870 protein-coding genes, 15 tRNA genes, 2 pseudogenes and 1 riboswitch (2 of these 888 running past the window's edge) are annotated in these 922746 nt (G+C 61.4%); of the genes and pseudogenes, 572 read left to right on the plus strand and 315 right to left on the minus strand.

Going from position 1 to position 922746, the window contains the following annotated elements; translation table 11 throughout:
• The 5 genes from I6E58_RS03185 to I6E58_RS03205 form a co-directional block, all read left to right on the plus strand.
• Positions 1 to 1062, plus strand: the 3' portion of a protein-coding gene (locus I6E58_RS03185; protein WP_197130326.1) for a beta-galactosidase. 978 nt of this gene lie to the left of the window's left edge; the window shows 1062 of its 2040 coding nt (coding positions 979-2040); the start codon falls outside the window, past its left edge; the stop codon is at positions 1060 to 1062.
• Positions 1059 to 1991, plus strand: coding sequence for a carbohydrate ABC transporter permease (locus tag I6E58_RS03190; protein WP_129072305.1), 933 nt, complete (start codon positions 1059 to 1061; stop codon positions 1989 to 1991). The genes I6E58_RS03185 and I6E58_RS03190 overlap by 4 nt, the downstream gene beginning before the upstream one ends.
• Positions 1991 to 2869, plus strand: a complete 879-nt coding sequence (locus I6E58_RS03195; RefSeq protein ID WP_197130328.1) for a carbohydrate ABC transporter permease — start codon at positions 1991 to 1993, stop codon at positions 2867 to 2869. Before I6E58_RS03190 ends, I6E58_RS03195 begins: the two co-directional genes overlap by 1 nt.
• A gap of 70 nt (positions 2870 to 2939) precedes the next feature.
• On the plus strand, positions 2940 to 4274 hold the full coding sequence (locus I6E58_RS03200) for an ABC transporter substrate-binding protein (protein ID WP_197130329.1): 1335 nt from the start codon (positions 2940 to 2942) through the stop codon (positions 4272 to 4274).
• A complete protein-coding gene (locus I6E58_RS03205; protein WP_197130331.1) occupies positions 4258 to 6444 on the plus strand; it encodes an alpha-galactosidase in 2187 nt (728 codons plus the stop codon). Before I6E58_RS03200 ends, I6E58_RS03205 begins: the two co-directional genes overlap by 17 nt.
• Before the next feature lie 14 nt (positions 6445 to 6458).
• Here the strand turns inward: I6E58_RS03205 and I6E58_RS03210 are convergent, their stop codons facing one another.
• The 7 genes from I6E58_RS03210 to I6E58_RS03240 all read right to left on the minus strand — a co-directional run bounded on the left by I6E58_RS03210 (position 6459) and on the right by I6E58_RS03240 (position 15100).
• Positions 6459 to 7415, minus strand: a complete 957-nt coding sequence (locus I6E58_RS03210) for a pirin family protein (protein ID WP_197130333.1) — start codon at positions 7413 to 7415, stop codon at positions 6459 to 6461.
• 24 nt (positions 7416 to 7439) lie between these two features.
• Positions 7440 to 8606 (minus strand): peptidase C39 family protein, encoded by a 1167-nt coding sequence (locus I6E58_RS14295; protein WP_307841954.1) that lies wholly within the window; start codon positions 8604 to 8606, stop codon positions 7440 to 7442.
• A gap of 42 nt (positions 8607 to 8648) precedes the next feature.
• Complete coding sequence (locus tag I6E58_RS03220) at positions 8649 to 10271, minus strand: ABC transporter ATP-binding protein (RefSeq protein WP_197130335.1); 1623 nt, start codon at positions 10269 to 10271, stop codon at positions 8649 to 8651.
• The gene (locus I6E58_RS03225; RefSeq protein ID WP_197130337.1) at positions 10268 to 11125 is read right to left on the minus strand and encodes an ABC transporter permease; all 858 of its coding nucleotides are present in this window, start codon (positions 11123 to 11125) and stop codon (positions 10268 to 10270) included. Before I6E58_RS03225 ends, I6E58_RS03220 begins: the two co-directional genes overlap by 4 nt.
• Entirely contained in the window at positions 11122 to 12111 is a 990-nt protein-coding gene (locus I6E58_RS03230; protein WP_197130339.1) for an ABC transporter permease, read from the minus strand. Before I6E58_RS03230 ends, I6E58_RS03225 begins: the two co-directional genes overlap by 4 nt.
• Positions 12112 to 12114: 3 nt before the next feature.
• The gene (locus tag I6E58_RS03235; protein WP_197130341.1) at positions 12115 to 14787 is read right to left on the minus strand and encodes an ABC transporter substrate-binding protein; all 2673 of its coding nucleotides are present in this window, start codon (positions 14785 to 14787) and stop codon (positions 12115 to 12117) included.
• Between the two features lie 76 nt (positions 14788 to 14863).
• Complete coding sequence (locus I6E58_RS03240; RefSeq protein ID WP_197132793.1) at positions 14864 to 15100, minus strand: helix-turn-helix transcriptional regulator; 237 nt, start codon at positions 15098 to 15100, stop codon at positions 14864 to 14866.
• A gap of 46 nt (positions 15101 to 15146) precedes the next feature.
• Here I6E58_RS03240 and I6E58_RS03245 point away from each other — a divergent pair, with 46 nt between their 5' ends.
• From I6E58_RS03245 to I6E58_RS03270, 6 genes are all read left to right on the plus strand, one after another.
• Positions 15147 to 16271: a hypothetical protein gene (locus tag I6E58_RS03245; RefSeq protein WP_197130344.1), complete on the plus strand. Its 1125-nt coding sequence runs from the start codon at positions 15147 to 15149 to the stop codon at positions 16269 to 16271.
• Positions 16272 to 16438: 167 nt separating this feature from the next.
• Positions 16439 to 18916 (plus strand): ATP-dependent Clp protease ATP-binding subunit, encoded by a 2478-nt coding sequence (locus I6E58_RS03250; protein ID WP_197130347.1) that lies wholly within the window; start codon positions 16439 to 16441, stop codon positions 18914 to 18916.
• Positions 18917 to 19081: 165 nt separating this feature from the next.
• Positions 19082 to 19585 carry an amino-acid N-acetyltransferase gene (locus tag I6E58_RS03255; protein WP_197130350.1) on the plus strand — a complete coding sequence of 168 codons (504 nt, stop codon included), beginning with the start codon at positions 19082 to 19084 and terminating at the stop codon, positions 19583 to 19585.
• A gap of 26 nt (positions 19586 to 19611) precedes the next feature.
• Positions 19612 to 20229 carry a hypothetical protein gene (locus I6E58_RS03260; protein WP_231595132.1) on the plus strand — a complete coding sequence of 206 codons (618 nt, stop codon included), beginning with the start codon at positions 19612 to 19614 and terminating at the stop codon, positions 20227 to 20229.
• A 12-nt stretch (positions 20230 to 20241) separates the two neighbouring features.
• The gene (locus tag I6E58_RS03265) at positions 20242 to 20667 is read left to right on the plus strand and encodes an SseB family protein (RefSeq protein WP_197130353.1); all 426 of its coding nucleotides are present in this window, start codon (positions 20242 to 20244) and stop codon (positions 20665 to 20667) included.
• A 228-nt stretch (positions 20668 to 20895) separates the two neighbouring features.
• A complete protein-coding gene (locus tag I6E58_RS03270) occupies positions 20896 to 21984 on the plus strand; it encodes a DUF2510 domain-containing protein (RefSeq protein WP_307842071.1) in 1089 nt (362 codons plus the stop codon).
• Between the two features lie 162 nt (positions 21985 to 22146).
• Here the strand turns inward: I6E58_RS03270 and radA are convergent, their stop codons facing one another.
• The 4 genes from radA to I6E58_RS03290 are packed head-to-tail and all read right to left on the minus strand — an operon-like array spanning position 22147 to position 25892.
• Positions 22147 to 23502, minus strand: coding sequence for a DNA repair protein RadA (gene radA, locus I6E58_RS03275; RefSeq protein WP_197130358.1), 1356 nt, complete (start codon positions 23500 to 23502; stop codon positions 22147 to 22149).
• Between the two features lie 31 nt (positions 23503 to 23533).
• Positions 23534 to 23872 (minus strand): metal-sensitive transcriptional regulator, encoded by a 339-nt coding sequence (locus tag I6E58_RS03280; RefSeq protein ID WP_197130368.1) that lies wholly within the window; start codon positions 23870 to 23872, stop codon positions 23534 to 23536.
• A 2-nt stretch (positions 23873 to 23874) separates the two neighbouring features.
• Entirely contained in the window at positions 23875 to 24177 is a 303-nt protein-coding gene (locus I6E58_RS03285; RefSeq protein ID WP_197130370.1) for a rhodanese-like domain-containing protein, read from the minus strand.
• Between the two features lie 59 nt (positions 24178 to 24236).
• On the minus strand, positions 24237 to 25892 hold the full coding sequence (locus I6E58_RS03290) for an FAD-dependent oxidoreductase (RefSeq protein WP_197130372.1): 1656 nt from the start codon (positions 25890 to 25892) through the stop codon (positions 24237 to 24239).
• Between the two features lie 141 nt (positions 25893 to 26033).
• Here I6E58_RS03290 and I6E58_RS03295 point away from each other — a divergent pair, with 141 nt between their 5' ends.
• The 4 genes from I6E58_RS03295 (at position 26034) to I6E58_RS03310 (ending at position 28978) form a co-directional block, all read left to right on the plus strand.
• Positions 26034 to 26594 carry a hypothetical protein gene (locus I6E58_RS03295; RefSeq protein WP_197130374.1) on the plus strand — a complete coding sequence of 187 codons (561 nt, stop codon included), beginning with the start codon at positions 26034 to 26036 and terminating at the stop codon, positions 26592 to 26594.
• A gap of 36 nt (positions 26595 to 26630) precedes the next feature.
• Positions 26631 to 26720 (plus strand) — tRNA-Ser (locus tag I6E58_RS03300).
• A 182-nt stretch (positions 26721 to 26902) separates the two neighbouring features.
• A complete protein-coding gene (locus I6E58_RS03305; RefSeq protein ID WP_197130378.1) occupies positions 26903 to 27358 on the plus strand; it encodes a nuclear transport factor 2 family protein in 456 nt (151 codons plus the stop codon).
• Between the two features lie 210 nt (positions 27359 to 27568).
• Positions 27569 to 28978, plus strand: coding sequence for a cell wall-binding repeat-containing protein (locus I6E58_RS03310; RefSeq protein WP_197130381.1), 1410 nt, complete (start codon positions 27569 to 27571; stop codon positions 28976 to 28978).
• An 85-nt stretch (positions 28979 to 29063) separates the two neighbouring features.
• Here the strand turns inward: I6E58_RS03310 and I6E58_RS03315 are convergent, their stop codons facing one another.
• Positions 29064 to 30083, minus strand: coding sequence for a TerC family protein (locus tag I6E58_RS03315; protein ID WP_197130384.1), 1020 nt, complete (start codon positions 30081 to 30083; stop codon positions 29064 to 29066).
• 269 nt (positions 30084 to 30352) lie between these two features.
• Positions 30353 to 30955, minus strand: a complete 603-nt coding sequence (locus I6E58_RS03320) for a TetR/AcrR family transcriptional regulator (protein WP_197130387.1) — start codon at positions 30953 to 30955, stop codon at positions 30353 to 30355.
• Positions 30956 to 31010: 55 nt separating this feature from the next.
• On the opposite strand from I6E58_RS03320, the gene I6E58_RS03325 reads away from it, so the two are divergent.
• From I6E58_RS03325 to I6E58_RS03335, 3 genes are read left to right on the plus strand one after another with little or no spacing between them, the layout of a single operon-like run.
• Complete coding sequence (locus tag I6E58_RS03325) at positions 31011 to 32372, plus strand: NAD(P)/FAD-dependent oxidoreductase (RefSeq protein WP_197130390.1); 1362 nt, start codon at positions 31011 to 31013, stop codon at positions 32370 to 32372.
• 2 nt (positions 32373 to 32374) lie between these two features.
• The gene (locus I6E58_RS03330; protein WP_197130393.1) at positions 32375 to 33454 is read left to right on the plus strand and encodes an agmatine/peptidylarginine deiminase; all 1080 of its coding nucleotides are present in this window, start codon (positions 32375 to 32377) and stop codon (positions 33452 to 33454) included.
• Positions 33451 to 35232, plus strand: coding sequence for an amidase (locus I6E58_RS03335; RefSeq protein ID WP_197130397.1), 1782 nt, complete (start codon positions 33451 to 33453; stop codon positions 35230 to 35232). Before I6E58_RS03330 ends, I6E58_RS03335 begins: the two co-directional genes overlap by 4 nt.
• A 72-nt stretch (positions 35233 to 35304) precedes the next feature.
• Here I6E58_RS03335 and I6E58_RS03340 read toward each other — a convergent pair whose 3' ends face one another.
• Positions 35305 to 35814, minus strand: coding sequence for an N-acetyltransferase (locus I6E58_RS03340; RefSeq protein ID WP_129072276.1), 510 nt, complete (start codon positions 35812 to 35814; stop codon positions 35305 to 35307).
• 183 nt (positions 35815 to 35997) lie between these two features.
• Between I6E58_RS03340 and I6E58_RS03345 the strand changes: the two genes are divergently transcribed.
• From I6E58_RS03345 to I6E58_RS03360, 4 genes are all read left to right on the plus strand, one after another.
• Entirely contained in the window at positions 35998 to 37230 is a 1233-nt protein-coding gene (locus I6E58_RS03345; RefSeq protein ID WP_197130400.1) for a M10 family metallopeptidase domain-containing protein, read from the plus strand.
• A gap of 34 nt (positions 37231 to 37264) precedes the next feature.
• Positions 37265 to 37543: a hypothetical protein gene (locus I6E58_RS03350; RefSeq protein WP_197130403.1), complete on the plus strand. Its 279-nt coding sequence runs from the start codon at positions 37265 to 37267 to the stop codon at positions 37541 to 37543.
• On the plus strand, positions 37543 to 37893 hold the full coding sequence (locus tag I6E58_RS03355; protein ID WP_129072273.1) for a hypothetical protein: 351 nt from the start codon (positions 37543 to 37545) through the stop codon (positions 37891 to 37893). The genes I6E58_RS03350 and I6E58_RS03355 overlap by 1 nt, the downstream gene beginning before the upstream one ends.
• A gap of 87 nt (positions 37894 to 37980) precedes the next feature.
• Positions 37981 to 38463, plus strand: a complete 483-nt coding sequence (locus I6E58_RS03360; protein ID WP_197130406.1) for a molybdenum cofactor biosynthesis protein B — start codon at positions 37981 to 37983, stop codon at positions 38461 to 38463.
• Positions 38464 to 38572: 109 nt separating this feature from the next.
• Here the strand turns inward: I6E58_RS03360 and moaC are convergent, their stop codons facing one another.
• From moaC to I6E58_RS03380, 4 genes are read right to left on the minus strand one after another with little or no spacing between them, the layout of a single operon-like run.
• Positions 38573 to 39052 (minus strand): cyclic pyranopterin monophosphate synthase MoaC, encoded by a 480-nt coding sequence (gene moaC / locus I6E58_RS03365; RefSeq protein WP_010203948.1) that lies wholly within the window; start codon positions 39050 to 39052, stop codon positions 38573 to 38575.
• Positions 39049 to 40359, minus strand: a complete 1311-nt coding sequence (gene glp, locus I6E58_RS03370) for a gephyrin-like molybdotransferase Glp (RefSeq protein WP_307841956.1) — start codon at positions 40357 to 40359, stop codon at positions 39049 to 39051. The genes moaC and glp overlap by 4 nt, the downstream gene beginning before the upstream one ends.
• The gene (locus I6E58_RS03375; RefSeq protein ID WP_197130409.1) at positions 40356 to 40772 is read right to left on the minus strand and encodes a DUF6457 domain-containing protein; all 417 of its coding nucleotides are present in this window, start codon (positions 40770 to 40772) and stop codon (positions 40356 to 40358) included. The genes glp and I6E58_RS03375 overlap by 4 nt, the downstream gene beginning before the upstream one ends.
• The gene (locus I6E58_RS03380; RefSeq protein ID WP_197130412.1) at positions 40769 to 41398 is read right to left on the minus strand and encodes a molybdenum cofactor guanylyltransferase; all 630 of its coding nucleotides are present in this window, start codon (positions 41396 to 41398) and stop codon (positions 40769 to 40771) included. Before I6E58_RS03380 ends, I6E58_RS03375 begins: the two co-directional genes overlap by 4 nt.
• Before the next feature lie 140 nt (positions 41399 to 41538).
• On the opposite strand from I6E58_RS03380, the gene fdhD reads away from it, so the two are divergent.
• Positions 41539 to 42390, plus strand: coding sequence for a formate dehydrogenase accessory sulfurtransferase FdhD (fdhD, locus tag I6E58_RS03385; protein WP_129072267.1), 852 nt, complete (start codon positions 41539 to 41541; stop codon positions 42388 to 42390).
• A gap of 15 nt (positions 42391 to 42405) precedes the next feature.
• On the opposite strand, the gene I6E58_RS03390 is transcribed toward fdhD, so the two are convergent.
• Entirely contained in the window at positions 42406 to 44721 is a 2316-nt protein-coding gene (locus tag I6E58_RS03390) for an FdhF/YdeP family oxidoreductase (RefSeq protein ID WP_197130415.1), read from the minus strand.
• Positions 44722 to 44876: 155 nt separating this feature from the next.
• Here I6E58_RS03390 and I6E58_RS03395 point away from each other — a divergent pair, with 155 nt between their 5' ends.
• The 8 genes from I6E58_RS03395 to I6E58_RS03430 all read left to right on the plus strand — a co-directional run bounded on the left by I6E58_RS03395 (position 44877) and on the right by I6E58_RS03430 (position 52140).
• Positions 44877 to 46271 (plus strand): OFA family MFS transporter, encoded by a 1395-nt coding sequence (locus I6E58_RS03395; RefSeq protein ID WP_129072265.1) that lies wholly within the window; start codon positions 44877 to 44879, stop codon positions 46269 to 46271.
• Positions 46272 to 46495: 224 nt separating this feature from the next.
• Positions 46496 to 46909 (plus strand): molybdopterin-binding protein, encoded by a 414-nt coding sequence (locus I6E58_RS03400; RefSeq protein WP_197130418.1) that lies wholly within the window; start codon positions 46496 to 46498, stop codon positions 46907 to 46909.
• Positions 46910 to 46968: 59 nt separating this feature from the next.
• Entirely contained in the window at positions 46969 to 47745 is a 777-nt protein-coding gene (gene modA / locus I6E58_RS03405; RefSeq protein ID WP_307841958.1) for a molybdate ABC transporter substrate-binding protein, read from the plus strand.
• Positions 47742 to 48566 (plus strand): ABC transporter permease, encoded by an 825-nt coding sequence (locus tag I6E58_RS03410; RefSeq protein ID WP_197130421.1) that lies wholly within the window; start codon positions 47742 to 47744, stop codon positions 48564 to 48566. Before modA ends, I6E58_RS03410 begins: the two co-directional genes overlap by 4 nt.
• Before the next feature lie 3 nt (positions 48567 to 48569).
• Positions 48570 to 49850, plus strand: coding sequence for an ABC transporter ATP-binding protein (locus I6E58_RS03415; protein WP_197130424.1), 1281 nt, complete (start codon positions 48570 to 48572; stop codon positions 49848 to 49850).
• Between the two features lie 99 nt (positions 49851 to 49949).
• Positions 49950 to 50777 (plus strand): MOSC domain-containing protein, encoded by an 828-nt coding sequence (locus I6E58_RS03420; RefSeq protein ID WP_197130427.1) that lies wholly within the window; start codon positions 49950 to 49952, stop codon positions 50775 to 50777.
• 9 nt (positions 50778 to 50786) lie between these two features.
• Positions 50787 to 51893 (plus strand): GTP 3',8-cyclase MoaA, encoded by a 1107-nt coding sequence (gene moaA / locus I6E58_RS03425; RefSeq protein WP_197130429.1) that lies wholly within the window; start codon positions 50787 to 50789, stop codon positions 51891 to 51893.
• A gap of 1 nt (position 51894) precedes the next feature.
• Entirely contained in the window at positions 51895 to 52140 is a 246-nt protein-coding gene (locus tag I6E58_RS03430; RefSeq protein WP_197130432.1) for a MoaD/ThiS family protein, read from the plus strand.
• A 130-nt stretch (positions 52141 to 52270) separates the two neighbouring features.
• On the opposite strand, the gene I6E58_RS03435 is transcribed toward I6E58_RS03430, so the two are convergent.
• Both I6E58_RS03435 and I6E58_RS03440 read right to left on the minus strand, forming a co-directional pair.
• Entirely contained in the window at positions 52271 to 52696 is a 426-nt protein-coding gene (locus tag I6E58_RS03435; protein WP_129072258.1) for a molybdenum cofactor biosynthesis protein MoaE, read from the minus strand.
• Between the two features lie 2 nt (positions 52697 to 52698).
• Positions 52699 to 53943, minus strand: coding sequence for a ThiF family adenylyltransferase (locus I6E58_RS03440; protein WP_197130435.1), 1245 nt, complete (start codon positions 53941 to 53943; stop codon positions 52699 to 52701).
• Positions 53944 to 54094: 151 nt separating this feature from the next.
• Between I6E58_RS03440 and I6E58_RS03445 the strand changes: the two genes are divergently transcribed.
• Both I6E58_RS03445 and I6E58_RS03450 read left to right on the plus strand, forming a co-directional pair.
• On the plus strand, positions 54095 to 54466 hold the full coding sequence (locus tag I6E58_RS03445) for a PH domain-containing protein (protein ID WP_129072256.1): 372 nt from the start codon (positions 54095 to 54097) through the stop codon (positions 54464 to 54466).
• Positions 54467 to 54498: 32 nt separating this feature from the next.
• Positions 54499 to 55125 (plus strand): GyrI-like domain-containing protein, encoded by a 627-nt coding sequence (locus I6E58_RS03450; protein ID WP_197130438.1) that lies wholly within the window; start codon positions 54499 to 54501, stop codon positions 55123 to 55125.
• Between the two features lie 57 nt (positions 55126 to 55182).
• On the opposite strand, the gene I6E58_RS03455 is transcribed toward I6E58_RS03450, so the two are convergent.
• The 3 genes from I6E58_RS03455 to I6E58_RS03465 all read right to left on the minus strand — a co-directional run bounded on the left by I6E58_RS03455 (position 55183) and on the right by I6E58_RS03465 (position 58406).
• Complete coding sequence (locus tag I6E58_RS03455) at positions 55183 to 56022, minus strand: carbohydrate ABC transporter permease (RefSeq protein ID WP_197130441.1); 840 nt, start codon at positions 56020 to 56022, stop codon at positions 55183 to 55185.
• 56 nt (positions 56023 to 56078) lie between these two features.
• Positions 56079 to 56981 (minus strand): carbohydrate ABC transporter permease, encoded by a 903-nt coding sequence (locus I6E58_RS03460; RefSeq protein WP_197130444.1) that lies wholly within the window; start codon positions 56979 to 56981, stop codon positions 56079 to 56081.
• Between the two features lie 93 nt (positions 56982 to 57074).
• Positions 57075 to 58406, minus strand: coding sequence for an ABC transporter substrate-binding protein (locus tag I6E58_RS03465; protein WP_197130447.1), 1332 nt, complete (start codon positions 58404 to 58406; stop codon positions 57075 to 57077).
• A 352-nt stretch (positions 58407 to 58758) separates the two neighbouring features.
• Here I6E58_RS03465 and I6E58_RS03470 point away from each other — a divergent pair, with 352 nt between their 5' ends.
• The 4 genes from I6E58_RS03470 to I6E58_RS03485 all read left to right on the plus strand — a co-directional run bounded on the left by I6E58_RS03470 (position 58759) and on the right by I6E58_RS03485 (position 64482).
• Complete coding sequence (locus I6E58_RS03470) at positions 58759 to 61269, plus strand: glycoside hydrolase family 2 protein (protein ID WP_197130449.1); 2511 nt, start codon at positions 58759 to 58761, stop codon at positions 61267 to 61269.
• Positions 61270 to 61289: 20 nt separating this feature from the next.
• Positions 61290 to 62306 carry a LacI family DNA-binding transcriptional regulator gene (locus I6E58_RS03475; RefSeq protein ID WP_197130452.1) on the plus strand — a complete coding sequence of 339 codons (1017 nt, stop codon included), beginning with the start codon at positions 61290 to 61292 and terminating at the stop codon, positions 62304 to 62306.
• A gap of 78 nt (positions 62307 to 62384) precedes the next feature.
• Positions 62385 to 63353 (plus strand): acetylxylan esterase, encoded by a 969-nt coding sequence (locus tag I6E58_RS03480; protein WP_197130454.1) that lies wholly within the window; start codon positions 62385 to 62387, stop codon positions 63351 to 63353.
• 127 nt (positions 63354 to 63480) lie between these two features.
• A complete protein-coding gene (locus tag I6E58_RS03485) occupies positions 63481 to 64482 on the plus strand; it encodes a YihY/virulence factor BrkB family protein (protein WP_197130456.1) in 1002 nt (333 codons plus the stop codon).
• On the opposite strand, the gene I6E58_RS03490 is transcribed toward I6E58_RS03485, so the two are convergent.
• From I6E58_RS03490 to I6E58_RS03570, 17 genes are all read right to left on the minus strand, one after another.
• Entirely contained in the window at positions 64472 to 65617 is a 1146-nt protein-coding gene (locus I6E58_RS03490) for a sorbosone dehydrogenase family protein (protein ID WP_197130458.1), read from the minus strand. The two genes, I6E58_RS03485 and I6E58_RS03490, sit on opposite strands and share 11 nt — an antisense overlap.
• 39 nt (positions 65618 to 65656) lie before the next feature.
• On the minus strand, positions 65657 to 67912 hold the full coding sequence (locus tag I6E58_RS03495; protein ID WP_197132805.1) for a heavy metal translocating P-type ATPase: 2256 nt from the start codon (positions 67910 to 67912) through the stop codon (positions 65657 to 65659).
• A 125-nt stretch (positions 67913 to 68037) separates the two neighbouring features.
• A complete protein-coding gene (locus I6E58_RS03500) occupies positions 68038 to 68262 on the minus strand; it encodes a heavy-metal-associated domain-containing protein (RefSeq protein ID WP_197130460.1) in 225 nt (74 codons plus the stop codon).
• A 61-nt stretch (positions 68263 to 68323) separates the two neighbouring features.
• Entirely contained in the window at positions 68324 to 68605 is a 282-nt protein-coding gene (locus I6E58_RS03505; protein WP_129072251.1) for a metal-sensitive transcriptional regulator, read from the minus strand.
• 103 nt (positions 68606 to 68708) lie between these two features.
• On the minus strand, positions 68709 to 69101 hold the full coding sequence (locus tag I6E58_RS03510; RefSeq protein ID WP_197130462.1) for a hypothetical protein: 393 nt from the start codon (positions 69099 to 69101) through the stop codon (positions 68709 to 68711).
• Positions 69102 to 69208: 107 nt separating this feature from the next.
• Positions 69209 to 69784: a hypothetical protein gene (locus I6E58_RS03515; RefSeq protein ID WP_231595134.1), complete on the minus strand. Its 576-nt coding sequence runs from the start codon at positions 69782 to 69784 to the stop codon at positions 69209 to 69211.
• 147 nt (positions 69785 to 69931) lie between these two features.
• Positions 69932 to 70777: a hypothetical protein gene (locus I6E58_RS03520; RefSeq protein ID WP_197130464.1), complete on the minus strand. Its 846-nt coding sequence runs from the start codon at positions 70775 to 70777 to the stop codon at positions 69932 to 69934.
• 176 nt (positions 70778 to 70953) lie between these two features.
• On the minus strand, positions 70954 to 73152 hold the full coding sequence (locus I6E58_RS03525) for a RecQ family ATP-dependent DNA helicase (protein WP_197130466.1): 2199 nt from the start codon (positions 73150 to 73152) through the stop codon (positions 70954 to 70956).
• A gap of 68 nt (positions 73153 to 73220) precedes the next feature.
• On the minus strand, positions 73221 to 76133 hold the full coding sequence (locus tag I6E58_RS03530) for a DUF3427 domain-containing protein (RefSeq protein WP_197130468.1): 2913 nt from the start codon (positions 76131 to 76133) through the stop codon (positions 73221 to 73223).
• Positions 76133 to 76531 (minus strand): (deoxy)nucleoside triphosphate pyrophosphohydrolase, encoded by a 399-nt coding sequence (locus tag I6E58_RS03535; RefSeq protein ID WP_197130469.1) that lies wholly within the window; start codon positions 76529 to 76531, stop codon positions 76133 to 76135. Before I6E58_RS03535 ends, I6E58_RS03530 begins: the two co-directional genes overlap by 1 nt.
• Complete coding sequence (locus I6E58_RS03540; protein WP_197130472.1) at positions 76531 to 77274, minus strand: hypothetical protein; 744 nt, start codon at positions 77272 to 77274, stop codon at positions 76531 to 76533. Before I6E58_RS03540 ends, I6E58_RS03535 begins: the two co-directional genes overlap by 1 nt.
• A gap of 119 nt (positions 77275 to 77393) precedes the next feature.
• Positions 77394 to 78101: a hypothetical protein gene (locus I6E58_RS03545; RefSeq protein WP_197130474.1), complete on the minus strand. Its 708-nt coding sequence runs from the start codon at positions 78099 to 78101 to the stop codon at positions 77394 to 77396.
• 223 nt (positions 78102 to 78324) lie between these two features.
• Positions 78325 to 79185 carry a DNA-formamidopyrimidine glycosylase family protein gene (locus I6E58_RS03550; RefSeq protein WP_197130477.1) on the minus strand — a complete coding sequence of 287 codons (861 nt, stop codon included), beginning with the start codon at positions 79183 to 79185 and terminating at the stop codon, positions 78325 to 78327.
• Positions 79178 to 83947 (minus strand): ATP-dependent helicase, encoded by a 4770-nt coding sequence (locus tag I6E58_RS03555; protein ID WP_197130480.1) that lies wholly within the window; start codon positions 83945 to 83947, stop codon positions 79178 to 79180. Before I6E58_RS03555 ends, I6E58_RS03550 begins: the two co-directional genes overlap by 8 nt.
• 141 nt (positions 83948 to 84088) lie before the next feature.
• Complete coding sequence (locus I6E58_RS03560; protein ID WP_197130483.1) at positions 84089 to 84712, minus strand: alpha/beta hydrolase; 624 nt, start codon at positions 84710 to 84712, stop codon at positions 84089 to 84091.
• Positions 84713 to 84734: 22 nt separating this feature from the next.
• The gene (locus I6E58_RS03565; RefSeq protein WP_197130486.1) at positions 84735 to 85595 is read right to left on the minus strand and encodes a hypothetical protein; all 861 of its coding nucleotides are present in this window, start codon (positions 85593 to 85595) and stop codon (positions 84735 to 84737) included.
• 119 nt (positions 85596 to 85714) lie between these two features.
• Positions 85715 to 86497 carry a hypothetical protein gene (locus I6E58_RS03570; protein ID WP_197130489.1) on the minus strand — a complete coding sequence of 261 codons (783 nt, stop codon included), beginning with the start codon at positions 86495 to 86497 and terminating at the stop codon, positions 85715 to 85717.
• Positions 86498 to 86599: 102 nt separating this feature from the next.
• Here I6E58_RS03570 and I6E58_RS03575 point away from each other — a divergent pair, with 102 nt between their 5' ends.
• Entirely contained in the window at positions 86600 to 87139 is a 540-nt protein-coding gene (locus I6E58_RS03575; RefSeq protein ID WP_197130492.1) for an NUDIX hydrolase family protein, read from the plus strand.
• Positions 87140 to 87247: 108 nt separating this feature from the next.
• Here I6E58_RS03575 and I6E58_RS03580 read toward each other — a convergent pair whose 3' ends face one another.
• The 4 genes from I6E58_RS03580 to I6E58_RS03595 form a co-directional block, all read right to left on the minus strand.
• The gene (locus tag I6E58_RS03580; protein WP_197130495.1) at positions 87248 to 88924 is read right to left on the minus strand and encodes a DEAD/DEAH box helicase; all 1677 of its coding nucleotides are present in this window, start codon (positions 88922 to 88924) and stop codon (positions 87248 to 87250) included.
• Between the two features lie 297 nt (positions 88925 to 89221).
• Positions 89222 to 89824 (minus strand): DUF1684 domain-containing protein, encoded by a 603-nt coding sequence (locus I6E58_RS03585; RefSeq protein ID WP_197130498.1) that lies wholly within the window; start codon positions 89822 to 89824, stop codon positions 89222 to 89224.
• A gap of 47 nt (positions 89825 to 89871) precedes the next feature.
• Positions 89872 to 90867: a DNA topoisomerase IB gene (locus I6E58_RS03590; protein ID WP_197130500.1), complete on the minus strand. Its 996-nt coding sequence runs from the start codon at positions 90865 to 90867 to the stop codon at positions 89872 to 89874.
• Positions 90868 to 90931: 64 nt separating this feature from the next.
• A complete protein-coding gene (locus I6E58_RS03595) occupies positions 90932 to 91432 on the minus strand; it encodes a hypothetical protein (RefSeq protein ID WP_197130503.1) in 501 nt (166 codons plus the stop codon).
• 108 nt (positions 91433 to 91540) lie between these two features.
• Between I6E58_RS03595 and I6E58_RS03600 the strand changes: the two genes are divergently transcribed.
• The 3 genes from I6E58_RS03600 to I6E58_RS03610 all read left to right on the plus strand — a co-directional run bounded on the left by I6E58_RS03600 (position 91541) and on the right by I6E58_RS03610 (position 93682).
• Positions 91541 to 92650, plus strand: coding sequence for an NAD(P)-dependent alcohol dehydrogenase (locus I6E58_RS03600; protein WP_197130506.1), 1110 nt, complete (start codon positions 91541 to 91543; stop codon positions 92648 to 92650).
• A gap of 100 nt (positions 92651 to 92750) precedes the next feature.
• Entirely contained in the window at positions 92751 to 93293 is a 543-nt protein-coding gene (locus I6E58_RS03605) for a 2-phosphosulfolactate phosphatase (protein ID WP_129072236.1), read from the plus strand.
• 86 nt (positions 93294 to 93379) lie between these two features.
• The gene (locus I6E58_RS03610; protein ID WP_129072235.1) at positions 93380 to 93682 is read left to right on the plus strand and encodes a DUF427 domain-containing protein; all 303 of its coding nucleotides are present in this window, start codon (positions 93380 to 93382) and stop codon (positions 93680 to 93682) included.
• A 32-nt stretch (positions 93683 to 93714) separates the two neighbouring features.
• Here the strand turns inward: I6E58_RS03610 and I6E58_RS14420 are convergent, their stop codons facing one another.
• The 8 genes from I6E58_RS14420 to I6E58_RS03650 all read right to left on the minus strand — a co-directional run bounded on the left by I6E58_RS14420 (position 93715) and on the right by I6E58_RS03650 (position 99875).
• The gene (locus I6E58_RS14420) at positions 93715 to 94353 is read right to left on the minus strand and encodes a CGNR zinc finger domain-containing protein (protein WP_307841960.1); all 639 of its coding nucleotides are present in this window, start codon (positions 94351 to 94353) and stop codon (positions 93715 to 93717) included.
• A gap of 111 nt (positions 94354 to 94464) precedes the next feature.
• On the minus strand, positions 94465 to 94932 hold the full coding sequence (locus I6E58_RS03620) for a SprT-like domain-containing protein (RefSeq protein WP_129072233.1): 468 nt from the start codon (positions 94930 to 94932) through the stop codon (positions 94465 to 94467).
• A gap of 24 nt (positions 94933 to 94956) precedes the next feature.
• A complete protein-coding gene (locus I6E58_RS03625; protein WP_197130509.1) occupies positions 94957 to 95649 on the minus strand; it encodes a signal peptidase I in 693 nt (230 codons plus the stop codon).
• Positions 95642 to 96514 carry a hypothetical protein gene (locus tag I6E58_RS03630; RefSeq protein ID WP_197130511.1) on the minus strand — a complete coding sequence of 291 codons (873 nt, stop codon included), beginning with the start codon at positions 96512 to 96514 and terminating at the stop codon, positions 95642 to 95644. The genes I6E58_RS03625 and I6E58_RS03630 overlap by 8 nt, the downstream gene beginning before the upstream one ends.
• Positions 96502 to 97401: a hypothetical protein gene (locus tag I6E58_RS03635; protein WP_197130514.1), complete on the minus strand. Its 900-nt coding sequence runs from the start codon at positions 97399 to 97401 to the stop codon at positions 96502 to 96504. The genes I6E58_RS03630 and I6E58_RS03635 overlap by 13 nt, the downstream gene beginning before the upstream one ends.
• Before the next feature lie 41 nt (positions 97402 to 97442).
• Complete coding sequence (locus I6E58_RS03640; RefSeq protein WP_197130516.1) at positions 97443 to 98024, minus strand: TasA family protein; 582 nt, start codon at positions 98022 to 98024, stop codon at positions 97443 to 97445.
• Between the two features lie 94 nt (positions 98025 to 98118).
• Positions 98119 to 98661, minus strand: coding sequence for an alternate-type signal peptide domain-containing protein (locus I6E58_RS03645; RefSeq protein ID WP_197130519.1), 543 nt, complete (start codon positions 98659 to 98661; stop codon positions 98119 to 98121).
• A gap of 347 nt (positions 98662 to 99008) precedes the next feature.
• Complete coding sequence (locus I6E58_RS03650) at positions 99009 to 99875, minus strand: spermidine synthase (protein WP_129073536.1); 867 nt, start codon at positions 99873 to 99875, stop codon at positions 99009 to 99011.
• Between the two features lie 79 nt (positions 99876 to 99954).
• Between I6E58_RS03650 and speB the strand changes: the two genes are divergently transcribed.
• The 3 genes from speB (at position 99955) to I6E58_RS03665 (ending at position 108630) form a co-directional block, all read left to right on the plus strand.
• Positions 99955 to 100968 (plus strand): agmatinase, encoded by a 1014-nt coding sequence (gene speB / locus I6E58_RS03655; protein WP_197130521.1) that lies wholly within the window; start codon positions 99955 to 99957, stop codon positions 100966 to 100968.
• A 211-nt stretch (positions 100969 to 101179) separates the two neighbouring features.
• Positions 101180 to 104704 carry a DNA-directed RNA polymerase subunit beta gene (gene rpoB / locus I6E58_RS03660; RefSeq protein WP_197130523.1) on the plus strand — a complete coding sequence of 1175 codons (3525 nt, stop codon included), beginning with the start codon at positions 101180 to 101182 and terminating at the stop codon, positions 104702 to 104704.
• Between the two features lie 44 nt (positions 104705 to 104748).
• Positions 104749 to 108630, plus strand: a complete 3882-nt coding sequence (locus I6E58_RS03665) for a DNA-directed RNA polymerase subunit beta' (RefSeq protein WP_197130526.1) — start codon at positions 104749 to 104751, stop codon at positions 108628 to 108630.
• Positions 108631 to 108717: 87 nt separating this feature from the next.
• On the opposite strand, the gene I6E58_RS03670 is transcribed toward I6E58_RS03665, so the two are convergent.
• Genes I6E58_RS03670 through I6E58_RS03680 form a run of 3 tightly spaced genes read right to left on the minus strand, consistent with a single transcriptional unit; the run spans position 108718 to position 111544 of the window.
• On the minus strand, positions 108718 to 109716 hold the full coding sequence (locus I6E58_RS03670) for a hypothetical protein (RefSeq protein WP_197130529.1): 999 nt from the start codon (positions 109714 to 109716) through the stop codon (positions 108718 to 108720).
• On the minus strand, positions 109713 to 110912 hold the full coding sequence (locus I6E58_RS03675) for an ATP-binding protein (protein WP_307841961.1): 1200 nt from the start codon (positions 110910 to 110912) through the stop codon (positions 109713 to 109715). The genes I6E58_RS03670 and I6E58_RS03675 overlap by 4 nt, the downstream gene beginning before the upstream one ends.
• A gap of 14 nt (positions 110913 to 110926) precedes the next feature.
• Positions 110927 to 111544, minus strand: a complete 618-nt coding sequence (locus I6E58_RS03680) for a response regulator transcription factor (protein WP_307841963.1) — start codon at positions 111542 to 111544, stop codon at positions 110927 to 110929.
• Positions 111545 to 111771: 227 nt separating this feature from the next.
• On the opposite strand from I6E58_RS03680, the gene I6E58_RS03685 reads away from it, so the two are divergent.
• The 17 genes from I6E58_RS03685 (at position 111772) to tuf (ending at position 131128) form a co-directional block, all read left to right on the plus strand.
• A complete protein-coding gene (locus I6E58_RS03685; protein ID WP_197130534.1) occupies positions 111772 to 112218 on the plus strand; it encodes a hypothetical protein in 447 nt (148 codons plus the stop codon).
• A gap of 92 nt (positions 112219 to 112310) precedes the next feature.
• Entirely contained in the window at positions 112311 to 113984 is a 1674-nt protein-coding gene (locus I6E58_RS03690; RefSeq protein WP_129072220.1) for a GspE/PulE family protein, read from the plus strand.
• A gap of 135 nt (positions 113985 to 114119) precedes the next feature.
• Entirely contained in the window at positions 114120 to 116102 is a 1983-nt protein-coding gene (locus tag I6E58_RS14390; protein WP_304610988.1) for a PilT/PilU family type 4a pilus ATPase, read from the plus strand.
• Entirely contained in the window at positions 116102 to 117343 is a 1242-nt protein-coding gene (locus tag I6E58_RS03700; RefSeq protein ID WP_197130537.1) for a type II secretion system F family protein, read from the plus strand. The genes I6E58_RS14390 and I6E58_RS03700 overlap by 1 nt, the downstream gene beginning before the upstream one ends.
• Before the next feature lie 300 nt (positions 117344 to 117643).
• A complete protein-coding gene (locus I6E58_RS14395; RefSeq protein ID WP_197130540.1) occupies positions 117644 to 118075 on the plus strand; it encodes a prepilin-type N-terminal cleavage/methylation domain-containing protein in 432 nt (143 codons plus the stop codon).
• A 141-nt stretch (positions 118076 to 118216) separates the two neighbouring features.
• Positions 118217 to 119596, plus strand: coding sequence for a prepilin-type N-terminal cleavage/methylation domain-containing protein (locus I6E58_RS03710; protein WP_197130543.1), 1380 nt, complete (start codon positions 118217 to 118219; stop codon positions 119594 to 119596).
• Positions 119596 to 120309: a prepilin-type N-terminal cleavage/methylation domain-containing protein gene (locus tag I6E58_RS03715; RefSeq protein WP_197130546.1), complete on the plus strand. Its 714-nt coding sequence runs from the start codon at positions 119596 to 119598 to the stop codon at positions 120307 to 120309. The genes I6E58_RS03710 and I6E58_RS03715 overlap by 1 nt, the downstream gene beginning before the upstream one ends.
• Positions 120306 to 122066, plus strand: coding sequence for a hypothetical protein (locus I6E58_RS03720; protein WP_197130548.1), 1761 nt, complete (start codon positions 120306 to 120308; stop codon positions 122064 to 122066). The genes I6E58_RS03715 and I6E58_RS03720 overlap by 4 nt, the downstream gene beginning before the upstream one ends.
• On the plus strand, positions 122063 to 122866 hold the full coding sequence (locus I6E58_RS03725; protein WP_197130551.1) for an A24 family peptidase: 804 nt from the start codon (positions 122063 to 122065) through the stop codon (positions 122864 to 122866). The genes I6E58_RS03720 and I6E58_RS03725 overlap by 4 nt, the downstream gene beginning before the upstream one ends.
• Positions 122867 to 122886: 20 nt before the next feature.
• Positions 122887 to 123927, plus strand: coding sequence for a type IV pilus assembly protein PilM (gene pilM, locus I6E58_RS03730; RefSeq protein WP_197130554.1), 1041 nt, complete (start codon positions 122887 to 122889; stop codon positions 123925 to 123927).
• Positions 123924 to 124703 carry a fimbrial assembly protein gene (locus I6E58_RS03735; RefSeq protein ID WP_231595136.1) on the plus strand — a complete coding sequence of 260 codons (780 nt, stop codon included), beginning with the start codon at positions 123924 to 123926 and terminating at the stop codon, positions 124701 to 124703. The genes pilM and I6E58_RS03735 overlap by 4 nt, the downstream gene beginning before the upstream one ends.
• Positions 124700 to 125413, plus strand: a complete 714-nt coding sequence (locus tag I6E58_RS03740) for a hypothetical protein (protein WP_197130557.1) — start codon at positions 124700 to 124702, stop codon at positions 125411 to 125413. Before I6E58_RS03735 ends, I6E58_RS03740 begins: the two co-directional genes overlap by 4 nt.
• 123 nt (positions 125414 to 125536) lie before the next feature.
• Positions 125537 to 126424: a hypothetical protein gene (locus I6E58_RS03745; protein WP_197130560.1), complete on the plus strand. Its 888-nt coding sequence runs from the start codon at positions 125537 to 125539 to the stop codon at positions 126422 to 126424.
• Between the two features lie 352 nt (positions 126425 to 126776).
• Positions 126777 to 127151 carry a 30S ribosomal protein S12 gene (gene rpsL, locus I6E58_RS03750; protein ID WP_097060154.1) on the plus strand — a complete coding sequence of 125 codons (375 nt, stop codon included), beginning with the start codon at positions 126777 to 126779 and terminating at the stop codon, positions 127149 to 127151.
• Complete coding sequence (gene rpsG, locus I6E58_RS03755; protein ID WP_100388182.1) at positions 127151 to 127621, plus strand: 30S ribosomal protein S7; 471 nt, start codon at positions 127151 to 127153, stop codon at positions 127619 to 127621. Before rpsL ends, rpsG begins: the two co-directional genes overlap by 1 nt.
• An 89-nt stretch (positions 127622 to 127710) precedes the next feature.
• Positions 127711 to 129825 carry an elongation factor G gene (gene fusA, locus I6E58_RS03760; protein WP_129072210.1) on the plus strand — a complete coding sequence of 705 codons (2115 nt, stop codon included), beginning with the start codon at positions 127711 to 127713 and terminating at the stop codon, positions 129823 to 129825.
• 109 nt (positions 129826 to 129934) lie between these two features.
• Entirely contained in the window at positions 129935 to 131128 is a 1194-nt protein-coding gene (tuf, locus tag I6E58_RS03765) for an elongation factor Tu (RefSeq protein ID WP_197130562.1), read from the plus strand.
• 70 nt (positions 131129 to 131198) lie between these two features.
• On the opposite strand, the gene I6E58_RS03770 is transcribed toward tuf, so the two are convergent.
• Entirely contained in the window at positions 131199 to 131966 is a 768-nt protein-coding gene (locus I6E58_RS03770) for an IclR family transcriptional regulator (RefSeq protein WP_197130566.1), read from the minus strand.
• 79 nt (positions 131967 to 132045) lie between these two features.
• On the opposite strand from I6E58_RS03770, the gene hutH reads away from it, so the two are divergent.
• The 26 genes and pseudogenes from hutH to I6E58_RS03900 all read left to right on the plus strand — a co-directional run bounded on the left by hutH (position 132046) and on the right by I6E58_RS03900 (position 149581).
• Complete coding sequence (gene hutH, locus I6E58_RS03775) at positions 132046 to 133590, plus strand: histidine ammonia-lyase (protein ID WP_197132820.1); 1545 nt, start codon at positions 132046 to 132048, stop codon at positions 133588 to 133590.
• Between the two features lie 8 nt (positions 133591 to 133598).
• Positions 133599 to 135263, plus strand: coding sequence for a urocanate hydratase (hutU, locus tag I6E58_RS03780; protein WP_197130569.1), 1665 nt, complete (start codon positions 133599 to 133601; stop codon positions 135261 to 135263).
• Positions 135250 to 136107 carry an arginase family protein gene (locus tag I6E58_RS03785; protein WP_197130572.1) on the plus strand — a complete coding sequence of 286 codons (858 nt, stop codon included), beginning with the start codon at positions 135250 to 135252 and terminating at the stop codon, positions 136105 to 136107. The genes hutU and I6E58_RS03785 overlap by 14 nt, the downstream gene beginning before the upstream one ends.
• Positions 136104 to 137267: an imidazolonepropionase gene (gene hutI / locus I6E58_RS03790; protein WP_197130574.1), complete on the plus strand. Its 1164-nt coding sequence runs from the start codon at positions 136104 to 136106 to the stop codon at positions 137265 to 137267. The genes I6E58_RS03785 and hutI overlap by 4 nt, the downstream gene beginning before the upstream one ends.
• Positions 137268 to 137785: 518 nt before the next feature.
• Positions 137786 to 138094 (plus strand): 30S ribosomal protein S10, encoded by a 309-nt coding sequence (gene rpsJ, locus I6E58_RS03795; protein WP_009773132.1) that lies wholly within the window; start codon positions 137786 to 137788, stop codon positions 138092 to 138094.
• Positions 138095 to 138134: 40 nt separating this feature from the next.
• Positions 138135 to 138785 (plus strand): 50S ribosomal protein L3, encoded by a 651-nt coding sequence (gene rplC / locus I6E58_RS03800; protein ID WP_197130577.1) that lies wholly within the window; start codon positions 138135 to 138137, stop codon positions 138783 to 138785.
• A 5-nt stretch (positions 138786 to 138790) separates the two neighbouring features.
• Positions 138791 to 139450 carry a 50S ribosomal protein L4 gene (gene rplD, locus I6E58_RS03805; RefSeq protein WP_129072203.1) on the plus strand — a complete coding sequence of 220 codons (660 nt, stop codon included), beginning with the start codon at positions 138791 to 138793 and terminating at the stop codon, positions 139448 to 139450.
• Positions 139447 to 139746: a 50S ribosomal protein L23 gene (gene rplW / locus I6E58_RS03810; RefSeq protein WP_010203832.1), complete on the plus strand. Its 300-nt coding sequence runs from the start codon at positions 139447 to 139449 to the stop codon at positions 139744 to 139746. Before rplD ends, rplW begins: the two co-directional genes overlap by 4 nt.
• Before the next feature lie 17 nt (positions 139747 to 139763).
• Entirely contained in the window at positions 139764 to 140603 is an 840-nt protein-coding gene (gene rplB, locus I6E58_RS03815) for a 50S ribosomal protein L2 (protein WP_129072202.1), read from the plus strand.
• Positions 140604 to 140618: 15 nt separating this feature from the next.
• The gene (rpsS, locus tag I6E58_RS03820; RefSeq protein ID WP_009773127.1) at positions 140619 to 140900 is read left to right on the plus strand and encodes a 30S ribosomal protein S19; all 282 of its coding nucleotides are present in this window, start codon (positions 140619 to 140621) and stop codon (positions 140898 to 140900) included.
• A gap of 24 nt (positions 140901 to 140924) precedes the next feature.
• Positions 140925 to 141317, plus strand: coding sequence for a 50S ribosomal protein L22 (gene rplV / locus I6E58_RS03825; protein WP_129072201.1), 393 nt, complete (start codon positions 140925 to 140927; stop codon positions 141315 to 141317).
• Positions 141317 to 142147: a 30S ribosomal protein S3 gene (gene rpsC / locus I6E58_RS03830; RefSeq protein WP_129072200.1), complete on the plus strand. Its 831-nt coding sequence runs from the start codon at positions 141317 to 141319 to the stop codon at positions 142145 to 142147. The genes rplV and rpsC overlap by 1 nt, the downstream gene beginning before the upstream one ends.
• Positions 142148 to 142149: 2 nt before the next feature.
• Positions 142150 to 142569: a 50S ribosomal protein L16 gene (gene rplP, locus I6E58_RS03835; protein ID WP_009773124.1), complete on the plus strand. Its 420-nt coding sequence runs from the start codon at positions 142150 to 142152 to the stop codon at positions 142567 to 142569.
• On the plus strand, positions 142569 to 142901 hold the full coding sequence (rpmC, locus tag I6E58_RS14400) for a 50S ribosomal protein L29 (protein WP_129072199.1): 333 nt from the start codon (positions 142569 to 142571) through the stop codon (positions 142899 to 142901). The genes rplP and rpmC overlap by 1 nt, the downstream gene beginning before the upstream one ends.
• Positions 142902 to 142903: 2 nt before the next feature.
• Entirely contained in the window at positions 142904 to 143200 is a 297-nt protein-coding gene (gene rpsQ, locus I6E58_RS03845; RefSeq protein WP_129072198.1) for a 30S ribosomal protein S17, read from the plus strand.
• Positions 143200 to 143571: a 50S ribosomal protein L14 gene (rplN, locus tag I6E58_RS03850; protein ID WP_100388198.1), complete on the plus strand. Its 372-nt coding sequence runs from the start codon at positions 143200 to 143202 to the stop codon at positions 143569 to 143571. Before rpsQ ends, rplN begins: the two co-directional genes overlap by 1 nt.
• A 2-nt stretch (positions 143572 to 143573) precedes the next feature.
• A pseudogene (rplX, locus tag I6E58_RS03855) lies at positions 143574 to 143909 on the plus strand (50S ribosomal protein L24); the annotation flags it as partial.
• A 95-nt stretch (positions 143910 to 144004) separates the two neighbouring features.
• Positions 144005 to 144595 (plus strand): 50S ribosomal protein L5, encoded by a 591-nt coding sequence (gene rplE / locus I6E58_RS03860; RefSeq protein ID WP_129072196.1) that lies wholly within the window; start codon positions 144005 to 144007, stop codon positions 144593 to 144595.
• 73 nt (positions 144596 to 144668) lie between these two features.
• On the plus strand, positions 144669 to 145067 hold the full coding sequence (rpsH, locus tag I6E58_RS03865) for a 30S ribosomal protein S8 (protein ID WP_197130580.1): 399 nt from the start codon (positions 144669 to 144671) through the stop codon (positions 145065 to 145067).
• Positions 145068 to 145073: 6 nt separating this feature from the next.
• Positions 145074 to 145610, plus strand: a complete 537-nt coding sequence (gene rplF, locus I6E58_RS03870; protein ID WP_129072194.1) for a 50S ribosomal protein L6 — start codon at positions 145074 to 145076, stop codon at positions 145608 to 145610.
• A 2-nt stretch (positions 145611 to 145612) separates the two neighbouring features.
• Positions 145613 to 145984 (plus strand): 50S ribosomal protein L18, encoded by a 372-nt coding sequence (gene rplR / locus I6E58_RS03875; protein ID WP_100388203.1) that lies wholly within the window; start codon positions 145613 to 145615, stop codon positions 145982 to 145984.
• Positions 145981 to 146706: a 30S ribosomal protein S5 gene (gene rpsE / locus I6E58_RS03880; protein ID WP_129072193.1), complete on the plus strand. Its 726-nt coding sequence runs from the start codon at positions 145981 to 145983 to the stop codon at positions 146704 to 146706. Before rplR ends, rpsE begins: the two co-directional genes overlap by 4 nt.
• A complete protein-coding gene (gene rpmD, locus I6E58_RS03885; protein ID WP_129072192.1) occupies positions 146706 to 146891 on the plus strand; it encodes a 50S ribosomal protein L30 in 186 nt (61 codons plus the stop codon). Before rpsE ends, rpmD begins: the two co-directional genes overlap by 1 nt.
• A complete protein-coding gene (gene rplO, locus I6E58_RS03890) occupies positions 146891 to 147538 on the plus strand; it encodes a 50S ribosomal protein L15 (RefSeq protein ID WP_197130583.1) in 648 nt (215 codons plus the stop codon). The genes rpmD and rplO overlap by 1 nt, the downstream gene beginning before the upstream one ends.
• Positions 147539 to 147662: 124 nt before the next feature.
• The gene (secY, locus tag I6E58_RS03895) at positions 147663 to 148985 is read left to right on the plus strand and encodes a preprotein translocase subunit SecY (RefSeq protein WP_129072190.1); all 1323 of its coding nucleotides are present in this window, start codon (positions 147663 to 147665) and stop codon (positions 148983 to 148985) included.
• Positions 148982 to 149581, plus strand: coding sequence for an adenylate kinase (locus tag I6E58_RS03900; protein ID WP_197130586.1), 600 nt, complete (start codon positions 148982 to 148984; stop codon positions 149579 to 149581). The genes secY and I6E58_RS03900 overlap by 4 nt, the downstream gene beginning before the upstream one ends.
• A 91-nt stretch (positions 149582 to 149672) precedes the next feature.
• Here I6E58_RS03900 and I6E58_RS03905 read toward each other — a convergent pair whose 3' ends face one another.
• Positions 149673 to 151592 carry a transcription antiterminator gene (locus I6E58_RS03905; protein ID WP_197130589.1) on the minus strand — a complete coding sequence of 640 codons (1920 nt, stop codon included), beginning with the start codon at positions 151590 to 151592 and terminating at the stop codon, positions 149673 to 149675.
• 128 nt (positions 151593 to 151720) lie between these two features.
• On the opposite strand from I6E58_RS03905, the gene I6E58_RS03910 reads away from it, so the two are divergent.
• From I6E58_RS03910 to glmM, 15 genes are all read left to right on the plus strand, one after another.
• Positions 151721 to 152053 (plus strand): PTS sugar transporter subunit IIB, encoded by a 333-nt coding sequence (locus tag I6E58_RS03910; RefSeq protein ID WP_197130592.1) that lies wholly within the window; start codon positions 151721 to 151723, stop codon positions 152051 to 152053.
• Positions 152046 to 152312, plus strand: coding sequence for an HPr family phosphocarrier protein (locus I6E58_RS03915; protein WP_197130595.1), 267 nt, complete (start codon positions 152046 to 152048; stop codon positions 152310 to 152312). The genes I6E58_RS03910 and I6E58_RS03915 overlap by 8 nt, the downstream gene beginning before the upstream one ends.
• A 57-nt stretch (positions 152313 to 152369) precedes the next feature.
• Positions 152370 to 153908 carry a PTS mannitol transporter subunit IICB gene (locus tag I6E58_RS03920; RefSeq protein WP_197130598.1) on the plus strand — a complete coding sequence of 513 codons (1539 nt, stop codon included), beginning with the start codon at positions 152370 to 152372 and terminating at the stop codon, positions 153906 to 153908.
• 11 nt (positions 153909 to 153919) lie between these two features.
• Entirely contained in the window at positions 153920 to 154357 is a 438-nt protein-coding gene (locus I6E58_RS03925) for a PTS sugar transporter subunit IIA (RefSeq protein WP_129072184.1), read from the plus strand.
• Entirely contained in the window at positions 154354 to 155487 is a 1134-nt protein-coding gene (locus I6E58_RS03930) for a mannitol-1-phosphate 5-dehydrogenase (protein WP_197130601.1), read from the plus strand. Before I6E58_RS03925 ends, I6E58_RS03930 begins: the two co-directional genes overlap by 4 nt.
• A 144-nt stretch (positions 155488 to 155631) precedes the next feature.
• On the plus strand, positions 155632 to 155853 hold the full coding sequence (gene infA, locus I6E58_RS03935; RefSeq protein ID WP_010203795.1) for a translation initiation factor IF-1: 222 nt from the start codon (positions 155632 to 155634) through the stop codon (positions 155851 to 155853).
• A gap of 76 nt (positions 155854 to 155929) precedes the next feature.
• Positions 155930 to 156046: a 50S ribosomal protein L36 gene (gene rpmJ / locus I6E58_RS03940; protein ID WP_129072182.1), complete on the plus strand. Its 117-nt coding sequence runs from the start codon at positions 155930 to 155932 to the stop codon at positions 156044 to 156046.
• A gap of 193 nt (positions 156047 to 156239) precedes the next feature.
• A complete protein-coding gene (rpsM, locus tag I6E58_RS03945) occupies positions 156240 to 156614 on the plus strand; it encodes a 30S ribosomal protein S13 (protein WP_129072181.1) in 375 nt (124 codons plus the stop codon).
• Positions 156615 to 156665: 51 nt separating this feature from the next.
• Positions 156666 to 157064 (plus strand): 30S ribosomal protein S11, encoded by a 399-nt coding sequence (gene rpsK, locus I6E58_RS03950; protein WP_009773100.1) that lies wholly within the window; start codon positions 156666 to 156668, stop codon positions 157062 to 157064.
• A 166-nt stretch (positions 157065 to 157230) separates the two neighbouring features.
• Positions 157231 to 158226, plus strand: a complete 996-nt coding sequence (locus tag I6E58_RS03955; RefSeq protein WP_129072180.1) for a DNA-directed RNA polymerase subunit alpha — start codon at positions 157231 to 157233, stop codon at positions 158224 to 158226.
• A 38-nt stretch (positions 158227 to 158264) separates the two neighbouring features.
• Entirely contained in the window at positions 158265 to 158765 is a 501-nt protein-coding gene (rplQ, locus tag I6E58_RS03960) for a 50S ribosomal protein L17 (protein WP_129072179.1), read from the plus strand.
• A 73-nt stretch (positions 158766 to 158838) separates the two neighbouring features.
• Positions 158839 to 159762, plus strand: a complete 924-nt coding sequence (locus tag I6E58_RS03965; protein ID WP_197130604.1) for a tRNA pseudouridine(38-40) synthase TruA — start codon at positions 158839 to 158841, stop codon at positions 159760 to 159762.
• Between the two features lie 212 nt (positions 159763 to 159974).
• The gene (gene rplM, locus I6E58_RS03970) at positions 159975 to 160421 is read left to right on the plus strand and encodes a 50S ribosomal protein L13 (RefSeq protein ID WP_197130607.1); all 447 of its coding nucleotides are present in this window, start codon (positions 159975 to 159977) and stop codon (positions 160419 to 160421) included.
• A gap of 42 nt (positions 160422 to 160463) precedes the next feature.
• Positions 160464 to 160952, plus strand: coding sequence for a 30S ribosomal protein S9 (gene rpsI / locus I6E58_RS03975; protein ID WP_197130610.1), 489 nt, complete (start codon positions 160464 to 160466; stop codon positions 160950 to 160952).
• Positions 160953 to 160978: 26 nt separating this feature from the next.
• The gene (gene glmM / locus I6E58_RS03980) at positions 160979 to 162340 is read left to right on the plus strand and encodes a phosphoglucosamine mutase (RefSeq protein ID WP_197130613.1); all 1362 of its coding nucleotides are present in this window, start codon (positions 160979 to 160981) and stop codon (positions 162338 to 162340) included.
• On the opposite strand, the gene coaA is transcribed toward glmM, so the two are convergent.
• Positions 162337 to 163284 carry a type I pantothenate kinase gene (coaA, locus tag I6E58_RS03985; protein ID WP_197130616.1) on the minus strand — a complete coding sequence of 316 codons (948 nt, stop codon included), beginning with the start codon at positions 163282 to 163284 and terminating at the stop codon, positions 162337 to 162339. The genes glmM and coaA overlap by 4 nt on opposite strands.
• A 55-nt stretch (positions 163285 to 163339) precedes the next feature.
• Here coaA and glmS point away from each other — a divergent pair, with 55 nt between their 5' ends.
• The 9 genes from glmS (at position 163340) to I6E58_RS04030 (ending at position 170831) form a co-directional block, all read left to right on the plus strand.
• On the plus strand, positions 163340 to 165190 hold the full coding sequence (glmS, locus tag I6E58_RS03990; RefSeq protein ID WP_197130619.1) for a glutamine--fructose-6-phosphate transaminase (isomerizing): 1851 nt from the start codon (positions 163340 to 163342) through the stop codon (positions 165188 to 165190).
• A gap of 8 nt (positions 165191 to 165198) precedes the next feature.
• Positions 165199 to 165570 carry a holo-ACP synthase gene (locus I6E58_RS03995; protein ID WP_197130622.1) on the plus strand — a complete coding sequence of 124 codons (372 nt, stop codon included), beginning with the start codon at positions 165199 to 165201 and terminating at the stop codon, positions 165568 to 165570.
• Complete coding sequence (alr, locus tag I6E58_RS04000; protein ID WP_197130626.1) at positions 165567 to 166667, plus strand: alanine racemase; 1101 nt, start codon at positions 165567 to 165569, stop codon at positions 166665 to 166667. The genes I6E58_RS03995 and alr overlap by 4 nt, the downstream gene beginning before the upstream one ends.
• Positions 166664 to 167272, plus strand: a complete 609-nt coding sequence (tsaE, locus tag I6E58_RS04005) for a tRNA (adenosine(37)-N6)-threonylcarbamoyltransferase complex ATPase subunit type 1 TsaE (protein WP_197130629.1) — start codon at positions 166664 to 166666, stop codon at positions 167270 to 167272. The genes alr and tsaE overlap by 4 nt, the downstream gene beginning before the upstream one ends.
• Entirely contained in the window at positions 167256 to 167876 is a 621-nt protein-coding gene (tsaB, locus tag I6E58_RS04010) for a tRNA (adenosine(37)-N6)-threonylcarbamoyltransferase complex dimerization subunit type 1 TsaB (protein ID WP_197130632.1), read from the plus strand. Before tsaE ends, tsaB begins: the two co-directional genes overlap by 17 nt.
• Positions 167873 to 168364, plus strand: a complete 492-nt coding sequence (gene rimI, locus I6E58_RS04015; RefSeq protein ID WP_129072169.1) for a ribosomal protein S18-alanine N-acetyltransferase — start codon at positions 167873 to 167875, stop codon at positions 168362 to 168364. Before tsaB ends, rimI begins: the two co-directional genes overlap by 4 nt.
• Before the next feature lie 92 nt (positions 168365 to 168456).
• On the plus strand, positions 168457 to 169488 hold the full coding sequence (tsaD, locus tag I6E58_RS04020; protein WP_197132823.1) for a tRNA (adenosine(37)-N6)-threonylcarbamoyltransferase complex transferase subunit TsaD: 1032 nt from the start codon (positions 168457 to 168459) through the stop codon (positions 169486 to 169488).
• 103 nt (positions 169489 to 169591) lie between these two features.
• Positions 169592 to 169873 carry a DUF4190 domain-containing protein gene (locus I6E58_RS04025; protein WP_197130635.1) on the plus strand — a complete coding sequence of 94 codons (282 nt, stop codon included), beginning with the start codon at positions 169592 to 169594 and terminating at the stop codon, positions 169871 to 169873.
• Between the two features lie 79 nt (positions 169874 to 169952).
• The gene (locus tag I6E58_RS04030; RefSeq protein WP_197130638.1) at positions 169953 to 170831 is read left to right on the plus strand and encodes a DUF4190 domain-containing protein; all 879 of its coding nucleotides are present in this window, start codon (positions 169953 to 169955) and stop codon (positions 170829 to 170831) included.
• Here I6E58_RS04030 and I6E58_RS04035 read toward each other — a convergent pair.
• Entirely contained in the window at positions 170828 to 172033 is a 1206-nt protein-coding gene (locus I6E58_RS04035) for a class I SAM-dependent methyltransferase (RefSeq protein WP_197130641.1), read from the minus strand. The genes I6E58_RS04030 and I6E58_RS04035 overlap by 4 nt on opposite strands.
• 124 nt (positions 172034 to 172157) lie before the next feature.
• On the opposite strand from I6E58_RS04035, the gene groES reads away from it, so the two are divergent.
• The 5 genes from groES to I6E58_RS04060 all read left to right on the plus strand — a co-directional run bounded on the left by groES (position 172158) and on the right by I6E58_RS04060 (position 177733).
• Positions 172158 to 172454, plus strand: coding sequence for a co-chaperone GroES (gene groES / locus I6E58_RS04040; RefSeq protein ID WP_100388242.1), 297 nt, complete (start codon positions 172158 to 172160; stop codon positions 172452 to 172454).
• Between the two features lie 156 nt (positions 172455 to 172610).
• A complete protein-coding gene (gene rarD, locus I6E58_RS04045; protein WP_197130644.1) occupies positions 172611 to 173555 on the plus strand; it encodes an EamA family transporter RarD in 945 nt (314 codons plus the stop codon).
• Between the two features lie 56 nt (positions 173556 to 173611).
• Positions 173612 to 174904, plus strand: coding sequence for an ABC transporter substrate-binding protein (locus I6E58_RS04050; protein WP_197130647.1), 1293 nt, complete (start codon positions 173612 to 173614; stop codon positions 174902 to 174904).
• A 130-nt stretch (positions 174905 to 175034) separates the two neighbouring features.
• A complete protein-coding gene (locus tag I6E58_RS04055; protein ID WP_197130650.1) occupies positions 175035 to 176291 on the plus strand; it encodes an ABC transporter substrate-binding protein in 1257 nt (418 codons plus the stop codon).
• Between the two features lie 170 nt (positions 176292 to 176461).
• Entirely contained in the window at positions 176462 to 177733 is a 1272-nt protein-coding gene (locus I6E58_RS04060; RefSeq protein WP_197130653.1) for an ABC transporter substrate-binding protein, read from the plus strand.
• Between the two features lie 447 nt (positions 177734 to 178180).
• On the opposite strand, the gene I6E58_RS04065 is transcribed toward I6E58_RS04060, so the two are convergent.
• From I6E58_RS04065 to I6E58_RS04080, 4 genes are read right to left on the minus strand one after another with little or no spacing between them, the layout of a single operon-like run.
• Positions 178181 to 178918 carry an ABC transporter ATP-binding protein gene (locus I6E58_RS04065; RefSeq protein ID WP_129072162.1) on the minus strand — a complete coding sequence of 246 codons (738 nt, stop codon included), beginning with the start codon at positions 178916 to 178918 and terminating at the stop codon, positions 178181 to 178183.
• Positions 178915 to 179874, minus strand: coding sequence for an ABC transporter ATP-binding protein (locus tag I6E58_RS04070; protein ID WP_374189188.1), 960 nt, complete (start codon positions 179872 to 179874; stop codon positions 178915 to 178917). The genes I6E58_RS04065 and I6E58_RS04070 overlap by 4 nt, the downstream gene beginning before the upstream one ends.
• Positions 179875 to 179878: 4 nt before the next feature.
• Positions 179879 to 180859, minus strand: coding sequence for a branched-chain amino acid ABC transporter permease (locus I6E58_RS04075; protein ID WP_197130659.1), 981 nt, complete (start codon positions 180857 to 180859; stop codon positions 179879 to 179881).
• Between the two features lie 9 nt (positions 180860 to 180868).
• Complete coding sequence (locus I6E58_RS04080) at positions 180869 to 182149, minus strand: branched-chain amino acid ABC transporter permease (RefSeq protein WP_197130662.1); 1281 nt, start codon at positions 182147 to 182149, stop codon at positions 180869 to 180871.
• A 279-nt stretch (positions 182150 to 182428) separates the two neighbouring features.
• Between I6E58_RS04080 and guaB the strand changes: the two genes are divergently transcribed.
• A complete protein-coding gene (gene guaB / locus I6E58_RS04085; protein ID WP_197130664.1) occupies positions 182429 to 183931 on the plus strand; it encodes an IMP dehydrogenase in 1503 nt (500 codons plus the stop codon).
• A 135-nt stretch (positions 183932 to 184066) separates the two neighbouring features.
• Here guaB and I6E58_RS04090 read toward each other — a convergent pair whose 3' ends face one another.
• Both I6E58_RS04090 and I6E58_RS04095 read right to left on the minus strand, forming a co-directional pair.
• Positions 184067 to 184882 (minus strand): ABC transporter permease subunit, encoded by an 816-nt coding sequence (locus tag I6E58_RS04090; RefSeq protein WP_197130667.1) that lies wholly within the window; start codon positions 184880 to 184882, stop codon positions 184067 to 184069.
• Positions 184879 to 185793 carry an ABC transporter ATP-binding protein gene (locus I6E58_RS04095; RefSeq protein WP_197130669.1) on the minus strand — a complete coding sequence of 305 codons (915 nt, stop codon included), beginning with the start codon at positions 185791 to 185793 and terminating at the stop codon, positions 184879 to 184881. Before I6E58_RS04095 ends, I6E58_RS04090 begins: the two co-directional genes overlap by 4 nt.
• A 137-nt stretch (positions 185794 to 185930) precedes the next feature.
• Here I6E58_RS04095 and I6E58_RS04100 point away from each other — a divergent pair, with 137 nt between their 5' ends.
• From I6E58_RS04100 to guaA, 4 genes are read left to right on the plus strand one after another with little or no spacing between them, the layout of a single operon-like run.
• Complete coding sequence (locus I6E58_RS04100) at positions 185931 to 187052, plus strand: GuaB3 family IMP dehydrogenase-related protein (RefSeq protein WP_197130672.1); 1122 nt, start codon at positions 185931 to 185933, stop codon at positions 187050 to 187052.
• Positions 187053 to 187104: 52 nt separating this feature from the next.
• The gene (locus I6E58_RS04105; protein ID WP_231595139.1) at positions 187105 to 187935 is read left to right on the plus strand and encodes an SURF1 family cytochrome oxidase biogenesis protein; all 831 of its coding nucleotides are present in this window, start codon (positions 187105 to 187107) and stop codon (positions 187933 to 187935) included.
• 4 nt (positions 187936 to 187939) lie between these two features.
• Entirely contained in the window at positions 187940 to 188398 is a 459-nt protein-coding gene (locus tag I6E58_RS04110) for a DUF3817 domain-containing protein (protein ID WP_129072154.1), read from the plus strand.
• A complete protein-coding gene (gene guaA / locus I6E58_RS04115) occupies positions 188395 to 189990 on the plus strand; it encodes a glutamine-hydrolyzing GMP synthase (RefSeq protein ID WP_197130676.1) in 1596 nt (531 codons plus the stop codon). The genes I6E58_RS04110 and guaA overlap by 4 nt, the downstream gene beginning before the upstream one ends.
• 74 nt (positions 189991 to 190064) lie before the next feature.
• On the opposite strand, the gene I6E58_RS04120 is transcribed toward guaA, so the two are convergent.
• The 3 genes from I6E58_RS04120 to I6E58_RS04130 all read right to left on the minus strand — a co-directional run bounded on the left by I6E58_RS04120 (position 190065) and on the right by I6E58_RS04130 (position 191768).
• Complete coding sequence (locus I6E58_RS04120; RefSeq protein WP_129072152.1) at positions 190065 to 190868, minus strand: Bax inhibitor-1/YccA family protein; 804 nt, start codon at positions 190866 to 190868, stop codon at positions 190065 to 190067.
• Between the two features lie 80 nt (positions 190869 to 190948).
• Complete coding sequence (locus I6E58_RS04125) at positions 190949 to 191458, minus strand: hypothetical protein (protein ID WP_129072151.1); 510 nt, start codon at positions 191456 to 191458, stop codon at positions 190949 to 190951.
• Positions 191448 to 191768 carry a DUF4190 domain-containing protein gene (locus I6E58_RS04130; RefSeq protein WP_129072150.1) on the minus strand — a complete coding sequence of 107 codons (321 nt, stop codon included), beginning with the start codon at positions 191766 to 191768 and terminating at the stop codon, positions 191448 to 191450. The genes I6E58_RS04125 and I6E58_RS04130 overlap by 11 nt, the downstream gene beginning before the upstream one ends.
• A 45-nt stretch (positions 191769 to 191813) precedes the next feature.
• Here I6E58_RS04130 and I6E58_RS04135 point away from each other — a divergent pair, with 45 nt between their 5' ends.
• Genes I6E58_RS04135 through I6E58_RS04145 form a run of 3 tightly spaced genes read left to right on the plus strand, consistent with a single transcriptional unit; the run spans position 191814 to position 196698 of the window.
• Positions 191814 to 192815: a glycerophosphodiester phosphodiesterase family protein gene (locus I6E58_RS04135; RefSeq protein ID WP_197130679.1), complete on the plus strand. Its 1002-nt coding sequence runs from the start codon at positions 191814 to 191816 to the stop codon at positions 192813 to 192815.
• 12 nt (positions 192816 to 192827) lie between these two features.
• A complete protein-coding gene (locus I6E58_RS04140; protein WP_129072148.1) occupies positions 192828 to 195233 on the plus strand; it encodes an ATP-dependent helicase in 2406 nt (801 codons plus the stop codon).
• The gene (locus tag I6E58_RS04145; protein ID WP_197130682.1) at positions 195220 to 196698 is read left to right on the plus strand and encodes an RNB domain-containing ribonuclease; all 1479 of its coding nucleotides are present in this window, start codon (positions 195220 to 195222) and stop codon (positions 196696 to 196698) included. The genes I6E58_RS04140 and I6E58_RS04145 overlap by 14 nt, the downstream gene beginning before the upstream one ends.
• A 39-nt stretch (positions 196699 to 196737) precedes the next feature.
• On the opposite strand, the gene I6E58_RS04150 is transcribed toward I6E58_RS04145, so the two are convergent.
• Both I6E58_RS04150 and I6E58_RS04155 read right to left on the minus strand, forming a co-directional pair.
• Complete coding sequence (locus tag I6E58_RS04150) at positions 196738 to 197502, minus strand: nuclear transport factor 2 family protein (RefSeq protein ID WP_197130685.1); 765 nt, start codon at positions 197500 to 197502, stop codon at positions 196738 to 196740.
• A gap of 92 nt (positions 197503 to 197594) precedes the next feature.
• Complete coding sequence (locus tag I6E58_RS04155) at positions 197595 to 198458, minus strand: helix-turn-helix transcriptional regulator (protein WP_307841968.1); 864 nt, start codon at positions 198456 to 198458, stop codon at positions 197595 to 197597.
• 210 nt (positions 198459 to 198668) lie between these two features.
• Here I6E58_RS04155 and I6E58_RS04160 point away from each other — a divergent pair, with 210 nt between their 5' ends.
• On the plus strand, positions 198669 to 198857 hold the full coding sequence (locus I6E58_RS04160; RefSeq protein WP_197130688.1) for a hypothetical protein: 189 nt from the start codon (positions 198669 to 198671) through the stop codon (positions 198855 to 198857).
• 47 nt (positions 198858 to 198904) lie between these two features.
• Here I6E58_RS04160 and I6E58_RS04165 read toward each other — a convergent pair whose 3' ends face one another.
• Positions 198905 to 199669, minus strand: a complete 765-nt coding sequence (locus tag I6E58_RS04165; RefSeq protein ID WP_197130691.1) for an oxygenase MpaB family protein — start codon at positions 199667 to 199669, stop codon at positions 198905 to 198907.
• 189 nt (positions 199670 to 199858) lie between these two features.
• On the opposite strand from I6E58_RS04165, the gene sucC reads away from it, so the two are divergent.
• On the plus strand, positions 199859 to 201028 hold the full coding sequence (gene sucC / locus I6E58_RS04170) for an ADP-forming succinate--CoA ligase subunit beta (protein WP_129073528.1): 1170 nt from the start codon (positions 199859 to 199861) through the stop codon (positions 201026 to 201028).
• Positions 201029 to 201038: 10 nt separating this feature from the next.
• Positions 201039 to 201926 (plus strand): succinate--CoA ligase subunit alpha, encoded by an 888-nt coding sequence (gene sucD / locus I6E58_RS04175; protein WP_129072143.1) that lies wholly within the window; start codon positions 201039 to 201041, stop codon positions 201924 to 201926.
• 77 nt (positions 201927 to 202003) lie between these two features.
• Here the strand turns inward: sucD and I6E58_RS04180 are convergent, their stop codons facing one another.
• Together I6E58_RS04180 and I6E58_RS04185 are read right to left on the minus strand one after the other, a co-directional pair.
• Positions 202004 to 202678 (minus strand): DUF4166 domain-containing protein, encoded by a 675-nt coding sequence (locus tag I6E58_RS04180; protein WP_197130694.1) that lies wholly within the window; start codon positions 202676 to 202678, stop codon positions 202004 to 202006.
• Positions 202675 to 203268 carry an SRPBCC family protein gene (locus I6E58_RS04185; RefSeq protein ID WP_197130698.1) on the minus strand — a complete coding sequence of 198 codons (594 nt, stop codon included), beginning with the start codon at positions 203266 to 203268 and terminating at the stop codon, positions 202675 to 202677. Before I6E58_RS04185 ends, I6E58_RS04180 begins: the two co-directional genes overlap by 4 nt.
• Before the next feature lie 225 nt (positions 203269 to 203493).
• Here I6E58_RS04185 and I6E58_RS04190 point away from each other — a divergent pair, with 225 nt between their 5' ends.
• Complete coding sequence (locus I6E58_RS04190) at positions 203494 to 207093, plus strand: S8 family serine peptidase (protein WP_307841970.1); 3600 nt, start codon at positions 203494 to 203496, stop codon at positions 207091 to 207093.
• A gap of 99 nt (positions 207094 to 207192) precedes the next feature.
• Here the strand turns inward: I6E58_RS04190 and I6E58_RS14425 are convergent, their stop codons facing one another.
• Positions 207193 to 207966 (minus strand): IclR family transcriptional regulator, encoded by a 774-nt coding sequence (locus tag I6E58_RS14425; RefSeq protein ID WP_197130701.1) that lies wholly within the window; start codon positions 207964 to 207966, stop codon positions 207193 to 207195.
• A 182-nt stretch (positions 207967 to 208148) separates the two neighbouring features.
• Here I6E58_RS14425 and I6E58_RS04200 point away from each other — a divergent pair, with 182 nt between their 5' ends.
• The 10 genes from I6E58_RS04200 (at position 208149) to I6E58_RS04245 (ending at position 219956) form a co-directional block, all read left to right on the plus strand.
• Complete coding sequence (locus tag I6E58_RS04200; RefSeq protein WP_129072137.1) at positions 208149 to 208907, plus strand: MIP/aquaporin family protein; 759 nt, start codon at positions 208149 to 208151, stop codon at positions 208905 to 208907.
• On the plus strand, positions 208907 to 209905 hold the full coding sequence (gene dhaK, locus I6E58_RS04205; protein ID WP_129072136.1) for a dihydroxyacetone kinase subunit DhaK: 999 nt from the start codon (positions 208907 to 208909) through the stop codon (positions 209903 to 209905). The genes I6E58_RS04200 and dhaK overlap by 1 nt, the downstream gene beginning before the upstream one ends.
• A gap of 5 nt (positions 209906 to 209910) precedes the next feature.
• Entirely contained in the window at positions 209911 to 210552 is a 642-nt protein-coding gene (gene dhaL, locus I6E58_RS04210; RefSeq protein ID WP_197130704.1) for a dihydroxyacetone kinase subunit DhaL, read from the plus strand.
• 2 nt (positions 210553 to 210554) lie between these two features.
• Positions 210555 to 211361: a dihydroxyacetone kinase phosphoryl donor subunit DhaM gene (gene dhaM, locus I6E58_RS04215; RefSeq protein WP_197130707.1), complete on the plus strand. Its 807-nt coding sequence runs from the start codon at positions 210555 to 210557 to the stop codon at positions 211359 to 211361.
• A gap of 96 nt (positions 211362 to 211457) precedes the next feature.
• Complete coding sequence (locus tag I6E58_RS04220) at positions 211458 to 212672, plus strand: DUF6350 family protein (RefSeq protein WP_197130710.1); 1215 nt, start codon at positions 211458 to 211460, stop codon at positions 212670 to 212672.
• Between the two features lie 9 nt (positions 212673 to 212681).
• Entirely contained in the window at positions 212682 to 213266 is a 585-nt protein-coding gene (purN, locus tag I6E58_RS04225; protein WP_197130713.1) for a phosphoribosylglycinamide formyltransferase, read from the plus strand.
• 5 nt (positions 213267 to 213271) lie between these two features.
• The gene (purH, locus tag I6E58_RS04230; protein WP_197130716.1) at positions 213272 to 214876 is read left to right on the plus strand and encodes a bifunctional phosphoribosylaminoimidazolecarboxamide formyltransferase/IMP cyclohydrolase; all 1605 of its coding nucleotides are present in this window, start codon (positions 213272 to 213274) and stop codon (positions 214874 to 214876) included.
• 100 nt (positions 214877 to 214976) lie between these two features.
• Positions 214977 to 216176, plus strand: coding sequence for a dimethylargininase (ddaH, locus tag I6E58_RS14405; RefSeq protein ID WP_304610990.1), 1200 nt, complete (start codon positions 214977 to 214979; stop codon positions 216174 to 216176).
• A gap of 220 nt (positions 216177 to 216396) precedes the next feature.
• Positions 216397 to 218154: an ABC transporter ATP-binding protein gene (locus I6E58_RS04240; protein WP_374189189.1), complete on the plus strand. Its 1758-nt coding sequence runs from the start codon at positions 216397 to 216399 to the stop codon at positions 218152 to 218154.
• Complete coding sequence (locus tag I6E58_RS04245; RefSeq protein WP_197130720.1) at positions 218151 to 219956, plus strand: ABC transporter ATP-binding protein; 1806 nt, start codon at positions 218151 to 218153, stop codon at positions 219954 to 219956. The genes I6E58_RS04240 and I6E58_RS04245 overlap by 4 nt, the downstream gene beginning before the upstream one ends.
• Here I6E58_RS04245 and I6E58_RS04250 read toward each other — a convergent pair.
• Both I6E58_RS04250 and I6E58_RS04255 read right to left on the minus strand, forming a co-directional pair.
• Entirely contained in the window at positions 219953 to 220264 is a 312-nt protein-coding gene (locus tag I6E58_RS04250; RefSeq protein WP_197130722.1) for an MGMT family protein, read from the minus strand. The genes I6E58_RS04245 and I6E58_RS04250 overlap by 4 nt on opposite strands.
• 58 nt (positions 220265 to 220322) lie before the next feature.
• Positions 220323 to 220775 (minus strand): GNAT family N-acetyltransferase, encoded by a 453-nt coding sequence (locus I6E58_RS04255; RefSeq protein ID WP_197130724.1) that lies wholly within the window; start codon positions 220773 to 220775, stop codon positions 220323 to 220325.
• Between the two features lie 105 nt (positions 220776 to 220880).
• On the opposite strand from I6E58_RS04255, the gene I6E58_RS04260 reads away from it, so the two are divergent.
• The 4 genes from I6E58_RS04260 to I6E58_RS04275 all read left to right on the plus strand — a co-directional run bounded on the left by I6E58_RS04260 (position 220881) and on the right by I6E58_RS04275 (position 224699).
• Positions 220881 to 222095: an NADP-dependent isocitrate dehydrogenase gene (locus I6E58_RS04260; protein ID WP_197130727.1), complete on the plus strand. Its 1215-nt coding sequence runs from the start codon at positions 220881 to 220883 to the stop codon at positions 222093 to 222095.
• A gap of 212 nt (positions 222096 to 222307) precedes the next feature.
• On the plus strand, positions 222308 to 223159 hold the full coding sequence (locus I6E58_RS04265; protein WP_197130730.1) for an NAD-dependent epimerase/dehydratase family protein: 852 nt from the start codon (positions 222308 to 222310) through the stop codon (positions 223157 to 223159).
• A 127-nt stretch (positions 223160 to 223286) separates the two neighbouring features.
• The gene (locus tag I6E58_RS04270) at positions 223287 to 223781 is read left to right on the plus strand and encodes a pyridoxamine 5'-phosphate oxidase family protein (protein ID WP_197130733.1); all 495 of its coding nucleotides are present in this window, start codon (positions 223287 to 223289) and stop codon (positions 223779 to 223781) included.
• A 39-nt stretch (positions 223782 to 223820) separates the two neighbouring features.
• Positions 223821 to 224699, plus strand: a complete 879-nt coding sequence (locus I6E58_RS04275; RefSeq protein ID WP_197130736.1) for a Rieske 2Fe-2S domain-containing protein — start codon at positions 223821 to 223823, stop codon at positions 224697 to 224699.
• Here I6E58_RS04275 and I6E58_RS04280 read toward each other — a convergent pair.
• Together I6E58_RS04280 and I6E58_RS04285 are read right to left on the minus strand one after the other, a co-directional pair.
• Positions 224696 to 225208 carry a DUF805 domain-containing protein gene (locus I6E58_RS04280; protein ID WP_197130741.1) on the minus strand — a complete coding sequence of 171 codons (513 nt, stop codon included), beginning with the start codon at positions 225206 to 225208 and terminating at the stop codon, positions 224696 to 224698. The genes I6E58_RS04275 and I6E58_RS04280 overlap by 4 nt on opposite strands.
• Positions 225209 to 225217: 9 nt before the next feature.
• Positions 225218 to 226048, minus strand: a complete 831-nt coding sequence (locus I6E58_RS04285; RefSeq protein ID WP_197130744.1) for a potassium channel family protein — start codon at positions 226046 to 226048, stop codon at positions 225218 to 225220.
• 100 nt (positions 226049 to 226148) lie between these two features.
• Between I6E58_RS04285 and I6E58_RS04290 the strand changes: the two genes are divergently transcribed.
• The gene (locus I6E58_RS04290; RefSeq protein ID WP_197130747.1) at positions 226149 to 228044 is read left to right on the plus strand and encodes a heavy metal translocating P-type ATPase; all 1896 of its coding nucleotides are present in this window, start codon (positions 226149 to 226151) and stop codon (positions 228042 to 228044) included.
• Here the strand turns inward: I6E58_RS04290 and I6E58_RS04295 are convergent.
• The 9 genes from I6E58_RS04295 to I6E58_RS04335 form a co-directional block, all read right to left on the minus strand.
• Positions 228041 to 229549 (minus strand): FAD-dependent oxidoreductase, encoded by a 1509-nt coding sequence (locus I6E58_RS04295; protein WP_197130751.1) that lies wholly within the window; start codon positions 229547 to 229549, stop codon positions 228041 to 228043. The two genes, I6E58_RS04290 and I6E58_RS04295, sit on opposite strands and share 4 nt — an antisense overlap.
• On the minus strand, positions 229546 to 230406 hold the full coding sequence (locus I6E58_RS04300) for an FAD:protein FMN transferase (RefSeq protein WP_197130754.1): 861 nt from the start codon (positions 230404 to 230406) through the stop codon (positions 229546 to 229548). Before I6E58_RS04300 ends, I6E58_RS04295 begins: the two co-directional genes overlap by 4 nt.
• Entirely contained in the window at positions 230390 to 230842 is a 453-nt protein-coding gene (locus I6E58_RS04305; RefSeq protein ID WP_197130757.1) for an FMN-binding protein, read from the minus strand. The genes I6E58_RS04300 and I6E58_RS04305 overlap by 17 nt, the downstream gene beginning before the upstream one ends.
• An 80-nt stretch (positions 230843 to 230922) precedes the next feature.
• The gene (gene mnhG / locus I6E58_RS04310) at positions 230923 to 231324 is read right to left on the minus strand and encodes a monovalent cation/H(+) antiporter subunit G (RefSeq protein WP_197130760.1); all 402 of its coding nucleotides are present in this window, start codon (positions 231322 to 231324) and stop codon (positions 230923 to 230925) included.
• Positions 231321 to 231587 carry a monovalent cation/H+ antiporter complex subunit F gene (locus tag I6E58_RS04315; protein WP_129072114.1) on the minus strand — a complete coding sequence of 89 codons (267 nt, stop codon included), beginning with the start codon at positions 231585 to 231587 and terminating at the stop codon, positions 231321 to 231323. Before I6E58_RS04315 ends, mnhG begins: the two co-directional genes overlap by 4 nt.
• Complete coding sequence (locus I6E58_RS04320; RefSeq protein WP_197130763.1) at positions 231584 to 232219, minus strand: Na+/H+ antiporter subunit E; 636 nt, start codon at positions 232217 to 232219, stop codon at positions 231584 to 231586. Before I6E58_RS04320 ends, I6E58_RS04315 begins: the two co-directional genes overlap by 4 nt.
• Positions 232216 to 233772, minus strand: coding sequence for a Na+/H+ antiporter subunit D (locus I6E58_RS04325; RefSeq protein WP_129072112.1), 1557 nt, complete (start codon positions 233770 to 233772; stop codon positions 232216 to 232218). Before I6E58_RS04325 ends, I6E58_RS04320 begins: the two co-directional genes overlap by 4 nt.
• Positions 233769 to 234293, minus strand: coding sequence for a Na(+)/H(+) antiporter subunit C (locus I6E58_RS04330; RefSeq protein ID WP_197130765.1), 525 nt, complete (start codon positions 234291 to 234293; stop codon positions 233769 to 233771). The genes I6E58_RS04325 and I6E58_RS04330 overlap by 4 nt, the downstream gene beginning before the upstream one ends.
• Positions 234290 to 237202, minus strand: coding sequence for a Na+/H+ antiporter subunit A (locus I6E58_RS04335; RefSeq protein WP_197130769.1), 2913 nt, complete (start codon positions 237200 to 237202; stop codon positions 234290 to 234292). Before I6E58_RS04335 ends, I6E58_RS04330 begins: the two co-directional genes overlap by 4 nt.
• 273 nt (positions 237203 to 237475) lie before the next feature.
• Here I6E58_RS04335 and I6E58_RS04340 point away from each other — a divergent pair, with 273 nt between their 5' ends.
• Positions 237476 to 238249, plus strand: coding sequence for a glucosamine-6-phosphate deaminase (locus tag I6E58_RS04340; protein ID WP_197130772.1), 774 nt, complete (start codon positions 237476 to 237478; stop codon positions 238247 to 238249).
• A gap of 37 nt (positions 238250 to 238286) precedes the next feature.
• Here I6E58_RS04340 and purU read toward each other — a convergent pair whose 3' ends face one another.
• Entirely contained in the window at positions 238287 to 239141 is an 855-nt protein-coding gene (purU, locus tag I6E58_RS04345) for a formyltetrahydrofolate deformylase (protein WP_197130775.1), read from the minus strand.
• A gap of 40 nt (positions 239142 to 239181) precedes the next feature.
• On the opposite strand from purU, the gene I6E58_RS04350 reads away from it, so the two are divergent.
• Positions 239182 to 240438 (plus strand): MFS transporter, encoded by a 1257-nt coding sequence (locus tag I6E58_RS04350; protein ID WP_197130778.1) that lies wholly within the window; start codon positions 239182 to 239184, stop codon positions 240436 to 240438.
• On the opposite strand, the gene nagA is transcribed toward I6E58_RS04350, so the two are convergent.
• A complete protein-coding gene (gene nagA, locus I6E58_RS04355) occupies positions 240374 to 241555 on the minus strand; it encodes an N-acetylglucosamine-6-phosphate deacetylase (protein WP_197130781.1) in 1182 nt (393 codons plus the stop codon). The genes I6E58_RS04350 and nagA overlap by 65 nt on opposite strands.
• A 214-nt stretch (positions 241556 to 241769) precedes the next feature.
• Between nagA and glyA the strand changes: the two genes are divergently transcribed.
• Positions 241770 to 243053, plus strand: a complete 1284-nt coding sequence (gene glyA, locus I6E58_RS04360; protein WP_197130784.1) for a serine hydroxymethyltransferase — start codon at positions 241770 to 241772, stop codon at positions 243051 to 243053.
• A gap of 78 nt (positions 243054 to 243131) precedes the next feature.
• Here the strand turns inward: glyA and I6E58_RS04365 are convergent, their stop codons facing one another.
• Entirely contained in the window at positions 243132 to 243938 is an 807-nt protein-coding gene (locus I6E58_RS04365; protein ID WP_197130787.1) for a DeoR/GlpR family DNA-binding transcription regulator, read from the minus strand.
• A gap of 101 nt (positions 243939 to 244039) precedes the next feature.
• On the opposite strand from I6E58_RS04365, the gene melA reads away from it, so the two are divergent.
• Positions 244040 to 245356 carry an alpha-galactosidase gene (melA, locus tag I6E58_RS04370; RefSeq protein ID WP_197130791.1) on the plus strand — a complete coding sequence of 439 codons (1317 nt, stop codon included), beginning with the start codon at positions 244040 to 244042 and terminating at the stop codon, positions 245354 to 245356.
• Complete coding sequence (locus I6E58_RS04375; RefSeq protein ID WP_197130793.1) at positions 245353 to 246192, plus strand: class II fructose-bisphosphate aldolase; 840 nt, start codon at positions 245353 to 245355, stop codon at positions 246190 to 246192. Before melA ends, I6E58_RS04375 begins: the two co-directional genes overlap by 4 nt.
• 100 nt (positions 246193 to 246292) lie before the next feature.
• Here I6E58_RS04375 and I6E58_RS04380 read toward each other — a convergent pair whose 3' ends face one another.
• Positions 246293 to 247360, minus strand: a complete 1068-nt coding sequence (locus tag I6E58_RS04380) for an amidohydrolase family protein (RefSeq protein WP_197130795.1) — start codon at positions 247358 to 247360, stop codon at positions 246293 to 246295.
• A 142-nt stretch (positions 247361 to 247502) separates the two neighbouring features.
• Between I6E58_RS04380 and I6E58_RS04385 the strand changes: the two genes are divergently transcribed.
• From I6E58_RS04385 to I6E58_RS04420, 8 genes are all read left to right on the plus strand, one after another.
• Complete coding sequence (locus I6E58_RS04385; RefSeq protein ID WP_197130797.1) at positions 247503 to 248381, plus strand: SIS domain-containing protein; 879 nt, start codon at positions 247503 to 247505, stop codon at positions 248379 to 248381.
• A 106-nt stretch (positions 248382 to 248487) separates the two neighbouring features.
• The gene (locus I6E58_RS04390; protein ID WP_307841974.1) at positions 248488 to 249750 is read left to right on the plus strand and encodes an ABC transporter substrate-binding protein; all 1263 of its coding nucleotides are present in this window, start codon (positions 248488 to 248490) and stop codon (positions 249748 to 249750) included.
• Between the two features lie 22 nt (positions 249751 to 249772).
• Positions 249773 to 250714 carry a carbohydrate ABC transporter permease gene (locus tag I6E58_RS04395; protein WP_197130800.1) on the plus strand — a complete coding sequence of 314 codons (942 nt, stop codon included), beginning with the start codon at positions 249773 to 249775 and terminating at the stop codon, positions 250712 to 250714.
• Positions 250714 to 251610, plus strand: coding sequence for a carbohydrate ABC transporter permease (locus I6E58_RS04400; protein ID WP_197130802.1), 897 nt, complete (start codon positions 250714 to 250716; stop codon positions 251608 to 251610). The genes I6E58_RS04395 and I6E58_RS04400 overlap by 1 nt, the downstream gene beginning before the upstream one ends.
• Positions 251607 to 252509, plus strand: coding sequence for a carbohydrate kinase family protein (locus I6E58_RS04405; RefSeq protein WP_197130804.1), 903 nt, complete (start codon positions 251607 to 251609; stop codon positions 252507 to 252509). The genes I6E58_RS04400 and I6E58_RS04405 overlap by 4 nt, the downstream gene beginning before the upstream one ends.
• Positions 252506 to 253417 carry a PfkB family carbohydrate kinase gene (locus I6E58_RS04410; RefSeq protein WP_197130806.1) on the plus strand — a complete coding sequence of 304 codons (912 nt, stop codon included), beginning with the start codon at positions 252506 to 252508 and terminating at the stop codon, positions 253415 to 253417. Before I6E58_RS04405 ends, I6E58_RS04410 begins: the two co-directional genes overlap by 4 nt.
• A 118-nt stretch (positions 253418 to 253535) precedes the next feature.
• Positions 253536 to 254411, plus strand: coding sequence for a bifunctional methylenetetrahydrofolate dehydrogenase/methenyltetrahydrofolate cyclohydrolase (locus I6E58_RS04415; protein ID WP_197130809.1), 876 nt, complete (start codon positions 253536 to 253538; stop codon positions 254409 to 254411).
• Positions 254412 to 254413: 2 nt separating this feature from the next.
• Positions 254414 to 254569 carry a hypothetical protein gene (locus tag I6E58_RS04420; protein ID WP_168187195.1) on the plus strand — a complete coding sequence of 52 codons (156 nt, stop codon included), beginning with the start codon at positions 254414 to 254416 and terminating at the stop codon, positions 254567 to 254569.
• A 9-nt stretch (positions 254570 to 254578) separates the two neighbouring features.
• Here I6E58_RS04420 and I6E58_RS04425 read toward each other — a convergent pair whose 3' ends face one another.
• Positions 254579 to 255595: a galactokinase family protein gene (locus I6E58_RS04425; protein WP_197130813.1), complete on the minus strand. Its 1017-nt coding sequence runs from the start codon at positions 255593 to 255595 to the stop codon at positions 254579 to 254581.
• Positions 255596 to 255639: 44 nt separating this feature from the next.
• On the opposite strand from I6E58_RS04425, the gene I6E58_RS04430 reads away from it, so the two are divergent.
• The 9 genes from I6E58_RS04430 to I6E58_RS04470 all read left to right on the plus strand — a co-directional run bounded on the left by I6E58_RS04430 (position 255640) and on the right by I6E58_RS04470 (position 264872).
• The gene (locus I6E58_RS04430; protein WP_197130816.1) at positions 255640 to 256560 is read left to right on the plus strand and encodes an aldose 1-epimerase family protein; all 921 of its coding nucleotides are present in this window, start codon (positions 255640 to 255642) and stop codon (positions 256558 to 256560) included.
• A gap of 10 nt (positions 256561 to 256570) precedes the next feature.
• Positions 256571 to 257629 carry a VIT1/CCC1 family protein gene (locus tag I6E58_RS04435; RefSeq protein WP_197130818.1) on the plus strand — a complete coding sequence of 353 codons (1059 nt, stop codon included), beginning with the start codon at positions 256571 to 256573 and terminating at the stop codon, positions 257627 to 257629.
• 128 nt (positions 257630 to 257757) lie between these two features.
• A complete protein-coding gene (locus I6E58_RS04440; protein WP_197130820.1) occupies positions 257758 to 258045 on the plus strand; it encodes a hypothetical protein in 288 nt (95 codons plus the stop codon).
• A gap of 116 nt (positions 258046 to 258161) precedes the next feature.
• Positions 258162 to 260372: a hypothetical protein gene (locus I6E58_RS04445; protein ID WP_197130822.1), complete on the plus strand. Its 2211-nt coding sequence runs from the start codon at positions 258162 to 258164 to the stop codon at positions 260370 to 260372.
• Positions 260372 to 261028 carry a hypothetical protein gene (locus I6E58_RS04450; protein ID WP_197130823.1) on the plus strand — a complete coding sequence of 219 codons (657 nt, stop codon included), beginning with the start codon at positions 260372 to 260374 and terminating at the stop codon, positions 261026 to 261028. The genes I6E58_RS04445 and I6E58_RS04450 overlap by 1 nt, the downstream gene beginning before the upstream one ends.
• A gap of 54 nt (positions 261029 to 261082) precedes the next feature.
• Positions 261083 to 261739: a hypothetical protein gene (locus I6E58_RS04455; RefSeq protein WP_197130824.1), complete on the plus strand. Its 657-nt coding sequence runs from the start codon at positions 261083 to 261085 to the stop codon at positions 261737 to 261739.
• A 49-nt stretch (positions 261740 to 261788) separates the two neighbouring features.
• The gene (locus tag I6E58_RS04460; RefSeq protein ID WP_197130825.1) at positions 261789 to 262445 is read left to right on the plus strand and encodes a hypothetical protein; all 657 of its coding nucleotides are present in this window, start codon (positions 261789 to 261791) and stop codon (positions 262443 to 262445) included.
• A gap of 123 nt (positions 262446 to 262568) precedes the next feature.
• A complete protein-coding gene (locus I6E58_RS04465) occupies positions 262569 to 263147 on the plus strand; it encodes a cysteine hydrolase family protein (RefSeq protein ID WP_197130826.1) in 579 nt (192 codons plus the stop codon).
• Positions 263148 to 263309: 162 nt separating this feature from the next.
• Complete coding sequence (locus I6E58_RS04470) at positions 263310 to 264872, plus strand: stealth family protein (protein ID WP_197130828.1); 1563 nt, start codon at positions 263310 to 263312, stop codon at positions 264870 to 264872.
• A gap of 15 nt (positions 264873 to 264887) precedes the next feature.
• Here the strand turns inward: I6E58_RS04470 and I6E58_RS04475 are convergent, their stop codons facing one another.
• The gene (locus I6E58_RS04475) at positions 264888 to 265805 is read right to left on the minus strand and encodes a phosphodiesterase (RefSeq protein WP_197130830.1); all 918 of its coding nucleotides are present in this window, start codon (positions 265803 to 265805) and stop codon (positions 264888 to 264890) included.
• Positions 265806 to 265996: 191 nt separating this feature from the next.
• On the opposite strand from I6E58_RS04475, the gene I6E58_RS04480 reads away from it, so the two are divergent.
• Positions 265997 to 266851: a nuclease-related domain-containing protein gene (locus I6E58_RS04480; protein ID WP_197130833.1), complete on the plus strand. Its 855-nt coding sequence runs from the start codon at positions 265997 to 265999 to the stop codon at positions 266849 to 266851.
• Positions 266852 to 266872: 21 nt separating this feature from the next.
• On the opposite strand, the gene I6E58_RS04485 is transcribed toward I6E58_RS04480, so the two are convergent.
• The 3 genes from I6E58_RS04485 to I6E58_RS04495 form a co-directional block, all read right to left on the minus strand.
• On the minus strand, positions 266873 to 267727 hold the full coding sequence (locus I6E58_RS04485; RefSeq protein WP_197130836.1) for an NAD(P)-dependent oxidoreductase: 855 nt from the start codon (positions 267725 to 267727) through the stop codon (positions 266873 to 266875).
• A gap of 51 nt (positions 267728 to 267778) precedes the next feature.
• Entirely contained in the window at positions 267779 to 268255 is a 477-nt protein-coding gene (locus I6E58_RS04490; RefSeq protein ID WP_197130839.1) for a hypothetical protein, read from the minus strand.
• 77 nt (positions 268256 to 268332) lie between these two features.
• Positions 268333 to 268405, minus strand: a tRNA-Lys gene (locus tag I6E58_RS04495).
• 25 nt (positions 268406 to 268430) lie between these two features.
• Between I6E58_RS04495 and I6E58_RS04500 the strand changes: the two genes are divergently transcribed.
• Positions 268431 to 269060, plus strand: coding sequence for a DNA-directed RNA polymerase subunit beta (locus I6E58_RS04500; protein ID WP_197130842.1), 630 nt, complete (start codon positions 268431 to 268433; stop codon positions 269058 to 269060).
• On the opposite strand, the gene I6E58_RS04505 is transcribed toward I6E58_RS04500, so the two are convergent.
• The 4 genes from I6E58_RS04505 to I6E58_RS04520 are packed head-to-tail and all read right to left on the minus strand — an operon-like array spanning position 269057 to position 273187.
• Positions 269057 to 269878: an ABC transporter permease gene (locus I6E58_RS04505; RefSeq protein WP_197130844.1), complete on the minus strand. Its 822-nt coding sequence runs from the start codon at positions 269876 to 269878 to the stop codon at positions 269057 to 269059. The two genes, I6E58_RS04500 and I6E58_RS04505, sit on opposite strands and share 4 nt — an antisense overlap.
• Positions 269875 to 270792, minus strand: a complete 918-nt coding sequence (locus I6E58_RS04510) for an ABC transporter permease (protein ID WP_197130848.1) — start codon at positions 270790 to 270792, stop codon at positions 269875 to 269877. Before I6E58_RS04510 ends, I6E58_RS04505 begins: the two co-directional genes overlap by 4 nt.
• 2 nt (positions 270793 to 270794) lie before the next feature.
• Positions 270795 to 271976 carry an ABC transporter ATP-binding protein gene (locus I6E58_RS04515; RefSeq protein WP_197130870.1) on the minus strand — a complete coding sequence of 394 codons (1182 nt, stop codon included), beginning with the start codon at positions 271974 to 271976 and terminating at the stop codon, positions 270795 to 270797.
• Positions 271976 to 273187: a PotD/PotF family extracellular solute-binding protein gene (locus I6E58_RS04520; protein WP_197130873.1), complete on the minus strand. Its 1212-nt coding sequence runs from the start codon at positions 273185 to 273187 to the stop codon at positions 271976 to 271978. Before I6E58_RS04520 ends, I6E58_RS04515 begins: the two co-directional genes overlap by 1 nt.
• Positions 273188 to 273681: 494 nt before the next feature.
• Here I6E58_RS04520 and I6E58_RS04525 point away from each other — a divergent pair, with 494 nt between their 5' ends.
• The 9 genes from I6E58_RS04525 to I6E58_RS04565 all read left to right on the plus strand — a co-directional run bounded on the left by I6E58_RS04525 (position 273682) and on the right by I6E58_RS04565 (position 285786).
• Entirely contained in the window at positions 273682 to 274290 is a 609-nt protein-coding gene (locus tag I6E58_RS04525; RefSeq protein ID WP_197130876.1) for a sigma-70 family RNA polymerase sigma factor, read from the plus strand.
• Complete coding sequence (locus tag I6E58_RS04530; RefSeq protein WP_197130879.1) at positions 274287 to 275189, plus strand: anti-sigma factor domain-containing protein; 903 nt, start codon at positions 274287 to 274289, stop codon at positions 275187 to 275189. The genes I6E58_RS04525 and I6E58_RS04530 overlap by 4 nt, the downstream gene beginning before the upstream one ends.
• A gap of 48 nt (positions 275190 to 275237) precedes the next feature.
• The gene (locus I6E58_RS04535; RefSeq protein WP_197130882.1) at positions 275238 to 275840 is read left to right on the plus strand and encodes a hypothetical protein; all 603 of its coding nucleotides are present in this window, start codon (positions 275238 to 275240) and stop codon (positions 275838 to 275840) included.
• A gap of 109 nt (positions 275841 to 275949) precedes the next feature.
• Positions 275950 to 276522, plus strand: coding sequence for a copper resistance CopC family protein (locus tag I6E58_RS04540; RefSeq protein ID WP_197130884.1), 573 nt, complete (start codon positions 275950 to 275952; stop codon positions 276520 to 276522).
• Positions 276523 to 276529: 7 nt separating this feature from the next.
• Positions 276530 to 277114 (plus strand): copper chaperone PCu(A)C, encoded by a 585-nt coding sequence (locus I6E58_RS04545; protein WP_197130887.1) that lies wholly within the window; start codon positions 276530 to 276532, stop codon positions 277112 to 277114.
• Positions 277115 to 278389 (plus strand): Dyp-type peroxidase, encoded by a 1275-nt coding sequence (locus tag I6E58_RS04550; protein ID WP_197130891.1) that lies wholly within the window; start codon positions 277115 to 277117, stop codon positions 278387 to 278389.
• Positions 278390 to 279129: 740 nt separating this feature from the next.
• A complete protein-coding gene (locus I6E58_RS04555; RefSeq protein ID WP_197130894.1) occupies positions 279130 to 279468 on the plus strand; it encodes a hypothetical protein in 339 nt (112 codons plus the stop codon).
• Positions 279465 to 282326, plus strand: coding sequence for a hypothetical protein (locus I6E58_RS04560; RefSeq protein WP_197130897.1), 2862 nt, complete (start codon positions 279465 to 279467; stop codon positions 282324 to 282326). The genes I6E58_RS04555 and I6E58_RS04560 overlap by 4 nt, the downstream gene beginning before the upstream one ends.
• Positions 282327 to 282372: 46 nt before the next feature.
• Positions 282373 to 285786, plus strand: a complete 3414-nt coding sequence (locus tag I6E58_RS04565) for a tubulin-like doman-containing protein (protein ID WP_197130899.1) — start codon at positions 282373 to 282375, stop codon at positions 285784 to 285786.
• Between the two features lie 293 nt (positions 285787 to 286079).
• Here I6E58_RS04565 and I6E58_RS04570 read toward each other — a convergent pair whose 3' ends face one another.
• On the minus strand, positions 286080 to 286385 hold the full coding sequence (locus I6E58_RS04570; RefSeq protein ID WP_197130902.1) for a hypothetical protein: 306 nt from the start codon (positions 286383 to 286385) through the stop codon (positions 286080 to 286082).
• Here I6E58_RS04570 and I6E58_RS04575 point away from each other — a divergent pair.
• Complete coding sequence (locus I6E58_RS04575; RefSeq protein ID WP_197130905.1) at positions 286380 to 289028, plus strand: hypothetical protein; 2649 nt, start codon at positions 286380 to 286382, stop codon at positions 289026 to 289028. The genes I6E58_RS04570 and I6E58_RS04575 overlap by 6 nt on opposite strands.
• Positions 289001 to 289819 (plus strand): HNH endonuclease family protein, encoded by an 819-nt coding sequence (locus I6E58_RS04580; protein WP_197130908.1) that lies wholly within the window; start codon positions 289001 to 289003, stop codon positions 289817 to 289819. The genes I6E58_RS04575 and I6E58_RS04580 overlap by 28 nt, the downstream gene beginning before the upstream one ends.
• Before the next feature lie 33 nt (positions 289820 to 289852).
• Here the strand turns inward: I6E58_RS04580 and pstB are convergent, their stop codons facing one another.
• From pstB to I6E58_RS04620, 8 genes are all read right to left on the minus strand, one after another.
• A complete protein-coding gene (pstB, locus tag I6E58_RS04585; protein WP_197130911.1) occupies positions 289853 to 290632 on the minus strand; it encodes a phosphate ABC transporter ATP-binding protein PstB in 780 nt (259 codons plus the stop codon).
• An 18-nt stretch (positions 290633 to 290650) separates the two neighbouring features.
• Entirely contained in the window at positions 290651 to 291733 is a 1083-nt protein-coding gene (gene pstA / locus I6E58_RS04590; RefSeq protein WP_197130914.1) for a phosphate ABC transporter permease PstA, read from the minus strand.
• The gene (gene pstC / locus I6E58_RS04595) at positions 291733 to 292677 is read right to left on the minus strand and encodes a phosphate ABC transporter permease subunit PstC (RefSeq protein ID WP_197130916.1); all 945 of its coding nucleotides are present in this window, start codon (positions 292675 to 292677) and stop codon (positions 291733 to 291735) included. The genes pstA and pstC overlap by 1 nt, the downstream gene beginning before the upstream one ends.
• Before the next feature lie 157 nt (positions 292678 to 292834).
• On the minus strand, positions 292835 to 293929 hold the full coding sequence (locus I6E58_RS04600; RefSeq protein WP_197130918.1) for a phosphate ABC transporter substrate-binding protein PstS: 1095 nt from the start codon (positions 293927 to 293929) through the stop codon (positions 292835 to 292837).
• Between the two features lie 159 nt (positions 293930 to 294088).
• A complete protein-coding gene (locus I6E58_RS04605; protein ID WP_197130920.1) occupies positions 294089 to 295168 on the minus strand; it encodes a phosphate ABC transporter substrate-binding protein PstS in 1080 nt (359 codons plus the stop codon).
• A gap of 103 nt (positions 295169 to 295271) precedes the next feature.
• Complete coding sequence (locus I6E58_RS04610) at positions 295272 to 296210, minus strand: NUDIX domain-containing protein (protein WP_197130922.1); 939 nt, start codon at positions 296208 to 296210, stop codon at positions 295272 to 295274.
• Positions 296207 to 298387: an RNA degradosome polyphosphate kinase gene (locus tag I6E58_RS04615; protein WP_197130924.1), complete on the minus strand. Its 2181-nt coding sequence runs from the start codon at positions 298385 to 298387 to the stop codon at positions 296207 to 296209. Before I6E58_RS04615 ends, I6E58_RS04610 begins: the two co-directional genes overlap by 4 nt.
• Before the next feature lie 77 nt (positions 298388 to 298464).
• The gene (locus I6E58_RS04620; RefSeq protein WP_231595142.1) at positions 298465 to 299214 is read right to left on the minus strand and encodes a winged helix-turn-helix domain-containing protein; all 750 of its coding nucleotides are present in this window, start codon (positions 299212 to 299214) and stop codon (positions 298465 to 298467) included.
• A 93-nt stretch (positions 299215 to 299307) separates the two neighbouring features.
• Here I6E58_RS04620 and I6E58_RS04625 point away from each other — a divergent pair, with 93 nt between their 5' ends.
• The 4 genes from I6E58_RS04625 to I6E58_RS04640 all read left to right on the plus strand — a co-directional run bounded on the left by I6E58_RS04625 (position 299308) and on the right by I6E58_RS04640 (position 302157).
• Positions 299308 to 299562 (plus strand): hypothetical protein, encoded by a 255-nt coding sequence (locus I6E58_RS04625; protein WP_197130926.1) that lies wholly within the window; start codon positions 299308 to 299310, stop codon positions 299560 to 299562.
• Positions 299563 to 299715: 153 nt separating this feature from the next.
• Positions 299716 to 300315 (plus strand): FABP family protein, encoded by a 600-nt coding sequence (locus I6E58_RS04630; RefSeq protein WP_129072076.1) that lies wholly within the window; start codon positions 299716 to 299718, stop codon positions 300313 to 300315.
• A complete protein-coding gene (locus I6E58_RS04635) occupies positions 300305 to 301378 on the plus strand; it encodes a folate-binding protein YgfZ (protein WP_197130930.1) in 1074 nt (357 codons plus the stop codon). The genes I6E58_RS04630 and I6E58_RS04635 overlap by 11 nt, the downstream gene beginning before the upstream one ends.
• Before the next feature lie 35 nt (positions 301379 to 301413).
• On the plus strand, positions 301414 to 302157 hold the full coding sequence (locus I6E58_RS04640; RefSeq protein ID WP_197106315.1) for a phosphoglyceromutase: 744 nt from the start codon (positions 301414 to 301416) through the stop codon (positions 302155 to 302157).
• 80 nt (positions 302158 to 302237) lie between these two features.
• On the opposite strand, the gene phoU is transcribed toward I6E58_RS04640, so the two are convergent.
• On the minus strand, positions 302238 to 302891 hold the full coding sequence (gene phoU, locus I6E58_RS04645) for a phosphate signaling complex protein PhoU (RefSeq protein WP_129072074.1): 654 nt from the start codon (positions 302889 to 302891) through the stop codon (positions 302238 to 302240).
• Between the two features lie 167 nt (positions 302892 to 303058).
• On the opposite strand from phoU, the gene I6E58_RS04650 reads away from it, so the two are divergent.
• Positions 303059 to 304213: a cell wall metabolism sensor histidine kinase WalK gene (locus I6E58_RS04650; RefSeq protein ID WP_197130933.1), complete on the plus strand. Its 1155-nt coding sequence runs from the start codon at positions 303059 to 303061 to the stop codon at positions 304211 to 304213.
• Positions 304210 to 304890, plus strand: coding sequence for a response regulator transcription factor (locus I6E58_RS04655; RefSeq protein ID WP_129072072.1), 681 nt, complete (start codon positions 304210 to 304212; stop codon positions 304888 to 304890). The genes I6E58_RS04650 and I6E58_RS04655 overlap by 4 nt, the downstream gene beginning before the upstream one ends.
• A gap of 148 nt (positions 304891 to 305038) precedes the next feature.
• Here I6E58_RS04655 and I6E58_RS04660 read toward each other — a convergent pair whose 3' ends face one another.
• Positions 305039 to 305545, minus strand: a complete 507-nt coding sequence (locus I6E58_RS04660) for a hypothetical protein (RefSeq protein WP_129072071.1) — start codon at positions 305543 to 305545, stop codon at positions 305039 to 305041.
• Between the two features lie 102 nt (positions 305546 to 305647).
• Here I6E58_RS04660 and I6E58_RS04665 point away from each other — a divergent pair, with 102 nt between their 5' ends.
• From I6E58_RS04665 to rlmB, 6 genes are all read left to right on the plus strand, one after another.
• On the plus strand, positions 305648 to 306130 hold the full coding sequence (locus I6E58_RS04665; RefSeq protein WP_129072070.1) for a CarD family transcriptional regulator: 483 nt from the start codon (positions 305648 to 305650) through the stop codon (positions 306128 to 306130).
• A gap of 24 nt (positions 306131 to 306154) precedes the next feature.
• Positions 306155 to 307330, plus strand: coding sequence for a 2-C-methyl-D-erythritol 4-phosphate cytidylyltransferase (gene ispD, locus I6E58_RS04670; RefSeq protein WP_197130937.1), 1176 nt, complete (start codon positions 306155 to 306157; stop codon positions 307328 to 307330).
• A gap of 196 nt (positions 307331 to 307526) precedes the next feature.
• Positions 307527 to 307784 (plus strand): HPr family phosphocarrier protein, encoded by a 258-nt coding sequence (locus I6E58_RS04675; RefSeq protein WP_129072068.1) that lies wholly within the window; start codon positions 307527 to 307529, stop codon positions 307782 to 307784.
• 146 nt (positions 307785 to 307930) lie between these two features.
• Positions 307931 to 308791 (plus strand): 3-hydroxyacyl-CoA dehydrogenase, encoded by an 861-nt coding sequence (locus I6E58_RS04680; RefSeq protein WP_129072067.1) that lies wholly within the window; start codon positions 307931 to 307933, stop codon positions 308789 to 308791.
• Positions 308792 to 308870: 79 nt separating this feature from the next.
• Positions 308871 to 310301, plus strand: a complete 1431-nt coding sequence (gene cysS / locus I6E58_RS04685) for a cysteine--tRNA ligase (protein WP_197130940.1) — start codon at positions 308871 to 308873, stop codon at positions 310299 to 310301.
• 31 nt (positions 310302 to 310332) lie between these two features.
• On the plus strand, positions 310333 to 311370 hold the full coding sequence (rlmB, locus tag I6E58_RS04690) for a 23S rRNA (guanosine(2251)-2'-O)-methyltransferase RlmB (RefSeq protein ID WP_129072065.1): 1038 nt from the start codon (positions 310333 to 310335) through the stop codon (positions 311368 to 311370).
• An 86-nt stretch (positions 311371 to 311456) separates the two neighbouring features.
• On the opposite strand, the gene I6E58_RS04695 is transcribed toward rlmB, so the two are convergent.
• Complete coding sequence (locus I6E58_RS04695; RefSeq protein ID WP_197130943.1) at positions 311457 to 312641, minus strand: PLP-dependent aspartate aminotransferase family protein; 1185 nt, start codon at positions 312639 to 312641, stop codon at positions 311457 to 311459.
• Between the two features lie 100 nt (positions 312642 to 312741).
• Between I6E58_RS04695 and I6E58_RS04700 the strand changes: the two genes are divergently transcribed.
• A complete protein-coding gene (locus I6E58_RS04700; protein ID WP_197130945.1) occupies positions 312742 to 313224 on the plus strand; it encodes an Lrp/AsnC family transcriptional regulator in 483 nt (160 codons plus the stop codon).
• An 18-nt stretch (positions 313225 to 313242) separates the two neighbouring features.
• On the opposite strand, the gene I6E58_RS04705 is transcribed toward I6E58_RS04700, so the two are convergent.
• Positions 313243 to 314553 carry a DUF4032 domain-containing protein gene (locus tag I6E58_RS04705; protein WP_197130947.1) on the minus strand — a complete coding sequence of 437 codons (1311 nt, stop codon included), beginning with the start codon at positions 314551 to 314553 and terminating at the stop codon, positions 313243 to 313245.
• An 81-nt stretch (positions 314554 to 314634) separates the two neighbouring features.
• Positions 314635 to 315735, minus strand: a complete 1101-nt coding sequence (locus I6E58_RS04710) for an ABC transporter ATP-binding protein (protein ID WP_197130949.1) — start codon at positions 315733 to 315735, stop codon at positions 314635 to 314637.
• 188 nt (positions 315736 to 315923) lie between these two features.
• Here I6E58_RS04710 and I6E58_RS04715 point away from each other — a divergent pair, with 188 nt between their 5' ends.
• Positions 315924 to 316901: a thioredoxin domain-containing protein gene (locus I6E58_RS04715; RefSeq protein ID WP_307841978.1), complete on the plus strand. Its 978-nt coding sequence runs from the start codon at positions 315924 to 315926 to the stop codon at positions 316899 to 316901.
• A 79-nt stretch (positions 316902 to 316980) separates the two neighbouring features.
• Here the strand turns inward: I6E58_RS04715 and I6E58_RS04720 are convergent, their stop codons facing one another.
• Entirely contained in the window at positions 316981 to 318798 is a 1818-nt protein-coding gene (locus I6E58_RS04720; RefSeq protein ID WP_197130951.1) for a cytochrome c biogenesis protein DipZ, read from the minus strand.
• Between the two features lie 635 nt (positions 318799 to 319433).
• On the opposite strand from I6E58_RS04720, the gene I6E58_RS04725 reads away from it, so the two are divergent.
• From I6E58_RS04725 to I6E58_RS04770, 10 genes are all read left to right on the plus strand, one after another.
• Positions 319434 to 320081 carry a fasciclin domain-containing protein gene (locus I6E58_RS04725; protein WP_197130953.1) on the plus strand — a complete coding sequence of 216 codons (648 nt, stop codon included), beginning with the start codon at positions 319434 to 319436 and terminating at the stop codon, positions 320079 to 320081.
• A 187-nt stretch (positions 320082 to 320268) separates the two neighbouring features.
• Positions 320269 to 321438, plus strand: a complete 1170-nt coding sequence (locus tag I6E58_RS04730) for an ROK family transcriptional regulator (RefSeq protein WP_197130955.1) — start codon at positions 320269 to 320271, stop codon at positions 321436 to 321438.
• Positions 321439 to 321497: 59 nt separating this feature from the next.
• On the plus strand, positions 321498 to 322322 hold the full coding sequence (locus I6E58_RS04735; RefSeq protein ID WP_231595143.1) for an ABC transporter permease: 825 nt from the start codon (positions 321498 to 321500) through the stop codon (positions 322320 to 322322).
• A complete protein-coding gene (locus I6E58_RS04740) occupies positions 322322 to 323080 on the plus strand; it encodes an ABC transporter ATP-binding protein (protein WP_129072057.1) in 759 nt (252 codons plus the stop codon). Before I6E58_RS04735 ends, I6E58_RS04740 begins: the two co-directional genes overlap by 1 nt.
• Positions 323081 to 323132: 52 nt before the next feature.
• Positions 323133 to 324155, plus strand: a complete 1023-nt coding sequence (locus I6E58_RS04745; protein ID WP_197130957.1) for an ABC transporter substrate-binding protein — start codon at positions 323133 to 323135, stop codon at positions 324153 to 324155.
• Complete coding sequence (locus I6E58_RS04750) at positions 324152 to 325216, plus strand: Gfo/Idh/MocA family protein (protein WP_197130959.1); 1065 nt, start codon at positions 324152 to 324154, stop codon at positions 325214 to 325216. Before I6E58_RS04745 ends, I6E58_RS04750 begins: the two co-directional genes overlap by 4 nt.
• A 30-nt stretch (positions 325217 to 325246) precedes the next feature.
• Positions 325247 to 326677 carry a sulfatase gene (locus I6E58_RS04755; protein ID WP_197130962.1) on the plus strand — a complete coding sequence of 477 codons (1431 nt, stop codon included), beginning with the start codon at positions 325247 to 325249 and terminating at the stop codon, positions 326675 to 326677.
• A gap of 101 nt (positions 326678 to 326778) precedes the next feature.
• Entirely contained in the window at positions 326779 to 327198 is a 420-nt protein-coding gene (locus I6E58_RS04760) for a DUF1761 domain-containing protein (protein ID WP_197130965.1), read from the plus strand.
• Positions 327199 to 327207: 9 nt separating this feature from the next.
• Positions 327208 to 327555: a YciI family protein gene (locus tag I6E58_RS04765; RefSeq protein WP_197130968.1), complete on the plus strand. Its 348-nt coding sequence runs from the start codon at positions 327208 to 327210 to the stop codon at positions 327553 to 327555.
• A 55-nt stretch (positions 327556 to 327610) separates the two neighbouring features.
• A complete protein-coding gene (locus I6E58_RS04770) occupies positions 327611 to 328822 on the plus strand; it encodes a sigma-70 family RNA polymerase sigma factor (RefSeq protein WP_307841979.1) in 1212 nt (403 codons plus the stop codon).
• A 59-nt stretch (positions 328823 to 328881) separates the two neighbouring features.
• Here the strand turns inward: I6E58_RS04770 and I6E58_RS14430 are convergent, their stop codons facing one another.
• Positions 328882 to 329472, minus strand: a complete 591-nt coding sequence (locus I6E58_RS14430) for a YdeI family protein (RefSeq protein ID WP_197130974.1) — start codon at positions 329470 to 329472, stop codon at positions 328882 to 328884.
• 120 nt (positions 329473 to 329592) lie between these two features.
• On the opposite strand from I6E58_RS14430, the gene I6E58_RS04780 reads away from it, so the two are divergent.
• Together I6E58_RS04780 and I6E58_RS04785 are read left to right on the plus strand one after the other, a co-directional pair.
• Positions 329593 to 330633, plus strand: coding sequence for an alcohol dehydrogenase catalytic domain-containing protein (locus I6E58_RS04780; protein WP_197130977.1), 1041 nt, complete (start codon positions 329593 to 329595; stop codon positions 330631 to 330633).
• Between the two features lie 236 nt (positions 330634 to 330869).
• A complete protein-coding gene (locus tag I6E58_RS04785; protein ID WP_197130980.1) occupies positions 330870 to 331910 on the plus strand; it encodes a zinc-binding dehydrogenase in 1041 nt (346 codons plus the stop codon).
• Between the two features lie 19 nt (positions 331911 to 331929).
• Here the strand turns inward: I6E58_RS04785 and dapC are convergent, their stop codons facing one another.
• Together dapC and I6E58_RS04795 are read right to left on the minus strand one after the other, a co-directional pair.
• Positions 331930 to 333045: a succinyldiaminopimelate transaminase gene (dapC, locus tag I6E58_RS04790; protein ID WP_307841980.1), complete on the minus strand. Its 1116-nt coding sequence runs from the start codon at positions 333043 to 333045 to the stop codon at positions 331930 to 331932.
• 483 nt (positions 333046 to 333528) lie between these two features.
• A tRNA-Thr gene (locus I6E58_RS04795) sits at positions 333529 to 333602 on the minus strand.
• A 36-nt stretch (positions 333603 to 333638) separates the two neighbouring features.
• On the opposite strand from I6E58_RS04795, the gene I6E58_RS04800 reads away from it, so the two are divergent.
• The gene (locus I6E58_RS04800; protein ID WP_129072044.1) at positions 333639 to 334610 is read left to right on the plus strand and encodes a DMT family transporter; all 972 of its coding nucleotides are present in this window, start codon (positions 333639 to 333641) and stop codon (positions 334608 to 334610) included.
• Here I6E58_RS04800 and msrB read toward each other — a convergent pair.
• Positions 334607 to 335005, minus strand: a complete 399-nt coding sequence (gene msrB, locus I6E58_RS04805; protein WP_129072043.1) for a peptide-methionine (R)-S-oxide reductase MsrB — start codon at positions 335003 to 335005, stop codon at positions 334607 to 334609. The two genes, I6E58_RS04800 and msrB, sit on opposite strands and share 4 nt — an antisense overlap.
• Before the next feature lie 53 nt (positions 335006 to 335058).
• On the opposite strand from msrB, the gene I6E58_RS04810 reads away from it, so the two are divergent.
• The gene (locus tag I6E58_RS04810; protein WP_307841982.1) at positions 335059 to 335517 is read left to right on the plus strand and encodes a GNAT family N-acetyltransferase; all 459 of its coding nucleotides are present in this window, start codon (positions 335059 to 335061) and stop codon (positions 335515 to 335517) included.
• Positions 335517 to 336353, plus strand: a complete 837-nt coding sequence (locus tag I6E58_RS04815; protein ID WP_197130983.1) for an HtaA domain-containing protein — start codon at positions 335517 to 335519, stop codon at positions 336351 to 336353. Before I6E58_RS04810 ends, I6E58_RS04815 begins: the two co-directional genes overlap by 1 nt.
• Before the next feature lie 7 nt (positions 336354 to 336360).
• On the opposite strand, the gene I6E58_RS04820 is transcribed toward I6E58_RS04815, so the two are convergent.
• Positions 336361 to 337467 (minus strand): hemin ABC transporter substrate-binding protein, encoded by a 1107-nt coding sequence (locus I6E58_RS04820; RefSeq protein ID WP_197130986.1) that lies wholly within the window; start codon positions 337465 to 337467, stop codon positions 336361 to 336363.
• 132 nt (positions 337468 to 337599) lie between these two features.
• On the opposite strand from I6E58_RS04820, the gene I6E58_RS04825 reads away from it, so the two are divergent.
• From I6E58_RS04825 to groL, 3 genes are all read left to right on the plus strand, one after another.
• Entirely contained in the window at positions 337600 to 337884 is a 285-nt protein-coding gene (locus I6E58_RS04825; protein WP_197130989.1) for a DUF3263 domain-containing protein, read from the plus strand.
• Between the two features lie 12 nt (positions 337885 to 337896).
• The gene (locus I6E58_RS04830) at positions 337897 to 338493 is read left to right on the plus strand and encodes a LytR C-terminal domain-containing protein (RefSeq protein WP_197130992.1); all 597 of its coding nucleotides are present in this window, start codon (positions 337897 to 337899) and stop codon (positions 338491 to 338493) included.
• A gap of 367 nt (positions 338494 to 338860) precedes the next feature.
• Positions 338861 to 340489 carry a chaperonin GroEL gene (gene groL / locus I6E58_RS04835; protein WP_129072038.1) on the plus strand — a complete coding sequence of 543 codons (1629 nt, stop codon included), beginning with the start codon at positions 338861 to 338863 and terminating at the stop codon, positions 340487 to 340489.
• 223 nt (positions 340490 to 340712) lie between these two features.
• Here the strand turns inward: groL and I6E58_RS04840 are convergent, their stop codons facing one another.
• The 6 genes from I6E58_RS04840 to I6E58_RS04865 all read right to left on the minus strand — a co-directional run bounded on the left by I6E58_RS04840 (position 340713) and on the right by I6E58_RS04865 (position 347391).
• A complete protein-coding gene (locus I6E58_RS04840) occupies positions 340713 to 341003 on the minus strand; it encodes a WXG100 family type VII secretion target (protein ID WP_129072037.1) in 291 nt (96 codons plus the stop codon).
• 39 nt (positions 341004 to 341042) lie between these two features.
• On the minus strand, positions 341043 to 342764 hold the full coding sequence (locus I6E58_RS04845) for a HAMP domain-containing sensor histidine kinase (RefSeq protein ID WP_197130995.1): 1722 nt from the start codon (positions 342762 to 342764) through the stop codon (positions 341043 to 341045).
• A gap of 91 nt (positions 342765 to 342855) precedes the next feature.
• Positions 342856 to 343548: a response regulator transcription factor gene (locus I6E58_RS04850; RefSeq protein ID WP_100388384.1), complete on the minus strand. Its 693-nt coding sequence runs from the start codon at positions 343546 to 343548 to the stop codon at positions 342856 to 342858.
• A gap of 59 nt (positions 343549 to 343607) precedes the next feature.
• Positions 343608 to 345257: a DNA repair helicase XPB gene (locus I6E58_RS04855; protein ID WP_129072035.1), complete on the minus strand. Its 1650-nt coding sequence runs from the start codon at positions 345255 to 345257 to the stop codon at positions 343608 to 343610.
• Between the two features lie 24 nt (positions 345258 to 345281).
• Complete coding sequence (locus tag I6E58_RS04860; RefSeq protein WP_197130998.1) at positions 345282 to 347138, minus strand: helicase-associated domain-containing protein; 1857 nt, start codon at positions 347136 to 347138, stop codon at positions 345282 to 345284.
• Positions 347125 to 347391, minus strand: coding sequence for a hypothetical protein (locus I6E58_RS04865; protein ID WP_246837405.1), 267 nt, complete (start codon positions 347389 to 347391; stop codon positions 347125 to 347127). The genes I6E58_RS04860 and I6E58_RS04865 overlap by 14 nt, the downstream gene beginning before the upstream one ends.
• A gap of 64 nt (positions 347392 to 347455) precedes the next feature.
• On the opposite strand from I6E58_RS04865, the gene I6E58_RS04870 reads away from it, so the two are divergent.
• Both I6E58_RS04870 and I6E58_RS04875 read left to right on the plus strand, forming a co-directional pair.
• Complete coding sequence (locus I6E58_RS04870; protein ID WP_100388389.1) at positions 347456 to 347839, plus strand: cold-shock protein; 384 nt, start codon at positions 347456 to 347458, stop codon at positions 347837 to 347839.
• Positions 347832 to 348494, plus strand: a complete 663-nt coding sequence (locus tag I6E58_RS04875) for a DUF3027 domain-containing protein (RefSeq protein WP_197131001.1) — start codon at positions 347832 to 347834, stop codon at positions 348492 to 348494. The genes I6E58_RS04870 and I6E58_RS04875 overlap by 8 nt, the downstream gene beginning before the upstream one ends.
• On the opposite strand, the gene I6E58_RS04880 is transcribed toward I6E58_RS04875, so the two are convergent.
• Together I6E58_RS04880 and serC are read right to left on the minus strand one after the other, a co-directional pair.
• The gene (locus I6E58_RS04880; protein WP_197131004.1) at positions 348491 to 348736 is read right to left on the minus strand and encodes a DUF2530 domain-containing protein; all 246 of its coding nucleotides are present in this window, start codon (positions 348734 to 348736) and stop codon (positions 348491 to 348493) included. The two genes, I6E58_RS04875 and I6E58_RS04880, sit on opposite strands and share 4 nt — an antisense overlap.
• Positions 348737 to 348745: 9 nt before the next feature.
• Positions 348746 to 349858, minus strand: a complete 1113-nt coding sequence (gene serC, locus I6E58_RS04885; protein WP_197131006.1) for a phosphoserine transaminase — start codon at positions 349856 to 349858, stop codon at positions 348746 to 348748.
• Positions 349859 to 349898: 40 nt separating this feature from the next.
• Here serC and I6E58_RS04890 point away from each other — a divergent pair, with 40 nt between their 5' ends.
• From I6E58_RS04890 to I6E58_RS04905, 4 genes are all read left to right on the plus strand, one after another.
• A complete protein-coding gene (locus tag I6E58_RS04890; protein WP_197131008.1) occupies positions 349899 to 350600 on the plus strand; it encodes a metal-dependent transcriptional regulator in 702 nt (233 codons plus the stop codon).
• Between the two features lie 336 nt (positions 350601 to 350936).
• A complete protein-coding gene (locus I6E58_RS04895; protein WP_129072028.1) occupies positions 350937 to 351434 on the plus strand; it encodes an HNH endonuclease in 498 nt (165 codons plus the stop codon).
• A gap of 89 nt (positions 351435 to 351523) precedes the next feature.
• Complete coding sequence (locus I6E58_RS04900; RefSeq protein WP_197131010.1) at positions 351524 to 352576, plus strand: CHAP domain-containing protein; 1053 nt, start codon at positions 351524 to 351526, stop codon at positions 352574 to 352576.
• Between the two features lie 67 nt (positions 352577 to 352643).
• Positions 352644 to 353018: a hypothetical protein gene (locus I6E58_RS04905; protein WP_197131012.1), complete on the plus strand. Its 375-nt coding sequence runs from the start codon at positions 352644 to 352646 to the stop codon at positions 353016 to 353018.
• Positions 353019 to 353080: 62 nt separating this feature from the next.
• Here the strand turns inward: I6E58_RS04905 and I6E58_RS04910 are convergent, their stop codons facing one another.
• Complete coding sequence (locus I6E58_RS04910) at positions 353081 to 353785, minus strand: SDR family oxidoreductase (protein WP_197131014.1); 705 nt, start codon at positions 353783 to 353785, stop codon at positions 353081 to 353083.
• An 81-nt stretch (positions 353786 to 353866) separates the two neighbouring features.
• On the opposite strand from I6E58_RS04910, the gene I6E58_RS04915 reads away from it, so the two are divergent.
• Positions 353867 to 353938: transfer RNA gene (locus I6E58_RS04915), tRNA-Arg, on the plus strand.
• A gap of 661 nt (positions 353939 to 354599) precedes the next feature.
• Here the strand turns inward: I6E58_RS04915 and I6E58_RS04920 are convergent.
• The 3 genes from I6E58_RS04920 to I6E58_RS04930 form a co-directional block, all read right to left on the minus strand.
• Positions 354600 to 355163, minus strand: a complete 564-nt coding sequence (locus I6E58_RS04920) for a DDE-type integrase/transposase/recombinase (RefSeq protein WP_197131016.1) — start codon at positions 355161 to 355163, stop codon at positions 354600 to 354602.
• Positions 355164 to 355443: 280 nt separating this feature from the next.
• Positions 355444 to 355728: a hypothetical protein gene (locus I6E58_RS04925; RefSeq protein ID WP_197131019.1), complete on the minus strand. Its 285-nt coding sequence runs from the start codon at positions 355726 to 355728 to the stop codon at positions 355444 to 355446.
• A 641-nt stretch (positions 355729 to 356369) separates the two neighbouring features.
• Positions 356370 to 357080 (minus strand): GntR family transcriptional regulator, encoded by a 711-nt coding sequence (locus I6E58_RS04930; protein ID WP_197131022.1) that lies wholly within the window; start codon positions 357078 to 357080, stop codon positions 356370 to 356372.
• 141 nt (positions 357081 to 357221) lie between these two features.
• Between I6E58_RS04930 and I6E58_RS04935 the strand changes: the two genes are divergently transcribed.
• The 11 genes from I6E58_RS04935 to I6E58_RS04985 all read left to right on the plus strand — a co-directional run bounded on the left by I6E58_RS04935 (position 357222) and on the right by I6E58_RS04985 (position 369945).
• Positions 357222 to 358850: an ABC transporter substrate-binding protein gene (locus I6E58_RS04935; protein WP_197131025.1), complete on the plus strand. Its 1629-nt coding sequence runs from the start codon at positions 357222 to 357224 to the stop codon at positions 358848 to 358850.
• A 19-nt stretch (positions 358851 to 358869) separates the two neighbouring features.
• Positions 358870 to 359964 carry an ABC transporter ATP-binding protein gene (locus I6E58_RS04940; RefSeq protein ID WP_197131027.1) on the plus strand — a complete coding sequence of 365 codons (1095 nt, stop codon included), beginning with the start codon at positions 358870 to 358872 and terminating at the stop codon, positions 359962 to 359964.
• A gap of 47 nt (positions 359965 to 360011) precedes the next feature.
• On the plus strand, positions 360012 to 361055 hold the full coding sequence (locus I6E58_RS04945) for an ABC transporter ATP-binding protein (protein ID WP_197131029.1): 1044 nt from the start codon (positions 360012 to 360014) through the stop codon (positions 361053 to 361055).
• Positions 361052 to 361984: an ABC transporter permease gene (locus I6E58_RS04950; RefSeq protein ID WP_197131031.1), complete on the plus strand. Its 933-nt coding sequence runs from the start codon at positions 361052 to 361054 to the stop codon at positions 361982 to 361984. Before I6E58_RS04945 ends, I6E58_RS04950 begins: the two co-directional genes overlap by 4 nt.
• A gap of 3 nt (positions 361985 to 361987) precedes the next feature.
• Positions 361988 to 362923 carry an ABC transporter permease gene (locus tag I6E58_RS04955; protein ID WP_307841984.1) on the plus strand — a complete coding sequence of 312 codons (936 nt, stop codon included), beginning with the start codon at positions 361988 to 361990 and terminating at the stop codon, positions 362921 to 362923.
• Between the two features lie 71 nt (positions 362924 to 362994).
• Entirely contained in the window at positions 362995 to 364146 is a 1152-nt protein-coding gene (locus I6E58_RS04960; RefSeq protein WP_197131035.1) for a Gfo/Idh/MocA family protein, read from the plus strand.
• Positions 364143 to 365660 carry a TldD/PmbA family protein gene (locus I6E58_RS04965; RefSeq protein WP_197131037.1) on the plus strand — a complete coding sequence of 506 codons (1518 nt, stop codon included), beginning with the start codon at positions 364143 to 364145 and terminating at the stop codon, positions 365658 to 365660. The genes I6E58_RS04960 and I6E58_RS04965 overlap by 4 nt, the downstream gene beginning before the upstream one ends.
• Before the next feature lie 368 nt (positions 365661 to 366028).
• Entirely contained in the window at positions 366029 to 367081 is a 1053-nt protein-coding gene (locus I6E58_RS04970) for a metallopeptidase TldD-related protein (RefSeq protein ID WP_231595144.1), read from the plus strand.
• Between the two features lie 2 nt (positions 367082 to 367083).
• Positions 367084 to 367980 (plus strand): DUF4438 domain-containing protein, encoded by an 897-nt coding sequence (locus I6E58_RS04975; protein ID WP_197131042.1) that lies wholly within the window; start codon positions 367084 to 367086, stop codon positions 367978 to 367980.
• Entirely contained in the window at positions 367977 to 368858 is an 882-nt protein-coding gene (locus tag I6E58_RS04980) for a DUF4438 domain-containing protein (protein ID WP_197131045.1), read from the plus strand. Before I6E58_RS04975 ends, I6E58_RS04980 begins: the two co-directional genes overlap by 4 nt.
• Before the next feature lie 67 nt (positions 368859 to 368925).
• Positions 368926 to 369945, plus strand: a complete 1020-nt coding sequence (locus I6E58_RS04985) for a D-2-hydroxyacid dehydrogenase (RefSeq protein ID WP_197131047.1) — start codon at positions 368926 to 368928, stop codon at positions 369943 to 369945.
• Between the two features lie 133 nt (positions 369946 to 370078).
• Here I6E58_RS04985 and I6E58_RS04990 read toward each other — a convergent pair whose 3' ends face one another.
• The 4 genes from I6E58_RS04990 to I6E58_RS05005 all read right to left on the minus strand — a co-directional run bounded on the left by I6E58_RS04990 (position 370079) and on the right by I6E58_RS05005 (position 374977).
• A complete protein-coding gene (locus I6E58_RS04990; protein ID WP_197131050.1) occupies positions 370079 to 370498 on the minus strand; it encodes a RidA family protein in 420 nt (139 codons plus the stop codon).
• Positions 370495 to 371655 carry a pyridoxal phosphate-dependent aminotransferase gene (locus I6E58_RS04995; RefSeq protein ID WP_197131053.1) on the minus strand — a complete coding sequence of 387 codons (1161 nt, stop codon included), beginning with the start codon at positions 371653 to 371655 and terminating at the stop codon, positions 370495 to 370497. The genes I6E58_RS04990 and I6E58_RS04995 overlap by 4 nt, the downstream gene beginning before the upstream one ends.
• A gap of 1316 nt (positions 371656 to 372971) precedes the next feature.
• A complete protein-coding gene (locus I6E58_RS05000; protein WP_197131055.1) occupies positions 372972 to 374282 on the minus strand; it encodes an ABC transporter permease in 1311 nt (436 codons plus the stop codon).
• Entirely contained in the window at positions 374279 to 374977 is a 699-nt protein-coding gene (locus I6E58_RS05005) for an ABC transporter ATP-binding protein (protein WP_197131058.1), read from the minus strand. Before I6E58_RS05005 ends, I6E58_RS05000 begins: the two co-directional genes overlap by 4 nt.
• 131 nt (positions 374978 to 375108) lie before the next feature.
• On the opposite strand from I6E58_RS05005, the gene I6E58_RS05010 reads away from it, so the two are divergent.
• Together I6E58_RS05010 and I6E58_RS05015 are read left to right on the plus strand one after the other, a co-directional pair.
• Complete coding sequence (locus I6E58_RS05010; protein ID WP_197131061.1) at positions 375109 to 376398, plus strand: histidine kinase; 1290 nt, start codon at positions 375109 to 375111, stop codon at positions 376396 to 376398.
• Positions 376395 to 377072 (plus strand): response regulator transcription factor, encoded by a 678-nt coding sequence (locus I6E58_RS05015; protein WP_197131064.1) that lies wholly within the window; start codon positions 376395 to 376397, stop codon positions 377070 to 377072. Before I6E58_RS05010 ends, I6E58_RS05015 begins: the two co-directional genes overlap by 4 nt.
• Here I6E58_RS05015 and I6E58_RS05020 read toward each other — a convergent pair.
• Positions 377069 to 377368, minus strand: a complete 300-nt coding sequence (locus tag I6E58_RS05020; RefSeq protein WP_197131067.1) for a hypothetical protein — start codon at positions 377366 to 377368, stop codon at positions 377069 to 377071. The genes I6E58_RS05015 and I6E58_RS05020 overlap by 4 nt on opposite strands.
• 327 nt (positions 377369 to 377695) lie before the next feature.
• Between I6E58_RS05020 and I6E58_RS05025 the strand changes: the two genes are divergently transcribed.
• Complete coding sequence (locus I6E58_RS05025; RefSeq protein ID WP_129071993.1) at positions 377696 to 378913, plus strand: ammonium transporter; 1218 nt, start codon at positions 377696 to 377698, stop codon at positions 378911 to 378913.
• 188 nt (positions 378914 to 379101) lie between these two features.
• On the opposite strand, the gene pdxH is transcribed toward I6E58_RS05025, so the two are convergent.
• Together pdxH and nhaA are read right to left on the minus strand one after the other, a co-directional pair.
• The gene (gene pdxH, locus I6E58_RS05030; RefSeq protein WP_197131070.1) at positions 379102 to 379743 is read right to left on the minus strand and encodes a pyridoxamine 5'-phosphate oxidase; all 642 of its coding nucleotides are present in this window, start codon (positions 379741 to 379743) and stop codon (positions 379102 to 379104) included.
• A gap of 52 nt (positions 379744 to 379795) precedes the next feature.
• Positions 379796 to 381058: a Na+/H+ antiporter NhaA gene (nhaA, locus tag I6E58_RS05035; protein WP_246837401.1), complete on the minus strand. Its 1263-nt coding sequence runs from the start codon at positions 381056 to 381058 to the stop codon at positions 379796 to 379798.
• A 255-nt stretch (positions 381059 to 381313) separates the two neighbouring features.
• Between nhaA and I6E58_RS05040 the strand changes: the two genes are divergently transcribed.
• The gene (locus I6E58_RS05040; protein WP_197131073.1) at positions 381314 to 381595 is read left to right on the plus strand and encodes an iron-sulfur cluster assembly accessory protein; all 282 of its coding nucleotides are present in this window, start codon (positions 381314 to 381316) and stop codon (positions 381593 to 381595) included.
• A 51-nt stretch (positions 381596 to 381646) separates the two neighbouring features.
• Here the strand turns inward: I6E58_RS05040 and I6E58_RS05045 are convergent, their stop codons facing one another.
• Positions 381647 to 382759, minus strand: coding sequence for a hypothetical protein (locus tag I6E58_RS05045; RefSeq protein WP_197131075.1), 1113 nt, complete (start codon positions 382757 to 382759; stop codon positions 381647 to 381649).
• Between the two features lie 115 nt (positions 382760 to 382874).
• Here I6E58_RS05045 and I6E58_RS05050 point away from each other — a divergent pair, with 115 nt between their 5' ends.
• The gene (locus I6E58_RS05050; protein WP_197131077.1) at positions 382875 to 386672 is read left to right on the plus strand and encodes an ATP-binding protein; all 3798 of its coding nucleotides are present in this window, start codon (positions 382875 to 382877) and stop codon (positions 386670 to 386672) included.
• Between the two features lie 252 nt (positions 386673 to 386924).
• Here I6E58_RS05050 and mscL read toward each other — a convergent pair whose 3' ends face one another.
• Positions 386925 to 387326: a large conductance mechanosensitive channel protein MscL gene (mscL, locus tag I6E58_RS05055; RefSeq protein WP_129071987.1), complete on the minus strand. Its 402-nt coding sequence runs from the start codon at positions 387324 to 387326 to the stop codon at positions 386925 to 386927.
• Here mscL and I6E58_RS14435 point away from each other — a divergent pair.
• Complete coding sequence (locus I6E58_RS14435; RefSeq protein ID WP_307842080.1) at positions 387310 to 387573, plus strand: hypothetical protein; 264 nt, start codon at positions 387310 to 387312, stop codon at positions 387571 to 387573. The genes mscL and I6E58_RS14435 overlap by 17 nt on opposite strands.
• Before the next feature lie 14 nt (positions 387574 to 387587).
• Here I6E58_RS14435 and I6E58_RS14440 read toward each other — a convergent pair.
• Positions 387588 to 387827, minus strand: a pseudogene (locus I6E58_RS14440) (FmdB family zinc ribbon protein); the annotation flags it as partial.
• Positions 387736 to 388326: a 5-formyltetrahydrofolate cyclo-ligase gene (locus I6E58_RS05065; protein ID WP_129071985.1), complete on the minus strand. Its 591-nt coding sequence runs from the start codon at positions 388324 to 388326 to the stop codon at positions 387736 to 387738. The gene I6E58_RS05065 and the pseudogene I6E58_RS14440, both read right to left, overlap by 92 nt.
• A gap of 39 nt (positions 388327 to 388365) precedes the next feature.
• Here I6E58_RS05065 and galU point away from each other — a divergent pair, with 39 nt between their 5' ends.
• From galU to I6E58_RS05080, 3 genes are all read left to right on the plus strand, one after another.
• Complete coding sequence (gene galU / locus I6E58_RS05070; protein ID WP_197131079.1) at positions 388366 to 389256, plus strand: UTP--glucose-1-phosphate uridylyltransferase GalU; 891 nt, start codon at positions 388366 to 388368, stop codon at positions 389254 to 389256.
• A 3-nt stretch (positions 389257 to 389259) separates the two neighbouring features.
• On the plus strand, positions 389260 to 389919 hold the full coding sequence (locus tag I6E58_RS05075) for a GNAT family N-acetyltransferase (RefSeq protein ID WP_129071983.1): 660 nt from the start codon (positions 389260 to 389262) through the stop codon (positions 389917 to 389919).
• Positions 389920 to 389999: 80 nt separating this feature from the next.
• Entirely contained in the window at positions 390000 to 390935 is a 936-nt protein-coding gene (locus I6E58_RS05080) for a hypothetical protein (protein ID WP_129071982.1), read from the plus strand.
• A gap of 90 nt (positions 390936 to 391025) precedes the next feature.
• On the opposite strand, the gene I6E58_RS05085 is transcribed toward I6E58_RS05080, so the two are convergent.
• From I6E58_RS05085 to I6E58_RS05095, 3 genes are all read right to left on the minus strand, one after another.
• Positions 391026 to 392657 (minus strand): cation acetate symporter, encoded by a 1632-nt coding sequence (locus I6E58_RS05085; protein ID WP_197131081.1) that lies wholly within the window; start codon positions 392655 to 392657, stop codon positions 391026 to 391028.
• Positions 392654 to 393046, minus strand: a complete 393-nt coding sequence (locus I6E58_RS05090) for a DUF485 domain-containing protein (protein ID WP_197131083.1) — start codon at positions 393044 to 393046, stop codon at positions 392654 to 392656. The genes I6E58_RS05085 and I6E58_RS05090 overlap by 4 nt, the downstream gene beginning before the upstream one ends.
• 72 nt (positions 393047 to 393118) lie before the next feature.
• Positions 393119 to 395125, minus strand: a complete 2007-nt coding sequence (locus tag I6E58_RS05095; protein ID WP_197131085.1) for an AMP-binding protein — start codon at positions 395123 to 395125, stop codon at positions 393119 to 393121.
• Between the two features lie 119 nt (positions 395126 to 395244).
• Here I6E58_RS05095 and I6E58_RS05100 point away from each other — a divergent pair, with 119 nt between their 5' ends.
• Positions 395245 to 396102, plus strand: coding sequence for a LuxR C-terminal-related transcriptional regulator (locus tag I6E58_RS05100; protein WP_197131088.1), 858 nt, complete (start codon positions 395245 to 395247; stop codon positions 396100 to 396102).
• Between the two features lie 79 nt (positions 396103 to 396181).
• Positions 396182 to 396254, plus strand: a tRNA-Ala gene (locus tag I6E58_RS05105).
• A 116-nt stretch (positions 396255 to 396370) separates the two neighbouring features.
• Here the strand turns inward: I6E58_RS05105 and I6E58_RS05110 are convergent.
• Both I6E58_RS05110 and I6E58_RS05115 read right to left on the minus strand, forming a co-directional pair.
• A complete protein-coding gene (locus tag I6E58_RS05110) occupies positions 396371 to 398134 on the minus strand; it encodes a biotin carboxylase N-terminal domain-containing protein (protein WP_197131090.1) in 1764 nt (587 codons plus the stop codon).
• 78 nt (positions 398135 to 398212) lie between these two features.
• Positions 398213 to 398857 (minus strand): nucleoside triphosphate pyrophosphatase, encoded by a 645-nt coding sequence (locus I6E58_RS05115; protein WP_197131092.1) that lies wholly within the window; start codon positions 398855 to 398857, stop codon positions 398213 to 398215.
• Between the two features lie 21 nt (positions 398858 to 398878).
• Between I6E58_RS05115 and I6E58_RS05120 the strand changes: the two genes are divergently transcribed.
• The 4 genes from I6E58_RS05120 to I6E58_RS05135 all read left to right on the plus strand — a co-directional run bounded on the left by I6E58_RS05120 (position 398879) and on the right by I6E58_RS05135 (position 403266).
• Positions 398879 to 400111 (plus strand): class I SAM-dependent RNA methyltransferase, encoded by a 1233-nt coding sequence (locus tag I6E58_RS05120; RefSeq protein ID WP_197131094.1) that lies wholly within the window; start codon positions 398879 to 398881, stop codon positions 400109 to 400111.
• Between the two features lie 83 nt (positions 400112 to 400194).
• Positions 400195 to 400905, plus strand: coding sequence for a response regulator (locus tag I6E58_RS05125; RefSeq protein WP_197131096.1), 711 nt, complete (start codon positions 400195 to 400197; stop codon positions 400903 to 400905).
• Positions 400895 to 402220 (plus strand): sensor histidine kinase, encoded by a 1326-nt coding sequence (locus tag I6E58_RS05130; protein WP_197131097.1) that lies wholly within the window; start codon positions 400895 to 400897, stop codon positions 402218 to 402220. The genes I6E58_RS05125 and I6E58_RS05130 overlap by 11 nt, the downstream gene beginning before the upstream one ends.
• Positions 402217 to 403266, plus strand: a complete 1050-nt coding sequence (locus I6E58_RS05135; RefSeq protein WP_129071973.1) for a hypothetical protein — start codon at positions 402217 to 402219, stop codon at positions 403264 to 403266. Before I6E58_RS05130 ends, I6E58_RS05135 begins: the two co-directional genes overlap by 4 nt.
• A gap of 552 nt (positions 403267 to 403818) precedes the next feature.
• Here the strand turns inward: I6E58_RS05135 and I6E58_RS14170 are convergent.
• Together I6E58_RS14170 and I6E58_RS05145 are read right to left on the minus strand one after the other, a co-directional pair.
• Positions 403819 to 404055 (minus strand): acyl-CoA carboxylase subunit epsilon, encoded by a 237-nt coding sequence (locus I6E58_RS14170; protein WP_129071972.1) that lies wholly within the window; start codon positions 404053 to 404055, stop codon positions 403819 to 403821.
• Positions 404052 to 405623 carry an acyl-CoA carboxylase subunit beta gene (locus tag I6E58_RS05145; protein WP_129073518.1) on the minus strand — a complete coding sequence of 524 codons (1572 nt, stop codon included), beginning with the start codon at positions 405621 to 405623 and terminating at the stop codon, positions 404052 to 404054. Before I6E58_RS05145 ends, I6E58_RS14170 begins: the two co-directional genes overlap by 4 nt.
• A gap of 153 nt (positions 405624 to 405776) precedes the next feature.
• On the opposite strand from I6E58_RS05145, the gene I6E58_RS05150 reads away from it, so the two are divergent.
• The 3 genes from I6E58_RS05150 (at position 405777) to I6E58_RS05160 (ending at position 408482) form a co-directional block, all read left to right on the plus strand.
• Entirely contained in the window at positions 405777 to 406553 is a 777-nt protein-coding gene (locus tag I6E58_RS05150) for a biotin--[acetyl-CoA-carboxylase] ligase (protein ID WP_129071971.1), read from the plus strand.
• Positions 406554 to 406556: 3 nt separating this feature from the next.
• On the plus strand, positions 406557 to 407096 hold the full coding sequence (locus tag I6E58_RS05155; protein WP_197131098.1) for a PH domain-containing protein: 540 nt from the start codon (positions 406557 to 406559) through the stop codon (positions 407094 to 407096).
• A gap of 84 nt (positions 407097 to 407180) precedes the next feature.
• A complete protein-coding gene (locus I6E58_RS05160) occupies positions 407181 to 408482 on the plus strand; it encodes a UDP-glucose/GDP-mannose dehydrogenase family protein (RefSeq protein WP_197131099.1) in 1302 nt (433 codons plus the stop codon).
• Here I6E58_RS05160 and I6E58_RS05165 read toward each other — a convergent pair.
• Positions 408381 to 409061 (minus strand): GtrA family protein, encoded by a 681-nt coding sequence (locus tag I6E58_RS05165; protein ID WP_231595147.1) that lies wholly within the window; start codon positions 409059 to 409061, stop codon positions 408381 to 408383. The two genes, I6E58_RS05160 and I6E58_RS05165, sit on opposite strands and share 102 nt — an antisense overlap.
• On the opposite strand from I6E58_RS05165, the gene I6E58_RS05170 reads away from it, so the two are divergent.
• From I6E58_RS05170 to I6E58_RS05180, 3 genes are all read left to right on the plus strand, one after another.
• Positions 409060 to 410172 carry a 5-(carboxyamino)imidazole ribonucleotide synthase gene (locus I6E58_RS05170; protein WP_197131100.1) on the plus strand — a complete coding sequence of 371 codons (1113 nt, stop codon included), beginning with the start codon at positions 409060 to 409062 and terminating at the stop codon, positions 410170 to 410172. The genes I6E58_RS05165 and I6E58_RS05170 overlap by 2 nt on opposite strands.
• 69 nt (positions 410173 to 410241) lie before the next feature.
• Positions 410242 to 410736, plus strand: a complete 495-nt coding sequence (purE, locus tag I6E58_RS05175) for a 5-(carboxyamino)imidazole ribonucleotide mutase (RefSeq protein ID WP_197131101.1) — start codon at positions 410242 to 410244, stop codon at positions 410734 to 410736.
• Positions 410733 to 412079, plus strand: a complete 1347-nt coding sequence (locus tag I6E58_RS05180; RefSeq protein ID WP_307841987.1) for an LCP family protein — start codon at positions 410733 to 410735, stop codon at positions 412077 to 412079. The genes purE and I6E58_RS05180 overlap by 4 nt, the downstream gene beginning before the upstream one ends.
• Positions 412080 to 412152: 73 nt before the next feature.
• On the opposite strand, the gene I6E58_RS05185 is transcribed toward I6E58_RS05180, so the two are convergent.
• A complete protein-coding gene (locus I6E58_RS05185) occupies positions 412153 to 413304 on the minus strand; it encodes a glycosyltransferase family 1 protein (protein ID WP_129071965.1) in 1152 nt (383 codons plus the stop codon).
• 22 nt (positions 413305 to 413326) lie between these two features.
• Complete coding sequence (locus I6E58_RS05190) at positions 413327 to 415300, minus strand: DUF6541 family protein (RefSeq protein WP_197131103.1); 1974 nt, start codon at positions 415298 to 415300, stop codon at positions 413327 to 413329.
• Between the two features lie 149 nt (positions 415301 to 415449).
• Between I6E58_RS05190 and I6E58_RS05195 the strand changes: the two genes are divergently transcribed.
• Genes I6E58_RS05195 through glf form a run of 3 tightly spaced genes read left to right on the plus strand, consistent with a single transcriptional unit; the run spans position 415450 to position 418410 of the window.
• A complete protein-coding gene (locus I6E58_RS05195; RefSeq protein ID WP_197131105.1) occupies positions 415450 to 416400 on the plus strand; it encodes a glycosyltransferase in 951 nt (316 codons plus the stop codon).
• Between the two features lie 2 nt (positions 416401 to 416402).
• Positions 416403 to 417242, plus strand: coding sequence for a glycosyltransferase (locus I6E58_RS05200; RefSeq protein ID WP_197131107.1), 840 nt, complete (start codon positions 416403 to 416405; stop codon positions 417240 to 417242).
• 10 nt (positions 417243 to 417252) lie between these two features.
• A complete protein-coding gene (gene glf, locus I6E58_RS05205; RefSeq protein WP_197131110.1) occupies positions 417253 to 418410 on the plus strand; it encodes a UDP-galactopyranose mutase in 1158 nt (385 codons plus the stop codon).
• A gap of 62 nt (positions 418411 to 418472) precedes the next feature.
• On the opposite strand, the gene I6E58_RS05210 is transcribed toward glf, so the two are convergent.
• A complete protein-coding gene (locus I6E58_RS05210; RefSeq protein WP_197131112.1) occupies positions 418473 to 418700 on the minus strand; it encodes a DUF6752 domain-containing protein in 228 nt (75 codons plus the stop codon).
• On the minus strand, positions 418688 to 420283 hold the full coding sequence (locus I6E58_RS05215; protein WP_197131114.1) for a LicD family protein: 1596 nt from the start codon (positions 420281 to 420283) through the stop codon (positions 418688 to 418690). The genes I6E58_RS05210 and I6E58_RS05215 overlap by 13 nt, the downstream gene beginning before the upstream one ends.
• Positions 420284 to 420522: 239 nt before the next feature.
• On the opposite strand from I6E58_RS05215, the gene I6E58_RS05220 reads away from it, so the two are divergent.
• From I6E58_RS05220 to I6E58_RS05255, 8 genes are all read left to right on the plus strand, one after another.
• Complete coding sequence (locus I6E58_RS05220; RefSeq protein ID WP_197131116.1) at positions 420523 to 422229, plus strand: CDP-glycerol glycerophosphotransferase family protein; 1707 nt, start codon at positions 420523 to 420525, stop codon at positions 422227 to 422229.
• A 112-nt stretch (positions 422230 to 422341) separates the two neighbouring features.
• The gene (locus I6E58_RS05225; RefSeq protein WP_197131118.1) at positions 422342 to 423028 is read left to right on the plus strand and encodes a 2-C-methyl-D-erythritol 4-phosphate cytidylyltransferase; all 687 of its coding nucleotides are present in this window, start codon (positions 422342 to 422344) and stop codon (positions 423026 to 423028) included.
• The gene (locus tag I6E58_RS05230) at positions 423021 to 423728 is read left to right on the plus strand and encodes an SDR family oxidoreductase (protein ID WP_197131120.1); all 708 of its coding nucleotides are present in this window, start codon (positions 423021 to 423023) and stop codon (positions 423726 to 423728) included. Before I6E58_RS05225 ends, I6E58_RS05230 begins: the two co-directional genes overlap by 8 nt.
• Positions 423729 to 423797: 69 nt before the next feature.
• Positions 423798 to 425195, plus strand: a complete 1398-nt coding sequence (locus I6E58_RS05235) for a bifunctional cytidylyltransferase/SDR family oxidoreductase (protein ID WP_307841988.1) — start codon at positions 423798 to 423800, stop codon at positions 425193 to 425195.
• A 283-nt stretch (positions 425196 to 425478) separates the two neighbouring features.
• The gene (locus I6E58_RS05240) at positions 425479 to 425733 is read left to right on the plus strand and encodes a hypothetical protein (protein ID WP_197131122.1); all 255 of its coding nucleotides are present in this window, start codon (positions 425479 to 425481) and stop codon (positions 425731 to 425733) included.
• Between the two features lie 555 nt (positions 425734 to 426288).
• Positions 426289 to 429846: a CDP-glycerol glycerophosphotransferase family protein gene (locus I6E58_RS05245; protein ID WP_255531461.1), complete on the plus strand. Its 3558-nt coding sequence runs from the start codon at positions 426289 to 426291 to the stop codon at positions 429844 to 429846.
• 197 nt (positions 429847 to 430043) lie between these two features.
• Positions 430044 to 431759 carry a CDP-glycerol glycerophosphotransferase family protein gene (locus I6E58_RS05250; protein ID WP_197131126.1) on the plus strand — a complete coding sequence of 572 codons (1716 nt, stop codon included), beginning with the start codon at positions 430044 to 430046 and terminating at the stop codon, positions 431757 to 431759.
• A 41-nt stretch (positions 431760 to 431800) separates the two neighbouring features.
• The gene (locus tag I6E58_RS05255; RefSeq protein ID WP_197131129.1) at positions 431801 to 433573 is read left to right on the plus strand and encodes a fibronectin type III domain-containing protein; all 1773 of its coding nucleotides are present in this window, start codon (positions 431801 to 431803) and stop codon (positions 433571 to 433573) included.
• Here the strand turns inward: I6E58_RS05255 and I6E58_RS05260 are convergent.
• Complete coding sequence (locus tag I6E58_RS05260) at positions 433570 to 435804, minus strand: cell wall-binding repeat-containing protein (RefSeq protein WP_197131132.1); 2235 nt, start codon at positions 435802 to 435804, stop codon at positions 433570 to 433572. The two genes, I6E58_RS05255 and I6E58_RS05260, sit on opposite strands and share 4 nt — an antisense overlap.
• Before the next feature lie 146 nt (positions 435805 to 435950).
• On the opposite strand from I6E58_RS05260, the gene I6E58_RS05265 reads away from it, so the two are divergent.
• From I6E58_RS05265 to I6E58_RS05275, 3 genes are read left to right on the plus strand one after another with little or no spacing between them, the layout of a single operon-like run.
• Complete coding sequence (locus tag I6E58_RS05265) at positions 435951 to 437813, plus strand: glycosyltransferase (RefSeq protein ID WP_231595148.1); 1863 nt, start codon at positions 435951 to 435953, stop codon at positions 437811 to 437813.
• A gap of 39 nt (positions 437814 to 437852) precedes the next feature.
• On the plus strand, positions 437853 to 438776 hold the full coding sequence (locus I6E58_RS05270) for an ABC transporter permease (RefSeq protein ID WP_197131135.1): 924 nt from the start codon (positions 437853 to 437855) through the stop codon (positions 438774 to 438776).
• On the plus strand, positions 438776 to 439531 hold the full coding sequence (locus I6E58_RS05275) for an ABC transporter ATP-binding protein (protein WP_197131139.1): 756 nt from the start codon (positions 438776 to 438778) through the stop codon (positions 439529 to 439531). Before I6E58_RS05270 ends, I6E58_RS05275 begins: the two co-directional genes overlap by 1 nt.
• 87 nt (positions 439532 to 439618) lie before the next feature.
• Here I6E58_RS05275 and I6E58_RS05280 read toward each other — a convergent pair whose 3' ends face one another.
• On the minus strand, positions 439619 to 440908 hold the full coding sequence (locus I6E58_RS05280; RefSeq protein WP_129071951.1) for a nucleotide sugar dehydrogenase: 1290 nt from the start codon (positions 440906 to 440908) through the stop codon (positions 439619 to 439621).
• Positions 440909 to 441185: 277 nt separating this feature from the next.
• Here I6E58_RS05280 and I6E58_RS05285 point away from each other — a divergent pair, with 277 nt between their 5' ends.
• The 3 genes from I6E58_RS05285 to I6E58_RS05295 all read left to right on the plus strand — a co-directional run bounded on the left by I6E58_RS05285 (position 441186) and on the right by I6E58_RS05295 (position 445340).
• Positions 441186 to 442367, plus strand: coding sequence for a glycosyltransferase family 4 protein (locus tag I6E58_RS05285; protein ID WP_197131142.1), 1182 nt, complete (start codon positions 441186 to 441188; stop codon positions 442365 to 442367).
• An 88-nt stretch (positions 442368 to 442455) separates the two neighbouring features.
• Positions 442456 to 444249: an ABC transporter ATP-binding protein gene (locus tag I6E58_RS05290; RefSeq protein ID WP_197131145.1), complete on the plus strand. Its 1794-nt coding sequence runs from the start codon at positions 442456 to 442458 to the stop codon at positions 444247 to 444249.
• Positions 444246 to 445340, plus strand: coding sequence for a glycosyltransferase (locus I6E58_RS05295; RefSeq protein WP_197131148.1), 1095 nt, complete (start codon positions 444246 to 444248; stop codon positions 445338 to 445340). The genes I6E58_RS05290 and I6E58_RS05295 overlap by 4 nt, the downstream gene beginning before the upstream one ends.
• 30 nt (positions 445341 to 445370) lie before the next feature.
• Here I6E58_RS05295 and wecB read toward each other — a convergent pair whose 3' ends face one another.
• Positions 445371 to 446450, minus strand: coding sequence for a non-hydrolyzing UDP-N-acetylglucosamine 2-epimerase (gene wecB / locus I6E58_RS05300; protein WP_197131151.1), 1080 nt, complete (start codon positions 446448 to 446450; stop codon positions 445371 to 445373).
• A gap of 96 nt (positions 446451 to 446546) precedes the next feature.
• Here wecB and I6E58_RS05305 point away from each other — a divergent pair, with 96 nt between their 5' ends.
• Positions 446547 to 447653: a glycosyltransferase family 4 protein gene (locus tag I6E58_RS05305; RefSeq protein WP_197131154.1), complete on the plus strand. Its 1107-nt coding sequence runs from the start codon at positions 446547 to 446549 to the stop codon at positions 447651 to 447653.
• Positions 447654 to 447697: 44 nt separating this feature from the next.
• Here the strand turns inward: I6E58_RS05305 and I6E58_RS05310 are convergent, their stop codons facing one another.
• Positions 447698 to 448801 carry a glycosyltransferase gene (locus tag I6E58_RS05310; RefSeq protein WP_197131157.1) on the minus strand — a complete coding sequence of 368 codons (1104 nt, stop codon included), beginning with the start codon at positions 448799 to 448801 and terminating at the stop codon, positions 447698 to 447700.
• A gap of 150 nt (positions 448802 to 448951) precedes the next feature.
• Between I6E58_RS05310 and I6E58_RS05315 the strand changes: the two genes are divergently transcribed.
• Both I6E58_RS05315 and I6E58_RS05320 read left to right on the plus strand, forming a co-directional pair.
• Positions 448952 to 449617 carry a glycosyltransferase family 2 protein gene (locus I6E58_RS05315; RefSeq protein ID WP_197131160.1) on the plus strand — a complete coding sequence of 222 codons (666 nt, stop codon included), beginning with the start codon at positions 448952 to 448954 and terminating at the stop codon, positions 449615 to 449617.
• A gap of 6 nt (positions 449618 to 449623) precedes the next feature.
• Entirely contained in the window at positions 449624 to 449974 is a 351-nt protein-coding gene (locus I6E58_RS05320; protein ID WP_197131163.1) for a DUF2304 domain-containing protein, read from the plus strand.
• 9 nt (positions 449975 to 449983) lie between these two features.
• On the opposite strand, the gene I6E58_RS05325 is transcribed toward I6E58_RS05320, so the two are convergent.
• Genes I6E58_RS05325 through I6E58_RS05335 form a run of 3 tightly spaced genes read right to left on the minus strand, consistent with a single transcriptional unit; the run spans position 449984 to position 452654 of the window.
• Complete coding sequence (locus I6E58_RS05325; RefSeq protein ID WP_129071943.1) at positions 449984 to 450970, minus strand: Gfo/Idh/MocA family protein; 987 nt, start codon at positions 450968 to 450970, stop codon at positions 449984 to 449986.
• On the minus strand, positions 450970 to 452046 hold the full coding sequence (locus I6E58_RS05330; protein WP_197131166.1) for a DegT/DnrJ/EryC1/StrS aminotransferase family protein: 1077 nt from the start codon (positions 452044 to 452046) through the stop codon (positions 450970 to 450972). Before I6E58_RS05330 ends, I6E58_RS05325 begins: the two co-directional genes overlap by 1 nt.
• Positions 452043 to 452654: an acyltransferase gene (locus I6E58_RS05335; protein WP_129071941.1), complete on the minus strand. Its 612-nt coding sequence runs from the start codon at positions 452652 to 452654 to the stop codon at positions 452043 to 452045. Before I6E58_RS05335 ends, I6E58_RS05330 begins: the two co-directional genes overlap by 4 nt.
• 229 nt (positions 452655 to 452883) lie before the next feature.
• On the opposite strand from I6E58_RS05335, the gene I6E58_RS05340 reads away from it, so the two are divergent.
• From I6E58_RS05340 to galE, 3 genes are all read left to right on the plus strand, one after another.
• Positions 452884 to 453945, plus strand: coding sequence for a glycosyltransferase (locus I6E58_RS05340; RefSeq protein WP_197131169.1), 1062 nt, complete (start codon positions 452884 to 452886; stop codon positions 453943 to 453945).
• 114 nt (positions 453946 to 454059) lie between these two features.
• Positions 454060 to 455793: a cell wall-binding repeat-containing protein gene (locus tag I6E58_RS05345; protein WP_197131172.1), complete on the plus strand. Its 1734-nt coding sequence runs from the start codon at positions 454060 to 454062 to the stop codon at positions 455791 to 455793.
• Positions 455794 to 455802: 9 nt separating this feature from the next.
• Positions 455803 to 456771, plus strand: coding sequence for a UDP-glucose 4-epimerase GalE (galE, locus tag I6E58_RS05350; protein ID WP_197131175.1), 969 nt, complete (start codon positions 455803 to 455805; stop codon positions 456769 to 456771).
• Between the two features lie 3 nt (positions 456772 to 456774).
• On the opposite strand, the gene I6E58_RS05355 is transcribed toward galE, so the two are convergent.
• Genes I6E58_RS05355 through I6E58_RS05365 form a run of 3 tightly spaced genes read right to left on the minus strand, consistent with a single transcriptional unit; the run spans position 456775 to position 460592 of the window.
• Positions 456775 to 458073: an O-antigen ligase gene (locus tag I6E58_RS05355; RefSeq protein WP_246837395.1), complete on the minus strand. Its 1299-nt coding sequence runs from the start codon at positions 458071 to 458073 to the stop codon at positions 456775 to 456777.
• Positions 458070 to 459398, minus strand: coding sequence for an O-antigen ligase (locus I6E58_RS05360; RefSeq protein ID WP_197131178.1), 1329 nt, complete (start codon positions 459396 to 459398; stop codon positions 458070 to 458072). Before I6E58_RS05360 ends, I6E58_RS05355 begins: the two co-directional genes overlap by 4 nt.
• Positions 459399 to 459407: 9 nt before the next feature.
• Entirely contained in the window at positions 459408 to 460592 is a 1185-nt protein-coding gene (locus tag I6E58_RS05365; RefSeq protein ID WP_197131181.1) for an acyl-CoA dehydrogenase family protein, read from the minus strand.
• A gap of 108 nt (positions 460593 to 460700) precedes the next feature.
• Here I6E58_RS05365 and manA point away from each other — a divergent pair, with 108 nt between their 5' ends.
• From manA to I6E58_RS05395, 6 genes are all read left to right on the plus strand, one after another.
• Positions 460701 to 461885 (plus strand): mannose-6-phosphate isomerase, class I, encoded by a 1185-nt coding sequence (gene manA, locus I6E58_RS05370; protein WP_197131184.1) that lies wholly within the window; start codon positions 460701 to 460703, stop codon positions 461883 to 461885.
• Positions 461886 to 462009: 124 nt separating this feature from the next.
• The gene (locus I6E58_RS05375) at positions 462010 to 462999 is read left to right on the plus strand and encodes a GDP-mannose 4,6-dehydratase (protein ID WP_129071934.1); all 990 of its coding nucleotides are present in this window, start codon (positions 462010 to 462012) and stop codon (positions 462997 to 462999) included.
• A complete protein-coding gene (locus I6E58_RS05380; RefSeq protein WP_197131187.1) occupies positions 462996 to 463943 on the plus strand; it encodes a GDP-mannose 4,6-dehydratase in 948 nt (315 codons plus the stop codon). The genes I6E58_RS05375 and I6E58_RS05380 overlap by 4 nt, the downstream gene beginning before the upstream one ends.
• A gap of 140 nt (positions 463944 to 464083) precedes the next feature.
• Positions 464084 to 464410, plus strand: coding sequence for a WhiB family transcriptional regulator (locus I6E58_RS05385; RefSeq protein ID WP_197131190.1), 327 nt, complete (start codon positions 464084 to 464086; stop codon positions 464408 to 464410).
• Between the two features lie 137 nt (positions 464411 to 464547).
• Positions 464548 to 467358: a glycosyltransferase family 2 protein gene (locus I6E58_RS05390; protein ID WP_197131193.1), complete on the plus strand. Its 2811-nt coding sequence runs from the start codon at positions 464548 to 464550 to the stop codon at positions 467356 to 467358.
• Positions 467355 to 468938, plus strand: a complete 1584-nt coding sequence (locus I6E58_RS05395; protein WP_197131196.1) for a DUF5719 family protein — start codon at positions 467355 to 467357, stop codon at positions 468936 to 468938. The genes I6E58_RS05390 and I6E58_RS05395 overlap by 4 nt, the downstream gene beginning before the upstream one ends.
• A gap of 46 nt (positions 468939 to 468984) precedes the next feature.
• Here I6E58_RS05395 and I6E58_RS05400 read toward each other — a convergent pair whose 3' ends face one another.
• Positions 468985 to 469428: a metallopeptidase family protein gene (locus I6E58_RS05400; protein WP_197131199.1), complete on the minus strand. Its 444-nt coding sequence runs from the start codon at positions 469426 to 469428 to the stop codon at positions 468985 to 468987.
• 63 nt (positions 469429 to 469491) lie between these two features.
• Here I6E58_RS05400 and I6E58_RS05405 point away from each other — a divergent pair, with 63 nt between their 5' ends.
• Entirely contained in the window at positions 469492 to 469707 is a 216-nt protein-coding gene (locus I6E58_RS05405; protein WP_100388473.1) for a DUF3499 family protein, read from the plus strand.
• Positions 469694 to 471118, plus strand: coding sequence for a phosphomannomutase/phosphoglucomutase (locus I6E58_RS05410; protein ID WP_197131202.1), 1425 nt, complete (start codon positions 469694 to 469696; stop codon positions 471116 to 471118). Before I6E58_RS05405 ends, I6E58_RS05410 begins: the two co-directional genes overlap by 14 nt.
• 96 nt (positions 471119 to 471214) lie before the next feature.
• Here I6E58_RS05410 and I6E58_RS05415 read toward each other — a convergent pair whose 3' ends face one another.
• Positions 471215 to 472075, minus strand: coding sequence for an RDD family protein (locus I6E58_RS05415; protein ID WP_129071926.1), 861 nt, complete (start codon positions 472073 to 472075; stop codon positions 471215 to 471217).
• A 16-nt stretch (positions 472076 to 472091) separates the two neighbouring features.
• Here I6E58_RS05415 and I6E58_RS05420 point away from each other — a divergent pair, with 16 nt between their 5' ends.
• Positions 472092 to 473087, plus strand: coding sequence for a stage II sporulation protein M (locus tag I6E58_RS05420; RefSeq protein WP_129073512.1), 996 nt, complete (start codon positions 472092 to 472094; stop codon positions 473085 to 473087).
• A 7-nt stretch (positions 473088 to 473094) separates the two neighbouring features.
• Here I6E58_RS05420 and I6E58_RS05425 read toward each other — a convergent pair whose 3' ends face one another.
• The 5 genes from I6E58_RS05425 to I6E58_RS05445 are packed head-to-tail and all read right to left on the minus strand — an operon-like array spanning position 473095 to position 478497.
• Positions 473095 to 474387, minus strand: a complete 1293-nt coding sequence (locus I6E58_RS05425; protein ID WP_197131205.1) for a DUF58 domain-containing protein — start codon at positions 474385 to 474387, stop codon at positions 473095 to 473097.
• A gap of 2 nt (positions 474388 to 474389) precedes the next feature.
• Positions 474390 to 475346 (minus strand): MoxR family ATPase, encoded by a 957-nt coding sequence (locus tag I6E58_RS05430; protein WP_129071924.1) that lies wholly within the window; start codon positions 475344 to 475346, stop codon positions 474390 to 474392.
• A 42-nt stretch (positions 475347 to 475388) separates the two neighbouring features.
• Positions 475389 to 476579: a DUF4350 domain-containing protein gene (locus I6E58_RS05435; protein ID WP_197131207.1), complete on the minus strand. Its 1191-nt coding sequence runs from the start codon at positions 476577 to 476579 to the stop codon at positions 475389 to 475391.
• On the minus strand, positions 476576 to 477274 hold the full coding sequence (locus I6E58_RS05440; protein ID WP_129071922.1) for a DUF4129 domain-containing protein: 699 nt from the start codon (positions 477272 to 477274) through the stop codon (positions 476576 to 476578). The genes I6E58_RS05435 and I6E58_RS05440 overlap by 4 nt, the downstream gene beginning before the upstream one ends.
• A complete protein-coding gene (locus I6E58_RS05445; RefSeq protein ID WP_246837394.1) occupies positions 477271 to 478497 on the minus strand; it encodes a glycerophosphoryl diester phosphodiesterase membrane domain-containing protein in 1227 nt (408 codons plus the stop codon). The genes I6E58_RS05440 and I6E58_RS05445 overlap by 4 nt, the downstream gene beginning before the upstream one ends.
• Positions 478498 to 478618: 121 nt before the next feature.
• Between I6E58_RS05445 and mtrA the strand changes: the two genes are divergently transcribed.
• The 6 genes from mtrA (at position 478619) to secA (ending at position 487136) form a co-directional block, all read left to right on the plus strand.
• Positions 478619 to 479299, plus strand: a complete 681-nt coding sequence (gene mtrA / locus I6E58_RS05450; protein WP_129071921.1) for an MtrAB system response regulator MtrA — start codon at positions 478619 to 478621, stop codon at positions 479297 to 479299.
• A 5-nt stretch (positions 479300 to 479304) separates the two neighbouring features.
• The gene (gene mtrB, locus I6E58_RS05455; protein WP_197131209.1) at positions 479305 to 480918 is read left to right on the plus strand and encodes an MtrAB system histidine kinase MtrB; all 1614 of its coding nucleotides are present in this window, start codon (positions 479305 to 479307) and stop codon (positions 480916 to 480918) included.
• Positions 480911 to 482590 (plus strand): GerMN domain-containing protein, encoded by a 1680-nt coding sequence (locus I6E58_RS05460; protein ID WP_197131210.1) that lies wholly within the window; start codon positions 480911 to 480913, stop codon positions 482588 to 482590. Before mtrB ends, I6E58_RS05460 begins: the two co-directional genes overlap by 8 nt.
• Positions 482591 to 482652: 62 nt before the next feature.
• Positions 482653 to 483411 (plus strand): ComF family protein, encoded by a 759-nt coding sequence (locus I6E58_RS05465; protein ID WP_197131212.1) that lies wholly within the window; start codon positions 482653 to 482655, stop codon positions 483409 to 483411.
• 45 nt (positions 483412 to 483456) lie between these two features.
• The gene (gene hpf / locus I6E58_RS05470) at positions 483457 to 484155 is read left to right on the plus strand and encodes a ribosome hibernation-promoting factor, HPF/YfiA family (RefSeq protein ID WP_129071917.1); all 699 of its coding nucleotides are present in this window, start codon (positions 483457 to 483459) and stop codon (positions 484153 to 484155) included.
• Positions 484156 to 484316: 161 nt separating this feature from the next.
• A complete protein-coding gene (gene secA / locus I6E58_RS05475; protein WP_197131214.1) occupies positions 484317 to 487136 on the plus strand; it encodes a preprotein translocase subunit SecA in 2820 nt (939 codons plus the stop codon).
• 101 nt (positions 487137 to 487237) lie between these two features.
• Here the strand turns inward: secA and I6E58_RS05480 are convergent, their stop codons facing one another.
• Positions 487238 to 487726, minus strand: coding sequence for an Rv3235 family protein (locus I6E58_RS05480; RefSeq protein WP_129071915.1), 489 nt, complete (start codon positions 487724 to 487726; stop codon positions 487238 to 487240).
• 150 nt (positions 487727 to 487876) lie between these two features.
• Here I6E58_RS05480 and I6E58_RS05485 point away from each other — a divergent pair, with 150 nt between their 5' ends.
• Complete coding sequence (locus tag I6E58_RS05485; protein ID WP_197131216.1) at positions 487877 to 488476, plus strand: hypothetical protein; 600 nt, start codon at positions 487877 to 487879, stop codon at positions 488474 to 488476.
• Positions 488477 to 488540: 64 nt separating this feature from the next.
• Here the strand turns inward: I6E58_RS05485 and I6E58_RS05490 are convergent, their stop codons facing one another.
• Entirely contained in the window at positions 488541 to 488822 is a 282-nt protein-coding gene (locus I6E58_RS05490) for a helix-turn-helix domain-containing protein (RefSeq protein ID WP_129071913.1), read from the minus strand.
• Between the two features lie 119 nt (positions 488823 to 488941).
• On the opposite strand from I6E58_RS05490, the gene I6E58_RS05495 reads away from it, so the two are divergent.
• Genes I6E58_RS05495 through I6E58_RS05505 form a run of 3 tightly spaced genes read left to right on the plus strand, consistent with a single transcriptional unit; the run spans position 488942 to position 492332 of the window.
• The gene (locus I6E58_RS05495; RefSeq protein WP_231595149.1) at positions 488942 to 489589 is read left to right on the plus strand and encodes a hypothetical protein; all 648 of its coding nucleotides are present in this window, start codon (positions 488942 to 488944) and stop codon (positions 489587 to 489589) included.
• A 1-nt stretch (position 489590) separates the two neighbouring features.
• On the plus strand, positions 489591 to 490823 hold the full coding sequence (locus I6E58_RS05500) for a regulator (RefSeq protein ID WP_197131222.1): 1233 nt from the start codon (positions 489591 to 489593) through the stop codon (positions 490821 to 490823).
• A gap of 9 nt (positions 490824 to 490832) precedes the next feature.
• Positions 490833 to 492332 carry a sensor histidine kinase gene (locus I6E58_RS05505; RefSeq protein WP_197131224.1) on the plus strand — a complete coding sequence of 500 codons (1500 nt, stop codon included), beginning with the start codon at positions 490833 to 490835 and terminating at the stop codon, positions 492330 to 492332.
• Positions 492333 to 492525: 193 nt separating this feature from the next.
• On the opposite strand, the gene I6E58_RS05510 is transcribed toward I6E58_RS05505, so the two are convergent.
• Positions 492526 to 492774: a WhiB family transcriptional regulator gene (locus I6E58_RS05510; RefSeq protein WP_009772809.1), complete on the minus strand. Its 249-nt coding sequence runs from the start codon at positions 492772 to 492774 to the stop codon at positions 492526 to 492528.
• A 182-nt stretch (positions 492775 to 492956) separates the two neighbouring features.
• Here I6E58_RS05510 and I6E58_RS05515 point away from each other — a divergent pair, with 182 nt between their 5' ends.
• Positions 492957 to 493376 carry a hypothetical protein gene (locus I6E58_RS05515; protein WP_197131227.1) on the plus strand — a complete coding sequence of 140 codons (420 nt, stop codon included), beginning with the start codon at positions 492957 to 492959 and terminating at the stop codon, positions 493374 to 493376.
• On the opposite strand, the gene bcp is transcribed toward I6E58_RS05515, so the two are convergent.
• Complete coding sequence (gene bcp, locus I6E58_RS05520) at positions 493373 to 493852, minus strand: thioredoxin-dependent thiol peroxidase (protein WP_129071908.1); 480 nt, start codon at positions 493850 to 493852, stop codon at positions 493373 to 493375. The genes I6E58_RS05515 and bcp overlap by 4 nt on opposite strands.
• Positions 493853 to 493923: 71 nt before the next feature.
• Here bcp and I6E58_RS05525 point away from each other — a divergent pair.
• Positions 493924 to 493996, plus strand: a tRNA-Lys gene (locus tag I6E58_RS05525).
• Between the two features lie 82 nt (positions 493997 to 494078).
• Here I6E58_RS05525 and I6E58_RS05530 read toward each other — a convergent pair.
• Positions 494079 to 494480 carry a hypothetical protein gene (locus I6E58_RS05530; protein WP_197131229.1) on the minus strand — a complete coding sequence of 134 codons (402 nt, stop codon included), beginning with the start codon at positions 494478 to 494480 and terminating at the stop codon, positions 494079 to 494081.
• A 233-nt stretch (positions 494481 to 494713) separates the two neighbouring features.
• Here I6E58_RS05530 and I6E58_RS05535 point away from each other — a divergent pair, with 233 nt between their 5' ends.
• Positions 494714 to 496594 carry a hypothetical protein gene (locus I6E58_RS05535; protein WP_197131231.1) on the plus strand — a complete coding sequence of 627 codons (1881 nt, stop codon included), beginning with the start codon at positions 494714 to 494716 and terminating at the stop codon, positions 496592 to 496594.
• Positions 496595 to 496711: 117 nt separating this feature from the next.
• Here the strand turns inward: I6E58_RS05535 and I6E58_RS05540 are convergent, their stop codons facing one another.
• The gene (locus tag I6E58_RS05540; protein ID WP_231595150.1) at positions 496712 to 497368 is read right to left on the minus strand and encodes a M23 family metallopeptidase; all 657 of its coding nucleotides are present in this window, start codon (positions 497366 to 497368) and stop codon (positions 496712 to 496714) included.
• 279 nt (positions 497369 to 497647) lie between these two features.
• Here I6E58_RS05540 and I6E58_RS05545 point away from each other — a divergent pair, with 279 nt between their 5' ends.
• Entirely contained in the window at positions 497648 to 498409 is a 762-nt protein-coding gene (locus I6E58_RS05545) for a gamma-glutamyl-gamma-aminobutyrate hydrolase family protein (RefSeq protein ID WP_197131233.1), read from the plus strand.
• 76 nt (positions 498410 to 498485) lie between these two features.
• On the opposite strand, the gene I6E58_RS05550 is transcribed toward I6E58_RS05545, so the two are convergent.
• Positions 498486 to 498677 (minus strand): hypothetical protein, encoded by a 192-nt coding sequence (locus I6E58_RS05550; RefSeq protein ID WP_197131235.1) that lies wholly within the window; start codon positions 498675 to 498677, stop codon positions 498486 to 498488.
• A gap of 149 nt (positions 498678 to 498826) precedes the next feature.
• On the opposite strand from I6E58_RS05550, the gene I6E58_RS05555 reads away from it, so the two are divergent.
• The 3 genes from I6E58_RS05555 to I6E58_RS05565 all read left to right on the plus strand — a co-directional run bounded on the left by I6E58_RS05555 (position 498827) and on the right by I6E58_RS05565 (position 504147).
• Complete coding sequence (locus I6E58_RS05555; RefSeq protein ID WP_197131237.1) at positions 498827 to 499381, plus strand: TetR/AcrR family transcriptional regulator; 555 nt, start codon at positions 498827 to 498829, stop codon at positions 499379 to 499381.
• 126 nt (positions 499382 to 499507) lie between these two features.
• Entirely contained in the window at positions 499508 to 502411 is a 2904-nt protein-coding gene (locus I6E58_RS05560; protein ID WP_197131239.1) for an MMPL family transporter, read from the plus strand.
• Entirely contained in the window at positions 502408 to 504147 is a 1740-nt protein-coding gene (locus tag I6E58_RS05565; RefSeq protein ID WP_197131241.1) for a YhgE/Pip family protein, read from the plus strand. Before I6E58_RS05560 ends, I6E58_RS05565 begins: the two co-directional genes overlap by 4 nt.
• A gap of 29 nt (positions 504148 to 504176) precedes the next feature.
• On the opposite strand, the gene I6E58_RS05570 is transcribed toward I6E58_RS05565, so the two are convergent.
• Positions 504177 to 505010, minus strand: a complete 834-nt coding sequence (locus tag I6E58_RS05570) for a hypothetical protein (RefSeq protein ID WP_197131244.1) — start codon at positions 505008 to 505010, stop codon at positions 504177 to 504179.
• Positions 505011 to 505208: 198 nt separating this feature from the next.
• Between I6E58_RS05570 and otsA the strand changes: the two genes are divergently transcribed.
• The 6 genes from otsA to ilvC are packed head-to-tail and all read left to right on the plus strand — an operon-like array spanning position 505209 to position 512633.
• Positions 505209 to 506723, plus strand: a complete 1515-nt coding sequence (gene otsA / locus I6E58_RS05575) for an alpha,alpha-trehalose-phosphate synthase (UDP-forming) (protein ID WP_197131247.1) — start codon at positions 505209 to 505211, stop codon at positions 506721 to 506723.
• Positions 506687 to 507517 (plus strand): trehalose-phosphatase, encoded by an 831-nt coding sequence (otsB, locus tag I6E58_RS05580; RefSeq protein WP_197131250.1) that lies wholly within the window; start codon positions 506687 to 506689, stop codon positions 507515 to 507517. Before otsA ends, otsB begins: the two co-directional genes overlap by 37 nt.
• Before the next feature lie 27 nt (positions 507518 to 507544).
• The gene (gene ilvD / locus I6E58_RS05585; protein WP_197131253.1) at positions 507545 to 509248 is read left to right on the plus strand and encodes a dihydroxy-acid dehydratase; all 1704 of its coding nucleotides are present in this window, start codon (positions 507545 to 507547) and stop codon (positions 509246 to 509248) included.
• A 34-nt stretch (positions 509249 to 509282) separates the two neighbouring features.
• Positions 509283 to 511067: an acetolactate synthase large subunit gene (locus I6E58_RS05590; protein WP_197131256.1), complete on the plus strand. Its 1785-nt coding sequence runs from the start codon at positions 509283 to 509285 to the stop codon at positions 511065 to 511067.
• Positions 511068 to 511071: 4 nt separating this feature from the next.
• Complete coding sequence (gene ilvN, locus I6E58_RS05595) at positions 511072 to 511578, plus strand: acetolactate synthase small subunit (RefSeq protein ID WP_129071895.1); 507 nt, start codon at positions 511072 to 511074, stop codon at positions 511576 to 511578.
• 29 nt (positions 511579 to 511607) lie between these two features.
• The gene (gene ilvC, locus I6E58_RS05600) at positions 511608 to 512633 is read left to right on the plus strand and encodes a ketol-acid reductoisomerase (RefSeq protein WP_197131259.1); all 1026 of its coding nucleotides are present in this window, start codon (positions 511608 to 511610) and stop codon (positions 512631 to 512633) included.
• Between the two features lie 123 nt (positions 512634 to 512756).
• Here ilvC and I6E58_RS05605 read toward each other — a convergent pair whose 3' ends face one another.
• A complete protein-coding gene (locus I6E58_RS05605; protein ID WP_197131263.1) occupies positions 512757 to 513521 on the minus strand; it encodes a DUF1353 domain-containing protein in 765 nt (254 codons plus the stop codon).
• A 46-nt stretch (positions 513522 to 513567) separates the two neighbouring features.
• Here I6E58_RS05605 and I6E58_RS05610 point away from each other — a divergent pair, with 46 nt between their 5' ends.
• Positions 513568 to 514290: a Pr6Pr family membrane protein gene (locus tag I6E58_RS05610; RefSeq protein WP_197131266.1), complete on the plus strand. Its 723-nt coding sequence runs from the start codon at positions 513568 to 513570 to the stop codon at positions 514288 to 514290.
• 11 nt (positions 514291 to 514301) lie between these two features.
• Here I6E58_RS05610 and I6E58_RS05615 read toward each other — a convergent pair whose 3' ends face one another.
• The 3 genes from I6E58_RS05615 to I6E58_RS05625 all read right to left on the minus strand — a co-directional run bounded on the left by I6E58_RS05615 (position 514302) and on the right by I6E58_RS05625 (position 516186).
• Positions 514302 to 515090, minus strand: coding sequence for a HesA/MoeB/ThiF family protein (locus I6E58_RS05615; protein WP_197131268.1), 789 nt, complete (start codon positions 515088 to 515090; stop codon positions 514302 to 514304).
• A gap of 102 nt (positions 515091 to 515192) precedes the next feature.
• Positions 515193 to 515708 (minus strand): META domain-containing protein, encoded by a 516-nt coding sequence (locus I6E58_RS05620; RefSeq protein WP_197131270.1) that lies wholly within the window; start codon positions 515706 to 515708, stop codon positions 515193 to 515195.
• Positions 515709 to 515793: 85 nt separating this feature from the next.
• The gene (locus I6E58_RS05625; RefSeq protein WP_197131272.1) at positions 515794 to 516186 is read right to left on the minus strand and encodes a DoxX family membrane protein; all 393 of its coding nucleotides are present in this window, start codon (positions 516184 to 516186) and stop codon (positions 515794 to 515796) included.
• Between the two features lie 132 nt (positions 516187 to 516318).
• On the opposite strand from I6E58_RS05625, the gene serA reads away from it, so the two are divergent.
• Complete coding sequence (gene serA, locus I6E58_RS05630) at positions 516319 to 517911, plus strand: phosphoglycerate dehydrogenase (protein ID WP_197131274.1); 1593 nt, start codon at positions 516319 to 516321, stop codon at positions 517909 to 517911.
• A 92-nt stretch (positions 517912 to 518003) separates the two neighbouring features.
• On the opposite strand, the gene I6E58_RS05635 is transcribed toward serA, so the two are convergent.
• Positions 518004 to 518261 (minus strand): DUF6458 family protein, encoded by a 258-nt coding sequence (locus I6E58_RS05635; protein WP_129071887.1) that lies wholly within the window; start codon positions 518259 to 518261, stop codon positions 518004 to 518006.
• A gap of 133 nt (positions 518262 to 518394) precedes the next feature.
• Here I6E58_RS05635 and I6E58_RS05640 point away from each other — a divergent pair, with 133 nt between their 5' ends.
• The 5 genes from I6E58_RS05640 to I6E58_RS05660 are packed head-to-tail and all read left to right on the plus strand — an operon-like array spanning position 518395 to position 523864.
• The gene (locus tag I6E58_RS05640; RefSeq protein ID WP_197131276.1) at positions 518395 to 519441 is read left to right on the plus strand and encodes a 3-isopropylmalate dehydrogenase; all 1047 of its coding nucleotides are present in this window, start codon (positions 518395 to 518397) and stop codon (positions 519439 to 519441) included.
• A 39-nt stretch (positions 519442 to 519480) separates the two neighbouring features.
• The gene (locus tag I6E58_RS05645) at positions 519481 to 520587 is read left to right on the plus strand and encodes a branched-chain amino acid aminotransferase (RefSeq protein ID WP_197131278.1); all 1107 of its coding nucleotides are present in this window, start codon (positions 519481 to 519483) and stop codon (positions 520585 to 520587) included.
• Complete coding sequence (locus I6E58_RS05650) at positions 520584 to 521354, plus strand: fumarylacetoacetate hydrolase family protein (RefSeq protein WP_197131280.1); 771 nt, start codon at positions 520584 to 520586, stop codon at positions 521352 to 521354. Before I6E58_RS05645 ends, I6E58_RS05650 begins: the two co-directional genes overlap by 4 nt.
• A 54-nt stretch (positions 521355 to 521408) precedes the next feature.
• A complete protein-coding gene (gene gltX / locus I6E58_RS05655) occupies positions 521409 to 522899 on the plus strand; it encodes a glutamate--tRNA ligase (protein ID WP_197131283.1) in 1491 nt (496 codons plus the stop codon).
• Positions 522896 to 523864 (plus strand): NAD(P)/FAD-dependent oxidoreductase, encoded by a 969-nt coding sequence (locus I6E58_RS05660; protein WP_197131286.1) that lies wholly within the window; start codon positions 522896 to 522898, stop codon positions 523862 to 523864. The genes gltX and I6E58_RS05660 overlap by 4 nt, the downstream gene beginning before the upstream one ends.
• A gap of 3 nt (positions 523865 to 523867) precedes the next feature.
• Here I6E58_RS05660 and I6E58_RS05665 read toward each other — a convergent pair whose 3' ends face one another.
• Together I6E58_RS05665 and I6E58_RS05670 are read right to left on the minus strand one after the other, a co-directional pair.
• The gene (locus I6E58_RS05665) at positions 523868 to 524305 is read right to left on the minus strand and encodes a hypothetical protein (RefSeq protein WP_197131289.1); all 438 of its coding nucleotides are present in this window, start codon (positions 524303 to 524305) and stop codon (positions 523868 to 523870) included.
• Positions 524302 to 524853, minus strand: a complete 552-nt coding sequence (locus tag I6E58_RS05670) for a PadR family transcriptional regulator (protein ID WP_197131292.1) — start codon at positions 524851 to 524853, stop codon at positions 524302 to 524304. The genes I6E58_RS05665 and I6E58_RS05670 overlap by 4 nt, the downstream gene beginning before the upstream one ends.
• Before the next feature lie 102 nt (positions 524854 to 524955).
• On the opposite strand from I6E58_RS05670, the gene I6E58_RS05675 reads away from it, so the two are divergent.
• Positions 524956 to 525027: transfer RNA gene (locus I6E58_RS05675), tRNA-Gln, on the plus strand.
• A 122-nt stretch (positions 525028 to 525149) separates the two neighbouring features.
• Here the strand turns inward: I6E58_RS05675 and I6E58_RS05680 are convergent.
• The 5 genes from I6E58_RS05680 to I6E58_RS05700 form a co-directional block, all read right to left on the minus strand.
• Complete coding sequence (locus tag I6E58_RS05680; protein ID WP_197131295.1) at positions 525150 to 525602, minus strand: SRPBCC family protein; 453 nt, start codon at positions 525600 to 525602, stop codon at positions 525150 to 525152.
• Positions 525603 to 525641: 39 nt separating this feature from the next.
• Positions 525642 to 527054 (minus strand): excalibur calcium-binding domain-containing protein, encoded by a 1413-nt coding sequence (locus I6E58_RS05685; RefSeq protein ID WP_197131298.1) that lies wholly within the window; start codon positions 527052 to 527054, stop codon positions 525642 to 525644.
• A 266-nt stretch (positions 527055 to 527320) separates the two neighbouring features.
• On the minus strand, positions 527321 to 528829 hold the full coding sequence (locus I6E58_RS05690; protein WP_197131301.1) for a tripartite tricarboxylate transporter permease: 1509 nt from the start codon (positions 528827 to 528829) through the stop codon (positions 527321 to 527323).
• A gap of 3 nt (positions 528830 to 528832) precedes the next feature.
• Entirely contained in the window at positions 528833 to 529390 is a 558-nt protein-coding gene (locus tag I6E58_RS05695; protein ID WP_197131304.1) for a tripartite tricarboxylate transporter TctB family protein, read from the minus strand.
• Positions 529387 to 530460 (minus strand): tripartite tricarboxylate transporter substrate binding protein, encoded by a 1074-nt coding sequence (locus I6E58_RS05700; protein ID WP_197131307.1) that lies wholly within the window; start codon positions 530458 to 530460, stop codon positions 529387 to 529389. The genes I6E58_RS05695 and I6E58_RS05700 overlap by 4 nt, the downstream gene beginning before the upstream one ends.
• Before the next feature lie 158 nt (positions 530461 to 530618).
• Between I6E58_RS05700 and I6E58_RS05705 the strand changes: the two genes are divergently transcribed.
• Both I6E58_RS05705 and I6E58_RS05710 read left to right on the plus strand, forming a co-directional pair.
• Positions 530619 to 531431, plus strand: a complete 813-nt coding sequence (locus I6E58_RS05705) for an IclR family transcriptional regulator (RefSeq protein WP_197131310.1) — start codon at positions 530619 to 530621, stop codon at positions 531429 to 531431.
• 88 nt (positions 531432 to 531519) lie between these two features.
• The gene (locus I6E58_RS05710) at positions 531520 to 532281 is read left to right on the plus strand and encodes a ribonuclease activity regulator RraA (RefSeq protein ID WP_197131313.1); all 762 of its coding nucleotides are present in this window, start codon (positions 531520 to 531522) and stop codon (positions 532279 to 532281) included.
• Between the two features lie 11 nt (positions 532282 to 532292).
• Here I6E58_RS05710 and I6E58_RS05715 read toward each other — a convergent pair whose 3' ends face one another.
• Entirely contained in the window at positions 532293 to 532979 is a 687-nt protein-coding gene (locus I6E58_RS05715) for a GntR family transcriptional regulator (RefSeq protein ID WP_197131316.1), read from the minus strand.
• A 98-nt stretch (positions 532980 to 533077) separates the two neighbouring features.
• On the opposite strand from I6E58_RS05715, the gene I6E58_RS05720 reads away from it, so the two are divergent.
• Both I6E58_RS05720 and I6E58_RS05725 read left to right on the plus strand, forming a co-directional pair.
• Positions 533078 to 534613, plus strand: a complete 1536-nt coding sequence (locus I6E58_RS05720; RefSeq protein ID WP_197131318.1) for an aldehyde dehydrogenase (NADP(+)) — start codon at positions 533078 to 533080, stop codon at positions 534611 to 534613.
• Positions 534614 to 534694: 81 nt separating this feature from the next.
• A complete protein-coding gene (locus tag I6E58_RS05725) occupies positions 534695 to 535459 on the plus strand; it encodes an SDR family NAD(P)-dependent oxidoreductase (RefSeq protein WP_197131320.1) in 765 nt (254 codons plus the stop codon).
• Between the two features lie 52 nt (positions 535460 to 535511).
• Here I6E58_RS05725 and I6E58_RS05730 read toward each other — a convergent pair whose 3' ends face one another.
• From I6E58_RS05730 to I6E58_RS05750, 5 genes are all read right to left on the minus strand, one after another.
• Positions 535512 to 537224 (minus strand): sodium:proton antiporter, encoded by a 1713-nt coding sequence (locus I6E58_RS05730; protein ID WP_197131322.1) that lies wholly within the window; start codon positions 537222 to 537224, stop codon positions 535512 to 535514.
• Positions 537225 to 537289: 65 nt separating this feature from the next.
• Entirely contained in the window at positions 537290 to 538927 is a 1638-nt protein-coding gene (locus I6E58_RS05735) for a DUF5671 domain-containing protein (protein WP_197131324.1), read from the minus strand.
• On the minus strand, positions 538924 to 539382 hold the full coding sequence (locus tag I6E58_RS05740) for a hypothetical protein (RefSeq protein WP_197131325.1): 459 nt from the start codon (positions 539380 to 539382) through the stop codon (positions 538924 to 538926). Before I6E58_RS05740 ends, I6E58_RS05735 begins: the two co-directional genes overlap by 4 nt.
• Positions 539383 to 539546: 164 nt before the next feature.
• A complete protein-coding gene (locus I6E58_RS05745) occupies positions 539547 to 541235 on the minus strand; it encodes an MDR family MFS transporter (RefSeq protein ID WP_197131326.1) in 1689 nt (562 codons plus the stop codon).
• Positions 541232 to 541858: a TetR/AcrR family transcriptional regulator gene (locus tag I6E58_RS05750; protein WP_197131327.1), complete on the minus strand. Its 627-nt coding sequence runs from the start codon at positions 541856 to 541858 to the stop codon at positions 541232 to 541234. The genes I6E58_RS05745 and I6E58_RS05750 overlap by 4 nt, the downstream gene beginning before the upstream one ends.
• 125 nt (positions 541859 to 541983) lie before the next feature.
• Between I6E58_RS05750 and I6E58_RS05755 the strand changes: the two genes are divergently transcribed.
• The 3 genes from I6E58_RS05755 (at position 541984) to I6E58_RS05765 (ending at position 544558) form a co-directional block, all read left to right on the plus strand.
• Positions 541984 to 542916 carry a diacylglycerol kinase family protein gene (locus I6E58_RS05755; protein WP_129071870.1) on the plus strand — a complete coding sequence of 311 codons (933 nt, stop codon included), beginning with the start codon at positions 541984 to 541986 and terminating at the stop codon, positions 542914 to 542916.
• Positions 542917 to 543064: 148 nt separating this feature from the next.
• A tRNA-Glu gene (locus I6E58_RS05760) sits at positions 543065 to 543137 on the plus strand.
• A 176-nt stretch (positions 543138 to 543313) separates the two neighbouring features.
• Positions 543314 to 544558, plus strand: coding sequence for an acyl-CoA dehydrogenase family protein (locus tag I6E58_RS05765; protein ID WP_197131328.1), 1245 nt, complete (start codon positions 543314 to 543316; stop codon positions 544556 to 544558).
• A gap of 36 nt (positions 544559 to 544594) precedes the next feature.
• On the opposite strand, the gene I6E58_RS05770 is transcribed toward I6E58_RS05765, so the two are convergent.
• The 3 genes from I6E58_RS05770 to I6E58_RS05780 are packed head-to-tail and all read right to left on the minus strand — an operon-like array spanning position 544595 to position 547673.
• Positions 544595 to 545266 carry a thioredoxin domain-containing protein gene (locus tag I6E58_RS05770; RefSeq protein WP_197131330.1) on the minus strand — a complete coding sequence of 224 codons (672 nt, stop codon included), beginning with the start codon at positions 545264 to 545266 and terminating at the stop codon, positions 544595 to 544597.
• Positions 545263 to 547305 (minus strand): heavy metal translocating P-type ATPase, encoded by a 2043-nt coding sequence (locus tag I6E58_RS05775; protein ID WP_374189183.1) that lies wholly within the window; start codon positions 547303 to 547305, stop codon positions 545263 to 545265. Before I6E58_RS05775 ends, I6E58_RS05770 begins: the two co-directional genes overlap by 4 nt.
• On the minus strand, positions 547302 to 547673 hold the full coding sequence (locus I6E58_RS05780; protein WP_197131331.1) for a helix-turn-helix transcriptional regulator: 372 nt from the start codon (positions 547671 to 547673) through the stop codon (positions 547302 to 547304). Before I6E58_RS05780 ends, I6E58_RS05775 begins: the two co-directional genes overlap by 4 nt.
• A gap of 237 nt (positions 547674 to 547910) precedes the next feature.
• Between I6E58_RS05780 and I6E58_RS05785 the strand changes: the two genes are divergently transcribed.
• On the plus strand, positions 547911 to 548912 hold the full coding sequence (locus I6E58_RS05785; RefSeq protein WP_255531462.1) for a TerC family protein: 1002 nt from the start codon (positions 547911 to 547913) through the stop codon (positions 548910 to 548912).
• A 121-nt stretch (positions 548913 to 549033) separates the two neighbouring features.
• On the opposite strand, the gene I6E58_RS05790 is transcribed toward I6E58_RS05785, so the two are convergent.
• Complete coding sequence (locus I6E58_RS05790; protein WP_197131332.1) at positions 549034 to 550122, minus strand: Glu/Leu/Phe/Val dehydrogenase family protein; 1089 nt, start codon at positions 550120 to 550122, stop codon at positions 549034 to 549036.
• Positions 550123 to 550842: 720 nt separating this feature from the next.
• Here I6E58_RS05790 and I6E58_RS05795 point away from each other — a divergent pair.
• The 3 genes from I6E58_RS05795 (at position 550843) to I6E58_RS05805 (ending at position 552540) form a co-directional block, all read left to right on the plus strand.
• Positions 550843 to 551550 (plus strand): GPP34 family phosphoprotein, encoded by a 708-nt coding sequence (locus I6E58_RS05795; protein ID WP_197131334.1) that lies wholly within the window; start codon positions 550843 to 550845, stop codon positions 551548 to 551550.
• A 140-nt stretch (positions 551551 to 551690) separates the two neighbouring features.
• The gene (locus I6E58_RS05800) at positions 551691 to 551909 is read left to right on the plus strand and encodes a hypothetical protein (RefSeq protein WP_197131336.1); all 219 of its coding nucleotides are present in this window, start codon (positions 551691 to 551693) and stop codon (positions 551907 to 551909) included.
• On the plus strand, positions 551899 to 552540 hold the full coding sequence (locus tag I6E58_RS05805; protein ID WP_197131338.1) for a GPP34 family phosphoprotein: 642 nt from the start codon (positions 551899 to 551901) through the stop codon (positions 552538 to 552540). The genes I6E58_RS05800 and I6E58_RS05805 overlap by 11 nt, the downstream gene beginning before the upstream one ends.
• A 32-nt stretch (positions 552541 to 552572) precedes the next feature.
• On the opposite strand, the gene I6E58_RS05810 is transcribed toward I6E58_RS05805, so the two are convergent.
• Positions 552573 to 552917 carry a hypothetical protein gene (locus I6E58_RS05810; protein WP_197131339.1) on the minus strand — a complete coding sequence of 115 codons (345 nt, stop codon included), beginning with the start codon at positions 552915 to 552917 and terminating at the stop codon, positions 552573 to 552575.
• Between the two features lie 43 nt (positions 552918 to 552960).
• Between I6E58_RS05810 and I6E58_RS05815 the strand changes: the two genes are divergently transcribed.
• The 23 genes from I6E58_RS05815 (at position 552961) to I6E58_RS05925 (ending at position 582756) form a co-directional block, all read left to right on the plus strand.
• The gene (locus I6E58_RS05815; protein ID WP_197131341.1) at positions 552961 to 553155 is read left to right on the plus strand and encodes a hypothetical protein; all 195 of its coding nucleotides are present in this window, start codon (positions 552961 to 552963) and stop codon (positions 553153 to 553155) included.
• Between the two features lie 137 nt (positions 553156 to 553292).
• Positions 553293 to 553742: a DUF3592 domain-containing protein gene (locus I6E58_RS05820; protein WP_197131343.1), complete on the plus strand. Its 450-nt coding sequence runs from the start codon at positions 553293 to 553295 to the stop codon at positions 553740 to 553742.
• A 112-nt stretch (positions 553743 to 553854) separates the two neighbouring features.
• Positions 553855 to 554709 carry a PP2C family serine/threonine-protein phosphatase gene (locus I6E58_RS05825; protein WP_197131346.1) on the plus strand — a complete coding sequence of 285 codons (855 nt, stop codon included), beginning with the start codon at positions 553855 to 553857 and terminating at the stop codon, positions 554707 to 554709.
• Between the two features lie 5 nt (positions 554710 to 554714).
• The gene (locus tag I6E58_RS14445; RefSeq protein WP_197131348.1) at positions 554715 to 555962 is read left to right on the plus strand and encodes an FHA domain-containing protein; all 1248 of its coding nucleotides are present in this window, start codon (positions 554715 to 554717) and stop codon (positions 555960 to 555962) included.
• Positions 555962 to 557662: a serine/threonine-protein kinase gene (locus tag I6E58_RS05835; RefSeq protein ID WP_197131350.1), complete on the plus strand. Its 1701-nt coding sequence runs from the start codon at positions 555962 to 555964 to the stop codon at positions 557660 to 557662. Before I6E58_RS14445 ends, I6E58_RS05835 begins: the two co-directional genes overlap by 1 nt.
• Positions 557659 to 558366 (plus strand): hypothetical protein, encoded by a 708-nt coding sequence (locus I6E58_RS05840; RefSeq protein ID WP_197131353.1) that lies wholly within the window; start codon positions 557659 to 557661, stop codon positions 558364 to 558366. The genes I6E58_RS05835 and I6E58_RS05840 overlap by 4 nt, the downstream gene beginning before the upstream one ends.
• A gap of 143 nt (positions 558367 to 558509) precedes the next feature.
• On the plus strand, positions 558510 to 564095 hold the full coding sequence (locus I6E58_RS05845; protein ID WP_197131355.1) for an Ig-like domain-containing protein: 5586 nt from the start codon (positions 558510 to 558512) through the stop codon (positions 564093 to 564095).
• Between the two features lie 43 nt (positions 564096 to 564138).
• On the plus strand, positions 564139 to 565107 hold the full coding sequence (locus I6E58_RS05850; protein ID WP_129071858.1) for a MoxR family ATPase: 969 nt from the start codon (positions 564139 to 564141) through the stop codon (positions 565105 to 565107).
• A gap of 14 nt (positions 565108 to 565121) precedes the next feature.
• On the plus strand, positions 565122 to 566492 hold the full coding sequence (locus I6E58_RS05855) for a DUF58 domain-containing protein (protein ID WP_197131357.1): 1371 nt from the start codon (positions 565122 to 565124) through the stop codon (positions 566490 to 566492).
• Positions 566493 to 566548: 56 nt separating this feature from the next.
• A complete protein-coding gene (locus I6E58_RS14450; RefSeq protein ID WP_197131359.1) occupies positions 566549 to 568831 on the plus strand; it encodes a transglutaminase family protein in 2283 nt (760 codons plus the stop codon).
• Positions 568828 to 573312, plus strand: coding sequence for an FtsK/SpoIIIE domain-containing protein (locus I6E58_RS05865; protein ID WP_197131361.1), 4485 nt, complete (start codon positions 568828 to 568830; stop codon positions 573310 to 573312). The genes I6E58_RS14450 and I6E58_RS05865 overlap by 4 nt, the downstream gene beginning before the upstream one ends.
• 83 nt (positions 573313 to 573395) lie before the next feature.
• A complete protein-coding gene (locus I6E58_RS05870; protein WP_129071854.1) occupies positions 573396 to 573737 on the plus strand; it encodes a hypothetical protein in 342 nt (113 codons plus the stop codon).
• A complete protein-coding gene (locus I6E58_RS05875) occupies positions 573737 to 574975 on the plus strand; it encodes a DUF2104 family protein (RefSeq protein WP_197131362.1) in 1239 nt (412 codons plus the stop codon). Before I6E58_RS05870 ends, I6E58_RS05875 begins: the two co-directional genes overlap by 1 nt.
• 209 nt (positions 574976 to 575184) lie before the next feature.
• Positions 575185 to 575952, plus strand: coding sequence for a hypothetical protein (locus I6E58_RS05880; RefSeq protein ID WP_197131364.1), 768 nt, complete (start codon positions 575185 to 575187; stop codon positions 575950 to 575952).
• A gap of 93 nt (positions 575953 to 576045) precedes the next feature.
• A complete protein-coding gene (locus tag I6E58_RS05885) occupies positions 576046 to 576759 on the plus strand; it encodes a hypothetical protein (RefSeq protein ID WP_197131366.1) in 714 nt (237 codons plus the stop codon).
• Between the two features lie 149 nt (positions 576760 to 576908).
• Entirely contained in the window at positions 576909 to 577580 is a 672-nt protein-coding gene (locus tag I6E58_RS05890; protein ID WP_197131368.1) for a hypothetical protein, read from the plus strand.
• The gene (locus I6E58_RS05895) at positions 577577 to 578149 is read left to right on the plus strand and encodes a hypothetical protein (RefSeq protein ID WP_197131370.1); all 573 of its coding nucleotides are present in this window, start codon (positions 577577 to 577579) and stop codon (positions 578147 to 578149) included. The genes I6E58_RS05890 and I6E58_RS05895 overlap by 4 nt, the downstream gene beginning before the upstream one ends.
• A 114-nt stretch (positions 578150 to 578263) precedes the next feature.
• Positions 578264 to 578551, plus strand: a complete 288-nt coding sequence (locus I6E58_RS05900) for a WXG100 family type VII secretion target (RefSeq protein WP_231595151.1) — start codon at positions 578264 to 578266, stop codon at positions 578549 to 578551.
• A 158-nt stretch (positions 578552 to 578709) separates the two neighbouring features.
• Complete coding sequence (locus I6E58_RS05905) at positions 578710 to 579096, plus strand: hypothetical protein (protein WP_197131372.1); 387 nt, start codon at positions 578710 to 578712, stop codon at positions 579094 to 579096.
• Positions 579096 to 580724, plus strand: a complete 1629-nt coding sequence (locus tag I6E58_RS05910) for a hypothetical protein (protein WP_197131375.1) — start codon at positions 579096 to 579098, stop codon at positions 580722 to 580724. Before I6E58_RS05905 ends, I6E58_RS05910 begins: the two co-directional genes overlap by 1 nt.
• A gap of 38 nt (positions 580725 to 580762) precedes the next feature.
• Complete coding sequence (locus I6E58_RS05915) at positions 580763 to 581248, plus strand: hypothetical protein (RefSeq protein ID WP_197131378.1); 486 nt, start codon at positions 580763 to 580765, stop codon at positions 581246 to 581248.
• On the plus strand, positions 581241 to 581873 hold the full coding sequence (locus I6E58_RS05920) for a hypothetical protein (RefSeq protein WP_197131381.1): 633 nt from the start codon (positions 581241 to 581243) through the stop codon (positions 581871 to 581873). The genes I6E58_RS05915 and I6E58_RS05920 overlap by 8 nt, the downstream gene beginning before the upstream one ends.
• An 85-nt stretch (positions 581874 to 581958) precedes the next feature.
• A complete protein-coding gene (locus I6E58_RS05925; RefSeq protein WP_197131384.1) occupies positions 581959 to 582756 on the plus strand; it encodes an FHA domain-containing protein in 798 nt (265 codons plus the stop codon).
• Here the strand turns inward: I6E58_RS05925 and I6E58_RS05930 are convergent.
• A complete protein-coding gene (locus tag I6E58_RS05930) occupies positions 582753 to 583028 on the minus strand; it encodes a hypothetical protein (protein ID WP_197131387.1) in 276 nt (91 codons plus the stop codon). The genes I6E58_RS05925 and I6E58_RS05930 overlap by 4 nt on opposite strands.
• 33 nt (positions 583029 to 583061) lie before the next feature.
• Between I6E58_RS05930 and I6E58_RS05935 the strand changes: the two genes are divergently transcribed.
• The 14 genes from I6E58_RS05935 (at position 583062) to I6E58_RS06000 (ending at position 595274) form a co-directional block, all read left to right on the plus strand.
• Positions 583062 to 583367: a hypothetical protein gene (locus I6E58_RS05935; protein ID WP_197131390.1), complete on the plus strand. Its 306-nt coding sequence runs from the start codon at positions 583062 to 583064 to the stop codon at positions 583365 to 583367.
• Between the two features lie 38 nt (positions 583368 to 583405).
• A complete protein-coding gene (locus tag I6E58_RS05940; RefSeq protein ID WP_197131393.1) occupies positions 583406 to 584671 on the plus strand; it encodes a hypothetical protein in 1266 nt (421 codons plus the stop codon).
• Positions 584672 to 584906: 235 nt separating this feature from the next.
• On the plus strand, positions 584907 to 585335 hold the full coding sequence (locus I6E58_RS05945) for a hypothetical protein (RefSeq protein WP_197131396.1): 429 nt from the start codon (positions 584907 to 584909) through the stop codon (positions 585333 to 585335).
• Positions 585332 to 585982: a hypothetical protein gene (locus tag I6E58_RS05950; RefSeq protein WP_197131399.1), complete on the plus strand. Its 651-nt coding sequence runs from the start codon at positions 585332 to 585334 to the stop codon at positions 585980 to 585982. The genes I6E58_RS05945 and I6E58_RS05950 overlap by 4 nt, the downstream gene beginning before the upstream one ends.
• A gap of 660 nt (positions 585983 to 586642) precedes the next feature.
• Positions 586643 to 587089, plus strand: a complete 447-nt coding sequence (locus I6E58_RS05955) for a hypothetical protein (protein WP_197131402.1) — start codon at positions 586643 to 586645, stop codon at positions 587087 to 587089.
• A 115-nt stretch (positions 587090 to 587204) separates the two neighbouring features.
• Positions 587205 to 587957, plus strand: coding sequence for a hypothetical protein (locus I6E58_RS05960; RefSeq protein ID WP_197131405.1), 753 nt, complete (start codon positions 587205 to 587207; stop codon positions 587955 to 587957).
• Positions 587958 to 588055: 98 nt separating this feature from the next.
• Positions 588056 to 588514, plus strand: a complete 459-nt coding sequence (locus I6E58_RS05965) for a hypothetical protein (RefSeq protein WP_197131408.1) — start codon at positions 588056 to 588058, stop codon at positions 588512 to 588514.
• Entirely contained in the window at positions 588507 to 588800 is a 294-nt protein-coding gene (locus I6E58_RS05970; RefSeq protein ID WP_197131411.1) for an FHA domain-containing protein, read from the plus strand. The genes I6E58_RS05965 and I6E58_RS05970 overlap by 8 nt, the downstream gene beginning before the upstream one ends.
• Positions 588801 to 588909: 109 nt before the next feature.
• Positions 588910 to 590370, plus strand: coding sequence for a 3-isopropylmalate dehydratase large subunit (gene leuC / locus I6E58_RS05975; protein ID WP_197131414.1), 1461 nt, complete (start codon positions 588910 to 588912; stop codon positions 590368 to 590370).
• The gene (gene leuD, locus I6E58_RS05980) at positions 590370 to 590966 is read left to right on the plus strand and encodes a 3-isopropylmalate dehydratase small subunit (RefSeq protein ID WP_197131417.1); all 597 of its coding nucleotides are present in this window, start codon (positions 590370 to 590372) and stop codon (positions 590964 to 590966) included. The genes leuC and leuD overlap by 1 nt, the downstream gene beginning before the upstream one ends.
• Before the next feature lie 8 nt (positions 590967 to 590974).
• Positions 590975 to 592342, plus strand: coding sequence for a UDP-N-acetylglucosamine 1-carboxyvinyltransferase (murA, locus tag I6E58_RS05985; RefSeq protein WP_129071839.1), 1368 nt, complete (start codon positions 590975 to 590977; stop codon positions 592340 to 592342).
• Positions 592343 to 592348: 6 nt separating this feature from the next.
• Entirely contained in the window at positions 592349 to 593119 is a 771-nt protein-coding gene (locus I6E58_RS05990) for a 1-acyl-sn-glycerol-3-phosphate acyltransferase (RefSeq protein ID WP_129071838.1), read from the plus strand.
• A 1-nt stretch (position 593120) separates the two neighbouring features.
• Positions 593121 to 594152 (plus strand): NAD(P)H-dependent glycerol-3-phosphate dehydrogenase, encoded by a 1032-nt coding sequence (locus I6E58_RS05995; protein ID WP_307841992.1) that lies wholly within the window; start codon positions 593121 to 593123, stop codon positions 594150 to 594152.
• Between the two features lie 3 nt (positions 594153 to 594155).
• Entirely contained in the window at positions 594156 to 595274 is a 1119-nt protein-coding gene (locus I6E58_RS06000; protein ID WP_197131418.1) for a D-alanine--D-alanine ligase family protein, read from the plus strand.
• A gap of 67 nt (positions 595275 to 595341) precedes the next feature.
• Here I6E58_RS06000 and I6E58_RS06005 read toward each other — a convergent pair whose 3' ends face one another.
• A complete protein-coding gene (locus I6E58_RS06005) occupies positions 595342 to 595878 on the minus strand; it encodes a DUF3515 family protein (protein ID WP_197131421.1) in 537 nt (178 codons plus the stop codon).
• Positions 595879 to 595901: 23 nt separating this feature from the next.
• Between I6E58_RS06005 and thiL the strand changes: the two genes are divergently transcribed.
• Positions 595902 to 596894 (plus strand): thiamine-phosphate kinase, encoded by a 993-nt coding sequence (gene thiL / locus I6E58_RS06010; RefSeq protein WP_197131424.1) that lies wholly within the window; start codon positions 595902 to 595904, stop codon positions 596892 to 596894.
• A 58-nt stretch (positions 596895 to 596952) separates the two neighbouring features.
• Here the strand turns inward: thiL and rsmD are convergent, their stop codons facing one another.
• Positions 596953 to 597525 (minus strand): 16S rRNA (guanine(966)-N(2))-methyltransferase RsmD, encoded by a 573-nt coding sequence (rsmD, locus tag I6E58_RS06015; RefSeq protein ID WP_197131427.1) that lies wholly within the window; start codon positions 597523 to 597525, stop codon positions 596953 to 596955.
• Positions 597526 to 597656: 131 nt separating this feature from the next.
• On the opposite strand from rsmD, the gene I6E58_RS06020 reads away from it, so the two are divergent.
• The 3 genes from I6E58_RS06020 (at position 597657) to fgd (ending at position 601366) form a co-directional block, all read left to right on the plus strand.
• Positions 597657 to 599771, plus strand: coding sequence for an ATP-dependent DNA helicase RecG (locus I6E58_RS06020; protein WP_231595383.1), 2115 nt, complete (start codon positions 597657 to 597659; stop codon positions 599769 to 599771).
• Between the two features lie 71 nt (positions 599772 to 599842).
• Entirely contained in the window at positions 599843 to 600331 is a 489-nt protein-coding gene (gene coaD, locus I6E58_RS06025) for a pantetheine-phosphate adenylyltransferase (RefSeq protein WP_129071832.1), read from the plus strand.
• An 18-nt stretch (positions 600332 to 600349) separates the two neighbouring features.
• Positions 600350 to 601366: a glucose-6-phosphate dehydrogenase (coenzyme-F420) gene (gene fgd / locus I6E58_RS06030; RefSeq protein WP_129071831.1), complete on the plus strand. Its 1017-nt coding sequence runs from the start codon at positions 600350 to 600352 to the stop codon at positions 601364 to 601366.
• A gap of 108 nt (positions 601367 to 601474) precedes the next feature.
• Here the strand turns inward: fgd and I6E58_RS06035 are convergent, their stop codons facing one another.
• From I6E58_RS06035 to I6E58_RS06045, 3 genes are all read right to left on the minus strand, one after another.
• Positions 601475 to 601915, minus strand: coding sequence for an Hsp20/alpha crystallin family protein (locus I6E58_RS06035; RefSeq protein ID WP_129071830.1), 441 nt, complete (start codon positions 601913 to 601915; stop codon positions 601475 to 601477).
• Between the two features lie 152 nt (positions 601916 to 602067).
• Positions 602068 to 602358 carry a hypothetical protein gene (locus I6E58_RS06040; RefSeq protein ID WP_197131434.1) on the minus strand — a complete coding sequence of 97 codons (291 nt, stop codon included), beginning with the start codon at positions 602356 to 602358 and terminating at the stop codon, positions 602068 to 602070.
• A gap of 394 nt (positions 602359 to 602752) precedes the next feature.
• Positions 602753 to 603529: an alpha/beta hydrolase gene (locus I6E58_RS06045; protein ID WP_307841993.1), complete on the minus strand. Its 777-nt coding sequence runs from the start codon at positions 603527 to 603529 to the stop codon at positions 602753 to 602755.
• A gap of 227 nt (positions 603530 to 603756) precedes the next feature.
• On the opposite strand from I6E58_RS06045, the gene I6E58_RS06050 reads away from it, so the two are divergent.
• From I6E58_RS06050 to I6E58_RS06070, 5 genes are all read left to right on the plus strand, one after another.
• A complete protein-coding gene (locus I6E58_RS06050; protein ID WP_197131437.1) occupies positions 603757 to 604770 on the plus strand; it encodes a TIGR03557 family F420-dependent LLM class oxidoreductase in 1014 nt (337 codons plus the stop codon).
• A gap of 39 nt (positions 604771 to 604809) precedes the next feature.
• Complete coding sequence (gene cofE / locus I6E58_RS06055; protein WP_129071827.1) at positions 604810 to 605598, plus strand: coenzyme F420-0:L-glutamate ligase; 789 nt, start codon at positions 604810 to 604812, stop codon at positions 605596 to 605598.
• A 181-nt stretch (positions 605599 to 605779) separates the two neighbouring features.
• Positions 605780 to 606751, plus strand: a complete 972-nt coding sequence (locus tag I6E58_RS06060; protein WP_197132864.1) for a MoxR family ATPase — start codon at positions 605780 to 605782, stop codon at positions 606749 to 606751.
• 93 nt (positions 606752 to 606844) lie between these two features.
• Complete coding sequence (locus tag I6E58_RS06065) at positions 606845 to 608137, plus strand: DUF58 domain-containing protein (protein ID WP_307841995.1); 1293 nt, start codon at positions 606845 to 606847, stop codon at positions 608135 to 608137.
• Entirely contained in the window at positions 608124 to 610454 is a 2331-nt protein-coding gene (locus I6E58_RS06070; protein ID WP_197131442.1) for a DUF3488 and transglutaminase-like domain-containing protein, read from the plus strand. Before I6E58_RS06065 ends, I6E58_RS06070 begins: the two co-directional genes overlap by 14 nt.
• Here the strand turns inward: I6E58_RS06070 and I6E58_RS06075 are convergent.
• Genes I6E58_RS06075 through I6E58_RS06085 form a run of 3 tightly spaced genes read right to left on the minus strand, consistent with a single transcriptional unit; the run spans position 610441 to position 613281 of the window.
• Entirely contained in the window at positions 610441 to 611250 is an 810-nt protein-coding gene (locus I6E58_RS06075; protein ID WP_197131444.1) for an ABC transporter ATP-binding protein, read from the minus strand. The two genes, I6E58_RS06070 and I6E58_RS06075, sit on opposite strands and share 14 nt — an antisense overlap.
• A complete protein-coding gene (locus I6E58_RS06080; protein WP_197131446.1) occupies positions 611247 to 612257 on the minus strand; it encodes a putative F420-0 ABC transporter permease subunit in 1011 nt (336 codons plus the stop codon). The genes I6E58_RS06075 and I6E58_RS06080 overlap by 4 nt, the downstream gene beginning before the upstream one ends.
• Positions 612250 to 613281 (minus strand): putative F420-0 ABC transporter substrate-binding protein, encoded by a 1032-nt coding sequence (locus I6E58_RS06085; RefSeq protein ID WP_197131448.1) that lies wholly within the window; start codon positions 613279 to 613281, stop codon positions 612250 to 612252. The genes I6E58_RS06080 and I6E58_RS06085 overlap by 8 nt, the downstream gene beginning before the upstream one ends.
• A gap of 264 nt (positions 613282 to 613545) precedes the next feature.
• On the opposite strand from I6E58_RS06085, the gene I6E58_RS06090 reads away from it, so the two are divergent.
• From I6E58_RS06090 to mutM, 4 genes are read left to right on the plus strand one after another with little or no spacing between them, the layout of a single operon-like run.
• A complete protein-coding gene (locus tag I6E58_RS06090; protein WP_246837391.1) occupies positions 613546 to 614133 on the plus strand; it encodes a DUF177 domain-containing protein in 588 nt (195 codons plus the stop codon).
• A gap of 2 nt (positions 614134 to 614135) precedes the next feature.
• The gene (gene rpmF, locus I6E58_RS06095) at positions 614136 to 614339 is read left to right on the plus strand and encodes a 50S ribosomal protein L32 (RefSeq protein ID WP_129071820.1); all 204 of its coding nucleotides are present in this window, start codon (positions 614136 to 614138) and stop codon (positions 614337 to 614339) included.
• Positions 614340 to 614364: 25 nt separating this feature from the next.
• Complete coding sequence (rnc, locus tag I6E58_RS06100) at positions 614365 to 615066, plus strand: ribonuclease III (RefSeq protein ID WP_197131449.1); 702 nt, start codon at positions 614365 to 614367, stop codon at positions 615064 to 615066.
• Positions 615067 to 615071: 5 nt separating this feature from the next.
• The gene (mutM, locus tag I6E58_RS06105) at positions 615072 to 616004 is read left to right on the plus strand and encodes a bifunctional DNA-formamidopyrimidine glycosylase/DNA-(apurinic or apyrimidinic site) lyase (protein WP_197131450.1); all 933 of its coding nucleotides are present in this window, start codon (positions 615072 to 615074) and stop codon (positions 616002 to 616004) included.
• 9 nt (positions 616005 to 616013) lie between these two features.
• On the opposite strand, the gene I6E58_RS06110 is transcribed toward mutM, so the two are convergent.
• Positions 616014 to 617084, minus strand: a complete 1071-nt coding sequence (locus tag I6E58_RS06110) for a GNAT family N-acetyltransferase (protein WP_197131452.1) — start codon at positions 617082 to 617084, stop codon at positions 616014 to 616016.
• Positions 617085 to 617291: 207 nt separating this feature from the next.
• On the opposite strand from I6E58_RS06110, the gene smc reads away from it, so the two are divergent.
• A complete protein-coding gene (gene smc, locus I6E58_RS06115) occupies positions 617292 to 620918 on the plus strand; it encodes a chromosome segregation protein SMC (protein WP_197131453.1) in 3627 nt (1208 codons plus the stop codon).
• Here smc and I6E58_RS06120 read toward each other — a convergent pair.
• Positions 620915 to 621478 (minus strand): histidine phosphatase family protein, encoded by a 564-nt coding sequence (locus I6E58_RS06120; RefSeq protein ID WP_197131455.1) that lies wholly within the window; start codon positions 621476 to 621478, stop codon positions 620915 to 620917. The two genes, smc and I6E58_RS06120, sit on opposite strands and share 4 nt — an antisense overlap.
• 93 nt (positions 621479 to 621571) lie before the next feature.
• Between I6E58_RS06120 and ftsY the strand changes: the two genes are divergently transcribed.
• Complete coding sequence (gene ftsY, locus I6E58_RS06125) at positions 621572 to 622441, plus strand: signal recognition particle-docking protein FtsY (protein ID WP_129071814.1); 870 nt, start codon at positions 621572 to 621574, stop codon at positions 622439 to 622441.
• Between the two features lie 46 nt (positions 622442 to 622487).
• Here the strand turns inward: ftsY and I6E58_RS06130 are convergent, their stop codons facing one another.
• From I6E58_RS06130 to I6E58_RS06140, 3 genes are all read right to left on the minus strand, one after another.
• A complete protein-coding gene (locus tag I6E58_RS06130) occupies positions 622488 to 623009 on the minus strand; it encodes a gamma carbonic anhydrase family protein (RefSeq protein WP_197131457.1) in 522 nt (173 codons plus the stop codon).
• 56 nt (positions 623010 to 623065) lie between these two features.
• On the minus strand, positions 623066 to 623947 hold the full coding sequence (locus I6E58_RS06135; RefSeq protein ID WP_197131459.1) for an LLM class flavin-dependent oxidoreductase: 882 nt from the start codon (positions 623945 to 623947) through the stop codon (positions 623066 to 623068).
• 112 nt (positions 623948 to 624059) lie between these two features.
• Positions 624060 to 624884 carry a hypothetical protein gene (locus I6E58_RS06140; protein ID WP_197131461.1) on the minus strand — a complete coding sequence of 275 codons (825 nt, stop codon included), beginning with the start codon at positions 624882 to 624884 and terminating at the stop codon, positions 624060 to 624062.
• 285 nt (positions 624885 to 625169) lie between these two features.
• On the opposite strand from I6E58_RS06140, the gene ffh reads away from it, so the two are divergent.
• From ffh to I6E58_RS06175, 7 genes are all read left to right on the plus strand, one after another.
• The gene (gene ffh, locus I6E58_RS06145; protein WP_197131464.1) at positions 625170 to 626732 is read left to right on the plus strand and encodes a signal recognition particle protein; all 1563 of its coding nucleotides are present in this window, start codon (positions 625170 to 625172) and stop codon (positions 626730 to 626732) included.
• Between the two features lie 90 nt (positions 626733 to 626822).
• Positions 626823 to 627605: an LLM class F420-dependent oxidoreductase gene (locus tag I6E58_RS06150; RefSeq protein ID WP_197131466.1), complete on the plus strand. Its 783-nt coding sequence runs from the start codon at positions 626823 to 626825 to the stop codon at positions 627603 to 627605.
• 195 nt (positions 627606 to 627800) lie between these two features.
• A complete protein-coding gene (gene rpsP, locus I6E58_RS06155) occupies positions 627801 to 628253 on the plus strand; it encodes a 30S ribosomal protein S16 (RefSeq protein ID WP_197131468.1) in 453 nt (150 codons plus the stop codon).
• A 3-nt stretch (positions 628254 to 628256) separates the two neighbouring features.
• On the plus strand, positions 628257 to 628493 hold the full coding sequence (locus I6E58_RS06160) for an RNA-binding protein (RefSeq protein WP_100388591.1): 237 nt from the start codon (positions 628257 to 628259) through the stop codon (positions 628491 to 628493).
• A 3-nt stretch (positions 628494 to 628496) separates the two neighbouring features.
• Complete coding sequence (gene rimM, locus I6E58_RS06165; RefSeq protein WP_307841996.1) at positions 628497 to 629156, plus strand: ribosome maturation factor RimM; 660 nt, start codon at positions 628497 to 628499, stop codon at positions 629154 to 629156.
• Between the two features lie 16 nt (positions 629157 to 629172).
• Entirely contained in the window at positions 629173 to 629859 is a 687-nt protein-coding gene (gene trmD, locus I6E58_RS06170; RefSeq protein WP_197131470.1) for a tRNA (guanosine(37)-N1)-methyltransferase TrmD, read from the plus strand.
• A 43-nt stretch (positions 629860 to 629902) separates the two neighbouring features.
• Complete coding sequence (locus tag I6E58_RS06175; RefSeq protein WP_197131472.1) at positions 629903 to 630511, plus strand: hypothetical protein; 609 nt, start codon at positions 629903 to 629905, stop codon at positions 630509 to 630511.
• Between the two features lie 26 nt (positions 630512 to 630537).
• Here the strand turns inward: I6E58_RS06175 and map are convergent, their stop codons facing one another.
• Positions 630538 to 631305 carry a type I methionyl aminopeptidase gene (map, locus tag I6E58_RS06180; protein ID WP_197131474.1) on the minus strand — a complete coding sequence of 256 codons (768 nt, stop codon included), beginning with the start codon at positions 631303 to 631305 and terminating at the stop codon, positions 630538 to 630540.
• Entirely contained in the window at positions 631302 to 631928 is a 627-nt protein-coding gene (locus I6E58_RS06185) for a TetR/AcrR family transcriptional regulator (RefSeq protein WP_197131476.1), read from the minus strand. Before I6E58_RS06185 ends, map begins: the two co-directional genes overlap by 4 nt.
• A gap of 69 nt (positions 631929 to 631997) precedes the next feature.
• Between I6E58_RS06185 and I6E58_RS06190 the strand changes: the two genes are divergently transcribed.
• The 5 genes from I6E58_RS06190 (at position 631998) to I6E58_RS06210 (ending at position 634767) form a co-directional block, all read left to right on the plus strand.
• On the plus strand, positions 631998 to 632483 hold the full coding sequence (locus I6E58_RS06190) for an MFS transporter (protein ID WP_197131478.1): 486 nt from the start codon (positions 631998 to 632000) through the stop codon (positions 632481 to 632483).
• A gap of 130 nt (positions 632484 to 632613) precedes the next feature.
• A complete protein-coding gene (rplS, locus tag I6E58_RS06195) occupies positions 632614 to 632961 on the plus strand; it encodes a 50S ribosomal protein L19 (protein ID WP_197131481.1) in 348 nt (115 codons plus the stop codon).
• 65 nt (positions 632962 to 633026) lie between these two features.
• Positions 633027 to 633782, plus strand: a complete 756-nt coding sequence (lepB, locus tag I6E58_RS06200; RefSeq protein ID WP_129071802.1) for a signal peptidase I — start codon at positions 633027 to 633029, stop codon at positions 633780 to 633782.
• Between the two features lie 3 nt (positions 633783 to 633785).
• Positions 633786 to 634421, plus strand: a complete 636-nt coding sequence (locus I6E58_RS06205) for a ribonuclease HII (RefSeq protein ID WP_197131485.1) — start codon at positions 633786 to 633788, stop codon at positions 634419 to 634421.
• 22 nt (positions 634422 to 634443) lie between these two features.
• Positions 634444 to 634767, plus strand: coding sequence for a DUF2469 domain-containing protein (locus I6E58_RS06210; protein ID WP_009772690.1), 324 nt, complete (start codon positions 634444 to 634446; stop codon positions 634765 to 634767).
• A gap of 89 nt (positions 634768 to 634856) precedes the next feature.
• Here I6E58_RS06210 and I6E58_RS06215 read toward each other — a convergent pair whose 3' ends face one another.
• Complete coding sequence (locus I6E58_RS06215) at positions 634857 to 637829, minus strand: FAD-binding and (Fe-S)-binding domain-containing protein (protein WP_197131487.1); 2973 nt, start codon at positions 637827 to 637829, stop codon at positions 634857 to 634859.
• Between the two features lie 28 nt (positions 637830 to 637857).
• Between I6E58_RS06215 and I6E58_RS06220 the strand changes: the two genes are divergently transcribed.
• From I6E58_RS06220 to I6E58_RS06245, 6 genes are all read left to right on the plus strand, one after another.
• On the plus strand, positions 637858 to 638478 hold the full coding sequence (locus tag I6E58_RS06220) for a LysE/ArgO family amino acid transporter (RefSeq protein WP_197131490.1): 621 nt from the start codon (positions 637858 to 637860) through the stop codon (positions 638476 to 638478).
• An 84-nt stretch (positions 638479 to 638562) separates the two neighbouring features.
• Positions 638563 to 639069 carry a hypothetical protein gene (locus tag I6E58_RS06225; RefSeq protein ID WP_197131493.1) on the plus strand — a complete coding sequence of 169 codons (507 nt, stop codon included), beginning with the start codon at positions 638563 to 638565 and terminating at the stop codon, positions 639067 to 639069.
• A 129-nt stretch (positions 639070 to 639198) separates the two neighbouring features.
• Positions 639199 to 639555 carry a YraN family protein gene (locus I6E58_RS06230; RefSeq protein WP_129071797.1) on the plus strand — a complete coding sequence of 119 codons (357 nt, stop codon included), beginning with the start codon at positions 639199 to 639201 and terminating at the stop codon, positions 639553 to 639555.
• Entirely contained in the window at positions 639552 to 641084 is a 1533-nt protein-coding gene (locus I6E58_RS06235; RefSeq protein ID WP_197131496.1) for a YifB family Mg chelatase-like AAA ATPase, read from the plus strand. The genes I6E58_RS06230 and I6E58_RS06235 overlap by 4 nt, the downstream gene beginning before the upstream one ends.
• 2 nt (positions 641085 to 641086) lie before the next feature.
• Positions 641087 to 642355 carry a DNA-processing protein DprA gene (gene dprA, locus I6E58_RS06240; protein WP_231595393.1) on the plus strand — a complete coding sequence of 423 codons (1269 nt, stop codon included), beginning with the start codon at positions 641087 to 641089 and terminating at the stop codon, positions 642353 to 642355.
• A 224-nt stretch (positions 642356 to 642579) separates the two neighbouring features.
• Complete coding sequence (locus I6E58_RS06245; protein ID WP_197131502.1) at positions 642580 to 643632, plus strand: acyltransferase; 1053 nt, start codon at positions 642580 to 642582, stop codon at positions 643630 to 643632.
• 44 nt (positions 643633 to 643676) lie between these two features.
• On the opposite strand, the gene I6E58_RS06250 is transcribed toward I6E58_RS06245, so the two are convergent.
• Entirely contained in the window at positions 643677 to 644258 is a 582-nt protein-coding gene (locus tag I6E58_RS06250) for a uridine kinase (protein ID WP_197131505.1), read from the minus strand.
• 183 nt (positions 644259 to 644441) lie between these two features.
• A complete protein-coding gene (locus I6E58_RS06255) occupies positions 644442 to 646535 on the minus strand; it encodes an acyltransferase family protein (protein ID WP_307841997.1) in 2094 nt (697 codons plus the stop codon).
• Positions 646536 to 646852: 317 nt separating this feature from the next.
• Here I6E58_RS06255 and putP point away from each other — a divergent pair, with 317 nt between their 5' ends.
• The 3 genes from putP to I6E58_RS06270 all read left to right on the plus strand — a co-directional run bounded on the left by putP (position 646853) and on the right by I6E58_RS06270 (position 650476).
• Positions 646853 to 648373, plus strand: coding sequence for a sodium/proline symporter PutP (gene putP / locus I6E58_RS06260; protein ID WP_197131509.1), 1521 nt, complete (start codon positions 646853 to 646855; stop codon positions 648371 to 648373).
• 179 nt (positions 648374 to 648552) lie between these two features.
• Positions 648553 to 649482 (plus strand): phosphodiesterase, encoded by a 930-nt coding sequence (locus I6E58_RS06265; RefSeq protein WP_197131511.1) that lies wholly within the window; start codon positions 648553 to 648555, stop codon positions 649480 to 649482.
• Between the two features lie 121 nt (positions 649483 to 649603).
• Positions 649604 to 650476, plus strand: a complete 873-nt coding sequence (locus tag I6E58_RS06270) for an NADPH-dependent oxidoreductase (RefSeq protein WP_197131513.1) — start codon at positions 649604 to 649606, stop codon at positions 650474 to 650476.
• 51 nt (positions 650477 to 650527) lie between these two features.
• On the opposite strand, the gene I6E58_RS06275 is transcribed toward I6E58_RS06270, so the two are convergent.
• Positions 650528 to 651337 (minus strand): SDR family oxidoreductase, encoded by an 810-nt coding sequence (locus I6E58_RS06275; protein ID WP_197131515.1) that lies wholly within the window; start codon positions 651335 to 651337, stop codon positions 650528 to 650530.
• 38 nt (positions 651338 to 651375) lie between these two features.
• On the opposite strand from I6E58_RS06275, the gene I6E58_RS06280 reads away from it, so the two are divergent.
• Positions 651376 to 652302, plus strand: coding sequence for a tyrosine recombinase XerC (locus I6E58_RS06280; protein WP_197131518.1), 927 nt, complete (start codon positions 651376 to 651378; stop codon positions 652300 to 652302).
• A gap of 105 nt (positions 652303 to 652407) precedes the next feature.
• On the opposite strand, the gene I6E58_RS06285 is transcribed toward I6E58_RS06280, so the two are convergent.
• Positions 652408 to 652986 (minus strand): MarR family winged helix-turn-helix transcriptional regulator, encoded by a 579-nt coding sequence (locus tag I6E58_RS06285; RefSeq protein ID WP_197131521.1) that lies wholly within the window; start codon positions 652984 to 652986, stop codon positions 652408 to 652410.
• A gap of 77 nt (positions 652987 to 653063) precedes the next feature.
• Here I6E58_RS06285 and I6E58_RS06290 point away from each other — a divergent pair, with 77 nt between their 5' ends.
• The gene (locus I6E58_RS06290) at positions 653064 to 655232 is read left to right on the plus strand and encodes an MMPL family transporter (RefSeq protein WP_231595153.1); all 2169 of its coding nucleotides are present in this window, start codon (positions 653064 to 653066) and stop codon (positions 655230 to 655232) included.
• A gap of 80 nt (positions 655233 to 655312) precedes the next feature.
• Here I6E58_RS06290 and I6E58_RS06295 read toward each other — a convergent pair whose 3' ends face one another.
• Positions 655313 to 655804 carry a M23 family metallopeptidase gene (locus I6E58_RS06295; RefSeq protein WP_197131524.1) on the minus strand — a complete coding sequence of 164 codons (492 nt, stop codon included), beginning with the start codon at positions 655802 to 655804 and terminating at the stop codon, positions 655313 to 655315.
• Positions 655805 to 656125: 321 nt separating this feature from the next.
• Here I6E58_RS06295 and rpsB point away from each other — a divergent pair, with 321 nt between their 5' ends.
• From rpsB to I6E58_RS06335, 8 genes are all read left to right on the plus strand, one after another.
• Positions 656126 to 657043 (plus strand): 30S ribosomal protein S2, encoded by a 918-nt coding sequence (rpsB, locus tag I6E58_RS06300; protein WP_197131527.1) that lies wholly within the window; start codon positions 656126 to 656128, stop codon positions 657041 to 657043.
• 11 nt (positions 657044 to 657054) lie between these two features.
• The gene (gene tsf, locus I6E58_RS06305; RefSeq protein ID WP_129071786.1) at positions 657055 to 657882 is read left to right on the plus strand and encodes a translation elongation factor Ts; all 828 of its coding nucleotides are present in this window, start codon (positions 657055 to 657057) and stop codon (positions 657880 to 657882) included.
• A 164-nt stretch (positions 657883 to 658046) separates the two neighbouring features.
• Positions 658047 to 658760 (plus strand): UMP kinase, encoded by a 714-nt coding sequence (gene pyrH / locus I6E58_RS06310; protein ID WP_129071785.1) that lies wholly within the window; start codon positions 658047 to 658049, stop codon positions 658758 to 658760.
• A gap of 107 nt (positions 658761 to 658867) precedes the next feature.
• A complete protein-coding gene (gene frr, locus I6E58_RS06315) occupies positions 658868 to 659419 on the plus strand; it encodes a ribosome recycling factor (RefSeq protein WP_129071784.1) in 552 nt (183 codons plus the stop codon).
• A complete protein-coding gene (locus tag I6E58_RS06320) occupies positions 659419 to 660297 on the plus strand; it encodes a phosphatidate cytidylyltransferase (RefSeq protein ID WP_197131529.1) in 879 nt (292 codons plus the stop codon). The genes frr and I6E58_RS06320 overlap by 1 nt, the downstream gene beginning before the upstream one ends.
• A 14-nt stretch (positions 660298 to 660311) precedes the next feature.
• Positions 660312 to 660863 carry a DivIVA domain-containing protein gene (locus tag I6E58_RS06325; protein WP_197131531.1) on the plus strand — a complete coding sequence of 184 codons (552 nt, stop codon included), beginning with the start codon at positions 660312 to 660314 and terminating at the stop codon, positions 660861 to 660863.
• Between the two features lie 143 nt (positions 660864 to 661006).
• Positions 661007 to 661564: a lytic transglycosylase domain-containing protein gene (locus I6E58_RS06330; RefSeq protein ID WP_307842000.1), complete on the plus strand. Its 558-nt coding sequence runs from the start codon at positions 661007 to 661009 to the stop codon at positions 661562 to 661564.
• 341 nt (positions 661565 to 661905) lie between these two features.
• Positions 661906 to 662697, plus strand: coding sequence for an alpha/beta hydrolase (locus I6E58_RS06335; protein WP_307842002.1), 792 nt, complete (start codon positions 661906 to 661908; stop codon positions 662695 to 662697).
• Here I6E58_RS06335 and I6E58_RS06340 read toward each other — a convergent pair.
• Both I6E58_RS06340 and I6E58_RS06345 read right to left on the minus strand, forming a co-directional pair.
• Positions 662694 to 663755, minus strand: coding sequence for an AI-2E family transporter (locus I6E58_RS06340; protein ID WP_197131533.1), 1062 nt, complete (start codon positions 663753 to 663755; stop codon positions 662694 to 662696). The genes I6E58_RS06335 and I6E58_RS06340 overlap by 4 nt on opposite strands.
• Before the next feature lie 71 nt (positions 663756 to 663826).
• Positions 663827 to 666166: a hypothetical protein gene (locus I6E58_RS06345; protein WP_197131535.1), complete on the minus strand. Its 2340-nt coding sequence runs from the start codon at positions 666164 to 666166 to the stop codon at positions 663827 to 663829.
• 281 nt (positions 666167 to 666447) lie between these two features.
• Here I6E58_RS06345 and I6E58_RS06350 point away from each other — a divergent pair, with 281 nt between their 5' ends.
• Both I6E58_RS06350 and I6E58_RS06355 read left to right on the plus strand, forming a co-directional pair.
• Entirely contained in the window at positions 666448 to 668196 is a 1749-nt protein-coding gene (locus tag I6E58_RS06350) for a hypothetical protein (protein ID WP_307842003.1), read from the plus strand.
• On the plus strand, positions 668193 to 669149 hold the full coding sequence (locus I6E58_RS06355; protein ID WP_197131537.1) for a tetratricopeptide repeat protein: 957 nt from the start codon (positions 668193 to 668195) through the stop codon (positions 669147 to 669149). Before I6E58_RS06350 ends, I6E58_RS06355 begins: the two co-directional genes overlap by 4 nt.
• On the opposite strand, the gene ybaK is transcribed toward I6E58_RS06355, so the two are convergent.
• Positions 669146 to 669622 carry a Cys-tRNA(Pro) deacylase gene (ybaK, locus tag I6E58_RS06360; protein WP_197131539.1) on the minus strand — a complete coding sequence of 159 codons (477 nt, stop codon included), beginning with the start codon at positions 669620 to 669622 and terminating at the stop codon, positions 669146 to 669148. The genes I6E58_RS06355 and ybaK overlap by 4 nt on opposite strands.
• Before the next feature lie 116 nt (positions 669623 to 669738).
• On the opposite strand from ybaK, the gene I6E58_RS06365 reads away from it, so the two are divergent.
• The 8 genes from I6E58_RS06365 (at position 669739) to gatA (ending at position 678759) form a co-directional block, all read left to right on the plus strand.
• The gene (locus tag I6E58_RS06365) at positions 669739 to 670920 is read left to right on the plus strand and encodes a cysteine desulfurase family protein (protein WP_197131540.1); all 1182 of its coding nucleotides are present in this window, start codon (positions 669739 to 669741) and stop codon (positions 670918 to 670920) included.
• Between the two features lie 155 nt (positions 670921 to 671075).
• Positions 671076 to 671423 (plus strand): winged helix-turn-helix domain-containing protein, encoded by a 348-nt coding sequence (locus I6E58_RS06370; RefSeq protein ID WP_197131541.1) that lies wholly within the window; start codon positions 671076 to 671078, stop codon positions 671421 to 671423.
• Positions 671424 to 671478: 55 nt separating this feature from the next.
• Positions 671479 to 671733: a hypothetical protein gene (locus tag I6E58_RS06375; RefSeq protein WP_197131542.1), complete on the plus strand. Its 255-nt coding sequence runs from the start codon at positions 671479 to 671481 to the stop codon at positions 671731 to 671733.
• A gap of 96 nt (positions 671734 to 671829) precedes the next feature.
• Positions 671830 to 672993, plus strand: a complete 1164-nt coding sequence (gene mnmA, locus I6E58_RS06380) for a tRNA 2-thiouridine(34) synthase MnmA (RefSeq protein WP_197131544.1) — start codon at positions 671830 to 671832, stop codon at positions 672991 to 672993.
• A gap of 79 nt (positions 672994 to 673072) precedes the next feature.
• Positions 673073 to 675394, plus strand: coding sequence for an NAD-dependent DNA ligase LigA (ligA, locus tag I6E58_RS06385; RefSeq protein WP_197131546.1), 2322 nt, complete (start codon positions 673073 to 673075; stop codon positions 675392 to 675394).
• Between the two features lie 129 nt (positions 675395 to 675523).
• Positions 675524 to 676876, plus strand: coding sequence for an alpha/beta hydrolase (locus tag I6E58_RS06390; protein ID WP_197131548.1), 1353 nt, complete (start codon positions 675524 to 675526; stop codon positions 676874 to 676876).
• Positions 676877 to 676930: 54 nt separating this feature from the next.
• Positions 676931 to 677245: an Asp-tRNA(Asn)/Glu-tRNA(Gln) amidotransferase subunit GatC gene (gene gatC, locus I6E58_RS06395; protein ID WP_100388632.1), complete on the plus strand. Its 315-nt coding sequence runs from the start codon at positions 676931 to 676933 to the stop codon at positions 677243 to 677245.
• Entirely contained in the window at positions 677245 to 678759 is a 1515-nt protein-coding gene (gene gatA / locus I6E58_RS06400) for an Asp-tRNA(Asn)/Glu-tRNA(Gln) amidotransferase subunit GatA (protein ID WP_374189184.1), read from the plus strand. The genes gatC and gatA overlap by 1 nt, the downstream gene beginning before the upstream one ends.
• A 107-nt stretch (positions 678760 to 678866) precedes the next feature.
• Here the strand turns inward: gatA and I6E58_RS06405 are convergent, their stop codons facing one another.
• Positions 678867 to 679424 carry a CGNR zinc finger domain-containing protein gene (locus tag I6E58_RS06405; RefSeq protein ID WP_129071767.1) on the minus strand — a complete coding sequence of 186 codons (558 nt, stop codon included), beginning with the start codon at positions 679422 to 679424 and terminating at the stop codon, positions 678867 to 678869.
• A gap of 71 nt (positions 679425 to 679495) precedes the next feature.
• Here I6E58_RS06405 and I6E58_RS06410 point away from each other — a divergent pair, with 71 nt between their 5' ends.
• The 6 genes from I6E58_RS06410 (at position 679496) to I6E58_RS06435 (ending at position 685036) form a co-directional block, all read left to right on the plus strand.
• Entirely contained in the window at positions 679496 to 680539 is a 1044-nt protein-coding gene (locus tag I6E58_RS06410) for a DMT family transporter (RefSeq protein WP_129071766.1), read from the plus strand.
• Entirely contained in the window at positions 680532 to 682049 is a 1518-nt protein-coding gene (gatB, locus tag I6E58_RS06415) for an Asp-tRNA(Asn)/Glu-tRNA(Gln) amidotransferase subunit GatB (RefSeq protein ID WP_197131551.1), read from the plus strand. Before I6E58_RS06410 ends, gatB begins: the two co-directional genes overlap by 8 nt.
• Positions 682050 to 682114: 65 nt before the next feature.
• A complete protein-coding gene (locus tag I6E58_RS06420) occupies positions 682115 to 682447 on the plus strand; it encodes a glutamyl-tRNA amidotransferase (protein WP_129071764.1) in 333 nt (110 codons plus the stop codon).
• Positions 682448 to 682615: 168 nt separating this feature from the next.
• Complete coding sequence (locus I6E58_RS06425) at positions 682616 to 684004, plus strand: MFS transporter (RefSeq protein WP_197131554.1); 1389 nt, start codon at positions 682616 to 682618, stop codon at positions 684002 to 684004.
• Between the two features lie 85 nt (positions 684005 to 684089).
• Positions 684090 to 684641: an OsmC family protein gene (locus I6E58_RS06430; protein ID WP_197131557.1), complete on the plus strand. Its 552-nt coding sequence runs from the start codon at positions 684090 to 684092 to the stop codon at positions 684639 to 684641.
• A 98-nt stretch (positions 684642 to 684739) separates the two neighbouring features.
• Positions 684740 to 685036 carry a DUF1905 domain-containing protein gene (locus I6E58_RS06435; protein ID WP_197131560.1) on the plus strand — a complete coding sequence of 99 codons (297 nt, stop codon included), beginning with the start codon at positions 684740 to 684742 and terminating at the stop codon, positions 685034 to 685036.
• A gap of 72 nt (positions 685037 to 685108) precedes the next feature.
• Here the strand turns inward: I6E58_RS06435 and I6E58_RS06440 are convergent, their stop codons facing one another.
• From I6E58_RS06440 to I6E58_RS06455, 4 genes are read right to left on the minus strand one after another with little or no spacing between them, the layout of a single operon-like run.
• Positions 685109 to 685528: a DUF1761 domain-containing protein gene (locus tag I6E58_RS06440; RefSeq protein ID WP_197131563.1), complete on the minus strand. Its 420-nt coding sequence runs from the start codon at positions 685526 to 685528 to the stop codon at positions 685109 to 685111.
• 48 nt (positions 685529 to 685576) lie between these two features.
• Positions 685577 to 686326, minus strand: a complete 750-nt coding sequence (locus I6E58_RS06445; RefSeq protein ID WP_197131566.1) for a cytochrome c biogenesis CcdA family protein — start codon at positions 686324 to 686326, stop codon at positions 685577 to 685579.
• 6 nt (positions 686327 to 686332) lie between these two features.
• A complete protein-coding gene (locus tag I6E58_RS06450; protein ID WP_197131569.1) occupies positions 686333 to 686857 on the minus strand; it encodes a thioredoxin family protein in 525 nt (174 codons plus the stop codon).
• 58 nt (positions 686858 to 686915) lie between these two features.
• The gene (locus I6E58_RS06455; RefSeq protein ID WP_129071757.1) at positions 686916 to 687356 is read right to left on the minus strand and encodes a hypothetical protein; all 441 of its coding nucleotides are present in this window, start codon (positions 687354 to 687356) and stop codon (positions 686916 to 686918) included.
• A 143-nt stretch (positions 687357 to 687499) separates the two neighbouring features.
• Between I6E58_RS06455 and I6E58_RS06460 the strand changes: the two genes are divergently transcribed.
• The 5 genes from I6E58_RS06460 (at position 687500) to I6E58_RS06480 (ending at position 691446) form a co-directional block, all read left to right on the plus strand.
• A complete protein-coding gene (locus I6E58_RS06460; protein WP_197131571.1) occupies positions 687500 to 688126 on the plus strand; it encodes a hypothetical protein in 627 nt (208 codons plus the stop codon).
• Between the two features lie 35 nt (positions 688127 to 688161).
• The gene (locus tag I6E58_RS06465) at positions 688162 to 689526 is read left to right on the plus strand and encodes a glucose-6-phosphate dehydrogenase (RefSeq protein ID WP_197132882.1); all 1365 of its coding nucleotides are present in this window, start codon (positions 688162 to 688164) and stop codon (positions 689524 to 689526) included.
• Entirely contained in the window at positions 689523 to 690053 is a 531-nt protein-coding gene (locus I6E58_RS06470) for an SRPBCC family protein (protein WP_307842004.1), read from the plus strand. The genes I6E58_RS06465 and I6E58_RS06470 overlap by 4 nt, the downstream gene beginning before the upstream one ends.
• Positions 690054 to 690154: 101 nt before the next feature.
• Positions 690155 to 690598 carry a VanZ family protein gene (locus I6E58_RS06475; protein WP_197131574.1) on the plus strand — a complete coding sequence of 148 codons (444 nt, stop codon included), beginning with the start codon at positions 690155 to 690157 and terminating at the stop codon, positions 690596 to 690598.
• The gene (locus I6E58_RS06480; protein WP_197131578.1) at positions 690595 to 691446 is read left to right on the plus strand and encodes a DUF3097 domain-containing protein; all 852 of its coding nucleotides are present in this window, start codon (positions 690595 to 690597) and stop codon (positions 691444 to 691446) included. Before I6E58_RS06475 ends, I6E58_RS06480 begins: the two co-directional genes overlap by 4 nt.
• Positions 691447 to 691501: 55 nt before the next feature.
• Here I6E58_RS06480 and I6E58_RS06485 read toward each other — a convergent pair whose 3' ends face one another.
• Entirely contained in the window at positions 691502 to 692428 is a 927-nt protein-coding gene (locus tag I6E58_RS06485) for an LLM class F420-dependent oxidoreductase (RefSeq protein WP_197131580.1), read from the minus strand.
• A gap of 26 nt (positions 692429 to 692454) precedes the next feature.
• Positions 692455 to 692563: riboswitch (TPP riboswitch) on the plus strand.
• A 33-nt stretch (positions 692564 to 692596) separates the two neighbouring features.
• Here I6E58_RS06485 and I6E58_RS06490 point away from each other — a divergent pair.
• Genes I6E58_RS06490 through I6E58_RS06505 form a run of 4 tightly spaced genes read left to right on the plus strand, consistent with a single transcriptional unit; the run spans position 692597 to position 695931 of the window.
• On the plus strand, positions 692597 to 693229 hold the full coding sequence (locus I6E58_RS06490) for an ECF transporter S component (protein ID WP_129071752.1): 633 nt from the start codon (positions 692597 to 692599) through the stop codon (positions 693227 to 693229).
• 8 nt (positions 693230 to 693237) lie between these two features.
• Entirely contained in the window at positions 693238 to 694665 is a 1428-nt protein-coding gene (locus I6E58_RS06495; protein ID WP_307842005.1) for an ATP-binding cassette domain-containing protein, read from the plus strand.
• A complete protein-coding gene (locus I6E58_RS06500) occupies positions 694662 to 695417 on the plus strand; it encodes an energy-coupling factor transporter transmembrane protein EcfT (protein ID WP_197131583.1) in 756 nt (251 codons plus the stop codon). Before I6E58_RS06495 ends, I6E58_RS06500 begins: the two co-directional genes overlap by 4 nt.
• Positions 695407 to 695931, plus strand: coding sequence for an ATP-binding protein (locus tag I6E58_RS06505; protein ID WP_197131586.1), 525 nt, complete (start codon positions 695407 to 695409; stop codon positions 695929 to 695931). Before I6E58_RS06500 ends, I6E58_RS06505 begins: the two co-directional genes overlap by 11 nt.
• Here the strand turns inward: I6E58_RS06505 and I6E58_RS06510 are convergent.
• Together I6E58_RS06510 and I6E58_RS06515 are read right to left on the minus strand one after the other, a co-directional pair.
• Positions 695928 to 696542: a hypothetical protein gene (locus I6E58_RS06510; RefSeq protein ID WP_307842006.1), complete on the minus strand. Its 615-nt coding sequence runs from the start codon at positions 696540 to 696542 to the stop codon at positions 695928 to 695930. The genes I6E58_RS06505 and I6E58_RS06510 overlap by 4 nt on opposite strands.
• A 46-nt stretch (positions 696543 to 696588) precedes the next feature.
• Positions 696589 to 696939 carry a metallopeptidase family protein gene (locus tag I6E58_RS06515; protein WP_197131589.1) on the minus strand — a complete coding sequence of 117 codons (351 nt, stop codon included), beginning with the start codon at positions 696937 to 696939 and terminating at the stop codon, positions 696589 to 696591.
• Between the two features lie 128 nt (positions 696940 to 697067).
• On the opposite strand from I6E58_RS06515, the gene I6E58_RS06520 reads away from it, so the two are divergent.
• Positions 697068 to 698516, plus strand: coding sequence for a CotH kinase family protein (locus I6E58_RS06520; protein WP_197131592.1), 1449 nt, complete (start codon positions 697068 to 697070; stop codon positions 698514 to 698516).
• Positions 698517 to 698634: 118 nt separating this feature from the next.
• On the opposite strand, the gene I6E58_RS06525 is transcribed toward I6E58_RS06520, so the two are convergent.
• A tRNA-His gene (locus I6E58_RS06525) sits at positions 698635 to 698710 on the minus strand.
• A gap of 46 nt (positions 698711 to 698756) precedes the next feature.
• Entirely contained in the window at positions 698757 to 699377 is a 621-nt protein-coding gene (gene orn, locus I6E58_RS06530) for an oligoribonuclease (protein ID WP_197131595.1), read from the minus strand.
• Between the two features lie 66 nt (positions 699378 to 699443).
• Here orn and I6E58_RS06535 point away from each other — a divergent pair, with 66 nt between their 5' ends.
• The 5 genes from I6E58_RS06535 (at position 699444) to I6E58_RS06555 (ending at position 701020) form a co-directional block, all read left to right on the plus strand.
• A complete protein-coding gene (locus I6E58_RS06535) occupies positions 699444 to 699722 on the plus strand; it encodes an oligoribonuclease (protein ID WP_129071746.1) in 279 nt (92 codons plus the stop codon).
• Positions 699700 to 700002 carry a co-chaperone YbbN gene (locus I6E58_RS06540; RefSeq protein ID WP_197131598.1) on the plus strand — a complete coding sequence of 101 codons (303 nt, stop codon included), beginning with the start codon at positions 699700 to 699702 and terminating at the stop codon, positions 700000 to 700002. The genes I6E58_RS06535 and I6E58_RS06540 overlap by 23 nt, the downstream gene beginning before the upstream one ends.
• Before the next feature lie 34 nt (positions 700003 to 700036).
• Positions 700037 to 700109, plus strand: a tRNA-Arg gene (locus tag I6E58_RS06545).
• Positions 700079 to 700573, plus strand: a complete 495-nt coding sequence (locus I6E58_RS06550) for a DUF1801 domain-containing protein (RefSeq protein WP_231595155.1) — start codon at positions 700079 to 700081, stop codon at positions 700571 to 700573. The genes I6E58_RS06545 and I6E58_RS06550 overlap by 31 nt, the downstream gene beginning before the upstream one ends.
• 111 nt (positions 700574 to 700684) lie before the next feature.
• On the plus strand, positions 700685 to 701020 hold the full coding sequence (locus I6E58_RS06555; protein ID WP_231595156.1) for a hypothetical protein: 336 nt from the start codon (positions 700685 to 700687) through the stop codon (positions 701018 to 701020).
• 85 nt (positions 701021 to 701105) lie between these two features.
• On the opposite strand, the gene I6E58_RS06560 is transcribed toward I6E58_RS06555, so the two are convergent.
• The 3 genes from I6E58_RS06560 to I6E58_RS06570 form a co-directional block, all read right to left on the minus strand.
• The gene (locus I6E58_RS06560) at positions 701106 to 701777 is read right to left on the minus strand and encodes a hypothetical protein (RefSeq protein WP_197131601.1); all 672 of its coding nucleotides are present in this window, start codon (positions 701775 to 701777) and stop codon (positions 701106 to 701108) included.
• Positions 701778 to 701832: 55 nt separating this feature from the next.
• Positions 701833 to 702078 (minus strand): hypothetical protein, encoded by a 246-nt coding sequence (locus tag I6E58_RS06565; RefSeq protein ID WP_197131606.1) that lies wholly within the window; start codon positions 702076 to 702078, stop codon positions 701833 to 701835.
• Between the two features lie 157 nt (positions 702079 to 702235).
• Complete coding sequence (locus I6E58_RS06570; RefSeq protein WP_197131609.1) at positions 702236 to 703243, minus strand: aldo/keto reductase; 1008 nt, start codon at positions 703241 to 703243, stop codon at positions 702236 to 702238.
• Positions 703244 to 703333: 90 nt separating this feature from the next.
• Between I6E58_RS06570 and msrA the strand changes: the two genes are divergently transcribed.
• The 6 genes from msrA to I6E58_RS06600 all read left to right on the plus strand — a co-directional run bounded on the left by msrA (position 703334) and on the right by I6E58_RS06600 (position 707682).
• On the plus strand, positions 703334 to 703855 hold the full coding sequence (gene msrA, locus I6E58_RS06575) for a peptide-methionine (S)-S-oxide reductase MsrA (RefSeq protein ID WP_197131612.1): 522 nt from the start codon (positions 703334 to 703336) through the stop codon (positions 703853 to 703855).
• 123 nt (positions 703856 to 703978) lie between these two features.
• Positions 703979 to 704191, plus strand: coding sequence for a methyltransferase (locus I6E58_RS06580; protein WP_129071738.1), 213 nt, complete (start codon positions 703979 to 703981; stop codon positions 704189 to 704191).
• 245 nt (positions 704192 to 704436) lie between these two features.
• Positions 704437 to 704925 carry a single-stranded DNA-binding protein gene (locus tag I6E58_RS06585; RefSeq protein WP_197131614.1) on the plus strand — a complete coding sequence of 163 codons (489 nt, stop codon included), beginning with the start codon at positions 704437 to 704439 and terminating at the stop codon, positions 704923 to 704925.
• A gap of 70 nt (positions 704926 to 704995) precedes the next feature.
• Positions 704996 to 705481, plus strand: coding sequence for a hypothetical protein (locus tag I6E58_RS06590; RefSeq protein ID WP_197131616.1), 486 nt, complete (start codon positions 704996 to 704998; stop codon positions 705479 to 705481).
• A gap of 48 nt (positions 705482 to 705529) precedes the next feature.
• On the plus strand, positions 705530 to 707212 hold the full coding sequence (gene ettA / locus I6E58_RS06595) for an energy-dependent translational throttle protein EttA (protein ID WP_129071735.1): 1683 nt from the start codon (positions 705530 to 705532) through the stop codon (positions 707210 to 707212).
• A 2-nt stretch (positions 707213 to 707214) separates the two neighbouring features.
• Positions 707215 to 707682, plus strand: coding sequence for a thioesterase family protein (locus I6E58_RS06600; protein WP_197131618.1), 468 nt, complete (start codon positions 707215 to 707217; stop codon positions 707680 to 707682).
• 27 nt (positions 707683 to 707709) lie between these two features.
• Here the strand turns inward: I6E58_RS06600 and I6E58_RS06605 are convergent, their stop codons facing one another.
• From I6E58_RS06605 to I6E58_RS06625, 5 genes are all read right to left on the minus strand, one after another.
• Positions 707710 to 708939 (minus strand): glycerate kinase, encoded by a 1230-nt coding sequence (locus tag I6E58_RS06605; protein ID WP_197131619.1) that lies wholly within the window; start codon positions 708937 to 708939, stop codon positions 707710 to 707712.
• 118 nt (positions 708940 to 709057) lie between these two features.
• Positions 709058 to 709951: a glycine betaine ABC transporter substrate-binding protein gene (locus I6E58_RS06610; RefSeq protein ID WP_197131620.1), complete on the minus strand. Its 894-nt coding sequence runs from the start codon at positions 709949 to 709951 to the stop codon at positions 709058 to 709060.
• Positions 709952 to 710054: 103 nt separating this feature from the next.
• Positions 710055 to 711014: a proline/glycine betaine ABC transporter permease gene (locus I6E58_RS06615; protein WP_197131621.1), complete on the minus strand. Its 960-nt coding sequence runs from the start codon at positions 711012 to 711014 to the stop codon at positions 710055 to 710057.
• Complete coding sequence (locus tag I6E58_RS06620) at positions 711011 to 712342, minus strand: glycine betaine/L-proline ABC transporter ATP-binding protein (RefSeq protein ID WP_307842007.1); 1332 nt, start codon at positions 712340 to 712342, stop codon at positions 711011 to 711013. Before I6E58_RS06620 ends, I6E58_RS06615 begins: the two co-directional genes overlap by 4 nt.
• 424 nt (positions 712343 to 712766) lie before the next feature.
• Positions 712767 to 713621 carry an acyl-CoA thioesterase II gene (locus I6E58_RS06625; RefSeq protein ID WP_197132894.1) on the minus strand — a complete coding sequence of 285 codons (855 nt, stop codon included), beginning with the start codon at positions 713619 to 713621 and terminating at the stop codon, positions 712767 to 712769.
• Between the two features lie 31 nt (positions 713622 to 713652).
• On the opposite strand from I6E58_RS06625, the gene I6E58_RS06630 reads away from it, so the two are divergent.
• Entirely contained in the window at positions 713653 to 714333 is a 681-nt protein-coding gene (locus I6E58_RS06630; protein ID WP_197131623.1) for a hypothetical protein, read from the plus strand.
• On the opposite strand, the gene I6E58_RS06635 is transcribed toward I6E58_RS06630, so the two are convergent.
• Together I6E58_RS06635 and I6E58_RS06640 are read right to left on the minus strand one after the other, a co-directional pair.
• On the minus strand, positions 714330 to 715088 hold the full coding sequence (locus I6E58_RS06635; protein ID WP_197131624.1) for a DUF2510 domain-containing protein: 759 nt from the start codon (positions 715086 to 715088) through the stop codon (positions 714330 to 714332). The two genes, I6E58_RS06630 and I6E58_RS06635, sit on opposite strands and share 4 nt — an antisense overlap.
• 38 nt (positions 715089 to 715126) lie before the next feature.
• Entirely contained in the window at positions 715127 to 716800 is a 1674-nt protein-coding gene (locus I6E58_RS06640) for an FAD-binding dehydrogenase (RefSeq protein ID WP_197131626.1), read from the minus strand.
• 242 nt (positions 716801 to 717042) lie between these two features.
• Between I6E58_RS06640 and pdhA the strand changes: the two genes are divergently transcribed.
• From pdhA to I6E58_RS06665, 5 genes are read left to right on the plus strand one after another with little or no spacing between them, the layout of a single operon-like run.
• On the plus strand, positions 717043 to 718161 hold the full coding sequence (pdhA, locus tag I6E58_RS06645; protein WP_197131628.1) for a pyruvate dehydrogenase (acetyl-transferring) E1 component subunit alpha: 1119 nt from the start codon (positions 717043 to 717045) through the stop codon (positions 718159 to 718161).
• Positions 718158 to 719159 (plus strand): alpha-ketoacid dehydrogenase subunit beta, encoded by a 1002-nt coding sequence (locus tag I6E58_RS06650; protein WP_197131630.1) that lies wholly within the window; start codon positions 718158 to 718160, stop codon positions 719157 to 719159. Before pdhA ends, I6E58_RS06650 begins: the two co-directional genes overlap by 4 nt.
• Positions 719159 to 720592: a dihydrolipoamide acetyltransferase family protein gene (locus I6E58_RS06655; protein WP_197131632.1), complete on the plus strand. Its 1434-nt coding sequence runs from the start codon at positions 719159 to 719161 to the stop codon at positions 720590 to 720592. The genes I6E58_RS06650 and I6E58_RS06655 overlap by 1 nt, the downstream gene beginning before the upstream one ends.
• A gap of 35 nt (positions 720593 to 720627) precedes the next feature.
• A complete protein-coding gene (locus tag I6E58_RS06660) occupies positions 720628 to 721224 on the plus strand; it encodes a signal peptidase II (protein WP_231595158.1) in 597 nt (198 codons plus the stop codon).
• Entirely contained in the window at positions 721221 to 721991 is a 771-nt protein-coding gene (locus tag I6E58_RS06665) for a hypothetical protein (protein WP_197131634.1), read from the plus strand. The genes I6E58_RS06660 and I6E58_RS06665 overlap by 4 nt, the downstream gene beginning before the upstream one ends.
• Here I6E58_RS06665 and I6E58_RS06670 read toward each other — a convergent pair.
• The 4 genes from I6E58_RS06670 to I6E58_RS06685 all read right to left on the minus strand — a co-directional run bounded on the left by I6E58_RS06670 (position 721988) and on the right by I6E58_RS06685 (position 725210).
• The gene (locus I6E58_RS06670; protein WP_197131636.1) at positions 721988 to 722932 is read right to left on the minus strand and encodes a cation diffusion facilitator family transporter; all 945 of its coding nucleotides are present in this window, start codon (positions 722930 to 722932) and stop codon (positions 721988 to 721990) included. The two genes, I6E58_RS06665 and I6E58_RS06670, sit on opposite strands and share 4 nt — an antisense overlap.
• Positions 722933 to 722990: 58 nt before the next feature.
• Entirely contained in the window at positions 722991 to 723323 is a 333-nt protein-coding gene (locus I6E58_RS06675) for a YrhK family protein (RefSeq protein ID WP_197131639.1), read from the minus strand.
• Positions 723324 to 723805: 482 nt separating this feature from the next.
• A complete protein-coding gene (locus I6E58_RS06680) occupies positions 723806 to 724381 on the minus strand; it encodes a hypothetical protein (RefSeq protein WP_197131641.1) in 576 nt (191 codons plus the stop codon).
• Between the two features lie 253 nt (positions 724382 to 724634).
• Entirely contained in the window at positions 724635 to 725210 is a 576-nt protein-coding gene (locus I6E58_RS06685; RefSeq protein ID WP_010203101.1) for a TetR/AcrR family transcriptional regulator, read from the minus strand.
• A gap of 99 nt (positions 725211 to 725309) precedes the next feature.
• Between I6E58_RS06685 and I6E58_RS06690 the strand changes: the two genes are divergently transcribed.
• From I6E58_RS06690 to I6E58_RS06710, 5 genes are read left to right on the plus strand one after another with little or no spacing between them, the layout of a single operon-like run.
• Complete coding sequence (locus I6E58_RS06690; RefSeq protein WP_197131643.1) at positions 725310 to 726911, plus strand: carboxyl transferase domain-containing protein; 1602 nt, start codon at positions 725310 to 725312, stop codon at positions 726909 to 726911.
• Between the two features lie 5 nt (positions 726912 to 726916).
• Complete coding sequence (locus I6E58_RS06695; RefSeq protein WP_307842010.1) at positions 726917 to 728890, plus strand: biotin carboxylase N-terminal domain-containing protein; 1974 nt, start codon at positions 726917 to 726919, stop codon at positions 728888 to 728890.
• The gene (locus tag I6E58_RS06700; RefSeq protein WP_197131646.1) at positions 728887 to 730074 is read left to right on the plus strand and encodes an acyl-CoA dehydrogenase family protein; all 1188 of its coding nucleotides are present in this window, start codon (positions 728887 to 728889) and stop codon (positions 730072 to 730074) included. The genes I6E58_RS06695 and I6E58_RS06700 overlap by 4 nt, the downstream gene beginning before the upstream one ends.
• On the plus strand, positions 730071 to 730550 hold the full coding sequence (locus I6E58_RS06705) for a MaoC family dehydratase (RefSeq protein WP_010203097.1): 480 nt from the start codon (positions 730071 to 730073) through the stop codon (positions 730548 to 730550). Before I6E58_RS06700 ends, I6E58_RS06705 begins: the two co-directional genes overlap by 4 nt.
• Complete coding sequence (locus I6E58_RS06710) at positions 730547 to 731362, plus strand: CoA ester lyase (RefSeq protein ID WP_197131648.1); 816 nt, start codon at positions 730547 to 730549, stop codon at positions 731360 to 731362. Before I6E58_RS06705 ends, I6E58_RS06710 begins: the two co-directional genes overlap by 4 nt.
• 493 nt (positions 731363 to 731855) lie before the next feature.
• On the opposite strand, the gene I6E58_RS06715 is transcribed toward I6E58_RS06710, so the two are convergent.
• The 4 genes from I6E58_RS06715 to I6E58_RS06730 form a co-directional block, all read right to left on the minus strand.
• Positions 731856 to 732794 (minus strand): restriction endonuclease subunit S, encoded by a 939-nt coding sequence (locus tag I6E58_RS06715; protein WP_197131650.1) that lies wholly within the window; start codon positions 732792 to 732794, stop codon positions 731856 to 731858.
• A 2-nt stretch (positions 732795 to 732796) separates the two neighbouring features.
• Positions 732797 to 734659, minus strand: a complete 1863-nt coding sequence (locus tag I6E58_RS06720; RefSeq protein ID WP_197131652.1) for a class I SAM-dependent DNA methyltransferase — start codon at positions 734657 to 734659, stop codon at positions 732797 to 732799.
• Between the two features lie 301 nt (positions 734660 to 734960).
• The gene (locus I6E58_RS06725; protein WP_307842073.1) at positions 734961 to 735185 is read right to left on the minus strand and encodes a hypothetical protein; all 225 of its coding nucleotides are present in this window, start codon (positions 735183 to 735185) and stop codon (positions 734961 to 734963) included.
• A gap of 104 nt (positions 735186 to 735289) precedes the next feature.
• The gene (locus I6E58_RS06730) at positions 735290 to 735589 is read right to left on the minus strand and encodes a thioredoxin family protein (protein ID WP_197131654.1); all 300 of its coding nucleotides are present in this window, start codon (positions 735587 to 735589) and stop codon (positions 735290 to 735292) included.
• A gap of 69 nt (positions 735590 to 735658) precedes the next feature.
• On the opposite strand from I6E58_RS06730, the gene I6E58_RS14510 reads away from it, so the two are divergent.
• The gene (locus I6E58_RS14510; RefSeq protein WP_374189190.1) at positions 735659 to 735739 is read left to right on the plus strand and encodes a MerR family DNA-binding transcriptional regulator; all 81 of its coding nucleotides are present in this window, start codon (positions 735659 to 735661) and stop codon (positions 735737 to 735739) included.
• 51 nt (positions 735740 to 735790) lie between these two features.
• On the opposite strand, the gene I6E58_RS06740 is transcribed toward I6E58_RS14510, so the two are convergent.
• The 5 genes from I6E58_RS06740 to pepN all read right to left on the minus strand — a co-directional run bounded on the left by I6E58_RS06740 (position 735791) and on the right by pepN (position 740952).
• Complete coding sequence (locus I6E58_RS06740) at positions 735791 to 736027, minus strand: hypothetical protein (protein ID WP_197131656.1); 237 nt, start codon at positions 736025 to 736027, stop codon at positions 735791 to 735793.
• Positions 736028 to 736171: 144 nt separating this feature from the next.
• Complete coding sequence (locus I6E58_RS06745) at positions 736172 to 736651, minus strand: hypothetical protein (RefSeq protein ID WP_197131659.1); 480 nt, start codon at positions 736649 to 736651, stop codon at positions 736172 to 736174.
• A gap of 169 nt (positions 736652 to 736820) precedes the next feature.
• A complete protein-coding gene (locus tag I6E58_RS06750; protein ID WP_040800259.1) occupies positions 736821 to 737192 on the minus strand; it encodes a globin in 372 nt (123 codons plus the stop codon).
• Between the two features lie 152 nt (positions 737193 to 737344).
• Positions 737345 to 738334: a mechanosensitive ion channel family protein gene (locus tag I6E58_RS06755; protein ID WP_197131662.1), complete on the minus strand. Its 990-nt coding sequence runs from the start codon at positions 738332 to 738334 to the stop codon at positions 737345 to 737347.
• A gap of 77 nt (positions 738335 to 738411) precedes the next feature.
• Complete coding sequence (gene pepN, locus I6E58_RS06760; RefSeq protein ID WP_197131664.1) at positions 738412 to 740952, minus strand: aminopeptidase N; 2541 nt, start codon at positions 740950 to 740952, stop codon at positions 738412 to 738414.
• A gap of 106 nt (positions 740953 to 741058) precedes the next feature.
• Between pepN and I6E58_RS06765 the strand changes: the two genes are divergently transcribed.
• The 4 genes from I6E58_RS06765 to I6E58_RS06780 are packed head-to-tail and all read left to right on the plus strand — an operon-like array spanning position 741059 to position 744755.
• On the plus strand, positions 741059 to 741547 hold the full coding sequence (locus I6E58_RS06765) for a ribose-5-phosphate isomerase (protein ID WP_197131666.1): 489 nt from the start codon (positions 741059 to 741061) through the stop codon (positions 741545 to 741547).
• Entirely contained in the window at positions 741547 to 742683 is a 1137-nt protein-coding gene (locus I6E58_RS06770) for an Fpg/Nei family DNA glycosylase (protein WP_231595160.1), read from the plus strand. Before I6E58_RS06765 ends, I6E58_RS06770 begins: the two co-directional genes overlap by 1 nt.
• A gap of 1 nt (position 742684) precedes the next feature.
• Positions 742685 to 743308: an FMN-binding negative transcriptional regulator gene (locus tag I6E58_RS06775; RefSeq protein ID WP_197131668.1), complete on the plus strand. Its 624-nt coding sequence runs from the start codon at positions 742685 to 742687 to the stop codon at positions 743306 to 743308.
• A complete protein-coding gene (locus I6E58_RS06780) occupies positions 743295 to 744755 on the plus strand; it encodes an amidohydrolase (protein ID WP_197131670.1) in 1461 nt (486 codons plus the stop codon). Before I6E58_RS06775 ends, I6E58_RS06780 begins: the two co-directional genes overlap by 14 nt.
• Positions 744756 to 744805: 50 nt before the next feature.
• Here I6E58_RS06780 and I6E58_RS06785 read toward each other — a convergent pair whose 3' ends face one another.
• A complete protein-coding gene (locus I6E58_RS06785) occupies positions 744806 to 745294 on the minus strand; it encodes a Dps family protein (RefSeq protein ID WP_197131671.1) in 489 nt (162 codons plus the stop codon).
• Positions 745295 to 745511: 217 nt separating this feature from the next.
• On the opposite strand from I6E58_RS06785, the gene I6E58_RS06790 reads away from it, so the two are divergent.
• Together I6E58_RS06790 and I6E58_RS06795 are read left to right on the plus strand one after the other, a co-directional pair.
• Complete coding sequence (locus tag I6E58_RS06790) at positions 745512 to 746882, plus strand: sensor histidine kinase (protein ID WP_197131672.1); 1371 nt, start codon at positions 745512 to 745514, stop codon at positions 746880 to 746882.
• Positions 746883 to 746892: 10 nt separating this feature from the next.
• Positions 746893 to 747540 (plus strand): response regulator transcription factor, encoded by a 648-nt coding sequence (locus I6E58_RS06795; RefSeq protein WP_231595161.1) that lies wholly within the window; start codon positions 746893 to 746895, stop codon positions 747538 to 747540.
• On the opposite strand, the gene I6E58_RS06800 is transcribed toward I6E58_RS06795, so the two are convergent.
• Both I6E58_RS06800 and I6E58_RS06805 read right to left on the minus strand, forming a co-directional pair.
• On the minus strand, positions 747537 to 753047 hold the full coding sequence (locus tag I6E58_RS06800) for an SCO7613 C-terminal domain-containing membrane protein (protein WP_197131673.1): 5511 nt from the start codon (positions 753045 to 753047) through the stop codon (positions 747537 to 747539). The genes I6E58_RS06795 and I6E58_RS06800 overlap by 4 nt on opposite strands.
• Before the next feature lie 51 nt (positions 753048 to 753098).
• On the minus strand, positions 753099 to 753284 hold the full coding sequence (locus I6E58_RS06805) for a DUF2510 domain-containing protein (RefSeq protein WP_197131674.1): 186 nt from the start codon (positions 753282 to 753284) through the stop codon (positions 753099 to 753101).
• 188 nt (positions 753285 to 753472) lie between these two features.
• Between I6E58_RS06805 and I6E58_RS06810 the strand changes: the two genes are divergently transcribed.
• Both I6E58_RS06810 and I6E58_RS06815 read left to right on the plus strand, forming a co-directional pair.
• A complete protein-coding gene (locus tag I6E58_RS06810; protein ID WP_168187183.1) occupies positions 753473 to 753646 on the plus strand; it encodes a hypothetical protein in 174 nt (57 codons plus the stop codon).
• Between the two features lie 165 nt (positions 753647 to 753811).
• Positions 753812 to 754564, plus strand: a complete 753-nt coding sequence (locus I6E58_RS06815) for an alpha/beta hydrolase (RefSeq protein WP_307842011.1) — start codon at positions 753812 to 753814, stop codon at positions 754562 to 754564.
• A 93-nt stretch (positions 754565 to 754657) separates the two neighbouring features.
• Here I6E58_RS06815 and I6E58_RS06820 read toward each other — a convergent pair.
• A tRNA-Gly gene (locus I6E58_RS06820) sits at positions 754658 to 754731 on the minus strand.
• Positions 754732 to 754987: 256 nt separating this feature from the next.
• On the opposite strand from I6E58_RS06820, the gene I6E58_RS06825 reads away from it, so the two are divergent.
• Positions 754988 to 755061, plus strand: a tRNA-Pro gene (locus tag I6E58_RS06825).
• A gap of 35 nt (positions 755062 to 755096) precedes the next feature.
• Complete coding sequence (tig, locus tag I6E58_RS06830; protein ID WP_197131676.1) at positions 755097 to 756428, plus strand: trigger factor; 1332 nt, start codon at positions 755097 to 755099, stop codon at positions 756426 to 756428.
• A gap of 70 nt (positions 756429 to 756498) precedes the next feature.
• Here the strand turns inward: tig and I6E58_RS06835 are convergent, their stop codons facing one another.
• Positions 756499 to 757455 carry a nucleoside hydrolase gene (locus tag I6E58_RS06835; protein WP_231595162.1) on the minus strand — a complete coding sequence of 319 codons (957 nt, stop codon included), beginning with the start codon at positions 757453 to 757455 and terminating at the stop codon, positions 756499 to 756501.
• 61 nt (positions 757456 to 757516) lie between these two features.
• Positions 757517 to 758005, minus strand: a complete 489-nt coding sequence (locus tag I6E58_RS06840; protein ID WP_197131677.1) for a tetratricopeptide repeat protein — start codon at positions 758003 to 758005, stop codon at positions 757517 to 757519.
• Between the two features lie 119 nt (positions 758006 to 758124).
• Here I6E58_RS06840 and I6E58_RS06845 point away from each other — a divergent pair, with 119 nt between their 5' ends.
• Positions 758125 to 758745, plus strand: coding sequence for an ATP-dependent Clp protease proteolytic subunit (locus tag I6E58_RS06845; RefSeq protein ID WP_129071684.1), 621 nt, complete (start codon positions 758125 to 758127; stop codon positions 758743 to 758745).
• A 2-nt stretch (positions 758746 to 758747) separates the two neighbouring features.
• Positions 758748 to 759422 (plus strand): ATP-dependent Clp protease proteolytic subunit, encoded by a 675-nt coding sequence (locus I6E58_RS06850; RefSeq protein WP_129071683.1) that lies wholly within the window; start codon positions 758748 to 758750, stop codon positions 759420 to 759422.
• A 111-nt stretch (positions 759423 to 759533) separates the two neighbouring features.
• On the opposite strand, the gene I6E58_RS06855 is transcribed toward I6E58_RS06850, so the two are convergent.
• The 3 genes from I6E58_RS06855 to I6E58_RS06865 form a co-directional block, all read right to left on the minus strand.
• Entirely contained in the window at positions 759534 to 760169 is a 636-nt protein-coding gene (locus tag I6E58_RS06855; RefSeq protein WP_197131678.1) for a copper resistance protein CopC, read from the minus strand.
• A gap of 8 nt (positions 760170 to 760177) precedes the next feature.
• On the minus strand, positions 760178 to 760897 hold the full coding sequence (locus I6E58_RS06860) for a YcnI family protein (protein WP_129071681.1): 720 nt from the start codon (positions 760895 to 760897) through the stop codon (positions 760178 to 760180).
• Between the two features lie 63 nt (positions 760898 to 760960).
• Positions 760961 to 761539, minus strand: a complete 579-nt coding sequence (locus I6E58_RS06865) for a hypothetical protein (RefSeq protein ID WP_197131680.1) — start codon at positions 761537 to 761539, stop codon at positions 760961 to 760963.
• A gap of 189 nt (positions 761540 to 761728) precedes the next feature.
• Between I6E58_RS06865 and clpX the strand changes: the two genes are divergently transcribed.
• Positions 761729 to 763006 carry an ATP-dependent Clp protease ATP-binding subunit ClpX gene (clpX, locus tag I6E58_RS06870; protein ID WP_197131682.1) on the plus strand — a complete coding sequence of 426 codons (1278 nt, stop codon included), beginning with the start codon at positions 761729 to 761731 and terminating at the stop codon, positions 763004 to 763006.
• A gap of 532 nt (positions 763007 to 763538) precedes the next feature.
• Here the strand turns inward: clpX and I6E58_RS06875 are convergent.
• A complete protein-coding gene (locus I6E58_RS06875) occupies positions 763539 to 765563 on the minus strand; it encodes a M3 family metallopeptidase (RefSeq protein WP_197131684.1) in 2025 nt (674 codons plus the stop codon).
• Positions 765564 to 765585: 22 nt separating this feature from the next.
• On the opposite strand from I6E58_RS06875, the gene I6E58_RS06880 reads away from it, so the two are divergent.
• Entirely contained in the window at positions 765586 to 766377 is a 792-nt protein-coding gene (locus I6E58_RS06880) for a class I SAM-dependent methyltransferase (RefSeq protein ID WP_197131687.1), read from the plus strand.
• A gap of 45 nt (positions 766378 to 766422) precedes the next feature.
• Here I6E58_RS06880 and I6E58_RS06885 read toward each other — a convergent pair whose 3' ends face one another.
• From I6E58_RS06885 to I6E58_RS06945, 13 genes are all read right to left on the minus strand, one after another.
• Entirely contained in the window at positions 766423 to 767259 is an 837-nt protein-coding gene (locus I6E58_RS06885; protein ID WP_197131690.1) for a PKD domain-containing protein, read from the minus strand.
• Complete coding sequence (locus I6E58_RS06890; protein WP_197131693.1) at positions 767253 to 767804, minus strand: hypothetical protein; 552 nt, start codon at positions 767802 to 767804, stop codon at positions 767253 to 767255. Before I6E58_RS06890 ends, I6E58_RS06885 begins: the two co-directional genes overlap by 7 nt.
• A gap of 133 nt (positions 767805 to 767937) precedes the next feature.
• Entirely contained in the window at positions 767938 to 768168 is a 231-nt protein-coding gene (locus tag I6E58_RS06895; protein WP_197131696.1) for a hypothetical protein, read from the minus strand.
• Positions 768168 to 768647 carry a GNAT family N-acetyltransferase gene (locus I6E58_RS06900; protein WP_129071674.1) on the minus strand — a complete coding sequence of 160 codons (480 nt, stop codon included), beginning with the start codon at positions 768645 to 768647 and terminating at the stop codon, positions 768168 to 768170. The genes I6E58_RS06895 and I6E58_RS06900 overlap by 1 nt, the downstream gene beginning before the upstream one ends.
• A 63-nt stretch (positions 768648 to 768710) precedes the next feature.
• A complete protein-coding gene (valS, locus tag I6E58_RS06905; protein WP_197131698.1) occupies positions 768711 to 771308 on the minus strand; it encodes a valine--tRNA ligase in 2598 nt (865 codons plus the stop codon).
• 147 nt (positions 771309 to 771455) lie between these two features.
• The gene (locus tag I6E58_RS06910; protein WP_197131700.1) at positions 771456 to 772178 is read right to left on the minus strand and encodes a hypothetical protein; all 723 of its coding nucleotides are present in this window, start codon (positions 772176 to 772178) and stop codon (positions 771456 to 771458) included.
• Positions 772179 to 772328: 150 nt separating this feature from the next.
• Positions 772329 to 772919 carry a TetR/AcrR family transcriptional regulator gene (locus tag I6E58_RS14455; RefSeq protein WP_197131702.1) on the minus strand — a complete coding sequence of 197 codons (591 nt, stop codon included), beginning with the start codon at positions 772917 to 772919 and terminating at the stop codon, positions 772329 to 772331.
• Positions 772920 to 772923: 4 nt separating this feature from the next.
• On the minus strand, positions 772924 to 774648 hold the full coding sequence (gene nikE / locus I6E58_RS06920; protein ID WP_197131704.1) for an ABC transporter ATP-binding protein: 1725 nt from the start codon (positions 774646 to 774648) through the stop codon (positions 772924 to 772926).
• Complete coding sequence (locus I6E58_RS06925) at positions 774645 to 775526, minus strand: ABC transporter permease (RefSeq protein WP_197131706.1); 882 nt, start codon at positions 775524 to 775526, stop codon at positions 774645 to 774647. The genes nikE and I6E58_RS06925 overlap by 4 nt, the downstream gene beginning before the upstream one ends.
• Positions 775523 to 776521, minus strand: a complete 999-nt coding sequence (locus I6E58_RS06930) for an ABC transporter permease (RefSeq protein WP_197131708.1) — start codon at positions 776519 to 776521, stop codon at positions 775523 to 775525. The genes I6E58_RS06925 and I6E58_RS06930 overlap by 4 nt, the downstream gene beginning before the upstream one ends.
• A 13-nt stretch (positions 776522 to 776534) precedes the next feature.
• Positions 776535 to 778169 carry an ABC transporter substrate-binding protein gene (locus I6E58_RS06935; RefSeq protein ID WP_197131710.1) on the minus strand — a complete coding sequence of 545 codons (1635 nt, stop codon included), beginning with the start codon at positions 778167 to 778169 and terminating at the stop codon, positions 776535 to 776537.
• A gap of 190 nt (positions 778170 to 778359) precedes the next feature.
• Complete coding sequence (locus I6E58_RS06940) at positions 778360 to 778959, minus strand: biotin transporter BioY (RefSeq protein ID WP_129071666.1); 600 nt, start codon at positions 778957 to 778959, stop codon at positions 778360 to 778362.
• Between the two features lie 152 nt (positions 778960 to 779111).
• On the minus strand, positions 779112 to 780299 hold the full coding sequence (locus I6E58_RS06945; RefSeq protein WP_197131712.1) for a TDT family transporter: 1188 nt from the start codon (positions 780297 to 780299) through the stop codon (positions 779112 to 779114).
• A 158-nt stretch (positions 780300 to 780457) separates the two neighbouring features.
• On the opposite strand from I6E58_RS06945, the gene I6E58_RS06950 reads away from it, so the two are divergent.
• The 7 genes from I6E58_RS06950 to ndk all read left to right on the plus strand — a co-directional run bounded on the left by I6E58_RS06950 (position 780458) and on the right by ndk (position 789002).
• Positions 780458 to 781711, plus strand: a complete 1254-nt coding sequence (locus I6E58_RS06950; RefSeq protein ID WP_197131714.1) for a sodium:proton antiporter — start codon at positions 780458 to 780460, stop codon at positions 781709 to 781711.
• A gap of 64 nt (positions 781712 to 781775) precedes the next feature.
• Positions 781776 to 782126: a GntR family transcriptional regulator gene (locus tag I6E58_RS06955; RefSeq protein ID WP_197131716.1), complete on the plus strand. Its 351-nt coding sequence runs from the start codon at positions 781776 to 781778 to the stop codon at positions 782124 to 782126.
• Positions 782123 to 783127 carry a DUF1648 domain-containing protein gene (locus tag I6E58_RS06960; protein ID WP_129071662.1) on the plus strand — a complete coding sequence of 335 codons (1005 nt, stop codon included), beginning with the start codon at positions 782123 to 782125 and terminating at the stop codon, positions 783125 to 783127. The genes I6E58_RS06955 and I6E58_RS06960 overlap by 4 nt, the downstream gene beginning before the upstream one ends.
• A gap of 248 nt (positions 783128 to 783375) precedes the next feature.
• Positions 783376 to 786666, plus strand: coding sequence for an isoleucine--tRNA ligase (gene ileS, locus I6E58_RS06965; protein ID WP_197131719.1), 3291 nt, complete (start codon positions 783376 to 783378; stop codon positions 786664 to 786666).
• Entirely contained in the window at positions 786659 to 788191 is a 1533-nt protein-coding gene (locus I6E58_RS06970; protein WP_197131721.1) for a folylpolyglutamate synthase/dihydrofolate synthase family protein, read from the plus strand. The genes ileS and I6E58_RS06970 overlap by 8 nt, the downstream gene beginning before the upstream one ends.
• Positions 788188 to 788589: a DUF4233 domain-containing protein gene (locus I6E58_RS06975; RefSeq protein WP_197131723.1), complete on the plus strand. Its 402-nt coding sequence runs from the start codon at positions 788188 to 788190 to the stop codon at positions 788587 to 788589. Before I6E58_RS06970 ends, I6E58_RS06975 begins: the two co-directional genes overlap by 4 nt.
• Entirely contained in the window at positions 788586 to 789002 is a 417-nt protein-coding gene (gene ndk, locus I6E58_RS06980; protein WP_009772535.1) for a nucleoside-diphosphate kinase, read from the plus strand. The genes I6E58_RS06975 and ndk overlap by 4 nt, the downstream gene beginning before the upstream one ends.
• A 117-nt stretch (positions 789003 to 789119) precedes the next feature.
• On the opposite strand, the gene I6E58_RS06985 is transcribed toward ndk, so the two are convergent.
• Complete coding sequence (locus I6E58_RS06985) at positions 789120 to 789719, minus strand: vitamin K epoxide reductase family protein (protein ID WP_129071659.1); 600 nt, start codon at positions 789717 to 789719, stop codon at positions 789120 to 789122.
• Between the two features lie 329 nt (positions 789720 to 790048).
• Here I6E58_RS06985 and I6E58_RS06990 point away from each other — a divergent pair, with 329 nt between their 5' ends.
• The 4 genes from I6E58_RS06990 to I6E58_RS07005 are packed head-to-tail and all read left to right on the plus strand — an operon-like array spanning position 790049 to position 796129.
• The gene (locus I6E58_RS06990; protein WP_197131725.1) at positions 790049 to 792910 is read left to right on the plus strand and encodes an Rne/Rng family ribonuclease; all 2862 of its coding nucleotides are present in this window, start codon (positions 790049 to 790051) and stop codon (positions 792908 to 792910) included.
• A 55-nt stretch (positions 792911 to 792965) separates the two neighbouring features.
• Positions 792966 to 794006, plus strand: coding sequence for a permease (locus I6E58_RS06995; protein WP_374189191.1), 1041 nt, complete (start codon positions 792966 to 792968; stop codon positions 794004 to 794006).
• Positions 793996 to 794745, plus strand: a complete 750-nt coding sequence (locus tag I6E58_RS07000; RefSeq protein ID WP_129071656.1) for a TIGR03943 family protein — start codon at positions 793996 to 793998, stop codon at positions 794743 to 794745. The genes I6E58_RS06995 and I6E58_RS07000 overlap by 11 nt, the downstream gene beginning before the upstream one ends.
• Positions 794726 to 796129 (plus strand): hypothetical protein, encoded by a 1404-nt coding sequence (locus I6E58_RS07005; RefSeq protein ID WP_307842013.1) that lies wholly within the window; start codon positions 794726 to 794728, stop codon positions 796127 to 796129. The genes I6E58_RS07000 and I6E58_RS07005 overlap by 20 nt, the downstream gene beginning before the upstream one ends.
• Here I6E58_RS07005 and I6E58_RS07010 read toward each other — a convergent pair.
• The gene (locus tag I6E58_RS07010; RefSeq protein WP_197131727.1) at positions 796126 to 796398 is read right to left on the minus strand and encodes a DUF4031 domain-containing protein; all 273 of its coding nucleotides are present in this window, start codon (positions 796396 to 796398) and stop codon (positions 796126 to 796128) included. The two genes, I6E58_RS07005 and I6E58_RS07010, sit on opposite strands and share 4 nt — an antisense overlap.
• A gap of 314 nt (positions 796399 to 796712) precedes the next feature.
• Here I6E58_RS07010 and rplU point away from each other — a divergent pair, with 314 nt between their 5' ends.
• The 23 genes from rplU (at position 796713) to I6E58_RS07125 (ending at position 820643) form a co-directional block, all read left to right on the plus strand.
• Positions 796713 to 797021 carry a 50S ribosomal protein L21 gene (gene rplU / locus I6E58_RS07015; protein ID WP_010202995.1) on the plus strand — a complete coding sequence of 103 codons (309 nt, stop codon included), beginning with the start codon at positions 796713 to 796715 and terminating at the stop codon, positions 797019 to 797021.
• Positions 797022 to 797052: 31 nt separating this feature from the next.
• Positions 797053 to 797304 (plus strand): 50S ribosomal protein L27, encoded by a 252-nt coding sequence (gene rpmA, locus I6E58_RS07020; protein ID WP_197131729.1) that lies wholly within the window; start codon positions 797053 to 797055, stop codon positions 797302 to 797304.
• Positions 797305 to 797460: 156 nt separating this feature from the next.
• Positions 797461 to 799005 carry a GTPase ObgE gene (gene obgE, locus I6E58_RS07025; protein WP_197131731.1) on the plus strand — a complete coding sequence of 515 codons (1545 nt, stop codon included), beginning with the start codon at positions 797461 to 797463 and terminating at the stop codon, positions 799003 to 799005.
• A complete protein-coding gene (gene proB / locus I6E58_RS07030; protein ID WP_246837376.1) occupies positions 798998 to 799795 on the plus strand; it encodes a glutamate 5-kinase in 798 nt (265 codons plus the stop codon). Before obgE ends, proB begins: the two co-directional genes overlap by 8 nt.
• Positions 799796 to 799834: 39 nt before the next feature.
• Positions 799835 to 801103 (plus strand): glutamate-5-semialdehyde dehydrogenase, encoded by a 1269-nt coding sequence (locus I6E58_RS07035; RefSeq protein WP_197131733.1) that lies wholly within the window; start codon positions 799835 to 799837, stop codon positions 801101 to 801103.
• Between the two features lie 30 nt (positions 801104 to 801133).
• Positions 801134 to 801328, plus strand: a complete 195-nt coding sequence (locus tag I6E58_RS07040) for a hypothetical protein (protein ID WP_129071651.1) — start codon at positions 801134 to 801136, stop codon at positions 801326 to 801328.
• 8 nt (positions 801329 to 801336) lie between these two features.
• Complete coding sequence (gene nadD, locus I6E58_RS07045) at positions 801337 to 801939, plus strand: nicotinate-nucleotide adenylyltransferase (protein ID WP_129071650.1); 603 nt, start codon at positions 801337 to 801339, stop codon at positions 801937 to 801939.
• Positions 801939 to 803807 (plus strand): hypothetical protein, encoded by a 1869-nt coding sequence (locus tag I6E58_RS07050; protein WP_197131736.1) that lies wholly within the window; start codon positions 801939 to 801941, stop codon positions 803805 to 803807. The genes nadD and I6E58_RS07050 overlap by 1 nt, the downstream gene beginning before the upstream one ends.
• Before the next feature lie 42 nt (positions 803808 to 803849).
• Positions 803850 to 804245 carry a ribosome silencing factor gene (gene rsfS, locus I6E58_RS07055; RefSeq protein WP_129071647.1) on the plus strand — a complete coding sequence of 132 codons (396 nt, stop codon included), beginning with the start codon at positions 803850 to 803852 and terminating at the stop codon, positions 804243 to 804245.
• Between the two features lie 120 nt (positions 804246 to 804365).
• Positions 804366 to 805355 (plus strand): methionine ABC transporter ATP-binding protein, encoded by a 990-nt coding sequence (locus I6E58_RS07060; RefSeq protein ID WP_129071646.1) that lies wholly within the window; start codon positions 804366 to 804368, stop codon positions 805353 to 805355.
• Positions 805352 to 806053, plus strand: coding sequence for a methionine ABC transporter permease (locus I6E58_RS07065; protein WP_197131740.1), 702 nt, complete (start codon positions 805352 to 805354; stop codon positions 806051 to 806053). Before I6E58_RS07060 ends, I6E58_RS07065 begins: the two co-directional genes overlap by 4 nt.
• 72 nt (positions 806054 to 806125) lie before the next feature.
• Positions 806126 to 806953 (plus strand): MetQ/NlpA family ABC transporter substrate-binding protein, encoded by an 828-nt coding sequence (locus I6E58_RS07070; RefSeq protein WP_129071644.1) that lies wholly within the window; start codon positions 806126 to 806128, stop codon positions 806951 to 806953.
• Between the two features lie 208 nt (positions 806954 to 807161).
• Positions 807162 to 807238 (plus strand) — tRNA-Ala (locus tag I6E58_RS07075).
• A gap of 453 nt (positions 807239 to 807691) precedes the next feature.
• Positions 807692 to 808741: a LacI family DNA-binding transcriptional regulator gene (locus tag I6E58_RS07080; protein WP_197131742.1), complete on the plus strand. Its 1050-nt coding sequence runs from the start codon at positions 807692 to 807694 to the stop codon at positions 808739 to 808741.
• A gap of 188 nt (positions 808742 to 808929) precedes the next feature.
• Positions 808930 to 811062 (plus strand): beta-galactosidase, encoded by a 2133-nt coding sequence (locus tag I6E58_RS14460; RefSeq protein WP_246837375.1) that lies wholly within the window; start codon positions 808930 to 808932, stop codon positions 811060 to 811062.
• Between the two features lie 41 nt (positions 811063 to 811103).
• Positions 811104 to 812441, plus strand: a complete 1338-nt coding sequence (locus I6E58_RS07090; RefSeq protein ID WP_129071642.1) for an ABC transporter substrate-binding protein — start codon at positions 811104 to 811106, stop codon at positions 812439 to 812441.
• Between the two features lie 77 nt (positions 812442 to 812518).
• Positions 812519 to 813463, plus strand: coding sequence for a carbohydrate ABC transporter permease (locus I6E58_RS07095; protein ID WP_197131744.1), 945 nt, complete (start codon positions 812519 to 812521; stop codon positions 813461 to 813463).
• Positions 813464 to 813528: 65 nt separating this feature from the next.
• The gene (locus I6E58_RS07100) at positions 813529 to 814341 is read left to right on the plus strand and encodes a carbohydrate ABC transporter permease (protein ID WP_129073485.1); all 813 of its coding nucleotides are present in this window, start codon (positions 813529 to 813531) and stop codon (positions 814339 to 814341) included.
• The gene (locus I6E58_RS07105; protein ID WP_197131746.1) at positions 814341 to 815294 is read left to right on the plus strand and encodes an aldo/keto reductase; all 954 of its coding nucleotides are present in this window, start codon (positions 814341 to 814343) and stop codon (positions 815292 to 815294) included. The genes I6E58_RS07100 and I6E58_RS07105 overlap by 1 nt, the downstream gene beginning before the upstream one ends.
• A gap of 47 nt (positions 815295 to 815341) precedes the next feature.
• Positions 815342 to 817435, plus strand: coding sequence for a GMC family oxidoreductase N-terminal domain-containing protein (locus tag I6E58_RS07110; RefSeq protein ID WP_129071640.1), 2094 nt, complete (start codon positions 815342 to 815344; stop codon positions 817433 to 817435).
• A 41-nt stretch (positions 817436 to 817476) separates the two neighbouring features.
• Complete coding sequence (locus tag I6E58_RS07115) at positions 817477 to 818508, plus strand: NAD(P)-dependent alcohol dehydrogenase (protein ID WP_197131748.1); 1032 nt, start codon at positions 817477 to 817479, stop codon at positions 818506 to 818508.
• Between the two features lie 257 nt (positions 818509 to 818765).
• The gene (locus tag I6E58_RS07120; RefSeq protein ID WP_197131750.1) at positions 818766 to 820163 is read left to right on the plus strand and encodes a DUF2130 domain-containing protein; all 1398 of its coding nucleotides are present in this window, start codon (positions 818766 to 818768) and stop codon (positions 820161 to 820163) included.
• Between the two features lie 87 nt (positions 820164 to 820250).
• Complete coding sequence (locus I6E58_RS07125) at positions 820251 to 820643, plus strand: DUF2510 domain-containing protein (protein ID WP_197131757.1); 393 nt, start codon at positions 820251 to 820253, stop codon at positions 820641 to 820643.
• 63 nt (positions 820644 to 820706) lie between these two features.
• On the opposite strand, the gene I6E58_RS07130 is transcribed toward I6E58_RS07125, so the two are convergent.
• The 4 genes from I6E58_RS07130 to I6E58_RS07145 all read right to left on the minus strand — a co-directional run bounded on the left by I6E58_RS07130 (position 820707) and on the right by I6E58_RS07145 (position 824219).
• Complete coding sequence (locus tag I6E58_RS07130; RefSeq protein WP_129071637.1) at positions 820707 to 821906, minus strand: cation:proton antiporter; 1200 nt, start codon at positions 821904 to 821906, stop codon at positions 820707 to 820709.
• A gap of 9 nt (positions 821907 to 821915) precedes the next feature.
• Positions 821916 to 822410 (minus strand): cation:proton antiporter regulatory subunit, encoded by a 495-nt coding sequence (locus I6E58_RS14465; RefSeq protein ID WP_129071636.1) that lies wholly within the window; start codon positions 822408 to 822410, stop codon positions 821916 to 821918.
• 73 nt (positions 822411 to 822483) lie between these two features.
• Entirely contained in the window at positions 822484 to 822735 is a 252-nt protein-coding gene (locus I6E58_RS07140) for a hypothetical protein (protein ID WP_197131760.1), read from the minus strand.
• A 5-nt stretch (positions 822736 to 822740) separates the two neighbouring features.
• Complete coding sequence (locus I6E58_RS07145; protein ID WP_197131763.1) at positions 822741 to 824219, minus strand: SDR family oxidoreductase; 1479 nt, start codon at positions 824217 to 824219, stop codon at positions 822741 to 822743.
• A 69-nt stretch (positions 824220 to 824288) separates the two neighbouring features.
• On the opposite strand from I6E58_RS07145, the gene I6E58_RS07150 reads away from it, so the two are divergent.
• The 3 genes from I6E58_RS07150 to I6E58_RS07160 all read left to right on the plus strand — a co-directional run bounded on the left by I6E58_RS07150 (position 824289) and on the right by I6E58_RS07160 (position 829293).
• Positions 824289 to 825182 (plus strand): EamA family transporter, encoded by an 894-nt coding sequence (locus tag I6E58_RS07150; RefSeq protein ID WP_197131766.1) that lies wholly within the window; start codon positions 824289 to 824291, stop codon positions 825180 to 825182.
• Positions 825183 to 825243: 61 nt separating this feature from the next.
• The gene (locus tag I6E58_RS07155; protein WP_197131769.1) at positions 825244 to 827793 is read left to right on the plus strand and encodes an RNA helicase; all 2550 of its coding nucleotides are present in this window, start codon (positions 825244 to 825246) and stop codon (positions 827791 to 827793) included.
• Between the two features lie 114 nt (positions 827794 to 827907).
• Positions 827908 to 829293 carry a DHA2 family efflux MFS transporter permease subunit gene (locus I6E58_RS07160; RefSeq protein WP_197131771.1) on the plus strand — a complete coding sequence of 462 codons (1386 nt, stop codon included), beginning with the start codon at positions 827908 to 827910 and terminating at the stop codon, positions 829291 to 829293.
• An 82-nt stretch (positions 829294 to 829375) separates the two neighbouring features.
• Here I6E58_RS07160 and I6E58_RS07165 read toward each other — a convergent pair whose 3' ends face one another.
• Positions 829376 to 830197: a UbiA family prenyltransferase gene (locus I6E58_RS07165; protein WP_197131772.1), complete on the minus strand. Its 822-nt coding sequence runs from the start codon at positions 830195 to 830197 to the stop codon at positions 829376 to 829378.
• Between the two features lie 68 nt (positions 830198 to 830265).
• Between I6E58_RS07165 and I6E58_RS07170 the strand changes: the two genes are divergently transcribed.
• The gene (locus I6E58_RS07170; RefSeq protein ID WP_307842015.1) at positions 830266 to 830736 is read left to right on the plus strand and encodes a hypothetical protein; all 471 of its coding nucleotides are present in this window, start codon (positions 830266 to 830268) and stop codon (positions 830734 to 830736) included.
• 33 nt (positions 830737 to 830769) lie between these two features.
• Entirely contained in the window at positions 830770 to 831960 is a 1191-nt protein-coding gene (locus I6E58_RS07175) for a glycoside hydrolase family 3 N-terminal domain-containing protein (protein ID WP_197131776.1), read from the plus strand.
• Here the strand turns inward: I6E58_RS07175 and I6E58_RS07180 are convergent, their stop codons facing one another.
• From I6E58_RS07180 to I6E58_RS07195, 4 genes are all read right to left on the minus strand, one after another.
• Entirely contained in the window at positions 831961 to 833004 is a 1044-nt protein-coding gene (locus tag I6E58_RS07180) for an FUSC family protein (protein ID WP_197131778.1), read from the minus strand.
• Positions 833001 to 834797, minus strand: a complete 1797-nt coding sequence (locus I6E58_RS07185) for a glycoside hydrolase family 15 protein (protein WP_197131780.1) — start codon at positions 834795 to 834797, stop codon at positions 833001 to 833003. Before I6E58_RS07185 ends, I6E58_RS07180 begins: the two co-directional genes overlap by 4 nt.
• A gap of 145 nt (positions 834798 to 834942) precedes the next feature.
• Entirely contained in the window at positions 834943 to 835995 is a 1053-nt protein-coding gene (locus I6E58_RS07190) for an App1 family protein (RefSeq protein WP_197131781.1), read from the minus strand.
• A 59-nt stretch (positions 835996 to 836054) separates the two neighbouring features.
• Positions 836055 to 836738, minus strand: coding sequence for an SOS response-associated peptidase (locus I6E58_RS07195; protein WP_197131782.1), 684 nt, complete (start codon positions 836736 to 836738; stop codon positions 836055 to 836057).
• A gap of 103 nt (positions 836739 to 836841) precedes the next feature.
• On the opposite strand from I6E58_RS07195, the gene I6E58_RS14470 reads away from it, so the two are divergent.
• The 5 genes from I6E58_RS14470 to I6E58_RS07220 all read left to right on the plus strand — a co-directional run bounded on the left by I6E58_RS14470 (position 836842) and on the right by I6E58_RS07220 (position 840786).
• Entirely contained in the window at positions 836842 to 837492 is a 651-nt protein-coding gene (locus tag I6E58_RS14470) for a TetR/AcrR family transcriptional regulator (protein ID WP_197131784.1), read from the plus strand.
• A gap of 129 nt (positions 837493 to 837621) precedes the next feature.
• Positions 837622 to 838449: an ABC transporter ATP-binding protein gene (locus I6E58_RS07205; RefSeq protein ID WP_197131786.1), complete on the plus strand. Its 828-nt coding sequence runs from the start codon at positions 837622 to 837624 to the stop codon at positions 838447 to 838449.
• On the plus strand, positions 838446 to 839123 hold the full coding sequence (locus I6E58_RS07210; protein ID WP_129071621.1) for an ABC transporter permease: 678 nt from the start codon (positions 838446 to 838448) through the stop codon (positions 839121 to 839123). The genes I6E58_RS07205 and I6E58_RS07210 overlap by 4 nt, the downstream gene beginning before the upstream one ends.
• A complete protein-coding gene (locus I6E58_RS07215) occupies positions 839120 to 839872 on the plus strand; it encodes an ABC transporter permease (RefSeq protein ID WP_197131788.1) in 753 nt (250 codons plus the stop codon). Before I6E58_RS07210 ends, I6E58_RS07215 begins: the two co-directional genes overlap by 4 nt.
• A 2-nt stretch (positions 839873 to 839874) precedes the next feature.
• A complete protein-coding gene (locus I6E58_RS07220) occupies positions 839875 to 840786 on the plus strand; it encodes an ABC transporter substrate-binding protein (RefSeq protein WP_197131790.1) in 912 nt (303 codons plus the stop codon).
• Positions 840787 to 840869: 83 nt separating this feature from the next.
• On the opposite strand, the gene I6E58_RS07225 is transcribed toward I6E58_RS07220, so the two are convergent.
• Both I6E58_RS07225 and I6E58_RS07230 read right to left on the minus strand, forming a co-directional pair.
• Positions 840870 to 841550 (minus strand): DedA family protein, encoded by a 681-nt coding sequence (locus I6E58_RS07225; RefSeq protein ID WP_307842074.1) that lies wholly within the window; start codon positions 841548 to 841550, stop codon positions 840870 to 840872.
• A gap of 73 nt (positions 841551 to 841623) precedes the next feature.
• Positions 841624 to 842388, minus strand: a complete 765-nt coding sequence (locus tag I6E58_RS07230) for an aminotransferase class IV (RefSeq protein WP_197131794.1) — start codon at positions 842386 to 842388, stop codon at positions 841624 to 841626.
• A gap of 11 nt (positions 842389 to 842399) precedes the next feature.
• On the opposite strand from I6E58_RS07230, the gene I6E58_RS07235 reads away from it, so the two are divergent.
• The 5 genes from I6E58_RS07235 (at position 842400) to holA (ending at position 850655) form a co-directional block, all read left to right on the plus strand.
• Positions 842400 to 843788 (plus strand): anthranilate synthase component I family protein, encoded by a 1389-nt coding sequence (locus tag I6E58_RS07235; protein WP_197131796.1) that lies wholly within the window; start codon positions 842400 to 842402, stop codon positions 843786 to 843788.
• Between the two features lie 175 nt (positions 843789 to 843963).
• On the plus strand, positions 843964 to 846570 hold the full coding sequence (gene leuS / locus I6E58_RS07240; protein ID WP_129071615.1) for a leucine--tRNA ligase: 2607 nt from the start codon (positions 843964 to 843966) through the stop codon (positions 846568 to 846570).
• Positions 846571 to 846632: 62 nt separating this feature from the next.
• Positions 846633 to 847223: a ComEA family DNA-binding protein gene (locus I6E58_RS07245; protein ID WP_307842016.1), complete on the plus strand. Its 591-nt coding sequence runs from the start codon at positions 846633 to 846635 to the stop codon at positions 847221 to 847223.
• Entirely contained in the window at positions 847220 to 849595 is a 2376-nt protein-coding gene (locus I6E58_RS07250) for a ComEC/Rec2 family competence protein (RefSeq protein WP_197131799.1), read from the plus strand. Before I6E58_RS07245 ends, I6E58_RS07250 begins: the two co-directional genes overlap by 4 nt.
• A gap of 31 nt (positions 849596 to 849626) precedes the next feature.
• The gene (gene holA / locus I6E58_RS07255) at positions 849627 to 850655 is read left to right on the plus strand and encodes a DNA polymerase III subunit delta (RefSeq protein ID WP_197131802.1); all 1029 of its coding nucleotides are present in this window, start codon (positions 849627 to 849629) and stop codon (positions 850653 to 850655) included.
• Positions 850656 to 850741: 86 nt separating this feature from the next.
• Here the strand turns inward: holA and rpsT are convergent, their stop codons facing one another.
• Positions 850742 to 851002: a 30S ribosomal protein S20 gene (gene rpsT, locus I6E58_RS07260; RefSeq protein ID WP_197131805.1), complete on the minus strand. Its 261-nt coding sequence runs from the start codon at positions 851000 to 851002 to the stop codon at positions 850742 to 850744.
• A 547-nt stretch (positions 851003 to 851549) separates the two neighbouring features.
• Here rpsT and I6E58_RS07265 point away from each other — a divergent pair.
• From I6E58_RS07265 to I6E58_RS07275, 3 genes are all read left to right on the plus strand, one after another.
• Entirely contained in the window at positions 851550 to 851960 is a 411-nt protein-coding gene (locus tag I6E58_RS07265) for a DUF4190 domain-containing protein (RefSeq protein ID WP_197131808.1), read from the plus strand.
• A gap of 111 nt (positions 851961 to 852071) precedes the next feature.
• The gene (gene lepA / locus I6E58_RS07270) at positions 852072 to 853940 is read left to right on the plus strand and encodes a translation elongation factor 4 (protein ID WP_197131811.1); all 1869 of its coding nucleotides are present in this window, start codon (positions 852072 to 852074) and stop codon (positions 853938 to 853940) included.
• A 4-nt stretch (positions 853941 to 853944) separates the two neighbouring features.
• Entirely contained in the window at positions 853945 to 854541 is a 597-nt protein-coding gene (locus tag I6E58_RS07275) for a DUF1990 family protein (protein ID WP_197131814.1), read from the plus strand.
• Between the two features lie 99 nt (positions 854542 to 854640).
• Here the strand turns inward: I6E58_RS07275 and I6E58_RS07280 are convergent, their stop codons facing one another.
• The gene (locus tag I6E58_RS07280; RefSeq protein ID WP_231595425.1) at positions 854641 to 855312 is read right to left on the minus strand and encodes an HAD family hydrolase; all 672 of its coding nucleotides are present in this window, start codon (positions 855310 to 855312) and stop codon (positions 854641 to 854643) included.
• A 103-nt stretch (positions 855313 to 855415) separates the two neighbouring features.
• Between I6E58_RS07280 and hemW the strand changes: the two genes are divergently transcribed.
• Positions 855416 to 856666 carry a radical SAM family heme chaperone HemW gene (gene hemW, locus I6E58_RS07285; protein WP_197131817.1) on the plus strand — a complete coding sequence of 417 codons (1251 nt, stop codon included), beginning with the start codon at positions 855416 to 855418 and terminating at the stop codon, positions 856664 to 856666.
• A 14-nt stretch (positions 856667 to 856680) separates the two neighbouring features.
• Here the strand turns inward: hemW and I6E58_RS07290 are convergent, their stop codons facing one another.
• Both I6E58_RS07290 and I6E58_RS07295 read right to left on the minus strand, forming a co-directional pair.
• Complete coding sequence (locus tag I6E58_RS07290) at positions 856681 to 857055, minus strand: DUF4870 domain-containing protein (RefSeq protein WP_231595165.1); 375 nt, start codon at positions 857053 to 857055, stop codon at positions 856681 to 856683.
• A gap of 92 nt (positions 857056 to 857147) precedes the next feature.
• Positions 857148 to 857516, minus strand: a complete 369-nt coding sequence (locus I6E58_RS07295) for a DUF4870 domain-containing protein (RefSeq protein WP_129071605.1) — start codon at positions 857514 to 857516, stop codon at positions 857148 to 857150.
• 211 nt (positions 857517 to 857727) lie between these two features.
• Between I6E58_RS07295 and hrcA the strand changes: the two genes are divergently transcribed.
• The 9 genes from hrcA to leuA all read left to right on the plus strand — a co-directional run bounded on the left by hrcA (position 857728) and on the right by leuA (position 866693).
• Positions 857728 to 858750 (plus strand): heat-inducible transcriptional repressor HrcA, encoded by a 1023-nt coding sequence (hrcA, locus tag I6E58_RS07300; protein ID WP_197131820.1) that lies wholly within the window; start codon positions 857728 to 857730, stop codon positions 858748 to 858750.
• A gap of 23 nt (positions 858751 to 858773) precedes the next feature.
• Positions 858774 to 859874, plus strand: coding sequence for a molecular chaperone DnaJ (gene dnaJ / locus I6E58_RS07305; RefSeq protein WP_197131823.1), 1101 nt, complete (start codon positions 858774 to 858776; stop codon positions 859872 to 859874).
• A 6-nt stretch (positions 859875 to 859880) separates the two neighbouring features.
• Positions 859881 to 860612 (plus strand): 16S rRNA (uracil(1498)-N(3))-methyltransferase, encoded by a 732-nt coding sequence (locus I6E58_RS07310; protein ID WP_197131826.1) that lies wholly within the window; start codon positions 859881 to 859883, stop codon positions 860610 to 860612.
• A gap of 17 nt (positions 860613 to 860629) precedes the next feature.
• Positions 860630 to 860980, plus strand: coding sequence for a histidine triad nucleotide-binding protein (locus I6E58_RS07315; RefSeq protein ID WP_197131829.1), 351 nt, complete (start codon positions 860630 to 860632; stop codon positions 860978 to 860980).
• Positions 860970 to 862019 (plus strand): PhoH family protein, encoded by a 1050-nt coding sequence (locus I6E58_RS07320; RefSeq protein ID WP_231595166.1) that lies wholly within the window; start codon positions 860970 to 860972, stop codon positions 862017 to 862019. Before I6E58_RS07315 ends, I6E58_RS07320 begins: the two co-directional genes overlap by 11 nt.
• 1 nt (position 862020) lies before the next feature.
• Positions 862021 to 862479 (plus strand): rRNA maturation RNase YbeY, encoded by a 459-nt coding sequence (gene ybeY, locus I6E58_RS07325; protein ID WP_129071599.1) that lies wholly within the window; start codon positions 862021 to 862023, stop codon positions 862477 to 862479.
• Positions 862480 to 862488: 9 nt separating this feature from the next.
• A complete protein-coding gene (locus tag I6E58_RS07330; RefSeq protein ID WP_197131833.1) occupies positions 862489 to 863799 on the plus strand; it encodes a hemolysin family protein in 1311 nt (436 codons plus the stop codon).
• The gene (gene era, locus I6E58_RS07335; RefSeq protein WP_129071597.1) at positions 863796 to 864695 is read left to right on the plus strand and encodes a GTPase Era; all 900 of its coding nucleotides are present in this window, start codon (positions 863796 to 863798) and stop codon (positions 864693 to 864695) included. Before I6E58_RS07330 ends, era begins: the two co-directional genes overlap by 4 nt.
• A gap of 219 nt (positions 864696 to 864914) precedes the next feature.
• A complete protein-coding gene (gene leuA / locus I6E58_RS07340) occupies positions 864915 to 866693 on the plus strand; it encodes a 2-isopropylmalate synthase (protein ID WP_197131836.1) in 1779 nt (592 codons plus the stop codon).
• 87 nt (positions 866694 to 866780) lie between these two features.
• Here leuA and I6E58_RS07345 read toward each other — a convergent pair whose 3' ends face one another.
• The gene (locus I6E58_RS07345) at positions 866781 to 867437 is read right to left on the minus strand and encodes a trimeric intracellular cation channel family protein (RefSeq protein ID WP_129071595.1); all 657 of its coding nucleotides are present in this window, start codon (positions 867435 to 867437) and stop codon (positions 866781 to 866783) included.
• Positions 867438 to 868117: 680 nt separating this feature from the next.
• On the opposite strand from I6E58_RS07345, the gene recO reads away from it, so the two are divergent.
• From recO to I6E58_RS07380, 7 genes are all read left to right on the plus strand, one after another.
• Positions 868118 to 868846, plus strand: coding sequence for a DNA repair protein RecO (gene recO / locus I6E58_RS07350; RefSeq protein WP_197131839.1), 729 nt, complete (start codon positions 868118 to 868120; stop codon positions 868844 to 868846).
• A complete protein-coding gene (locus I6E58_RS07355) occupies positions 868843 to 869655 on the plus strand; it encodes an isoprenyl transferase (RefSeq protein WP_197131843.1) in 813 nt (270 codons plus the stop codon). The genes recO and I6E58_RS07355 overlap by 4 nt, the downstream gene beginning before the upstream one ends.
• A 124-nt stretch (positions 869656 to 869779) precedes the next feature.
• Positions 869780 to 870496, plus strand: a complete 717-nt coding sequence (locus tag I6E58_RS07360; RefSeq protein WP_129071592.1) for an NUDIX domain-containing protein — start codon at positions 869780 to 869782, stop codon at positions 870494 to 870496.
• A complete protein-coding gene (gene nadA / locus I6E58_RS07365; RefSeq protein WP_129071591.1) occupies positions 870483 to 871772 on the plus strand; it encodes a quinolinate synthase NadA in 1290 nt (429 codons plus the stop codon). Before I6E58_RS07360 ends, nadA begins: the two co-directional genes overlap by 14 nt.
• 2 nt (positions 871773 to 871774) lie before the next feature.
• Complete coding sequence (nadB, locus tag I6E58_RS07370; protein ID WP_197131846.1) at positions 871775 to 873358, plus strand: L-aspartate oxidase; 1584 nt, start codon at positions 871775 to 871777, stop codon at positions 873356 to 873358.
• Positions 873355 to 874215, plus strand: coding sequence for a carboxylating nicotinate-nucleotide diphosphorylase (nadC, locus tag I6E58_RS07375; RefSeq protein ID WP_197131849.1), 861 nt, complete (start codon positions 873355 to 873357; stop codon positions 874213 to 874215). The genes nadB and nadC overlap by 4 nt, the downstream gene beginning before the upstream one ends.
• The gene (locus I6E58_RS07380; protein ID WP_197131852.1) at positions 874212 to 875456 is read left to right on the plus strand and encodes a cysteine desulfurase family protein; all 1245 of its coding nucleotides are present in this window, start codon (positions 874212 to 874214) and stop codon (positions 875454 to 875456) included. The genes nadC and I6E58_RS07380 overlap by 4 nt, the downstream gene beginning before the upstream one ends.
• An 86-nt stretch (positions 875457 to 875542) precedes the next feature.
• Here I6E58_RS07380 and I6E58_RS07385 read toward each other — a convergent pair whose 3' ends face one another.
• A complete protein-coding gene (locus tag I6E58_RS07385) occupies positions 875543 to 876493 on the minus strand; it encodes a LysR family transcriptional regulator (RefSeq protein WP_197131855.1) in 951 nt (316 codons plus the stop codon).
• Between the two features lie 82 nt (positions 876494 to 876575).
• On the opposite strand from I6E58_RS07385, the gene I6E58_RS07390 reads away from it, so the two are divergent.
• The 5 genes from I6E58_RS07390 (at position 876576) to I6E58_RS07410 (ending at position 881412) form a co-directional block, all read left to right on the plus strand.
• A complete protein-coding gene (locus I6E58_RS07390) occupies positions 876576 to 877622 on the plus strand; it encodes an aminotransferase class V-fold PLP-dependent enzyme (protein WP_197131859.1) in 1047 nt (348 codons plus the stop codon).
• A 56-nt stretch (positions 877623 to 877678) separates the two neighbouring features.
• The gene (locus tag I6E58_RS07395) at positions 877679 to 879064 is read left to right on the plus strand and encodes a glycine--tRNA ligase (RefSeq protein ID WP_129071585.1); all 1386 of its coding nucleotides are present in this window, start codon (positions 877679 to 877681) and stop codon (positions 879062 to 879064) included.
• Between the two features lie 850 nt (positions 879065 to 879914).
• The gene (locus I6E58_RS07400; protein WP_197131861.1) at positions 879915 to 880457 is read left to right on the plus strand and encodes a hypothetical protein; all 543 of its coding nucleotides are present in this window, start codon (positions 879915 to 879917) and stop codon (positions 880455 to 880457) included.
• A 129-nt stretch (positions 880458 to 880586) separates the two neighbouring features.
• Positions 880587 to 881252, plus strand: coding sequence for a DsbA family oxidoreductase (locus I6E58_RS07405; RefSeq protein WP_307842017.1), 666 nt, complete (start codon positions 880587 to 880589; stop codon positions 881250 to 881252).
• Positions 881245 to 881412, plus strand: coding sequence for a hypothetical protein (locus I6E58_RS07410; protein ID WP_197131863.1), 168 nt, complete (start codon positions 881245 to 881247; stop codon positions 881410 to 881412). Before I6E58_RS07405 ends, I6E58_RS07410 begins: the two co-directional genes overlap by 8 nt.
• Here I6E58_RS07410 and I6E58_RS07415 read toward each other — a convergent pair.
• Positions 881409 to 881849 (minus strand): hypothetical protein, encoded by a 441-nt coding sequence (locus I6E58_RS07415; RefSeq protein ID WP_197131865.1) that lies wholly within the window; start codon positions 881847 to 881849, stop codon positions 881409 to 881411. The genes I6E58_RS07410 and I6E58_RS07415 overlap by 4 nt on opposite strands.
• Positions 881849 to 882328, minus strand: a complete 480-nt coding sequence (locus I6E58_RS07420; RefSeq protein ID WP_197131867.1) for an aminoacyl-tRNA deacylase — start codon at positions 882326 to 882328, stop codon at positions 881849 to 881851. Before I6E58_RS07420 ends, I6E58_RS07415 begins: the two co-directional genes overlap by 1 nt.
• 17 nt (positions 882329 to 882345) lie before the next feature.
• On the opposite strand from I6E58_RS07420, the gene dusB reads away from it, so the two are divergent.
• The 14 genes from dusB (at position 882346) to I6E58_RS07490 (ending at position 897586) form a co-directional block, all read left to right on the plus strand.
• Positions 882346 to 883551, plus strand: coding sequence for a tRNA dihydrouridine synthase DusB (gene dusB, locus I6E58_RS07425; RefSeq protein ID WP_231595167.1), 1206 nt, complete (start codon positions 882346 to 882348; stop codon positions 883549 to 883551).
• The gene (locus I6E58_RS07430; RefSeq protein WP_197131872.1) at positions 883541 to 884785 is read left to right on the plus strand and encodes a deoxyguanosinetriphosphate triphosphohydrolase; all 1245 of its coding nucleotides are present in this window, start codon (positions 883541 to 883543) and stop codon (positions 884783 to 884785) included. The genes dusB and I6E58_RS07430 overlap by 11 nt, the downstream gene beginning before the upstream one ends.
• A gap of 32 nt (positions 884786 to 884817) precedes the next feature.
• The gene (dnaG, locus tag I6E58_RS07435) at positions 884818 to 886725 is read left to right on the plus strand and encodes a DNA primase (protein ID WP_197131875.1); all 1908 of its coding nucleotides are present in this window, start codon (positions 884818 to 884820) and stop codon (positions 886723 to 886725) included.
• 160 nt (positions 886726 to 886885) lie between these two features.
• A complete protein-coding gene (locus tag I6E58_RS07440) occupies positions 886886 to 888508 on the plus strand; it encodes an ABC transporter substrate-binding protein (RefSeq protein WP_197131878.1) in 1623 nt (540 codons plus the stop codon).
• A gap of 107 nt (positions 888509 to 888615) precedes the next feature.
• Positions 888616 to 889710, plus strand: coding sequence for an ABC transporter permease (locus tag I6E58_RS07445; RefSeq protein ID WP_197131881.1), 1095 nt, complete (start codon positions 888616 to 888618; stop codon positions 889708 to 889710).
• 2 nt (positions 889711 to 889712) lie between these two features.
• Positions 889713 to 890741, plus strand: a complete 1029-nt coding sequence (locus tag I6E58_RS07450; RefSeq protein WP_129071575.1) for an ABC transporter permease — start codon at positions 889713 to 889715, stop codon at positions 890739 to 890741.
• Positions 890738 to 892414 (plus strand): ABC transporter ATP-binding protein, encoded by a 1677-nt coding sequence (locus tag I6E58_RS07455; RefSeq protein WP_129071574.1) that lies wholly within the window; start codon positions 890738 to 890740, stop codon positions 892412 to 892414. Before I6E58_RS07450 ends, I6E58_RS07455 begins: the two co-directional genes overlap by 4 nt.
• 4 nt (positions 892415 to 892418) lie before the next feature.
• Complete coding sequence (locus I6E58_RS07460) at positions 892419 to 893240, plus strand: ABC transporter ATP-binding protein (RefSeq protein ID WP_307842018.1); 822 nt, start codon at positions 892419 to 892421, stop codon at positions 893238 to 893240.
• Positions 893227 to 894249: a beta-propeller fold lactonase family protein gene (locus I6E58_RS07465; RefSeq protein ID WP_307842019.1), complete on the plus strand. Its 1023-nt coding sequence runs from the start codon at positions 893227 to 893229 to the stop codon at positions 894247 to 894249. Before I6E58_RS07460 ends, I6E58_RS07465 begins: the two co-directional genes overlap by 14 nt.
• 51 nt (positions 894250 to 894300) lie before the next feature.
• Positions 894301 to 894373, plus strand: a tRNA-Asn gene (locus tag I6E58_RS07470).
• 186 nt (positions 894374 to 894559) lie between these two features.
• Entirely contained in the window at positions 894560 to 895864 is a 1305-nt protein-coding gene (locus I6E58_RS07475; RefSeq protein WP_197131883.1) for a sensor histidine kinase, read from the plus strand.
• The gene (locus I6E58_RS07480; protein ID WP_197131885.1) at positions 895861 to 896526 is read left to right on the plus strand and encodes a response regulator transcription factor; all 666 of its coding nucleotides are present in this window, start codon (positions 895861 to 895863) and stop codon (positions 896524 to 896526) included. Before I6E58_RS07475 ends, I6E58_RS07480 begins: the two co-directional genes overlap by 4 nt.
• Positions 896523 to 897284 carry an AzlC family ABC transporter permease gene (locus tag I6E58_RS07485; protein ID WP_374189185.1) on the plus strand — a complete coding sequence of 254 codons (762 nt, stop codon included), beginning with the start codon at positions 896523 to 896525 and terminating at the stop codon, positions 897282 to 897284. Before I6E58_RS07480 ends, I6E58_RS07485 begins: the two co-directional genes overlap by 4 nt.
• On the plus strand, positions 897281 to 897586 hold the full coding sequence (locus I6E58_RS07490; RefSeq protein WP_129071571.1) for an AzlD domain-containing protein: 306 nt from the start codon (positions 897281 to 897283) through the stop codon (positions 897584 to 897586). The genes I6E58_RS07485 and I6E58_RS07490 overlap by 4 nt, the downstream gene beginning before the upstream one ends.
• On the opposite strand, the gene def is transcribed toward I6E58_RS07490, so the two are convergent.
• Positions 897583 to 898146, minus strand: coding sequence for a peptide deformylase (gene def / locus I6E58_RS07495; RefSeq protein WP_197131887.1), 564 nt, complete (start codon positions 898144 to 898146; stop codon positions 897583 to 897585). The two genes, I6E58_RS07490 and def, sit on opposite strands and share 4 nt — an antisense overlap.
• 40 nt (positions 898147 to 898186) lie before the next feature.
• On the opposite strand from def, the gene I6E58_RS07500 reads away from it, so the two are divergent.
• Positions 898187 to 899128, plus strand: a complete 942-nt coding sequence (locus tag I6E58_RS07500; protein ID WP_197131888.1) for a DMT family transporter — start codon at positions 898187 to 898189, stop codon at positions 899126 to 899128.
• Positions 899129 to 899257: 129 nt separating this feature from the next.
• On the plus strand, positions 899258 to 900502 hold the full coding sequence (locus I6E58_RS07505; RefSeq protein ID WP_197131889.1) for a glycosyltransferase: 1245 nt from the start codon (positions 899258 to 899260) through the stop codon (positions 900500 to 900502).
• Between the two features lie 56 nt (positions 900503 to 900558).
• On the opposite strand, the gene I6E58_RS07510 is transcribed toward I6E58_RS07505, so the two are convergent.
• Complete coding sequence (locus I6E58_RS07510) at positions 900559 to 901101, minus strand: Dps family protein (RefSeq protein WP_197131890.1); 543 nt, start codon at positions 901099 to 901101, stop codon at positions 900559 to 900561.
• A gap of 130 nt (positions 901102 to 901231) precedes the next feature.
• Between I6E58_RS07510 and I6E58_RS07515 the strand changes: the two genes are divergently transcribed.
• Positions 901232 to 901305: transfer RNA gene (locus tag I6E58_RS07515), tRNA-Ile, on the plus strand.
• Positions 901306 to 901519: 214 nt separating this feature from the next.
• On the opposite strand, the gene I6E58_RS07520 is transcribed toward I6E58_RS07515, so the two are convergent.
• From I6E58_RS07520 to I6E58_RS07530, 3 genes are all read right to left on the minus strand, one after another.
• Positions 901520 to 904000 (minus strand): OmpL47-type beta-barrel domain-containing protein, encoded by a 2481-nt coding sequence (locus I6E58_RS07520; protein ID WP_129071566.1) that lies wholly within the window; start codon positions 903998 to 904000, stop codon positions 901520 to 901522.
• A gap of 283 nt (positions 904001 to 904283) precedes the next feature.
• Complete coding sequence (locus tag I6E58_RS07525) at positions 904284 to 904961, minus strand: HAD family hydrolase (protein ID WP_197131891.1); 678 nt, start codon at positions 904959 to 904961, stop codon at positions 904284 to 904286.
• A 66-nt stretch (positions 904962 to 905027) separates the two neighbouring features.
• Positions 905028 to 905690 (minus strand): Pr6Pr family membrane protein, encoded by a 663-nt coding sequence (locus I6E58_RS07530; RefSeq protein ID WP_197131892.1) that lies wholly within the window; start codon positions 905688 to 905690, stop codon positions 905028 to 905030.
• A 223-nt stretch (positions 905691 to 905913) separates the two neighbouring features.
• Between I6E58_RS07530 and I6E58_RS14350 the strand changes: the two genes are divergently transcribed.
• Positions 905914 to 906039, plus strand: coding sequence for a hypothetical protein (locus I6E58_RS14350; RefSeq protein ID WP_255531466.1), 126 nt, complete (start codon positions 905914 to 905916; stop codon positions 906037 to 906039).
• Between the two features lie 155 nt (positions 906040 to 906194).
• Here I6E58_RS14350 and I6E58_RS07535 read toward each other — a convergent pair whose 3' ends face one another.
• Positions 906195 to 906383, minus strand: coding sequence for a PLDc N-terminal domain-containing protein (locus I6E58_RS07535; protein WP_129071563.1), 189 nt, complete (start codon positions 906381 to 906383; stop codon positions 906195 to 906197).
• Between the two features lie 34 nt (positions 906384 to 906417).
• Between I6E58_RS07535 and I6E58_RS07540 the strand changes: the two genes are divergently transcribed.
• Complete coding sequence (locus I6E58_RS07540) at positions 906418 to 907776, plus strand: CoA transferase (protein WP_197131893.1); 1359 nt, start codon at positions 906418 to 906420, stop codon at positions 907774 to 907776.
• Positions 907777 to 907874: 98 nt separating this feature from the next.
• Positions 907875 to 908702 carry a DUF1684 domain-containing protein gene (locus I6E58_RS07545; protein ID WP_197131894.1) on the plus strand — a complete coding sequence of 276 codons (828 nt, stop codon included), beginning with the start codon at positions 907875 to 907877 and terminating at the stop codon, positions 908700 to 908702.
• Here I6E58_RS07545 and I6E58_RS07550 read toward each other — a convergent pair.
• Positions 908699 to 910168, minus strand: a complete 1470-nt coding sequence (locus I6E58_RS07550) for an XRE family transcriptional regulator (protein WP_197131896.1) — start codon at positions 910166 to 910168, stop codon at positions 908699 to 908701. The two genes, I6E58_RS07545 and I6E58_RS07550, sit on opposite strands and share 4 nt — an antisense overlap.
• 142 nt (positions 910169 to 910310) lie before the next feature.
• Between I6E58_RS07550 and aceA the strand changes: the two genes are divergently transcribed.
• From aceA to I6E58_RS07565, 3 genes are all read left to right on the plus strand, one after another.
• A complete protein-coding gene (gene aceA, locus I6E58_RS07555; RefSeq protein WP_197131898.1) occupies positions 910311 to 911612 on the plus strand; it encodes an isocitrate lyase in 1302 nt (433 codons plus the stop codon).
• Positions 911613 to 911693: 81 nt separating this feature from the next.
• On the plus strand, positions 911694 to 913313 hold the full coding sequence (gene aceB / locus I6E58_RS07560) for a malate synthase A (protein WP_231595168.1): 1620 nt from the start codon (positions 911694 to 911696) through the stop codon (positions 913311 to 913313).
• 126 nt (positions 913314 to 913439) lie between these two features.
• Entirely contained in the window at positions 913440 to 915122 is a 1683-nt protein-coding gene (locus tag I6E58_RS07565; RefSeq protein ID WP_197131900.1) for a bifunctional 3'-5' exonuclease/DNA polymerase, read from the plus strand.
• A 47-nt stretch (positions 915123 to 915169) separates the two neighbouring features.
• On the opposite strand, the gene I6E58_RS07570 is transcribed toward I6E58_RS07565, so the two are convergent.
• Positions 915170 to 915865: a PadR family transcriptional regulator gene (locus tag I6E58_RS07570; RefSeq protein ID WP_231595169.1), complete on the minus strand. Its 696-nt coding sequence runs from the start codon at positions 915863 to 915865 to the stop codon at positions 915170 to 915172.
• Positions 915866 to 916074: 209 nt separating this feature from the next.
• Between I6E58_RS07570 and I6E58_RS07575 the strand changes: the two genes are divergently transcribed.
• Positions 916075 to 916824: a hypothetical protein gene (locus tag I6E58_RS07575; RefSeq protein WP_246837369.1), complete on the plus strand. Its 750-nt coding sequence runs from the start codon at positions 916075 to 916077 to the stop codon at positions 916822 to 916824.
• A 21-nt stretch (positions 916825 to 916845) separates the two neighbouring features.
• Here I6E58_RS07575 and I6E58_RS07580 read toward each other — a convergent pair whose 3' ends face one another.
• Entirely contained in the window at positions 916846 to 917322 is a 477-nt protein-coding gene (locus I6E58_RS07580; RefSeq protein WP_231595170.1) for an Lrp/AsnC family transcriptional regulator, read from the minus strand.
• 245 nt (positions 917323 to 917567) lie between these two features.
• Between I6E58_RS07580 and I6E58_RS07585 the strand changes: the two genes are divergently transcribed.
• The 5 genes in view from I6E58_RS07585 to I6E58_RS07605 are tightly spaced (at most 14 nt apart) and all read left to right on the plus strand, a layout consistent with a single transcriptional unit that may run on beyond the window.
• Positions 917568 to 919130, plus strand: coding sequence for an ABC transporter substrate-binding protein (locus I6E58_RS07585; RefSeq protein WP_197131902.1), 1563 nt, complete (start codon positions 917568 to 917570; stop codon positions 919128 to 919130).
• 14 nt (positions 919131 to 919144) lie between these two features.
• Positions 919145 to 920206: an ABC transporter permease gene (locus tag I6E58_RS07590; RefSeq protein ID WP_197131904.1), complete on the plus strand. Its 1062-nt coding sequence runs from the start codon at positions 919145 to 919147 to the stop codon at positions 920204 to 920206.
• Positions 920203 to 921057, plus strand: coding sequence for an ABC transporter permease (locus I6E58_RS07595; RefSeq protein ID WP_197131907.1), 855 nt, complete (start codon positions 920203 to 920205; stop codon positions 921055 to 921057). Before I6E58_RS07590 ends, I6E58_RS07595 begins: the two co-directional genes overlap by 4 nt.
• Entirely contained in the window at positions 921054 to 921923 is an 870-nt protein-coding gene (locus I6E58_RS07600) for an ABC transporter ATP-binding protein (protein WP_197131909.1), read from the plus strand. Before I6E58_RS07595 ends, I6E58_RS07600 begins: the two co-directional genes overlap by 4 nt.
• A protein-coding gene (locus tag I6E58_RS07605) for an ABC transporter ATP-binding protein (RefSeq protein WP_197131911.1) crosses the window boundary here: on the plus strand, positions 921920 to 922746 show its 5' portion. The gene runs 16 nt beyond the window's last position; 827 of the gene's 843 nt are visible here — the first part of the coding sequence; it begins with the start codon at positions 921920 to 921922; its stop codon lies beyond the right edge, outside the window. The genes I6E58_RS07600 and I6E58_RS07605 overlap by 4 nt, the downstream gene beginning before the upstream one ends.

Below are 922746 nucleotides of genomic sequence, written 5' to 3' on the forward strand. Positions count from 1 at the left end.
AACCTGGCCAAGCAGCCGGGTGAAATGCTTCGCAACTCGTTGACGCACGTTGCTCGGGGTGCAGACACGATCTGCTTCTTCCAGTGGCGCGCGTCGCGACAGGGTGCCGAGAAGTTCCATTCGGCCCTGCTTCCTCACGCCGGTACTGACACTGCTGTGTGGCGAGAGACCCTCGACCTGGGTGTGAAACTCCACTCCCTCGAGCCTCTCGCGGGCACCCGGGTCGAGGCGTCCGTCGCTCTCGTCTTCAGCTGGGAATCCTGGTGGGCAGCCGAAGGTGACTCCCAGCCGTCGTCGGCCGTGCGCTACCTCGAACAGGTTCACGCCGCCTATGCCGCCGCGAGTGCCAACGGGGTCACGGTCGACATCGTCGCTCCCGGCGCCTCGCTCGACGACTACAAGCTCGTCATTGTTCCTAGCCTCTACCTCGTGGATGACGCGAGCGCGGCCGTCATCAGCAATTTCGTTGCGGGCGGAGGCAACGCCGTTGTCACTTTCTTCTCCGGCATCGTTGACGAGACAGACGGCATCCGCCTCGATTCCACGGGAGAGACCCCTCCCGGTGCCTTCAGCGACATGCTGGGGGTGTGGACCGAAGAGTTCATGCCCGTGAAGCCCGAAACTCGTCTGCTGCTCAACGATGGTGGCCAAGCCAGCATCTGGGCCGAACACGTGCGCCCGACCACGGCGGATGTCGTGGCCGAGTTCGCGAACGGCCCGATGCCCGGTGGGCCGGCCATCACTCGCAACCGCTTCGGTTCGGGAGCCGCGTGGTACGTGGCTACCGCGCTCGACGCCGCCAGTTTCGCTGACCTGATGGGTCGTGCGCTCAACGAAGCCGGAGTCGATGCTCTCGAATTGCCGGAGGGCGTTGAGGTCGTGACGCGGTCGAACGAGACAGATCGTTTCCGCTTCGTGATCAATCACAGCGCGCATGAGATTTCTTTCCCCGCCGACGGCGCAGAATTGTTGACGGAAACTACAGTCACCGGTTCAGTGACTGTTCCTGCTGGTGGCGTTCGCGTCATCCGCCTGACTGTCGAAGAAGGAGCAACGCGATGACTTCGAACATTGCTAAGCCCGCTACACCCCCGAAGGCGGTGACGAAGAAGGTTCGCCGTGCCACCAAGGCCACGAACAACCGGGGAGCGGTGATGTTCTTCATCGCGCCGTTCTCGATTCTCTTCGCGCTGTTCTACATTGTGCCGATTCTGGTGGCGATCTATCAGTCGCTGCTGACGGTCGAACGAGAAGGCACGTTTGGCAAGCCAACGGAGGTCTTCGGCGGCTTCGTGCAGTACGCGCGCGTCTTCCAGGATGAGGCTTTCTGGTCATCCATTCTTCGGGTTCTCAGCTTTGGTGTCGTGCAAGTGCCGGTGATGCTTGGGCTCGCTTTGCTCTTGGCGTTGTTGCTTGACTCGCCGCTCGTGAAGGGCAAGCGCTTCTTCCGTCTCGCTTTCTTCGCGCCGTATGCGGTCCCGGGTGTTATCGCGGCGGTCATGTGGGGCTTCCTGTACTCACCGAACCTGTCGCCGTTCACCGCGATCACCAAGGAGATCAACTTCTTGGGTGCCGATCTCGTGCTGTGGTCGATCGCCAACGTGGTCACCTGGGTATTCGTGGGCTACAACATGATCATCATTTACTCGGCGCTGCTGGCTATCCCGAGCGAGATCTACGAGGCTGCTCGTCTCGACGGAGCATCGCAGGCGCGCATCGCGTGGTCGATCAAGATTCCGTTGATCACCCCCGCCATCACGCTCACCGCTATTTTCTCGATTATCGGAACGCTGCAATTGCTCGCTGAGCCTCAAGTCTTCAAGAGCTTCACGTCGGCAGTGACCAGCACCTTCACCCCCAACTTGCTCATTTACTCGACAGCGTCGGTGCCGAACGTGAACCTGGCCGCCGCTTTCTCGGTCGTGCTGGCGCTCTTCACCTTCGCGCTCTCGTTCACCGTGCTCAAGTTCACCCAGCGAAAGGCTGACTGATGAGTGCCACGAAGACTGCCGCAAAGAAGCACCACGGCCCTCGCGAAAGCCTGTTCTCTCGCTCCGGTGCCATGCTCGTCATGGCCATCTGCACGTTCTACTTCCTGGTTCCGATCTGGTGGTTGTTCGTGGCGGCGACGAAGGATCGCAGCGACTTTACGACGAGCGCACCGCTCTGGTTCGCCGACTTCAACCTGTTCGAAAACATCGGCAACCTGGCCACGTACCGCGACGGTCTTTTCTTCCGCTGGATGCTCAACAGCATTCTTTACGCGGGAGCTGGCGCCGCCGTCGCTACGCTTTTCGCGACGATGATGGGTTATGCCCTCGCGAAGTATGATTTCCGCGGTCGCGAAACTCTCTTCAACGTTGTGCTCGGTGGCGTGCTCGTTCCGGCTACGGCGTTGGCCCTTCCGTTGTTCCTGGTCTTCAGCCAGGTCGGCGCGACCAACACCTTCTGGTCGGTGTTCCTGCCGAGCATCGTGAGCCCGTTTGGTGTCTATCTCGCTCGGATCTACGCGACCTCGAGTGTTCCGGATGAGCTCGTCGAGGCTGCCCGCATCGACGGTTCAGGTGAGGTGCGTACCTTCTTCACGGTTGCAACCCGACTCATGACCCCGGCGATGGTCACGATCTTCCTTTTCCAGTTCGTCACCATTTGGAACAACTTCTTCTTGCCGCTCATCATGCTGCGCGACGAGAAGCTATTCCCAGTGACCCTCGGTCTGTACATCTGGAACAGCCAGGTCAACCAGATCCCCGAAATTCGGGCCTACGTGATCATCGGCGCACTGCTGTCGATCATCCCGCTCATCATTGCTTTCCTCAGCCTGCAGCGCTTCTGGCGCAGTGGGCTAGGAACCGGCGCACTCAAATAGTCGCCTCTCGACCACTCGGCTTGCCCCGAGGGAATCCCGCACCACAATCACAATCAAGGAAGGTAATCGCATGGCTAATCGCATAGCTCGCGCTGGAGGAGCATTGGTGCTCGTCTCCGCGCTCGCACTCTCAGCATGCTCAACCGGCGCCGGCACAGATGGCGGCACTGACGCCGCTGGCGCCTGCACCCCGTCAGACGGTCCCGTAACACTCGACTTCACGACGTGGCTGCCCGGCATGGAAGACGCCGCAGCAATCTGGAACGAAAAGAACCCCGACATCCAGGTCAAGGTTCAGACCGGTCCTAACGGTCTTGGTGGAACGTACAAGAACTTCTTCAACCAGATCGAGGCCGGCAACGCGCCCGACCTCGGCCAGATTGAGTACGACGCCCTGCCGAACTTCCGCGTTCAGGACGGCGTTGTTAACATCGCCGACTGTGCCGGAGTTATGGATGCTCAGGACCAGTTCATCGACTGGACCTGGAGCCAGGTCACGTTTGGTGAAGACGACGCTGTGTACGCAGTGCCGCAGGACACTGGCCCCGAGGCACTGTTCTACCGTGCTGACCTGTTCGAAAAGGCCGGCATCGCCATCCCGACGACCTGGGACGAATACGCTGAGGCAGCAAAGCAAATCCGTGAAGAGGGTGGCTACATCACCAACTTCTCGCAGAGCGACATCAACGCCTTCGCCGGTCTTGTATGGCAGGCTGACGGCCAATGGTTCAAGAACGATGGCGAAGCGTGGGACGTAACCCTCGACTCGCCCGAGTCGATCAAGGTAGCTGACTACTGGCAGGGCCTGCTTGACGACGACCTCGTCGCTACGCTTCCGGCGTGGACCGATGAGTGGAACAACGGCTACAACTCTGGTGAGGTCTGGAGCTGGGTCTCCGCAGTGTGGGGTGCAAACTCCATCACGAGTGGCGCACCTGACACCGCAGGCAACTGGGCAGTCGCACCGATGCCGCAGTGGAACGAAGGCGACTCCGCCGCCGGTAACTGGGGCGGATCGAGCACAGCAGTTCTCAAGGGAAGCGAACACCCCTACGAAGCTGCACAGTTCGCACTCTGGTTGAACACCGACCCTGAGGCACTTGCCAGCATGAACAAGACGGCAAACATCTACCCGGCGACAAAGACGGGTGGCAACCTGCCAGCATTCTCCGAAGGTCTTGACTTCTTCGGTGGACAGAACATTTACGACGTGTTCGCTGCTGCCGGCGCTGAAGTCAACCCTGACTTCACATGGGGCCCGACTATGACGCAGGTTTACACCGACGTTGCAGACGGATTCTCCGGCGCGATCTCCGGCTCAGGCACCCTCACGGATGCTCTGACCGATGGTCAGCAGAAGACAATCGACGCCATGAAGGCTGCCGCGATTGCTGTCAACGAATAACACGAACGACATCGTTCACCTCCGTGCCGCGGGCACCAGCTTCGTGCTGGATGCTCGCGGCACGGGCGTGCCGTCGATCACGCACTGGGGTGCAGACCTCGGAGAACTCTCCGCCACGCAATTGGCGGCGCTCGCGGATTCACGCGAGCGGGCTCTCGGGCCGAGTTCCATCGACGAACCTTCCCGGCTGAGCATCGTTCCCTTGCTCGCCGAGGGTTGGAGTGGTGTACCCGGCCTTGAGGGGCGCCACGATCACCGCGCAGCCTCCGCTGCGGGTGCTGCTGCCGGAATGGGGCGACTACGCCGCCCCGCACTGCGCACCGAGAGCATCGAGCATCCGGAGCCCGGCGTTGTTCACATCACTCTGGTTGATGCCGCTGACGCTGTTGTCGCGCTGCGCCTCACCGTCACTTTCGAATTGACCGCTGCAGGCGTGCTGCGCAGCCGTTCGCAGCTCACCAACCATGCCACCGAGACTTTTGAGCTCTCGTTGTTGGCCACCATTCTTCCGCTCGCGCCTGTAGCGCGCGAGCGACTCGACTTCAGCGGAATCTGGGCGGCCGAACGGCAGCCCCAGCGCTCCGCCATCGACTACGGCACCTGGCTTCGCGAGTCGCGCCACGGCCGCCGCGGCCACGATGACTCGTACCTCACCGTCGCCGGCTCGCCCGGCTTCGGCTTTCGTCACGGCGAGGTCTGGGCAACGCATCTCGGCACCAGTGGCGACACCCGCATGTGGATCGACCGTTCCGCCCTCGGCCAGAGCACTGTGGGTGCTGCTGAGCTGCTGGCACCCGGCGAAATCCGCTTAGCGCGTGGCGACTCCTACGCAACACCGTGGGCCTACAGCGCATGGTCGGATGCCGGCCTCGACGGACTAAGCGACCGTTTTCACACCTGGTTCCGTAGCTTGCCCGCGCACCCCTCGACGCCGCGCCCGCTCACGCTTAACACGTGGGAAGCCGTCTACTTTGATCACAACTTTGAGCAGTTGGCGGCGCTCTCTGACGCTGCCGCCGAAGCCGGGGTCGAACGTTTTGTGCTCGATGACGGCTGGATGAAGAACCGCACCGACGACAAGCGTGCCCTCGGCGACTGGACTGTCGACGCCACGTCGTGGCCCGACGGGCTCTCTCCCCTTGTCGATCGCGTGACCGCAAGCGGGATGCAGTTCGGGCTCTGGGTCGAGCCCGAGATGGTGTCGCTTGACTCTGATCTTGCGCGCGCGCATCCGGAGTGGATTCTGCGTGACGAAGACCGTCCTTTGCCTAAATCATGGCGCAACCAGTTTGTTCTCGACCTCGACAACCCTGCTGCTTTCGCGCACGTGCTCGACGCGATCAGCGCCCTGCTCGACGAGTATGCGATCAGCTACCTCAAGTGGGACATGAACCGCGACCTCCTCGGTGGTTCAGTTCATCGGCACGTCGCCGCGACCTATCGCCTGATGGATGAGCTGCGCGAGCGTTATCCGCACGTTGAGATTGAGTCCTGTGCCTCGGGCGGTGCGCGGGTGGATGCCGGAGTGCTCGAGCGAGTGCAGCGAGTGTGGCCATCCGACACCAACGATGCCCACGACCGGTTCTCGATCATGCGCTGGACGAACCTGCTCGTGCCCTTCGAATATCTGGGATCACACGTTGGCTCGTCGCCGGCGCACACTTCGGGGCGTTCGCTGTCACTCGGCTTTCGACTCGCGACCGCGCTCATGGGGCACTCCGGGATCGAGTGGGACCTCACCTCGACCACCACTGAAGAGCGAGCTGCACTGCCCGTCTGGGCGGCGGCGTACCGTTCGCTTCGCGGCCTCATTCATACAGGGCGCGTCGTGCGCGGCGAGCTCCTCGCGAACGAACCGATTGTCACCGGCGTCGTCGCGGATGACGCCTCCGGTTCGGTCGCCGATGCCGTCTTCTGGGTGACGCGCCTCGACACTCCCTCCGATGCGGTCCCTACCGCCCGACGGTTACCCGGGCTTGACCCGCACCGTGGCTACCGCGTCAGTCCCGTTGACGTGGGGGCGCCAGCGGCAACCTACCCGGGCACTTCGCCGGCCTGGTGGCACGCTGGCGAACTCACGCTGCCGGGTTCAGTACTGGGGTCAGCGGGTCTTCAACTGCCGATCTTGCACCCTGACGAAGCGCTTGTGTTGCGGGTGACTGCGGTCTAGCGGGCGGCGAGCTGCTACAGGCGCGGCTTGAGCCTGATCGTGGGCAATTCAGGGGCGGGCAGCGGATGCCCGTTGAAATTGTCGACGCTACCAAAGCGTCCGGAGGGATTGCCTGCCTCGATCACGTCGGCCTGCCACTGCGCGCGGAACATCACGATCTCGTCGTGACTGCGCCCGATGAAGTTCCACCATATGACAATGGCTTCGCCGAGCGGTTCTCCTCCCAGAAGCAGGACTCGGGCATCCGTCGTCGCCGTGATCGTGAGTTCGGTCAGGCCGGGAGCGAGATACGCGAGCTGATCTTCGGGCGTCTCGACATCAGCGATGGTCACGTCGCCGGCATCCACGAGTACGCCGTGTTCGAAACTGGCGTTGAGAGCGAGGGTGATGCTGGTGCCTGCCGGCACGTCGAGCTGGGCGCCGAGAAGCGGTGAGAAAACTCGGGCGGGCGACGAGACGCCGGCGAGCTCGCCGATAAAGACGCTCACCGTCGCGCCCTGATGCTCAAACGGCGTCGGCACGTAGTTCTCGAAGGCGGGCGCGGTGTCGCGGTGGGCATTCGGCAGGGCGACCCAGAGCTGCGCGCCGTGCAGCAGCGTCGGCTCGGCGGGGGACACCTCGGAGTGTGAAATGCCGCGACCGGCCGTCATGAGATTCAACTCTCCGGGCCGCACGGTGGCGAGACTGCCGACGCTGTCGCGGTGCTCGATGTCGCCAGCGAAGAGCCAACTGACGGTCTGCAAGCCGGTGTGCGGATGAGGCGGCACGTGCATCCGCGTCATCTCGGGTCCGTAGTGATCGACGAAGCACCAGCCGCCGATGAGGGAGCGCGAACGCTGCGGCAGCGTGCGCCTCACATTCATCGCGCGCGGGCCACCGAGAGGAACCTCGCGCGGCGAGAGCAATTGCGCGCCGACACCCTCCTCGTTTTCACACAGCACCTCGGCCGGGTTCTTCTCAGTGTTACTCACGGCGGCTCCTCACCTCAGTGAGAGCTAGCGTGCCACAAAAATAACTCCGCGATAAGTGGGGTCGCCGAACGCGACCATCTGATCGAGCACCGCGATCGAGACGGGCAAATCGTGGGAATCAACCCAGGTCTCGCCCTGCTCGGCCGTGATCCACGGGTCATTGAGTAGAACGGTGTCACCCTTCACGGCGTGCGCCACGACCCAGTGTGGAGTCGAGGCATCGTGCATGGGCTCTTCTTCGATCAACAAGATCGCGAGTTCGCCACCCGCCACACGCTCGGTGATCTGCTCAATAGACAACGGGGCCGTGTGCTGCTGGATGCCGCGGCTCGCCGCTTCGGCCCGAGACTGCTCTTGCAGCTGCTCCCGGAACGTGCGCTCTTCGCCTTCATAGGTCTCGAGGAGTGTCGGCTCGGTCGTATCGAGGTGCAGTTCGAGACTGATGGTGGAGGCCGACTGCGCGATCACATCGTGAACAGCGACGGCGAGACCGAGGGGTTCGCAGGCTGGAAAGTTGGTGGCCGAACGCCAGAAGGCGAGTTCGCGCTCGCGGGCATCCTCGTCTTCGGTGTCGGCGAAGGGTTCGAGGCCTAAGTGGCTGAGAGCCGTCATTGCGGCAACCGCACCACACGTGAACAGCGTGGTTTGGCCGTAGTAGCGCAGCTGCTCGTGTGGCCAACCGCCGTGCCACAGCACGAAGCCGCGCACGCCCTGCGTGCCGTCGGCCGAGGAGATCGGGGTGCGCAGTTCGGCGAACCCGACGTTGGCAGCGAAGGCCGGCAGCTCGGCGTCGAGCGGGAGTTGCCATTTGAGGGCGGCGTCGCCTCGCTCCGCGGAAGCCGCGATCAGTTCGCCGAGAAGACTCTGGGCGGCAGCATCGCCGTCGGCCCAGAGGTCAACGAGCTTCGTGTAGCGGGTATTGGGGCGACCGGAGGTGAGGGCTGCTGCACTGCCGGCGGGGGAGCCGAGCATCCACACGCGGGGGTTGTACGGCTGGCGGTCGCGTTGCCATTGGGCCGCACGCTCGGCGCCGAGCGCCTCGAGGAGATGGGCGGGAAGCTCGGCTGGAGTGAGCTGAACGAGAGCAGTGCCAATGGTTGCGCCAGCGGCGGGTTCAGTTGTGCTCGCGTCGGTCGTGTTCGCATTGGTCGAGCGTGCGGCGGCAGAGTCAGCAGCAGTGGAGGTGTCCACGGGGTCCTTTCGGGGCGAGGTCGGGCGCTTGTGGCGCCGAGCTCAGTGAGTGGGTGCTTCGTGAATCGACGCTGCGACCAGCGCCTGCGTGTAGGGATGTGTTGGGGCGGTGAGCACGTCGTGGCACTCGCCGGACTCGACGACCTCGCCGTGACGCAGCACGTAGACGCGGTCGGCAAGCTGGCGCACCACCGCGAGGTCGTGGGAGATGAACAGGATCGAGAGCCCGAGCTCGACCCGCAGTTTCGCGAGCAGATCGAGAATCTGTTTCTGCACCGAGACATCGAGCGCCGACACTGATTCGTCGCAGATCAGCAACTCGGGCTGCACGGCCAGCGCGCGAGCAATCGCCACGCGCTGACGCTGGCCGCCCGAGAGCTCGGCGGGTCGCTTGCGGGCGAACTCGGGCGGCAACTCCACGAGCTTGAGCAGGCCATTGAGGTCGGATGCCGGACGCCCGGCCACCCGCAGCGCCAACTTCAGCGAACGCCCGATATTGATCATCGGGTTCAGCGATGAGTACGGATCCTGGAACACGATCTGCATCTGCTGGGGTGCGCGAGAAGCGCGGCCCGGAGCTAGGGCGACACCGTCGAAGGCGATCACGCCGCTCGACTCGTGCTCAAGCCCGGCGATGCACCGCGCGATCGTGGTTTTGCCCGAGCCGCTCTCGCCGACAATGCCGACGGTCTCGCCGCGGCCCACCTTGACGCTCACGCCGTGCAGCACGGTCTTGTCGCCGAAGCTCTTGGTGACGTCGGTCGCGACAACAAGGTCGCCGACGCCCGAGGGGTCAGTGGAGGCGCTTGCCCCGGATGCCGTACGTCCGTTCCGAGCTGAGCGATCGGTGAGCGAGGGGTCGGCTTCGATCAGCGCCCGAGTGTACGGGTGGCTTGGCGCATTGAGCACGGAGCTCGTGACCCCGCGCTCTACGATTTCGCCGTGGCGCATCACGAGCACGTGTTCGGCTCTGCCGCGCACCATGCCGAGGTCGTGCGAGATGAGTAGGGCGGCCATGCCGCGCTTTTCTTGCAGCCCGCGCAATAGGTCGAGAATCTCACCCTGGTTGCTCGCGTCGAGAGCTGTAGTCGGCTCGTCAGCGATGAGCAGTTCGGGGTCGGTGGCGAGGGCCGCCGCGATGGCAACCCGTTGGCGCATTCCGCCGGAGAGTTCGTGCGGGTAGGCGCGGGCGACATCCGCGGGCAGGTTCACTTCGGCGAGACTCTGGGTGACCAGTGCGGCACACTCGGCCTTGCTGAGGCGAGTCGCGCTCGCAGCCTGAATCGTCATCGCGATTTGGGCGCCGCAGCGGTGCACGGGGCTCAGGCTCGTGAAGGGATCTTGCAGCAGCAACGAGATGCGGCGACCGCGGGTGGCCCGCCAGACGGCATCCGTGGCCGGCAGTTCGATCGTGGTGCTCGTGAGCGCGATGGTGCCCCGGGCGCTGAACCCGGCAGGCAACAGCCCGGCGATTGCTTTGGCCGAGAGCGTCTTGCCCGAACCTGATTCGCCGATGAGGGCGAGAGTTTCACCGGGAGCGATCGAGAAGTCGAACGGTTCCACAGCGAATCCGGCCGGCCCATCGATGGAGAGACCGGTCACGGTCACTTGGGCGGTTGAGGCTGTGCCGGCGGCAGCGCCGTTCGTCACGTTGAGCTGAGTCATGAGCGTCCCGTCCGGGTCAAGCGTTGGCCGAGCCAGTCGCCGACAAGGTTTGCCGCCGAGGCGACACCAATGATGAGCAGTGCTGGCACAAGAACGGCAGCAGGATTGTCGATCATGATCGCGCGACCGTCGGTGAGTTGACGGCCCCAGTCGGCGGTGCCGGGAGCGACGCCGACGCCCAAAAACGACAGCGACGAGAAGGCGACGAGCGCGAAGGCCACATTGAGCATCGAGTTGGTGATGATGAGTGACGAGACGTTCGGCAGCACCTGCGTGAACATGATGCGCGCCTTGGAGAGCGACAGCATTTGGGCTGCCTCCACGAACGGCCGCGCGGCCTGCTCCATTACTCCGGCGCGCACAATGCGGATGTCCGAGGGCGAGAACAGCAGAATCAGCAGCAGCACGGTCATCCAGTAGCCAGCGCCGAAGACGCCTGCGACCACGATCGCGGCCAGCAGCAGTGGAAGAGAGAACAGCAGGTCGGTCCAGCGACCGATGATGAAGTCGATCGGGCCACGGAGGTAGCCCGACACCGTGCCGAGCAGAATACCGAGCAGCATCGATCCGAGCGCAACACACACCGGACCAACGAGGGCGGATGCCGCTCCCGCGATCGTCAGAGCAAGCACGTCACGACCGAGTTCGTCGGTGCCGAGAAAGTGACCGGGGCTGCCCGGGGGCAGCAAGGAATCGAGGATCGACTGGGCTGTGGCATCCGGGGCAATCAGGTTGCCGAAGAGCACCAAGAACGCGACGACGCCGAGCAGGGCGAGCGACAACCAGACGGCCACTGGATGCCGGCGGCGCGAGCGGGGAAGTTTCGCTAAGACGATAGCTTCGGTGCTGCTCACTGAGCACTCTCCTTCGCGCGGATGCGGGGGTCGAGGAAGACGTAGGCAAGGTCGGCCAGCAGCGCGATGATCGCAATGGTCACGGCCACCAGCAGGGTGAGCGCTTGCACGACGGCGATGTCCTTGAACAGCACGGAGCCCTGCAACAGGGTGCCGAGGCCGGGTAGCGCGAACGTCGTTTCGGCGAGAACGGTGCCGCCGACCAGGAACGTCAGCACGAGGCTGGCGCCGGTGACGATCGGGATGGCGGCGTTGCGCAGAGCGATCAGGTGCACTTGGCGGTCGGGTAGGCCGCGCGCGCGACCAAAGGTTACATAGTCGGTTTCGAGTTCGCGCAGCATCGCCGTGCGGGTCAGTTTGAGGATGATCGCGCCGAGCCCGAGCGCCAGAGTAATGGCGGGCAGCACAAGGTGCCAAAGGGTGTCGAGGCCGCCATCGCCCGCGCCGTAGACCGGGAAGATGGGCACGTAGAACGCGAAGACATAGAGAAGGAGGAGGCCGACGGCGAAGGTGGGCGCACTGAGGCCGACGATGCCGAAGCCGGTAGCGAAGCGGTCGATCCAGCTTCCCGAACGAACGGCGCTCTGAACGCCGAGGGGAACGGCCACGACGAGCGCGAGCAGAAACGCGAGTCCGCTGAGCGCGGCGGTGATTCCGAGGCGCGAGCCGATCACGTTCGAGACCGAATCTTGCAGGCGGATTGACTGCCCGAAGTCACCGGTGAGGGCGTTGCCCAACCAGATCAAATACTGCATATACAGCGGTTGATCGAGGTTGTATTGCGCGCGGATGGCGGCAATCGCTTCGGGCGAGGATGCTCGGTTACCGAGCAGGTTCTTGACGATGTCGCCGGGGGCGAGATGCAGCATCGAGAAAACGATGATGGAGAGCACCAACAGAATTGCGAGGGTGCCGAGCACGCGCACCACAAGCATGCGGCCCAGGGACCGAGCTTGTGATGCGCGTGCAATCGGGGTGGTTGTCACAGATTATCCAGCGGGGGTGAGCAGGGTCGGCCACGCGGAGATGAACGCGAATGAGCTGTAGCTCGCCATGTCGATGTCCTTCGAGAACGCGGTGGCGGATTGTCCCCACCAGAGCGGAACGCTGATGACGTCTTCTGCCTGCAGAGTTTCGGCCTCGATGAGGAGGTCGATGCGGGCACTCGGGTCCGTCTCGGCGCCCACACGCTCGAACAGCGAGAGAACTTCGGGGTTCTCGTAGTTCGAGATGTTGTAGTCGCCGAGCATGTAGGTCGAGACTTCGGCAGGGTCACCCAGCGTGGAGAAGTACCACATGAGACCGACGCCGTAGCTGCTGTCTTGCTCGAGGCTCGCGAGCCATTCTTCGATGGGAACTTCACGAACGTTCAGCGTGATGCCGATCTTGGAGAGGTTCTCGGCGAGCGACTGCGCGGCGGTACCGAGCTGCGGTCCCGTGGAGGGGAACAGGATGTCGGTCTCGAAACCATCCGGGTGATCGGAGGCTGCGAGGGCTGCCGCAGCGGCGTCGAGGTCGAACGGGTACTGCGGAATCGTCGAGAGTAGGTCACGAGCATCATCGGCGCTATAGACGCTTCCGAGCGACTCGGGAGTGGCGATGGCAGTGGCTACTTCGCCGTGGCCGCGCAGCAGCTTGTCGACAATCGTGGTGCGGTCAACACTGTGGGCGAAGGCTTCGCGCACCTTCGGGTCGTTGAACGGCTCAAGGGCGGTGTTGAAGTACATGCCGACATAGGAGAGGTCGTTCACGTAGTCGACGCGCATGTTGTCGAGGTCTTCCCACTGGGTCGACTGCGCGAGCGGCACGTTGAACGCCACGTCGATGTCGCCAGACTGGGCGGCAAGAAGGCGAGTGCCCTCATCCGGAATGAACTTCACGTTGATGTTCTTGACCTCGGGAAGGTCGCCCCACCAGGTGTCGACCCGTTCGAAGTTCACGTGGGAGTCGGGAACGAACTCGGTGACCTTGTAGGGGCCTGAGCCCAGGAGCAGCGCGCTGCTGGTGCCCACTTCGCCGTTGTTCTCTTCCCAGAACTTCTGCGACGTGATGAAGGCGGCGCCACCGGTGCTCATGTTGGCGGCGAAAGCTGCGTCGGGGGCGGAGAGCGTGACGGTGACTTCAAGGTCGCCGGTCTTCTCAACGGTGTCGACGCCACCCAGGTAGTACGAGAGGCCGGGCGAGCTGGTCTCGTCGCGCGCCTGCTCCAAGCTGAACACGACGTCGTCGGCGGTGACCGGGGTGCCGTCTTGGAACTGAGCGTCGTCGCGCAGTTCGTAGACGTAGGTCACGTCATCCGGCTGGTCCCACGACTCGGCGAGGCCGGGCTGTAGGGCGCCGTCAGCATCGATCGAGACGAGACCTTCTTGAGTGATGGAGGCGATGTAGTAGTTCAGGATGCCGCTCTCGGCGCCCACATAGAGGCTCGAGAGCGATCCGGGCAGAGCAACCGTGATGGTGTCGATGTTGCCATCGCCGGTCGGAGCGCTCGACGTGGCGCAGCCAGCGAGCAGAAGGGCGGAGGCGGCAACGGCGACGGTGGACGCCCGAGCCCCCTTGGCCAGGGTGGAGTTAGTCGATCTCATGCGAAGTTCGTGCCTTTCGGTGAGCGTTACAGGAGGTGTAAAGGGAGAGGATGCAAATTTCGCGCGTTGGAGGTGCGAGTGCTGTGACAGTGCCGCGCGGTCACTGCTGGTTTTCCGGGCCACCTCGCGCATGGCCAGCAGCCGGAGGGCTACGGCGATGCTGGGGGTGTCGGCGGAGTCGTCGAGCGTTGTCGCATAGATGCGTCGACGAAGTTTGGGCTGCAGGTCGAGGGCGACGACGCCATCGGGCAGGGTAATGGTGGCAATGGCAAGTTCTGACAGGAACGTCACGCCGATTCCGGATGCCACGAGCGCGAGTGCTGCGCCGGTGGTTGTCACATCGTGCCGCAGGGTGGGTTTTTCGCCCAGCCCGGTCGCGACGGCAACGAGTTGCTCGGTGCAGGTAGCGGGGCCACCGACCCACGTGAAGGGGAGCAAAGCACTGACGCTCGCCGTGGCACCGAGCTGGTCAGCAATCGCGCGCGGAACAATCGCGAGCACGTTTTCGGAGAGCAAGAAGCGCGAGCGAAGGCCATCGGCGCTCGTGTGCGAGCCGGATGCTACCGAGTGGTCGCTCGTATAGCGGTAGTCGAGGGCGATATCGGCACGGCCGTCCGCGACCGCGGTGAGGGCGGCATCCGGTTCGGCTTCGCTGAATTCAACATGGATGCCCGGAAACTCGCGATCGAGGCGCGAGAGCAGTGGCGCGATGATGCTGGCAACGGCGGCGGGAAACGCGGCGAGGCGAACGGAACCACGGTCGAGACCGAGGTGAGCGGTGAGGTCGCTCGCTGCAGCGGTGACAGCGGCGTCGATGCGGGGAGCGTGGCGGGCGAGCAGGGTGCCGGCTTCGGTGAGTTCCATGCCGCGCGGTGTTCGGGCGACGAGGGCGATGTTCAGGCGGGCTTCGCTGCGCTTGAGGTGCTGGGTGATCGCGGGCTGGCTGAAACCGAGCCGGCGAGCGGCCGCAGAAACGCTGCCCGTTTCTTGAATGGCAACGAGGATGCGCAGCATGTGAAGGTCGAGAGCGCGCGTGAGTTCGTCAAGGGTGGCGGATTCGTGCGGTGCGTCCTGCATAACGACACCTTATGGCCAAACACCCCCGGCATAACGTTACGGAATGATTAACTTTGGCTATGAGCGATCGCTGCCGCTAGCGTTCTGCGGTCACGAGGAGTTCGCCGACCTCGCACTCAAGCGCTTCGCACACCGCAAACAGCGTTGAGAAGCGGATGGCGCGGGCCCGATCGTTCTTGAGAATGGACAGGTTCACGACGCTCACCCCCACAATTTCGCTCAACCGCGTGAGCGTCATCCCCCGTTGCTCAAGCAGTTCATCGAGCCGACAGTGGATGCCGGTGACGCCGTTGTCGTACGCCCCAGGACGGATTCTCTCGACCTGCGCTTATTACGGGCACAGAACATAAGCTTGAATCATGAAATTCCAGCGGCGGGTCATGGGCGCCCTTATGGCGGCCGCTGTGCTTGCGCCGGCGCTGGGAGGCTGCACGTCTTTCGGTGACCAAGAAAGCGATCTCGCCATCGCCGAACTCACCCCTTCGCAACACGAGCTACTCGTGGAGAGCGTCGCGAGCGTGCGGCAGATTGCGGGCATTGGTGAAGTATCTGCCACCGCGATCGCGAGCGAGCTGTGGGAGAGCGCCGTCATGGTCCAGGTGGATGTGAGCGAAGGCTTTGCGTCGGAACAGACGCGAGCCATTGCCGCAACGATGAATCGAGCATCCGACAACGACCGAGAACCTCTGCTGCCTGCGGCATTCACCATTCGAGTAGCGGGGGATGCTGCTGGCAGTTTTCGGGTTGCAACCCTCGGGCTTGATCCGGATGTGGTGGTCAACAACTTCACCTACTGGCAAGCGATCGAGGAAGCGGCCGGCACTGAGCTCAATATGATCCTCTTCCCCAGCGGTTTCGATGACGGGGTCTATTCGCGAATAGTCTCAGCGCCCGGTGGAGTGCCTTCGCACGAAACGATCACCCAGTTCATTGATAACTACGACGCGATCGCTGCGATTGTTCCGCTTCAGGCGAGCGACGGCAACTTGTTCTCCAACGGCAGCAACGGCGGTAACGGCGGCTACGAAGGGTGGTCGCTGCCTGGGCTGAGTGCCAACGGTCCACTTCCGCCGAAGGAAGTTATTGAGCTCGTCGACGAGATCAGCCAGTTTGTTCCACTGCAAGAAAACTCCTGGTATGACCTCGGTGAAGACCTCCCCGAGTATTCACCGGAGGGGGTGACGGTGCGCTGGACGGATGACGACACCGTAGTGCAGGGCCGGGATGTGTCGATCTTCTCCGGCGAATATCGTGAGGAAGATTGGCCAGCAATTGTGGCTGCTGCAGCGGGCACCACCACTCTGCCCGGGTTGGACTTTCGGTACTTCTCTTTCGAGCGCGAGTTTCGATTTCATGTCTCTCCCTGCGATGGATCAATCGAGCAGACCGCAGACGACCAACTACTCTTCGATGCCCTCTCGGCGAGCGGCATTGCGTCGGTCGAAGACATCGCTCCGGGGTTCTGCACCCCTGACTACTACTAGCCGCTAGCCCACGCCTGCGCACGGAACCTCGGGAGCTGGTCTACGCGTTTCTTAGCGCTGGCCGTACCCAGTCACGCCTAGGGCGAACAGCGGACTATTTCGCGATTTCTCTGGTTAGTCTCTTTACATCGGTACCGAATCTGTAGCGGTATCTAAGGAGTGAAGAGATGTTTGAGAGATTTACCGACCGCGCCCGTCGTGTAGTCGTTTTGGCCCAAGAAGAGGCCAAGATGCTCAACCACAACTACATCGGCACTGAGCACATTTTGCTGGGCCTCATCCACGAGGGTGAAGGTGTTGCCGCTAAGGCGCTTGAGTCTTTGGGTATTTCGCTCGACTCCGTGCGCGAGCAAGTGCAAGACATTATTGGCCAGGGTCAGCAGCAGCCGACCGGCCACATCCCCTTTACGCCGCGTGCCAAGAAGGTACTTGAACTGAGCCTGCGCGAAGCGCTGCAGCTCGGTCACAACTACATCGGCACCGAGCACATCCTGTTGGGTCTCATCCGCGAGGGTGAAGGCGTTGCCGCTCAGGTTCTGGTGAAGCTTGGCGCTGACCTCAACAAGGTTCGCCAGCAGGTCATCCAGCTGCTCGGTAGCTTCCAGGGCAAAGAAGCTGTTGCCGTTGGTGGTAACGACGCTACGCCTGACAAGGGATCGCAGGTTCTTGACCAGTTCGGCCGCAACCTCACTCAGGCGGCTCGCGATGGCAAGCTCGACCCCGTTATCGGTCGCGAGAAGGAGATGGAACGCGTTATGCAGATCCTCTCCCGCCGCACCAAGAACAACCCCGTACTCATCGGTGAACCCGGTGTCGGTAAGACGGCTGTTGTCGAAGGCCTCGCCAACGCAATTGTTGCCGGCGACGTTCCCGAGACGCTGAAAGACAAGCAGCTCTACTCGCTCGACCTCGGAAGCCTCATCGCTGGTAGCCGTTACCGCGGTGACTTCGAAGAGCGCCTCAAGAAGGTGACCAAGGAGATCCGCACCCGCGGCGACATCATCGTCTTCATCGACGAGATCCACAGCCTCGTGGGTGCCGGCGCTGCTGAAGGTGCCATCGACGCAGCCTCCATCCTCAAGCCACTTCTGGCTCGTGGCGAGCTCCAGACCATTGGTGCAACGACCCTCGACGAATACCGCAAGCACTTTGAGAAGGATGCCGCGCTCGAGCGCCGCTTCCAGTCCGTGCAGGTGCACGAACCTAACCTGCCGCACACCATCAACATCCTTAAGGGACTGCGCGACAAGTACGAGTCGTTCCACAAGGTATCCATCACCGACGGTGCCATTGTTGCCGCAGCGAACCTCGCCGACCGTTACGTCGCCGACCGTTTCCTGCCTGACAAGGCCATCGACCTGCTCGACGAGGCTGGCGCACGCCTGCGTCTGTCGATCCTGTCGGCACCTCCCGAGCTGCGCGAATTCGACGACAAGATCGCCGATGTTCGCTCACGCAAGGAAGGCGCCATCGAAGACCAAGACTTCGAGAAGGCCGCTAGCCTGCGCGACGAAGAAAAGAAGCTGCTCGGAGAGCGTCTTCGCCTCGAGAAGCAGTGGAAGTCGGGCGACGTCGGCGCGAGCGGAATCGTGGATGAAGGTCTGATTGCCGAAGTTCTGGCAGCAGCAACCGGCATCCCCGTCTTCAAGCTCACCGAAGAAGAGTCCAGCCGCCTTATCTTCATGGAGAAGGCACTGCACATGCGCGTCATTGGTCAAGAGGAAGCCGTCTCGGTTCTCTCCAAGACCATCCGCCGCACCCGTGCTGGTCTCAAGGACCCCAACCGCCCCAGTGGTTCGTTCATCTTCGCCGGCCCGACCGGTGTCGGAAAGACCGAACTCGCCAAGGCGCTCGCGGAGTTCCTGTTCGATGACGAAAACGCTCTCATCTCACTCGATATGAGTGAGTATGGCGAGAAGCACACCGTGTCACGTCTGTTCGGTGCCCCTCCCGGATTCGTAGGATTCGAAGAGGGCGGCCAGCTCACCGAGAAGGTGCGCCGCAAGCCGTTCAGTGTTGTGCTCTTCGACGAGATCGAGAAGGCTCACCCCGACATCTTCAACTCGCTCTTGCAAATCCTCGAAGAGGGTCGCTTGACCGACGGCCAGGGTCGCGTGGTGGACTTCAAGAACACCGTCATCATCATGACCACCAACTTGGGTACTAAGGACATCACCGCTGGCCCCATGGGCTTCCAAGTGGAAGGTGACTCGGCAACGAGCTACGACCGCATGCGCGGCAAGGTTGTTGAAGAACTCAAGAAGCACTTCAAGCCTGAGTTCCTCAACCGTGTTGACGAGACCATCGTCTTCCCGCAGCTCAACAAGCCTGAGTTGCTGCAGATCGTTGACCTCTTCATCAAGCGTCTCTCTGAGCGCATGATGGATCGCGACCTCACCGTCGAGATCACTGCCCCCGCCAAGGAGCGTCTCATCGAAGTCGGGTTCGACCCCGCCCTCGGTGCCCGACCGCTTCGCCGCGCAGTGCAGCACGAAGTGGAAGACGCTCTCAGCGAGAAGATCCTTCACGGCGAGCTCAACGCCGGTGACCACGTTCATGTTGACTTCGTTGACAACAAGTTCGTGTTCGTCACGAGCCGCCAGCCCGGTCTCCCCGAAAAGGAGCCGGCCGAGGTCGAGGCCTAAACCTCAGCCCTCACTCCAGACGACAACGGCTGGGCAACACCTTCGGGTGCTTGCCCAGCCGTTTCGTCATGTGCGGCAGGGGAGCAGCACTGCGAGCATCAACGTGTCGGAGAAACCCGCAGCGCGGTGCGACGCTGGGCGCTCCGCCAGCGGTACCGTTGCTGCGTGACCACCTTCAGCATCCGCCCGGCACGAACGCACGACGTGCCGGCCATTCAGAGCCTCATCGAACCACTGGTAAACGAGCGCATCCTGCTCGGCAAAGACCTCGTCGTGTTTTATGAGGCGGTGCAAGAGTTCCGTGTTGCCGTCGCTCCCGACGGCTCTGTGATCGGATGCGGGGCCCTGCATGTGATGTGGCACGACCTGGCTGAGGTGCGCACGCTTGCCGTCGACACCGATTGGCTCGGTAAGGGTGTCGGGCACGGATTGATGGATCACATCGAGGCGGATGCGCGCACGCTGGGTCTCGACCGCCTATTTTGTCTCACCTTCGAGACGGCATTCTTTGAACGCCACGGCTTCGAGCCTGTCGAGGAAGAGATTGTCGATCCGACCGTTTTCGCCCAGTTAGCGCTCTCTCCCGACGAGGGTGTGGCCGAATTCCTTGATCTTTCGCGGGTTAAACCGAATACCCTCGGCAACACGCGCATGCTGAAGCGTCTTTAGAGGCCTTTGACGCTTAGCCTTGCGGTATGTCGACGTTCAGGAATCCAGTCGGCCCGCAGTCAAGCAGCGTCTATTGGCGCCGGCGCTTGATCGTCGGGTTAGGGCTCGTTGCTGTGATCGCAATCATCCTCTTGATTGTGTTCGGCCCCAAGGCCTCGTCTGGCCCCGCCTCGACCTCGCCCAGCGCGGAACCTTCGGCAGTTGCCTCAAGCGCTCCCGCGGCAACGAATGCATCGGGTGTAGTTATTTGCGATCCCGCGAAACTCACGCTCGACGCCGCAACGGATGAAACAACGTACGACGAGAATCAGAACCCCCAGTTGTCGTTCTCTATCACGAGCACGATGACGGAGCCGTGCGCTATCGAGGCCGGCAGCGACATTCAAGAGTTCGTGATCACCAGCGGTGACGACGAGATTTGGAATTCGACGCACTGCCAGACGGAGGGCGAGCCGCGCACCATCGAACTGCAGCCAGGCGTCGAGGTGAAGTCGAGCACGATCGAGTGGGATCGCACCCGCTCGGCCCCCGACACCTGTGAGTCGGATCGACCGGCCGTCACGGCGGGGGGCGCCAGCTACCACCTTGAGGTCACGGTCGGCGACATTAGCTCTGAAAGCACTAAACAGTTCTTGTTGAACTAACCCGGATAGGCCATGTCTTCTTCAACCTCTGCGGCGCAAAGCGCCGAATTTAGTTCCCCCATGCTCGCGCAGGCGCTTGAAGCCGGCGACCCCACATCGGTGGCGCTCGCACTGCGCAACGATCGAGTGATGGTTCCCATGCTGGTAGAAATCGGCAACGGCGACAGTGCGGCGGGTGCTGCCGAGCCTCAAGTGCGGGTCTTCCGGCGCGGGGATGCTGACAAGTACATGCTGTTGCTGTTCTCGTCGGTTGACACCTATGTGGCGATGCTTCCTGAAGAGTTAGATCACCAAGTCGTGGCATACCGCGCGGAGGACCTCCAGGCTTTTCTGGAGACCAATAAGGGAGTGCTTGAGTCCGTCTGGTTTGACGTGGCCGGTCCCCACGCGATGCAGGCATCGGCCGACGACATTCTGGATGCCCTCACACTTTCGTGACGGGCGTCGCCACGCCTGATTTTTTTCTTCCCTCGGGACCGAACTAGTTTGGTTCGACCGCTGACCCAGTTCAGGGGACAAATGGGTCAAAATAGACCATTTACAGCTAATTTCGGCACTCTTTAGGGTTACATCCAGACTCGCGCCGCCATCAATGTTATAAACAGGCCTTTCTATCCCCTGTCTGAGCCAGTTACTCTGTTCCACGTGGAAGACAACAGTTTCGGTGTGCCAGCGGGATGGTACCCAGACCCTCTAGGTTTGCCCCAGTTGCGTTGGTGGGATGCCCAAGCGTGGACTGAGCACACCTCAGACGCCCGTGCCCCTATCGTTGTGCAGCCGTCAGCGACCAAGCTGGCCTTTGCGGATGACGATGACGACTTCGAGGATGACATCGGCGGATACCCGTCGCGTCGCTCGCAGCGCGATAACGATCGCGATGGTGCCGAAGGCTTCCTGACCACCGAGACTCTGAGCGAACCGGAGCCTGAGACGGCGCCCGTTCATGATGAACTCAGCGCTCAGCCTCTACTGGCGATGACACTGCGTGAACTCGAAGCTCCGGCCGACGAGACGCGCGAAGTCGACGAACCTCTGCTGCTGCCTAAGGCCGCCGCCGCTCACGCGAACACTATGCCCGGCGCATCCACGCTGAGTTCCTATGCCGAAGAAGAGGCAGCGCCTGAGCGCGAGATCCGCCAACACCGTACTTACAACGCAGCAGTGTGGCTCATCGCCATTTTGCCGCTCGTGCAACTCCTGACCAGCATGTTCCTCATCGCGGGTGCGGGGCTCGGTGCGAACCTGCCGCTGCTGCTCGTTGTCTGGATCGCTCCCTACATTGTGGTTCTCGGCCTTGCCGCGTACGACAACCTGCTTCTGCAGGTATGGGGTCACGAGAACCCCGCAAATGCTGCGTGGGCATTCTTGACCGCGCCGGTCTACCTGGTCATGCGCGGTATCCGCACTATGCGCGAGACCGGTAAGGGCATCGCCCCGATCGCTACTTGGTCAGCAACTCTCGTCTCTCTCGTAATCGGCATGCTGATTCTTCCGGGGCTCATCATTTCGCTCATCCCGCAGACGTTTAGCGGTCAGATCGAAGATTCGATTCAGGCGCAGGCGTCAGCGCTCGGCGCGAACATTGAACTCGACTGCCCGGCGACACCGCCGGTGCTGATCGGTGACACCTTTACGTGTCGCGCAGTGAAGCCCGCAAATGGGCAGAGCGACTCGATTCTGGTGAGCTTGCAGCGCGAAAACGGCTGGATCAGCTGGCGCGTAGAGGACTGGGGCATTTGGAGCTTGTTCGGCTAGCCGCTCGGCTTCCACAGTTTTAGCTGCAACGGCGGCTCGTCTTCAGGCGGGTCGCCGTTGTTGCGTTACGGGGCGACGATGTCGCGGCGACCGCTTCGCTTGACCACGGCAGCCGCAGCGGCGAACCACGGGGCTGCATGAAAGCTCAGTGAGGCCGGTGGCCTAGAACTCGGGAATCTGAACGCGCTCGTCAGTGGCGCCGGCGAAGGCGAGGCGCAGCGCTTCGCGAACATGAGCAGCCTCTGAATCGATCACGGTGCCAAACCCGAGACGAGTCGCTTCGGCGCGCCGCTGCTTCGACGAAGAGGCGGGGCGAATTTCGCCTGCGAGGCTGATCTCGCCTACGACAGCCATGGTGGCCGAGAAGGCTTTGTCTTTGTACGCGCTGGCAATGGCGAGAGCGATCGCCAAGTCGGCGCCGGGCTCAGTGACGCGGATGCCGCCCACCGTCGAGACATACACGTCGAAGGTAGACAGCGGAATTCCCGCGCGCCGCTCGAGCACCGCCAGCAGCATGGCCACGCGCGAGGCGTCAACGCCGTTCACGACGCGTCGCGGCTGGGGAGCTTGGGATTTCACGATGAGCGCCTGAACCTCTACCGGGAGGGCACGTCTGCCTTCTAGGGCGATAGTCACGCACGTGCCGCTGACGGGCTGACGTGCGTGGGAGAGGAACAGGCCACTGGGGTCGGAGACTTCGGCGATGCCTTCGCCGGTCATCTCAAAGCATCCAACTTCTTCGGTGGAGCCGAAACGGTTCTTGTGTGCGCGCACAAAGCGCAGCGCGGTCTGGCGATCGCCCTCGAACTGCAGCACGACATCCACCAGGTGTTCGAGCAGGCGGGGCCCCGCGATGTTGCCGTCTTTAGTGACGTGACCGACGAGCAGAATGGGCAGGTTTTGGTCTTTGCTGACACGGATGAGGGTGGAGGCGACTTCGCGCACTTGCGATGGCCCGCCGGCGATTCCCTCAGTCGCGGCGGAGGCGACGGTCTGCACCGAGTCGACGATGACGAGCTGGGGTTTGACGTGGTCGATCTGGCCGAGGATGGTGCCGAGATCAGTTTCGGCCGCCAAGTAGAGCGAGGGGTGCAGAGCATTGGTGCGCTCGGCCCGCAGCCGCACCTGACTGACTGACTCTTCGGCTGTGACGTACAGCACGCGCTGGCCGGATGCCGCTGCGCGCGACGCGACCTCGAGAAGTAGCGTCGATTTACCCACGCCGGGCTCGCCACTCAACAGAATGGCGGCGCCGGGAACCACACCGCCGCCGAGCACGCGGTCGAACTCGGCGATGCCGCTCGGCCAGTGTGCGACCGACTCAGCCCCGATCTCGGTGATCGAGCGTGCGCCGCGTGCCTCAGAGACCGCGACGGTGGAGACTCGTTTCGTGATGCCGGTGGCAGTGCCCGCGTCGGTCACCGTGCCCCACTGCTGACATTCGCCGCAGCGGCCTACCCATTTAATGGAGGTCCAGCCGCACTCAGTGCAGCGAAAATTACTTACAGCTCGGGCCATGGTTCAAGAGTAGGCGGCACGACTGACACCGCTACGCGAGGGTGAGGAACAGCTTCTCGATATCGTCTTTCGTCATACCGTCGTGGTTGCCCTGACCATCAGCGTCTTCGGTCGAGCATGACTGCAACGCGTTGGCGATGATCATGAAGCCAGCGCGATCGAGGGCCTTGCTCACGGCCGAAAGCTGCGTCACGACATCTTTACAGTTCGAGTCCGCGCCCATCGATTCGATGAGGGCGCGAAGCTGTCCCTCGGCGCGCTTGAGGCGATTCATCACCTTGCGCATCGCTTCGGGATCGTGGCCAGCATCGGCAGCAACTGCCGTGCTCTCCGCGGTGGCGGTGGCGGTGGCTGCAGCATCCGTCGTCATGATCAGTTGCCCTTCGCGACAGGCAGGCCAGCGTTGCGCCACGCCGACGTGCCACCTTCAACGTTGACGGCGTCGAAGCCTTGAGTGCTGAGCCATTCGACGGCCTGAGCGCTGCGTCCGCCACTTTCGCAAATGACGTAGACGGTGTCATCGCGGTCGATCTCTTCGACGCGGGCGACAAGTTCACCGAGTGGAATGCTGGCCGCCGCGGGCGCATGCCCCGAAACGTATTCGACCGGTTCGCGCACATCAACGATGACGGGGTTGGTGAGTTCAGAGAGTGTCTTGGGGGTGATGGTGATCATGAGGTTCCTTAGGGGTGAATGAGGTGCGTGAGCGATTGGTGGAGGGCGAAGCCGCTGGTCTAGGCAGTGGCCGCACTCCACGTGCGGTAGCCACCGTCGAGGTTCACGGCATCGAAACCATTCTGGGCGAGAATGCGCACGGCGGTGTGGCCGCGCTGGCCCACCTGGCAGTGCACGATGACGCGGCGGTCACCGAGTTCGTCGAGGCGGCCGCGAAGCTCGTCCAGCGGAATGTTGACGGCGTGCGGGATGGCGCCGCGTTCGAATTCGGCGGCAGTGCGAACATCCACCAGCAGCGTTCCTGCCGCGAGTTCAGCGTCGATTTCGTGCCACTGAACCGAGGCGCTGAGGTCGTCGCGAAGGTTCTTCGCAACATAACCGAGGTGGTTGATGGGGTCTTTGGCGGAGCCGTACTGGGGCGCGTAGGCGAGTTCGAGGTCCGCGAGAGCGCTCGCGGTAATGCCGAAGCTCGTGGCGGTGGCAAGAACGTCCATGCGTTTGTCGACGCCCTCTTGGCCCACGGCCTGAGCCCCCAAAATAAGGTCGGTCGTGGCATCGACAATCAGCTTGAGCGAGAGCGACTGAGCGCCGGGGTAGTAGCCAGCGTGAGACACGGGGTGGGTGTGAATGACGCGGATGTCGCGGCCGGCGGCCCGCAGCGCACGCTCAGTCGAGCCGAGGCTCGCGACGGTCAGATCGAAGACTCCCACGATCGCTGTGCCGAGGGCGGGCTTCGAGGCCACATCGTCGCCCGCGAGGGTGTCGGCAAGGTAGCGGCCGTCGCGGTTGGCGGGACCGGCGAGGGCGACGAGCTCGTGCTCGCCACTGATCGCGCCGATTTTTTCGGCGACATCGCCCACTGCATAGATGTGTGGCTCGCTGGTCTTGTAGCCGGCGCCGACACGGATGCCGCCCGAGGCTCCAGTGGCGAGGCCAGCGTGTACGGCGAGGGCATTGTCGGGCCGCACTCCAATCGCTGCGACGACGACGTCTGCCGCGACGCTCGTGCCATCGCTGAGGCGCACGGAGGAGGCATCCACCGTCACCGCTTCTGTTCCGAGGCGTAGGTCGATGCCGTTGGCGCGCAAATGGGCTTCGACGGGCGTGACCATCTCGGCATCGAGAGTGCCCAGAATGTGGGCGGGGCGCTGTACAAGGGTGACGTTGAGGCCGCGCTTGGCCAGGTTCTCGGCCATCTCGACGCCGATATAGCCAGCGCCAAGCACGACTACGTTCGCGGTCGTTGGGTCGAGGTCGCCGAGGGAAGAGTCGAGGGCGTCGACGTCTTCGATGTTGCGAAGCACGAGCATCCGCTCGCTGCCGGGGATGGCCGGGATAGCCGCACTCGCGCCGGTAGCAATGACGAGCTCGTCGAAGTGCTCAGTGTTTGTGGTGTCGTCGTCGCGGTTGTGCACCGTGATGGTGTGGCCCGCCGGGTTGATCGCGGTGACTTCGTGGTTGACGCGAACGTCGAGACCGAAGCGGCTGCCGAGGCTGGCGGGCGTTTGGAGCAGGAGCTCGTCTCGCTCGGTGATGACGCCGCCCAAGTAATAGGCGAGGCCGCAATTGGCGAACGAGACGTGACCGCTGCGTTCGAAGATCACGATTTCGGCGCGCTCATCGCGGCGACGCATGCGAGTGGCGAAGGACATTCCGGCCGCGACGCCACCAATGACGAGGATGCGACGGGGGCGTGGGGTACTGGCGGAGCTCATGGTTCGAGCATACCCCTAGGGGTATGACAGCCCACTGCGTGTTCTCGTCGGGCGAAACTGGGTGGGCGTCAGATTGCTGAGGAATGCGCGATTTTGCGCCGATCGTGTTTACGATGGAGCGACGAACAAGGGAGCTTCCACGTGGCCAGCAACAATTTCGATCCTCGGTTCGATGCTGCATTCCAGCGTGGCTACGCAACGGGGGAGCCCGGCGCGGAGGCCGACGCCGCGGAGGCCGACATCTTCGCTCCGCTGATGCCGACGCCGACGCCCAAACCTGCGTCTTCGCCAGTGCCGCCAGTGCCGCAAGCGCGACCAGTGCCGTCTTCGTCGCCTGCCCAGTCACCCTCGCTCGCACCGGAAACGGCGAACTCTCCTGGTCAGCAGGCAGGGCAATCGCAGTATGTGGATGACTCGGGAGAGCCGACGGAGGTGGCGGCGCCGGCCGAACCCACGAGTCTCGCTCGCAACCCATGGCTCTATGCGCTGTGGGCCCTCGGTATCGGCGGGCTAGCCGCCGCTTCGACCGCTTTATGGTGGGCCAACAGCATCCTTTATGGCGTGGGAAACATCGAGGTGGCGAGTTACGAAATGGTCGCAACAGTGCAGTCGCTAGCGCCGATCGGGTTCTCGTTCGGCTCACTTTCTCTGGTCGGCGCGCTGCTCCTGCACGGGCTCAGTTGGATGCGCCAGAACTCGTGAACGCACGTCGCGGATATCTGTACTAAACTCTCTCCCGGTACCGTGTCCGAGCGGCCGAAGGTGCAACTCTCGAAAAGTTGTGTGTGTGAAAGCGCACCGTGGGTTCAAATCCCACCGGTACCGCCAAAGAAAAGCCCCAGATTCTTTTAGAATCTGGGGCTTTTTTGTTCGCTCGGGAGGGTGGATCGGGCTTCGCGGTGGCGCTAGCGCTCGCGGCGACTGGGAGGCTTCAGCGCAGAAAAGGCGGCTGATATGGTGCAATCGCCAGATCGATTAGTCGCTCTTCTGAACCGAACGAAAGTGGTGCCGTGAACCCTCTTGACACTCTGCTCGACGAACTCGCCGTTCGAGACCTCTCCCACCGTTACGCCATGGCTCTCGATAAGAATGATGTCGAGATCTGGCGGTCACTGTTTTCGCGCGATGTGGTTTTCGAGAGCGGCTCCTCGGCGCCCCGCGGATATGACGATGTGGTGCGCATCCCGGAGGATCAGCTGAAGCGCTACGCCAAGACCCTGCACTCTGTCACCACTCAGCAGATCCGGGTTGATGGCGACACCGCGACGGGAGAGGTCTACTGCATTGCGCATCACCTCTATGAAGATTTTCATCAGAACGAGCGGCTGCCGTTCGATCTCGCGCACAACTTTCTTATTCGGTACGAGGATGAGTATGTGCGCGAAGAGGGGCGTTGGGTTTTTTCTCGACGACGCATCCTCACTGAAGCGCGCTTCGTACACCAGATCATTCCTTCGGCGACCTAAGGCGTTCTAGGCGTTCTAGGCGCCCTAGCGACCGCCGAGACCCCAGTGGTTTTTTAGCTCGGTCGGGAAAAACGGTTTTGCCCCCCGAATGGCCGGGTCAAATCCCCAAGAGTCCCTAGTTTACGTGCTCCGTGTGCCCCGTTTTGGGTACGCTCAGTCCCCGGAAGAGGGGACTATACGCGCGCCGAGGGCTCGCGTAGCGTTCAGTTCGTGGGAAAAACCGGGGGGTTTCGAGCGCGACGCACAGTCGTACGCGCATTGGGAATGTTTGCGATCGTGGGGGTATTAGCTTCAGGCTTGGCGTTCTCTTCGCCGACGCCAGCAGCGGCATCGGGAGAGGGCACTATCCTCTCGCTGGTCAACAACGCACGGGCAGCTGAGGGCCTTGGCCCGTTGAAGTTGGACTCGTCGCTGAGCTCGGTATCGAGCGCGTGGGCAAAGAAGATGGCGGCCAACGGGGTGATGGCTCACAATCCAAACTATTCGTCGCAGATCAAGAGCGGCTGGACTCGTGCAGCTGAGAACGTTGCCCGTGGCTGGACATCACCGACCGCCGTGCACGATGCGTGGATGGACTCCTCCGGGCATCGCGCCAACATCATGGGCGATTACACCCACATCGGTATCTCGTTCCTCACTATCAATGGCACGACGTGGGCCGTTCAGAACTTCGCTAAGTACGGCAAGAGCGTTCCCGCACCGGCCGTTACGCCGAGTGGCGTCGAGCGCCTCTCCGGTGCTGACCGCTACTCGACCGCAGTTGCAATCTCGCAGGAATACAAGCCCGGCGTTGACGTCATCTATGTCGCAACCGGCGACAACTACCCGGATGCGCTGAGCGCTGCGCCTGCCGCCGCGATGCAGGGCGGGCCTCTTCTCTTGACACCACCGACAGGGCTTCCCACGGTCGTCAAGAACGAAATCAAACGTCTCAAGCCGGCACTCATCGTCGTCGTCGGTGGTGAAGGTGTGCTGTCGAAATCCATCTACTCGCAGCTCTCTAAGCTCGCCCCGAAGATTCGCCGCGACGGGGGAGCGAGCCGCTACGAAACCTCGCGAATCGTGGTCCAGCGGGCATTCCCGCAAGGCGCGGACACCGCATTCTTCGCGACGGGTGCCAACTACCCCGATGCGCTGAGTGCGAGCGCCGCAGCCGGCAGCACGGAAAGCCCCGTCATCCTCATCGATGGCAAAGCTAACGGAGTCGACAGTGCGACAGCCAAACTGATCGACCGCCTCGATGTCTCGGACATCATGATTGCCGGCGGAACCGGAGTTGTGTCATCAAAGGTCATGAAGGCGCTGGATGCCCAGCCCGGCATCGACTCCACCACCCGCTATTCCGGTAGCGACCGCTATGCGACATCGCAGGCGATCAATGACGCCAGCTTCGATACTGCACCGCGCGCGTTCTTCGCCGTCGGTACTGGATACGCGGATGCGCTCGCCGGAGCTGCTCTTGCGGGCAACACGTCGGCTCCGCTCTACGTAGTGCCAGGTAACTGCGTGCCGAAGAGCGTCGTCGGAAACCTGAAAGACTTCGACACCTCGAACCGGGTGCTGCTCGGTGGAACGGGAGCTCTCGGCAACGGAGTGGCCAAGATGACTCCCTGCTCCTGATCGCGACTGACAAGAGCCCCGTACTCCGCAAGGAGTGCGGGGCTCTTGCGTTGCCCGCTGCCGCTCAATGTCTGCGGCCTAGCGTTTAGCGTTCGATCGGGTGTTCGCGCTGCTGTGGCGCGTCGAGCTCTGCGATTTCGAGCTCGGTCGCCATCCGGAATCCGCCGCTCGCTGGCGTCTCGATAGCGTGACGCGGTTGCCCTCGAGTTGCCCACAGGCTCGCGCCGATGGAAGTGGCGAGGATGAGGAAGATCACACCGAGCGACAGCGTGGTGGAGATGTAGTACACGTCGAGGAGAAGCATCTTGACGCCGACCCAGACGAGCAAGAGGGCGAGCCCAATCTTCAGGTAGATGAAGCGGTGCATGAGGTCAGCGAGCAGAAAGTACATTGCGCGCAGGCCCAGGATCGCGAAGGCGTTCGCGGTGAAGACAAGGAAGGCTTCATCGGTGACCGCGAAGATTGCTGGGATCGAGTCGACCGCAAACACGATGTCCGTGATTTCGACGAGTACCAAGACGGCCAGCAGCGGGGTGGCAAGCAGCACGCCCGCTTTGCGCACGACGAACTTCTGGCCGTAGAAGGCATCCGTCATCGGCACGCGGCGACGGAAGATCTTGAGCACCACCGACTTCTCGGGGTTGTAATGCTCGTTGCGCTTGCGGAGCATCTGGATGCCCGTGAACACCAAGAAGGCACCGAACACGTAAAGCACCCAGGCGAAGCTGCTGAGCAGCGCTGCGCCGGCGGCGATAAAGATGCCGCGGAACACGAGAGCGCCGATGACGCCGAGAAACAGCACCCGGTGTTGAAACTGCGGCGGCACGGCGAAGGCCGAGAAGATGATGGCCCAGACGAACACGTTGTCGACCGCGAGTGACTTCTCGATCACGAAGCCGGCGAAGTATTGCTGGCCGAACTCTGCGCCGAACAGCCACCAAATGATGCCACCGAAGGTCACGCCGGAAGCGACCCAGACGACCGACCACGCTGCGGCTTCACGCACGCTGATGACATGGGCGGTGCGATGTGCAATCAGGTCGATCGCGAGCATCACGAGAATGACACCGACGACAGCGAGCCAAGCCCACAGGGGAACGTTCATGAAACAACTCCAGAATGTTAGAAATTCTGGAGGTCTCGTCGAGCCTTTTCAGGCCCTAGCTGCACCGGGCCATGATGACACGACCGTAATGACGATGAGCTTCGCGGGGACTACTCCCCTCCGTGCTCATAACTGAACCATAATTCCGGATGCCGCTCAACGGGTCAGCGCCCGGATGAGGTGTTTTCTCAGCTTGCGCCGGTGACCGTGCGGCTCTTCGAGAGGGCTGATCGCTGATCGCGCTGCTCGCAGGGGCGCTGTTCGTGCGCCTAGCTCAACGAGACGTCGAGCATGTCTTCGAGGGTCTCGCGCACGAGAGAGTCGCGGGTGTCGCGGCTTCGAAAGTTGACGAGTTGGTAGGCAGACGTGGCATCCACGAGTGCGAAAAGAACGAGGGCGACGCGCTCGGGGCTTACGGTGGCGAACTGGCCGGCATCCTGACCCTTACCGATGATGCCGATGGCGAGCGCGTGCCAGGAGTCCATTGACTGGCGGGCGGCTGCGGCGAGCAGGTCGTTGCGTCGGCCGAGGCTCCACGCGTCTGCCCAGACTTCGCCGACGTTGTCGCGGGTCGGATCAGCGAGAGCCTCGAGAAGAGCGCGAAGCTGGTCGAGTGGGTCGGCGGGGGCGTGCGCGTGTCGTGCGACCTCGGCGATCTCTTTCTCGGCGATCGACTCGAAGGTGGAAGCCACGAGGGTTTCCATGCTCGGTTCATAGTGGGTGATGAGGGGCGCGCTGACTCCGCAGTGCGCGGCAAGGCTGCGCAGTGAGATGGCGGCGAGGCCACGAGTCAGGGCGATCTCTTGCGCTGCTTCACGAATTTCGGATGCCCGTTCGGTGGCGTTTCGTCGTCGGGTTGTGCCTGCTGCCATCCTCGCAGTGTAGCTGCTATTGACTCTTATTGAACAGGTGGTAAATAATGGAGGGATGAACACCATTAACTGTGACGTCGTCATTGTCGGAGCCGGCGCCACCGGCCTCACCGCAGCACGCGATCTTGTCGCCGCCGGCAAGACCGTGATCGTGCTTGAAGCGCGTGACCGCATCGGCGGACGCCTGTGGACGAACTCCATCGACGGCCAAATGTATGAGATCGGTGGTCAGTGGGTATCGCCCGACCAGACCGCTCTCATCGACACGCTCGCCGAGTTGGGCCTCGAAACTTACTCGCGCTATCGCGAGGGCGAGAGCGTCTACGTCTCGCAGGATGGTGTGGCTCGCCGCTTCACCGGAGACATCTTTCCGGCGGGAGCCACGACCGAAGCGGAAATCACTCGGCTCATTGCCGTACTCGACGAACTCGTCACCGAGCTCGACCTGCAGGCCCCGTGGGAGCATCCGCGGGCGGCAGAATTCGACCGCATCTCGTACCGCGCGTGGCTCGAAAGCCAGAGCACGGATGTTGAAGCGATCGACAACATTGCCCTCTACGTTGCCGAGGCAATGCTCACGAAGCCCGCTCACGCATTCTCGCTGCTGCAGGCGTTGCTCATGGCGGCCAGCGCCGGCAGCTTCAGCAACCTCGTCGACGCCGATTTCATCCTCGACAAGCGCGTCGTGGGTGGCCTGCAGCAGGTGCCGCTCGTGATGGCCGCCGCCCTGGGCGAAGATGTCGTACGACTGTCGCAGCCGGTGCGTGAGATCCAGTGGAACGCCACGGGCGCGACCGTTACGAGTGACGGACTTAAGGTCACGGCGCAGCACGTGATCGTGGCCGTGCCGCCGAACCTTTACGACCGCATTGACTACGTGCCGGCTCTGCCACGCATGCGTCAGCAGATGCAGCAACACTCGTCGCTCGGTCTCGTGATCAAGGTGCACGCGACCTACGCGACCCCGTTCTGGCGTGCGGCCGGGCTTTCGGGCACGGCCTTCAGTCCCTACCAAATGGTGCACGAGGCCTACGACAACACCAACCACGGCGAAGAGCGCGGCACCCTCGTGGGCTTCGTGTCGGGAGAGAAAGCCGACGAACTGTTCGCGCTCGATCCGGCTGACCGCAAGCAGCGCATCCTCGAATCACTCGCGACCTATTACGGCGACGAAGCACTTACCCCGGCCGTGTACTACGAAAGCGACTGGGCCGCCGAAGAGTGGACGCGCGGTGCCTATGCCGCCAGCTTCGACCTCGGTGGGCTCACCCGCTACGGCGCTCTGCAGCTTGAGCCCGTTGGCCCGATTCAGTTCGGCTCCAGCGACCTCGCTGCCGAAGGGTACCAACACGTTGACGGCGCCATTCGGGTCGGACACCGGTTGGCATCCACCATTATCGACGCGCCGAAGGGCTAGCCATGAGCTGGAGAATGCCATCCGAAACTGCCGCCCACGAGCGCACTTGGATGGCGTTCCCCCGCATCGGGGAAACCCTTGGCGCGACCGACGCTGAACGCGAACTCGGCTACGCCGCCTGGGCTGACGTCGCCAATGTCGTCGCCGAATTCGAACCCGTCTCGATGGTCGTTGACCCGACTGAGATGGTTCGTGCTCGGCGGATGCTCGCCAGCAGCATTGAGCTGCTCGAAGCACCCCTCGACGAGTTTTGGATGCGCGACATCGGCCCCACGTTCGTGCTCGACGATGAGCGCCCCGGCATTCTCGGCGCCGTCGACTGGATCTTCAACGGCTGGGGAGCCCCGGAGTGGGCCGAGTGGGAGAAGTCGGCTGCGATCGGTCGTGTTGTGGCCGAGGCTTCGGGTGCCGAACTCGTGAGCTCGCTCCTCGTCGCCGAGGGAGGCGGACTGCACGTCGATGGCGAAGGCACTGTGCTGCTCACGGACACCGTTCAGCTCGACCCGCGCCGCAATCCGCTCGCCGACCGCGCTCGCGTCGAAAGCGAAATGCTGCGCACGATCGGCGCGACTCATGCGGTTTGGCTGCCGCGCGGCCTCACCCGCGACTACGACGACTTCGGCACCAACGGGCACGTCGACATTGTCGCGACGATCGCGTCGCCGGGGCGCGTGCTGCTGCACGCTCAACCGAACCCCGAGCATCCGGACCACCAGGTCATGGCCGAGATTCGGGCTGCGCTCGAAGGCCAGCGCGATGCTGCCGGGCGCGAGTTCGAGATCGTTGACTTACCCGCGCCCGCCCTGCTGCGCGACGACCACGGCTTCGTCGACTACAGCTACGTCAACCACCTCGTCGTCAACGGGGGAGTCATTGGGTGTGGCTTCAATGACGAGGTGGCGGATGCTCGAGCCGCCGCCATTCTGGGGGACGCGTATCCCGGCCGCGAGGTGCGCATGGTTGACTCTCGCGAGATTTTTGCGCGCGGAGGCGGCATCCACTGCATCACCCAACAACAACCTCAACGGCCCGGCCTCAGCGACGATGCTGCTGCCGCACCAGAACCGGGAGCGATCGTATGAGTACCTTCAACGTCGTAGAAGCGTCCATCGCCGAGTTGCAGGCGGCGCTCGCCGCGGGCACCCTCACGAGTGAAGCGCTCGTCACCGCGTACCTCGAGCGGATCGATCGCTACGACCGCAGCGGGCCCAAGCTCAACGCTGTCGTTGTTCCTAACGCCGAGGCGCTCGCCGAAGCGCGCGAATCGGATGCGCGCCGGGCCGCTGGTCAGCTGCGGGGGCCACTCGACGGCATCCCGTACACGGCCAAAGACAGCTACCTGCATCGCGGGCTCACGGCAGCGGCGGGCAGCCCCGCCTTCGCCGACCTGATGGCGATGAGGGATGCCGCCACCATTGGGGCCCTGCGCGACGGCGGAGCGATCTGCCTCGGCCTCACCAACATGCCCCCGATGGCCAACGGCGGAATGCAGCCCGGCGTCTACGGCCGTGCCGAGAGCCCGTACAACGCCGAGTACCTCACCGCCGCCTATGGTTCGGGATCGTCGAACGGATCGGGCACCGCAACGGCCGCGAGTTTCGCGGCCTTCGGCCTCGGTGAAGAAACCTGGTCGAGCGGCCGGGCGCCGGCCTCCAACAACGCCCTCTGTGCCTATACGCCCTCGCGCGGAGTGATTTCAGTACGCGGCAACTGGCCCCTCGTGCCCACGATGGATGTCGTCGTGCCGCACACCCGCACCATGGCCGACCTGCTCGCCGTGCTCGACGTGATCGTGTTTGACGATGCGGATGCTCGGGGCGACTTTTGGCGCTCGCAGCCGTGGATCGAGATTCCGGCGGCGTCGAGTGGGCGACCGGAGACGTATTTGTCGCTGCTGGTGGAGGCGGGAACTGACGCTGGCGAAGGTGCGCCGGCTGCGGCGCCTGAAGCGGATGCCACCGCTGGCTCCGCTGCTGCCGCGCTGCCGTTGGCGGGCAAGCGCTTCGGCGTTCCCCGGATGTACATCAACCGCGACACCGAGGCGGGCTCGGGTACGCGAGGAGTCGGCGGTCCGACAGGAACCGCGATCGACACCCGCCCGAGCATCCTGACCCTGTTCGACCAAGCGCGCAGTGACCTGGAAGCCGCCGGCGCCACCGTGGTCGAGGTCGACTTTCCGGCCGTCTCAAACTACGAGGCCGACCGCGCCGGAGCCCCCGCGATCGCCACCCGCGGTCTCGTGAGCCCCGAGTTCTTGAAGCGCGAAATCGTCGACCTCTCGGCGTGGGCGTGGGAAGACTTTCTGCAGGCCAACGGCGACCCGAACTTCGACACCATCGTCGGGGTCGACGGCAGCACGATTTTCCCGGTGACGCCGGGCACTCCGCACGATCACTATGACGGCTTCGAAGACGACATCGCGGTGTACCCGACGCAGGTGCGCGACCACCCGTATGCGGCATTCACCGACATCCCCGAGCTCGAAAGTGGCGTGCGCGGCCTCGAAGAAACTCGCCGCATTGACCTTGAAGAGTGGATGCGGGCCAACGAGCTCGACGCCGTAGTCTTCCCCGCGGTCGCTGATGTGGGCGCCGCCGATATGGGCACCAACCCCGCCACGGCAGCGGCCGGTTGGCGAAACGGCGTCTGGGTCGCGAACGGAAACCTCGCGATTCGGCACCTGGGCATCCCGACCGTGACTGTTCCTATGGGGCTCATGGACGACATCCGGATGCCCGTGGGAATTACCTTCGCGGGTGCTGCGTACTCCGATCTCGACCTGCTGCGTATCGGTGTCGCGTACGAAGCGGTCTCGCAGCGTCGGGTGGCGCCGCCGCGTACTGCGCCGCTGACTGACTAGGGTGGCCGTGGCGCGCTAGCGAACGCTGACGCTTGCCTGCGCGCGCGGTCGAACCCGCTGCCACGCTCACCGCTACAGCTGCTTGATCATCTCGAGTTCGCGCCGGGACTTGTCGAGTATGTAAGGGACCGAGTGCCGCGTGAGCACGTAGCCACGACCCTCATAGGCGGCGCGAGCCCGCGCGTTGTCTTCGTGCACGCCGAGCGTGAGGGTGCTGCCGTAGGTGGCTGCCCACTCTTCGATAGTCGAGAGCAGGGCATCCGTCACGCCAGCCTTGCGGCCGCGGAAGTCGGGCGTGACATACACACCAACCAGGAGTGGGCCCGTGGTGGCGTCAGGGACGTAGCCCCCCATCGTGCCAATCCAACGCCCGTCGGTCGTGATCGCCGCAATCGCGATGCCGCGCGGATTCTGACCGCGAACCGCTCGAAAACGCCAGTCTGCTTCGGTGGCGCTGCGGGCGCTATCGAGTCGCTCGGCAAAGCCCATCGGGGTGTCCGCGAGCATCTCAAGCCGCAGCGTGCGAACTTCGCGCCAGTCGTCGGCATCCGTTCGTCGGATCGTGAACTCTGGCGTGCGCATGATCTGGAGTCTAGTTGCGGGGCGCGACCGCGGACGCTGAAGCGGCTGAGCCCGCACGACAGCGGGAGCCTTGACAGTGAACGTATTCAGGAGCAGACTAAGCGTTCCACCCCCTCTGACAGTTTGATGTCACGGATTGCAAGCTGTCTCGCGTTTCTACTCGAATCTCAAAGGGTCGCGCTGATGAACGCAGTTTGGAACGAAGAAGTTGCACGAGAAAAGTCTCGTGTCGTCTACAGCCGTGGGGATTTCAACGCCCACGTTGGCGACCTGAGGTTGCGACTGCGACGATCGGGCTACATTCTCGACGAGCAGTGCCAGTGCCCCGAAGAGTCGTATTGCGAGCACGTGCAGAAAGCCGTATTCCTTTACCAGAAGTTCTTTCGACTGCCGCTGTCTGGTCGAATCGACGTGCAGACGTTGAAGCTGATGTCACAGATTCGTTGTGCGTGCCCTGACGTTCCCGCTGAGGTGGTGCGCGCAGAAGACCTCAGTTCTGCGGGAGATCCCGAGACCGACCCGTTCACGATCCAGTTCAACTCACAACCATGGCCTCGTTATGACTTGACCTACAACGTCTACAACTCCACCCCCGATATGGCGGGCGAGGTGGATGCGATCGATGCGGCCTTCGACGTGTGGGCTGCGGTGTCGCCGCTCACCTTTGAGCGAACGGGTGGGCTTAGCGCCGACATACAGTTGGGTTGGGAGACCGGAGACCACGGTGACGGATCTGCATTCGACGGCCGCGGTGATGTGGTCGCACATGGGTTCTTTCCCGAGGATGGGCGAGTCCATTTTGACGAGGCTGAGACGTGGCGGGACTGGGCTCACCTCCCTCCTTTTACGTGGCCCGGACCCTCGATTGAGTTGCTTAGATTTCTCTCGTCGCAAGACCTTCGCAACACAGCGATCCACGAGATCGGCCACGCACTTGGGCTGGGACATTCGCGCGAAGGAAGCGCGTCGATGTATCCGTACGTCAATAATGGCGACCACACTCTGGCCGAGGAAGATATTCGCGGCATCCTCAGCCTGTATCCGTTCCGCGTGGGGTTCCGAGACCGTGCTGCTGTCGCGCACCTGCACGCTTTTGCCGGCGGAAGCCACTCAGCGGTTGTCGATCTGGGGCGCGAGCGCCGGTTCTTGGCATGGGGCGAGACAACGTTCGTTGACCCCCTCACCGACTACGACCGCGACAACGGCATTGCCATGGACATTTTCACGGTCGACGGCACTTCCCCAGCCGCGGTGGGCACCGGCGGCGAGCATCTTGGCGCACCAGGAGCACCAAGCAATCTCTTCCCCGGCGCAATCGTGGGCCGGGGGCGTCGGGTGCAGTTTCGGCTGAGCACTTTCCATTCTTCGGATCTCGAAGCGTACGGAGTCGGATGCATAGTGGTGCTCGACGACTGAATCCATCAGGGCCCATCATCATTGGAGCGAAAGCATGAACATATACATCGTCTACGACAAGAAAACTGGCGAGGTCGTGCACACCGCCAGCTACTACGAGTTGGGAAACGATGATCCGGTCGCGGCACCGGAATCTGACGTGCTCGCACTCGCACACCATGAATCGGGGCGCAAACTTTCCGAGCTAGCCGTCGCGAGGGCACCGGAGACATTCGACCCCAGCGACCGCACGAAAACCCTCTCCGTCAATCCCGCTAAAGGCGTCTGCTCAGTCGCTGATCGCAAGCCGAAGACCGGGAAGAAGGCCAAATAATGGACGCGCATCAAGTGAACCTGTGGAATTTTGGTTCAGGCTCGACGACAGCGGAAATCAACCTTGGGCGTCGGCGCAGTTTTCTCGCCTGGGGAAGCGTCACATTTACCGACCCCCTGACTGACTACGACCGCGACAACGGTGTTGCGATGGAGGTGTTCCAAATTGATGGCAGCACTCTGGGCTCGGTCGGCAGTGGGGGTGCGCATTTGGGCAGCTCGGGTTCCACGTCGAACCTTCGCCCGGGCGCGTTCCGTGGCTCCGGTCAGCGGATCACTTTTCGACTGCGCACGTTTCATGTTTCAGATTTAGAAAACTACGCTGTTGGGTGCGTGCTGGTCTTCGACTAGGGCCCCTAAGGGCCACTGCTTTACGCACACTTCGTCGGCGTCGGCGTCGGCGCCGTTGTTCGGCGCAGCTGGCGTACCGTAGCGGGTATGGATCACGCGCTCATCCCCGCCGCCGTCATCACCGTGTCTGACCGCAGCTTTCGCGGCGAGCGAGCCGACACTTCGGGGCCGCGGGCGGTCGAGCTGCTCACGGCGCAGGGTTATGCCGTGTCGCTGACGGTGATTCCGGATGGCGCGGAATCAGTCACTGCCGGCATCCGAGCCGCGCTCGCTGCCGGTGCCCGCATCGTCATCACGAGTGGCGGAACCGGAGTAGCACCCCGGGATCTCACGCCCGAGGGAACCCGGCCCGTGCTCACGCGAGAGATTCCCGGCATCGCCGAAGAGTTGCGGCGCGAAGGTGCCCGCCACACGAAGATGGCGGTGCTGAGCCGCGGCCTTGTCGGCATCGCGGGTAACGCTCTCGTGGTGAACCTGCCGGGGTCAACGAAAGCTGTTGAAGAGGGGCTTGCGGTGGTTACGCCGCTGATCGGTCACATTCAGGAGCAGCTCGATGGCGGGGATCACTAACCCACAAGTTTCACTCCGGAGCCGGATAGTGGGAGCCGGGAGCCGGGAGCCGGGAGCCGGGAGCCGGGAGCCGGGAGCCGAGTGCAAGAGCGCGGGCGCTCGCAGCGAACTACTCCGGCCGACGCCAATCGCCCGACCGGCCGCCCGATTTCGCGAGCAACCGCACGTTCTCTATCTGCACGGTCTTGTCCATACCCTTGACCATGTCGACGATCGCGAGAGCCGCGACCGACACCGCGGTCATGGCTTCCATCTCCACGCCGGTGCGGTCGGCGGTGCGCACGGTCGCGGTGACGGCGACTCCGTCATCCGTCACTTCAAGGTCGACGGTCGCGCCGTGCACGCCGATGATGTGGGCGAGCGGCAGCAGTTCGGCGGTGCGCTTAGCGGCTTGGATGCCAGCGATGCGAGCGACCGCGAGAACGTCACCCTTGGGAGCGTTGCCCGAGCGCAGCGCCTCGATGATCACGGGGGAGCAGCGAACGAAACCCTCCGCCGTCGCTTCGCGCACGGTCGGGGTCTTGGCGGTGACGTCCACCATCCGGGCTTGGCCAGCGGAATTGAGGTGCGTGAAAGGCTGATCGCTCATGACACCAGTGTGACAGCCAGCAGGTCGCCTTCGCGTACCTCGGTCACATCCTCGGGCACGAAGGCCAACGCGTTGGCGCCAGCCAAGCTCGCAACGAGATAGGAACCGGCGCCGCCCGCGCTTGCGGGACGAACGGATGCAGCCCCCGCCTCATCCTGTTCGACGACGGCCGGCATAGCTTGCGCCCGCCCCGCAGGGCTGCGCCAGCCCGTCGCGACGGTGGCGGTGAGAGTGCGGCGGTGGACCGCTGACCGGCCCGCCATCGTGAGCAGCGCGGGGCGCACGAAGGTCTCGAACGACACGAAGACGCTCACGGGATTGCCGGGGAGGGCAAAGATCAGCGGGCCGGCGACGTCGCTGCTGTTGCTGTTGTCGTGGTCGCCGCCAGCATCGCCGGCCGGGCCACCGAGGGGAGCCGGGCCTACCGGGAACCGGCCGAACCCTTGGGGCTTGCCGGGCTGCATCCGCACCGGTCCGAACCAGACGCCGAGCGGGGCGAGCACGGCTTTCACCACGTCGTAGGCGCCGACGCTCACGCCGCCTGAGGTGACAAAGGCATCGACCTCGGGCGCATGTTCCTCGAGCATCTCGCGCAGGGCATCATCGTCGTCGACAACCGAGCCGAGCTGAACGGGGATGCCGCCACACTCGGTAATCATCGCCGCCAAGAGCAGCGAGTTCGAGTCGTGAATCTGGCCACGCTCCAGCGGTTCTCCCGGCTTGCGCAGTTCGGTGCCGGTCGAGAGCACGCCGACGCGCGGTGCAGGGTGAACAGTGAGGGTGCTGATTCCGGATGCCGCGGCGGCCGCCAGATCGCGGGCGCCGAGAACGCGCCCTGCGGTCAGCACCGGATCACCGGTGCGAACGTCGGTGCCGGTGCGGCGGATGTGGGCGGCGGGATTCGGGGCGCTAAAAATAAGAACGGTGTCGGTGCCCTCATCGGTGTCTTCGATGGGCACGATGCAGTCCGCGTCAGTGGGCACTGCGGCACCGGTCATGATCCGGGCAGCTTCGCCGGGCTGCAATGACGGATTCTCGGCGGAGCCTGCAGGAAGGTCAGCGACCACCCGGAGCGCTATCGGTGTCTCTGCTGTGGCGGAGATGGAATCCGCGCGCCGGAGCGCATAACCGTCCATCGCGGAGTTGTCGAAACCGGGAACATCGACCGTGGCGTGCACGTCGGCGGCGAGGGTGAGGGCCAACACCTGCGCGATCGGAACGCTGACGACCGGCAATGGTGCGACGTTCGCTAGAACGCGAGCGAGGTGCTCCGGGATGCTGATCGACGCGGGGGAGGCTGCCATCATTCTGCCGAGCCTGACGGCGCCGGACCGGATGACGCCGATCCCGATGGCTCTGCGCTGGATGTTGCCGAGTCGGATGGTGCCGCAGACTCCGGTGCCAAGTCCGACGCAGCGGCAGCAGCAGCGGGCTGGGTGGCATCGCTCGCGGCGGCAAGCGCAGCTCTCGAGAGAGCATCCGCGCTTCGAATGGCCGAGGACGGGTCGGTTCCGGCCGCGGCGGCCAGACCAGCGGCGTAGCCGACAAGGAATGTCGTCACGGGAGCCGCGGGCCGGATCACTGAATGCGCAGCGACCCCGGCGAGATCCAGAATCCCATCGACATCCATCGCGGCACGAAACTCATCGCTGGCGATGCCCAGCTCGCTGCTGAGGTGCGCAGCCCAGTCGTCGAGGCGTTGGCGTTCTTCGGAGTTCATTGTGCGGCTTCTTTCGTTTCTGTGGTCGGATCAGTGGCGCCGAGGCGAGCTGCGTCTTCCCACGTATCAACATCATCGGTGGCTCCGGGCAGAGCCACCACGGGCTCCAGCCTCAGCGGTTCAATCAGTTTTCTCATCGAGAGCCCGGTCAGGCCGTCGGCGTCGAACCGCGCGAGGGCGCTCTGGAGGGCGCGGCGGCGATACAGGCAGGCAAGCGGCTGACGGTGACCAGTCGCATCGACGGAAATCACGCCATCCACGTCGGCGGGAGCGGCAGCGAGGGCATCTACGAGCGCTGGCACCTGGGCAGCAATGCCCGGCATGTCACAGGCAAGAACAAGGATGGCGTCGCTCTCGCTGGTGCCGTTGGTCGCGAGGTGGTGAACGCCGGCGGCAAGCGCAGCAGCGGGCCCCGAAAAGGGCGGATTCTCGCGCGTGATGAACACCGTAGTGTCCACGAGGTCGGGATCAATGGGGCCGACAACGATGCAGGTGCGCGCCACACTGGATGCCGCCGAGAGCGCGTGCTCGAGCAGGCTGCGGCCTTGCACGCGGAGCGTTGCTTTCGCCACAGATCCCAATCGGGACGAGCGACCTCCGGCGAGCACCGCCGCATCGATCAGCATGCAGCCACTCTAAGCGACGGTGCAATCGGCGTCACTATCCGGCGCGAGTTGTGGTCGCTGCTGCCGTAGCTGCCACCACCGAGATAGTCTCGATTGCGGGGCGGCGCAGAATCCGCGGCGCTCCCGAGGAGGCAGGCAGCGTGAGCAGAATCACCGCACGACGCAAGATCACCCGAGTGACTATCGGTTCGCCTCCGGCATCCCGGGAGGATGTTCTCGCGGTGGAAGAGCCGCTCGAGATGCGCGTCAACGGGCGCTCGCTTGCCGTCACAATGCGCACCCCCGGTGACGACTTTGACCTCGTCGCGGGCTTTCTGGTTTCCGAGGGAATCATTACCTCGGGCGAGCACTTTTTCGCCGCACGGTACTGCGCCGGTGCCACCGTCGACGGAGTGAACACCTACAACGTCGTTGACGTCACCCTGGCGCCGGGCGTGCCGGCCCCCGATCCCAGCCTGGAGCGATCGTTCCTCACGACCAGTTCCTGCGGACTGTGCGGCAAGGCGAGCATCGATGCCGTGCGCACCAAATCGGCGTTCTCTGTCGCCGAGGATGCCGCGCGAATCGACGCTGAGCTGCTGACGACGTTCCCCGAGAAGCTGCGCGAAGCGCAAGACGTGTTCGAGAAGACGGGTGGATTGCACGCGGCGGCGCTGTTCGATGGAGTGACGGGCGAGATGCTGGTGGCGCGCGAAGACGTCGGGCGGCACAACGCCGTCGATAAGGTCATCGGCTGGGCCGTTAAACAGAATTTGCTGCCCCTGTCGGGAACCGTGCTCATGGTGTCGAGCCGGGCGAGCTTCGAACTCGCGCAGAAGGCCATGATGGCGGGGATCCCGGTTCTGGCCGCCGTCTCTGCACCATCCTCGCTGGCCGCAGAATTTGCCGAAGAGGTTGGAATGACGCTCGTCGGCTTCCTGCGCGGACAGTCGATGGTGCTCTACGCCGGGCAAGAACGCATTGTGCAGAATGAGTCTGTCGACGCGAACTGAGCGTACGGCCCCGCGCTAGCTCATCTGCGGGGCATCGTCTTCCACCGCGGGGATGAATCGCACCGCCATCGCCTTATAGCCGGGCGTATTCGATTCGCGCGCAACGAGCTCGCGGTGCACGAGGTTGTTCGCTTCGGGGAAGTACGCTGCCGCGCAGCCCCGCGGGGTCGGGTAGAAGACGAGGCGGAACTTGTCTGCCCGGCGCTCCTGCCCTTGGAACGTGCTGATGACATCCACGAGGTCGCGGTCGGCGAACCCCATGTCGGCGGCATCGTCCTTGTTGATGAGGATGACGCGACGACCACCCGAGATGCCACGGTAGCGGTCATCCAGACCGTAGAACGTGGTGTTGTACTGGTCGTGGCTGCGCATCGTCTGCAGAATCAAGTGCCCGGGAGGCGGCGTCAGATACTCGAGCGGGCTCACCGTGAAGCGGGCCAGACCGATGTCGGTGGCGAAGCTGCGGGAGTCGCGCGGCGGGTTGGGCAGCACGAACCCGTTCTTGGTCCTCAACCGTGCATTGAAATCGGCGAAGCCCGGCAGCACGCGGGAGATGTGGTCGCGGATAACGTCGTAGTCCTCGGCCATCGCTTTCCAGTCCACCGGGTGATCCTCGCCCAGAGTGGCGATGGCCATGCGGGCGATGATGACGGGTTCCGCGAGCAGGTGATCTGACACCGGCGACAACCGACCCTGGGTGCTGCGCACGACCGACATGGAGTCTTCGACCGACAGCACCTGACGGCCGCTCGGATGCTTGTCGTCGGTGTCGGTGCGACCTAGCGTGGGCAAAATCAACGAGGTGAGTCCGTGCACCACATGAGAGCGATTCGGCTTGGTCGACACGTGAACGGTTAGGCCCACCCGCTGAAGCGCGTTACCGAGCGCTTCGGTGTCCGAGGCCGCGAGCGCGAAGTTTCCACCCATCGATACGAACACGTCGACGTTGTCGTTCTCGAACGCTTCGACGGTGTCGACCGAGTCGAAGCCGTGCTCGCGGGGCGAAGTGATTCCGAATTCCTTGTCGAGGGCATCCAGCATCCACTCGTGAGGCTTCTCCCACACGCCCATCGTGCGGTCGCCCTGCACATTCGAGTGGCCGCGCACGGGGCACGCACCAGCGCCGGGCTTGCCGAAGTTGCCCTGCAGCAGGAGCAGGTTGATGATCTCCTTGAGCGTGTTCACGGAGTGAGGCTGTTGCGTGAGACCGAGTGCCCAGCAGATGATCGTGGCCTTCGACTCGACCATCATCTGAGCAACCTTGGCGATCTGGAGGCGAGAGAGGCCTGTCGCTGCTTCGGTCTCGTCCCAGTCGATCGTCTTGCGCGCGGCCCGGTAGGCATCGATGCCGTCGGTGTTCGCTGCGATGAACTCGTGGTCAACTACGGAGCCGGGAACCCGCTCCTCTTCCTCCAGAAGCAAGTGGCCGAGAGCCTGGAACAGCGCGAGGTCGGCACCGACCTTGATCTGCAGGAATTCGTCGGCCAGGTTGGTGCCGCCCCCGACGACTCCCTTGGGGGTTTGTGGATCCTTGAAGTTGAACAGCCCGGCTTCGGGGAGCGGATTGACGGCGACGATCTTGCCACCGCGGTCTTTACATTCGGCCAGCGCCGACAGCATCCGCGGGTGGTTCGTGCCGGGGTTCTGGCCAATGACAAAGATGAGTTCAGCCTCATGGATGTCTTCGAGCGAGACGGTGCCTTTACCGATACCAATCGTGGGGTTCAGAGCGGAACCGGATGATTCGTGGCACATGTTCGAGCAGTCCGGCAGGTTGTTGGTGCCGATCGAGCGCGCGAAGAGTTGGTACAGAAACGCCGACTCATTGGCCGTGCGGCCGGAGGTATAGAAGACCGTGCGCTCGGGAGTGGTGGCGCGGATCTTCTCGCCGATGAGCTCGAAGGCGTCGTTCCAGGAGATCTGCGAGTAGTGAGTGTCGCCGGGGCGGATGACGACCGGATGCGTGATGCGGCCCTGGTTGCCCAGCCAGTATTCGGTCTTCTCCGACAGCTCGGCGATGGAATGCTGCGCCCAGAAGTCCGGAGTGACAGTGCGCAGCGTGCTTTCTTCGGCGACGGCCTTGGCGCCGTTTTCGCAGAACTCCGCAACCTTGCGATGGCCTTGCGATTCCGGCCAGGCGCAGCCGGGGCAGTCCGTGCCGTCACGTTGGTTCAGCCGCAACAGTGAGCGTGCGGTGCGGGTCACACCTGCCTGCGCGATTCCCCGATCCAAGGCCACGAGCACGGCTTCAACGCCGGCCGCCGACTTTTTCGGCTTCTTGACGAGCAGGTCGTCTTCATTGATGTCGTCAACCGGTGCTCCACGTTTCATCTCCCCATACTGCCCCCAATCGATGGAAATTCGTAGACAATCTTGACCAAACATCTAAGAATTGATCAGGTTAACGGTTAGCCTGTGATTCGCGGCCGATTTGCCGACAGCAACGTTGCTGTCCTGCACGCTTATTTGTACCGAGGAGAATGTCCATGAGCTGGCTTGATCGAGAACACACCATTGCCCCTCCCGGCTTCAATCGCTGGTTTGTTCCGCCGGCCGCATTGGCGGTGCACTTGAGCATCGGTCAGGCCTACGCCACGAGCGTCTATAAAACCGCGCTCGTTGATCACTTCGACGCGAGTCTCACTCAGATCGGTGTCATCTTTTCGATCGCCATCGTCATGCTCGGGTTATCGGCCGCGATTATGGGAACGTGGGTTGACCGCAGCGGTCCGCGCAAGGCCATGTTTGTCGCCGCGCTGTTCTGGTCGAGCGGCTTTGTGATCGGTTCGCTCGGTATCTTCTCCAACCAGTTGTGGTTGGTCTACGTCGGCTACGGCTTCATCGGCGGTATCGGACTCGGGATCGGCTATATCTCGCCGGTGTCGACCTTGATTAAGTGGTTTCCGGACCGTCCGGGCCTCGCAACCGGCATGGCCATTATGGGGTTTGGTGGTGGCGCGCTGATCGCCAGCCCCGTTTCTACGGCATTGCTTGCGCTCTACGATCCCAACGCGGGAACCGAGGGCTGGGTGGCCAGCGGTGACGCCGTTGGCAAGTTATTCCTCACGCTCGGGCTCATCTACCTCGCGTACATGATGTTTGGCGCGTTCACGATCCGGGTGCCCGCCGACGACTGGACTCCGGCCGGATTCGACCCGACGAAGGTCAAGGCAAAGTCATTGGTCACTAGCAATCACGTGTCGGCGAGCAACGCGATCAAGACACGCCAATTCTGGCTCGTCTGGATCGTGCTCTTCTGTAACGTCACGGCGGGGATCGGCATCCTCGAGCAGGCGGCTCCCATGATCCAAGACTTCTTCCGACAGGCCGACGGGCAATCGTTGGTCACAGCCGCCGTGGCCGGTGGTTTCGTCGGTTTGCTGTCGATCGCCAACATGGGTGGCCGGTTCGTCTGGTCGTCCACGTCCGATATCACCGGGCGCAAGAACATTTACATGATCTATTTGGGCGTGGGGGCGGTGCTGTACGTGCTGCTGGCTCTGGTGGGATCCAACACGACGGCGCTGTACGTGGCGCTCGCTTTTGTGATCATCTCGTTCTACGGCGGCGGTTTCGCCACGGCGCCGGCGTACTTGCGTGACCTTTTCGGCACGTTCCAGGTGGGCGCCATCCACGGTCGACTGCTCACTGCCTGGTCAGCAGCTGGCATCGCTGGCCCGCTGATCGTGAACTCGTTCTTGGATGCCCAGGGTGCGCCTGGCGAGCTGACCGCTGCGGCGTACCAGCCCGCGCTGCTGACCATGGTGGGACTGCTCGTCGTGGGCTTCATCGCCAACCTCATGGTGCGGCCCGTGAATTCCACCTTCCATGAACCGTCCACAGTGGGGTCGAAAGACCTCACGATCTCCGCGGAGGCCTGACATGAAGAAAGCACAACTCGCGATCGTCTGGGCGTTGGTCGGTATTCCGTTGCTCTACGGCGTATTTCAGACCATGACGAAGGCTTCGGCGCTGTTCGGCTGAGCAAGCGGCGGGCGAGCGAGGGTCGAGCGGCGGGTGAGCTGTCGAATAGCCGAGCACTCATATCGAAGATGCGGGGCAAACGCCCTGAAAGCTCCGCAGTTGCGGTGTTACGCTGTAAATTATGGCGCAATATCGGATTAGTGAGGCTGCAGGGCTCCTCGGAGTAAGCGACGACACCGTGCGGCGCTGGATCGCGACCGACGATCTACCCGTCGCGCTCGACGACGCCGGTCGCCAAGTGGTCGACGGTGCGCACCTTGCTCACCGCGCTCAAGAGCGTGCGCAGCAGGCCCAACTGGCGGCAGCGGCATCCGAGTCAACGAGCAGCGCTCGCAACCGGATGGTCGGGCTCGTCACGGGCATCCTCAGCGACACCGTGATGTCTCAGGTCGAGCTGCAGTGCGGCCCGCATCGCATTGTGTCGCTCATGTCGACGGAAGCGGTGCGCGACTTGAAGCTCGAAATTGGTTCGCTCGCAGTCGCCGTCGTGAAGGCGACGATGGTCGTGGTTGAGGCGCCGAAAGACAACTCCTAGTGATGTGGAGTGTGCGACAGCCGCGGCAACGGGGCAGGCGGGCGCGACGCCGAGTTGGCGTGCTGACGACGGTCGCCGCCGCCGCGATTGCAGGCTTGGTGGGGCTTTCCGGATGCTCGGCAGCCGACCCGGCACCGGCATCCACGTCTTCTGACGGCGCACTGCAGGGTGAGCTCACGATTTTTGCGGCGGCCTCGTTGACCGCGTCGTTCACCGAGCTGGCCGAGGCATTCAGCGCGGAGAATCCCGGCGTCACCATCGCGCCGATCTCCTTCGACGGCTCCTCTACTCTCGCCACCCAGATCAGCGAGGGTGCGCCGGCTGACGTCTTCGCCTCCGCGGATGACGCCACAATGCAGCAGATCGGTGACGAACTAGCGACTGTTCCGGTGTCGTTCGCGAGCAACGAATTGCAGATTGCGGTGCAGCCCGGCAACCCGCGGGACATCACGACCCTGAGCGATCTAGCGAAGCCCGGCGTGCAGGTTGCCCTGTGCGCGCCCGCGGTGCCGTGTGGTGCGGCAGCCCGCATCCTGCTCGACGCCGCCGCGGTCGACCTCACACCGGTGACCGAAGAACAGAACGTCAAAGCGGTGCTCACCAAGGTTGAGCTGGGCGAAGTGGATGCCGGGCTCGTCTATGTCACCGATGTGCAGGATGCGGCGGGAACGGTCGACGGCGTCGCGATCGCCGACGCGGCAACGGCTCGCAACAACTACCCGATCGCCGTGCTGAACGAGGCTGCGCAACCCGCCATCGCGGCCGCCTTCGTGGACTTCGTGCTCTCGGCGCCGGGGCAGAGCATCCTCGCGAGCTACGGATTCGTGAAGCCATGAGTGCCGTCTCGCGCACGACTGCAACCGCCGGCTCCGGCATCCCGCGCCTGCTCTACCTGCCCGCGGCCCTCGGTTTCGCCCTGCTGATCCTGCCTCTTGTTGGGCTGTTTCTGCGTGCCGACTGGCCGAGCGTTCCCGCCGCGATTGTCTCGGACGAAGCGCAGTCGGCGCTCTGGTTGTCGTTGCAGACGGCGCTCGCCGCAACGGTGCTGTGTCTCATCGTCGGCATTCCGCTCGCGCTCGTGATCGCTCGCTCGGGCAACCGCTTGGCGGGGCTGTTGCGCGCGCTCACCACGCTCCCGCTCGTGATGCCCCCGTTAGTCGGAGGCATCGCCCTGCTCTACCTTCTCGGACGCAACGGGCTCGTCGGCAGCGTGCTCGAACTGTGGTTCGGCATCCGCATTCCGTTCACGACCGGTGCCGTCGTGATCGCGCAATCCTTCGTGGCGCTGCCGTTCCTGGTGATCTCCGTCGAGGGCGCGCTGCGCACCGCGGGCACTCGCTTCGAGTTGGTCGCCGCCACTCTCGGCGCCGGGCGCTGGACAGTGTTTCGTCGCGTCACGCTGCCGCTGATCATGCCGGGCGTCATCGCCGGCACCGTGCTCTGCTTCGCTCGCGCCCTCGGCGAATTTGGCGCCACCGCCCTCTTCGCCGGCAACGCCGCAGGCACGACCCGCACCATGCCTCTCGCCATCTACACCGCGTTCAACGGCGCCGGCGTGAGCCAAGATTCGGCCATCGCCCTGTCGCTGTTGCTTGTCGTGGTAGGCATCGTCATCCTCCTTCTGCTGCGCAGCTGGCGCACGACCCCGGAGCTCTGAGCCATGACATTGGATGCCACCATGCAGGTGAGCCGCGGATCGTTCACCCTCGACGCGAGCGTCACAGTCGCGCCCGGCGAAACGCTCGCTCTGCTGGGCCCGAACGGCTCGGGTAAGTCGACGCTGCTCGCTGTCATTGCCGGGCTGCTCGTCCCTGAGTGCGGCACGGTGTCGGTCGACGGGCGAGTGCTGACCGAGGTTCCGAGTGCCGTCGATCGCGCCGACGGTCGGGCTGTAGATCGCGCGAGCGGCGGGCGCGTTAGTCGCGATCGCGCTGGCAGCGGGCGCGCTAGTCGCGGGCGGATGACCGTGGTGCCGGCTCATCGCCGCCGCATTGGTCTGCTCGGGCAAGACCCGCTATTGTTCCCGCACCTGAGTGCTCTCGAGAATGTGGCTTTCGGGCTGCGCGCACACGGCATGAGAACGGACGAAGCGCGGGACCGAGCATCCGAATGGCTCGACGCCGTGGGGATGAGCGACTACGCAGCCCGCACACCTGCCGAGCTCTCGGGCGGCCAGCAACAGCGTGTGGCAATCGCCCGCGTGCTGGCGATCGAGCCGGATGTGCTGCTCTTCGACGAGCCGATGGCTGCCCTCGATGTGCAGAACGCCTCGCTCGTGCGAACCCTGCTGCGCGAGTGTCTGTCGGCCCGCGTCTTCGCCGCCCACATCGGAATCGGTGGCCGCCCGCCGACGGCGCCTGCCACGATCGTCGTTACGCACGATGTGGTGGATGCTCTGGTGCTGGCCGACCGCGTCGCCATCATGGATGCTGGCCGCATCATCGACAGTGGCGACGTCGCTCGGGTTCTGGGCGAGCCCGTGAACCAGTTCGCGGCCGCGCTCGTCGGCCTCACCGTGCTGCACGGCATTGTCGAAACCAGCCAGCTCGTGCGGCTCGCGGATGGGCGTGCTCTCGCCGTCGACAGCATCGTGCCGGCGGTCGGTACGGAAGTTTCGGTCGCGTTCCCGCCGTCCGCGGTGACGCTGCGCCGGGAGTCGCGGGGTGCCGCTCGGGCCGACGGTGCTGCGACTGCAGCGCCCGGAGTCGCGGACTCCGCACGTGTCGAGCCCGCCGCATCCGCCCCGCCTCTGCCGCATGAATGGCTCGCCACCGTCGATCTGCTCGAGCCCGGACTCAAGGGGATCCGCGTCACGCTCCTAGGCGACACCGTCGTGGCTGAGGCGTCGGCCGCCGATCTGCTCGCGCGCGACATCGCGCCGGGGGACCGCGTCGTGGCGTCCGTCGATCCGTCTCAGATCACGGCCTATCTGCGCCGCTAATCGGCGCTCCCCGCGAGGGTAATCTGCACCACACAGCGGAACTTTTAATCCTCTGAACAGTCCCGTCGCTCTTGGGATGCGCGTTGCTAAGATTTGCTCATGCGCGTGACGAAACTCAGAGTGTATCCAGTGAAGTCGTTTGCCGGCGAAGACGTCGAATCTGCCGCGGTGAATCCGTGGGGTCTTGACCAGGATCGCCGCTGGGCCATCGTCGATAGCGCGGGCGACACTCTCACCGCTCGCCGCCACAACCAGCTGCTTGGCCTCTCGGCGCACGCCCTGAGCGAGACGGCAGTTCAGCTCTCTGACCGCGAGGGCTCCAGCGTGACCGTCGACATGGCGGATGGCGGCGACACGATTGAAGTGAGCCACGACGGGCAGGGCACCGCGCTTGCCGCTCGCGGAGACGTCAACCGTTGGTTGAGCGAACGTGTCGGCCTCGACGCACGACTCGTCTGGCAGTCCGACCCGACCGTGCGCGCGATCGACCCCGAAGACGGCGGCCAGCCCGGAGAAGTTGTCTCGCTCGCCGACGGTGGCCCGCTGCTGCTCGCTTCCGAAGCGTCGCTTCGACAGCTCGACGAGTGGACGGATGAGAACGACGAACCGCTCGACATGATCCGATTCCGCCCCAACGTGATCATCGACGATCTCGAACCCTTCGTCGAAGAAAGTTGGACGCACGTCACGATCGGCGACGTGCGCTTTCGCGTCACCATGATCTGCGACCGCTGCGTGATGACCACGATCGAACCCACCACGCTCGAGCGCGGCAAGGAACCGATTCGAACCCTGGCGCAGCATCGCCAGCGCGACCACAAAACGTGGTTCGGCATCCGCCTGGCTCCGCTTGATGGCGGTCGCATTCACGTGGGCGATGCGGTCGAGGCGACGACCTCGGAGGTTTCGCAGCCCGCAGCGGGATAGTGTGACGGAATGAGTTCCTCCGCGGTAGTGCCTCCTTCTGCGAACGCGCTCGCAGATGTGGCGGCGAACGCCCTCGTGGATACCCTCGGCCGGCCGCTGCACGACATCCGTTTTTCGGTCACCGACCGGTGCAATTTTCGGTGTGTGTACTGCATGCCCAAGGAAGTTTTCGGGGCTGACTACGCGTTCATGCCGCGCGACGAGCTTCTGAGTTTTGAAGAGATCACGCGGCTGGCGCGCATTGCCGCGCTGCACGGTGTGGAGAAGATTCGTCTCACTGGCGGCGAACCGCTACTACGCAAAGGGCTTCCAGAGCTGGTCGGAATGCTGTCGAAACTCACGACTCCGGCGGGCAAGCCCCTCGACCTCGCGGTCACGACCAATGGCTCCGCGCTCGGCCACCTTGCGGTCGCGCTGAAGGAAGCCGGGCTCAAGCGCGTCACGGTATCGCTCGACTCCCTCGACGACGCCACCTTCCAAGCCATGAACGACGTGAAGTTTCCCGTCGCGAAGATTTTGGCTGGTCTCGATGCCGCCCACGCCGCCGGGCTCGGCCCCATCAAGATCAACATGGTCGTGAAGAAAGGGCACAACGACAAAGACATCGTCGCGATGGCGCGCCACTTCAAAGACACCCCGTTCATCCTGCGCTTCATCGAGTACATGGATGTCGGCACCACCAACGGCTGGCAGCTCGGCGAGGTTGTGCCGTCGGCTGAGGTTGTCGCTCGCATCAACGCGGAGCTTCCTCTCGAAGAAGTCGCCCCCAACTACAGCGGCGAAACGTCGCAGCGCTGGCGATACCGCGATGGCGGCAACGAAATCGGTGTGATCTCGAGCGTCACGCAGTCCTTCTGTCACACGTGTTCCCGTGCCCGCATCTCGGTCGACGGCAAGCTCTACACCTGCCTGTTCGCGAGTTCGGGTCACGACCTCCGCGCGCTCATGCGCGACGGTTGCACAGACGACCAGCTGTCGGATGCCATGGCGAGCCTGTGGCGAGAGCGCACCGACCGCTATTCAGAGTTGCGTTCGCTCAACACGCCGCGCCCAGCCGGAGCCGACGGCACCGAGCCCGGCGCCAAGAGAATTGAAATGTCGTACATTGGTGGCTGACATGAGCATTCACATCCGTTACTTCGCCGCCGCAGCCGAGGCTGCCGGGCGCGATGAAGAGCACCTCGAAATCGAGGTCGGAGCCACCCTGAGCACGCTCAAGGCTGTGCTCATTGAACGCTATGGCGCCCTTATGCAGCGCGTCGTCGAGTCGGGCTCGTTCCTGATCGACGGCGTTGTTCGCCGCGACCCCGCGCACGCGGTGGGTGCTCGCGTCGACGTGCTGCCGCCGTTCGCCGGCGGCTAAGGCGCGACTCGACCGACCCGCGGTGCCGCCTCGGCAACGCGACCCAGCGACGCACGACCCGCAGCGCCGCTTGGGAAACGCGACTCAGCTGTGCGTGACTCAGCGACCTACGTCCGCGCGGAGCGACTCGCTACAGCCCGACCCATTCGGTCGCGCCGCCGGCGAGCTGCTGACGTTTCCAGATCGGCACCGTCTTCTTAATGCGCTCCACGAGCAGTTCGCACGCCTCGAAGGCTTCGCGGCGATGCGCGGCAGAGACCGCTGCCGAGAGGGCGATGTCCCCAATCTGGAGCAGCCCGACGCGGTGCGCCGCCGCAATCGCGAGGCCCGTTTCGGCCGCCACTTCAGCGCAGCACCGAGCGAGCAGCGCCTCGGCTTCGGGATGCGCCTGGTACTCCAGCGACCACACTTCATTGCCGCCGTCGTGATTGCGCACCACACCCGAGAACACGACGACCGCGCCCGACGCGGGGGACTCCACAGCGCGACGGATCGCGGCTTCATCGATGGCGGCATCCGAGATGAGGGCGAAGCTGGCCGGGGTCTGATCGTTCACTTTTAGTACCTCGCGAGCGCAGGATCAATGACCTGCGAGTAGTCGTCGATGCCGCCAACCAAGTGGCGGATGTTGGTGAAACCGGCGCCCTGCAATAGGCGCAGAGCGCGTTCGCTGCGGATTCCGTGATGACAATATACGACGACTGGAATATCGGCGCGGATGTCGGCAAGCCGGCCCTCAAGGCCACCAAGCGGAATCAGCTCCGCCGTCTCAATCGCGGCAATCGCAAACTCGAAGGGCTCCCGAATATCGATCAGCTGCAGCGCAGCCTCCGTGGAGAGCAGGGCCGCCAGTTCGCGCGAATCGATCTCGTCGCTCACGCCGCCGGCAGCGTCGCTTCCGCTCGTCGCGCCAAGCGCGCCGGTCGCGCCGGTGGCGCTCGTGTCGCCGGCCCCGCTCGAACCAATGGCAGCAGGCGTCAGACCGCAGAACAGTTCGTAATCAATCAACTCGGTCACGGCATCCACTTCGTCGCTGGTGGCGTATTCAAGTTCGCGAAAGCGCCCGCTGAGCGCGTCGTAGGTAGTGACTCGGCCCAGAAGTGGTTCGCCGATTCCGGTGAGGAGCTTCACGGTTTCGGAGCACATGATGCCGCCGATGATCGCGCACACGGTCGGCAGCACTCCGCCTTCGGCGCACGACGGCACGGTGCCCGGCGCGGGGGGAACAGGAAAGAGGTCGCGGTAGGTGGGGCCTAGGCCCGCCCACGCCACACCGGCTTGGCCGCCGTAGCGCAGGATCGCACCCCACACGAGCGGTATTCCCGAAAGCGCCGCGGCGTCGTTGACGAGGTAGCGCGTGACGAAATTGTCGCTGCCATCGAGCACGAGGTCGTAGGTGGCGAAAAGTTCGAGAGCATTGCTGGAATCGAGCCACACGTTATGGGCAACGAACCCAATCTCGGGATCGACTCGCGCGACCGTGTCCGCCATGGAATCGAGTTTGCTGCGCCCGATGTCGGCGACCCCGTGGGCGAGCTGGCGGTGCAGATTGGAGAGCTCAACGGCATCCGTATCGATCACACCAATGGTGCCGACGCCCATCGCGGCGAGGGCAGGGATGGTGGCGCTGCCGAGGCCACCCGCGCCGACGACAAGCACGCGAGAATTCGCGAGGCGACGCTGGGCGATCTCACCAAAGTCAGGATTGGCCAGCTGGCGTGAGTAGCGGATCAGGCGTTCGGAGCTGAGCGGCGCGCCCGGCTCCACGAGCGGCTGGCGGTCAGTCTGAGCAGGCAATGTCACGAGGCGATCCTTACCGCGCCGAAAGCGGCACAACCACGATTCTACCGTTTCGGATGCTGCGAAGTCGGGCTTAATCGCAGCGTCGCTGCCTACCGATAGGGTTTGTGCGGGCCGGAGATCTCGGCCCACCACCCGATAGAAGGAGTACCCCATGGAAGCCGCCGTAATCGCCGCCTGGACGTTTGTTTCTGAAGCGCCGATTCCCGAAGACGTCATGCCTATGCTCCTGCCGGGCGAGCAGCCCATCGCGGCCTACAAGACGTTCCGCGACAGCGCCGTGTTCACCAACAAGCGCCTCATCGTTCGTGACGCTCAGGGCATCACGGGCAAGAAGGTGGAGCTCTACTCGCTGCCCTACTCGAACGTTCTGATGTGGTCATCCGAGAACGCCGGAACGCTCGACTTCAACGCTGAGCTCGAACTGTGGACCCGCGCTGGTCACATCAAGATCAAGGTCGGCAAGGCCATCGACGTGCGCAAGCTCGATATGCTCATCGCCAACGTGGTCATCGGCGCGAGCTAACAATACGAACCAATGCACGGCGGGGTGGGGCAATGAAGACAGACTTCAAGAAGACGCTCGACGCGTATAAAGCGCGCCACAACGAATTCAGAATTCTGGATGTCCCACCCCAGCAGTACCTGATGGTCGACGGCCACGGGGCGCCCGGTGAAGGCAGCGACTACACGACCGCGATCGCCGCGCTGTATCCCGTGGCGTACACGCTGAAGTTCGCGAGCAAAGCGCTCGACCGTGACTACGTCGTGCCGCCGCTCGAAGCACTCTGGTGGGCCGACGATATGGCGGCGTTCACGACCGGCCGCGATAAATCGCAGTGGGACTGGACAGTGATGCTGCTGACCCCCGAGTGGATCACCGAGCAGATGTTTCAGGATGCTGTGGCGGTGGTCGCTGCCAAGAGCAAGACTCCCGACAGCCTGCCCGCCGACCTCGGCAAAGTTCGTCTCGAGACCCTCGCCGAGGGGCTGTGCGTGCAAACACTCCACCTCGGCCCCTACGACGATGAGGCCGAGATTCTGGCGCAGCTGCACGACGAATTCATCCCCGAGCAGGGGTTGCGGATGACCGGCAAGCACCACGAGATCTACTTCAACGACTTTCGCAAGGTCGAGGCATCCAAACTTCGCACCCTGCTGCGGCAGCCCGTCGAGCGGGCCTAGCGAGCACTCTGCGGCGGCAGCCTGTTGAGCGAGTCGACGAGATTTCTTAGCCCGCCGCTACCCCTTGAACGCGCCACTCAACGCGCCGGCAACGAAGTAACGCTGAAGCGATGCGTAAATCACAATGATGGGGATCGCCACAATAATTGTGGCTGAGGCGAGTAGCGGCCACTGGCTCGCATACTGCCCCTGAAAGGCCTTGAGTCCGAGCGAGGCCGGATACTTGTTCTCATCGGAGAAGACGACTGTCGCGAGGATGATCTCGTTCCACACCGTGAGCGCTTGCAAAATAAAGGCGGTCACGAGCACGGGGGTCGACAGCGGTGCAACGAAGGTGAAGAGGTAGCGGAAGTAGCCAACACCATCGATCGCAGCAGCCTCGTCGAGTTCCAAGGGAAACGTGCGCAGATAGCCCACGATAAGCAACGGGCCAATACCAACGGATGCCGATAGCAGCAGCATGTAGCCAATTTGAGTGTCGTAAAGCCCCAGTCGTAGAAGCATCTGGAATTGAGTAACCAGCGCGACCGGAAGGAACAACCCCAGAACGAACACTGCATTCCAAGCACCGCTACCGCGCATAAAGTTCCGGGCGACAGGGAACGCCATGAGAAGGGACGCGAACGTTCCGACGGTGGCACAGACGAGTGTGTAGACAACAGAGTTGATCAGATAGCGACCGAAGTCGACAGTGTTCCACGCGTCCACGATGTTGCTCCATTGGAGCGTCTGCGTGACTCCAGCGGGATCGACGAAGAAATCCCCCTGAGTCTTGAGGGCAGTGTTGACGACGAAAAGCAGTGGTAGTGCAAAAGCCAAAAGCACCAGGACGATGCCGAGGTAGATCAGAAACGTTGAGCCTTTGGGTAGTCGCGAGCGACTCTTTCCAGTTTTCATCGTCTTCGCTGTCCTTCGAATTGAACGTGCCGAGTTTTCTGCTTGTGGGATGACGCTCATAGTTGGTTCTCCCGGCGCCGAAGAAACCAGAACGAACCGAGCGCGATGACTGCGACGAACATGAACTGAATGATCGAAATTGCGGAGGCGTAGCCCTGCTCAGCGCCGCGGTCGGGATCGATTCCGAATCCGACGCGATAGAGCAGCAAGGAGAGCACGGACGTGGAGTCGTTGAGGGCCCCAGTGAGCACATAAATCAGCTGGAACGATTGCAGCGAACCTATGATCGAGATGAGCACGTTCGTCGTAATAGAGGGGGCAATCATCGGGACGGTGATGTTCTTCAATCGTTGCCATACGTTCGCGCCATCAATATCCGCGGCCTCGTAAAGTTCCTGCGGGATAGCTTGAAGGCCGGCGGTGTAGATCAGTGACGCGTAGCCGAGCGTCATCCAGATCTGCACGAAGATGCAGAGTAGAAGCGCCAGATTGGGGTCTCCGAAGAACGATGACCGGAGTCCGAATAGAGATAAGAACGACTGTGCGGGGCCGCCGATGGGGTTGAAAATGAGCGTCCACAGCATTCCGACGACCGTGACACCGAGCACGGTAGGTAAGAACACCACTGAGCGGGTGAACAGCGCAAACTTCGATTGACGATTGAGCAGCACTGCCACGAAGAACGCCACGACGTTTTGAATCGCCGAGACGCCGACGGCGAAAAGCAAGGTGTTAATGAGGGCGTTGGAGGTCTCCGACACCTGTGAGGGGCTGAAGAACCTCACATAGTTGTCGAGTCCGACCCAGTTGATGGGAACCCCGGTTACTCCGGTGATGTCGGTGAACGAGAGTCCCAACGTCGCGACCGCCGGAATAAGCGAGAAGAACGCTACGAAGATGAAGGCGGGATAAAACCCGATCTTGGGTGCGGCAGAACTGCCGAAAATGTTCGCAGTCATACTCTCCTACTTTGACATCAGTGCGCGATTAACACGGGGTGTGGCGGGGTGTGAACGCCGAGCCTGCGCATCCAAACCCCGCCTCAAGAATTGCTAGTTGCCGGTAGTGGCCGCGAGCCATTCTTGCTGGGCGCGATCCTGCGCTTCGCTGGCGGAGTCGATCTTGCCCATCGGTGCAATATCGGCGTAGTTGAGGGTCTTAGGGCTGCCGCTCGAGGTGTGGAAGATGTCTTCCCAGCCGAGCTGAAAAGTTTCCAGGTACGGCTTGATCGGATCGAGGGCTGCGGAGAGCTCGACACCGGGTTGGGCGGGAATCACTCCGCCGTCGACGGCGAAGGTGGCGTAGTTTGACGGCTCAGAGAAGTACGCGATCCAACGCAATGCTGCATCTTGGTTCTTCGATGATGTGGGCACTGCGAAAGTGAAGTCGATCTTTCCGCCGAGGGTCTGGTTGTCAGCCGCGTTTTCACTCCCGGGGAACGGAAAGAAACCGTAGTCGAGGTTGGGGTTGGTCTCGGTGAACAAGGTCGCAGCCCACGTGCCATCGATCGTCATTGCTGTTTGCCCGCCAGCGAACTGGCCCTGCGCGGTTGCGTAGTCGACCCCGGCGAAGGAAGGGTCAGCGTATTCATAAACGGTCTCGGTCTGATCCATTACCGTGACGAGTGCGGGGTCATTCCACGCTGCGCTGCCATCCCAGAGAGCCTTCTCGAGGTTCACGCGGTCATCAACAGTGGGGAAAGCGCTCTGCATTGCCGCTTTCGGGATGAGGCCGACTGGCCAGTTGTCTTTCCCGCCGATCGAGAACGGGATGATGTTGTTCTTGTCGAGAGCCTTCATCGCAGCGACGAACTCTGTCCATGTCGTTGGTGCTGATGTCACGCCAGCCTTGGCGAACAGTTCCTTGTTGTAATACACGCCTGTGTAGTAGTTGAGGCTTGTGGGAACTTGATACGTCTTGCCGTCGACCGAGAGTGCATCGACAACCTCAGGGAGATAGTTGGCCAGAAATTCTTGGTCTCCGAGGTCGACCCAGTTTCCGGCATCTACCCCTTTGATCCAGTCCGACTCCGGTGTTCCGGTGACGTAGTCAGGGAGCGGCTGTGCAGCGATGCCGGTGGAACCCTCGGTGATATCAACCTTTCCTGCGGCTAACCGAGCGGAGCGGGTAGACGGGAGGTCATTGGTCTGGACGAAGTCCAGGTTCACCTTGATGTCAGGGTTCGCTTCTTCGAAGGCCTCCGTCATGGCGGTGAGCGCCTTGTCCGTGGGGGGATTCGAGTGGAGCAAAATGTTGAGTTCGTCGGCGGAGCCGTTCGTCGCGCTGTCGGACGAGCATGCGCTGAGTCCCACCATCGCGAGGGTGGCAACCGTGGCGACGGCTGCGCCGCTGAGCCAGCGGTGGCGTGAAAGCTGTGTGTGCATGGCGTACTTTCCTCTCTGAAAGCCAACTCGGGGCGGTCCTCGAGTCGGGGGCTCAGCCGACCGTTGCGATGCTCGTGTGCATCGCTATTCACTCGTGAGCGACGCGGTCTTGCTAGCCTTGGGACACGAGCATAGCTTAACCGCTTCAGTTTGCAATCGCGAATAGCGAAGTAAAAATCATCCTTATTCTCAGCGAACTATGCACCTGTCAGCATCTTTCGTGCTGTTGATCCCGAATTCGGAGTGGAAATAACTGAAGCGGTTAACTTACACTCCCACTAGGTCGTTCAATTATTGCAGCGGCGCTGCGGTCGAGCTGTTGCGAGACCATTTGATCTAGGAGGATTCCGCTATGCGTTTTACCCAACCGCTCCACGACGGATGGACATTGGCAGTCGACGCTGCGGGAAAAACGCCCGATCTTCCCCCACAAGCCAGTGCGTTGGCGGGCGCGACGTTCGCTGCCGCAGTACCGGGGAGCACCCACACTGATCTGCTGGCGGCAGGAATCATCACTGACCCGCTAATCGAGACGAATGAGAAAGACGTCGCCTGGGTAGCGCGCGCCGATTGGCGATACGACTCGAAATTCCTCTGGGCCGGGCCCGCGGCCGAACGAGTTGAGCTGGTGTTTGAGGGGCTCGACACCGTCGCCGACATCGAACTGGATGGGGTTCCTGTTGGTTCGACCCGCAATATGCATCGCTCGTACCGATTCGATATCACGGACACCCTAAGCGACTCGGGCAATGCGCTTGCGGTTCGATTCACGAGTGCCTACACGGAAGCCGAACGCTGGAAGAAGACGCTTGGTGACCGCCCCAACGCCTACCCGGAACCCTTTAACTTCATTCGAAAGATGGCCTGCAGCTTCGGTTGGGATTGGGGGCCAACTCTTGCCTCGGCGGGAATGTGGCGTCCGGTGCGGCTTGAAGGGTGGAGCACTGCTCGAATCGTGACCGTGCGACCCCTCACTGGGCTCGATGGCGATACCGGCATCCTTACTGCGCACATCGACCTTGAGCGATCCACGCCAGGCGCCGACGTTCCGCTCATGATCGATCTCGACTTGGGCGACGGGGGAACCACCCGCGCTGAGATTCCCGCCGGAGTCGACTCTGCGACTATCGATTTCGCTGTTCCGCACGTGCGCCGGTGGTATCCACGAGGGTATGGCAGCCCAGAGCTCTACGACTTAACCGTTACGGTTAGCCGAGCAGATAACGGTGCAACGCTCGATACCTGGCAACGCCGGATCGGATTCCGCTCAGTGGAAATTGACCGCAGCCTCGACGAAACTGGTAGCCAGTTCGTGTTCGTCATCAACGGCGAGCGAATTTTTGCCAAGGGCGTTAATTGGATACCGGATGACGTCTTTCCGGGTCACATGACGGCGGAGCGATACCGTTCGCGGTTGCAGGACGCAGTCGACGCCAATGTCAATCTTGTGCGTGTCTGGGGCGGTGGCATCTACGAGGAGCATGCTTTTTACGACGCGTGCGACGAGCTGGGCCTTCTCACGTGGCAAGATTTCCTTTTCGCCTGTGCTGCCTATCCGGAAGAAACCCCGTTCTTCGATGAAGTTGAGGCAGAGGCCCGCGAGAATGTGGCGCGCCTTTCGAGTCATCCGAGCCTTGTCATTTGGACAGGGAACAACGAGAACTTGTGGATGCATCAGGAGAAGAACTGGGCAGAGGAGCCAGGCGGAAAACTGAGCTGGGGCGAAAAGTTCTACCTCACGCTCTTGCCGCGTATCGTCGCCGAAGTCGATCCGTCGAGGCCCTACACAGCCGGGAGCCCCTGGTCGGGGGACCGCGATATTGAGCCAAACCATGTTGACCACCAGACTTTCCACTCGTGGGATGTCTGGAACGAGCGGGACTATCTTCACTACCTCGACTCCACACCACGGTTCGTTTCCGAGTTCGGGTGGCAAGCGCCCGCTACGTGGGCGACCCTCACGGAAGCGATCTCAGATGAGCCTTTAGCGCCAGAGTCGCCGGGGATGCTTCACCACCAGAAGGCGTTCAGCGGTCCGGAAAAGATGGCTCGGGGTCTCTCTCATCATTTCGATGTTCCGAGCGGATTCGACGATTGGCACTTTCTCGCTCAACTCAACCAGGTGCGGGCGCTTGAGGTCGGTATCGATCACTGGCGTTCGCATTGGCCGCACACAGCGGGCACGATTGTCTGGCAACTCAACGACATCTGGCCGGCGGTGTCCTGGTCGATGATCGATAGTGCGGGAAGACGGAAGCCCTCCTACTTTGCGTTAAATGACGTGTACGCGCCTCGACGGTTGGCATGGCGTCGCACCGAGGGCACGCCCGCGCTGATCGCGATGAACGATGAGCAAGCTCTGTGGTCTGGCCCGGTTACGGTTCGTGTGGTGCGCAACGACGGTGAAATCCTGAAGAGCCACACGGTCGATATTGCGGTGGAACCGCATTCGTCGACGGTGGCTGTGTTGCCCGCATCCATCACGATTACCGATCCCACTCGCGAATTCCTCGTTGCGGATGCCGACGGCCAGCGTGCCGTTTTCTTCGGCGTCGAAGATAAGGATTTCCATTTCGTAATTCCCGTACTCACCGTGGCGGCCGTTGCGACCGAAAGCGGGCTCACGGTGTCGGTCACTAGCGATGGCATTGCTCGAGATCTTCTTGTTCAAGCCGATCGGATGCACCCCAGTGCGCACAGCGACCGTGGGTTCGTTACTCTGCTGGCGGGAGAGACCGCACGCTACGACATCCGCTCTGAAGTGTTACTCGATCCGGCACTGCTTGATGAGGCGTATGTGATCACTGAGCTTGCTTCAGTGATCGCCGATCGACTTCGCTCGTCTCCCCTAGAGTTGACCTAATACCAGTGGAGGGATGACACGTGGCACGAGTCACTATCAACGACATCGCCTCGAGTGCTGGGGTATCGATTAGCGCGGTTTCGTACGCGTTGAACGGGCGCAAGGGAGTATCGGAGACAACCCGCCAGCGAGTGCTTGCTGTTGCGGATGAGATGGGGTGGGCGCCCTCGAGCGCGGCTCGCTCCCTCACCGAAGCAAAGACAGACACTTTCGGGCTTGTTCTGGCGCGGGACCCTAAGGCGCTTGGCATCGAGAGCTTCTATATGCAGTTCATCGCCGGCATCGAAACGGAACTCGCCAAGCGTTCCTATGCGCTGCTGCTGCAAGTGGTGAGCGACACCGCCGCCGAGCTGGAAACTCATAGAAATTGGCTCGCGAGCAGGCGCGTAGACGGCATTATTGTTGTCGACGCGCGGGTGGATGATCCGCGTCTCATCGCGCTCTCAAAACCAGGGGCGCTCCCGACTGTTCTGTCCTGCGACCCGACGATCGCGAACGGCATGATGGATGTCTGGACCGATGATGCCGCGGCGATGAAGGAAGCCGTTCGCTACTTGGCGAGAGTGGGCCACCGTCGTATAGCGCGTATCGCGGGAATCGCTGAACTTGGCCATACGGCTGTTCGGGATGCAGCGTTCCGCGAAGCGATCGCCGAAAGTGGCATTGATGGCCAAATCATGAGCACTGATTACACAATCGAGCAGGGTGCTGCGGCGACGCGGGCGGTACTCGCCGCCAGTGACCGCGCGACAGCGATCATTTACGACAACGATTTGATGGCGGTGGGAGGTTTGAGCACGGCCACCAGCCTGGGTTACTCAGTGCCGAATGATCTGTCGATCATTGCCTGGGATGATTCCGCGCTGTGTCAGGTGACCTATCCGGCGCTCACCGCGGTCAGTCACGACGTGATCGCTCTTGGTGCTCATGTCGCTCGGCGGCTGTTCGATTTGATCGATGGCGCCCATCCTGATGCTCATCTCGATTCAGTACCCCAGCTCGTCATCCGCGGGACAACGGGCGCAGCGCCGAGCTAGCTCGACGCCTGGCCGCCCGAACTCGGTCTGCGTAGGCAGCGCGAGATTCAACCTATCCGCCCCGACCCAAGGAACATCATGCTCACAGATCTGACTGCGATCGAGCTAGACAATTACCGCAGCGCACAAACCGAGCCGAATGACTTCGACCAGTTTTGGGCTGAGACCTTAGAGCAGACGCGTAGCCATGATCTCGGGGTTACGGTTCGTCGCGTCGAGAGTCCGTTGCGCACGATCGACATTTACGATCTCAGGTTCGCCGGATACGCGGGCGAGCCGGTTGCAGCCTGGCTTCGGGTGCCTTCCGGAATAGAAGGTCCGCTGCCTGCACTCGTGCAATTCGTGGGATACGGCGGCGGTCGAGGCAAAGCGGAAGAGAACCTGCTGTGGTCATCGGCTGGCTTCGTTCACCTCCAGATGGACACGAGGGGCCAAGGCTCTGCTTGGAGTGCGGGCGACACCCCTGATCCTCACGACGCTGGAGTGCACTATCCGGGATTCATGACGGCTGGGATTCTTGACCCGCAGACCTACTATTACCGCCGCGTTTTTTCTGACGCAGTGCGCGCGATCGAGGCTGTTCGCTCGTTCGACTCTGTAGATGCACATCGGGTTGGCACGTTCGGTGGCAGTCAAGGAGGCGGAATCTCGCTGGCTGCCACTGCGCTCGTTGGCGATCTCGCCGCATCCGCTGCATTCGTGCCGTTTCTTTGTGATTTCCGCCGTGCCGTTCTGCGCACTGACGAGATGCCCTATGCCGAAATCGCCCGCTACCTGGCGGTGCACCGAGATCGCAGTGACCAGGTCCATTCCACGTTGGAATACTTCGACGGTGTGAACTTCGCCCGCAGAGCGCGCACTCCGATGTGGTTCTCTGCCGGGCTGATGGATAAGATCTGCCCGCCCTCGTCGGTCTACGGCGCGTTTCACGAGTACGCCGGGGAGAAGAGTATGACCCTCCGGGAGTACAACGGTCATGAAGGTGGACTCATCGATGATGATCTTGCGGCTCTGGAATTCTTCCGGCGCTCAATGGGGATGAGCTAACTAGCCGCGCTCGAGGCGTCCAAGTTCCGCATGCTGCTGCGACAACCGGTAGACACGGTCTAGACACGAGCGTCTGAACAACGACGTCGTGCGAACCGAGCAACGGCCGGTCGTTTAGGCTGATCCGATGGAGAATTCTGAGCCGCAAGGCGCGTTCCTCACGCCGCGGCGCGAGTGGGCTTATGCGTTTCGCCGGGCCTATCACGGCTTCATGCTGCATCGTGGAATCGACTCCGCCGCCACCCTCGCGTTCTTTGCTGCGCTCACTATTTTGCCGGCCGCGCTCAGCATTGTCTCGGCTTTCGCTATCGCGCAGGGCAAAGAGCAAGCAGCCGATACGGTGCTCGATCTTGCCGATGAGATCCTGAAACCGGCCACGCTCGAACTCTTCACCGAACCGCTCACTCAGCTGTTCTCCGTCGGAAGCCCCGCGCTCGCCTTGATCATTGGGCTGGCCTTGAGCGTGTGGTCGCTGTCGAGCTATGCGACCGCTTTCGGTCGGGCCGCCAATAGTGTCTACGAAATCCAAGAGGGTCGCCGGTTCGTTAAGTTCCGTGGGCTGATGCTGGTTCTCTCCGCCTTCTTGCTGATTGCATTCGCTGCCGTCGTCACCCTATTGCTCACCACCACTCGGGTCGCGACCGCCATCGCGGAAGCCCTCGGCTTTGGTGAACCCTGGATCACGATCTGGGCCTACGGCCGCTGGCCGGTGCTCGCTGCCATCCTCACCATGATCATCGCGGTGCTCTACTACTACACGCCCAACGTGCGCCACGATCGGATGCGGTGGGTCAGCACCGGGGCCCTGTTCGCGATCATTGCGTGGGGTCTCGCCACCACAGGCTTTGGTTTTTACGTGTCGACGATCGCCAATTACGACCGGGTCTACGGCTGGCTCGGCGGCGCGCTTGCGGTGCTCATCTGGCTGTACATCAGCAACCTTGCCCTCGTGGCCGGTATCGAAGTGGATGCCGAATTCACGCGCCTTCGCCAGTTGCTAGCCGGTGTTCCCGCCGAAAATACCGTGCAGCTGCCGCTGCGTGACACCTACCGCAATCTCGTGCTCGCCCGTCGCCAGGCGGCAGACGAAACGCGGGGGATCGCGATTCGCAATCGCTCTACGGAATAGGCGCTAGCTCCACCTGCACGATGCGGTCGTCTCCTTCGCGAGGGTCACCGCGGCCATCCGTGTTGTTGGTGAGCATCCAGAGACTGCCATCGGGGCCGGGAGTGACGTCGCGGATGCGCCCGAACGTGTCGACAAAGGATTCTTCTGGCGATGACGTGTCGATGGGATAGATCTCCCACAGCCGTTCACCGCCGAGCCCAGCCATAAAGAACGTTCCCTGAACGTAGGTGAGGCCGCTGGGGCTGGCGTCGTCGGTTGCCCACTGCGTTGCGGGCTGGGTGAAGCGGTCGTCGTCGGAACCGCCCTCGACGGTGGGCCAGCCATAATTCGCTCCCGCGGTGATGATGTTCAACTCATCCCAGGTATCTTGACCAAACTCGGACGCCCACAACTGTCCATCGGCATCCCAGGCCAGTCCTTGGGGATTGCGATGGCCGAGAGAGTAGACCAACGAATCGGGGAACGGGTTATCGGCGGGAACCGCGCCGTCAGGCGTCATCCGCAGAATCTTGCCGTTGAGGCTGTTGGGGTCTTGCGCCAGCTCGGGTTCGCTCGCATCGCCGACCGTGGCGTAGAGCATCCCGTCGGGGCCAAACGCGATGCGGCCACCATTGTGCACCCGTGATTTTTGAACGTCGGTAAGGATCTCGGTGCTGGCTCCCAGCGTGTAACTGCCGGCGGCGCCCGTGAGGTCAAAGCGGAGGATGCGGTTGTCAGTCGCGGTGGTGAGATAGGCATATAGTGTCGTGCCATCGAGGGTCGCGAGCCCGAGCAAACCACCTTCGCCATTGGGAGCGGCATCGCCGATCACCCCGACCTCTCGCAGCTCACCGTCAGCCGTGAGCTCTTTCACCAGCCGAGTGTCACGTTCGCTGATCAGGGTGGAGCCCGACTCCAAGCGCACCATTGACCAGGGAGCTTCGAGGCCGGTGACGATCGTTTCTGTTGATGCTTCGGCGTCGACGGTTACCGACGAAAGCGACCGGGGCGGAACATCCGTCGTCGCTGCGGGGAGCGGATTCGACTGCGGGGTTTGAGTGCAGCCTGCGAGCAGGGCGAGGGCTACCAGCGGCGCGAGAACCATTAGCGGCACAGGGATCGAGCGCGGGGTGAGAGCACGCTGGTGAAGAAGCATGCGTCTATCCCACCCCACAATCGGTGCGGGCGAAAGGGTTCAGGCCGAATCGCCGCGCACGGGCACGCCGACGCGGCCCTTGAAGCTGCGCAACCGCAGGCTGTTCGTCACGACGAACACCGACGAGAACGCCATCGCCGCACCCGCGATGAGCGGGTTGAGTAGGCCAAGCATCGCGATCGGAAGCGCCGCCACGTTGTAGGCGAACGCCCAGAACAGGTTGCCGCGGATGATGCCGAGGGTGCGCTTGGCGAGGCGAACCGCGTCAGCCACGACGAGCAGGTCGCCGCTCACGACGGTGATGTCGCTGGCGGCGATCGCGGCATCCGTTCCACCGCCCATGGCAATGCCGAGGTCGGCGGCGGCCAGGGCGGCAGAGTCGTTCACTCCATCGCCGACCATCGCCACAACCCGGCCTTCGGCCTGCAGCTGGCGGATGACGTCGAGCTTTCCCTGCGGAGTAATCCCGGCGTGCACATCGGTGATGCCCACCACACTGGCGACGGAGGCTGCCGCTCCGGCGTTGTCGCCCGTGAGCAACACGGGGCGCAAGCCGAGGCGGACGAACTCGGCAATGGCGTCCGCACTGCTTGCCTTCACGGTGTCGCCGACAACCAGCACGCCTCGCGCGTGGCCGTTCCACGCGATGACCATCGCGGTTGACCCGGCAGCTTCAGCTTTCTCGACTAAGGCGCGGGCGGCATCCGACACGGTCTGGTGCTGGTCAGTGGTGAGCCACGACGGCTTGCCGACGAACACCACGGTGCCGTCGATGGTGGCCTGAACTCCGGTGCCAGCGTGGGCGGCGAAGTCGGTGACGGCGGGTAGTTCGATGCTGCGCTGTTCGGCTGCTGCGACTACGGCACGGCCGACCGGATGCTCGGAGCCAGCCTCCACGGCGGCGGCGCGTGCCAGCACGAGCTCTTCGTTCTCGCCCTCAAGCACCTCGATACTGCTGAGGCGCATTTCGCCGGTAGTGACGGTGCCGGTCTTGTCGAGCACGATGGTGTCGACGGCGCGCGTCTGTTCCAGAACTTGCGGTCCGCTGATCAGTATGCCGAGCTGCGATCCCCGGCCGGTGCCCACGAGCAGGGCGGTCGGCGTTGCCAGGCCGAGGGCACAGGGGCACGCGATGACGAGCGTGGTGACGGCGGCCGTGAAGGCGAGTTCGATGGGCCCGCCGGCGATCATCCAGCCGACGAAGGCAACCACGGCAAGCACGAGCACGACCGGAACGAAGATTGCTGAAACACGATCGGCGAGACGCTGGATGTCGGCTTTGCCGGTCTGAGCGTCTTCGACCATGCGACCGAGTCGGGCCAGTTCGGTGTCGCGGCCGACGCGGGTGATTTCGATGACGAGGCGTCCGCCCACGTTGAGGGTGGCGCCGGTGACGCGGTCGTCGGGGCCGACTTCGACGGGCACCGATTCGCCCGTGAGCATGCTCGCGTCGACGGCAGAGTTGCCTTCAATGACGAGGCCGTCGCTGGCGATCTTCTCGCCGGGGCGAACGACGACGTGGTCGCCGACGACGAGCGAGGAGACAGCAACGCGCTGTTCGACGCCGCCGCGCAGAACGGCGGCATCCTTCGCGCCGAGCTCGAGCAGGGCACGGAGCGCTGCCCCGGACTCGCGGCTGGCGCGCGCCTCGATGTACTTGCCGAGCAAGATGAACACGGTGACGGCAGCGGCAACTTCGAGATAGATCTCGCTCGAGCCACCGTGGGGAGTTCCGAAGAACGTCATCGTCATGTGCATGCCGGGCTCGCCCGCGCCACCGAAGAAGAGGGCGTAGAGCGACCAGCCGAAGGCGGCGATGATGCCCAAGCTGATGAGGGTGTCCATCGTCGCTGCACCGTGGCGCGCGTTGGTGGCGGCGGCACGGTGGAACGGCCACGCACCCCACACGACAACCGGTGCCGTGAGAGTCAGGGCAAGCCATTGCCAATACGTGAACTGCAGCGCCGGGATCATCGACATGAGCACGACCGGCACGGCCAGCGCGGTGGAGATCTGCAGGCGGCGCAGTACTTGCGAAGCCCAGTCGTCGTCGCTGTTTTTCGCGCCGGTGCTGCCGGTGCTGCCGGTGCCGTCGGTGTCGTCGCGTTCATAGACCGGCGTCGGGATGACGGCGCTATACCCGGCAGCCTTCACCGTGTCGAGAAACTGCTCGGTGTCGGTGCCCTCGGGTGCTCGAACGCGAGCCTTCTCGGTGGCGTAATTGACGGTCGCCTCGACGCCAGGGAGCTTGTTGAGCTTGCGCTCGATGCGGCCCGCGCAGGAGGCGCAGGTCATTCCGGTGATGTCGAGTTCGACATCCAGCAGGTTGACGGTGCTGGCGGATGCGCTGCCGTCGTTCGTCACGGGCTGGCTGTCACCAGCGGCGTTGCGGTTCGCGGTCGGCAGGTTGTCGGCGGGCATCAGAGGCTCGTGACGAGCGTGTAGCCGGCCTCCTCGATTGCGGCGCTGACGGTGGCGTCGTCGAGGGGTGATTCCGACGTGACAGAAACGGTGGAGGGCAGACCCGAGACGAGGTCAACGGTGACGGCGGTCACGCCATCCACGTCGCTGAGTTCTTCGGTGACGCTGCTGACGCAGTGGCTGCAGGTCATTCCTTCGACCAGGTAATCGGCGGTGTGGGTCATGATTCTCCTTCGATTGCCGCGGGCGCTCGGCGCGGGCGGAAGTTGTAGTGAAAAGCGAGTATTAGGAACGAACGAGGCGCGCGATCGCGGCACTGGCTTCGCGCAGTTTCTCGTCGGCGACGGGCCCACCTTCGCGCGCGGCTTCGGCAACGCAGTGGCTGAGGTGATCGTCGAGCAGGGCGAGTGCGACAGACTCGAGAGCCTTCGTCGCGGCCGACACCTGCGTGAGAACGTCGATGCAGTAGGTGTCTTCTTCGATCATGCGGTGGATGCCGCGAACCTGACCTTCCGCGCGACGCAGACGCTTGAGCAGCTGCTCTTTGTTGTCGTCGTAGCCAGGCATGAAGACCTCCGCGTGTGCGTTCGGATTGATACCCCTTGGGGGTATCTCTATTAGACGCCTGTCGCGGAGAGAAGTCAACCGCGGCCACGAGCGGTGTGCGTGCCTAGGCCACGAGTGAAAGCCGGACCAGTGCCGACTCGAACGCTGAGACCGAGCCGCTTACGGCATCCAACTCAGTGCTGTGCAGAACGGTGCTGATGCTGCCATCGTCGTGATGGGCGATCACGACGGGGAGCCCCGTCCTAACGACGTGCTTAATTTCGGCCCGAGTGATTTCGTTGCGGTGGCGCACGTCGAGGGGCACTCCGAGCCGGCGGACCATGGCATCCCATTCGGGCTTACGGCGAATCGGCGAGTGCGTGATGTCGCACAGTGAGCACGCGGCGGTGCCGAGCAAGTGGCCGATGACGTACCGCGTTTCGCCCCACACGCCACCGTCAGCGTTGTAGATACCGGTGTAGCGGATGATCGCCATGGTGTCCCCTTTGCTCGGCACGGTGCCGATTTTCCCTCTGTGCAGAGTCATTCGGAGACGTCGGGCTGAGCGGATGGGTGCGATCGAGCAGGCGGGCATCCTGCAGTCGGATCAGTCGCGGGCCCTGACTACTGTTCGGCGACGGTGTGGGCTCGGGCTGCTCGTGCTTTTCTCCACACGATCACCACAGAGATTACTGCCACGAGGGCGATGGTGACGAGGATGAGCGTCGCATTTGCGTCGATCCAGGTCGTGAAGAAGCGTGCGAAGCCTGAGCCGAGGATGCCGCCGGTGCCGCCGTCGTAGAGGTAGGTCAGGAACAGGCTGTACGGGTAGCTGATGGCGGCGGCGATGATCATCGTGACGATGCCGATACCGGTTGCGGCAGCGAATCCTCGGCCGGCGACGGGCAATCGCCCCGATCCGCGAGCGAAGAGGTCGAACGCAATGAGGATGGCAAACGGTGAGGTAGCGGCGCCCGCGGTCGGCGAGTTGAGTCCGAAGACGGCCGCGAGGATGGCGGCGATAGGGATAGTGAGGAGGGCGATGAGGATGCCGCGGCGGTACCGGTAGGGCTTGTCAGGCTCGCGGATGATGTTGCCGCGGCCGTGCTGAGCGGCGTTGATCTGAGCTTCGGCTTCAAATATGCGGCCCTGAGCGTGGGCATAGTTGCCAGGGCCGGGGTTTTGGTACATCTCTGACATGGTCATCACCTCGCGCGGTGCGGCGGGATTTTCTCGCCAGGCACCAGCTTGCTAACTCTCAGGCTAGCTAAGTATTTCTCTAAAAGGGAGCCCGTGGCTCGTGGATGATGGCGACGCAACGGTTGCGGGGGCATATCACGGTGATGCCTATCGTCCGGTGCGGAGACCCGACCACGCGGTGACTGCCTTGCGAGCGAGTTCGCTCAACCGCGACGCGAACCCCGTCGGGATTTCTTGTTCGCCGAGTGGTTTGCCGTTGAGGATGATGCCGGGGGATGACGCATTGATGGTCATGACGTGATTGGCGAACTTGTTGGCTGCATTCGCCGAGTTGGCGGCGGAGGACGACAGGGCTTGGCGCGACGTTTCGAAGCGGTTGGTCGCGGTGGTTGCAGCAGCATTGGCTTTCGCCATCAGGCTGTCGCGGTGCGCCGCAACTGCTTTGGCGGCGTATATAACCACGACGAGGATGGCAAGTACAGCGGTGACGATGAACGGAACGGTGATTTGCTCGGCCCGTGTGGGGAAAGGAAACTCGGTGCGCCCCGTGAGGATGTCCTCAATGATGCCGGTCGTGCCGCCGTTAGATACGTAGGTGTTGAAGAGCCCGGAGAGCAGTCCGGCGACGGCTCCGAGAGCGGTGGCGATCGATCCAACAATGAGGGCGAACAGAAAATCACGGCCGCGTGTGACGGTCTGGCGCGAGCCCACGGCAAAAAGTTGAAAGGCCGTGAGCATTCCGACCGCTCCGAAGATGGCGCCGATTCCAAAGCCCAGCAGGCCAACAAGGATCGCAGCGGCGAGAGCGAGGGGAATCGCGAAGAGGGAGAGAAATGCCCCGAGGGCGAAGTTGTAGGGCGTGGTGTCGGTGGGCGTGGTGCCGGCGGGAAGGGTGCCACCGTTGATGTTGGTGGCGGAGATCATGGTGCCGGAGTGACGTTCGAGCGAGCGCGCGTGCTTGGTGGGGCTCTGATTCGTGGAGAGACCTGACATGATCGCGACCTCCGATCGCACCGCAACGGCTACGTTGTTCGAGTTACCAGAGTAGCTTTCTTGCCGGTGAAGCGGCAGGGAGAGTGCGAATTCTTCTAGCGGCGCGGATGTACTCTGCCGCGATTAGTGCGCATGGATCGCGATCGCTAGGTCCCCGAGAGGGTCGCCGCCTGCGGTTACCCACGCAGGGCAAGCGCGAACGGCAGCACGGCATCCGCCCCGGCGTCGCGGAGTGCTTTCGCGGCGATCGTGAGGGTCCAGCGGGAGTCGACGAGGTCATCGACGAGCAGGATGGGGCCGTTGGGCAGTTCGCCGCCAGCCCATTCGAACTGTTGCCACACGCTCGCAAGCCGGTAGGCGCTGTTGCCGCCAGGCTCACCCTGTGGTCCGGCACCGGTGAGCGAGAGCGACCCGAGGTAGGGCAGCTTGCCGGCGCTGGCGAGCGCTTCGGCGACGGATGCCACGAGTTGTGGTCGGCGACGTGACGGCATCGAGATGACGGCGACGGGGCGCTCATCCCACCCCCAGTCGGCGAGTACGCGCACGCACGCGGCAACGAGCGCGGGGCTTGCTGGCGCGTCGGGGGTGCCGGGGGCGAAGAGGGTGCGCAGGGTGCCGCCCCAGCCGAGGTCGGTGAGGCGGGCGAGGGCGCGGCCTTCGAGGGAGCGTTGGTCGGGGTTGATGCGTCCGCGCACGGGCACGCCGACTTTGTCGGCTCCGGTGGGCCATTGGGCGCGGGGCTCGATGGGTACGCCGACTTTGTCGAGGGTGGCGGTGGCGCGGGTGGTGGCATCCGTGGTGATGTCGGTGGGGTACCAGATGCCGGCGCAGTTGTCGCAGCGGCCGCAGGGGGTGGCGGTGTCGTCGTCGAGGGCGCGTTGCAGAAATTCCATGCGGCAGCCTTCGGTGCCGGCGGGGAGTTGTTCGTAGTCGAGCATGTTTTGTTGTTCGGCGCGGCGGGCGGCAGTGACTCCGGCGTAGCGTTCGGCGTCGTAGCTCCAGGGTTGGCCGGTGGCGGTCCAGCCGCCTTGCACGCGGGCGACGGCACCGTCGACATCCAACACTTTGAGCAGCAGTTCGAGCGGGCTGCGGCGCAGGTTCACGCGCGCTTCGAGCGCGGGGGTGGAGACGGGCCCGGCGCCAGAGTCGGCGGCGGCGGTGAGCTCGGCGATCACGAGTTCGGCGTTGGCCTGGTCGGGCATGGATGAGGTGGCGAAGTATTCCCAGATGTCGCGGTCTTCGGGCCCGGGCATCAGCAGCACGTCGGCGTTGTCGGTGGCACGCCCGGCACGGCCGACCTGTTGGTAGTAGGCCACGGGGGAGGAGGGGGCACCGAGGTGGATGACGAAGCCGAGGTCGGGCTTGTCGAACCCCATGCCGAGCGCGCTGGTCGCAACGAGCGCTTTGACGGTGTTGTTCTTGAGCGCCTGTTCGGACTCTTCGCGTTCTTGCGGGTCGGTTTTGCCGGTGTAGGCGCGCACATCCATGCCGCTGTCGCGCAGCAGTCGCGCGGTGTCCTCGGCGGCCGACACCGTGAGCGTGTAGATGATGCCGCTGCCGGGCAGTTCGGCGAGGTGGCTCAGTAGCCAGCCGAGGCGGGCGCGGGCATCCGGCAATTTCAGTACGCCCAGGCGCAGGGATGCTCGCGCGAGGGGCCCCCGGATGGTGACGACTTCGGTGCCTGCCGTGGCTGTGCTCTCGGTGGCGCTCGTGGTGCCTGCGGGGTTTTCGTTGCCTGCGGTGCCGTCAGTGACGCCGGTTGTCCCACCTTCGAGTTGGGCGGCGATGTCGGCGACGACGCGGGAGTTGGCGGTGGCGGTGGTGGCGAGCACGGGTACGCCGGCGGGCATGGTGGCGATGAGTTCGCGCAGGCGGCGGTAGTCGGGCCGAAAGTCGTGGCCCCAGTCGCTGATGCAGTGCGCTTCGTCGACGACAAGCATCCCGATGCGGTTGATCAGGGCGGGCAGTTGGTTGTCGCGAAAGCTGGGGTTGTTGAGGCGTTCGGGCGAGACGAGCAACACATCAACTTCATCGTCGGCGAGCTGCTGCTGAACCTCAGCCCATTCGTGCGGGTTGGTGGAGTTGATGGCGACGGCACGAACTCCGGCGCGGGATGCCGCGGCAATCTGGTCACGCATCAAAGCGAGCAGTGGCGACACGAGCACGGTAGGCCCCGCCCCTCGCCGGCGCATGAGCAGCGTAGAGACAAAGTAGACGGCGGACTTTCCCCACCCGGTGCGCTGCACCACCAACGCACGGCGGCGCCCATCGACGAGCGTCTCGATCGCCTCAAACTGCCCCTCATGAAAATCGGCAGTCTCATTGCCCACAAGCGTGCGAAGAACGGTCAGGGCCTCAGTGCGGGTATCTGTCACGTGGCTAGTGTGTCAGGGGGTGCTGACTTTTCGGTGCGGGCAGTGAGCAGGCGATCGCCGCGGCACCGCTAATCCGTCAAGTTCGTGTGGAAGTAATCGAAAAGGCCAGCGGGGATCGGCTTCTCGAAGCGCAAGCGCATCCGAACGACTGAGAGTTCTTTTCCTGAGCCATTCGGCATCGTGGTCTGCTCGGCTTTTTGTGCGGTTGCCTGGCCGAGGTAATAGTGGCCAGGACCATCGGCGTCGCTCTTCTTCGAGAACACGTGGATGTCGACAGCGTTGTCCAAAATCTGGCGCACCTCTTTAGTGTCCAGTGTTGTTCTGCTGCGCGTGTACCAAAGCATGGTGTGGGAGTCGAGCAGCTCATCTTCGTAGGCAGTGCTCTCTGACACGTCGTCCGACTTGTGGAGCGTGACGAAAATTGGGCAGGTGCTCGTGCCTGAATCCACTTTGTAGCCGTAGATCGTCGAGTACATGTTTTTTCGCCAGTTGAGGAGCCGGCTGGCGTCCTTGCGGGAGTACTGACTGCCGGGGGTGAAGGGTCCGACTCCGGGATAACGACTGCCCGTAACTTGCAAGCCAGTATCGATGAGGTCATCGAGATGCCCTCGAAACGCGGGGGAAGTTGCGTACGCGTCCGCGAAGGCCCGCGTCAAGGTGACAGCCCCATGACTGTATTCAACCGCAGGGCCCGGACTCTTGAACATGGCGACTTCAGAGACCGTATTGAAGTCGAGAGTAAGGCTTCGAAGCACGGACTGTAGAACGGTGCCGTTCTCTGGTAATCCTTCTGCCGCGAGAACAGCTGCGGCAGACGTGTTGGTGAGATTTCCGTCGGACAGCAGCTGACGGAGAAGGAGTAATTCGTGGGGTCGCTTGGCCGTCAAGAGTTCTTTCGACACCACGGTGAGCGCTCGTGATTCGGCGTCAGAAAGTGGATTCTCGGCGAGCTTCACCTTCGCGAGAAGCTCTGGGTAGTTGCCTACCTTCGTAGCGAGCACGATCGGGTCCACGGATTCGAATGTCAAAAAGTCAGTGAGCCGCGGGATGCGGCCTACTCGATTGCGGACGGTTTCGATCGCGCCCTTGAGGTTCTGCAGACTGTCGAGCCTCACAGAAGCGAGCGACCGAAGAACTCGCTCTTGGGAGATCTGATCGAAGCGCACGCTAGAGAGCCCTGCAAGCACGCCCTTTTCCTCGGCCGCGATGAGGTTCTTGCGAATCGACTCTTTGTTGAGGGAATCGTCGCCAAAGAGTGCGATCGGAATGAGGAAGTTGTTCTTGTAATTTCCGATGAAGTCGATGACAACGAGGTATTCCTTGCCCGCGACTTTTCGAAGGCCGCGGCCGAGCTGTTGCACAAACACGATGCTCGATTGAGTGTGACGCAGCATGATGATCTGATTCACGCTCGGGATGTCGACGCCCTCGTTGAAGATATCAACCGTGAGCACGTAGTCGAGCTCGCCAGCTTCCAGCTGCTGCACGACGGCTTCGCGCGCCGCGATCGAATCCTGACCGGTCAACGCCACAGTGCGGAGTAGCTTCCCCCGGAGCGTGCGCTTATTGAGCTCGTCCGAGAGCGCATGTGCCTCTTCTTTACGGCTGCAGAAGATGAGCCCACGCGGCGCTACGCCCGACTGACCATAGGTCTCGATTGAGTGCAGGATGTGGTCGATGCGCTCTTGAGTAACCAGCCGCGAAAGCGGACTCGCCTCGTCGGTGGTCAACCCGTCGTTGAAGGTGATGTCGGCGACGCCGTAGTAGTGAAAAGGCGCCAGCATGTCGAGTTCGAGCGCTGAGTTGAGCCTGATCTCGTAGGGCACGTTGTAATCGAAGAGCTCGAAAATATTTTCGCCGTCTGTGCGCTCGGGCGTGGCCGTCATCCCCAGAAGGAACTGAGGCCGAAAGTGGTCGAACACTTTCGTGAAGCTCTTCGCCCCAGCACGATGAACCTCATCGATCAGGATGTAGTCAAAGCTCTCTGGGTCGAGTTCGTCCAGGACGTGCTGTTGCGACAAGGTTTGAATGGTGGCGAACACGTAACGTTTGTCGTCATCTCGGCTGCTTCCCGAAATCTTCCCAAAGTCATCGGCAGGGGCGCCGAGCACCTTCTGGAATTCGACAATGGCGCGATCAAGAATTTGCTCGCGGTGGGCGACGAACAGTAGACGCTGCGGGTCGACAGCGCGCACATCCAGTGCCGAGAGAATTGTCTTCCCAGTACCTGTAGCCGAGATGATGAGCGCCCGGTCCTTGTGAGCAGCGCGCACAGTTGCGATCGCGCTCAGAGCATCAACCTGCATGATGTTGGGCGTGATGGAACCGATCGGCTGCGGTTCGTCCTCGTGCGTTGTCGGGTGGCGGCTCGGTCGTAGGCGACTGGCTGGAGGCTGGTAGCTCGCGGCGTAGTCATCGATCCACTCTTGAGTGAGCGGCGTTGAATTGAAGAGTTCTTCGTCGAGAAGATTGGTGAACTGTTCAGCGAGGTCGCTATCGCGAGCCGCAGAGACGCGGAGGTTCCATTCGTGGTTCTTGGCGAGTGCGGACTCGGTCAGGTTCGAACTCCCGAGTACAGCGGTTACGCCACTGGGCTGTTGGAAAACGTAGCCTTTGGGATGGAAAGCAGTCTCATTGTGGATCCGCACATCGATTCCGAGCGTTGTCAGGTTGAGCAGCTCAGAGAATGCGTGGGGTGAGTTGAACCCTAGGTAGTCAGAGGTGATGATGCGCCCAACGCCCTGGAAATCAATGAACTCTTGCTTGAGTAGGGCGATCGCACGCGGCGACACGAAGGCAACGGAGAACGTAAACGAGGACGCTCGTCGCAGCTCGGTGCGCAGCGCTCGGAGCATCGAATCGGTCTCGGTGTTGAGAACTAGATGAGGGTGTAGTCGCCGAGGGGCAGCGGCGGTCTTATCGACGTAGCCGAAACGGACATCCTGCCGAAACGGCTCGATTTCAGGCAGGTCGACTGCCATTAGGCGCTCGCCGCTTTCTCAATCAGTGCGACCGCGGGGATGTCGGCAGGAGCCCAGTCGAGCGCACTCAGCTCGGCAGGTGCGAGCCAGCGCACCTCCGCATGTTCGGTCAGCACCGGTGTGCCGGAGAGCAGCTCGCAGTAGAACGTCGTTAGCGCGACGGTTCCGAAGTCGTATTCGTGAGTCGTGGTGGTGATCAGCTCGCCTACGGCCACCTCGCACTCAAGCTCTTCGGTGATCTCGCGCGCGAGGGCATCGCGGGGAGCCTCGCCGGCTTCGATCTTGCCGCCGGGGAACTCCCACATCCCGGGCAAGGCTCCGCCGGATCCGCGCTGGGCGCACAGAATCAGACCATCGCGCACGATGACTGCGCCGACGACGTTGATCTGTTTCTTCACTACTGACCCTTCTTGGCGGCTGATCGATTCCAGAGACTCTTCTTCTCCGGCTGAGTCGCCAGTGGCTCGCCGTTCAGCAGAATACCGGGACTGTTGCGCGGGGTAGCGGAGGCGGGAGCGTTTGCCGGAGCGGCGGTGTGAGCATCCGGAGCGCTCGACCCATTCAAGGAGTCAGGGGGCTGAACGTCGGCAGCTTCGCGACGAGCGGCCAAGGCATTGCGGGCCGCGCTCACCACCAGGATGACTGAGAACACGATCACGAGAAGCGCCGGGATCAGCACCTCGAGAATGCTGTTGCTGAGCTGGAGTTCGACCCGGCGCGCGAAGACGCTGCCGAACAGGCCGCCCTTGTCGCCGGCCGAGATGAAGGACCGGTAGACGGCTGCGAGGTAGCCGCTGACGAACCCGAGCGTCACGGCGATAGCGCCGATCAGGGCGCTCAGGGCGAAGCCGGCGCCGCTGATCGTTTTGCGGCGAGAGCCGAACGTGAAGAGTGTGAAGACGGCCAGCATCCCGATCGCGGCGAAGGCTGAAGCGAATCCGAAGCCGAGCGATGCCAGCACCGTCGTCACCACTAGCGCCAGCGGGATCGCGAGCAACGCGAACGCGACACCGCGCCCAAAACTGTAGGGACGCGGGGCGGGGTCAAGAACCTCAGTCACAGCAGGGCCTCCATCGGTGTTCATGCGAGCCAGTGCGCGGCTGCGGCTGTTGAGCAATCGCTGCAGCGCGAGGTCGGGCAAGGGGTTTCCCCTGCGATCATCATCGAGACTACTGTTCGCGCGCGGTCGCGAGCCACTGTGGCAGCTCGGGCGCCACCACCTGTGGCGGGTGTCAGTGGGGCCGGTCCCGGATGCCGAAGCTACTTCTTGGGCTTCTTTTCGTCGAGCGATTTTCCGTTGAGCAGGATGCCGCTGGAGGATTCGTTGAGGGTGGGGGAGAGTGCGGGGCTGCTTGTTGCCGTTGTCGCGTTTTTCTCAGGGGCGGGACTTGGTGCGGGACTCGGTGCGGCCCCTGGTGCGGTGAACTCGGAAAACTGCTCCGCCGTCAGTGCTCGCACCCGGCCTGTTCCGTTCACGATCTGAGATCTGAGCTGAACTATTCCGATAGCGAGCACGATGCCTACGGCGCACACGACCAGAATTTCGGCGCGGCCCTCGCTCACTCGTTGGCTGAGGACGGTGGCGAAGGTGTCGCCGAGAAATCCGCCATCTCCGGAGACGGCCAAAAAGGAGGCGTAGGAGTGGGCTATCACCGCGGCGCCGAAGCCGAGCACGACCGCGACCCCGCCAATGGTGATCGCGGTGACGAGCGCGCGCCCTCGGAGCGGTGACCGGTGCGATCCCAAGTCGAATAGTTTCAGCGCGACCCACATTCCGGAGGCGGCGAAGAATATCCCGATCATTTGCCGCACGCCTGTTGCCAACGCGATCACCGTGGGAATGAGGATTGCCACGGGGATTGCTGTGAGGGCGAGCACGAATCCGCGTCGCGGTGCGTACTGTTTCGCGAGGCGTGCGGGAACCTTTTTCGACAGCCTGACTATTGCTTTATAAGTATTTTTTGTCATGACATCGCTGTTGTCGGTTCGCGACTTGTGGGGGCTAGCAGTGCTCAACAGGGTGTCCATTCAGTAGACCTCCGGATGCTGGAGGGGTGCTTTCAGGCGACGATTTCTGGGCCACGTCTCGGCCTCGCGGATCAGCATAACCGACAGCGAATATAACGCGAGCGACCCTTATTCACCCGTGACGGCGTCAATAGGGAACAGCGGCGATGCTGCGACGGCATCACTACTTCTGGCAGCTCGGGCACCACCACATGTAGCGGGTGTCGGTGGGGCCGGTGCCGAGCTGATCCGACTCGATGCGGGTGCCGCAGCGCAGGCACGGTTCGCCGCGTCGCCCGTGCACCCAGTAGCGGGGTTTGCCGCGCGGCAGACCGGTGAGGTTGCGGATCGGGCGGTCCTTGTTCACCATGATCGCCTTGTAGCCGAGCGCGACGAGGCGTTTCGGATCGGCGATCTCGCCGATGGGGGTGTGCGGGCGCACACCGCGCAGAAAGCTCAACTCGTTCGCGAACACATTGCCGAGGCCGGCGAGGTTCCGCTGATCGAGTAGTGCGAGTGCAACCGGGCGTGCTGGGTCTGACAGCAGGTTTGCCAACGCGAGTTCGGCATCCCAATCGGGGCCGAGCAGGTCGGGGCCTAGGTGCCCCACGATGCTGTCTTCGGATGCCGTGGGTACCACCTCAAGCAACCCCAGTTCGAAACCTATCGCCACTTTCGTTGCCGTGCTCAGCACCCCGCGAGCCAGGTAGGAGGGCTTGCGCCACCGTTCCCCGGCGCCGTAAATCTGCCACACGCCCTCCATCTTGAGATGGCTATGAATGGTGAGGCCGCCGCTGGGTTCGCCCGCTGTGGCTGCGCCCGCGGCTGTGCCTGCGCCTGAAGCTGCAGAAGCCGAGGCGTCGGCGGCCGGCGCAACCCGAATCAGCAGGTGCTTGCCGCGTGGCACGACACTCGTGACGGTCTGGCCGCTGAGGTCGAGGGTCGCGAAGGCGGGCACCCGAAAGTCGGTGCGAGTGAGAACTTGACCGTCGAGAGCCGCGCGCAGTTTGGCTGCCGCCTTATAGACGGAATCACCCTCAGGCACGGAGCCTCAACCCCTGCGGAGTGGGCACGAAACCAGCCTCCACGAGAGCTTTGCCCACGGGAGTGCCGACGGCGAAGTCGCCATTCACCTTCTCGATGCGCAGCTTCGGCAGCGTGCCGCGGAGGGTGCTCGTGAGCGAACGCGTCGCGGCATCCACGACAGCTGGTTCCAGATCGAAGGCCAGCAGCGACTTGCCGCCGCGCTCTAGGTAGAGGGCAAGATGCCCATCGACCATCACGACGATCGCACCCGCCTTGCGGCCCGGGCGATGCTTCTTGGGAGCATCCGCAGCGGATTTAGCGGCTGTCGCCCAGCCTTCGTCTGGCGACGAGGGGGCGTCCGAGTCGCTCCCTGCGGGATTAGCTGTCGACGAGCCAGCACTTGCACCAGAACTGCCAATACCGCCAGAATCTTCACCAGCATCCTCGCCGCCAACCACCGGCCACCCCAGCGCCGCCCCGTAGGGGTTGGCGGGGTCAGTCGCGGCGAGAGTGATCGCGCGAAGCTCGGGCGCAGCATCCGGATCCCGCGTGAATCCACGCAGGCGGTCCACGGTCGCGCCGGTCGCGAACTGGGCCGCGCCGAGACCGTCAATGAAGTAACCGCGGCGTGCCCGGCCGGTTTCTTCGAAGCCGCTCAGGACGCGGTACGTCAGGGCGAAGCCACCGCGGATGCCCTCGCTCACGACAGCGCCGCGAGTCACGACCGCGTGCCGCTCGAGCATCAACTCGGCGGTCGACTTGGCGCGCACGGTCGTGTCACCTTCGGCCGTCTCGAGCAGCGCCCACCGGCCGGACGCACTCGGCGGCCCAGCTTGAGCGACGGTCGACACGCGACCGCGATAGGCCCGAGCCCGCGCTGGACGAGGGGCCCGCGTCGCCCGTTGAGTCCCGCCGAGATGCGCCCGCAACGGCGCAAAACTGTCATTGGTGATGAGCGAACGCCACACCAAATCCCACAGTTCCTTCAGCAGCACCTTGTCATCCGTGCTGCCCACCTGGTTCGACAGTTGTCTAAAGAAGAACGCGCCACCACCGGCCAGCGCCTCGAGAATGTTCTGCTGCAGTTCGCTCAGCCCGTCGCGGTCAGGTGCCGGAAGCGTCAGCGCCGCGGTCGCCGCCGGGTGCAAACTAATCCAGCCATCGCTGCCCGCCAGCGCGCCCTGCCCGGCCCAGACCACCTCACCCGAGGTCGTCAGTTCGTCGAGCCACGCGGGCGAGTAGTCGCGTACGCGCGCGCTCAGAATGAAGTTCTCCCACGCGGATGCCGGGGCTGAGTACCCAGCAAGTTGGTCGATGGTCTGCGCCAGGCCATCAATACCGCGCAGGGAGTCACCGGCAGCGGAGACGTGTTGCCAGGCGGGCAGGAACCGACCAAGCGTCGCGTCGGACACCGGCTCGACCTCTTGCCGCAGTGCCGCGAGCGAACGACTGCGCAGGCGACGCAGCACATCCACCGAGCACCATTCGGTGCCACTCGCTCCGGGGCGGAACTCGCCATCGACGACACGGCGGTCAGCCGCGAGGCGACGCAGGGTGTCCTGCACGACGGCGGTTCCGAGGCCAAAGCGGGCGGCGGCATCCGCCAGTGTGAAGGGTCCGTGGGTGCGGGCGTAGCGACTCACGAGGTCACCGACGGGATCGTCAACGGGCTCGATGAAGGCGGCCGGAACGCCGATCGGCAGCGGCACCCCAAGGGCATCGCGCAGGCGAGCGGAATCTTCGATGACGGCCCAGCGGCGTTCGCCCGCGATGGTCACTTCGAGCACGCGGTTCGCTTTCGCGAGCCCGGTGAGGTCGGTCGTGAGGGCGGCGCCGGTTACGAGCGAGCGCGCTTCGATCTCGGCGACGGACTGCGGGCCGAGCACGCGCAACAGATCGACGAGCCCTTCCGCATTTCGGGCATGACGGTCAGGCACGAGCCGCTGCAGTTCGTTCTCGGTCTGCTCGATGACGCCGGGGTCGAGCAGTTCGCGCAGCTCAGCGCGCCCCAGCAGCTCGGCGAGCAGCGCCGGGTCAAGCGAGAGCGCAGCGGCGCGACGCTCGGCCAGCGGCGAATCACCCTCGTATACGAAAGCGGCCATATAGCCGAACAGCAGGCTGCGGGCGAACGGCGACGGTACATCCGTTTCTGTCTCCATGACGCGGATGCCGCGGCTGGCGATGCGCTTCGTCAGCGCCGTGAGCGCCGGCAGGTCGTACACGTCCTGCAACACTTCGCGCACGGTCTCAAGCACGATCGGAAAGCTCGGGTACTTGCGCGCCACATCCAGCAATTGCGAGGCCCGCTGGCGTTGTTGCCACAGCGGCGAACGCTTGCCGGGGTCGCGGCGCGGCAACAGCAGCGCACGCGCAGCGCACTCCCGAAAGCGCGCGGCAAAGAGGGCTGAGCCGCCCACTTCTTCTGTGACAATCTGTTCGAGCTCGTCAGCGTCGAACACGAAGAGGTCGGCACCGGGTGGGGCGGCATCGGTGTCGGGGATGCGCACGACGATGCCATCGTCACCGGCCATGGCTGCGCCATCCACTCCCAGCTGTTCGCGGATGCGCGCCGTAATCGCCAACGCCCAGGGTGCGTGCACGGGCATGCCGTACGGGGAATGCAAGATCACGCGCCAGTCGCCCAGCTCATCGCGGAACCGCTCCACCACGAGAGTCGTGTCGCTCGGAACGTGCCCCGTCGCCGCCTTCTGCTCGGTCACGAGGGCGAGCAGGTTGCTCACGGCATGCTCATCAAGCCCGATCGATTCGGCCCGAGCGCGCGCATCGTCAGCGGATGCCGTAGCAATTTCTTTAGTGAACGCCCCGATGGCTTCGCCCAGTTCCGCCGGCCGACCCAGGCCATCGCCCTTCCAGAACGGCACGCGACCTGGTTGCCCGAAGGCGGGGGAGACGAGCACTTGGTCATGGGTGATGTCTTCGATGCGCCAGCTGGTGGTGCCGAGCGCGAAGACGTCGCCGACGCGCGATTCGTAGACCATCTCTTCGTCGAGTTCGCCCACTCGACGGCCGGGAGCTCCTGCTTCGCCGCCGATCATGAAGACGCCGAAGAGGCCGCGGTCGGGGATGGTGCCGCCCGAGGTGACGGCCAAGCGCTGCGAGCCGGGGCGACCGCTGATGGTGCCGGCAACGCGATCCCACACCACGCGCGGCCGCAGCTCCGAGAATTCGTCGCTCGGGTAGAGGCCACTCAGCAGGTCGAGGGTCGCGTCGAAAGCGCTGCGGGGCAAGGTCGAGAACGGCGCACTGCGGCGCACGGTGTCGAACCAGTCCTCGATGTCGATCTCGTCGAGTGCGACAGCCGCGACGGTTTGCTGCGCGAGCACATCGAGCGGGTTCGTCGGCACCGAGAGAGCCTCGATTTGCCCGCTGCGCATCCGTTCAACAGCAACAGAGGTGTGGATGAGGTCGGTGCGGTGCTTCGGGAACAGCATGCCTTTAGAGATTTCCCCGACTTGGTGCCCGGCTCGCCCAATGCGCTGAAGCCCGCTTGCGACCGACGGCGGCGACTCGACCTGAATGACCAGGTCGACGGCACCCATGTCGATGCCGAGTTCGAGCGAGCTGGTCGCGACAACACAGCGCAGCACGCCGGTCTTGAGATCATCTTCGATGATCGCGCGCTGGTCCTTGCTCACGGAGCCGTGGTGTGCGCGGGCGAGCAGCGGAGCGGCGCCCATCGTGGAGCCGCCCTGCGCCATCATGTCGGAGGGTGGCTTCCACGGTTGTTGCGGGGCGGCGTAGGCCGTGGCATCCGCACTGGCTTGGCTGCGGGCGCGCGCTTCGTCGCCGTCGACGCTGCCGTCGTTCATCCGCTCGTCATAAATCTCGTTGAGGCGTGCGGTCAACCGCTCGGCGAGGCGCCGAGAGTTCGCGAACACGATGGTGGAGCGGTGCTCGAGAATCGCATCGACAATGCGCTCTTCGACGTGCGGCCACAGGGATGCCGCCGACTCGGGCGTTGCTTCATCGTCACTGCCGTCGCCGCCGCTGGCTTTGCCGCGCGCCGACGCCACCGTGCCGGGAATCGTCATGTCGGGCACGGGAACGACGACGCTCAACTCGAACGTTTTGGTCGACGGCGGATGTACGATCGTCACGGGGGAGCGGCCGCCCAAGAACCGCGCCACTTCTTCAATCGGTCGCACAGTCGCTGAGAGTCCGATTCGCTGCACGGGTTTCGCGAGCAGAGCATCCAACCGTTCGAGCGACAACGCCAGATGCGCGCCACGTTTGGTAGCGGCGACGGCGTGCACCTCGTCGATGATGACGGTGTCGACATTCTTGAGGGTCTCACGGGCCGCCGAGGTGAGCATCAGGTACAGCGACTCGGGGGTCGTGATCAGGATGTCGGGAGGAAGGCGGGCAAGCAGGCGCCGGTCTTGCTGGGTCGTGTCTCCCGATCGCACGCCCACGGTGATGTCGGTCTCACCGAGCCCGAGCCGGCGAGCGGTTTGGGTGACGCCGACGAGGGGAGCGCGAAGGTTGCGCTCGACGTCAACGCCGAGGGCCTTGAGCGGAGAAATGTAGAGCACGCGCGTGCGCTGCTTGGGGTTCGCGGGCGGCGGACTCGATGCCAGCTGGTCGATCGCCCACAGGAACGCGGCGAGCGTCTTGCCCGACCCCGTGGGGGCAACAACAAGTGCGTGCGCCCCGGTAGAGATTGCATCCCAGGCCCCGAGCTGGGCCGGGGTGGCAGCATCGAACGCGCCCTCGAACCACTCTCGGGTGGCGGGCGAAAATTTGCCGAGCACGTCGCTCATGTCTCTATCTTCGTCGCAACCCCTGACAGAGCCCTACGGATTTCGCCGTAGGCGTGCAGCGCGACTGTCAACGGCGGTAACGACGCACCACACGCGAACGCCGTTCACTCGCGGCCGCAGAGCGAACCGCACCATGAAACGCTACGAGTGCGTGTGCAAGAAGCTCACAAAGTCGTTGAGCTCGTCGGTCGAGATCGCGTGCGCGAGCCCCTCATAGATGCGGGTCTCAGCACGCGTGTGGTCGACGAGCCACTCTTCGGTGCGCTCGATCGCGGCGGTCGGAATGACCGGGTCATCAGTGCCACGACCCCAAAATACGGGCGGGCGGATGCTCGTGAGCGCCGCGTCACCGGGGTGCTCGGCGCTGGCCACGAACCCGGAGAGTGCGACGGCACTCGCGAAGCGTTCCGGGGCGAGCCGCAAGAGTTGGAGCGACATCGCGGCCCCCTGCGAGAAACCGAGGAGACTCACACTCGTGTACTGCTGGGTATCGAGCCATTCGAGCACGGCGTTGGCGGCGTCATCCACGCCAGAAACCTGGGGGAGTCCGCCGCCGCTCAGATCGATGGGGAACCACGAGAACCCGCCGCTTTCGGGGATCGGTGCTCGCAGCGAGGCGATTACGGGGCCGAGTGGCAGGGCGGGAGCCAGCGAGAACAGATCGCCCTCGTGGGAGCCATACCCGTGCAGCAGCACGATGAGCGGGCGGCCGGCCCGTTCGCGTTCAGGGGCCGACCAGAGCACTGCGGAGGAATCGATCTGCATGCCCAAAGCCTACGCGGCGCGGCTAGGGACCGACTGTGACGGCAAGTGCCGTAGAGAAGAAGTCGAACTTCTCGCCGAACGTCGGGATCGTAGCGGTCTCGCACGTCAGCATTGCGACAAGAGCGCCGCCAGAATTCGGCATTGACCGCGCGACGATTTCAGTGCTCATGGCGACATCGTCAGCGTTTCTTTGGCTGATAGTCGCCGACAGGAAGTCGATCGTTGACCCGCTTTCGGCAGCGACGACGGGAATGCTGGTCGCTGCGCCGGCATTGATCACCAACGCCTCAGAATTGCCGGCCGTCAGTGCATCGAGCTCCTGAGAAAGCAGATCAGCGGAGAGCACGGCATCCCCAGCATCCTCGGCGTTGGGTGCAGCGAAGCTCTGCGAAGCGATCAGCTCGCACCCGGTGGCATCGTCTCGATACGCCGCGAGGCCGACCAGATCGAGGTTGAGGGGCTGCCAGGTCGGGTCGAGGGTCAACGCCCACACGGGGTTGCCCTCGAAGATCGCACTGCCGTCGATGGGGACGTGATTGGTTGCCGATACCTCGCCACTCGGATCTTCGCCAGAACCCGAAGAAGCATCATTGTCGACCCCACAGTATCCATCGGCGTAACAAATTACGGTCTGTAGTGCGCGGTCGAGAACAACGTTGGCAATAAGCGTATTGGCGATACCTGACACGATCATCACGGGAATGCCGATGAGCAACGCCCATGCCCACCAGGGCCAGCGACGCCGAACGGTTGAGGTCACAACGGTGCTCCCGTGATCGGGATGCTCCTGCCCAGCGGTAATAGGCGGGGTGTGAGCTGGGTGCTCAGCGTCGGGCAGCGCCGGGCTTGAGGGCTCGGCAGAAGTGGAGGCGTTCTCGGTCATGGTTCCCTTTCGCACGGCAGGCGAGTGCCCGCACAGGAACGCTAGTTATGGGTGTAGCTACCGCCACCCGAAACCGCGAGAATTGTGCACAGCGGCGGCGCAGGTCAGGGTGTGGAGGTTTAGAAGCCGGCCGTCACCGTGAGCCCGCTGACGAGGTCGTTGAACGGTGACTCCCCAGCTTCGTAGACCGATGTTTCGCACAAAACCAGCGCGGCCATGATGCTGCCCGACGCGGGCATACCCCGCACCAGAAGCTCTGAGACCCGAGAAGTTCCTTCAGAAGATTCCTGGTACTGGGCTGTGGTCAAAAATTCAATGCTGACGCCGCTGGACTCGGATGCCACCGCGACGTCGACTACGCCCGAATCCAGCTCTTGCATCGAAACGCCGTTCAACATAAGGGCGTCAAGTTCTTCCTGCATCGCTGCTTGGGACGCTGCGAGATCGCCTCCGGCGGGAGTGCTCACCGCAGTCTGACGTTGGGAGGTGACGATGTTGCAGCCGGTGGCGGGATCTCCAAAACTATTGATGCCATCCTCGTCGAAAACCTTGATCTCCCAGTCGGCATCCAACGGTACGCCCCAGACGGGCGGCTCACCGAAGTTGGCGTTGCCGTCGAGGGTGATGCGGTCACCGCTAGCGGGCTCCGCTGGTTCTTCGGCGGAGATAGGCGGCAGGCCTTGCCCGCAGCTACCGGGAAGGCTGCAATCCTCTTTGTTTGCGATACCGACGATGACGACGGCAACGATTACAACGGTGACAATCATGCCGATGACGAACAGTGCGGCGGCGATGATCAGAGCCCAGGCCCAGCCGGGCAGGCCCGACTTGGCAGCCGTGTTATCGGCAGTGTTCACCGGTACCTCTTCGGGTGCCGAACCGTGCGGTGTCTCATCAGTCATGGTGCCCTCTCAGCGAAAGGGCGCATGCCCATCTGAGGAATGTTAGCGAATCGGCGCGACGTTGGCGCGCACTAAACGTTCCGTGATGGGTGACAATGGAGCATGAGCTCCGTCGGCACACCAGACCCCAACTCCTCGTGGCTATCAGACGAAGAGCTCGCTGAGACACGCAGACGCTTACCTCTTCTCTACGTTGAGGCTGTTCCCGTACGCGTGGATGGGCTGGGTCGCGTCACTGAGGTCGGCACCCTGGTGCGCGGCAATGATGGCGAGATCACTCGCACCCTCGTCTCTGGCCGTGTCATGTTTGGCGAGACGTTGCGCGATGCTCTGTTTCGTCATCTGGAAAAGGATCTGGGCCCCATGGCCTTCCCTCTCCTGCCCGCAAGCCCGACCCCGTTCATGGTCGCCGAATACTTTCCGTGGCCCGGCGAAAGCCAGTTCACGGATCCCCGCCAGCATGCCGTCTCGATGGCCTACGTCGTTCCCGTCACCGGAACCTGCGAACCGCGTCAGGATGCGCTTGAGCTCACCTGGCTGAGCCCCGCCGCAGCGGTCTCCGACGACGTCACCGCCGACATGGAAGGTGGCCGCGGAGCACTGTTGCGCGCCGCCCTCGCCTCCGTCGGCGTTCTGCCGTAACTCGCGAGCCCCACCACCCGTTAAACGCCGAAGGGCGACGAACCCCAACCCAACATTGCTGGGTGAGATTCGCCGCCCTCAGACGGTAAAGCTGTGTTGAGCTAAGGCTTAGCGCCCGCTGCTGGATGCACGACGGTTGGGTCGTACGACCTGGCCGACGCGAACCGGTCCGCCGTTGCCGGCCTGAGCGCGACCCTTGCCACCGCGCGGACGCGAGGGGGCTTCGGACTGCTGCTGGCGAGGCTGGTGAGTCGAACGCTGTTCGCTCGAACCCGATCCCGCTACAACGGCGCCACGGCCGGAACCTTGGCGATCGTTACGCTGCTGGCCACCGCGAGCGCCATCACGAGCGCCCTCACGCGAACCATCGCGAGCGCCATCGCGGGCTGCACCGTTACGGCCGCCACGAGCGCCACCGCCACCGTTGCCGCCACGTCCACCGGCGCCACCACGGCCACCCTCGCGGGCACCGTCGCGTTCGCCTTCGTAGAATCCGGCACCTTCGCCACCGCGACGTGAACGCTTGCGCTGGGCGTTGGCGCCCTGCGAGCGTCCACCCTGCGACTGGCCACGCACGGGAGCTGCGGCACGAGGCTCAGGCTTCACGTATTCGGCGACCTCACCGGTCAGGGCCACTACGGCATCCGACTTGGCGTTGACGTGCTGCGGGGTCACCGTGATGGCGGCCTTACGCAACAGCGCTGCAGTGTCTTTGCGCTGGGTCGGAAGAACGATCGTCACAACGTCGCCCTCTTCACCAGCACGAGCGGTACGGCCACTGCGGTGCAGGTAGGCCTTGTGCTCTGCGGGCGGGTCAACGTGGATGACCAGCTCAATGTTGTCGACGTGCACGCCGCGCGCTGCGACGTCCGTAGCAACAAGCACCTTCACATCGCCAGCGGAGAACGCGGCGAGGTTACGGTCACGGGCAACCTGCGAGAGGTTTCCGTGGAGGTCAACGGCGGGGATTCCGGCATCCGTCAACTGGCGTGCCAGCTTCTTGGCGTGGTGCTTGGTGCGCATGAAGAGGATGCGGCGGCCGGTGCCCGAAGCAAGCTTTTCGATGAGAACGCGCTTCGATTCAACGCTTTCGGTCTCGAACACGTGGTGGGTCATGGCGGAGACGTGCGAGGTCGCTTCGTCAACCGAGTGCAGAACCTCGTTGTGGAGGAAGCGGCGAACCAGCTTGTCTACACCGTTGTCGAGGGTGGCGCTGAACAGCATGCGCTGTCCATTGCTCGGGGTCTTGTCGAGGATGCGGGTGACGACCGGCAAGAAGCCAAGGTCGGCCATGTGGTCGGCCTCGTCAAGCACGGTGATCTCGATTGCGTCGAGGCTCACGAAGCCCTGCTTCATGAGGTCTTCGAGGCGACCGGGGCAGGCAACGATAATGTCGACGCCGGCCTTGAGGGCAGCAACCTGGCGGTTCTGGCTGACGCCACCGAAGATCGTGGTGGTGTTGAGGCCATAGGCGGCAGCGAGAGGCTCGATCACAGCAGAGATCTGCGTGGCGAGTTCACGGGTCGGCGCGAGCACGAGTCCGAGCGGGCGACCCGGGCGACGCTTGCCACCGGAGAGCTTGCCGCCGAGGCGAGCAACCATGGGGAGAGAGAAGGCGAGGGTCTTACCCGAGCCCGTCTTACCGCGGCCGAGTACGTCGCGGCCGTTGAGGGTGTCGGGAAGGGTGTCGAGCTGGATGGGGAACGGCGTGGTCTTGCCATCGGCTGCAAGAGCAGCAACGAGAGGGGCGGGTACGCCAAGCGAGCTAAAAGTTTGTTCAGTCAAAACGGTGGTGCCTTTCGGGCATAAGTAACAGATGGGCGTTACACCGGAGGCGCACACGCACAGTTCGAATTGAACGTGGCAGTGCTGATCTACACCGACCCAATCAGGCGCTTCGCACGGATGCGGCACACAGGTCAGATCTCGAACTTACGTTCGGCGCGGATTACTCCAGTTCGCCGGAGAAAGTTTTCTACGAGCCACACGTTTCTGATTGACGTGGGCGAGAAGAGGGAAGCGTTCTACGACGCAGGGAAACATATTTGTTTCGCAAGTAACCCCAGCGTAGCAGCAACGCCCCTAGTAGCGCTCGCCTACCGGCACTTGCCCAGCCAGAGTGTTGCCGGCCTGCGCCAGCGGGCAGGCCCACGCGGGGTCGTAGGCACACGACGGGTTGTACGCAAAGTTGAAGTCGAGCACGAGCGTTTCGGGCGTGCTGCCCGGCCCCAAGTCGGCACCCTTGACGGTGTCGAGAAGGTAGCGGCCACCACCGTAGGTGCCGCCCTTCACGCGAGAGAGAGCATCCTTCACCGGGATGAAAATTCCGCCGCCATACGACGCCAAGCGCCACACTTCGAGCAAACCAACCGACTCAATCTCGACCGTACCGAGCAGGTCGAACGGCACTACGCCATCCGTTCCCGTCTCGACGTCCATACGGCGACCGTCGCCCGGAACAATGGATGCTTCGAAACGCCAAGCGGGATCGTAGGCCTCGAACGGCAGCCCAGAGAAGTCGCGCAGGTCCTCCGGCAACAGCGGCGAGGCTGGATGCGAGGCGAACATCTCATCTCGTCCCGCACGCCACGCTGCATGGGCGCTCGCGGCATCCGGATTCTCGCGAATAGCGGCGTAGAGAGCAAAGTTGCGGCGGCGCCAGTCGGCTACCTGAAGAGCGGTCATGGGTTCAGGCTAACCCGCGCCGCCGACAGCGAGCTTGGTGCGGTCGGCTACTTGTCTCGTGAGAGCAGCGCCCGCACTTCACTCTCGGCGGAAGCGAGCCGCCGAGCATCGATAGTCTCGCCCGCCGAGAACAGGTCAACGATTCGAGGGTCGACGTAGCTCTTCTTGGCAATAGCCGGAGTATTGCCGAGCACTTCGGCGGCGGCCTCCATCGCTTGCCGAATCAATCCCGCGCGTGCCCGTTGGCTCAGCTTCTTCACGGCCACGTCGGTAGCAGCCGTGCTCACCGCCAGACTCGACGCCGCCGCGATCGTGCCACGCAGCGTGCGAAAGTCTTTCGCCGTAAAGTCGCCGCCCGTGCGTTCGCGCACGTAATCGTTGATGTCCGCAGCGGTGAGGGCACGGCGCTCGCGGCCTTCGCGCCACGAGAGAACCGAAGCATCGGGAGCGCTGCGAAGCCGCCGCCGGATGAACTCGGCGAGGTCGGCATCCACAATTTCGCTTTCCCACTGCTGGCCACTCTTGGCGGGGAAGCAGAGCTGCACGCGGTCACCGATCACGGTGACGTGATCGCACAGCAGCGTCGAGAGACCGTGGCTGCCATGCTCTTCGGCATAACGTTCGCTGCCGACGCGCAAGGAGCCGGTGTCGAGCATCCGAAAGGCTGCGGCCAGGGTGCGTTCGCGAGGGTCCTCGCTCGAACGCAGCGTGCGAGTGACGACGCCGCGCGCGCCGGGCAGCACGGCGGCAAGTTCGAGAGCGCGATCGAACTTCACGCGATCTTGCCGTTCGCGCCACGCCGGATGGTAGATGTACTGACGGCGGCCCGCTTCGTCGAAACCGGTGGCAAGAACGTGCCCGTTTTCGTAGGGAGAGATCCACACGTCGGTCCAGGCGGGCGGGATGCCGAGCGACGCGAACCGCGCCTTGAGATCGGCTTCGGTAACCGTTGCGCCCGCAGGGTCGCTGTAGCTAAATCCCTTACCTGATCGCTTGCGCGAATATCCGCGCCCTGTTGTATTGCTCCGCCGCAGTCGAGGCACCGCATGTTCCTTTCGCGCCCACGATTCGGCTCGCTAGCCGACGGCTGAAGCCAGAACGGTCAACCTAAAGGTTGAGATTACTTCTCCTAGTTGTGCCCCAACCCCAAGACGGCGCAAGACGTCGGAGTGCTATGCCGCGCCACTGCCAGAACGCCCAATAGAGCGGCCACATCAGGGGAGTGAGAACGCCTGCGCTGAACACGAGTTGGTCGCGGTAGAGGGTCTTGCCTCCGGGGGCGGCGCTGATCGCCATGGAGTGCTCCCACTGCGTGACGAGAGCGAGAGGCCCACTGAGCCCGCGGCCGCTGTCACGCATGATTCGAACACCGTCAGGGGCATCCGGGAATGACACGTCAATCACCTGTCGGCCAACAGGGAACTGCCCGGCAGCAGACATCCGCACCGGATGCTCGCCCGCGCCCCACAGTTCGGGAAAGCCACCGACCTCGAGCGAAGTGAAGGTCGAGAGCGGGGCCGACACCTCCTGAAATACAGAAGGACTGCGGATGGCACGCCACGCATCGTCGGGGGCACAATCGAGTTCACACTTCAGGAGCACGCGCATCTTTCCAGTGTCCTCCTGTCTGGTGCAGGAAGCCAGAGCCGAAACCGAAAGCTCCCCGACAATCGGCGCGCGCCCTACACTGGACGCACCGATTCGGCAGGAGCCCCGATGTCTATTCCTCCGCACACGAACCCCAGCCCTGACGGCACTGAGCCGGAAGCGCCTGCCGGCATTTCTGGCGCCACTCCCGTGACGATTCCCGAAACGATGACCGCCGTAACCGGGCGTCACTATGGCGACACAGATGTGCTCGCGATTGAAACGCTTCCCACTCCGCTGGCCGCGCCCGGAAAGCTTCTCGTAAAAGTGCTTGGCTCCTCGGCCAACGCGCTCGACTGGCGACTACTGAGCGGCACCCCGCTGTTCGTGCGCCTCGTGATGGGCCTGCGTAAACCCAAGCGCCTCATTCCCGGGGCGGATGTCGCGGGCCGCGTCGTTGCGGTTGGTGACGGGGTTACCGGCTTCGCGATCGGTGACGCTGTTTTTGGCGAGGCAGCCGGCGGAGCGTTCGCCGAGTATGCGACCGTGACCGCCAAGAACTTTGTCACCGTGCCCGCCGGCATCGATTTCGTGGCGGCTGGAGCGACTCCCGTCGCGGGGCTCACGGCGCTGCAAGGTCTGCGCAGCAAGGGGGCGGTGAAGCCCGGCGACCGGGTGCTCATCAACGGCGCCGCGGGAGGTGTGGGCACCTTCGCGGTTCAGCTCGCACGCATCCTCGGAGCGACTGAAATTACCGCCGTCTGCAGCGGTCGCAACGCCGAACAGTCGCTGGCTCTCGGCGCGACCCACGTCATCGACTACGAATCCGAGGACTACATCGAGGTCGGCGGCCAATACGACGTCATCTTCGACCTCATGGGCAATCGCACCGCCGACGACATGCGCACCATTCTCGCCCCCGGCGCCCGCTTCGTGGGAGTCAGCGGCCCCATGACTAACCGGTGGGTCGGCCCGGTTTTCCACCTGATGCGAATGGGGCGAGCCTTCAAGGGATCGGATGTCACGTTCCATCAGTTCACCGCTGGTCCCACCCCCGACGACCTCGCCTACCTTGCCCAGTTGCTTGCTGCCGGGGAGCTTGTACCCGCGATCGAACGCGTCGTGGGCCTCGACGGGGTCGTGGATGCCATCGACCAGATCGCCTCCAGCCACAGTCAGGGCAAGGTCGCAATCGTGCCCGGTGGCATCGTCGGCGAGGGTGCAGGTACAGTCTCCTAGCGCAGCATGCCGCGGGATCACCGTGCGCTCGCAGGTGCTGCCGCCGTCACATTTGGTAACCAAAGATGACGCGCGCACACCCGCGCCTTAGCCTCGAGAAATGAACGATCCGCGTACCCAACCCCAGTACCAAGTCCGCTTTGGCTTCGGTCGCGCGCAAGCGCACGAGTTGAGCGACGGCGCCGATGTTGTCGTGTGGGCGGATGCTCTCGCCGACGGTTCCACGCCCGCCCCCGAGCTGCCCGGACCGTTCGCGATTCTCAGCGCCGGCACCGGGGCAGCCACAGCCGTCGCCGAATGGGTTATCGCGCAACAAGAACTCAAAGGTGACCGCTTCACCGTCGCCGTCATCGCTGCCGGAACTGCGGACGGCGGATTCACCGTCGACGACCTCCTGGCGGGAGGCGCGATTGTGGATGCTCTCGCGGATGCCGGAATTGACTATATTTCTCCGGAAGCGGCATCCGCTGTCGCCGCTTTCACTGGCCTCAAGTCAGCCCACAACCACTTGTTGTCGGCGAGCACGGCGGGTCAGTTGCTGATTCAGGATGCCGGACGCGGCGCCCTCGATGCGGCCATTGTCAGCAATGCTTCAGCCAGTTTTGCCATCGTTCAGCACAGCCGGGAACTCGTTCGGGAATGACCATTGCTCCGTGAGCGTTGAACCGGAGGGTCACTGACTGCGTTACCTGTCACTGACTCACCCCGACCAACTCAATGGAGGACAGTATGAAGGCAGTAATCGGCGACACCGTCATCGCAGAAGCACCCAAGGAAGACCTGCTCAAGATTGAGGGCAACTGGTACTTCCCGCCGGCCAGCGTGAACCACGAACTGCTCGAAAAGAGCCCCACCCCGTACCACTGCCCGTGGAAGGGTGACTGCCAGTACTTCGTAGTCAGCGCCAACGGCCAGAAGTACCAGGACCGTGCGTTCAGCTACCCGAACATCCTCCCGGGCGCCGCAGAGCGCGTCGGCAAGGACTTCTCGAACTACGTGACCTTCTGGAAAGAGGTTCAGTTCGTCGACTAATCGACAACTGAGAGCACCCCTTTAGTGCGCAGTCAGCGTGCCGCATTGCGAGCACGGTGGCTGCGCACTTTTGCGCGGTTGCCGCAGCGCTGCATCGAGCACCAGCGGCGGTTGTTCGAGCGTGATTCGTCATAGAAAACGAGCGCACAGTCATCGGCGGCACATTCGCGGATGCGTTCGAGCTGGTCGTCGCCAAAAAGGAAGACCGCTTCGCGCGCCAGGGTCGCGAGCGCCTGACCGGTGCGAACGCGGGTTCGGCCGGCCTGCAGGCTTCCGCCGGTCAGCCGGGGCGGAACATCCGGGGTCGCAGCGAAAAGATTGATGATGTCGACCAGGCGAGAGTCGGGAGTACCGTTCACACTGAGCGTGGTGGCGATCGAGGCAATCGCTTCACGCAAGCCCTTCGCGTCAGTGAGGTCGCGATCGGTCACCGTGCCATCGCAGGCCTCAAAGCGGCCCTCGAGCCAGGTCGCCAGATCGGCAGGAGTGTTCAGTCGTTCCCACGCGGGATTGTTGCCCATCGCGCCGGTGTAGGCGAAGTCGAGCGCACGCGCTCCCGAGTCAAACCACCACTGCCGCGACGTGCTCGAGGTAAACCACTGGCCAGTGGCGCCACCGGCGTTATCGGCGGTGGGCGTGACAGTAGGAGCAGTGGTTTCGGGATGAGGCACCTAACCATTATCGCCGGTTACGGGATGCCCCGATGACCGGTCGCGCTCGCGGCTGGCCTCTCGCGTCAGGCATCGGTCACCACGCTGTGGGCAGCGTCTCAGCTGGATCGCCTAACCGCGCGGCCGCGCCACCACCCGGTGCACCCAGTCAATGCGATTGGCCGTGCTGAACTTGCGAGAGCAGAGCCCGCACGCGAGAACACGGGTCGGTTTGCGATAACGGTGATGCTGGTGACCGGCCGGGCAGGTGCCAACCCAGGGCGCAAACTCATCGGCGATCGCTCCACCGTGCAGTCGCTTGCCCTCGTAGCCGAGCTCTTTCGCTACGGCCTTCCATTGCGCTCCGTGCCCGGCACCGGAGCCCGCCATGGCGTGCGCGATCTCGTGCAGCAGAATCTGGTGAATCTCGTCATCCTCGTACCGCGCCGCCAAATATCGCGACACCGAAATGCGCTTGTGCGTGAAGTTGCAGAGCCCGGCGCGCGTTTTGGCGTTGTCGAAGGTGAACTGCCAACTGTCATCCAAGTGCAATCGAATGAGAGCATCCGCCCACACGCGCACTCGGGAAAGTTCAGCCACCTGTCGAGGCTAATGGATGGGCGGCTAGTCGAACCGCACGCGGTTATCGGCTGGCTCGACCGCATCCGCTTCGGTTGCTGCTGCGATGGATGCTGCACGCTCGGCTTCACGCTGAGCGCGGGCCCGGCGACGCTTGCGTTTGCGGGCGCCCGAGATGATCCCGCTGGCGATCATGAACCCGGCGTAGACGAAGAGGCCGATGGCAATCACGGGAACGAGCCAGCTCTTCGCGTTGCCGTTGACGAAATTGCTGACGTAACCAATCCACGGAACGCTGTACCAGAGCTTGCCCTGCACCTGAACGGGCAAAACTTGCAGCTCGTCGGCGACGTCGTTGTTGTCGCCCTTCAAGGTAAAGGTGCGGCTGCCGTCGCTTGAATTGGTGATTCCGGTAACGCGGTGCGTGATGACGCCCGCCTTGCCCGATTCGATTTGGTAGGTGATGACGTCTCCCACGACGATCGCATCAGTCTCGAGCGGCTTGACGACGATGAGCGTGCCGGGCGGCAGGTTCGGCTCCATCGAGCTTGTCAGCACTGTCAGAGGCAATGCGCCCGCGAAGTTGGGAACGATGATGACGAGCGCCCCCACCAGCAGTACGAGAGCGAAGAGGCCGCCACTAACGCCCATGCCCAGATAGTAGAGAATTCCGCGGGACTTTTCTTCGTCAGCGTTGGCGGTGTCGCGGGTGGCTGCACGAGTCGAGAGGTCAGACATCGTCAGCGTCCTTTCGTGTGCGTAGGCCGACTATCCACGAGATGCCGGCGCCGACCAGTGCGGCCAAGAACAGGATGAGTACAAGGTACTCCTGGTAGAGCCGCCATGAGTTGGGGTCGAGAGTAAATCCGCTCGGGAAGGTCGGAGTGAGTCCGTTTGCCGAGTCGACTTCGGGGCCGGCAAGCGCTGGGCTCGGACTCGGGCTCGGAGTCGGGACTGTCAAGGCGGTTCCGCTTACGGCGACCGCAGTGCCGTCGAGGCTGCTGGGCGTGTTCGGTGCGCTAGGCGACGCGGGTACGAGCACAGCCGTTGAACCAGAGCTCGCGCACTGCGTGGCCGGGAGGCTGCCGGGTGTGGTCTCCGACAGCGTGAAGCGAAGCGAGACGGATGCCGTGGCTCCCTGTCCCCGCAATCCAGTCAGTTCGCCGAGATCGAGCGTCGCTGTCACGGGCACGGTCTGGCCAGCGGCGATGACCGTCCCTTCGTTGGTAACGAGGCACGGTGCTGCTGCGCTGAGGGAGTGTGAGGAGCCAGCGCTGCTGGGCGCGCTCGTGGTCACGGTCAGGGCATCCGCGTAGGTCGTATCGGAGAACGATACATCGCGCATCGTGACTCGAAGATAGCCCGCGGCGGTGCCGGTGTTGCGCACGTAAATGGTCTCGGTCTGGCTATCGCCCGGGCTGAGCAAAGCGACGCTGTCGAACACGGCGCCCGGGTAGGTGCTGGCAAAGCTCACGCCGTCAGCGCTGAGTTCAATGTCGCCGACGCCCGTTGCGGCAGAGGCGGAGGAAGCACTGAGGAGCGCGACGATTACTGCGAGAGCTATGACGCCCGCTCCGGATGCACGTCGGGTTAGGGGCCACATACGCTGCCGCCGTTGCCTTTGTTTGTCGATACGATCGCGACCGCGGCCGAGTCCACCGACTCCGATCCATCAAGAGCAACTGCGCGGACCGTGACTTCGGCATTGACGCCGTGTTCAGCGAGTTCGACTGAGGTGTCAGTTGTGGTGCGGTTGAGAACGCCGTTGAAGTAGATCTTGTAACCGCCGTTGGGCGAATCGAATCCCGTGGGCGCGGTCCACGACACGATGGCAATCTTTTGGTTGTTATGAGTCTCACAGCGGATCGCGCTGGGGGCCTTCGGCGCCGAATTGACGGCGACCGATTGCGTGAACGAGCGACCCGCTTCGGCGACAACATCGGTGGCATTCCAATTGGTGCCAGCGCTCGAGTTGACAGCGAACGTCGCGGTGGTCGTCTTGCCTGCTTGGCTAACGAGGCTGCCCGTGAACGTGGTCGAGGTGCACAGGATAGCGCTGCCGGTCGAAGCCAGCTTCATGTTGAGGGTGCTCAGCGATACGGTTCCACCGGCCAGTGTCGTCGATACAACCGGAGTTGTTGCGGCGCACGAGGAGTTCGTGCCAACCCAGAACTTCACGGCAATCTGATCACCGCCGAGTGTTCCGGAGCGCGTAATAGCGATGGTGGAGACCGTTGCTTCGACCGTTCCGGTGTTGCGAACCGTAATGGCCTTGGTGAGCGACTGATTGCTCGCGGTGTAGGTGTGCGGTCCGAGTGCGGAGATCGTGGATACGCCGCTAGCGGTCGCTGTCGTCAGAGCGACGGCACCGGCTGAAGCGGTAGCGGTCTGTGTTGACGAGGCGCTCCACGCGGCGAAGCTGACACCCGAGACGAGCGAAAGAAAAACAACGAAGCCAGCGATGAAAGAGATCCGAGTGGATGACTTCATTCCTTGGTAGCTCAGAGGCGATCGGCGATCTGCTGTGTGCATTATTTCTGCACTCCAGAGATGGTCGCGGTGATTGCGGCGCTCGCGGATTGCGCACTCGCGGGCGCGTTCGCCGGCAGAGCGACGACGAGGCAGGCGCTCGTGCTGGCTCCGGCGGCGACGGTGCTGTTCAGCGTTCCGGAGGGAACACCAGACGTGGGGCACGCGCCGTTGGCGACCGTGATCGTGAATGGATTGGTGGCGGATGACGGGGTCATCTTCGCTGCAATCGCAGCGGAAAGTACGAGGGGCACGTCACCGGTGTTCGTCACGGTGAAAGTGCCAGTTACTGTCTTGCCCGGCGCAAGAGCCGACCAGTTCAACGCCTGGCTGCTTACCTTGAGGCCTGCAGTGCCAGCGGTGACGGTCGCGCCGGGTGCCGCGGTAGCCGAAGCATTGAGGTAGGCGTACGTGCCGCCGGTGCCAACGAGGCCGAGCGAGACGGCGATGGCCACAATGGCCAGTGCTTTGATGGCGCCGAAGGTGCCCTTGCCGAGACTGGCGAGCGGTGATGCGGAACGGCGCTGGTGGCGGCCGTTAACCATGTCAAGGCGGTGCGACCCTCGGACTGTTGTCGAGTTCATGGTGCACCGCCTTTCGATGAGCTTGCTATCTACATACTGTGAAGAGGATTGCGGGGTGTGCGTCCCCCCAGACCGCACACCCCGCCGGGTAAAACTAGTTCTTCTGCGAGAGCGTGACGGTGAAGTCGTTGAGGTTGACCGATCCGGTCATTGCCTTGTTCTCGTCGCCGGCGCCTTCGTTCGGGAAGGTGATCGTGACGGTGACGACCACTTTCTGCGTTCCCTGGTTGGTGACGATTGCGTCGGTCGCCTTGCCGTTGACGGTGAACGCTGCACTGGTTTCGAGCTTTGTAGCGAGGTTGACGTCCGCGTCGGACTTGAAGTCAAGCGCGGAAATCGAAGCCTTGCCGATAGCGGCGGTGGCCTTGAGGTTGTCACCGGTGGCGGTGACCTCGAAGGTACTTGTGTACGTGAGCTTGTCGCCCGGAACAATCTTGATGTCCTTGAGGTCAACCTTCTCGTTGTTGAAAACCCAGACGCCGGTGTCGGCGGCCTTGATGTTCAACGTTCCGGCGGTGATGGCTGATTCGGAAGCGACCGTTGCTGATGCGTTCCACGAGGCGAGCGTTCCTGCTCCGCCGAGGAGAAGAGCGATTCCTGCTGCACCTGCGATGGAGCCTTTGACGAGCTTGTTCATGATGTCCTTTCGCGGCGCAGCAAGGCTGGCCGGGATGAATGTGGTTCGGGTTATCGGGATTCAAGAAGCTGTGTGCCGGTTTCGGGTTCCTGCATCTCAGGTGAGTAGAAACGAGGTTCGGGCCTCGCTCTCAACTTCCTAAAAACGAATCTATATGTCCTCCCTAAGGAGGACAGTCCCCAGTAATGGGGGGCACCCCATGTCCGCACCATGGGGGACTAGACACACTCGTTTGGGGGACGAAATACCCCGTTTTTACGGGGCTGTCGCCCAAAAACCGCGAAAAGGGTACAACGCTTGTACCCCGAAAGTCTCAGAAAAATCGGGGTACAAGGGGACAGATCTGTCTATCCTCTACCCGGTTTGACCTGAAAAATATTTTTGGATGGGGGTGGAGATTTCACCGCAGTGGCGTCTGTGACGACCGGAGAGCTTCCAATAAAGTCCAAAAGTTCCACACCGGCAACCACTTTTGAGGGGTGCGGACCGCCGGCAAGAAGCCGCGGCATCCAGTGCAGGGGGAGTGCCGACGGAGAACCGACGAGCACGATGTTGCCAAAACGGCGTCCTTTGAGAATCTGAGTCTCAGCAAGAGCGGCCACATGGCCGACCGTGTGCTTGAGAGTTGCGGCCTGGCTGCGAGCAAAAGCGAGCCCCGGGCCATCCGCAACATTCACCACAACAACGCCCTCCGGCGCGAGCAAGGTCATCGCTTCCTCGTAGAACTCGACACTCGTCACGTGAGCGGGAGTACGCGCCCCGCTAAAGACATCCACGACCAGAAGATCGACAGCACCGCGCATCCCGGCCGGAAACTTCGCCAATACTTCGCGGGCATCCCCGTGACGAACGCGGATGGAGGCCCGCTTCGACCACGGAAGTTCGGCACGAACAAAGTCCACAAGATCCGATTCCAACTCGACAACCTGTTGGCGCGAGCCGGGGCGCGTGGCCTCAACGTAGCGAGGGAGGGTGAGGGCGCCACCGCCGAGGTGAACCGCGCTGATGGGGGCGCCGGGTTCCGAGAGCTGGTCAATGACGTGCCCCATGCGCTGCACGTATTCGAAGAACAGCTGGCTGGGGTCATCCATATTCACGTGCGATTGCGGAGTGCCGTCCACAGTGAGGGTGAACGCGCCGTCCTGCCAACGGTCAGGGGCGATCTCGGCAAAGTGGCCGCTCAATTTCAGGGTGGTGCTGGGATGCTCGGCCATGGCATTGACTTTGCCACACTCCGTCGTGACATGCAGCCGCGCTCGCGGGCTCCAGAACTGCTGAGCGGTACGGTGAAGCATGGCCGACACGAACCGCGAACTTCCTCCCCACCTCCAGGCGCAATTGAACGCGCAGTCCTATGTGGGGCCGGCGACGTTCGGAATGCGGCCCATGCTGAGCGAACCCGAGCAGCTTGATTCCTGGAAGCCGGATGTCGCGGTCGTCGGAGCTCCGTGGGATGACAGCACCACTAACCGCCCCGGCGCTCGCTTCGGCCCGCGAGCGTTGCGCGCTAGCGCCTACGACCCCGGCACCTATCACCTCGACCTCGGTGTCGAGATCTTCGACCACCTCGATGTTGTCGACTACGGGGATGCCATCACGAGTCACGGAATGTGGGAGCTATCGCGGGCCGCGATTCACGAGCGCGTCTCGCAGGTCGCCAGTCGCGGCATCATCCCGTTCATCATTGGTGGCGACCACTCCATTACCTGGCCGGCCGCGACGGCGGTCGCCGAGCACCACGGTTTCGGCAATGTCGTCATGATCCATTTCGATGCGCACGCTGACACCGCCAACATTCTCGAGGGCAACCTCGCCAGCCACGGAACCCCGATGCGCCGTCTCATCGAGTCGGGCGCTATCCCCGGCCCCAACTTTTTGCAGGTCGGCCTCCGTGGCTACTGGCCGGGAGAAGAAGACCAGAAGTGGATGCGCGATAACGGCCTCAAGCACTTCATGATGCAAGAGTTTTGGGAGCGCGGCGTCAAGGAGATGATTCCCGAGATCATCGCGGCGGCAAAGGCGCGAGCATCCAAGGTTTATATCTCGATCGACATCGATGTGCTTGACCCTGGCTTCGCACCGGCAACGGGAACGCCCGAGCCCGGCGGCTTCGCGCCCATTGACTTGCTGCGCATCATCCGCCAAATTGTGCTCGAAACGGATGTCGTGGGCTTCGACGTCATGGAGGTCGCGCCGGCCTATGACCACGCCGACATCACCGTAAACAACGCCCATCGGCTCATCTGGGAGGCCTTCGGGGCGATGGCGGCGAAGAAGCGAGCAGCGGGACTCACAGCAAACCCCTAGTGGAAAATCTCAGATAGGTCAAGAATCGGGTGGACACGGCGTGCCAAACCGGCTTATAGTGGATCCTTGCGCTCCCAGACAAATTAAGCGGTCATATTGCGGACAGCTGGGTGCCCCGAGTATAGCGGCGGGGCGTTTCTGGTGAGCATTTCATTACCGACCGTCAATCATCTTGACAGACGAACCCGACGGGGTTCACGGAGGTTGTTCCTTGGCTGCTGCGCGCGATGCGTCCACCAATAAGTCCCCCAAGAATGGCCGCGCAGCTTCGCGGCTTTCTTTCGCTAAAATTACTGACACACTCACGGTTCCCGATCTGCTTGCATTGCAGACCGAGAGCTTTGACTGGCTCGTCGGCAACGACAGCTGGAAAACTCGTGTAACGGATGGTGTTGCCGCTGGCCGCACCGATCTGCCCACACGCAGTGGTCTCGACGAAATCTTTGAAGAGATCTCGCCGATTGAAGACCTCGGTGAGACGATGCAACTGTCGTTCACCGATCCAGAGCTCGAAGAGCCGAAGTACTCCATTGATGAGTGCAAGGAGCGCGGCAAGACTTTCGCTGCGCCTCTGTACGTCAACGCTGAGTTCATGAACCACCTCACCGGTGAAATCAAGACTCAGACCGTCTTCATGGGTGACTTCCCGCTCATGACGGCTCGCGGTACCTTCATCATCAACGGAACCGAGCGTGTTGTTGTTTCTCAGCTCGTTCGTTCGCCCGGTGTGTACTTCGACCGCCAGCCCGAGAAGCTCTCCGACAAGGACATCTACTCGGCTCGCATCATCCCGAGCCGCGGTGCTTGGCTTGAGTTCGAGATCGACAAGCGCGACCAGGTCGGCGTTCGCATCGACCGCAAGCGCAAGCAGTCGGTCACTGTCTTCCTGAAGGCCCTCGGCCTGTCCAGCGAAGAGATCCTCGAGGAGTTCAAGGGCTTCCCGTCGATCGAAGCCACCTTGGAAAAGGACAACATCCTTACCAAGGAAGAGGCGCTCAAGGACATCTACCGCAAGCTCCGTCCGGGCGAGCAGGTAGCTGCAGAAGCCGCACGCGCGCTTCTTGACAACTTCTACTTCAACTCGAAGCGTTACGACCTCGCGAAGGTTGGTCGTTACAAGATCAACCGCAAGCTTGGTCTCGACACCGACATTAAAGAGTCGGTCCTCACCGTTGAAGACATCATCGCCACCATCAAGTACATGGTGTCACTCCACGACACCTCTGCTCCCAACGTTTCTGTCAGTGACAGCGGCGCGGCGACCATCAAGGGTGTTCGCGATGGCAAGAAGGTCGATCTTCGTATCGACATCGACGACATCGACCACTTCGGTAACCGTCGTATCCGTGCCGTGGGTGAGCTCATCCAGAACCAGGTTCGTACCGGCCTCAGCCGTATGGAACGTGTCGTTCGCGAGCGCATGACCACGCAGGACATCGAAGCGATCACCCCGCAGACTCTGATCAACGTGCGCCCCGTCGTCGCTGCGATCAAGGAGTTCTTCGGTACGTCGCAGCTCTCGCAGTTCATGGACCAGAACAACCCGCTCGCGGGACTGACCCACAAGCGTCGCCTTTCGGCGCTGGGCCCTGGTGGTTTGAGCCGTGAGCGCGCTGGTGTTGAAGTTCGAGACGTTCACCCGTCTCACTACGGCCGTATGTGCCCGATTGAGACTCCTGAAGGCCCCAACATTGGTCTGATCGGTTCGCTCGCATCGTTCGCACGCATTAACGCCTTCGGTTTCATCGAGACCCCGTACCGTCGTTTGATCGACGGCGTTGTCTCGACGACCATCGACTACCTGACGGCAAGCGATGAAGATGACTACATCGTTGCGCAGGCAAACGCGCCTCTTACCAAGGACATGCGGTTCGCTGAGCCTCGCGTTCTTGCTCGTAAGAAGGGTGGCGAGGTTGACCTCGTTCCCGTTGAAGACATCGCCTACATGGATGTCTCGCCGCGCCAGATGGTGTCGGTAGCGACCTCGATCATCCCCTTCCTCGAGCACGACGATGCAAACCGCGCACTCATGGGTGCCAACATGCAGCGTCAGGCTGTCCCGCTGCTGCGCAGCGAGAGCCCGCTTGTCGGAACCGGTATGGAAGCCTTCGCCGCTATTGACTCTGGTGACGTTGTCACCACGCTCAAGGCTGGTGTCGTCTCTGAGGTTTCTGCAGACGTTGTTGTTGTTCAGCTCGATGAGGGCGGAACGCAGGAATACTTCTTGCGCAAGTTCGACCGCTCTAACCAGGGCACGAGCTACAACCACCGCGTTATCGTCAGCGCCGGAGAGCGCGTCGAAGTTGGTCAGGTCATCGCTGATGGTCCCGCAACGGAGAACGGCGAGCTCGCCCTCGGAAAGAACCTCCTCGTGGCATTCATGCCGTGGGAGGGTCACAACTTCGAGGACGCGATCATCCTGAGCCAGAACCTGGTAAAGGATGACGTACTGTCGTCGATCCACATCGAAGAATACGAAGTGGATGCTCGCGACACCAAGCTCGGTAAAGAAGAGATCACGCGCGATCTGCCGAACGTTAGCCCAGAACTCTTGGCTGACCTCGACGAGCGTGGAATCATCCGTATCGGTGCTGAGGTTCGCCCCGGCGACATCCTCGTCGGCAAGGTCACGCCTAAGGGTGAGACTGAGCTATCGGCTGAAGAGCGCTTGCTCCGTGCCATCTTCAACGAGAAGAGCCGCGAAGTTCGCGACACCTCGCTGAAGGTTCCCCACGGTGAGCAGGGCACGATCATCGCTGTCAAGGAATTCTCCGCAGACAACGATGACGAGCTTGGCTCGGGCGTCAACCAGCGTGTTGTTGTGTACATCGCCCAGAAGCGCAAGATCACCGAAGGTGACAAGCTCGCTGGTCGTCACGGCAACAAGGGTGTTATCTCCAAGATTCTGCCTGTCGAAGACATGCCGTTCTTGGCCGATGGAACCCCGGTCGACATCATCCTGAACCCGCTCGGTATCCCCGGTCGAATGAACTTCGGTCAGGTTCTCGAAACCCACCTCGGTTGGGTTGCGAAGCAGGGTTGGGAAGTTGAAGGCAAGCCGGATTGGGCCAAGAACCTTCCGGAGGAAGCGTTCAGCGCTGCTCCCGGAACCAAGGTTGCTACCCCTGTATTCGACGGTGCGTACGAAGAAGAGATCGCGGGTCTTCTTGACTCCACGACTCCTACTCGTGACGGCGTTCGTCTCATCGACCACACGGGTAAGACCCCGTTGTTCGATGGTCGTTCGGGTGAGCCGTTCCCGGCTCCCGTTTCGGTCGGATACATGTACATCCTCAAGCTGCACCACCTCGTTGACGACAAGATCCACGCTCGTTCAACCGGTCCGTACTCCATGATTACTCAGCAGCCACTCGGTGGTAAGGCTCAGTTCGGTGGACAGCGCTTCGGTGAGATGGAAGTGTGGGCGCTCGAGGCCTATGGTGCCGCATACGCTCTGCAGGAACTTCTGACGATCAAGTCGGATGACATCCTCGGTCGCGTCAAGGTATATGAAGCCATCGTTAAGGGCGAGAACATTCAGGAGCCCGGTATCCCCGAGAGCTTCAAGGTTCTCATCAAGGAAATGCAGTCGCTGTGCCTCAACGTCGAAGTTCTTTCGGCTGACGGTTCAACGGTCAACTTGCGCGACTCGGACGATGAAGCGTTCCGTGCCGCCGAAGAGTTGGGCATCAACATTTCCGCGCGGTTCGAGTCCTCGTCTGTTGACGAGATTTAACTCGACCGACCACGACTGCAGAACTTTCGAAGAGAGAAGATAAATTGCTCGACGTTCACGCGTTTGATGAAATCAAAATCGGTCTCGCTACCGCCGACGACATTCGTCGCTGGTCGCACGGTGAGGTAAAAAAGCCAGAGACCATTAACTACCGCACACTCAAGCCGGAGAAAGATGGTCTGTTCGGCGAACAGATCTTCGGACCTTCGCGCGACTGGGAGTGCTCCTGTGGCAAGTACAAGCGTGTCCGCTTTAAGGGCATCGTTTGTGAGCGCTGTGGTGTTGAAGTAACCAAGTCGGCTGTGCGCCGTGAGCGCATGGGCCACATCGAGCTCGCCGCTCCGGTTACCCACATCTGGTACTTCAAGGGTGTTCCGAGCCGTCTCGGTTACCTGCTTGACATGGCACCGAAGGACCTCGAAAAGGTCATCTACTTCGCTGCCTACATGATCATTTCGGTTGACGAAGAAGGCCGTCACGCTGACCTGCCTGCGCTTGAGAACGAGATCCGTCTCGAAATCAAGACGCTTGAGGGCCAGCGCGATTCCCGCATCGCTGACCGCTTGACCAAGTTCGAGGAAGACCTCGCCGCTCTTGAAGAAGAGGGTGCGAAGGCTGACCAGAAGCGCCGCGTCAAGGATGCTGCTGAGAAAGAAATGTCTCAGCTGCGCAAGTCGATCGACGAGCAGATCTCGCAGCTTGAGCGCGTGTGGGAAGACTTCCGCACCCTCAAGATCGGTGACCTGAAGCCTGAAGACTCCGTCTTCCAGGAACTGCAGGACCGTTTCGGTAGCTACTTCGAAGCGTTCATGGGTGCCGAGGCAATCAAGAAGCGTCTTGAAGCCTTCGACCTGGCGCTCGAGAGCGTTGAACTGCACGACCAGATCGCTAACGGTAAGGGTCAGAAGAAGATCCGCGCCATCAAGCGCCTGCGTGTAGTCAACTCGTTCCTGCAGACCGGCAACTCGCCGGCCGCGATGGTTCTTGACGTCGTTCCGGTTATTCCTCCGGAGCTTCGCCCGATGGTTCAGCTGGATGGTGGCCGCTTCGCGACCTCCGACCTCAACGACCTCTACCGTCGTGTGATCAACCGAAACAACCGTCTGCGTCGTCTCCTTGACCTCGGTGCCCCCGAGATCATCGTCAACAACGAGAAGCGCATGCTTCAGGAAGCCGTTGACGCGCTGTTCGACAACGGTCGTCGTGGTCGCCCCGTAACGGGAACTGGCAACCGTGCCCTCAAGTCCTTGAGCGACATGCTCAAGGGTAAGCAGGGTCGTTTCCGCCAGAACCTGCTCGGAAAGCGCGTTGACTACTCCGGTCGTTCGGTGATCATCGTTGGACCGCAGCTCAAACTGCACCAGTGTGGTCTTCCCAAGCAGATGGCTCTCGAGCTGTTCAAGCCGTTTGTTATCAAGCGCCTGATCGACTTGAGCCACGCCCAGAACATCAAGAGCGCTAAGCGCATGGTTGAGCGTGCACGTCCGCAGGTCTGGGACGTACTCGAAGAGATCATTCGCGAGCGCCCCGTGCTGCTGAACCGTGCACCAACACTGCACCGTTTGGGCATCCAGGCATTCGAACCTCAGCTCGTTGAGGGTAAGGCTATTCAGCTTCACCCCCTCGTCTGTGCTGCGTTCAACGCTGACTTCGATGGTGACCAGATGGCTGTTCACCTTCCGTTGTCGGTTGAAGCACAGGCTGAAGCTCGCATCCTGATGCTCGCCAGCAACAACATCCTCAAGCCGTCTGACGGTCGCCCGGTGACCCTGCCCACACAGGACATGATCATCGGTCTGCACCACCTGACCACGCTCACGGAGGGTGCTGTCGGCGAAGGCCGTGCGTTCTCGTCGGTCGCTGAAGCGATCTTCGCGTTCGACCAGCACTCGCTCGACCTCAACGCGAAGGTACGTCTCCGTCTCGACGGCGTCTACCTCGCTGAGGAAGACGCTCCTGAGGGATTCGTTCAGGGACAGTCCAAGCTCATGGAAACGACCCTCGGTCGCGCTCTCTTCAACGAGGCGCTCCCGAAGGACTACCCGTACATCGAGGCACTCGCTGACAAGGGCCAGATTTCGGCCATCGTCAACGACCTCGCTGAGCGGTACGTGAAGGTGGATGTTGCTTCGGCTCTTGACGCGATCAAGGACGCTGGATTCCACTGGGCGACTCGCTCCGGTGTAACCGTTGCGCTGTCCGACATTGTGACCCCGCCGACCAAGCCGGAAATCATCGGCCGCTACGAGAAGATCGCAGCGAAGGTTCAGGGCCAGTACGAGAAGGGACTCACGACCGACGCCGAGCGTCGTCAGGAGCTCATCGAGATCTGGAACAAGGCGACCGCAGAAGTAGCGACTGCCATGCAGTCCAACTTCCGCACTGACAACAACATCAACCGCATGGTGTCGTCGGGTGCTCGTGGTAACTGGATGCAGGTTCGTCAGATCGCCGGTATGCGTGGACTGGTATCGAACCCGAAGGGTGAGATCATCCCTCGCCCGATCGTCCACTCCTACAAGGAAGGCCTGACCGTAGCCGAGTACTTCATCTCGACTCACGGTGCTCGTAAGGGACTGGCCGACACCGCACTGCGTACTGCAGACTCCGGATACCTCACGCGTCGACTCGTTGACGTGTCGCAGGATGTCATCATTCGTGAAAACGACTGTGGCACCCGCAAGGGACTGGACATGCCCATCGCAGCGCAGGACGCTGATGGCAAGTGGATCCTCGACGACAACGTTGAGAACTCGGTCTACGCTCGCAGCCTTGCTGCGGATGCCGCCAACGAGAAGGGCGATGTAGTCGCCTCTGCTGGTGCAGACGTCGGAGACGTTCTGCTCGACAAGCTCGTTGCAGCCGGTGTTCACAGCATCAAGGTTCGTTCGGTACTCACGTGTGAGTCCGCTGTTGGTGTGTGTGCCGTCTGCTACGGCCGCTCGCTCGCAACCGGTCTTCTCGTTGACATCGGTGAGGCTGTCGGAATTATCGCCGCACAGTCGATCGGTGAGCCCGGAACCCAGCTGACCATGCGTACCTTCCACACCGGTGGTGTTGCTTCGGCAGACGACATTACGCAGGGTCTTCCCCGCGTTACGGAACTCTTCGAAGCTCGTACCCCTAAGGGTGCAAGCCCCATCGCAGAAGCCGCTGGCCGCGTCACGATCGAAGACACCGACCGCAGCCGCAAGCTGATCCTCACGCCAGACAATGGCGACGAGCCCATCGCTTACCCGGTACTGCGTCGTGCAACCCTCCTCATTGAGGATGGCCAGCACGTTGAGCTCGGCACGCAGCTGCACGTCGGAAACGTTGACCCGAAGGAAGTTCTTCGTGTTCGCGGTGTCCGTGCCGTTCAGCAGCACCTCGTCGATGGTGTCCAGGGCGTTTACCGCTCGCAGGGTGTACCGATCCACGATAAGCACATTGAGGTCATCGTTCGTCAGATGCTCCGCAAGGTGACTGTTGTTGACCACGGTGACACCGGACTCCTTCCGGGTGAGCTGGTCGACCGTTCGAAGTACAACGAGCTCAACCGCGGTGTTCTCACCGAGGGCAAGGCAACGGCATCCGCTCGTCAGGAGATCTTGGGTATCACCAAGGCTTCGCTGGCGACTGAGTCGTGGCTGTCGGCCGCGTCGTTCCAGGAGACCACCCGCGTTCTTACGCAGGCGGCCATGGAAGGCAAGTCTGACCCGCTCATGGGACTCAAGGAGAACGTCATCATCGGTAAGCTCATCCCGGCTGGCACGGGATTGGCTCGCTACCGCGATGTGTCGGTCGAGGCAACGGAAGAGGCGAAAGCCGAACGTTACCCCAACCGCATCTTCGCTGATGATGCAAGCCTCACCGAGAGCGACCTGAGCTTCGTCGACTTCGACAGCTTCAGCTCGAACGATTCCACGCCGGGAACCTACAACTAAGTAGTCTCGGCATCACCTCCGGGTGATACCACGAAGGGTCCCCGTCATCGCGACGGGGGCCCTTTGTCGTTGGTGAATAGCGCGGTGCTACGGCGCAGGAATTTCGATGCGGGAGAAGCCAGCGTCATCCGTCACCATTGTCGCTACGAGTGCGCGGCCGGCGGGCAAGAGCCGGATAGTCACCGCCCCCGTAACCGCGTCGTCCAGAGTACGAACGGCCGCCTCTGTGACGGCGGCAAGAGCAGCGCTAGGAAGCGGCAGCGGGTAGCGGTCGTCGAGCAGCACCACCGTGGCGCCACGGCGTCGCGCGCGTTGTACCGCCGAGACGATCTCAGGCAGATCGAGCTGACGCGCACGAAGGCTGTCACGCAGACGAGCCTCGGCGATCACAAGTTCGGCGCGGTCGTCATCCGTCAGTTCAACGCCATCGGCAATCCGCTGCAACTGGGCGCCGACGGCAGCGTCGAGGCCCGCAAGCCTACGGGAGCGCTCGGCCGTGCGCGCAAGTGCTGCGGCCTCGGCGGCTGCTCGTGACGTTTCGATCGAGCGGATGTCATCCAGACGGCGCCGCGTGCGCCGCATGCCGAAGGAAAACAGGGAACCGACGAGCACGTAGGGGGCTTGGCGCGCGACGAGCAATATCGCTTCGAGCAGGCGGCCGTCTGTTGAGAGCCCCCAGAGAAGAACCGTGATGGCGATGCCGACAAATCCCAGCCACGCGACCAGATCGCGTCGACGCAGGCTGAGGTAGAACATTGCCAACGCTCCCGCGCCGACATACCACTGGGAGAACCCGCCGACGATTGAATTATTGGAGGAGATCGCGGTGGCCACCACGCAGGCGACGCTGACGTAGATGCTCACGCCCAGACCGACGCGGGGTTGAGTGTCGTGGGTCAGAACGAACCACACTGAACCGAACAGGGCTATCGAAATCCACACGGGAACAGCGGAGTGCACATCGTCGAGCGACAGAAGTGCCAACACTGAGATGGTGACGAAGTAGTTCCAGATCAGAAGGTGAGCGCCGAGCCCGGTGATCTGGGGCAGATCGAGCCGCCCTCGAGGCGTGGTTTCTCGAGTCATTCGCTCCACCCCACGGTTACTCGGGTGCCCTTATCGGGCTGCGACCACACCGACGCGCGGCCGCAGGGCAGGGAGTTGACGCGACCCAGGATGCTGACGACGATACCCAGTCTGTTTGCAGGTACCGCTGCCGGGTCGAACCCTTTGCCATCGTCGATGATCGTAATTTCCACTCCATCGGGGCGCAGCGTGAGACGCACCTCTCGAACGACGGGTGCTGCTTCTCCGCCGGCGTGCATGACGCTGTTGCGCAGCGCCTCGACAGTGGCTTCGATCAGTGCGGTTGCGATCGGCGAGGGGAGCGCGGCATACCGCTCGCCGATCACGGTGAACGTCGCGGAATCCGTAGTCTCGGCGACGGACGAGGCGAGCCCCTGCACGAAGTAGTCCATGTGGATGAGTTCGGGAACCGTCGCGCTGGTGTCGCTCAGTTCGCTGAGGCGGGCGATCGTGCGCGCCGCTTGCGCACGGGTCGACGCCGATTCGCTGCGTCCGGCCCCCGCAGCAGCGAAGATCGTGGCGATCACTTCGTCGTGCACGAGAGCGTCGAGGTGAGCCTGCTCTTCACCGCGAGCAGTGAGGGCGGCGGCGCGCATCGATGAGGCGCGGGCGGCAACGCTTGCGGCATCCACTTCTCGGCCGGCCGCAATCGCGACCGTGGCTACCGCGGTGAAGGCCGCGCAGACGGTGATCGTAAAGAAGGCGAACTGAATCGCGAGTGAGACATCCGCACCGCCGTCGGCGACGATCCGGATCGGAGCGATCACCATTGACGACGCCAATAAGAACAACCAGGCGGCGACCGGTCGCCACGCGATTGCGGCGGGGGTGGTGCCCAGTGCGGTCAACCCCACGACCCACGGTGCTGCCTCGGGTGACATGGGGCCGTTGATGAAGGCGGGGATCCAGCTGAGCACGGTGACCGTGAAAATTGCGGCATATGCCCCATGCAGAATGCGAAGTTGACGCAGTGAGCTCCACGGTGCGACCGCGGCGATAACCAAGGGCGTTCCGAATATTGCAATACCCGCGGCAAGTTGCCAATGAGGAATGAGGTAGTCGGCCTGCTCAAAGAACGAGGGTGCGGAAAGAGCCAAAAACATGACCGCGGCGGCGGCGAAAACGAGCGTCATGATCCGGATCACGGCGAGTTCGGCTCCGCCCTCGTCGCGGGGTGTCGCCGTGGTGTCGTTCACGACGCCTGTACTGCTCACGAGTGGGGAGGAGGCAGGATGCCGTCTTCGACAGCACGCTTGTAGAGGTCGACTTTGGTCGCGGCGGGCCGGCCGGCCATCGCGTACTTGTGGCGGATGCGGCGCACATATTCCGCGACGGTGCTTGCCGAGAGCCCCGCCCGGTGCGCGACAGCGACCGACTTATCTCCGGACGCATAGTGCGCGAGTACCTCTTGCTCTTTGGGGCTGAGCCCCGCGGCAGCGAGTTCTGGGTCGGAGTCGAGCGCCGCGGCCCAATCTGTAGTGACGACGGGGTTGCCGAGAGCGGCCTCCCGCACAGCGTCGACAATGACGTCGCGGGATTCCGACTTGCGCACGATACCGAGAACTCCGGCCCGGGATGCTGCACGTACTTCAGTAGCGTTGTCTGCTGCGGTGAAGACGAGAACGTTGAGACCGCGCTCGCGCAGCCACGCCACGTTCTCGTCGACGGTGGTGCCGTCGGAGAGGCGGACATCCAGAACGACGAGATCGAGTTCGGAGGCGACGGACTCCAAGTCACGCACGCTCGCGGCGGAACTGTGCAGGATGATGTCGGGGCTGTGGGAGAGCAGGGAAGCAAAGCCCAATTGCACCGTCTCGTGATCGTCCACATGCCCTATTCGATAGGTGCGTGGCGGTGGGTCGTGCTCTGACAAGGGTGTCCCCGTTCGGATCAGGGTAAGCATGAGAGTGGCACTAATTTCGGGTTGCCAACCACAAATCTACCGGAACTTTCTGTCTGTCCCCCAAACGGGTGTCATTGATACTGACGACTGCCGCAAAACCTCGCGCGATGCGACTATCGGTAAGTCAGCAATCGAGGGCGGGGGAATTACGTATGAATCGTCATGCGGTGAACGATCTCGTCGACTGTTCTCTTCAGCGCTGGTATCGCCTTGTTGCGGAGTGGCGCCAGCCCGTCTCGGGCACCGAAGCCGGCTGCGTGTCGTGCCGCGATTCAACCTTCGCCGCGTTCGATCGTTCCGGGCAGTGGCCGCACGACCTCATCCACTCTTTTGTGGAGACTCTAGACGTCGTCACTTTTCAGCTTGCCGTATCCCTTCATGAGGAACGTCATTGCCGTGGCGAAGATGCGCGCTCGACGAAGCCATGCTCCGGGTGCTTCTCGACCGCGCGCGCAACGGTTCACGCGTGCGCCCAGCGCCATGCTCAAGACATCTCCGATGTGATTTCGGAGTGCGCGATGCCCCGACTGGCGGCGTACATCGAAAAAAGCATCAATTTGGCACTCAATGCTGCGACTCGCGGCGAATGGGCTTCCTGAAACGACCTGACTACCCCTCACACGTGGGTCTAGTGATGCTCCTGTGACTCGATTAGCGTTGGACTTCGCTAAGACCTTGGGGGGAGGCACGCGTGACAACACTTGCTGAAGTACTGATTCTTCGCGGAATGATGCCGATTGAGAGCATTGATTCTGTGGGAACGTCACACACCGACGAGGAAGCACTCGTCCGAAACTTACTCGACAGCGGCACGATCTCGCCGGCCCAGCTCGCTTCGGCGCGTGCAGCACAGGCTGGAGTTCCGTTCGTCGAACTCGTCGACTTCGCCGTCGATAACCAGGCTGTCGCCCTCGCCCCCGCCGCAATTTGCCGCCGTCACGAGGTTCTACCGATCGCCTTCAGCGAGGGCTACCTCGTCTTGGCGATGGTTGATCCCGGCAACATCTTTGCCCTCGATGACATCCGCTCGGCTACGGGCCGCCAGATTCGCGTCGTGGTCGCTGAGCGCAGCGACCTGCAAACGGCACTCGACCGCTTCCACCGCGCTGACGGTGAGCTTTCCAGCCTGAGCAACGAACTCGAGCAAGAAGCGACGACGACGGATGTCGCTCTCGCCACAAACAGCAACGAACCGACCGAAGACGACGCACCGATTGTTCGCTTCGTGAACCTGCTCATCAGCCAGGGCATCCAGGACAAGGCATCCGATATTCACATCGAGCCCGGTGAGCACGACCTCGGTGTTCGCTACCGCATTGACGGTGTGCTGCACGAGATGCAGCGTGCCCCGCGCCAGATTCAGAACGGCGTTATTTCTCGCCTCAAGATCATGGCCGAAATGGACATCGCTGAGCGTCGTAAGCCTCAGGATGGCCGTATCTCCGTCATCCACGGTCAGAAAAAGATCGACCTTCGTGTTGCCACGCTGCCAACCGTGTACGGCGAAAAAGTCGTTATGCGTATTCTCGACAACTCGAACACGACTCTCGATCTGAGCCAGCTTTACCTGCTCGAGCACAACGCCAAGATTTACAAAGAGGCGTACTCCAAGCCCTACGGCATGATCCTTGTGACCGGTCCTACGGGTTCCGGTAAGTCGACCACGCTCTACACCACCCTCAATGCCGTTGCTCGCCCGGAGATCAACGTCATTACGGTGGAAGACCCGGTGGAGTACCGCATGGCGGGCATCAACCAGGTTCAGGTCAACCCGAAGGCGGGCCTCACGTTCGCGAGTGCTCTGCGCTCGATTCTGCGTTCTGACCCGGATGTTGTTCTCATCGGTGAGATCCGAGACCAAGAGACGGCGCAAATCGCCATCGAAGCCGCGCTCACCGGCCACCTTGTGCTGAGCACTCTGCACACCAACGGCGCACCGGCCGCGATCACGCGACTGATCGAGATGGATATTGAACCCTTCTTGGTTGGCTCCGCTATCGACTGTGTAGTCGCTCAGCGACTCGCGCGTCGCCTGTGTGACCGCTGCAAGCAGCCTGCGGTTCATAACCCGCAGGACCTCGTTAACTTGAAGGTCGGCTTCAACCCAGAAGGCCCGATGCCGACCTTGTACGCACCCGTCGGGTGCACCGTGTGTTCCAAGACGGGATACCGCGGTCGTATTGCACTGCACGAAGTGATGGCAGTGACTGAAGAGATTGAACGTCTTGCTGTTGCTCGTTCGTCGAGCGCGGAAATTAACCGCGTCGCGATCGATCAGGGCATGCGCACTCTGCGCATGGACGGTTGGGCGAAGGCTCAATTGGGCCTGACATCCATCGAAGAGATTTTGCGCGTCGTCGCCTAAGACGCAGTACCTGGGGGAATTATGGCTAAGCGGATTTATGACATCCCGTCTCAATCGGTAGACGAAAGTTTGTTTACACCGAAGGGACAGAGCGCGCCTTCGGGGCAGAGCGTCCCGACCGACGCACCACCGCCCATGCCGGGCACAAGCGTTCCCGGTGTTGACAGCCCGCAGGCTGCGGCGGCTCCATCGCCGTTCCCAGAATGGGCGCAGACGGGGGCCGCACCGTCGGCTTCAGCAGCGACCGTTCCGGCCTCACCACTTCCGACGATCCCGCCGCCTTCTGGTTCGATCAAGAGCACCGACACTGCTGGTGTGCCCGTGCCTCCGGCACCGCCGGTCTCAGCAACTCACGCTCCGGCCGCTCACTCCGAGCCAGCTCCCGCTGAGGCGCACGCCGCAGCGCCGGCAGCGGATGCCGCTGAAGGTGGACGCCGCGCGCGCCGCATGGCTACCGAGCCTGTCACCTCGATCGATTCCCTCGACGAACTCTTCCGCCAGGCCGCCGCTGGCGCCATGTCGCAGACCTCGGCCGCAACGTCGGCTGCGGGGGCGTCGCTTCCGGTCCCAGAAGCCGCCGCGCCTGAGGTTCCGGCACCAGTGCCTGCTGCAGCGGCCGCACCCGCGGCCGCAGTATCTGTGCCCGCGCCTGACGCACCCGTCAGCGAAGCCGCTCCGACTCCGTCGCCGACCGCTGCTGAAGTCCCGTATTTCACCGAAGACACCGCGACTCCGCAGCCCGAGGCTCCGACCCGCATCATGGACACCGTGTCGTCAGACACCCCGACCGTCAAGTTCCCCGCGCAGTCTGCGGCTGATGGCGGGCTACTTGACCTGCCCGACATCGCGCCGGCCGCTGATGGCGACTTGAACTTCCCGCCTCCCGGAGCCGACGAAGGTCTACTGAGCTTCACGAGTGGTTTCGGCGCACCCGACTCACCGTTGAACCAAGAATCGCAGCTTCTCTCGGTGCCCAAGATTGTCGAAGAGGACCGCGAAATGCGTCCCGAGATGGAGCTGACGGCGCGCGAGGGTTCTAACCCCGAGCTGCTCGACGCTCTCAAAGAGGTTGTCTACACCGGCGCCTCCGACCTCCACATTTCTTCTGGCGCCGTGCCGATGATCCGTGTCGATGGTGGCCTCCAGCCGCTCAAGGGCATGGGGGAGTGGGACAAAGACCGCACCCGCGACGCGCTGTTCAGCATCCTCGACCAGAAGCAAGAGGAACAGTTTCTCGAAGTTCTCGAGCTCGACTTCGCGTTCGAACTGTCTGAGGCCGCTCGTTTCCGTGTGAACTACTACATGGACCGCGGCAACATGGGCGCAGCTTTCCGAATCATTCCGACCGAGATCAAGCAGCTCAAGGATCTTGGTATTCAGGAATCGGTGGGAAATTTCTCCACTCTGCCGCGTGGACTCGTGCTCGTTACCGGACCAACCGGTTCGGGAAAGTCGACGACTCTTGCGGCGCTCATCGACCTTGTGAACCGCACCCGTGCGGACCACATCGTGACCGTTGAAGACCCGATTGAGTTCCTTCACGGCAACCAGAAGTCGCTGGTCAACCAGCGCGAGGTTGGCCGCGATACCCACTCGTTCACGAACGCGCTCAAGCACGTTCTGCGTCAAGACCCCGACGTCATCCTGATTGGTGAGCTTCGAGACCTCGAAACCATCTCGATCGCGCTGACGGCGGCTGAAACTGGCCACCTCGTCTTTGCCACCCTGCACACTCAGGATGCTGCGCAAACCGTTGACCGCATCATTGACGTCTTCCCGCCGCACCAGCAGGGCCAGGTTCGCACCCAGCTTGCGGCGGTGCTGCAGGGCATCGTGTGTCAGACGCTGGTTCGCCGCGCGAGCGGTAAGGGGCGAGTCGCCGCTACTGAAGTGCTCACGATGACGCCGGCTATCGGAAACCTCATTCGTGAGGGCAAGATCTACCAAATTCCGTCGGCGATGCAGGCCGGTCGCGGTATCGGTATGCACACCATGGACCAACACCTCGCTGGCCTCGCCAAGTCGGGTGCGATCACTGAAGAGGCCGCAATGGCCAAGGCGCACGACCCTGAGGGCATGCACCGACTGATGGGCGAGAGCTCGGGAGCGGGGCACTAATGGCTGCGACAACATCCGCGACAAAGTCCTACGACTACAAGGCGCGCGATCAAGCCGGCAAGGTCGTCAAAGGGCGCATCGACGCTGCCAACGAGAATCAGGTTCTGGCTCGGCTTCGCACGATGGGGGTAAGCCCCATTTCCGTGACCGAGGGCGGCTCTGGAACAGGTCTCAACAAGGAAATCAACGTCGCTTTCTTGCAGAAGGGGGTGGGTCTCGACGATCTCGCGGTGATGAGCCGTCAGATGTCGACGATGATCTCCTCGGGACTGTCGCTGATCCGGGCTCTCGTCATTCTGTCGGAGCAGACCGAAAACCCGACTCTGGCGAAAGCTTTGAGTCAAATTCGCGTCGAGGTCGAGACCGGTGGCACGCTGTCGGATGCGTTCGCTAAGCATGGCACCGTCTTTCCGCCCATCATGATTCACCTGGTTCGTGCGGGTGAGACGGGCGGATTCCTCGACAACGCGCTGGAGTCGATCGCTAACAACTTTGAGAGCGAAGTCAAGCTCCGCGGAACGATCAAGTCGGCGCTGACCTACCCGGTCGTAGTGCTGATCATGGCGATCGCTGCGGTTGTCGGCATGCTGCTGTTCATCGTTCCCGTGTTCGAGCAGATGTTTGCTGACCTCGGCGGCGAACTTCCGCTGCTCACCCAAATGCTCGTGTGGGCATCCTCGGCCATGAAATTCATCGCTCCAGTGCTCGTGGTAGGCGGAATCGCTTTCTCAATCTGGTGGGGCAAGAACAAGCACACCGAGCGCGTGCGTAAGTTCGTCGACCCCTGGAAGCTGCGAATGCCCGTGTTCGGGCCGCTGTTCCGCAAGGTGTCGATCTCGCGCTTCACGCGTAACTTCGGAACGATGCTCGGTGCCGGTGTTCCGATTCTTCAGGCGCTGTCGATCGTGGGGGAGACCTCGGGCAACTACGTCATCGAAGAGGCGCTGCGGCGCGTCGCGGATGCCGTGCGCCAAGGTCAGTCCGTTTCAGACCCGCTCATGCGGGAGCCTGTCTTCCCGTCAATGGTGACCCAGATGGTGTCGGTCGGTGAAGACTCGGGATCGATGGAGGTCATGCTCTCGAAGATCGCTGACTTCTACGACGACGAGGTGCTGAAGACTACCGAACAGCTCACCGCGCTCATTGAGCCGCTCATGATCGGCGTGATCGGTGCGATCGTCGGTGTGATGGTTATCGCCCTCTACATGCCCATCTTCGCCATCTTCGATCAGATCAAGTAGTCCCGGAGAAATAGGCACCTAGCAGCCCCAGGCGGGGGCATCACGACCCGAGTCGTGGTGCCCCCGTTTGGCATTTAACGAGTCGGCACCTACCCCTAAACTGGGCGCGTAAATCACTGCGACTCGCCTGTTCCCCCTCAGACTGGGGCCAGAAATCAGGCGGTTCACCCCCGTTTGTGGGATTCTCAGGTTGCCCACATGTTGGCATTATTTTCTGTGGGGGGCTGAGAAGCTAATTTTTTCTGGGGGCCCCTGTCCAAGATCCGAACACTAGACAGGAAAACCACAATGATCGCACGTATGAATGAAGCACTGCGCAGCAAGCGCGCCGACCTCGAGAACGACCAGAAGGGCTTCACCCTTGTTGAGCTCCTCGTTGTCGTACTGATCATCGGCATCCTTGCCGCGATCGCTATCCCCTTCTTCCTGAACCAGCGCCAGGGCGCTTGGGAATCACAGGTCAAGTCGGACATCGCCAACGCTGTCATCGCGGCTGAGACCTACGCTGTGGGCGCCAACGGGTCGTTCACGGGTCTCGACTCCACGACTGCGGATGCCGATGGGAATCTTCCCCTTGCGGCCAACGGTTACAAGGCCACGCCTTCTGTCGAGATTGAGGTTGCAGTTGTGGACGCGAACTCCTACACGCTTACCGCTAAGCACACGGAGTACACCGACGTGACATGGGTATACACCAGCGCCGATGGAACTACCGAAAAGAGCGACGACTAACAAGTCCGCTTAGGGCTTAAGAAACGGGGCGTCGCCAAGCGGCGGCGCCCCGTTTCACATCCAGAGAGTGATCGCTCTCGAGAGATACCCGTCTCTCACGTACCACCCAAACCCTTACTAACCCGAACGAAAGGGCTCATCATGCACAAGGTTTTGCAGCGACTGCGTAGCTCCGACGCAGGCATGAGCCTCCTTGAAGTCGTCGTTGCGATGATGATCTTCGCAATGGTTTCGCTCGGCGTGCTTCAATCGCTCACGACCGTGCTCACGGTCACTCGCGACAACCGCGCCCGCGTTGTCGCCACCAACTTAGCTTCACAAGAAATCGACTTGGCTCGCAGCGCTGAAGACGTATTCCAGCTGTTCGATGCCTCGTACACCAAAACTCTCAACGGCGACGACTTCACCGTCGTGCGCTCCACCGGCTGGGTATCCGCAGGTGATGACACCGTTGCGTGCAGCGCCGGTGGCGGCGCTCTGCGCTACAAACGAATCAACGTCGAGGTCACGTGGCCGAACATGCGGCCGGGTACCGAGCCAGTGCGTTTTGACACTCTTCTGGCGCCGAACAACCGGATTAACGATCCCGCGCTGGGCACAATCCTTGTCTCTGTCACGGGAGGCGCGGGCGACGGCATCGCTGGCGTGTCCGTCAGCGCTACTCCTTCGTCACCTGCCGCGGGAGCGCAGACTCCCAGTACCACCATCGATGCAACGAACGTGCAGGGCTGCACCTTCATACTCAAGGTGGTTCCGGGCAACTATGACGTAACAGTCTCTCGCTCCGGATTCATCACCGACGATGGTCAAGCATCGGCGCCTAGCAAGCTGGCAAGCGTTGCCGCCGGTAAGGCAGTTTCCTTGTCGTTCAACTACGATGCGGCAGCAAAGTACCGTCTTGACTATGTGGCTGCTACGGCTCCTTCGAAAGTTCAGATGCCGACGAACCTCGCAACGACGATGCTCAGTTCGTACGGCCCCTTCGTGAGTCCTGCGACGAACACCAATGCGGATTTCTATCGCAACGTTGACCTTTTCCCGTGGCGTTCGGGCTATGAGGTATTCGCTGGGCGATACATCGCGCAGCCGCAAGACACGGGTAGCACCGAGAAGTATTGTCTCTCGCCGAACCCAGCAGCATGGCCCGAGACGACCGTCGGGGCAGTGACGTATCGCTCGCCGGCCAACGTTCAGACCGCGGCTGTTCCCGGTGGCAATGCTAGTGCGGTAGTGCCCATGGGGCTCGTGGCAGTTTCAGGGCTTTCAAACTCTACAATTCGAGCTGTTTCTCTCGGGGCTGTCGCAGGCAGCGGCGACCCGGGCTGCACTCAGGGAGACATCCTAGATTTCAAAAAGATCAATTCGAACACGACACACATTGCTCTGCCCTATGGCACCTGGGAGATTCAGAAGAAATCGAGCGGGAGCTGGGGCGCGCTGGGTAGCATCTTGTCCCCGATCCTTGGCGGCGGCAGCTCGACTTCGAGCACCGTGGTTGTCGATCCGAGAGTGGCGTCCTGATGAACATCATTCGAACCGCCCTGCTCGCCCGGGTTCGTCGTATTCGCAATGACGACTCGGGAGTGACCCTCGCCGAACTCATAGTGACGATCGCGCTCTTAACCATGATGCTCGCGATGGTGATGACGATCTTCATTAGTTTCACGAGGTCGTTCACGAGCGATAGATCTGCTTCAACGAACACATCGTCAGCGACCGTAGCGATGAACGAACTTACCCGCGTTATTCGGTCGGGCACTCAACTCAAGACGCCTAGCGGAACGCTCTCACCGGTTTTCAGCGAGGCTACGGCCGAGAAGGTCGCGCTCACTGCCTATCTCGATACCCAGGCTGCATCGCCACGCCCCGTGAAAGTGATGTTCGAAATTACGGCCGATCGCACCCTTGTGGAGAAGCGTTGGGAAGCGACCGGAGAGAGCAACGGTGTCTTCACCTTCAAAACCGGTACTCCGAGCTCCGAAAGAACCATCGTTCGCCAGATTGCCGGTAACGGTACCCCTGTATTCAGCTATCTCAAGAGTGTGAATGTCGCTACTGCCGGGGCGCCCACCGAGACTTTATGGACTGAGAGCGATCCCTTCTCGAAGATTATCGCTGTCACCGTTTCGATGACCGTGCAGACGGACCCGTCTGGCGAAGCGGCGACAGCAACTCTCCTCAACACTGTCGGTATTCCTAACCTCGATGTTCCCCGAATTGGATTCACACCATGATTCGTTTATTGCGTACCCGAATCGCGGGCGACCGCGGCGCCGCCTTGCCTATGGTTATTGGCATCACCGTTGTCCTTGGGCTGCTCGTCACCACCGCTGTCACCTACGCGACCGGTAGCTTTCGGCAGTCCACCGCAACCGAAGAGTGGTCTGCCTCTCTGGCCGCGGCTTATGCGGGCGTAGAGGATTATCAGAGTCGCCTCTCTGAAGACACCTCCTACGTTCAATATGGAAACCCCGCTGCGGCTTTCAGCATCTCTACGGGTAGCAGCGTAAAACTTCCAGCTGTCGCTCAGAAAAACAACGCCTTCAACGTGAAGGTCGACGAGCCTTGGCAACCGGTCCCAGCGGGCCAGGGCGACTCTTTTTTCCGCTATGAGGTTGACAACTCAAAGTACGCCGGTACCGGTAATGTGCGAATTCGTTCTACCGGCAAAGTGGGGGGCGAGACTCGTTCGATCGTTGCCGATTTGCGTCAAGACGGTTTTATCGACTTCCTTTACTTCACCGATTATGAGATGCAGGACCCTACGTACACCGGCGTCTCCAATAATTGTGTCAAGCACTGGTGGGCTGGTCGCGAAGGAATTTCCGGAAACTGTGGCGAGATCGCCTTTGGTGGAGACGATGTCATCGCGGGTCCTGCGCACTCAAACGACACTATTAGAATCTGCAACGCGACCTTCTTGGGGGACGTGACGACCGCCTACAAGCCAGTCGCTCCTGACACTCTGCGCTACACGGCGGAGCAATCGAGTGGCACTCCTTGTACGGGGCAGAATTTCGGCGAGAACGCTGGCCCGTCATTCAAGGAATACATCGGCATGCCGGCGACCAACTCCGAGCACCTTCGAGAAACTCGCGCAGATTTGACCGCCGACGGTGTTCCTCGTCCGGGATGTCTCTACACCGGACCGACAGAGATCGTTCTCTTGGCAAATGGCAAGATCTCGGTCACGTCGCCGTGGACGAAGAAAACGCGAATCACCGGGTCACCGGCTTCAGGCTTCTCCGACAACAGCGCGTGCGGCACTGCGGCCCAGCTGGCGTCGGGTTCTCCGTTTACTCTGCCGGCTAACAACGTCATCTATGTCCAGAACGTGCCTACTGTCAGCAGCGACCCAAACTCGTGGGGATGGAACGAGCGTCCTTCAGGGCTCAAATGCGAAGGAGAGTCGGGAGGAACCGGTAACGGTATCGGATACCCGGTTACCGACGAGTACGTGGCATCTGGAGCCTACGGTTGCCGTTCTGGCGATCTTTTCGTGGAAGGAACACTCAGCGGCCAGGCTACGTTATCGGCCGAGCATTACATCTACGTCATCGGTGACATCACCTATAACGACCCTGAAGTCGACTTGCTGGGGTTGGTCGGTAACGACGCAGTCTGGGTGTGGAATCCCGTGAAGTACGTCTACTACTACGGCTGGAAACTGCGCCCAATTAACGACAGCAACGGAGACAAAGAGCGTCGAATCGACGCCGCAATTATCTCGGTCTCGCACACGTTCCTAGTCCAAAACCCGAGGTACGCACCGTCGAATGCAGTACTCACCGTGAACGGCGCCATCGCGCAGAAGTTCCGCGGGATTGTGTCGAGCAATGGCGGTGGGTACTCGAAGAACTATGTTTATGACGAGCGACTCAAGTTCACCGCGCCGCCTAAGTTCTTGTCGCCGGTGACAACGACATATGGGGTAAACGTGTGGATTGAAGTTGAACCCGCATTCAGCGCAGCTGGTGCGCCAACGTCATGACCGCAACAACATTGGTGATCGTCTTTGCAAGCCTTGTGGGTTTAGCGGTGGGGTCCTTCCTTAACGTGGTGGTGTGGCGTGTGCCGCACGGCGGAAAGCTGTCGACTCCGCCGAGCGCCTGTCCACGATGCGACCATGCGATTCGCTCGCGCGACAACGTTCCCGTGATCAGCTGGCTGATCTTGCGTGGCAAGTGTCGAGACTGCGGAGAGCCGATTTCGCTCCGTTACCCGCTTGTTGAGGCAGCGACGGCGATATCGTTCGGGATCATCGCTGCTGTGACTGGGGCGGAAACGACGCTGGTGTGGGCTCTGCCCGCATTCCTCTACTTTGCGGCGATCTCTATCGCGCTGACTCTCATTGATCTCGACACCCAAACGCTTCCCAACAAGATTGTGCTTCCGTCGATTCTCGTGGGGCTCGCGTTGCTAGCTATCGCTAGTGCGGGCACGGGAAACTGGTCCGCGCTTCTTGGAGCAGTGCTCGGCTCACTAGCGCTTTTTATCTTCTATTTCATCGTGGCCATAGTTTCACCGCGAGGAATGGGAATGGGCGACGTCAAGTTGGCCGCTGTTGTCGGGCTCTATCTCGGTTGGCTCGGTTGGGGAACGCTGGCGGTGGGGGCTTTTGCAGCGTTCTTGTTGGGCGGGCTGTTCGCCATTGCGCTTTTAGTATTCAAAAAGGCGGGTCGCCGGTCGGCGATCCCGTTCGGTCCGTGGATGATCGCTGGAGCCTGGATTGGCATAGCGTTCGGCGCACAAATGTGGAATGGATATCTGGTGGCTGTCGGTCTTAGCTGATCGTCGTCTGGGGGGGAAATATGGGAAAGAAACTAGTGGGGTTGGACATCGGTTCCACAGCAGTACGTGCTGTGGAAGTCGATAGTCCTCACCAACAACGACCGACGATCCTCCGTTTCGGAGAAGTGGCGCTACCGGAGGGCGCTGTCAAGGCGGGCGAAGTCGTCGACTCGGCAACCGTCACGGCAGCGATTCGTAAGCTCTGGTCGTCCAACGGCTTCAAAACGCGCGATGTCGTGATGGGAATCGGTAACTCAAAGGTGCTTGCGCGCGATATTACGGTTCCGCGCCTCCCGCTCAACCAAGTGCGTGAGTCTCTTCCGTTCCAGGTTCAGGACCTCCTGCCGGTCCCCGCATCCGATGCGTTGCTCGATTTCTATCCGGCGAGCGAGCTCGAGGGTGAGACCGGGCCCATGCTCCAAGGCATGCTTGTCGCGGCGATCAAAGCTCCGCTTCTCGTGAACGTTAACGCCGCGGTTGCTGCGTCCGTTCAGCCTGTCAACGTCGATCTCTCTGCGTTCGCGCTCACGCGATTGTTTGCGGGTGGCGAGTCGGGCAACACGACGACTCTGCTCGTTCACATCGGCGCCGCGACAACCACTCTGGTTGCGCTCGAGGGCCATGTTCCCCATTTCATTCGGTTTTTGCCCAACGGCGGCGCCGATATAACTAAGGGAATCTCGCAGCGGCTCGATATCTCAACGCGAGACGCCGAAGCGATCAAGCGTTCAGTCGGCGTCGTCGCCGCTCGTGCGACAGCCGAGCAGCGGCCCGCCCTCGAAGTGTCGTTCGAGCTCGTCAACGAGACTCTTCTGGCGATTCGCGCCACGATTCAGTATTTCCAGAACGCACGCAACAACAGGGCGATCGACCGCATCGTGATGAGCGGCGGTGGTTCTCGACTTCTCGGGCTCGCAGAAACAGTGGGGGAATTTACGAAGGTGCCCACAACGCAACCCGATCCATTCTCGTTTGCCACAGCAGCACGAGGACTACGAGGCACTGGAGACGCGCAAGACATGTCTGTGGCCCTCGGACTGGTAACAGGAGCATCCGCATGAGTGAGAAGAAGCCCGCAGCGCGGCGTGAAGTAAAGGTCACGATCGCGTACCCGCCCTCGGCAAATTTGCTGCCTCCTGAAGTCGGGCTGCGCAAGGCGGCGGCGCGCGCCAGAGGACGAGCTATTTTCATTGCCCTCGTGGCTGTTGGCATTTCGGTGTTAGCGGCCGTGGGAGCAAACATTTATCAGTTGCAACGCGCTGTTACCCTCGAAAACGCTCGGTCACAGACGCTCTCGTTGACTACCCAACAGGGCGAATACAGTGAGGTACGCACGGCGAGTCAACTGTTGAGTTCCACTGAGGCGGCTCGCGTATTCGCGTACTCGACGGAAGTTTCGGTGAAAGGCCTTATCGACGGCCTCAATTCGAAGCTCACGAGCGACATGGTGGTGTCGACCTATAGCTTCGACACGGCGAATCCGCTTCAAGCATTCTCCCCGTCTGTATCGCCGCTAGACACGGAGTCAATGGCTGCGTTCTCACTGGAAGTCACCGGCGGCTCTGTGGCTGTTATCGATGATTGGGTCCGCAAAATTTCCAGCGTTGACGGCGTGGTACAAGCCACATTGTTGTCGACCACTCGCGAGGAGGGAAGCACCTTCTCCGGTTCAGTAGTCGTGTTGGTTGGTGACGCTGCTCTTCTCCATCGTTTCGATGGGATAGTCGCAGACGCTGAGGCAGCCGATGATGAAGCAGCGGCGACGGAAACAACTCCGGCACCGACTAACTCCCCGGAACCCGATTCCGACACGAATGATGAGGAAAACGGCTCATGACGATGACACGAATGTGGAATGTAATTGGTGTGGCAGCGGCGCTGCTCATCTTGTTGCTGGGCTACGTCGTCGGAGTTTCGCCCGCTCTTGCTGCCGCTTCAGTATCTGACGACGATCTCGTCGCGGTCGAGGCGCAGAATCAAGTAAAAACGAACGAGTTGGCAGCGCTGAAAGCACTGGCCGAAGATTCTGATCAGCTATTTGCCGATCTTGAGATAGCCCAAACTTCGGTCCCCGGAACGCAGCTATCGTCAGAGTTCGCGCGTCAGGTGAGCAACCTGGCGTCTACCGCCGGAGCACAGTTCGATGGCCTTGCCTACTCTGGGGTCGCTGAAGCGCTAGCGCCAGAGGCCGAGGCCCCCGCAATCGTGACGCCTGAGGTTGACGGAGAAACGGAAGAAGATTCGGAATCTGAACCCGCGCCTGAAGCGGCACCGGAGGCCCCGTCAGGGCCGTCGGCTATCCAGTCTGTACCGGGTCTAATCTCGGTTGGCGTCTCAATCAAAGCAACGGGCTCTCGCGCGGACCTCCTCAAATTTGTGAACAGCGTCCAGCTGTACCAGCGCGCCTTCTCTGTGACGTCTGTCGAATTGCGCATTGGTGCCGACTCCGGAGGGTACGAACTCGATCTGCAGGGTGCGGTCTACGTTCTTGCGACGAGTGGGGTGCCGCTTACATCGAGTGATGACTCGGGCGGGGTAGTCAACTAGAGACACTCCACCAAACGTCTGATCAAGAACGCCACGACCTCTCGGTCGTGGCGTTCTTCTCGTTTCTGGGAATTGCTTCAGTACACTGAGAGCATCAGTCGCTGGCACGAGGAGGCAACAGTCATGACCGATCCATCTGTAGAGCGTGGTTCTTCAACCGAGAACGATGACAACATTGAGGATGCTGTAGTGGTCGACGAGACGACGTCCGAAGCGGATGCTTCGCCCGCGGCCGCCCCCCTCGTAGAGCCCGTTGCGGAGCCTGCAGCGCCCGCGGCCACCCTGGTTCACGACGACTCCACGCTCGAGGCGGAAGTTGAGCCGATGGCCACCCCCGTCGTCGTTGCCGCGCCTGAGATCAGCGCCGAGTCCGACTTCGAACCACAGGCAGAAACTCAGCCAGAGCCCCACCCTGAACCAGAGCCGGCCGTCGTCACGGCCGCCGCTGGTGTGGCATCCGGTGAACCACGCGTTGTCTACGTCACGGCACCGACCCCGCCCAAGGTTTCAGGCAATCGCGGCTTCGGCGTGTTCATTGCGCTTGCCTCCACGCTCGTGTTCGCGCTTGTTTTCGCCATCGTTGTGGCGATCATTAGCGCGGCAGCAACTGGCCGCATCGCTCTTGCATTCGTTCAAGCTCCCTCCTTTTATGTTCCGGTGGCATTCTTCGCTCTCGGGGCGATCGTTGTCGCTCTGATCGTGAACCGTGCCGGTTGGGCCGCTCACGTCTTCTCGAGCATCATCGTTGGCCTCGTGGTGTACTTCGGCACCATCGGCGCACTCTTGCTGATCAACGGCGTCATCCAGACCACCCCTGAACAAGCGCAAGTGTTGTTCGCGGGGGCGTTGGCTGATCCGTTCATCATTGCTGCCGGATTGCTCGGTCGCGAAGTGTCCCTGTGGACCGGTGCGCTGGTGGCTAAGCGGGGCCGCAAGGTCACGCTGCGCAACGCCGACTCGCGGTCGCGGTGGGAAGCCGAGCTCGCCGAGAAAACTGCTGCTCAGCGCTAACGGCACTCGCGCCGTCGCGTGCCCTGTTCTGGAGCCTGCGTGTGCGCTGTGATCATTTGACCCCGGTACACCCGGGGGGCTATTCTTTCTGAGGTGTGCGCTTTGCTGTGCGCTTGAACTATGCCTGTTGAGGGTCACCGCGTCAGCGGAGTTCGGGTGCATGTAACTCCGCACCACAGGGTTCAACCTTCTGGTTGACCCCCACGGCATATCCATAAACCATCCGCAGAGCTCATTCATTTGAGTTGTGGGGCCGGGGCGTGGGTCCAGATGAACTCGATGTTTTGAAAAGAACAGCGAATGCTAACCATCATGACGCTGTCACCGTGCAGCAAATACAAGGAGTAATTTAGTGCCCACCATTCAGCAGTTGGTGCGTAAGGGACGCTCGCCGAAGGTCGTCAAGACCAAGGCTCCCGCCCTTAAGTCCAACCCGCAGCAGCGCGGCGTTTGCACGCGTGTTTACACAACAACTCCGAAGAAGCCGAACTCGGCTCTTCGCAAGGTTGCTCGTGTCAAGCTTTCTAACGGTACCGAGGTCACGGCCTACATTCCCGGCGAAGGTCACAACCTTCAGGAGCACTCGATGGTGCTCATCCGCGGTGGTCGTGTAAAGGACCTCCCCGGTGTTCGCTACAAGATCGTTCGTGGAGCGCTCGACACCCAGGCCGTTAAGAACCGTAAGCAGGCTCGTAGCCTCTACGGCGCAAAGAAGGATAAGAAGTAATGCCTCGTAAAGGACCAGCACCAAAGCGTCCCGTAGTCGCGGATCCGGTTTACGGCGCACCCATCGTCAGCCAGCTTGTCAACAAGATTCTTCTTGATGGCAAGAAGGGCCTCGCTGAGCGCATCGTTTACGGAGCACTCGCCGGCGTGGCAGAAAAGACCGGCCAAGACGCCGTAGTCACTCTCAAGAAGGCTCTCGACAACGTACGCCCGACCCTCGAGGTCAAGTCGCGTCGTGTCGGTGGATCGACTTACCAGGTTCCTGTTGAAGTCAAGTCGCACCGAGCAAACACGCTCGCACTGCGCTGGCTCACGAGCTACGCCAAGGGTCGTCGTGAAAAGACGATGACTGAGCGTCTCACCAACGAGATCTTGGACGCATCGAACGGGCTTGGCGCCGCTGTAAAGCGTCGTGAAGACACCCACAAGATGGCCGAGTCGAACAAGGCATTCGCTCACTACCGCTGGTAGTCAGCACCTCGCAGTGAAGCGAGTCAGGCGCTGTCTGGCTCGCTTTACTCGTGAGATTTTCGCTTCACCAACATACTTCGGAGGAACCTGTGGCACAGGACGTGCTCACCGACCTGACTAAGGTCCGCAACATTGGCATCATGGCTCACATCGATGCCGGCAAGACCACTACGACTGAGCGCATCCTGTTTTACACGGGTGTAAACCACAAAATTGGTGAAACTCACGATGGTGCGTCGACTACTGACTGGATGGAGCAGGAGCAAGAACGTGGCATCACGATCACGTCCGCTGCTGTGACCTGTTACTGGAACAAAAACCAGATCAACATCATCGACACCCCCGGCCACGTTGACTTCACGGTTGAGGTGGAGCGTTCGCTCCGCGTTCTCGACGGTGCTGTCGCTGTGTTCGACGGCAAAGAGGGTGTGGAGCCGCAGTCGGAGACTGTATGGCGCCAGGCCGACAAGTACGACGTTCCCCGCATCTGCTTCGTCAACAAGATGGACAAGATGGGCGCGGACTTCTACTACACGGTAGACACCATCGTTAACCGCCTCGGCGCTCGTCCGTTGGTTCTTCAGCTCCCGATCGGACTCGAGTCCGAGTTCGAGGGTGTTGTAGACCTCGTCGAGATGCGTGCACTCACATGGCGTGGAGACTCCAAGGGTGACGTTGAGATGGGCGCTAAGTACGCCATCGAAGAGATCCCCGAAGACCTCAAGGAAAAGGCTGCGGAATACCGCACCGCTCTCCTCGAGGTTGTTGCTGAAACTGACGACGCCATCATGGAGCGTTACTTCGGCGGCGAAGAGATCACCGTTGCAGAGATCAAGGCTGCGATTCGTAAGCTCACGGTCAACAGCGAGATCTACCCGGTTCTCTGTGGTTCTGCTTTCAAGAACCGTGGCGTTCAGCCGATGCTCGATGCTGTTATCGACTACCTTCCTTCGCCGGTTGACGTGCCTCCCATGGAAGCAACCGACCCCCGCGATGAAGAGAAGATCATCATCCGCAAGCCTGACGCTAACGAGCCGTTCTCGGCTCTCGCGTTCAAGGTTGCTGTGCACCCCTTCTTCGGTCGCCTTACGTACATTCGCGTGTACTCGGGCCACCTTGACTCTGGTGGAGCGGTAGCTAACTCCACTAAGGGTAAGAAGGAGCGCATCGGAAAGATCTTCCAGATGGCTGCCAACAAGGAGATCCCTGTTGACAGCGTTACCGCTGGTCACATCTACGCCGTAATCGGCCTCAAGGACACCACTACCGGTGACACGCTCTGCGACTTGAACGACCAGGTCGTTCTCGAGTCGATGACGTTCCCGGAGCCCGTTATTGAGGTTGCAATCGAGCCGAAGACGAAGGCTGACCAAGAAAAACTTGGTATTGCTATTCAGAAGCTGGCTGAAGAAGACCCCACGTTCCGTACCGAACAGAACCAGGAAACTGGCCAGACGGTAATCAAGGGAATGGGTGAACTTCACCTCGACATCCTCGTCGACCGCATGAAGCGCGAATTCAACGTTGAAGCCAACGTTGGTAAGCCGCAGGTTGCGTACCGCGAGACCATCCGTCGCATTGTGGACAAGCACGACTACACCCACAAGAAGCAGACTGGTGGATCGGGACAGTTCGCTAAGGTCCAGATTTCGCTTGAGCCCATGGAGGTTGAAGGCGACAAGATTTACGAATTCGTAAATAAGGTCACCGGTGGCCGTATTCCTCGTGAATACATCGGCTCGATCGATCAGGGTTTCCAGGCCTCGATGAACGTCGGAATCCTCGCAGGATTCCCGATGGTCGGCGTCAAGGGAATCATCCTCGATGGTGCTGCTCACGATGTTGACTCGTCAGAAATGGCGTTCAAGATCGCGGGAACCATGGCATTCAAGGAAGCAGCACGCAAGGCTGACCCAGTTCTCCTCGAGCCGCTCATGGCGGTCGAGGTTCGTACTCCCGAGGAGTACATGGGAGACGTCATCGGTGACCTTAACAGTCGCCGCGGACAGATCCAGTCCATGGAGGACGCGACCGGCGTCAAGGTCGTTCGTGCCCACGTACCACTGTCGGAAATGTTCGGTTATGTCGGTGACTTGAGGTCCAAGACCTCGGGTCGCGCGGTGTACTCGATGACGTTCGACAGTTACTCTGAGGTTCCCCGCGCGGTAGCTGACGAGATCGTTGCAAAGAACAAGGGCGAGTAATCGCTGCACTACCAGCGCGCAACTAACATAGATACACACCAACTTGCAGATCATTCGGCAGTAGTAAGTCGTCGGATGCGAAGCAACCGAGTCCTGAGGAGGACCCACAGTGGCTAAGGCCAAGTTCGAGCGGACCAAGCCGCACGTAAACATCGGAACCATCGGTCACGTTGACCACGGAAAGACCACGCTCACGGCAGCGATCTCGAAGGTACTTGCAGACAAGTTCCCTTCGGCAACCAACGTCCAGCGTGACTTCTCGTCGATTGACTCGGCTCCGGAAGAGCGTCAGCGCGGAATTACCATTAACATCTCGCACGTTGAGTACGAGACGACCAAGCGCCACTACGCACACGTAGACGCTCCCGGTCACGCTGACTACATCAAGAACATGATCACCGGTGCTGCTCAGATGGACGGTGCAATCCTCGTGGTTGCAGCGACCGACGGCCCCATGGCCCAGACTCGTGAGCACGTTCTGCTCGCGAAGCAGGTTGGTGTTCCTTACCTGATGGTCGCACTGAACAAGTCCGACATGGTTGATGACGAAGAGATCCTTGAGCTCGTTGAGCTCGAGGTTCGCGAACTCCTCTCCAGCCAGGGCTTCGACGGCGACAACGCTCCCGTTATCCAGGTCTCAGGCCTCAAGGCACTTGAGGGCGACCCCAAGTGGGAGCAGTCCATCCTTGACCTCATGGATGCTGTTGACGCAAGCGTTCCGGACCCCATCCGCGACAAGGACAAGCCGTTCTTGATGCCGGTTGAAGACGTCTTCACGATCACTGGTCGTGGAACCGTCGTTACGGGCCGCGCTGAGCGTGGAACGCTTTCGATCAACTCTGACGTTGAGATTGTTGGAATCCGCCCGACCCAGAAGACCACGGTCACTGGTATCGAGATGTTCCACAAGCAGCTCGACGAAGCATGGGCTGGCGAGAACTGTGGTCTGCTTCTTCGTGGAACCAAGCGTGAAGATGTAGAGCGTGGACAGGTTGTTGTTAAGCCTGGTTCCGTTACTCCTCACACGAACTTCGAGGGAACCGCATACATCCTGTCAAAGGATGAGGGTGGGCGTCACAACCCGTTCTACGCGAACTACCGTCCGCAGTTCTACTTCCGTACCACCGACGTCACCGGCGTCATCACGTTGCCTGAGGGCACCGAGATGGTTATGCCTGGCGACACCACTGACATGACCGTTGAGCTTATTCAGCCCATCGCCATGGAAGAGGGCCTCGGCTTCGCCATCCGTGAGGGTGGACGTACCGTAGGTGCCGGTAAGGTAACCAAGGTTCTGGCGTAAGCTCAGTAACTAATTACGACGAGGGTCGGGCCGAAAGGCTCGGCCCTTCGTCGTTTAACTGCAGTGTCGTTTAACCCGCGCGGCCGGTCAGGCGGCTGGTGAGGGCGCGAGCGGCCGCCACCGTTGCGGTGCCGAGGTCCTCCCAGTGCTCGCCGACGGCATCCGTGCGAAAGGTGAGCCCGATGGCGGCCGTGGGGTAATCGTTGCGATCGAGAGCCGCTGCGCCGACCGACGAATAGTCGGCGGTGACGTCGCCGATCTCGCTCGCCCAGCCGCGCGTGCGGGCGGCATCCAGCATCCGGTCCAATTCAGCAAGAGTCTGGGGTCCGGCGGACTGTCGACGCGTGAGTGAAGCCCGCACCGGATACAGCGCGCGCACTTGAGGCGCGGTGAGGTGCGAAAGTATGGCGCGTCCGGTAGCAGTGAGGTGCGCGGGCAGGCGCACGCCGACGGCCGACACGGTCGTGGGCGCCCGGGGTCCTTGCACTCGGGCGGCGTAGCTGACATCCGACCCGCTCAAAACGGCGAGGTGGGCCACGACCGGTATCGGCGCTTCGCGAGCAAGGGTGTGCATGAGCGGCGTGGCGAGAGCGGAGAGCCGCTCGCTGCGCAACGCTGAGGTGCCAATCTGGGCGACAAGCGCGCTGAGGCCGTAGGTGCGATCCTCGGGGTAGTGCACGACGAAACCCTCATCGACCATGACGGCGAGTAGTTGATAGACGGATGACCGGGGCAGGCCGAGCTCGCGGGCGAGGGCCGAAGCGGGCACCGGTCCTTTGCGGGACGCGAGATGGCGCAGCACCGCCATGGTGTTGCGCGCGGCTGGGATGCTGGGCACGATTCCCCTGTCTGAGATCTCAGACACCATATCGCGAATGGCTATCGCAGCAGAAGGGCGATCAGCGTTCACTGGGATCATGAACCCCGAAACCCCGCAGCCTGTCTCTCTCGGCGTTGGCCCCGTCAGCATCGCCGAGGTCGTCGCTGTTGCGCGCCACCATGCGCGAGTCTCGATATCGACGGAAGCGATCGCTGAGATCGAGACTTCGCGGGCAGTAATTGAGGCTCTCGCGAACGACGTTCGGCCGCATTACGGGGTGTCTACAGGTTTCGGTGCCCTCGCCACAAAACACATCGCTCTCGAGCAACGCGTGCAGTTGCAACGCTCGCTCGTTCGCAGCCATGCTGCTAGCTCCGGTGCTGAGATTGACGCCGAGGTCGTGCGGGCAACCATGCTGCTGCGTCTCTCCACGATGACGACCGGCCGCACCGGAGTGCGCCCGGTCGTTGCAGAAACTTACGCCGCACTGCTCAACGCCGACATCACGCCGATCGTGGGGGAGTACGGCAGTTTGGGCTGCTCGGGCGACCTCGCTCCACTGGCGCATTGCGCGTTGGCGGTCATGGGCGAAGGAGACGTGCGTGTCGCCGGAGAGTTGATGCCGGCATCCGCCGCGCTGAAAGCGGCCGGTATTGAGCCAGTTGTGCTGCACGAAAAAGAGGGCTTGGCGCTGATCAATGGCACGGACGGGATGCTTGGCATGCTGTCCATGGCCATCACCGATCTGAGCGCGTTGCTCACCACTGCCGACCTCTCGGCGGCGCTCAGCGTCGAGGGTCTCGCGGGAACAGACAGTGTCTTCGCTGAAGATCTCCACGCCCTCCGGCCCCACCCCGGCCAGCAAGTGTCCGCCGGCAACATGCGCGCGGTGTTGCGCGACTCGGGAACGATCGCAGCGCACACCACCAACGGCTTCACCCGGGTGCAGGATGCCTATTCCTTGCGTTGCGCACCACAGGTGCACGGTGCGGCGCGCGACACGGTCGACCACACGAGACGAGTCGCCGAGCGGGAGCTGCAGAGCGCGATCGACAATCCCGTGGTCACCCTCGATGGCCGCTTGGAGTCGAACGGCAACTTCCATGGTGCTCCCGTGGGCTACGCGCTCGACTTCCTCGCGATCGTGGCGGCCGACGTCGCCAGCATGAGCGAGCGTCGCACTGACCGGTTCCTCGACAGCAACCGCAACGGCGGTTTGAACGCGTTCCTAGCCGCGGATCCCGGGGTCGACTCCGGGCACATGATCGCGCAGTACACCCAGGCCGGGATCGTCAGTGAGTTGAAGCGGTTGGCGGCTCCGGCATCCGTCGACTCAATCCCCACCAGCGCCATGCAGGAAGACCACGTGTCGATGGGCTGGAGTGCCGGACTGAAACTGCGACGCAGTATCGACGGCCTCTCGCGGGTTCTGGCGATCGAGCTGCTGACCTCTGCGCGCGGCATTGAGATGCGCGGTGAGAAGCCGTCGCCAGTCTCGGCCGCCGTCATCACGGCTATGCGGGAGCGCGTACCCGGGGCAGGTCCCGACCGCTATCTCGCCCCTGACATTGCCGCGAGCGTCGAGCTCGTGCAGTCGGGGGCCCTCGTCTCAGCAGCACGTTCCGTCACCGAACTTCACTAGGAGTAGTCATGATTCAGGCACAGCGCGGTTCCACCCTCACCACTCTCGGCTGGCAGCAAGAGGGCGCTCTGCGCATGCTGCAGAACAACCTCGACCCGGAGGTCGCCGAGCACCCCGAAGATCTCGTGGTTTACGGCGGCACAGGCAAGGCGGCCCGAGACTGGCCCAGCTACCACGCGATCGTGCGTTCGCTCACGACGCTCACGGGCGATGAGACGCTGCTGGTGCAGTCGGGCAAGCCCGTTGGCGTAATGCAGACGCATGAGTGGGCCCCGCGCGTACTGCTCGCCAACTCCAACCTCGTGGGGGATTGGGCGAACTGGGATGAGTTCCGCCGACTCGAGCAGCTGGGGCTCACGATGTACGGCCAGATGACGGCCGGATCGTGGATCTACATCGGCACGCAGGGCATTCTGCAAGGCACCTACGAAACGTTTTCTGCGGTCGCGGCGAAACGATTCGGCGGCACCCTGGCGGGCACCATCACTCTCACGGCCGGCCTCGGAGGCATGGGGGGCGCTCAGCCACTCGCCGTAACCATGAACGACGGTGTTGCGATCTGCATCGATGTTGACCAGAGCCGCATCACCCGGCGCATCGATCACGGCTACCTCGATGTCGAGGCGAAGTCGCTCGCGCACGCGGTTGAGCTCGCCGTGGCTGCACGCGACGCGAAAAAGGCGCTCTCGATCGGCGTGCTCGCGAATGCGGCCGCGGCCGTGCCTGAGCTACTCGCGATGGGTGCGCCCATCGATATCGTCACCGACCAGACCAGCGCGCATGACCCGCTGGCGTACCTCCCCCTCGGCGTGGAATTTCACGAGTGGGAGAGCGCGCGCACCCACCCCGACTTCGCCCAGCGTGCTCGCGAGTCGATGGCCATTCACGTTGAAGCGATGGTGGGCTTTCAGCGCCAAGGTGCCGAGGTCTTCGACTACGGCAACAATCTGCGCACCGAAGCGCGGGCGGCGGGGTATGCGGATGCCTTCGCATTCCCGGGATTCGTGCCGGCGTACATCCGTCCATTGTTTGCGGAGGGTAAGGGGCCGTTCCGGTGGGCTGCCCTCAGCGGCGAAGCCAGCGACATCCACAAGACAGATAAGGCGATTCTCGAGTTGTTCCCCGAGAACGAATCGCTCGCGCGCTGGATCAAGCTCGCAGGGGAGCGGGTGCACTTCCAAGGTCTGCCCGCGCGCATCTGCTGGCTCGGCTATGGCGAACGTGACAAGGCTGGTCTCAAGTTCAATGAGATGGTCGCGTCGGGTGAGCTCGAAGCGCCGCTCGCGATCGGTCGCGATCACCTCGATAGTGGCTCGGTGGCGTCGCCGTACCGCGAGACAGAAGCAATGAAAGATGGTTCGGATGCGATCGCCGACTGGCCGTTGCTGAACGCTCTCGTCAACACCTCGTCGGGTGCCACGTGGGTGTCGATTCATCACGGCGGCGGCGTTGGCATCGGCCGTTCGATCCACGCTGGTCAGGTGACGGTCGCCGACGGAACCGAGCTCGCCGCCCAGAAACTTGAGCGCGTGCTCACGAACGATCCAGGAATGGGCGTGATCCGTCACGTCGATGCTGGTTACGATGAAGCCATCGCGGTCGCTGACGATCTCGGCGTTCGCATCCCCATGAACGAGGCTCCGCTCACGAAGGGTGACCATGCTCAACGCTGATCCGCTCTGGCCGCGCGCGGGAGACTGGCCCGCGCCGGTCGCCGACGAGTGGGCGGATGTCGCCCTCATCGGTCTGCCAACCTCGCGCACCTCACTCTCGCCGACTCAAGCGCACACGACGCCCCAGGCGGTGCGGGAGGCTTTGCGTCGCTATGCCGCGCTGTCTGATCTTCGGATCGTCGACGCCGGCAACGTGCGCGAGCCTGACCTCAACGAAGAAGGTGCCGTCGAGGCGGTCGCTGGTCTGCGTGCTGAGCTCGTCATTGCCCTCGGTGGCGATAACGCGGCTACCGTGCCGACGGCTCTCGGTCGCTGGGGCTCGCAGATTTCCACCGCCGGCCTCATCACGCTCGATGCGCACTACGACCTGCGGGACGGAACGAGTAATGGCTCGCCGGTGCGACGCCTGCTCGAAGCTGGCCTCGATGGGAGCCGTGTCGTGCAGATTGGTATCGAGCCGCTGGCAAATTCACTCGCCTACGCTGACCGCGCCCGCGAGGCGGGAATCACCGTCATCACTCGCGACGAACTGCGCTCGCGGTCGATGGACGATGTCATGGCACAGGCGCTCGAGATTGCGGGTGCCGCTGGTGGGCCTATCCACGTCGACCTCGATGTGGATGTCTGCGACCGCGCGGTTACCCCCGGTTGCCCTGCCTCAGTGCCGGGTGGCATTGCGGCGATAGACCTTCGCGTTGCCGCGCGTGCTGCGGCTGCGCACCCGTCAGTCTGTTCAATTGACCTTGTCGAAGTGGATGCCGCGGCTGACGCCGACGACGAGCGCACGGTGCGCCTCGTGGCCTTGTGCGTTCTCGAAGCGATCTCGGGAGTGGCGCTGCGATGACAAGTACGGTTATCACAAACATCGGGCTGCTCCTCACTCATGACCACGAGCGGCCCGAAATTGAGGATGCCGCAATCGTCTTCGAAGGTGGCCTAGTGGCCTGGTGGGGCCCAACCGCCGAAGCGCCCGCTGCCGACCTCCATGTCGATGCCGTTGGTCGCTGCGTGCTTCCGGGCTTCGTCGACAGTCACAGTCACCTGCTGTTCGCGGGCGACCGCTCGCAGGAGTTCGAAGCTCGGATGGCGGGCCGCCGCTACGAGGCTGGTGGCATCCGTCGCACCGTCGCTCTCTCGCGGGAGGCGAGCGACGACGAGTTGCTCGCAAATGCCACGATGTTAGTCGCGGAGATGCGCCGCCAGGGCACGACCACTATCGAGATCAAAAGTGGCTATGGGCTCAGCGTGCGCGATGAGGCGCGGATGCTTCGTCTCGCCTCCACGCTCACCGACGACACCACGTTCTTGGGCGCCCATGTGGTGCCGACCGAATACGCCGATGACCGCGCCGCCTACGTTTCCCTTGTAATGGGGGAGATGCTCGAGGCCTGTGGCCCGCTCGCGCGCTGGATCGACGTGTTCTGCGACGACGGTGCTTTCTCCGAGGCAGAGACGCGCGCGATCATCAGGGCGGGGCAGGATCGAGGCTTGGGCGCTCGCCTCCACGGCGCGCAACTGGGCGAATCGGGCGCGGTGCAGCTCGCCGTCGAACTCGGTGCCGCAAGCGTCGATCACTGCACCTATCTCTCCGATGACGACGTAGACGCGCTCGCCGGCAGTACGACGAGCGTTGGCCTCTTGCCCGGCGTCGAGTTCTCGACCAAACATCCTTTCGTGGATGCACGGCGCCTGCTCGACGCGGGAGTCGCTGTGGCTCTCGCCAGCGACTGCAATCCCGGCTCCAGTTTCACGTCGTCCCTTCCCTTCTGTATCGCTCTCGCCGTGCGCGAGATGGGCATGACGTCGACTGAAGCGGTCACTGCAGCGACCCTCGGCGGAGCGCGTTCGTTGCAGCGCGATGACGTGGGCCATTTGCGACTCGGTGCGAGAGCAAATGCTCAGATTCTGGATGCCCCGCACTACCGCCATTTGGCGTACCGGCCAGGGGTCCCGCTGGTCACCAGCGTCTTTCTGGAAGGCATTCACGAGCAGGTGCGGGCGTAGGCCGAACCGTGCCCAAACTCCGGCAATTAGGCGGCAGCGGATGCTGGAATTACAGAAAATTGCGGAGTGCTTCGTGCCCCGGCGCGACGCCGCACAAATCCGACACGCCCGGGTTGCAGTAAGTGCTGCGATGTGACAAACTCTTCTAGTTCAACATTTCGCCGCCACGTGCGTGCGGATCACTTCCAGTCAGTGCCTAGTTCCACATCGTGTGACTCATGCAAAGCGTGAATCACACACCGTGTAGCAGCTAGGCCGCGGGGAGCAGAACCAAGCTAAACCAACTCCCCAATATCAACTCGAAAGAGTTTGTGCTGCGGGAGACGCGCGTGCCAGTTCGTTGGCATGTGCTCCTCGCGGCTTCGCGGGTTGGTATCACAAGCAGTGACAGCAAGAACTTGACAGATAAATAGTGGTGCGAAAGCAAAAGTGCTGAGCGTCTTCGGGTGGCAACATCCGGCGTCGAACAGCCCAGGTGCACGCAGTGCAGCCAAAGTACTAAGGGAAGAGAGCCAGTCATGGCGGGACAAAAAATCCGCATTCGACTTAAGTCGTACGACCACGAGGTCATCGACTCGTCGGCACGCAAAATTGTTGACACGGTTACCCGCGCGGGTGCCACGGTAGTTGGCCCGGTGCCGCTGCCCACAGAGAAGAACGTGATTGCAGTTATCCGTTCTCCCCACAAGTACAAGGACAGCCGCGAGCACTTCGAGAAGCGCACCCACAAGCGGCTCATCGACATCATTGACCCGACGCCCAAGGCTGTGGACTCGCTCATGCGTCTCGACCTGCCGGCCGACGTCAACATCGAGATCAAGCTTTAGCTCGCGCAGTTATTGAGCGACAGAGCCGATAAGGAAAATAATGTCTACAACTAAGACGACCAAGGGTCTGCTGGGCAAGAAGCTCGGCATGACGCAGGTTTGGGACGAGAACAACAAGCTCGTACCCGTGACCGTTGTCGAAATCACCCCGAATGTGGTTACGCAGCTGCGTAGCCCCGAGGTTGATGGATACAGCGCTGTTCAGATCGCGTACGGCCAGATTGACCCTCGTAAGGTCACCAAGCCCCTCGCCGGTCACTTCGACAAGGCAGGCGTTACGCCTCGCCGTCACCTCACTGAGATTCGCACCCCTGACGCCGCGGAGTACACCGTTGGCCAGGAACTCGCTGTCGACATCTTCACCCCCGGTGCAAAGGTCGACGTCGTCGGCACGAGCAAGGGTAAGGGTTTCGCCGGTGTTATGAAGCGTCACAACTTCAAGGGTGTATCTGCAAGCCACGGTGCGCACCGTAACCACCGTAAGCCTGGTTCCATTGGTGCCTCGTCGACCCCCAGCCGTGTCTTCAAGGGCATGCGCATGGCCGGTCGTATGGGTGGTGACCGTGTAACGGTCATGAACCTCGCTGTCCACTCGATCGACCTCGAGAAGGGACTCGTGCTCATCAAGGGCGCTGTTCCCGGTGCTCGTGGCCGTATCGTCTTCGTCCGCAACGCAGTGAAGGGGGCGTAGTACACATGGCTACCTCCATCGACGTCATCGACGCCAAGGGCAAGAAGGTTGACTCTGTCGAACTTCCCGCCGAGATCTTCGACGTGCAGACCAACGTTCCCCTCATCCACCAGGTTGTAGTTGCACAGCGTGCAGCTGCTCGTCAGGGTACGCACAACACCCTGCGCCGCGGTGAAGTTTCGGGTGCTGGTCGCAAGCCGTTCAAGCAGAAGGGAACCGGTCGCGCTCGTCAGGGCTCGATCCGTGCTCCTCAGATGAAGGGTGGTGGAATCGTTCACGGTCCACACCCGCGTGACTACTCACAGCGCACCCCCAAGAAGATGATTGCTGCCGCCCTTCGCGGTACCTTGTCTGACCGGGCCCGCGGTGAGCGCATTCACGTCATCGACGCTTTCGCTGTAGACGGCAAGCCGTCCACGAAGAGTGTTCTCGCGCTGCTGAACAACATCGCACCGAGCAAGAACGTTCTCGTTGTTCTTCAGCGTGACGATGCAACCAGCATCAAGAGCATCCGTAACCTCGACACCGTTCACGTGTTGACCTACGACCAGCTCAACGCCTACGACGTTGTCGTCAGCGACGACATCGTGTTCAGCAAGGGCGCGTTCGACGCGTTCGTTGCGTTCAACACCAAGTCTTCGAACAAGGAAGAGGTCAGCGCATGACCGTCACGTACAAGGACCCACGCGACATCATCATCGCTCCCGTGGTTTCCGAGAAGAGCTACAACCTGATCGACATGGGAAAGTACACCTTCGAGGTTGACCCCCGTGCGAACAAGACCGAGATCAAGCTCGCTATTGAGAAGATCTTCAGCGTCAAGGTCGACTCGGTCAACACGTTGAACCGCACGGGCAAGACCCGTCGCACTCGTTTCGGCATGGGAAAGCGCAAGGACACCAAGCGCGCCATCGTCACGCTCAAGTCCGGTTCTATCGACATCTTCACCGCTGTCGGCTAAGGACCAAGGAGAAACTAATGGCTATTCGCAAGTACAAGCCCACGACGCCTGGTCGCCGTGGTTCCTCGGTTGCAGACTTTGCTGAGATCACTCGTTCGACGCCAGAGAAGTCGCTTTTGCGCCCTCTGCCCAAGACTGGTGGCCGCAACAACGCAGGTCGCATCACGAGCCGTCACGTTGGTGGTGGCCACAAGCGCCAGTACCGCGTAATCGACTTCAAGCGCAGCGACAAAGATGGCGTAAACGCCCGCGTTGCCGAGATCGAGTACGACCCCAACCGCACCGCACGTATCGCTCTCCTTCACTTCGTTGATGGAACCAAGCGCTACATCGTTGCTCCTAACAAGCTCAAGCAGGGCGACATCATCGAGTCGGGTGCTGGTGCTGACATCAAGCCCGGTAACAACCTCCCGATGAAGAACATCCCCGTCGGTACGGTTATCCACATGATTGAGCTTCGCCCCGGTGGCGGCGCCAAGATGGCCCGTTCCGCTGGAGCCTCGGTTCGACTCGTTGCAAAGGAAGGCCCTTACGCCCAGCTGCGTTTGCCCTCCGGAGAAATCCGCAACGTTGACGTTCGTTGCCGCGCAACGATCGGCGAGGTCGGCAATGCCGAGCAGTCGAACATCAACTGGGGTAAGGCCGGCCGCATGCGCTGGAAGGGCGTTCGCCCGACCGTCCGTGGTGTTGCCATGAACCCTGTCGACCACCCTCACGGTGGTGGAGAAGGTAAGACGTCCGGTGGACGTCACCCCGTTTCCCCTTGGGGCCAGGCAGAGGGGCGCACTCGTAAGCGCAAACTGCCCAGCGACAAGCTCATCGTTCGCCGCCGCAATGTCGGCAAGAAGCGCAAGTAGTAGGAGAGTCAGAAGATGCCACGCAGTCTGAAGAAGGGCCCCTTCGTCGACGACCACCTCCTACAAAAGGTTGTCAAGGCGAATGAGGCCAAGAGCAAGAACGTAATCAAGACCTGGTCGCGCCGCTCAATGATCGTTCCAGCAATGCTGGGTCACACGATCGCGGTTCACGATGGTCGCAAGCACATTCCGGTGTTCATCACCGAAACCATGGTTGGTCACAAGCTCGGCGAATTCTCGCCGACTCGCACCTTCCGTGGACACGTGAAGGACGACAAGAAGGGTCGTCGCCGCTAACGCGGTGGCGTAGGAGGTAGAGAAATGGTGGAGTCGATCGCACGTGTGCGTCACATCCGCGTGACCCCTATGAAGGCTCGTCGCGTTGTCAACATGATCCGCGGCAAGCAGGCACATGAGGCACTTGCAATCCTGAAGTTCGCACCTCAGGGCGCAAGCGAGCCCGTGTACAAGCTGGTTGCATCCGCAATCGCTAATGCGCGAGTCAAGGCAGACAAGACGAACAGCTTCTTGGATGAGCAGGACCTGATCATCTCGAAGGCTTTCGTTGACGATGGAGCAACGCTCAAGCGTTTCCAGCCGCGTGCCCAGGGCCGCGCGTTCCAGATCCTGAAGCGCACTAGCCACATCACCGTCGTTCTGGCCACGCCAGACCACGTCGTTGAAGCCGAGGCCGACAAGGCAGGGAAGAAGTAATGGGACAGAAGGTAAACCCCTACGGTTTCCGTTTGGGAATCACCACCGACCACGTGTCGCGTTGGTTCTCTGACAGCACCAAGCCGGGTCAGCGTTATAGCGACTATGTGGCAGAGGACGTAAAAATCCGCAACCTGCTCAAGTCGAACCTCGACCGCGCAGGTGTTGCTCGCATTGAAATCGAGCGCACCCGTGACCGCGTTCGCGTAGACATTCACACTGCCCGTCCGGGTATCGTGATTGGCCGCCGCGGCGCCGAGGCAGAGCGCATCCGTGGAGAGCTCGAAAAGCTCTCCGGCAAGCAGATTCAGCTCAACATCCTCGAGGTTAAGAACCCCGAGGCTGAAGCTCAGCTCGTTGCTCAGGGAATCGCAGAGCAGCTTGCTGCTCGTGTCGCTTTCCGTCGTGCAATGCGCAAGGGCCTTCAGGGCGCCCAGCGTGTTGGTTCGGTCAAGGGTGTTCGCATCCAGGTATCGGGTCGTTTGGGTGGCGCAGAAATGAGCCGCTCGGAGTACTACCGCGAAGGTCGCGTTCCGCTGCACACGCTGCGTGCAAACATCGACTACGGCTTCTACGAGGCCAAGACCACGTTCGGTCGTATCGGTGTCAAGGTGTGGGTCTACAAGGGCGATATCACCAACAAGGAGCTCGCTCGCGAGCAGGCTAACCAGAAGTCGTCGCGCCCAGAGCGTCGCGATGGTGGCGACCGTGGTGGTCGTCGCACCGGTGGCCCGTCATCCGCACCTAAGGCAGAAGCCCCCAAGGCTGAAGCCCCTAAGGCAGAAGCACCCAAGGCAGATGCTAAGGCTGCAGCAGGAGTTGAGGCATAACAATGTTGATTCCGCGTAAGGTCAAGTACCGCAAGCAGCACCACCCCTCCCGTAGCGGTCACGCTACCGGTGGAACGACGGTGTCGTTTGGCGAGTACGGAATTCAGGCTCTGACGCCGGCATACGTAACGAACCGCCAGATTGAGGCAGCTCGTATCGCTATGACGCGTCACATCAAGCGTGGTGGAAAGGTGTGGATCAACATCTACCCCGACCGCCCGCTCACCAAAAAGCCCGCTGAAACCCGCATGGGTTCCGGTAAGGGCTCGCCCGAGTGGTGGGTCGCCAACGTCAAGCCAGGTCGCGTGCTCTTCGAGCTCAGCGGCGTGGACGAGACGACTGCGCGCGAAGCACTCACTCGTGCAATTCACAAGCTGCCCCTCAAGGCACGCATCATCAAGCGCGAGGAGGGCGACGCATAATGGCGATCGGATCCAAGGAGCTAGCCCCTGTCGAGCTAGACACTTTTGAAGACGAACGACTTGTTGACGAGCTGAAGAAGGCGAAGGAAGAACTTTTCAACCTTCGTTTCCAGGCCGCAACCGGTCAACTGGAAAGCCACGGACGTATCCGCGCTGTCAAGCGCGACATCTCCCGCATCTACACGGTTATCCGTGAGCGCGAGCTGGGCATCCGTGCAACTCCTGCTGCTGTTGAGGCTCCCGCCAAGGAGACCAAGAAGCGCAGCACCAAGAAGGCAGATGCCGCGGCTGAGACCGCTGCAGACGCCACTGACGAGACGAAGGAGGCGTAGTCATGGCCAAGGTTGAAGACAACAAGACCGCGGAGACCGCCGAGGTCGCTCGTGGGTACCGTAAGACCCGCCGTGGTTTGGTAACGAGCGACAAGATGGATAAGACCATCGTCGTTATCGTTGAAGACCGCGTAAAGCACCCGTTGTACGGCAAGGTTATTCGCCGTAACTCCAAGGTGAAGGTTCACGACGAGGCCAACACGGCCGGCGTCGGTGACTCCGTACTTATCAGCGAGACCCGTCCGCTCAGCGCTACGAAGCGCTGGCGTCTGGTCGAGATCCTCGAAAAGGCTAAGTAATGCTTCAGCAGGAATCCCGAGTAAAGGTTGCCGACAACACCGGCGCCAAGGAGCTCCTCACGATTCGCGTTCTCGGTGGCTCCGGCCGTCGTTACGCAGGTCTCGGCGATGTCATCGTGGCAACCGTCAAAGACGCTATTCCTGGCGGAAACGTCAAGAAGGGTGAGGTCGTCAAGGCCGTCATCGTTCGCGTCATCAAGCAGACTCGTCGTCCAGACGGCTCATACATCAAGTTCGATGAGAACGCGGCTGTAATCCTCAAGTCCGATGGCGGAGACCCCCGTGGTACCCGTATCTTCGGGCCGGTCGGCCGTGAGCTTCGTGACAAGAAGTTCATGAAGATCATCTCGCTCGCACCGGAGGTGCTGTAGTTATGGCAAAGATTCGCAAGGGTGACCTCGTACAGGTCATCAGCGGCCCGACTCAAGAGCGTGGCGGAAGCCGCGGCAAGCAGGGTCGCGTCATCAGTGTTATCGCTGGGAAAGACCGCGTTGTCGTGGAGGGTGTCAATTTCGTCACCAAGCACGTCAAGGTCGGCCAGACTCAGCGTGGAACCAAGACCGGTGGCATCGAGACGATGGAGGCACCGATTCACGTGTCCAACCTCGCTCTCGTTGACCCCGAGACCAAGCTCCCGGCTCGTGTTGGCTTCACCGTCAGCACCGATGACCGTGGCAAGACCACGCGTGAGCGCTTCTTCAAGAAGTCGCGCCGCGTAGAGACCAAGAAGTCGGCGGCCGCCAAGGCTGAGCCGAAGGCTTCCAAGAAGGATGCCGAGAAGGCAACCGAGAAGGACGCAGACTAATGACGACGACTGCACCTGCTGCTGGCAAAATCCAGCCGCGCCTCAAGCAGAAGTACCGCACTGAACTCGCGGAACAGCTCAAGAAGGACCTCGGTCTTACCAACGTCAACCAGATTCCCGGCATCGTCAAGATCGTCGTGAACACTGGTGTTGGTGAAGCTGCTCGCGACGGAAAGATCATCGATGGAGCCGTCAAGGACCTCATCGCGATCACCGGTCAGAAGCCCTACGTAACGAGCGCTCGCAAGTCGATCGCTCAGTTCAAGCTCCGTGAAGGACAGCCCATTGGCGCACACGTCACCCTCCGTGGCGACCGCGCTTGGGAGTTCCTCGACCGCTTGATCACGTTGGCACTTCCTCGTATCCGTGACTTCCGCGGCCTGTCGGACAAGCAGTTCGACGGCAACGGTAACTACACCTTCGGCCTCACGGAACAGTCCATGTTCCACGAGATCGACCAGGACAAGATTGACCGCGTTCGCGGTTTCGATATCACTATCGTCACCACCGGCAAGAACAACGAAGAAGGTCGCGCACTGCTTAAGGCACTGGGCTTCCCCTTCCGTTCCGCTGAGAACGCATCTAACTAACCAAGTAACACCGATCAATCAGGTCGGCCTTCGTGTAACGGATGCCGAAACCAGTTGAGACAGGAAACACATTATGACAATGACAGATCCGGTCGCTGACATGCTGACCAGACTGCGCAATGCCAACTCGGCGCACCACGACAGCGTTTCAATGCCCTCGAGCAAGCTGAAGACGCGCCTGGCAGAAATGCTGAAGGCAGAGGGATACATCCTCAGCTGGACGAACGAAGACGCTCGCGTGGGCCAGACCCTCACGATCGAACTCAAGTACGGACCCGCCCGCGAGCGTTCCATCAAGGGAATCAAGCGTGTTTCGAAGCCTGGTCTTCGTGTATACGCTCGCTCGACCGAAATCCCCAAGGTTCTTGGCGGACTCGGCGTGGCGATTTTGTCCACCTCCTCCGGTCTTTTGACCGACAAAGAGGCGACTACGAAGGGCGTAGGTGGGGAAGTCCTCGCCTACGTGTGGTAACCAAAAATGTCACGTATCGGAAGACTTCCTATTGATGTCCCCGCTGGTGTCACCATCACCATCAACGGCCAAGACGTCGCTGTAAAGGGCCCGAAGGGTGAGCTCGCGCTCTCCGTCAAGGCTCCCATCGCTGTAGCACTCGAAGAGGGTCAAGTTCTTGTAACTCGTCCCGACGACGAGCGCGAATCGCGTTCGCTTCACGGCTTGACCCGTACGCTCATCGCCAACCAAATCGTCGGTGTCACCGAGGGTTACACCAAGGGCCTTGAGGTCGTTGGTACTGGTTACCGTGTCACCGCAAAGGGCAGCTCAGTTGAGTTTGCTCTCGGGTACTCGCACTCGATCACCGTTGACCCGCCCGCAGGCATTAGCTTCGCGGTCGAGGGAAACAACAAACTAGTTGTCAGCGGCATCGACAAGCAGGCGGTTGGCGAAGTAGCAGCCAACATTCGTAAATTGCGTAAGCCAGAGCCCTACAAGGGCAAGGGTGTGCGCTACGCCGGCGAAGTTGTTCGTCGCAAGGCCGGAAAGAGTGGTAAGTAGACATGGCTCTCGGAACCAGAGGTAAGAGCAAGTCGGCCGCTAAGGGCCGTCGTCACGCACGTCTCCGCAAGAAGGTTGTGGGCACTGAGGTGCGCCCCCGTCTCGTGGTTACGCGCTCAGCGCGTCACGTGTTCGTCCAGGTTGTCGATGACTCGAAGGGCGTAACCGTCGCTTCTGCATCGACCATGGAGTCGGACATGCGTACGTTCGACGGAGACAAGACCGCCAAGGCACGCAAGATCGGTGAAATGGTCGCCGAGCGCGCGAAGCAGGCCGGTGTCGAAGCCGTCGTATTTGATCGTGGTGGAAGCCGTTACGCAGGACGCGTAGCAGCTATCGCCGACGGAGCGCGAGAGGGTGGATTGAACCTGTGAGCGACAACGTGGACAACAAGACAACAAACAAGGAGCAGGCCGTGGCCGCTGAGGCGACTAGCGCCATCTCCGTTCCTGAGGTCGTCGTAGACGCCCCAGCAACCGACGTAACGAGCGAGCCCCGCGAGGCTCGTCGTGGCGGCCGTGAGCGTGGACCAGACCGTGGTGGCCGTGGCGGAAACAACAGCCGCGACAACGACAAGAACCAGTTCCTGGAGCGCGTCGTCACCATCAACCGTGTATCGAAGGTAGTCAAGGGTGGTCGTCGCTTCAGCTTCACCGCTCTCGTCGTCGTCGGTGACGGTAACGGCATGGTTGGAGTCGGATACGGCAAGGCTCGCGAAGTTCCTCTCGCGATCTCCAAGGGTGTCGAAGAGGCGAAGAAGAACTTCTTCCGCGTTCCTCGCGTCGGCGCTACGATTCCTCACTCGGTTCAGGGCGAGGCAGCTGCAGGCGTAGTTCTGCTGCGTCCCGCATCCGCTGGTACCGGTGTTATCGCTGGTGGACCCGTTCGCGCCGTACTTGAGTGCGCCGGTATCCACGACGTTCTCAGCAAGTCGCTCGGTTCTTCGAACACGATCAACATCGTTCACGCTACGGTCGCAGCGCTCAAGGAGCTCGAAGAGCCTCGCGCGGTTGCTGCTCGTCGTGGCCTCGAGGCAGAACACGTTATCCCGGCACGCTTGCTGCGCGCCGAGGCTGAAGCTAAGGCAGGTGTCTGATGGCTGGTCGCCTGAAGGTAACCCAGATCAAGTCCAAAATCAGTGAGAAGCAGAATCAACGCGACACGTTGCGCAGCCTTGGGCTCAAGCGCATCGGCGGCGTGGTTATTCGCGAGGACAACTCGCAGAACCGTGGTTACGTCAACACGGTTGCTCACCTTGTCAAGGTCGAGGAGATTGACTAATGGCTGACGAGAAAGAAACTCCAAAGAAGGCGGCAGCCCCTAAGGCTGCTGCCGCTAAGGCACCTGCTGCCAAGAAGGCTGCACCTGCAAAGGCTGCTGCTGACAAGGCGCCCGCTGCGAAGGCATCCACCACGAAGGCTCCTGCGAAGTCGACCGCTGCTAAGGCGTCAACTGCAAAGAAGTCGTCTAGCGACGATGTTGTAAGCCGCCCGCAGGTTCTGAAAATGCACCACCTCCGCCCCGCTGCCGGTGCCAAGAAGGACCGCATGCGTGTTGGTCGTGGTGAGGGATCCAAGGGTAAGACCGCGGGTCGAGGTACCAAGGGAACCAAGGCGCGTTACAACATGCGTGTTGGTTTCGAAGGTGGAAACATCAACTTCGTCATGCGTGCACCTAAGTTGCGCGGATTCAAGAACCCGTTCCGTGTTGAGTACCAGGTTGTAAACCTTGAGAAGCTCGCGGAACTGTACCCCAAGGGTGGCGATGTAACTATCGCTGACCTCGTGTCGAAGGGCGCCGTTCGCAAGAACGAAAAGGTCAAGGTTCTTGGTCAAGGCGATATTACGGTTAAGCTGAACGTTGTAGTTGACAAGGTCTCCGGCTCTGCCGAGCAGAAGATCGTTGCAGCCGGCGGTTCGGTTCAGTAACTGTCACTACGACAAACGTTAGTGTTGTGTGCGTCACACCGGTGGCACGCGCAAGCAGGTTGAGTGGGGAATCCCGCAAGGGGTTCCCCACTTGCCCGTAGTACATAGATAAATCGGAGGCCTTGTGTTTAAAGCTGTCGCGCGGATTGTCCGCACGCCTGACCTTCGCAGGAAGATCGGGTTCACGCTAGGCATCATTGCGCTGTTTAGGCTTGGCTCCTTCATCCCCGCGCCGTTCGTTGACTTCGGTAACGTTCAGGCCTGTCTCGCAGCTAATGCTTCGAGTGGCGGGTTGTACGACCTCATCAACCTCTTTAGTGGTGGGGCGCTTCTCCAACTTTCCGTATTTGCACTCGGAATCATGCCGTACATCACGGCATCGATCATCGTGCAACTACTCCGCGTGGTCATTCCGCACTTCGAGACTCTTCACAAAGAGGGCCAGTCCGGCCAAGCAACGCTGACGCAGTACACGCGTTACCTCACCATCGCTCTGGCGATTCTCCAGTCCACGACACTGATCACGGTTGCCCGAAGCGGCGCACTGTTCCAGTCGGCTGGCGTGGCTGAATGTAGCCAACTCATCACCAACGATGCGTGGTACGCCATTCTGCTGATGGTTATCACGATGACCGCCGGTACCGGCCTCATCATGTGGATGGGCGAGCTCGTCACAGAGCGTGGCATCGGTAACGGCATGTCCCTGCTGATCTTCACTTCGATCGCTGCAACCTTCCCGAGTGCTCTCTGGGGTATCTACGTTGCCAGCGGAATCGAGACCTTCGTTCTTGTACTCCTCATGGGCATCCTCATCATGGGCGCCGTAGTCTTCGTCGAGCAGTCCCAGCGACGGATCCCAGTTCAGTACGCGAAGCGTATGGTCGGCCGTCGCACCTATGGCGGTAACAACACGTACATCCCCATCAAGGTCAACATGGCCGGCGTTATCCCCGTGATCTTCGCCTCATCGTTGCTCTATCTCCCTGCTCTTATCGCGCAGTTCAACCAGCCACAAGCTGGCGAAACTTCCGCAGCATGGGTCGTCTGGGTCCAGAACAACCTGGTCTCCGGCGATAGCCCGATCTACATGATCGGTTACTTCCTGCTCATCGTTGGCTTCACTTACTTCTACGTAGCAATCACGTTCAACCCGGAAGAAGTTGCCGACAACATGAAGAAGTACGGTGGCTTCATTCCCGGTATCCGCGCTGGTCGACCGACCGCCGAATACTTGGATTACGTATTGACTCGTGTAACGTTGCCCGGCTCGCTGTATCTCGGCCTTGTGGCAATGATCCCTTTGATCGCGTTTGTGGTCATCGGGGCCAACCAGAATTTCCCATTCGGCGGAGCTAGCATCCTGATTATCGTTGGTGTCGGTCTTGAGACTGTCAAGCAAATCGATTCGCAGCTGCAGCAGCGCCACTACGAAGGTTTGTTGCGTTGACACGACTTCTCTTGATTGGTCCTCCTGGTGCTGGAAAAGGCACGCAGGCTGCTCGTCTAGCCCAGATTTACGGCGTTCCGGCAATCTCAACAGGCGACATTTTTCGCAGCAATGTGAAGAACGGCACCGAGTTGGGGAACGAGGCGAAGGCATTTATGGATGCCGGCGACAATGTTCCCGACTCGCTGACGAACGCGCTCATTCGCGATCGCCTCGAAGAAGATGACGCCAAGGACGGCTTCCTTCTCGATGGCTACCCCCGCACTACTGATCAGGTGCGCGAACTTGACGCCTTTCTCGCGAGCCATGGCTCAGCGCTAGACGTTGTGGTCGAGCTTGAAGCTGATACTGAAGTCGTCGTGGGACGCCTGCGTAAGCGCGCTCTCGAACAAGGCCGAAGTGACGATACCGAGGAAGTGGTACGCCACCGCCTTGAGGTCTACAGCGAGCAGACCGCGCCGCTGATCACAACTTACGCGAGTCGCGATGTGCTGGTCACGATCGATGCCCTCGGTGAAGTCGACGCTGTCACGGCGCGCATCACTGAAGCTCTTTTTGATCGCGGGATCAAGGCCACAGACGCCGGTTCGCGCTAGTTTCGAAACTGCAGAAATCCCCGTTGCCTACTGGCGGCGGGGATTTCTTCGTTAACAATGAGCTCGCGTTGGCGTTGAGGTCGGCGTTCGTTTAGTCCTCGATGCCGCGAACTAATTCCTCGATGAAGGTCGGGAAGTCCACGGCCTTTTTCACCAATTGTTGGACATAGTCGCGGTCGGAAAATACCGTGACGAACTGGTCGAACACGGTTTGAAAAGAGCTTCGTCCCGCTGCGCTGAACGCGATGAGCGCAATAACATTGACACGATTCTCGCCCCAGGGCATCGGCGTCTCATTGATTACGATGCTGATTGCGGTGCGATGGGCGTTCATGGTCATGGCGTGGGGGACCGCGAGTGTATCGGTGAACGCTGTTGACGACATGCGCTCACGCTCGATCGCGCCCGTGATGTAGCCGGCATCGATCACGCCGGCGGTGACCATGCGCGTCCCCAGCGCGGCGATCATCGCCTCTTCGCTCGGAGCAGTGAAGTTGCGGAGGAAGAGCGCGGGATCGAAGAAGCGGAGGAGTTCATCCGTGAGCTGACGTCGGCGGCGCAGGCGACGCACGCGGCCGATGGCGCGCCGGATCGCATCCACATCCGTCTCGGTGAGGAACGGTTGAATTAGCACGACGTTGTCAGCGAATGACCGCAAGTCGATCGTCGTGAGCACGAGGTCGGTGGAGAGTTCGGCCAGATCTACATCGTTTCTGGTGATCACAATGCGCAGCTGTAGTTCGTCGCCAAGCACAGCTTCGATTCGCTCTCGCAGAATCACGTGGAGGTCGTGGTAATTGGGGCAGACCAGAGCGGCCGTAAGCCGGACCTCCCGCTTTGCCTGCCGTTCGAGATGCGAGCCCACGTGGAGAGCAATGTAGGAAATCTCATCGTCGTGGATGAGGATGCCTTCGTCACGTTGAACCTCGGCCGCGATGAAAACGGCGAGCTCATAAATCATCGGGTAAGTGGTCTTAATCGACCGCGTCATCGGGTTGCGCGAGTACGAGAGGTCGTGAGCCCGTGCGATGAGGTTGCGCACGTGAAGGGACAACCTCATGATGAAATCATCATCGTCGAGGTCGATGAGGTATTCCTCGCCCACATGCTGCACTGTGCGACGAACGCGTGTGATCAGTTCCTCAAGATCTACATCAGCGGGGGAGCTGGGGCTGGTCGCCCGCGTGATGACTCGGGTCGTGAGCAGTAGCTCGATCTCCATGACGTCTTCTTGGCGCAGGTTGGCACCGAAATGGGTCGTGATGAGGGTCGCAAGATCGCTTGAAAACGCCGCTGAATTTGTCGATGCGTCCTCTGGCTCGGCGGCCGACGGTGTAGCGAGCGCAGCTTCCGATGGTCCCGAACGGTCTGCGGCGATAGCGACGTGCAACAGCACGTGATTGATTCCATACTCGTTGACGAAATAGCCGTGAGAATCGAGCAGAGCGAGTAGCTCGGTTTTGAAGGAGCGGAGATCTGACGACTCGAATTCGCGTTGGATGCTCTCGAGCTCGAGGAACCCTTGCGACTCTTCGTGCCTAAACATAGCGCTGAGCAACCGGCGAAGACTCGGCTCCGTTCCCGCCAAGATTACTAATGGCCCGCGGCGAGAAAGAGTGAGGCCCGATTCCTCCACGACAGCTTTTACCTTGCGGAGGTCGGCCTCGATTGTTGACTCGCTCACGAAGAAACTGGCCGCGAGAGCGTGGATGTCGGAGCCCTCGGGGGCATCTCCGAGTCGTCGAATTAGGTGATAATGGCGATCGCGCGGGCGCTCAGACTCGCGATTCGACGCTCCTTTGAGAAACTCGGCGTAGTTCTCGCGGTTGAGGCGGTAGCCCGACGTCGAGGACTCGATAACCTCGAGAGGGAGCGCTGACGACTTCACGGCGGTGACGTAGCTGCGCACGCTGCGAGTGGTAACCCCGAGCTTGTCTGCGAGCTCAGCAGCGGTCACCCACGCCTCAGACTGGGCGAGGTGTTCTATGAGTCGCGCGTGTTTATCGAGCATGAGATAACCATTCTTGCGCATGAACCTTTCCGCGGGGGCGGAATCTTCTCTAGTGGAACTCGCAGGTGCATCACAGCGACGATAGACACTCAAGGAAGTTCGTTTTATTTTCGCGAGGAGGCGATCAGGTGTCTACAGTGCTGGTTCTCTGCGGTGCAGGTGCCTCGAGCACCTTTTTGGCTCATGCGCTGCGCCGTCAGGCAACTATTCGTGGGATCGCCCACACCTTCACACCGGCAAGTGTCGCCGCGTTGAGTATGCCTCTCACGTCGGTAGACGTCGTGCTGGTCAGCTCCCACGTCTCCGACTTCTTCGATCAGGCAGAAATTGCAGCTGCGGCGATCGGCGCTAGAGCTGTACAGCTCCCGGCGATCAATTTCAATGCCGCTGGAGCAGACCTCGCCCTCGACCTACTCAACGCTCTCCCTCAGGTAACGACAGAAAGCAGCAACAATGGCTGAACAAACTATTCGGGTGGCCTCAGCGCACGGGCTTCACGCTCGCCCCGCTTCGCTCTTCACTCAGGCGGCGGCTGCCTCTGGTCTCGACGTCACCATCGCCAAAGGCGATAAGTCAGTGAATGCCTCCAGCATCCTGAGCGTTATTTCGCTGGGTGTAACGCATGGCGACGAAGTCACCATTACGGCTGAAGGCGATGGCGCCGACGCTGTCATCGCTACCCTGACTGAAATTCTCAGTACCGATCACGACGAGAGCTAGTCGTGTTCGGTCGCTTCCCTCGCAGTATCCTCACATCACAGATATCGGAGTAAAACAATGACAACGTCGTCTACGACCGCCAAGAGTGGCGGTGCGCGCGTAGGGGTCCAGAAATTTGGAACCTTCGTTAGCGGAATGGTGATGCCCAACATCGCGGCATTCATCGCTTGGGGCTTTATTACTGCACTGTTCATCCAAACCGGTTGGCTGCCGCTGCTCGGTATCGACGCGGTATGGGTTCAGCAGCTCGGTGGTTGGAGCCTCGATCCTGAGGTCACCAACACGGGTCTCGTTGGGCCGATGATCACGTACTTGCTTCCCTTGCTGATTGCGAACACCGCAGGACGCATGGTCTACGGAACGCGTGGTGGCGTTGTCGCCACGATCGCGACCGTGGGTGTCATCATCGGTGCGGGTATTCCGATGTTCCTCGGCGCAATGCTCGTTGGTCCCAGCTCTGCGTGGGTCATGAAGAAGATCGATGCTCTCTGGGCCGGCAAGATTCGCCCCGGCTTCGAGATGCTCGTCGACAACTTCTCCGCCGGAATCGTAGCCATGGTTCTTGCAATCGCTTCGTTCTTCTTGATCGCACCGATCGTCACCGCGATCAGTAACGGCCTAGAAGCAGTTATCGCATTCCTCGTTGACAACAGCCTGCTGCCTTTGGCCAGCGTGTTCGTTGAGCCAGGCAAGATCCTCTTCCTCAACAACGCCATCAACCACGGTGTATTTACCCCGCTGGGAACTGCGGAGTCGCTCGAAAAGGGTCAGTCGATCTTGTTCCTCATCGAAGCAAACCCTGGCCCCGGTCTCGGCATCCTGCTCGCCTTCCTGGTATTCGGTGTCGGCCTGCTGCGCGCAAGCGCTCCGGGCGCCATCCTGATTCACTTCGTCGGTGGTATTCACGAGATCTACTTCCCGTACGTATTGGCTAAGCCGCTACTCGTTGTAGCTGCGATCGCTGGTGGAGCAACGGGTGTTCTTACGAACGTCATCTTCCAATCAGGTCTGCGTGCACCGGCATCACCGGGATCGATCATTGCGGTAATCGCACAGACACCTCCCGGAAGCATCGTCGGCGTTCTGCTGTCGGTTGTCTTCTCGGCGGCTGTTTCGTTCCTCGTCGCCTCGATCATCATCCGTGCCGGCCGCAAGCGCGACCTTGAAGCTATGGCAAATGGCGACGATGCTCTCGCAATGGCTGTCGCTAAGAACGAGGCCAACAAGGGTAAGGGCAGCTCGGTAGGCGACCTGCTCGGAACCGGTGCCGCTGCTGGTGCGACCGCTGGTGTTGCCACTGGTGCTGCCACTGCAACGAAGATCCAGAACGTTGTGTTTGCGTGTGACGCAGGCATGGGATCGAGTGCCATGGGCGCCACCGTTCTTCGGAACAAGTTCGCGAAGGCTGGCATCGAAGGTGTCAACGTCACGAACAAGGCGATCGCCAACCTCGATGGGTCGGAAGACCTCATCATCACGCAGAATCAACTGACGGATCGTGCCACCGAGAAAGTTCCCGGCGCAATTCATGTTTCAGTTGATAACTTCATGAACAGTCCGAAATACGACGAAGTCGTAAACATGGTTAGCGAATAACAGGAGAAATCATGAGCAAGGTACTCGAGCTAGACCAGATCAAAGCGGCTGGCACCGCTCGCACCAAAGAAGAGGCCATCGCTGAGGCGGCGGAGATTCTGATTGCTGCTGGCGCGGTAACGCCCGAGTACCTTGGCTTCATGAAGGCCCGTGAAGAGATGACATCAACATTCATGGGTAACTTCCTAGCCATCCCGCACGGCACGAACGAGGGCAAGGACACAATCTTGTCGTCTGCGCTCTCGTTCGTGCGGTACGCGGATCCCATCGATTGGGATGGGAATGAGGTGCGCTTCGTCGTCGGCATCGCCGGCAAAGACGGTGGCCACATGGACACTCTCGCCGCTGTTGCCACGATTTTTAGTGACAACGATGAAGTGCAGAAGCTCATCGACGCTTCGGGCGAAGATGAACTGCTCGCTCTACTTTCTGAATTGAACAACGCATGAAGGCCGTACACTTCGGAGCCGGCAACATCGGCCGCGGCTTCGTTGGTCTGATTTTGCACAAGGCCGGCTACGAGATTGTGTTCGCGGATGTCGCAGCAGAACTCATTGATAGCCTCGCCGCCGCAGACAGCTACCAGGTGCACGAAGTGGGCGCCGAGCCCCGCACCGAGACCGTCGATAACTTCCGGGCTCTCAATAGTGCGAGTAACGAAGCTGGTGTGATCGAAGAGATCGCCACCGCTGACATGGTGACCACCGCAGTGGGCCCCAACATCCTCAAGTTCGTTGCGCCCCTGATCGCTCAGGCCATTAAGGCTCGTTCGGCCGACTTGCCGCCGTTGCACGTGCTTGCCTGCGAGAACGCGCTGTACGCCACCAACAATCTGCGCGCCGAAGTAGCGGTTGCCGTCGACGCTGACACGCTCGCCGCGAAAGCAATCTTTGCGAACACTGCCGTTGACCGTATCGTTCCGGCCCAAGATCCAGCTGCCGGTCTCGACGTCACGGTGGAAGACTTCTTCGAGTGGGCCATCGAGAGCGCGCCATTTGGTGACAACGTTCCGCAGATCGCTGACGTTCATTTCGTCGAGAACCTCGAGCCGTATATCGAGCGCAAGCTCTTTACCGTCAACACCGGCCACGCCACTGTGGCCTACCACGGCTTTCTTCGGGGAGCAGAAACGCTCTCCGCGGCCATGGCGATCCCTGAGGTTGCCGCTGAGGTCGACGCCGTATTGGCGGAGACCAGCGCGATGCTGATAGCGAAGCACGGTTTCGACGCCTCGGAGCACGCCTCCTACGTCGCGACCTGCACGCGCCGGTTCAGTAATCCGCACTTGCCCGACACTCCTGAGCGCGTGGGCCGCAGTCCGCTGCGCAAACTGTCGCGCAACGAACGTTTTATCAGCCCGGCCAGCGAACTTGCAGCCTCCGGAACGACTCCGAGCGCTATCCTGCGTGCGGTCGGTGCGGCCATGCAATTTAGCGTGCCGGAAGATCCCGAGAGCGTGCGGATGGCGGAGCTGCGGTCATCGCTGTCAGCCCCCGACTTCGTCACAGCAGTAATGGGACTCCATAACGGTGACGCCCTCTACGACGCGGCCGTCGAAACTGTAAGAGCGCAATCTTAGACCCAACTTGGCGAAACGCCCGGGATTAGCGTAGGCTTTCTCTTTGGTGTTTCAGGCCGATTTTTTCGCGCCTTGGCTTTGTCAAAAGTCACTCACCACAATCTACGCAGACCAGCGAACCACACTTATAGCGACGAAGAGGCTATGGCCAAAAAAGACGGTGTCATTGAGATCGAAGGAGCAGTAGTCGAGGCTCTGCCCAACGCGATGTTTCGTGTTGAGTTGACGAACGGCCACGTTGTGCTCGCGCACATCTCCGGCAAAATGCGACAGAACTACATTCGAATCCTTCCGGAGGACCGTGTAGTTGTAGAGCTGAGCCCGTATGACCTGACTCGCGGCCGGATCACTTACCGCTACAAGTAAAGGGCGCTGGAAAGTAACGTCCACTTTTCCTTTGCAGGGCTAGTGGAACGAAGACAGCGATTCACAAGGAAAAATAATGAAGGTTAACCCCAGCGTTAAGCCCATCTGCGACCACTGCCGCGTTATTCGCCGCAACGGACGCGTCATGGTCATCTGCAAGTCGAACCCGCGCCACAAGCAACGTCAGGGCTAAGGTTCCGCGAGCAGATCGCACGGCTGCGCGGGTGGGGCGAGCGATCGCCACACACCGCAGCACACAATTCAATACACAGAACTAGCAACACCAGATCCTGCGTCCGCGAAAGCGGGCACGGGGGACACCATCGGTTGGAGGCCGGTGCACAGGTGCTGCTACAGACCTCCACTCATCAACAGGAGAAGCCACTATGGCACGTCTAGCCGGCGTCGACATCCCACGCGACAAGCGTGTAGAGGTCGCACTGACTTACATTTACGGTGTTGGCCGCACGAGTGCACTCAAAGCACTCGCCGACACCCAGATCAGCGGAGAGATCCGCGTACAGGATCTCACCGATGATCAACTCATCGCGCTGCGTGACTACATCGAAGGAAACTTCCAGGTAGAAGGTGACCTCCGTCGTGAGGTTGCAGCAGACATCCGCCGCAAGGTTGAAATCGGCAGCTACCAGGGTATCCGTCACCGCAAGGGACTGCCCGTTCACGGACAGCGCACGAAGACCAACGCTCGTACCCGCAAGGGCCCGAAGCGCACCGTAGCCGGCAAGAAGAAGGCCCGATAGACCCTGGGTTCAACCCCAGCGTCGTCGCCATCAACGTTTTAGGAGAAAACAATGGCAGCACCAAAATCGGCCGCTCGTAAGCCGCGTCGTAAAGAAAAGAAGAATGTTGCAGTGGGCCAGGCCCACATCAAGTCAACGTTCAACAACACCATCGTGACCATCACCGACCCGACCGGCGCAGTCCTTGCCTGGTCGTCGTCAGGTGTTGTCGGTTTCAAGGGTTCGCGTAAGTCGACCCCTTACGCCGCACAGATGTCTGCTGAGTCAGCTGCGCGCCAGGCTCAGGAGCACGGTGTCAAGAAGGTAGACGTTTTCGTCAAGGGACCGGGTTCAGGTCGCGAAACTGCGATCCGCTCGCTTCAGGCTGCTGGCCTCGAAGTGGGTTCGATCAACGACGTAACACCGCAGACGCACAACGGTTGCCGTCCGCCCAAGCGTCGTCGCGTTTAGTTTCACGCCGTACTAACGAGGCAACTCGCTAGTGCTGGTGTCGTGTAGCGAGGGCCCCTCGTGGCCCTCGCACACAGTTCCAGCGCACAACTCAATACAACGTCGGGCCAGCCACCCGTCGCCCACAAGTGTCATATAGCGGACACTTTGCCGAAAGGAATCACCAGTGCTCATTGCACAGCGTCCCACCCTTGCTGAGGAGAACATCTCCGAATTCCGTTCACGGTTCGTTATCGAGCCGCTCGAACCCGGTTTCGGTTACACCCTCGGAAACTCACTTCGTCGCACCCTTCTTTCGTCGATCCCCGGAGCCGCTGTAACCAGCATCCGTATCGACGGAGTTCTTCACGAATTCAGCACCGTCGCCGGTGTCAAAGAAGACGTGACCGAGGTCATCCTGAACATCAAGAACCTCGTAGTCTCCAGCGAGCACGACGAGCCCATCACCGCTTACCTGCGCAAGCAGGGTGCGGGCGAAGTTACCGCGGCTGACATTTCTGCACCTGCCGGTGTAGAGATTCACAACCCGGAACTCGTCATTGCAACGCTCAACGACAAGGCCAAGTTTGAACTTGAGCTGACGATCGAGCGTGGCCGTGGCTACGTCACCGCAACGCAGAACCGCAGCGAGTTCAGCGAAGCCGGCCAAATTCCGGTCGACTCGATCTACTCGCCCGTACTCAAGGTCACCTACCGTGTCGAGGCAACTCGTGCCGGTGAGCGCACTGACTTTGACCGTCTCGTTGTGGATGTCGAAACCAAGTCCGCAATCACTCCTCGCGATGCAGTGGCTTCGGCCGGTCGCACGCTGACCGAACTGTTTGGTCTCGCTCGCGAGCTCAACACAGCAGCAGAGGGTATCGAGATTGGTCCTGCACCGGTTGACGCCGTGCTTTCGACCGAGCTCAGCATGCCGATCGAAGACCTTGATCTTTCGGTGCGCAGCTACAACTGCCTCAAGCGCGAAGGCATCAACACCGTAAGTGAACTGGTTGCTCTTTCTGAGACCCAGCTCATGAACATCCGTAACTTCGGTCAGAAGTCGGTTGATGAAGTGCGCGACAAGCTGGTTGAGATGGGACTGTCGCTGAAGGACAGCGTTCCCGGATTCGACGGAGCACACTTCTACGGCGGATACGCCGACGACGAGACCAACGCTTGAGCCACTGGCTCGAACCTTTGACACTGGAGAACTAGAAAATGCCTACACCTACTAAGGGCCCGCGTCTCGGCGGTGGACCGGCGCACGAGCGCCACATGCTCGCCAACCTGGCCGCAGCCCTGTTCACTCACAAGAGCATCAAGACAACGGAAATGCGTGCCAAGCGCCTGCGTCCCGTTGCTGAGCGCCTGATCACGTTCGCGAAGAAGGGTGACTTGCACAACCGTCGCCGCGCGCTCGGAATCATCAGCGACAAGACCGTCATCCACGAACTCTTCACGGTCATCGCGCCGCAGGTTGAGAACCGCGATGGTGGTTACACTCGCATCACGAAGCTTGGTTTCCGCAAGGGAGACAACGCTTCGATGGTTCAGATGGAGCTCGTTCTTGAGCCCGTTACACCTAAGAAGAAGGCCCCGAAGGCTGCAGCTAAGGCTGAGCCCAAGGCTGCTGCAGAAGAGCCCGCCGTAGAGGAAGCTCCTGCTGAAGAAGTTGTGACCGACGAGGTTGCAACCGAAGAGACTGCAGAAGAGAAGTAACTTTCTTCGCTTGAGAAGACCCCGGCTCCGCTTCATGCGGGCCGGGGTTTTCTCGTTGAAATAGGGTTGAAGTATGAATGAAGAGGCACCCGCTATCCCGGCGCCTGAGTTGGATGCCATCCATTACACGCGCTTGCGGCTCGACATTGCCTATGACGGTACGAACTTCTTTGGGTGGGGAATTCAGCCACCGCCGCTGCGAACGGTCCAAGGGACCATCGAGGCTGCCCTAGCGATTGTGTTTCGTCGCTTCGGAGTCACCCCTCAGCTCGTTGTTGCTGGGCGTACTGATGCGGGCGTACACGCCACCGGCCAAGTGGCACACCTGGACCTCACCGACCGACAACTGCACAGTCTCGATCGTCCCCGCCGCGGCAACATGGGCGGTCGACGGTACGACGGCCCCGCATCCTTGGCTCGCAGAATCAACGGCATTACCGGCCTCGAGTCCGATATTTTTCTGACGCAATCGGCCATCGCACCCGAGGGCTTCGACGCGCGCTTCTCGCCGCTGTGGCGCCGCTATGAGTATCGGATCGCCGACAACCTGTCGCCGCGGGACCCTCGCCAGCGCAACCACACTCTCTGGTACCCGGCAACGCTTGACGTCGACGCCATGAACGTGGCTGCGAAAGAACTGCTCGGGCTTCACGACTGGGCCGCGTACTGCAAACCACGCGAAGGTGCCACGACGGTGCGCACTTTGGAACATTTCAGCTTTCGCCGAACCGATGAGGGGATCATCCTCGCCGAGGTGCGTGCGGATGCGTTCTGCCACAGCATGGTGCGTTCGCTCGTGGGGGCAGGGGTACACGTGGGGCAAGGCAAAATTGACGCCACCCGCCCCGCTGACATTCGCGACGAGCGCTCCAAACGAAGCGAGTTCAAGGTCATGCCGGCGAAGGGCCTGTCGCTCGTCGAGGTGGGGTACCCGCCAGACGACGAACTGGGTGCACGTGCAGAGCTGACCCGCTCGCGCCGCGAACTCTTCGACTGAGACTGGCGAACCCGCGGGGCACGCGCTGAGCTGTTCCTGCTCTCTCTGACGTTTGCCGTAGGCGCAGTGTTCCGCTAGTGTTGACCCTTGGTGTCTGCACTATAGGGTGCGACATCCGATCATGAGCCCTCCAACCGGCATTGTTTCTTCTGAAACAACCATCGGAGCGGGATTCACGAACACCTCACTCGATCAATGAAAGCAGCACTATTGTGACGCGTACATATTCGCCCAAGCCCGACGACATCAAGCGGGAATGGGTCATCATCGACGCAGCCGACATCGTCCTCGGTCGTCTCGCCAGCCACGCAGCTATCCTGCTCCGCGGAAAGCACAAGGCCACCTTTGCTCCGCACATGGACATGGGTGACTTCGTCATCATCATCAACGCTGAGAAGGTAGCCCTCACCGGTTCCAAGCTCAAGCAGAAGAAGGCTTACCGTCACTCCGGTTACCCGGGTGGGCTCACAGCCACCACGTACTCCGAGATGCTGGAAAAGCACCCCACGCGCGCCGTTGAAAAGGCCATCCGTGGAATGCTCCCCAAGAACTCGCTCGGCCGCGATCAGCTCTCGAAGCTGAAGGTATACGCCGGTGCTGAGCACCCGCACGCTGCTCAGCAGCCCACGCCGTACACCCTCGACCAGGTCGCTCAGTAGCGCCCGCGCTTCACGAAGCAAAGAATTAAAGGACTTATTACAGTGGCTAAGATCGAAGATTCAATCACCGAGGGTGCACCCGAGTCGTACACGACCGAGTCGGCAGCAGTTGAGGCGCCCAGCGCACCTCGCCCCGTTCTCACCGTTCCCGGCGCAGCCGTAGGACGTCGCAAGCAGGCTATCGCCCGCGTGCGTCTCATTCCCGGTTCGGGCACCATCACGGTTAACGGCCGTGAGCTCGCCGAGTACTTCCCCAACAAGCTTCACCAGCAGCTCATCAACGATCCGTTCAAGGTTCTTGACCTGCTCGGCGGTTACGACGTCATCGCACGCATCACCGGTGGTGGCCCCTCGGGTCAGGCCGGCGCACTGCGTCTCGGTATCGCTCGTTCGCTCAACCAGATTGACGAAGAGAACAACCGCGCAATCTTGAAGAAGCATGGCTTCCTCTCTCGCGACGCTCGCGTCAAGGAGCGCAAGAAGGCTGGACTCAAGAAGGCCCGTAAGGCTCCGCAGTTCTCGAAGCGCTAACCCGCTTTCCCTGCTAGCGATAACGCATGGCACGTCTTTTTGGTACGGATGGTGTTCGCGGCTTAGCGAACAGTGATCTTACTGTCGAGCTTGCGCTCGGTCTGGCTCAGGCGGCAGCAGTCGTCCTGGGCCAAGGCCGCGTTGCTGATGGTCGGCGCGCTTCAGGCCGCCGACCGGTTGCCGTTGTCGCACGCGACCCCCGCGTATCCGGCGAATTTATTTCCGCCGCAGTATCCGCGGGGCTCGCGAGCTCGGGCGTCGATGTCTTCGACGCCGGAGTAATCCCCACCCCGGCAGCAGCGTTTCTTGTTGCAGACTTCAAAGCCGACCTCGGAGTCATGATCTCCGCGTCGCACAATCCCGCTCCTGACAACGGAATCAAATTCTTCGGTCAGGGCGGCACCAAACTTCCCGATGAGGTCGAAGACCGCATCGAAGCCGCTCTCGCCGCTCCGAGCCTCGCTCCGACCGGCGTTGAGGTCGGCCGCATCCGCCGCTTCTCCGATGCTGAAGATCGCTACGTCGTTCACCTGTTGTCGACGTTGCCAAATCAGCTTGCCGGCATCCACGTCGTGCTCGACTGTGCTCATGGCGCAGCGGCAGGCGTCTCACCACAGGTATTCACGGATGCCGGGGCCAAGGTCACCGTAATCGGTGCCGATCCTGATGGCATCAACATCAATGATGGAGTCGGATCTACGCATCTCGACAACCTCGCTTCTGCGGTTCTCTCGCACGGCGCCGACGTCGGAATCGCTCACGATGGTGACGCCGACCGGTGCCTCGCGGTCGACAAAGAGGGCAACATTGTTGATGGCGACCAGATCATGGCGATCCTGGCGGTATCGATGGCCGAACGCGGTGTACTCCACGACCGCACGCTCGTCGCGACCGTCATGAGCAACTTGGGACTCCGCCGCGCGATGGCAGAGCACAACATCAAGATGCTCGAGACCAAGGTCGGCGACCGCTACGTTCTCGAAGCCCTGGGGGCCCGCGGGCTCTCCCTCGGTGGCGAACAATCCGGTCACGTCATCATGACCAAGTTTGCGACCACCGGCGACGGCATCCTCACGGGATTGCACCTGGTAGCCGAAATGGCTCGCACCGGCAAAACGCTTGCACAGCTTGCGGCTGTCATGACGGTCTACCCGCAGGTTCTCGTGAACGTGCGCGGAGTAGATCACCACTCGCTCGGTTCAGACTCGGTCATCGCCGACGCGGTTGCCGTTGTCGAGGCGGAATTGGGTGACACCGGGCGCGTGCTTTTGCGGGCATCCGGAACGGAGCCTATGGTGCGCGTCATGGTCGAAGCGGAACATCAAGAAGTCGCTCAGCACATGGCTGACCGTCTTGCCGCGGTCGTTCGCGCCCAGCTCAGCTACTAGGTCTTGCGCAGCAGAACTTTCGAGACGGCGTGATCGGCGTCCTTGCGCAAGATGAGCGAGGCACGAGGCCGAGTCGGGCGAACATTCTGCGTGAGATTGGGCTCGTTGGTACGCTTCCACACCTCACGGGCTCGGGCACGGGCGGCGTCTTCGTCGAGGTCGGCGAAGCGGTGAAAGTACGAGCGCGGGTTGCTAAAGGCGCCGCGCTGTAGACGCAGGAAGCGCTCCTCGTACCAGCGCGCAATATCGCTGGTTCGAGCATCCACATAGATAGTGAAGTCGAAGAGGTCGCTTACGGCGAGGTTCTTACCCGCGATAGGCGGTTGGAGCACATTGAGACCCTCGACGATGAGAACATCAGGCTTACGCACGGTCACCGTCGCATCCGGGACGATGTCGTACGCCAAGTGGGAGTAGAACGGTGCGCGCACTTCTGGCTCGCCCGCTTTGATCTTGCTGACGAAGCGCAGTAGAGCTCGACGGTCGTAGCTCTCGGGAAAGCCTTTGCGTTCGAGGATGCCGCGGCGTTCGAGTTCGGCGTTGGGGTGCAGAAACCCGTCGGTCGTGATGAGCTCGACACGAGGTGTTCCCTCCCAGCGGGAGAGAAGTTCGCGGAGAAGGCGCGCAATCGTCGATTTGCCGACGGCGACAGAACCCGCAACGCCAATCACGAAGGGCGTGCTCGACGTGGTTGCTCCCAAGAATTGGGTAGTGGCGGCGTGAAGTCGCTGAGCACTCTCGGCGTACAAATTGAGCAGGCGGCTGAGGGGCAAATACACCTCGGCGACCTCAGTGAGATCGAGTTCATCGCCCAAACCGCGCAACTCAATGAGCTCCGCCTGGGTGAGGGGAACTTTCATCTTGGGGGCAAGTTCAGCCCAATCGCTCCGATCGATGTCAAAAAAAGGAGAAATGTGACTGTGTCCGGAGCCATGTTCATGCATCCGGAACATCCTATCTGCGCGCAGATACCCAGTTTGGGGAACTAAACTCGTTTCCATGTGTGGAATTGTCGGTTACGTCGGTAACAACAAAAGCCTTGAGGTTCTCCTCGGCGGTCTCAAGCGTCTCGAATACCGGGGTTATGACTCCGCCGGTGTGGCGATTATTGATGAGGACGGTGAGCTCGGAACGCGCAAGCGCGCTGGCAAGCTCCAAGTTCTCCTCGATGATCTTGACGCTACTCCGCTCAATAACGGAACGACCGGTATCGGCCACACGCGGTGGGCAACTCACGGTGGCCCGACCGACGTCAACGCTCACCCGCACTTGAGCACCGACCACAAGCTCGCGCTCATTCACAACGGAATTATCGAAAACTTCTCCGAGCTGAAGAATGAGTTGCTTCTCGACGGCGAGACGTTCGAAAGCGAGACGGACACCGAGGTCGCCGCTGTCCTCGTCGGCCGTGAGTACAACAAGACCGGTGATATCACTGCTGCGATGCAGGCGGTCGTGGCGCGATTGGAAGGTGCGTTTACCCTTCTTGCCATCCACAAAGATCAGCCCGGTGTTGTTGTCGGCGCCCGCCGCAATTCACCTTTGGTCATCGGCTTGGGCGACGGTGAAAACTTCATGGGTTCCGACGTCGCCGCCTTTGTGGAGTTCACCCGTCGCGCGGTTGCTGTCGGCCAGGATCAGATCGTAACGATCCGCCCCGATACCGTGCTGGTAACCGACTTTGACGGCAACGCCGTCGACTTCGAAGAGTTCGACATCGCGTGGGATGCTTCGGCATCTGAAAAGGGCGGTTGGTCGAGCTTCATGGCTAAGGAAATCAGCGAAGAGCCGGATGCCGTAGCCAACACGATTCTTGGTCGTGTTCAGGATGGTCTGGTCAAGCTCACCGAATTTGACCCTCTCGGCGACGAGGTCATCGCCAACATCGACCGTATCGTCGTAGTTGCGTGTGGAACTGCGGCCTACGCCGGCATGCTGGGCAAGTACGCCATCGAGGCGTGGGCTCGCGTTCCTGTTGATGTAGAGCTCGCTCACGAGTTCCGTTACCGCAACCCGATTTTGACCGAGCGCACGCTTGTTATCTCGATCAGCCAGTCCGGCGAAACGATGGACACGCTCATGGCGGTCAAATTCGCGATGGAGTCGGGGGCGAAGGTTGTCTCGGTGTGCAACACGCACGGCGCAACGATTCCGCGCGAGTCGCACGCGGTGGTCTACACGCATGCGGGCCCCGAGGTCGCTGTGGCATCTACGAAGGCTTTCGTCGCGCAGGTGACGGCGCTGTACCTCATCGGTCTTCACATCGCCGGCGTGCGCGGCACGCTCAGCGACGAAGGGATTCGCGAAAACGTGGCAGAGCTTCAAGCTGTGCCCGAGAAAATCTCCGAAGTTCTCATTACCTCGCAGTCGATCAAGCAGCTAGCGCACTGGATGACGGACACTCAGTCGGTGCTCTTCCTCGGTCGCCACGTCGGCTACCCGGTCGCGCTCGAAGGTGCTCTCAAGCTCAAAGAACTCGCCTACATTCACGCTGAAGGTTTCGCCGCTGGCGAGCTTAAGCACGGCCCTATCGCGCTCATCGAGCCCGGCCAGGTTGTCTTTGTGATCGTTCCCAGCCCGCGCGACCCGAATTCGCTTCACAAGAAGGTCGTCTCCAACATTCAGGAGATCCGTGCTCGGGGCGCTCGCGTCATTGCTATCGCTGAGAAGGGCGACGCGGCGGTGCTTCCATTCGCCGACGAAGTCATCCCGATTCCTCTCGCTGGTTCGTTCTTCGAGCCTCTGCTTGCTGTCATCCCGCTGCACATCTTCGGTATGGAGCTTTCTGCTGCGAAGGGACTCGACGTCGACCAGCCTCGCAATCTCGCGAAGTCTGTCACCGTCGAATAGGTTTCATCGTGATCGTGGGGATCGGTGTGGATGTCGTCGACATCGCCCGCTTCGAGCGTGCGTTGCAGCGCACACCGACCCTCACAGCGCGCCTGTTCTCTGAGAGCGAACAGCTCAAAGAGGGCAAACCCCGCCCGCTTCGATCGCTCGCTGGAAGATTCGCAGCGAAAGAAGCGCTCATTAAGGCGCTGGGAGATTCGAGCGGAGTCACCTGGCACGACATGCGAGTCGTGTCGGACGCACTGGGAAATCCCTCGCTCGAGCTCCACAACTCGACGAAAGATATTGCTGATCGTCGGGGAATTACCTCGGTTCATCTTTCGATGAGCCACGACGCGGGAATCGCGATCGCCTATGTCATTGCGGAGGCCACCCCATGAGCGATCTTCGACTCGCGACGATCAATACTGCGGCCATCAGCCACAACATCGAAGTGCTGCGTGCTCTTGTCGCGCCTGTTAAAGTCATGGCCGTTGTCAAAGCTGACGGCTATGGCCATGGGGCGTTTGCCAGCGCGCGAGCGGCTCTTGCCGGCGGTGCCGATTGGCTCGGAGTTGCTGACCTCAACGAAGCGTTCGCTCTGCGCGCGGCAGGAATCGATGCTCCACTCTTAGCGTGGTTGCATCAGCCGGGCGCAGCATTCGGTGACGCGGTGCGCGCGGATATCGACCTCGGGGTGAGCAGCCTTGCTCAGCTGACTGAGGTTGCCGCGACATCCGACACCGCCTTCGTGCACCTCAAGGTAGACACCGGCCTGCACCGCAACGGTGCTTTTCTGGATGAGTGGCACCAGTTTTTCGAGGCTGCCGTCGCCCACGAGCTTGCGGGTCGTATCCGCGTGCGTGGGCTGTGGAGTCACCTCGCCAATGCCGGTGCCGAACATGATCTTGAACAGATCGAGCAGTTCTCTGCCGCGATTGCGATGGCTGAATCGGTCGGCCTACGCCCCGAGTTGCGGCATCTTGCTGCTTCGGAGGGCGCGATCAAGCATCCGGCGGCTCGCTTTGACCTCGTTCGGGTGGGAATCTCGAGCTATGGGCTCTCGCCCGCCACCGATGTGGATGTCGCCGCTCTCGGACTCGTTCCGGCAATGACGCTTAGCGCTCCCGTCATTTCAGTCAAGCGCGTTAAGGCCGGCTCAGGGGTCTCCTATGGTTACGCGTACCGTTGCGAGCGCGATACGACGCTTGCCCTTGTTCCGCTCGGTTATGGCGACGGCATTCCGCGTCAGGCCTCGAACCGGGGACCAGTTTCAATTAACGGCGCCGTCGGTCGCGTGGCAGGCCGCGTAGCGATGGATCAGATCGTGGTGGACATGGCAGACGCAACCGTCGCGATCGGCGACGAAGCGATCCTCTTCGGCGATCCTGCCGCGTCAGTGCCGAGTGCCGATGACTGGGCCGAAGCGGCCGACACCATCAACTACGAAATCGTGACCCGAATCGGGCCTCGGGTGACGCGCAGGTACGAATCATGACCACCTTTACTGTAGCCACCCCCGATCGCATGGCTGAACTCGGAGCAGCTATTGCTGCTCGATTGGGAGCCGGCGATCTCGTGTTGCTCAATGGTGAGCTCGGGGCTGGCAAGACAACCCTGACGCGCGCGATTGGCGAGACTCTCGGCATCCGAGGCACGGTCACGAGTCCGACGTTTGTGCTGGCGCGCACGCATCCGCGACTGGATGACGCCGGTGTGGAACTGTCGCCCCACCACGCTCCGCCACTCGTTCATGTCGATGCGTACCGTCTTGGTAGCGCGGTCGAACTCGACGACCTCGACATCGACTTCGAAGCATCCATCGTGATCGTGGAATGGGGCGCCGGATTGCTCGACGGTGTGAGCGACAGCTGGCTCACCGTCGACATCGCCCGCCCGATCGGTGGCGGCGCGAACGCCCACCATCTCCCGGGAACGGGAACGGGAACGGAAACGGAAACCGACACCGACACCGGGGCCGACGACGCCCTCGACCCCCTCGACGACTTCGACGACGAGGCCATAGAACCGCGCACGGTGACCGTGACGGGCACTGGCCCGCGGTGGACAGATATGGAGTGGCTCAATGCTGTTAGCGATTGATACCTCGGCGGGCACGACCGTGGCGGTCGTGGGCACCGACGGTGTGGTGCGCGCGGAACGCGATTCTCTCGACACTCGTAAGCATGCCGAGGTAGTCGGCGATTTCATCCACAGCACCCTCGCCGACGCGGGAATTGCTGTAACCGACCTGACCGGTGTCGTGGCGGGAATGGGCCCTGGTCCCTTTACCGGCCTGCGCGTGGGCATCGTGGCGGCTCGGACTTTCGCCTTCGGTGCCGGTCTGCCGCTGTTTCCAGTGGTCACCCATGACGCTCTCGCACTCGGCGAAACCGAGCCCGTCGTTATCGCGACTGACGCGCGCCGCAAAGAACTGTACTGGTCAACCTACGAGGGGTCGGATGCCGCAGGCTTGCCGGTACTCGTCGAGGGCCCTGCCTTGGCATCCGCCGCCGAACTCGCCACGAGCGTGCCCGGTTTCGAGCACTTCGCGCTGCGGGACACCGAGCCGGTGCACGCCTCGCGGCTCGCACGCCTCGCTCACTTGCTTCGTGATAACGATCGTCCGTTCGCCGGTGAAGAGGCGCTCTATTTGCGCTCTCCCGACGTCACCCTTTCCGCAGGACCGAAACGAGTCACCGCATGAGTTGGCAACTGCGCCGCGCTACGATCGACGACCTCGACGCCATTATGGCGATTGAGGCGAGCGAGTTCGCCAACGATGCATGGTCGAGCGACATGATGCGGGGCGAGCTCGGTGATAACCACGGTTATTACCTTGTCGCGACAACGCTCACGGAGCCCGCCGTGGTGAAGGCTTACGCGGGCTTACGCGCCCCGTACCGCTCGGGCCAGGCCGACATCCAAACCATTGCGGTTGCTCCGGATGCTCGCCGCCATGGAATTGGTCGTGCTCTGATGCACGCGCTTATGGTGGAGGCGCGCGATCGTGGCGCCGCCGAGCTATTTCTCGAAGTGCGCGACGACAACCCCTCGGCGCAACGCCTGTATGACTCGCTCGGCTTCGAGCGCATCGCTGTACGCCCTCACTATTATCAGCCGGATGGGGTGGATGCCATCGTGATGCAACTGACGATTCCTGAACCGAAACTAGCTCCGGCGGTCGGCCAGTGAGCGCGGGAGCCGCAGCGGCCACCGTCTCTAGCGAAAACCTTCAGTCTGCGCTGTCGGGGGTGACTCCGGGTAACACCACCAACCCGCTCGTGCTGGGTATCGAGACAAGCTGTGACGAGACGGGTATCGGTATTGTTCGCGGCAACCAGCTGTTGGCGAATGTGATTTCGTCATCAATGGACGAGCATGCTCGGTATGGGGGAGTGGTGCCAGAGGTTGCAGCGCGCGCTCACCTCGAGGCGATTCAGCCGGCTCTTGAGCAGGCGCTTGCTGAAGCGGGCGTCGAACTCAGCGAACTCGATGCGATCGCGGTAACGAGCGGGCCAGGGCTTGCCGGAGCCCTTATGGTCGGGATTGCGGCGGCGAAAGCGCTCTCTGTGGCCACGGGTAAGCCGCTTTACGCCGTCAATCACCTCGTCGGGCACGTCGGGGCTGACGTTCTTCGCGACGATGGCACTGAGATTGATCTGCCCACCATCGCACTGCTTGTGTCGGGTGGGCATACCTCGTTGCTGCACGTGCGAGACCTTGTAGCGGATGTCGAATTGCTCGGCGAGACGATTGACGACGCCGCGGGAGAAGCGTTCGACAAGGTGGCGCGGCTGCTCGGTCTTCCGTATCCCGGCGGGCCCGAGATCGACCGCGTTGCCGCGACCGGTGACCCCACGGCTATCCGTTTTCCGCGCGGTCTGAGCCGATCGAAAGATCTCGAGCGTCACCGCTACGACTTCTCATTCTCGGGTCTCAAGACTGCGGTTGCCCGCTGGGTTGAGCGTGAGCAAGATGCCGGAACTGATTTCTCGCAAGCGGATGTTGCCGCGAGCTTTCGTGAGGCTGTCGTGGATATTCTTCTCACCAAGGCCGTCGCGGCCTGTATCGATCGCGATGTGCCGCGGTTGCTTCTCGGCGGCGGAGTCGTCGCGAATGCGCGCGTGCGGGAGCTCGCGGCAGAGCGCTGCGCGGCCGCTGGTATCGAGCTGCGCATCCCGCCTTTGTCGCTCTGCACGGATAACGGGGCAATGATCGCCGCATTGGGCGCCCAACTGGTGATGGCAGGCAAGAGCCCCTCCACGTTGGGGTTTAGCGCCGATTCGACCCTGCCGGTAACCCAGATTCAGGCCTAGCGCCCCTCTAGAGCCTGTTCATCCTGCGTTGACAGGCTTCTATCAGGCTGAGAATATAGTGGGGCCGCAATCGGCCCCGCCATTTAATAAGGAGCACTTCGTCATGTCAGAACCCACCCCCTACGCCGCAGCACCTGTTGGCGCACCGGTTGCCAAGTGGAACGTCCTGTCCATCGTCTCGCTCGTCACCTCGGTTATCGGATTGAGCCTCGTCGGTATTATCACGGGCCACATTGGCATGAGCCAGATCAAGAAGACGGGTGAGCAGGGCAAGGTGCTCGCCATCATCGGTCTGATCCTTGGTTACCTCGGCTTCGTCGTCGCGCTCATTCTCGGAATTCTCTTTGTTATCGCTTTGTCGCTGGATGGCGTTAACTCTTACTAAGCTCCGCAGTTGTCTACGAAAGGGCCTGTGCAGACGCGCGGGCCCTTTCGTTGTAAGGCGCACTTGCTAAAGTGTGCGCATGGCTACCAATAACTCAGACGGCGCTATCCCGCCGATCGTCTCGCCCTCCGCATCCTCAACGTCGGATGCCCCGCTCGCGAAGGCCACACCCTCCGCCAAGAAGCCCGCGGCGAAGAAAGCCACCACCGCCTCGTCGGCGACTGCAGCGAAGCCTGCAGCCAAGAAGACGACGACCTCTAAAGCTGCTCCGACCAAGGCCGCCACAACCAAAGCCGCGGCCACGACCAAGGCCGCCGCTACAAAGGCGGCGGCAGCCAAAACGACGGCCGCCACCACCGCTGCCGCAAAGACCGCCGCATCCAACGAGACGCCTCCGGCTGCAACGACTGTTCCGGCACCGAGCGTTGATGCTGATGCGGCCGCGAGTGTGCCGCCTGTTCCTCCGGTGCCGCCTGTTGCTCCTGCTGCGGCTGCGGCTGCTCCCGCTGCTCCCGCTGCTCCCGCTGCGGCTCCTCCGGTTGAGGCGGCGCTTCCTGCTCCTCAGGCGGCTCCCGTTGCTTCGCCTTCCGACCCCTACGCCGCAGCGAGCGGCACTCCGGTTCCCGGCTACTCACCTCACGCGACTCCGGGTCAGGCCGCCTACACGCCGGTTCCGGCTGGTCCACCACAGGGACTGTCGATCGCGTCGATGGCCACGGGAATCGCCAGCATCGTGCTTACGTTCATGGCGCTCGGTTTTGTGCCCGGAGTGGCCGCAGTCATCCTGGGCCACCTGGCACAGAAGAAGCAGCCCCACGCGCGCGCCTTCTGGCTCACCGGCCTCATCACGGGTTACGTCGCGGTCGCTCTGGGCCTTCTCACCGTGATCGGGTGGATCGTTTTCTTCTTTTTCATATCGAGCAATAGCTTTGGTGGTTCCTACTACGACGGCTACTAAACCGTCGTTGCTGAGGTTTCGGTAAACGTCGTTCGCTGTGCGAGCAGGGCGCGACGTTTACCTCCTACACGCGTAAGAATCAGCGTTGCGCTGTTCTCGCCCTTGAGCGAGAGAGACGTTCTGAAAGTCGCGGGGTCGATATCGACCCCGCGCTTTTTGATTTCCAGAGTCCCGATTTTACGGTTGGCCAGCTCCTTCTTGAGCGTGCGTTTGTCGAGAGCAAAATCGGCCACAATCTCGAAGCAACTAGCGAACGGGGTCGGGACTGCGGCATCCGCGCTGAAATAGGCGATGGAGGTATCGAGCATGCGACCGTTTAGCTGCCGAGCAAGATCACCGATGAGGCGGGCGCGGATGACGGAGCCGTCTGGCTCGTAAAGGTACTGTCCCAACTCTCCCGCAGCTTCGTCTTCGCTGTCGGCGGCCGCCGTGAGCTCGGCGGTGCCGTGATCGCCGATGACGAGCGCAGCGCGACGGATGCCGGGGCGAGCCACTGCCCCGAACCAGAGTCCCAGTTCGACGACGTCGCGGCCGACCGATACCCATTGGGCTTCGGCGTCGTGCGGGATGAGGTCGCGATCGATGCCCGGGCCGAGCTTGATGCCGGTGGGGTAGCGCTCGGCGAGGCCGAAGGCGAAGTCGAGTGACGGGGTCCAGTCGGCGGGGTTGGTGAGGCGCACGCGAGCATCGCGGCGGGCGGGATCGAGGTAGATGCCGTCGATACCGGTGAGGTCGGCAGACTCGGCATCACCGTGAACTACCTGAGCGTTATTCCAGGGGGCGAGGTTGAAGGCAGCAATAGCGGCGGTGGTCTCATCGCGTTCGACGGCGGTGACGTTGAGTTCGAGGGCGGCAATGGCGAGAGCATCCGCGCCGATGCCGCAGCCGAGATCAGCGACCCATTTCACTCCCGCCTTCGCGAAGCGGCCAGCGTGCTGAGCCGCAACGGAGAGCCGCGTTGCTTGCTCGAGCCCGGCTTCGGTGAAGAGCATTCGTTCGGCGAACGGCCCAAATTTGCCCGTGGCTTTTGCGCGAAGTTTCGATTGGCTCAGAACTGCGGCAACGAGACCGGGACTATGGCCAGCTTTGCGCAGCTCGGCCACGGTGCGCACAATTTCGTCACTCGACTGCCAGGTCGGCAACGAGTCCAAGAGGCGAAGGCCTTCGGCTGAAAGTAGCTCGCGCAATTCGCTCTGATTCATTCTCTAACCGTATCCGTATCCGAATTGGCACTCACGTTGATCGAGTGCCAACCAAGCCGTATAGTTGATCTGGCACTCCTGCACGGAGTGTGCCAGCCCAAGCACTTTTAGAAAGAGGTCAAACGTGTCGGTGTCCATTAAGCCGCTCGAGGATCGCATTGTTATCAAGCAGGTCGATGCAGAACAGACCACCGCGTCTGGGCTCGTCATTCCTGACACTGCGAAAGAGAAGCCCCAGGAGGGCGAAGTAGTCGCCGTAGGTCCCGGTCGCATTGACGACAACGGAAACCGCGTGCCGCTTGACATCGCTGTAGGCGACAAGGTCATCTACTCCAAGTACGGCGGAACCGAGGTGAAGTACGGCGGAGAAGACCTTCTCGTACTTTCGGCTCGCGACGTTCTCGCAGTAGTCGTTCGCTAACGCGATACTCATTTCTTGTCCGCCGTTCGCGGCGTGACAATGCGAAAGCCCAGAGCCTCGGCTCTGGGCTTTCGTCGTCCCCGCAGAAATGGGCGGGGCGATGACTCAGAGCCGAGGATGGCGCAGACGGTTCGTCGCCAGCCCTAGGATTTACAGGTGACTTCTCCTGCGCCCGCAACCGACCGCGTTTCTTCGAGCGGTCTCGGCTTTGCTGTCTCCGCCTATGCGCTGTGGGGCGGGCTGCCGATCGTATTCTTCCTGCTCAAGGAATCGGGCGCGATCGAGATTGTCGCGTGGCGCATTGTGCTCTCGCTCGTATTTTGCGCAATTTTGTTGGTATTCACCCGCGGGTATCGGCGCGTGCTCGCGATCATTCGCGATCGCAAAACTTTTTGGACTCTCGGCCTCGGTGGAGCGTTCGTTGTCGTCAACTGGCTCATCTATGTCTACGCGAGCCTCAACGGCCACGTCGTGGAAGCTTCGCTCGGCTATTTCACCAATCCGATCGTCACGGTGCTGCTCGGTGTTGTCATTTTGCGCGAAAGACTGCGTCCGCTCCAATGGATAGCTCTCGCGATTAGTGCGTTTGCCGTGCTGGTGCTCTCGATCAGCTACGGCAGTTTTCCCTGGATCGCTCTCGGCCTTGCATTCAGTTTCGGTTTCTACGGCCTTGTCAAAAAGAATGTTGGACCGAAAGCGGATGCTATCGGCGGTCTGGCCGTTGAGACGGCATTCCTTGCTCCGATTGCCGTCGTCGCCTTGATCGTGCTCTCCGTCGACGGGCAGCTCACTGTGGGCACTGCCGGTGCCGGACACCTGACGTTGACGCTCTTCCTGGGCGTAGTCACTGCGACGCCGCTGATTCTGTTCGCTGCCGCGGCGCGTCGGCTCCCTCTCACCTACATGGGTTTGGCGCAGTATCTTGCCCCCATCCTGCAGCTCATCGTCGGCGTTTTCATTTTTCACGAGACAATGCCGCCAGAACGCTGGTTGGGTTTCGCAATCGTGTGGCTGGCATTGGCCATTCTCACTTTTGATCTGTTCCGTCACTCGTCCCGCACGCGGCTGGGTTCCGCCGCCGAGGCGCCCGGGGCACCGTAGTATTCGTCTGAAGGCCCGCCCTCACCCGAGGAGCGCATGCCGAGGAAGGCAGGGAAATGACGAGATCTCGTTCGACTCGAGCTGCGGTCGTCGCAGCGGTGGTCGCGTGCGCCCTTGCCGCCTGCAGCGCTCCCGCGCCGCCTCCGACGCCATCGCTTCCCGCAGTCGCGTCGGCCACGGCAACACCCGCCCCGCAAATCGTTCGCACGGGCGATGGCGTGCTGCGCATCGGCACGATTTTCCCCACGAGCGGCACCTTTTCCTTTTTAGCTCCCGCTCAGAAAGCGGGAGTAGCGGCTGCGGTGAAAGAGGTGAACGCTGCCGGGGGAGTGAACGGCGAGCCCGTAGAAATTGTGGCGGTCGACTCTGGCGAGGCCAAGAACACGAAGTTGGAGTCTCACTTCGCGACCCTCGTGTCGAAAGATGTCGACGTAGTAATTGGGCCGTCATCATCGGCACTGGCGCAGCGGGTAATTCCGCTGGCTATCGACGCACAAATTCCGGTCATATCTCCGGCCGCGACGTTCTCGAGTCTCGACGACGTTTTTGACGGCGGCTATTTTTTCCGCACTATCCCCGCGTATGACCAGCAGGCGTACGCACTCGCAGCTGCGCTCGCTGGCGGGGAGACTCCGAAGAAAGTCGCACTCGTGTATGTGGCGGACGAGCAAGGTGCGGCGCTTCACGACACGGTGGTGACTGCGCTCGCCGAGTATGACAGCGAGCTTGTGGCGGATAAAGTGTTCGAAAGTTCGACCACAAAGTTCGATGAGATCGTGGCGAGTCTGAAGGACTCGGCCCCCGATGTGGTCGTGGTTGGATCCACCTATGACTCGGAGAAGGCAACCAAAGCTCTCATCGAAAAACTCATCGGCGCTGGCTTCACCGGATCTGAGCTATGGCTCACGTCGCTCAACACGGGGGACTATTCACAGGCGTTCAAGAATGGAACCCTCAAAGGAGTTCGTGGAGTGATCGAGGGCTACCAGCCTGCCAAGTCGTTCATCTCCACGCTCACAGCAACAGACTCCACGCTCACCAGCTACCGGTATGCCGCTGAAGCCTATGACGCGACGATGCTCGCAGTGCTGGCGGCGATCGTCGCTCAGGATGACGCGGGCGCTGCGATTGCCGGTTCGCTCTATGACGTCTCAAAAAATGGCGTGAAGTGTTTGAGTTTTGCTGAGTGCCTTGATGTTCTCGCAACAACAAACGACATCGATTACGACGGGGTTTCTGGCCCGGTGAACTTCACACCGGACGGAAACGTTGAGCCCGCTTTCTGGGGCTATTACACGTATGACGGCGAGAACAAATTCGAGTACAAGAGCGGTGGCGTGTTTGGCTAGTTCGGGTGCCTCCCGCACCGGGGTGGCTTTTTGGGGTACGGATTGGCCCTCCAGAGTTCGCTTTTTCAGGATTGACCACTACCGTAACTATGCCGCTGTCTGTATTGGGCGGTAGAGAGGAGCGACTGTGATGACATCCGTTTTCGTAGGATCACCCAAGTCGCGCCGAACCCGCCGTGGGTTCGCGACAGTTGCTGGCGTACTCGCCGCTGTGCTCGTGTTGAGCGGATGCTCAGCAGAGGAGCCTGTTGAGGAGCGCCCCGCGCCCAAAGACCTCACACTGACGATCGGTGCACTCGTGCCTGAATCTGGGGCGCTCGACAAGTTTGGCCCCGCAGTGTCGGCGGCGATCGCTCTCGCGGCACAAGACGTCAATGACGCCAATGCCAAACTCGTCGTGAACGTAGAGACCAGCGACTCCGGCGACTCCAGCGACTCGACTCCCGAAGATGCAGCAACGGAGCTGCTCGATGCCGGCGCGACGGTGATCATCGGTGGTCTCTCGAACGGCATCTCAAAAAAAGTGGTCGACATGATCACTGCTGCCGGAGTCGTGGAGATCTCGCCGGCGAATGACTCTCCGGACTTCTCGAACTACGACGACAGCCAGCTGTACTGGCGCACCTCCCCGTCCTGCGCGCTCGAAGGTTCCGCGCTCGGGGCCGCTATGGCCGAGCGAGTTGACGGCTCTATCGCGATTCTCTCGGAGGATGCGTTGTGCGGCCCGCTTCTTCCCCGCGCCGTCAGTGAAACTTTCTTGCGGGGAGGCGGCGAAGTCATTTACCAAGAGACTATTAATGACAAGGCCACCGGCCTCACCGACACGATTGATGCTGCGATCGAAGCGAAGCCTGATGCGGTAGCAATTGTCGGTTCTAAGCAAGCCGAGAAGATCGCTAAGGCGTTCATCAAGGCCGGATACTCAGGAGATCAGCTGTTCTTCACCGGCCTCTCGCTTGGCGATCGCGACTCGGACTTCACCAAGGGAGCCCTCACTGACTCGATAGTCACCCAACCAGGGCTCGACATCGACACGATTACGGACTTCACGGACCGTCTGCTCGAAATAGACCCGAGCTTGAAGGACTTCAGCTACGCCGCCGAAAGTTACGACGCCGTAATTCTTGCGAGTCTCGCTGCATTGGTGTCACAAGACACCTCGGGTACAGCTATCGCAAGCGCTCTGCAAGAGGTGTCGGGCGGAAGTGGTGATGGTGAGGTTGCTCTCAACTTTGCGGATGCCGCGAAGATTGTGCTCGATGGCCGCACGGTAGATTACGACGGTGTTTCAGGCCCGATAACCCTCAGTGACAATGGCGACCCACAGGGCGCCATCATCGGGATTTACCAGTACGGTAGCGACAACGTGTACACCCGAATCGGCTAAGTAAAACCTGCGTTTTCCAAAAGTCTACGAATGGTAACGATTCGAAGAGCGTTACAAGGCTGTAGTACAGATGTATTGTGCAGACGTCTCGGGTGGGCATAGCTTGACAGTGTGGTGACACAGTGGTGCCACGTTTGATTCCTGAACACATTCGAAACGCAAGGAGCAACATGAGCGTATTCGCGAAGGCTACGGCCTCCCCTTCACGGTCCAAGCGGACCCTGTTGAGCGGTCTCGCAATTGTCGGTGCAAGTGCACTGGTATTGGCCGGCTGTGCAAGCACTGACGGAGAAACTTCCACAGGTTCCGAGGGTGGCGAACTGTCGCTGAAGCTCGGAACGGCACTGCCCGTAACCGGCAACCTCGCATTCCTCGGCCCGCCCGAGATCGCAGGAACCGAGTACGCAAAGTCGCAGATCAATGAAGCAGACGCCGGCATCCAGGTCGAACTGATTCAGGGTGACTCCGGTGACACCGACAACAAGGCATACGAGACTGAAATCCCTCGCCTGCTCGGTGAAGACGTTTCCGCAATTCTTGGTGCAGCATCCTCGGGTGTTTCGCTTCAGTTCATCGACCAGGTTGTTGGCGCTGGAGTAATTCAGTTCTCGCCGGCAAACACCTCGGCCGCATTCACGGACTACGACGACAAGGGACTGTACTTCCGTACCGCGCCTTCCGACGTGCTCCAGGGTGAGGTTCTCGGTAACCTGATCGCTGGCGATGGTCACGAGACCCTCGGCATGATTGTTCTCAATGACTCCTACGGAACCGGCCTCGCTGGCTACACGCAGGAAGCATTCGAAGCAGCCGGCGGTGAAGTTGTTTCGCAGCCCACCTACAACACCGGTGACACCACGTTCGATGCTCAGATCTCCGAAGTTCTTGCTTCTGACCCTGACGCCATCGCACTAATCACCTTCGAAGAAGTGTCGACCATGCTCCCGAGCATCGTCAGCAGCTTCCCCGCTGAGAACCTCTACTTCGTAGACGGTAACCTCGCGAACTTCGGTGACGAATTCGCTGCGGGCACCCTCACCGGCGCCAAGGGAACCCTCCCCGGCCTCAGCGTAGACACGATTGCCGACTTCACAACGTCGCTCAACGAGTTCTACGTAGAGTCCGGCCAGCCTGAGCTCGAAGAGTTCAGCTACGCAGCAGAGTCCTACGACTCGGTAATCCTTCTTGCTCTCGCATCGCTCGCAGCCGGCTCGACCGACTCCGCAGCAATTGCCGAGAAGCTTCAGGAAGTATCGGGTGGCTCTGGCAACGGCGAGAAGTGCACCACCTTCGCTGACTGTGCTGAAATCATCAACGGTGGCGGCGTAGCTGACTACGACGGCATCTCCGGTCCGATCACCTTCGACGACCTCGGTGACCCGACTGAGGCCAAGGTTGGTATCTACCAGTACGGCGACGACAACACCTACAGCGCTTTCTAAGTCTCACTGAGACCTAGCTTTCGCTAAGAGAAGGCCCCAACCCCTCGCGGGTTGGGGCCTTTTTCGTGTGCGGGACTGTGGTGGCGCGAACTGGGTCTTCCCTGTGGGCCTCGCGTGCCCTCTGAGGCGTGTTCACGAAGTCGGGTGCAGCGTTGCCCCGCGCATGTGTCGTTGAGTGACCCTGAAAGCGTTTCACTGTCATCACCGCACTCGAGTCAAACGTGAAACTGCATCAGGTCGCACTGTAAGCGCGTTACCCCGTCCCGACGTACTCATAGATGGTTCGGTACGAAACAACCGCTCAGAACGTCTCTGAGCGCTGCGGGCGCTGTGGTGGGGGAGCAGGATGCTGCTGTGTGGCCTTGCTTGAGCCTCACTGCCGCTCACGGCGCACCAAAAAGGCCCCATCCGAACGAATCCGGATGGGGCCTTATGTGCAGCGTGTGGCTAGGTGCCGAGGGTTCCCAGGTAGAGCCCGATGACCTTGGGGTCATTCAATAGCTCGCGCCCGGTGCCTTCGTAGGCATCGTGACCCTGGTCGAGAACGTAACCGCGGTCACAGATCTGCAGGCAACGACGAGCGTTTTGCTCGACCATGATCGTCGTAACGCCGGCCTTGTTGATCTCCGATACCCGGATGAACGCCTCATCCTGCTTCACCGGCGAGAGTCCAGCGGACGGCTCGTCGAGAAGAAGAACGTGGGGGTCCATCATGAGTGCTCGCGACATCGCGACCATTTGGCGCTCACCACCCGAGAGCGAACCCGCGCGCTGCTTCAAGCGCGATTTCAGCTCAGCGAAGATACCGGTGACGAACTCGAGGCGCTCGTCGTAGATCTTCGGGTTTTGGTACAGCCCCATCTGAAGGTTTTCTTCAATGGTCAGGCTCGGGAACACGTTGTTGTTCTGAGGAACAAAGCCAACACCGCGCGACACAAGCTTGTTTGCCTTGAGTCCAGTGATATCGTCACCGTTCAAACTGATGGTTCCGCCGCGAACCTGAACTTGGCCAAAGATGGCCTTCAGCAGGGTCGACTTGCCAGCACCGTTCGGTCCGATAATTCCGATGAGCTCACCCGGGTTGGCGACCAAGTTGCAGTCGTTCAGGATGTTCACGCCCGGGAGGTAGCCCGCGGTGAGGTCCTTGACGTGGACTACCGCGTTCTCGGTGGGGATAGCGTTCACTTGCCAGTCTCCTTGCGCTTAGCGATATTCTCGTCGAGTTCTTTTACCTCTTCGACGAGATCGATCGCGGCCGTGTTGAGCTCGCCTTCGATGCGGCCAGTGACCACGCCGAGGTCGACATCCTGATGCGAACCGAGGTACGCATCGATGACGGCTTGGTTCTTCATGACCTCATCGGGCGGCCCTTCAGCAACGACCTGGCCCTCAGCCATCACGATCACCCAGTCGGCGATGTGACGCACCATGTGCATGTCGTGCTCCACGAAGAGCACGGTCATGCCCTCGTCTTTGAGATCCAAGATGTGGTCGAGCAGCGACTGGGTCAACGCGGGGTTGACGCCGGCCATCGGCTCATCCAACATCACCAGAGTCGGCTGGCTCATGAGGGCGCGCGCCATTTCAAGAAGCTTGCGCTGACCGCCGGAGAGGCTGGCGGCGAAGTCTGACGACTTGGCATCGAGCTTGAACTTCTTGAGCAGAACGATCGCGCGCTCTTCGATCTCGGCTTCTTGCTTGCGCCAGAGAGCGGGAATCATGCCGCGGAAGATGTTCTCCCCGATCTGATCCTTCGCGCCGAGTTTCATGTTCTCGAGCACCGTGAGGAGTCCAAGAGCCTTCGTGAGCTGGAACGTACGCACCTGGCCAAGTCGTGCAACCTTGTGCGCCCCCATGCCCGCGAGGGAGTGACCGTCAAACGTCCACTTACCCGCGTCGGGCTTGTCGAAGCCGGTCAAGAGGTTGAACAGTGTCGTCTTGCCGGCACCGTTCGGACCAATCAACGCGGTGATCGCATTGCGGGGAATCTCGACGTGGTCGACATTGACAGCGGTCAGACCACCGAAGGTGCGACGGATGCCATCAGCGATGATGATCGGATCAACCTTGGCGACACCGGCAACGATCTCGCCCTTGTGAAGCCCTGTAGTTTTTGCGCGTTCCACCGGCGCAGCCGGCATGTCGTTACTTGACAAAGGTCAGCTCCTTCTTGTTGCCGAGGATGCCCTGTGGTCGGTAGATCACGAGCAACATCAGCGCCACACCCACAAGGATGAAACGCACCGTCTGCGACTGCGTCGTGGTCATGAACGGCAAGAGGCCGATGTTGACCATGGCGGGAAGCAGGTTGCTCAGGAAGGTTTGCACCGCCCAGAAGATCACTGAACCGAGAATCGGTCCAAAGATCGTCGCAGCTCCACCGAGCAGTAGTGCGGTGTACACGAAGAACGTGAGCGACGTCACATACACGCCGGGGTTTACCGACGCGGGCAGGGCGTAAATGATTCCACCCATCGCTCCGAAGACACCGCCGAGCATCAGCGACTGCAGCTTGTACGAGAACACGTTCTTACCGAGGGCGCGCACGGCGTCTTCGTCTTCACGAATTCCCTTGATGACGCGACCCCAGGGGCTACGCATAACGGCCCAGAGGATGAACGCGGCAAGCGCGAGTACGGCGATTCCGAAGATACGAACCCACCAACCGTTGGCGTTGTACTCCCAGGGGCCGAAGCCGTAGGTGCCATCCGGAATGGGGTTGAACGAGCGGAAGCTCGCGTGGTAGCCGCTCAGTCCATCGGCGGAACCGGTGTACTTGTCGAAGGTCGTGGTCAGGAACAACAGACGCACAACCTCGGCCGCAGCAATCGTCACGATCGCGAGGTAGTCACCGCGCAAACGCAGGGTGGGAATACCGAGGATGAGTGCGAACACGAGCGAGCCGCCGATACCGACGAGCATGCCGCCCCACCACGGGAAACCGAAGGTGAGGATTGAGATCGCGTAGCCATAGGCGCCGATTGCCATGAAGGCAGCCATACCCATGTTGAGCAGACCGGTGAAGCCGAAGTGCATAGCGAGACCGAGCGCCGCGAGGGCGTATCCGATCGTTGCGGGTGCAATCAGCGATGACCCGGTGTTGGAGAGAATTTGCAGAATATCCATGTGCGGCCCCTAACCTATTCTCTCTTTGCGACCCAGGATGCCCTGAGGTCTAAACAGCAGGATGACGATGAGTACTACGAGTGCACCCACATATTTCAGGTCGGACGGAATGAAGAGACTCGAGGTCTCCACAAGGATTCCGACGATGATCGAGCCGACCAGCGCGCCGAAGGCTGTTCCGAGTCCACCGAGGGTAACCGCGGCGAAGACGAGCAGCAGAATCTGCGCTCCCATGTCCCAACGGATGCCCGGGCGGAAGTAGGCCCAGAGAACACCGGCAAGGCCGGCCATCGCTGCGGCGAGAATCCAGACAACGCGCACGACCTGGTCGACGTCGATGCCGGATGCTGCGGCGAGCGACGGGTTGTCAGACACCGCTCGGGTTGCCTTACCGATCTTGGTCTTCACCAGCCACCACGCGAAGATCACGATCACGACGATGCTGACGACCATGCTGATCATGTTGGTTTGGCTAAGCGACACCGATCCGAAGAGCGGGATGTCGGGGGAGTCAGAGCCGGGCAGCTGCTCGGTTCCGCCACCGCGGAAGTACTGGAATGTGTAGCGCAGTGCCAGCGAAAGTCCGATTGAGACGATCATGAGCTGAACGACGCCGACGCCCCTCTTTCTGAGAGGTTTCCAGAGCCCGGCATCGAGAGTCCACCCGAAGCCGGCACTGAGGAGGACGGCAAGGGGGATCGCAATCCAGATGGGCCAACCGAGGTCGACCGAGACTATGAGCGCCATCACCGCACCGAAGGTCACCATTTCTGCGTGCGCAAAGTTGGAGAGCCCAGTGGTTCCATAGACGAGGGAGATGCCGATGGCAGCAAGGCCGAGCATCAAACCGAAGTTGACACCGTTGACGATGCGCTCAACGAACTGATCGAAGAAGCTCGTGACGTTTCGTTCACCGCGACCGATGAAGAAGTTCATGACGGTCGAGCCACTCGGGCCGATCATCGCTTCCTTCTCGTTGGGAGTGTCGTCTTCGCCGGTCTCGTCGATCACTGCAATGCCGTCAGGCAGAGTGGTTTCGTCGAGGGTGACGACGAACTCGTCGCCTTCGGGCACGCCTACTTTCCAGCGACCTTCAGCATCCGTGGCTACCTCAACCTCATAGCCGCCTCCGGAGACGGTGAGTAGTACACCCTCGAGAGCCTCGCTATTGAGCTTGACGTTACCGATGATGCTGTTGTCGTATTCGTCGACGTTGATTTCGTCGGCCATAGCTGGCAGGGACATCAGAGAGAAAGCGGCAGAAAGCGCAATAAGTAGCGCTAGGAGCACTCCCCATCGGTTTTTCCGCTGCGTGCGGCGATATTCCGCTGTGTTCACAGGACCTCCAGAGGGGTACCCGACGGAATCAAGAATCCCGCGGGTTCTGACGTGTCGACGGCAATGACGACACCGGCCGATTGCGGTCCGACATACAAATGCTTGTCGGGTACAAAGCGGTGAAGCCATTATGCGGGGGAATGTTCTGGCACGAAACCCGTTAATATTGATTGGCCGGAGATTTAACACAAGATCGCCGGTTTCGCACTCCCGCCGTAAGGAACATTTAACATGGAACAGCCAGACCCCTTCGGCTTCGTCGGCCTCACTTATGACGACGTAATGCTTTTGCCCGGGCACACCGACGTAATTCCAAGCGATGCTGACACCAGTTCACGTCTTACCCGCAGAATCCGCGTATCTTCGCCCCTAATCTCGTCGGCGATGGATACCGTCACTGAGGCTCGAATGGCTATCGCGATGGCTCGCAACGGTGGTCTCGGGGTGCTTCACCGCAACCTCTCCATCGATGATCAGGCTGCCTACGTCGACAAGGTCAAGCGCAGCGAATCCGGCATGATTACCAATCCGGTAACAACTACGCAACAAGCGACCGTTGCCGAAGTGGATGCCCTCTGCGGGCAGTTCCGCGTCTCTGGTCTTCCGGTTATCGAAGAAGACGGAACGCTCGTGGGAATCATCACGAACCGCGACATGCGCTTCATCGAACCTGAAGACATGGACTCGGTTCTCGTGCGTGACGTCATGACGACGACGCCTCTCATCACCGCTCCCGTCGGAATCGATCGCGAGGGCGCGATTGCTCTCCTTAACAAGCACAAGATCGAAAAGCTCCCTCTCGTTGACGAGGCCGGCAAGCTCAGCGGCCTCATCACCGTCAAGGACTTCGAAAAGACTGATCAGTACCCCAACGCCACGAAGGATGACGAGGGCCGACTGCGCGTCGGTGCTGCAATCGGATTCTTCGGAGACGCGTGGGAGCGTGCGGAGCGGTTGCGAGATGCGGGCGTTGACCTCATTGTCGTCGACACGGCCAACGGTGAATCCGCCGGCGTGATCGACATCGTTCGCCGTCTCAAGGCTGACTCGTCTTTCGACGCGATCGACATCATTGGCGGCAATGTCGCTACTCGGGCAGGAGCACAGGCTCTGATCGATGCCGGTGTGGATGCCGTCAAGGTCGGCGTCGGCCCCGGCTCGATCTGCACCACCCGCGTCGTCGCCGGTGTTGGCGTGCCGCAGGTGACCGCTGTCTACGAAGCGTCGCTCGCCGCACGCGAGGCCGGCATCCCGGTCATCGCTGACGGTGGACTCCAATACTCCGGTGACATCGCCAAGGCACTCGTGGCCGGTGCTGAAACCGTCATGCTCGGTTCGCTGCTCGCGGGAACCGATGAGAGCCCCGGCGACCTCATCTTCCTCAACGGCAAGCAGTTCAAGAGCTACCGCGGCATGGGCTCGCTCGGAGCCATGCAGACGCGCGGCAAGAAGACCTCGTACTCGCGTGACCGCTACTTCCAGGCGGATGTTCCCTCGGACGACCAGTTGATCCCCGAGGGCATCGAGGGTCAGGTTCCTTACCGCGGTCCGGTCTCCACGGTGATGTACCAACTGCTCGGTGGCTTGCGCCAGTCGATGTTCTACACCGGGGCTCGCACGATCCAGGAGCTGCAGCAGAAGGGCAAGTTCGTGCGCATTACTGCCGCTGGCTTGAAAGAATCGCACCCTCACGACATTCAGATGGTTGTTGAGGCACCGAACTACCGTCGCTAACAACGGCATGCTTGCTGGCGTTCACGCCAGAGAGCGAGTGGGCTAAATACGCAGAAGGCCTGCGGAAAGCAATTGCTTTCCGCAGGCCTTCGCTGTTGCGGGGGTCTCTGCTGTCACGTCACCGGCACGTGCGCACTAGGCGGACACGTCACGGCGGTTAAACACGAACCCGCCAATCGCCAGGGCGAGGGCTGAGATGCCGAAGAGGAGTGCGAGCGCACCCCCGTCGGCTCCGTTGCTGAGCGGCGAATCTCCGAAAGCCCAGTAGTAAGGGGAAAGGGCATGAAGCCACTCGACGTCAGCACTCTGATTGCCGAGCGAGTTCAGCACATAGCCAAGCAGGGAGATGGCTGCTGCTGCCGCGGAGGCGTAGGTGCGGCGACCGGTGATCGCGCCGACGGCGAGTCCGACGCTGGCGGCGAGCACTCCGAGAGCCAAGAGCGTGAGGCATCCGCCAATCACGTTGATCGGTTCGAGCTCGATTCCCGAGGAATCGTTGAGCGCGAGAATCAGCAGCGCCGAGACCACGGCGAGCCATGCCAGGCGCACGATCACGCCGAGGCTGCGTTCGACCATGATCTGTACCCGAGAGACGCCGTGGGCGAGCGTGAGTTCGAGAGAGCCCGACTCTTCGTCGCCCGCGATTGCCGCCGAGCTCCAGAGCGTGGCGGCGATCGTGAAGAGTACGAAACCGATCAGCCCGAGGTACGTGGCCTGCACATAACCGGCACCGCTGGCGAGGTCTTCGAACCCGAGCGTGCTTGCCAGCCCCTCGGGTAGTGAGTTGATGATCTCGTCGAAGCCGGCGTTATCGCCCGAGAACGAGGAGTACAGCGGCACGTAGAGAAAGATCGCGCCCGCGACTCCAGCGGTCCAGCCCAGCAGTCCGCGCCAAGAGTCGGCGAGGTTGCGTCGAGTGAGCGGAAGGATGGTGCGCTGCGACGTTCTCATTTGCTTGCCTCTTTCGAGTACAACTCGATGACCGAGGACTCAAGATCTTGCTCTTCGACCCGGAGGTCAACGACGTGGAAGGGAGCAATCGCCTTGACGAGGGCATCGATGTGTCCCTCGACGGTGCCCGTGACCTGAACCACCTCGCCCTCGGTGACAGTGAGGTGATCAAGGTTCGGCAGCGCGGCGAGCGCTGATTGGATGCTCGCTGCCGAGGCATCCGCGAAGTCGACGAAAACGCGGCGCACGGCGCTGGCGCGCAGGCTCGCGACATCGCCGACCTTGACGATCACGCCGTTGCGGAGGACGGCTACTTTGTCGGCGGCGTTCTGGATTTCGCTCAGCACGTGCGAGCTGAGGAACACGGTTTGACCGTTGTGCTGGGCTTCACGCACCATGCTCAAGAACTCTTGTTGAATAAGGGGGTCGAGGCCGCTGGTGGGTTCGTCGAGCACGAGCAGCTTGGGGTCGTGCATGAAGGCCTGAACGAGACCGAGTTTCTGTTTGTTGCCTTTGGAGAGCGTGCGAACGTGACGGGTGAGATCGAGCCCGAGTCGTTCGGCGAGCTCGTCAACGCGACCGGGGGCAACGCGCCCACTGATCTCTGCGTAATGCTTGAGCAGTGAGCGGCCGGTGACGCGGCCTTGAAGAAGCAATTCTCCCGGAAGAAAACCGATCTCGCGGCGCAGTGCAGCGCCACCGCTGAGCGGGGAGCGGCCGAGCACGGTGGCCTGGCCGGAGGTGGGGCGGATGATGTCGAGCAGCAACCGCATTGCAGTGGTTTTGCCGGCGCCGTTGGGGCCGATCATGCCGAACACGCTGCCGGTTTCGACGGCGAGATCCATGCCGTCGAGGGCAGTGTGGCGGCCGTAGCGCTTCGTGAGCGCCCGGGTTTCAATGGCGAGAGTCATGGGGGAGGCCGCAGCCTCGTCCTTTCGTGAGGTGACTCAGGGAAAATAGCCGTGAGCATTGCGTGCGCTGACGACGTGGTACTCATTGTCGCTGATGGGCAGGTATCAGCCCACCCCATGCGCGGTAGGCTGGAGTAGTGAATGATTTCGAGATTGGCCGCGCCAAGCGCGCTCGCCGCGTCTATTCCTTTGATGACATCGCTATCGTGCCCTCGCGCCGTACGCGGGACCCGCGCGATGTCTCGGTGAACTGGACGATTGACGCCTACACCTTCGACATCCCCGTTATCGCGGCTCCCATGGACTCCGTGGTGTCGCCCGCGACGGCTATCGCAATGGGAAAGCTCGGCGGCCTTGGTGTGCTCGACCTCGAAGGTCTCTGGACTCGTTACGAGAACCCCGAGCCCGTGCTCGAAGAGATCCGCAATCTTCCCGCCGACCAGGCGACCGCGCGCATGCAGGCGCTGTACTCCGAGCCGATCAAGCCGGCACTCGTGACGCAGCGTCTCGCCGAAATTCGCGAAGCCGGAGTGCCCGTCGCCGGCGCGCTCAGCCCGCAGCGTACGAAAGAACTTCACCAGACCGTGGTGGATGCCGGAGTCGACCTGTTCGTCATCCGCGGCACAACCGTCAGCGCCGAGCACGTCTCCAAGACGAGCGAACCCCTCAACCTCAAGGAGTTCATCTACGAACTCGACGTTCCCGTGATCGTGGGAGGAGCTGCTACCTACACGGCGGCGCTGCACCTCATGCGGACCGGTGCTGCTGGCGTACTCGTCGGGTTCGGCGGCGGAGCCTCCAGCACAACGCGGACTGCTCTCGGCATCCACGCTCCCATGGCCACCGCCGTAGCGGATGTTGCTGGCGCTCGCCGCGATTACATGGATGAGTCGGGCGGCCGTTACGTTCACGTCATCGCTGATGGAGGCCTCGGCACGAGCGGCGACATCGTCAAGGCGATCGCGGTCGGCGCAGACGCCGTCATGCTGGGCAGTGCCCTCGCTCGCGCGACGGAAGCTCCCGGTGGCGGTTACCACTGGGGTCAAGAAGCGCACCACTCCGAATTACCTCGCGGCAACCGTGTTGAAGTCGGTCAGCTTGCTCCTCTCGCCGAAATTCTTAATGGTCCGTCGGCTCACCCCAACGGCCAGTCGAACCTCATCGGTGCGCTTCGCCGCTCGATGGCCACGACCGGATACTCGGATCTCAAAGAGTTCCAACGGGTCGATGTGGTTGTCGCTCCCTACAACACGCTGTAGCTGAAACCGCGCGCTGAGCGAATGCTCGGCGCCAGATGCTGGAAGATCAACAATGGTCACACCCCGATCGACTGCTTCGGCGGCGTCTGCCGAACCCGCACCGGCAGCGGAGACGGCACCGGCGACGATGTGGGAGATTGCCCGTCGGCCGCGTTGGATCGGCGCACTCATTTTGGCGCTCGCGATCGCGGCGAGTTTCGCGGCTCTGGGGCAGTGGCAGTTGAGCCGCAGCCTCGAAGGTGGCGACATCACCGAGCAGCAGTCCGAAACGGTCGAGGTGCTCGACTCTGTCGCCACGGCCCAAGCTCCGCTTTCGTACCTGACGACCGGTCAAACGGTCACGTTCGAAGCCGAGTTGATCGCGGGTGACTACATTGTGCTCTCCGAACGTAACAACGATGTCGGGGGGCGCGGCTACTGGGTCGTGGGCCACGCCGTTGAGCCGAGCGGTGCCAGTGTGGCGGTAGCACTCGGCTGGGCTGCGACGTCGGATGCCGCGGCATCCGCTATCTCGCAGCTTGAGGCTTCGCCACCCGCGTCGACCATCACGGGCCGGCTGTTGCCGACTGAGTCACCGCAACAGTCCGACTTTGAGCAGGGGCAGCGCACGGCTCTTGCCGTCTCTGAACTCGTGAACCTGTGGGCTGAGGTGCCCGCCGGAACCTACGGCGGTTACGTGGTTAGTTTCGATGCTCCCGCTGGCCTCGAAGCGATCGATTCTCCGCCGCCATCGACCGAAGTTTCGCTCAACCTGCTCAACGTGTTTTACGCCGTGGAGTGGGTTGTGTTTGCAGGCTTTGCGGTGTTCCTCTGGTACCGCCTGGTGCGGGATGTCTGGGAAGAAGAGCGCGAAGTTTCTACCCCTGACCCGGCCGTAGACTAGAACCATGGCTCTCGGTCCCCGGCTTTCAGATATCCCCAACATTCGTCGCACCCTCAAGTTTTACAAGGTGTCGTCGATCATCACCGGTACCTTCCTGCTCGTGCTCTGTCTCATGATGGTGTTCCGCTATGGCTTGGGTGGCGATATCGAGCTCAACGGCCCCTCCGCTTTCTTGACGCTTACGCCGAAAGAGCTCGTGCAAGGCATCAACGTCTCGACGATCATCCTGATCGTTCACGGCTGGCTCTACGTGTTCTACGTGGCCGCCGACTTCATCCTCTGGCGCCTGACGCGGTATTCCTTCTTGCGCTTCCTTTACATCGCCCTTGGCGGTGTCATCCCCTTCCTCTCGTTCTTCCTTGAACGTCAGGTACCGCGCCTCGTTGAGACGAAGATCGCGAAACTCGAATCCGCTGCAGCTGCGAAAGCGGCCGGCGCTGACTCCGCAAAGGCAACTGCATGACCGATTCCACGGCCACCTCCGCAGACACGAATGCTCGACCCGTTCTCGTTGTCGACTTTGGCGCTCAGTACGCGCAATTGATCGCACGCCGCGTGCGCGAAGCCAACGTGTACAGCGAGATTGTTCCTCACACCATCACCGCGGAAGAGATTGCGGCCAAGAACCCGGCCGGCATCGTGCTGAGCGGTGGCCCGTCGAGCGTCTACGAGCCTGGCTCGCCCGACCTCGACCCCGGCATCCTCACGCTCGGCGTTCCGGTTTTGGGTATTTGCTACGGCTTCCAAGTAATGGCTCGCCAGCTTGGCGGCACCGTTGCTAAGACCGGACTGCGTGAATATGGCGCCACCGACATGACGGTTCAGGGCGGCGGCGGTTCGCTGCTCGCTGACCAGCCGAACGAGCAGACGGTGTGGATGAGCCACGGCGACGCTGTGACCGAAGCCCCGGAAGGCTTCGAGGTTCTTGCCAGCAGCGATGCGACTCCGGTTGCCGCGTTTGCGAGCAAGGAACGCGGTCTCTACGGTGTGCAGTGGCACCCCGAGGTAAAGCACTCAACTCACGGCCAGAGCGTGCTCGAAAACTTCTTGCACGATGCAGCAGGCATTCCTGCTGACTGGAACAGCGGCAACGTGATCGCTGAGCAGGTCGAGCGCATTCGCGAGCAGGTCGGTTCGGCTCGCGTGATCTGTGGTCTCTCGGGTGGAGTTGACTCCGCTGTTGCCGCCGCGATCGTGCACAAGGCCGTCGGCGATCAGCTCGTCTGCATCTTCGTTGATCACGGTCTGCTGCGTCAGGATGAGCGTCGTCAGGTTGAAGAGGACTACGTCGCCTCGACCGGTGTGCGTCTCGTCACCGTCGACGCCGTTGACCAATTCATGGATGCCCTCGCCGGAGTCACCGACCCCGAGACGAAGCGCAAGATCATCGGTCGCGAGTTCATTCGCAGCTTCGAGAAGGCTGCCGAAGCCCTCGTGCTCGAGAGCAAGGGCGGCGAAGACACCGTCAAGTTCTTGGTGCAGGGAACGCTGTACCCGGATGTCGTTGAAAGTGGCGGTGGAACGGGCACGGCCAACATCAAGAGCCACCACAACGTGGGCGGCCTGCCCGAAGACTTGCAGTTTGCTCTTGTGGAGCCGCTGCGCACCCTCTTCAAGGATGAGGTGCGCGCGATCGGTCGCGAGCTGGGATTGCCGGAGGTCATTGTTGGCCGCCAGCCCTTCCCTGGCCCCGGCCTCGGCATCCGCATCATCGGTGAAGTCACGCACGACCGTCTCGAACTGCTGCGCAAGGCTGACGCGATCGCTCGCGCCGAGCTCACCGCTGCGGGTCTCGACGACTCGATTTGGCAGTGCCCCGTTGTTCTTCTCGCCGACGTTCGTTCGGTGGGCGTGCAGGGCGATGGCCGCACCTACGGTCACCCGATCGTGTTGCGCCCGGTGTCGTCCGAAGACGCAATGACCGCCGACTGGACGCGCCTGCCATACGACGTGCTCGCCAAGATTTCTAACCGCATCACCAATGAGGTGGATGGGGTGAACCGTGTGGTTCTCGACGTGACGTCGAAGCCACCGGGAACCATCGAGTGGGAATAAGTCGTTAACGAAAAGCCCCCGTCACCCGGCTAATGCCGAGGTGACGGGGGCTTTGTCGTTAAGCGAGCGTGAAGTTAGTTGCGAATGATCGAGAAGAAGCGCAGCAGCTCGAGGTACAGCCAGATGACGGTGACCATGATGCCGAAGGCACCCTTCCAGCCGTACGCGCGGGGAGCGCGGTTGGCGACACCCTTCTGGATGTTGTCAAAGTCGAGAACCAGCGAATATGCGGCCATGATCACGACGAGCACACCGATGATGGCGCCGAGCGGGATTCCCATAAACGTGACATCGCGCAGGCCCTGAGCGGACTGAACCACTCCCGTAGCCATCAGAACGACGTTGAGAAGTGTGAACACCACATAGCCGATGAGGGCGATCATGAAGATCTTGGTGGCCTTCTTCGAGGCGCGAATCTTGCCGCTCGCGAAGAGGGCGAGAGTGACACCGACGACGGCAATGGTGGCGATGACGGCTTGAGTCACCACTCCGCCTGACGCATTTTCGAAGACACGCGAAATGCCGCCTACAAAAACGCCTTCGAACGCGGCGTAGGTGAGAACAAGAGCGCCAGATGGCTTCTTCTTGAAGATATTGACGAGCGCAAGGACGAAGCCAATGAGCCCGGCGCCGAGCCACAGCAAGGGGAGGGCGGGTACGAGCATCCAGCTCAACGCGGCGCCGACGACGAGAATCGCGAACGCGCCAACGGTCTTGGCAATGGTGTCTTCAACGGTCATAACATCGCCAGAAGCAGGAACTGCCTCACGGTTGTACATGTCGTTGAGCTGCTGGTTGGAGACCTGGTTCGCTACGGCGATTCCGCCGCGCGAGCTGAACGCAGCATCGCGGGAGAAAGCGGGGTTATTGAGTGCCATGATTCCTCTGGTTGGTGTGGTGTCACCCTTTAGTGACGCACCCCCAAAACTACCGGAGTTCGCTGAGAAATACCGGACTTTCAGGCTCGCTTGGCTGCGCTCTGAGCGATCAATTGTGCCGTCCACGCCGCGCCGACGAGCACGACCACCGAAATGGCAAGTGCTTGCGGCATCGCCGAGTACTCCTGAAAGAACTGAGCGAGGACGATGCCGTTGGCAATAGGCAGGGTCAGAGCGAGGTACGAGATGAGCGGGCGATGTCTCACGATGAGCCAACACAGCAGGGGAATCGCCAGAGTCCACATCGACATCGGGCCGGTGAGCATGATCCAGATTTGGGTGACGGCGGGCAGAGCAACGATCATCCGGCGCCAGCCCTTCGCAGGCATGATCGACCAACCCACCACCGTGGACGTCGTGCCGATGAGCAGGATGATGAGGGTGTAGTTGTTGGCACCCTGCAGGTGCATGGCGCCGGCGAGGATGAGTACTAGGCCGGCGAAGTATCGATCTTCGTAGCGCCCCCACCTGAGCGGGAGGCGACGGGTCGGCTCCCAGTCGCGAACGAGCGAAAACTGCTCAGCTGACATTGGTCAGAAGCGAGTACAGCAGAATGCCCCACACGACTAACCACACGTATCCCAGAACGGTGGCGACGCGGGCCATGACCATACCGCGCTCGCCGTTCTCCTTGATTTGGCGCATCGCGATGTGCCCAAAGATCAGAGCCGGGGCACCGGCGAAGGCCGCGAGAATGAGAGCGAGAATCGCAACCGGGTTAGTTCGCGGGGCTGCCAGAGGGGCCGGGCGCGTGGCATCAGCCGAGGTTGGTTCTCCGCAATAGATGCAGAATTTCCACTCGGGTTGCACTGCGGCAGCGCATGACGAACATTCGGGCATGCCTCAATATTAGTGGCAGGCGATGAAGCGCATATTCTTGGAGCAATGATCACCACCATTCGCCCGCTTGTGATCGGGCACCGCGGGGCAAGCGGCTATCGCCCAGAGCACACCAGAGCCGCCTACGAACTTGCGTTCACGCTGGGAGCGGATGCGGTGGAACCCGACATCGTGGCAACCCGCGATGGCGTGCTGGTGTTGCGTCACGAGAACGAGATTTCGGGCACAACCAATGTGGCTGAACATCCGGAATTTGCGGCTCGGCGCACCTCGAAGACAATCGACGGCAAGGCGATCACGGGCTGGTTCACCGAGGATTTTACGTGGGCTGAGCTCTCGACATTGCGGGCGCGGGAGCGACTGCCCGAGGTACGGCAAGCGAGCACGAGCCACAACGATGGGTCGCCGATTCTGCGTCTGAGCGAACTGCTCGAGATCGTTGACCAGCATCCGGAGGGACAGCGCCGCACCTTGAAGATCGTGGCGGAGATCAAGCACGCGAGCTACTTTGCATCGATTGGGCTGCCGCTGGATGAGTTGTTCGCGCGCGACGTGCGGGAGTGGGCGACGGCCGACAACCTCATCATCGAATCGTTCGAGCAGAGTGTGCTGCATCGCATCCGCGAACGTGGAATCCCAGGGAAGCTCGTGTTTTTGCTCGAGTCGAGCGGGGCGCCCTCTGATCTCGTCGCCCGCTACGGCTCGAAAGCGCGCAGCTATGCCGAGCATCTCAGCGACGCCGGTCTCGCCGCGCTCGCCGCCGAAGTGGACGGCATTAGCGTCGATAAGAAGATGCTCATGGTGAAAGATCTCGGGGGCAACCTCACGGGCACCAACGACCTCGTCGAGCGCGCCCACGCCGCTGGGCTGCTCGTTTTCTGCTGGACGCTGCGCGCTGAGAACCGGTTCTTGCCGAAGAACTTGCGCTCAAGTAAGCAGCCCGAACAGCACGGCAATTGGATGTCGGAGTTTCGCACCCTGATGGATTCCGGGCTCGATGGTGTCTTTGCCGATCAACCCGACCTCGCCGTCACCGCGCGCGGGTAGAGTCGAGGGGCGATGACGACAGCTCTTGACTCTCATGACCCTGGCCGCTCAGACGACGGCACTCCCGTTGGCGACCCTCTGCTCGACGGGCTGAATCCGCGCCAGCGCGAAGCCGTCGAATACCGCGGCCCCTCGCTATTGATTGTGGCGGGTGCTGGTTCGGGCAAGACGAGCGTGCTGACGCGTCGTATTGCCGGACTGCTGCGCTCGCGCGAGGCATGGCCGAGCCAGATTCTGGCCATCACCTTCACCAACAAGGCCGCGGCCGAAATGCGCGAGCGCGTTGGTGCGATCGTCGGTGATTCGGCTGAGGGTATGTGGATCTCCACCTTCCACTCCGCGTGCGTGCGCATCCTGCGGCGCGAAGCGGAAGCCTTTGGCTTCTCGAAGAACTTCACCATCTACGACTCGGCCGACAGCAAGGCCTTGCTCAAGCGGATTCTCAAAGAACTCGACGCCGACATGTTTGGCCTCACCGTCAGCAAGGCCGCGAACCGCATTTCGCAGCTCAAGAACGAACTCACCGACGTCGACAGCTTCGCGCGGGATGCCAACCTCAGCGACCCGACAGAAAAGAAGTTCCTTGAGGTCTTCCGTCGCTACACTCGCGGTCTGAGTGACGCGAACGCTTTCGACTTCGACGACCTCATCGGTCAGACGGTATACCTGTTCCGGGCGTTCCCTCACATTGCGGCCACCTACCAGCGCCGCTTCAAGCACATCCTTGTTGACGAATATCAGGACACCAACCACGCGCAGTACTCCCTTATTCGAGAGTTGACGCGGCCGCCGGCTCCCGAGCAATTCGAGACCTCGCCCGGCGTGCTCGTGCAAGGTCACACCAACGAGCTTGAGGCCGCCTCGCTCACCGTGGTGGGCGACAGTGACCAGTCGATTTATGCGTTCCGCGGGGCCGACATCCGCAACATCGTCGAGTTCGAGCGCGACTTTCCGCGGTCGACCGTGATTCTGCTCGAGCAGAACTACCGATCGACTCAGACGATTCTGGATGCTGCCAACGCGGTGATTTCCCACAACTTTGACCGCAAAGACAAGAAGCTCTTCACGACGGTCGGGGCTGGCGACAAGATTGTGGGCTTCACCGGTTACTCCGGGCACGACGAAGCGCAGTTTGTGGCGGATGAGATTCAGAAGCTTCACGATGAAGGCGTCGCTTACAAAGACGTTGCCGTTTTCTATCGCACCAACTCGCAGACGCGTGCGCTGGAAGAAATCTTCATCCGCGCAGCCCTGCCGTACCGAGTTCTCGGTGGCACCAAGTTCTACGAGCGCGCGGAAATCAAGGATGCGTTCGGGTACCTGATTGCGGTTGCTAACCCGGCGGATCCGTTGGCTTTGCGCCGCATCATGAACACTCCCAAGCGGGGCATTGGTCCGGCGACCGAGGCGGCCCTGCAGGCGTGGGCGGATGCCCGGGAGATGACCCTGCGCGATGCGATGCGCAACGCCTCCGAGCTCGGGCTTGGCCCTAAAGTCACGAAAGCGATCCTCGGTTTAGCTGAGGTGCTCGACGAAGTGATGGCGAAGGTCGCGACATCCAAGCCCGCAGACATTTTGACTGAACTACTCGAACGCTCGGGCTACCTTGCCGCCCTGCGTGCCTCGCAAGACCCGCAGGATGAAGCGCGCGCCGAGAACGTGGACGAGCTCGTGGCCGTGACCAAGGAGTTCGGTAAGAACAACCCCGATGGCACCCTGCTCGACTTCCTCACCGAGGTGTCGCTCGTGGCCGCCGCGGATGACCTCGACGACTCGAGCGGAACCGTGTCGCTCATGACGCTCCACACCGCGAAGGGCCTCGAGTACGACTCCGTGTTCCTTACCGGTGTTGAAGAAGACCTGCTGCCGCACCGCATGTCGGCCAACGAGCCCGGCGGCCCCGCCGAAGAGCGTCGATTGTTCTACGTGGGCATCACGCGGGCCCGCAAACGACTCTTCCTCTCGCTTGCCATGACCCGCGCCCAGTTCGGCGAAGTGAATGTGGCGATGCCGAGCCGCTACTTGCAAGAGATCCCGACCGAACTCATAGAGTGGAAGCAGTCGCCAGGAATGGCGAATTCGCGCGGAGGAACCCAGTCGCGCGCGCTCAACGCCCGCCGCGATGGCAACAGCGGCGGAGGCTCGTGGTCCGGTTCGCTCCGGGCCGCGGCAGCGGGCGGATTGCCTCCGGCCCCTCCGCGCGCCAAGACCGAGTGGGCCAATGCGGTCACGGCAACCGTGCGCGACAACGGCGACCTCACTCTGGCGGCGGGCGACCGCATCCGCCACACTGACTTTGGTGACGGAACCGTGAACCAGGTCACGGGCGCTGGCCCTAAGAGCATCGCTGACGTTCAATTCGACACCGCAGGGCGCAAGCGCCTGCTGATCAAGATTGCTCCCATTGAGAAACTTTGATTCCGAAGGAACCCCGCAGTCGGGCACGCCGCGCCATGCGGAGCCACGACTCGTTGTTCCGCGCGTTCGACCGCTCGACACCAACGATGAGCTAGCGCAGGCGCTCGCGGCAGTGCGGGTTGAACTCAAGTTGCCGACCGAGTTCAGCGCGGAGGTCGAAGAGGCAGCGGATGCCGCCGTCGCGGCGTTCGAGCCGCCCGAGCTCGATCTCACCAGCATTCCGTTCGTCACGATTGACCCCGAGGGTGCCACCGACCTCGACCAGGCGCTCTACCTGGAACGCACCGACGAGACGCTGCGCGTGATGTACGCGATCGCTGAAGTGCCCGCGTTTGTGTTGCCCGGTTCGTTGGTCGACGCCGAAGCCCGCAAGCGTGGCCAGACCCTTTACGGTCCCGACGACCGGGTGCCGCTGCATCCGACGATCATCAGTGAAGATGCGGCGTCACTGCTTGCCGGGGCTACGCGACCCGCTTTCGTGTGGACCTTCGATCTGGATGCCGCGGGCTCCGTGATCGCGACAACTCTCGTTCGCGCGCAAGTGCGTAACCGTCGCCAGTACAACTATGTGGAAGTGCAAGAGCTGCTCGACAACGATCGCGCGGACGAATCGCTCTCGCTGCTGCCCGAGTTCGGTCGCTTGCGCACCGAACTCGAACGTCAGCGCGGGGGAGCGAGCCTCAATCGGCCCGACGAAGAAGTCGCCGTATTCGATGGCCAGTACGTGATCGAGCGCCGTGCGTCACTGCCGATCGAGGACTACAACGCCCACGTCTCGCTCATGACCGGCATGGAAGCCGCGCGCATCATGCTCGAGGGCAAGGTGGGCATCCTGCGCACGATGCCCGCGCCCGACGACGAAACGCTTGAACAGTTCCGCCGTCAGGTAGCGAGCCTCGGATGCCCGTGGCCCGAGAACCAGAACTATGGCGAGTACCTGCGTACTCTCGACCACTCCGACCCTCGCGCTCTCGCAGCGACTCACGCCGCCACGTCGCTGTTCCGTGGAGCGGGCTACACGCCGTTCGACGGCGAGCTGCCCGAAGACACCATCCAGGCTGCTGTTGCAGCGCCCTACGCTCATGCGACCGCGCCACTGCGTCGCCTCGTCGACCGCTTCGTGCTCGTGGCGTGTGAAGCGATTGTGGCTGGCCGGGATGTTCCGAAGTGGGTTCGTGAAGCGCTCCCGCAACTGCCCAAGATCATGGGTCGCACAAGTCAGCTCGCGTCACAGTTCGACCGCTCGTCGGTCGATGTGATCGAAGCGGCACTGTTGCGGCCGCGCGTGGGCGACGAGTTCGAGGCCACGGTGGTCTCCGAGCGCGGCGATGGTGGCGTCATCCAGATCGCTGATCCGGTGATCACAGCCCGCATCTCCGGCACGGTTTCAGCCGGCGACACGGTGCGCGTTCGACTCGTTTCTGCCGAAATTGCGACAGGAACCATCGAGTTCGAACTCGTTTAGGGCGCTTCAGCTGAGGCGGATGCAGCAGCAGCCGCCCCGTTAGAACTTGCCGGAGTTCACCCAGGTGCTCGGGTCGGTGATCTCCTCGGAGACGACCCAGTGCTCGACGATGAGGCCATTCTCGACGCGGTAGAGGTCGATCAGGGCTTGCGCAATTCCGTCTTTGTCGGCCGCCGCGAGAACGGCGACGAAGTTTCCCGACCCGATGAGATTGTGAATCTGCTGGTAACGCACTGCGTGTGCATCGGCAAACGCAAGATAGGCGTCGCGGCCGTCGGCAATCAGTGGGTCGTGCTGGGCGAGATCGGGGTGCACAAACGACGCGGCGAGCGTGCGGTCGCCCTCGATGAGAACCTTCGTCACGTATTCGAAGACGAGCCGTTTGTTGACTTCGGTCTTGTCGAGATCGGTAACCTCGGTCGGGCCATCAAACGGTGTGCGCCCGCTCACGCTCGTGGGCTCGACTTCGGCGATCATGTCCCAGTGCTCGATGAGCTTGGCATCGTCGTCGGTGTCGAAAATGTCGGCGGTCACATAGGTGAATTCGCCGTTGTTGAGCTTCTGGCGGGCCTGGATGAAGACGAAGTGTCCATCTTCGAAGCCGCGAACGATCTCGATGTCGCGGATGGGGTTGCGGGTGGTGAAGTTTTCGAAGAATTCGATGAATCCTTCGCGGCCGTCGCGCACGGGCGTGGAGTGCTGCGTGTAGCGCTGGCCCGCGTAGCTGTTGATTGCGTCGACGTAGTTGCCGTCGCGGATACCTTCAAGATAGAGGCCCGTGACGTTGTCGAGTCGTTGTCCCATGGAGTGCTCCTAGCGGCGAGGTGAGGGGGCGCGATTGCGTGCTTAAAGCCTCCCGCGCAACGAGACGCGAGCACAGGTGCGACCGTGACTGCTTATGGTGCAAAGTGGACAAGGTGGCGCCGGAACTCCGCGGGCGAGGTGCCGATCACGCGCTCGAAGAACTTCGTGAAGTTGGTGGGCTCGCTGAATCCGAGCGCCGTCGAGATGGATGCCACCGTGCCGTCGTTGTGTGCCAGCAGTCGCTTCGCCTCGAGCATGAGCCGCTCATCCAGGAGCGCTTTGGCGGTGAGGCCCGTGACGGTTTGGCAGGCGCGGCTGACAGTGCGCTCGGAATAGCCGAGGCCAGTGACGTAGTCGCGAACATTGCGGCTGAGGGTGAGGTCACGTTCGAGGGCGGCGCGAAAGGCGAGGTAGGCGTGGGGGAGGGCGCCCCGGCCAGGCTCGCTGCTCGCGCGTTGATAGAGAGCGACGAGGGCAGAGAACAGTGCGGTGAGCAGGGCGACGGAGTGCTCGTCGGGCGTGAATCGCTGTTGTTCTCGCTCGATTGCGGCGACAAGGTCGAGCGCGGTGGTGAGCGAGTGCTCGCCGAGGTCGGCGTGAGTCGGGGCGCCGGGGAGCCACGCCGCGGTTTGTGGGGCAGCGGGTAATGCTACGACCACACTGGCGCTGAGATCGTTCTCAACGTGCCACTGCTGCACCTGGCCGGCGCGCACGAACAGCACGCGTCCGGGATGCAGGGCGACCGTCTGAAAGTCGACGGTGTGGGAACCGCTACCGCTACGGATGACGATCATGAGGTCAAAGGAGGGCCGCTGCGCGCGTTCGAAATACGCCGGGCCCATTCGCTCTACGAGCGCCGCGTAGTCGAGTGCCTCGACGGGGAGAGCGTGACCTAGCTCGCTGGCGAAGTTGACCGGCAGTACGGTCCCGTCGCGCTCATCGTCAATAGTGGCCACACGCTGATGGTAGCGCGCGGGTTCGGAAGGCCGTGCAGTGCAGGATCGTTCAGGTGGCAGTCAGGGCTGACCCCTAATTTGTATCTATGACTAATTGTCGAATTAGAACTCTCGGGTTCAGGGCGACATCCTGACTCGTAGGTTGAGCCGCGGGCGGCTCGCTGCGGTCTCTATTGACGTAAGCGGCGCATGCCGGAGAAGGGCACATTGATGAATCAGTCGATACCGCGCGAACTACGCATCGCTCTGTGGGTAATAGGCGGCGTCCTTGCGGTGCTCGCCGTCGTAAATGGGGTCCTGCTGCTCCCCGACGGATCGGACAATTGGTGGATCAGCATCAGCCTGCTGGTGTCATCCGGAGTGTGCCTGACTATTGCCGCGGTGAACACCAAGCGCTGAAGACTCGGTAGTGAATAGCCAGGAGTGAACACGGGCGCAGCTCAGCGCTAGTTCAGCGATCGCCGGAACGATGCCAGATACCGCCGCTGCGCCGCGAAGCGTACCCAGCGGGGAAGGCGCGGGTACACGGCCCGCGTGACCCGCATGATCCGGTCGAAGCGTCTCGGGTGGTGGGGGAGCGCATAAGCCTCGCGCAGTTCAGCGCTCAGGAGCCCGGCGGTCAGCACTCGCACGAGCGGCATCGAGGCGCGGAGCCACCACGGTCCGCCGGTCGGATGCAGTAGCTGCTGGGCAACTCCGCGGCTCGCGTCGGTGACGCGCAACGAGGCCACGCTCTCGTTCCAGTAGGCGGCGAAGGCCGCGCGGTCGGCAGGCCACAGCGTGCGCGGGACACCCAACGCCGTCGCGATCACGGCGTAGTCGGCGAGCAGGGTTTCGGCGTCCACGTCGCGCAGCGGCCCGAAGACCAGCTCACGCACCCGCATCGCTGTGTCGTAGAGCGTGGCGGCGACCCACAACTGCAGCTGCGGGTCACGGGCGTCATAGCTGTCGGCTCGCACCGGGCGGTGAGCCGCGCCCACGCGCCGGGCGACCTCGGCAGCCTCGGCCGGGGTGCCATACACGGTGACGTAGAGATAGGTGAGGGTGCCGTTGAGGCGATCCAAGGGGCGCCGCGCAAAGTCGCTGTGCTCAGCGACTGCCTGGCCCACAGCGGGGTGCGCGATTTGCAACAGAATGGCCGCCCCGCCTCCAGCCAACAGAGCGACGTCGGCAGAGACATCCGCAATTCTGAGAGGGGCGGATGCGGGCATGAAGCCAGTTTAGGAGTGCTCAAACACAAGATTTGCTGATCTTTCGCCCTGTACAGCCCGCTATCGGAAAACCCACAACGTTAGGCACGGTAAGGTTTTCTATTGGCGCGCGACTCATGGAGCCGACCAATTTGGCACCGATTCGCCGCCTTCCCCACTCACCATTACGCGCGGATTGGAATGAGCAGCGTGGATCTATATGAGTACCAGGCCAGAGATGTATTTGAGTCTTATGGCGTACCAGTACTTGCCGGCCTGATTGCCGACACCCCAGAAGAAGCCAAAGCAGCAGCCGAGAAAATCGGTGGAACCGTTGTAGTCAAGGCTCAGGTCAAGACCGGCGGTCGCGGCAAGGCAGGTGGAGTCAAGGTTGTTCACAACGCCGACGACGCCTACGCCGCAGCCGAGCAGATCCTTGGTCTCGACATCAACGGTCACACGGTCAAGCGAGTAATGATTGCTGCCGGTGCTCGCATCGCGCAGGAGTTCTACTTCTCCGTGCTGCTCGACCGAGCAAACCGCTCCTACCTTTCGCTGTGCAGCGTTGAAGGTGGAGTGGAAATCGAGGTGCTTGCTGTTGAGCGCCCCGAGGCTCTCGCCAAGATCGAGGTCAACCCGCTCACGGGTATCGACCTCGCCAAGGCCACCGAAATCGCGACCGCTGCTGGATTCTCCGCAGAGCTCGTCGAAAAGGTTGCCCCTGTCTTCGTGAAGCTCTACGACGTGTACAAGGGCGAAGACGCCACTCTCGTTGAGGTCAACCCTCTCGTGATCACCGAAGACGGCGACATCGTTGCCCTCGACGGCAAGGTCTCGATCGACGAGAACGCCGACTTCCGTCACCCCTCGCACGCTGAACTCGAAGACGCTGACGCTGCCGACCCCCTCGAGGCGAAGGCTAAGGCCAACGGCCTCAACTACGTCAAGCTCGACGGTGAAGTGGGTGTCATCGGTAACGGTGCCGGCCTCGTCATGTCGACGCTGGATGTCGTTGCTTACGCTGGCGAAAACCACGGTAACGTGAAGCCCGCCAACTTCCTCGACATCGGTGGCGGAGCATCCGCTGCTGTCATGGCCGCGGGCCTCGACGTCATTCTCAACGACCCTCAGGTCAAGAGCGTGTTCGTCAACGTCTTCGGCGGAATCACCGCGTGTGACGCTGTTGCTCACGGAATTGTGGGCGCGCTCGCCGAGCTCGGTGACTCCGCCAACAAGCCTCTCGTTGTTCGTCTCGACGGCAACAAGGTCGAGGAGGGTCGCGCGATTCTTGCTGAAGCGAACCACCCCCTCGTGACGCTAGCCGCCTCTATGGACGAGGGCGCCGACAAGGCTGCCGAACTCGCCAACGCCGCGAAGTAAGGAACCGAGCATGTCAATTTTCCTCAACAAGGACTCCAAGGTCATCGTTCAGGGCATCACCGGCGGTGAGGGCACCAAGCACACCGCTCTCATGCTCGCTGCTGGAACCCAGGTCGTTGGCGGTGTCAACGCCCGCAAGGCTGGCACCACAGTCACCCACGGCGACGTTGAGCTGCCCGTGTTCGGCACTGTTGCTGAAGCCATGGAAAAGACGGGAGCGGATGTTTCGATCGCTTTCGTTCCTCCGGCCTTCACTAAGGATGCCGTTATCGAAGCTATCGACGCTGAGATGCCGCTGCTCGTCATCATCACCGAGGGTGTTCCCGTCGGCGACTCTGCCGAGTTCTGGGCTTACGCGCAGGAGAAGGGCAACAAGACCCGCATCATTGGTCCGAACTGCCCCGGAATCATCACACCCGGTGAAGCACTCGTCGGCATCACGCCCGCGAACATCACCGGCAAGGGCCCGATCGGTCTCGTCTCCAAGTCGGGAACGCTCACCTACCAAATGATGTACGAACTCCGTGACCTCGGATTCTCGACCGCTATCGGTATCGGTGGAGACCCCATCATCGGCACCACGCACATCGACGCTCTCGCAGCGTTCGAGGCTGACCCCGAGACCAAGGCAATCGTCATGATTGGTGAGATCGGTGGAGACGCTGAAGAGCGTGCCGCTGACTACATCAAGGCACACGTCACGAAGCCCGTTGTGGGTTACGTTGCGGGCTTCACGGCTCCCGAGGGTAAGACCATGGGTCACGCCGGTGCGATCGTTTCTGGCTCGGCCGGAACCGCTCAGGCCAAGAAGGAAGCTCTCGAAGCTGCCGGTGTGAAGGTCGGCAAGACGCCGTCTGAAGCCGCCAAGCTCATGCGCGAAATTCTCGAAACTCTGTAGCTCGCACTTTCGCTACGCCGAAGCGCCGCCGTCCACTGGACGGCGGCGCTTCTTTCGTTAAGGGATTGTTCGCGCCGCTACTCGCGCAGCTCGTGTCGCACGGGCTTGAGCCGCTCGGGCGCGTCGGTCGCTGCGGGGAACTCGCAGATGAAGCGGCCCGTGTAGCCGAAAAGGAAACCGAAGGTGCGGTTGTGGATTTCGAGGGCAATCACGAACTCGTTCGTCTCGTCGTCGAACGATTCCGTGAGATCGGCGCGGCCGCTGAAGAGCATCGGAAAGCGGAACGCGAGCGGGCCCTCATAGAAGCGTTGAGCATCCGACCTCAAGCGCAGGGAACCGTCATCGTTCACCGACAGGTCGAGATCGACCGCAAGGTGCTGGTGAGTGCCGAGATAGTCGATGATGCGGTCGCCGGCCGTGTTGAGCACCATCGTCGCGTCGAAGCGTGTCGGCTTGGCCCGCACCGTGTACTCCCGCACAAAGGTCACAGTCTCCCGGCCGAAGGGGTCGCGGTAGGGGTAGTTCTCGATGCGAAAGGGAACGTTGTCGCCAACATCCGGCGTCAGGATGTTACGGAACCACCCGATCCACAGGAACGGCACCGTCCACCAGGGGCCGCGTCGGATGCGCGACATCACGCCAGCGCCCACTGCTGCATAGCCGCTCTCTAGGCTCACGCCAAAGCGTTTCTGCAGCATGGGGTGCAACCGCGCAAAGTCATCGCCGAGAACGGTCTCAAACATCGAGGTCATGGTGTCTCCAGGGCGGAAAGAGTGGCTGGTGCATCATCCATGGGGCGGCCGCGGCGCGGGAAGCGAAGGCAGTTGCGTGCACGGGGCCTGCCCGGCTTCCAGAAGGCTAACGGTGAGTGCGGCTCGATGTCGCTTTCAGCCCACAGCCGCAGGCTGTCGAAGCTCCACGCAGTCATCCAGCCCACAAACGGGCGGATGAGAATGCGATCAAGAACAGCGCCCCAGGCCGGCTCGTAGTCATAGCCGGTGATGAAGCGCGTTCCGCCGGGGATAGGAACATAGCGCCAGTACCCGCGGCCATCTCCCAGCGGAGAGAGGCGGTCTTTGGTCGTGAACTTGAGCGCCGACGTTCGGGTGCCGTCGGGGCGCTTGATCTCGCCGCGGCTCGTGCCCGTTCCGGTGATGGTGTGAAAAGGAATCCGTCGTTCGTAGCGAAAGCGATAGCCCTCGCTGTCTAACGTTTCAGTCGGACTGATGCGGCTGAAGCGGAGATCCCACCGGGTGTGATTTTCGGCGACCTGCGTGAGTCGCCACACTGTGTCGATATCGGCCGCGATGTCGATTTCAACGTAGATCGGGGCTTGTCCCATGGTCTCCAGTATGGGCGAGAAAGGACCGCGGGCGCGCGTCCCCCAAAGAGCGGACAATGTGTCACGTTCGGGTAACGATGACCCCAAGACCACCCCCTGTTAAGGGGTAGAACGCGCATATAGTGGCTCTTGGTGAGTACCCGAACAGCCGCTTTGCAAGCACGCCCTGATCAGCGTGTGTACGTCACATAAGCAAGTCCCATTCAGAGAAGAATAGGAATATTCGTGAGCATTCGAAGAATCATTTCGGTGGTGGCAACGACAACTCTTGTCGCCACTTCCTTGGTTACCGGCGCCGCCCTCGGCGCCACAGCTGCACCAACATCCATTGGTGGCGGCGGCCAAACTGAATTCACCCCGGGGCGTTACATCGTCACGATGGTGGATCAGGCGGCAGCTACCTACGACGGTGGCGTGCGCGGCTTTGACGCAACAACTCCACCCGAAGGCGAGCAACTCGACACTCGCCGCCAAGTAGTGCAGGACTACACCGAGTATTTGGAAGAGCAGCAGGAGGATGCCGCGGCGTCCGTCGGAGCTGACATCGATTATTCGTACACGCTTGCAACCAACGGCTTCGCAGCCGACTTGACCGCGGCCCAAGCAGTTGAGCTTTCAGCCAACAAGCTTGTTGCCTCGATCGTTCCGGATGAGCTGAAGAAGATCACCGCAGCGCAGCGGTCAACTGAATTCCTCGGCCTCGAAGGCGCCGAGGGGCTCTGGGCCGCCACGGGCGGAGCGGAAACTGCCGGCGAAGGCATCGTCGTAGGAGTGCTCGACACCGGTTTCGCTCCCGAGAACCCGGCCTTTGCCGGTGACGCTCTCGGCAGCACGCCAGGCGCCGACCCGTACCGTGATGGCGACTCCACTGTCTTCGAGAAGTCAGATGGCCAAACCTTCACCGGCGTCTGCACCGAAGGAGACCAGTTCGCCGCCGATGACTGCACGACCAAGGTCATCAGCGCTCGCTACTTTGTTGACGGCTTCGGTGCCGGCAACATCGGTGACGCGGGCGTTGGCGAATACCTGTCGCCGCGTGACGGTGACGGCCACGGCTCGCACACCGCGAGCACGGCAGCCGGAAACCTCGAAGTTGACGCCAACGTTGGCGGTAACGCACTCGGATACTTCTCCGGGATTGCGCCCGCTGCCAAGATCGCTGCCTACAAGGTGTGCTGGAGCGGACCCGACCCTGTCGAAACGACAGACGACGGTTGTGCATCCACTGACCTTCTCGCTGCTATCGACCAGGCTGTCGCTGACGGTGTTGACGTGATCAACTACTCGATCGGTGGAGGCGCTGCCACAAGCACCGTTTCGCCCACCGACCAGGCCTTCCTCGGTGCTGCTGCTGCTGGCGTCTTCGTCGCAGCGTCCGCCGGAAACGACGGCCCCGGCGCAACGACGCTCGACAATGCGGCACCGTGGATCACCACGGTCGCTGCCAGCACCATCCCGAACTACGAAGCCACGGTCACCCTCGGTGACGGCCAAGAGTTCGCCGGTGCGTCGATCACGGTTGACCTCGACCCCGCCGCGGAACCGCTCACGGGTGAACTCGTGTACGCCGCGGATGTCGCGCTCGAGGGCGCGGTCGACCCGGCCCTGTGCCTGGCTGACACCCTCGACCCGGCTCTCGTTGACGGCAAGATCGTGGTCTGCGACCGCGGCGTCATCGCCCGCGTCGACAAGTCGGCCGAGGTTGCTCGTGCCGGTGGTATCGGCTCGGTTCTCGTCAACGTCACGCCGAGTTCCATTGACCTCGACACTCACGTGATTCCGACCATCCACTTGGATGCTCCGTACCGCGATGCTGTTCTGGCCTATGTTGCAACCGAGGGTGCGACGGCAACGTTCACTCCCGGAAACGAGACTGCGTACCAGCCGCCGACACCTCAGGTTGCTGGCTTCTCGTCACGTGGCCCTGTCGAAGCCGACGGTAGCGACATCATTAAGCCCGACATTTCAGCACCCGGCGTCGGAATCCTCGCCGCCAGTGCTAATGCTGAAGGAGCCGAGCCGACGTTTGCGCTTCTTTCGGGTACCTCGATGTCGTCACCGCACATTGCGGGCCTTGCTGCCCTGTACCTCGGTGAGCGCCCCAACGCGACTCCTGCCGAGATCAAGTCAGCCTTCATGACAACCGCCTACGACACTGTGGATGCCGACGGAAACCCCGTCACCGATCCCTTCACGCAGGGCTCGGGCCACGTTGACCCGACCAAGTTCTTTGAACCTGGACTGCTCTACCTGAACGGTATCGGCGATTGGCTGTCCTACATTGAGGGCGCTGGCTACGACGTGCTCGACCCCGCGGTCGAAGCAATCGATCCCAGCAATCTCAACCTGGCATCCATCGGTATCGGCTCGTTGACGGCGCCAGAAACGATCACTCGCACCGTGACCTCCACTCAGGCGGGCACGTTCGAGGCATCCGTCTCGGTTCCCGGAATCGACGCCACGGTGTCGCCATCCACGCTGACTTTCGGTGCGGCAGGCGAAACGCAGAGCTACGAAGTGACGATCAGTCGAACGGATGCTCCGCTCGACCAGTTCACTACGGGTGCCCTCACGTGGACCAGCGGTGACACCGTCGTACACAGCCCCATCGCTGTGCGCCCCGTCACAATCCTCGCGCCGGAAACAGCCAGCGGAACCGGAACGTTCGGTGCCGTTGAAGTGACCGTCACGCCCGGTGGGTCTGGCGACATTCCGTTGACCTCCACCGGTCTCACCGCGGGAGTCTTCTACGAAGATCCCACGGGTACCGAAACCGAGCACTCGGGTTCCGGTGCTGCCGGGGACGAGTTCGAGTACACGGCAACCGTGCCCGAGGGCACCACGTACGCGCGCTTCGATCTCGACTCCATCGATGACACCGCTGACCTCGACCTCGTCGTGTACCTACTCGATGACGCAGGCACGCCCGTTACGGGTTGGCAGTCGGCTACCGGTTCGGCAGACGAACGCGTGAACCTCGTCGATCCGGCTCCGGGCACGTATCAGGTCACGGCGTCGGTTTATGCGGCCAACCCCGCCACCGCGTTCGACGTGCGAACCTTCGCCGTTGTTCCTGGTGCAGGAGAGCCGCTGGGTCTCGACCCCGAGGTTCTTGCGGGCGTTCAAGGTGAAGCCGTGAGCTACACCGCATCGTGGGAGGGCCTAGCCCCGTTCACGAACTACCTCGGAATCGTCAGCTATGGCGACACGGGAGCAACAACCGCAATTGAGGTTGTGACGCAAGACGACGTTCAGCCGGGAACCCCCGTGAACACCGTTCTGCCGACGATCTCGGGCAAGCCGCTGGTCGGCAAAAAGCTCACGGCTAGTGCCGGCGAGTGGGATGTCGACGGGCTGAAGTTCAGCTACCAGTGGCAGGCGAACGGCGAGAACATTGCCGGCGCCGATAAGAGCAAGTACACGGTCACGAAGGCTGACGAAGGCAAGGCGATCACCGTCGTTGTCACCGCCAGCAAGAAGGACCTGCCGAGCGCGAGCGCAACCTCCGAGGCTGTGATGATCAACTACAGCTCGAGCGTGAAACTGTCGGTGAGCAAGCACGTCGCGTTCTCGTGGAACACCGTGAGTGCCACCATCCGTGTCGCAACGGGTGAGGACGCTGCGGCAACCGGCACCGTCAAGGTGACGGTGGATGGCAAGAAGATTGACACCATCACGCTCGACGAGTCAGACAACGGGAAGGTGACGGTAATTCTGCCGAAACTCGATCGCGGTCTGCACCAGGTGCGCGCGCAGTTTACGCCCGCTGGCGATAACGTGACGGGCTCGAAGAGCAGTAACGACTGGGTCTGGATCGTCTTCTAGGCGCAATTTGCCCAGAAGCTAACCCTCAACAACAACGGCTGGTCACCTCCCCACGGGTGGCCGGTCGTTGTTGCGTTAAGCGCGCTCCGGTGAGAACCGCTAGTCGTCCTGCGGGCGACGCACGACGGGCGGCGGCCACGAGGTGTAGCCGAGCTCGCGAGAGATGTTGCGCGCAGTTTCGCGAAGCACATTCAGCACGTTGTCTTCTGGCGGCCATTCGCTCGACGGCATGACGACCGCGACCGCAGCGATGACGCTTCCGTTGCGGTCGGCGATCGGGGCTGCGATTGACGATTCGCCGAGAACGGCCTCGTCTTCCTCCGTGGCAATGCCGCGCTCGGCAATCTGCGCAAACTGCAGAATGAGTTTGGAGGGGTCGGTGATGGTGTCGCCGGTGAGGCTACGCAACGGTTTCTCGAAAAGCTGGTCTGCGGCATCCGCGTTGTAGGTCAGCAAGATTTTGCCCATGGCCGAAGCGTGCACCGGGATGGAGAGCCCAGTTTCGGGCATTTGCTCGCTGCCGTCTGGCCGGTTGTTGTGGTGGATGACGATGACTTCGTCAAACAGTTCGGCACCGAGGCGAACGGCGAGCCCGGTGCGCCGCGAGAGTTCTTGGGTCCAGCGCATGGCTCGTGCCCGCACATCGAGGGTGTCGAGGTAGACATTGGAAAGTTTGAGCAGTGCCGGGCCGAGCATGTAGCGGTTGCCGTTGGGCTCTTTTGCGACCAGACCGTGGGCCTGAAGCGACTTGACAATGCCATGAACTGTCGAGGGCGGAAGGCCGAGATGGCCGGCGAGTTCGGTGATGCCGAGGTGGCGCGCACCCTGAAGCGACGAGAGCACTTGTGCTGCTCGATCAATGGATTGGATCACCGTTGTTCCCCGTCATTTAGCCGGTATTCATTATGTCTGCGCCTGCGGTCTACTTTCGAACCGTGCGGGCTTGACAAGATGTAACTGAACGTAGCATATTCGACATTATCGAATAACGTTCCGATATTTTGGAACGCGGCGACACCCGGTCGCACGTGCATTTCAAGTTCAAAGGAGAACTAATGGATGAGAACAAGCAGTGGCAAAAGTTGGCTGCAGAGTTTCTTGGAACCGCTTTTCTAGTCTTCGTCGGTGTTGGCTCCGTGCCCGCGACGTTCATCCTGAACGGTGACGAGCCCTTCACGATGGCGAGCCTCGGAATCATTTCGTTCGCCTTCGGACTCATCGTTGTCGTGACGGTGTACGTGTTCGGTTATATCTCCGGTAACCACATCAACCCGGCTGTCACGATTGGTCTCGCCGTCGCCGGCAAGTTCGCGTGGCGTGAAGTTCCCGGCTACCTCATCGCTCAGTTGCTTGGTGCTACCGCCGGTGCTTTCGCGATTGTCGGCGTTCTCGGCCAGGCTGCAGTTGACGCCGGCTTGGGAGTCGCCTCCTTCAACCCCGACACGATCCCGGTTGGCCAGGCCTTCTTCGCCGAATTCATCGGAACGTTCATTCTCGTGTTCACCGTCTTCGGTGTGATCCACCGCAAGGCAGCCCCCGGCTTCGCCGGACTCGCCATCGGTTTCGTCGTCTTCGCCGCCATCATTCCTGTTGGCCCGATCACCGGCGCGTCCATCAACCCGGCCCGCACCACCGGCCCGATGCTCGTTCAGCAGATCATGGGCGGCCAAGTTGCGTGGGAGCAGCTGTGGGTCTATCTCGCCGCAGAACTGCTCGCCGGCGTGCTCGCCGCTCTCGCGTTCGGCTTCATCTCGAAGACCGCCGCTGACAACACCACCCTCACTGAAGCACTCACGGAAGAGAAGGCTAAGTAATGAAGAAACTGATCAACACCCCCGAATCAGTCCTGGCTGACGCGCTCGCCGGAATCGACGCCGCGCATCCCGAGCTGAAGGTCGACCACGTCAACCGCGTGATCTACCGCGCAGAACCCACCCGTGCTGGCAAGGTCGCCCTGATCTCCGGCGGCGGCTCGGGCCACGAACCGCTCCACGGTGGCTTCGTAGGGTTCGGGATGCTCGACGCCGCGTGTGCTGGTGAAGTATTCACTTCGCCCACCCCCGACCAGATGCAGGAAGCCACCAAGGTCGCTGACTCTGGTGCCGGCGTGCTGCACATCGTCAAGAACTACACCGGCGACGTCATGAACTTCGAAATGGCCGCCGAAATGGCCGAAGCGGAAACCGGCGTGAAGGTGGCCTCGGTCGTCGTCAATGACGACGTCGCGGTGCAGGACTCGCTCTTTACGGCAGGACGCCGTGGGGTTGGCCTCACCGTTCTGCTCGAGAAGATCGTCGGCGCCGCCGCTGAAGAGGGTCAGGACCTCGCCGCGGTCACCGCACTGGCTCACCGGGTGAACGACTCCGGTCGTTCCATGGGCATGGCGCTCACGAGCTGCACCGTTCCCGCCGCCGGCAAACCGACCTTCGACCTGCCCGACGACATGATGGAAATCGGCGTCGGCATCCACGGCGAACCCGGTCGCCACCGCGAGAAGCTGGCGGATGCCGCCTCGATCGCCAAGCAACTGGTCGACCCGATCCTGGCCGACATGGACTTCACAGGTGCACCGACCATTGTGATGATGAACGGAATGGGTGGCACCCCGCAGATCGAGCTGTACATCATGTACAACGAGGTCGCGAAGCTGCTGAAAGCCGCCGGAGTTGAGGTTGCGCGCACCCTCGTCGGCGACTACATCACGAGCCTCGACATGGCTGGCTGCTCGGTCACCATCCTCAAGGCTGACGAAGAAATGTTGAAACTATGGGATGCCCCGGTGAACACCGCCGGGCTCCGCTGGGGAGTCTAAGAACAATGTCTACAAGCACCATCTCTCTCGACCAACTGATCGCCTGGCTCTCGCGGTTTCGCGATCTCGTTACCGAGAAACAGAGCTATTTGACCGAACTCGATTCGGCCATCGGCGACGCTGACCACGGCTCCAACATGGTTCGCGGAATGAATGCGGTAGTCGAGAAGGTTGGTGCAGAGCCCGCGTCCGCCGCGGACGCACTACTGAAGTCGGTAGGAATGACTTTGGTAACGTCCGTCGGCGGCGCGAGCGGCCCGCTCTACGGCACGCTGTTCTTGCGCATGGGCGTCAACGCTGGCCCCGTGACCGAACTCGACGCGGCCGCCCTCGGGGCGTCACTGCGAGCCGGTCTCGAAGGCGTCGTGGCGCGCGGCAAGGCCGAAGCGGGAGACAAGACTATGTTCGACGCGCTCGCCCCGGCATTGGATGCGTGGGATGCTGCCGTCGCTGACGGTGCAGACATCGCCGCTGCGGCATCCGCAGCGTTCGCTGCCGCTGAAAAGGGTCGCGATGCGACCGAGCCTCTCGTTGCCCGCAAGGGTCGTGCGAGCTACCTCGGAGAACGTAGTGCTGGCCACCTCGACCCCGGTGCTACCTCGAGCACGCTGTTGCTTCAGGCGCTCGCCGAGACCGTAGCGAGCTGACCGTGATCGGCATTGTGGTGGTGAGCCACAGCCCGGCGCTCGCGCGGGCCGCGGTGGATCTCGCCCTAGAAATGGTGGGGGAGACCCCGCCGCCGATCGCTATTGCAGCCGGCGCCGGCGACGGCATCATCGGTACGGATGCCGTGAAGGTTGCTGAGGCAATCGATGAGGTTGCCAGCGGCGAAGGCGTTCTCGTCTTCATGGACCTCGGTTCTGCGGTGTTGAGCGGCACCATGGCCACCGAGTTCATGACGACGACCGACGAAGTTCGACTCACGGATGCTCCCTTCGTGGAAGGTCTCATCGCCGCGATTGTGCTGGCCAACGCCGGCGCATCGCTCGACGAGGTCGACCGCGAAGCTCGGGCCGCCATGGGCCCGAAGCAGAGCCAGCTTGCCGATCAGGGCGGTGCTGCGCCGGCGGCGGAATCGAATCCGAACGCTGCCGAAGCTGTTGCTGCTGCGGATTCTGCTGCCGCTGCTCCGGCTGCTCCCGCTGCTCCGGAAGCGACGACGGCCGGTCCTGCCGAAATCACGACGGACGCCACCCTCGTCAATCCCGATGGCTTACATGCACGACCGGCATCTCTCATCGTGCAGGCGCTCGCGGGAGTGGACGCGACGCTCACGATCGCCGACGTCACCGCGGGCAAGGGTCCGGTCTCGGCGAAGAGTCTGATCGGAATTATGTCCCTCGGGGCAGCCAAGGATCACGTTCTGCGGTTTACGGCCACGGGTGATGCTGCGCAGCAGGCAATCGACACTCTCGTAACCATGACGGCCGATGGTTTTGGGGAACTCGCGAACTAAGAACTCAAGGCTCCCCATTTCGGGGAGACATGTTCTGCGCTCTGCGGTAAGCCCCCAGCACTCTTGGGGGCGCTGCGGGGTACTCTCAGCAACGACATGAATCGCCAGCTCACCCTCCTCTTCGCCGCCTTCGAGGCGCTGCTTGTTGTTGCTATCGGGATCGCTATTCCGCTGGTTCCGCTCACGCTGTTGTGGGGCATCCACTACGGTTTGGCGATCGACTGGACAGTGTTCTGGCGTGCGGCAGTCGATATTTGGCTGGTCGGTCACGGCACCGACATCACCGTGGTGCTCGATCCGGCCGTAGCAAGTACGGTTGGCCTTCCTGCCGCGAGCACTCCCGTCACAATCACGATGGCCCTCTTAGGCTTCGCGCTCCTTACGCTCCTGTTGGGGGTGCGTGCTGGTCGTCGGGTCGCGGAGACCCCGCATCTGCTCCTGGGCACGCTCTCCTCCCTTGCAACGTTCGGTCTAGCCTCGCTCGTGCTGACCCTGTCGGCGCTGCACCCGGTGGCGAGTCCGTCGCTGTGGCAGGGAATCGTGCTTCCCACCCTCGTCTTCGCGCTTGGACTGCTCATCGGCAGTCAGATCGTGTCGGCTAGCAATCCTGTTTCGGGAGTCATCCGTCGCTGGATTGGTGGATGGCCGGCTCACGTTCGCACGATTGTGGCAACGTCGTTGCGCGGCGGTGCGATCGCGGCTGCCGCTTTGCTCGCTGTCGCGTCTCTGGTCACGACAGCGGCGATCCTCACGTCGTTCGCCGACATCATCACCCTGTATGAAGGACTTCACACCGAGGTTCTCGGCGGAGTTGCGGTCACGATCGGCCAGCTTGCTCTTCTACCGAACATTGTCGTGTGGGCAGCCTCGTGGCTTGTGGGGCCGGGGTTCGCGATCGGTACCGGTTCTGCTGTGTCGCCGCTTGCGACGACTCTCGGGCCTGTTCCCGCTATTCCCCTCTTGGGCTCATTGCCCGGGGGCGAACTCGCTTTCGGTTTTGTGGGCCTGTTGGCTCCGATCGTGGTGGGGTTTTTGGTGGCCGCCATGCTGGGCCCGCGTATCGCCGGCGAGCTTCGTCGTCGCGAGCTGGCGATCGTTGCGATCGGAATCGGCGTCGTTGCTGCGGCCATTATCGGACTTCTGGCGTGGGCATCCGCGGGGTCTGCCGGTCCGGGACGTTTGGTGGATGTCGGTCCTGAACCCTGGGTAGTCGCAGCGTGGGCTGCTCTCGAGTTCTCGGTCGCCGCGGGGCTTGGTCTCTTGGCGTCCGCTCGCCCCGAACGCGATAACGACGGGTTCGCTGAGCGCTAGGCTGGGTGCGTGCTCACACTCGTTGTCTTGATTTCCGGGGGCGGGTCTAACCTCGCTGCCCTGCTCGAAGCGGCCGAGAGTGCCGACTTTCCCGCTCGTGTCATTGCCGTCGGCGCTGACCGCGTTGCTGACGGGCTCGACCATGCCGAGCATTACGGCATCCCCACCTTCTCAGTGGCGATGTCCAACTTCGAAAACCGCGATGCGTGGGGCGACGAACTGCTCGAGCAGATTCGGTTCTGGAACGCCGACCTCGTGGTGCTGAGCGGCTTCATGAAGTTGCTGCCGCCGCGAGTGGTTGAAGCACTTTCGCCCAACATCATCAACACGCATCCGGCGTACCTTCCCGAGTTTCCGGGAGCCCACGCGGTTCGTGATGCTCTAGCCGCTGGGGCGACCCAGACCGGTGCCAGTGTTATCAAGGTCGACAATGGTGTCGATAGTGGTCCGATCATCGTGCAAGAGCGCGTGGCTATCGAGCCCGGAGATACCGAAGAACATCTGCACGCCCGCATCAAGCCGGTAGAACGGCGCTTGCTTGTGCAGACGATCGAAGACATTGCCACCAATCGCATCAACCTAAAGGAACTCTGAATCCCATGAGCGGCCCAAGCCACAATCCTGCCGATTTCCGCGAACGCAACGTTGTTCCGATCCGCCGCGCGCTCATCTCAGTGAGTGACAAGTCGCGCCTGCTCGACCTCGCTGGCGCCCTCGCCGATGCGGGAGTTGAACTGGTGTCGACCGGGTCGACAGCCAAGACGATTGCTGAGGCCGGCTACGACGTGACCGAGGTGTCGAGCGTTACAGGTTTCCCGGAGTCGCTCGACGGCCGCGTCAAAACGCTCCACCCTGCCGTTCACGCCGGCATTCTGGCCGATCTCCGCCTCGAATCACACGAAGCTCAGCTCGCTGATCTTGGCATCAAAGCGTTCGACCTTGTCGTCGTCAACCTTTACCCCTTCGTCGAGACTGTCGCTTCGGGTGCCGCTCCGACCGACATCGTGGAGCAGATCGACATCGGTGGCCCCGCCATGGTGCGTGCCTCCGCCAAGAACCACGCCAACGTCGCGATCGTCACGAGCCCTGACAGCTACGACGAGATCATGGCGGCTGCAGCGGGGGAGGGCACGACTTTTGCCCAGCGTTATGCGCTTGCCTCGGCGGCGTTCGCCCACACCGCGGCCTATGACACCGCCGTGTCGCAGTGGTTCCTGACCGGTGCCCTGCTGGGTGAGAATGCGGATGCCGCGGCATCCGCCCCTACGCTTCCCGAGCACCTCACGGTTGCCGCCGACCAGCTCGCCGTACTGCGCTATGGCGAGAACGCCCACCAAGAAGCCGCCCTGTACGGTGTCGCCGCCCAGCCCGGAATCGCCCAGGCCACGCAGCTCGGTGGCAAAGAGATGTCGTACAACAACTACGTGGATGCCGACGCCGCTCTGCGCGCCGCCTTCGACCACGAGACTCCCGCGGTCGCCGTCATCAAGCACGCCAACCCGTGCGGAATCGCCACCGCGGCCACCATCGCGGACGCTCACGTTTTGGCGCACGCCTGCGACCCCATCTCGGCTTACGGCGGAGTAATCGCGGCCAATGGAATCATCACGAAGGCAGCAGCGGAATCTATCGCACCGATCTTCACCGAAGTTGTGGTTGCTCCCGGCTTTGAGCCCGAGGCGCTCGAGATTTTGAAGGCCAAGAAGAACCTGCGCTTGCTGCAACTGCCCGAGGGCTACGCCCGCGGCAACCGTGAACTGCGCCAGATCTCGGGCGGCATGCTCGTGCAAGAGCTCGACGCACACTTCTCGCCGGCATCATCGTGGACGCTTGCTGCGGGAGACGCGGCCGATGCTGCGACACTCGCCGACCTTGAGTTTGCGTGGCGTGCCGTTCGCGCGGTGAAGTCGAACGCTATTTTGCTGGCTGACGGCGGAGCATCCGTGGGTGTCGGTATGGGGCAGGTCAACCGCGTTGACTCGTGCCAACTCGCGATTTCGCGGGCGGGGGATCGGGCCAAGGGTTCGGTTGCGGCCAGCGACGCCTTCTTCCCCTTTGCTGACGGATTGCAGTTGCTGCTCGATGCCGGTGTGCGTGCGGTTGTTCAGCCTGGTGGCTCCATTCGCGATGAAGAGGTCATTGCCGCAGCGATTGAAGCTGGCGTGACGATGTACTTCACCGGAGAGCGCCACTTCTTTCACTAAGCGCGGCATTTCGCAGTGTCACGGTCGCTGACGTGCAGCCGTGAAGTACTCGTGTGCGCTCTAGGCAAAAACATAGATTGATACAGATAGGTTTGTGCGCATGATCAGTGTGGGACGGCGCTTCGCCGCAGCTTTTATTTCAGGACTTGCCGTTGCCGGCACTGTCTACATCGCGACCGGTTTGGTGTTCTTCACCGCCAACGGGGCGGCGGCAGAGAACCTGCTGGCGATCGGCGAATACTTCTTGCCGATGGCCCTTGTGCTGTTTGTGCTGTATTCCCTGGCGGCAACCCTGGAGATCAACCGCTACTGGTACACGGCTGCGGTGACCGGCCTCGTGCTGGGTGTCGCTGCCGCGTTCTTTGGCACTGCGCTCGGCATCATCGCCACCGGCGCTGAATGGAACCCGGAGGCCGTTGCCTTCATTCTGGCCACGCTGCTCGGTACCAACCTCATTTTTGTCGTCGCCACGATCATCGCTGCGATCACCGTCGGGCGCCGGGTGTGGGTTGCCCTCGCCGTTCCGGCGTTTCAGCCGACCACGCTCACCGCTCTGGTTCGGGCGCCGTCGTCGCGCATGGCTGAAGGCGAACTCACGCACCTCGATCGCGTGCCCGTCGATGCCGAACTCGCGGACGCCCAGTGGGAGGGCTACGTTGCGGCTCTTCAAGCAAACGGTTTTGAGACCATCGAAGTGCCCGCCGCTGATGAACTGGCCGACTCTGTCTTTATCGAAGACATCGTCGTCATGTTCGGAGACGTCGCCGTGCTCACGAGTCCCGGCGCTGAAAGCCGCCAGGCTGAGACCGATGCCGTTCGGGCCAGCCTCGAAGATTTGACGCTCGAGTTGCATGAGATCACGCAGCCGGGAACGCTCGATGGTGGCGACGTGCTCAAGGTGGGCTCCACGGTGTACGTCGGCCGTGGTGGTCGCACGAACGCCGAGGGCATCCGCCAACTCCGTTCGATCGTTACTCCGCTCGGTTACACCGTGATCGCTGTTCCCATCGAGAAGGTGTTGCACCTCAAGAGCGGTGTGACAGCCCTTCCCGACGGCACGATCATCGGGTACCCCGATCTCGTCGACAACGTGGACGTCTACGACCGTTTCTTGGCTGTGCCCGAGGCAGAAGGCGCGGCGGTTGTCGTGCTGTCGGATGACGCTGTTCTCATGGCATCGTCGGCGCCCAAGACTGCGGCGCTCATCGAAAACCTTGGGTACCGCGTCGTGACTGTTGACGTGTCAGAGTTTGAGAAGATGGAGGGCTGCGTCACGTGCCTTTCCGTTCGAATTCGCTGAGTTGAGACTCTGTCAAAAAATTTAGCAATAACGATTGTGGTTAGGCCGGAGCAGGCATATTCTAAAAGGCTGTCTGCTGTGAGTCTGGCTGACGAACTGCAGCGGTTCACGGTCGCGCCGTAGCGACCCGCAGTAGTCACGATCATCGCTTGCGGTGATCCCTTTTCGTCAAGGAACCACGTTGTCTCACGAGTCTGTCCAGCCCCCGCGCGTTAAAGCCGTGGGCACCTTTGCGGCTATCCGCCGTTTATACCCCTACGCCAAACCGGCGATGCCCCATATCTACCTCGGAATGGCAGCGGCGCTAGCGGCTGGCATCGTGGCACTGCTGATCCCGCAGGTGCTGCGTTCGCTCGTGGACGGCCCGCTTCAATCGGGGGACTCCAGCGAGATCTGGCCCGCCTTCTTCATCGTTCTCGGGCTCGGTATCGTCGAAGCGATCATGATCGCACTGCGGCGGTATTTCGTACTCACGCCGGGCACCCACGTTGAGGCGCGCATGCGCAACACCCTCTACATGACTCTTCAGCACTTGCCGGTGAGCTTCCACGATCGTTGGCCGAGCGGCCAGCTGTTGTCGCGTGCCGTCAGCGACTTGAACCTCATCCGTCGCTGGCTGTCGTTCGGTCTGGTGCTGCTCGTGGTCAACGTGCTCACGATCATCGTGGGGCTGCTCTTCCTCGTGAATATCTCGTGGGTCCTCGGCGTGATCTTCATCGTCACCTCGATTCCGCTCTGGGTGTACGGCTACGTCTTTGAAAAGAAGTACTCGATTGTGGCTCGCCGCAGTCAAGACCAGACCGGTGACTTGGCAACGGCTGTCGAGGAGTCAGTTCACGGCATCCGTGTGCTGAAGGCTTTTGGTCGCGGCAAACATGCGCTCGTCGGATTCTCGGCTCAGGCTGAGAGCTTGCGCGGCACCGAGATCGAGAAGGCTCGTGCCATTGCAGGCATCTGGCTGTGGCTATTGCTCGTTCCCGATGTCATGTTCGCGCTCGGTCTGCTGGGCGGGGTCTGGCTTGTTGTCGAGGGAAATATTTCTGCTGGTGACTTGGTCGCGTTCTTTGCGACGGCGACCGTACTGCGCTTCCCCGTTGAGTCGATTGGCTTCCTGCTGTCGATGACGTTCGATGCGCGTACCGCTGCCGACCGTTTCTTTGAAGTGATGGACTCCGAAAACCCGATTACGGATCCTGACAACCCCGAAACGATTACGGAGAGCAAGGGGCACCTGAAGTTCACCAATGTGCACTTCCGCTATCCGGATTCGCCCGCGAACGTTCCCGACCTCGTGAACGGTGTCGACCTCAGCATCGAGCCCGGGGAGACGATGGCTCTTGTCGGTCTGACCGGATCGGGTAAATCGACGATCACCGCCCTCACCACACGGCTGTACGACGTGACCGGCGGTTCGATCAGCATCGACGGTGTCGACATCCGCAACCTCACGCTGCTTGAGTTGCGGCGGCACCTCGCCATGGCGTTCGAAGATGCCACCCTGTTCTCGTCGAGTGTGCGTGAAAACGTGCTGATGGGTCGCCCGGATTCAACCGAAGAACAACTGCGCGAAGCGCTCAGCATCGCTCAAGCCGACTTCGTATACGAACTGCCCAACGGTCTTGACACCCTCGTCGGGGAAGAAGGTCTGAGCCTCTCCGGTGGTCAGCGCCAGCGTCTCGCACTCGCTCGCGCCGTAGCGGCGAGGCCCGCGGTGCTCGTGCTCGACGACCCGCTGTCTGCACTCGATGTCGACACCGAAACCCTGGTTCAATCGGCACTGGGCAAGGTGTTGAGCTCCACCACGGCGCTCATCGTCGCTCATCGACCATCGACGGTGATGCTCGCCGACCGTGTTGCTCTTCTCCAAGACGGCAAGGTCACCGCCGTCGGAAAACACTCTGATCTGCTGGCAACCAGCGACCACTACCGGTATGTCATATCCAGTCTCGAAGAGGAAGAACAGGAGGTCAGCTCATGAGCGTGATGGGAACCTCCGGCGAAGAGCGTAACGACTACACCAAAGATGAAAGCCGCCAGATTCGCCAGCGATCGCTGCGACTGCTCGGCTCGCTGATCGCACCCCTGCGAGCCCGCGTTATTCTCACGATGATCGTTGTCGTCGTGAGCACTGCAGCTCAGGTTGCAGGCCCCGCGCTGATCGCGTTCGGTATCGACAACGCTCTGCCCGCGCTCATTGATGGCAACGCGCTACCGCTTGGGCTGACAGTGGGGGCCTATCTCCTCACGGGCATCGCTGGCGCCTCCATGATCGCCTGGTACACCGTGCTCAGTGCCCGCGTGAGTCAAGCGATTCTGTTCGATCTGCGCAAGCGAGTCTTCTTGCACACTCAGCGCTTGAGCCTCGAATTCCACGAGAGCTACACCTCGGGCCGCATCATCGCGCGCCAAACGAGTGACCTCGATGCGATTCGTGAACTGCTCGACTCGGGTATCAACCAGCTCGTTCAAGGTGCGCTCTACATGGGGTTCATCGCGATCGCCATGTTCTCGCTCGACTGGGTCAGCGGAGTCATTCTGTTCTGTGCCCTTGTGCCGCTGGCTTTCTTGACCCGCTGGTTCCAAGTGCGGTCGCAATTGCACTTCCGCGCGACGCGTACTGCCTCCGCGAAGCTGATCGTGCAGTTCGTTGAAACCATGACCGGCATCCGTGCCGTGAAGGCGTTCCGCAAAGAGGAGCGCAACCGCGAAGAGTTCGGTGGGCTCGTCGAGAACTACCGGGATGCCAACGCCCGCGTCATTCAACTGTTCGGAATCTTCGACCCGGGTCTCGTTCTCATCGGAAACGTTGCCCTCGCGATGATTCTGCTCGTGGGCGGTCTGCGCGTCTCCACCGGTGATCTTGCGATCGGCGCCCTGCTGGGTGCGCTGCTGTATGCCCGCCAGTTCTTCGCTCCGGCGCAAGAGATGGCAATGTTCTACAACTCGTACCAGTCCGCTGCGGCGGCCCTCGAAAAGATCTCGGGAGTGCTCGAAGAGCGCCCGACGGTGGCCGACCCCACGACTCCGATCGACCTGCGTAAGGCCAAGGGAACCGTGACGTTCGATGGTGTGGAGTTTGCTTACAACTCGGAGAAGGTGATTCTGCCGAAGTTCGATCTTGAGCTGCCGGCCGGTCAGACCGTCGCGATGGTGGGAACCACCGGGGCCGGCAAGTCGACGCTCGCCAAGCTGATCTCGCGGTTCTACGATCCCAGCCAGGGAACGGTACTGCTCGACGGCGTAGACCTCCGCAAGCTGCATCCGAAAGATTTGCGGCGCGCGATCGTGATGGTCACGCAAGAGGCGTACCTGTTCTCGGGAAACGTGGCCGACAACATCGCGCTCGGCAAGCCCGATGCCACTCGCGAAGAGATCATCAATGCAGCCAAAGCGGTGGGCGCGCACGAGTTCATTGAGGCACTGCCCAACGGCTACGACACCGACGTGAACAAGCGCGGTGGCCGCGTGAGTGCCGGACAACGACAGCTGCTGTCGTTCGCTCGCGCGTTCATCGCCGACCCTGTCGTGCTGATTCTGGATGAGGCAACCGCGTCGCTCGACATTCCGAGTGAGCGTCTCGTGCAGGCTGGCCTGCAAACGCTGCTCGCCGATCGCACCGCTGTCATCATCGCGCACCGTCTTTCGACGGTCGCGATCGCTGACCGCGTGCTCGTGATGGAACACGGCCGCGTCATCGAAGACGGTACGCCGCAGGAACTCATTTCGGGCTCCGGCAAGTTCGCGCAATTGCACGCTGCGTGGCGTAACTCGCTCGTTTAGGGCCGGTGTCGCGCCAGCCTCAGGTTGACGCGATACCCGCCGTCGGGCATCCATTTCAGCGGCGTTGATTCGGCCTCGTAGCGTTTGAGCGCCTGGTCTTCGTGGGCAAGGGGTGGATGCCCGCCCGAACGGATGACGCGCCACCACGCCACCTCAGAACCGTAGCGGGCCATCACGGTGCCGACGGCGCGCGCGGCTCTCGAGCCGATCGTGGCAGCGACCTCGCCGTAGGTCATCACACGCCCGGGCGGAATCGACCCGACAACTTCGAGCACGCGGCTCACGAAATCGTCGCTGGGGGCGGGCATGGTGAGCGTCGAGTTAGCGAGCGGGGGCGCGCAAGAGGTACAGCGGAGAAGTCACGCTCTAGAGCGTGTACTCGCCGAGCTTCTCGCCGTACTGGGTTTCGCCGACGATTTGAAAGCCCACTTTGAGGAAGAACTGCTCGGGGCCGTCGTCGCCCTCTTCCCAAATGGCGGTGATGCGGTCGAAGCCACGGCTGCGGGCTTCTTCGGCAAGAGCTTTGACGGCGAAGCGGCCGATTCCACCACCCTGGGCGTCGCCGGCGACGTTCACGCGCCAGATGCAGCTGCGGAATTCTTCTTGCGACGCTTCGGCATCGAAGTTGCCACGGATAAAGCCCACGACGGTGTCGCCGTCGAGCACAACACGGGGCCACGACGTGAGCGGATCGATGTAGGCGTCCGCAATCGCGTAGGAGGGCGGAGTGACGAACTGCTCCTGCCCGCGTCGAAGCGAGAGGTTGTTGGCAGCCACGATGGTGCTTGCCGATAATTCTTCAAGTCTTAGCTCACCCATGGATACAGGCTAACCCGCAGTAGACAGATGCGCCAAGGTATCTCGATGTCGAGATAGTTAGGAAAAAGAGTAAGCTGGTGGAGGCCACTAACTAAGGAGCAAAGCTTGTCCAAGATCAAGGTAGAAGGCACCGTCGTCGAACTCGACGGCGACGAAATGACGCGAATCATTTGGCAGCGGATCAAGGACACCCTGATCCACCCGTACATCGACGTTAACCTCGAGTACTACGACCTCGGCATCGAAAGCCGCGACGCAACAGACGACCAGATCACCATCGATGCGGCTCACGCCATCCAGAAGCATGGTGTTGGCGTTAAGTGCGCAACCATTACCCCCGACGAAGCCCGCGTTGAAGAATTCGGCCTCAAGAAGATGTGGCGCAGCCCTAACGGCACCATCCGCAACATCCTTGGTGGCGTTATCTTCCGTGAGCCGATCATTATCTCGAACATCCCGCGTCTGGTTCCGGGCTGGAACAAGCCGATCATCATCGGTCGTCACGCCTTCGGTGACCAGTACCGCGCCACCGACTTCCGCTTCAAGGGCAAGGGAAAGCTGACCGTGGAGTTCGCTCCCGAAGACGGCTCCGAGCCCATGAAGTTTGAGGTCTACGACTCCCCGGGTGATGGAATCGCTCAGGTGCAGTACAACCTCGACGACTCGATCGTGGACTTCGCTCGTGCCAGCCTCAACTACGGCCTCACGCGCAACTACCCCGTGTACCTCTCGACGAAGAACACGATCCTCAAGGCCTACGACGGTCGCTTCAAGGACATCTTCGAAGAGATCTTCCAGACCGAGTTCAAGGACAAGTTCGAAGCAGCGGGCCTCACCTACGAGCACCGCCTCATCGATGACATGGTCGCTTCGGCCATGAAGTGGGAGGGCGGCTACGTCTGGGCCTGCAAGAACTACGACGGCGACGTTCAGTCCGACACCGTAGCTCAGGGCTTCGGCTCGCTCGGCCTCATGACCTCCGTTCTGGCCACGCCAGACGGAAAGGTTGTTGAGGCAGAGGCCGCTCACGGAACCGTGACGCGTCACTACCGCCAGCACCAGCAGGGCAAGCCCACCTCCACGAACCCGATCGCATCGATCTACGCGTGGACCCGTGGACTCGCTCACCGCGGCGTGCTCGACAACAACCAGGAACTCATCGAATTCGCTTCGACCCTGGAAGATGTCGTCATCAAGAGCGTCGAGGCCGGTCACATGACCAAGGACCTCGCACTGCTCGTCGGACCGGACCAGAAGTGGGAAACCACCGAAGAGTTCCTCGACACGCTCGACAAGAACCTCGCCACGCGCCTCGCATAATCTGCGTCTCGCGCGGTAACTGACTGGCTCGCGCCACGACGTTCCACGAAGGGCCCGAAAGCTTCGGCTTTCGGGCCCTTTTGCGTGTGCGCCCTCGCAGGAAAGTCACCACCTCGCTCACTACGCTGGGGCGGCGGGTGATGGCAGGTGCTCGCTCGTGAGGACCGCGAGAGCGCGACAGCCTGCCACGCGTGCATCGTGAGGAGACAACAGTGACCGTCGTCATAGCCGGATGTGGTGACCTTGGTATCGAGGCAGGGCTCCGCTTTGCGGCGCTGGGGCATTCTGTAGTGGGCCTACGGCGCTCGATCGAGAAGTTGCCACCCGAAATCGCTGGGCAAGCGGTCGACTTGTCTGCGCGGATACCGGTTCTTCCCTCCGATACCAGCATCGTCGTAATTGCGGTCAGCCCCGATCAGCGCACGCGCGAGGGCTATCGCGCGACCTACGTCGACAGCGTGCGGAACATCGCCGCTGCTATCGAGCGAGACTGCGCTGCTGCACCGAGAGTTATTTATGTCTCCTCGACTGCCGTCTACGGAGTTAGCGATGGCTCTTGGGTCGATGAATCGACTCCGGCGACGCCGTCGACGGAGACAGCGACCGTGTTGCGGGAAGCTGAAGAGTTGTTGCTCGAGAGCGTCGCCAATTCGACGGTTCTTCGCTTGGCGGGAATCTACGGGCCGGGTCGCACCCGACAGATCGACCGCATCCGTGCCGGCGACGAAACGGTGGCATCCGCCCCTTACTTCACCAATCTGATCCATCGGGATGACGCTGCAGCGGCCATCGTGCACCTTGCGACGATGGCCCTCTCGCCCGCCAGCATCTATGTCGGCGTAGATGATGAGCCGGCCGATCAGCGCGAGGTTATCGAGTTTCTCGCTCGCAGTATCGAGCAACCGATTCCGCTCGAACGTGCAGGCGGTGTCACCGATGGCAGGGGCCGCGGTAAGCGCTGTCGCAATGCGCTCCTGAAAAGTACAGGCTTCTCGTTTGCTTATCCGAGCTACCGCGAAGGGTATGCGGCAGTGCTTGCGGGGGAAGGCACTCGTCATCGTTGACGTCGTTCACTGAGTGAGCGTCTTGGTTCTCATCTAACGTTCGGCTAGCACTCGGCCAGTGTTGAGGATCGCTCCCTAGCGTCGAAGCGCAGCACAACTGCGCAACCGTCGACGAATTGGAGACACAATGTCATCTCACAGCCACGCAACAGCAGACCAGCTCGACACCATCCGCTCCATCATGAAGAGCACTCGCATCGCGATGCTGACCACGGTCGCCGCGAGCGGTTCTCTGCACAGTCACCCCATGACAGTGCAAGAAGCTGACTTCGACGGAGACTGCTGGTTCCTTGCCTCCGACACCGCGGATGCCGTCCAGCAGCTTCAGGCCCACCCTCGCGTTAACGTCTCCTACTCGGGCTCCTCGCAGTGGCTGTCGCTCGCCGGCACCGCCGAAGTCGTGCGCGATCAGGCGAAGAAGTCGGAGCTGTGGGGTTCGTTCACCGACGTGTGGTTTGAGGGCGGCGAGACCGACCCCTCGGTCGTTCTGATTCACGTCAAGGGCGAATCGGCCCAGTACTGGCAGAGCCCGGGCAAGGTCGCGACTCTTGTCGGTGTCGTCGCCGCGAAGGTGACGGGGGATGAGCCCAAGACTGGGTCCTCCGAATCCGTGACCGTCTAACTTTTTCGATAAGCACCCACACAGAGGGACGAGGAACTGATGAAACGACTTCCCGTATTGCGAAACGTTGACCGCCTCGAAGAGGCCACCTCGCTCGACCCTGCGGTTGAGAAGACCCGGGGAATCGTGGAGACAGTTCTTCGCCCTCGGTGGTTGCGAGATGTGCTGAACGGAGTGCCGCTCGGGCACCCCGTTCATCCGTTGGGCGTTCATGTCCCACTCGGAGCATGGATTTCGGCCGGCGTGCTCGACGCTGTGCCTGGCACCGAACAGGCATCGCGTGCTCTCGTCGGCGTGGGAGTGCTGGGAGCGAGTGGCACGGCAGTCGCGGGCTTTGCGGACTGGTCGCAGCTGGACGAGAAACAGCAGCGCGTGGGCATCGTGCATGCCGCGGTCAATATCGTGGCCACGGGTTTCTTTGCGGCATCCTTCGTGCAGCGTTCGCGCGGAAAGCACACGAGCGGCAAAGTGCTGAGCTATGCCGGGCTTGCGATTGCCTCGGGCGGCGGCTACCTCGGTGGGCACCTGACCTATCGGCAGGCCGCGGGCGTCAGTCACGCGCCGGATGTCGAAGCCACCTTCCCGAGCGGCTGGCAGCAGCTGGCACCGCTCACTGACTTGCCCGAGGGCGCTCTCGAGAAGCGTGTCGTTGCCGACACCGAAGTAGTGGTCTTCCGTCGGGGTGAGCGGGTCTCGGTGCTCTCGAACACGTGCAGCCATCTCGGGGCTGAGCTTCACGATGGCTACGTCGTCGAGGACGATTCCGCTCCGGGCGGCGCGTGTGTGGAATGCCCCTGGCATCAGAGTGCGTTCTCGCTCGATACAGGCGAGGTCATCCACGGTCCAGCGACGAGTCCGCAGCCGCGCTTTGAGAGCCGCGTCGTCGACGGCACGGTCGAGATTCGGTTGCCGCGCTAGTCGAACCGAATGCCCTGAGGGTCTGAACTGCGCAGAGCGAGCCCGAGCACGACGATCGCTCCGAAGGGGAAGAGGGCGAGAAATGCCCACCCACCCGAGAGGTCCGAGTCGTGCAGGCGGCGTACGCAGATCGCGATGGCGGGGATCGCAGTGAGCAGTACCCAGCCTCCTGCGATAAAGGCGAGGGCCACGAGCACCGGCGAATTGGCCGTCGTCTCGCCACTCCAGCTCGCGAGGCTCAGGGACGGATAGACGAACGACCCGAAGGGCCCGAAAGAAAGTTCACCCGCTAAGGGCCGCCCCGCGATCGCGAGTGGTGCCACGACCTGCAACACGGTGATCACGACGATGTTCACGAGCATCCACCACCAGTATTCGCTGCGACTGGCGCGACCGCGCATCCGGAACGAACGATCGAAGAATCGTCGCATCGCCGCCCGCAGCGACGCACCGGGGAGCGGAGCACTCTCCGGGTCGATCGTAGGTGGTGCCAGCGGGGCGAAGGTCATGCCCACAGCTTAGGTGAGAGGTTGTCGCTTTGGAAGGGATGCTGGCTCCGTGGCAGAGCTGCTGCTGGCTGCGACGGGAGCCGAGTCAGCAGGGAGGGTCGGAGCCGGGGTTCCCGACGATGCGGCCATCTGAGTCGCGTGCTCGAGGAGTACTTGCTTGAGCTCGGACACCTGCTCCGTGAGATCTTTCACTTCGCGACGGGTGGCAACGTGCGAGAGTTCGTCTTGGGCGGCGACCCGTTCCACGATCCACGAAGCGAGCGTCGCGGTCACAACACCGAGCAGGGCAATGCCGGCCACCATTACTCCACCGGCAATCACGCGGCCGAGCGTGGTGGCGGGGTAGATATCTCCGTAGCCGACCGTGGTGATCGTAACGAAGGCCCACCAGATGCCGTCGCCCAGATTGGTGATCTGGCTGCCCGTGATGCTGCGCTCGGTATCCAGAATGGCGAGCCCGGCCACGAAGACGAGTAGCAGCGACGAGCCGACGGCATAGGTGAGAACGCCGCCGCGCACAGCGGTTCCGGCGCGACGCTGCAGAACGTTCAAGAGAGTGACTAAACGCAGCAGGCGCAGCGGGCGCAGCATGGGCAACACGACAACAAAGAGATCGAAGATGTGCTTGCGGAACCAGAACCAGCGGTGTTCAGCGAGAACGAGATTCACGGCGTAGTCGACCACAAAAACGACCCACGTGACGGCGATAATGACTTCGGCAATCAGCATCGGAACACCGTCGAGGTTCGCGATGACTTCCCACGCGTAGGCGATCAAGAAAATCACAGCGGCGACAGTGAGAGGGATGTCCATGATCTGTTGCCAGCGCCGTTGAGTCATACAACGAGCCTAGCGAGGCATAGCAAGCCGACAGTGCGCTGCTGCTTAGGCGAGCCTGTGCTGGCTGGCCGGATGCCGCCAACAAGAGTAGAACGAAGGTATGGCTCCTACTCGCTCCGTGACTCTGCGCTCAGCGGTGCGCCGCTACCCGCTCGTGGCACTCACGGTCGTGGTCGGCGTCGTCGGGTTAGCGTTGAACTGGACTCCAGCATCCGCCGTCGTGCCTTGGTTGCTGTCGCTGTATGCGCTCGCCGTGGCGGCACGCGAAGCGGTGTCGATGGTGCGCAAACTTCTGAAGCGCGAGTTCGGGCTCGATGTGTTGGCGGTCACCGCGATCGTAGCGACGGTAGTAGTTGGCGAGTATTGGGCGAGCATTGTGATCGTGCTGATGCTCACCGGTGGTGAAGCGCTGGAAGATTTTGCGGCCGGGCGAGCGAAGCGCGAGTTGAATGCGCTGCTGGGTCGCGTTCCGCAAACGGCGCATCAGGTGACGACTGCCGGCGACATCATCGACGTGCCCGCTACCGAGGTTGCCGTAGGGGATCGTCTCGTGGTGCGGCCTTCGGAGATCGTGCCGGTGGATGCCGTGCTGGTATCCGCCGCGACATCCGTCGACGAATCGTCGCTCACCGGCGAGAGCATGCCCGTGGAGAAAGTGACAGGAGACCTGCTCTTGAGCGGGTCGGTGAATGGGCCAGAAGCTGTCACGGTGCAGGCGAGTGCTCGAGCATCCGACAGCCAGTACCAACGCATTGTGCAGCTCGTCACCGAGGCAGCGGCGAGCAAAGCGCCCATTGTGCGGTTGGCTGATCGCTATGCGGTGCCCTTCACGCTCGTGTCGATTGGCTTGGCCGCGATCGCCTGGTGGATCTCGGGCGACCCCGTGCGGTTCGCTGAAGTGCTTGTGGTGGCGACCCCGTGTCCGCTGCTGATCGCGGCTCCGGTGGCGTTTATGGCCGGGATGTCGAGCGCTTCGACCTACGGGGTCGTCGTGAAGAACGCCGGAACCCTCGAGGTTTTGGCCCGAGCAAAGACCGTGGTTTTCGACAAGACAGGCACGCTCACGAGCGGTCGGCCGGTTGTTGTCGACGTTCGGCCCGAAGGCGCGCTCACGGCCGATGAATTGCTGGCTCTCGTGGCGGCGGCGGAGCAGTACTCCTCGCACGTGCTTGCAGCCTCCTTGGTCGATGCGGCGAGGCAGCGCTCTCTCGACCTGCCCGAGGTGTCGGATGCTCGCGAAGTTGCCACCCACGGTGTGCAAGCCCGCGTCGGCAGCCAACTTGTGACCGTCGGTAAGCCCGCGTTCGTCGCCGAGCAGGCACCCGGGCTGACCCGGATCGACCTGGCAAGCGGCGAAGCCGCCGTGTACGTGGGCGTCGATGACCAGTACGCCGGCGCGATCGTGATGCGGGATGCCGTGCGACCCGAAGCGCAACGAACGCTCACGGAGTTGGGTCAGTTGGGCATCCAGAACACCCTGATGCTGACGGGTGATGTGGAGGAGACTGCCCGCAAGGTGGCCGATGAACTGCACATCAGCGAAGTGCACGCCGAGTGCCTGCCCGAAGACAAGGTACGACTCGTGCATGCGACAACGCCGCAACCCGTCGTGATGGTCGGCGATGGCGTGAACGATGCGCCCGTGTTGGGTGCTGCCGATGTCGGGATTGCGATGGGCGCGAAGGGCTCGACGGCGGCAAGCGAATCGGCCGACGTAGTGATCCTCGTCGATGACCTTCACCGGGTGGTGTCGGCAGTGCAGGTCAGCCAGCGCACCGTGCAGATTGCTCTGCAGAGCATCTGGATCGGTATCGCGATCAGCATTGGGCTCATGCTCTTCGCCATGACCGGAGCGCTGCCCGCCGTGGTGGGCGCCGCGCTGCAGGAGGTCGTTGATCTCGTCGCCATTCTCAACGCGTTGCGCGCGCTAAGTCTGAAGCGTCGGTTGAGGAGCACGCCGAGCAGCGCTCCGGACCGCGCACGGGCGTCGAGCTAGTAGCCCGAGAAGTAGTCGGTGTGGATGCGGCGGGCACCGTTTGCTCGCAGAGTCGACTTGAGGTCGTTGACGAGCGCGGGCGGGCCCGAGAGGTAAGCACGGCGGTCGGCCAGATCGGGCACGAGCGCGGAGAGAGCGTCGCTGTTCAGGCGGCCCTCGCTGCCGAGCACCCAGCCCGCAGGCAACGCGGCGGCTGATTGCGGCCCGAAGACGATCACGCGCACTCCCGCCTCGACGAAGAGCCCGCTGAACGGCAAAGTTTCGGTGCTTGAGGTCGCATAGATCAGCACGATGTCGCGTTCTTCGTCGTGCAGATGGGAGTGCGCGATCTGGCTCGCGAAGGGGGTGACGCCGATGCCGCCCGCAACGAGCAAGAGCGGTTCGGTGGTCTTTCGGGGGAGTACGAAGTCGCCCCAGATTCCGGTGCCGTTCACATCGGCACCCCGCGGCAGCGCGAGCAGAGCGTTCTTGAAGCTGCTGGTCCTGTCAGAAACGGTGAACGTAACGGAGACAGTGGCGCCGGCATCCGGGGCCGAGGAGATGGTGAAGTAGCGCCGCGCTCCCCGCTGGTCGGGCGAGGGGTGCGGCAACGAGAGCTCAATGTATTGACCCGCTCGGAACGAGAGGGGGCGGTGCGGGGCAAAGGTGAGTTCCCACGTTCCGGGGGCGATTTCTTCTGTCTCCGTGAGCGTCATCCGGATGGTGCGTCGCTGAGTGAACGCGAAGGCGACAAGGTTGCCGATGAGGAGCGCCAAGAGAGGGTCGCTGTAGAGGCTACCGACTGAGAAAGGGATCGCGAACAGGAGTGCGACGAGGACGGCCAGGCTCAGACGTTGCCAGCGTCGCGGCGGCAGGGTGAGAGGTTCGCTCAGCATGAAGCCGGCAAAGAAGATCATTTGGGATGACAGGAACGTGAAGCTCAGCGCCTCGGTGAGGTCGCCGCCGTTGGCGAGAGTGAGTGCGATGCGGATGCTCGCCGCCACGACCACGAAGGTGAGCCCGAGATCGAGGCGTTGCGTGCGGTACAGGATGAGGAACGCGGCGACCAGAATGACGGGTTGCAACCAGGGGGTTCCGATCCACCAAGTCGGAAAACCGAGCGGAACGAAGATGAAAACATACGCGCCCAGAGCAGCGGGGTTGAAGATATGGCGCCCGCGGAATGCAATGAGAAACTTGGATGCCGCCGCGATCGTTGAGGCGAGGGCGATCGCGAGCAGCCCACTGAGCTGCAGGCTCGGCGCCATGATGAAAAACACCAGCAGGCCCGTGATGAGCGACGACTCGAGGTGCGCTCGCTGGCGCACGATGCGAGCGCCGAGCCAGCTGGCGCCGTAGCTAAACGCGACGGCAATCGGCAGGCTCGCGAGCAGTGCGAAAGGATCGGGCGAGATCAGGCCGCCAAAGGCGAGCGCGATCGACACAACAGCCAGTCCGGCAAGACTGCCGAGCACGAGCTTGTACATAGCGATCGCGCCGAGAGTTCGATCGAGCCAACGTGTCATAGAAATACTTCTCCGGGGAGGTGTGCCGAGTGCTCGACTCGGCCGGTTGAGTGCATCCGCACCCACTGAAAATCGAACTCGGCTTCGAGCTCAGCGGGATCGGCAAAGAAAAGTGCGGTGGCGAGGCCGTCGGCTTCGAGGGCAGTGGGGGCGATGGCCCAGGTCGCGATAATGCGGTCGGTCGGCTGCCCGGTGCGGGCATCCAGAATGTGGTGCAGCCCGGCCCAGGCTCGACGGTTGGGGGCTGAGGCGCAGATCGCTTCGTTGCTCACCGTCACGACACCGATGGCCTTGCTGGAGTCGAGCGGATGCTCGAGCGCGACCCGCAGGTCGCCAGCGCCGCGATGCAGAATATCTCCGCTCGCATCCACCGTGCTGGTCGTGACGCCGTGCTCGGCGAGCACCCCGCCCACGAGATCGACGAGGTAGCCCTTGCCGGCGGCACCTACATCGAGCACGGCGGGGGTGAACGTGGTGAGAGCGCTTCCGTTCCAACTGATGGCTTCGTGCCACTCGGGCACCCGCGTGCGGGTGGTGGCGGGCTGTAGCGAGTAGGTGCGGTCGTAGCCGAGCTCTTCTAGAGCACGGCCGACGAGAGGGCTCATGGCGCCGGCGGTGGCGTCATAGAGACGACGGTAAAGCTCGAACAGCGGGGGAGCATCCGCGGGAAAAGTGTAGGTGCCGGGAGTGCGGGCAATCGCTCGCACAAGGGAGTCATCGCGAAAGCGCGAATAGGTGCGGTCAAACAGCTCGATTCGTTGCGCGATGGCAGTCTCAACGACAGAGCCGAGCGGCTCTGCGGTGTCGATCTGCCAGGGCGCACCGATGGCATCAAACTGTTTACTGGGCGAGGGCATCCGCCTTGATCGCGTCGACGGCGTTGTTGAAGCCGCCGCTCGTGAGGGAGGAACCGGCTACCTTGTCGACGGAAAGCTCATCGATGTTCTTGCCCACGACTTCAGCCGCGATTCCGTCGATGAACTCGCCCTGAAACTGGATGGAGTTCGGGTTCTCGCCATAGCCCACGACGGTGACGTCGGTGATGGTATCGCTGGCGAGCGTGAGGGTAACATCCACTTTTTCTGGGCCGTTGGGGGAGGTATAGTCGCCCGACTCCGTGTAGGTACCGTCGGCGTACTCAGTGCCGGTCGCGGCCGCATCGGGGGCGGTGGTATCCGTCGAACCGGAGTCGGTACTGCTGGTCGCCGGCGACGAGCAGGCGGAGAGTGCACCCACGAGGGTGACACCGGCAAAGAGGGCTAGGGCGATCTTGTTGTCGGTGAGGTTGCGCATGGGGCTCCCAGAGGTTGGCGAATGTTCAGTATGCCCGAGCAACCCTGACGAGAAGCTGGTGTTTCACGATGTTTGCTGTCTCACGTGGCCGCAGCGTCAGCGCCGTCAGTCTCGCCGTCGGCATCCTCAAGTTCGGGCGCGGCGTCAATGGCCTGTTCGAGCTCGTCGACGAGCAGCGAATTGGGCGCGATGATTCCACCCCGGTAGCCGGCACGAGCGATCATGTGGGCCGAGACGGGGGCGGTGATCATCTGAAAAATGAGCAGAAAGATCAGGAGCAGAATCGTCGAGAGCTGGCGTTCCTGCAGGGCGATGGCCAAGAGAATGAAGGCCAAGCCCAGAATTTGGGGTTTGGTCGTCGCATGGAGGCGTGCGATCGCATCCGGAAAACGCAGCAGGCCAACCCCGGCGGCGGCGGAGAGAAATCCGCCGAGCAGCAGGAAGATACCGGTGAGGATGTCGAGCACAGTGTCGAGAGTCATGAGTTTGTTCTCCTCGACACGTACCGGGCCACGACAACTGAGCCGAGGAACGCCGTGGTCGCCAGCACGAGCATGGCGGGCAGACTGCGGGTGTGGCCGTTGTACACCATCTCCGCTCCGAGCCCACAGATGATCGTCGTGAGAAGCATGTCGGAGGCGATCATACGGTCGAGAATCGAGGGGCCGCGGATGATGCGATAGAGCGCCAGCAGCGCTGCGAACAGCAGCATCAGACCGACGGCGATGAAGACCCATTCGTTCATCGGGTGGCCTCCGTCTCGTTAATGCGGGCAAGGTCGTCGGTGGATCCGATGGCGCGAACAATGCGAGCTTCCACTACGAGTACGTGGGCACGCATCTTCTCAACGTCGGCAGCCGTGGTCGTGTCGAAGGTGTGGAAGTACAGGATGGCGCGCTCGCGATCTACTTCGATAACGATCGATCCGGGCACCAGCGACATGGCGATCGCGTCGAGGGTCATGACGAAGTCGGAGCGAGTGCGCAGCTGAACGGCAATGACCGAGGAGGTGGGGATCGGTCGCGGGTTGAGGGCTTGGAACGCGACAGTGAACGACGCCAGCGTCACGTCGGCGATGAAGTAGGCCAGAAAGACGAACGAGTACCAGAGATTCAGACGCCCCGAGATGTCAGCCGGAGGCAGATACAGCACCCGCGTGACGAGAATCGCCACGATGAAGCCCGTGAGCAGATTCAGCCAGGAGAACTGTCCCCAGAGAACGGCCCAGAGTACGACGAGCCCGAGCAGCAATGGCAATTGCTGCCAGACACGCCCGCGCACCTCGGAGCGAGAGACGGCGGGTTCGGATGCGGTTTCGGATGCGCTGGCCCCGCTGGTTGTGCTGGCGGGCGTAGGCGCATTCTCGGCGGCGCTCATTCGAGACCTCCCGGGAAGACGGTGTTCACGTAGTACGCGGGGCCATCGATGTTTTCTCCGGCGTTGGCGCTCAGGTCAAAGAGCGGGGTCGCGAATATCGTGAGGGCGACGCTGACCGCGACCATCGCTACTGTCGCGCCGACCATGATGCGGGGCGTCGTGCGCGTCGTGGCAACAGCGGTAGTGCTCTCGTTCTCGGTCGCCATTGCCGGCGGGTTTTCGTAGTCGGCGACCTCTTCCGCGTCACGCCAGAAGACCATGCTCCAGGCGCGGGCGAGGGCATACAGCGTGAGCAGCGAGACGGCCGCACCGCAGCCGATGAGCACCCACGCGAGCGTGGAACCGTTGTTCGCTCCGGCTTCGAACAGTGCCAGTTTGCCAAGGAATCCGGAGAACGGTGGGATGCCGCCGAGGTTCAGCAGAGGGATGAAGAACAACACCGCTATGAGGGGACTGGCCTTGAGCATCCCGCCCAGCCTATTGATACCGGTGGTGCCACCCTGGCGTTCGACGAGCCCCGTCGCCAAGAAGAGGGTGGTCTGAACGATGATGTGGTGAACGATGTAATACGTCGCTGCGGCAAGGCCCGCAGCGGTATCGATGCCGATGCCGAACAACATGAAGCCGATATGGCTGATGAGCGTGAACGACAGCAGTCGTTTGATGTCGGATTGCGCGACCGCTCCTAAAATTCCGATCACCATCGTGAGCGCCGCCACGATCAGCAACACGGTGTTGAGCTCGCCATCCGGGAAGATGATCATTTCGGTGCGGATGATCGCGTACACGCCGACTTTGGTGAGCAACCCGGCGAACACCGCGGTGACCGGCGCTGGCGCCATCGGGTATGAGTCAGGCAGCCAGAACGACAGCGGGAAGACGGCGCCTTTGATGCCAAACCCGATCAGGAGCATGACGTGCAGAACCAGTTGAACGTCGGCCGGCAGCTCGGCAAGGCGAACCGTCAGCTGAGCGATGTTCACGGTGCCGGTCGCGCCGTAAATCATCGCGATAGCCGCCAAGAAAATGGCGGAGGAGACCAAGCTGACGACGATGTACACCGTGCCGGCGCGGATGCGTGGCTCGGTGCCGCCGAGCGTAATAAGCACGTAGCTTGCTACCAGCAGAATTTCGAAGCTCACGTAAAGGTTGAACAGGTCCCCGGCGACGAAAGCGTTGAAGACGCCGGTGGCGAGGATGAGGTAGGTCGGGTAGTAGATAGAGACCGGGGTTTCGCGGTCACCGTCGGCGAGACCCTGCCCCACAGAGAACACCAAAACGGCCAAGAGCACCGCGGCGGAGACCACGATCATTAGCGCCGAAAGTCGGTCGACGACGAGCACGATCCCATAGGGCGCGGGCCAGCCACCGACTTCGACGGCGATAGCGCCATTGGTGTTGACGGCCACGAGCAGTGCAGCACCGATCACGAGAACGGCGCTGAGCACGCTCACCGTGATGAACGTCTGAACGCGCGGACGTTTCGCTTGGGTCAGGGCTGCTGCTGCGCCGAGCAAGGGCAGCAGAACGACCAGAGTGGTTAGTGCGCTCATGCGTCTGCCTCCTTCTTGTCGATTTCCTGCTGGCGGCGTTCTGCCGCGAGGCTCTCTTGCTCTTCGCGCTGCTCTTGTTCACGCAGGTCTACCGCGGTGGAAATGGCAGCCGCGGCCCGGGTTCCGAACTCGGTGTCGTCAGCCGCGACGTCACGATCGTTAGTGACCGAGCTGCGGCGGCGGCCCATCGCGAGGTCTTCAGTGTCGTCGTAAACCACATCCGCATTGGCCAAGCGCCAGGAGCGATAAATCAGAGCGAGCAAGAACGCAGATACACCGAAGGTGATCACGATCGCAGTGAGGATGAAAGCTTGCGGCAGTGGATCTGCCGTTGCCGCGTCTTCACCAAAGAACGCCGCAGCGCCGGAAGGGCCGGACATGATGAGGATCAGCAGATTGGTGGCATTGCCCACAAGCAAGAATCCCAGTAGAACGCGCGTCATGCTGCGTTCGAGCAGGAGGTAGACGCCGACCGAGTAGAGCACGACCATGATGACGACGAGGGTGAGCGAGGCGTTCATATGGTGCTTCCGCTCTCGAGGCTTTCAGAGGACTCTTCGCGCTGACGGTCGATTTCGGCGCCCAGACTGCGGAGAACGTCCAGCACCATTCCGATGACAACGAGATACACCCCGATGTCGAAGATGGTGGATGTGGAGAACTCCACGTGACCAAGCACGGGGATGGTGGTCTCGAAGAACGTGGAGGTGAGAGCATCCGCCCCCAGCAGGAGCGGTACAGTCGCGGTGCCCGCAGCGAGCACGAGGCCAACGCCCAAGACTCGGCCGGCATCGAAGGGAGCTGCAGCACCGAGTTCATAGCGCCCACCGGCGAGGTAGCGACCGGCCAAGGCAAGCCCGGCCACCAGTCCCGCAGCGAACCCGCCGCCGGGCAGGTTGTGGCCGGCGAACAAGAGGTAGAGCGACAGCACGACCAGAGGGTGGAAGAGCAGGCGAATGACCACCTCGAGAAGGATCGACCGGTTCTCGGGGGCCAGCTTGCGACCGGCGAGCAACCAGGCGTTGCGCGTGGAAGGGTCTTGTACGCCCGGAACATAGCCGGAAGAGACAATTTCCCGCGACGGCTTGAGGCGCACGCGGATTGTTCCGCGGGCGCGAGCCTCAGAGACGCGGGGCAGGTTGTCGGTGCGGCTGCGCAAGAACACGAGGCTCGCGACGCCGGTTGCTGCCGCCACGATCACCGACAGTTCACCGAGGGTGTCCCAGCCGCGAATGTCGACGAGCACGACGTTGACGACGTTGCTGCCGTGACCAATGTCGTAGGCCAACTGGGGGAGTGCCTCGGAGATCGGGGTTGCGCTTCGCGCGCTAAGTGCCACGACCGCGACGACGCCCATCAGGAGCCCGACCGAGATGCCGACGGCCGCGCGCAGAACCCGGCGCGAGCTGCCGTGGGCTTTGCCGAGGCGGGCAGGCAAGCGGCGAAGCACCAACACGAAGGCGATGAGCGTGACGGTCTCAACCAGAACCTGAGTAAGCGCGATGTCGGGGGCGCCGTGGAACGCGAACAGCGCCGCCATTCCGTAGCCGACCACTCCAACGAGAACCGCCGCTTGGAAGCGCTTCTTGGCCGCGACGAGTGCAATCGCTGCAACGATCATGAGGGTACCGACGGCGAGTTGGGCTGGACTATCAAAGAGGCGGATGGAGTCGGGCCACGTGCGATTCAACGCCAGCGCGCTGCCCACCGAACCCACCATCACGAGCAGGATGACGGTGAGGTAGAACGGCAGCGAACCGCGCTGGGTGGTTGCCGTTACTCGTAGCGAAACGCGGTCGAGCGTGCGCAGCGTGGAACGGTACAGCTTGTTCGAGTCGACGAGGGCGGGTACCCGCGACTGAAGTGCGAAAACCTGCGTGCGCGCCCAAAACAGTGCGAGGCCGCCGAGGAGTGTGGCGGCAGAGATAAAGAAGGCGGCATCGAAGCCGTGCCAAAGCTTGAGAGAGTACTCGTAGCCCTCCGAGGGGAATTGCTGCGAATAGCCCTCGAGCACGGTTCCCACAGCACCAAAGAGAGGTGCGAGAACAAGGCCACTGGCCGCGAGAATGGCTGGGGATGACAAGAACCACACGTTCTCGTGCAGCGGGCGTACGGTTTCGACACCGTCTTTGCTGGCGAATGCGCCCCACAGAAAGCGGGCGCTGTAGGCGACCGTCAGGGTAGAACCCACGGCGACGCCGACGATGGCTATCCAGCCCAGCGCCGATCCCGCAGTTGCGCTCTCGAGGAAGCCAGCCAGCACGGACTCTTTCGCCACGAACCCTGCGGTGAAAGGGACTCCGGCCATTGATGCTGTGGCGATGATGGCAATGATGGTGAGGAATGGTGCTTCGCGGCCAAGCCCGCTGAGCTTGGTGAGGTCACGGGTGCCGACTCGGTGGTCGATAAGGCCGACGGTCAAGAACAGTGCCGATTTGAAGAGGGCATGTGCCAGAAGCAACGCGACTCCGGCAAGAGCCGCGGTTCGCGTGCCGAAACTGACGACCGTGAGCAAGAACCCGAGCTGGCTGACGGTGCCATAGGCAAGCAGAAGTTTGAGGTCGACCTGGGTGAGTGCGCGCCATCCGCCGACCAGCATGGTGAAGACACCGAGCCCGAGCAGCAGCGGTTGCCAGCCGGGGGTCTGAGCAAAACCGGGAGCCAGCCGCGCGATGAGGTAGATGCCAGCCTGCACCATCGCCGCAGCGTGCAGATAGGCGCTGACCGGAGTCGGGGCGGCCATGGCCGAGGGCAGCCAGAACTGGAACGGAACGATCGCCGACTTACTGATCGCGCCGACGAGAATCAGCATGATTGCGATCGTCACGACGGTTCCCTCGGGCGCAAGATCAACGAGGCGAGCCAAGCTGGCGGTGCCGGTGCGCTCGGCGAGCATCACGAGCCCGACCAGCATCACGAGGCCACCGGCGGTGGTGACGATCAGAGCTTGCATCGCCGCAATGCGGCTCGCGAGGCGACCGGTGTAGTGACCGATGAGCAGGAACGAGAACACCGTCGTTGCTTCCCACAGGATGAAGAGCAGATAGACGTTGTCGGCGATCACGAGGCCATACATTGTGCCCGTAAAAGCGAGGAAGACAGCCGCAAACCGACCGAGCCCGGCTTCGTCGGCAGCGAAGTATTTGATGCAGTACAGCATTACAAGCGTGCCCACGCCGGTGACGACGAGGGAGAGCAACCACGAAAGGGTGTCGACGCGAAAACTCAAATCGAGGTTCAGCTGCGAGATCCAGGGGATGGTTTCTGTCGGAGGGGTGCCCGCGAGAACGGCAGGAGTCTGCAGCAGGGTGAAGATAAATGCCGCTGCGGGAATGATCGCCGTGACGAAGAAGACGCGAACGCCCCAGCGGCGAGTGAGCGCGGGGACCACGAGAGAAACGGCCGCAAAGGCGCCGAGCAGCACGATCACGAGGCTCGCCGTTTCGAGCGGGGGCTGGAACCTTGCGGATTCAGGGCAGTTCTCCCTCAGGATGCTCGATCTGGTGGTCGAGTGTTGCCGCGCCGCCAGAGCGAATGGCGTTGCAGCAGATTGGCGAGATGGTCAGTGTCTTCGTCGCTGACATTCTACCGGACGGATATCTGGGGTAGCGGTGACGATGTCTCCGCTCACGCTCACGAGCTGCACAAAGACCACTTCCTGTTTTCTCACGCCGATCGCGGCAGTGGTTCTAAGGTCGATGACATGGCAGAAGTAGTGATCGTCGAGTCGGCAGAGGCAGCGGGCGAGGTCGCGGCCGACCTCATCGAGGCGCTCGTGCGCCAGACTCCGGATGCCGTACTCGGCCTAGCAACCGGGTCGACGCCCTTAACAACGTGGGCTGCGCTCGCGGCTCGTGCCCTCGACCTCTCTGCTGTGCGGGGGTTTGCCCTCGATGAATATGTCGGATTGCCTGCCGGGCATCCCGAAAGCTACCGCTCGGTGATCACCCGCGAAGTCGTTGAGCCGCTCGGCTTGACGCCGGAGCTCGTGCAGGTGCCGGCCGAGAGCGGCCCGATCGAAACTGCGGGGGATGACTACGAGCGCGCAATTATCGCGGCTGGTGGTGTTGACCTGCAGATTCTCGGAATCGGCTCGACGGGCCACATCGGCTTCAACGAGCCGGGATCCTCGTTCGCGTCACTCACCCGCGTGAAGACCCTCACGCAGCAGACGCGACTCGACAACGCGCGTTTTTTCGATTCGCCCGACGACGTGCCCATGCACTGCATCACGCAGGGGCTCGGCACCATCCAGCGTGCGGGGCACCTCGTCTTGCTCGCGTTTGGCGAAGTGAAGGCGGCGGCGCTCGCGGGAGCGGTCGAGGGGCCGGTGACGGCGAGCCTGCCGGGATCGGCAATTCAGCTGCACTCCACCGTCACGGTCATTGTGGACGAGGCTGCGGCATCCGAACTGAAGTACGCCGACTACTACCGCTACGCCTGGGAGAACCGCCTCGACTGGGAACGGCTGGGCTAAGCGCGACTGACGCTAACTAGCGCAAGACTGCGGCTAGCTAGCGAAAGATGATCGTGCGCGCCCCATCGAGCAGCACACGATCTTCGGCGAACCACTTCACGGCTTGCGTGAGGGTGCGGCTTTCTTCGTCTTGACCGATCGACATGAGTTCGCTTGACGTGCTGGCGTGGTCGACGCGCACGACGTTTTGCTCGATGATCGGGCCCTCGTCGAGGTCGCTCGTCACAAAATGAGCCGTGGCACCGATGAGCTTCACGCCGCGCGCGTGAGCCTGCTTGTAGGGGTTTGCACCCTTGAAGCCGGGCAAGAAGGAGTGGTGGATGTTGATGATCTTGCCGCTCAACTGTTCGCACAGTTCGGGGGAGAGGATCTGCATGTAGCGCGCCAGCACCACGAGTTCGATGTCGTGTTCTTCGACGACCTCGAGGACGCGGTCTTCGAAGGCCAGCTTCTGGCCGGGCGTCGTGACCGCGTGCGACTCGAACGGCACTTCGTAGAACTCGGCGAGTGAACCGAGATTGGGGTGATTGCTCATGATCAGCGGCAGATCAATCGGCAACTGGCCTGCACGCTGACGGTAGAGAAGGTCGTTGACGCAGTGTCCGGCCTTGGATGCCAATACGAGGGTACGCAGCGGGCGCCCCACCACATCGAGTTGCCATTCCATCGTGTACCGCTCGGTCACGGGGGTGAGAGCGTGCTCGAAAACCTCGCGCGGAGCATCCGACTGCACCTGCAAGCGCATGAAGAAGCGGCCGGTGTCGTCGCTGGAAAATTGCTGCGACTCGGTGATATTGCCACCAGCCTCAACGATGGCGCCACTGATGGCGTGAACGATGCCGGGCTTGTCGTCACAAGTGAGGGTTACGATCCAGTGCGTTGAGGTGGTCACTGATTTAGCGTACCGGTGCTGACGGTAGAGTTAGTCAAACATGAGCACGTCACGCATTCCTTCAGCTTCTCCGTCCGCTCAGGCTTTTCCGTGGGCTGGCCTCTTTACGCTCTCCGCATTGATTTTCACCTCGGTCACCAGCGAGTGGCTGCCGACAGGACTGCTCCCGGAGATAGCCGCCGAATTGTCGGTATCCGAATCGCAGGTCGGCCTGCTGATCACCATCTTCGCGGCCACCGTCGTGATCTCTACGGCACCTCTCGCTGCCCTCACGCGTAATCAGCCGCGCAAGAAGCTCGTCATCATCGTGCTGATTGTCTTTGTGATCGGCAACCTGCTGGCGGCCGTGGCGCCCAACTATGCGGTGCTCGTGATCGCGCGAATAATCGGCGGGCTCTCGCACGGTCTGTTCTGGGCTGTGGTTGGTGCCTACTCGGCCCACCTCGTTCCGCCCCATCAGGTCGGCCGCGCCGTTGCCGTGACAAGCGCGGGCGCTACTGCCGCCTTCGTGCTCGGAGTGCCCGTGGGTACCGCTCTCGGTCACGCTCTCGGCTGGCGCCTGGCCTTTGTCGTCATTGCGATCATCATCGCGGCCCTCACCATCATGGTTGTACGAATCCTGCCACCGGTGAACCACCAGCACCCTCTCGCCACCGGCGAAATCTCGATCCCGCTGCGCAAAGATCGCTCGGTTCCCGGCGTGATTTACGTGTGCATCCTCGTCGCGTTGGCGATGCTCGGCCACAACCTCTTCTACACGTACATCGTTCCGTACCTCATTGGCCCAGCCGGAATCGACAGTGGCGCCGTTGCCGGCGTTCTCCTGATTTTCGGAGCAGCCGGAGCCGTTGGCCTCGCATTGGCGGGCATGCTCGTTGATCGTTTCCCGCGCAGCATCATCCCCGTCACCGTCGCGCTCGTTGCGATCTGCGCGGCGCTCCTCGGCATGTTCCCGGCCGAACCCGCCATCATGTTCACCGTCATCGTGGTGTGGGGCATCGCCTTCGGCGGAGTCCCCGCCATGATGCAAACGCGACTCCTGCAGCTGGCCTCACCGCGCATGCGCGATGTTGGCTCGGCGTACCTGACCACCTCGTTCAACGTCGGTATCGGTGGTGGAGCGCTCGTAGGCGGCATCCTCCTCGACGAGTACGGCGTGATTTCGTTGCCCTACGTTGACGCCGGCATTCTGGGCGTCGCCGTAGTGTTCGCGATTGTCGGTGGCGAACTACTCAGGCGTCGGGATGCTCGATCAGCGGCAATTCGACGCCAGCAGCCCACACCGCCCGCACCCTAAAGTCGCGATCGAGCAGCACAGCGTCAGCGGCGAATCCGGGAGCCAGCGAACCCAGATCGCCCTCGCGGCCCACAGCGCGGGCGGGAACCGCGGTAGCCGCGGCAACCGCCTGGGGCACGCTCAATCCCACGTCGGTGATGGCGCGGCGCACTGCGGCATCCATCGTGAGGGTTGAACCGGCAATGACGCCGCTGTCGCTCAAACGGGCAACGCCGTCGGTCACGATGACGTTGAGCGAACCCAACTCGTACTGGCCGTCGCCAGCGCAGGCCGCCGCCATGGCATCGGTCACGAGCGCAATACGGCCGGGGGCCGAGGCGAACAGCATGTTCACGACATTCGGATGCACGTGAACGCCGTCGTTGATGACTTCGAGCGTGACACCCGGTGCTTGGAATGCTGCGGCCACGGGGCCGGGTGCCCGGTGGTGAATCTCGCGCATCGCGTTGAACGCGTGCGTCAGGATGCTCGCGCCGGCCTCGAATGCTGCACGAGTCTCGGCGTAGGTGGCGGCGGTGTGCCCGACGGCCACGCGAACTCCGGCGGCTACGAAGGCCGCGATTGCGTCGCTGCCGCGGGCAAGTTCCGGTGCAAGCGTGATCTGGCGCAGCGTGCCGTCGGCGGCCTTGAGGAGTTGGTCGATTTCGGCTGCGGTAGGAGACCGCAGAACGGCGGGATCGTGCGCGCCCCGAAATTCCTGATCGATAAAGGGGCCCTCAAGGTGGCTGCCCAGAATAAGCGGGTCGTGGCGGGCCAACTCGGCGACGGTCGCAAGATTCGCGAGTAATTTTTCGGGCGAGGCGCTGATGAGTGAAATGACCGACCGTGTTGTGCCGTGGCTGCGGTGCGCGGTGAGCGCCTGAGCGATCGCAGCGGGACCGTCGTCGAAGGCCGCTCCTGCTGCTCCATGCGAGTGGATGTCGATGAACCCCGGCGTGAGATAGTCGCCGCCAGCATCAGTAACCTCAGTCGCAGCATCCGCCCGGGAACGCCACGAGTCGCCGGTGCCGGTGCCCGCCACGAGAGTTCCTTCGAAGCCGACCCACGCATCCTGCTGCGAAACACCGTCGCTGACGAGCGTCGCGGAGTGGATGAGGCGGGTAAACATGGGGTCCATTCGGGGAGGTGGGAGCGCTCTACTCTGAACGTTGCGCGCCGCTGAGGTAGTCCAAAGTCTGACAGAAATAGGGGTTTTCTCAAGGGTGCTTTAGACCACTTGGGGTGTAGTCATTGTTCCGCGCCCGCGGAAAGTCGTGGGGTATCCACTGCGCGGCTCCAGCCTTCAGGCGGTATCTTGGAAGTATCCACCACCTGTCGCAAGGAGATCATCTGTGTCCTCGTTCCTTTCGCCTCTTTCTGAGGTAGACCCCGAGATCGCTGCGGTGCTCGCTCAAGAGCTCGACCGCCAGCGCAATACGCTTGAGATGATCGCGAGTGAGAACTTTGTTCCGCGCGCTGTTCTCGAGGCGCAGGGCTCGGTTCTCACGAACAAGTACGCCGAGGGTTACCCAGGGCGTCGCTATTACGGTGGATGCGAATTTGTTGACGTCGCAGAGAAGCTCGCTATCGAGCGCGCCAAGAGCCTCTTCGGTTCGGCGTACGCGAACGTTCAACCTCACTCGGGAGCCTCCGCCAACGCGGCAGTGCTGTCGGCAATCGCGCAGCCCGGCGACCGCATCCTCGGTCTCTCGCTCGATCACGGCGGGCACCTCACGCACGGTATGCGTTTGAACTTCTCCGGCAAGCTCTACGAAGCTCACGCGTATGGCGTGAACGAAGAGACCGGCGTTCTGGACATGGCGGATGTTCGTGCCAAGGCCCTCGAGGTTAAGCCTCACGTCATCATTGCCGGTTGGTCTGCCTACTCGCGTCAGCTCGACTTCGCCGAGTTCCGCTCAATCGCGGATGAAGTTGGCGCCGTTCTCTGGGTCGACATGGCTCACTTTGCTGGTCTCGTTGCTGCTGGCCTGCACCCGAACCCCGTTCCTTTTGCGGATGTCGTGTCGTCGACCGTGCACAAGACCATCGGTGGTCCGCGCTCGGGCTTCATCCTCACCAACAACGTTGATATCGCGAAGAAGATCAACTCCAACGTGTTCCCCGGTCAGCAGGGTGGACCGCTCATGCACGTGATCGCCGCCAAGGCGACCGCGTTCATGCTCGCGGCATCCGACGACTTCAAGGACCGCCAGGAGCGCACCCTTCGTGGTGCGAAGCTTCTCGCTGAGCGTCTTGTGCAAGACGACATGACCTCGCTCGGCGTTGACGTTCTCACGGGCGGCACCGACGTACACCTCGTGCTCGTTGACCTGCGCAAGTCGGAGATCAACGGTCAAGAGGGTGAAGACCTGCTGCATTCGGTGGGTATCACCGTGAACCGCAACTCGGTTCCCGCTGACCCCCGCCCGCCCATGACCACCTCCGGACTGCGCATCGGTACGCCGGCGCTCGCCACGCGTGGTTTCGGCGACGCCGAGTTCACCGAGGTTGCCGACATCATTGCCGAGGCTCTCAAGCCCGGTGCTGACACCGCAGCGCTTAGCGCCCGCGTTCGCGCGCTCGCCGACGCCTTCCCGCTCTACGAAGGTCTCGAAAGCCCCGGTAGCTGGGCCTAAAGAACCCTGAACCGGGCTGAAACAGCCTGACGCCAAAGACCTCGTCACCGTGTAATTGCGGTTGCGGGGTCTTTGCCGTTAAACGATGTGTACTTCGACACCGGCGGCCCGCATGCGGGCCAATTCCTCGGGGTCGGCCGTGGCATCAGTGATGAGGGTGTGCACGCTTGAGATCTCGGTAACCCGCGCGAGGGCGAGGCGACCGATCTTTGATCCGTCGGCCACCACCACGGTGCGCTGGGCATGAGTCACCATGGCGTTATTCGTGCGCGCTTCGGTCTCGTCGTGTGTAGTGACGCCTCCCTCTACCGAGATGCCGTCGCTGCCCAAAATGGCAGTGCCGACGTTGATGGCATTGAAAGTATTCTCGGCTAGTACCCCGACGAGTTCGAGGGATTGGGGGCGTAGCAGCCCGCCGGTCATCACAACTTTGAGCTGGGGATACGACGTGACGAGCCCAGCGATGGTGAGCGAGTTGGTGACGATCGTGAGCTCGGGGTGGGTAGAGAGCGCTCGTGCGACGTAGGCGGTCGTCGAACCGCCGCTGAGCGCGACCGCATGCCTCCCCGAGGGAACCAAAGTCGCCATGCGAGCGGCAATCGCTTTCTTGGCATCCTGCGATTGGGAATCACGAAAAGTGACCGGCAGCTCGTGCCGGGCCTCGATGACGGTGGCACCGCCATGAGTGCGCACCAAAAGCTGTTGGTATTCGAGCTCTGCAAGGTCGCGCCGCACAGTGGCCGGTGAGATCGAGAGTGTCTCTGCGAACTCACTCAGCGCTACTGACCCACGCTCTGAGAGAAGATCGAGGATAGCGATCATGCGCGTCGAGCGTTTAGTGGAGGCGGCGTGACGCTTCGTGTTGTCGATGACCATGCCACCCATTATCCATCCTTTGGTCGAATTCGCTCACCCATAGTGATCGTTTTGCGGCTATTGCGCTCATTATCTTGCGCGATTCACTCAGTGTACGTAAAGATCGATCCATGACCCACATTGTCTTTATCGGTGCGGGAAGCGTCGTATTCTCCCGCCAGCTCATTGCGGACCTCTTGCGCTTCGACGACCTTCCTCAGCTCACGCTCGTGCTGCACGATATCGACGCCGAGCGCCTGCGCGTTGCGGCGGAAACGGCCATGAGACTCTCGACGCAACTCGACCGTGCGGTCACCGTGGTTTCTACCCTCGATCGGCGCGAGGCGCTCGCCGGGGCAGACTTCGTGATCAATATGGTGCAGGTCGGTGGCATCGAATCGACCCGCACCGATCTCGAAATTCCGGCTAAGCACGGACTTCGTCAAACGATCGGTGACACCACCGGTGTCGGCGGTGTGTTCCGCGCCCTGCGAACCTTTCCGCTGCTCTCCGCCATCGCTGCGGACATGCTCGAACTCTGCCCGGATGCGTGGTTCCTTAACTACACAAACCCGATGGCGATGAACGTCTGGTGGCTGAGCGTCGTTGCCCCCGACCTCAAGGTTGCCGGAATCTGCCACAGCGTCTACTGGACAGTAAGCGACTTGTGCGACCTCATCGGCGTGAAACTTGACGACACTCGCTACCGGGCTGCTGGGGTAAACCACCAAGCGTGGCTCTACGAGTGGTCCCTCGATGGTGAAGACCTGTACCCGCGCCTGCGCGCCGCGATTGAGGCTGACCCAGAACTGCTTAATCGAGTGCGCGTGGAGATGTTCCGGCGCATCGGTTATTACCCCACGGAAACGAGCGAGCACTCCTCCGAGTACCTCTCGTGGTTCTTGCGCTCCGATGAACAAATTGCCCGGTTCCGGCTCCAGCCGCTTGAGTACCTCGGCATCAGCGAAGAGAACGTCGCTGACTTTGCACGAGCTCAAGATGCGCTCGCCGCGGGTGAAGAACTGGAACTCGAAGAGGGGGCCGCTGAATACGCACCCCAAATCATCCATTCGATCCTGACCGGCACCGAACGAATCGTGCACGTCAATGTGGTCAACCGTGGATTGATCTCCAACCTCCCCGAGGGTGCGATCGTCGAGGTGCCGGCAACGGTTGATCGCTCAGGGATTACACCGCACGTTGTCGGAGCGATTCCGACCCAGGGGGCAGCGCTCAACCGCAGCTACCTCTCGGTCGCCGAGCTCACCATTGAAGCGGCTCTCACGGGAAATTCTGATCGGGTCCGCCAAGCGCTGCTCGCCGACCCGAACGCGATTTCGACGCTCACCCCAGAGCAGATCTGGGCCCTCTGTGACGAGATGACCGAAGCGCACGCGGCCGTTCTGCCGGTGTCGCTCGGCGGGCAGACGGAGCTGATCCTGCCATGACTCTGTCTTCTGCCGGCGAACTCGTCGCGGCCGCCGTCGAGGGTAACCTCGCCGTGCCGGCGTTCAACGTCATCACCCTAGAACAGGCCGAGGCCATCGTTGCGGGCGCTGAGAATGCGGGCATTGGCGTACTGCTCCAGATCAGCGAGAATGCGGTGCACTATCACCGGCAGATGGAGCCGTTGCTCGCCGCCTGCCGCGAGATTGCCGAAGCGTCGCTAGTGCCGGTCGGCATTCATCTCGACCATTTCGAGAGCGCTGAACTCATCGAACATGCGCTCGAGGTTGGTTCTGGCTTGGGGGTGCGTTCTCTCATGGTAGATGCCTCGAAACTTGAGTATTCAGCGAACGTCGCGTTCACGGCATCCGTCGCGGATCACGCCCATGCGTTGGGCTGGTGGGTCGAGGCAGAGCTCGGTGAGATCGGCGGCAAGGATGGCGCCCACGCGCCGGGCGTGCGCACTGACGCCCTCGAGGCGCGGCAGTTCGTTGCCGCGACCAACGTCGACGGTCTCGCGGTCGCAGTGGGCAGTTCCCACGCTATGACGGAGCGTACGGCAGCGCTCGACATCGACCTCATCCGCACGATCGCCGAGTTGCTTCCGGTGCCTCTGGTGCTTCACGGGTCATCGGGGGTGGCGGATGACGAGCTGCGGCGAGCAGTCGAGGCGGGCATCCGCAAGGTCAATATCGGCACGGTGCTCAACCTCACGGCTACTGCCGCGTTGCGCGCGGAGCTTGCTCGAATGCCGGATGCTGTCGATCCCCGAAAATTTACCGCGCTGGGCAGCACGCAAGTGACTGACCTCGTTGCGCACTTGTGCTCTGTCGTCTGAAACTGACCAGCACGAAACGAGACTGGGCGGCAGGGATCGTGCCCGAGCGCGAGCCCCTGCCACCCGCTCTGGCGTTACCGGCCGAGCTACGCAGGCTAGCTCAGAGGCCGAGCACGCGGCGTGCGTTGTCGCGGTACACCGCCTGAAGGATGTCCCTGTCGAGCGCGAGCGCCGACACTGTCCATCGCCCTTGGGGTGGCACCGGATCGCCTGGCGCGTACGCGAAGGCCTCGTCCGCTGTCTCAAGAAAGCGGAAGTGCAACCGATACTGCTCGACTGTGATCGGGTAAATGTCGGTGCCGAACAAGACGCGATCGGGGTGGCGGGCGAGCAATGCGGCGAAGCGCCGCGGCTGTCTCCCGAGTTCTGCCATGCGTCCGCCAATATCGATCGTGTAGTTCGAACACGCATCCAGCAGGCGTTCCACGCGATCGAGATCTTCGGCGGCACAGCCGGCGTGAGCGCCGATGAAGGTCGTGCTGGGGCAGCCGCTCACTAGCGCGGCATGAGCGTCAAGCAACCGATCGAAGGTCGGGTGCACAGCGGTATCTCCGAACCACCACTCTTCGGCTTCGAGCAATTCGTCGAGTCGCTCGTTGTGGGCGTCGAGTGGCTCGAAGAAGGCTCGGGGGTCCGCGGTGTGAATGAGCACCGGCAGTCCCAGCTCGCCGGCAAGCGCAACAACGTCGATCACTCGAGGGTCGTCGGGCAGGATGAGGCTCCCATCAGCGTCACGAATGGTGAGCCCCAGGTCTTTCCAGATCTTGAGCCCACGAGCGCCACGTCGCGCACTGTCGTCGAGGGAAGCGCGTAATTGATCGACTCCGTCGGGCTCTGCGAGCAGAGCCCATTCGAGTTGGCAGAAGGTGAGAAAGCGGCCCGGGTAGGCGTTGTCATACCGCTCCACGTTGGCGCTAACCTCATCGCCCCAGAGCCCGTCGAGGTTCACGATGGTCTGCACATTGCTGCTGTCCATGAGAGAGACCAGAGCGGCGACATCCGGGATCATCCACTCGCCATTACTCAGCCAACGACCCAGATGGTTGTGCACGTCGATGGCGGGCACGGCTGCTTGATCGACCGCGCTGACGGGGGCTGATAGCTGAGATTGAGGGTGCCACGCCGCTAGGGGAAGGTGGCGAAGTTCATCGCGAATCGGGTCAGACATGGGTGCTCCTCTGAAAAGCAATCAATGAAAGTGATCATGTTGGGCAGTTTTCTTGTCAAACGATCACTTTGAGGCCACTATTGCACCACACCTTGCGACCTAGGGGAATCCCACAGCAAGTAAAAGCAAACGGAGAAATCGAATGTCGATCACTGCGACCGAAATCACTACCCAGCCGTCGATGTGGCGCACGGCTCTCGAACAGGTCGAGATCGCCCGCGAATTATTGGCCGCGCCCGGAGAGCGAGTGCTCGTCATCGGTTGTGGCACTTCAGCCTTCGTCGCTGAATCATTCGCATGGTTGCGCGAGAGCGCGGCGCTGGGCGAAACCGACGCCAACTACGCCTCCGAACTACGGGTCTGGCGGGACTACGACCGTGTCATCGCCATCACGCGCTCGGGAACGACCAGCGAAGTCATCGACGCTCTGGGCACAGTGCCCGAGGGCGTGCGCACAGTTGTGATCACGGGCGTAGCCGACTCACCAGCAGCGCTGCTCGCCAACGACGTACTCTTGCTCGACTACGCGGACGAAGAATCGGTCGTGCAGACACGATTCCCGACTACGTTCTTGTTTCTGGCGCGTGCTGCGTTCGGTCTCAGCGTTGACGGGTTGAGCGACCAACTTGATGCAGCGCTCGCCGAACCGCTGCCCGTCAACGCTGGTGACTTCGACCACTTCGTCTATCTCGGCACCGACTGGAGCTACGGACTCGCGCAAGAAGCAGCGCTCAAAATTCGCGAAGCGGCCCAGGCGTGGTCGGAGTCGTACCCTCTTCTCGACTACCGTCACGGTCCGTTGGCCGTCGCCCACGAAGGTTCGCTCGTCTGGATGTTTGGCGCGGCCGACGAGGCGCTTGCTGAGCAGATTCGCGCGACGGGGGCAACTGTTCTCCTCGGCTCCCACGACCCTCTCGTCGAACTCGTGCAGGCGCAGCGCCTGGCCGTAGAGCTGGCCGAAGCGCGTGATCTCAACCCCGATAAGCCGAGGCACCTCACCCGCTCGATCATTCTGAGCTAAATAGCCTCACCACCGCAGACCCCCAGCCCCACCCGCACAATTGATCCAGGAGTTAACAATGAGAAAACCCTCTTCTTCAGCATCGCGGCGCTTAGCAAGTATTGCCGTGACTGCAACTGCCGCTCTGGTGCTTGCGGGGTGTAGCGCGAGTCAAGGCGCTACAACCCTCGACCCCGAAGCGGATGTCACGCTCACGTGGTGGACGGGGCAGACGGATGACGCGCAAAAGACTTTGGAAGCCCTCGCCGCTGAATTTGAAGAGGACCACCCCAACGTGACGATCGATGTGTCGCCGGGCTCGTCCTCAACTGAGGAGCTGCTGCAGAAGCTCTCCGCCGGTTTTGCTGGAAATAGTTACCCCGATATTTCCTATTCCTTCGGTGCCTGGGCGAGTCAGCTCGAAAGCTCCGGCCGCACGCTCGACATTACGGAACAAGTAGCGGATCCTGCTGTCAAGTGGGAGGAGTTCTCCGAATCAGCGCGTCAAACGACGCAACCGACTGGGGACAAAACGATCGGGTTCCCGGCGATCGTCGATAACCTCTCTCTCATCTATAACAAGACCGTCTTCGATGCCGCTGGCGTCGCCTACCCGACGGACGATTGGTCGTGGGAGGACTTCCGCGATGCTGCTGCGAAGCTTACGGATGCTGCGACTGACACCTACGGCTACGCCTATTCGGTGTCTGGTTCAGAAGAAACCACGTGGCAGTTCTGGCCACACCTGTGGCAGGAGGGTGGAGAGATCCTTGGTGATGACGGTCTGGCCGCTTTCGATTCCGACGCGGGAGTTCGTGCTCTCACGCTCTTGCGCGACATGGCGATCGACGACAAGAGCATCTACCTTGACCAAACCGATACTAAGTTCGCGCAGCTCTTTGCGAGCGACCGCATCGGAATGATGACCTCTGGTCCGTGGCAGTTGTACGACCTCACGGTCGCAGGCACCGACTACGGGGTAGTGCAGCTTCCAGGAACAGACGGCGATCACCAGACCGTGTCCGGCCCAGATATCTGGGCTTTGTTTGACCACGACGACAAGAATCGGGAGTACTGGACCTTCGAGTTCACGAACTGGCTCACGTCAGCGGAACAGGACGAACGGTGGAATGTCGCTCTGGGCAACCTCCCTATCCGATCCTCGGAGATCGACTCTGCGGCATTCGCCGAACAGGTTGAGGCTTACCCCGGGCTCGACGTTATGGCCGCGAACAACGACAACGCTCTCCAAGCCCGCCCCACAGTTGAGGGCTACGTAGGCCTGTCGGAATCAATCGGCAACGCCATTTCCGAAGTCCTTCAGGGCAAGGGCGAGCCGAAGACTGCTCTCGAAGAAGCAGCGGCCGACGCCAACGATTCACTCCAGTAGCCAGTCGGAATAGAAGGAAATCATGACAACGAGACCGTTGCTGAAGCCGCCCCTCCGATCCCCAGGTGTGCAGCGCGCGCAGCGGTCTCGTCGTCGTTTTCGTGACGACCTGAGCGGTTGGCTTTTCGTCGCACCAGCGTCAATTCTGGTGCTGGGACTATCGTTCTTTCCCGCCGTCTGGTCGTTTATCCTGTCGCTCCAGGAATGGAATGGCTTCAGCGAACCTGAGTTCGTTGGTCTCGACAACTACTCCGCGCTCGTTACGGACGAGGATTTCGCCGCAGCGGTGATGCACACCGGTATCTACACGGCACTCTTTGTGCCGATGTCGGTGCTGGCAGGCCTCTTTCTCGCAGTGGCGCTCAACCGCAAGATCCGCTTCATCGGGTTGTACCGCACAGCTATCTTCGTACCCTTCGTCGCCTCAGCAGCGGCGACCGGAATTCTCTCGACCTACCTGTTCAACCCTCAGTTCGGGTTGGTCAACAATGTGTTGCGTGTTCTCGGACTTCCCGCTCAGGGATGGCTCGAAGACCAGACGCAAGCCATGTTCGTGATTGCGCTGATGTCGTTGTGGGGGCAAGCGGCCTTCACCACGGTGATCTATCTCGCCGCGTTGCAAGACGTGTCGCCCGAGCTTCTCGAAGCCTCTCGGCTCGACGGAGCGACCCCGTGGCAGTCGTTCTGGAATGTCGTGTGGCCCTCGCTTCGCCCGGTGACCATTTTCGTGACCATCTGGCAAACCATTGGAGCTATCCAGCTCTTTGACCTCGTCTACACGACGACGCGAGGCGGGCCGCTCGACTCCACCAAAACGATCGTTTATTACCTCTGGGAGCAAGCATTCCGCCGGCTCGAATTCGGCTACGGCTCAGCGGTGGCGTACGCCCTCTTCGCTCTCACCCTCGTTATCACCATCGGTGTCGTGTTGTATTCGCGTCGCCGAGGACAGGACGCATTCTGATGACCGCCCTTGATTCGCGCCCCACCGTCGATGAAGCTGTTCAGACCACGGTTGCCCCGGTTGCTCGCGCTCGAACTCCACGTCGGCGCCGAATGAGCGGATGGCACTTCGTGCTCGCTCCTATTGCCCTGCTCTTTCTCTTGCCATTCGTGCAGATGTTTATGGCATCAGTCTCTCCCGCCAAAGAACTCGTGAGTTATCCGCCGCCCTTCATCCCCTCTCGAATCGATTTCACCGGGTTCATCTTGCTCTTTCAGAACACCGACATCATGCTCTGGCTCCTCAACAGCACGATCGTGTCGGTGACCGGGATCGCCTCCCACCTCGTGTTCTGTTCGTTGGCAGGCTACGGCTTTGCCCGGCTGACCTTTCGGGGTAGAAATTTCGGCATATTCGCGATTCTGGGCACCATCATGATCCCGACCCAACTGCTCATGATCCCGACCTACGTGCTGTTCTCACGCTTGGGTCTCGTCGATGGTCTCGGAGCTGCAATCGTGCCCTGGCTCGCGACCGCCTTCGGAGTGTTTTTGATGCGACAGTTCTTCATGTCGCTTCCTCGTGAGCTTGAAGAAGCAGGTCGAATTGATGGAGCCTCTCGCTGGCAGATTTTCTTTCGCATCATTCTTCCTCTGGCTAAGCCAGCGCTCGCGACGCTGGCGATTTTCACACTGCTGGGATCCTGGAATGACTTGGTCTGGCCCCTCATCGCAATCAACAACGACAACGCGTTTACCCTGCAGTTGGGTATCGCCAATTTCCAGGGAACGCGACGCACGCAGTGGAGTCTTCTCATGGCAGCAAATGTGGTCGCCACGATGCCCCTCATCCTGTTCTTCCTGTTTGCTCAAAAACAGTTCATTCAAACCATGACCATGACAGGACTACGCGGATGACCGCTCAATACCCGGTGCTCGTTGTCGGCGACGCGAATGTCGATCTTGTCGTGCGCGGCGATGTTGTTCCCCGATTCGGGCAGGTCGAGCAGCTTCTGGAGCAAGCGAGCCTCGTGCTCGGCGGCAGCGCGTGCATCATGGCGTCTGGGCTCGCCCAGCTGGGGGTTCCCACGTCTGTTGTCGCAGTGATCGGTGACGATGAATTCGGCCGAGTGATGCGCGATTCCTTGGTCGCCGCCGGGGTGGATGTCTCTGCGTTGCACGTTGACCCACAGGTTCCGACCGGCATCTCGGTAATCCTTTCGACAGCGGATGATCGTGCAATTCTCACTCTGCCGGGAACGGTGCCACTGCTCACGAGCGCTCACGTGCTCGCGGCCGTGGAGTCTTCTCAGGCCCGCTGGGTGCACTTTGCTTCGCCCTTCCTGATGCCGGAGTTCACTGCGGGGCTCCCGGCGTTGTTGGTGGAGCTCAAAGCGCAGGGGATTCGCACCAGCCTCGATACCAATTGGGACCCGGCCGACGAGTGGGCAGGTCTGGGCGACGTGCTTCCGCTGATCGATGTGTTGCTGCCCAATCGCGCTGAACTTGATGCCATCACTGCGGCGGTGGGGGAGATCGAATGCCGCGTCGTGGTGAAGGATGGCGCAGCGGGCGGATGGTCGAGGTCGCCGGACGGCACGACGGTGCGCGCTCCGGGCATCCGCCTCGATGTTGTAGACACCACAGGCGCCGGTGACAGCTTCGACGCTGGCTACATTGCTGCAGCCGCCCATGGAGTAGCCGACGAGCAAACCCGCGTTCGCTGGGCGGCGGTGGCAGGCTCGCTCTCGACGCGCGCCTCCGGCGGCACCGGCGCGCAGGCAACGCTCGCTCAACTGCGGGAGCACCTGGCGTGATCACGGTTCTACTGCTGAGCCCTTCCCTCGACGTCACGTACCTAGTGGATGAGGTGGCCGTCGGAGAGATTCACCGGCCTCATACCGTGCTGCGTTCCCCCGGGGGCAAAGGTCTGAACCTCGCGCGGGCTGCTCACCGCCTGGGGGTGAGTGCATCAGTAGTGATGCCGTCCGGCGGTCACATCGGTGCGCTTGTTTCTGAACTTGCCGCCGCCGAGGGGGTGGCCGTGACCACCGTTCCCGTCTGGCAGCAGACCCGCAGCTGCGTGACTGCCATCGACGGGTTGGGGCTCACAGAGTTTTACGAACCGGCGCCTGACCTCAGCGCCACCGAACAGTCACAACTGTGTGCCGCGCTCGCCGCCGAGCCGGCTGGAGGGTGGACGGCGCTCTCGGGCAGCATCCCCGCCACGGTTGACCCACAACTCCTTCTCGACGCTCTCGCTGCGCGGGTGGCTCAGGGCGATTCCATCGCGATCGACACGCACGGCCCCGTGCTGGGGCGTGTTGCCTCAGAGCTTAAGCCGGCGCTCGTCAAAGTCAACCGGCACGAAGCCGCTGAACTGCTCGGCGCTGACGCCAGCGCTGCGAGTCTCGCCGCGCAACTTCGCACGATCACGGGCGGCACCGTTATCGTGACCGACGGCGTGGCCGGCTCAGTGGGAATCGATAGCACGGGCACGTGGAGTGCGCGACTGGATGCCCCCGCCGGGCGTTACCCGGTCGGTAGCGGCGACAGCTACCTCGCAGGCATACTCGCCACTCTCTCTCAAGGTGGTTCGCTGGCTGCCGCCCTTGCCATCGCGTCGGGGGCAGCATCCGCTAATGCCGCCGTTGCGGGTGCCGCCACCTTTGATCCGGCTCTGGCAGCGGATTTGGCTAGACGCGTCATAATCAACTCCGTCTGACGCTTCGCCGGGGGTGCTCCGAGGCGGTGAAAACGATGGCCGGCCGTTTAGCGTTTAATGGAGATGGCAGTTGTGTAGGTGGCCGCTCAGAGCAGGGGCCCGATTCGAACGGAAAACGATGACCGCAGTAAAGCTTGATGGTGTCGCCACGGCCACCGCCGTAAAGAACGAACTGCGCGTACGCGTGGATGCCCTCAAGGCTCGCGGCATCACTCCGGGCCTCGGCACCCTTCTCGTGGGCGACGACCCCGGAAGTCGTTCCTACGTTGCCGGCAAGCACCGCGACTGCGCCGAGGTGGGCATCGAATCTATTCGCGTCGACTTGCCGGCCACGGCATCCGCTGATGAAGTTCGGGATGCCATTGTGGCGTTGAACGAGAACCCTGCCGTCACCGGCTACATCATTCAGTTGCCGCTGCCCGCCGGTCTCGATGAGAACGCGATGCTCGAACTCATGGACCCCGCCAAGGACGCGGATGGCCTGCACCCCACTAACCTCGGTCGTCTCGTGCTCGGCGTCGGCACGAAGCTCGACTCGCCGCTGCCCTGCACCCCGGCCGGAATCGTCGAAATGTTGGAACGCTACGACGTTCCGATCGCGGGCAAGCACGTTGTTGTTGTCGGTCGTGGCCTCACGGTCGGTCGCCCGATCGGTTTGCTCCTCACCCGCAAGGGGCTGGATGCCACGGTCACCCTCACGCATTCCCGCACGACCCAGCTGGAGACCCACGTTCGCCAGGCGGACATCGTGGTTGCCGCCGTGGGTTCTGCCGCGCTGATTCGCCCCGAGTGGATCAAGCCGGGCGCCGCCGTGCTCGACGTGGGAATCACTCGCGTGATCGACGAAGCAACCGGAAAGGGCCGTCTCGTCGGAGACGTTGATCCGGCTGTTGCTGAGATCGCCGGCTTCCTGTCACCGATGCCCGGTGGCGTTGGCCCCATGACCCGCGCGATGCTCGTGAAGAACGTCGTCGACGCGGCTGAGCGGCTGTAACGGTGTCGTCGAAGCGTTCGGCGCAGCCGCAGGGCGGTCCCGTTAAACGCGCCCCGCGTAAGCGTCGTTTTCCGTGGGCTCGACTCTGGGTCTGGGCAGGCACCGTGGTGGCGTTCGGCTTCGCCATCGCGCTAGTGCTGAAAATCGTCAGCGAGTAACACGGCCGCTTAGCGGTCGCGCAGTGCTCCCATCGAGGGCGAGACGGCCGTAACGGTGGGCTGGCCCCAAGCGTGCTCAGCGAAGGCTCCATCGAGAGCTACCCGCACCCGGGATGCCGTGTCGGTATCGACGAGAGCGACGGCGACTCCGCTGAACGGGCGGCCGAGCATCCGCGCCCCTAAAGCGCCGGCGGCCAGAGCGGTTTCGACGGCAAGGTCAACCTCGGTGGTGGAGATGCCGTAGTCGTCGCGCAGGCTCGCATGCGAAGCATCGAGCAGGGCGCCGAGCAAGCGAGGGGTTTCATCGCGAATGGCGAGAGCCGCGTCGCGCACCCGTTGGTTTTCGGTAACGGAGTGCAGCGTGCGGCGCACTTCGTCATCCGCTGCGGCGGTATCGAACGCGTCGGCGGTGGGAGCGTCGGTATCAATGACGAGAAGCTCGAGACCGGCCGTCTGCCAGTCGAGGGGGAGCGGCTCGGGGCGTTCCTCGCCCTCAAGGCGCACGAGGGCGTGATCATCGAGGGCGAAGACACTCGCTGCAACATCGGCGTGTTCAGCCAGGTGAGCCGCGTGCTCGCCGAGGTTCCACAGGTCGCTGAGCGCGAGGGCCAAGGCTGCCTCGAGCGCGGCCGAGGAGCCGAGACCCGCGCCCACCGGCACGGTGGTATCGATGAACACGTCAACGCCGGTGAGCGACGCTGCGGTGTCGGATGTCGCCAATACTTCGTGCACAATAGCGAGCGCGATACGACTCCAACCCTGCACCTCAGTGTCGGCAAGCTCGTCGAGTTCGATCGAGACGAGCTCATCGACGAGGGCGCTCGCGATGCGTACGGTGCGGTCGGAGCGAAGGGAAGCGGCCAGCACCGTGCGACGGTTGATGGCTAGGGAGAGTTCGGCATCCGTCTCAGGGCTATCGGCGGCACCGAGCAAAGTGAGCCGGCCGGGAGCCGACCAGACGCCGCTGGCGGGGTGCCCGAACACGGCCTCAAAGTCGTGAAGAACGTCATCGCGAATATCTGACATGGCTGCTTCCTTCGTTGTTGCGTCTGCGCCGGTAGGCTGATGCGGTGAACGCGCCTACCGGAACCCAGTACATCATCACTCGAGCCACCGAGCAGGGTGAAGCGCGAGCGACCATCACCGAACTTGCCGCCTCATTGCGTGAGTTCAGCATTGGTGGGGTTGAACTCGTGGAATCCTACGCCGAATCGGCGATGCCACCCTTTGCGGATGGAATCGTGTTGGTGCCGTGGCCGAACCGCATCGAAGACGGTACCTGGATGCTTGACGGTGAGCCGCAGACTCTCGACATCACCGAGCGCGACCGCAACAACGCGATTCACGGGCTGCTGCGCAATGCCGGCTACTCGCTGATCGAACGCACCGAAGGTTCGGTCACCCTCGGCGCGACGATCTTCCCGCAACACGGCTACCCCTTTCACGTACACACCACGGTGCGTTACGAACTCGTCGAGGACGGCCTGCGCGTCAGCCACACCGCCACCAACCTGTCGGATGCCGCCGCCCCGTATGCGCTCGGAACCCACCCCTTCTTCAAGATCGGTGACACTCCCATCGCGGAGCTGACCCTCACGATGACCGCCGCCACTCGCTTCGAGTCGAACGAGCGCCTCATCCCGACCGGTGAAGTCGCTGTTGCCGGCACTGAGTTCGACCTCAGCGCGGGGCGCCCGGTCGGCGAACTCGATTTCGACACTGCATTCGGTGGCGTCGAGGTCGTCGAGGGTGTTGCCGCGCGCCTCACCGCGCCCGATGGCCGTGAGGTACGGGTGACGGTCGACGAGAACTTCGACTTCGTGCAGCTCTTCACGCCGCGCAACTTTCCGACGCTCACCGGCATCGGCCAGGTTGTCGCGATCGAGCCGATGACGGCAGCCCCCAACGCCTTCAACACGGGGCGCGGACTGCTCTGGCTTGAGCCCGGCGTCGAGTTCGCTGCAACGTGGGGCGTCGAGTTCTCGGCCTAAGGAGCCTGTCGTGAGTTCAACACCCCGAGCCCGCGATGTGCGGCGGTGGCGACGTTATCTCGCCGCCGAACGCGCTGAAGCGGCCGTGTACCGGGATCTCGCCTCCCGTCGCGCGGGTGAAGAACGCGAGATTTTGCTGGCGCTTGCTGCTGCCGAAAAGCGCCACGAAGACCACTGGCTGACGCTGCTGGGGGAGCAGGCCGGTCGCCCGCTGCCCACTGACCCCCGAACCCGGATGCTCGGCTTCTTGGCTCGTCGCTTCGGCTCTGTCTTTGTGCTCGCCCTTGCCCAGCGCGCCGAGTCACGGTCGCCGTATCTGGATGACGACGACGCGACCGACACGATGGCCGCCGATGAAGCCGTGCACGAGGAAGTCGTGCGCGCTCTGGCCACCCGCGGGCGCCAACGCCTCTCGGGAACTTTCCGCGCTGCAGTGTTCGGAGCTAACGATGGGCTCGTCTCGAACCTCGCCCTCGTACTGGGCATGAGTGCTGCCGGGCTGCCGAACGCCGTCGTGCTGCTCGCCGGCGTCGCCGGGCTTCTCGCTGGAGCGCTCTCGATGGCCGCGGGTGAATACGTGTCAGTGCGTTCCCAACTGGAGCTTGAGGCGGCGGCGGCCCACGGCCCGGTCGCGGTGGATTCCGTCACGCACCTCGACGTCGACGAAAACGAACTGGCGCTGGTCTACCGCGCTCGCGGCATGAGCACCCACGAAGCCGAGTTGCACGCCGCTGAAGTACTCGCGGGGCGCACGACGGAAGCCGCGACCGCAACACCAGAGCACAACCCGATCGGTTCGGCTCTGGGAGCTGCGGCATCCAGCTTCTGCTTCTTCGCGTCGGGCGCGGTAATTCCCGTGCTGCCCTACTTGTTCGGTGCAGAAGGGCTTGCCGCCGTGGTGATCGCGTCGCTGCTGGTCGGAATCGCTCTGCTCGTCACCGGCTCCATCGTCGGCCTACTCTCCGGTGCTTCGCCGCTCAAGCGGGCACTGCGTCAACTTGCGATTGGCTACGGCGCCGCTACCGCAACGTACCTCCTTGGGCTCCTCTTCGGTGTGAACTTGAGCTAATATTTGATTATCTCTCCGCTCTCAAGCACGTTGAGCTGGGTGCCACCTGCCGGATCCGAGCGTTTGGCTCTGGCACCGTCGTGGTCTCTGCGGCTGGGTCCTCAAGAGCTGGTCGACCTGAAAGGTAAGTGAGCGCCACGATGGCCGATGATTTGCACATAGACACCGCCGCGGTCTCCGATATTGCTGTACGGCTTAGCCACGTCGCCGACGCGGTGCCCGACAACCTCTCTATCGACGCGAGTGACTCGTGTAGCGCCGCGATCGTTGCTGCCATTGAAGATGTCAACATGTGGGCCCGCGTGGCTGCGCACGGTTTTGAGGGCAGGATTCGTGCTGCCGGGGTGAGCGCCAGTATGGCGGCTGCCGCTTTCGAGCAGGCGGATGCTGACCTTGCGTCGGCGGCGAAGGGGTAGCCGTGCCGCAGTGGGAGTGGTTAAACCCGGAACAGGGCAGCGCTAGCGGGTTAGCCGCTGGGGTATCCGCCCTTCGTCTTTCCGAAGCAAAATTCGCAGAAATTCGTCAGGCAACGATGGGATTCGTCTCTTCGATTAGTGATTCAGTGTGGAGCGGCGATTCAGGCGAAGCGTGGCGAAGTACCGCTCGTATCTCCGCCAATTCTTCGCTGGAGGTCGAGCGGGTCACGGGCGACATCGCGGCGGCCATGAGCACTTACGTTGATGACTTTGAACGAATTAAAGCGCAGACTCGAGATGCACAAGAAGTGCTTGTTCACGCCCAGAACGTGGTGTGGTCGCTGCCGGAAGAATCCTTCCTGAACATCCCCGGCCGAGTCGAAGAGGCGTGGGAGCGAGCGCGCGCGGTTGAAGCCAGTGCTGAAGCGGCCTACAACATCATGGTTCTTGCTCGGCAACGACAGGACGCTGAAGACGCCCTGATTTCTGCACTAGCGAGTGCGATCCCGACGTCGTGGCCGCTGATCCGCGCGCAATTTACGCGAGTGGGAATTGCTGGGGTTGATGATCTTGAACCAGACGAGATCGCTGAGGCCATGCGAGGCCTGGCCGAAGAGTATCTCTCATCAGGTTCGTCGGACGATCAACGTGAGGCTTTTGCTGAGCTGATGGCAGCGTACGGCTCTAATGAGCAGGTCATGTCATCGTTCTTTCAGAAGCTCGGCGGCGCTCAAACGGTAAATCTCATCGATCGACTCGGTCAAGATTTTTGGATGGAGACGAAGGCGAACCCCGAAACACCACCGCAAAGTCTGCCGTCGATTCTGTTAGCGCAGGCACTCCGCAACGGGCTATCGCTGGGTTCCGAATCGTGGTCAGCAGAGACCGCCACTGAATTTGCGAGCACTATTTTGCAAGAAAATGTCACGAGTGCAGACGGCGGTCCAGCCTGGACGAATGTCAATGGCGCGATCGCCTTCTTATTTTCTGATTCGGCAGAGGCGCCGATGGGCTCTCAGCTTTCGCTGGCTGTTGCAAACGAAATCGATGTCATGGAACGCGAAAATGGGTTCTTCCTCAGCGATTCAGAATCACCCCTTCAAGCAGGGGTTTTGCAGATGATGATCGCTGAGGACTTGCGCTCCGAAGGTTTCAAGGATCTAAGCGCGGATGAAGCTCTTTCCACCTCCATGCTTGACGCTGCGGATCGCGTCTTTGAGACGCTGGGATTGTATCCGGAGCAGGCTTTCGATTTTCTTGCCGACCCCGGTCAGGGCGGCTCCCGCATCGGGTACTGGTTTGGCGAGCGAGATTGGGCATCCCCGACAGGCTTCGACGGGGTCGCCGCATTGTGGTTTGGGGCGGCCCAGGTAGAAGGCGGCCCGAATGCGAACTTCGACTACGACGGCGCAGAGGGCGGCATAGGGCAACAGGAAGCTTCGATGACCGCCCAGATCATCAGAGAGTTAGCGGCTAACCCTGTCTTTGGGGTTGAGAAACTCACAGACGAAGCAGCAGTAGATCTCGCGGGAGCCCTTTCTCTGCACCTCGACGGTTTCGCTGCAGCAGAAGCCGAGGGGGCGTTTGTGCCTCGTGTTGCTGATCTGCAATACATGACGTGGGAGACTTCCGACGGTGAGTATCGCTCGGGGCCCAATGTTGATCTAAATCAGCTAGGCGAGGTCTTGGGGCAAGTGGCCGGTAATCCGAGCGGCGCTGTCGTGCTTCGCAGTGCGGCTCTGCAATTGTCAGAAGGCTATTTCGACGCGTTGGGCCCAAACAGCTCGGTGGACGACATTCAGAGCGCAATGGTTCGATCGAACGTCGTGAGCGGTCTGATCGACGGCGGCGGAGCGGGGGCGCTCATGGGAGCGGCTGAGCGCAGTGACCTAGAGCTTCAGGCCGAGATCTCCAGCGCAGGGGATGCCGCCGGTCTGGTGCTCGGCCTACTCCCGATCCCCGGCGGTAGTTTGGTGGAAGCCGGAGCCGGTGCGATCACCGACGCGATCGTGGGAGAAGCCCTTGATCGCGTGTTTTCAGATCACTCCACAGCTGCAGCTTTAGATAAAAACGCCGATCTGCTCCGCGGCGAAGCGCTGAGCCACGCCGAATTCGCGAACGCAGTCGCACTCCACGACATTCTCGGCACGGACAGGGTGGGTGGCTATCCGCGCTTCAGTGGCCTGGCAGGAGAAGAGCAAGGCTGGCTCGCCGGATTTTACCAATCGGGCGGTGTGGCAGAGGAGTTCAGAACTGACGGCTGGCTTGTTCGATACGAGCAGGCGTATGCGGCAGCTCAGGGTGATGCAAACGAAGGAATTTACTAGTGAAGATCTGTGCCCCCGTAGTCGTTGTGTTGGCGCTTGCCGCAACGCTCTCCAGTTGTGTTGCGGAGCCGGAGGTAGAGCGGGTGTGGCCGACGGTGTTCGAGACTCCGGACATCGTGTATTCGGTCGAGCCGGTGTCGGATTTGGGTGACAACGAGTGGGTGCAGGCTGCTCAAGCTTCGGCCCTTGGTGTTGACCTAGCGGTAAGCCTCGGCGATTTCAGCATTGAACAGTTCACCATAACGCGTACGAGGGAAGCTGCCGAAGACCAGTACTTGTGGTGGCGAAGCGAGTACACGAGCACCAATGACGGATTGGCTCCGCCGCACTACAAGGGCCCCCAGGTGCTGATGCCGTTATCTGTCGAGATGACGGGCGAGAACACGGCAACGGTGCGATTCTGTAACGCTACGACTGAAGACGAAATCTACACCCCCGAGATTCTCGCGGATGGCCGGGAGGTTTCCGTTCGTTTGGCGCAAGTAGATTCGCGGATCCTTGAGGTCGTTACAGTCCCCTCGGCGATCCGGTGCGATGCGACTGGGGCGGGTGTGGGCGTTTACGATCCGCAGTTCGCGCCGTTGGAGCCGATGGACGCTGCTGATGTCTCGCCGCCGTATGAGGATCTGTGGTACACCCCCAGCCCTCAGGAGTAGTGCGGTGTCCGTGCGTTGCGCCACTCTAACTGATGAAAACGAAGGAATTTCCTAGTGAAGATCGGTATGCCCGTAGTCGTGGTGTTGGCGCTTGCCGCAACGCTCTCCAGTTGTGTTGCGGAGCCGGAGGTAGAGCGAGTGTGGCCGACGGTGTATGAGACTCCGGATGTTGTGTATTCGGTCGAGCCGGTATCGGATTTGGATGACAACGAATGGGTGAAAGCCGCCAGAACCTCTCTATTTGGTTTGGGCATGGCGGTGAATCTGGGAGATTTCAGCATCGAGCAGTTCACCTCGACTCGTGATCGCGAGAGGGCTGCGGAACAGTTCCAGACTTGGCGAAGCGAGTACACGAGCACGGTTGACGGTCAAGCGCCGCCGCAGTTAGAGGGCCCGCGGGTGCTGCTTCCACTGTCAGTTGAGATAACCGGCGAGCACACCGCAACCGTGCGATTCTGTAGCGCTACTGCAGAAGATGGAATCTATCCCCCCGAGGTCCTTGCGGATGGGCGGGAGGTTGCGGTTCTTTTGAAACGGGAGGGTTCGGAGATCATCGAGGTTGGAGGCTACCCCTCGACAATGCGATGCGATGCGACTGGGGCGGGTGTGGGAGTTTACGATCCGCAGTTCCCGCCGTTGGAGCCGATGGAGGCCGCTGATGTCTCGCCGCCGTCTGAGGATCTCTGGTACACCCCCAGCCCTAAGGAGTAGTGCCGTTGCAGAGCGTTGGGCCAACTGATGCAAACGAAGGAACTTAGTAGTGAAGATCTGTGCCCCCGTGGTTGTCGTGTTGGCGCTTTCAGCAACGCTCTCCAGCTGTGTTGCGGAGCCGGAAGTAGAGGGGGTGTGGCCGACGGTGTTCGAGACTCCGGACGTTGTGTACTCGGTCGAGCCCATCTCGGATTTGGGCGGTGATGAGTGGGTGCAGGCTGCTCGAGCCTCGTCGTTGGGGTATGACCTAGCCATAAATCTCGGTGATTTCAGTATCGAACAATTCACCGCGACGCGCGAAAGGGAAAGGGCAGAAAGTCAGTACTTGTGGTGGCGAAGCGAGTACACGAGCACTGATGACGGTCTGGCTCCGCCGCACTACAAGGGACCTCGGGTGCTGTTGCCGTTATCTGTCGAGATGACGGGCGAGAACACTGCAACCGTGCGATTCTGCGACGCAACGAAAGAGAACGGAATCTATTCCCTTGAAGACATTGCGGATGGACGGGAGTTTGAGGTTCGGCTGGTGCAAGTAGATTCGCGGATTCTTGAGGTCCTTACGGTCCCCTCGGCGATCCGTTGCGATGCGACTGGGGCGGGTGTGGGCGTTTACGATCCGCAGTTCCCGCCGTTGGAGCCTATGGAAGCTGCCGATGCGCCGCCGCCGTATGAGGATCTCTGGCACACCCCAAAACTCCCGAATTAGCGGAATCGCCTTCGTCATGCTCGCTTAGCCATTTCGTCTACTGGGGTCGCTTGCCAGGTAGTGCGCAACGTACCTTCTCGGGCTACTATTCGGGGTAAGTCTCGGCTAAACCCGGAGGTCGCAATGGCTGCAGCACTCATCGTTGTCGATGTACAGCAAGGTTTTGATAATGCTGCCTACTGGGGGCCTCGCAATAATCCTGACTGCGAATCGAACATCGGGGTGCTCATCGGGCACTGGCGTCGCAAAGGCTGGCCCATTGTCTATGTGCGCCACGACTCTCAGGACGAGACCTCGCCGCTGCATCCGAGCGCTGCAGGCAACGCGTTCAAAGAGATGCTGGCCGGCACTCCTGATCTGCTTGTCACCAAGAGTGTGAACTCGAGTTTTCATGGCACCCCCGACCTCGACGAGTGGCTGAAAGCATCCGCTATCGAGTCGATTGTGATCTGCGGGATCACCACCAACCACTGCTGCGAAACAACCGCACGCGTGGGTGGCAACCTCGGCTATGACGTGACGTTCGTGATCGATGCGACCCACACCTTCGACAGGGATGGCCCCTTCGGCGAAGAAGTGGAGGCCGACGAGCTCTTCCGCATCACCGGAGTGAACGTACACGATGAGTTCGGTGCCGTTGCGTTGACCCACGACATAGTCGGCCCTGGGTCGAGCGCTGGCTACGGCGGAGTGGTGATTTAGCTCTCTGAGGCGGGGCCATGATCGGCTAACGCGGGGGAGTGTCACTGTGGGTCGGCGGCAACACCACGGTTGTCCGTAGTACCGGCTATTCTCAAAGAAGCTAACGGCACACCGATTTTCGGTCGCTGGGCACCTCAGCCAAGCTTTAACGACGGGGCCCCCATGATTGATCATGTTTCTTCTCCCGCGGTTGTGAACCGTGACGACGTTGTTCTGCACGATGGACTGCTCGCACTGAGCAATGACACCCTGACGCCGCGCGAAGCGGTGCGTGATGACCTGTTGTTTCTGCGCGGAGTCCTTGACGATGCGGAGATTTCTTTCCTGCTCGTGCGTGGAGACGGTGAAACTCCGGTTCTGGCGGTCGATTGGAAAGACCGCAAGGCGCTGAAGATTGCTTTGGTCGCTGCGTGTCAGAATGAGCCGTTTTATGTGAAGCCAGCGCGCATTAAAGAGAGTGGCAAGCCTGTCGCCTCGGATGCTCGTGACAGCCCCGTGCTCGTGGCCGATGGCGTGCTGGTCTCGGCGATCAAGGCGAAAGCGATGATGCTGTTCCGCCCTCGCGTTGAACCCGCCGGAAGGCTCCGCTTCGATGCGCCCTTCGGTGTGCGTCTCGAACTGTGGGAACACGTGCGCGATGAAGTCGTTGCGCCCAACCCAAACGCTCTCATGCGTCGCTGGCTACCGCGCAGTGAAGCAATGAGTGACACCGTCGAGTTTTATGGCCAGTCGTGGCCGACGCTCAAAGGTATGTTCGACCCGTTGGCCAGCGACATCCGGTTCGACATCGACATCGTGTTCTCGTGGGTCGATGGCGCTGAGGTGGAATGGCAAAAGGCGCGGGCTGCCCGCATGGCGAACTTCGTTGTGGGCGAGGGCGATGACTCAGAGGCCCGTTTTAGGCAGTTGGATGAACTGAAGTACGCGCTGCGTTCAATCCACCTGTTCGCCCCCTGGATTCGCAACATCTACATTGCCACTGATTCACCTCGTCCGGCATGGTTGGCCGAGCACCCTCGGGTCACGTTGATGCGCAGTGAAGATTTCTTCGCGAACCACGACGATCTGCCGACCCACAACTCTCACGCGGTCGAAAGTCAGCTGCACAACATCCCCGGTCTCAGCGAACACTTCTTGTATTCCAACGACGACATGTTCTTCGGCCGTTCGGTAAGCCCCTCCGCTTTCTTCACTCCGGGCGGAATCTCGAAGTTCATTGAAGCCCGCACTCGTATTGGTCTGGGAGCGAGCAGCATTGAGCGGTCGGGCTTCGAGAATGCGGCCCGTGTAAACCGCCGGCTTTTGCAAGAAAAATTTGGTGCCACGATCACTCGTCACCTAGAGCACGCGGCAACCCCGTTGCGCATCTCGGTCATGAAAGAGCTCGAGCACACCTTCCCAGAAGACTTTGCCCGCACGAGCGCGAGCGCATTCCGTCAAGCAACTGACGTGTCGGTTACGAACTCGCTGTATCACTACTACGCGCTGCTCAGCGGCAAGGCGATGATTCAGGCGGATGCCAAGGTCAAGTACGTCGACACGACTTCGCTCGAAGGTTTGCGCAAGATGCGCTCGCTGTTGCGCAAGCGCTCGAGTGACTTCTTCTGCCTCAACGATGGCAGCTTCCCCGAGATCTCGGCCGAAGATCGCGCGTCGGCCGTGCGCTCGTTCCTGGACGAGTACTACCCGGTTGCTGCCCCGTGGGAGTTGCCCGAAGCAGAGTAGCGCTACGCGCGTGCCCTATACCGCGACGGTGGCGGGCACGACGTGCGGGTTGATGGGCGGCGCGATGGTGATTCCTTCGCGCTCCAAAATCCCGGCGGTTTCCTCCGGCGTGACGTACGACAGGCTGCCATAGTCGCCCAGTGGCACGACCGAATGAAGCACTGTTTCGTCATAGACGTGCACGAGGTTGAATGACTGGGCGCCATCCCTACCGCGCGTACCGCCGACGGGCACGTTGAGGTCTTGCGTGTAGCAAGTCGCTGATGCCACTGAGACGGGGATGCCCGCGAACGTTGCAGTGGTCGAGTAGTGCAAGTGCCCGGCAATGATGCTGCGGATGTCGCTGCCGCGAATCACTGCGGCGAGTTCCTTCTGCGAGCGGAGTTCGACGGTGACGGCAAGATCGAGAACCGTGGGCACCGGAGGGTGGTGCATGGCGAGAATGGTGCCGTGGGGTGCCGGGGTGGCGAGTTCGTTCTGCAACCACAGCAGCTGGGCATCCGAAATATCGCCATGGTGGGCGCCGGGAACGGTCGAGTCGAGCGCAATGATGCGCAATCCATTCACGTTCACCACGCGGTCGATGGGCGCTGTGGTGGCGGGCTCGTCAAGCAGGGCGGTCGTAAAGGTGCTGCGGTCGTCGTGGTTGCCCATGACCCACACCACTTGGGCGCCGAGGCGGTGGGCGACCGGCTCAACGATCTCACGGAGCGCGCGGTAGGCGGCAGCTTCTCCCTTGTCAGCGAGGTCGCCTGTGATCACGATTGCTTCGGGGCGTGACCCGGATGCTTCGAGCTCGGCAAACAATTGCCGCAATTTGGTTTCACTGTCGAGACTGTCATACAGGCGCCGACCATCAGCCAGAAGGTGCACGTCGCTGAGATGTAACACGTAGTGGTCGGGTCGAGGGTACTGCGACACGTAGCCGGTCATGGGCGTAGTCCAGCACTCGAACATGGATGCGCGGTGAACATCGTGCGGCAAGTTGCGCACCGTCCCCCGGTTTCTGCCGATCGGGGTCAGATGGTGTGACCCGGTTTGGGGGCGTTATCAGCGCGGTCGAGAGCAACAAGCGAGATAGCCTCGTTTTGAAGGTGCTCAGGGGGAGTGCTCGTGGGGGAAGAATGACTGACGAACTACGCGCTGCCCGACCCGTTTCTCGGCCGGCAGCGCCAACTGATCTCACCGATCGGCCCGCGGCTTACTCGGTCATAGCGGAGCTGTTTCGGGTTCAGGAAACGATGGCGCAGCGTTCGCTGTTTCGTCGCATTTTCGGCTTCAGGCCGGTTCATCCGGATGCCCAAAGCTGGTTTTCAGGGGCGATCGGAGAGCGTGCCGTGGGAAAACTGCTCGCGCAGCTGGGCCCAGAGTGGACTGTTCTCCACGCCGTCCCCGTGGGATCAGGCGACAGCGATATCGACCACGTGGTGATCGGGCCGCCCGGTGTGTTCACCATCAATACCAAGCGCCATCGCGGAAAGAAGATCTGGGTCGTCGAACGCATACTCATGGTGGCGGGCCAGAAAACGGACCACCTCCGCAACTCCCGCCACGAAGCGAAGCGCGCGGCCGCACTGTTGGCGAAGGCCGCTGGCGTCGCCGTGGACGTGCATCCGATTGTGGCAATCGTCGAACCGGCATCCTTCACTTTCAAGCAGAGACCCGCGGACGTCAGCATCATGGATGCGCGCGCTCTCCCTCGGTGGCTGAAGCGTCGCAGGGCCGTGCTGGCCCCGGTCGAACTCTCGCGAATTATCGACGCTGCTTCTGAGGCTCGAACCTGGCACCCGACTGCGGAACTTTCGATCGATCCAACCGCTATTGATCGCTTCATTGAGCTCGAGCGCGAAGACAATCACGCACGCATCGTGAGAGTGGTGTGGGCAAGCGCTGCCGTCATCGCGGTCGCTCTCGTGGCCTATAACTTCGTGTTGCCTGCCATCTCTGCGGCAATGATCGCGGGTGTGGGCGCCCTGTAGCGACAGGGCTGTCAGGCTGAGCTAGTCCCGCCAGCTGTGCTGCGGCACCCAGCCGAGCAACCGCTCGGCTTTGGCGATCGACGTGAGCGACGTGTTGACTCCGAGCTCGCCGCGAACTTCCACGCCGGGGAACACCTCGGCGAGCAACTCCGCATTGGGGCGGGTCATGACGGTGTCGGCGGCAAAGATGTTGAAGACGTCATAGCCGGGGCGGGAGGTTTCCAGAGCCAGACGGATGGCGTCGGCGCCGTCGCGAGCATCGATGTAACCCCAGAGGTTCCACGACCGCTGTCGGGCATCCGCATCGAAGCTCGGAAACTGGGCGTAATCGGCGGGGGCCATCACATTCGAGAAGCGCAGCGCGGTGATGCTGAGGGTGGGGTCCCAGCGCACAAACTTCTGCGCCATCTCTTCTTCAAGGTGCTTCACCATCGAGTAGGTCGACTCGGGGCGTGTCTCGTACTCCTCGTCGAGCGGGATGTACGGAGGGGGAGTCTCGAACGGCAGCCCGAGCACGGTCTCGCTCGAGGCGTACGCGATGGTGGTGATGCCCAACCGCTTGCAGGCCTGAAAGACGTTGAAGGTCGCGTTCATGTTGTTGTGGAAGGTGGCCACATCAGACCAGAGGCCGGGGGCAGGAATCGCGCCGAGGTGGGCGACTGCATCCAGACCCTCATGCCGGTCGTTGACACCAGCGAGAGCATCCACTACTTGGCCATAATCGGTGAGATCGACGTATGTGAACTGGCTGCGGTCGGGGCCAGCCATATCGAGCACGATGACGGTGTGGCCGGCAGCACGCAGGCCGGCGACGGTCGCGCGCCCGAGCTTGCCATTTCCGCCCGTGACAGCGATGCGGAGGGGAGTGGATGACATGGTGGGCTCCTTGTACAGCGGTGCGAATGAATGTGAAGTGTAGACGGCAGGTTAGGCGCGGGCAGGAAACTCGGCGAGCTCCTGCTCCCAGGCCGCGACGGCGTGCCGCAGGTCGCGCGGAGAGATCGTGAGATCCACGAAAAACTCCCGCTCGCTCGTCACGCTCGGAGGTTGCGACTCGAGCCAGAGAAACACACGGAGAACGACGGCAGCCGGATCGAAGCTCACGACGCCGAATCCGAGGTTCGGTTCGAGGTGGGTCTGAGTGGGCTGCAGCGCATCCATGCCGTCCGCCGCCAGCGGCTCGATGAGCCCACGAGCAGCGCGCATCAACCAGGTGCCGAGGCTGCGGGCCTCGTCCACGAGCAAGCAGGGCTCGAGAAAGTTCCACTCCTCGGAGCCGCAGCGCGCACGCCCGTCGATCAGAAGCCAGTTGGCGTCGTACGGATCGGTGTGCACATCCTCGAACTGGTAGGCCATGGGTTCGAAACTGAGATAGTCCGATCCCGCAGCGTCCCGTAACTCCATAGTCAGGAGCCTAATCGCGGGCGGCTGTGACAGCCGCAAAGAATCGCATCACGTGCTCGTGTGAGCGAAGAAAAATGTGGGCCCGCCGGGACTCGAACCCGGGACCCGCGGATTAAAAGTCCGATGCTCTACCAACTGAGCTACAGGCCCTACATGTTAAGCGTACCGTGATCTCATGGCAGAAAATTTCCATAAGCCCACGCAGTACTCGACAGATAAGTTTGACACATATGTTGGCGGAGAAGATCCGGCCCAAATAATGCGTGCAGCCCACGATACAGCCCATGCGCTGGTCGATGGCGCACGCAACACCGATGACCCTGCGGTCGTTGACCGCATCGTCGCCTACACCGACAAAAACGGCATTGATGCGCTCGCCGAGCTGTGGTCGCGATCGAGCCCCAGCAGCCTCCCGGGGGCCCTCTGGCGTATCTATTTGCTGCGGGCGGTCATCCAGCAGGATGCGGTGGGCACGAGCCTGCTCTTCCAACGCGGCATCGACACTCTCACCACGATCGATGCTGCCGTCACGGGAGCAGTGAATCCCACGGGCCCGAACGAGATTAAAGATCTGGCGGATCAGATTCTGCGCGGCCTTTTTCATGGCGACTTTGGGGTCGCGTTGGATCGCGCAGCATCCTTCAGCCGCATCCTGGCGTCAGGCTCGACGAGCGTGGCTGATGATCAGGAGCTCCTCAACCCCGAGCGTGCGAGCGAGCTCACGACGAGAGCCGCCCGCTATTCGCTCATGGCCCTAGAGTTCACGGCCTGCGCGAAACTATTTCGCGCAGGCTCTCTCGACTAGTTGACGCCGGCGTGGTGCAGCTTCTCGAGCCGTTTGGCTCGGGCAGCCCCGGAGACCTGAACTGTCACGACGACGATCAGGGCGAGAATGAAGACCGCTGAGGCAAGAACGTTCGCTTCCGCGGGGATGCCGCGCGCTGCCGACACCCAGATGTACTTCGGGAATGTCGACACGGCGCCGGAGTTGAAGTTCGTGATGATGAAGTCGTCAAACGACAACGCGAACGACAGCAGGGCGGCGGCCAAAATTCCGGGAAGCAGCAGCGGGAATGTGATGCGCAGAAAAACCTGAAGTGCTGAGCCGTAGAGGTCGCGACCGGCTTCTTCGAGCGCCGGGTCCAGACTTGCGACACGAGCTTTCACGGCCACGACCACAAAGCTGATGCAGAACATGGTGTGAGCCAGGATGATCGTCAGCATGTCCTTCGGAACGCCGATCGACAGGAACTGCGCGGCGAGGCCGGCACCCAATACAACTTCGGGCGTCGCCATCGGCAGAAACAAGAACAGGCTCAGTTGCGAGCGGAACTTGAACCGATACCGCACCATCGCGATGGCGATCATCGTGCCGAGGGTGGTCGCGAGCACTGTCGCAACAGCACCGATGAAGATGCTGTTGGCGAAAGCCTCGCAGACGGCACCGTTCTGCACGTTGCAGACGTTGAGCCACTTGTCGAGCGTGAAGCCGCGCCACGTGATGTTCGACTTCAGCGAATCGTTGAAGCTGTAGACAAAGGTGTAGCCGATGGGAATCATGAGGATCAGCAGCGCCAAGGCACTGTAGGCGGGCAGCACCCACTTGCCGATGGAGTTTTTCACAGCAGGTCCTCCGTTCCGGACTTCTTTACATAGAAGCTCACCATGACAAGAATGACGGCCATCAAGATGATTGAGAGGGCGGCGCCAGCGGGGAAGTTTTGCAGCACTAAGAAGTTCGCCTCAATCACGTTTCCCATCATTTGGGTGCCGGTGCCACCAAGAAACTCACGACTGGCGTTGATGTAGTCACCCGCGGCGGGGATGAACGTGAGCAGTGTTCCTGCCACGATTCCGGGCATCGAGAGCGGGATCGTCACCTTGCGGAAGACGTGGAAGGGGCTCGCATAGAGGTCGCTGCCCGCTTCGAGATAGCGAACGTCGAGTCGCTCCAGCGTCGTGTAGAGCGGCAGTGTCATAAAGGGAATGAAGTTGTAAGTGAGGCCAAAGATTACCGAAAACGCCGTGCCGGTGACGTGAGCATCCGGCGCGAGTAGCGACACCGCTTTGAGCGATGTCACGAGAAACGACTCATCGGCGAAGATTTGCTTCCATGCCAGCGTGCGCAGCAGAAAGCTGATGAAGAAGGGAGCCACGACCATGACGAGGGCGAGGCTCTGAATGAGCGGCCACCGCCGGGCCTTCACGCCGATGAAGTACGCCAGTGGGTAGCTAATGATGAGTGCGAAGAACGTCGCCGCAAGGGCGTATCCAAACGAGCGAAGAATGTGCGGCCAGTATGCGGTGATGACGTCGGTGTAGTTTTCCCAACGAAAGGCGTAGCTGAACTCTCCGATGTCGCCGAACTCTGCCGGCACTTTGAACGACGTCAGCAGCAGCGACACCAGTGGGGCGAGAAAGAACAGAACCAGATACAACAGGCCCGGCAGCAGCAGAAGCAGAGCAACGGGGCTCTTGCGCTTAGCGCTGTCAGCGGATGTCGGGGCAGCGGTGGTCGAGAATGCTGCGAATGCCATCGCTATGCACCCTCAAGGTTCCGCTGCGCCGCGATCGATTGGGTGTCGAAGTCGGCCGCGAAGCGCGGAGCATCCGCCGGATCATCGTCGAGACCAAATCCGTGGCCAACGCCCCAGCTCACCCAGACGGTGTCGCCGAGTTTCTCGTCAGAGCCAAAGGTCATGTTCTGGGCGAACACAATGATCGGGCCCACGCCACTGATCTCTACGAGATATTGCGTGCTCACGCCACTGAACGAGACGTCGGTGACGCGGCCGGGGCCCATTATGTTGACGTTGGAATCCTGGGCGGGTTCGGCAGTGTGGAGGGTCAATTTCTCAGGACGCACACCGATAGTGATTTCGCCCGTAGTGCGGTGGGCGCGGTCTATCGGAACGACAATTTTGTGTCCAGCAATATCAACAGCAACGCCCGCGCTTGTGGTGTTCACGACGGGACCGGTGAACAGATTGGACTGTCCGAGAAAGTTAGCCACAAACGATGTTCTCGGCAGCTCGTAGAGTTCTTGAGGCGCACCCATCTGTTCGATGCGACCCTTGTTCATCACGGCGATGGTGTCAGCCATGGTCATGGCCTCTTCCTGGTCGTGGGTGACGTGAAGGAATGTGAGGCCGACATCCTCTTGGATGGTCTTCAACTCAAGCTGCATTTGGCGACGCAGTTTGAGGTCGAGGGCTCCGAGGGGCTCGTCGAGCAGCAGTAGCGCAGGGCGGTTCACGATAGCGCGGGCCAGCGCCACTCGCTGCTGCTGGCCTCCCGACAACTGTTGCGGTCGGCGGCTCGCGAGATGATCGAGTTCGACGAGGCGAAGCACCTCGTGGGCTTTACCCAACGGGTCGGCCATTTTGCGACGGCGCAACCCGAAGGCCACGTTTTCGAGCACGGTCATATGCGGGAACAGGGCATAGCTCTGAAACACCGTGTTCACCGGGCGCTGAAACGACTTCTGATGAGTGACGTCAGAGCCGCCGAGCAAGATGCGTCCCGATGTGGGTGCTTCGAGGCCCGCTACGAGTCGCAACGTAGTCGTCTTGCCACAGCCCGAGGGGCCGAGCAGTGCAAAGAACGATCCTGCCGGGATGGTGAGGTTCAGTTCTTCAATCGCGGTGAAGCCGGGGAAGCGCTTATGGATCCCCACCAACTCGAGGTCGGCACCACTCTCAGCGAAGGTGTCTGTCGTCATTAAGCTGCACCGAGAACGACACTCTGGAAGGCAGTGTTGAACTTCTGCTCTTCTGAACTGTCGAGCTCGCGGAAGACGAATGCTCTCGAGAGCATCTCGTCATCCGGGAAAATCAGCTTGTTCTCGGCCAATTCTGGGTCGATAGCCATGGCTGCTTCTTTCGCGCCGACCACGGGAGTGATGTAGTTCACGTAGGCGGCGACCTCGGCTGCTACGGCGGGGTCGTAGTAGTAGTTGATCATTTCTTCTACGTTCGATTTTGCCGGGCTGCCGATCGGCACCATGAAGTTGTCGTTCCAGAGCGTTCCGCCTGCATCGGGAACGATGAAGTCCCACTTTTCACCGTTTTCCGCGTTGAGCTGCACGATGTCGCCAGACCACACGATCGCAGCAACAGTGTCGCCATTAACCAGGTCCTCTTTGTAGGAGTTGCCCTTGATGTTACGAATCTGGCCGTCAGAGACCTGCTTGGTGAACTCTTCGATGGCGGCGTTGAACTCGTCGTCGCCCCACTCGCCGGCAATATCGATCCCCTGGTCGAGCATGATGAGACCCATGGTGTCGCGCATCTCAGAAAGCACACCGACGCGCCCCTTGAGTTCGGGCTTCCACAGGTCAGATACAGACTCGATGCCGGCGGGGAGCAGTTCCTTGTTCCACGCGATGCCGGCAAAACCGCCCTGCCACGGGATGCTGAACTCGCGGCCGGGGTCGAAACCAACGTTCTGCAACGACGGCAGCAGGTTGTCGACGTTGGGCATCTTGCTGCGATCCATCTTCTGGCCGTATCCAAAGCGGATGAGACGGGTGGCCATCCAGTCGGTCAGACACATCACGTCGGCGCCGATGTCTTGACCCAGCGAAAGCTGATCCTTCACCTTGGCGTAATAGGTGTTGTTGTCGTCAACCGCTTCGGTGTATTCGACGGTGATGCCTGTTTGCGCTTCGAACGCGTCGATGGTGGGGTAGTTGCCCGCGTCATCCACGTCGACATAGAGGGCCCAGTTGTCCCAGCGGATGAGTTTGTCCGTGGCGCTGGTGTCGGTCGCTGCGGTGAGTTCCTTGGGATCGGCGGAGCAGGCGGCAAGAGCCAGCCCGGTTGCACCGATCGCAGCACCGCTGAGGAGGGTGCGCCGGTTCATCGTGGCGCTCTGCGCACGGCGAACCAGTTCGCGAATCATCGGATCAGCGGGTAGCGGCTTGGACTTCATGAGAGTGCTCCTAGCATTCGTGGCGCGAACTGTTCCCATCAGCGCTGAAGGGTTGACCGATAGTTGCACATATGAGCCGAAAAATCATCAAAAAATGTCGGAAACATCGGCTTTGCAATCTACTTGTCACGAAATCCGCACAAACCGGAAACAAACCAGACGTGGCGATGTCACTTCATGGAGGATGCACTCAGCAAGGATTTTGCTACACTTTTCATCGCCGGGCCACAGTAACCCCGGGCTCCAAAATTAGCCGCTTCGAGCGGCCCTGCGTCGTGAGGCGTTCTCTGTGGCTCGGCTTTTCTTCTGCCTCCGGCCATCGTCCGCGAACCAGGTCAACGGTTTCTGAATACCGACCAAACCCTTTGCGCAAGGGCACCGAATTACCCACCAGTGAAAGCAACTGACGACAACCAGCGTCGGCCCTGCATCCACTGACTGAAGATTCGCTGCTGAACCCTACGAACTGCGATGAAGGAGCACAGGAACCTGTCATGCTTGCCCTTATGTCTCGTGAAGCTGATGTCGGCGCAACGCCCGAAGATTCGGGCGTGCCTGCCACGAGCCCGCAAGACCTATTAGAGCGTGTCGCCGCTGGAGATCAGTCCGCATTTAGCGAACTGTACGACCAGATGGCCCCTCGAGTTTTTGGACTCGTCAAGAGGCTCCTGCGCGACCACTCGCAGTCCGAAGAAGTAACGCAAGAAATCTTCTTAGAGATTTGGCAAACCGCAACCCGATTCGATGCGAATAAGGGTGCAGCGGTGAGTTGGATTCTCACCATGGCACACCGCCGAACTGTTGACCGTGTGCGTGCATCGCAGTCGTCTCGCGACCGTGACGTTCGTATCGGCATCCGTGATCACAACCCGGACTACGATCACGTCTCAGAAACCATTGAAGTCCGACTCGAACACGAAAGGGTAGAGAAGGCCATGTCCCGACTGACTGAACTCCAGCGCCAAGCTGTCTCCCTTGCGTATTACGGCGGCTATAGCCACAGTGAGGTGGCGACCATGCTCAAGGTTCCCGTTGGCACTGTAAAAACCCGACTACGTGATGGAATGATCCGCTTACGCGACGAAATGGGGGTGGCATCATGAACGACCGCAACGACGACCTCGCCGCCCAGTCTGGCGCCTACGCTCTCAACGCGTTGAGCCCAGAAGAGCGCGAAGCATTCGAGAAGCACCTCGCTGCTTCCGACGAAACCCGCACCGAAACCACCGAGTTGTCTGACACGGCGGTGGCGCTCGGAATGGCCATTGACCCGGTCACGCCGCCTCCTGCCCTCAAGGCAAACCTCATGGCGATGATTGCGCAGACTCCGCAATTGCCGCGCGAGGCAGACGTCGCCGTGGTTGCTGATGATGCTTCGAGCAGCGTGGATGTCGCATCCACGCCCCTCGCTACCGTCACGCCCTTGGCTGCCTCGGTTTCGCTCGCGGCTGACGACTCGGCTGAGCAGTCAAGCACTTCGGCGGCTGCCCCGGCATCCCCCGCGGAGCGCAAGGCTCAGGCCCGCTGGTTCACGCGTCCGGCGACTGCGTTGGCGGCTGTCGCCGCTGCGGTGGCGCTCATCGTCACCGGTGGCGTTGTTGCCGATTCCATCGGCCGCACGTCAATCGAGCAATCCAGCTTCGCGGCTGGTCAGGCAGACCAACTGGCGGCAATCAATGCCGCCAGCGACTCGCAACGACTCGTTTCCACTGTTGCGGGGGGCGCCACGGCGACCTTCGTGTGGTCGGGAGAACTCGCGTCATCCGCTGTCATCGTGGATGGTCTTGAGGCTTTGCCCGCCGACCAGGTCTATGAGCTCTGGTACATCGACGAGGCGGGCGCTCGCCCGGCCGGCCTCATGAATGCGGCTGACGATGGCCCCACCTGGCGTGTGCTCGATGGCGATATGGCTATCGGTGATGTTGTGGGTGTCACGATCGAGCCCAAGGGCGGCTCTGATGCGCCAACCACCGACCCGATTGTGGTCTTCGAAAGCGCGTAAACTAGTGTCGAGCCTCGGAGGCGAGGCTCGACTACCTAGGGAGTAATCATGATCGGCAGGGGAACCCAAGTTCTCCGCGCGCTGATCGTCGCTGCCTTCTCGGTTTTTATCGCCGCTACCGCCCACATTTTTGGCGGCGGCAGCGCCCCCAGCTGGGTAGCTCTCGTTCTTGCCCTCACGTTCGCCGCGCTCATCAGCATCCCGCTCGTCGGTAAGCGGATGTCGCTGACCCGCGTAGCGGTGGCGGTCACGATTGCTCAAACCTTCTTCCATACCGTTTTCGCGGTCATCGGCAATCCCGCTAACGTCGTTGCCCAGTCCGTCGGGCACCACGACGTCGCCTTCTCGGCGGCCACCGGGGCGATCAACCACGGAGCGCACGGCGCCGGTGCCATGACCGCCGGCCACATCATCGCGGGCATCATCACGATCGTGGCCCTGCGCCAAGGCGTCACCGCTCTCGGTTCGATCGCCGCGAGCGCTGGCCGCCAACTTCGCCGACTTTTTTCGCTGCAGGGAATTCCCGTCGTTATCCGACGCACGGTGGAGGCAAGCGCCGTCTGTCGTGACGACATCACCGCAACGCTGCAGTCGTTACGTTCCGTTGTCAGCCTGAGAGGGCCACCGACCGTCAGCGCGGTCTTCTCCTAAACCCTCTCTGCAGTGCGGTGGTCTTGTGCTGCCCCTGCCCACTCGCACGCGCCTGTCGTGATGGCACGGCGCGCGCTTCCGCTATGACAACGGAAAGCTGACAACTCAGATGACGTATCTGCGTACTTGTACGCGCGTACTCGGGGGAGCGCTTCTTGCTGCTCTGCTCGTGTTCGCATTACCTCAGGCGGCGTTCGCTCATGATCAGATCATCGAGCAGACTCCGAATGAGAGCGAGGTGCTTGAGATCGCGCCCACCGAGATCACTCTCGAATTTACGGGTGAACTGATGGACATCACTCAACTCGCCATGGTGGTGGATGCCGACGGCACCGACTGGGTCAGCGGACCCATGCAGGTGACGAGACGCACCGCCGTGCAACCGCTGCTTCCCGACCTGCCCGATGGCAGCTATCAGGTGCGGTGGCGTGTGGTGTCGAGCGACGGCCACCCGATTTCGGGCAGCTTCGAATTCGCGGTTGGTCAGGAGACTCCGGGGGCCACTTTTGGGCTCGACGAGGAAGCCTTGGCTGAGAATGACGCGGCGACAACCACTGCAGAAAATTCGACACCGAGCTTAAGTCCGCTCGTTGTTACCAGTTTCATCGGTGCCGGAATTGGCATCGCCCTTTTTGCTGGAGTCATCGCAGCGCGATGGTTCTGGATTCGACGAAAGCACTAATACCGAAATGTTTCGTACTACACGCACCAAGAAAACCTTCAGCCTGATCGCAGTACTCGCAGTACTCGCAGCAGGAGCGCTCGCTCTCGCTGGATGCTCGACAACGGCATCCACTGACAGCGAGTCCGACGACATGGAGTCGATGGCGACCACGCTCACGACCTCTGACACCTGGGTCAAGGCGATCGACAGCGGTATGACGGCTGCGTTCGGCATGGTCGAGAACCCCACCGATGCCGACATCACGATCGTATCGGCGACCACCAGTGCGTCTGACATGACCGAGCTTCACGAGACGCTCGAGAACGAGTCGGGCGACATGGTTATGCAGCCGATCGAAGGCGGTTTCACTGTTCCGGCAGGCGGAATGCTCATGCTGGAGCCCGGTGGAAACCACATCATGATCATGGGCGTCACCGACCCAATCCTTGCGGGCGACGACGTCACCGTCACGCTCACGCTCGACGACGGCAGCACCGTCGAGTTCACTGCTCCCGCCAAGGACTACTCGGGAGCCAACGAGAACTACGAAGGCGACGATGACATGGACGACGGCGACATGGACCACGATGACATGGAGATGAACGAATAAGTGTCTGAACCAATAGAGCCCGACACTTCGCGTCGGCTCTCGCGGCGGCACCTCCTCTGGGGCGGTGCCGCCGCGGCGGGCGTCGGCGCGGCAACAGCAGCCGGAGTGAGCATCGCTGGCGACGCTTCGGGTTCGGTCGCGCCGACGAACGCCGGTGAGGGTTCCCAGCCCGGCAGCACCGCGGAGTTCACTCCGCAAGAGGCCTTCGAGGGCGCGGTGCCTTTTTACGGCGTGCACCAGGCCGGAATCGAAACGCCGGCGCAGTCCAACGCCGTGTTCATTGCGCTCGATCTGCGTGACGATGTCGATGCCGCTAGTCTGCGGAGGCTGATGGGAGTGCTGACGGATGACGCGGCTCGCCTCACAGCGGGCCAGCCCGCTTTGGCTGACTCCGAGCCCGAGCTCGCGGTCATCCCGGCGCAGCTCACGGTCACTTTTGGCTTCGGGCCGCGCGTGGTGGCGCTCGCCGGAAAGTCCGCGCCAGACTGGCTGGGCCCGCTACCCGCCTTCGGCATCGACCAGCTCGACCCGGCGTATTGCGACGGCGACCTGCTTCTCCAAATTGCTGCCAACGATCCGCTGACGGTGACCCACACCGCGCGCATGCTGCTGAAGGACGCACGCAGCTTTGCTCTGCCGCGGTGGTCGCAGAGCGGTTTTCGACGCGCTGCGGGAGCCGAGAACCCGGCGGCCACCATGCGCAACCTCTTTGGCCAGCTCGATGGAACCGGCAATCCCTCGCCCGGTACCACCGAGTTCAACGAGGCCGTCTGGAGCACCGACGTTCCGGAGTGGCTGGAGGGCGGCACGAGCTTCGTGCTGCGTCGCATCGTCATGGACCTCGATGGCTGGGACAAGATCGACCGCCTGGGCCGCGAGGAGACCATCGGTCGTACCCTCGACACCGGAGCGCCCCTCACCGGCACCGTGGAGGGCGATGAGCCCGATCTGGAGGCGAAGGACAGGCTCGGGTTCCCTGTTATCCCCGCGTTCGCGCACGTTCGTCGGGCCAAGGAGCACGAGGCTGCGAACAAGATGTTCCGTCGGGGCTATAACTACGACGACATCGTGCTGGCGGGCGCCGAGAGCGTCTCCAACTCGGGGCTGCTCTTTGCGGCGTTCCAGGCGGATGTCGATAAACAGTTCGTGCCCGTGCAGAAAGCCCTCGACACCCTTGACCTCCTCAATACCTGGACCAAGCCCGTCGGTTCAGCGGTCTTCGCGATCCCGCCCGGCTGCCAGCCTGGCGGCTACATCGGGGACACGCTCTTCTAAAGAGCAAAATCAGAAGAGTTCGAAGTCTCGTGGTGAGCTTTATCGGGCTCGCAAAAGTGGTCTACCGAACTGCTGTCGATCTGTCACCTTCCCCCCAGTTTGGGTGGAAGGGTGCCTGCGCTCCTCACCGTGCGAAAGTCGCTCAGAGGTAGCTGCCCGCGCTCGTGGCGATCTGTCAAAGCATGTGTCCGGAGAGGGTCTTCGTCCCTGTTCGCGCCAGGGATGTGCGTGGTGCCTCTCTCTGCGAGCCTGACCCGGGCTGAATCCGAATTGCATGTTTGATCGGGTATTTTATCCACTGCATTTTGTCGGTGACTTCCGGATTTCGTGGCGCCGAGAGCGGGAAGTGTCGCGCGAAACCGTGCTCACACTGCATTTCTGGGGCCGCCGTAAGCGCACACTCTGAGTGCTTTTGTGCGCCTCGAGCGGTACCTCTTATGTCGCCCAAGTTAGCGATCCCGGTCGATTTGGGGGTAATCAGAGGCACGTGGAATGTCCGAGCGCACTGCTAATGTTCAAAAAGCTTAGAGCCTCTCAGGAAGCGCTGAGCTGCGTGTGACCTACGCCCGAGTCGCTTGAGTTTCTTGAGCGCGCTGAGAACGAGAACAGCCTGTTTTGCGGAGCAGATTTACGGAGGTGAGAGCCGATTGAGCAGTAGTGCAAGGTTGTCTTCTGCCAGAAAGCGCCCGCCTGTTTCTGCCTACACGAGTGCGAGCCCCGCACCGTTGCTTTCGGGAGCTGTGTCCGTTCTGTTGAGCGCAGTTCTTGTCGTGATCTCCTTGAAAATAGCTAGCCCCGCGAGCGTTCTTGGAATTAGCTTGCCGATGGTGCGCAGCACCGATTGGCTCCTGAGCTTCTCTGGATACCTCCTCACTCCGATGCTCGTTACTGTCGCGCTTGGTTGGGATCGCATCGCGCAACGGCGCGGTGCTCGCGACCGCAACTTTATTCTGAAGCCCCAATTTGGCTCATGGTTGAGAACCCTCGTTATCGTCGGTTTTGTGCTCTCGCTGTGGCACATCCTTAATTTGGCCCGCATCGTTGCGGGAGTGCTTACCGACGCGTGGGGCCTCGGATGATGCGCCGACTTCTCGGGGTCGCGGTGGCCGCAGTGTTAGCGGTCGGGCTTAGCGTCGTGCCGTCCCAACATGCTGACGCGATTGACCAGTTAGGTGCGAGCTTGTCGCCGACCGGCAACCTCGCCGTGCAGGATCTCCGCGAGTGCTTGAGTTCTAATCCGGCTGGCGCCCTCGATGTCTACTACTTGATCGATGCTTCGGGGAGCCTATTCGGCGCTGACGGCACCGACCCGAGTTTCGCACGAGCGGAGATACTTCAGAACAGCTTGGTGCAGCTTGCTCAGCTGAGCACTAGTTTCTCTGTGCAGTATGCCGCAGGTTTTTTCGGAACCACCTTCGTGCAGCCGACGGGTTGGCATTCAGTTGCGACTGACGAAACAGGTGGGGCGCTGAAGCGTGAGATCAAAGAGCAAAAAGATGGCTTGGGGTGGACTGACTGGCAATTAGGAATTGAGAGCGCGCAGTCTGCGCTCGCAGCGCAAAAAAAGGTTTCCGAAGGCTGTCAGATGATTATCTGGCTGACTGATGGGGGAATCAATCTCGGCGACGATAAACCGCTGGCTACAGATTCCGCGATTAACACGCTTTGTGGTGCGCAGGTTCAGGAAAAGGGCAGCGCTCCCGCTCTCGGTCTTGGTCAATTTGATGCTTTGCGCAGCGCAAACGTCAGCGTTTTTGGAACTTTGTTGAGCGTTGGAAACTCGATCAACTCATCCGATTTGTGGAAAATCCCGCTTATGCAGTCGATGGTTGAGGGAACATCACCGGGTTCGGATGCAGTCTGCGGTGAAGTTCCTGTGCCGCAAAGCTATTCGAATGGGGCGTTCATTCAAGCGACGGACACGACGCAGCTTTCTCGAGTGTTCTTGGGCCTCAGCGAGTCCATCGGCGGTGGGGCGTACGCTGAAATCGACGCCGAGGGACATTTTCAAGTCGATCCAGGAGTTGCGGGTTTTTCGCTCATCTCCGCTGACGGCGGTACTTGGAGCCTGACACCCCCGGGCTCCAGCGAACCTCTAGTGAGTAACGACCACTCGTCTGAAGACGCGCTGAGCGTGACGACATCGGCTGGCGCGCTTCTGATCAAATGGCCGACCACAGGAAAGGCGCCAGATTCAGGACAGTGGACGTTCGTCTCTAGCGAAGATCCCTATCCTGAGCTCTTGAGGTTCAGCGGTCTGAGTATCGAATTGGATTCGTTGTCGTCAATTGTCGCGCAATCTCCTACGTCTATCGCGGGCACGATCATGCGGCCGAGCGGTGAGCCCCTCGGCCTCCACAACTACAACTACTCGCTCACTCTCTTCAAGCGCGTCGCGGGAAGTGCATCGCTGACAGAGATCGCTACGGTCGACGCAGATGTGAACTCGGGCGAGTTTGCTTACGAATACACAGACCTCGGACCGGAGGGTAAATACGACATCGTCGCCAGCGTTACTGGGCTGACAACCACGACCACAGCTCTGGGGCTTGAAGACTTCTCCACGTCATTCCCCGTGACAGTTGAAGTACCGGAGAATTTCCCCACCATTGGCGCTCAGCCGATTATGTCGGGCCTCGTCGGGTCCTCGGGTGAGTCCACCGGCCAATTTACGATTGAGGCGCCAGCAGACGGGTCGGCTGGTCAAGCATGTTTCACCGAGGCACCCATTCCAGACGATTCACCCGACGCGGATCGAGCCTCGACGTGGGCTACCTCGTGGTCGATCGCCGGAGCTGAGATTGAATTCCCTAGCTGTATTGAAATCGAGGCCGGGAGCACAAACACGGTTGATGTCGCTCTGAGCAATTCGACTCCCGCAAACAGCACCGTGCGGGCGACCTTGACGATCGCCATGAAGTCTACCCAAGATACGACGCTGAATCAGAGCGTCGAGCTCACGGCGGTATCTACTCAACCCGTTAACGCCGCGATCTTGTGGTGGATGATCGTCCTCCTCATTCTCTTAGGGATTCTTCTCCCGTTGGGGCTGCTCTATTTCGTCAACTACGTGTCAGCCAAAATCGGGTACGGGGCGAAGCTGCAACGAGCGAGCTTTCCCGTAACGGTGTCCCCAGACGGCACGATAAGTAGTCGTAACGGTGCGAATCTGCGCGGCGCTGATGTCGGTACTGATGATTTCAAGTTTCAAGCACCACGGGAAGACGCGCGGAGCTTCCTCGACGCTGATCTCGGAACGCTGAAAGCGATGTCCCCAGTAAACCCCTTCGGCGAAGTTGCCTACGTGGTCACTCCCGCGGCAGGTCGCGTGGTTTTCGTGCTTGGCAAGACAGGCACGCGCCCGTCCAAGCGGGGGTTCCTTACCGGTCGAAAGGCCACTTTTAACGGACACATGAGCGATCTCGCCGCTGTGGTGGTGAGCGAGACGGAACATGTCGCGAAGGGTGGGGGATCTGCTATCAACGGCACCCTCGTCGTGTATGCGAAATCCCCGGGCGCGGGCCACAACGGTTACTCCGCACGAATGGCAGAAGTACTCAGTGCAAGCAAGCTGCGCGCAGCCATGGCTAATTCACGAGAAGCAATTCGAATCGAACAGGCCGCGGAGCAGCCCAAGGGGCGTAGCGCCTCGACGGTACCGTCAAACGCAGCGGCTCTGCTTCAGAAGGATGTTCCGGCGGCCGCAAGCAAAACACAACGGGATTCAGCGACTCCGCCTCCTCCGCTTAAGAAACGAGTGTCTTCGACACCCACCCCACCTTCCCCGGGGGGAACCGGTGTTGCGCCACGCGCAGGTCGATCGACGCCGAAAGCTCCCGCTAAGGGTCGAAACGGAACACCTCCACCACAGTCCCCGGGCGGATCGGGCATGCCCCCGCCACCCCCGCCACCCCCGCCTCCTCCGCGACGCAAATAATCTTCACTACCATCACCCGGCTCGTACGCACTACTAGGAGTAGACAATGCTCAGACCATTCCTCATCGTTGGCGTTGGAGGCTCAGGCGGAAAGACTTTGCGAGGTCTTCGCCACTCCCTCACCCTGCGGCTGCAGCAAGCAGGGTGGACCGAAGGCATCCCCGCAGCATGGCAGCTGCTTCATATCGACACGCCCCTGGCGCAAGATGGCGCGGACTATGCGCTTCCGTTCATGCCACCCGGTGACTACAAGGGACTCGTAGCGTCTGGCGCAGCCTACGACACTGTTTTCACGACCATCGCTGAGGGGAAGAAGATTCCCAACAGTGTTATTGACGACGTCAAGAGATTCTTACCTGACCCCAAACGCGTACCCGTTGACGTAACCAAGGGAGCCGGGCAATACCGCGCCGTCGGCCGCGCAGTTGTGCTCTCGAAGCTGGATACGATCGCCAAGAGCGCTCGCGAAGCGATCAACAAAATGTCGGATGCGTCCTCGGTCGCCCAACTGCAGTCGTTGGGCGAGTTGCTCGGCGCCAAGAACGAGGGCGGTGTGGTCGCGAACCCTACAGTGATCTTCGTATCCTCCATCGCCGGAGGATCTGGTGCGGGGCAGTACTTAGACGTAATCGAAGCCATCAAGTCCACTGCCAAATCTCAGCCGTGGGCCCACCAGTTCTTCAGCATCCTCTATGCGCCGGATGTATTTGACCAGATCAAGGGTGCAGCGGGCATCGCCAGTAATGCGCTCGCTACGATCTCAGAAACGATGTCAGGTTTCTGGACCCAGAACCCCTCGAACGCCACCATCGAGTTGTTCAAGAGTAAAGGCTTGAACCCGGCGTATGGCGGCGCGCGCGATCGAGTAGGCGCGGCTTACCCGTTCATCGTTGGTCGGCAAAACTCGAAGGTCTCGTTTGAGAACCAGGGCGAGGTTTACTCAGCCGTGGCGACCAGCCTCGCATCGTGGTTATCTGACGATAAGGTCCAAGACGATATTGATGCCTATGTCACAGGAAACTGGACTGCCAACGTAGGTGCTGGGGTCCTTCCCGACGAGACGCGTCTGATGCGGCCCATCGACCAGTCTCCTCCGTTCTCATCGCTCGGGTTTGGGCGCGTTTCGTTGGGACGCGAAAAATTCCTGGACTATGCCGCCGAGCGTTTCGCACGCTCTGGTATCGACCAAATGCTGTACGCGCACACTGAAGAAGATCCGAATTTCACGATTCGTACTCAAGACGAATGGATCGATCTCAAAGCCAGCCAAAGCTTGGAATCCTTTATCAAGGAAAGCGGTCTCGACGAAGAGACCGAAGAGCGCAACGATGTGATTGACGCGCTTCGAGCCGCCGATGCGCTCGCCGAGCTGTCGGCTGAATTCCGGTTTGATGTGCGTGACCGAGCAGCTGAATCAGGTTCGTTTGACAAAGCGGGTGGGCTGGACATCAACGAGTGGCAAGATCGCTTCGTTACGCTGTACAACGACCGCGCCGAGAGATATCTCACGAGGGACACCGCGAACCGTCAGCAGCGTCTCGACGAGTGGTTGACGCTTGCTCCCAGCCGGTTCACGGAGACGGTCGAGCGCGCGATTACGGTGCGCGGGCTCCCCGTGACGGTCGAGCTCCTGCGCAGACTGAGCGAGAGTGTTCGTAGTGCTTCTGACGGACTCAAATCCGAAGCGGACACGCGACGCCACTGGATTCAGCGACTTCCGGGAATGGTTACGGAGGCGCTCAGCCAATCGCCCAACCAAGATTCGATCCGGCCCGAGAGCGATGTCGTCGAAGCTGCGCTCGATCGCATCGAGCAGGCGCTCGATTGGGCGTCAGAAGCACGACTGCGCGACTGCGCTTCGCAGCTGCTCGCTGAGTTCCGGACCGATTTCCTAGAACCACTTCGCGTCTATCTGGCCGGCAGTCTCGAGGCGCTCCGTCTCCAAGTCGGTCAGCAAGTGCTCAGCGACGGTCGAGAAAACGAATACGATTTCTGGCCGCGCCGCAAAGACCACACCGTTCCTCGAAAGTTCCGCCCGGCTCCGAACGAACGACTATTAGTGCCGCACACCGATTACCCGACCGAGTTCGAGGACCTCGTAATTTCGACGTCGACTGAGGCGCGGTTCGATGATGCAATGAACGAGGTCGTTACAGACGTCTTGGTCGGTCCTTCCAAAGCGCAAATCGCGGACCCAAAGGTTCGTTGGGCCCTCATAGACGTCCCGCGTACGTGGCGACCAGCTGTGACCGCAGAGACCAGCCAGAAGGTCGCCACGATCCAGAAGCCGACGTTCGACTTTGCGTCGGATCCAGAAGTGTATGCGGACCGCGCCAAGCGGTGGATGCTGCGCCAGGGCACGGCTTTTGAGGCGTATATTACGCAAGATCTGCGAGGGTTCTTTGACAAGGACCACCTCAGTCCCAAGGTCTATAACGAGCGCAAGAGCAACTACCGCGAAGAATTGACCGCGGCACTCGGCAGCGCCGAGCCTTTGGTGAAGCTCAACCCGACCCTGTTGGCAATCGTGCATAACAAAGCGATCGGAGAGGGCACGCGACTCGTTTTCAGCTCGATCCCCTTCGCTGAGGGCACCGAGATGTATACGATCACGAAGTCGATCCTGACGGCACAGGGGGTCTGGGACGACAACACTTCCCGCGGGTGGTTCCGCGACGCGAAGGTCGATTCGATCGAAGTCTTCGCCATGTCAGGATTCCCGTACCAGCCGATCGTGATGGACTCAGTAATGCAGCCCATCGCGCGGGGGTGGCTTGGAGAATCGAATGGCGAGGACAGTCGGGCCGCTATGTGGAAATGGAAGCGGGCCCGGTTGCTCCGTGAAGCCGCTCCCGTCGATCCGCAGGTGTTCGACTCAATGTTGCGTGGTTGGTACGTTGCTAAAGCGCTGAGCCAGTTGCAAGTCGATAGTTCCAACGAAGTTCAGGGGCCCGAACTCAAGGTCTGGGACGGTGACAAAAATAGCTGGGCGGCGTTCCCGCATCCGTTGCTGTTCGGTGGATTCGCTCCAGCGTATGACTTCCCCGGAATTGTTATGGAGTCGCTGTCTATCGCTCTCGTGCTGTGTAACAGCGAAGTTTCGCTAGAGCCTCTTCGGGCGTACCACGTGCTTCTTGACTTGGGCGCGCGCGAGAGTGAAGCATCGAAGACTTTGGTGTCGTGGATTCGAAACGGCGCCATGATGTCGGATCGCAGTCCCGAACCGGCTCCCGAACGTGCGGGCGATGCTGACGGAAGTATCGGCGATCGAAAAACTCGTCTTATCGAGTTCTTCGACAACGAAATCGCTGAATTCACCGAGGAAGTCGCTTCCCCTGATGACCGGACATCCGTCTATAAGTATCCCGTTAGCTGGGAGATTCGGAACGAAATTTTGGAAGCTCTTAGTTCGTTGCGGGATTCAGTTGCTGAGACCAAAGCGGAGAAATCGGGAGTCTGATTGTGGCATCGACTTTTTGGCCGAAGGGCTCAGTAAGCGTCATCCTTTTGCCGAGTGGCGAACAAGGAGACGAGGTCCTCAAGGCTGTTCGAGATTGGACGCAGGCCGGGCTGCTTTCGCCTGCGCTGTGGGTCCGTCCCGAGGTAGTGGTGGTTAAAGAAGGTGCCCCTCCGCGAATTCCTGCGCTCCTCATCGCTCATTCAGCGAATGGCGACCTTGTCGAGGTCGAGCGCGACCTATTCGAAACACTGGCGCAGGAATCGATGAGTCTCGTGCGGATGGTCAAGTTGAGATCAGTGCAAGTTGATCGGCAGCTTGATGGGCTGCAGGATGCCATCAGCAGGGAGGTGCAGTCGTATGTCGGGCATGCGATGCCGCTGGTGAGCCCGAAGTCGAATAACGCCCGGGCTCGTGTCGACCTGGCGCGAATCACTCTGATTTGTGCACCGACGGAATTCGTCCTTGCTGATCGAGTCGCGTGGGGCGACGAAGACTCCAGCACTGTTCTCGTCGCTGCGCCCGAAGACCGCACGAGTCCATGGGCGGGCGACGCCTTCGTGCGAGATGACGAGCGATTTGTGGGCTTCGTGCTCATGCATCTTGCTACCGCGGCTGGATTGTGGACGAGCGCTCCCATAGGTACGCTCGAATTGTTCGACCGGGAGGCCTCCGCTTCAGAGAGCATTTGGATTCCGAGAGTCTTCGTCAGCGGCGTGTTGACAGATGGGCTGGCGCGAAAAGTTGCGGCTCGGGTCCTCGCTGACGCTGCAGATGCAAAATCTGCGCTGATCGACCCGCAAATGGGGATCCCGGCTGCAGGCACTGTCCCTATTCGCGATGAACTCGTGCAGCACTATATCCAACTGATGCTAAAGGCGAGCTTTGAGCTCGATGATGCTCGGCTTGAGTACAAGCCCTTTATAGCTGCGGCCGATGTCGATCCGCTGAGGATTGACAGCAAGCGTCAGCTCAGAGACTATTTTTCGTTTGTTAACGGAAAAGTGCTGCGCATCCCACATTGGTCGTTTATCTGGCTAAAAGCGCTGTTCTCTGGTTTTCTCAACCGCAACCTGCAAGGTAAGAGCGGGCGATATGTTGTGGGCGATCTTGAACGCCTAGACGCTCGTGACCAATCGTTGCTTGCTGCGCGCGATCGTGCTGCAGAGGTGGTGGCCCTGGCGAAGGGCAAAGAGCGCATGGTTTTGGAATCTACTCTTGTACATTCCACCCCTCGAGTTTGGGAGGGCATCCGTACCCTCATCTTTGGGTCGATAGATGCGAGTTCCGATCTGTCAGACAACGGATTCGCTCCTATCGAAGGAAAGATTCCGGTTTTCGGGCGCGTAGTTGACGTCGTTGCCGACCCGCGTGAAGTCTGGAAGCCAAAGAGCGCACGCGGACGGCAGATGTTCCCCACGGCCCTGGAATGGTCCACGGTGCGAAAGTCGCCTGAAGTACGCGATTCTTTCGTCGCGATCATTGACGATGCCACGTCGCTGATTGAAACCGCCGCGGCCGCCGCTATCGAGTGCGAAAAGAAGATCCGCGAAATTGGCGTCGAGGAGTCGGATTTGCGAAAGCAACTGCTCGGCAGCGGCGTGCTCAAATACAACAAGGCCGGCGAAGTTTACGTTCCGAAAAACGCCTCGACGGTGGCAGCGAAATTGGAACCAGAAGACAAGGACGAGGCTGAGTCCGGGGAACCAACCGCAGCCGCGATGCTTGAGCGTTATCGACAGATCCCGAATGAAGCAACTGGCTTCGATCGGGAGCTGCAAGAACACCTCGACACACGAATGTTTGAGACAGAGCGTCGTGACGAAACTACGCTCGAACTGGCTTCGTTCGATAGCTGGACGCTTGAACACTCGCACTCGTTCGAAAACCAGTTACTCGACAAATTGCAGAGCAATCGAGACCTCGCATCAGCACACACCAAGGGCTTCGAAAAGCAGCTCAGCGCGATAGAGGTTCCCCAAGCGGGCGAACTAGTTACTCTTCGTAAGCGTTTCCACCGGGTAGTCGCGCTGTGGGCTCTTATTCCTCTCACAATTGCTGGTTTGGTTTATTGGATGGCGTGGTCAACCAACGGTGATGACGCTGACTTCCGCCCGTGGAACCTAGTCATCTTCTTGGCGGTGGCGTGGTTGATTATCGTCATCGCAGCAATCAACATGGCCGGTAGTGAGTATTACCGCAAATGGTCAGCTTTCGAGCGGCGAGTGGATCTGATCACCAGCAGGGTTAACCAAGCCGAAGACGGTTGGGCTGGATCACGCAGGGAATGGGCGAGGCTCAAGAGCTTGCATGAGCAAGCTGCCGACTGGTTAGAAATTCTTGCTTCTGCACTGCACCACCCTTGGGCCGTGAACCCTGAACGACATCAACAATCGATCAGGACGCTAGAAAGCACGAACCTGCCTTTTGCAATGCATATCGCCAACGCGAATCCTTATAACGACGGCGCTGCGCATCGACTCGAACGGGACGCCGCGCCGACATTGCTTCGCAAGGGGTGGCGAGAGGAAGCCTTCCGCGATTTGCTCGACGAGATCGCGCGCGAAGTCGCGGTTTCCCCGCTCGCGATTGGCACTAACGCTCTGGATAACGACATCCCGTATGCAAGCAACAACTCGCGATCGATCGTCCGTTCGCACATGAACAAGCCCGAGATACTTGAGCGCGTTGCTGACCGACGAATCGCCAACTTGATCCTCGCGATTCAGCAGGATTCGATGACGGGCGGCGGCGTTGATGTTGTGCCGCTCACGACTGGACACTTTGATGGTCTGGCCGCTGATACTCACGGTGTTTCAGTAGACCGCACCGGCATCCAGTGGGATGCGCACCTAAGAGAGACGCTGGGAACGGCGACTGATGCGGTCCCGCCAATCAATCCTTTGGTGATTTCGTCGGTCTCGGTGCAGGCGGGCCACCACGAGGAACTCACCAGTTACGTGCTCGCGCCGGAGCGGCTGGCAGCTGGCTTCGATGCAACCACTGGCGAAGCGGTGAAGGTGATCGCCTACGACAACGCCTCGTCACCGTCCTTGGACCTCGTGGTACGTATCGATTTGGCGGGGCCAATTCCGATTGCGGCGTTGAACTTGTGGCGCGGCTCGTCAGGACGATCGTCGTCTTTGTTGGCAGCAGGAGAGAGCCCAACGTGCTCAACGTGTGGACGCGTTGACTGTCCTGGCGCCCAGAACCGGGCATGCAAGTTCGCCAGATCTGGGGTGTAATGGTGGCGAAGCTGGGGAACCCGGCGCTGCCTCGACCTCTTGAGATAGCCCTCGGCGTACTTGTGCCGACTCTCGTGTTTTCCGTTGGTATCCTGGGCTCGATAGGCCTCAATCTTGTCGGGCCTGCCGCAGCCCAGCCCGATGGAGCGAGCGAGAGTACGAGTACGAGTACTAGCGATCAGCCTGTCAGCAGCACCGCCACGGCAACCCCCACACCGGTGCAGGACCCACAGGCTGAAGCTGCGCTAGACCAGCTCGCGCAGCTAGCTGACGCGCCTGCCGGTTATCGAGACGGGTACGTGCGCGACTACTTCGGTCACGGCTGGATCGACACCGACCGCAATGGGTGTGACACTCGGAATGACATCCTTGATCGTGATCTAGAAGCGGTTATCTACAAGCCAAATACTCGGGATTGCGTGGTTCTCAGCGGGGAACTAGACGAGCTGTACACGGGAAAAACGATCAGTTTTCTTCGAGGGAATGAGACTTCCACGCTGGTGCAAATCGATCACATCGTGCCGCTGGGGTACTCCTGGCAAGTCGGGACAGCAACATGGCCGGAGGAGCAGCGAATTGCGTTCGCAAACGACCCTTCCAACCTGCTTGCAGCCGATGGCACGGCAAACCAAGTGAAATCGGCCAACGGCCCAGCGGACTGGATGCCGGATAACGAGGCTTTCCACTGCTCGTACATAGAGCGATTCGTCGGAGTCCTTTCTGACTACGCTCTCGCCATCAAGGCCGAGGATCGCATTGCGTCAGAGAGAGTGTTGCGTTCCTGCGTCTAGGAAGCCAGGAACACAGCGTACTCAGGCAGCTCGTTATCCGAACTTGCCGGAGACGTAGTCTTCGGTGGCCTGAACACTGGGGTTCGAGAAGATCGTGGTGGTGTCGTCGTATTCTATGAGCTTGCCGGGAGCGCCGGTGCCCGCAATGTTGAAGAAGGCGGTGCGGTCAGAGACGCGCGAGGCCTGCTGCATGTTGTGGGTCACGATTACGATCGTGTACTCCTGCTTGAGTTCTTCGATGAGGTCTTCAATGGCGAGCGTTGAGATGGGGTCGAGGGCCGAGCAGGGCTCATCCATCAGCACGACGTCAGGCTTGACGGCGATAGCGCGAGCAATGCAGAGACGTTGCTGCTGGCCACCGGAGAGTCCCGAGCCTGGCTTCTCGAGGCGGTCCTTTACCTCATTCCAGAGGTTGGCGCCCACAAGCGATGATTCAACGAGGTCGTCAGCGTCACTCTTGCTGATGCGGCTGTTGTTGAGCTTGACGCCGGCGAGCACGTTGTCGCGAATCGACATCGTGGGGAACGGGTTGGGGCGCTGGAATACCATGCCGACTTGACGACGCACGTTCACGGGGTCGACGCCGGGGCCGTAGAGGTTGTTGCCGTCGATGAGAACCTCACCCTCCACGTAAGCGCCGGGGATGACCTCATGCATGCGGTTGAGCGTGCGGAGGAAGGTCGACTTGCCACAACCGGATGGACCGATGAAGGCAGTAACCGTGCGGGGCTCAATCGTGAGCGAGACGCCCTCTACAGCGCGAAACTTGCTGTAGTAGACGTTGAGATCATTGACTTCAATACGCTTTGACACGAGTTAGGGTTCCTTCGGTTATCGACCGGTTTTGGGGGCGAAGATTTTGGCGATGACGCGGGCCAACAGGTTGAGTGCCATCACGATGAGGATGAGGGTGAGCGCTCCGGCCCACGCCCGATCGATGTAGGCCTGAGCATCCGTACCCTGAGAAATGTACGAGCTGTACACGAACACGGGCAGGCTTTGCATGCGGTCGCTGAACAGTGAGTAGTTGAAGTTGTTGGTGAAGCCGGCCGCGACGAGCAGCGGGGCGGTCTCTCCAATAACTCGGGCGATGGAGAGCATCACACCGGTTGTGATTCCGGCGATTGATGTCGGCAGCACAACCTTCAGAATGGTCAGCCACTTCGGCACACCGAGAGCAAACGCGGCCTCACGCAGTTCGTTGGGTACGAGGCGCAGCATCTCTTCGCTCGAGCGCACGACGACGGGGATCATCAGCACCGACAGGGCGACGGCGCCGGCGATTCCGACGCGAACCCCGGGGCCGAAGAACAGCACGACGAGGGAGTAGGCGAAGAGTCCGGCAACGATCGAGGGGATGCCGGTCATGACATCCACGAAGAAGGTGATTGCCTGGGCGAGGCGGCCGCGACCATATTCGACCAGGTAGATCGAGGTCATGAGGCCGATCGGCACCGAGATCACGGTGGCGGCAAGCGTCATCTGCAGCGTTCCGATGATGGCGTGAGCCGCACCGCCACCTTCGCCGACGACGTTGCGCAGCGAGAGAGTGAAGAAGTCGAGGTCGAAACGGGCTGAACCGTTGATGGCGACGGTGTACAGCAGCGAGATCAGCGGCAGGAGCGCGATAACGAAGGCGAGGGTCACCAAGGTGGTTACGAGGCGGTCGACGGCGCGACGGTGGCCTTCAACCAGTCGTGACACGGTGGTGAGTACGACCGCATAGAGTACGACGCCGAAGAGAACCGCTCCCACAATATTGAATTCGCTTGCGGGCTGGCCGGCTTGAATGAACAGGAAGATCACCACGAAGGTGGCAAGGCTGCTGATCAACATGAGCAGGGGAGCCCAGCGGGGCAGTTGCCCGGCGGCGTACGCGTTCTGGATGGGGCGCGCTGGTGTAGTGGTAGTCATCAGTTCGCTCCCGAGAATTCCTTGCGGCGGTTGACTATGTAGCGCGCGATCGTGTTGACGACCAGTGTGATGGCGAAGAGGATCAGGCCGGTCGCGATGAGCACGTTCACGTTGAGGCCGTAGGCCTCAGGGAAGCTCAGCGCGATGTTCGCAGCGATCGTCGAAGGGTTCGTCGAGCTGACCAAGTTGAAGGTGATCACGTTGGACGCCGAGAGCACCATGGCTACGGCCATGGTTTCGCCGAGCGCACGGCCGAGGCCGAGCATGGCGCCGGAGACGATTCCGGCGCGGCCGAAGGGAAGCACGGCCACTTTGATCATTTCCCAGCGAGTGGCGCCGAGAGCAAGGGCGGCTTCCTCGTGAAGTACCGGAGTCTGCAAGAAGACTTCGCGGCAGATGGCAGTAATGATCGGCAGGATCATGACGGCGAGCACGATCGAGGCGGTGAGGATGGTGCGGCCGGTTCCAGAAGCTGGCCCGGCAAAGAACGGGATCCAGCCGAAGTTGTCGACCAGCCACGAGTAGAAGGGCTGAACACCGACGGCGAGAACGTTTCCGCCCCAAAGTCCGAAGACTACGGAGGGCACGGCGGCAAGCAAGTCGATGATGTAGCCGAGAGTTGCAGCCAACGGCCGCGGTGCGTAGTGCGAGATGAAGAGTGCGATTCCGATGGCGATGGGTACGGCCATGAGAAGCGCGAGGCCGGCAGACCACAGGGTGCCGAACACAAGGGGGCCAACATAGGCCCAGAAGTTTGTTCCCTCAAGAAGAGTGGTCTTCTCGGGGTCTGCGGTGATACCGGGAACACCCTGCAACACAAGAAAAGCCGCGACAGCGGCGAGGATCGCGAGGATCAACGCACCGGCGGTGAGGGCTGTACCTGAGAAGAGGCGGTCTCCGGGGCGCTGCTTCGCGCGTATACGGGGGGCCGCAGTCGAGGTCATGTGTCGAGTATCCCTTATCCCTGGCGTGGCTTGGTGTGTCGTGCTGAGGTCGTGCTGTGGTCATGCGGGTTTCTGGACGAACGAATTCACGCCGCCCAGAGCAAAGTCTGCCCGACCCCGCTGCCAGTAGCAACGGGGTCGAAGCAGACTCGAGGTGTTACTTGATGGCGTCTACCGCAGCCTGAGCCTTCTCGAACAGCGTCGAGGAGATCGGGGCGGAACCAGCAGAAGCTGCTGCAACATCCTGGCCCTCAGGGCTGATGATGTAGGACATGTAGGCCTTCACGAGGTCAACGTTGTCGCTCGAGGCGTACTCGTTGCACCCGATGAGGTAGCTGATCAGAACGACCGGGTACACACCCGAGGCGTCGGATGCGCGGTCGAGCTCGAGAGCGAAGTCGGTTTCGCCGCGGCCTTCTGCGAAGGGCGATGCGTCAACGATTGCTGCTGCAGCTTCGGGGGAGTAGGGAACGTATTCGTCGCCAACCTTGACGGAAACGGTTCCGAGGTCACCGGCGCGCGATGCGTCGGCGTAACCGATGGTTCCGGTTCCGTTGGTGACAGCGTCAACGAGACCCGAGGTCTGAGGAGCACCCTCGCCACCGAACTCGGTGGGCCAGGTCTCGATCGATCCGACGGTCCAGACCGAGGGGGCAGCAGCCGACAGGTAGTCGGTGAAGTTTGCGGTCGTTCCCGAGTCATCGGCGCGGTGGACTGCGGTGATGTTCAGGTCGGGCAGCGTCACGCCGTCGTTCTGAGCAACGATGGCTGCGTCGTTCCACTTGGTAACTGAGCCGTTGAAGATTCCGGCGATCGTGTCAGCGTCGAGGTTGAGCGAGTCAACGCCCTCGAGGTTGAAGATGATCGCGATGGGGGAGATGTAGGCGGGGATCTCGAGGATGCCGGTGCCGGGAACACACGAAGCGAAGTTGTCTTCGTCAATTTCTTCGCTCTTGAACGCGCGGTCAGAACCAGCGAACTGGCTTCCGCCACCGATGAACGTGTCGCGTCCACCGCCGGAGCCGATGGGGTCGTACTCAACCGTGACGTTCTCGTTTGCGGTCTGGAATCCAGCAACCCATGCCTCTTGAGCTGACTGCTGCGACGATGCGCCGGCGCCAACGAGCGTTCCGGTGAGGTCTGACATGGTCTCGTCATCGCTGCCGTTGTCGGCTGCTGCTGCGCACGATGAGAGGAGGATGGTGCCTGCGATAGCAATGGCACCGATGGTGCCAAGACGCTTGAAGTTCACAGTTTTCCCTTCGGGATGTTGATTTCAGGTTTCAGGTCGGTGCGACCCAAATAGAAAACTTAGGCACGGCAGGTAGCCACTCTCGCCCGGTTAGGTAAACGGGAGGTAAACGACCCATCAACACCACGAAGTGCGGTCCCGGAATCCCGGGGATGTGAGCTATTTGATCGCGGCGACGGCGGCGAGAGCTTTTTCGTAGAGCGCGTCAGAAATCGGTGCTGAGCCGGCAGCCGCGGCGGCGGCCTGTTGGCCTTCGGGGCTGATGACGTAGTCAAGGTAGCCACGAATAACATCCACGCGATCGCTAGACGCGTACTCGTTGCAGGCGATCAGGTAGCTGATGAGAACGACCGGGTACACGCCGCTGGCGGTGGAGGCACGGTCGATCTCGACGGCGAAGTCGGTCGCGCCGCGGCCTTCGCCGAAGGGCGAGACGTCAACGATGGCGGCCGCTGCTTCTGGCGAGTACGAAACGTATTCGTCTCCGACTTTGACGGCGATGGTGCCGAGGTCGCCAGCGCGGGAGGCATCGGCGTAACCGATTGTGCCGGTTCCATTGGTCACGGCGTCGACAACACCGGAGGTCTGGGGCGCAGCTTCGCCACCGAACTCCAGCGGCCACTTCTCGATCGAGCCGACGGTCCACACCGAGGGCGCTGCCGCGGCGAGATAGTCCGTAAAGTTCGCGGTAGTTCCGGAGTCATCCGCCCGGTGCACCGCCGTGATGTTGCCGCTGGGCAGATCGACGGAGGGGTTCTGGGCAACGATGGCTGCGTCATCCCACTGGTCGATCTCGCCGGTGAAGATACCGGCGATCGTGTCAGCGTCGAGGTTCAACGAGTCGACGCCGTCGAGGTTGAAGATGATAGCGATGGGCGAAATGTAGGCCGGAATCTCCAGAATGCCGGTATCGGCAACACACGAGAGAAAATCGGCGTCGGCGATTTCCTCGACCTTGTACGCACGGTCGGATGCCGCGAACACAGCGCCACCACCAATGAAGGTGTCGCGTCCGCCGCCGGAGCCGATGGGGTCGTACTCGACCGTCGCCGCCACATTGGCGAGCTGGAAACCGCGAACCCACGCCTCTTGGGCGGCTTGCTGTGAGGAAGCGCCGGCACCGATGATGGTGCCGGAAGGGCCCGAGACGTCACCGACGGGAGTCTGAACGCAGCCGGTGAGAGCGAGTGCACTCACCATCGCGAGTGCGCTGACGGTGCCGAGGCGGGTGAACTTCACAGGGATCCCTTCGAGAAACTGACGTGCACGTCATTCTCTCGCGAATTCGTCAGGATTTCACCGCGCGGCAACCTCAGTTGCTTACGGGGAGCACGATCCGGCCTCAGGAATGGTGCGTTTCTACCGCTACAAGGCGCAATTTCTTCGTATCGCGCGCGAAGTGCAGTACCGAAAAATCTCCGGTACTCAACAACGCGGCGGCTCGCAGGTCGGCATCCGGTGTCGTGTGCGAAGCCTCAGCGAGAGCGCCCACAATTTGGGGGAGTACCGGGCCGTGACTGCACAGCACCGTCGATTTCTGCTTCTTGAGTCGCTTAGCGACAAGAGCAGTCACGGCGGCACCGTTGCTGCGGTACGCGTCTTGGCTGAGGTCGTCGGTGGCCTTGATCTCTAGTTCCGTGCGCTGGGCTAACGGCGTAATCGTCGCGAGGCAGCGAGCAGCGGTGCTGCTCAGGATGCGATCGGGGGCGAACGCGGCGATGCTGCCAGCGATGGTGGCTGCTTGGTCTGTTCCGCGGTGCATGAGCGGGCGCGTGGCATCTGGCCCGTCCCAGGTCTCGCCGGGAACGGCTTTACCGTGGCGCACGGCAATCATCGCGAAAGTGCGTGCGTTGCCGGCCTCGTAGACGGCAGCAAAACGATCGAGAACGTCGATGTCGTGCTCGTAGCTGACCTTCTTGCGCGCCTTCGCGAGCGGCAGCCACTCAAGCGACGATATTTCGTCGTTGGGAGTGAACTTCGCCAGCTCCAAAATGTGGTCGTTCACTTCGGCGGCCCAGTAGTGCACGTACTTGTCGCGGCCGTTGGCGAGCGTGTAGTGCACTTTGCCGAGCGGAACGCCGAGCTCAACGCTCAAACCGGTCTCTTCGTGAATCTCGCGCACGGCAGTCTCGGGCAGCAGTTCTCCCGGATCGAGCTTGCCCTTCGGCAGCGAGACGTCTTTGTGAACGGTGCGATGCACCAGCAGCACCCGGGGTTTGTCGTCGACAACTCGCCAGCAGACAATGCCTGCGGCGAGCACCGGTGTTGCCGCTGCGGTCATCGGCGAACTCCGCCTCGTTTGCGCTGCGTAATTCTCTTCATAAGGACATTCTGTAGGTCATTGAGCGGTTCGCCATCTTCGGAACGGCTGTGGCGCACCCAATCGCCCTCAGAATCGAGCCACCACGAGGCGGTGGTATCGGCGACGGCGAGGTCGAACATGTAGTCGAGCTCTTCGATGTGCTCCGGCTCTACGATGCGCACGAGGGCCTCGACGCGGCGGTCGAGGTTGCGGTGCATCATGTCAGAGCTGCCGATGAAAACCTGCGGGTCTCCGTCGTTGTGGAACGAAAAAACGCGTGAATGTTCAAGGTAGCGACCGAGCACGGAACGCACCCGAATGTTCTCGCTGAGGCCCGGAACTCCGGCGCGCAGCGAGCAAATGCCGCGCACGACGATATCGATCGGAACGCCCGCATTGTTGGCGCGGTAGAGCGCATCGATAATCGCCTCATCCACCATGGAATTCAGCTTGATGCGGATGCCGGAGGGCAGGCCAGCGCGGGCGTTCTTAGCCTCGTTCGCGATCTGCTTCACGAGGCCCTTGCGCAGATGGCGCGGAGCCACGAGAAGTCGCTTGAACTTTTTTTCGATGGCGTAGCCAGAAAGTTCGTTGAAGAGTCGAGTGAGGTCTTTTCCGACCTGGTCGTCGGCGGTCAGCAGCCCGAGGTCTTCGTACAAACGACTGGTTTTGGGGTTGTAATTTCCGGTGCCGATGTGGGCGTAGTGGCGCAGCTTGCCCTCTTCTTGACGAACGACGAGCGCGAGTTTGCAGTGCGTCTTGAGCCCGACGAGGCCATAGACAACGTGCACGCCTGCCTTCTCGAGCTTGCGAGCCCACGAGATATTGGCGGTCTCGTCGAAACGCGCTTTGATCTCTACGAGGGCGAGTACGGCCTTGCCGGCCTCAGCGGCGTCGATCAGAGCCTCGACTATGGGGCTGTCACCGCTCGTGCGGTACAGGGTCTGCTTGATGGCCAGCACATCCGGGTCAGCCGCGGCTTGCTCCAAGAAAGCCTGAACGCTCGTGGAAAACGACTCGTACGGGTGGTGCAGCAGGATGTCTTTGCGAGCGATGGCCCGGAAGATGTCGGCCCGCTCATTGCCCTCGGTGGGCATGAGGTCGGGGCTCGTAATCGGCACGTGCCGCGGGTACTTGAGCGCCGGGCGGTCGATGCGCGTGAGCTGGAACAGCCCGCTGAGGTTCAGCGGGGCGGGCAAGCGATACACCTCGTGCTCGGTGATCTTGAGTTCGCGCACGAGAAGGCCGAGCGTCACGTCATCCATGTCGTCGGTGATTTCGAGACGGATCGGCGGCCCGAAGCGGCGGTTAAGAATCTGCTTCTCGAGCGACTTGATCAGGTTCTCTGACTCATCTTCGTCGACGTTGACATCTTCGTTGCGAGTGACGCGGAATTCGTGGTGCGCCAGAATCTCCATCCCCGGAAACAGGGCGTCAAGGTGGTTGGAGATCAGATCTTCGAGGGGGATGTAGCGCAGCTGGTCACTGCCGTCATCCGGCAATTGAATGAACCGCGGCAATACGCTCGGTACTTTGAGACGCGCAAATTCTTCTTTTTGCGTCTTGGGGTTGCGCACGCGAATCGACAGGTTCAACGAGAGCCCGGAGATGTACGGGAATGGATGCGCGGGGTCAACGGCCAGGGGCATGAGCACGGGAAATATCTGGCTCGAGAAGATTTCGTCGACGCGCTCACGGTCTTCGGGGCCGAGGTCAGACCACGACTCAATGTGGATGCCTTCGTCATCGAGCGCGGGCTTGACACTGTTGCGGAACTCGGCAGCGTGACGCTCTTGCAGCGCGTGAGCGGCGGCGCTCAGCTCTTCGAGAACGTCGGCGGGAGCGCGACCGGTATTGGTTGGTACGGCAAGTCCGGTGTCGATGCGGCGCTTGAGGCCAGCGACGCGAACCATGAAGAACTCGTCAAGATTGCTCGCAAAAATGGCCAAGAAGTTGGCGCGCTCCAGCAGCGGTAGTGACTCGTCCTCGGCGAGTTCGAGCACTCGCTGGTTGAACGCGAGCCAGCTCAGTTCGCGGTCGAGGTAGCGGTCGTAAATCAACGTGCCGTCGTCGACGCTCGACGACTCTTCGATGTCATATTCATCGAGAGAATCTGTAGCGGCGCTGGGATCGGCTATCGCGCTGTCGTTGTCCATCTGATCATCCTGCCACTGAGTGATGAACAACGGATTAACTTGACGCGCGATGGGGAGAAAATCGGTGGAAGTGTGCCCTAGACCGCGATGCTGTCGGGCATGACATCTGCCGGAGCATCCGCTGGTTCGGAAACAGCCTCGACGGCCTCGGGCTTGGGCGCCTTCTCGGCTTCTTCGGCGATGTTGAAGCAGTAGCCCACGTTACGTACCGTGCCGATGAGCGATTCGAGGTCGCCGAGCTTGGAACGCAGTCGTCGAACGTGAACGTCGACGGTGCGGGTGCCTCCGAAATAGTCGTAGCCCCACACTTCGCTTAGTAGCTGCTCGCGCGTGAACACGTGGCCGGGGTGCGAGGCCAAGAAACGCAGCAACTCGAACTCTTTGAACGTGAGGTCCAGCGAGCGGTCTCGAGCCTTAGCCGAGTAGCTCGCTTCGTCGATCACAATTCCGGATGCGCGAATCTTCGATGCCGAACTCTCCCCTTCGCGGCGCGCCAGTGACAAACGGATGCGGGCATCGATTTCGGCCGGGCCGGCGCCAACGACGAGGAGATCGTCAAGGTGCCATTGGTGATTGACCGCAGCGAGTCCACCATCGGTGACGACTACGAAGAGCGGAACCGAGATTCCGCCGGAATGAAGAACGCCGCACAGCCCTTTGGCTGCGGCAAGATTGGTGGTCGCGTCGACGATGATGAGATCAGTGGTGGGCGCGGCAACCAAGGTTGCGGGCGCGGCAACGACTACCTCCACCGTGTGACTGAGCAAACCCAGGGCGGGTAATGGATCAGCGTCGGGCGCAGAGCTAAGCATCAAAATGTGTGCCATATGGCCTCCCCACTGCGTGAAAGAGATTCTACCGTGCGCCGCCGCGCGCTCGTGACGGCCCCCGCAGCGCCCGCTTCTCGGTACGATGGGTCAATGACTTGGCAAAAGTGGAGCGTCGTGCCGGTGTGGGCGTTGAGCCTCGTGGGCACGGTCATTATCGGTGCGGTTGCCGCGCCCGAGTCGCGCGTCACTTGGCTGGCGATCGTTCTCGCGGCCTGTGTCATCTTCACGTTCGTTGTTCAACTGCTCATTCACCGCAAAGAGGGCTTCGTCGCACGAGCAACCGCCAGCATGGTTGGCGCTCTCGTAGTTGTGGCTGCGGCCACAGCGATTTTCGCTCTCATTTAGTGCTGCTGGGCTGCACAGGGATAGGATTAGTACATGCTTCTCGCACTTGAGCTCTTCTTCGTCGGCCTTCTTGGTCTCGCGACGCTGTCTATCGGCTACGTATCGGTCGTTGTCGTCTACAACCTCTTTCGCGGCCAGCGCTAACAGCGCGCCATGGTAATTGAGCTCGACGCCTCCGGCCCGGCTGAACTAGCGCCACTTTCGTGGCTCGTTGGCCTCTGGGAAGGCACGGGTATCGTCGACTACAAGGTCGGAGACGAAACACGCACGATCGAGTTTGGTCAACGCGTTAGCTTTACCCACGATGGCCTTCCACACCTCAATTACAACTCCTACACCTGGTTGCTCGACGATGAGAAAACTCCCCACGTAACGGAGACCGGGTATTGGCGCCTTCGTCGCGCCGCGACCGCTGGCGACCCCGGCCCCGGCCTGCTGCCTGCTCTGGGGGAGCGCCCGTTCGGCTCGGCCGACGAGGTCGAAAAACTGCGCACTCCCAACGGCGGCTTCGAGATCGAGGCGTCCATCGTGCATCCGGGGGGTATCAACGAGTTTTACATCGGCGAAGTAACCGGCCCCCGTATCGATCTCGCGACCGACGCAGTCATGCGCACGCAGGGCGCTAAGGAGTACACCGCGGCGACCCGCATGTATGGCCTCGTCGAGGGCCATTTACTGTGGGCGTGGGATATCGCGGCGCTAGGCCAAGATTTGCGCACGCACGCGTCCGGGCGGCTCGCTCGTGTCGAATAGTTCGTTCTCGTCGCGCCCCGGAGCCATCGGAAACCCGCCCGAGCACTATGGCAACCCGTTTGGCGAGCAGCGTGCGCTGGTAGAAGGCCGTTCCGTCGTCGAACTTGCCGACCGCGCCATACTCACCATCACCGGCCCCGATCGCCTCACCTGGCTCGACTCTCTCACCACGCAGTCGCTCAAGAATCTCACTCCCGGCGAGAGTGCTGAAACGCTCCTCCTCAACCCCAACGGCCGCGTTGAGCACGCCATGCGGCTGGTCGATGATGGCGAGACCCTGTGGCTGCTCATCGATGGTTCACAGCGTGAACCGCTTCAGGCTTGGTTCAACCGTATGCGCTTCATGCTGCGCGTAGAGATCGCTGACCGTAGCGACGATTTCGTGACGATCGGCAGCTTTGGCGATGCGCTTGAGGTCCCCGCTGCCACCTCGCACGAGGTGCCGCTCGCCTGGGTCGATCCGTGGTCCTCCGTCGTGCGCGGTGGCCATCAGTACGCCACGTCACAAACACACCCGGGTGCTACGTGGAACTACCGCGAAACACTGGTCGCTCTCGATGCCGATCTTTCTGCTTTCGAGGCTGCGGGTTCGCTCGCCGTCGATGCCCTTCGCATTGCCGCCTGGCGCCCTCGCTTTAGCGCCGAAGTCGACGACCGCACCATTCCGCACGAATTGGACTGGATGCGCTCCGCCGTGCACCTCAACAAGGGGTGCTACCGCGGGCAAGAGACCGTGGCCAAAGTACACAATCTCGGGCATCCACCGCGTCGCCTCGTGATGCTTCACCTCGACGGCTCGGAGGGCGCCCTGCCCGAGGTCGGCGCCGAAGTGCGTCTCGGCGAGAAAACTGTCGGATCTGTGACGGCCTCCGCGCGCCACTTCGAGCTCGGGCCCATCGCGCTCGCCGTGATCAAACGATCCGTGGATGCCGCCGAAACACTGGCTGTTGCCTCCGACGTCGGCGAAATCGCGGCTGCGCAAGAAGTCATCGTTCCCACCGACGCCGGTGCAGAAGCAAACGTGCCCCGACTGCCACGCCTCGGAGGCGTTACTCGCGGCTAGCAGCAACATCCGCTCATTCTCGGTACTCTTGAGTCATGACTCACACCCTGATTTTGTTGCGCCATGGCAACTCCGAATGGAACCAAAAGAACCTCTTCACCGGATGGGTGGATGTCGGGCTCACTGACCAAGGCCGCACCGAGGCGAACCGTGCAGGCGAGCTCATCGCCGCGTTCGACAAGCAGCCTGACGTTCAGTACACATCGCTTCTCAAGCGTGCGATCCACACCGCCAACATCGCCTTGCAGGTTGCCGACCTCGACTGGCTGCCCGTGAAGCGCTCGTGGCGTCTCAACGAGCGTCACTACGGCGCGCTGCAGGGCAAAGACAAAGCTCAAACGCTGGAAGAGTTCGGCGAAGAGAAGTTCATGACCTGGCGCCGCAGCTTCGATGTGCCGCCGCCCCCGCTCGACGACGACGCTGAATACAGCCAGGTTCACGACCGCCGCTACGTGGGTATCGACGGCGAGATCCCGCGCACCGAAAGCCTCAAGCTCGTCATCGACCGCATGCTGCCCTACTGGGAATCCGACATCACCAAGGATCTCGCGGCCGGCAAGACCGTGCTCGTCACCGCCCACGGCAACTCGCTGCGCGCGCTCGTGAAGCACCTTGATGGCATCTCAGACGACGACATCGCGAGCCTCAACATCCCCACGGGTATCCCGCTGGTGTACGAGCTCGACGACAACTTCATGCCGATCAAGCCCGCCTACTACCTCGACCCCGAGGCTGCTGCTGCCGGCGCCGCCGCAGTCGCATCACAGGGCAAGAAGTAGCCCCGGCCTCACCTACGCGTTAACGCGCAAAGCCCCGACGAGATCGAATCTCGTCGGGGCTTTGTCGTGGAGCAACCTGTTTAGTCGTCGTCCTGAACCCAGTCGCCGGTAGCAAGGTATTGAACCTTCTTCGCGATGGAGACCGCGTGGTCGGCGAAGCGCTCGTGGTAGCGCGACGCCAGAGTGGCATCCACAGTATCGACTGCAGCACCCTTCCAGGTCTCGCCGAGCACCTTGTCGAACACACTGAGGTGCAGCGCATCAATTTTGTCGTCGTCGTTGCGAATCTCTTCAGCAACGCGCACGTCTTCATGCTTGAGCAGCTCAACCAGCTTGTTCGCGACCGCGACGTCGAGTGCACCGAGTTCTGCGAAGGTAGCTCGCAGTGACTTGGGCACAACCTTGTCGGGAAAGCGGTAACGGGCAAGCTGAGCGATGTGCTCAGCCATGTCGCCCATGCGCTCGAGCGATGCGCTGATGCGCAAGGCGCTCACTACAATTCGCAAGTCGCGGGCGACAGGTTGTTGACGAGCGAGGATGTTAATCGCAAGCTCATCGAGTTCGGCTGCCGCAATATCAATCTGGTCATCATCCGCGATCACTGTTTCTGCCAGTGACACGTCTGATTCATTGAATGCTTTTGTGGCGTTGTCTATTGAGACAGCCACCAGGCTGGCAATTTCCACGAGGCGATCTTGCACCTCGCGCAGTTCTTGTTGAAATACTTCGCGCACGCTATCTACGTCCCTTCGATACGGGCATGACGAAGCCCGCACGGCTTAGGCCACCCTGCCCGCGTTAGGTTAACAACAGGTGTTGGCGGCCTGAACTTTATCTGAAGTGAGCACTCGTCGCGAACTTGCGGCAAGCGGATGCTCCAGATGTAACTAATCTAGTCGGTATGGACTCTGCGTGGCTCGTGCCTGCCGCCCTCGCTTTTGGCGTATTTCTCGGCGGTGGCATGTCCTTTATCATTTACGCAGCCGCCAAGCGGGGCCAAAGAGCCGCCCACGTGGTCTCTTCCGCCGTGCCAGATGGCGTTGATCAGGTCATCGATGCGCTTGAATCCGCGGGTATCGTGCTCGATCCCTCCAACAACATCATGAAAGCGTCGACAGGGGCGCTGACCTACGGTCTTGTCTGGAACCATGCGCTCGTGCATCCGGAACTCGTTGAATTTGTTGACCAAGTGCGTCGCACCGGCGAGCCGATTGCTCAAGAAGTGCACTTATCGCGCGGCCCTTTCGGTGACGCCAACATTTATCTTTTTGTTCGTGTTGCTCGCCTCGGAACGCGCTACGTTTTGCTGTTGGCCGAAGACCGCACCGAGTCGTACCGCCTCGACGAGGTGCGGCGCGACTTCGTCGCCAACATCAGCCATGAGCTAAAAACCCCCATCGGTGCGGTCGGGTTGCTCGCCGAAGCGCTCGTCAGTGCCTCAGACGAGCCGGATCAGGTCAAGCGGTTCGCGAAGCGCCTCACGAAAGAATCACACCGTCTCGCTCGCATTACGCAAGAGATCATCGAACTCTCGCGATTGCAATCCGCCGATGGGCTAGCTGAAGCCGCACTGGTAGATATTGACAATGTCGTGTCTATCGCGATCGACCAAAACCGTGCCGTCGCTGAGTTCAACAAGGTTGACCTGGCTAGTGGAAAGCTCACCGGTTTCGAGGTTTTCGGGGACGAAACCCTGCTGGTGCTTGCGCTCGACAATCTTATTTCTAACGCCGTGCAGTATTCACCGGAGAATACACGCGTGGGAATCGGCGTTCGTCACCGCGATGGAGCTATCGAGATCTCGGTCACTGACCAGGGCGTCGGAATTCCCGACGATGAACTCGACCGCGTCTTCGAGCGCTTTTACCGCAGCGACCCCGCTCGCAGCCGTCACACCGGTGGTAGCGGGCTTGGCCTCAGCATCGCCAAGCACGTCGTGCAAAACCACGGCGGTGACATCCGCGTCTGGTCGCAGCTCGGCCAGGGCTCCACTTTCACGATTCGCCTTCCCGAAATCGATCCCGACGTAACCAACGCAACAGGAGATAAACAATGACCCGCATTCTGATCGTCGAAGACGAGCCGTCGTTGAGTGAACCTCTCGCGTTCTTGCTCGAGCGCGAAGGCTACGAGACGACGATCGCCGAAGACGGTCTCGCGGGGCTTGCCGAGTTTGACCGCAACGGCGCCGATCTCATTCTGCTCGACCTCATGCTTCCTGGTCTTGCGGGCACCGAGGTGTGCCGCGAGATTCGTACTCGCTCGAACGTGCCCATCATCATGCTCACTGCCAAGGACAGCGAAGTGGATATCGTGGTCGGCCTTGAACTGGGTGCAGACGACTACATGACTAAGCCTTACTCCACTCGTGAGCTCTTGGCCCGCATTCGTGCCGTCATGCGCCGCCGCGCAGAAGACATCGACGAGACCGACTCAGTGCTCGAAGCCGGGGGAGTGCGCATGGACGTGGAGCGGCACACAGTTTCTGTTGACGGCGCCGACGTCACTATGCCGTTGAAGGAATTCGAGTTGCTCGAACTCTTGTTGCGCAACGGTGGACGAGTGCTCACGCGTGGTCAGCTCATCGATCGAGTGTGGGGTGCCGATTACTTCGGTGACACCAAAACTCTCGACGTGCACATCAAGCGCATTCGTTCAAAGATCGAGAAGCTGCCGTCGCAGCCGAAACTTCTCGTGACCGTGCGTGGGCTCGGCTACCGCTTCGAAGACTAGAACGGGACAGGCGCACGCGGCTAAGGCCGCAGTGCGCCTGTTCAGCTAGTGCGAGTGTTGATCTCGCGAGCGGCTGTTGGTCTTACGAGCGACGCTTGGTCTTGCGAGCGAAGGTCATTCGCGCGAGCGTGGCGGAATCGTGCGCTTGTTAGCCCAGGGCGCTAGCGGGCGCCAGATCGGCGTAAATCGGGTCGTCGCTCGAGATGACGGGAACGAGCAGTTCGCTGCCGCTCTCGTTGCCGAACTGGAAGTAGATGGGGAACAGCTGACCGGCGCGAACGTCGGCATCGTTGATCACGATCATGTCGCCATCGACCTCGGTGCCGTAGCTCTTGACGTCGCCCGAAGAAACAGGCTTGGAGATGTCGATGCGCTCTCCGTCTGCCGATTCGTACTGGAGGCGAAGGCTGCCACTCGACGAGCTCGTGTTGATGATTGTCACCATGAGGCTAACGGCCGATTCGTCATCGTTGCTGATAGCAAGAACGTTGCGCACCTTGACGTCGCCGACCTCGGCGCCGATACCGTCGCTGGGGTCGTACTGGTTCAACGTCGCCGTAGGCGTAATGAACGAACAACCGGCGGTGCCCACGAGAAGGGACCCGGCGATAAGGGCGGAGGCTGCGGCGCGTGTCGCGCGAGTGAGAACTGTCACAGATTCATACTAATAGATAGCCGCGTCGAGCGCTTTACTTAGGCAACCCTTACCATGCGTTTACTGTGATAAACTGGGTTTTCTTCGAGAGGACCACTATTCATGTTGTTTGAGGTCGGCGAGACTGTCGTTTATCCCCATCACGGTGCTGCAACCATCACCGAGGTGAAGAAGCGCACCATCAAGGGTGAAGAGAAAGTTTATCTCAAGCTCAACGTAACTCAGGGTGATCTCACCATCGAAGTTCCCGCAGAGAATGTTGATCTCGTGGGCGTTCGCGACGTTATTGGTCGCGAGGGGCTAGACGCCGTGTTCGAGGTGCTTCGCGCGCCGTTCACTGAAGAGCCCACCAACTGGTCACGCCGGTACAAGGCCAACCTTGAGAAGCTTGCTTCGGGTGACGTCATCAAGGTTTCCGAGGTTGTTCGTGACCTCTGGCGTCGTGACCAAGATCGCGGGCTTTCAGCGGGCGAAAAGCGCATGCTTGCGAAGGCACGTCAAATTCTTATCTCTGAGCTTGCGCTCGCTGAGAAGACTGACGAAGACAAGGCATCGTTGGTTCTCGACGAGGTTCTCGCGTCCTAGTTCATTAGGCACGCTGCTTTGCACATGAGCACTACTGTCGATCCGCTCGTCGCGGTTATCGTCGTCGGCGCTGGTAGCGGCACCCGGCTGGGCAAAAGTGAGCCCAAGGCGTTTGTGCCCGTGGCCGGTCGTGCGACTCTCAGCCGCGCCCTTGAGCCTGTTTTTGCCATGACTGAACGCGCGCAAGTCATCGTTACGGTTCCCGCGACGTATGAGGCGACGGCTGAGCAGCTCATCAGCGACGTCCCGGGAGCGAATGACCGGGGGTTCACCGTCGTCGTTGGTGGCTCTACTCGTCAAGAGTCGGTCGCCACGGCGCTCGCGCTAGTGCATCCCGCCGTCGAAGTGGTTCTCGTGCATGACGCCGCTCGTTTGCTGGCGCCCCGCAGTCTTTTCGATGCTGTCGTCGCTGAAGTGCTGAGGTCTGGCGCCGGCGTCATTCCTGGCCTGCCCGTGACCGACACCATCAAGCGCACGGATGCCGAGGGTCGCATCCTTGAGACGGTTGATCGTTCAGCCCTTGCAGCGGTTCAAACTCCCCAAGGGTTTCCGCGTAGCCAACTCGTCGCGGCGCATGCTGCCGCTACCCACGAGTTCACCGATGATGCCGCGCTTGTCGGGGCGCTCGGGCATCCCGTGTCGGTAATCACCGGCGACCATTTGGCCTTCAAGATCACGACGCCTTGGGAACTAGACCGTGCGGAGCAGCTGCTAATGAGTCCTTCTGAATTCGACCTTCGCGTGGGCACGGGCACTGATGTGCACGCTTTCGATGCGGCGAAACCCCTGTGGCTCGCAGGACTTCATTGGCCGGATGAGGCGGGTCTCCACGGCCACAGCGACGGCGACGTGGTGTCGCACGCCATTTGTGACGCTCTCTTGTCAGCGGCTCAGTTGGGCGACCTCGGTAGCATTTTTGGTACCAGCGACCCTCGATTCGCTGCTGCTCACGGCGACGTGTTTTTGGCCGAGGCGCTGCGTTTGGTGAACCAGGCGGGCTTCGAGGTCGGCAACGTTTCTGTTCAAGTCATTGGTAATCGTCCGATCATCTCGCGGCGTCGGGTTGAGGCCGAGGCGCTCTTGAGCGAGATCTTGGGTGCCCCTGTCAGCGTCGCGGGAACCACAACCGATGCTCTCGGTTTCACTGGCCGTGGCGAGGGTGTGGCTGCGATCGCGACCGCGTTGATTCGCGCTCGCTAGTTTCCGCTCCCGCTGAGCGACTTATTGTCGCGACGCGACGACGAGTGGAATCGGCGTATTCTCGGTAGTGCGGCACGCCGCTAGCTCCGGGCGGTGGTTCTGGGCTCGCCCCGCGCGCTGCTGATAACCGAATGTGGCCTCACCGTCCATTGCACTCACGCAGGCGCGGCTCATCGCGCTGAGAAACAGGTACAAAATGTCAGAACGCACAGCAACAATCGTCTCTCCCTCCGGCCTCCACGCTCGCCCTGCAGCGCTCTTCACTCAGGCGGTGAGCAAGAGCGGTTTGCGCATCACGGTGGGCAAGGGCGACAAGGTTGTCAACGCCGCGAGCATCCTCGCTGTGATCTCGCTCGGGGTTTCTCAGGGAGAGACCGTAACGCTGTCTTCGGAAGACGAAGGCGCAGATTCAGTGCTCGATGAACTTGTAGAACTGCTCTCCACTGTCGAATAGCGATCGCGCTGCGAGGCCCACACCGACACGGTGTGGGCCTTCGTGCTTTAACGCGGTGGCACTGCTGAAATACCCAGTTTGGACACAGTTCGCAGGCGTATGTTCAAGGTAGCGGTCGATCACCGCGACAAGAGAAAGAAGGCGCAATGACAAACATTCAGCGTGTGACAGTTTTGGGTACGGGCGTGCTCGGGTCACAGATTGCTTTCCAGACGGCGTACAGCGGTTTCAACGTGGTCGCCTATGACATTAACGACGACGCTCTCGAGAAGGCTCGCGAGCGTTTCACCGGACTCGTAGACACCTACATTGCCGACGGAGTAGACGGCGCAGCCGATGGCAAAGCGAAGGACGCACTCACTCGCGTGCGCTTCTCGGCTGACCTCGGCGATGCTGTCTCCGAAGCAGACCTCGTGATCGAAGCGATCCCCGAGATCCTCGACCTCAAGAAGTCCACCTATGCCGAGCTGGGAAAGCTCGCCCCCGCACACACGATCTTCGCCACGAACTCCTCCACTCTGTTGCCGAGCGACATGAAGGAGTCCACGGGTCGCGTCGACAAGTTCTTGGCCCTTCACTTTGCAAACCAGATCTGGAAGTTCAACACCGCCGAGATCATGGGCACGAGCGACACCGATCCCGCCATCTTTGATGCCGTTGTCGAGTTTTCGAAGGCCATCGGTATGGTGCCGATTCCGATTCACAAGGAAAAGGCCGGCTACGTTCTCAACTCGCTGCTCGTGCCGTTCCTCAACGCGGCAGCTGAGCTCGGTGCTGATGGCTACGCCGAACCCGCTGACGTAGATAACACCTGGCGGATCGCGACCGGTGCTCCTTTGGGGCCGTTCCAGATCTTTGACGTGATCGGTCTCACGACCCCGTACAACATCATGTCCCACGGCGACGAGAACACGAAGAGGTTCGCTGAGTGGCTCAAGACGGAGTACATCGACAAGGGCTACCTCGGTATCGCGACCGGTCGAGGTTTTTACACTTACACGAAGTAATTGTCTGCGGCGCGGGGCTCTCTGGCCCCGCGCTGCCCTCAACCGTGTAATACCCAGCGGCGGTCGCTAAACTTGCTTAGTGACTATTCGCCTGTATGACACCCGTAGCGCCAGCCTCGTCGACCTTGACCCCCGCGAACCGGGCAAGGTGGGAATGTACGTGTGCGGCCCCACGGTGCAGTCAGCACCTCACATCGGTCACTTGCGTTCGGCCCTCGTCTACGACATTTGGCGCCGCTGGCTCACCTACCGTGGCCTCGATGTCACGCTCGTGCGCAACGTCACCGACATCGACGACAAGATTCTGAGCAAGGCAGCGGATGCCGCAGCCGAGGGCTCCACGGAACAGTGGTGGGCTCTGGCGTACCGCATCGAACTCGAATTCACGGCCGGCTACAACGAGTTGGGCATCCTGCCCCCGAGCTACGAGCCGCGCGCAACAGCCAACATCTCCGAAATGCGTGACCTGATCGCGCTGCTCATCGAGCGCGGTCACGCATACGCCGCCACCGATGGCTCGGGCGACGTCTACTTCGATACTAAATCCTGGCCGTCGTATGGCGAGCTCACTCGTCAGAAGCTCGACGACATGGTCGCTGCCGCCGACGCCGATCCGCGGGCCAAGCGCGATGCCCGCGACTTTGCTCTGTGGAAGGGCAGCAAGCCCAGCGAGCCTGCTTCGGCATCCTGGTCATCGCCATGGGGTGACGGCCGCCCCGGCTGGCACATCGAATGCTCGGCCATGTCTCGCCGCTATTTGGGTGGCGCGTTCGACATCCACGGCGGTGGACTCGACCTGCGGTTCCCGCACCACGAGAACGAACTTGCGCAGTCAACGGCGCTCGGCGATGAATTCGCCCGCCACTGGGTGCACAACGGCATGGTCAATGTAAATGGCCAGAAGATGTCGAAATCGCTCGGCAACTCTGTCTTTGCCCGCGACCTTCTCGATGCTGCCCGCCCCATTGTGGTGCGCTATTTGCTCGGTGCCGCACATTACCGCTCCACAATCGACTACACTGACACGTCGCTTGCAGAAGCTGAGGCCGCCTTCGAGCGCCTTGAGGTGTTCATCGAGCGGGCGTCGCGCCGACTGCGTGACACTCGCTTTGATACTGCGAACACCAACGAGGTGCCCGAGGCATTTGGCGAAGCGATGGATGACGACCTTGCGGTGCCGCAAGCGCTCGCGGTAGTGCACGAAACGATTCGTTCGGGCAATGCCGCCCTCGACGATGGGGATCTTGCAACGGTCGCTACGGCGCGTTCGCAAGTGATCGCTATGGCACAGGTTTTGGGTATCAACCCACTTGATCCACGATGGGGTTCTGATCGTTCAGAACCGGCTGTTGCTGCATTATCAGCACTGGTTGACAAGCTCATTGAGGATCGCAATACGGCCCGCACAGCGAAGGATTTCGCTGTAGCAGACCGAATCCGTGATGAACTATCAGCGGCGGGCATCACTCTAGAAGATGACTCGACCGGATCGCATTGGAGCTTGCCGTGACTGATCGGCGCTTCCGACAGGAGCAACACTCGTGAAAAACCCAGGTAACACACCCCGCGCAGGAGCGGTACGCAAGGGCCGCAAGGGCCCCCAAGTCGGCTCGGGAGGCCAGGGGCGTCAAGCTCTCGAAGGTCGCAAGCCCACCCCTAAAGCAGAAGATCGTCCGTATCATCCCGCCGGCAAGCGCAAGGCTGCTGCTGAGCGCTATGAAGCGGCCGGTGGAACTCGTCGCAGCGGCGGCAAGGGCTCTGAGGGTGGTCCCCAGCGTCCGAGTCAACCCAGTCGGTCGCGAGTAGCGAAGTCGGCTGACGAATCAGAGATGGTCACCGGCCGTAACTCGGTTCTCGAGGCTCTTCGCGCCAAGATCCCCGCTAACACTCTGTACATGGCTGCTCGCATCGAATACGACGACCGTGTAAAAGAGATCTTGAAGCTTGCCACTGCCCGCAATCTTGCCGTGCTCGAAGTGATGCGTCCAGAACTGGACCGTCTCGCGGGATTCGACTCCGTGCACCAGGGCTTTGCCCTCAAAGTGCCGCCGTACGAGTACGCGCATCCGATGGAGCTCCTCGACAAGGTTGAGGCGCGGGGTCAGGTTCCGCTGCTCGTAGCTCTCGACGGTATTACCGACCCGCGCAACCTCGGCGCTATCGTTCGCTCGGTTGCCGCGTTTGGCGGCCAGGGAGTCATCGTTCCGCAACGTCGCTCTGTCGGTATGACGGCATCCGCCTGGAAGACCTCCGCCGGTGCTGCAGCTCGTACCCCTGTGGCGATGGCGAATAACCTCACGCAAATGATCAAGGAGTACAAGAAGCGCGGTGTCTTCGTGCTCGGCCTCGACGGCGACGGTGACGTATCGCTTCCTTCGCTTCCGCTGGCGAAAGAGCCCGTGTTGATCGTCGTGGGTAGCGAGGGTAAGGGTCTTTCTCGACTCGTCACTGAGAACTGCGACGCGATCGTCTCGATCCCGATTAGCGCCTCCACAGAGTCGCTGAACGCCGGTATCGCGGCCAGCGTCACGCTCTACGAAATCTCGAAGCTGCGGGCCGCTGCTCGCAAGAAGAAGTAATACTGCCTCCGGCCTTGCCGGAGTGAAAAGACAGAGAGCCGCTGCCCCCTCGGGGACAGCGGCTCTCTGCGTTGGTGCGAGTGAAGCTAGCTGCTCGTGACGGCGTCGAGTGCTGCCGTGATGTCGTTCATGAGGTCATCAACGTGCTCAAGCCCAACCGAGATTCGAACTATTCCCGCGCCCGGCTTCGCCTCAGAGGCGACGGGGCGGTGGGTGAGCGATGCCGGATGCTGCACGAGAGTGTCGATGCCGCCGAGCGATACCGCGTGCGTGATCAGCTTCACCGATTCGGTGAACTTCGCTGCGGCGTCGTAACCGCCTGCAAGGTCGAGGGCGATAAGCGAGCCGGCGCCAGCGGATTGCGTGCCGATAAGGCCCGCCGGGTCTTGTCCAGGGAGGCCGGGGTAGAGAACGCGAGCGAGTGCAGGGTGTCCGTCGAGGCGGCTGGCGAGCTCACCGGCCGTCTCCTGCTGCGCCCGAACGCGCAGGGGCAGGGTGCGGAGGCCGCGGTGCAACAGGTACGCCGCAAACGGATGAAGAACTCCACCGGTGAGGGCACGAACGTTACGCAGAGCCTTCGCGTGCTCTTCGGTCGTGGCGATGACGCCACCCATGACATCCCCGTGTCCGCCCAGGTACTTGGTGGCGCTGTGCAGCACCATTGCGGCGCCGAGTTCAATCGGGCGCTGCAGTACGGGGGTCGCGAAGGTGTTGTCGACAAGGACGGGCACGGCGCCAGCGGCGGCAACGACCTTTTTGATGTCGACGAGTTCGAGAGTGGGATTGGCGGGGGACTCGATGATGATGAGGCCGGTGTTGGGTTGAATGGCGCTGGCGATCGAGTCGGCGTCAGCCCACGTGACAGTGGTGCCGAGCAGCCCGTTGTCGAGCACGTGGTCGGTTCCACCGTAGAGCGGACGAACGCCGACTACGTGGGGGCGACCGGCCGAGGCAATCGAGATCAGCACGGCGGAGAGAGCCGCCATTCCACTGGCGTACGCGACAGCGGCTTCGGCGCCTTCGAGGGCCGCGAGGCCGTCTTCGAAGCGGGCAACGCCCGGCTGCCAGAGTCGCTGGTACACCGCGGAGTGGCCGTCGATGAGGGGGTTTCCCGTAGCGAGGTTTTCGTAGGAATCACCGCCGACTTCAACGCTGGGCAGCGGGTTCGTCGTAGAGAGGTCGATGGAGGGAACGTGTGCACCAGATTCCTGCACGCCCTCCATTCCTGCGTGAACAGCAAGGGTTTCGAGATGGATGTCGTGAGGCAGCATGACTTGATAACAGCAGAAAGTGCGCTTCGAATCAACTCGCGTTGCAGGTTCTTCGCGAAATGTGACGCTTTTCGCATAAGCTGCGATTCAGGAGGCTCCCGTGACCGAATCCAACAGCTTGCCCATCGACGCCGTTGATCGTGCGATCCTGGCCAGTTTGGCGACCAATGCGCGCCGCTCCGGCTCCGCACTCGCCGCAGACGCTGGAGTGTCGGAGTCCACCGTCTCACAACGCCTGCGCCGACTTCACGACGAAGGCTACTTGCGCGGTTTCCACGCCGATATTGACGTCGCCAAACTCGGGATGAGCGTACAAGCCCTCATCTCGATCAAGCTCGTCAAGCACGTGCGAGAAGACGTGGATGCCTTTCGTAGCGCAGCTCCTCGCTGGCCTGGCGTGCTTGCTTTCTTTCACACCGGTGGTGGGGACGACTATTTACTCCACGTCGCGGCTCGCAGTGCGGCAGAGCTCAGAGACTTCATGCTGACCTACTTGGCCAGCCATCCAGCCGTCGCTCACACAGAAACCAATCTCGTCTTCGAGCACGTGACCGGTCGCGGTCTGGAGCAGCTGCTGTCGTAGCATCCGCTGCGCTTTGAACTAAACCTTGAGGCGCCAGTCTTCGCCATCATCGTCGGCGTCCGTAGCGCCCTCAGCGTCGAGCGGCAAGCTGATCGGCATCGTGAACGCCCCCGTGGGCGGATTGATCATCGTGGCCTCGTCGCGCCGGAACTGCAGCACGTTCTCCACATAGCTACTCACTGCCTCAGCGAGCGGGATATCGTGGCCGGAGTCTTGAGCCAGTTGGCGACGGTGGTCGAGCAACTGGTGGAAGGCCTCAGCGGGCTCGAGCTTTCCGCGCAACGCTTTGGGGATAGCCCGGATCACCGGCTCGAATACGCGCGCAGCCCACTCATGGGCCAGCATCTCTTCGTCCATGTCTTGCTTGTCGAACGCGGCCCGATAAGAATCCATGTCGTTGAGCAGGCGGCGAGCCTGATTCTCTTGGGCATCGAGCCCGGTGAGCCGCAGCAAACGGCGAGAGTGATGGCCGGCGTCCACCACCTTGGGCTGAATGCGCACGCGCGTGCCGGAGTCTTCAGTCTTGATGGCGAGTTCTTCAATGTCGAAACCGAGCGCGTTGAGGCGTTCAACGCGTTGGTTGATGCGCCAACGCTCGGAGTGGTCGAATCGCTCAGAACCCGTGAGCTCTTGCCAGAGGGTGCGGTACTGAGCGACGATCCCGTTGCTGATCTCGACGGGATCGATGTCTTCTTCGAGACGACCGCCGGCCTGCAGATCGAGCAGTTCGCCAGCGATGTTGACGCGACCGATCTCGAGGTCATTCTCTCGCTGGCCGTTGGAGAGGCGGTCATAGAGCTGACCGGTTTCGGCATCTACCAAATACGCGGCAAAGGCACCAGCGTCGCGGCGGAAGAGGGTATTAGAGAGCGACACGTCGCCCCAGAAAAAGCCGACGATGTGCAGGCGCACGAGCAGTACCGCGAGCGCATCCACGAGGCGCCGCGCAGTCTCGGGGCGCAAGCTCTGCGAGTACACGGCGCGATAGGGCAGCGAGAATTTGAGATGGCGGGTAACGAGAACAGACTTGAGCTCTTCACCATCGGCAGCCGTACGGTTCGTGACGATAGCGAGAGGATCGACACAGGGCACGTCGAGTTTCTGCAGCGTACGCAGCATCTCGTACTCTCGCTTCGCGAGTTCGCTTGACGTCTCCTTGATTGCGACAATAAACCCGCTGAGGTTGGCAAAGCGCACAAGGTGGCGCGAGATGCCCTTGGGGAGAGTCGCGATGGCGTCGTCGGGCCAGAGCTCAAGCGGTAACGACCAGGGGAGGTCGAGCAAGGCTGGATCAGCGGTCGCAGCGGTGATGTTGACGGAACCAGTCATTCAAATGTCCTTAAACAAGAACGAGCCCGCCGAACATCCGAACTGGGTTCGACGTCGACGGGCTCGATCGTAAAGCGAAAGTTAGCTTGCGACTACAGGCTTCTTGGTGAGGCGCAGGCCCGTCTCGGTGTCGAAGACGTGCACGTGGTGAGGCTCAGGGGTGAGGAAGACCTTGTCGCCGGCGTTCGGGTGCGAGCGGCCATCGACGCGAGCAACGATGTCAACACGCTCACCCTTGATGTCTGCGTGACCGTAGAGGTAACCGTCAGCACCGAGTTCTTCAACGAGGTCGACGTCTACCGGAAGACCGCTACCGGTCGTCGAGACGAGCACGTCTTCGGGGCGGATGCCGATCGTGACGGTCTTGGCGTCAGTGCCACCCAGCGTCTCAGCGTCAACCGCGACAACGGCATCACCGAACTGGAGGCCACCGTCGACGATGTCAACGCTGAACAGGTTCATGGCAGGGCTGCCGATGAATCCCGCTACGAACACGTTCTGAGGTGCTTCGTAGAGGTCGCGAGGGGTTCCGACCTGCTGGAGGAGGCCATCCTTGAGGACCGCAATGCGGTCACCCATGGTGAGCGCCTCAGTCTGGTCGTGAGTCACGTAAACCGTGGTGACCCCGAGTCGACGCTGCAGGCTAGCAATCTGCGTACGAGTCTGAACGCGCAGCTTGGCATCCAAGTTGGAGAGCGGCTCATCCATGAGGAAGACCTGGGGCTGGCGAACGATAGCGCGGCCCATGGCGACGCGCTGACGCTGACCACCCGAGAGGGCCTTGGGCTTGCGGCCAAGGTAAGGCTCGAGGTCAAGCAGCTTTGCCGCCTCGAGTACGCGTGCAGCACGCTCTTCTTTGTTGACGCCGGCGATCTTGAGCGCGAAGCCCATGTTCTCGGCAACCGTCATGTGCGGGTATAGAGCGTAGTTCTGGAAGACCATGGCGATGTCGCGGTCTTTCGGCGGAACGTCGGTGACATCGCGGTCGCCGATGAGGATGCTGCCATCATTGACCTCTTCGAGGCCAGCGAGCATGCGGAGGCTGGTGGACTTACCGCAACCCGAGGGCCCGACAAGTACGAGAAATTCGCCGTCTTCTACGTGAAGATTCAGCTTGTCTACAGCCGGAATCGTTGATCCCGGGTAGAGGCGGGTTGCATTGTCAAAAGTTACAGACGCCATTGTTCTAGTTTTCTCCTTCACCGGCAGGTACGTGCCGGACGATCCGTTGTGATGGACAGCGGTCGAAACCGCGTTGCGTCATTATTGCACTCTTTCGGGGGTCACTCGACCGAGTGGTCCACCCCAGAACGGTGCCGAACTTAGAGATCAGTTGGGTAATTCCCAGAGATTCCTTCTAAAATCGGTGGGTGCGCCGTAATTTCTGGGCGCCCGACACAGTGACACACATGGCGAATGAGGTTCGATTGAGCAACGGCAACTCCGGCGATGGCCGACTCACGAAGAATGAGCGTCGCGAAGCGGCACGGGAAAAAGCTCGCGTTCAGCGTGATGAACAAAAGAAGAAGGACCGCCGTACCAAGTGGATCCTTCAGGGCAGCGTCGGCCTAGCACTCGTTGCCATCGTCGCAGTCATCGCCTTAGTTTTGGTGAACTCCAACCAGCCCGCAGGCCCCGGCCCGCAGAACTTTGCCAGCGACGGCATCCAGCTCAATCAGGGGTTCATCGCCACACCGACCGATGCGCGCGCCTCAGATGCTGATCCAATCGCGAACGATCGGGATGAAGAATCCGGCGTTCTCGACATTCAAATCTATGTCGACTACCTCTGCCCGATCTGCGGTTCATTCGAGCAGACCAACGCGGAATACATCGAAAGTCTCGTAGAGAATGACGCCGCGACTCTCGAGATTCACCCCATTACGATTCTCGACCGCCTTTCGCAGGGCCAGCGTTATTCATCGCGGGCAGTGAACGCAGTGGCGTGTGTCGCTGACAGCTCGCCCAATGATTTCTACAGCTACCACAACACCCTGCTTTCCGAAGCCGTGCAGCCGGCAGAAAACACTGCTGGGCTCAGCAATGATGATCTCATCGACCTTCTCGATGTTGTCGGTGTGGAAAACACGGATGCAATCGCGGAGTGCATCACCGATGAGACTTTCAAGACCTGGGTCAAGAACTCGACCGCTCGTGCCCTGTCAGACCCGATCCCGAACTCGGATGTCGGAGAAGTGACCGGAACCCCCACGGTTCTTGTGAACGGCGTGAAGTACGAAGGTGCGGTCAACGACCTCGCTAGCTTCCAGGCCTTCCTCATTCAGGTCGCCGGCGACAACTTCAACGAGAACTCGACGCCGACCCCGACTCCCACTCCGGAGCCGTAACCAGCGCTAAGTTTTCCACGAAACAGGCCCCCGATCCATGAGGATCGGGGGCCTGTTTCGTTATGCAGAGGAGTGCTGGTTAGCCGAAGGTGTACGAGTACGCTTCAACGCCCTCGCTCACGGTCACCTCCAGTGTGCCGGTCTCAATCGTGTCTCCCTTGGGGATGATCGAGTATGAGTTCGGCGTACCGGAAACCTTGATGGTCTCCGTCTTGCCATCGCGCTTCACGGTGATCGTGCCTTCTCCACCGAGAACCATGCGAACTTCACTCGCGGTGTAGTTCAGCTTGATCGAGCCCTCGCCATTGCGGGGAGTCGCGTTCTGGAACGAAAGCTCCCAGTCGCCCTTGAGGGCGAAGCTGTTGTCCGCAAGCTTCGACGGGAAGCTGTAGGTGTTGGTTCCCGACGAATACTTCTGGTCGCCGCCGTAGTTCACTACCTTGCCGAGGCTGAGGTAGGTCTCCGGAGTCGTGGTTCCGGCTTCGGGAGTGTCATCGCTGACCTCGGTTGCTGGCGGCAACTGAACGTCAGGGTTGGCATCCACAAGGAGTTCGCGAATGAGCTTCTCGGTGGTCTGGTAGCTACCTTCACCGAACTTGATGTGGCGAACAACGCCCTCAGCATCGACGAGGTAATGTGCCGGCCAGAAGCGGTTGCGGTAGTTGGTCCAGGTGCTCAGGTTATTGTCGAGAGCAACCGGGTATTCGATCGCGTAGTTCTCGGCACCAGCCTTGACGTTCGCGGGAACCTTCTCAAACGCGTACTCGGGGGAGTGGACGCCGATGACGTTCAAACCGAGGTCCTTGTAGGCGTCGTACCAGCTGTTGATGTGCGGAACTGCACGCTGGCAGTTGATGCAGGAGTACGCCCAGAAGTCGATCAAAACGACTTCGCCGCGCAGCTCATCCAGAGTGATTTCTTCGTTGTTCTCGGTGTTGAACCATTCTTGGATGCCCTGAATGTCAGGAGCGATACCGCAGCTCTCGAGCTCGGTGCCACCGTTGGTGCACTGGTCGAGATCCTTGTTCTGCTCATTGACGAGGCCACCGAGGTTGAGCTGTTCTGCGATCTGTTCTGAGTTGCTGAACTGGTCTTGCAAAGCGCTCGTGTAGTCAGGAACGAGACGCTGGAGTGCCTGCGGCAGGTTGAAGACGAGGCCAATGGCCAGAGCGATCATGAGAACGCCACCCGTGACGCGAATCTTCTGCTGGTGCTTGCGGAACGTCTTGACGCGCTCGGCGACACGACGGCCGGCGAGAGCGAAGATGAGCAGCGGGAGAGCTGCACCGACAGCGAAGGTGATGGTGAGCACGATGGTCTCGGGCCCGATGCGTCCGGTCGAGCCAGCAACCGTGATCGCGGCGAGGACTGGTCCGGCACAGGGAACGTAGACGGCGCCGAGAGCGAGGCCAAGCACAAAGCCGCCCCGGTCTGTTCCCACATTCTTCTGCGGGATCCACGAGAAAGGCTTCTCCAGAATGTGCTGGAAAGCGGGGATGATCAGGCCAAGGCCGATCAGGACCAGAACAACGATGCCGGCCCAGCGCAGGAAGTCCTGCGGGAGGTTAAGCAGTGCCAGGATGAGGGAACCGATGAGCGTGAAGACGCTGAATGCGACAACAAGGCCGGCGATTACGAAGTAGGGGCGCCACGGTGAAACCTTGGGAGCAGCATCCTTCTCAGCAGTTGCTGTTGCCGTGGCTGTCTCGCTGATGGCGGCAGCATCGGATGCGGTGGGCATCGTGCGGCGAGCGAAGCGACGCTTCTTGGTTTCCCCCTCGCCGCGGGCGCTCATGGCACCACCAGACAAGAAGATGACCGGCAGGACCGGCAAGATACACGGGGATATACCCGTGATGATGCCTCCTAGGAAGCCGATGAGGGCGAGACTGAGCATGAGGTTCCTCCGCAGAACTGTGTGACGCCCGGAAGCCCGGGCGGTTGCACTCAGTTCGGAACCGTGGCCCGTAAGGGTTGGTCTGAGATTGCTACATCTTTACTCGTGGGGGTCTGCAGTGGGCTTCGGATGCCGTCGGAAGCGCCGCCCGAAGCGCCAGGCGAGAACGCTTCCGCCGAGGGCGACGGCCAGTGCGAGCACGGCGACGGCTAAGTAGCGCCACTCCGACGCGGGGGGGGTAGGGGAACGTATCTGACCAGTCGAGCCCGAGCCGCACGACGACGGCTCCCAGCATCCAACTCAGAAAGACGCCGCCCAGAGTGGCGAAGACCGAGGAGGGCGTCGGCCGGGGTCTGATCGCAGCGGTGGAGCGTCGAGTCATCGGGCGCGTCTTTCGGGTCGGTAGGAGCAGTCGAGAGGAGCAGTCGTTAGGTGCAGTCAGCAGAGCGATGGGGCCGTTGTGAGCCTACGCGCAACCAATCGCTACCTCCCTTATAGGCGAAAGCGATTTAAAGAAAGTTTGAAATAGTTCCAAACCCTTTTCGGGGGTGCCCCGAATAGTCCTGTGTAAGCCGGCAGCGAGTCGGTAAGCCGGGTCCATTCGGGGGCCACACACTTTCACCAAGGAGATTCACATGCGATCCATTAAGCGCAACACCATCGCCGCCCTCACGTTCGCTGCAGTAGCAATGGTCGGCCTCGCCGGTTGTTCCACTGGAGCAGCAGACGACACCGCAGCACCTGCTCCCGCAGAGAGCTCGCCGTCAATGGAGATGGACTACACGACAGACCTCGTCGGCGCCGGCTGTGCCGCCTACGCCGAGACCGTTCCGGATGGAAGCGGCTCGATCGTCGGAATGGCTCAGGACCCGGTAGCAGTAGCCGCGTCGAACAACCCGCTTCTCACCACCCTCACCGCAGCAGTATCCGGTGGCCTGAACGCCGACGTCAACCTTGTTGACACGCTCAACGGTTCAGAATTCACCGTCTTCGCTCCGGTCGATGACGCTTTCGCAGCACTTCCTGCTGAGACCGTAGAGGCACTCATGGACACGGCCAACGCCGACCTCCTGACGAGCATCCTCACCTACCACGTTGTCCCCGGCCAGATCTTGCCCGCCGACATCGCTGGTGAGCTCACCACCGTCAACGGCGAGACCGTAACCGTTGAAGGCAGCGGAGACAACATCACTGTCAATGGCGCCAACGTCATCTGTGGTGGCGTTCACACCGCCAACGCCACCGTTTACCTCATCGATGGTGTTCTTACCCCCGGTGCATAATTTGTAGCAAAACTCACGGGGATCCGCGCCTAGCGCGGGTCCCCGTTTTTGCGTTCCCGGGCCCGGAATTCTGGGGTTCTTGGCGCGAGAATACGTGGTAGACAGCTGACTCTAGGGTGCACGGAGCGATGCGGTTTCGTTACCCCGCGGCTTGACTTTCAACCGTCAACAGAGTTATTTTCTCTAAGTGAGCAATGAAGCCCTAAGCCGATTCGACGAAGCCACCTCCGTGCGTGCACAGGTGCTAACGATGCTGCGCGACCACGGTCCGCTACCCCGCATTGAACTCGCTCGGCGGGCGCACCTCAGCCCGACCACGATCACTCGAGCCGTAGCGCAACTGGCTGACGAAGGCGTGATCGTGGAGGGCAACTCCATCTCTCCCACAAAGCTCGGCCGCCCCGCCACCGAGATCTCCATCGTGCGCGACGCCTTCGTGGTCGTCGGCGTTCAAGTGGGCGTCGGCTTTGTGCAGCTCGGCCTCATCGATCTCCTCGGCGGCACAGTGGCCTCAAGCTCGCTCAGCTACGACATCGCTATTCCGGCCGCCGACGTTATGGTCGAAGCCGCTGGCGCGATCAACGCACTTATCGCGGCATCGGAATATGACCAGTCCATGGTCATCGGCGTCGGCGTCGCGGTACCCGGCCCCGTGGATGTCGCCGGCCGCAGCATCCTTCTCCCCATCAACCTCGACTGGCGAGACGTGCCCGTCGCCGACATTCTTGAGCCGCTGACCGGGTTACCCGTCACTGTGGAGCACAACGTGCGGTCCATGGCACTGGCCGAAGCCCGCTTCGGGGTAGCGAAAGACCTCGGCAGTGTCGCCTTCATCTACCTGCGCACCGGCCTCGGTGCCGGCCTCGTCGTCGAAGGCCAGCCCTTCGCCGGCGGCGTTCGCGGAGCCATCGAACTTGGCCACCTGCACGTCATCGACAACGGCATCGCCTGCGTCTGTGGCGGTAACGGATGCCTCGAAACTCTCGTGAGCGAAGGCGCCCTGCAGCGCCAGCTCGCCGAGGCCGGGGTTTCGGCGAACGGCGGGGGAGCGCTCACCGCGCTGTACGCGGCGGCCGACACGAACGACGTCGCCCGGGCATCCATCGACGCCATCATCACTCAGCTCGCCACCGCCATGTCAGCGATCGTGAACCTGCTGAACCCCGACGTGATTCTGCTCGGCGGCGCGCTCGCCGAGGTGCCCGAGGCTTTCTTCGAGCGTCTAACCGAGCAGACCCGCCAGCAAGTCTTTCCGCTTATCCGCCCCCTCGTTCGTATCGAGCCATCGTCGCTCGGCATGTACGCGGGAGTTCTGGGTGGCGGAACCGCAGCCCTCGAACGCTACTTCTACATCTAACCCATCACTTACCTACCCCACGAAGAGGATCAGACAATGACGTCGAACAGGAACGCGACATGAGCGAACGACAGGTCGAACCAGAGGCCCTAACCATGGCAACACCGACAGCCGTCGCGGAGGACACCGAAAAGGGCGAGCGTTCTCTCAAGGGTCTGTATGTGATCACGTTCTTCCTCGGGATCGGGATCTGGACGCTGAGCGCGGTACTCTCGCGCAACGCGTTGATCCCGACCCCGATCGACGTCATCGCGAGCTTTGCAGAACTCATCGGCAACGGCACCCTCTGGGGCCACACGGTAACGAGTCTCACCCGAGTCACGACTGGCTTCCTGCTCGGAGTAGCCCTCGCCATCCCGGCCGGCTTCCTCATGGGCTGGTACTGGCTTGCTCGAGGCTTGCTTGAGCCGTGGATTCAGTTCTTCCGCACCATCCCGCCGCTGGCACTCATCCCGCTCGTCATCGTGATCCTCGGAATCGGTGAAACCGCGAAGATCTTCGTGATCTTCCTCGCCGCCTTCCTCTCGTGCGTACTCGCTACCTTCCAGGGCGTGAGAAACGTGGATGTCACGCTCATCAACGCTGCGCGAGTGCTGGGCGCTGGAGACCTCACGATCTTCACTCGCGTCGTGATTCCCGCATCCACCCCGTTCATCTTTGTCGGTATGCGCGTCGCTCTCGGAGCATCGTGGGCCACGCTCGTGGCCTCGGAGTTGATCGCGGCGCCCACGGGCCTTGGCCGGATGATGCAACAGGCTGCGCAGTTCCTTCAAACCGACCGCATCGTCGTCGGCATCATCATGATTGGCGCCCTCGGCTTCATCATGGACCGTTTGCTTCTTCTCGCCGAACGGCGACTTACCCGCTGGCAGGAGACTCGCTGATGCCTCTCATCTCGATCAAAGACGTCACCAAGATCTACAACACGGAGCGTGGCCGCACGGTCAGCCTCGACAACGTCAGCCTTGACGTTGAACAGGGTGAGTTCATCACCCTCGTCGGCCCCAGCGGTTGTGGCAAGTCCACAATGCTCAACCTCGTCGGTGGTTTGCTCATGCCGACCTCGGGTCAGGTGCTCGTCAACGACGAACCCGTCAAGGGCCCCGGCCCCGACCGTGGCGTGATTTTTCAGCAGTACGCGCTGTTCCCGTGGCTGACCGCTCAAGAAAATGTGGAGTTCGGGCTTCGCCTGCAGAAGGTTCCCAAGAAGGAGCGGGCCGAACGGGCCATGCACTACTTGAGCCTCGTTGGTCTGCAGGACTTCGCCAACGCGCTTCCCAAAGAGCTCTCGGGCGGAATGAAGCAGCGCGCGGCCATCGCGCGGGCCTATGCCGTGCATCCGTCGGTATTGCTCATGGACGAGCCGTTCGGTGCCCTCGACGCCCTCACCCGAGTGCAGATGCAGGATGACCTGCTCGAGACCTGGGAGAAAGAAAAGCGCACCGTTGTCTTCATCACCCACGACGTGGACGAGGCCGTGTACCTCGCGAGCCGCGTTGTCGTGATGAGCCCACGCCCCGGTCGCATTAGCGAAATTATCGACGTTCCCCTCGCGTATCCCCGCGGGGAGGAGATTCGGCTCTCTCCGGAGTTTGCCGAGATCCGCGCCAGAGTCTGGCGCGGAGTGCACCACCACGAATGACCCAACCACTCATTACCCATTACGCATCAACAATCACAGGCAAGGACGCCCCATGAAGAAGAAAATGCTCGGCGCGGCAGCAGTCGCCGCAACATTTGCTCTCGCGTTGACCGGTTGCACGACAGACTCCGGCAGCACTGACAGCAGCGGCGATGAGCCCATCGCCATCAACGTTGGTTACATCGATACCAGCATCAACGGCGTTGGCATCATCGCCGTCGCGAACGACCAAGACCTTTGGAACAAGGCTGGCCTCGACGTTAACCTCGTTCCGTTCACCAACGGGCCCACGCAGATTCAGGCCATGGCCAGTGGATCACTGGACGTCGGCTACATCGGTGGTGGCGCCATGTGGATGCCCGCTTCCGGCCAAGGCACCGTTATTACACCCAACGAGAGCACCTTCGGTGACTACCTCATCGCTTCTCCCGAGTCGGGCGCTACCGGCATGGCAGACCTCAAGGGACTCAAGATTGGTGTTCCGGATGGCGGATCGGGCGAAATGATTCTCGCCCTCGCCCTGGAAGAAGCCGGTCTCACCGAGGCTGACATCGAGCGCATCCCGCTGGACCCGCCGAGCGTTGTATCGGCATTCGTTGCTGGCCAGATCGACGTTGCCGCCATCTTCTCGCCGCTGAGCGACCAGATCTTCGAGTCGGTTCCTGACGCGCAGATTATCGCGAACAACCGCGACTTCCCCGAAACCGAGTTCCTCGGAGCCTGGGTTGCCTCCAACGATGCCGCAGCGGACAAGACCGAAGCCCTCACGCGCTTCCTCGAAGTCTGGATCCAGGCCAACGACTACCGCATCTCGGACACCGAAGACACGGTTGCTCTCTCCGCGGCACTCTCGGGTGCTCCCGCTGACCAGCTGCAGAGCCAGGCCGATGGCCTCGAGTGGTGGACGTCTGACCAGATTCTGGCCGACAACGCTGATGGTGCCACGTTTGAACGCTTCGGTGCTTTCACACAGCTCTTCGTTGAGGTCGGTCGCCTGACCGCCGATGAAGCTGCCGCACCGGAAGACTTCATCAACGTCGACCTCTTCGCCGCCGCCAAGGACAACCTCAAGTGAGCAGTCGGCTAGGGACCGGTGCTCCGGTCCGCTTAGGGATCGTGGGCGCCGGGTTCGTAGCCGACTTCTATCTTCGAGCACTCGGCAGCATCCGCGGGCATGACGTAACGGTTGTTGCGGCACGCTCGGCGGAGTCGGGGGCAGCATTCGCGGAACGCTTCGGCATTCCGGTTGTTGTCTCCACTGTCGCTGAACTCGTGGAGCGCGACGACGTCGACATCGTCATCGTCGCGCTCCCTCAGGACCAACACGTTGCGGTTGTTGCCGCAGCGGCAGCCGCCGGCAAGGGCATCATTTGTACCAAGCCGCTCGGCCGCAACTCAGCCGAGGCTGCCGAATGCCTGCGCCTCGTTCGCGAAGCCGGCGTCTGGCACGCCTACGCCGAAACCGAAGTATTTGCTCCGGGCCTCGTGAAAGCGAAAGAACTCGTGGATGCCGGGGCCGTTGGTCGAGTGACCTCGGTTCGGGCGCGGGAATCCCACGGGCATCCGCACAAGCATGCTCGCGACGTCTCGCGTTCGGGCGGCGGACCACTGCGCGCTCTCGGCTGCCATTGCGTAGCCATCGGCCGCTGGTTCATCGGCTACGACACCGCTCCCAAGGAGGTCTTCGCGTGGGGTGCACGACTCTCGCGTGACGACGTCGAGACCGAAGATACTGCTGTTGCGCTCATTCGTTTTGAGGATGACCGCATGGCGCAGGTCGAAGTGAGTTGGGGCCACATTGCAGGGCTGGATGTGCGCAACGAGATTCACGGAACCGCGGGCTGGATCGGCACCGACGAAACCGGGGAGACGGGCATCCGTGCCTTCGCGGGAAACCCCGCCGACTATGTCGTCGAAAAGGCCGGAGCCGCCACAGGCTGGATCACTCCCGTGCCCGACGAGCCCTGGGTGTATGGCTACCACGGAGAACTCACCCACTTTGTGGAGTGCTATCGCGCGGGTGTCGAACCACGCCAAACCTTTGTTGATGGCTACATCGACAACGCAATCATTGATGCCGCCTACCGCTCGATGGAGTCCGGAACCTGGGTTCCGATCGACATGTCAGCGGTCTAGAGCAGCACGCTGAACGACGAAAGAACAACTATGACTGAGAACGCTAAGCGCCGCCCCAACATTGTGATGATCCTCACTGATGATCACGCTTCGCACGCCATTGGCGCGTATGGGTCGGTAGTGAACCAGACTCCGCGCATCGATGAGATCGCGCAGCTGGGGTGGAAACTCGACAATTGTTTCGCGACCAACTCGCTCTGTTCACCGAGTCGGGCATCCATTCTCACGGGGACATATAGCCACATCAACGGCGTCAGCACTCTCGTGACGCCGATCGATGCCAGCCAGCCCACCTTCGTGTCGCAGCTGAAAGAAGCGGGCTACCGCACGGCCATAGTCGGAAAGTGGCATATGGGTGATGGCGGCGACGCCGACCCGCAAAACTTCGACTACTGGGATGTGCTCATTGAGCAGGGCGAGTACCACGATCCGAAATTCTTGAACCCGGATGGGCTGCGCACGGTTCCCGGCTATGCCACCGACATCATCACCGATCTTTCGCTCCAGTGGGTTGACGAGCTCGACGGCGACGACCCGTGGTGCGTTCTGATTTATCACAAGGCACCGCACCGCCCGTGGGAGCCCGATGAGAAGCACGCCGGCATGTACTCCGACCCCATCCCGGTGCCCGCGACCTTCACCGACGACTACGAAACGCGCACGTCGTCGGCTCGCCGGGCCGCGATGCGCATCGCCGAAAACCTCAACGAAGACGACCTCAAGCAGACGCCACCCGAAGGGCTCACCTACGATGAGCTCGCCCTGTGGAAGTACCAGCGCTTTATGGAGGACTACCTTGCCTGCGTCGCCTCGGTCGACGACAACGTTGGCCGTGTCACCGACTGGCTGAAAGAGCGCGGCGATTTCGACGACACCCTCCTCATGTACAGCTCGGATCAGGGTTTCTTCTTGGGCGACCACGGTTGGTTCGACAAGCGCTTCATGTACGAAGAATCGCTGCGGATGCCGTTCGTGCTCAGCTATCCAGCGCAGCTCGCGGCGGGCAAGTCGTACGAGGGCATCGTGACCAACGTTGACCTCGCGCAGACCATCCTCGATGCGGCCGGCGTCGAGCACCACCCACGCATGCAGGGTCGTAGCCTCTGGCCCGACCTCATTGAAACCCCGGATGTCGAACCTGCCGAGGGTATGTACTACCGCTACTGGGAGAACGACGATGTTTTCCATCGCGCGCCCGCCCATTACGGGTACCGCACCGACCGCTACAAGCTGATCTTCTTCTACAACGACGGATTGGGTGTGCCCGGAACCGGGCCCTTCTCGTACCCCTCCGAGTGGGAACTCTACGACCTCAAAACCGACCCCGATGAGCTCAACAACGTCTACGGAACACCTGAATATGCTGAAGTCGAAGCCGACATGAAGGTCAAGATGTGGAAGGCGCAGGCCTCCTTCAAAGACGAGCCGCACCCCAGCCAGCCGAAACCGGTCGGCGTCTAAAACTTTTCTATAGTTTTTTGCAGCGCACGTGTCGATTCGGCACGTGCGCTGCGTCATGTCAGTGAGGGCAGGGAAATCCCCGGCCTCGAAAGGACATGATGATGCTGAACTTTCTGGCCATTGCCGTAGCGACGGTGGCAGGAATGCTCGTGGGATGGGCCTGGTTCTCGCCAGCCGTTCTCGGTAAGCCGTGGGCGGCGCGAGCCGGAATAGAGCTGAGTGCGAAGACTCCCGGGTGGGCGTATCTGTTGGCGCTCGTGGCCACGGCCATAACGGCAACGGTGCTGGCGCTTGCGGCGGCGATCGCCCACGGCCAGTTTGGCGGCTCGTTTCTGGCGGTCACGCTGGCGGTGGCATCCATTGGCTGGCTCGGGTTCACCGCATCGCGTAACGCTGTCGAGTATCTTTTTGAGAAGAAGTCCCCGACGCTGTTTGCGATCGATATGGGTCATCAACTCGCAGTTCTCATCGTCATGTCCGTTGTCATCGGCCTCTTCGGCCACACGTCACAGATCGGTTAGGGAAAAACCATGCAGTACATGATCCTGATTCACTCAGAACCCATGGACGGACCGAACCCGGGAGAACCGGGCTTCGACGAGATGATGGCGCCGTGGATGGCCTACAACCAGAAGCTTATTGATGGTGGTCACTACGTGGCCGCTGACCAGTTGCTCGGAGTCGAAACGGCGACGACGATTCGTCGGGCGTACGGTGCCGGCGACACGATTGTTGATGGCCCCTTCGCTGAGACTAAGGAACACTTCGGCGGCTTCTACATCGTGGAAGCCAAAGATTTGGATGAGGCGCTTGCGCTCGCTGCCGAGGTTCCGATTCCGGCAGGTTCGCTCGAGGTTCGCCCGGTGGTGCCCTCGTAGCGTGCCGGATAACTCAGAGGCGGTCACCCGCCTGGCGCGTGAGGAGAGTGCGCACGTGCTCGCTCTTCTCACGCACCGCTTTGGGCTCGATGTTGCCGATGACGCCGTGCAGGATGCGCTCGTCGAGGCGCTGAACTGGGCCGAGGTTCCTGACAACCCCGCAGCGTGGTTGTACACGGTCGCGCGCAATCGCGCTGTGGATCGGGTGAGGCGCGACGCTGCTGCCGCCCGACGGTTGGCGCGTTCAGCCCCCGATCTGGTGGCGGCTGCCCAGCAAAGCAATGGCGATCGCGACCCCGGCGGCAACGACGAGGAGGTGCCCGACATGATTGACGATGCTCACTACTCGGGCGACGAACACTTGCGTTTGTTGCTGCTCTGTTGTCACCCGGCACTGGGGCGAGACACCCAAGTGGCGTTGACCCTTCGACTGGTCGGCGGCCTCACGACCGCCGAAATCGCCGCGGCATTCTTGCTGCCCGAACAAACTCTCGCCCAAAGAATCGTGCGGGCCAAGCGCAAGATTCGCGACGCCGGCATCCTGCTCAGTATTCCGGAAGACCTCACGCTGCGAGTGGATGCCCTGCTCACGGTTCTCTACCTGATTTTCAACGAGGGTTATCTCTCGCGGGGGAGCACCGCTGGGGCGCGGATCGACCTCGTGGAAGAAGCGATTCGGCTCACGATCACCGCGCGCGAGCTGCTCCCGGGCAACCCCGAAGTTGAAGGATTGCTGGCGCTGGAGCTCTACGCTCGCGCCCGCCACGACACTCGCTTTCGCGGCGACGAACTGGTTCTGCTTGAAGACCAAGATCGGACTCGCTGGGACGGCGAGCTGATCGAGCAAGCGAACGGGCTTCTGCGCGGCGCGCTCGCACGGGTTCGGCCAGGGCCCTTCCAAACCCAAGCGGTCATTGCGCGTCACCATGCCACCGCGCGCACCGCGGCCGACACCGACTGGCCGGCCATCGCCTCCGCCTATGCGGTGCTGCTGGCAATGACGGGTGGCTCTCCCGTGGTTGCTCTCAATCGTGCCGTCGCGGTCTCAATGGCCGACGGCCCCGATGCTGGATTGCGATTGCTCAGCGGCATCACCGGCCTCGAGAACTATCACCTATATTGGGCCACTCGCGCCGAGCTGTCGCTGCGTGCCGGCGATGCGGATGCTGCGGCCGACGCCTTCGCCCGAGCGCGCGAACTGGCGACGAATGCCGCCGAGCAGCAGCATCTCGATCGGCGTATCGCGCAGCTGCGCGGACAGCTCTAGCTAATCGGCCGAACTCTCCTGCTTTGCGACCGTACTAGTCCGAGCCGCCAACCAGTGGGCTACGGCCGCGGCTTCGGCTGCGCGTAGTGGTGCTCGCCTAGCGCGCCCTTCTCCACCACGTCGCGGATGCGGGCTGCCCGCACCGCCGGCGTCTTGATCCCGGTCAGGCGCGCATAGATCTGAAAGCGCATGCTTCGGGTGAGGCTGGCGTGGAACTCCGCGGACGCAGGGTTCGCGTCGAGCGCGGCCTGCAGGTCTGGGGGTGTGGTCATGTTCTTCTGGCTGTAGGCGGCATCCCAGCGACCGTCGGCTTTGGCGCGTTCCACTTCGGCGAGGCCACCGGCGCGCATCGTGCCATCAGCGATGAGTCGAGCAACATGGTCACGATTCACTTGAGACCACGGGCTGTTCTTGCGGCGCGGAGTGAACGCTTGCAGCGTGTAGTCGTTATCGAGGCGCAGCGATTGGCCATCGATCCATCCGAAGCACAGTGCAACGTCGAGGGCTTCGCTCCAGGTGATCCCGGGCGCTTTCGACAGCTTCTTGCGCAGCTTGAGGCGCACGCCGTCGGGCGAAGGAGCGTCTTCGAGAAACGCAGTCCATTCGGCAATCGTGAGCTCAAGAATGGGCTTGTCGGCAAAGCTGGCCACGGCGTCGTCCTCCTCGAGGTATTTCACCCTCAAGCATCACAGCATCCACTGACGACTACTCCTGCTCGCTGAACAAAGACTGATTCGTCGCACGGGGTCACACAGGCGTTGAATAGGTCCATGCGAGCTACTTACATTTACGGCGCCGGCGATGTCCGCGTCATCACGGCCCCCGACCCGAAGCTCATCGAGAGCACTGACGCGGTCGTTCGCATCACCCGCGCGTGCGTGTGTGGCAGCGATCTGCACCCTTTCCATTCGATGCCGGCGGATGCGGATGCTCGCCCCATCGGTCACGAGTTCATCGGCGTGGTCGAAGAACTGGGTAAGGACGTTGCCACCCTCAAAGTCGGCGACTTCGTCATTGCCCCCTTCGCGTACTCCGACGGAACGTGCGAGTTCTGCCTCGAAGGGCTCCAGACGTCGTGCATCCACGGTGGCTGGTGGGGTAGCGGCGACATCACGGGCGGCCAGGCCGAAGCCGTGCGCGTGCCCTACGCCGACGGAACCCTCGTGAAGGTTCCCGGCACCGTTGACGAGTCGCAGTATGCGGGTCTCCTCTCGCTCTCTGACGTGTACGCCACCGGCTGGCACGCCGCCTACAAGGCTCGCGTGGCACCCGGCCAGACCGTTACCGTGATCGGCGATGGCGCAGTCGGCCTGCTCGCCGTGCTCTCGGCCAAGCAGATGGGCGCCGAGCGCATCATCCTCATGGGCCGCCACAAGGCACGTACCGATCTGGGTCTCACCTTTGGTGCGACGGATGTTGTAGCCGAGCGAGGCGACGAAGGTATCGAAAAAGTGCGCGAACTTACCGGCGGCTCGGGAAGCCACGCCGTTCTCGAAGCGGTCGGCTTCATGCCCGCCTACGAGCAGGCCCTCGGCGTCGTACGCGCGGGCGGTATCATCAGCCGTGTCGGCGTTCCCCAGTACGAGGATGCCCCGGTCGGACGTCGTAGCCTCTTCGGCAAGAACGTTGGCCTTGTCGGCGGGGTGGCCCCTGCTCGCGCCTACATCGAACAACTGCTGCCCGGAGTGCTCGACGGAACCGTGAACCCTGGCCTCGTCTTCGATCAGACCGTGAAGCTCGAGCAGACCCCTGACGGCTACACCGCGATGGATGAGCGCACCGCTCTGAAGGTGATGGTTGACCCGACGTAGCGGCCGCGCGGATGCCGCCGGCGAGCTTAGGGTCAGATTCGCGCATGCAGAAGACGTGATGCGCCAACTGAAGACGTCATGCGCCTGCTGAAGACGTGATGCGCCTACTGAAGACGTGAAAGTCCCTGCCCAAGTTCAAAGAATGCCCCGTGTACTCTGGTTTCGTCAGCCGGTCGCGCTCACGGATTGCCGGGGAGAGCGACCTCAGCCGCAGGTTCATTGTGCGAGGTAACTCTATGAAGGCAGCATTTCTCTACAGTGCGGGCGATGTCCGAGTCGAAACGGTTGCGGACCCCGTTATTCAACAGAAAACGGATGCCATCGTTCGGGTGGTCCGTGCCTGCGTCTGTGGGTCAGATTTGCACCCCTTCCACACCCGTAAGGCCGGCCCGACCGCTGCTCCCATGGGGCACGAAATGGTCGGCATCGTGGAGGAAATTGGCTCCGAGGTCTCCACGGTGAAACCGGGGGACTTCGTCGTCGCCACGTTTACTTACCAGGACAATACCTGCGTCTTTTGCCAAGAAGGTTTCCACACCTCCTGCCTCCACGGCGGTTTCTACAACAAGCCTGAGGTCGGCGGCTTCCAAGCGGAATACGCACGGGTGCCACAGGCAGACGGCAGTCTCGTGGCTGTGCCGGGCGTCGACGAGAAGAGTGAACTGCTCCCGTCACTTCTCGCCCTGTCCGATGTCTACCTCACGGGGTACCACGCCGCGCACATGGGGCGAGTCGGAGCAGGTATGACGGTGACGGTGATCGGCGACGGCGCCGTCGGGCTGTCTGCCGTCTTGGCGTCAAAGAAGCTCGGAGCCGATCGGGTCATCCTCATGGGGCGCCATGAGTCGCGCACTGATATCGGTGTCGAGTTTGGGGCAGACGAGATTGTTGCCGAGCGCGGAGAAGAAGGGGTAGCCCGGGTGCGCGAACTCACCCGCGGCGAGGGGAGCCACGTCGTCATCGAGGCGGTTGGCCACTTCCCGGCTTACCAGCAGGCCCTGGGGTCCGTCCGCGTGGGCGGCACGATCTCCCGGGTAGGCGTTCCGCAGTACTCCGAAGCGCCAATCGGATGGGGTTCGCTCTTCAGCCGCAACATTACGCTCACAGGGGGACCTGCCCCCGTGCGCGCCTATCTCGAGCCGGCGATCAAGGATGTGCTCGATGGCGCGATCACTCCGGGCCGCGTCTTCGATCGCGTGGTGAGTATCGACGAGGTGCCGCAGGCTTACAGCGCCATGGATGCCCGCGAAGCGCTGAAGGTGATGATCGCCTTCTAAGGAGAGAGCTGCTGTTTCGTCAGCGCGCCCACGACTGTAGAGCGGTTATCGCTCGGTCTAGGTGCTCATCCCGAACCGTCACGGCGAATCTCACGAATTGAGCACCGCTCGGACCGTAAAATTCGCCGGGGGAGACGAGCACGCCGATGTCGGCTAGCTTCATTGCGGTGTCCACTCCGCTTTCTCCCAGCATGGCCCACAAATACAGGCCGCTCTCCGATCCATGAATCTGGAATCCAGCAGCCTCGACGGCAGATCGGAGACGCTCGAGTCGGGAGGAATAGAGCGCGCGCTGTGCAACCACGTGCTCGTCATCGGAGAGGACTGCGCTGAGCACCTGCTGCACGGGCGCAGGGACGATGAGCCCGAGATCTCGTCGTCGCGATGCGATGTTCGTGATGAGATGCTCGTCCCCAGCCACCATTCCGGCACGGTATCCGGCCATGTTCGATTGCTTACTGACCGAATAGGAGGCGAGAACGTTGCTCCTGTCGTCACCGACCACTCGTGCGTCGAGGATGGACGGTATCCGCTCCCCGTCGACCTCGTTCAACACGGCGTAACACTCGTCGCCGACGATCACCGCACCGAGTTCACGAGCGCGAGCGACCGCGCGACGCAACTCGTCAACGGTCAGGATTTGGCTGTCGGGGTTGCGAGGGGAATTCAGCCAAATAAGTTTGGTCGCCTCTGGCCACAGGGCGGGATCGTCTTCAGCGACGACGTCGGCACCCACAGCTAGTGCCCCTGCGTCGTAGGCGGGATAGGCCAGCGCGGGGCGTACTACGACATCGCCCGCACCCAGTCCGAGCAGGAACGGCAGCAGACCCAGCAACTCTTTAGAGCCGATCGTGGGAAGCACTTCGCCCCGAGTGAGGGTGACTCCGCGGACACGATCGAACCAGTGCACCATTGCGTCGCGCAGTTCGACTACTCCAATGGTGAGCGGATAACCCGGCGCGCCACCCGCGGCTGCCAGCGCATCGATGAAGACCTGCGGCGTCGGGTCAACGGGAGAGGCGGTCGCGAGGTCTGCGAACCCACCCGGATGGGCGACGGCGCGACGACGAAGCTCCGCCTGAACATCCTTCGATGAAGGAATCAGGGAAGTCGGAGGCAATAGGCAGGCGATCACGCTGCAACTCCGGAGCGATCGAGTGGGAGCACCAATACTGCCGGGGGATCGGTCGATCGGGCTCCGATGTAGTTGAAGAAAGCGTTCATGTCGTTCACTAAACCAGCGCTTTCTATCAATCTCATGGGCGCCAACAGGCGTCCAAGACGAATCACCGAGCTCGTGACCGCACGGTTTTCAGCCGACGCTGCGAGCTGTCGAGGCTGCGATTCTGGATCAACGGGTGAGGCTTGGATCATGCGAACGCTGCCGATTTCGAAGATCAAGGAGCGTCGGAAGGAGCTTGGGCTGCAGAGAAGGGTTCGGCTTCGACCAGTCAGTGAAGCTCGAACAGACCCGCCGGCTACGCCACGATCGATGAGGGTGCCGCCCTCACCGTGGTGGTCGACCCGACATGGCGGCTCGACATCGACGACTGGTTAAATAACAATGTCGAAGGCCGTTAGGGTTAAAGCAACCCCGACGGCCCTCGACATTCTGTTGGGCCTCCTGTCGGATTCGAACCGACGACCCCCGCTTTACAAGAGCGGTGCTCTAGCCAGCTGAGCTAAGGAGGCTTGGGCCAACGCCCTATTTTAGACATGAATGCACCCATGCTCCCAACCACACCCCGAAGTCGGCGTCGTGCGCTCGCGGGAATCTTCGCCGCAATCGTCGCCGGCGGCCTCGTCGCAGCCCAAAGTCGCATCAACGGCGAGCTCGCTGTAGAGCTTCACGACTCCACTCTCGCCGCGTTAATTTCCTTCGGCTCAGGCCTACTTATTCTCACGCTCATCGTGCCATTCGTGCCCACCGCTCGGGCTGGTTTTCGTACACTCCGCACCGAAGTAACCAGCAGACGCCTGCCTTGGTGGTACCTCACCGGGGGAGCGTTCGGCGCTTTCTTTGTCTTGACTCAGGGTCTCGCAGCCACCGCGCTGGGCGTCGCACTCTTCACCGTGGCGGTCGTCGCGAGTCAAACGATCAGCTCCGCCGTGATCGACCGCGTCGGAATCGGCAGCCTTCAGAAGCGACCGGTCACGGTCTTGCGGGTGGCGGCATCCGCCCTCGCAGTGGGGGCAGTAATTTTCTCGGGCCTGGCCGACTTGCGCCTCGACGGGCCGTTCCTGCTCGTGTTTTTGCCGTTGTCAGCCGGATTCGGGATTGGCTGGCAGCAGGCCATCAACGGTCACGTGCGTCATGTGACGCGATCGCCGCTCACAGCCACGTACGTCAACTTCATCGTCGGTACCTCGGTGCTGGCGATCGCAGCGATCTCCTACGGCTTTGCGAGTGGCTGGCAGCACACCTTCCCGACCGACCCCACGCTGTACATCGGCGGCGCGATTGGTGTGATCTTCATCGTGGTTGCAGCGGTGCTGGTGCCGATAACGGGTGTGCTGTTCTTTGCCCTCGGATCGATCGCCGGCCAACTCATCGGGGCGCTCGCGCTCGAAATTCTTTTGCCTACAGACAGCGATGGGGTGGCACCGACCACCGTAATCGGTGTGGTGCTCACCCTCATCGCTGTGGCGATCGCGTCACTCTCGAGTCAACGACCGCCTAAAACTCTGCTGTCGAATTAGTCTTGTTCGTCGAACTCTAACGAGCTCGAGTTCAAGCAGAAACGGTCTCCGGTCGGCGTCTGGTGGGCGTCGTCGAACAAATGACCTAGGTGTGAACCACACGTGGCACACACAACTTCGGTGCGCACCATTCCGAGCGAACGGTCTTCGCGAAGCTCGACGGCATCCGGGTTGATGGCTTCATAGAAGCTGGGCCATCCCGAACCGGAATCGAACTTGGTGTCGCTCTTGAAAAGCTCAGCGCTGCAGGCGCCACAGCGGTAGGTGCCCGCACGCTTCTCGTCGAGAAGGGCGCCAGACCACGGACGGTCGGTTCCGGCTTCGCGCAGCACTGAGTACTTGATTCCGAGCTCATCGCGCCATTGCTCTTCGGTCTTTGTCACCTTGTACGTCATGTGGTCTCCTCTGTTCGTGAGCTTTCGCCGCTCAGTACATTAAACTCGGGGATGTGACTATTGATTCCGTGATCGCCAAGTCTTGGGGCGAATTAACAACATCCGAGCTCTACTCGATCATGAAACTGCGCACTGACGTATTTTTTGTTGAGCAAAAAGTCGACGAGACCGAACTTGATGACCGCGACCAAGAAGATGCCACACGGCACTATTGGATCGCTGACGAGCTCGGAGTCGCCGCCTACATCCGCGTCCTCCACAACGAAACCGCGGAATACCTCGATGGCCACTGCGTCATCGGTCGCGTTGTAGTGAGAGATGATCGCCGTGGCCAAGGTCTCGCGCAGATCATCATGAAGCGCATCGTCGACGACTACAACGGCCAGGCCATGATGCTGCACGCCCAGGACTACATCGTGCCGCTCTACGCCAAATTCGGATTCGAATCCTTTGGTGAACTGTACGAAGAAGCCACCATCATGCATCAGTCGATGTACCGTCCCGCCCAGTAATGCGCCGCCTCAACGTCTGCTTGCTCGGACCCGCCGCGCTCGTGGTCACCGCCGTCGCTATCGCACTGACGCCGATGACAAGCAACGCTGCGGTTCCGGATGCCGCGGGCGCGAGCCTTGCGCACGCGAATATTGCACCCGCCGATGCCACCCTTGCCGCCGACTCCGCCGTGTGTGATGTGTCGGATGCCGCGATCACCTGGGGCGTCAAAGAGTCGCTTCGGTCGTACATCAGCGGCACGATTGCTCACGGCGAGTGGGCTGTCGGCGACGGCGCCACTTACGAAACCCCCAATTTCGGTTGGGCTGCAGGCTCGGGCGAGCTCGACGCGGGCGAAGGCACGATCGCGTTCGACGGAACGCTTCGCTTCACGGGGCACGATGGCATCCTTGACACCACGCTCAGCGGGCTAGAAATTGTCTTTGACAGCACCCCGACAGCAGTCCTTATCTTCGATGTTTCGGGGACCACTCAAGATGGTCTCCCCGTGGATGCGGTCGACGTGAAGTTCGCCACGATTGACGTCTCAGCGATCTCGGTCGACGACGGCACAGCGGTGCTCGACAGTGCTCCAGTGACGCTCACCGATGCCGGCTCCGCTGCTTTCGGAACCTACCCAGCGGGCGAAGAATTTGACCCGATTACTGTGAGCTTCAGCGCAACGCCCGAGTGCATGCCTGAACCGCGCGCGACCTACCCGGTTGTGGCCCGCAACCTCATGGTGTTGGCGTCCGTTGTCGTAATTGTCGGTGGCGTCAGCGTGGTCTTCTTCGTCAGCCGTCGTCGCGGGACTGCTCGCACGCTCGAACCCACGAAGGACAGCAGCGACAGCTGAGCGCGATTTAGGAGCCGGAAGTCGGCGCGTAAATTGCGCGAGCCAGCGCATCCAGCACGGTGACGGTGCGGGGGCCGAAGCTCAGGATCTCGCCGTCATCCATCTCAACGAATCGTTGGTTCATGCCCGCCTCGGTGAGAGCCACTGCGGGCCGTGCTTCGAGCAATCCGCTCACGCCACCCACGCTTTCGAGACCGCCGGTCATCACCAAAATGAGATCGGGGTTTGCCGCAACCATCGCCTCGTCTGTCATCGGACGCATACCTTCGAGGCCAATCTCGGCCGCAACATCCACCCCGCCCAGAGCGTCGATGAGAACATCGGAGCCCGACTCTTGGCCGAACAAGTAATACACCCCCGAGGTGCCCCTCAAGTAGAGGAACATCATGCGTAAACGCTCACCGGAGGGCACGATTTCGGCGATTTCGGCAATCTTTGCGTCGATCTCGGCAGTCAATTGTGAACCCAGAGCTTCACCAGCGGCCGGAGCGCCGAATGCAGCGCTCGTTTGCCGCGCCAGCTCGGCAACGCCATCCACGGACGCCTCGGTGTCGACAAACACCACGGGAATGCCGGCATCCCGTAGCTGCACCACAACGTCGATCGGGCCAATCGACCCATCTGTCAGCACAAGATCGGGGCGTAACGCCAGAATCGCCTCGCTATTGACGGTATGAGCGTTCGACGTAATTACAGGCAATTCGGATGCCTCATCAAACGTCGTCGAGATATCTCGCGCCACGAGAGAATCGATCAAGCCCAACCCAGCGATCGTCGCCGCGATCGACCCTGAAATATCCATGGCCACCACGCGATCCGTCGACAGCACCGTCACGGGAACCTCGCCTGACAAATCATGGGACATGACGGTTACCGGCAACGACTGCGCGGGCACTTCATCCGGAACCGAAATACCGGAAGTCGGAAGCGCCGCCTGCACGAGCCCGCTGTAGTCCTTCGCCTCGTTCAACACCGTCAACGACGACAGCGGAGAGGAAAGGTCAGCGGTCACCGTCACTGCAGCAGTCTGCGCAATCGGCGAAGCCGAGCATCCGCTCGTAGCCAGCAGAACGCCAGACAACACCACAGCAGCAGTGAGGAGTCGGGTGCGCATAGAAACCAATCGAAGAAAGGGGTACTAAGGCAATCCTAACCTCGAGCGGCGCCGAATGGGTCCTCAAGCCGAGTCGCTCGACAAAGCCACACGGCCCACGCCCTAGGCTTACCTACACAATGGAGGTAGGCCGTGTCAGAAAACGAAAGCGCATCACGCCCCGCCACCGGCCTGTCTGAGCGCGACACCGCCATCCTCGACTTTGAGCGCGAATGGACCCGCCACGTCGGCGCAAAAGAAGAAGCAATCAGCTCCCAGTTTCACGTCTCCAGTGCACGCTATTATCAAATGCTCAACTCGGTAATCGACACCCCCGCAGCCGTACGATACGATCCCATGCTGATCTCGCGACTGCGCCGCACTCGAGACAAGCGCACGCGCGCCGTGCGCACCACCAATCACCACAACGAAGAATAGACAGACTAAGCAATGGCGAGTTATCCCAAAGACCGATTCGACGAACTGCCCGACGACGTCGAACGCATTGGTGCGCACCGTGGCCCCAAGCGACGCGGGCGCGGCTGGATCAGCTTCGCCTGGGCTCTGCTCGCCACCGGTGTACTCGTCTTCGGTGGCCTCTTCGCCCTCAGCCAATACCTTGATGACGACCTCGGGCTGCCCTTCTTCGCCAGCCCCGAAGAGACCATCGCCACCCCAGAACCCACCGCAACCGTTGCCCCGGTCACCGACCCCACCACCATTGACCCGGCACGCAAAATCACCATCGACGTGCTCAACGGCACCGCTGAAAGCGAACTGGACAGCACCGTACTCGACGAACTGACCGCCGCAGGCTGGCCCACTGGCAGTGCCGCACCAGCCTCCGACCGAGCCATTGAAGTCACCTACATCTATTACAGCAACGAAGCCGACGAAGACGTCGCCGCCGGGCTCGCAGCAACCCTCGATCGTGGAGAAATTCGCCTCGTAGAAGCCGACGTATTCCCCGCCGCTCAAATCACCATCGTCATCGGCGCCGACTACCTCGCATCGGCCACAGCCTCAACCGAAGAACCAACCGAATAGCGCACGACGAGGCGAAGTAAGCACCACCCTCACGCACACAACCGAGCGCTCCATGCTGACGCGGGCGCAGCCGCAGCGGGTGCGCTGGGCTGTTGTGCACTCGCCCCTGTCGAGCGCGCTGTGCTGTCGTGCAGTCGCCCCTGTCGAGTGCGCTGTGCTGTCGTGCACTCACCCCTATCGAGCGCGCTGTGCCGTCTTGCACTCGCCCCTGTCGAGTGCGCTGTGCCGTCTTGCACTCGCCCCTGTCGAGTGCGCTGTGCCGTCTTGCACTCGCCCCTGTCGAGTGCTAATTTTGACCTTGGCACTCGCATAGGCTGAGTGCCAACTTATTCGCTTGTACGACGTCCGGGAGGGACGAGAAACACACATGGCAAAGATCATTGCTTTCAACGAAGAGGCCCGTCGCGGCCTTGAGCGCGGCCTGAACATTCTCGCTGACGCCGTAAAGGTCACGCTCGGCCCACGAGGTCGCAACGTAGTTCTCGAGAAGAAGTGGGGCGCTCCCACCATCACGAACGACGGCGTGTCCATCGCCAAAGAAATCGAGCTCGACGACCCGTTCGAAAAGATCGGTGCAGAGCTCGTCAAAGAGGTAGCAAAGAAGACGGATGACGTTGCCGGAGACGGTACGACCACCTCTGTTGTTCTTGCACAGGCTCTCGTACGCGAAGGCCTCCGCAACGTTGCTGCGGGTGCAGACCCCATCAGCCTCAAGCGCGGAATCGAAAAGGCAACCAACTCGGTAATCGAGGCCCTCATTGCGAGCGCCAAGGAAATCGAAACCAAGGAAGAGATCGCGGCTACCGCATCCATTTCTGCTGGTGACCCCGAGATCGGTGCACTTATCGCTGAGGCGATCGACAAGGTCGGCAAGGAAGGTGTTGTCACCGTTGAGGAGTCGAACACGTTCGGCACCGAGCTGGAGCTCACCGAAGGTATGCGCTTCGACAAGGGATTCCTGTCGGCATACTTCGTCACCGACCAGGAGCGTCAAGAAGCGGTCTTCGAAGACCCTTACGTTCTTATCGTCAACGGCAAGATCTCGAACATCAAGGATCTGCTCCCCATCGTCGACAAGGTAATCCAGAGCGGCAAGCAGCTGCTCATCATTGCTGAAGACGTCGACGGCGAAGCGCTTGCAACTCTCGTTGTGAACAAGATCCGTGGCATCTTCAAGTCGGTTGCCGTCAAGGCTCCTGGCTTCGGTGACCGTCGCAAGGCTCAGCTCGCTGACATCGCCATCCTCACCGGTGGACAGGTCATCTCCGAAGAAGTTGGACTCAAGCTCGAGAACGCAACTCTCGAACTCCTCGGTCGCGCCCGCAAGGTCGTTATCACCAAGGATGAGACCACCATCATCGAAGGTGCTGGTGAAGAAGAGGCGATCGCAGGTCGCGTCAAGCAGATCCGCGCCGAGATCGACAACACCGACAGCGACTACGACCGTGAGAAGCTCCAAGAGCGTCTCGCCAAGCTCGCCGGTGGTGTTGCAGTCATCAAGGCTGGTGCCGCAACTGAGGTTGAACTCAAGGAGCGCAAGCACCGCATTGAGGACGCAGTTCGTAACGCCAAGGCAGCTGTTGAAGAGGGAATCGTCGCCGGTGGTGGCGTGGCTCTGATTCAGGCTGGCAAGATCGCATTCGACAGCCAGGCAATGGCTGACTTGGTCGGCGACGAAGCAACCGGAGCGAACATCGTTCGCGTTGCTATCGACGCTCCGCTCAAGCAGATCGCACTCAACGCTGGCATGGAGCCGGGTGTTGTTGCTGACAAGGTTCGCAACCTCGCTGTAGGTCACGGTCTCAACGCAGCTACCGGCGAATACGTCGACATGCTTGCTGCTGGAATCAATGACCCGGTAAAGGTAACGCGCTCAGCTCTGCTCAACGCATCGTCGATCGCTGGTCTGTTCTTGACCACCGAGGCCGTTGTCGCTGACAAGCCCGAGAAGAACCCGGCACCCATGGGTGACCCGTCGGGCGGCATGGACTTCTAAGTCCACCGCTTCACATAGCTTCACTGAACAACACAGAATGGGCGTCTCCTTCGGGAGGCGCCCATTCTGGCGTTAAGGCGTTGCCGCGAGACAACAGCTCACGCAACTGATTGCAGCCTCCCGGAGCATTTCGCTGCAGTGCGCGTACGTGTGCACATGCACGCTCAGTGTGCAGGGTTGCGCACCGCGCTGTGTGATCCGCCAGCGAGGGCTGTGTTGCGGTCTAGCGGGAGAAGAGACGTGCGTTAGCCGCTTCAATCTCCGCGTACTGCTGGCCGGCTTGGCTCAGCGCCGTATTGATGGCAGCGAGATTCTCCTCGACCCGCTGCTGGGTGGCTTTCCAGTCGGTCACGACCGTCGAGAACGCCGTGGCTGCCTGGCCCGTCCACGACCCTTGCAGGTTCGTGAGCTGTGCATGGAGGCCTGCTACCTCGGCTTGGATGCGGCCAATGGAATTCTGTACCGCTCCGGTGGCGCTGAGAACGGCTTCGCTATCTACTTGGTATCGAGTCATAACTCGACGATAGATTCTGGCGAAAACTTCGCGCCGCGGCTACTCGGCTTCGGTCACTTCTTCCGTGACAGCCTTGCTGGGGAGGAGGGGAAGTTCCACGCGGAAGGTTGCACCGCCGCCCGGCGTCTCGAGCGCTTGAACGGTCCCCTTGTGGGCGCTGACGATGGCCGACACGATAGCGAGCCCCAGTCCACTGCCGCCAGTGTCACGGTTGCGTGAGCTGTCGGCGCGCCAGAAGCGCTCAAAAACCTTATTGCGAATCTGCTCGGGGATGCCCTCACCATGGTCAATGACCGACAGCACAGCGATGCGGCGTTCATGATCGACACCGACGCCAATCTCTACGGGGGTGTCGCTGGTGAAGCGCAGCGCGTTCGTAACCAGGTTCGTGAGCACCTGACGGATCTTGTTCTCTTCTGCCATGACCACGGCATTGAGATCTTTCGGCACCGGCGCAACTGCCTGCGTAATTCGTGCAGCAGCTTTTGCCACTGCGGCAGACTTCTTGCGTGAAGCAAGACGCGAGAGGCGCGCGCCAGCAGCGGCAATCGACCCGGTTGCAAGAGCGGCGACGCCGCGCGCAGGGGTGGCGGGATGAGGGTCCGAGCTCTCGGGAATGGTGATCGCCGTGGCGTCGGTGTCCTCGTCTTCGTCGAGGAGTGGTTTCACGACGGCATCGGAGTCGATGCGAGGATTCGTATTGATCACGGTGACGACTCGGCCGGTGGAGGCGCGAGCATCCATCGCAGCATCGTTAGCGAGGGGGAGAAGGTCTACTTCGGTGAGCTGGGGAGGCTTAGTTCCGTCGATGCGCGCCAATTCGAGAAGGTCTTCGACCAAGCCGCCCATGCGGATGGCTTCCTTCTCGATTCGCTCCATAGCTTGAGCGACATCGTCAGGTTTGGTGATGGCGCCCATGCGGTAGAGCTCGGCGTAACCGCGAACTGTGACGAGTGGCGTTCGAAGTTCGTGGCTTGCATCGCCGACGAAGCGGCGCATTTGGTCAATAGTGCGCGCGCGGTCGGCGAAGGCGCGATCAATCCGACCCAGCATCGAGTTAAGGGAGCGATTGAGGCGCCCGACTTCGGTGTTGGGGGTGGCAACAGACAATCGTTGATCGAAGTCGCCATCGGCGAATCGCGCCGCTGTCGCTTCGACCTCTCGAAGGGGCGCGAAGGTGGAAGTCACCAGCAGTCGAGTAAGAGCCCCGCCGACAATGACAACTGTTAGTCCGAAGAAGAGAAAAATTGCGGCATATCGAGCAACGATCGCGTTCGAGTCACCCAAATCTCTCGCGATCACGATCGTGACGAAGTCAGTTCCGATCGTGCTCATCGCGGGGTAGGCGATAACCCTCCACTGGCCCCCGATGGTGGAGCTCGGCAGTGTGAACTCGCTCGTCTGCGAGCCAGCGACAGCGATCGTAAGCCCGTCAAGAACGGGGCGGGCGGCATCCTCGTCGCGGCTATTGCAGCGCATGGTGCCATCGTGGTTGAGAACGGCGAAGTACAGATCGTTGGGAAGTCGTGAAACGCTGCACTGCGGGTCGAGCGTCGTACCGGTGTACTGGATGGTGCCGCCGAGATCGTCGGCTGCAGCGCTGATCTTTTCGTCTGTCTGCTGCAGCAGGTAGTCCCGCAGCACGGCAGCGGTGCCGACGCCTGCGACGAGGAGCCCCATGGTCAGCAGAAGCACCGTGACTCCGGTGACCTTCGTGCGAAGCGAGATGCGGCTCCACGCGTCGGGGATGTTCTCCTGCATGATCTGAACGGTACCTTGCGTGGCTGGGAATCGGGAACAAATATGGCCAGCTCGACGCCCTAATTGGTGTCGAGCTGGCCATCCGAGATGGTTACGGCTTAGCGGCCTTCAGCATGTAGCCGAAGCCACGCTTGGTCTGAATGATCGGCTCTTCGGTGTGCTGATCCAGCTTGCGGCGCAGGTAGGAGATGTAGCTCTCGACGATGCCGGCGTCTCCGTTGAAATCGTATTCCCACACGTGGTCGAGAATCTGCGCCTTCGAGAGCACGCGGTTGGGGTTGAGCATGAGGTAGCGCAGCAGCTTGAACTCGGTGGGGCTGAGCTCGATCTGTTCGCTGCCGATCGAGACCTCGTGAGTGTCCTGGTCCATGGTGAGGTCACCGGCGCGGATGATCGTCTCTTCGTCATCCTGCATCGTGCGACGAAGGATTGCCTTGATTCGAGCGACGATCTCATCGAGGCTGAACGGCTTGGTGACGTAGTCGTCACCGCCGACGGTGAGACCCATGATCTTGTCTTCGGTGTCGTCCTTAGCCGTCAAGAACAGGATGGGGGAGGTGTATCCCGAAGCGCGAAGGCGCTTGGTCACCCCGAAACCGTTCATGTCGGGCAACATCACGTCGAGGATGATCAGGTCGGGTTCTTCTTCAAGAACTGCCGAGATGGTCTGTGCCCCGCTTCCTACCGCACGCACTGCGAAACCTGCGAAGCGCAGGCTCGTGGTGAGAAGGTCGCGAATGTTGGGTTCGTCGTCAACAATCAGAATCTTGGGTCCGTCAGCCATGAAGCCATTATCTGCATGTTTCCTGAACGTTGACTGATGGTGCGACGACTATGGGCCCGCTAGGCCGTCAGGTCCGCGGCATCCAGAATCGTGTAGCTGTAACCCTGTTCGGCCAAGAAGCGCTGGCGGTTCTGCGCGAAGTCTTGGTCGACGGTGTCGCGAGCAACGAGCGTGTAGAAGTTGGCGGGCAAGCCGCTCTCCTTGGGGCGCAGCAGGCGACCGAGGCGTTGAGCTTCTTCTTGACGCGAGCCGAACGAGCCGCTGACTTGGATAGCGACGGTTGCCTCGGGCAGGTCGACGGAGAAGTTGGCGACCTTGGAGACCACCAATACCTTGGTGATGCCTTCGCGAAATTCTTGGTACAGACGTTCGCGCTCGGCAACCGGCGTGGCCCCGGTGAGCTGTGGGGCATTGAGCTGGGTCGCGAGCGTATCGATCTGGTCGAGGTATTGCCCAATGACAAGAATGCGTTCGCCCTCGTGCTTTTCGACGAGCGCACGAACCACATTGATCTTGGCGGGTGCCGCGGCAGCAAGACGGAACCGTTCGTCGTCAGCCGAGGCTGCGTACTCGAGACGGTCGCTCTCAGGCAGATCGACGCGAACTTCGTAGCAGCTGGCGGGGGAGATAAAGCCTTGGGCCTCGATCTCTTTCCACGGCGCATCGAAGCGCTTGGGGCCGATGAGGGAGAACACGTCGCCCTCGCGGCCATCTTCGCGCACGAGAGTTGCGGTCAGTCCAAGCCGGCGACGCGCCTGCAGATCGGCGGTGAGCTTGAACACGGGGGCGGGGAGCAAGTGAACCTCGTCGTATACGACAAGGCCCCAATCGAGAGCATCCAGCAGAGCAAGGTGGGCGTATTCGCCCTTTCGCTTAGCTGTCAGAATTTGGTAGGTGGCAATCGTGACCGGCAAGATCTCCTTGGTCTGCCCCGAATACTCCCCAACCTCGTCTTCCGTGAGGGTGGTGCGCTTCAGAATTTCTGCCCGCCACTGACGAGCAGAGACCGTGTTGGTCACCAAAATCAGGGTGGTGGTCTTGCTTTGGGCCATGGCGCCTAAGCCGACGAGCGTTTTTCCAGCGCCACAGGGGAGAACGACGACGCCCGACCCGTGTTCGAAGAAGTTGTCGATGGCGTGCTGCTGGTACTCGCGCAGGCCCCAGCCCGCGGCATCCAGAGCAATCTCATGGGGTGTGCCGGGAGTGTAGCCGGCGTTGTCTTCAGCGGGCCAACCCAGCTTCAATAGTTCTTGCTTGAGCTGACCGCGAGCCCAGGCCTGAACAACGTAGGTGTGATCGCCGCGGCGTTCGAACAGCAAGCTCGCGACCTTCTTGGCGCGTGTAATCTCGCGCAGCACAGCAGGATCGGTAGCGGTCAGAGTGAGCGCACCATCATCGTCCCGGTCGATGACGAGTCGACCATAGCGGCCAACCGTCTCGGTGATGTCAACGCTGACGCTCTGCGGAATCGGGAACTTCGAGTACTTCTCGAGCGTCTCCAACATCGCGGGTGCATCGTGGCCAGCGGCACGCGCATTCCACAGGCCCAGCCGCGTAATTCGGTAGGTGTGAATATGCTCGGGGGCGCGCTCAAGCTCAGCGAATACCGCCAAATCATGGCGAGCGTCCTCCGCCAAAGGATGGGCGACCTCTAAGAGAACCGTGCGGTCAGACTGCACGATCAGGGGTCCGTCGGGGGCTGCGTTCATCCGACCAACCTTACGCCCGGATGCTTAGCGTTCGGTGGTCGCTTCCACCGCTACGATGCTCTTCAACGGCAAAGTTCGCTCGATATCCGCCGCACGGTCAAGCCCCCGCATTCGGCCGGCAGCGACGCTCGACGGTTCGAGCGTGTACTCGACCTCGCGGTCATCCGGCATTTTAACGGTCACTCGAAGCAGTAGCTTGTTGCGGATGGCGACCTCAATTTGCCGGGACAACCACGCTTGGTCTTCGTCGCCGGTTGCTCCACCCTGACCGTTGCGTAGCTTGACGAGCAGCTGTTCAGGGGCGGAGTCGTGTGCCTCGTCGGGAGTGGCGGTGCTCACTTGATCGCGGCGCAGCGACAGAATCTGACCTTCAGCGTCTTCGGCAGCAACGGGGTAGCGCGCGTCGCTGAGCGACCAGAACAGTTGCTCGACTCCAAAGCGAGAAACGAGTCGAGCACCTTCGCGGCGCAGCCCAAATGGACCAAAGTTGGGGTCGACCGCAATCGATTGCAGCATCACCGAATCGGGAGAGGACACGTAGCTGCCACCGGCGCTGTTCACGCCAACACGAACGAGGCCGTGGCGTGCTGCCGCCTCGTTGAGCAGATAGTCAACCGGTTGAGGAACACCCGTCAGCGAGATCTCGGCCAAGAAGCTGCGCATGCCCTCGAGGGTTTCGCCCAACGTCATTGCATGATGCAAGCTCGAACGGGAGATGCGATACGTGGATGCCAGAGCACGCGTCTCGACATCGGCGATCACGCGCAGCCGGGCATCCAGTTGCGGGGCCAACGGACCGGGCGAGATCACGGTGAGATCGGGCTGAACGTAGACCTGGTGAACTTCGTTGGGAAAGCTCTCTGCCATCACCGCCGCGGCCTCGGCCGGTGAGCGAGTCAGCAGGGCAATTCCAGCACTGCTCGGTAGCTGTTCGGCGGTGACACCCAGGAGGCGGGCGTCACGGGCGTAGCGACGCAGGCGTTGGAGCATGGCATCGACGCCGGCCGGGAACAACCACCGCACGTAGTCTTCAACGCCGCTTCCCCAGAAGCTCTGCACGCGGTCAGCGAGGATCGTGCGGATGTTGTCGGGCACGCCTTGCTGCCATGCCTCGGCAAGGTGCACCCAGCGGTCAGCAGCCCCGCGGGCCATCCACTCGGCAGCGGCGGCGGTGGGCATCCACTGGGCGTTAGTCGTTGCGATGAGCCCGGCACGTTCCGCGATGTCGACGAGCCCGGCAACCTTGTCGAGCGGAACGGACATGGACGCTGCCAGTCGCTTCGAGTCGGGAAGCGAGACGCCGCCGCGAGCCAGATCGCGCACCGGACTCGACCGCAATTGATTGATGAGCTCGGTGACTTCGTTGGTGGTGGAGAAGGCGTTCTCTGCCGCAATACTGTCGGTGCTGTCGCGCTGCGACGGTTCAACCGAGGTGAGGGTCGACGGCGGTGGGGTCTCCAGTAGCTCGCCCGTGGTGGGAAGGTCGTCGAACGGCCAGCCCGCGAGCTGGTCAGTGACGCCGTCAGGGGCGCTGTAACGGCCAGCCCGATGGATGAGCAGGGCGAGGCTCACGAGTCGGTCTAAGCGCCGCTGAACGGCGAGCTCATCAGCACCGAAGTGCCCGAGCGCAGCGGCGACCTCGGCGGCGGAGAGTGACGCGGTATCAGCGATCACAGCGAGAGTCGCGAGCGTGGGGCGGTCGAGTGTGCTGAGAACGCGTTCGACCGAGGTGGGCTGCTGCAGGGCATCCGCTAGATCAAAGAAATCGCTCACGGAGTTGGCGCGCACGACACGCGAGCGCAACAACTCAAGAAGGTGGTTGTCGTCTAATGCGCGCAATTGTGCGGCGAGCAGCAGAGCGGCATCGCTAATTGTGGCCATTCCGGTACTCACGTTGGCGGCGGCGCCCGTTCAGCACCACGAGGGTGATGATGAACACCACGCCCAAAGGCAAGGCAAATTGAGGCATAGTTATCACAGCGGGCCATATACCGTTATCGAATTCGGTTTGGCCCAGTGCAGTAGCGACGACTACGGCAACGAAGCTAAGCACAGCGAGTGCGATCGAGAAGGCGACGAGGTAGGCGAGCACACGCTCGATACGAAGGTCGCGTTCAGTTGAGTGATTTGTCACGTAGACAAGGATACGCGCCCGTTTACGTTCTAAGCTTGAGTCACGATTACAAAGGAGCATGCCCATGCCTACCGGCAAGGTTAAGTTTTACGACGACGAGAAGGGTTTTGGCTTCATCATGAGTGATGAAGGCCAAGAGGTCTTTTTGCACGCCTCAGCGTTGCCCGCGGGCACGACTGGGGTTAAAGCAGGTACTCGCCTAGAGTTCGGTATTGCTGACGGTAAAAAGGGTGCTCAGGCACTCTCAGTTCGAGTCATGGATGCTCCTGCGAGCATGACAAAGATCAACCGCAAGCCCGCCGATGACATGGCCGTGATCATTGAAGATCTGGTCAAGCTCATGGACGGCATCGGTTCCGGCCTCAAGCGAGGTCGTTACCCCGATAAGGCGCACGGCGCCAAAATTGCCTCAATGCTGCGAAAGGTAGCGGACGAACTCGATGCCTAATAGCCAGTACGAGAAGCTTGCTCGGGGAGCACTCCTCGAGATCACCACCGACGCATCGATTGGCGCGCTCGTGGGTGAGCAGGTCGAGAGCGACGGCACCGTTTCGGTGCTGTTCGCATCTGCCCTGCTGGGCTACCCGGGCTGGAACTGGACTGTGAGCGTTGCCCACGTCGAGGGCGAAGAGCCGACCATTCTTGAGGCTGAGCTCATGCCGGCCCAAGGTGCACTGCTTTCGCCCGATTGGGTGCCGTGGTCAGAACGTCTTGCTGACTACAAAGCAGCGCAGGCCGCTACAGAAGCTGCGGATGCCGAAAAGGCTGCTGCAGAAGAAGTCGATGACGACGATGATGACGACGACGATGACGAATTCGGGTCCTCCGTATTGCACGGCGGCGACCTTGACGGAGTCGACATCGACGCATCGGATGATGATGACGATGAGTCGGATGATGATGATGATGACGATGAGTCGGATGATGACGACGACGACGATGATGACGATGAGTCGGATGACGACGACGACGATGATGACGACGAGTCGGATGACGATGACGACGAGGAGTCGGACGACGACTACGACACCGGCGCTTTTCGCGGCGGCGACCACGAAGGCGTCAGTATCGATGACCTCGACGAGTCAGATGAAGAAGACTAGCGCGACTTCTTTCCGCGCCTAAGGTGCGTGTAGATCAGTCCGATAAGGCCGAGCACAAGCCCGGCCACGGCGCTCCACAACCACCAGAGGTTGCCGGCCTCGTTGAGCGGCTCGATAAAGAGCAGCAACACAGCGAGGCCGAGCACCCACAAGCCCATGCCCGCAAGCATTGCCTTGCGGTCGTCGGTCTGCACCGGCTCAGGGTCGGGCCGGCGCTCTGAGTCTTTCAACCAGATACGCACGGTTTCAGATTAGTGGCTGTTCGCGATCACGTAGTCGATCGATGAGACCAACTGGCGTACGTCATCCGGTTCGATGGCAACGAAGGTGGCCACGCGCAGCTGGTTGCGACCGAGCTTGCGGTACGGGTTGGTGTCGACGATGCCATTTGCCCGCAACGTCTTGTCGATAGCCGTGGCATCGATGGAGTCGTCGAAGTCAACCGTGACAACAACCTGCGAGCGGTGCTCCGGGTTGGTGACGAACGGCGTCGCGACGTCGCTGGCGGCAGCCCAGTTGTAAAGAACCGACGATGATTCGCGCGTGCGGGCATCCGCCCAGGCCAACCCGCCGTTGTCGTTGATCCAGTCGATCTGGTTCTCGAGCAGCAGCAATGTGCTGAGCGCGGGAGTGTTGAGGGTCTGGTTCAGGCGTGAGTTGTCGATCGCGTTCTTGAGCGACAGGAACTCGGGGATGTAACGACCCGAGGCCGCAATGCGTTCGACGCGCTCGATAGCGGCGGGGGAGAAGAGGGCGAACCAGAGGCCACCGTCTGACGCGAAGTTCTTTTGCGGGGCGAAGTAGTAGACGTCGGCCTGGTTGGCATCGAACTGAATGCCGCCGGCTGCGCTCGTCGCGTCAACAACCGTCAGAACGTTCGAGTCGTCGAAACGGCGAACCGGAGCCATCACGCCGGTGGAAGTCTCGTTGTGCGGGTACGCAAACACGTCGGCACCGTTAATGTCGTCGAGGTCTGCGAACGACCCGCCCGGGGCGGAAACTACGTGAGGCGATTCGAGGTGAGGTGCAGCGGCTGCCTTCGCGAACTTGGAGCCGAACTCTCCGAAGGAAAGGTGGGCGCTGCGGCGCTCGATCAGGGCGAAGGCTGCGGCATCCCAGAACGCCGTTGAACCGCCATTGCCCATGACAACTTCATAGCCTTCGGGAATCTGGAAAAGCTCGCCGAGGCCTGTACGTACACGGCCCACGAGGTCGCGAACGGGTGCTTGACGGTGAGACGTGCCGAGGATGGTGCGCGAGGCGGACACCAAGTGTTCGACCTGTTCGGGGCGCACTTTGGAAGGTCCGCATCCGAATCGTCCGTCGGCGGGAAGGAGGTCGCTGGGAATCGTCAGGCTAGCCATACGTCCGATTCTATTGGCCAGTACGGGCTAGTCTTGTTTCATGACCGATCTCGTTGACACCACCGAGATGTACCTGCGCACGATTCTTGACCTTGAAGAAGAGAACATCGTGCCTTTGCGGGCCCGCATCTCCGAACGTCTCGGCCACTCTGGGCCGACCGTTTCACAAACTATCGGCCGCATGGAACGTGACGGCCTTGTCGTCGTCGAAGGCGACCGCCACCTCGAATTCACCGAGGAGGGTCGCCGCCGGGCTACGCAAGTCATGCGCAAGCACCGCCTCGCTGAGCGGCTTCTCGCCGATGTCATTGGCCTCGATTGGGCGCTCGTTCACGACGAAGCGTGCCGGTGGGAGCACGTCATGAGCGAGCAGGTAGAGCGCAAGCTCATCGAAATGCTCGATCACCCCACGGAGTCGCCCTACGGCAATCCGATTCCCGGGCTCGAAGAATTGGGTGGCACCGCTGCTCCCTCGTTCAGCGCGGGCATGGTGAACATTGTGGAGCTCGTCGCCAAAGCGACTGCTCCTGTCGTTGGCCGCATTCGCCGGCTGGGGGAGCCGGTGCAGTTCGAGCCCGAACTGCTGCAGCAGCTCTTCACCGCTGGTGTCATGCCGGGCAAGACAGCCACTTTTGCCGCGGCTGACACCTATGTAGCGGTCACCGTGGAGGGCTTCGGAGAGGGCCTTGAGCTGCCCAACGAGGTAGCCGTGCACATCTTCGTAGAGAAGCCGTCGGCGTAATTTTCTGAATTCTCTGTTTACCGGGGCGTCACCGTCTCGTCATTCAATTCGGCGTGCCCGCGCGCAGTCGCATCCCAAAATTGGGTTAGCCTGTAGCCCTTGGAGTTCACGAATGAACCGGAGAATCGCATGTTAGGTAGGTGCAGCATCCAAACCGTGGATGCGCGTGCCCACTTCGACATACGACACAGCAGTACTGTGCGCGGCAGTTTTCGCGCGCTGAATCACTAGGCATCGTCTTACGACGGTGCCTTTTTGTGTTTCTGCCTCCTTTTCGCTGAATTTCAGGGAAGTCGATTGCCTGCAAGCCGTGCAGGCTCTTTCGAGAGGATGAGAATGCGCACTTTGGTCCTGAACGCCGGCTACGAGCCGCTCGCGGTCGTGTCTTTTAAGCGAGCGATCGTGCTCGTGCTGAATCAGAAGGCGACGATTGTCGCGGCCGATTCGGAGCATCCAGTCTGGGGCTCCACGGGAGCGTGGGAGAGACCGTCGGTCATCATCTTGCGCAATTATGTTCGCATTCCCTCAACGCGAAGGCTGCCGGTCTCGCGCCGCGGAGTGCTGCGGCGAGATGGCCACCGCTGCGGGTATTGCGGCGGTTCGGCGAACACCATCGACCACGTCATGCCGCGGTCGCGCGGCGGCGAAGACTCGTGGGAGAACTTAGTCGCGTGCTGCCTGCGTTGTAACAACGTGAAGAGCAATCGCACGCCTGCCGAGATGAAGTGGCGCCTGCTCATTAAGCCACGGCCGCCGCACACGAGCGCATGGCTTGTTAGGGGAATTGAAAGGGCACTCCCAGACTGGGAAGAATATTTGGCTCCGGCGGCATAACTGTTATGCTGTTGTGATTATTCCCGTTGTTCGAGAGTTGCCCTAGTTTCTTCTCGAACGTGCCATCTTAAGGTTCCCGATTGTCGCGTATGTCACCGAGTAGTACGGATGATTTCGGCGTGCCTTCGGTGAACCCCGCGGGTGAGACGCCCGTCTATCTTTCGCGTCGCGAAGCGCGGGCAGCTCGCGAAGCCGCAGAGAAGGGCGCTCCGGCCACAGCCATGAGCGTCGTGCCCGCGGTTGCGGTATCGGCTGAAGTCGTTGTGACGTCTGAGATTGCTGTCCCCGCTATCCCGAGCGCACCAGTGGCCGTCGCTCACAGCGTGACCCCTGCACCTTACGTACCCACTGCGTTCGCGAGCAGTGCTCCTTCTCGCATTCCCGCGGCACTTAAGCCGAAAACCAAGCGGGCTCGCACCAACCCTCTACGGGCGGTTGCCTCGATGGCCGTCATCGGTGGTCTCTTCGCCGTCGCGGGCTTGCCGGCGTATAGCGCGTCCGGGTTCATGTCAGACGAAGGAGTGGTAACGGCTGCCTCGGCTTCGACCTCGACTTCCGCTTTGGGATTCGCCGATGTTAAACCGGCTAGCGTTCAATCGGTTACGGTCAGCGCCGAACTTGACTTGCCGGTGCTCGAGCGCGATCAGTTCTCCGCGACTTCGCCCGAGGATCTCGAACAAATTCGTCAGCAAGCGGCGATTGCCGAAGCTAATTCCCTCTACGTCGCATCTGGCGCGCAAGCCTTGGGCGATGACTACCCGTGGCCGACCGCCGACGACACGCTTTCACCGCTCAACTACTACTACCGACAGTGCACCGACTTTGTGGCCTGGCGACTCAACCGTGATGTCGGTTCTTTCGCAGCCCCCTTCCGCTGGGCATGGTCAGACTTGACGCCGAACGGCGGAGACGCCTACCAGTGGAAATCTGCCTGGGAAGCGCACGGTTGGACAGTCAGCGACGCACCGGTCGCTGGAGCAGTAGCTTGGTTTGGCTGGGACAACCACGTTGCCTATGTCAAACAGGTCAACTCCGACGGTTCAGTGCTCCTCGAAGAGTACAACTACGTATACCGCTCGTACGGTCAGCGCACGCTGCAGCCGAGCGAAGTAGAAGCTTTCCTTTACCCTCCCGGGCAGTAACGTCTGACATCCTCGACAGGGCGAAGGCTTCTAGTTCGCTTGCGATCGCTTAGGTATAGTCGCAAGAGTGAATGAAAAAGACTTGCTTGGATTGTGGTCCGGCGCGCGGTTGCACATTATCGTGGCTCAGTTCGCCCCAACTTTTCTGCTGACCGTGGTCATTACCGCGCTGTCTCTCGGCGGGGATGAGTTCGGTTCTCTGCCCACCAAGGTTGCGGCGGCAGGTGTCTTGTTGGCATCCGGAATTCTCGGGGCGGTTGCTCAGTACACGTCGGCGAGTGAGGCGCAGGCGATCGCTCTCGAAATGCGCAGCCTCAGCGACCCGTCGCTCGTGATCAAGCAGATCATCAGCACGGCGTGGTGGACGCTCATCGTCAAGTACGTCACGCCGGCGATTTTCACGCTGATCTACGCCGCCATCCTCTGGCAACTTTTTCTCTAGCGCCCGGAGCTTTGCTTCGGTGCCGCAATCGGATTGTGGAGCTCGCTACGCTTCAGACCCGACTACAGCGTGGTGTTGAATGCTCCGCTGGGTAGGTCCTTCTCGCCTTGAATGATCGCATCAACGATGCGACGAGCTACGTAGTCGGGTTCCATGCCCTGAGGCATCCGCGGAGCCTCGCCTTGGATGGGTCGTGTGGCCAACCCCGTCTCGGTGTGACCGGGGCGTGCATCCAAGAGTCGCACTCCCTCGCGACGTAATTCGCGGCCGGCGGCCTGACCGAACGCAGCTAGAGCAGCCTTCGACGCCGAGTAAGTGGCCATGTTCGCGGTGGGACTTTCGCTCACGATACCGCTCAGCGTGACGAAGAAGGGTTCTCTCTGAGCGGCAGCAGAGTCGAGGAGCGCGGAGTGCGCAGCGCGGAGCAAGCTAATCGGCGCCGCGGTATTAACCGCAAAGAGGTCATCGACGGTGTCGACGGAGGCGAGCGCGGCCGGTCCGAAGGCGACCAGCCCCGCGGCGTTGACGACGCCGTCGAGCTGTCCATAAGCGTCTAGCGCCGCGGCCACCAGAGCGTCGGCAGCAGCCGGATCACGCAGGTCGGCATACACAGAAGTACCGAGCGCGGCAGTAGCTGTGCCCGACGCTTCCGATCGCGCGTGAAGAGTGAGGCGGGCCCCTTCGTCGGCCAAGCATCGCGCGACCGCTGAACCTAGGCCTCCCGATGACCCAACAACGAGAATTGATAATCCGCTCAGTGAAATCATGAACTGACGATACTGACTTTCCTTGAGAGCCGGCTGGTGTGCCGTCTGCGGCCAGAGCTCTCCGCTACACTCGAATCGCCAGCCTCTGTAGCTCAACGGAAGAGCAACTCCGTCCTAAGGAGCAGGTTGGGGGTTCGAATCCCTCCAGGGGCACTTTCTATTCGCGCATCCATCCCTTGTAAACGCTGGGATACAAGGGCCTTCGTTCGCGGGGCGTTTAGAGTTTGCCCGAATTTTGCCCCATTCCACGAAGGTTGCGGTGATCCAGCGGCGTTGGAGACGTCCTATTTTTTGGTTCTTCATCGTGTCGCCGTTGGCTAGAGCCCTGTTGCAAGGTCCGCGTTCGGCACCGTTTTTGAAAGAGGCGAATTGAGGGGCGTAGATATCCTTAAGAGATCGTGCGAATTTAGGAGGCTTGGCACGCTCAGGCTCTAAGGGAAGTCTTCCGACTGGCCTTCTTCGCTAGGTGGCTCGTCGAAATCGGTGCGACGGTGTTTTTGGTGGACATTCGTGACCAACCCCGGGGCTTAACGGACACGGAAATCTCGGAGTAGCTTCGCGGGCTCCAAACCTGCAGGCACTCGGCACCCACGGCTAGCGGCAAACTGCTGTGGAAATCGGGGGACATACGCGCACTGAATTCAAGCGGTCATTGCAGCAGAAGGTTTCCGATCAGGTCGATCGGCTTCTCGAACTTTAAGCGGTCGCGCGGTCGATCGTTGAGTTCTCGGGTGACTCAGTTGAGGTCTTTGTCGGAGCGGATGGAAAGGTCCGTGCCCTTGTGGAAATACCGGCGCAGCAACGCGTTGGGGCCTCATTGCTGGGGAGCGTGCGAGGCACCGAAGTCGATATCGGTGTCCGCATCGACGCTGGCGGTTTTCCAGTCCCGTATCTCCGGGCCCTGATTCCACGCCAATGCATGGCGCAGGTAATCAGGCTTTTTCATCTTTGCTATCACCGCGTCCCGAGCCTGTTCGGGTTTGTAACCATCGGGCAGGTGAAGGAGCATCGAGTAGTGCCCCATGGATCCGGTGATCCCTGATTTCCGCAATAACTCGACGAATTTCCGGGAACGAAACTGAGATCCTCGATCCGAATGAAGCATCGTACCCACCGGGTTGCGGGGCGCGACAGCGTTGCGAAGTGCCGCCACTGTTGGGTCAGCGGTCATCCTGGAATCGATCGAATAACCGACGATCCGATTCGAGGCGACGTCATTGATGGTGCACGTATACAGCTTGCCTTCATCGGTCCAATGCTCTGGGATATCCACGGGCCACAGCCGATTCAATGTGGCCGCGGTGAAATCGCGCAGTACGAGATCGTCGTGCACCGGCGGACCGGTACTCCCATTCAGGCCACGCTTCTTCAAGAACACGCCCCACGGACGCTGCTCGGAACACAACCGCACTCACTCCGCTCCGATGCCCGCAGCCCTGATTCGGCTTCAGCCTCATAGGAGATTAGTAGATCTCCGAACCCGGGCTCATCACGGTGAAGATCCACCGCGGCGTTCGCCAGGTGGGCGTTGTCCCAGTCTCGCCTCGAAACAGGTTTTGCCCTCCACTCGAAGAACGCTTGTTTCGAGAACTTCAACGCCCGGCAGGCCACCGCGATCGAAATCTGATCAGCAGCCAAGTCGAGAACCAGCGTGAACATCAATTCGGGAGCGACGCCTGCGACAGATACGCGGCAGCCCGGCGCAGGATTTCGACCAGTTGTTCCAGCAGCCGGATGTGCTTCTTCGCTTCCCGAAGCTCCGTAGTCTCGGTCTGGGTGGCACATCGTCTGACCCCGTCTTCCACATCAGCGATCTTCAGACGACGTTGTAGATACGACTTGGAGATTCCGAAGTCTTTCGCGATGCGACTGACCGGGGCTGCGGCCTTCCGGGCGACCGCGACCATGTCGCGACGGAACTTTTTCGGAAATGCTCTCGGCACGTTGACCATCCTTCCGTGAAAACCAAAATTCTCACAGTGTTGAAGTCAACCAAACCGACATCAGACCCCGTGGCCGATAGCGAAGCGCTTCAGCGCGAGCTGGGTGGTCTGAAAATGCCTTAGTTGCTCACAGGGTCCCTTCTGCGCTAATCGTGATCCGCTGGATGCGCTTTGCCCATTTTCTACGAAGGCCCCGTTCGCGATTGGTTCGGCATCGGTGAATCTGAGTCATAGCTCCTCGCGGCATTGTGTTGCAGCGGCCTGCGGAACGTGGCGTGGGCGTCATCGTTTTTCAATCGCCAATCGCCAATTGCCGTACGGCATTACGCGCGCCGTGAGGTGAGATAGCGCCCGAACGGCACATAAGCAGGCCTTCATCGACGGCGAAGCCGCAAGTGACTGGCTTGCCTGAGGTCGTGCAGAGAGAGCTATCTCCATTGCGAGAGAACGCGGTCAGGGGTACGCCCGTAGCTCCGAAACGGCATCGTTCAGAACGCTTGGTTGCGCGGACGATTCTTGGTGAATCGCTCGTTGCTCAGCACGCAATCGCCAACCATTTTGGCCACGAAATGCTAGATGCGGATTGGGGAATAAGCGGGTGCGTTCGCGGCGTCGGAGAGGGAGTTCTTCGCCGGAATATATTAGCCTCCTGTGTTTGAGGGCGAGGAAGGGGCGGGAGTGCTCGTCGTGATAACGGATGAATTAACCTGCCTAGTGCTCAAACGCTCGTATGCAGAACGAATATGCAGGTCGATTGTTGCATCGAGAGCTTCGGCCTCACCGCTGGAGAGAAGCTCAAGGAGCTCAGTGTGTTCTGGAACAATGATGCTGTGATAATCATCAACTTGAATTCGTCGCGTCAGCAGGTATAGCGCAACTTGCCATTTAATAGCCTGCCAAGCCGCGTGCAGTCTAGAATGGTCGGCCACGAGAAACACATGTTCATGAAAATCAAGGTCGAGACGAACGAGCTTCTCTTGATGACCGTTCTCCACAGCGTGTCTCATCTCATCGATGATCACTTTCATTGCTCTCACGTCTGCTTGAGTCCTGCGTTCCAGAGCCCTCGCCCACGCCAGCTTCTCGAGTGAGGTCCTGAGGGTAGACAGTTCCAAAAAGTCCTGCGGGCTCAATGTCACGACTGAGGCACCTTTGTAGGGAAGGGAAACGACGAGCCCCTCCTGCTCGAGATGGAATAGCGCTTCGCGAATTGGCGCCCGGCTGACCCCCAAGGAACTCGAAAGATTGACCTCGCTTAGCCGTTGGCCTTGGACGAGTCGGCCCTCGAGGATTTCTTCGCGAAGGCCGGCAACCGCAGCTCCCGCCAGTCCAGTGCGGTTAAGAATTTCCATGGCCAAACTATAGCCGGTCGGACGAAAAACTGCCGATTGTCGACAGTCTTCAATCTGTGATAGCATCGAGCGAAACGATCCTTAGTTCATCGGTTTCTCGCTTCCCCGAGAAGCTGGGCAAACTTCTGACAGGAGCATTCAATGAAATACAAACTGCGGGGCACGTTGCTCAGCGCGGCACTCCTAGTTTCCTTGACCGCTTGTGCCGCCGGCCCAAGCGCGGGCACGGGGGCGGGCCCTTCAGGGGGTGACGAACCACTTTACGGCGGCACAATTACAACGGCTGCAGCATCGGATCCGGAGACCTTTGACCCGGCGGCGTGCACCGGGGCAACCTGCTGGAACATGATGCGGATGATGTTCGATCGTCTCTACGATTATGAGAAGGCCACCAGTGAGCTGAAGTTGCAGGCGGCGGAATCATTCCCAGAGGTTAGCGATGACGGCCTGACCTACACGATCAAAATCAAAGACGGATTGACATTCTCGAATGGTGACTCTCTGACAGCGAACGACGTCGCGTATTCTTTCGCGCGGGTTCTCGACCCCGCCACAAAGGCTGGTCTCGCTGAGTTCTGGCGCGTCATCGCCGGATCGGAGGCTTATGCGGCTAATCCGACTGGGCTTCCAGAAGGGATTGAGGTAGTCGACGATCTGACAATCAAGATCACGCTCAGCTCACCGAGCTCCGCTTTTAAATATGTCATGGCAATGCCTGCAGGTTCCCTAATACCTGAAGGAAGCGGCTCGACCATCGGTAGCGAACCAGTCGGTTCCGGTCCGTTCGTGTTGGCCTCGTTCGAGCCGGGTAAAGAAATTGTGCTGGACAGGAACGACTCCTATTGGGACTCGCCTCGTCCGTATGTCGATAACATCCGCATGCTATTGAACGTCGACCCGGACAACCAGGTGTTGATGCTTCAAAAGGGCGATATCGACCTCATGGGTAGCCCGATTCCTCCGGCGAAGTTCATTCAACTTTCCACCGATCCCGCATTCAAGGATCGACTCATCAAGATTGAGAAGCCAAGCTCATACTTCCTGTCGATGAACGTCAACACACCTCCATTCGACAACCCGAAGGTTCGCGAAGCCGTGTCATATGCTTTCGACCGAAATGCACTGATCAAGCTGATCAGTGGAGAAGGAAAGCCGTCAACGGAGTTCTTGCCGCCTAACGTACTCGGTCACACGGGCGAGAAAATGACCCATGACCAAGACATTGACAAGGCCAAGTTGCTTTTGGCTGAAGCAGGATTTCCTGACGGCTTCCAAACCGAGTTTTACGCATGGAACGTGCCCCCGTTCTCGGGAGTGGCTCCTCAGATCCAGCAGGATCTGAAAGCCATTGGCATCGACGTCAAGCTCGAGACCCTTGCGCCGAATACATTTTTCGAGCTCCTAGGGGCAGGGAAAGCGCCCATGGCGTTGGACTTTTGGGTTGCTGACTTCCCGGAGGGTTCGGACTTCCTCCAAGCCCTTCTGTCTTGTGCCTCGGCTGTTCCTGACGGAACCAACTCTGCCTTCTACTGCAACCCAGAGATGGATGCGCTCGTTAGCGAAGCTCTAGCGCAGACGGACCCGGCTGCTTCAGAAGCAAAGTACAAAGAAGCCTCCGAGCTGATGCTGTCTGAGAACCCCGTTGTTCCGCTCTACTTCGGTACGAAGACAGAGATCGTCGGAGAGAACGTAGGCGGGTACTTTCCGCAGCCGATCTGGGGCTGGGACATCGGAGAGTACTGGAAGCTGGACGGTACGGAGTCGCGCTGATTGATTGGTGCCGCGTGGGTTGGGACAGAGCTCCTCTACCCTCCCAGGCGGCACCCGCTCCTGGACTTTGGTTAACCGGAAGGAAGCGAAAATGGGTGTGTTACTGGAAGTGAATGATCTCGTGGTCGACTTCCCGGCTGCGTCTGGTGTCTTCCACGCGGTAGACGGAGTCTCTTTCTCGGTTGCCGCTGGTGAACGTGTGGGTATTGTGGGGGAGTCAGGATCTGGAAAGTCCCTGACTGTGCAGGCGATCATGCGACTTGTCTCGTCTCCGGGGGTGATCTCTTCAGGGGTGGTCCGATTTGACGACGAAGATGTGCTTTCGTTCGGGACCCGGACCCTCCAGCGTTGGCGTGGCCATCAAGTCGCCATGATCTTTCAGGACCCAATGTCGAGTCTCAATCCGCTAATGCGCATCGGCCTTCAGATCACCGAGTCCCTTGAGACCCACTTAGGGATCAAGCGTAGTGATGCGCGTAAACGTGCTGTCGAGTTGTTGCGCCAGGTCGGCATCACAGATGCTGAAGCACGGATGAACGACTTCCCTGGTGCATTCTCAGGCGGAATGCGGCAACGGGTCTGCATCGCAATCGCCACGGCGTGCGCCCCTCGCCTTCTCATCGCTGATGAGCCAACCACAGCGCTCGATGTCACCGTCCAGGCTCAGGTTCTTGATGTTCTCGACACCATGGTCTCTGAGAGTGACACCGGTGTGATTCTGATCAGCCACGATCTGGGAGTCATTTCAAACTTTTGTGACCGGATCTTGGTGATGTACGCCGGCAGAATTGTCGAACAGGGCAGCGCTGCGCAGATTGTGGGCTCTCCACAGCATCCTTATACTCGAGCGCTGCTTCGCTCCATCCTCAAACTCGCCGATCCCATACCAGAGAGGTTGCGCACGATTGCGGGTGCTCCTTTGCTAGCGGGTCGACGTCCCGCAGGGTGTGCGTTCGCCCCTCGTTGCCCGATGGCAGTAGAGGAATGCCACACGACCGATCCTGCGCTGGTTCCTTTACTGGGTGAGAATGAAACGCGAGGGGTGGCCTGCGGGGTTGTAGCACCGGCCGCGTTCCAAGCTGTCGAATCTCCTAAGGGGGTGAACACGCTGTGACGGGCTCCCACGCGGCAGGTATCGATGGACCACGCGGGCGCGACGCGATGAGCGACCGCTCGCCATTCCGGAAAAGGCCAGACTCGGACCTGCTCGTAGTTGATGATCTCCACGTCAATTTCAGGCGCTCAGGCGGATTCCGTCAGCGTGCAGTGAGTGTGCCCGCGGTGCAAGGAGTGTCCTTCCGCTTGCAGGCGGGACAGACACTCGGTATCGCTGGTGAGTCAGGCTCTGGAAAAAGTACGATCGCTCGGACACTGATGGGAATTAACAGACCTGCTAGCGGGTCAATGCACCTGAATGGAAACGATATCGGGACGCTTAAGGGTCGTGAACTCATCGAGTATCGACGCACTATGCAGATGGTATTTCAAGATCCGTATGACTCCCTCGATCCCAAAATGAGGATCGGTGAAACACTTCTCGAAGCGATCAAGTTGCGCTCAGATCGAACGTTCCATCCCCGAGCGGCGGTCGAAGCGATCCTCGGACAGGTCGGCCTCTCTCGAGCATTCATCGATCGTCGGCCGGGCGAACTCTCCGGTGGACAACGACAGCGGGTGTCGATTGCTCGCGCCCTCTGCGTCGATCCTCGGCTGATTCTCTGTGACGAAGCGGTTTCGGCGCTTGACGTTTCAGTTCGGGCCCAAGTTCTCAACCTTTTGAAAGACTTGCAGGAAGAATTGGGTCTTGCCTACCTCTTCATCTCCCATGATCTCTCGACGCTTCGCTTCATGGCCGACCACGTCGGCATCATGTACCTTGGCAAACTTGTGGAGTACGGGACGAGAGACGATGTATTCGAGCGCCCACAACATCCCTACACGAAGGCCCTTCTTGCTGCGGTGCCAGAGCCGATTGTGCGGGAGACCGGAAGTCGGGTCGCGCGGCTGCGGCTGTCAGGTGAGCCTCCGAGCGCCGTTAACCCTCCGAGTGGCTGTAGCTTCCACCCGCGGTGTCCGATCGCGCAAGACATCTGCCGCACCAATGAGCCCACTATGCGAACGACAGCGTCGGGCCAGTTGACTTCCTGCCATTTTGCGGAGTCGACCGACTTCGTCGCGGTTACACAAAAGGGGGCCCAGACGTGAGCGAATCAGTCCCACCCGGCGTCGGCACTGGCATGGATTACGAGGAAACCATCGACGAGCGGCCGATGCGGATGCTTGAAGTTTGGCGCTCCCTCAAACGCGACCCTGCTGCCTTAGGCTCGTTGATGTTGCTCGTCCTCGTAATCGTGGTCGCAGTGCTCTCTCCGTTCATTTCGCCGCACGACCCACTGCAGACATTCAACGACATCGGCCTAGGGCCGCTGGGCCAACCGCTACCTCCGGGCACACCTGGATTTTTGCTCGGAACCGACGCTCTCGGCCGAGATGTGCTGTCTCGCCTCATCTCGGGCACACAAGTCTCCCTGGTGATTGGTATTGTCGCGAACGGGCTAGCGACGCTAGTCGGTGTGCTGGTCGGTGTGATCGCTGGTTATTTCGGAGGAATAATCGAAGCGATTCTCATGCGCATCACCGATGTTGTGATCTCGTTTCCCATTCTTCTGCTGTGCACAGCCCTGATTGCAGTGACGACTCGCAGCACCACGAACGTGATCATCGTGATTGCCCTCATCTACTGGACCACTCTGGCCAGGATCATTCGCGGAATGGTCATTTCTTTGAAGCAGCGGGAATTCGTGATCGCGACCCGGACCCTCGGTGTTGGACATCTGAAAATTATGTGGAAGCACATCATTCCGCATCTGCTACCAGCAATCATCGTCTATGCGACGTTGGGGATCGCCGCGTCGATCCTGATCGAAAGCGCGCTTTCGTTCCTCGGTATCGGCGTACCGATTCCGCAGGCCTCCTGGGGACAGATGATCTCCGACGGCAGCACATACTTCCAGATCGCGCCTTGGATGCTCTTCTTTCCAGGAGCCTGTCTGATCGTCACAGTGATGGCGTTCAACTTGCTTGGCGATTGGCTTTCCGAATTGCTCAATTCTTCAGCTCCGATGGCGAGGTAACCGGTGTTTTGGTGGTTTGCGCGACGGCTAGGTCAAATGAGTCTGGTCCTCTTCGGTGTTGTTAGTCTGTCCTTCCTGTTGGTGTATGCCGTACCGGCCGACCCCGCATCGACGTTGGCTGGCCCAAACGCAAGTGCTGAGACAGTTGCGTCGATTCGCGCGCAGCTGGGTTTGGACGCGCCATTGTGGCAGCAATACCTGGGTTTTATTGGGCGTCTGCTCAGTGGCGATCTCGGCACTTCCTACGTCCTTCGTGAAACATCGGTTTTTGAACGAATAATGCAAGCCCTTCCGACAAGCGTGCTCGTTGCTGTGGGTGGGCTGATCTGGCAGATTATCCTGGGCGTACCAGCCGGCATCTACGCGGCCTACCACCGTGGTGGATTTGCTGACCGTGCCGTAACGTTCCTTTCCCTTCTTGGTCTCTCCGCGCCGTCCTTTTGGCTCGGGCTGCTCCTCATCTACTACTTCGCCTTCAGCTGGGGGCTTTTCCCTCTCAACGGACTCGGCGATCCCGTTCTCTGGTACTTGGTGCTTCCGACATTCACTCTCGGTGCGGGAGGTGGTTCCTGGTACGCACGGATCACTCGAACGAACATGATTGAGATCCTCGAATCTCCCTTCGTCAGAATGGCTCGAGCAAAGGGCATGACCGAACGCACGATCTTGTGGCGGCATTGCTTCCGGCACGTCACTATTCCGCTAATAACCATGATTGGTTTGGACTTCGGCTACTTTCTGGGTGGCGTCGTCATCGTAGAGACCGTGTTCGGACTGAATGGGATCGGCCGCCTTGCATTCGATGCAATCTCGAATCTTGATACCCCCATGATCATCGGTACCGTCCTCTTCTCTGCAGTCTTCATCGTGGTAGTCAATTTCATCGTCGATCTGCTGTACTCCGTTGTAGACCCGCGCGTGAGATTGCAGCGTGCCTGAATAATCCGCAAATAACATCTGCCCTGTTGCGAACAATTTCTAGCAGGGCTCTACTCCGAAGGAGAACTACTATGACCGAAAAGCAACTCCGAGTCGCCGTCATCGGTGCTGGCCATTGGGCCGTGAGCTCCCATATTCCCGGCTGGCAGCGCGACCCGCGGGTCGAGGTCGTCGCCCTTGCCGATATCGACAAGGAGGCGCTGAAAGCCGCAGCGAAGGATTTCGGCATTGAGCGCACGGTGACCAACTACCGAGAGCTACTGGACGACCCGTCGATTGACGTCATCGATGTCGCCACCGGAAATGCGATGCATTTCGAGATATCCATGGCCGCAATTGCGGCAGGTAAGCACGTGCTCTGCGAGAAGCCAGTCAACAGCGACTACACGGAGACTAGGCGCGCTGCCGCACTCGCGGCTGCGAAAGGCGTCAAGACGAAGCTTGGCTTCACATTTCGATTCGCACCGGCCATCCAATACGCTAAGCACCTCATCGATCAGGGGTTCATAGGCGAGCCCTACATCTTCAACGGGTACGAACAAAACAGCCAATGGCTAGACCCCCAAACTCCCCTACGTCAAGCGGAAACCGATGCTGACACGTCGGTGATCGCAGTCTCCTCGATTGAAGGCTACGGGGCGCCGATCATCGACATCATGCACTGGTGGTTGGACGCTCCGATGACCGCCGTGGTGGGCACGATGCGAAACTTCGTGCCTGAGCGGATGGTCAGAGAAACAGGTTCAATGCATCGGATGAACATTGACGATGGAGATATGTGGATCGCGGAGTTTGAACACAACAGACTCGGCTCGATCCAGTCCTCCTACGTCACGGTCGGCAACTTCCCAGGGATCGAAGCTCGGATATACGGGTCGGAAGGCGCGATCATCGTTCGCCTGGTGGAGGAGCGTGGTATCTGCCAGACCATCAAAGTGGCCAAAAAGGATCAGGTTGAATTTGAAGAGATCGAAATTCCGGAGGCTTTCTTTCCCGAGGACGGAGCGTCAACAGAAGACTGGCCGTTCCTCTTTTATTCGAATCTATGCAAAGACTTCACCACAGAGATACTGTCAGGCGACTCCGTGAACCAAGGGGACTTTGTGCAGGGCGCCCTAGTGCAGGAAACCATCAATGCCTTTGAGAAGTCTTTCAGGGACCGGGCGTGGTGTGATTTTCCGCTATCTGGCTCGTCAGCACAAGCCGGTATGGGGCGCGCATGAATCCGGCGGAAGGGGCGCCAATTGAGGTCGAGCCCGCGCACATGTGGGGCGTGCTTGCTGACGATGGAATTGCCAAAAGAATGCTCGAAGAAGCTCTTGCGTCAGTGGATGTAGAGGGAGTGTCGTATGCAGACGCGCGATTGATCGAAGCAGAAGAACTTCGCCTATACAAGACGCTGGAGTCCAGTCTTGACGAACGGGTGGAAAACAACCTTGGCATCGGCATTCGGGTGCTTTATCGCGGCAGCTGGGGGTTCGCCTCGGTGCCAATCGAGGACCCCAGAGACGTTGTCGTCGCTGGCCATCGCGCATTGTCAAATGCTCGGAATGCCTCGAAGGTGACGAATGCATACCGTACGGAACTGGCGCCGTTGGCAGCGACCAGAGGCCGGTATGAAACACAAGTTATTTGTGATCCCTTCGCGGTCTCGTCCTCGGTCAGACAGGAACTGCTCGCCGAAATCTTAGATTCCGCGAGCGCGCCAAAAGCCGTTGTGATGGCACAGGCGGGGTTGAACGCGAAGCGTCAGCATAGGCATTTCGCGAATACCGAAGGCTCTATGCAGCACCAGCACCTCATGGAAACTGGGGCGATGGCGCTAGTGAGTGCCGCAGGGAATGGAACGGTGCAGCGGCGGTCATTTCCCAATTCCTTCCACGGAAACACAGCCCAAGCGGGCTGGGAATACGTGGCTGGACTGAGTATGGTCGAAGAGGCAGATCGAATCGGGCGCGAGGCCGTGGAGCTGCTCACGGCGCCACAGGCGCCCTCCGGTTTTGCTGACATCATCATCGGCCCGGCGCAGATGGCTTTGCAAATCCACGAATCAACCGGGCATGCTCTTGAACTTGACCGCATCCTCGGTGATGAGGCTAATTATGCTGGCACCTCTTTCATTGGGGCGGACGCGATAGGCAGGCTTCGTTACGGCTCTCCGGCCGTTAATATCACCTCGGACCCCACCGTTGAAGGAACGCGAGGATCGTTTGCCTTCGATGACGAAGGTGTGCCGGCGACACGGCAGGTACTGATTGAGAAGGGTATTGTCCGTAATTTTCTGTCTACTCGGGATTCGGCCGCTCGCATCGGTATGCCGTCGATCGGAGCTGCTCGCTCTGATGGTTGGGGCTATACCCCGGTCTGTTTCGCAACCAATGTGTTCCTCGAGCCGGGGACAGGCTCGACAACCGAACTGGAAGAGCGGCTCGGAGATGGCTACTACATAGACGATAACCGCAGCTGGTCGATCGATGAACGACGAAGCAACTTCCAGTTCGGGACCGAGGTGGCTTACGAAGTGAAGAATGGAAAGCGGGGCAGACTATTGCGTGGCTTCTCGTATGGCGGAACGACTCCAGAGTTCTGGCAGTCCGTGGAAGCCATCGCCGGTCCGGAGGAGTTCAAGGCATTCGGGATGCCCTGCGGAAAGGGAGAGCCCAAACAGTGGGGCTTCCTGGGACACGGTGCATCACCGACCCTTGTGCGCAACGTGCGGATTGGAGTGGACAGATGAACGGGCAGCAGAAAGCTGAGTTTGGTCCGATAATCGGTCACGACCGCGCGGTGGAGGCGCTGGAAAGCGCCCTCAGGGACGCACCAGCGGATCGGATCGAGGCTTTCGTCACCGGTCGCAGGGGTGAGTTCACTCGCTTTGCGGGCCGACGAGTGCATCAAAGCCAGGCAATTGACGAGGTCCAATTCATGGTGCGGGCCGAGGTGAACGGCAGGGCATCTCTGGCGGCTGCTAGCTCCATAGTCGGCCTCGACCGGGCAGTTGCTACAGCGAGCGCGTCAGCTCGTGAGCAGAGTGAACGTGGCATGTCGAAAGCGCCAGCGAGAGCGGAGAGAGGGTCAAGCGCCGACCTAGGGAACGTGTCCTGTATGGATTCAGGTGCCCTGCTCTGGGGCGAGGACACTGTTGGTTGGGACGTGGGCTCGCATGTTGCGCTAGCCGATCAAGCCATGTCGAGCGCCGGCCAGTTAGGCGGCGTTGCTGCGGGAATGTTCGGCCGCGCAGTTACCGAAGTGGCATTCCACGACCGTGAAGATGCAGTCAGTAGCTATGCAGCAGCGACCGAGGCGCAAGGGTCCCTGACCGTTCGAGTCGATGACGGGTCATCGCATTGGATGGACATGTCGCGTTCGTCGGAGCGGCTGTATGCACCAGGCGCTATCGAACGAACGCTCCGCGAAGCATCAGATTCTCGGAACCGGCAATCTCTGCCGCCGGGACAGTACGATGTCGTGCTCGGTGCGCTCGCTGCCGGTGAACTGTTGGAGTTCTTCGGGGAGTTCGGCTTCACCGGAAGCGACAAATCAGCGGGCGTTGGCACACCTGCGGCCCGTGCAGGCGAACAGATTGCTTCAGAACTAGTGTCGGTCCACGATGATGCCACCGCAGACGTCGGATTGCCGTTCCCGTTCGACTTCCAAGGAGTAAGAAAGCAGGATGTGCCGCTCCTGAATCGTGGGCGAGTGGCAGATGTAGTCACCGATCGCGAGACGGCCTTTGCCCTCGGAACTGCTCCCACCGGAAATTTTCACATCGCACGAGAAGAGGCGCCCCATGCCATTCCGATGAATGTGGTTCTTCGGCAGGCGAACAGTTCCGAACTGGAACTGATCGCCGGAATCGAACGCGGGGTGTACCTGCAGCGCTTCTGGTACACGAGAACTGTCGATCCAACGCGCTCGATTATTACGGGTGTCACACGGGATGCCTGCTTCATGATCGAGAACGGCAGACTGACATTTCCCGTTGAGTCGCAGCGCTTTACGGTCAGCGTGCTCGACTCTCTTGCGCGTGTTGATGGAGTCGGCTCGACATCGCTCAGCCAACCCTTGATGAACGTTTTCAACGGTTCAGCGACTGCGCCTCCCATCCGCGTGCGGGGATTCGCTCTCGGAACGCCACCTGTAGCAAGGGAAAGCTGAACATGACTATTCGAACCAACAGCGAACGCTTGGTGACGCAAATTCTTATGGGTGAGGTCTGGCCGCCGCAAGCGGATCGACACGGATATCGAGTCGATCCGGATGGCCATCCGTTCATCCTTCCTGGGATGGGCGGGGTGACGATGGGGGCCCGCGTGGGCGATCCAGCCACGGGTTATGCCACCGATCATCTTGAGCCCGGGCTATCCATTCGTCAGTCTGACGAAGAAGCCGATGCGGCCCTCCAGTTCTTGAGTTGCGTCGGAAACAGGGTAACTGTGCGTTCAGGGCCTGCAGCGGGCAGCAAAGGATTTGTCACTGGGCAGCATGCGTACGTGCTTGCTGATTTTTCGGATGAGTCGCTTGAGGGAATCGCTACGGGCGACCTCGTGAGTATCGAAGCACGAGGTCAGGGTCTCCGTTTCTTGGACCACCCGACTGTAGTCGTGAAAAATCTTGATCCTGAACTTTTGCCTCATCTTCCGTTTCGCGATCATGCGGATGGAACCCTCGAAGTGAGGGTGGCCATGCGCGTCCCGGCTGAGGCCGCCGGAGCGGGGGGTGGAATGCTTTCGGAGTTCGCCAACACTGATTTAATGGGAGCTTATCCTGGACTTTCCGAAGATCTTTCGCTCGGCCTTGAATCTCTGAAGATCGGTGACCTAGTGGTTCTTGAGGACCAGGACCATTCGTTCGGTCGTGGTTTTCGCCCGGGTTGGGTCAGTATCGGTGTCATCTCTACTGGCGAATGCCAACTCTTCGGACATGGGCCGGGTCCTTCAACACTGCTCACAGGGCCTGCCTCCGCATTCACGATTGTCGAGGACGATGGAGCAAATCTCGCGCATGGGCTCGCTAGCCTTGGAGCGCGACACAAGATTACCGGGGGACACGAATGAAGAAAGCAATTAGCAATAATCTCCTCGGTTTCGTGGAGCACGCATCGCTGACTCCGATGGTTTCTTACCGAGTCGACCGTGATGGTCATCCCTATGTCCCCATTGGTGACGGCGGGATTGTCCTCGGGGTGCATCTGGGAGATTCAGTCTTCGCAACCGACACCGATCATGCCGCAGCAGGGGTGACCCTTGTTCACCCGGACCCCGGCGCTCGACTCGGTTTAACTTCGTTCGCGTGCATTGGAAACCGGGCTTCAGTGCGCTCGGGCGCGGCGACTGGCGCAACCGGATTCGTGGTTGCCAAGCGGGGGGAGGCCGGGCGGGTCATCGTCGCCTTCGACGATGGAGTGATGGCGGCTCTGCTTCCGGGCGATCAGGTTGTCGTGCATGCCGTCGGGCAAGGTTCTCGGCCGGAGTCGCTCCATGCTGATATCGCGATGCTCAACCTATCGCCAGGTTTGTTTGACCGGCTGCCAAAAATTGTGGTCGATGGTGTGACCGTGTTCGACGTGGTGGGGGAGCTGCCGTCAAAAGTGTGCGGCAACGGAATTGGGCGCCCTGCCCACCAATGGGATGTCGACCTCGCTGTCGTCAAGACTTCTTCGGAGCTGGGTGAGTCGGGTATGCGCTTAGGGGATCTGTTCGTGATTCGCGACCTCGATGTGCGTCACAACATGGGCTATCGACGAAGCTGGGTGACCCTTGGCGCCATTGGGCACGGTGGTTCACCTCTTCCCGGACACGGGCCCGGATTTGTGCCATTGCTCAGTGGCCCAGCTGCTGCCCTCAATTTCCGGCTCTGGGGCGGCACCACTTCTGGTGACGGCATAGCTCGCCCCGCCATAACCACTGCAATGCTCGAAGCGTCCGGTTCATGATTGGTTCACAGCCCATCCCAATGCTAGTTATCGAAGCGCTCATCGGAGCGCTAATAAGAGGAGGATCATGAAGGTTCTGATCGCCAGCTATCTCGAGCCGAAACACATCGCGGCAATTCGGAATGCTCATCCGGAGATCGAGGTGATGTACGAACCGGAACTTCTGCCAATTCCAGAGTACGTGTCAGACCATGATGGTCCCAGACCAGATCTTTCTGCGGCCGACCAAGCGCGCTGGGATGCCATGCTCGCCAGCGCAGATGTGTCGTTCGATTTCGATTGGCAAGACCCGACATCACTTCCTACGAGGGCTCCAAACCTGCGATGGATCCAGGCCACCAGCGCGGGAATTGGTGGTTTCATGCAAAGGACGGGGCTCGATCAAAGCAATCTAGTTGCAACGACGGCGGGCGGGGTGCACGCGGTTCCACTGGCGGAGTTCGCGCTGACCGGAGTGTTGTACTTTGTTAAAGATCTTCCCCGCTTGCGCGCTCAGCAGCGCGCTCACCGCTGGGAGCGTTACACTGCGAGCCAACTGGCCGGGAGGCGAGTCACTGTTGTAGGCATTGGTGGTATGGGGGCCAACGTTGTTCGGATATTCGATTCGGTCGGTGCCAAAGTGACCGCTGTAGGGCGAGTCGGGGGATCGTATGAGTTGCCGGACAAAGTGCGAGTAACTGACATCTCGCAGCTCGACTCCGAGTTGCCAACGACGGACGTGCTTATCATGTGCACCGCTCTCACTCCCGAAACAGAAGGGCTGATCAGCGCCGCACGAGTAGATGCCTTACCTGAACACGCGATATTCGTGAACATCTCCCGGGGGCAGACTGTGGACGAAGACGCGCTCATTGCGGCGTTGCGCGAGGGGCGTCTTGCTGGTGCGGCCCTCGATGTGGTCCGCGAGGAACCGTTACCTGAAACGTCAGCCTTGTGGGATCTTGACAATGTCATAATATCTCCCCACTCGGCGGCGACGGTGGAAACGGAGAATGAGACGCTGACGGCCCTGTTCATTGAGAACCTCGGTCGCTTTCAACGAGGTCAGCCAATGATCAACGTTTTCAACGCCGACAGAGGTTACTGAACGACCCGCGAATCCTCTGCTACTTGCGGGGCAAGCCGCTGAGGATTCGCGGGCATTAGCGCGTGGATAAGAACAGCCGCTGTTGGCAGCCGTAGTGTGCCCCGTTTCGCGGGAGGCATGATGCCTGTTAGCTCTACGTCACTCGAGCGATCAACTGCACCTCTACTGGCGCATTGCCCGGCAGCATCGAGACGCCGATGGCGGCCCTGACAGGGGCAAGCGTGCCCGGGAAGCGCGACGCGAGAACTGCGCTAGCTGCGTCTGCGACGGAGCTCAAGCGAGTGAACGTGGGCGCCACAGACAAGTAGACCGTTAGAGAGACTGCATCGGTCAGCGCGTGCCCCTCAGGAACAACCGACTCGGCCGCCTCGAGCGCACGCATGGTCGCGACAGTTGCAGCGTAGCAGCCGTTGTCCTGGTTGACTTCCTCGCCGATTCGACCTGTGACCACGAGTACGCCATCAATGCGGGGCGTCATGCCTGCGGTATAAACCCACTCACCGGTGAGGCGAGCAACCGCATAATCGCCCGCCGCCGTTGGTGGAGAACTCATGGCCCAAAGATCCCTGCGCCATTCGCCAACCCTGTCAGGCAAACCACCATTCTTTCAAGTGCGCCGGCCCATTCTGCTTCATCACGCGCGTAGCAAACCCTGAAGTGGCCGCTACCTCGCGGGCCAAACTGATAGCCGGGTGAAACAACAACATGAGCTTCCTGTTGCAATGCACGGGCCACCTCAACGTCCGAAACTCCAAAGGAGGAAACGTCAACGAACAGGTAGGCGGTACCAGCTTGGGGGGAAAGCTTGACGCCTGGAACTTGGGAAAGCGCCGCGACCGTATCGTTCTTGATGGATTCAAGGTCTGCGATACGTTGCTGAAGAAAGTCATCATCGTCGGAGAGCCATTTCGCCAAAACTCGCTGCGCGTATGCAGGAGCGCGCAGCGAGGTCATCGCAAGCGTTTGTTCGACCGAAGCGATTACATCCTCGGGAGCCACGACAACCCCAATTCGGAAGCCGCTCATGGATTCGGTCTTCGAGGGACCGAGTAACGTGATCACGCGGTCCTCCATGCCTTTCTGTGAACGCAGGTGAGGGAAGGGTACGGTGCCGTAAACCAGACGACTGTACAACTCATCGACCAGCACCCGAAAGCCGCCCTCTACAGCCAGTTCAGCAATGCGAGCAATCATCGATTCCGGGTACACCGCACCCGTCGGATTATTCGGATGGGAGAACAGCAGTAACCGCGGCTGTTCCGGCATGAACTGCTCGATCACCTCAAGGTCAAGAGTGGGTTCGGGGCCGGTCAGATCGAGTGGAACGCGCTCGACTCGGGCTCCTAGGAATGCCAAGATGCGCTCGCAAAAAAGATAGTCAGGATCGGCCAAAAGTACGAGGTCGCCTTCATCGACCAGTGCCGACAACGTGGTGAAAAGAGCTCCTTGGGTGCCTGGCGTTAGGGCGAGTTGATCCGCCGAGACCCTCGATCCCATGAAACTACTGATCGAATCCGCGAGATTCTGCAGGACCTCCGGATCACCGCGATACGGCGTGTATGCCCAGGCTCCATTGGACACGGCCTCCTGAATCGCGGAACTTGCCCATTCTGGAGGGGGGAAGCGGACGGTATCGAAATGGGTGGTATCAAGTAGGCCGTGCCCGCCGCCGTCTAATTTTAGGAATTGGTCGGCTTCTCGAACTGACATACCAGGTTCCGCCTCTCGGAACGCAAGGTGAGTACGAGTGACTCGATCGCTTTGAGCTGGCGGGAGCTCAGGAGCGCGATTCTGCTGGGGTTGTGATGGTGTGGCCGTCTGATTGGTTGGTGCCGGCATACAAAACTCCTCCGTGCTGGGTGCCTTGCAAGGTCACCAGTCGATTGCTGACAGTATACAATCCTGACATCGACATCACAACTGCGGATGAGAAGCGGCCGCGTATCAAAATCTGCTCTCGCGGGGATGGGTCGAGAAGTGCGCGTGTACTAGGAGGGCCGTGACCCCGGTGCCACTCGGTTGAGATAGGCAATTCTCATGCGAGATTAAGATTGTGATGGCGGCAATTACGAAACTACTGTTGCTGGACGACTGCGCTGGTGATGTCTGATTCTTAGTGTTGAGCTTCGGCCCAATCGAACTCATGCGGGAATGAGCACCGAGGATACGAGAACATCCGTAGATTGACTTCAGTCTGGTGTTCAATTTCGATACACGTGCTACTCCTCTTACAGCACATGCCGTAGCCCGCACCAACCGCGTTGCGAACCGCTAGAGTCACGCTGGTTCGTTGAGCGACCTAGAGGGGCATCTATGTTTAGGGAAAGATTCGTTATCGTCATCGCACTTTCGTAACTGTTCTGGCCGGATTTTCGGTCGGTGTGATCCTCGAATCGTCCGACCATCAGGTGGCTCCGATCTCTGCCACTGCCCCAAATGAGGAGGCTGCGGAGGAGACCAATGAAGTCCCGATGCCTGTCGATAATTGAAGTATCTCGAACTCCATATCCCCCGGTTCGGTTGACGGCTGCCGCCGCGCGATGCCGGTAAAGTATGCGGCGGCTTCCGCGTCAGATCCCGTCGGAGCTTAAGGCTGTAGTTATAACTCTCCGAAGATGGCGAGGGACTCGCCGACCGGAGGCGTCGCCTGAATCGTTATTTTTACGTATGCCCCACTCGGGCGACAGCTAGCTACTTCTGACTGCGAAACGATTCGAGCGCAATCGATCGGCGGGAGTCTTACTTCCATGAGGACCAGGTCGCGCACGGCTACAGCATAGGGGCATCGTCGCGCTCAGGAGGGCAATGCTGACCCCGTATACCCCTGTTATCAAGCCGCGGCGCATCTGTAGAATGTCAAAGAGGTGGATAGTATCTTCACTGCGGTTGACGGTTCAGGTACGACGGGCAACCAGTCGGTAGAGGCGACAGCACTCGTACGAGCTGTCGCTGAAGCGAATCCCGACCGGTCGAGGTGAGCGTCGTTCCGTTCTGACGGCGGCCTTGTCGTTCGACGAGCTGAGTGGCTATTCGTACCGCAGCGACTCCACCGGGTCGGCCTTGGCAGCGCGGGCGGCGGGCAGGGTGCCTGCGAGGAACGCGATAGCCATGACGACGAGGATGATGACGGTGATCGAGAGCGGGTCGAATGCGATCAGTGTGAGTCCGGGGAGGTCCGAGAGCACCGCACCGGAGAGCACGGAGCTGATGGCGGTTCCGGCGAGCATCCCGATTCCGGCTCCGATGGCGCTGCCGAGGAAGCCGATGAACACGGCTTCGAGGCTGAAGAGTCCGAAGATCTTTCCGCTGCCCATTCCCATAGCTTTCATGAGGCCGATTTCGCGGGTGCGTTCCTGCACCGACATGAATAGGGTGTTCACGATGCCGAAGCTGGCGGCGAGCAGAGCAATGATGGCGAAGGCGTTCAACACGAGAACGATGGCGTCGATGATCGTCTTGACCGTGCCGAGCTGGTCGGCAACGGTTGTACCGGTGTAACCGGCATCCGCAAGATTGTCTTTCAACGCGGTCACGTCAGCATCGGTGGCGGCAGGATCGAAGCGGATGCTCGCCTCGGCGTAACGCTCCAGCTGGTCATCCGGTAAGCCGATGTTTTGGGTGTCGTAGAGGCTGTCGGTCAGGGCAGCGTTCACGACGAGACCGCCAGCGCCCGGAGCGGCGACGCTTTCTTCAGCGACTCCCACGATGGTGGCATCCACCAGGTGCTGGGTGCGCTCGGCATCGGTGATGGCGATCGTGAGGGTTTCGCCGACGGCTGCATCAGCATCCGCGAAGCCCAAAGGCTCGACAAAAGAGACAGGGAGGTCGAGCTCGAACGCGTCGGAGGCAGCATCCGGTTCTGCACCGGCAGCAAGCTGCACGCTCTGGCCAGTAACGAGTCCACCAACGGAGGTGACGTACTGGGTGCCGTCGCCGTACTGGATCCAGTCGGGCGTGATCGACTTGGTCGCTTCGACGCTCAGTACACCGTCGACATCGGCGATCGTGTCGAGATCGTCGGGGGTGAGCGCAACAACGGTTCCGCCCTCATTGGGCCCGAACCCGCCGCTGGAGACCGCATCAGGATCATATTCGGTGGGGCCTGAGGTGGGGCCGAAGCCGCTGCCGGCATCCGGCGTCACGGAGACAGTCATGACATCTTCAGCGCCGATCGAGGTCACGGTGTCGTCGATGTACTGGTTAATGCCGGTGCCTAAACCGTTGGTGATGGTGAGCGTGAACGCGCCAACGAAGATCGCCAAGATGGTCAGGATCGTGCGGGTCTTAGCACGGAAGGTATTTGCTACCGCCGTGGTGAAGAGGTCGAGAGTTTTCATGCGGCCACCTCCGTGGTGTCGTTGACGAGCAGGCCGTCGCGAATGTAGAGGCGGCGGTCGCAGCGAGCAGCCAAGTCTTCATCGTGGGTGACGACGATGAGGGTGATGCCGTGTTCGCGGTTCAAGTTGAAGAGGATGTCTTCGACAACAGCGCCCGTGGCGGTGTCGAGGTTTCCCGTGGGCTCATCGGCGAAAATGATGCGCGGGTTGTTGACGAGAGCGCGCGCAATGACTGAGCGCTGCTTCTGGCCACCCGACAGGTTCACTGCCTTGTTGCCGGCTTTGTCAGCCATTTCCAATTGTTCAAGGGCAGCGAGGGCGCGCTGCTTACGTTCGCTGCGCTTCACGCCAGAAATCTTCATCGGCAGCATCACGTTCTCGAGCACCGAGGAATTAGCGGTGAGGAAGAACTGCTGGAACACGAACCCGAACGTCTTATTGCGTGCCTGGTTGAGGCTCTTGCCGTGGAGGGCGCTCGTCTCGACGCCTTCAAGCTCAATGCTTCCGGATGTCGGAGCATCGAGCAGTGCGAGGACGTGCATGAGGGTCGACTTGCCAGAACCACTCTTGCCGATGATAGCAATGCTCTCGCCTTCGTTGATGTCGAAGGAGACGCCCTTGAGGGCATCGAAACGGTTGGGGCCGCGGCCGTAGGACTTATGGACATCCTTGACTCGGATGATGGGCGTTTTCATAACCACAAGCATCCTCGTCTGAGCGAACGAGCGAATCAGCCTGCGGTAGGCACCTGACTACCGCAATCGCAGTACACGCGACTGCTGCGGGAGGAGGATGCCGATGCTGCGCAGAACCGAGACAATAGGGGATGACTTCAGCAACCGAACCACACCCTGCGTCCACGCAGGTGCGGCCGCGCATCCCGGCGTGGGTCATCAACAGCATCCTCGCTGTACTCATAATCGCGGCGGCGTTCATCCCGTTTTCTGAAACAGGATTTCGTTCGACAAACCTATTCACGCTTGTCGTTACCCTGCTACCCGCAGCGATCTTGCCACTGCGGCATCGGTGGCCCATCCCCGTTCTTGCCGGGTTCATCGTTTTCTACGGAGTCGGCGCGCTCGCCGGCACTCTCGCCCCTGGCCTCGTGCTCGCCATTGCAGTAGCAATGTTCAGCCTCGCAAATCAGACCACCCGGCGAACGACCGTGATCGCCGGTCTTGCGGCAATGCTTGCCATGGGTATTCTCAGTCTCTTGGCCGCGCTGGGCGATGTTTTCGATCCTCGGGTTGTGCAGTTTCTTTTCACTATCGCATTTGCGGCAGCGGCTGGCGACGGTGCCCGTTCTCGGCGCGAGTTCATCGCCGCTATCACCGACCGGGCGGTGCGAGCCGAAGAGACTAAAGAGGCCGAAGCCAAACGTCGCGTCACCGAAGAGCGGCTGCGTATCGCGCGAGACCTTCACGATGTTGTAGCCCACCAAATTGCGGTCATCAGTTTGAACGCCGGAGTTGCTTCGGCCTCGCTCGAATCACGCCCCGAGAAAGCCCAAGAATCGCTCGGCACCATTCGCAGTGCCGCCCGCGTCGTGCTCGGCGAGATCGGCGACTTGCTCGACATGCTTCGTTCAGATTCGGATGACCCCGCCGACGCTTCTCTGCCGCAACCGGGTCTCGACGGGCTCGACAACCTCGTCGCCACATTTGCCGCCAGTGGCCTCGACGTGAACCTCCGCGTCGAAGGAGACCCCGGCATCGTCTCAGGCGCGACCGCGTTGGTCGCCTACCGCCTCATCCAAGAAGCGCTCACCAACGCTCATAAGTACGGGGCAGAAAGTCGCGCTCACGTTCTGGTCGACGTCGGTGAGAGCACGGTGAACGTTGTCGTGACGAATCCGAGCCGCCTCGGGACCGCTAGTGACAACCATCCGAGTAGCGCGGTGACTGCAACGGGAGTATCTTCCGATGGTGGCCGTGCGGCCGTCATCACCGGTAGCGATACGCGTGCAGTCGTCGGTAGCGATACCGGCACCGGGCTGGGCCTCGTCGGCCTGCGCGAACGGGTTGCGTCCGTCAGGGGTACCGTCGAAACCGGATTTGTGGGTGGCGGCTACCGCGTTCGCGCAACGTTGCCCCGAGCTCAGGGAGAAACTCGATGACTACTGTGCTTGTGGTCGATGACCAAGCTCTTATTCGCCAAGCGGTCTCAGACATTCTCTCGGCCGCAGACGGCATCGACGTGATCGGTGACGCCAATAACGGCAGGCACGCGGTCGAGCAGTCACTTTCGCTAGTGCCCGACGTGGTCATCATGGACATTCGGATGCCTGAACTCGATGGCATCGCGGCGACGGCGGCGCTGTGCGCCGAGCCCGCGCTAGCGTCGACCAAAGTTCTCATCCTGACGACGTTCGAGGAGGACGAGAACCTCATTGCCGCGCTTCGAGCGGGAGCGAGCGGATTCATCGGCAAAGGCTCCGAGCCCGAGGAGATTATCCGTGCGGTTCGTGCAGTGAATGCCGGGGAGTCGTTACTTTCGCCGGCCGCCACCCGCAGCCTCATCCAGAAGTATGTGGTGCCGCGCTCAGCGGTCGCGGGGCTGGCAGTTGGAATCCCTCCCGAACTGCTGCAACTGACGGAGCGTGAGCGTGAAGTGTTGCTTCTCGTTGCGCGTGGCCATTCGAACCAAGAGATCGCCGACGAACTGTACATCTCGCCGCACACAGCAAAAACGCACGTGAATCGGATCATGACGAAGCTCAGCGCCCACGATCGAGCGCAGCTCGTGATTGTTGCTTATGAGAGTGGCTTGCTCGCGCCGGGTGCGCGCTAGCCTCGTTTTTTGAGTTCGGCCTGGCGTTTTTGTTCGGCAGCGCGTTCGAGGCGTTCGAGACGCAGGAGATCGAGCAGCAGCAGCGCAATGGGAACAACCGAGACGATGCCCCACCACTCCTGAGTTCCACCGGTGGTGACATACACGACGTTGAACACAACGGCCCAGGCCAATCCGCCAATGAGCCACACTAGGCGCCACCACGGCGTTGTGAGCTGGCGGATGCGCGTGCGCAGTAGCGACGTCTTTGCCGGGGCCGCGTCTTCGGGTGATGATGCGGGGGAGATGTCGTCCATGGGGCAACTCTATGTTCTCCGGCTGCTCCGGCGAACAAATGACACCGCGACCGACGGTTTGATCGCGAACGATCTCACACTGCATCTGTAATTGCACGCGCGGAAACATTCAGAACCGAAATATGAGGCGTTCCTCGGCGTCTGGAAACTCAGCCGTAACACCCACGCGACACGTTTAACGTCCGCGAAACATAACTGAGGGGCTACCGAAACGCCGAGCCGCGATGCTTTGTCGTGCGGGTCGGTGGGAGTGGAATAACCCGACACTCACCGAAATCCGCCACAGCGATAAGTGTGCACCAGGCACACAAAGCGAAAGAGGTTGAGATGGATACAGTGGTTTGGGTACTCATTAGCACTGCACTAGTGCTGCTTATGACCCCCGGTTTGGCATTCTTTTACGGTGGACTCGTCAAAGAGAAGTCCGTAGTCAGCATGATGATGATGAGCTTCGGATCTCTCGGCCTTGTCGCCGTTCTCTGGATCCTCATCGGTGCAAACATGAGCTCGATCGACGGTTCGGTCTGGTCATTCTCCGGAAACCCGTTCAGCAACTTCGGTCAAGAAGGCGTTGCCGGTTCTGACCTCCTCGTCGTCGCTTTCGGTGGAACCTTCGCGATCATCACCACTGCCCTTATCTCTGGTGCCATCGCTGACCGTGCTCGCTTCGGTCCGTGGATGATCTACACCGGCGTCTGGGCAACTCTCGTTTACTTCCCCGTCGCAGCCTGGGTCTGGGGCGGCGGCTGGATTCAGAACCTCGGTGACATCCTCGGCGGCCTTCCCGCCGTGATCGACTACGCCGGTGGTACCGCGGTTCACATCAATGCTGGTGCCGCTGCTCTTGGTCTCGCACTGGTTCTCGGAAAGCGCGTTGGCTTCAGCAAGGACATCACTCAGCCCCACAACGTTCCTCTCGTACTGATCGGTGCCGCTCTGCTCTGGTTCGGATGGTTCGGATTCAACGCCGGTGCCGCGAGCGACCCTGACGAAGCCGGTCTGATCGTGTTCAACACGCTCGCCGCTCCCGCCGCCGGTATTCTCGGCTGGATCTTCGTCGAGAAGCTTCGCACCGGTAAGGCCACCGCCGTCGGTGCCGTCTCGGGTGTTGTTGCTGGACTCGTTGCGATCACGCCGGCCTGTGCAAACCTGACGCCCGGTTGGGCGCTCATCCTCGGTCTGATCGCCGGTGCAATTTGCGCTCTTGCCATCGAGCTCAAGTTCAACCTCGGCTTCGATGACTCGCTTGACGTCGTTGGCCTCCACCTCGTCGCGGGTATCCTCGGAACGATCTACCTCGGCTTCTTCGCCACCGACACCGGACTCTTCGTCGGTGGAGACGCTGGCCAGCTGGTAGTTCAGACCATCAGCGTTCTCGCCGTGGCTATCTTCTCCTTCTCCGCTTCGTGGCTGATCGGCACCGCGATTCAGAAGACCATCGGATTCCGCGTCACTTCTGAAGAAGAGATCGCCGGTATCGACCTCGCTGTCCACGGCGAGTCGGGCTACGCAATGTCTGCACGGGGATCCGTGCCGGCTGAGTAAAGCCCTCAACCTCGGGAGGGGCACGACTGTTATCGCGGTCGTGTCCCTCTTTTGGTGTTAACCGAAGAACCCCGCACCGGGCTATCACGCCGCGGTAGCGGGGTTTCGTTGTGTCCGAGAGTGTGTTGTGTCCGAGAGTGTGTTGTGTCGAGAGTGCGTTGCGTCTCAGGGAACGTGCGGTCGAAGCTCTACGGCTGAAGGCGCAGCCGTTCCCAGCCGCCCGACTCCGTACACCCGAAACGCACCCGATCGTGCAGGCGCGAACTGCGGCCCTGCCAGAACTCGATCGAGTGGGGTTCGACAACGAAGCCGCCCCAGTCAGCGGGACGCGGCACATCGCGCCCCTCGAACTCTGCTTCGAGTTCTGTCACTCGCTGCTCCAAGAGGGCTCGGGATGCGATGGGTTGCGATTGTTCGCTGGCGTGCGCCGCGATCTGGCTGCCTCGCGGTCGCGTGGCGAAGTAGTCGTCTGAAAGAGCTGCGGCGACGGGCCGAGCGGTTCCTTGCACGAGTACCTGCCGGTGAATCGAATACCACGGGAAGACCAGTGCCGCGGCAGGGTTCGCGAGAAGTGCTTGTCCCTTGATCGAGCTGTAGTTGGTAAAGAACTCAAAGCCAGCTTCATCGATCGCGCGCAGGAGAACCGTGCGCGCACTGGGGGAGCCGTCCGCATCCACCGTCGAGAGCACCATCGCGTTCGGCTCATAGACGGCCGCCTCGCTGGCGTTATCTAACCACAGTCGAAACTGGTCGATCGGATCAGCGAGCACATCCGAATCATTGAGCGGCAGTTGGCCGTAGTCGGTGTGTTGGCTCAATGGGTCGGACACGGTGGATCCTTTCGACGGCGGGCTGCATACCGCCGCAGTCCGCTGGTGGGTTTTAGTCTTCGTCTTCGATGAGGGTTTTGTTCTTGTCGGGGATGCCATCCTCGTTCATGTCGCGCTTGCGAGCGAGACGGGAGTCCCAGCGCAGGCTGATCGCGGCGAGAACAGCCGCGAGAGCGGTGCCAATAAGAATCGCGAGCTTGGCGCCGGTGGTGTGCTCGCTATCGGGGAACGAGAGTTCCGAGATGAGCAGCGACACGGTGAAGCCGATACCTGTGAGGAACCCGATGGGCAGCAGGTCTCGAAGTCCGATGGAGTCCGCAAGGCGGAATTTGGTGACCTTGGTGATCAATGCCGTCGTGCCGAGCACACCAATGATCTTTCCGACGACGAGGCCGACAATGATGGCGGCGACAACGGGCTGCACGAGCACATCGCTGACGCTCTCATCTCCACCGAGTGAAACTCCAGCCGCAAAGAACGCGAAGACGGGGAGTGCGATTCCGGATGACGTGGGCCTTACAGCATCGTCGAACGCGTGGGTGCGGGTGTCTTTTTCGCCGTGCACGAGCTTGGCCGGAACGGTGAAGCCCAGAACCACACCGGCGATGGTCGCGTGAACGCCAGAGTCGTGCATGAACGCCCAGGCGACGAGAGCGAGGGGGACCAAGAGCCACCAGCGCGGCTTGCGTGAGCGAACGACAAGACCGAAGAGCACGATAGCGACGAGCGAGAACAGCAGCGAAAGCAGGTCAATGCTCTCGGTGTAAAACAGAGCGATGATGATGATCGCGAGCAGGTCATCCACCACGGCCATTGTAAGCAAGAAGGTGCGGAGCGCTCGCGGGAGGCCACGGCCGAAGATAGCGAGTACCGCCAGGGCAAACGCGATGTCGGTGGCCGTGGGGATGGCCCAGCCGCCGAGTGCCGTCGAGTCACCAGAGATCAGAATGATCAGCGTGAAGAGCAGGGCGGGAAACAGCATGCCACCGATGGCGGCGAAGACAGGAACAGCGGCTTCGCGTGGTTTACGCAGGCTGCCCGCGATGAGCTCTTGCTTGAGCTCGACGCCTACGACGAAGAAGAAGATCGCGAGCAGGCCGTCTGCAGCCCACGTGGCGAGAGTGAGGTTCAAATGAAGCGACTCGGGACCGATGGTGGTTTCGGCAAGGGCTGCATAGCCTTCGCGCCACGGGGAGTTAGCCCAGATGAGCGCGATCGCGGCGGCCACCATCAGCAGGATGCCGCTGGTGGTTTCCATGGTCACCCACCGGCGTACTCGCTTGCGGGGGCTCAGCTTCTTAGTGGATGTGGTCACAAAATTCCAGACGTTGAGGTTCGTCAGCGGGGTCGCCGACGCAATCGCCGACCAGACTTCCCGGCACTCCAGCCCCAATTCTACCGCGTGAGCACCTGAGCGCCTGCACCATGCCGCGGGCGCAGCGCGGTGCATCCTGACCGCACGCTCCACTGACTATGGGAGTTGCCTCACAATCAGCGCTGTGGGTTGCTGACCGCCTCTCACTAAGGCAGCGTGGGGATTTCATTTCGCTGAACCTGGAAGGACGAACATATGCTCACCCTCACCGAAACAGCCACCACGGTCGTCAAGACGATCGTCGAACAAGACCCCGATGCGCAAGCCACGGGCCTGCGCATCAACGGAGAGCCTGGTGCTCCCAACCTCACCGTCGCCGTTGTCGCGGCTCCAGAAGCAGGCGACTCGGTTGTCGAGGCGGATGGTGCCCGCGTTTTCCTCGAGGAGAACGCTTCCGTGGCGCTGAGCGACAAGACTCTCGACGCCAACGTGGGCGAAAACGGCGCGGTGAACTTCGCCGTGATCGACCAGGCCTAACGAGCAACAAGCTTCAGGGTCGGTGACGACACGTTTGTCACCGACTCGCCGCTAGTAGCGGGCGAGAGCGTCAGCATCTCGAGCATGAGTAACCGACCGGCGGATGGCGTCTAGCGCCTCGACCGGATCAGTCTCGGCTTCAGCGATCATTAGCTGACGCTCCGCCTCTGCTAGTCGGGTGCGGGCGCGAGCACTGGCTCCGCCCCGCCCCACCAGCTCTCGAACAACTGAGATCTGACTCCGTGCCGCCACCAAGGTTCCTTGGTAGGCGGCACGGGCGTGTTCGAACCGCTGTTGCTGGTTCCGCGCCGTCGCGAGGGCACTGTCGAGTTCTGTGCGGGCATCGTTCAGCAGAGCTAGCTGTTCGAGCGGGCTGTGAAGATTGCTGGATGTCGCTACCGTGCGTTCCAGCGCCCGCTCGCTGGCGGCGATCGCCGTCAGGATGCGCGCACCGCTCTGGGGGTCGGGAGCCGATTCCGCCGCGAGTCGCGCTTCGAGTAGATCGCTGTGAGTGGCCTCGCGCAGCTGCAGCACGGCAGCAGCTGCTTCCGCGAGTTCGGCGAAAGCCTGGTCGGTCACTTCCGCTGCGCGCTCGGCACGATGCAACGCGGTGGCTGCGCCGCGCAAGGTGTCGGTGACCGCGTTGACGCCGGTAGGGCTGATGTTCGCGGCAGCGGCATCCAGAGCAGTTTCGGCCGCGGCGATCTCTGATCGTCCAGCGGCGAGTTCCCGTCGTGGCACGGTGAGAACGTCATCGTCATAGAGCTCTTCAGCGGCTGCTAGTTGGCGCGCCCCCGCCGCGTCATCGCGCTGCTGCCCAAGCCGAAATGCCTCCGTTAACTGGCCGCGCGCCTCGGCGAGGGCGCTCGCAAAATCGCAGGCGGCGTCCGCGCCGAATTGGGCTACCGCAAAACCGAGTTCGAGGTCGGCTTCGCGAACCCGGTCATCCAGCGCGACTAAAAGTCCAGCGGCGCGCGACTCGAGCGCCGATTGCGAGGCTGTACCGCGGATGCCGCGATCACCGCCGCGACGAAACAGCGTCACGAACGCCACGACTCCGACGGCCAGCACGAGTACCACGACGGTAGCCACCGCAATCGTGGTGCCGCGCACGACGTCGGCGGTATCGGTTGCGACAAGAACGGGCAGACCGAGGGAGAACATGCACCGTATTCTACGGTCGCGTGCCGCATGAACTGGGGGTGTGGCCAGCCGATGAGTCTTGCGAAACCCGCGGCAGTTACAGGCTTTATTGCGGGAAGGAGCTTAAGGTGGCGTTGTGTGGCGTGCAGATAAAGTTTCGGATGATTTCACGGGGGACCCAGAAACGGGCACCCCCGACGTTGACGACGCTGAAAGTGAGCACGCGCACCCCCACGTTCAAGTAACAGCGCCTCATACGCTGAGTTTTGGTGAGCCACACATTATGGCTGGAAACGTTGCAGAACCCACATGGACGCAATGGCGTGCGCAAATTTCTGAACTGGGTGGGCGTTCGCCTCTCATCCACTTCGTTGATTCGCCTCGTACGCGGGTCGACCTCTCAACAACCCACCCGGGCGGCCTTGCCCAGTTCATTACCGGCAAACGCACTCTGCTGTCGAGCCTCATTCGTGACGACGTCGCGCTGCGCTCGGCTAAGACCGCTGCAGGCGCCGTGGCAGCCAAGGGTCTCGAACTCGCAACAGCTCGCGGCATCGACTCCGTTCATTTGGGAGTCGGTATCGCGCGTTGGACCCATGATGACGTCGAGTTCTGTGCCCCCGTTTTGCTGCGCCCGCTTGCCATCCGTCGTCACGGTCGTGACTTCGAACTGAAGCTTCGCGGCAGCGCGTACTTGAACCCTGCGCTGGCTCGTGCTCTCGACGAGCAGTTCCGCCTTCGCCTCGATGCTGAGTCGTTCGTTGCTTTGGCCGATGCTGATGGAACCTTCAAGCCCAACCCGGTGATCGATCGCCTTCGCGGTCTCACCTCTCATCTCGATGCGTTCGCTGTCAGCCCGCGACTCGTTGTGTCGTCATTTGCGGATGTCGCTCATGGTCTTGCCGCCGATGCGGAAGATTTGCAGCATCCGATCCTCGACGCGCTCGCCGGCAACACTGCTGCCGCGTGGACCATCAAGGAGGGTTACGCTCCCGTTCCCGCGCTCTCGGCCGACGAGCGCTCGCCGCAGACGGACAACCTTCTTCTCGACGCAGACGCCGAGCAAGAGAACGTCATCGCGCAGATCGAAGCGGGCAACTCGCTCGTCGTTCGTACGCTTCCGGGCACCGGCGGAACCCAGACGATCGTGAACGCCGTCGGCGCTCTCGTCGCCCAGAACAAGCGTGTTCTTGTCGTGAGCCCGCGTCGGGCATCGCTCCAATCGATTGCGGATCGCTTTGCCGACATCGGGCTTCCCGGTCTTTCGGTTGCCCCACGCACGCTGCGCCGCGACATCATCCGCTCGATTTCTCGCAGTGAGAAAGCCAGCAAGCCCCAGATCGAAGACGTGGATGACGCGCTACTTCGTCTGCGCAAGATCATGCTCGACTACCGCGAGTCCATGTCTGTCACCGACGGTGTGCTTGGCGTCTCGGTTCTCGATTGTGTTTCGGAACTCAGCCGTCTCGCGTTGCTCCCCACACCGCCGTCGACGACCGCACGGTTGTCGCGCGAGGCAGTGGAGAAGCTTGCCAAAGATCGCAGCACCGCTACTGGTGTGATCATCGCTGCGGCCAAGCTCGGCGAATTCAGGTACGGCCCCGGAGATTCGCCCTGGTATGGCGCTCAGTTTGCCAACGGTGGCGAAGCGCTCAAGGCTCATCAGGTTGCCCAGCGCGTTAACTCACAGTTGTCAGAGTTGCTGGATGTCGCCAATCGTCTGGTCTCGAACACGCGTATGCGACCCTTCCAGAGCATCGATGAGCTCGGGGTGTACCTGCGTCTTCTCGTCGACTTGCGCGAAACGCTCGACCGTTTCGTGCCGACGGTGTTCGACCGCGCCATTACGGAACTTATCGCGGCGACTGCTCCGCGCCGTGACTTCCCCGAAATGACCGGCGCGAATCGTCGCCGGCTCAAGAAGCTTGCGCTGGAGTATGTGCGCCCCGGTGTTCGCGTGCCCGATATGCACGGCGCCCTCAAGCGGATTCAGAAGCAGCGGGTGCTGTGGCACCGCTTTGTTGCCGAGGGTGCGAGCCCCGCAGTACCCGTCGGAATTGGTGAAGTACAACGGTCGTACCAACAGGTCTCCGAAGACCTTGCTCTGCTCGACATCCCGTTGGGCATTGCTGATTCGCACGTCAACTTGTCGGCTCTGCCCATCCCGTTCCTGATCGAAAAGGTTGCGTCGCTCGCTGCGGAGTCTGACGTGCTCAATAACCTTCAAGAGCGCACCGCTCTGATGGGGAGCTTGCGGGACTTGAAGCTGGATCCGCTCATCGAAGACTTGGCCGAGCGTCATGTTCCTCAGGACCAAGTCGCTGCTGAGCTCGAATTGTCGTGGTGGAAGTCTGCACTCGACTCCATGCTCGAAGTTGATCGCGCCCTACTCAACGCCAATACGACTGTTGTCGATCGACTTGAAGCAGATTTCCGACTTGTCGATGAAGCTCATGCCTCTGCCAATGCCAAGCAATTGTCGTGGCAGATCGCCGAAAACTGGAAGATTGGTCTCGTTGACTGGCCCGATGAGGCCAGCGCCCTCAAGCGAGCGCTCGCCAAGGACCGCCTCACGTCCTTCGACGTGCAGACCTCTGCTCCGCACCTCTCACGCACGATCGCGCCGGTCTGGCTGGCCTCACCGTACGAGATCGATTCCGTCGTTGACACGATGCCGTTTGACACGCTTTTGCTCGTTGACGCTGGCGCCGTAACGGTCGCCGAAGCAGCGGGCGCCATCCGCCGCTCGAAGCAAGTCATCGTTATTGGTGACCCGGTCATCCAGTCTCCTACCCCGTTCGACACCGCAGTGCGCGACGCTACCGGCGACCTGCCGCAGCCCGTGAGCGACGAGATTCGTGAGGCGCTGGTCGCTGACTCAGCCTTTGCAAAACTCAGCGGGCTGCTTCCGACGCTGACCCTGACGCGCAGCTATCGCCCGGGTGGCGAAGAACTCGCCGAACTCGTCAACCGTCGTTTCTATGACGGTCAGATCGAATCCCTGCCGTGGGCTGGCAGCTTCCTCGGCCACGGCAGCCTTGCGGTCAGCTACGTCGCTGATGGCGTCGGCATGCCCGATCCTGACTCAGGAGCCGTCGAAAGCCCCGACGCCGAGGTGTCGCGCGTCGTTGAACTCGTTCTCGACCACGCCACGAAGCGCCCGCAAGAATCGCTCATGGTGATTACAGCGAGCCCCGTGCATTCGGTGCGGGTCATGCAGGCGGTTCTGGATGCGGTTAGCCGTCGCCGCCCCGAACTGCTCGACGTCATCATCGGCGATCGTGCTGAACCGTTTACTGTGACGACGATCGATCAAGCCGTGGCCCAGAGTCGCGACCGGGTGATCTTCTCCATCGGATATGGCCGCACCCCGCACGGTCGCGTGCTCTCCGACTTTGGTTCGCTCGGCGAGCCCGGGGGAGAGCGTCTACTCGCTGTCGCTATGACGCGTGCTCGTCGCTCGCTCGAAATCGTGACATCGTTCCGCTCGGAAGACCTCGACGACGGTCGCATGAAGCACGGTGCTGTGGCGCTGGCTGAAGTGCTCGACGAAGTGGATGCCCGCTACGCCGAGGTTCCCGTGCCCGATGACAGCGACCCCATGCTCGTTGACCTCGCCCGTCGCCTTGAGGCGCGCGGACTGCGCGTAGCTCTCGGTCATCGCGCCAAACTCGGCCTCGTCGCTTCGCGCGGAGGACGCTGCGGCACGATCGAGACCGATGCGATGGTTCACGAGTCAAGTCTGCGCGAATCGCTTCGGTTGCGCCCGGAACTGCTGCGCCGGCTCGGCTGGCATTATCTGCGCGTCCACGCGTTCGAACTGTTCAGTGATCCCGATCAGGTGGCCGATAAGGTGGCCCGGATGCTCGGAGCAGAGCCTGCTCCCACGACCGAGCCCATCACGATCGTGCCTGCTCAACGCCCCCAGCAGTAATGGAGCAACGCAGTGACGAGGCTGGCTCCGAGGTGACAGCGCCGCGGGTCAAGCGTTCGAAGAGTCGTCGGGTGACCACGGCCCCGCCGGCAGGATCAGATCCGCATCCGACGGGCGAGCCGGAACGGCACCAGAACAACGAAAACGACGAGCGACTCAAAGGCGACAAACCTCCGCATTGGGGGTAAGTTCCTTGGCCGCTCGCCGTGGGGCTCGAGCTTCGGGGGCAGCTCGAGTGAGAGCTAATGCATGTTAGTTGTTTTGCTTAGCGAGCAGGTCGCGAATCTGAAGAAGCAGTTCGGCTTCGGTCGGGCCAGCTTCAGGCTCGACCACGACGGGCTTGCGCGCGGCAGCGAGCTTGTTGGCGTAGTTCATCGGAGCAACGATGGCGAAGTACACCACGGCGGCGACGAGCACGAACTGGATAATCGCCGCGATGACTGCGCCGAAGTAAATGATTGCGCCGCTAGAGCCAAGCTCCACGGGAAGCGCTGTCGCGAGAGACTCGGCGCTGAAGATGGCGCCAATCAGCGGGTTGAACACCGCTTCAACGATGGTGTTGACGACTGCTGTGAAAGCAGCACCAATAACAACCGCTACAGCCAAGTCGACAACGTTGCCGCGCAAAATAAATTCTTTGAAACCGGAAAGCATAAGTGCTCCTAATCGTGGGGGATACGTCAACTATGACGCTTTAGCCGCCGATGGTGAAGCGGATGACGAAGAAGAACCGGAAGAACTTGATGCTCCTGACGAGGCCGACGAGCTCGTTGATGACGAATTTGACGATCCGGAGTCGCTTGAACTCGAGCCTGATGTCTTAGACGTTGATGCTTTCGAACTCGATGAACCCGAGCTCGAATCGCTCGAAGTCGTCGTGGAACGCGAGTCGTTGCGGTAGAAGCCCGAACCGTTGAACGTGACGCCGACGGCGGAGAAAATCTTGCGCAGCTTGCCCTGGCAGGCGGGGCATACGGTGAGGGAGTCATCGGTGAACGACTGCTGAATATCAAAAGCGTTGTCACACTCAGTGCAACGGTAAGAGTAGGTAGGCACGAGATCCTTAGTTGTGCTCGGTGATGGTGACAATCCCCGACGGGGTAACAATGCCATCCACTGGTTGGTCATGAATTTCGGTGGGAACTTCTGCCACATATTCGTTATCAAAGATCACCGCGTACACGGGAGGCTTGGTCTCCATAGAGCCGAGCGTTTTGTCGAAGTAGCCGCGACCCCAGCCCATGCGCATTCCGGAATGATCAACGGATGCCGCCGGCACGATAATAAGGTCGACATCGTTGATCGCGATCGGTCCGAGCACCTCGCTCGTCGGAGCGGGCATGCCGATGAGGTCTTTGTCTTCGTCTTCGCCGTCGTAGGGAGCCCAGTCGAGCAGGCCGTCGGCACGAGAGATGGGGAGCAACACGGTGATGTCGTGTTCGCACGCCCACCGCAAAAAACCACGGGTTTCGGGTTCGTCGGTGGTCGATAGGTAGGCCGCTATGGAACGGGAACCGAGGCGCTGAGCTAGGTCAATGAGGTTCTCTGTTACACCTGTGTTAAATTCTTCCCGCTCTTTCGCGGTACAGATGCGTCGGCGTTCGCGTAATTCGGCCCTAAGTGCACGTTTGTCGTGACTGACGTCGTCGGTCATATACGCATTCTACGAGACTGGCGCAGTAGCATGTACCCCATGGCTACGAAGATTACTAAAGCGGTTATCCCTGCTGCAGGTCTGGGCACTCGATTCTTGCCGGCAACGAAGGCAATGCCGAAGGAAATGTTGCCGGTGGTCGACAAACCGGCCATCCAATATGTTGTTGAGGAAGCAGTCGCTGCCGGTCTCACCGATGTGCTGATGATCACCGGGCGCAACAAGAACGCCCTCGAGAATCATTTCGATCGAATGACCGAGTTGGAATCCACCCTCCAGCAAAAGGGCGACACTGATCGTCTTTCCAAGGTCGAGTTCTCTAATGACTTGGCCGACATGCACTACGTGCGTCAGGGAGACCCGCGTGGTCTCGGTCACGCTGTTCTCCGGGCCAAGATGCACGTGGGCAATCAGCCTTTCGCTGTGCTGCTCGGCGACGACCTCATTGACGCTCGCGATGTTCTGCTCTCGCGCATGCTCGCTGAGCAAGAGGGGCGTAACGCCACCATCATCGCGCTCATGGAAGTCGACCCCGCGATGAGCCACATGTATGGCATTGCGACCGTGGAACCCACGGATGACCCTGACGTCGTTCGTATTACCGGTCTCGTTGAGAAGCCAGCTCAGGGCACCGCGCCGTCTAACCTCGCGATCATTGGTCGCTACGTGCTGCGTCCCGAAATTTTTGACATCTTGGAGCGCACCGATCCCGGTAAGGGCGGCGAGATTCAGCTCACGGATGCTCTGCAAGAGATGGCAGAAAGTGACATTGCCGGTGGAGTATTCGGCGTTGTCTTCCGTGGTCGTCGTTACGACACGGGTGACCGTCTTGACTACATCAAAGCCATCGTTCAGCTCGCGGTCGAGCGCGACGACCTGGGTCCCGAGCTGCGCCCGTGGCTGCAGCAGTTCAGCGCAACTCTGGAGTAGCGAGTGGCGTACGGCATTCCGACGCTCGGCGAAGGAAACATCACCATTCGGGCCATCCGGGTGCGCGACGCGAGGGCGCTGGAGAACGAGCTCCGCGATAACCGGAGGTGGCTTCGCCAGTGGGAAGCCACGAGTCCGGTCGGCCCCGCCTCGTTCGACGTGAAGTCGAGCATCCGGGGTCTGCTCCAGCAGTCTCGAGTCGGCACCGGACTGCCGTTCGTCATCGAATACAACGGTGAAGTGGCGGGTCAGCTCAACGTGTCATCGATCACCTATGGATCGTTGGCGTCGGCATCCATCGGCTATTGGGTATCTGAGCGTTTTGCGGGCAAGGGGCTCACTCCCACCGCTGTTGCGCTGGCCACTGACTACTGCTTCTTCCAACTCGGCCTTCACCGCATGGAGATCTGCATTCGACCCGAAAACGAGCCAAGTCTGCGCGTCGTAGAGAAGCTCGGGTTCCGTTACGAGCAATTGCGGCGCCGCTACATTCATATCGACGGAGACTGGCGCGATCACTTCTGCTTCGCGCTCACGGTCGAGGAGCTTCCGCAGGGGGTTTACCGCCGTTGGCAGCTGGGCCAAGCCCCCGAGCAGGATGCTCACATCCCTGCCGAGGACCGCCTAACAGCGTCTCGACCGATGATTCTTCCGCGCCGTTAGCGGGCGGACTCTCAGCAAGTTTTGAGATCCGTGCCGCGTGCCGACGGCCTGTCGCGCTCGGTTGCTCGTAGCGTATAGCCATGGAACTCACCAGCATCGGCGGCGGCGTCATGATCGCGCTCGCTGCGGCACTGTGGTTGGTGTACCTGATCCCCAACTGGTTCAAGAATCGCGAATACCTAGCCACCGAGCGCAATGCCGTTCGACTGCAGCAGACTATTCGTGTGTTGGCTCAGACCTCCGAAGTGCCGGATGAAGTTCGGGCCGAAGCTGTCGCGCGTCAGGCTGCCGAGCTCGCCAAGGCGCAGGTGAGCCAGGGACCGGTGGCGGTGGGTCGCCCGGTGACCCCGCCCACTCGGGAAGAAGTTGTCGCCCTGTCTGCGCGTCGCTTACGCCGAACGCGCGCTTTCACCGCGCTGGTTCTGCTCGCGAGCGTGGCCGTGGTAGCAGTTAACGTCGTCATGATTTTCACGGCCGGGGCGGCTCTCGCTTCAGGCACCTGGCTGGTTCTTGCCGCCGCGACTATGGCCGGTATCAGCGCTACATCAATGCTGTCGCGGCTCGCCGCACGTTCGCGTGCTCGCCGAAACGAGGCCGCGCCCACGACTCGCACCGCTGCACCCCGCCGTCGCGTCGTTCTTTCCTCCGATGCCCCCGTCGAAGACGTGACGTCGAAAGTCAGCTGGACTCCAGTACCGGTTCCCAAGCCGATGTACCTGACCCGCAGCAACGCGCCAGAGGCAGCGGTCGCTGCTGCTCGTCACGCCGGAAAGATCGATAGCGAGCTGCGGGCTGCCGCGGAATCTGCCGAGCAAGCCTTGCGCGCGAACACCGCTGCCATGGCAGCGGCAACGCGCGAAGCGGAGCTTGCGCGCGAAGCGAAAAAGACGCCGGCCCCACCGGCGCAAGCACCGGCGGCAACTCCACCGAGTCGCTTTGCGGGTATGGGCATTATCGAAATCGATGGTCGCACCCCTGACCTTGACGCTGCACTCGCTCGTCGTCGCGCCAGCTAAGCACCCTCTCCAGCGCGTCGTGTACGCCGGACATAACACTGGGGCGTACCGCTCGGTGGTTAGACCGAGCGATACGCCCCAGCGTCTCTTCTAGTGTTCGGTCGCGGCTTCAGCACCGTGGCCGGTGAGGGAGCGCACGTCCATCTCGGCGGCGAGATCGGGGTCTTCCGTGCGCGATGAGGTCACGGTGCCCAACCAACCGAGTGCGAACCCGAGAGGGATCGAGACGATTCCGGGATTCTGGAGCGGGAAGACCGCGAAGTTCACGCCCTCGCCCAGCATCGAGGTGGGAGTGCCACTCATTACGGGGGAGAAAACGATCAGCAGAATTGCTGCGGATAGCCCGCCGACCATGCTCCACACTGCACCGCGAGTGTTGAACCGCTTCCAGTAGAGGGAGTACAGAATCGTGGGTAGGTTCGCACTCGCCGCGACGGCGAAGGCGAGAGCCACGAGGAACGCGATGTTCTGGCCCTGAACTCCGATGCCTCCCGCGACCGCAAGAACTCCGATGACGACGACAGTACGTCGCGCAATCTTGACCTCGGCATCCGGGTCGCCCTTGCCCTTCTTGATCACGTTGGAATAGATGTCGTGAGCGAAGGATGCCGCCGCCGTGATCGTGAGCCCCGCCACCACCGCGAGGATGGTCGCGAATGCGATCGCAGAAACGAAGCCGAGCAGCAGTGGCCCGCCAAGCTCGAGCGCCAGTAGCGGCGCCGCTGAGTTCACTCCGCCGGGTGCATCCAGAATCGTCGCCGAACCGACCAGGGCCGCCGCGCCGTACCCCAAGACCAGGGTGAGGATGTAGAAGCCGCCGATGAGCCAAATCGCCCACACGACCGAACGTCGTGCCTCTTTCGCCGTAGGCACCGTGTAGAAACGCATGAGCACGTGAGGGAGGCCTGCCGTACCCAGCACGAGCGCGAGCGACAACGAGATGAAGTCGAGCGGGTTCGTGCCGTACTTCAGCCCCGGAGCCAAGATCGCTTCCGCGGGAACGGCGACCGAGTTGTCCACGGCGCTCTGCAGCACGCGAGACAGATCGAAACCGTTGAGGATGAGTACCCAAATGGCCATCGCGATTGCAGCGCCAACCAACAGGAACGCCTTCACGATCTGCACCCACGTGGTGCCCTTCATGCCACCGATGAGTACATACAGAATCATCAGACCGCCCACGATGGCGACGACAACTGATTGACCAACCTTGTCGTCGATGCCGAGGAGCAGGGAGACGAGGCCACCGGCTCCGGCCATCTGCGCCAGGAGGTAGAAGAAGCAGACCGCGAGCGTGGTTGCCGCTGCCGCCATCCTGACCGGACGTTGCTTCAAGCGGAAGGAAAGAACATCCGCCATCGTGAATTTGCCGGTGTTGCGCATGAGCTCAGCGACCAAGAGCAGGGCGACGAGCCAGGCCACCAAGAAGCCGATCGAATACAAGAAACCGTCGTAGCCGTTGATCGCGATGGCGCCCACGATGCCCAAGAAGGATGCGGCCGAGAGATAGTCGCCCGTGATGGCAAAACCGTTCTGCGGGCCAGTGAATGACCGCCCGCCGGCGTAGTAATCCGCAGCCGAAGCGTTGTTGCGACTGGCCCGGATCACGATAAAGAGGGTGATGCCCACAAACGCGATAAAGATTGAGATGTTGAGTATCGGATCGCTCTGGGATTCGGCATCGACAGCCGTCGCGAGCACGCTTACCGTGGAGAGAATCATGCTGCAGACTCCTTTGCTGCGAGGTCGGCTCGAAGCTCGGCGGCAAGAGGATCAAGCCGGCGGTTTGCGAAAGAAACGTAGGTCATGGTGATCACAAACGTTGTAATGAATTGGCCAAAGCCGAGCAGCAGCCCGACATTAATCACGCCAAAGACCGGCGTCGCCATGAAGTCGTGCGCGTACGCGGCGAGAATCACGTAGGCGAAGTACCAGACCAGAAAAAAGATGGTCAGCGGGAACACGAACGAGCGGTGTCGCCGTTTGAGTTCAATGAATGCTGGGTTCTTTTCCTCGGCTTGATAATCGAGTCCGGTACGAGCGGCGGGCGCAGTAGCGGTCTCGCCGGGCGGGGAACTTACTTTCTTCGTGGGGGAACTTTCATCAGACATTTGGGGCCTCCTTGCCACAAACAATTGATACGGGGGATAGGGGCAGAGCGTGAGTGGTGGACGAGATGGGAGCTACTGAGAGCGGATTCGACCAGCGGCTGTGTAGATCGCATCGAGCACGGTGACATCTTCAATCGTGGGAGGTATGCGAACTTCCTCACCGTCGAAGATCTGACGAATGGTTTTGCGCAGGATTTTTCCCGAGCGGGTCTTGGGGAGACGCTCGACGACCATGACATCCCGGAAGGCAGCGACCGGCCCAATGACCTCGCGAACCAGCGCCACAAGCTCAATAGCGAGAGCGCCCTCATCACGATTCCTGCCGTGCTTCATCGTGATGAAGGCCGCGGCCCGCTGGCCCTTCAGCTCGTCGTGGAGTCCGAGAACGGCGCATTCAGCGACATCCGGATGTTGGGAGATCACTTCCTCGAACGACCCCGTCGACAGGCGGTGACCCGCGACATTGATGACGTCGTCGGTGCGCCCCATCACGAAGAGGTAGCCGTCGTCATCGAAGTAACCGGCGTCACCGGTGGCGTAGTAGCCGGGGAACTCTGTGAGGTAGGAGTTCTCGAACCGTTCCGTGCTGCCCCAGAGCCCGATCAGAGCGCCGGGAGGAAGCGGCAACTGGATCGCAATGTTTCCCTCAGTACCGGGCTTCGTGACGTCATTGCCTTCGCGGTCGAGGATGCGGGGGATGAACCCGGGCATCGGCACGCCCGTCGAGCCCGCCTTCGACTCGAGCTGCTGAACACCGCGCGGGTTGGCGCAGATCGGCCACCCGGTTTCGGTCTGCCACCAGTGGTCCACGATCGGAACGCGGATGCCGTCGTTGGCCCAGTGCCACGTCTCCGTATCGAGACGCTCGCCGGCCAGGTAGATCGCCTGCAAACTCGAGGTGTCGTACTTCTCTAGCTCGTCGAGCGTGGGGTCTTCGCGGCGGATTGCGCGGAGCGCTGTGGGAGCCGTGTAGAGCACATCCACTGCGTAATCCTGGATGATGCGCCAGAACGTTCCCGCATCGGGGGTGCCAATCGGCTTTCCCTCGTAGAGCACCGTCGCCGCCCCCGCGAGGAGAGGGCCGTACACGATAAAGGAATGACCGACGACCCAGCCGACATCCGATGCAGTAAAGATCGTGCTGTCGGGCCCCACCGCGTAGATATTGGTCATCGCCCACTGCAGCGCCACAGCGTACCCGCCGGTGTCGCGCACAACACCCTTCGGGCTTCCGGTGGTTCCGGAGGTGTAAAGAATGTAGAGCGGGTCCTGCGCCCGCATTTCTACGGCGTCGGCGGGTAACGCGCTCGACTCGAGTTCATCCCAGTCCAGCCACGAGACGTCGGGAGAGCCGCCGCTGGCCGCGCCCGAGGTGTATTCAGCGATGTCCCCATCGATCTGGGGTCGATCTTTAACAACGACGTAGCGCACGCTGCCGGTGCTGAGCCCGATCGCCTGATGAACGATAGGCAGGTATTCCACCTGGCGAGAAGGCTCAAGGCCTCCCGTTGCGGTAACGATGACGGAGGGAGTGGCATCGTTGATGCGAACAGCAAGCTCGTTGGCGGCAAAGCCCCCGAATACGACCGAGTGAATGGCGCCGATCCGAGCGCAGGCCAGCATGGCAACGACGGCTTCGGAGATCATCGGCAGGTAGATGAGTACGCGATCGCCCGCGCCAACGCCGAGTTCGTGGAGAGCACCGGCGAACTTTCTGACGCGGTCAAGAAGCTCTGCGTAGGTGAGTACACTCTTTTCGCCGATCATTGCTGAGTCGGTGATCAGCGCCGGATGATGGCCGCGGCCAGCAGCAACGTGGCGGTCGAGCGCGTTGACGCTGATGTTCATGGTGCCGTCGGCAAACCAGCTGCCGTGATCGGTTCCCGGCTCCTGGGCGTGGCTGGGGGAAGACAGGGTTGGTGGAGTAATCCAGTCAACACAGTCAGCTTGTTGGAGCCAGAAATCATCGGGAGCACGAGTGGAGTGCTCGTAGATTTCGGCGTACGAATCGGATTGGTGTCGCAGGCGGGCGGCCACTCTGTGAACCGAGACTCGCTCTAGCGAAGGGGCATCTGGCATCAATTTCTCCTTTGAAATGTGTGCTGTGGATTCCCGGCGGGGGCTGGGGAATCCCGTGCTAGCCTCAGATTACGGAGGGGCGTACAGCACGTAATACCCCCGAAAGTTGGGAATCAGCAATGACGCAGATATCTGAACCAAGTGACTTTGATTTGATCCAGCAGGCCACTCGAGAGATTGCCTCGAGCACGGGCTTCAGCCTGTCGTTCGGCGGTCTCACCTCCGGCATCGAGCTCACCGTGAATGCGTTCAGTGGTGCTCGAACCGGCAAATTAGATGGCCTCAAAGTGAGAAAAGAGCGCGGCCTTGGCGGGCTCGCCATGGCTCAGCGCAGTCCACGTTTTACGCGGGACTACGAGCATTCGCCCGACATCACTCATGATTACGATGGGGCTGTCTTAGGCGAAGGCGTTGTCTCCCTCCTGGCGATTCCGATCATTGCGGGGGGAAGGCTCCGCGGGCTGATTTACGCCGGATCGCACTCTCTCGTCGAGCCGGACACGGCGGCAGCTCGACCAGCCGTAGCGATCGCTGCTGCACTGGGCAATGAGCTGGCTATTCGTGACGAAGTGACGCGTCGGATGGTGGCGCAGAGGTCACATCCGAGCAGGGGACTGTCTCCCGTTGCAGAGGAGTATCTTCGAGAACAGTTTGCGCAGCTTCGCCAGTTGGCGGCGACGGTGACGGATCGCGACGTCAGAAAGAAGCTGCACGACATCGGCCGCGGGCTCACAGACGCGCTCAGCGTTGGCGACGCCGAAGTGTTGTCGCGCGAACGTAGCCTGAAGCTTTCGCCCCGGGAGACGGATGTGCTGTCGTGCGTCGCGCTCGGGTACAGTAACTCGCGCACTGCTGCACTGCTGTCGCTCACTGAACAAACGGTCAAGGGATACCTGGGCAGCGCGATGAAAAAGCTCGACGCCTCATCGAGATTCACCGCGGTTTCGACGGCGCGCAAGTTCGGACTTCTGCCGTAGCGCGGCAACTCTCAGTCACGGATGCCCAGCATCCGTCTTCGCGGGCAAGTGCTGAGTGATATTGTTGCTTGAGCAGTACGGGCCCTTGGCGCAGTTGGTAGCGCGCCTCGTTCGCATCGAGGAGGTCAGGAGTTCAAATCTCCTAGGGTCCACAGCCTGTACAACTGCACGAACTGCACCAACTGCACAACTTCACCAAATGAGAAGGCCGCCCAGCCCGTCGTGAGACGGAATGGGCGGCCTTTCTTGTGCTGCGAGGGCGGGGAAGTTACGCGTCCTCGTCAGCGATGTTCATGAGCAGGTGACCAGAGGATACAGTCTGGCCGACGCTGGCATTCAGAGTCGAGACGATGCCGTCCTTGTGAGCGACGAGCGGCTGTTCCATCTTCATGGCCTCAAGCACGAGGATCAGGTCGCCCTTGACGACCTTGTCGCCCTCGGCAACCGCAACCTTCACGATCGTGGCCTGCATCGGGGCCTTGACCGAGTCGCCGGTGATCGTGTTGACGCTGGACGCTGCGCGACGCTTGGGAGCGGCCGACAGCGTTGCGCCGGTCGACGTGCTCGGTACGAGCTTGGAGGGAAGGTTCACTTCGACGCGCTTGCCGTTGACCTCGACGACCACGTTGTGGCGTGCGACGACCGGAGTCTCGTCGGCAAGGGATCCGGTCCAAGGCTCAATGTCGTTCTCGAAATCGGTCTCGATCCAGCGCGTGTAAATGCTGAACGGTTCGCTCGTGAAGGCAGGGTCGCGAACGATCTTGCGGTGGAACGGCAGCACCGTGGGGAGGCCAGCAACCTCGAACTCGTCGAGGGCGCGGCGCGAACGCTCGAGAGCATCCTCACGGCTGGAACCGGTAACAATGAGCTTGGCGAGCAGCGAGTCGAAGGCTCCACTGATCTCGTCGCCTGTCGTGACACCGCTATCAACACGGATGCCGGGGCCGCCGGGCACGCGCAGAACGTGAACCGGACCGGGGGAGGGCATGAAGTTGAGGCCAGCGTCTTCGCCGTTGATGCGGAACTCGAACGAATGACCGCGCGGGATGGGGTCGTCGTAGTCGAGAACTCCACCCTCAGCGATGCGGAACTGTTCGCGCACGAGGTCGATGCCTGTCACTTCTTCGGAGACAGGGTGTTCGACCTGAAGACGAGTGTTCACTTCGAGGAATGAGATCGTGCCGTCCTTGGCAACGAGGAACTCACACGTGCCGGCACCGAGGTAGCCCACTTCGCGCAGGATGGCCTTGGAAGACTCGTACAGGGCCTTGTTCTGCTCATCCGAGAGGAACGGGGCTGGAGCTTCTTCGACAAGTTTCTGGTGGCGACGCTGCAGCGAGCAGTCGCGGGTGGAGATCACGACAACATTGCCGTGAGCATCCGCAAGACACTGGGTCTCGACGTGGCGGGGCTGGTCGAGGTACTTCTCTACGAAGCACTCGCCGCGACCGAACGCGGCAACAGCCTCGCGAGTAGCGGAGTCGAACAGCTCGGGAATTTCTTCGCGAGTGCGAGCGACCTTGAGGCCGCGACCGCCGCCGCCGAATGCAGCCTTGATGGCAACGGGAAGACCGTGGATGTCAACGAAGTCAAGAACCTCGTCTGCACCCGAGACGGGGTTGAGAGTTCCGGGGGCGAGTGGAGCGCCCACCTTCTCAGCGATGTGGCGGGCCGAAACCTTGTCGCCCAGCTTCTCGATGGCTTCGGGGGACGGGCCGATCCAGATGATGCCTGCCTCGATCACGGCGCGAGCGAACTCAGCGTTCTCGGCGAGGAAGCCATAGCCCGGGTGGATTGCGTCGGCGCCAGAGCGGCGGGCGATCGAGAGAATCTTGTCGATCACGAGATACGTCTCTGCGCTCGTGGAGCCCTCGAGCGCGTACGCCTCGTCAGCGAGCTTCACGTGCCGAGCATCCCGATCCTGGTCGGCGTAGACCGCCACTGAACCGATGCCACTGTCTTTAGCCGCGCGGATAACGCGAACGGCGATCTCTCCGCGGTTGGCGATGAGTACCTTCGTAATACGAGCCATAGTGACCTAGCTTATGGGGAGGAGGGCCGAAGCCTTGGGCGGAAGCGCACAAAAATCTGAGACAAGCACTGTGGATGCCTACAGAGTCGGGCGATCGATGTTCCAGAGATCGGTCCACTCGGCATCGAACTCGCGCATGAGTTGGCGTACCAACGAGACCGAGAGCCCCACCACAGCATGCGGATCGCCTTCAATGCGTTCGATGAAAGCGGCGCCGAGGCTGTCGATCGTAAACGAGCCCGCAACCTTCAGCGGCTCTCCGGTAGCGACGTAAGCATCGATTTCAGCATCCGACATGTTGGAGGCAAAGCTCACGCTGGCGCTCGAAACGGCACCGGTCGCGCCACGAATTTGGCCCCCACGGTGATCGATCAGCCAGTGACCCGAGTGCAAGACGCCGGTGCGGCCGCGCTGCGCGTGCCACCGTTGCCGCGCGATTTCTGGTTCATGCGGCTTTCCAAATAATTCGCCATCCAATTCGAAAGCGGAATCTCCCCCCAGAATGAAGCCATCGATGGGGGCGCCGTTCACCAGCGCGCCGACAACTGCTTCGGCTTTGGCGCGCGCCAACAACTCAACAAGCGCGGGGCCATCGAGGGGTCCGGGAGCTGCAGCGGCCACAGCGTCTTCGTCAACGCCCGAGGCCAAAAGTACGGGGTCGACGCCCGCTGCGCGCAGGGTTGCGAGCCGCGCGGGAGAGGTGGAAGCAAGATAAAGGCGCACAAAGGCTCCTATGCTCAAGGGATGGGTGAATTGCTGGGCAAAATGATCGAAGTAGACGTTACCAACATTGCGCACGGGGGTGTCAGTGTGGCGCGGTACGACGGCCGTGTCGTGTTCGTCTCCGACGCGATCCCGGGAGAGCGGGTGCTCGCGCGCATTACCGACGACAAAAAGAAGTCGTTCTGGCGTGCGGAGACCGTAAAGGTTGTCACGCCGAGTGAGCACCGCCAAGAGCACGTCTGGTCGGCGGCGAGCGTTGATCGCGATCCCGACAACCGTGCCGGCGGAGCCGAGTTCGGCCACATTGAGCTCAGCCACCAACGCGAGCTCAAGGCTCAGATCCTCAGCGAGTCGCTTGAGCGTATGGCCAAGGTCACGCTCGCGCCGGTCGTTGAGGCGGTTCCCGGCGACGACGAACGCCAGGGACTCGGATGGCGCACACGCGTCAGCCTGCACGTTGACGAACACGGAAACGTTGGTCCGTTCGCGGCTCGCTCTCACCGCGTTATCTCGGTCGCCGATCTGCCGCTCGCCACTGCCGAGCTTTCGGATGGCGCACCGCTCGATCAGAACTTTTCTGGCTTCGATCGCGTTGACGTGCTCAATCCCAGCAGCGGCGGAGTTCGCCTCATCATGGGCAAGCAGAAGCCTCAGGTCATCACCGAAACCGTGGGGGAGCGCGAATTCACGCTGCTCGATTCCGGGTTCTGGCAGGTTCATCATGGTGCTGCTCAGGTGCTGACCTCGGCGGTGCAAGACGCTATTGACCCCGAACTATTTGACCCTGCGGCATCCAACTTGGATCTCTATGGTGGCGTTGGCCTCTTCGCCGCGGCCGTGGGCGACAAGTTCGGCCCCGCGACCAAGATCACCTCGGTGGAAGCGGAGTCGGCTGCCACCGACCATGCCGCGCGCAACCTCTCGGAATGGTTGGGTGCTCGCGCCGAAACGGGTCGCGTCGACCACTGGCTTCGCCAGCACCTGAAGGAAGCGACGGCCGCTGAACGCACGCGCCTTGAGAAGGCCACCATCATTCTCGACCCGCCGCGTTCAGGTGCTGGTCGTGAAGTGGTGGACCTGGTGGCTCGCGCTCAGCCAGCCCAGGTCGTTTACGTTGCCTGTGACCCGGTGGCGTTCGCGCGGGATGTCGCCTTCTTCGCGGAGCGCGGCTACGAGCTCTCGAGCGTTCGCGCTTTCGATCTCTTCCCCCACACCCACCACGTTGAAGCTGTGGGAACGTTCACACGTCGCTAAGTAGCCGTGTTGAGTGAACTAAAGCAGCATGATCGCGCTCTATCGCCGCTACGATAGGGCACAGAAACTCAGGAGGACGCCCCATGGCCCAGACAGAATCAGCCGGGACAGAGACGCCCGATCAGAGCGCCAATCAGAATATTGCCGTTGCGGTAGTAGATGATCATGAATCAGTGCGCTTGGGACTCAAAGCGGCGTTCATTGACGCTGGCTATGACTTCGTTCTCGCCGCGGCGACCGTGAAAGAGCTGGTCGAAGGTCTGGCCGGACGCGAAGTTGACGTTGTTGTTCTCGACCTGTCGCTCGGCGACGGCTCGACCGTCACCGACAACGTTAAAAACGTGCAAGCTACGGGGTCCGCGGTTCTCGTGCACAGCATTGCTGACCGCGTCGCTAGCGTGCGTGAAGCGCTCGCCGCCGGAGCCGCTGGGGTTATTCCGAAGTCGTCTGCCACCAAGACCGTTCTGGCTGCTGCGGCAACGGTGGCGCGCGGCGAGGTGCTGAATAACCTTGAGTGGGCGACCGCGATTGACGCCGACCGCGACTTCTCCAAAGCACAGCTCGGGCGCCGCGAACGCGAAATTCTTCACCTCTACGCTTCGGGCCTGCCTCTCAAACTGGCGGCGCAGCAGTTGGGTATTGGGTATTCCACCGCTCGCGAGTACCTCGACCGAATTCGCGTGAAGTACGTCGAGGTTGGGCGTCCGGCGCCGACCAAGGTGGACCTCCTCCGTCGTGCCGTCGAAGACGGTATTTTGCCCGGCTTGGACTCTGAAGGCGGCGATGGCCGCTAGCCTCGCGACGGCGCGACCGGCGCCCACGGCGAAGCAGCCGCGAAATCCGATCAGCCGGAAGCAGGTTGAACGGGTAATCTCGCGCTCGGTCGCGGTGATCGGCGTCGTTTTCGGCGCACAAACCGTGCCGTGGCTGCTGGGTCAAACGGCCGAGGCTCAGCCATGGTGGTTGCTGAGCGTTGTCCCTGCCCTCTTTGGGCTTCTCATCGTTGTCGTCGTCGCGTCATTCGCCAACCGCGCCGTGCGAGCGATGCACGGAACGTTCGCCGTGGTCTATTTCTTGGCGCTGATCAGCTGGCCGTTTACGGTGCTCCCCGGTGCTGAAGTATTCAGCGGGATTCATTGGCTGAACTATCTCCTCACGGTTGCGACGGCGATGGCAGCGATCGCCTTCAGCCGCATCGTGGCGACCGTCTATTTATTTGCCGCGCCACTGGTGTACCTGATCGTGCGCATCTTGCCGGTTGGCGGCAGTGCGCCGTGGCAACTCGCCGTGCTCGAGGCTGTCTACGCGCTCATTTTGGGCAGTGCCATCATGATCATCGTCACGATGCTTCGACAAGCAGCGACCAACGTCGACAACGCTCAAGCAACGGCACTGCGGCGTTACGGCAATGCGGTACGTCAACATGCCACCGAGGTCGAGCGAGTTCAGGTCGACTCGATCGTGCACGACAGCGTGCTGACCACCTTCATTTCGGCCGCCCGCGCCTATTCGCCGGATGCCCAACGACTTGCCGCGGTCATGGCAGGAAACGCAATTGGTCACTTGCGTGAAGCTGCGGCGACCTCGCCCGATGACATCTCTACTGTTCAGGCCACCGACCTCGCTCACCGTGTAATTACGTCGGCTGAGTTGCTTGCCTCAAACTTCACGTGTGCCGTTCGGAGCGTCGGTGCGCGGTCGCTGCCGGCTGCCGCCGCTGAAGCCGTTCATTCCGCGGCCGTCCAGGCGATGATGAACAGCCTCCAGCATGCGGGCGGCTCCGATGTACTGCGCAGCTGTGAAGTACGCGGACTCGAGGGAAATGGCATAGAAGTGGTCATTACAGACACCGGTGCCGGCTTCGACCTCGATCGAGTACCTCACGAGCGACTTGGCGTGCGCGTGTCGATAGTGGAGCGCGTGGCAAACGCCGGTGGGCGCACCGCTATCGCCTCGATCCCCGGAGAGGGAACGCGGGTGTGTATTCAGTGGCCTCATGGCAATCTCAGCGACGAGGTCTCGATGCGAACCAAGACTGAAGCTGCCGCAGCAACGGCAGCTGAGCCCGCACCGACAGCCGCACCGACTGAGCCGGAAGGAACGCTGTGAACATCGGAGTTCCCCGCTATCTGATCGTCGGCTTGGCCGCGCTCTTCTCGGCGTACCACATCGTGTTGGCCAACTACACGATCGATATCCCGAATCGCCCCGGACCGATCTATATCGCCATGGTTCTCTATGGCGTCGCCACCATCGTGAGCTTGCTCCCTTGGGGCCCCCTGCGCATGCCCGTGTGGATGGCGACGTTCAACTTCGCCACCGTGGTGGCCATCTCGCTGTTGGTTGCAAACGAACTCGATTTCACCCGCGAGGGTGGCACGGGCTACGCGACGTGGTACGTCGCGGCCAGCGGAACGCTCCTCACCATCACCTCGACCCGGGGTCGTCATACTTTTGCGTGGCTGGGGATCGGGTTCCTCGTCGCGCATACGTTCAGCCTGGGGCCAGTGGGCCCGGCAGGATTATTCAGCCTCGGAATCGTCGGCAGCGCATCCTGGGTAGCGGTGTCGCACGTGCTCAGTAGCGGCTTAGCTAAGGCATCCAAAGACGCGCAGCGGTTCATCTTGGCGGAGCAGGAAGCGACGGACTGGCAAGCGGCGCAGGATGCTCACGTACACGAGCGTCAGTTTAGGTTGGAGCAAACCGGAACCATGGCTCTGGAGATGCTGGAACGAATTCGAGAGACGGATGGCGATCTCTCGGATGCAGAGCGACGCGAGTGTCTGAATCTTGAGGGTGCGATTCGTGATGAGATTCGCGGTCGCAAGCTGCTCAACAACGCTGTGCGAGACCAAGTCATGATTGCGCGACGTCGTGGTGCGACCGTTACGTTGCTTGACGAGGGTGGTATCGACGATCTCTCTGACGACGATCTCGATCGAGTGCTCAATCGACTCGCTCAGGCGATTCAATCGACGAGTGCCGACAAGGTGATTGCACGCACAGTACCCGAGGGCTCGGATGTCGCGATCACCGTCGTGGGACTGCACAGCGCCGGCGATGGTGAATCAAGCGCGCTAGGCCAAGACTCTCTCGAAGAAGACGTCGTTGACATCTGGCTGGAGATTCCGCGCGTCGATACCGTCAGCGCCTAGGTGTCTCTCAAGCCCTAGGCATGCTTGTAAGGGCCTCTCGGCTTTTATGCGCCCGCAATCCCGCTGTGGTGCACCGCGGGGCCTGAAAGCAGCCCTCGCGGCGTTACGCGGCCCGCTGGCCGCAACGGCGGCGGCAGTGTGCCCCGGCTGCCTGCCGCGAACTGCGCCGTTAACGGCGGAAGGGCCGGAGTGGCTATAAGAAGCACTTCTCCGACCCTTCGCTAGAACCCGGATCAGGACGATAACCCGAATATCGTCCTGATCCGCCCCCAAAGAATTGGCCCGCTTACCCTAGTCGGCCAATCTTTGGCGGTGTAACTCCTATGGAGATTCACCTAGCAGTTAATATTCTGCACCACTCAAACAACTAACAAAGTCGGTTTTTAGGGGGACTCTCGGGGGACAATTTACGCATTCAAGGTGTGAATTGACCTGAATTGCCCGCTTTGCAACGAAATCCGTACCCCGCGAATGGGGTACGACTTCGAAACCACAGGTTTTAGGCGAAACACCTAGGAAAACCACCGTCATCGAGCCTCGAGCACCCTTGTGCTAGCGCCGAGCGCTCGCGTTCCATGCCCCGGGGCCCGGATGAAGCGGCTCACGAATGGGGCGCTGACTGCGCGCCCACGCCGACACGGGAGCCACATCATCCGCTCCGGCAAGCTCTGCTGACTCCAGAAGGGCAGCACGAACAACAGCGGTAACCGCTGCTGCTTCTTCGGGCGTGACATTGCGAGAGACGATGCGGATGTCGGCCGGCTCATCCTGAGCATTTTTGCCGGTCACAGTGGAATGTTTCCGTGCTTCTTGGGCGGCACGCTTGCACGCTTCGTGCGAAGCGCACGCAGTGCCTTGACGACCTGCACGCGAGTGGCGGCAGGCTCGATAACGCCATCGAGCTCGCCGCGCTCAGCCGCGAGGAACGGGCTAGCAACGTTGTAGGTGTACTCGTTAGCGAGGCGCGTGCGCACGGCAGCGACATCCTCACCAGCGGCCTCTGCAGCTTTGATTTCACCGCGGTACAGGATGTTGACGGCGCCCTGGCCGCCCATGACGGCGATCTCAGCGGTCGGCCACGCGTAGTTGAGGTCAGCGCCCAATTGCTTGGAGCCCATAACGATGTACGCCCCGCCGTAGGCCTTACGAGTGATGACGGTGACGAGCGGCACGGTCGCTTCGGCGTACGCGTAGAGCAGCTTGGCGCCACGACGAATAACGCCGGTCCACTCCTGGTCGGTGCCGGGAAGGTAACCGGGAACATCCACCAGGGTCAGGATCGGGATGCTGAAGGCATCACAGAAACGAACGAAACGTGAAGCCTTTTCCCCGGCCTCGATGTTGAGGGTTCCGGCCATGGCCTGCGGTTGGTTGGCAACGATGCCGACCGAGCGGCCTTCAACGCGACCGAAACCGACCACGATGTTGGGAGCAAACAGCGGCTGCGTCTCGAGAAAGTCGCCGTTGTCGACGATGTGCTCGATGATCGTCTTCACGTCGTAGGGCTGGTTAGGGCTGTCGGGAATGATCGCGTTGAGCTTGCGATCCTCATCCGTAATCTCCAACTCAACTTCGCTCTCGTAGATGGGAGCATCCGACATGTTGTTGTCGGGCAGGAAGCCCACGAGGGTGCGCGCGTAGTCGAGAGCATCCGCTTCATCACTAGCGAGGTAGTGGGCAACACCCGACACCTTGTTGTGGGTGAGCGCGCCGCCGAGCTCTTCCATGCCGACGTCTTCACCGGTGACGGTCTTGATGACATCGGGGCCGGTCACGAACATTTGGCTGGTCTTGTCGACCATGATCACAAAATCGGTGAGCGCGGGGGAGTAGACGGCGCCACCGGCAGCCGGGCCCATGATGATGGAAATTTGCGGGATGACACCCGATGCCTGAGTGTTGCGACGGAAAATCTCGCCGTACTTGCCGAGAGCGACAACGCCCTCCTGAATGCGAGCGCCGCCGGAGTCGAGCATTCCGATGATGGGAACGCCGGTCTTCATGGCGTGGTCCATGACCTTGATGATCTTTTCGCCGGCAACCTCACCGAGCGAGCCACCGAAGATGGTGAAGTCTTGGGCATACACGGCGACCTGGCGACCGTGGATGGTGCCAACACCGGTGACCACAGCGTCGCCATACGGGCGCTTCTTTTCCATCCCGAACGCGTGCGTGCGGTGACGAACGAACTCGTCGAGCTCTACAAACGAGCCGTGGTCGAGCAACTGCTCGATGCGCTCGCGGGCCGTCATCTTGCCCTTAGCGTGCTGCTTTTCGATGGCCGCGTCGCCGCTGGCGGTCACGGCTTCGTGATAGCGGTTCTTGAGATCGGCGATCCTGCCGGCGGTCGTGAACATGTCTGGAGTCGAGTTGTCTTCGGTCACTGTGTCACTTTACCCACCCATCCGGTGCTTGTGTGGTTGGCGGAACCCACAAGTTTGCGGGCCGATTCATTGAGGAAACACTAAAAGCATCGCGGGCGCGGGGTCGAAGAGCCCTACGCTAAAGCGATGGACCTGCCACTCAGTACCGCCGTTGTTCCCCTTCTCGAGCAGATCGATGAAGTCGGCTCGACGAACCAAGAGCTGCTTGCGCGTGCGGCCCGGGGCGAGACTCGCCACTTGGCTGCGCTTGTTACCGCCAATCAAACGGCGGGGCGCGGCCGGCTCGGGCGGGAGTGGGTAGCGCCTGCGGGTAAAACCTTTGCGGTGTCTGTGCTGGTCGCTCCGCCCCACGCGTCCGTCGAAGCACTGTCGTGGATGCCGCTGATCGGCGGTCTAGCGATGGCCCGTGCAGTGCGCGCTCTGGTGAGCGATCGCGCGGTCACTCTCAAATGGCCCAACGACGTTCAGATCGAGGGCCTCAAGGTGTCGGGGCTGCTCTCGGAACTCGTGGCGGGCGGCACCGGAGTGATCGTCGGGGCGGGCTTGAACCTCACGATTGAACGTGACGAACTGCCGACATCCGTGTCGACATCGCTGCTGCTCGAGGGAGTGCAGCCCGAGTTTGACGATGCGCTCAGCCGTTATCTGACCGAACTCGTCGCTCTCGTAGACCAATTCGTCGCTGGCGGTCTCGATGCTGTGCGCAGCGGTATCGCGGATGCTGTGCGGGCCGAGTGCGGCACCATTGGCCGGCGTGTTCGGGTCGAATTGCCGGGAGGTAAGCGTATTTTCGGCACGGCTGAGACGGTGGATGACCAAGGCCAGCTCGTCGTCCGGGATGATGCGAACGGCTCGTTGCAGCACGTCGCGGCGGGCGACGTCACTCACCTGCGGTATGAATGATCTATGCCCCATGAGATGAGCGTTCAACGCGAAGCCATCGTTGCTCGTGTGCGCTCCCATGCCCGGGTGCTAATCCTTCCTGGCATTGTTCTCATCGTGACTGCGGCTGCGCTTGGTTACTTCTTCGGCAGCTTTCCCGAAAACTGGCAGAATCTCGCCCTACTCGCGGTGGGCCTGCTGCTGATCGTCGTCGCCTGGTTTTTGCCATTCTTCAGCTGGCTGGCGAGAAACTACACGATCACCACCCGCCGCGTTGTGCTCTCCAGCGGCGTCTTCGTGCGGGTGCGTCAAGAGCTTCTTCACAGCCGAGGTTACGACGTCACGGTTCGCCAAACATGGATTCAGCGGATGTTCGGTAGCGGTGACCTGTTAATCAACGCCGGTCACGAGTACCCGGTCGTGCTGCGCGATATACCTTCTGTTGCACTCACGCAGGCTGCTCTGCATGACCTCATGGAGAACAACCAGAACGTGGTGTCGATGCGTCGCCAACGCGAAGAAGAGCATCCGCCAGACGAGACCACGGTCTGGGGAACGCGCTAAAGGCGCACGCCGCTTTCTAGGACGGTATCGCCGCGCTTGGGGATAGATGCCTGTTGGCAACCCTCATCAGGTATGGTGCGCAGCGTGAAGATTTCAGTTATTGGTTGCGGATACTTGGGTGCCGTCCACGCATCGTCACTGGCGAAGCTTGGGCATGATGTGGTGGGCATCGATGTCGATCAGGCGAAAGTCGACTTATTAGCCTCAGCTCACGCTCCGTTCTACGAGCCGGGATTGCCAGAACTGCTCGAGGAAACCTTGGCTGCCGGAACGCTCGAGTTCACTACTGATCTCGCCCGCGCCCACGATGCCACCGTGCATTTCATCGCTGTCGGCACACCGCAACAAGAAGGCTCCAACGCAGCCGATCTGCGTTTCGTCGATGCTGCCTTCGACGCGATAATTCCCCATCTGGCCCCCGGCGACGTCGTGGTCGGTAAGTCGACTGTTCCCGTCGGCACGGCTGAGCGCTTAGCCGCTCAGATCGAAGCCGTGGGAGCCCATCTGGCCTGGAATCCCGAATTCTTGCGTGAAGGTTACGCCGTAAAAGACACCATCAGCCCTGACCGTCTCGTGTACGGCGTCCGCGCGGGCGATGAGCACTCGGTGGCGATGCTCGACGAGGTTTATGCCTCGGTGCTGGCCCAGGACATCCCGCGTCTCGTCACCGACTTCGCGACCGCCGAGCTCGTCAAGGTTGCGGCTAACGCGTTCTTGGCGACCAAGATTTCGTTCATCAATGCGATGGCCGAGGTCGCTGAAGTCACCGGTGCCGACGTCACCCAGCTGGCGGATGCCATTGGTTACGACCAGCGCATCGGTCGCCGTTTCTTGAATGCCGGTCTCGGTTTCGGTGGTGGATGCCTCCCGAAAGACATCCGCGGATTCATGGCCCGCGCCTCCGAGCTGGGTGCCGGTGACGCGCTCAACTTCTTGGGAGAGGTAGACGCGATCAACCTTCGCCGTCGCGAGCGCATGGTCGATCTGTGTCGCGAAGTACTGGGCGGCACGATCGAGGGGGCGCGCATCGCCGTTCTTGGCCTGGCGTTCAAACCTGATTCTGACGACGTTCGTGACTCGCCGGCCCTCGACGTTGCGGCGCGGCTGGCCGAGCTCGGCGGCCGAGTGCGGGCAACGGATCCTCAAGCGATTGAAACATCGCGCCGCATCCGGCCCGGTCTTGACTATGTTGAAACCGCGCTCGAGGCTGCTCAGGACGCGGATGTCGTCTTGGTGCTGACCGAGTGGCGTGAGTATCGCCAGCTCGATCCCGCGGCGCTTGCGTCAGTCGTCGCGGTGCGCGCGATCCTCGACGGTCGAAACTGCCTGGACCCGGTGAAGTGGCGCGAAGCCGGCTGGGGCTACCGGGCGTTGGGGCGCCCCTAAAGCATCCGCGCTTTCGAAAGAGTCTTCGTTTTCGACGTTCTGAGGAGTCTCGGCGCGTTCGGCGAACACCCACGTGCGATAGCCCCAGAAGCGAAAAATGGTGCCGAGCGCAAGGCCGATCACGTTGCTGGAGATGTTGTCTGCCAGCAATGAGGTGTAGCCCAAAACGTAGTGGGAGACCACGAGGCAGCTGAGCCCGATGGCGATGCCCCCAAGGCTCACGAGGGCGAACTTGAACCCTTCCTGAACCGGATGCTGAAGTGTCGTTCGACGAAATGTCCAGTAGCGGTTGCCGAGCCAGTTGGCCACGATCGCGACCGCCGTGGAGGCGATTTTCGCGAGGATTGGCCCTTCATGCAGCAGCTCGGGGGCGAGCACGGTTGTGCGCAAGATGTTGAAGATCGTGACGTCAATGACTACTCCCACGGCACCGACGAGTCCGAAGCGGCTGAGCTGAGTGATGAGTGAACGCACGAATCCGCCCGATAGATAAGCAAAGATAGAGGGAGCGGTGAAATTGTAGCTGCGAAGTCTTGCACGATCCTGATAATCAGTCAGGGCTACCTCTGGAGAGTTCATGTCAGTAAAAGTCGGAGTAATCGGTGGTGGCCAGCTCGCCCGCATGATGATCCCGCCCGCTATCAACTTGGGGATCGACATCCGCGTGTTGGCAGAGGCCGAGGGCTCTCCGGCCGCTCTCGCCGCAACGGCGGTTGGCGACTATCACTCAGTCGATGAAGTGCTGGCATTTGCTCGCGAGGTAGACGTCGTTACTTTCGACCACGAGCACGTACCGCAAGAAGTCTTGAAGGCGATGGTCGCGGAGGGAATCGCGGTGCATCCCGGCCCGCACGCGCTGCTTTTTGCGCAAGACAAGCTGCAGATGCGCCAACGACTCGAGCAGCTCGGGTTGCCGATGCCGGCGTGGGCAAAGGTCACGACTGTCGCCGACGTCGCTAGCTTCCTTGACGCCCACAATGGGGTTGGCGTTCTCAAGACGCCGCGCGGGGGTTACGACGGTAAAGGCGTCAAGATCGTTCGTGCCGCAGCGGACGCCGCAGACTGGCTTGCCGCTGGTGAACTCTTGATCGAAGAGCTGGTCGATTTCAGCCGAGAATTGGCACAGTCCGTTGCGCGCAATCCTTCAGGAGACGTTGCGTTGTGGCCGGTGGTCGAGAGCATTCAGCGCGATAGCGTCTGTGCGGAAGTGACGGCGCCGGCTCCCGGCGTCAGCGCCGAGCTCGCAGACGAGGCAGCCGCGATTGCTCGCACAATCGCCGAAGGGCTCGACGTTACGGGCGTGCTCGCGGTCGAGCTCTTTGAAACGACGGATGGCCGAATCGTGATCAACGAGCTGGCGATGCGTCCGCACAACACGGGTCACTGGAGTATCGACGGATGCCAAACCAGCCAGTTCGAGCAGCACCTTCGTGCGGTTCTTGACTTACCCCTCGGCGCGACTGATTCGCGCGAGCCGTGGTCGGTCATGGTGAATATTTTGGGCGGACCAGTCGGCCAAGAACTCCACGAGCGTATCGGTGCCGCTACGCTCGCGTCGCCGGGGACCAAGATTCACGACTATTCGAAGCAATCACGGCCCGGCCGCAAAGTGGGGCACGTGACGGCGTCTGGATCCACTCTCGACGACGTTCGCGCCAACGCCCGCGCGGCCGCAGCGCAGTTCGACTAGTCTCACGGCGGCGGTTGCCCGCCGTGTGTTGAGAACAGCGCATCCAAAACCGGCAGATAGGATCCTCTTATGTCTTCACCGCTCGTCTCGATTGTCATGGGATCTGATTCCGATTGGTCCGTAATGAAGGGCGCAGCAGAGATCCTCGCTGAGTTCGATGTGGCCTGTGAGGTCGAGGTCGTTTCGGCTCATCGCACGCCCGATCGCATGATCGAGTTCGGCCGGCAAGCAGCATCCCGCGGCGTCAACGTGATCATTGCGGGAGCCGGCGGTGCCGCGCACCTTCCGGGCATGGTCGCATCCGTCACCACTCTTCCCGTTGTGGGCGTTCCGGTCCCTCTCGCGAAACTTGACGGTCTTGACTCGCTCTTATCGATCGTTCAAATGCCTGCCGGTATCCCGGTTGCCACGGTCTCCATCGGCGGAGCCACGAACGCAGGACTACTGGCGCTTCGCATCATCGGCTCGACGGATGCCGCCGTTGCCGACAAACTGCAGGCCTACGCCAGCGGGCTCGAAGCAATGGTTGCTGAGAAAAATACCGCGTTACAGCGACTGCTGTGAGTACTTCTAGCTCGTTGCGGGCTCCCGACGTCTCGTCGACGCCCGTCATGACCCGTCGGGCATGGTGGTTGGTCGTGCTCAACATCTTCGTGCCGGGGTCGGCCCAAATTTTGGCGGGCAGCCGCCGACTTGGCCGTTTCGCCGTGGTGGTGACGGCTCTCTTCTGGCTGCTGGTCGCGATAGCCATTGGCCTATTTTTCGGCGCTCGTGAACTCTTCCTGTCGGCCTTCACCAACGCTGTGGTGCTCGCTGTCGTCGAAGTCGTGCTGGTTGCGTATGTCCTGCTGTGGATCGTGCTCGCAATCGACTCGCTGCGGTTGGCGCACATCAAGCGCGCGAGCGCTGGCTCTCGACCGTTTGTCGTCGCATTCGCTCTGATCGCTCTAGTGGCATATTCCAGCGTTGCGGTTGCCGCCGTCAACATCGTGGACTCTGCGCGCTCGACCATTTCCGAGGTATTCAGCAGCGCGGATTACCAAGAACCGAGCGACGGTCGCTACAACATCCTGTTGCTGGGTGGAGACGCCGGACCTGACCGAGTTGGCTTGCGACCCGACAGCATTTCCGTTGCGAGCGTCGATGCTGAAACCGGCGAGACAACGCTCATCGGCATCCCGCGCAACCTCGAATCGATTCCCTTCGTTGAGGGCTCACCTCTCTACAATGACTTCCCCACGGGATACGACTGTGGAGATGAGTGCTTGATCAGCTATCTCTACACGTACGGCGAAGAGAACCCCGATCTCTATCCCGATGCTGAGGCCAACGCGAGTTCCGCCGGCGTCGAAGCGATGCGCGATGCTGTTGCCGGGGTCACGGGGCTTGACCTTCAGTACTACGTGCTCATCGACATGAAGGGCTTCGACGATCTGATCGATGCCCTCGGCGGAGTAGTCATCAACGTCACTGAGCGGCAACCGATCGGCGGCGACGAAGACGAGTTCGGGCAGCCGATAAACGTGGATGGCTGGGTTGAGGTAGGCGAACAGCGTCTCGGCGGCTGGGAAGCGCTCTGGTACGCGCGAGCCCGTCACGGGTCGAACGACTACGACCGCATGCTTCGGCAACGAGAGGTGCAAGAAGCAATCTTGCGCCAATTCGAACCCACCAACATTCTGACGAAGTTCCGCAGCGTGGCGGATGCCGGCAAGCAGGTCGTCACGACCGACATTCCGTCGGTGATGCTCGGTCTCTTTACCGGCCTCGCGAGTAGCGCGCGGGACTTCCCGATCGCAACGCTCGAGCTATCGCCTCCCACGATTGATGTGGGAAACCCCGACTACGACTACATCAGGCAGCTGGTGGCCGAAGCGCTCGTGAGCTCAACTCCCGCCGAGGAGTAGTCTGCGCCCTGCTCCCTGCTCCCTGCTCTCTGCTCCCTGCGCCTTCCGCTGAGGTTGCGGTCAGCCGCAAAATCTACAGATCAGCGTGTAACTGCCACACTTTGTCGGCCGCGGCCTGCCAAGTGAAAATGCGGGAGCGGTCGAGGCCCCTGACGCTGAGTTGACGTTCGAGTTCGGCATCGTCGGCGACATCGGCGAGAGTCTGCGCGAGTCGTTCGGGGTAGGTCTCTGGTGAGTTGCGGGGGACCGCAATGGCGGCATCTCCGCTCAGCTCGACAACGGCGGGGGTGTCGGAGTGCACAACCGGGGTGCCGAGTGAGAACGCTTCGAGAACGGGCAAGCTGAAGCCCTCCGCGATGCTGGGGTACGCGAAGATCGTGGCGTTGTTGAGGGCAACGGCAAGATCTTCGTCGCCGAGCACTCCCAAGTGCCGCACGCGCTCAGGGCTGAGCCCGGCTTCGGCGATGGTGCGGGCAATATCGCGCTCGCCCCAGGCCGGAGGCCCGGAGATCAGAAGGGGGATGTCGGGCGCATCGGGGTGAGCCATCGCCTGGATCAGCGCCTCAAGGCCGGTGTGAGGCGCGAGAGTGCCGGTGGCCAGAATGTAGCGTTCGGGCAGTTCGAGGGCGAGAGCGCGGGCTTCAGCGTTGAAGGGCTGAGAGAGGTGGCCGGTGGCGGCGCCGGAAATGACGCGCACTCGATCGCCGAAATTCATGATCTCGTTCAGTTCGCTCGCGACCGAGTGGCACGTCACGACTACGGCATCCGCATATTTATAAGCGCGTTTGGCCATTGCTTTGTTCCACGCGACCTGGCGACTACTGAGCGACTCGGGGCTGGTCCACGCGAGCAGGTCATGGATCGTCACGACGGTCTGCGTGCCGACGTCGTTGACCCGGTCATGGCGGGCGAGTGGAGCAAACAAGCTGGGGGAATGTACGAGACCTTTTCCCGACATCCGGGTTGCCGGGATGCTGGTGACGCCGTGTTGCCACGCGCGAACGAGAGCGTCGTGGCCGAGGCGCAGAGTGCTGAGTTCTGCCAGACCGGGGAATGTCTGCTCAATGTATTCCGCGCTGCTGCTGTTGTGGGAAACGATTCCGGTGACTTCGCAGTGGGGTGGTGCACCAACGATGAGCTGCTTGACCAGTTCTTCGGAATAGCGGCGTAGATTGCGCGATGCGGGCGCAGCAATGTCGTCGAGGACGACTCGCAGGGTGGTCATCGCCATAGGTTTCCTTTGTCCGTTAGTCGCACGCGGTGATTTTATACAGTCCGACGTCGCCGCTCGTATACAGGGGTTCTACTGCCTGTGAAGTTGCCAGCCGGGTGAGCCCGTCGAAGTTGTGTTCTTCGCCGTGCACTTCGCGAGTGCCAAAATCTAATGCGTACCCCACTTCGAGGGTCGCGAGAGCATCGCAAACGCTAGTGTAACTAGCCGCGTCGCGAAGTCGCTCGCCGATGAGCCGAGACTCGGCGCTGTCGAAGCCTCCGACGTGGGGAAGCATGGCCTCGCGGTCGGCGATGGCGTAGACGAGCCCGGCGCCGGTCCACGGGCTGCCGGCCACGACGGCATCCTTCGGAACGTACTCAGCCACGTGCTCAAGAACGTCTAGTTCGTCGGCGGTCAGCAGCGGTGCCTCGTAATCCTCGTCGTCAGGATCGTCGGTGATGACGTAGTTGCTGCGAGCTTCGAGAGTTGCCACGTGCAGCGAATAACCCTGAGTCGCCAGCAGCAGCAGCGCTACGGCCGTGATGGCGAGTGAGCGTTGCCGGGAACGTGCATCGACGTTGGCGCTGACCTTCGTGGGTTCGCGCGTGCGAATCGCGTCGTATACGCGCACGAGGCCGAGCGTGGCCAGCGGAAGCGCCACGATGGGTAGAAGTGAACCCAAGCGGTGACTATCCCCGTACCAGGTGCCGACAAGCAGCGACTGCAGCAGCGAGTGCGGCATTGCTGCTGCAGCGATGTACAAAATGCCCACGATGCTGAAGTTGAGAATCAACCAGCGCAGCAATGGCTGCTGCCGAAGCTGAAGAACGCCAACGATCACGAGCGCCGTCGCCACGATCGCTATCGGCAACCCGTTAGTTGCATTGGTGAGAACTTCACCGAGGGCTTGAGCGACCGTTCTGATCGGTTCCCACACGACGCTGACGCGAACGACGAGCCAGGCGCCGAGATAGGCGGCGAGCACGAGCGCAGTGCCGACCAGCAGCAGGCGGATCTTACGCGTTGACGCGTGCGCAGCGACGAGTCGCTTGTACATGCGGTGAGCTCCCACGACAACAAGGATGCTGCTGAGGGCGACAAAAGCCATGGTGGCGCTGGGGTGCGCGAGTGTGATTCCGGGAACTACACCGAACAGAGCGAACCAGGCGCGCGATGTGCGCATTTCTGGCTGGTCGCTCAAGCGAGTTGCGATCACCGCGTAGGCGAGCGCTGCGGGCAGCAGGCTGACGCCGAGTAAATAGGGATACAGCACGCCGAAGTCAACGAGGCCGTAGGGGAATGCACCGAATGCTGCCGAGAGAACGCCCGCCCCGACGATGGCGATCGCGCGCGGTCCGAGAATCGTGCGCACGAGAAAGACACAGCCGAGAGGCCAATACACGGCACCGATGAGAATGGAGGTGAGGTTGATCGCCACGGGGATGCTGACGCCGGTGATGCTCGCGCTCGCCGCGGTGAGTGCATGCCAGCCTGCCGGATAGAACGTGCCCGCAGCCGGGTTCTCGATGTTAAATCCGCCGAGAGTGAGCGACGACGCGTTTCCGCTATCGAGTACGTACCTCAGGGCATTGAGGTGAAAGATGTTGTCGTAGGTCTGCGAGATGTTCTCGGGCTCGCCGAACGCAACGATGAAGCGCACGGTGATCGCGATGGCAGCCACTCCGATGCCAAGAGCCGCCCAGGTCAGAAGCCGAACGGGGGGATGAGCAAACGCGGGTTGCGGGCGCAGCCGGTGCCAGAGCAATCGGAAGACCGCGATCACGATGAGCAGCACCACTGTGGTGCCGGCGATGGGAGCGAGCCCCCAGGCGGCGCCGAAAAATGGTGCGGCAATCGACGCCAGAGTCACGGTAGTGACGGAGAACGCTGGGGCAGAGCCGAGCAACGCTATTCCGCGCAGACCGAGCATGGCCGAGAGCAACAGCCCCGGCGCTATGCCAACCGTCAGTATGACCGCGAAAGCTGGGATGGTCTCCCACCAGGTCACTGACGCCCTCCGGGAGATGAATTGAAGCGCTGCACCCGGTAATCCTATCTATAGGAGGTAGCGCCGACCTGTAACGTGTGCAGAGCGCTTCGCTCGTCTAGGGTGAGTGTTGCCCTTCCCTTCGCGACAGTGAGATAGAGATACCGAAAATGCCGCAAGTTTCCCGTGTAGTCGCGGTGGTGGTGGCGTACAACCGGCGCGAACTGCTCATGGAGGCGTTGGCCGCCCTAGCCGCACAATCACGCACCTTGGATGCCATTGTTGTCGTCGACAACGCGTCAGATGACGGATCCGGTGATGCTGTCAGAGCATCCTTCCCTACCGTTGATCTGGTCACCCTCGAACGCAATACCGGGGGAGCGGGCGGTTTCGCCGCCGGAATGGCGCACGCTCTTGAAGCACATGACCCCACGTGGCTCTGGCTCATGGATGACGACACAATTCCGACCCCGTCTGCCGCGGCCGAACTGGTTGCCGCTGTCGAGGCTCAGCCTGAAGTCACGATTGCTGGCTCTCGCGTGATCTGGACTGATGGTCAAGATCACCCCATGAACACTCCGCGCGAAAAGCCATTCGTGAGCGCGACCGAAAAGTCGGCAGCACAGGCGGCATCAACGCTCGCCGTGCGTAGCTCATCGTTCGTGTCGATGTTTGTTTCTGCTGCCGCGGTGCGCCAATGGGGGCTTCCTGTAGCCGACTATTTCATCTGGAACGACGACTTCGAGTTTTCTACTCGACTCTTGCGCAGCAGCCGCGGCATCTTCGTGCCCGCCAGCGTTGTCGTGCACAAGACAAAGCTCCTCGGCTCCACCGACCTTGACCCCGGTGAGCGATTCTTCTTTGAAGTACGCAACAAGGTGTGGCTAATGCGTCATTCGCGAGGCCTCAAGGTTTGGGAGAAAGCGATGTACGGTGCTTCGAGCATCCGTCGCTGGATCCGCACGATTCGGCGCTCGCAGCAGCGCCCGGTTCTCTGGGCAGGGTTACGTCGCGGCCTCGCTGAGGGTGGGCGCACGCGCCCGGTGTCGAATACTGACTACTTCGCCGACCTGCCCGCAGTGGCAGCTGCCGTTGCTCGCGTTGAAGCAGCACGGGGGTAGGCATGGCCGATCACGAACGCGACTTCTCTTTGCTCTTGCCTGTCTATTCAGGCGATCAGTCTGCCTTTTTAGAGCGCGCTTTTCGCAGTTGTCTCGATGATCAGACGCTGCAGCCCGCTGAGGTTGTAGTCGTGCAAGATGGTCCCATTTCTGCGGAGTTGAGCGCGACGATGATGCAGCTAATCGCATCGTCTCCGGTGCCAACAAAGTTGCTGGTTCTGGAGAAGAACCGCGGCTTGGCCCGAGCACTCGATGCCGGTCTCGCGGAGTGCTCCTTCGATGTGGTGGCCCGCATGGATGCTGATGACGTATCGCTGCCCACTCGATTTGAGAAACAGCGGGCGGCGATCGCGGGCGGCCTCGATCTGGTCGGTACCGCGATGTTCGAGTTCGCCGATGACGACGGCTCGGTAATTGGTAAGCGCATTCCGCCCCAGGGTCAAGAAGAAATCGCCCGGTACTCGCGCTTTCACGATCCGTTCAATCATCCGACGGTCATGTATCGCCGTTCCGCCGTGGCCGCTGCCGGTGGTTACATCGACGTCGGCCTCATGGAGGATTACTGGTTGTTCGCCCGCATGATTGATGCGGGCGCGCGCGTGGAGAATTTGCAAGAAGCCTTGCTGATGTATCGAGTCAGTGCGGGGGCGTATACACGCCGGGGCGGGCTCGGCCAGTTGAAGGCAGAGTTGCGTTTGCAAAGGGAGTTTAGAAAGCTGGGGTTCACCACCCCGTTGCAGAATGTTCGTAATGTGATTGTGCGCGGAGGTTACCGTCTGGTTCCTGTCGCGATTCGTCGTATCGCTTACCGTCGGTTTATCGCCCGCGGTTTCCACTCATAAAGGTTGTACTGTGACTCCTGATCTGCTCGTAGTTGGTTCTGGCTTCTTCGGCCTCACGATCGCCGAACGTGCCGCGAATGAGTTGGGCCTCAAGGTTCTTGTCATCGATCGCCGCTCGCACATTGGCGGTAACGCGTACAGCGAGGTGGAGCCGGAGACCGGCATCGAGGTGCACCGCTACGGGGCGCACCTCTTCCACACCTCGAACAAGCACGTGTGGGATTACGTGACTAAGTTCACGCAGTTCACCGACTACCAGCACCGGGTGTACACCAACCACGGTGGTGAGGTCTTTCCTCTCCCCATCAATTTGGGCACGATCAACCAGTTCTTCCGGGCAGCATTCGGGCCGGATGCTGCGCGCGCGCTGGTGGCAGAGCAAGCGTCGGAGCTGGGCGATGCTGAGCCACAAAACTTGGAAGAAAAGGCTATCTCGCTGATTGGTCGTCCGCTGTACGAGGCGTTCATTCGCGACTACACCGCGAAGCAGTGGCAGACGGCGCCGACCGACTTGCCGGCCGAAGTGATTAGCCGACTTCCTGTTCGTTACAGCTACGACAACCACTACTTCAACGACACCTACGAGGGTTTGCCTGTTGACGGCTACACCGCGTGGATCGAACGTATGGCCGATCACCCCAACATCGAGGTGCGTCTCGACACTGACTTCTTTGACGAGAGCCAGCCGATCAACAAGAGTTCGATGGTCGGTCACGTGCCGATTGTCTACACGGGCCCGATCGATCGCTATTTCGACTTTGCCGAGGGCGAGCTGTCGTGGCGCACGCTCGACTTCGAGCAGGAGGTGCTCGAGGTCGGAGACTTCCAGGGCACGCCCGTCATGAACTATGCGGATGCCGATGTGCCGTTCACGCGCATCCACGAGTTCCGTCATTTTCACCCCGAACGCAACTATCAGTCAGAGAAGACCGTCATTATGCGGGAGTTCTCGCGGTTTGCCGAGCGCGAAGATGAGCCGTACTACCCGGTGAACACGGCAGAGGATCGCGATCGCCTCTTGGAGTACCGCAAGCACGCGGATGCCGAGGCCGGAGTGTTCTTCGGTGGCCGGCTGGGTACTTACCAGTACCTCGACATGCACATGGCGATTGCGTCGGCGCTGAGCATGTTCGAGAACAAGCTGCGCCCGGTGTTGCCACAGGCTTAGCGGCAGGGTGGCGACTGCGCTGCTGGGCTGGGCGGTGGCGGGGGAGTGCCGGCTGCTGGCCGTTAGATCTTTTCGCGCAGGCGTTCAAATACGAGGTCGTAGAGCTCGGCTACTCGCACGCTGTCGCTGCGAAGCTCGTCGATTTCTTGACGAAGCTCGGAGATTTCCTTTTCGTAGTTGACGATCCGGCTGGCAAGGCCCGCGTCTTCACTGGAGTGCACGAGCACCTTGATGGTGTTCGCGGTGCGCGGCGCGAGCTTGTTAAGGATGCGTCCAATTAGGCGTTCCATGATGCTGCCTCCGGTTCAGTGTGGCTGGGATGCGATCGTCGGATGACGACGGTTGCGGTTCGCCGGCGACCGTGAGCGGTGCGCCGTGTTGCGGTGTGAAGTAGTTCTGCGGTGAGCCCGTGCGGCGCGATTTCAGAGTGCAACCAGTCGAGCGGATAATGCCACGTGAGCGGATTGTCTCCACGAAAGTGGGTTACCGAGTAGTTGGTGTCGAAGGTGGCGATCGCGAGGCTGTCGGGGTTCATCACGAGTTTGAGGAACAAGAAGTAGTTTGCTCGTCCCTCCTTGGTAAGTCCGGCGAGCACATTGGTGGCGTTGAAATGCCAGCTCGTACCTTGGGTCACGAGCTCGGCGCCGAACGTCAGTAGGTCTCGGCGGTCGTAAATGTTGAGATAGCGGAACTCGACCGCGTGGGAATTCTTCGCCTCTGTTTCGGCACGTGCGTGCGCGCGCGACAGCGCTTTATAGCTGTAGTCAAAGCCGATGACGTGGTGCCCAGCGTTGGAGATCGTGATGGCGTCTGCACCATCGCCTGTTCCCACGTCGACCAACGAAGAGCCGGGAGGGAGGGTGGCCAACACGGTGTCGAGTTCGCGTCGGTGGGAGCGAGCATCCGCGGCAGCTGAAGTGGAACCAGCGGTATGGCGCGATTCCCAAAACACGCGATTGGTGTTCTGCGAGCCGAACCAGTTCTCGAACCGTCGGCGCGTGTTCATTGGCGTGACAAACGCGAAGGAGGGGTTCGGGATGCTCCACGCTGGACCGTAGCAAATCTCAAGCCAGGCTTCGGGGTTGGCGGGCCCCGGCATGCTGATGCCCGCGAACTCGATCGGCACCAGAGGAAGAAGCGACTCGATGGGCAGATTTCCGCGCACATGGATCGGCTGGCAGAACTCGTCGGCGCTGCGATAGAACGCGGTGAAGATATCGACGTAGTGGTCGATGCTGCCGTTTTCGGTGAAGTAGGTGAGTTGAAGGTGCGCGGTTGAGTGGCGCACGACGTCGTAGCCCAGCTCTTCTAGCTCTCGTTGCATCCGATAGCTGGCGAGCGAGATGTCGGCAGGGTCGCTGTGGTCGAGCAGTACGCCGAGGTCGGTGTCGTCGTCGTGGGGAAGGATGTCGCCGTCACGCACTGCGCCCAAGAGCGTGCCGCCGGTGATATAGGCCGTGTAGCCAAGCTCTGCGAGGTGATCGAGGATCTCGTGGGTATGCGCGATCAGGCGTTCGCGAAACGAGGTATCGACCCCGGCGACGCTGACGCCCAGACGTCCCCACTTGTTGATGCTGAGCAGGCGGCCTTCCGCATCGCGCACGGAGACGGGTTTCGAGTTGAGCCCGAACCGCACAGCACCGCTCGCGAGAATCTCGCCGCTGCCGGAGTCCGCCACCTCGAGCTTGGTGGTACCGCTGAGGTAGGGCCGCAATGCGGGGGGCCAATCCAGGGCGATCTTATGGCTGTCGGCGGTTGCGACAAGCTCGGTCGACCAGACGCGGTGACCATCAAAACGAATGTCGACGGCCTGCCCGCTGCCCTGAGCCTCGAACCGCAACTTTCTGCGCGATGCGGTGAGTGGAGTGGTCACAGACTTCCGAATCATTGGTGGCGAGCGCGCTCGCCACGAGGCGTAAAAGGGGAACGTTGAGTGAACGTTCGGTGCCTTTAGCGTATCGGATGCCCACCACACAGCAGCAATACCGGGCGGGGAGCGGATGTGAGCCATTCAGGGCCACTCCGAGCGCAACATGTTAAGGTGCTATTCGCTTGCACTCTTTGTGCAACAGTCTCTCTGGTTCACACCACATCACTAAGAAAATCCACGAAATGAAACTATTCTCCCGCTCGTCTGCGAATGATCGAGGTTCATTTGCCAAGCGATTTGAGCAGGCGAATGGTCTCGAACTCGTCGCGAATGCGCTCGCTTCCTTCAGCGTTGTGTCGCTGCTGCTGGGTATCGAGCTGTGGCTGGCGCTCGCGGCCGCCGGCATCGCCTTTGCCGTGATCGTAGCTTTCGGATTGCCCGCGCTGCGCAAAGGCAAAGGATGGCGCCAATACGTAGGGCGCTTCGTACTGTCTCGTGTGTTGATCCTGATTGCTATCGGCTACGCCTACGTGCGCACGAGTGATGAATTACTCGTGTGGGTATCCGTCGGCATCTTGAGTTTCTTAATCGGTACTGAGGTCAATTGCGCCAAAGTAGCCGCCGGCGCTATCCCCTATGGTGTAAATCTTCCTGGCGTCTCAGTACGCAACTACCCGCTCTTTAGGGTGAACTTCATCTTTCTGGTGAACGTTATCGCGATGTTCATTCTCGCGGCATTGGCATGGTTCGGAGTGAACCCGTGGATCGGAATTGCGGTCACGCTTGTCGCTGCGGTGCCCACGAGCATTTCTCTCTTGGACGGTATTCTTCGCGTGCGAAGCCGCCGAATTGCGGAACGCCAGTTGCCTTCTGCTCTCGCGGCAGTCGCCCCGACGTTCGCGGTGCACTGGGACGCGCCGGCGAAGACCGACTACCAACTCGCGATGTGGCTGCCCTACCTTGAGCGGTTGAATAAGCCATTCATCGTCGTGGTTCGCAATCGAGCGTCGTTCATCGCGGCTTCCAAGCTCACGACGGCGCCAGTGCTGCTACGAAGCGTCGTCGCGGATATGGATGGCGTGATCGCATCCACTCTCAAAGCTGTGTTCTACGTCAATTCAAATGCACGTAACGTGCACATGGCGCGCTACACCCACCTCACTCACATTCAGCTCCTTCACGGTGAGAGCGATAAAGCTCCAAGCTTCAACCCGGTCCTCCGCATGTTCGATAAGAACTTTGTGGCGGGCCAAGCGGCTATCGATCGCTTTGCCCGTGCCGGTATCGAGACGGCTCCGGGGTGGTTCTCGATCGTGGGGCGGCCGCAGGTTGAGAACATCGCCGTTGCGGGTGAGACCACCGATCGCAGCGGGCACAAGACTGTGATGTACGCCCCCACTTGGGCCGGCTATTTTGCCGACTCGAACTATTCGTCGTTGCCGATCGGTGTCGCGGTAGTTCAAGCTCTTCTTCAACGCGGAGCTCGCGTGGTGTTCCGCTCCCACCCGTACACAGCGGTCAACGCGTCGCACGCGGCGGAAGCAGAACGCATCGTGGAACTGCTTGCTGCCGATCGAGCCGCGTCGGGACGCGAACATTTATGGGGCCCCGCTGCCGAAAAAGACCTATCGACGACGGAATGTTTCAATATTTCCGACGCTCTGATCTCAGATGTCTCGAGTATCGTGCCTGACTTCCTTTACTCCGAGAAGCCATTCGCTATCGCGGCCATCGCTGCCTCAGAGGACTTCGTCGAGGAGTTCCCTCTAGCTAAGGCTTCCTACTTGCTTGCGCGCGATGGCTCCAACATCGAACAAGTGCTCGATGAGTTGCTTGTAAATGACTCGTTGCTCGAAGAACGTCGCAATTGGAAGAAGTACTACTTAGGCGATTTTGCGCCCGAGGGCTACGTCGACGTGTTCCTTAACGAGGCCGGCAAATACGTGTAAAGATGCTCGCGTTTGCTTCGCTTTTTCCGTATGTTCACCGTCCGTTCACGTTAGACTCATCCGCAGGCTCGCCGTCGCGGGTGCTGTCGTGGGGTTAGAGGAGTTATTCCGTATGTACAGTCTCATTCTCCTTAATGGAGGTGTTGGAGCGCGGCTTGGGGCCGATTCGCCCAAGCAGTTCCTTAAGGTTCACGGTATGCCTGTCTTGGTCTATTCGTTGGTTGCGGCCAACGAAGTGCCAGAGATCGACCAGATCGTTCTCAACTACCCCAGTGGCTGGCTCGACGAGGTCAAAGCCATCGTGCGCGACTACGCGATCACCACGACGGTGACCTATGTAGAGGCTGGCTCCTCTCGCCATAACTCGGTCGCCCGCATGGTTGATGCCTGCACCAACGATCGTGTTCTCGTTCACGAGTCCGCTCGCCCCATGGTGACAGTCGCTGATTTCGCCGAGCTCATCGCAGCGCCGTACGACAACTGCAGCTTTATGTCGCCGATCTCGTTCACAGTGGCGCCGGTTGACCCCGTGACCAAGCGAGTCACGGGTTACCTCGAGCGCGACGGCCTGCGCAACGTGCAGTTGCCGCAAAAGTTCTTGCGCGCAGACCTGAAGGCCAGCCACGAGTTCGCTGTAGAGCGTGCGTCTGAATATACGGAAGACGCAACGCTCGTTGCGGCGGCCGGTCATGACGTTTACTTCATCGATGGCGATGAGAGCAATCTCAAGGTCACAGGGCCTGTCGATGTCCAGATTGCGAATGTGTTGTTGCGGAGTAGGCAGGATGCTGATGAATAAAACGGTTCTGATCACGGGAGCGTCTAAGGGCATTGGCCTTGCAACGGCGCGCGAGTTCTTGACGAACGAGCCCACGGTCTCAGACATCATTATGTTGGCTCGCGAGAGCGATCACTTTATTGAAAACGTAAAGTGGCTCGAGACGTTAAACGACCGTGGCGTAAGAATCCACACGTACAACGTGGACTTGGGGGATCGCCAGCAGATTATCGCAGCGATGGCAGAGATCAACGCGGCGCATCCGAAGGTCGACATTCTCGTCAATAACGCGGGCTATACCAACCCGGTTGCGTTCCAGCAGGTCGAGTTCGAAGACTTCGAGAAGACGATCATGGTGAACGTCTACGCACCATTCACGGTTATTCAAGAACTCCTTCATCACGGCAACAAGTTCGATGCGATCGTAAACATCGCGTCGACGGCGGGAATCACTGGCCGTGCTGGATGGCTAACCTATTCGGCGTCCAAGGCGGCGGTCATCAACATGAGTGACGTGCTGCGCGAGGAGTTGGCCATCTATGGAACCCGCGTTGTGTCGTTGTCTCCTGGTCGTTGTGCCACAGATTTGCGCAAGACGCTCGCTCCGGATGAAGATCCATCGACGATCATGCAGCCCGAACACGTGGCTTCGATTGTTCGAACGATGGTTTCGGGTGTCGGGCAATACCTCGACAGCGCGAACTTGGTAGTCCGCCAGTAAAGGTTTGAGATGTTGTACAAACCCTGACTGCCGTCAGGGTCTGTGGCGTGCACGGGTGGAGGGTGTGTTGTGAAGACTGAATCAGAATTGCGTACGGTCATGGTTATTTTGGCCGGTGGCATCGGAGTGCGGGCAGGTTTGGGAATGCCTAAACAACTGGCTCGCATCGCGGGGAAGACAATCCTTCAACACACTCTCGAGGCGGTGCACAGCTCGCCCGAGATCGATGAGATCATCATCATGATGGAACCCGATCACCTCGAAGCGGTCGAAACTATCCGTGAGTCGGGCGAGTTCCCGAAGCTGACTCGTGTTCTGGCCGGCGGCGCTACTCGCAACGACACGTCGCGTAAAGCGATCGAGGCCCTCGGCGACGACGACGAGGTGAAGGTGCTCTTCCACGATGCAGTGCGCCCGTTCGTGAGCCACCGCATCTTGAAGGATTGTGTCGAGGCACTCGACACCTATAAAGCGGTAGACGTAGCTATTCCGTCTGCTGACACGATCATCAAGGTTGCGGGGAGCGGTCGCAAGATCCGTAAGATTCCGCCGCGTGACCGCCTTCGCCGAGGCCAGACTCCTCAGGGCTTCCTGCTGTCGACGATCCGCGAGGCCTATGACCGAGCGGTTCTCGATCCGGAGTTTGCTGCCAGCGATGACTGCTCTGTGGTGTTGAAGTATTCGCCGAAGGTGCCCATCGCGGTCGTGCTCGGTGAAGAAGAGAACATGAAGGTGACAGCCGGCATCGACATCTTCATTGCCGACAAACTCTTTCAGTTGCGTTCCGCTGATCACAGTTCTTTGGATGCTGCTGAGCGCGAAGAGCAATTGTCAGGCAAGACTATGGTCGTGTTTGGTGGCAGCGCCGGTATCGGGCGTGGAATCGTCGAGGCGGCGGAGAGCTTCGGCGTCAATGTTGTGTCCTTGAGCCGCTCCACTACCGGCACAGCTGTAGAAGATCGCGAATCGGTAGCCGCAGCTCTCGCTGCAGCACATGCTGAATCCGGCCGCATCGACTACGTGGTGAACACCGCGGGTGTTCTCGAGTTGGGCAGCCTCGAGCAATTCTCTCCGGAACAGGTTCGCAACATCCTCGATGTGAACCTGCTTGGCCCGGTGATCATCGCGCAGGAGTCCCTGAAATACCTTCGCGAGACCAGCGGACAGCTCCTGTTCTTCACTTCGAGCTCTTACACCCGAGGTCGTGCCAACTACGGCATGTATTCCGCAACGAAGGCAGCGACAGTCAACTTGACTCAGTCATTGTCGGAGGAGTGGACCGACTACGGAGTACGGGTCAACTGCATCAACCCGGAGCGAACGAAAACGCAAATGCGCCTTGATGCGTTCGGCGAGGAACCAGAGGGTTCCCTGCTCGAGCCCATGCAGGTCGCAAACGCCTCGATCGACGTGCTCTTAGGCGATCTCACCGGCCAAGTAATCAACGTGCGGCGTCACAGCGCCTAGATATCCGCGCGGCTGAGCGCCCATCGCTGTCGGAAAACAAGCAGCCTGGCGATTGAGCTTGAATGATCAAAACCGACAGCGGAAGCAGAAAGATGGGCTCGTCGTACTCACTCAAACAAACGTCTAGAACTCATCGTGATGAAATGAATCCTCATACGTTTAGGCAAAGCTGTGAAGGGCGTCAGCGAGTTTCTCTAATCGGCGCTTCTCGAGTACAACGACGTCTCACTCATCGCGCAGGTTACTGCTGAGGCGCACCTCCTTCAATGGTGTGCACGGCACGATGGCAGCGCTGCAAGCGGCTACGCCAGCGACGTTGCTTGCGCATGATTCGCGAACCCTGGAACTGGCGCGATATCACTCCGTTCCTTTTCAGGAGTACCGCGGTGGGTCCGTCGATATCGGCAAGGCCTACGAAGAAGCTGATCTCGACGCGCTCAACCAACGGCTTCCCGACACCTTTCTTGCCGCGCTGGAGAAGACGATTCATCGACTCGAAGCGAAGACGAAAGAGTTGAAAAAACGCCTTGCCAAGTAACAGGATGTCTTGGACTATATGGGAAAGCCCGTGGAGCACCGCATTGCGCGGTCGCTGAGTGCGCGGTGGGTGCGCTTTCGCGGACAGCGCTAGAGGCCCTCGCGCAGCGGACTAACGACACGTTGCGGTCGTTGTCGGATGAGCGGGGTAGCCACACACAGCGTGCGAGTAGATCGCATCAGCTGAGAACAACACAAGACGCAGATGCGTTCGAGTGCGTTCAGCGGAACACCAAAGGGCTGGCTGTTCGAGCCGGTGTCGGTCCCGGTTTCCCGAACAGTCGTGATGCTAGGCGGTCCCACGGGCCAGCCAATCAGCGCGCGCCGTGGCCCTCGGGCGCGCGACGAACGCTAGTCTGATTGTCGCGCGTTGCGGATAATGACCGTTGGGTGTGGGTTTCTTCACAACGCACAAAAGCTAAAGCGGCTCTGAGCTCGAGTTGTGGGGCCCTCGCGCTGCGGGTGGAAGAAGCCAAGGGGAATCGGGGAAAAACCATTGCTTTTTTTTGCATCAAAAAAGCCTGTTCAATCGAGGTTGAGTTCTAAAGCTCGCGCGATGGCCTCGCGAGCATTCAGAACTCTGCCGCGGAGAGGCAGGGAGGCCGAATCTACACTCCTTAGTGTCATTGTTCCGATGTACAACACTGAGCTTTATCTAGCTGATTGCCTAGACAGCCTTATCAATCAGACCTACGAGAATCTCGAGATTCTCGTGATCGATGATGGCTCGAAGGATGGGTCGCTGACAGTCGCCCGCGAGTATTCGAGGAAAGACAGGCGTGTCCGAATCATTCGGCAATCCAACCGCGGGCTTGGTGGCGCTCGCAACACTGGGGTGCGGCGCTCTCGCGGAGCGTTTTTGACTTTTGTCGATTCTGACGACACGATCCCGCAGCAGGCTTTCGAACAGTTAATGAGTTCCCTGAGGGGCTCAGGATCCGATATAGCCGTGGGAGCTCTTGAGCGATTGAGCTCTGGGCGAAGGTTTAAGCCACTGTGGGCCCAGCTCGTTCACCACAAGGCCCAGATTGGCATTCAGCTCGACGAATACCCCGAAGTGCTGAGGAATTTCTACACCCCAGGGAAGGTCTATAGAGCTTCGTTCTGGAAACGGAAGGGGCTCATCTTCCGTGAGGGAGTGCTATTCGAAGACCAGCCTGTTGTGACTCAGGCCTATTGTCTAGCGAATTCGATCGACGTCTTAGACAGCGTGACATACACCTGGCTCGAACGTAGTGATGGGAGCTCGCTGAGCCAATCGATGTACACCGTACAAAACGTGAATGCTCGGAAAACTGCGATCGAGCTTACGGCGCAATCCCTTCGTAATATCGCAAGCCCCGGAGTTTATGGGGCTTGGCTGTGGACGCTTCTCGAGTTTCATTTCCCCGGCTATCTCCGGCAGTCGTTGCGTTCCGATGCGCAAGTTTATGAGGCAATCCTGTCGATGATTCGTTCAGTGGTCGACGAAGCACAGGTAATTGGCGTCCCTAACGTTTCGGCTCAGAATCGCGTCCTCGTTTATCTTTCGCTAGTCGGCAGCAAGTCACATGTGGATCGTTTTCTGCTCAATAAGGGCCTAGAGATACGTGAATTACCAGTTCTGCGCGATGGGGGTACCCCGCGTCTCGAACTTCCGTTTTTCAAAGCCCTGCCGATCGAGCTACCTAGAGAGGCGCTAGAGCTAAGCGCTGGGCAACTAAAACTTTCAGCGACTCTGCGAACGGTGAGCTGGGTGTCCGCTACTCGCCTGCGCCTGACCGGCTGGGCTTACATCATGAATCTTCCTCCCACCGAGGATAATGAGCTGCAAGTCATGCTCGTGAACACCGAGACGGGTCGTCTCCTCACTGCCGACCTCGTACGCGTTCGAAGCGAATGGGCCTCCGTAGAGTCGCGCCATCGTTGGATCTCGAACGATGAAGCTGGTTTCGAGGCCGAGTTCGAAATTTCGGAGCTTGCCAGCGCGATGGCTTCGGGGTCCGGCCCGCTTTCGAGCTGGGACGTGTTGGTTCGTGTGCGTGATGGCGAGATTCAACGCTCCGGCCCTCTCACCAAACGGGCTCGGAATTCTTCAGCATCGCAACTTAGAACTAGTTCATTCGCGGATGGTTTTTATGCGCTGCTCTCGTGGAAGTGGGCTTCTGGCCTCCAGGTAACGTTAGCGAGAAGACCGTTCGGAGTAGCTGGAATCTCTGCTGCCGACGGACTCGCCGAAATCGGAGTTCGGCGAAATTACGGATCTCACGTTCCTCGAACTCTGGTTCTGACGAACGTAGGAGGGGGCCGTATTGAATCGCCTATGACGAGGGCGGGAGAAAACGAATGGCGCGCGACGAGACCTCGGTTTCCGGCGAGTGCAGTCGGTAGTTCATCGAACCAATGGCTCGTTAGTTTGGAAACGGAAACAGGCCATCGCCGGAATGTTCACGCATCGGCGTGGGAGTTGCAGACAACTGCCGGTGAGGGCGATGAGTTCACCGCACGTTCGACGAAGTCGGCCCAACTAGTGCTCGATACCCGCCCTGTTCGCTGCGAACTACACTCTTTCGGCGTCGATTTTGCAGGAAAGTTGGTGCTTGAGGGGGAACTAATTGACGGCGGGCCTGAAGTTCTGCAACTCAGTCTTGTCGGACAAAGTATTGAAACCGTCCCGGTGCGGATCAGCACAAATCACGGCAGCCGGTTCCGAGCCGAGATCGATCTCACTATCGATCGATGGGGATACACGAGTCACGGAGCATTGCCGACTGGGTATTACAAGGTCATGCTTGCTGGAGTTGGTGCGCCCGGGGAGGGCCTTCGCATCACGCTGAGCGGGACCCTTTTTGAGGCGATGCCGGTTGAGACACAATCTGCCGCTATGAGGTTGGAACTCTATCTCTCTGATCGTGGCGACTGCTTTGTTAGCGTCCGGCCTCCTCAAAAGGCGGCCGAGCTATCGAGAAGCAATAAGCAAGCCGCGATCGATCGTTACATGACAGAAGATTCAGCGGGAATCGTCCCGGGTTTTTACTACGAGTGCTTACGTGGAGAAGCCGCGAACGATAGTCAGCTGGAGCTATTTAGGTGGGTGCGCGAAAACCGCCCAGAGATACCCCAATATTGGGGCGTGTCAGACTTCTCAGTGCCCGTCCCTGCCGATTCAACCCCCATTCTTATCGAGAGCGCCGAGTGGTTCGAAGTCATCTCCAGCGTTCAATTTGTGTGCATCAACCACGAGCTTCCGGCGTTCTTCACAAAGCGTCCGGGGCAAGTAGTGGTTCAGACCTACCACGGGCATCCGTTTAAATCGATGGGGCTTTCCCGTTGGAACGCGATGAGAGTCAGTGAACTCGAAATCGAACAGAACCTTGCTCGCCGACAAGCGTGGGATTTGCTGGTCGCACCCAACGAGATCGCTGGACGGCTCTATCGTGAGAACTTTCCCCTCGACGTCGAGGTGCTAACCGTGGGCCACCCCCGGAATGACCGGCTCGCTGGGATATCGCACTCGCGTCGTGAAGGTGCACGCGCATCGCTCGGAATTGAGCCCGACAAAATCGCAGTACTGTATGCACCCACGTGGCGTGACTACGAGGCCGCTTCGCCGTGGGCGTCGCAGATGGTGAAGCTATTCGACCCCGTTCGACTGCAGAGGGCTCTGGGCGACGAGTACGTGATTATGGTTCGCGGGCATGCGGCGCATTACCGGTTCGACAACAGCACACAAGATGACGAGGCGGTCCTGGATGTCACCGGGCATCCGGACATCAACGTACTGATCGAAGCGTCAGACATCGGACTATTCGACTACTCGTCGATTCGGTTCGATTACTCAGTTACGGGGAAGCCTATGGTTTTCTTCGTCCCAGACAAAGAGAGGTATTTCCAGCAACTCCCGGGGCTGCTGGAATACGACTCGACGACTCCGGGGCCTCAAGCCGAGACTTTCGACGATCTACGGGAAGCAATACTCGATATGCGTGTTCCTTCCGCGGAATGGCGTAAGAAGCTCGCGGACTTCAGATCGACCTTCAATCCTTTGGACGATGGGCACGCCACTGAGCGGCTGGCTCTTAGGATGCTCGATCTTGCGGGCAATGCGGAACCAAAGGGCGGCGACCAAGAGTAGCAACGGCTAGTTGTCTTTGCGCTTCGTCAGCCGAAGACCCGAGACGTTTCTATAATTGACGTTCCAAATCCGCCGGCTTAGCGGCTCGAGCACCGGCACATTCGCAGTGAATCCAAAACCGCGCGGGTAGAATGAGGCAGGCTCAGTGCAATCACGCGAGGGGCGCGTACTGCAGGAAAGCAAGAGGGTTTTACTAGATGAGCATCAACACGATTGAGGTCGCTACGGCTGACCGTGGATCGCTCGCTAAACGCATAGTCGACGCAGCGGCGCATGAACTGGCCGCCAACGCTCTCGCGATCGCGGGCCTCACACTCGCTCTTGCTGGGGTTCCGGTGGGGTGGGCTCTCGGAGTCGGGGCTATCGCGCTTTTTATCGCGCTGATTCCCGAGATCACCCAGGCTGCACACCCCGGAAACCGCACCCGCCCGACTGGTCGCTTCACGCTGTCCCGCGCGGTACTCGCGATAAGTATCGGCCTCGTTTACAACGATCCGTCCAGTGCGTGGGTAACGTGGGCATCCGTCGCGTTGCTCAGCATGCTCATCGCGGGAGAAGTGACGGTCCGTCGAATCGTCGACGGTGCCATTCCCTATGCGGCCCATGTGCCGGGGCTATCCGTACGCAACTACGGGCTGTTCCGCGCCTCCAAAATCTTCTACGTGAACTCCGCGCTGCTCGTCATTTTCGGTGCTCTCGCTCTACTCCACGTCAGTGCTTGGGTGTCACTGGTGGTGCTGTTCCTTGGCGCTATTCCGTCAGCCGTCGTCATCCTCGACGGCATCATCAGAATCCGCGGCCGCCGCATTGCCGACCGTTCGATTACGCAAGTGCTGACGGAGTACGAACCCGCCTTTGTCGTGCACTGGGATGCCCCTTCCGGTACCGAGTACCAACTCTCGATGTGGTTGCCCTACCTCGAACGGCTAAACAAGCGCTACTTCGTCATCGTGCGCAATCAGCACACCTTCGATGCTGTGTGCGCCCTCACCTCTGCACCGGTCCTCCTGCGCAAGACACTCGTCGATCAAGACGCGATGGTGGTGCCCAGCCTCAAAGCGGCCTTCTATGTGAACAACGGCATCCGCAATTCGCACTTCGTGCGATTCCCGGGAATCACCCACATACAGCTCAACCACGGCGACAGTGACAAAGCTCCAAGTCACAACCCCGTATTCCGAATGTTCGACAAGAACTTCGTGGCGGGGCGGGCCGCTATCGATCGTTTCGCCGCCCACGGCGTATCCACCCCCACCGATTTCTTCGCCATCGTGGGGCGCCCCCAAGTCGAGAGCGTTCAGGTTGGGGCTCGCCCCGATGCTGACCCACAATCGCCGGTGGTTTTGTACGCGCCTACCTGGGCTGGCCACAACGCTGACTCGAACTACACCTCGCTGCCGAACGGCTACGAGATCGTGGCTGCTCTCCTTCAGCGCGGCTGCACAGTGATCTACCGGTCGCATCCCTACACTCACCTCGACAAGAACAATCACGCGCAGTCGCAACGAATCGCGACCCTTCTCGCCTCGGATGCGGCCGCCACCGGTCGCAAGCATCTGTACGGAGAGTACGCCGAACGTATCCTGACGATGATCGAATGCTTCAACGCCTCGGATGCGCTGATCTCCGATATCTCGAGCGTCGTGCCCGACTTTCTCTTCTCTGGAAAACCCTTCGCGATCAGCATGATGAGCGAGACCGAGGATGCCTTTATCGACGAGTTTCCCATCGGTAAAGCGGCCTATCTGATCGGGGCAGACCTCAGCGGGCTCGACGACGCAATCGAAGGGCTGCTTGGTGCGGACTCGCTGCAGCACGTGCGGCACGAACTCAAGAGCTACTACCTGGGCGATTTCGACGACAACGACTACGCGTCGCACTTTGTCACCGAAGCGCTCAAATACGTTCAGTAGCAGTCCACCGCTATCGACGAAGGCATTAGTCTCACTACAGAATGAATCATCCAGTCACGGCGCATCCCGACGCCGGCGGCCCGAGCGCCATGCCCCGGAGACGACACGCGCTCGCCCCCGCCACCCAAGCCCTCATCGCGGCAGTGAGCCTCGTGCTGCTCGCCGTCGGCATTCTGCTGGTCACATCGCCTGCACCCCTCCAGACGATTGACGCGAAAGCAGACTACGAAGAGATCGCCCTGACGTGGAACCCGGTTGCTAACGCGTCTAAGTACACGCTTCAGGTCGCCTCTGACCCCAGCATGACCACAATCGTGCAGAGCCGAGAAGTCGGCACGACCAACGCCACCCTTAGCGAGCTCCGTAACGGTACCGACTATTACATCCAAGTGCGAGCACTCAACGGTGCCGGAATCGGCGGGGTGGCCCCAACTCCCGTTCTCGTCAGTACGCCTCGTCGCGAGGTGGCGATGCCCGAAAACGTCACCTCCGAGGCCGTCTCCACCACGAGTGTCACCGTGAGCTGGGATCCGGTGGAGTGGGCGACCGGCTATCGAATTACCCAGCTGCCCAGCGGGGGAGACGCCCGCACCATCATGGGTGATGGCGCCGCGACCTCGCTGACGATCGACGATATTCCTCAGAAGGAGATCGGCCTCAACTATAGCTACAGCGTCGAAGCGATCAACGGCGACCTTGTCTCTGAGCCGAGCGCGAGCGTGCAACAAAACACTCAGCCGACACGCCCCTATGGGCTCGCAGCAGTCGAAAGCTCAGCCGCGGGCGCCACTCTGGAGTGGGTTTCTAGCGCGAACGCGCAGCTCTACCGCGTGGACACATCGCGAACCCCTGACTTTAGTGACGACGTGAAGTCGTTTGAAATACCGGCACCACTCACTCGGCTCTCGCTGAACAACGTGGCAAGCGACGAAGCGATGTACGCGCGGGTGCGCTCCATCAATGGAGAAGAAACTAGTTCAGCCTCGGCAGCGGTGCTGATCACCCCAGAAAACGTTCCTACACTTGGCGTCGCCGTGGGCAGTTACAACGTGTTGAGCATCCGCTACGACGCATCAACCAACAACCCGTGGAGTTCCCGGCGTACAAAGATCGCGAGCAACATTAACGCCGCCAAGCTTGACGTCGTGGGGCTCCAAGAAGCCACCACCAACACTCTCTCTAGCAAAGCAGACGCTACGCAACTCAGCGATCTCCTTTCGTTGACGAAGCCGGCGCTCACAGCATCCAAAGCAGGATTTCTCGGCACCCGGCTGCTGTACAACGCGAAGAAATACGCACCCGGAAAATACGGCATCATTACCCTCCCGCAGTTGGCGGATGACACGACGCGCGCCGGTATCTGGCAAATACTGAAAGACCGCGACACCGGCACCTCCTTTATCGTGGTGAACACGCACCTCACCAACGGGGTTGGCGCGGAGAAAGACAGCATTCGGCTTGAGCAGACGCAGGCGATTATCGACTGGCTCGACAACAACTACACCGACCTTCCCGCGGTGCTCACCGGTGACTTCAATTCGTACGTAGGTCGTGCTCTCGACACTCCTATCAGCGCGCTCACGGCAGCCGGATACGGAGCCGTCGAATACAGTGCAGCGAAGTCCACGAACAGCGACCTCAGCACTCTGACGGAGGGCGACCTCAACTACGGAACATCGCCCAAACTCGACCATATTTTCGCGTCAGACACCGTGAGCGTGCCCAAGTACGAGATCGTCGATGACTCCCGCTACGAAAGCGGCAGTGACCACCGGCTCGTTACGAGTCTGTTGCAGATTCCTCAGGCGCGCTAACGGATGCCGATCTCAGCCCATTGAAGGTTGTGGTCAGAGCCCTGAACGCTGGTCGTGAATTTCGACCCGCTCAGCACGATCTGATTCACGTACTTCGTGGCTCCGGGCGCGTGCTTGACGAAGATGTAGTCAATGCGCGGCGCCGCGTACTTGTACTTATAGGGCGTGAAGGGATACCCGGGCTTGGACTTGTTGTCGATTTGGTTGGTGAGGTTCGCGGTGCTGTACCGGTTGTTGCTGCGGCTCGGCGCGGCGCTCGCGTCGTAGTAGCCGGCATCCACCAGCGCTGTCTGCGGCCCCGTCGGTGTCTCAGCAAAGCTCGAGTTCAGGTCACCCATCAAGACGATAGGAATGCCGCCACCCTCAGCTTCGAGAAACGCATCGACGGCTTTGATTGCCGTCAGCCTCAGCGACTTGTAGGCGTTGCCCGGTGGAAGGTGCACGGCCGCCGCGACGAACGATTTTCCGTTGCTTTTCTGAGTGAACGTTGCCCACGCGAAATAGCGGTCAGTGAGGCCCGATGGCCACCCCGACGTTATGGACTTCAGCGATGTAGCCCCAGAATGTTCGAGCGTGACGGAGCCCGGCTTGAAGAACAGGTGGGCGCCCTTGGTGGTGTTTGTGCCCGCTGGTCCGACATTGTCATACGCGATGTCGTACGAGCCGTAAGTGGATGACGCCAGAAGCCCTTCAAGGTCTTCCCACTGAGTCTTACCCGATCCAGACCACGACTCGGCGGTAGTGGCTTCGACGACCGCAACCACGTCGGCATTAGCCAGAGCGATTCCGGCTGCGACTTTCTTGCGTCGGTCCTTCCAGGTGTAGCCCGAGATTCCGTTAGATCCCGCAACGCTATTGACGTTCCACTCGGCAACCCGCACCGTCTTTGTGGTCGGCGTGTGCCCGGCGTAGGTATAGGTGCCCGCGAGGGAGAGGCGATACGACTTGGAGACGCTCGCGGTAATCGGTGCGGAATCGCTTGCCGTCAACGAGTTGTACGTTGCGACCTTCACAAAAATCGGGTTGCCGGAACCGGTGCCGAGCTCGCCGCGAAGATTTTCAGGAACAGTCAACGTGATCGACGTTGTTCCTGGGGGAAACCACGCCGACTTGAACTGATGGCTGCTCAGGCTTCCTTCTGAACCCGCGATGACGGCAACCTTCGTTGCGCGACCTTGGCCCGTCCAGCTGACCTTGATCTGATTCTCGCCAGCCGGAACGGCTTTCACTGTCAGCAAGCGGGGGTAGCCAGCATCCGGTGAACAGGCGACGAGGGAGTTCAAGGAGGAAGACAGCGCGCCGGTGCCGCCGAGCAGCGTCACTTTTGACGGGTTGATGTCTGCGATGCTGCGAACGGTTGTGCCGGGGAGGCAGGTACGCGGCACTACGTAGAGGGGCGCGCCAACTGATCCTGCTAGGGCTGCGCCCGCGAGGGCATCCGGATAGCTCGACCCGGTTGCGATGTAGGCCTTCGTTGCGGAGGGGAAGGATGCTTTGTTGACGGCCACGGAAGTGGAGTATCGATCCGAGCCCGAGAGCCGCGTCACTTTCGAGATAGCCGACAGCGACTTGAGCTTCTTCTCAATTGCGGAGCTCACTGCGCCGGTGCCCCCGACCACGATCGCACGCGAGGCGCCGAGTGAAGAAATGAACGACGTCACGCTTGAGCGCACCGAGGATGACTTGCCGTCAATCAGCACGACGGGTGCCGATTGAGAGCCGGCGGCGGCGGCGGCCGACAGCGCATCGGGAAAATCGCGTCCCGTCGCGAGGTACACGATGTCGCTCGTGCTGAAGGCATCTTTGGCGATCGCGAGGGAAGTTGCGTAGCGATCGGAGCCGGAAATTCGTTTCACGGGAGAGATCTTCTTCAGCGACGAAACGACACCGTTGCTGATGGCGCCAGTGCCGCCCACAACAATGATGCGGCCCGGCTTGAGACGTGCCAGTTCTTTGGCGACGACGCTCGGGATCGAGGTCTTCGCGACCAAGAGCAGCGGACCGCCCTGGCTTGCTGCGGCTGAAGCTGCGCTCAACGCATCCGGATAGTCGGCACCGGTAGCGATGTAGACGACGGGAACTCCGGGCTTGAAACCGGACTTCGAGATTTGCACCGCCGTTGCGTAACGGTCGCTTCCCGAGAGGCGTGAAACTGAGGTCGCGGCCTCGGCTCGTTCCACCGGGGTGATCCCCGAGAACACCAGTGAAGCCGCGACAGCGAGAGCGATCATGCTAAAGATTTTTTTCAAGTGTTCCCCCGAACATTAGGAACGACCCTATCGCACCGTGTGCAGCGCCGAGAGTTCACGTAAAGTTCGTGTTCTTCTGACGTGAAAATGGGGCTGATGAGGGCGGGGCAGGGCACACTAGAAGCACAATGACTTCGAGTTCTCTGCCTACAACAATTCAACATGCGGTCTTTCCCGAGAAGCACGTTGACGAATTAGTCGCGCTCTATGTGGATGCCGCAGATCGCGACACGGTGTCGATCACCGGTCGGCACTCTGTAACGGTCAGCGCCGGCAGTGCCGTCTCGCTCGCTACCTACTTCAATGCGTTCCCTGCCAGCTACTGGCAGCGCTGGACAACCGTGCAGCATGTCACTGCCAGACTGGCCCTAAGCGGACGGGGCACCGTCTCCGTCATGCGTTCGGATCACACCGGGGCAATCCACACGGTCGATCAGAGCGCGGTCGATGGCAGCGAGACTCTTGACTTTCGGCTGCCGCTGGCGTCGTTCGTCGAGGGCGGCTGGTATTGGATCGACCTCGCAGCAGACAGCGAACTGCAGCTGCTGAGCCTGAACTGGACGGTCGATGAAGCGCCTGTCACGACGGGCAAGGTGTCGCTCGGCATCACGACATTCAACAAGCCCGACTACTGCGTCGCGACTCTCGAAGTGCTCGCGGGTAGCCCGGAGATTCTTCCGGAAATCGACAAGATCTTTGTCATCGATCAGGGCAATAAGAACGTCGCGAAGCAAGAGGGATACACCGAAGTGGCGGCGGCCTTGGCCGACCAGCTGCAGATCATCCGCCAACCGAACTTGGGCGGATCGGGCGGATTCTCGCGCGGCATGATGGAAACCCTCGACAGTCCCGATTCCTCTTTCGTGATGTTGCTCGATGACGACGTCGAACTCGAGCCTGAGAGCATCTTCCGCGCAGCGTGGTTCGCTCGATTCTGCGTGAGCCCCACTATCGTGGGCGGCCACATGCTCGATCTCGGCAAACGGTCGGTGCTGCACGCCTTCGCCGAAGTCGTCGACCGGGACACCTTTATGTGGGGGCCGGCTGATCGCGCCCACGAACGCCACGACTTCGCTGCCCAGTCGCTGCGAGCAACTCCCTGGCTGCACAGCAGACAGGATGGCGACTACAACGGATGGTGGATGTGCCTCATCCCCACCTCGGTTGTTCGCGAGATTGGGCTGTCACTGCCGGTGTTCATCAAGTGGGATGACGCGGAGTATGGATTGCGGGCGCAAGAAGCCGGTTTTCCCACCGTGTCACTACCCGGTGCGGCGCTCTGGCACATTTCCTGGGGCGACAAAGATGACACCGTCGATTGGCAATCCTATTTTCATGCGCGAAACCGACTCGTCGTTGCGTTGCTGCACTCCACGGCGCAATCGCCTTCGCGGTTGCTGGGCGAGTTCAGAAAGATCGACATCAAGCACCTGATCTCCTTCCAGTACTACCCCGCAACTCTGAGAAATCAAGCGTTCCGCGACGTGCTCAACGGGCCGGAAGCGCTGCACGAGCTCATGCCGACAACGTTGCAGCAGCTTCGAGCACAGGCGAGCGATTTCGCCGAGATGCAGCATTACCCCGCTGCAACGATTCCTTCTAGCCGCGACGGTCGACAGACGTATGGCGAAGATGCGCCGCCGCCCTTGGGTGCTGCTGCATTAGGGCTCTTCACTGCGCGAGCGCTACTGCGCCACTGGTTTACCGACGTTCCCGCCGACCTTCGGCGCCAACCGCAGGCTGAACTCGCCAAGCGTGAGGCAACCTGGTGGAGGGTTCCGCTGCTCGACAGCGTGCTGATCGATACCGCCGATGGCAAAGCAGCCTCGTGGTACCGGCGCGACCGCTCCACCTTCCGCCGTTTGTTCAAAGAGAGCATCTCGCTCAATCGGCAACTGGGGCGGGAGTGGAAGACGCTGCAAAAGCAGTACCGCGATCACGCTGCAGCCCTCACATCAGTAGAGGCGTGGACGGAAACAGTGAAGCGTTGAGTGCCGCAGCGTAAGCCGCACTAGGATTGTGACGTTGTAATGGCGCGAGCCCCCGCTCGTGTGCCAGGGAAACCCGCGAAAGAGAGCAACAGCTTGTCCGCTACCGGAGATATCGACCTGACGGGGTACACCACTCCAGGTCGTGGCAGAGGGCTCCTCGACGTGTTCAGGCGCAGCTACCTGCTGCGCCTGTTGGTGCGTAAGGGCGTTTCGACGCGGTACCGCAACTCGGCATTCGGCTGGGGCTGGTCGTACGTTAAGCCGCTGAGCCAGTACATGATCTATTTCTTTGTCATGGGCATTGTGCTTGGTCGCTCTCGTGGCATCGATAACTTCGCGGTGTATTTGCTCGCCGGGATCATCGTTATCAACCTCTTCAACGAGGCGTTCACTAACGCCACGACGTCAGTGGTCGACAATAAAGCGCTCGTCAAGAAGATCTATTTGCCGCGGGAGCTCTTTCCCGTCGCGGCCGTGATCGTCGCGTTCATCCACTTCTTGCCGCAGGTCGTCGTTCTTTTGATCGCGACCATTCTCACAGGTTGGCAACCCGGCATCCTAGAGATCGCGGCAGTGCTCCTGGGCGCTCTGATCGTCATCACGTTCTCCACCGGTCTTGGCCTCATTTTTGGCGCGGTCAACGTGTCGTACCGTGACGCTCAAAACCTCGTCGAGATCATCCGAATCTTTGCTACCTGGGCGTCGCCCGTTCTTTACGGTTACGACAGCATCGCGGCTGTACTGCCGGGCTGGCTTTACGAAATCTATATGCTCAACCCGCTGACGTCTGCGGTAGAACTTTTCCACTACGGATTCTGGTTCTCCTCCACCGGTGGAGCGCTCCCGACGCCGCCTGACCTTTTGCGCAACTCACTCCTCGCTCTGCTTCTGGCAGTGATCGTAACCGTGATCGGTCAGATGGTGTTCCGCAAGTTCGAACGACGGTTTGCGCAGGATCTCTAATGACACAGCCACTCACCACGACCGATAATCGCCCCAGCATCATCGTTGACGGCGTCAAGAAGACCTTCCTGCTTCGTCACACGCACTCGTTCAAAGAAGCGTTCATCGCGTGGACGCAAAAGAAGAAGATCTCATCGTCGTTCGATGCGCTCAAAGACATCAGCTTCACCGTGCAGCCTGGCGAGTCGGTCGCCATCCTCGGCTACAACGGCTCGGGAAAGTCCACGCTTCTTAAACTCATTTCTGGAGTGCTGGAGCCTGACGCTGGCCGTGTGCGCACGCTGGGTCGAGTCGCCGGTCTTATCGAAGTTGGTGCGGGATTCCATCCCGATCTTTCGGGTCGAGAAAACGTGTACCTCAACGCTGCCATTCTCGGTATGAGCAAGAAAGAGATCGACGCTCAGTTCGACAACATCGTTGCGTTCTCTGAGATCGAAGAGTTCATCGACAGCGAAGTGAAGCACTACTCCTCAGGAATGTTCTTGCGGCTTGCGTTCTCGGTTGCGATTCACGTGCAGCTCGACGTATTGCTTGTCGACGAGATTCTGGGCGTCGGTGACGCTCCGTTCCGCGAAAAGTGCCGCAAGAAGATTCGCGAGCTCGTCGACGAAGGTAAGACAATGGTCGTCGTTAGCCACGACACCAAGACGGTTCGCGAGCTCTGTGACCGCGGCATCGTCGTGAAGAAGGGCAAGAAGATTTTCGACGGCCCTGTTGATGAAGCGGTCGACGTGCTCAAGGCATCCACTCGCTAGATTTTCTGCTGAGCGCGGCACCACGCTGCTGTTCGTTGCAGCATGCACACAGCGCCGCCCGCGAAAGCCGGCGGCGCTGGTGTCGTCTTAGGCCGTACCGATGACCCGGTACGTGGCATTCGGCCACTGAGCGGCAGAACTCACGCGGCGACCATCGATAAAGGTGCGGATGCCGGGCAGCTGTTCCTCGGTGAGAGTGCGGTACTCGGCGTGGTCGGCCTGCACTACGACGGCATCGACAGACTCGCCCCAGTGGAACGGCGCAAAGCCGAGTGCACCAAGTTCGTCGTCGGTGTAGAGCGGGTCTTGCACGCTTACGACGGCTCCACGGGCTTCGAGAGCGGCGACAGTCGGGAATACGCCCGAGAACGCCGTCTCTTTCACACCGCCGCGGTAGGCGGCACCCAGTACCGCGACGCTCTGGCCAGTGAGGTCTCCATGGGCGCCCTCGAGCATCCCGACCGCATATTCGGGCATGCCTGCGTTCGCCTCGCGAGCGGCACGGACGACGGTAGCGTCGGGGTCGTTCCACAGGTACAGGCGCGGGTAGACGGGAATGCAGTGCCCACCCACCGCGATACCCGGCTGGTGGATATGGCTGAACGGCTGCGAGTTCGTCGCCTCGATTACCTGGTAAATGTCGATGCCGGTTTTGTCTGCAAAGCGAGCGAACTGGTTAGCGAGGCCGATGTTGACGTCGCGGTAGGTGGTCTCGGCCAGTTTGGCGAGCTCGGAGGCTTCGGCCGACCCGAGGTCCCAGACGCCGTTGGGGCGCACGAGGTCGGGGCGGTCATCAAAGTCGAGAACAGCGTTGTAGAAGTCGGTGGCGCGAGCGGCGCCTTCGGCGGAGAGCCCACCGATGAGCTTCGGATACTTGCGAAGGTCCTCAAAAACTCGACCCGTCAGCACCCGTTCGGGCGAGAACACCAAATGGAAGTCTTTGCCCTCGGTCAGGCCAGAGACCTCTTCAAGCAGCGGCTTCCAGCGTGTGCGGGTGGTGCCCACCGGCAGGGTGGTCTCGTAAGACACCAGAGTGCCGGGGGTGAGATGTTCGCCGAGCGAGCGGGTCGCGACATCCATCCACCCGAAGTCGGGGTTGGCATCGTTATCAACGAAGAGGGGCACAACGAGTACCACGGCATCGGCGCCGGGAATAGCGTCGGCGTAGTCGGTGGTTGCGCGCAGCTTGCCGGCCGGCACAAGTTCACTCAGGTGTTCCTGCAGGTGAGCTTCCCCCGGAAACGGCTCGATGCCCTTATTGATGAGATCAACGAAGCTGGCATTGATGTCGACGCCAACAACTTCGTGGCCCTTCGAGGCGAATTGAACGGCCAAAGGGAGGCCAATTTTACCGAGGGCAACTACCGCAATTTTCACGAAACCGAGTCCTTAGAGTTGTGTGACGCAACGCTTACGCGCGGTCAAGTCTAAAGCGCAATGGTGCTAGATGCTGGTGGTTATCCCGCCGTCCATATTCGCGTTCACTCAGCGTTCACGCAGTGTCTTACCCTGTGCCCGTCGGCACGGCAGTTCAGCAGCGATGAGACGGTATTCTCGGGGGAGCGCAATTCGGCGCGCACCCTCTATGAAAGGTCTCCCATGATGCTCGTGCAGCAGCAGGAAACCTCTGTCGTCGAGAGTGCGTAAGGGCGTTATGCGCATAGCGATTGCGAGCCGAATTTTTGAGCCGGAGCCCAGCGCGGCGTCGTTTCGCCTCGCCGTACTTGCCGAGGCGTTTGCGGATGCCGAACACGAGGTGACGGTGCTCACCGTCGTGCCGCCGCCCGCACTGCGCGGCACCGAGAATGATCATTCTCGGCCGTACCGCGTCAAGCGCAACCGCGTGCTTCGCGATGCGACGGGATACGTGCGTGGTTATCTGCAGTACATGAGTTTCGATATCCCGCTCTTCTTCCGAATCTTGTTCGGTGCCAAGCGAGACCTTATCGTCGTCGAACCACCGCCGACGACCGGGTTCTTCGTGCGAATCGCTGCTGCTCTGCGGCGCACTCCGTACGCGTATTACGCCGCTGATATCTGGTCAGACGCGAGTGAGTCGACCGGTGCCCCTGGCCTCGTCGTGAGGGTCGTGCGTGCCATGGAACGTTCGGCCATGCACGGGGCGTGCGGGGTGCTCTCTGTCAACGAGGGAGTGAGCGCGCGTATTCGTGAAATTGCTCCTCGCGCCGTCATCCATACCGTGGGCAACGGCATTAACACGTCAATCTTCTCGGCGGACGGGCCCGTGCACGACGGCGGAAAGTACGCCATTTATCCGGGCACAGCGTCGGAGTGGCAGGGGGCTGCGGTGTTCATCGATGCGCTCGCACGCGTACTGCCTGACCATCCCGAGGCCAAGCTGGTCTTCCTCGGCCAAGGCAGTGACTGGGATACCTTGCGTGCTCGTGCCGCACTGCTACCGGATGGCGTTGTCACCTTTGTTGCCACGGTACCGCCGGCCGAAGCGGCAGCCTGGCTCCGCGGTGCCGTCGTGAGCCTCGCGTCAATCAGACCGGATGCCGGCTATAGCTTTGCCTTTCCCACCAAGGTTTTCGCTTCGTGGGCTACCGGAACTCCCGTCATTTTCGCCGGTCCTGGGCCCGTGCGGCAATTCATCACCCGGCGAGCGGGTGAAGCAGCACTCGGTGTCGGATGCGACTATGCGGTAGAGCCCATCGAATCCGCACTGCGAGACGCTTTTGGGGTGGAGCCGAGGGTCGAAGCTCGTCAGCTCACTGCCGCCTGGGCTGCGCAGAATGTGAGCCTCGCCGCTGTGGCGGAGCGTGCAGTGCAGGCGCTGACAGACACGAATCGACGAGGGGAGCATGGATCGTGAATGCTCAACAGAAGGCAGAACCTGTGCAACGCTGGCACTCTCAAGAACAGAGCGGCGAACTTCGTGAAGCGCGGCTAGGGAGTAACTCGTGAAAGACATCTGGACAACGCTAGGCCGGCTCTTTACCGTGCTGCCGGGTGGGGCGAAGCGTTTTTATATTCGTTACTCGGTCATCACGAGTTTGCTGTCGATACTCGACGTTCTCGCGCTCGGATTGATCACCGCGATCATCACTCCGCTGGCAACGGGCACCCCGGCACAATTGCCCGTTATCGGAACGATCGGCGACGAACAGGTTCTCTGGCTCATCGTTACGGTGTGTGCGCTCTTCATTACTAAGAGCGGTCTCGCTTTGCTCCTCCATTGGCGCGCTACTCGCCGATTCGCAACGTACGAACTTGAAGTCGGCAACCGACTCTTCAAGTCCTACACGCAGTCAAGTTGGGAAGCACGGTCGACGTTGTCGACCGCCGAAATCACGCGCATCGTCGACAGCTCGATGGCCAACACAAACCTTGGTTTCATCCTGCCTCTGTCTCAACTGCCCAATAACGCCTTCACCTTCGTTTCGATGCTGGTGGTTCTGGTCGTCGTACAGCCACTGACCGCTCTGATCGCGCTGCTCTATCTCGGCCTTGTCGCGCTCGTAATGATTCTCGTGGTGACGACCAAGGCGCGGCAGGCCGGTCGCGTGAACCGTCAGTACGCGTATAAGGCCGCCAGCGTGATGACGGAGATGGTTGACGCGATCAAAGAGGTGACGCTACGCAACAAGCTCGATGAGGCGGGAGAGGTCGTGTCGAGTTACCGCAGGGTGGCGACCAAGGCTCGAGCAAATATGTCGTTCCTGGGCATAGTTCCCCGTTACTCGCTTGAGGCCGCTCTCATTGGTGGCTTCTTGCTGATCGGTGGCGCCGGGTACCTTATTGGAGGGATCGGTGCGGCCACAGTGTCGGTATCCCTCTTCGCTGCTACCGGGTTCCGCATGATTCCCGCGTTGAACAATGTGCAGGCCAGCTTCACGAATGCCTCGGCGAACATCGTCTACGCCCGAGATGTCATCCGCGAGCTCACTCGAGCCCAGAACGACACTCACATCGCAGTGTCGGAGCGGATCGAGAAGCCGTTCCCCGAGTCGGCGACAGCGCTTGAGCTGCGGGATGTGGTGTACCGCTACCCGGGATCCGAAGAAGACGTGCTCAAGGGAATTTCGGTCACCGTTCCGTTCGGTAAGAGCCTGGGAGTTGTCGGTCCTTCGGGAGCCGGCAAATCGACCCTCATCGACCTGATCCTCGGGCTGAGCACTCCGACCTCCGGATCAATCTCCGTTGGTGAAACCCCCGTCGACGAAGTAGTGAAACGGTGGCGCAGCCGCGTCGGTTATGTGCCGCAACGGGTCTCGCTCTTCAACGGTTCGATCGCGCAAAACGTCGCGCTCACGTGGACCGGCGATTTTGACGAGGAACGAGTCATCGAGGCGCTGAGACGTGCCCAGCTCAGCGAACTTGTCGAAGAACGCGGGATCTTCGAACCGATCGGAGAGCGCGGCGCTTCGATTTCAGGGGGCCAGCAGCAACGCCTCGGCATCGCACGAGCCCTGTACTCCGACCCGCTGGTGTTGGTCTTCGACGAAGCGACGAGCGCCCTGGACAATCGCACCGAAAGCCTCATTACGAAGGCGATGAACGAGCTATCGGGCAGCGTCACGTTCGTGACGATCGCGCACCGCTTATCGACGGTGCGCAACTACGACAGCCTGTGTTACCTCGACCGCGGCCGGGTGTTAGGCCAGGGGAGCTTTGACGAACTTGCGGCCGCCGTGCCCGACTTCGCGCATCAAGCCCAGCTCGCGGGGTTGCACGATGGTGAGCCGCTGCGATGAGCCAGCGACCAGTGATGATCTATCACGTGCCGTTCCCGCTGAATCCTGCGGCGACCAGTGCGAGTGGTATTCGCCCCGTCAGAATGCGACGGGCCTTCGAAGCGAATGGTTATGAGGTTCTCGAGGTCTCGGGGCGTCATCCCGAGCGGCGTGAGCAGATGCGCGCACTTAGCAAGCGAATCTCTTCGGGGCTGAAGGTTGAGTTCGTCTACTCGGAGGCCTCGACGACTCCGACGGGCCTCGGCGAAAAGATCACCCCGGCGACGAGCCTCACGCGAGACGTCGCGTTCTTGCGGTTCTGCAGAAAAGCCGGTGTTCCCGTTGGCTTGTTCTATCGCGATATTTACTGGCAGTTCGACGAGTACGCCGAACGCGTGGGGCAGCCGTATACGGCGATACTGCGATGGCGCTATCGCGCTGATCTGCGTGGCTACCGCCAGGGTGTCGACAAGATTTACCTCCCTTCGATGCGCATGGCCGCGTATCTGCCGACTGAGAATCAACCCCAGGCACTGGCTCTCCCTCCGGGCGCCGAACGCTTCGACTCTCCGTCGCCGAGCACCGGTATCTCCCTCTTCTACGTGGGCGGAACCGGTGGCTACTACCGAATGCAAGAAACCGTTCGCGGCGTCGGCATGAGCTCCGGCGCTCGGCTCACCATTTGCACCCGAGAGGGGGAATGGGCCGAATCCGCGCCGCTTTACGCTGACGTTCTCAATGATTCGACGACAGTCGTACACAAATCGGGTTCAGAGCTCGAAGAACTCTATGCGGATGCTCACATTGGCGTTCTCCTGATGGAACCGCTGGAGTACCGCGAGTTCGCCGCGCCCATGAAGCTCTACGAGTACCTCGGCCACGGCAAACCGATCATTGCGACTCAGGGCAGCCTCGCCGGCGACTTCGTCGAAGAAAACGGTATCGGATGGGCAATCCCCTATGGAGCCGAGCCTCTAGCAGAGCTGTTGTCGCGTCTTCAGGCGCACCCCGAAGAGCTGGCGGCAGCTCAGCAGCGCGCGCGTGAAGTGCGACAGCAGCACACGTGGGAAGCGCGGGCGCGTCAAGTAGCAACGGACCTCACCGAGAGGTAGTTGCTGCTCGGCGACATCCAGCGCACCGAACTAAGACGCCCGCGGTGCGATTCCGTCGACGATGGCTTGGACTGCGCGCGTCGCGGCGTCGCCGTCGCCATAGGGGGCAGCTTCCGTAGCGTCGGGAGCAGGCCGCGTGAGTGCCGCGGTGATCTCATCAGTGGAATTGGCGAGCACGTTCCAGCCGAGCTCGATCGTCTCGACCCATTCGGTTTCGTGACGCACCGTGGTGCACGGGATCCGCAGCAGGAACGCTTCTTTTTGAAGCCCGCCTGAGTCGGTTACAACTCCGGCGCTGTCGAGCACCGCGGCGATAAGTTCGGGGTAAGAAAGCGGGTCGCGAGAGATAAGCGCCCCTTCATCCAGCGAAATGCCGTGCTCCTCGGCCTTCGCGCGAACGCGCGGGTGCGCGAGCAGCACGACGGGCTTGTCTGCCGCGCCGAGTGCTGCCACTACCTCGCGAAGACGCTCAGGATCGTTCGTATTCTCAGCGCGATGGATCGTCGCGACGTAGTAGCCGTTCGGCGCATCAATATCGGCAAGCGGGTTTTGCGTACCGCCGGCAAGCACGCTGTCGCGCACTTGAAAAAGCACATCGGTCATGACATCTCCGACGAGCACAGCGGTGCTCGTGAGACCCTCGGTCGCGAGGTGCTTCATCGCAACCTCGGTCGGGGCGAGGCAGAGATCTGCGGCATGGTCGGTGAGCACACGGTTGTGTTCTTCGGGCATTGACCGGTTGAACGAGCGCAGACCGGCTTCGAGGTGAGCCACGGGAAAATGGAGTTTCACCGCACTCACGGCGGCAGCCAGCGTCGAGTTGGTGTCTCCGTAGACGAGCACGCAATCGGGCTGGAAGCGTTCAAGGACCTCGTCCATTTGCGCGAGAATCGCACCGGTTTGTACTCCGTGCGATCCCGAGCCGACTCCAAGATGCGCATCCGGAGTGGGGATTTTCAGATCGCGAAAGAACACGTCGGAGAGCATCGGATCGTAGTGCTGGCCCGTGTGCACGATGACGTGCTCGTGGCCGGCTGCGGTGATCGCGTGAGCGATGGGGGCAAGTTTGACGAATTGCGGGCGTGCGCCCACTACGCTCATGATCTTCACGCGAATCATTCTACGGTCCGCGGCCCGATCTCGCCCACGCCCAGCGCCCTGGCAGGTACGAGCTGTGCGTCGAAATCGCACAGTACGATTGGCTGCATGCGCGTGCTGGTTGTGACCCCCTGGTATCCCAGCGAGGCGTCGCCGGGCGCGGGAGTGTTCAACTTGCGGGATGTCGAACTTCTGGGCCGCGAACACGACGTCTCTGTACTTCATCTCGTTTCCCCTGGCGCAGCGTTGACGGGCCCAGTGCCGGGTGACTCTGTCGGCTTTCCGGTCGAACGCGCCCACTTTCACTTTTCACGCCCCGACAGCTATCGCGGCGCGGTGCGCCAGCTTCGCGATGCTGCGAAGTCTGCCGATCTCGTGCACACCATGGCATTCCCGGCACTTTTTCCCGCGGCGCGAGCCCACCTCGACGTGCCCTGGGTGCACACGGAACACTGGTCGGGGCTCGTCACGGCTCCGCCAAGCTGGCACGCGGGTCTCGCGATGAGATATTTGCGCAAAGATCTCGCACTCCCCGACGAAGTCGTAGCCGTGGGTCGAGGTCTTGCCGACGAGATGGATCGCCACCGCGAGCGGCCGACGACCGTTATTGGTAATCGGGTATTGCTCTCCAACGGCGGCCGTCTTCCGAGCGCGATTCCTCTGCACGGGGCAGAACCGATTCGGCTCGTGGGCGTCGGCGGCCTGGTTGCCCACAAGGGACCGCTCGAAGCTCTTGACGCCGTGGCCGAGCTCACGCGCCGAGGAATACCAACCACGCTGCAGTGGGCCGGTTCGGGGAGTCGTGAAGCTGACATCCGTGCACGTGCAGTCGAGCTACGGATCGCCGACAGGGTGACGCTCCTCGGTCACGTCGCGCCGAGCGCGCTGGGTGACGTATTAGCGAATGGGCATATCTTTGTGTTGCCCACTGCCGGGGAGACCTTCGGGGTGGCTATCGCTGAAGCACTCAGTCAGGGGCTTCCGGTCATCACCAGCGGCACGGGTGGGCATTTGCAGTTTCTGCCCGCTCGGGCATCGCGACTCGTGCCTCGCGACGGGCGAGCAATCGCCGACGCAGTGCTTGAGCTGCGGGATGACCCAGAGCGATGGTCAGCGGCGCAGATTCGCGCCGCCGCCGAATCGCTGTTCGCTGAGGATGCTCGCGCCGAGGCGTATCGCGCTGTGTACGACAAGACACTCGATACGCGTCGATAAACGCCACGTACTCCAGCGCTGCGTCTGAGCGCTTTCAAGCGTCACTACGACGTAGTGCCGCCGAAGGAGCGGAAGAAGGCTTCGCGCTCTGTTTCTGCAGAAATTTCGCGAGCGGCACGATCGGAGTTCTGCTTCATCTGCGCGAGCGACTCAGCATCGAGCTGTTCGATCGCCGCGACGAGGTCAGCGACCTCCCACCCGGCGGCGACGGCGCCGTTGCCGTACTCGGCAATGACACCCGTCATCATGGCGCTCGGACCGATAAGAATGGCCAGTCGGGCTTGAAACGCTTCGAAGAGCTTGTTCGGTAGCGCAAATTCGAGATTGCGATTCAGCGGCCGATAAAACATCACTTCGATGTCATAGGGGTTGATGTGCTGAGCAATCTCGGCGACGGGGGCGGGATCGACGAACTGCACTCGCAATTGATGCTGCTCGACAGTACGAACGTAAGAGTCGATGTTCGCTTGCTCGCCGACCAGAATCAGCGTGAGGTGAAAGCGCTCGGGCAGCACTTTCATTGCCTCGAGCAGCTCGGGGATGCCTCGAACCTGGCTCGCTGCACCGTGATAGAGCAGTTCAATGCGCTGCGGATTTACCGGGCTTGCGGTGAGTTCGACGTAGGGCGGTGCGTTGCGGACGATGGTGAGTGGCTCGATGCCGAATTCGTCAACGTACAAATCGGAGATCCCCGAAGCAACCGTCGAGCGGGTGCTGAAGCGCCGGTCGCCAATGTGGGTGCGAATCCAGTCGTAATACGGTGCGGCGAACACGCGCCACAGGCTGTCCCGAGGAACGCGAGGGCGTACATATTCGTGAATGTCGAGATGGATTCCTCGCTCGACTACCGCCGGAGTGAAGACTTTTCGGTTGCGCACCCACGGCAAAAAGTGGTGATCATTGAAGAGAATGAGATCGTACTCACCGGCCGCAATCCGCTCGGAAACTTCCCGCGGAATGAGTCGCTCCAGCAGCACCGAAAACTTGAGCGCGTGAGGAAGCAACGTGTAGATGAACATCGAGCCAATTGTGGTTCGCGTCCATCGCGGTGGGTCTGACAGGCCGTAGTGCGTGTCAACGCCGGGCACGTGATGGCCGGCGGGGCCAACGGTGTCGACTTCCCAGTGTTCACCTCGCAACCAGTCCACCTGGCGGAGAACCCTAGGGTCTCGCGTGATAGGCGACATTACGATCACAAGAGCCCGCTGAGTACTGTGCGCCATAGTGCCCCAATCCTACCGGTGGTTATGCGGCCGCGCGTCGAGTTGGCGCGACACAGACTGTGCGAAACTAGCTTCATGGCGCAAACGTGGGTTGTTGTTCCGATGTATAACGAAGCAAGCGTCATTGCGTCCGTGATCGAGGAACTCCGCAAATCCCTTCCTCATGTGGTCTGTGTTGACGACTGCTCCACTGACGACTCCGCAGCACAAGCTCGATCGGCTGGCGCCATAGTGGTGCAGCATCCGATCAATCTTGGTCAGGGGGCAAGCCTGCAAACGGGTTTTGAGTACGTTCGCGCGATTCCCGAGATGACAGAAGTCGTTACCTTCGACGCCGATGGCCAGCATCAGGTTCAGGATGCGCTCGACATGGTTCAGCGCTTGCGCGACGAGAAACTCGACATTGTCATCGGGTCTCGGTTTCTCGACGATCGCACCGCCATGAGTGGCCTCAAAAGATTCGTTCTTCGCTTAGCCACGGGCTACACCCGCCTGACAACGGGGATGGCGCTCACCGACGCACACAACGGCCTGAGAGTCATCTCTCGCGACATGCTGTTCAAGCTGCAACTGCGGCAAAACCGCATGGCCCATGCGTCGGAGCTTGTTGACCAGATCAGCCTGCACAAGGCGACCTGGGCTGAGCATCCCACGCACATCGTTTACACCGAATACTCCAAAAGCAAGGGGCAGTCGGTGCTCAACGCCATCAACATCCTCGTCGAAATTATCTTCAAGTAGGGCATCGTGACCATCATTTTCCAGATCCTGGCGATCATCGCCGTTATCGTCGTCGCGATCGTGATGTTGCGGGGCGGCGGAGCGCGCAATCAAGCGATTCAACGCATCTTCATGCTGCTCTTCATAGTGGCGGCAGGATCATCGATCTTCGTCCCGCAAGTGTGGACCTTCGCCGCGCGTCTGCTCGGCGTCGGTCGAGGCACTGACTTGCTGCTCTACATCACCGTGCTGGCGTTCTTGGGCGTCGCAGCGACGACGTATCGCCGTTTTCGCCGTCTCGAAAACGACCTCACCGCGATGGCGCGACAGGTCGCGTTGGCGCGCGCCGACAACGAGCAGGACTCGTCAGAGGCTTAGGAACAGCCGCTACGGCGTTGTGAGACGGTGCTCGAGACCGTCAGCAACGAACTTCTCCGCTGTCGCGACGACCGCGGCGCCCTGGGCCAGCGTCACAATTGCGCTCGTGTCGCCCGACAGCACCGCATCGCGGAACGCTTCGTGTTCAGCACGAAGCGGCTCTTTCTTGTCGAGTGCGAAACGAGTGACGTCTCCTTCGCTGACACCACGGAACTGAGAAATGTCATCCCATTGGTGATGGCGAACGCCATTCTCGAAGTAGGTCAGATCGGCGGTCAGGGTATCGGCGACGAGAGAACCGTGCTCGCCGGTGATGATTGTGGTGCGCTCCTTGAAAGGAGTGAGCCAGTTCACCGTGTGGCTGACGATGGTGCCCTTGCTGAGTGTGCCGATTGCTAGGACCATGTCTTCGTGCTCGCGTCCGCTGCGGAACGTGGTGCGGGCATTGATCGAGACGTACTCCTGCTGCGTGACCCAGGCGGTCAGGTCGATGTCGTGGGTCGCGAGATCCTTGATGACACCGACGTCGGCGATGCGCCCGGGGAACGGACCTTGGCGACGCGTGGTGACCTGATAGATGTCACCGAGCAGGCCATCCTGGATGCGTTGGCGTGCCGATTGAAGGGCAGGGTTGTACCGCTCAATGTGGCCGACGCCGCCGACCAGCCCGGCCGCGGTAAAGAGATCCCGCAGCTCATTAGCGGCTTCAGAGGTCGAGGCGACGGGCTTTTCGATCAACGCGTGGATGCCGCGACTGGCGAGCATCGTGCCGATCTCGAGGTGGTAGATGGTGGGGGCGGCAACGACGCAGTAGTCGAAGCCCATGTCGAGAAAAGTGTCGAGATCGCGAACCACGGGCTTGCCTTCGATGTGCGACGGCACGGCATCCGAGGGGTCATAGACGCCCTTGAATTCGACGCCCTCAAGCTCATTGAGAACACGGCTGTGGTGGCGCCCCATGACGCCGAGTCCGAGTACACCTGCGCGAAGCGTCATTAGCTGCCTGCCTTTGCTACGTCATTGACGGCATTCACGATGGTCTCGCGCTCCGCGTCGGTAAGAGAAGGGTGGACCGGGAGTGACAGTGCCTGAGTGGCAACCTCAGCCGTCACCGGCAAATCGAGGTCGAGTTCAAACGAGGGCAGGCGGTGAATGGGGGTGGGGTAGTACACCCCGGTGCCTACGCCGCGTTCGGCAAGAGCCGCAGCGAAAGCGTCGCGATCCTGATCGACTACTCGAATCGTGTACTGGTGATAAACGTGTACGGCATCGGGGGCAACCGGGGGAGTCACAACTCCGCTGAGGTGCTCGTCGAAGAAGGCCGCATTGGCTTGACGCTGTGCGGTCCAGCCGGCGAGCTTGCCGAGCTGCACGCGACCGATAGCGGCATGGATGTCGGTCATGCGGGTATTGAAGCCCACGACCTCGTTCTCGTAGCGGCGTTCCATTCCTTGGTTGCGCAGCAGGCGAGCAACGCGTGCGAGCTCATCGGAGGACGTCGTGATCATCCCGCCTTCGCCCGAGGTCATGTTTTTGGTCGGGTAGAAGGAGAACGAGCCTGCGATTCCCCAGTTGCCGACGGGTACGCCCGCTATCGATGCCGCATGAGCCTGAGCGGCATCTTCGAATACCAGAAGGTCATGCTTGGCGGCGATGGCGCTGAGTTCGACCATGAGTGCGGGGTGGCCGTAGAGGTGCACCGGCATGATCGCTTTGGTGCGCGGCGTGATTGCCGCTTCGACCGCTGCAGGGTCAATCGAGAAGTAGTCGCGCTCGATGTCGACGAACACGGGAGTTGCACCCGCGAGGGCGACCGCGTTGGCGGTGGCAGCAAAGCTAAACGAGGGAACGATCACTTCGTCGCCAGCGCCCACTCCGGCGGCAACGAACGCCATGTGCAGGGCCGAGGTGCCCGAGTTGACGGCGACGCTCTGTGCTCCGCCGACGATCTGAGAGAACTCTGCTTCGAATGCGGCGACCTCGGGGCCCTGAGCGAGCATGCCTGAACGCATCACGCGATCGACTGCGTCACGTTCGTCTTGGCCGATTTGGGGCCTAGCTGCGGGAATCACGAATCTTGCACCTCAATCAAAAGGTCGGTAGCGGTTTCTTGATAGCGGGCGCCAGTGACCGGGCATTCCCAGTGGCCTGGCGATGTTTGAGTGAGCGGATGCCCGGCGGTGCCTACCCAGCCGATACGACGAGCGGGGCTGCCGACAACAAGCGCGAAGTCTGGGACATCTTTTACGACAACAGAGCCGGCGCCGACAAGAGCCCAGCGGCCAATCACGAGTGGTGCGATGCAGGTGCTGTTGGCGCCGATCGACGCACCCTCGCGGATGTCGACGCCCACGGGCATCCAGTCGTCAGCAGACTTGACCGAGCCATCAGCATTGATGGCGCGAGGAAAGTGGTCATTGGTGAGAACGACGGCGGGCCCGATGAAGACTCCGCGGCCCAACGTGGCGGGTTCGTAGACCAGTGCGTAGTTCTGAATTTTGCAGTTGTCGCCGACGTCGACCCCGGTGCCGACGTAGGCGCCGCGACCGATGACACAGTTCTCGCCGATGACGGCGTTCTCGCGGACCTGAGCGTAGTGCCAGATGCGTGCGGTTGCAGCTATCGAAGCGGTCGCCGCAACGTCAGCGGTGCTGTGCTGCAAGGGGTTTACGTCGTGCATTCACACTCCAAAGAATGAGGCGCTGGGGACATGCCAATCCTATTCGCTCGGTCTCCGTTCGCAGCACGTACTGCGTCTTTGCTCTCGGGCGTTTAGATGAGGAGGGTGCTCGTGCCAATATTGAGGGGTGCGGCCCCTTCTCACCAGTGTGCGATCGTACTTGCCCGAGTGGGTGAGTTCGCGACTTCACGCGCCGCAATTTCGCTACAGTTCACGCGATGTTCCCTCAATGTGTTCTGTGCCAGAAACCCCGATCCGGCTATTCGTCGGGCCCGCCAATTTCGCGGCCCAAGGGTTTCGCCTAGCGCGAGCGGCGGAGCGCATCGACGGTGTTGGCGCGGTCAACATGCAGCGAATTCTCCAGCGCGGGTACAACTTTCCTGCTGACCTGCAGGTTCCGCAGCGCGTCTACAAACACTCGCTGCGCTGGCAGCGCAAGCACTTCGAGCACATCTCGCGCAACTTCACTCACGTCATCCTCGAAGCCGAGCTTCCCCTCTTTGGTGGGTTCTTCGGCGGCGACGTCGTCGCTGAGATTGCGGCGCTTCGTGCCCGCGGTGTCTCGGTTGCCCTGCTCTCCCACGGAACAGACCTGCGCGGCCCTGACCTGCACGCCTCACGAGATCCGGCGTCTCCCTTCAACGACCAGGGGCATCCTGAGATCGCTCGTTTGCGCGCGGTGACGACGCGCAACCGTTCGGTTTTGGCCAGAGCGGCCGCTCCCGTATTCGTGACGACGCCCGATCTGCTCATGGATTGGCCCGCCGCAGAGTGGATTCCGGTCGTGATTGACCCCGAGCTCTGGCACACCGATAAGCCCGTGCTGCAGGCGGCGCGACCTCGCGTGGTGCACGCGCCGACAAATCCGTGGATCAAAGGCTCAGAGCTCATCGAACCGATGCTGCGCCGTCTCCATGAGGAGGGGATCATCGAGTACCAGCAACTGGTCGATATTCCGGCGGATGAGATGCCCGCGGTTTATCACGGGGCAGACATCGTTCTCGAGCAGTTCCGCATCGGTACCTACTCCGTCACCGCTGTCGAAGCGCTCGCGGCAGGACGAATTGTGGTGGCGCATCTGTTCGATGATGTGCGCGCCCACGTCGAGAATGCGGTCGGTCGTGAATTGCCCGTCATTGAAGCTACGGTTGAGACGCTGGAAGCCACGCTGCGTGAGGTGTGCTCCGACCCGGTTCGTTTTGTTAAACACGCCGCGGTGGGGCCTGATTTCGTTCGCGAAGTACACGACGGTCGTCGATCGGCGGCCCTGCTCGAAGCCTTCCTGCACTAGTCCAATTTTGGTCGATCACCGCGCGACTCGCTCTATGACACTCAAACAGGGTCTTCACATTCTTCACATTGGACATATCCTGTAACAACGCGTGTTTGCTTGGGGGATTGCAGAATGCACACTTTTTCATCTGTTCGAAGCGGAGTTTTCAGGGCCGCAGCGGTGATCGGGGCGGTAGCTGTTCTGGCTGCCAGCATCGTCGTGCCGGGGCCTGCTGACTCTGCCTCTGCCTACAGCGGCAGCGAATTCGATCCCGGCAACATCATCAGCGACGACGAGTTCTACAACGGTTCCGCGATGACGGAGAGCCAAATTCAGGCGTTCCTGAACGGTAAGACCGGAGTTTTGAAGACTCTTCGGCAAGATGTCGACACCCGGCCCAAAGAAGTGTCGTCGACAACCAAAAACCTGATTTGCAACGAGATCAAGGGCGGCAAAGACCTATTGGCTTCCACGATCATCTATCGCGCTCAGGTTGCCTGCGGCATCAGCGCAAAAGTGATTCTGGCCACCCTTCAGAAGGAACAGGGTCTGATCACGAACTCGAAGCCGACCTCGTGGAACATTAATAACGCGCTCGGCTACGGATGCCCCGATGACGGTGGATGCTCCGCCGACTACGAGGGATTTGGCTACCAGGTTTTCACCGGAACGCGGCAGTTCAAGGCGTATAAAGCAGCCAACTTCGGGAAGCAGCCGGGAAGCCACACGATCGCTTACCACCCGTACAACAGCAAATGCGGCACCAAGTCAGTAAAGATCTCGAACTACGCCACCGCGGCGCTCTACAACTACACCCCGTACCTGCCCAACTCGGCGGCCTTGGCCAACCTCGGGGGAGTTGGCGACAGCTGCTCTTCGTACGGTAACCGCAACTTCTGGGACTACTACTACTCCTGGTTCGGCAACCCGACAGACATCACCCCGTCGGTGTCGGTGTCGCGCGTCAGCGGTCAAGACCGCTTCATCGTGTCGTCGGCACTCTCGAAGAAGGCATACTCCACCGCAGGAATCGACCGCGTCTATGTCGCAACCGGAATGGACTTTCCCGACGCTCTCAGCGCCGCGGCTGCTGCCGCTGCCTACGATGGCCCGCTTCTGCTCGTCACATCGTCGGCAATCCCGTCGAGCACTGCCACCGAGCTCAAGCGCCTGAAGCCCAAAGAAATCGTTGTCGTCGGCGGAACCGGCGCGATCTCGAAGACTGTCTACAACAGCCTCTCGAATTACGCGTCGAAGATCTCACGGATCTCGGGCGGCGACCGTTATGAATCGTCTCGATTGATCGCTGAGTCGGCATTCCCCGCGGGAACGACAACCTCGGCCTACATCGCAACCGGTACGACCTTCGCAGACGCCCTGTCGGCGAGCTCCGCAGCGGCCGCCGCCGGAAGCCCCGTGATTTTGGTTTCGGGCAAGTCGTCGAAGCTCGACGCCGAAACCACAGCGCTTCTCAAGCGACTCGGGATCACGTCGGTCACGATCGCGGGCGGGTCCGGTGCCGTCAGTAGCGGTATCGAATCGAACCTCAAGTCGTTGTTGGGTTCATCCAACGTGACGCGAATCGGCGGTCAAGACCGTTTCATCGTGTCGGCGGCAATCAACGACGCTGCATTCGATAGCGCAGAGACGGTCTACATCGCATCCGGCTTCAACTTCCCTGATGCACTCTCGGGTGCGGCGGTGGCTGGTGCCCAATCGGTGCCGCTATACATCGTGCAGACCACGTGCGTTCCTAAGGCAGTGCTGCAGCAGATCAAGGATCTCGGTGCCCGCGACGTGGTGCTGTTGGGCGGTACGAGTGCGCTTTCCAGCAAGGTAGCGAAGCTCACGAACTGCGCCTCTTAGACTAGGCGTATGCGAGTTCTTGTCACCGGCGGCGCCGGCTATATCGGTGCCCACACTGTTCAACTGTTGGCAGCGCGAGGTGACGAGGTCGTCGTGCTCGATAATCTGGGCTCGGGAAAGATCGAGCGCATTGGCTCCACGCCCTTGGTGAACCTTAATCTTTCGACAGCCACGGTTGAGGATGTCGAAGCGGCGCTGCGCGAGCACGCCATCGATGCGGTAATCCACTTCGCAGCGCACAAGCAAGTGGGCGAATCCGTGGCAAAGCCAGCGATGTACTACGCCGACAACGTGGGCTCGATCGCCAAGCTCGTCATGGCAATGGAGAATGCTGGCGTTCACAAGCTCGTGTTCTCGTCGTCGGCAGCGGTCTACGGTAACGCCTCCGGTGCAATCACGGAAGCGGCTCCCGCAGAGCCCATCAGCCCCTACGGGGCAACCAAACTTATTGGCGAACAGATTCTCAGCGCAGCGGCGCAAGCCTGGGCGCTAAGAGCTGCGAGCCTTCGCTATTTCAATGTGGGTGGAGCGGGAGACGCGAAGCTTGCAGACTCAGTGGCACTCAACCTGATTCCTATTTGTCTCGATCACATCGCGGCCGACACCGCCCCGGTGATTTTCGGCGATGACTACGACACCCCTGACGGAACGTGCGTTCGGGACTATGTTCACGTCGTCGACGTCGCGGAAGCTCATTTAGCAGTCCTCGACGCCTTGCCGGAAGAGCCGGGCAACGTCATCCTCAATGTGGGAACCGGTGTGGGCACGAGCGTCCGCCAAATGGTTGACGCGTTGCTTGCCGTCTCGGGCTCGGCGCTAACGGCCGACGTGCAGCCTCGCCGTGCGGGTGACCCCGCTGCCATCGTGGGCGACGTCACTGCGATCAAAGAATTTGCGGGCTGGTCGGCGCGTTTCAGCGTCGACGACATCGTGAACTCTGCTTGGCAGGCCCGGCAGCCCGCTGAGGCTCAGAGTTAACTTCTAGATTCCGGATGATGGGCTGGAGTCGAGCGCCCGTCGCCAGCTGAGTTCTCGGGACGCTTTCACGCAACACACCACGAACGCGAGCCAGCCGAAGTCCGTCAGGATCGAACTCTCCGCAAGCGCCCCAAGAGCGAGGGCGAGTAGCACTAGGGCGGGCCAAGCGAACACGATGCTGCGGCGTCGAGAAGCTAATAGCCACGAGCGCGTGAACGCGAGGCCGAGCAGGCCGACAAAGATCAGGAATCCGACGACGCCGAGTTGAAACCACACATCTAAATAGGCGTTGTGGGCAGAGTCGGGAACGCGAACACTGAAGTCTCCGAATCCGAGATAGGGAACGACCCCGGCATCCCACGGGCCGATCCAGCCCCACCCTTCGAGGCGATGAGTATCGCCAAGAGTCCAGAGTTGGCGCCACACCCCGAGGCGGTACGCGAGTTCGTCGCTTGCATCGAACCAGGCGACGATGGCAGTCCGAGAGACCCAACTAATGATCAGGATGGCCGTTGTCACGCTCATGAGAAAGATCTGCCAGTAGCGTCGTCGCCCCGACGGCACCCGACGCAGTGCGACGAGCGCGGCGGTGGCGGCAGCGATGACCAGCCCGGCGCCCAAGGCGAGCGGCGATTGGGAGAGCAACAGAACGAGAACGGCCGCGACGATTGAGCCAACGGCAAGGTTGCGTTCAACAGATCTCGTCGCGTACTCAATGGCAAAGGTGATGAGGGCGATGAGCGCGATCATGCCCAGATGGTTACGTGTTCCGAAGACGCCTTGAATGGGTTCTCCGGTGCCCAAGTTTCCTTGGATCGAAAGGGCGTCGAGCGAGGTATCGAAGATAAGCCCGGTAAGTAGTTCAAAAACCAGCGAGACCACGAGTGCGGCGCGAAAGACGTCGCCGAAGGCACGCACGATCTGAATGGTGTCTCTCACCAACGCGATATACATGCCCAACAGCGTGAGCAACAGGAGGTACAGGGCGCTCGCGGCGGTCTCGAGGCGGTATTGAGACCATGCGATAGAAAGCCAGACCCACACGGTAAAGACGATGAGGGAAAGCGGAACGAGAGCTCGCCAGCCAATGTTCTTCCACTGCGCCCAGGCCGAGAGCGAAACGAGAACGAGAAGCGTCACCAGAACGGCCAGCAATCCGGGAACACCGAGCACGGTTCTGAGGAAAAACGCGAACACTGCGGTACCGATGGTCGCCGTGGTGAGAGCGGCAGAAGAACGGGGTGACGAGAGCAACGCCGCGCTGATCTCGACCGCTCTGCTGAGTGAAGTGCGCGAGATCACTGAAGTGTTCCTGACCAATCGGGGCGTTTCGCCTTAACAGCGATGATGACGAGAATGTAGAGCCCGTACTCGCCTAAGAGCCTGCTTTCGGGGATCGACTGCACCAAGAGAGCAACCATCACGAGCATCGGTGCTAGGGATCCGGCGGTGAACGCGAGCGGTTGTCCGGGAAGTCGCTGGGGGCGGTCGACAGCGAGTGACCAAGTGCGCACAACGGTAGTGATCGCGATCGCTGCGAAAGCGGCAACGCCCACGACTCCGAGCTGTAGCCAGACATCGAGCCAGGCGTCGTGGGCCTGCACCTGAACGACGCCGTTGCGCTGCGCCAGTCCGCTGAACGGCTCAGCCCACGGCATCCAGACGCTGACCCAACCCCAGCCGAAGACCGGGCGCTGCTGGGCGAGCGCGGTGACGCTCTGCCAAATTTCAGCACGACCGGTGAGGTCTTCACTCTTGCTGAGTAGCCCGAAGAACACATCACGAAAAGTGAAGAGAACCGTGGTTGCAGTCACGATCGCCGCGAAGAATACGATCTGGCTCGTGGCGCGTGCGCGATCCGAGTGTCGAGAACGGATGAACAAGATCGCCACCGCGGTCACGATCACGGCTACCAGTGCCACGGTGACGGTAGCGGAGCGTGCCAAGAACAGAGTGAGCGCAGCCAGCGCGAGCCACACAAGTGACGATCCCCGCGTGAGGGTGCCACGAGCCCACTGAATCGCGAACACTATGAGGGCGAGTAACGCGAGAAAGCCCAAGTGGTTTGCGTTACCGACGATCCCCTGAATGCGCCCACCATCGAGAGCGTCAAACAGAACGTTGCGGGACCACTGGAGCATCAGCGGAACTGGTCCGCCCGGCACTAGAGCAAGTTCAGGTTGGGGTGCAAGCGGAACGACAGGTTGGCGGATGACCGTGGCGACGAACAGCTCGAAAGCGACGGAGACCACCAACAGAATGCGAAGCGCGCGTGCCGTGGCATCGAGAATCTCTTGCCACGAGAAGCTGGTGGCGACGGCGAGCGCGCCGAGCACCGTAAGCCAGGTATTGAGTAGCCCTAGGGCGGTAGCGGTCGGATAGAACGACCACGCCAATGAGAGCGTCGCCAGCACCATGAAAACGATGAGCGGGTAGGGCAGGCCGCCGATGCTCCAGCGATCTCGATTCGCGATGAGAACGTAAACCGAAACCGCTGCGAGCGCCACCGCAAGCACGGCGAAAGCTACCCACCCAATCGAGTAACGCCAGGCGTCGCCGCCGAGTATGACTAGTAGCGACGTGCTGAGAAACCACGCCCGCGCCCGGGGGCTCGCTAAAAGTCGCATGTCGCAAGATTAGACGAATGCAGCCTTACCTGTGATCGCGCGTCCAACGATGAGGGTGTTCATTTCGCGAGTGCCCTCGTAGGAGTAGATCGCTTCGGCATCCGCGAAGTGACGCATGACGCCGTAGTCAAGAACGATGCCGTTGCCCCCCATGAGTTCACGGCACCACGCGACGGTCTCGCGCATGCGGCTCGTCGTGTATTCCTTGGCGAGAGCAGCGTGCTCATCCTTCTGAACACCTTCGTCGAGCATCTCAGAGACGCGGGTCACCATTCCGATGGAGGCGGTGATGTTTCCGAGGCTCTTCGCAAGGTGCTCTTGAACGAGTTGGTGGCTACCGATCGGCTTGCCGAACTGGATGCGGTCGTTGGCGTACTGAACGGCGGCTTCGTAGGCTCCGATGGAGTTTCCCACCGCGGCCCACGCGACTTCGGCGCGGGTGAGGCGCAGCACAGCAGCGGTCTCGCGGAACGACTGCGACTTCTGCAGGCGGTTGGTTTCGGGAACAATAACGTTTTCGAGAACGATGTCGGCGTTCTGCACGATGCGCAGCGCCATCTTATTTTCGATGCGAGTGGCGGAGTACCCGGGCGTGCTGGTCGGCACGATGAAGCCCTTGACCTGGTTATCCTCCTCATCGCGCGCCCAAATGATGGTCACGTCGCTGATGGAACCGTTGCCGATCCAACGCTTAGCGCCGTTGATGATCCAGTTGTCGCCGTCGCGCTTGGCGACGGTCTGGAGGCCCTGAGCGGTATCGGAGCCGGAGAGCGGTTCGGTGAGGCCGAAAGCACCCAGCAGCTCGCCGGAGGCAAACTTGGGCAGCCACTCGTCGCGCTGCTCTTGAGAGCCGGCGACACCGATCGAACCCATGACGAGTCCGTTTTGCATGCCGACGAGCGTGGCGGCACTGGCATCCACGCGGGCGAGTTCGAGCGCAACCCAACCGCGGAACACGGCCGAGTTTTCAAAGTGCTGGGTTTCGGCCCAGGGGAGTCCGAACAGTCCGAGGTCTGCCAGACCCTTTACTACGACGTCCCGGTTGAAGAATTCTGCCTTGGCCCACAGGTCGTTGGCTATCGGGCGAACCTCTTTGTCGAGGAACGCACGCAACTTCACGATCGTTTCTTTTTCCTGATCGGTGAGGGCGTTCTCGTAGCCGTAGAAGTCGCTGCTGAGGGTCTCAAATGACATAGTTTTCGCTCCATTGCTAATCGAAATCAGTGCGAGCCTAAAGCGTGAGTACGCGTCGTTTCTAGACGGTTGGTACTTTGGTCTAACGCTGAGAGAAGAGTTGACTGAATGTTTGTAGGCATCACTAATACCCCGCGGGATTACGCGTGGGGCTCCGCTGGCGAGATCTCAGCGTTGCTGGGCACGTCGCCCACCGGCAAGCCCGAAGCTGAGCTGTGGTTGGGGGCTCATCCTGGCAGCCCGAGTGTCATTCTCGACCCGGCAACGACGGGCGACGCTGGCGATCTGCATGAGTGGATCCAGCGCGCCGGCGAGCAGGTTCTTGGCGCGGGAGTCGAACGACTTCCCTTCCTCCTCAAGGTATTAGCCGCCGGAGCACCGCTCTCGCTGCAAGCCCATCCCACTCCTGAGCAGGCTGCCGCTGGGTTTGCCCGCGAGAATGCCGCGGGAATCCCGCTCACGGCCAGTAACCGCAACTACAAAGATGCCTCCGCGAAGCCAGAACTCATTCTCGCGGTCAGCGACACCTTTGAGGCGCTGTGCGGTTTTCGGGCGATGGCCGAGACCAGGGCATCCATTGAACGACTAGTCGAACTGGATGCCGCGAGCGGCGCCCCCACGCCGGCCCTGTTGGCCGAGTGGCTGGCATTCGCTCGCGCTGACTCCGATCTGCGAGCGATGTTCGAGTGGCTCATTTCCGCCGCGCCGCCGGTGCCGGAGCTTGTGGAGCGAGTCACGGCGCTCGCCGCAGCAGACAGCGCAAGCGAGGAGTTTGCGCTCGTGCGTAAGCTCGCGGGCTTCTACCCCGGTGATCCCGGGGTGCTGATCTCTCTCATGTTGAACCACGTCACGCTCGCAAAGGGAGAGGCGTTGTTTTTGCCCGCGGGCAACATCCACGCCTACGTTCGCGGGCTCGGCATTGAGCTCATGGCATCCTCCGACAACGTGATGCGTGGGGGGCTCACCCCGAAGCACGTCGATGTGCCCGAGCTGGTGAGTGTGCTCGATTTCTCGGCGAGCCCCGTTCCCTATCTCAGTGCAGAGCCACTCGGCGAGGGGGCGCGGGCATTCCGACCGCCGGTGCGTGACTTCCAGCTCATCGAGGTGAACGAGGCGGCGAAGGTTCAGCTTCCCAGCGCTGCGATCGTGCTGTGCGCGGTGGGAGAGTTCATGGTCGACAGCGGCGAGCACGCGGTTACGTTGACGCGGGGCGAGTCGATCTTCATCACAGCCGATGAGGGTGCAGTGAGCATCCGCGGTACCGGTCAGTTGTTTGTGGCGTCAACGCAGTAACGCGCGGCGCCCGTGGTGGGCTCAGCGGGGGTGCGAAAGTTCCAGTAGCGTTGCTCCGGCCGACGTGTAGGTTCGGAACCAAGACGCACCAAGACGCACCGAGCCGCAAGCAAGAGAGAGAACTATGAAGCGCGCATTCATTACAGGAATCACCGGTCAAGACGGTCTTTACCTCGCCGAGCTCTTGCTCTCGAAAGGCTACAAAGTATTCGGCCTCATGCGCGGTCAAAACAATCCCAAGCGTGAGTTGCTTGAGCGCGTGATCCCCGATGTCGAAATCTTGACCGGCGATCTGACCGATCTCTCGAGCCTCATGCGCGCCATGAGCGTCGCCAAACCCGACGAGTTCTACAATCTCGGCGCGATCTCGTTCGTCGCCTACTCGTGGGAGAACGCTCACCTCACGAGCGAGGTCACGGGTATGGGCGTACTCAATGCGCTCGAAGCTGTGCGCTTACACACCGCGGCCACCGGTCAGCAAGTGCGGTTCTACCAAGCATCCAGCTCCGAAATGTTCGGCAAAGTTCAGACTGTTCCGCAGAACGAAGACACACTGCTGTGGCCACGCTCGCCCTACGGCGTGGCGAAGGTGTATGGCCACTACATGACGATCAACTACCGCGAGTCGTACGGCATGCACGCCTCGTCGGGAGTGCTCTTCAACCACGAATCACCGCGTCGAGGACCAGAGTTCGTGACGCGTAAAGTTACGCGTGCCGTCGCCCGCATCTCGCTGGGGCTACAAGAGAAACTGACCTTGGGCAATATCGACGCTCAACGCGACTGGGGCTTCGCCGGAGACTACGTCGAAGCGATGTGGCTCATGCTGCAACAGGATGAGCCCGATGACTACGTCATCTCCACGGGCGAGACTCAGAGCATCCGCGTGCTCCTTGACTACGCGTTTGCGGCCGTGGGAATTGACGACTGGACCCCTTACGTCGACTTCGACGAACAGTTCATGCGACCCGCTGAGGTCGATCTGCTCGTGGGCGACGCCTCGAAGGCCAAAGAAAAGCTCGGCTGGGAGCCTCGCGTCAAGTTTCCCGAGCTCGTGTCGATGATGGTCGATGCAGACCTGAGCGAGCAGAAAGCGCTCGCAGGACTGGAATGACTCGCGCACTGATCACCGGAGTCACCGGTCAAGACGGTTCCTACCTCGCAGAACTTTTGCTCGCGCAGGGTTATGAAGTGCACGGCGTGACTCGCGATGCCGCTGAAGTCGTGACGCCGGGAGTGATTGCCCACGAACTCGATTTGAGCACCGACAGCGCTATCGGTGACCTCATCACCGACCTGCAGCCTCGGGAGATTTACAACTTGGCAGCGCTGAGTTCTGTCTATCAGTCGTGGCAGAATCCTGGACTGACAGCGAGGCTCAACGGCGCGGTGGTGGCTGAAATGTTGGCGGCGGTCAAGGCCATTCATGATCAGGGGGATGTCGACATCCGCTTCGTTCAAGCCTCGAGCGCAGAAATCTTTGGCACTCCTGCTCTTTCACCGCAGGACGAGAGCACCCCAGTGCGCCCTACAAGCCCCTACGGGGCCGCGAAGGCCTACGCTCATGGTCTCGTCGGCGCATACCGCTCAGCGGGCGTTGCAGCCTCGTCGCTCATTCTGTATAACCATGAGTCGCCGCGTCGGCCCGAAACATTCGTCACGCGAAAGATCACAGCGGCGGCAGCACGAATCTCTCAAGGGCGTCAAGACACGCTCGAGCTCGGAAATCTGGATGCTCGCCGCGATTGGGGCTGGGCTCCGGATTACGCTGACGCGCTCGTTCGAGCGGCGCAGCATCCGGATGCCGACGATTTTGTGATCGCGACGGGAATCTCGCATTCTGTTCGCGAGTTTGTGGCGGCGGCTTTCACGCGCGCGGGAGTCGATGATTGGGCTGATCGGGTGACGGTGGCGGATTCGCTGCTGCGGACAGGTGATGCTGCCCTACAACGGGGGGATGCGAGCAAGGCCCAACGAATCCTAGGTTGGACACCGACGGTTCAGTTCGACGAGATCGTGGCGGCGATGGTCGATCATGATCTCGATTTGTCGACTTAACTTAACTCACGGCGCGCCATAACCCTTAAGTCACGGTCGAGGCAATTATGATCTGCGACTTGACTCTTGGGAACTACACCGATGTAATTATGTAACGCGATTTGATGCGAAGCATTGAAAGCGGAGGGGAGATAGATCACATGGGCGACAGCGGTTACCGTGCGGGAGTTCCCGACGACTGGTTTGTCGACCCGGTTCGGCTAGGAGTTCACGGAGTTCGTCAGCCTCTCGCTGACGAAGACGGCAATGCCCTCTCGTGGCAGACAGACTCACTGTGTGCTCAGACCGATCCCGAAGCTTTCTTCCCCGAAAAGGGCGGCTCCACTCGTGATGCTAAGAAGATTTGCTCGTCGTGTGAAGTGCGCAGCCAGTGCCTCGAATACGCTCTCGAAAACGACGAACGGTTCGGAATCTGGGGCGGGCTCTCCGAGCGCGAACGCCGCAAGCTGCGCAAGCGCGCTGGCTAAGTCGATTTCCTCTTCACGCGTGCGCTCTGTTCGTGAGCGCTGTGGTTCGATGACCCCGTATCGGGGATGCTCTCAGACTCGCCGGTCTGCAGCGAGTCGGATGCAGAAGAAGACTCACGACGCATAGTCTCAAACAAATGCAGCCGAGAGTCACCGCAGTACTAGTCGCCCGCAACGGTGCGAAGTATTTGCCACGCACCCTTGCCGCGATCGCGGCTCAAACTCGCCGACCCGATTCGGTGATGGCCGTCGACGCCGACTCGAGCGACGACTCCCTCTCGATCATGGCGAATTCAGGGTCGGCCCAGATCGCGGATGCTCATAATCAACGAACATTCGGCAGCGCGGTTGCTTCCGCATTGCACAGCGCAGTGCCGCAATCGGCTGAAAACGAGTGGCTGTGGCTGCTGACCCATGACAGCGCACCGGATCCTCACGCTTTAGCCGCCTTGCTCGGTGCCGTGGAGATCGCACCGTCTGTGGGGGTTGCCGGCCCCAAACTCGTGCGCTGGGACAACCCATCGGTGATCTCAAACTTCGGCGAAACTCTGACGCCGCTCGGCCGGGCCGTTGGCCTCGTCACTGACGAACTCGACCAAGCTCAGCACGACGTGCAGACCGACACCCTCGGCGTGGCCGGCGCGGGCATGCTCGTTCGTCGTCAGGTGTGGAATGCACTGGGCGGATTTGATCCCAAGCTCACGTCGGTGGACGCGGCTCTCGATTTCTGCGTGCGCGCTCGGTTGGCCGGCCATCGCGTGATCGCCGTCGCAGATGCGCGTGTGGCCAGCGCTGGCGGCCCCGAGCTGTTCGGCAAGCGTTCCGTTTCGGCCGCCGCGCACAACCGGCTCCAGCGGTTCGCTCAGTTGCACCGTCGCCTGGTGTACGCGCCCAGCCTTGCTGTTCCGTTGCACTGGCTCACGCTGTTGCCGCTGGCAATTCTTCGTTCCCTTGGTCACCTTGTGGCGAAGCAGCCTTCGGCTGTCGCCGGAGAATTTGCGGCTGCTTTCGCCGCTATTTTCGATGGGGGAGTGGTAGCTGCTCGTCGCAATCTTCGCCGCAATAAAAGGGTCGGATTCGCGGCAGTTAATCCGCTGCGGATGTCGTGGGCTGAGCTTCGCGAGCGGCGTGCCCACGAGCGTCACGGCAACGCTCCCGACGCTGCGTTCGACATTGCGAGGCCGAAGTTCTTCAGTAACGGCGGAGCCTGGACTGTGCTTTTGGCCGGCATCCTCGGCATGCTCGTCTTCTCACGATTCGTGGATGCGCAGGCGCTGACTGGTGGCGGCCTGCTGCCGCTGTCGACCACTGTCTCTGAACTTTGGGCGCACGTCGGTTACGGCTGGAATGACCTAGCGCAACAGGTCGTCGCCGCTGATCCGTTTGCGGTAGTGCTAGCAGTACTCGGCTCTCTCACCTTCTGGAACCCTTCGTTCAGTATCGTGCTGCTTTACCTCGTAGCGCTTCCTTTGGCAGCGCTCGCTGCGTGGTTGTGCGCGGCCGCCATTTCGGAACGTACCTGGGCGCCCACGATCGCCGCCGCCGCGTGGACCGTGTTGCCGAGCTTCTTGATCTCGCTCGGAGAAGGCCAGCTCGGCGCGGTTCTCGCCCATATTCTGTTGCCGTGGCTCGTGCTCGCGGTGCTCCGCGCCGCTCACAACTGGGCGATGTCTGCGCTGGCCGCACTGCTATTTGCGGCGGTCACTGCCTCTGCTCCCAGCTTGCTTCCCGCGCTGCTGATCGCTCTCGTCGCGTGGATCATTATTCGTCCGAAGTCCACTCACCGTCTGCTGTGGATTGTGATTCCCGCCGCAGCGCTTTTTGCTCCGCTCGTGATTCAGCAGTGGGGCCGCGGCAACTTCTGGGCGATCTTCGCTGATCCCGGTGTGCCCGTTGCGCGCGAAGCCTCCACCGGCTGGCAGCTCGCGATTAGTAGCGTTGTTCCCGGTTCCAACGGGTGGAGTTCTTTGCTGGCCGCTCTCGGTCTCAACGACCGCTACGGGCCATTGCTCGTCGCGCTCATGCTCGCACCGTTTGCAGCCCTCGCGCTGATGAGCCTTTTCGTGCCCGGTACACGCCGCGCGGTACCTTCGCTCGCCTTGGCCCTCTTAGGGTTTGTGACGGCTGTCGCGGCAACGCACGTGTCGGTGAGCGCGTCGGGTCAGTCTGAAGTTGGACTGTGGGCAGCTCCGGGCCTCAGCCTGTACTGGCTTGGGCTCTGCGGCGCAGTGACGGTCGCGATAGACAATCTCGATCGCCATGCCACCCTTCCGGCGCTCGTGGCCTTAGTCGGTATTTTGGGGCTCGCTGCGGCACCACTCTGGTTGCTCGCTTCGGGGATGAGCCCGGTCACCACGAGCAACGGGCGGCTCTTGCCCGCGTTCGTTTCGGCGGAATCCACCCAGCGCGATGGTCTCGGCACGCTGCAACTCACGGTGACGTCGGATTCGACCATGACGGTCGACCTGCACCGTGGTCGAGGATCAGGACTTGACGAACAATCCACCCTGGCCGCTACCAGTACCGAACTCTCTGAGGCTGAAGTGCGCAACGCGATCCTCGCGGGCAACATCGCATCACGCAGCGGCTATGAAATCGCCCGCGAGCTCAACGACCTGCAAGTAGCGTTCGTTGTCTTGACGCCGGGCAGTAACGCGGATATCGCAGAAACACGTCAGCGCATCATCGAAGCGCTCGACGGCAATAGCCTTCTCAACCCCATTGGCGATACGGCACAGGGACACCTCTGGCACTACCCCGATCTGCAAGATAAAGAGATCCCCGTGGGCGCAAGCAACACTGAATCTCGCTGGGGGCAGATCGTGCTGGCTGGCCAAGGACTCGTCTTTGGGCTCACTCTGTTGCTGGCCATTCCGACTACACGCCGCCGGCGAGTGAAAGCGGCGAAAGCCGAAAGCGCCGTCACCGTGATTGAGGCGAACGAATGATCGACAACGAGATCACCCCGGATGAAGCTTCGGCTTTGCCGAACGAGCCGACCGGCGCCGAATTCGACGACGATCAAGAATTGACCGGTGCGCCGGAACCTGAGTCGAGTACGCGGCGCCCAGTCTCAGCGAAAGCGATCGCCGCTGTCGGCGCTCGAGTCGCCCTGGGGGCTGTCGGCATTGGCGTGGCCGCGGCGACAATTCTGGGGTCGAGCTTTCTCGAAATTCCGTCTTTTAGCGCGTCAGCGCCGAGCGAAATCATCGTGCCCGTGCCGACGGCCCAGCAGTTGACGTGCCCCGGACCGCTCTTGAGGCTCTCCGACGACTCGGGCGCTGAGGCATCCAGCGTGTTCACTCTGGGGCAAGCCGTCACACGGTTCGCGTCGAGCGCCGGCTCCGTCGAGCAGGCACGCATCACCGCATCCGATGCTCAACAAGGGGAATCAGTAGCGGAACCTCTCGTTCTCAGCGCTGCCCCGGATGCCCAGTCTCCCGAGTCAGAAATGCGCCTGAGTGGTGCGCAATCGCAGTCAGTTTCAGTCGGAGACTACGAGGGTTTTGCCTCGGCGGGCTGCCGCGCTGTCGGCGGCGATAGCTGGCTAGTTGGTGGCGCAACCACGACCGGGCGATCGACGCTGATTTCGTTGATCAACCCCACTGAAGTTGCCTCTACCGTCACCCTCGATATTTACGACGAGCGTGGCACGGTTTCGGCTGCCGGCACCGCGGGAATTGTTGTCCCGCCCAACGGGCAGCGCGTGCTGTCCCTCGCCGGTTTTGTGCCAGGAGCGTCCTCTCCGGTCGTGCACGTGACGAGCACGGGCGGCCAGATCACCGCTGAGCTTCAGCAGACGATCGTTCGCGGGCTCGACGCTGGTGGTGTCGAGATCGTGGGGCAAACTCAAGCGCCGTCTCGCACTCTCGTGATTCCCAGCATGGTCGTCACGAATCTCGAAGCTGTTCAAGCATTGCGGGGTTCTGCGGAGCAAACGGATGACGTTATTGCCGCCATCCGAGTCTTTGTTCCGGGAGATGAGCCGACCACGATGACGGCAACTCTCACTCCCGCAGACACCGACCGTGACCCCATCACCTTCACGCTCGATCTCAGTGCGGGAGTCGTCACGGACATCCCGATCGAAGAGCTCGCGACGGGCGAGTACACAGTGGCGATTGAATCTGAAGACCCGATTGTCGCCGCAGCCCGAACAACCTCGGGCAAGCTCAACTCTTCCGGCGAAGTTACGGCCACTGATTTTGCGTGGTTTACCGCTAGCGCGCCTGTGACGGGCGATACCCAGCTCACCATTGCGACCGGCCTGGACGCGGTGTTAAACATCGCGAACCCCTCCGAGGTAGGAGTGACGCTCGAGCTTGCTGTCCCGGGCGAAGAATCCGAGGAGTACGTCATCGACGCGGGACAGACGCTGCGTCTTCCCGTCGATAACGGCGACACCCTGACGGCCAGCAACAGTGATCGGCTATTTGCCAGTGTTACTCAGGCCGAGAACGGTTTTCTTTCCTCCTACGCGATTGACCCTCAGACTCCAGGCTCGTCACCGCTCACGGTCTTCCCGTAATAACGCAGCGGCCGATCGCTCTGACAGATCTCAGAGCGTGCACACTCTAGAAGTGCCGGAATCGATTGGGCGCCAGTTCCCAAGGATCTTTGCCGACGTATTCGGCTACCGCGCGAAAGACACAACTCTCGATGAGCATGCGCTTGTGCAGTTCGTCGTCTCGGTGCAGCCGGGCCATCCGCTCGATGGGCAAGCGATAGAGCACAATGCGGTTCTCGGATCGATTGACATGCCAGCGCTCGACGGCGGAACCTTCAGGATTGCTGCCCGGCATCAGGCCGATCTCGAAGCGGGCATCCGCCAGCTCTTCTGGCCACATTTCTTTCAGAAACTGGGCGGCGGAGGCAACGGTCATCTCGAAGTTTCCGTTGCGGCTGCTGAGCAACGGCAAGTGCGGGCCGGTGACGGCGGCACGGATGCCGCGCCCGTGTCGGTCGCGCCAGTTTCCGCGCACAGAGCGCGTCGACTCCCGCTTCGATGATCTAGCCACGGGCTCATTCTACGGCGGCTAGTTGACCATCTGTGGGCGCACAGTCGTAGGCTAGGGCTCACAATGAATCAGCGCCCGTGCAGCAAGGTCGCCTGCAACTCCGAAGCAGTCGCCACCTTGACCTATGTTTATGCCGACTCAATGGCTGTTTTGGGGCCGCTGAGCTACAGCGCTGAACCGCACACCTACGACCTCTGTGCTCGCCATGCCGAACGACTCTCCGTGCCTCAGGGGTGGCAGGTCGTTCGCCATGTAGTTTTGGGGCATGAGCAAAGCTAACCCCATCGATCTCGCCCCCTTCATCAAGGCCTATGACGTTCGTGGCCTGGTGGGCACCCAGCTCACCGACGAGGTAGTCGAAGCGCTCGGGGCCGCGTTCATTGATGAAGTGGATGCCGCGGGCCACGAGGTCATCGTCGGTCACGACATGCGCGACTCCTCACCCCGTTTCGCCGCCGCGTTCTCGGCCGGTGCTCGTGCTCGCGGGGGCAATGTCGTTCTCATCGGACTCTGCTCGACCGACGAGACCTATTTCGCATCCGGCTCCATGGATGCCCCTGCCGCCATGTTTACGGCAAGCCACAACCCGGCGACCTACAACGGCATCAAGTTCAGCCGCGCCGGAGCCCAAGGCATCAGCTTTGCGACAGGCCTCAAGTCAATTCGAGACCGTGCTCAGGCTTATTTGGCCGAGGGAATCCCCGCCGTTGCGGCCCCGGGCTCCCAGCGAGAGGTTGACGTGCTCGGCGACTACGCGAGCTATTTGCGCACCCTCGTTGATCTGACCGGTATCCGCCCGATCCGTGTCGTCGTAGATGCCGGAAACGGCATGGGCGGTATGACGGTGCCCGCCGTGCTCTCGACTGCGGCAGGACTTTCGCCATTGCCCATCGAGATCATCCCCATGTATTTCGAGCTCGACGGAACATTCCCCAACCACGAAGCGAATCCGCTCGACCCCGCCAACATTGTTGATCTCCAAAAAGCGGTGCTCGAGCAGGGTGCCGACCTCGGGCTTGCTTTTGACGGCGATGCTGATCGCTGCTTTGTCGTCGATGAGCAGGGCAACCCGATGAGTCCGAGCGCGGTAGCTGCGGTCGTGGCGCTGCGGGAAATTCAGCGCGTGCGGGCTTCGCAACCCGAGGGCGACATCCGTGTCATCCACAACCTCATCACCTCACGTATCGTGGCCGAAACGATCGAAGGCGCGGGGGCGATCCCCGTGCGCACCAACGTCGGCCACTCTCTCATCAAAGATCAGATGGCGGCAACGGGAGCAATTTTCGGCGGCGAGCACTCGGCGCACTACTACTTCCGCGACTTCTGGGGCGCCGATAACGGGATGCTCGCTGCCATGCACTTGCTGGCGGAGTTTGGTTCGCAGCCCGAACCCCTCTCGGTGCTCTCCGCTCGCTATTCGCCCTATGCGGCCAGCGGCGAAATCAACTCGGTGGTGGACGATGTTCCTGCCGCTACTGCCCGCATCCGCGAGGCCTTCGCGGCAGAGGCAGAGTTCGATGAGCTCGATGGCCTCACCGTTACCGGAACTGCGACCGAGGGCGACTCGTTCTGGTGGTTCAACGTCAGGCCCTCGAACACCGAGCCGCTGTTGCGTCTGAATGCTGAAGCTGACTCTGAGCAGACGCTCGAGGTCATACGCGATCGAGCACTCGCGATCATTCGCGCCTAGGACGTGAGTCGGTACGGCGGAAGCCTGCCGTTTTCGCAGCCGTCTCCGTCACGTCGCCGATGTTGTTGCTGACGTTGTCGCTGTCGCAGTTGCGGCTTAGCCGCGGTCGCTCGGGAACCCGCGCGGAACACTCGTGAGAGCGGGTTCGAGCGCGTCTAGGCGTCGTTGCTCGCCCGCTAACGCAGCACTCTCGCGTTCCCGACGCACGGCGCTCACCGCCGATAACAAAACTTCGGGCTCAACGTGGGGCAGGGGCGACACATAGGCCGCTGCTTCGTGTGCCAAAGAGGTGGCGTGCTGCCGACGAGTGAGCGGGGTGTAGCCGGGGGCGGCGACCAGAAAGTGTGAGATGCGCCGAGCTAGAGCATCCGGCATCTTGGCTACATCGGCCGTAAGCGCCCATTCCGCCAATTGGCCGGGCAGCTGAACCACCGGGTTAGCGAACTTCGACACCCGCTCGTACTGGCTGTACGTACCCGCGACGAGGTCACCAAGACGTTGTGCTCGCGTGTTGAGCAGTGCGACAACGGCGGCTAGACCTCCCGCGGTCATGAAGACCTCCAACACCCCCAAGAGAGCGCGGATGAACGCATGGCGAAAGCCGATCGCGCCACCGTCGTTGCGCACGATTCGAGCTCCGATCGCGAGCTTACCGAGTGACTTGCCCCGGCTCAGTGTCTCGACCGTTGCGGGGATCACGACGAGGCACAGCACAGTGGATGCAACAGTGAGAGCGGTGCCGATAGCTTGGTCGAGCCCGGCGGCGCTCGCGAAAGCGAATGCGCCGATCAGCAGCCCAATGAGCGCGGCACCGTAGACCAGAAAATCGATGATGGCGCCGGCTGCCCGCAACACGAAACTGGCCGAGTGTAGCTCTAAAGCAACAGCCTCTCCGGTGATGAGCTCGTCGGGTTCGTCCCCATATGCGAAGGTGGTGGTCGTTTGTGGGCTCGGCATGACATCATTTAAGCAGATGGATCTCGACTCTTACTCAGCCGCGCACCGCGAAGACTGGGACCGCCTTGCCCATTTGGCCGCTCAACGTCGATATTCTGGCGCTGAAGCCGATGAGTTGATCGATCTTTACCAGGCGAGTGCCACGCACCTGTCGGCGATGAAGACGAGCACCGGCCAGTCAGTTCAGGCTGATCGTCTGTCTCTGACACTGAGTCGCGCCCGGCTCTCGTTCACGGGTGCCGCCGCCAATCTGTTGAGCCAATTGCCTGAGTTCTTCATCGCCCAGCTTCCGGCCGCGTTGTATCGGGTGCGATGGATGTCGCTCATTCTCGCCGCAGCAACCTTCTTCATCGGGTTCCTTTTTGCGTGGTGGGCCATCTCCAACCCCCAGCTTTTGGCCAACTTCGGTACTCCCGCCGAGCGCGAAGCTCTCGCGCAAGACGATTTTGTCGGCTATTACTCCGAATACTCCGGCGGATCGTTCACCGGCTTCGTGTGGACAAACAACGCGTGGATCGCCGCTCAAGAAATCGCGTTCGGCATTGTCGGTGTCTACGTGCCGTACCTTCTTTTCAATACCGCTCAGCAGTTGGGCTTCACCGCCGCAATCATGAACGAGTTCGATCGCCTCGACGTCTTCTTTCTCTACATCGCGCCGCACGGCCAGCTTGAGCTTTACGCGATTTTCGTCGCCGGTGCGGCCGGAATGATGATCTTCTGGTCCTGGGTCGCGCCTGGTGCTCGCACACGAGCGCAGGCCCTCGCGCATAACGGCCGCGCGCTGTTCACCATCGTCATCGGCATCATGCTTGCCCTCCTGGTTTCGGGCGTTATCGAAGGCTATGTCACCCGTCAAGATTGGCCATGGCCGATCAAGATCGGCATCGGCACGGTCGCTCTTGCAGGTTTCTTGGCGTACCAATGGATCCTTGGGGGGCGCAGCGCTCGCGCTGGCAACACGGGTGACCTCAGTGAGTTTGATGCTGGAGCAACGCACATCGTCGCGAACTGACTGCGGGTTAGAGCTTTCCGGCGGCTTTCAACGCGATGTAGTGATCGGCAAGCGCGAGCGGCAATTCGCTGGGGCGTCGTGAGACTACGGATGCCCCGAGCTGGTTGATCGCACCGGCCACTCGTGACTGATCTAGCAGTGCGCGTTCGGCGGCGCCGGCGAGGTACACAGTGTCGCGCGAGGATCGATCGAGCGTGGCATCCACGATCGATGGATCGGTAACGGATGCCACTACAACGGTGTGCTTGGCGGTGAGCTGGGGCAGCATCGCGAGCAGGCCGTGCGAGGCTCCGGGGGACTCGGCGGTGGTGGCAATCACCACAAGCGCGCGCTGCGTTGTTGCTTGCCGCACAAGGTTCGGCACGGCGTTCCAGTCCATCTCGATGAGTTCGGGCTGAACTGGCGCCATGCTGTTGACCATTTTCGAGAGCAAATCGGGGCCAGTCGCACCCTGAACACGAGCACGCACTCGGCGATCGTAAATCATGAAGTCGACATGGTCACCGGCACTGGAGGCGAGTGCCGCCAACAAAAGTGCAGATTCGAAAGCGGTATCGATGCGCGGTTCATCGTCTATTCGCGCAGCGGATGTGCGGCCGCTATCGACGACAATCACCACACGTCGGTCGCGCTCAGGTCGCCACGTGCGCACCACGAGTTCAGAGCGGCGCGCAGTGGCACGCCAGTCGATCGATCGAACATCGTCGCCGCGAACGTAATCACGCAGGCTGTCGAACTCAGTGCCTTGGCCGCGGATCATTACGCTTGTGGCGCCATCGAGTTCGCGCAGGCGAGCGAGGCGAGAGGGGAGATGCTTGCGCGAGTTGAACGGCGGCAGCACCGTGAAGCTTCCCGGAACGCTCACGGTGGTTTGCCGGGCGATGAGTCGCAAGGGCCCGTACGACCGCACCGTCACGTGAGCAGCTTCTCGAGTTCCCCGGCGAAGGGGAGTGAGAACCGTAGTGAGTTCCCTTCGTTCGCCCGAGGGGATGGTCAGCGTTGCGCGATTGCTCTGGGCTCCCGCTGACGGCTGCCAACCGTCGCGCACGATCGCGCGCAGGCGTCGAGGGGTGGGGTTCGTGATTCGCAGCGCAGAGCCTGTGGTCTCGCCGAGTCGCACTCGGTCGGGCGAGGTGCGCTCGAATCGTAGCCCGCGCACCGATATGGCCAGAATCAGGTCCAGCGTGCTGAGAACCGCTACGAAGAGTAACCAGTACACGAGCACGATGGGTTCGCCGGTGACGACGATCGGCACTATGCCGAGCGCCACGAGAGCAACGAACCATCCAGAAATTGCCATTGTTAGATCGGAACCTGCACTTGCTGCACGATCGATCGCAAAATGACGTCGGCCGACACCCCTTCGAGCTCGGCTTCGGGACGCAACTGAATCCGATGGCGAAGCACCGGCAGCACCATGCTCTGGATGTGGTCGGGCGTGATTGCATCGGCGCCCGTGAGCCAAGCCCACGCCTTGGCGGCCGCGATCAGCGCGATCGCACCGCGGGGGCTTACCCCGAGCTTCACTGAGGGGCTCTGGCGGGTGGCGCGAGCAAGGTCAACGGCATACGCGATGACGTCGGGGCTTGCGCCGACCTTCGTGACGGCGGCCTGGGCCGCAGCGAGCATTGCCGCATCGAGCACGGGAGTAACGCCGGCCGCGGCGAGATCGCGAGGATTGAAGCCTGCGGCGTGACGGGTAAGAACTTCAATCTCGGTGTCTCGCTCGGGGAGGTCGAGAACGAGCTTCAGTAAGAAGCGGTCGAGCTGAGCTTCGGGAAGCGTGTAGGTGCCTTCGTATTCGATCGGGTTCATCGTCGCAGCCACCATGAAGGGCACGGGCAGTTTCAACGACTGGCCATCGACAGAGACTTGACGCTCTTCCATGGCTTCCAGCAGCGATGACTGGGTCTTGGGTGGCGTGCGGTTGATCTCATCCGCCAGCAAAATGTTCGTGAAGACGGGGCCTTCGCGAAACTCGAACTCTCCAGATTTGGAGTCATAAACGAGTGATCCGGTGACGTCGCCAGGCATCAGGTCGGGGGTGAACTGCACACGCTTGGTGTCGAGCTGAAGCGCTCGGCTGAGGGTGCGCACCAACAGCGTCTTCGCGACGCCCGGAACGCCCTCCAGCAGCACGTGACCCCCGGTGAGCAGCGCGATGGTGAGCCCGGTGACAGCCGCATCTTGGCCAACAACAGCCTTGCCTACTTCTGTGCGTAGTTGAGTGAATGCGTGCCGCAGTTGCTCGTCAGTCATATCTCGATTCTTCTCTATCTCTGGCTCGGTGGGGCTAAGCGATTAGGCGGGGCGGATGATGGTTCGCACGCGATCTTCGAGTGCGAGCAATTCGTCGGACAGGCTAATGAGCTCGTTGTCCGTGGAGGGGTCGGCGTCGAGCAACAGGTGTTGGAGTTGCGCGAGAGGCTGGCCAACGAGCGGTGAAACCCGGTTGATCACGTCATCGACGGATGCTGTGGATGGCATTCCGCACAGCATTGCGAGGCGGCGGATGGTTCCGATGCGCAACGAGTCGAGCGTGTGAAGCCGGGCGGTGGACTTCGCGTACAGCCGTGCACGACCCTGCATCGTTTCGCTCGAGCGCACCGTCACGGGAAGCTTTTCGATGACGAGCGGCCCAAAGCGGCGTCCTCGCCACAGTGCGCCGGCCAGCAGGGTCAGAAGGAACAACCAGGTTCCCGGCAGCACCCAGCCGGGGGCGAGCTCGTCAAGGGTGGCGGTGCCGCCGCCGTCGGCAATGTCAAGGAAGCTCGGCGTGTACCAGATGAGCGTGTCGTTCTCACCGAGCAGACGCAGTGCGAACGCCGCGTTATCCGCGGCGGTAATACCGCCATTGGTTAGGGCGTCCGTGGCACCAAGAATCTTCAGTTCAGTGTCGCCCCGATCGAGAATGATGAGCCCGTAGCCGTCGTCATCGTTTCCGTAGCAGGAGGTGATGTCGGGGCTCGGCTCGATAACTCGATAGCCGCTGGGGCCGGCAGTGATCTGAGGAGCATGAGCGACGGTGGATGCCGTGCATCCGGCGGCAACGATATCGGAACTTGTGCCCGCCTGCGCTACCTCTGGTGCGATCGCGAGGAGCTCGTTGAGCGCAGGTTCGGCGACGATCACGGTGCTGGTCAGCCCGGCAGCGTCCTCTACTTGTTCTTCGGTCAGGTAGCCCTCGTAGTTGGAGAAAATTAGCGTGCTTTCTCCCGCGAGATCCGCTGCGGCCCGGGCATCGTCCAAGGTAGTCGTCACCACGACGTCGACGCCCTGATCGCGGAGAACTTCTGCCACCGCTTGGGTTCCGGCTTCGTAGGGACTTGTGGGGTCTAGCGGCGGGCCCTCAACGGCATTGCCCGCAAGATTGAGGGTGATGACGGCAACGACCACGAGCAGGATGGCAGCGGCGATCCAGAACAGCGAGCGGCGAGTGGTGGTGCGCAAGCGTGGGGTAAGCACCGTCGAATCGGTGCCGGATTCGCTCACAGCGTCGCCTCGGCCAAGTCGGGTTTGGTCGCGCGCACGCGAGCTTCAAGCGCGCGGAGTTGTTCATATTGCTCGCGAGTAGCGGTTTTGCGCATGTAGCGAATGAGGTCGAAGGTGTCGGCACTGCTGGCGAATTCCGCAGCGAGTTCGGGGAAGACACGTGAAGCCCGAGCAGCGAAACCGTGCCCGGTCGTTCCCGGAGTCATCGTGACGAGCGTGCGCTCTGATAATCCGCGGGCGATGGAACGGAACATGTCTGCGATAGCGGCTACGAAGTCGTCACGCGCCGCCGATTGCTCGGCTGCCGCTCTCAATTGCGCGGCAGATCGATAGTCGGTTTCACCAAACAAGATGTCCTGATGGCGACTCTTACGGTTGAGCCGCGGCACCCCGTAGACGACAATCGCTGCGATGATCGCGATGGCCACGAGCGAGAGAAGCACAATGGAAACGAAAGTGGGAATCCCGTTACCGTCACCGATCGTAAGGCTCGCTAGCCAGTCGCTGAATGCTTTGGATGCCCGGTCGAAGAGCGTCGGCTTTGCGGCCTGATAGGGAGCTTTCGAGAGTTCGTCGATGAGCCATCCGGTTGCATCGCCGGAGTCAGGGTCCACGGGTACGTCACCCGCGAGCGACCGCGCAGAGAACCCCGCGAGCCCTACCCAGGCCGAAACCGCGGAGTCGATCACTGTCATGAAGCAGCGTTCGGTGACGCAGGCGTGGCTCGGCTCGGCGTGCTCTGCGCCGTGAGATAGGGATCAGGAACCGAGTGGTCGCCGACATTGCGAGCTTCAACGAATCGCGTCAGATCAAGATCGAAGCCCTCCTTGCGCATGCGCATGTCGATATAGAGCAGCGCTGGAGCAGCAGACTGAATGACGATGGTGACGGCGCTGATGATGACCGAAAGAATGATGGACACGATGTAGATCACGGCGAATGCCACGACAGCTGTTTCCTCGTTGCCCGTCGGATTAAGCAGGCCGATGCCGAGACCGCCAAAGAAGCTGACTGGAGCCGTGACGACGCTCGACACCGTGTTCACGATGACCAAGATGAGCAGCAAAATGCCGAAGGTACGCCAGAAGTTTCCCTTGACGAGAGACCACGAACGGCGAATAGCAAGCATCAGCGGCAAACGCTCGATCATGAGGGCGCTGGGTACAAACGCGAAGAAGGTACCGAGCCACGCCGCCAGAAAGAGAGCAACGAGGAGCCCGCCAAGCATCGTCAGAACTCCAAACACGATTCCGGCGGTGTCCCCGATAGCGAATAACAACACCGATACGCCAGCCACAATCGCAATCCCCACGATGACCGCGAGCATGACGAGCGCTGACCAGCCGATGAGAGCGCCGATGCGGCCTTTGGCGGCGTTCCACAGACCGCGCAGGCGAAGACGCTCGCCCACGGTTCCGCGAGCAACTTCGAGCGAGATGACCCCCTGCAGAATCGCGCCACCGACGAGAGAGAGGGCCACAGCGAACAGGGCGGAGAGGATCACGCCGGCGGTAGCGCCGGCTTCGATAGCTGCGGCATCCCCATCGCTGGCGCTCAGCGAACGTTCGATTCCGCTGAAGGTCACAACGCCGACAAGAACGAGAGAGCCGACCATAACGAGACTCATGATGAGTAGCGCGAGCCCAAAGGTCGGGCGAGGATTGCGGCGCAGCACCATGAGGGACGCCGAGAGAATTGCGCCGAGACCGAGCGGGTGCAGCGGGATGAGGCCCGGTTTAGGCGGCGGAGTCCAGCCGGCAGTCGGAGCCACGAATGGCGGAGTTGCACCCGGCGTCCCCGGCGCTACCGGTGCAGTTTCAGCGGGGCTATACGCCGACGCCGCGGTGGGAGGTGCAAGCGACCCGGCGCCAGCGGCGCTGCTGCTATCGGGTGACTGCCAGGGGCTGTTGTCGCTCACGTCTCATCCTCGATTGGGTGACTGCAAATATTTCAATCTCCCTCATGTTTTCACACTCGACTACTCTTATGCGAAAGCTTCTCACTCAGTTCGCCCGAGAGCTAGAAAGTAACGAGGAACAGTGAACCCGCGAATTCTTGTAGTAGATGACGACACTGCCCTGGCAGAAATGATCGGAATCGTTCTCCGCACTGAAGGTTACGAACCATTTTTCTGCCAAGACGGCGCGTTAGCGTACGACGCTTTCAAGTCGGCCGCGCCCGATTTGGTGTTGCTCGACCTCATGCTGCCCGGCATGGACGGCATTGAGATCTGCTCGCGCATCCGCGAAGAGTCGGGCGTGCCGATCATCATGCTCACCGCCAAGAGCGACACAGCAGACGTCGTCAAGGGTCTCGAGAGCGGCGCTGACGACTACGTGGTCAAGCCCTTCAACCCCAAGGAGCTTGTAGCGCGCGTGCGCACTCGCCTGCGCCCCGCCAGCGATGCTGCCACCGGCACCTTGACCGTTGGCGACCTTGAATTGGATGTCACGGGCCACGAAGTGCGTCGAGGTGACGCCAGAATCAATTTGACCCCGCTCGAATTTGAGCTCCTGTTGGCGCTTGCCATGAAGCCGGAGCAAGTTTTCACCCGCGAAATGCTCTTGGAGCAGGTCTGGGGTTACCACTACAAGGCTGATACCCGCTTGGTGAATGTTCACGTGCAGCGCCTGCGCGCAAAGGTCGAGGAAGATCCCGACAACCCGAAGATTGTCATGACTGTTCGCGGTGTTGGTTACCGCGCTGGCGCCAGCGCTTAGCTTCTATGCGCGATTTTGACTGGCGCGGCTGGGTGCAGCGAGCTGCTGCGCTCTGGCGCTCGTCGCTTCAATTGCGCACTGTCGCGATCACGGTGCTGTTGTCATCGGTAGTGGTCGCGGTGATCGCCGGCTACATGTCGCTGAGTGTCGGGGCCAACCTCTTCGATGCGAGCCGCGACCAGCTCACGCGCACATCGGCCAATGCCACCCTGGCAGGCCAACAGGTGTTCGACGCCGCAGATGAGGGCCTCGGCCTTGAGGACCTCGACGTCATGATGGGGGAGGCCGCGAAGGTCATCGAGAGTGTGGCCTCCAGCACGGGCGGCACGAGTTACGCAATCTTGCGCACCCCGGCTCAGGAGGGGCCCCGCGTTCCTTCTGATGTTCAAACGCTGGGGCTAGGCTCCGCCGCTCTCATCTCTGAAGAACTGCGCGATATCGTCTCGCAGTCGACCGAGCAGCGCACCTACTGGCAGTCGGTTGCGCTGGAGCGAGAGGCCGATGGTGCGGTGCATCCCGGGCTCGTGGTCGGATCGACGCTCGACATTCGGGGTAGCCAATATGAGCTGTATTTGGTCTACGACATTCAAGACACTCAAGACACCCTCGTGCTGGTTCAGCAGACCCTCGGGCTCGGCGGTTTCGCGCTTCTCGCACTCATTGGCGTTGTCACGTTCGTGGTGGTGCGCCTCGTTGTTGGCCCTGTTCGCTTAGCCGCCGAAACGAGTCAACGCTTGGCGGCCGGTGAGCTCGAGGTCCGCATTCCGGTGCAGGGCAACGACGTAATTGCGACTTTGGCGCGATCGTTCAACGGCATGGCTACGAGCATGCAACAGCAGATCACGCGACTCGCGGCGCTCTCGCAGGTTCAGCAACGCTTTGTGTCGGATGTCTCCCACGAGCTTCGTACTCCGCTCACCACAATTCGACTTGCGGGTGACGTTCTCTACGATCAACGCGAAAATTTTCCACCGGCCACGGCGCGCACTGCTGAGCTGTTGCACACTCAGGTCGAACGGTTCGAACTCTTGCTCGCCGACCTGCTCGAAATGAGTCGATACGACGCGGGAGCGGTCGATATGGAAACCGAGCCGACCAACCTCGTGCGCCTCGTCGAAGACGCTATCGAGAGCCTGACGTCACTCGCCGAGAGCAAAGGCTCAGAATTGCGGCTTGTGGCCCCCGGCGGCCATTTCGAGGCGGATGTCGACCCGCGGCGCATCCGTCGCATTCTTCAAAACCTAGTGAGCAACGCGATCGATCATGGTGACGGGCTGCCGATCGTTGTGTGGGTAGACAGCGATCAAGACGCCATCGCCATCGCTGTTCGCGATTATGGCGTGGGAATGAGCCAGGCAGCTCTCGAGCGCGTCTTCGACCGCTTCTGGCGTGCCGACCCGTCGCGGCAGCGCACCACTGGTGGCACCGGTCTGGGGTTAGCTATTGCTCTCGAAGACGCTGCGCTTCACGGCGGCTGGCTCGAAGCGTGGTCGGATGGAGACCACGGCTCCTGCTTCCGGCTTACGATTCCGCGCGAACGCGGAGCTGACCTGCGGTCCTCACCGCTCGAACTGCCACCGAATGACGAGATTCCCCGCTTGGAGGCTCCGCATGCCTAAGTTCTCCAAGGGCGCATACCTCGCGCTGATTGCCGTCGTGGCCGTCGTGCTGACCGGCTGTGTTGGTGTGCCGATGGCGAGTGAGGTTCAAACCGGCCCGCGTATCGACGAACAGGATGGCGCCCAGTACGAGATCGTCGCGTCTGGGCCGGTCGCGGGCTCAACTCAGGAGCAGATCCTGACCGACTTCATGAACGCCGTACGTTCGCCGTCGCGGGACTACTCCGTGGCCCGCGAATTTCTTACGGGAGCGATGAGCGAGGCGTGGAATCCTGCTGCCAGCGCGACCGTTCGTGAGCGCGACAAGCTGCCGACTATTGCACCGGCGACCGACGAAGATTCGTTGACCTATTCGTTTTCTGCTCAGGCAGTGGTCGACGAGAGAGGGATCTACTCCGAGCTTCGTTCTCCCGTGTCGCAAACTCTCGCGTTCGAGTTTGAGCGCGTCGGCGGCGAATGGCGCATTTCGACAGCGCCACCGGGGGTAGTGCTTACTCTTAGTGGTTTCGAAGTGAGTTTCGAAGAGCAAGTGTTGTACTACTTTGATCCCAGCTTCGCCTACCTCATCCCCGATACCCGCTGGTTTGCTGTGCGGGAGTCGTCGCAGACGCGGGCGATTCAAGCATTATTGGTCGCCGATTCGGCGTGGGTGCAACAGGGCGTCGTGCTCACCGCATTCCCGCCATCCACGACGCTCGGGACAACAAGTAGCCTTACTTCTGGCCGTGCGGTCGTTGACCTGAGTTCTGAGGCGCTCGCTGCCAATAACGTGGCGCGCGACCGTATGCGTCAGCAGTTGGCGGCAACGCTGCACACCCCCATTGTGCTCATCACGGTCGACGGTCGAGAGCTTCCGGATACAACGTCGGGTCAGAATGCCGCAGTAATTGAACCCGGTTCGGCGGGGCCTCTCGTCGTGGGAACGGGTGATGAGTTCGGGTTTAGTACGAGTGATGGACTCAGCGCGATCACCGAACTCAGTGACGTCGTGACGGCGGCGGGTGCTACGGCCGTCGCCCTCTCAGCCGATCGTCTTTCAGCGGCCTATCGCGCGGGGGATAACGCGGTCTACTTTGCATCGGTCGGCGTCGCACCTCGTGTCATCGATTCGCGAGACGAGCTCGTGGCGCCGTCGCTCGATCCGTTCCGGTTTGTGTGGTCTGCGCAGGGAGCGAATGCGGCGTCACTGACGACCTTCGCGGTTGACGGCACTGAGCATCCGGTGCAGTCGGCACTACCCGCAGACTCTCAAATCGTGTCGCTCGATGTCTCGCGCGATGGTGCGCGCTTGCTGGTGTATCTCTCGACGCCCTCTGGTCCGCAATTGCTCGTCTACGGCATCGTGCGCCAACAGGGCAATGTTCCCGTTCAGCTCGTGGAGCCCGTCGCCTTGCCGGTACCCACCGGGGTTGCGATCGATGCCGCGTGGGTGGGAACGAGCAGCGTTGCCACCTTGACCGCGGTTGATGACTCGGTCGAAGTGACCGCCTACAACCTTGGCGGCCCTTCGCAAGATCTGGGCACTGTTGACGGAGCATCCCAGATCGTAACGACGGGATCCAACACGGATGGGCTCCGGGTGCTTTCGGAAGGTGAAGTCTGGCGACCCCAAGGAAGCCAAGCCTGGGTGCGTACCGGGCTCGACGCCTCCTTCATGGCGGTGCAGCAGTAGCCGTTGTCCACGGATCCGTCGCTGAGCGCGGCGTTGGGGGCTGTCAACGACACGATCGGGGGATGACGCCCTCACAGCAGCCTCACGACGACGACAAGCGAGCGTGGTGGCACGGAGCCCTCATCGACGCTCTCCGCGACGCCTGGGCGCTCCTGATGCCCGTGGAGTGCGCCGGCTGCGAGCGGGTCGACCGTGCACTGTGTGATGAGTGTGCGCGCCGCTTAGTGGCGCAGCCGAGCATCCACTCGACTCCGCAGCACCTCGCCGTGCACTACGCCCTGCGATACGAAGGGCGGGCACGCCGGGTGCTGCTGGCCTTCAAGAATCATCACCGCACCGATCTCGCGCGAGCCCTGTCGACATCGTTCCTGCCGGCGTTACTGCAAGCGATCGATGCGGCGTCATCGTCAGACCCGGCAACGCACCCTGTTCAGATCGTTGCCGTGCCGAGCAGCCGCGGAGCCTTCCGCACGCGGGGGTATCACCCGATGGCGCTCATACTCCGCGCGGCGGGAGTGCGCCACGCCCGGGTGTTAAGAGTTGCCCAAGAAACTCGCAGCCAAAAATTGCTGAGCGCGCAACAGCGCGCCGACAACGTTCACGGCGCGTTCATTGCGACGCATTCTCTCGCTGGCATCCGCGTAATCATCGTGGATGACGTGCTCACGACGGGTGCCACGATCGATGAAGCGGCGAGAGCAATTTCCGCTGCGGGCGCAACAGTTGTGGGTGCTGCAACCATCGGGTTCACTCCAAGAAAGCTGACGGTTCGTGACATTGCCAGCGGCGAGGGCTACGGTATGGAAAAGGGCGCGAAATAGTAGCTGCCTCACGGGGCAGCCGCGCATTATTGCTAGGAGGTCGCCGTGGAAATCACCGTCAACGGACGAAATGTAGGAGTCACGGATCGTTTCCGTGAGTACGCGATCGAAAAGTCTGAAAAGGTCTCTCACTTGGCCGAGAAGGCGATCGCCTTCGAGATCAAAGTGACGCGACACCACGAAACCAAAGGTTCCAGTGGAGACGACCGCGTCGAGTTGACGTTGATCGGACCAGGTCCGCTTGTTCGAGCGGAATCTGCTGGTTCAGATAAGTATGTTGCTTTTGATCTGGCTATGGCGAAGCTCATTGAGCGCATTCGCCAGTCGAAAGATCGCAAGAAGGTTCACCGCGGAAACCACCGCCCCACGTCACTCCGTGAGGCGAGCGCCGGTGGATTCGCTGTTGTCGACATCACGCCCGCTAGTCCCGAAGTGATCGAAAAGGTCGCGACTGGAGCGGTGCCGATTCAGGATGAGGCGCCGGAGCCCGGCGACGAGGACTACTCGCCCGTCGTTATCCGACGCAAGGTATTCCCCTCGAGTCACATGACAGTAGAGGAGGCTCTGGATCACATGGAACTGGTGGGCCACGACTTCTTCCTCTTTGTCGATAGCCAAACCGACCGTCCGAGCGTCGTGTACCGCCGCAAGGGCTGGGATTACGGCGTAATTGGTCTCGAAGAAGAGGCCGACGACGCAGTTCAGGGTGGTCGCTCGCGCAAGCGCAAGGCGGCCAACGGCTAAGTACACCAAGTTTTTGGCTTGGAGTTGATACGATTACGAACCGGTAACGCGGCTGTGCGCTGATTGCACGCACCGCGTTACCGTGACGTAAGCGTCTAAAAGACTGCGCTTCGTCGAGCAGTGCCAGCGTCGGACCCGTCCGACAAGAATGGGAGTATTCGGTGGCGAATGTTTTAGAACGCGCTCTTCGCGTAGGTGAGGGTCGACTTCTTCGACGCTTGAAAGCCTACGCGCAGGCGGTCAACCATCTCGAGGATGACTTCAAGACCCTCACTGATGACGAGCTAAAGAACGAGACTGTAGAGCTGCGTGAGCGCTACGCCGCGGGGGAGTCGCTCGACGACCTGCTGCCCGAAGCGTTCGCAGCCGTGCGCGAAGCGGCAAGCCGCACCCTCGGTATGCGTCACTTCGACGTTCAGCTCATGGGTGGTGCTGCGCTTCACTTGGGCAACATTTCCGAGATGAAGACGGGTGAGGGCAAGACTCTCGTCGCGACGCTTGCGGCCTACCTCAACGCTATTGCGGCCCAGGGCGTTCACGTTATTACGGTGAACGATTATCTGGCGAGCTACCAATCAGAACTCATGGGGCGTGTATTCCGTGCCCTCGGCATGACTACCGGCTGCATTATCTCCGGTCAGACGCCGCTCGAACGCCGCGAACAATACGCGGCAGACATTACGTACGGAACCAACAATGAGTTTGGTTTCGACTACCTGCGCGACAACATGGCGTGGCAGGCAAGCGACATGGTGCAGCGCGGTCATTACTTCGCTGTCGTTGACGAGGTCGACTCGATCCTTATCGACGAGGCCCGTACCCCGTTGATTATTTCTGGCCCCTCGTCAGGCGAGGCCAACCGCTGGTTCACCGAGTTCGCGAACCTCGCGAAGAAGCTCGACCCAGAAACTGACTTTGAGGTCGACGAGAAAAAGCGCACTGTCGGCGTTCTCGAGCCCGGTATCGAAAAAGTCGAGGACTACCTCGGCATCGACAACCTCTACGAATCGGCTAACACCCCGCTGATCTCGTTCTTGAACAACTCGATCAAGGCTCGCGCGCTTTTCAAGAAAGATAAGGACTACGTCGTGATGAACGGCGAAGTGCTCATCGTCGATGAGCACACCGGTCGTATCCTGGCTGGCCGTCGCTACAACGAAGGTATTCACCAGGCGATCGAAGCGAAAGAGGGCGTAGCGGTCAAGGCTGAGAACCAGACGCTGGCTACCGTCACCCTGCAGAACTACTTCCGCCTGTACAACAAGCTTTCGGGCATGACCGGTACTGCTGAGACTGAAGCGGCCGAATTTATGTCGACCTACAAGCTCGGCGTCGTTGCTATCCCGACCAACCGTCCGATGCAGCGCATCGACCAGTCCGACCTCATCTACAAGAACGAGCAGTCTAAGTTCGAGCAGGTAGTCGCCGATATCGCTAAGCGCCACGAACTTGGCCAGCCAGTGCTTGTCGGAACAACCAGCGTTGAGAAGAGCGAACTGCTTTCGCGCATGTTGGCTAAGAAGGGCGTCAAGCACGAAGTGCTCAACGCCAAGAACCACGCTCGCGAAGCAGCGATCGTCGCGCAGGCAGGTCGATTGGGTTCTGTCACGGTCGCCACGAACATGGCTGGTCGTGGAACTGACGTCATGCTCGGCGGAAACGCGGAGTTCTTGGCTGTGGCCGAGATGAATGCACGGGGCCTCAACCCCTCGGAAACTCCCGAGGAATACGAAGCCGCGTGGGATGACGTGTTCGCCGAGGTCAAAACCGGCGTAGAGAAAGAAGCCAAGAAAGTCATCGACGTTGGTGGGCTCTATGTGCTCGGCACCGAGCGCCACGAATCTCGCCGCATCGACAACCAGCTGCGTGGTCGTTCCGGTCGACAGGGTGACCCGGGCGAGAGCCGCTTCTACCTGTCTCTTCAGGATGACCTCATGCGACTCTTCAACAGCGGTGCTGCTGAAGCGTTGATGGGGCGATCGTCGGTACCCGATGACCTCGCTATCGAATCGAAGGTCGTCAGCCGCGCCATCCGCAGCGCTCAGTCACAGGTGGAATCACGGAACGCTGAGATTCGCAAGAACGTGCTCAAGTATGACGATGTTCTGAATCGTCAGCGTGAGGCTATTTATGGTGACCGTCGCCACATTCTCGAGGGAGATGACCTTAAGGATCGCGTTCAGCGCTTCCTGAAGGACGTCGTCACCGAGGTGGTTGATGTTCACACTGCCGAAGGTCATTCAGAAGAATGGGATTTCGAAGGGCTCTGGGCCGAACTGAAGACGATGTATCCCGTGGGGATCAGCGTCGATGAGGTTCTGACGGAGGCTGGCTCGCGCGGCAAGATGACGAGTGCGTTCCTCACAAAGGAAATTCACTCGGATGCAGTGATTGCGTACGAGCGCCGAGAACAGCAACTGGGCGAAGCGGCAACGCGCGAACTCGAACGACGTGTTGTGCTGAGTGTGATCGACCGCCGTTGGCGCGATCACCTCTACGAGATGGACTACCTGAAAGACGGAATCGGACTGCGAGCGATGGCTCAGCGCGATCCGCTCATCGAATACCAGCGCGAAGGCTTCGCGTTGTTCCAGACGATGATGGGGCAGATCCGTGAAGAAACCGTCGGGTTCCTCTTCAACCTCGATGTCGAAGTGAATGGCGGCGGGGAAGCTACGACGGTTCAGGCCCGTGGCCTTGACGGAGCGAACGCTCCCGCGGCTCAGCTCAGCTACTCCGCGCCAAGCGCTGACGCGTCGGGTGAGGTCGAAGTGCGTAACGACCGCGGCCAGGTCGAGCGCGCAGCGACAGCTCAAGCGCAGCAGCGTCAAGCGAGCCAGGGTGCACCGCAACAGGCTCAACCCGCAGCTCAGCCGCAGTCGAACGAGCGCGGTGCGTTCGGACAGCGTGCGGAGGGAGCGGAACCTGAGGCTCCCCTCAACCGTTCGCAGCGTCGTGCGCAAGAAAAACGTAAGAAGTAACTCCGAAGTAGCCTCGCTCTAGAGGTTAATCGTTAACAACGGATGCCCCGCTCACTCAGTGAGCGGGGCATCCGTTATTTGTGCGCTGTAGGGGTGTGAGGCTACAGAACGTTGATCGCGGTGGCGCGCCAGCGCTTGTCGAGGCCTTCGAGGCGCACGGCGACAGCGCGAGTGCGGGCACGACCGCGAACAATGACAACGGCTTCGATAGCGCCATCGCGTGGTTCGCAAATTCTGATTGAGCCCATAGTGAAGCTGGGGCGCGTCACAGGCTGGCCTTTCGCCCGGCGGGCGCGAGCCGAAAGGACTACGCGCTTGAGCAGGTGCCGATAGACATCGTCGGTGACCCAACGCGCCATCTGATCCAAGTCTCGAGCGCCGGCGAGCACCTCGATTACGCAGCGCGTGAGGTTCTCGACGAGGGGCGCGGGGTCGGGTAGCTCTGCGCTGGAGGTCGGCTGGTGGCCGAAGAATTCGTCGGGAACGAAACGTGGCCGAATGACTTTAGAAGGCAGTGTGCCAGTGCGCGGGCGCAGCTGCGGGGGTAAGTCCACACTCGGTAAGGAGGTGCGAAGGGGCTCGGTACTCATGATCTCCCGGGTAAAAGGTCAAGACGGCGACGTTCACCCCCTTAAGGGGGTAGACCACACTTAATCAGCATCCGGACCAAATGTCTATGACTAAAGTTCAATTGTGGATAACAATCCGGAGTCAGCGGGTGGCATTAGTACCGTCAGTCCATGCGCTGGGACAATCTGTTTGACGACCTCGAGAGTCAGCTTGAGCGCGAAATAACGGCGGAGGATCTCGAGGTCGATGCCGAAGAAGAGCGTTTGCGCTTGGGGCGGCTGAGCATCCGGGATCGCATCGTGGCTCTTCACGAGCGCAGCACGACGGAGTCGCCACTGACGATCGCCGTGATGCTCACCACGGGGGCTCGGGTGGCGGTACGCCCCGTAATTGTCGGTCGTGACTGGATGTCCGCCGATATCGTCGACGAAACGGGGCGCCCGGCGCAGTGCATCATCCCGTTCGCTGCGCTCGCAGGTATCTCGCTGGGGGCACGTCACATCACGCCGAGCCTCGCTACTACTGCGTCTACGGGGCACCCGAGTCTTTCGCAGCGATTGAGCTTGAGCTACGTCTTACGTGACCTGTGCCGGCGACGCCGAGCGGTCACGCTGCTGCTGGCGACGGGAGAAGTGCACGGCACGATCGATCGGGTGGGCCGCGATCATCTGGACATCGCTGTGCACGAACGCGGAGCGGTGCGACGGGAAACGGCGGTTTCGGAGTATCGCCTAGTGCCGTTCGCGAGCCTTGTCCTAGTGCGGCCGTAACTTCGTGCGACCGTAACTTCGTGCCGCCGTAACTCGGTGCGGCCGAAACGCTAGAGCGCGAACGTTAGCGCTTGCGCGGTTCTCCGAAGTTCACTTCTGTAACCGTGGCGATATCCGATTGGTTCCAGAGGCTCATGCGCCGAGTCTCTTCATAGAGAGCTTCAATATAGGACTCGAGAATTGAGTTCTCGATACGCCACTGGCCCTTGCTGCCGACCTTGATGGCGGGCAGTTCGCCCGAACGCACGAGCTCCAGAACCTCGTGCGGAGAGACGCTGAGCACTTCGGCAGTATCGGCCAAGGTGAGAAATCTCCCGAGGCCTTCTGCAGGGGTGATCGCGTTCATGCATCGATTATGCGCGCACGAAGCTGGGAATGGGGCTTGTGTGGATAACTATGGCGCCACACCCGAGGCGTGGCGAACGATGGTGCCATGATCAAGACCCGACTTGTGGAGCGCGCTCGATGAGCCGCCGTTCCGGCCGTACTCAGTCCCAAGCTCGTGCGCGAGCGTTTGTTCTCGACCCGCGACTTGCCATTGGCGTCGTGCTTGTGGCGGCATCCGTTGTGGGTGTTGTCTCGCTGGTGGCCGCGACTGATGATTCAATCGAGGTTTATGCCGCGGGGGCTACTTTCACTCCCGGTGACCGCGTGCTGAGTTCGGATCTCGTGGTGCGCAGTGTCAAACTCAACGAGGCGGCCGACCACTACATCGTCCGGGGCGAGCTTCCAGAACAGGGATTCGTCGCGACCCGCTCCATTGAAGTGGGGGAGTTGGTGCCGACCTCGTCTTTGGGCAGTCATGACGGCCTTTCACTCACTTCTGTAGTGGTGGCGCCCCAGAGTGGCCTCTCCGCTTCTGTCGCTCCCGGAGCTTCGGTAGATGTGTGGGCGAGTCCCGAAGACGACAACGGTCAGTACGCTGCACCCGGTGTGATCATTTCTGGGGCGGTCGTCGTACGGCTGCTCGACGATGATTCTTTGGTCTCGTCTGCTCAGGGCAGCGCCATCGAGCTGCTGGTTCCTCGTTCGCGAGTTGCCCGTTTACTGGAAGCGATGGCTAACGGTGATGTGCTCTCCGTAATCCCCGCCAACCTCCCGGCGGAGGGCTAGCATGACCGCGTTCGCTCTCGCCATGCCCGTGACTCTGGAAGACCAGTTCGCCTTCGACGCCGCTCAACACGGCCACGAGATCGTGTTGCGCGCAGTGAGCGCGCCCGAGTTGGCGTCTCGTATTGCCGGGGCCGATGCCGATGTCGCTCTCGTTGCGGCCGAGGCTCGCTACTTGACCGACCGGCTAATCGCGTCGTGCGATCAGGCCGGAGTACGCCTGATTGCCATCGCAAGCAGTGACCGTGAGCAGCGCTACGCCAGCGACCTCGGTCTCTTTGACATAGTGGATGCCGCAGCGGGTTGGGGTGGGCTGGAGGCCGTGCTCTCCCAAGCTCCGTGGGGCGCACAAACGTCGGCGGGTGAGCGCGCCGCGCTGGGCCAAGTGATAGCGGTGTGGGGTCCTGGCGGGGCGCCGGGGCGAACATCCATAGCCATCTCAGTTGCGGCGGAGCTCGCTGCTCTGGGCTACCGGGTGGCGCTCGCCGACGTAGACACGCACGGGGCGTCTGTTGCCCCCGCTCTCGGCATGCTCGACGAGGCGCCTGGCTTCGCGGCTGCGTGCCGGCTAGCGGGCACCGAAACTCTCACCTCCGAAGAGCTCGAACGAATCGGCCAGCGGTATGAATCGCCGGTGGGGTCGTTCTGGGTGCTGACCGGAATCGGTCGTCCGAGTCGCTGGCCGGAGCTCTCCTCTGAACGGGTCGGCACCACGATCGCTCAATGCAGGCAGTGGGTCGACTACACGGTGCTCGACACCAGCTCGAGTCTGGAAAATGATGAAGAGATCACGAGCGATCTCTTTGCCCCGCGAAGAAATGCGGCTGCGGTCACAGCGGTGCGCGCCGCCGACCACGTAATCGCTGTCGGCGCCGCTGACCCGGTGGGGCTGGCACGGTTTCTGCGGGCACACGTTGATTTACTCGAGACTGTGTCGACGCGCAGTGTGAGCGTCGTCATGAACAAGATTCGAGTCAGCGCCAGCGGAATGAACCCGCACGGGCAAATCACTCAGACACTCTCGCGGTTTGGTGGCATCGAGCATCCGATTCTCGTGCCCCACGATTTGCAGGGCTTTGACGGTGCAGTGCTCAGCGGAAAAACTCTCGTAGACGCGGTGCCGCGTTCGAGCGCACGGGCAGCGATTCGTGACTTAGTGGTCTCGAGGCTTGTGCCGGAGCAGCAAGAACTGGCGCCTCGCAAGTCATTGTTCGGCAGGATGTTGGCGCGCGGGTAATCTGTAAGGGTGTCGACACTCAGTGATCTAGTCCAAGAACAAGGCCGCTCCAGTGAGGCGGACATCGAATGGCTGCACATGCTTGTCGGGGACTGGCAACTTCTCGCCGACCTCGCATTTGCGGACATCGTGCTGTGGGTGCCGAGCGACGATAACCAGTTTGTTGCCGTAGCGCATGCTCGTCCCAGCAGCTCGGCCACCCTCTTTTACCGTGACTTCGTCGGGCAACAGATCAAACCCGAGTGGCTCGCTCAAGTCACCGAAGCGTACGAAACCTCGCGCATCGTCGATACCGCTGCGCCCGCCTGGTACGAAGAGACGCCCACCCGCGTGCGGGCGGTTCCCGTGCTACGTCGGCTCAACGCCACAGGTAATGCCACGACAGAAACGCCCATCGCCGTTATCACGCGACACACTAACCTGGGCGATGCTCGCACGCCGTCCCGTCAAGAGCTCACCTTCAACGGCTGTGCAAACGACCTGTTCGCGATGATTGCAGCGGGAGACTTTCCCGACATGGGAGCCCCTGCCGCGCCGCGCCGGGGTGCACCCCGTGCCTCCGACGGCCTCATCCGTCTGGATGTCGACGGCCTCGTCACCTTCGCTAGTCCGAACGCTCTGTCAGCGTTCAACCGCATCGGCTTCTCCGGCGAACTCGAAGCAGAATCTCTCGCCGAGGTCACCACAACTCTGATTGCCGGCCAGCCCGAAGTGGATGAATCCCTTCCGCTGGTGGTCACCGGTCGCGCACCGTGGCGCACTGACATCGAAGCGCGCGGCGTGACGGTGTCGCTGCGTGCCATCCCCATCCGGGATCGCGGCGAACGGGTGGGAGCGATCGTGCTGTGCCGCGATGTCACCGAGGTTCGGCATCAGGAGCGCGAACTGATCACGAAAGACGCCACGATTCGCGAGATTCACCATCGTGTGAAAAACAATCTGCAGACTGTAGCGTCGCTGTTGCGTATTCAGGCTCGTCGTACGCACAGCGAAGTGGCGCGAGAGGCCCTCGGCCAGGCTATGCGTCGGGTCGCAGCGATCGCTGTCGTGCACGACACCCTGTCCGAAGGCCTGAACCAAAACGTTGACTTCGATGTGGTCTTCCACCGAGTGTTGAAGCTGATCGCAGAGGTCGCGTCGAGCCACAACACCACGGTTCACCCCACGTCGGTGGGTAGCTTCGGGGCTCTACCCAGTGAGTACGCAACGCCGCTAGCGCTGGCGCTCACGGAGCTTGTAACAAATGCCGTTGAGCACGGGCTCGCGGGCAAGGCGGATGGCACGGTCGAGATCGATGCGCGACGAACCGCCGATAAGTTGACGGTTCAGGTGCGCGACAACGGCGTTGGCCTCGGAGAAGGCAGAGTGGGCGAGGGGCTCGGCACGCAAATCGTGCGCACGCTGATTCAGGGCGAGCTCGGCGGGACTATCGACTGGCACACCCTCATGGGCAGCGGGACCGAAGTGACGATCGACATTCCCCTCACGTGGCTCACGCGCGCTAAGTGAGCCGTGCGCCCGGTAGGCTGCGCACGGCGCTGCAGATCCGGTAAGCGCGCTTGCGGCAGCACCTGCCGGAGACAAAGCAAAGGCCGATCGGAACGAAGATCGTCACCCCATGTTCTCGGGATGATGCGAAGTATCGTGGCCGACCGGCCTGCTGTGTGAGCTACAAAATAGGGCTCGGAGAGAGTGTGGCTTCTTAGGAAGCGCGGCGTGCGCGAGCAGCGCGACGCTTGAGAGCGCGACGCTCGTCTTCGCTGAGACCGCCCCAGACTCCGGAGTCTTGGTTGGTTTCGAGGGCGTACTGGAGGCACATTTCGGTGACCGAGCAGCGACCGCAGACAGCTTTCGCTTTTTCGATCTGGTCAACGGCCGGACCGGTGTTTCCTACCGGGAAGAAAAGCTCCGGGTCAGCGGTGAGGCATGCAGCGTTATCGCGCCAGTCCATGTGTTGCTCCTTACAGTGTGTTGCGGTGCTTGAGCGCGCAAAAAAATTGCCCTGATCGGCGTCAAGCTTGAGAAATTGTGTGGGTCTCGCTCGCAACACTGGGAGCCAGAAATCAACCTCAACTAGAATCGCATATCGGTAAAGCCAAAGCAATGGTTTTTCAGCGATTTAACGGGGAGCGAATGGTAGACGAACTTGTCCCAGAAGAAAAAACGGGACGTCATCATCCGTATCTTATTGCTCTCGCGGGAGTGATCTTCCTTGAGAGTGCCGTGCTTTTTGCTGCGCTCGCGTATCTGATTTTCGAGTTGGGGGCTGAGACGCCGCAGTCCTATCCCAGCGCAATCGCGCTCACTGTACTGACAGCGATTGCGGCAGTGTGGGTCGCCGTGATCGGTATAAGCACGCTCAGAAATCAAGCGTGGATCCGGGGCGCGGCCGTGGTCTGGCAGGTGCTGCAAATTTCAGTCGCTATCGGTAGCTTTCAAGGCGTGTTCGCCCGCCCAGACGTGGGGTGGTTGCTGTTGACGCCGGCCATCGTGGTGTTGGTGCTGCTGTTTACCAAACCGGTTCTGGAAGCAACCACCCATCGCGACGGTTAGTCGAGTCCGAGCTTCTTGCGCAGCGAAGCAACGTGCCCGGTGGCCTTCACGGCGTAGAGGGGGAGCGAGATGGTTCCCTGTTCATCGATCACAAAAGTGGAGCGGATGACGCCAACAACCTGCTTGCCATAGAGGTTCTTTTCACCCCAGGCTCCATACGCTTCATGCACCTCGTGATCGGGGTCGCTGAGCAGCGGAAAGGTCAGTGCTTCCTGCTCGCGAAACTTGGTGAGCTTCTCGGGAGTATCGCGAGAAACACCGAGCACGACGTACCCCTCTGACTGCAGCGAACCAAGCTGGTCGCGGAAGTCACACGCCTGCTTCGTGCATCCGGGAGTCATGGCTGCAGGATAAAAATAAAGAATCACTTTCTTGCCGGAAAAGTCGCTCAGGGACACCAAATTACCGTCCTGATCAGGCAGTGTGAAGCCCGGTGCAGGGGTACCGTTGGCAAGTCGAGAAGATTCAGTGGTCATTGTGCTCCTTAGTCGCTTTAACTCATGGTAACGTTGTTCCTCGGTTGCCCTGAGAGGGAAAACCAAGCCACGCACCTCTAGCTCAATTGGCAGAGCAACTGACTCTTAATCAGTGGGTTCCCGGTTCAAGTCCGGGGGGGTGCACAGCAAGAAAACCCCCGTGATCATTGTGATCGCGGGGGTTTTTGGTTTTAGGGCCCGAACGCTGCGGGCTGCGCGCGGATCTCTACCAGGCCCAGTCGATATCGCCCGTCGCTGTCGAGGTCAGTGCCCGCAGGCGGTCGCGTGCGTCGACATCTCGGGCCGAGCGCGGAATCGGCACCGCGGCGTCGTTTTCGTCGATGCAGACGGCGCTCAATGGCGTTTCCCGGGTCGCGGCGCGCCCGTACGTCGACGCTAGAGAGTCCAGCGGTACCGCTGCGGCATTTTTGGGGGCGTACAGTGCGCGGAGAACCCTCGGTTGCGAGGCGAGTCGACCGGCATCGAGCCGCACCGCCGGGACGCGAATGCAGCTGACATTGACGTGGGGCGGCACGCGTTCCGCGAGCGCGACGGCTGTCATCGCCTGCGCGAGCGTGGAGTGGCAATACGCCTTAGTTGGGCTGTACCACCGCGATGAACGAGACACCGTCGTCTAGTGTCCTCCTTTTGGGGGACATGATATCTTCTGAGCACTACTAGTGCGGCGATGGCTGCACAACCCGAAGGCGAGAAAGTAGGTGGTGCCCGAATCACTTCCAGCGACGCAATTTACCCCCGTAAATGAGCTCGCACTCCCTTTCCTGAGCCGATGGCGGCCCCGATTCTGCAGTTGCGTGCGGATGCGTCGAAATGCATTCCTCCTGCAGAAAGCTGCCCATCATGTCCGTAAAAAAACTACTGGCAGGCGTTGCCAGTCTCACCCTCACGACCGGTGCTTTTTTTGGTGTTTCGGCCCCGGCCTTCGCCGACGATAGCTCTCTCGATTCAGATCCCGTAGCGACTCAAACCATCGCGGATGTTCCCGCCAATCAGGGCGGCGAACCCGCTCCGAGCGTCGAGCCGGCATCGCCCGAACCGAAGTCTGATCCCGAAGAGCAGGTGCCTGCCGCATCCGAGGTGCCTGCCGAACTCGCCCCCGCTCAACCCGCGCCTTCGGTCGAGCCGGCGCCTGTGAACGCTGCGGTGACAGAGGCTGCCCCCGAAAGTTCTGCCGCTGATCCTGAAGAGCTGGCGAGCGAGCCGGCGGATGCTGAACCCGAGGCAGCGCCTGAGTTTGCTGCGCGGTCAGTGCAACCCGAGTCGCAATCCCGCCCTCAGAGCGACAAAAAGGTGTGGGTGTGCAAGTTCGTGGCCAGCGAGAACTCACCCTCGGGCTACCGACTCAAGCTGGGCAAGCAGCCGATTCACGTCAGCAAGAACGCGCTCGGCAGCGACGTCAATACCGCCGGTGACTTCAACGATCGACAACCATCGTTTGTCGTGGCTGAAGATGATTCAAGCCTGTGTTCTCGCACCGTGGTAACCGTCGACGAGGAGGTTGTGTGCCCCAGTGATGACGGCGCTGGCGTCGTGAACATCACGACTTCAACGACCCTGTTCTATGGGACGAAAGTAGTAAAGTCCTCCCAAACGACAAGTACGCGTCACTTGACGGAGAAGGAATTGGCCGAGTGTGAGCCGCCACCCGTTGAGGTCTATGTTTGCCAGTTCGTTCCCAGTAAGAGTCATCCCAGCGGCTGGGTACTTGCGCCAGGCACTCAACCTGTTTTGATGTGGGATGACGCCCTTGAGGGCGTGGTCAACGCGACCGGCGACTTCGACCCCGAGACTCCGTCGTTCATCGTCGCGAGCGACGACAGCGCTTTATGTGCCTCGAAGACTGTGGAGCGTTCAACAGCGATTGCGTGCCCTGCGGGGGATGACGACGGCTTTGCGACGACGACCATCGTGCGCTCGTTCTTCTATGGGTCGATCAAAGTAAAGGAGCGCACCGTGGAGAAGGTGCGGGAACTCACAGAGGACGAACGCGCTGACTGCCCCGAGGTCGGCGGCGACGTGATCGCGACGGCCGCAGTGAGCTTTGTTGACGCGACCTGCGCTGCTCCGCAGGAGTTGGTTCTTGGTTCGCTCGTGAACGCGGTGTGGGGTGCGGTTACTGACCCTGAAGGGGCCGACGACTACAGCGTGACCGCGACGGCGATCAATGGCGCACATTTCCCCGAAATGGTTGACGGGGCCCTGATTGCGGAGCCGATCACGACGCTAACGTTTAGCGGAGTGCTCAACCCGCAGCTCGACGCCGGTGACCCGGAGTGCGAAGTAGTCATGCCACGGCTGGTCCTCCCTGTCGTGTCATTTACGCAAGCTACGTGTGATGTCGACGCAAGCTACACGCTCGGCGCAGCGGACGGCTACGACCACACGCTCGTTACCTTCACGGTCAATGGAGAGCCGGGCATCCTGTCTGGCACCTATACCGTCAAGGAATCTGGATCAGTGGCGGTCACCGCTGATCCCGTGGAGCCGAATGAGCTTGAAGCTGACTGGAGCGATCCCGCGGCATTCGAGTTCGTCGCAATAACCACTGAAAATTGCGTTCTTCCCAGTGCGGTCACCGCGCAACTTCCGACGCTGCCGACTTTGGCATACACCGGCGGTGGCGGAAGCTCGGCCGGGTGGTGGCTTGTGCCGCTGAGCATGATCGTGCTCGGTGGTGCGGCGGTCATCGTTCGACGCCGAATGGATGCGGACGCTCTGTAACCGAGAGTGGAAGCGCTGTGGCCCCGACACGAGTGTGTGTCGGGGCCACAGCGGCGCAGGCGAACCGGCTCGACGCCGGCGGCTGCCCGAGCTCAGGTCAGCGGGTGCGGTCGATCGTTAGGGCAGCCACGGCTCGGGGTCAACTCGAGTGTCGAAGACGTAGACCTCGAAGTGGAGGTGGGGGAAGGTCGAGTATCCGGTGCTTCCGACCGAACCGAGAACGGTGCCCGCCGCTACCCATTGCCCGGCAACAACGGCTTGTGAGCCTTCGATCATGTGCCCGTACAGCGTTTTAATCCCATTGCCGTGATCGATGATGACGTGGCGGCCCCAGCCACCACCGTCGGTCACGCTTTCCACTGTTCCCGGGGAAGCGGCGATAATGTCGGATCCTTCAGGGGCCATGATGTCGATGCCGCCGTGGAACTCTCCACCGTCGCGGTAGCCGAAGCCGTCGTTGATGGGACCATCGGCGGGAAAGAGCTCGAGCGTGCCGGTGAGCCCTGCTGCCGTCACGACGACTTGCTGCTGAACCTGCTCGACGTCGAAGCTATCGCGAACAACGGGAGCGGGAGCGCTGGTGCCGGGGGAAGCAAAGGTTTGAATATCGTCGGCGGGGGTGTCACCGGGGCCGGTGCCGACGGCGGGCGCTTGGGCGAGCAGCGTGGCATCCGCGGTGTACACGTCGTCATTCACTATGGGGAACACGGCTGCCGGTACCGTGCCGCCGATAAGGATCGCCCCTATGGCGAGCATGGTAATTGGTCGTTTCAACAGCGTTCCTTGGTTGTGGTCAGAAAGTTGTAGCTGAATCCGGGGGAAGGCACCATCTGGTTGTGGCTTTACGCTCAGGGGGTGTGAGCGACGTAAAAGCCGAATGGGGCGGATTGCAACGCACGAGCCGAAACCGCTTCGATGCGGTTAGACAGGCTAGTGAGACCTAAAAAATAACGAACAAACCTGAGAACGGTACTCAGGAACCAACAATTTACTGCCCTCGCCCTATATCCTTTGGGGGCAAACGTTCTGTTCTTTCGATGGGGAGGGGTCCGCATGGGCACCAGTTCACGTCCAATTATCGGCCTCACGTCTTACCTCGAGCAGGCCCAGACTGGCGTGTGGGATCTCCCGGCATCGTTCTTGCCCAAGATTTACTTCGAAGCAGTGACGGATGCCGGCGGAATCGCCGTACTTCTGCCGCCACAGCCCGTCGATGCCGAGATCGCGAGCTCGCTTATGCAGGGCCTCGATGGCCTCATTCTCACCGGTGGCAAGGACGTTGAGCCGGCCCGTTACGGTCACGAAGCGCATCCCACCACCGACGTACCGCGTAAAGATCGCGACGCTTTCGAAGACGCGCTGTTGCGCGCGGCAATTGACGCCAACGTGCCGTTTCTGGGAATCTGCCGGGGAGCTCAAGTGCTGAACGTTTCGCTGGGCGGAACAATCATTCAGCACCTTCCCGATGTCATCGGTTCCCAGCGCTACGGAGCGGGCGGCGGCACGTTCCTTGTGAACGATGTCGCGGTCGAGCCGGGCAGCACACTCGCATCATTGCTGGGGGGCGACAGCACTATTGCGGTGAAGTCGTACCACCACCAGGCGATTGGTGACCTTGCCGAGGGCCTCGTGGTCTCGGGCCGCGGCGATGACGGCGTAATTCAAGCGGTCGAGCTTCCGAGCGTCGATTTTGGTGTGGCGGTGCAGTGGCACCCCGAAGAGGATGCCAAACACGACGCGCGCCTGTTCCGCGGCATCGTAGACGCGGCCGCCCGGTATCGCGCCCAGAACGACCGACACGCTCCGAAGGCCTAGGGCGCTCCGACCGTCGACCAGCGACTAGCGCGGCGACGACCGCCGCGGCAACGGCGCTGCGGAGATCTGCTCGCGGTTAGTTCTCGAGTTCGTAGGAGTCTTGCGCTTCTTTGGCGATAGTGCCGACCGCGATGGCGACAGTGATGCCCCAACTGATCCACATCAGAATGAGGCGCCAGTCGCGCGGGCCCTGCTTCGTGGTCTGGTAGATGCTCCAGCCGCCAGCGACCGCACTGAGGAGACTGCCGTTGAACAAGTATTTGCGCATTTTTCCTCCGGGGTTGGGTGCCTTAACGGTAGCGTGAGATGCTGGGTGCGACCAGCGACTGGCGCCCGAAAGTGGCTCGATCCCTGCAACTGCGCTGGGAAATTAGTCGCAATTCCCTAACTGACCGATCGGTCAGTTAGTCTCAAGTGGTGTCTAGTCAACAAGAGCTGCAGCGCATCGCGCTCGCCGAGTTCGCCATCGCCGGCTACACCGGCACCTCTATTCAGCGAATTGCCGAACTGGCCGGCCTCTCGAAATCCAGCGTTCTCTACCATTTCACGTCGAAAGAGGCCCTGCTCGAAGCCGCGGCAGGCCCCGCAGTGGGACGCCTTGATGAGCTCGTAAGTCGACTCGAGACGAACGGAATCAACGCCGAATATAGAGCAGCTTTCATCGAGAGCTTCGTGGACTTCATCTTCGACTGTCGACAAGAGGTGCATCTCTTTATCAATCAAGGACCCTCGCTCGTGGGCCTTGCGGTCATTGACCGCGCCAACGACACCGTTCGACGTCTGGTCGAATGTTTCGAGGCCCTGACATCAAATCCACGCGACAAGATGCGCTTTGGGATTGCCCTCGGCGGTTCGGCATACATGCTCTGCACGGCAGACAACCTCGCAATGCCGATCGAGTCTGACGAAGAAACTCGTCGGGCGCTCGTGGAGATCATGAGCGAGCTTCTCGCGCCCGTTCGCGCTGACTAGACGCGACGCCCGGCGTCAGCAAAACGAAACTTCACTAGCCGAAACACCAGCACCAGCACCAGCACCAGCACCAGCACCAGCACGACTGCATTTCACCACTGCACAGCACCCAGAACCGGAGCACCCGTGGCAACTCTTCTCTACCGACTCGGTCGATTCTCATACCGTCATCCGTGGCGCGTTCTCGTGGTGTGGCTGCTGCTCGTGGGCGGAACCCTCGGCGGCGGCATCGCGCTGGGCGGGCAAACTCAGGAATCATTCGAGATTCCCGGCACCGAGTCACAGGCGGCCCTTGACCGGCTCGAAGCGGTCTTCCCCTCCGTGGCAGGAGCATCCGCCACGGCAGTGATCGTCGATGAGGATGGATCGCGCATTGAGAACTCCGAAACGGTGATCGAAGCGATTACGGCCGCCATTGACCGCATCGACGGAATCGACTCGGCGGTGAGCCCCTTCGATGAGTACGCCGGCAAGGCGATTTCGGATGACCACAGCATGGCCATCATCCGGGTGCAATTCGAGGGTGTGGCAACCGACGTGACGGAGGCGACCCTAGAGGAACTCATCGACACCGCCACGATCGGCGAAGATGCCGATCTGCGCGTCGAGTTTGGCGGCCAAGTCTTTCAAGACACCTCCTTTGGTCTCACTGTCACCGAAGTGATCGGCGTCGTCTTCGCCGGACTCGTGTTGGTGATCACCTTCGGATCGCTGCTCGCTGCCGGCATGCCACTGCTCAGCGCCCTCATCGGAGTGGGAATCGTGATGGGCCTCATCACGACCCTCTCCGCCTTCACTACGGTATCGAGTTCGGCACCGCTGCTCGCACTCATGATTGGGTTGGCGGTCGGAATCGACTACGCCCTGTTCATTGTGTCGAGGCATCGAGCGCAACTCGCGCACGGCGAAGAGCCTGAAGAGTCGGCTGCGATGGCAGTCGGCACCGCCGGTAGCGCCGTGATCTTCGCCGGAGTGACCGTCATCATTGCGCTGCTCGGATTGCTCGTCGTTGGCATCCCGTTCCTGAGCGTGATGGGTATCGGCGCCGCCGTCGCAGTCTTCATCGCGATGGGAGTTGCCACAACACTGTTGCCTGCCCTGTTGGGGCTGGCGGGAGCGCGGCTGATCCCCAAGACCGGCTCTCGGGCGCAGCGACGTTTCACGGCATCCGCGGATGAAAGCCGCAGCATGGGAGCGCGCTGGGTGCGTGGAGTGACCAGGCACCCGTGGTTGGCGACGATCGCGGTCGTGGCAATTCTCGGTACGGTCGCGATTCCGGCCGCTAGTCTCACGCTGAGCCTGCCCGATGGTGGTTCAGAGCCCGAAGGGTCCACGCAACGCGAAGCGTTCGACCTCGTCACAGAGGGCTTCGGCCCCGGCTATAACGGGCCACTCGTTGTCGCGCTCGACATCACGCAAACAATCGACATTCAGGATGATCTGGAGGCGATCGCGGCTGACCTCGAGAAGTTGGATGACGTTGACTTTGTGTCGCAGGGCTTCCCCGATGAGGGGCTCGACACCGCGATCATCCAAGTGACGCCGTCGAGTTCTCCTGATTCGGAACAGACGAAAGCGCTCGTGCAAAAGATCCGTGATCTCGCTCCAGAGCTAGAGCGCACGTACGACATCCCGATCTTTGTGACAGGCACCACCGCGATCGCTATCGACATCTCGAACCGACTCAGCAACGCGCTGGTGCCCTTCGGGCTGATCGTTGTGGGGCTGTCGATTCTGCTGCTCATGATGGTGTTCCGTTCGGTGCTGGTGCCGATCAAAGCGGCCGTCGGCTTCTTGCTCTCCGTCGTCGCGTCGTTCGGTGTCGTCGTTGCGGTCTTTCAATGGGGATGGCTCGGTGACCTGATCGGCGTTGATAACCCCGGCCCCATCCTGAGCTTTATGCCCATCCTGTTGATGGCGGTGCTCTTCGGCCTCGCGATGGACTACGAGGTGTTCCTCGTTTCCGGGATGCGCGAAGAGTTCGTGAAGACCGGCAATGCTCTCGCCTCGGTACGCCATGGTTTCGCGAGCAGTGCCCGAGTCGTCACGGCCGCCGCGCTCATCATGTTTTTCGTCTTCTTCGCTTTTGTGCCAGAAGGCAGCGGAACGATCAAACCCATCGCCCTCGGACTCGCCGTCGGTATCGCGTTCGACGCGTTCCTGGTGCGGATGACGCTCGTTCCCGCCCTCATGACGCTCTTCGGTAACGCCGCCTGGTGGCTGCCCGCCTGGCTCAACCGGTTGCTTCCCAACGTGGACATCGAGGGAGAGCTATTGCGTGAGCATCGTCGCGAACTGGAATGGGCCTCCACTCAGTCCGCGCTCTCGATGAGCTCTGAATACCTTGTCGCAGGTACTGCCCAGCACGGGCTCGGTCCGATCTCGCTCGCAGTGCCCCGTGGTGCCGTCGTGATTGCATCGGGGGACCGCCACGACCGACGCATCATGGGAGCCACACTCTCGGGCATCCTGCCTCCCGTCTCGGGAATGGTGCAGGTGCTCGGGTACCCATTGCCGTCTCACTCTGATGAGGTGAACAAGAGAGTTGCTCTGTCAGAAATCGGGGGAACGCCGTACAGCGAAGATGCTGCCTCGATGGATGCCATGCTGCGTGAGCGCATCGAGATGACGCAGCCTTGGAAGCGAACTCCGCACACCTCGACTGCCGTTGCTGCCTGGATTGCGCGCGTCAACGGCGTGCTCTCTGAGGTGACCACTCGCCGCACCATCCCGATCGCAGCCGACACCAACGTGAACGCGCTGCCCCAATTGGAACGGTCGGTGGCGCTCGCCGCTATCGGCTTGGCCGAGGGGACGGAGATCGTTTTCTTCGATCGTTTCGATCAGTTTGCCGAAGCGGAGGATGAGGCAGTGTTCCTCACCGCCGTCACGCGACTGGCTGACCCCGGTGTGACCATCCTGTTCGGTACCGGCAGGCACGTCACTGCTGCCAGCGAAATTGATCACGGCGAACGAGCCGTGATCGTCGTCGATCTTTATCTGCTTGCCCCGGAAGGACTCCTTCGATGAGCACCTCATACCCCACAGCCATTCCACGTCGACGCTGGTTGACCATTAGCGGGTTCGTCGCTGTTGCGCTCCTCCCGCTCGCGTTCACCGGGCTTTTCGTCGCCGCAGCGGGTGATGGCGAAAGCGCGATCGACAACATTCCGGTAGCGCTCGTGAACAACGATGAGCTTCAAACGACGACTACGGCCGAGGGCGAGGAACAGATCGTCTTTGCGGGCCGTCAGTTGGTGACGGAGCTGACGGGTGCCGATGGCTTTGAATGGACCATCACGAACTCGAACGACGCCGAAGACGCGCTCGCTCGCGGTGATGTGTACGCGATTCTCACCGTGCCGACCGAGTTCTCTGAATCGATCCTGTCGCTGTCGACAGACGCCCCTTCGCAGGCCCAAATTTCGATTCGTACGGACGACTCACACAGCTATCTCACCGGTTCCGTCGCACAGGTCGTGGGCCAGTCGATGACCGATACCTTCGGTCGCGCGATTACTTCGCAGTACATCGACGGTATTTACGCGAGCGTGGGCGAGCTGGGCGGAGCACTCTCTGACGCGGCTGACGGGGCGACAGAACTCGCGGATGGTGCCAGCGATTTCTCTACGGGGCTCGAGAGTTACACGGAGGGTGTCGGTTCCCTCTCGTCTGGACTCGCAGATCTCAACTATGGTGCGGGCAATCTTGACGGGCTCACCGCCGGAGTCGACGAGTACACCGCCGGTGTCTCGCAGCTTGCCTCGACGCTCGCAGCGATTAACCCCGCCATTCAGGCGCAAATCACTGATCCGCAACTCAAGGGCACGCTTCAGGCTGTTGTCGATGGCCTCAACCAGGCCTCCGCGGGTGGCGGGTCGCTGAAGACCCAAACAGCGGATGCCGTCGGCGGCATTCAATACGGAATCTCGCAGAGCGCGGCTGGCGCCTCTCAGCTCGCTGACGGATCAGGGGAGCTCACGACCGGAGCCACCGCGCTCACCTCGGGCGCGAAAAAGCTCGCCACGGGACTGAGCGAGGGCGCTGCTCTCGTGCCGACCGCGGATGACTCCACCGACACCACGACGAGCGCCGACATTGCGGCCGAGCCAATCACGCTTTCTGTCACGACAGACAACGAGGTGTCGGAGCCGGCACAGGCAATCGCGACCTTCTTCATCCCACTCGGGCTCTGGCTGGGGGCGCTTGCCGTTTTCCTAGTGCTGACGCTGCCGTCATATCGTTCGCTGGCATCCACAGCGAGAAATGGACGGATTGTGGCGGCGACGCTGGTGCGAGCATCCATCGTCACCGTCGTGCAGGCGGTGCTGCTCGTGCTCTTGCTGCACGTTGTTGTCGGCGTCGACTGGGCCCTTGCTCCGGCGACGGCAGGGTTCGCGCTCCTGATGGCGCTAGCTTTCGCCGCGTTCCACTACTTCTTGATCGCAGCGCTCGGGCGTGGTGGGCTCGTGATTTCGCTCTTCTTGCTCGCGATCCAGCTGACCTCCACCGGCGGCGTTTATCCGATCGAGGCCCTAGCGGCACCGTTCCAGGCCGTGAGCCCATTCTTGCCACTGACCTATGCCGTTGAAGGGATGTACACCATCCTTTCGGGCGGAAGCCCGGCGTCTGCGATCACCGCTGCTTTCGCTCTGCTCGCTCTCGGTCTCGTGAGCGTCGTGCTCTCGGTCTTCGCCGTGAAGCGGATACGAAAATCGGCCGCCACAGGAGCGATCCTGTCGGCGGCCGATTCTCGTGCTCTCTAGCGAGAGCGACGGGTGATGCGAAAGAGTGACTAGCTGAAGAGTCCTTCGCGAATGGTGTCGCGCAGGTCGACGAGCTCGGGGTAGTCCTCGAAGAAGCGCAGTTTCTCATCGACGATCGTGTCTCCGTTGGGAAGTTCGTCGGCAAGAACCCACTCGGCGAAGACTTCAGCGGCGTCTTCGCTGGGAATCGTAGCGGCGTAGTCGGTCACGAACTCTTCGGGGGTGTAGCGCTCTTCCTTGTCCTCCTCGGTTTCAGCTTCGAAGTCGTCGAGGCTGAAGTCGGGCCAGAATTCGCTGTAGTACGCAAATAGGTAGGAGTCATCGAACGGGCAACCGTCGATTTCGGAGTACACCGGGCAATCGGCGACGGTCGACTCGTCTTTGGGGATCTGGTCTTCGCGCAGCGTGATGAGGTGGGCGAACTCGTGGATCATGGTGCGGTCTAGTACGTCTGCGTCGACCGATCCGCTGGTATCGAGAGCAAGGTACGTCTCGCCATCACGAACACCGTTGGGCTGCATCGCGCCATCCGTGCCACCCGACTGGTCGGCATCGATCGCGACGAACATCGTGATCTCGGGGTGGAGGTCGGCGGGGAAGAGTTCATTAAAGCGGTCCCACACAGCAAGCTGGTCGGCGGGTGCATCACCGAGAAGTTCGGCACCGTCGACGTCGTAGGTGCCGAGCACGAACAGCGTGTCGTCGTCGACGGCGTCGAGGTCGATGGTGGCCGCTGCGCTCTCTTCTTCGACGGCGGGAGCGGGATCGGCGGCAGCGCAGCCGCTGAGCGTAAGTGCGAGGAGTGCTGCGGCGCCCATCAGCAGAGTTGCTGGAGCAGGACGCCGTGCAGGAAGGAAGGTCACGAAGATCTCTTTCAGGTGTTCGGATCGCGAAGCAGCTTGACTAGCTGAACGCACTCGCGTCGCCACGAGCAAAAGTGAGCCTAGCGCGCAGCCGACTCTGGCTCAGGCAAGCCGATGTCTCGGTTCTGTCACAGGAAAGAAATGGTCTAGTAACGCGATCTTCAGCCGTATTGCAGACCTCGCTGCTAACTTAGCTACATGACGGAATCACAGAAGAATTCTTCTCCCGCTGAATATGACTTCGTGGTGGTTTCGAACCGGCTTCCCGTGGATTGCACGGTCGAAGACGACGGATCCCTCACGTGGAAGCGCTCACCCGGCGGTCTCGTTACCGCCCTCGAGCCGGTCATGCAGAAGGCCGATGGTGCGTGGGTTGGCTGGGCGGGCCGCCCCGATCTCGACATTGAGCCGTTTCACCAAGACGGCATCCAGATCGTGCCAGTGCCTCTCAGCTCGCAAGATATCGAGGAGTACTACGAGGGTTTCAGTAACGACACTCTGTGGCCGCTCTATCACGACGTTATTGCCCCGCCGGCCTACCACCGTGAATGGTGGGACGACTATGTTGCGGTCAACCAGCGGTTCGCGGATGCCGCGGCCGCGATTAGCGCCGAGGGCGCTGTTGTGTGGGTTCAGGACTACCAGCTCCAGCTCGTGCCGCGCATGCTGCGCGAACAACGACCCGATCTCACCATCGGTTTCTTCAACCACATTCCCTTCCCGCCCTACGGCATTTTCGCGCAGCTTCCATGGCGCACGCAGATCATTGAGGGCATGTTGGGGGCGGATGTCGTCGGCTTCCAGCGTTCGGCTGACGCCTCAAACTTCTCCTCTGCCGTTCGGCGCCTGACGAATCACCCCACCAAGAACCCGGCTATTGAGGTTACGATTCCGGGGCAGCCCACTCGTCGCGTCGTGGCGAAGGCATTCCCGATTTCGATCGACTCTCGCAGCTTTGAAAAGCTCGCCCGGGATCCCGCGATTCAGCAACGAGCCCGCGATATTCGCAAGGGTCTCGGGAATCCGAAAACTGTGATGTTCGGCGTTGATCGCCTCGACTACACGAAGGGTATTCGCCACCGCTTGAAGGCGTATGGCGAGCTCTTGCGTGACGGCTCGCTTGAAGTGGGCGATGTCGCTCTCATTCAGGTAGCGAGCCCGAGTCGTGAACGCGTCGAGGCCTATATGCACTTGCGCGACGAGATTGAGCTCACGGTTGGTCGTATTAACGGTGAATTCAGCACGCTGAGCCACTCGCCGATTAACTACCTGCATCAGGGGTTCCCCCGTGAAGAGATGGTGGCGCTGTACCTCGCCGCTGACGTCCTGTTGGTGACCGCGCTGCGTGATGGCATGAACCTCGTGGCCAAGGAGTACGTCGCGGCGCGCTTCGACAACGACGGCGTGCTCATCCTGAGCGAATTCGCGGGGGCCTCAGAAGAGCTTCGCAAGGCACTACTTGTTAATCCGCATGACATCGACGGTTTGAAAGACGCGATGATGAAGGCCATCAACATGCCCAAGGCTGATCGGGCACTGCGGATGCGTTCCATGCGCAAGCGTGTGCTTGAACACGATGTGGAGCGCTGGTCGAATGCGTTCCTCAAGAACTTGGCGGCGACGCGCTCCGATCGCCACCGCCGTATTGCTCCGCTAGAAATGGCCGAAGAGGTCGAGTGGACTATCGAACGAAAGCGAGTCAAGAAGCCGTGACCTATTCGACTGCGTCCGAGATTGAGGCGGCCATTGAGCAACTCGTCACGGCCCGCACTTTGCTCATTGCTCTCGACTTCGACGGCACGCTGGCGCCCGAGGTCGATGACCCGCTAGAGGCACGCGCCATTCCTGCCGCGCAAGAACAATTGTTGCGGATGATCGAGCTCGCCGACACGCGAGTGGCACTGGTGTCAGGCCGCGCAATCGACAGCCTCGAACATGTAGCTCACCTCGGTGACCGCGTGCTTTTCGGCGGATCGCACGGGCTCGAGTACCGGCTCGACGAGGGTGATTCTCCCTTGCCGATGAGCGCCGAGAATACCGCTGCTCTCGAACGACTCGACGCGCTCATACACGAACTCGCTGATAGCGCCGAGGGCGCGTGGGTAGAGCTCAAGCCTGCTGGCCGCGCTCTGCACGTGCGTATGACGAGTGCCGAGGATGCCGAGCGGCTGACGAACGCTGCGGTCACGAGAGTCGAGACCGAGATTCCTGGTCTCACGACGCGCTTCGGTAAGAACATTGTGGAGTTCGCCATCCACGACGCCGACAAGGGCGATGCGATCACACGCCTGCGTGAGTACACGGGCGCGGATGCCGTTTTCTTCGCTGGCGATGACACCACTGACGAAGATGCGATTGTTGTTCTCGGCCCGAACGACCTCGGAGTTCGAGTGGGAGATGCTCCTTCGGCCGCGCAGCTGAGAGTCGCGGGAACCACGGAAATTGCACAAATTTTGGCGATTCTGGCTGATCGACGGGAAGCCGTGGTATCAGCGCGGACAAACTGAGGTTTCGCGAAGCCCTAAACTCGAAGCATGTCTGAGAGCAATTCGATCGATATCAAGCCACGTTCACGCACTGTCACTGACGGAATTGAAGCGACAACGTCGCGCGGAATGCTCCGTGCGGTGGGCATGGGAGACGCGGACTGGGAAAAGCCGCAGATCGGTATTGCGAGCTCGTGGAACGAGATTACGCCCTGCAACCTCTCGCTTGACCGCCTGGCGCAGGCAGCGAAAGAGGGCGTTCATGCTGGCGGGGGATACCCGCTGCAGTTCGGCACCATCAGCGTTTCCGACGGTATCTCGATGGGCCACGAGGGAATGCACTTCTCACTCGTCAGCCGCGAGGTCATCGCTGACTCGGTTGAGGTCGTCATGGAGGCCGAGCGCCTCGACGGTTCCGTCACGCTCGCCGGTTGCGACAAGTCGCTCCCGGGCATGTTGATGGCGGCAGCCCGCCTCAACCTTTCCTCCGTCTTCCTTTACGCCGGTTCGATCGCTCCGGGCTGGGTCAAGCTCAGCGATGGCACCGAAAAAGACATCACGATCATTGACTCGTTCGAGGCTGTGGGCGCAGTCAAGGCTGGCCGGATGACCGAAGCCGATGCCAAGCGCATCGAGTGTGCCTTCGCGCCCGGCGAGGGCGCCTGTGGCGGTATGTACACGGCCAACACCATGGCAAGCGTGGCGGAAGCGCTGGGCATGAGCCTTCCCGGCTCGGCGAGCCCCGCATCCGCCGACCGTCGTCGCGACTACTTCGCGCACCGTTCGGGCGAAGCCGTTGTCAACCTCTTGCGCCTCGGCATCACTTCGCGCGACATCATGACCAAGAAGGCATTCGAGAACGCCATCACGGTCGCCATGGCCCTCGGCGGTTCGACGAACGTTGTGCTGCACATTCTTGCTATCGCCAGCGAAGCTGAAGTTGAGCTGACCCTCGACGACTTCAACCGCATCGGTGACAAGGTTCCGCACCTTGCTGACCTCAAGCCTTTCGGTAAGTACGTCATGAACGACGTCGACCGTCACGGCGGACTTCCCGTGCTGATGAAGGCACTGATGGAAGAGGGCCTTATCCACGGTGACGCGCTCACAGTGACCGGCAAGACCGTTGCCGAGAACCTCGCCGAGATGGACATCGACCCTCTCGACGGCGAAGTTTTGCGCACCCTCGACAACCCCATCCACCCCACCGGTGGCCTCACCATTCTTAAGGGATCGTTGGCTCCCGAGGGTGCTGTGGTGAAGACCGCCGGCTTCGACCTTTCGGAGTTCGAGGGGCCTGCGCGCGTCTTCGAACGCGAGCGTGAAGCTCTGGATGCTCTCACCGCGGGCACCATCAAGGCCGGCTCGGTTGTCGTCATCCGGTATGAAGGCCCCAAGGGCGGCCCCGGTATGCGCGAGATGCTCGCGATCACGGCGGCCATTAAGGGCGCTGGACTTGGTAAAGATGTACTACTCTTGACGGACGGACGATTCTCAGGCGGCACAACCGGACTGTGCATCGGCCACATAGCTCCCGAAGCAGTAGACGCAGGTCCTATTGCCTTCGTGCGCGATGGTGATCTGATACGGGTCAATATCGCAGCTCGCTCGCTCGACTTACTTGTCGACTCCGCTGAGCTCGAAGCTCGCCGAAACGGCTGGGCCCCCCTTCCTCCGCGTTACACGCGAGGCGTTCTTGCCAAGTATTCGAAGCTTGTGCAGTCCGCCGCTCGCGGCGCGGTCACCAGTTAGCGCTCGCTCACCATTCGACTTAAAGGATCTACACATGTCCTCTGAAACCGCACCGCGGCCGAAGAGCACTACGCCGGACATCTTGACCGGCTCAGGTGCCATTCTGCGCAGTCTGGAAAAGTTGGGTGTGAAAGACGTCTTCGGCTTGCCCGGTGGCGCCATCATGCCCTTCTATGACGAACTGATGGCATCCACTGCTATTCGTCACATTTTGGTTCGTCACGAGCAGGGTGCCGGCCACGCTGCTGAAGGCTACGCCTCGTCATCCGGGAAACTCGGAGTCTGCATCGCGACCTCGGGTCCCGGCGCCACAAACCTCGTCACGGCAATCGCGGATGCCCACATGGACTCCGTGCCGCTGCTGGCGATCACCGGACAGGTCTTCTCGACCTCGATGGGAACCGACGCTTTTCAAGAGGTCGACATCTCAGGCATCACGATGCCGATCACGAAACACTCGTTCCTCGTCACGAAGCCGGAAGACATCCCGGCCACTCTGGCGGCGGCGTACCACATCGCGACAACGGGCCGTCCTGGTCCGGTGCTCGTTGACGTGACGAAGGACTGCCAGCAGGCATCCGCCCCGTTCATTTGGCCGCCCAAGGTTGACCTGCCCGGCTACCGCCCGGTTATGAAGGCGCACGGCAAGCAGGTTCAGGCCGCAGCGCAGATGCTGGCCGAGGCCGAGCGTCCCGTGTTTTACGTTGGTGGCGGCGTTGTTCGTTCCGGCGCTTCCGCTGAACTGCTCGAACTCGCGACCCTCGTGGGTGCACCCATCGTGACCACGCTGATGGCTCGCGGTGCGTTCCCCGACTCCAACGAATTGAACCTCGGGATGCCGGGAATGCACGGCTCTGTGCCCGCCGTTCTCGCGATCCAAGAGTCCGATCTCCTCATCTCGCTCGGCGCACGTTTCGACGACCGCGTTACGGGCAAGCCGAGTGAGTTTGCGCCTCTGGCCAAGGTTGTTCACGTTGACATCGACCCTGCTGAAATCGGCAAGATCCGTGCGGCTGAAGTGCCGATCGTGGGTGACGCGAAAGACGTCATCATCGACCTGACCGCGGCGTTCACCGACACGATCACCACGACAAAGCCTGACTACAGCGAGTGGTGGGAGCGCCTCAACTCGCTGCGCAACCAGTTCCCCCTCGGCTTCACCGAGCCGGATGACGGACTACTGTCGCCGCAGTACGTGATTCAGCGCATCGGTGAGGTCACCGGGCCGGAGGGTATCTTTGCCGCCGGCGTTGGCCAGCACCAGATGTGGTCCGCTCAGTTCATCAAGCACGAACGCCCCAACTCTTGGCTCAACTCGGGTGGTGCCGGAACGATGGGTTACGGCGTACCCGCCGCCATGGGCGCCAAGGTTGCCAACCCTGATCGTCCGGTGTGGGCGATTGACGGTGACGGCTGCTTCCAGATGACCAACCAGGAGCTTGCTACCTGCACGATCAACAAGATCCCGATCAAGGTCGCGATCATCAACAACTCAAGCCTCGGCATGGTTCGTCAGTGGCAGACGCTGTTCTACGACGGACGTCACTCGTTCACCGACCTCAACACCGGCCACGACACCGTCATGATCCCCGACTTCGTGAAGCTGGCTGACGCCTACGGATGCCTCGCCATCCGCGTCACGAAAAAAGAGGAAATCGACCCGGCCATCAAGCTTGCGCTCGAGACCAACGATCGCCCCGTCGTCATTGACTTCGTGGTGAGCCGTGACTCGATGGTGTGGCCGATGGTGCCGCAGGGCGTCGGAAATTCAAGCGTGCAGTATGCCCGCGACCATGCCCCCGAGTGGGAAGAGGAGTAGAGCCATGGGACACGTACTTTCCCTGCTGGTTGAAGACAAGCCAGGTCTGCTCACGCGAGTCGCTGGCCTGTTTGCACGCCGCGGCTTCAACATCCAGTCGCTGGCTGTTGGCTCGAGCGAAATCGAAGGCCTTTCGCGCATCACCGTCGTGGTGGATGTCGAAGAACTTCCCCTTGAACAGGTCACGAAACAGCTCAACAAGCTCATCAACGTGATTAAGATCGTGGAACTCGACCCAGAACAGTCGGTTACCCGCGAGCACTTGCTGATCAAAGTGCGCGTCGACAATACGACGCGCTCACAAATTCTCGAAGCGGTAAACCTGTTCCGTGCCCGTGTGGTTGATGTCGCATCCGATGCGCTCATCATCGAAACCACCGGTGATTCGGGCAAGATTCAAGCATTCCTGCGAGTGCTCGAACCTTACGGGATCAAAGAGATTGCTCAGAGCGGATTGCTGGCCATGGGCCGCGGTTCGAAGAGCATCACTGACCGAGTTTTCAAGAACTAACAGAACAATAACTAAGGAGAATCACAACTGTGACTGAGATCTTTTACGACAAAGACGCTGACCTCGCGCTCATCCAGGGCAAGAAGGTTGCCGTTATCGGCTATGGCTCACAGGGCCACGCTCACGCGCTGAACCTGCGCGACTCCGGTGTTGAGGTCAAGATTGGCCTCAAGGAGGGCTCGAAGAGCATCGCCAAAGCAACCGACGCCGGCTTCGAGGTGCTCACGAGCGCCGAAGCAGCCAAGTGGGCTGACGTTGTTGTGATCCTTGCTCCCGACCAGCACCAGCGTGGTCTCTACGCCGCCGACATCAAGGACAACCTTGTTGCGGGCGACACCCTCGTCTTCGGACACGGCTTCAACATCCGTTTCGGTTACATCGACGCTCCTTCGGACGTTGACGTCATCCTCGTAGCTCCCAAGGGACCGGGTCACACCGTTCGTCGCGAGTACGAAGCTGGCCGTGGCGTTCCCGTCATCGTTGCTGTTGAGAATGACGCCAGCGGTACCGCTTGGGACATGGCATGGTCGTACTCCAAGGCAATCGGTGGACTTCGCGCCGGTGGCATCAAGACCACGTTCACCGAAGAGACTGAGACCGACCTGTTCGGTGAGCAGGCTGTTCTCTGTGGTGGAACCTCGCAGCTCGTTCAGTACGGCTTCGAAACCCTCATCGAGGCTGGCTACCAGCCGCAGATCGCTTACTTCGAGGTACTTCACGAGCTCAAGCTCATCGTTGACCTCATGTGGGAGGGCGGCATCGCCAAGCAGCGTTGGAGCGTTTCTGACACCGCTGAGTACGGCGACTACGTTTCGGGCCCCCGCGTCATCGACCCGTCGGTCAAGGAGAACATGAAGGCTGTACTCGCAGACATCCAGTCGGGTGCCTTCGCAGAGCGCTTCATCAACGACATGGACAATGGCGGAACCGAGTTCCTCGCCCTGCGTGAAAAGGGCCAGAACCACCCCATCGAAGCTACCGGCAAGGAGCTTCGCGCTCTCTTCGCTTGGAAGCAGCAAGACTCCGACTACACCGACGGTTCAGCAGCACGCTAACTTTCGCTCGTCACACCACCGGCCGTTTCGCATTTGCGGGGCGGCCGTTGGTCGTTAAGGAGTGGCGGCAGTCGGCGCGTGGGCGCGCGCACAGTCGTGCTGGCGAGCCGCGTGCACCGTGAACTACAGCGGTGGAAGCGTTGTGCCGTGGTCGGGCCAGCGCAGGGTCGGCTCGGCCTTGGGGGCGGGGCCGGGGGTGCCGGTGCCCACCCAGATGACGGTGGCGAGCAACTGCTCCAGCCGAGATCCGACGAAGGCGGCGGCGACCAGGGGAGCGTACAACGCGCCCAGATAGGTGGAGGTCAGCACGAGATCCGCATTCTTGCCCCAGAGCGTAGCGAGCACGGCGGGCGCCGCAGCCAAGAGGAACCAGAGCGGATGCACGACAAGCCCGACCACGACCGCCGCGATTAGCGCCACAATGCCAAGCGTTAGTTGCGCGATGATGAGCCAGCCGAGCACGCCTCCGTGGTGGGCGTAGCGTTCGATGCCGACGGCTGCCCACATGACGCGGGCGCGCAACTGATGAACTCCGCTATCGACGAGCGCGACTCGAAAGGTTTCATCCGCGACGCGGCGTAGCGCCAGACGTTGGTCAGCGGGGGCAAGACGCGTCTGATGGGTGAGATGGTCGTGCAAGATGGCGGCGAGAGTTTGCTTGCCGTAGCTGGCGATGAGCCCCCACAAAAACGGGGGCACTGAGGCGAAGTCGGTGCTGTTTCCCTCGGTGGGAGGTAGGGCAGGATCGTGCGCCGGGACCTCGATCGCCAGGCCGCCAGGGCGCGGGTCGTGCCAACAAAATGACTCTGCTACCTGAAAGTCGCGGTCCAGTCGGTAGACCAGTGGCAGGCTGCGCAGCTCATTCCCGTAGTGATCCGTGAATGGCATGCTGAACTCCTCCGTTGATCATGACTCTGCAGACTAGTCTGTCGGAGTGACGACGAACGTGCAGCCCAAATTCCCCCGCTCCCGAGACTTCGCCTTTGTGGGCGGGCCGTCGAAATCACTCCGATACGTCGGGGCGTTGCGGCTCATTGCCTCGACGCTCGTGCTGGCGAGCATTGCGACCCAGGTCATCGACGAGTCGATTCACAACGACTTCGTGGCCGTGGAGTACTACAGCTACTTCACGATCCAGTCGAGCCTGATCAACATCGTGATTCTGGCGCTGAGCGGGCTGGTGGCCGTGCGCCTGCGAGCCGAATCGACCCTGCTGGGCGTGCTGCGAGCATCCGTCGTCTCCTATGCAGTTGTCACCGCCGTCGTCTACAACGTGCTGCTGCGCGGGCTGCCCGACGAGGGCTACGTGGGCATTCAATGGCCCAACGAAGTCATCCACGTGTGGGTGCCGCTGTTCTTGCTGCTCGACTGGCTGTTCTCGCCGTCACGACCGGTGTTGCGGATGCGCGACGTGCGCATTGTGGTCATCTACCCGATCGCGTGGCTGGCTTTCACGATCGTGCGCGGGCTGCTCGACGGCTGGTTTCCGTACCCCTTCTTGGAGCCGAATGGACCCGACGGCTGGGGCGGCGTGCTCGTCTACGTGCTCGGCATTGCGGCGTTCATCATCGCGATCGCGATCGGACTTATCGCGATCAGTCGGGCGAAATGGGCGCGCTGGTCGATTCGTGACCGCGTCGCTGCGTCAGACCAGTAGCTCTACCGAAGCTAGCTCGTGGGCCACTCTTCAAGAGGCGAGTACGCGAACAAGTGGCGATAGTCCGCGAGCTCGGTAATCGCGGGGGAATCGGCGGCGCGTTCGAACCGCTCCTCGGAGAATTCACCCGTGAGCGCGTCGTAATTGGTGGCCCGGTTCAGCAGCGTGGTGCCGATCTGAGCGGCGATCTTGATCGCCTCGCTTGTCACGATGGAGGCCACGACGCTCACGGCGCCGGGGAAGATTCCGTGGGTCACGTTCGTGTCCACGGTCGCTGCCTCGGGCGGCAAGGGGTACAGGTCGCGAAAGCCTGCGCCGCGGGCCGGCCACGACACTCCCGCTTGAGCGCCGAATTCGCAGGCGACGCCCCACACGAGCGGAATCCCGGTGATCTCGGCGGCATCAGCGGCCAAGTAGTGAGTCGCGTAGTTGTCGCTACCATCTACCACGAGATCGTACTCAGCGAAGAGGGCGAGAGCATTGTGCGGAGTGAGTTTCGCGTCAATCGCAATGATGGTGGTGGCGGGGCTGAGATCAGCGACGCGTTCAACGGCCGACACGACCTTCTTGTGGCCGACATCCAGCAGACGATGGATGTGTTGGCGGTGCAGATTGCTGAGCTCAACGCGGTCGTCGTCAATGACCCCAACGGTGCCGACACCGGCAGCGGCAAGCGACGGAATGACCGTGCTGCCGACGCCACCCGCGCCGATCACGAGCACGCGTGAGCGCGCCAAATTCTTTTGCGCCGCGTCGCCGAAGTTGGTTAGAGCGAGTTGGCGGCTAAACCGCTGATCCATGACCTGATTGTTCCACCGCGAGGGTGAGATTCGGGTGAGAACTCGACCCGCCGGCGCTGTTTAGCCGCGAACTGGGGGTTCTGGGAGCGTGCACGCTGGGAACTAGCCCAGCGGCAGGGAACTCGACGGCAAGAAGTTGAGATTCACACCGTCGCCCTGCAGTACCAGGCTGCCGCCGGTGGGGATGGCTGTCGTCGTCACGGCCAGAGCGGCAAAGTAGCGTTCGTCGAATTCCATCAGCGCGGTCTCGTCACACGCCCGCTCAGTCGATACGAGTTCGTCCAAGCGGAAACTCTGCGGTTCGCCCGTGAGGGGTGCGCTGTAGTTATTGCAGGCCCCAGCCCCCATGATCTCGTCATCGGTGATCATGACGGTGACCTCGGCGGTCGTGGTGAGATCGCCAGTGCTATCGGTGCCTTCGGCATAGATCCAGGTGCCGCCGATGCCGTCAACGGGCATGGAATCGCCGGGGGTCTGTTCTTCGCCGAGACCCGGACCGCTGTCGAGCGGCGGTTCATCAGAACCAGCCGAAGTTGCCGGACCAGCACAAGCGGCCAGGGCGAGCACGCTGACGGCGAGTAGCGGCGTAAGTTTCGCGAACATTGAGTTCTTGATCATTGTTTCCTCCTACCTAGGTAGACGAAGAGGTGGCCCATTTCGTTGGGCGGCGTCGGCAACTTTTAGACCGCGGCGAGCGGGACGATTAGAGCGCAGCGAGCAGAACGAGCACGATCAGCACCAGCTGCCCGAAGTAGCGTGGCCAGAACGGCAGGGCTGCCTTGCCGAAGCGATCCGGATGCTCGGCCGCGTAGGCATTGGCCGGGAACACGGCAATCAGAAACACGGTGAGCGCAATCGCGGTCACAAAGCGAGTCGGTTCCCACAGCAATCCCAGACCGCCAGCGATTTCACAGAGTCCGGTAATCGTCACGAGAGCCGCCGGGGAGGGCAGGCGGGAGTGGCGCAACACGGGTGGGATCATCGCCCGCATCGTGCGGGCAGGAGCGGCCACAAAGTGGCTCACGCCTGCCGCGATGAACGCGAGCGCGAGAGCGATTCGCAACGCCCACTGGGCGATCTGTACGGCATCCGTCATGGGTCTATCGTCGCACTGCGCTGTCACATGGCAACGCGGGCGTCCCGTCGCCGCTAAAGTTGCAGTAGTTGTCTACTCCAGCAGCCTTCGTTGTGTTAGCGCGAAGTCCCCGCGAATTGAAGGATCAGATCTGTGGCTAAGCCGATCGTCGTGATCGCCGAAGAACTTTCCCCCGCAACAGTCGACGCTCTCGGGCCCGACTTTGAGATTCGAAACGTAGACGGTACTGACCGTGACGCGTTGAAGTCTGCGCTCTCGGATGCGCAGGCCGTTCTCATCCGCTCTGCGACCCAAATGGATGCCGATGCTCTCGCGGCCGCGCCTGGCCTGAAGGTCATTGCTCGCGCCGGTGTCGGCCTCGACAACGTGGACATCAAGGCGGCTACCGCTGCCGGTGTCATGGTCGTGAATGCTCCTACCTCCAACATCATCTCGGCTGCGGAGCTGACCGTCGGGCACATTCTGAGCCTCGCACGTCACATTCCGGCCGCCTCCAGCGCACTCGCGCAGGGGCAGTGGAAGCGCTCGCAGTATTCCGGTACCGAACTCTTTGAGAAGACGATCGGCATCATCGGCCTCGGCCGTATCGGTGGTCTCATCACCGAGCGGATGCAGGCCTTCGGCACGAGCATCATCGCCTACGACCCCTACGTCACGGCCGCTCGCGCGCAGCAGATGGGCGTCACGCTCGTCTCGCTCGATGAGCTGCTCGAGCGTTCGGACTTCATCACCATTCACATGCCGAAGACGCCCGAAACCACGGGAATGATTTCGACCGAGCAGTTTGCTCGTATGAAGTCGAGCGCGTACATCGTCAACGTTGCCCGTGGTGGCCTCGTCGACGAAGACGCTCTCTATACGGCCCTCAAGTCGCGTCGCATTGCCGGCGCCGGCCTCGACGTGTTCGTGAGCGAGCCGCCCACAGGGTCGCCGCTTCTCGATCTCGAGAACACCATCGTCACGCCTCACCTCGGTGCTTCGACCGCTGAAGCACAGGAGAAGGCTGGCGTTTCGGTAGCCAAGTCTGTCCGTCTTGCTCTCGGTGGCGAGCTCGTGCCCGACGCCGTGAACGTTGCGGGTGGAGTCATTCACCAGACGGTGCGCCCCGGCATCCCGCTCATGGAAAAGCTCGGCCAGGTCTTCTCGGGTCTCTCCGACAGCCCCGTCACCAACGTCGACATCGAGGTTCGCGGCGAGATCGTCGAACACGATGTCAACGTGCTCAAGCTTGCTGCGCTCAAGGGAATCTTCACGAACGTGGTGTCGGAGACGGTCAGCTACGTCAACGCTCCTCTGCTCGCTGACCAGCGTGGCCTCACGGTTCGTCTGATTACGGATGCCGTGAGCGCCGAATACCGCAACCTGCTGACCATCCGTGGTTCGCTTGCTGACGGCTCGCAGGTTTCTGTTTCGGGAACCCTGGTCGGCAACAAGCAGCTCGAGAAGATCGTCGAGATCAACGGCTACGACATCGAGGTTCCGCTCGCGGATCACCTGATCGTCATGATGTACGAAGACCGCACCGGAATCGTTGCCGTCTTCGGTAAAGAATTCGGCGACGCCAACATCAACATTGCTGGCATGCAGATCGCGCGTGAAAGCGAAGGCGGCAACGCCCTCTCCGTGCTCACGGTCGACTCGCAGGCGTCCGTTGATGTGCTCGCGACCGTAGGGGAGCGTATCGACGCTCGCTACGTGCACGCGATCGACATCGTCGACGCTTAGTCATTCCGTTCGCACCATCTCGGTGTGAGCAACACGAAAGGCGCGCCCCGAGTAATCGGGACGCGCCTTTCGTGCGTTGAACGATGCGGTTGTTAGAAAGTTTCGTCTGATCGCGTCGAGGTGCGACGCTCGCTGACGGAGCCATTCGCTCCGTCGGTGCCGTTGTGCACGGTGGTGACTGAGGTGCGATTGCGCAGCGTCAGCACGAGACCGATGATGAACGTGACGACTCCGGCGCCCATCAGGATGTAGCCGATGAGGTCAAGGTTGACTCCTTCGACTTGGAAATCGAGCGCGAAGGTAAGAATCGCGCCGATGACGACTAGGACAATTCCGGTTCCAATACTCATGCGCCCAACTTTAGCGCCTCTGATTCAGCCCGCAATCAGGCAACGTTCAGGAATGCCGGGGCTGCCCTGCATCCGGGATTCAAAAGCCACTACCTCGACGCCGCAACCAGCCCCGCAGCGGTACTGTATTTACATGCCTTCTCAGATCAAGCTTGCAGTCATTCCCGGTGATGGAATTGGGCCCGAAGTTGTGGCCGAAGCCCTCAAGGTCCTGAAGGCAACAGGGGTGGATGTCGCCCCCACCGAGTTCCCCTTTGGCGCCGCGCATTACCTGGAGTCGGGCACCATTCTCGAAGACTCCGACATCGCAGAGCTCGCCAAGTACGACGCGATCCTGCTGGGTGCAGTCGGGGGAGACCCGCGCGACCCTCGTCTCACCGGCGGCATCATCGAGCGGGGTCTGCTGCTCAAGCTGCGGTTTGCGCTCGATCACCACGTGAACCTGCGCCCCACCACCATCTTCCCCGGCGTTACCTCGCCGTTGGCCAACCCGGGTGCCGTCGACTTCGTGGTCGTGCGCGAAGGTACCGAAGGCCCCTACGTGGGCAACGGCGGACGCATCCGCACCGGTACACCGCACGAGATCGCCACCGAGGTCTCGATCAACACAGCGTTCGGTGTCGAGCGCGTTGTGCGCTTCGCATTCGCTCACGCGATGGAGCGCGACCGCAAGAAGGTCACGCTCGTGCACAAGACCAACGTGCTCGTTCACGCGGGCGGTTTGTGGCAGACGACGGTCGACCGGGTGGCGGCAGAGTTCCCCAAGGTCGAAGTCGATTACATGCATGTTGATGCGGCGACTATTTATCTCGTCACAAATCCGAGTAGATTTGACGTTATCGTCACTGACAACCTTTTCGGTGACATCCTCACAGACCTCGCAGCAGCCATCAGCGGCGGCATTGGTTTGGCCGCCTCCGGCAACTTGAACCCGAGCGGGGAATTCCCCTCCATGTTCGAGCCGGTTCATGGCTCAGCGCCCGACATTGCGGGCAAACAACTCGCTGACCCCACGGCGGCAATCCTGTCGATTGCATTGCTGCTCTCACAGTCCGGTCACACGGATGCCGCGGCCAAGGTCACGGCGGCCGTGCAGGCCGATCTCGGCGCCCGTGGCGACACCGCACGGTCCACGTCTGAAATCGGCAGTGCAATTGCCGACGCTGTAGCGCAGAATTAACCCACAGCCGCCACGGCTGTACGTCACTAAGGACATTTGATGAAGAATCTTTTGGCTGATCGCCCCCTGTCGTTCCTCGTGAAGAAGAACCAGGAACCCTGCTCCGTGGAGGAGCGCGACGCGATTCTGGAGAACCCCGGTTTTGGTGTGAAATTCACCGACCACATGGTCGACATCTGCTGGTCGGAGCAGGGTGGCTGGCACCGCCCCCGCGTGCAGCCGTATGGCCCGATCGCGCTCGACCCGGCTGCTGCCGTGCTGCACTACGGCCAAGAAATCTTTGAAGGCCTCAAGGCCTTCCGTCACGAAGACGGCTCGATCTGGTGCTTCCGCCCCGAAGCCAACGGTGCTCGCCTACAGCGTTCGGCTCGCCGCATGGCGCTTCCCGAGCTGCCCGTGAACGAGTTTGTGAACTCGCTCAAGCAGCTCGTTGCCGTCGACGGCGACTGGGTGCCGAGTGCTCCCGAGACGAGCCTCTACCTGCGCCCCTTCATGTTTGCGAAAGAGGCCTTCCTCGGCGTGCGCGCAGCCAAGAAGGTTAACTACTACGTCATCGCCAGCCCCGCCGGCCCCTACTTTTCGGGCGGCGTCGCGCCGGTCTCGATTTGGGTCTCCACGAACTACACGCGTGCCGGCAAGGGTGGAACGGGTGCGGCCAAGACGGGCGGCAACTATGCTTCGTCGCTCATCGCGCAGCAAGAGGCAGCCGAGCAGGGCTGTGCTCAGGTGCTGTTCTTGGATGCCGAAGAGGGCAAGTACATCGAAGAGCTCGGTGGTATGAATGTGGTTCTCGTCAAGAAAGACGGCACCCTCGTTACCCCGCAGTCGGAGTCGATTCTTGAGGGCATCACACGCGACTCCGTTCTGCAGCTTGCCGAAGACCGCGGCCACAAGGTTGAGCGTCGCCGCGTCACTCTCGACGAGTGGCGTGAGGGTGTGGAGTCCGGCGATATCACCGAGGTATTCGCGTGCGGCACCGCAGCGGTGATCACCCCGATTGCTCTGCTCAAGGGTGATGGTTTTGAGATCGGGTCGGCGGATGCTCCCGCCGGCGAACTGACGATGTCGCTGCGCGAAGAGCTCACCGACATCCAATATGGCCGTCGCGAAGACACGCACGGCTGGATGATGAGGCTCGACGCATGAAGGTAGCTCGTTTCAGCGCTGGCACAGGAGCCCGCTACGGAATCATTGACGGCGACGAGATAGTCGTTCTGACCGGTGACCCGATGTTCAACGGCTTTGAGACCACCGACGAGCGTTTGCCGCTCTCGGACATCAAGCTCTTGGCGCCGGTCATCCCGCGCTCGAAGGTCGTGGCGTTCGGTCGTAACTATGCCGAGCATGCCAAGGAGCTCGGCAACGAGGTTCCGGATGCTCCCATGATGTTCATCAAGCCGAACACGTCTGTCGTGGGCCCCGGCGATGCCATCATGCTGCCACCGCAGTCCGAAGAAGTCGCGTTCGAGGGGGAACTTGCCGTGATCATCGGCAGTATCGCCAAGAACGTGGCCGAGGCCGACTTCGCGAGCGTCATCTTCGGCTACACGATTGCCAACGACGTCACCGCTCGCGACCTTCAAAAGAAGGATGGCCAGTGGTCACGCGCCAAGGGCTTCGACACGTTCTGCCCGCTCGGCCCCGTAATCGAAACCGAGTTCGAAGTGGGTTCGCAGAGCATCCGCACCACGGTGAATGGTGACCTCAAGCAAGACGGCACTGTTGACCAGATGATCCATTCGGTGGCAGCGCAAGTGGCGTACGCTTCGGCGGCGTTCACGCTGTTGCCCGGCGACATCATCCTCACGGGTACGCCTGCTGGGGTTGGTCCGATCGTGAACGGCGACACCGTCGACATCACGATCGAGGGCATCGGCACACTGAGCAACCCGGTTCGTTCTATCGCCAAGTAGGCGTCGCCGCAGAATCGCCCGCAATGGGCGGTTCTGCGGCTTAGAATAGTGGCAATGTCTGCGCCATTTTCTACTGCAACCGCTTCCGACGTTCGCGTTCGGTTTTGTCCGTCACCTACCGGTACGCCCCACGTTGGGCTGATCCGTACTGCCCTGTTTAACTGGGCGTATGCGCGCCACATGGGCGGCAAGATGGTGTTCCGTATTGAAGATACGGATGCTGCTCGCGATAGCGAAGAGAGCTATTTGCAGCTTCTCGACGCGATGAGCTGGTTGGGTCTTGACTGGGACGAAGGCGTGGAGACGGGTGGCCCGCATGCGCCGTACCGTCAGTCGCAGCGCACCGACATTTACCTTGAGGTCATCGAGAAGCTGAAGGCTTCTGATCACCTCTACGAATCTTTTGCGACGGGTGAAGAGATCGAGGCCCGCAACGTGGCTAACGGTCGCGACCCCAAGCAGGGCTACGACAACTTCGAGCGCGACCTCACTGCTGAGCAGATCGCGGCGTACAAAGAAGAGGGTCGTCTGCCGGCGCTGCGGTTGCGCGTTCCGGACTCCGACTTGAGCTTTGACGACCTGGTGCGGGGCGACATCACGTTCCCCGCTGGTTCGTTCTCTGACTTCGTGGTGGTTCGCCCGAACGGTGCTCCGCTGTACACGTTCGTGAACCCGGTGGATGACGCGCTCATGGGCATCACGCACGTGCTGCGCGGTGAAGACCTGCTCTCGAGCACTCCGCGCCAGATTGCCCTCTACACGGCCCTCATCGAAATCGGCCTTACGGATGCGATCCCGCGCTTCGGCCACCTTCCTTACGTGATGGGCGAGGGCAACAAGAAGCTCTCCAAGCGTGACCCGGAGGCGAGCCTCTTCCACCACCGTGACCGCGGGTTCATCCCCGAGGGTCTCCTCAACTACCTGTCGCTTCTTGGCTGGTCGCTTGCGCCCGACCGCGACGTGTTCTCGGCGGATGAGATGATTGCGGCGTTCGACGTGGAGAATGTCACGCCGAGCCCGGCCCGTTTCGACGTGAAGAAGGCGGAGTCACTGAATGGCGACCACATCCGTCTGCTCTCGGCAGAAGAGTTTGCGGGCCGACTGGTGCCGTACCTCGTGGCTGCTGACGTGATTTCGGCGGAGCCGACGGAGGCTGAGCTCGCGACGCTGACAGCTGCCGCACCGCTCGTGCAGGAGCGCATGCAGTTGCTGGGCGATGCGCCGGCGCTGTTGCAGTTCTTGTTCACTCCGGATGCTGAGCTCACGGTTGACGCCGATGCCATGCCGAAGGCCGAGGGCCCCGAAGTTCTGGATGCGTCCATTGCGGTGCTCACGGATCTTGACGCGTGGACGCACGATGCAATCGAAGCGGCCCTGCGCGCCGAACTTATTGACGTGAAGGAAATGAAGCCGCGTCTTGCGTTCGGTCCGTTGCGCAGTGCGATCGCTGGTCGCCGCATCAGCCCGCCGCTGTTCGAATCGATGGAGCTGCTGGGCAAAGAGTCCACGCTGGTTCGCCTGAAGGCGTTGCGCGCCCTGCTATGAGTGAGCAGTTCGACTGGGATGTTGTCATTGTCGGCGGCGGACCGGCCGGACTCAGCGCTGCCCTGAACTTGGCGCGGGCACGTCGACGCACTCTCGTGCTCGACAGCAATCGCCCCCGCAACTCGGCGACGTTCCACTCTCACGGCTTTTTGAGCCGCGATGGTATTTCTCCTCTCGAGCTTCGCAAGATGGGCCGGCAGGAGCTGGAGCAGTATCCGAACGTCTCGTTCGAGCGCACGATTGTGGAGAGCATTGAGCCGCTCGGTGCTGTTGGCGGGCCGGATGCCGCTGGCGCTGCCGACGATGGAGCTGTCGACGGCGCTTCGGCGACCGTTGGCGCGGGCTTCACCGTCACACATCGCGGGGGAGCGGTCACGACCCGCACTGTGCTCATCGCGACGGGGTTGCGCGAAGTGTTGCCGAAGTTGCCGCTGCTGCGCGCGTTCTATGGCACGAGCATCCACTCGTGCATGGAATGCGACGGTTACGAGTATGCGGACAAGCCGATCGCGCTCATCGGGCACACCGATGACCTGGCGGAGCGGGCGCTGCTGCTCTCGCAGTGGAGCCGCGATCTGATTGTCTTCACGCAGGGCGTTGGGCACGTGAGCGACGCCGACGAGGCGATGCTCGCGGAGCGCGGCATCCGAGTGGATCGTCGTGAAGTGGCGGATGTCGCGGGCGACCGTGATGGCCTCACCGGCGTTGTGCTTGCCGACGGCGAGACGATCGCGCGCGAGGCCGCGTTTGTGCGCCCCGACTATGAAACCGCGCTCGACTATGCGGCAGGCTTGCAACTCGCGCTCGACCCGGAGGGCCTGATCGTCGTGGACGCTGCCGGCCGCACCAGCACGGCGGGAGCCTATGCGATTGGTGACGCCACCCCGCCCGGCCCCCAGCAGCTGATCGTTGCCGCCGGCGACGGTGCCGAGGTTGCCGCGATCATCAATCGCGACTTGCTCTAGAACTCACCTCGTGGCGCGGCCTCGCGTCTTCAGCATGGTGACGAGGCACGCGGCAAACATCACCGCGGTGATGGGGGCCCAGACTGCTCGTTCAACGGCGCTGGGAGTGATGAGGTTCAGGATGACGCCCACGCCCGCGTAAGCGGTGGTGAACCAGGCGAGCACGGTGATGAGCCGCCGTGGGGCGAGCCTGAGAGGGCCGCGTTCGGTGCGGGCGAGGATCGCTGCCGCCATCACGAGAACGAGCGCGCTAGAGACGCCGGCAAAGATGCGACTCTGAGCGGGGAGCGTGCCTTTGTTTGCCCCGCCTTGCGTGTATTCGCCGAGGGGTGCTCCGACAACGACAGCGAGTTGGAAGAGCGCGACGAGCGTGAAAAGCACGGCGGCGATGGTGGCGCCGATGCGCGCGGCGCGGGGGAAGGGGCTGGTGATCTTATTCATCGGGCGGACTCCTTGTGGTCAGCGAGTTGAGCACGAAGCTCATCGAGCCAGGTGATCTCTGCGCGTGCGTGGGCTCGTCCTGATTCGAGCGTGGCAAATTGCAGGCGGATGGCGAGACTGGCTTTCGAGAGTTTCGGGGGCGCGCTCGCTGCGAGAGCGTCGAGGGTGGTGAGGAGCTCGACGGCAGCGGAGCGACGTTGATCGAGCAGCTCGATCACGCCCGCAGTGCCGAGTGAGGCGGCGAAGAATAGCCGCAGGAGAAAAGGTTCGCGGGAGGTGTCGGGTTCGAGCGGTGAGGCCAGCCACGTCTCCAATGCCGCTCGCCCCGGTTCGAGAATCGAGTAGAGGCGGCGGTCGGGGCGAGACGCTTGCTCGACGGTGGTGCTTTCAACGAGTCCGTCGGCTTCGGCGCGGTGGAGGGTGCGATAGAGCTGCGACTGATCGGCCGGCCAGAAGTGTGCGGCAGTCGTCGAGAACGCTTTGCCGAGTTCGTAGCCCGTCATGGGCTGAATCGCGACGAAACCGAGCACGGCATGGAGTAGTGACATACCCCGAATATAGGACAAGTCCTATATGGCGTCAAGGAGTGAACCACAACCCTCTAAAGATGCGCTAAAGTAGTAAATCGGTTCGGCTGCGGCTGAATCCTGTGGGGTATGGTGTAATTGGCAACACGGAAGATTCTGATTCTTTTGTTCTTGGTTCGAGTCCAGGTACCCCAGCAAAACAACTAGGGAGCAACTCCCGCTCAGCCCGGCTCACGCCGGGCTTTTTCTTTGCCGGCGCGCCTCGGGTCTAGTTAGGGCCTTTTCGCGGACTGGCTTTAGCGTGCTGACTGGCGTAGCTAGCGCCGCATTGCGGCCACGAGTGCAGAATTGCGCTCTTCGAGCAGCCTCTGCATGTAGCGCCTCAGGAACAGCTTCTCGACGAGGCGCCCGAGCGGCCCGAAGGGAGCCGCGAAGGTGAGGCGATCCTGCATGTGGGTGCTGCCGTCGACCTCGGTGAAGAGGTGCTCGTGGTGGTAGGCGGCGAAAGGGCCGCGCACTTGTTCATCCGCAAAGCTGTGCGGAGCATCCACGTCAAAAATGCGCACCGTCAGGCGCAGCGGTAGGCCGAAGTGGCGGGCCTGCCAGGTGACGACGTCGCCCTCAACGAAGTGGCCCGTGGTCGGGCCCGCAACGACCTTTTCGCGGTGGTGCGTCATCGAATCGAGGTGCAGATTGACGCTCAGCGACAGCGCGCACACCTCAGCGATCGGGGCATCGAACACCGTGTTGAGCACGATCAGCTGCGTCATAGATTGAGCATACGTTCTGCCTGCCTGAGTCGACCTGCCCTATTCGCAGGCGACTCCGTCTCCATCGCGGTCGAGCCGCGGTGTTTCGTATCCGGGCTGGCCGGCATAGAGCGGTGCTGCCCCGGCGGCCCGCACGGCCGTGCAGTTGGCGTAGTACGCAGAGGCCGGTGCTGGAGCTGGTGCCGGAGCGGGCGCAGGCGCGGGCGCAGGCGCAGGCGCAGCGACAACCGGCTCGGGCTCGGGCTCGGGAGCCGGAGCAGGTGCCGGAGCAAACGACGAGGTAAGCGCGCGCTGGTCGGGGCACGATTCGAGTATCCGCTCGATCGCATCGTGCTCAGCCGTCGTCACCCACAGCCCGTAGGTAGCTTTGACCGAAACTTGGGCGGCGACGTAGTTGCAGCGAAAGCTCTTATTTGACGGCAACCAGGTTGCTGCATCGCCAGCACCCTTCTGAGCGTTCGATTTGCCGTCGACTGCCAGCAGGTTGATGGGATCATTCGCCAGCGTGATTCGTTGCTCTTGCGTCAATTGCTGGGCGCCAGTTTGCCACGCGTTGGAGAGCGACACCACGTGATCGATCTGAACTAACGCTGACGTCGTATTTCCTCGGAGAAAATCGATCGACGCATTGGTGAAGGGCGAGACGAGCGTGCCGGTGAGAACCTTGCAGGATCCGCTCTTGGTGAGAGCACTCAAGTCCCTTGCCAAGATGTCGTTTCGAGTGTCGCAGCCGTTGCGATCAACGTCTAACCACGCCGCACCGAACTTAGCTGTTCGGGCGTACCCGGTCTTCGGTGCTTTGCCCTTGATCGGCAGGGTGGCCAATAGTGCTAAAGCCGTCGTATCGGTGAACGAGGTGTCGAGAATGCTTACGGCGGCATCGGATGCTGGCGCAGTTGCTTTGTCGGGATCGGCGGGAGCATCCACGCTGAAAGTAGCGCTCGGGCTTGCAGTTCGCGTCGCGGACGGGGTCGGCGACGGCGATGGAGCGGCGGTTTCGGTGACTTGTTCCGCATTCGCGACCACGTCGACCGGAGCGTTGCCGGCGCCAACCGTGCCGCCAACGATGGTGGCGAAGAGGCTCGCCGCGATGACGATTGCACCTGCTTTTCGCGAAGGCACTGACGCCCAGGAGCGACGGCCACTAATCAGCACGTAAAGGCCCGTGAATAGTCCGAAGAATGCCGCGAGAACCAATACGGCCGCGACGCCAGCGGAGACGAGGGTTAGGTAGGCGAACAGAACCAGAAAGGCGCCGACGATCCACGTGCTCAGCGTCGGCTTGAACCACTCCGGCGCGCGGTGTGGGACCGGTGCATCCTTGGGGGCGAATTTGTTGCTCCACTGGGTGCCATCCCACCAGCGATTCTTACCCGAACCGTCGTCGTACCAGCCCGCTGGTGCCTGAGGTGCTTTGGGCGGTTGATTGATGAGTAGGCGCAGCCACGACATGTGATCCTCCGGTGTCGTCCTAACTTTCTCAGAAGCGATAGATGTTCATCAGCCCCATAACGGGGCTCGGCCTCTGGCCTTCTCCAGCGCACGCTTTCCCAACGGCAGTCATGCCACCCACTGAGGCTCGAAATTTCTAGTCGGCAGTACAAACGGCACAACGAAAAGCCGCCCACTCCCAGTAACCAGCTGGAGGGTGGGCGGCTTCTTTTCGCTCGCGAGTGTGTCGGCGACTGTTCGGGTCTAGCGTCGCGGACTACTCGGGTCTAGAGGGGCTTGCGGTATCGCAGCAGTTTGCCGATGAGCTTCTGCAGCACTGGGTAGAGCAACACGATGATCGTGAGAATCATCAGCGCGGCGCTCATCGGGCGGGTTAAGAACTGCGTAAGGTCCCACTCTGTCTTGATGACGCTCTGCATGAAGTTCTTTTCCACAATCGGTCCCAGAACCAACCCGAGCACGACCGGGGCGAGCGGGAACTTCGCTTGCTCCAGCAGGTAGCCGAGGATGCCGAAGATCAGCATGATGAGGACTTCGAGCAGACCGTTGTTGATTGAGAACGAGCCGACAACACAGAACGCCACGATGATGGGCATCAGCACCGAACCGGGCACCCGCAACAGCATGCCGCTGCTGCGAATGGCCAAATACCCCAGCGGGAGCATCAGGATATTTGCGGCAATGAACACGATGAAGATCGAATACAGCAACGGAGCCTGCGAGTCGAACAGCGATGGTCCCGGCTGAATGCCCTTGACGAGCAGTACTCCCAGCAGGATCGCCGTGATCGTGTCACCGGGAATACCAAATACCAGTGTTGGAATATACGCCGAACCGACTCCGGCATTATTGGCCGAACTCGCGCCCACAATGGGTTGGATGTGGCCCTTCCCGCTGCCGAAATCCTCACCTTCTTTAGACCCATTCTTGGTAACCGCGTAGGCAACCCACGCGGCGATGTCGCCACCGGCGCCCGGGAGGGTGCCGATCGCACTGCCGATTACGTTGCCGCCAAACGCCGTTTTCTTGTACTTGAATACGGTGCTCACTGCGTTGCGCAGCAACCCTTTCGACTCGATGCGAATCGGAAGAGTCTTTTCAGGCGGGTTGATTACATTGCGAAGCACTTGCGACAACCCAAACAGGCCGATCATTGCCGGGATGAAGTTGATGCCACCCAGCAGGTCGCTGCTGCCGAACGTGAAGCGCGGGAATCCCACCGAGATATCGAGACCGATCGTCGAAACGAAAAGCCCGATAAGTAGTGCGATGGTGCCCTTCACTTGAGAGCCACGAGAAATGATGACCGCGGCGGTCAGGCCGAGGATGGCCACCCAGAAGTATTCGTACGACGTAAACAGCAGCGCCACTTTTGCCAACTGCGGAGCGGCAAAGATGAGCACCAGACCGCCGAAGATTCCACCGCTCGCCGACGCAATCAGTCCGACCCCAAGAGCCAGGGCTCCGCGGCCGTTCTGAGTGAGGCGGTAGGAATCTTCTACATAGGCGGCGCTGGCCGGGGTGCCCGGCATCCGCACCAGAGCCGACGGGATGTCGCCCGCGAAGATGGCCATCACCGACATCGTGATAATGGATGCGATCGCCGGCAGAGGGTCGAGGAAGAAAGCGAACGGCACGAGGAGGGCGGCAGCCAGTGTGGCGGTAAGGCCAGGGATGGAGCCGATGAAGATGCCGTAGACGCCGGCAGCCAGTACGACGAGCAGTAGCTCCCAGCTCGCGACCATGTTGAGGGCTTGATTCAGATTGTCGATCATCGTCTAACCCCAGAATCCGAGTGGAAGCGGCACCAGCAGCACCTTGTTGAAGATCAACCACACGCCGACCGTTGCGAGAACGCCAGCGACAATCGCAACCCACCACTTAGCACCGAGGCGCAGCATGAGGCCGACCATGATCACGATCATTGTCGTGAGAAAGCCCAAGAATTCGACAGCGAGCAGGTAGAAGATGATCGAGCCAATGACGAGACCAGCGTTGATCCAGCCGCGCCAGTAGACACGGTGCGGAGCGGGAGTGGTAGCCGGCGCGGATGCCGCAGCACCGCTGTCTACGCCCGCGGGGGAGTGCACGCGAGCGGCTTTGCGGGCCTTGAGCCACCGCCCCAGAAGCAGCACACCCATGAGAACCATGAGTCCGCCGATGATGCCGGGGAAGAGGGACGGGCCCAGCTCTCCGCTGGGCAACGTGGGGTAGTCGCGAACGGTAAAGAGAATGGCGGAGCCGAAAAGAACTACGATCACGCCACTGGCGAGATCGTAGCTCTTCTCGGAATTCTCCACCGACTCCTCTACCTCCGGAGCGGTGTCGAAGGTCATCCGGTCAGTCCTGCTGCTTCCATGATCGTTCCCTTGGCTTCATCCTCATTGACGATGAACTCAGTAAACGCGGCGGTGTCCTTGCCGTCAACACCGAAACCAGCGGTGGTCATGAACTCGACGTATTCGTCGCTCGCCACGATGTCCGCAACCTGGCACTCGAGCTCAGCAACGATGTCTTCGTCCATTCCGGCGGGGCCGGAGACGCCGCGCCATGAACCCATGGAGAAGTCGATGCCGACCTCCTTGAGGGTGGGAACGTCGGGGTAGTTCGGGTCGCGCTCTTCGCCCATGATGGCGAGCGGGCGTGCTTCGCCGGCGCCAATCATCGTGGCGTTCTCGGCGAGGCTGGCGAACGTGACATCGATTCCGCCAGCAGCAAGCTCCTGAAGGGCAGGCGCAGAGCCAGCACTCGGTACCCAGCGGATGTCGTTGACGCCCATGCCGGCTTCGAGGAGCATTCCGGCGCGAGCCAGATCCCAGATGCCGCCAATGGCGGTTCCGGAACCGACAATCTCACCCGGGTTGGCGCGAGCATCGTCGAGAAGCTCTTCGATCGTCTCCCACGGTGCATCAGCAGCGACCGTGATGCCCGAAGGATCAGAGTTGACCTGGGCGATGGGAGTGATGTCTTCGTAGGCGAGATCAGTGAGACCCTGCCAGTGCATCATGGTGATTTCTACCGTGGTCATACCGATAACGGAGCCGTCAGCTTTGCCGTTGGCTATGGCAGTGTGGCCGATAACGCCGCCGCCACCGTCACGGTTGACGACGTTGACCTGGGTACCGAGTCGGTCAGCCAACTGGATGCCGACGAAGCGAGAAACGCTGTCGGTGCCTCCACCGGCAGCCCAGGGAACGATGAATTCGATCGCACCGCTGGGGTAGGTCGAGGAGAAGTCGCAGGAATCGCCTGAACTGCCAGCGGCAGAGTCCGTAGACGAATCGGATCCAGACGCGCAACCGCTGAGTACGAGGCCTGCAGAAACTGCAAGCGCGAGTCCGGAAATCCTCACGCGACGGGACGGCTTGTGCAAGAGCCCGCTAGAGGAGATTTTTGACATCGACATTGATATCCAACCAATCATTGTTGTTAATTCACGTTCATGCTTGTGAACGCCGAAGATATCACAATTGTTCGGGCGCTGTCTTTAGGGCGGCGAAAACTTTCTGAAATCGAGTTGCTCCGAGAGTGCCGCGTCGAGTTCACATCTGTAAACTCCGGGGTATGCAACACCAGACAACGGCGTCACCCGCCCACTCCGTCAAGTCGGCCGATCGCGCGTTAGCCATCGTCGATCTTGTCGCCGCCAAGGGCTACGTGAGTTTCATTGAGATCGTGACGGCACTCGGTCTGCCGCGGTCGAGCGCGCATGGCTTACTCAACACTCTGCACTCGGCGGGCTGGCTCGAACACGACCCGTCGACTCGGCAGTATTCGCTCGGCTTGAGGGCCTGGCATGTGGGTCAGTTGTACACGGGCCACAATCAGATCGCGAACGCGGCGAGGCCCGTTCTCGATGAGCTGGCGTCCCGGCTGGGGGAGACCGTTCAGCTGGCTCGCCTGGATGGTTCGGCGAACGCTTACTTCGCAATCAGCCAGCATTCTGTTGAAGGGATGCGGTTTGGGTCCTCGGTCGGGATGCGGCTGCCGGCGCACGCCACGGCACCCGGAAACGCGCTGCTGAGTAATCTCGATGCTGCCGATGTCAAGCGCCGGTTGGACGACTCGCCCTCGCCGCTTTTGGTGAATAAGGCTCCGGTTGAAGCATCCGCGCTGCGGGAGCGGGTCGCCGAAGTAAAGCTGCGGGGGTACGCGCTGGACAACCAGGCCTACCTCGCGGGTTCCCGGAGCGTTGCAGTGCCGCTCACGAGCGCTACCGGCGGAATCAATACCGCGATCTCGATCACGATGTCCGCTTCTCGAACAAGCGATGTGTGGCCCACGGATGTGCTGCGAGCGTTGGTGGCAGCAGCGAGCGAGATACGGCTGCGGCTCGGCGCACGCGAGCCCGGGATTGTCGTTCCCGATTTGGGATGATCCCTCTGCGCTAACCTTCGCGGTCGCTTGATATCTTGGTATACCAGTATGGTTAACCCTGATGTCGGCCTAATGGAGGGTTTTGAGAATGCACACCAATTCAGCGAATCACAGCGAAATCGATGAGCAACCGGCGGCGCATCTCGCCCCGCTCAGCCCCGAAGCGACTCTCGCGCTTAGCCGGGTGAGCACCGCGACGATCACCACCCAGCTCATGTCTCGCGGCTTGCGGAACACCTACCTCGAAGGCCTCGAGTTCTCGAACCCTGCCCGCCAGCGTTTACTCGGTGAAGCGTTCACCATGCGCTGCATCCCGGCACGAGAAGACATTGACGTGCCCTCCATCTTTCGGGACTACGACCACCCGCAGCGCATCGGCGTCGAGTCGGTGGCACCCGGGCAGGTGCTCGTCATCGACGCCAGGGGCAAGAAGCGTGCGGCATCCATTGGACACATTCTCGCCACCCGCTTGAAAATGCGAGGAGCGAGCGGCATCGTCAGCGACGGCTCATTTCGCGACATGGTCGGCTTCGAAGAACTTGACCTACCCACGTTTTCCGCGGGAGCATCGCCCACCACGAACCTGGCCCAGCACCACGTCGTGGACTTTCAGATCCCGATCGCGTGTGCCGAAGTGGCGATCTACCCCGGTGACATCATGGTGGGCGATCGCGACGGAGTGGTCTGCATCCCGCGTCACCTCGCTGAATCCGTAGCGCGCGACGCTCTTGAGCAAGAAGAGCTCGAAGAGTTCATTCTGTCGAAGGTCGAAGAGGGCAGCCCGTTGCGCGGGACCTATCCGCCCAACGACGAGCTACTCAAGAGCTACAGCGAACTTCTCCCCAACTGATCGTGAACTGGCTACAGCCCGAGTTCGCGCTTCGTCACGCGCTCGATGGACGCACCAATGTGTTCCGCCATCAGCCGCGCGGCCGTCGTGGCATCGCCCGTGCTCGCCGCGGCGTAGATTGCCTCATGCTCGCTGGCTTCAATCTCGCGTCTGGGCCAGTTCTCCCAGAGCACTCCGGCCACGGCCAGCGCCGTGAGGTCTTGCAAACGGTCGAGCGAATTGACGATGAACTCGTTCTCGCTGTTGGCGTACATTCCGCGGTGAAAACGACGGTTGGCCAAAGCGGTAGCGGCGTTGTCGTTCGCGGCGGCGAAGATGCGAGCGTCGGCCAGCGCCTGGCCGGCGACAGTGAACTCACGGCCGCTTCGGGCAGCATCCATGATGGCCCACGGTTCGAGCAAGACACGCTCTTCATAAATATGGCGGATGTCGGTGAACCCCAGTCGGCGGACCGAAATGCGGCGGGCCTGGACATCCAGCAGTCCCGATCGCTCGAGAACAATAAGCGCTTCACGCACGGGAGTTTTCGAGACGCCCAGTTGCTCAGCGATCTTGCGCTCGACGAGAACCTGCCCCGGTTCCAACGCACCAGAAACGATGGCCGAACGCAGTGCATCGATGATCTGATCCGTGCGCGTGGGAGTGTCCGCTTGCGGCGGCAGCGGGGACGGAAAAGTGGCGTCGAGCGACTGGGTCATGGAGGTCAGCCTAAACGACCACACGCGCCGCGTGGCAAATGTGAGACCAGACCGGCCGCGTCATCCGCCCACCATCGCCCTTCAATCTTCGGAGAATCATGTTGACCACCACAAACCCCGCGTCCGGGGTCACGAATGACACTGACATCGCTCTGACGACAGCAGCGGAGACCGCCGAGCGGGCAGCATCCGCCGCGGCTGCGTTCGAGCAATTGCGGGGGAGTAGCCGCGAATGGCGAGCCGGATTGCTGGAGGCGCTGGCCGACGGGCTCGAGGCGAAGCGCGCCGAGCTCGTGGCCACAGCCAACGACGAAACCGGTCTCGGTGAGGGCCGGCTCACCGGCGAACTTAGTCGTTCGCAATTTCAGTTTCGACTCTTTGCTGAAGCTCTTCGCGAAGGAAGCTACCTCGAAGCCACGATTGATCATGCGGGCGAGACCCCGCTCGGGCTCGCGCCAGAGCTGCGCCGCATGCTGCTGCCGATCGGGCCAGTTGCGGTCTTTGGGTCGAGCAATTTTCCGTTCGCGTTCTCGGTCGTGGGGGGCGACACCGCCTCAGCTCTCGCGGCGGGAAACAGCGTCGTGATCAAGGCGCATAGTTCGCATCCGCTCACGTCGCGGTTGTCTTTCAGCGCCCTGGCTGACGCGGCGGCGGCCTATGGCGCCCCCGCGGGCATCCTCGGCATCGTCTACGGCACCGAGTCGGGGCGAGTACTGGTGGCCGATCCGCACATTGCGGCCGTCGGTTTCACGGGATCGCTCGGCGCCGGCGAAGCACTGCTGGGCATCATCAGCACGCGCTCGAACCCGATTCCGTTCTATGGCGAGCTCAGCAGTCTGAACCCGTTGATCGTGACGGCGGCCGCGGCCAGCGAGCGCACGGCGCCGATCGGCGAAGGCCTCTTCGGATCGTTCACGCTCGGCGCCGGTCAGTTCTGCACAAAACCCGGTGTGGCCTTCGTGCCGCGCGGTGCGAGCGGTGACGCCATCCTCGGCGATCTTCGGGCGCGCACCGAGGCGGCTGGCGGCATGGTGCTGCTCAATTCGCGCATCTCGGCGTCGCTCGGCGACATCGTCGGGCGCATCACGACTGAGGGCGGTGCGAGTGTACTCGCGGTCGGTTCGCAGGCGGGCCCCGGCATCCTCGCGGCACCGACGCTGCTCGAGATCGACGCCGCTGACTTCACGGAAGCGACCGCCGAAGAAGCCTTCGGGCCGGTGCTGGTCGTCGCTCGATACGAGTCACTGCAGGAGATCTTTCATGCAGTCGATGCCATGCCCGGTTCGCTCACCGCCACGATTCATCACGGCGATAACGAACCGGATGTTGTACAGGAGCTCGCCGAAAAGCTCGCGCCGACGGTAGGCCGCCTCGTCTTCAACGGCTTTCCCACCGGAGTGCGGGTGTCGTGGGCGCAGCATCACGGGGGAAATTGGCCGTCGACGAACTCCCAGCACACCTCGGTGGGCGTGAGCGCCCTCCGTCGCTTCCTGCGGCCCATCGCGTTTCAGGATGCTCCCGAGGCCGTGCTGCCCGAAGAGTTGCGGGAGAGCTTCAGCGAGATTCCCCGTCGGATTGACGGAGTTCTTCTTCTCGCCTCCCGTACCCTGACCAGCGAAAACGTGATCGTGTAACCTCGACTCCTTGGTATACCAAGAGCTAGCAATCCCGATTTTTAGCACCTGAATTTCAGCGCTCAACCAGAAAGAGGCACCATGAACATCACCCTCACCGGCCGCAAAGCCCTCGTCACCGGCGCAGGCCAAGGAATCGGCGCGGCCATCGCGCTCGGCCTGGCTCAGGCCGGCGCCGACGTTGCTGTGCACTATGCCAGCAGTAAGGATGCCGCTGAAGCACTCGTAGAACAGATCGTGGCGCTCGGTCGCACTTCTGTTGCGGTGCAGGGCGAATTGACTGATTCCGCGCAGGCCACCGCGGTAGTGGATGCCGCAGCAGCCGCTCTCGGCGGGCTCGACATCGTCGTGAACAACGCCGGCAACCTCGTCGGCCGACACACCATCGCCGAGATGACGGACGATCACTGGCACAAGGTCATCGACGTGAACGTCACGAGCGGCTTCTCTGTCGTTCGCGCGGCCATTCCGTACGTTTCTGAGTCGCCTGCCGGTCGCATCGTGATGATGTCATCGCTTGCCTCAGAAAACGGTGGCGGTGCGGGCGCGGTTGCTTACGCCACGGCGAAGGCGGCGGTCGTGGGATTCACCCGTGGTCTCTCGAAGGAACTCGCCTCAGCGAACGTCACGGTCAACGCGCTCGCTCCCGGCTTTATCGGAGATACCCCGTTCCACAACACTTTCACTCCCAGCAGTGCGCAGCCCGGCATCATCGCTGGCATTCCTCTGGGCCGAGCAGGCACCGTTGAAGACGTGGCCGGAGCAACAGTGTTCCTCGCTTCTGAACTCTCGTCGTACATCACCGGTCAGGTGCTCGATATCAATGGCGGTTTGAACTTCCGCTAACCGCGGTGGGCAGGCTGGCGGCCACCAGCGTGGCTGCCAGCTTCGCTGGCACTTACGCGCCCGGCTTGCCCCGCAACTCCAGCGCCATCTGCGTGGCGTCGAGATTGTCGAGCGCATTCTCAAGAAGATCGGCGTCGAAGATGCCATCGTCACGCGCATCGAGAAGCGCGGTGCGCTGAGCAACCAGGACAGCGATGCGGTGGGCCTTGTCTGCCTCGAAGCGCTCGCCCCGCGACTCGAGATCGTCCGTCTCCTCAGCGGTGTCATCGCCGTTCAGTAGCTCATTGCTCGCGGGCGGCGATACGGCATCCGCGCTTTCCTCCAGTAGCGCGAATAGCCGGGTACGTTCCGCGACCGTACGCTCGCGCTCTGCTGCCTGATCGGTGGCGGGGGAGATGCGGCGCACGAGAGCACCGATCGTGCCGCCCTGCACCGTGAGCGAGAGCGCAGCAACAGCAAAGGCGATGAGTACGAGGGTGGAGCGCAACGGGGTATCCGAGGGGAGCGACTGGGCGGCCGCGACCGTAATCGCGCCGCGCATTCCCGCCCACACCACGGTCGTTCCTTCGCGCCAGCCGAGGGGCTCCCGTGCAAAGTAGTCGAGGTCGGCAAGCGAGCGGGTGACGAGAGAGGTGACCCGGCGAACATAGCGCGGCGACTTCGTGGGGCTCAGTCCGCTCGGATGCTCCGGAGCCTGCAAAATGTCGTTCGGTGACCCCAGCCGCTCCTGAATGGTTTCCATGCGCGGTCGGATTCGGAGGTGACGGCGAGAGCGCCGCGCGAGATACCACAGCAAGACAGCGACGAAGAGGGCCCGCACGACAACCGTAATCACGAGCGCTCCGACGGCGATCAGCACCGCCGTTCTGATACCGGCATCGTCGTTCTCGACATCGGTGAGGATGCTTGAAATCTGCAACCCCATCATCAAGAAGATGGCGCCCTCAAGCACCAACTCGATCATGCGCCAGTTTTGAGCATCCGACAGCCGGTTTTGAGGCGACAGCACCCGAGCCGCTCGGATGCCGGTCACGAGCCCGGCGACCACTGCAGCGACCAACCCCGAAGCTCCCAAGAGCTCGGCTGGAACCGCCGCCACGAACGGCACCGTAAACGACATGACCGTGTTGACCGTCGGATCGGTGACGCGCTTGCGAATCACCAGATTGAGCCAGCCGATGAAGCCACCGATCAGCAGCGCGACCACGACCGAGTAGGAGAACGCGACCGCAAAGTTGCCGAAGCTGAACGTGGCAGCCGTCGCGACGATCGCTCCGCGGAGCAGGGTGAGGGCGGTCGCATCGTTGAGCAGACTCTCGCCATCGAGCATTGCAATCACGCGTTTCGACACCGGAGTCTGTTTGATGATCGACACTGCTACGGCATCCGTCGGGCTGATTACAGCGCCCAGGGCGAGGCCCCACGCGAAGCCGAGCCCCGGAAGCACGAGCATGAAGAAGAAGCCCAGAATGACGGCGGTGCCGATGACGAGAATGACCGAAAGCCCGCTGATTGCGCCAAACTCGCGGCGAAAGTTCATCGTGGGCAGCGAGACCGCCGCCGAGTAGAGCAACGGAGGAAGGATGCCCTGAAGAATCAGCTCCGGATCGATTTGGATGTCGCTGAACGCCGGAACCACCAAGCTCGCCACAACACCAATGGCCACCAGCACGAGCGGCGAGGCCACTCCCAAACGTGGACCGAGCAGGGTGGCGGTTGCGATCACCACAAGCGTGGCCACCATTACGATCAGCAGTTCAGTCATGCGCCAAGCTTCTCAGGAAAAGCTATCGCGTCGCTGACAACGCGACGCTGACCTAGCGACGCCGGCTAAGAAACCAGCGGGATAACCGCGACCTTGCCCTTAGTGCCAGCAACGACGAGTACATGAGGCGCCGCAACACCGTCGAGCGCTGCGACGACAGCCGCGACATCCGGCTCTCTCGTCACAGGCTCGGCCCGCTGCAGTACTGTCACGCGCGCACCGGTGGCCGCCCGCACGGCCTCGACGAGCTCGACGTTGCTGCCCGACGACACGAGAGTTACCCGGCCAATGCGGTGCACCGGTTCAACGTCGACATCGGTTGCTCGATCCTTGCGCCAGATCGTGAAGTGGTACGCCGCCACGAGCCCGGTTGCCGTGAGGAGCCCCAGCGCCTGTCGTGATCGCTCAATGAAACTCTCACCGCTGCCGCCGTCGAGGAGGAACGAGAACAGCTGGAAGCCGATCACGAGCAGCGTGATGAGCGCTACAAGGGCGCTCAAGCCGAAAATGATGACAAGAAAAACGCGGCGACCCGGAGTCGCTACCCGCTCGGGTTGCGACGCCTCTCGCGGGCGCCACGTCAGCCACCAGAGAACTCCGCCTACCACCAGGGCGCTGAGGCCGGCGAGCAGCAGGCTGCGGATGTTGCCGCCCAACAGCGGTTCGCTCGCGGTGGCGAGCAGAGCATTGACCGTCACGCCGAAGCCGGATGCCGCGAAGGCCAGCGAGACAGCCGCTGTCGACAGAGCCGTAGCGGCCCGCACGCCGGCGGAGCGCTCGGCGACGATGCGCGAGTGATAAACGAATACGAGCGCGCCCATCGCGATCCCCGCGATCGAAGCCCCCAGCGGGTCGAGAAGAGTGGTGAGCGGCTGCTGTAGCCCCGTCGCGAGTTCAAGGAGGATGGACAGCAGGATGATGAGGCCGAGCGCGAAGACCGCGAGCGACGCGATTCCCGTGATGAACACGAGAAGCACGGTGCTGAAGCCGAAAGTCTGGTCTCGAACGCCCACGCGCAGCCAGTGCCAACGCCACAAGATCACGCCGCCGATCGCCCATACGAGCGATTGCGCGATGAGTTGCCACAGGGGATCGCTGACGACGACCGATCGCGAGCCTGCATCGGTGGCAGCGTCAATGAGCTGGGCCAGCGCAGAGGCGAGCCCTCCGGCACCGTAGGTCAGCCCGATGAGGGAGGCGAGAGCGGGTGCTGCGCCCTGCAGTCGCGTCGGGCCTTTGGCGGGGTGCCGCCACATCCAGTAATGCCAGCCCCACACGAACGCCCAGACGATGCCGACCGCGAGCCCCATCGGGTTCCAGCCGTAACGGATTGTGTCCGCGATCCACGAGAGCAGCGCGATGGAGAAAACGAGCAGCGCCACCGTCGACATGATCACGAGATAAACAGGCCAGAGAACGGATGCGCGGTCTCGTGCCATTGTGCCGTCACGCCAGATCAGCCACCACAGCAACGCCGCAAGAGGGCCAGCGACGAGGGCGGAGGCGAGCGAGGTCGCAAGCCCGTAGTTGTCGAAGCTCACCTCGACCCGGTTGAGCGTGAAGAGGCGATCGAGCAGTCCGCTGAGACCGCTGGCGGCGATGATCACCGTCGCTGCCAAGAGGGCGTAGGTGATGAATCGGCGCACGGTGTGCACGCCGCCGAGGGCAGGTGTTGCCGGCAGGGAGGACGCTGTCGAGGTCATCCGCGGAATCCTTGGTTGTAGCAGAACGTGAGTTGCCAGGGGGTGGTTTCTATCTTCCAATCGCCACGGTCTTTGACGAGGGTGAAGGCGTCGTCGTAGCTATAGCTAGACCCCCCAAAGCCGCCACTGCCCTCGTCGAGGGAGACTCTAACCACGGCTGAAGCCCCGTTGATTGTTGTCTCGATCACCGTCATCCGCAGACCTTGGAGGGCGCTGGGCTCGGCGAACTCGCACTCGTCAAGGACGTCCGCGGAAATGAAGCCGCGCGCGGTGTCTAAGTCGTTGGCGACCATCGCGAGGGAATACGACTGCACGACGCCCTCGGGGGTGGCGGGATCGATATCGGTGGGGCCGCCGCGGGTGAACACCACGACGATGGCAATCACGACGATGGCGGCAACCACGGAGAGGATCGCCACCAAGGTTCGATCGGGTCGAGCAGCGCGCTGAGTCATGGGCTAAGCATCTCTCACAACTGTCGACAAATCTATTCATCCCACCCACCAATTTCGGGGCACTTAATGCAGCGAAGCCCGCAACTCTTTCGTCCGTGGTGCGAGGAGAGTGCTGCGGGCTTACTGAGTCGGCGTGACGATCGAGACGACCGGCACACCAGCGGCTAAGGCTGGCTGCGAATAATCGAGATCGGGCCGGAGTGGTCCGTCACGTTCGTAAGTTCGTGGGATTCGGCATCCGACGGCTGAGCGTCGACAGCGTCTTCGTCTCCGAGCACATTGAGCGTTTCGGTTGGTTCGGCGCGGTCGATGGTCGTAGCTAGCGGAACTTCCTTGATGAACATCAAGAGCACCGCCGAGACGAGCACGAGCGGCACCATGTAGAGAAACACGGGAGCCAACGAGTCGTTGTAGGCGCCGACGATAACCTCACGAACAGCATCGGGGAGATCGCGAACCGCGGCAGGCGTCAACGAGTTAGTGTCTCCGGTTGCGCCCGCAGCGGCGGCCGGAAGGCGAGTGTCGAGCAACTCGGTGAGGCGGGCGACAAAGAGGCTACCGACCACCGCGGTACCAATCGAGGCACCGATCTGGCGGAAGTAGTTATTCGACGACGTCGCTGTTCCCACTTGAGCGTTCGGGAAGGTGTTCTGAACGATCAGCACGAGCATCTGCATGCTCATGCCGAGTCCAAGTCCCATCACCGCGAGGTAGCTGCAGAGAATCCAAATCGGCAGCTCGGGGGTCATCGTCGAGAGCAGCGCCAAACCAGTTGCGATCACGAACGAGCCGGTCAGTGGAAGCCACTTGTAGCGTCCCGTGCGGCTCACGAGCTGGCCGGCAACGATCGAGGTAACGAGCATCGCGCCCATCATCGGGATCATCAAGAACCCGGCCTGCGTCGCGTTCACGCCCGTCACCATCTGCAGGTACGTCGGCATGTAGGCGAGAGCGCCGAACATCGCGATACCCGTGATGAGACCGGATGCCGTGGTGAGCACGAAGTTGCGTTCCTTGAACATGTGCAGCGGCATGATCGGCTCAGCAGCGGCGCGTTCGACCATGACGAACGAGAAGGCGGAAACGATAGCCAGAGCGATGAGGCCGATGATGATGAGCGAATCCCAGTCGTACTGAGTGCCGCCCCAGGTGGTGACGAGAACGATCGCGGTCGAGGCGATGGCGAGCAGAATCATGCCCGCGACATCAATGGTGGGCTTACCACGCGTGTTCTTCGGCAGCTTGAGCAGCATCACGGCGGCGAAGATGGCGAGCGCACCCAACGGAAGGTTCATCCAGAACGCCCAGCGCCATCCGATGGACTCTGTGAACCAGCCACCGAGCAGCGGACCGGCCACGCTCGCGAGAGCGAAGACACCACCAATGGCACCCATGTAGCGACCGCGTTCCCGAGCGGGAACGACGTCGGCGATGATCGCTTGCGACAGGATCATGAGGCCACCGCCACCGAGGCCCTGAACGGCGCGGCCAACGATGAGCCACGTCATGTCGGGGGCGAGGCCGCCGACAATTGAGCCCGCCATGAAGATGGAGATGGCGCCGATGAAGAGACCCTTGCGGCCGATGAGGTCGCCGAGCTTGCCGTACACAGGCATCATGATGGTCGCGGCCAGGATGTAGGCGGTCGTGACCCACAGCATGTGGTTCACGCCGTCGAGTTCACCCACGATGGTGGGCAGGGCGGTGCTGAAGATGGTCTGATCGAGCGCCGAGAGCAGCATCGTGACCATGAGGCCCGCAAACAACAGCAGAATGCTGCGCTTCGTCGCCGGGTCGCTCGAGGTGGTGGTGCCGCCGGTCACAGCGACAGGTGGTTCATTCGTGGTTGTCATTGAAGTGTGTTCAGGGTTTCTCGTGTGAGGCCGATCGCGCGCAGGTACATGGAGTCGATGTCGGCGGTTGCGCCGGCAGCGATCCATTCCTTGACGGCGATTCGAACGGAGGCGACGCAAGTAGCTACAGCGATCTCGGCGACGTGTTCGGGGTCGCGGGGGAGCGTAGTTTCTCGCTTGGTGAGGAATAGGACGACAGCGGCAGCCATCGTGCTGTTCAGTTGGGTGAATTGGTGAATCTGTCGGCTCAACAGCCGCGGGTGTTCTTGAACGAGCGCCATCCGCTGCGACTTGAGCTGAGTACGGGCGGCCACAGGGCCAAAAATCTGGAACATGGTGGAGACGATGGCATCAACCAGGTCATCGGTTGCTGCATTCACAACTCCGGCATCAATTGCGCGCTCTACTTCGCCCATGTCTTGGATGCCGAGAATCGCGTCTTCTTTGCTGTCGAAATAGTTGAAGAAGGTGCGCGGGGAGATTCCGGCGCGGTCGCTGATCATGTCGACCGTGGCGCCGTCGAGCCCCTCCGCGCTCACAATGTCGACCGCAGCGGTTTCGATACGCAGTCGCGTTTCTATTCGTTTGCGGTCGCGAAGACCGAGGGCAGGAGTTTCAGGCACTCAGTAATAATTGCAGGGACTGCAAAAATGCACAACTGCAAAAAGCTGTGAGGATGCTTTGAGAGTCAGAGCGTGACCCTAAGCCTGTGGTGCAGCGGATGCGGGGCTGTACGACATACTGAAGTGTGGAGTCGATCAAACCCCTGCGTCTTGTTGTCGCGATCAATCCCACAGCATCGTTTGGCCGTGGCAAAAACGTCGGACCTCGTGCTGTTGAAGCGTTGCGCGCCCTGGGCCACGAGGTTACAGCCCTTGAGCAACCGAACTTTGCGCTGTTACTCAAGCGTGGGCGCAAGGCTGTTGCCAAGAAACCGGATGCTCTGCTCGTCGTGGGTGGTGACGGCATGGTCAATCTGGGCACCAACCTGGTCGCAAAAACAAAGGTGCCGCTGGGGATCATTCCCTCGGGCACCGGTAACGACATGGCTCGCGGCCTTGGCATCCCGTACTCCGACACGGATGCCGCACTCGCGAGCATTGTGCGCGGCCTGGCTCGACCGCCGCGGGCTATCGATGCCGGTAGCGTGACCTACGTCGATGAAGCGACCGGCGCATCCGCTACACGCTGGTTCGCGTGCGTATTGTCGGCCGGTTTCGACGCGATCGTCAACGAACGGGCCAATCTCATGTCGTGGCCTCGAGGCGCCAGCCGTTACACCGTCGCTCTCGTCATCGAGTTGTTGCGGTTGCGCCCCATCAAGTACACGCTCACTCTCGACGGCACCGTGATCGAGACGACCGGCGCCCTCGTCAGCGTCGGCAACAACGTGTCGCTGGGTGGCGGTATGAAAGTGACACCTGACGCGCTCCTGGATGACGGCCTCGCCGATGTGCTCGTCGTCGAGGCTCTCTCGCGCTTGGCTTTCTTGCGCGTGTTCCCGCGCGTCTTCAGCGGAACCCATCTGAGCGATCCGCGCGTCACCGTGTACCGGGCGAAGAAGATCCGGATCGAGTCAGCGGGTATCACCGCCTATGCAGATGGCGAGCGCTTTGCTGCGTTGCCCATCGATATCAAAATGGTGGCGGGAGTGCTGAACATTCTCGATCAACGACCGTAGCCGCTGGCCTCTCATCGATGCCATAACTCCTGGTCTAGCGGGGTCGATGGCGCGCGAAAAGCCAGCTGCAGACAGTTGAGGCGACCGAAAGTGCCAGAAGTGGAAAAAGTAGCCCTCAAGGTGTGGCATACTTTTCTAGTTGTTGTGAGGCCCCATCGTACAGAGGCCTAGTACGCCGCCCTCTCACGGCGGTAACGCGGGTTCGAATCCCGCTGGGGTCACAGGAGCACAATCCCGGTCACGTTCGTAAGAACCTGACCGGGATTTTTTCGTTTAACTCGTAACACGGTGTAGCGCAGCGAAAAAAGGCGACACAAACTCCGTATCGTGCCGAATCGGGCACAGGATGTAGACCACCCATTCAGAAATCGGGGTCTACAACTCAAGGAGTATTGCCATGTCTGACACCACCATTACCCGTCCTGCAATCGCGAACCGGTGGGCTGGAATTGCCCGCCCCACTTCGCCGGAAGGGTGGCTTGAGCGCGCTCGCGAAGTCGCCGACATCCTTGCCGCTGATGCTGTCGAACGGGATGTCTCGAACCAGCCGCCCCACGCCGAAGTCGCGCTTCTCAAAGACTCGGGGCTCGTCACGCTGCTGGGCCCTAGCGAGCATGGCGGTGGCGGCCAGTCGTGGGAAACCACCTATAAGGTGATCCGCACCATTGCTCGCGGCGATGGTTCCATCGGGCAGTTGCTCGGGTACCACTACCTCTGGGCATGGGCTGCACGCCTTGTCGCCACGGAGGAGCAGATCGTCGCCGTAGAGAAGCATTACACGGAGAACAACTACCTGTTCGGCGGGGCAGTCAACCCCCGCGACTCAGATCTACTCGTTACTGATGAGGGCGACGAGATCGTGTTCACGGGCAAGAAGTCATTCTCGACCGGCGGCGTCGTATCTGATCTCACGGTGCTCGAGGGCATCCTCGACGGCACCGATACCCACGTCTTTGCGATCGTGCCCACGGCTCAGCCGGCGATCGTGTTCAACGGCGACTGGGACAACCTCGGTCAACGACTCACCGAATCGGGCTCCGTGCAGATCAATGGAGTGCGCACCGGATGGTCATCAGCGCTCGGCTTCGTCAACAAAGAGTTCCAGCCGCTCACCTACGGCACGCTCAACGTGCCCGCGATCCAGCTGGTCTTCGCCAACTTCTATCTCGGTATCGCGCAGGGAGCGATCGAAGCCGCGTCGTCGTACACGCGCACCAAGAGTCGTGCCTGGCCGTACGGAGGCGACAATAAGGCCCATGCCAGCCAGGAGTGGTACATCCTCGAAGGGTATGGCGAGTTGCAATCAAAGCTGTGGGCGGATGAGGCCCTGCTCGACGCGGTCGGCAGCGAAATCAGTGCCGTGCTTCACGCGCCGCGCACCGAGCTCACCGAACGCCGTCGAGGCGAGATCGCCGTGCGCATCGCAGCGGGAAAGCTACGGATCAGCGACGACGGCTTGGAAGTCGCAACGAAGGTGTTCGAGCTGACCGGCGCACGAGCATCCGCCAATTCGGTCGGCCTGGATATCTATTGGCGCAATCTTCGAACCCACAGCCTGCACGACCCTGCGCCGTACAAGAAGCGCGAAGTCGGTCAGTACGTGCTTCTCAACGAAGTGCCCGAGCCCAGCTGGTACACCTAGCCGACCGTGCAGTGCGTGCGTGCTGTGCGTGCGTGCCTAGCCCTTGACTGCGGCGTCAACAGCCTCCGGCAGATTCTCAAGACGACTTGTCTCGATGTACTCGTCGTTCACAAAGAATGTGGGAGTGCTGGTGACGCCCAGCTCAACGCCGGCATCGAAGTCGGCCTCGACGCGTTCTTGAGTGGCGGGGTCGGCAACGGCATCATCGTAGGCCGCCATGTCGAGACCGATGTCTTCAGCCAGCGCGCGGAAGGCATCTGTTTGCGGGGGAGTGCCGCCCGCCCAGTCGGCCTGAGTCTCGAAGAGTCGCTGGTACATGGCCTCGAACTCGCCCTGCTGGGCTGCAGCCTCGGCGGCGACCGCGGCATCCATTGAGTTGAGGTGGCTGGGCAAGGGGAAGTAGCGAACGACGTAGTTGATGTCCCCGTCGTACACTTCGCGCATTGCTTCGACGTACGGGTAGAACTGGCCGCACGCGCCACATTCGAAGTCGAGGAACTCGACGATCGTTACGGCCTCCGGGCCGACGTTGTCGACGTAGTTCGAGTCGCTGGCCACGGTGGAGGCGAGCTGCTGAGAGCCCGAGCTGCTAGTGCTGCTGGCGGTGTCGGAATCCGCGTTCTTGGCCGTGACATACACGAAGACGAAAGCGGCGACGAGCGCAAGAATTCCCAACGCGGCAAAAGTGGGCAGGAGGGCTTTCTTCACACGAGACTCCGAACAGGCTGGGGTTGGTGGCGATCGCTCAGTAGCGCGCGCGAATCAAGGCTAGGCGAAAGCCGCGCTGCCCGCAGGCCATTGAGGATAACTACCAGCTCCGCAAGTTCGTGTACGAGCACGACTCCAGCCAATCCGAGAACGCCGGTGAGCGCGAGCGGAAAGAGACCCACGATAATCAGGAGCGACAGCACGATGTTTCCCGTCATGATGCGACGCCCGCGCCGCGCATGAAGCAACGCCACCGGGATAAGGCGCAGGTCGCTGCCAGTGAAGGCGACATCCGCCGACTCGACTGCCGCGGCAGAGCCGGTGGCGCCCATCGCGATGCCCACATCGGCCGTCGCGAGCGCGGGAGCGTCGTTGATGCCATCGCCGATCATCGCTGTGGGGGAGTCGGCGCTCAACGCCGAGATCGCGCTGGCTTTGTCGGCGGGCAAGAGCTCGGCGCGAACATCACTGATGCCCGCTTCGTGCGCGATCGTGGCCGCCGTGCGCGCGTTGTCGCCTGTGAGCATGAGGGTTTGGATGCCCGCGCTCGCCAACTGCGCGACAGCCTCTGTTGCCTCGGGGCGCAGTTCGTCACGGATGCCGAGCAGGCCGATCACGATGCCAGCGCGTTCGACCGCCATCACGGTCATGCCCTCGTCGGCTAGGCGCACCGCGGCAGGCTCAAGCTCGCCAGCATCCATCCAGCGGGTACTGCCCGCGCGCACAGCAGCGCCGTTGAGCGTGCCGGATATGCCGCGGCCGGCATCTTCGCGGACTTCCCGCGCTTCGGAGTGAACGGAGCGCGCAGGTCGTTCGGCGAGCGCGGCCTGAGCAAGTGGGTGAGTGCTGTGCGTTTCGAGCGCGGCAGCGATTTCGAGAACCTCATCGCGGGTCACGTTCGCCACGGTCTCTACGGTGACGACGGTGGGACGATTTTGGGTGAGCGTGCCGGTCTTGTCGAAAGCGACGGTGCGGATGCTACCCATCCGTTCAAAGGCGGCGCCCGATTTCACGATGATCCCGAGCTTGCTTGCCGACCCGATCGCCGAGATGACTGTCACGGGCACCGCGATCGCGAGAGCACACGGAGACGCGGCGACGAGCACGACGAGCGCGCGTTCGGTCCACAGCTCGGGGGCGCCGACCAAGAATCCAAAGCCCACAATGGCCGCAGCCACGCCGAGGACGATCGGCACGAGCGGGCGTGCGATGCAGTCCGCCAGTCGAGCTCGATTACCCTTCTGCGCGTTGGCTTGTTCGACAAGCCTCACGATGGTGGTGAGCGAATTGTCAGTGCCGTTTGCCGTCGCGCGAATGCGCAGGGCGCCTTCGCCGTTGATCGATCCGGCGAACACCGCGTCGCCGGTCTCCACCGTCGCTGGCATCGATTCGCCCGTGATCGCGGAGGTGTCGACACTGCCGCGGCCACTCGCGACTACGCCATCCGTGGCCACGCGCTCGCCCGCTCGCACGACAAGAATGTCGCCGACCACGATGTCGCCCGCCGGCAGGGTGAGTGGTTCTCCGTCGCGCTCGATCAGAGCGACGTTGGGGATGAGGGAGAGCAGGGCACGCAGGCCATGGCGGGCACGATCCATCGCGCGATCTTCGAGCGCCTCGGCGATGGAAAACAGGAACGCAAGGGCGGCAGCTTCACCAACATGGCCCAGGAGCACGGCCCCAATCGCGGCAATGCTCATGAGTAGGCCGACCCCGAGAGAGCCGCGCAGCAACCGGCGTACTGTGCCGGGCACAAACGTTGCCGCGCCGGCGATCAGGCTCAGGCTCTGGAGAACGGTCACGAACCAATCTGCGCCGCCCATCCAGCCCGCGATGAGGGACGCCGCCAGCAAAATGCCTGAAGTTGCGGGGAGACGCAGCCCGCGGTCTTTCCACCACGAAGAGAGGTCGTCGTGCGCAGCGCCGGTGCCACCTGTCACCGCCGTCGCGGCGCCGGCGGTGTCGGTCGCGGCCGGAGTGGGGGAGTCACTAGCGCGGGACTTCGGCGGAGCATCCGCTCCACAGCATTCTTCGCTCACGCGGTCACCTCGGCAGCTGTGTTCGGGGTGCAGCAGAACGGGTCATTGCAACTGTCACCGGCGCACGGCGTGCCATCGTCGACCGCGAGCACGACGTTCAGAAGGTCGTTGAGCGCGTGGGCAAGGTGGGGGTCAGAAATGTCATAGCGGGTCGAGCGGCCTTCGGGTGTCGCGACGACGAGGCCGCAGCCGCGCAGACAGGTGAGGTGGTTGGAAACATTGCTGCGCGTGAGCTCCAGATCGTGTGCCAGTTGCACGGGGTACCCCGGCTTCTCGAGCAGTGAAAGAAGAATGCGAGCACGAGTGGGGTCAGTCATAGCGCGACCCAAACGGTTCATTACATCGACGCGAGAAGCAATAGTCAGCATGGGCTGACTATACAGCGGCTGCTGACCTAAAGCGTGCTCGCGAAGCTGTGAATTTCTCGGCGGCGTTCAGCACAGCGTCGGCTATCATTGTGCACGCGAAGGGGAGTATCCCACCTCGCTGTACTCGTCAATACGAACCACTCAGTAGTGGTTCCGGGGCAGCGGCAGCCACCATTCTGTGGATGCGGGAGAGACTTTCGAGACTTGCTACGCCTCGAAACCCTCGAACGGATTCTCTTGACCACTCTGCCTATCTGGTTCGAAGTCACCTCGCTGACGGTGCTGCTGATCATCCTCGCCGCCGACCTGATCATGGCGTACAAGCGTCCGCACATTCCCAGCACCAAAGAGTCAGCCTTGTGGGTCGGTTTTTACGTCTCGCTCGCATTGATCTTTGCGCTGCTCATGTTCCTGCTGGGCGACGTCGAGCAAGCCGGCCAGTTCATCGCCGGTTGGGTCACGGAATACAGCCTCTCGATTGACAACCTCTTTGTGTTCGTCATCATCATGGGGCGCTTCTCGGTGCCGCGAAAGTACCAGCAAGAGGTACTGATGGTGGGCATCCTGATCGCCCTTGTGCTGCGCGGAATCTTTATTCTGCTCGGTGCCCAGCTCATCGAAAACTTCAGCTTCATTTTCTACATCTTCGGTGCGTTCCTGCTCTACACCGCCATTCGCCAGGTGTTCGAAGACCACGACGACATGGAAGAGACCGAGAGCGGAATCATCCGCTTCTTGCGCAAGCACATCAATATTTCGCCGACCTTTGACGGTGGCAAGGTGCGCACCGTCATCGACGGCAAAAAGGTTTTCACGCCGATCTTGGTCGTCTTTGTGGCTCTCGGCATCACCGACCTCGTGTTCGCGATCGACTCGATCCCGGCCATCTTCGGAATCACGACAGACCCGTTTATCGTCTTCACCGCGAACATTTTCGCCCTGATGGGGCTGCGTCAGCTCTACTTCTTGCTCGGCGACCTCATCGACAAACTCGTGTACTTGCACTTCGGCATCGCGTTCGTGCTCGGCTTCATCGGCGTGAAACTGTTCTTCCACGCCATGCACGTCAACGAACTGCCCTTCATCAACGGGGGAGAACCGATCCTGTGGGCACCCGAGATCGGCACCTGGACCTCACTCATCGTCATTCTGGTGGCCATGGCTGTCGCCGTCATCGCGAGCCTTATCAAGATGAACCACGACAAGAAGCGCGAAGCTATCTCGGTCGAGAGCGAGTAGCAGTTCGCTGCAGCGGGGAGCGCTGCACTAACGACGAACGCGCGGTGTCCGCATCTCGAGCACATGCTCGGAGATGCAGACGCCGCGCGTTTCTGTTGTCGTGACGGGGGCGCTGGAGCGCCTAGATCGTAGTAACGAGCCGTGACTGTGCGAGCCGCTCGGCCGCGTCTAACGTCGTGATGCCCTGCGCGGCGGCATCGCGGAAGATGGTGGCAACCGTGTCACCGATGGCTTCCACGCGCTTCGCGATCGCGTCAGCATCCGCATCCGGTTCTGAGGCCATATCGAGGTAGATTACGCCGCCACCGTTGACGACGAAGTCGGGAGCCCAGAGGATGCCGCGCTCGGCGAGTGCTTCAGCGCCGTCGTGCTGCGCGAGTTGGTTGTTCGCGGCGCCAACGACACCGCTGACGTTGAGTTCGCGGATGACGCGCGGGCTGAGAACTCCGCCGAGGCCGCAGGGAACGAAGATATCCGCGACGACGCTGTGCGCCTCGTCGACGTCGACCCAGTTGGCGTCGAGTTCGGCGGCCAGTAGCTTGCGGTCGAGGTTGACATCGGTAACGGTGAGTACGGCGCCGGCGGCAGTGAGGGAGCGCGCAAGGCGACCACCGACCTGGCCGAGGCCCGAGATGATGAGGTGGCGGCCCGCGAGATCGCGAGTGCCGAAGAGTACTTCGCAGGTGGAGAGGATGCTGGCGTGAACGCCGGCGGCAGTCGCATCCGCGGGTTCACCTGCTCCACCCTGATCAGCCGGAAGACCACAGACGTGTTCCGTGCGCTCGGCGACGACGGCCATGAGCTCGGCGCTCGTGCCGACATCTTCTGCCGTCATGTATGCACCGTTAAGGCTTTCGATGGCGTCGCCGAGGTCGAGCATCGCGTCGCGCTTCTGCTCGGCCGTCAAGACGACTCCCATAGGAACGTGGATGACCGACTTTCCGCCACCGCGATTGAGGCCGGCGGCCGAGTTCTTCAGCGTCATCGCCGCGGAGAGACGCAGCGAGTCGGCAACAGCATCCGTCCAGTGCGGGTAATTCCACATTCGAGCACCGCCAAGGGCTTGCCCGAGAACAGTGGAGTGGACGGCGACGCTGATGACAAGCCCGGAACGTCGGCCCGTAGAAACGAGAACATTCTCGTGGGCAAACTCCGCATTTTCGATTGCGGATACGGGGGCTTCCAACGTCATTGATGGTTGCGAAATCATGTACTTCTCCTGCGTGTGGGCCTTGTGGGCAAAACAACTAAATGGCAAGTGGTGGTAGCACGAGGGTGGTGCGCTCTGGTCAGCATACCGCCGGGCTTCGGCGATATCCTCTATTCGTTGCTACGTTGATACCTGACAAATGCTTGGGGGCACAATGACGGTTTCGGATCAGCTCAAAATTCTGCTGCCCAGCGGATCTGTCACCGTTAAAGCGTCGGCCGCATCCGACCGCGGATTCGTGCGCTCGCTCGATGCAGACAGCCTGCTTGTGCTGCCGCAGGTCTACTTTGTCGCCGACAGAATGGATCTGAGAATCGCGCAAGCCAATGTGTCGTGCAGGGCTTCGCTCGCGCTCTGGCACGCCACAACCTTCGCACTCCGGAACACATCGTTCAGACGATCACGGAAGCCAACTTGGCGGTCATCGCACTCACGGGAGAGGATGACGGGGTCTCGGGTAGGACGCTATTCGGCATCGCCCTCGTTGCTGTGGGCGCGGATTCAGAACCGCTGTGGATGGCCTTCATCGTGGAAGACTGGCGGGTTTGTCGCGGGAACGGACTTAAGGTCGAACCGGTCACGGCCGACCACACGGCCGTGGTCGTATGCATTCGGAAATACAGATGACTCTGAACTTCACAAGCGCGAGGAACGAGTTTTGCGGGCCGATGTCGATGCAGCGCTTAGGAGCTTTGCCGAAGATATGGCAGGCGTGCGGTAGTGGCTCCTCAACCCGACCTTCTTCTCGCAGAAGCCGTATCGCTCGTCAGCGGATTCGACGCCAATACCGGAGTGCGGCTCGAAGCGGGAGGCTCGCGCTCGGGAAATCCTATTTTGACGGTGTCTGCTGCTGTGTTAATTGATCTTGCGGATAACGGCTATATCGAGCTCGAGCGTGATTATTGGTCTAAAAACTATCCGGGTGTCTACCTTTCGAGAGTAAAGGCAGGGCAGGGTGAACCGGGGGATACTGTGCTTCGTGCGGCCCTTGATACGGTTCAAAAGAGATCGAAGCCTCGAAAGACTGAGGACGTGATAGTCGACATTGTGTCGCCCGAAGTCCAGAAACGTCTCATTGATCGAGGGCTTGCGACCAGTACTGGACGGTTCATCAAGACTGTGCGCCTCACCCAACAGGGTTTCCAAGCTCAAGCTGAGTTGCGTACCGAAATTGACGCGTACCTCGACGAAAGCACGCTGGCCGATGCGTCCCTCGTGAGCGGGCGGACAGCGCTAATTCTGGCACTGACCCTTTCCGGGAGGCTCGCCGAGATTTTCTATCAACGCCAGCACCATGAGGCTTCGATCGAGGTTGAACGGCGCCTGACGTTGCTGCGAAACCGTGTCAATGCGGAAGGTGACAACGCTTCCCATCGGTCGGCGATCCTTGGAGCCCTGTCCTCGGCGAATTCGGGTTTCGTCCACTAACTCCCGGTCGGGTGACGTCTTGGACGGGTAGCGCTACCCACGGTGTGAGCGGTGAGCGTCAGCTAGTGTCTCAAAGGTGAGTTAATAATTTTTTTAGCGTACACAAAGTTCTTACTCGAAGTTTGGTGAAAGGAATCGTGATGTCAGCAGAACTTGGAATGATTCCAGAAGAGTTCGGTGAACTGGCGAGCCAGCTGGATGCTAATGCGGGAGGTTTGGATGGTGTTGTGAGCACTCTGACGTCGAATCTGCAGGGCACGACGTGGGTTGGTTCGGACTGCAACCGGTTTGACGAGGAGCGGACGGGCACGATTACCCAGAACGTTCATAATTCGGCAGAACAGATCAGTGGCCAGTAGCTCGTCGCTCGCTGAAATGGCCGTCGCGGAGAAAGTTCAGCTCATGCTCGGCACCCGAAAAGGCCGGCTTGAGTTCGAGGGAACGATGACAGTGTCGGCAACGCTCATCGAGTTGGCCCTGTTGGGCCGTATCTCTTCGATTCCCAATCGAGCACTTTTTGCGGGTGGGTCACCGCGCAAGATTTTAGCGGTTGATTCAACGCCGACGGGCGATGCGGTCTTGGACGCAGTCCTCATTCCGATGAGCGAACGGGGAAAACCTTGGGTGACCCACCGGTGCATGTTTGCTCTTGCTGGTAATGCTTCGCGCGCGGTGCACGCGAGGCTTGAATCGCGGGGCCTAGTGCAAACTATTGGAACCTACCCGAGCCTGAGCGGATACCTAGAGATCACCGACCATGTTGTGTTTGATGAGCTGCGTGCCGAACTCGGGCGAGTCCGTTCTACTCCCGAGCAGGTCAGCGACCCGCGTACGGGTGCGTTCATCGACGTGCTGCGCAATGGTGTCGACAGCCACTCGGGGGAACAAGGGCTGCATCCTTATCTCCGCTGGGAATGGTACCCAGCCGGAGTGCGCGCGACAGTGCAAGCAATTTTACAAGCAGAACGCATCCAGTTCACAGCTGGATAAGACTGCGGGTTCGTGAGCGGCAATTCAACTGTTCATTTCGCCTTCACACAGGCGCTCGCGCCGCGCAAGGTCATTGTTTCAGCGCTGGTGCCAAACGTTGCGACGAACCTGTTCGACCCGCGAGCAACAACTTCATAGACATCAGGATCGGGAGTGAACCGGATTGTGACATCGTAGCCACTGTCTTGCCACACTCCCTGCACTTCTTCGGCTGCAGCTTGAAGGTCATCGACGGGTGGCGCTGATCTCCACGCGGCGAACGGTCTCCCTTCAACACCCTCGTCGAAGTTGCAGCGTTCTTCACCTTCATGTTCACCTATTGTCCACTCGCCGCCAATCGCGTCAGCAGTTCCGTCGAACAGAGTGACTAGCTCCACTTTGACTTCTTCATAACTGGACATCAATACCTTCGGAGACTGAGTGCCCCACGCGGCCGAAACAACGATCAGACAGATCGTGCACGACCTGCACTCAACGGACGGCGTGCACCTGCAGCATCTGCAGTCTGAAGAAGTTGTGGTCGAACCGGGTAAGGCGGAATCCGTTGGCGCTGTGACGCAGCTCAGTCTCGGCGAGTTCGTGATCTCGGTCGCTCGGGTCTCCACCACAGCCTGAGACACTGGCAGAGTCCCTCAGCGTCGCTGACTGGTGCCTATTCATTGCTACCTTATGAATTGGCACATGCTCGAGTGGTCGGAAACGCCCGCCACGCGCCCAGATTGTGCGCCCGGCAGCGACAGAGAGACCAGTTCATGAGCGACATTTCGTCAACGCCTCAGCCGAACGAACCAACACCTCAGCCGAACAGACCGACGCCGCAGCCGACCAAACGCAGGCCCGTCTGGAACCTCGTCCGGTTTTTTGTAATCCCGCTCGCGATCATCGCGATAATCGGTGTAGTGACGACGCAGAAGCACGATGGCCCCGCCGAGATTCTCGAAAACGGGCTCGTCACGCAGGCCGTGCCGACCGGCAACACTGTCGATGAGTCGAGTCGCTCTGGGCGTCACACCGTTCAAGTCGTCCACCTCGAGTTCAGCTATGAGGTCGATGGCGAAACCTATATCGCTCTTGGCGACCACAGCTACGACGAAGCATCGTTCGACAAAGCGGCTGCCCTTGCCGCGAACGCCGTGGCCGAGGTGCACTACCTCGACAACGACCCGGCGGCAGCGGTCGTGCTCGATGCCGACTACCGGTAGGCACCGTTAGCAGGCGAAGCATGTGCCGCGGTGACGACAATCTCGAGGGTTTCCTGCTGCCCGCTGCCAATCATTGCTACGTTAACACCTGACAAAAACTTGGGGGCGCGGCATGGTTTCGGAGCATTACGACATTGCCCTCCCGCAGGGGGTTATGAGAATGACCGTCTCGGCGGCATCCGACTGTGGACCTCACCGAACGATTAACGAAGACAGCTTTCTCGTGCTGCCCGGCCTGTTTGTGGTGGCGGATGGGATGGGTGGCCATTCCTTCGGAGACCGGGCCAGTCAGTGCGTAGTCCAGAGCATTGCGCGATCGGTGGGGCACCTCCAGACTCGTACCCCCGAGCACATTGTGCAGGCGATTGCTGAAGCGAACGATGCTGTAATGGCGTTGAACGCTCCCAACGAATCCGTCTCGGGAACGACCCTGTCGGGCATCGCTCTGGTGACAGTCGGCGCAGACCCCGAGCCGCGGTGGATGGCCTTCAACGTCGGAGACTCTCGCGTTTACAGCTGGAACGGTCGTCAGCTGGAACAGATCACCGTCGATCACTCTGCTGTTCAAGAACTCATCGAGCTCGGTCACATTACGGCGCTCGAAGCGACATCGCATCCGGATCGCAACATCATTACTCGAGCGCTCGGTATTCATTCGGCGGTAAACCCTGATTTCTGGCTGCTGCCCGCGGGCGCCCAGCACACCTTCGTCGCGTGTTCCGACGGGCTCACTAAAGAGCTTGACGACGATCTCATCGCCGGAATTCTTGCGGATCGCGCGGCTGTGAGCGAGGGTGAGACGCTGGCGAACCGTCTAGTCGCCGGAGCGATTGCCGCCGGCGGATCTGACAACGTGACGGTAGTAGTCATCGAAGCATCTCGCATCGGGCTTGCTCACACTGCGGACGAAGACACTGCCGAACGTGACTTCTCCCACTACCTTGAACAAACCCGACCGAGAAAGTAGCTGCAGTGAGCGTGAAGTACCTGTACGAACCCAGCACCGACGCACCCTGGTCGGCAGTGGTCGGCGAGCACCAGATTGTGTTCGTAGATTCGACGGATAACCACTTGCTGCACGCCTTGTGGTCCGCACGCTCTCACGGCGTTCAGGCTGCCGTTGAGCTGTTGAGCGCCAGGGGGCTCGCGGCTACTCCATCGTTCGCTCTCGTCGGCTGGACGGCGGATGAGGCGGATAACGCCAGCGCGAGTGTCATTGTTCGCGGCCCCGTGAGCGTGACCATCACAGCGCACGGGGGAACCGAGACGGTGAACGGCGCGCGTGTAAGCACCTGGGCGGAACGCCACTTCGACGATGTTCTTGAGTGTGAGCTCACCGTTCACGAGGTTCGCAGCTCAGATCCCCTTCCGATTCTGGATGGCGTTGTGCGCGCTGGGAGCATCACCTGCATCCGCGACGGTTCCGCCCCAGGTCGCACAGTCCAGTCCGCGCCGACTGCTGCTCCTGCTCCTGCGCCGACTGCTCCTGCGCCGGTTCTTGCTGCCGCTGCTCCGCCCGCTCCGCCCGCAGAGACGGTTGTCCAGCTCGCCGGTGTATCCGAAGCGACGATCGCCGATAAGCCCGCCGTCGACGACTTCTCTCCGCCGCCAGCTGTTGGCGACAACATCCCGAGTGATTCCAGCAGCGCCTACGACTACCTCTTCGGTGAAACGGTCATGCGCGATGTTTCTGCTGCCGCAGGCGTGCTCGACGACGACGGTGCTGATGCCCCGATCACACCTCCGGAACCGATCCCGCTCGACGACAGCGAAGGTGACCACGATGGGCTCACCATTATGACCAGCGATCTCCTGAGCCATCGTGCCGCGTCATCCGGAGCACGCGTCGTTGGTGCAGCAGCGCCACTCGTCGAGTCGCAACCAGTTCTCTATCTTGATGTGTCCACCGGATCACGTGAACTGCTCACGCAGCCAATTTTGGTGGGCCGTTCGCCGTCGGTGAGCAAGGTATCGAGTGGTGCGTTACCGCGACTCGTCACTATTCCGGGCGACAAAGACATTTCCCGAAACCACGTGCAGGTGGCGGTCGAAGGCGGCACCGTGGTCGTCACCGACCTGCACTCTCGCAACGGCACGCTCGTTGTCTTGCCCGGAAGGCAACCGCAACGTCTGCGCGCAGGGGAGCCGACCGCCGTCATCGTTGGAACAGTGATCGATCTTGGCGGCGACGTCACGCTCGTCGTCGGAGAGGCAGAGTAATGCGCCGCGCGCCATCCACTCCTCCCGAACTACCCGGCTACACCTTCGTGAAACTGCTGGGTTCCGGTGGCTTCAGCGACGTATTTTTGTACGATCAGCACCTGCCCAAACGTCGGGTCGCGGTGAAGGTGTTGCTCACTGAAGACCTCGCGCCAGCAACTAGGGCGTCGTTTGTGGCAGAAGCCAACTTGATGGCGCAGTTGTCAGCGCATCCATACATCGTGTCCATTTTTCATGCCGATGTAGCCAGTGACGACAGACCATATTTCGTCATGGAATATTGCTCGGGGCCGAGCCTTGCCGAGCGGTATAAAAGCGCGGCGCTCGCCGTCACCGATGTGCTTCGCGTGGGCATTCGGGTCAGCGGCGCGGTCGCGACGGCACACGGAGCGGGAATCTTGCACCGTGATATCAAGCCCGCCAACATCCTGACAAACGACTACGGCTGGCCGGCTCTCACCGACTTTGGCATCTCATCGGCGCTCGATGACGACATTCCACTTCACACCAGTTCTCGGTCGCCGCAGATCGAAGAAAGCGGTTCAACTACCGGAGCCTCGATCGGCATGTCTGTTCCGTGGTCGCCGCCCGAAATGTTTGAAGACGATCCGAATCCGGATGTTCGCGCCGACGTATTCTCGCTCGCGGCGACTCTGTACACGCTCCTCGCCGGGCATACCCCGTTCGAGGTGCGCGGGCGCTCGAACGGCGCGCTCGATCTCATGGGGCGTATCGAGCGAGGGCTGATTACCCCGCTGACTCGTACCGATGTTCCGGCGAGCCTTCTTGCGGTTCTTCGCAAGGGCATGGCTTCGCGGCGCGAAGATCGCTTCGCGAGCGCCCTCGATCTTGCTCGAGCGTTGCAGCGGGTCGAACTAGAGCTGGGGTATGCCCCCACGACGGTTGACGTGCCCAATCTGGCAGTGGATGACGTGGCCCGTACGGCGAACGACAGCGGCGATGATGATGCAACGCGGGCGCGCGGAGTCGCTACGATCGAGGCCCAGCCGGCGGCACCGGCGGCACCGACGGCTTCAATGGCGCCGATCGGTCAGCCCGCGTCGGGTGCCATTTCGGCCGCACCAGCCCTCGGCGCAGATGAAACTCAACTGCGCGGAGCGCCGCAGCAGGTAGCGCAGCCTCCAGAACCAGAACCAGAACCAGTCTTCGGCGAGACGGTGGTTCGGCGTAAACCGGCGGCGAGTTCAACGCCCGCGTCGCCGAGCACTGTCGAGCAGCCAAACGCGGGCTCTGGCTCTGGCTCTGCGCCGCCGCCGCCAGTTTCGCGACGCCGACGAGTGCTCGCCTGGGTGGTCGGTGGCGCTGCGGCTGCCGTGGCGCTCGCTGTAGTACTCGCGCTCGCGGTGACGAATCCTCCCGCCTCAGAAGAGCCGACGGTGGCCGCGCCTTCGGCGGCGCCGACTTCGGCGATCGTGGAGAGCGTGCCGACCCCGACGCTGATCTCGGCATCCGAGTCTGACGGAACGGTGACGTTCACCATTGACATGGCTCCGCTCGAGGAGGGCGATCGCGTCATTTGGCAGCGGGTCGGGCGCGACAGCGAGCCAGTGACGCAGTCAGACGAGGGAGTGATCGCCGTCGACGGTTACGTTGCGGGAGCCACGCTCTGCGCCGACGTGAGAATTGTGCGGGCCGGAATCGAGTCAGCAAACCCCTTGGAGGCGTGTTTTCCCCAGTGAAGCCTCTCAAGATCGAATTTTGTGGCGAGTGGTACGAGGTCGTCAGCCCTGATGACTTTCATATCGGTCGCGAGTCGGACCTCGTCATCGACGACAACCCGTACCTCCACCGGCGGTTTTTGCGCATTTACGAAGATTTCGGTTTGTGGTGGCTGAGCAACGTGGGTAACTTGCTCACCGCAACTGTGACGGATGTCACGGGGCAAGTGCAGGCCTGGCTGGCACCCGGGGCGCGGTTACCGATCGTGTTCCCGCAGATGAGTGTTCTGTTTAGCGCGGGCTCCACGACGTACGAATTCACGATTCACACGGGCGACGAGTTTTACACGTCTGCTACCTCGGTGACCGGCCCCAGCGGGTCCACGACAATCGGCCCCATTCCGCTCACGTCGTCGCAGCGACTTCTCATCGTCGGGTTGGCCGAGGGAGTGTTACGCCAAGCATCACCGGGGCGCGGCGATATTCCCGCATCATCCGATGTCGCCGCGCGATTGGGATGGTCGATCACCACGTTCAACCGCAAACTCGACAACGTCTGCGAGAAACTCGCGAAGCGTGGAGTGGCCGGCCTGCGGGGCGGAAAAGACAACTTGGCGACCAACCGTCGATTGCGCCTTGTGGAATACGCCGTGGCAACTCGGCTAGTGGATAAAGACGATTTATATCTCCTTGACCGCATCGATTCTTCAGACGAGGCCCCATAACTGGGGCGGGGAGGGCAGAACTACCCATGCCCCACCGCCCTGCCCAGTGCGCACGAATGCTAGGATAATTCAGTAATTTGCTGGGCAGAATTTCATCGTAAACAGAGGCACGCTCGTAGTGCGGAGTTCGGGAGAAGTGCAACGTGAAGCTGTCCGTTAGCCGTATGCCCAATCGCAAAACTATTGCTTCGGTAGTTACCCTCTCGCTCGTTGTCGGCGTGCCGCTCACCGTGGCCGCGCTGCACCCTGGTTACCCGGTGTCTGACGTCGACCTTGTCGCGAGCGACGTGTGGGTCACCAACGGCGAGCAGCTCCTTGGCGGCCGACTCAACCGTCAAATTGACGAGCTCAACGGTTCAGTGATTGCCTCGAGCGCGCAGTTCGATGTTCTTCAAGATGGTGACGCCCTCTTTATGGTCGACCCCGTTGCCCATCGCGTTGAGTCCGTTGATCCTGCGACGACTGAAGTGACCTCCGCGATCGACCTACCGCCCGAGGCAGACGTCTCCTTCGGCGGAACCAACTTGGCGATCGTTTCACCACAGGGTGACTTGTGGATTGTTCCCTCAGTAGGCGACCTGCAGTTCAACTACATTTCTACGCCGCCCGTTCTCGAATTGGGGGTTGGCGGGCGTGCTGCTGTTACCGCTAATGGTGTTGTCATCGCGGTGTCCTCCGAGAAGAAATCGGTTTACCGCGTCGCCACGATCGCGGACGAACCAGTACGCTCCGACTTCCCGGCCGTCGGCGAGTTTCAGATCGCGGCCGCTGGCGAGTCTGCGGTCGTCTTTGACCAGTCCACCAACGAGCTGGTCACCGAGAGCGGGTCAATTTACCCTCTGGCGAAGCAGGGCCTTCGCTTGCAGCAGTCCAGCACGGAATCCGAGTTCGCCGTCGTGGCGACTGCAGATTCGCTTCAGTGGATTGATCTCGGCAACGGCGAGACCACCGATATCGACGCCGATATGTCCACTCCAGCGGCGGACCTTTCCGGCGTCTCGGCGCCGATCGCGCTCGACGGTTGCGCCCATGGTGCTTGGGCGTCGGCGCAACGCTACGTGCTGGCGTGCCCCGATGGCGACGTTCAGACTCATGCGATCTCCGAGCCCACTCAAGGCAGCGAGCTCGAGTTCCGCGTTAATGGTTCGGTAATAGCGCTCAACAATTTGTCGAACGGAAACGTGTGGTTGCTCGACGACAACATGCGACTCGTCGAGAACTGGGACGATGTCACCCCGCCGGAAGACGTTGAATCAGAAGAGGAAGGCGACGAGAAGTCGTCGATTCAGTCTTTCGAAGACACTCTTGCTGAACGTACCGAAACTAACCGGGCGCCGGTCGCTGTCGACGACGAATACGGAGTTCGGCCAGGCCGCACCACCGTGTTCACCGTGCTCGAGAATGATACGGATGCCGACGGAGACGTCTTAGTAATCTCCGGTTACGATCGGGTAGCGGAATCGACCGGGCGACTCGATCTCATCGATGGCGGCCGTGCGCTGCAATTCACGCCCGTTCCTGAGTTTGTCGGATCCATCGCGTTCAGCTACACGATCGACGACGGACGAGAAGGTGTCGCTCAGGCGCGCGTGACGGCGACAGTTGTGCCGGAGGGGCGCAATGAACTGCCCTTCAGCGTTCGTGAAGCAGGTATCAGCGTCGAGGCCAACCAGACCGTCAGCTACAACGTATTAGCCGACTGGAAAGATCCCGACGGAGACGACCTCTCTCTCGTGGCAGCGTCTCCGAAGTCGGGCGACCTTGTTCGCTTTACGCCCGACGGATTCATCACCTTCACTCATCAGACTTCGGAGCTGGGCGAAAAAGAGATCACCTTCCTGGTGTCAGACGGCAGTAATACTCCTGTTCCTGGAGAGCTCATTGTGACCGTTGAGCCCCCCGGAACGCTCAATCCTGTTGGTACCCCTGACTTCGCAACGGCGTTCGCCACCGAAACGGTCGTGATCGAGCCATTGCTCAATGACCTGTCGCCGTCGGGTAAAGCACTCTCACTCATCGCGCTCGATGAGGCAGAGAACGGTGCGGTCGCGTCGTTCGATAGCGACCGCGGCGAGATCACCTTTAGTTCGGCATCCGCTGGAATCTTTTACCTCACGTACACGCTGAGCGCGGGGGCAAATACGAGCGTCGGGCTAGTGCGTATCGATGTGCAGCCGACCCCCGACTCCTCGGATCTTCCGCCCGTCGCGGTGAAAGATACGGCCTACTTGCGGGGAGACGAACCGACGACGGTCTCGGTGCTGTCGAACGATGTCAGCCCAAGCGGAAACGTTCTCGCCATTCAATCGATCGATGTCGATCCCGCTCTCACCGATAAGGGACTCGTCGTTGAGCTTCTTGAAAGCACTCTGATTCGAGTGACGTCGCCCGCGGCCCTCACCAAGCAGGTCAACTTTACGTACACGATCTCGGATGGTGTTGGCACGGCTACAGCGGGCGTCACCGTGGTGCCCGTGCCCGCTCTCACCAAGCACCAACCACCGGTCGCGCTCGACGACGCCGCGAAGGTTCGTGCGGGCGATGTCATCACTCTCGATGTACTCGACAACGATTTTCACCCCGATGACAGTTCAATGTCTCTTGATCCCGAACTTGTCAGCGAGCCGTCTGACGGTGTCGCTTTCGTCAGCAGGGATGCTCTCCGCTTTCAAGCGCCGACCACCCCCGGCCTCTACACGGTCGATTACCGCGTCGTGGATCCCTTCGGCGAGACGGCGGCAGCAACCGCAAGCTTTACCGTGACTCCCGTCGACGCTGATTCCAATCAAGACCCGACACCGACAACGCTCGTTGCCCGCGTCCTCGCCGGCGGCGAACTGCGTATTGAAATTCCCCTGAGTACGGTCGACCCCGATGGTGACTCGACCACACTGCTGGGTTTCCCGACCAATCCGACGCTCGGTTCTGTGAAGGAATTCGGCACCGATTACTTCATTTACGAGTCATCACCCGCTGCAGCGGGCACAGACACGTTCAGCTACGAAGTAGTAGATGCGTTCGGTGCGACGGGCGTCGCTGAAGTGAAAATTGCGGTAATCCCCGAGCCTGACGAGCTCCGTGACCCCATCGCGGTGCCCGACAGCGTCGCTATCCGTCCGGGGCGTACAGCGCAGATCGATCTCTCCGAAAATGACTCGGATCCTCAGGGTGCGCCTATCTCCGTCGAGCCCGAACTCATTGATGTACCGGAGGGGGTTTCCGCTGAAGTCGTCGGGCGCAAGTTTCTGCTGCTCACGGCGCCCGACGAAGAACAGTCGTTCTCGATTCGCTACACCCTGACGAATGACCGAGGCGGTTCTGCGGTCAGCTATGTCCTGGTGAAGGTGACCAAGGACGCTCCGATTCTTCCTCCGAGCGCGGATGATGTCAGCATCGTGAAGAAAGATATCGCCGGAAAACAATCGATTACGATCGACCTCTTTGACGGCTACGCGTTTAACCCGGCCGGTAAAACCGATGACCTCGTGGTCGCCCTCGAGGGCGCGAATGCCGATGCGGGTGTGCTCGCTGAAATAAACGGGCAAATCGTGGTGACGCCCGGTGCCACGCGCAAAGCGATCACGTATAGCGTCACCAACGAGTTGGACGATCTGAGCGCGCGAGCATTCATTCTTGTTCCGGCGGCTGTAGACGAGAACTTTGACGAGCCTCCCGTCATCGATCCCAACTTGCCCGTGCAATACGTGGCGATGAATGAGACCAGACAATGGAAGCTCTCTGACATCGTCCTCGCTCCTTCTGGCCGTGACGTATGGATCCCGAACGAGGGCACCGTCAGTGCGGTGCAGGGCAACGGCGAGCCGAACTATGTCGACAAAGACACCATCACGTTCACTCCCGCCAAGGATTACCGCGGCCCCGCCTCCGTGAACTTCACCGTGACCGACGGCGCGTCAAAGAACGACCCGGCGGGCATCGAGGCCGGCCTTCGTCTCAACATCGTCGTGGGCGATCCAGATTTCAAAGACACCCCACCTGAATTTACGAGCCCGAGCCCGCAAGTTGAAGTGGGCGAAACAACCACGATCGATCTGCGCGACTCCACGGCACACCCGAACAATTCAATTCTCAACGAGGTCAAGTACTCCGATCTAACGGGAGCCACGGACGGTCTCGATGCCTCACTCAGCGGTTCAGAACTCAGTCTGAACATTCCGCGCACCACTCCGAAAGGCACGAAAATCACGCTGGGTGTCATGCTGCGTTGGGACAAGTTCGAGGTCCCCGGCACGATCAACGTAACGGTGGTGGGTTCCACCCGGCCCCTTGCCGTGGCAGTGTCCGACGTGGTCGAGTCGCAACGCGGCGACGGAACCATCACCGTCAATCCATTGACCAACGACTCAAATCCGTATCTGACTACGGGCGAAGCCCTCACCGTTATCGACGCGCAGGTGCAAAACACGGGCGAGCCCGCTGACGTCACGTTCACGGCCGACTCGATTTCGATACTGCCGGATGCGGCGCTCAAGAGCGGTCAAATCGAGGTTGTGTACACAATCGCCGACGCCACAGAGGATTCGGATCGTCACGTCAATGGCACGGTAACGCTGATCGTGAGCGATGTTCCCGACGGTGCCCAGAAGCCGACTCGGGATGAGGGCTCGGCCATTGGCGGCGATAAATCGGCGACCTGGCGCTTCGTTGCGCCCGCCACCAACGGCAAGCCGATCGTGAGCTACGAAGTACGCACGACCCCGGCTGTCGCCACCCTCCCGACAAACTGTGAAGCGGGCGCTGCGTGCACCGTGACGGGGCTTCAGAACGGCACGCCCTACACGTTCGGTGTTCGCGCTATCAACGAGCATGGACCCGGAGAGTGGTCGCCAACGAGCGACCAGATCACCCCTTACGGCACACCCGCCGCACCGGTAGTGACCGCCTCAGTGCAAAGCCAGTGGGCGCCTAACGGCCGAGTGTCGGCGTCGTGGCCCGCGGTGGGCGGCACCGGTGGCACGACCACCTATCACTGGGCGTCGAGCAACGGCGACTCGGGGGAGACCACCGGTACCAGCGCGACGACCACGGCGAACTTGTCCGCGGGAAATTACACCTTCACGGTTTACGCCGAGAACTCCGGTGGCAAGCGGAGCGCTGAAGGTACCTCGAATTCGGCGCAAGTTCAGAACCAAACCGTGCCGGGGCGCGTGACAGGAATAACCGGGGCGGTAACCAAAGCCACCACTCCCGGCAGCATCTCGTGGACCTGGGCTGCGGCACCGGGTGGTGCCGCCGTTACGGACAACCTCATCTACACCTGGACCCTGAGCAACGGTGCTACCGGCACGACGACGGGCACGAGCGTTACTAATACGGGCCTCCCTGCGGCGGGTAGCTACACGCTGACTGTCGTTGCGCGAAACAATGCCGGAGCCGGGGCAGCTGGTACCGGCACCTCCGGGGCAATAGTTACGCCGGCGACGGTCTCGTTCTGCTTCTACTTCAATGGGGAATCACCGGGCGTTCACAACTTCGGTTTCAACTGGAGCGGCCAGAGCAACGGAAACCACACCCTTCAAATTGGCGACCAAAACGGCTCCTTCAGCAGTTCCTATTCCGGCCGGTGGGCTGATGGTCATCAGCGCACGTCGGCGTGGAAAGTCTGGAATAGGACTGCGGGCAACGCTGACGGAAGATTCGTTGTCTGGCCAATTTTCGATGGCGTTCGCGGTGCCAATGTTGCCGTGCAAGACATCCCGGCATGCTAGACACCACCCGACACGATCAAGCAACGAAAGAGGACAGTTTCGAATGCCCGTAACTCAAGAACAAGCGACGTGGTTCGCTGGTGCTTTCCAGAAGCTCATTGCCAACGTCGACAAGGCAATCGTGGGCAAAGATCACGTGATCCGTTTAGTTCTGACGGCGCTGATTTCTGACGGTCACGTACTCCTCGAGGATTTTCCGGGAACGGGCAAGACGGTTCTGGCAAAGGCTCTCGCGAACACCCTCGATGGCACCACGTCGCGCATTCAGTTCACCCCTGACCTTCTTCCTTCGGATGTTACGGGCGTGCAGATTTTCGACCAGTCGAAGGGCAAGTTCGAGTTTCACCACGGACCGATCTTCGCCTCGATCGTTCTTGCAGACGAGATCAACCGCGCTAGCCCCAAGACTCAGAGTGCGCTGCTCGAGGTGATGGAAGAGGGTGTCGTCACGATCGACGGGGAAGGGCATCCGGTCGGAGCACCGTTCTTGGTTATTGCAACCCAGAACCCAGTAGAGCAAGCCGGAACTTACAAGCTGCCGGAAGCCCAGCTCGACCGCTTCCTCATCAAAACCACGCTGGGGTACCCCGACAGTGCCACCGCGGTTTCGCTCTTGATGGATTCGGGAACGCGGGCACGAGCCTCTCTCGTGTCGCCAATCATCAAGCCAGAATCGATCGTGGCGATGGCGGCGCTTGCGGCAGAAGTGTTTGTCGACGAATCGGTCATGCAGTACCTCAACAGCATCGTTGAGGGCACCCGGAAAGACCGAGACGTGGTGCTCGGTGTGAGCATGCGTGGCGCCATGGCGCTTGCCCGGGCGATTAAGACCTGGGCGATCACCCAAGGGCGCACCTATGCGACTCCGGATGATGTGCGGGATCTCGCCGTTCCCGTGCTCGCACACCGCGTCATCCTCGACCCCGAATCTGAGTTCGCTGGGGTGCTCGCCGAAGACGTCATCAACCGCATCTTGGTCGACATCGAGCCGCCCGCGTACCGCGCGTCGTAACAACTGCGTTTTTCATGACTACTGATTCTTCTGTGCTTCCCGAACAGCGCTCCGAAGCCGAGCCGGCACCCGTGCCGAGCCCGGCTGCGGAGTCACGCCCACCAGGGCCCTCAACTAAGGGTTCCGGTCCGGGCCCGGTGGCACGAACATCAGAATCACTTCGTCGAGTATTTCGCGGCTTGGTGGGGTTGCTCACTCCGGTATTTCGGGCGCTGAAGCGAATCTTCGGCCCGATCGTCGGCGTCATCACTCCGTTGGGTTGGTTGGTGTTGTTGCTCGCCGCCGTCGCCCTCACTCTCAGCATCGTCTTCGGCTGGCAAGAGTTCACTTTTCTCGCCACCGTGTTGTTCGCCGCAGTGGTGGTGAGCAGCGCCTTCCTCTTCGGGCGCGCCTCGTACGGTGTGGTGGTCGAGCTCAATCCGCGCCGTGTTGTTGTCGGCGATCGGGCGCTCGGGCGAATGCTCGTCACTAACGTGGGGCCGAGAGCGCTACCCCCGACGCGCATGGAACTGCCCGTCGGAAAGGGCGTCGCGGAGTTTCAACTGCCCGCTATGAAGCCCAAAGAGCAGCATGAAGAGCTGTTTGCTGTGCCCACCGCCAAACGCGCCGTGATCGTCGCTGGCCCCGCGGAGTCAGTGCGGGGAGATCAGATCGGCTTGTTGCGCCGCGCTCTGAAGTGGGCGGATGCGGTGGACCTGTTCGTTCACCCGATCACCGTTCGTTTGATCCCGTCTGCCGCCGGCTTAGTGCGAGACCTCGAAGGTCAGGTATCGAACAAGATCACCAACAACGACATCGCGTTCCACGCTCTGCGGCCCTATGTTCCGGGCGACGATCGCCGTTATGTTCACTGGCGCACGTCGGCTCGCATCGGTCAACTGATGGTGCGGCAATTTCAGGAGACTCGACGTTCGCAGCTGACCATCATCCATTCGTCACGCAGCGATTTGTATGCGTCGGAGGCGGAGTTTGAACTGGCGATTTCGGTAACGGCGTCGATCGCCGCGCAGGTAATTCGCGACGGTACGCAAATGAACGTTGTGAGCGAAACTGGCCTCTGGAAAACACAAACGGTGACGTCGATGTTGGATGCGTCGTGCCGTATTGACCCCGTTGCTGACCGCTCCGAAACTGTCCGCAGTTTCGCGCGCGAACAGACTCGTCGCTTGCCTGCCCCCAGCGTAGTCATGATCGTGGCGGGGTCACAGATGAGCACCGCCGATTTTCGCAGCGTGCAGTCGCTATTCGGTCAAGACACGAGCCAGGTCGCCTTTCACGTGGTCGCCGGTGCTGAACCGAAAATTTCGGCGGTCGCCGGATTGACGGTTATTACCATTGGTGATCTCAGCGATCTCTCGCGACTCGTGCGGGGGTTGGGCGGTTGAGCGCACCAGTGCAGCCCGCAGGGCTGAGAAAGTTGAGCCCGCGTACGTGGGCCGATGTGAGCATCGTGCTAGCTCTCGTCGCCATCGGGCTCCTCGGATTCGAGCCTTCGTTCGGGGGTTACAGCTTCCTTGTTCCCGCATTGGGCGGACTAATCCTTGGCGCGGTGACAGCAATCGTTGCGAGCCTCTGGCGACTCAACATCGTCATGACAATCACGATCGCCGTGGTCGCTTACTTTGTGTTTGGCGCGGCCATCGCCGTTCCGCAGCAGGCGCTTTTCTTCGTGCTCCCCAGCCTTCAAGCGCTATCGACAATAGCGGTAGGAACGGTCTACGGCTGGGCAGATATCGTCACGCTCAACACACCGATTGAGGCACCGCAGCACATCACGGTGGTGCCCTACCTCGCCACGTGGCTAGTCGCGCTGGTGTCGACATCGCTTGCTACCCGTTGGTTGCCCGGCAGCACTCGAGCAGCGTGGCGGTATGGCGTTGTGCTTCTCGGACCGCTGGCTATCTATCTCGCGAGCATCCTGATTGGCACCGACGATCCCTACCAAGCAGGGGTTCGCGGCGTTGGTTTCGCCGTTCTCGCTCTGATCTGGTTGGGGTGGCGTCGGGCAGGCGACAACGTCGCGCAGGCTGGAGCACAGCGGATGCGCTCGCGCAAAATCGCCGGCACCGCCGTCGTACTCGCCGCCGCGGTGCTTCTCGGCGGGGGAGCGGGCTGGTGGATTGCTCCAGCACAAGACCAGCGTTTTGTGTTGCGGGATGAAATTGAGCCGCCCTTTGATCCGCTCCAGTACCCGAGCCCGCTGTCGGGTTTTCGGCATTACACCAAGCAGGTGACCGACGATGTGTTGTTCTCGGTGTCTGGTTTGAAACCGGGCGATACGGTACGCCTAGCAACGCTCGATACCTTCACCGGCAAGCTGTGGAACGTCACCGGGGCCGAATCGAGTGCGGAAGGATCTGGCACCTTTAGCCTTGTGGGCCGCGCGTTGCCGGAACAATCCTTCATCACGCCGGAGCGTCGCACCGGGGTCACCTTCACCATGGAGACCTACGCCGATGTCTGGATGCCCAGCATCGGCTATCCGACAGATCTCGTTTTCACTGCGGGCGATGCGCTGGATGCTCGTGACACGCTTCGCTACAACGATTCGACGGGAACAGCGGTACTCACCGCGGGCCTTCATAACGGCGACACGTACACCATCGACGCGATACTGCAGCAAGTCATTTCTGCGGAAGATCTCGCGGATGTAGCGGTGGCGGCAGTCGAGCTGCCTCCGGTCACGGCAAGCCCCGACATCGTCACCGCGAAGGCTCAAGAGTACGCAGCAAACGCGACCACGCCCGCTGCACAATTGCAGGCTATCCAGCTGGCGCTCACCTCGACAGGGTTTTTGAGTCACGGTCGCGCCTCCGACACCGTACCTTCTCGGGCCGGGCACGGCGCCGACCGCATTGTCGACCTTCTCGAACGCAACCAGATGGTGGGAGATCAAGAGCAGTACGCGTCAGCATTTGCCCTCATGGCACGCAGCTTCGGCTATCCCGCTCGAGTCGTAATGGGTTTCGCCCCGGAGATCGCTGACGGCCAAACTGTCGAAGTCACGGGAGACGACGTCACCGCCTGGGTCGAGGTTGCCTTCGACGACGTGGGCTGGGTCGCGTTCAATCCGACCCCGGATGAGACTGACATCCCTCAAGACCAGACGCCCAAGCCACAGAGCGAGCCTCAACCGCAGGTGCGCCAACCTCCCCGAGCCGAGGCAGAGCCAGAAGACCTGCTCACGCCGGTCGAACTTGAGGAGAGCGACGAAGAAGACGAAGGTCGGGCGTTTGCGATTCCCGGTTGGGCGTACGTGGTCGGGCTCAGCCTGCTGATTCCCGCAGTCATCCTGCTCGTTCCGTTGCTGATTATCGGGATTTACAAGGCACGCCGGGCGCGTCGTCGTCGCGAGGCTGCTGCTGCCCATGATCAAATCGCGGGCGCGTGGGAAGAGCTCGTCGACCAGTACTCAGAGCTGGGATACAGCGTCCCGCCAAAGGCCACACGAGTGATGGTCGCCGAGCGAATCGACGCTCAAATCGTCTCAGAAGAAGCGCGCCCGGCCACTCTGCGCCCCATCGCCGTCTCCACTGACGACGCAGTGTTCTCCGGCCGAGAGATCTCAGCGGAACGCAGTGACGAAGCATGGTCGGCCGCGCGAGCTGCGATCGATGACGGCAAGTCTCGACTCACTGTGCGTCAAAGAATTGCCAGTCGTTATCGCATCCGGTCAGCCCGAGATTGGGCTGCGAAAGTCTCATCGAAGAGAGAAGACTCATGAAGCTGAAACTCACTCTCACGAGGGCATCGCACCTCGACGACGACATCGTCGTGACGACCGACGCCGCCGCCACCGTTGCGGATATCGCCACAACGATCGCGCGCGTCGATCCGCTGCGGGCCGGTGTGGCAGCTGACAACCGCCCGCTTACTCTTCGTGCAGCCCTACCCGGCCAAGATGAGTGGCTCGTGCTGCATCCTGACGCCGCAATCGGTGAAGCCTGGGTGGGTTCCGGGGCGAAAGTCGAGCTCTCTGATGCCGGTGTTTACTTCGCGGCAAAGGGGTCGGGGAATTCCCCTCAGGTGGCAACCATTCGGGTGATGAGCGGGCCAGACGCCGGCAGAGAGTTTCCGCTGCGTGCAGGGTCCGTGACCCTCGGCCGAGATTCCTCGTGCGACGTGGTTCTCAGCGACCCGCTGGTTTCCAAGCGCCATGTGAGGCTAGAAATATCTGACGTCGTTGAGGTGGTTGACCTTGGATCAGCCAACGGCGTAGTCGTTGATGGTGGGCTGGTGCCACGGTTGCTCGTCACGCAGTCGGAGAGCATCCTGGTAGGAGATTCCGAACTGCGCATTGACGTGGCGGAATCTGTTGCGTCGCGAGGGCTTGTTCAGCGACCGGGGCCGGTCATGTTCAATCGTTCGCCGCGAGTCGAGACGCGGTACCCGGGCCGCACTTTCACTGCTCCCGAAGTGCCGGCCGAGAAAGAAGACAGCACCTTCCCGTGGTTAGCCATGGTGGCGCCGGTGTTGCTCGGTGTGAGCATGTGGCTGATTTTCGACCGTCCGGCAGCGCTCCTTTTCGTTCTCATGTCGCCGATGATGCTGATCGGTAACTACTTCATGAACAAGTCGAAGAATAAACGGAGCTTGAAAAAGGCAATCGCGAAGTTCGACATCCACTTGGCAACTCTCTCCGAACAACTGGCGGCCGAGCGCGTAGTTGAGCGAACGGCGCGGCTTGCAGAGTCTCCGGCGACGTCGGAGACTCTTGATCAAGCGCTGCGGCGCGGTCCGCTCATGTGGACGCGGCGAGCCGAGCACTGGTCCTTCCTCAACATCCGCTTGGGCGTCGGCACAATGAAGTCACGAAACGTCGTCGAATCTTCCTCTCGCGGCGACCTCCTGCCTGAGTTTCAAGAACGGCTCGACGTTGTGATCTCCGATAACGAGCGAGTTTCTGGGGTGCCAATCGTCGATAACCTCTTCGATTCGGGCGCGCTTGGTATCGCTGGTGACCCAGCTGTCACGGCGAGTGTCGTCAACGGACTCGTGGTCCAACTCACTGCATTGCACTCGCCAGCCGAGCTGGTCGTTGCTTCCTTAGTGACACCGCAGTGGTCGCGCGAGTTGGGGTGGCTGAAGTGGATGCCTCACACGTCGTCTCCGCAAAGCCCACTGGAGGGTAGCCACCTCACCGATAGTTCGTCGAGTTCTGCGGTGCTGCTCGCTGCCTTAGAGGCAGTGGTCGATCAACGTCTGAAGGATGCGAAGGCGAGCCGTCGCGGGGCGATGGCTCAGCGTCGAGCAGCTCTCGAACGCGGCGCCGAGATCGGGGAGAACTCAGCAGAGGAAGGCACGAAGTCTCCGATCCCCGCGATCGTCGTTCTGATCTCTAGCGATGTAGCCGTGGATCGAGCGCGTCTTGTTCAACTCGCGGAACGCGGTGCTGATGCGGGCGTCTTCCCCCTGTGGTTCGCGCCGACGCTCGACGAGTTGCCTGCGGTCTGCCGAACCTACATGAGTGTGACCGCTGACGCGCCCTTAGCGACCGCGGGCTTAGTGCGATTGGGAGAGGCAATAACCGACGTTGAGGTAGAACACGTTGGTGCGGACCAGGCATTGGAGTTCGCGCGTCGCCTATCGCCCGTGATTGATGCTGGAGCCGTCGTGGTGGATGACAGCGACCTACCGCGGTCGATCTCGCTCGTGACGGTGCTCGGCCACGAGCTTGTCGAGGCAAGCGACGCTGTTGTCGACCGCTGGCGCCAGAACGAGTCCATCCACGACCGGACTCCCGGCGCACGCCCGAGCAAACGCCGCTCGGGAAAGCTGCGGGCAACGGTAGGTAGCGCCGGCATCGATGCTATGCACCTTGATTTGCGTACGCAGGGTCCGCACGCTCTGGTGGGCGGAACCACGGGTTCCGGCAAGAGTGAGTTTTTGCAGGCATGGGTGCTGGGCATGGCTGCCGAGTACAGTCCTGATCGGGTGTCGTTCCTCTTTATCGACTACAAAGGTGGCGCGGCGTTCGCCGATTGCGTCAGCCTGCCGCACTGTGTTGGTTTGGTTACCGACCTGAGCCCGCATCTCGTTCGTCGTGCCCTCACAAGCTTGCGGGCTGAGCTCCACTTCCGGGAACACCTGCTGGTTCGCAAAAAAGCGAAAGACCTTCTTGAACTGGAGAAGCGCGGTGACCCGGAGAGCCCACCCGCTCTGGTTTTGGTCATCGACGAATTCGCGGCGCTCGTGGGGGAGGTGCCGGAATTTGTGGATGGCGTCGTCGACATCGCTCAGCGCGGGCGTTCGTTGGGCATCCATCTCATCATGGCAACACAGCGCCCTGCCGGTGTGATTAAAGACAACCTGCGCGCGAACACCAATCTTCGAGTGGCGTTACGCATGGCGGATGAGTCTGACAGCAGCGATGTCATCGGTACAAAATCGGCCGCGCACTTTGACCCCTCTATTCCTGGTCGCGGTATCGCGAAGACGGGCCCGGGGCGTTTGCAGCAGTTTCAATCCGGGTATGCGGGCGGCTGGACATCACGGGATCCCGAACGACCGAGCGTGGAGGTTGCCGAGTTGCGTTTCGGTGGGGACGTTCCCTGGGAGGAACCACGAGTTGATGCCGTTGAGGAATCGCGGGACCTTGGCCCCACTGACCAACAACGGCTGGTGTCATCGATTGTCACCGCGGCATCCTCAGCGGGCATTCCGGCCCCACGACGCCCATGGCTCGATGAAATTTCTTCTGTCTACGACTTGTCATTGCTTCGCCAACGAACTGACCGTGAGTTACTGATCGGCGTTTCCGATCTCCCTACGCAACAAGAGCAATTACCGGTCTACTTCTTACCGGATGTCGATGGTCACATCGCCATCTACGGTACTGGTGGTTCCGGAAAGAGTACGGCGCTGCGCACACTGGCGAACGCTGCCGCGATCACTCCTCGCGGTGGCCCTATGGAGGTCTACGGGCTCGATTTCGGCACGGGCAGTCTGCGGATGTTGGAATCGCTGCCGCACGTTGGCTCGATCATCAGCGGGGACGATTCTGAACGCGTCATTCGCCTGTTCCGCTATCTGAAAGCTCAACTAGAGTCACGAGCGCCCCGCTTCGCCGCGGCAAATGCCTCGAGCATCACCGACTACCGCACTTTGGCCAACTCTCCAGCAGAACGGCGAGTGCTATTGCTGATCGACGGCTTCCCGTCGTTCCGTGAAGACTGGGAAGTGGCTAGCGGCCGGTCGGTCTGGTACGACGTGTTCAAGGACATTCTCAGCGATGGGCGCCAGTTGGGCATCCACGTGGCGTTCACTGCTGATCGCCCCGGTGCTGTTCCGTCGTCGGTGGGGGCGAGCATCCAACGTCGCGTTATTCTGCGATTGGCCGATGACACCGGCTACAGCATGCTCGATGCGCCGAGCGACATCTTGAGCCCTTCGTCGCCGCCGGGGCGCGCGATTGTCGATGGACGAGAGACGCAAGTCGCCGTTCTCGGCGGGTCCGTTTCGATGACCGCACAGTCAGCCGCCGCCGAGAAGCTGGCGCAGTCAATGCTGCGCGCGGGAGTGACCCCAGTAGATCCGATTCGAGCGTTGCCCAAGGAATACTCCGAATCGGCGTTGCCGGATCGTGTCGACACCAAGATCACCCTCGGTGTGAGCGATGAAGCCCTAGAAGCCGTCGGTTTGGAACCGGCGGGAACGCTTCTGATATCTGGTCCGCCCGCAAGCGGTCGAAGCAATGCGCTTCAGTGGCTTGCCCGCTCGGTCGCTCGCTACGACACTTCTGCGCGGCGCTATTATCTCGGTAACGCTCGCTCGGGGCTGGCCGGAGCGCTCGAGTGGACGAGCGCGGCGACGACGGTGGAACAGGTCGCGGCTCTCGCGAAGGACCTTTCTGCTGCAGTGAGTGATCCAGAAACAGAGGGCAAAATTTCTGTCTTCATCGAGAACATTTCTGACTTCTTGCAGACTCCCGCTGATGCTGCGATCGTCGAGTTAGTTAAGGCGGTGAAGCGCAGCGAGCACCTGCTCGTCGCCGAGGCAGAGACAACGTCGTGGAATGCATCGTGGCCGTTGTTCGCCGAAATCAAGAACGCGAGACGGGGTCTGCTGTTGCAGCCCGACTCAATCGAGGGCGACATTCTGCTCAAGACTCCGCTTCCGCGCGGTAGCCGCAGCGAGTTTCCTGCTGGCCGGGGAATGTTCATTGCTCGCGGCAAAGTCTCTCGGGTGCAGCTGCCCCTGCTGTGACCGCACGATGGGGAGCGCTACCCATCGCTTTAGTGGGATTGACTCAAGTATGGTCGCAGTAACGCTTACGAAAGGACCTCATTATGGCAGCCGACCAGCTCATCGTCGACACTGATCTGCTTCGGACGACCGCCTCTCAGGTCGAGCGCGTGAGAGACACTTTTGAGGGTGCGGCACGAGACATCGATGACGTCGCCGCGGCCGTCGGGCACGCCGGTCTCGCCAATAAGGTGCGTGGTTTTGTGAACAACTGGGACTTCCGCCGTAGTGAGCTGGTCGAGCAGCTCGCCACCATTCGGGACAACATGATCGAGGTAGCAGATGGCTTTGAATCGGCCGACTGTGAACTGGGCAATGCTCTTACCGATCCGCAGCCTAGTTCCGCGAGCAGCGGTGCGGCTCGGGTCAACCGGGGGATGGTGTGATGCGGCCGTCTGATTGGGCACCTGTCGGCTTCGATCACGACCCGGTTCCGGGCGATCCAACAGTGGTGAGTTCGGCCGCGACGGATTATTCGACGATCGCTACCACCCTCGAGAATGCGGCAACCAACCTTCGCGGCATCGCAGGCGCGGACGAGTGCGTTAGCGAGGCGGTCGCTGCCATCATGGAGCAGGCCGAGGAAGTTGCGGCGAGGCTCGATAAAGCTCAGACGCGGTACGAGGGAGTAGCGGCGGCGCTGAGTATTTATGCGGTACCGCTGAGCGAGGCCCAAACCTGGTCGGTTGATGCTCTGGATGCTGCCGTAGTTGCGCGATCGGCGACAAACGCATCCGTGGAAGACGCTGAGTTTTATGAAGCTCGGCTTCGTGAGCCCGATTTGTCACCGGAGCTCGAGTCGTACTACGAACGGCGCCGGACCGAAGTATATGCGGAACTCCAATTGCACGATGGTGCACTTGAGGATGCGATTGCGAGACTCCAAAACGCGATCGAGCACCGAGATTCTGCTGCCTCTGCCGCGTCATCCTCCATCCATGACGTTGAGGAGAGCAGCGGCCTGAACGACTCGTTTCGGGACAACACCGTTCAGTTCATTGAAGAGAATAAGGACACAATCGATTTGATTGTGAACATTATCGGCTGGGTGGCCACGATCGCAATGATTGTCGCGATCGCCATTCCTGGCCTCAACGTGATCGTGGGGACATTTCTCCTCATTGCCGCTGGAGTCCAGGCTCTCAACGCCGCCTTGCAAGGTCTTGCAGGGACGATGTCGCCGGCGGAATCGATTATGAACATTGCTTTCGCAGCGCTTACTTTCGTTGGTGCAGGCGTCGTTGGCAAATTGGCAGCGAAAACGATGACATCGACTCAGGCTACGGTGGGCACGGCCTACCGTACGAGTTACGCAGGAAGCGGCATAAAAGGTATGACTCAGTCTCGAGCGCTGGATTATGTCGATTCCATTGCGAACGTCAGTCACGTCAAGGGTCTCACTTGGGGAATGCGCCTACTAAACGCTGGGGGAGATTTCCGCGAGGTCGTGAAGATTCAATCGATGGCGAATATTCAATTGCTCTCCGGGGCTAACGCCACCGGTGCGGCAAGTGGCCTTTTTCACCTGAGTAAGGTGTCCGGTGTATTTACTTTGATCGGTACAGCCGGCCAAGTATTCGGTATTCCGCAACGCCTCGGGAACGCGATCGGAGACGTTTCATGACGGGTAGGAAGAAAACAGCAGGATCTACAAACAATCGAGAGCGCAACGGGCTCGGTTCCCTTCGCGGGCTCAATATATTTCTTGCGGTTGCGGGGACCGCAACCGCAATAGGAGTGCTTGCTTTGCTGGCTGGGGTGGTCCGCAGCTCCTCGGTCTGGCCCACTGAGGGTTTTGCCGAATGCGCAGGCGAAGTAGCGTGCGTCTTGGGAGTGAGTCTGTCCCAGGCCTGGCCGTTGTGGCTCGGAGGATTCTGGGTTCTGTTCCTCGTACTGGTTGTGGTGGCGAGCGCACGAATGCCGGGGCCCCAAGGATCCGTGGCTCGTATTCAGAAGAGTCTGGTGGGTCAGCGCACCGCGCAGGGACAGCGCATCGGTCATGTTGCGGGCTGGGCATTGTTCATCTCGTCGCTTGTTTTTATGTTGACTCTTGTGCTCGTCCCCTTGGGTGCTGGAGGTGTTGCCCTTGCGACCTGGTCGAAGAACCGAATCTCGCAGTGCTCAGACGACCGGCTCTGCGTCGTCTCGGCCATCCCTGAAAACGTGCTGCCGGTGTGGATTGCGTTTGCCTGGATCGTTGTCATTGCGGCGGCGTTGGCGGTGTGTTGGCACCCGTCTCGGTGGTGGATGCCGGACGCGCAGCCGCGACGTGGGCTTACGGTCCGTGTTGACACGAGACCGCTGTGGATCGGCGGGCATGCTGTCGTAGCTGCTTTCATCTGTGCCGCGCTGTCCTTGGGAGTTCATCAGCGCGGAAACGATGTGTATGCGCCAGAGTATTTGTGGGCGACCCTTGCCGCGGCGACGGTAGCTGTTGTCGCAAACTATCGGCATCGCAAATTGGTCGGCACGGTTCCTTTGCATATAAAGGAGTCCTTCTTTCTCACCGCAAGTTCCCCTGCAGCAGCTTTTAGCCCCGAATGGCGCGCCAAACAACGCGAATTGCATCCTCGAAAGAAAGATGGCACCAATGAGGGCTGAAAAAACTGGGAGCGTGAGCGATGGTACTGGCGCAGCATCCAGCCTCCAAATGCCGTTCCGGGGCGCATTGCCTCGTCACGGGCGGAGGTGCATATGGTGAACGCTCGGGCACGAGGGGCTTCTCAACGACGAATTCCGAAGGAATTGCGTTTCTTCAACAAGTTTGTGACTTTCGTGTCGATTCTCGCCGTAGTCGTTGGCATCGGGAGCGTGGCGCGAGCCTTGTACGTCTCACTCCTCTGGCCGACTAAACGCATCGCGGAATGCGCGGGAGATTTCGGCTGTGTCGCGGAAACGATCGCGCGTGACGGCGTGCCGGTGTGGACAGGGGCGCTGTGGTTTCTTCTCATCTCCGTGATCATCGTCGGAGGGATCGTTGCACCGCCACCTGCGGATGCCGTAACTCCAGCACAGCGCAACGAATCATTACGCACTGTGGGCGATCAACGAATCGCTCTTGTCGTGGGCTGGATCCTTGTCGCTTCGAGCTTCGGTTTTTTCGTGTTGCTCACTGGAGTGCCGCTCGCGGCCAACGCCGTTGCGCTCGCCACATGGTCCGACGGGGAAATCGAACGGTGCAAAGTAGACAGCGCATGCGTGGTCTCCGCCCTTTCGCAAAATTCTTTGCCGGTCTGGTTCGCGGTCGCCTGGGCGCTAATCGTGGCTATAGCGATGGTGATTTGTTGGAAGCCAGCACGGTGGTGGGTGCCTGTTCCGGGTCGCGGTCGCGTGTCGCTCATCCGAGGTTTCACTTCACCATGGTGGGTTCGTAGGCACGCTATGGCAATGACGGTAATCTCGGTGTAATGCTCACTAAGTGTCGTTTCGCGCGATAACGATATTTACGCGCTCGAGTACCTGTGGGTGGCGCTAGCCGCAGGAACCATTGCGGCGATCGCGACAATAAGCATCCGAATTCACAAATTAGGTGGCACTCCGGAATGGAACGTAACGCGATGACAGAACTCACGCCATCAGCTGACGAGGGAGCCACCACGAACGCTCCGCCTCCATCGGTTGCACCGGGAATCGCAATGCTTATGCCTCCGGGGTGGGTCGTGCTGCACATGGATGCGCGCGCCTCTGACGAGGTGAAGAGCATCGTGACTCACGTCATGAAGACCGTCACGCCCGATAAACGTGACATCGCACGTGCGCGACTGAGGGCGATGCTGCAAAATCTTGTGGCAAAGTCTCAAGACTCGGGCGTGTGGGAAGTGTGGTTGCCGATTAGCGAGACTGCGGGCATCCATATCCCTGCGTCTGTGGCGGTTGCTCCGCTGCCGAAACAGCCGGCTGCCGGCGCGACAACGCACGACACGCTGCTATCGCTGTCGGCGGCTTCCGCGGGATCCCGTGCTGTCACGGTAGGTGGGGTCTTGGCGGTACGCGTGGTAGCCGATCGCCTCGCGCAATACGACGAGACGGGCGAGCTCACTGCTCCCGCAACCCGGTTAGTCAACTACATCGTCAGCCCTACTTCACCTGGGCAGCCGTGGATAACCTTCACTGCGAGTCTCTTTGTCCCGGGAACTTCCGACTCCGCTGAGATCGTCGAAGCCCTCGAGTTTCTCTGTGACGCTCTGATGTCGAGTGTCTCGTTCTCACCGAAGGAGCCCACCGAATGAGCGTTTTCGTCCGATACCCCGACGATTGGATCGGCGTGCCTCCCTTCGGGCCGCTTGAGGAATACAGCACGCCTCAGGTGTGGGCACAGGCTTTGGTCGATGAGGTCGTAGAGATCGCGCGAGTAAAACTCTCACGAGACGAATCGGAAGCCTTGGTCGGCGCGCTTTCTCTGATTGCAACCGATACTGCCGCGCGCGGAGTGCAAGCCAGCTACATCTTCTTGGAGTCCTTCAACGGCCCCGTTCACTACGTCGAGGGGGAGATGATCCCACGGTCCGCAGTAGGCGACGCTCCTGTTGAGGAGATAGCGGGAAGCCGCGACCCCGATGCCATTCGCGAACCCACGCTCACCGAGATTGTGACGACCTCGGGACTGCGGGGTGTGCTCGGCGTGCGTCACGCGCCGTTCGACGAAGAAGCCTCTCACATCATCACATTGCGGGCTACGTACGCGTTCGAAGTCGATGGCGGGTTCTTTGTGCTGCGAAATGCGACGACAGACTTGGTCGGATTTGAACGTTTTCGCGAGAATTTCTCCGAGCTCGCTGCTACTGTTTCTGAAGAATAGTCACGGTGGGGAGTTCTACCCATGTGCAATTTTGGAGGCAGTCAGTACTGTCTAAATGGGGTTGAGGTCAACTGGCCCACCACACACGTGAACTGAGGAGTAGCTATGGCGAACATGAACGTAACTTATTCAGAAATGACGGATGCTGCGGGTCGTCTGATCTCCGGAAAAGATGAGCTCATCACGAAGCTGACTGAGCTTCAGACTCTCGTCAACGGTCTCGTAGAGAGCGGCTTCGTCACTGACTCTGCTTCTGGAGCATTTCAAGTCTCGTACGAAACTTTCACGCAGGGAACCACTCAGGCGGTCACTGGTCTAGACGGCATGAGCACGTTCCTTACCACCGCCGCTGACCAGCTTTCGCAGGTCGACACCGAGCTGGGAAACGCAATCCGCGGATAGTGCTTCACGAGGCGCTCTGAGATGTGAGGCCGCAACGGTTGTTCCGTTGCGGCCCTCTTATCGCCTCCTGCTGAGACGTTCGATTGGATTCATGCATCCATTCATGCATGAGTGCGTGAGCAACACCTGGCTTAGGGACTGCAAAGGAAAGGAATGCCATGGCGGATCTCGAGATCGACTTTGCCAAGTTGACCGAACTGCAGTCGACGATGGCCACGGTACAGACAGAGTTCGGTCTGGCGGAAGCGTTCAGCGAAGCGGTCGCGGATCTGTGTGGCCATGATGGTTTGGCCGGCACGGTAAAAGATTTTGGGTCGCAGTGGAACCTGCGCCGCGCAGAACTCATCACGGAACTCAGCCAGATCGCAGACGCCGTTCGCAGCGTGCACGACACGATGAAAGAGCTTGACCAGTCGTTGGCCGAGACAGTCGAGTCGTATCGGTCGCCGGCGACGCTGCGTGCCTATCGTTCAGAGCCGCTGCCCACGCCCATTCCGACTCCGGCACCTCCACTCCTGACTGCCTCACGCAATGGAGGCGTCTGATGTCTTCTCTTCGCGCCCTCCCGGGTGACCCGACCGCTCTCGCCTCGTATGGGAAGCGGTACTTGACCATCGCCGACGCGATCACAGACACCACCCTGAGGCTCAACAACTTCGCTTCGGATGTCGCTGGCGTTGGCGAGGCCGTGACGGCACTGTCCGAACGTTCGTCGAGCGCTGCAGCGCGACTTGCCAGAGCTCAGCCACGTTATGGTGCGACCGCGCAAGCGATCTCGGTCTACGCGGTAAGCCTGCGCGATGCGCAAGATTCCGCTAGCAGCGCCATCGAACGAGCCGACGCTGCCGCGGCTGACCTTCCGTATTACGAAAATCTCCGCTCAGATCTGTCGAATCGACTCTACGGACCTCAAACCGGCACGGAGTTCGAGCAAGTCTCGGCGCAGTTACGTCAGGCTCAGAGCCATGTGGACGAGCTGCACGCTAGCGTGGCGGATGCTCGCGCAGCCTACGAACGTGCGGTTAACTATCGTGACGAAGCTGCCCGGTTAGCGATCGCGGCGATTGAGCCCGCGCTCGAAGCGATGAATGACACGCTGCGCGATCAAGTGAACTCGTGGGTCGAATCGCTCCCAGGAGGCGAGAGCCTTCTCGGTCAGTGGCTGACCGACGTTCTGGCCGGGGTGCTTGAGCCGCTGCAGGCGCTCGTCATAGCAGTGGTGGAGCTCACGATCTGGGTGAATACCGTTGTCTCCCTGTTCTGGGAGATCATGTCCAACCTTCCACCCGAAAAGATGCTGCTGCAGGCGCTGCTGCCGGGAGTTGTGCTGGCTCACGCAGCCGGACTCTCTGCATTGTTAGCGATCCGCCTCTCCAACGAGGAGCGTCGCCCCACGCCAGCGATGGTGCGGCTACCGCCGCAGGATCAGCAGCCAGCGCGCGACTATGAAGATCTCATGACGCGCAACGCAGAGTTGGACACCAAGGGGAAGGCGGGCTCTACATTTGTCGAAGTCGTCGAGGTCCTCGACGAGCACGGAAACCGTCTCGGGTGGCGCGTTCTGCTGCCGAGCACCCAGGACTGGCAGGAAGCGAATGGCGTTTTTGAGGGGGCATGGAAGCCTCAAGGTGATCAAGGCGCGATGAATGATCTCGATTCGAATCTCTCCTTGATGCTCGCTCCGAGCCAGCAAGCGGCCTACGAGCGCGCGGTAACTCAGGCGATGATGGACGCGGGTGTGCTTCCGGGCGATCCGGTAATGCTGAGCGGGTGGAGCCAGGGCGGCATCCTGGCAGGAAAAATGGCAGCAGACCCGTTGAGCCCGTTCAACATTCAAGCCGTTTTCACGTCAGGTTCTCCCATCGACTTGATGGATATTCCCGAGAGCGTTTCCGTTATATCGGTGCAGCACAAGGGCGATCCTGTTCCCAAGCTGGACTCGCCTTGGTCGGGAGGCACCCAGCGACCGCATTGGGTGACCGTAAGCACGGATGCTCCCATCGACCCCGCCACCGAAAAACCCGTGTTTGCGCATAGCTCCTCGGCTTATACGGGGTCGGCCGATGCGATGGTCGACGGCAGCAGCGACCCGCGGGTGTTGGCTCTGAAACAAGAACAGGCAATGTTCTTCTCCGAATACGAGCGCGTTTTTATCTACGAGGGGTCGGAGTGATGACGGTTCATCAGCGGAAAAGTGGTGTCGCGAGGCGTATGCGCCTGAGCGCTGCCGCTCTCGTCACCGTCCTGACGGTAGTGCTGCTTACGGCCTGTGGGTTGATTTACACAGGACCGTCGGACGAAGAGCAAGACGATGATGTGCGCACTGCGCTGATGGAGGCGGTGCCGACAATAGATGGTGTCATTGGCGGCACCTACTACGATGGCCCCAAGCAGGCGTACTCGGTCAAAATATATGTCGTGGAGTTGACCGACGAGGGTCTATCTCACGTCGTTGACCAAGCGCTCGAGGCCGTGTGGCAATCGTTGTCGTTTCAGCCCGCCGTTGTCGCACTGATCGTTGCGGAAGGCCCGATGCCGTCGAACGCATCGGAGGCGGCGGGCGACGGAGTCGAGCTGGGGTCTGTGATCAGCGAGCTTGACTTGCGTGGCGTCAGAGAGCCGCTCGAGAGTCTATTGGTGTCGGCATCGACGCTCGAGGCTCGCTACGGCGAGTGGACGGGACCCAACGATGGTTGATCGTCAGCTGCCCCACACGCCTTTACCCGAGTTGAAGTTCGCCCTGCCGGGGGAGTGGCGGCAAGTGCCGCTGCACGATGAAGTGTCGGCACGGGCATCCATCCGACGGCTCATCGACGCGCGAGTAGGGAGAGCAGAAGAACACGCGCAGTTGAGAGACAGCATGCGGCGTCAGCTCTTCGATGGTCTCGCGGCCGCGATTGAGGGCGACGGCCAGTCGATGACGATTGCACTCGATGTGATCGAAGGCGTGCCGTTCTCGGCATCGTTCACGGTGTACCTTCCGCCGCTCGGCATGACACCCGCCGTCGGAACGGCACCGGCCGAAGTGATGCGCGTGCTGCAAGCGGGGCTCGCGGCAATGCCCGACCTGCACCCCGAGACGGTGGCGCGTTTCGCAACGCCAAACTCAGAGGTGCTCCGTACGCACCACCTTCGACAGGTCGCCGCCGCAGTCGAAGAAGACGCTGGCGATGCTCTTCCGACGCTCGTGGCCCAGTACTGGCTGACGATTCCTGAGACGAAGCGCGTTATTCTCGTCGTCTTCTCTACTGTATTCGTCGACCTTGAACAGGTCATGCTCAACTTCTTCGACTCCATCGTGCGGGCCTCGCATTGGGAGTGATCTGAAGATCAGCCGGTAGCTGACATCCACAACCCACATGAGTTAAGGTTGGCTTTTCTGGGCTTGTAGAGATGGGTGCGCGCGGATGGCTGCTGCAGACGAGAATGAGTTCATCGTTCCGCCTCCCGGCATGGCCCCGAAGCGAGTCGAACAAGTTCCGCCGTCCCCAGCGGCTGCCGAGGAAAACGACGTCATAGATCTTCCTCCGGGCCTCGTGGACTCTGGAACCTTCCGCATTCCGCAACGCAGGGAGACGGCTGCCGCCCCAGCCCCCGCGCACGCGGCAGAGATCCCCGTGTTTTTCCCCGTCACAGCACCGGGGATGCCGGTCGACGAAAAATCCAGCGCACTGTCTGCTGCTCCCGCGCCACCGGTTGAACAGCACTACGCGCCGCCTCGCCTCGAAGACGCTATCGCACCAGCACCAGCACCAGCACCAGCACCAGCACCAGCACCAGCACCAGCACCGCCTACGCCGACGATCGAAGTCGACGATGCGATCGACGAAGAAACTCACTTCGCCCGCGCGGACATCATGGTGCCCGCATCCCCGAGGTGGCAACTGACGTTCGCCGACGGCTCGACGGTCGTGCTTGATCGCACCACACTTCTTGGGCGGGGCCCGGCGGCCAACCCCCAGTGGCCGGATGCCCGACTGCTGCCAGTCGCTGACCCCAGCAAGTCTGTTTCCAAGACTCACGCGGCGCTGCAGTTGACTGCTGCGGGCGACCTGCTCGTGCACGATTTACATTCCACGAATGGCGTGCACGTGACTGCGCCAGGCGAAATTGAGCGAGAAGTGCATCCCGGTACGGTGCACCCTCTGACGAAAAGTGCGCAGGTCCGGCTAGGCCAATTCGTGATCGTTGTCGAGCGCAGCTAGGCGCGCGAACGGCGAACACGCACGCCATCACCACGCTTCTCGGCAACGACTTCAAGACGCAGCACGCCTCGGGCAAGTTCGGCGACGGCTACAACGAGCTCACAACCGGGCTCAAGAACGCGACCGATGGTCTCGGCGACATGGGCGACGCGCTCAAGGGCATGATGCAGGCGATCCAGGAGCTCGACCAGAAGCTCGCGGGCGCCTAAGACACGCTTAACGCGGAGGGCCAGCACACGCCGGCCCTCCGCCTTCTGTCTCAACGATCTCAAGCAGCGATTCTGCACTAGTGAAGGGTGTTCGCCGTGGGCGACGGAGTTCTCATTAAATACACTGAGCTTAAAGCCGTCGGTGATCATCTGAAGAACATTATTGAAGAGCTTAAAGAGGCGTCTAAGCGCTCCAACGGGTTGGAGGCTGCGATCGGCAATCCCTTCGGCCGAACCAAACTGCGCGAGGCTGCACAAGAGTTTGAAGACGGGTGGGATGACCGTCGCAAGGCTCTTCTCGAAGACATCGAAAAAGTCGAGCAACATGTTGTCGGCGTTCTCGAGGGCTTTGAAGAGTGGGATAAAGATACGTCCAAAGAGATGGAATCGGCTTCAGAATAGGCCGGATTACCCACTCGCTCGGGAGATAGAGAAAAGACATGGAAGCTTCCCCTCAAGGACGCGAGATCACGACGCTCGACGGCGACGCCGGAGCCATTGTGTCTCGCGCGAAGGACATCACGACACTCGGCGGCCAGATGATTTCATCGGCAGCGATTCTGAAAGACATTGCAGACGGCGCTGCCGGTCAGCAGGGTCTCGCCTTCGACAAGCTCCAAGAAGTTGTTGGCGATTGCTATGAGGAATTGAAGTTGGCCGGTGAACGCTACCGCCCAACAGGCTGGGTACTCAAAGATTACGGAACGGTCGTTGCGGAAGTTCAACCCCTCATCAAACGCGCGGTAGAAAACTGCGAGACCGAATGGGCCGCGTATCGATCGCGGTCTAACGAATTGGGTCTTGCGCAGATGCCCGTGGACACGCCGACGGTTTTTGTTCTGCCTGGTGAAGCTAGCCCCGATACGGAGCAAGCGCGTCAAGAGGGAATTGATACCGCGCGATCGCTAGCGAATTCCGCGTACGACGAGTGGGCCTCGGAAGCGCAGGCCTTCGATGCTTATTACGAAACGTGGGAAACTGCGTTCAATCAAGCCGCAGAGCTTATTGGTGATGCGACCGAAGGCGGAATCCAAGACTCCAATTGGGACGACCTCGACGGTGCCGTTGCTGGCGCTCTCGAAGTGCTCAAGTGGGTCGGCATTGCTCTCGCGGTTCTGGGTGTTATCGTCGGCGGTCCCTTCATCGCGGCCCTAGCAGCCATCGTCGCGATCGCGACACTTCTATTGACGATTTACGCTTTCTCTCGCGGAAATGCGAGTGTTCTCGACCTGGTCTTGGCCGGGGTCTCGGTCGTACCCTTCGGGAGCCTGGGAAAGCTATTTGGCGGAAATAAGCTGGGGTTCGTTGACGACATGGCGGGCGGCCTTCTTACCTCTGGAGGACGTGCGAATATCGTGGGTGACTTTCGGGCGATAAATTCAGGGTTCAACGCTGGTTTCGGATTCGCACAGGGCGGGGTTGCTAAGCAAGTTTTCGGCGGCCTTCGGGGTAGCTTTGCTAACTGGGCGACACACAACGGAAGCGGATTAGGCAACGTCATGTCTCGCTTCATGGCGGGAATAAGTTCCGATGCTCTTGAAAATCCCAACTTCATCGGGTCGGCCGTCGATGGTATGGACGGCTTGAGTCTTTTCAGCGGAGCTTTCGTTACACACCTGAGTCGAGCTGACCAAATTCTAGGCTTGTCGCCTCGTATCGAGTCCCCGTCTCTGGCCGAGCCATTGTGGGGGACTCCGACCCGGTGAGAACTTTGCTGACTGATAGTGTCGACCCGATAGCGGATGGAGAAGGTCCCCGATGATGGCGAATCTTAAGGCTGAGCTCCGAGGAGAAACACTCCCGAGCTTCACACTGCTTCTTCCCCTTGGCTGGGAACGACACGAGCCGAGCGATGTTGTCCGAGACGAGATGCTTGCCTCGGCGAAGCGGCGTCTGATGCAAGCTCACCGCCCGGACCTCTATGGGCAAACAGTGGCGCTCATGAAGCGACTTTTCTCTGAAATGCGTCGTGTTGAGACCGTCGCCTTTTTCGCCCCAGGTGACAGCGCTCCTGACAGTTCGCGACTCCCCGCCACCCTCACCGCATCGGTGAGACGTGGCCAGAATGGTGAGTCGCTTGACAACACCATTGCGGGCCTTATTCGTCGAGATGGTGCGACAGCGCTCGCCGATGACAAGCGGTTTCTCCGGTGGGAGCGAGATTCGATTGAGAGGATGGAGGGCACGCAAGTGGCAACGACTACGGTCGTTTACCTCACCCCAGTTCCCGACACCGGTCGAAAACGGGCGCTTCAATTCACTCTCGTGATCACCCACAACCCCGATGAAGTCGGTGACGAAGAATTCGTCTCCGCGCTTGGTGCCCTCTTCGACGCGCACCTTTCGACATTCTCATGGAGCGCTGCGTGAAGATTTCAGTGGATGTTGATACGGCGAGCTGGTTGGAACTGCCACGATTTGACGAGGGGGCGCCTGAAGCCAGCACATGGGAGGACGACGTCGTCGAGGGGATGAAAAAGGCCTGGCGCGGTGCGCTTGACGCCTCGAGCGAACACTTCGTACGTGAAGCGCTGCGTCACGGCCTCCGTCGAGTCTCTGACGACGACTCAGTCACGCTTCAGTACTGGCCAGACGCCTCGATCGTGAATGCAATAGTGCACATCGTTGCCTCGCCGTTCGCGCCCGGCGAGGAGAGAATGCTACAGCCTCTCGCGGACATGCCTTACGTGACTGAGCCGGTCGCCGTAGCGTTTGAAACGGACGCTCTTGGGGTCGGCATTGAAGCTCGCTATCTGACGACGGTGGGAGAAACGTCGACGATACGCGCGGGTGGGGTTAACTATTTGTTCCAAAACGACTACGGTTTCGTCGCCATAGGAGTCGACGCGACACTACCCAGCCTCATTGGCATTCTCTTGGATCCACTTCGTGAGATAGTTCGAAACATTCGAGTTGTTGACGATATCGAGACAAATTGGAATTTTGCGACGATAAGCGACTCCGATCTTTCCCCGCGCGGCGAAGATTGGTCGAGCGAAAGCCTAAAGCCTGTTTGACAGGAGGGCGCAGGGGGGCATGCATGCTTAGGCTGGGTTGTTTGCGAGCTCCCGTTCATTCGCCGACCTGTCGTACGCGAGGCTGGGTGCCACGCTAGTGAAACGAATGACTCGACGAAATTCATGGACATAAGTGTTCGAGGCGGCGTGAGACATCGTCAAATACCGTTATTCTTTTGGGGATGAGAATCTGATGACGGCATCTACCAGAGAGTCCGTTCTAGCGACGCAACTCGACCGCACTGAGTTTGCCTGACTACGTAAGCGTGCCCAGCACGCGGGAGGCGTTAAATGAATGCTCGTACGCTCGCCACACAGCTGCAGGACGGCTCAACGGTAAGTTGGGGCAAGCTGGAACGAGCTGCGTTCGATGAACACCTTTCGGTGCTCGACGGGCGTTTTGGTCGCGCCATAAGTAGTGACAATAAATTTACGTTTGTCATAGCTTTGGTCATTGGTATTGCGTTGGCGCTGGTTTACTTAGCGTGTTTTTTTTCACCGGTTTGGGGTCTTGCATCGGTGTACGACGGGATCATTGCGAGAGCCGCTGATGCCCCCGATCCAGAAACTGCCATCCCCCAAGCTGGGATTTTTTATAGCATCGCAGCTGTTTTGATGATCGTCAGCACGGGGCACTGGCTCATCTCAGGGCGGCCGCGCATGGGTTTCTATCAGATTCAAGCGGGTCTAGCACTGGTACCTGGCCTCACCACGGCCTTCGCAGTGATGAGACTGGGCTTGGAAAACGAAGTAGAAGATTGGGGATTGTGGATCCTTCCGATCGTTGTTGCTGTCGTTTTCGGAGCTCTATTTCTAATCCTCCACTACGTCGCCTCGCTCGAGCCGGCGGGCCCCGCGGAGCTCGAAGACAACGAAGCTGAACAGAATGCTGTGGAGCGCAAGGACCGCGTGCTGCTCGCGAGACGCCGAAAGCGTGTTGCTCGTCTCTCCGAAGCACAACGGTCGCAAATTCGCCGTGACCTCGCTGATTCATTCGCCGATCTAGCGGACCGAGGACTCATCACCGCTGACGAATCCCGCCTCGCCGGAGAGGTCGAACTGGGTGGTCTCGCGATCTTGGGTCCTCGCATAGCTAAAACCGAATAACAATCCGGCCGGGATCTGTTTTCCTTATCCCTTCCCTTGGCGAATCATGGACGATAGGGGGAGTGACCCTGTGACGGCGAGAGCGTTGGCATCTAAGGTGCAACCAGGTTCGAGAGTGCGTTGGGACAGGCTAGAGCGTGCCGCATTCGCCCGACATCCGTCGGTGTTGCAACCCGTTAAAAAATCCGGGGGATTCCTTACAAACAACTGGAATCTTATCTGGGGAATTCCGCTTACGATCGTCTATCTCGCGAGCTACTTTGCGCCAGTTTGGGGATTCGCAAATATCTCGAGTGGCGGCAGATTTGCGACCGCAGCACCTGACCCGAATCCCGCACGCGCCATACCCATAACCGGCATATTTTTTATTATTGAGATAGCGCTGCTTCTCGTCAGTTTGGGGCACTGGCTCGCGACTGGGCGCCGTAGAAACGGGTTTTATCAGGTGCAGGCCTGGCTCGCACTGGTGTTCGGTATTCTGAGCGCGATATCGGTGTCGAGCAAGGGCAATGCTGATCGCGTTGAGAATTGGCAATTCTGGTTGATGGTAATCGTTTCTTCCGTCGTGCTCGCAATCGTGGTCCTCATTTGGCACCTGGTGATAGACCTCGGACGCAGCGCCCGCAGGGAGTTGGGTTCGGTGTCGGCAGACGAAGCTTCGTTGCCGAATAATAAGGTCGCGCTCCTGAAGCTGCGCCGGCAAGCGATAAAGGAACTCTCTGAGAACGAACAGACGCAAATCCGGCACGATCTCGATGCCGCCATCGATGATCTGGAGCAGCGAGGATTGGTACCCAGCGATCAAGCGAATCGTGCTCGCAGTGTTGACCTCGGGGCGCTCGAAATGTTGATGACCCGGCCCCGATAGCCGTTTTCTCTCGGGCCGGGGCCCCGTCTGAACTCCGCGCGGGACGAGATACCCTGCGTTAGCATTGCTGCGAGTAGATAGCTGAGGAGGAATTTCTTATGAGCGTTGATGACGAGAACCAGTTCATCGTTCCACCTCCGGGGATGGTCCCTCCAGTAGAACTAGCGAAGCCAGCCGCCGCCGAAACCCACGAAGCTGCTGATCTCATCGACCTGCCGCCAGGGATCGTCGACTCTGGCGCTTATCGGATGGCCGTGACGAAGGCCGCACGACCTAGTCATTTAGATGCTGCGCCCGCGTTCTTTCCCGCTGGCGCACACATCACTCCCATCGCGGATGATTCCACGGCGCTCCCCGCATCGGTTGAGCTGGTCGATGCCGCTCCGCCCACGGAGCCCACGCGTGTCGTCAATGCTCCTGATACCCCCGACGACTCAGTAGCAGATGACGCCGTACCGTTCGATGCCATAGAAGAAGCGACGACGATTGCGCAGCAGCCTCGCAGTGCCCCCCCACTGGTATCTTTCGGTGCCCCATGGGGATTCTGTTGTGGTTGAGCGCACTCTGTTGATAGGCCGCGACCCGTCAGAGAACACGGATTGGCCCGATGCCGCCCGATTGTCGGTCGTCGACCCGGAAAAATCAGTGTCGAAGACTCACGCTGCGTTGGAACTTACCGCGGACGGGCGATTGTTTGCCCACGACCTCCACTCGACCAACGGCGTCTATCTGCGGCATCCGGAATCAGCGGAAATACTGGTAGAGCCGAATCGCGCGCAGACCGTTCGGGTCGGGACTGAGCTGAGGTTGGGCCAGATACTGCTCATGATTGGTCAGCGCTAGGAGCCTTCTTGAGCCGCTAAATAGCCTGAGGGCATGGCTGCGCGGCGTAGACTAGAGAGATTGAGCCGCGCTTATTGCGGTGCGATCGTTGATTCGAAAGAGGTGCGCTATGGGCAAGACCCTGGCAGAGAAAGTGTGGGATGACCATCTGGTCGTTAAGGGTGCCGATGGCACGCCCGACCTTATCTACATTGATCTTCACCTTGTGCACGAAGTCACAAGCCCCCAAGCATTCGACGGACTGCGGATGGCCGGCCGCCCCGTTCGCCGCCCTGATCTCACGATCGCGACCGAAGACCACAACACCCCGACGCTCGCGATCCACAAGCCGATCGCTGACCTCACGAGTCGCACGCAGATTCAGACGCTGCGCAATAACGCCAAAGAGTTTGGAGTGCGCCTGCACTCGCTCGGCGACATCGAGCAGGGCATCGTTCACGTTGTCGGCCCGCAGCTCGGGCTGACAATGCCCGGCATCACCGTGGTCTGCGGCGACTCGCACACGAGCACCCACGGTGCCTTCGGTGCCATGGCATTCGGTATCGGCACGAGTGAAGTCGAGCACGTGCTCGCCACTCAAACTCTTCCGCTGAAAGCCTTCAAGACGATGGCGATCACCGTCGAGGGCGAGCTGCGCCCCGGCGTCACCGCGAAAGACATCATTCTTGCCGTCATCGCGCAGATTGGAACCGGCGGAGGCCAAGGTTACGTCCTCGAATTCCGCGGCAGCGCCATCCGCTCGCTCTCCATGGAGGGCCGCATGACGATCTGCAACATGTCGATCGAGGCTGGCGCTCGCGCCGGCATGATCGCGCCTGACCAGATCACCTACGACTACCTCAAGGGTCGCGCGCACGCTCCCGAAGGCGCCGACTGGGATGCCGCCGTTGAGTACTGGAACACCCTCGCCACCGACGATGATGCCGTCTTCGATGCCGAAGTCTTCCTCGATGCGAACACACTCGAGCCATTCGTCACGTGGGGAACTAACCCCGGCCAGGGCGTCTCGCTCAGCGAGAACGTTCCCGTGCCCGGCGACATCGCCGACCCCAACGAGCGTGCGTCAGCCGAGCGTGCCCTCGAATATATGGCGCTTGACGCTGGCATGGCGATGAAAGATATTGCCGTGGATGCCGTCTTCATGGGCTCGTGCACCAACAGCCGCATTGAAGATTTGCGAGCATTCGCGTCGATCATCAAGGGGCGCAAGAAGTCTGATCACGTGCGCGTCATGGTCGTTCCCGGGTCTGCCCGCGTTCGTATCGAGGCTGAAGCCGAAGGCATCGACAAGATTGTGGAAGAGTTCGGCGCCGAATGGCGCTTTGCGGGATGCTCAATGTGTCTCGGCATGAATCCCGACCAACTGGCTCCGGGAGAGCGTTGCGCTTCCACTAGTAATCGCAACTTCGAAGGTCGCCAAGGCAAGGGAGGGCGCACCCATCTGGTGTCGCCCCTCGTTGCCGCGGCCACCGCGATCCGCGGAACGCTCTCAAGCCCGTGGGATCTCGAGAACAGCCCGCTGCCCGAACAACTGGCGCTCGCCGCTACGACCGCTGAGGAGTCCCGCTAATGGACAAGATCACGACCATCAGCGGAGTCGCCGTTCCGCTCAAGCGCAGCAACGTTGACACCGACCAGATCATCCCAGCTGAGTTTCTCAAGCGAGTGACGAAGACTGGCTTCGAAGACGCCCTCTTCTTCGGCTGGCGCCAAGACCCTGACTTCATCCTTAACCGTGAGCCTTACAGCCACGGCAAAATTCTCATCGCAGGTTCAGACTTCGGTACTGGCTCCAGCCGTGAGCACGCCGTCTGGGCTCTTCGCGACTTCGGCTTCCAGGCCGTGCTCAGTTCGCGATTCGGCGACATTTTCCGCGGTAACTCGGGCAAGCAGGGTCTTTTGGCAGCGCAATTGACTGAGTCGGACATCGAGACTCTGTGGGCCCTCGTCGAGGCCGACCCTGAACTCGAAGTGAGCGTCGACCTTGAATCACGCACCGTGAGTGCAGGATCCGCACAGTTCACTTTCGAGATTGACGATTACACTAGGTGGCGTTTGCTCGAAGGCCTCGATGACATCGGCCTCACCCTGAGAAACGAAACAGACATCACGGAGTTCGAAAGCCGCCGCGAATCATGGCGACCTAAGACTTTGCCAGCGAAGTAGAGGTAACGATGAATCCATTGGCACAAGACGCGACCGCGGCAGCCAAGCGCTCAGGACTGCATTCCAACCAGATCGTCATCAACGGCGGCAAGCCGCTTCGCGGACGTATCAACGTTCGTGGTGCCAAGAACCTCGCTACTAAAGCAATGGTAGCGGCGCTTCTCGCTGACACCCCCAGCGTTCTCAGGGACGTTCCGGCCATTAGCGACGTCGGCGTCGTTACCGGGATGCTTGAGGCCTACGGCGTTACGGTCACCGAGACCAGTGACGGCGAACTCACCCTCGACCCCAAGAACGTACTCAAGGCACACTTCGCCAAGATTGATGCCCTTGCCGGCTCGAGCCGCATCCCGATCCTTTTCTGCGGACCGCTGTTGCACCGCCTCGGCGAAGCGCTGATCCCCGACCTCGGCGGTTGCCGCATCGGCGACCGCCCCATCGACTTCCACTTGGATGCTCTGCGTGCCTTCGGCGCTGTCGTTGACAAGAGCTATGAGGGCATTCGCCTCACGGCTCCCGACGGCCTCCACGGCGCGAACATCGATCTGCCCTACCCGAGCGTGGGAGCAACCGAACAGGTCTTGCTCACCGCTGTGCTGGCCAAGGGCGTCACTGAGCTCAAGGGCGCAGCAATCGAGCCCGAGATCATGGATCTCATCGCCATCTTGCAAAAGATGGGCGCCATTATCAATGTTGAGCCCAACCGCGTCATCTTCATTGAGGGTGTAGAGAAGCTCAGCGGCTACAACCACCGCGCGCTGTTCGACCGCAACGAGGCCGCCAGCTGGGCATCCGCCGCACTGGCAACCGGCGGAGACATCTTCGTCGAGGGTGCTTTGCAGCAAGAGCTCATGACCTTTTTGAACATCTTCCGCAAGGTCGGTGGCGCTTTCGACATCGCTGAAGACGGCATCCGTTTCTGGCACCCGGGCGGGCCGCTCAAGCCGGTTGTTATCGAGACTGACGTTCACCCCGGCTTCATGACCGACTGGCAGCAGCCGCTGATCGTGGCGCTCACCCAGGCTGAAGGCCGTTCGGTCGTTCACGAGACCGTGTACGAAAACCGTTTGGGCTTCACGTCGGCGCTAATCGAGATGGGCGCCAACATCGAGGTCTTCGAAGAGGGAATCGAGTCGGTCAGTCGTCGCGTGCCTCGTCGTCCGCTGGAGCAGGCCGCCGTCATTATTGGGCCGACGCCGCTGCACGGAGCAGACGTCGAGATTCCTGACCTGCGTGGTGGCTTCAGCCACCTCATCGCGGCGCTGACTGCTGACGGGCAATCGACCGTGAGCAACATCGGCATCATCGCGCGTGGGTACGAACACTTCATCGACAAGCTCGAATCACTGGGCGCTGACTTCGTCTACGAGGGATAGCCGCCGGTGACCTCGAGCTCACCGCAACCGAAGCGACGAAAGTCCGAGAAAACGGCCGCTTTTCGCGTGCTCGCTTTTCTGTTGCTGCCCACCATGACGGTGTTGGCGAAGTTCACTCTGCACGACTCGCACCACGTTCCTGCCGAGGGTGCCTTCGTGATGTCGCCGAACCACTACAGCAATATCGACCCCGTCGTGATCGGTGTGGGGATGTGGAAACTGGGGCGCATGCCGCGCTACATGGCCAAGGCCTCGTTGTTTAAGGTGCCCGTTGTGGGATGGCTGCTGAGGCAATCTGGGCAGGTTCCTGTCGAACGCGTGTCTCGAGGGCGCCAGAGTGCCGACCCGATGAAAGCGGCCCGGCAGATAGCTGACCAGGGCCTTGCCGTGGTCATTTATCCGGAAGGTTCGTTGACGCGCGAACCCAACATGTGGCCGATGCGTGGCAAGTACGGCGCAGTGCGAACGGCGCTCGAAGCGGGCATACCGCTCATCCCGACTGCCAGTTGGGGCGCGCACGAAATCCTGCCGCGATACTCAAAACGTATTAGTGTTTTTCCCCGTAAGACAATTCACATTCGATTTGGTGAACCCATCGATCTCTCGGAGTACGAGGGCAAGCATGTGGATTCGCGTGTGCTCGCTGAAGCAACGGAGAAACTCATGACTGCCATCACGACGCTGCTGGAAGAATTGCGCCAAGAGAGCGCCCCCGCAGTGCGCTACAACCCCGCCGAGCATGGTCAAAGCGAGACCGGCCGATTCGAGGGTAAATAACGTGATCAACGACAACGCTGAAACGCCCGAAACCCCCCGCCGCGTCGCCGTTCTTGGCGCCGGATCTTGGGGAACGACATTCTCTAAGATTCTGGCTGACGGCGGCAACGACGTAGCGCTCTGGGCGCGGCGCCCGGAGCTTGCTCGCGAGATCTCCCAGTCCAAGCGCAACAGTGACTACCTCCCCGGCATCAACCTGCCACGCTCGCTCTGGGCGAGCGACAAGCTGCCTGAAGTTCTGGATGGCGCGGAGCAGGTGTACCTTTCAGTACCCGCGCAGTCCCTTCGCGAGAACCTTCGCATCGTTCGCGAACTGATCCCCGACAACGCGATCATCGTTTCGCTCATGAAGGGTGTCGAAAAGGGCACCGGAGCGCGCATGAGTGAAGTGATTCTGCAAGAGCTGGGCATCGACCCCAGCAGGGTGGCCGTGGCATCCGGCCCCAACTTGGCGCTCGAAATCGCCAAAGAGCAGCCGACCGCTGCCGTCATGAGCAGTGCCAGCCTCGAAACAGCCACCGCCGTCGCGGTAACCGCGCGCAACCGTTACTTCCGCTCGTTCGTGAACACCGACGTCATCGGTACCGAGTTCGGCGGAGTGCTCAAGAACCTCATCGCTGTCGCAATCGGAATTGTGGATGGCGTGGGGTACGGCGAGAACACCAAGGCGTCAATCATCACGCGTGGCCTTGCCGAAATGACTGATTTCTCGGTCGCTTTCGGCGCCCGCGCCGAGACGTTGGCCGGTCTCGCCGGCCTCGGTGACCTCATCGCAACCTGCGAGTCATCGCTCTCGCGCAATAACACCGCCGGTCGCCTTCTGGGCCAGGGCTACAGCTTCTCTGAAGTCATCAAGCAGATGAACCAGACCGCTGAGGGACTATCGTCCGTGGCGCCAATTCTCGAACTTGCGCTCTCGAAGGGCGTGGATATGCCGATTGCGAGCCAGGTCGCCGAAGTTCTAGCAGGCACGCTCGCCCCACGCGATATCGCGCCGCATCTCACCACTGACGATCTTCCTCAAGGGGAGTAAACAATGACGATCCAGCCCACGCCAACCGTGAGCGGTCCTGTGACTGTGGTGCTGCTGTTTGGCGGCCGTTCGTCAGAACACAGCATCAGTTGCGCCACTGCCGGGGGAGTGCTCTCGGCAATTGACCGCGACAAGTACACCGTCATCCCGGTTGGCATCACTCGTGACGGCGCCTTCACGCTGCAGCCTGACAACGCTGAGACCTTCACGCTCAACTCCGAGGCGATGCCCGAGGTCGTTGACAACGGCACGCGCGTGCGCTGGCCCGACTCGGCTAACTCTCGCGAAATGACCGTGGTGGATGCCGACGGTAGCGTCCGCATCCTCGGCGAGGTCGACATTGTGTTCCCCATCTTGCACGGGCCTTTCGGCGAAGACGGCACCATTCAGGGCCTCATCGAGCTCTCGGGCTTGCCCTACGTGGGCAATGGCGTGCTCGCCTCGGCCATGGGCATGAACAAGCACTTCACGAAGCTCGCTCTTGAAGCCGCCGGCGTCGCGGTTGCACCGTGGGTGACCGTGTCGGCGCTCGAGTGGCAACGCACTCCGGATGTCTGGCGCACGCGCGCATCCAGCCTCGGCTTCCCCGTCTTTGTGAAGCCTGCTCGCGCTGGCTCCTCGGTGGGCGTGACGAAGGTCTCGACCCGCGATGAACTCGATGCTGCTTTCGCCACCGCTTTTGCCGAAGATTCCACCGCTTTGGTCGAGCAGGCGATGACCGGGCGTGAGATCGAGTGCGGCGTGCTCTCTGGTCGCGATGGCGGCGAGACGCGCGTGAGTGTCGCAGGCGAGATCGTCGTCACGGGTCGCGACTTTTATGACTTTGAGGCCAAGTACCTCGATGTGGCCGCAGCCGAACTCATTTGCCCTGCGCCGTTGCGCGACGGTGAACTCTGGCAGATGCAGCGCACCGCAGCCCGTGCTTTCGAATCGATCGGGGGAGCCGGGCTCGCGCGCGTCGACTTTTTCTACGACGGCATCGAATTCGTAGTGAACGAAATCAACACGTTGCCGGGGTTCACGCCGATCTCGATGTTCCCCAAATGCTGGGCCGCTAGCGGAATGAGCTACCCCGAGTTGATCGACGAGCTTATCGAACTCGGGCTCGAAACCGTTCGTTAGGCCGCGTTAGCCGGGCTGTTTGCTACCGCGGTGAGCGGGGCATCCGCGTTGGGTGTGGCGCACCGTGCTACTCGGGCGACTCCGTCTCGCTTGGTGCCGGTGTATCCGAGAGGGCAACACAGAAGCGATCGGCCGGCACTTGGCTGACGGCGCCCGCGACATCGCTCAGGGCTTCAAAACCGGAGACCTCGTCGCCCTCAATATCGGGGTCACCATCGCTGTCAACAATGACCTGCACCGCAGGATCGCGGCCGTACGACGTGAACACATAGTTAGGGGCGTCGCTGTCGTCGCGCAGCCAGTCAATGCCATCTTCGGGCGCCGTGACGCATGCGAATTCTGCCGTGGGGTCGGGCACGGCAACGCCGCAGCGCAGCAAGATGGTGGCGGGTTCGCCCCAGGCTCCGGTGCCTTGCGCATTGGTCTCGCGCTTGTCGAGCCCCGCGACAGTGTCGGGCAATCGCACAATGACATCGGCGCACGACGGGTTGCCGGCGTCATCACCGGGTTCTAGCGGCACAATCGCCGCGCATCCGCCCAACGTCGCCAGTAAAGGAACCATCGCGAGCAGGGCGATCAGGGGAGTGCGGGTCGTCGTTCTCATCGCCTTCAGGCTACCGTGAGTTCATGACGATTGACCGCGAGCGCGAGACCCCAGACACTCTCGGAGGCGTGGGTGAACTTGCCGCGCTGAAGCGCATTTTTCCGCGGCTGCCCTCTGCCTCTGCCGAACTGATCGGCCCCGGAGACGATTCCGCCGTGCTCGCCACTCCCGACAAGCGCGTCGTGATCACGACAGACATGATGATTCACGGCCCCGATTTTCGGCTGGCCTGGTCGAGCCCGTACGACCTCGGCTGGAAGGCCGCGGCCACGAACCTCTCGGATGTCGCCGCGATGGGTGCGGTGCCCACGGGATTGGTCGTCGCGATTGCTGCCCCCAACGACACTCCTATCGCGTCGCTCGAAGCCATCTCTGATGGGCTGCGCGAAGGCTGCGAAGCGCTCGCGCCGGGCTGCGGAGTGATCGGCGGCGACCTTTCAGTCTCGACCGTGCTCACGATTGTGATCACTGCTTTTGGTGACCTCGAAGGCCGTGCTCCCGTGCTGCGGTCAGGCGCTCGCGTGGGCGACGTGATCGCCGTTTCCGGCACGCTTGGTCTCGCCGCTGAGGGGCTCCGTCTGCTGTTCACCGAGGGCGTCGTTGACGGGGAGCCGGATGCCGCCGCCGCCGCCGCGCTCGCGACCCAGCATCCCGATGCCATCGCCGCCCAACTCAGGCCAGCGCCTCCCATCGCAGACGGCAAAGCCGCCGCGCTTGGCGGAGCCACAGCCATGCTCGACCTCAGCGATGGGCTCGCGCTCGACGCCCGCCGTATCGCGACGGCCAGCGGAGTGGGGCTCGATCTTTCATCCGAAGCAGTGGGTGGGCGAATGCAGCTCGATGGGGGCGAAGACCATTCCTTGCTCGCGACGTTCCCCGAGGCAACAGTGCTGCCGGCAGGGTTCCGGGCCATCGGTCGCGTGGTCGAGGGTGAAGGGCTGCTCGTCGATGGAGTCGCTTACACCGAGCGTGGCGGCTGGGATCCCTACGCCGGGTGGGATGGCGCGGCGGGCTAGAGCGTGCTGAAGCTATGCTCCGCCGAACGGTTCAGCAAAGAGCGCTCCAACGGGTGAATTAGTGTTCGCTGGGCTGAACCCAATACAACGTGGTGTCGCCGTAGTCTTTGCGGCGGTCGAGTTCGAGCCCGGCGGGCCATTCGGGTTCGGGGTCGCGTGAACTGCGTTCGACGATCACTACAGCGTCCGGGCTGAGCTGCGGCGCCAGCAGTGCGAGCGCGACGTCGAGCTCGGCATTGCCCAGCTCGTACGGCGGGTCGATAAAGACGAGATCCCACTGATCGCCGGATGTCTCCAAGAAGGTGTGCACGGCGCGGGCGGCGGTCAGAATGATCGGCTTTGAACCGCGCGGAGCCTTTGCCGCAATGAGCGTCGCGTTCTTGCGGCAGATCGCGGCGGCGCGAGCGTTGTTCTCGACGAGGGTGACGTGGGGCGCACCGCGAGACGCCGATTCGAGGCCGAGCGCTCCGGTGCCCGCGTAAAGGTCGAGCACGCGCGCGCCTTCGATGGCGTCTCGGGCTTCGAGCGCGGAGAAGATCGCTTCGCGCAGGCGGTCGCTCGTGGGGCGAGTTCCGGCGCTCGGAACGGCAATCGTGAGGGAGCCGGCGTATCCGGCAATAATGCGAGTCATAGCGTGTCGAGCCTAGCCCCGGTGAGGGCCTCAGTGGGTTCAACGCCAGTGGTCACCGGTACTCTTCTAGGGTGACCTCGCCCCTCGATCAGAAGCTCAGCGCCGTTCTCGGTGGGCGCACCGCTACCTCGATGCAGCGTGGCCTCGGTTTGCTCACGGTCGGTGACCTCATGACGCACTATCCGCGGCGGTACGCGCGACGCGGTGAGCTCACGGCTCTTGCCGAATTGCCGCTGGATGAAGCGGTTACGATCGTGGCCGAAGTGCGCGAGGTGCGTAATCGCCCCATGCGCAACAAGCGTGGCTCCATTCTTGAAGTGTCGATCAGCGATGGCACGGGCATCCTGACTCTTACGTTTTTCAACCAGGCCTGGCGGGCGAACGAACTTATGCCCGGCGTGCGCGGAATCTTTGCCGGCAAAGTCGGGCAGTACCGCGGCACACGCCAGCTGGCACACCCCGACTACGAACTTTTCGATCGCGATGAGCTCGAGCTAAAAAAGCCTGAGCAGGCCAAGGGCTGGGCTGAGCAGCCAATCCCTATTTACCCCGCTACCTCCACGGTCGCAAGCTGGCAGATTCAGAAAGCGGTCGAGGTCGTGCTCGATACCCTCGGCCCGCTGGAGGACCCGGTGCCGGATGCCGTGCGCCGCGAACGCGAACTGCTGCGGTATTCGCAGGCGCTTGAGTTCGTGCACCGCCCCAAGGTCGACTCCGATTGGCGCAGTGCTCGCGATGCCCTGCGCTTTCAAGAAGCTTTCGTGCTGCAGTCCGCTCTCTTGCAGCAGCGCCAGAAGCAGCGCGAGTCTGAGGCGATTGCGCGCACGGCTGGCTCCCTGCTCGAAGGTTTCGATGCTGCGTTGCCGTTTACGCTCACGGGCGACCAGCAGTCCGTCGGCGAGCAGATTTTCCATGACCTCGCCGAGCCTGTGCCGATGAATCGCCTGGTGCAGGGTGAAGTGGGTTCCGGTAAGACGCTCGTCGCGCTGCGGGCAATGTTGGCTGTTGCGCAATCCGGTGGCCAGTCAGCGTTGCTGGCGCCCACCGAGGTGCTTGCTCATCAACACTTCCGGTCGATCGTGCGTACGCTGGGTCCCGATCTCGCGGCCGAGCTGCGCCCGACGCTGATCACTGGTCAGTTGCCCACGGCCGAGCGCAAGAAGGCCCTGCTGGCGACCGTTTCGGGCGCCTCTCGCATCGTCATCGGCACGCACGCTCTCTTGGGCGATGCCGTGAGCTTCGTCGATCTCGGACTCGTCGTCGTCGACGAACAGCATCGCTTCGGCGTTGATCAGCGCGAGGCTCTGCGCCTTAAGGGGGCGAAGCCGCCGCACGTTCTCGTTCTCACCGCCACCCCGATCCCGCGAACGGTCGCGATGACGGTCTTCGGTGACCTCGACATTTCGTCCATCGCTGAGCTTCCTGCTGGCCGCCAGCCGATCAGCAGCCACGTGGTCCCGCTGGCCGAGAAGCCCGGCTGGGTCTCGCGCGTCTGGCAGCGACTGGCCGAAGAACTGGCCATCGGCCGGCAGGGGTTCGTCGTGTGCCCCGCGATTGATGCCAAGACCGAAGAGCCTGGCACTGAGCCCGCCCCGAAAGCAACCGACGATCCGGATGCCGGCCCGCCGCGCCCCATTGCCAACGTCACCGAGGTGCTGGCGTCGCTCCGCAGCAACGAGGTTCTGGCGGGCAAACGGATCGAGGCGCTGCACGGCAAGCTCTCGAGCGACGAGAAAGACGAGCTCATGCGCGCGTTCGCCGCCGGCGACATCGATGTGCTTGTCGCAACGACCGTGATCGAGGTGGGCGTCGACGTGCCCAACGCTTCCGTCATGGTCGTGCTCGATGCCGACCGCTTCGGAGTCTCGCAACTGCATCAGTTGCGCGGCCGCGTGGGCCGTGGTGGCGTCCCCGGCCTGTGCCTGTTTGTGACAGCAGCCGAGGGGGAGTCTCTCGCTCGCGAGCGGGTCGAGGCTGTGGCATCCACTCTGGATGGCTTCGAGCTGGCCAACAAAGACTTGGAGCTGCGTCGCGAAGGTGACGTGCTCGGCGGAGTGCAATCGGGTGGGCGTTCGAGCCTCAAGCTCTTGCGCGTGGCCAACGACGGGCAACTCATCACAGAGGCTCGGGAGGCGGCACAAACGGTGCAGGCCGCCGATCCGACCCTTGCGGAGCATCCGGCGCTCGCCGAAGCACTGCAACGCCGCCTCGACGAAAGCGCCGAAGCCTTCCTCGGCAAGAACTAGCGGCCGCACTGCAGGGTCGCCGCACAGCGAACTCCCACGCGGCGGAAGGCCCCAGCCACTATCGTTGAAGCATGAGTCGGATCGCTGTCGTTCCCGGGTCCTTTGACCCTGTCACCCTGGGCCACCTGGACGTGATTGAGCGGGCGGCAAAAACCTTTGACGAAGTGCACGTTCTGGTCGTGCACAACCCCGGTAAGACGGCTCTTTTGCCGATTGCCCAGCGCGTCTCGCTGCTCGAGCAAGCGATAGCGGATGCTCGGTTCGCCGGCAACATCCGCGTCACGAGCTGGAGCATGGGTTTGCTCGTTGACTACTGCACTGAGGTCGGTGCGAGCGTCATCGTGAAGGGCATCCGTTCTCAAGTGGATGTCGCGTACGAAACTCCTATGGCGATCGTGAACCGCGATCTTGCAGCCGTCGAAACCATCTTTATGCTGCCGAACCCCGCCCACGCGCACGTTTCCAGCTCGCTCGTACGCCAAGTGGCGGCGCTCGGCGGAGACGTTGCGCCCTATGTACCGCGGGTGGTTTCCGAATTTTTGCAAGCGCCGCGCGACTAACACCGGCACAATAGGTTTATGACTCTCACTCTCGGATACAAAGCGTCAGCTGAACAATTCGCCCCGCGCGAACTCGTAGAGATTGCGGTGGCCGCCGAAGCTCACGGCATGGAGAGTGTTGCGGTCAGCGACCACTTTCAGCCGTGGCGTCACGAGGGCGGTCACGCGCCGTTCTCGCTGAGCTGGATGGCGGCAGTGGGCGAGCGCACGAGCACGATTCGTATTGGTACGAGCGTGATGACTCCGACGTTCCGCTACAACCCTGCTGTGCTCGCTCAGGCCTTCGCGACGATGGGCTGCCTCTACCCGGGGCGCATCATGCTTGGTGTCGGAACGGGCGAAGCGCTCAACGAGGTAGCGACCGGATTCCGCGGTGCCGGAGAGCAGGACTGGCCCGAGTTCAAGGAGCGCTTCGCTCGCTTGCGCGAATCGGTCCGTCTCATGCGCGAACTCTGGACCTCCGACCGGGTGTCGTTCGAGGGGGAGTACTACTCCACTCACGGTGCGAGCATTTATGACCGCCCCGACCAGCCCATCCCGATCTACATCGCCGCCGGTGGCCCCATGGTGGCACGGTACGCCGGTCGTGCCGGTGACGGTTTTATCTGCACGTCGGGCAAGGGCATGGCCCTCTACAACGACGCGTTGATTCCCGGAGTGAAGGAGGGCGCGGCCAAGATGGACCGCAAGTTCGAAGACATCGACCGGATGATCGAGATCAAGCTGTCGTACGACACCGATGCTGACGTAGCCCTCGAGAACACTCGTTTCTGGGCGCCGCTCGCTCTCTCCAAAGAGCAGAAGCACGACATCACCGACCCGATCGAGATGGAGCGCGCTGCCGACGCTCTGCCGATCGAACAGATCGCGTCGCGCTGGATTGTGGGCAACGATCCCGACAAGATCGTTGAAGAGATTCGTCCGTACGTGGATGCCGGCCTCAACCACCTGGTGTTCCATGCGCCCGGTGGCGACCAGCGTCGCTTCCTCGAGCTCTTCGAGCGTGACATCGCTCCGCGCTTGCGGGCGCTGTAGGGCCTAGCGCGCGAGACGCGCACACGGGTTAACACACGATGGGCGGATGCGTGAAGCATCCGCCCATCGTTGTCGTGTCGGCAAGAATCGCCGACTACTGACAGCCGGCTAGCTCGTGACAGCGACCTTGTCGGTCGATCGAGACTGGTTGTCGGCGTTGGTGCTGACCTCAATCTTGCGAGGTTTCGCCTTCTCCGACACCGGGATAATCACGCTCAGTACGCCGTTGTCGTAGCTAGCGCTGATGTTCTCGCGGTCGATCCCGGCACCGATGCTGAATTGGCGCAGGTAGGAGCCGTAACGACGCTCCTGCGAGAGCCATTTGGCGCCGTCGCGCTCGCCGGCCGTACGCTCGGCGCGGATCGTGAGCAACTGGCCATCGACGTCAACGTCAACGGATCCGGGGTCGACACCCGGGAGATCGGCGGTGAGGACGTACTCGTCAGCCTGACGATAGAGATCCACAGGCATGGGCTGGGTGCCGACGCGGGACTGGGCAGCTGCGGAGAGCCTGTCGAGTTCGGCAAAAGGATCAAATGACAGTGTCATGGGAAACCCCTTTCTCAAAGTTGAGTCACCGTGACTCAACAAGAACAAATTAGCACTCTCATCTGGAGAGTGCCAAGTCATTGTGCTCACAGTTCGCTGACAACGAAAAGACCGCCGCCGGAGAGATCCGGCGGCGGTTTTTTGTGGTGTTATCAGCGGATGATGAACCGCGGATAGTTGTGCTCGGCGCGAGCCCTGGCCTGAGCCAGTCGTTCGCGACGGAGCTGGTGTTCGGCCCGCTGCTGAGGCGAGGCGAGCAGTCGAGAGCGGTGCGGCCGGCGACTCCAGGTGATGAGAGCGACGCCGAGATGCAGGGCAAGACGGTCGATGACTCCCACGCTACGTCGTGCCGCGTGGTGCGGTTTCTCGACAGCGGCTGAAGCGGCGCTGAGTTCGGGCGGATGGTCATGGCGGTCTTTCGGAGCCGCCAGTGTTGCGTTCATGAGATGTCTTTCGTGAGCTGTATTCGTGAGAAAAGTGGATGCGGAAGGCGCGCCCAATTGCGCTGTGTCAGGTGGTGACCCAACGGCATCCCCCAGTGATCGCGAGTCGCTGAAAGAGGGAAGATCATCGCGAGGCGAACGCACCCGCATAAGGGGATGCAGACTCGTCAGTCAATCGCCGTTGGCGATGATCGAGTTGGGTCGTGTGCTCCGTGAGCGCCGCCACCGTCAGAACCGGTGAGCGGAAAACGCTAACCGGTTAGGCGGTGAGGGTGCCGACGGAGCCGGCGGTCGTGGGGTTCTTCGTAACAGTAAAAATAAACACGCGAGGCTCCTTTCAATAGTTGGCGTTTGCTCAGTGTAGGGCGAGTGGTCGCTGACGACAAGACCCGATTTAGGTGCGATGCAAAGCCGTGATGATGGCATCGGCGAGCTCCGCCGGTTTCGTGAACTGCGGCCAGTGCCCGGTGGGCAGGTCGACGAGTTCGAGGTCGCTGAGCTGGGCGAGCTCGGCAGCAAAGAGTGCCCCTTCGCTCATCCACTCGCGCACTTGGTCGGCGGAGAACTCGCAACAGATGACGGTAGCGGGCACACTGAAGCGCGCTGGAGTAGCGAGCGACTGCGGGGTGCTCGCGATGAGCGCGGGCTGGGGAATCGCGATTTCGCGAAACCAGTCCCGCAGTTCGGGGGTCAGATCGACGAGGTCTTCGTTGTCGAACACGCTCCACTCGGGCAGGGGAATTTCGCCGTCGACGGTAGGCAGCTCGGTGTTAATGGGCATACCGTTCGGCAGCGGCACAGTGTCGACGTGCACGATTCTGGCGAGACAGGTGGGGCGGGCATCCGCTACCGCCTGCGCGATCGGGCCACCACCGCTGTGCGCGACCAGAGCGATGCGTGGCGTTGGTTCTTCGTCTTCGTCGCCGTTTTCGCTGCCGTCGGCTTCGACGTGCGTGAGGGCGTCAACGACCGCGACTACAGCCCCAACGTGATCGGCCAGAGTGACTTCAGCACGGTGAGTGTCGCGGCGCCGCAAGCCGGGAAGGGTGAGCGGATGCGCGGTGTGACCGGCATCTCGTAGCGCGCGGGTTATCGGAGCCCAGGAGTCTCCGTCAAGCCAAAATCCGGGGATAAGAATGACGTGCATCAGCGGGCTAGCGGTGCTGATCAATCACGATCGGGCTTCGAGATCGCCCAAGGCTTCGCTCGAGGCTTCGTCTCTGGTGAAACGCACAAGACGCAGCGCGGTCTTTCGTGGTGAGACGGACAGAAAACGCGCCGAGATTCATGCTGACTCCTCATTGAGTAGATCGCCATTATCCGCCCGCAGCCCCGCCAACTCAACGGTTGTGCGAATGGTGGGCCCACTTGGGCCGCCGTAAGCGCCACAATAGACGGATGCCCGTGACTGTTTCTGCACCCCATATCGGCTACGCCGCCATGCTCGAACGTTTTCATCCGCGCGAGGTGATGGGCTTCGCCCAGCACGCGGAGAGTCGGGGTTTCCGCGGCGTCATGGCGGCCGATCACTACCAGCCGTGGGTGCCGCAGCAGGGGCAAGCGTCGTTCGTGTGGAACGTGCTCAGCGGTCTCGGTGAGACGACGACAGGCGATCTCGGCACGGGCGTCACGGCGCCGACTTTTCGTTGGCATCCAGCCATGGTGGCGCAAGCCTCCGCGACCCTCGCTGCGATGAACCCGGGCCGTCACTGGTTGGGCCTCGGCAGCGGCGAAGCGATCAACGAACACATCATTGGGCAGTACTGGCCCGAAGCTCACGAGCGCATCAATCGGATGTTCGAAGCCGTCGAGATCATCAAGAAACTCTTCGCCTCGGGGCTCGCGAATAAAGACGTTCGCCACGAAGGGCAGTTCTATCGCCTCGAATCCACACGCCTCTGGACCATGCCAGCCGTCGCCCCCGAAATCTTGGTGGCGACGGCTGGCCCGGTCGCCGCGAAGCGAGCCGGCAAGACCGTCGACGGCCTCATCACCGAAGCCGCACCCCTCGAGAAGATCGACATGCTGCTCAAGCGATTCGCCGAAGGCGCCCGCGAGGCAGGGCGCAGTCGAGAAAGCCAGAGCCGCGTGCTGCGGCTGCACTTGAGCTGGGCCGAAACAGATGAGCAAGCCATGCGCAACGCGCTCACCGAGTGGCCGAATGGTGGTTTGCGTTTCGCTAAGAACGACATCCGCTCGCCGTTTGAACTCGAACAGCTTGCGCGAATGGTGCGACCAGAAGACTTCGAGGGGCGGATGCCCGTCAGCGCCGATCCCGACGTGCACCGTGCTTACATCCAGAGCTACCTCGACGCCGGGTTCGATCGCATCTATCTGCACAACGTGGGTCGCAATCAGCGAGAATTTCTGGATGTCTTCGGCCGCGACGTGCTTCCCGCACTGCGCAAGTAGTAGCGCGCGCGAATAATGCCCCACACTAGAAGCGTGAGAATGAGCGCCTGGGCCGTACCCGGCATCCCCGAAATCGTGTCCGGTGACGACCTTGTCGAGGTGATCGCGGGTGCCCTCGTTACAGAGTCCGGCGATGTGAACGCGGGCGGTTTGCTCGATGGTGACATCCTCACCGTGACCTCCAAGATTGTAAGCAAGGCGGAGGGCCGCTCGGTTGAAGCGGCAGATCGCGAACAAGCGATCACCGACGAAACCGTGCGCATCGTCGCGTCGCGCGAGCACCCCAATGGTGTGACGCGCATCGTCGAGAACCGACTCGGTCTCGTGATGGCGGCCGCCGGCGTTGATTCCAGCAACACTCCCGACGGCATTGTTCTGCTCTTGCCGCTCGATCCCGACGCGACCGCGCGCACACTGTGTGCTGGCCTGCGGCAGCGATTCGGCGTGACCGTCGGCCTCGTGATTACCGACACCGTGGGCAGGCCCTGGCGCAAGGGGCAGGCTGACATCGCTATTGGTGCCGCCGGCATCCACGTGCTTGATGACCTGCGAGGCACCGCGGATGCTTCGGGCCGCCCGCTCGCGGTGAGCGTCACGGCGCTCGCGGATGAAGTTGCTGCCGCCACCGATCTCGTCAAGGGCAAGGCCGGGGGATTGCCCGTTGCTGTGCTGCGCGGACTCGGCAGTCACGTTGCTGATCTCGATGCTCCTGGCGCCCGTTCGCTCGTGCGCAGCGGCCCCGAAGACATGTTCAGCCTCGGCACGAAAGAGGCCTGGATGGCGGGCTTCGATGAAGCGCATGACGAGAGCGCCCTCAAAGAGGAATAATGCTCGACTGTCGGTGATTTTGCCTCTACGATAATCGGATGGGGCTCTTCATTTCGTGCGCGTACTTCGAACACCAATCCGCGATCCACGCTCTCGAAGAACGCCTCCGCGACCGCAAACAATTGCCCTAGTGGTAGACGGGTGTAAGACTCAATCCATGGATGACCCTAGCTCCAGCGTGATGCCCGCCGACGTGTTTCACGATCACTGTCATGCCATTATTCGCAGCGTCTCGACCGTGATCGATGGCAAGGATGAGGCGGTGCGACTGGCGCTGACGGTACTGCTCGCCGAGGGGCATCTCCTTATCGAAGACGTTCCTGGCGTCGGCAAAACCATGTTGGCGCGCGCGCTGGCTCGCACGGTCGACAGCACTGTGTCCCGCGTGCAATTCACCCCCGATCTGCTGCCGGCCGATATCACCGGCGTTTCTGTGTACAACCAGAACACGCGCGAATTCGAGTTCAAGAAGGGGCCCGTTTTCGCGAACATTCTGATCGGTGACGAGATCAATCGCGCGAGCCCCAAGACGCAGTCGGCCCTGCTCGAGTGCATGGCCGAATCTAGCGTGACCGTCGACGGCACCACGTACGATCTCGAGGCACCGTTCATTGTGGTCGCGACTCAGAACCCGATCGAGATGGAGGGCACTTACCCGCTGCCCGAAGCTCAGCGCGACCGTTTCATGGCTCGCATCTCCATGGGGTATCCGGATGCCGCTGCCGAGCTGGAGATGCTGCGCTCGCGCGAGCTCACGAGCCCGCTCGACGCGCTTGAGGCAGTTGTCTCAGTAGAGGAGTTGCGAGAGCTGATTGCTGCAGTGCGACGCGTCTACGTGAGCACAGCGGTCGAGGAATATGCCGTGGCGATTGCCCAGGCGACCCGTCGTGATCCCGAGGTGCGGTTGGGGGCGAGCCCGCGGGCGACGCTGCATCTCGTCCGGGCGGCAAAGGCTCGGGCGGCGATCGACGGCCGTGACTTCGTCTTGCCCGATGACATCGATGCGCTTGCCGTGACGGTGCTGGCTCACCGAATGATTCCTGCGCGGCATTCCTCGCAGGCATCCACTGTGCTGACGGGACATTCGATCGCTGATGTCGTCGAACGTATCGTCGCGGAGACGCCGGTTCCTCTGGCCTCCGCGGCGTCCTAGTCGACGTCGACGCCGATGCCTCGCCTGCGACCGTTTCGAGCCCTCTCGCTTGCGCTGAAGGTGGTGCGACTTACCGCGCGTGGAAGTACGTTCGTGGTGCTCGGTAATCTCGCGATCGTGGGCGGCTATGTGGCGGGTATGCCGATTTTGTTATATGCGGGATGTTTTGCGCTCGCGCTGCCGTTGATGGCGGTGGTTCTCGTGCGTTCGCGCGGCTCATCGCTGGCCGTGAGTCGGCGTTTCGCTTCTCCAGTCGTGGAGGCAGGGACCACCAGCGTCGTCACGCTGCGCGTCGATAACCTCGCGCGCACCAGTCTTCGAGGAATGCACTGGGCCGATCGTCTGCCGTGGCGTCCGTGGGCAACGGCGAGCGGTTGGCTGCCTCCGCTGTCGGCTCGGATGGGTGGGCTCAACCGCCGCAGCGCGGCCCAACTGACCTACTCTCTCACCCCGGCGGCCCGAGGCGTATTCGAAATTGGCCCGCTTCTCTTGCAGAGCGCCGACCCGCTCGCGCTTGCGCTCGGTAGCTGGAGTGTGGGCAGCGTTACGGAGCTCACTGTTACGCCGCGAGTGGTCGCGCTGTCTCATTCGGCGTTACTCGCTCAGTCGGGCGACGGCGAGGCCCGAGTGCTCCAACGTCGCTCGGCAGGCGACGACGACGACGCGATGACACGCGAATATCGCCGCGGAGATGCGATGCGCCGGGTGCACTGGCGAGCATCCGCCCGCCATGGCAGCCTGATGGTGCGCCAAGAGGAACAGCACAGTTATCCCGAGGCACGCATCATCGTGGATACAAGGTCGAACGGTTATCCGGATGCGAGCCACGCCGAGTCCGGCCGCCAGCCAGCCGGATCCGTCGCTGCGGCCACGCGCAGCCCCCGCTTCGAGTGGGTGGTCAGCATGCTCGCGTCTGCTGCCGTGCAGTTGAAGCGCGAAGGCTTCCTGGTTGAGATCCTCGAGACAGGCCCGTCACAGCTAGCGGAGGCATCGATTGTGCACCGTCGCGCGTCGGAAGAACAAGAGTTCTTGACCCGCCTTGCGACGTTCGGGCCGGTTGACACTGCGCCGGGATGGTGGGGCGCACCCGTAGCGAGCACGAGCGCGGGTGGGCCGGTGGTGGCGCTCGTCGCTCATCCCGAGCCCGAGACCATCGCGTACTTGGCGCAGCAGGCTCTCCCCGGGGTGCTGGCTGTGGTGTTCGTCGTGGAATCGTCGTCAAGTTTTGGCGACTTCGCTCACGCGAGGGGCCCGGCGCGGCAGTCTGCCAGCGACGAGCTGCGCGACGCCGGCTGGAAGGTGATCTCGGTGCACTCGTTCGATGGCATCAGTGACGCGTGGGAGCTATTCGTAGCCGAGTCGCAGGCACACCGTGACGACAACTGACGCGAGTCGAGCGCGCAGCGTGCGCGCTCACGAGCAACGAGTGCGGGTGTGGTCGCTCAGCGGCACCCTTGCTCTCGCCCTGGGCGTCGGGGCGAGCAGCCTCGGCGAAGTGCTTACTGAAGGCGCCTGGTGGTTTCCGTACCTCGCGGTAGTTCTCGTCGTTCTCTCTGCCGCCGCGGTCGCGCACACGCTCATCTCCCGAGCCTGGATCGGCTCCCTCATCGGTGCCGTCGCGGGTGGGTTGGCGCTCACTGTTTTCTTCGCCGCCAACACCGCGTTCTGGGGAATCGTACCCCTCGTCGGAACAGCGGAACGTTTCGCGCGACTGGTGACCGAGGGCCAAGACTCAATGGAGGGTCAGCGATTCCCCGCGGATGCCGACGCCGGCATTGTGTTCCTAATCTGCGTCGGTGCCGTCGCTCTTTCCGTCGCGATGGATGTCATCGCATTCGTGCTGCGTAAGCCCGCTTTCACGGCGATCCCGCTCCTCGTCCTACTGGCGGTTCCAGCGTTTGTGCGAAGCGAATTGCACGATGCGCTTGGTTTCGCGGTTACGGCGCTGGCCTATGTCGGCATCCTTCTCGTCGCGGGCGAACATACGACGGTTCGCTCCGCGTGGCCGGCGGTGGCGGGGGCTCTCGCGGTGGCACTTGTTGTACCTGTGCTGCTCCCGAGCGTCACACCGGCAGAGCCCGCGACGAGCGCACCGGGAATCATCGGCACGGGGGTGAACCCCATCCTGAGCCTCAGCGACGACTTACGCCGCGATTCACCGCTCCCAGCACTGACCTACTGGTCTGACACGGGAGAGGAATACCTGCGGGTGGCCGCGCTCGATGAGTTCAGTGACGAGACCTGGAGTCCTTCCGAGAACGAGATTGACGACGCCAACACCGTCGACGAGTTCGGGGCTGCGCCGGGTCTCTCGGCCGAGATCCCTCGCATCTCCAAAGCCATGCAGATTCAGATTCAACAGCTTCGCGGAAAGCTGCTGCCGGTGCCGTATGCCGCGACGAGCATTGCGGATGCGGGGCGCGGGTGGACGTGGGACGCGGAGGCTCTTACTGTGGCGTCGTCGTTCGCGAACTCGAAAAATCAAAGCTACGAGGTGTCGTTCATCACTCCCGCTCCCACGATCGAACAGCTTGAGGCCGCACCGGTCGAACTGCCGAGCGGTTTTGAGAAGTACTTGGCGCTGCCCGAAAGTTTGCCGGCCGTGGTGAGCGAAACCGCTCAACAGGTGGCCGGAAGCGAAGCAACACGGTTCGATCAGGCCTTGGCGCTGCAGTCGTTCTTTCGTAACGGGGACTTCGTATATTCGGAGGAGGCCCCCGTCGCCGAGGACTACGACGGTTCGGGGGCAGAAGTGCTCGGCGAATTCTTGGCTGCTCAGAGTGGTTATTGCGTGCACTTTGCTTCGGCGATGGCGGCGATGGCCCGCAGCCTCGACATTCCCGCTCGCGTCGTTGTCGGCTTCACTCCGGGGCAGCGACAAGTGGACTCCGAGACCGATGAAGTCAGCTTTTCGGTCACCACCGACAACCTGCATTCGTGGCCCGAGCTCTATTTTCCGACTGTGGGATGGATTCGTTTCGAACCCACTGTTTCGGTAGGGAGTACGCCTCGGTTTGCGCAGAGCGTGAATGATGACCCCAGTACTCCCGATATCGATGAGTCGAAGCCCGAACCTACCGCGACGCCGACGTCGAGCGCCACCCCGGGAGCGCGCCCCGATGTGCCGCGTGACGAGATCGCCGACGTGCCGGTTTCGGGGCAGAGCCAGCTCTCGCCCTGGTGGTGGTTGCTGCTCATCCCACTGCTGCTAGCTGTCCCTGCGCTCGTCCGCGTCAGTCGCCGAGCTCTGCGGCTGCGGGCAGTCGCTCGCGGCGACGTTGCGCAGGCCTGGCGTGAAATTTGCGATAGCGCCGCCGATCTCGGAATCGTCGTCACCATGACGACGACTCCGCGCCAACAACACGACGAGATAGCGACGCAGCTCGGCATGGCGACTGTCGCTGCGAGAGCCGGGGCGGTGTCTGGATCCTCCACAAGCTCGGCCCCATCGACAGCGCCCTCGGTTGAATCGCCGCGACCAGCGTCGTCGGCGCTCGCGGAGGTGCTTGCTGCCGTGGAAGCCTCGGCGTTCAGCCCGCGCCAGCGAGCGGTGCGACGAGAAGCAGTGTCGAGTGTGATCGTCGCGCTACGGTCATCCGTGGGGTGGAAGGCCCGGATCGTCGCGGTACTCGCCCCGCGCACGGCATTCGACCGCAACCCAGCCGCGGTCGAGAAGTTGCCCGACGCGGTTACGCCGGGCTGAAGCCGATCACGGGCTTACCCGTGATCGGATTGCGCAAGATGGATGCCGTCACGCCGTAGACGTCAGCAATTAGCTGTTCGGTCAGTACGGTTTCGGTCGCGCCCGCCGCCACGACGCGACCGTGGGAGATCACGATCACGTGGTCGCAATAGCTCGCCGCGAGGGAGAGATCGTGCAGGGCCGCCAGAACGGTCACACCAGTGTTGCGCAGGCTCGAGAGCAGCTCGAGCACCGCGAGCTGGGCGGCGATGTCGAGGTGGTTGGTGGGTTCGTCGAGGGTGAGCAGCTGCGGCTGCTGGGCGAGTGCCCGGGCCAGCATCACGCGCTGCTTTTCGCCACCGGAGAGGCTCTGAAACTCGCGCTCCCGAAAGGCCGTCATCTCCACAGTCTCGAGGCTCGCCGCAATGATGGCGGCGGATTCGGGGGAGTCCGCCTCCCACAGTGATTGGTGCGGAAGGCGACCGAGCGCCACAACCATTCCCACAGTGAGGGACGTGTCGGTGGTGGCGTCTTGCTCCACGAACGCGGCGAGGCGGGCGCGGTGGCGGCGCGGCATCCCGAGCAGATCATGGCCGCCGAAGGTGACGTTGCCCGATGCTGGAGCGTGCACCCCGGTGAGAGCGCGCAGCAACGTCGACTTTCCCGCACCGTTGGGGCCCACGAGCGCGCTGAGCGAGCCGCGCGCGACCGTGCAATCGACGTTATCGATGAGCAGGGTGCCGTCGGTGGTGACGCTGATGCGTTCCGCGAGGAGGCCGCTCTCGGTATTGCTCTCGGTGCCGCTCGTCTCACTCATGTGGAACTCTTTCGCCGGGTGAGCAGGAACGCAAAGATGGGCGCTCCGATCATCGCGGTGACGATGCCCACGGGAATCTCGCGAGGATCAAAGAGGGTGCGGGCGAGAGTATCAGCCCAGACGAGAAAGACAGCACCGAGGAGGGCGCTGAGGGGGAGCAGGGCCCGATGGCCTGGCCCCACGAGAAGCCGCACGGCATGCGGCAATATCAGTCCCACAAAGCCAATCGAGCCGCTCACCGACACCATGGCGCCCGTGACGAGAGCGGATGCCGCCAGCAGTCCCCAGCGGGTGGCGCTGACATTCACCCCGAGCGACGCTGCCTGCACGTCGCCAAAGGCAAAGGAGTCGAGAAGTCGTCCCGTGAGCATCACGGGGATCCCGATCACGATGATGGCGGCCATGGTGATGCCGACGGCGGGCCAGCGGGCGCCGCTGAGCGAACCCAGCAGCCACGAGAGCACTTCGCGGTACGAGTCGCCCGTGACGCTCCAGAAGATGACAAAGCTCGTGATGGCCGAGGCGAGTGCCGAGACGGCGATACCTGCCAAGACGGTGCGCGAGGGCGTGATCGCTCCCAGCGACCCCGCGAGCAGCAACGTCAGGGTGAGAGCGAGCAACGCTCCGACGAAGGCGGCGAGAGGAAGCAACACAGCAGCGCCCAAGAGCAACACTGACACGGCGCCGAGCGCGGCGCCTGACGACAACCCCAACAGATAGGGGTCAGCGAGCGGGTTGCGCGTAATCGCCTGCATCACGGCTCCGCTCAACGCGAGCCCCGCGCCCACCGCAGCCGCAGTCAGCACGCGCGGCAGTCGCAACTGCCACACAATGCCGTCCCGAAGCTCGCTCAGCGGGCTCACCCCAATACCGAGGTGACTACCAATCGACCGCCACACTTCATCGAAGCGGATGTCGGCAGGCCCGATCGTCACCGCCACCGTGATCGACACCAGTAGTGCGATCACGAGGGCGGCGCCGAAAGTTAGCGGGGAAACCTTAGCCATCAAGCTCCGCGATCTGGGCCGACAAGCTCTCGGCGGCTTCGACGCTGCGCACGCCAGCCTCGCTCGCCGCGAACGGCACTACGAGGTAACGGCCAGCTTTCACAGCACTGAGGTTAGCGGTTGCGGGGTTGGCCTCGAGAACTTCAATCTTCTTGTCGGCGGAGTTCCACGCGGCATCCACGAGCACGATGAAGTCGGGATCGGCGTCAACGACGGCTTCCCAGTTGAAGGGCGCCCACGTCGAGTCGATGTCGCCGGCGATGTTGGTGAGGCCTACCGTGTCGAGTAGTAGTTGCGGAGCTCCGATGCCAGCGCCGACATACGGTGTGTCAGAACCTGAGGAGAACCACAGCGCGGTGCGGGAGTCGCCGTTGGCGTCGATGGCGTCCAACTGCGCACGCTGCTCTGCAACGATTTCAGAGGCATCCACCCGGAAGATCGACGCCACAGTTTCGATGTCCCCGAAGACGTCGTCGAAGCTGAGCTGAGCGGGCTGTTCTGCACTCTGGCAGGCCGAGGGGGCGACGAAGGTGTTAATGCCTAGAGCGGTGAGGTCAGCGCGCTCGCCGGCTCCGTCTGCGCTGAAGGTCGACTCCCACCCGGCGAAGACCAGGTCGGGTTCGAGGTCGAGCACGGCTTCTTCGCTGGGCACTTTCTCAGCGATCGAGGTCAGATCAGCGGCCTCGGATGCCCACTGCTCGGGCACGGGGCCGTCTTGAAAAGCGGTACCAATAATGCGGTCGCCCAAACCGAGTGCCAGCAGCATTTCGGTGGTCGATGACTTGATCGTGATGACGCGCTCGGGGGCGGAGTCAAAGCTCACGTCGAAACCGCAATTGCTGAGGTCAACGCTCTGCGCAGCGGCATCGGGCGAGGAAGTGGCCTCGGGCGTTGCGGTGGCGCAGCCGCTGAGGGCGAGAGCGGACACGGCGAGAAGAGCGGCACCACGAACGACGGTGTGACGGCGGCTCGTGCGGTGAGCGCTGGGGCGGGCAGCAAAAAGAGAGCGGGTAAGAACAGACATGAGGCCTTTCGAGAAACGGCGAAGTGGGCGCGGAGATGCGCCACGAAAACGGAAAAGTGTTTCAAGAAGACCGGAAGCCCAATCCTGGGCAAACCAACCACGCCATACCAAGCGCACGGGTCTGTTGTACCAGTCTAGAGAGGGGCGGATGCTCGTGCCTACACCGACCCGCACCGCCGTCGCCGCTCATCCGTGGGTCGTAAGCCTGAACGATCACTGACCGGGGGCGACAGCGAGGCCGTTGCGGGGGTAGAATTGACGATCGTGTCTAGAATCAACGAGAGTCCGTATGCCGTGTTGGTGCGCGATCTCATGCACCGTCCCGGTGAGATGAGAGAGCACTCGCTCCAGATCGTCGTACCCGAAACCTTCGGTACCACCGTTGTTGAGGTTCCCAAAGGCGCGAAACTGTCCATCAAGGGCCGTTATGAATCACTTCATGATGGCGTTCTCGTGGATGCCGTTGTCTCGGGAAAAGCTCAAGCAGAGTGCGTTCGTTGCCTGATTGACGTGACGCTGCCTGTTCGAGTCGAGTTTCAAGAACTTTTCGCGTATTCTGAGGACGAAGCTTTCGACTACACGGTGATCGACGAGTATGTCGATCTAGAACCTGTAGTGCGGGATTCGGTAGTGTTGTCACTTCCGTTCCAACCGGTCTGTCAAAAAGATTGTCTTGGCCTGTGCCCTGAGTGTGGGGTTCGGTTGCTCGATAATCCAGGACACGAACACGAAGCGCCCATCGATGCCCGCTGGGCAGCGTTGGCCGGCCTCCAAGATTTCACGCAAGACTCGCACGACCACGACTTGAACGACACGAACGATTTCCCTGAGACCCAAGAAGAAAAGAGTTAGTCATGGCAGTACCGAAGCGCAAAATGTCGCGGGCCAGCACCCGCATGCGCCGCGCCCAGTGGAAGGCAACCCCTACCGCTCTCGTTAAGACCATCGAAAACGGCAAGACCGTTTACAGCCTCCCGCACCGCGCCAAGGTAGTCGAAGACTCCGCCGGCACCCCCCTGTACATGGAGTACAAGGGCCGCAAGGTCGCTGACGTTTAACTAGTCCCCACATACTCGAGTCGAAATGGCGATAACGGGCTCCAGCTCACCTGCTGAGCTCTCCGCTGTGCTCGGGGTCAGTATTGATCCCGAGTTGCTCACGCTTGCGTTGACACACCGCTCTTTCGCGTACGAAAACGGCGGAATCGCGCATAACGAGCGGCTCGAATTTCTTGGTGACTCAATTCTTGGCCAGGCAGTAACGGTCAAGCTGTATCGCGATAACCCGGAGCTTGACGAGGGAGACCTTGCCAAGCGTCGGGCTAGTCTCGTTTCCTCCGTAGCTCTTGCTGAAATTGCGCGCCTGATCGGTCTTGGCGCGTTCATTCGCTTGGGTAAGGGAGAAGAGCAAACGGGCGGCCGTGAAAAGCCGTCCATTTTGGCTGACACGGTTGAGGCGATCATCGGTGCTGCCTATATCGACCTCGGCGGGGACGAAGCCACAGCGCTCGTCCTCCGCCTCGTCGCCCCATTGCTGGCGGACCCTGAGCGGTTCGGTGCAGCGATGGATCCTAAGACGAGCCTTCAAGAGCTCGCCGCCCATATTGGGCGTGGGGCTCCCGAATACCGCATTCAAGACAGCGGCCCCGATCATTCGAAGCGCTTTCATGCGGAAGTGTGCCTCGACGACGAAGTGATCGCGTCGGGTATCGGCTCCAGCAAAAAGCACGCCGAGATGGCTGCCGCGCTCGAAGCCTGGACCATCCTCCAAGCCCCAGTGAAGTAACCGGCGTGCCCGAACTTCCCGAAGTCGAAGTGGTGCGCGCGGGGCTTGAACCGGCCGTCACCGGCGCGACGGCGGCATCCGTCACGGTCTTCGACGAGCGCTCTTTGCGTCGCCATGAGGGGCCGAGCGAAGACTTTATCGACCGTCTGACCGGTCGCACGTTCCTCACCCCTCAACGCCGCGGCAAGTTCATGTGGCTGCCCCTCGCCGCCAGCGACGGGCCTGACAGCGCTGAGCCTGACAGCGCTGCCACGCACGGTGAAGCACTCGTCACCCATCTCGGAATGAGTGGGCAAGTGCTGCTGCGTGATCGGAGCACGGATGACCGGCTCACGCGCATCCGCATCGAACTTGATCATCCTGACCACGGCGCACTGCGCCTCAACTTTGTCGACCAACGTATTTTCGGCTCGATGGCGATCGACAGCATGCTGCCCACCGTCGACCAGCCCGCGTTCGCGGTGCCGAGCCAAGTGGCCCACATCGCGCGCGACCCGCTCGACCCGTTCTTTGACGATGCCAAGTTCTTGCGCGCTCTGAAGGCCAAGCGCACCACCGTGAAGCGGGCGCTGCTCGATCAAACGCTGATCAGTGGCATCGGCAATATCTATGTCGACGAAGCGCTCTGGGCGTCGCGCGTGCACTACAACCAGCCCACCGAAACGCTGAGTCGCCCGAAGGCCGTTCAGCTGCTCGCCGAAGTGCGGGCGGTGTTCACCAAGGCCCTCGCCGAGGGCGGCACGAGCTTCGACACGCAGTACCTCAACGTGAACGGTGAGTCGGGCTACTTCGCGCACTCGCTCAACGTCTACGGCCAGCAGGGCCGCGCGTGCCCGCGCTGCGGTCGCGAAGTCGTGCGCGAGAGCTTCATGAACCGCGGCTCGCATTTCTGTAAGTTCTGCCAGCGCATTCGTGTGCCCGTGGTTGCGGCGCGCTAGGGCTCCGGGCTAGCGCAACTCTTTCTTCCAGGCGCCCTCGTACCCGATCGGCACGAATCCGACGGCCTCGTTGACCGAGAGCATGTGACGGTTCTCTTCAGCGTTGTAGGTGATGACCGACGGATGCCCGGGCGCGACTCGTTCGAGGTGCGCGAGGTTCAGAACCTTGAGCAGGTTGCCGAGGCGGTGGCCGCGATGCTCGCTCAGAACGATCGTGTTGTCTTGGAGGACCGCACGCTCGGCTTGCACAGGCACGGTGAGCGCGGTGTACGCCACCAACTCTCCCGACGCGACGTGTTCGATCGCGGCGTAGACGGTCGTGACCCCGCTCGCGAGCTCACGCTCGTCGTGATCGACTACTCGTGCTGCAGTCCACACGTCTTCGGGAGGCTCAAGCCCCGCGCTGGGTTCGTCGGTACTCATCCGCGTGTAGAGAAGCGCGAGGTCGTCTCGCCACTGCTTCGGGCACAGCCCCACCCACTCGTGCACGGCATAGTCGCGACTGCAGCGTGTGATGGCGGCATCGACCAGGGAATGCAGGCCGGCGATCGGGAGGGGGAGCCGGCTCACCCGTTCGACCTGCTCGAAGCTGTACTGCTGCGCGAGCAGAAACTGCGTTCCGGCGCCGTCGCGAGGAACCGCGCCAAAGCCCGTGGGGGAGTCGAGGAGCGCACCGTCGCTCGGCAGGCTCGAGACGTATACGTGCACCTTGCGTTTGCCCGCATCCTGAGCAATCGTTTCTAGCGCAGCGAGAAGCCGGGAACCAATACCGCGACGCCGATAATCCGGATGCACGTACGCTTCGATCCACGCGGTATCGGCATCTTCGCCGACGGTGGTGCTGTAGTCGCCGCGGCCCACGATGCGTCCCTGATCGCGGGCGACGAGCATCCGCCGCTCCTCGAATGCGCTCGGTTGCCACGTCGCGAGGGAAACGACTGGGTCATAGGCCAGTTCGGGGTAGTGAAGCAGCACTTCGTCGGTCTCATTCCGCAGCACGGTCGCCGCGGTGAAGTCATCCGACCCCTCGGCAGAGAGCGCGAGAGGAATCTCGAGGGTCGTGATCTCAATCTCTGACATGAGCGCACCAATCTGCGGGGGTAAGCGCTACGGAGGAAGCCGACCAGACTACGCCGCGAGCTCACAGCACGCTAGAGGCTCAGGGGACTCGTTCTGCGCGGCAGAACCGCGGAACCCCGCGCATCCGGTACCGTATAGCAAGGTTCTGACCAGCAACGTGGTCAGAGAATTGACCAACGCTGAGACCAGCAACGACCGGGCGGTGACGTGTACCTCAAGAGTTTGACCCTCAAAGGGTTCAAGTCGTTCGCGCAGCCCACCACTTTTGCGTTTGAGCAGGGTGTGACGTGTGTCGTCGGCCCCAATGGTTCGGGCAAGTCGAATGTGGTGGATGCTCTCGCCTGGGTCATGGGCGAGCAGGGTGCCAAAACGTTGCGCGGCGGCAAGATGGAAGACGTCATCTTTGCCGGAACCGCTACGAAGGGTCCGCTGGGTCGCGCCGAGGTCATTCTCACGATCGATAACGCGGATGGCGCGCTGCCGATCGAATACAGCGAAGTCACCATCAGTCGCACCCTGTTCCGCAACGGCGGCAGCGAGTACGCGATCAACGGCACCTCGTGCCGCCTGCTGGACGTTCAAGAGCTCCTCAGCGACTCCGGCCTCGGCCGCGAAATGCACGTCATCGTTGGCCAGGGCCAGCTAGATGCGGTGCTGCACGCCAGCCCCGAAGACCGCCGGGGCTTCATTGAAGAAGCGGCCGGCATCCTCAAGCACCGTCGTCGCAAAGAGAAGACGCTGCGCAAGCTCGACGCGATGCAGGCGAACCTCACGCGCCTCTCTGACTTGGCCGGGGAGATCCGTCGCCAGCTGAAGCCGTTGGGGCAGCAGGCCGAGATCGCCAAAGAGGCGGCCTCGATTGCCTCGATCGTGCGGGATGCCCGCGCCCGGCTCCTCGCCGACGAGGTCGTTGAACTGCGCTCGAGCATCAACGATTTCAGTCGCAGCGAAAGCGAACGCAAGACGCAGCGCATCGTGCTGCAAGAGCAACTCGACCAGAACAAATTGCGCGAAGCCCGTCTCGAACAGGCGCAGGTCGGCGACGACGTCGACGAAGCCCGCAGCATCGTGTTTGGCCTCCAATCGGTGCAAGAACGCCTGCGCAGTCTCTACAACTTGGCTAACCAACGCCTTTCGTTGCTCGGTCAGCAGAGCGATGCGCCCGTCTCGAACAACAGCGTCAGCCAGACTCTCGTCGATGAAGTGAAGGCCGGTGCCGACGAACTCGCGACCGGTGTTGCGGATGCCGAAAAGGCAGTCGCAGCGGCCGCTGCCGCAACCGCGACGGCGAAGGCCGCGCTCGACTCGCTCGACGAAGAAATCGCAGCGCAGAGTGCGCTCGTCTCGCGTCATGAGCTGGAGAGCGCCGGGCTCACCGCTCGCGTCGAAGTCGCCACCTCCACGCTCACGGCAGCTCAGGGCGAGCTCGTTCGTCAACAGCAGGCGCTCGCCGAAGCTCAAGCGCGTCGCGAAGCAGCGCAGGCCGAGTTTGAAGCGCTCGAAGCCGAGGCGAGCAACTCGACGATTGAGTCAGACGGCTCGCTCGATACGGCCTACGAAGCCGCCGAAGCCAAAGTTGCCAGTGTTCAAACGGAGATCGAAGCCCTGCGCGACGCCGTCCACGTCTCCGAACGTGAGCGCGATGCTCTGGCCGCCCGCAACTCGGCGCTATCACTCGCTGTCGATCAGAAAGACGGCTCGAGCGCCCTCGTTGCGGCCAAGCTCTCGGGCATCCGCGGTCTCGTAGCGGAGCACGTCAAGATCACTCCCGGCTACGAAGCGGCGATCGCTGCCGCTCTCGGCTCGCTCGCGGATGCTGTGCTCGCCGATGACCGCGATTCAGCCATTGATGCGCTGGCCGAGTCTGCTGCGCGCGATTTCGGTCGCGTCGAAGTGGTTGTGGCCAACGCGGCGAAGCAGACGGTAGCGCTCGGAACGGCGGCTGGCACCGTGCCCGCCACCGACGTGGTTACTGCCCCCGATGGTGTTCACGGCCTGCTCACCCATGTGCTCATCGCCGACGATCTCGAGGCTGCTCGCGCCGCTTACGGTTCGCTCGCCAACGCCGCTGACCTCACGTTCGTGACGCGCGACGGCGACGTGCTCACCCAGTTCGTGCTGCGCGGTGGTTCGGGCGCCAAGCGTTCGCGCCTCGAACTCGTTGCCGAGCGGGATGCCGCCGCCGACAAACTCGGAGTCGTCACCACTCAGATCGAACGCACGAGTTTCGAGCTCGACGAGAAGCGTCGCGAACTAACCTCAGCCAAGGCCGATGCCGAAGCCGCCCTCGTGGCTCTGCGCGAATATGACGCCCAACTTGCCGCGCAATCGGAGTTACTCGGCCGCCACCGCATCCAGGCCGAAGCAGCCCAAGCCGAGTGCGACCGCTTGGCGCGTGCGGTCGACGTTGCTGAAGAAGCCGTCGCCGAAGCCACCACCGAAGTAGCGCGCGCGCAAACCGCTGCCGACAAGTACCAAGCAGCACCGCGGCCGATGCTCGATGTCTCCGAACGCGAGCCGATGCTGGCCGAAGTGGATGCCGCCCGGGCTCACGAAGTCGAACTGCGCATCCAGATGGAGACGATCCGCGAGCGGGTGCGCGCCGAGCGTGCACGCGCCGAACAACTCGCCGCCCAGCTTGTGCGCGAGCGCGAAGCCGCGCAAGAGCAAGCTCGACTGGCCGTGATTCGTCAACGACAGATGGCATCCGCCACAAAGGTCGTTGAGATGCTGCCGGCGGTGCTCGACTCCGTTGATCGATCGCTGTCAGAAGCCCGCGTCTCGCTCGCCTCGAAAGAAGCCGAACGCTCGGCCCAGAACCAAGAACTTTCTGCGCTGCGCCGCGAAGAATCAGCGCTGCGTGAACGGCTTTCGGCCGTCAGCGACAGCGTTCACGGCCTCGAGATGCAGATCTACGAAAAGAAGCTGCACCTCTCAAGCCTCCTCGAGCGTTCGGGCGAAGAACTTGGTCTCGTCGAAGATGTACTCGTGGCGGAATATGGCCCCGAGGTGCTCGTTCCTGACGACCGCGTGAGCGACCACGACGAGAACGGAAACCACGCGGAACCTTCGGCCGAACCGAGCCGCGACGCCGACGAAAGCGCCTCCGACTCAGGCGCCGACGGGAGTGCCGAGCCCGCGGCATCCGGTCGCCCCTTCGTCCGCGCCGAACAAAAGGTTCGCCTGCAGAAGGCCGAGCGCAAACTCGCGCGCCTCGGACGCGTGAACCCGCTCGCCCTCGAAGAGTTCGATGCGCTTGAGCAACGTCACAAGTTCTTGACCGAGCAGCTCACTGACCTCACTAACACCCGCAAGGACCTGCTGACGATCATCGAAGAACTCGATGGCAAAATGCAGACGATCTTTGCTAGTGCCTTCGAGGACACCAAGAACGCGTTCAACGAGGTGTTCCCCGTGCTGTTCCCGGGCGGCACCGGCAGCATTTTCTTGACTAACCCGGATGACCTGCTCACGACCGGCATCGACGTCACAGTGAAGCCCGCCGGTAAGAAGATCGAACGGCTGTCACTGCTCAGCGGTGGTGAGCGATCACTCGCCGCCGTCGCGCTGCTGATCGCCATCTTCAAGGCGCGCCCGAGCCCGTTCTACATCATGGATGAAGTCGAGGCGGCCCTCGACGACGCCAACCTCGGTCGCCTGCTCGCGATCTTCGAAGACCTGCGCCAAACGAGCCAACTCATCGTCATCACACACCAAAAGCGCACCATGGAAATTGCGGACGCTCTCTACGGCGTCAGCATGCGCGCCGACGGCATCAGCGCCGTGGTGGGCCAGCGCGTCGCCAAAGAGTCCGACGCGGCCGACGCGAGTTAGTCGATGCGCTTGAGCGGTTCGCCGTTGACGGTGTGTACGCACCAGCCGCTGTGCAGCTTTTCCACGGTCGAGACTGAGCCGTTGATGATTTGGTCGAAGTCTCGGCCTGCCAGTTCCGAGAGTGTGTAGCGAATGATCGTGCCGTGGCACACGATGATGACTTTTTTGTTGGGGTAGTCGTGCGTGACCTCGTTGAGAGCTTCGATTCCGCGCTCCACGACGTTATGGAGGGATTCGAGTCCGGGATACACCGGGTTGTTGGGCCAGCGTGCGTCGATCTCCACCTTGGTGAGGCCTTCGCCTTCGCCATAGTTGCGTTCGATGAGGAGGTCGTAACTGCGGCCGAGCTCGAGACCGAGGCCGTCCGCGATGATTTGGGCTGTTTCACGGGCGCGCTGCAGAGGAGAGCTGACGATGACGTCCCAGTCACTGCCCCGCAGTACTTCGACCGCTTCACGTGCCTGCTGGCGGCCGGTGTCGTTGAGTGGGATGTTGCTGGAACCTTGCATGCGTCCGGCAGCGTTCCAGTCGGTCTGGCCATGGCGAATCAATGAGAGCATTCAAAAACCCTAGCGCGGCACGGTGACGGAGAAGTTCAGCATGGAGTGCGCGCGCAGTAGGGTTCGACCGTCTCCGTGCCTTAACCTGTAGTCATGGCAGCATCCTGGTCGCTTTCGGGCGCACTCAAATCCATGTTCGCGCGCGACACGATCGACGCCGAAACGTGGAACGATCTCGAAGACGCAATGATCTCGGCCGACTTCGGCCCCGACATCACCGAGTCCGTCATCGATGAGTTGCGCGCCAGCGTGGCGAAGTATCGCACCGATGACCCCGCCGATTTGAAACGGATGCTGCGCGAAACTCTCGAGGAGCGTCTCGCGCGCCTCGACCCGACGCTCACTCTCAGCGCCCGCCCTGCGGTAGTGCTGGTCGTCGGTGTCAATGGCGTCGGAAAGACCACCACGATCGGCAAGTTCACGAAGTTTCTCGTCGGCCACGGCCGCTCGGTGGTCGTGGGCGCAGCAGACACGTTCCGCGCCGCTGCTGTTGAGCAGTTGGCGACGTGGGCTGAGCGCGGGGGAGCATCGATCGTGCGTCCTCAGCAGCAGGGCCAGGATCCGGCATCCGTCGCATTCCAGACCGTGGAGCGCGCTCAGCGCGAAGGCATCGACATCGCCATCATCGATACTGCTGGTCGCTTGCAGACCAAAAGCGGCCTGATGGATGAACTCGGCAAGATCCGTCGCGTTGTCGAAAAGCAGACCGAGATTGCCGAGGTGCTGCTCGTTCTCGATGCCACTACCGGCCAGAACGGTGTCGCTCAGGCAGAAGCGTTCATCAAGCACGCGGGGGTAACCGGGCTCGTCATCACCAAGCTCGATGGCTCAGCGAAGGGCGGTTTTGTGCTCGCGGTTCAGGAGCGCACGGGCATCCCGATCAAGCTCGTCGGCCAGGGCGAGGGCATCAACGACCTCACCGGTTTCACCCCGCACGTCTACGTGCAGGGTCTGGTCGGCTAACAACAGCATTGCCTCGCTGGTATCTGACGGACCAGAGACCAGCGCCTTAGTTGTTGGCTGCCTTGTGCGCGGCAGACAGCTCGAGGTAGTGCGCGGCATTCTCGCGAACGCCGGCTTTCTCTTCATCGCTGAGCTCGCGACGAACCTTGGCGGGCACTCCGGCCACGAGCGAGCCGGGCGGAATGATGGTGCCTTCGAGCACGACGGCGCCCGCAGCGACGAGGGATCCGGTTCCGATCACAGCACCATTGAGCACGGTCGCGCTCATGCCGATGAGGCAGTCGTCTTCGACGGTGCAGCCGTGCAGCACAGCGCCGTGCCCGACACTCACTCCTGAACCAACGGTTGTGGGGATGCCCTCATCGCAGTGCACCGAGACGTTGTCTTGCAGATTCGACCCCTCACCGATGGTGATCGCGTCGGTGTCACCGCGCAGCACTGCACCGTAGAAGATGCCGACACGATCGGCGAGCGTCACCTGCCCGATGAGTGTCGCGTTGGGCGCCACAAATGCGGTGTCGGCAATCTGGGGCGTGTGTCCGGCTAGAGTCACGATAAGAGCGGTCATGTCTCTAAGTTAGCGCGAGAGCTGCCGCAGCGAGACGCAACTGTCGAGAGGAGCCGTTAGCGCGAGAAGCGCGAGGCGATCTCGACCATGACACTTTCTTTGCCGGCGTAGATGCCGTCGGCGCGGGGCCAGTGACCGATCACGTCGGTGAAGCCGAGCGCGTCGGCGCGACCGACGGCGTCTTCCCACGTGTCGACGCTTTCCACACTGAACTGGGGTGCGCCGTCCAGATTGAGGTAGCGATCGAGGCTGGCGGATGCTCGGCCGGCCTTCTCGAGGGCGTCATCCATCCGCGCGGAGGTGTCGGCGACAACCTGCCACCACTCGTCAAGGGTGTCGGCGGTACGGCCGAGAGTGAGCCAGCCGTCAGCCAGTTCGGCGGTGAGGTGGAGGCCGCGAGGGCCTTCGGCGGCGACCACTAAGGGCATGCGCGGTCGCTGGGCGGGGGCACCGACCATCCGAGCGTTGACGGCCGTGAACCAGTCGCCGCTGAAGCTGATGCCGCCGCTGCCGGGGTCTTCGAAGCGCAGCAGCTCGTCGAGCCCGCGCACGAACTCTTCGAAGCGGGCATGACGTTGGCGCGGAGTGAGCTCATCTTGGCCGAGCACAGTCGCGTCGAAACCGGTGCCGCCCGAACCGACGCCGAGCAGAAAACGGCCAGCGCTCACGTCGTCGAGCGTCGCTAGTTCTTTGGCAAAGGGAACCGGATGCCGGTAGTTGGGCGAGGCCACAAAGGTGCCGAGCCCGATGCGGTTCGTGACGCTCGCGGCTGCCGTGAGCGTGGGAATGGTGGCGTACCACTGCTCATCGGCGAGGGAACGCCACGACAGGTGGTCGTAAATCCACGCGTGATCGAAGCCCATTTCTTCGGCCTGAATCCAGCGATGTTGGGCTTCAGCCCACGGCTGTTGGGGCAGTATGACGATTCCGTGTCTCACGTTCTCAGCCTACTCCGAGCCCCTGTCGGCGTTGTGGAGTCGCAGCACGGCCAAAAGCGCGGGGCGCAATACAGAAGTAGCACGCCCCGCGCCTCTCTAAGAATTGAGATTTCTACTTAGCGAGGAACATTACTCCGTCGCCAAAGAACAGCTCAGTTGTGTAGCTCACCGAGTCGAGTGTGGCGTCTGCGGGAATATCAATGTAGGCAGTGAACGCCGCGGTGAGGCCTGGGTTAATTTCTTCCAGCGCATACCAGTCGCCGCTCTCAGTGCCGTAGATTCGGGCAGCTTCATATTCGGCTTCACCGATGAATCCGTTGACTGAACCGCCGGAGATGGTGACCGCTTCGTTCGTTCCGTTGACCATCGACATGCTCACCGCGACGAGCGATCCGCGAACTTCTGAGGCGAAGTAATCGTCGGGTGAAGTTGCGTTCGGCGTGATGCTCAACAGGGTGATCTCGACACCGTCGTCTGTAGTGATGGTGTCACCGATGCCAGCTGCTGCTGCGGGTTCTGCGTCGGTACCAGCGTCAGCGTCAGCATCAGCGGTATCGGGCGCAGAGATCGAAGGAGCGTCGTCGAGACTTTCGCTTACTGCGGTGGCAACCACGGCGATTCCGACGAAGATCGAGATGATCCAGAACAGGAAGCTGACGATCAATGCGATAAGCGCCATTGTTTTGCCCTGGCCCTTGCGGGTCAATGCGACGATCGAAACGATAAACGCACCGAGGAGGATGACCCATGAGAAACCGTTGGTCGCGGGGATTACGGCGAGAAGCGCACCGAGAACAGCAAGGCCGAGTGCAACCAGTCCCAGAGTGTTGCGTGCCTTCTTCGCTGCGGGGGCGACGGCGGCGGCGGGTGCGGCGGGTGTTTCCGGCGCAGCGGGCATCTCAGGTGTCGTTTCAGGGTTTGTTTCGGGCGTAGTCATAGGGCGAAGCCTCCAGGCTTTTGCTGAGCGTTGGTGATCCCCGATTGCGGGGTGAGGTCGTGCGTGGTCATACTGAGCGCAAGCGACGTTGTTGAGTATGGCTCCTTATTTCCGGGAGTCGCAAATCGAAAACGCCCCCAATTCGGGCTGTTGTCAATAACTTGCGCTGTGACTTGACTGTTAGTTCACCCGTTTTTCGCTGAGAGTGCAGGTGTCATCGTCGAGGTAGCCATTCGGGAGGAGTGGGTTCAGACTTTGGTCACCGCCCGATAAACTGGTGGCATCATGGCCACTTTTGGAAATCTCACCGACCGCCTCGCGGATACCTTCAAGAACCTGCGCGGCAAGGGCAAGCTCAGCGAAGCGGATGTCGATGGCACCGTTCGCGAGATTCGCCGCGCTTTGCTCGATGCTGACGTTGCGCTCGAGGTTGTTAAAGCGTTCACCGGGCGCGTGCGCGAACGCGCTCTCGGTCACGAGGTTTCACAAGCGCTGAACCCCGCTCAGCAGGTCGTGCAAATCGTCAACGACGAACTCGTCACGATTCTGGGTGGCGAAGCTCGCCGCATCCAGTTCGCGAAAAACCCGCCGACGGTCATCATGCTCGCGGGACTCCAGGGTGCCGGTAAGACGACGCTCGCGGGAAAGCTTGCCAAATGGCTCGCCGCTGACGGCCACACGCCGCTGCTGGTAGCCGCCGACCTTCAGCGCCCTAACGCAGTCACACAGCTTCAGGTTGTCGCTGAGCAGGCTGGTGCTGCCGTCTTCGCTCCTGAGCCCGGCAATGGCAAGGGAGACCCGGTCAAGGTCTCCAAGCAGGCCATGAAGTACGCCAAAGACAAGCAGCACGATGTGGTCATCATTGACACCGCTGGTCGTCTCGGTGTGGATGCCGAGCTCATGAAGCAGGCCGCCAACATCCGCAAGGCTGTTGACCCTGACGAAGTTCTTTTCGTTATTGACGCCATGATCGGTCAAGACGCTGTTACGACCGCTCGTGCCTTCCAAGAGGGCGTCGACTTCACCGGTGTCGTGCTCTCGAAGCTTGATGGCGATGCTCGCGGTGGTGCAGCGCTGTCCGTGGCCTCCATCACAGGGCGCCCAATCATGTTTGCGTCCACGGGTGAGGGTCTCGATGACTTCGAGCCATTCCACCCCGACCGCATGGCCAGCCGCATCCTCGACCTGGGTGACATCCTCACCCTCATCGAGCAGGCCCAAAAAACGTTCGACGAAGAAGAGACCCGCAAGGTTGCGGAAAAGTTCGCCACCGACAGCTTCACCCTCGATGACTTCTTGCAGCAGATGCAGCAACTCAAGAACATGGGCTCGATCAAGGGCATGCTGGGTATGCTCCCCGGCGCCAAGGGCATGCGCGAGCAGCTCGACAACTTCGATGAGTCAGAGATCACGCGCACCGAAGCCATCATTCAGTCGATGACGAAGCAAGAACGCACGATGCCGAAGCTCCTCAACGGCTCTCGTCGGGTGCGTATCGCGCGTGGTTCGGGAACGACGGTCACTGAGGTCAATGCTCTCGTGAATCGCTTCGAGCAGGCATCCAAGATGATGAAGACCGTCGCCAAGGGCGGTATGCCGCAGATTCCGGGCATGGGCCCGATTCCCGGCGGCCACGGCGGCAAGTCCGCGAAGAAGAATCAGAAGAAGAAGGGCTCAAAGTCGGGCAACCCGGCCAAGCGTGCGGCGGAGGATGCCGCCCGTGCCGAGGGCGTGGTCGCTCCTTCAGCTCCGTCTGGGTCAGGCTTCGGTCTCGGCGGCTCGAAGCCTGCCGCTGGTGGCCCGTCGCCCGAAGAGCTCGAGAGTTTGCAGAAGTTCCTCGGCCGCTAGTGCCTGCGGCAACAGCGGAACGTTTGCGAGGGCAGCCGCTCGCGTGACTATGCTCTTCGTCGTGCCGCTCGCGGGGGATATTGTGGAGCTATGACACAGAGCCGCCCCGTTCGTATTGCCGTTCAACTTCAACCCCAGCACGCTGAATATTCGCTTATTCGCGATCGCGTAAAAGAGCTCGAGCAGCTGGGCGTCGACATTCTGTTCAACTGGGATCACTTCTTTCCCCTGTCTGGCGAGCCAGACGGGCTCCACTTTGAAGCATGGACAGAACTTGCGTCCTGGGCCGAGATGACGAGCCGCGTCGAATTCGGCACCCTCGTGAACTGCAACAGCTACCGCAATCCCGACCTGCAGGCTGATATGGCCCGCACCCTCGATCACATCAGTGATGGCCGTTTCATCTTCGGTACCGGCTCGGGTTGGTTTGAGCGCGACTACCAGGAGTACGGCTACGAGTTCGGCACCGCTGGGTCACGGTTGGATGCTCTCGCCGAAGCTTTGCCTCGCATTGAGTCGCGCTGGGCCAAGCTCAACCCTGCACCGACGCGCAAGATTCCGGTATTGATCGGTGGTGGCGGAGAGAAGAAAACCCTCAAGCTCGTAGCCAAGCACGCCGATATTTGGCACAGCTTCGCGACCGGCGATGAACTCGTTCATAAGCTCGAGGTTCTCGCCGGCCACTGTGACGCGGTCGGCCGCAACATCAACGAGATCGAAATCTCTAACGAACTGCGCAACAAGAGCGTTGAAGATGCTGACAGCATGCGTGAGCAGGGCATCACGCTCTTCACTTTGGGCGTTTCTGGCCCCGAATACGACCTCACGGCGACGAAGCAGTGGCTCGCCTGGCGAGACGCGCAGAACGGATAAAGGCACCTCTTCGGGGCTTTATTGGCGATCGGTTCCCCAAGCGGGTAAAACTCTGGCAGAATAGGCGGTTGAGTCCTCCGTAGCCCGACCCTCTAATCAGGCCCGGATGGAATCCACTAGAGCTTTTCTGCCGAGTGTGCCCCCACGCTCACGGCTAGCGGTTCGCCACCAATAAACATTTAAATCAGGAGAATTGTGGCTGTAAAGATTCGTTTGAAGCGCATGGGCAAGATCCGTGCACCCTACTACCGCATCGTCGTTGCCGACTCGCGCAAAAAGCGCGATGGTCGTGTCATCGAAGAAATCGGAAAGTACCACCCCACCGAGGAGCCCTCGTTCATCGAGGTCGAGTCCGAGCGTGCACAGTACTGGTTGAGCGTTGGCGCGCAGCCTAGCCCGCAGGTTGAGGCAATCCTCAAGCTGACCGGCGACTGGGGCCAGTTCAAGGGTGACAAGAACGCTGTAAGCACCGTCAAGGTGAAGGAAGCCAAGGCTGAGTTCCAGGCTGACGAAAAGAAGAAGCCTGTTCTCAAGCCGAAGGCTGAGAAGGCTGAGCCTAAGGCTGAAGAAGCACCTGCCGCTGAAGCGCCTGTCGCTGACGAGGCTGCTGCTGCTGAAGCACCTGCCGCCGACGCAGACAAGGCCTAGCAATTGCTCGCTCCCGCTTTAGAACATCTCGTCAAGGGAATCGTTGACCACCCCGACGAGGTCCAGGTCGTTGCAAAGAACACGCAGCGCGGTGACCTCCTCGAGGTTCGCGTGCACCCAGAGGATCTCGGCCGTGTTATCGGTCGCTCTGGTCGCACCGCGAAAGCTCTGCGCACGCTGATCACGGCATTGGCCGATGGTCGCAAGGTGCGCGTCGACGTCGTCGACACTGACTTCTAGCCAGTGAGCGAAACAAAGATTCCCCGCGAAGGTCGCACACAGCTGCGAGTGGGGCGCTTGACGAAAGCTCACGGGCTTAAGGGAGCGATCAAGGTTGAGATGTACACGGATGCCCCGGAACGTCGTTTCGTTCCGGGCGCCGTGTTTTCTCTCCAAGTGCCCACGAGTTCTCCGTGGCATGGAAAGACACTAGAGCTCATCGAGCTCAAGTGGTTCAACGCGCAGCCGGTGGCGTTCTTCAAAGGAATTCCCGACCGCAGCGCTGCAGAAAAGCTTGTGAAGGCTATCCTCTGGATCGATCACGATCCCAACGAGGCACCAGAAGATGATGCGTGGTTCAACCACCAGCTCATCGGTCTCAAAGTCATCCGTGACGGCAAGCAAGTCGGTACGCTCGCGCAGGTCGATCATTTCCCCGCGCAAGACTTGCTGACGGTTACGACCGAGAACGGTGATGTTTTAGTGCCGTTCGTGAAGTCGATTGTGGCTAGCGTCGATATCGACGCAGGCGAGATGGTCGTTACGCCTCCACCCGGCCTCTTTGAAGAGATCGCCGATGACGCTTCGGTTGACGAGACCGTGGCCGCTGATTCGGCCGTTGCTGATTCAGCCATCGCTGAGCCCGCCGACGCTGACGTAGCTGACTCCACCAAATCCGACTAACAGTAAGGGTCGACGAGTGCGCATCGACATCCTGACGATTTTCCCGGATTTCTTCGGGGTACTCGATATCTCCCTCCTCGGTAAAGCGCGTGAGCGTGGAATCATCGAGCTCGGCGTGCACGATCTGCGCGACTACACGCACGATCGTCACCGCACGGTCGACGACACTCCGTACGGCGGTGGCGCGGGCATGGTCATGCGCCCCGAGCCGTGGGGAGAAGCGCTGGATGCCACCCTCACACCCGAAACGGTTGTCATCGTTCCCACGCCTGCTGGGGTTCCCTTTACGCAGGCAGCAGCCCGCGAGTTGGCGCAGGAGAAGCATCTCGTCTTTACGTGCGGACGCTACGAGGGTATCGATCAGCGCGTCATTGACTACGCCGCAGCCACGGTTCGTGTTCGCGAGATCAGTCTGGGCGACTACGTGCTCAACGGCGGCGAAGTCGCCACGATGGCCATGATCGAAGCAATCGGGCGTCTGGTGCCCGGTGTTGTCGGAAATCCCGAAAGTCTCACTGAAGAGAGCCACGAAAATGGCCTCCTCGAATACCCGAGCTACACGAAGCCGTCGACGTGGCGTGAACGTTCCGTACCGCCCGTGCTACTGAGCGGAAACCACAAGGCTATTGCCGATTGGCGCCACGAGCAGCAACTCGAGCGCACTCGTCGGGTGCGCCCCGATCTTCTGCCCGACGGCGAGTAATACAACTTTCACCCCGTTGCGGTGCGTGTGAAAGCATGGAGCCATGACTTCCCGATTGACTCACGGTTCCTTCTTCGCCGCGATTGCTACCGTTGCCCTGCTCGCCGGGTGCACCGCGACAGCGACCGACGAAGTCGACTCGTCGGCTGATTCTCCGACGCCGGGGCCCGCATCCACCTCGAGTTCTGAGGGCGGTGCGGGGGAGTCAAGCGATTCAACCCTGACGACGCGACGGATGACCGTCGACGACGTCACCTTCGCCGATCTGGCCGCGCACCCGCTGCCGAGCGGTTACACACAGTCAGCGGTCTCGGTAGATGCCTGGCCCTCCGTGGAGGTGCTCACCGATGCTAGCGACGACGACGTCGCTCAGGCACGCGGAGACTTAGCGGCCACTCTCGGCGGTGCCGATATGGTCGTCACGACTGAGGTGCAGTCGTGCGAACTCATCGCCGTTTGGGTGCTCCCGCAGCCCGACAGTCTTCGCGTGGGTCATGAAACGCACCCCGACTCCGCTGGCTGCACCGACACCACTACCTATGACGTGTTGTTTGCGATTCCGCAGGCGGGGACCAACAGCGAAGGCAGCTGGGATTACACGGCAACAGTGCCGCCGATCCAACTCGAAGTTCGCGCCGGCGCTCAGAATTAGCGGGGCCGACGCGCGTCTGAGGATGCCTACTTGCGCGCGGTGAGGATGAGCGGGCCGTCGGCGGTAACCGCGACGGTGTGCTCAAAGTGGGCGGCACGAGAGCCGTCAACACTGCGCAGAGTCCAGCCGTCGTCATCCGTGTAGATGTCGTCGGTGCCGATCATGAGCCAAGGCTCGATCGCGAACACGAGACCGGGCTTCAGCGGCATGCCGCGGCGTGCCTTGCCGTCGTTCGGGATGTGCGGGTCGCCGTGCATTTCGCGGCCAACGCCGTGACCACCGAAGTCGAGGTTCACTTCGTAACCAGCGCCGTAGGCGACGTCTCCGATGGCGGCCGAGATGGCGCCGATGCGGTTGCCGACGATCGCGGCGGCGATTCCGGCGTCGAGCGCGCGCGACGTGGCATCCATGAGCTTGAGGTCTTCGTCACGGGGAGTGCCCACGGCGAAGGTGATGGCCGAGTCAGCGACCCAACCGTCAACCGCTACCGCGAAGTCGAGGCTCACGAGGTCGCCATCCTTCAGGGTGTAGTCGTGGGGGAGCCCGTGCAGGGCGGCGTCGTTAACCGACGTGCAGATGACCTTGCCGAACGGCGAAGCTCCGAACGAGGGGTGATAGTCGATGTAGCAGCTCTCGGCGCCGCGTTCGCGGATCATGCTGTGGGCCAAGGCATCGATCTCGAGCAGGTTAGTGCCCACCTTGGTGGCCGCTTGGGTGGCGGTCAGCACACTGGCCACGAACTCGCCCGCGGCCTTCATCTCATTGATTTCGGCGGGGGTTCTCAACTCGATCATGCGGTAACTGCCTCTTTCGTATGCGGTGCCAAAAGTTGCGCAATGAACTCTCGAAGTTTAATGATGAACGGTTCTTCACCGCGCGGGTCATACAAGAATGCACGCTCGAGGAGCGAATCGGCGATTTCTACCGTCACTTCGATATCGAAAGCGAGAGCATCCGACGCGGGAACTTCGTAGGTGGTCACTAGAAGGTCGGTCAAAATCTCGGCCAGCGCGGTGTTGTTGCTCTTGCGATCGACGTTGAAACGGCGGTCGATGATGTTGCCGAATGACAGCACCCGAAAACCGGGTTCGGTGCGGCAGAGCTCAATATAAACGTCGATCGCAATATTGAGGGCGTCAAGCGCGCCGGTGGCGCGCTTATTGAGCGTGGCCGAAAGCCCAGCGCGGTACTTGTCGAAGTTGCGCTCGGCAAGTCCGCGAAGCAGGGACTGGATGTTGGGGAAGTAGCGGTAGATGACGCCGACAGACGACTGCGCCCGCTTCGATACATCGCTGGTTGTGAGCGCGTCGATACCGACTTCATCGAGTAGCACGGCAGCGGCGTCGAGAAGCACGCTGATTCGTTCTGCACTCCGCTGCTGCACTGGTTCGGTGCGAACGTTCGCGGGGTTGGGCACGGGGATACCTGGTCTTTCGGTCTGATGCTTCTCAGCATTCCTGATCACAACGAAGATACCCTGAGAACCATGATGATCAGGCGTGCGTTCTACTACTGGCAGTTCATCGCGGTAATCGTGTTGCCGCTGTGGGTACTAATTGCCCGCGGCATCTACGGTTCGAGCGTCGGCTGGGATTTTGTGCTGTTTCTCATCCTGTGCCCGATCTTGGCTTTCGCTCTTCTCTCCATCGCGGGGCTCACGGTCGCCCGCAAGAGTGTGCGCGATTCGAAACGCGTGTCATGGATCGATGCGGGAGTGCTCGCGGTGTGGCATGCGGCCATCATCATTTACGGTTTCGTGGATGCCCCATTCCCGGCCGCGCTCATCGTGATCGTCGCCATTGCAGCGTTCTGGATCGCACTCTGGCAGCTAGTGACCGAAACCCGCAATCGCTTCACGAGCCTGGTGGAGGGCTTCGAGCGCGACGCCCAACGCCCATCGCGGCCCGGGGAGAACCTTGACAATGGTCGGGTCATCATCCTCGAAGCAGAAGAGAATCGCACTTTCGACTGAATGTGTGGCAGAATTATCGATTGTGCTCGCGCACGACTCTGCCATGAGGGCGTCGTAACCGCTTGAAGCACAACTTTTCTTATCTAACTAAGTGCGTTCGACTCATGGCGGGCGCAGAGAGCGATTACTAATGCATATCCTCGATGGCGTCGACAAGGCGTCTCTCAAAGACAACATTCCTGACTTCCGTGCCGGCGATAACGTCAAGGTCCACGTAAACATCATCGAAGGTACGCGCTCGCGTATCCAGGTGTTCCAGGGCGTTGTAATCGGTCGTTCGGGCCACGGCGTTCGCGAGACCTTCACTGTTCGTAAGGTCAGCTTCCAGGTCGGCGTCGAGCGTACCTTCCCGGTTCACTCCCCAGTAATCGACCACATCGAGGTCGTTTCGCGTGGACTCGTGCGTCGCGCCAAGCTGTACTACTTGCGCGAGCTTCGCGGCAAGAAGGCAAAGATCAAAGAGAAGCGCGACAACTAACACTCGCGTATTTCACAAACCAACGGCTCCCAGCGGCTTATGCTTGCTGGGAGCTTTGGGGTTTAATGACACACAATACTGTTGACGATGCGCTGGATGGCAGCCGCAGCAATAGCCACCGTTCCGCCAAGAAGGCGGGCGGCTGGAAGCTGTTCCTTCGTGATCTCTTGATCATCTTTGTGGCTGCAATTCTGATCTCCTTCGTAATCAAGACGTACCTCGTGCGGTCGTTCTACATTCCGTCGTCGTCGATGGAAAATACCCTGCAGGTCGATGACCGCATCCTGGTTAACCAGCTCGAGCCCTCGCTCTTCCCGATCGAGCACGGCGATGTTGTGGTGTTCACAGATCCCGGTGGCTGGTTGCCTGCAATTTCGAGTGAACCCGAGAACTGGTTCGTGGGCGCTGTTGACGGCGTGCTCGCGTTCGTCGGGCTGAGTGCCCCCGACAGCAGCAATCACCTCATCAAACGTGTCATTGGGCTCCCTGGCGACACCGTGGAATGCTGCAACGAATTCGGTCAACTCATTGTCAATGGCATCCCGCTTGAAGAGCCGTATATCAAGCTTCCGGATGCCGTCACCAAAGCAACTCAAGAAGACTTCTCTGTCACGGTGCCCGACGACTCCATCTGGGTTATGGGCGACAACCGTTACAACTCGGCCGACTCCGCATTCCATAAAGACGACCCCACCGGTGGTTTCGTGAAGATCGACTCTGTCGTGGGGCGCGCCTTCCTCATCAGCTGGCCGACGGATCGCTGGAGCATGATCGACAACTACCCGACGACGTTTCAGCGGGTAACGCAGAGCACCGAGTAGATCGTGGCTGTGTCAGACCCGAACAGCGATGTCGAGGTCGAACTCTTTCGCGCCGGCGCGCGTGCCGTCATCGGCTGTGACGAAGTCGGTCGCGGGGCAATCGCGGGCCCAGTCGGTGTCGGTATGACAGCGATGACTCCCGCGCACGGCGCTTGGCCTGCAGGGTTGCGCGATTCGAAAATGCTGAGCCAAAAGCGGCGCGAGCTTCTTGAACCGCTCACTCTCGAATGGGCGCCTCTGTCGGCAGTTGGCTACGCGGATGCCAGCGAGATCGATGCGATCGGCATTACGGCCGCCTTGGGGCTGGCTGGCAAGCGCGCTCTCATCCAACTCCACGAAGCGGGCCTCGACGTGATGTCGAGCGTGGTGTTGTTGGACGGCAGCACCGACTGGCTCAGCAGCGCCCTCACGGTCGCGCCGCGAGTGCACACCCGGGTAAAAGCAGACCGCGACTGCGTGTCGGTCGCTGCGGCATCCGTGGTAGCTAAAGTGCACCGCGACAACCTCATGATCGAGGCCGATAACGAGTACCCGGGCTACGGCTGGCCGAGCAACAAGGGGTACGGTTCGGCGGCGCATTTTGAAGCGGTGCGCAGTCTCGGTGCCACTGAACTTCATCGGCACACATGGTTGCGGTAGTGCGGCCTACAATAAGGGCAGCATGGATGAAGACGAGTTTGAAGACTATGACCGCGAGGTCGAGCTTGCGCTGTACCGCGAATACCGCGATGTAGTGAGCCAGTTCCGTTTTGTGATTGAAACGGAACGGCGGTTTTACCTCGCCAACGAGGTCGATTTGGTGCGCCGAGATACCGAGCACGACTTCTACTTTGAGCTCTCAATGACCGACGTGTGGGTGTGGGACGTGTACCGTTCCGACCGCTTCGTGAAGAGTGTGCGCGTGCTCACGTTCAAAGACGTGAACATCGAAGAGCTCAGCGCCAAAGATCTCGAACTGCCGAAGGAACTCGCGCTCGACGAATAGCTGGTTCTGCCGCTCTGTCGTTCTGCCGCTTTGTCGCGGCGCTGGGCGGCGCGGTACGGCCCTGTACAGGCTGAGCGCGGAGGGGCCGCTTAGCGCTCGGGAAGGGCGGCGGCGAGAACCTCTGCGAGGTGCTTGCCCTCGGTGTTGGCGAGTTGTGACGCTTGCGTGCGACACGAGAAGCCATCGGCCAGCAGGGTACTGCCGGGTTCCGCGTCTCTGAGGGCAGGCAGGATGCCGTTCTCCGCGACCGCGACAGAAACGTCGTAGTGGCCCTTCTCCATGCCGAAGTTACCGGCCAGCCCGCAGCATCCGCTGATCTCGGTGACGGTAGCTCCCGTGGCAGCGAGCAGCGCGCGGTCGGCGTCGAAACCCATCACCGCGTGCTGGTGGCAGTGCGGCTGAACGACGAAGGCCTGATCGCTGAGGGAGGGCGGTTGCCAGTTGGTCGGGCCTAGCGGTGCCGGGGCGGTGAGCAGCTCAGAGAGTGTGAACGTCGAACGAGCGACGGCTGCGGCCGCAGGGTCGTCGGGCAGCAGCTCGGTCAGGTCAGAGCGCAGCACGGCTGTGCACGACGGCTCGATGCCGACGATCGGGATGCCGCGGTCGGTATAGCGAGAGAACTCGCTGACCAGCGCCGTGAGTTTCTGGCGCGCTCCCGCCAACTGACCGGTCGTGATCCAGGTGAGGCCGCAACAGACCTCGCGCTCGGGAAGCAGAATCTCGTACCCTGCGGCGTCGAGAACGCGGATGGTGGCGCGGGCTATCGCGGGCGAAAAGTTGTCGGTGAAGGAGTCGGCCCAGAGGAGGACTTGCGGGCGTGGGGTTGGGGTGTGGTCAGCGTCGCTGCCCTTGTCGCGGTACCGGCCGGCGGGAGTGTCGTCTGCGCGGTCGGCGGGTGCTGTCGCGGAGGTTGCGGTGGCGGGGGTTGCCCGTCCAACGGCGGCTACCGCGGCTGGCGGCGCCGCGCGCAGGGCGCGAGCCTCGGAGCTCGAGCGGAAGGGGTGCTTCGCGAACGCGGGGAACGTGCGCCGAGCATCCATTCCTCCAGTCCAGAGGACGAGGCGTCGCAGGGGTGGCACGCGCAATAGGGCGTTCGCGAGTGGCGCGATCGGCGACACGAGTCGTGCCCACCGCGGAAGCTGGCCGAGGAGGTAATGGCTGCGCGGGCGGAGTTTGCCCTCGTAGCGGCGGTGCAGCACTTCGGCTTTGAGCGTGGCCATGTCGACGCCGGCGGGGCAGTCGCTCGCGCACGCCTTGCAGGAGAGGCAGAGGTCGAGCGCGTCGTGGACTTCGGGGGAGTTCACGCCGCCCGTAACGAGGGTGCCGTTGGCCATTTCTTGCAGCACGCGGGCGCGACCGCGAGTGGAATCTTTTTCGTCGCCGGTCGCCAAGAACGATGGGCACATGACGCCGTGGCTGGCTGAGTTGTCGGCGCGACACTTGCCGACTCCGACGCAGCGGTGGCTGGCCGTGGTGGGATCGCCATCGTCGTTACTGAACGCAAAACCGTTGACCTTGATGAGCGGCAGCGCCGCCGGGCGGCGCAGATCCGCGTCGACCGGGGCTGGGTCAACGACGATGCCCGGATTCAGCAGCTTGTTCGGATCAAAGAGACGCTTGAACTGCCCAAAGAGCTCGATGGCCGCGGGCGAATACATGCGCGGCAGAAGTTCGCTGCGCGCCCGACCATCGCCGTGTTCGCCTGACAGTGAGCCGCCGTGGGACGCGACGAGGGTGGCGGCGTCATCCACGAAGGCTCGCAAAACTGCGCCCTCCGTCGCGAGGGGAATATCGAGCCGCACATGAACGCAACCGTCGCCGAAATGGCCGTACGGCATCCCCTCAAGGTTGTAGTCGGCCAGCAGAGCATCGAAGTCGCGCAGGTAGGCGCCGAGGCGCTCGGGCGGCACGGCGGCGTCTTCAAAACCGGGCCACGCCTGTTTTCCAGATGCCGTGCGCCCGGCCAGTCCGGCGCCATCTTCACGGATGCGCCACAGTTGTTTCGCGGCCGTAGCATCGGTGATGACGCGGGACTCGATTGCGGCAGCATCGGCGGCGAGACGGTTCGCGCGCTGGAGGGTCTCCGTGGGGTCGTCGCCGGTGATCTCGACGAGCAGCCAGCCGGCGCCTGCGGGCAGGGCGGCAACGGCGCGGGCTCCGCGGGTGCGGCTCACGGCATCCACGATGCGGGCATCGAGACCCTCGATCGCGCTGGGGCGGTGGAGGAGCAGGGCGGGAACGGCGTCGGCGGCGGTCGCCATGTCTGGATAGCCCAGGGCGACGAGCAGCGGATGCTGGGGTTCGGCAACGAGGTCGACGGTCGCTTCGAGCACCGTCACGAGGCTGCCTTCGGTGCCCACGAGACTGCGGGCGAGGTTGTGGCCGTGCTCGGGCAGCAGGTGTTCGAGACTGTAGCCCGATACCTGACGGCCGAAACGCCCGAGCTCGGTGCGGATCGTCGCAAGGTTGCTGTTGACGAGGGCGGGGAGGCCATCGACGACGCTCGGGTCGTTCGCCGCGGTGAACCGTCGCCCGAGGCCATCGACCACATCGAGGCTGCGCACGTTGTCGGCGGTGCGCCCGAACTGCAATGAATGGGCGCCGCACGCGTTGTTGCCGATCATGCCGCCGATGGTGCAGCGCGACCACGTGGAGGGGTCGGGGCCGAAGCGCAGACCGTGTGGTTGCGCGGCGGCTTGGAGGGTGCCCAAGACGGTGCCGGGCTGCACGCGGGCGGTGCGGGCATCCGGGTCAATGTCGATGACGCGGTTGAGATGGCGAGAAAAGTCGAGCACGATGCCGGAGCCGATGGCGTTGCCGGCAACGGATGTGCCGCCGCCGCGAGACGTGAGGGGAGTGCCGGAATCGCGGCTGATGGCCAGCGCCGCGAGCACGTCGTCGGTGTCGCGCGGGAACACCACGACCTGCGGCACGACCCGATAGTTCGAGGCATCGCTGGAGTATTCGGCGCGGCGGCGCGTGGAGTCATCCACCTCGCCGCGCACCGCGGAACTCAGCGCGTGAACGAGGTCACGGTGTTCCGACGGTGGCGTGGACGGCATGCACCCATTCTGCCCCTAGAGTCATCTCATGCCCCCGATCATCGCCGTCGTCATCGCCGGGCTCGGCTTTGGGCTTTCGCTGATCATTGCGATCGGCGCGCAGAACGCGTTCGTGCTGCGTCAAGGACTGCGGCGGGAACACGTCACTGCGGTAGTGCTCGTCTGCATGCTCTCTGACATCGTGCTTATCACCGCCGGCGTGGCGGGCCTCGGCGCCCTCATCGAACAAGCAGGGTGGCTGCTCGTGATCGCGCGGGTCGGCGGCGCCCTCTTCCTGCTCGTGTACGCCTTCTTGTCACTGCGCCGTGCCGTGCGCCCACAAGCCCTCACGGCGTCAACCGGCGGTAAAGGGATGACGCTCGCCGCCGCCCTCTCGACAGCGCTCGCGCTCACCTGGCTCAACCCGCACGTATATATCGATACTGTACTGCTGCTCGGTTCCATAGGCGGAACGTATGGTGACGACCGCTGGTGGTTCGCACTCGGAGCCTGCCTCGGCAGCGTGATCTGGTTCACCGCGATCGGCTATGGCAGCCGGTATCTGCGCCCGCTCTTCGCCAAGCCCGTGGCGTGGCGGGTGCTCGACATTGTGATCGCGATTGTCATGGTCGTGCTGGCGGGCAGCTTGATCGCTGGGCTGTTCGAGTAGTCAGTTGTCGATCCTTGAATGCTCTTTCGTGACAATTCTTTAGATTCACTAGACGGACGTCGGAACGAGTGCTAGAAATCAACCATGCGTAGTGGTGGAGTCGTTCTTGTTGGCGTTGCAGTCGTGCTCGGGCTTGCCGGTTGTGTGTCGGCTGGGCCACAAGCATCTGATTCGTCGGGGTCGTCGGGGGAATCTGACGTCGCGACGGAGGGGAATAGCTGGGAGATGCCGCTCCTCAGTACTGACTCCAGCCTTCTGAACTCCGATTCTGCCTATTCGATTCTCTTCGAGCGCGTGGGTGCGGGCGCACAGGAATACTCGTTGCCTCCGCTAGGCGACGCGGTCGACCAGCTCTTTCTCGCGATCGGGTGCGATAGGAATACCCCGTATGAGGTGGCGATAGTCTCGGGCGACACCGTCGTGGATAGAACTTGGGCAAGTAATTGCGCGAGTGAACGAGGAACGCCGGCATCGACTTATCTCACTTCGTCCCTTAAAGGCGACCTCTCGAGCTTGACGCTGAGGGTGACCGTCGACGACGGTGCTCGGTTCAGCGTCTCAGCGTTCGAAGCGGCGAGTTCGGGTGACTAATCAGCTCGTCTTTTCCGAGTAGTTTTCTGGCTGAATGACTAGTCCTCCCCACCGGGGCGCGTCGGGGAGTCTTCGCCCACAACGTGCCCAGTCTCGTCGCCGGTTGCCCCGAGACGCGACGCTTGAGCCATGGCAGCAAAAGATGAACTTGGCGCACGTGGCGAACAGCTCGCGACCGACCACCTGACCAGCGCAGGGCTTGAGATCCTCGACCGCAATTGGCGGTGTTCGCAGGGGGAACTCGACATTGTTGCGCGTGAGCGTGACGAGCTCGTTTTCGTCGAGGTCAAGACTCGCTCGAGCGTGCTGTTTGGGCATCCGTTCGAGTCAATCACTGCCACGAAACTTGCACGGCTGCGGAGACTTGCTGCGGCCTGGTGTGACGATCATCCGGGTTCGGGAGCGACTGTTCGCATTGATGCGATTGCCGTGATCGTGCCCTCACGTGGCGAAATCGAGATCGAGCACTTGAAGCGCATCTCGTGATCGGCAGAACCTACGCTGTTTCCCTGTTGGGTCTCGAGGGTGCAATCGTGGAGATCGAGGCAGACCTTTCTAACAACCTCCCGGGCTTCGTCCTCATCGGCTTGCCCGACACCGCGCTCGGCGAGGCGAAAGACCGTGTGCGGGCGGCCGCGACGAACTCCGGATGCGGGCTGCCGAACCGTAAGATCACCGTCAATCTGTCGCCTGCCGCTCTGCCCAAGCACGGCTCAGGTTTTGACCTCGGTATCGCGCTCGCGGCCCTCGCTGCCGCCGGCACAATCTCGGCAGAATCGATCGACCGCGTGCTCCACATCGGTGAGCTCGGTCTCGATGGGCGGCTGCGACCGGTCAACGGTGTCCTGCCCGCCGTGCTTGCGGCGTCTCGGGCCGGGTTCACGACCGTGATGGTGCCGAGCGGCAATGCCGATGAAGCATCGCTCGTGCCCGACATGCGCGTGATCGCCGTTCCTTCGCTGCGGGATGCCGCGATCTGGCATGGCGGAGAGTTCGAGCCTGAACCCGTCGAAGTAATAACGAGGGCTGCTCCCGAGGTCACGCTCGACAACGTCGGCGACCTCTCCGACATGATCGGCGGCAGTGACGCGATCGACGCAATGCTGGTCGCAGCGGCGGGCGGCCATCACGTCTTTCTTCTGGGTCCGCCCGGAGCCGGCAAAACGATGCTCGCCGCGAGGCTGCCCGGGCTTTTACCCGATCTCGATCCGCAGGCGGCCCTCGAAGTGTCCTCCATTCGTTCGCTCGCCGGACTCCCGGTCGGCAGCAGTCTCACGACACGTCCACCCCTCGAAGCGCCTCATCACACGGCGACGGCCGCGGCGCTCGTGGGAGGTGGCAGCTCGCAGATTCGTCCGGGGGCTGCCGCCCGAGCCTCCGACGGAGTGCTCTTTCTTGACGAAGCACCCGAGTTCGCGCCTGCCGCTCTGGATGCACTGCGGCAACCTCTCGAATCTGGTGTCATCAGCATCCATCGCGCCAACGCGATTGCTCACTTTCCTGGCCGGTTTCAGCTCGTGATGGCGGCGAACCCCTGCCCCTGCGGTCAGTGGGGTGCGCGTGACAGCGAATGTACCTGCCCGCCGAACAGCCGGCGGCGTTATCTTGCCCGGCTGTCGGGGCCGCTCCTCGATCGCATCGATATCCAGTTCCGGGTTGAGCGCATCACGAGCGCCCAACTGCGGCTAGCGGGGGAGCAACCGTCTCTCTCGACAGCGGATGCCCGAGCCCGCGTCACAGCGGCTCGGCAGCGCTCGGCGGCTCGACTAGAGACCACGCCGTGGCGACTCAACTCGCACGTGCCGGGCTCGTACTTGCGCGGTACCGAACTGCGCCTCGCGCCGAAGGTCACTGCCGGACTCGACCGTGCACTTGAGCGCGGCGGCATCACGATGCGCGGCTACGACCGCGTGCTCCGCGTCGCGTGGTCTCTCGCCGACCTAGCCGACGACTCTCGCCCCGACGATACCCACGTCGGGCAAGCGCTCTACCTCAGAAAGGCCATGTCCCAGTGACCATGTTTGGACTCAAAGAATCAGAAGTCGCCACCCTCGTAAAGGCCGTCAGCGTCGGGGGCGGCGGTGACCTCAATCGAGATTCGATAGCGGAACGATTCGCTCGCGCAACGTGGAGCGGCCTCGCCGAGCCCGGTGATCGTCTTGCCGGTCGCGCCATCCAGCAGCTCGGCGCCGTTCGTGCGCTCACCGCTGTTGTCGAGCATTGGGAACCCGAGCGGTTCGCCGCCGCGCTTGCTGGCGACGGTGAGGTCGTGGCCGACAACGATATGGCTCAAGCCATTGACCGGTGGATGCCACGGCTTAAGTCGAACACCGCGCTCATCGCTCTGCGTCAGGCTGCCCGTTTCGGCGCGCGCCTGCTCACGCCCGACGACACCCTGTGGCCGTCGCGGCTCACCGATCTCGACTGGCACGCGCCCTCGGCGCTCTGGGTTCGCGGAACCGATGAAGCGCTCGCCGGAATCGATCGAGGCATCGCCCTCGTCGGAGCCCGCGCAGCAACCGGTTACGGCGAACACATCACCATGGAAGCCTCCGCTGGCCTTGTCGATCGTGGGTACACGATCGTGTCGGGGGCTGCCTACGGCATCGACGGCATGGCTCACCGCGCCGCTCTCGCCAGTCAGGGCCTTACCGTCGCGTTTCTCGCCGGGGGAGTAGACCGTTTCTACCCGAGCGGCCATGACGCTCTCCTCGGTCGCATCGTGGAGCACGGCGTCGTAATCTCCGAGCTCCCGTGCGGGTCGCCACCCACCAAATGGAGGTTTCTGCAGCGCAACAGGCTCATAGCTGCAGCGAGCATGGCGACGGTAGTGCTTGAAGCGGGCTGGCGATCCGGCTCCCTCAATACTGCTGGCCACGCAGCAACGCTAGGTCGTCCGCTCGGTGCAGTGCCTGGGCCGGTCACGAGCGCAGCCTCCGCGGGCTGTCACCGACTTATCCGTGACTATGACGCCGTGTGTGTCACCAACCCCGACCAGATGGCCGAGCTAGCGCCGATCGAGCAAACACTGCTCACCGTCGACGAGGTTGTGGATGTCACAAAGGTCGTCACGGCAACGAGCGAGGCGCCGGAAGTCGGCAGCCAGCGCAATACCGAAACTATTCGCCTTCTCGACGCCCTCAGCGCTCGCAGCGCCCGCACCACCGACGACCTTGCCGCGCGCAGTGGCCTCGCGATCTCTACGGTTCGCGCTCAGCTGGGCCTCCTCGAACTCGACGGTCGCGTCACCGAAACCGAGCGCGGTTGGAAACGTGGTGACGAATGACGGCAACGCTGGCCACGTGTCTCCGGAAATTCTGCACGGCAATCGAGATCGATGATTCCTATCACTCGATGAAGAGAGCGCGGAACGCGGTCAATTTTCGGTAGTCGGCCATTCCGGCTACTGACCTGCGACCACTCCTAAAAGTCGAACGCATGCGATAGCTTAAACCAGTGGGGGAGACGACGAGCGCCAATTCTCAGGGACGCTTCGCCCACATTGATGCATTGCGCGCATTCGCTGTGATGCTCGTAGTCCTCAATCATGCGGGTTTACTTTTCGTTCCCGGGCAGTCCGGCGTCACCATTTTTTTTGCTATCTCAGGGTTCGTCATCACTTATGTTGTGTTGAAAGAGCGGCAGAAAACAGGTCGATTCCAAGCAACGCGCTTCTACGCAAATCGTGCGCTAAAGCTCGCTCCTCCTCTGGTCGTCCTTATTCTCGTTCCGACCGCGATTTACTCCATTTGGAACGTCGTCAACTGGTGGGTCGTCGCGTCCCAAGTGTTCTTCACTTTCAACTGGGTTCGAATTTTCGATGCTGCTTCCGCAAAAGAGATAATGCCCGGTTCGGGGGTTACCTGGTCACTTGCCGTCGAGGAACAGTTTTATATTGCTTTCGCGCTGCTCTGGCTCCTCATCGTTGGTCTCAATCGCGCACGCGGAGTTTTGGCTGTTGTGGCCATCTTTGCTATCGCCTACTCGACCACCCTGAGGTTCATGATTCCGTTTGATGACGGCATCTATTTCGTTCGTTCGACTGTGACTCGACTTGACTCGATTGCGTGGGGCGTACTCGCGGCAGTGCTCTACGTTCTCTGGTTGGAGGGTAGAAACGCGTGGCTGTCGAAACTAAGCAGCAATTGGACACTTTTGATTGCCATAGCGCTGTACGTAGGTTCTGCGGCCGTGCCAACTCCACTTTCTTACACGTGCCAATCGCTCGCGGCCGTCGCTGTGATTTTATGGGGACTTCTTCCCGCGGCGAGCAGAGTCCGTGATTTCGCATTCAGATTAAGCACTTGGGCGCCGGTCGAGACGATTGGTCTAGCCAGCTATAGCATCTACCTTGGGCATGCATCCGTTATATTTTGGATCATGCCTTTGATAGGCGAGACCCTTCCGCCACCGGTATTTATCGCGCTAGGTGCAACAGCGGGAACGCTTCTTGGAATGCTCACATGGCGGTATGTCGAGCTGCCGGTTCTTCGGTGGCGCAAGGCAAGAATCGATCCATGGTTTTCTTCTCGGAGATCAGAGACGGAGTCGTCCCACCGCTAGCCCGTGATTTTTCACACTGAGACTCACAGAGCGTGGGTGCATCTCTATGTGCTCGACCGTCCCGAGGCATAGAGCAGATCTGCTGCGGAGTGCGGGTCGAACCGGGCAACGAAGTCGCGTTCGTTGGGTACCCACACCTCGTCCCACAGCCTTTCGTGGTCTCGACCAAGTCGGCGATCACGAGCCTTGCCCTGCTCTGTGGCATTTTCCAGAGAGACATCCACCCACAAGGTCAGATCGAAGGCGCCAGCGAGTTCTGGATGAAAAAGCCCGATCGCGTCGATTACGACGACATCCGCGACAGGCAATGGTTCGGGGTCGCCCAGCGCGCGTGTCGACCAATCGAACCGTCGGAACGATCCGCTGCGCCCGGTGCGAAGCGGGTCGATCACTTCTTCACGAAGTCTCACCCGCTCGACGCCGGCCCAGTCCGTCGAGCGCTGATGCGAACGGGAGGGGTCGAGAAAGTCGTCACCACGTATGCGAGCAGAATTCGCCAGCGTAGACACCAGCTCGCGGGCGAGCGTCGACTTCCCTGCTCCTCCGAACCCCGAGATGCCGAGGACGATCGTAGAGGAAGTCGAGGGTAATTCTGCGATAGCGGAAAGGACGCGAACGACTGTCATAGTGGCGTCAGTTTAGGTGGTCTTGGGGCTAACGATGCGGCGCAGAACACATTCCACCATCACCCGAGATCCTGAGCAGGTGGCCGGGGGATGCCGTCCCGCTGCGCGCTGAGCGCAGAAGCCGCGATCGTGGTCTGACGAAGCACTGCAGCGGAGAGAATGCAGGCAGTTGAAGTTCCTCTTCTAGAACAGCCAGCCCGCTTGGGCCTCGAGTTCCGCGCGCAAAGACCCGACGAGGGTACGGGAGTAAGTCGCTGTCATATGGTCCTCATCGCGGTAAGCCAAAATGTTGCCAACAATCGGATCGCACGATTCGGCTGTGCAAAAAGAATCAGTGAGGTCAATGAAAACGGTGCTCTCAGGAATATTCGGTGTGTCGAGATACGGCGCCCGATCGAGAAATATTTCTGAGCGATCGCGAGCGCAGGCAAGCGGGTTGTCGTCGTGTTCGTCAAGGCACTCTGGAACGCTGGATGTGAATCGCGGGGTATCGCGCATCGCGATTACAGGAATATCCGCATCAGCCAGATACTGCCACGCCCCGACTTGGCCCGGGTGAACTATCTCGACACCGTCTGTCTCGGGTGTTCTGGTTCCCACCGTAAATACTGCGTCGGGTGCCATCTCGACGAGGGCGGGCAAGGCATTGTCGTTCCATGAATAACACATCTCGCTAGGCGCAAAATTAGTCTCGTCAGCTCGAACGGTCAGCCGGCAGCCATCCTTGTCGACCACTTCCAGTCGCCAGTTTTCCTCGGTGGCAATGGTCTTGAGCGCTGGATACCAATGGAGTACATGGGACCCGCCGGACATGACCACGAAATGACTCGGGTCAGTGGTGTCTTCGTCCTCGCAAATGAGTACCTCATCCATCCCGGGCTCACTGCGGTAGTTCTGAACACAGCCTCGCGAATAGAGGTCGGGGAGATCTGCGTTCGCTATTTCGGTGCTCGGTACGAATCCTACCGTCGGGTCTGTTGCCTCGATGCCGTCGGTGAGCGCTCGTGCTCCCGGATACAGCTCGGTGCTCGCTTGTGCTGCTTTTTCAGCTGCCGCCAACTCGGCGGCGTTCGAGCGCTCGATTGCCCCCACGCCGATCGAGAGAAGAATTGCCACAGTTGCAACGATGCTCGCGGGCACGACGAAAGGGGCAAAGTGGTTCTTCGGGGGTTGGGTGAGAACGAGTGGTTCAGCGACGAAACGTTGCGTGAGCCACGCGAGAAGAACCGACGCACTGAGTACCAGTGCGGCCCCCTTCCAGCCGACCGCGTCGTAGTGGCGGTATTCGAGGTACACGATCAGCAGGGGCCAATGCCAGAGGTAGAGCGGGTAAGAGATGCGTGCCAGGAACGTAATAACTCGCGTGTCCACCACGTGAACCGGGCTGAACCGAGAGGTACCGCCTGCGCTCACGATCACGAGCGCAGTGCCGAGGACCGGCCAGAGGGTCAGGATGCCGGGGAATGCGGTCGCGCCGTCGATGGCAAAGCCGCACGTCACGATGAGGGTCAAGCCGAGCCAGGCGAGTGGGCTGCGCGCCCACAAAGGAAGCGGGATCTTCGTGGCGGTCAATGCGAGAATTGCACCCACCCCGAGCTCCCACAGGCGAGTCCACGTGCTGAGGTAGGCGACGCTCTGATCGGCATTGACGAGCATTATCGAATAGGCAAATGACGCGATCGTGACGAGCGCGGTCGCGATCACGAATGAATAGAACGGTTTTACGCCTGCAGCGCGAGCGGCGAACGCAATAATTACGAGTGCCAAAGGCCACGCTAGAAAAAATTGCCCTTGAACGGAAAGTGACCAAAAGTGTTGCAGGGGGCTGGAGTCAACTCCTGCTGCTCCGTAGGCGAGCTGTGAGGAGATGAGCTCCCAGTTTTCGAAGTACAGCAGGCTCGCTATGAGTTCACGGCCGGTTTGTAGCCACCGCGACTCCGGGAAGACCAGAAGCGCGGCGAGAGCGACGAACACTACTACGACAGCGGCGCTAGGCACTAAACGTCTCGCCACTCGGCTGAAATGTTCGAGCAGAAAAGGCGCACCGCGTTCAATCCGTCGGGTGGTTGACCCTGTTAGGAGAAAGCCGGAGATGACCAGAAAGACATCGATTCCTCCTGAAACGCGACCTCCACCAAAAAGATGGAAAAGCACGACAAGGCTGAGGGCGATTCCCCGCAAGCCTTCGATCTCCGTAATGTGATGCGCACCCGGCTGCTTAGCGCGAGTGTGATCCACGGTGCCCCCGGTGTTGAAAAGAGAAAACAGTCGCTCCACGATGCTGTTTGGCCGGAGCGCCCGTGAGGAAGCCTAGTGGAACCCTTAGTCGCGGGTCCCATGGGGATGATCCGTGGATCTTGTGGTCAGACCGCCGGCAACGCCGCCTGCGGAATGCTGCGCACTGTGCGCCGCCCACGCAAAAGTCCTGTGCCAACCCCGGGTTTGTGACGGTTTGTGCGGTTTTCTGCACACTTCGCGCGGCAACCATTAGAAACTCTTACCCTTTATGGTCGCCGATTGAGATTGTTACTAATCCTTATCTCTGCAAGGGTAGACAGGCTTAACCCACGCACATGCATGAGAAAGGCGACACCTTGAACGATCTAACCTTCCAAATTATTGCGATGGTCATTTACATGGCCGCAATGCTCGGGATCGGCTGGTGGGCCTACAAACGCACTACCGACCTCGACGACTACATGCTTGCTGGTCGCAAGCTCAGCCCCGGGGTGGCAGCGCTCAGCGCCGGTGCCTCCGACATGTCCGGTTGGCTGCTCCTCGGACTCCCCGGCGCCTTTTACGTTGGTGGCCTCGTCGAAGCCTGGATCGCGATCGGTCTGACGATTGGCGCCTGGCTCAACTGGAAGTTCGTTGCTCCACGTCTGCGCGCCTACACCGAGGTATCCAAGAACTCGATCACAGTGCCGAGCTTCTTCGAGAACCGCTTGCGCGACAAGACGCACATTCTGCGCATCACCGCCGGCATCATCATCCTCGTCTTCTTCACGTTCTATGTCTCCTCCGGCATGGTCGCCGGCGGAAAGTTCTTCGAGAGCGCATTCAACTCCGAGTACCTCATCGGAATGCTCCTCGTGGGTGGCGTCACCGTGCTGTACACCCTTTTTGGCGGCTTCATCGGGGCAACATATACCGACGTTGTTCAGGGCATCATGATCTTCCTTGCCCTGATCTTCGTGCCGATCATCGGCATCTCGCAGGTCGGTGGCATCGACGGCGCCATGGAATCGATCCGGGCCGTCAGCACCGAAGAAGTCGACATGCTCAACCTCTTCGGCGGATCCGCTATCGCAGCGATCTCCGCAGCAGCGTGGGGCCTTGGTTACTTCGGTCAGCCGCACATCCTCGTTCGGTTCATGGCGCTGCGTTCGCCGCGGGATGCCGTAGCTGGTCGCCGTATCGGCATCAGTTGGATGATCATCTCGGTTCTCGGTGCGCTGGCCTCCGCCCTCATCGGTATCGCGTACTTCCAGCAGAATCCCGACCTCACGCTGGATGACCCCGAGAAGGTCTTCCTCGAGTTGTCGCAGATCTTCTTCCACCCGCTGATCGCTGGCTTCGTTCTCGCCGCAGTGCTTGCCGCTGTCATGAGCACGATCTCCTCGCAGCTGATCGTGTCATCGTCGGCTCTCGTCGAAGACCTCTTCAAGATCATTGCGAAGAAGGAAGCTACCCCCAAGGCGCAGGTCATCTTGGGTCGTCTCGGTGTGCTCGTCGTCTCGGTGGTCGCAATCATCATTGCGCTCGACCCAAAGGCATCCGTTCTCGACCTCGTCGGCTACGCCTGGGCCGGCTTCGGTGCAGCGTTCGGGCCGATCGTTCTGCTGTCACTGTTCTGGCGCAAGCTCACCGCTCCGGGCGCGATTGCCGGAATGATCGCCGGTGCTGTCACCGTCGTCATCTGGGGCAACAGCGACGCGCTGTCTGGCGTCATGTACGAAATCGTGCCCGGCTTCATCCTGAACCTCGTCATCGCGATTGTGGTGAGCTTGTTGACTTTCAAGCACAGCGACAACATCGTCACCGAGTTCGATTCCGCCGTTGAAAGCGTTCGCACGGGAACGGTCACGCTCCCAGTCTTCGATAAAGAGGACTAACTTCGCTCGATCGAGCGCGCTCTTCGGGGCGTGACGATGCTGGATGCCCGTCGGCCACTGTTGTGGCGGCGGGCATCCTGCGTTACCCCCACGGTGCGATCGCCCAGGTTCTCATGCCGCTTCCGTGCTGTCTCGCGAGAGCCCTATTGAATGACACTCGGCAGGCCTAGGCTGGGCGTGTGATTCAACTCGGCCAGTACCCAGCTCCCAGCCACGTTATTGCCCACGTCAGTGATACCCACTTGCTGGCGGGCGGGCGACCGCTCTACGGCGCGGTCAACACGATCGAACACCTCGAACAAGCACTGGCCCAGCTCGAACGATCAACGGCTCACCCGCAAGCCATCGTTTTCACTGGTGATCTCGCCGACCTGGGGGAGCCCGACGCTTACGTGCGCCTTCGCGAAATCGTCGAGCCCGCGGCTAAGCGCATGAACGCCGAAATTATTTGGGTCATGGGCAACCACGATGAGCGCGACCAGTACTCCAAGCTGCTTTTTGATGACGAGTCGGATGCTCCGCAAGACCGGGTATACCTGATCGACGGGTTGCGCATCATCTCGTTCGACACCACGGTGCCCGGTTATCATCACGGTGACATTAGCGACGCACAGTTGGAGTGGCTGCGCAATGAACTGGCCACTCCCGCACCGCACGGCACACTGCTCGCCGTGCATCATCCGCCGATCCCTACCCCCATGCTTGAAGCGATGGGCATGCTCGAGTTGCAGCGCCAAGAACGGCTGGCTGAAGTTCTCGAGGGCAGCGATGTGCGGGCGATTCTCGCGGGCCACCTGCACTATTCGACCCACTCGACGTTTGCGGGCATCCCCGTCTCTGTCGCATCGGCAACCTGCTACACGCTCGACTTGAGCGCCGAAGACCGACTGCTCTCGGGCGTCGACTACGGCCAAGCCGTGAACGTCGTGCACGTCTACGAGAAGCAGACTGTGCACTCGATCATCCCGGTCGGCGATACGGCCGAGATCACCGGGCACTCCGCAGAAGCGTGGGCTCAGATCGAAGCAATGACACCGCAACAACGCCTCGAAACCTTCTCGGCCAAGAACTCGACTTTCAATGCGGCCGAGGTTGCTGCGTCCGACTAGCGCGCTATTGTGTCCGCCGAATTTGTGGGGCGTTCAGGCTGCTGCGTTCAGGCTGCGGCGATCAACGCCGCAGCGACTCTGTGTGCATCACGCGCCCAGTCGAGCGTGAAATCATGAATCCATGACTTTGGGCTCGACACACACTCCACCCACCACTCGAATCGAACAAGAGCAGCGCGAAATTGCGCCTGAGTTCGTCACGGATACCATTCGAGTTTTGACAAGCCACGAATCGATTCGCAGTTTCGAAAAGACTCCGCTTCCAGCTGGAGTGCTCGAAGCTATACTTGTCTCCGCTCGCAGCGCCCCGACATCCTCGAACCTTCAAGCGTTCAGCATCGTCGTCGTTGAGGATGCCGAGCGTCGTGCACGCTTGGCTCACCTTGTCGGTGACCAGCGCTACGTCGCCGAGGCACCCGTCATGCTCATCTTCTGTGCAGACGTGTCGCGGTTCCACTACTTGGCCGAGCGCCAGGGGCGCACTTTCGGGGCGGACAACCTGGAGATGTTCTTGACGGCGTCGATCGATGCAACGCTGGCGCTCCAAAACGCGCTCGTCGCTGCCGAGTCCTTGGGGCTTGGCGCTGTGCCAATCGGGTCGGTGCGAAATAGCCCAAGCGCGATCGCCAAAGAGTTGGGGCTGCCGCAGGGCGTTTTCGCGGTGGCAGGGCTGACGATTGGCTACCCCAAAGAGGGCGTGCGGCGGGGCGTCAAACCACGCTTGGCGAGCGAGGCCGTCGTGCACCGCGAGCAGTACTCCAGTGCAGATGTCGAAGAGCACGTGCGGGAGTATGACGAGGTGATGATCGCCAACGGCCTCTACGCGGGCCGTCAGGTTGCCAATGGAGGTTCTCAAATTCCGGATGCCGAATATGGGTGGGCGGAGCACACCGCGCGGCGCACGAGCAAGCCGGATGGAGTGACCGGTCCGTCGGCTGCGCTGCGTGATCAGCTCAAGGACGAGGTCGAGGCGCGCGGCTTCCCCATCCGCTAGATTTCAGTTCTGGCTGCCACCCACCGGGCAATCAGCGTGCGGGCGCAGTGCCTAGCGCCCCGTCTTCGCCGAGGTTGCGCGGCTCGATCGCGCTACAGCCAGCAGAATGAGCGGCTGTGCCACCTTCATGAGCGCCCACACCAACTTGTAGCGGATGCTCGGAACCGAGAGTCCGCGACCCCGCGCGGCGTCGCGCAACGCAGTGCGAACGACGAAATCGGCGTTGAGCCACATCCATTTCGGTGCCATGGCGGAGCGCTCGATACCGAGGCGGGCGTGAAATTCGGTGCGCACGAAACCGGGAGCCACCGCGCTAAAGGTGACGCCGCGGTGGCGGTACTGCGCATTGGCCCAGCGGCTGAAGCTCAACGGCCAGGTCTTAGCTGCCGCGTACATTCCGAGCGGGGCGCCTCCTGCAATGCTCGCGACGGTAAGAATGGTGCCTGAGCCGCGCACGAGCATGCCGCCGAGTGCGGCATGGCTGAGGCGCAGGGGTACGGTGGCCAAGATCTCGAGCATCCGTTCCTCGTCATCGACGGAGTTGCTCTCGAATTCCTGCGCAAGGCCATAACCCGCGTTGTTCACGAGGTAGCTGACCGGATGCTCGTTAGCGGCGAGTCGTTCTTCGACGGTCGCTCGCTGCTCCGGGTTGGTGAGGTCGGCGCCGAGCACCTCGACGTCGACGCCGAAGGCGGCTCGCAGCGACTCTGCCACGCTCTCCAGACGGGCGCGATCGCGTGCTACCAGGACGAGGTCGTGGCCGGCCGAGGCGAGCTGGCGGGCAAATTCTGCGCCGAGTCCCGAGGTTGCTCCCGTCACGAGAGCGGTGCCGACGTGCTGTGGTGAAGCTGGAGTGGTCATCCCGAAACGCTATCGCGTCGCACACTAATGTCTGCAGCATGCCGCACGATAGACACGTGAACATGCACCGGCTCGTGGAGGTGTTTGTCGAGTACCTCTCGGCAGACCGCGGCTTTAGCGTGCACACCATCCGGTCCTATCGTTCAGATCTCACCACTCTTGTCGGCTTCGCTGCCGAGCGCTCGGCTACCGAACCAGTCGACCTCGATCTCGAACTGCTGCGTGAGTGGCTCTGGCAGTCGTCGCAAGACGGGCTCGCTAAGGCGACGCTTGCTCGCCGGGCGGCAGCAGCCCGAGCCTTTAGCGCCTGGCTGACCACTAACAACCACACCGAAGTGGATGCCGCGGCTCGGCTCAAAGCGCCCAAAGCCGAGCGTCACTTGCCCCGCGTTCTCAATCGCGACCAAATGGCCGAGATGATGCAGAGTGTTGAGGCGCGAGCCTCCTCGTCCGATCCGGTTGCGTTGCGGGATCGGGCTATCGTCGAGCTCCTGTATGCCTCTGCGCTGCGGGTGAGCGAACTCGTGGGCTTGAGCGCCAACGATGTCGATGATTCGCGACTGACGGTGCGGGTGATGGGTAAGGGGGCGAAGGAGCGTGTCGTTCCGTTCGGCATCCCCGCCCAGCGGGCGCTCAGCGACTATCTCACCCGCGGCCGGGGGCAGCTGACGACGGAAACTGGGGGAGCAGCTCCGCTCTTCGTGGGCGCTCGGGGCAAACGCGTGAGTGCGCGCACGGTCTATGAAGTTATTGCGCACCTACTGGCCGATGTTCCGGGTTCGGGAGGTTCAGGGCCGCACACGTTACGACACACCGCGGCCACCCATCTGCTTGATGGGGGCGCCGACTTGCGTGCCGTGCAAGAGCTTCTCGGGCATGCGAGTCTCGGCACAACTCAGCTGTACACGCACGTCTCCACAGAGCGGCTACGCGATAGTTATCGGATGGCCCATCCGCGAGCATGATGCCCTCCGCGCGTCGAGTACACGAAAGTGTGCGAAGACACCTTCGTCGTACGCGTCGTACTCGTCGCACCCGTCATGCCCGGCGTGCTCGCCGTTGAGGAAGCTCTAACTGCTAAAGATCGTCGGCCCGACCTGAGTCTCTGGCTTCCACGATGACCGCCGCGGTCCTGGCGGGTCAATCTTCGGCGGGGCAACGGCCGGCTTTGGTGCGGGAATATCCGTGGGATCGGGCAGTTGCTCGCGATAAATCGTCACAACTTGGTCGAGATAGCGCTCGATGACCTCTTTTTCGGACTCGTCGAAGTTGTCGAGTACACGGTCGATTCCCATGATCATGGGCATCAGTGTGGCCATGGCGGTGGCTACAGATCGTGGATTAGGCACGACGACCACGCTGCGGCGATCGGTCGGATGCTGTTCGCGAGTGACATGACCGACGGTGATCAGACGGTCGATCGAGGCGGTGACGGCGGGCGTTGAGATGTTCAGGCGGCGCGATAGTTCGGTCGGCGGCAACGGCCCGCTCATGATCAAGTGTTCCATCGCCTCAAGGTCCGTCGCGTTGACGGAGAGCGTTCGCCCGACGTGTTCCTCGAACTCTTCGCTGATGTCGAGAATGTCCCGCAGCAGCTGGGTGGGGCGGCGTGCTTGGGGGCGCTCCAGAGCGAATTCGTTGTGTTGCATGGAGAAAACTTTACCGGTATGTTTCTAACTTGTCTAATATCTAGTCGATCGAAGTACTTTGCTTCAGAAGGAGAGCGATGTCGCGCCTCAGGACGTTCATCACCGCCCGAAAGACTTCGTGGATTGTGCTGGTCGCTGCATTCCTCGCCGCTGGTGCGATCTTCGCTGCCGGCTCCGGCAATGAGGAGGGCGCGCTGCCCGGCATCGGCCTGCCCGATTCCGCCGAATCTGCTCAAGCGGCTGCTGCCGCCGAGGACCTGCCCGGTGCTGATTCCACCGTCGCTCTACTCGTCTACACCCGCGACGACGGGGACCTCACCGACGACGACGTGGCGGCGATCACCGACGCCACGGCTTCGCTGAGTGACCTCTCCGCCGAGGGATTTGTGCCGCCGGCCTCGTTCTCCGACGACGGAACCACGGCCCTCGTCACGGTTCCGCTCGACAAGCTCTCTGAAGCGGGCGAGCAAGCGGAACGTGCTGACGAGATTCGCACCGAAGCAAACGCTGACCTCCCCGACGGCCTCTCGGCGCTGCTGAGCGGCCCCGAAGGATTCGCTGTCGACATCGCGGCAGTCTTCGAAGGCGCTGACTTCACTCTTCTTCTCACCACCGTCATCGTGGTCGCTGTTCTTTTGCTCGTCACCTATCGCAGCCCGTGGTTGTGGCTCGTTCCGCTCATTGTCGTCGGTACCGCCGATGGTCTTGCGGGAATCGTCGCCGCTCGCGTCGCCACTCTTGCCGGTATCCAGTTGGATGCCTCCGTCACGGGAATTCTCTCCGTGCTCGTCTTCGGTGCCGGCACGAACTACGCCCTACTCTTGATCGCGCGTTACCGCGACGAACTTCGCCTCGTCGAGGATCGCCGTGAAGCCATGTCTCGTGCCTTGCGCGGTGCGGGCCCGGCGATCATCGCCAGCGGCAGTACGGTCGTGCTGGCACTTCTCACCCTTGTATTCGCCGAGCTGCAGGGCAACCGGGCCCTCGGTATCGCGTGTGCCACGGGTGTGGTGATCGCGATGATCTTCGCGCTCGTTGTGTTGCCTGCCGCTCTCGTACTCTTCGGCCGTGGTCTTTTCTGGCCTTACATCCCCAAGTTCGGCACCGAAGGCAGTGCAGAGCGTGGTGTCTGGCACAAGCTCGGCGTTCTCGTTTCCAAGAAGCCTGTCGTCGTCGCAATTCTCGGGGCGGTCGTGCTCGGAGCGCTCTCGCTCGGAGTGCCGCAGATCAAGATCGGGCTGTCGCAGACCGAGAGCTTTACGCAAGTTCCTGAGGCAGTTCAGGGTCAAGAGCTGATTGCGGATGCGTTCCCGGCCGGCAGCGGTTCGCCTGCTTCGGTCATCGTTAATTCCGATTACACCGAAGAAGCAGCTCAAGCCGCCGAAGGTGTCGACGGCGTTGACGCTGTTCGCATCGGTGAAAGCACCTCCACCATCACGCAGATCAGCGTGGTGTTGGATGACGCTGCCGAAACAGAAGGCTCGTTCGCCGCGATCGAGGCTCTCCGTGCTGAACTCTCGACCATCGACGGCGCCGATGCGCTTGTCGGTGGCTTAGATGCTCAGGCTCTCGACGTTGAGCGCGCTCAGCAGTCGGATCAAGACCTTGTGATCCCGCTCATCCTTGGCTTGGTGTTCATCGTGCTGGTCCTCCTGTTGCGCTCGCTGGTTGCCCCTATCCTGCTGCTGCTCACAGTCGTGGCGTCGTTCTTCGCGAGCCTCGGTGCCAGTTGGTTGCTCTTTCAATCGGTCTTCGACTTCCCGGCGATCGATACGAATGTGGTGCTTTTCAGCTTCCTGTTCTTGGTGGCCCTCGGTGTTGACTACAACATCTTCCTGGTCACTCGAGCTCGAGAAGAGGCGGTCACCCACGGCACCCGCCAGGGCATGATTCGGGCCCTCTCTTCGACGGGTGGCGTCATCACGAGCGCCGGTATTTTGCTTGCCGCGGTATTCGCAGTGCTCGGGGTGCTGCCACTCATCACGCTCACGCAGATCGGAATCATTGTGTGCATCGGTGTGCTGCTCGACACCCTCCTCGTGCGTACCGTGATCGTTCCTTCGCTCGCGTTCATGTTGGGGGAGAAGTTCTGGTGGCCGAGCCGCGTCATTTCGGTGGGTGCTGAAGTGCGTACTCCGAAGGGATCGGGTGAGCACGTTCGTACCCACGCTCCCGTGCACGCGGCGGAGCACGCTCCGAAGCACGCCGAGGGTGACGCTGCTCCCAAGCACACAGTCGATCACTAAGTCTCAGCTCGCCTAAGGCTCCGTTCGGATTACGGAAAACTAGCCCTAGCCGGGTTCCTGCGCCTCGCGCTCGAACCCGGCTAGGGCTTTCTCGTAGGCAAAAGAATTGCGCGCGGGATGGCTCCGAGATAGTTGAGCGGTGACACGTACTCGCCGTCGAGGCGTACTCCGAAGTGCAGACAGGAGGCCGAACAATGCCCGGCTTGCAGTTCTCCCACAATCTCGCCCTGCGCCACGAGATCACCGCTGACCAGCACGCTAGTGACAGGTTCGTAGCTCGTCATGAGCCCACCCGGATGCTCAATCGACAACACGGGGCGATCAACCACCGTGCCGGCGAAGTGCACCACGCCCGCGGCCGGCGCACGCACCTCGTGTGACGCACCGGCGCCGATATCGATCCCACGGTGTCCCGCTGAGTAGGGCGTTTCGGGCGCAATATAGGGGCGGATGATCGGATGCGGTGCCTCGATGGGCCAACTCCAGACCGGCTCGGCACTGACGGCGGCGCTCCCGCCGGTCAACGCGGCAATGAGGAACGCAAGAATGACGCACAACGGGGCTCGAATCATCCGTTCAGTGTCGACGACTGAGGAGCCGGTCAGTGGTGAAAAATCGCTTCCGGGGAAAGCTGCAGGCGGTGACGAAGTTGTGGGGGAGCGATGGTATGATTTTGGCAGCACCGCGTGTATTCGCGGTGACTACGCGTGCCCCGTTGCAGTACAACTACTGCAACATACGGCCGCTATCTCCACTCAGTCCCCTTTCGTGCAGCACTGCGATCGGGGCGGAGGTATGCCCGGGCACCAGGATTCGCGCCAACCGGTAGCGAGTATTAACTGAGAAGGCCATTGCCGCCATGCGCGCCAGTGAGCCAGAAAAGGAGAACGGCCATGGCCGTCGTAACCATCCGCGAGCTGCTTGACAGCGGCGTACACTTCGGACACCAGACTCGTCGTTGGAACCCGAAAATGAAGCGCTTCATTCTGACCGAGCGCTCGGGCAGCCACATCATTGACCTTCAGCAGTCGCTGGGTCACATCGACGCAGTTTACGACTACGTCAAAGAGACCGTCGCTCACGGCGGAACCATCCTCTTCGTGGGTACCAAGAAGCAGGCACAGGGTTCCATCGCTGAGCAGGCACTGCGCGTAGGCCAGCCCTACGTCAACCAGCGCTGGCTCGGTGGACTCCTCACCAACTTCCAGACGGTTTCCAAGCGTCTTGCACGCATGAAGGAACTCGAAGAAGTTGACTTCGATGACACCACTCGTGGTTTCACCAAGAAGGAACTGCTCATTCAGAAGCGCGAGCTTGTGAAGCTGCAGAAGAGCCTCGGTGGTATCCGTAACCTCACGAAGACCCCTTCGGCGATCTGGATCGTCGACACCAAGAAGGAGCACCTCGCCATTGACGAGGCTCACAAGCTTGGTATCCCGGTTATCGCTATCCTCGACACCAACTGCGACCCCGACGACGTTGCGTACCCGATTCCGGGTAACGACGACGCCATCCGCTCGGTTGGTCTCCTCACGCGCATCGTCGCTGACGCTGCCGCTGAGGGCCTCATCCAGCGTCACCAGAAGCCAGAAGAGGGCAAAGAAGTAGAGCCCATGGCGGCGTGGGAAGCTGAGCTTCTCGGCCAGGCTGACGCAGATGCTGCTGCAGCGAAGACCGAAGAGCCCAAGGCTGAGGAAGCTAAGGCTGAAGAGCCCAAGGCTGACGACGCTAAGGCTGACGACGCTGCTGCGAAGCCCGCCGCAGAGAAGACCCCCGCGAAGGCTGCAGACGCAGCTGACGACAAGAAGTAAGGATTCGAACAATGGCAGACTTTAGCCTCGAAGACCTCAAGACCCTGCGCGAGCGCCTCGGCACCGGCATGGTTGAAACCAAGAACGCTCTCGTTGAGGCAGGCGGTGACCTCGATAAGGCCACCGAGCTTCTTCGTCTGCGCGGTGCCAAGAGCAACGCCAAGCGTTCAGACCGCTCCACCAGCGAAGGCCTCATCGCCGCGAAGACCACTGGTTCAGCAACGACTATCATCGAGCTCGCCTGCGAGACCGACTTCGTAGCGAAGGGCGACAAGTTCGTTGCTCTCGGCGAAGCCGTTGCAGAAGCAGTTTCGGCCGCTGGTGCTTCGACCGTAGAAGAGGGCCTCGCAGCACCTGCGGGCTCGGCTACTGTCGCAGACCTCATCAACGACGAAGCAGCGATCCTCGGTGAGAAGTTCGAGCTACGTCGCTTGACGAAGCTCGAGGGTGACTCGTTCGAGGTTTACATGCACCGCACCAACAAGGACCTGCCTCCGCAGGTTGGCGTTGTACTCGCGTACACGGGTGACGATGCAGAGACCGCCCGCGGAATCGCTCAGCACATCTCGTTCGCTGCTCCCTCCTACCTCTCGCGCGAAGACGTTCCGGCAGATGATGTCGAGAACGAGCGTCGTATCGTTGAGGAAATCAGTCGCGGAGAGGGCAAGCCTGATGCTGCTCTCCCCAAGATCGTTGAAGGTCGTCTCGGCGCATTCTTCAAGCAGGTATCGCTGCTTGACCAGGACTACGCTCGCGACAACAAGGTATCGATCGCTAAGGTCGCCGCTGATGCAGGCATTACCATCACCGGTTTTGCTCGCTTCAAGGTAGGCGCCTAACACTCAGTGTGATGAAGGCCCGAGGCTCTAATGCCTCGGGCCTTTATTGTGCGCGCACCGCCGGTGGCGACAGAATGCGGCTTGCGGCGAATCTGCTGTGCGCCCATGCTGAAGGCGCCACAACGCAATAACCTGTATACGAACATCAACACGGAAAGAAGACGATGACAACTCAACGCAAACGCCGAGTGCTGCTGAAACTATCGGGAGAAGCGTTCGGTGGTGGTCAGCTGGGTGTGAACCCGGATGTTGTCTCGGCTCTCGCCAAAGAAATTGCGGCGGCATCGACTGACGTGGAAATCGCGATTGTCGTCGGTGGTGGCAACTTCTTCCGTGGAGCGGAACTAAGCCAGCGCGGCATGGACCGTGGTCGCGCTGACTACATGGGAATGCTGGGCACTGTGATGAATGCCCTCGCCCTTCAGGATTTCTTGGAACAGGCCGGTGTGGCAACGCGGGTGCAGTCAGCTATCGCCATGACTCAGGTTGCAGAGCCCTACATTCCATTGCGTGCAGAGCGTCACCTCGAGAAGGGTCGCGTCGTGATTTTCGGTGCGGGCGCTGGCCTGCCGTACTTCTCAACCGACACCGTGGCCGCTCAGCGTGCCCTCGAAATCGGCGCTGAAGAAGTGCTCGTTGCTAAAAATGGTGTGGATGGCGTTTACGACGCTGACCCTCGCAGCAACCCGGATGCCCGCAAGCTCGATTCCATTAGCTTCCAAGACGCTCTCGTTCAGGGCCTCAAGGTTGTTGACTCCACCGCCTTCAGCCTGTGCATGGACAATTCGATGCCCATGCTCGTGTTCGGCATGGAGCCCGCCGGAAACCTAACTCGCGCCATCGTGGGCGAGCAGATCGGCACCCGCGTGCACGGATAGCGTTCTGCTATTCGAAAACCCCCTAAGCCAGATGATTTCCGAGTGCCGCGCCACGGTTGTTCCAACGACCTCAGGCTAAACTCGGGTGAGACCAAGAGGAGTGCCCTGTGATCAGTGATGTTCTAGCCGAGGCTAGCGAAAAGATGAACAAGGCAGTGGATGCTGCCAAAGAAGACTTCAGCACGGTCCGTACCGGCCGCGCCAACCCGGCCCTGTTCCAGAAGGTCCTGGTGGACTACTACGGAACACCGACCCCGTTGCAACAACTGGCTTCGATGGTGAACCAAGAGGCTCGTACTCTGCTCATCACGCCGTTCGACAAGTCAGCTCTCAAAGATATTGAAAAGGCCATCGCGGGAGCGCACCATATCGGTGCCAGCGTCGGCAACGACGGCAGCGTCATCCGCGCCACTCTTCCTGAACTGACTGAAGAACGTCGTAAGGACTTCGTCAAGGTAGTTCGCGAAAAGGCTGAGCAGGCCCGCGTCGCGCTGCGCAACATTCGCCGTAAGGCTAAGGACGACCTTGACGCGCTGACCGAGGTTGGCGAAGACGAGATCGCTCGTGCCGAGAAAGAACTCGAAGCGAGCACGAAAGCTCATGTCGACGCGATCGACGATGCTCTCAAGCGTAAAGAAACTGAGCTGCTCGAGGTCTAATGGTTTCTGAATTCGAAGCTCAGGTTCGAGCAACAAACGACAAGATCAACGCCCGCACCGGGCGACCTTTGGCGATGGCAATTGTCGTGGGTCTGGCGTTGGGTCTTTCGTTGTTGTTCAGCCTGATTTTCGTCAAAGAGCTCTTCATGCTCTTTGCCGGCGTGCTCGTCGCGTTCACCGCGTTCGAGCTCGCGAGTGCACTTCGCTTTTCGGGGCTTAAAATTCCCCGCGTTGGGGCGGTCATCGCCGCCGTCGCAGTAGTTCCCGCGTCGTTCTACTGGCATGCAGAAGGTCAGTGGTACATCACGCTGGCGGGAATCGCCTTCATGTGGGTGTGGCGATTGGTTGAAGTGGTCGTCATGCCGAGCCATCGTGGTTCGGTGCGTTCGATCATGCGCGACCTCGGTGCCGGGGTCTTCGTGATGTTGTACGTCGCGTTCCTCGCTAGCTTTACGGTCATCCTCACGTCAGAAGACGGCGGCCAATGGTGGACCCTCGCCATGTTGATTGTTGTGGTCGTCAGCGATATCGGGGCGTATGCCAGCGGGCTATCGTTCGGCAAGCATCCGATGGCTCCCACAATCAGTCCCAACAAGACGTGGGAAGGCTTTGCCGGTGCCGCGGCTGCCGCAGTTACCGCTGGTGTGCTTCTCGCTCTCTTCATGATCGATCAACCGTGGTGGGTGGGTCTGATCTTCGGAGTCGTCATTCTCGGCACGGCAACGATGGGTGACCTTGCAGAATCACTCATCAAGCGAGACCTCGGGATCAAAGACATCAGCACGTGGTTGCCCGGTCACGGCGGCTTCTTAGACCGCGTAGATTCGTCACTTTTGTCGGCTGCAGCCGGCTACGCGCTGTTTCTCATCTTTGCGTAAGGCAGAATAGAACCGTGAGCACCACATTTCCCCGCAGCCGTAAGTCACAGTTGGGGTACAACGTCGACCAGGTCGAGGACTTCCTCGAAGAGGCGCGTCGTGCCTACACCGCCGATCGGAGCGACTCTTCCGTAGTGTCGTCGCGCAGCATCCGCAGGTTGGCATTCGCTATGCACAAGGGCGGTTACTCGACCCTTCACGTCGATTCGGCGTTGGAGCGGCTTGAGGACGCCTTTGCAGCGCGCGAGCGGGATCGTGCGATCGCTGAACTGGGTGAGACTGCGTGGTACGCCAACGCTCGCGCTGAGGCGCAAGAGATTTTGAACCGCCTCGCTCGCCTCGACGGCAAGAAGTTTTCCAAGGTGAACGGATTCACTATGGGGTACGCGGTCAAGGACGTCGATGCGTTCGCTCAAGAGTTGGCCAACTATTTCCAGCACGGCGCACCCCTGACAATTGATCGGGTGCGCACAGTAGCGTTCCGCACCGCAAAGGGCGGTTATCGCGAAGCTCAAGTCGACTACCTGCTCGACTCGGTGATCGATGTCATGCTCGCCGTTCGGTAGTTCCCTCCGTTTTTTCAGGTCCGTCGGCTAACATCCCTAGTACTTTGTTTATTAATTCGCGAACCGCAATCATCCGCGCTCAGGCACGCAGCCAGGGTGCGGATCTTTCTGGGCGGCACACACGGGTCTCGTGGACCCTCCCCGTGTTCGCTTCCGTCGCCAGTTTGGGCTTCATCGCCACGTTTATGGTGGCAGCCCCGACACCCGCGAGTACGGTGTCGGCAGCACAGGCGCCGGTGAGCTCCATCGAGCGGGCAGATGTGCAATCGCTGACGGTCGCAGAAGGCTTCGTGAACGAAGTGTCGCGAGACAAGCTCGCGGTGAAAGAACTTATTGTTGAGCCGGTCGTCCCCGCTGCTCCCGCAGCGCCCTCGGTTCCTGCCGCTGGCACGCCTGACCCGGGCACGGCGCAGTCGATTGCACTGTCGATGCTGACGGCGCGTGGTCTTGGCTCCGGCGAGTACAACTGCTTGGTCAGCCTGTGGAATCGCGAATCTGGGTGGAACGTCTACGCTCACAACTCCTCGAGCGGTGCCTACGGTATTCCGCAATCGCTTCCCGGCGACAAGATGGCGTCTGCTGGCGCCGACTGGGCCACTAACCCCGCTACGCAGATCAGCTGGGGGCTTAGCTACATCGAAGGTCGTTATGGCACTCCTTGTGGCGCATGGGCTCACTCCGAGTCCAATGGCTGGTACTAGACGGCCCTGCCTCACCGCATAAGCTTGATCCATGCCTCGCTCTAATCGTCCCCGTGGACGACGTCGCCCCGATGATGACGAGAGCGCAGACCTCAGCCGGGTGATCTTCGGCTCTCGCCGCACCGAATTTAAACGAGATGGCGAGTGGAACGTTCAGCCCGTGTCGCCTTCGAAAGCGGCCAAGACCTATACCTGTCCCGGATGCTCACAGCCGATCTCGCAAGGGACCGCCCACACAGTCACGTGGCGTGCTGACGGCATTATGGGAGAGGCAGACGACCTCTCAGCGCGACGCCATTGGCATCAGCATTGTTGGAAAATAAGATTGTGAGCGCCATCCAGTGAGCGACAATTCAACAACCAGTTCGGCCGCATCCGCCCAGCCAGCCCCAGAGCCCATTCGCGGTGCCACTGAGTTGCCGGCGCAGCGTGAGAACATTGAGCTTCACACGAGCGATGGCTTCACTCTGGTGGGAGAGCTGTCGCTGCCCGAGTCCGGTCATGTCGCGGCCACCCTGGTGACGCTGCACCCGTTGCCGACCGCGGGTGGGTTTATGGACTCTCACATCATCCGCAAAGCCGCGGCGCGGTTGCCTGCGCTGGCAGATATTGCCGTGCTTCGTTTCAACTTCCGTGGAGTTACGTCACCGCGAGGCACCTCTGAAGGCTCGTTTGGTGAGGGCACCCTCGAAGAGTTCGATCTCGCCGCGGCTATGGATTTTGTTCGCGAGCGGGGATTGCCCAACGTGTGGCTGCTGGGTTGGTCGTTCGGCACCGAGGTCACTCTCAAGTACGGCCGACAGCACCCCATCACCGGGGCAATTCTTCTCTCCCCGCCGCTTCACCGCGCCACGGCGGAGGACGTCTCTGGGTGGGCTGGCGACGAACGACGTCTCGTCGCTGTCATTCCTGAACTCGATGACTACCTGCGACCGCACGAAGCGGCGCAGCGATTCGCATCGGTCCCCGAAATCGACTTCGTCGCGGTCGAAGGAGGCAAGCACCTGTGGGTGGGGGAGTCCCAGACCTATCGAGTGCTGACGGAAATTGTGGCGCGCCTCAACCCGGTTGTGCTGCCGCTGCCGCGTACTTGGCCGCCGGAGGCATCCGCCGCTGCGGAGAGCACTCTCTAAAGATCTGCCTGACGTGGCACGATCACCTGTTGTACGACGATGAGGATCGCCGCGGCAACGGGGATCGCGATGAGCGCACCCAAAATACCCAGCAACGTTCCGCCGGCAAGTGCAGCGATCACAACGAGCGCGCCAGGAATTTTCACGGCCTTGTTCATGATGCGCGGATTGAGCACATACGCCTCGACCTGCATGTAGATGAGGTAGTAAATACCGACGCCGATGACGCTCGGGGGGCCGTTGAAAAGAAGGACGAGCAGCGTGATGACGATCGAGCCGCTCAGTGTTCCCACGAGAGGAATGAGCGACCCCATAAAGGCGATGAACGCCAATAGCGCCGAATATTTCACGGGCAAGCCAAAGGCCGGGAAGATCAGCGTCAGCACGACAAACGAGAGCACACCGTTGACGAGTGCTAACGAGCCTTGGCCGATAACGTAGCGGCCGACGGCAGCGCTTACTTGTTCAGAGAGGTCGATGAACTTGGCACGTTTCGTGGCGGGAACCAACTGGTACAGGCCTGATTTGATGCTCTTCAGCGACGAGACGAAGTAGATGGTGAGGATCAGCACGATAATCGCGCCGGTGATTCCCGTGGCGATTCCAATGCCGACAGCGAAGACGCCGCCGCCGATCGTCGTGAGATCGAGATCGGCTATCCACGCGTTAAAGCCATCAACCAGATCTTGCACCTGCAGCCACGGGAGTGCCGTTTCGACACTTTCGCGAACGGTGCCATCGAAGAAAGCAGTTACGAGTCGAGGAGTGGCTTGCACCGCGTTGCGAACCTGCTCGGCGATAACGGGCACAATCGCGAAGATGAGGCCAGTGAAGACCCCGAGGACTCCGACCAACACAGTGAGAATGGCAGTCCAGCGGGGGAATTTCTTTGTCTCAAGCCAGGTGACAACAGGGTCGAGGCCCAGAGCGAGAAATAGCGCTGCACCCACGTAGGTAAGGATTGTTGCGAGCGAAATGACGGTCTGGCCGATTCCGACCGCGACAAGAACCCCCAGGCCGCCGAGTAAACCAAGGCGGAACGGATTGAGGATTTTCATTACGTGGCTCCATTCAGCCTGACACCCACGTGTCAGGCTGAGCGTAATTCTAGGTGCCGGGCGCGCAGTTCCTAGTTAACTTCCTCGGCTTGGTTGAGAACTCCGCGAAGGTTTTCGAAGTATCCCGCCACGGTCTCGCGCTCGGCCTTGATCTTGGTGAGGCGCTCCTCAGCATCACTGACGAGCTCACGGGACCGTTTTTCAGCATCATCCGACATGGCCTTAGCGCGCTGCTCAGCATCGGACAACTCCTCGGCGGCGTGCGCCGAGGCCTCAGCGAGAACCTTCTTCGCCTCCGCCTGCGATGACTTGGTGAGCTCTTCGGCTTCGTGACGCTTGGCATTCGCCTCGCGTACCGCTTCGGCCAGCTGTGCCTGCGCCTCTTCGAGGTAGTTGTGCGTCTGTGCGGTTGCCTCGTTGTGCTGGGCCAAGAATTCCTTCTCGGCATCGTCGCGGCGCACCGCAAGCTCTTTCGCGAGCGAAATACGCGCTTCTTCTGCTTCGCGTTCGATCGTCGTGCGAGTCTCTTCGAGCTGATGCTTGATCGTTGCTCGAGTCGATTCCACCTCGTTCGCTAGCTCAGCGCGCTGGCGAGCGATGTCCCGCTCAAGGTCAGCAGTTTGCTTCTCCACATCGTGGGCGAGTGTCGCACGGGTCTCGCTGACGTCGCTGTCGAGCTCGGTGCGCTTGCTGTCGATCGCGGCATCCAGCTCGGCATGGCGGCGAGCCATTTCTTCTTCGAGTGCGGCTGTCGCTGAGGCGATCTCTGCCTCGAGCTCGTTGCGACGAGTGCTCATCTCTGCTTCGAATTGGGCACGAGCCGTTGTGCTCTCGTGTTCGAACGCGGCGCGGGCTGTCGCGATTTCGTCTTCGAGCCCTGCGCGTGTTGTCTCGACGTCATTTTCGAGAGCCCCACGCGTACTGGATACCTCTTTGGCCAGCGCCTTCCTGGTGGAATTCACCTCGCGGTCGATCGCCTTTTGCTTGGCGGCAACGTCGGCGGCGAGTTCGCTTCGTGTGGCTTTGACGTGCGCCTCGAGCTCGGCGTGGGTAGACGTAACCTCGTCGTCGAGCGCGGCCTTCGTCGTAGCAACGTGGTTGTTGAGTTCGGCCCGAGTGGTGGTGACCTCTTGCTCGAGGGAGGCCTGGGTGACCTTAACTTCTTGCTCGAGGGCCGTCTTGGTCGTCGATACTTCTTGCTCAAGAGCGGCTTGGGTGCTTGTGACTTCGTGCTCGAGAGCAGCCTTGGTCGAGGTGACTTCGTCGTCGAGCGCGGCGCGAGTGCTCGTGACGTCGTGTTCGAGCAACTGGCGTGCGTCGCGTTCTTCGGTCTCCCACAGTTCCCGGGCTTCAGAAAGCTCAGCGTCGAGGGCGGCCCGTGCGGTCGTGACGGTCTTCTCGAGCTCGGCAAGAGTATTCGCGGCCTCGGTCGCGGCGGCGTTGCGAGTGGCGTTCGCTTCTGCGTCGAGCGCCGCGTGTCCCGCGTCAAGCTCTGCCCTGAGTTTCGCTTGGGCAGCGTTTGTCTCGTTGACCAGCTTCGCGTGACCGGCAGCGGTCTCGTTCGCCAGCTTCGTGTGAGCAGCCTTGGTCTCGTTTGCAAGCTTGTCTCGAGCCGTAGTGGTTTCAGCGTCGAGCTCAGCCCGCGCGGTGTCGATCTCGCGAGCTAGATCGGTGCGTGCTTGCTCGATATCCCGCTCTAGGTCTTCGCGCTGCTTGGTGTTCTCAGCCTCGAACTTCGCGCGTCCAAGCTCAGCGTCCCGAGCGAGAGATTCTGCAGCCTCGCGCGCTTCGGCGACTTCAGCCGCGGTGCTGGCACGCAGCTCTGCCATCGCTCGTTCTGTTTCGGCACGCAGAGCTGCAGCTTCTCGCTTCGCTGAGGTGCGGGCATCCGCTGCTTCGGTCGCTACGGCACCACGAATGGTTGCTGCTTCCCGAGAAGCATCACCCACGAGTTGAGACGCTTCGTCTCTCGCCCGTGCGACAAGAGTGTCCGCTTCGGCGCGGGATGATTTTGCGAGCGCTGCTGCCTCATGCTGGGCTTCGGCCAAGACGCGTTCGGCTTCGCTCGCAGTGTCTGCGCGAAGAGTCGAGGTTTCAGCCTGCACCGCTTTGCGCATCTTCTCAGCGTCGATGTCGGCCTGGCTGATGAGCTGAGTTGAGTGCTCTTCGGCAACACGAAGCATGCTCTCGAGCTTTGAGCCGAGTCCGCTGTAGGTAGGGCTGCCCGATTCGTCGAGCTCAGCCTGAAGATCTTCGTTTACGGCGAGGAGTCTTTTGACCTCTTTTGTCGAGGCCGTGCGATCTGCTTTAGCGGCAACAAGTTCGCGACGAAGTTCGCCGATAAGTTTGTCGACGTCGTCTTTCTTGTAACCGCGCATCTCTGTGCCGAAATCGGTATCGTTCGCGGCCAAGATTTCTCCTCGATGTCTGCGGAATGAACCCTCTGAGTTTAGTGGGGCGCGGAGGCCTCCTGTCATCCTCGTTTCGAACTCGCATCATGGCGTTCACTCTTCTCCCAGATACTTCCCAGAAGAGTAACTAGGTGGGCTGGAAACGATCGGCTATTCTTGAGCGTCTTTGATGTTGCCTTCCCGAGTGGATGGGCCCCTACCTCCAGACCAGCTGAGGTTCTGCCAACGTGGCATGGGTTTTCTTTCCGTGAGTCATCGTGGGCAACACGAAAGGAGAGATAGTGAGATTCGTTCTCGCCATAGTGAGCTTCATGCTCGCAGCCGTCATGATCGGCTACGGCATTGCTCAGCAAACCATTCTTGCGACCCCGGATGAGGTGTCAGTCTCCGCCGAGATGGACGGCACAGCGCCACTCACGGTGATCAGCGGCGAGGCGTTCAACACGTTCTCGGGTAACCAGACCATCCGAATTGAAGGCCCTCGCCGGATTGTGGCCGCGTACGGCCGCTCCACCGACGTGCTCGCCTGGGTGGGCGACGCAAGCTACAACATGGTGTCCATCGACCCCGAGACGGGCGATCTGACGACCGAAACGATCGCGGGATCCGAGCAAGAGGTTCCCGACCCGTACAACTCAGACCTTTGGCTCGAGAACTACGAGGCCGAGAACGAGCTGGCTCTCACCGTGAAAATTCCGAGTGACGTGTCGTTCATTCTCGCGTCTGATGGAACAGAGCCGGCCCCCAACGCTGTCTCTCTCTCGTGGCCCCTCGACAACAGCACGCCGTGGGCGGGCACGCTCATCATGGGCGGCGCCGGTGTACTGCTCATCGGCCTCATCTTCCTGATGTGGGCGGTGCACAACATGCGCCGCGCTGGCGGCCCTCGCCGCAAGCCGCAGAAGATGCCGAAGGTTCCTAAGAAGGCTCGCTATAAGCAATCGAAGCGTGGTTCACAGGCCGGCGACGCGTCGTCGCTCCGCACAAGCGCTCGGATCGCTATCCCTGCGGTTCTCGTGAGCGCAATAATCCTCAGCGGATGCACCGCGTCGACCGCGCCTAATTCAGCCGCCGACCAGACAGTTCCGTCGCCAAGTCCTGCTGCCACAGACGCGGCGCCCGCTGTTACGGCACCGGCGGTTGCTGTTCGCCAGATCGAGAAGATCGTCGCCCAGATCAGCGCCGTCTCTCAAGAGGCCGATGACGAACGTGACACTGACCTTATTGAGACCCGTTTCTCGGACGCTGCGCTTGAGTATCGGCTCGCGAATTACAAGATGCGTAAAGCCGATGACGATATCGCTCTGCCCGTAGCCATCCCGGATGGTCCCGTGCAGCTCACTCTCCCTCAGCAAACCGACACGTGGCCGCGCACTGTGTTCACGATCATTCTTGACGAGACCGATTCCACGGTTGCGCCGATCGCACTCTTCCTCGAGCAAAAAGCGCCGCGCGACAACTACAAGGTCAGCTACGCCATCAATCTCGAACCGTCAGTCGTGTTCCCCGACGTTGCCGCGGCTAGCGTCGGAACCTCACGTCTACCGGCCGACAGCGGCCTGCTGCGCTCATCGCCGACCGAGGTCGCGCTCGACTATGCCGAAATTCTCGAGCAAGACCTCGACAGCGACTCCTACCTTGACTTCCAAGTCGAGGGTGACAGCTTGCGCGAGAGCGTCGGGCTCGCGGTGAAAAAGAAAGAGAAGGCCGCTCTATCGAGCACCGCCACTCTTACTTACGGCCACGAACTAGGCTCTGCGGATCCCATCGCCATGGCCACGGTTGACGCTGGTGCCATCGTCGCGGTTCATCTCTACGAGACCAAGGTCGCTGCTCCCAAGGAAGAAGGCTCTGCCGTTACCTTCAGCGGTCAGACTAAGGCTCTCTCGGGAATCTCGATCACCGAAGAGGGCATCAAGTCGACCTACGGTGATCAATTACTCTTCTATGTTCCTGCCGCGGGCAATGACGAGAAAATCGTTTTGCTCGGTTACACCCAAGGACTCGTTGAAGCATCGGAGTTGAAATGACAAACGCCCCCCTGAACGCCGCTAGTCTTCGCGGAGCTGTCGACCTGTCGTCGCTCGTTCGCCAGCACAACACTCCTGCCCCGGCGGCGGGTGCTCCGACGGGAGACGTTCCCGCAAATGCTGCTGCCGAGTCTCGGGCGCCGAACGGCTACGCCACGAGTGCGAACGATGCGTCCTTTGCCCAGGTTCTTGAACTCTCCAATACGGTGCCCGTCATCGTTGAGTTCTTTGGCCAAGGAATCGAAGCATCGCTCGAACCAACAATCGCCCAGTACAAGGGCCGCTTCGCCTTGGTCACCGTGGATGCCACGGCAAACCCCCAGCTGGTGCAAGCGTTCCAAGTGCAAGAGGTGCCGACTGTCGCAGCCGTCATCGGCGGGCGCCCCGTGCAGTTGTTTAGCGGCATCATGCCGGAGAGCGACCTCAAAGAGGTGTTTGAACAGGTTCTGCAGCTCGCTGCCGAAAACAAGGTGACGGGCACATTGCCTGCGGCCGATGAAACGGCGGAGGGCGAGGCCGTAGAGCCGGTCGAAGAGCCGCTACCTCCCCTGCACCAAGAAGCTTTCGACGCGATTTCTGCTGGCGACTTCGCTACGGCGATCGAGGCCTACACGACTGCAATCACGCAGAACCCGCGCGACCAACAGGCCATCGCCGGCCTCGCTCAGGTTTCGCTGTTGGCTCGGCTTGAAGGGCATACCGCTGACTCGGTGCGCAGTGCCGCAGCTCAAGCTCCAGCCGATGTTGAGGCTCAGCTCGCCGTGGCTGACCTCGATGTCTCTGGTGGCCATCTGGGCGACGCCTTCGACCGACTGCTCGAGCTCTTTCCTTCAGCAGACGCTGACGGTAAAGGCGCTATTCGCACCCGCTTGCTCGATTATTTCGAGATTGCTGGCGCTGAAGATCCTCGCGTAGCGGATGCTCGTCGCCGACTCACATTGCTGCTCTACTAGTCGCGCGCAATCGCGCCGACGTGAGCGTCGGTAGCGCGAAGAAGATCGGCGGGTGAAAGTTCAATGTCGAATCCGCGTGTGCCGCCGCTCACGAACACGGTGTCAAAGAGTTCGACGGTCTCATCGATTACGGTCCGGTGGGGGAGCCTTTGCCCAATTGGGCTGATGCCGCCCAAAACGTAACCCGTACGTCGCTGTGCCACCGCGGGCTCGGCCATCGTCGCCTTCTTGCCGCCCAGAGCTGAGGCAAGCGCTTTGAGGTCGAGTTTTCCCGAAACGGGAACGACGGCAACGATCATCTCGTCATCCACCATTGTCATGAGGGTCTTGAACACCCGCTCGGGGGAAACTCCGAGAACGGTAGCGGCTTCGATCCCGTAGTCCTGGTTGCCGGCGTCGTGCGCGTAGGGGTGCGCAGTGAAGGTGATGCCGAGCGCATCGAGCGCAACGGTGGCGGGGGTTCCGAGCGCCATCAGCGATCGTTCGCCAGCGAGCGAGGGGGAGCCGGGTCGAAGCAGCAGTGCATGCGATCTAGAGTAATGACACACAGCCATTTATGCGGATGCTGTGGCGGAGTAACGGAGTTACGGTGACCATTTATCTCGACCACGCGGCCACAACGCCGATGCGCCCTTCGGTAGTGCAGGCTTTCGCGGCGGCGCTGCCTGTGGTGGGTAACCCCTCGTCGATTCACTCTCAGGGCCAAGCGGCGAAGCGAATGCTTGAAGAGGCGCGAGAAACTGTCGCGGCGAGCGTGGGTGCAGATTCGGTAGAGGTCACTTTCACTTCGGGCGGTACAGAAGCCATCAATCTTGCCCTCAAAGGGTTGTACTGGGCGCGTAACTCGGGTGCCGTTGAGCGCCGCCGAGTGCTCGTCGCGCAGGCAGAACATCACGCAACGATCGATGCGGTCGAATGGATGCGGGCCCACGAAGGTGCAGAACTCGACTGGATTCCGGTCGATACTTTCGGTCGCATCGATATCGACTATGTGCGGAGTGCGCTCGCCGACGATGTTGCTCTAGTCTCGATGCTGTGGGCAAATAACGAGGTGGGTAGCCTGCAGCCGGTCGCCGAGATTGCCGCGCTTGCGGCGGCCCACGGCGTTCCGGTGCATGTGGATGCCGTGTCGGCGTTCGGCTACGTTCCTATTGACTTTCACGCGGCCGGTGTCGCGGCGCTCAGTGTCTCGGCTCACAAGATCGGTGGTCCGGTCGGCGTCGGAGCGCTCGTGATTGCGCGTTCGGCATCCGTCACTCCGCTTATTCACGGTGGTAGCCAGCAGCGCGCACGCTCGGGAACTATGGACGCGCCCGGCGCGGTCGCCTTTGCCGCGGCGGCGCGTGAGGCCACCGCCGACTTGGCTGAGCAGGCGGCCCGGCTTACGACGCTGCGCGATTCGCTCATCGCCGGAGTGCGGGCAGCCGTTCCCGAGGCCGTGTTGCGCGGTGACCCGAGCGATCGTTTACCGGGCAACGCTCATTTCACTTTCCCCGGGTGCGAGGGTGACTCTCTGCTGTTCTTGCTGGATGTCGCGGGCTTCAGCGTCTCGACTGGCTCCGCCTGCCAGGCGGGAGTGCCCGAAGCGAGCCACGTCTTGCTGGCGATGGGCCTTGACGAACCCACAGCGCGCGGAGCCCTGCGCATCTCGTTGGGGGAGTCAAGTACGGCTGACGAGGTGGAGCAGTTCGTTACCGCTCTTCCCAAAGCCGTGGAGCAGGCCCGCAGCGCTGGATACTCTGACCGGATGACGGTGCTGGGGCGCGGCTAGGCGACGGTCCAGGCTCCGCTGACGCTGACGCTGTCGCTGTCGCTGTTGCCGGCGCCGGCGGCATGGCGGCCCGACAGTGCATATCCTCACGCGCCACAGCATTGACTCAGCACCTTCGCACCTGTAAGTTTTTTATTGCAGGTGAAAGGAATCTGGTGAATTCGGAAGAGCTTGGAGCGTGGTTAGCCGCCGTGGCGAACCCGCAGCGCATGCGCATTCTGGCCGAGTTATCGAGCGGCCAACAACACGTGAGCGAGTTGGCCCGCCGCGTCGGAATGTCCCGCGCCCTGCTCTACATGCACCTCGCCAAGCTCGAAGAAGCGGGATTCGTCGCCGGGCATCACGAGCTCAGCGACGACGGCAAAGCACTCAAGCTCTTCGAGGTCGTTCCGTTTCGCGTCACCGTCACTCCGGCGCTGCTTGCCCGCGCGGTAGCGCAGTCGGCGAGGGACGGTGAGGTCGCGAATGAAGGCGACGCGGCCGACGCGGCCGGCGCATCGTGAAGCCGGCCACGGCATCCCGAACATTATCTAGTTGCAACTCTCACAAAGGAAAATAATGGAAGTCTTTTATAGCCTCTGGTTCTGGATCGGCATTATCGCCATCGTGGGCATCATCGCGGGCGTCATCCATAACTCCACCAACAAGAAGGCAGAAACAGCCAAGTACGTCGCGGATGCTCAGGCCGGCGGTGACTATCGTGCGCTTGCTGACCAGAGCCTCGAAACCAACCGTGCGCTGCTTCAGCGATTGGATGTCGTGGAGCAGCGCCTCGCGAGCATTGAGAAAACTCTCACTGATATCCCGCAGTAGCGTGCGGAGCGGTATGAGTAGTGTGCGGCACGGCGCGCTCGCCCGCGAACGTTCCGCCCGGAACTTGCCCAGCAACTCGTCTCGTACACTGGACGGATGAAGATTTTAGCGGCAATGAGTGGCGGAGTGGACTCCGCCGTAGCTGCCGCGCGCGCTGTTGAAGCTGGGCACGAGGTTGTTGGGGTGCATTTGGCGCTGAGCCGGCAACCCGGAACCCTGCGCACCGGTGCTCGTGGTTGCTGCACGATTGAAGACTCAATGGATGCCCAGCGGGCCGCCAACATCATTGGGATCCCGTACTACGTGTGGGATTTCTCTGAGCGTTTCAAACTTGACGTGGTGGATGACTTCATTGCCGAGTATTCGGCCGGTCGCACTCCCAACCCCTGCATGCGCTGCAACGAGCGCATCAAGTTCGCCGCCCTTCTGGAGAAGGCAGTGGCGCTCGGGTTCGATGCTGTCGCCACCGGTCACTACGCCAACATCATCGAAGATGAGAATGGCAACCGCGAACTGCACCGTGCCGCGGCCTGGGCCAAGGACCAGTCCTACGTTCTTGGCGTGCTGACGACGGAGCAGCTTGCGCACAGCATGTTCCCGCTCGGGGCTACCCCCTCGAAGGCAGAGATTCGCGCCGAAGCTGCTGAGCGCGGATTCTCGGTAGCCAACAAGCCCGATTCCCACGACATTTGCTTCATCCCTGACGGAAACACTCGCGGCTGGCTCGCAGACAAAGTCGGCGCGGAGCAGGGCGAAATTCTCGACCGCAACGGTGACGTTCTCGGCAAGCACGAGGGTGCCTTGGCCTTCACGATCGGTCAGCGCAAGGGTCTCAATGTGGGCTACCCGACGGATGACGGCAAGCCGCGTTTCGTGCTCGAGATTCGTCCCAAGACCAACGAGGTCGTTGTCGGGCCGCGCGAAGCTCTCGCGCTCTCGCAGGTCGCGGGAACCAAGTTCTCGTGGGCTGGGCTTGACCCGCAAGAATCCGGTTTCATCTCCGAGCCGGGGGAGAGCTTTGAGTGCCACGTGCAGGTTCGCGCTCACTCCGACCCTATGCCGGCGGTAGCTCGCATTGCTCCAGCGACCGAGGGGGCGGACAACGTGGGAGACGCCATGGGTCCCGAACTGATCGTGACGCCACACGAACCGCTCATTGGAGTTTCACCAGGTCAGACCGCGGTGATTTACGTCGGAACTCGTGTTCTGGGGCAGTGCACGATTGCCCGCACGGTTTCTGCGGTTCCGGCCGGAGTTTAGTTCTCCTTTTCCCTCACGTGGCAGGAGGGAATCCCTCGGTTCACACGGAGAAGTCAGTGCTGCTGTTTAGACTTGAACCGTGGCCAATAGCACTGTGAACTCGGGTTCTTCTCACTCCTCAGACGAGCACGTTCCCGAGACTGCCGATCCCGAACTCTCCGAAGCCCGGGATGAGGCGCAAGCGCTCACTTCGCGCATTCTCGAACTTCGCGATGCCTACTACGTTCGGGACGAGACACTTGTCGACGATGCCGAATACGACGGTCTCATCCAGCGGCTCGAAGCGCTTGAGAAGGCGCATCCCGAACTGCAGGGGCAGGACAGCCCGACCCAGCGGGTTGGTGGCCGGGTAGCGACCCTGTTCGACCCCGTAGAGCACGCCGAGCGCATGCTGAGCCTCGACAACGTGTTCTCGCTCGAAGAGTTCGGTGAGTGGGCCGCCAAAGTTCAACGTGACTCGGCTCGCCATATCGATTTCTTGTGTGAGCTCAAGATCGATGGGCTCGCTATCAATCTGCGCTACATCGACGGCGTGCTCGTGAGCGCGGCAACCCGCGGCGATGGTCGCGTCGGCGAAGACGTGACCGAGAACATTCTGCGAGTTGAAGGTATCCCGCAGAGGTTAGCGGGCTCGGGGCATCCGCCCATTGTCGAAGTACGCGGTGAAGTCTTCATTCCGCTGCAACTCTTTCGCGAGTTGAACGCCGAGCAGGCTCGCATCGGCGAGAAAGTTTTTGCGAATCCTCGCAATGCTGCTGCCGGTTCGCTGCGCCAGAAATCTGAAGGTAAGAACGACGAGAAGCTGGCAGCAATGCGTCGTCGTTTGTCGTCGCTGCGCATGCTCGTGCACGGCATCGGAGCCTGGAATGGCGAGCGCGCCGGCAGCGAGCCGATCCGCACCCAGAGCGAGGTGTACGGCCTTCTTGCAGAGTGGGGTTTGCCCACGAGCCCCTACTTCAAGGTCGTGCCCACGGCGACAGAGGTCGAAGAGTTTATTCGGTACTACGGTGAGCACCGCGACAGCGTTGTGCACGAGATCGATGGCATCGTCATCAAGGTCGACGAACTGGCGCTGCACGAAGAGTTGGGGGCGACATCGCGCGCGCCGCGCTGGGCGATCGCCTATAAGTACCCACCGGAGCAGGTCAACACCAAGTTGCTCGACATCGTGGTCGGCGTTGGTCGCACCGGGCGCGCAACACCGTATGCCGTGATGGAGCCCGCCCTCGTTGCGGGCTCGGTTGTACGTCAAGCCACCCTGCACAATCAAGATGTCGTCAAACGCAAGGGCGTGTTGATCGGAGACACCGTTGTGCTCCGCAAAGCGGGCGACGTCATTCCTGAAGTCCTGGGGCCAGTCGAAGAACTACGCGACGGCACAGAGTATGCCTTCGTGATGCCGACGAACTGTCCGGAATGTGGAACACCATTGCGCGCGATGAAAGAGGGCGATATCGATTTGCGGTGCCCCAACGCGCGCAGTTGCCCGGCACAGGTTCGCGGCCGCATTGAACACACCGGTAGCCGGGGTGGTCTCGATATCGAGGTGCTCGGTGAAGTTATTGCGCGCGCTCTTGCGCAACCGCGCGAGCCAGCGGTGCCTCCGCTCATCAACGAAGCGGGCCTGTTCGATCTCACTGTTGAAGATATCTTTCCGATCGTGGTCGCTGTTCGTGACTCCGAGACCGGCGAAGTTCTCACTAACGACGACGGTACAGAGCGTCTCGTCATGCCGTTCCGCCGCGCCCGCAAATCCACGGGTAAAGATGCTGATCCCGAATATGACGCCAATGCCGCGGAATTTGCCGGCACTCCCGACTGGGTGCCGTCGAGTAACGCGGTCAAGCTCATCGCCAATCTGAACGAAGCTAAGTCGAAGCCACTCTGGCGATTGCTCGTGAGCTTGAGCATCCGCCACGTTGGTCCGGTTGCTGCGCGTGCCCTCGCGGAATACTTCGGATCGCTCGCGGCGATACGAGAAGCAACCCGCGAGGAGCTTGCCACGGTCGACGGTGTCGGTCAGATCATTGCGGATTCAGTGGCCGACTGGTTTGACGTTGATTGGCATCAAGAAATCGTTCAACGCTGGGCGGATGCGGGAGTGCAATGGGCAACGCCCGGTCACCCCGGCCCCGGAGCAGCGCAGTCCAACGACGGCATTCTCGCCGGGCTCACGATCGTCGCAACCGGCAGCCTGGAAGGGTTCACTCGCGAGGGTGCTCAAGAGGCCATCATTGCGGCCGGAGCAAAAGCGGCGTCGAGCGTAAGCAAGAAGACTGACTTCGTCGCGGCAGGCCCCGGCGCCGGATCGAAGCTCACTAAAGCGGAGCAGCTGGGCATCCCCGTTATCGACGCAGCTCAGTTCGCGCGACTACTTAAAGAGGGCCCCGACTCCCTCTAAAACCCAGTGAAAAGCGAGTATCGCCTTCGGCTCACACCCGAATAGGGGCAGACTCCCTTAGGATTAGCTGAACGTGGTCGTGCGCGGGGATGTCGCACAGTTCACGTTCCTTGAGGGGATCACCCGACGTTGCTGATTGAAATTGCACTCGCTCTAGCTACCTCGGTCATAGGCTTACCCGCCGCCGAGGTCTCTGGCGCGCCCGCAATCGAATTCCATTCCATCGTCACGAGTGACTCACCGTCACCTTTCGTGGGTCCGGTTGTCGACACCACCGGGTCTCTCGGCACCGCAACGTTCAGCGCCCGCACCCTGACCTCGCTCGCCAGCATGCCAGCGGACAGCATCCCTCAGTTCTTCGCTTCTCGCCCTGGCGCCATCGAACAGATTCTCGCTTCGCCGCCGCCGGCGCAAGAGGTGGCGCTCTGGTGGGGCGATTTGGCCAGCGATAGCCAGGTTGCACTCGAGAGCGCGAGCCCCCAACTGCTTGGCAACCTCGAGGGCGTGCCCTATACGATCCGCGACGTCAGCAACCGCACTGTTCTCGACGAGACCATCGTCGAACTCACCGCGGTCGTCGACTCGGATGCCGGCCGTGCCGTACAGCAAAGCGCACGCCAGCAGCTCAACATGCTGTCGTCGATCTCCGAGTCTCTTGCGTTCGACAGGGCGGCCCCCGAGCGAACCCTCATCACCCTCGACGTCACAGGGCAGGGTAAGGCCGCCATCGTGCTCGGCGACTTGAATGAAGCCGACTATGTGAGCTTCTTAGTGCCGGGCATGTTCTTCACTATCGAAGGCCAGATGTCCTATTGGGCTGATGCCGCTGACGCGCTCTACTGCGAGCAACAGGAGTGGCTCGACTACTTCGAAGCCCAGTCGGTATTTACGCGCAATGAGACCGTCGCGACCGTCGCCTGGATCGGCTACGACACCCCGAATCTCACCAACGTGGGTGCGATCGATAACGCGAACCAGGGCCGTGACACTCTTGCTCAAGCAATTATTGGTCTGCAGGCGCTGCGCGGTTCTGACCAGCCGTACATCGCGGTGGTGGCGCACTCTTACGGAACGACAGCGGCGATGATGGCCCTGTCGGAATACGACTTTGATATCGATGCCCTCGCCATGGTCGGGTCACCCGGCAGCCCGGCGAAGTCCGTGGACGATCTGCATGTGCGCAACGGCAATGTGTTCGTCGGTGAAGCCGCGTGGGACCCCATCCCGAACAGTTCCTACTTTGGCGCCGACCCTGGAACAGAGTCGTTCGGTGCTCAGTCGCTCGGCGTCGGCGGCGCTTTCGACGTGGTCACGAAGCAATCGCTTGCTGGCTCCGTCGGGCATAACGAGTACTTCACCCCGGGCAGCGAATCGATGCGCAACTTCGCACTGCTCTGCATCGGGCGCAGCGACCTCGTGATCCCCGAACACGCGCCCGCTGTCGAACGTGCCTTCGGGTCTCTCGCTGGCCCTTCGAGCTAGCAGTTCTCTATACACTGGAGGGGTTCCCTGTCTGTTTCCCATCTTCGGAGCTCCATGACTGACACCAATCCGGGTGCGATCACTACTGAGGTCGTCACACACCTCGCATCGCTTGCCCGCATCGCCCTTACCCACGACGAAATCGAGAAGCTCACGGGTGAGCTTGGTGCGATTGTTGACTCCGTGGCCAAGGTCAGCGAGGTCGCAACCGATGAGGTTCCGGCGACGAGCCACCCGATTCCTTTGAGCAACGTCTTCCGTGCGGATGTTCCCGGCGTCACCCTCACCACCGAACAGGCGCTCGCCGGCGCCCCTGAGCACGACGGTTCACGCTTTGCCGTGAGCGCGATTCTGGGAGAAGAACAGTAATGGCAGCTTTGAACGACCTCACGACAATGTCGGCAGCAGATCTGGCCGGCAAGCTGAGCTCGGGCGAAGTCTCGTCTGTCGAAGCAACCCAGGCGCACCTCGACCGTATCGCTGCCGTCGACGACCGGGTTCACGCGTTCTTGCACGTGTCGGCGGATGCTCTGGCCAACGCCAAGCGCATCGACGAGCGTCGCGCAGCAGGGGAGTCGCTCGGCGAACTCGCCGGTGTGCCCGTCGCTGTCAAGGACGTGCTCTGCACGATCGACATGCCCACGACCGCGGGCTCCAAGATTCTTGAAGGCTGGGTTCCGCCCTACGACGCCACTCCTGTGGCGAAGTTGCGTGCCGCTGGCCTCATCCCGCTCGGTAAGACCAACATGGACGAATTCGCCATGGGCTCGTCCACCGAGCACTCGGCCTACGGTCCGACGCGTAACCCGTGGGATCTCGACCGCATCCCCGGTGGTTCCGGTGGCGGCTCTGCTGCGGCCGTCTCCGCGTTTGAAGCCCCGCTTGCTCTCGGTTCTGACACCGGTGGGTCGATCCGCCAGCCGGCATCCGTGACGGGTTCTGTCGGTGTGAAGCCCACCTACGGTGGCGTCTCGCGTTACGGCGCGATCGCTCTTGCATCGTCGCTCGACCAAGTCGGCCCCGTCTCGCGTACCGTTCTCGACTCCGCACTGCTGCACGATGTGATCGGCGGGCACGACCCGCGCGACTCCACCTCGCTCAACGAGCAGTGGCCGTCGTTTGCTGCCGCAGCTCGTGCCGGTGCCGCTGCCGAAAGCCTCAAGGGCGTTCGGGTGGGCGTCATCAAGCAACTCGACAGCCCCGGCTTCCAGGCCGGTGTCTCGCAGCGCTTCCACGAAGCTCTGCAGTTGCTCACCGATTTCGGTGCCGAGATTGTTGAAGTGGATGCTCCGCACTTCGAGTACGCCGTCGAGGCGTACTACCTCATCCTCCCCGCTGAAGCCTCGAGCAACCTCGCCAAGTTCGACTCGGTGCGCTTCGGTCTCCGCGTCACGCCTCAGGGCGGCGGCACCGTTGAAGACGTGATGGCAGCGACCCGTGAAGCTGGTTTCGGTGACGAGGTCAAGCGCCGCATCATCCTCGGTACCTACGCCTTGAGCGCCGGTTACTACGACGCGTATTACGGCAGTGCCCAGAAGGTGCGCACGCTCATTCAGCGCGACTTCGCTGCGGCTTTCGAGAAGGCGGACGTTCTCGTTTCGCCTTCCGCGCCGACCACCGCGTTCAAGCTCGGTGAGAAGCTCGAAGACCCAATGGCGATGTACCTGAACGACGTCACCACGATTCCGGCAAACCTGGCCGGCATCCCCGGCATGGGCCTTCCCATGGGGCTCGCTCCCGAAGATGGACTGCCGACCGGTTTCCAGATCATGGCTCCGGCTCGCGGCGATGCTCGCCTCTACGAGATCGGTGCAACGCTCGAGCGTTTGCTCGAAGCGCAGTGGGGCCACACCCTGCCGAGCCAGATCCCGGCCCTCGGCTAAACAACTCCAGCTCTGTCACTCGACCCGCGCTCATCGTGAGCGCGGGTCGAGTGCGTTAACGCGATCGTGTCGCGGGTATCCGGGTATCCGGGCGTGCGGGCGTGTGGCTAGGCGTCGTCGGCGGCCTGCCGTTCGCGATACGCAATTTGGTTCATCCGGTTTCCGCAACGGATGCTGCAGAACCGTCGCGACCCGTTGCGCGAGAGATCGGCCATGAGGCCTTCGCAATCGGGGGCTTCGCAGCGCCGCAACCGCCACATGGCGTCGGAGCGCACAACGTCGACGAGCGCGAGTCCGACCTCGGCCTGAATACGTTCCGCGAGCGGCGCTTCGGGGTCGTTGGCGTGCAGGTGCCAGTCGGAGTCGCCGTGGCGCGCTAAGAACGGCAGGGCTTTAGCTTCAGCAAGCATCGCGTTGATTTCGATCGCGGCGTCGTCGCGCGTGAGCTTCCAGATGCCGCGGATGCGGTCACGCACGGCCCGAACGTCGGCCACTTCGGCGTCGTCGCGGTCGATGCGCCCGCTAAACCGAAACTGCATGACGAGGTCGTGCACTTGGCTAACCGACATCAGTTCGTCGACGCCCGATCTGCTCGCGAGTTCGTGTGAGTTTCCGAGTAACACCGCGAACTCGAGACTCTCTACCGTGTCAGGGGCAAAATGCAATTTGACTCCTTATTTGTTTCGAGACTAGCGTCAGCAGAAATACTCGTCAATCTCGTTCGAAGCAGTAGCTCATGAAACAGCCCTCCACGTCCCTCGGTTTGTTGATCGCACTGATCGCCGCCGCCAGTTTTGGCCTGTCGGGGGCACTCATCAAGCCGGTGTTAGAAGCAGGGTGGAGTCCCGCCGCTGCGGTCACAGTGCGCGTGCTCATCGGGGGCGCGGTGCTTGCCCCGTTCGCTTTCATGGCGCTCAAGGGGCGCTGGATCGCGCTTTGGTACGCCCGCAGTCGCATCCTCCTCATGGCCACGATCGGGGTTTCAGGTACCCAGCTGGTTTACTTTGCGGCGATTGAACGTATCCCCGTGGGGATCGCGATTCTGCTCGAGTACATGGCCCCATTGCTGCTCGTGGCCTTCGCGTGGGCCACGTCACGACGCACGCCGAAAGCGGTGGTATTGATCGGCTCGGTCGTCGCGCTGGGCGGGCTGATTCTCGTGGTGTCACCGGAAGGGTCGGGAGCGCTCGACCCGGTGGGCATCATGTTCGGGGCCCTCGCGGCAATCGGCGCGGCGGTGTACTACGTGATTGCTGCGCGCACGAGTGAGGGGCTTCCCGCTGTCGCTCTGGCATCGGCCGGTCTGCTGCTCGGCGGCGTGATCTTGGGGCTCGTGGGGCTGCTCGGTATTGTGCCCTTCGATATGCCGCTAGTGGATGTCACGGTGTTGGGCTTTGTGGCTCCGTGGTGGGCACCGCTCCTCATCGTGGGTATCGTCGCTACCGGTATCGCGTATTCGACGAGCATCATGGCGAGCGAAATGCTCGGTTCTCGCCTCGCGTCGTTCGTCGGTCTGCTGGAGGTCGTCACGGCAGCGATCTACGCCTGGCTTCTGATTGGCGAGAACTTGTCGATCATGCAGTTCGTGGGCGGTGCGCTGATTCTGGCGGGAATCGCGTTCGTGCGCTCCGAGAAATCCGAGCATATTGGTGACTTCACCATCGAGGCCGAGGCCTTTCCGAGCGACGAGGATGAACCAATTTTGGCCCCGGCATCCGCGCCGCTCGAACCGGGTACCGATACGGTGCCGCTGCGCCACGTACAATCGTTGGGTGGCTAAAGCTGAATTGATGGACTACGACAAAGCACTCGAACTATTTGAGCCGACGCTCGGTTTCGAGGTGCACGTCGAGTTGAATACCCAGACCAAGATGTTCTCGGATGCTCCGAACCCTGCCGCGGCGGGTGCGGGCGATGCTGAGCCGAACACCATGATCACTCCGGTTGATCTCGGTTTGCCCGGCAGCTTGCCTGTGGTCAACGAAGAGGCGATCAAGTATTCGATCTCCCTAGGGCTCGCGCTCGGCTGCGAGATCGCGCCGAGTTCACGCTTCGCCCGCAAGAACTACTTCTACCCCGATCTGGCGAAGAACTACCAGATCAGCCAGTTTGATGAGCCGATCGCGTTCGAGGGTTCGGTCGAGATCGAGCTCGAGAGCGGTCGCACGATCACGATTCCGATCGAGCGGGCGCACATGGAGGAGGACGCCGGAAAGCTCACCCACGTGGGTGGCTCGACCGGTCGCATCCAGGGTGCCGAGTATTCGCTGGTTGACTACAACCGCGCGGGTGTTCCCCTCGTCGAGATCGTCACGCACATGATCACGGGTGCTGAAGCGGATGCTCCCGAGGTCGGCAAGGCCTACGTCTCGGCTATTCGCGACATCGTTCGCTCGCTCGGCATTTCCGAGGCTCGCATGGAGCGCGGCAACCTGCGCTGTGACGCCAACATCTCGCTGAGCCCGCGCGGCTCCGGCAAGTTGGGCACGCGCACCGAAACCAAGAACGTGAACTCGATGCGCAGCGTTGAGCGTGCGGTTCGTTACGAGATCCAGCGCCAAGCGGCCATTCTTCAGAAGGGTGGCACGATCACTCAGGAGACCCGCCACTGGCACGAAGACACCGGTGTCACGAGCGCGGGTCGCCCCAAGAGCGACGCGGATGACTACCGTTACTTCCCCGAGCCCGACCTTCTCCCGGTTGAGCCTTCGGCTGAGCTCATTGCTGAGCTGCGTGCGGCTCTTCCCGAGCCGCCGGCCCAGCGTCGCAAGCGCCTGCAGGCCGCGTGGGGCTTCACGGACCTTGAATTCCGTGACGTCAACAACGCCGGGCTCTTCAGCGAGATCGAAGCAACGGTTGAGGCCGGAACGACACCAGCTCAAGCGCGTAAATGGTGGACCGGAGAAATCGCTCGCCTCGCCAACATCCAGGGTGCTGACGCTAGCTCGTTGATTAGCCCCGCGGATGTCGCGGCTCTCGTTGCGCTCATGAACGACGGCGTTCTCAACGACAGTCTGGCTCGCCAGGTTCTCGAGGGTGTTATCGCCGGCGAGGGAACCCCCGCCGAGGTTGTCGAGAGCCGTGGGCTCAAGCTTGTGTCTGACGATGGCCCGCTGATTGCGGCTATCGATGAGGCCCTTGCCGCCCAGCCCGATGTTCTCGCGAAGATTCGTGAGGGCAAGGTGCAGGCTGCTGGTGCCGTGATCGGTGCGGTCATGAAGGCGATGCGGGGCCAAGCTGACGCTGCGCGCGTTCGCGAACTGGTCTTGGAGCGCGCTGCCGCCGAATAAGGCGCTTGACGCGGCGTGGGCTTGGCACGGCTCGAACGTCAGTTGTAGGCAGTACCGTTGAGGTCATGTCTGAAACTGCCGAGCTTGTCGTCGAAATCCACGTTCCCCTTACCCCCGACACTGAGGTGGCTGAGGGCGAGAGCCGCTTCCCCTGGATCGAGTCACTCGTGGAGTTCACGGCTGAGCTCGATGAGGGTGGGGAGATCTTTGTCGTTGAAGAGGGCGACGTCTTCAACGAGGCCTACGTCATCGTGATCACGGGTGCTGACGAGTCAACGCTCATGGGCGTTGCCAACCGCGTAGCGAACCTGCCGGGTATTCCGACGGGCGTTTTTGCCGTGCAAACGGATGCCGACGCTGACGAACTCGGTCAAGGCACGGTCGTCGAAATCTCCTAGCGAGAATACCGCTCAAACTTAGTCAAATTTGCTTGTTTTGCGTCGGCTGCGGCGTACACTGAGAGAGCACCGCAGCCGCCAGTACACGCGCGTGATTGAGTCACCGCCCTGACGAGGGACGATCCGCCCCGTCTGCAGTAGCTTCGTACTACTGAAGAGCACAACACCATGACAAGCAGCGCCCCGGTGGGCACGCCCACCAGCCCCATTCCGATCCCTTCCAGCATCTTTTCACCACAGGTGATGTGGACCACAATCGGTGCTTTCTCGTTGATCTTCTTGGGAGCGTTTGAGACCCTTGCGGTCACGACGGTCATGCCCACGATTAGCCGTGACCTCGATGGTCAATCGCTCTACTCCGTTGCCTTCTCGAGCAGCCTTGCGGCGAGTGTGATCGGCATGGTGCTGGCCGGGCAATGGTCTGACCGCACGGGGCCAGCAAAGCCTCTGATCGCCGCGATGGCGGTGTTCACCGTCGGACTTCTCGTGGCCGGTTTCGCGGGAACAATGGGCGTTTTCATCATCGGGCGCTTTTTGCAAGGTCTCGGCTCCGGCGCGCTCATTGTGGCGCTCTACGTGGTGGTGGCCCGGCTGTATCCGGCAGTGTTGCATCCGAAGATCTTTGGATTATTCGCTTCGGCGTGGGTTCTTCCTTCGCTGATCGGCCCACCGCTCGCTGGTGTTGTCGCCGAGCAGATCAGCTGGCACTGGGTTTTCTTCGGTGTTGTCTTTCTCGTCATCGCCGCGGGTGCTGCGATCCTGCCCGCCGTGCGCGTTCTGCTCGACCAGCCGATCACCGCGGGGGAAAAGTCTTCCGGTAAGCGAGCCGTCGTGTGGGCAGTCGTGGCGGCCGTCGCCATCGTGGCTATCAGCCTCGGCGGTGAGAGCGGCGGAGCCTTCGCGTGGCCGTTGGCGATCGCAGCGCTCGTGATAGCGATCATCGCACTGCGCCCGTTGCTGCCCGAGGGATCGCTCACCCTGCGTCGTGGCCTGCCCACCACGATTGTCCTCCGTGGTGTCTTCGCTGCAGCGTTCTTCTCAACCGAGGTGTATCTGCCGTACCTCCTCAACGAACGCTACGGTTTGCCGGCGTGGGCCGCGGGACTCATCCTCACCGTGGGCGCGGTGTCGTGGGCGGTCGGTTCAGCACTGCAGGGGCGCCTGCCTGAGTCGGTCTCGCACAGTCAGGTGGTGGTGGTCGGATCGCTGTTGCTCAGCGTCGGTCTCGCGACTCAATTCGTAACCGCGTACTTTATGCTCTCGCTCTGGATTGCCGCGGCGGGCTGGCTTGTCGCCGGCGCCGGTATGGGAATCACTTTCCCGCGGCTCTCCACTCTCGTTCTCAGCCACTCAAGCTCGCGTGACCAGGGCTTCAACAGTGCTGCGCTGTCGATTTCGGATGCCGCGGGTGGCGCCGTAGCGATTGCTTTCGGTGGTCTCGTCTTCGCTGCCGTCGGCGGTCTCGTGAACGGTGCGGGTTTCGTGGCGGCTCTCGGCCTTGCGGCGGTGTTGGCTGTGGCATCCATTCCTGTGGCCTTGCGGGTTCGCACGCGCTGACACATTATTTCGCTGTGTTAAGCAGTGTGTCGGAGCGTTACGGCACGCTCTCGCGGGCGTGAACGATTGCGATTACCTTCGCCGCATGACACTTCTCACCAATGACACCACGACCACTGACCTCGCTGCCGACCGCGCCGCTCGATTGACTGCCGCGGGCTCCGCGTGGAACTCACGAATCGCTGCCAAACCGGCCGCTGCAGAGCTCACCTACGTCGTCACCGGCAAGGGCGTTGGCTCGGTCGGCACTGTTCTCAAAGCCGGCAAACACGTCTTCCACATCGACGAGCCCGAAGGACTCGCGGGTGATGATGTCGCCGCCAGCCCGGTCGAAATTGCGCTCGGCGCGCTGATCGCCTGCCAGGTAGTGGTCTTTCGCCTCTACGCTCAGGCGCTCGACATCCAAGTGGATGACATCTCCGTCAAGGCCGAGGGTGACCTCGATGTTCGTGGCCTCTTTGGCATCGACGAGAACGTCCGCAATGGATTCGGAGCGATTCGCCTGTACGCCACCATTACTGGTCCAGAATCGCAAGAACGCTACGACGAGTTGCGCGATGCCGTTGACGCTCACTGCCCGGTACTCGACCTCTTTGCTAACCCGACCTCCATCACCACGCAGGTGGTCAAGGGCTAACGGCACCCCATGATGATGCCCTCAGACATGATCGACCGGTAGCTCAGGCTACCGGTCGATTTTCTGTTAACCGCGGCATTGACGAGTAGCCTCGGGATATGAAACCCGCCTTCGAATTCACCTCTGAACTCACACCGTGGGCGTCAAAGCCGAGTGTGCACTTTCTTCAGGTGCCGCCGGATGTCGGAGTCGACATCAAGGAGATTCCGTCGCCGCCGCGGGGCTTCGGTGCCATCGCGGTCGAGGTCACGATTGGCGCGACCACGTGGACCACCTCAATCTTTCCCGATAGCAGCCTCGAAGACGCATACTTTTTGCCCGTGAAGATCGCTGTGCGGCACTCTGAAGGCTTAGAAGCCGGCGACACGGCCGAGGTTACGATTCAGCTGATCTAGCCTCCTGCGCAGGCCGCAGGCCGCAGGGCGATGGCGGCACCGCACCGCACCGTCGGGCGGGCGGCCCGGAGGTTACGCGGGCCAGACTCCGATGATCAGCGCCATCACAACAATGGTGACGAACTCGTGGCTTACGTTGAGCACCGTGAGGCCGTTCGGGCGGCCATCGAACTGATCATGCGTGATGAAACGAGCGGCCGTGAATCCGCCCCACAGCACGATGCTCGTCAGCAGCGTATTCACGAAGAAGCTGCCACCGTAAAAGTCGAAGGCGATGAACGCTGCGCCCGCGAGTACCCAGGCGGTGATGAAGCTCACGATGATGGTGACGACGATGGGACGGAGCGCATCTGCCGCGTTTCCGCTCGGTGTGATACCCGCGGCTTTCATCCAGTAGTTGCCAAAAACGCGCGGCGAATACCAGATGGTGCCGACGATCATGCTGGAGAGAGTCGCGAGGATGACCGCGATGTAGTTGATTTCGGGAACCATGACAACCTCCGGTTGCTAACGAGTGCCCGAAGCCTACTCTCGCGACGATTAGCCGGTGATGCTTTCTTCGAACCGTTGGATCGGGTCGTACCAGCCCTGCTCGAGAACGTAGCTCTGAAATTGCTTGTCGAGGCCCAGAATCACCGCAAGGCCGACGACGAGCAGGATGATGCCGACTACGCGCTTGAAGACGCCATTCGGGTTGGCAAGCCAGCCCAGCTTGCGCGCGAAGGCTTGGCCCAAAAACGCGATCATCAAAAGAGCGATCGCGAGACCGAGCGCGTAGACCACGATGTACAGCAGGCCTTCGCCGAACGAGACAGGAAGCACCGTCGCCAGAATCAACGCGTAGGTGGGGGAGCAACTGCTGAACGTCGGGCCGAGAGCAGCGCCGAGCATCACGTCGCCACCGAGACCACCGTGCGAGTACGAGCGATTCATCACGGCGTTAGTGCGGTTTTGGATGCCCGTGGCCATCATGAAACGTTCCCAGAGCGCCGGGAATACCAGCGTGAGACCGAAGATGATCAGGATGCCGCCAGCGATGATCTGCCAGACCAACTGTGGAATCCCGAGCAGTGCCGTCGTTGCTTTGAGCAACAGCGTGAAGAGAATGACGGAGCCGGCGAGGCTCACGGCGATAACGACCGGGCGGAACCACTGACGCTCAGCCACGGTCGAGTCGCTACTCGTGCGGGCGATCGAACCGCCGACGATGACGGGTAGCAGGGGAAGCACGCACGGGGCCGCGACGGTAAGAACTCCCGCAACAAAGGAGAGCAGAATCAGGCTGAGCATCGCGACCTAGTTGAGCGCGGTGAGAACAGCGTTCAACGATGGGTCGGCATAGGCAACGAAGTTGTCCTGAACCTTAGTGCCGCTGGAATTGACCTCGACGAAGGTCGTCTGTTGCGTTACGCCGTACTCGGCACGCAGATCTTGATTGGTGTCGTAGTCGACCTTCACAATCGTGATCCCTGAAGGAACGCCCGACGCCGTGATGTCGCCGTCAGCAGAAACGCACTGCGGGCACCAGGTGGCGTGGAAGAACAGGATGACGCGGCCATCGGCATCCGCAATGACGCTCGGGCTGTAGTCGACGTAATCGCCGCCGCCATCGTTAGCAATCGCAGCGCTGTCGTCAGCGCCGGCCTCGGTCTCCGAGCCTTCAGGAGCGTCAGGTTCGCTCGGGCTTTCGGAGGCTGCGGAACCGCCAACGGATGCCGTGGTGTCAGCGGAGTCGTTCGAGTTTTGGAGTGCGACGATCGAAACGGCTGCAATGACAATGACGGCAAGAGCAACGATGACCGCGAGAATTCGCTTGTTCATGCCATCCAGTAACGCACGCGGAACGGATAATGTTCCGCCTCGCGAGAAATTTCTGGGACTATCCCCAGATTTCGGGAGTGTGCGAATACAGCTTGAGATCGCCGAAAGTTAGCGCACCTGTGAATCTGGCTCGCGTATACGGGAGCAAAACCATCAGCGCGGCGCCCGCTTTGTGCTCAATGCGCACTTCTATGGCGTCCGACTTGAGAGAGGCGATTCGCGTGTTCGAAATGATCGCGCTGCAGCGTGCGATAGCAGCCATTTGACGCAACTGCGTCACGGTCTGCGCGATCATAGCGTGGGCATCCAGATGCTTCTTTTTGAGCGCTTCGTCGGCAGACATCTCCAGTACACGGCCTGAAGCGTCGGTTACGAGAGCGAACGTCATGAACTCGCTGGCATGGCTCAAATGCTTGCGCGCCACAGTGAGCGACGAGTCGAGAATTCGATCAACGTCAGCCTGCTGCTCGGCGTTGAGCGCGTCTCTCCACGATTTCATATCCAAACCGTAGCGAGTCGAACGCCTCTTTGTCCCACGAAGCGCCCAAATCACCCGCGTTTTGGTGTCACGACTCTTTTTCGTGTCGAGTCCGATCGCTCGGTTCCTCGCGGTCTGACACCGCCCTGCGCTAACGTCGAAGCATGCAAAAGGCCCAGCTCACCAGTGCCCAACGTGGCTATTCTCTTGTCGCCGGTGCGGTGGCACACGCCCTCTTTTCGGTGGGCTGGCTCATGCTCGGGTTTGTCGCGCTTGGTGGGGGCCTCACGTTGCTGCTCGGTGGAACAGCGAACGGTGTAAGCGGGCTTTTCGGTGACGTCCCTGTCGTGGCCGACTTCATCCGCAACACCAGCAGCGTGATCGGCACGGTGATCATCGTGATCGCGATCGTGGCACTGCTCTTGGTTGCTCTCGCTGCCTTCGCGAGCATCTTTCTACTTGCGCGCGGCGCCGTGCGTAAACCGTGGCAGATCACCTTTCAATCGCTCGGGATCGTTGCTCTCCTCGATGTTCCACTCTTTGTGGCGTACTTGACGATTGCCGCGCAGGCGACTGACTCTGCGGTGGGCGGTGCTGTGCTCCTTGGTCCCGTCGTAGGCGTTGTCGGCTCCGCTGTCGTCGGTGCTCTTGTGTGGTGGTGGATGGCGTGGTCCCGCCGCGGTTCCGCCTCACGATTTGCCGGGGTTACCGCCACAGCATCGGCAACCGCCGTTGCTCCCCAGCAAAAATCGAGCGCCGCTGGAGATACTGGCACCACCCATTCGAAGTAATACGCCGTGCAGCGGCACCGAGCAGAGAGTGCATGATGATGGCACGCATTGACACACTGATCATCTTGGGAGCGGGCGGCGACCTGACTTCCCGACTCCTTTTGCCCGGGCTGGCGTCGTTTCTGGCGAGCGACGAGGCACAGTCGCTAACGCTGATCGGCGCTGATCGCCAAGAAATGGATGACGCAGCCTGGCGCTCCCGAGTGACACAGTCCTTCGACGCCTCAGTTTCGCCCGCGGCCACCGCTGTGGCGAACGCAGCGCATTACGTGCAAACCGACGTTACTGATGCTGATCAACTGAGTGACTTGATTGCCGCGGGTTCCGGTCGCGTGGCGCTGTATTTCGCCTTGCCTCCTGCTATTGCCCAGAAGGCAGTGGCCGTGCTCGCGACGCTCGAACTGCCCGAAGGCATTGTGCTCGCACTAGAAAAGCCTTTCGGCAGTGACGAAGCGAGCGCTCGCGATCTCAATCGCATCCTGCAGACGATCGTGCCTGAAGAGCAAGTGTTTCGAGTGGACCATTTTCTCGGTAAATCGACGGTGCTGAACCTGTTGGGGTTGCGCTTCGCTAACCGCGTTTTCGAACCGCTGCTGGCTGCGCCCAACGTGGCGAAGGTCGAGCTGATTTTCGATGAGGCTCTCGCTCTGGAAGGTCGCGCTGGATACTACGACCGTGCTGGAGCCGTCGTCGACATGATCCAAAGCCATCTGTTGCTGGTTCTGGCGCTCACCGCGATGGAGCCGCCAGCGAGCGTGAGTTCCGAGGACCTTCGCGGTTCTATGGCGCAGGTGCTCCGTGCGACTCGCGTGCAAACGGTCGATGGCACGTGTGCGCGACGTGCCCGCTACACCGCGGGAACGATTGGCGATCGCCGCCTTCCGGCGTACGTCGATGAGAATGGTGTCGACCCGGAGCTTGGCACTGAAACTCTCGCTGAAGTCACCTTCGAGATCGACAACTGGCGTTGGGCGGGAGTTCCGTTCGTGCTGCGCTCGGGCAAAGCTCTGGGCGATTCCCGCCAAGACATCGTGATTACTTTTGCGCCGGTTCCGCATTTGCCGAACGGGCTCACAGGTAGCGCCGAGCCGGCGAAACTCACCATCTCGATCAAGCCTGCAACGCTCTCGCTCGATCTCATCGTGAATGGCGAGGGCGACCCGTTCACTCTCGATCGCACTCAACTGACAACCACGCTGGGCGACGCGGCGATGAGCGCGTATGGCGAGGTCATCGCGTCACTCATCGACGGCGATCCGGTGCTCTCGGTGCGGGGCGATGTTGCCGAACAGTGTTGGCGAATCGTGGCTCCGGTGCTTGACGCCTTTCGCAACGACCGGGTTCCCCTCGAGGAGTATCCAGCAGGGTCGCACGGCCCCGAATCGTGGAGCCGGCCGTGACAGGCACCGGCGCTCGGGGCGTGACGGGCGGTCGAGGTGTGACGGGCGGTCGAGGTGTGACGGCGCGCGCAACCGCACGCACCCGCGCGAGTGCAGAGCAGGCGTACGTGCTCTCGGGACCTCTCGACCCCACCGATTTTTATCCGCGGTTTGGGCCGTTGCCCGCCGTTGTCGCGGTATTGGATCAGTCGGGCGACTGGGACACGATCGGCCGCACTCGCCGCTTGATTCTCTCCGATAGTGGTCATGTCATTGAGACGATCACTGACACCGAAGTCCCCGGGCTGTTTGCCTACGAGCTCAGCGATTTTCAGCGACTGTTCGGGATGCTCGTCTCGGGCGCCCGCGCCGAATGGCATTTCGACAGCACGATCAACGGTGCGCGCATCTCATGGAGCTACACCTTCGTCGCCAAGCGTGGCCGACGGTGGGCGGTGTGGCTCATCGTACGACTGTGGTGGGGGCGGTACATGCGCCGAGTCTTGCCTCCGATCGCTCGGGAGATTGAGCGTCTCGCTGCACGTTAGTCAGCTCCAGTTATCTAATCGTTGCAAGAAACGGCGTCGTTCACACCCTCCACGCACCATTCTCACAACTTGCGCGGAGATGCGCTTGTGACAATGTTTCTATGTTCCGATCGAGATTTGCAGTGGCTGCCGCAGCAGCGCTGTACTTCGCCGCTCTGGCGAGTCTCGCTTTCGTGATTGCCCCGGGCAGCGATGGCCGCTTTTGGCTGTGGACGACCGTAGCGTTCATTCCGGTCGGTGTCTTTCTTGTCGGCATGTTCGGTCGCCGACGGTGGTGGGCAGCGCTCGCCTTTAGCATCGTCGCGGCGTCGTGGCTCGAAGCTGCGCAGACAGTGTGGATGCCCGCGGGCTATGCCGCTGTCGTAGACATTCTTCTGGCCAGCATCGGTGCCGGCATCGGAGTCTCAGCTGCCGTGGGTATAGCCCTCTGGCGCGAACACTCGGAACGGCCAGCGACGCGCACTACGCAAGCCACCACCAACCTCGCGACCTCTCGTCGCGCCTCCGCCAGCAACTCGGCGGCACCGCTTAACCTCGATCGGTGACCGACGACCGCTATTCCCACGATGTTCTTGCCGACTTCAGCATTCAGCGCGGCCCGAAGGTTCTTCCGAAGGTCCCGATCGAGAGAGACATGGTCGTCGAAGTCATTGCCGACGGCTACGTCGGTGCACTCGTGCGCTTTACCGACGGACTCATGGAATTGGAAGACCGCAGCGGCCGCTCCCGTGCCTTCCCGCTGGGAAGTGGCTATCTGATCGATGGCGTGCCGGTCGAGCTAACAAAGCCCGCGCCCAAAGTCGGTGCGACCGCTACTCGCAAGACCGCGTCGGGCTCTTTCGCCGCGCCAGAGCAGCGCGCCCGCACCGCGCTTGCGAGCCGTATTTATGTGGAGGGTCGCCACGATGCCGAACTCGTCGAAAAGGTGTGGGGCGATGACCTGCGAGCCGAGGGAGTCGTTGTTGAGTTCCTGGGGGGCATCGACGATCTCGAGAAGATTGTCGCGGACTTTGCGCCCAACTCCGAACGCAAGCTGGGCATCTTGGTTGATCACCTTGTGCCGGGCTCAAAAGAGAGTCGCATTGCCGAGGCTGTGGGCCGCGGCAAGTACGGCAAGTATGCGCTGATCGTCGGGCATCCGTTTGTGGATGTCTGGCAGGCGGTCAAGCCTCAGAGCCTCGGAATCGCCGCCTGGCCCACCGTTCCCCGCACGATTGAGTGGAAGCACGGCATCTGCGAGGCGTTCGGCTGGCCTCATGACGATCAAGCGGATATCGCGCGCGCCTGGCAGTTCATCCTGTCGAAGGTGAAGAACTTTGGCGATCTCGAACCTGAACTGTTGGGCCGCGTTGAGCACTTGATCGACTTCGTGACGGTCGACCAAGAATCGTAGCTCGCTAGCTAGCTAGCTAGCTAGCGAGCGCAACGCTTCGCAGATGTGCCGTCGCTCAGTCGAGCTGGGGGAGCACTTCGCGCGCGAGAAAGTCGAGCTGGTCGAGGTCGTGAAAGTCCATGATCTGAAAGTAGACCCGGGTAAAACCGAGGGCTTTTAGCTCGGAGATCTTGTCGACGACTTCGCTTGCGGTCCCCGCGAAGCCCCCGAGGCGCAACGCGTCCGGGGTGCTGTTGGCTGCGGTCGCGCGAGCGTCGATTTGAGCGTCAGTGGCTCCGACTGCGGTCGTTCCTGCTATCGAGAGCACGAGGGTCGATGGGTCGCGTTCGAAGTGCTCGCACGCGGCATGCACGCGGTCGATGCGTTCCTTGAGCGGTGCGATGGTGGCGAAGCCAGCGTTGTATTCGGCGGCGAACTTAGCCGTGAGCGCTGGCGTACGGCTCGGGCCGCTGCCGCCGATAATGATCGGTAGCGGGTCTTGCGTGGGCTTCGGCAGCGCGGGGGAGTTGCTCAACTGGTAGTGCTTGCCCTCATACGAGAAAGTCTTTCCGGGGTCAGTGCCCCAGATGCCCGTGATCACGTCGAGCTGTTCTTCGAGCATCCCGAACCGCTTTGCCGGAAAGGGGATGCCGTAGGCGGCGTGTTCGCGCTCGAACCACCCCGTGCCCAAACCGAGTTCAATGCGCCCGCCCGACATGTCGTCGACCTGAGCGACCTGAATCGCCAGGATTCCCGGATGCCGGAAGGTCGCCGACGAGACGAGCGTACCGAGGCGAATAGTCGAGGTCTCCCGCGCGAGACCGGCGAGCGTGGTCCAGGAGTCTGTCGGTCCAGGCATGCCGCCGTTGCGGTCATCCATCGTCAAATAGTGGTCAGAGCGAAAGTAGCCCGTGAAGCCGAGCTGCTCTGCCGCTTGCGCGAGCAGAAGCTGGTCGGTGTAGCTGGCGCCGTTCTGAGGCTCTGTGAAGATGCGGAAGTCCATGCCCCGAGCCTATTGATGATTAGACTGGGTGGCGAACACGGGAGTCCGGTGAGCCGGGCTGAGAGGGAGCTTCTCCAAGCTTCGACCGTCGAACCTGATCTGGATCATGCCAGCGCAGGGAGCAGACACTCTTGAAACCCGTGCCATTCACTAGTGAAAGGCACGAAAGTGACCACAACAGCACCATCTTCACCCTCGTCCACCACCTCGACGCTGGGATCGCGCTTTCAGTGGCGCGTCATCGACATCGTCGTGGCCAGCGTCATCGGCGTCGCGAGCGGCTTGATTTTCGTCGTCTGGAACGTGGCGTCAACGCCGGCACTGGCACCGTTTTCGGCGCTGCTCCCGGGACTCCAAGCGATCGGCGGAGGCTTCTGGCTGTTCGCCGGTGTTCTCACCGCGCTCGTTATTCGTAAGCCGGGCGCCGCAATCTATGGTGAAGTCGTCGCAGCCTCGGTCTCGGCCCTCATCGGCAATCAGTGGGGCATCCTCACCCTCGTCAGCGGTATTACCCAAGGAGTGGGCGCCGAGATCGTGTTCGCTGCGTTCCTCTACGCAAACTGGCGGGTCAGCGGCGCCATTCTGGCCGGCGCCGGAGCAGGACTCGCCATGGTCATCACCGACTTGCTGCTCTGGTACCCGGGCTCAGCACTGCCCTTCATTGTCATTTACGCGATCGCTGGCGTCGTCGGCGGAATGCTCATCGCCGGATTACTCTCGTGGCTCGCCACGCGTGGTCTTGCTGCCACCGGCGCGCTCAACCGTTTCGGTGCCGGTCGCGAGATTGCGAAGCGGGTCTGACCCCCACAGTGCCTGCTGGCGTCACCGTCGAAGGATGGGGGTGGCGCCACTCCAGCAGGCTCGCGTGGGCGGTGCGCGGGCTCGACCTGCGCATTGAACCGGGCGAACGTGTACTTCTCCTCGGCGAATCCGGGGCAGGAAAATCGACCTTTCTCCATGCCCTTGCCGGGATAGTCGGTGACGACGAAGGTGAGTCAGAAGGCTCACTTCTTGTCGATGGCGAGCATCCGGCATCCGTTCGTGGCCGCACGGGGCTCGTGATTCAAGACCCAGATAGTCAAGTGATTCTGGAACGCGTTGGTGACGACGTTGCTTTCGGTTGCGAAAACCTCGGGGTGCCGCGCGACGAAATTTGGCAGCGAGTGCGCCATAGTCTCGATCAGGTCGGCCTCGACGTCGCTCTCGATCGCTCGACGGGCGCGCTCTCGGGCGGGCAAAAGCAGCGTCTAGCGCTCGCCGGAGTACTCGCGATGCAGCCGGGGCTCATCGTTCTCGACGAGCCAACCGCCAATCTCGACCCCGTTGGTGTTACCGAGGTTCGGGATGCAGTCATCCGGGTCGCCGAAGCGACCGGCGCCACGATCGTCGTGGTCGAGCATCGCGTGTCGGTGTGGAGCGAAGTTGTCGATCGCGTCGTTGTGCTCGCAGCCGGCGGGGGAGTCATCGCCGACGGGCGACCTTCGGAGGTGCTCTCGCGCCAAGGGCAGCAGCTTGCTGCTCGCGGGGTCTGGATTCCGGAGTTCCCGCCGCCGCGCCCCCAGCGCACCGCTCGCGGTGAGCAGCACACCGTTCTTACGGCGCAAAGCTTGGCATTCGGGCGCGCGAAGAAAGCACTCGGAATACCCTTCGACCGCGAGATCCTGAGCAGCCACGCGCTCGCCATTACCGGTGCCAACGGCGCCGGAAAGTCCACGCTCGCACTCACCCTTGGCGGGCTACTAGCACCGGTAGACGGTGCCGTGGTCGCGAGCCCCGCACTCGCAAACGGGGCGGGCCCGCATCCGATCAGATGGAAGTCGCGTCAACTGCTCACTCGAATCGGTACCGTTTTTCAAGACCCGGAGCACCAGTTTTTGACGAGCACGGTGCGCGCAGAGCTCGAAGTGGGTCCGCGGGCGCTGAAGCTTTCGACAGCGGAAATGAATGCTCGGGTCGATGAGCTACTCACGCGGCTCCGTCTCGAGCAGCTGGCCGAAGCCAACCCGTTCACGCTCTCGGGGGGCGAGAAACGTCGCCTCAGTGTCGCTACCGCCCTGGCTACGCGCCCGCATGTTCTGGTACTCGACGAACCCACGTTCGGCCAAGATTCGCGTACGTGGAGCGAACTGCTCGCACTGCTGGCTCGGCTCGTGGATGACGGCAGCAGTGTGATCGCGGTCAGTCACGATCTCGAGTTTGTCGACGCGCTCGCAGACTCTACGGTGGTGCTCGAATGATCCCCATCGCGGCCGTGAACCCCGTGGCCAAGCTTGGAGCGGGGCTTATTGTGAGCCTCTTCCTCATCCTCACGATCGACTGGGTTTCCGCGGCGACGGCTCTCGTGCTCGAGCTCGTGATTATCGCGTTCCTGGGCATCGAACCGAAGCGTTTCTGGCTGCGAACGTTGCCGGTCTGGATCGCGGCGCCGCTTACCGCGCTCACGATCTTGCTCTATGGGCGCTACGACGGCGAGGTGTACTTCGAATTCTTGCTGATCAGCATCAGCGACGGCTCAATCGAGCTGGCTCTCGCCACGTTTCTGCGGGTGCTCGCGATCGGTTTGCCCGCGGTGGTGCTCTTCATCTCGATTGACCCCACTGACTTCGCCGACGGGCTTGCCCAGCGTCTACATTTTCCCGATCGTTTCGTACTCGGCGCGCTTGCTGCGGTGCGGATGGTCGGCCTCTTTCTCGAGGACTGGCGCTCGCTAGAGATGGCTCGACGCGCTCGCGGCGTCGCTGATCGCGGAAGGCTCCGTCGACTCGCGGGTCAGGCCTTCGCGCTGCTGGTGCTGTCGATTCGGCGCGGAAGCAAGTTATCCATCGCGATGGAAGCACGAGGCTTTGGCGGCTCTCAGCAGCGCACCTGGGCGCGAGAATCACGCTGGGGCGCAGCAGAGTGGCTCACTCTGCTCGTCGGGCTTCTCGTGGGCGTTACCGCTACCGTGGTGGCCGTGCTTACGGGAAGTTGGAACCTCATTGTCGGCTGACGTCACGCGACCGCTGCCATCGCCACGCTGGCGCTGTCTCATCGATGGTCGGTCTGGTTCGGGTAAAACCGAACTGGGCCGAGCGATGGCGGCCGCGTGGCCCGAGGTTCAACTCGTCAAGCTCGATGACTTGTACCCGGGCTGGGATGGGCTGGATGCCGCGAGCAGCATTGTTCCGTGCATTCTCACGCAATTGCGGTGGCAAGAATGGAACTGGGCCACCGATTCGGCGGGCGCGTGGCACGAACTCGACGGTGATCGCCCCATCGTTATCGAGGGCATCGGCTCGCTGAGCCGGGCCTCGAAACCACTCGTCGATCACACCATCTGGGTCGATCTCGATGATGTCGCGCGAAAGAAGCGCGCCCTCGATCGCGATGGCGACACCTACGCCCCGCACTGGGAGCGCTGGGCTCGGCACGAGCAGAGCTTTATGGCGCGCGAGAAACCGCGAGAACTTGCGGCTGAGATTGTCGACGGCGTCGACATCTCACGCTGGTTTGAGCGTAGCTAGCTCGTCTTCGTCCACAACTGAGTGAGATCGGTTCCGCGGGGGTTGATAGTCATCGCGTCAGCCTCGCACGTGAGGATGAGCCCGACGACGTCGTCAAAATCGCTACGAGGAATGGTGTACTCCAGTTCCTCTACCGGTTCGTCGTCGAGCGTCGCGGCAGTTTCTACGGTGTACTCGGAGACATCCCAGTTGTGGGGGATGGCGACATCGACATTGATGAGGGCTTGGCCCGTTACCGTGCCGGTATACGACTGCGTAATGGTCATGACTTGGTCTTTTTTAGGCTCAGCGGTGATCGTGAACACGAGATCAGAGTCGATCGTGATTCCGCCGTTGCTCGTCCAGGTCAGCGTTTGGCCGCCAGTCGGGTCGACAGCACTAGCCGGCACATCTTCGGAGTCGAGTTCAGCGAGGAGCTTTTCTGACGCGTCGGCCGTGTCGAGAGTCCACGTATGACCCATCGCGCACAACTCCATCGCCGTCGGCGGCTCGCTGGTATCCGCAGGCTCGATCAGGGCGCACCCGGATAGCACCAGCATGATCGCAGGGGCTATCACTAGCGCACTCGCGCGCTTGCTAGACATCATCAATCCTCCTGAGGTTCGTGACACTCACGAAATCCTACGCGGTTGTGACCGTTAGACCGCCCAACGACAGCTACGCCCACCCGAGTTCATGCAATTGCTCATCGTCGATACCGTAATAGTGCGCGATTTCATGAACGAGAGTGATGTGAATCTGTTCTTTCAGCTCGTCGAGGGACTCGCTGACAGCCAGAAGCGGTTCACGAAAGAGAATGATGCGATCGGGCAGCTCACCAAAGCCGTACTGTCCCCGTTCGGTCAGAGCGACGCCGTCGTAGAGGCCAAGCACTGAGAGCGAGCCGTCTTCGGGCCGATCTTCAGTCACGAAGACGACATTGTCGAGGCCATCGACGATGTCGTCGGATAGTGCGTCTAGCCCCTCAACCACGAGCGCGTCGAACTCTTGCTCGTCGAGATTGTCCATGGACACATCCTGCCAGTAGATGCTTCTCACGTTGAGAAGCCACGGTCACACGCTGGTGCCGATGGTTCCCCAGAAGCTCCCGACGGCGTCTTAGCAAATTGATAGACAGTATCTTTATCGTCGCAATCATGGATAGAAAAAAGTTGTTGGGCGTACTCAGCGCGACCGTAGTTCTCACCCTCACCCTCGCAAGTTGCTCGGCTGGAACGAACGACAGCGCGACCAGCAGTGGCGGCACGACCGACTTCGTCAGCGTCAGCCTGACGAACGATTCGGAATCATTTTTCGATGCTGCGGTGGTGCACTCGATCGAGATTGACGTCGCGAGCGACGACGTCGAAGCGATGGTTCAGACCTACCTCGATTCCGGGGACAAGGAATGGCTCGAAGCGACCGTCGTTATCGATGGAGAAACTTATGAGCAGGTAGGCATCAAGCTCAAGGGAAACTCGAGTTTGCGCGAAGTGACTACTGACACTCCCTTTGAAGAATTGCCGTGGAGAATCCGACTCGATAAATACATCGACGCTCAGAGTGTCGGCGGAGTGACTGATTTTGTCGTGCGCACCAACAACACTGAGACCGCACTCAACGAGGCTGTAGCGCTTGAACTGTTGAGCGCAGCGGGGCTAGCGACCGAGGAAGCGGTCGAATCGGCGTTTTCTGTAAACGGTAGTGAAGACTCTCTGCGGCTTATTGTCGCGGTGCCCAACGAATCGTGGCTGGAGCGAAACTATGAGGCCGGTTTGTTGCCCTCAGACGATGGCATCCTGTGGAAAGCAGAGAGCGAAGGAGACTACTCCTGGCTTGGCGATGACCCTGACTCTTACACAGACGTGTTCGATCGTGAAGTGGGCGACGATGACTACCAACCTTTAGTCGATTTTCTCGATGTGGTGAACAACACCACCGACGAGGAGTTCGTCACTCAACTTCCCGAAGTTCTCGATGTCGACGCTTTTGCACGGTACCTCGCGATCGAAGATCTCATGAACAATTTCGACGATATCGACGGACCGGGAAACAACTCCTACCTGTACTACGACCCCGACTCAGCTCTAATGTCCGTAGTGGCGTGGGACCACAACCTGGCGTTTGGCGTGGTCAATGAAGCCGGTGGTGGAGCGCCTGCCGGCGAAGCTCGCGGTGGCGCGCTCGTGGAAGGTGAGGTCCCCGAAGGTGGGCTGCCCGAGGGAGGCATTCCCGAGGGCGCCGTTCCGGAGGGTGCGCCCGCCGGAGACCGGCCTGCCGCTGGCGATGCCGGTGCGCAAGGCGGTGGAAGTGCTCAGCAGGGCAACAACATTCTGACAACGCGATTTATGGAATCCACAGAGTTTGCTGCGCTGTATGAGGAGGCACTGGGCGACGTGAAAGCGGAACTCTTCGAGAGCGGCCAATTCGCAAGCATTGTCGAATCGCTTTCGGACACGCTTTCGGATCAGGCATCTGAACTCGTCGATAGTGCGGTCATTCAGTCTGAGACTGAGGCAGTTCTCGAGTACTCCTCCGGCGAAGTGAAAGAAACCGCGGCAGGGAGCCGCGACGGTCAAGAAGGCACGCGGCCGGGCGGAGAATGATTCGACGCGCTGATTTGTCACGGCATAGCCGAACGACGAAAACAGCCGCGAAATAAAAATGAGGCCCAAACCCTCGCGAGACGTAATGCTCGTTTCGAGGGTTTGGGCCTCATTATCTTGGGGTGAACGACGGGGCTCGAACCCGCGACATCCGGCTCCACAAGCCAGCGCTCTACCAACTGAGCTACGCCCACCAAGGTTGTTTTTCGCCCTGCGGCGACAAGCAACTCTACAAGTGTATTACAGTCGCGAGGCGAATCCGTTCACTACGTCAGCAGAAATTGCTTGAACCTGCTCGGTAGTGGGTCCTGGCTCGCCTACGAACACTGCTTTTCGGTAGTAATCGAGTTCGCGGATCGATTCCAGAATGTCGGCCAACGCGCGGTGCCCACCGTTTTTGTCGGGGGCGTTGAAGTACACGCGAGGAAACCAGCGCTTCGACAGTTCCTTGATCGACGACACATCGACGCTGCGGTAGTGCAGGTGAGTATCAACGCTTGGCATGTATTTAGCCAGGAACGTGCGGTCGGTGCCGATAGTGTTGCCGGCCATCGGAGCGGTGCGCGGGTTTGGTACGTACTGCAGAATGTAGTCGCGTACCGCGGTCTCGGCTTCGGCGAGGGAAACGCCGAGCGGCATTTCCTCGATGAGGCCGCTTGATGTGTGCATGGCGGTCACAAACTCACCCATATTGGCGAGTGCAGCCTCGCTGGGCTTAATGACAATGGTCATGCCGTCGTCAACGGGAACGAGGTCGTAGTCGGTGATCACCACCGCAACTTCGACGAGTTCGTCGATATCGACATCCAACCCCGTCATCTCGCAGTCGATCCAAACCAGATAATCAGCGTGTGATGCCATGAATTGATTCTACCGCCGCTGAAAAGTCACCAGCGTTCGCCCACTCTGATCTGGTAAACCTGAGGTATGAGCGAAACAACCCCCACACTCGCGCACGGCGACGAGTACATCGTGTTTTTTGTCGGCGGCCCGTACAACGGCCAGAACGACACGCGCATTGCCACCGAAGCAGGATGGGATGATTATGTGACCCTGATCGCTGCAGACGCTGTCGGTTCGGAGACGCAATTGCGTTACGAATCCCCAGTAGCGAAGCAGGTCGGCGACAAAGTTCATGTGACCTACACGTGGGATCAAGCCGATAGCGACCCTCTGGAAGACCTTGACGAACGAAACGACCTCTAACAGCACACCTTCTGAACAGCCGACTGTGCTGTTCTTCTCGTCTGCTTTTTGTGACCCGTGTGCCGCGGCGCGCCGCACTCTCGATGAGGTGGCGCGCCTCGTGCCCGCGATTACCTATGCCGAACTGGATGTCGCGCGCGAGGCTGATCGCGCCGAGCAGGCCGGAATAACCTCCACGCCCACGATCGTGATCGTGTCGCCGGCGGGAGAAGAAGTTTTTCGTGCGCAAGGCGCCCCGACGCTCAATCAGATGCTCGTGGCACTTGCGAAAGCCGTTTAGCTGCTGACACGCTATCGTTTAACGTGTATACCCCGCCCTCGTAGCTCAGGGGATAGAGCAGGAGCCTTCTAATCTCTTGGCCGCAGGTTCGAATCCTGCCGAGGGCACCCGCAACGAAGAGGTCGGTCACGTGACACCCACGCCGAAGACGACTGCTGATTCATCAGTGAGCGTCGAGCAGTTCATCGCTGATGTGCCGACTGAACGTCGCCGCACCGAGGCCCAGACCCTTGTAGAAGTATTTTCTCAGGCATCGGGCCAGCCCGCTGCTATGTGGGGGCCGTCGATCGTCGGGTTCGGCTCTAGCCACTATCGCTACGCAAGCGGGCGCGAGGGCGACACCGCGACGATCGGGTTCTCTCCCCGCAAAGCGAAGATTTCGCTCTACACCGCGCGCAACTTTCGGGAGTTTCCCAAGCTCTTAGAAGACCTGGGTGCACATGAACTCGCCGTGGGCTGTCTCTATATCAAGAAACTGGCGGATGTCGATCTGGCGGTCCTCGAAGAGTTGCTGACGCGCAGCTATGAGGTAGCCCGCATCGATTACGACGCTCAAGCCGAGAGCAGCTGAGCCGTGGTTTTTCGCGCGGCAGGGACGTCCGCACAAGCGCCTGCTCGGCGAGGAACGCGGCTGGCCGTGGGCGGCGCAGTCGTGTCGCTGACGCTGAGTCTCACAGGCTGTATGTTCTGGCCGAAACCGACGGTCGCCATTTTCGAGGTCGGCGGTGTCGAACGATTCACCGTGGAGCTAGCAACTCCAGAGCTCGTGGCTCACGCGCAAGGTTTACTCGCCGGCGACAACCTCGAAGCCGTGCCGAGCGGCGACATCGTTCCGGGCGACGCACGCGTGAATGCTCCGTGGTCGTGGCATATCGATCCGTCCACGCTCGAATTCTCCAACGTCTCCACTGCGGAGTGTGACGGTACGCCGCAGGATGTTGAAGACGGGCGGATCACCACTGAACGCTTTTGTCCGTGGTCGGCGCGCATAGTGGCTATCGAAGGCCCCGACGCCTGAACTCTGACGCTCGACGCTCGACGCTCGACGCTCGACGCTCGACGCGTGACGCTCCGCGAGCGACTGCTGTCGCTAGCTGTCGTCGCTAGCTGCGGTCGGGAGAAATAACCACCGTTGGAGTGGCTTCGGCGGTAGCGCTCGTCGTGCCAGAACCGGCTGTTCCTGAAGTCGAGGCCGCTGGTGCGGTTGCACTTTCTGCTGCCTGGCGAGAAGCCCACTCTTGTTGCTTGACGACGAGTTCGTCTTCCGCTTCGCTCGTCTCGTACTTCCAGCTGGCGAGGTCTTGAGCGAACAGTTTCTTCGCGCGACCCGGGCGTGACTGCCACTCGATGAGCCCGTCTTGCAGCTCGGCCAGGTCCTGCTCGGCTTGGAAGCTGTAGTTGACCGAATTCTTTTTCATCGCGGCCAGCTTGTGCGCAGCCCAATCGGCGGCAATATCGGCGCCTTTGAGGGGGAGAAGGCGCACGCGCACTTCGGCTTCGCTCGACTGGTGGTCGACGTGTTCCTTTTCGCCTGCAGAGAGGGTGCTCCATGCCGCGGCGCGACGCCCAGATGCTATGAGCGCGGCGACAGCAGCAGCTTTAGCTTGACGGTCCTGCTGGCCGATCAGGCGGCGCAACGACGAACGCGCGATCATACCCACGATGATTCCTCCGACAACGATCGCGAGGAAGGGCACGAGGGCGCTTGTGATGAAGGTCCACCCCTGATCGGAGCTGAACCAGTCGACGAGATCGTTCCACCACTCAAGAATCATGTTGGAACTGTAACCCCGCTAAGGGCCGCCGGAGCAGAGCGACAGGCGCGACACATCAAAACCGGAAGATATCCAAAGCATCCTCGATGGTCCAGAAATCGCCGAGGGGCAAAAAACGGCGTTGCCGCTGAAGCATGCGCTTGGCTTGATAGCGAGCGCCAGCAGCGGAAACCCAGCGGTGTACGTAGCCCAGCACTTCTCCATCGGGCCGCGTAATGCGCCACAAATCGTCATTCAACTGCACTGTCACGATTCCTGAGCGAATCGATTGGGCAGTGCCGGCAAAGTCGAGGGTGGTCATGGCAAGCTCCTTCAGCTGGTGAGCACGAATTTCTAATGATTCGAATATATGTTCGAACACTGACATTCTTATGCGCGCGCTAGAAGACTGCTGCAACGACAAAGGCCGGCCCCCGCGCTACTGCGCGAAATCCGGCCCCGTCGAGGTGCTCGTGTGGCTAGCGAAGAGCCGTACCGTCGACCGCAAGCGGGTCGATCGCGGCGAGTTCGTCATCCGTCAGCGCCGGCCCTTCGAGAGCGGCGAAGTTGTTCTCGAGTTGGGCGACACTGCTCGCGCCTACCAAAGCAGAGGTCACTTGTGGATGCCGCAGCACCCACGTGAGCGCGAGCTGCGCAAGGCTTTGACCGCGGCTCTGCGCGATCTCGTTGAGGGCGCGCACGCGCTGCAGATACGTGTCGCTGAGCGGACCGGGCTGAAGCCAGCGGCCCTCAGAGGCACGCGAGCCATCGGGGATGGTGCCATCCATATAGCGATCAGTCAGCAGTCCCTGCGCGAGCGGCGAAAACACAATGCTGCCCGCGCCGATCTGGTCGAGTACCGGGAAGAGCCCGTCTTCGATGTGGCGATCGAACATGTTGTAGCGCGGCTGGTGAATGGTGAGCGGGATGCCGTACTCGGCGAGAGCGTCGTGAGCAGCAAGGGTCTGCTCTGGGTTGTAGTTGGAGACTCCAACGTAAAGCGCCTTGCCCGAGTTCACAGCGGTCGCAAGCGCTCCCATGGTCTCCTCAATGGGAGTCTCGGGGTCGGGGCGGTGGTGGTAGTAAATGTCCACGTAGTCGAGGCCCATGCGGTCGAGGCTCGCATCAAGTGACGAGAGCAAATACTTGCGCGAACCGAAGTCCTGGTAGGGGCCTTCGCCCATCGTGTAGCCCGCTTTGGTCGAGACAATCATCTCGTCGCGGTACGGCACGAAGTCGTCCGCGAAGATCTCGCCAAAGTTGCGTTCGGCGGCGCCGATTTCGGGGCCGTAGTTGTTGGCTAGATCGAAGTGGGTGATGCCGAGATCGAAAGCGCGGCGCAGGATCGCGCGCTGCGTTGTGCGGGGGCGATCGTCACCGAAGTTGTTCCACAATCCCAATGAAATTGCGGGGAGCTTGAGGCCGCTATGGCCTACGCGGTGGTATTCGGTGGAATCATAACGGAGGGGAGAGGCGTCATAAGGCATTCGTTCAGCATATGCCCAGCGTCTGAGGGAACACAGCGTGCGAGGTGTGCGTTGTATGAGACATCCAGCCCAAGAAAGTAGGCTCAACTTATGCACACATTTCATCTCGCAGGCGGCTGTTTCTGGTGCCTCGATGCGGTCTACCGCACCCTCAATGGCGTTACTGACGTAGTTTCTGGCTACACCGGCGGAACAGTGCCGAACCCCAGCTACGAGCTGGTCTGCACCGAGACAACGGGCCACGCTGAAGCGGTCGCTGTCACCTTCGATCCTGAGGTCATTCCCGACGAGGTCATCCTCGACGTGTACTTCACCCTCCACGACCCACGCCAGTTGAACCGCCAGGGCAACGACGTCGGTTCGTCGTACCGCTCGGCCATGTTCTACGACGGTGACGAGCAGAAGGCTCTCTTCGAAGCAGCTCGTGATCGCGCATCCGAATACTGGGATGGCGGCGTCGTGACGACCATCGAGCCGCTCGACACGTACTACAACGCTGAGGACTACCACCAGGACTTCTTCGCAAAGAACCCCGGTCAGGGTTACTGCATGGCAGTTGCGTTGCCCAAGGTCAACAAAATCCGTTCGTCGTTCTCGAGCTACATCAAGTAGTTTCCGGTAACGACGCTCACTGTGCGCCGTCTGGCACGAAGGTCTTTATCTTCGTCGCGAGGCGGCGTACGGTCGTTAACGAACGACACTGGCGTCGTTCACTAATTCGAAGGAGGTTCGGAAATGACAAACCACACTCTGACCGGACAAACCTGGGTTGCATTCACCCAGGCAGGAGCAGTTGGCTCGGTGCACCGGGTAACAGACGGGTTCACCTTCAAGTTATTGAAAGACGAAGACTATCGAGGGGTGTATCCGACTCTGGATGCCGCGAAGTCTGCCCTGCACGCGAACCTGTTGCCCGGCACGGCGTGGCCTGAGTTCCGCGAGCACTAGGTCGCGAGAGGGTGTCTCGCCCGTGATTGATATTTCGGCGTTGCTGCGCGAAAACTAACTAGTCCTACTCTGCGCGCAGATAGTCGAGGTCGTCCACAGAAGGCGGCATCGGCTCCTCTGCGCTGCTCGCCCGGCGAACACTGGTGTCAGACGGATGCCGGGTCGGCTTCCCGGCACGAGTGTCGGCCCGCATCTGTCTGCCATTCGGTCGCGCTCTCCGTTGCGACCCAAAACTAGGAGTAGTTATGTCAGACACCATCACCGTTTCCGGGCTCGTTGCGACTGCACCGCGGCACATCGTTACCGGGGAGGGATTGCCCATCACGTCGTTCCGTCTTGCATCGACGCAGCGACGTTTTGATCGCAGTAACCAGCGCTGGATCGACGGCGAGACTAACTGGTACACGATCACTTCGTTCCGCCAGCTCGCTATCAACAGCGCTACGTCAATCGGCAAAGGCGACCGTGTTGTGCTGACGGGCCGACTAAAGATTCGCGAATGGGAGAACGCCGACCGCAGCGGAACGAACATCGAGATCGAAGCGGATGCTCTCGGTCACGACCTCATGTGGGGAACGGCGCAGTTCTCGCGCACGATCTCCAGCGTGAACCACACGACCAGCGACAGCGCTGACGATGATGAGTTCCCCGCGTCAGACAACGCCGATAGCGATGACTCTTCCGAGGAGGGCGAGCTCGTCGCTGCCTCAAGCGGCGCTGAGAAGCCCTTCTGAGTGGATCGTGCGCGCAAGCAATCTAGACTTGAGCCGGCCCGGAAGAATCGTGGCCGACGAAGGGAATGCAATGCGCGTACGACCTACCGGCCGACTCGGTGCTGCTCTCGCACTCACCATCGCGGCAGTAGTTGCCCTCAGCGGTTGTGTTGCGCAAGAGCCCGAACCGACCGCGACGCCGACCGCAACGGTAAGCAGCACTCCCGAGCCCGGGGCCACGCCTGAAGGGCCTGTGCTTCGTCCCGGCGAAGCTGCAGCGGGCAACCGCCAGTTCTTCGACATGCTCAATCAGGAGTCTTTCGACGCCAACGGGCGGGGCGACGGTCGCAGCATTGTCGACAAGCTAGTCGAGAACGGCTTCACCCAGTCCGACATGGAAGTGACCCCCGACGCAACCGCCATCGGCCTTGCCGCTGATTCGATTGTGGTCTCGGTGCGTATCAAAGGGGAATGCCTGATCGGGCAGTTCACCCAAGACGATTACGTGTCATCGATCGAGCCCCTGCTCGGTACCGGCGGTTGTCTTGTGGGCAAGACCCGACCGATCGACTGGTAACTACCCAAACGGGTTCGACTGAGCCCGAACGCTCCGTAGAATGGTCGCATGGCCGAATTCATTTATTCCATGGTGCGCGCGCGAAAAGCGGTCGGCGACAAACTCATTCTTGACGACGTCACAATGTCGTTCTACCCCGGCGCAAAGATCGGTGTGGTTGGCCCCAACGGTGCCGGTAAGTCCACCATCCTCAAGATCATGGCCGGGCTCGACACCCCGAGCAACGGTGAAGCTCGGCTGAGCCCCGGCTACAGCGTCGGCATCCTCATGCAGGAGCCCGAGCTCGATGAGAGCAAAACCGTTCTCGAGAACGTGCAAGAAGGCGTTGGACCGATCAAGGCCAAAGTCGACCGCCACGCGGCCATCGGCCTCGAAATGGCAGAACCTGACGCAGACTTTGACGCCCTTCTGGCCGAAATGGGCACGCTACAAGAGGAGATCGACGCCGCCGACGCGTGGGACCTCGACTCCCAACTCGAACAGGCAATGGATGCTCTTCGCACTCCTCCCGGAGACTGGCCCGTCAACAAACTTTCCGGTGGAGAAAAGCGCCGCGTTGCGCTCACCAAGCTGCTCCTTCAGAAGCCCGACCTGCTGCTTCTCGATGAGCCCACTAACCACCTCGACGCCGAGAGCGTTCTCTGGCTCGAGCAGCACCTCTCCAAGTACCCGGGGGCCGTACTGGCCGTAACCCACGATAGGTACTTCCTCGACCACGTCGCCGAATGGATCGCCGAAGTCGACCGCGGTCACCTCTACCCCTACGAGGGCAACTACTCGACCTACCTCGAGAAGAAGCAAGAGCGTCTTCAGGTGCAGGGCAAGAAAGACGCCAAGCTCGCTAAGCGTCTCTCGAGCGAACTCGAATGGGTGCGCTCAAACTCCAAGGGCCGCCAGACCAAGTCGAAGGCCCGCCTCGCACGTTACGAAGAAATGGCGAACGAGGCGGAGAAGACCAGAAAGTTGGACTTCGAAGAGATTGTCATCCCTATGGGACCGCGTCTCGGCTCGCAGGTTATCGATGCCAAGAACCTCAAGAAGGGCTTCGACGAGCGCATTCTCATCGACGGACTGAGCTTCACTCTTCCGCGAAACGGAATCGTCGGCGTCATCGGCCCCAACGGTGTCGGAAAGACCACTCTCTTCAAGACCATCGTTGGTCTTGAGCCCCTCGACTCAGGAGATCTCAAGGTCGGCGAAACCGTCGACATCTCCTACGTCGACCAGAGCCGCGGCGGAATCGACCCCAACAAAACGCTGTGGGAAGTTGTCTCCGACGGTCAGGACTACATCCAGGTCGGTAAGACTGAGATCCCCTCGCGCGGCTACGTTTCGCAGTTCGGCTTCAAGGGACCAGACCAGCAGAAGAAGGCTGGCGTGCTCTCCGGTGGTGAGCGCAACCGTTTGAACCTCGCGCTCACGCTCAAGCAGGGCGGAAACCTCTTGCTGCTTGACGAACCGACTAACGACCTTGACGTTGAAACTCTCGGAAGCCTCGAGAACGCATTGCTCGAATTCCCCGGTTGTGCTGTGGTGATCACTCACGATAGGTGGTTCCTCGACCGCATCGCGACGCACATCCTGGCGTACGAAGGCAGCGAAGCGACGCCCGGTTACTGGCACTGGTTCGAGGGAAACTTCGACGCCTACGAAGAGAACAAGATCGAGCGTCTTGGCCCCGACGCGGCCAAGCCCCACCGCAGCGCGTACCGCAAGCTCACGCGCGACTAGTCATGCGATTGCACATCCCGCTCCCGCTGCGCTGGTCAGACGTTGACGCGTACCAACACGTCAACAATGCCGAAGTGTTTCGCCTCCTCGAAGAGGCGCGAATCCATGCATTCTGGCCCGCAGCGGGGGAGGATGCGCCCCTCACTGCAGTTCTCGACGGTCGCCCGGGCGGCCCGACGATGACGCTCATCGCGCGTCAAGAAATCGAGTACCTGCTGCCGATCCCGTATCTGCGCGAACCCATCGACATCGAGATGTGGATCGGTCGCGTTGGGGGCGCAAGCCTTGAGGTTTGCTACGAGATCTATACCCCGGTGAACGTATCGCCGCGCCAGTTATATGTACGCGCATCCACAACTCTCGTGCTCGTCGATGCTGCTCATTCGCGGCCGCTGCGGATCAGCGCCGCACAACGCGAAGTCTTTGCGCAGTACGCCGAAGAGCCTCTGCAGTTCGCTAAACGACGCTAAGCGACGCCGAAAAGACGCTAGGCGACCTTAGGCAAAGTCGCTCGACGGTTCGTCATCATCGTCGCGGAACTCTTCGTCGAGATCCGTCGGGTCAAGCCACTCAGCAATCGCGTGGGCTCCGCGCGCTTCGAGCAGCGGTGCGGCGAACTGGAACAGTTCCTTGCGGTTCTCGACTCCGGAACCCAACGGCAAAGCGGCATCAATACCGGCCGCTGACCACTGATCGATGGTGAGATCGACGATGGCGGCGACGACGACCAAGAACCCGTTCGACGATTTCGAACTGCGCAGGTAGTCGACGACTTTGCCGTCGAGCGACTGCGCATCCAGCCGTCCTTCGCCGCTGATGATCACATCGGCAGTGCCTATGACGTCACTGAGGCCGATGGTATCGGCGACGAGCTGAGCACCACGTTCGAGCTCCGCCCCGAAGAGTGCGACGAGTGGCGCGGCTGTACCGCCGGCGGCACCGATTCCCGGGAGTGCTGCAATCCCGGCCGCGGAGAAACCGCGCTCGGCAGCGAGCGGTGTCGAAGCCAGCGCCTCTGTTAAGCGCGTGAGTCCGGCATCCAACACCGCAACATCAGATGCCGTTGCCCCTTTCTGAGGCCCGAAGACGTGAGCTGCGCCCCGACTCCCGGTCAGTGGGTTGGTCACGTCGACGGCGATGCGCCATGTCGTCTCCAGCACACCGGGCAAGAGCTCGCTGAGGTCGATCGTTTCGAGGGAGGTGAGTGCGCCACCGCCGGGTGCCAACTCTGTGCCGGCGTCGTCGAGGAATCGCGCACCGAGGGCGCGCAGCAGCCCTGAGCCGCCGTCGGTGCTAGCAGAGCCGCCGAGAAACAGGGTTATGTCGCGCGCGCCGCGTTCAATGACGTGGGCGGCGATGAGACCAACACCGTAGCTGTCGGCACGCAGCGGTTGAGGTTCCACGTCGAGCACGTGGGGGAGCCCGCTGGCTTGAGCGGCCTCAATGACCGCGCGCTTGCCATCGAGGTCGAGCCCGTAGCTGGCTTCTCGCTCGCGACCGATGGCGTCGACGGTCGTCATCGTGAGGGCGGGCTGAAGCCAGGCGGCGAGAACGGCGTCGAGCGAGCCTTCTCCGCCGTCGGCCATGGGAAACGTGAGTACGGTGGCGGTGTCGGGGAGCATCTCGCGGGCGCCACGCTCGAGGGCTGCTGCGGCATCCGCAGCGCTTAGGCTCCCTTTGAACGAATCGGGAGCGATGATGACGACGGGGTTCTCGGTAGCTAACACCCCTCGACCCTAGCGCGGCCGGGACCGCGCAGATCCGTCAGGCGCGCAAAAAGGGGCCGCCCGAAGGCGACCCCTTTTCGTGAGTTACAGCACCGAGGTGCTGAGAGCTACACCAGTATTAGCTGGTGAGGCCGTCTACGTAGTCCTGGTTCGCTGCGATCCAGTCTGCAACGATGGGCTCGAAGTCGGTTCCCTCGTACTCGTTGTACATGACGTTCTCGAGCGAGTAAAGCAGCTCGGAGTCCATCTTGAAGCTCGAGATCCACTCGGTAACCTCAGGCATGTCGTCGCTCAAGGTGTCGCGTGCGAAGGAGTGAATTTCTTCAACGTCGCCGAGCGTTCCCTCGGGGTCAGCAAGGTCCTTGATGTCGAATGCATCGTAGGCCCAGTGCGGACGCCAGAGAGTCACGGCAATGTTCTCGCCGTTGTCGAGCGCAGCCTGCAGCTCAGCGAGCATGGCGGGAGTCGACGAGGTCAACAGTTCCATGTCATCGAGGCCGTAGGTCGGCATGGTGTTGTTCAGTACTGCCTCGGTGAGGCCTGCACCAGGCTCGATGCCGACGATGCGGTCACCGAACTTGTCAGCGTTTGCTGCGAGCTCTTCGAGCGAGTCGATCGGTGCATCAGCGTTTACAGCGACGGTCAGTCCCGCTTCGCTGTTCCATGCGCCGAGGTCCTCGATCGTGTCGCCGTATTCTTCCATCAGGCTGGCGTGAGTGATGGGGAGCCATCCGTCAAGCGCGATGTCGTAGTCACCGGTGCTGAGTCCCGAGAAGATCGGGGTTACGTCAGCGTATTCGAGCTCTACGTTGTAGCCCTTTTCTTCAAGGATTGCCTTCCAGAGGTACGAAACTGCTTCGCCCTCGGGCCATCCGTTGAACACGGCAATGCTGAGATCCTTGCTCTCAGCAGCGTCTCCGCTAGCCGTGTCGTCTCCGCCTGCAGCGCAAGCTGAGAGACCGAGGAGCGCAGCGGCTCCGATTGCAATTGCAGCGCGTGTCTGCTTCTTCATGGTGTCGTCCTTTTCTGTCAACGCTAAAGCGCGACGATGTTGACGTCGATGCACACAGGGTTCTCTGCATGCGGGGAAACGAGCGCGGGTGGGCGCCCGAAAATTAGCGAACGGGAGGAGTGAGTTCCGCGGGTTCGGTTGTTGCAGCGTCGCTCTGTGCAGCAGCATCCACTGCAGCAGATTCTGCGCGACGACCACGAACATTGAATGATTCGATGATGAATCGGAAGTAACCCTTGCCCGAACCGAAGGATGCGGTGAGACGGTCAAGGAAGATGGCCAAGATCACTACCGAGAGTCCAGCTTCGAAGCCGAGTGCGACATCCGCACGGCTCAGGCTCTGGATAACGGGCTGACCGAGGCCGCCAGCACCGACCATGGACGCGATAACGACCATGGAGAGTGACAGCATGATCACCTGGTTGATACCGGCCATGATGGACGGCAGTGCCAGGGGAAGCTGAATTTGACGCAGGATGCGGCCCGGCGATGAGCCGAAGGCCTGACCGGCTTCGACAACTTCGCTGTCAACACCGCGGATGCCGAGTTCGGTGAGTCGAACACCGGGAGCAAGCGCGAAGAGCACAGTTGCAACGATTCCAGGAACGTCACCGATGCGGAACAGGATGAGGGCCGGGATCAGGTAGACGAAGGCTGGCATCGTCTGCAAGAAGTCGAGAACGGGCTTCACGATGGTGGAAACCGTGCGGTACTTCGCGGCGAGGATTCCGAGCGGAACGCTGATGAATACTGCGATAGCCGCGGCAACCAGAACGAGAGCCATGGTATCCATCGCGTTTTCCCACTGATCCAAACTGAGGATCAAGAGGAAGCCGAGCGTGGTTCCGAGGGAGAACAGCCAACCACGGGCCACGAAGGCAAGTACGGCGAAGATGATGAGCATGATCCAGAACGGCGGCGACGTGAACACGAAGTTCATGCCGTCGGCGACCGAGGAAATGATCAGCTTGATGAAGTCAAAAACGAAACCGAAGGTGTCGGTGATGAAATCAATGCCGTTTTCGACCCACTGGCCGAGGGGAATTCTGAGGAAGTCGTTCATCGTGCGTCCTCCTTCGCTTCGGAGCTTGTATCGCCGGTAGCAATGGCTGCAGCGCTGGCGTCAGCGCTGGCATCGAGGGCGTCGGTGATGACGGCGGTCGATACGGTCAGCGGGGGTTCAATAACTTGGAGTTCACCCGTGTCCGTTGACACGTTGCCGAGAGCGGCAAGCAGAGTGACGCGGGGAACGACGCCCATGAGGCGACCGTTGGCATCCACAACAGCGAGCGGCAGCGGGCTCTCAACGGAGGGCACGAACAGCTCGGAAAGATACGTGTCTTCTTGAACGGCGTTGTACTCGTCGCTCAGGATCGATGACAGGTCGCTGACGCCCTTGCGAACGAGTTTCATGGCATCGGCGTCACGCACGATTCCCTGCAGCTTGCGGTCACGGCCGAGCACGAACGCGGTCGACGTTTGAAGGTCGCGCATGGTCTTGAGTGCGGCACGGGGGCCGGCGGTCGCAAGAACGGTGGAACGCGCGGGTTCCATCACGCTGGCTGCCGTAAGCACACGAGCGCGGTCAACGTCTTGAACAAACTGCTCAACGTAGTCGTTGGCCGGGTCCGTCAGGATGTCTTCGGGCGTACCGATCTGAACGATGCGGCCGTCTCGCATAACCGCAATGCGGTCACCCAAGAACATGGCTTCGTTGAGGTCGTGAGTGATGAAGATGATGGTCTTGCCGAGCTCGTGCTGCAGTTCGAGTAGCTGCTCTTGCATTTCGCGGCGGATCAGTGGGTCGAGCGCGCTGAAGGCCTCGTCCATAAGGAGAACGTCGGTGTCGGCGGCAAGGGCGCGAGCGAGGCCGACGCGTTGCTGCATTCCACCGGAAAGCTCGGAGGGCATCTTGTGGCCCCAGCCCTTGAGGCCGACGAGGTCAATGGTCTTCTGGGCGCGAGCGAGACGCTCTTCGCGGGGGATGCCCTGAACTTCAAGCGCGTAGGCGGCGTTTTCGAGAACGCTGCGGTGCGGGAAGAGGGCGAAGTGCTGGAACACCATGGAGATGCGGCGACGGCGTACGTCGCGCAGCTTGGCGGCTGAGATTCCGGTGATGAGGTCGTCACCGACGGTGACGGTTCCGGATGTCGTGTCCCAGAGTCCGTTAAGCATGCGGATGAGGGTCGACTTTCCTGAACCGGAAAGACCCATGACGACGAAGATTTCGCCGGGCAAAACGTCGAAGCTCGCGTCGATAACGGCTGCGGTTCCCAGGTCGGTGATCTCATCACGGGAGGCGCCGTGCTGGAGCCTCTCTACTGCTTCATTGGGACGACGTCCAAAAACCTTGTAGATATTTTTGGCGCTGACAGCAAATTTCTCGGTCACGTTCTCCTGATTACTCGGCACCTTGAGGGCTTCGCTTCTCTCGATTACGGTCCGGGTTGATCGCAGGGCTCTGTCGAATCCCTAGGTGGTTCTTATGGGAAACGATAGGGGAGCGCTTTCGGAGCAACTCCACTGCGAAACAACCGTACGAACGTCATCCCACTACTGGGGTGGCGCGCGCGGCCTGATTCGTAGCACCTTGCCGACAGGACCCAGAAACGGGCACACCGGGGGCAAGGCCGATATCAACGGTAACGTTTTTTGAGGGTTTTTGCAGGCTGGAGTCCGCCAAAACGGGGACATCTCAGTACGGGTTCGGCGACACATCCGCGGCACAGTAGGGATCGAACGGGGTCGCGTTCGTTATTCTTTTGTTACCCAACGGTCTCGAATTGACCGTCCAATTTGACGAAACGAGCGTCGGCTAGCGCGGAGGGCGAACCATTCCTTCTTGCGCCACACTGGCGATCAAGCGCCCCGCGCGGTCGTAGATGCGCCCTTGCGAGAGGCCGCGGCCACCAATCGCGTTTGGTGACTCCTGTACATAGAGAAGCCACTCATCCACTCGAGCATCGCGGTGCCACCACATGGCGTGATCGAGGCTGGCAACCTTGATGCCGGGCGTGACCCAGGCCAAGCCGTGGCGACGCATGATCGATTCCAAGATGGAGTAATCGCTGGCATACGCCAGGGCGGCGCGGTGAAGGTTCATGTCGTCCGGCATGGGGCCCACCGACTTGAGCCAGACAGCCTGATGTCCGACCGTGCCGCCATCAACGCCGAGAAAGATCGGCGACGTCACGTAGCGCATGTCGAAGGGGCGCTCTGAGGCCCAGTAACGGGCGACCGGATGATCGAACTCCGCTAACACTTCTGCGGTGGTCGGCAAGGACTCGGGATCGGGCAGCCCAGCAGGCATATCGATCTGGTGATCGAGACCCTCGTCGTCATCCTGGAATGAGGCGATGGCCGACAGAATCGGCACGCCATCTTGATACGCCTGCGTGCGACGAGTGGAGAACGAGCGGCCGTCGTGAATGCGGTCAACGGAGAAGGTGATGGGGAGATTGATATCGCCCGGGCGGAGGAAGTAGCCGTGCATCGAGTGCACCGAGCGGTCATCGGCAATGGTGCGCTGTGCGGCAACGAGAGCCTGAGCTAACACCTGACCTCCGAAGACCCGGCCCTGGGGCATCCACTGGCTGGGACCAGTGAAAATGTCTTCGCTCGTTCGTGCGCCGGTGTCGGTCAGATTGAGGGCAGTCAGAAGCCCAGACATAGGGTCGCTCATGCCTGTAGTTTAGAGGCCTATGACTGCAACGTTTACTGTGATCGATTCCCTCGCGCTGGGCGATCTGCAAGTTTTCTTGGGCCGAGCGGCTCGGGTCGACGAAGGCTCAGTGCGATTGATTGGCGGAGGCGGCGTTCTTGCCGTCTACGTCTCCGTGCTGCACCCCGCTGGACTGCTCGATCAGAGCCCCACAGTGCTGGGGCTGCGCACCTTTGCGCTGGCGTCACAAGAAGACTTTGATGCGGTCGTTCCCGTGCGTTCGCTGCTGGCACGAATCGAAAGTGCGGTCGAATCTTCTGCCGACACTCTCGGTGAACCCGTCGCCGTCAGCCTGCCCATGAGCGTTAACACCGTCACGTGGGCGGCAATCACCCCACCGCGCGGTGGCTGGGTTGCTCTCGATGCCGTACCGAGTGCTGTTCTTGAGGAGGCCGCACGAGCGGGAATCGCCGAAGTTGCTGAAGCGATTCCGACCGGCACCGGGGAAGCACTCGTGCACAAAGTGCGCACTGAAGTGTGGGGCCGTCCGCTCGACGACCCCGACTACGTGCCCGCTGGGGCAGGCTTTGCCGCCGTCAGCTTGGGCTTTCTCGGGGACGACGAAGCGGCATCCGTCTTTGAATCAGGAGCGTGGACCCGCCTGTCGACCAGGCGCGGTCACGTGCTCGTGAAACGTCGTGGGTGGTCGGTCGCCCGTTAGAAAGTCGTCATGACAGAAGTCACGACGTTAGCCAAGAACACGAACGCTGCTACCAAGCCGAACACCTGAACGGCGAGCGATACCCACAGTGGCGCGAGGCCCTGACCTGTTCGGCTGCGCACGATGACCGAGCGACCGATCGTGTAGATGAACCCACCCAAGAAAATGAACGCCCAGTGGAACGGGCGGTCAACACCGCGGTTCATGAGGGCGCGGCGGTCGTAAATGCCGAGGAAGATGTTGGCGACGAACGTCACCCAACCCCAGACCGTCGTGAAGAGATAGCCCGGGTCGGTATAGAGCCGAAGCTGTGACGAGAATTCGTTGTCTCCGGGCTGAGGCAGAAACGCTGCCGAATCGATCGCGAAGAGAGCCGGGATGGCAAGCAGCGGCATCAGAACGATCACCCAAATTTGCCACGTGTTTGTTCCGGTGCCCGACGCAGTGGTCGGCGCCGCGGCAGCGTAGCTCGGGGTGGGAGGGACTGCCGCGTAGGTTCCGGGTGTGGTCGCATAAGCGGCCGGGGCAGCCGGGGCAGCCGGAGCGGCCGGTGCGGCAGGAGTCACCGGTGGTACGGAGCCAGCTGTCGCGGCCGGCGCAGGTGTAGCCGCCGCCGGGGTCGGGAGCGGTGTGGCGTCAGCGGGCACTGTGTTCGCGGCGGCCCACGCGGTTCCGTTCCACCAGCGGGGAGCAGCGCCTCCCGCGGGGTCGCGGTACCAGCCAGCAGGGGGAAGGGGAGTCGAGGAGTCAGTCACGCATCGATCCTAACCGGCATCGCGAGCGCAACTGAAAGTTACTCGGAGTTGTGGCCTGCTGCTGCCACACTTCGGCCGGCGGCTCGTCCGCTGAACAAGCATCCGCCTAAGAATGTGCCTTCGAGGGCGCGGTAGCCGTGCATGCCGCCGCCGCCAAAACCGCTCGCCTCTCCGGCCGCCCAGAGCCCCGGTACGACAGCGCCACTTGAGCCGAGCGCGCGCCCCGACAGATCGGTCTGGATGCCGCCCAAGCTCTTGCGCGTCAGAATGTTCAGTTTGACCGCAATCAGCGGTCCCGCCTTCGGATCGAGGATGCGGTGGGGCTTGGCGACCCGAATCAACTTGTCTCCGAGGTAGTTGCGCGCCTGGCGCAGCGCCGTGATTTGGGAATCTTTGGTGAATTTATTGGTGAGTTCGCGATCCCGAGCTTCGATCTCGCGGCGAACGTGGGCGGCGTCGATCGCGACGTCGGGCGTGAGGTTTTGCATGCCCGCGAGCAGTTCGTCGAGGGTGTCGGCCACTACGAAGTCGGCACCGTGTTTCTTGAAGGCTTCGACGGGATCAGTCGCGCCCGTGCTGAGTCGTTGCTTGAGCAGTTCGCGCACGCTTTTACCCGTGAGGTCGGGGTTCTGCTCGCTGCCCGAGAGAGCGAACTCTTTTTCGATGATCGACTGTGTGAGCACAAACCAGGAGTGGTCGTAGCCGGTGGAGACGATGTGCTCGAGTGTTCCGAGAGTGTCAAAGCCGGGGAACAGGGGAGTGGGCAGGCGGTGACCGGTGGCATCGAGCCACACACTTGAGGGGCCAGGCAAGATGCGGATGCCGTGCTGCGGCCACACCGGATCCCAGTTCTGGATTCCTTCGACGTAGTGCCACATGCGATCGCCATTGATGAGGTGAGCCCCGGCGCTTTCGGCGATGCCGAGCATCCGGCCGTCAACGTGAGCAGGAACTCCGCTCAGCAGGTTCTGGGGCGCCGTGCCCATTCTGGCCGGCCACTGGGCGCGCACGAGATCGTGGTTGCCCCCGATTCCACCTGAGGTCAGGATGGTGGCAGGGGCGCGGAGTTCAAACTCTCCCACGACGGTACGGTTGCTGGCCGCACCGCGGGCTGCGGCATCCGGGGCTAGCGTTACCCCGCGCACGCCGACAACCGTGCCGTTCTCCGTGATCAACTCATCGACGCGGTGGCGCACGTGCAACGTCGCTAGCCCCTGATCGATGCCGCGGCGGAGGGCCGCTACGAAAGGTTCAACCACCGCGGGGCCGGTGCCCCACGTGATGTGGAAGCGCGGTACCGAATTGCCGGGGCCCAGAGCGGTATAGCCGCCACGCTCTGCCCAGCCCACGACCGGGAAAAACTTCACTCCGCGCTCGCGGAGCCACTCGCGTTTCTCGCCCGCCGCGAACTGCAGGTAAGCCTCTGCCCAGCGGCGAGGCCATTCGTCTTCATCGCGGTCAAAACCTGCTGTACCGAACCAGTCTTGGGTGGCGAGTTCGAGCGAGTCCTTGATGCCGAGCCGGCGCTGTTCGGGCGAATCGATGAGAAACATGCCGCCGAACGACCACCACGCTTGCCCGCCCAGGCTCGCTTCGGGCTCTTGTTCGACGACCGCAATGCGTTTGCCAGCGGCGAGCAATTCGGCGGCCGCGACGAGCCCGGCGAGGCCCCCGCCGACGACGATGGCATCCAGCGAGGGGGACTGCGGCATTCGTGACTCCTTCGACACTGAGTGCGCCGACGCTGGCGGACTTCTGCGCTGCCAGTATGCCGTGTCTGCCGACCAATCTGCAGCGACTTTCGTGCGGCGTCTTGTGAACGGCTCGGTGTGTAGGTACCGTCAGATTAACTCCGAGCGACGAGGCTCGGGTCAACCTGCGGTTTACCCATCGCGGTTGTGAGGATCGCTGGAGCGCGGCTTACCTGCCGGTGCGAGAGCGGATCGGAGAAACGATGAGTACCACCGTGCCCGCAACAGCCCAGATTCCGGGGGCAAAGAAGCAAACTCCTGAGTTTGTGCAACTTCTTGATCCCGACGGAAAACGGCTCAGTGACGAACTCTACGACCCCTGGGTCTCCGACGTCACCGGTGATCAGCTCGCGAGTCTCTATGAAGACCTCATCATCGTGCGCCGTATCGATACGGAAGCAACAGCTCTGCAACGCCAGGGCGAACTTGGCCTGTGGCCGCCGCTGCTCGGCCAGGAAGCAGCCCAAGTGGGGTCCGCTCGCACTCTGCGGCCCGACGACTTTGTCTTCTCCAGCTACCGCGAGAACGCTGTGGCCTATTGCCGCGGTGTGAAGCTGCCTGACCTCGTGCGGGTCTGGCGCGGAACGGCAGCCTCGGGCTGGGATCCCTTCGAGGTCGGTATGGCAACGCCTGCCGTGATCATCGGCGCTCAAACCTTGCACGCCACCGGCTATGCCGTCGGTTGCAAGTTCGACGGCGTCGACAGCGTCTCGGTGGCCTACTTCGGGGACGGCGCGACGAGCGAGGGCGATGTTAACGAGGCGATGGTCTTCGCTGCCTCCTTCAATGCTCCCGTGATCTTCTTCTGCCAAAACAACCAGTGGGCGATCTCTGAGCCCGTAGGGCTGCAGGCTCAGCGGCCGATTGCCGATCGCGCTCCGGGGTTCGGCATTCCGAGCATCCGAGTTGATGGCAACGACGTGCTGGCCGTCATGGCGGCAACGCGCAGCGCCCTCGACCGCGCGCGCAACGGCGGCGGCCCGACCTTCATCGAGGCCGTGACCTACCGTCGCGGGCCCCACACCACCTCGGACGACCCGAGCCGCTATGTCGACCCGGTGGTCGCGAAAGAGTGGGAAGCCAAAGACCCGATCGCGCGCGTGGAAGCGTTTTTGCGCAGCGAAGGGGTGTTGACCGACGAACTGGCGGCATCCATTCAGGCCCGAGCAGACGAAGTGGCGGCAGAATTCCGCGCCGGATGCTTGGCGCTCAAGAACCCCGAACCGCTCAGCGTGTTCGACAACGTCTATGCGACCGAGCACTCGGGGCTCGCGCGTCAAAAGAGCCAGTACAAGGCCTACCTCGAGGGATTCGACAAATGACAGAACTCACTCTGGCGAAGGCTCTCGGCTCTGGCCTGCGGCGCGCTCTCAGCGACGACGACAAAGTTGTCTTGCTCGGTGAAGACATTGGAACTCTCGGTGGCGTGTTTCGCGTTACCGATGGCCTGCAGCGCGACTTCGGCAAGGACCGCGTGATCGACACCCCGCTCGCCGAAGCCGGCATTATCGGTATGGCCGTGGGACTCGCGTTTCGTGGCTATCGCCCCGTCTGCGAAATTCAGTTCGACGGCTTCATCTACCCGGGCTTCGACCAGATTGTCGCTCAGGTCGCCAAGCTGCACTATCGCACCGGCGGAAACGTGCGGATGCCGCTGACGATTCGGGTTCCCTACGGTGGAGGTATTGGCGCGGTGGAGCACCACTCGGAGTCGCCCGAAGCGTACTTCGCCCACACTGCGGGACTGCGTGTTGTCACCTGCTCGACGCCGCAGGATGCCCACAGCATGCTGCGCGAAGCCATTGCCAGCGATGACCCGGTGCTGTTCTTCGAGCCCAAGCGTCGCTATTGGACCAAAGGCGAGGTCGACGAAGATGCCACCGGTCTGCCCATGGGCAAAGCGCGGGTCGTCACCGAGGGAACCGACGTCACGCTCGTGACCTACGGACCCCTCGTCGCGACGGCTCTGGATGCCGCAGTCGCCGCCGCCGATGACGGCATTTCTATCGAGGTGGTCGATCTTCGCTCGCTCTCTCCGGTCGACTTTGACACTGTTGAGGCGAGTGTGCGCAAGACCGGGCGGCTCGTGATTACCCACGAGGCGTCGGAATCCGGCGGCCTCGGAGCTGAGATCGCCGCGACGCTCACCGATCGCTGCTTCTACTACTTAGAGGCAGCTCCCGTTCGCATCACGGGCTTCGATGTGCCGTACCCGGCTGCGAAGTTGGAGGACCACTTCTTGCCCGACCTTGATCGCATCTTGGACGGCGTTGACCGTGCGCTGGGTCGCGTGAATTCACTTACCGGTTGGAGCGCGTAATGGCCGTCAAAGAGTTTGCTCTGCCCGATTTGGGCGAGGGCTTGACCGAGTCTGAGATTGTCGAATGGCATGTTGCTGTCGGCGATCTCGTGACGCTCAACCAACCTATTGCCGAGGTCGAGACCGCGAAGGCGATTGTCTCGCTGCCTTCTCCGGTTGCCGGCACGATCTTCGCCCTGCATGCCGAGCCCGGGGCAACCGTGCAGGTAGGCACGCGCATCGTGACCTTTGAGCTTGAGGGAGGTGCGCCCGCGGGCGGCAGCGACTTGAGCGGTGCCGCCAGTGTGGGCGATGTGAGCGGCGCTGCGGATGACGCGGCGAAGGGTGCGGGATCCGACGCAGCACCGGCCGCTGAAGCAGCCCCCGAACGAAACGCTGTGCTCGTGGGTTACGGTCCTGCGGTGGAGAGTGGCAAGCGCCCAACGCGTAAGCCTCGCAAGGGCAGCGGTGCGCCAGCGGAGACGGAGCTCGCGGCGGCAGAGCCGGCGACGGAGCCAGTGGCAGTCTCGCAGGCCGATGCCCGCACCAAGACGACGCCTCCGGTGCGCAAGCTCGCCGCCGACCGTGGTGTCGACCTCACGCAGGTAACCGGCACGGGGCCCGAAGGCGTCATCACTCGGGATGACGTGCTGAGCGCGGCCGAGACCTCAGCGGCGGGAACGCAGGCTGACGACGAGACTGCGGCGGAAGCATCCGCCCCCGCTGGTTCGGGAACGCGAACGGGAGTGCTCGCGAGCTCGCGACCGCGCGAAACGCGCACGCCCATCAAGTCGGTGCGCAAGGCAACCGCGGCCGCCATGGTCGCGAGTGCGTTCACTGCACCGCACGTCACCGAGTTCTTGACGATTGATGTCACGCGCACGGTAGAACTGGTTGCGAAGCTCAAGGCCAAGGGAACCGCAGCCTCGGTGCTCGCCGTTGTTGCCAAAGCGCTGTGCATCGGTGTGGCTCGTAATCCATCGCTCAACTCGCGGTGGGATGCCAACGCGAACGAAATCGTGGAGTTCGGGTACATCAACCTTGGTATTGCGGTCGCGACTCCGCGGGGACTCATGGTGCCGAACCTCAAGGATGCCGACGCCATGACTCTGGCCGAACTCACCGACGCAATTGGTGACCTTGCCCGCAATGCGCGAGCGAGCAAAGCAACGCCGGCGTCGCTGAACGGCGGAACGATCTCGATCACCAACGTCGGCGTCTTCGGTATCGACGCGGGTACGCCCATCCTGAACCCGGGTGAAGCCGCCATTCTGGCGATGGGTGCCGTGCGCAAGATGCCGTGGGAACACCACGGAGAAGTCGCCCTGCGCGACGTCATGACCCTGAGTCTCTCGTTCGATCACCGTCTAGTTGATGGCGAACAGGGCGCCCGTTTCTTGACCGATGTTGGCTCGATTCTGAACGACCCCGGCACTGTCTTGACGATGGTGTGACAGCGGGGGTGGCCGCAACAGGTAAGAATGGTCTTATGACCGAGAATCTCGACCCTGCTGCGGCCACCACTGCTTCGGCGCCCACCGCCACGCGCGCACCACGCCGTTTGCTCGTGGGCCTGTTCGCGCTCGCCGCCTTCGTGATTGCGGCCGACCAGCTCAGCAAGTGGTGGGCCGAAGCCAACCTCGGCGACGGCAAGAACATCCCGATCATCGGCGATCTCCTCTCATTCCAGCTCGTCTACAACCCCGGTGCCGCGTTCTCGCTCGCCGAGGAATACACCTGGGTGCTCACGATCATCGCGGCCATCGCCGTCGTGGCGATCACGTGGTACTCGCTGACCGTGCAGTCACGCGCGTGGGCCGTCGCCCTCGGCATGCTCCTCGGTGGAGCCATCACCCACCTCGGTGACCGGCTGTTCCGGGACCCCGGTTTCGCCCGCGGCCACGTGGTCGACTTCATCAACTACAACGGCTACTTCATCGGCAACATCGCCGACATCGCTCTCGTGGGTGGCGCCATCATGATCGTGGTCATCTCGATGATGGGTATCGCCGCCAAGCCCGAACGCGTAGCTGCGACGCCCGAAGCTGAGGCGGATGCCGCGGCGCACTCCGCGACGAACGAATGACCGATCTCAGCCTCCGCATGCCCAACACGCGGCTGCGGGCAGTACTCAACCTCGGCACGCGGCGCACTCCGCCGATCGACCTGCCGCCGACGCTCGCTGCGCCGGAACTCTTTGCCGGCTGGGATGACGAAGCCAACCTGAGCGACCTGCACGTTGAGTACGTGAACGGCCAGCTGCACTGCGAGACCACGAGCGAGGGTGTCAACCACCACTTTCACAGCGCGCAGGGCGAACCGCGCGAGTCGAGCCCGTGGTCGGCCAATGACACGCGCACGCTCGTGCAGTGGGCAACCCGACTCGCGAGCGACTTTCACGCGCTGCTGCCGAATATTCTCGACGACATCACGCAGGCTGCGGCCTGGCACGACGCGGGCTTCGACCTCTACATTTGCGAAGTAGCAGACCCCGTTCAACTCGATCTGCTGGAGATCGAGGTGGAGGGCGAGCTTCTGACGTTGCCGTGGCTTGGTGCGGGCACCGTGAGCCATGACCACATCGACGGCGAGAATCATCCGATTGCCTTGTTGTGGGGCGCGGGGGAGTCAGAACCAGATCAGCCGATCGCCGAAGCGTGGACAGACCCGCGCACGGGAGAGCCGCGCTCCAAAGCTGTGCCCGGCGTCGACTGGAACACCATTGGTATGGCGGCCGACGAGGTGCTGCCGTGGCTCGAGGGCATCTACCTGAACCACCATGTGATTCCGGATGCCGAGGGCACGCTTCTCAACGCCGTGCTGCGCCGACTAGGTAGCCTCGACGAGGGCTAGTCGAAGTCGATCGATGGCTCATCGCTGACCGACAGCGTCAATACTGCTTTTCTGATGAGGCTGTTGCTTTCGATGGAGCGTTCGATTTCTCGTAGTTGGCGTGCGACTTCCTCTTCGCGCTGATTTCCGACGAGGTCGACGGCGGCCACCGCGAAGAGTTGCTCGGGGCCCACGAATTCGAGATGCAAGTAGGTCACGCGAGCGATTTCTGGATGATTCGTGAGCACCCGACCGGCGACTCGGCGGGCGGAGTCGCCCGGAGTTTGACCGACGATGAAGCGTCGGTTGCGATTGATGAGCACCACCGCGACAACGCCGAGAAGGAGGCCGATCGCGATGGAACCCAGCGCATCCCAGACGGCGTTGCCGGTGAGCTGGTGCAGCAGGATGCCGAGAAAAGCCACGACCAGGCCGATCAGAGCCGCAGCATCTTCGGCCAGCACCGCGCGCAAAGTCGTGTTTGAGCTATTGAGCGCGTAGTCGAGGGGCCGGCGATTGAAGCGGGCAGCCCCTTTTCGCGCCTGCACTAGCGACTGCGCAAACGAGATGCCCTCGAGCACAAAGGCGATCGCAAGCACGATGTAAGCGACGCTGAAGTCGCTCGCAGGCTCGGGGTCAATGAGTTCGCTAATTCCGTGCTGCACCGAGACGACAGCGCCCGCCGTGAAAAGGCCAACTGCGGCGAACAGTGACCACACGTAAGCCTCGCGACCGAACCCGAGCGGATGAGTGGCGTTAGCTGGCTTGACCGAGCGGCGTTCAGCAATGAGGAGAAAAATCTCGTTACCGGCATCCGCCCACGAGTGCGCAGCTTCAGCGAGCATTGATGCTGAACCCGTGACGAAGGCCGCGACGGACTTCGCGATCGCGACGAGAAGGTTGGCGGCAAACGCGACGAGAACTGTTTTTAGCTGGGATTTCGCCGCGGGTGCATCGCTCATATTTTTACGATACTCCCGCAGCGCGTACGTCTGTCACCGCAGACGGGGAGCGCTGTTGCTAGAAATCGCGGCTGCTGGCGGGTTCCATCGCCGACTGTGACGAGTAGCGACCGAGGTGTACGCGCCGCGAAAAGCGAATAGCAGGGCGAATCAGCATCTCGACGCTGCCGAGAACGAAGAGCCAGGTTCCAGCGTGGGTCAGTTCGGGCGTAAAGAAGAAGATGCTGCCCACAAGAAAGAGAAGGCCGATCAGGATGTCGTTAACGATGCTGATGACTTCGTAGCGTTGGCGAATCACTAATTCTTCACGCCCGATCCGCACAACGAGGGGTCGAGAACCGTCGCTGCTGGCGCTGCTTGCGTTGCTGGTGGCGGGAGGGGTATCGCCCATGCGCTTCGTCCTTTGCTCGGTTAGTGCGTGTGGCCGATAGTTTTGCAGCATCGGCGACGAGGTGCCATACGGGCGGCGGGTCGGCGGCGCGCTGCGCCCTTCGCGCTCGCGCCTTCGATCTAGCCCTTCGGGGCCCAGGCGCACGCGGTGCCTAAGTCAGCGAGCGTGAGGAATTGACGCAGAGTCGGAGCAGACCCAGAAGGGTGAGGCCGCCGAGAGCGACAAGCACCGTGGTTGTAGTGGTAGTAATTTTCCGTCGCCGAGCGAGCCTTTTTTTGCGCATTCTCCATGAGTACGCGTGGTTTCTATCGATCCCGCATGCAAAGCCTGTGAGCTTGCAATGAAGAAACCAAGAATGCGCTAGCACTCTCGACTCTCGGAAGGTGCGGCTCAGTCCTGCGCTGGCGCTGCAGAGCTTGCCCCACGCAGAGGTACGGGCCCGCGACGAGGTCGTCGCGGGTCCGTAGTCGGGTTGCTAGGGGTTACTCGTCGTTGTTGTCGTTGTTGTCGTTGTTGTCGCTGTGGTCACCACCGCTGCCGTCCGCGCGGTCACCGCGGTCACCGTGGGCGCCGCGATCGCCACGATCCTCGTTACCGGCACCGGGGTTGGCTTCGCGTTCGGCCTCATGCTCGGTACGAAGTTCAGTAAGGGCGGCCGTGAGAGTGTCTTCGTCCACGTTGAGTTCGGTGGCGAGCGTAGTCACGAGAGCGGCACGACGAGAGTCCTTCGCGGCAGCTCGTTCGTCATCGGTGGCGTCGGAGTTCAGGTGCTCGGGGCGCTCAGAACTATTGCGCAGCGTGGTGAGCGCGGCAGAGACATCCGCTTCGGCAAGATCAAGCTTGGTGGCGAGGCCGGCAGCGTCGAGGCCTCGGCCGTGGCCGCGACCGGCACGCTCACTGTTCGATCCGCTGCCACTCGTCGTGCTGTCGGCTGTGCTCTCTGAGGCGGCGGCAGTCGTGGTGATGATGGTGTCAGCCTGGGCGGGCAACGCAATGCCCAGTCCAACGCACGAGGCGAGAACTACGCTCGCTGCTCCTGTAATCAGTTTCTTGTTCATGGTTGATCCATTTCGTTCGATCCGGAATCTCCGGTGTACGAAATCAACCCTGCGTGTCGGTTCTATCGGGACGCTGTGGTGCCCCTGCGCAGGTCATGGGCAAGTTCTGCCGTAACCCGGTGAGCCGCCTATGCGCTTGCCCAGAGACAGAGAATACGGCGGCGTAGGGACCGAGAATGTGGCGCTGCAGGGACCGAGAATGCGGCGGTGCAGGGGAAGACGCAGCGAAGGCAGGGATGCGACGTGCTCGCGGCTAGGCGTCGAGGGCGGCCAACGCCATCCGCTCGAGCACGGCACGCGTCGCGCCGGCGCGCCCGCTGTGGGGAGTGGAGTTGATGAGCCCGAACGTGGCATGGGCGCGCGTGCGCAGCTCGGTGGTTGCGGCATCCGGATGCAGGCGGGCGAGCGTGGCCACCCACTGCTCGACGTAGCTGCGCTGCAGGGCGCGCACCTCGTGGCGGTCGTCGTCGGTGAGGCTGTCGAGGTCGCGATCTTGCACGCGGATGACGTTGGCATTGCGGAGCGCAAATTCAACATGAAACTGAACAAGGTTTTCGAGCGCGGCGCGTGCCGTGGGGGCGTGCTCGATCACGGTCTGGGCTCCGGCGCACAGGCTGGAGCTGGCATCCACCAATATCGCGGCGAGCACGTCTTGTTTGCCGTCGAAGTGGCGGTAGACGGCGGGGCCGCTCACGCCGGCGGCGGCACCGAGTTCTTCGAGCGAGACGCGGGTGAAGCCGCGCTCGGCGAAGAGGCTGGCGGCGGCGTCGAGGAGGGCCTCGCGGCGGTCGGCCTTCGCTTGGCTTCGCGGAGTTGGCGTCTCGTTCATGTTCTGAGTCTAGACAGTTCGGTTAATGCTCGCTAACCTAAATTCAGTTAGTAATGACTAACCCAAGTGGCCACAAGCTGCACTGAACGAAGGTGTTCGATGGAGAAGATTTCCTCGGCCGCTCAACCGTCCCACCCGACGTTTGTGGCCAACGAAGAGTCAATGCGCGGCCTTGTCGAGCAATTGCGCGAACGACTCGCGACGACGGCTCTCGGTGGCTCGGAGAAATCTCGCGAACGCCACGTCTCCCGCGGCAAGCTGCTGCCGCGCGATCGCGTCGATGAACTGCTCGACGAGGGCAGCCCCTTCATCGAGATCGCCCCGCTCGCCGCGAATGGAATCTACGACGACCAGGCTCCCGGCGCTGGCGTTATTGCCGGTATCGGCCTCATCCACTCTCGCCCTGTGCTCGTGATCTCGAACGACGCGACGGTCAAGGGCGGCACCTACTTTCCCCTCACCGTGAAGAAGCACTTGCGGGCGCAAGAGATTGCGTTCGAGAACAAACTGCCGTGCGTCTACCTCGTGGACTCGGGCGGCGCCTTTCTCCCGATGCAGGATGAGGTCTTTCCTGACCGCGACCACTTCGGGCGCATCTTCTACAACCAGGCTCGACTGTCGGCGGCCGGCATCCCGCAGATCGCCTCGGTCATGGGCTCGTGCACTGCGGGTGGCGCGTACGTGCCCGCGATGAGCGACGAGACGATCATCGTGCGCAATCAGGGCACGATCTTCTTGGGCGGTCCGCCGCTCGTGAAGGCTGCCATCGGCGAGATCGTTACGGCCGAAGAGCTCGGCGGGGGAGACGTGCACGCGCGCACCTCGGGCGTCACCGACCACCTGGCCGACGACGACCGCCATGCGCTCGAAATTGTGCGGGACATCATCAAGACCATCCCGAAGCCTGCTGCTCCCGCCTGGGATGTTGTTGCCTCGCGGCCACCCTCCGTGAACCCCGACGAGCTCTACGGCGTCGTGCCCATCGACGTGCAGAGCCCCTACGAAGTGCGCGAAGTGATCGCGCGGCTCGTCGACGGCAGCGAGTTCCACGAGTTCAAAAAGGAATACGGCACGACGCTCATCACCGGGTTTGCGACGCTCCACGGGCATCCGATCGGCATCGTTGCTAACGCCGGGGTGTTGTTCAGCGAATCGGCGCTCAAGGGCGCTCACTTCATTGAACTGTGCGATCAGCGCGGCATCCCGCTGCTGTTTCTGCAGAATATTTCTGGCTTCATGGTCGGAAAGGAATATGAGGCCGGCGGCATTGCCAAGAACGGCGCCAAGATGGTCACCGCGGTGGCCACGACGCGCGTTCCCAAGTTCACGGTCGTGATCGGCGGCTCGTTCGGGGCCGGCAACTACTCGATGTGCGGTCGCTCCTATTCGCCGCGCTTCTTGTGGATGTGGCCCAACGCCCGCATCTCGGTCATGGGTGGACCCCAGGCTGCTGCCGTGCTCTCCACGGTGCGCCGCGATCAACTCGGCGAAGATGCCTTCACCGACGACGACAAGGTCGAGTTCGAGAAGCCCATCCGCGAACAATACGAACGCCAGGGCAGCCCCTACTATTCGACAGCCCGCCTTTGGGATGACGGAATCATTGACCCCAAAGACACCAGAGACGTGCTCGGCATGGCCCTCGATATCGCCGCGGCCACCCCGCTGCCTGAACCGGGCTTCGGCCTCTTCCGGATGTGATGGCGATGTTCTCTGCTGTTTTGGTCGCCAATCGTGGCGAGATTTCCTGCCGCATCACGCGCACCCTGCACTCCATGGGCATCCGTTCGATCGCGGTGTACACCGAACACGATCGTGACGCGAAGCACGTTCGAGTCGCGGATGCCGCGGTGCTGATCGACAGCTACCTTTCGGTCGAATCGATCGTTGCTGCCGCGCATGCCGTTTCGGGCATGAGCGCCGATGCGATCCACCCGGGCTATGGCTTCCTCTCCGAAAACGCGTCCCTCGCCGAGGCCTGTGCCGCCGCCGGAATCACGTTTATCGGCCCCGGCGTCGAAGCGCTTGAGATCATGGGCGACAAGATCGCGTCGAAGAAGCACGTGACCGAAGGCGGTGTCGCGGTGATCCCCGGCATCGCTGAGCCGGGCATGACCAACGACGGTCTTGTGGCGGCTGCTGCCGAGGTCGGGTTCCCGCTGTTGATCAAGCCGTCGGCCGGTGGTGGTGGCAAGGGCATGACGATCGTGCGCGAGCCTGACGCCGTTGCGGGCGCGCTCGAGTCTGCTCGCCGCGTGGCCAGTGCTGCGTTCGGAGACGACACGCTCTTTCTCGAGCGTCTCGTGGAGAAGCCCCGCCACATCGAGGTGCAGGTGCTGGCCGATAGCCACGGCACGACGATTCACTTGGGGGAGCGCGAGTGCTCACTGCAGCGTCGCCACCAAAAGATTATCGAAGAAGCGCCGTCGCCCCTGCTCGATGAGGCAACGCGGCAGCGCATCGGTGAAGCGGCTTGCGAGGTCGCCCGCAGCGTGAACTACGTCGGCGCCGGAACCGTCGAGTTCCTCGTCTCCGACAATGCCCCCGACGAGTTCTTCTTCATGGAGATGAACACTCGCCTGCAAGTGGAGCATCCCGTCACAGAAATGGTCACCGGTATCGACCTCGTGGAGTGGCAAGTGCGCATCGCCGCCGGCGAGAAGCTCACGGTGGAGACACCGACACTCACCGGTCACGCGGTCGAGGCGCGCATCTACTCCGAAGATCCCGCCAACGACTTCTTGCCCTCGGCCGGCCAAATCGTCGCGCTTCACGAAGCGAACGATGTGCGCGTCGACAGCTCCCTCGTCGAAGGCGGTACGGTCTCCGCCAACTACGACCCCATGCTCGCGAAGGTCATTTCGCACGCGGCAACGCGCGACGAAGCGCTCACGAAACTCGACCGTGCCCTCGCCGACACCGTCATTCTGGGCGTCACGACCAACATCGAATTCCTCCGAGCTCTGCTCAACCGCGACGACGTGCGCGCGGGCGACCTCGACACGGGCCTCATCGAGCGGGCTCTGGCCGAGATCGAGTTTGCCGCCCCGACTCCGGCGGTGCTCGCAGCGGCAGCTCTGAGCATCCATTCCGAACGCTGGATGCCGGGCTCACCCTGGCAGCGCCCCTCCGGTTGGCGTGTGGGCGAGCATCGCCCGGCCCGCTACCGTCTCGCGAGTGCGGGGCAGGTGCACGAGGTTCTGGTTGCCGGCCCGCCCGACGCAGCGGAGGTCACGATCGACGGCACCACCACCCGGGCTCGCCTGACGAGCACCGGTATCGAGTGGGGCGCGCAGAGCATCCGCCTCACGATCGAAACGGTCGACGCCACGGTGTGGATTGGGCAGGAGGGCACTTCCTGGGCTCTCACTTCGCAGAGCCGCGCCGAGTCACTGGCAGCCCACCGCGCCACCCTCGCACGAGTCGCCGGTGTGGTCGATCCCGAACTGCGTTCGCCCATGCCCGGCACCGTCGTTGCGGTCGCCGTCGCGCACGGAGACGCCGTGACGGCCGGTCAGACGGTGCTCACGATTGAAGCCATGAAGATGGAACACCCCGTTGTCGCAACCCTCGATGGGGTTATCGACATCAGCTTGAAGCCTGGCGATCTGGTCACACGCGATCAGATCGTTGCCCGAATCGAATCGCCACAAGCGAGCACTGAAGGAGAAACCTCATGAGTCACGACGCTACCCGCGGCGAAATCACCCACCTCGGCCTCACCGATGAGCAGCTGAAGTTGAGCGCTGACGTGCGCGACTTTGCTGACAAGATTGTTGCTCCGGCAGCGTATGAGTACGACACGAAGCGTGAACTGCCTTACGGCATCATCGCTCAGATGGGCGAGATGGGTCTCTTCGGTTTGCCATTCCCGAAGGAATTCGGCGGGCAGGGCAAGGACTACGTGTCGCTGTGCATCGCGATTGAGCAGCTTGCTCGCGTTGACCAGTCCATCGCGGTGACGCTCGAGGCCGGCATCGGTCTTGGCGCCATGCCGATCTTCAAGCACGGAAGCGAAGAGCAGAAGCAGCAGTGGGTTCCGATGCTCGCGCGCGGTGAAGCTCTCGCGGGTTTCGGTCTGACCGAGGCGGATGCCGGCTCCGATGCTGCGGGAACCAAGACCACTGCCGAGCTCGTCGATGGCGAATGGGTCATCAACGGCACGAAGCAGTTCATCACTAACTCGGGCAGCGAGATCACGAAGGTCGTGACGGTCACGGCGGTCACAGGTCGTCGCGAGAATGGCCGGCCTGAGCTGAGCGCCATCCTCGTTCCGAACGGTACGCCGGGCTTCACGGTGCACCCGCCCTACGACAAGGTCGGCTGGCACACGTCGGACACGCATCCGCTGTCGTTCGACAACGTGCGCGTTCCCGAAGCGAACCTGATGGGGGAGCGCGGCCGTGGCTTCGCGAACTTCATCGAGGCTCTGGATGAGGGTCGCGTCGCGTTCTCGGCACTCTGCACGGGCGCGGCTCAGGGTTGCCTTGAGGAGTCGATCCGCTACGCCAACGAGCGTCACGTCTTCGGCCGTTCGATCGGGTCGAACCAGCACATTGCGTTCAAGATCGCGCGGATGCAGGCACGAGTTCACTCGGCACGCTTGGCAACGTACGACGCAGCCCGCAAACTGGTTGCCGGAGTTCCTTTCAAGATGGAGGCGAGCTTGGCGAAAATGATCAGCAGCGAGGCGGCCATGGATAACGCTCGGGATGCCACCCAAATCTTTGGTGGCTATGGCTTCATGAACGAGAACCCTGTCGCCCGCCACTACCGTGACTCCAAGGTGTTGGAGCTCGGTGAGGGCACCACTGAGGTGCAGATGATGGTCATTGCTCGTGAGCTGGGGTTCGCAACCCTATGACCGGCAAACGTATTCAGCAGCGCGGTCTCTGGTTCGACGAGTTCGAGCAGGGCGCGGTCTATTTGCACGCGCCCGGCCGCACCGTCACTGAGGCCGACAATGTTCTCTTCACGACGATGACGATGAACACCCAGTCGCTGCACTTGGATGCCGCGTGGTCAGAGCAGCAGCCGTTTGGGCAGCGCTTGGTGAACTCGATGTTCACGCTCTCGACGATGGTGGGGGCATCCGTGGCTCAACTGACGCAGGGCACGATTGTGGCGAACTTGGGCTTCACAGAGGTCAACTTTCCGCATCCGCTCTATCACGGTGACACGATGTATTCGGAGTCTGAGGTGCTGGAGAAGCGGCTCTCGAAGTCGCGCCCCGGCCAGGGAATCATTTCGTTGCGGCACACGGCCAAGAACCAGGATGGTGTTGTGGTGGCTGTGGCGACTCGTTCGGTGATGGTCTGGACTGAGGAGGGCGCACCGTGAGTTTCACTTTAGGGCCGTCGATTCTGTTTGTTCCGGGCGATCGCCCCGACCGTTATGCCAAGGCGCTTGAGCGCGCGGATGCCATCATCATCGACCTTGAGGATGCCGTTGCCAGTGTCGACAAGGCTGCGGCCCGCGCTGCCCTGATTGCGAACCCGATGGATCCGGCGCGCACGATCGTGCGATTAAATCCGGCAGGCACCGAGGATCACGACAGTGACCTCGAGGCGTTGGAGCAGACGGAGTACCGCACGGTGATGCTCTCGAAGTCGGAGTCGGTTGCTGACTTCGATGCGCTCACTGACCTCGACGTGATCGCCCTGTGCGAGACGGCGCGCGGTGTGCTGGCGGCGACGAGTTTGGCGGCGTTGGATTGCGTGGTTGCCCTCATGTGGGGTGCCGAAGATCTGGTGGCGTCGCTCGGCGGCTCCTCGTCGCGCGAAGATTCCGGCCCCTACCGTGGTGTCGCGCTGCATGCGCGCTCGTCGGTGTTGCTCGCGGCCGGTGCCTACTCGAAGGCGGTGATCGACGCGGTGCATCTCGACATAGCCGACACCGTTGGTCTGGCTGCTGAGGCTCGGGATGCCGCAGCACTCGGGTTCACGTCAACGGCCTGCATTCATCCCTCTCAAGTGGCCATTGTGCGCGAAAGCTATGCGCCCACGGTCGAGCAAATCGCCTCAGCCCGAGCACTTCTCGCCGCCGCGGAATCGCAGCCCGGAGTCTTCAGCTTCGAGGGCCGCATGGTCGACGGCCCCATCCTGCGGCATGCGGAGTGCGTGGTAGCGCGGGCGGGGTTGCGTGAGGGTTAGGCGTTGGAAAATCTTGGCGCTGACGCAAACCTAAGCTCCGTGGCGTGCGGCTGCACGGCGATCTAGCACTGGTTCACGGTACCCGCAACCAGCGAAGTGCGCCGAGGTAAGTGACGGTGAGCGGCCTCAGGCGTCTATCGCGATTGGCCACGAGAATTGTGCTCGCCTTAGGTCAGCCCATTAACAGCACATGCTTGTTAGGCAGTAGCTCAGCCTGAAATCGATTTGTCTCAGTAAATAGCGCTACCGGTTCGTGGCAACCGACCGCGAGGCCCTGAATTTGAAGGCGCGGCGCCAGATCCACTCGGCTTGAAATGTGCGGAACTTTGTCTCAAGACATTGCCATCAACGTTTCGCGACAGAGCGAGACTGACTACCTTGGTGAGCACCAGCCGTGTGTGCTTGCGGGGGCGCTCCGCGGCCTCGCGCGACTTGATTCGTGGCGGCCCACCCTAGTTATGTCGCTCATTCAAGTAAAGTGCCTCAGCAGAATTCAAATCGCTGAGCTATAGGGCAAACCCTGCATGAAGCTAGACATAGCGTGCCAGTCGGGGCTGCCGCTCGCACTTGTCGGCAGAGCGATCCAGGTGTCGTTCATTCGCTCCAGGCTCCACTTTCGGCCGTAGCCATATCGGAATTGTTCCATTCGAATCACAGCGCACACGAATAGGGATGCGAAGCGGTCGATTTCGGCGTTTGGGATGAATATATGTGCGTCGTCTGATGCGAAGAACGGCACCGGCTGAAAGTATGCCTCGCCGATGCTCCCATTGCGGGCTACAGAAATGCTTCCCGCTGGGAATATTGGCTCGATATCCAGATACTTCGAGACGCCATTCTTGAACGAGGAAGATGTGACGACCGGCGTCAGCCCAGGGCGCTGGTCAATCTTCGGAATGTACTTGCCACGTCTAATCTCGAACAGTTCCCCAAGTCGGTAACGCCCCCACTCGGTGACTGGTGAAATCTCGGTTGGAGGGGTGACCGACTCTTCCATATGCAGCACGTCTGGCACGACTGTATGCAGCGCCCAATCGGGGACGAAGTTCGGCAGCTCCAGCGAGGCGAGGCTCCTGTTAGCTTGTCTGCCGTATGAGTAACGATACCGATTCGCCAGAATGCAACGCGCCCACCAAAGCTTCTCGGTGAGAACCATGTCCGAATTGAGCGGTCGCAGGATCATCACGTGATAACCAGTAACAAATGGCTCTGGCTGCACAAAGGTGGAGAGAATTCCATTCCCAGAAAGTGCAACCGTAAGCTCCCCGGCTTCACCCGGAATGAGGGCAGACTCGACTCGGGCGGTCACACCGTTGTTCTTCATCGCGCGACTGACGAAGTTCACGCCGTTCGGTGCCTGAGCGCGCGTCAGCCGGTTGAGTTCGAGGCTGTGCCCGTATCTCAGATCAAAAAGCTCGTCGACTCGTGTCATATCTAGGTGTTGTTTTCGGCGTTGTTTTCAGGTGACTGAGTCAGCCGGAAGAGCGCGTAGTCTCGGACGACTTGCTCGAAGTTTGACTGCGTCAAATTCGAGTAATCGGTCTCCATATATGCTTCCGCGACCCACTCATCTGCCGCAGTCACTTTCGCCATTATTGAGCGCCCCGCGAGTACGGTCCTGTTGCGGAAAGAATCGACCCACTCGTCCCGGATAGACGCCCATCGCCCGTGAAGGTCCACTCGACCAAGAGTCTTTGTCTTCTCGAAGCCATCCTCGCGCCAGTACCCGAACCACGTTTTCTTATCTGACTCGGCGTGGGGTTTCTTGGCAGAAAACACCATGATGCATGTCACCACCCCGACGGGATAGAACAACTCAATCGGCATGGACATAACAGCTTCGAGGGTGTGCTTCTTGAGCAATGCCTCCTTGTGCTTGCTGGGAGACGTCGCACATGACATGGGCACGATCGCGAGCCCCATTCCTCCCGGCTTCAGCATGCTCAGCATGTTGTCAACGAAAACAAGCTCGTGGAGATCTGAGTCCTTCTTAGCGTATGGAGGGTTAATCATCCCTACGTCCGGATTCCGCGCTTGAATATCAGCGACAATTGCCGGAGTGAAGCAGCTTCCTTGGTAGAGGTTAGCTTTTCCGTCCCCACGAAGAATCATGTTGGACGCAGCAAGGGCGTACATGTGGGGCTGGTTCTCAACTCCGATTAGATTGTTCTGCTTGATACGGGCTCGTTCGGCCTCCGTCGATGCAGCGCGCAACTCTCGATCCATTGCTGCAACCAAGAAGCCAGCTGTGCCCGCGCAGGGGTCAACTACCTTGTCGTTTGGGCCCACGTTGGCCAGGAGTGCAAAAAGCTCGGTGATATGACGAGGCGTCAAGACGATGCCAAGGGCTTTCTTGTCTCCACCTGTGTATTTAAGGAACTCACCGTAAAAACGTCCGACGACATCGAAGGCCGAGTAGGTCGTGATGAATGGCCAGACTTTTTCCTTTACACGCCGTACTAGCTCGTGAAGTACTCCCTTCGGGAAGGCGGGAGTAGATTCCGCCAACGCAGGAGCCGTCGCAACCCCTGAAAAAGGCTGAATCATGTCCTGCTTCTTGGCGAACGGGATCTCGGCTTCCTCGATCTGTTCCTTAATTACTTCAGCCCAGCGCCTACGCAGCTGATTAGGACTGAAGTCTCCGAAACTATTTCCGAAAGCCTTGTCTTGGAGCGCAAGCAAGGTACCGGATACCAGGAGCGGCTTCTGCTCTTCAGTGAGTTCGGCGTACTGGTACATGAAATCGTGTAGCTCACGGCTAAATGCCATCAGCTCCGCCTCACGCAGCTTTTCCACCTCTGGGGAATACTCGGCGGCGCGAACATAGTCTTCGAACGGCGTTAGATGGTCGAGTTCCACGCCGCGTGGAGAACGTAATTCGCTCGGCTCCTTCGAGCCTTTCACTCGGACGAATGTGGATATTCTGAATTCGGCCGGGGTCTCACCACTTATTGCGATCGCAACGACGTTGTACTCGAGAGAGAGGAATGAGGCATAGTGAAGGACGCCGTCCACCGCAAAATCGGCTATTCGATCTCGATCTGCGCTCTCATGCTTAAGGCGACTTGCCTTGCATTCGATGGCAATCACCAAGTCGGGATTCGCTGGCGAAGTAATGATGAAGTCCGGGTAGCCTGCGCCGGGCCCTCCCGTTTTAGATGCGGCTTTCAAAAGACGCTTTATCGCCGCGACCTTGGATTGCTGGCGTTCGACGACTATGGAGGAATCTTCAGGGAAATACCCAAGGTCGACGAGAAGACTCCTCGTCAAGTCCTCGGTGAGAGTTTCATTGGACACTTTCAGCACCTCTGGTATTTGACATCTCTATAAAGGTACAACGAGCCACCGCGCTTTCTAGGTATTGAAGATCCCTCCAGTAGAGAGAATTCTTTAATTGCGGTTTACCACGTGCAACTGATGACCTAAACCGGAAGACTTCGGAACCCCAGAACTAAGTGATCGCCTCGTTAGCAGTCAGTAGTTCGACTGGACTCCCCTTTGATGCAACGGCCCAGTAGCGCTTCAGATTCGCTACAGGCACGCACGCTCGAGTACCTATTCGTTGTCTAGGGCAGGTGAAAACCAACCCTCAAACGTACTAACTATTGCGTGCGCGGCGCGGTCGAGCGATGCCCGGATTTCGGCGCCGCAGGGCTGCGGGAGTTCGAGGTGTCGACGGTCGCACGAATGTTGAGCAAACGTGGTCGTGGGCGTCCGGGTTCACCTTGAAGGGTATGTGGCGCTGGTGAGGGTGTCCGCGCTCCTGGTTGTAGGTTCTCGGGCCGCCCCAGTGCTGCTCCAGAAAACCGGCGAGGCTCTGGATGGCGCCCTCAAGGTGTGGCTACTCCGGGTGCAGCGGCAGCAGTACCTCATCGGTGGCGACGCCGAGGGAGAGCTCGCGAACAAGCTTCTCGAAGGCGCTGAGAGCTACAAGCCCTTCAGCTTCTCCCGTAGTTGGTCAACAGTCGGTGCGCCGGCGAAGCCATCCGGAGTGACATAGCGGCGGCAGGCAAGCCCGACCGGGGCATCCGGCTGGGCAAAGGGATCCACGCCATCGAAGAGGATGCTCGGTGACCCGCGGAACCCCACGCGCTCAGCTTCTTCGACCGTGTCGACCAGGTGTCGCGACACCGCGATCTCCGGGAACTCTTGCACGAGCTCGGTGATGTGCTGATCGGCAACCTTCCAGTTGGGGCAGCCCTCGAAGTATTGCAGCGTGATCTCCATACCCTCACGGTAACCCCGGAACTGCGTGAGAAGCTGAAGCGTTAGTCCTGTCGGACGATTACTGGAGAAATCGCCGAGCGGCTGGATGTTCCGCGCCACACGATCCGTTTTTACGAAAAGCGAGGGCTGCGGCCCGAATCTCAGCGGTAAGGCAACGGACTCAGCGCCTACACGAGTTTCAGATCATTCGGCGTCTGAACACTACTTAGCGTTGTGCTGCGCCTTTTTCTGGTCGCGGTGACGTAAGTCTTGGCGAGTTTTATAGATGAGGAATCCGAATAGGGGGATGTTCGAGACTATTCCCTGCCATTCGTTTGTTGCATAGCCGTTGAAGTGAAGCACGACGAAGAACATGAACCACATGAAGGCGAGTACAAACCATAAGATGAGCGCCCACTGCGGCAAAGAGTCACGTCTGAACTTACTTTCGCTTTCCATGAACTTCCCTCTCTAGGGGATCAGCACCTGCAAGTTTCGTTTAGGTTCATTATGTGGTCATCAGCGCTTTTTGCGCGAGTGTCCAACGCTCCTTGGGCCTCATTCCGCGACCACTAGTGTTGGCGCGTTGACGGCCGGAGCCGCTCAGAACTCGTAAATCTCGGTGAGCTCATCCGACAGCAGCACCGTGTGCGGAAGGTCGCGCAGATCGTCGGCGTCTACCGAGATGCCTCTCAACTGAGCCGACTCTGCATACGCTTCCCATGGAAAAGTGTCGGGATTCTCGTAGTCATCATTCCGCACGAAAACGAGAACCTCCGAGATCACGTCGGCGGCGGATTGTTTCCACGAAGGAACTTCACCACCCCCACGTCTGGAAATGGTCACCCCACGATCCATATCGAGGCGGATCATCGAATCGTCGGAGAGGCGTAAATACTGGGTCATCTTCATGCTCATGTGCGGTTCGGTGTTCTCTGGAACAGGCTCATCGAGCTCGCACATGATTACGAGACCGGTCACCGACAGTGCTGAGAGGTCGAAGGGGAGGCGCTGCGGCTGCTCCCTCAGCGACACGCCAGGATTGATTGGCGCATAGCTTCCTTGCTCATCGCTAGTTGTCATGGTGTGCAGTTTAGGTGGCGCCGAAAGTTGGCGCACCGCAGCGACTTGGAGTTAGAGCTTCTCTCACCTATGCTGTGAAGACCGAACGTCGTCGCGTGCCGCGCACAGAACGACTCCGCCACGAGAGCATCGCGCTCACCGCCAGCGCTCGTGAGACGGAAGGCCGTGGCTACTCTTCAAACGTGTTGACCATGGCGTGCGCGGCTCGGTCGAGGTACGCCCAGATTTCGGCGTCGTAGAGCGGCGGCAATTCGAGAGTGTCGAGAGCATTGCGCATGTGGTGCAACCAGCGGTCGCGAGCATCCGGGTTCACCTTGAAGGGCATGTGACGCATGCGCAGGCGGGGGTGTCCGCGTTCCTGGCTGTACGTGTTCGGACCGCCCCAATACTGTTCCAAGAAACCCGTGAGGCGCTGGATCGCACCCTCGAGGTCAGGCTGCTCCGGGTACATCGGCAGCAGAACTTCATCCGTTGCTACGCCAACATAGAACTCGCGCACGAGCTTCTCGAAGGTGTCGCGACCTCCGATGAGTTCCCACATCGAATCGGCCGGAGCATCCGGAGTCACCGCCGGCTTCGCGATGATGCGAATCTTGGGGCGCTTCGCGGGGTCAGCCACATTCACACCCTCGGCCACGTTCTCGGCACCGCCACCGGCCGCGCTCTCAGAGCCAGCCACGTTCTCAGCTTCGGTCATTTCTTGGGCTTCTCCTCGCCAAAGTTCACGGGTACCGGGCGCGTGCGGGGCGGTCGTGCACCGCGCACACTTGCAGCACCCTCAAAGCCACTCAACACGATCGAGTTCAAAGCGGGAAGTTTGACACCCGCCTCATCCAAATCCTTCTTCAAACGAGCCCGCAGCTCGCGAGCAACATCATCCTTCGTTGCGGATGCCGTCTTCACTACGAGACGAACGACCACGGCTTCATCCGAAATAGATTCGATGCCCCAAATCTCTGGCTGCTCCAAGATGCGAGTCGTCCACTTGGGAGTCTTATAAAGGTCAACCGCGGTTTTCAGGATGCGTTCCTGCACGGCATCCACATCAGAGTCATACGGCACAGCAAGATCGATGATCACGCGTGCCCACCCCTGCGACATATTGCCCACCCGGGTGATCTCGCCGTTGCGCACAAACCACAGGGTTCCGTTGACGTCGCGCACCTGCGTGGTGCGGATGTCGACCGACTCCACAACACCAACCGCCGGCCCGAGGTCGACGATGTCGCCCACGCCCAACTGATCCTCGGCCACCATGAAGAGGCCGTTCAGTACGTCCTTGACAACGTTTTGGGCTCCGAAACCGAGACCGGCACCGGTGGCGGCGGTGATGAGAGCGAAGGCGCCCGTGGCGTTCGGCGCGAGAATGTCGAACAAGAGCAACAGCACGAGGATCACGATGACCACCGTGACAATGCTCGAAAGCACCCCGCCGAGAGTGCGGGTTCGTTGCACCACGCGCACTGCGGCGAGGGGAGAGGTCATCAGCACTTGAGTGTCGTGAATGTTCTCTTTGTGCTTCACGCCGTTGACGATACGGTTCACTACCCGCTTGATGATGAAGAGAAGAACGAGGCGGGCAAGCCACGCGAGCACGATGATGGCGATGGCCTCAACGATCGCCCACTCCTTGAAAAAGGCAGCAAGGCTGTCTCGCAAACCGCCCAAAGTGAAATCTTCCATGCTGGGAGCCTAGCGAGCGACTGCTGAATAGTCGCCGCTAGGCTCCCGCACGACCACCCGAAGGCGGCTGAGAGGGGTTAGGAGTTGTCGCGAGCCTGAACGATCAGCGCACGCTCAACACCCGCAAGGTTTTCCACGATGATGCGGCGCAGGGCCGGCACATCGGGGTTCGCCTCGAGCCAGGCGTTCGTGGCATCCACGAGTTCCTGGCTAGCCAACGGTGCCGGGTAGAGGCCACGGAGGACCGTCTCGGCAATCGCGTAGCTGCGGTTCTTCCACACATCGTTGATCGCCTCAAAGTACGGAGCCACAAAAGCTTCCAGCACAGCGGGGTCGTTCACGTGGGTGTAGCCCATGGTCACGTTGCGCACGATCGCGTTCGGAGCCTTGTCGCTCTTCACGAGGGAATCGAAAGCGGCCTGCTTGCCCGCTTCCGTGGTGATCGTGGCGCGAGCGCGGGCCGCAGCCTGCTGGCCGTTCGCCGTCTTGTCCTTGGCGAGAGCCTCATCCACTTCAGCATCACCGGCAGCACCGTTGAGCACGAGGCCCTCCAGAAGCTCCCAGCTCAGGTCAGTGTCAATCTCGAGACCCTCGAGCGTGGTCGAACCGCTGAGCAGAGCGCGTAGCACCGTGACATGCTGTTCGGTCGATGCCACATTCGCAAAGTACTTCACGAACTGGAACTGAGCATCCGAACCCGCCTCAGCACTCTGAGCGAGGCCCCAGAGGGTGTCGCCGATCTTCTCGATCGTGGCGGCACGACGCTCGGGAGCAACGTACTGCTTTGCAACCAAAACCAGCTGCGCGAGCGTGGTGCGGATGGTGGTCGACTCGGTCTCCGACGCAATGTTGCCGAGAACCAGGGCGACATAGTCGCTGGCCGGAGTCTCAGCATCACGAGCAGCATCCCAGGCGGCACCCCACACGATGGCGCGAGCCAACGGGTCAGTGATGTCAGAGAGGTGCTTCATCGCGACAGCAAGCGACGAGTCATCGAGACGGATCTTCGCGTAGGCGAGGTCGTCATCGTTGATCAGGATGAGGTCGGGGCGCGTGGTGCCGACGAGCTCGGGAACCTCGGTGCGCTCGCCCACAACATCGATCTCGATGCGGTGGTGACGAACAAGCTTGCCGTCCTGCAGCGAGTAGTACCCGATCGCCAAACGGTGCGGGCGAATCGTGGGGTAGTCCTCGGTGGCGGTCTGAACGATCGCGAAGCTCTCGACGGTTCCGTCTTCGGCAGTCACGACATCCGGGCGCAGCGTGTTCACACCAGCGGTCTCCAGCCAGAGCTTGCTCCACTCCATGAGCTCGCGGCCACTGGTCTTCTCCAGCTCGACCAGCAGGTCCTTGAGCTCAGTGTTGCCGTAGGCGTGCTTCTTGAAGTACGCGGCGACACCAGCCATGAACGCTTCGAGGCCAACCCAGGCCACTAGCTGCTTGAGAATCGAGCCACCCTTGGCGTAAGTGATGCCGTCGAAGTTGACGAGAACGTCATCGAGGTCGTTGATCGAGGCGTAGACGGGGTGCGTCGAGGGAAGCTGGTCCTGCTTGTACGCCCAGCTCTTCTCCATGGCCGCGAACGTGGTCCACGCTTCGGTCCACTCGGTGGCTTCAGCGGTCGCGATGGTCGATGCCCACTCGGCGAACGACTCGTTGAGCCACAGGTCATTCCACCACTTCATGGTGACGAGGTCGCCGAACCACATGTGAGCCAGTTCGTGCAGGATCGTGACAACGCGACGTTCCTTGATGGCGTCGGTCACCTTCGAACGGAATACGTAGGTCTCGGTGAACGTGACAGCGCCCGCGTTCTCCATGGCACCCGCGTTGAACTCGGGCACGAACATTTGGTCGTACTTCTCGAAGGGGTACGGGTACTGGAAGTGCTTTTCGAAGTACTCGAAGCCCTGCTTGGTCTTCTCGAAAATGTAGTCAGCATCGAGGTACTCGCTCAGCGAGGCACGCGCGAAGATTCCGAGGGGGATGACGCGGCCATCGCTCGAGGTGAGCTCGTCGCGAACCTCGGCATACGGGCCCGCGACGATCGCGGTGATGTAGCTCGACATGATCTGCGTGGGTGGGAACTCCCAGGTGGCATTCTCGCCATCCACTACCGGTGTGGGCGTTGGCGAGTTGCTGATCAGGGCCCAGCGCGCCGGTGCGGTCACCGTGAACTGGAACGTGGCCTTGAGGTCAGGCTGCTCGAACACAGCGAAGACGCGACGCGAATCCGGCACCTCGAACTGCGAGTAGAGGTACACCTCGTCGTCAACGGGGTCAACGAAGCGGTGCAGACCCTCACCGGTGTTGGTGTATTCGGCATCCGTTACAACCTCAAGAACGTTGTTCTCGGCGAGGTTGTCGAGCTGGATGCGCACACCATCGTTCACGGCAGCAACATCAAGAGCGGTGCCGTTGAGGGTGACCGAATCAACCGTGCGGGTGATCGAATCAATGAAAGTGGATGCGCCAGCAGTGGCAGTAAAACGAACAGTCGTGCTGCTCTTAAATGTCTCAGGACCCGTCGTGAGGTCAAGCGCAATCTCATAGCTGTCAACGTTGACAATCGCTTTACGTTCTTGCGCTTCAACTCGGGTGAGGTTCTCTCCGGGCACGTACAACTCCTTCGTGTTGGGGCGGTTTGTGACCGCACCTACCTACCTTATGCCGCGACCCCTCAAAGTAGGCGCTAGCGGATGCTCGCGACCCTAGACTGGAGGAATGCGCATCCATATCGCCACCGATCACGCCGGCCTCGAGTTCAGTGCCACGCTGCAGGAACACCTCACCGCGGCGGGCCACCAGGTCATCGACCACGGCCCCGTTGCCTACGACGCTCTCGACGATTACCCCGGGTTCTGCATTGCCGCAGCGCGCGCGGTAGCGGCCGATCAGACCGCTGGAATCGACGCGCTCGGTGTCGTCTTCGGAGGCTCCGGCAACGGTGAGCAGATTGCCGCGAACAAGGTCACGGGCATCCGCGCCGCCCTCGTCTGGAACGACTCGACCGCAGCGCTCGCTCGGCAGCACAACGACGCCAACGTCATCTCGATTGGTGCCCGCCAGCACACCGTCGACGAAGCCACGCGCTTCATCGACCTCTTCATCGCGGAGCCCTTCTCGGGCGACGAGCGTCACTCTCGCCGCATCGCCCAGCTTGCCGAATACGAAACCACCGGCGCCATCGCAGCGCACCCCTTCGCTCTCTAATGCCTGAGGGGCATTCCGTACATCGCATCGCGCGCCAGTTCGCGCTGCACTTCGTCGGCAAAACCGTCGCAGTGTCGTCTCCGCAAGGCCGCTTTGCCGCGGGAGCCGAACGCATCGATGGACTGCGGATGCTCAGCGCCAAAGCCGTGGGCAAGCAGATGTTCCTCGAATTCGAGCACGACCGCTGGCTGCGCGTGCACCTCGGGCTCTACGGAGCCTGGGACTTCGCGGGCAACTTCACCGCCGACGCGACGACGGCATCCGCCGCCGGTCGCATGGGGCAGACCAACCAGCACGGGACGTTTGTTGATGGCGCGGACGCTGCTGACTCCGCCGAGCTGAGCAGCGCCGCCGCGGGCGCAGGCAGCTCCGTCGTCGGCGAGCACGAAGACTCGCTCGCGAGCATCGGAGCCCCACGCCGCACCCGCTTGCGCATGTCGGAGCAAGAGAAAGCCTCCGACGACGCCTCAGACTTTCCGCCCGAGCCCATCGGTGCCGTGCGAGTGCGCCTCCTCACGACAGACACCTGTGCAGACCTGCGCGGGCCCACAGCCTGCGAAGTGCTGAACCCCGACGAGGTGCAGGTCGCCCTCAACAAGCTCGGGCCCGACCCGCTCGTCGACGACAACGGCGAGGCCGAAGAGCGTTTTGTCGCTACCGTGCGCAAGAAGCAGACCGCGATTGGCATCCAGCTCATGGATCAGTCGATCGTCAGCGGCATTGGCAACGTCTACCGCGCCGAGATCCTCTTCCGCGCCCGCCTCGACCCGCACACGCCCGGCAAACTCATTCCCGAAGAGTTGCTGCGCGAACTCTGGCGCGACTGGGCGCACCTGCTCGAAATTGGTGTGCGCACCGGCCAGATGATGACGATGGACGGCCTCACCGGCGACGACTACACCGCCGCGCTCGCGAGCCGGGATGACCGTCACTGGGTGTACCACCGCGAAGGCCTGCCGTGCCGTATCTGCCGCACCAACATCGCGATGGAACTCGCCTCGGCCCGCAAGCTGTATTGGTGCCCGAGCTGCCAAGCGCCGCTGGGCGCTGCAGTGCCGAAGTCCAGGGCGAAAGCGCCGCGGGCCACAAAGCCGCGGGTGGCAAAGCCCCGAGCATCCAAACCGCAAGGAGTCTGACATGCGGCACACACCGACGTACGTGATTACCGATCCCGCCGAAGTGCGCCGCCTCGTTCAGGAACACCCGTGGGCCACGATCGTGTCGCCGACCTCCAAGGGAATGGTCGCCTCGCACTACCCGGTGATGCTGGAGAACCGCGACGATCAGCTCAGTCTCGTCACGCACTTCGGACGCCCCGATGACGTGCTGCACGAGCTCGGCCAGCACGAGGTGCTCGTGATCATCCAGGGCCCGCACGGGTACATCTCCTCGAGTTGGTATCCCGAGGGCGACAACATCCCCACCTGGAATCACGCCACCGCGCATCTCTACGGCACTCCCGAAACTCTGAGCGACGAAGAGAACTATCGGGTGCTCAGTGAACTAGTCGATCACTTCGAGCACCATGTCGAGCATCCGGTGTCGCTCAGTGACGACGAAGCGGGCGCTCGCCGCGCCGCCAAGGGAACCGTCGGCCTGCGCATCGTGATCGACCGGTTCGATGCGCGAATGAAGATGAGCCAGAACAAAAAACCCGCCGTGCACGAGAACATCGTGAACGAACTCAGCGCGAACGGCGCGTACGCTAGCTCAGAACTGGCCGCAGAAATGACAAGGGCTCTACCGAGTGAAACTGACTAACGCGCGCATCGTCGGCGACGATGCCTCCGCCCTGGTCGATGTCACCCTCACCGAGGGGCGCATCTCCGCAATCGAGCCCCACGGGCGATCAGCGGATGCCGCTGGCGACGCTTCTGCCGACCACGACGTCATCGACCTCGACGGCCGCTGGATCATGCCCGGCCTCTGGGATCAGCACGTGCACTCGAGCATGTGGGCGCAGCAATCGCAGCGCATCGACCTCAGCCACACGACGTCGGCCACCGAAGTCGCCGTCACTCTCGCTACTTCGGTATTGCCGCAGTCCGAGGGCATCATTGTCGGCCAAGGCTTCCGCGATGCCCTGTGGCCCGACCAGCCCACCCGCGCCCTGCTCGATTCGGCCGTCTCTGACATCGCCGTCGTTCTTGTCAGCGGCGACCTGCACTCCTGCTGGCTCAACAGCCTCGCCCTCGAACGCTTCGGCTTCTACGATCACCCCACCGGCTTCCTGCGTGAAGAAGAAGCCTTCGCGGTCGGAAGTGCGCTCAGCCGAGTAGAACCCGAAGTGCTCGACGAGTGGATTCTGACCGGTGCTCGCGAGGCAGCATCCCGCGGCGTCGTCGGCATCGTCGACCTCGAAATGACGTGGGAGTTCGAGAACTGGCAGCGTCGAATGCTGCACGGCTTCGACCTGTTCCGGGTTCGCGTCGGCGTCTACCCGCGCTTCTTGGAACGCGCGATTTTCGAAGGACTCGCCACCGGGCAACAGCTCGCGCCGCTGCTCGAAGTGGGCCCGTTCAAGATCATTACTGACGGCTCGCTGAACACCCGCACCGCGTATTGCGCTGAGTCCTACCCGGGCGAGCCACACAACAGGGGAGTGCTCAACATCCCCACCGACGAACTGATCGAGTGGATTCGCACCGCAAGCAACGCCGGCCTCTCGCCGGCCGTTCACGCCATCGGCGACGACGCCAACACTCTTGCTCTCGACGCCTTCGAAGCGGTCGGATGCCGTGGCCGCATCGAGCACGCCCAGTTGCTTTCCGCAACCGACCTGCCTCGTTTCGCCGCTCTCGGCATTGCTGCGAGCGTGCAGCCCGAACACGCCATGGACGACCGTGACGTAGCGGACGCGCTCTGGCCCGGACGCAACGACCGCAGCATTGCGCTGCGCGCAATGCTCGATTCTGGCGTTGAGCTACTGATGGGTTCGGATGCTCCCGTGGCACCGCTTGATCCGTGGGCGGCGATTGCGTCAGCCGTGAGCCGAAGCCGCGATGGGCGCGAGGCGTGGCATCCGGAACAATGCATCACTGTTGCCGAAGCGCTGACGGCATCCGTTCAATCGAGCATTGCGGTCGGCGAAGTCGCCGACATTGTCGTGACACGCAAAAACCCGCTCGACTGCAGCGGTGAAGAGCTGCGATCGATGCGGGTTGACGCGACGATTCTGGCGGGCCGCTTCACTCACAACGAGCTGTAGCTACAACTCGTCGCTCGCGAAGCGGCCACCCGAAAAGTTACGCTCGAAAGTTACTTCGTGGCGAGGTGAGCGAAGAGGAACCAGCGGTCCTTCTCAAGCCCACGAGCGATCTCGATCGCTACATCTTCGCTGACCTTGTCGAGCTCACCGAGCTCGTCAATGGCGGTGCGAACGGTCACGAGCGTGGCGTCGATCGCAGCGATTACTTCAGCGATAACGTCATCGGCCTGCTGAAAACCAGCGGTCATGCTCGGAGTCGTTGCCTTAGCGCCGACAGTCTGGGTGCGTGCGTCGATCGGGAGTCCGAGAGCAACAACGCGCTCTGCGGCTGTGTCAGCCCAGTCGCGGGCGTGGTCGACGATCGTGTCGAGAAGTTCGTGGATGGCTTGGAAGTTCGCGCCGCGAACGTGCCAGTGTGCCTGCTTGCCGTCAATCGACAGGGCCGTGAGGTCGGTGACGACCGGGCCGAGGAACTGGGCAACACCCGAGGTGACATCAGGGTCAGCTGAGGTCTGCGGAACTGCTTTAATTTCGGTCATTGTGTGCTCCTTCATTGTTCAACAGGTACAACGCTACGGAGCCCCAAAAATTTCACAAGCAAGCTGAGGCAACGCTAACCCGCCCGGAGCACGCGCACGGGGGATATCCCCACTGCCACTTGGTGTGCATCCATGCTGGGTCGTCGGTCTTCATTTCGCGATTCTGGATACACCACACATCCGCCCCGCCAATGCGCGAGACTGAAGCGAGAGAACCATGACTACAGACACCGTGACAAAACCCCGAAACCCGTACTGGCAGCTCTGGCGCACCACTCCCAAAGAGGTGCTCTACCTGATGCTGGGCTTCCCGCTGGCGATGACCGGTTTTGGCGTCGCCATCTCGCTCGTGGCCACCGGCATCGGCACGCTCGCCGTCTTCCTCATCGGTTTCTTCGTGATGATTCTTGCGTTGTACGTGGGCCGCGGCTTCGGTCTCGCTCACGTCAACCTCTTGGAGTGGGCTGGCCGCGCCAAGATCCAGCGGCCCGACTGGCAGGATGATCGTGCTGCCACTGGATTCGGTGGCTGGATCTCGGCAACCCTCGGTAACGCTCACTACTGGCTCTACCTTCTGCACACGCTCATCCTGAGCTTCGTGCTCACGCTCATCACGTGGACACTCTCGATCGGGTGGCTCAGCGTCGGGCTCACGGGAATCTCCGCGTGGTTCCTCGATGGCGAAGTTCAGACGGGTGATCCCGACTGGTCGCTCGGCGCCTGGTTCTTCGGCCTGTTCGGGGTCAACACCGCCGGTTGGAACCTCGAAATCGCTGACAACATCGTGGCGTTTATCGTCGGTCTCATCTTCATCGCGACGCTTCCGTTCGTGACTCGCGGTCTGGTTATGACCCACTGGTGGCTTGCCCGTGCCCTTCTCTCCTCGTTCAAGTCAGATGGTCTGCGCCGTGAAGTACAGTCCCTCGAAGAATCACGCGGCGCTGCTCTCTCGGCAGAAGGTCACTCGCTTCGACGCCTTGAGCGTGACATCCACGACGGCCCGCAGCAGCGCCTCGTGCGGCTGCAGATGGATCTCGCCGCGGCCGAGCGCCAACTCGATGTCGACCCCGAGAAGGCGCGCCAACTGTTGTCAGAAGCGCGAGTGCAATCCGCTGAGGCTTTGGAAGAACTGCGTGCGCTCTCTCGTGGATTCGCCCCGCCGCTACTGCTGGATCGCGGTCTGGTCGCAGCGCTCGATTCCGTGGCGACCCGCGCGGCGGTGCCGACGACCCTCACCTCTGAGTTGCCCGAAGCGTTCGTGCTGCCCGGCGAGGTCGAGCGCGCGTCGTACTTCGTCGTCGCCGAACTGCTCACCAACGTCGCCAAGCATGCGGGTGCCCAGCACGCGGAAGTTCAGCTTTCTGTCGAGCACGCCGAAGATCGTTCATGGCTGCTCGTGCAGGTATCGGATGACGGTCAGGGTGGCGCTGCAGTCCTCGCCGACCACGGTCTCGCGGGTATCGAAGAGCGCGTCCGCGGAGTCGGCGGGCGTCTGGAGATCGACAGTCCCGCTGGCGGTCCGACCGCGGTAACGGCACGGTTGCCCCTGCCTAAGACCAGTGCAGAGCGGGCGCCCGTTGCCCTCTAGTCTTAAGCGCATGAGCCCTTTGCGAGTTGCTGTTGCCGATGATTCGGTACTGCTGCGCGAAGGGCTCGTGCGTGTGCTCATTGAAGCGGGTTTCGATGTTGTCGGATCGTTCGGAGACGCGGATGAACTGCTCGCGAACCTCGACGATTGCGCGCCCGAGCTGGTCGTGCTCGATGTGCGCATGCCGCCCACGTTTCGGGATGAGGGAGTGCGCGCCGCGATTCGCTTGCGCGAACTTCGTCCCCAGATCGGCATCCTCCTGCTCTCGCAGTACGTCGAAGTTGTGTACGCGCAAGAGCTTCTGTCGTCGGGTCGCGGCGGCGTTGGCTATCTGCTGAAAGATCGCGTCGCATCGCTTTCGGAGCTTCAGGATGCCGTTGAACGAATCTCCGCCGGCAGCACTGTGCTTGACCCCGAGGTTGTCGCGCAACTGGTGGGCCGTCGTCACGACCCGCTGATGTCGCTCACTCCGCGAGAGCACGAGGTCATGACCCTCGTCGCAGAAGGCCGCACCAACGCTGCTATTGCCAAGCAACTCGTGATCGGCGTGGGCGCGGTGGAGAAGAACGTGACCGCGATCTTCCAGAAGCTCAACCTCGAAGACTCCGGCAGCGACCACCGCCGCGTTCTTGCCGTCCTCACCTGGTTGCAGCGCTAGCGCAACTCGCTGAACTTCGTGTTGAGCGTCTTGAAGTCTCGGATGCGTCGCTCCAGCGTGATGCCGAGGAACAGCACGATTGCTCCTCCGATAACGGCCCAGAGCCACCATGATGTGAGCTGGTAGAGGCTGACGATCGCGGGAGCGAAGGTGTGGATCGCGTGGATCAGAACGACAACCGTTGCGATGAGTAGCGGCGCTTTCAGCTTGAGCCAAGTGCCGACCACAATCATCACCACGGAGACAATACCGAGGGCGACGATACGCCAGGCAGTGTCGGCATCCGCGCTGTCAACGAACGTCGCTATCAGGCTCGGCACCAGCGTGATAATCAGCCCGGGGCTCAGCCAGCGCATACTGCGCGCCTGGACATCACGAGACATCCGGATGCCGCCGTAAGCCAACAGCGCAACACCGAGAATCGTGGTGACCCATTCAATCGGCTGCACGACGTTGGCGAAGAATGCGAGTGCGCCGACCATGCTGGCGAGACCGAATGCGAGGTAACTCATTCGGTGGGTGAGGGGGCGGGTCGACGCTCGAGCGGTGAGCACAAGCAGTGTTCCGCCAAGGGCTACGAGAGCGATCACGCGGATGGTATCGAGCGGCGCATCGCGGTAACCCGCGTCGAGTAGGGCGAGAGTTTCGATTCCGTACAGCAGCACGATCGCGCTGCCGAGGAGCACTTCGCTCAGCACGGACCATCGTGGGCGGTCGTCGCTGCGCGACAGCCCTGAGGCTGCGGCCCCAAAGCTGGCGAGAGCCAGAATGGCAACGGCTCCGAGCAACCACGAGTCGAGTTCGGGGAGCGCGCTGCGGCTCTCAACGATCAGTACGATGGCGCGCGAGGCGGTGGTGGTCACGAGGCCGATTGCGGCGGCGATGGCGGCGACTCCCCAGAAATCGACCAGGGGTCGTGGTGGCTCCACGAACGCTGCCGCAAGGAGAAGTGCCCCGCAGAGTCCCGCGATCACGAGGGTGCGCAGCCCCTCGCCGCTCGCAGCGTTGAGAGACAGCGGCAGGATCGCGATGAGCAGTCCCGCGAGCGTGATGGCGGGAGCGGAACTGAGCCGTGTCTCGCGCAGTTCGGCGCGGGCGATGAAGATGCCGAGCACCACGACGAGAGCCGCGAGCGGTAAGACGTAGGCCTCCAACGCCTCGACGCGAGATTGATCGAGTCGTTGCCACAGCGCCCACGTTGCGAAAGCAACAGCCGCCCAGATGATGTGTCGTCGCTGCGAACGCGAACCGAAAACACCGTCGCGAGTGATCGAGCTGAAAAGCAGGGCGATGGAGAGCAGCAGGGGAATCAGCCACTGGGTGGGGGAGACCGCCATAACGGTAGCTGTAATCGTGATCGCACCGACGGCGAGAGCGCTGATCTCGCTCGCGCGACGAACGGAGGCCTGATGGCCTCGCAATCGCAGCACCATGCTGAGCGCCCCGACGAGAACCGCCGCCGTCGCGGGGGAGAGCTCGAGCACGACAGCGGGAGCCGCGCTCAGCCGCACGACGCTGTCGAGTAGCCACGCTACGGCCGGCGCCAGCGCTGCCGCCGCGGCGGTGGCGACGACACGGCGATCGGCAGCACCGCGAGCGAAAATCGTGAATCCCAGCGCGGCAACGCCTGCGAGCGACACGATGGCGTTGATCACCGTCACGTCGAGTTGGAACGCGATCACAGAAGCTGACGGAGCGCTCACCGCTGCGGGCCAGAGAGTCGCCGCGGCGATGACAAGCAGGCTGAACCCCGTCCACCAAAGGGTGGGAGTTTCGCGTGGGAGCAGATCGCAGGAGGGTAGGAGGAGGGATCGTGCAATCACGCCGATTCCGATGATCGAGGCGGTCACTGCCAGCTCGAGGGGGCTGTTCACGCCGAGCGCATACGCCGCCAAGGCGAGCGCAGCCGCGAGGGTGAGCGCCACGTAGCTCACAGCCCGCGTAAGCGGTGCCGAGTCGAATCGAGCATTGACGACGCTCAGGACCGCGCCGAACGTGACGAGAGCGATCACTCGGATGTCGTTGGCAGCAGCGGATGCCCCCACGACGGTCACAACAACAAGGATCTCAGTAACGAAGAGCAGAACGAGGCCAGTGCTCAGCAGCAGCGGACCGGTTTTCGCCCACCGGGTACCGCGGGCTCCCGACGAGAACCCGCGCCGAGCGACGCCCCAACTTGCGATAGCGATGATGCCGAATGCGATAAGAACGAGGGGTTCGCCGGTGGCGAGCGTCGTGGCGCCAGCGTCGACGGTATAGAGCGTTCGCGAGGCGGTAGCGGTGACAATGCCGGCGGTGGCCGCGATAACGGCGATGCCCCAGAACCCGAGGAGACCGGCGCGCGGCGTCGTGTACGCGGCGGCGAGCAGTAGGGCAGCGCTGAGCGCCGCGATGATGATCGTATCGATGACCGGTCCGCCCGCAGCGTTGAGAGCCAGCGGAATGACCGCAATCAGAAGCCCTACCAGAGCGATGTAAGGGCTCGACCGCACGAGGCTCTCGCGCAACTCTGCGCGAGCCGTGAAGAATGCAATGCCGAGCACCACAGCAGCGAGCGGGAGCACGTACGCCTCGAGCGCATCAACGCTGACTTGGTCGAGGCGCAGCCAAAGCGACCACGTGCCAAACGCAACAGCGGCCCAAATTGCGAAGCGACGGAGCGAGCGGGATCCGAAGATGCCGTCGGCGGAGATCGACGTCAGCAGCAGGGTGATCGAGACGAGGAGGGCGATCAACCAGTGAGTGCTGAGCGGCTGCACGATCGCACCCAGGGTAGTGATCGCCGCGACAAGGAGCGCGCTCAGTTCGCTGACCAGTCGAACACGAGGGTGCTGCTGACGTACTCGCAAAGTCATGCTGAGCGCACCCACGAGAACGGATGCCGTGGCCGGTGCAAGTTCGAGAGCTATCGAGCCGAGGCCGACAGCACGGCTCGCGCTATCAAGCGCCCAGACGAGCGAGGGCGCGAGGATGCCGGCGGCGACGAACCTTTCGGCCGTTCCGGTCGCTATGCCGAGGCGCAGCATCGTGGCGGCGAGTGCTGCGACGAAAACGGTAGCGACAATAAAGCTGACGATGGTGAGATCGAGAGCGAGCGGGGCATCCGCGGTAGGAGCGTCTGAGAGGGTCGCGAGCCAGAGCACGGAGCCAGCGACGGCGGTCGTGACGAAGCCGATCCACCACAGCATCCGGAGTTCTAGGGCGTTGACTTCGCGCGTACGCGGCCACAGAGCTCGCGCCAGAATTGCGGACGCGAGGATGGCTACGGCGAGCCAAGATTCGAGGGCGGCGGGACGCGAAACTCCGAGGCTGAGCTGCAGCTGCTCGCCGAATCCGGCCGCAGCCGAGAGGAGGGAGAATGCTGCTGCTCCCAGCATGGTGGCTCTGGTGGCTCGGTGAGTAACGAGGTAGCGCGCACCGGCGAGAACGATCGCAGAGCCCACGCTCGCGATGAGCCACGTGTCGTAGCTCGACCAGCCCGACAGATAGGCGAAAGCGAGAGACAAGAATCCACCGGCGGCGATAACGAGCACGCTCGCGCGCACTCCGACCTCTCGCCGTTGGCCGAGCGCAATGAAGCCAGCGGCGGCCGTCGCGAGCACTAGCCACGTGATCACGGCGGCGAAGAGGGTACCGGCCAGGGGCGCGCTCACCGTGAGGGCGAGGCCTGCCGCAGCGAGAACGAAGGAGCGACGGCGGCGGAGTTGCTTGGTCGCCAACCAACCAATTGCCAGGACGGCTGGAACGCTCAGGAGAGCGAGCTGTGACCAACCAGCGTCGCTCAACAGGAAGGGGATGGAGCCGGGAGTAGTTGCACGTTGGGTCCAGCCATCGACGTGCTGCAGGGCATCCGTCAGGGAGACGAATAGAGGTGCGACGAGCGCAATAGCGGTCACAGCCCAGACTCCGAATGCTGCCCACGCTGTAGAGGCTCGGGCTGCTGCTCCCCAGAGCGCGCCGCTGCTTTCGCTCAAAACCGCGAGCACCGTCAGGGTCGCGACCACGACCAGCACTCGGGGGCTTGCGGATGCCGCTGCGCTGTTAGCGTCGACCGTCTCGCTGAGTAATTGCCAGACACCGGTCGCAACCAGGATTCCGGATACCGCAGCAAAGGCGTTGCGCACAATCGGATCGATTTGTGCGCGGTGAGCCGCAACACCGTGGGCGACGCCGGTGGCTCCCAGAACGAGGAGCCAGAGAGCACTCCACACTCCGAACTCGGGGGCGGACTGGCCGCTGGAGGGGATGACGGCGGTCACGACAGCCGTGATGAAGCCGACGGTCAGGGCGGAGAATGCGTAGACGATACCGGTGATGCGCTCGATCGCTCCGCGGTAGTTCTCGTGGCGCGCCGTGAGGTAGATCAGCGAGCCGGCAGCGAGAGCGGTCATGGGAAGTAAGACGGCCGCGCCGGAAACATTTCCGTCGGCGAGGCCGGCCGCGAGCAGCGCTACCCCGGGCGCGAAGGCGAGGTGCGCAAGCAAACTGACGACGCGGAGTGAGCTTCGTCGGTGCCAGACCATGAAAGCCAGCGAGGTAATGATGATGGCACCGCCCCAATAGGCGCGTCCTGCGGCATCGCCGATGACGAGAAGCTCGTTCTCTCGTACCGCGTAGATGTCGAGGGTGATGAGCACGGCGGCGAGAGCTGACAGCGCTTCTGCCGTCGCTGAAAGCCCACGCTTTTTTACGAGAGAAGCGCCGACGATACTCGCAATCGTGACGGTCGCGATGATCGCTGAACGCCAGATCAAGCCAAAGCTGATGAAGGCGTAGATGAGGAAGAAGATCGCGCCCACAGAGAGCAGCGATACTCCCACGATCAGCAAGATCACTTGGATGCCGGCGTGTGTTCGTTCGGCAGGCGCGGGTGCCGGTGCAGGCGCTGGAATCGCCGACGCAGGTGCGGGTGCAGGAGCCGGAGCAGTCAGCGCAGCTTCCGGAGCAGCCAGTGCAAATTCAGGAGCAGTCAGCGCAGCAGGCATCGGAGTTACTGCATCGGCCACCGTGGAGGGGATTGCGGCCGCAGCTGCAGTTGTGGCGGCGATAACAGGGGCCGGGGGAGTCCACGCGGCGGGATCTGTGGTGGTGTCCGTGGCAGCAGCAGCGTCGTGACCATGACGCCCAGTGTCATCGCGGTTGCTCGGCGCACTGTTCAGTGCGGCTAAGGCGCGCTCAGCTTGCTGAGCGCGAGCTTCGGCGGCCGCAGATTGCTCTGCCTGCTGCCGTTCGCTCGCGATTCGCACCCGTTCGGCGGCAGTCTCGAAGCGAATCTTGCCGATGATTTCGAGCCGCGATTCGAGCAGGGCGGCAGCATCGAGGGAGTCTTCCCGCAGAAGGGATGCATCCGGGTGGTTCAGGTCGAGCCCGCACTGCACGCACACCGACGATGGCGGTAGGGCTACAAAGCATGCCGGGCATCGCGTGGGATCAGTGAGATCTAGCGGTCCGCGAGGAAACAGCACGTGGCCAACATGCTCAATGAAGGAACGTGCTGAACCGACCATCTCGTATGACTTCCTTTCGGGAGGAAGTCTCAGAGTAGCGGTGCGGAAAGACTAATACGCGATGAGACGCGAAAGTGTGGACTGTTGCTGGGTGTGGCCCTTTGCAGACTGAAGCTCGGGGCGCGGCTTTTCAAGGCGATTAGTCCAGACCTTGCCGTCCCACCAGCGCAGCAAGTGGCTGCCAGCGGGGTCCGGGTACCAGCCGAAGGGAGGAAGTTGAGTTGCAGTGTTAGACATCGGGGGAGTCCAAAGGTGCCCTGCCACCGGGGGCGATACGGGTGTGGCGTTCGATCCAGCCGCCGGAGGATCAGTTCGGGGGAGCAGCTAGTCCCCAGTATAGGGGACACGATTCCGTGATGACAAGGGGTTGCTGTCGTCGGCGAGGATGACGTCGCTGGGTCATTGGGCGTGAGTAAGATGGGGTCGTGAACATTCTTGGTTTTGTAATCTCCTTCGTGCTCTTCGTGGGCGGCATTTACATGATGGGCGAAGCCTTCTACGTAGAGGGTCTTGAGTCAGTCGTGTTCATTGGCGGCCTTCTCGTCACCACTGCGGGAGTCTTCATCCCGATCCACGTGATGAAGCGCGTAGACAGTTAGATAGACATGGTGAGCCTTCTCGGCCGGCTCGCCCCTCTTGCGTTGACCCTGCGAGGGTCCAAACGCATGTTTAGCGATCCTGAGCGCACCCTTTCGCGGATCGCTGAGCTTCGCAGAAAACCAGCGTCATTCACCCCACCCCGGTCGCTTTCGCGTCACGTTGACGTGTCATCTCGCGACGTGGGTGGTTGGCCCGTGTTCACCATCCGGCCCAAGACCCCTTCAGCTGCTGGCCACGTCGTCTACTTTCATGGCGGCAGCTACGTTTTCCAGATTGACCCCTTCCACTGGAAGCTCATCGCGCGACTGGTGCGTGCCACGGGAACAACGTTCACCGTTCCGATCATGCCTCTGGCGCCCGACGGTCGTGCCTCGGTCGTTGTCGATCGAGCAGCAACGCTCGTTCAGTCTCTCGTCGCCGACGTCGGTGCCGAGAACGTCAGTGTGATGGGCGACTCTTCTGGCGGTGGGATGACGATGGCGGTGTCAATGGAGCTGCGAGACCGCAAACTCCCGCCGCTGCGCTCGATCGTGCTGATCGCGCCCTGGCTAGACATCAGCGGAACGGACCCGATGCTGGCGGAGATCGCGCCACGGGATCCATGGCTTGCTGTGCCTGGCACGCATGCGGCCGGAGCGTTGTACCGCGCCGAGCTCGAAGAAGACGACTGGCGTGTGAGCCCCATCCATGGCGATCTCGCAGGCCTCGCGCCGATCACGGTCTTTACGGGAACCCGCGACCTTGTGCATGCGGATGCTCTGCGCCTGCGCGATCGCGCCAAGGAAGAGGGCATCGCTCTCGACTTTCACGTGGGCGAGGGCATGATCCACGACTACCCGCTGCTGCCGCTTCCCGAGGCTGCGGATGCTCGCTCCGTGATTGAGCGTGCTATTACCCGGAGTCCATCGACGAATTAGAGCGGGGCGCACACTGCTCAGCGCGCGCAGCAATCTGCGCTGCGAGTGTTAACGAACGAAGGCCGCCTCAGTGAGGCGGCCTTCGTTCTGTAGTGGAGGGGATACGGAGAATCGAACTCCGGTCATCAGTTTGGAAGACTGAGGCTTTACCATTAAGCTACATCCCCACTTGGCACCCGTTCGTGCTGTGTACCGAGGAATACTGTACCCGAAACCTGGCAAAGTGCGAACTCGAGATCGCTCACGGCGCAACTTCCCAATGATTTGCTGGGCGAATGCCTGATAAACATCGTGAACACGGTGCAAAAGACACTGATCTCCGGATCTCGTCAACATTCACCGCGCGCTCAGGCTAGACTTGCCGAGGCCAATTTTGTACCGGTATCGCAGTCTGATGCCGTGGCCATAAGAAACATGGCGCCCCGGGGCGTAGCTCAGCTTGGTAGAGCGCTCGGTTTGGGACCGAGAGGTCGCAGGTTCGAATCCTGTCGCCCCGACGAAATACACCATCGAATTACAGGAGATCCACGACGTGAAGACAACCGTTGAGAAGCTGAGCCCGACCCGCGTCAAGCTCAACATCTCGGTCACCCCCGAAGAGCTCAAGCCGAGCATCGATCACGCGTATGGCCACATCGCCTCGCAGATCAACATCCCCGGCTTCCGTAAGGGAAAGGTGCCGCCGCAGCTGGTTGACCAGCGCGTTGGCCGCGAAGAGATCTTGAACCACGCCGTGAGCGATGGACTCGATGGTTTCTACCGCCAAGCCGTTACCGAGGAAGAGATTCGTGTTCTTGGTCGCCCCGAGGCAGACATTGTCACGTGGCCCGAGGTCAAGGACTTCAGCGGAGATCTGGTTCTCGCTATCGAGGTTGACGTTCGCCCCGAATTCGACATGCCCGCTTACGACGAACTCACCCTCACGGTTGACGAAGTCAAGGTATCTGCCGATGACGTGAAGGACGAGCTCGACACCTTGCGTGCCCGCTTCGGCACTCTCGTCACCGTTGACCGCCCCGCTAAGAAGGGCGACTTCGCTCAGCTCGACCTCGTTGCCAAGATCGGTGACACCGAGGTTGACTCCGCGACAAGCATTTCGTACGAGCTCGGCTCGGGCGAACTGATCGAGGGCATCGATGAAGCACTCGACTCGCTGAGCGGCGGAGAATCGACGACCTTCGAATCCGTACTGCTCGGTGGAGACCACGAGGGCGAGACCGCTGTCATCAGCGTGTCACTGCTCACCGTGAAGGAGCGCGAGCTTCCTGAGGCAGATGACGACTTCGCTCAGATGGCTAGCGAGTTCGACACCATCAAGGAACTCAAGGCAGACCTCAAGGACCAGATCAAGCGCTCCAAGGCTTTCGGCCAGGGTGCTGAAGCTCGCGACCAGATCGTTGACGAACTGCTCAAGAACGTTGAAATCCCCGTTCCCGAGAAGCTCGTAGAAGACGAAGTTCACCGTCACCTCGAGAACGAGAACCGCCTCGAAGACGACGAGCACCGAGCGGAGGTCGTTATCGCTAGCGAGAAGACATTCCGTTCACAGATTCTGCTCGACTCGATCGTTGAGTCCGAAGAGATCAAGGTCAGCCAAGAAGAGCTCACCTCGTACCTCGTGCAGGGCGCGCAGCAGTACGGCATGGAGCCCGGCGAGTTCATCCAGATTCTGGACAAGAACGGCCAGATTCCCGCCATGGTCGCCGAGGTCGCTCGCAGCAAGGCTCTCGCAGTCGTGCTCAGCAAGGCCAAGGTTGTTGACACTGCGGGCAAGTCGGTAGATGTCTCGGCATTCACCGCGATCGCTAACCCGGAAGCCGCTGAAGAGGTCGTCGCAGACGACGTCGCTAGCGACGAAGCCTAAGCCACACCGTTTTATCCCTCACGGCCGACTAGTTATCTAGTCGGCCGTGAGGTCGTTAAGGCCTAAAACGTTAGCGTGTGATTGTGTCGACAAAGAGCCGGGCGTAGCGGGCGCTGTCGACACCGAGGGCGACATCGATGCGGCGAAAGTTGTCATCGCCGGCGCCGTCTTGTTCGTGCCCAGCGGTGCGGTGGTCGACCACGGTTTGTCCGCGAGTGAGCGGGTCGGCCAGGCTGACGCGCACCGGCAAGTGCGATGTTGTGAGGCCGTCAGGGGCGATGGCGGCGCATACCGCTCCCGCATCACCAATATCTCCATGCCCATCGCCGGCAACGCGAACCTCGCCGCCCTTCACCGTTACGAGGTACTGGAGCAGGCGGCCGGCGAGCTGTGCTCCGGGCTCTGCAGAGGCAGCGAGGGTGGCGATTTCAGAAGGGGCAATGGTAACGGCATAGAAGACATCCAAGCCGTACATCGTGATCGGAACCCCTGCGGTGAGCACGATCTCCGCGGCCTCGGGATCGTGCCAAGTGTTGAACTCAGCAACGGCAGTCGCATTGCCAACGGACGCGGAGCCGCCCATGAACACAATGCGCTCGACGTTGGCGAGCACCTCTGGATAGGTTCGCACTAAAAGAGCGATGTTCGTCATCGGTGCAAGAGGAACAAGAGTGACCGGAGTGGGGCTCGCCAGAATCTCGCGTCGTAGCAGTTCAATCGCATGAAGAGGGACGACCTGGCGAGTAGAGGTGGGAAGACCGAGATCGGCGAGTCCATCCGTGCCATGAACGTGAGCGGCCGGATGCGCGGCCGCGAGTAACGGGCGGCTGGCGCCCGCCGCTACCGGAACGTCACCGGCTCCGGCGGCGTCCAGAACATTGAGAGTGTTGCGCACGACTTGGTCAAGGCTCGCGTTGCCCGCAACGCACGTGACTGCCCGCAGATTGACACCGGGGTGTCGCACCGCCAGCATCAGCGCAAGCGCATCGTCGATACCAGTGTCAACGTCAAGAATCATTTGCTGCATGCGGCCATGCTATTGCCGCTGGAGCGCTCACCCTGACGGAAGTCGGCACCTGCGGCGAGAACTAGTCGGCGAGTAGCTCTGCAGCGTACCCGCGCACGGAGCGCTGATAGATAGGGAGGTAGTCGGCCAGCGCCATCAGTGCGACGGCCGCTGCCTGCGTAGGATCACCCCGGCTGGTGAGGGCAAGAGCGAGAAATGCGGCGGTAGGCCCCGTCCACTCATCGTCGGGATGCGTGTGTAACTGCTGCTCGAGTAGAGCGATCGACTCATCGACGCGATTGAGATTGCGTAGCGTGCTGGCCAGCTGGATCGTCGCCCGAGGCATGAGGGCGGCATCCAACCCACTCTTAATCGCCAGACGGTACAGCGGCTCGGCCGCGGCCTCTAGCCCGGCGTAGTCGCGCGCGCCCGCTGCTTCGAAGAGTGCCTCGGCATCGTCAGGGTCACGCTCGGCGACAAGCTCATCGATCGCTGAGACGACGTCGTGCTCGGCCATGGTGTCGGCGTGGGCCCAAATATCTGCGATTCGATCGCGCCAGTTCTGCTGCATTTGGTGAGCCTACAAGCAGCCTCTGGCGACGCGGTACTTTGCCTAGGGCGAACACGCCAGAATCGCGGCGCGTACTCGGATAGATTCGTAACACGCGATAACTGAAATGGAGCGCAACAATGGCCCAACCGGCATTGGTCTCGAGCATCTTCGACCAACTCCTCAAGGACCGCATCATCTGGCTCGGCTCAGAGGTGCGCGATGCAAACGCGAACGAGATCTGCGCAAAGATCTTGCTGCTCGCAGCAGAGGATCCCAAGCGCGACATCTACCTTTACATCAACTCACCCGGTGGTTCGATCACCGCGGGAATGGCGATCTACGACACGATGAACTTCGTGCCCAACGACATCGTCACCGTTGGCATTGGCCTTGCCGCCTCGATGGGGCAGTTCCTGCTCTCTTCGGGCACCAAGGGCAAGCGCTACATCACCCCCAACGCGCGCGTGCTCTTGCACCAGCCGTCGGGTGGATTCGGTGGAACGTCTGCTGACATCCAGACTCAGGCTGGCGTCATCCTCGACATGAAGAAGCGCATGGCTGAGCTCACCGCAGAGCAGACCGGCAAGAGCGTCGAGCAGGTTCTGATTGACAACGACCGTGACAACTGGTTTACGGCAAAGCAAGCGCTCGAATACGGCTTCGTTGACCACCTACGCGAATTCGCATCCGACGTTGTAGGCGGTGGCGGAACCGAAGACAACGCCTCCGACGACAACGCAACCGGCAAGAAGGACTAATCATGGAGAACTTCAACCTCGGAGCACAGGCACCCGCCGGTATCGGCCGCCCGGATGCTGATGCCCGCTACATCCTCCCCACGTTCGAAGAGCGCACGGCCTACGGTTACAAGCGTCAAGACCCGTACGCCAAGCTGTTCGAAGACCGCATCATCTTCTTGGGTGTGCAGATCGACGATGCTTCCGCTGACGACGTTATGGCTCAGCTTCTCGTTCTCGAGAGCCAAGACCCTGACCGCGACATCGTGATGTACATCAACTCACCCGGTGGATCGTTCACCGCGATGACGGCAATTTACGACACGATGCAGTACATCCGTCCGCAGATTCAGACCGTTGTTCTCGGCCAGGCTGCTTCGGCCGCTGCCGTGATCACCGCCGGTGGAACCAAGGGAAAGCGTCTGGCTCTGCCCAACGCCCGCATCCTCATCCACCAGCCCAGCGGTGGGTCGGAAGGTTCGAGCCAGGCGTCGGACATCGAGATTCAGGCACGCGAGATTCTTCGTATGCGTGGTTGGCTCGAAGAGACGCTCTCGCACCACTCGAACCGCACTCCGGAGCAGATCAACAAGGACATCGAGCGCGACAAGATCCTGAGCGCCGCTGAGGCTATGGAGTACGGTCTCATCGACCAAGTGCTCACGAGCCGCAAGACGCTGCCGGCGATCACGAGCTAATACTCGCTTTCACGTAATTGAGGCGGTCACCCCGATGGGGTGACCGCCTCAGTGCGTTAAAGCGGAAAGCACGAAGAAGGTGAGCTGGCGGAATCGCGACTCGACCTCGTGCTAGGACGCGTCTTTCTTGCGCTTGACGGAGATCAAGAAGATCGCCACGCCAGCAACGAGTACGAGAGCGACCGCGCCGCCGATCAACACTGCGGTTTCAGCGTCAACACTCGCGCCAGCGCCGTTACCGTCAGACACACTGCTATCGTCGGTGCCCTCGGCCGCTGCTGGGGGAGTGTTCTCTTCGAGCGACCCGCCGCCGCAGGCCGGCGGGGCATCGAGCGCCTCCGAGAGCACCTGGTCGGCATCGGGCTGCCACGTGAAGTCGATCTCGTCAGAGATGGTGTGGCCATCGGCTGAAACCAGCTGCCAGAGCATCCGGTACTCGCCCGGCTCACCGAGAGCAGCCAGCGTGGAGAGAGACTCGTCGCGGATGCTGACGCAACCGTCACCGTAGTAACCGCCGTCGGCATCCAGAATCTGAATCGCGAAACCACCGCCGTCTCCGCCCAGGTCAAGCAGTACGTCGTTGGTGGTGACAGATAACTCGTCGGGTAGCACGGTAAGAGTTTCGCCCTCGAGGGGAGTGCTGTCGACGATGTAGTTGTGGGCAGACGCGGGCGCGGCCACGAGCAGCAGCAGAGCTGCGATCGTGGCCGCGCTGAACGCGGCGCCGATGCGAAAAACTCGACGCATGATTCGAACTACTTAGTGGCGGGGCGACGGAAAGCGAACGCCGCTACGAGCGCGCCGAGACCGGCAACGAGGCCAGCGATTCCGAGACCGCGAGCAACGGGGTCTCCGCTGGATGCCGCCGCAGCGTCGGTGTGCTCGTCTTCGCTGGCATGGTCGTCGCCGTGAGCGTCTTCTTCCGTTTCAGCGTGACCGTGGTCATCTACCGGTGCATCGTTGACGTAGAGGATGGGAGCGGGCTTTTCGGCTCCTTCTTCGGTGCCACTCCAGCTCACCACGGAACCGTCGGTGTACGTCTGGTCGGCCGTCAGGACGACGCTTCCGACATCCGGCACCGGCCCAAGCGAGATAGGGAGCAAGAGTAGCGCGCCATCACCGAGCTCGGAGCCAGCCTGCGCTGTCCACACAATTGAAGTCACTGCTTCGGTGATCTCGCTTTCCCCGACCATGACGGGCTCCGGCAGTTCGCTGCGCACAAGCTCAGCGTCCCAACCGGGAACTGGTACAAAGCGCACGCTCGCGAACGGGGTGTCCGTGGGCAGGTTGAGCTGCACCTTGTTAGTTTTCTCGGTGTCGGACTCGTTGGGAACCTTGACCGTGATGAGTGCGTAGCTGCCGGCGTCGGACTGGCCCGGGTCGATCGTCACGTGAGCCATGGCCGCGAGCGGAGCCGCTACCGCGAGTGCTGCTCCTGCCGAGAGGGCGAGGGCAGCTTTAGTAAAGTTTTTCATTGTTTTCTTTCTCACAAAGGGTCGCTAAGGAGCGACAAATATCGGGGGTGCTGGGCGGCAGCGTTAGGCCGCGGCGAGGGCGGCCGGCGGGCCCCGATAGCGCGTAATGGCGAGAAAGCGAGCGACGAGCTGCACCGCTGGTGCGCTGCGTGGCTCAAGACGGAATTCCAGCACGGGAGTCGCGACGAGAGAGAGCGAGATGAAGAGGCGCGAGATAAACATCCGCGCCGTATCGAAGAGGCCCCAAAAAGCGACTTCGGCGTACCGGAAGGCCACGATTGTCACCGTCGCGGCGACGGCGTGAGAGAGCGACATCGCCGAATCCGCCGACCGAGCTACCGAGCTGAAGTCGAAGGTCATCGCGGCCATGTTGTGCTGGGCGATCCCCGCCGGGGCCAGCATCGAGCTGAAAAGCGCGTGGTACATCGCTTGGCTCGCCGCAATTGCGATGCTCAAACGAGCGAGGGAGATTGTGCGCCCCGCGAGGAGCGTGCAAATACTGATCGAGATCACGAGGGAGACGCCCATACCGAAAAGCGACGGCGTGACTCCACCCGCGAATTGATGGGAAAACGCCGCAGTAAAAGTGGCGAAGAAAGCGGCGATACTGCCACGAAGCACGCGCATGGCACGGGTATGCATGGGGCTCCTTCTGTGGTCGTCGCTAACCCCTCAAGCCTAGTTTGTCTGCGGGGTGCCGCTTGCGCTGCGAATTGCTGCATTTCGTGGTGCAACCGACGCGCCGAAACGCCGCCAGTAGTGGTGACCGAGACTGACCGAATATCGGGTTAGGCTCGTAATCAAGGTATTTACTCAAGGAGAGGAACCGGCATGGCCCGAATTGGGGAAAGCGCGGACCTGCTCAAGTGTTCCTTCTGCGGCAAAAGCCAAAAGCAGGTACAGCAATTGATTGCCGGTCCCGGTGTCTATATTTGCGACGAGTGCGTAGATCTGTGCAACGAGATCATTGAAGAGCGTCTTGCTGAAGCTGGCGAGGAGGCATCGAGCGAATTCGATCTGCCGAAGCCGCGGGAAATCTATGACTTCCTTGAGGAATACGTCATCGGCCAAGAGGCCGCTAAGCGCTCGCTCTCAGTCGCCGTCTACAACCACTACAAGCGCGTGCGCGCTCGTGGAACGATCACCTCGGCCGATGCGGTCATCGATGACGTTGAGATCGCCAAGTCGAACATCCTGCTGATCGGCCCGACCGGTTGCGGTAAGACCTATCTCGCTCAGACCCTCGCCAAGCGCCTTAACGTTCCGTTTGCTGTCGCGGATGCCACAGCGCTGACCGAAGCCGGCTACGTCGGTGAGGATGTCGAGAACATTCTCCTCAAGCTCCTTCAGGCCGCTGATTACGACGTCAAGCGCGCAGAAACCGGCATCATCTACATCGATGAGATCGACAAGATCGCTCGCAAGGCTGAGAACCCCTCCATCACGCGCGATGTCTCTGGTGAGGGCGTTCAGCAGGCTCTGCTCAAGATCCTTGAGGGCACCGTCGCCTCCGTTCCGCCTCAGGGCGGCCGCAAGCATCCGCATCAAGAGTTCATTCAGGTGGACACCACGAACGTGCTCTTCATCGTTGCGGGAGCCTTCTCGGGCCTCGAAGAAATCATCTCGAACCGTGCAGGTAAGAAGGGCATTGGTTTTGGAGCCCCGCTGCACAGCAAGGGCGACGACGTAAACCTCTTCGGCGAAGTTCTTCCAGAAGACCTTCACAAGTTTGGTCTCATTCCCGAGTTCATCGGTCGTCTGCCTGTTGTCACCACGGTGACGCAGCTCGACCAGGTGGCACTCATGGATATCTTGACGACGCCCAAGAACGCTCTCGTTCGTCAGTACCAGCGCATGTTCGAGATCGATGGTGTTGAACTCGAATTCGAGCGCGATGCGCTCGAGTCGATTGCCGATCTTGCGGTGCTTCGTCAGACCGGTGCTCGCGGATTGCGTGCCATCCTGGAAGAAGTGCTCGGACCGATCATGTTCGACGTGCCGTCGGACGAGACCGTTGGTCGCGTTATCGTCACCAGAGCTGCTGTTCTAGAGAACGCTGCCCCCACAATCATTCCTCGCCAGCCTGTGCGTGCGGAGAAGTCCGCCTAACAGCACATCTCCACTCGGTCGTACTTTCAAAAGCGCGGATGCCCTCGGGCGTCCGCGCTTTTTAGCGCGCGCTGAGGGTGACTGGGCTGGCACCGCGACGGCTTCATCGCCGGCGGGCTGTCGAGCAGTGCGCAGTGCTGTCGCTCATGGCGACAAGACACCCGGCCAGAGGCGACAACGCCAGAGAGGGAAGCAGAAGTCTCGGCAGAAGTGATGTTCCTGAGGGCGATCGCGCCGGGCAAACTCATTGCAGCCAAATTCGGGTGAGGCTGAGATGGGATCGCCCTCAGGACATCGTGCTAGGTGACGTCTAAGTGTGAAGGGGCGCGACTAACGCGACCCGCACCATTGTGCCCGACCGGAGACCGTTAACGAAAGGTTTTCACCAATGTTTGTGGCTCCGGCACAACAATCCACCATCCGCTGTGCTTTTCCTAGGAGCTTCGAACAAAGCGTTCACTTCTAGGGTGCCGCCAACTACGGTGTGGGCGCCGATTCCTGCGCGTCGACGCCCCGTTCAGTGCGCTGCGCGCTAGTTGAGGCCCCGACGAGTCAGCAAAGGCTGCAACTCGGCGTCACGCCCACGGAAGTCGCGGAATGCCTCGAGCGGATTCTTTGACCCTCCAACCCCCAGCAGGCGCGAGCGGAAGCGGTCTCCGTTCTCGCGGGAGAGCCCGCCGTTCTCGGTAAACCATTCGACCGTGTCGGCATCCAAGACCTCGCTCCAGATGTAGGAGTAGTAGCCAGCGTCATAGGCCGAGTTGGCGAAGATGTGCTGAAAGTAGGTGCTGGAGTAACGAGGGGGAACGGCCGGGTTGTCGAGACCGACTTCGGCTAGCGCTTGCGCTTCGAAGGCTGCGACATCCGTCACATCGTCGTCGGCGCCGATGCGGTGCCACGCCTGATCGATGAGAGCGGCGGCGAGGTATTCGCTCGTGAGGAAACCCTCGTTGAACGCGGCGCTCGCCTGAATGCGCTCCACGATCTCGCGGGGCATGGGCTCGCCGGTCTCGTAGTGCTTGGCGTAGTTGTCGAGCACCTCGGGCCAGAGCATCCACATTTCGTTCACTTGGCTGGGGAACTCGACGAAGTCGCGGTAGGTGTTCGTGCCCGAGAACTTGGGGTAGGTGACGCGGGCAAAGAGGCCATGCAGGGCGTGGCCGAACTCGTGGAACAGCGTGTTGACCTCGTCGTAGGTCAGTAGCGTGGTTTCGCCGGCGGCCGGCTTCGGTACGTTGAGGTTGTTGGTGACGATGACCGGATGCCCGAGCAGGTCAGACTGTGAGATGAGCGAGTTCATCCAGGCACCGCCCCGCTTGGAGTCGCGCGTGTACAGGTCGAGAGTGTAGAGCCCGACCTCGCTGCCGTCTTCGTTGGTGACTTCGAAGACACGCACGTCAGGGTGGTAGGCCGCGAGATCGCGGCGCTCGGTGAAAGTGACGCCGTAGAGCTTGGTCGCAGCGAAGAACACACCGTCTCGAAGCACTCGCTCTGCTTCGAAATATGGTCGCATCTGGGTGGTGTCGACGTTGTACTGCTCGGCGCGCACTTTCTCGGCGTAGAACGCCCAGTCAGCGGCCGTCACTTCGGTGCCCGCGAGCTTCTCGAGTGCTGCATGCTCGTCGCGAGCATTGCGGGCAGCAGCGGGGGCGAGCTTGCCGAGCATGTCAGCGACCCGCTGTGGGTTCTGCGCGGTCTCATCGGCGGTCACCCAGGCCGCGTGGCTGTCGAAGCCTAGGAGGGCCGCACGTTGCGATCGCACCTTCGCGATTTCGAGCACAAGTTCGCGATTGTCGAACTTGCCCCCGCGGATGCCGCGAGTGCGCGATGCTGCCATGACTCGGCCCCGAACATCCGCATTCTTCAACACCGAGAGGTGCGGCTGGTTCGTCGGCAGGATGAGGGTGATGAGGTACTTACCTGGGAGGCCGCGGTCGTTGGCGGCGCTGGCGGCTGCCGAAATCTCGGACGGTTCCAAGCCATCGAGCTCGTCGATGCTGTCGACGACGACGGCAAGGTCGTTCGTGTCGGCAAGCAGGTTCTTTTCGAACTTCGTGGTGAGGCTCGAGAGGCGCGAGTTGTAGTCGCGCAGGGTCGCTTTCGCGTCGTCGCTGAGGCCGGCGCCGGCAAGGGTGAATTCGGTGAAGTAGCGCTCGACCAGGTAGCGGGCTTCGGCATCCAACTCAGTGTCGTCGAGACTTTCGCGAATGCTGCGGATGCGCTCGTAGAGGGCGCTGTTGAGGCTGATGGCGTCGTTGTGGGCGGCCAGCTGGGGAGCGATGATCTCTTCGAGGGCATCGGAGGCCGCGTCGCCGTCGGCGGAGGTCTTATTGAAGAACACGATCGCCACCCGGCTGAGCAGCTGGCCGCTGGTCTCGAGGGGGATCATGGTGTTCTCGAAGGTCGCCGCTTCTGGCTGAGACGTAATTGCCTCAATCTCGGTGAGCTGTTCGGTCATCCCTTTCTCAAAGGCGGGCGCGTAGTGCTCGTCGTGAATGTCGGCGAATGGGGGCATACCGAAGGGCAACGTGCTGGGCGCAAAGAAAGGGTTGGTCATTGTTCTACCCTATTCTCAGATCATGACCAACGAGCGATATACCCATGGCCATCATGAAAGTGTTTTGAAGTCACACACGTGGCGCACGATCGCGAATTCGGCGGCGTATTTCGAACCGCATCTTGAGGCCGGGCTTTCTCTCCTCGATATTGGTTGTGGGCCGGGCACCATCACGGCCGAATTTGCGGAGCGCCTGGCCCCTGGTCGTGTTGTGGGGTTGGATGCCGCTGCCGCGGTAATCGAAAAGGCATCCGCTTTCACTGCCGACAACCTGAGTTTCATTGTGGGGGACGCGTATGCGTTGCCGTTCGACGATGACAGTTTCGATTTCGTGCATTCGCATCAGACTTTGCAGCATTTGGGCGATCCGGTCGCGGCTCTCGCGGAGATGAAGCGGGTCGCGAAGCCGGGTGGCTTGATCGCGGTGCGGGATGTGGACTATGCGGGCACGATTTGTTTTCCAGAGCTGCCGGGGTTGAAGGTCTGGGCTGACGTCTACGACGCGGTTCACCGCAGCAATGGGGGAGAGCCGAATGCGGGGCGTCGTCTCAAGTCGTGGGCGATGCAGGCCGGTTTGACCGAAGTCACCACGTCGGCATCGATCTGGAACTTCTCCGATGACACCGATCGTGAGTGGTGGGGAAGCATGTGGGAGGCGCGGGTGCTGGAGTCTGCCTTCGCTGAGGATGCGCTCAGCAAGTCGCTGGCTACGCCAGAGGTGTTGCAGCAGATCAGTAGTGCCTGGCGGGAGTGGGCCGATTCGCCTCAAGGATGGATGGCGATGCCGCACGGGGAGATTCTCGCGCGGGTGTGAACGTGAAGCCGTAGTCGACGCCGTGCGCGTTGTGTGCTTTTTGGCCTAGCAGCCGATCCCGGTGGGGTTCTCGTTGCAGTCTTGATCAACGAGAACGGTGGTCGCGTGACCGGCGGTCGCGGTGAGTGGCGGCGCCACAATGGTGAGGGTGCCGACCACGTTTCGCCAGCCGCTGCCGGCGACACGGTATTCGGCGGCGTAGGTAACGGCAAGAGTGATCGTGTAGTCGCCGGGTTCTTCAAAAACATGGCTGGTCGGCGTCGGGTCGAATTCGGCGATCCGGTATTTGGCCCAGGTGCGCCCGGGATTGTCGGTGCTTTCTGTGGTGCCGTCGCCGTAGTCCCAGCTGTAGCTCACTGGTGTGAATCGAACTTGGGCAGTGCCGCCGAAAAGGGTGCCGTCAACGACGTGGGCGGATGCGGCGGAATAGAAGTTGGTGTCGAGGCCGACGATCATCCACTGGTTCGGTTGCATCGCCGCAGCAGGTGCTTGCGGGCGGAATGACGCGATGTCAGAAATCGTGATTGCAGCGGTCGCTGCGGTTGCGGCATCGTCGTCTTCAGCCGGGCGAGTCCACGGCACGCACTCGATGCGCTGGATGTCGCACCATGCTTCCTCGACGTTGTCGAGGCCCTCGTCGACGGCCGGAGCATAGGCGACGCCGTCGGTGTACGTGGGTTCGTCGTAGTAGCCGCCGTCGCTCCCTCCGCCGCCTCCAGACCCGGCGGAATCGCGCACGCCTTCCAGCTCAACTATTGAATCGGAAGTATCAATTCCGGCAAGCAGCTCATCTTCGTCAATTCCCGACTGGAACACTAGGGACGATGCGGCCAGTGTGACTGAGAGCAGGAAACTTGCCGTCACGAGAGTGCGTTTCAGCACGTCGGGTCGGTCCAGACATCCCGTTCGGACAATCGCAGTTTCTGGTCAACAGCGTCGAAATCGAAGGTGACCTCCAGTCTGACTCGAGCTTGACGATCTGGTTTGACGAGAGAGTCTCCGTTCGAGTCGAGAAGGTCCACCTTCGAAACGTCATGACATAGGTAAATCGTGATTATCTCAACGTTCCCACCGCCGGATGAGTAACGTTGCAACACCGCCGAGTCGAATGTCGCATTCCCGACGCTTTTCTTGCCCTCGGCTCCGAAATCTTTGTATGACGATAACGTGCGCTCTGCGAAGTCGCCGGTCGTGATCGTCTCGATGCGTTCAGGCGAAGCCCCGCCTTCGTTGAGAATCACATTTGAGACGTCTACGAACTCACCATAGGCAGCCTCCGCCGCCGCCAGCGCCTCTTCATCGCTCGCATAGGGCGCGACGAATGTCGCACTCGGCTGAGGCGGTGCCGGGTCGGCGGGAACGCAGCCGCTGAGAGACGCTACGAGGAGCGCACCGATCGAGAGTCGTGTGAGATTCGATAGCCGCATATATTGACGCTAAACGGGTCAGGGGAGACGGGCTCGAACTATCCACAGTAAGCAGTGAGGGTTGCCGGCTCCGCGCGGTAGCGCGCATGAATGCAAATGCGCAGGCGCGGAGCGGGCAACAGTGAGCTGCGGGCTAGGAGGTGGGGTCTTTTACGCTGACGCTGCCGTCAGCGGCTTGGCGCACGATGGTGCCGTCGTCGAGTTCTGCGACGGGTCGTGATTCGAGCCACGTGAGTGTCCAACGCCACGCGCTGGTCTCGAGGTGGGCGACATCCGCTTCGACGCCGGCGATTGCCTCGCGCATTGCTGCATCGAGACGCTCAGGAACGTCGCCGCCGACCGGCCATCGTGTGCCGAGCTGCATTACACGTTCTTTTCGTAAAGAATCCAGGACGTGCGGTCTGCGACCTTGTCGTAGAGGCGCTTCGCGCTGTCGTTTTCCTTGTTGGTGATCCAGCGGAGCTTTCCGCCGCCATCTTCTGCCGCGCGGGCAGCGATGTCGTCGATGATCGTTCCGGCAACTCCAGCACCGCGGTGCTCGGGGTCAACGTAGAGGTCATCCATAAACCAACCCCACGAGGCGGTGAAGGTATCAGGCAGGCGGCGGTACAGGCCGAAGGCGGCAACATGGCCGGGGTCGGGTGCACCCTCTGGCGCTACAGCAACAACTGCGTTCAGCTGCGCTGAGTCATCCATCAACCACTCCCACACGCCCTGAACAATGGCGTCGGTGAATTCGGTTTCGTAGAACACTCCATATTTCACGAAGTGATCTTTCCACTCCTCGAAATCGTCTTTCTGGATGTCGCGGATCGTGTATGAAGGCTTCTCTGAACTCGTCATTCACTCAACAATACGCGGTTTGAGGGTTCGGCGCCGGGGAGGCGCCGAACCCTCAGCACACCTCTAGACAGAAGCCTCCGGTGCAGCCTCAACCAGAACGATGTCGCGAACCTCAATCTCGTCGGCTTCCACGATCGTCAGATCATGGATGCGGCCGACAGCCTTCAGATCGTCGATAGCAGCAGCGATCAGGGCTGGGCCCGCGAGAGTTGCCGAGCTCACCTCTGTCTTCTGCGATGCCTTGGCGTCAGTCTTGGCGCGACGGATCGTGATGAGCGCCTGGCCGACGGCATGGAATAGACCGCTCGGCTCAGCGGTGACGCCGAGTTCGTCGGCGGTCGGCCATGATGCCGCGTGAACCGAAGTGTCGTGCGTCCAGCGCCAGACCTCCTCCGTAGCGAACGGGAGGTACGGCGCGAAGAGACGCAAGAACACATCGATGGCGGTGTGCAGGGCGCGGTTGGCGCTGGCTTGCGCTTCGGGAGTTCCGGCGCCGTAGGCACGTTCCTTCACGAGCTCAAGGTAGTCATCGCAGAAAGCCCAGAAGAACTTCTCGGTTACCTCGAGCGCCTTGGCGTGATCGAAGTTCTCGAGCGCTGTGGTGGCCTGCGAGACGACCGAGGCTAGCTCGGCGAGCATCTCGAGGTCGAGCGCCTCGGTAACAACGACATCCGATGCCGTCGCCGACGCAGCAGGCGCCGGGAACGAGTACACGAACTTCGACGCGTTCAAAACCTTGATCGCTAGACGGCGACCGATCTTGATCTGCTTCGGGTTCTGCGGGTCGAAGGCCGCGTCAGTACCGAGGCGGCTGGATGCTGCCCAGTAGCGAACCGCATCCGAACCGTGGTCATCGAGCATGCCCTTGGGCGTGACAACGTTGCCCTTCGACTTGGACATCTTCTTGCGGTCGGGGTCGACGATGAAGCCAGAGATGCCGGCGTTCTTCCACGGCACCGTTCCGTGCTCGAGCTCCGAACGCAGCGCGGTCGAGAACAACCACGTACGGATGATGTCTTGGCCCTGGCTGCGCAGCGAGTAAGGGAAGACCACGTTGAAGAGCTCGGGGTCGGTCTCCCAACCGCCAGCAATCTGCGGGGTCAGCGACGAGGTCGCCCAGGTGTCCATGATGTCGAGTTCGCCCTCGAAGCCACCGGGAACACCACGCTGGTCTTCCGTGTAGCCGGGAGCGGTGTCGGAGGACGGGTCGATCGGCAGCGAAGCCTCGCTGGGAACGATCGGGGCACCCTTTTCACCGTCGGCGTTGAGCTCGTACCAGACGGGGATCGGCACGCCGAAGAAGCGCTGGCGCGAAATGAGCCAGTCGCCGGTGAGGCCACCGACCCAGTTGTCGTAGCGAACCCGCATGTGGTCGGGGGTGAAGTTGATCTGCTTGCCAGCCTCGAGCAGACGGCTGCGCAGCTTCTCGTCGCGGGCACCGTTGCTGATGTACCACTGGCGCGTGGAAATGATCTCGAGGGGCTTGTCGCCCTTTTCGAAGAACTTGACCTGGTGCTGAATCGGCTTAGCGTCACCGATCATTTCACCGGACTCTTTGAGAAGCGCCACCATGGCAGCCTTCGCGCTGAAGACTGTCTTGCCAGCAAGCTCGGCGTAGGCGGCCTGAGCGACGTCGCCCACGATGACATCCGGAGCGTCGGCAATGATGCGGCCGTCAGCACCGATGATGGTGCGGTTCGGCAGATCAAGCTCGCGCCACCAGACAACGTCAGTGACATCACCGAAGGTGCAAATCATCGCGATGCCGGACCCCTTGTCTTGCTGAGCAAGGTGGTGGGCCAGAATCGGAACCTCAACACCGAAGATCGGCGTCGTGACCATCGTGCCAAAGAGGTGCTTGTAGCGCTCGTCGTCGGGGTGGGCTACGAGAGCAACACAGGCCGGCAAAAGTTCGGGGCGAGTCGTCTCGATGTGGATGTCGTCGCCATCCGCCTTGTGGAAAGCCAAACGGTGGTACGCGGCAGGCTGCTCTTTGTCTTCGAGCTCGGCTTGCGCAACAGCGGTGCGGAATGTGACATCCCACAGCGTTGGCGCGAAGGCCTGGTAGGCCTCGCCACGCTCAAGGTTGCGCAGGAACGCACGCTGGGCGGCACGCTGAGCGTCATCGCCAATGGTGCGGTAGGTGAGGTTCCAATCAACGCTCAAGCCCAGCTGGCGCCACAGGTCTTCGAACTGCTTCTCGTCTTCGGCGGTCAGCGTCTCGCAGAGTTCAACGAAGTTGCGGCGAGAGATCGGAAGCTGCGCGGCAGCCTTCGTCGACTTGCCTTCGCCGCCCTGCTGTGGGGGCTCAAAGCCCTCGTCATAGGGGAGCGTGGGGTCGCAGCGCACGCCGTAATAGTTCTGAACCCGACGTTCAGTGGGCAGACCATTGTCATCCCACCCCATCGGGTAGAAGATCTCCTTGCCACGCATGCGCTGAAAGCGCGTGACCAAGTCCATGTGGGTGTAGCTGAAGACGTGGCCAATGTGCAGGCTGCCGGATGCCGTCGGCGGGGGAGTGTCGACCGAGAAGACGCAGTCAGAACCCTCAGCAAGCGCCTTCTGGCGATCAAACCGGTAGGTGCCTTCGTTTTCCCAGACGGGAGCCCACTTGCCTTCGAGGCCTTCTAGGGCGGGCTTTTCGGGAACGCTCGACGACATAATTACTCCGGTTCGATATGTGCGGCACCGAGTCAAAGAAGAGGTGCCTGAGTGTGATGGGTGACTCAATCGTATCCGAAGAGGGCGCGGTGAACGAGAACCCTGCGCGGAGCGCGAAGGTGGGGCGCCGGTGGTGTGCGACCGGGGCTAGTTCTTCGTTACGGTCACCGTCTCGTGGGCCAAATTGCCTACCGAGTCCTCCAACGTCACGGTGTAGACCTCAGAGTCATTGCTGCACTGGTAGTCGATTGTGTAGGTCGCCGTCGTGGGCACTTCCTCGTAGGGGGCAGCCTTCGCGTTCGTCGTTGCCACTCCGATCCACGCGGCCACGGCATCCGTGCTGCTCCACGAGAAGGTGAGTTGGCTGGTCGGATTCGCTGCTGTACACATCGCGCTTTCTGGAGCACTGAAGGTGGCGAAGGAGGGGCTCTCTGCCGGGGGCGGTGGGGCTGTCGTCGGCTCGGGCTCCGGGGCCGATTCCTCGGGTTCGGGCTCAGTTTCGCTCGGCTCGGGGGATGGGCTCTCGCTCGCGGTTGTTGAGGGGGTTGGCGAGGTCGCTACCGGAACAGAATCGCCTGACCCGCGCGTTGCCATCAGCGTCAGCGCGATGACGAGAGCAATGAGAAGCAGCCCGCCCACGATCGCCAGAATGATCAGTAGCGTTCGCGACTTTCCTTCCGGCTCAGAGAACGGAGTCGGTGGCTCACCCGAACCAGGCGGCACCGGTCCGCCTCCCGCAGCTCCGGTGGGCATGCCGCCTGCAGGCTCGAAGCGCACCGTGGGCGCATCACTGCCCTGGGCATCGAAGCGCTTGGTGGGCGCGTCGCCGTTCTGAGCATCGAAACGTTCGGTTGGTTGATCGTTACTCATGGCGTCGCTCCAAAGTGAGGGGGAACATGCAAGGAATTCAGCGTGGCTGAAGTTTAAACCCGCAGCGAGACCGTGTCGAGAGCTGCTCAATAAACGTTGAGCAGACTGCGAGGGAGGGAGCGCGCGAGGCGCGACTGAGCAACCGTGCCGTTAGCGGGCGGCGAGCACCGAATCGAGCGCACGCTCAACGTACGGCTCAAGGCGGCCGCGCTGGGGGCCTGCCTGTGCCCACTCCTGCGCCGCAGCCACCACGCAGGCAATGAGCGCGTACGCCTGGGCTCTGGCCAATGCCGGTTGCACGCCCTGACGCTCACCGAAACCTGCCAACAGCCGTGCCTGCGTAGCAAAACGACTCATCGCAGATGCCTGCAGTTCGGCCGCGCTGCCAATCAGGTCGTACTGGGTCAGGATGAACGGCACGTGCTGCGAGTCCAGCGGGGCAACAGCGGCGAGCATTGCAGCGCGGATGGCGTGCGCCGCGTCGGCGGGCTGTGCCGGCTGGTCGGCCAGCTCCGCTTTCAGCCGCTCGGTGGCAGCATCCAGCTCGACCCAGAAAACTTCGCCCTTGGCATCGAAATAGTTGAAGAACGTATTGCGGCTGACGCCCGCGCGGGTGGCGATCTGATCGACCGTGGTGCCGGTGTAGCCATTCTCAATGAACAGCTCAAAGGCAGACTCTTGGAGGAGTTCGCGAGATGCGGCGGGCGGGCGACCACGGGTGGCAGAGCGAGGAGGTGTCACGGCATCATCCTCTCACTCGGGGAAGCGCCGAGAGTAGCGACTGAGTGTAAGGGTCACGCGGGTTTGTAAAGATTTCGTCTGTCTCGCCCGTTTCCACGATGCGGCCCTCGTTGATGACCGCTACACGATCACTCATGTGGCGAATCACCCCGAGGTCGTGAGAGATGAAGAGATAGCTCAGGCGAAGGTGGCGCTGCAGTTCGTCGAGCAGATTCAGCACTCGGGCCTGAGTCGAGACATCCAAGGACGACACCGGCTCGTCACACAGAATCGTCTGCGGTCCTGGTGCGAGCGCGCGCGCAATTGCCACCCGTTGGCGCTGACCGCCCGACAAGTGAAGCGGACGACGGTTCTTGAGCGACTGAGGCAAGCCCACGGCCTCGAGCAACTCAGCGGGTGTTGTTAGCGAACGGCCAGTAGCGGACGCCCGCACGCTGAGCGCATCGGTGAGGATGCGCTCGACGCTCAACCGGGGATCGAACGAGCTCAAGGCATCCTGGTAAATCGCGCCGAGCGTGGAGCGAAGCGGGCGGCGCTCGCGGGCACTCAACGAACCCCACTCGGAGCCGTTCAGCAGCACTTCGCCGCTATCGGCGGTTTCAAGCCCGAGGGCGATGCGCGCGATCGTGGTCTTGCCCGAGCCCGACTGGCCGACCAGGCCGAGTGTTGTGCCGGCGGCGAGAGTGAGCGAAACGTTGTCAAGGGCTTGAATAGCGCTGCCGTGTGGCGTCGGATACCGGCGTGAGACCGAGCGGAGTTCGAGAGCCGGCGGCGCGATCGAATCGGCGCTCGCGGCAGGCACAGCAGCAGCGGGCACAGCGGCAGCAGCAGCAGGCTCCGTCACACGTGCCGTCGCGGAGAGCGGTGCGTGGCCGGGCAGCGCGGACCCGCCAGCGAGGGAACCGACTTCGACATCCGCCGGCAACGTCAACGGAACGCCGCGCGGAACATCCACCGGGATAGCAGCAAGCAACTGCTGGGTGGGCAGCGCTGCCGGCGCCCGCAAAACGGCGTTCGTTTCTCCGGCTTCCACGATGCGGCCCTCGCTCATGACGGCCACGCGATCGGCCACCCTCGAGACAACAGCCAAATCGTGAGTGATGAGGATCAGGGCGGTCCCGTCATTGCGCAGCGATGACAGCAGCTCGAGCACGCGCGCCTGCACCGTGACGTCGAGAGCGGTCGTGGGCTCGTCGGCGATGATGAGCGCGGGGCCGGCGGCGATCCCGGCGGCGATGAGCGCGCGCTGGCGCAGTCCGCCCGAGAGCTCGCCCGAGCGTTGCCGGGCTCGCAGGGCAGGGTCCGGAATGCCCACGGCATCCAACAGCTCAAGCACGCGGGCTTGACGCTCGCGCTGGCTGAGGGTGGTGTGCAGCCGCAGCACATCATCGATTTCGCGGCCGACCGGGCGCAACGGGTCGAGTGACACGAGCGCATCCTGCAACACCAGCCCAATGGATGCTCCGCGAATGCTTCGCCACCGTCGAGCACCGGGTGCCGGAAGACTTTCTCCCGCCAGACTCAACTCGCTGAAGCTCACGTGGGCTCCGGCGGGCGCAAGCCCGAGCAGGGAACGCGCCGTGACGCTCTTGCCCGATCCCGACTCGCCGACGATCGCGAGGCATTCGCCGGCGCCGACCTCGAAGCTCACGTTGTCGACGGCCGGGCGGGCGGCGCGGTCGAAGTGCACGCTGAGGTTGCTCGCGCGCAGCAGCGGGGTGGCGGTCATCCGCGGGCCTCCTGACGGGTGCGAGCGTTGAGGGCGCGACCGAGCACCGTGAATGATGCTGCGGTGGCAACGATGGCAAGGCCCGGGAAAACCGTGAGCCACCACGCGACGTCGATGTAGGTGCGGCCGCTGGAGAGCATCGCGCCCCATTCGGCGGCGGGCGGGGCGACGCCGAGCCCGAGGAACCCGAGCGAGGAGGCCCAGACAATCGCTTGGCCGACGCCGAGGGTGCCGAGCACGAAGATGGGGGAGAGCGCGCCGGGCAGAATGTGTTGCCACACGATTCGCGCCCGCGAATGGCCAAGAACTGTCGCGGCCTCGACGTAGCTGGCGCTGCGCACACTGCGTAGTTGGCTGCGGATGATGCGGGCATAGCCAGGCGCGGTCGAGAGGCCCACCGCGACTGTTGAGGTGACCACGCCGGGCCCGGCAATCGCGATGAACACGAGCGCCAGCAGCAGGCCGGGGAGCGCGAACATGACCTCGACGATGCGCGTGCTCACGAAGTCGCCAAGCCTGCTGCCGAGGCCACCGAGCAGGCCCAGAATGAGCGCGAGGGCGAGCCCGACCGCGGTGGCGGCGATTCCGATGAGCAGGGAGTTTCCGGCTCCGAAAACGACACGGGTGTAGACATCGCGACCGGACTCGTCAGTACCGAAAAAGTGGGCAAGCGATGGTGACTGGAACGCTTCGGCCGGGGCTACGGCATCCGGATCAGCGGTCGTGATGAGCTGCGGCACCAGAGCGGCCATCAGAATCAGCACAAGAATCGCGAGAGCAATCACGACGCCCGTGTGGCGAAGCAATCCGCCGCGATCTAGGATGCCGCCAGCGCGCCCCGAAGGTTGTGAGAGTCGGCCAGCCAGGATTTCGGTCATCGTGCTGCCACCTCCGTCACGCGCGGATCGACGATGCGGTCGACGGCATCCGTCGCGATCGTCACGAGGATGAAGGTCAGCGCCGAGAGGAGGGCGACGGCGGTGACGACGGGGATGTCGCGAATGGTGACAGCGTTGAGGAGCGTTCTGCCGAGGCCGGGACGGGCGAAGATCGTTTCGACGACGACGGCACCGCTCAGGAGCGAGCCAAAAGCCCAGCCGGAGAGGGAGATGCCGGGCAGGGCCGCGTGCCGCAGCACGTGCCGCAGTCGCACGCCCCATTCGCTCTCGCCGCGAGCGCGCGCTGACAGCACAAAAGGCTGCTCGTAGGCGTTAGCAAGAGACTCGCGCATCACCTGGCCTAGAAAGCCCATGAGCGGGAGTGCCAGAGTGAGCACAGGTAAGACGAGGCCGAGCGGGCCGGGCACGCTAATCGGCGGCAGCCAGTGCAGCGTGTTGCTCAGCAGAATGATGAGTAGCGACGCCAACCAAAAATGCGGAACCGCCGCCGCCAGCAGTTCGAGCCCCGAGCCCAACGCGCGTGCAACGCGACCGCGACCGCTCGTAGCCAGCGTGAGGGTAAGGGCGCCAAGCCAGGCCACCACGAGAGAAACAATCGTGAGCACGAGCGTCGACCAGAGTTGCGTCAGCACATAGGGAGCCACCGCGACCTTGAGCGCGTAGGACGTACCGAAGTCAGCGACGGCGAGCTTGCCCATCGCCAGAAAATACTGAACGATCAGCGGCTGGTCGAGGCCGTAGTCGGCGCGAATCTGGGCCACCGCTTCGGCGGAAGCCTGCGAACCAGGTCCACCGAGAATCGCATCCACGGGATCCCCCGGAATCAACCGCAGTGCGAAGAAGATGACCGTCGCGACCGCCCACAGAACAAACACCCCACCGCCCGCCCGGCGCGCGATCCACCCCAGCGACCGCAATCGCGTCGCTGGGGTAGAGACACTCGCTGATGCAGCAGTGTCAGGCGAAACCGTCACAGTGGGCGTTCTTTTAGTTGCTCAACCACGCATCGTAGAACGTTGGCGCGGCGACCGGCGGCAGAGCCCGGAAGCCCTCGACGCTCGTGCTGTACAGGTAGTGGTTCTGCTGGTCGTACAGAGGCAGAACATAGAAACCATCGACAATGATCGACTGGGCCTCGGCATACAGTGCTTGGCGCTCACCGGCGTCCGAGACTTCGCTGGCGGTCGTCAGAATCTCATCGAGAGCGGGATCGCTCAGCTGGGCGAGGTTCGCGTAGTACCCGCTCGGCGCCGGAATGATCGAGTCAGAGTGGTACAGGATACGCAGCACGTCAGCGCCGACCTTCGTATACGGAGCGCTCACGAGGTTGTACTCGTTCGTGAACAGAGCGCCGTACCAGGATGACAAATCGGTCGGTTGCAGGATGACCTCAAAGCCGACGTCTTTCGCGGAGGCCTGAATCTGCTCAAAGAGTGACTGCTCGGCCGGGATTGACTGGTTCGTGCTGATGGGGAATGTCAGGCTCAGGCGCTCGCCGTCTTTCGTGCGGTAGCCGTCGGAGTCGATCGTGTTCCAGCCGGCGTCGTCGAGCAGCGTCTTCGCCGCCTCCGGGTCGGTGGTGAACACGTCGGGGGTCGAGATGCCCGCAGGCTCGACACTCGAGAGCACCGAATAGGAGCGCTCGGCCGTACCAAAGAACAGGCTCTCGATTCCCGGGTTGACATCCACCGAACGGATGAAGGCTTCACGAACACGGACATCGTCAAACGGCGCCTTGCCCGAGTTCAGTTCGATGCGGTTGGCGGCTCCGGGGCGCGGCGCGTCGAGTTCTTCGATCGTGGCCACGTCGGCGGCGGACGAGATGTTGTTGGGCTGCGCGTTATCGATGACGTCGACATCGCTCGACTGGAGAGCCGCGTAGCGTGTCGCGGCATCCGGAATGAAGCGCCACTCGATGGCGTCGAGACGGGCCGCACCGCCGTGCTCGGCGTCAGCGGGGGCCGAGTTGTAGTCGTCGTTGCGTTCGAGGGTGACCGACTGCTGCTTGACCCACTCGGTGACGATGAACGGGCCGGTGCCCACGGGGCTCTCGCAGTTGGTTGCTTGGTCGCGCTCGAGGGCGGTGGGAGATTGGATGCTCACCCATGGTTGCGAGAACGACTCGAGCAGAGCGCTGTCGGGGGTCGACAGGGTGAAACGTACCTGGTCGGCGGCGACGGCTTCGATTCCATCGATCTTGCCCACAGCGAGGTAGCCGGTTGAGGAAGCGGTGTCGGGATCCTTTAAGTGTTCGATGTTTGCCTTCACGGCGTCAGCATCAAAGGGGGTGCCGTCGGTGAAGCTCACGTCAGAGCGGAGTGTGAAGTCCCACGTGAGGCCGTCGGCGCTTTCAGTCCAGTCGGTGGCGAGCCACGGGATGATTTCGCCGTCGCTGTTCTTCGAGACGAGCGATTCAAGGTACTGAGTGCTGATGAGTCCCTGCGGGTAGTTGCCACCGACATGCGGATCGAGGCAGTCGGGCTCCGCGTCACCGGTGGCGTACACGAGCGTGCCGCCGTTGACGGGATCGGCAGCCGGTTCGGCGGTTGCCGTGCAGCCGGCTAGCAGGGCGGCGCTTGCGGTAACGGCGAGGGGAAGCAGGAGGAGGCGACGCACGCTCAACGAGTGTCCTTTGTGTGGGGATGGCTTGTGGCCGGGAGGGGAGCTGAGCGCGGCGAGGGGGATGCTCGGGGGAGGCAATTGCTTCTTTGTTGAACTCAGTACATAAACTCTAACATGACAAAAAACCGGGCCGGTGTGCCTAAGCACAACCGACCCGGTGAGTGAAGCTACAAGACGCTGAAATCGCGCCCTAGTCCTGCTTGCGCGAGAACTTGGTGGCGATCTTCCATGTGGTGGGGATCACGGCTGCGGCGATGCCAGCCTTGATGAGTCCACCGATGATGAAGGGGTAGAGGCCCCAGGCGAGAACCTGCTCGAGCGTGCCGCCGGTCACGAGGGCGAGCCACGTGAGGCCGAACGCGAAGGTGACGACAGTGCCCCCGACGAACGAGAGCGCAGCGCCGAGGAACTTCTTGTCCCAGTCACGCTGAGCGAGCCAGCCGGTGAAGGCAGCGGCGAAGATGAAACCGACGATGTAGCCACCGGTGGTGCCCGCGAGAACGTTGAGCCCAGAGGATGCTTCGCTGAAGACGGGGAGCCCAACCAGGCCGAGCAGTGCGTACAGCGCCATCGAGATCGCACCACGCGTGGCACCGAGCGAAGCACCAACAAGGAGCACAGCGAGCGTCTGGCCCGTGATCGGTACGGGGTACAGCGGCACAACAACCTGGGCCATCACAGCAGTCAAAGCGGCGCCGGCGGCAACGAGCGTGATGTCAGTGGCGAGGCTACGAGAAAAGACGGTGTCGGCGAGCGTGGGCCGGCCGAGGGTCAAAGTGAGAGTCGACACGCGACGCTCCTTTCCTTTGTCTGCGAACTGTGAAGAGCCCTGCCTGAATAGGCGGGTGCCTGAATAACCCTAGTCATAGTTCGCGGCGAGCTGTGTGCGCCTCGTGCTAATAAACGCGCTCAGATTTGTGGGATGCGCAACAATCGCGGTTCTCACACGCCGGGAGCGACTGGCGTTGCGGGCACGGCTGGCTCGACCACGGCGTTCCCATCGCTCACTGCGGGCGGCGCCAAGAACAGGGTGCCGCGGATGACGCTTCCGGCAAAGGTGCGCAATGCAACGAGCATCCACGCCCCGACCAACGCCACGAAGCTGACAAGAGCCATCGCTGTCAGCACAACGGACCCGGTCGCCGCGGCGATCGCACTCAACGCGACCACCATGTTGCCCACGGGGAAAGTGAATGACCACCACGTGAGGCTGAACGGTAAACCGCGGCGGGCAGTATGAATGGTCATAGTGAGCGCAAGAGCCGTCCAGAGCAACGCGAATCCGAGCATCGGCACGCCGTAGATAAACCCGAAGAAGCGGAGCGCTTCGGCGAGGTCAGCCGACACGGCGAACGGAGCAACTGCTCCCAGTACGACGACTGCGGTAATTGACTGGCCGAGAGGGCCGAGCACAATCCACAGAGTCGGTACTGCTGCGGCGTTGCCGATGTTGTGGCGTGCTAACCGTCCCCAGATCAAAGGCAGAATTACTGCCGTAGCGATCATGCTGAGACCAAACATTGCGTAGCAGGCCAGCAGCATCGTCAAACGAGCCTCGCCCGCGGGCAAGAACGGGATCAATGGTGCACCGGCGGCTGCCGAAACCAGCGGGGGAACGACGGGCATGATCCAGCCTCCGAATGCCGACTGGTCGGTGACCGACGACGACGTGAAGGTCAAGAACGGAACAATCACGGCGGTGGCGAGACCCAGCACAGTGCCGATCGACCACAGCACAAGCGCGACGGTGAGCGCAGCATCCGCCCCGATGATGTCGGGGCCGAACAGCAACGCACCCGCCCCGATAGTGAGGATCGCCAGCGGGGGTGCCCCATAGAAATGCACCATTGCCGGATGCCGGTGGTGCGAAAGCGCAACCTCCCGGTGGGCGATCCAGTGGGCTGCGCTCGCGGCGATCAGCCCGAGAAGTAAGACGGTCGCGATCACCCAGACGGTGCTCGCGAACACGTGCAGTTGCGGAGCGATGAGCGGAAGCGTTGCCGCAGCGTTCGCGACGATGCCCGTGCCCATCACCGAGGCAAACCAGTTGGGGCTTATGTGGGAGATCACATCGCGGGGGCTGCTGAGGTCGCGCAACAGCACGCGGCGGCGAGGAATCTGGCTGCTCATGAGTCGTTTCTGAAAGTTGGAGGCGCGACGGGTTCGGCCCACCGGTGCAACCGCGGGTATTCGTGCCGCATTCCCGTAACCTTGAGCCACCCCGGTGCTGCGCGGCAGTTGCGCGCGGCTGCGGGGGATGCCGTGCCTCGTTCTGTGCTGGAGGAACCATGACCGAACTCGTGATCGTCGCCCTCGTGGTGTTCGCGTTCGCTATGGTGTCCCGCAAGTTGGCGCTCTCTCCGGTGACGGCGCCGATGGTCTTCACAGCTGCGGGCATTCTGTTGGGCGTCGTGGGGGCTCAGTGGTTTCAGCTCGACCTCAAAAGCGAGGTCGTCTCGATCCTCGTGGAGGCCACCCTTGTGTTGGTGCTTTTCACGGATGCTGTGCGCATCGACCTTCGAGCGTTGCGCAAGCAGATCTTTCTTCCCCTGCGCTTGTTAGGTATCGGGCTTCCGCTCACCATCGCGCTCGGAGCAGTTGCCGCCTGGGCCCTGTTCGGCGAGCTGACTTTTATCGAGGCTGCCCTCATTGCCGCGATTCTGGCACCGACGGATGCGGCCCTCGGTCAAGCGGTCGTCAGCGATAAACGGTTGCCGGTCCGCATTCGGCAGGCCCTCAACGTAGAGAGCGGACTCAACGACGGAATCATGGTTCCGGTCGTTACGGTCTTTCTGGCAATTGCGGCGACCGAAACGGGAGCGGCCGCGGGGCAGAGCTGGGGGCTCTTCGCTGCACAGCAAATTGGGTTCGGAATAATCTTCGGCGCGCTCGTCGGCCTGCTGGGGGGATGGCTGCTGAGTCGCGCGTCGAGCGCGGGCTTTGTAGACGGTATTTACCGCCAGTTGGCCACCATCGCTATCGCGGTCGCAGCCTATGCGAGTGCGGGGGCGCTCGGCGGCAATGGTTTCATCGCGGCCTTTGTGGCGGGTCTTGCCTTCAGCGAGGTTGCTCGCGACCACTGCGAGGATGTTCAGGACTTCACGGAAGACGAGGGCGAGCTGCTGAGCTCGATCACGTTCCTCGTGTTCGGCGCAGTGCTCGCAGCGCCCATCCTCACCGCGCTCACGTGGCAGATCGCCCTCTACGTGGTGCTCTCGTTGACGGTGGTGCGCATGGTGCCGGTTCTTCTGGCGATGGCGTGGTCGGGAACCCGCTTCGAGACCCGGCTTTTCATCGGCTGGTTCGGGCCGCGCGGGCTTGCCTCTATTCTGTTCGCTCTCTTGGTGTTCGATGAACTGAGTGGTTCTGTCGCTGACACCGTGTTCTCTGTTGCGGTGTGGACGATCCTCGTCAGCGTCTTCGCTCATGGGGCCACGGCAAGCCCGTGGACTGCTCGATTGGCACGCCGTCTCAGTTCGGCTCCAGCATCCGCCCCCGAACTGAAGCACGTGCAAGAAATGCCCGCCCGTCGCCGCTTCTGATGCGGTGCGAAGACACGCTAAAGCCCACTTGTGCTAGTTCAACTAGAACAACTATGGTGGGATCATGTTAGTTCGAGTCGATCCCGCGTCAGAGACGCCGCTATTCGAGCAACTCGCGGCGAGCATCCGCCAATCAGTCATCGAAAAGTCGGTCACGGCGGGGGAGAGGCTCCCCAGTGCTCGTGAACTAGCCGGCTCGCTCGGCGTCAACATGCACACCGTGCTGCGGGCGTACCAAGAGCTGCGCGACGAAGGCTTCATCGAACTCCGTCGAGGTCGCGGCGCGATCGTCGCGGCCACCGCTCACAGTTACGACTCCCTGGCCGTCGGCATCGCCGCGATCGTGGCCGAAGCCCGCACCCAGAACATTTCCGTAGCTGCACTGACCGCCCTCATCCGAGAGGAATACAAATGACCCTTCCTGCCGAGAACGTTGCGCCCCAACTCACGCGCAACCGCCGCCTCATCATCGTGATCGGAGTCGTCTTCCCGCTATTGATCACGATGGCCGCGGCTTTTGTGATGGCGCTGTGGGTCCCCGAGCTGCCGAACCCCGTCGCCTCGCACTGGGGAACTTCCGGGCCCGATGGCTACTCCACCGTCGGGAGCGTTATCGCGCTTCCGCTGCTGTTGACGCTCGTCTTCGCTGCGCTCGCCGCCTTCGCGAGTTGGAAGGGCGGGCCTCAGGGCGGCATGCTCTGGGTGCACAAGATCATGGTGGCGACCTCTGTATTCATGTCCCTTTCGCTCAGCATCATCGCGGCAGGTTCTCTCGCCGTTCAGCGCGGGCTCGACAATGCCGAGAACGCTCCGGACATTGGCGGGATCGCGCTCGCCGCCTTCCCGATCGCCTTGGTTGTCGCGGGCTTGGCCTGGCTCATGCTCCCGCCGTCGGAGCAGATCACGTCGACGTCGGTCACCGCCAAGCCGCTCGAAGGCGCTACTACGCAGCGCGTTCACTTCTCCAGCGGCACGCGGGTCGGGGCTGGAGTCGTCGTGATCGTCACAGTCGCGCTTGTGGCCCTCGGAGTCGCCCTCGGGGTGCAAGCGGTCAGTAATCCCGCTGAACTCCTGCTGCCAGCCGTCATCGGCCTCGTCGTGATGGCGCTCGCCGTCAGCACACTCTCGTGGCGCGTCACCATTGATCACCGCGGGCTTCGGGTTCGTTCCGCCTTCGGCTTTCCCCGCGCATCGATCGCTCCTGACCAGATCGCCTCCGTGGGCGTTGTCGAGGTGAATCCGATTGGGGAGTTCGGCGGCTACGGGTGGCGGTGGGCTCCGGGCGGTCGCAGCGGAATCGTGCTCGCCGCGGGCGAAGCCCTCGAGGTGACACGCACGAACGGCAAGCAGTTCATCGTCACCATGCACGACGCTCAACGTGCCGCGGAAGCGCTCGCTACTGTCGCCAAAAAATAGCGCTCAGCGGTCAGCTAACTCGCGTATCATTGCAGCTACACGCTATGAACCGGCTATCACCGGGGAGCATTCGGAAGAAATCGTCTCAACCCTTGCCTTGGTAGGGGAGCGGGCGGCGGTAGAACCGAACGGGTAAGCCCGTTACAGCGATTTGAGTGGTGTGCTTCCGGGCGCATAAGCGGGGTGGTACCGCGGCTGAGAGGTCGTCCTCGTGCAGATTATTCGCACCCACGTACCACTGGAGCCTCATGTCGTATCCCCGCCACAGCTCAGACGATTCCGTCGCGCCGTCACCCAAATTTCCCGCGATCGAAGAGCAAGTGCTCTCGTACTGGAAGTCCGACGACACTTTTCAGGCATCCATCGACCAGCGTGAAGGCGCCGACGAGTGGGTCTTCTACGACGGCCCTCCCTTTGCCAACGGCCTGCCGCACTACGGTCATCTGCTGACCGGGTACGCGAAAGATCTCTTCCCGCGCTTCCAAACAATGCGCGGCAAGCAAGTGCACCGCCGCTTCGGCTGGGACACTCACGGCTTGCCGGCTGAGCTTGAGGCGATGCGCCAGCTCGGCATCACCGAGAAGAGCCAGATCGAAGAGATGGGCATCGACAAGTTCAATGCTGCCGCTCGCGAGTCAGTGCTCAAGTACACCGGTGAATGGCAGGAATACGTCACCCGCATGGCGCGCTGGGTCGACTTTGAGAACGACTACAAGACGCTCGACGTCAACTTCATGGAGAGCGTCATCTGGGCGTTCAAGCAACTGCACGAAAAGAATCTCGCTTACGAGGGCTTCCGCGTTCTGCCGTACTGCTGGAACGACGAGACTCCGCTGTCGAACCACGAACTGCGCATGGATGACGACGTCTACAAGATGCGTCAAGACCAAACCGTAACGGTGACCTTCCCCCTCGATGGGGTGAAGGCCGAAAGCCTGGGCCTGACTGGTGTGAAGGCTCTCGCCTGGACGACCACTCCGTGGACGCTTCCCACCAACCTCGCGCTCGCTGTCGGTCCCGACATCGATTACGCGGTGCTGCCGTCTGGCCCGCTCGGTGCCGGCGATGGCTCTGAAGAAGGCGCGTCGCAGTTCATGCTCGCGGGCGACACTGTTGCCGCCTATGCGAAGGAACTCGGGTACGAGACCGCAGAAGAAGCGCTCGCTGCGGTGACCCGCACCATCAAGGGCGCCGAACTCGACGGTGTTCGTTACGACCGCCTCTGGGACTTCTACGCGGATGCCGAAACGTACGGCACCGAAAACGCGTGGCAGTTCCTGGTCGCCGACTACGTTGCCACGGGCGAAGGTACCGGCATCGTGCACCAGGCGCCCGCCTACGGTGAAGATGACCAAAATGTCTGTGCTGCCGCAGGCATCCCCGTCGTGATCTCGGTCGACGACGGCGGCAAGTTCTTGCCCTCGGTCGCACCTGTCGCCGGCATGCAGGTCTTCGACGCCAACAAGCCGCTGACGAAGTTGCTGCGCGAAGAGGGCCGCCTGCTCAAGGTTGCCAGCTACGAGCACTCGTACCCGCACTGCTGGCGCTGCCGCAACCCCCTGATCTACAAGGCTGTCTCGAGCTGGTTCGTGAAGGTTCCCGAGTTCCGCGACCGCATGAGCGAGCTCAACCAGGAGATCAACTGGGTTCCCGAGAACGTCAAGGAAGGCCAGTTCGGCAAGTGGGTGGGCAATGCCCGCGACTGGTCGATCAGCCGCAACCGCTACTGGGGTTCGCCCATCCCGATCTGGAAGAGCGACAACCCCGATTTCCCCCGCGTGGATGTCTACGGCTCGCTGGCCGAGATCCAAGCAGACTTCGGTCGCTTGCCCCTCAATCACGATGGCGAGCCCGACCTGCACCGCCCGTTCATCGATGAGCTCACGCGCCCGAACCCCGACGACCCGAGCGGTCAGTCCACGATGCGCCGCATCGAAGACGTGCTTGACGTCTGGTTCGATTCGGGCTCGATGCCGTTCGCTCAAGTTCACTACCCGTTCGAGAACCAGGAGTGGTTTGACAGCCACAGCCCGGCCGACTTCATCGTGGAGTACATCGGTCAGACACGCGGTTGGTTCTACACCCTCCACACGCTCTCGACGGCGCTGTTTGACCGCCCGGCGTTCTCGAACGTCATCAGTCACGGCATTGTGCTCGGTAACGATGGCCAAAAGATGTCGAAGAGCCTGCGCAACTACCCGGATGTCTCCGAGGTCTTCGAGCGTGACGGCGCCGACGCGATGCGCTGGTTCCTCATGTCGAGCTCGGTGATCCGTGGCGGAAACCTCATGGTCACCGAAGAAGGCATCCGCGATGGTGTTCGGCAGATGCTGCTCCCGTTGTGGAGCACGTATTACTTCTTCACCCTGTACGCCAATGCGGCTGACAACTACGAGGCTCAGTGGCGCACCGACTCTGAGAACGTTCTCGACCGGTACTTGCTTGCCAAGACGCGCGAGCTGATCGAGGATGTCACGGCTGAGCTTGAGGCTCTCGACAGCCCGATGGCCGCAGCCAAGCTCCGCGACTTCGCCGACGTGCTGACCAACTGGTATGTGCGTCGCAGCCGCGACCGCTTCTGGAGCGGCGATGACACGGATGCCTTCGACACGCTCTTCACGGTGCTCGAGACGGTCGCCCGCGTTGCTGCCCCGCTGCTTCCGCTCGTCGCCGAGGAGATGTGGCGCGGGCTCACTAACGGCCGCAGCGTGCACCTCACCGACTGGCCCGATGCCGCGGCTTTCCCCGCCGACCACGATCTGGTCGCGTCGATGGACCGCGTTCGCGAAATCGCGTCCAGCGGGCTCGCACTCCGCAAGGCTCGCAGCCTCCGCGTGCGCCTGCCGCTGGCCTCGCTCACCGTCGTTAGCGCGGTGCCGTCGGCTCTCGCTCCGTTCAGCGACATCCTGCGCGACGAACTCAACGTCAAGGCCGTCAAGTTCGAACTCCTCGAAGAAGGATCACTCGACAGCTTCGGTATCACCAAGAAGCTCACGGTCAACGCTCGTGCCCTCGGTCCGCGCGTCGGCAAACAAGTGCAGCAAGTGATCAAGGAAGCCAAGGCCGGCAACTGGGAAACCACCGCCGAGGGCGTCTCCGTTGACGGCATGCCGCTCGAAGCGGGCGAGTACGAACTTCAGATGGAAGCCGCCGACGAATCCAGCGCCATCGCGTTCCTCTCCGATGGTGGCTTTGTCATCATCGATACCCAGCTCACTGACGAACTGTCGGCCGAAGGACTCGCTCGCGACGTCATCCGCGCCATTCAGGATGCCCGCAAGGCTGCCGGCTTCGACGTCAGTGACCGAATCGCGCTCACCATCGGTGCGCTCGATGCCGCCGATCACGAAGCGATTGGGTTCCACAGCGCGATGATCGCGGCAGAAACGCTTGCAGCGGAATCCGTTGTTCAGGCCTTCGCGAACGAACTCGAAGAGGGCACACTAGAGGTGCACCGCACGCAACTGGCGGCAGGAAAATACGCCAACATCGGCGCGCTGGTGATCGATATCACCAAGATGGGAACGACCAATGTCTGACCGCGATGACGAACTCGGCAACGACGGCCAATTCGATGAAAATGGCGACCCCATTGAGGTGGAGCTGACCGACGAAGAGCGCGCTGAGCTTGGCCCGGAGCATCCTCTCGCCGACCTGAGCCCCTTCGCCGACGGGTTCGAAGGCACCAATATCGACGACGACTCCGATTTCGAGCTCGAAGACTCCGAATACCAGACGGATGCCGAGAACGTCTTCGAAGAATTGCTTGCCCGTGTGGGGGAGCAGGCGCCTCAGCCGCGGCTCGAAGCCACTCGTCGTGCCGTGGAGCTCATCGGAGACCCGCAGCGCACCTACCCCGTGATTCACATCACGGGTACGAACGGCAAGACGAGCACGAGCCGCATTACCGAGAGTATTCTGCGGGCTTACGGCCTACGCACCGGGCTCATGACGAGTCCGCACCTGGTGCGCGTCAACGAGCGCATCGTGATCGATGGCCGCCCCATTTCTAACCGCGCGTTGGCCGAGAACTGGGCCGACATCCGCCCGTTCCTGCTCATGGTCGATGCCGAGTTGCTCGCCAAGGGCGAGGAGGCGCTGACCTACTTCGAGGCGCTCACGGTGCTCGCTTTCGCGAGCTTCGCCGAGGCCCCTGTCGATGTCGCTATTCTCGAGGTCGGAATGGGCGGCGAGTGGGATTCCACGAACGTCGCCGATGGTCAGGTCGCGGTCTTCAGCCCGATCGCGCTCGACCACACTCACCGTTTGGGTTCCACAATTTCTGAGATTGCTCGCACGAAGGCGGGAATCATCAAGCCGGCTGCCGCGATCGTCTCGGCGATTCAGACGGCGGATGCCCAAGTCGAGCTTGAGCGTGCTGCTGACCTTACCGAATCCACGATGAGCGTAGAAGGCGATGCCTTCGAGCTCGTGAGCAGTGACGTTGCTGTCGGCGGCCAGTTGATTACCGTTCGCGGCATCGCTGGCACGTACTCCGATCTCTTCATGCCGCTGTTTGGCGAGTTCCAGGGTCACAACGCGGCTCTCGCCATTGCCGCCGTCGAGTCGTTCTTGGGTGCGGGCTCGCAAGCGCTCGTGCACGACGTTCTTGCGGAAGGCCTCGCGACGGTAACGTCGCCCGGTCGCCTTCAGGTGATTGGCGCCGAGCCGACGGTCATCGTGGATGCCGCACACAACCCTCACGGTGCTGCCGCGCTGGCCGCTGCGCTCAAGGAGTACTTCACTTTCGAAGACATCGCCTTCGTCATCGCCGTGCTCGACGATAAGGATGCGGCAGGAATTGTCGGCGCCCTTGCGCCGATCGCCAACCGCTTCTACGTCACAACGTCAGAGTCCGAGCGAGCCATCAACCCTGAGGAACTCGTCGAGGTTGTGCGAACGTTCACCGACGAGACCACCGACTTCGACACTTTCGCCGAAGCTATGGAGCTTGCCCGCAGCTGGGCCGCAGAGAACGAACGCCGTGCGGTCGTGGTGACGGGCTCGATCACTCTCGTTGGCGAAGCACTGGCGATGGCGAAGGCGGAAGGCTGGAAGCCGTGAGCGCGCAGCCCAAAGTTCGCCGTAAGCGCTCAGTAACCGAACTGCTCCTGAGCATCGTGCTGGTGCTCGACGCGACGTTGATCTTCTTTGTCGCTCTCACCGCATTCGGGCTCAAGGCGCTAGGGCCAGCCCCGGCGTTTATCGGCGGAGCGATCGCGATTGTCATATTCGTGGCTCTCGGCCGCATGCTGCACCGCCCCGGCGCACTGGCTGTCGGCTGGGTGCTGCAGGCGGGGCTCGTCGCGCTTGGCTTCATCCTCACTCCCATGTTCGTCGTGGGAGCCGGTTTCGCCGCGATCTGGGTTTTCTGCTTCGTCAAGGGGCAGCAAATCGATCGCGCAAAAGCCGAAATTCTTAGTACCCAGTCCATGACCACCCCCTCTGAGGAGACACAATGAACATCGAAGAGACCCTTGTACTGATCAAGCCTGACGGCGTTGCTCGCAACCTGACCGGTGAAATCCTTCGCCGCATCGAGGCAAAGGGCTACCAGCTCGTTGACGTGCGTCTCGTGCAGGCGGATGTCGACCTTCTGTCGCAGCATTACGCCGAGCACGAAGGCAAGCCGTTCTACGAGCCGCTGCTCGACTTCATGCAGTCGGGCCCGACGGTCGCGCTGCGCATCGCGGGCAACCGTGCCATCGAGGGATTCCGTTCGCTCGCCGGTACCACCGATCCCACGACGGCAGCTCCCGGAACCATCCGTGGCGACCTCGGCCGCGACTGGGGCCTCGCTGTCCAGCAGAACCTCGTTCACGGTAGCGACTCGCCCGAGTCGGCAGCGCGCGAACTTGCTCTCTGGTTCGCCTAAAACGATCATGCGGGAGAGCGATTAGACCGCTCCGCGCATCACAACGGCGAGAGCCTGACCCCGGTCAGGCTCTCGCCGTTGTTGCGTTAACGAGCGCGGCGCATTTGAGGGAGTGCCTTACAGATACGCCAGTACGTCGAGTCGTACCTGAGCGACGGCCGCAATGATGATGTACCCAACGATCGCGATCACTGGTACCCAGCTGTAGGAGGCCTTCGCTGCTTTGCGCAGGCCCTTGGGGGCAGGGATCGCTCCGTCTTTGAGGTTGCGCAGGGTTACTGCCCAGAACAGCGGAATCACGACTGACCAGACGGTCATGCACCAGATGCAGAGCGTGCCGAGGTTGAAAATACTTTGATATGCCAGCCAGAGAATAAACCCGAAGGCCCCGGCGATTCCGACGTTGAACGCGATCCAGAACCAGCGATTGAAACGAGCCCCAGCCAGAATTGCGGCCCCGACGACGACGGGTGCCATGAACGCGATGAGCCCGATAATGGGGTTAGGGAAACCGAGCACGGCGCCCTGTTCCGACCCCAGATTGGCCGCGCACTGCACGACGATGCTGAAATCGCAGCTGAGATCGACTCCAGGATTCTCTATGGCTTGGATCTTCTCGATCATCAGTTCGAACGAGGCCCAGAGACCAATCACGCCAGCAAAAATCATAAAAATGGCGAGGGCGATGGGTCTGTTGCGAACCCCGGAAGCAGTCATGGGGCGATTATCGCACGCGCGCCCGGCTCACTTTCTGAGAATGCGTGCGATAATGAAACGTAGTTATTCCGAGCCGCGCTCGAAGTAACACCAAGAAGTCTTCCCGGGCATAGCAACCGGACCAGTTGCGTAACGCTAGTTACGTGAGTCGAATAGCCAGTTTCGAAGTGCTGTGAGAGAGCACAACTGCAACGCGAGCCACGGGCCCGTTGCAGGACCTGAAGAATTAGTAGCGGTTTCTGAGCCATAGGTTTGGCAGGGGAATAGCGCACGAGAGAGTACCCGGTAGGTGGCGCGGTCGCCTACGCAGGGCTAGGAGTACACCAGCAATGGTGAATGAAAGCGATAAGTCCAAAGAAGTTCCGAAGAAGAAGGGCCTGTTCGGCCGTATTCTTCCTTCATCGAAGGCAGCGGCATCAAAGCCTGTGGCGCAGAGGCCTCAGGTTGAAGCGCCTGCCGCCGCTGTGGAGGCACCTGCCTCCGCGACGCCGCCGAAGGTCGAGCCTGAAGCTCCTGCCGTAACGCGCGAGCCTCGTGTAGCCAAGTCAACGCAGCGTCCCGCCGCGAAGACTGCCAGCCAACACTTGGGTCTCGAAGTTCCGGATGCCGTTACCGGCATGAAGGCAGATGCTGCGGCAGCCGACTCGGCAGCCGCCCGCGCAGCCACGCACGACGATAAGTCTGATTCTCAAGCGCCTGCTCGTTCGCGTACGCGCACAAGCACGACGCCTAAGAAGACAGCGGATGATTCCCAGGCCGCCAAGGCGCCTACCGCTGCGTTGACTCCCACATCGACGACGTCGCTGCTCTTTCAAGCTCCTGACCTGCCCGATCTTCCGGAGCGCGCACCTCGTTCGCGCAACGACAATGGAGACGATCGCAACCGCGATGGCCGCGACAACCGCGACAACCGCGATAGCCGCGATGGCCGCGACAACCGTGACGACGACAATGGCAATGGCGACGAAGCAGGTAACGTTCGTCGTCGCTCACGTCGTCGTTCTGGCGAAGACGCTCGTCCCGGTGACGAATCCCCGAACACGGTCGTTCGTGTGCGCCAGCCGCGCAAGCAGGCTGAGCCGAGTAACGAGCCGACACGAGTCAAGGGGTCAACGCGCCTCGAGGCCAAGAAGCAGCGCCGCCGTGATGGCCGCGATGCTGGTCGTCGTCGTCCCGTCGTCACCGAAAGCGAGTTCCTCGCGCGCCGTGAAAGCGTTGACCGCGTCATGGTGGTCCGCTCGAAGTTTGACCGCATCCAGATCGGTGTTCTCGAAGACGGCGTCTTGGTCGAGCACTACGTGGCGAAAGCCCAAGATGCGAGCCTGATCGGCAACGTCTACCTCGGTCGCGTTCAAAACGTTCTTCCCAGCATGGAAGCTGCCTTCGTCGACATCGGGCGTGGCCGCAACGCCGTGCTGTACTCCGGAGAAGTTGACTGGGATGCTGCTGCCGAGAACTCTGCTGACGGCAAGCCGCAGGCCCGTCGCATTGAGCTCGCGCTCAAGCCCGGCGACCGCGTGCTCGTTCAGGTCACGAAAGACCCGGTCGGTCACAAGGGAGCTCGACTCACGAGCCAGGTTTCCTTGCCAGGTCGCTACCTCGTCTACGTTCCCAATGGCTCGATGAGCGGCATCAGTCGCAAGCTGCCCGACACCGAGCGTTCGCGTCTCAAGAAGATCCTCAAGGGTGTTCTGCCAGATAACGTCGGCGTAATCGTGCGCACCGCCGCTGAGGGCGCGACTGAAGAACAGCTCACGCTCGATGTGAACCGTTTGACCAACCAGTGGGCTGACATCAGCGCACAGGTCGACAACGCTCAGAACCAGGGCCCGGCGCTGCTGCACTCCGAGCCCGATCTTTTGATCAAGATCATCCGTGACGTTTTCAACGAAGACTTCCACAAGCTCGTTATCGAGGGCGACGATGCTCGTAAGACCATCGAGGGCTATGTGCGTTCGGTAGCACCTGACCTGCTCGACCGTCTTCAGTCTCACGAGAGCACAGTTGACTCCTTCGAGGAGTACCGAGTTTCAGAACAGATCGAGAAGGCTCTTGACCGCAAGGTCTGGCTGCCCTCGGGCGGTTCGCTCGTGATTGACCGCACCGAAGCTATGACCGTGGTCGACGTGAACACCGGCAAGTTTGTCGGCTCGGGCGGAAACCTTGAAGAGACCGTCACGAAGAACAACGTCGAAGCGGCTGAAGAGATCGTTCGCCAGCTGCGTTTGCGCGATATTGGTGGAATCATCGTCGTCGACTTCATCGACATGGTGTTGGAGTCGAACCGTGACCTCGTGTTGCGTCGCCTCGTCGAATGCTTGAGTCGAGACCGCACGAAGCACCAGGTCGCAGAAGTTACCTCGCTCGGCCTCGTGCAAATGACGCGTAAGAAGCTCGGCCTCGGCCTGCTCGAAACGTTCAGCGAGAACTGTGAAGTGTGTGCCGGTCGCGGTGTCGTCGTTCATCACGATCCCGTATCGAAGCACCGTTCGCAGCCGACGCAGAACGAGCAGTCCGGTGGCGGTCGCCGCGGTCGCAACCGCGGCGGAAACAACAACTCCGGTGGATCCAACAGCAACGGCTCCGGCAACTCCGGCTCCAACGGTGGCGGTAACAGTAACGGCAACGGCAACGGCAACGGCAACGGTGGATCGAGCACTCAACAGTCCAACGGTTCCGCAAAGGCAGCGACAGCTCCGGCAGCGGGTGCCAGCAACGGTACGCACGCCATCACCGAAGACGTTCGTAACGCCCTCGCCCGCGTCGCAGCGAGCACCGTTGTTCCCGTAGTGGAGAACGGCTCGGATGCTCCGGCTGTCGACACTGCTGCGAACACCGCAACTGCCGCCGCAGACGCCACGACTACAGCGGCGCCTGAGCCCAAGAAGTCGCGTCGCAGCAAAGGCGGGCGGCAGTCGAATAAGTCATCATCGCCGTCACAGGAAGTAGCGGAGCCAGCAGTCGCTGCACCCGCCGCTGACGAGCCTGCGGTAGCAATTCTTGACATCCCGATCACGAAGACTGAGAAGGCAGCTCCCACGATCAGCACTCAGGATGCGGAGCAGATTCTGGGCTCCGTTCTTGAAGCTCTTCCCGAGCCCAAGCAACCCGGCCACGGTCGTGCTCGCGGATCGCGTCGTGCCAGCAGCCAAGGCAAAATCGTCAACGCAACTCCCAGCGACGATAAGTAGTTTTCAGCGGCTCGGCACCTGTGGAGCTTCGAGTTTGTAAGGTTATTTCGTGACAATAACTTTGCCAGCGAGTGTCGATGATCATCACCATCACGATCATCGACCTCGCCGCTCTCGAAAACGCTGGTTGTGGCTCGCAATCGGCACGTTGGGCGTCGCCGCAATTCTCGGGCTTCGGGCTTTCACCGGTGGGCAGGATTCCATTGGGGTTCCGGGGCTAACTGCTGACCTCGTCACGCTCGCCACGAGCGTCATTATTGAGTCATTGCCCTTTGTCGTGCTCGGCGTTGTTTTGTCGATCGTGGTGCAAGCCTGGCTTCCGGATGACTTGCTCATGCGGTATTTGCCGAACACTCCGGTGCTCCGTCGTGCGGTGATCTCGCTGTTCGGCATTGCGTTGCCGGTGTGCGAGTGCGGCAACGTTCCGCTCGCCAGAGGACTCGTGATGAAGGGGTTCTCTGTCCCCGAGTCAATGACGTTTTTGTTGGCAGCCCCGATCATCAACCCGATTACTATCCTCACCACCCATCAGGCTTTCGGATTCGATGACGGCATCCTTATCGGCCGCATCTTGGGCGGGTTGGCGATTGCCAATATCGTCGGCTGGCTCTTCAGCATTCATCCGCAACCCAACTCCTTACTAGAGGGGCGATTTGCGGCTCAGTGTGCTGCAGGCTCTCACGGCCACAGCCAGTCGCGGTACGAGAAGAGTCTCGACATTTTCATGAGAGAGTCGAGCGTCTTGATGCCGGCAGTTTTCATCGGTTCGCTCATCGCTGGCGCCATTCAAGTTGCGGTTCCTCGGGACGTCTTAGTCTCGCTCGGTAGCAATCCGCTGTGGTCGATCCTGGCGATGATGTTGTTGGCGTTTGTGATCTCGGTGTGTTCCAGCGTGGATGCATTCTTTATCTTGCCGTTTGCGAGTACTTTCATGCCCGGTTCAATCGTCACGTTCCTCGTATTTGGTCCGATCATCGATATCAAGATGCTGGCGATCATGCGCACAACATTTACGGCGAAGGTGCTCTTGCAACTATCGCTCGTGGTCGCGCTCATGAGTGCGTTGATTGGATTGGTGATCAACTATGTTGCCTAGTCTTCGGCGCTGGTGGGGCGTCATCCTGATTCTGGTGGCGGTCTGTGCCACAGTCTGGCTCGCTGCAACTCAACAGCTCGTTCTCTACATCCACCCCCGCTATGTGGTTTTCACAGTGATCATGGCGGTCATTGCGCTTGTCATTGGTGTTCTCAGCGTGGCGGTACGCCCGGCGGACACCGAGGGCACGGCGCCGCGTCGAGGGTGGTCCCGTGTTGTTGGCGCGCTGGCGCTCGTGCTTTCCGGCGCCATGGCGCTCACTCTCGTTCTCCTTCCTCCGACGACCCTGTCGAGTGCTACGGCGAGCCAGCGCGACATCGTGGGCTCCACGGTGGGAAGCGACAGCCAGAATGCGGATGAGGTCGAGAACGCCGACGACGAACTGATCGCGAGTTTTACGGTTGTCGATTGGGCTTCGTTGCTTCGTCAAACGAGCGACCCCAGCTTTTACGCCAACAAGAAGGCTGATGTCGTCGGTTTCATCACGCCAAGCGAAGATGACCCGTCCAATATTTTCTACGTCTCCCGGTTCACCGTGACGTGTTGTGCCGTAGATGCGCAGCCGGCAGGTGTGGCGGTGTACGCCCCCGATTGGCAGAACGATTTCGAGGTGGATGCGTGGATAGAGGTCGTGGGTTCGTTCGAGATCAACCCAAGTTCGCGAAGCGATCTCCCGCTTGTTTTGGTTCCCGAGAAAATGAGTGCAGTGGAGCGGCCCAGTGAGCCATATCTCTATTAGCGCGCCGCCGCCGGAGGCAGCGAACAGCATGCGTTCGTTCCGTCGCACGTTCGCGTGGACGGTAGCCGCTCTTGTGGTGCTCTCCGGGATCTTTCTGGCTTTGGGCTACCTTCAGGGACCTAAATTGTCCAGTGCCCAGATCGACGGGGATGCCGTCGTCGAGTCGTCAGATCAAACCTTGCGTCTGTTCGCGAATCAGGCAATCGCTGAAATTGATCCGGATGCTGTCACTGTTGCGCCTGCCGTCGACGCCACGGCATCGAGCGAGGGCGACCTCATTTCGGTGCAGTTCGCTCAGGCGCTCGACTACAACACCGAATACACCGTGAGCGTCGAAGGGGTCGCCACGACATCGGGCGGCCCGGAATCCACCTTCAGCTACTCCTTCACCACCGGGGAGCCCGACCTTTATTATCTCGATCGGGGCGAGCCGAACGACGAGATTATTCGCACGGGCCTCACGTCTCAAGATCGCACTGTGGTGTTCGCTGGCGCGGGCATCCAAGAATTTGTGCCGGTGGGCGATGTGGTTGCGTTTACGACCGCGGCGGCCGATCGCACGGGCACTCTCACAATGGCCAACCCCGATACGGGGATTACTGAGCAAGTGTTGTTGCCTGAAGTCGGTGAGGTGGCTGATTTAGACTCCACACGCTCGGGCTCGCTTCTGGGGTTCACAATCTCAAGTACAGACCCCGGGCCCATCCCAACGATCTCGCACACGCTGTATACGGTCGACCTCGATCGAGGCCGCGATGTTGTTCCCGTCCTCGACCTGGACGGCGAGCCCATGCGGGTCACGGGGTGGCAGTTCGTTCCTGGAACAACCGCGATCGTGGCTGTCACGACGGAAAGCACTCTTGTCAGGGTCGACACCGTCACCGGACTCATTGTTCCCCTTGGCGGTTACTTCAACTTTGATCGTGTGTCCGCAGACGGATCTACCGCGATCGTTAGCGACACCACGGGCAGCGCTGCCGTGACCCTCTCCGACGGCACGGACGTGCGTCTGCAGCCGTCACCCATTGGTGACGAGCAACCATTCATCGGGCAGACTGACGCCAATGCTGCGGGAGATCTCGTGGCAAAGATGGTCCTGGTGGGGGAGTCGGGTGCTTCGTTCAGCAGCGTGCTCGCGTTCGACGATGGCGACGAGTCCCGCATCCTGTATAAAACGGTTGACGACAAGGGTGCCATTCTTGATTTTCGCGTGTCGCCCAACAATCAGTTTGTGGCGGTGGAGGTTCAGCCGAACGTCTCCACGCTTGACACCGATGGCTACGTAATGAATCCGAGCCCACGGAGCGTGACGACCTATGTTGTCGACATCGCTACCGGGTCCGTCACCCGCAGCGTCGAGGGGTTTGAAGCCCTCTGGCGCTAGGCCTGAGGGCGATCTTTCTGCGCAACGCGTAGGCCGCTGGCCTGTAGTCGGAGCACGAACTCACGCACCCCCACTGGTTCGGCGCCAAGCGCCACGAGATCGCTCCACAGGCGGGCAGGCACGTCGTAGTGGTCGAGATCGAACCCTCGGCGGGGGATGCCGGCGCGTTCCGCGAATTCGTGCAGTTCATCGAGAGAAGTATCGCTCACGATGTGTGCCCAGACCGTATCGTGGGCTGGCCAAATGGGCTGGTCAATCAACACGGTCATGGATTGAGCCTAATTGACGGCCAACCCGCAGGCGGAGGTTTTGACCCAGTGGCCGTTAGCGGCGTACTATTGAACCCGCTGCACCCGAGTTGTGGTTCCGATCTCCGAGATCGTGACCAATGTTGGTGTACACGTTCTCGTTTTCGTCGAGTCAAGGTTTGATTGATTCAGTCGAAAGCTACCGCAGCGTGTCGTTTGACCGGGAGTGCCCACGTCGAGTATCGTTGATCCTTGGCGTGTGCTGGGCAAAGCCCGCAGAGATCGCCACAAGCTTCAGTAGTTCTAGCTATTCAATCGTTAAGTAAGGGTCAAAAGTGGTTTACGCAGTTGTGCGCGCCGGTGGGCGGCAGGAGAAGGTAGAGGTCGGCACGATTGTCGTTCTCGACCGCATCGCAGCCGACAAGAACGGCAATGTTGAGCTCGCTCCAGTTCTGTTCGTTGACGGCGACAAGATCACTCACGACGCTTCGGCGCTCGAGAAGATCAAGGTCGTTGCCGAGGTACTGAACGACGAGCGCGGTCCCAAGATCGTTATCCAGAAGTTCAAGAACAAGACCGGCTACAAGGTTCGCCAGGGTCACCGTCAAGAACTTACTCGCATCAAGATCACCAGCATCAAGTAACTGCTGACGGACGTAAAGGACTTCTAGACAGATGGCACATAAAAAGGGCGCAAGCTCCACCCGTAACGGTCGTGACTCCAACGCGCAGCGCCTCGGCGTAAAGCGCTTTGGCGGCCAAGAGGTTCTCGCCGGCGAAATCATCGTTCGCCAGCGCGGCACCCACTTCCACCCCGGCGTCAACGTCGGCCGTGGCGGCGACGACACCCTGTTCGCTCTCGAAGCGGGCGCGGTTCAGTTCGGTGCAAAGGGCGGCCGTAAGGTCGTCAACATCGTTTCCGCGTAACTTTCCGCGGCATAAACTCCGCGTCGCCTGCGTGCAGGTGGCGTAAAAGCGAAGAGCGAGCTTCGGCTCGCTCTCGCCATTTAAGACGGCAGGCTTCGGCCGTCTAAAATGACAGCAGCACATTTTCAGTAGCTCACGAGAACAGGAGGAACCATCGTGGCATCGTTCGTCGATCAGGTAACTCTTCACCTCGTGGCAGGCCACGGTGGTAGCGGTTGTGTGTCCGTTAAGCGCGAGAAGTTCAAGCCTCTCGCTGGTCCCGATGGCGGCAAGGGCGGTGACGGTGGTGACATCGTTCTCGTCAGTGACGCCCAAGTGACGACACTCCTCAACTATCACCGATCGCCGCACCGCAAGTCACAGCACGGGCAGCCTGGCCAGGGTGACCTTAAGGCTGGTACCGCCGGTGCCGAAATGATCCTTCCTGTGCCTGTCGGCACTGTCGTGCGTGATGGCGACGGTGAAGTGCTCATCGACATGGATGCTCCGGGAATGCGACTCATCGTGGCACCTGGTGGTCAGGGTGGTCTCGGTAACGCTGCGCTGTCATCCACGAAACGCAAGGCCCCCGGCTTTGCGTTGCTCGGAACTCCTGGTTTCGAAGGCGACATCCACCTCGAGCTCAAGACTGTTGCTGACGTCGCGCTGGTGGGCTACCCCTCAGCAGGTAAGTCCAGCCTCATCGCAGCGATGAGTGCGGCAAAGCCCAAGATCGCGGATTACCCGTTCACTACGCTGCACCCCAACCTCGGTGTTGTTGAGTCTGGTGAAATTCGGTACACGATCGCTGACGTTCCTGGCCTCATTGAGGGTGCGAGCGAGGGCAAGGGTCTCGGGCTTGAGTTCCTGCGTCACGTCGAACGATGCACGGCTCTGCTGCACGTTCTTGACTGCGCGACTCTGGAACCTGGTCGTGACCCGATCAGCGACCTCGACATTATCCTCGCCGAGCTCGCGGCGTATCCTGTGCCTGAGGGCCAGAAGCCGCTTCTCGAGCGGGAGCAAATCATTGCTCTCAACAAGGTCGATGTTCCCGACGGAAATGACCTCGCCAACCTCGTAAAGGCCGAGCTCGAAGAGCGCGGTTACCGCGTCTTCGAAGTCTCCGCGGTATCGCGCCACGGTCTTCGTGAACTTTCCTTTGCCCTTGCCGCCCTCGTTGTCGCTGAGCGCGAAGCTCGCAACTCTGAGCCGGTCAAGGAACGCATTGTTCTTCGCCCGCGTGCTGTCAACGCCAAGGATTTTGTGGTCAAGGTTGAGGGCGGAACGTACGGCAACGTCTACCGCGTTGTGGGCGAGAAGCCCGAGCGTTGGGTAGCCCAAACTGACTTCGTCAACGAAGAAGCCGTTGGCTACCTAGCTGACCGTCTTGCGCGCCTTGGTGTCGAAGACCAGCTCTTCAAGTCGGGTGCTGTTCCCGGCTCTACCGTCATCATCGGTGCCGGCGGCGGTGTTGTCTTCGACTGGGAGCCCACGCTGTCATCCGCTGCCGAGTTGATCGTTGCACCGCGTGGTACTGACCCGCGACTTGACGACAACCCCCGTGAAACCAACCGCAGCCGCCGCCGCAACTACCTCGATCGCATGGACGCTAAAGCTGAAGCGCGTGCCGAGCTCGAAGCAGAGCGCGAAGCAGGCATCTGGCGCGATGATGAAGGATTCGCTATTCAGCACGACGATGAGACAGAGGATCGTGACTAACAAGCCCACGGTGCGCGCCGAGATCCCTCGTGCGCGCCGCATCGTCGTCAAAGTCGGCTCGTCGTCGGTGAGCGGTGCCAACGTGGGGCAGATCGGTGCTCTAGTTGATGCTCTCGTGTCAGCTCATGCAGCCGGGTCTGAAGTCATTCTCGTTTCATCCGGCGCTATCGCAACCGGTATTCCGTTTCTCAAGCTCGATGGCCGTCCGACGGATCTTGCGACCCAGCAGGCAGCAGCAGCAGTGGGCCAAAACGTGCTCATCTACCGCTATCAAGAGAGCTTCGATCGCTACGGGGTCGTTGCCGCGCAGATTCTGCTCACGGCGGGCGACATGGAAAACCCCACCCACCACAGCAACGCTCAGCGTGCGCTCGAACGGCTGTTAGGGCTCAAAATCTTGCCGATCGTGAACGAGAACGACACGGTGGCAACCCACGAAATCCGATTCGGAGACAACGACCGCCTCGCGGCGTTAGTGTCTGTTTTAGTACGAGCGGATGTTCTCGTGTTGCTTTCCGACATTGACGCGCTTTACACGAAACCTCCATCCGACCCAGAAGCGGAACGAATCAGTTTCGTTGCATTCAGCAATGACCTCAGCGACGTTACCTTCGGCGACGTCGGGGCTGCTGGAGTAGGCACCGGGGGAGCGGGCACCAAAGTGGCCGCAGCCAAGCACGCCGCCGCCGCTGGTATTCCTGTGTTGCTGGCCGAAACGGGAAGTGTCGCTGCGGCTCTCGCTGGCGAAGAAATCGGCACCTGGTTCGAGGCGGATACTCTCGCCCTCTAAGGTGCTTCGGCTTCGACTTTGCGCCGCTACACTCTGACTATGGTTGATCAGGCAGTTACTGCGCTCTCTATTGACGACAAACTTCGTGCTGCTCGCGCCGCCTCGCGCAGCTTAGCTACCGCCACTACCGTGCAGAAAAATGCGGCGCTTGAAGCAATCGCTGCCGGTGTGGTGGCCAACGCCGATCGCATCGTTGAGGCTAATGCGCTCGATCTGCAGCGTGGCCGTGAGAACGGCATGACGGTCGGACTCCAAGACCGTTTACGTCTCACTCGCGAACGAATCGACCAACTCTCTGCCGCTGTGCTCGAGATCGTTGAACTCGCTGATCCCGTGGGCACAGTCGTGCGCGGCTCGGTGCTGCCCAATGGGTTGTCGGTAGCGCAAACCCGTGTTCCTTTCGGCGTGATCGGGGCTATCTACGAAGCACGTCCGAACGTCACGATCGATATCGCGGCATTGGCGCTCAAGAGCGGTAACGCGGTGATGCTGCGCGGTGGCTCAGCAGCGGAAGACTCCAATCGGGTTCTCGTTGATGTCATCCAGACGGCACTGGGCAGTGTGGGCATCGACCCCGCTTCCGTGCAGACTGTCGATGAGTTCGGCCGCGATGGAGCGAAGGCGCTCATGCAGGCGCGCGGTTTCGTTGATGTGCTCATTCCCCGGGGCAGCGCGCAGCTCATCCAGGCGGTCGTGAACGAGTCGACGGTTCCGGTGATCGAAACCGGCGCGGGTATCGTTCACATTTTCTTGGACGCATCCGCTGACGAAACGACCGCAGTCGAAATCGTTCACAACGCCAAGGTGCAACGGCCGAGTGTGTGCAACGCCCTAGAAACTCTGCTCGTTCACGAGAGCGCTGCCGAGCGTCTCCTCCCTGCTGTGCTGTCTCGCCTCGCCGCCTCCGGTGTCACGATCCATGCCGATGAGCGCACGCGAGAGCTTTTTCCCGCCGCTGAAGCAGCCACCGACGAGTCGTGGTCCACAGAGAATCTGAGTCTGGATGTCGCGGTACGGGTCGTTGCTGACCTCGACGCCGCCATCGAGCACATCGATACCTACTCCACCAAACACACCGAGTCGATCATCACCAACGACCTCGCAAATGCGGACCGGTTCCTCTCTGAAGTCGATTCGGCGGTGGTCATGGTCAATGCATCCACGCGGTTTACCGATGGAGCAGAGTTTGGATTCGGTGCCGAAGTTGGCATCTCCACTCAGAAGCTCCATGCTCGCGGCCCCATGGGCCTGCCGGAACTTACGAGTACCAAGTGGGTTGTGCGCGGCAGTGGTCAGGTGCGCGGGTAGACTGTTATCGGTTTTGCGAATGGAGATCTAATGTCGATTTTTCTGAACGTTCTTGCGTCGAGCGAAGAGCTTGCACCTCTCGTGCTGCCTGCGCCCGTTTTCCCGCTTATCGCGGCTGTTGTCTTCACGACGCTGGCTTTCGTGACGTGGAGCTTCCGCGACGTCGCTAACCGTCAAGAGCGTGTGCCCTCGAAAGCTGGCGACGCCCACGGCACAGGCCACTAAGGCTTGTCATGACCGCCGACACGGCGCCGCGGCGCGCACGCATCGGCATAATGGGTGGCACGTTCGACCCCATCCATAACGGCCACCTTGTTGCGGCCAGCGAAGCACAGATCCAGTTCAACCTCGATGAGGTTGTCTTTGTTCCTACAGGCAAGCCCTGGATGAAAGACACCGTCACGCCGGGGGAGCACCGCTACCTCATGACGGTAATCGCCACGGCCGCGAACCCCGGCTTCAACGTGAGTCGTGTCGACCTCGAGCGCGAGGGTGCGACCTACACGATCGACACCCTGCGCGACATGCGCCGGGCCTATCCGAATGCCGACCTGTTCTTCATCACCGGCGCGGATGCCGTTGCGCAGATCATGGAATGGAAAGACGTTGCAGAGGTCTGGACTCTCGCCCATTTCATAGCAGTTTCACGGCCAGGACACGCCTTAACTATTAGCGGATTGCCAGAGCAAGGCGTAAGCTCGCTTGAAGTGCCGGCGCTTGCGATCTCATCCACCGATTGCCGAAACAGGGTCAGTCGGGGTTATCCCGTCTGGTATCTGGTTCCGGATGGTGTCGTGCAGTACATCGCCAAGCACCATTTGTATCGGAGTTCTTAATGACCACTTTTCACGATCCGCTGCCGCAGTCGCGACGTGCGGCGCGTCAGAGTGAGCGCGAGCACACGTCAGACGAGCAGCCCGCGGCTGAAGGATTCACCACCTTCCCCGGGCAGGAGCACAACGACCAGCCTTCGGCCGCCCATAACCCGCAGCCTTCCGCTTTCACCGCGCCCGCAGCAGAGCAAGCGACTCCGCCAGCCCCATCTTTCGCGGCCCCAGCCGAACCCGTTTCGCAGCAGATTCCCCCTGCTTCAGCAGCGGCAGCCGCACCTGCAACCCCCTCGCCGAGCGCCGCTGGAACGGTGCCCCATGAAAAGACGTTGACGCGTCGCGAACTCCGTGAACTACGGGCTCGCGAAGAAGCGGCGAACCAACCGGCACCCGCCGCCTCCGCTGCGCCCACTCAGGCTGCGCCTCCTTCTCCCTCGACCGCGCAGGCATCGACCGCGCAAGGACCGACCGCGCAAGCACCGACCGCGCCAGCACCGACCGCGCAGGCACCGACCGCTCCGGTGGTGCCGAGCCAATCGGCTCCGCACCAGGCCGCGCCAAGCCAAATCGCGCCAGCTCAGCCTGCCCCGGCGCCAGAAGCTCCGACTCAGGCGGCACCGGTCCACGCCCCTCCGGTCGTTCCCGTGGCGCGCACGGCTTCGAGCCCGTCCGCACTCAGTTCGGCGTCGTCCGCCGGGTTGCCAGCAGCATCCGCTCCGGTCGTTCCCCCGCGTTCGCCAGCACCAGCGGCGCGACCAAGCCTCGCCGATTTAGCGGCGGCAGCTTCTGCCTCGGTGACTGCCCCTTCGAAGCCTGCGAAGTCGGTTGACGAACTCTCGTTCGCGCCCGACGCTCAACTCTTCGTTGAGCCGCCTGCGCTCGTCGACCCGCTCGCGGTGGCGCCAGAAGCTGCATCCGCGACCCCTCCGAGCGATGCGCTGAGCGCCTTTGAATCGCTACTGGCGACCCCTGATAGATCCACTACTTCGCCTCCCGCGTCGTCGACACCGCGTTCCCCCCTCGCAGATTTGCCCGCGCCGAGTTCGACAGCACCGTCTTACGCCGCCAACCTGCCTGCTCCATCGGCGACCTCGGCCCCTACTCGCTCTGAGCGCCCTGCTATCGAAGGCCTGTTGGGCCTCGCACCGGCGGCCGACGTTTCGAAGCCTGCGGCTGCGGCTGCTCAGCCACCCGTGGCGTCCGTTGCTTCGACAGCTCCGGCTCCTGCAGGTCCCACCCAAACAACGCTGAGTAACGCGCGCGCCGAGTTTGATGAACTCGCTCGCAAGCGTCTCGATGGAGATGTCACTGCTTCTTCGCCGGCTGCATCGACAACACAGGCCGCCCCGGCGGCTTCTGCTCCCACAGCAGCCCCGGCGCAATCGCCCGCGGGCACGTCAGCATCGGGACTCTCGGCAGGTCACTGGTCCAAGCAAGCTACCGAAACTGACGATTCAGGCGACGCCGTTGTTGCGCGCACAATCGGCAGCGGCAGCAGCGCGACCAACGCTTTAGTACTGCCAGCGATTCCGTTCGCAACAGACATCCGTGGGCCGCTTACCTCCAGCGGCGAGACCATGCTCACCGGATCGATCGACTTGCCGAGCACACTTTCGGTAAGCGGTGTATCTGACCGCTTCGACAAGGGCGACATCGATTCGCTCCTCGATCTCAATGACAGCGATATGGTGTCAACAGATTCTGCACCCGTGCGTGCGGTAAAAGCGGTCAGCACCTTCTCCAACCAATCAGTTACGCAGACGCAAAAGCCGAAGGGCACCCGTGCTCTCACGGTCTTGCTTATTTCGGCGGCGTCGATGGCGGTTGTGGTCGCGGGTCTTCTCGTGGCAGCGTTTGCCTTCAACATGTTGTAGCTTTAACTCTTTGCCATCAGCTAATTTCCGATTAAGGATCCTGTGACTGCTTCTCCTCGTGCCAACGAGCTACTTTCCATCGTCGCGCACGCCGCTGACGCCAAGCAGGCGACCGACATGGTTGCTCTGGACGTCACCGGGCCCATGCCTTACGCCGATATTTTCTTCCTCGCTACCGGTCGCAACGAACGTAACGTTCAGTCGATCGCGTCCGAGATCGAAGAAAAGATGATCGCTGCTGGCGCCAAGCCGCTGCGCCGCGAAGGGCGAGCTGAAGGTCGCTGGATTCTTCTTGACTTCGGTCACGTTGTCGCGCACATCTTCCACGAAGAAGACCGTCTCTACTACTCGCTTGAGCGCCTGTGGAGCGACTGCCCCGTGATCCCGATCACGATCGAGCAGCCGGTACGCGACGACGCCGATAGCGACGCCTCGTAACAAACTTCACACAACGTAACTCAATTTTGTCGGGTGCCGTTGTACTGGTGTGCTTGAGGTATCCGGGCAGTTAGACCCCGGGGTTACTCGCATCGAGTTACCTTCTCACACTGGGGTTTCATGATTACGCTCAATTCCGTCACCAAGACGTTTGGTGATGCCGCGAACCCGGTTCGTGCCCTCGACAACGTGAGTCTGTCGGTCGCCAGCGGAGAGATCTTTGGCGTCATCGGCCAGAGCGGAGCGGGCAAGAGCACGCTCATCCGCACTGTCAACCTGCTTGAACGACCGGATGCCGGCACGGTTACGGTCGGCGACCGGGAGCTCACCGCGCTGAATGATCGCGAGCTGCTTCAGGCGCGTCGCGAAATCGGCATGGTCTTTCAGCAGTTCAATCTGCTCGATAGCCGAACGGTTCGCGGAAACGTTGAACTTGCCCTCGAAGTTGTCGGTGTCGCCCGCCGCGAGCGGACTGCACGCACTAACGAGATTCTCGAACTGGTCGGGCTCGAGCACAAAGCTCAGCAGTACCCTGCTCAGCTCTCGGGCGGGCAGAAGCAGCGCGTGGGCATCGCTCGCGCTCTTGCATCACGCCCGCGTGTTCTGTTGAGCGATGAAGCGACCAGTGCGCTCGACCCCGAGACGACCGACTCGATACTGCAATTGCTCCGCAGCATCAACAGAGAACTTGGTCTCACGATCTTGCTGATCACCCATGAGATGGATGTTGTGAAGAGCATCTGCGATTCCGCAGCGCTCATGAGTGGTGGCCGCATTCTCGAGCAGGGGCGTCTGACCGATCTGCTTACGCAGCCGGGCTCGCAGCTTGCTCGTGGGTTGTTCCCGCTGGGGGAGTTGCCCGAGGGTAACTCCACCGTCATCGATGTCACTTTTGTTGGGCTGTCGTCGGGCCGCCCGGTGGTGTCGCAACTGGCGCGTACTCACCAGATCGATGTCGGACTCGTCGGAGCGGCCATCGAGACGATTGGCGGCGCCCAATCTGGTCGCACACGACTTGAATTGCCGGGGACCGCTGACGCCAACGCGGCAGCGATCAATGACTTGCGGGCCCAAGGGCTCGTCGTAGAGATCGTAAGGAGCGGACGATGATTGATTCCACTGCTCCGGAGTTCTGGCCACAGCTCTTCGAGACGCTCCTGAAGGCAACGGGGGAGACCCTGTACCAAGTAGGCGTCACGATGCTCATCACGCTCATTCTCGGGCTCGCCCTGGGAACGCTGCTGGTGGTCACTGATCGCGGCGGCATCCTTGAACGTCCCTTCGGCAGTCTCGTCGCTGGTCGCATCATCAACGCGGTTACGCAGACCGTCGTGAACCTCGGGCGTTCCATCCCGTTCATCATTCTGATGATCGCGCTGATCCCGTTCACTCGGTTGCTTCTCGGTTCAGCGTTCGGCGTGACCGCCGCCATTGTGCCGCTCACCGTTGCGGCCATCCCGTTTTACGCTCGCATCGTCGAGATCTCATTGCGCGAAGTGAACGAGGGGCTCGTTGAAGCGGGTCACTCGCTCGGCGCGACGCGGTGGCAGTTAGTGTCGAAAGTAATTATTCCTGAGGCAGTACCTGGCCTCATCCGTGGCTTTACAACGACAGTGGTGTCGATTGTGAACTACTCCGCCATTGTGGGCGCGATTGGTGGTGGAGGTCTGGGCGATGTTGCTATTCGCTACGGGCACCAGCGCTACAGCGTCATCCACATTGTCGCGGTAATCATCGTGTTGGTGGCGATTGTGCAGATCGTTCAAGTGGTCGGCGCGCGCCTGGCCAACCGAATGTCTCACCGCTGACGCAGTCGGCGGCTGACCCCCACGTAGTTCTCACTCATCTCAGTTGTTTCACCCTTCACCAAAGGATTCGTTATGTCACGCTCTAAGTTCTTCTCGCTCTCTACTGTTGCCGCCGCTGGTGTGCTCGCTCTGACCTTGGCCGGATGCTCGGCTCCCGCTGAGGAAGCTGCACCGACTGATGGCACGCTCGGTTCGCTGACCGTCGGCGCTACGGCAACGCCCGCCGGCGAGATCGTTCAGTTCGTCGTCGACAGTGGCCAGGCTGAGGCTGCAGGCCTCGAACTCGACATCGTGGAGTTCACCGACTACACGACGCCGAACCCCGCGCTGAGCGAGGGCAGCATCGACGTCAACCTATTCCAGCACGCGCCGTTCCTCGATCTCTACAACGAGAACACCGGTGACACTCTCGCCGTTGTCGGTCAGGTGTACCTCCCGCCGCTGGCGCTGTACTCGAAGACCGTTGACGAGCTCGCTGACCTGCCGGATGGCGCCAAGATCGCTCTGCCGAACGATGCCAGCAACGAGGGCCGCGCGCTGCTGCTGCTCGCGGATGCCGGACTCATCGAAACCACGGATGCCCCGTCAACCGTGTCGGACATCACCGCCAACCCCAACGATTACAACTTCATCGAGATCGACGCAGCAAGCCTGCCGTCCGCTCTTGATGACCAGGATGCGGCGATCGTGAACTTCAACTACGCCGGCGCTGCTGGCCTCTCGGGTGACCTGCAGTTGGTCACCGAGGGCACCTCCAGCGAGTACTACAACATCCTCGCCACGCGCGACGAGCTCAAGAGCGACCCGCGCGTCACCGAGCTTTATGAGCTGTTGACCTCTGACGAGACGAAGGCGTACATCAACGACTTCTACAACGGACTCGTCATCCCCGTTTCCTAAGCGACGACGCGGCTAAGCGACGCGGGCAACACCACCGTTCGCTCAGGCGAACGAAGGGCGGTCACCATCCTCACGGATGCTGGCCGCCCTTCGGCTTTTCCCCAATATTTCGCGCACTTTCGGTCGGTATTCGCTCAGATGGTTTTGGATACGCCGAGCGTGTAGTAATCTTGTCAAGTTGCGTTTTCTACACGGAAACAAAACAAATGGGTCCATGGCGCAGCCCGGTAGCGCACCTGCATGGCATGCAGGGGGTCAGGGGTTCGAATCCCCTTGGATCCACCATTTAGCCCCGCAATCGTAAAGATTGCGGGGCTTTTTCGTTGTGTCTACGTGCTTTCTAGAGTGCCGTTCGTCGGGGTGCATACAACGCACGGCGACGAAGGATCCAGAGAGATCGTAGGCTCTTAACTTCATCATGCCCGAGCGTGTCGCGGCTGTCCGGCGATCTCTCGATCTGAGGAACGGCGTCGGTGTTCGACTCCGAAAAATGTGGTGGATAGGCAAGCGATAGTTCTGCTGTGGCGAGAGGGCACCACCACGCGATGCCGATGAGGTGCACGCGTTTCGTGGCGAGTCCTACTGTGAAATGCGCTTATGTGATGCGCTGGGCGCTGTGTCGGAGACGGCGGTGGCACGAGGATTTGAGCAGTTACGGCAAATATTTGCCCGGAAAGTTCTATGGTTGGTGTAGCTGCGCCCCTAGCGGGTTCTGCAGATCCCGAAGTGAGGAGCAGTATGTCTACGCGAGTTGCAACGGACGAGGACAGTACCTCAAAGCTGTCGCGCGCAGCCACTATTTATGACGTCGCTGCGCGAGCAAAGGTCTCCCACCAGACGGTGTCGCGGTACCTTCGCAAGTATCCGGGAATTCGACCCGAAACTCGCGAGCGCGTTGAACTGGCTCTCGCGGAGCTGAACTACCGCCCCAACCAAGCTGCGCGAACTCTTGCGACCAACCGCTCCCTCCGTATCGGCGCTTTCGCTTACGAAATGCTAGAGGTCGGGCCAAGCCAGATCATGCAGGGAGCGAGCCGCCGTGCACGTGACGCCGGCTACATGCTGGATCTTGTCACGCTTTTCCCCTCTGATGACGAGGCGACCCAGAACGCAATCAACGAGATGTATCAACAGAACTTGGCGGGGGTGATCGCAAGCGCTCCGACCGACCGCGTGCGTGAGGCGCTGGAAGCTGCGGATTTCGGTGTGCCTCTCTACATTGAGACTGAGCGTGAAGATGAACTTGGTGCCGAGCACGAGAGTTTGAACGCGGTTGGCACGCGAAAGTTAGTAGACCATCTTGTGGATCAGGGCCACACGACGATCCTGAATATTGCCGGGCCGCCAAGTTGGATCGCGTCGCTTAATCGTGTGAATGCTTATCGCCGAGCGATGCTGCACCGAGGTCTCGAACCGCTCGACTCACTTCACACGGATTGGTCGGCCGCCTCTGGCTACAAGCTTGCGCGACAGATGCCTCTTGACCGAGGGGTCACCGCGATTGTAGCGACCAATGATCAGGTCGCCCTTGGGGTTGTGCGTGCGCTCATTGAGCGAGGTGTCGCGGTGCCGGATGACATGAGCGTCGTCGGTTTTGACGACATTCCGGAGTCAGAATTTTTTCTACCCCCCCTCACGACGGTTCAGACGCATTTCGATATGCAAGGCAAGTACAGCATCGACATGCTGCTCTCGATGATTCATAATTCTGAGGCGCCCGTTCGCGAAGATTACGTGTCGGCCGACCTTGTTCTGCGCTCGTCAACAGCTCGCGCCCCCGTCGCCTAGCTTCGCTTTACAGCTAACGACGCGCCCGGTTCCGGTGTCAGAGGGGCGTCGCGGCATGTGTTTAGGCGTGACTTTTTCCCGACTCTGAAACCATGCTTGTTTCCGGTAACATTTTGCTGTAGCTTCGTCGTTGTGCCAATGTTTCCGGTAACAAACCGGGGATCGCGAACAACAATGGAGTATTCTCAGTGACACGCAATGACGCCCGCAATGTCGACAAAGACCTCATTCTTTTCGGCGCTGCGTACTACAACGAGTACCAAACGATCGAGCGGCTTGACCTCGATCTTGATCTCATGCAGCAGGCGAACTTCAGCGTCATCCGTGTTGGAGAGTCAGTGTGGTCCACGTGGGAACCCGAAGACAACACCTTCAACCTTGAGTGGCTTGAGCCAATTCTTGACGGTGCGCACGCGCGTGGAATTCACGTCATCCTCGGCACCCCGACTTACGCGCTGCCTCCGTGGCTTCAGACGAAGCATCCAGAGCTCCTGGCTCATTCCGCAACGGGAACCCCTCTGAGCTGGGGCGGTCGTCAGGAAGTTGACTACTCGAGCCCGCTGTTCCGAACATACGCAGAACGCATCATTCGTGCGGTTGTTGGTCGTTACTCGAGCCACCCTGCCGTGATCGGCTATCAGGTCGACAACGAGCCCGGCCTCGAGCTCTTTCACAACCCCGGTACCTTCGCGGGCTTCGTGCAGTGGCTAAAAGCACGCTACGGCGACACCGACACCCTCAACCACGAGTGGGGCCTCGTCTACTGGTCACACCGCATCAGCGAGTGGAATCAGCTCTGGGTTCCCGACGGTAATACGTTGCCGCAATACGATCTTGCATGGCGAACCTACCAAGCGGAGCTCACGACAAACTTCATCGGTTGGCAAGCTGACATTGTGCGCGAGTATGCCGACGACGCTCAGTTCGTCACCACCTGCATCGCGTACCCTCGCCCCGCGGTGAACGATGAAGAGCTCACCAAGGTGCTCGACATTACGGCGGGCAACCCTTATTACGAAATGCAGGATGGCCTTGATGCCACGAGCATCATTGAACCGCGCCAATCGTGGGCGAGCAACAGCGTATGGGGTCTTACTAATCAAGCCGACCGTATGTTCGCATCGCGCCAAGAGCGCTTTCTCGTCACCGAGACTAACGCAGGTGCCATCGGCGGATCCGAACAAAATTATCCACCCTACCCGGGTCAGCTCGCCCAGGCCGCTCTCGCTCTAGTTGCGCGTGGGGCCAGCATGATCGAATACTGGCACTGGCACACTTTGCACTTTGGGACCGAAACTTACTGGGTTGGCATTTTGCCTCACAGCCAAAAGCCAGGTCGCGTGTACAACGAGATCGCCGAGCTTGGCGCTAAACTCCGTGCGATCGGGCCGGCGATGAGCGGTTACACGCCTGACGCGGATGTCGCTTTTCTGTACTCGACTGAGAGTAAGTGGGCCCTCGAATTCTTCCCGCCGCTAGCGACGGAAGATCATAAGCCCGATCGCGGATCGTACCCAACAATCTTTAATGCGTTCTATCGCGGCGTTATCGAATCGGGTGCGCAAGCACGAATTGTCAATGTGTCGCAATTCTTAGACTGCGACATCGACACGTTCGTCAAGCGTTTCCCGGTGCTCGTTGTTCCTGGTTTGTACGCTGCCAGCGACGATGCTCTCGAGCGACTGCTCGCTTACACCGAGAGTGGAGGGCACCTTGTCATTGGGCCTCGAACGGCGTACGGCGATGAAGAGGCACGTGCACGAATGGCCGTAGCCCCGCCGATGCTCGCTGACGTAGCGGGCGCGTCCTACGATGAATTCTCCAATATCGATGCGAGTATCGCAGTAAAAACTGTCGACGTCACCGCGCCTAGTTTTTTGCTGTCGCCGGGCGCCGAAGCCACTCGATGGATCGAAGGTCTCACTCCGAACGGAGCAGACGTAATGCTCGGCTATGTGCACCACAGTTTCGGCCGTTTCGCCGCGATGACGAGCGCACAAAGCGGTGCCGGTCGTGTAACCGTCGTAGGCACGGTGCCCAACGCGGTTCTCGGCAAAGACCTCGGCCGTTGGTTTTCACCAACGCCGATTTCCTCAGTCTGGAGTGACTTAGGTGTTGGCGTGAATGTCTCCTCGGGTATCAATGACGCCGGGGAGCGAGTGTGGTTCGTGCACAACTGGACGCCGGAGGTCGCGAATGCCACCACACCGGCTGACGGGCCTCTGCGCGACCTTATCGGTGGAGACTCGATCGCCGAATCATCTGTCCTCATTCTCGAGCCATGGTCCGTACGGATACTGGTCGGGAATGCGGGAGCTTAGCGCAACCGATCCCGGTTGCCCAAGGAAAGGAAAAAATGAGAATGTTCCGTCTCAACGCAGCGACGAAACTGGTGGCGGGTGCCGCGGCAGCAGCTCTGCTGCTCACTGGCTGCTCGGCCGAGGGGTCAGCACCTGATGCCCTGACCGAGCCGATCACGCAGGCTCAAATTGACGAAGCGATGAACACACCGACCACACTCACTATGTGGTCTTGGGTTCCCGAAATTCAGGCCGAGATCGACTTGTTTGAAGAGGCATACCCCAACATCAAGGTGGAGCTTTCGAACGTCGGCCAGGGTCTCTCCCATTACACAAAGCTCCGTACCGCCGTAAAGTCCGGTGAGGTACCCGACGTCGTACAGATGGAATATCAGTACATTTCTTCGTTCCAGAATGACTTGCTGGATCTGGCACCCTATGGAGCAGATGCCATCGCAGACGACTATGTTTCGTCAGTGTGGGGCCAAGTTTCCTCCGAGGGCGCGGTCTACGGCATCCCACAGGATTTCGGTCCCATGGGAAACCTCTATCGCACGGACATCTATGCCGAGGCAGGCGTAACACCACCCGCGACGTGGGATGAGTATGCGGTCGCTGCGCGCACTATCAAGGACAAGACGGGCTCCTACATCACCAACTTCCCCGGTAACAACCCGGGTCAATTGGTAGGGCTTTTGTGGCAGGCAGGCGCTAAGCCGTTTAGCTATGACGGCGACGAGACAGTCGGCGTCGACTTGAACAGTGCTGAAGCGAAAGAGGTCATGGCCTACTGGCAGGAGCTCATCGACGAGGACCTAGTCTCCGTCGAGCCCGACTTCACCGACAACTGGTTCCAGAGTCTCGCCAAGGGCAAGTACGCGAGCTGGCTGGGTGCAGCATGGGGTCCGACGTTCCTCGAGGGCGCAATCGCCAATACCTCAGGTAACTGGGGCGTATCCGAGCTGCCGCAGTACGACACAGAGAATCCCGCATCTGGATTCTGGGGTGGAGCATCTGACGCTGTCATGGCCGAGAGCAAGAACCCGATTGCAGCGTACAAGCTGGCTGAGTTCATCAACCACGACGAGGAATCGTCACGCCTGCTCGCGTTAGAGCAGTCATTGTTCCCGCCGTTGATTTCAACTCTCGAGTCGGCTGATTTCTCCGACCAGGCGCCTGAATTCTATAGCGGCCAGCAGGTCAATAAGCTCTTTGCGGAAATCGCACCGACCGTTGACCCGGACTTCCAGTGGCTGCCGTATATGGACTTCGTGTACTCCAGCTTTAACGAGACGCTGGGATCGGCCATCGCCGATCGCGGAGACCTCACTGCAGGACTCGACGCCTGGCAGGACGCGGTCGTCACGTTCGGCACCGATCAGGGCTTCACTGTTAAGTAACGCCCCATTGCTGTGGCGGCTCGGTTCAGGCCGGGCCGCCACGGCACCTCACTGGATCCAAAGGAGAAGCCGTGAGCATGACCACCACCCGGCGCACCAGCGCTACGGGGCAGAAATCGACATCCCGTAAACGGGTCAGTCCCAGCCAGCGCTCCAAAGATATTGCAGCGTACTTCTTTGTCGGACCTTTTGTTCTGGCATTCCTCAGCTTGTTTGTTGTCCCTCTTGTCTATTCCGGCTACTTGAGCCTCTTCAAGACCCAACTCATCGGCGGCACGGTCTTCGTCGCGTTCGACAACTACGTGCAGGCAGTCGCGGACCCCGCTTTCCTCGCAAGCATCGGACGTATGGGGCTTTTCCTGCTCATCCAAGTGCCGATCATGCTGTTGCTCTCGCTCATTATTGCGCTTGCTCTCGACAGCGGACGCGTGCGCGGAAGTCGTTTCGTACGTCTCGCCGTGTTCGTGCCGTACGCAGTGCCCGGCGTAGTGGCCGCGCTCATGTGGGGTTATTTGTACGGTAAAGACTTCGGGCCGATCAGCCAGGTTTCTCGTGGCTTGGGCCTCGGAACTCTTGACTTTCTCTCCTCGGAGACCGTAATCCCTTCGATAATGAACATCGTGATTTGGCAGTTTGTCGGGTACAACATGATCATTATGTTCGCTGCGCTGCGCAGCGTGCCGGCAGAGCTCTACGAAGCCGCCCAGGTGGACGGAGCCGGACAGCTGCGCATCGCCTGGAGTATCAAGATTCCTGCTATCCGGCCCGCAATCATGCTCACGGTGATCTTCTCGGTAATCGGCAGCTTCCAACTCTTTAATGAGCCCAACCTGCTGTACAAGATCGCTCCCAACGCTATCGGTACGGCCTTCTCTCCGAACTTGTACGCGTACAACGTCGCATTCATCAACCAGAACGTGAACTACGCGGCGGCGCTCGCATTCCTCTTAGGAATCGTGATCATGATCGTGTCGTACGTCGTTCAGTTGTCGGCCCAGCGCCGTGAAGGGGCATCATCGTGAGCACTAAAACTAAGAAGAAATCTCTCGACCCGTCTCAGCGTCGGAGCACGATCCTTACCGTTGCTATGTGGGCGTGTGTGGCTTACTTTCTCTTCCCGCTGTTCTGGTTGGTTATTGCTTCCACAAAGAGCAACGGCGACTTGTTCTCCACTTTCGGGCTGTGGTTTGGAAACTCAATTGAGCTGTTCAAGAACATAGGAAACGTCTTTACCTACGACGGTGGGATATTCCTGCTCTGGGGATACAACACAGCTCTCTATGCGGGAGTGAGCGCCGTCGGCGCAGCGTTGCTCGCGACCGCCGCTGGCTATGGTTTTGCTAAGTACCGGTTCCCGGGGCAGAAGGTCATCTTCAGCAGTGTTCTCGGGGCAGTCATGATTCCTGCTACTGCACTGGCGATCCCCAGCTATCTGCTCTTTGCTTCGGTTGGCTTAACTAATACTCCGCTCGCGGTGATCTTGCCCTCTATCGTGAGTCCGTTCGGTGTTTTTCTGATGCGCGTTTATGCGGCTGATGCGATTCCTGACAGTCTGATTGAGGCGGCCAGAATTGATGGAGCAAGCGAATTTCGAATTTTCTGGCAGGTCTCGTTGAAGCTAATGGCACCGGGAATCGTGACCGTCTTTCTTTTTGCACTGGTGGCGACATGGAATAACTACTTCCTTCCGCTCATCATGCTTACTGACGCAAAGCTCTACCCGCTCACAGTAGGGCTGGCACAGTGGCAAGAGGCGGGCGCTTCGGGCGGTGGCGCTCTAGCGCTCTTCTCCATCGTTATCACCGGCTCGTTCGTCTCAATTATCCCGTTGGTGATTGCGTTCCTGTACTTGCAGCGCTTCTGGCAAAGTGGTCTCTCGGCCGGAGGGGTGAAGGGCTAATGGCCGCTGTAACTCCCTGGCGCGGGCGCGAACTGGGCGCCACAGGAATAATGGTGACCGCAGTCGGCATTGGCACCTCGGCTATCGGCGATATGCCCGGTGCACACGGCTACTCCGTTGACGAGGAACGCGCCGCGGCAGCGCTCGACGACGCCCTGTCTGGTTCCTTCAACTTTGTCGACACTGGCGCTAATTACGGCGCTGGTCGGAGTGAGCAACGCCTTGCCGCCTCGATAGCTCGGGTCTCACCGGCGGGGTTGGTGATCGCCACCAAAGTCGATCGTGACATGACCACCGGTTACTTCGGCGGTGACCAAGTGTTGCGTTCGGCGGAGGAGAGCTTGGAACGTCTCGGCGTCGATAGCGTTCCTTTACTGCACCTCCACGACCCTGAGACGATGGACTTCGACGATGCCATGGCGCCCGGGGGACCGGTCGCGGCATTGCGTTCTCTCCGCGATCAGGGCATTGCTCAACACATAGGAGTGGCGGGAGGTCCTGCCTCCTTGATGAAGCGCTATGTGGAGACAGGGGAGTTCGAAGTACTCCAGACACACAATCGTTTCACTCTCCTGGACCGCACTGCAGATGAGCTGCTTGATGCAGCTGCATCGCGCGGCATGGGAATCATCAATGCGGCGCCCTACGGCGGCGGCATGCTCTCCGATGCGCCCCGCGGAACCACCCGCTACAGCTACAGAGACGCGTCCTCGGCGACAATCGCAGCCTCGCAAAAGATGCGTGAGGTAGCCGCAGCACACGGGATTTCGCTAGCAGCGGCTGCGCTGCAGCTTTCTCTCGATGACCTTCGCATCCACTGCACAGTTGTCGGCATGTCTACACCGGGACGGGCTGCTTCGACACTTGCGCTCGCCGACACACCGATTCCGGCTGATGTATTCGCAGAGCTGCGTTCGCTCACACCAAGCCGGGATGAGTGGCTGAACGACTAAGTCTGAAATCACCACTAAACCCGCCAGATCTAAGGACCTCACTTCTCATGACCGTTCATGGCACTGTGCGTCAGCTCGTCAGCCTCGCTACGCTGCGCGCCGCCGTCAATCGCATCATTCCCGCCGACAACTTCCCCGCCGGCTGGGAGGGAGGGGTAGCAGATCACCTCGTTCCTGGCGCGGACAGCGGACTGGCTGACGCTGCAATCAATCCTGAGCTGGACTGGGCGCTCGCTGCCCTATGCTCTCTCGGGGATCGACTAGACGATGCCGTGGGCGGCGGGCTAGCCAGCTTCTCGCGAGCTCCAGCAGCTGAACAAGATCGGGTTCTCAGCGAGCTTGGACAACTCGCTGAGGCCGCCGACGAACTCGCGACTTTGCTGCGCATTAGTTGGGAAGGCTTCTACGCACCTTCGGAGGGACGAGACCCTGCCGGGCCAGGAATGGTCGGTTTTAGGTCACTACCGGAGGGTGTCGAGCCTGTCGAACCAGAGCTATTGCCGACGATTACCGTCGATCAGCTCCGTGGTAGTTACGACGCTGTCATTATCGGTAGTGGGCCGGGCGGCGCATCAGCGGCCCGCGTGCTCACCGAGCGCGGAAAGAATGTGTTGATCGTGGAGCGGGCTCTACAGCTCAGCCAGGCCGCCCTCCGCGATGATCATCTACACGGCAAGCGCACAGGCCTCTACAACTCAGTTGTTGGCCCTGGCGCAGGGCATCCGCGTGTTATTGAAAACGCCGATGGCGACGAGGTTGTGGTTCAGGGCGACGGTAGCGCTGGCCCCTATGGCCTCAACGCTATGACTGTCGGCGGTGGGACCCGTCTTTGGCAGGGTATGGCGTGGCGGTTCATGCCAGAGGACTTTGCGATGGCCACCACGTATGGCGTGCCGGAGGGGACCAGTCTCGCGGACTGGCCAGTCGATTACGCCGAAATGGAACCTTATTACGGTCGTGCGGAAGACGAGTTGGGCGTCGCCGGTGAGGAAGGCGGTCTCACCTCGCGCACCCCGCGCTCGCGACCCTACCCTCTGCCTGCCATGGAAAGCGAGCCAGCGCGCGAGGTGCTCGGCGCGGCAGCCGATCGTCTCGGCTGGAGGTGGGGCCCGGTGCCCCTCGCGCTGAATTCAATTCCGCACGATGGACGTCCCGCGTGCGTGAAATGTGCGCAGTGCGTCGGCCACGCTTGCCCGGTGAATGCGAAGAGTGGCGCGCACAACACGTTGCTCCCGCGCGCCATCAACACCGGGAGTTGCGACTTCATGGTTGATGCCCAAGCGATTCACATCGAAGACGGCGTCAGCGGCGCGCGAGTGCAGATTGTCGCTGACGCGAGCACGACTCCTCAAACGGTTGACGTAACGGCGTCGGTAGTCGTCGTTGCGGCTGGCGCTGTGGAGACCCCGCGTCTTATCGCGGCGAGCGGCCTTGGCAATGACCAGGTGGGTCGCCACCTCCATGATCACAGTTTCGTGATGGTCCTCGGCAACATCTCCCCGGGGGTGAAGAGCTTCCGGGGACCGGGACACTCGATCGCGACTCTCGACCACGTGCACAGCTCTCAGTCACCGTGGGGAGGCGGGGTAATTTTTGACCTCAACCAGATGCTGCCCGTGACCTCGGCTGGTATGGCTGGTGCCCTCGGGCATCCGGCATGGGGCTCCGAACACAAAGAGTGGATGCGGGAGGGCAGACAGCACATGTTTGGTGCATTTGGGATCGGTCAGGAGATTCCGATGGCCTCGTCCCGGGTTGAGGTTTCGTCTCTGGCCGCAGACCGATGGGGGCAGCCTGTCGCTCGACTGCGCAAGGAAGTGCACTCGAGCACCCGCGAAGTTCAGGACTTCATGTCAACCGCAGCTGCGGCGTGGCTGCGCGAAGCCGGGGCGAACGACGTGAAACGTCTGGCCGGACCGGCGATCGTCGCCGCTGCGGGGGAACATTCCTGTGGCACCATGCGCATGGGCAGCTCCTCGGCAGTTTCAGCCACTGCTCCCACCGGTCGTGTGTGGGGAACACGGCGGGTCTACGCGTGTGATAGTTCGCTGCATCCCACTAACGGGAGCGTGAACCCCACACTAACCATCTTCGCGAACGCCCTTCGCGTCGCAGGACATATCGCCGACGCTTTGCACTAACCAACCCGCCTGCCGAATTTTAGAGAAATAGGGTCAGAAGAATGAGCTCCTTGCAAGAAGTCCCTTCCCGCATGCGTGCAAGCGTGCTTGAGAGTGCACACCACCTCGTTGTTCGCGAGGTTGATACCCCTGTTCTGGCTTCGGACCAGGTATTGGTGCGAATTGCCGCCGTCGGTGTCTGTGGTTCCGATGTTCACTATTTCCATGAAGGTCGAATCGGCGACTTCGTTGTCGACGCTCCACTTATTCTCGGCCACGAAGCATCCGGCACGATCGTCGCCGTAGGAACAGAAGTCTCGGCGGACCGAATTGGCGAGCGCGTCTCGATCGAGCCGCAGCGGGCTTGCCGCATCTGCACACAGTGTAAGCGCGGGCGCTACAACCTGTGCCCGTCCATCGAGTTCTACGCGACCCCACCGATTCACGGGGCGTTCGCCGAATTCGCTGTGATTCAGGCTGACTACGCTTTCGCTATTCCAGACTCCGTATCGTTGGAAGCGGCCTCGTTATTCGAACCGCTATCGGTGGCGATTTGGGCGCATAAAAAAGCGTTGACTCAGCCAGGATCGCGGGTGTTGATCGCGGGTGCAGGGCCGGTAGGGATCCTGCTAGCTCAGGTCGCGCGGGCGTATGGCGCTACCGAGGTTATTGTCTCTGATCTGGCCGCAGCCAGACGTGATCGAGCGCTTGAATTCGGCGCTACATCAGTGATCGACCCGACCGTGGTATCTGCTGACGAGGTCCCGGAGGTCGACGCGTTCGTCGATGCGTCGGGTGCTCCCTCCGCCATTCGCGCGGGTATCTTGGCTCTCGCCCCCGCGGGAATCGCCGTGCTCGTCGGCATGGGCGCAGACGATGTTTCATTGCCCGTTTCACGAATTCAAGGTCGCGAGTTGCTTGTTACTGGCGTCTTCCGTTACGCGAATACCTGGCCGTTAGCCATTGAGCTCGTGGCTTCGGGAGCTGTCGACCTAGAGTCACTCGTAACTAGTACCTTCTCACTCGATCGCGTCGAAGAGGCGTTCGAAGCGACGCGTGATCCAAACACCCTCAAAGCACTCATCACGCCCTAGTTGCCAAATACCGCGGGGATCGACGGCCTCGGCGCGGAACCCGATACGAGAGGCGCATCCGAGCCTTCGATGTCGGCGATTGCGATCAGTCGACGGTAGACGGCGTAAGTACTCATCCGGCGCGAGTAACCGTGCGGCAACTGCCTCACGAGCGCCGCAGCCACTAGCCTGAGCGAGAACGAACTGGGGTGCGCCGCGCGAAGTAACTGCAGCGGGCGTGCATCCATCTCCCGCAGAACTGAATGGAAGACGCGCCGATGCACGAAGTTACCTGCCCTCACTGTGGCAAAGCGTTCACGATCGATGAGGCGGGGTATGCCGATATCGTGAAGCAGATTCGTGACCGCGAGTTCGAGAGTGAGCTTCACGAGCGCCTCGAGTCGGCCGAGGCCACCAAGAAAGCGGAGATCGCGCTTGCCGAGGCGAAAATTGCGCGAGAGCTGCAGGCCGAAGCATCGAAGAAGGATGCCGCCATTCAGGAGCTGAAGGCGCAGCTTGACGCGGGCGCTGTCTCCCAGAAGCTGGCAGTGTCCGAGGCTCTGAGCGCTGTGCAAACCGAGCGTGATGCCCTGGCTAACGAACTCGAGAAAGCCAAGCGGGAGCGGGAGTCTGCCGCCGAGCTGGCTGAAGCGAAGCGTGTGAGCGAGCTTCAAGCGGCCACCGCAGAGAAAGAAGCCGAGATCCAGGCCCTGAAGGCGAAGCTTCAGGCCGCAGGTTCAGAGCAGCAGCTGGCGCTCTCCGCAGCGGTGGGTGCAGTGGAGAAGGAGCGCGACGGGCTCAAGGGCACTCTTGAGCGGGTCGAGCTGGAGAAGAAACTCGCCGAGACCTCGATGAAAGACAAGTACGAGACTCAGCTTAAGGACCGCGACGACGCGATCGAGCGACTGCGCGACTTGAAGGCACGGCTCTCCACCAAGATGATCGGTGAGACGCTCGAGATTCACTGCGAAACGACGTTCAACCAAATTCGGGCTACCGCGTTTCCGAAGGCGTATTTCGAGAAAGACAATGACGCTCGAAGCGGTAGCAAGGGCGACTACATCTTTAAAGAGGCGGATGAGTCGGGCACCGAAATCGTCTCGATCATGTTCGAGATGAAGAACGAAGCCGACACCACGGCCACCAAGAAGCGCAACGAAGACTTCTTGAAAGAGCTCGACAAAGACCGCAACGAAAAGGGTTGCGAGTACGCGGTGCTCGTGTCGTTGTTGGAGCCCGATAGCGAGCTCTACAACTCCGGAATCGTGGATGTCTCCCACCGGTATCCGAAGATGTACGTCGTGCGCCCCCAGTTCTTCATTCCCATCATCACGGTGCTCCGCAACGCGGCGCTCAACTCGCTCACCTACAAGAACGAGCTCGCGCTTGTGAAGGCGCAGAGCATCGACGTGACCAACTTTGAGGAAGAGCTGGACTCATTCAAATCAGGCTTCGCTCGTAACTTCGACTTGGCATCCCGCAAGTTCCAAACGGCGATTGACGAGATCGACAAGTCGATTGATCACCTGCAGAAGACCAAGGATGCGCTGCTCGGCACGAACCGCAACCTGCGCCTCGCTAACGACAAGGCTCAAGACGTGACGATCAAGAAGCTCACGCGCGGCAACCCGACGATGGCCGAGAAGTTTTCCGACCTGAACAAGGGCGACGAGTAGCGTTCGGCGGCGCGCTCGCCTTCCTGTTGAAGGAGGCACACTCCAGAGTGGGTGTAGAGATAGGCTCAGTTCTACGAAGGAGATTCTGTGACCGATGACGCTGTGGCCCCACCTGCTGGCTGGTACGCCGACCCGAACGATCCGACGCTGAGTAGATGGTGGAGCGGCTCATCATGGACCGAACACTATGCCCCTGCTGCCGCGGCGCCGGTTCAGGTCGTCGCGGTGGTTTCCCGCAAAGACGTCGCGATCACCTATCTGCTGGCGATCTTTTTGACCGGCTTCGCGGCCCACTACTTCTACCTGGGACGGATCGGCAGCGCGATCGGATTCCTTGCGTTGTGGTGGATAGGCATCGCCACGGCAGCCATTTTCATCGGTATCCCGCTTATCGTGGCCGCGTACGTCTGGCTGATCGTCGATCTTTTCTTGATCCCCAGCTACGTTCGCGCCTACAACGCAAAGACTCTCGTTCGCTAGGCAGGGTTCGTGGCGAGACCCGATCGCCACCGCGCAACGCCACCGCGGACGTGGTGCTAGCGGCTAACGGGTAGCGACGGGCGTCGTCGGCGGTGCTGCGACGGGCTTGCGCACGCGCGCCTTGAACCAGGCGGTGTCGGGCACTCGAGCGAGCAGCGGCCCGGCGATGATCGTCATGAGCACGTAGGCGGTCGCCAGGGGCGCGAGCATGGGCTCGATGCCGGCACCGACGGCGAGTCCGGCAATGACGATGGAGAACTCGCCTCGGGGCGTCAGCGCCAAGCCGGTGCGCCAACGACCGGGCGCCGCAATGCCGGCGCGTTTGGCAGCGCGGTACCCGGAGTACGTTTTGGTGCCGATCGTGAGCACAGCGAGGGCGAACGCGGGCAGCAGCACCGGAATGATGTCGGCGGGCGAGGTCGAGATCCCGAAAAAGACGAAGAAGACGGCGGCGAAGAGATCGCGCAGGGGAGTGATGAGTTGCGCTGACTGGTGCGCTACAGGCCCCGAGATGGCGATGCCGACGAGGAATGCACCCACGGCCGCTGAGACGTTCACAGCCTCTGCAAGGCCCGCGACGAGCATTGTGAGCCCGACTACTCCGAGCAGCAAGGCTTCAGCGTTCTTTTGGGGGAGCAAGCGCGACAGGACACGACCATGGCGCAGTGCCACGTAAAGAATCGTGACGACGACAGCAACGGCGATAGCAACAGTGATCGACCCCTGCAGCAGTCCGGCACCGATCACGAGCGCCGACAGAACCGGCAGATAGAACGCCATGGCGAGGTCTTCCATCACCAGGATCGAAAGAATCACTGGCGTCTCACGGTTACCGAGTCGCCCGAGGTCTCGAATAACCTTGGCGATGACTCCGGATGATGAGACCCAGGTCACTCCGGCAAGAGCGACGACCGCGGCGGGTTCCCAGCCGAGCAGAATGGCAAACAGCGCGCCGGGAAGCGCATTGAACACGCCATCCAGAATCCCGGACATCCGCGATGTCTTGAGGTTCGCCATGAGCTCGTCAGCGGAGTACTCGAGCCCCAGCATCGCGAGCAACAAGATCACGCCGATCTGCGAGCCGACCTCGAAGAACTCTTCACTGGCCTGAAGCGGCAGCAGTCCGCCTTCGCCCACAGCAAGACCGGCGAGAAGGTAGAGCGGGATCGCGGAGAACCCGAAGCGTGCGGCAACCCTGCCGAGCACACTCAGAACAAGCAGGAGAGCGCCAACCTCGATGAGTAGCTGCGTCGTCTCATGCATTCGCGGCTCTTAGCTGGGACCGTTATTGATGAGCTTGCCGAGGGCGTCGAGGCCCTGGCGGGTGCCGACAGCAACGATGACGTCGCCGGACTCAAAAACAACTTCGGGGCCGGGGGATGCGACAACGTCATTACCGCGCACGATGGCCACGATGGAGGCACTCGTGAGGGTGCGCGCTTTCATCGAGCCCATGGGGTGGCCGACAAAGCCGGAACCATTGGGCAGCGAGATCTCTTCGTTGAACAGCCCTTCGGCCTTTTCGCCGAGAGCAGAGAGGCGACTGAGCGTGAGCGACGAACCGAGAACTTCTGCAATGGCGGATGCTTCGTCATCCGTCAGCGAAATTGACGCAGCATTGGAGTCGGGGTCATCCGCATTGAAGAAAGCGAGATCGCGTTCTCCTGACCGCAGCGAGACCACGCTGACGCGGCATCCTGAGTTCGTGATGACGTCGTTGCGTACGCCAAACCCGGGAAGGTCAATTCGTTCGATTCTTACGCCCACGGTTCCAACTTACCAATTCACTAGTGGCCAATAGTCCAGCGAGCAGCCTACGCCTGTTCGGGCGCATCCCCTACTATTCGGGTGACCCTGGCGCTGACCCGGCTCGCGGCCGTGGCGCTGGCGGGGGCGGTACTTCTTTTGCGGCAATCACCTTCGCGAGTTCGATCGTCTCGAGACCACGCTTAGTCGCGACAACACAATGCGTCTCGTCAGCGAGGTGAAAGTAGCCCAGAGAGTCGGTGGCGCGCCCATCCTCGATGAGGTGACGCACTACGACACGGGTGCCGCTCGTGGTGGCTTTCAAAAACTCGGCGGGGGTAGCCATCGGGGTTACCACGAACTCTTGTCGTAGTCCTTGAGGAAGATGCCGAACAGATCTTCGCCGTCCTCGCCGCGCACGATGGGGTCATAGACGCGGGCCGCACCATCGACGAGGTCGAGCGGCGCATGAAAACCCTCTTCTGCCAGCCGCACCTTGGTGGGGTGTGGGCGCTCATCCGTAATCCAGCCGGTGTCGACACTCGTCATGAGAATGCCGTCGCTCTCAAACATTTCGCGGGCACTCGTGCGGGTGAGCATGTTCACGGCGGCTTTGGCCATGTTGGTGTGCGGATGCCCGGGGCCCTTGTAGCCGCGGCCGAACACGCCCTCCATCGCCGACACATTCACGATGTATTTGCGGCGCGACTCTGACGCCGCCATCGAAGGACGAAGTTTGGAGATCAGCACGAAAGGCGCCGTCGTATTCGCGAGCTGAACTTCGAGCATTTCGAGCGGGTCGACCTGATCGACGTGCTGGGTCCACGAGTTGATCGAGTCAAGGTCGGGCACAAGGCCACCGGCGTCGATCGCGGTGCCGGCAGCGAGGCGCTCGAGTGAGCTCGACCCTGCGGTCATCGCTTGCTCGGTTAGTTCTTCGGCACGCGTCGCAGCGGCGGCCAGAATCGGATGCGCCGACACCGACTGCGCGAGGGCCTGCGGGTGCGGGTCGTTCGTGTGCCCGAAGGTCACGAGCTCGGGCAGCGGGCCGTCGGGCAGGGGAGCAAGCTCACCATCGACGAGAGGCTGGTACGCACCAGGGGAGCGACGCACGGTCTGCGTCGCATTATTGATGAGGATGTCGAGCGGGCCCTGAGCCGCGACAGAGTCGGCCAGCCCAATTACCTGAGCGGGGTCGCGGAGGTCGATTCCGACCACGCGAAGGCGGTGCAGCCAGTCTGCCGAGTCGGGCAGGCTCGAGAAGCGACGAACGGCATCCCGAGGAAAGCGCGTCGTGATGGTGGTGTGCGCGCCATCCCGCAGCAAACGCAACGCGATGTACATGCCGATCTTGGCGCGGCCCCCGGTGAGTAGCGCTCGCTTGCCGGTGAGGTCAGTGCGGGCGTCACGCTTGGCGTGGTTGAACGCCGCACAACTCGGGCAGAGCTGATGGTAGAACGAGTCAACGGTCGTATACGGCTGCTTGCAGACGTAACAGGGGCGAGCCTTGATCAGTTCGCCGGCGGTCGGTGTGGTGGTGCTCGTAGAAATGGGGATGCCGCGAGTCTCGTCATCAATGCGGTCGGCCGCGCCGGTAGCAGTTGCTGCAATCACTTCGCGGTCAGCATCGGCGATCGCGGCGCGCTTCTCGAGACGACGCTCTTTCTTGACCGCCTTGAACATCGCGGCGGTCGCCCGGCGCACGGTCACAAAGTCGGGGTGCTCTTCATCCATGCCCACCATCTGGTTCAGCACCTTGAGGGCGACCTCAAGTTCGGCGGGGTCGAGACCGCTCGGGCCGTGGTCAGGGGCGGGTGAAGAATTAGGCACACCCAATTCTACCCGCGCTGCCGCGCGCACCGTGCTCTCGGCGGTCTCCGCTGACTCTATGCTGACGAGATGATCCTCAGCGTCGTGCTCGCTCTCGCCGGCTCCGTGTTCTACGGTGTCTCTGACTTCTTCGGCGGCCTCAGCACACGACGGCTGCAGGTGGTGCCGGCGACCACGATCATCCACGTCTTCGCTACCGTCTCGTTGCTCATCGCAATGCTGTTCGTCACCGTCAGTTTTGAGTCAGGTGCGATCCTGTGGGGTGGCATCGCCGGTCTGGCCGCGATCGTGGGGCTGCTGACGTTCTACGCGGCGCTCGCCGATGGGCCCATGAGCCTTGTCGCGCCGCTGATCGCCGTGGTGGGTGCTGTTGTGCCGGTGGCCTTTGCCGTGGTGTCGGGCGAGCAGTTACCCGTGCTCGCGTGGGTCGCCATCGTGCTCGCCATCGTGAGCGCGCTGCTCGTGTCCGTCACACGGTCGGATGCCGCAGTGCGCGTTCGGCCGCGAACGGTTGCAGTGGGGCTCATCTCCGGGGTCAGTCTCGGTACCGCTCTCATTGCGCTCGACCAGGCCCCGGTTTCCGCTGGCCTCGCCACCGCGGTCGTTGAGATCGTTGTCGGCCTTGGCGCGATGGTGATCCTGCTCGCGCTCACTCGTCTCAGTGCCCCCATCCGTCGCTTCTTCGCTCAGTTTGACCACCAGCCCGAGGGTGGTGCCGTCGTGAGTGTCAGCCGCGCCCGGATGCTCGCTGCCGCGGGTGGTGTTCTCGTGGGAGCATCCAACGCGTTCATCCTGTTCGCGCTGCAAGCCGGGAGCCTGGCTGTCGTTTCGGTGCTCGTGAGCCTGTATCCGCTGGCGACCATTGTGTTGGCGCGCTTCACGCTGCATGAGAGAGTGAGCCGGGTGCAATTGCTCGGAATGGCGCTCGCGCTCATTGCCTCAGTGATGCTCGCGCTGAGCTAGTCGCCCGCTAGTGGCGCGCCCGTCGCGCTGCGATGTCCGGCGACCCGGCTACGGTGGAACAATGCCCTCACTTCTGGATGCGCTTCCGACGCCCTTTGACGCAGACGCAACCTATGACGCTTTCGTCGGGTGGGCATCCGGCCGCGGCCTCGAGCTTTACCCCGCTCAGGATGAAGCTGTTATCGAGCTTGTCTCGGGAGCCAACGTCATCCTCTCGACGCCTACGGGCACGGGAAAGTCGCTCGTCGCGATTGCCGCGCACGCCATTGCGCTCGCGCAGGGCCAGCGCACCTTCTACACCGCGCCCATCAAAGCGCTCGTGAGCGAGAAGTTCTTCGCTCTCGTTGAGGTGTTCGGTGCAGAGAACGTCGGTATGGTCACGGGGGACTCTTCGGTCAACGCCGATGCGCCCATCATCTGCTGCACCGCTGAAATTCTGGCGAATCTCGCGCTGCGCGAGGGAGCCGATGCGCGCGTCGACCAAGTAGTCATGGACGAGTTCCACTTTTACGCCGATCCCGATCGTGGCTGGGCTTGGCAGGTGCCGCTACTGATCCTGCCCAAGGTGCAGTTCGTACTGATGTCGGCGACGCTCGGAGACATGCAGCCGTTGGCGGATGACCTGAGCCGGCGCACCGGCCGCGAGACAAGCCTCATCACGGGCGTCGAACGTCCCGTTCCCCTGCACTACTCGTGGGCCATTACGCCGATCCACGAGACCGTGGAAGATCTGCTCTCCACTGGGCAAGCGCCGATTTACATCGTGCACTTCTCACAGGCCGCCGCTCTCGAGCGTGCGCAAGCGATGACGAGCATCAAGGTGGTCTCCCGCGAACAGCGCGACCAGATCGCCGACGCGATCGGTGACTTCCGCTTCACGACGGTGTTCGGTAAGACCCTCTCGCGCCTCATCCGTTCGGGTATTGGTGTGCACCACGCGGGCATGCTGCCCAAATACCGTCGCCTCGTTGAGCAACTCGCCCAACGTGGGCTGCTGCGCGTCATCTGCGGAACCGACACTCTCGGCGTCGGCATCAACGTGCCCATCCGTACGGTGCTGCTGACTCAGCTCACCAAGTACGACGGCACTCGGATGCGTCAGCTGACCGCCCGTGAGTTTCACCAGATCGCCGGGCGGGCCGGCCGCGCTGGTTTCGACACGGCGGGCACCGTCATCGCCCAAGCGCCCGAGCACGAATCCGAAAACGCCAAGCTCGTTGCCAAAGCCGGCGACGACACCAAAAAGCTGCGCAAGATCGTGCGCAAGAAGCCACCCGAGGGTTTCGTCACCTGGACCGAAAGCAGCTTCGAGCGGATGATCGCGGCCGAGCCGGAACAGCTCACGAGCAACATGCGCATGAACCACGCCATGATCCTGAACGTGATCGCTCGCGGCGGCGACGTGTTCTCGAACGTACGCACTCTCGTCGAAGACAACCACGAACCCCGTCACAAGCAGCGCGAACTCGCGAAGCAGGCGCTCGCGATCTATCGCACGTTGCGCACCGCCGAAATCGTCGAAGAACACCGCGTTGCCGACACCATGATCGTGGATGGCGAAGAGGTCGAGAGCTTCGACGAACGCATCGAGATTCGCCTCACCGTCGATCTCCAATCCAACTTCGCGCTTAACCAGCCACTCTCGCCATTCGCCGTCGCATCGTTCGATCTACTCGATCGAGAGTCGCCGACCTACGCCCTCGACATGATCTCCGTGCTTGAAGCGACACTGGATGACCCGCGCCCGATCCTCTCGCAGCAGCAGTTCATGGCTCGCGGCGAAGCGGTCGCCGCGATGAAGGCCGAGGGTATCGAGTACGACCAGCGCATGGAACTGCTCGAAGAAATTACCTGGCCTAAACCCCTCGAAGAACTGTTGGATGCCGCCTTCGATATGTACCGTGCGAGCCAGCCCTGGATCGGCGACTACGCCCTCAGCCCCAAGAGCGTCGTGCGCGACCTGTACGAACGCGCCATGACCTTTGCCGACTTCGTGGGCTTCTACGGACTCGCCCGCAGCGAAGGCCTCGTGCTGCGCTACCTCTCCGACGCCTACCGTGCCACGCGCCAAACGATTCCGGATGACGCCAAAACCGACGAACTCCTCGACCTCATCGAGTGGCTAGGCGAGCTGGTGCGCCAGGTCGACTCGAGCCTTATCGACGAGTGGGAGGCCATGACGAACGGGGTCGACTCCGCTACCAGCGGCGAGCCAGTGTTACCGCCTGCTCCGGCATCCGTCGTCACGAACGCCCGTGCTTTCCGTGTTCTGGTGCGCAACGAAATGTTCCGTCGCGTTCAGCTGGCGGCCCGCGACGACGCTGTCGCTCTCGGTGAGTTGGATGCCGCAGCCGGCTACGACGAAGAAGCGTGGGGCGAGGCGCTCGACCGCTACTTCGAGGAGCACGACACCCTCTCCACGGCGGGTGACGCGCGGGGCCCCGCAATGATCACGATCACCGAGGAGCCTGGCCAGTGGCATGTGCGGCAAATCATCGAAGACCCGGAAGGTAACCACGATTGGTCGATCAACGCGACCGTGGATCTCGCCGAGTCTGCCGCGGAGGGCATCGCGGTCGTGCGCGTGACGGGCTTCACCCGCCTCGACTAGCGTCTGCTGCGATGCGCCCGGCGGTTACCCCGCTCGGTGACGTTCGAACTCAGTGGAGAGCGTTCGCTGCGGCGAACGGGCATAACGCGCCGCCGCCGGGTGTTGAATAGCACTATGACCCGCGATCAACGATTTGTTCTGACCATCGCGATTCTCGCGTCGTTCGTTGCGTTTCTCGACGGGTCAGTGATCAACGTCGCGCTGCCCGCCATTAGCTCAGAGCTCGGTGGTGGGCTGAGTACCCAGCAGTGGGTTGTCGACGCATATCTCATCACGCTGGGATCGCTCATTCTGCTGGCGGGGTCGCTCTCCGATGTTTTTGGCCGTCTGGTAATCCTGCGAATCGGCCTCATCGGCTTTGGTCTCGCCTCGGTATTTATCGCCCTCGCGCCGAGCGCCGAAATACTCATCCTTTTGCGCGGGGTTCAGGGCATCGCCGGTGCGCTTCTCGTGCCGAGTTCGCTCGCGCTGATCATGTCGACCTTTCGGGGAACCGCGCAGGCTCATGCCATCGGGCAGTGGACAGCGTGGACGAGTGCCGCCTTCATCGTGGGGCCCGTGCTCGGTGGAGCCTTCGTCGACCTGCTCAGCTGGCGACTCGTTTTCGCCATCAATGTCATCCCGATCGCGATCACGCTCTGGCTGCTCGTGAAGCTCGGGCATCGCGATGAGCGTAAAGCGAACACGCGCATCGACTTCCTGGGGGCAGCGCTCGGCATCGTCGGGCTCGGCGGTCCGGTATTCGCTCTCATCGAGCAAGGAAATTTGGGTTGGAACAGCCCCGCCGTGGTCATACCGCTCGTGGTCGGCATCCTGAGCTTCATTGCCTTCATCGTGTGGCAACGTCGCGCGGCCCAACCAATGCTGCCCCTTGAACTGTTTCGTCACCGCAACTTCAGCCTCGGAAACATCGCGACGTTCTTCATCTACGGAGCGCTGGCCCTTGGCGGCTTCATCATGGTCGTCTACTTGCAAGAAGTGGCCGGCTATTCGGCGACCTTCGCCGGATTCGCGTTCCTGCCCTCATCCCTCGCCATCATTCTGCTCTCATCATTCTTCGGGCGATTGAGCGGTACCTACGGGCCGCGCTTGTTTATGACGCTCGGCCCATTCTTAGCTGGCGTCGGTTACGTCACGTTCTTGAGCATGGGGGAGTCAGTCAACTACGTCACTCAAGTGCTGCCCGGAGTGCTCCTGTTCTCGGTCGGGATGTCGATGACGGTCGCTCCGCTCACCTCGGCGATCTTGGGCGCGATTTCGGCCGAGCAAGCGGGGATCGGCTCAGCGGTCAACAATGCGGTGTCGCGCATTGCCGGCCTCGTGACGGTGGCGCTCATCGGCGTGATCACGGTCGGCTCGCTGTCACCCGCGAACTTCCACCGCGTCGTGATTGTAACGGCGGCGTTGTTGTTCGCCGGAGCTCTCACTTCGTTCTTGGGCATCCGCAATTCTGCTGCTCTCGATGATGATCCAAGCGAGGTGGCGCCGCCGCTGGCCTAGAGAGCCGCGGCCTTGCGAACGGTGTGCTGGCACGTGTCACCGTGGCAGCGGTCGGCGCAGGCAGCGTTCAGCCCAGGCAGCGTCAGCTCAGTTGTGGTGCAGAGAGCACGAGCAGCGCTGCCGTGATGGCGGCGGCGGCGATCGTCAAGCGAAAGAGCAGACGCTGTAGCGTTCCGCGAGCGATCAGCACAACGCACACTGCCGCGATCGCGACCGTGGCGCTGAAACCGATCAGTGCGAGCGTACTCGGAGTAACGCCCGGACCGAAGACCACGGCAACCCCGGCACCGATGAGTCCCACGGCAATCGCGGCGGCGGAAAGCCGCGCTCCGAGCATGTGCGGTAGCCCCCGAACTCCAGTGCTTGAGTCGTCTTCTAAATCGGGCAGCACATTGGTGAAATGGGCGGCAATGCCCAAGAGTGCTCCGGCAGCGATTGCCCACGGTGCCGCGAGCTGAGGCGTCGGGCCTGCGAGCGTGACGATGGCGGGTAGTGCTCCGAAACCGGCGATGTACGGCACGACGGAAAACAGCGTCGACTTGAGGCCCACGTTATAGAGCCAGCCGCTGGCAAGAAAAATCGCGTGGGCGACGGCGGCCAAGGGGCCGAGCAGTACTGATAGAACGACGGATGTCGCGGCCAAGCCGATCGCGACACTCGCCACCTGACCGGTCGACACCTCACCGGCTACTACGGGCTTATCGGTGCGCCCCGCGGAACGGTCGCGTTCAGCGTCAAGCCAATCGTTAGAGAGCCCGACCGACAGCTGGTTGGCGAGAATCATCACGGTCACGACGGCGATTCTCCAGCCTTCGAGGCCATAGCCCCAGGCCAAAGCGAGCACAATCGTCGTCACCGCAGCGGTGGGGCCGGGGTGAGACGACCGGGCAAGCGCACGCATCATGGGCCAAGAGTAGCCCGACGCCCGCGTCGCGATGCGGACTCTCAGCCGTCGTGTTCTATGTTGAACTCGTGAGTGAAGTTTTTAATGCTTCGGCGCTAGCCGCGAAGCTGCCGGGCACGTGGAGTGTCGTGGCGACCAATTTTCCGATGTGGATCGATGGAACTCGGCAAAACCCAGAGTTTACCTACGAGCTGGTAGCGGGCGAGGGACTCACTCTCGACGACACCGTTAGCTTTACGACGCGGGATGGGGAGACGCACACCATCCTCGGTACCGACCAGCTTCAGGGCGATGAGTTCGTGTGGCGAGGTCTCGGCTGGAAGCGAATTCTGACTAGCCGCTGGCAAGTGGTGGGCGCAGACGAGGCGTTCAATACGATCGTGCTGCGATTCTCCCGTTCGCGCTTGACCCCTGCGGGTATCGACATCCTCACGCGTAAAGACCGAGAAAACCCGGCTGTGCGCTCAACTGTTGCCCATGCGACGGACCAGTACGGCCTGACCGCGGAGGACTTCGCGACCCTCACGTGGTTGTCCTAAGCCTGCTGCGCTGATCCCGGGTACCATCGCTGCATGACGACGCTGCAACGAATTCATCAGCTCGTCGTGATGCTCGCTCTGCCAGCGGTGCTCGGTGGTTGCACAGCAGCATCTCCATCTGACGTTGTGCCCAGCCCCACGTTCGCCCCACGCGTCGCAGCCGTTCAGGTCGATCCGGTCGCACAGTACGCGAGAGATCGTCTTTCGACGATGTCGCTGCGCCAGAAAGTACTCAGCCTTCTGATGGTGCACGTCCCGGGCGAGTCTCCCAGCGATCGGATCGATGGCGACCTCCTCGAGGTCGGCGGGTACATTCTGATGGGGGATAACATCCCGAGCAGCCTGGGTGAACTCAAGGCTGACACCGCGGCGCTGAGCTCAGAAGCCGACTTGCCCGTGCTCGTCGCAACCGATCAAGAGGGCGGCATCGTTCGCCGCGTGCCCACGGATGACGCGGCATCGGCATCCGAGCTGCGGTCTAAAGCTCCTGAGGCAACCTTCGACGCATTCGCGGAGCGCGGTGCCCTCTTGCAGTCGGTCGGAGTCTCGGTGAACTTCGGGATTGTCGCCGATATCGCGAGCGACACGTCCAGCTTCATCTACGAGAGATCCTTTGGGGCAACCGGAGCGGATGCCGGGGCTCGCGTTGCTGAAGCGGTGCTGGGCGAGTCGATGGTGCTCTCCACTCTCAAGCACTTTCCGGGTCACGGAGCAGCGCCCGGGGATTCGCACTCGAGCATCCCCACAACGTCGTTGACATTCGACGAGTGGGAAAGAACTCACGCGGTTCCCTTTGACAGTGGCATCGCCGCGGGGGCGCCACTGGTGATGTTCGGGCACTTAGCTTTCACGGCGGTTGATGCGGAGCCTGCCACCTTCTCGACCCGTTGGCACGAAATCTTGCGTGATGATTTGGGGTTCGATGGCATTGCCATCACGGATGACATGGGCATGCTTGAGCGGTCAGGCGTCGCTGAATACTCCGACCAGGTCGCCAACGCGGTGCGGGCGATCGAAGCCGGCAACACGATGCTGCTCTATGTTGGTGCCGTTGATACCGAAGGAATCGTCGCCGCAGTCGCTCGCGCTGTAGACGACGGTGAGCTCGATGAAGCTGTTATTGACGATGCTGCGTTGCGGCTGCTCGAACTGCGACGTGAGCTTTCAGGTCAGACCGGTCGTTTTGTTCGCTGCCTCACGGAATGCTCGGCGCTGGCCAACTAACTACGGTTTTCCACCGTCGCCCACGATCTCTTCGTGAACTCGGCGCACATCTTCCAGCAGCGAACCGATCAAGATCCAGTGCTGCGGATGCGGCGTCAGCACCGTCAAGGGCGCGGTCAGGGTCAAGAGTTCCCGCGTCGGTGGCGCGGCTTCTCGCTCGCTGGGGGAACGGCCACGCAGCCGCAGATCATGCGCGGCGCGTTCGAGTTCGCCGGCGATAGACAGCGCGACGGGGTCGGTCGCGAGATCGTCGTCGTAGCGGTCATGGATGGCCCGTGCCATGCCGAGTGTGCGGGTGACGAGCACCGTGAGCATGGCAAAAAGCTCGCGGTCGCGGTGCAGTTGGCGATGGTGTTTGCTGCGCCGAGGGTTAAGCGTCAGGCTGTCTGTGCCCTTGCGCAGGGCGGCGGCAGCGGCATCCCGGAGTTCTTTGAGATGGCGCGAGTCGGCGAGCAGCACCTTGAGTTCGGCGTCCGTTTTGGGCACACGCAGCGCGGAAGCGAGTGACTCAAGGGCAGCAGCCGTGTGTTTGGTCAGCAACGACACTGCGGTGTGCGCGGGGCTCACGATGACCGGGGCAACGATCGCAAGATTCACGATCAGGCCGATCATGGCTCCGATGATCGTCTCTATGATGCGATCAACGGCGTACTCGGCATTCTGTCCACCGAGCGCAATCACGAGCATCGCGCTGATGGGGATCTGGTTGGCGGATCCCGCACTGAGCTTCAGCAGCCACGCCACCAGAACTGCCAGAACAATCACCATCAAGATGACCCAACTGGAGGTGCCGAAAATCTGCCCGGCGCCGAGCGCTATCACCACACCCGCGACGACACCGATGCTGCGCTCGAGCCCTTTCTCGATTGACTGCGTAACGCTCGGTTGCACAACAAGCAGGGCTGCGATTGCGGCGAAAATTGGCAGCGGTTGCTGCACTACGAACCCCGCGACGAGCCACGCAATGACCGCTGCGACAGATGTTTTGAGCACCTGAAGCAACGGTGAACGACGCGCAATCACCAGCGTCGTTACGAATTTCACTGGGGAGTCTTTGCTTCCGAGATTGCGTCGGCCGCGCGCACGAGGGCCAGATGGCTGAGCGCTTGAGGGGTGTTGCCGGCCTGACGATCATTGGTGGTGTCGTATTCCTCGCTGAGGAGTCCGACATCGTTGGCAAAGCCCACGAGACGATCCATGAGTACCGTTGCGTCGTCAACACGGCCAGAGGAGGCGTATTGTTCTACCAACCAGAACGAGCACGTCAAGAATGGGTTCTCGCCATCGGGCAAACCATCCACGCCGCTCTCGGTGCGGTAACGCAGCACGAGGCCGTCGTGCAGCAGCTCATCTTCGATTGCGGCGACGGTGCCGAGCATCCGCGGATCGTCGGCCTTGAGATAGCCGACCTGAGGCAGCTGCAGCAGTGACGCGTCTACGCCGGTGCCGCCGTAATACTGCGTGTACGTTCCGCGTTCGGCATCCCAACCGTCACGTTCGATCTCTTGACGGATCTCTTCACGGATGCTGATCCAGGTCTCGACGGGACCGTCGAGACCGAACTCTTCTACGGCCGTGATCGCGCAGTCCATCGCAGCCCACAGCATCACGCGGGAATGCGTGAAGTGGCGCTCGGGCCCCCGGATCTCCCAGATGCCGTTGTCGGGGCGGTTCCAGTTGGCTTCGACGTGAGACATCAGAGCGCGCTGAAGCGGCCACGAGAAGTCGTTCTCGTGAACGCCGGAACGACGTGCTGCCTGAAGCGCGATCATGACCTCGCCGAATACATCGCCCTGAAACTGGTCAAACGCGCCGTTGCCCACGCGAACGGGCGATGCCCCTTCGTAGCCGGGCAACGAGGTGAGTTCACGCTCTTCGAGCCAACGCTCGCCCGAAAGGCCGTACATGATTTGAACATCGGCCGGGTCGCCGGCAATAGCGCGCAAAAGCCAGCGGCGCCATGCTTCGGCCTCGGCAACATAGCCGTGGTCAATCAGAACGTGGAGGGTTAGTGCTGCGTCGCGCAACCATACATAGCGGTAATCCCAGTTGCGGGTGCCGCCAAACCATTCGGGCAGGCTTGTCGTTGCGGCGGCAACAATTCCGCCAGTGTCTTCATGAGTGAGCACGCGAAGCACGAGGAGCGAGCGCTTAACAATTTCACGATACTGCTCGGTTGGTTCGCAGTGTGCCGACCAGTTAAGCCACCACTGGCGCGTGGTCTCGAGCACAGCATCCACGTCGACCTCGGCCGGGGGATTGCGGTGCGCGGGATACCACGTCATGGTCAAGTCGCGCACTTCGCCCGCGCTGACAGAAAACTCGCCGCGGTGAGTGTGCTCGGAGGCATGCATCTCAACGCCGCGAGCGACGATCGCATCGGGGCCGGCGACGCCGATAATGGCGTGGCCACCGGATTCGGGTGCCTGATGCAGCCACGGCAAAGCCGTCGCATAGCCAAACCGGATCAGCATTTCAGCGTACATCTCTACCGTGCCACTGATGCCGCGGACTCGACGAATAACATCGGCCCGACGGTTGCCGTGGGGCATGAAGTCGGTAACTTCGACTTCGCCAGTTTCGGTCACCCAGTTGGTGACGAGGATGAAAGTGTTGGGCTGGTACTTGCGCGTGACTGTGACCGTGCTCGGGGCATCCACACTCGCTCGCGGCGCCACAAGCCAGCGGCCATGGTCTTCGTTACCGAGCAGCGCTCCGAACATCGAGGCGGAGTCGAAACGCGGGAAGCAGAGCCAGTCGATGCTCCCGTCTTTTCCGATAAGGGCAGCAGTCTGACAATCGCCGATGAGGGCATAGTCTTCGATAGGTAACGCCATTGGTCAATCATTGCAGCGTCGCGAGTGGACTTCCTGCACTTCGCCGCTTTCGTGCGTCAAATTTAACAAACCATTTTTTGCACCCGGCCCTGAACAGACCCGCTGAGGCGCTATCTACCCGTAGGTGAGTGCCGACCTGAACGGCTTATTCGTTGATGAGGCCCAGCTCGCGCAACTCGATCGCTAGACGGGCACCATCGGGGGCATACCGCCAAGGAACGGATGACTCGCTCTCGCGTTCGGCAATCTTGCTGCGGCCACCGGCGAGCACCGCTTCTCCGTTTGAGAGTTGTCGAATGGCGACCGCGGCGACGTTCTCGGGATGGCTCGCGACGAACTCGCCGTAGATCTCTTCGTCATGTTGCCCGTCGTCGCCGATGAGTAGCCACTTCACGTGCGGGAATTCGGCGGCAAGGCGTCTGAGATTGGCCCGTTTGTGCTCGGCGCCGCTGCGGAACCAGCGATCGTGCGTCGGGCCCCAGTCGGTGAGTAGCATGGCGCCGCGCGGATACAGATTGCGACGGAGGAACCGCGTGAGTGTTGGTGCAACATTCCAGGCGCCGGTCGAAAGATAGACCACGGGAGCGTTGGGGTTAGCCCGCGTGAGGCGGTCGTACAGCACCGCCATGCCAGCTACCGGGCGACGTGCGTGCTCATCGAGCACGAAAGTGTTCCAGGCGGCAAGAAGAGGGCGGGGAAGCGCTGTCACCATGACGGTGTCATCCACATCAGAGATGACTCCAAAGTCTGCGGCGGGATCGACGACAAAGATGTAGGCGGTTGTAGCATCGGCGCCCGCGGAGTCCAGAGTGGCGGTTTGCCAACCGGGATTCATCTCCACATCGATCTGTTCATCGATCACTCCGCCGCGCCCGGGCGTTAATTGGACCTCAGTATTTCCGATCGTCACTGTGACGATTTCAGAGTTCACGGGAATGCTGAAGAAGCTGCGCCAGCCGCGCACGTTTTCTGCGCGCTTTTTTGAGGCTTCTGTTCCCCTAGTGAGCACTACGCGGCACAGTATGCGGGCCCACCCCTCGGCGGCGTAGCTGCTGTACGGGATGATCGTGGTGGTCAGCCCACGCTTGCGGCCGCGGCGTTCACGCCACCGGTGAAACGCATCCTCGATGCGGGCGGCTCGATGAAGAATCTCACCCGCTGCTTGGCCGGGGGAGGTGGACTTGCCGGTTCGAGCCATTACTCCAGCCTAGGCTCCCGCGGGCCCTGCGCGTATTCACGGGGTTTCTGGTCGGCCGCTTAGCGCTGCGGTTCGGCGTGCAACTGTTCACTTAATGTTGCCGAGGCGGCCACCGTAGCCTCGACGAGCAAGCGGTCGCCGCGTGTGCGGGGATCGATCCAGGTAGCGATCGAATCGCGATCGAGAATGACCGGCATCCGGTCGTGGATGTCAGCAAGCGCGCCGGTAGCCTGCTGGGTCAGCATCGTGGTGGTGAGGTGCCATCGCGCTGGATCGTCCGGGTCAGCGGCGGGATCTTTCCACCACGAGTAGAGGCCGGCAAAGTACAAGAGTCCGCTCGGCGGGGTGATGTAGTACGGCACGGGAGTGGGCCCAGATTTCTGAGTCTCGCAGTATCCAATGGCAGGCAGCACGGCGCGCTGATTCACTATCGCGGATCGAAACGTTGGCTTCTCAGTAACGGTTTCACTGCGTGCGTTGAACGTGGGGTACTTGCCGCGCAAGACGGGCGAGAACGGGGGAGTGAGCCACCACTGTGCCAAAGCTGCGCGTGGCACCAGCTCTGAGCTCGGATCGTCGCGGTCGGCCAACGTGGTGAGAAGGATGGGGACGGGATCAGTGGGGCGAACCACTGGCGTCGCGAGCCAGTCTGCTTGCCACTCCTCGGGCGGGCGGCCGGTAGCCGTCACAAACTCGGTGATCATCTGATTCACCGTGTCGTCCATCGCAAATCGACCGCACATATAGCAACTTTACGGGTTACATCCAGAAAAAGTGAGCTTCTACCCAGCGTAGAACAAGCGTTCTAAAGGTTAGGATTGGTCAGACATCGAGAAGGGGGCCATTGTGTCCGCACAAACAACAACCATTGAAATCGCGACTGAACCAGCAGTCTCGCTTCGCAACGAGCCCGTGCAAGCACGCAGCACAGCTCGTCTAACCGCACTACTTGATGCAGCAGCATCCATCGTCGACGAGGTCGGCATTGAGCGACTCACCACCGCTATGGTCGCCGAGCGCGCGGGAGCGTCGATCGGCACCGTATACCGCTACTTCCCCGACCGCATCGTTTTGCTGCAGGCTTTGGGATCACGCAACTTCGAGCGCGTAATGGCTCGTATCACCGAGGCAATCAACGACCCGGCGCATGCAGACTGGCGCTCGGCATTAGCTGTCGCGTTTTCTTCGGTCATCGACACGTACCGCACCGAGCCCGGCTTCCGCGGTCTTCGTGTCGGAGACCAGCTCGATTTGCGCCCGCTGCCCAACGGCCGCACGCACAAGTCGTTAGTCGCCGAGCGAATCGTCGAGGCTCTCGCTGCACGCTTTGGTGTAGAGAATTCTGCAGCGTCACGCTTCACCCTCGAGGCGGGTCTTGAGATGAGCGATGCACTTGTCGCTCGTGCTTTCTTGAGCAACCCGCAGGGTGACGACGAGTTCATCACAGTGAGCACCTCGTACGTTCGTGGTTTCATTGCGGAGAACATCGGCTGGTAGTGAAGTTCGCTCTCTGCGAATTTGCCTGAGTTATACCCAATCGGGAATGACAGCGGCGTCGAATACTGTTTAGCTATTAGTGCTGGCAAGTGTCGATCCGCGTAGAGGCGCGAGGAATGAGCCGAAATTATGATTGAATTTCGTGCAGTAACCAAGCGTTTCCCGGATGGGACCGTGGCCGTCGAAGACTTTAATCTCGTGATTCCGTCACGAAAGATTACGGTCTTCGTCGGGTCATCGGGCAGTGGTAAAACCACGCTGCTCAGGATGATCAACCGGATGGTCGACCCGACTGAAGGCGACATCGAGATCGATGGCGACAGCATTATGGGCAAAGAGCCGGTGGCTCTGCGGCGCAGCATTGGCTACGTCATGCAGAACTCTGGGCTTCTTCCGCACTTCAAAGTGATCGACAACGTCACGACAGTTCCCATGCTCAATGGCGTACCTAAGAAACAGGCGCGTCAGCAAGCTCTCGAGCTGCTCGACACTGTGGGCTTGAGCCGCGAATTGGCGGATCGCTATCCGAGCCAACTCTCGGGTGGGCAGCAGCAGCGCGTCGGGGTGGCACGCGGTCTTGCTGCCAATCCCAACATCCTGCTCATGGATGAGCCATTCGGCGCGGTCGACCCCATTGTGCGCGCGGAGCTGCAGCAGGAGACCATTCGTTTGCAGCACGAGCTCGACAAGACGATCGTTTTCGTCACCCACGACATTGATGAAGCATTCTTGCTTGGTGACCAGGTCGTCATTCTTGAGAAGGGTGCCAAGATCGCTCAGGTCGGCAGCCCGAATGAAATCATGGCGGCGCCGGCCAGCGACTTTGTGGCCAACTTCATCGGCACAGATCGCGGCAAGCGGGCGCTCACCCTCAAGAAGACCGCGAACGGAACCATTCTCGTGGATAGTGAAGGCCGTGGCGCCGGCGTTCTTGTCGGAGGGTCGGAGCACGCGTGACCTGGATCATCAATAATCTTGATTTGATCTGGGGCCTCACGCTCGAACACGTTCGGCTGAGTATCCTGCCGATCGTTCTGGGTTTCCTCATCTCAATACCGCTCGGTTGGCTGGCGTACCGCTTCAAGCTCACTCGCGGAATTTTGTTGACCCTCGCCGGTCTGCTGTACACAATCCCGTCGCTTGCGCTATTCGTAATCCTGCCGCCGCTGTTGGGAATCAGCTTCCTCAGCGAACTGAACATCACTATCGCGCTGACGCTTTATGCCGTTGCGATCATGGCTCGTTCGGTGGCGGATGCTCTGGCTTCCGTTGATCCCGCTATCCGTCAATCGGCTACTGCGGTGGGCTTCGGCGGTTGGCGCCGTTTCTGGACCGTCGACTTTCCGCTCGCTGGCCCGGTGGTACTCGCGGGCCTCCGCGTCGCCGCCGTATCGACGGTGAGTCTTGTGACCGTCGGAATTCTTATCGGCGTGGAAAGCCTCGGCTACCTCTTCACCAACGGATTTCAGCGTCGCATTTTGGAAGAGATCTTTGCGGGCGTCGTCATGACTGTCATCGTGGCGCTCCTGATCGACCGTGCGCTCGTCCTCCTCGGCCGTATGTTGATGCCGTGGGCGACCGTCGCTAAGAAGAAAACTCCGGCTCCCGCGTTGGAAGGAGCGACCGCATGAATCTCCTCGCCGAAGCGGTGCAGTGGCTCTTCTCCGCCGATCGCCTCGTGGGCAGCAACCCGATTGCGTTGCGTCTAGAAGAGCACCTTTTTTATACGTTTTTGTCGGTGATAGTCGCAGCGCTCATCGCTGTGCCGCTGGGGTTCTACATTGGGCACACCGGCAAAGGACGCGATTTTGCGGTGGGGCTGTCCGGCGCTGCCCGGGCTTTGCCGTCGTTCGGTTTGATCCTGCTCCTCGTGCTGTTGATCGGCGTGACCCAGATACAGCTGCAGCTGGCAGCTATCACCGCGTTTGTCTTGCTTGCCATCCCATCGATTTTGGCGGGCGCGTATGCGGGAATAGAGGCAGTAGACCGTCGCGTTATAGATTCCGCACGCGCCGTCGGCATGACGGAGTGGCAAATCCTGTGGAAAGTCGAAGTTCCGCTGGGCCTCCCGTTACTGATTGGAGGCCTGCGCGCTGCGACACTGCAGGTTGTTGCCACCGCAACGCTGGCGGCCTATGTCGGTCTCGGCGGCCTAGGAATCTATATCTTCCGGGGGCTGCCGTTGCAGCGCTACGACGAGATGCTGGGTAGTGCGCTTCTTATCGCTGCGCTCGCCCTGCTTCTCGATGGAATATTTGCGCTCATCCAACAATTCGCGGTTCCCCGCGGAGTTTCGGCTGGGCGTGCTAAAGATGTCCGCACGTCGTCAACTCGACGACGCGCGGTGGCAGTAAAACCTGCCCAAGAAAGAAGAGGATAGAAATGTTCACAGCTAAGAACAAAGGCCGGCTCGCGCTTGGCGCCGCCGCGGTCGGGGTTGCAATTGCCCTGTCAGGGTGTGCAACTGGTGATCCTTTGGACTCCGGATCGAGTGACGAGAACGCCAACAGCGAGACCATCGTTGTCGGCTCGCAGGCTTACTACTCGAACGAAATCATTGCCGAGATCTACTCGCAGGCACTGGAGAACGCCGGCTTCGACGTCGAGCGTCAATTCCAGATCGGTCAGCGCGACGCTTACCTGCCCGCGCTTGAAAGCGGCGAAGTAGACATCATCCCCGAATACACGGGAAACCTTCTTCAGTTCTACAGTGCAGACACAACGGCAACGGCATCTGACGATGTTTACGCCGAACTCGCTGGGGCACTGCCCGATGGTCTCACCGTTCTCGACCAGTCAACGGCTACCGACCAGGACTCCTACAACGTGACTGCTGACTTCGCTGCAGCCAACTCGTTGACGAGCCTCGCCGACCTCGCCGGCGTTGCTGACCTTCAGCTCGGCGGAAACGCAGAGCTCGAAGAGCGCCCCTACGGTCCCGCAGGGCTCAAGGACGTCTACGGCGCGACCGTTGGCTTCACCGCCACGGGCGACACCACCGTTGACGCTCTCGTCGCTGGCACCATCAACATCGCCAACGTCTACAGCGCTGACCCGCGCATCCAGACCGAGAACCTCGTGTCGTTGACCGACCCCGAGGGTCTGTTCTTGGCGTCGAACGTTGTCCCGCTCGTGAACGCCGATATTGCTGACTCGATCGCCGACGTTATCAACGCGGTCAGCGCCAAGCTCACCCCGGAGGGCCTTGTCGCTCTCAACGTGGAAAGCACCGTTGACAAGATGTCATCTGACGACATCGCCACCGCATGGTTGAGTGACAACGGCCTCAGCTAACGCTGGCTGACACACAACACACTGCTGGCTAGTCCAGCGCCGAGGGGCGGATGCGCACGCATCCGCCCCTCGGTCGTTAAGGGCTATTCGCTGTCGTGGTGTTCCATGTGACGCTGTTGCGAACGCTGCAGTAGCTTCTTAGCGATCAGCGTGATGATCGCGATCACCGCGACAAGCCCCACAAAAATGTAGCCCGCGTAGTGAAGCTGGTCGAGCAGCTCTCGGAAGCTTCCAGCCGTGAGCGCTCCGACAGAAACGTAGGCAATCGACCAAATGCTCGTGGCAGGAACGGTCCACGCCATGAAGGTGCGATAACGCATGGTGCTCATGCCCACGGTGACGGGGATGAGGGAGTGCAAAACGGGCAAGAAGCGAGAGATAAAGACCGCGATGCCTCCGCGGCGGCCCAAATAGCGCTCGGCCTGCACCCAGTGCCGTTCACCGATGCGTTTCCCCAGCCGGGAATGCCGAATTTTGGGGCCGAAGAATCGACCGAGAGCGAAACCGACACTTTCGCCAATGAGGGCTCCAACGATGACGGCGGCGACGAGGATGCTGGCCTCGAAGACGCTCCCCACAGCGCTGCTGGCGACCAAGACGACCGTGTCACCCGGTACGAGAAGCCCCACCAAAATGGAGGTTTCCAGCATGATGGCGACGCCAGCTAGAACGGTACGCAGAACGGGGTCGACGGACTGAACAGTGTCGAGAATGTAGCTCAATGCATCGGTGACCCACTGACTAAGGCCGCCTCCGGCAGCGATCGGCTCCGAGCTGAGAGCGAGGTCAACAAGATCCACGCCACGAGCCTAGCGAGTGAAGCCGAAAAGAAACTGGCTAAAGCGGGCGAGCTAAAGCGCCGAGTCGGGTGCGCCATTGTTCGAGGCGCCCGGGCTTCTCGGCAAGGTCGGGGCCCTCAACCCACTTCGAGACAATACGGATGCCGTGCAGCGCATTCACGACCCACACTTCGGTGCCCGCGAGCTCCGCCGGGGTGACCGCTTCTTCATGCGTATCGAGCCCAAGCGCGCGGGCTAAAGTCAGCACGCTGCGGGCGGTAACGCTATCCACTCGTTCGAGCTCGGCCGGCGGACCGCAGAGAATCTCGCCGCGCCACCACAGCACAGCGCTATAGGCACCCTCGATGACGAAGCCCTCATCGGTGAGCAGGATCGCCTCGTCGGCGCCGTGAGCTCGCGCTCCAGACTGCAGCGCGCTCATCGCGTCGATATCGGGGCCTTTCACCGTGGGAGCGGTGCGCGGGTCGTCGCCGTGCAAGCTCACCGCCGTAGCGGAGCGCTTCAATTCGGGGTTCGCGCGCAAGCGCAGAAAAAACTCGGCTCCGCGAAGCTCGACGCGCGGAAACCAAGCGCCGGCGCGGGGGAGAGCCGCGATTGCAGCTGTAAAGAACTTGTCGGCTGTTTCTTGCTTGTCGGCGGGAACGGCATCCAGAAACCGCTGGCGGTGCAGGTTGAGCGCGAGCACTGAGCCCGAGTTCACGAGCCACGAATCGGCGACGGTCATGGGTGTGGTCGACACCTCCTCGGGGGAGATCTCGAGGAGTTTGTCGTTCTGCCACCGGTAAATTGCGTCCGCACTCATAGGCTTAGGGTATGCGCTCTCGCGTCTTGACTTCTGACCTGCCGCGCTGGGTCGACCCCGCGGCCGTGTTCAGCGAACTCATGGCGCAGTACGCGTCAGATGCCGCGGGTGCCGTGTGGCTCGACAGTGGTGTCGCCGCTGATTCGGGGCGCAGTTATCTGGCTATCTCAGCGAAGGCCGTGTTGAGTACCGAGCTCAACGAATCGGTGTTCGACTGGATGCATCGAGAGTGCGCGCCGATCGATGGTGACCACTCGGCGGCACCTCCCGGATTTCGACTCGGCTGGGTCGGCTGGCTCGGGTACGAACTGCGTGCTGAGTCTCTCGGCGTCGCCGTGACCACCCCGGCGGCGACTCCGGATGCCGCATGGCTGTGGGTAGATCGAATGATTGTCTTTGATCACGGGTCTCGCTCGCTCAGCGTGCTCGCGCTCGGCGAGAGCTGGACGGGCGAGCTCGCACAGTGGCGCGACCGCATCGCGGCGCTCGTCGAAGCTGCGGCCACGGCCGCCGTTGTTCCCTCGCAGCCCGCACACTCCGTGCCGCCCCGGCCCCGCGCCTCTACAGCCGTCTGGCGGGACTCCGATTCTGACTATCTCGAGATGATCGCCGCCTGCCAACGCGCGATCGTTGAGGGCGATGCCTACCAGTTGTGCCTCACGACGAGCGTGCACGTCGACCATAGTGACCGGCCAGCCGATCCAGTCGCCACGTATCTCGCTCTGCGGCAGGCAAACCCCAGCCATCACGGCGGCTTCGTGCAGGTTGGTGAGATCTCGCTGCTCAGTTCAACTCCGGAGCAATTTTTGGAGATCGACTCTGCGGGGTTGGTCGAGACGAAACCGATCAAGGGCACCAGAGGCCGCAGCGCCGACGTCACCGAAGATCGAGCATTGGCGGCTGAACTTCTCGCGAGCGACAAAGAGCGCGCTGAAAACCTCATGATTGTCGATCTCATGCGCAACGACCTCGGGCGGGTGTGCGAGGTCGGCTCCGTCACGGTGCCGAACCTATTTGCGGTGGAAAGCTACGCCACCGTGCACCAACTGGTCAGCACCATCCGGGGTCAATTGCGCGGCGAGGTCACTGCCGTGGATGCCATCAAAGCGTCGTTCCCCGCGGGTTCCATGACAGGGGCACCCAAACACTCGGCGACGCTCATCCTCGATTCGCTGGAACGTGCCCCGCGCGGCATCTACTCCGGCGTCTTCGGCTACCTCGGAGTCGACGGTGCTGTAGACCTCGCGATGGTCATCCGATCGATCGTCATGGATGGTCGAGGCTCAACCATCGGAGCCGGCGGAGGTATTACGGCCCTCTCGGTGCCCGAAGAGGAGCTGGCCGAGGTTAAGTTGAAGGCGGCGGCGCTGTTGCGAGTGCTCGGTGCTTCCGCCGACTAAGTGGCCGCGCATCCGCCCGCACGCGTAGTGAACGTTCGGTCTACTGTGGGGCTGTGTACTGTGAGAGACGTCAACTCATAGACAATGGAATAACCCGACACTTTCTAGCCCCCTCGAGCGCGGCCGTGAGTTGGGTAATCTTAGATCTTCCCTGTAACGAATTGAGAGTGTTTACGTGACTGAGCAGCCCAACTTTGCTGGTGCACACGACGACCGCGAGAGTGGCTCGGACTACGATGTAGCCGCCATTCACGCCAAGTGGCAAGCCAAGTGGGAAGAGCTCAAGCCGTTCGCGACGAGCGACCCCGAAGACAAGCGCCCGCGCAAGTACATTCTCGATATGTTCCCGTACCCCTCTGGCGACCTGCACATGGGTCATGCCGAGGCCTATGCCTTCGGTGACATCGCGGCGCGGTACTGGCGTCAGCGTGGCTTCAACGTTCTTCACCCCATCGGATGGGACTCCTTCGGCCTGCCCGCCGAGAACGCCGCTATTGAGCGCGGTATTGACCCTCGCGGCTGGACGTACGACAACATCGACCAGCAGAAGAAGAGCATGAAGCTCTACGGTGTCTCCTTTGACTGGGACCGCGTGCTGCACACGAGCGACCCCGAGTACTACAAGTGGAACCAGTGGTTGTTCCTCAAGATGTACGAAAAGGGCCTCGCGTACCGCAAGGACTCTTGGGTTAACTGGGACCCGGTAGATCAGACCGTTCTCGCGAACGAGCAAGTTCTGGCCGATGGCACGTCCGAGCGTTCGGGCGCCATCGTCGTCAAGAAGAAGCTCACGCAGTGGTACTTGAAGATCACCGACTACGCCGACCGCCTGCTCGATGACTTGAACCAGCTTGAGGGCGCCTGGCCGTCGAAGGTTCTCACGATGCAGCGCAACTGGATCGGCCGGTCGGTCGGTGCGGATGTCGACTTCGAGATCGAAGGTCGTGACGAGAAGGTCACGGTCTTCACGACGCGCCCCGACACTCTCTACGGCGTGACCTTTATGGTCGTTGCCCCGGATGGTGACCTTGCCGCCGAGCTGGTGGAGGGCACCGACGACGAGACCAAGGCCTCGTTTGCGAGCTACCTCGAAGCGACGCAGAAGCAGACCGAAATCGAGCGCAAGGATGCCACGCGTACCAAGACCGGCATCCCGCTGAACCGTTTTGCGATCAACCCGGTCACCGGGGAGCGCATCCCGATCTGGACGGCCGACTACGTGCTGGCTGACTACGGCCACGGTGCCGTGATGGCTGTGCCCGCGCACGACCAGCGCGACCTCGAATTTGCGATCAAGTTCAACCTGCCCGTGCGCGTCGTGCTCGACACGAACGCCGCCATTACCGGCGCGATTCCTATTCTTGAGCTCGACGAAAATGGCATGGCGATTCTGCCGGATGACCTGCCGCCGCTGAATCCCCGCGACACCGGTCAGTCGTTGCAGGGCGATGGCCGCATGATCAACTCGGGTCCGCTCGATGGACTCAGCAAGTCCAACGCGATCAAAAAGATCGTGGAACAGCTCGAAGCAGCTGGCACCGGCCGCGCCGCGAAGACGTATCGTCTGCGCGACTGGCTGATCAGCCGTCAGCGCTTCTGGGGAACCCCCATCCCGATCATTCACGGTTCGGATGGCGAACTCATCCCGGTTCCCTTCGAGCAGCTGCCCGTTGAGTTGCCGTCGACTGAGGGGCTCGACCTCAAGCCCAAGGGCAAGTCGCCGCTCGCGGCCGCCGAAGACTGGATCAACGTCGAAGACCCGCGCGACGGCAGCCCTGCCCTGCGCGATGCCGACACGATGGACACCTTCGTTGACAGCTCCTGGTACTTCTTGCGCTTCCTGTCACCGAACGATCCCGACCAGGCCTTCGACCCGGCGGAGGCCGAGAAGTGGGCTCCCGTCGACCAGTACGTTGGTGGCGTCGAGCACGCGATTCTGCACTTGCTGTACTCGCGCTTCATCACCAAGGTGCTCTTCGACCTCGGCTACGTGAGCTTCACGGAGCCCTTCAGTGCGCTGCTCAACCAGGGCATGGTTCTCTCTGAGGGCAAGAAGATGTCGAAGCGCAGCCGCAAGGCCGTGACCTTCTCGGGCGAAATTGCCGAGCACGGTGCCGACGCTCTGCGTCTGACGCTGGCCTTCGCTGGCCCGCCTGAGGAGAACATCAACTGGGAAGACGTGTCGCCTGCGGCGTCACACAAGTTCCTGGCTCGCGCCTTCCGTGTCGTGCGGGATGTCACGAGTGCTCCCGAGATCGAGTGGAAGACGGGCGACACCACGCTGCGCCGCGCCACCCACCGTTTCCTCGCTGATGGCCCTGGCCTTGCCGAGTCGTTGAAGTTCAACGTGCTCGTTGCTCGCATCATGGATCTCGTGAACGTGACCCGTAAGGCCATCGACACCGGTGCTGGCGGCGGCGATGCTGCTGTTCGCGAAGCAGCTGAAGTCATCACAATCGCCCTGAGCCTGTTCGCTCCGCACACGGCCGAGGAGATGTGGGAGAAGCTCGGTTACGAGCCCACGGTCGCTCTTGCTGGCTGGCGCAAGGCCGACCCGGCGCTCCTCGTTGAAGAGTCGGTGACGGCTGTCGTTCAGGTGGATGGCAAGGTTCGTGACCGCCTCGAAGTCTCGCCCAAGATCGACAGCGCGGACCTCGAAGCTCTGGCCATGGCATCAGAAGCGATCAAGCGCACCGTTGGTGACCGCGAGATTGTCAAAGTAATCGTGCGCGCACCCAAGATTGTGAGCATCGCGACTCGTCCACAGCTCACCGAAGGCTAAAACACTTCACACCTTGTAACTAAGCGCGCTCCGAGCAATCGGGGCGCGCTTAGTTTGTGCAGGTGGAAGAGTTCGAGCAGGCCCGTAAAGCGCGGCTACGAGTGCGCGTTGGCGCTGTCATCGTGGTGGTGCTCGTCGCGCTCGGGTGCGCTGTGCTTGCCACCACACTCAGTGGCAGCCCTACTGCCGTAGAGATTGCGCGCGGCGAAGTGGGCTCAGACGACGACGCGCTAGTGGTGGAATCGCCCGCTCTGTTCGTGCACGTTACGGGGGCGGTGGTACGCCCGGGGCTCTTCGAGTTGGCCGAAGGATCACGCGTAATCGACGCAATCGCGGCCGCCGGGGGCTTCACCGAGGACGCTAACCGTGATCAACTCAACCTCGCGCGCGTGCTGACGGATGGAGAGCAGTTTGCAGTGCCCGCTGCGGGCGACGAGGCTGACGCGGCTACGGCATCCGATGGTCGAGTCAATCTGAATACTGCGGATGCCGCGGCTCTCGATACGTTGCCTCGTATCGGGCCAGCGATGGCCGCTCGCATCCTCGCGTGGCGCGAAGCGAATGGACGTTTTACGAGCATCGATGATCTGCGCAATGTCGCTGGAATCGGCGACGCTACGTTCGACGGACTTCGCGAATTGGTGACGGTATGAGCCTCGACCTGCGGCTGAGTCTGCCCGCAGCGGGTGCGTGGCTCGTCGCCGTGTTGGTAATCGGAGTGCCGGCGTGGGCCCTTACCGTGGCTATCGCTTTGTGGCTTGCTTCCGCGCTGCTCATCGCGGGCGCACTGATGAGTCAGCGGCGTGTGCTCGCGAGCCTCGCCCTCGGGTGCGTTCTCGCCGCCCTCTGCTCGACATCGGTCAGCCTCCACGCTGAAAGCCGTCAGCCCGCGGCACTGGCGACGCTGGCGGCGAAACACACGACGGTCACCGCTACGGCTACAACCACCTCCGCCCTCCAACGCGACGCCGACTTTTTTCAGGCGACCATCACCCTGCTCGAGGTCGACGGCGAAACGTTCGAACTCGAATCGCCCGCTCTGATCTTCACAGAACGGGGCGGATTTGGCGCGGTCGCGGCTGACCCCGCTGAAGAACAGGACAGTGACCTCGCAGCGGGCGGTGAGGACGAGCCGTGGGGGATCGGCGTCACGTTTGCGGTCACGGGCACCTTGGCGAGCACCGCCCCGGGAGATGGGAGGGCGGTGTTGCTCTTCGCTACCGACGAACCAGAGTGGCAGGCCGATCCTGACTGGCAATTCGACTGGGCGAATGAGCTGAGACGCACATTCTCGGCAGCAACATCGCAGTTGCCTGGTGGTGGCGGCGAGCTCCTAGGCGGGCTCGCCATCGGCGATACGAGCGCGGTTAGTGACGACTTGGATGACGCGATGAAGACCAGCTCGCTGAGTCACCTCACCGCAGTTTCGGGCGCCAACTGCGCGATCGTCGTCGGCCTCATCATGGCTCTCGGTGGCCGGGTCGGCGCCACAAGGGCTTTACGGATCGGCCTCTCCATCCTCGTGCTGATCGCGTTCGTGGTTGTTGTCACGCCCGACCCCAGCGTGCTTCGTGCAGCGCTCATGGCGACGTTCGTGTTGATCGCGCTGGGCGGCGGCAGGCCTATCCGAGGTATGGCGGTGCTCTCACTCGCGACGATCGCGCTCCTCGTCTTCGACCCCTGGTTATCGCGCAACTTCGCGTTTGTACTTTCGGTGTTCGCCACGGCAGGTCTGCTTCTCTTTGCCGAGCCGCTCGCGCAGCTTCTGGGGCGCTGGATGCCGCGATGGCTGTCACTGGTGATTGCTGTGCCGTTAGCCGCTCAGCTCGCCTGCCAGCCCGTGCTGCTCCTGTTGCAGCCCTCATTGCCAACGTACGGCGTTCTGGCAAACGTGTTGGCGGCACCAGCGGCGCCCATTGCGACCGTCGTCGGTCTTGCGGCTTGCGTGGCGCTTTCTGTGCTCCCGGTCCTCGGGTTGGGGCTGATGTGGATCGCCTGGCTGCCCGCTGCGTGGGTCGCCGCGGTGGCGGACTTCTTTGCCGACGCTCCGTGGGCACGCATCCCGTGGTGGGAGGGCTGGGTGGGAGTGCTGACGCTCAGCGTGCTCACGGTTCTTCTCCTCGCTGCTCTTGTGACCAAGGGGATCTGGCAGACCCACGCCCTCACCTCGCTCGCGATCGCGTCCACGCTCGCCCTTGCTGTTGTGGTGGGATCGGCGGTGAGTGCGGCGATGACGTGGCCGAAGGAGTGGCAGTTCGCGCAATGTGATGTGGGCCAGGGCGATGCGGTGGTCATGCGCAGTGGCGAAGAAGTTGCTCTGATCGATACCGGCGCAGAACCGGATTTACTCAAAGCCTGCCTTGATCGCCTCGCAATTGACCGCATAGATCTGCTCGTGTTGACACATTTCGACCACGACCATGTGGGAGGAACGGAGGCTGTGGTCGGCCGAGCAGACGTTGTACTTGTCGGGCCCACTGGCTCGCCCACCGACGAAGCACTGCTCGACAACCTCGCGGCCGGTGGCGCACAGGTCGTTTCGGTGAACGCGGGAAATCGCGGGCAACTCGGCGAGCTACAGTGGGGCGTCCTCTGGCCACCTGCTCAGGTTGCCGGCATCGATCCGGGTAACGACGCGAGCGTTGTTATCGAGTTCCAGCCGCGCTCCGATTGCCTGAGACACTGCCTCAGCTCGGTTTTCTTGGGGGACCTCGGCGAGAGTGCTCAGTCGCGCCTCGTGGCAGGCCATACGTTCCGACAAGTGGATGTCGTCAAAGTCAGCCATCACGGTTCTGGTGACCAGTATCCGGCCCTCTATTCCGAGCTGAGAGCCACTCTCGGACTCATCGGCGTCGGCGCGGACAACGGGTACGGGCATCCGACCGACAGTGCTCTAGCCATGCTCGCCGACGCAGGCACCGCGGTAGCTCGAAGCGATCTGAACGGACTCGTGCTGGTGTCGCCCGCGAGCAGGTCCGGTGCCGTCTCAGTGTGGTCGGAGAAGGATGTGGGCGCCCGGCATTAGGCTGGGTTCGCAGTTCAAATTGAGGAGACTTGTGGCCGCCAGAACCCCCGCCCGACCGCCGGCGAAGTCCAAAGTCGCTATTCCGCAGTTGGCATGGAACAAGGTGCGCCCCGCACCGATCATTCTTGTCAGCGGCACGGAAGGTTTCCTCGCCGATCGAGCCATCCGTATGCTGCGCGACACCCTCAAAGTTGAAGACCCCAGTCTCGAGGTCAACGATCTCGAAGCCGATCACTACGGCCCGGGCGAGCTCATTAGTCTCGCCAGCCCCTCGCTTTTCAGTGAACCCCGGCTGATTCGAGTCACAAACGTAGAGAAGTGTACTGACGCTTTCATCACCGAAACGCTGTCATACCTCGAAGCTCCGGCCGAGGACACGTATCTCGTTCTTCGTCATGCTGGGGGAGTGCGCGGTAAGAAACTCCTTGACGCCATTCGTGCGGGCAAGGGCGGCGGGATCGAAATCACGTGTCTCGAACTCAAGAGAGACGCCGAGAAGTACGATTTCGCCTCCGCCGAGTTCGCCGCCAAGCGCCGCCGCGTTACCCCAGGCGCTTTACGCACCCTCGTTTCAGCGTTCTCTGCAGATCTTGCAGAACTAGCCGCAGCCTGCCAGCAGCTCCTCGCCGACGATGCCGACGAGATCAACGAAGCCACTGTTGCCCGCTATTACTCGGGCCGCGTCGAAACCAGCGCCTTCAAAGTCGCAGATTCAGCGATTGCCGGGCGTTCCGGTGAAGCTCTTGTGCTTTTGCGTCACGCTCTTGCTTCGGGCGCCGACCCGGTGCCAATCGTCGCCGCTTTTGCAGCGAAGCTGCGAACGATGGCGAAGCTTTCCGGGGGTTCAATGTCTTCAGGGCAAGCCGCCAAGACCTTCGGCATGGCTCCCTGGCAGGCCGACCGGGCGATGAAAGATTTGCGCGGCTGGAGCGATGCAGGGCTTGGCTCCGCCATTGAGGCCATCGCCGATACAGATGCTCAGGTGAAAGGGTTGGGGCGCGACCCTGTGTTCGCGCTGGAGCGCATGATTTCTGTGGTCGCCGCCCGGGGCATCCGCTAGCTCGAAAGCACCGCTCAACGACAAAAGCCCCTGACCGCGAGCGGTAGGGGCTTTTGTGTGTTCGGCGTCATGCCGATCAGAGAGCTTTAGAGAGCTGCAACCTGCTTGGCGATGGCCGACTTGCGGTTCGCTGCCTGGTTCTTGTGCAGAACGCCCTTGCCAGCAGCCTTGTCGAGCGACTTGGATGCGAGCTTCAAGCTTGCGAGGGCGGCGTCTTTGTCGCCAGCCTTGATCGCTGCGCGCGTGGCGCGGATAGCCGTCTTGACCTGGCTCTTGACCTGGCGGTTGCGGTCTTGTGCCTTCTTGTTGGTACCAATGCGCTTGATCTGCGACTTAATATTTGCCACGTTTATGTGCTTTCTTGTTTGTGGATCAGAGATGGTGGGCGGCCGTGGAAGAGAATCGGTGTTCTGATTCCCGGCCGCGATGCGCATACCGTTCGACGAAGAACCATATGCATAAGCCAACAGGCAACGTTACCAGCGCGGTGGAGCTATGGCAATTGCGGAGCAATTGCGCGACCCCAGCGCCGTGCAAACTTGTTTGCGCGGTTCCGGTGGAGCTATGGCAATTGCGGAGCAATTGCGCGACCCCAGCGCCGTGCAAACTTGTTTGCACGGTTCCGGTGGAGCTATGGCAATTGCGGAGCAATTGCGCGACCCCAGCGCCGTGCAAACCTGTTTGCGCGGTTTACTAAGCCTTCAGCGCCGCTGACTTGTCCTGTAAGCAATCTCCAGAATAGTGAACGTGTCTGTGTGCCGTTGTTGCCACGCCTGGCTCTCGGGTTAAAGTCCCCATCAGAGTTCGCCGGCACGTCGGCAGGCGGGCCGTCCCCCTGCACTTTCGGGGGTTACCCCGATACCCGACGGTCGTCGGCTTTTTTACCTTAGATACATGACCTCTTCAACCCTTTCAGTTTCATCCGCAACTGACGAGCGCACCGCTACTGACGTGCCCACCTCTACTGACGTGCCCACCTCTACTGACGTGCCCACCGCTACTGACGTGCCCACCTCTACTGACGAGCACAGCACCGCGTCCGCCCCTCGCGCCGCAGCCTCCCGCACAATGAGCGTGCTCGCGCTCTGCCTCGGTATCGCGTCGCTCTTCTTTGCGCAGAGCGTTGTCGTGCCGCTGGCTGCGGTGATCTTGGGTGTGTTCGGCTCGCGCGATGAACCAACGGGACGGGGTTTCTCTATTTGGGGGATCGTCCTCGCCTGCGTTGCCACCTTCGGCTGGGTGTTGGTCGTTATCGCTGGGGCACTGGCGACTCTGCCATTCCTCTTGCTGGCGGCAGCGTTCTAGCGGCACTTTCTGGCGCATTGACAGCCCGAGCATCCGCCCCCGTAATGGCTCCGGCCTGTCGTATTGGGCGGGTGCGCGCAGGAACGTCCGCTTCATGGGAGAATTGGGCGGATGTCTCCTCGCGCCTCTTACACACTTGAGCCTGCTTCGACCGATCCTGCGTTTATCCGCAACTTTTGCATCATTGCGCATATCGATCATGGCAAGTCCACCCTCGCTGACCGCATGCTGTCGGTCACGGGGGTTGTTAGCGACCGCGATATGCGGGCGCAGTACCTCGACCGTATGGATATCGAGCGTGAGCGCGGCATCACGATCAAGAGCCAAGCCGTTCGAATGCCGTGGGCGCTTACCGACGAAAACGGTAAGGAACAGTCCTACGCGCTGAACATGATTGACACTCCTGGTCACGTGGACTTCACCTACGAGGTGTCCCGCTCGCTGGCCGCCTGCGAAGGAGCCATTCTTCTCGTTGATGCCGCTCAGGGTATCGAGGCTCAGACTCTCGCCAATCTCTATTTGGCGATGGAGAACGACCTCACGATCATTCCGGTGCTGAACAAGATCGACCTGCCGGCAGCAGATCCCGACAAGTACGCCGAAGAAATCGCTGGCCTCATCGGTTGCGACCCGTCGACGGTGCTGCGCGTCTCGGGCAAGACCGGAGTAGGTGTTTCTGAGCTTCTCGACGAGGCTACGCGACTCATCCCGGCTCCGGTCGGTAACCCGGATGCTCCGGCTCGCGCCATGATTTTTGACTCGGTGTACGACGCCTACCGTGGCGTTATTACCTACGTACGTATGGTCGATGGCCAGCTCTCGCCGCGCGAGAAGGTCATGATGATGTCGACTAAGTCGGCTCACGAACTGCTTGAAATTGGGGTGAGCTCTCCCGAGCCGACTCCCACGAAGGGCCTTGGCGTTGGTGAAGTGGGTTACCTCATCACCGGTGTGAAAGACGTGCGCCTGAGTAAGGTTGGCGACACCGTCACGAACCATGCCAAGCCGGCCGAGATAGCCCTCAAGGGCTACTCAGAGCCGAAGCCCATGGTGTTCTCGGGGCTGTACCCGATCGATGGCTCCGACTACCCGGTGCTGCGCGAAGCTCTCGACAAGTTGAAGCTGTCGGATGCCGCCCTCGTTTACGAGCCCGAGACATCCGTAGCTCTTGGCTTCGGTTTCCGCTGTGGTTTCTTGGGCCTGCTGCACTTGGAAATCGTGCGCGAGCGTCTCGAACGCGAGTTCAACCTCGACATGATCGCTACGGCTCCTTCGGTTATTTACGAAGTGATGGGCGACGACAAGAAGTTCACGACTGTGACGAACCCGAGCGAATTCCCTGGCGGAAAGATCGCGAGCGTTTCTGAGCCGATGGTGAAGGCTTCCATCCTGACCCCCAAAGACTTCGTGGGTACGGTCATGGAGCTGTGCCAGTCGCGCCGCGGCACCATGCAGGGCATGGAATACGTCGGTACCGACCGCGTAGAGCTTCATTACACGATGCCCCTCGGCGAGATCGTGTTCGACTTCTTCGACCACCTCAAGAGCCGCACCCAGGGCTATGCGAGCCTCGACTACGAGCCCAGTGGCGACCAAGAGGCTGACCTCGTGAAGGTTGACATCCTGCTGCAGGGTGAGGCCGTCGACGCGTTCAGCGCCATCGTGCACCGCGATAAGGCTTATGCCTATGGCGTTCTCATGACGGAACGCCTCAAGAACCTCATCCCGCGCCAGCAGTTCGAGGTACCGATTCAGGCCGCCATCGGCGCTCGCATCATTGCGCGGGAGTCGATCCGTGCGATGCGTAAGGACGTTCTCGCTAAGTGCTACGGCGGTGACATCAGCCGCAAGCGCAAACTCCTCGAGAAGCAGAAGGAGGGCAAGAAGCGCATGAAGATGGTTGGTCGCGTCGAGGTTCCGCAGTCTGCCTTCATCGCTGCGCTTTCGGGCGAAGTCGAAGCCGGAAAAGACAAGAAGTAAACCGATGGATGCGCGCACCTACCCCAATGCCCCTGTTACGTATGGGGCGGTCGGTGCCACGCGTGGCCATACCTTTACGGTGCTTCCCCCTGCCGGATTCCGCCGGGTTCAACGCAGCGCTCGAATCGGGCATGGAGAAGATCGCTGGGCGTTCGCACGCGAACAAGTGTTGACCTGGGGGGTGAAACGTCGCAGCGGGTTTGGCGTGACGCTTCTGCCTCGCGATCCGCACGGTGAGAACCGGGATCTGTCGGTCGACAGCAGCGCGCATCCTCATGTGCGCGCCGGAGACACCATCGTGCTCTCGATAGGCAGCGGTCGGTTTACGGCCCATGAGCCCGTGCGGGTGGTCTACGTGGTCGACGACCCGAAAGTTGCCGGCTTTGCTTACGGAACGCTCGAAGGGCATCCGCTGCGGGGCGAAGAGTCATTCATGGTAGAGCTGCGCGACGACAACTCAGTGTGGATGACGGTGCGATCATTTTCTCGACCGGCATCCTTCAAATGGATGTTGGTGGCTCCGGCTCTTCGAATCTTCCAATACATCGTCGTGACCCGCTACCTGCGTGCTCTTTCCGGAGCAATTCGTTCGTCGGAATAACGACCCGGAGACCGTGGCTCAAGCGGAGCCGAGCGTGCACCTAGCTACTCGACGTTAGTCCTGCCGAACTTCACTGCTGCATCCTGCGCGGCGTTGCGATCAGCCTCGGCGTGCGAGTTCGTCGATAGTGCCCAATACATCCTCGAGACCACCGACCAGATCGTCGACGACGACGAGGGCACTGGTGTCGCGGAGATCGGCCACGCTGTAAGCCCCGGTTGCAACGGCGATGAACGGAATTTGAGCTGAATCGGCAGCTATTCCGTCGTTCGGGGTGTCGCCAATGATGACGCTGGGGCGGTCACCGAGCATGGTGGCGACGAGCGATGTGAGGTGGTGGCGGTCAGGCGAACGGTCGCCGAAAAACGAGTGAGTCCAGTCGAAGTCTTCTTCTGAATAGCCGGCGGCGGTGAGTTTCACGCGCGAGTGCTGCGGGCCGTTGCCCGTGAGCAGCGCATTGGTCCATCCGTGACCGGCCGCGTGGAGGAGCGCTGCCGGGCCGCCGGGTACTGCCGTTCGCACATAGCCAGTCTCGAGCAGCTTGGCGGTGCGCACGTCTAGCTCGGTGAGCACATCGTCGAGCATGGCGGCGGGATGCCCGTTGATCTCGAGAAGCGCAGCGAGAATCTGGCCTTCGGTCTGCCCGTGCGGGTTCGTGATGAACTGGCGGGGAGCTTCACCCGTGACGTGGGTGAACGCCTCGAGGTAGACGGTGGCACCGTCCGTGGAGTTGTGGATGAGCGTTCCGTCGATGTCCCAGAGAATGTGCATAGTCACCCATCCATGCTCCCACGCGAGAGGTGCGACAATTGACGGGTGCTGCTCGCCGTCATGAGCGGCGCACTTTCTTCATCAGTTGTTAGGGGATTAGTTCGTGCCAGGTGCGTTGCCGATAGCTGATCCTGCTCCTCTCGATGGAGCCTTGCCGGCCAGCGTCGCTGTCGGTTCTGGCGACCGTGACTGGAGTGTGTACATCCACGTTCCGTTCTGTCGGGTGCGCTGCGGCTACTGCGACTTCAATACCTACACGGGTGAGGAACTGCGCGGAGCTAAGCGGGCGGACTACGCCGACGAAGCAATAGCCGAAATTAGGCAAGCAGCCACCGTGCTAGAGAATGCGGGCGTAGCGCCGCGCAAAGCCTCAACGGTCTTTTTTGGCGGCGGCACCCCCACTCTGTTGCCGGTAACCGACCTCACTCGAATGCTTGCCGCGGCGCGCGATACGTGGGGTTTTGCGGATGACGTCGAAGTCACCACCGAAGCCAACCCCGACTCTGTCGACAGGGAATACCTTCTCGCGCTCAAAGAGGCTGGCTTCACTCGAGTGTCTTTCGGGATGCAGTCCGCGGTGCCGCACGTGCTCGCCACGCTGGAACGTACTCACGACCCCGAGAAGGTTCCGCACGTCGTGAAATGGGCTCGTGAAGTTGAGCTCGACGTGAGCGTCGACCTCATTTATGGAACTCCGGGGGAGTCGTTGGCCGATTGGGAGCGCTCGCTCGATCACGCCATCGCGCAAAATCCAGACCATATTTCGGCCTACGCGCTCATTATCGAGACTGGCACCAAGCTGGCGGCGCAGATCAAACGTGGCGACGTCGCTCCGGTCGACGACGACCTGCAGGCCGACATGTATGAGTTGGCCGATAAGAAGCTCGCCGCCGCAGGTTACGACTGGTACGAGGTTAGCAACTGGGCCAAACGTGATGACAATCCCGCTGTTAGCCACGCGAGCCGTCACAACCTCGGTTACTGGCTCGGTAATGACTGGTGGGGCGTCGGCCCGGGGGCGCACAGCCACGTCGGCGGGGTGCGCTGGTGGAACGTCAAGCACCCGGCGGCGTATGCCGACCGGATTGCTGCCGGGCACTCACCGGGAGCCGGGCGCGAGACGCTTGCTGATTCCAGCAAATATCTCGAGCATGTTCTCCTTCGTGCGCGAGTTCGCGATGGGCTAAAGACAGCGACGCTCGATGCTGAGGGTCGCACCGCCGTTGCCGGACTGATCGCTGACGAGTTGGTGGAGGCTCCGGCCGCGTTCAGAGGCACGATAAACCTCACGCTCAAAGGGCGCCTGCTCGCGGATGCCGTAGTGCGGCGATTGCTAGCAGACGCCCCCATTTAGAGCGAAAGTTCGAGTTACTTGATGAACTCGATGGTCAGCGGGTACTTGTACGCCTGTCCATTGTTGGCAGCAACCGCTGCAATGATGCTGAAGATCAGGATGATGATCGCCACGGCAAACATGGTCAGGTAGCCGATGACTACAAGCATCAGGATCACCGAAACTGCGTAGGCGATCGCCATGGTTATTTGAAAGTTGAGTGCGGTTCGTGCGTGGGCGTTGATGAACGGCCCGCGGTCTTTGAAGACGAGGTAACCCACTAGTGCGGGAACGAAGGAAAAGAAGATTCCCCCGACGTGAATGAGTGTCGCCCAGAGCTTTTCGTCGCTCGGACTCATCGGTTGGATCGGTGCGTACGGCGAGGCGGGGGGCGGTGTGGAATCTGACATGGCTCTATTAAAGCCTTACTTGGACAAAAAAGTAGCCCCGAGAGCAGAAGCTCCCGGGGCTCACTCGCTATCGACTTAGCCGATAAGCAGAATTACTTGATGAGGCGCAGTGCGAAGGGGTAGCGGTAGTTCGTGCCGTCCTTAGCCTTGGTGAAGCCGATGATCGAGAAAATCACCGACACAATGAAGACGATCGGAAGCAAGATTCCGCCGATGACGACGGCAATCAGAATGTTCGAGATCACGTAGGCGATGGCAACGGTGATCTGGAAGTTCAGTGCTTCTTTTGCTTCGGTGTTGGTGAATGCGCCGCGGTCTTTGAAGACCAGCCAGATAATAAGCGCGGGAAGGAATCCCAAGATTCCACCCAGGTGAGCGAATGACGCCCACTGGTTGTCCTCAGCCGTTGTCAGTTGAGCTGCCGGCTGGGGGGCTGCGGGCTGCGGATTTGCGTCAGTCATGTGTTCGTGCCTTTCAGGTGAACGAGGGAAGTTCCCGGGTTTCATCAAAGTGCTCGGTGTCACACCTGAGCATTTCCTCAAAAGGGTAGCGCTCAAGTACAAAGACACGCTACTGGTATGACTCGCGCGGTGCAACGGCTGTGTCGTGGTGTGTCGAGTAAGATTGGCAGTCGAACGGATTGAGTGCCAATCAAGAGAGGTGGGTGGTGGAATGGTTTCCGCCCGCGGTCTTGACGTGCTTCGTGTCATCGTGCAGGACTACGTTGCGACGCGTGAGCCTGTCGGATCCAAGTCAATCGTTGAGCGACATTCCTTCGGAGTATCCGCTGCAACGATTCGCAACGACATGGTCTTACTCGAAGACGAAGAGCTCATTACGGCGCCCCACACCTCGTCCGGTCGCGTGCCGACCGATAAGGGCTACCGCATGTTTGTAGACCAGTTGGCTGACTTGCGCCCCCTCACGAGCGCACAGCGCCAAGCGATTGAGTCTTTTCTGGGTCAGGCCGACGACTTGGATGACGTACTTGCGCGTTCAGTGCGCCTGCTGTCTCAGCTGACCAACAGTGTGGCCCTGGTTCAATATCCTTCGCTGGCTACGGCCCGCGTGCGGCACGTGGAACTGGTTCCGCTTTACGCGACCCGCATCATGACGGTGTTCATCACCGACTCCGGCCGGGTAGAGCAGCGTCTGATCGATGTCGTTGAGCCGCTTGACGAAGTCTTCCTGGGCGAAGTTCGCGCCAAGCTGAATTCGGCGCTGACGGGGCAATCGCTCCCGGAGGCCGCGGATCGGCTAGCCAGCTTCGCTCAGATTTTTCCCCTGGAACGTCAAGCTTTTGTGGGCAAGATTGCCTCGAGCTTGGTCGAGCAAGTGTTGGCGAACCGTGCCGACAAGCTCGTACTCGCGGGTACCGCAAACCTGGCGCGTACCGAACAAGACTTCACCGGCAGCATTTTTCCTGTGCTCGAGGCAATAGAAGAGCAAGTAACGTTGTTGCGCCTCTTTGGGGAGATGGAAGTAGCAAATGGATCGGTATCCACTCGCATTGGGCGCGAGAACGCAGAATTTGGACTAGAAGAGACATCCGTTGTCACCGGAGGATATTCCTCCTCGGGCGGCGGGGTCTCCCGCGTGGGCGTGCTTGGCCCGACGCGAATGGATTACTCAAACAATATGGCGGCGGTCCGTGCAGTAGCGCGGTACCTGTCTCGACTTTTAGAAGACAACTGAGCTCGTAAGGAGCAATCGGAACTTTGGCAGATCATTATGAAGCCCTCGGCGTTGCCCGCGAAGCGACCCCGGAGGAAATCAAGAAGGCGTACCGCAAGCTCGCTCGCGAGTTGCACCCCGACGTCAACCCCAGTGCGGATGCATCGGAGCGTTTTAAGTCGGTGACTCACGCGTATGACGTACTGAGCGATCCGCAACAGCGTCAGCAATACGATATGGGCGGCAACGGCGGTTTCGGCGGCGGCGGAGGAGGATTCGGCGGTTTCGGCGACATCTTCGAGACTTTCTTCGGCGGGTCAAGCCAGACTGCCGGCCCGCGTTCGCGTCGCGAGCGCGGTCAAGATGCGCTGCTGCGTATCGAGGTCAGCCTGAAAGACACGATGTTCGGTGTGACCCGCGATCTCGAGGTCAACACTGCCGAGCTGTGTGAGACGTGTGAGGGCAGCTGTTCTGCTCCCGGCAGCTCACCGGTTCGTTGCGATATCTGTCAGGGCAGTGGTCAGATTCAGCGTCAGGTTCGAAGCCTTCTCGGCAACGTAATGACGTCGAGCCCGTGCGGTACCTGCCGTGGTTACGGAACCATCATTGTCAACCCCTGCGCCACGTGTGCTGGCCAGGGGCGGGTACGGGCCCAGCGCACTCTGTCCGTCGACATCCCCGCCGGCGTTGAGACGGGACTGCGTTTGCAGATGCCCGGTCAGGGCGAGGTCGGCCCCGCTGGCGGCCCCAATGGTGATCTGTTCCTCGAGATCAAGGTGCGGCACCATGATGTCTTCAGTCGCGCCGACGACGACCTGCTTGCCACGGTCGAGGTCGAAATGATTGACGCGATTCTCGGTACTACCGTGAAACTCGATGGTCTCGATGGTGACATCGAAGTGAACATCAAGCCGGGCACACAGAGCGGCGAAGTGCTCACGGTTCGTGATCGTGGAATCACCAGTTTGCGCGGCACTAACCGCGGCGACCTGCGGCTCGGCATCCAAGTTGTCACGCCGACGAAGCTCAGCGGTGCCGAACAGACTCTGATCAAGCAACTCGCCGCCGTGCGCAAGAGCAAGAAGCCCCACTTCGCAGAATTCCAACAGGGCTTGTTCTCCAAACTTCGAGATCGGTTCCTGTAGCTCGCTATGGCACATCTGTATATCGACGAGGAGCTCGGCGAGGTGGCGGTTGGCGCTTCCGTTTCGTTGGGCAATGCCGAAGCGCGGCATGCGGTCACGGTGTCGCGCCTCAAAGTCGGCGAAACAATTGCGATCGGCAACGGCGCGGGGCTGATCGTTTCGGGCCCCATCACCGCGGCCGAGCACACTGAGCTCACCATTCAGGTTGTCGATGTACAGCAATCGCTGCGGCGAACCCCCGCGGTGTTCCTGGCCCAGGCCCTCGCAAAGGCCGATCGTGACGAACTCGCGGTGCAAGTTGCCACCGAACTCGGCGTTGACGGCGTCATCCCGTGGTCGGCGGCGCGCAGCATCTCTCGCTGGCAAGGCTCGAAGGTTACTAAGGGCCGCGATCGCTGGGCGGCCATCGTTCGCGAAGCGAGCAAGCAATCGCTACGAAGCTGGATCCCTGATGTTCTCGACCTCGTGACGACGAAACAGCTGGCGGCGTTTGCCTCCACGACGCGGATGCTGGTGCTGGAGCCCACGGCGACGCAAACTCTCGCTGAACTTGAAGTAGATGATCGTGACATCGTGCTCGTCGTGGGGCCGGAAGGCGGTGTCGCAGATCACGAGCTCGAACTCTTGACCGCGGCCGGAGCATCCACAATTCGATTGGGCAGTGAAGTGTTACGCACGTCGACAGCGGGGCCCGCAGCTATAGCGGCATTGAACGTCAAGCTTGGCCGCTGGAGCTAGAGGTTTAGGCTAGAGCTATGTCCGATTCCCCTTCGATCTTCACGAAGATCATCGCCCGCGAGATTCCCGCGGATATCGTTTTCGAGTCAGACGCGATCATTGCGTTTCGCGATATCGCGCCGCAAGCCCCCGTGCACCTGCTGGTCGTGCCTAAAACGGAGGAGTTCGCCAACGTCACCGAGCTTGCCGCCGGCAATCCCGCACTGCTGGCTGAACTCGTGTCGGTCGCCCAGAAGCTTGCCGACGAACACGCAGGCGGACAGTACAGACTGATTTTTAACACCGGTGAAAACGCCGGTCAAACCGTATTCCATGTGCACGCTCATGTGCTCGGTGGAAACCTCGAGGAAGGCACCCTTGGTCACTAGTGACTCCGAGTCCGCAGGTTCGACAGAGCGCGAGAGCGTTTCAATTGAAGTAGACGGCGTCGCCATGGTTCGTCTACTCGGCCCGCAGGATCGACTGCTCAAAGTCGTCGAAAGCAAATTTCCGAGCGTCGAAATGCATGTTCGGGGTAACGAAATTACTCTGAGTGGCGACTCGGCTTCAGTCGAATCCGCGAAAGAGCTCGTCGACGAACTGGTCACGATGGTGCGTGGCGGACATGACCTCGGCGAGATCGAGGTCGATGCTTCGGCGAAAATTTTGCGTGGTAACCAAGGCAGTCCACAGCAGTTGCTCGGTCAAACCATTCTGACGACGCGCGGCAAAGCGATCCGTCCGAAGACGCTGGGGCAAGCTCAATACGTCGATGCCATGGACAACAACACCATTGTGTTTGGCATCGGTCCCGCGGGAACGGGAAAGACCTACTTAGCGATGGCGAAGGCTGTGCAGGCCCTGCAACGCAAAGAAGTGGACCGCATCATCCTGAGCCGTCCGGCAATCGAAGCGGGGGAGCGGCTTGGGTTCTTGCCCGGTTCCCTCACCGATAAAATCGACCCGTACCTGCGCCCTCTCTACGACGCGTTGAACGACATGATGGACCCCGAACTCGTGCCCAAGCTGCTCGCTGCCGGCACAGTGGAGGTCGCACCGCTCGCCTACATGCGCGGTCGCACACTCAACAACTCGTTCGTCGTTCTTGACGAAGCCCAGAACACCACGCCCGAGCAAATGAAGATGTTTCTGACGCGTCTTGGCTTTGATTCTCAGATGGTCATCACCGGTGATATCACCCAGGTCGACCTGCCCGAAGGGGCGAGTGGCCTCAAACTCGTCTCGAACGTGCTGCGAGACATCGACGACATCCACTTCGCCGAACTGTCGAGTGCCGATGTCGTGCGTCACAGCCTGGTGGGCCAAATCGTGGATGCCTACACCACCTACGATGCCGAAAAGCAGCGCGACGAATACAACCGCAAGAACCGGCCGCCTAAGCGCAGCCGCAATCACGAGAGGCCCTAACGTGTCGATTGAGATCAACAACGAATCGGCCATCGAGGTAGACGAGCACGCTTTTCAGCGACTCTGCACCTTCGCCCTCGACCAGCTTCACGTGCATCCGGATGCGGAACTCGGCATTGTCTTTGTCGACGAGGCCGCCATGGAACAGCTTCACGTGCAGTGGATGGACGAGCCCGGTCCCACCGACGTCTTGAGCTTTCCCATGGACGAGCTGCGCCCCGGGACCGAAGACCGTCAGACACCCGCCGGACTGCTCGGCGACATCGTCGTATGCCCCCAAGTGGCGATCGTGCAAGCCGAGGCCGCGGGTCACAGCCCTCTCGAAGAGATGCTGTTGCTGACCACTCACGGACTGCTGCACCTGCTTGGATTCGATCACGCTGAGCCAGAAGAAGAAAAAGAAATGTTTGGCCTTCAGCGCGAAATTCTGTTGGGGTTCGCCCTGGCAGAACGAAGTTAGTAGCCGGTTGTGCTGATCGGAATTTTCATCACCGTCGCGATTCTTTTAGTGTCGCTCGGTGGTTTGCTTGCCGCTGCCGACTCGGCGCTTACGGTACTGAGCCGTAGCGACCTCGTCGAGCTGGCCGGACGCAGCCGTGCGCAGAAGTCGATTCTCGCAATCTCGAAAGACACGGGCGCGCATATTAATGCGCTCAACTTCATGCGAATCGTCGTGGAGACCACTGCGGCAGTGCTCGTCACGCTCGTGTTTGCCTCGGCCTTCGAGCAGTGGTGGCTCGTGCTGTTGTTCAGCGCGCTCATCATGACCGGAGCATCGTTCGTGCTGGTGGGCTCCAGCCCCCGCAGCGTCGGGCGTGCTCACTCTCGCAAGGTGTTGCAACTCTCGGCACGGTTTATTCGCGGCATCCGCGTGATTGTGGGCCCGATCGCTGACGCTCTTGTCGCGATCGGCAACCGAGTGACTCCGGGTCGACCCCGAACGGCGACGTTCTCTAGTGAAGAGCAACTGCTGAGCATGGTGGATGAAGCCACCGAGCACGAAGTTCTTGACCAAGATGATCGCGACCTCATCCACTCCATCTTCGATTTCAACAGCACGGTGATCCGTGAGGTCATGATCCCGCGCACCGACATGGTGACGGTTGAAGCGGATGTCACGGCCAGTGCCGCTATGGGCCTCTTTCTGAGCCGCGGAGTGTCGCGAGTACCGGTGATCGGTGACGACATCGATCAGGTGATGGGGGTGCTGTACCTGCGCGACATCGCGCGCGTGGTGTATGAACAGCCGGCCGAAGCCGACAAGCTCACGACTCAGGCGCTGGCTCGCCCCGCGCTTTTCGTGCCGGAATCGCAGCGTGCCGATAGCCTGTTGCGCCAAATGCAGCTCGAATCGAATCACCTCGCCATGGTCGTCGATGAGTACGGCGGTATCGCAGGGCTAGTCTCGCTAGAAGACCTCATCGAAGAACTCGTGGGAGACATCTCTGACGAATACGACCGCGAAGTCGCCGAGTTTGAAGAGCTGAAAGATGGCTCGTACCGTGTCAGCGCTCGCCTGCCGATTGATGAACTGGGCGATCTCTTCGGACTTGAGCTGGATGATGACGAAGTCGACTCCGTCGGCGGGCTCATCATGAAAACTCTGGGGCGACTCCCCGAGAGCGGAGCAGTGGCACACTATTCAGGACTCGTTCTGACGGCAGAACGTACCGAAGGCCGGCGCAAACGCATCAGCACCGTGTTGGTGTCGCGCGATCCGTGGCTCAATGACCAGAATGACTCAGGCTCGAATGAACGAGAGAACGGTGAATCACAGTGACCGACACCAGTGAATTCAGAGCAGGATTTGTGACCTTTGTGGGTCGACCCAACGTGGGTAAGTCCACGCTGACTAACGCGCTCGTGGGCGAGAAGGTCGCGATCACCTCGTCGAAGCCGCAAACCACGCGCCGCGCCATCCGGGGCCTCGTGCACCGCGAAGATGGTCAACTCATCATCGTGGACACTCCCGGTATGCACCGCCCGCGCACCCTGTTGGGCGAGCGCCTCAATTCCATCGTGAAAGATACCCTCGGCGAAGTCGACGTCATCGGCCTCTGTATTCCGGCGAACGAGAAAATCGGCCCCGGTGACCGGTATATCAACGAGCAGCTTGACTCTTTCCCGCGCGCTAAGAAGGTCGCCATCGTCACGAAGATTGATGCCTCCTCGCGCCCCGGCGTCGCGGAACAGCTCAAAGCCGTGGCAGAACTGCGCGACTGGGACGAGATTATTCCGATCTCGTCGTTCGACGACATCCAGCTCGATATTCTTGCAACCGAGCTCGTGAAGCTCATGCCGGTGTCGGCTGCGCTGTACCCGAACGACGCTGTCACCGACGAGTCAACTGAGTCGCGCGTTGCCGAGTTGATTCGTGAGGCCGCGCTTGAGGGCGTCATGGACGAACTGCCGCACTCCATCGCCGTCACGATCGACGACATGATCGAGCGCGATGATAAAAACCTTCTCGAAGTGTTCGCGAATATCTTCGTTGAGCGTGATAGCCAGAAGGGCATCATTATCGGCAAGGGGGGCGAGCGTCTGCAGGATGTCGGTGCGCGAGCTCGCGCCGAGATCGAGAAGCTCGTCGGCAAGCAGATCTTCCTCTCGCTTCGTGTAAAAGTTGCCAAAGAGTGGCAGCGCGACTCTAAACAGCTCGGGCGCCTCGGCTTCTAGAGCATCGCCACAGCATCGCGGCAGCGCGGTAACAGTCGAAGAACCAGTCCTGCGGTGCCGCTCTCGCAGTGCTAGGGTGAAATTATGTTCTTCGGTTTGCTCCTCCTTAGCTGCCGCGACGAGTCCTAACCCAGGCCTCACTCGTCGCGGGGTTTGTCATTGGCTGACCAGATTCGTTGCGAGTGGCCCAGAAGGCCTTGAGAACAGCAGGAGCTTGACATGAAAAACAATCAGTCCGCATCATCGATGCCCGTCCACAAGTACCGTCCGTTTCACGAGATCATTTCTGTTGATCTACCGGACCGCACGTGGCCGTCGAAGCGCATCACCGAGGCTCCCCGCTGGTGTGCCGTCGATCTGCGCGATGGTAACCAGGCCCTCATCGACCCGATGAGCCCCGAACGCAAGCGGATCATGTTCGATCTGCTCGTGAAGATGGGCTACAAGGAGATCGAGGTCGGTTTCCCCTCGGCGAGCCAGACTGACTTTGACTTCGTTCGCTCGCTCATCGAGACAAACGCGATTCCGGATGACGTCACTATTCAGGTGCTGACGCAGGCTCGTGAAGAACTCATCGTGCGCACCTACGAGTCGATCAAGGGCGCTAAGCAAGCGATCGTTCACCTGTACAACTCAACGAGCGTGCTGCAGCGTGATGTCGTGTTCCGCAAAGACAAGCAGGGCATCATCGACATCGCCCTCAACGGTGCTCGGATCTGTAAGGCATCCGAGGCTATGGTCCCCGAGACCGACGTGTACTACGAGTACTCGCCCGAAAGCTACACCGGAACCGAGCTCGAGTTCGCGGTTGATATCTGCAACCAGGTGCTCGAAGTCTTCAAGCCCACGCCGGAGCGTAAGGTCATCCTGAACCTGCCCGCCACCGTCGAAATGGCTACCCCCAACGTGTATGCCGACTCGATTGAGTGGATGTCGCGCCACGTGAACCACCGTGAGAGCGTCATCATCTCGCTGCACCCGCACAACGACCGTGGAACGGGAATCGCTGCGGCAGAGTTGGGTTACATGGCCGGCGCCGATCGCATCGAGGGATGCCTGTTCGGAAACGGTGAGCGCACCGGAAACGTCGACCTCGTCGCTCTGGGGCTCAACCTATTTACGCAGGGAATCGACCCGCAGATCGACTTCAGCGACCTCGACGAGATTCGTCGCACCGCCGAGCACTGCAATCAGTTGAAAGTGCACGAGCGCAGCCCCTGGGCTGGAGACCTTGTCTACACCGCTTTCAGCGGATCGCATCAGGATGCGATCAAGAAGGGTTTCGAGTCGATGGCGGCTCAGGCCGAACGCGAGGGTAAGCACGTCAACGATCTAGTCTGGGCTGTTCCGTACCTGCCGATCGACCCCAAGGATGTTGGCCGCGGCTACGAAGCCGTCGTGCGCGTGAACTCGCAGTCGGGTAAGGGTGGCGTGGCCTACCTGCTCAAAACCGACCACAACCTCGACCTGCCGCGCAAGCTGCAGATCGAGTTCAGCGGCGTTGTTCAGTCGAAGACAGATTCCGAGGGTGGCGAAGTCTCGAGCGAGCAAATCTGGACGGCTTTCCAAGACGAATACCTGCCAGCATCCGCCGATCACGCCGAGGAAAAGTGGGGGCGCTACGAACTGCTGGCGACCCGCACCACCAGCGCGAATGATGGCGAAGTTAGCCTCGACGCTCGACTGCGTGTCGACGACGGCGAGACCGACGCCAGCCACACTGGTAACGGCCCCATCGACGCGTTCTTGGGCATGCTCTCCGCTCAGGGACAAGGAATTGAAGTCAAGCTCTTCGACTACGTTGAACACACCATGGGGGTCGGCAGCAATGCTCAGGCCGCGGCCTACGTCGAACTCGATATCAACGGTCAGCGTCTCTGGGGCGTCGGTATTGATGGTGACATCTCGCGGGCATCACTCGAGGCGATCGTGTCGGCTGTCAACCGTTGGGTGCGTGCCTCGCAAAACGCTCCTGAATCTGAACTGATCGCTGGGTAGTTTCAGCTTTCGCAAATGCCCTGCGGCTCGCTGAGCTGTGGGGCGTTTGTTCGTTAACGGCGGCTGCGGCGAGGAGTTAGCGGCGAGCTAGGGGCGGCGGAATCTGGGCAGACGATTGATCGTGCGTTGCTCCGGCAGCGTCCAGTTGAAGAGCACCGAAAGAACCCGAACGCCGACGGTGATGCCCACACAGATTGAGGCCGCCACGAATACCGGAACGTCGAAGTTGCGCATGATGACGAGGCTCGTCGCGCCCGATACCGCAGCGACGGCATACAGCGAGCCCACGTGCATGAGGGCGATGGGCATTGAAAGAAGCATGTCCCGCAGGATCGATCCCCCCACGCCCGAGATAGCGCCGACGAAAATGGCCGGCACCTCGGGGAGTCCCATGGCAAGTGCTTTGGTCGTGCCGATCGCGCCGAAGAGCCCAATGGTGAGAGCGTCAAGAACCGTGATGACCGGACCCATCCGTGCGATCAGTCGCTCGAGCAGCATCCCGAACAGTGCGGCCCCGGTGGCGACGATGAGATACCAGTTGGTGGTGAGCACTGCGGGGACTTCAGAGAGCACGACGTCGCGCACGATGCCGCCGCCGAACCCTGACGCTAGTCCGATGATCGCGACGCCGAGAAGGTCAAGGCGGCGGTCCCGAAACTGGGCCGCGAACATCGCACCCTGCATGGCGCCGACGCCGACCGCTAGCAGCCCCGCCCAGAGCGGAATCTCGAAAGTCTCGTTCACGAACCATTCGTACCACGCGTGACGCGCGCAGCGCAGTTGCGCTCCGGGCAAGCCTGCGATCTCCGAGCAACTCGCGCGTTTGCTCCGCGTCCGCGCCCTGCCCCTAGCTCTGTTCCTGTCCCTAGATCAGTTGCTTACCCTGCCGCTGTTCCTGACGTTCTGAACGTGAATGTGAACGTGCCGGCGTCGTCATCGAGGCAGACGTCGGAAACTCAGGAGATCGGGGGCAGCGGATGTCTGGGGTGCACCGGATCCGGCCTCGGCGTTGTGCGCAGCGCGGCGATTTCCTGAATTTCCGTGAGGCTCCGGTCCGGTGCGGTGCGCGCGCCCTGCAGGGCAGGTCGAGGGGCGATGCGCGCTGCGCACGCACTGTGGGACATGTTGTGCGGCGACGTGCTCGGCGTCATCGTGCGCTGAGTGGGGTTCCGCAGGGAGAGCGCCCGTGCTCCCTTCTGGAAACTCAGGAGAAACAGACCTGCAGCCGCCGCCGGGGCGGGTGAATGGGTCATCTTTCCTTCGACGCACGCGATTCTCCTGAGTTTCCGAAGGGGAGCAAACGGGCGTGCGAGCTGCTCAGCGCGCGGGCAGGGTGCTCAGCCGGCGGGCAGGGCGCTCAGCGAAACGGAGTTGGCGCGGGCCGTCGCACAGCAAACTCGCGACAACCGGAGGATACTTGGGAGGTGCCTACCTATCGTGATGAAGCTGTCGTGCTGCGCACCCACAAGTTGGGTGAAGCTGACCGCATCGTGACGATGCTCTCGCGTGAGCACGGAAAAATCCGGGCGGTGGCTAAGGGTGTGCGTCGCACAGCCTCGAAGTTTGGGTCACGGTTGGAACCCTTCATGGTCGCCGACATCCAGTGCTATATCGGTCGCAGCCTCGATATCATCCAGCAGGCGGAGTCCCTTGGTTCCTATGGCTCGGACATCACGGCCGATTACGCGAGCTACACCGCCGCAAGCGTGATGGTCGAAACGGCGGACAAAGTTACGGATGACGACGGCTCGCTTCAGCAATATCTCTTGCTGGTGGGTGCATTGCGTTCTCTTTCGCGGCGCGAGCACAATCCGAGCCTGACGCTCGACTCCTACCTCTTGCGGAGCCTCTCGATCGCCGGTTGGGCCCCGAGCTTTGTTGATTGTGCGGTGACTGGTGCTCCGGGGCCGCATTCCGTCTTCGTCGCGCAGATGGGTGGCGTGGTCGCCGATGAGGTTGCCCCGCCCGGTTCACCGCGACTGAGTCCGGCGACCCTCGAACTGCTCGGCGCGTTACTTGCCGGTCAGTGGGATGTCGCTGAGGCCTCTGACGAGCGCGCACGCTCCCAAGCCAGCGGTGTTGTTGCCGCGTACACTCAGTTTCATTTGGAGCGCAGCCTTCGCTCCATTCAGCATGTGGATCGGAGCGCATGAGCCGCGTAGCAAAAACTCACAAAGATGCTGTGGAGTTTCGTCCTCTTGATTGGACAGGCATCCACCCGCCAGCAATGCCTAAGGGGTCTGTTCCCGAACACATTGCTCTCGTCATGGACGGCAATGGACGCTGGGCCAACGCGCGCGGCCTGACGCGCGTGGAGGGTCACAAGGCAGGCGAGGCGAGCCTGCTCGATGTCGTGGCCGGTGCTATCCAAATCGGTGTCAAACACATCAGTGTTTATGCGTTTTCAACCGAAAATTGGAGTCGATCGCCCGAGGAGGTCCGCTTTCTCATGGGCTTCAACCGCGACGTACTGCACCGTCGGCGTGATCAGCTCAACGAGTGGGGAGTGCGTGTGCGCTGGGCGGGGCGACGCCCGCGCTTGTGGACCTCGGTGATCAAAGAGCTGCAATTCGCCGAGAAGCTGACTGAGAACAACAGCACCATTACTCTCACTATGTGCGTGAATTACGGTGGCCGCACTGAAATTGCGGATGCCGTGCGCTCGATTGCCGATGAAGTTGCGGCAGGCAAGCTGAAGCCGTCTGCGGTCTCAGAGAAGCTCATCCAGAAGCGCCTGTATCAACCGCAGCTGCCCGATGTTGACCTGTTTGTGCGGTCGTCGGGGGAGCAGCGGATGAGCAACTTCATGCCCTGGCAGAGCGCGTATGCCGAGATGGTGTTCCTCGACACGCTCTGGCCTGATTTCACGCGTGAAGACCTGTGGCAAGCGATTCGCATTTACGCGAGTCGGTCACGTCGGTTCGGAGGCGCCGTAGACGCGCCAACGGCTACAGCTGAGTAGCTCATTCTTGCGGGTTCGCCCCGCCCGCATCATGTCGTCGGCGTCCTTTTGGTCAGCCTGACTTTAAGGTGTATTCTGTGTTCAGGTCAGCATGACTCTTACTGAATAGTGGAAGGGAGTGGCGATGGAGCAGAGCGAACAAACAATCTCGCTTGCGGTATCAACCGTGATTTTCGCGCTGCGTCCGATTCCCGAATCGGGCGAGAGTGCCCTGTGGATCCCGCTCGTGCGCCGCACCCGTGAGCCCTATGCCAGCCAGTGGGCGTTGCCCGGAGGCTGGGTCGGCAACGACGAAAGTCTCGCGGATGCCGCGGCCCGCAATCTGCTGGAGACCACGGCGCTTGAGCCTGCGTACCTCGAACAGCTCTACGCGTTCGGCGATGTGGAGCGTTCCATCGGTGGCCGCGCAGTGTCCGTTGTCTATTGGGCACTCGTGCGTCAAGAAGAGGCTGATCGTGCCACTGAGGGAGAGAACGTGCGCTGGTTCCCCGCGGACAACCTTCCTGAACTGGCCTTCGACCACAACGTGATTGTCGACTATGCGCTCTGGCGTCTGCGCACCAAGATGGAGTACTCGCGCATCGCTCGGGCATTCCTGGGCGAGACTTTTACCCTCAGTGAACTGCGCATCGTGCACGAGGCTGTGTTGCAGAAGCAACTCGACCCCGCCAACTTCCGTCGTCAGATCGAGAATTCAGGTTCACTGGTTCCCACTGACCACGTTGTCTCGGGAGGGCGCCACCGGCCTCCGAGGCTGTACCGCTATGACGAGGGCGTAGAGCTCGTCGACAACGGCCCTCTCGGCCACCTCAAGACAGGGAGCACTCGTGTCATCCATTGATTCGACCATTCAGCGCATCACCGCGACGGGCGACGGGGAAACCTGTGCGCCTGAGCTGGCCGACGGGCCCTGGACGTTCGACCTGGGGGTTCCGAGCTACGGCCCCGGAGCATCCATGGGCGATGTGATTCCCACGGGTGCACCCCGCCAGGGACAGTTGCCTCTGGAATACCAGAAGGCTTCGAACGAAGATCTGCACGCCCGCATCGTCGCGGCCAAGGCCACGTTGGGTGACCGCGCGGTTGTGCTTGGGCACTTCTACCAGCGGGATGAGGTTGTGCAGCACGCTGACTTCCTCGGCGATTCCTTCCAGCTCGCCAACGCGGCGCAGACAGTTCCGAACGCCGAAGCGATCGTGTTCTGTGGCGTTCACTTCATGGCCGAGACGGCCGACATCCTGGCTCGCGAGGACCAAGCCGTGATCCTGCCGAACCTTGCCGCCGGCTGCTCAATGGCCGACATGGCCGACATCGACTCGGTAGAAGAGTGCTGGGAACAGCTCACCGAGATCTACGGAACCGAACCGGATGCTGATGGCCGCGTGCCGATCATCCCCGTGACCTACATGAACTCTTCGGCAGCGCTCAAGGGCTTCTGCGGTCGTAACGGCGGCATCGTCTGCACCAGCTCGAACGCAACGACTGTTCTCGAGTGGGCCTACGAGCGCGGCCAGCGCGTGCTGTTCTTCCCCGACCAGCACCTTGGCCGCAATACGGCAAAGAAGATGGGCATTTCGACCGATCTGATGCCGATGTGGAACCCCAACAAGCCTCTCGGCGGCAATGATGCCGAGACGCTCAACGAGGCAAAGGTTGTGCTCTGGCACGGCTTCTGCAGTGTTCACAAGCGCTTCAATGTTGGCCAGATCGAACAGGCCCGCGCCGAGCACCCCGGTGTTCGCGTAATCGTGCACCCCGAGTGCCCGATGCCGGTGGTGGACGCCGCTGACGAGGCAGGGTCGACCGACTACATCCAGAAGGCTGTTGCGGCGGCAACCGAACCGACAACGTTCGCGATCGGTACCGAGATCAACATGGTCAACCGCCTCGCTGCCGAATACCCCCAGCACACGATCTTCTGCCTCGACCCGGTGGTGTGTCCGTGTTCGACGATGTACCGCATTCACCCTGGCTATCTCGCGTGGGTTCTTGAGGGCCTTGTGCGCGGCGAAGTTCTCAACCAAATCACTGTCGCCGATGATGTGGCAGCACCGGCACGCGTGGCCTTGGAGCGGATGCTCGCCGCGAAGCCACCGGTAACGACGAAAGAGGCTTAACCATGGCACGGGTCATTGTCGTCGGCACCGGTATTGCCGGCCTCATCACCGCCTACCGGGCGAGCGCTCATCACGAAGTGGTTCTCGTCACTAAGGCGGAACTGGCCGAGAGCAACACCAAGTACGCCCAGGGCGGCATCGCCGCGGTGCTCTTCCCTGATGACACCGTCGCAAGTCACGTTTCCGACACGATGATCGCGGGCGCGGGACTGTGCGAGCGGGATGCCGTTGAAGTGTTGTGCAGCGAAGGCCCGTTGCGTGTGCAAGAACTCATCTCTCTCGGGGTGGAATTCGACCGCATCGCCAACGGTGAGCTTGCTCGGGGGCACGAAGCGGCGCACTCCTCGCGGCGCGTCATCCACGCCGGCGGAGATGCCACGGGGCTTGCGATCGAGGTTGCACTCTTGCGCGCGGTCAAGGCTCTGGCGGTAGAGACCTACGCCTACACCTTCATGCGTGATCTGGTGACCGAGACGGATGCCGACGGCACGCCACGCGTCACCGGCATCGACGTCATTGCTCCTGACGGCAACTCGCGCGTGATCGACGGCGACATCGTCGTTCTAGCCAGTGGCGGAGCCGGCCAGCTCTACAAGCACACGACGAACCCGTTTGTCACGACGGGCGACGGGGTGGCCGCTGCCTACCGCGCCGGTGCGGCTCTGGCCGATGTCGAATTCTTCCAGTTTCACCCGACGTCGCTTGCGGTGCCAGGCAACCCTCTCGTCTCGGAAGCGGTTCGCGGCGAGGGCGCAACGCTGCTGGATGAGAACGGCAAGCGCTTCATGTTCGACGTGCACCCCGATGGTGAACTCGCCCCGCGCGATGTCGTCGCTCGCGGCATCGCCCGAGCCATGGAGAAGCAGGGCGGGCGGCCCATCATGCTCGACGCCACCGCGCTGGGCTCTGAGTTCCTTGCCAAACGATTCCCCGGCATCAGCGAGGTGTGCGAAGAGCACGGCTTCGACTGGGGCACAGCGCCGATTCCGGTGACGCCTGCAGCGCACTACTGGATGGGCGGCATCCGCACCGACATCTCTGGCCGCACGAGCGTGCGCGGTCTCTATGCCGTGGGGGAGGCATCCTGCACCGGCGTGCACGGCGCCAACCGTCTCGCGTCAAACTCTCTTCTCGAATCGCTCGTCTTCGCCTGGCGCGCCGCGGATGCTCTCAATGAGCCTCAGCGGGCCATTGAGGTCGAAGCTCTCGAGCCACAGTTTGAGATCACGGGCAAAGAGCCGTTCACGCGCGATCAGCTGCGTGAGCTCATGTGGAGCCACGTCGGACTCGAGCGTGATGCGACGCGTCTGGAGGAAGCATCTGCGATCCTCGCCAGTTGGCACTCTGAGTCGAACACCGTCGAGGGCGCGGAAAACGCGAACCTGCTCGACCTTGCTCGCCTCGTGGTTGTCGCAGCACTCCGCCGTCAGGAGTCTCGCGGCGCTCACGAACGCACTGACTACCCGGAAACCCGAGACGAGCTCGCGTTCTCCACACGCTGGGCAGCGGTCAACGTTGCGGGCGACTTCATCCCCGCAGAAGACGGTATGACCTCACACGATCGAGCAGAAACGGCAACCCGATGAATCAGCAGCTCGTCGACAATGTCATCCTGATGGCCCTCGCCGAAGATGCGCCCTGGGGCGACGTAACGAGCGATGTCTTTGTGCCCGAAGACGCCACCGCCACCGCTGTGCTCAATGCCCGCGAAGCCGGGGTCGCCAGCGGTCTCGACGTCTTCGCTCGCACCTTCCAGCTGGTGGATGCCCAGGCCGAGGTCACGCTGCACGCCAGTGATGGCGACGTGTTCACCGCCGGCCAGCAACTGGCCTCGGTGTCCGGTAACGCCCGCGCTGTTCTGCGGGCGGAGCGCATCGCTCTCAACCTCAGCCAACGGATGTCGGGCATCGCCACGCAGACTGCGGCCTACGTCGCGCAAGTGGCCGGCACGCACGCGCGGGTAGTCGATACCCGTAAGACAACGCCCGGGCTCCGGGCTCTCGAACGTCACGCTGTGCGCTCGGGCGGGGGCCACAACCACCGCTTCAGTCTCTCGGATGCCGTAATGGCTAAAGACAATCACCTCGCGGTGCTCGCAGCCGCCGGTATCGATCTGGGAGAAGCCATTCGTCTCGCTCGTGCCCGTATCGGTCACACCACGCACCTCGAGGTCGAAGTCGACCGTCTCGACCAGGTTGAGACTGTTGTCGCGGCGGGGGTCGACACGATCATGCTCGACAACTTTTCGCTCGATGATCTGCGGGCCGGCGTCGAGCTCGTGGCCGGCCGCGCGATCGTCGAGGCCAGCGGAGGCGTGAACCTCGACACCATTGCGGCGATTGCTGCCACCGGTGTCGATGTCATCTCGGTAGGGGCTCTCACCCACAGTGTCCGCTCGCTCGACCTCGGTCTCGACATCGCGGTGAGTGCCGCCACCTCATGATCTTTCTCGACTCCGCCGCCACCACACCGGTGCGCCGTGAGGTGCTCGAGGCGATGTGGCCGCTGCTCACGGGTGACTTCGGTAACCCGTCCAGCCACCATGAGCTGGGGGAGTCCGCGAAGCGTGCCCTGGATGCCGCCCGCAAGAGTGTGGCCGCGTCGCTGGGGTGCCGGGCATCCGATGTCGTATTCACGTCAGGGGGCACAGAGTCAGACAACCTCGCCATCAAGGGCCTCGCGCTCGCCGAGCCGCGCGGGCGCCATATCGTCACGAGTGCGATTGAGCATGAAGCGGTACTGGAATCCGTCGACTATCTCGCGCGCCTCCACGGTTTCGAGATCACCGTGTTGCCGGTGAACGCCGCGGGGCTGATCTCGCTTGATGACGCTCGGGATGCCCTGCGCCCCGACACCACACTCTGCACCGTCATGTACGCCAATAACGAGATCGGTGCGGTGCAGCCCATTGCTGCGCTCGCCGAACTCTGTCACGCGCAGGGAGTGCCGCTGCACACGGATGCCGTGCAAGCCGCCGGCTGGCTGCCTCTCGACGTTGCCGGGCTGGGCGTCGATGCCCTGAGCCTGTCGGGACACAAGCTCGGCGCGCCCAAAGGTATCGGCGTGCTGATGGTCAAGGGGCGACGCAGCCTCGAGCCCGTGTTGCACGGCGGAGGCCAAGAGCGCGGAAAACGCTCCGGTACGGAGAACGTTGCGGGCTCTGTCGGATTCGCCCATGCTCTTGCGCTCGCCGAGACCGATCGGGCCGCTCGCGCGCTCGCTGTCGCCCAGTTGCGGAACGATTTTGTCTCTAACGTGCTGGAGCGCGTTCCCGCCGCGATCTTTACAGGGCCTGCCGTGGCTGGCACTCACGATCATGATCACGATCACGCGGGCGCCCAGACTGATGCGCAGGCTGCCGCCGACGGCGATGCTGCAACCCCCACGCTGGTCTCCACACCCACTCGTCTCCCCAACAACGCCTCGTTCTGCTTCCCCGGCACGAGTGGAGAATCGCTCCTGCTCGAACTCGGCCGCGCCGGCATCATCTGCTCAGCAGGGTCTGCCTGTGCCGTGGGCAGCGACGACGTATCCCATGTGCTCACAGCGCTCGGGATCGACGAAGCGATCGCTCAAACCGCCGTGCGGTTCAGCCTCAGCGGGGATACGACAGCCGAACAGCTCGCCACCGTCGCCGCCGAGGTTGAGACCGCGTACCGCGCGGTGCGCTCACTCTCGCAGTAACGTGGCCTCGCGCCGCAGTCCGCCGCGGGCAGCCCGGCCGGGCACCCGCTGCCCGCTCGCGCAGCGAATCCGTGGTCCAGCCGCTGCTAGCTCCGAGCGGGGTAGTCCTTCAGACCCCAGGCGGCCCCACCCAGCGCTGTCAGCGTCGCAATTGTCGTCGCCACGCTAGGAATGCGCGTCGCCCCCGGTTGAATCACATACTGAATCGTGCGCTCACTCGACGGCTGAGGGGCATGGATGCTCACACCCTCTGGCAGGGTCAGCGACGACAGCGCGAGCTGGGGGAGAAGCGCTACGCCCAGCCCACGGGAGACAAAGCTCAGTACGGCGAGAGCATTATCCGTCTCCAGTCCGATCTCAGGGGCGAAACCCTCGATATTGCACAGGGCGAGCAAGTGCCCGCGACAGAGGGCGCAGCCCGCAATCCACGCGTCGTTGGCAAGGTCGGCCAGGCTCACGCTGTCCGCTTTGGCTAGGGGGTGAGCGTCGGGCAGCACCAGCACCACCGGCTCGGTAAACAGGGGAACTGTCGTGTGGCCGCCATCGCGCGACAAGTGTGGGTCGGCGCGATCCTCCGGGTACGAAAACGTAATCGCCAGATCCGCGGCGCCATCTCTCAGTAGCTGCAGCGCCTGGGGTGGCTCAGCCTCCACATAGTTCACCGTCAAATTCGGATGCTGCTGCCGCAACTGACGAATCAACCGCGGTACGAGCGTCGACGACGCCGTCGGGAAAGCCGCGATGCGCACCGTACCGCTCGACAGGCCGGCCAGTTCTGCGAGTTCGGCGCTCGCCGCATCCACCGCATTGAGTACGGTCACGGCATGACTGGCGAGGACCCGACCGGCCTCGGTGAGCCGAACCCCACGACCCGAGCGCACAACAAGCGCGAGTCCAAGGCGGGACTGCGTCCGGGTGAGGTGTTGGCTGAGGGCGGGTTGGCTGTAGCCGAGAACGCGGGCGGCTTCGCTGATGGTGCCGTGCTCGGAGATCGCGCGGACGATGCGCAGCGAGAGAAGGTCTGGAGTGGTGTCCATCGTGCGAGTATAACTAAACGTGATTGTTTATATCTCAATCATGCCCTTGTCGCATGTATCGAGCGCGCGGGAGTATGAAGACATGACCTCCCCGGCGCTGGCACACGCAATCGGCAGTTTTGCGAATACTCACGGCTACCTCTCTGCCGCCACCATGGGGCTCCCGACCTGCGCCGCGGTCACTGAGATGACGACCAAGCTCCAGTTATGGGCCACAGCGACGTGCAACCCCATGAACTACGGCGACATCGTTGAGCGCACGCGTGGCCACTACGCGCGACTCGTGGGAGTGGATACCAGTCGCGTCGCCATCGGATCGCAAACCTCGGTCATGGCCTCGCTCATCGCCTGCTCGCTGCCGGCCGGCTCCGAAGTGCTCGTCGTCGAATCCGACTTCACCTCGATCGTCTTCCCGTTCTTGCAGCACCGCGACCTCATCGTTCGCGCCGTGCCTCTCGCCGAACTCGCGGATGCCATCACCGACAGCACTGCGCTCGTCGCGTTCTCGCTCATCCAGTCCTGCAACGGCAAGGTAGCCGACGTTGACGCGGTTCTCGCTGCAGCCGCAGCCCACGGCGCCCGCACGCTGTGCGACGTGACTCAAGCCGCCGGCGTGTACCCGGTGGATGCCAGCCAATTCGACGCGACCGTGTGCCATGCCTACAAATGGTTGTGTTCGCCGCGCGGCGTCGCGTTCCTCACGATCTCTGAGCATTTCGCCGAGCACATCACGCCCGTGCAAGCCGGCTGGTACGCCGGGGAAGACGTCTGGGGCAGCGCCTACGGCACCGAGATGAACCTTGCGAAAGACGCTCGCCAGTTCGACGTGTCACCCGCGTGGCAGGCCTGGGTGGGAGCCGAGCATCCGATCGCCATGTTTGCCGACCTCGACATTTCCGAAGTCTGGGCGCACTGCACCGGGCTTGCCAACCAGCTTTGCGATGAACTCGGAATCGAGCGCCAGAACCAGGCCATTGTGACGTGGCCGGATGAATCCGGAGCTGACCTTGCCAAGCTCGCGGCCGCAGGAATCACGGCCTCCGGTCGCGCTGGTCGCCTTCGCGCCGCATTCCACCTCTGGAATACCGAAGAAGGCGTCGCGGCGGTTATCGCCGCGCTGCGCGGCTAGCTAAACTGGTCGTCCGCCGACCGTGCATCCAGCTCGGCTGACTATTGGAGTTTTAAGTGGCTACGCCTAACCCCCTCGACGCCGTAATCAATCTCGCCAAGCGCCGAGGTTTCGTCTTCCAATCGGGAGAGATCTACGGCGGTTCACGCTCAGCTTGGGACTATGGCCCGCTGGGAACCGCCCTCAAAGAGAACATCAAAAAGCAGTGGTGGCAGACCTTCGTTCAAGGTCGCGAAGACGTCGTCGGGCTCGACTCGGCCGTCATCCTGCCCCGCAAGGTGTGGGAAGCCTCCGGCCACGTCGAGGTCTTCTCCGACCCGCTCGTAGAATCGCTGCACACCCACAAGCGCTACCGCGCCGACCACCTTCTCGAAGCCTACGAAGAGAAGCACGGTCACCCTCCCGTGAACGGGCTTGCCGACATCCGCGACCCTGATACCGGTCAGCCCGGATCGTGGACGGAACCGCAGAACTTCTCGGGACTCCTCAAGACTTACCTCGGCCCCGTCGACAACGAAGAGGGCATGCACTACCTGCGCCCCGAAACCGCTCAGGGCATTTTCACCAACTTCGCCAACGTCATGGGTGCTGCGCGCATGAAGCCGCCCTTCGGGATCGGTCAGGTCGGAAAGTCGTTCCGTAACGAAATCACGCCCGGAAACTTCATTTTCCGTACTCGTGAATTCGAGCAGATGGAGATGGAATTCTTCGTCGAGCCCGGCACCGACGAAGAGTGGCACCAGACCTGGATCGACGAATCCATGAAGTGGTACACCGACCTCGGTATCAACCCCGAAAACCTGCGCTTCTACGAGCACGCTCAAGAGAAGCTGTCGCACTACTCGAAGCGCACCGTGGATGTCGAGTACCGCTTCCGCTTCGCCGGCAGCGAGTGGGGCGAACTCATGGGTATCGCCAACCGCACCGACTTCGACCTACGAACGCACTCCGAGGCATCCGGATCTGACCTGTCGTACTTCGATCAGGCCAAGGACGAGCGTTGGACTCCGTTCGTCATCGAACCCGCGTTCGGACTCACCCGTGCGCTCATGGCGTTCCTCATCGACGCCTACGCCGAAGACGAAGCGCCCAATGCTAAGGGTGGCGTAGACAAGCGCACCGTTTTGCGCCTCGACCGTCGTCTCTCGCCGGTGAAGGTTGCCGTCTTGCCGCTGTCGCGCAACGAGCGTCTCTCGCCGATGGCGCGGGGCGTTGCGGCTGATCTTCGCAAGTACTGGAACGTCGATTTCGACGACGCCGGAGCTATCGGTCGTCGCTACCGTCGTCAAGACGAAATCGGCACGCCGTTCTGCGTCACGATCGACTTCGACTCGCTCGACGACAACGCGGTCACGATCCGTGAGCGCGACACGATGGAACAGAAGCGCATGCCAATCGAAGAGCTGCGTGGCTACCTCGCGCAGGAGCTCATCGGCTGCTAGCGAGCTGTAATTGCAGCAGGGCCCACAGCGTCGCTTGCTGAAAGTGGGTACTGCGTAAAGCGGACCCGGAACACGTTCCGGGTCCGCTTTTTCGTGCTCGTGCTCGTGCTCGTGCTCGTGCCCGCTGCCTGCTGCCACGCTGGCTGCTGCCACGTGCCTGCCTCCCTGTCGCGGCGCTCGCCACGGTCACGGTCTCTCTCCCGCTGCAACTCAGCTCTCTTCCGCCAAGTCTCTTTCTCGGCTGCTCCACCTGCGCCAACCGTCGGAAACTCAGGAGATCCGCGCTCGTGAGTCGTAACCCTCGCAGTCTCTCCACTAGGTTCCGGACCTTCCGCGATTTCGCCAGAACGAATCTCCTGAATTTCCGAGCTGCACAACTCGTCAATAGCGTCAGTCCGGCCGACTCGTCAACAGATGTGGCGCAGCAGCGGGCTCAGCTCCCGCACTCGAAGATGCTGTTCTGATGGTAGATGTCAGCGAATTGGTGAATGAGCTTGGTGGGCTTGCCCAGAAACGCGAACTTGTTGCGCGAGGAGTCCGAGATATCGATCTGACTCGCGCAGTCAGGCAGGGCACGATCGTTCGGGCTCGTCAGGGGTGGTACACCACCTTGGACGAGTCGGAACCGCGAGTGAGAGCGGTGCGAGTCGGCGGTCGCCTCACCGGCATTTCGGCGATTGCCGACTGGGGCGGCTGGGTTCTTGAGGAGCATCCACTCCAAGTATCGGTACCCGGCAACGCGTCTCGATTGCGCAGCCCATGGAACCGACGGCGCCGGTTGGGTGGCGCGCGCGGCGTGAAGCTGCACTGGGATTCACCTGCAGTCAGTGATCGGGGAACTCGGTGGCATGTGAGCGTCGCTGAGGCACTCAGACGAGTCATCGTCGATGAGAGTCTTGAGACGGCCGTTGCAGCTGTTGACTGGGCGTTGCACTCCGGGCGCATCGACGGGTTCGACTTTGAACTGTTAATTCTCACGTTGCCTCGGCATAAACGTTCGATTCGCGCTTGGGTGGATTCCCGAAGTGAGAGTTTGCCCGAGAGCCTTGCGCGCACTCGGCTCACGATGCGGGGGCATCGAGTCGAGCTGCAGGTCCCGGTCGGTTCCAAGAGGATCGACTTGGTGGTGGACGGGGTGATTGGAGTCGAAGTCGACGGCCGACGTTTTCATGCCCACACATTCGAGCAGGACCGGCTGAAGGCGATCGAAATGACGATCGCTGGCTTTCACGCACTGAGTGTGAGCGCCTCAATGGTTTTCGGGCAATGGGAGCTTTTTCTGCGCGCTCTGGAGGGTGCACTCGGCCGCTCCAGGTCTGCCAGCCTTGAATACTCAGGAGATACCGTGCATCTACGAAAATCAAGTCCACGAATGCTGGTGCCTTCGGGCTGAGTATCGGAGATCTCCTGAGTTTGCGAAGCTCAGGGACGCTCAGGGACGGTCAGCGTCGCTCAGCGAAGCTCAGCGCCGTTCACGAACGCGACCAGGGAATACTTCACGCTCCCCGGCGTTAATGCTGAGGTGAATGATTCAGCAAACCCGATTGCCCCTGTCAAAATCGATATCTGGTCTGATGTTCAGTGCCCCTGGTGCTACATCGGAAAGCGCAGGCTCGAAGCGGCTGTGGAGAGCTCTGGCATCGCGGTCGACATCGAGTACCACTCGTTCGAACTCGCGCCAGATACCCCGGTGGAGTACGAAGGCACGCCCACTCAGTTTTTGAGTGAGAGCAAGGGCTTGGCGTCGCCGCAGGTGAAGGAGATGTTGACCCGGGTCACCGACATCGCCACGAGCCTCGGCCTCGACTACGACTATGACCACATTCACCAGACAAACACCATCAAAGCGCACGAACTTCTGCACTTCGCAAAGGCGCAGGGCCGTCAGCTTGAGATGAAGGAACGCCTACTAGAGGCGTACTTTGTCAAGACCGAGCACGTCGGTCGCGTCGCGGATCTCGCGGATATCGCGGCGTCCATCGGCTTCGATCGCGACGAAGTTGTTCGTGTACTTGAGTCGAACGAGTACCTCCCGGCGGTGAAGGCCGACATGGAAACCGCGATGCAGTACGGCATCCAAGGCGTGCCATTCTTCGTTATCGAGGGCAAGTACGGGGTTTCAGGTGCGCAGGAAAGTGAAACCTTCGCTAACGTACTCACACAAGTACTTACCGAAAGAGATGCGTAACGCAATGGATGCCGCAACGAAGCCACTCCCGACCTTCGCACTTCAGCAGCTCGGCGACCCGAATGCGGTGGCTTGTGAAGGCGACGCCTGTGGCATCGTCGCGGATGATCACCGTTCGCAAGCTCTCGTGAACCGGCAGATCGACGAAGGTCTCGTCTAGCCCACAAATCCGCGGTTCGACCATTCGATGAGTTCAGCAGCGCTCGCATGTTCGGGCGCTGCTTTGGCGACTCGCGAAGGTATGAGCGTGAGCGGCGCAGTGGTTGGGCGCGCGGGCAAGGACGCGTGCTGGGCAACCGGTGCGTTGAAGCGTTTATTGATCAGAGCGCCGATGATGGCTCCGCCGCCGAAACCGACGGGCAATAGCAGCAGGTAGAGCGTGGGGTCGAGGTTCGCACTCGAACCGACGGCGAGCACTCCGGCAGTGCCGACCACCGCTCCGATCGCGAGCGATACCCACCACCGTTGCAATCGCGCATTTTCCTTGTCCCAAGCGCGTTGGGCTCGCAGTTGCTCGAGCGCTTCTTCGCGTGGTGCGGGGCTCACCCACAGGCGTGCTTCGAACCGGAAGACATTCGGATGCTCGTCAAGGGCCATTAGTTGCTTCCTGCGTCGGTCGTGATGTCGGCAACGATCGCGTCGAGGCCGCTGATCAGCTTGTCTGCCTGCACCCACGCGGTGTGCCCGTGATCGCCGGCACCCATGGACACGCGCTTTCCGACCATGCGTTCGTCGGCGTAGACGGGCCACGCGGTGGTGCTGCCGAGCGGGGTGATGGTGCCGCGGGCGTACCCGGTGGCGTCGAGCGCTACCTCGGCGTCGGGCATCCGGAGTTTGTTGACGCCCACGAGCGCACGAAGTTTCGGCCACGATATCTGGCGATCGCCGGGCACGAGTGCGAAGAGAAAGCTGCCGTCACTGCGCTTGACGACGAGCGACTTCACGATCTCGGCGGGGGTGATTCCCAACAGCTCAGCGGCGTGTTCGAGCGACGTTGCTGGCGCGCGTTCGACGATCTCGATGGGGATGCCGCGGCGTTCGGCATCGTCGCGAACGCGGTCAGTTCCTGCCGTCATTCGGGGCCTCCCGGTAGATGCGGCAAGGTTCAGGCTTGCCGTGGGACAATTGGTACGTGACTATTCTTGCCCCTGCCGACCCGCGTGTCGCGCCACAGCTCTCTATTGGGAACCTCGACCTCGATGTTCCCGTCGTTTTGGCGCCCATGGCCGGCATCACCAACACCGCTTTCCGCCGCCTGTGCCGCGAGTATGGTGCTGGCCTGTACGTCAGCGAAATGATCACCAGCCGTGCGCTGGTCGAGCGCACGCCCGAGAGCATGCGTCTGATTACGCACCACGAGTCGGAGACGACGCGCAGCATCCAGCTTTATGGCGTAGACCCGAAGACGGTGCGCGAAGCAGTCACCATGCTGGTGGCTGAAGATCGTGCCGACCACATTGACTTGAATTTCGGATGCCCGGTTCCCAAGGTCACTCGCAAGGGTGGGGGAGCGGCGCTGCCGTGGAAAATCGATCTGTTCCGCGACATCGTCGAGGGCGCTGTAAAGGCTGCTGGAGATGTTCCATTGACGATCAAGATGCGCAAGGGTATCGACGCTGATCACCTGACGTATCTCGAAGCTGCCCGCGTGGGCGCCGGCGCCGGGGTCGCCAGTATCGCGCTGCACGCTCGCACTGCCGCCGATTTCTACTCGGGCCACGCCGACTGGTCGGCGATCGAGAAGCTCAAGAACACGATCACCGATACGCCCATTCTCGGCAACGGCGATATCTGGAGTGCGTCCGATGCTCTGCGCATGGTCGATGAGACCGGATGCGACGGGGTCGTTGTCGGCCGCGGTTGCCTCGGTCGTCCGTGGCTGTTCGGAGATCTCGCTGCCGCCTTCCGGGGTGAGACCCTCAAGGCCGAGCCCACCCTTGGCCAGGTAGCCGCCGCATTCAAGCGTCATGCCGAACTCTTGGTCGAATTCTTCGGCGAAGAAGATCGCGCGTGCCGCGATATCCGTAAGCATGTTGCCTGGTATTTCAAGGGCTATTCGGTCGGTGGCGAGCTGCGCGCCGGCATGGCAGCAGTTCAGTCGCTCGATCACATGGACGAACTGCTCGGCAATCTTGACTGGTCGCAGGAATACCCCGGCATCGATGCTGAGGGCCAGCGCGGCCGTGCGGGTCGCCCGAAGAAGCCGACGCTTCCGCAGGGGTGGCTCGACAGCCGCGAACTGCAGGAGTCGCACCGTTCCGAGCTGAACCAAGCAGAATTGAGTACCAGTGGCGGTTAAGGGCTATACGGAAGCAGACGCCGAGCGTTGGTTTCCTGAGCAGCATTCGAGTCGCCGCAGTGATTTTGCGCGCGACCGGGCACGGGTGTTGCACTCGAGCGCGCTGCGTCGCCTTGCGGCCAAAACTCAAGTTCTCAGTCCCACGATGGGCACCGACTTTGCCCGCAACCGTCTCACTCATTCGCTCGAGGTCGCTCAAGTTGGCCGCGAGCTTGCCGACAGTCTGGGGCTCGACCCGGATGTCGTCGACACGGCCTGCCTTTCTCACGATCTCGGGCATCCGCCCTTCGGCCACAACGGTGAGCGCGCACTCAACGAGTGGGCGGCCGACATCGGCGGTTTCGAGGGCAACGCTCAGACCCTGCGGCTCTTGACACGCATCGAGCCCAAGGTGTTCGGGCCCGACGGCAAGAGTTACGGTCTCAACCTCACGCGGGCCAGCTTGGACGCGAGCACGAAGTACCCCTGGCCTAGCGCTCAGGGTATCCCCGACCCGAGCGGTCGTAGCAAGTACGGTTTCTTCGACGACGACACGGCAGCCTTCGAGTGGCTGCGGGCCGGCGCGCCCGATCGTCAGCGCTGCATCGAGGCTCAGGTCATGGACCTTTCCGACGACATCGCCTATTCCGTGCACGACTTTGAAGATGCCATTGTGGGCGACTTTATTGACGTCACGGCGCTCGGCGCCCGCGTGAATCACGACGACCTCGTGAAGTCGATGTTCGAGTGGATCGGCGGCGAGTTCACGCACGACGAACTCATCGCGGCCTTCGACCGTCTCGATCTCCTCGACCCGTGGCTTGATCAGTGGGACGGCAGTCGTGCCGCTCACGGTCGCCTCAAGAACCTCACGAGCCAGCTGATCGGCCGCTTTGCCGGCGCCGCAGTGCAGGCCACGCGCGAAGCTCACCCGACGGATGCTCTTGCTCGCTTCGGCGGCAGCTTGGTCGTGCCGAAAGAGATTCAGGCGGAGATTGCGGTGCTCAAGGGCATCGTCGCGGCCTTCGTCATGTCGACGAACGCGCGTCGCCCGATCTACCAGCAGCAGCGCGACGTGCTCACCGAGCTCGCCGATGTCTTGCTCTGGACGGCTCCCGTGAACCTCGATTCTGGTTTCACGGCGGATTGGAATTCCGCTGAGAACGATCACCAGCGCAAGCGGGCAGTAGTAGATCAGGTGGCTAGCCTCACGGATCAGTCCGCGATTGCCTGGCACACACGACTGGTTGGCTAGAGTCGTCGGCCGGTCGGCCTAGAATTGCGATTGTGGCTGGCCTGATTAAACGAAGCGATATCGACGAGGTGCGTTCGCGCACTAACCTCGCCGATATTGTTGGCGACTACGTCACGCTCAAGAGCGCCGGTTCTGGCTCCATGAAGGGCCTGTGTCCCTTTCATGAGGAGCGCAGCCCGAGCTTCCACGTGCGACCCCAAGTCGGCTTTTATCACTGCTTCGGATGCGGTGAAGGCGGCGACGTCTACACATTCCTGCAGCGTATGGACCACGTCTCATTCTCCGAGGCCGTCGAACGCCTTGCCGGCCGTATTAGCTACGAACTTCACTATGAGGATGGCGGCGCGGCGACCGATCACGGCAATCGCGCGCGTATCTTGGCTGCGAATCAGGCGGCATCCGAATTTTTCGTCGCCCAGCTAGCGAGCCCCGAGGCAGCCCCCGGGCGCAGCTTTTTGGGCGAGCGTGGTTTTGACCAGTCCGCTGCCGAGCGTTTCGGCATTGGCTTCGCGCCTCGCGGTGGCGTGCTCATGAAGCACCTCAACAAGCTCGGCTACTCCTCGGAAGAACTCGTTGTTGCCGGCCTCATCGGCAAGGGGGAGCGGGGCGACTATTACGACCGTTTCCGCGGCCGCCTGGTGTGGCCAATCCGCGATGTCACGGGCCAGACTCTTGGCTTTGGCGCTCGGCGTCTGCTTGACGATGACAAGGGCCCTAAATACCTCAACACTCCCGAAACGCCGGTTTATCACAAGAGCCAAGTGCTCTACGGGCTCGATCTTGCCAAGAAAGACATTTCGCGCGGCAAGCAGATCGTCGTAGTCGAGGGCTACACGGATGTCATGGCCTGCCATCTTGCTGGCGTCACGACCGCGGTCGCCACCTGCGGTACGGCGTTCGGCGTGGACCACATCAAGATCGTGCGCCGCATGATTGGCGATTACGACAACGCAGACACGACGGCCACGGGCGAGGTCATCTTCACTTTCGACCCGGATGAAGCGGGCCAGAAGGCCGCGAACCGCGCCTTTGCCGAGGAGCACCGCTTCGCCGCGCAAACCTTCGTTGCTGTGGCGCCCGATGGCCTCGACCCATGTGACCTGCGGCTGAAGAAGGGCGACGGTGCGGTTCGTCGCCTCGTCACCACGCGCAAGCCCATGTTCGAGTTCAAGATTCGCCGCGAACTGGCCGTGCACGACCTCGAAACGGTAGAAGGCCGTGTAGCGGCGTTGCGTGCTGCGGCCCCCGTGGTCGCGGGCATCCGCGATTCGGCACTGGGTATTGGCTACGTCCGCAGCGTTGCGGGATGGCTCGGTATGGAGCCGACCGAGGTGCAGAACGCCGTGACCGCAGCGAAGCGCACCGCAGCCCCGTCGGGGCCGCCTAAGGCGCAGCAGCAGTCGCAGTACGAGTCATCCTCCCAGCGCCCGCCAGAGGGCTTCGGCGAGGAGCCAGCGCAGCCTGGCCCGTCGATCATGAGCTTGAAAGTCGATGCGATTACGCGCCTTGAGCGAGACACCCTCATGGCGGTGTTGCAGCATCCGGATGTCGTGGGTGCCGAGCTCATGGGCAAGCTCACTCAGATTGCAATCGCTGAGCCTTCGCTCGCGGTCGTGCGCGATGCCATCGCCTCTCTCGTGGATCGCGCGCTCGAACCCGGCTGGGCATCCGCCGTCGCTGACGAAGTGCCGTCATCGTTCTCCACCTTCGTGAAGCAACTGAGCGTTGCGCCGATTCCGGAGCGTGAAGAACGCATCCCGGTGTACTGCGTGCAAGTGACAACCGATCTCATCGAGCGCGACTTGCTGCGCCAAAAGCGCGAACTTCTCGGAGTTTTGCAGCGCATGGACCGCGAGAGCGATCCCGAGCGCTATGTGCAGACCCAGCGAGACCTCATGAGGATCGAAGCGGAGCGTCGAGCGCTCCGCGAAGAAGGCTAGTCTCCGCTCTTTGGTTGCGTTCGTGTAAATATCCCCCATTCGCGGGTAAACGATCTAGTCTCGAAGGTTCCTCGTGTGTTACTACTGAGGAACTACGATGCGCGGCGCCTACAAACGCGCCGTCGCATTTTCTGCACGCAACAGGAAGAGGTAGACGGATATGACATCCGCATCCAAGAGCAGCAAGCGAGTCCTTGCTGTAGTTGCCGGCTCAGCAGCGTTCGCGCTCGCTTTGACTGGTTGCCAAGCTGGGGGAGACTCCGACGCTGGCAGTTCCGAGTCGCTTATCGTGGGCACGACTGACAAAGTCACGTTCCTCGACCCGGCCGGTTCGTACGACAACGGTTCGTTTGCACTGATGAACCAGGTGTACCCGTTCTTGCTCAACTCGCCGCTCGGCACCTCCGATGTTGAACCTGACATCGCCGAGTCCGCCGAGTACACGAGTGAAGACGAATACACGGTCGTACTCAAGGCGGGCCTGAAGTTCGCCAACGGCAACGACCTCACCTCGTCTGACGTGAAGTTCAGCTTCGACCGCCAGGTCGCGATCAACGACGAGAACGGCCCTTCGGTTCTTCTTGGCAACATTGAGAGCGTGGACGCTGTCGATGACACCACGATCGTCTTCAACTTGAAGAACGGCAACGACCAGACGTTCGCGCAGATTCTGTCGAGCCCGGCCGCACCGATCGTCGACGAAGAAGTCTTCTCGGCTGATGCGGTCACCCCCGACGACGAGATCGTTGACGGCATGGCGTTTGCTGGCCAGTACGTCATCGACAGCTACGACTTCAACAACATTGTGTCGTTCAAGGCCAACCCTGACTACCAGGGCGTTCTCGGCGCTGCGGCGACGGACAGCATCACGCTGAAGTACTACACCGACGCGTCGAACCTGAAGCTCGATGTTCAAGAGGGCAACATTGACGTCGCGCACCGCAGCTTGTCTGCCACCGACGTTGCTGACCTTGAGGGCAACGACAACGTCAACGTGATCGTTGGCCCCGGTGGAGAGATCCGCTACATTGTCTTCAACTTCGACACTCAGCCGTTCGGTGCGAAGACTCCTGAGGCGGATGACGCCAAGTCGCTCGCTGTTCGTGGCGCTGTTGCTGACTTGATCGACCGGCAGGAAATCTCCGACCAGGTCTACAAGGGCACCTACTTGCCGCTGTATTCCTTCGTGCCCGATGGATTGACCGGTGCTACTGAGGTTCTCAAGGACCTCTACGGCGACGGCGAAGGTGGGCCGAGCGTTGAAGCAGCGCAGAAGCGTCTGGCAGATGCGGGAGTCGAGACTCCGGTGAAGCTCAACCTTCAGTACAACCCTGATCACTACGGTGAGTCCTCGGGCGACGAGTACGCGCTGGTCAAGAGCCAGCTCGAGGCTGACGGAGTGTTTGAAGTCAACCTGCAGTCGACCGAGTGGGTTACCTACGCGAGCGAGCGCACGGCAGACGCCTACCCGGCCTACCAGCTCGGCTGGTTCCCGGACTATTCCGATGCCGATAACTACCTCACCCCGTTCTTCGGTGATGGTAACTTCCTCGGAAACCACTACGCGGATGCTGAAGTCAACGATCTGATCGTCGCTCAGGCAACTGAACTCGACCCTGCCACGCGCGAGGGAATGATCGAGGACATTCAGGCAAAGGTCGCAGCGCAGCTGTCGACCGTTCCGTTCCTTCAGGGAGCGCAAATTGCTATCACGGGCAAGGATGTCACCGGAGCTACGCTCGACGGTTCGTTCAAGTTTCGCTACGGCAGCTTGGCCAAGTAGGAGCAATTCGCTCGAGTTAGGCCTCGGCCTAGCGTTCTGACGCAGGGGGTGGCCCACACACAATGTGGGTCACCTCCTCGTCTTCGTTCTCTGCACGATAGGTAGGTATGTCGCAGTCCGCTTCCGCCGTGATCAATCCGGCACCGTCAGAACCGCCAACCCGGCGTTTTCGGGGGATCACAAATCCTCTCGCTCGTTTTCTTATTATTCGTTTTCTCCTGATTTTCCCGACCGTGTTCATCCTCGTAACGATGGTGTTCCTCTTGATGCGCTCGATCGGCGATCCCATTACAGCGGCACTGGGGGACCGTCTCACGGCGGCTCAGCTCGCTGAGCGTATTAGCGCCGCCGGTTACGATCGTCCGATTCTGGTGCAGTATTTCGAGTACCTCGGGCAGATTTTCACCGGCAACTTCGGCACAGCGATAACCGACGGCCGCCCGGTTTCGGAGTTGCTCGTCACCTACGGCAGCGCCACTCTTGAGCTTGCGTTCTACGCAGTTCTCGTCGCGCTAGTGGTCGGTATCCCTCTCGGCATGGTCGCGGCCTACTTCCGTGACAAATGGCCGGATGCGGTGCTCCGCGTCGCGGCGATTCTTGCGTACGCGACCCCGGTGTTCTTTGCGGGGCTGTTGCTCAAGCTCGTGTTCGCTGTGTGGCTGAAGGTACTTCCTGTCGCCGGCCGTGCCTCCACTCGCACGGAATTGCAGTTGAGCACTCTCGACGACAAGTCGGGCATTTATCTCATCGACGCCTTCCGCTTGGGTAGTCCTGCAGCGATCGGCGACGTGCTTTCGCACGCCGTGCTTCCCGGCCTGGCGTTGGGATTGCTGACGGCCGGAATCTTCCTGCGCCTCGTGCGCACGAACGTCATCGGCAGCCTCTCCATGGACTATGTGGATGCTGCTCGCTCACGTGGCGTGAGCGAATACCGCCTTGTGCGCAAGCACGCCTACAAGCCCGCGTTGATTCCGATCATCACGGTCATTGGTCTTCAGATCGCGCTCTTGCTCGGCGGCGCAGTGCTGACAGAAACCACCTTCGAATGGAAGGGCCTGGGCTTCAAGCTCGTTGAGTACCTGGGTGCTCGTGACTTTGTGGCGGTGCAAGGCATCGTGGTCCTGCTCGCCGTGATCGTGGCGCTCACCAACTTCATCGTCGACATCATTGCGGCGATCATCGACCCGAGGGTGAGGTACTAATCATGACTACGACACCCTCACGTTTTGTGGCTGTGTGGCGCAAGTTGCCGATTGTTCGGCAGGTTCGTCAGTCGGTAGGGCTCCAGCGCGGCATGCTCGTTGCTGGTTTGATTCTGACGGGCATTTTCCTTCTTACGGCGCTCTTCGCTCCGTTGTTGGCGCCTTATGGGTTCTCGCAATTGCGCGATGACGATGGTGCTTTCGGTGCGCAGGTTCCCCCGGGAGGCGCTCACATTCTAGGCACCACGGTCGGTGGTTACGACGTGCTCTCCCGAGTGATCTGGGGATCGCGCACAGCGGTTCTTGTGATCGTCGTTGCGGTGGCACTGTCGATCTTTGCCGGCGTGCTTCTTGGCCTCGTCTCTGGCTACCTCGGCAGCTGGATCGACCGCGTTCTCGTGGTCATCTCTGACGCCGTGTACGCGTTTCCGACGCTCTTGCTGGCTATCGTGGCCGCCATCGCGATTAGCGGCGGTCAGTCGAGTTTCTGGGGCGGCGTCTTCGCAGCGGCAGTGTCAATTACGGTCGTGTACATCCCGCAGTATTTCCGTGTCATCCGGGCCGAAACAGTGCGCATCAAGTCGGAGGCGTACGTCGAATCGGCGAAGGTCATCGGCTCGAGCACTCCGCGCATCATGTTCCGTCACGTGTTCCGCAATGCGACGCGTACCCTGCCGTTGATCTTCACGCTCAACAGCTCCGAGGCGATTCTGACGCTCGCGGGCTTGGGCTTCCTCGGGTTCGGTATCGAACCATCCGCTGCGGCCGAATGGGGCTACGACCTCAACAAGTCGATTTCGGATGTTACGAGCGGCATCTGGTGGACGTCGCTGTTCCCGGGACTCGCGATCGTTCTCGTTGTGCTCGGAATCACGCTGGTGGGGGAGTCGCTCAATGACCTCGCTGATCCACGACTGCGCACCCGTCGTAGAGCCGACCAGTCGGCGCCGGTTCTTGAAACCGCCGCTCTCTCAACGGTTGACCTTGACGATGATGCGAATCCGATCGACCCGCTGGAGGCTCGCTCATGAGCAATATTGTTGAGATCAAAAATCTTGAGGTCACGTTCGCGACTGATGGCGGCGACGTCAAGGCCGTCGACGATGTGTCGCTGAGCCTGGCGCCGGGGGAGGTCCTCGCGATTGTTGGCGAGAGCGGCAGCGGCAAGAGCGTTACGGCCAAGTCCGTCCTTGGGCTTCTGCCCGAGACGGCAGTGTCACGGGGCGCAATCGTGCTCAATGGCAAAGAGGTTATTGGGATGTCGGGCAAGCGACTGCGCGAGCTCCGCGGCGTTGACGTCGCGATGGTGTTCCAAGAGCCGTCGACCGCGCTCAACCCGGTTTTCACCGTGGGCTGGCAAATCGCCGAGGGTCTTCGCGCTCACGGCAATGTGAGCAAGCGCGAAGCGCGCAAGAAAGCGATCGAGATTCTGCGCAAGGTCGGAATTCCCGAGCCTGAGTCGCGCGTGGATTATTATCCGCATCAGTTCTCGGGCGGGCAGAAGCAGCGGGTCGTGATCGCCATGGCTCTGGTGCTTGAACCCGAGCTGATTGTGGCCGATGAGCCCACGACCGCGCTCGACGTGACGGTGCAGGCTGAAATTCTTGATCTTCTGCGCAGGTGCCGTGATGAGTTCGGCGCGGCCATCATCCTGATCACCCACAACATGGGCATCGTGGCCGATCTCTCCGACCGTGTTGCTGTCATGTATCAGGGCAAACTGGTGGAAGAAGCGCCAGCGCAGCAATTGTTCGACGCGGCCCAGCATCCGTACACGCAGAAGCTTTTGGCCGCGGTACCGCGGATTGGTTCGGGAGCTTCTCGGGCTGCTGCCCGGGTTGCTGACCGCGCGGCTTCGGGCGGAGAGAAAGATGCCGAGCCTGTCGTGATTGCTGACAATCTCGAAATCGAGTTCCCCGGGCGTTTCGGGCGCGCTCCGTTCCGCGCTGTCGACCGCGTGAGCTTTAGTATTTCGCCCGGCGAAGTGCTCGGGCTGGTGGGGGAGAGCGGATCGGGCAAGACGACGATCGGTCGCGCCATCGGAGGCCTCAACAAGATCACCGGCGGTTCGCTGTCGGTTCTTGGTCACGAAATGTTGGGCTTCAAGGAGCGCAAGTTCCGGCCGGTGCGCAGCGACATCGGTTTTGTTTTTCAAGACCCAGCATCGAGCTTCAATCCGCTGCTCACGATCGCGCAGTGTGTGGCTGAGCCGCTGATTGTGCACGGTAAGGCCGAGGACGCGAACGACGCTCGTGCGCGAGTCAACGAGCTTCTCGAGGCAGTGCAATTGCCGCGCGCGTTCGGGGATCGTTACCCGCACGAACTCAGCGGAGGGCAGCGTCAACGCGCCAGTCTCGCTCGCTCCCTCGCGTTGCGGCCACGACTGTTGATTGCGGATGAGCCGACCAGCGCGCTCGACGTGTCGGTGCAGGCAAAGGTTCTTGAGCTGTTCGCAGAACTGCAGCGAGATTTGGGCTTTGCCGCACTCTTCATCAGCCACGATCTCGCCGTCGTCGACATGCTCTCCGATCGCATCGCGGTGCTCTACAAAGGGCAGTTGGTAGAAGAGGGTCTGGGTTCTGAGGTGCTGGGTAACCCCCAGCATCCGTACACCCAACGTTTGTTGGCGTCGCTGCCCGTGCCCGACCCGCGAGAGCAGACGGAGCGTAGGGAAGCGCTGCGGGCGCTGACTGACGTAGATTGATGAGGTGACTTCCACTTCTCCCACGGTGAGCGCCCGCGATCTTTCGCTGCGCTACCCGTCTCGCAACCCCGAAACACGCTCAGTCGCTGTGAATGGACTCAGTTTTGAGATCGGCGCGGGAGAAGTGCTGACTGTAGTTGGCGAGAGCGGCTCGGGTAAGAGCACTCTCGCCAAAGCAGTTGCGCTACACGCTGAGACCGGCGAGAACGGTTCGCCGCTGTTCAGCGGCGGTGAGCTGACGGTGTTGGGTACTGAGCTTCGCAACGTCAGTCGCCGCAAGCGCGACCGTCTCAGCCTGCGGGTTGGTTATTTGCCGCAGGATGCGGGCAATCGCCTCAATGGTCGGTTGACGGTCGGTGAAAACATCGCCGAACCTATTTTCGTTCGTGATCGACGCTTCAATCAGCGTGAGGCCGCCGAGGCGGTAGCGACGTTGATCGATACTGTTCGGCTCCCACTCTCGGTGATGAACCGGTATCCGTTCGAGCTCAGTAAAGGTCAGCGTCAACGAATAGCGATCGCACGTGCAATGATCCTCGAGCCGCAGCTGCTCGTCGCCGATGACCCCACGGCGGGCATCGACGTCAACGTGCGCGCCGCCATCCTCGATCTGATCGTTGACCTTCAAGCGCAACGGTCATTTTCCGCGATGTTGGTGACCGCGGACCTTGCCGCCGTTCGCCGGGTATCCACCAAGGTCGCGGTCATGCACCGTGGCATCCTCGTGGGCATCGGAGATTTGGATGCTGTTCTCGACGACCCCTGGCACCCCTATGTGAAGGGGCTCGCCGACTCACTTCTGGAGCTACACCGTGACAACGCCTGACGTACCTGTTACCGCTTCTTCAACGTGGCTGGTCGGTGGCTTTGGCCCCGACATGGACTGCGAGTCTGAAGGTATCTCGGTCATGCGCAGCCGGGCGGATGGCTCTCTTGAGATGTCGCACTTGGCGGCGGCCATGCCCTCAGCATCGTTTCTGGTGGTCGATGGTGACAAGGTCTACTCCACTCTGGAGGGATCCGGGCAGGTTGCGGTTTTCGACCGCGACGGCGAAACGCTCAGCAACGTCACGATCGCTGCAAGCGGCGGGCAGTACCCCTGCCACATCACCGTCAGTGATAGCACCGTGATAGCGGCCAATTACGGCACGGGCACGCTGGGAGTCTTGGAAGCCCGGGGCAGTTCCGCAGTGCTCGAGACCCGGCAGGTCTTAGAAACTGCCGGCTTGGGGCCGCGGCCGCAGCAGGAAGGCCCGCACGCGCACTCCTCCGTGTTTGTGGATAACAACACGCTCTTGTCGCTCGATCTGGGCGCCGATCGCATCCGTATCTTTAGCTTCAACGACTTCGTGCTCGAACAGGTTGATGAGGTCGTCATGCCTCCCGGCTTTGGCCCGCGCGATATTGTCGCGCGTCCCGACAACCTGTTCTACGTGCTGGGGGAACTCGGATGCGGCTTCATGGTGTTCGAGTGGAGAGACCGCCGGCTTCACAAACTGTGCTCTATCGCGCTTCCCGGTGCGGTTGAAGGCGACCAAGCGTCCGCGATCGCAATTTCGGATGACGGCCGCCATGCCTACGTCGGCGTGCGTCACAGCAATGTGATCGCGATTCTTGCGATCGCTGACGACGGGCGAAGCGTCGCCCCGCTCACAGCGATCTCGTGCGAAGGAAATTGGCCTCGCCACATCATTCTGAGCGATGGGATCCTGCATGTGTGCAATCAATTTTCGAACGAAATCGCGAGTTTCAGAATCGATGACAACGGAATTCCTCAGTTAATTGCTGCCCCTACGCGGGTTCTGTCGCCGACATACCTCGCGCGAATCGCCTGATGGTTTTTGAACTGCGAAATCATTTGCTAAAGTAATTGAGTCGCACAGCGATCCTCGATAGCTCAATTGGCAGAGCAACGCACTGTTAATGCGTAGGTTCTTGGTTCAAGTCCAAGTCGAGGAGCAAGTCAGTCCCGGTCACTCAGGTGGCCGGGACTTTGCTTTTCCCTGGCGACGTTTCCCTCGCGACGTTTCCCGACCTCGCAGTCTGCTGGCCTTGTAGGCGGCTGGCCTCGTACTCCGCCGGGAGTAGCGCCTACTGCGCCTCAAAGCCGACGCGGGCGCGCAGTGCGCCAACTACCATCGGAGAATGCCTTCGTCATCCCGTCGCTCGACACCGCGCGCTTCGAGTCGGATGCTCGACGGGCTTCTCAACGGCGCGGGCGTCACGGCGTCGCAGTCTCCACGGACGCGTCGCTTGCGACGGTGGATGCCCGTAGTTGTCTCGCTGCTGGTGCAAGTGCCGATCACGATTGCGGGCGTGATCTGGACGGGCGCCTACGCAGAGTACGGCGATGCGGCATCCGTGTTGCCGTTCCGCACCGTTTTGGAACTGAGCAGCATCGGCCCGGGGGCGATCGCTGCCCTAGCACTCTCGGTTATGGGGCCGCTGTTGCTGCTGAGGATCCGCCAGTATCCCGGGCCGCTCATCGCGGTCATTTCTGCTCTGGCGGCGGCAGACTTTCTGATCGGTTACTCGGCGCTGTCGGCGCCTTACATGGCGCTCGCCTTCGCGATCGTTATCGCAATCTCGCACGGCGCCCGCACTTGGACGTGGGTCTCCATGATTGTGGTGTGGGAGGCGACGCTCTTGGCCGGGCTCGTTGTGGGCATCGACCTCGACTCTCATCGCGTTGTCGCGACGACCATTGGCCTGCTGCTGGTGCTGGCGTTTGCCGAGGTGAACCGGCGGCGGCGCGAGCAACTCGAGCATTTCCACACTGCTTTCCAGAGTCGCAGAGAAGAAGAACTGCGGGCTGAGCGCACCCGGATCGCCCGCGAATTGCACGACGTGTTGGCGCATTCGCTCAGCCAGATCAACGTGCAGGCCGGCGTCGGCCTTCACCTCATGCACAAGCAGCCCGAGCAGGCCGAAGAAGCACTCGCGAGCATCAAACGCTCGAGCAAAGAGGCTCTTGACGAAGTGCGGTCGCTGCTGGGGATGTTGCGTAACGACGGCACCGATTTAGGCGACGCGAGATCGGATGATGCTCCACTTGTTCCGGAACCGGATCTTTCGCGCCTCGTGAGTCTCGTCGATTCGGTGCGGGCCCAAGGACTCGCGGTGCATTCCAGTTCAGAAATCTCGGAGCAGACCGCTGCGGCAGTGCAATTGGCGCTCTATCGAATCGTTCAGGAATCCCTCACGAACGTCGTGCGGCATGCCTCGGCGACGACTGCCGTCGTGTCGTTAGCCGTCGAGGGCGATGACTATCTCGTTACTATTGCCGATGACGGTGTTGGTATCGACGCTGACGGTCACACAGAGGGTCGAGGGCTGGTGGGCATGCGGGAGCGAGCTGAACTCCTTGGTGGAACGTTAACGGTGCGCGAGAGCGCGCCGCGTGGCACAGTCGTAACGGCTCGAATTCCGCGCCGGTCGGCATCCGTATGATCCGCGTTGTCATTGCGGATGATCAACAGCTGATTCGTGCCGGCTTCAGCAGTCTTCTCAACGCCGAAGACGGCATCGAGGTGGTCGGCGAGGCGGCAACCGGTACCGAGGTCATTGAAGTGGTGCGTCGTGAACATCCCGACGTTGTGCTGATGGACATCCGGATGCCGGAGGGCGATGGACTGTGGGCGACCGAACAGATCGCAACATTTCCTGAACTTGCTGATACGCGCATCGTGATTGTGACCACTTTTGAAGTGGACGAGTACGTCGCCCGCGCAATCCGCGCCGGAGCCAGCGGTTTTCTTGTGAAAGACACGGAGCCGGTCGAACTCATCCGGGCGGTTCGTATCGTGGCATCGGGCGATGCCCTCTTGAGCCCGGGCGTCACGAAACGACTGCTCGAACGCTTTGCTCGTGGCTCTCAGGTTGCGGTTGACGACTCCATCCTCTCGGCCATCACCGATCGAGAACGTGAAGTTTTGGCTCTCGTTGGCCAGGGCCTCACCAATTCAGAGATCGGCACCACCCTCTTTCTGAGCCCCCTGACGGCCAAAACTCACGTCTCTCGCATCATGTCAAAGTTGGCCGCCCGAGACCGCGTGCAACTCGTGGTGATCGCTTATGAGACCGGACTTGTGTCTCTGGGGCGAGCGGGGTGACGGGCAGCATCTCGCGTCGCGCCGACCGACCGGTTCGCTCTGCCGAAGTATCCGCGGCAATTCGCTCCAGTTTTGCGGTGGGTCTCGCTGTCGCTGCGTATGGGATCTCGTTTGGCGCGTTGGCGGTAGCGGCGGGGCTGGATGTCTGGCAAGCGTGCGTGCTCAGCCTGCTGATGTTTTCCGGCGGATCCCAATTTGCCCTCGTCGGCGTGCTCGCGACGGGAGGCGCGGCGGCGGGCGGTGCCGCTATCGCCAGTGCGGTGCTGTTGGGGGCGCGTAACTCGTTGTACGCCCTGCGAGTGGCTCCGATGATCGGCCCCGGTGTTGCCAAACGACTGCTGGCAGGGCACTGGACCATCGATGAAAGCACGGCCGTCTCCACGGCGCAGCCCACTCTGGCAAGCCAGCGCGCCGGATTTTGGTGGACAGGCGCCATCATTTACGTCGGATGGAATCTGACAACACTCCTCGGGGCGCTCATCGGAGACCAGCTCGGGGATGTGAGCCAGTACGGTTTGGACGCCGCAGCCGCCGCTGCATTCCTCGGCCTCCTCTGGCCGCGGCTCAAGCAGCTGCAGCCCATCGTGGTGGCGGTCGGAGCAGCAGTCGTTGCTGCTGTGCTCATGCCTGTTCTGCCGGCGGGGCTCCCGGTGCTCGCGGCGACGCTCGTTGCCGTGGCCGTGGGACTCACGAACTGGCTGGGAACCCGCGAGAGTGACCTTGCCGAAGCTGAACCCGATCCGATGGGGGAGCGATGACTGTCTGGCACATCATTCTGATCGCGTCGATCGCGGTCCTTGCGCTAAAACTTGCGGGGTTCACCATTCCCGCGGTGTGGGCAGAGAAGCCCACGGTCGCGAGGCTTGCGAACCTGCTCACAGTCTCGCTGCTGGCAGCGCTCATCGTTGTGCAGTCGTTCGGTTCAGCTCGTGGTTTCGACGTGGATGCTCGGCTGCCTGCTGTCGCGGTTGCCGCCGTGCTCTTCGCGCTGCGGGTTCCGTTCATCGTCGTGATCATCGCGGCCGCGCTGGTGGCGGCTGGAATCCGCGCCCTAATCTAGGCGTCGAGCTGTTCCTCGGTGGGCAACCACGAGTGACCGGGCTGGCCCCACCCTTGCTTGCGGATCGCCTTCGCGGCGGCCTTGGCATCCGGGGCTTGTAAGCGGTCGGCGTAGAGCACGCCGTCGAGGTGGTCGTATTCATGCTGGAAGATGCGGGCGAGCCAGCCAGACGCCTCGATCTCAAACGGCTTCTGGTCGAGATCTAAGGCGCGCAGAATGACGCGTTCGGAACGGATCAGCGGGAATCGTTCGCCCGGGATGGAAAGGCAACCCTCTTCATCCGCGTCATCGATGTCGAGCAGGGGGAGAGGGCTTTGCCACAACTCAGGATTGATGGCGACGCCGCGCCAGAGTGTGTCGTTCTCGTCGGTCCAGTCGTAGACAAAGACGCGCAGCCCTACGCCTACCTGAGGGGCCGCAAGCCCAACGCCAGGTGCCTCTTCCATGGTCTCGAACATGTCGGCCACCAGGGTCGCGAGTTCGCTGTCGAAGGCCGTTACCGGATTCGCGGGAGAATGGAGCACCGGTTCGCCGGTGATGATGATGGGAAGAACGGCCATGTGCCCAGAATATCCCGAGTTAACGCAGTACATTTGACGGGTGCCGCCAGACATTCTTGACCTCACCGATCAGATCAGTCTGACCCCGCTTCAGGTCGCTGGAATTCCTCTTGCTCTGATCGGGGCGATTCTGCTGTCGCTCGGCGCACAATTTCAGCACCGCGGCGTTGCTCGCATGGAAGAGAAGCACGGCAGCGACGCGAACACGGGTCTTAACTTCTCTCAAATCAAGGCGCTGCTCGCTCGCCCCTCGTGGGTAATCGGCACAGCGTTTCTTGGCTTAGCGATCGTGTTTCAGCTCTCGAGCCTCGCTATCGCTCCCATCATGGTGGTGCAGCCGCTCGGCGCTGTTGCCCTCGTGATGACGGCCATCATGAACTCGCGCATCGCCAAGGTGCGGCTCGATGCGATCTCTATCCGCGCGATCGTCATGTGCGTTGCCGGCGTCGGCATTTTCGTCGGTATCGCAGCAATGTTCGCGAAATCTACGGTGGTGACACAGCGCGAGCTCTCGCTGGTGCTCATCATTTTGGCTGTCGTATTAACTGCCTGGATCGTTCTGTTTCTAGTCTTTCGCAAGAACGCCTCACCCATTTTCTACATTTTGGGTGCCGGAATGCTGTTCGGCTTCGTGGCTACGCTGGCGAAGGTCGTGATCGACCGTGTCAAGACGATTGTCATCTCCGGTTCTGGCTTCGAGAGCACTGACTTCTTGACGATCCTCTGTATCGTCGGGCTTATCGCCGCCTCGTTGCTCGGCTCGTACTTCGTGCAGACGGCGTACGCCTCGGGCCCACCCGATCTCGTTGTTGCCGGCCTCACCGTCGTTGACCCTCTCGTTGCCGTGACCGTTGGCATCCTGGTATTGGGCGAAGCGGCGGATGCGCCACTCTGGGCGGTCGTCGCGTTTGTGATTACCGGGGCCATTGCCATTTTTGGGGTGTTCTCGCTGTCGAAGCATCATCCGCAGATCAGGGCATAGCATTTCGCAGTCTGCGGCTCAGCGCCCCGTCGACACCGGCGCCGTGGGGTACCTTATTAGATGCCGATGACCTGACCGGGTCGAAAACGGCTGGCTCATCGTGCATAACTGTTAAGGAAATCTTCGACTGTGACTTCCGCTGTGAAACGCTCGCCCCACGAGGGCAAACCGCGACTTCGCATCCTCATTGGCGCAGACACCTTCTGGCCGCAAATCAACGGTGCCGCCACTTTCATTGCACGACTCGCTGCCGGCCTCTCTGAACGAGGTCACGACGTGCATATCGTGGCGCCGTCGTACTCCAATAAAAAGTTGGGCACGATGATCGAGGAGCATGAAGGTCAGTCGATGACTCTCCACCGCCTCTATTCGTGGCGTTGGGTCGGCCACCCCTGGCTGCGTTTCATGATGCCGTGGCGTGTAAAACAGAACTCGGCCCGCATTCTCGACCAGGTGAAGCCCGACGTCATCCATTTTCAGTCGCACATCATTATTGGCCGCGGCATGACGATCGAAGGTGGCAAGCGCGGCATCCGTCTCGTGGGCACGAACCATTTCATGCCCGAGAACCTTCTCGATCACGCTTACATCATCCCTAAGTTCCTGCGCCGCAAGGCGATCCGCATGGGGTGGGAGGCCGCTGGACGGTCATTCGCGCGGGCTGAAAGCGTCACGACTCCCACGCGCCGCGCTGCCGAGTACCTTGAGGGCAATACGAAGGTGCGAAACGTCGTCGCGGTTTCGTGCGGCATCAACGCCGACGGCTACAACGGCAATCTTGAGCCCAAACCCGAGAACCTCATCGTGTTTCTGGGCAGGCTCTCTGATGAGAAACAGATCGACAAGCTGATTCGCGCCCTCGCGATTATGGACCCGGCGCTGAATGCCAAGCTGGAGATCGTTGGCGGGGGAGAGCTGGAAGGCAAACTCCGTGCTCTCGCTCATTCTTTGGGTCTGCAAGACCGGGTCACGCTCACTGGTTTCGTCGATCAGGATCAACTTCGCGACGCTCTTCAGCGCGGATCGGTCTTTGCAATGCCGTCGATTGCCGAGCTGCAGAGTATCTCCACGATGGAGGCGATGGCATCGGGGCTGCCCGTGGTCGCAGCTAATGCGATGGCGCTGCCGCACCTTGTGCATGACGGCGAGAATGGGTTCCTCTTCGAGCCGGGCAATGTTGAAGACTTAGCGGCGAAGCTCACCCGAGTGCTCACGATGGCGCCGGATGAAGTTCTCAAGCTCAAGAAAGAGAGCTTGGAGATCGTTGCTGCGCACGATATCCAGCGCACTCTTGACACCTTCGAGAGCATGTATCGCGGCGAAATGGTTACGGATCCCGTTGCTTTAGGCAAAAAGAACGAGAGCGCCTCCTAACAGGAGACGCTCTCGCGGGAGCCACAGCAATCGGCTCGTAACTGCAGGCGTGGAGCCTACTTCTTTGCGGGGGTGCGGTTTTCGGCCGACACCATCCAGGCGTATTGTTCAAGTGTTTCGAGCACACCGTGAAGAAGATCGGCGCTCGTCGGGTCTTCTTCGTCGATGGGGTCGTGCAGTTCCCTGATGGTGGCGATGGTGCCCTCAAGCCGTTCGGTCAGCAGATCGATAGTGTCTGTCGTGCTGATCTCACCGGCGGGGAAGGCAGGGAGTGTCGTCGTCTCGGCGACCGTGTCGCTGCGTCCATCCGGTGTGGCATGGAGCGCGCGCATCCGCTCGGCAATAGTGTCGCTGAACCCACGAGTGGCATCAATGATCTCGTCGAGCACGAGGTGCGTATCGCGGAAGTTCTTGCCGACGACGTTCCAGTGCGCTTGCTTGCCTTGAAGTGAGAGTTCGATCAGGTCGACTAACACCTGTTGCATTTTGTCGGCAAGCCCCTTCGAGGCGGTGAAGCCCGACTCAGCATTTTGCTGTCGAGTCTTGCGAGCCCCAGACTTTGCCGAACTTGTGGTCTGCGCTTTCTGTGAATCAGTCATAACTGCATCGTAGAAGCGCAGCATTAACGCTAGCTCAACGTTGCTTGGGAGGAAGCTGAACGGGCGGTCGTAGCGCCGATCACTCGGTTTTGCCGGTAACGTAGATACGCGCCCGCAGCAGTGCGGGCACGGGGCGGTAGCTCAGCTGGTTAGAGCAGCGGACTCATAATCCGTCGGTCATGGGTTCAAGTCCCATCCGCCCTACATCTCTCATCTCCCGTAGCCCTCGTCGAGCGCCACTGAGGACATGTCGCCGAGGAAACGCCAGCCAGGAAACGCCACTGAGGCCCGACCGCGGCATCCGTCATTCTGCGACGGCGTGCAACAGGTCGGGCCTCAGCGGGCATAGACGCTCACCCGGGCGATGGACGGGCTTGCCGCGCATTACTGCGCGACAGGCCCCGCCCGAAGCGAGCGACTAGCTCTCGATGGCGCGCTGAGGCGCGTCAGGGAGTGTTCGGCGCCGGCGCAGAACGAAGGCTGCGCCCAGCGTGAGGAGAAGCGCTGCCAGCGTAAGGTAGCCGCTGATGCTTGCCCCGGTGAATGCCAAGGCAGCGGCGTCGGTTCCGTCGGCGGCCTCGGCATCAGTCGTGCCGGTTCCGCTTCCGTTGCCGGGTTGCGTGACCTCGGATGCCGCAGCGATGGAGATTCGTTCAAGCTCTCCAATGTTGCCTGCCGCATCAATCGCGCGGTAGCTGACGACGGCGGCCTCGGCCCCGACCGTCAGCGGACCCTCGTACTCCGTGAACGCAACGCGGGCGGATGCGCTTGCCTCGGACATCACGAACTCGAGCCGTTCGATACCTGCCCCACCATCAGTTCCAGCGAGCGTCAGAGTGCGGGATTCCGCATCAAACTTCGCCGTAGCGGTTGGCGCGGTGGCGTCGATTGCGATCGTGCGGGACACCACCTCGGAGACATTGCCGGCGGCATCCGTTGCCCGCATCTCGAGTGGGTGGCGCCCGTCGCCCGTAATCTCGATGGGGCCGTCGTAGCGGCTCCAGGCCGCACCATCAAGCCTGAACTCGACGATGGGTGTGGAGTCGGCGGCGTCGGTGGCGTCTGCCGTGACGGTCACCGCGTCGGTGAACCACCCGGCAGCGTTCGGTTCAACTGCTCCGGTCGAGACCGACAACTTCGGGGCTACCCAGTCTTCTTGAAGGCCGGCTGCACGCTGGTGATCGGAATGCATGCCGAACGAGTCCGCGATGTGTGGCATCCAGCAGGCATCGTTGTGGCGACCTTCGGGGTAAACCTCCCACGTGTGAGCGATTCCCTTCTCTGTCAGCGCGGCATCCATGCTTCGTGCCGGAGTAGCGAAGCCGTAGTCGTCGAACTCGCAGACGTCAAAGTAGAAGTCGTAGGTGGAGAGAACTTCGGTCGACATCGCCTTGACGTCATTGATCGGTGAACGGGGTTGCGCATCGGGTCCGCCGGGAGCAGTGACGCCGACCTGACTGGGGGAGAGCCCAATCGCTCCGATGTGTGAGGCGAGCGAAGAGAACATCTCCGGGTACGCGAGGCCGATGGAGTAAGCACCAAAGCCGCCCATCGAGACGCCAGAAAGGCCGCGGAATTCTCGGCTGGCCAGAGTGCGGTATTCGGCGTCGACTTGTGGAATTAGCTCGTTGATGAACATGCTGCGCCAGGGCGTGCCATCGACGTGATCGGTGTACCAGAGGGATTCGCCGTCGGGCATGATCACGATCGACTCAGCAAGTCCACCGGTGGTGTACAGCTCGTCGAGCTTGGCGCCGAAATCACGCGGTTCCCACTCACGGCTTCCGCCGTTGACTCCATGGAGAAGATAGACGACCGGAAATTCTCGGTTCGGTTCAGTGAAGTACGACGGCGGGAGGTACGTTACGTACTCCCGTCGGGCATCTTCAAGGTCAGAGTCGACAAAGTCGCGGAAGAATCGGGATTCGTTGCCAGCTTCAGTGAAGTTTTCGCGGTCGAAAGCCAAGAACTCCTGCGTGGTCGGTTCGAATTCGAACGCCACGCCGTCTTTGGTGCCCGTGATCGTGCGGTTGGTGTCAACGATCAGGCGACCATCGGACGACTCGATCACCTCCACCTCGCTGTCCGTGAGTGTGAGGGTGCCCGAATCGTTCAGCCAGTCGCGGATCTCGCTTGCACGGCGATCGAGGTCGCGACCGTTGTGCTCGTAGGAATCTGTCAAGGTCGCGAGATAGGCGTCGGCGTCACCGGCAGCGAGTGCGGTGCGCTGTTGAGCGAGGGTGGCGAGAACGCTGTCGGTGATGCTTGCTGAGGCTAAAGCGCCCGATATTCCGTGAACGTTTTCGCGTACTTGGTCTTTCGAATAGATGCCGACGGGGCCCTGGTACCAGCCGCCTCCGCCCGACATGTCGTAGACGCGCACGGCGAGAGTATTTTCAGCTCCGAAGCGTGGTGCAGTTGCCGGGATGGGGTACAGGCGCTGCTCAAACCATTGGCTTGATGCATTGGGTGGCATCGTTCCCGAGCCACCAATTTTTTCCCCGTTGAGGAACGCTTCATCGACGTCATCGATGAAGCCGAGCGAGGCAACAAGGTTGGCGCCTTGCGCATCGGCGGGGAGGGTGAACGTGAGTCGATACCATCCGAATCCGTCATAGTCGGCGAACTGTGGGGCGCCGTCAACCTCAGGTACTTGCAGGGTCGTCCAACCGCTGTCGTCGAAACCGGGGCTCGACCATGTGGGGTCGTCTCCGGTAGAGAACTGCCAGTCTCCCGAAAGGTCGAGTTCCACTGAACTCGGCGCCGAAACTGCTGCCGGTCGAACGTCAGCGGCAATGGCCGGGGAGGCCGCCACCATGGTGGACAGCGTCAGTGTTGCAATGCCGATTATCGCGACGGCTGAGTGCCTCCGCGGTCGGGCGGGCTGCGTGATTTCCATGCGCTCCAACTTCGTCGTTGTGTGAGTGCTGTGTTTTCGATTCTCGTAAACCGACGCTCTGGGAGCGTGCACACACCGACGCGCAGCTCTGGTCCACTCAGAACGGCGAGCACGGGGGTGCTCGGTTGGCAAGCTCTGGGAGCGTTCCCAGAACGAACCAGAAAACCGTGTACAGCTATTTGCAGTCATCGTATATCAGGATGTCGACGCATCGTCAGATTATATTTTCACGCGGACTCGTGCCGCTTGCACGTTTGCTTATGAGGTGAGCGGGCAGCGAGTTCTATTGAAAAGCTGAAGCCAGTTCATGGAAACTAGTTACTGAGGTCGTGGGTTTGAGAAAATGTTCGGGGTACGTTTTGTTGCCTCGGTTAACCCAGATAGCGAGAAGTCCCGCTGCGATGGCGCCATGAATATCCCACGGATGAACCGCCACCAGGTAAGCGGAAGCCGAGCTGACCTGCGTGCCGGTGCGCGTCAGAGCACTCTCGTAGGAGGCGCGCGCGGGCTTCCACGGGGAATGTCCCTCCACCGAGAGGAAGCCAGCCATGGCATCCGCAATTCCGGCGTCGGCGAGCATGCGCTCAGCGTTGTTCGCCGGTCCGTTCGACAGCGTAAAAAGTCGATGATCTTCCTGTTGTAACGCGCGGATGCCTGAGGCGACGTCGCTGTGCAGGCTCACGTTCGAGAACGCGGAGATCACGGCATCCACGGCATCATCGAGCGGAAGGCGCAGCGTGATGCTGCCGAGAGCTTCGCGAGCATTCGCTGTGGCGATAGCGAGAAAGCGTGCCTCGCTGCCGGCGGCCGTGAGAGCAAAGCCATCGCGCAGGATGCTGGCGAACCACGACGACGCGATTTCGCGGTTCGCGCCGACGGCGTCAAGCGCATCGCCAACCGGGGTGAGGTCTGAGAGCGTTTCGTTGACGTCGAAGAAGATCGTGGCGGGGCTGCTTGTCATCTCGAACCAGCTTTCTGATCGTGACCGCTGCTGCCGATCTGGAACGGCGGGTTCTCGGGATGGGGCCTACGGTACGCGCAATAGCGAGCGCTTTCCTGAAATCCAGAACACGAGAGAGCCGAAGCCGAGCATGACCACGACGATGAGGCCGACGAAGAAGAAGACGTTGGCGTAGCCGGTGTCGGGGTGCAGGAACGGGTACGGAACCCAGCCATCGGTTGCGCCGCGAACGAGAACAACGACGACCCAGACGATCGGGTAGACCAGTACGATCCACAGTCGGTTAAACGCGATGCGTGAGCGGTCAGAGAACAGTATCCAGTCGGCCAGCGCGAAAATCGGGGTGACGATGTGCAGCGCAGTGTTCGCCCACGCCACGGGAACGCCACCGGCGGCACCGAGGGGTGCGAGCAGCGTCGCATACACAACGCCAACGATGATGATGTACGTCGTGACCGACGCCCGGGCGATGTTCAGCGCTGGTGACGCCGCTTCTCCGCGGAGCGCAACAACAGCGATCACGGCATAAATGACCGCGAGGATGATGTTTGACTGAATCGTGAAATACCCGAACATGTTGAGAGGGTTGATCGCGGTGCGCCCGGCGGCTTCGGCTACGGTCGCAACCACCGCTGCCGCGACGATCGCCGCGATCACCAGTCGCAACATCGCGACGATGACGGTGCCGCTTCGGGTTTCGGGCGTGGCAGGTTTTGTGGCGTAGGTCATGGTTCCCCTCGAACTCAAGCAAGTGTCTGCTCGACTATAACGGGGCGGATCGCCGGCCCTAGCACCGGCGAGTAACGCAGGCGAAATCCGGTCACGGTGGCTGGCCTCTTCGTGCTTCTCGGCGCGGATAAAAAAGCCGGTCAGAGGTAAAGTGCTTTCCACTGAGGAATGGGCTATGGTCAGGGTTAGCACGCCAACTGAGACAAGGGGAAGCGGAATAATCATGGCTGGAAAATCGCCTAGAGGAAGCACCAAAAAAGAGGCCAAGCTGTCTATTAAAGACAAGCGGGCACACAAGCGGGCCAAGCTCGAAGACACCGGCTTCATCAAGCCGCGTAAGGGCCAGTAACGGCCCAACAATCGAACTCATCAGATTCCACACTCAGATGCGATGAGTTCAGCGTGGCGGCGCGCAGTCGCAGGCACGGAAATCCCGTGTCCCTTCAGTGCGCCTGCGCCGCCACGCACACTATCAAGTCGTAGGCGTTGCCGCCGGGAGCGTGCCTACTTGCGCACCTTGCCGCGACCGAAGATCAGCCACAGGATCGAGCCAAGAATGGACAAGAAGAAGGCGACCAAGATCCAGATGAGCTTGCCGAGCACTCCGTGGTTGTTGCTCTTGGCGATCGAGACCACGGTGATGATGAAGATAACGAGGCCGACGATGCCGAAGCTGAAGCTAATGGGTTCCATGGTCTAAATCTACCGGGCGTGGCACTATCAAGTTATGAGTTTGCTGGATGCTGCGTGGCAGTCACTGGGCGAAGATGCTGCCGCCCTCGCTTTGGTGCGCGAAAACGGTACTGCGGTGCCTCTTGCTGGGGTTCTCCCCACGGGCCGTTTCGTGCACGACGCGATCGCCGCGGCCTCGTTCTCTGCGTCTTTGTTGGCGGCCCGCCGTGTTGGCTGCGCGGTCCCCGCGGTTGAACTAAGCCCACTCAAAGTCGCGACTGCCGTCACGAGCGATCAACACTTCCGCCACGATGGCGAGCCCGTTACGGCGTGGTCTGAGCTCTCCGGTTTCTGGCCGTGCAGCGATGGTTGGGTGCGCACGCACGCGAACTACCCGCACCATCGCGCAGCGCTGCTCACCGGGTTGGGGTTGCCCGCCGACACCGGTGCCGATGGATTCATGCTCGCCCTCCACACTATGGATGCCGCCGACGTTGAAGAGATGGTCACCGCAGCAGGGGGAGTTGCGACTGTGGTGCGCGCGCCAGAAGAGTGGGCAGAGCATACGCAAGGCCGCGCGGTTGCAGAATTGCCGGTGATTGAGTTCACGTCACTGGGCGACACCGCTCCGTCTGATCTTGGCGAAACGACGATCGATGCGCCGCTGGCCGGGCTACGCGTGCTTGACCTCACTCGCGTGATTGCGGGCCCCGTCGCGGCTCGAACTTTGGGATTGTGGGGTGCCGACGTTCTGCGCATCGACAGCCCGCGGCATCCAGAAATCGACTGGCAGCACCGCGACACGGGAGCTGGAAAGCGCTCGGCCCTGCTCGATCTGGACGACGACGCCGATCGCGCCACGTTCGAGAAACTGCTCGAGACCGCGGATGTCGTACTCACCGCTTACCGCCCCGGAACGTTGGACAAGTTCGGAATTTCACCCGCGGCTCTCGCCGAGCGCCGCCCGGGAATCATCGTCGGCCGGCTCTCGGCGTGGGGAACAGTCGGACCGTGGGCAGAACGCCGTGGTTTCGACAGCATCGTTCAGGCGGCAACGGGAATCGCGTTCACCGAGGGAGAAGGTAAGGGATCACCGGGAGCGCTGCCTGCTCAGGCTTTGGATCATGCGGCGGGTTACCTGTTGGCCGCTGCCGTTACCACAGCCGTGCGTCGCCGCATCGATGCTGGGCACTCGTGGCTGGTGGAGGTATCGCTCGCGCGTGTCGCGACCGAGTTGTTGCAGCAGCGCCGTCCGCGCCATGCGCCTCGGGCAGCCGCCGGATTCACGCCCACGGTGGCGACGAACGACGGTGTCACGAGCGCAGTGCCGGCACCTGCGTATGCCGGCAGTCCCGGGCGTTTCAGCGCTCCCGCCGTGGCGTGGGGTTCGAGTGACGCGGCGTGGCGTTCTTAGGGAACTTCGCTGGCTAGATTTGCGACCCGATTGTGCTTTCCCGAAATAATCCCGTGTCGGCGGTGGTTGGCATGGTGGACTTCAACAAGGATGGACTTATGACTGACACTGCTGCTCCCACACTCACGCCCGAAGCTAAGCTCGCTACTTTCCGCGAACGCCGCGACCAGGCGGTCGTGCAGCAGAACGGCAATCTTGCGCTGACGAACACTCAGTGGGTTGACGCCGAGCAGACCATCTGGGGCGTTCCCGGAACCTGGGCTCCGCACGACGATGGGCTTACGGTCACCGCTACGGCCGAAGACAACATCGTCGTCGATGGCACGCTGGTCGACGGCAGTGCCGTAGTTCGCAGCAAGAGCCACGAAAACCCGAGCGCGATCGTCTTTGGCGAGACCGTGACGGGCTTCGTCATCAAGGCTCCCGAGGGCAACCACGCACTTCGTGTCTGGGACACCAACTCGCCTGCTATCCAAGAATTCGGCACGATTGACGCCTACGCGTACAACCCCGACTGGGTCATCACTGCAGCGTTCACTCCCAACCCGGAAGGCACCACGCTCGGGTTCGAGCACCTCAAAGACAACGGCCAAGAGCGCGAGCAGCCGATTCCCGGCGACATTTCCTTCACTAAGGATGGCGTTGACTACAACCTCGCTGCGTTCAAGTCGGGCCGTGCCCTTCAGCTCGTATTCGCGGATGCCACCAGCGGCGTCGACACCTACAGCGTCGGCCGCTTCCTGTTCGTCGCCCCCAACCCTGACGGAACCATCGTTCTCGACTTCAACCTCGCGATCCTGCCCCCGTGCGCTTTTAGCTACAACTTCAACTGCCCCATGCCCCCGAAGCAGAACCGTTTCGCCGTCGCTATTGAAGCCGGCGAAAAGAACGTGCTGAAGAAGGATGGCTCGCTGCTGCACGACTAAGCGCTCGGCGAGTGCGACTCCAAGAACTCGAACACTTCGGTGGAGTCGACGCCGGGATACATTCCGGTGGGCATCGCGGCGAGCAGGGAACTGTTGAGCCGCGCGCTCGGGAGTGAATGTTGAGCCCAGCGCTCCGTGAGGTTGTCAGGCGCGCTGCGGCAGCATCCGTCATCTGGACACGTCGACACGGCACGATTCGTCGTGTCGCGACCTCGGAACCACTTCGCGGAGGCGAACGGCGTACCCAAGCTGATCGAGAAGTCGCCGCGACGGCCCGATTGGATGCGCGAGGTGCACCAATAGGTACCGCCCGGCTTGTCGGTGTACTGGTGGTACGGGCTGAAGCGATCGTCGACGTCGAAGACCTGGCGCGCACTCCACTGACGGCACACGATCTGACCCTCGATCGCTCCCAGGGCATCGGTCGGGAAGGCTGCGTTGTCGTTTTCGTAGGCTTTCGAGATTGTGCCGCCCTCGTGCACCTTCAAGAAATGCACGGGTACGCCCAAGTGCTCGGTCGCGAGGTTCGTAAAGCGATGGGCGGCTGTCTCGTAGGGCACCGCGAAGGCATCGCGCAGATCTTCGACCGACAACTCCCGCTGAGCCTTGGCTGCGGTCAGGAACTCCACGGCCGTCTTCTCCGGGATCATGAGCGCGGCCGCGAGATAGTTTGTCTCCACGCGCTGGTACAGAAACTCGGAGTAGTCGGCGGGCTCGCGGATGCCCAGCACATGCCCCGCAAGGGCCTGCAGCAACGTCGACCGTGGGTCGGTGCTCTCTGCCTGGGCCACGGGCAAATAGATGCGGCCGTTGCGTAGATCCGTCACGCTGCGAGTGGATGCCGGAAGATCGGGCACGTAGTGCAGCGAGAACCCGAGGTGCGAGGCAAGGTCGGAGGCGACACGCTGCGAGAGCGGGCCACCTGTGTGGCCCACGGCATCCAGAAGCTCGGTGGCTTTCGATTCGAGCTCGCCGAAGTAGTTGTTGCGCTTGCGCATCACGCGTCGTAGTTCGGTGTTGGCGCGGCGGGCTTCTTCGGGGGTCGCCGCGCGTTCGCGATGTAGTCGTTGCAGTTCGTCGTGGAGGCCGAGCACGGTCTCAATAGCTTCGTCGCTGAGTGTCTTGCGGATGGGCAATTCGGGAAGCGTCAGTGAGGCGTAGAGCGGGCCGCGCTGAGCACGCTCGAGGGCGATTTCCAGAGCCGCGCGCCGCGACGGCGGCTCGGCATTGAGTAAGTCATCCACTGTCACGTCAAAGATGCGGGCGAGTTTCTGCAGCTCGCTGAGCTTGAGTTCGCGCTTGCCGTTCTCGATGACGGAGACCTGAGAGGCCGCTCGATTCAAGGCAGCGCCGAGGTTGTCGAGGGTGAGACCGCGATCGGTGCGGAGCTGGCGGATGCGCCGGCCAATGGTGAGGGAATCGATCATGTCCTCATCGTCTGCCTGCGCGAGCGTGCGTGGGGTCATCTCAGCGTCCTCCTTGACGGTCTTCTGCGGAAAAACAGAAGAATGCAGAGAATTCTGCCGCAAAACTCGGTTAAGAACCAGTGCTGAGGCCGCAGAGTCGAAGAAACGCACCACCGACCACTACCTGACGAAGGAGCCAGCAATGTCGCACAACCGCCCCGGTGACCAGATCCAAACCGCAGCCGAGCTTGAGACCGAGTGGAAAACAGCTGCCCGCTGGAACGGAATCGAACGCGATTTCAGCGCCGAAGACGTCATTGCCCTTCGCGGAAGTGTTCGGGAGGATCGCACCCTTGCCCGTCGCGGAGCCGAGAACCTGTGGAACCTCATTCAGCGTGACGACACCGAGTGGGTCGCCGCGCTTGGCGCGCTCACCGGCAACCAGGCCGTGCAGCAAGTGCGCGCCGGCCTCGAAGCGATTTATCTCAGCGGCTGGCAAGTCGCCGCCGACGCCAACCTCTCGGGTCAGACCTACCCCGACCAGAGCCTCTACCCAGCCAACAGCGTTCCGGCCGTGGTTCGCCGCATCAACAACGCGCTCCTTCGGGCAGACCAGATTGAGACCGCCGAAGACGGTGCTCCCCGCACCGACTGGATGGCGCCGATTGTGGCCGATGCGGAAGCCGGCTTTGGTGGGCCTCTGAACTCCTACGAGCTCATGTCATCCATGATCGAAGCCGGCGCTGCCGGCGTTCACTGGGAAGACCAATTGGCGTCGGAGAAGAAGTGCGGTCACATGGGCGGCAAGGTTCTCATCCCGACCGCCCAGCACGTTCGTACGCTCAACGCGGCTCGACTCGCTGCCGACGTTGCGGGCGTCTCGAGCATCATCATCGCGCGCACCGACTCTCTTGCGGCCGACCTCATTACCAACGACGTGGATGACCGTGACAAGCCGTTCTTGACGGGCGAGCGCACGAGCGATGGCTTCTACCGCACCACTCCGGGCATCGAAACGGTGCTCAGTCGCGGCCACGCTTACGCGCCGTACGCCGATCTGCTCTGGGTAGAGAGCGCGAAGCCCGATCTCGAGTTGGCACGCACCTTCGCGGAGAGCATCCACAAGGAATTTCCGGGCAAGAAACTCGCCTACAACTGCTCGCCGTCGTTTAACTGGAAGCGTCACCTCGACGACGACCAGATTGCGAGCTTCCAGCGCGAGTTGGCAGCCATGGGCTACGCCTTCCAATTCATCACCCTTGCAGGGTTCCACGCCCTCAACCACTCGATGTACACCCTGGCTCGGGGCTACAGCGAGCGGCACATGAGCGCCTATGTGGAACTGCAAGAAGCAGAGTTCGCGTCTGAAGCAGACGGCTACACGGCCACACGCCACCAGCGTGAGGTCGGCACGGGGTATTTCGATCGCATCGCGACCGCTCTCAACCCCACCAGTGAAACCCTCGCCTTGGTCGGAAGCACCGAAACAGCGCAGTTTCACTAAACCCTCTGGCGCCCTCGTCCCACGCGAGGGCGCCAACCCCTCGACAACTCAGACCACTTCATCCACGTTAAAGGACATCTCATGACCAAGCACAGAATGGAACCGCTCGCTGATTCGCATGACCGATCAAGCGAGATTCTCACCCCTGAAGCTCTGCACTTTCTGACTCGGCTCCACGACCAGTTCGCGGGTCGTCGTCACGACCGCCTCGCAGCGCGCATGGAGTCGCGCAAGCACATCACGAACGGCCGCAACCTGCGCTTCCTACCGGAGACGGCCGCGATTCGCGAAGATGATAGCTGGCGCGTTGCGGGTGCTGGCCCCGGCCTCCACGACCGCCGCGTCGAGATCACTGGCCCCACCGATCGCAAGATGACGATCAACGCCATGAACTCGGGAGCCAAGGTGTGGCTCGCTGACCAAGAGGATGCGACGAGCCCGACGTGGCACAACGTCATCGGCGGCCAAGTGAACCTGCGCGACGCGATCCGCCGCCAGATTGACTTCACCACCGCGGAGGGAAAGACCTACGCTCTCGGCGAGGAGACACCCACGATCGTGATGCGACCGCGCGGGTGGCACCTGGTAGAGAAGCACCTGCGGTACACCGACCGGGCAGGGCTGCGTACGCCGGCATCCGGCTCGCTCGTCGACTTCGGGCTGTACATATTCCATAATGCGCACGAACTGATCGAGCGCGGCAGTGGGCCGTACTTCTACATCGCCAAGATCGAGAATCACCTCGAAGCGCGGCTCTGGGATGACGTCTTCACGTTCGCCGAAAACGCTCTGAACATTCCCCACGGCACGATTCGCGCGACAGTGCTGATCGAGACGATTCCGGCCGCGTTCGAGATGGAAGAAATCCTGTACGAGCTGCGCGAACACTGTGCAGGACTCAACGCCGGCCGCTGGGACTACATCTTCTCGATCATCAAGAACTTCCGAGGCCGGGGAGCAAGTTTCGTACTTCCCGACCGCGCCGCGATCACGATGACGGTGCCGTTCATGCGGGCCTACACCGAGCTGCTCGTTGCAACCTGCCACAAGCGGGGCGCACATGCCATCGGAGGTATGAGCGCGTTCATCCCGAACCGCCGTGACCCCGAAGTGACCGCTCGCGCCCTCGATGCTGTGACGCGCGACAAGCGTCGCGAAGCCACCGACGGCTTCGACGGCACGTGGGTCGCTCACCCCGATCTCATCCCCACCGCCCGCGCCGAGTTTGACGCGGTACTGGGAGAGCGCCCCAACCAGATTGATCGCCTGCGCGACGACGTTCACGTGACGGCGGAGGACCTGCTCGACCTGCGCATTGACGGTTCAGTAACGGATGCCGGAGTGCGTTCCAACGTCTCCATTGCGCTGCGCTACATCGAGAGCTGGTTGCGCGGAGTTGGCGCGGCGGCGATCGACAACCTGATGGAAGACGCTGCCACCGCTGAAATTAGCCGCAGTCAACTCTGGCAGTGGATGCACCAGCATGTTGTCACGGCGGAAGGTACGCCCATCACGCACCGCAGCATCGAGGAGGAGCTCGCCCACGTGTTCTCCACGATTGAGCGCACGCCCGGCGATCGCTTCGATGAGGCCGCTGCGGTCTTTCGCGAAGTGACGCTGGAGGAAGAGTTCCCCACCTTCCTCACCCTCAGCGCGTACAGCAGCTACCTCGTCGAACAGCCCCGCGAGAACGCTGCCTGACAGCTCCACGGGCTAGCCGATACTCGCTCTAACGTGCTCAATGATGATCACGAAGGGCGCGGCTAGCCCGTGACTCGCGCGGGCAGCTAGGCGGCCGCTGTCGGCGCAGCACGGCAGACTAGTGCTGTGTACCTTGTGCTCGCGACTAGCGGCCGCACCCTCACCGCCACACGAGTGGATGCTGCGGGCGCGGTTGTCGGCGAACGCGCTGTCGAGAATCTGGCGGCGTTCGTTGCGCAGACGCAGGCTGAGGAGCCCACGATTCGTTGGGTCTGGCACGACACCGCAGCGTGGTATCCGGAGTTGCTCGAGGCGCGCGTGCGGGTCAACCGCTGCTTCGATCTGCGCTTGTGCCACACGATTCTGCGCAATTCGGTCTTCACCCGAGAGTCGGCGTTAGCTCAGGCGCGCGCGAGCGGCTGGGACGCCCTCGCTCAGGCGGGTCACGCGGCACCGGTAGACCCTCTCAGGCCGCAGCACTCAACGCTGTTTGATTTCGACGACGATGCTGACGCCGTGGCCGACGGCGACCTCGATGTGCTAGCTGAATTTCTTCGCCAGCTGGAGGCGGTGGCAACGTCGCCGGAGGCTGGGCGGTTGCAGCGACTGCTCTCCGCCGAGTCCGCTGGCGCGCTTATTGCTGCCGAGATGCGCTTCGCCGGCTTGCCGTGGAGCGCGCGGGCCCATGACGAAATTCTCACCGAGATGCTGGGGCCACGCCCGAGCGTCGAGGGCGAAAGGCCGGCAAAGCTGCAAACACTCGTCGATGAGATCCGGCTGCAGCTCGACTCTCCGCGATTGGCGCCCGAGTCGCCCGCCGAACTCTTGCGGGCGTTGAGCGTCGCAGGCATTCAAGCGACCACAACTCGGTCGTGGGAACTCAAGCAGCTCAAGCATCCGGTTATCGCCCCATTGCTCGAATTCAAAAAGCTTCAACGCCTCATGACGGCGAATGGATGGTCGTGGCTCGATGCTTGGGTTGTCGACGGTCGTTTTCGTCCCGATTACGTCCCCGGCGGGGTGGTAACCGGGCGCTGGGCAACGAGCGGCGGTGGCGCGCTGCAGCTTCCGCACCTGATTCGCGGTGCGGTCCGGGCTGATCCGGGCTGGAAGTTTGTTGTCGCGGATGCCTCGCAACTAGAGCCGCGCATCCTCGCAGCGATGGCTGGTGACCGCGGAATGGTCGCGGCCGGAGCATCCGGGGATCTCTACGAAGGCATCGTGGCGAGCGGCGCCGTCGACACGCGCGCTCACGCGAAGCTCGCCATGCTCGGCGCAATGTATGGTGCAACGTCGGGGGAGAGCGGCCGACTGATGCCCCGGCTCGCCCGGGCCTACCCGCAAGCGATTGCGCTCGTGGAACAGGCGGCGCGCGCCGGTGAACGCGGGGAAGTGGTGAGCACCCAACTCGGGCGCAGTTCGCCCCCGGGTACCCACGCCGCGACCTATGACGATTCGCAATCTCCCGCGCAGCGCGCGGTGTCGCAAGAACGCGGGCGCTCGTGGGGCCGCTTCACGCGCAACTTCATTGTTCAAGGCACGGCGGCCGAATGGGCCCTGTGCTGGATGGCGAGCATCCGCAATCGACTAGGCCAACTCTCGGAGGGCGCCTGGCTCACCGACGCGCCCCACCTCGTGTTCTTCTTGCATGACGAGGTCGTGGTGCACGTGCCGGCAGAGCTCGCCGACCGCGTTGCAGAACATGTGACGGCGGCAGCAGCGGATGCCGGGCGGCTCGTGTTCGGCGACATCCCAGTCACGTTCCCGCTCACCACTGCGATCGTCGACCGCTACGATCACGCTAAATAGACCGGTATTCGACAGATACTCCCGAGCCGCCGGGCCAAGCACACCGTTTATTTATCCACGGACGTTTCGGTGTTCCCGGAGGGCCGCCCGCGTTTCGGTTGGCTGGGATTCAAGGGAAAAGGGTCGGCGAAGCCGTGTGATTGAGCGGTGGTGAGCGCCGCGTCTAAGTGATCGAGCCAGAGCAGCTCCGCTTCGGCGTGCGCGCGCAGCGAGTCGGTGACGAGTTGTTCCGCGAACTGGCGCGCGTTCCGGGCTTCGTCGCGCACCTCCGCTGTGAGCGAGAGTTCGTCGATTGCGCCACGAGTCGCTCGGCGCTGATGCGCGATCACGGCGTGAGCGTCGACTCCGGGAAGCGTGACCGCGATCGCGAGCTTGACCGCTAACTCATCGCGACTGGTCGCATAGCTGTCGATGGGGGTCGCAAGCCACTGTTGTGCTTCATGCCTGCCGGCATCCGTAATTGTGTAGTAGGTCTGCTGTGAAGAGTCAGCAGCCAGCGCGGTCGGTGCGCCGGTTTTCACCACAAGATCATCGCGCACAAGGCGATCGAGCGTGTTGTAAATCTGACCGACGTTGAGCGGCCACGTTGAGCCGGTGCGCTGGTCAAATTCTGTGCGCAGCTGATAGCCATAGCACGGCCCCTGAACCAAGATTGAGAGCAAACTGTGGCGGACCGACATGCCAGACCTTCCGAGTAAATCAATACCGAGTATGTAGTAATCGACCTTAGCGAGGGAGTGCATGCTCGCCCGCTACCGCTCGGAGTGTCGAATTCTCTAGGTCGTGCAACTGCCACCGTGCCCGTGTAGCTCGTATTTTCAGGATGGATGAATAGGCTCGAACGTGGGGCCTCCGCAACTAAATGTCTTTCACTCGTCGATGACCGCTGGATGAACTGGACTCTTGGCGGTCGATTTCGTGCAGCCAACCGGAGAGCCTCATACTCATCTGCGTGAGTGATGCACCTGTAGGAGCCGCAGCGGCCCAGCCTGTCCCCGAGTCAATCCACGATTTTGAATTCATCTTGAAATCGTCATCGGGCAGCGCTGTCTCGGCAAGCGCCCCCACGCGCTTCCGGTATCACCAAGAGGGCCAAATGATTTGGGGCGAGTACTACGGAGACACGGTCGCTCTCGGTCGTTTCGTCGGGCGCCGTGATGATGATGTGGTGTCAATTCGCTTTGCGCACCGCATTGCCGCGAGTGAAGACATTATTCTCGGCTCGGCTTCGAGCACTATCCGTTGGAACGACGATGGCAAGCTCGAACTCTACGAAGAGTTCGAGAAGAACGGCGAAGCGCACGTGAGCGTGTGCGTCGAGACTGATCGGCGTGGCGCGTGGCCCGAGCTCGATCCAGCGCAGCGCAGCACACCCCGGCTTGACGGCACCACATTCATCCTCGAGGAATCAACGGCGAGCACGGTCAGCGCTCAGCCCACGCAGTTCGAGTTCGACGAGAACTCGGGCATCGTGTGGGGCTTCTACTTTGGCGACACGGTTACGGCAGGCCGCTGCGTCGGTCGCTACCGCGACGGCGTGCTCGATGAGTTCTTCGTGCACCACGTCATCGCGAGTGACGCCACCCTCTTGGGCGATAGCAGCACCACGCTCGGTTCGCGCCCCGATGGCCGCCTTGAGCTCATCGAGGAGTTCGTGCTCGATGGTGTTCCGGGAAAAAGTGTCTGCGTTCAAGTCGTCTAGCGCGCCTGGGCGACTAGCTGACTAGCTGTTCAGCCCTGCCCGTCCGGGGTCTGCCCGGGTGAACCGGGTCAGGCCCAGTTGCGCTGGTTCTTGCGGGCGCTCGGGCAAATCTGAGGGCAGCAGGTAGGGGCGTTGAAAGACTTCGTCGAGCACGAGAACGGTCTCGAGCGATTTCACTTCGGGCAGCACCGAGAGCACTCCGACAATGAAGTCGTGAATGGCGCCCACCTCGTGACCGCGGATCAACAGCATCGCGTCATGTTCACCGGTGGTGATGCGGCAGGACTCGATCTCGGTCATGTTCGTGATGCGGTCGCGAAAGCTCGTCCACGTTTGCGGATGCACGGAGAGAAATACGAGCGCGCAGATACCGAGCCCGGCTTTGGCGGGGTCGATCTGAGCGCTGAAGCCTGTGATCACGCCGTCAGACATCAGCTGTTCTACCCGCGTATACACGTTCGCTCGCGAGACATTTACCTTCTCGGCAAGAGCTGACATTGATATTCGTCCGTTATAGCGGAGCTCGCTCAATATCTTCAGGTTGATCTCGTCCAATTCAGAGGGTGATTGTCCAGTACTGGAAGAACCGTTAGTGGCTTTGCTGGACATATTGTGTGAAATCTCCCTCATGTTTATCTCATGGTCTGAACGATCGCGCCTTTGATTGGACAGACTAGCGGGATTTGTGGGAATCTCAAGCACAGCCGTCCAGAGGCTGATCTACAACCACCAAGGAGTTCCCTTTGCGCACTAAGTTCCGCTACGTAGCGGCCGCGTTCGGATTGACTGCATCACTGGCTCTCGCCGGTTGCGCTGCAGCAGCACCCGAAGTAAGCGACAGCATCGTCATCGACACCGCTTTTACGCTGGAGACGAGTGACCCGGGTCGTAACTACGTTCCCACCGGGTACATGGTGTCGAAGGCGCTCTACGAAACTCTCCTCGACTTCGCCGGTTCCGATGAGTCAACCCCGGTCGACGGTCTCGCGACCTACGAGTCGAACGACGATGCAACGGTATTCACCTTCACGCTCAAAGACGGTCGCGTCTTCTCCGACGGTTCAGCAATCACCGCTGACGACGTTGTCTTCTCGCTCAACCGCGTCGCCGGAATGACCGAGAGCAAAGCCAACTTCTTGATGAACGGCATTACCGTCACCAAGGTCGACGACATGACCGTTGAGCTCAGCACGGAAACCCCGTCGCTCAAGCTTCCCGCCCTCATGACGAACCCGTCGCTCGCCATCCTGAACTCCGCTCTCGTCATCGAAAATGGCGGAACGACGGATGACTCGGATGCTGCTGAAGCATTCTTGAACGAGACGTCGGCTGGTTCCGGTCCGTACATCCTCGACACCGTGAACTTCGAGTCGCAGGTTGTTCTCACCGAGAACGAAAACTACAACGGTGACGAAGACATCGACTTCACTCGGGTTGTCATCCGCAACGTCTCTGAGGCTGCAACGCAGAAGATCAACCTCGAGGGCAACGACTCCCAGGTAGCCGTTGACCTCAGCGGTGACCAGGTCGCTAGCTTGAGCGATGGCATCAACGTGTTCTCGACTCCGTCGGCACAGACCATCTTCCTGCTCATCAACCAGAGCGAAGAAGTGGGTGGCATGACCGCCAACCCCGACTTCGCTAACGCCGTTCGTTACGCTCTCGACTACCCGGCGCTCCTCGAACTTGCTGGTGCAGGTTCCGAGCAGGCAACCGGCGTTATCCCGCCGTCGTTCCTCGGCGCGCTCGAGAACGGTGTTGAGCAGGACCTCGACGTTGCCGCTGCCTCGCTTGAAGCATCCGGTTACGACGGGGAGAGCATCACGATCGAATACCCGAACGACTACCCGGTTGGTGGCGTGAGCTTCACCCCACTCGCCGAGCGCATTCAGTCGCAGCTTGCGGATGCCGGAATCACCATCGAGCTCGCTCCGGCCCCGTTCACCACGCAGATTGACAGCTACGTCAACGGAACCGAAGCCTTCAGCATCTGGTTCTGGGGCCCCGACTACGCCGACTCCGCCAACTTCTTGCCGTTCTCGGCTGGACAGAAGGTAGGACTGCGCGCCGGTTGGACCGCCGAGCAGGACGCCGATGTAGTGAACCTCGCCGCAGCGGCAGAGAACGCCACGAACTTCGACGAGCGCGAGACTGCCTTCAGCAACTTCGCTGAAGCCCTGCAGCAGCGTGGCCCGTTCGTTCCGTTGATCGTTCCCGGCTCGAACATTGCGACCGCCTCGTACATCGATGGAGTTGCTTACAACTCCACGTGGACGATGGACATCGCTGAACTGCAAGCTAAGTAGAAGGAATCTCTAGCGTGGGAAACACACCCCGCGCGACTCGCAGGTACTCGGCCAGATCACCTCTGGTCGGGTACCTGCTTCGTCGCCTCGGAACCTCAGTTCTGCTCCTCTTTGGAGTCACTATCGTCACGTTCGCTCTCGCGAACCTTGTGCCGGGTGACCCCATTGCGGCAGCGCTCGGTGAAGGGGCGGCGAGCAACCCCGCCACCGTCGAGGCCTACATCCAGGAGCGAGGGCTCGATCAGCCGCTTCCCGTGCAGTACGTCAACTACATCGGCGGTCTGTTCCAGGGAGACATGGGCACCTCACTGCGTACGGCGCAGCCCGTGGCCTCAGACCTCTCGAAGGCCGTGCCGGCCACGGTCGAAATTGCCCTGTTGGCCATCGTCGTTAGCCTCGGTGTCGGCGTGGCTCTCGGCTCCCTCGCGGCCTATCGCCGCGGCAAGATCAGCGACCAGCTGGTGCGCGTGTTCTCGCTCATCGGCCTCAGCATCCCGACCTTCTGGATGGCACTGGTCAGCTTCAACTTCTTCTTCCTACAATTGCGCATTGCGCCCGGTTCCGGCCGGCTCTCGCCCGCGCTGGCACCGCCGCCCACCGTGACGGGGTTCTACACGGTCGATGCCCTGCTTGCCGGTCAGTGGGTCACGTTCACGGATGCTCTGGCTCACCTCATGCTGCCGGTGTTCGTTCTTTCGCTCTTCACGATCGGTCTGCTCACGCGATTCGTTCGAACCTCGGTGCTTGAAGTGCTGGATGCCGACTACGTTCGAGCCGGCCGCGCCAAGGGGCTCAGTGGCCCGCGGCTGCTGTTCGGCTACGTTCTGCGCGGAGCATCGCTGCCCATCCTCACGATCGTGGGGCTCGCTTTCGGAACCCTGCTCTCGGGTACGGTGCTCGTCGAGGCCGTCTTCGCGTGGCCGGGGCTCGGCAGCTACGCCTACAACTCGGCAACCAGCCTCGATCTACCCGGCGTCATGGGCGTCGGTCTCGTCGTCGGTGTCGTCTACCTGACTATTAACTTCGCCGTCGACCTTCTTTACGGTGTACTCGACCCGAGGGTGAGGCTCGCATGAGAAAGCGTTGGCTAAAAGTTCCTGCCGCGTGGATAACCCCGCTCGGTGTCATTGGTGCTGTTATCGCTGTCGCGTGGGTGGGCATTGCCTTTACCGCTCGACTGTGGGTTCCCTTTGACCCCCTGGCCCAGGACTTGCCTCGATTGCAGGCTCCCGGCATCGACACGCTCATGGGTACGGATGCTCTCGGCCGCGACATTTTCTCGCGGCTCATGACCGGCGCCGGAGTCACTATTCCGCTGGCGCTCATGCTTGTGGTGATGTCGCTGCTCGTCGGAACATTAATCGGCGCGATTGCCGGCTACTTCGGCAAGTGGGTTGACGAGCTGTTGATGCGCTTGACCGACCTCGTGATGGCGTTCCCGACGGTCATCCTCGCCATGGTTGTCGCTGCGGCGCTCGGACCCTCGCTTTTCAACGCGGTGATCGCTGCTTTCGTGGTGTCGTGGCCGCAGTACGCTCGTATGACCCGCAGTATCGTGCTCGGGCTTCGCACTCAGAACTATGTGATGGCGGGGCGCATTATGGGCTTCTCGCCTTTCAAGACCCTCCGCGTTGATATCGCTCCGAACGTGGTCGGCCCCATCCTCGTGTTGGCAAGCCTCGACGTGGGAACCGCTATCCTGCTCCTCTCGGGCCTCTCCTTCTTGGGGCTCGGAGCCCAGCCGCCGACGCCCGAGTGGGGTTCGATGATTTCCGCCGCTATTCAAAACTTCGACAGCTGGTGGATCGGGTTGTTCCCCGGTCTCGCCATCCTCACCGTGGTGATGGCCTTCAACTTCGTGGGTGACTCGCTGCGCGACATCTTCGATCCGACGTCACAGGTATCGCGAGCGGGGGCACGGTCATGACCGACGCAACGACACCCCAGCCCGCGGATGCCGCGCCCGCTGCATCCGCGCCGGTGCTGACCGTTGACGGTCTCACGATCGGCATCGGCTCGCGCAATAACGTCACATCCATCGTCAAGGGCATCAGTATCGCGCTCACCCCCGGACGTATCCAGGGTCTCGCGGGGGAGTCCGGCTCGGGTAAGACGGTCACCTCGCTCGCGATGCTGGGCTTGCTGCCCAGTAACGCCATCGTGGGAGGTTCGATCCGTCTGGCTCATCCTGATCGCGGGGAAACCGAGCTCGTCGGCATGTCGCATCGACAGTTGAATGAGATCCGCGGGCGTCGAATCGCGATGATCTTCCAAGACCCGTCGTCGAGCCTGCACCCGCAGCTCACTGTGGGAGTTCAGCTCACCGATCACGTCACCCGTCACCTCAAGTTCTCCACGAGGCAGGCGCGCGAGCATGCAATCGCGCTGCTCGACCGTGTGCGGGTTCCCAACCCTGCCGAGGCGCTTGGGCGCTACCCGCACCAGTTCTCGGGTGGTCAGCGTCAGCGAATTGCAATCGCCATTGCTCTTGCGTGCGACCCCGTCGTGCTGTTGGCAGACGAGCCGACGACCGCTCTTGACGTCACCGTTCAGGCCGGCATCCTGCACTTGCTGCGCGATCTGGCGGATGAACGTCAACTTGCCGTTCTTCTTGTGACTCATGATCTCGGTGTGATGAGTTCGATCGCCGACGACATTGCGGTGATGCGCCACGGCGAGATCGTCGAGTCGAACGATCGGCAGAGTATCTTCACCGCGCCACAGCACCCGTACACGCGTGAGTTACTCGCGTCGCTGCCGGGTGCCGCGGGCTTCCAGGAGGAAAGCGAATGAGCGAGCTGCTCGAAGTATCCGACCTCGTGATCGAATACCACGGGGCCAGCGTCGTGCGAGCGGTCGACGAAGTCTCCCTCACGATCGCTCCCGGGGAAGTTCTCGCTCTGGTGGGGGAGAGCGGCTGCGGCAAGTCGAGCTTGGCGCGAGCCGTGCTCGGTATGGAGAAGCCGCGGTCTGGCGCCGTAACCTACCGCGGTGCCGAGGTGCCGCTTCTGGGCGTTCGTCGGCGCAAATCTCAGTTCACGTCGATTCAGATGGTCTTTCAGGACCCGAATTCCTCGCTGAACCCGCGCATTCGCATTGGCCAGCAAATTTCCGAGGGGATTCGTGCCGCACTGGAGCGTGGCGCAGAAGGTTCTCAGCCCGAAGAGTGGCTTGAACGTGTTGGTCTCCCCACCGACATGGTGTCGCGCTACGCCCACGAGCTATCCGGAGGCCAGCGCCAGCGGGTCGCAATCGCACGAGCTCTGGCTGCGCGCCCCGACCTGTTGGTGGCTGACGAACCGATTTCTGCTCTGGATGCCTCGAGTCAGGCATCTGTCGCTGACATGATGCGCAAGCTTGCGCTTGATGCCGGCGCCGGGCTGCTCTTTATCTCACACGATCTTGCGATCGTGCGGCTCATCGCTGACCGCACCGTGGTGATGTACCGCGGCAAGATTGTGGAGTCTGGCGTCTCTGACCGCATCTGGAACGACCCCGTGCATCCTTACACTCGCGCGCTTATCTCGGCGATCCCCGAGCCCGATGGCAAAGGCATCCTGCCCGCAGCTCCCGCGGCGGAGGCCCCCGAAGAGTGGCGGATGACGATGCCTGAGGC

Origin of the sequence: Salinibacterium sp. SWN1162 (assembly GCF_015864675.1) — a bacterium.
GTDB lineage: Bacteria > Actinomycetota > Actinomycetes > Actinomycetales > Microbacteriaceae > Rhodoglobus.

Bases quoted from the DNA above. Each gene is read 5' to 3' on its own strand.
- I6E58_RS03190 (WP_129072305.1), top strand. From the start codon at position 1,059: ATGACTTCGAACATTGCTAAGCCCGCTACACCCCCGAAGGCGGTGACG.
- I6E58_RS03195 (WP_197130328.1), top strand. From the start codon at position 1,991: ATGAGTGCCACGAAGACTGCCGCAAAGAAGCACCACGGCCCTCGCGAA.
- I6E58_RS03200 (WP_197130329.1), top strand. From the start codon at position 2,940: ATGGCTAATCGCATAGCTCGCGCTGGAGGAGCATTGGTGCTCGTCTCC.
- I6E58_RS03220 (WP_197130335.1), bottom strand. From the start codon at position 10,271: ATGACTCAGCTCAACGTGACGAACGGCGCTGCCGCCGGCACAGCCTCA.
- I6E58_RS03235 (WP_197130341.1), bottom strand. From the start codon at position 14,787: ATGCAGGACGCACCGCACGAATCCGCCACCCTTGACGAACTCACGCGC.
- I6E58_RS03245 (WP_197130344.1), top strand. From the start codon at position 15,147: ATGAAATTCCAGCGGCGGGTCATGGGCGCCCTTATGGCGGCCGCTGTG.
- I6E58_RS03250 (WP_197130347.1), top strand. From the start codon at position 16,439: ATGTTTGAGAGATTTACCGACCGCGCCCGTCGTGTAGTCGTTTTGGCC.
- I6E58_RS03260 (WP_231595132.1), top strand. From the start codon at position 19,612: ATGTCGACGTTCAGGAATCCAGTCGGCCCGCAGTCAAGCAGCGTCTAT.
- I6E58_RS03265 (WP_197130353.1), top strand. From the start codon at position 20,242: ATGTCTTCTTCAACCTCTGCGGCGCAAAGCGCCGAATTTAGTTCCCCC.
- radA (WP_197130358.1), bottom strand. From the start codon at position 23,502: ATGGCCCGAGCTGTAAGTAATTTTCGCTGCACTGAGTGCGGCTGGACC.
- I6E58_RS03280 (WP_197130368.1), bottom strand. From the start codon at position 23,872: ATGACGACGGATGCTGCAGCCACCGCCACCGCCACCGCGGAGAGCACG.
- I6E58_RS03285 (WP_197130370.1), bottom strand. From the start codon at position 24,177: ATGATCACCATCACCCCCAAGACACTCTCTGAACTCACCAACCCCGTC.
- I6E58_RS03290 (WP_197130372.1), bottom strand. From the start codon at position 25,892: ATGAGCTCCGCCAGTACCCCACGCCCCCGTCGCATCCTCGTCATTGGT.
- I6E58_RS03315 (WP_197130384.1), bottom strand. From the start codon at position 30,083: ATGAACGTTCCCCTGTGGGCTTGGCTCGCTGTCGTCGGTGTCATTCTC.
- I6E58_RS03320 (WP_197130387.1), bottom strand. From the start codon at position 30,955: ATGGCAGCAGGCACAACCCGACGACGAAACGCCACCGAACGGGCATCC.
- I6E58_RS03325 (WP_197130390.1), top strand. From the start codon at position 31,011: ATGAACACCATTAACTGTGACGTCGTCATTGTCGGAGCCGGCGCCACC.
- I6E58_RS03330 (WP_197130393.1), top strand. From the start codon at position 32,375: ATGAGCTGGAGAATGCCATCCGAAACTGCCGCCCACGAGCGCACTTGG.
- I6E58_RS03335 (WP_197130397.1), top strand. From the start codon at position 33,451: ATGAGTACCTTCAACGTCGTAGAAGCGTCCATCGCCGAGTTGCAGGCG.
- I6E58_RS03340 (WP_129072276.1), bottom strand. From the start codon at position 35,814: ATGCGCACGCCAGAGTTCACGATCCGACGAACGGATGCCGACGACTGG.
- I6E58_RS03345 (WP_197130400.1), top strand. From the start codon at position 35,998: ATGAACGCAGTTTGGAACGAAGAAGTTGCACGAGAAAAGTCTCGTGTC.
- I6E58_RS03350 (WP_197130403.1), top strand. From the start codon at position 37,265: ATGAACATATACATCGTCTACGACAAGAAAACTGGCGAGGTCGTGCAC.
- I6E58_RS03355 (WP_129072273.1), top strand. From the start codon at position 37,543: ATGGACGCGCATCAAGTGAACCTGTGGAATTTTGGTTCAGGCTCGACG.
- I6E58_RS03360 (WP_197130406.1), top strand. From the start codon at position 37,981: ATGGATCACGCGCTCATCCCCGCCGCCGTCATCACCGTGTCTGACCGC.
- moaC (WP_010203948.1), bottom strand. From the start codon at position 39,052: ATGAGCGATCAGCCTTTCACGCACCTCAATTCCGCTGGCCAAGCCCGG.
- glp (WP_307841956.1), bottom strand. From the start codon at position 40,359: ATGATGGCAGCCTCCCCCGCGTCGATCAGCATCCCGGAGCACCTCGCT.
- I6E58_RS03375 (WP_197130409.1), bottom strand. From the start codon at position 40,772: ATGAACTCCGAAGAACGCCAACGCCTCGACGACTGGGCTGCGCACCTC.
- I6E58_RS03380 (WP_197130412.1), bottom strand. From the start codon at position 41,398: ATGCTGATCGATGCGGCGGTGCTCGCCGGAGGTCGCTCGTCCCGATTG.
- I6E58_RS03390 (WP_197130415.1), bottom strand. From the start codon at position 44,721: ATGAAACGTGGAGCACCGGTTGACGACATCAATGAAGACGACCTGCTC.
- I6E58_RS03395 (WP_129072265.1), top strand. From the start codon at position 44,877: ATGAGCTGGCTTGATCGAGAACACACCATTGCCCCTCCCGGCTTCAAT.
- I6E58_RS03400 (WP_197130418.1), top strand. From the start codon at position 46,496: ATGGCGCAATATCGGATTAGTGAGGCTGCAGGGCTCCTCGGAGTAAGC.
- I6E58_RS03410 (WP_197130421.1), top strand. From the start codon at position 47,742: ATGAGTGCCGTCTCGCGCACGACTGCAACCGCCGGCTCCGGCATCCCG.
- I6E58_RS03415 (WP_197130424.1), top strand. From the start codon at position 48,570: ATGACATTGGATGCCACCATGCAGGTGAGCCGCGGATCGTTCACCCTC.
- I6E58_RS03420 (WP_197130427.1), top strand. From the start codon at position 49,950: ATGCGCGTGACGAAACTCAGAGTGTATCCAGTGAAGTCGTTTGCCGGC.
- moaA (WP_197130429.1), top strand. From the start codon at position 50,787: ATGAGTTCCTCCGCGGTAGTGCCTCCTTCTGCGAACGCGCTCGCAGAT.
- I6E58_RS03430 (WP_197130432.1), top strand. From the start codon at position 51,895: ATGAGCATTCACATCCGTTACTTCGCCGCCGCAGCCGAGGCTGCCGGG.
- I6E58_RS03445 (WP_129072256.1), top strand. From the start codon at position 54,095: ATGGAAGCCGCCGTAATCGCCGCCTGGACGTTTGTTTCTGAAGCGCCG.
- I6E58_RS03450 (WP_197130438.1), top strand. From the start codon at position 54,499: ATGAAGACAGACTTCAAGAAGACGCTCGACGCGTATAAAGCGCGCCAC.
- I6E58_RS03455 (WP_197130441.1), bottom strand. From the start codon at position 56,022: ATGAAAACTGGAAAGAGTCGCTCGCGACTACCCAAAGGCTCAACGTTT.
- I6E58_RS03460 (WP_197130444.1), bottom strand. From the start codon at position 56,981: ATGACTGCGAACATTTTCGGCAGTTCTGCCGCACCCAAGATCGGGTTT.
- I6E58_RS03465 (WP_197130447.1), bottom strand. From the start codon at position 58,406: ATGCACACACAGCTTTCACGCCACCGCTGGCTCAGCGGCGCAGCCGTC.
- I6E58_RS03470 (WP_197130449.1), top strand. From the start codon at position 58,759: ATGCGTTTTACCCAACCGCTCCACGACGGATGGACATTGGCAGTCGAC.
- I6E58_RS03480 (WP_197130454.1), top strand. From the start codon at position 62,385: ATGCTCACAGATCTGACTGCGATCGAGCTAGACAATTACCGCAGCGCA.
- I6E58_RS03485 (WP_197130456.1), top strand. From the start codon at position 63,481: ATGGAGAATTCTGAGCCGCAAGGCGCGTTCCTCACGCCGCGGCGCGAG.
- I6E58_RS03490 (WP_197130458.1), bottom strand. From the start codon at position 65,617: ATGCTTCTTCACCAGCGTGCTCTCACCCCGCGCTCGATCCCTGTGCCG.
- I6E58_RS03495 (WP_197132805.1), bottom strand. From the start codon at position 67,912: ATGACCTGCGCCTCCTGCGCGGGCCGCATCGAGCGCAAGCTCAACAAG.
- I6E58_RS03500 (WP_197130460.1), bottom strand. From the start codon at position 68,262: ATGACCCACACCGCCGATTACCTGGTCGAAGGAATGACCTGCAGCCAC.
- I6E58_RS03505 (WP_129072251.1), bottom strand. From the start codon at position 68,605: ATGCCTGGCTACGACGACAACAAAGAGCAGCTGCTCAAGCGTCTGCGT.
- I6E58_RS03515 (WP_231595134.1), bottom strand. From the start codon at position 69,784: ATGTCAGAGATGTACCAAAACCCCGGCCCTGGCAACTATGCCCACGCT.
- I6E58_RS03520 (WP_197130464.1), bottom strand. From the start codon at position 70,777: ATGTCAGGTCTCTCCACGAATCAGAGCCCCACCAAGCACGCGCGCTCG.
- I6E58_RS03530 (WP_197130468.1), bottom strand. From the start codon at position 76,133: ATGGCAGTCGACCTGCCTGAAATCGAGCCGTTTCGGCAGGATGTCCGT.
- I6E58_RS03545 (WP_197130474.1), bottom strand. From the start codon at position 78,101: ATGACAAAAAATACTTATAAAGCAATAGTCAGGCTGTCGAAAAAGGTT.
- I6E58_RS03555 (WP_197130480.1), bottom strand. From the start codon at position 83,947: ATGAGCGACGTGCTCGGCAAATTTTCGCCCGCCACCCGAGAGTGGTTC.
- I6E58_RS03560 (WP_197130483.1), bottom strand. From the start codon at position 84,712: ATGCAGATCGATTCCTCCGCAGTGCTCTGGTCGGCCCCTGAACGCGAA.
- I6E58_RS03565 (WP_197130486.1), bottom strand. From the start codon at position 85,595: ATGACCGAGAACGCCTCCACTTCTGCCGAGCCCTCAAGCCCGGCGCTG.
- I6E58_RS03570 (WP_197130489.1), bottom strand. From the start codon at position 86,497: ATGACTGATGAGACACCGCACGGTTCGGCACCCGAAGAGGTACCGGTG.
- I6E58_RS03575 (WP_197130492.1), top strand. From the start codon at position 86,600: ATGAGCTCCGTCGGCACACCAGACCCCAACTCCTCGTGGCTATCAGAC.
- I6E58_RS03585 (WP_197130498.1), bottom strand. From the start codon at position 89,824: ATGACCGCTCTTCAGGTAGCCGACTGGCGCCGCCGCAACTTTGCTCTC.
- I6E58_RS03595 (WP_197130503.1), bottom strand. From the start codon at position 91,432: ATGCGCGTGCTCCTGAAGTGTGAACTCGATTGTGCCCCCGACGATGCG.
- I6E58_RS03600 (WP_197130506.1), top strand. From the start codon at position 91,541: ATGTCTATTCCTCCGCACACGAACCCCAGCCCTGACGGCACTGAGCCG.
- I6E58_RS03605 (WP_129072236.1), top strand. From the start codon at position 92,751: ATGAACGATCCGCGTACCCAACCCCAGTACCAAGTCCGCTTTGGCTTC.
- I6E58_RS03610 (WP_129072235.1), top strand. From the start codon at position 93,380: ATGAAGGCAGTAATCGGCGACACCGTCATCGCAGAAGCACCCAAGGAA.
- I6E58_RS03625 (WP_197130509.1), bottom strand. From the start codon at position 95,649: ATGTCTGACCTCTCGACTCGTGCAGCCACCCGCGACACCGCCAACGCT.
- I6E58_RS03630 (WP_197130511.1), bottom strand. From the start codon at position 96,514: ATGTGGCCCCTAACCCGACGTGCATCCGGAGCGGGCGTCATAGCTCTC.
- I6E58_RS03635 (WP_197130514.1), bottom strand. From the start codon at position 97,401: ATGAAGTCATCCACTCGGATCTCTTTCATCGCTGGCTTCGTTGTTTTT.
- I6E58_RS03640 (WP_197130516.1), bottom strand. From the start codon at position 98,024: ATGAACTCGACAACAGTCCGAGGGTCGCACCGCCTTGACATGGTTAAC.
- I6E58_RS03645 (WP_197130519.1), bottom strand. From the start codon at position 98,661: ATGAACAAGCTCGTCAAAGGCTCCATCGCAGGTGCAGCAGGAATCGCT.
- I6E58_RS03650 (WP_129073536.1), bottom strand. From the start codon at position 99,875: ATGGCCGAGCATCCCAGCACCACCCTGAAATTGAGCGGCCACTTTGCC.
- speB (WP_197130521.1), top strand. From the start codon at position 99,955: ATGGCCGACACGAACCGCGAACTTCCTCCCCACCTCCAGGCGCAATTG.
- I6E58_RS03670 (WP_197130529.1), bottom strand. From the start codon at position 109,716: ATGACTCGAGAAACCACGCCTCGAGGGCGGCTCGATCTGCCCCAGATC.
- I6E58_RS03685 (WP_197130534.1), top strand. From the start codon at position 111,772: ATGAATCGTCATGCGGTGAACGATCTCGTCGACTGTTCTCTTCAGCGC.
- I6E58_RS14390 (WP_304610988.1), top strand. From the start codon at position 114,120: ATGCCGGGCACAAGCGTTCCCGGTGTTGACAGCCCGCAGGCTGCGGCG.
- I6E58_RS03700 (WP_197130537.1), top strand. From the start codon at position 116,102: ATGGCTGCGACAACATCCGCGACAAAGTCCTACGACTACAAGGCGCGC.
- I6E58_RS14395 (WP_197130540.1), top strand. From the start codon at position 117,644: ATGAATGAAGCACTGCGCAGCAAGCGCGCCGACCTCGAGAACGACCAG.
- I6E58_RS03710 (WP_197130543.1), top strand. From the start codon at position 118,217: ATGCACAAGGTTTTGCAGCGACTGCGTAGCTCCGACGCAGGCATGAGC.
- I6E58_RS03715 (WP_197130546.1), top strand. From the start codon at position 119,596: ATGAACATCATTCGAACCGCCCTGCTCGCCCGGGTTCGTCGTATTCGC.
- I6E58_RS03720 (WP_197130548.1), top strand. From the start codon at position 120,306: ATGATTCGTTTATTGCGTACCCGAATCGCGGGCGACCGCGGCGCCGCC.
- I6E58_RS03725 (WP_197130551.1), top strand. From the start codon at position 122,063: ATGACCGCAACAACATTGGTGATCGTCTTTGCAAGCCTTGTGGGTTTA.
- pilM (WP_197130554.1), top strand. From the start codon at position 122,887: ATGGGAAAGAAACTAGTGGGGTTGGACATCGGTTCCACAGCAGTACGT.
- I6E58_RS03735 (WP_231595136.1), top strand. From the start codon at position 123,924: ATGAGTGAGAAGAAGCCCGCAGCGCGGCGTGAAGTAAAGGTCACGATC.
- I6E58_RS03740 (WP_197130557.1), top strand. From the start codon at position 124,700: ATGACGATGACACGAATGTGGAATGTAATTGGTGTGGCAGCGGCGCTG.
- I6E58_RS03745 (WP_197130560.1), top strand. From the start codon at position 125,537: ATGACCGATCCATCTGTAGAGCGTGGTTCTTCAACCGAGAACGATGAC.
- rpsG (WP_100388182.1), top strand. From the start codon at position 127,151: ATGCCTCGTAAAGGACCAGCACCAAAGCGTCCCGTAGTCGCGGATCCG.
- hutH (WP_197132820.1), top strand. From the start codon at position 132,046: ATGAACCCCGAAACCCCGCAGCCTGTCTCTCTCGGCGTTGGCCCCGTC.
- hutU (WP_197130569.1), top strand. From the start codon at position 133,599: ATGATTCAGGCACAGCGCGGTTCCACCCTCACCACTCTCGGCTGGCAG.
- I6E58_RS03785 (WP_197130572.1), top strand. From the start codon at position 135,250: ATGCTCAACGCTGATCCGCTCTGGCCGCGCGCGGGAGACTGGCCCGCG.
- hutI (WP_197130574.1), top strand. From the start codon at position 136,104: ATGACAAGTACGGTTATCACAAACATCGGGCTGCTCCTCACTCATGAC.
- rpsJ (WP_009773132.1), top strand. From the start codon at position 137,786: ATGGCGGGACAAAAAATCCGCATTCGACTTAAGTCGTACGACCACGAG.
- rplC (WP_197130577.1), top strand. From the start codon at position 138,135: ATGTCTACAACTAAGACGACCAAGGGTCTGCTGGGCAAGAAGCTCGGC.
- rplD (WP_129072203.1), top strand. From the start codon at position 138,791: ATGGCTACCTCCATCGACGTCATCGACGCCAAGGGCAAGAAGGTTGAC.
- rplW (WP_010203832.1), top strand. From the start codon at position 139,447: ATGACCGTCACGTACAAGGACCCACGCGACATCATCATCGCTCCCGTG.
- rplB (WP_129072202.1), top strand. From the start codon at position 139,764: ATGGCTATTCGCAAGTACAAGCCCACGACGCCTGGTCGCCGTGGTTCC.
- rpsS (WP_009773127.1), top strand. From the start codon at position 140,619: ATGCCACGCAGTCTGAAGAAGGGCCCCTTCGTCGACGACCACCTCCTA.
- rplV (WP_129072201.1), top strand. From the start codon at position 140,925: ATGGTGGAGTCGATCGCACGTGTGCGTCACATCCGCGTGACCCCTATG.
- rpsC (WP_129072200.1), top strand. From the start codon at position 141,317: ATGGGACAGAAGGTAAACCCCTACGGTTTCCGTTTGGGAATCACCACC.
- rplP (WP_009773124.1), top strand. From the start codon at position 142,150: ATGTTGATTCCGCGTAAGGTCAAGTACCGCAAGCAGCACCACCCCTCC.
- rpmC (WP_129072199.1), top strand. From the start codon at position 142,569: ATGGCGATCGGATCCAAGGAGCTAGCCCCTGTCGAGCTAGACACTTTT.
- rpsQ (WP_129072198.1), top strand. From the start codon at position 142,904: ATGGCCAAGGTTGAAGACAACAAGACCGCGGAGACCGCCGAGGTCGCT.
- rplN (WP_100388198.1), top strand. From the start codon at position 143,200: ATGCTTCAGCAGGAATCCCGAGTAAAGGTTGCCGACAACACCGGCGCC.
- rplE (WP_129072196.1), top strand. From the start codon at position 144,005: ATGACGACGACTGCACCTGCTGCTGGCAAAATCCAGCCGCGCCTCAAG.
- rpsH (WP_197130580.1), top strand. From the start codon at position 144,669: ATGACAATGACAGATCCGGTCGCTGACATGCTGACCAGACTGCGCAAT.
- rplF (WP_129072194.1), top strand. From the start codon at position 145,074: ATGTCACGTATCGGAAGACTTCCTATTGATGTCCCCGCTGGTGTCACC.
- rplR (WP_100388203.1), top strand. From the start codon at position 145,613: ATGGCTCTCGGAACCAGAGGTAAGAGCAAGTCGGCCGCTAAGGGCCGT.
- rpmD (WP_129072192.1), top strand. From the start codon at position 146,706: ATGGCTGGTCGCCTGAAGGTAACCCAGATCAAGTCCAAAATCAGTGAG.
- rplO (WP_197130583.1), top strand. From the start codon at position 146,891: ATGGCTGACGAGAAAGAAACTCCAAAGAAGGCGGCAGCCCCTAAGGCT.
- I6E58_RS03905 (WP_197130589.1), bottom strand. From the start codon at position 151,592: ATGCTCGATAAACACGCGCGACTCATAGAACACCTCGCCCAGTCTGAG.
- I6E58_RS03915 (WP_197130595.1), top strand. From the start codon at position 152,046: ATGGCTGAACAAACTATTCGGGTGGCCTCAGCGCACGGGCTTCACGCT.
- I6E58_RS03920 (WP_197130598.1), top strand. From the start codon at position 152,370: ATGACAACGTCGTCTACGACCGCCAAGAGTGGCGGTGCGCGCGTAGGG.
- I6E58_RS03925 (WP_129072184.1), top strand. From the start codon at position 153,920: ATGAGCAAGGTACTCGAGCTAGACCAGATCAAAGCGGCTGGCACCGCT.
- I6E58_RS03930 (WP_197130601.1), top strand. From the start codon at position 154,354: ATGAAGGCCGTACACTTCGGAGCCGGCAACATCGGCCGCGGCTTCGTT.
- infA (WP_010203795.1), top strand. From the start codon at position 155,632: ATGGCCAAAAAAGACGGTGTCATTGAGATCGAAGGAGCAGTAGTCGAG.
- rpmJ (WP_129072182.1), top strand. From the start codon at position 155,930: ATGAAGGTTAACCCCAGCGTTAAGCCCATCTGCGACCACTGCCGCGTT.
- rpsM (WP_129072181.1), top strand. From the start codon at position 156,240: ATGGCACGTCTAGCCGGCGTCGACATCCCACGCGACAAGCGTGTAGAG.
- rpsK (WP_009773100.1), top strand. From the start codon at position 156,666: ATGGCAGCACCAAAATCGGCCGCTCGTAAGCCGCGTCGTAAAGAAAAG.
- rplQ (WP_129072179.1), top strand. From the start codon at position 158,265: ATGCCTACACCTACTAAGGGCCCGCGTCTCGGCGGTGGACCGGCGCAC.
- I6E58_RS03965 (WP_197130604.1), top strand. From the start codon at position 158,839: ATGAATGAAGAGGCACCCGCTATCCCGGCGCCTGAGTTGGATGCCATC.
- glmM (WP_197130613.1), top strand. From the start codon at position 160,979: ATGGCACGTCTTTTTGGTACGGATGGTGTTCGCGGCTTAGCGAACAGT.
- coaA (WP_197130616.1), bottom strand. From the start codon at position 163,284: ATGCATGAACATGGCTCCGGACACAGTCACATTTCTCCTTTTTTTGAC.
- glmS (WP_197130619.1), top strand. From the start codon at position 163,340: ATGTGTGGAATTGTCGGTTACGTCGGTAACAACAAAAGCCTTGAGGTT.
- alr (WP_197130626.1), top strand. From the start codon at position 165,567: ATGAGCGATCTTCGACTCGCGACGATCAATACTGCGGCCATCAGCCAC.
- tsaE (WP_197130629.1), top strand. From the start codon at position 166,664: ATGACCACCTTTACTGTAGCCACCCCCGATCGCATGGCTGAACTCGGA.
- tsaB (WP_197130632.1), top strand. From the start codon at position 167,256: ATGCTGTTAGCGATTGATACCTCGGCGGGCACGACCGTGGCGGTCGTG.
- rimI (WP_129072169.1), top strand. From the start codon at position 167,873: ATGAGTTGGCAACTGCGCCGCGCTACGATCGACGACCTCGACGCCATT.
- I6E58_RS04025 (WP_197130635.1), top strand. From the start codon at position 169,592: ATGTCAGAACCCACCCCCTACGCCGCAGCACCTGTTGGCGCACCGGTT.
- I6E58_RS04030 (WP_197130638.1), top strand. From the start codon at position 169,953: ATGGCTACCAATAACTCAGACGGCGCTATCCCGCCGATCGTCTCGCCC.
- I6E58_RS04035 (WP_197130641.1), bottom strand. From the start codon at position 172,033: ATGAATCAGAGCGAATTGCGCGAGCTACTTTCAGCCGAAGGCCTTCGC.
- I6E58_RS04050 (WP_197130647.1), top strand. From the start codon at position 173,612: ATGACGAGATCTCGTTCGACTCGAGCTGCGGTCGTCGCAGCGGTGGTC.
- I6E58_RS04055 (WP_197130650.1), top strand. From the start codon at position 175,035: ATGACATCCGTTTTCGTAGGATCACCCAAGTCGCGCCGAACCCGCCGT.
- I6E58_RS04060 (WP_197130653.1), top strand. From the start codon at position 176,462: ATGAGCGTATTCGCGAAGGCTACGGCCTCCCCTTCACGGTCCAAGCGG.
- I6E58_RS04070 (WP_374189188.1), bottom strand. From the start codon at position 179,874: ATGCCGGCTGCGCCGGTGGAACGCGCAAAAACTACAGGGCTTCACAAG.
- I6E58_RS04075 (WP_197130659.1), bottom strand. From the start codon at position 180,859: ATGGATATTCTGCAAATTCTCTCCAACACCGGGTCATCGCTGATTGCA.
- guaB (WP_197130664.1), top strand. From the start codon at position 182,429: ATGGAACAGCCAGACCCCTTCGGCTTCGTCGGCCTCACTTATGACGAC.
- I6E58_RS04090 (WP_197130667.1), bottom strand. From the start codon at position 184,882: ATGAGAACGTCGCAGCGCACCATCCTTCCGCTCACTCGACGCAACCTC.
- I6E58_RS04095 (WP_197130669.1), bottom strand. From the start codon at position 185,793: ATGACTCTCGCCATTGAAACCCGGGCGCTCACGAAGCGCTACGGCCGC.
- I6E58_RS04105 (WP_231595139.1), top strand. From the start codon at position 187,105: ATGGTCACACCCCGATCGACTGCTTCGGCGGCGTCTGCCGAACCCGCA.
- I6E58_RS04110 (WP_129072154.1), top strand. From the start codon at position 187,940: ATGGCTCTCGGTCCCCGGCTTTCAGATATCCCCAACATTCGTCGCACC.
- guaA (WP_197130676.1), top strand. From the start codon at position 188,395: ATGACCGATTCCACGGCCACCTCCGCAGACACGAATGCTCGACCCGTT.
- I6E58_RS04120 (WP_129072152.1), bottom strand. From the start codon at position 190,868: ATGGCACTCAATAACCCCGCTTTCTCCCGCGATGCTGCGTTCAGCTCG.
- I6E58_RS04125 (WP_129072151.1), bottom strand. From the start codon at position 191,458: ATGTCAGCTGAGCAGTTTTCGCTCGTTCGCGACTGGGAGCCGACCCGT.
- I6E58_RS04130 (WP_129072150.1), bottom strand. From the start codon at position 191,768: ATGCCCGAATGTTCGTCATGCGCTGCCGCAGTGCAACCCGAGTGGAAA.
- I6E58_RS04135 (WP_197130679.1), top strand. From the start codon at position 191,814: ATGATCACCACCATTCGCCCGCTTGTGATCGGGCACCGCGGGGCAAGC.
- I6E58_RS04140 (WP_129072148.1), top strand. From the start codon at position 192,828: ATGACGACAGCTCTTGACTCTCATGACCCTGGCCGCTCAGACGACGGC.
- I6E58_RS04150 (WP_197130685.1), bottom strand. From the start codon at position 197,502: ATGGGACAACGACTCGACAACGTCACGGGCCTCTATCTTGAAGGTATC.
- I6E58_RS04160 (WP_197130688.1), top strand. From the start codon at position 198,669: ATGAATCAGTCGATACCGCGCGAACTACGCATCGCTCTGTGGGTAATA.
- I6E58_RS04165 (WP_197130691.1), bottom strand. From the start codon at position 199,669: ATGCCCGCATCCGCCCCTCTCAGAATTGCGGATGTCTCTGCCGACGTC.
- sucD (WP_129072143.1), top strand. From the start codon at position 201,039: ATGTCAATTTTCCTCAACAAGGACTCCAAGGTCATCGTTCAGGGCATC.
- I6E58_RS04180 (WP_197130694.1), bottom strand. From the start codon at position 202,678: ATGACCTCGATGTTTGAGACCGTTCTCGGCGATGACTTTGCGCGGTTG.
- I6E58_RS04185 (WP_197130698.1), bottom strand. From the start codon at position 203,268: ATGGGACAAGCCCCGATCTACGTTGAAATCGACATCGCGGCCGATATC.
- I6E58_RS04200 (WP_129072137.1), top strand. From the start codon at position 208,149: ATGGATGAGAACAAGCAGTGGCAAAAGTTGGCTGCAGAGTTTCTTGGA.
- dhaK (WP_129072136.1), top strand. From the start codon at position 208,907: ATGAAGAAACTGATCAACACCCCCGAATCAGTCCTGGCTGACGCGCTC.
- dhaL (WP_197130704.1), top strand. From the start codon at position 209,911: ATGTCTACAAGCACCATCTCTCTCGACCAACTGATCGCCTGGCTCTCG.
- I6E58_RS04220 (WP_197130710.1), top strand. From the start codon at position 211,458: ATGAATCGCCAGCTCACCCTCCTCTTCGCCGCCTTCGAGGCGCTGCTT.
- purH (WP_197130716.1), top strand. From the start codon at position 213,272: ATGAGCGGCCCAAGCCACAATCCTGCCGATTTCCGCGAACGCAACGTT.
- ddaH (WP_304610990.1), top strand. From the start codon at position 214,977: ATGATCAGTGTGGGACGGCGCTTCGCCGCAGCTTTTATTTCAGGACTT.
- I6E58_RS04245 (WP_197130720.1), top strand. From the start codon at position 218,151: ATGAGCGTGATGGGAACCTCCGGCGAAGAGCGTAACGACTACACCAAA.
- I6E58_RS04250 (WP_197130722.1), bottom strand. From the start codon at position 220,264: ATGCCCGCCCCCAGCGACGATTTCGTGAGCCGCGTGCTCGAAGTTGTC.
- I6E58_RS04255 (WP_197130724.1), bottom strand. From the start codon at position 220,775: ATGGGTGAGCTAAGACTTGAAGAATTATCGGCAAGCACCATCGTGGCT.
- I6E58_RS04270 (WP_197130733.1), top strand. From the start codon at position 223,287: ATGTCATCTCACAGCCACGCAACAGCAGACCAGCTCGACACCATCCGC.
- I6E58_RS04275 (WP_197130736.1), top strand. From the start codon at position 223,821: ATGAAACGACTTCCCGTATTGCGAAACGTTGACCGCCTCGAAGAGGCC.
- I6E58_RS04280 (WP_197130741.1), bottom strand. From the start codon at position 225,208: ATGACCTTCGCCCCGCTGGCACCACCTACGATCGACCCGGAGAGTGCT.
- I6E58_RS04285 (WP_197130744.1), bottom strand. From the start codon at position 226,048: ATGACTCAACGGCGCTGGCAACAGATCATGGACATCCCTCTCACTGTC.
- I6E58_RS04290 (WP_197130747.1), top strand. From the start codon at position 226,149: ATGGCTCCTACTCGCTCCGTGACTCTGCGCTCAGCGGTGCGCCGCTAC.
- I6E58_RS04295 (WP_197130751.1), bottom strand. From the start codon at position 229,549: ATGACACGTTGGCTCGATCGAACTCTCGGCGCGATCGCTATGTACAAG.
- I6E58_RS04300 (WP_197130754.1), bottom strand. From the start codon at position 230,406: ATGCCCTCGCCCAGTAAACAGTTTGATGCCATCGGTGCGCCCTGGCAG.
- I6E58_RS04305 (WP_197130757.1), bottom strand. From the start codon at position 230,842: ATGCGCAACCTCACCGACAACAAGATCGCCCTAGCCCTCTTTGCCGGT.
- mnhG (WP_197130760.1), bottom strand. From the start codon at position 231,324: ATGACTCTCGACACTGTGCTCGACATCCTCACCGGTATCTTCCTGCTG.
- I6E58_RS04315 (WP_129072114.1), bottom strand. From the start codon at position 231,587: ATGAACGAATGGGTCTTCATCGCCGTCGGTCTGATGCTGCTGTTCGCA.
- I6E58_RS04320 (WP_197130763.1), bottom strand. From the start codon at position 232,219: ATGAGCGCCGCCGAGAATGCGCCTACGCCCGCCAGCACAACCAGCGGG.
- I6E58_RS04325 (WP_129072112.1), bottom strand. From the start codon at position 233,772: ATGAGCGCACTAACCACTCTGGTCGTTCTGCTGCCCTTGCTCGGCGCA.
- I6E58_RS04330 (WP_197130765.1), bottom strand. From the start codon at position 234,293: ATGAACGCCTCGCTCACCCTCGTCGTCATCATGGTCGTGCTCTACTCG.
- I6E58_RS04340 (WP_197130772.1), top strand. From the start codon at position 237,476: ATGGCAGAAGTAGTGATCGTCGAGTCGGCAGAGGCAGCGGGCGAGGTC.
- I6E58_RS04350 (WP_197130778.1), top strand. From the start codon at position 239,182: ATGAGCACGTCACGCATTCCTTCAGCTTCTCCGTCCGCTCAGGCTTTT.
- nagA (WP_197130781.1), bottom strand. From the start codon at position 241,555: ATGGACCCCATGTTTACCCGCCTCATCCACTCCGCGACGCTCGTCAGC.
- I6E58_RS04365 (WP_197130787.1), bottom strand. From the start codon at position 243,938: ATGGGTGGCATGGTCATCGACAACACGAAGCGTCACGCCGCCTCCACT.
- melA (WP_197130791.1), top strand. From the start codon at position 244,040: ATGACCCACATTGTCTTTATCGGTGCGGGAAGCGTCGTATTCTCCCGC.
- I6E58_RS04375 (WP_197130793.1), top strand. From the start codon at position 245,353: ATGACTCTGTCTTCTGCCGGCGAACTCGTCGCGGCCGCCGTCGAGGGT.
- I6E58_RS04380 (WP_197130795.1), bottom strand. From the start codon at position 247,360: ATGTCTGACCCGATTCGCGATGAACTTCGCCACCTTCCCCTAGCGGCG.
- I6E58_RS04385 (WP_197130797.1), top strand. From the start codon at position 247,503: ATGTCGATCACTGCGACCGAAATCACTACCCAGCCGTCGATGTGGCGC.
- I6E58_RS04395 (WP_197130800.1), top strand. From the start codon at position 249,773: ATGACAACGAGACCGTTGCTGAAGCCGCCCCTCCGATCCCCAGGTGTG.
- I6E58_RS04400 (WP_197130802.1), top strand. From the start codon at position 250,714: ATGACCGCCCTTGATTCGCGCCCCACCGTCGATGAAGCTGTTCAGACC.
- I6E58_RS04405 (WP_197130804.1), top strand. From the start codon at position 251,607: ATGACCGCTCAATACCCGGTGCTCGTTGTCGGCGACGCGAATGTCGAT.
- I6E58_RS04415 (WP_197130809.1), top strand. From the start codon at position 253,536: ATGACCGCAGTAAAGCTTGATGGTGTCGCCACGGCCACCGCCGTAAAG.
- I6E58_RS04425 (WP_197130813.1), bottom strand. From the start codon at position 255,595: ATGTCAGATATTCGCGATGACGTTCTTCACGACTTTGAGGCCGTGTTC.
- I6E58_RS04445 (WP_197130822.1), top strand. From the start codon at position 258,162: ATGGGATTCGTCTCTTCGATTAGTGATTCAGTGTGGAGCGGCGATTCA.
- I6E58_RS04465 (WP_197130826.1), top strand. From the start codon at position 262,569: ATGGCTGCAGCACTCATCGTTGTCGATGTACAGCAAGGTTTTGATAAT.
- I6E58_RS04470 (WP_197130828.1), top strand. From the start codon at position 263,310: ATGATTGATCATGTTTCTTCTCCCGCGGTTGTGAACCGTGACGACGTT.
- I6E58_RS04475 (WP_197130830.1), bottom strand. From the start codon at position 265,805: ATGACCGGCTACGTGTCGCAGTACCCTCGACCCGACCACTACGTGTTA.
- I6E58_RS04480 (WP_197130833.1), top strand. From the start codon at position 265,997: ATGACTGACGAACTACGCGCTGCCCGACCCGTTTCTCGGCCGGCAGCG.
- I6E58_RS04485 (WP_197130836.1), bottom strand. From the start codon at position 267,727: ATGTCATCCACTCCCCTCCGCATCGCTGTCACGGGCGGAAATGGCAAG.
- I6E58_RS04490 (WP_197130839.1), bottom strand. From the start codon at position 268,255: ATGGAGTTACGGGACGCTGCGGGATCGGACTATCTCAGTTTCGAACCC.
- I6E58_RS04500 (WP_197130842.1), top strand. From the start codon at position 268,431: ATGGCAGAAAATTTCCATAAGCCCACGCAGTACTCGACAGATAAGTTT.
- I6E58_RS04510 (WP_197130848.1), bottom strand. From the start codon at position 270,792: ATGGCATTCGCAGCATTCTCGACCACCGCTGCCCCGACATCCGCTGAC.
- I6E58_RS04515 (WP_197130870.1), bottom strand. From the start codon at position 271,976: ATGACGACAGACACCTTCGCTGAGAGTGGTGCCGACCTCGAGTTGGTG.
- I6E58_RS04520 (WP_197130873.1), bottom strand. From the start codon at position 273,187: ATGAAGTCCAAGCCGCTACCCGCTGATCCGATGATTCGCGAACTGGTT.
- I6E58_RS04525 (WP_197130876.1), top strand. From the start codon at position 273,682: ATGCTTGCCCTTATGTCTCGTGAAGCTGATGTCGGCGCAACGCCCGAA.
- I6E58_RS04530 (WP_197130879.1), top strand. From the start codon at position 274,287: ATGAACGACCGCAACGACGACCTCGCCGCCCAGTCTGGCGCCTACGCT.
- I6E58_RS04535 (WP_197130882.1), top strand. From the start codon at position 275,238: ATGATCGGCAGGGGAACCCAAGTTCTCCGCGCGCTGATCGTCGCTGCC.
- I6E58_RS04540 (WP_197130884.1), top strand. From the start codon at position 275,950: ATGACGTATCTGCGTACTTGTACGCGCGTACTCGGGGGAGCGCTTCTT.
- I6E58_RS04545 (WP_197130887.1), top strand. From the start codon at position 276,530: ATGTTTCGTACTACACGCACCAAGAAAACCTTCAGCCTGATCGCAGTA.
- I6E58_RS04560 (WP_197130897.1), top strand. From the start codon at position 279,465: ATGATGCGCCGACTTCTCGGGGTCGCGGTGGCCGCAGTGTTAGCGGTC.
- I6E58_RS04565 (WP_197130899.1), top strand. From the start codon at position 282,373: ATGCTCAGACCATTCCTCATCGTTGGCGTTGGAGGCTCAGGCGGAAAG.
- I6E58_RS04575 (WP_197130905.1), top strand. From the start codon at position 286,380: ATGCATCTTGCTACCGCGGCTGGATTGTGGACGAGCGCTCCCATAGGT.
- I6E58_RS04570 (WP_197130902.1), bottom strand. From the start codon at position 286,385: ATGCATGAGCACGAAGCCCACAAATCGCTCGTCATCTCGCACGAAGGC.
- I6E58_RS04580 (WP_197130908.1), top strand. From the start codon at position 289,001: ATGCAAGTTCGCCAGATCTGGGGTGTAATGGTGGCGAAGCTGGGGAAC.
- pstA (WP_197130914.1), bottom strand. From the start codon at position 291,733: ATGACTACCACTACACCAGCGCGCCCCATCCAGAACGCGTACGCCGCC.
- pstC (WP_197130916.1), bottom strand. From the start codon at position 292,677: ATGACCTCGACTGCGGCCCCCCGTATACGCGCGAAGCAGCGCCCCGGA.
- I6E58_RS04610 (WP_197130922.1), bottom strand. From the start codon at position 296,210: ATGACCGCAGCGGCAACACCGGTGCTCGCCGCAGGCATTGTCTGCTGG.
- I6E58_RS04615 (WP_197130924.1), bottom strand. From the start codon at position 298,387: ATGGACAACGACAGCGCGATAGCCGATCCCAGCGCCGCTACAGATTCT.
- I6E58_RS04620 (WP_231595142.1), bottom strand. From the start codon at position 299,214: ATGGCACACATTTTGATGCTTAGCTCTGCGCCCGACGCTGATCCATTA.
- I6E58_RS04625 (WP_197130926.1), top strand. From the start codon at position 299,308: ATGACTTGGCAAAAGTGGAGCGTCGTGCCGGTGTGGGCGTTGAGCCTC.
- I6E58_RS04630 (WP_129072076.1), top strand. From the start codon at position 299,716: ATGGTAATTGAGCTCGACGCCTCCGGCCCGGCTGAACTAGCGCCACTT.
- I6E58_RS04640 (WP_197106315.1), top strand. From the start codon at position 301,414: ATGACTCACACCCTGATTTTGTTGCGCCATGGCAACTCCGAATGGAAC.
- I6E58_RS04650 (WP_197130933.1), top strand. From the start codon at position 303,059: ATGGACTCTGCGTGGCTCGTGCCTGCCGCCCTCGCTTTTGGCGTATTT.
- I6E58_RS04655 (WP_129072072.1), top strand. From the start codon at position 304,210: ATGACCCGCATTCTGATCGTCGAAGACGAGCCGTCGTTGAGTGAACCT.
- I6E58_RS04665 (WP_129072070.1), top strand. From the start codon at position 305,648: ATGTTGTTTGAGGTCGGCGAGACTGTCGTTTATCCCCATCACGGTGCT.
- ispD (WP_197130937.1), top strand. From the start codon at position 306,155: ATGAGCACTACTGTCGATCCGCTCGTCGCGGTTATCGTCGTCGGCGCT.
- I6E58_RS04675 (WP_129072068.1), top strand. From the start codon at position 307,527: ATGTCAGAACGCACAGCAACAATCGTCTCTCCCTCCGGCCTCCACGCT.
- I6E58_RS04680 (WP_129072067.1), top strand. From the start codon at position 307,931: ATGACAAACATTCAGCGTGTGACAGTTTTGGGTACGGGCGTGCTCGGG.
- I6E58_RS04695 (WP_197130943.1), bottom strand. From the start codon at position 312,641: ATGCTGCCTCACGACATCCATCTCGAAACCCTTGCTGTTCACGCAGGA.
- I6E58_RS04705 (WP_197130947.1), bottom strand. From the start codon at position 314,553: ATGACTGGTTCCGTCAACATCACCGCTGCGACCGCTGATCCAGCCTTG.
- I6E58_RS04710 (WP_197130949.1), bottom strand. From the start codon at position 315,735: ATGGCGTCTGTAACTTTTGACAATGCAACCCGCCTCTACCCGGGATCA.
- I6E58_RS04720 (WP_197130951.1), bottom strand. From the start codon at position 318,798: ATGCTCAGTCTCGCCCTCATCGGCTTCCTAGGAGGCATCATCACGGGT.
- I6E58_RS04725 (WP_197130953.1), top strand. From the start codon at position 319,434: ATGCGATCCATTAAGCGCAACACCATCGCCGCCCTCACGTTCGCTGCA.
- I6E58_RS04735 (WP_231595143.1), top strand. From the start codon at position 321,498: ATGAGCGAACGACAGGTCGAACCAGAGGCCCTAACCATGGCAACACCG.
- I6E58_RS04740 (WP_129072057.1), top strand. From the start codon at position 322,322: ATGCCTCTCATCTCGATCAAAGACGTCACCAAGATCTACAACACGGAG.
- I6E58_RS04745 (WP_197130957.1), top strand. From the start codon at position 323,133: ATGAAGAAGAAAATGCTCGGCGCGGCAGCAGTCGCCGCAACATTTGCT.
- I6E58_RS04755 (WP_197130962.1), top strand. From the start codon at position 325,247: ATGACTGAGAACGCTAAGCGCCGCCCCAACATTGTGATGATCCTCACT.
- I6E58_RS04760 (WP_197130965.1), top strand. From the start codon at position 326,779: ATGCTGAACTTTCTGGCCATTGCCGTAGCGACGGTGGCAGGAATGCTC.
- I6E58_RS04765 (WP_197130968.1), top strand. From the start codon at position 327,208: ATGCAGTACATGATCCTGATTCACTCAGAACCCATGGACGGACCGAAC.
- I6E58_RS04780 (WP_197130977.1), top strand. From the start codon at position 329,593: ATGCGAGCTACTTACATTTACGGCGCCGGCGATGTCCGCGTCATCACG.
- I6E58_RS04785 (WP_197130980.1), top strand. From the start codon at position 330,870: ATGAAGGCAGCATTTCTCTACAGTGCGGGCGATGTCCGAGTCGAAACG.
- I6E58_RS04800 (WP_129072044.1), top strand. From the start codon at position 333,639: ATGCTCCCAACCACACCCCGAAGTCGGCGTCGTGCGCTCGCGGGAATC.
- msrB (WP_129072043.1), bottom strand. From the start codon at position 335,005: ATGACGTACAAGGTGACAAAGACCGAAGAGCAATGGCGCGATGAGCTC.
- I6E58_RS04815 (WP_197130983.1), top strand. From the start codon at position 335,517: ATGCGCCGCCTCAACGTCTGCTTGCTCGGACCCGCCGCGCTCGTGGTC.
- I6E58_RS04820 (WP_197130986.1), bottom strand. From the start codon at position 337,467: ATGCGCACCCGACTCCTCACTGCTGCTGTGGTGTTGTCTGGCGTTCTG.
- I6E58_RS04830 (WP_197130992.1), top strand. From the start codon at position 337,897: ATGGCGAGTTATCCCAAAGACCGATTCGACGAACTGCCCGACGACGTC.
- groL (WP_129072038.1), top strand. From the start codon at position 338,861: ATGGCAAAGATCATTGCTTTCAACGAAGAGGCCCGTCGCGGCCTTGAG.
- I6E58_RS04840 (WP_129072037.1), bottom strand. From the start codon at position 341,003: ATGACTCGATACCAAGTAGATAGCGAAGCCGTTCTCAGCGCCACCGGA.
- I6E58_RS04845 (WP_197130995.1), bottom strand. From the start codon at position 342,764: ATGCAGGAGAACATCCCCGACGCGTGGAGCCGCATCTCGCTTCGCACG.
- I6E58_RS04850 (WP_100388384.1), bottom strand. From the start codon at position 343,548: ATGGCTGACGGACCCAAGATTCTGATTGTTGACGACGAACCCAACATT.
- I6E58_RS04855 (WP_129072035.1), bottom strand. From the start codon at position 345,257: ATGAACGCAGCCCCCGACGGACCCCTGATCGTGCAGTCTGACCGCACG.
- I6E58_RS04860 (WP_197130998.1), bottom strand. From the start codon at position 347,138: ATGGCCACAATTAGCGATGCCGCTCTGCTGCTCGCCGCACAATTGCGC.
- I6E58_RS04870 (WP_100388389.1), top strand. From the start codon at position 347,456: ATGCCTACCGGCAAGGTTAAGTTTTACGACGACGAGAAGGGTTTTGGC.
- I6E58_RS04875 (WP_197131001.1), top strand. From the start codon at position 347,832: ATGCCTAATAGCCAGTACGAGAAGCTTGCTCGGGGAGCACTCCTCGAG.
- serC (WP_197131006.1), bottom strand. From the start codon at position 349,858: ATGGCTAGCCTGACGATTCCCAGCGACCTCCTTCCCGCCGACGGACGA.
- I6E58_RS04890 (WP_197131008.1), top strand. From the start codon at position 349,899: ATGACCGATCTCGTTGACACCACCGAGATGTACCTGCGCACGATTCTT.
- I6E58_RS04895 (WP_129072028.1), top strand. From the start codon at position 350,937: ATGCGCACTTTGGTCCTGAACGCCGGCTACGAGCCGCTCGCGGTCGTG.
- I6E58_RS04900 (WP_197131010.1), top strand. From the start codon at position 351,524: ATGTCACCGAGTAGTACGGATGATTTCGGCGTGCCTTCGGTGAACCCC.
- I6E58_RS04910 (WP_197131014.1), bottom strand. From the start codon at position 353,785: ATGATTTCACTGAGCGGATTATCAATTCTCGTTGTTGGGTCATCGGGA.
- I6E58_RS04930 (WP_197131022.1), bottom strand. From the start codon at position 357,080: ATGGAAATTCTTAACCGCACTGGACTGGCGGGAGCTGCGGTTGCCGGC.
- I6E58_RS04935 (WP_197131025.1), top strand. From the start codon at position 357,222: ATGAAATACAAACTGCGGGGCACGTTGCTCAGCGCGGCACTCCTAGTT.
- I6E58_RS04945 (WP_197131029.1), top strand. From the start codon at position 360,012: ATGAGCGACCGCTCGCCATTCCGGAAAAGGCCAGACTCGGACCTGCTC.
- I6E58_RS04960 (WP_197131035.1), top strand. From the start codon at position 362,995: ATGACCGAAAAGCAACTCCGAGTCGCCGTCATCGGTGCTGGCCATTGG.
- I6E58_RS04965 (WP_197131037.1), top strand. From the start codon at position 364,143: ATGAATCCGGCGGAAGGGGCGCCAATTGAGGTCGAGCCCGCGCACATG.
- I6E58_RS04970 (WP_231595144.1), top strand. From the start codon at position 366,029: ATGGATTCAGGTGCCCTGCTCTGGGGCGAGGACACTGTTGGTTGGGAC.
- I6E58_RS04975 (WP_197131042.1), top strand. From the start codon at position 367,084: ATGACTATTCGAACCAACAGCGAACGCTTGGTGACGCAAATTCTTATG.
- I6E58_RS04980 (WP_197131045.1), top strand. From the start codon at position 367,977: ATGAAGAAAGCAATTAGCAATAATCTCCTCGGTTTCGTGGAGCACGCA.
- I6E58_RS04985 (WP_197131047.1), top strand. From the start codon at position 368,926: ATGAAGGTTCTGATCGCCAGCTATCTCGAGCCGAAACACATCGCGGCA.
- I6E58_RS04990 (WP_197131050.1), bottom strand. From the start codon at position 370,498: ATGAGTTCTCCACCAACGGCGGCGGGCGATTATGCGGTTGCTCGCCTC.
- I6E58_RS04995 (WP_197131053.1), bottom strand. From the start codon at position 371,655: ATGTCAGTTCGAGAAGCCGACCAATTCCTAAAATTAGACGGCGGCGGG.
- I6E58_RS05000 (WP_197131055.1), bottom strand. From the start codon at position 374,282: ATGAAAACTCTCGACCTCTTCACCACGGCGGTAGCAAATACCTTCCGT.
- I6E58_RS05005 (WP_197131058.1), bottom strand. From the start codon at position 374,977: ATGAAAACGCCCATCATCCGAGTCAAGGATGTCCATAAGTCCTACGGC.
- I6E58_RS05010 (WP_197131061.1), top strand. From the start codon at position 375,109: ATGACTTCAGCAACCGAACCACACCCTGCGTCCACGCAGGTGCGGCCG.
- I6E58_RS05015 (WP_197131064.1), top strand. From the start codon at position 376,395: ATGACTACTGTGCTTGTGGTCGATGACCAAGCTCTTATTCGCCAAGCG.
- I6E58_RS05020 (WP_197131067.1), bottom strand. From the start codon at position 377,368: ATGGACGACATCTCCCCCGCATCATCACCCGAAGACGCGGCCCCGGCA.
- I6E58_RS05025 (WP_129071993.1), top strand. From the start codon at position 377,696: ATGGATACAGTGGTTTGGGTACTCATTAGCACTGCACTAGTGCTGCTT.
- I6E58_RS05040 (WP_197131073.1), top strand. From the start codon at position 381,314: ATGCTCACCCTCACCGAAACAGCCACCACGGTCGTCAAGACGATCGTC.
- I6E58_RS05045 (WP_197131075.1), bottom strand. From the start codon at position 382,759: ATGTTCTCCCTCGGTCTGCCCGTTCTTGTCGCAACCGATACCGCCGAC.
- mscL (WP_129071987.1), bottom strand. From the start codon at position 387,326: ATGCTTTCCGGTTTCAAAGAATTTATTTTGCGCGGCAACGTTGTCGAC.
- I6E58_RS05065 (WP_129071985.1), bottom strand. From the start codon at position 388,326: ATGACCGACGACGTCAGTCACGACAAACGTGCACTTAGGGCCGAATTA.
- galU (WP_197131079.1), top strand. From the start codon at position 388,366: ATGGCTACGAAGATTACTAAAGCGGTTATCCCTGCTGCAGGTCTGGGC.
- I6E58_RS05080 (WP_129071982.1), top strand. From the start codon at position 390,000: ATGGAACTCACCAGCATCGGCGGCGGCGTCATGATCGCGCTCGCTGCG.
- I6E58_RS05085 (WP_197131081.1), bottom strand. From the start codon at position 392,657: ATGATTCTCTCCACGGTAAGCGTGCTCGCGACGGCTGTCGATGCCGAA.
- I6E58_RS05090 (WP_197131083.1), bottom strand. From the start codon at position 393,046: ATGTCTGATGAAAGTTCCCCCACGAAGAAAGTAAGTTCCCCGCCCGGC.
- I6E58_RS05095 (WP_197131085.1), bottom strand. From the start codon at position 395,125: ATGCCAGATGCCCCTTCGCTAGAGCGAGTCTCGGTTCACAGAGTGGCC.
- I6E58_RS05100 (WP_197131088.1), top strand. From the start codon at position 395,245: ATGACGCAGATATCTGAACCAAGTGACTTTGATTTGATCCAGCAGGCC.
- I6E58_RS05110 (WP_197131090.1), bottom strand. From the start codon at position 398,134: ATGGCTCGTATTACGAAGGTACTCATCGCCAACCGCGGAGAGATCGCC.
- I6E58_RS05120 (WP_197131094.1), top strand. From the start codon at position 398,879: ATGGGTGAATTGCTGGGCAAAATGATCGAAGTAGACGTTACCAACATT.
- I6E58_RS05125 (WP_197131096.1), top strand. From the start codon at position 400,195: ATGGCCCAGACAGAATCAGCCGGGACAGAGACGCCCGATCAGAGCGCC.
- I6E58_RS05130 (WP_197131097.1), top strand. From the start codon at position 400,895: ATGGCCGCTAGCCTCGCGACGGCGCGACCGGCGCCCACGGCGAAGCAG.
- I6E58_RS05145 (WP_129073518.1), bottom strand. From the start codon at position 405,623: ATGTTCACGACCGCCGGCAGGATCGCCGATCTCAAGAACCGCTATCAC.
- I6E58_RS05150 (WP_129071971.1), top strand. From the start codon at position 405,777: ATGGACCTGCCACTCAGTACCGCCGTTGTTCCCCTTCTCGAGCAGATC.
- I6E58_RS05155 (WP_197131098.1), top strand. From the start codon at position 406,557: ATGCCCCATGAGATGAGCGTTCAACGCGAAGCCATCGTTGCTCGTGTG.
- I6E58_RS05170 (WP_197131100.1), top strand. From the start codon at position 409,060: ATGTCAGTAAAAGTCGGAGTAATCGGTGGTGGCCAGCTCGCCCGCATG.
- I6E58_RS05165 (WP_231595147.1), bottom strand. From the start codon at position 409,061: ATGAACTCTCCAGAGGTAGCCCTGACTGATTATCAGGATCGTGCAAGA.
- purE (WP_197131101.1), top strand. From the start codon at position 410,242: ATGTCTTCACCGCTCGTCTCGATTGTCATGGGATCTGATTCCGATTGG.
- I6E58_RS05185 (WP_129071965.1), bottom strand. From the start codon at position 413,304: ATGACCACCCTGCGAGTCGTCCTCGACGACATTGCTGCGCCCGCATCG.
- I6E58_RS05195 (WP_197131105.1), top strand. From the start codon at position 415,450: ATGCCGCAAGTTTCCCGTGTAGTCGCGGTGGTGGTGGCGTACAACCGG.
- I6E58_RS05200 (WP_197131107.1), top strand. From the start codon at position 416,403: ATGGCCGATCACGAACGCGACTTCTCTTTGCTCTTGCCTGTCTATTCA.
- I6E58_RS05210 (WP_197131112.1), bottom strand. From the start codon at position 418,700: ATGGAACGCCTAATTGGACGCATCCTTAACAAGCTCGCGCCGCGCACC.
- I6E58_RS05220 (WP_197131116.1), top strand. From the start codon at position 420,523: ATGAAACTATTCTCCCGCTCGTCTGCGAATGATCGAGGTTCATTTGCC.
- I6E58_RS05225 (WP_197131118.1), top strand. From the start codon at position 422,342: ATGTACAGTCTCATTCTCCTTAATGGAGGTGTTGGAGCGCGGCTTGGG.
- I6E58_RS05230 (WP_197131120.1), top strand. From the start codon at position 423,021: ATGAATAAAACGGTTCTGATCACGGGAGCGTCTAAGGGCATTGGCCTT.
- I6E58_RS05240 (WP_197131122.1), top strand. From the start codon at position 425,479: ATGGCAGCGCTGCAAGCGGCTACGCCAGCGACGTTGCTTGCGCATGAT.
- I6E58_RS05245 (WP_255531461.1), top strand. From the start codon at position 426,289: ATGGCCTCGCGAGCATTCAGAACTCTGCCGCGGAGAGGCAGGGAGGCC.
- I6E58_RS05250 (WP_197131126.1), top strand. From the start codon at position 430,044: ATGAGCATCAACACGATTGAGGTCGCTACGGCTGACCGTGGATCGCTC.
- I6E58_RS05255 (WP_197131129.1), top strand. From the start codon at position 431,801: ATGAATCATCCAGTCACGGCGCATCCCGACGCCGGCGGCCCGAGCGCC.
- I6E58_RS05260 (WP_197131132.1), bottom strand. From the start codon at position 435,804: ATGATCGCTCTCGCTGTCGCGGCTTCACTGGTGTTCTCGGGGATCACC.
- I6E58_RS05265 (WP_231595148.1), top strand. From the start codon at position 435,951: ATGACTTCGAGTTCTCTGCCTACAACAATTCAACATGCGGTCTTTCCC.
- I6E58_RS05270 (WP_197131135.1), top strand. From the start codon at position 437,853: ATGGCGCGAGCCCCCGCTCGTGTGCCAGGGAAACCCGCGAAAGAGAGC.
- I6E58_RS05275 (WP_197131139.1), top strand. From the start codon at position 438,776: ATGACACAGCCACTCACCACGACCGATAATCGCCCCAGCATCATCGTT.
- I6E58_RS05285 (WP_197131142.1), top strand. From the start codon at position 441,186: ATGCGCATAGCGATTGCGAGCCGAATTTTTGAGCCGGAGCCCAGCGCG.
- I6E58_RS05295 (WP_197131148.1), top strand. From the start codon at position 444,246: ATGAGCCAGCGACCAGTGATGATCTATCACGTGCCGTTCCCGCTGAAT.
- I6E58_RS05305 (WP_197131154.1), top strand. From the start codon at position 446,547: ATGCGCGTGCTGGTTGTGACCCCCTGGTATCCCAGCGAGGCGTCGCCG.
- I6E58_RS05315 (WP_197131160.1), top strand. From the start codon at position 448,952: ATGGCGCAAACGTGGGTTGTTGTTCCGATGTATAACGAAGCAAGCGTC.
- I6E58_RS05325 (WP_129071943.1), bottom strand. From the start codon at position 450,970: ATGACGCTTCGCGCAGGTGTACTCGGACTCGGCGTCATGGGGCGCCAC.
- I6E58_RS05335 (WP_129071941.1), bottom strand. From the start codon at position 452,654: ATGCACGACGTAAACCCCTTGCAGCACAGCACCGCTGACGTTGCGGCG.
- I6E58_RS05340 (WP_197131169.1), top strand. From the start codon at position 452,884: ATGTGTTCTGTGCCAGAAACCCCGATCCGGCTATTCGTCGGGCCCGCC.
- I6E58_RS05345 (WP_197131172.1), top strand. From the start codon at position 454,060: ATGCACACTTTTTCATCTGTTCGAAGCGGAGTTTTCAGGGCCGCAGCG.
- galE (WP_197131175.1), top strand. From the start codon at position 455,803: ATGCGAGTTCTTGTCACCGGCGGCGCCGGCTATATCGGTGCCCACACT.
- I6E58_RS05360 (WP_197131178.1), bottom strand. From the start codon at position 459,398: ATGCGACTTTTAGCGAGCCCCCGGGCGCGGGCGTGGTTTCTCAGCACG.
- I6E58_RS05365 (WP_197131181.1), bottom strand. From the start codon at position 460,592: ATGTCATTTGAGACCCTCAGCAGCGACTTCTACGGCTACGAGAACGCC.
- manA (WP_197131184.1), top strand. From the start codon at position 460,701: ATGTTTGTAGGCATCACTAATACCCCGCGGGATTACGCGTGGGGCTCC.
- I6E58_RS05375 (WP_129071934.1), top strand. From the start codon at position 462,010: ATGAAGCGCGCATTCATTACAGGAATCACCGGTCAAGACGGTCTTTAC.
- I6E58_RS05380 (WP_197131187.1), top strand. From the start codon at position 462,996: ATGACTCGCGCACTGATCACCGGAGTCACCGGTCAAGACGGTTCCTAC.
- I6E58_RS05385 (WP_197131190.1), top strand. From the start codon at position 464,084: ATGGGCGACAGCGGTTACCGTGCGGGAGTTCCCGACGACTGGTTTGTC.
- I6E58_RS05390 (WP_197131193.1), top strand. From the start codon at position 464,548: ATGCAGCCGAGAGTCACCGCAGTACTAGTCGCCCGCAACGGTGCGAAG.
- I6E58_RS05395 (WP_197131196.1), top strand. From the start codon at position 467,355: ATGATCGACAACGAGATCACCCCGGATGAAGCTTCGGCTTTGCCGAAC.
- I6E58_RS05405 (WP_100388473.1), top strand. From the start codon at position 469,492: ATGAATCAGCGCCCGTGCAGCAAGGTCGCCTGCAACTCCGAAGCAGTC.
- I6E58_RS05410 (WP_197131202.1), top strand. From the start codon at position 469,694: ATGAGCAAAGCTAACCCCATCGATCTCGCCCCCTTCATCAAGGCCTAT.
- I6E58_RS05415 (WP_129071926.1), bottom strand. From the start codon at position 472,075: ATGCCGAGCCCACAAACGACCACCACCTTCGCATATGGGGACGAACCC.
- I6E58_RS05420 (WP_129073512.1), top strand. From the start codon at position 472,092: ATGGATCTCGACTCTTACTCAGCCGCGCACCGCGAAGACTGGGACCGC.
- I6E58_RS05425 (WP_197131205.1), bottom strand. From the start codon at position 474,387: ATGGCAATTTCTGGATGGTTCGTTGCTCTCGTGGCGCTCGGCATAGTG.
- I6E58_RS05430 (WP_129071924.1), bottom strand. From the start codon at position 475,346: ATGACTGACGAGCAACTGCGGCACGCATTCACTCAACTACGCACAGAA.
- I6E58_RS05440 (WP_129071922.1), bottom strand. From the start codon at position 477,274: ATGACAGTGATCGACTCCGCGGTTTCGGCCTGGGTAGGGCTCGCGGGG.
- mtrB (WP_197131209.1), top strand. From the start codon at position 479,305: ATGCGCGATTTTGACTGGCGCGGCTGGGTGCAGCGAGCTGCTGCGCTC.
- I6E58_RS05460 (WP_197131210.1), top strand. From the start codon at position 480,911: ATGCCTAAGTTCTCCAAGGGCGCATACCTCGCGCTGATTGCCGTCGTG.
- I6E58_RS05465 (WP_197131212.1), top strand. From the start codon at position 482,653: ATGACGCCCTCACAGCAGCCTCACGACGACGACAAGCGAGCGTGGTGG.
- I6E58_RS05480 (WP_129071915.1), bottom strand. From the start codon at position 487,726: ATGAGTACCGAGCCCCTTCGCACCTCCTTACCGAGTGTGGACTTACCC.
- I6E58_RS05485 (WP_197131216.1), top strand. From the start codon at position 487,877: ATGCGCTGGGACAATCTGTTTGACGACCTCGAGAGTCAGCTTGAGCGC.
- I6E58_RS05490 (WP_129071913.1), bottom strand. From the start codon at position 488,822: ATGAACGCGATCACCCCTGCAGAAGGCCTCGGGAGATTTCTCACCTTG.
- I6E58_RS05495 (WP_231595149.1), top strand. From the start codon at position 488,942: ATGAGCCGCCGTTCCGGCCGTACTCAGTCCCAAGCTCGTGCGCGAGCG.
- I6E58_RS05500 (WP_197131222.1), top strand. From the start codon at position 489,591: ATGACCGCGTTCGCTCTCGCCATGCCCGTGACTCTGGAAGACCAGTTC.
- I6E58_RS05510 (WP_009772809.1), bottom strand. From the start codon at position 492,774: ATGGACTGGCGCGATAACGCTGCATGCCTCACCGCTGACCCGGAGCTT.
- I6E58_RS05515 (WP_197131227.1), top strand. From the start codon at position 492,957: ATGGTAGACGAACTTGTCCCAGAAGAAAAAACGGGACGTCATCATCCG.
- bcp (WP_129071908.1), bottom strand. From the start codon at position 493,852: ATGACCACTGAATCTTCTCGACTTGCCAACGGTACCCCTGCACCGGGC.
- I6E58_RS05535 (WP_197131231.1), top strand. From the start codon at position 494,714: ATGTCCGTAAAAAAACTACTGGCAGGCGTTGCCAGTCTCACCCTCACG.
- I6E58_RS05545 (WP_197131233.1), top strand. From the start codon at position 497,648: ATGGGCACCAGTTCACGTCCAATTATCGGCCTCACGTCTTACCTCGAG.
- I6E58_RS05550 (WP_197131235.1), bottom strand. From the start codon at position 498,677: ATGCGCAAATACTTGTTCAACGGCAGTCTCCTCAGTGCGGTCGCTGGC.
- I6E58_RS05565 (WP_197131241.1), top strand. From the start codon at position 502,408: ATGAGCACCTCATACCCCACAGCCATTCCACGTCGACGCTGGTTGACC.
- otsA (WP_197131247.1), top strand. From the start codon at position 505,209: ATGACGGAATCACAGAAGAATTCTTCTCCCGCTGAATATGACTTCGTG.
- ilvD (WP_197131253.1), top strand. From the start codon at position 507,545: ATGTCTGAGAGCAATTCGATCGATATCAAGCCACGTTCACGCACTGTC.
- I6E58_RS05590 (WP_197131256.1), top strand. From the start codon at position 509,283: ATGTCCTCTGAAACCGCACCGCGGCCGAAGAGCACTACGCCGGACATC.
- ilvN (WP_129071895.1), top strand. From the start codon at position 511,072: ATGGGACACGTACTTTCCCTGCTGGTTGAAGACAAGCCAGGTCTGCTC.
- I6E58_RS05605 (WP_197131263.1), bottom strand. From the start codon at position 513,521: ATGCCATTCACGGATCACTACGGGAATGAGCTGCGCAGCCTGCCACTG.
- I6E58_RS05615 (WP_197131268.1), bottom strand. From the start codon at position 515,090: ATGGATCAGCGGTTTAGCCGCCAACTCGCTCTAACCAACTTCGGCGAC.
- I6E58_RS05620 (WP_197131270.1), bottom strand. From the start codon at position 515,708: ATGATCAAGAACTCAATGTTCGCGAAACTTACGCCGCTACTCGCCGTC.
- I6E58_RS05625 (WP_197131272.1), bottom strand. From the start codon at position 516,186: ATGACGGATGCCGTACAGATCGCCCAGTGGGCGTTGCGAATCGCTCTC.
- I6E58_RS05635 (WP_129071887.1), bottom strand. From the start codon at position 518,261: ATGAGTATTGGAACCGGAATTGTCCTAGTCGTCATCGGCGCGATTCTT.
- I6E58_RS05640 (WP_197131276.1), top strand. From the start codon at position 518,395: ATGCCTTCTCAGATCAAGCTTGCAGTCATTCCCGGTGATGGAATTGGG.
- I6E58_RS05645 (WP_197131278.1), top strand. From the start codon at position 519,481: ATGAAGAATCTTTTGGCTGATCGCCCCCTGTCGTTCCTCGTGAAGAAG.
- I6E58_RS05650 (WP_197131280.1), top strand. From the start codon at position 520,584: ATGAAGGTAGCTCGTTTCAGCGCTGGCACAGGAGCCCGCTACGGAATC.
- gltX (WP_197131283.1), top strand. From the start codon at position 521,409: ATGTCTGCGCCATTTTCTACTGCAACCGCTTCCGACGTTCGCGTTCGG.
- I6E58_RS05660 (WP_197131286.1), top strand. From the start codon at position 522,896: ATGAGTGAGCAGTTCGACTGGGATGTTGTCATTGTCGGCGGCGGACCG.
- I6E58_RS05665 (WP_197131289.1), bottom strand. From the start codon at position 524,305: ATGAATAAGATCACCAGCCCCTTCCCCCGCGCCGCGCGCATCGGCGCC.
- I6E58_RS05670 (WP_197131292.1), bottom strand. From the start codon at position 524,853: ATGTCACTACTCCATGCCGTGCTCGGTTTCGTCGCGATTCAGCCCATG.
- I6E58_RS05680 (WP_197131295.1), bottom strand. From the start codon at position 525,602: ATGACGCAGCTGATCGTGCTCAACACGGTGTTCGATGCCCCGATCGCT.
- I6E58_RS05685 (WP_197131298.1), bottom strand. From the start codon at position 527,054: ATGTCGTGGCTGCGCCTACTCATCAATCAACCGCCCAAAGCACCTCAG.
- I6E58_RS05690 (WP_197131301.1), bottom strand. From the start codon at position 528,829: ATGATCGACAATCTGAATCAAGCCCTCAACATGGTCGCGAGCTGGGAG.
- I6E58_RS05695 (WP_197131304.1), bottom strand. From the start codon at position 529,390: ATGACCTTCGACACCGCTCCGGAGGTAGAGGAGTCGGTGGAGAATTCC.
- I6E58_RS05700 (WP_197131307.1), bottom strand. From the start codon at position 530,460: ATGTCGATGTCAAAAATCTCCTCTAGCGGGCTCTTGCACAAGCCGTCC.
- I6E58_RS05705 (WP_197131310.1), top strand. From the start codon at position 530,619: ATGCAACACCAGACAACGGCGTCACCCGCCCACTCCGTCAAGTCGGCC.
- I6E58_RS05710 (WP_197131313.1), top strand. From the start codon at position 531,520: ATGCACACCAATTCAGCGAATCACAGCGAAATCGATGAGCAACCGGCG.
- I6E58_RS05715 (WP_197131316.1), bottom strand. From the start codon at position 532,979: ATGACCCAGTCGCTCGACGCCACTTTTCCGTCCCCGCTGCCGCCGCAA.
- I6E58_RS05720 (WP_197131318.1), top strand. From the start codon at position 533,078: ATGTTGACCACCACAAACCCCGCGTCCGGGGTCACGAATGACACTGAC.
- I6E58_RS05725 (WP_197131320.1), top strand. From the start codon at position 534,695: ATGAACATCACCCTCACCGGCCGCAAAGCCCTCGTCACCGGCGCAGGC.
- I6E58_RS05730 (WP_197131322.1), bottom strand. From the start codon at position 537,224: ATGACTGAACTGCTGATCGTAATGGTGGCCACGCTTGTGGTGATCGCA.
- I6E58_RS05735 (WP_197131324.1), bottom strand. From the start codon at position 538,927: ATGACCTCGACAGCGTCCTCCCTGCCGGCAACACCTGCCCTCGGCGGC.
- I6E58_RS05740 (WP_197131325.1), bottom strand. From the start codon at position 539,382: ATGACTCAGCGCGCTGCTCGACCCGATCGAACCTTGGTGGCGATCCTC.
- I6E58_RS05745 (WP_197131326.1), bottom strand. From the start codon at position 541,235: ATGACAACCACGAATGAACCACCTGTCGCTGTGACCGGCGGCACCACC.
- I6E58_RS05765 (WP_197131328.1), top strand. From the start codon at position 543,314: ATGTCTGACACCACCATTACCCGTCCTGCAATCGCGAACCGGTGGGCT.
- I6E58_RS05780 (WP_197131331.1), bottom strand. From the start codon at position 547,673: ATGCTGACTATTGCTTCTCGCGTCGATGTAATGAACCGTTTGGGTCGC.
- I6E58_RS05790 (WP_197131332.1), bottom strand. From the start codon at position 550,122: ATGATTTCGCAACCATCAATGACGTTGGAAGCCCCCGTATCCGCAATC.
- I6E58_RS05800 (WP_197131336.1), top strand. From the start codon at position 551,691: ATGTCAGCAGAACTTGGAATGATTCCAGAAGAGTTCGGTGAACTGGCG.
- I6E58_RS05820 (WP_197131343.1), top strand. From the start codon at position 553,293: ATGAGCGACATTTCGTCAACGCCTCAGCCGAACGAACCAACACCTCAG.
- I6E58_RS05825 (WP_197131346.1), top strand. From the start codon at position 553,855: ATGGTTTCGGAGCATTACGACATTGCCCTCCCGCAGGGGGTTATGAGA.
- I6E58_RS05835 (WP_197131350.1), top strand. From the start codon at position 555,962: ATGCGCCGCGCGCCATCCACTCCTCCCGAACTACCCGGCTACACCTTC.
- I6E58_RS05850 (WP_129071858.1), top strand. From the start codon at position 564,139: ATGCCCGTAACTCAAGAACAAGCGACGTGGTTCGCTGGTGCTTTCCAG.
- I6E58_RS05855 (WP_197131357.1), top strand. From the start codon at position 565,122: ATGACTACTGATTCTTCTGTGCTTCCCGAACAGCGCTCCGAAGCCGAG.
- I6E58_RS05865 (WP_197131361.1), top strand. From the start codon at position 568,828: ATGAAGCTGAAACTCACTCTCACGAGGGCATCGCACCTCGACGACGAC.
- I6E58_RS05870 (WP_129071854.1), top strand. From the start codon at position 573,396: ATGGCAGCCGACCAGCTCATCGTCGACACTGATCTGCTTCGGACGACC.
- I6E58_RS05875 (WP_197131362.1), top strand. From the start codon at position 573,737: ATGCGGCCGTCTGATTGGGCACCTGTCGGCTTCGATCACGACCCGGTT.
- I6E58_RS05885 (WP_197131366.1), top strand. From the start codon at position 576,046: ATGGTGAACGCTCGGGCACGAGGGGCTTCTCAACGACGAATTCCGAAG.
- I6E58_RS05890 (WP_197131368.1), top strand. From the start codon at position 576,909: ATGACAGAACTCACGCCATCAGCTGACGAGGGAGCCACCACGAACGCT.
- I6E58_RS05895 (WP_197131370.1), top strand. From the start codon at position 577,577: ATGAGCGTTTTCGTCCGATACCCCGACGATTGGATCGGCGTGCCTCCC.
- I6E58_RS05900 (WP_231595151.1), top strand. From the start codon at position 578,264: ATGAACGTAACTTATTCAGAAATGACGGATGCTGCGGGTCGTCTGATC.
- I6E58_RS05905 (WP_197131372.1), top strand. From the start codon at position 578,710: ATGGCGGATCTCGAGATCGACTTTGCCAAGTTGACCGAACTGCAGTCG.
- I6E58_RS05910 (WP_197131375.1), top strand. From the start codon at position 579,096: ATGTCTTCTCTTCGCGCCCTCCCGGGTGACCCGACCGCTCTCGCCTCG.
- I6E58_RS05915 (WP_197131378.1), top strand. From the start codon at position 580,763: ATGCGCCTGAGCGCTGCCGCTCTCGTCACCGTCCTGACGGTAGTGCTG.
- I6E58_RS05920 (WP_197131381.1), top strand. From the start codon at position 581,241: ATGGTTGATCGTCAGCTGCCCCACACGCCTTTACCCGAGTTGAAGTTC.
- I6E58_RS05925 (WP_197131384.1), top strand. From the start codon at position 581,959: ATGGCTGCTGCAGACGAGAATGAGTTCATCGTTCCGCCTCCCGGCATG.
- I6E58_RS05940 (WP_197131393.1), top strand. From the start codon at position 583,406: ATGGAAGCTTCCCCTCAAGGACGCGAGATCACGACGCTCGACGGCGAC.
- I6E58_RS05945 (WP_197131396.1), top strand. From the start codon at position 584,907: ATGAAGCGACTTTTCTCTGAAATGCGTCGTGTTGAGACCGTCGCCTTT.
- I6E58_RS05955 (WP_197131402.1), top strand. From the start codon at position 586,643: ATGGGTTTCTATCAGATTCAAGCGGGTCTAGCACTGGTACCTGGCCTC.
- I6E58_RS05965 (WP_197131408.1), top strand. From the start codon at position 588,056: ATGAGCGTTGATGACGAGAACCAGTTCATCGTTCCACCTCCGGGGATG.
- leuC (WP_197131414.1), top strand. From the start codon at position 588,910: ATGGGCAAGACCCTGGCAGAGAAAGTGTGGGATGACCATCTGGTCGTT.
- leuD (WP_197131417.1), top strand. From the start codon at position 590,370: ATGGACAAGATCACGACCATCAGCGGAGTCGCCGTTCCGCTCAAGCGC.
- murA (WP_129071839.1), top strand. From the start codon at position 590,975: ATGAATCCATTGGCACAAGACGCGACCGCGGCAGCCAAGCGCTCAGGA.
- I6E58_RS06000 (WP_197131418.1), top strand. From the start codon at position 594,156: ATGACGATCCAGCCCACGCCAACCGTGAGCGGTCCTGTGACTGTGGTG.
- I6E58_RS06005 (WP_197131421.1), bottom strand. From the start codon at position 595,878: ATGAGAACGACGACCCGCACTCCCCTGATCGCCCTGCTCGCGATGGTT.
- thiL (WP_197131424.1), top strand. From the start codon at position 595,902: ATGACGATTGACCGCGAGCGCGAGACCCCAGACACTCTCGGAGGCGTG.
- rsmD (WP_197131427.1), bottom strand. From the start codon at position 597,525: ATGACTCGCATTATTGCCGGATACGCCGGCTCCCTCACGATTGCCGTT.
- I6E58_RS06020 (WP_231595383.1), top strand. From the start codon at position 597,657: ATGCAGCGTGGCCTCGGTTTGCTCACGGTCGGTGACCTCATGACGCAC.
- coaD (WP_129071832.1), top strand. From the start codon at position 599,843: ATGAGTCGGATCGCTGTCGTTCCCGGGTCCTTTGACCCTGTCACCCTG.
- fgd (WP_129071831.1), top strand. From the start codon at position 600,350: ATGACTCTCACTCTCGGATACAAAGCGTCAGCTGAACAATTCGCCCCG.
- I6E58_RS06035 (WP_129071830.1), bottom strand. From the start codon at position 601,915: ATGACACTGTCATTTGATCCTTTTGCCGAACTCGACAGGCTCTCCGCA.
- I6E58_RS06040 (WP_197131434.1), bottom strand. From the start codon at position 602,358: ATGAACGCAACACTGGCGGCTCCGAAAGACCGCCATGACCATCCGCCC.
- I6E58_RS06050 (WP_197131437.1), top strand. From the start codon at position 603,757: ATGCCCGTGACTGTTTCTGCACCCCATATCGGCTACGCCGCCATGCTC.
- cofE (WP_129071827.1), top strand. From the start codon at position 604,810: ATGAGCGCCTGGGCCGTACCCGGCATCCCCGAAATCGTGTCCGGTGAC.
- I6E58_RS06060 (WP_197132864.1), top strand. From the start codon at position 605,780: ATGCCCGCCGACGTGTTTCACGATCACTGTCATGCCATTATTCGCAGC.
- I6E58_RS06075 (WP_197131444.1), bottom strand. From the start codon at position 611,250: ATGAGTGAGACGAGCGGCACCGAGAGCAATACCGAGAGCGGCCTCCTC.
- I6E58_RS06080 (WP_197131446.1), bottom strand. From the start codon at position 612,257: ATGGCTAAGGTTTCCCCGCTAACTTTCGGCGCCGCCCTCGTGATCGCA.
- I6E58_RS06085 (WP_197131448.1), bottom strand. From the start codon at position 613,281: ATGTCTGTTCTTACCCGCTCTCTTTTTGCTGCCCGCCCCAGCGCTCAC.
- rpmF (WP_129071820.1), top strand. From the start codon at position 614,136: ATGGCAGTACCGAAGCGCAAAATGTCGCGGGCCAGCACCCGCATGCGC.
- rnc (WP_197131449.1), top strand. From the start codon at position 614,365: ATGGCGATAACGGGCTCCAGCTCACCTGCTGAGCTCTCCGCTGTGCTC.
- I6E58_RS06110 (WP_197131452.1), bottom strand. From the start codon at position 617,084: ATGTCAGAGATTGAGATCACGACCCTCGAGATTCCTCTCGCGCTCTCT.
- I6E58_RS06120 (WP_197131455.1), bottom strand. From the start codon at position 621,478: ATGCTCTCATTGATTCGCCATGGCCAGACCGACTGGAACGCTGCCGGA.
- ftsY (WP_129071814.1), top strand. From the start codon at position 621,572: ATGGCAGCATCCTGGTCGCTTTCGGGCGCACTCAAATCCATGTTCGCG.
- I6E58_RS06130 (WP_197131457.1), bottom strand. From the start codon at position 623,009: ATGACCGCTCTTATCGTGACTCTAGCCGGACACACGCCCCAGATTGCC.
- I6E58_RS06140 (WP_197131461.1), bottom strand. From the start codon at position 624,884: ATGACTACGCCCGAAACAAACCCTGAAACGACACCTGAGATGCCCGCT.
- ffh (WP_197131464.1), top strand. From the start codon at position 625,170: ATGGCCACTTTTGGAAATCTCACCGACCGCCTCGCGGATACCTTCAAG.
- I6E58_RS06150 (WP_197131466.1), top strand. From the start codon at position 626,823: ATGACACAGAGCCGCCCCGTTCGTATTGCCGTTCAACTTCAACCCCAG.
- I6E58_RS06175 (WP_197131472.1), top strand. From the start codon at position 629,903: ATGACTTCCCGATTGACTCACGGTTCCTTCTTCGCCGCGATTGCTACC.
- map (WP_197131474.1), bottom strand. From the start codon at position 631,305: ATGATCGAGTTGAGAACCCCCGCCGAAATCAATGAGATGAAGGCCGCG.
- I6E58_RS06190 (WP_197131478.1), top strand. From the start codon at position 631,998: ATGATGATCAGGCGTGCGTTCTACTACTGGCAGTTCATCGCGGTAATC.
- rplS (WP_197131481.1), top strand. From the start codon at position 632,614: ATGCATATCCTCGATGGCGTCGACAAGGCGTCTCTCAAAGACAACATT.
- lepB (WP_129071802.1), top strand. From the start codon at position 633,027: ATGACACACAATACTGTTGACGATGCGCTGGATGGCAGCCGCAGCAAT.
- I6E58_RS06210 (WP_009772690.1), top strand. From the start codon at position 634,444: ATGGATGAAGACGAGTTTGAAGACTATGACCGCGAGGTCGAGCTTGCG.
- I6E58_RS06215 (WP_197131487.1), bottom strand. From the start codon at position 637,829: ATGCCGTCCACGCCACCGTCGGAACACCGTGACCTCGTTCACGCGCTG.
- I6E58_RS06220 (WP_197131490.1), top strand. From the start codon at position 637,858: ATGCCCCCGATCATCGCCGTCGTCATCGCCGGGCTCGGCTTTGGGCTT.
- I6E58_RS06225 (WP_197131493.1), top strand. From the start codon at position 638,563: ATGCGTAGTGGTGGAGTCGTTCTTGTTGGCGTTGCAGTCGTGCTCGGG.
- I6E58_RS06230 (WP_129071797.1), top strand. From the start codon at position 639,199: ATGGCAGCAAAAGATGAACTTGGCGCACGTGGCGAACAGCTCGCGACC.
- dprA (WP_231595393.1), top strand. From the start codon at position 641,087: ATGTTTGGACTCAAAGAATCAGAAGTCGCCACCCTCGTAAAGGCCGTC.
- I6E58_RS06250 (WP_197131505.1), bottom strand. From the start codon at position 644,258: ATGACAGTCGTTCGCGTCCTTTCCGCTATCGCAGAATTACCCTCGACT.
- I6E58_RS06270 (WP_197131513.1), top strand. From the start codon at position 649,604: ATGACTTTGGGCTCGACACACACTCCACCCACCACTCGAATCGAACAA.
- I6E58_RS06275 (WP_197131515.1), bottom strand. From the start codon at position 651,337: ATGACCACTCCAGCTTCACCACAGCACGTCGGCACCGCTCTCGTGACG.
- I6E58_RS06280 (WP_197131518.1), top strand. From the start codon at position 651,376: ATGCCGCACGATAGACACGTGAACATGCACCGGCTCGTGGAGGTGTTT.
- I6E58_RS06285 (WP_197131521.1), bottom strand. From the start codon at position 652,986: ATGCAACACAACGAATTCGCTCTGGAGCGCCCCCAAGCACGCCGCCCC.
- I6E58_RS06290 (WP_231595153.1), top strand. From the start codon at position 653,064: ATGTCGCGCCTCAGGACGTTCATCACCGCCCGAAAGACTTCGTGGATT.
- I6E58_RS06295 (WP_197131524.1), bottom strand. From the start codon at position 655,804: ATGATTCGAGCCCCGTTGTGCGTCATTCTTGCGTTCCTCATTGCCGCG.
- rpsB (WP_197131527.1), top strand. From the start codon at position 656,126: ATGGCCGTCGTAACCATCCGCGAGCTGCTTGACAGCGGCGTACACTTC.
- tsf (WP_129071786.1), top strand. From the start codon at position 657,055: ATGGCAGACTTTAGCCTCGAAGACCTCAAGACCCTGCGCGAGCGCCTC.
- pyrH (WP_129071785.1), top strand. From the start codon at position 658,047: ATGACAACTCAACGCAAACGCCGAGTGCTGCTGAAACTATCGGGAGAA.
- I6E58_RS06320 (WP_197131529.1), top strand. From the start codon at position 659,419: ATGGTTTCTGAATTCGAAGCTCAGGTTCGAGCAACAAACGACAAGATC.
- I6E58_RS06340 (WP_197131533.1), bottom strand. From the start codon at position 663,755: ATGAAAATCCTCAATCCGTTCCGCCTTGGTTTACTCGGCGGCCTGGGG.
- I6E58_RS06355 (WP_197131537.1), top strand. From the start codon at position 668,193: ATGACAAACGCCCCCCTGAACGCCGCTAGTCTTCGCGGAGCTGTCGAC.
- ybaK (WP_197131539.1), bottom strand. From the start codon at position 669,622: ATGGCGCTCGGAACCCCCGCCACCGTTGCGCTCGATGCGCTCGGCATC.
- I6E58_RS06375 (WP_197131542.1), top strand. From the start codon at position 671,479: ATGGAAGTCTTTTATAGCCTCTGGTTCTGGATCGGCATTATCGCCATC.
- mnmA (WP_197131544.1), top strand. From the start codon at position 671,830: ATGAAGATTTTAGCGGCAATGAGTGGCGGAGTGGACTCCGCCGTAGCT.
- gatC (WP_100388632.1), top strand. From the start codon at position 676,931: ATGACTGACACCAATCCGGGTGCGATCACTACTGAGGTCGTCACACAC.
- gatA (WP_374189184.1), top strand. From the start codon at position 677,245: ATGGCAGCTTTGAACGACCTCACGACAATGTCGGCAGCAGATCTGGCC.
- I6E58_RS06410 (WP_129071766.1), top strand. From the start codon at position 679,496: ATGAAACAGCCCTCCACGTCCCTCGGTTTGTTGATCGCACTGATCGCC.
- I6E58_RS06420 (WP_129071764.1), top strand. From the start codon at position 682,115: ATGTCTGAAACTGCCGAGCTTGTCGTCGAAATCCACGTTCCCCTTACC.
- I6E58_RS06425 (WP_197131554.1), top strand. From the start codon at position 682,616: ATGACAAGCAGCGCCCCGGTGGGCACGCCCACCAGCCCCATTCCGATC.
- I6E58_RS06430 (WP_197131557.1), top strand. From the start codon at position 684,090: ATGACACTTCTCACCAATGACACCACGACCACTGACCTCGCTGCCGAC.
- I6E58_RS06435 (WP_197131560.1), top strand. From the start codon at position 684,740: ATGAAACCCGCCTTCGAATTCACCTCTGAACTCACACCGTGGGCGTCA.
- I6E58_RS06440 (WP_197131563.1), bottom strand. From the start codon at position 685,528: ATGGTTCCCGAAATCAACTACATCGCGGTCATCCTCGCGACTCTCTCC.
- I6E58_RS06445 (WP_197131566.1), bottom strand. From the start codon at position 686,326: ATGCTCAGCCTGATTCTGCTCTCCTTTGTTGCGGGAGTTCTTACCGTC.
- I6E58_RS06450 (WP_197131569.1), bottom strand. From the start codon at position 686,857: ATGAACAAGCGAATTCTCGCGGTCATCGTTGCTCTTGCCGTCATTGTC.
- I6E58_RS06455 (WP_129071757.1), bottom strand. From the start codon at position 687,356: ATGAAATCGTGGAGAGACGCGCTCAACGCCGAGCAGCAGGCTGACGTT.
- I6E58_RS06460 (WP_197131571.1), top strand. From the start codon at position 687,500: ATGCAAAAGGCCCAGCTCACCAGTGCCCAACGTGGCTATTCTCTTGTC.
- I6E58_RS06465 (WP_197132882.1), top strand. From the start codon at position 688,162: ATGATGGCACGCATTGACACACTGATCATCTTGGGAGCGGGCGGCGAC.
- I6E58_RS06475 (WP_197131574.1), top strand. From the start codon at position 690,155: ATGTTCCGATCGAGATTTGCAGTGGCTGCCGCAGCAGCGCTGTACTTC.
- I6E58_RS06485 (WP_197131580.1), bottom strand. From the start codon at position 692,428: ATGGACTTCCGCATCTTCACAGAGCCTCAGAACGGCGCCAGCTACACC.
- I6E58_RS06500 (WP_197131583.1), top strand. From the start codon at position 694,662: ATGATCCCCATCGCGGCCGTGAACCCCGTGGCCAAGCTTGGAGCGGGG.
- I6E58_RS06515 (WP_197131589.1), bottom strand. From the start codon at position 696,939: ATGGACAATCTCGACGAGCAAGAGTTCGACGCGCTCGTGGTTGAGGGG.
- I6E58_RS06520 (WP_197131592.1), top strand. From the start codon at position 697,068: ATGGATAGAAAAAAGTTGTTGGGCGTACTCAGCGCGACCGTAGTTCTC.
- orn (WP_197131595.1), bottom strand. From the start codon at position 699,377: ATGGCATCACACGCTGATTATCTGGTTTGGATCGACTGCGAGATGACG.
- I6E58_RS06535 (WP_129071746.1), top strand. From the start codon at position 699,444: ATGAGCGAAACAACCCCCACACTCGCGCACGGCGACGAGTACATCGTG.
- I6E58_RS06555 (WP_231595156.1), top strand. From the start codon at position 700,685: ATGTTCTGGCCGAAACCGACGGTCGCCATTTTCGAGGTCGGCGGTGTC.
- I6E58_RS06560 (WP_197131601.1), bottom strand. From the start codon at position 701,777: ATGATTCTTGAGTGGTGGAACGATCTCGTCGACTGGTTCAGCTCCGAT.
- I6E58_RS06565 (WP_197131606.1), bottom strand. From the start codon at position 702,078: ATGACCACCCTCGACTTTGCCGGCACTGCCCAATCGATTCGCTCAGGA.
- I6E58_RS06570 (WP_197131609.1), bottom strand. From the start codon at position 703,243: ATGCCTTATGACGCCTCTCCCCTCCGTTATGATTCCACCGAATACCAC.
- msrA (WP_197131612.1), top strand. From the start codon at position 703,334: ATGCACACATTTCATCTCGCAGGCGGCTGTTTCTGGTGCCTCGATGCG.
- I6E58_RS06580 (WP_129071738.1), top strand. From the start codon at position 703,979: ATGACAAACCACACTCTGACCGGACAAACCTGGGTTGCATTCACCCAG.
- I6E58_RS06585 (WP_197131614.1), top strand. From the start codon at position 704,437: ATGTCAGACACCATCACCGTTTCCGGGCTCGTTGCGACTGCACCGCGG.
- I6E58_RS06590 (WP_197131616.1), top strand. From the start codon at position 704,996: ATGCGCGTACGACCTACCGGCCGACTCGGTGCTGCTCTCGCACTCACC.
- ettA (WP_129071735.1), top strand. From the start codon at position 705,530: ATGGCCGAATTCATTTATTCCATGGTGCGCGCGCGAAAAGCGGTCGGC.
- I6E58_RS06600 (WP_197131618.1), top strand. From the start codon at position 707,215: ATGCGATTGCACATCCCGCTCCCGCTGCGCTGGTCAGACGTTGACGCG.
- I6E58_RS06610 (WP_197131620.1), bottom strand. From the start codon at position 709,951: ATGAAGAAGCAGACACGCGCTGCAATTGCAATCGGAGCCGCTGCGCTC.
- I6E58_RS06615 (WP_197131621.1), bottom strand. From the start codon at position 711,014: ATGAACGACTTCCTCAGAATTCCCCTCGGCCAGTGGGTCGAAAACGGC.
- I6E58_RS06625 (WP_197132894.1), bottom strand. From the start codon at position 713,621: ATGTCTGGGCTTCTGACTGCCCTCAATCTGACCGACACCGGCGCACGA.
- I6E58_RS06630 (WP_197131623.1), top strand. From the start codon at position 713,653: ATGACTGCAACGTTTACTGTGATCGATTCCCTCGCGCTGGGCGATCTG.
- I6E58_RS06640 (WP_197131626.1), bottom strand. From the start codon at position 716,800: ATGCCGCAGTCCCCCTCGCTGGATGCCATCGTCGTCGGCGGGGGCCTC.
- pdhA (WP_197131628.1), top strand. From the start codon at position 717,043: ATGAGTACCACCGTGCCCGCAACAGCCCAGATTCCGGGGGCAAAGAAG.
- I6E58_RS06650 (WP_197131630.1), top strand. From the start codon at position 718,158: ATGACAGAACTCACTCTGGCGAAGGCTCTCGGCTCTGGCCTGCGGCGC.
- I6E58_RS06655 (WP_197131632.1), top strand. From the start codon at position 719,159: ATGGCCGTCAAAGAGTTTGCTCTGCCCGATTTGGGCGAGGGCTTGACC.
- I6E58_RS06660 (WP_231595158.1), top strand. From the start codon at position 720,628: ATGACCGAGAATCTCGACCCTGCTGCGGCCACCACTGCTTCGGCGCCC.
- I6E58_RS06665 (WP_197131634.1), top strand. From the start codon at position 721,221: ATGACCGATCTCAGCCTCCGCATGCCCAACACGCGGCTGCGGGCAGTA.
- I6E58_RS06670 (WP_197131636.1), bottom strand. From the start codon at position 722,932: ATGAGCGATGCACCCGCGGCGAAATCCCAGCTAAAAACAGTTCTCGTC.
- I6E58_RS06675 (WP_197131639.1), bottom strand. From the start codon at position 723,323: ATGGGCGATACCCCTCCCGCCACCAGCAACGCAAGCAGCGCCAGCAGC.
- I6E58_RS06680 (WP_197131641.1), bottom strand. From the start codon at position 724,381: ATGAACAAGAAACTGATTACAGGAGCAGCGAGCGTAGTTCTCGCCTCG.
- I6E58_RS06685 (WP_010203101.1), bottom strand. From the start codon at position 725,210: ATGAACGAGACGCCAACTCCGCGAAGCCAAGCGAAGGCCGACCGCCGC.
- I6E58_RS06690 (WP_197131643.1), top strand. From the start codon at position 725,310: ATGGAGAAGATTTCCTCGGCCGCTCAACCGTCCCACCCGACGTTTGTG.
- I6E58_RS06695 (WP_307842010.1), top strand. From the start codon at position 726,917: ATGTTCTCTGCTGTTTTGGTCGCCAATCGTGGCGAGATTTCCTGCCGC.
- I6E58_RS06700 (WP_197131646.1), top strand. From the start codon at position 728,887: ATGAGTCACGACGCTACCCGCGGCGAAATCACCCACCTCGGCCTCACC.
- I6E58_RS06705 (WP_010203097.1), top strand. From the start codon at position 730,071: ATGACCGGCAAACGTATTCAGCAGCGCGGTCTCTGGTTCGACGAGTTC.
- I6E58_RS06715 (WP_197131650.1), bottom strand. From the start codon at position 732,794: ATGACACGAGTCGACGAGCTTTTTGATCTGAGATACGGGCACAGCCTC.
- I6E58_RS06730 (WP_197131654.1), bottom strand. From the start codon at position 735,589: ATGGAGATCACGCTGCAATACTTCGAGGGCTGCCCCAACTGGAAGGTT.
- I6E58_RS06740 (WP_197131656.1), bottom strand. From the start codon at position 736,027: ATGGAAAGCGAAAGTAAGTTCAGACGTGACTCTTTGCCGCAGTGGGCG.
- I6E58_RS06745 (WP_197131659.1), bottom strand. From the start codon at position 736,651: ATGACAACTAGCGATGAGCAAGGAAGCTATGCGCCAATCAATCCTGGC.
- I6E58_RS06750 (WP_040800259.1), bottom strand. From the start codon at position 737,192: ATGTGGGAACTCATCGGAGGTCGCGACACCTTCGAGAAGCTCGTGCGC.
- I6E58_RS06755 (WP_197131662.1), bottom strand. From the start codon at position 738,334: ATGGAAGATTTCACTTTGGGCGGTTTGCGAGACAGCCTTGCTGCCTTT.
- I6E58_RS06765 (WP_197131666.1), top strand. From the start codon at position 741,059: ATGCGCATCCATATCGCCACCGATCACGCCGGCCTCGAGTTCAGTGCC.
- I6E58_RS06770 (WP_231595160.1), top strand. From the start codon at position 741,547: ATGCCTGAGGGGCATTCCGTACATCGCATCGCGCGCCAGTTCGCGCTG.
- I6E58_RS06775 (WP_197131668.1), top strand. From the start codon at position 742,685: ATGCGGCACACACCGACGTACGTGATTACCGATCCCGCCGAAGTGCGC.
- I6E58_RS06785 (WP_197131671.1), bottom strand. From the start codon at position 745,294: ATGACCGAAATTAAAGCAGTTCCGCAGACCTCAGCTGACCCTGATGTC.
- I6E58_RS06790 (WP_197131672.1), top strand. From the start codon at position 745,512: ATGACTACAGACACCGTGACAAAACCCCGAAACCCGTACTGGCAGCTC.
- I6E58_RS06795 (WP_231595161.1), top strand. From the start codon at position 746,893: ATGAGCCCTTTGCGAGTTGCTGTTGCCGATGATTCGGTACTGCTGCGC.
- I6E58_RS06800 (WP_197131673.1), bottom strand. From the start codon at position 753,047: ATGGTCGGTTCAGCACGTTCCTTCATTGAGCATGTTGGCCACGTGCTG.
- I6E58_RS06805 (WP_197131674.1), bottom strand. From the start codon at position 753,284: ATGTCTAACACTGCAACTCAACTTCCTCCCTTCGGCTGGTACCCGGAC.
- I6E58_RS06835 (WP_231595162.1), bottom strand. From the start codon at position 757,455: ATGCAGCAAATGATTCTTGACGTTGACACTGGTATCGACGATGCGCTT.
- I6E58_RS06840 (WP_197131677.1), bottom strand. From the start codon at position 758,005: ATGCAGCAGAACTGGCGCGATCGAATCGCAGATATTTGGGCCCACGCC.
- I6E58_RS06845 (WP_129071684.1), top strand. From the start codon at position 758,125: ATGGCCCAACCGGCATTGGTCTCGAGCATCTTCGACCAACTCCTCAAG.
- I6E58_RS06850 (WP_129071683.1), top strand. From the start codon at position 758,748: ATGGAGAACTTCAACCTCGGAGCACAGGCACCCGCCGGTATCGGCCGC.
- I6E58_RS06855 (WP_197131678.1), bottom strand. From the start codon at position 760,169: ATGCGTCGAGTTTTTCGCATCGGCGCCGCGTTCAGCGCGGCCACGATC.
- I6E58_RS06860 (WP_129071681.1), bottom strand. From the start codon at position 760,897: ATGAAAAACTTTACTAAAGCTGCCCTCGCCCTCTCGGCAGGAGCAGCA.
- I6E58_RS06865 (WP_197131680.1), bottom strand. From the start codon at position 761,539: ATGCATACCCGTGCCATGCGCGTGCTTCGTGGCAGTATCGCCGCTTTC.
- clpX (WP_197131682.1), top strand. From the start codon at position 761,729: ATGGCCCGAATTGGGGAAAGCGCGGACCTGCTCAAGTGTTCCTTCTGC.
- I6E58_RS06875 (WP_197131684.1), bottom strand. From the start codon at position 765,563: ATGACCAACCCTTTCTTTGCGCCCAGCACGTTGCCCTTCGGTATGCCC.
- I6E58_RS06880 (WP_197131687.1), top strand. From the start codon at position 765,586: ATGACCAACGAGCGATATACCCATGGCCATCATGAAAGTGTTTTGAAG.
- I6E58_RS06890 (WP_197131693.1), bottom strand. From the start codon at position 767,804: ATGCGGCTATCGAATCTCACACGACTCTCGATCGGTGCGCTCCTCGTA.
- I6E58_RS06895 (WP_197131696.1), bottom strand. From the start codon at position 768,168: ATGCAGCTCGGCACACGATGGCCGGTCGGCGGCGACGTTCCTGAGCGT.
- I6E58_RS06900 (WP_129071674.1), bottom strand. From the start codon at position 768,647: ATGACGAGTTCAGAGAAGCCTTCATACACGATCCGCGACATCCAGAAA.
- valS (WP_197131698.1), bottom strand. From the start codon at position 771,308: ATGTCGTCGAGCGTTCCCGAAAAGCCCGCCCTAGAAGGCCTCGAAGGC.
- I6E58_RS06910 (WP_197131700.1), bottom strand. From the start codon at position 772,178: ATGAGTAACGATCAACCAACCGAACGTTTCGATGCTCAGAACGGCGAC.
- nikE (WP_197131704.1), bottom strand. From the start codon at position 774,648: ATGACCGCCACCCCGCTGCTGCGCGCGAGCAACCTCAGCGTGCACTTC.
- I6E58_RS06925 (WP_197131706.1), bottom strand. From the start codon at position 775,526: ATGACCGAAATCCTGGCTGGCCGACTCTCACAACCTTCGGGGCGCGCT.
- I6E58_RS06945 (WP_197131712.1), bottom strand. From the start codon at position 780,299: ATGAGCAGCCAGATTCCTCGCCGCCGCGTGCTGTTGCGCGACCTCAGC.
- I6E58_RS06950 (WP_197131714.1), top strand. From the start codon at position 780,458: ATGACCGAACTCGTGATCGTCGCCCTCGTGGTGTTCGCGTTCGCTATG.
- I6E58_RS06955 (WP_197131716.1), top strand. From the start codon at position 781,776: ATGTTAGTTCGAGTCGATCCCGCGTCAGAGACGCCGCTATTCGAGCAA.
- I6E58_RS06960 (WP_129071662.1), top strand. From the start codon at position 782,123: ATGACCCTTCCTGCCGAGAACGTTGCGCCCCAACTCACGCGCAACCGC.
- ileS (WP_197131719.1), top strand. From the start codon at position 783,376: ATGTCGTATCCCCGCCACAGCTCAGACGATTCCGTCGCGCCGTCACCC.
- I6E58_RS06970 (WP_197131721.1), top strand. From the start codon at position 786,659: ATGTCTGACCGCGATGACGAACTCGGCAACGACGGCCAATTCGATGAA.
- ndk (WP_009772535.1), top strand. From the start codon at position 788,586: ATGAACATCGAAGAGACCCTTGTACTGATCAAGCCTGACGGCGTTGCT.
- I6E58_RS06985 (WP_129071659.1), bottom strand. From the start codon at position 789,719: ATGACTGCTTCCGGGGTTCGCAACAGACCCATCGCCCTCGCCATTTTT.
- I6E58_RS06990 (WP_197131725.1), top strand. From the start codon at position 790,049: ATGGTGAATGAAAGCGATAAGTCCAAAGAAGTTCCGAAGAAGAAGGGC.
- I6E58_RS07000 (WP_129071656.1), top strand. From the start codon at position 793,996: ATGTTGCCTAGTCTTCGGCGCTGGTGGGGCGTCATCCTGATTCTGGTG.
- I6E58_RS07010 (WP_197131727.1), bottom strand. From the start codon at position 796,398: ATGACCGTGTTGATTGACCAGCCCATTTGGCCAGCCCACGATACGGTC.
- rpmA (WP_197131729.1), top strand. From the start codon at position 797,053: ATGGCACATAAAAAGGGCGCAAGCTCCACCCGTAACGGTCGTGACTCC.
- I6E58_RS07035 (WP_197131733.1), top strand. From the start codon at position 799,835: ATGGTTGATCAGGCAGTTACTGCGCTCTCTATTGACGACAAACTTCGT.
- I6E58_RS07040 (WP_129071651.1), top strand. From the start codon at position 801,134: ATGTCGATTTTTCTGAACGTTCTTGCGTCGAGCGAAGAGCTTGCACCT.
- nadD (WP_129071650.1), top strand. From the start codon at position 801,337: ATGACCGCCGACACGGCGCCGCGGCGCGCACGCATCGGCATAATGGGT.
- I6E58_RS07050 (WP_197131736.1), top strand. From the start codon at position 801,939: ATGACCACTTTTCACGATCCGCTGCCGCAGTCGCGACGTGCGGCGCGT.
- I6E58_RS07060 (WP_129071646.1), top strand. From the start codon at position 804,366: ATGATTACGCTCAATTCCGTCACCAAGACGTTTGGTGATGCCGCGAAC.
- I6E58_RS07065 (WP_197131740.1), top strand. From the start codon at position 805,352: ATGATTGATTCCACTGCTCCGGAGTTCTGGCCACAGCTCTTCGAGACG.
- I6E58_RS07070 (WP_129071644.1), top strand. From the start codon at position 806,126: ATGTCACGCTCTAAGTTCTTCTCGCTCTCTACTGTTGCCGCCGCTGGT.
- I6E58_RS07080 (WP_197131742.1), top strand. From the start codon at position 807,692: ATGTCTACGCGAGTTGCAACGGACGAGGACAGTACCTCAAAGCTGTCG.
- I6E58_RS07090 (WP_129071642.1), top strand. From the start codon at position 811,104: ATGTTCCGTCTCAACGCAGCGACGAAACTGGTGGCGGGTGCCGCGGCA.
- I6E58_RS07095 (WP_197131744.1), top strand. From the start codon at position 812,519: ATGACCACCACCCGGCGCACCAGCGCTACGGGGCAGAAATCGACATCC.
- I6E58_RS07100 (WP_129073485.1), top strand. From the start codon at position 813,529: ATGTGGGCGTGTGTGGCTTACTTTCTCTTCCCGCTGTTCTGGTTGGTT.
- I6E58_RS07105 (WP_197131746.1), top strand. From the start codon at position 814,341: ATGGCCGCTGTAACTCCCTGGCGCGGGCGCGAACTGGGCGCCACAGGA.
- I6E58_RS07110 (WP_129071640.1), top strand. From the start codon at position 815,342: ATGACCGTTCATGGCACTGTGCGTCAGCTCGTCAGCCTCGCTACGCTG.
- I6E58_RS07115 (WP_197131748.1), top strand. From the start codon at position 817,477: ATGAGCTCCTTGCAAGAAGTCCCTTCCCGCATGCGTGCAAGCGTGCTT.
- I6E58_RS07120 (WP_197131750.1), top strand. From the start codon at position 818,766: ATGCACGAAGTTACCTGCCCTCACTGTGGCAAAGCGTTCACGATCGAT.
- I6E58_RS07130 (WP_129071637.1), bottom strand. From the start codon at position 821,906: ATGCATGAGACGACGCAGCTACTCATCGAGGTTGGCGCTCTCCTGCTT.
- I6E58_RS07140 (WP_197131760.1), bottom strand. From the start codon at position 822,735: ATGGCTACCCCCGCCGAGTTTTTGAAAGCCACCACGAGCGGCACCCGT.
- I6E58_RS07150 (WP_197131766.1), top strand. From the start codon at position 824,289: ATGATCCTCAGCGTCGTGCTCGCTCTCGCCGGCTCCGTGTTCTACGGT.
- I6E58_RS07155 (WP_197131769.1), top strand. From the start codon at position 825,244: ATGCCCTCACTTCTGGATGCGCTTCCGACGCCCTTTGACGCAGACGCA.
- I6E58_RS07160 (WP_197131771.1), top strand. From the start codon at position 827,908: ATGACCCGCGATCAACGATTTGTTCTGACCATCGCGATTCTCGCGTCG.
- I6E58_RS07165 (WP_197131772.1), bottom strand. From the start codon at position 830,197: ATGATGCGTGCGCTTGCCCGGTCGTCTCACCCCGGCCCCACCGCTGCG.
- I6E58_RS07175 (WP_197131776.1), top strand. From the start codon at position 830,770: ATGACGACGCTGCAACGAATTCATCAGCTCGTCGTGATGCTCGCTCTG.
- I6E58_RS07185 (WP_197131780.1), bottom strand. From the start codon at position 834,797: ATGGCGTTACCTATCGAAGACTATGCCCTCATCGGCGATTGTCAGACT.
- I6E58_RS07190 (WP_197131781.1), bottom strand. From the start codon at position 835,995: ATGGCTCGAACCGGCAAGTCCACCTCCCCCGGCCAAGCAGCGGGTGAG.
- I6E58_RS07195 (WP_197131782.1), bottom strand. From the start codon at position 836,738: ATGTGCGGTCGATTTGCGATGGACGACACGGTGAATCAGATGATCACC.
- I6E58_RS07205 (WP_197131786.1), top strand. From the start codon at position 837,622: ATGATTGAATTTCGTGCAGTAACCAAGCGTTTCCCGGATGGGACCGTG.
- I6E58_RS07215 (WP_197131788.1), top strand. From the start codon at position 839,120: ATGAATCTCCTCGCCGAAGCGGTGCAGTGGCTCTTCTCCGCCGATCGC.
- I6E58_RS07220 (WP_197131790.1), top strand. From the start codon at position 839,875: ATGTTCACAGCTAAGAACAAAGGCCGGCTCGCGCTTGGCGCCGCCGCG.
- I6E58_RS07230 (WP_197131794.1), bottom strand. From the start codon at position 842,388: ATGAGTGCGGACGCAATTTACCGGTGGCAGAACGACAAACTCCTCGAG.
- I6E58_RS07235 (WP_197131796.1), top strand. From the start codon at position 842,400: ATGCGCTCTCGCGTCTTGACTTCTGACCTGCCGCGCTGGGTCGACCCC.
- I6E58_RS07250 (WP_197131799.1), top strand. From the start codon at position 847,220: ATGAGCCTCGACCTGCGGCTGAGTCTGCCCGCAGCGGGTGCGTGGCTC.
- I6E58_RS07265 (WP_197131808.1), top strand. From the start codon at position 851,550: ATGACCTCTTCAACCCTTTCAGTTTCATCCGCAACTGACGAGCGCACC.
- lepA (WP_197131811.1), top strand. From the start codon at position 852,072: ATGTCTCCTCGCGCCTCTTACACACTTGAGCCTGCTTCGACCGATCCT.
- I6E58_RS07275 (WP_197131814.1), top strand. From the start codon at position 853,945: ATGGATGCGCGCACCTACCCCAATGCCCCTGTTACGTATGGGGCGGTC.
- I6E58_RS07280 (WP_231595425.1), bottom strand. From the start codon at position 855,312: ATGCACATTCTCTGGGACATCGACGGAACGCTCATCCACAACTCCACG.
- I6E58_RS07290 (WP_231595165.1), bottom strand. From the start codon at position 857,055: ATGTCAGATTCCACACCGCCCCCCGCCTCGCCGTACGCACCGATCCAA.
- I6E58_RS07295 (WP_129071605.1), bottom strand. From the start codon at position 857,516: ATGACTGACGCAAATCCGCAGCCCGCAGCCCCCCAGCCGGCAGCTCAA.
- hrcA (WP_197131820.1), top strand. From the start codon at position 857,728: ATGGTTTCCGCCCGCGGTCTTGACGTGCTTCGTGTCATCGTGCAGGAC.
- I6E58_RS07310 (WP_197131826.1), top strand. From the start codon at position 859,881: ATGGCACATCTGTATATCGACGAGGAGCTCGGCGAGGTGGCGGTTGGC.
- I6E58_RS07315 (WP_197131829.1), top strand. From the start codon at position 860,630: ATGTCCGATTCCCCTTCGATCTTCACGAAGATCATCGCCCGCGAGATT.
- leuA (WP_197131836.1), top strand. From the start codon at position 864,915: ATGAAAAACAATCAGTCCGCATCATCGATGCCCGTCCACAAGTACCGT.
- I6E58_RS07355 (WP_197131843.1), top strand. From the start codon at position 868,843: ATGAGCCGCGTAGCAAAAACTCACAAAGATGCTGTGGAGTTTCGTCCT.
- I6E58_RS07360 (WP_129071592.1), top strand. From the start codon at position 869,780: ATGGAGCAGAGCGAACAAACAATCTCGCTTGCGGTATCAACCGTGATT.
- nadB (WP_197131846.1), top strand. From the start codon at position 871,775: ATGGCACGGGTCATTGTCGTCGGCACCGGTATTGCCGGCCTCATCACC.
- nadC (WP_197131849.1), top strand. From the start codon at position 873,355: ATGAATCAGCAGCTCGTCGACAATGTCATCCTGATGGCCCTCGCCGAA.
- I6E58_RS07380 (WP_197131852.1), top strand. From the start codon at position 874,212: ATGATCTTTCTCGACTCCGCCGCCACCACACCGGTGCGCCGTGAGGTG.
- I6E58_RS07385 (WP_197131855.1), bottom strand. From the start codon at position 876,493: ATGGACACCACTCCAGACCTTCTCTCGCTGCGCATCGTCCGCGCGATC.
- I6E58_RS07390 (WP_197131859.1), top strand. From the start codon at position 876,576: ATGACCTCCCCGGCGCTGGCACACGCAATCGGCAGTTTTGCGAATACT.
- I6E58_RS07410 (WP_197131863.1), top strand. From the start codon at position 881,245: ATGCGTAACGCAATGGATGCCGCAACGAAGCCACTCCCGACCTTCGCA.
- I6E58_RS07415 (WP_197131865.1), bottom strand. From the start codon at position 881,849: ATGGCCCTTGACGAGCATCCGAATGTCTTCCGGTTCGAAGCACGCCTG.
- I6E58_RS07420 (WP_197131867.1), bottom strand. From the start codon at position 882,328: ATGACGGCAGGAACTGACCGCGTTCGCGACGATGCCGAACGCCGCGGC.
- dusB (WP_231595167.1), top strand. From the start codon at position 882,346: ATGCGGCAAGGTTCAGGCTTGCCGTGGGACAATTGGTACGTGACTATT.
- I6E58_RS07440 (WP_197131878.1), top strand. From the start codon at position 886,886: ATGACATCCGCATCCAAGAGCAGCAAGCGAGTCCTTGCTGTAGTTGCC.
- I6E58_RS07445 (WP_197131881.1), top strand. From the start codon at position 888,616: ATGTCGCAGTCCGCTTCCGCCGTGATCAATCCGGCACCGTCAGAACCG.
- I6E58_RS07450 (WP_129071575.1), top strand. From the start codon at position 889,713: ATGACTACGACACCCTCACGTTTTGTGGCTGTGTGGCGCAAGTTGCCG.
- I6E58_RS07455 (WP_129071574.1), top strand. From the start codon at position 890,738: ATGAGCAATATTGTTGAGATCAAAAATCTTGAGGTCACGTTCGCGACT.
- I6E58_RS07475 (WP_197131883.1), top strand. From the start codon at position 894,560: ATGCCTTCGTCATCCCGTCGCTCGACACCGCGCGCTTCGAGTCGGATG.
- I6E58_RS07480 (WP_197131885.1), top strand. From the start codon at position 895,861: ATGATCCGCGTTGTCATTGCGGATGATCAACAGCTGATTCGTGCCGGC.
- I6E58_RS07490 (WP_129071571.1), top strand. From the start codon at position 897,281: ATGACTGTCTGGCACATCATTCTGATCGCGTCGATCGCGGTCCTTGCG.
- def (WP_197131887.1), bottom strand. From the start codon at position 898,146: ATGGCCGTTCTTCCCATCATCATCACCGGCGAACCGGTGCTCCATTCT.
- I6E58_RS07510 (WP_197131890.1), bottom strand. From the start codon at position 901,101: ATGACTGATTCACAGAAAGCGCAGACCACAAGTTCGGCAAAGTCTGGG.
- I6E58_RS07520 (WP_129071566.1), bottom strand. From the start codon at position 904,000: ATGGAAATCACGCAGCCCGCCCGACCGCGGAGGCACTCAGCCGTCGCG.
- I6E58_RS07525 (WP_197131891.1), bottom strand. From the start codon at position 904,961: ATGACAAGCAGCCCCGCCACGATCTTCTTCGACGTCAACGAAACGCTC.
- I6E58_RS07530 (WP_197131892.1), bottom strand. From the start codon at position 905,690: ATGACCTACGCCACAAAACCTGCCACGCCCGAAACCCGAAGCGGCACC.
- I6E58_RS14350 (WP_255531466.1), top strand. From the start codon at position 905,914: ATGGCTGGAAAATCGCCTAGAGGAAGCACCAAAAAAGAGGCCAAGCTG.
- I6E58_RS07535 (WP_129071563.1), bottom strand. From the start codon at position 906,383: ATGGAACCCATTAGCTTCAGCTTCGGCATCGTCGGCCTCGTTATCTTC.
- I6E58_RS07540 (WP_197131893.1), top strand. From the start codon at position 906,418: ATGAGTTTGCTGGATGCTGCGTGGCAGTCACTGGGCGAAGATGCTGCC.
- I6E58_RS07545 (WP_197131894.1), top strand. From the start codon at position 907,875: ATGACTGACACTGCTGCTCCCACACTCACGCCCGAAGCTAAGCTCGCT.
- I6E58_RS07550 (WP_197131896.1), bottom strand. From the start codon at position 910,168: ATGACCCCACGCACGCTCGCGCAGGCAGACGATGAGGACATGATCGAT.
- aceA (WP_197131898.1), top strand. From the start codon at position 910,311: ATGTCGCACAACCGCCCCGGTGACCAGATCCAAACCGCAGCCGAGCTT.
- aceB (WP_231595168.1), top strand. From the start codon at position 911,694: ATGACCAAGCACAGAATGGAACCGCTCGCTGATTCGCATGACCGATCA.
- I6E58_RS07570 (WP_231595169.1), bottom strand. From the start codon at position 915,865: ATGCACTCCCTCGCTAAGGTCGATTACTACATACTCGGTATTGATTTA.
- I6E58_RS07580 (WP_231595170.1), bottom strand. From the start codon at position 917,322: ATGTCAGCTCTTGCCGAGAAGGTAAATGTCTCGCGAGCGAACGTGTAT.
- I6E58_RS07595 (WP_197131907.1), top strand. From the start codon at position 920,203: ATGAGAAAGCGTTGGCTAAAAGTTCCTGCCGCGTGGATAACCCCGCTC.
- I6E58_RS07600 (WP_197131909.1), top strand. From the start codon at position 921,054: ATGACCGACGCAACGACACCCCAGCCCGCGGATGCCGCGCCCGCTGCA.